895 protein-coding genes, 5 tRNA genes, 1 other RNA gene, 11 pseudogenes, 3 riboswitches and 4 other annotated features are annotated in these 922746 nt (G+C 41.4%); of the genes and pseudogenes, 382 read left to right on the top strand and 530 right to left on the bottom strand.

Annotated features, from left to right (window positions below):
- The first annotated feature begins 233 nt into the window (after nt 1-233).
- Nucleotides 234-1076 carry a metallophosphoesterase family protein gene (locus tag RDV49_RS05050; protein ID WP_003008170.1) on the top strand — a complete coding sequence of 281 codons (843 nt, stop codon included), beginning with the start codon at nt 234-236 and terminating at the stop codon, nt 1074-1076.
- A gap of 111 nt (nt 1077-1187) precedes the next feature.
- Nucleotides 1188-1637: an Rrf2 family transcriptional regulator gene (locus RDV49_RS05055; RefSeq protein ID WP_003008168.1), complete on the top strand. Its 450-nt coding sequence runs from the start codon at nt 1188-1190 to the stop codon at nt 1635-1637.
- 240 nt (nt 1638-1877) lie between these two features.
- Here the strand turns inward: RDV49_RS05055 and RDV49_RS05060 are convergent, their stop codons facing one another.
- Entirely contained in the window at nt 1878-2960 is a 1083-nt protein-coding gene (locus RDV49_RS05060; RefSeq protein WP_003008166.1) for a M24 family metallopeptidase, read from the bottom strand.
- A 160-nt stretch (nt 2961-3120) separates the two neighbouring features.
- Here RDV49_RS05060 and ccpA point away from each other — a divergent pair, with 160 nt between their 5' ends.
- The 4 genes from ccpA (at nt 3121) to thrS (ending at nt 8886) form a co-directional block, all read left to right on the top strand.
- Nucleotides 3121-4125 (top strand): catabolite control protein A, encoded by a 1005-nt coding sequence (ccpA, locus tag RDV49_RS05065; RefSeq protein ID WP_003005429.1) that lies wholly within the window; start codon nt 3121-3123, stop codon nt 4123-4125.
- A gap of 141 nt (nt 4126-4266) precedes the next feature.
- Complete coding sequence (locus RDV49_RS05070) at nt 4267-5265, top strand: LTA glycolipid anchor biosynthesis glycosyltransferase, IagA/BgsA family (protein ID WP_003008161.1); 999 nt, start codon at nt 4267-4269, stop codon at nt 5263-5265.
- Between the two features lies 1 nt (nt 5266).
- Complete coding sequence (locus RDV49_RS05075; protein WP_003008160.1) at nt 5267-6589, top strand: glycosyltransferase family 4 protein; 1323 nt, start codon at nt 5267-5269, stop codon at nt 6587-6589.
- Between the two features lie 353 nt (nt 6590-6942).
- Nucleotides 6943-8886 carry a threonine--tRNA ligase gene (gene thrS / locus RDV49_RS05080; protein WP_003008158.1) on the top strand — a complete coding sequence of 648 codons (1944 nt, stop codon included), beginning with the start codon at nt 6943-6945 and terminating at the stop codon, nt 8884-8886.
- A 211-nt stretch (nt 8887-9097) separates the two neighbouring features.
- On the opposite strand, the gene RDV49_RS05085 is transcribed toward thrS, so the two are convergent.
- A complete protein-coding gene (locus tag RDV49_RS05085) occupies nt 9098-10147 on the bottom strand; it encodes a DUF389 domain-containing protein (protein ID WP_003008156.1) in 1050 nt (349 codons plus the stop codon).
- Nucleotides 10148-11034: 887 nt separating this feature from the next.
- Between RDV49_RS05085 and yycF the strand changes: the two genes are divergently transcribed.
- The 10 genes from yycF to ftsY all read left to right on the top strand — a co-directional run bounded on the left by yycF (nt 11035) and on the right by ftsY (nt 22607).
- Complete coding sequence (gene yycF / locus RDV49_RS05090) at nt 11035-11736, top strand: response regulator YycF (protein ID WP_003008151.1); 702 nt, start codon at nt 11035-11037, stop codon at nt 11734-11736.
- Nucleotides 11729-13081, top strand: a complete 1353-nt coding sequence (gene vicK / locus RDV49_RS05095; RefSeq protein WP_003008150.1) for a cell wall metabolism sensor histidine kinase VicK — start codon at nt 11729-11731, stop codon at nt 13079-13081. Before yycF ends, vicK begins: the two co-directional genes overlap by 8 nt.
- A 7-nt stretch (nt 13082-13088) precedes the next feature.
- Complete coding sequence (gene walJ / locus RDV49_RS05100) at nt 13089-13898, top strand: exodeoxyribonuclease WalJ (RefSeq protein ID WP_023918725.1); 810 nt, start codon at nt 13089-13091, stop codon at nt 13896-13898.
- Between the two features lie 142 nt (nt 13899-14040).
- Nucleotides 14041-14586 (top strand): putative periplasmic lipoprotein, encoded by a 546-nt coding sequence (locus tag RDV49_RS05105; RefSeq protein WP_003008145.1) that lies wholly within the window; start codon nt 14041-14043, stop codon nt 14584-14586.
- A gap of 33 nt (nt 14587-14619) precedes the next feature.
- A complete protein-coding gene (locus RDV49_RS05110) occupies nt 14620-15006 on the top strand; it encodes a YbaN family protein (RefSeq protein ID WP_003008142.1) in 387 nt (128 codons plus the stop codon).
- Nucleotides 15007-15105: 99 nt separating this feature from the next.
- Nucleotides 15106-15807, top strand: a complete 702-nt coding sequence (gene rnc / locus RDV49_RS05115) for a ribonuclease III (RefSeq protein WP_037607998.1) — start codon at nt 15106-15108, stop codon at nt 15805-15807.
- Nucleotides 15798-19334, top strand: a complete 3537-nt coding sequence (smc, locus tag RDV49_RS05120) for a chromosome segregation protein SMC (RefSeq protein WP_003008137.1) — start codon at nt 15798-15800, stop codon at nt 19332-19334. The genes rnc and smc overlap by 10 nt, the downstream gene beginning before the upstream one ends.
- Nucleotides 19324-20130: a Cof-type HAD-IIB family hydrolase gene (locus RDV49_RS05125; protein ID WP_037607996.1), complete on the top strand. Its 807-nt coding sequence runs from the start codon at nt 19324-19326 to the stop codon at nt 20128-20130. Before smc ends, RDV49_RS05125 begins: the two co-directional genes overlap by 11 nt.
- Complete coding sequence (locus tag RDV49_RS05130; RefSeq protein ID WP_003008133.1) at nt 20127-20948, top strand: Cof-type HAD-IIB family hydrolase; 822 nt, start codon at nt 20127-20129, stop codon at nt 20946-20948. Before RDV49_RS05125 ends, RDV49_RS05130 begins: the two co-directional genes overlap by 4 nt.
- Nucleotides 20949-22607 (top strand): signal recognition particle-docking protein FtsY, encoded by a 1659-nt coding sequence (gene ftsY / locus RDV49_RS05135; RefSeq protein ID WP_003008131.1) that lies wholly within the window; start codon nt 20949-20951, stop codon nt 22605-22607. It abuts the gene before it with no gap.
- A gap of 91 nt (nt 22608-22698) precedes the next feature.
- Here the strand turns inward: ftsY and zwf are convergent, their stop codons facing one another.
- The 4 genes from zwf to RDV49_RS05155 all read right to left on the bottom strand — a co-directional run bounded on the left by zwf (nt 22699) and on the right by RDV49_RS05155 (nt 26225).
- Complete coding sequence (zwf, locus tag RDV49_RS05140; protein WP_003008129.1) at nt 22699-24165, bottom strand: glucose-6-phosphate dehydrogenase; 1467 nt, start codon at nt 24163-24165, stop codon at nt 22699-22701.
- 193 nt (nt 24166-24358) lie between these two features.
- Nucleotides 24359-25174, bottom strand: a complete 816-nt coding sequence (locus tag RDV49_RS05145) for a TIGR03943 family putative permease subunit (RefSeq protein WP_003008127.1) — start codon at nt 25172-25174, stop codon at nt 24359-24361.
- Nucleotides 25171-26076 (bottom strand): permease, encoded by a 906-nt coding sequence (locus RDV49_RS05150; RefSeq protein ID WP_003008125.1) that lies wholly within the window; start codon nt 26074-26076, stop codon nt 25171-25173. The genes RDV49_RS05145 and RDV49_RS05150 overlap by 4 nt, the downstream gene beginning before the upstream one ends.
- The gene (locus RDV49_RS05155) at nt 26076-26225 is read right to left on the bottom strand and encodes an SPJ_0845 family protein (RefSeq protein WP_003008123.1); all 150 of its coding nucleotides are present in this window, start codon (nt 26223-26225) and stop codon (nt 26076-26078) included. Before RDV49_RS05155 ends, RDV49_RS05150 begins: the two co-directional genes overlap by 1 nt.
- A 149-nt stretch (nt 26226-26374) precedes the next feature.
- Between RDV49_RS05155 and RDV49_RS05160 the strand changes: the two genes are divergently transcribed.
- From RDV49_RS05160 to RDV49_RS05195, 8 genes are all read left to right on the top strand, one after another.
- A complete protein-coding gene (locus RDV49_RS05160) occupies nt 26375-28531 on the top strand; it encodes a Tex family protein (RefSeq protein WP_003008121.1) in 2157 nt (718 codons plus the stop codon).
- Complete coding sequence (locus RDV49_RS05165) at nt 28518-28973, top strand: SprT family protein (RefSeq protein WP_003008119.1); 456 nt, start codon at nt 28518-28520, stop codon at nt 28971-28973. Before RDV49_RS05160 ends, RDV49_RS05165 begins: the two co-directional genes overlap by 14 nt.
- Nucleotides 28974-29047: 74 nt before the next feature.
- Complete coding sequence (locus tag RDV49_RS05170; RefSeq protein ID WP_003005023.1) at nt 29048-29329, top strand: PspC domain-containing protein; 282 nt, start codon at nt 29048-29050, stop codon at nt 29327-29329.
- 123 nt (nt 29330-29452) lie between these two features.
- Nucleotides 29453-29716: a hypothetical protein gene (locus tag RDV49_RS05175; protein ID WP_230454169.1), complete on the top strand. Its 264-nt coding sequence runs from the start codon at nt 29453-29455 to the stop codon at nt 29714-29716.
- 172 nt (nt 29717-29888) lie between these two features.
- The gene (gene hprK / locus RDV49_RS05180) at nt 29889-30821 is read left to right on the top strand and encodes an HPr(Ser) kinase/phosphatase (protein ID WP_003008114.1); all 933 of its coding nucleotides are present in this window, start codon (nt 29889-29891) and stop codon (nt 30819-30821) included.
- Complete coding sequence (lgt, locus tag RDV49_RS05185) at nt 30818-31600, top strand: prolipoprotein diacylglyceryl transferase (protein ID WP_003008112.1); 783 nt, start codon at nt 30818-30820, stop codon at nt 31598-31600. The genes hprK and lgt overlap by 4 nt, the downstream gene beginning before the upstream one ends.
- A 3-nt stretch (nt 31601-31603) precedes the next feature.
- Entirely contained in the window at nt 31604-31987 is a 384-nt protein-coding gene (locus RDV49_RS05190) for a DUF948 domain-containing protein (RefSeq protein ID WP_003008109.1), read from the top strand.
- A 14-nt stretch (nt 31988-32001) separates the two neighbouring features.
- Nucleotides 32002-32460, top strand: coding sequence for a YtxH domain-containing protein (locus tag RDV49_RS05195; protein ID WP_003008108.1), 459 nt, complete (start codon nt 32002-32004; stop codon nt 32458-32460).
- Between the two features lie 131 nt (nt 32461-32591).
- Here RDV49_RS05195 and RDV49_RS05200 read toward each other — a convergent pair whose 3' ends face one another.
- A complete protein-coding gene (locus tag RDV49_RS05200) occupies nt 32592-32885 on the bottom strand; it encodes a DUF3270 family protein (RefSeq protein ID WP_003008106.1) in 294 nt (97 codons plus the stop codon).
- Between the two features lie 129 nt (nt 32886-33014).
- On the opposite strand from RDV49_RS05200, the gene RDV49_RS05205 reads away from it, so the two are divergent.
- Both RDV49_RS05205 and RDV49_RS05210 read left to right on the top strand, forming a co-directional pair.
- Entirely contained in the window at nt 33015-33944 is a 930-nt protein-coding gene (locus RDV49_RS05205; protein WP_003008104.1) for a peptidase U32 family protein, read from the top strand.
- Nucleotides 33945-34039: 95 nt separating this feature from the next.
- Entirely contained in the window at nt 34040-35326 is a 1287-nt protein-coding gene (locus RDV49_RS05210; RefSeq protein ID WP_003002878.1) for a peptidase U32 family protein, read from the top strand.
- Between the two features lie 182 nt (nt 35327-35508).
- On the opposite strand, the gene RDV49_RS05215 is transcribed toward RDV49_RS05210, so the two are convergent.
- Nucleotides 35509-36879: an MFS transporter gene (locus RDV49_RS05215; RefSeq protein ID WP_003008103.1), complete on the bottom strand. Its 1371-nt coding sequence runs from the start codon at nt 36877-36879 to the stop codon at nt 35509-35511.
- 268 nt (nt 36880-37147) lie between these two features.
- Between RDV49_RS05215 and RDV49_RS05220 the strand changes: the two genes are divergently transcribed.
- Nucleotides 37148-37477 (top strand): winged helix-turn-helix transcriptional regulator, encoded by a 330-nt coding sequence (locus tag RDV49_RS05220; RefSeq protein WP_037607991.1) that lies wholly within the window; start codon nt 37148-37150, stop codon nt 37475-37477.
- Nucleotides 37478-37692: 215 nt separating this feature from the next.
- Here the strand turns inward: RDV49_RS05220 and RDV49_RS05225 are convergent, their stop codons facing one another.
- Entirely contained in the window at nt 37693-38025 is a 333-nt protein-coding gene (locus RDV49_RS05225) for a hypothetical protein (RefSeq protein WP_003008097.1), read from the bottom strand.
- A 90-nt stretch (nt 38026-38115) separates the two neighbouring features.
- Here RDV49_RS05225 and RDV49_RS05230 point away from each other — a divergent pair, with 90 nt between their 5' ends.
- From RDV49_RS05230 to RDV49_RS05240, 3 genes are all read left to right on the top strand, one after another.
- Entirely contained in the window at nt 38116-38328 is a 213-nt protein-coding gene (locus RDV49_RS05230; protein WP_003002541.1) for a YdbC family protein, read from the top strand.
- Between the two features lie 164 nt (nt 38329-38492).
- Nucleotides 38493-39635, top strand: a complete 1143-nt coding sequence (locus tag RDV49_RS05235) for a 5-methyltetrahydropteroyltriglutamate--homocysteine S-methyltransferase (protein WP_003008093.1) — start codon at nt 38493-38495, stop codon at nt 39633-39635.
- Nucleotides 39636-39647: 12 nt separating this feature from the next.
- On the top strand, nt 39648-40379 hold the full coding sequence (locus tag RDV49_RS05240; protein WP_003008090.1) for a cyclase family protein: 732 nt from the start codon (nt 39648-39650) through the stop codon (nt 40377-40379).
- 193 nt (nt 40380-40572) lie between these two features.
- Here RDV49_RS05240 and gorA read toward each other — a convergent pair whose 3' ends face one another.
- Entirely contained in the window at nt 40573-41922 is a 1350-nt protein-coding gene (gene gorA / locus RDV49_RS05245; RefSeq protein ID WP_003008085.1) for a glutathione-disulfide reductase, read from the bottom strand.
- A gap of 179 nt (nt 41923-42101) precedes the next feature.
- On the opposite strand from gorA, the gene RDV49_RS05250 reads away from it, so the two are divergent.
- The 4 genes from RDV49_RS05250 to lysS all read left to right on the top strand — a co-directional run bounded on the left by RDV49_RS05250 (nt 42102) and on the right by lysS (nt 47036).
- A complete protein-coding gene (locus tag RDV49_RS05250) occupies nt 42102-43259 on the top strand; it encodes an efflux RND transporter periplasmic adaptor subunit (protein WP_003008081.1) in 1158 nt (385 codons plus the stop codon).
- A complete protein-coding gene (locus RDV49_RS05255; RefSeq protein WP_003002759.1) occupies nt 43243-43938 on the top strand; it encodes an ABC transporter ATP-binding protein in 696 nt (231 codons plus the stop codon). The genes RDV49_RS05250 and RDV49_RS05255 overlap by 17 nt, the downstream gene beginning before the upstream one ends.
- The gene (locus RDV49_RS05260; RefSeq protein ID WP_003008077.1) at nt 43938-45287 is read left to right on the top strand and encodes an ABC transporter permease; all 1350 of its coding nucleotides are present in this window, start codon (nt 43938-43940) and stop codon (nt 45285-45287) included. Before RDV49_RS05255 ends, RDV49_RS05260 begins: the two co-directional genes overlap by 1 nt.
- Nucleotides 45288-45545: 258 nt before the next feature.
- Nucleotides 45546-47036, top strand: coding sequence for a lysine--tRNA ligase (gene lysS / locus RDV49_RS05265; protein ID WP_003008071.1), 1491 nt, complete (start codon nt 45546-45548; stop codon nt 47034-47036).
- 36 nt (nt 47037-47072) lie between these two features.
- On the opposite strand, the gene RDV49_RS05270 is transcribed toward lysS, so the two are convergent.
- The 3 genes from RDV49_RS05270 to RDV49_RS05280 form a co-directional block, all read right to left on the bottom strand.
- Nucleotides 47073-47696 (bottom strand): histidine phosphatase family protein, encoded by a 624-nt coding sequence (locus RDV49_RS05270; RefSeq protein ID WP_003008068.1) that lies wholly within the window; start codon nt 47694-47696, stop codon nt 47073-47075.
- 22 nt (nt 47697-47718) lie between these two features.
- Nucleotides 47719-48192 carry an aminoacyl-tRNA deacylase gene (locus RDV49_RS05275; RefSeq protein WP_049491117.1) on the bottom strand — a complete coding sequence of 158 codons (474 nt, stop codon included), beginning with the start codon at nt 48190-48192 and terminating at the stop codon, nt 47719-47721.
- A gap of 141 nt (nt 48193-48333) precedes the next feature.
- The gene (locus tag RDV49_RS05280) at nt 48334-49209 is read right to left on the bottom strand and encodes a GH25 family lysozyme (protein ID WP_003008064.1); all 876 of its coding nucleotides are present in this window, start codon (nt 49207-49209) and stop codon (nt 48334-48336) included.
- Nucleotides 49210-49457: 248 nt separating this feature from the next.
- On the opposite strand from RDV49_RS05280, the gene ftsW reads away from it, so the two are divergent.
- The 4 genes from ftsW to tpiA all read left to right on the top strand — a co-directional run bounded on the left by ftsW (nt 49458) and on the right by tpiA (nt 55962).
- Entirely contained in the window at nt 49458-50699 is a 1242-nt protein-coding gene (gene ftsW / locus RDV49_RS05285; protein ID WP_003008061.1) for a cell division peptidoglycan polymerase FtsW, read from the top strand.
- A gap of 38 nt (nt 50700-50737) precedes the next feature.
- Nucleotides 50738-53563 carry a phosphoenolpyruvate carboxylase gene (gene ppc / locus RDV49_RS05290; RefSeq protein ID WP_037608391.1) on the top strand — a complete coding sequence of 942 codons (2826 nt, stop codon included), beginning with the start codon at nt 50738-50740 and terminating at the stop codon, nt 53561-53563.
- Nucleotides 53564-53841: 278 nt separating this feature from the next.
- On the top strand, nt 53842-55038 hold the full coding sequence (gene tuf / locus RDV49_RS05295) for an elongation factor Tu (protein ID WP_003008055.1): 1197 nt from the start codon (nt 53842-53844) through the stop codon (nt 55036-55038).
- Nucleotides 55039-55203: 165 nt separating this feature from the next.
- On the top strand, nt 55204-55962 hold the full coding sequence (gene tpiA / locus RDV49_RS05300) for a triose-phosphate isomerase (RefSeq protein WP_003008052.1): 759 nt from the start codon (nt 55204-55206) through the stop codon (nt 55960-55962).
- 74 nt (nt 55963-56036) lie between these two features.
- Here tpiA and RDV49_RS05305 read toward each other — a convergent pair whose 3' ends face one another.
- The 4 genes from RDV49_RS05305 to RDV49_RS05320 are packed head-to-tail and all read right to left on the bottom strand — an operon-like array spanning nt 56037 to nt 60599.
- Nucleotides 56037-57272 carry an aminoacyltransferase gene (locus tag RDV49_RS05305; protein ID WP_003008049.1) on the bottom strand — a complete coding sequence of 412 codons (1236 nt, stop codon included), beginning with the start codon at nt 57270-57272 and terminating at the stop codon, nt 56037-56039.
- A gap of 5 nt (nt 57273-57277) precedes the next feature.
- Entirely contained in the window at nt 57278-58489 is a 1212-nt protein-coding gene (locus RDV49_RS05310) for an aminoacyltransferase (RefSeq protein WP_003008046.1), read from the bottom strand.
- Between the two features lie 3 nt (nt 58490-58492).
- A complete protein-coding gene (yidA, locus tag RDV49_RS05315) occupies nt 58493-59299 on the bottom strand; it encodes a sugar-phosphatase (RefSeq protein ID WP_003008043.1) in 807 nt (268 codons plus the stop codon).
- On the bottom strand, nt 59289-60599 hold the full coding sequence (locus RDV49_RS05320) for an HD domain-containing protein (RefSeq protein WP_003008040.1): 1311 nt from the start codon (nt 60597-60599) through the stop codon (nt 59289-59291). The genes yidA and RDV49_RS05320 overlap by 11 nt, the downstream gene beginning before the upstream one ends.
- A 115-nt stretch (nt 60600-60714) precedes the next feature.
- Here RDV49_RS05320 and RDV49_RS05325 point away from each other — a divergent pair, with 115 nt between their 5' ends.
- The 3 genes from RDV49_RS05325 (at nt 60715) to RDV49_RS05335 (ending at nt 64786) form a co-directional block, all read left to right on the top strand.
- Nucleotides 60715-61098: a YwiB family protein gene (locus RDV49_RS05325; RefSeq protein ID WP_003008038.1), complete on the top strand. Its 384-nt coding sequence runs from the start codon at nt 60715-60717 to the stop codon at nt 61096-61098.
- Between the two features lie 212 nt (nt 61099-61310).
- Entirely contained in the window at nt 61311-63995 is a 2685-nt protein-coding gene (locus RDV49_RS05330) for a cation-translocating P-type ATPase (RefSeq protein ID WP_037607988.1), read from the top strand.
- Between the two features lie 122 nt (nt 63996-64117).
- The gene (locus tag RDV49_RS05335) at nt 64118-64786 is read left to right on the top strand and encodes an MIP/aquaporin family protein (RefSeq protein ID WP_037607986.1); all 669 of its coding nucleotides are present in this window, start codon (nt 64118-64120) and stop codon (nt 64784-64786) included.
- Nucleotides 64787-65090: 304 nt separating this feature from the next.
- On the opposite strand, the gene RDV49_RS05340 is transcribed toward RDV49_RS05335, so the two are convergent.
- A complete protein-coding gene (locus RDV49_RS05340) occupies nt 65091-65948 on the bottom strand; it encodes a putative phosphoesterase (protein WP_003008027.1) in 858 nt (285 codons plus the stop codon).
- A 174-nt stretch (nt 65949-66122) separates the two neighbouring features.
- Between RDV49_RS05340 and prfB the strand changes: the two genes are divergently transcribed.
- The 3 genes from prfB (at nt 66123) to ftsX (ending at nt 68874) form a co-directional block, all read left to right on the top strand.
- Nucleotides 66123-67218 (top strand): peptide chain release factor 2 gene (prfB, locus tag RDV49_RS05345; RefSeq protein ID WP_155106219.1). Its coding sequence is split into 2 segments (ribosomal slippage): nt 66123-66194 and nt 66196-67218, totalling 1095 coding nucleotides; the frame shifts between segments, so codons are not numbered across the junction.
- A 44-nt stretch (nt 67219-67262) separates the two neighbouring features.
- Entirely contained in the window at nt 67263-67955 is a 693-nt protein-coding gene (ftsE, locus tag RDV49_RS05350) for a cell division ATP-binding protein FtsE (protein ID WP_003008021.1), read from the top strand.
- Nucleotides 67948-68874 (top strand): permease-like cell division protein FtsX, encoded by a 927-nt coding sequence (gene ftsX / locus RDV49_RS05355; protein WP_003008018.1) that lies wholly within the window; start codon nt 67948-67950, stop codon nt 68872-68874. The genes ftsE and ftsX overlap by 8 nt, the downstream gene beginning before the upstream one ends.
- A gap of 69 nt (nt 68875-68943) precedes the next feature.
- Here ftsX and RDV49_RS05360 read toward each other — a convergent pair whose 3' ends face one another.
- On the bottom strand, nt 68944-69585 hold the full coding sequence (locus RDV49_RS05360; protein ID WP_003008015.1) for an MBL fold metallo-hydrolase: 642 nt from the start codon (nt 69583-69585) through the stop codon (nt 68944-68946).
- Nucleotides 69586-69703: 118 nt separating this feature from the next.
- Here RDV49_RS05360 and RDV49_RS05365 point away from each other — a divergent pair, with 118 nt between their 5' ends.
- The 9 genes from RDV49_RS05365 (at nt 69704) to RDV49_RS05405 (ending at nt 81359) form a co-directional block, all read left to right on the top strand.
- Complete coding sequence (locus RDV49_RS05365) at nt 69704-72157, top strand: bifunctional DnaQ family exonuclease/ATP-dependent helicase (RefSeq protein WP_037608387.1); 2454 nt, start codon at nt 69704-69706, stop codon at nt 72155-72157.
- Nucleotides 72158-72161: 4 nt separating this feature from the next.
- Nucleotides 72162-73142 carry a YeiH family protein gene (locus RDV49_RS05370; RefSeq protein WP_037607984.1) on the top strand — a complete coding sequence of 327 codons (981 nt, stop codon included), beginning with the start codon at nt 72162-72164 and terminating at the stop codon, nt 73140-73142.
- Nucleotides 73143-73175: 33 nt separating this feature from the next.
- Nucleotides 73176-74405: an FtsW/RodA/SpoVE family cell cycle protein gene (locus RDV49_RS05375; RefSeq protein ID WP_003008006.1), complete on the top strand. Its 1230-nt coding sequence runs from the start codon at nt 73176-73178 to the stop codon at nt 74403-74405.
- A 19-nt stretch (nt 74406-74424) separates the two neighbouring features.
- Nucleotides 74425-74976, top strand: coding sequence for a DJ-1 family glyoxalase III (locus RDV49_RS05380; RefSeq protein WP_031574058.1), 552 nt, complete (start codon nt 74425-74427; stop codon nt 74974-74976).
- Between the two features lie 165 nt (nt 74977-75141).
- The gene (locus tag RDV49_RS05385) at nt 75142-75705 is read left to right on the top strand and encodes an HAD-IA family hydrolase (protein ID WP_003007999.1); all 564 of its coding nucleotides are present in this window, start codon (nt 75142-75144) and stop codon (nt 75703-75705) included.
- Between the two features lie 12 nt (nt 75706-75717).
- Nucleotides 75718-77667: a DNA topoisomerase (ATP-hydrolyzing) subunit B gene (gene gyrB / locus RDV49_RS05390; protein WP_003007997.1), complete on the top strand. Its 1950-nt coding sequence runs from the start codon at nt 75718-75720 to the stop codon at nt 77665-77667.
- 86 nt (nt 77668-77753) lie between these two features.
- Complete coding sequence (gene ezrA, locus RDV49_RS05395; protein ID WP_003007994.1) at nt 77754-79478, top strand: septation ring formation regulator EzrA; 1725 nt, start codon at nt 77754-77756, stop codon at nt 79476-79478.
- Nucleotides 79479-79590: 112 nt separating this feature from the next.
- Nucleotides 79591-80259 carry a phosphoserine phosphatase SerB gene (gene serB / locus RDV49_RS05400; protein ID WP_003007992.1) on the top strand — a complete coding sequence of 223 codons (669 nt, stop codon included), beginning with the start codon at nt 79591-79593 and terminating at the stop codon, nt 80257-80259.
- Entirely contained in the window at nt 80244-81359 is a 1116-nt protein-coding gene (locus RDV49_RS05405; protein ID WP_003007988.1) for a glycerate kinase, read from the top strand. Before serB ends, RDV49_RS05405 begins: the two co-directional genes overlap by 16 nt.
- Before the next feature lie 43 nt (nt 81360-81402).
- On the opposite strand, the gene RDV49_RS05410 is transcribed toward RDV49_RS05405, so the two are convergent.
- Complete coding sequence (locus RDV49_RS05410; RefSeq protein WP_003007986.1) at nt 81403-81855, bottom strand: DUF1694 domain-containing protein; 453 nt, start codon at nt 81853-81855, stop codon at nt 81403-81405.
- Nucleotides 81856-82066: 211 nt separating this feature from the next.
- On the opposite strand from RDV49_RS05410, the gene eno reads away from it, so the two are divergent.
- Nucleotides 82067-83371 carry a surface-displayed alpha-enolase gene (gene eno / locus RDV49_RS05415; protein WP_003007984.1) on the top strand — a complete coding sequence of 435 codons (1305 nt, stop codon included), beginning with the start codon at nt 82067-82069 and terminating at the stop codon, nt 83369-83371.
- A 101-nt stretch (nt 83372-83472) separates the two neighbouring features.
- Here the strand turns inward: eno and RDV49_RS05420 are convergent, their stop codons facing one another.
- On the bottom strand, nt 83473-83658 hold the full coding sequence (locus RDV49_RS05420) for a hypothetical protein (protein ID WP_003002861.1): 186 nt from the start codon (nt 83656-83658) through the stop codon (nt 83473-83475).
- Between the two features lie 95 nt (nt 83659-83753).
- Nucleotides 83754-84764, bottom strand: a complete 1011-nt coding sequence (locus RDV49_RS05425; protein ID WP_003007979.1) for a lactonase family protein — start codon at nt 84762-84764, stop codon at nt 83754-83756.
- A 168-nt stretch (nt 84765-84932) separates the two neighbouring features.
- Between RDV49_RS05425 and RDV49_RS05430 the strand changes: the two genes are divergently transcribed.
- From RDV49_RS05430 to budA, 3 genes are all read left to right on the top strand, one after another.
- Nucleotides 84933-86108 (top strand): AI-2E family transporter, encoded by a 1176-nt coding sequence (locus RDV49_RS05430; protein ID WP_003007977.1) that lies wholly within the window; start codon nt 84933-84935, stop codon nt 86106-86108.
- Nucleotides 86098-87327: a tetratricopeptide repeat protein gene (locus RDV49_RS05435; RefSeq protein ID WP_003007975.1), complete on the top strand. Its 1230-nt coding sequence runs from the start codon at nt 86098-86100 to the stop codon at nt 87325-87327. The genes RDV49_RS05430 and RDV49_RS05435 overlap by 11 nt, the downstream gene beginning before the upstream one ends.
- A 72-nt stretch (nt 87328-87399) precedes the next feature.
- Entirely contained in the window at nt 87400-88116 is a 717-nt protein-coding gene (budA, locus tag RDV49_RS05440) for an acetolactate decarboxylase (protein ID WP_003007973.1), read from the top strand.
- A gap of 192 nt (nt 88117-88308) precedes the next feature.
- Here the strand turns inward: budA and RDV49_RS05445 are convergent, their stop codons facing one another.
- Complete coding sequence (locus RDV49_RS05445; protein WP_003007971.1) at nt 88309-89970, bottom strand: Rqc2 family fibronectin-binding protein; 1662 nt, start codon at nt 89968-89970, stop codon at nt 88309-88311.
- 150 nt (nt 89971-90120) lie between these two features.
- Nucleotides 90121-90352: a binding site (T-box leader), on the top strand.
- A 132-nt stretch (nt 90353-90484) separates the two neighbouring features.
- Between RDV49_RS05445 and trpX the strand changes: the two genes are divergently transcribed.
- From trpX to RDV49_RS05565, 24 genes are all read left to right on the top strand, one after another.
- Nucleotides 90485-91486, top strand: a complete 1002-nt coding sequence (trpX, locus tag RDV49_RS05450; protein ID WP_003007967.1) for a tryptophan ABC transporter substrate-binding protein — start codon at nt 90485-90487, stop codon at nt 91484-91486.
- A gap of 123 nt (nt 91487-91609) precedes the next feature.
- A complete protein-coding gene (locus RDV49_RS05455) occupies nt 91610-92029 on the top strand; it encodes a ParB-like protein (RefSeq protein WP_037607980.1) in 420 nt (139 codons plus the stop codon).
- A gap of 314 nt (nt 92030-92343) precedes the next feature.
- The gene (gene pheS / locus RDV49_RS05460; protein WP_003007963.1) at nt 92344-93390 is read left to right on the top strand and encodes a phenylalanine--tRNA ligase subunit alpha; all 1047 of its coding nucleotides are present in this window, start codon (nt 92344-92346) and stop codon (nt 93388-93390) included.
- 2 nt (nt 93391-93392) lie between these two features.
- Complete coding sequence (locus RDV49_RS05465) at nt 93393-93923, top strand: GNAT family N-acetyltransferase (RefSeq protein WP_003007961.1); 531 nt, start codon at nt 93393-93395, stop codon at nt 93921-93923.
- A gap of 67 nt (nt 93924-93990) precedes the next feature.
- Nucleotides 93991-96396, top strand: coding sequence for a phenylalanine--tRNA ligase subunit beta (gene pheT, locus RDV49_RS05470; RefSeq protein WP_003007959.1), 2406 nt, complete (start codon nt 93991-93993; stop codon nt 96394-96396).
- Nucleotides 96397-96631: 235 nt separating this feature from the next.
- Nucleotides 96632-96940, top strand: coding sequence for a hypothetical protein (locus tag RDV49_RS05475; RefSeq protein WP_037607978.1), 309 nt, complete (start codon nt 96632-96634; stop codon nt 96938-96940).
- Nucleotides 96941-96953: 13 nt separating this feature from the next.
- Nucleotides 96954-97163, top strand: coding sequence for a helix-turn-helix transcriptional regulator (locus RDV49_RS05480; protein ID WP_003002675.1), 210 nt, complete (start codon nt 96954-96956; stop codon nt 97161-97163).
- A gap of 2 nt (nt 97164-97165) precedes the next feature.
- Complete coding sequence (locus RDV49_RS05485) at nt 97166-97963, top strand: DUF3169 family protein (protein WP_003007954.1); 798 nt, start codon at nt 97166-97168, stop codon at nt 97961-97963.
- Between the two features lie 11 nt (nt 97964-97974).
- The gene (locus RDV49_RS05490; RefSeq protein ID WP_003007952.1) at nt 97975-98868 is read left to right on the top strand and encodes an ABC transporter ATP-binding protein; all 894 of its coding nucleotides are present in this window, start codon (nt 97975-97977) and stop codon (nt 98866-98868) included.
- The gene (locus RDV49_RS05495) at nt 98865-100079 is read left to right on the top strand and encodes an ABC transporter permease (RefSeq protein ID WP_003007951.1); all 1215 of its coding nucleotides are present in this window, start codon (nt 98865-98867) and stop codon (nt 100077-100079) included. The genes RDV49_RS05490 and RDV49_RS05495 overlap by 4 nt, the downstream gene beginning before the upstream one ends.
- Nucleotides 100080-100261: 182 nt before the next feature.
- The gene (locus RDV49_RS05500) at nt 100262-100540 is read left to right on the top strand and encodes a hypothetical protein (RefSeq protein ID WP_003007949.1); all 279 of its coding nucleotides are present in this window, start codon (nt 100262-100264) and stop codon (nt 100538-100540) included.
- 2 nt (nt 100541-100542) lie between these two features.
- Nucleotides 100543-100890 (top strand): hypothetical protein, encoded by a 348-nt coding sequence (locus tag RDV49_RS05505; protein WP_050783539.1) that lies wholly within the window; start codon nt 100543-100545, stop codon nt 100888-100890.
- Nucleotides 100881-102485, top strand: coding sequence for a virulence protein (locus RDV49_RS05510; protein ID WP_003007946.1), 1605 nt, complete (start codon nt 100881-100883; stop codon nt 102483-102485). Before RDV49_RS05505 ends, RDV49_RS05510 begins: the two co-directional genes overlap by 10 nt.
- A gap of 10 nt (nt 102486-102495) precedes the next feature.
- Nucleotides 102496-103104, top strand: coding sequence for a hypothetical protein (locus RDV49_RS05515; RefSeq protein WP_003007944.1), 609 nt, complete (start codon nt 102496-102498; stop codon nt 103102-103104).
- Entirely contained in the window at nt 103101-103730 is a 630-nt protein-coding gene (locus RDV49_RS05520) for a hypothetical protein (protein WP_003007942.1), read from the top strand. The genes RDV49_RS05515 and RDV49_RS05520 overlap by 4 nt, the downstream gene beginning before the upstream one ends.
- A complete protein-coding gene (locus RDV49_RS05525; RefSeq protein ID WP_003007940.1) occupies nt 103727-104359 on the top strand; it encodes a hypothetical protein in 633 nt (210 codons plus the stop codon). The genes RDV49_RS05520 and RDV49_RS05525 overlap by 4 nt, the downstream gene beginning before the upstream one ends.
- On the top strand, nt 104356-104985 hold the full coding sequence (locus RDV49_RS05530; RefSeq protein WP_003007939.1) for a hypothetical protein: 630 nt from the start codon (nt 104356-104358) through the stop codon (nt 104983-104985). Before RDV49_RS05525 ends, RDV49_RS05530 begins: the two co-directional genes overlap by 4 nt.
- Entirely contained in the window at nt 104982-105590 is a 609-nt protein-coding gene (locus tag RDV49_RS05535; protein WP_003007937.1) for a hypothetical protein, read from the top strand. The genes RDV49_RS05530 and RDV49_RS05535 overlap by 4 nt, the downstream gene beginning before the upstream one ends.
- A gap of 111 nt (nt 105591-105701) precedes the next feature.
- Complete coding sequence (locus RDV49_RS05540) at nt 105702-106625, top strand: aldo/keto reductase (protein WP_003007935.1); 924 nt, start codon at nt 105702-105704, stop codon at nt 106623-106625.
- A 148-nt stretch (nt 106626-106773) separates the two neighbouring features.
- Nucleotides 106774-107349 (top strand): TetR/AcrR family transcriptional regulator, encoded by a 576-nt coding sequence (locus RDV49_RS05545; RefSeq protein WP_003007933.1) that lies wholly within the window; start codon nt 106774-106776, stop codon nt 107347-107349.
- On the top strand, nt 107346-108026 hold the full coding sequence (locus tag RDV49_RS05550) for an ABC transporter ATP-binding protein (protein ID WP_003007931.1): 681 nt from the start codon (nt 107346-107348) through the stop codon (nt 108024-108026). Before RDV49_RS05545 ends, RDV49_RS05550 begins: the two co-directional genes overlap by 4 nt.
- Before the next feature lie 3 nt (nt 108027-108029).
- Nucleotides 108030-109175, top strand: coding sequence for an FtsX-like permease family protein (locus RDV49_RS05555; RefSeq protein ID WP_003007929.1), 1146 nt, complete (start codon nt 108030-108032; stop codon nt 109173-109175).
- A 385-nt stretch (nt 109176-109560) separates the two neighbouring features.
- Nucleotides 109561-111306, top strand: a complete 1746-nt coding sequence (locus tag RDV49_RS05560; RefSeq protein WP_037607974.1) for an ABC transporter ATP-binding protein — start codon at nt 109561-109563, stop codon at nt 111304-111306.
- A complete protein-coding gene (locus RDV49_RS05565; protein ID WP_037607972.1) occupies nt 111296-113164 on the top strand; it encodes an ABC transporter ATP-binding protein in 1869 nt (622 codons plus the stop codon). The genes RDV49_RS05560 and RDV49_RS05565 overlap by 11 nt, the downstream gene beginning before the upstream one ends.
- 38 nt (nt 113165-113202) lie before the next feature.
- Here the strand turns inward: RDV49_RS05565 and RDV49_RS05570 are convergent, their stop codons facing one another.
- Entirely contained in the window at nt 113203-113685 is a 483-nt protein-coding gene (locus RDV49_RS05570) for a glutathione peroxidase (RefSeq protein ID WP_003007921.1), read from the bottom strand.
- Between the two features lie 159 nt (nt 113686-113844).
- Between RDV49_RS05570 and rexB the strand changes: the two genes are divergently transcribed.
- Genes rexB through RDV49_RS05585 form a run of 3 tightly spaced genes read left to right on the top strand, consistent with a single transcriptional unit; the run spans nt 113845 to nt 121094 of the window.
- Entirely contained in the window at nt 113845-117111 is a 3267-nt protein-coding gene (gene rexB / locus RDV49_RS05575) for an ATP-dependent nuclease subunit B (RefSeq protein WP_003007919.1), read from the top strand.
- Complete coding sequence (gene addA / locus RDV49_RS05580) at nt 117108-120773, top strand: helicase-exonuclease AddAB subunit AddA (RefSeq protein WP_003007917.1); 3666 nt, start codon at nt 117108-117110, stop codon at nt 120771-120773. Before rexB ends, addA begins: the two co-directional genes overlap by 4 nt.
- Before the next feature lie 3 nt (nt 120774-120776).
- On the top strand, nt 120777-121094 hold the full coding sequence (locus tag RDV49_RS05585) for a DUF4298 domain-containing protein (RefSeq protein WP_003007915.1): 318 nt from the start codon (nt 120777-120779) through the stop codon (nt 121092-121094).
- A gap of 357 nt (nt 121095-121451) precedes the next feature.
- Here the strand turns inward: RDV49_RS05585 and RDV49_RS05590 are convergent, their stop codons facing one another.
- Nucleotides 121452-121622 (bottom strand): DUF3042 family protein, encoded by a 171-nt coding sequence (locus tag RDV49_RS05590; RefSeq protein WP_003002781.1) that lies wholly within the window; start codon nt 121620-121622, stop codon nt 121452-121454.
- 83 nt (nt 121623-121705) lie between these two features.
- Between RDV49_RS05590 and miaA the strand changes: the two genes are divergently transcribed.
- The 10 genes from miaA to RDV49_RS05640 all read left to right on the top strand — a co-directional run bounded on the left by miaA (nt 121706) and on the right by RDV49_RS05640 (nt 131349).
- On the top strand, nt 121706-122593 hold the full coding sequence (miaA, locus tag RDV49_RS05595; RefSeq protein WP_003007913.1) for a tRNA (adenosine(37)-N6)-dimethylallyltransferase MiaA: 888 nt from the start codon (nt 121706-121708) through the stop codon (nt 122591-122593).
- The gene (hflX, locus tag RDV49_RS05600; protein ID WP_031576943.1) at nt 122586-123833 is read left to right on the top strand and encodes a GTPase HflX; all 1248 of its coding nucleotides are present in this window, start codon (nt 122586-122588) and stop codon (nt 123831-123833) included. Before miaA ends, hflX begins: the two co-directional genes overlap by 8 nt.
- Nucleotides 123817-124446: a hypothetical protein gene (locus RDV49_RS05605; protein ID WP_003007909.1), complete on the top strand. Its 630-nt coding sequence runs from the start codon at nt 123817-123819 to the stop codon at nt 124444-124446. The genes hflX and RDV49_RS05605 overlap by 17 nt, the downstream gene beginning before the upstream one ends.
- 3 nt (nt 124447-124449) lie before the next feature.
- The gene (gene rnz, locus RDV49_RS05610) at nt 124450-125379 is read left to right on the top strand and encodes a ribonuclease Z (protein WP_003007907.1); all 930 of its coding nucleotides are present in this window, start codon (nt 124450-124452) and stop codon (nt 125377-125379) included.
- Nucleotide 125380: 1 nt separating this feature from the next.
- Nucleotides 125381-126136, top strand: a complete 756-nt coding sequence (locus RDV49_RS05615) for an SDR family NAD(P)-dependent oxidoreductase (RefSeq protein WP_037607968.1) — start codon at nt 125381-125383, stop codon at nt 126134-126136.
- Between the two features lie 10 nt (nt 126137-126146).
- A complete protein-coding gene (locus RDV49_RS05620; protein ID WP_003007902.1) occupies nt 126147-126857 on the top strand; it encodes a class I SAM-dependent methyltransferase in 711 nt (236 codons plus the stop codon).
- 1 nt (nt 126858) lies between these two features.
- A complete protein-coding gene (locus tag RDV49_RS05625) occupies nt 126859-127263 on the top strand; it encodes a GNAT family N-acetyltransferase (RefSeq protein WP_003007900.1) in 405 nt (134 codons plus the stop codon).
- Nucleotides 127264-127503: 240 nt separating this feature from the next.
- A complete protein-coding gene (locus RDV49_RS05630) occupies nt 127504-128970 on the top strand; it encodes a hypothetical protein (RefSeq protein WP_230454168.1) in 1467 nt (488 codons plus the stop codon).
- Nucleotides 128971-129074: 104 nt separating this feature from the next.
- Entirely contained in the window at nt 129075-130550 is a 1476-nt protein-coding gene (locus RDV49_RS05635) for a hypothetical protein (RefSeq protein WP_310744333.1), read from the top strand.
- 34 nt (nt 130551-130584) lie between these two features.
- Entirely contained in the window at nt 130585-131349 is a 765-nt protein-coding gene (locus tag RDV49_RS05640; RefSeq protein WP_003007890.1) for a hypothetical protein, read from the top strand.
- Between the two features lie 55 nt (nt 131350-131404).
- On the opposite strand, the gene RDV49_RS05645 is transcribed toward RDV49_RS05640, so the two are convergent.
- Complete coding sequence (locus RDV49_RS05645) at nt 131405-135193, bottom strand: Spy0128 family protein (protein ID WP_003007887.1); 3789 nt, start codon at nt 135191-135193, stop codon at nt 131405-131407.
- Between the two features lie 479 nt (nt 135194-135672).
- Here RDV49_RS05645 and recJ point away from each other — a divergent pair, with 479 nt between their 5' ends.
- The 5 genes from recJ to RDV49_RS05670 all read left to right on the top strand — a co-directional run bounded on the left by recJ (nt 135673) and on the right by RDV49_RS05670 (nt 140899).
- Nucleotides 135673-137898 carry a single-stranded-DNA-specific exonuclease RecJ gene (gene recJ / locus RDV49_RS05650; RefSeq protein ID WP_003007882.1) on the top strand — a complete coding sequence of 742 codons (2226 nt, stop codon included), beginning with the start codon at nt 135673-135675 and terminating at the stop codon, nt 137896-137898.
- The gene (locus tag RDV49_RS05655) at nt 137895-138488 is read left to right on the top strand and encodes a TipC family immunity protein (RefSeq protein ID WP_003007880.1); all 594 of its coding nucleotides are present in this window, start codon (nt 137895-137897) and stop codon (nt 138486-138488) included. The genes recJ and RDV49_RS05655 overlap by 4 nt, the downstream gene beginning before the upstream one ends.
- 159 nt (nt 138489-138647) lie before the next feature.
- Complete coding sequence (locus tag RDV49_RS05660; protein ID WP_003007878.1) at nt 138648-139160, top strand: adenine phosphoribosyltransferase; 513 nt, start codon at nt 138648-138650, stop codon at nt 139158-139160.
- 101 nt (nt 139161-139261) lie between these two features.
- On the top strand, nt 139262-140206 hold the full coding sequence (metA, locus tag RDV49_RS05665; RefSeq protein ID WP_003007876.1) for a homoserine O-acetyltransferase MetA: 945 nt from the start codon (nt 139262-139264) through the stop codon (nt 140204-140206).
- 9 nt (nt 140207-140215) lie between these two features.
- Nucleotides 140216-140899 (top strand): DnaD domain-containing protein, encoded by a 684-nt coding sequence (locus tag RDV49_RS05670; protein ID WP_003007874.1) that lies wholly within the window; start codon nt 140216-140218, stop codon nt 140897-140899.
- A 38-nt stretch (nt 140900-140937) separates the two neighbouring features.
- On the opposite strand, the gene add is transcribed toward RDV49_RS05670, so the two are convergent.
- Nucleotides 140938-141957: an adenosine deaminase gene (add, locus tag RDV49_RS05675; protein WP_003007872.1), complete on the bottom strand. Its 1020-nt coding sequence runs from the start codon at nt 141955-141957 to the stop codon at nt 140938-140940.
- 136 nt (nt 141958-142093) lie between these two features.
- Here add and yghU point away from each other — a divergent pair, with 136 nt between their 5' ends.
- The 19 genes from yghU (at nt 142094) to RDV49_RS05770 (ending at nt 160905) form a co-directional block, all read left to right on the top strand.
- A complete protein-coding gene (gene yghU / locus RDV49_RS05680; RefSeq protein WP_003007871.1) occupies nt 142094-142885 on the top strand; it encodes a glutathione-dependent disulfide-bond oxidoreductase in 792 nt (263 codons plus the stop codon).
- A gap of 81 nt (nt 142886-142966) precedes the next feature.
- Nucleotides 142967-143656 carry a tRNA (adenine(22)-N(1))-methyltransferase gene (locus RDV49_RS05685; RefSeq protein ID WP_003007868.1) on the top strand — a complete coding sequence of 230 codons (690 nt, stop codon included), beginning with the start codon at nt 142967-142969 and terminating at the stop codon, nt 143654-143656.
- A complete protein-coding gene (locus tag RDV49_RS05690; RefSeq protein WP_003007866.1) occupies nt 143643-144440 on the top strand; it encodes a Nif3-like dinuclear metal center hexameric protein in 798 nt (265 codons plus the stop codon). The genes RDV49_RS05685 and RDV49_RS05690 overlap by 14 nt, the downstream gene beginning before the upstream one ends.
- A 6-nt stretch (nt 144441-144446) precedes the next feature.
- Nucleotides 144447-145538: an NAD(P)/FAD-dependent oxidoreductase gene (locus tag RDV49_RS05695; protein ID WP_003007864.1), complete on the top strand. Its 1092-nt coding sequence runs from the start codon at nt 144447-144449 to the stop codon at nt 145536-145538.
- Nucleotides 145539-145798: 260 nt separating this feature from the next.
- A complete protein-coding gene (rfbA, locus tag RDV49_RS05700; RefSeq protein WP_003002772.1) occupies nt 145799-146668 on the top strand; it encodes a glucose-1-phosphate thymidylyltransferase RfbA in 870 nt (289 codons plus the stop codon).
- Complete coding sequence (locus tag RDV49_RS05705) at nt 146668-147261, top strand: dTDP-4-dehydrorhamnose 3,5-epimerase family protein (protein WP_003007862.1); 594 nt, start codon at nt 146668-146670, stop codon at nt 147259-147261. Before rfbA ends, RDV49_RS05705 begins: the two co-directional genes overlap by 1 nt.
- Nucleotides 147262-147463: 202 nt before the next feature.
- The gene (gene rfbB / locus RDV49_RS05710) at nt 147464-148510 is read left to right on the top strand and encodes a dTDP-glucose 4,6-dehydratase (protein ID WP_003002700.1); all 1047 of its coding nucleotides are present in this window, start codon (nt 147464-147466) and stop codon (nt 148508-148510) included.
- A gap of 125 nt (nt 148511-148635) precedes the next feature.
- The gene (locus RDV49_RS05715; RefSeq protein ID WP_003007860.1) at nt 148636-149715 is read left to right on the top strand and encodes a hypothetical protein; all 1080 of its coding nucleotides are present in this window, start codon (nt 148636-148638) and stop codon (nt 149713-149715) included.
- 112 nt (nt 149716-149827) lie between these two features.
- Entirely contained in the window at nt 149828-150919 is a 1092-nt protein-coding gene (locus RDV49_RS05720; RefSeq protein WP_003007858.1) for a hypothetical protein, read from the top strand.
- Nucleotides 150920-151060: 141 nt separating this feature from the next.
- Nucleotides 151061-151699, top strand: coding sequence for a uridine kinase (gene udk / locus RDV49_RS05725; protein WP_003007856.1), 639 nt, complete (start codon nt 151061-151063; stop codon nt 151697-151699).
- Nucleotides 151700-151882: 183 nt separating this feature from the next.
- Nucleotides 151883-152563 (top strand): YoaK family protein, encoded by a 681-nt coding sequence (locus tag RDV49_RS05730; RefSeq protein WP_031576960.1) that lies wholly within the window; start codon nt 151883-151885, stop codon nt 152561-152563.
- A gap of 380 nt (nt 152564-152943) precedes the next feature.
- Entirely contained in the window at nt 152944-153441 is a 498-nt protein-coding gene (gene msrC / locus RDV49_RS05735) for a free L-methionine (R)-S-oxide reductase MsrC (RefSeq protein WP_037608380.1), read from the top strand.
- Nucleotides 153441-155117, top strand: coding sequence for a DNA polymerase III subunit gamma/tau (gene dnaX / locus RDV49_RS05740; protein ID WP_003007849.1), 1677 nt, complete (start codon nt 153441-153443; stop codon nt 155115-155117). Before msrC ends, dnaX begins: the two co-directional genes overlap by 1 nt.
- A gap of 38 nt (nt 155118-155155) precedes the next feature.
- Nucleotides 155156-155353, top strand: coding sequence for a DUF3272 family protein (locus RDV49_RS05745; RefSeq protein ID WP_003007848.1), 198 nt, complete (start codon nt 155156-155158; stop codon nt 155351-155353).
- A 206-nt stretch (nt 155354-155559) separates the two neighbouring features.
- The gene (locus tag RDV49_RS05750) at nt 155560-156822 is read left to right on the top strand and encodes an ABC transporter permease (RefSeq protein ID WP_037607959.1); all 1263 of its coding nucleotides are present in this window, start codon (nt 155560-155562) and stop codon (nt 156820-156822) included.
- Nucleotides 156823-156828: 6 nt separating this feature from the next.
- Nucleotides 156829-157470, top strand: coding sequence for an ABC transporter ATP-binding protein (locus tag RDV49_RS05755; protein WP_003007846.1), 642 nt, complete (start codon nt 156829-156831; stop codon nt 157468-157470).
- Nucleotides 157471-157482: 12 nt separating this feature from the next.
- Entirely contained in the window at nt 157483-158859 is a 1377-nt protein-coding gene (locus tag RDV49_RS05760) for an ABC transporter permease (RefSeq protein ID WP_003007845.1), read from the top strand.
- A 70-nt stretch (nt 158860-158929) separates the two neighbouring features.
- Nucleotides 158930-159583 (top strand): response regulator transcription factor, encoded by a 654-nt coding sequence (locus RDV49_RS05765; RefSeq protein ID WP_003007844.1) that lies wholly within the window; start codon nt 158930-158932, stop codon nt 159581-159583.
- The gene (locus RDV49_RS05770; protein ID WP_003007843.1) at nt 159580-160905 is read left to right on the top strand and encodes a sensor histidine kinase; all 1326 of its coding nucleotides are present in this window, start codon (nt 159580-159582) and stop codon (nt 160903-160905) included. Before RDV49_RS05765 ends, RDV49_RS05770 begins: the two co-directional genes overlap by 4 nt.
- A gap of 184 nt (nt 160906-161089) precedes the next feature.
- Here the strand turns inward: RDV49_RS05770 and RDV49_RS05775 are convergent, their stop codons facing one another.
- Both RDV49_RS05775 and RDV49_RS05780 read right to left on the bottom strand, forming a co-directional pair.
- The gene (locus RDV49_RS05775; RefSeq protein WP_037607957.1) at nt 161090-161779 is read right to left on the bottom strand and encodes an ABC transporter ATP-binding protein; all 690 of its coding nucleotides are present in this window, start codon (nt 161777-161779) and stop codon (nt 161090-161092) included.
- A 1-nt stretch (nt 161780) separates the two neighbouring features.
- The gene (locus RDV49_RS05780) at nt 161781-162884 is read right to left on the bottom strand and encodes an ABC transporter permease (RefSeq protein ID WP_003007841.1); all 1104 of its coding nucleotides are present in this window, start codon (nt 162882-162884) and stop codon (nt 161781-161783) included.
- Between the two features lie 641 nt (nt 162885-163525).
- On the opposite strand from RDV49_RS05780, the gene RDV49_RS05785 reads away from it, so the two are divergent.
- Nucleotides 163526-163774: a type II toxin-antitoxin system RelB/DinJ family antitoxin gene (locus tag RDV49_RS05785; RefSeq protein WP_003007840.1), complete on the top strand. Its 249-nt coding sequence runs from the start codon at nt 163526-163528 to the stop codon at nt 163772-163774.
- Nucleotides 163771-164070 (top strand): type II toxin-antitoxin system RelE family toxin, encoded by a 300-nt coding sequence (locus RDV49_RS05790; RefSeq protein ID WP_003007839.1) that lies wholly within the window; start codon nt 163771-163773, stop codon nt 164068-164070. The genes RDV49_RS05785 and RDV49_RS05790 overlap by 4 nt, the downstream gene beginning before the upstream one ends.
- A 1400-nt stretch (nt 164071-165470) precedes the next feature.
- Here RDV49_RS05790 and RDV49_RS05795 read toward each other — a convergent pair.
- The 3 genes and pseudogenes from RDV49_RS05795 to RDV49_RS05805 all read right to left on the bottom strand — a co-directional run bounded on the left by RDV49_RS05795 (nt 165471) and on the right by RDV49_RS05805 (nt 168164).
- Complete coding sequence (locus RDV49_RS05795) at nt 165471-165677, bottom strand: hypothetical protein (RefSeq protein WP_037608378.1); 207 nt, start codon at nt 165675-165677, stop codon at nt 165471-165473.
- A gap of 1471 nt (nt 165678-167148) precedes the next feature.
- Nucleotides 167149-167583: pseudogene (locus tag RDV49_RS05800) on the bottom strand (diacylglycerol/lipid kinase family protein); the annotation flags it as partial.
- A gap of 92 nt (nt 167584-167675) precedes the next feature.
- A complete protein-coding gene (locus RDV49_RS05805; protein WP_003010649.1) occupies nt 167676-168164 on the bottom strand; it encodes a hypothetical protein in 489 nt (162 codons plus the stop codon).
- A gap of 653 nt (nt 168165-168817) precedes the next feature.
- Between RDV49_RS05805 and RDV49_RS05810 the strand changes: the two genes are divergently transcribed.
- The 5 genes from RDV49_RS05810 to RDV49_RS05830 all read left to right on the top strand — a co-directional run bounded on the left by RDV49_RS05810 (nt 168818) and on the right by RDV49_RS05830 (nt 171011).
- The gene (locus tag RDV49_RS05810; protein ID WP_003007835.1) at nt 168818-169057 is read left to right on the top strand and encodes a GlsB/YeaQ/YmgE family stress response membrane protein; all 240 of its coding nucleotides are present in this window, start codon (nt 168818-168820) and stop codon (nt 169055-169057) included.
- A gap of 168 nt (nt 169058-169225) precedes the next feature.
- A complete protein-coding gene (locus RDV49_RS05815; RefSeq protein ID WP_031573741.1) occupies nt 169226-169426 on the top strand; it encodes a CsbD family protein in 201 nt (66 codons plus the stop codon).
- A 130-nt stretch (nt 169427-169556) separates the two neighbouring features.
- On the top strand, nt 169557-169760 hold the full coding sequence (locus tag RDV49_RS05820; protein ID WP_021153476.1) for a CsbD family protein: 204 nt from the start codon (nt 169557-169559) through the stop codon (nt 169758-169760).
- A gap of 198 nt (nt 169761-169958) precedes the next feature.
- A complete protein-coding gene (locus tag RDV49_RS05825) occupies nt 169959-170321 on the top strand; it encodes a hypothetical protein (RefSeq protein ID WP_003007834.1) in 363 nt (120 codons plus the stop codon).
- A gap of 291 nt (nt 170322-170612) precedes the next feature.
- Nucleotides 170613-171011, top strand: a complete 399-nt coding sequence (locus tag RDV49_RS05830) for a hypothetical protein (protein WP_003007833.1) — start codon at nt 170613-170615, stop codon at nt 171009-171011.
- Between the two features lie 1144 nt (nt 171012-172155).
- Here RDV49_RS05830 and birA read toward each other — a convergent pair.
- From birA to RDV49_RS05845, 3 genes are all read right to left on the bottom strand, one after another.
- Complete coding sequence (gene birA, locus RDV49_RS05835) at nt 172156-173097, bottom strand: bifunctional biotin--[acetyl-CoA-carboxylase] ligase/biotin operon repressor BirA (protein WP_003007831.1); 942 nt, start codon at nt 173095-173097, stop codon at nt 172156-172158.
- 8 nt (nt 173098-173105) lie between these two features.
- Complete coding sequence (locus RDV49_RS05840; RefSeq protein ID WP_003007830.1) at nt 173106-174113, bottom strand: LacI family DNA-binding transcriptional regulator; 1008 nt, start codon at nt 174111-174113, stop codon at nt 173106-173108.
- 67 nt (nt 174114-174180) lie between these two features.
- Nucleotides 174181-175014, bottom strand: coding sequence for an AraC family transcriptional regulator (locus tag RDV49_RS05845; protein ID WP_003007829.1), 834 nt, complete (start codon nt 175012-175014; stop codon nt 174181-174183).
- 161 nt (nt 175015-175175) lie between these two features.
- Here RDV49_RS05845 and RDV49_RS05850 point away from each other — a divergent pair, with 161 nt between their 5' ends.
- The 9 genes from RDV49_RS05850 (at nt 175176) to RDV49_RS05890 (ending at nt 186757) form a co-directional block, all read left to right on the top strand.
- On the top strand, nt 175176-177338 hold the full coding sequence (locus tag RDV49_RS05850; protein ID WP_037607955.1) for an alpha-galactosidase: 2163 nt from the start codon (nt 175176-175178) through the stop codon (nt 177336-177338).
- 14 nt (nt 177339-177352) lie between these two features.
- Nucleotides 177353-178612 (top strand): extracellular solute-binding protein, encoded by a 1260-nt coding sequence (locus RDV49_RS05855; RefSeq protein WP_003007827.1) that lies wholly within the window; start codon nt 177353-177355, stop codon nt 178610-178612.
- Between the two features lie 13 nt (nt 178613-178625).
- The gene (locus RDV49_RS05860) at nt 178626-179492 is read left to right on the top strand and encodes a carbohydrate ABC transporter permease (RefSeq protein ID WP_023022883.1); all 867 of its coding nucleotides are present in this window, start codon (nt 178626-178628) and stop codon (nt 179490-179492) included.
- 13 nt (nt 179493-179505) lie between these two features.
- Entirely contained in the window at nt 179506-180339 is an 834-nt protein-coding gene (locus RDV49_RS05865; RefSeq protein ID WP_037607947.1) for a carbohydrate ABC transporter permease, read from the top strand.
- Nucleotides 180340-180635: 296 nt separating this feature from the next.
- A complete protein-coding gene (gene gtfA, locus RDV49_RS05870) occupies nt 180636-182078 on the top strand; it encodes a sucrose phosphorylase (protein WP_003007824.1) in 1443 nt (480 codons plus the stop codon).
- Nucleotides 182079-182318: 240 nt separating this feature from the next.
- A complete protein-coding gene (locus RDV49_RS05875; protein ID WP_229060294.1) occupies nt 182319-183497 on the top strand; it encodes a galactokinase in 1179 nt (392 codons plus the stop codon).
- Between the two features lie 12 nt (nt 183498-183509).
- Complete coding sequence (galT, locus tag RDV49_RS05880; protein ID WP_003007822.1) at nt 183510-184982, top strand: UDP-glucose--hexose-1-phosphate uridylyltransferase; 1473 nt, start codon at nt 183510-183512, stop codon at nt 184980-184982.
- Nucleotides 184983-185045: 63 nt separating this feature from the next.
- The gene (gene galE, locus RDV49_RS05885; RefSeq protein ID WP_003007821.1) at nt 185046-186044 is read left to right on the top strand and encodes a UDP-glucose 4-epimerase GalE; all 999 of its coding nucleotides are present in this window, start codon (nt 185046-185048) and stop codon (nt 186042-186044) included.
- Nucleotides 186045-186172: 128 nt separating this feature from the next.
- The gene (locus tag RDV49_RS05890) at nt 186173-186757 is read left to right on the top strand and encodes a DUF1307 domain-containing protein (protein WP_003007820.1); all 585 of its coding nucleotides are present in this window, start codon (nt 186173-186175) and stop codon (nt 186755-186757) included.
- 57 nt (nt 186758-186814) lie between these two features.
- Here the strand turns inward: RDV49_RS05890 and RDV49_RS05895 are convergent.
- Nucleotides 186815-188163 (bottom strand): IS3 family transposase gene (locus RDV49_RS05895; protein ID WP_155106230.1). Its coding sequence is split into 2 segments (ribosomal slippage): nt 186815-187731 and nt 187731-188163, totalling 1350 coding nucleotides; the frame shifts between segments, so codons are not numbered across the junction.
- A gap of 424 nt (nt 188164-188587) precedes the next feature.
- Between RDV49_RS05895 and RDV49_RS05900 the strand changes: the two genes are divergently transcribed.
- From RDV49_RS05900 to trxA, 13 genes are all read left to right on the top strand, one after another.
- Nucleotides 188588-188935 carry a TIGR04197 family type VII secretion effector gene (locus RDV49_RS05900; protein WP_003007817.1) on the top strand — a complete coding sequence of 116 codons (348 nt, stop codon included), beginning with the start codon at nt 188588-188590 and terminating at the stop codon, nt 188933-188935.
- A gap of 2 nt (nt 188936-188937) precedes the next feature.
- Entirely contained in the window at nt 188938-189291 is a 354-nt protein-coding gene (locus RDV49_RS05905; RefSeq protein ID WP_003007816.1) for a DUF3958 family protein, read from the top strand.
- Complete coding sequence (locus RDV49_RS05910) at nt 189288-191096, top strand: hypothetical protein (RefSeq protein ID WP_003007815.1); 1809 nt, start codon at nt 189288-189290, stop codon at nt 191094-191096. Before RDV49_RS05905 ends, RDV49_RS05910 begins: the two co-directional genes overlap by 4 nt.
- A gap of 2 nt (nt 191097-191098) precedes the next feature.
- Nucleotides 191099-191332, top strand: a complete 234-nt coding sequence (locus RDV49_RS05915) for an Imm74 family immunity protein (RefSeq protein WP_003007814.1) — start codon at nt 191099-191101, stop codon at nt 191330-191332.
- A gap of 302 nt (nt 191333-191634) precedes the next feature.
- Nucleotides 191635-191982 carry a barstar family protein gene (locus RDV49_RS05920; protein WP_003007812.1) on the top strand — a complete coding sequence of 116 codons (348 nt, stop codon included), beginning with the start codon at nt 191635-191637 and terminating at the stop codon, nt 191980-191982.
- A 153-nt stretch (nt 191983-192135) separates the two neighbouring features.
- The gene (locus RDV49_RS05925; protein WP_050783537.1) at nt 192136-192759 is read left to right on the top strand and encodes a hypothetical protein; all 624 of its coding nucleotides are present in this window, start codon (nt 192136-192138) and stop codon (nt 192757-192759) included.
- 56 nt (nt 192760-192815) lie between these two features.
- Complete coding sequence (locus RDV49_RS05930; RefSeq protein WP_003007809.1) at nt 192816-193121, top strand: hypothetical protein; 306 nt, start codon at nt 192816-192818, stop codon at nt 193119-193121.
- A gap of 3 nt (nt 193122-193124) precedes the next feature.
- Nucleotides 193125-193292 (top strand): hypothetical protein, encoded by a 168-nt coding sequence (locus tag RDV49_RS05935; protein ID WP_196218545.1) that lies wholly within the window; start codon nt 193125-193127, stop codon nt 193290-193292.
- A 195-nt stretch (nt 193293-193487) separates the two neighbouring features.
- Nucleotides 193488-193934 carry a riboflavin biosynthesis intermediates N-glycosidase gene (gene ybiA, locus RDV49_RS05940; RefSeq protein WP_003007805.1) on the top strand — a complete coding sequence of 149 codons (447 nt, stop codon included), beginning with the start codon at nt 193488-193490 and terminating at the stop codon, nt 193932-193934.
- Between the two features lie 63 nt (nt 193935-193997).
- Nucleotides 193998-195035 (top strand): M42 family metallopeptidase, encoded by a 1038-nt coding sequence (locus RDV49_RS05945; protein ID WP_003007803.1) that lies wholly within the window; start codon nt 193998-194000, stop codon nt 195033-195035.
- 123 nt (nt 195036-195158) lie between these two features.
- Nucleotides 195159-197144: a peptide ABC transporter substrate-binding protein gene (locus RDV49_RS05950; RefSeq protein ID WP_037607943.1), complete on the top strand. Its 1986-nt coding sequence runs from the start codon at nt 195159-195161 to the stop codon at nt 197142-197144.
- Between the two features lie 119 nt (nt 197145-197263).
- Entirely contained in the window at nt 197264-200293 is a 3030-nt protein-coding gene (locus tag RDV49_RS05955; protein WP_037607941.1) for a CocE/NonD family hydrolase, read from the top strand.
- 97 nt (nt 200294-200390) lie between these two features.
- Complete coding sequence (trxA, locus tag RDV49_RS05960) at nt 200391-200705, top strand: thioredoxin (RefSeq protein WP_003007797.1); 315 nt, start codon at nt 200391-200393, stop codon at nt 200703-200705.
- A 188-nt stretch (nt 200706-200893) separates the two neighbouring features.
- On the opposite strand, the gene RDV49_RS05965 is transcribed toward trxA, so the two are convergent.
- Nucleotides 200894-202375, bottom strand: coding sequence for an alpha-amylase (locus RDV49_RS05965; protein ID WP_003007795.1), 1482 nt, complete (start codon nt 202373-202375; stop codon nt 200894-200896).
- Between the two features lie 208 nt (nt 202376-202583).
- Here RDV49_RS05965 and RDV49_RS05970 point away from each other — a divergent pair, with 208 nt between their 5' ends.
- Genes RDV49_RS05970 through RDV49_RS05980 form a run of 3 tightly spaced genes read left to right on the top strand, consistent with a single transcriptional unit; the run spans nt 202584 to nt 206634 of the window.
- Complete coding sequence (locus RDV49_RS05970; RefSeq protein ID WP_003007793.1) at nt 202584-204215, top strand: M20/M25/M40 family metallo-hydrolase; 1632 nt, start codon at nt 202584-202586, stop codon at nt 204213-204215.
- Nucleotides 204216-204254: 39 nt separating this feature from the next.
- The gene (locus tag RDV49_RS05975; protein ID WP_003007792.1) at nt 204255-204998 is read left to right on the top strand and encodes an ABC transporter ATP-binding protein; all 744 of its coding nucleotides are present in this window, start codon (nt 204255-204257) and stop codon (nt 204996-204998) included.
- Entirely contained in the window at nt 204988-206634 is a 1647-nt protein-coding gene (locus tag RDV49_RS05980) for a hypothetical protein (RefSeq protein WP_003007790.1), read from the top strand. Before RDV49_RS05975 ends, RDV49_RS05980 begins: the two co-directional genes overlap by 11 nt.
- Nucleotides 206635-206827: 193 nt before the next feature.
- Here RDV49_RS05980 and RDV49_RS05985 read toward each other — a convergent pair whose 3' ends face one another.
- A complete protein-coding gene (locus RDV49_RS05985) occupies nt 206828-207670 on the bottom strand; it encodes a DegV family protein (protein WP_037607939.1) in 843 nt (280 codons plus the stop codon).
- 129 nt (nt 207671-207799) lie between these two features.
- On the opposite strand from RDV49_RS05985, the gene RDV49_RS05990 reads away from it, so the two are divergent.
- Complete coding sequence (locus tag RDV49_RS05990; RefSeq protein ID WP_003007783.1) at nt 207800-208369, top strand: TetR/AcrR family transcriptional regulator; 570 nt, start codon at nt 207800-207802, stop codon at nt 208367-208369.
- A 99-nt stretch (nt 208370-208468) separates the two neighbouring features.
- Nucleotides 208469-209038 carry an HD domain-containing protein gene (locus RDV49_RS05995; protein ID WP_003007779.1) on the top strand — a complete coding sequence of 190 codons (570 nt, stop codon included), beginning with the start codon at nt 208469-208471 and terminating at the stop codon, nt 209036-209038.
- A 185-nt stretch (nt 209039-209223) separates the two neighbouring features.
- Here the strand turns inward: RDV49_RS05995 and RDV49_RS06000 are convergent, their stop codons facing one another.
- The gene (locus RDV49_RS06000; RefSeq protein ID WP_310744334.1) at nt 209224-210102 is read right to left on the bottom strand and encodes a polysaccharide deacetylase family protein; all 879 of its coding nucleotides are present in this window, start codon (nt 210100-210102) and stop codon (nt 209224-209226) included.
- A 175-nt stretch (nt 210103-210277) separates the two neighbouring features.
- Between RDV49_RS06000 and RDV49_RS06005 the strand changes: the two genes are divergently transcribed.
- From RDV49_RS06005 to RDV49_RS06050, 10 genes are all read left to right on the top strand, one after another.
- Nucleotides 210278-211564 carry a homoserine dehydrogenase gene (locus tag RDV49_RS06005; protein WP_003007775.1) on the top strand — a complete coding sequence of 429 codons (1287 nt, stop codon included), beginning with the start codon at nt 210278-210280 and terminating at the stop codon, nt 211562-211564.
- Nucleotides 211565-211566: 2 nt separating this feature from the next.
- A complete protein-coding gene (gene thrB, locus RDV49_RS06010; RefSeq protein WP_003007772.1) occupies nt 211567-212433 on the top strand; it encodes a homoserine kinase in 867 nt (288 codons plus the stop codon).
- A gap of 83 nt (nt 212434-212516) precedes the next feature.
- Complete coding sequence (locus RDV49_RS06015; RefSeq protein ID WP_003007769.1) at nt 212517-213497, top strand: hypothetical protein; 981 nt, start codon at nt 212517-212519, stop codon at nt 213495-213497.
- A gap of 118 nt (nt 213498-213615) precedes the next feature.
- Nucleotides 213616-214512 carry a UDP-N-acetylmuramate dehydrogenase gene (murB, locus tag RDV49_RS06020; protein ID WP_003007767.1) on the top strand — a complete coding sequence of 299 codons (897 nt, stop codon included), beginning with the start codon at nt 213616-213618 and terminating at the stop codon, nt 214510-214512.
- A 207-nt stretch (nt 214513-214719) separates the two neighbouring features.
- Nucleotides 214720-215877: an ABC transporter ATP-binding protein gene (locus RDV49_RS06025; RefSeq protein ID WP_003002881.1), complete on the top strand. Its 1158-nt coding sequence runs from the start codon at nt 214720-214722 to the stop codon at nt 215875-215877.
- Nucleotides 215858-216664 carry an ABC transporter permease gene (locus tag RDV49_RS06030; RefSeq protein WP_003007764.1) on the top strand — a complete coding sequence of 269 codons (807 nt, stop codon included), beginning with the start codon at nt 215858-215860 and terminating at the stop codon, nt 216662-216664. Before RDV49_RS06025 ends, RDV49_RS06030 begins: the two co-directional genes overlap by 20 nt.
- Complete coding sequence (locus RDV49_RS06035) at nt 216661-217434, top strand: ABC transporter permease (protein ID WP_003007761.1); 774 nt, start codon at nt 216661-216663, stop codon at nt 217432-217434. Before RDV49_RS06030 ends, RDV49_RS06035 begins: the two co-directional genes overlap by 4 nt.
- Entirely contained in the window at nt 217431-218501 is a 1071-nt protein-coding gene (locus RDV49_RS06040; protein WP_003007758.1) for an ABC transporter substrate-binding protein, read from the top strand. Before RDV49_RS06035 ends, RDV49_RS06040 begins: the two co-directional genes overlap by 4 nt.
- Nucleotides 218502-218621: 120 nt before the next feature.
- The gene (locus tag RDV49_RS06045; RefSeq protein ID WP_003007756.1) at nt 218622-219092 is read left to right on the top strand and encodes a hypothetical protein; all 471 of its coding nucleotides are present in this window, start codon (nt 218622-218624) and stop codon (nt 219090-219092) included.
- Between the two features lie 38 nt (nt 219093-219130).
- A complete protein-coding gene (locus RDV49_RS06050) occupies nt 219131-219568 on the top strand; it encodes a hypothetical protein (RefSeq protein ID WP_003007754.1) in 438 nt (145 codons plus the stop codon).
- A gap of 204 nt (nt 219569-219772) precedes the next feature.
- Here the strand turns inward: RDV49_RS06050 and RDV49_RS06055 are convergent, their stop codons facing one another.
- Nucleotides 219773-220201, bottom strand: a complete 429-nt coding sequence (locus RDV49_RS06055; protein ID WP_003007752.1) for a DUF6556 family protein — start codon at nt 220199-220201, stop codon at nt 219773-219775.
- A gap of 190 nt (nt 220202-220391) precedes the next feature.
- On the opposite strand from RDV49_RS06055, the gene RDV49_RS06060 reads away from it, so the two are divergent.
- Genes RDV49_RS06060 through RDV49_RS06070 form a run of 3 tightly spaced genes read left to right on the top strand, consistent with a single transcriptional unit; the run spans nt 220392 to nt 223371 of the window.
- The gene (locus tag RDV49_RS06060; protein ID WP_003007750.1) at nt 220392-221534 is read left to right on the top strand and encodes a cysteine desulfurase family protein; all 1143 of its coding nucleotides are present in this window, start codon (nt 220392-220394) and stop codon (nt 221532-221534) included.
- A gap of 18 nt (nt 221535-221552) precedes the next feature.
- Nucleotides 221553-222773 (top strand): tRNA uracil 4-sulfurtransferase ThiI, encoded by a 1221-nt coding sequence (gene thiI / locus RDV49_RS06065; RefSeq protein ID WP_003007748.1) that lies wholly within the window; start codon nt 221553-221555, stop codon nt 222771-222773.
- 52 nt (nt 222774-222825) lie between these two features.
- Entirely contained in the window at nt 222826-223371 is a 546-nt protein-coding gene (locus RDV49_RS06070; RefSeq protein WP_003007746.1) for a lipoprotein, read from the top strand.
- Between the two features lie 164 nt (nt 223372-223535).
- Here the strand turns inward: RDV49_RS06070 and ppdK are convergent, their stop codons facing one another.
- The gene (gene ppdK, locus RDV49_RS06075; RefSeq protein WP_003007744.1) at nt 223536-226154 is read right to left on the bottom strand and encodes a pyruvate, phosphate dikinase; all 2619 of its coding nucleotides are present in this window, start codon (nt 226152-226154) and stop codon (nt 223536-223538) included.
- A gap of 237 nt (nt 226155-226391) precedes the next feature.
- Between ppdK and RDV49_RS06080 the strand changes: the two genes are divergently transcribed.
- From RDV49_RS06080 to ldcB, 48 genes and pseudogenes are all read left to right on the top strand, one after another.
- Complete coding sequence (locus tag RDV49_RS06080; protein WP_003007740.1) at nt 226392-227030, top strand: CBS domain-containing protein; 639 nt, start codon at nt 226392-226394, stop codon at nt 227028-227030.
- A gap of 2 nt (nt 227031-227032) precedes the next feature.
- On the top strand, nt 227033-227845 hold the full coding sequence (locus RDV49_RS06085; protein ID WP_003007738.1) for a pyruvate, water dikinase regulatory protein: 813 nt from the start codon (nt 227033-227035) through the stop codon (nt 227843-227845).
- Between the two features lie 53 nt (nt 227846-227898).
- Complete coding sequence (locus tag RDV49_RS06090) at nt 227899-229809, top strand: fructose-bisphosphatase class III (protein WP_003007736.1); 1911 nt, start codon at nt 227899-227901, stop codon at nt 229807-229809.
- 187 nt (nt 229810-229996) lie between these two features.
- Nucleotides 229997-230083, top strand: a sequence feature (ribosomal protein L21 leader region).
- A gap of 34 nt (nt 230084-230117) precedes the next feature.
- A complete protein-coding gene (rplU, locus tag RDV49_RS06095; protein WP_003007734.1) occupies nt 230118-230432 on the top strand; it encodes a 50S ribosomal protein L21 in 315 nt (104 codons plus the stop codon).
- A gap of 15 nt (nt 230433-230447) precedes the next feature.
- The gene (locus RDV49_RS06100; protein ID WP_003002581.1) at nt 230448-230792 is read left to right on the top strand and encodes a ribosomal-processing cysteine protease Prp; all 345 of its coding nucleotides are present in this window, start codon (nt 230448-230450) and stop codon (nt 230790-230792) included.
- A gap of 17 nt (nt 230793-230809) precedes the next feature.
- Complete coding sequence (gene rpmA / locus RDV49_RS06105) at nt 230810-231103, top strand: 50S ribosomal protein L27 (RefSeq protein ID WP_003002805.1); 294 nt, start codon at nt 230810-230812, stop codon at nt 231101-231103.
- 216 nt (nt 231104-231319) lie between these two features.
- Complete coding sequence (locus RDV49_RS06110) at nt 231320-232066, top strand: DeoR/GlpR family DNA-binding transcription regulator (protein WP_003007732.1); 747 nt, start codon at nt 231320-231322, stop codon at nt 232064-232066.
- Between the two features lie 190 nt (nt 232067-232256).
- Nucleotides 232257-232733: a PTS sugar transporter subunit IIA gene (locus RDV49_RS06115; protein WP_003007730.1), complete on the top strand. Its 477-nt coding sequence runs from the start codon at nt 232257-232259 to the stop codon at nt 232731-232733.
- A gap of 35 nt (nt 232734-232768) precedes the next feature.
- On the top strand, nt 232769-233074 hold the full coding sequence (locus RDV49_RS06120; protein WP_003002828.1) for a PTS sugar transporter subunit IIB: 306 nt from the start codon (nt 232769-232771) through the stop codon (nt 233072-233074).
- 98 nt (nt 233075-233172) lie between these two features.
- Complete coding sequence (locus RDV49_RS06125; RefSeq protein WP_003007726.1) at nt 233173-234648, top strand: PTS transporter subunit IIC; 1476 nt, start codon at nt 233173-233175, stop codon at nt 234646-234648.
- Nucleotides 234649-234849: 201 nt separating this feature from the next.
- Nucleotides 234850-235275, top strand: a complete 426-nt coding sequence (gene lacA, locus RDV49_RS06130) for a galactose-6-phosphate isomerase subunit LacA (protein ID WP_003007724.1) — start codon at nt 234850-234852, stop codon at nt 235273-235275.
- Between the two features lie 16 nt (nt 235276-235291).
- The gene (lacB, locus tag RDV49_RS06135) at nt 235292-235807 is read left to right on the top strand and encodes a galactose-6-phosphate isomerase subunit LacB (RefSeq protein ID WP_003002763.1); all 516 of its coding nucleotides are present in this window, start codon (nt 235292-235294) and stop codon (nt 235805-235807) included.
- 10 nt (nt 235808-235817) lie between these two features.
- The gene (locus tag RDV49_RS06140) at nt 235818-236747 is read left to right on the top strand and encodes a tagatose-6-phosphate kinase (protein ID WP_003007722.1); all 930 of its coding nucleotides are present in this window, start codon (nt 235818-235820) and stop codon (nt 236745-236747) included.
- 1 nt (nt 236748) lies between these two features.
- Nucleotides 236749-237729 carry a tagatose-bisphosphate aldolase gene (lacD, locus tag RDV49_RS06145; protein WP_003007720.1) on the top strand — a complete coding sequence of 327 codons (981 nt, stop codon included), beginning with the start codon at nt 236749-236751 and terminating at the stop codon, nt 237727-237729.
- A 451-nt stretch (nt 237730-238180) separates the two neighbouring features.
- Nucleotides 238181-239014: a PRD domain-containing protein gene (locus tag RDV49_RS06150; protein WP_003007715.1), complete on the top strand. Its 834-nt coding sequence runs from the start codon at nt 238181-238183 to the stop codon at nt 239012-239014.
- 34 nt (nt 239015-239048) lie between these two features.
- Nucleotides 239049-239366, top strand: a complete 318-nt coding sequence (locus RDV49_RS06155) for a PTS lactose/cellobiose transporter subunit IIA (protein WP_003007713.1) — start codon at nt 239049-239051, stop codon at nt 239364-239366.
- A complete protein-coding gene (locus tag RDV49_RS06160; RefSeq protein WP_003007710.1) occupies nt 239366-241066 on the top strand; it encodes a lactose-specific PTS transporter subunit EIIC in 1701 nt (566 codons plus the stop codon). Before RDV49_RS06155 ends, RDV49_RS06160 begins: the two co-directional genes overlap by 1 nt.
- Before the next feature lie 102 nt (nt 241067-241168).
- Nucleotides 241169-242575 (top strand): 6-phospho-beta-galactosidase, encoded by a 1407-nt coding sequence (gene lacG / locus RDV49_RS06165; protein WP_080554425.1) that lies wholly within the window; start codon nt 241169-241171, stop codon nt 242573-242575.
- A 127-nt stretch (nt 242576-242702) separates the two neighbouring features.
- On the top strand, nt 242703-243605 hold the full coding sequence (locus RDV49_RS06170) for a LysR family transcriptional regulator (RefSeq protein ID WP_003001728.1): 903 nt from the start codon (nt 242703-242705) through the stop codon (nt 243603-243605).
- 3 nt (nt 243606-243608) lie between these two features.
- Nucleotides 243609-244070, top strand: coding sequence for a signal peptidase II (gene lspA, locus RDV49_RS06175; RefSeq protein ID WP_003001852.1), 462 nt, complete (start codon nt 243609-243611; stop codon nt 244068-244070).
- Entirely contained in the window at nt 244060-244950 is an 891-nt protein-coding gene (locus RDV49_RS06180; RefSeq protein WP_003007705.1) for an RluA family pseudouridine synthase, read from the top strand. Before lspA ends, RDV49_RS06180 begins: the two co-directional genes overlap by 11 nt.
- 73 nt (nt 244951-245023) lie before the next feature.
- On the top strand, nt 245024-246133 hold the full coding sequence (proB, locus tag RDV49_RS06185) for a glutamate 5-kinase (RefSeq protein ID WP_003007704.1): 1110 nt from the start codon (nt 245024-245026) through the stop codon (nt 246131-246133).
- 9 nt (nt 246134-246142) lie between these two features.
- A complete protein-coding gene (locus tag RDV49_RS06190; protein WP_003007702.1) occupies nt 246143-247390 on the top strand; it encodes a glutamate-5-semialdehyde dehydrogenase in 1248 nt (415 codons plus the stop codon).
- 3 nt (nt 247391-247393) lie between these two features.
- Nucleotides 247394-248206: a pyrroline-5-carboxylate reductase gene (gene proC, locus RDV49_RS06195; RefSeq protein WP_003007700.1), complete on the top strand. Its 813-nt coding sequence runs from the start codon at nt 247394-247396 to the stop codon at nt 248204-248206.
- Nucleotides 248207-248311: 105 nt separating this feature from the next.
- Nucleotides 248312-249442: a radical SAM family heme chaperone HemW gene (hemW, locus tag RDV49_RS06200; protein WP_003007699.1), complete on the top strand. Its 1131-nt coding sequence runs from the start codon at nt 248312-248314 to the stop codon at nt 249440-249442.
- A gap of 3 nt (nt 249443-249445) precedes the next feature.
- Nucleotides 249446-250201 (top strand): acyl-ACP thioesterase domain-containing protein, encoded by a 756-nt coding sequence (locus RDV49_RS06205; RefSeq protein ID WP_003007697.1) that lies wholly within the window; start codon nt 249446-249448, stop codon nt 250199-250201.
- The gene (locus RDV49_RS06210; RefSeq protein WP_003007694.1) at nt 250191-250877 is read left to right on the top strand and encodes a hypothetical protein; all 687 of its coding nucleotides are present in this window, start codon (nt 250191-250193) and stop codon (nt 250875-250877) included. The genes RDV49_RS06205 and RDV49_RS06210 overlap by 11 nt, the downstream gene beginning before the upstream one ends.
- Complete coding sequence (locus RDV49_RS06215; RefSeq protein ID WP_003007693.1) at nt 250878-251648, top strand: TIGR01457 family HAD-type hydrolase; 771 nt, start codon at nt 250878-250880, stop codon at nt 251646-251648. It abuts the gene before it with no gap.
- Complete coding sequence (locus RDV49_RS06220; RefSeq protein ID WP_003007691.1) at nt 251641-252261, top strand: TIGR01906 family membrane protein; 621 nt, start codon at nt 251641-251643, stop codon at nt 252259-252261. Before RDV49_RS06215 ends, RDV49_RS06220 begins: the two co-directional genes overlap by 8 nt.
- Nucleotides 252258-253241, top strand: coding sequence for a CPBP family intramembrane glutamic endopeptidase (locus RDV49_RS06225; protein WP_003007689.1), 984 nt, complete (start codon nt 252258-252260; stop codon nt 253239-253241). Before RDV49_RS06220 ends, RDV49_RS06225 begins: the two co-directional genes overlap by 4 nt.
- Nucleotides 253242-253306: 65 nt before the next feature.
- Nucleotides 253307-255139: an excinuclease ABC subunit UvrC gene (gene uvrC, locus RDV49_RS06230; RefSeq protein WP_003007687.1), complete on the top strand. Its 1833-nt coding sequence runs from the start codon at nt 253307-253309 to the stop codon at nt 255137-255139.
- A gap of 143 nt (nt 255140-255282) precedes the next feature.
- Nucleotides 255283-255756, top strand: coding sequence for a hypothetical protein (locus RDV49_RS06235; RefSeq protein ID WP_003007685.1), 474 nt, complete (start codon nt 255283-255285; stop codon nt 255754-255756).
- Nucleotides 255757-256023: 267 nt separating this feature from the next.
- On the top strand, nt 256024-256680 hold the full coding sequence (locus RDV49_RS06240; protein WP_003007683.1) for a hypothetical protein: 657 nt from the start codon (nt 256024-256026) through the stop codon (nt 256678-256680).
- On the top strand, nt 256677-256991 hold the full coding sequence (locus RDV49_RS06245) for a DUF6572 domain-containing protein (protein WP_003007680.1): 315 nt from the start codon (nt 256677-256679) through the stop codon (nt 256989-256991). The genes RDV49_RS06240 and RDV49_RS06245 overlap by 4 nt, the downstream gene beginning before the upstream one ends.
- 97 nt (nt 256992-257088) lie before the next feature.
- Nucleotides 257089-257319 (top strand): annotated as a pseudogene (locus RDV49_RS10420) (polymorphic toxin type 15 domain-containing protein); the annotation flags it as partial.
- A gap of 11 nt (nt 257320-257330) precedes the next feature.
- Nucleotides 257331-257867, top strand: coding sequence for a T6SS immunity protein Tdi1 domain-containing protein (locus RDV49_RS06250; protein ID WP_037607934.1), 537 nt, complete (start codon nt 257331-257333; stop codon nt 257865-257867).
- A 60-nt stretch (nt 257868-257927) separates the two neighbouring features.
- Nucleotides 257928-258260 carry a hypothetical protein gene (locus RDV49_RS06255; protein ID WP_003007674.1) on the top strand — a complete coding sequence of 111 codons (333 nt, stop codon included), beginning with the start codon at nt 257928-257930 and terminating at the stop codon, nt 258258-258260.
- Between the two features lie 33 nt (nt 258261-258293).
- Nucleotides 258294-258626, top strand: a complete 333-nt coding sequence (locus tag RDV49_RS06260) for a hypothetical protein (RefSeq protein ID WP_003007672.1) — start codon at nt 258294-258296, stop codon at nt 258624-258626.
- A gap of 154 nt (nt 258627-258780) precedes the next feature.
- Nucleotides 258781-259113, top strand: coding sequence for a metallophosphoesterase family protein (locus tag RDV49_RS06265; protein ID WP_155106218.1), 333 nt, complete (start codon nt 258781-258783; stop codon nt 259111-259113).
- Between the two features lie 155 nt (nt 259114-259268).
- Nucleotides 259269-260111 (top strand): metallophosphoesterase family protein, encoded by an 843-nt coding sequence (locus tag RDV49_RS06270; RefSeq protein ID WP_003007668.1) that lies wholly within the window; start codon nt 259269-259271, stop codon nt 260109-260111.
- Nucleotides 260112-260259: 148 nt separating this feature from the next.
- A complete protein-coding gene (locus tag RDV49_RS06275; protein WP_003007665.1) occupies nt 260260-260865 on the top strand; it encodes a nitroreductase family protein in 606 nt (201 codons plus the stop codon).
- Between the two features lie 34 nt (nt 260866-260899).
- Entirely contained in the window at nt 260900-262306 is a 1407-nt protein-coding gene (gene pepV, locus RDV49_RS06280; RefSeq protein WP_003007663.1) for a dipeptidase PepV, read from the top strand.
- 52 nt (nt 262307-262358) lie between these two features.
- On the top strand, nt 262359-262943 hold the full coding sequence (locus tag RDV49_RS06285; protein WP_003007660.1) for a uracil-DNA glycosylase family protein: 585 nt from the start codon (nt 262359-262361) through the stop codon (nt 262941-262943).
- Nucleotides 262944-262955: 12 nt separating this feature from the next.
- Nucleotides 262956-263447, top strand: coding sequence for a prolyl-tRNA synthetase associated domain-containing protein (locus RDV49_RS06290; protein ID WP_003007657.1), 492 nt, complete (start codon nt 262956-262958; stop codon nt 263445-263447).
- Nucleotides 263448-263460: 13 nt separating this feature from the next.
- On the top strand, nt 263461-263745 hold the full coding sequence (locus RDV49_RS06295; RefSeq protein ID WP_003007655.1) for a rhodanese-like domain-containing protein: 285 nt from the start codon (nt 263461-263463) through the stop codon (nt 263743-263745).
- Between the two features lie 393 nt (nt 263746-264138).
- Nucleotides 264139-265248 carry a DUF6574 domain-containing protein gene (locus RDV49_RS06300; protein WP_003007651.1) on the top strand — a complete coding sequence of 370 codons (1110 nt, stop codon included), beginning with the start codon at nt 264139-264141 and terminating at the stop codon, nt 265246-265248.
- A gap of 66 nt (nt 265249-265314) precedes the next feature.
- Entirely contained in the window at nt 265315-267099 is a 1785-nt protein-coding gene (locus RDV49_RS06305; RefSeq protein WP_196218544.1) for a TcaA second domain-containing protein, read from the top strand.
- A 10-nt stretch (nt 267100-267109) separates the two neighbouring features.
- Entirely contained in the window at nt 267110-267889 is a 780-nt protein-coding gene (ldcB, locus tag RDV49_RS06310; RefSeq protein ID WP_003007645.1) for an LD-carboxypeptidase LdcB/DacB, read from the top strand.
- A 312-nt stretch (nt 267890-268201) separates the two neighbouring features.
- Here the strand turns inward: ldcB and RDV49_RS06315 are convergent, their stop codons facing one another.
- The 3 genes from RDV49_RS06315 to coaA form a co-directional block, all read right to left on the bottom strand.
- Nucleotides 268202-268711, bottom strand: a complete 510-nt coding sequence (locus RDV49_RS06315; RefSeq protein ID WP_003007642.1) for a DNA topology modulation protein — start codon at nt 268709-268711, stop codon at nt 268202-268204.
- A gap of 66 nt (nt 268712-268777) precedes the next feature.
- The gene (rpsT, locus tag RDV49_RS06320; RefSeq protein WP_003007640.1) at nt 268778-269026 is read right to left on the bottom strand and encodes a 30S ribosomal protein S20; all 249 of its coding nucleotides are present in this window, start codon (nt 269024-269026) and stop codon (nt 268778-268780) included.
- Nucleotides 269027-269122: 96 nt separating this feature from the next.
- On the bottom strand, nt 269123-270043 hold the full coding sequence (coaA, locus tag RDV49_RS06325) for a type I pantothenate kinase (protein ID WP_003007638.1): 921 nt from the start codon (nt 270041-270043) through the stop codon (nt 269123-269125).
- 90 nt (nt 270044-270133) lie between these two features.
- Here coaA and RDV49_RS06330 point away from each other — a divergent pair, with 90 nt between their 5' ends.
- The 14 genes from RDV49_RS06330 to RDV49_RS06395 all read left to right on the top strand — a co-directional run bounded on the left by RDV49_RS06330 (nt 270134) and on the right by RDV49_RS06395 (nt 284010).
- On the top strand, nt 270134-270727 hold the full coding sequence (locus RDV49_RS06330; protein ID WP_003007635.1) for a class I SAM-dependent methyltransferase: 594 nt from the start codon (nt 270134-270136) through the stop codon (nt 270725-270727).
- Nucleotides 270724-272001 carry a pyrimidine-nucleoside phosphorylase gene (locus tag RDV49_RS06335; RefSeq protein ID WP_003007634.1) on the top strand — a complete coding sequence of 426 codons (1278 nt, stop codon included), beginning with the start codon at nt 270724-270726 and terminating at the stop codon, nt 271999-272001. The genes RDV49_RS06330 and RDV49_RS06335 overlap by 4 nt, the downstream gene beginning before the upstream one ends.
- Nucleotides 272002-272018: 17 nt before the next feature.
- Nucleotides 272019-272681 carry a deoxyribose-phosphate aldolase gene (gene deoC, locus RDV49_RS06340; RefSeq protein WP_003001619.1) on the top strand — a complete coding sequence of 221 codons (663 nt, stop codon included), beginning with the start codon at nt 272019-272021 and terminating at the stop codon, nt 272679-272681.
- A complete protein-coding gene (locus tag RDV49_RS06345) occupies nt 272668-273057 on the top strand; it encodes a cytidine deaminase (protein ID WP_003007631.1) in 390 nt (129 codons plus the stop codon). Before deoC ends, RDV49_RS06345 begins: the two co-directional genes overlap by 14 nt.
- A gap of 75 nt (nt 273058-273132) precedes the next feature.
- A complete protein-coding gene (locus tag RDV49_RS06350) occupies nt 273133-274194 on the top strand; it encodes a BMP family lipoprotein (RefSeq protein ID WP_003001669.1) in 1062 nt (353 codons plus the stop codon).
- A 128-nt stretch (nt 274195-274322) separates the two neighbouring features.
- Nucleotides 274323-275858, top strand: coding sequence for an ABC transporter ATP-binding protein (locus RDV49_RS06355; RefSeq protein WP_003007625.1), 1536 nt, complete (start codon nt 274323-274325; stop codon nt 275856-275858).
- Nucleotides 275851-276912: an ABC transporter permease gene (locus tag RDV49_RS06360; RefSeq protein WP_003007621.1), complete on the top strand. Its 1062-nt coding sequence runs from the start codon at nt 275851-275853 to the stop codon at nt 276910-276912. The genes RDV49_RS06355 and RDV49_RS06360 overlap by 8 nt, the downstream gene beginning before the upstream one ends.
- Nucleotides 276912-277868 (top strand): ABC transporter permease, encoded by a 957-nt coding sequence (locus RDV49_RS06365; protein WP_003007618.1) that lies wholly within the window; start codon nt 276912-276914, stop codon nt 277866-277868. Before RDV49_RS06360 ends, RDV49_RS06365 begins: the two co-directional genes overlap by 1 nt.
- Nucleotides 277869-278143: 275 nt before the next feature.
- On the top strand, nt 278144-278746 hold the full coding sequence (locus RDV49_RS06370) for a hypothetical protein (protein ID WP_003007614.1): 603 nt from the start codon (nt 278144-278146) through the stop codon (nt 278744-278746).
- Nucleotides 278747-278767: 21 nt separating this feature from the next.
- The gene (locus RDV49_RS06375; RefSeq protein WP_003007611.1) at nt 278768-279403 is read left to right on the top strand and encodes a copper homeostasis protein CutC; all 636 of its coding nucleotides are present in this window, start codon (nt 278768-278770) and stop codon (nt 279401-279403) included.
- 103 nt (nt 279404-279506) lie between these two features.
- Nucleotides 279507-280172, top strand: a complete 666-nt coding sequence (locus RDV49_RS06380) for an MmcQ/YjbR family DNA-binding protein (RefSeq protein ID WP_037607930.1) — start codon at nt 279507-279509, stop codon at nt 280170-280172.
- 1 nt (nt 280173) lies between these two features.
- Complete coding sequence (locus tag RDV49_RS06385; protein WP_003007605.1) at nt 280174-281928, top strand: ABC transporter ATP-binding protein; 1755 nt, start codon at nt 280174-280176, stop codon at nt 281926-281928.
- Entirely contained in the window at nt 281915-283669 is a 1755-nt protein-coding gene (locus RDV49_RS06390; RefSeq protein WP_003007602.1) for an ABC transporter ATP-binding protein, read from the top strand. The genes RDV49_RS06385 and RDV49_RS06390 overlap by 14 nt, the downstream gene beginning before the upstream one ends.
- 92 nt (nt 283670-283761) lie before the next feature.
- Nucleotides 283762-284010, top strand: a complete 249-nt coding sequence (locus tag RDV49_RS06395; RefSeq protein WP_003001593.1) for a hypothetical protein — start codon at nt 283762-283764, stop codon at nt 284008-284010.
- Nucleotides 284011-284028: 18 nt separating this feature from the next.
- Here the strand turns inward: RDV49_RS06395 and RDV49_RS06400 are convergent, their stop codons facing one another.
- The 3 genes from RDV49_RS06400 to RDV49_RS06410 all read right to left on the bottom strand — a co-directional run bounded on the left by RDV49_RS06400 (nt 284029) and on the right by RDV49_RS06410 (nt 286486).
- Nucleotides 284029-285333, bottom strand: a complete 1305-nt coding sequence (locus RDV49_RS06400; RefSeq protein WP_003007598.1) for an aminotransferase-like domain-containing protein — start codon at nt 285331-285333, stop codon at nt 284029-284031.
- A 63-nt stretch (nt 285334-285396) separates the two neighbouring features.
- Entirely contained in the window at nt 285397-286044 is a 648-nt protein-coding gene (gene trhA / locus RDV49_RS06405; RefSeq protein WP_003007595.1) for a PAQR family membrane homeostasis protein TrhA, read from the bottom strand.
- Entirely contained in the window at nt 286019-286486 is a 468-nt protein-coding gene (locus RDV49_RS06410) for a DUF1836 domain-containing protein (protein WP_003007592.1), read from the bottom strand. The genes trhA and RDV49_RS06410 overlap by 26 nt, the downstream gene beginning before the upstream one ends.
- Nucleotides 286487-286585: 99 nt before the next feature.
- Between RDV49_RS06410 and yaaA the strand changes: the two genes are divergently transcribed.
- Nucleotides 286586-287311, top strand: coding sequence for a peroxide stress protein YaaA (gene yaaA / locus RDV49_RS06415; protein ID WP_003007589.1), 726 nt, complete (start codon nt 286586-286588; stop codon nt 287309-287311).
- Between the two features lie 118 nt (nt 287312-287429).
- Here the strand turns inward: yaaA and RDV49_RS06420 are convergent, their stop codons facing one another.
- Nucleotides 287430-287876: a MarR family winged helix-turn-helix transcriptional regulator gene (locus tag RDV49_RS06420; protein WP_003001765.1), complete on the bottom strand. Its 447-nt coding sequence runs from the start codon at nt 287874-287876 to the stop codon at nt 287430-287432.
- Nucleotides 287877-288083: 207 nt separating this feature from the next.
- Here RDV49_RS06420 and RDV49_RS06425 point away from each other — a divergent pair, with 207 nt between their 5' ends.
- From RDV49_RS06425 to RDV49_RS06455, 7 genes and pseudogenes are all read left to right on the top strand, one after another.
- On the top strand, nt 288084-288581 hold the full coding sequence (locus tag RDV49_RS06425) for a cell wall elongation regulator TseB-like domain-containing protein (RefSeq protein WP_003007586.1): 498 nt from the start codon (nt 288084-288086) through the stop codon (nt 288579-288581).
- Nucleotides 288582-288597: 16 nt separating this feature from the next.
- Nucleotides 288598-289776 carry a pyridoxal phosphate-dependent aminotransferase gene (locus RDV49_RS06430; RefSeq protein ID WP_003007583.1) on the top strand — a complete coding sequence of 393 codons (1179 nt, stop codon included), beginning with the start codon at nt 288598-288600 and terminating at the stop codon, nt 289774-289776.
- Nucleotides 289777-289924: 148 nt separating this feature from the next.
- The gene (asnS, locus tag RDV49_RS06435) at nt 289925-291271 is read left to right on the top strand and encodes an asparagine--tRNA ligase (protein WP_003007581.1); all 1347 of its coding nucleotides are present in this window, start codon (nt 289925-289927) and stop codon (nt 291269-291271) included.
- Nucleotides 291272-291339: 68 nt separating this feature from the next.
- Nucleotides 291340-292077, top strand: a pseudogene (locus RDV49_RS06440) (DUF1003 domain-containing protein).
- 58 nt (nt 292078-292135) lie between these two features.
- A complete protein-coding gene (locus RDV49_RS06445; protein WP_003007574.1) occupies nt 292136-293335 on the top strand; it encodes an MFS transporter in 1200 nt (399 codons plus the stop codon).
- A 116-nt stretch (nt 293336-293451) separates the two neighbouring features.
- Entirely contained in the window at nt 293452-295179 is a 1728-nt protein-coding gene (locus RDV49_RS06450; protein ID WP_003007571.1) for an ABC transporter ATP-binding protein, read from the top strand.
- Entirely contained in the window at nt 295176-296918 is a 1743-nt protein-coding gene (locus RDV49_RS06455; RefSeq protein ID WP_003007568.1) for an ABC transporter ATP-binding protein, read from the top strand. The genes RDV49_RS06450 and RDV49_RS06455 overlap by 4 nt, the downstream gene beginning before the upstream one ends.
- Nucleotides 296919-297259: 341 nt before the next feature.
- Here the strand turns inward: RDV49_RS06455 and RDV49_RS06460 are convergent, their stop codons facing one another.
- On the bottom strand, nt 297260-298000 hold the full coding sequence (locus tag RDV49_RS06460; RefSeq protein WP_003007564.1) for an amino acid ABC transporter ATP-binding protein: 741 nt from the start codon (nt 297998-298000) through the stop codon (nt 297260-297262).
- Nucleotides 298000-300183 (bottom strand): amino acid ABC transporter substrate-binding protein/permease, encoded by a 2184-nt coding sequence (locus RDV49_RS06465; RefSeq protein ID WP_003007559.1) that lies wholly within the window; start codon nt 300181-300183, stop codon nt 298000-298002. The genes RDV49_RS06460 and RDV49_RS06465 overlap by 1 nt, the downstream gene beginning before the upstream one ends.
- 262 nt (nt 300184-300445) lie before the next feature.
- Here RDV49_RS06465 and RDV49_RS06470 point away from each other — a divergent pair, with 262 nt between their 5' ends.
- Nucleotides 300446-301384 (top strand): CPBP family intramembrane glutamic endopeptidase, encoded by a 939-nt coding sequence (locus RDV49_RS06470; protein WP_037607926.1) that lies wholly within the window; start codon nt 300446-300448, stop codon nt 301382-301384.
- A 102-nt stretch (nt 301385-301486) separates the two neighbouring features.
- On the opposite strand, the gene RDV49_RS06475 is transcribed toward RDV49_RS06470, so the two are convergent.
- Together RDV49_RS06475 and RDV49_RS06480 are read right to left on the bottom strand one after the other, a co-directional pair.
- On the bottom strand, nt 301487-302563 hold the full coding sequence (locus tag RDV49_RS06475; RefSeq protein WP_310744335.1) for a sensor histidine kinase: 1077 nt from the start codon (nt 302561-302563) through the stop codon (nt 301487-301489).
- Nucleotides 302548-303219, bottom strand: coding sequence for a response regulator transcription factor (locus RDV49_RS06480; protein ID WP_003007547.1), 672 nt, complete (start codon nt 303217-303219; stop codon nt 302548-302550). The genes RDV49_RS06475 and RDV49_RS06480 overlap by 16 nt, the downstream gene beginning before the upstream one ends.
- A 158-nt stretch (nt 303220-303377) precedes the next feature.
- On the opposite strand from RDV49_RS06480, the gene RDV49_RS06485 reads away from it, so the two are divergent.
- The 19 genes from RDV49_RS06485 (at nt 303378) to RDV49_RS06575 (ending at nt 320766) form a co-directional block, all read left to right on the top strand.
- Nucleotides 303378-304088 (top strand): ABC transporter ATP-binding protein, encoded by a 711-nt coding sequence (locus RDV49_RS06485; protein WP_003007544.1) that lies wholly within the window; start codon nt 303378-303380, stop codon nt 304086-304088.
- Between the two features lies 1 nt (nt 304089).
- Nucleotides 304090-304902, top strand: a complete 813-nt coding sequence (locus RDV49_RS06490; RefSeq protein WP_003007541.1) for a hypothetical protein — start codon at nt 304090-304092, stop codon at nt 304900-304902.
- Nucleotides 304883-305572 (top strand): hypothetical protein, encoded by a 690-nt coding sequence (locus RDV49_RS06495; RefSeq protein WP_003007538.1) that lies wholly within the window; start codon nt 304883-304885, stop codon nt 305570-305572. Before RDV49_RS06490 ends, RDV49_RS06495 begins: the two co-directional genes overlap by 20 nt.
- Nucleotides 305573-306018: 446 nt before the next feature.
- Nucleotides 306019-308007, top strand: coding sequence for an excinuclease ABC subunit UvrB (gene uvrB / locus RDV49_RS06500; protein ID WP_003007535.1), 1989 nt, complete (start codon nt 306019-306021; stop codon nt 308005-308007).
- A gap of 14 nt (nt 308008-308021) precedes the next feature.
- Nucleotides 308022-308519: a GNAT family N-acetyltransferase gene (locus tag RDV49_RS06505; RefSeq protein ID WP_003007532.1), complete on the top strand. Its 498-nt coding sequence runs from the start codon at nt 308022-308024 to the stop codon at nt 308517-308519.
- Nucleotides 308520-308612: 93 nt separating this feature from the next.
- Complete coding sequence (locus RDV49_RS06510; RefSeq protein WP_003007529.1) at nt 308613-309236, top strand: NAD(P)H-dependent oxidoreductase; 624 nt, start codon at nt 308613-308615, stop codon at nt 309234-309236.
- Between the two features lie 103 nt (nt 309237-309339).
- Nucleotides 309340-309693 (top strand): hypothetical protein, encoded by a 354-nt coding sequence (locus tag RDV49_RS06515; protein WP_003007526.1) that lies wholly within the window; start codon nt 309340-309342, stop codon nt 309691-309693.
- Between the two features lie 182 nt (nt 309694-309875).
- Entirely contained in the window at nt 309876-310310 is a 435-nt protein-coding gene (locus RDV49_RS06520) for a hypothetical protein (protein ID WP_070665345.1), read from the top strand.
- Nucleotides 310311-310944: 634 nt separating this feature from the next.
- Nucleotides 310945-311412 carry an 8-oxo-dGTP diphosphatase gene (locus RDV49_RS06525; RefSeq protein ID WP_176745564.1) on the top strand — a complete coding sequence of 156 codons (468 nt, stop codon included), beginning with the start codon at nt 310945-310947 and terminating at the stop codon, nt 311410-311412.
- A gap of 317 nt (nt 311413-311729) precedes the next feature.
- Nucleotides 311730-312434 carry an ATP-binding cassette domain-containing protein gene (locus RDV49_RS06530; RefSeq protein ID WP_003007510.1) on the top strand — a complete coding sequence of 235 codons (705 nt, stop codon included), beginning with the start codon at nt 311730-311732 and terminating at the stop codon, nt 312432-312434.
- Nucleotides 312435-312437: 3 nt separating this feature from the next.
- Nucleotides 312438-313535, top strand: a complete 1098-nt coding sequence (locus RDV49_RS06535; RefSeq protein ID WP_003007508.1) for a hypothetical protein — start codon at nt 312438-312440, stop codon at nt 313533-313535.
- Nucleotides 313536-313618: 83 nt separating this feature from the next.
- Nucleotides 313619-314023: a PaaI family thioesterase gene (locus RDV49_RS06540; RefSeq protein WP_003007506.1), complete on the top strand. Its 405-nt coding sequence runs from the start codon at nt 313619-313621 to the stop codon at nt 314021-314023.
- Nucleotides 313998-314750: an HAD family hydrolase gene (locus RDV49_RS06545; protein ID WP_003007505.1), complete on the top strand. Its 753-nt coding sequence runs from the start codon at nt 313998-314000 to the stop codon at nt 314748-314750. The genes RDV49_RS06540 and RDV49_RS06545 overlap by 26 nt, the downstream gene beginning before the upstream one ends.
- A 117-nt stretch (nt 314751-314867) precedes the next feature.
- Nucleotides 314868-315203, top strand: a complete 336-nt coding sequence (locus RDV49_RS06550; protein WP_003016288.1) for a zinc ribbon domain-containing protein YjdM — start codon at nt 314868-314870, stop codon at nt 315201-315203.
- Nucleotides 315204-315427: 224 nt separating this feature from the next.
- Nucleotides 315428-316063 carry a Pr6Pr family membrane protein gene (locus tag RDV49_RS06555; RefSeq protein ID WP_003007499.1) on the top strand — a complete coding sequence of 212 codons (636 nt, stop codon included), beginning with the start codon at nt 315428-315430 and terminating at the stop codon, nt 316061-316063.
- 262 nt (nt 316064-316325) lie between these two features.
- Nucleotides 316326-316844 carry a bifunctional pyr operon transcriptional regulator/uracil phosphoribosyltransferase PyrR gene (gene pyrR, locus RDV49_RS06560; RefSeq protein WP_003001719.1) on the top strand — a complete coding sequence of 173 codons (519 nt, stop codon included), beginning with the start codon at nt 316326-316328 and terminating at the stop codon, nt 316842-316844.
- A 46-nt stretch (nt 316845-316890) separates the two neighbouring features.
- Nucleotides 316891-317814 carry an aspartate carbamoyltransferase catalytic subunit gene (locus tag RDV49_RS06565; protein ID WP_003007497.1) on the top strand — a complete coding sequence of 308 codons (924 nt, stop codon included), beginning with the start codon at nt 316891-316893 and terminating at the stop codon, nt 317812-317814.
- A 124-nt stretch (nt 317815-317938) separates the two neighbouring features.
- Entirely contained in the window at nt 317939-319030 is a 1092-nt protein-coding gene (locus RDV49_RS06570) for a carbamoyl phosphate synthase small subunit (protein ID WP_003007496.1), read from the top strand.
- Nucleotides 319027-320766: an ATP-binding protein gene (locus RDV49_RS06575; RefSeq protein WP_003007494.1), complete on the top strand. Its 1740-nt coding sequence runs from the start codon at nt 319027-319029 to the stop codon at nt 320764-320766. Before RDV49_RS06570 ends, RDV49_RS06575 begins: the two co-directional genes overlap by 4 nt.
- 250 nt (nt 320767-321016) lie before the next feature.
- On the opposite strand, the gene pepT is transcribed toward RDV49_RS06575, so the two are convergent.
- From pepT to RDV49_RS06590, 3 genes are read right to left on the bottom strand one after another with little or no spacing between them, the layout of a single operon-like run.
- Nucleotides 321017-322237, bottom strand: coding sequence for a peptidase T (gene pepT, locus RDV49_RS06580; RefSeq protein ID WP_037607922.1), 1221 nt, complete (start codon nt 322235-322237; stop codon nt 321017-321019).
- A 2-nt stretch (nt 322238-322239) separates the two neighbouring features.
- Nucleotides 322240-323061 carry a Cof-type HAD-IIB family hydrolase gene (locus RDV49_RS06585; RefSeq protein WP_003007489.1) on the bottom strand — a complete coding sequence of 274 codons (822 nt, stop codon included), beginning with the start codon at nt 323059-323061 and terminating at the stop codon, nt 322240-322242.
- The gene (locus RDV49_RS06590; protein WP_037607919.1) at nt 323058-323813 is read right to left on the bottom strand and encodes a LexA family transcriptional regulator; all 756 of its coding nucleotides are present in this window, start codon (nt 323811-323813) and stop codon (nt 323058-323060) included. Before RDV49_RS06590 ends, RDV49_RS06585 begins: the two co-directional genes overlap by 4 nt.
- A gap of 195 nt (nt 323814-324008) precedes the next feature.
- Between RDV49_RS06590 and RDV49_RS06595 the strand changes: the two genes are divergently transcribed.
- The 63 genes from RDV49_RS06595 (at nt 324009) to RDV49_RS06905 (ending at nt 394550) form a co-directional block, all read left to right on the top strand.
- Nucleotides 324009-324446 (top strand): GNAT family N-acetyltransferase, encoded by a 438-nt coding sequence (locus tag RDV49_RS06595; RefSeq protein WP_003007486.1) that lies wholly within the window; start codon nt 324009-324011, stop codon nt 324444-324446.
- A 66-nt stretch (nt 324447-324512) separates the two neighbouring features.
- Nucleotides 324513-326339, top strand: coding sequence for a translation elongation factor 4 (gene lepA / locus RDV49_RS06600; protein ID WP_037607917.1), 1827 nt, complete (start codon nt 324513-324515; stop codon nt 326337-326339).
- A 308-nt stretch (nt 326340-326647) separates the two neighbouring features.
- Nucleotides 326648-327292 (top strand): hypothetical protein, encoded by a 645-nt coding sequence (locus RDV49_RS06605; protein ID WP_003007482.1) that lies wholly within the window; start codon nt 326648-326650, stop codon nt 327290-327292.
- Between the two features lie 113 nt (nt 327293-327405).
- Nucleotides 327406-328047, top strand: coding sequence for a hypothetical protein (locus tag RDV49_RS06610; protein ID WP_003007480.1), 642 nt, complete (start codon nt 327406-327408; stop codon nt 328045-328047).
- Nucleotides 328048-328131: 84 nt separating this feature from the next.
- Nucleotides 328132-328626: a YkgJ family cysteine cluster protein gene (locus RDV49_RS06615; protein ID WP_003001664.1), complete on the top strand. Its 495-nt coding sequence runs from the start codon at nt 328132-328134 to the stop codon at nt 328624-328626.
- Nucleotides 328626-329315, top strand: coding sequence for a pyrimidine 5'-nucleotidase PynA (gene pynA / locus RDV49_RS06620; RefSeq protein WP_003007477.1), 690 nt, complete (start codon nt 328626-328628; stop codon nt 329313-329315). Before RDV49_RS06615 ends, pynA begins: the two co-directional genes overlap by 1 nt.
- A gap of 123 nt (nt 329316-329438) precedes the next feature.
- Nucleotides 329439-329711: a 30S ribosomal protein S16 gene (gene rpsP / locus RDV49_RS06625; RefSeq protein ID WP_003007475.1), complete on the top strand. Its 273-nt coding sequence runs from the start codon at nt 329439-329441 to the stop codon at nt 329709-329711.
- Nucleotides 329712-329731: 20 nt separating this feature from the next.
- Nucleotides 329732-329971, top strand: coding sequence for an RNA-binding protein KphA (gene kphA / locus RDV49_RS06630; RefSeq protein WP_003001620.1), 240 nt, complete (start codon nt 329732-329734; stop codon nt 329969-329971).
- A gap of 42 nt (nt 329972-330013) precedes the next feature.
- The gene (locus RDV49_RS06635; protein ID WP_003007473.1) at nt 330014-330346 is read left to right on the top strand and encodes a MazG nucleotide pyrophosphohydrolase domain-containing protein; all 333 of its coding nucleotides are present in this window, start codon (nt 330014-330016) and stop codon (nt 330344-330346) included.
- A gap of 53 nt (nt 330347-330399) precedes the next feature.
- Nucleotides 330400-330918: a ribosome maturation factor RimM gene (gene rimM, locus RDV49_RS06640; RefSeq protein WP_003007471.1), complete on the top strand. Its 519-nt coding sequence runs from the start codon at nt 330400-330402 to the stop codon at nt 330916-330918.
- Nucleotides 330908-331624, top strand: coding sequence for a tRNA (guanosine(37)-N1)-methyltransferase TrmD (gene trmD, locus RDV49_RS06645; protein ID WP_003007469.1), 717 nt, complete (start codon nt 330908-330910; stop codon nt 331622-331624). Before rimM ends, trmD begins: the two co-directional genes overlap by 11 nt.
- 138 nt (nt 331625-331762) lie before the next feature.
- Nucleotides 331763-334084, top strand: a complete 2322-nt coding sequence (locus tag RDV49_RS06650; RefSeq protein WP_003007468.1) for a CAP domain-containing protein — start codon at nt 331763-331765, stop codon at nt 334082-334084.
- 229 nt (nt 334085-334313) lie between these two features.
- Entirely contained in the window at nt 334314-335057 is a 744-nt protein-coding gene (locus RDV49_RS06655; protein WP_003007466.1) for a DeoR/GlpR family DNA-binding transcription regulator, read from the top strand.
- Nucleotides 335054-335965, top strand: a complete 912-nt coding sequence (gene pfkB / locus RDV49_RS06660) for a 1-phosphofructokinase (RefSeq protein ID WP_003007464.1) — start codon at nt 335054-335056, stop codon at nt 335963-335965. The genes RDV49_RS06655 and pfkB overlap by 4 nt, the downstream gene beginning before the upstream one ends.
- A complete protein-coding gene (locus tag RDV49_RS06665) occupies nt 335962-337929 on the top strand; it encodes a PTS fructose transporter subunit IIABC (RefSeq protein ID WP_003007462.1) in 1968 nt (655 codons plus the stop codon). The genes pfkB and RDV49_RS06665 overlap by 4 nt, the downstream gene beginning before the upstream one ends.
- 131 nt (nt 337930-338060) lie before the next feature.
- Entirely contained in the window at nt 338061-338435 is a 375-nt protein-coding gene (locus tag RDV49_RS06670; RefSeq protein ID WP_003001888.1) for a DUF1149 family protein, read from the top strand.
- A gap of 3 nt (nt 338436-338438) precedes the next feature.
- Nucleotides 338439-339287 carry a fatty acid kinase binding subunit FakB gene (gene fakB, locus RDV49_RS06675; protein WP_003007460.1) on the top strand — a complete coding sequence of 283 codons (849 nt, stop codon included), beginning with the start codon at nt 338439-338441 and terminating at the stop codon, nt 339285-339287.
- Nucleotides 339288-339297: 10 nt separating this feature from the next.
- Complete coding sequence (dapB, locus tag RDV49_RS06680) at nt 339298-340065, top strand: 4-hydroxy-tetrahydrodipicolinate reductase (protein ID WP_003007457.1); 768 nt, start codon at nt 339298-339300, stop codon at nt 340063-340065.
- Nucleotides 340062-341273 carry a CCA tRNA nucleotidyltransferase gene (locus tag RDV49_RS06685; RefSeq protein ID WP_003007455.1) on the top strand — a complete coding sequence of 404 codons (1212 nt, stop codon included), beginning with the start codon at nt 340062-340064 and terminating at the stop codon, nt 341271-341273. Before dapB ends, RDV49_RS06685 begins: the two co-directional genes overlap by 4 nt.
- Complete coding sequence (locus RDV49_RS06690; RefSeq protein WP_003007453.1) at nt 341270-343138, top strand: ABC-F family ATP-binding cassette domain-containing protein; 1869 nt, start codon at nt 341270-341272, stop codon at nt 343136-343138. Before RDV49_RS06685 ends, RDV49_RS06690 begins: the two co-directional genes overlap by 4 nt.
- A 9-nt stretch (nt 343139-343147) precedes the next feature.
- On the top strand, nt 343148-343666 hold the full coding sequence (locus RDV49_RS06695; protein ID WP_003007452.1) for a hypothetical protein: 519 nt from the start codon (nt 343148-343150) through the stop codon (nt 343664-343666).
- 86 nt (nt 343667-343752) lie between these two features.
- A complete protein-coding gene (locus RDV49_RS06700; protein ID WP_003007450.1) occupies nt 343753-344712 on the top strand; it encodes an ROK family glucokinase in 960 nt (319 codons plus the stop codon).
- A gap of 78 nt (nt 344713-344790) precedes the next feature.
- Nucleotides 344791-345630: a thymidylate synthase gene (locus RDV49_RS06705; RefSeq protein ID WP_003007448.1), complete on the top strand. Its 840-nt coding sequence runs from the start codon at nt 344791-344793 to the stop codon at nt 345628-345630.
- A 203-nt stretch (nt 345631-345833) separates the two neighbouring features.
- On the top strand, nt 345834-354419 hold the full coding sequence (locus RDV49_RS06710) for a GEVED domain-containing protein (RefSeq protein ID WP_003007446.1): 8586 nt from the start codon (nt 345834-345836) through the stop codon (nt 354417-354419).
- A 146-nt stretch (nt 354420-354565) separates the two neighbouring features.
- A complete protein-coding gene (locus tag RDV49_RS06715) occupies nt 354566-355075 on the top strand; it encodes a dihydrofolate reductase (RefSeq protein ID WP_003007444.1) in 510 nt (169 codons plus the stop codon).
- 208 nt (nt 355076-355283) lie between these two features.
- Nucleotides 355284-356516 carry an ATP-dependent Clp protease ATP-binding subunit ClpX gene (gene clpX / locus RDV49_RS06720; protein ID WP_003007442.1) on the top strand — a complete coding sequence of 411 codons (1233 nt, stop codon included), beginning with the start codon at nt 355284-355286 and terminating at the stop codon, nt 356514-356516.
- A gap of 11 nt (nt 356517-356527) precedes the next feature.
- Nucleotides 356528-357130 (top strand): ribosome biogenesis GTP-binding protein YihA/YsxC, encoded by a 603-nt coding sequence (gene yihA / locus RDV49_RS06725; RefSeq protein WP_003007440.1) that lies wholly within the window; start codon nt 356528-356530, stop codon nt 357128-357130.
- Nucleotides 357131-357279: 149 nt separating this feature from the next.
- Nucleotides 357280-357984: a glucosaminidase domain-containing protein gene (locus RDV49_RS06730; RefSeq protein WP_003007439.1), complete on the top strand. Its 705-nt coding sequence runs from the start codon at nt 357280-357282 to the stop codon at nt 357982-357984.
- Nucleotides 357985-358143: 159 nt separating this feature from the next.
- Nucleotides 358144-358941: a formate/nitrite transporter family protein gene (locus RDV49_RS06735; protein WP_003007437.1), complete on the top strand. Its 798-nt coding sequence runs from the start codon at nt 358144-358146 to the stop codon at nt 358939-358941.
- 61 nt (nt 358942-359002) lie between these two features.
- Nucleotides 359003-359137 (top strand) — a sequence feature (ribosomal protein L10 leader region).
- A 38-nt stretch (nt 359138-359175) separates the two neighbouring features.
- Nucleotides 359176-359676: a 50S ribosomal protein L10 gene (gene rplJ / locus RDV49_RS06740; RefSeq protein WP_003001722.1), complete on the top strand. Its 501-nt coding sequence runs from the start codon at nt 359176-359178 to the stop codon at nt 359674-359676.
- 75 nt (nt 359677-359751) lie between these two features.
- Nucleotides 359752-360120 (top strand): 50S ribosomal protein L7/L12, encoded by a 369-nt coding sequence (gene rplL, locus RDV49_RS06745; protein ID WP_003001622.1) that lies wholly within the window; start codon nt 359752-359754, stop codon nt 360118-360120.
- 160 nt (nt 360121-360280) lie between these two features.
- A complete protein-coding gene (locus RDV49_RS06750) occupies nt 360281-360724 on the top strand; it encodes a hypothetical protein (protein ID WP_003007434.1) in 444 nt (147 codons plus the stop codon).
- Nucleotides 360725-360874: 150 nt separating this feature from the next.
- Nucleotides 360875-361327, top strand: a complete 453-nt coding sequence (locus tag RDV49_RS06755; protein WP_003007432.1) for a hypothetical protein — start codon at nt 360875-360877, stop codon at nt 361325-361327.
- A 108-nt stretch (nt 361328-361435) separates the two neighbouring features.
- Complete coding sequence (locus RDV49_RS06760) at nt 361436-361885, top strand: hypothetical protein (protein WP_003007430.1); 450 nt, start codon at nt 361436-361438, stop codon at nt 361883-361885.
- A gap of 177 nt (nt 361886-362062) precedes the next feature.
- Nucleotides 362063-363799 carry an ABC transporter ATP-binding protein gene (locus RDV49_RS06765; protein WP_037608370.1) on the top strand — a complete coding sequence of 579 codons (1737 nt, stop codon included), beginning with the start codon at nt 362063-362065 and terminating at the stop codon, nt 363797-363799.
- A 13-nt stretch (nt 363800-363812) separates the two neighbouring features.
- Complete coding sequence (locus RDV49_RS06770; RefSeq protein WP_003007426.1) at nt 363813-365591, top strand: ABC transporter ATP-binding protein; 1779 nt, start codon at nt 363813-363815, stop codon at nt 365589-365591.
- Nucleotides 365592-365736: 145 nt separating this feature from the next.
- Nucleotides 365737-366252 (top strand): GNAT family N-acetyltransferase, encoded by a 516-nt coding sequence (locus RDV49_RS06775; protein ID WP_003007424.1) that lies wholly within the window; start codon nt 365737-365739, stop codon nt 366250-366252.
- A 329-nt stretch (nt 366253-366581) separates the two neighbouring features.
- A complete protein-coding gene (locus tag RDV49_RS06780; protein ID WP_003007422.1) occupies nt 366582-367583 on the top strand; it encodes a DUF3137 domain-containing protein in 1002 nt (333 codons plus the stop codon).
- Nucleotides 367580-368131 carry a LemA family protein gene (locus tag RDV49_RS06785; RefSeq protein WP_003007420.1) on the top strand — a complete coding sequence of 184 codons (552 nt, stop codon included), beginning with the start codon at nt 367580-367582 and terminating at the stop codon, nt 368129-368131. Before RDV49_RS06780 ends, RDV49_RS06785 begins: the two co-directional genes overlap by 4 nt.
- A 145-nt stretch (nt 368132-368276) precedes the next feature.
- A complete protein-coding gene (locus RDV49_RS06790; RefSeq protein WP_037607909.1) occupies nt 368277-369353 on the top strand; it encodes an aspartate-semialdehyde dehydrogenase in 1077 nt (358 codons plus the stop codon).
- Between the two features lie 252 nt (nt 369354-369605).
- Entirely contained in the window at nt 369606-370541 is a 936-nt protein-coding gene (dapA, locus tag RDV49_RS06795; RefSeq protein ID WP_037607907.1) for a 4-hydroxy-tetrahydrodipicolinate synthase, read from the top strand.
- Between the two features lie 71 nt (nt 370542-370612).
- Nucleotides 370613-370951: an ATP cone domain-containing protein gene (locus RDV49_RS06800; RefSeq protein ID WP_006597242.1), complete on the top strand. Its 339-nt coding sequence runs from the start codon at nt 370613-370615 to the stop codon at nt 370949-370951.
- Nucleotides 370952-371064: 113 nt separating this feature from the next.
- On the top strand, nt 371065-371916 hold the full coding sequence (gene ylqF, locus RDV49_RS06805) for a ribosome biogenesis GTPase YlqF (RefSeq protein WP_023918177.1): 852 nt from the start codon (nt 371065-371067) through the stop codon (nt 371914-371916).
- Complete coding sequence (gene rnhB / locus RDV49_RS06810; protein ID WP_003007409.1) at nt 371903-372670, top strand: ribonuclease HII; 768 nt, start codon at nt 371903-371905, stop codon at nt 372668-372670. The genes ylqF and rnhB overlap by 14 nt, the downstream gene beginning before the upstream one ends.
- A 3-nt stretch (nt 372671-372673) precedes the next feature.
- The gene (locus tag RDV49_RS06815; protein ID WP_003007407.1) at nt 372674-373603 is read left to right on the top strand and encodes an ROK family protein; all 930 of its coding nucleotides are present in this window, start codon (nt 372674-372676) and stop codon (nt 373601-373603) included.
- A gap of 61 nt (nt 373604-373664) precedes the next feature.
- Nucleotides 373665-374513, top strand: a complete 849-nt coding sequence (dprA, locus tag RDV49_RS06820; protein ID WP_003007405.1) for a DNA-processing protein DprA — start codon at nt 373665-373667, stop codon at nt 374511-374513.
- Between the two features lie 86 nt (nt 374514-374599).
- Nucleotides 374600-376681 (top strand): type I DNA topoisomerase, encoded by a 2082-nt coding sequence (topA, locus tag RDV49_RS06825; protein WP_003007403.1) that lies wholly within the window; start codon nt 374600-374602, stop codon nt 376679-376681.
- A 98-nt stretch (nt 376682-376779) separates the two neighbouring features.
- Nucleotides 376780-377457 (top strand): SatD family protein, encoded by a 678-nt coding sequence (locus RDV49_RS06830; RefSeq protein WP_003007400.1) that lies wholly within the window; start codon nt 376780-376782, stop codon nt 377455-377457.
- A complete protein-coding gene (locus RDV49_RS06835) occupies nt 377441-378145 on the top strand; it encodes a DUF3307 domain-containing protein (RefSeq protein WP_003007397.1) in 705 nt (234 codons plus the stop codon). The genes RDV49_RS06830 and RDV49_RS06835 overlap by 17 nt, the downstream gene beginning before the upstream one ends.
- 153 nt (nt 378146-378298) lie before the next feature.
- Nucleotides 378299-379633 (top strand): methylenetetrahydrofolate--tRNA-(uracil(54)-C(5))-methyltransferase (FADH(2)-oxidizing) TrmFO, encoded by a 1335-nt coding sequence (gene trmFO, locus RDV49_RS06840; RefSeq protein ID WP_003007394.1) that lies wholly within the window; start codon nt 378299-378301, stop codon nt 379631-379633.
- A 93-nt stretch (nt 379634-379726) separates the two neighbouring features.
- Nucleotides 379727-380554 carry an alpha/beta hydrolase gene (locus tag RDV49_RS06845; protein ID WP_003007390.1) on the top strand — a complete coding sequence of 276 codons (828 nt, stop codon included), beginning with the start codon at nt 379727-379729 and terminating at the stop codon, nt 380552-380554.
- Nucleotides 380555-380593: 39 nt separating this feature from the next.
- Nucleotides 380594-381334 carry an esterase family protein gene (locus tag RDV49_RS06850; RefSeq protein ID WP_003007387.1) on the top strand — a complete coding sequence of 247 codons (741 nt, stop codon included), beginning with the start codon at nt 380594-380596 and terminating at the stop codon, nt 381332-381334.
- A 21-nt stretch (nt 381335-381355) separates the two neighbouring features.
- On the top strand, nt 381356-382522 hold the full coding sequence (locus RDV49_RS06855; RefSeq protein ID WP_003007385.1) for an ATP-grasp domain-containing protein: 1167 nt from the start codon (nt 381356-381358) through the stop codon (nt 382520-382522).
- Nucleotides 382523-382741: 219 nt separating this feature from the next.
- A complete protein-coding gene (locus RDV49_RS06860) occupies nt 382742-383710 on the top strand; it encodes a thiamine pyrophosphate-dependent dehydrogenase E1 component subunit alpha (protein ID WP_037608368.1) in 969 nt (322 codons plus the stop codon).
- A 16-nt stretch (nt 383711-383726) separates the two neighbouring features.
- Complete coding sequence (locus RDV49_RS06865) at nt 383727-384719, top strand: alpha-ketoacid dehydrogenase subunit beta (RefSeq protein ID WP_003007381.1); 993 nt, start codon at nt 383727-383729, stop codon at nt 384717-384719.
- Between the two features lie 269 nt (nt 384720-384988).
- Complete coding sequence (locus RDV49_RS06870; protein ID WP_003007379.1) at nt 384989-386032, top strand: dihydrolipoamide acetyltransferase; 1044 nt, start codon at nt 384989-384991, stop codon at nt 386030-386032.
- 41 nt (nt 386033-386073) lie between these two features.
- Nucleotides 386074-387780, top strand: a complete 1707-nt coding sequence (gene lpdA, locus RDV49_RS06875) for a dihydrolipoyl dehydrogenase (RefSeq protein ID WP_247923286.1) — start codon at nt 386074-386076, stop codon at nt 387778-387780.
- Between the two features lie 58 nt (nt 387781-387838).
- Nucleotides 387839-388828: a lipoate--protein ligase gene (lplA, locus tag RDV49_RS06880; protein ID WP_003007373.1), complete on the top strand. Its 990-nt coding sequence runs from the start codon at nt 387839-387841 to the stop codon at nt 388826-388828.
- A gap of 218 nt (nt 388829-389046) precedes the next feature.
- Nucleotides 389047-391056: a DUF1430 domain-containing protein gene (locus RDV49_RS06885; RefSeq protein WP_003007370.1), complete on the top strand. Its 2010-nt coding sequence runs from the start codon at nt 389047-389049 to the stop codon at nt 391054-391056.
- A gap of 1 nt (nt 391057) precedes the next feature.
- On the top strand, nt 391058-391684 hold the full coding sequence (locus tag RDV49_RS06890; protein ID WP_003007367.1) for a putative bacteriocin export ABC transporter: 627 nt from the start codon (nt 391058-391060) through the stop codon (nt 391682-391684).
- Nucleotides 391685-391754: 70 nt separating this feature from the next.
- The gene (locus RDV49_RS06895; protein ID WP_003007364.1) at nt 391755-392888 is read left to right on the top strand and encodes a hypothetical protein; all 1134 of its coding nucleotides are present in this window, start codon (nt 391755-391757) and stop codon (nt 392886-392888) included.
- Nucleotides 392889-392902: 14 nt separating this feature from the next.
- The gene (locus RDV49_RS06900; protein WP_037607903.1) at nt 392903-393793 is read left to right on the top strand and encodes a C39 family peptidase; all 891 of its coding nucleotides are present in this window, start codon (nt 392903-392905) and stop codon (nt 393791-393793) included.
- 115 nt (nt 393794-393908) lie between these two features.
- Nucleotides 393909-394550 (top strand): hypothetical protein, encoded by a 642-nt coding sequence (locus RDV49_RS06905; RefSeq protein ID WP_003007360.1) that lies wholly within the window; start codon nt 393909-393911, stop codon nt 394548-394550.
- 86 nt (nt 394551-394636) lie between these two features.
- Here RDV49_RS06905 and xerS read toward each other — a convergent pair whose 3' ends face one another.
- From xerS to RDV49_RS07050, 28 genes are all read right to left on the bottom strand, one after another.
- Nucleotides 394637-395707, bottom strand: a complete 1071-nt coding sequence (xerS, locus tag RDV49_RS06910; protein ID WP_003007357.1) for a tyrosine recombinase XerS — start codon at nt 395705-395707, stop codon at nt 394637-394639.
- A gap of 321 nt (nt 395708-396028) precedes the next feature.
- The gene (locus tag RDV49_RS06915) at nt 396029-398305 is read right to left on the bottom strand and encodes a zinc-ribbon domain-containing protein (protein ID WP_003007353.1); all 2277 of its coding nucleotides are present in this window, start codon (nt 398303-398305) and stop codon (nt 396029-396031) included.
- Between the two features lie 9 nt (nt 398306-398314).
- Nucleotides 398315-399040: an MreC domain-containing protein gene (locus RDV49_RS06920; RefSeq protein WP_003007349.1), complete on the bottom strand. Its 726-nt coding sequence runs from the start codon at nt 399038-399040 to the stop codon at nt 398315-398317.
- A 144-nt stretch (nt 399041-399184) separates the two neighbouring features.
- Entirely contained in the window at nt 399185-400030 is an 846-nt protein-coding gene (locus tag RDV49_RS06925) for a hypothetical protein (protein ID WP_310744336.1), read from the bottom strand.
- A 39-nt stretch (nt 400031-400069) separates the two neighbouring features.
- On the bottom strand, nt 400070-400705 hold the full coding sequence (locus RDV49_RS06930) for a hypothetical protein (RefSeq protein ID WP_003007336.1): 636 nt from the start codon (nt 400703-400705) through the stop codon (nt 400070-400072).
- Complete coding sequence (locus RDV49_RS06935) at nt 400702-402555, bottom strand: hypothetical protein (protein WP_003007333.1); 1854 nt, start codon at nt 402553-402555, stop codon at nt 400702-400704. Before RDV49_RS06935 ends, RDV49_RS06930 begins: the two co-directional genes overlap by 4 nt.
- A 12-nt stretch (nt 402556-402567) precedes the next feature.
- Entirely contained in the window at nt 402568-403827 is a 1260-nt protein-coding gene (locus RDV49_RS06940) for a site-specific integrase (RefSeq protein WP_003007331.1), read from the bottom strand.
- A 1111-nt stretch (nt 403828-404938) separates the two neighbouring features.
- Nucleotides 404939-406141 (bottom strand): Abi family protein, encoded by a 1203-nt coding sequence (locus tag RDV49_RS06945; protein ID WP_003007328.1) that lies wholly within the window; start codon nt 406139-406141, stop codon nt 404939-404941.
- Between the two features lie 889 nt (nt 406142-407030).
- On the bottom strand, nt 407031-407909 hold the full coding sequence (locus RDV49_RS06955) for an aminoglycoside phosphotransferase family protein (RefSeq protein ID WP_310744337.1): 879 nt from the start codon (nt 407907-407909) through the stop codon (nt 407031-407033).
- A gap of 527 nt (nt 407910-408436) precedes the next feature.
- The gene (locus RDV49_RS06960; RefSeq protein WP_003007326.1) at nt 408437-409804 is read right to left on the bottom strand and encodes a sensor histidine kinase; all 1368 of its coding nucleotides are present in this window, start codon (nt 409802-409804) and stop codon (nt 408437-408439) included.
- Nucleotides 409795-410454 (bottom strand): response regulator transcription factor, encoded by a 660-nt coding sequence (locus tag RDV49_RS06965; protein WP_003007324.1) that lies wholly within the window; start codon nt 410452-410454, stop codon nt 409795-409797. Before RDV49_RS06965 ends, RDV49_RS06960 begins: the two co-directional genes overlap by 10 nt.
- A gap of 72 nt (nt 410455-410526) precedes the next feature.
- The gene (gene pcfG / locus RDV49_RS06970; RefSeq protein ID WP_003007322.1) at nt 410527-411267 is read right to left on the bottom strand and encodes a lantibiotic protection ABC transporter permease PcfG; all 741 of its coding nucleotides are present in this window, start codon (nt 411265-411267) and stop codon (nt 410527-410529) included.
- Nucleotides 411267-412007 (bottom strand): lantibiotic protection ABC transporter permease PcfE, encoded by a 741-nt coding sequence (gene pcfE / locus RDV49_RS06975; RefSeq protein ID WP_003007320.1) that lies wholly within the window; start codon nt 412005-412007, stop codon nt 411267-411269. Before pcfE ends, pcfG begins: the two co-directional genes overlap by 1 nt.
- Before the next feature lie 4 nt (nt 412008-412011).
- Nucleotides 412012-412713, bottom strand: coding sequence for a lantibiotic protection ABC transporter ATP-binding protein PcfF (gene pcfF / locus RDV49_RS06980; protein WP_003007318.1), 702 nt, complete (start codon nt 412711-412713; stop codon nt 412012-412014).
- A gap of 287 nt (nt 412714-413000) precedes the next feature.
- Complete coding sequence (locus tag RDV49_RS06985) at nt 413001-413600, bottom strand: hypothetical protein (protein WP_037607900.1); 600 nt, start codon at nt 413598-413600, stop codon at nt 413001-413003.
- A 540-nt stretch (nt 413601-414140) separates the two neighbouring features.
- Nucleotides 414141-415622: an LA2681 family HEPN domain-containing protein gene (locus RDV49_RS06990; RefSeq protein WP_003007314.1), complete on the bottom strand. Its 1482-nt coding sequence runs from the start codon at nt 415620-415622 to the stop codon at nt 414141-414143.
- Nucleotides 415609-416631, bottom strand: a complete 1023-nt coding sequence (locus RDV49_RS06995; protein ID WP_003007312.1) for a hypothetical protein — start codon at nt 416629-416631, stop codon at nt 415609-415611. Before RDV49_RS06995 ends, RDV49_RS06990 begins: the two co-directional genes overlap by 14 nt.
- Nucleotides 416632-417037: 406 nt before the next feature.
- The gene (locus RDV49_RS07000) at nt 417038-418021 is read right to left on the bottom strand and encodes an acetylxylan esterase (RefSeq protein WP_003007311.1); all 984 of its coding nucleotides are present in this window, start codon (nt 418019-418021) and stop codon (nt 417038-417040) included.
- Nucleotides 418022-418126: 105 nt separating this feature from the next.
- A complete protein-coding gene (locus RDV49_RS07005; protein WP_037607897.1) occupies nt 418127-418894 on the bottom strand; it encodes an alpha/beta hydrolase in 768 nt (255 codons plus the stop codon).
- 65 nt (nt 418895-418959) lie between these two features.
- Nucleotides 418960-420531, bottom strand: a complete 1572-nt coding sequence (ffh, locus tag RDV49_RS07010; RefSeq protein WP_003007305.1) for a signal recognition particle protein — start codon at nt 420529-420531, stop codon at nt 418960-418962.
- A gap of 18 nt (nt 420532-420549) precedes the next feature.
- Nucleotides 420550-420765, bottom strand: coding sequence for a hypothetical protein (locus RDV49_RS07015; protein WP_003007304.1), 216 nt, complete (start codon nt 420763-420765; stop codon nt 420550-420552).
- A gap of 2 nt (nt 420766-420767) precedes the next feature.
- Nucleotides 420768-421100 (bottom strand): putative DNA-binding protein, encoded by a 333-nt coding sequence (locus tag RDV49_RS07020; protein ID WP_003001435.1) that lies wholly within the window; start codon nt 421098-421100, stop codon nt 420768-420770.
- Nucleotides 421101-421180: 80 nt separating this feature from the next.
- Nucleotides 421181-422125 (bottom strand): 3-oxoacyl-[acyl-carrier-protein] synthase III C-terminal domain-containing protein, encoded by a 945-nt coding sequence (locus RDV49_RS07025; protein ID WP_003007300.1) that lies wholly within the window; start codon nt 422123-422125, stop codon nt 421181-421183.
- A 12-nt stretch (nt 422126-422137) separates the two neighbouring features.
- Nucleotides 422138-423403, bottom strand: a complete 1266-nt coding sequence (locus RDV49_RS07030) for a F390 synthetase-related protein (RefSeq protein ID WP_003007297.1) — start codon at nt 423401-423403, stop codon at nt 422138-422140.
- Nucleotides 423369-424196 (bottom strand): MBL fold metallo-hydrolase, encoded by an 828-nt coding sequence (locus tag RDV49_RS07035; protein WP_003007296.1) that lies wholly within the window; start codon nt 424194-424196, stop codon nt 423369-423371. Before RDV49_RS07035 ends, RDV49_RS07030 begins: the two co-directional genes overlap by 35 nt.
- Nucleotides 424171-425148: an NAD-dependent epimerase/dehydratase family protein gene (locus tag RDV49_RS07040; RefSeq protein ID WP_003007294.1), complete on the bottom strand. Its 978-nt coding sequence runs from the start codon at nt 425146-425148 to the stop codon at nt 424171-424173. Before RDV49_RS07040 ends, RDV49_RS07035 begins: the two co-directional genes overlap by 26 nt.
- Nucleotides 425145-426422: a glycosyltransferase gene (locus tag RDV49_RS07045; RefSeq protein WP_155124890.1), complete on the bottom strand. Its 1278-nt coding sequence runs from the start codon at nt 426420-426422 to the stop codon at nt 425145-425147. Before RDV49_RS07045 ends, RDV49_RS07040 begins: the two co-directional genes overlap by 4 nt.
- A 239-nt stretch (nt 426423-426661) precedes the next feature.
- Nucleotides 426662-427360 (bottom strand): GntR family transcriptional regulator, encoded by a 699-nt coding sequence (locus tag RDV49_RS07050; RefSeq protein WP_003007291.1) that lies wholly within the window; start codon nt 427358-427360, stop codon nt 426662-426664.
- A 128-nt stretch (nt 427361-427488) separates the two neighbouring features.
- Between RDV49_RS07050 and guaA the strand changes: the two genes are divergently transcribed.
- A complete protein-coding gene (guaA, locus tag RDV49_RS07055) occupies nt 427489-429054 on the top strand; it encodes a glutamine-hydrolyzing GMP synthase (protein WP_223141901.1) in 1566 nt (521 codons plus the stop codon).
- A 224-nt stretch (nt 429055-429278) separates the two neighbouring features.
- Here guaA and RDV49_RS07060 read toward each other — a convergent pair whose 3' ends face one another.
- The 9 genes from RDV49_RS07060 to RDV49_RS07100 form a co-directional block, all read right to left on the bottom strand.
- Complete coding sequence (locus tag RDV49_RS07060; RefSeq protein ID WP_003007286.1) at nt 429279-430289, bottom strand: DUF1002 domain-containing protein; 1011 nt, start codon at nt 430287-430289, stop codon at nt 429279-429281.
- Nucleotides 430290-430527: 238 nt separating this feature from the next.
- Nucleotides 430528-431130, bottom strand: coding sequence for a lysozyme family protein (locus RDV49_RS07065; RefSeq protein WP_003007284.1), 603 nt, complete (start codon nt 431128-431130; stop codon nt 430528-430530).
- Complete coding sequence (locus RDV49_RS07070) at nt 431130-432104, bottom strand: nucleoid-associated protein (protein WP_003007282.1); 975 nt, start codon at nt 432102-432104, stop codon at nt 431130-431132. The genes RDV49_RS07065 and RDV49_RS07070 overlap by 1 nt, the downstream gene beginning before the upstream one ends.
- 8 nt (nt 432105-432112) lie before the next feature.
- On the bottom strand, nt 432113-433369 hold the full coding sequence (gene glyA, locus RDV49_RS07075; protein ID WP_003007280.1) for a serine hydroxymethyltransferase: 1257 nt from the start codon (nt 433367-433369) through the stop codon (nt 432113-432115).
- 38 nt (nt 433370-433407) lie between these two features.
- A complete protein-coding gene (locus tag RDV49_RS07080; protein WP_003007278.1) occupies nt 433408-434019 on the bottom strand; it encodes an L-threonylcarbamoyladenylate synthase in 612 nt (203 codons plus the stop codon).
- A complete protein-coding gene (gene prmC, locus RDV49_RS07085; protein ID WP_003007276.1) occupies nt 434006-434842 on the bottom strand; it encodes a peptide chain release factor N(5)-glutamine methyltransferase in 837 nt (278 codons plus the stop codon). Before prmC ends, RDV49_RS07080 begins: the two co-directional genes overlap by 14 nt.
- Nucleotides 434842-435921 (bottom strand): peptide chain release factor 1, encoded by a 1080-nt coding sequence (prfA, locus tag RDV49_RS07090; protein WP_003007273.1) that lies wholly within the window; start codon nt 435919-435921, stop codon nt 434842-434844. The genes prmC and prfA overlap by 1 nt, the downstream gene beginning before the upstream one ends.
- Before the next feature lie 9 nt (nt 435922-435930).
- Complete coding sequence (locus RDV49_RS07095; protein ID WP_003007272.1) at nt 435931-436410, bottom strand: GNAT family N-acetyltransferase; 480 nt, start codon at nt 436408-436410, stop codon at nt 435931-435933.
- Nucleotides 436411-436431: 21 nt separating this feature from the next.
- The gene (locus tag RDV49_RS07100) at nt 436432-437016 is read right to left on the bottom strand and encodes a thymidine kinase (protein ID WP_003007269.1); all 585 of its coding nucleotides are present in this window, start codon (nt 437014-437016) and stop codon (nt 436432-436434) included.
- Nucleotides 437017-437130: 114 nt separating this feature from the next.
- Between RDV49_RS07100 and RDV49_RS07105 the strand changes: the two genes are divergently transcribed.
- Nucleotides 437131-437313 carry a 4-oxalocrotonate tautomerase gene (locus tag RDV49_RS07105; RefSeq protein WP_001117401.1) on the top strand — a complete coding sequence of 61 codons (183 nt, stop codon included), beginning with the start codon at nt 437131-437133 and terminating at the stop codon, nt 437311-437313.
- A gap of 59 nt (nt 437314-437372) precedes the next feature.
- On the opposite strand, the gene ilvD is transcribed toward RDV49_RS07105, so the two are convergent.
- The 20 genes and pseudogenes from ilvD to nox all read right to left on the bottom strand — a co-directional run bounded on the left by ilvD (nt 437373) and on the right by nox (nt 457672).
- Nucleotides 437373-439091, bottom strand: a complete 1719-nt coding sequence (ilvD, locus tag RDV49_RS07110; protein WP_003007268.1) for a dihydroxy-acid dehydratase — start codon at nt 439089-439091, stop codon at nt 437373-437375.
- Between the two features lie 126 nt (nt 439092-439217).
- Nucleotides 439218-440561: an MATE family efflux transporter gene (locus RDV49_RS07115; RefSeq protein ID WP_037607892.1), complete on the bottom strand. Its 1344-nt coding sequence runs from the start codon at nt 440559-440561 to the stop codon at nt 439218-439220.
- Between the two features lie 110 nt (nt 440562-440671).
- Complete coding sequence (locus RDV49_RS07120; RefSeq protein ID WP_003001507.1) at nt 440672-441934, bottom strand: nucleobase:cation symporter-2 family protein; 1263 nt, start codon at nt 441932-441934, stop codon at nt 440672-440674.
- Complete coding sequence (locus RDV49_RS07125; RefSeq protein ID WP_003001484.1) at nt 441934-442515, bottom strand: xanthine phosphoribosyltransferase; 582 nt, start codon at nt 442513-442515, stop codon at nt 441934-441936. The genes RDV49_RS07120 and RDV49_RS07125 overlap by 1 nt, the downstream gene beginning before the upstream one ends.
- 91 nt (nt 442516-442606) lie before the next feature.
- Nucleotides 442607-442702: riboswitch (purine riboswitch) on the bottom strand.
- Nucleotides 442692-443675, bottom strand: coding sequence for a GMP reductase (gene guaC / locus RDV49_RS07130; RefSeq protein WP_037607889.1), 984 nt, complete (start codon nt 443673-443675; stop codon nt 442692-442694). (Overlaps the previous riboswitch by 11 nt.)
- Before the next feature lie 182 nt (nt 443676-443857).
- Nucleotides 443858-444583 (bottom strand): alpha/beta fold hydrolase, encoded by a 726-nt coding sequence (locus tag RDV49_RS07135; protein WP_003007262.1) that lies wholly within the window; start codon nt 444581-444583, stop codon nt 443858-443860.
- A 32-nt stretch (nt 444584-444615) separates the two neighbouring features.
- The gene (locus RDV49_RS07140; protein ID WP_003007260.1) at nt 444616-445539 is read right to left on the bottom strand and encodes a hypothetical protein; all 924 of its coding nucleotides are present in this window, start codon (nt 445537-445539) and stop codon (nt 444616-444618) included.
- Between the two features lie 79 nt (nt 445540-445618).
- Nucleotides 445619-446278 (bottom strand): annotated as a pseudogene (locus RDV49_RS07145) (DUF6572 domain-containing protein).
- Nucleotides 446275-446742 (bottom strand): UCP033725 family protein, encoded by a 468-nt coding sequence (locus RDV49_RS07150; protein WP_003007254.1) that lies wholly within the window; start codon nt 446740-446742, stop codon nt 446275-446277. The pseudogene RDV49_RS07145 and the gene RDV49_RS07150 overlap by 4 nt, the downstream one beginning before the upstream one ends.
- 41 nt (nt 446743-446783) lie before the next feature.
- The gene (locus tag RDV49_RS07155) at nt 446784-447005 is read right to left on the bottom strand and encodes a hypothetical protein (protein ID WP_003007252.1); all 222 of its coding nucleotides are present in this window, start codon (nt 447003-447005) and stop codon (nt 446784-446786) included.
- Nucleotides 447005-447511, bottom strand: coding sequence for a hypothetical protein (locus RDV49_RS07160; protein WP_003007250.1), 507 nt, complete (start codon nt 447509-447511; stop codon nt 447005-447007). The genes RDV49_RS07155 and RDV49_RS07160 overlap by 1 nt, the downstream gene beginning before the upstream one ends.
- Before the next feature lie 144 nt (nt 447512-447655).
- On the bottom strand, nt 447656-448606 hold the full coding sequence (locus tag RDV49_RS07165; protein WP_003007248.1) for a hypothetical protein: 951 nt from the start codon (nt 448604-448606) through the stop codon (nt 447656-447658).
- A 45-nt stretch (nt 448607-448651) separates the two neighbouring features.
- Nucleotides 448652-449197 (bottom strand): hypothetical protein, encoded by a 546-nt coding sequence (locus RDV49_RS07170; RefSeq protein WP_003007246.1) that lies wholly within the window; start codon nt 449195-449197, stop codon nt 448652-448654.
- Nucleotides 449198-449632: 435 nt separating this feature from the next.
- Nucleotides 449633-449830 (bottom strand): Sec-independent protein translocase subunit TatA/TatB, encoded by a 198-nt coding sequence (locus RDV49_RS07175; protein WP_003007243.1) that lies wholly within the window; start codon nt 449828-449830, stop codon nt 449633-449635.
- Complete coding sequence (gene tatC, locus RDV49_RS07180) at nt 449830-450549, bottom strand: twin-arginine translocase subunit TatC (protein ID WP_003007240.1); 720 nt, start codon at nt 450547-450549, stop codon at nt 449830-449832. The genes RDV49_RS07175 and tatC overlap by 1 nt, the downstream gene beginning before the upstream one ends.
- Entirely contained in the window at nt 450536-452221 is a 1686-nt protein-coding gene (locus RDV49_RS07185; RefSeq protein ID WP_003007237.1) for an FTR1 family iron permease, read from the bottom strand. Before RDV49_RS07185 ends, tatC begins: the two co-directional genes overlap by 14 nt.
- Complete coding sequence (efeB, locus tag RDV49_RS07190) at nt 452199-453404, bottom strand: iron uptake transporter deferrochelatase/peroxidase subunit (protein ID WP_003007235.1); 1206 nt, start codon at nt 453402-453404, stop codon at nt 452199-452201. Before efeB ends, RDV49_RS07185 begins: the two co-directional genes overlap by 23 nt.
- Nucleotides 453405-453409: 5 nt before the next feature.
- Nucleotides 453410-454282, bottom strand: a complete 873-nt coding sequence (gene efeO, locus RDV49_RS07195; RefSeq protein WP_037607887.1) for an iron uptake system protein EfeO — start codon at nt 454280-454282, stop codon at nt 453410-453412.
- A gap of 110 nt (nt 454283-454392) precedes the next feature.
- The gene (locus RDV49_RS07200; RefSeq protein WP_003007231.1) at nt 454393-455937 is read right to left on the bottom strand and encodes a ClC family H(+)/Cl(-) exchange transporter; all 1545 of its coding nucleotides are present in this window, start codon (nt 455935-455937) and stop codon (nt 454393-454395) included.
- 358 nt (nt 455938-456295) lie between these two features.
- Nucleotides 456296-457672, bottom strand: coding sequence for a H2O-forming NADH oxidase (nox, locus tag RDV49_RS07205; protein WP_003007230.1), 1377 nt, complete (start codon nt 457670-457672; stop codon nt 456296-456298).
- 224 nt (nt 457673-457896) lie between these two features.
- Here nox and RDV49_RS07210 point away from each other — a divergent pair, with 224 nt between their 5' ends.
- From RDV49_RS07210 to RDV49_RS07220, 3 genes are read left to right on the top strand one after another with little or no spacing between them, the layout of a single operon-like run.
- A complete protein-coding gene (locus RDV49_RS07210; protein WP_037607885.1) occupies nt 457897-458820 on the top strand; it encodes an FAD:protein FMN transferase in 924 nt (307 codons plus the stop codon).
- A gap of 25 nt (nt 458821-458845) precedes the next feature.
- Nucleotides 458846-459451, top strand: coding sequence for an NADPH-dependent FMN reductase (locus RDV49_RS07215; protein WP_037607883.1), 606 nt, complete (start codon nt 458846-458848; stop codon nt 459449-459451).
- Between the two features lie 18 nt (nt 459452-459469).
- Nucleotides 459470-460714 carry an NAD(P)H-dependent oxidoreductase gene (locus RDV49_RS07220; RefSeq protein ID WP_003007225.1) on the top strand — a complete coding sequence of 415 codons (1245 nt, stop codon included), beginning with the start codon at nt 459470-459472 and terminating at the stop codon, nt 460712-460714.
- A 37-nt stretch (nt 460715-460751) separates the two neighbouring features.
- Here RDV49_RS07220 and RDV49_RS07225 read toward each other — a convergent pair whose 3' ends face one another.
- The 3 genes from RDV49_RS07225 to brnQ all read right to left on the bottom strand — a co-directional run bounded on the left by RDV49_RS07225 (nt 460752) and on the right by brnQ (nt 463515).
- Nucleotides 460752-461315, bottom strand: a complete 564-nt coding sequence (locus RDV49_RS07225; RefSeq protein WP_003007223.1) for a TlpA family protein disulfide reductase — start codon at nt 461313-461315, stop codon at nt 460752-460754.
- Between the two features lie 21 nt (nt 461316-461336).
- Nucleotides 461337-462044, bottom strand: coding sequence for a thiol-disulfide oxidoreductase-associated membrane protein CcdA2 (gene ccdA2 / locus RDV49_RS07230; protein ID WP_003007221.1), 708 nt, complete (start codon nt 462042-462044; stop codon nt 461337-461339).
- Nucleotides 462045-462198: 154 nt separating this feature from the next.
- Entirely contained in the window at nt 462199-463515 is a 1317-nt protein-coding gene (gene brnQ, locus RDV49_RS07235) for a branched-chain amino acid transport system II carrier protein (protein WP_003007219.1), read from the bottom strand.
- Nucleotides 463516-463650: 135 nt separating this feature from the next.
- Between brnQ and RDV49_RS07240 the strand changes: the two genes are divergently transcribed.
- On the top strand, nt 463651-464679 hold the full coding sequence (locus RDV49_RS07240) for a YdcF family protein (protein WP_310744338.1): 1029 nt from the start codon (nt 463651-463653) through the stop codon (nt 464677-464679).
- Between the two features lie 185 nt (nt 464680-464864).
- Here the strand turns inward: RDV49_RS07240 and RDV49_RS07245 are convergent, their stop codons facing one another.
- Entirely contained in the window at nt 464865-465419 is a 555-nt protein-coding gene (locus RDV49_RS07245; RefSeq protein WP_031576258.1) for a GNAT family N-acetyltransferase, read from the bottom strand.
- A 96-nt stretch (nt 465420-465515) separates the two neighbouring features.
- On the opposite strand from RDV49_RS07245, the gene RDV49_RS07250 reads away from it, so the two are divergent.
- A complete protein-coding gene (locus RDV49_RS07250) occupies nt 465516-466859 on the top strand; it encodes an MATE family efflux transporter (RefSeq protein ID WP_003007211.1) in 1344 nt (447 codons plus the stop codon).
- A 68-nt stretch (nt 466860-466927) separates the two neighbouring features.
- Here RDV49_RS07250 and RDV49_RS07255 read toward each other — a convergent pair whose 3' ends face one another.
- The gene (locus RDV49_RS07255) at nt 466928-468598 is read right to left on the bottom strand and encodes a formate--tetrahydrofolate ligase (protein ID WP_310744339.1); all 1671 of its coding nucleotides are present in this window, start codon (nt 468596-468598) and stop codon (nt 466928-466930) included.
- A gap of 175 nt (nt 468599-468773) precedes the next feature.
- Between RDV49_RS07255 and RDV49_RS07260 the strand changes: the two genes are divergently transcribed.
- The 6 genes from RDV49_RS07260 to RDV49_RS07280 all read left to right on the top strand — a co-directional run bounded on the left by RDV49_RS07260 (nt 468774) and on the right by RDV49_RS07280 (nt 473033).
- On the top strand, nt 468774-469451 hold the full coding sequence (locus RDV49_RS07260; RefSeq protein ID WP_003007207.1) for a phosphopantothenate--cysteine ligase: 678 nt from the start codon (nt 468774-468776) through the stop codon (nt 469449-469451).
- Nucleotides 469452-469461: 10 nt separating this feature from the next.
- Complete coding sequence (coaC, locus tag RDV49_RS07265) at nt 469462-470001, top strand: phosphopantothenoylcysteine decarboxylase (protein WP_003007205.1); 540 nt, start codon at nt 469462-469464, stop codon at nt 469999-470001.
- Nucleotides 469998-470558, top strand: coding sequence for an ECF transporter S component (locus RDV49_RS07270; protein WP_003007203.1), 561 nt, complete (start codon nt 469998-470000; stop codon nt 470556-470558). Before coaC ends, RDV49_RS07270 begins: the two co-directional genes overlap by 4 nt.
- 154 nt (nt 470559-470712) lie before the next feature.
- On the top strand, nt 470713-472428 hold the full coding sequence (locus RDV49_RS07275; protein ID WP_003007201.1) for a phospho-sugar mutase: 1716 nt from the start codon (nt 470713-470715) through the stop codon (nt 472426-472428).
- A 49-nt stretch (nt 472429-472477) separates the two neighbouring features.
- Nucleotides 472478-472660, top strand: coding sequence for a hypothetical protein (locus RDV49_RS10425; RefSeq protein ID WP_080554422.1), 183 nt, complete (start codon nt 472478-472480; stop codon nt 472658-472660).
- Between the two features lie 25 nt (nt 472661-472685).
- Nucleotides 472686-473033: a DUF6568 family protein gene (locus tag RDV49_RS07280; RefSeq protein WP_003007199.1), complete on the top strand. Its 348-nt coding sequence runs from the start codon at nt 472686-472688 to the stop codon at nt 473031-473033.
- A gap of 26 nt (nt 473034-473059) precedes the next feature.
- On the opposite strand, the gene mutY is transcribed toward RDV49_RS07280, so the two are convergent.
- From mutY to yjbM, 5 genes are all read right to left on the bottom strand, one after another.
- Entirely contained in the window at nt 473060-474214 is a 1155-nt protein-coding gene (mutY, locus tag RDV49_RS07285) for an A/G-specific adenine glycosylase (RefSeq protein WP_003007196.1), read from the bottom strand.
- A gap of 246 nt (nt 474215-474460) precedes the next feature.
- Complete coding sequence (gene pta, locus RDV49_RS07290) at nt 474461-475435, bottom strand: phosphate acetyltransferase (protein ID WP_003007194.1); 975 nt, start codon at nt 475433-475435, stop codon at nt 474461-474463.
- 21 nt (nt 475436-475456) lie between these two features.
- Nucleotides 475457-476350 carry an RluA family pseudouridine synthase gene (locus RDV49_RS07295; RefSeq protein ID WP_003007192.1) on the bottom strand — a complete coding sequence of 298 codons (894 nt, stop codon included), beginning with the start codon at nt 476348-476350 and terminating at the stop codon, nt 475457-475459.
- Nucleotides 476347-477165 carry an NAD kinase gene (locus RDV49_RS07300; RefSeq protein ID WP_282188909.1) on the bottom strand — a complete coding sequence of 273 codons (819 nt, stop codon included), beginning with the start codon at nt 477163-477165 and terminating at the stop codon, nt 476347-476349. Before RDV49_RS07300 ends, RDV49_RS07295 begins: the two co-directional genes overlap by 4 nt.
- Nucleotides 477149-477820, bottom strand: a complete 672-nt coding sequence (yjbM, locus tag RDV49_RS07305; protein WP_003007189.1) for a GTP diphosphokinase — start codon at nt 477818-477820, stop codon at nt 477149-477151. The genes RDV49_RS07300 and yjbM overlap by 17 nt, the downstream gene beginning before the upstream one ends.
- A 95-nt stretch (nt 477821-477915) precedes the next feature.
- Between yjbM and RDV49_RS07310 the strand changes: the two genes are divergently transcribed.
- The 6 genes from RDV49_RS07310 to RDV49_RS07335 all read left to right on the top strand — a co-directional run bounded on the left by RDV49_RS07310 (nt 477916) and on the right by RDV49_RS07335 (nt 481975).
- A complete protein-coding gene (locus RDV49_RS07310; RefSeq protein ID WP_037607878.1) occupies nt 477916-478473 on the top strand; it encodes a CYTH domain-containing protein in 558 nt (185 codons plus the stop codon).
- Between the two features lie 72 nt (nt 478474-478545).
- Nucleotides 478546-479502, top strand: coding sequence for a ribose-phosphate diphosphokinase (locus RDV49_RS07315; protein WP_003007186.1), 957 nt, complete (start codon nt 478546-478548; stop codon nt 479500-479502).
- 9 nt (nt 479503-479511) lie between these two features.
- The gene (locus RDV49_RS07320; protein ID WP_003007184.1) at nt 479512-480624 is read left to right on the top strand and encodes a cysteine desulfurase family protein; all 1113 of its coding nucleotides are present in this window, start codon (nt 479512-479514) and stop codon (nt 480622-480624) included.
- A 9-nt stretch (nt 480625-480633) separates the two neighbouring features.
- The gene (locus RDV49_RS07325) at nt 480634-480981 is read left to right on the top strand and encodes a DUF1831 domain-containing protein (protein ID WP_003007182.1); all 348 of its coding nucleotides are present in this window, start codon (nt 480634-480636) and stop codon (nt 480979-480981) included.
- A 1-nt stretch (nt 480982) separates the two neighbouring features.
- Nucleotides 480983-481198 (top strand): DUF4649 family protein, encoded by a 216-nt coding sequence (locus tag RDV49_RS07330; RefSeq protein WP_003007180.1) that lies wholly within the window; start codon nt 480983-480985, stop codon nt 481196-481198.
- Nucleotides 481199-481327: 129 nt separating this feature from the next.
- Entirely contained in the window at nt 481328-481975 is a 648-nt protein-coding gene (locus RDV49_RS07335) for a redox-sensing transcriptional repressor Rex (RefSeq protein WP_003007178.1), read from the top strand.
- Between the two features lie 202 nt (nt 481976-482177).
- Here RDV49_RS07335 and radC read toward each other — a convergent pair whose 3' ends face one another.
- From radC to gyrA, 4 genes are all read right to left on the bottom strand, one after another.
- A complete protein-coding gene (gene radC / locus RDV49_RS07340; RefSeq protein WP_003007177.1) occupies nt 482178-482861 on the bottom strand; it encodes a RadC family protein in 684 nt (227 codons plus the stop codon).
- 54 nt (nt 482862-482915) lie between these two features.
- The gene (locus RDV49_RS07345) at nt 482916-483194 is read right to left on the bottom strand and encodes a hypothetical protein (protein ID WP_003007175.1); all 279 of its coding nucleotides are present in this window, start codon (nt 483192-483194) and stop codon (nt 482916-482918) included.
- A 175-nt stretch (nt 483195-483369) separates the two neighbouring features.
- On the bottom strand, nt 483370-484113 hold the full coding sequence (locus RDV49_RS07350) for a class A sortase (protein WP_003007173.1): 744 nt from the start codon (nt 484111-484113) through the stop codon (nt 483370-483372).
- 13 nt (nt 484114-484126) lie between these two features.
- Nucleotides 484127-486583 (bottom strand): DNA gyrase subunit A, encoded by a 2457-nt coding sequence (gene gyrA, locus RDV49_RS07355; protein WP_003007171.1) that lies wholly within the window; start codon nt 486581-486583, stop codon nt 484127-484129.
- A gap of 198 nt (nt 486584-486781) precedes the next feature.
- On the opposite strand from gyrA, the gene RDV49_RS07360 reads away from it, so the two are divergent.
- On the top strand, nt 486782-487768 hold the full coding sequence (locus tag RDV49_RS07360) for an L-lactate dehydrogenase (protein ID WP_037607876.1): 987 nt from the start codon (nt 486782-486784) through the stop codon (nt 487766-487768).
- Between the two features lie 44 nt (nt 487769-487812).
- On the opposite strand, the gene RDV49_RS07365 is transcribed toward RDV49_RS07360, so the two are convergent.
- The 11 genes from RDV49_RS07365 to parE all read right to left on the bottom strand — a co-directional run bounded on the left by RDV49_RS07365 (nt 487813) and on the right by parE (nt 498729).
- Nucleotides 487813-488229: an NUDIX hydrolase gene (locus RDV49_RS07365; protein WP_003007167.1), complete on the bottom strand. Its 417-nt coding sequence runs from the start codon at nt 488227-488229 to the stop codon at nt 487813-487815.
- Nucleotides 488230-488286: 57 nt separating this feature from the next.
- Nucleotides 488287-488358 (bottom strand) — tRNA-Arg (locus RDV49_RS07370).
- A gap of 244 nt (nt 488359-488602) precedes the next feature.
- A protein-coding gene (locus RDV49_RS07375) for an IS3 family transposase (protein WP_155106216.1) occupies nt 488603-489951 on the bottom strand; the annotation gives its coding sequence in 2 pieces (ribosomal slippage) (nt 488603-489510 and nt 489510-489951; 1350 coding nt in all).
- Nucleotides 489952-490030: 79 nt separating this feature from the next.
- Entirely contained in the window at nt 490031-491230 is a 1200-nt protein-coding gene (rpsA, locus tag RDV49_RS07380) for a 30S ribosomal protein S1 (protein ID WP_003007163.1), read from the bottom strand.
- 168 nt (nt 491231-491398) lie between these two features.
- Nucleotides 491399-491470 (bottom strand) — tRNA-Gln (locus tag RDV49_RS07385).
- Nucleotides 491471-491479: 9 nt separating this feature from the next.
- Nucleotides 491480-491560 (bottom strand) — tRNA-Tyr (locus tag RDV49_RS07390).
- A 52-nt stretch (nt 491561-491612) separates the two neighbouring features.
- The gene (locus RDV49_RS07395) at nt 491613-491843 is read right to left on the bottom strand and encodes a DUF2969 domain-containing protein (RefSeq protein ID WP_003003589.1); all 231 of its coding nucleotides are present in this window, start codon (nt 491841-491843) and stop codon (nt 491613-491615) included.
- A gap of 236 nt (nt 491844-492079) precedes the next feature.
- Entirely contained in the window at nt 492080-493102 is a 1023-nt protein-coding gene (locus tag RDV49_RS07400) for a branched-chain amino acid aminotransferase (RefSeq protein ID WP_003007161.1), read from the bottom strand.
- Nucleotides 493103-493277: 175 nt separating this feature from the next.
- Nucleotides 493278-495731, bottom strand: a complete 2454-nt coding sequence (parC, locus tag RDV49_RS07405; protein WP_003007159.1) for a DNA topoisomerase IV subunit A — start codon at nt 495729-495731, stop codon at nt 493278-493280.
- Nucleotides 495732-495889: 158 nt separating this feature from the next.
- Nucleotides 495890-496723: an aminoglycoside 6-adenylyltransferase gene (locus RDV49_RS07410; protein ID WP_003007158.1), complete on the bottom strand. Its 834-nt coding sequence runs from the start codon at nt 496721-496723 to the stop codon at nt 495890-495892.
- 56 nt (nt 496724-496779) lie between these two features.
- Nucleotides 496780-498729 (bottom strand): DNA topoisomerase IV subunit B, encoded by a 1950-nt coding sequence (gene parE, locus RDV49_RS07415; protein ID WP_003007156.1) that lies wholly within the window; start codon nt 498727-498729, stop codon nt 496780-496782.
- Between the two features lie 187 nt (nt 498730-498916).
- Here parE and plsY point away from each other — a divergent pair, with 187 nt between their 5' ends.
- On the top strand, nt 498917-499561 hold the full coding sequence (plsY, locus tag RDV49_RS07420) for a glycerol-3-phosphate 1-O-acyltransferase PlsY (protein ID WP_003007154.1): 645 nt from the start codon (nt 498917-498919) through the stop codon (nt 499559-499561).
- Between the two features lie 82 nt (nt 499562-499643).
- Here the strand turns inward: plsY and RDV49_RS07425 are convergent, their stop codons facing one another.
- The 26 genes from RDV49_RS07425 to RDV49_RS07550 all read right to left on the bottom strand — a co-directional run bounded on the left by RDV49_RS07425 (nt 499644) and on the right by RDV49_RS07550 (nt 523574).
- On the bottom strand, nt 499644-500927 hold the full coding sequence (locus RDV49_RS07425; RefSeq protein WP_003007152.1) for a glycosyltransferase: 1284 nt from the start codon (nt 500925-500927) through the stop codon (nt 499644-499646).
- Nucleotides 500887-501486: a hypothetical protein gene (locus RDV49_RS07430; protein WP_003007150.1), complete on the bottom strand. Its 600-nt coding sequence runs from the start codon at nt 501484-501486 to the stop codon at nt 500887-500889. Before RDV49_RS07430 ends, RDV49_RS07425 begins: the two co-directional genes overlap by 41 nt.
- Nucleotides 501487-501535: 49 nt before the next feature.
- Nucleotides 501536-502678 carry a glycosyltransferase gene (locus tag RDV49_RS07435; protein WP_003007148.1) on the bottom strand — a complete coding sequence of 381 codons (1143 nt, stop codon included), beginning with the start codon at nt 502676-502678 and terminating at the stop codon, nt 501536-501538.
- Entirely contained in the window at nt 502675-503451 is a 777-nt protein-coding gene (locus RDV49_RS07440) for an SDR family NAD(P)-dependent oxidoreductase (protein WP_003007147.1), read from the bottom strand. The genes RDV49_RS07435 and RDV49_RS07440 overlap by 4 nt, the downstream gene beginning before the upstream one ends.
- Nucleotides 503452-503818: 367 nt before the next feature.
- Nucleotides 503819-504229, bottom strand: a complete 411-nt coding sequence (locus tag RDV49_RS07445; RefSeq protein ID WP_037607869.1) for a hypothetical protein — start codon at nt 504227-504229, stop codon at nt 503819-503821.
- 56 nt (nt 504230-504285) lie between these two features.
- Nucleotides 504286-504651 (bottom strand): hypothetical protein, encoded by a 366-nt coding sequence (locus RDV49_RS07450; protein ID WP_003007142.1) that lies wholly within the window; start codon nt 504649-504651, stop codon nt 504286-504288.
- Between the two features lie 99 nt (nt 504652-504750).
- The gene (locus RDV49_RS07455; RefSeq protein ID WP_003003291.1) at nt 504751-505536 is read right to left on the bottom strand and encodes an L-threonylcarbamoyladenylate synthase; all 786 of its coding nucleotides are present in this window, start codon (nt 505534-505536) and stop codon (nt 504751-504753) included.
- A 98-nt stretch (nt 505537-505634) separates the two neighbouring features.
- Nucleotides 505635-506225 (bottom strand): 3-isopropylmalate dehydratase small subunit, encoded by a 591-nt coding sequence (leuD, locus tag RDV49_RS07460; protein ID WP_003007140.1) that lies wholly within the window; start codon nt 506223-506225, stop codon nt 505635-505637.
- 11 nt (nt 506226-506236) lie between these two features.
- A complete protein-coding gene (gene leuC, locus RDV49_RS07465) occupies nt 506237-507619 on the bottom strand; it encodes a 3-isopropylmalate dehydratase large subunit (protein WP_037607867.1) in 1383 nt (460 codons plus the stop codon).
- Nucleotides 507620-507643: 24 nt separating this feature from the next.
- The gene (locus RDV49_RS07470) at nt 507644-507922 is read right to left on the bottom strand and encodes a DUF1294 domain-containing protein (protein ID WP_003007136.1); all 279 of its coding nucleotides are present in this window, start codon (nt 507920-507922) and stop codon (nt 507644-507646) included.
- A 1-nt stretch (nt 507923) separates the two neighbouring features.
- On the bottom strand, nt 507924-508961 hold the full coding sequence (gene leuB, locus RDV49_RS07475; RefSeq protein ID WP_037607865.1) for a 3-isopropylmalate dehydrogenase: 1038 nt from the start codon (nt 508959-508961) through the stop codon (nt 507924-507926).
- A gap of 12 nt (nt 508962-508973) precedes the next feature.
- Complete coding sequence (locus RDV49_RS07480; RefSeq protein WP_003007132.1) at nt 508974-510536, bottom strand: 2-isopropylmalate synthase; 1563 nt, start codon at nt 510534-510536, stop codon at nt 508974-508976.
- 284 nt (nt 510537-510820) lie between these two features.
- Nucleotides 510821-511453, bottom strand: coding sequence for a YpmS family protein (locus RDV49_RS07485; RefSeq protein ID WP_003007130.1), 633 nt, complete (start codon nt 511451-511453; stop codon nt 510821-510823).
- Nucleotides 511422-512264, bottom strand: a complete 843-nt coding sequence (locus tag RDV49_RS07490; RefSeq protein ID WP_003007128.1) for an SGNH/GDSL hydrolase family protein — start codon at nt 512262-512264, stop codon at nt 511422-511424. The genes RDV49_RS07485 and RDV49_RS07490 overlap by 32 nt, the downstream gene beginning before the upstream one ends.
- A 14-nt stretch (nt 512265-512278) precedes the next feature.
- Nucleotides 512279-513547: a dihydroorotase gene (locus tag RDV49_RS07495; RefSeq protein WP_003007126.1), complete on the bottom strand. Its 1269-nt coding sequence runs from the start codon at nt 513545-513547 to the stop codon at nt 512279-512281.
- A gap of 11 nt (nt 513548-513558) precedes the next feature.
- A complete protein-coding gene (locus RDV49_RS07500) occupies nt 513559-514023 on the bottom strand; it encodes an NUDIX hydrolase (RefSeq protein WP_003007124.1) in 465 nt (154 codons plus the stop codon).
- Nucleotides 514024-514032: 9 nt separating this feature from the next.
- Complete coding sequence (locus RDV49_RS07505) at nt 514033-514686, bottom strand: uracil-DNA glycosylase (protein ID WP_003007122.1); 654 nt, start codon at nt 514684-514686, stop codon at nt 514033-514035.
- A gap of 130 nt (nt 514687-514816) precedes the next feature.
- Nucleotides 514817-516322 (bottom strand): glycosyltransferase-like membrane protein, encoded by a 1506-nt coding sequence (locus RDV49_RS07510; RefSeq protein ID WP_003007120.1) that lies wholly within the window; start codon nt 516320-516322, stop codon nt 514817-514819.
- Between the two features lie 274 nt (nt 516323-516596).
- Nucleotides 516597-517094, bottom strand: coding sequence for a hypothetical protein (locus RDV49_RS07515; RefSeq protein ID WP_155106215.1), 498 nt, complete (start codon nt 517092-517094; stop codon nt 516597-516599).
- 71 nt (nt 517095-517165) lie between these two features.
- Nucleotides 517166-517657: a DUF3592 domain-containing protein gene (locus tag RDV49_RS07520; RefSeq protein ID WP_003007114.1), complete on the bottom strand. Its 492-nt coding sequence runs from the start codon at nt 517655-517657 to the stop codon at nt 517166-517168.
- Nucleotides 517658-517713: 56 nt separating this feature from the next.
- Nucleotides 517714-518313: a hypothetical protein gene (locus RDV49_RS07525; protein ID WP_003007112.1), complete on the bottom strand. Its 600-nt coding sequence runs from the start codon at nt 518311-518313 to the stop codon at nt 517714-517716.
- 142 nt (nt 518314-518455) lie between these two features.
- Nucleotides 518456-519088: an orotate phosphoribosyltransferase gene (gene pyrE / locus RDV49_RS07530; protein ID WP_003007111.1), complete on the bottom strand. Its 633-nt coding sequence runs from the start codon at nt 519086-519088 to the stop codon at nt 518456-518458.
- Between the two features lie 261 nt (nt 519089-519349).
- Nucleotides 519350-520042 carry an orotidine-5'-phosphate decarboxylase gene (gene pyrF, locus RDV49_RS07535; RefSeq protein ID WP_003003278.1) on the bottom strand — a complete coding sequence of 231 codons (693 nt, stop codon included), beginning with the start codon at nt 520040-520042 and terminating at the stop codon, nt 519350-519352.
- Between the two features lie 179 nt (nt 520043-520221).
- Entirely contained in the window at nt 520222-521160 is a 939-nt protein-coding gene (locus RDV49_RS07540) for a dihydroorotate dehydrogenase (RefSeq protein WP_003007109.1), read from the bottom strand.
- Between the two features lie 9 nt (nt 521161-521169).
- The gene (locus RDV49_RS07545; protein WP_003007106.1) at nt 521170-521976 is read right to left on the bottom strand and encodes a dihydroorotate dehydrogenase electron transfer subunit; all 807 of its coding nucleotides are present in this window, start codon (nt 521974-521976) and stop codon (nt 521170-521172) included.
- A 185-nt stretch (nt 521977-522161) separates the two neighbouring features.
- Nucleotides 522162-523574: a DUF6688 domain-containing protein gene (locus tag RDV49_RS07550; protein ID WP_003007104.1), complete on the bottom strand. Its 1413-nt coding sequence runs from the start codon at nt 523572-523574 to the stop codon at nt 522162-522164.
- A gap of 243 nt (nt 523575-523817) precedes the next feature.
- On the opposite strand from RDV49_RS07550, the gene RDV49_RS07555 reads away from it, so the two are divergent.
- Nucleotides 523818-524726, top strand: coding sequence for a LysR family transcriptional regulator (locus RDV49_RS07555; protein WP_003007102.1), 909 nt, complete (start codon nt 523818-523820; stop codon nt 524724-524726).
- Nucleotides 524727-524909: 183 nt separating this feature from the next.
- On the opposite strand, the gene RDV49_RS07560 is transcribed toward RDV49_RS07555, so the two are convergent.
- The 9 genes from RDV49_RS07560 to rpiA form a co-directional block, all read right to left on the bottom strand.
- Nucleotides 524910-525641 carry an NAD-dependent protein deacylase gene (locus tag RDV49_RS07560; protein WP_003007100.1) on the bottom strand — a complete coding sequence of 244 codons (732 nt, stop codon included), beginning with the start codon at nt 525639-525641 and terminating at the stop codon, nt 524910-524912.
- Nucleotides 525642-526409, bottom strand: a complete 768-nt coding sequence (locus RDV49_RS07565; RefSeq protein ID WP_003007099.1) for a Gbs1250 family HEPN protein — start codon at nt 526407-526409, stop codon at nt 525642-525644.
- Nucleotides 526409-527119, bottom strand: coding sequence for a purine-nucleoside phosphorylase (deoD, locus tag RDV49_RS07570; protein ID WP_003007097.1), 711 nt, complete (start codon nt 527117-527119; stop codon nt 526409-526411). Before deoD ends, RDV49_RS07565 begins: the two co-directional genes overlap by 1 nt.
- Nucleotides 527120-527472: 353 nt before the next feature.
- Nucleotides 527473-528183: a type 1 glutamine amidotransferase gene (locus tag RDV49_RS07575; RefSeq protein ID WP_037608362.1), complete on the bottom strand. Its 711-nt coding sequence runs from the start codon at nt 528181-528183 to the stop codon at nt 527473-527475.
- The gene (locus tag RDV49_RS07580; RefSeq protein WP_003007092.1) at nt 528180-529415 is read right to left on the bottom strand and encodes a chloride channel protein; all 1236 of its coding nucleotides are present in this window, start codon (nt 529413-529415) and stop codon (nt 528180-528182) included. The genes RDV49_RS07575 and RDV49_RS07580 overlap by 4 nt, the downstream gene beginning before the upstream one ends.
- 4 nt (nt 529416-529419) lie before the next feature.
- On the bottom strand, nt 529420-530229 hold the full coding sequence (locus RDV49_RS07585; protein ID WP_003007090.1) for a purine-nucleoside phosphorylase: 810 nt from the start codon (nt 530227-530229) through the stop codon (nt 529420-529422).
- 12 nt (nt 530230-530241) lie between these two features.
- Entirely contained in the window at nt 530242-530787 is a 546-nt protein-coding gene (locus RDV49_RS07590; RefSeq protein ID WP_003007087.1) for a DUF1697 domain-containing protein, read from the bottom strand.
- Nucleotide 530788: 1 nt separating this feature from the next.
- Nucleotides 530789-532000 carry a phosphopentomutase gene (locus RDV49_RS07595; protein ID WP_003007085.1) on the bottom strand — a complete coding sequence of 404 codons (1212 nt, stop codon included), beginning with the start codon at nt 531998-532000 and terminating at the stop codon, nt 530789-530791.
- Nucleotides 532001-532248: 248 nt separating this feature from the next.
- Entirely contained in the window at nt 532249-532920 is a 672-nt protein-coding gene (gene rpiA, locus RDV49_RS07600; RefSeq protein WP_037607862.1) for a ribose-5-phosphate isomerase RpiA, read from the bottom strand.
- A gap of 162 nt (nt 532921-533082) precedes the next feature.
- On the opposite strand from rpiA, the gene mnmE reads away from it, so the two are divergent.
- On the top strand, nt 533083-534456 hold the full coding sequence (gene mnmE / locus RDV49_RS07605) for a tRNA uridine-5-carboxymethylaminomethyl(34) synthesis GTPase MnmE (protein ID WP_037607860.1): 1374 nt from the start codon (nt 533083-533085) through the stop codon (nt 534454-534456).
- 43 nt (nt 534457-534499) lie between these two features.
- Here the strand turns inward: mnmE and RDV49_RS07610 are convergent, their stop codons facing one another.
- The 17 genes and pseudogenes from RDV49_RS07610 to RDV49_RS07690 form a co-directional block, all read right to left on the bottom strand.
- Entirely contained in the window at nt 534500-535312 is an 813-nt protein-coding gene (locus tag RDV49_RS07610; protein ID WP_037607858.1) for a PrsW family glutamic-type intramembrane protease, read from the bottom strand.
- A 153-nt stretch (nt 535313-535465) separates the two neighbouring features.
- Nucleotides 535466-535957 (bottom strand): hypothetical protein, encoded by a 492-nt coding sequence (locus tag RDV49_RS07615; RefSeq protein WP_003007074.1) that lies wholly within the window; start codon nt 535955-535957, stop codon nt 535466-535468.
- Between the two features lie 169 nt (nt 535958-536126).
- Nucleotides 536127-537095 (bottom strand): YdeJ family lipoprotein, encoded by a 969-nt coding sequence (locus RDV49_RS07620; protein WP_003007071.1) that lies wholly within the window; start codon nt 537093-537095, stop codon nt 536127-536129.
- Nucleotides 537096-537382: 287 nt separating this feature from the next.
- Complete coding sequence (locus tag RDV49_RS07625; protein WP_223345585.1) at nt 537383-537670, bottom strand: hypothetical protein; 288 nt, start codon at nt 537668-537670, stop codon at nt 537383-537385.
- A 346-nt stretch (nt 537671-538016) separates the two neighbouring features.
- Nucleotides 538017-538676 (bottom strand): DUF6572 domain-containing protein, encoded by a 660-nt coding sequence (locus RDV49_RS07630; protein ID WP_037607856.1) that lies wholly within the window; start codon nt 538674-538676, stop codon nt 538017-538019.
- Nucleotides 538677-538777: 101 nt separating this feature from the next.
- Nucleotides 538778-539206, bottom strand: a pseudogene (locus tag RDV49_RS07635) (hypothetical protein).
- A gap of 15 nt (nt 539207-539221) precedes the next feature.
- A complete protein-coding gene (locus RDV49_RS07640) occupies nt 539222-539644 on the bottom strand; it encodes a hypothetical protein (RefSeq protein WP_003007057.1) in 423 nt (140 codons plus the stop codon).
- 246 nt (nt 539645-539890) lie between these two features.
- Nucleotides 539891-539962, bottom strand: a tRNA-Arg gene (locus RDV49_RS07645).
- A 43-nt stretch (nt 539963-540005) separates the two neighbouring features.
- Entirely contained in the window at nt 540006-540353 is a 348-nt protein-coding gene (gene rplS, locus RDV49_RS07650) for a 50S ribosomal protein L19 (protein WP_003003254.1), read from the bottom strand.
- A 123-nt stretch (nt 540354-540476) separates the two neighbouring features.
- Nucleotides 540477-541640, bottom strand: coding sequence for a chloride channel protein (locus tag RDV49_RS07655; RefSeq protein WP_204373446.1), 1164 nt, complete (start codon nt 541638-541640; stop codon nt 540477-540479).
- A gap of 46 nt (nt 541641-541686) precedes the next feature.
- On the bottom strand, nt 541687-541959 hold the full coding sequence (locus RDV49_RS07660) for a chorismate mutase (protein WP_003007051.1): 273 nt from the start codon (nt 541957-541959) through the stop codon (nt 541687-541689).
- 63 nt (nt 541960-542022) lie between these two features.
- Complete coding sequence (locus RDV49_RS07665) at nt 542023-542466, bottom strand: flavodoxin (RefSeq protein WP_003007049.1); 444 nt, start codon at nt 542464-542466, stop codon at nt 542023-542025.
- A gap of 116 nt (nt 542467-542582) precedes the next feature.
- Nucleotides 542583-543272, bottom strand: coding sequence for a hypothetical protein (locus tag RDV49_RS07670; protein WP_230454166.1), 690 nt, complete (start codon nt 543270-543272; stop codon nt 542583-542585).
- A 97-nt stretch (nt 543273-543369) separates the two neighbouring features.
- Nucleotides 543370-544017 (bottom strand): hypothetical protein, encoded by a 648-nt coding sequence (locus tag RDV49_RS07675; RefSeq protein WP_013903472.1) that lies wholly within the window; start codon nt 544015-544017, stop codon nt 543370-543372.
- On the bottom strand, nt 543938-545860 hold the full coding sequence (locus tag RDV49_RS07680) for a DUF3114 domain-containing protein (protein WP_003007040.1): 1923 nt from the start codon (nt 545858-545860) through the stop codon (nt 543938-543940). Before RDV49_RS07680 ends, RDV49_RS07675 begins: the two co-directional genes overlap by 80 nt.
- Nucleotides 545835-546209 (bottom strand): DUF3958 family protein, encoded by a 375-nt coding sequence (locus RDV49_RS07685; RefSeq protein ID WP_003007037.1) that lies wholly within the window; start codon nt 546207-546209, stop codon nt 545835-545837. The genes RDV49_RS07680 and RDV49_RS07685 overlap by 26 nt, the downstream gene beginning before the upstream one ends.
- Before the next feature lie 17 nt (nt 546210-546226).
- A complete protein-coding gene (locus RDV49_RS07690; RefSeq protein WP_037607854.1) occupies nt 546227-546496 on the bottom strand; it encodes a TIGR04197 family type VII secretion effector in 270 nt (89 codons plus the stop codon).
- A gap of 148 nt (nt 546497-546644) precedes the next feature.
- Between RDV49_RS07690 and RDV49_RS07695 the strand changes: the two genes are divergently transcribed.
- The 4 genes from RDV49_RS07695 (at nt 546645) to RDV49_RS07710 (ending at nt 549512) form a co-directional block, all read left to right on the top strand.
- On the top strand, nt 546645-547589 hold the full coding sequence (locus RDV49_RS07695; RefSeq protein ID WP_003007030.1) for a DHH family phosphoesterase: 945 nt from the start codon (nt 546645-546647) through the stop codon (nt 547587-547589).
- Between the two features lie 96 nt (nt 547590-547685).
- Nucleotides 547686-548270 carry a YhjD/YihY/BrkB family envelope integrity protein gene (locus RDV49_RS07700; protein ID WP_003007027.1) on the top strand — a complete coding sequence of 195 codons (585 nt, stop codon included), beginning with the start codon at nt 547686-547688 and terminating at the stop codon, nt 548268-548270.
- Between the two features lie 161 nt (nt 548271-548431).
- Entirely contained in the window at nt 548432-548674 is a 243-nt protein-coding gene (locus tag RDV49_RS07705) for a type B 50S ribosomal protein L31 (protein WP_003016441.1), read from the top strand.
- Between the two features lie 202 nt (nt 548675-548876).
- Complete coding sequence (locus RDV49_RS07710) at nt 548877-549512, top strand: hypothetical protein (RefSeq protein WP_230454165.1); 636 nt, start codon at nt 548877-548879, stop codon at nt 549510-549512.
- A 194-nt stretch (nt 549513-549706) separates the two neighbouring features.
- On the opposite strand, the gene RDV49_RS07715 is transcribed toward RDV49_RS07710, so the two are convergent.
- From RDV49_RS07715 to RDV49_RS08050, 69 genes and pseudogenes are all read right to left on the bottom strand, one after another.
- A complete protein-coding gene (locus RDV49_RS07715; RefSeq protein WP_003007016.1) occupies nt 549707-550279 on the bottom strand; it encodes a flavin reductase family protein in 573 nt (190 codons plus the stop codon).
- A 36-nt stretch (nt 550280-550315) separates the two neighbouring features.
- Complete coding sequence (locus tag RDV49_RS07720; RefSeq protein ID WP_003007012.1) at nt 550316-550972, bottom strand: ABC transporter ATP-binding protein; 657 nt, start codon at nt 550970-550972, stop codon at nt 550316-550318.
- Entirely contained in the window at nt 550959-551750 is a 792-nt protein-coding gene (locus RDV49_RS07725; protein WP_003007009.1) for an ATP-binding cassette domain-containing protein, read from the bottom strand. The genes RDV49_RS07720 and RDV49_RS07725 overlap by 14 nt, the downstream gene beginning before the upstream one ends.
- Entirely contained in the window at nt 551731-552540 is an 810-nt protein-coding gene (locus RDV49_RS07730) for an ABC transporter permease (protein ID WP_003007004.1), read from the bottom strand. The genes RDV49_RS07725 and RDV49_RS07730 overlap by 20 nt, the downstream gene beginning before the upstream one ends.
- On the bottom strand, nt 552537-553475 hold the full coding sequence (locus RDV49_RS07735) for an ABC transporter permease (protein ID WP_003007000.1): 939 nt from the start codon (nt 553473-553475) through the stop codon (nt 552537-552539). The genes RDV49_RS07730 and RDV49_RS07735 overlap by 4 nt, the downstream gene beginning before the upstream one ends.
- Nucleotides 553476-553618: 143 nt before the next feature.
- The gene (gene nikA / locus RDV49_RS07740) at nt 553619-555232 is read right to left on the bottom strand and encodes a nickel ABC transporter substrate-binding protein (protein ID WP_003006997.1); all 1614 of its coding nucleotides are present in this window, start codon (nt 555230-555232) and stop codon (nt 553619-553621) included.
- Between the two features lie 16 nt (nt 555233-555248).
- Nucleotides 555249-556058 (bottom strand): ABC transporter permease, encoded by an 810-nt coding sequence (locus RDV49_RS07745; protein ID WP_003006994.1) that lies wholly within the window; start codon nt 556056-556058, stop codon nt 555249-555251.
- Between the two features lie 3 nt (nt 556059-556061).
- Nucleotides 556062-557048: an ABC transporter permease gene (locus RDV49_RS07750; protein ID WP_003006992.1), complete on the bottom strand. Its 987-nt coding sequence runs from the start codon at nt 557046-557048 to the stop codon at nt 556062-556064.
- Nucleotides 557045-557815: an ABC transporter ATP-binding protein gene (locus RDV49_RS07755; protein WP_003006989.1), complete on the bottom strand. Its 771-nt coding sequence runs from the start codon at nt 557813-557815 to the stop codon at nt 557045-557047. Before RDV49_RS07755 ends, RDV49_RS07750 begins: the two co-directional genes overlap by 4 nt.
- A 13-nt stretch (nt 557816-557828) precedes the next feature.
- Complete coding sequence (locus tag RDV49_RS07760; protein ID WP_003006986.1) at nt 557829-558590, bottom strand: ATP-binding cassette domain-containing protein; 762 nt, start codon at nt 558588-558590, stop codon at nt 557829-557831.
- Nucleotides 558591-558594: 4 nt separating this feature from the next.
- Nucleotides 558595-560130 (bottom strand): ABC transporter substrate-binding protein, encoded by a 1536-nt coding sequence (locus tag RDV49_RS07765; RefSeq protein WP_310744340.1) that lies wholly within the window; start codon nt 560128-560130, stop codon nt 558595-558597.
- 104 nt (nt 560131-560234) lie between these two features.
- The gene (locus RDV49_RS07770) at nt 560235-560846 is read right to left on the bottom strand and encodes a histidine phosphatase family protein (RefSeq protein WP_003006980.1); all 612 of its coding nucleotides are present in this window, start codon (nt 560844-560846) and stop codon (nt 560235-560237) included.
- Entirely contained in the window at nt 560843-561565 is a 723-nt protein-coding gene (gene cobS / locus RDV49_RS07775) for an adenosylcobinamide-GDP ribazoletransferase (protein ID WP_003006977.1), read from the bottom strand. Before cobS ends, RDV49_RS07770 begins: the two co-directional genes overlap by 4 nt.
- Nucleotides 561562-562146, bottom strand: a complete 585-nt coding sequence (cobU, locus tag RDV49_RS07780) for a bifunctional adenosylcobinamide kinase/adenosylcobinamide-phosphate guanylyltransferase (RefSeq protein WP_003006973.1) — start codon at nt 562144-562146, stop codon at nt 561562-561564. Before cobU ends, cobS begins: the two co-directional genes overlap by 4 nt.
- A 13-nt stretch (nt 562147-562159) precedes the next feature.
- Nucleotides 562160-563440: a glutamate-1-semialdehyde 2,1-aminomutase gene (hemL, locus tag RDV49_RS07785; RefSeq protein WP_003006970.1), complete on the bottom strand. Its 1281-nt coding sequence runs from the start codon at nt 563438-563440 to the stop codon at nt 562160-562162.
- A gap of 8 nt (nt 563441-563448) precedes the next feature.
- Nucleotides 563449-564417: a porphobilinogen synthase gene (gene hemB, locus RDV49_RS07790; protein ID WP_003006965.1), complete on the bottom strand. Its 969-nt coding sequence runs from the start codon at nt 564415-564417 to the stop codon at nt 563449-563451.
- Nucleotides 564407-565132, bottom strand: coding sequence for a uroporphyrinogen-III synthase (locus tag RDV49_RS07795; RefSeq protein ID WP_003006962.1), 726 nt, complete (start codon nt 565130-565132; stop codon nt 564407-564409). Before RDV49_RS07795 ends, hemB begins: the two co-directional genes overlap by 11 nt.
- The gene (gene hemC / locus RDV49_RS07800; RefSeq protein ID WP_003006959.1) at nt 565117-566040 is read right to left on the bottom strand and encodes a hydroxymethylbilane synthase; all 924 of its coding nucleotides are present in this window, start codon (nt 566038-566040) and stop codon (nt 565117-565119) included. The genes RDV49_RS07795 and hemC overlap by 16 nt, the downstream gene beginning before the upstream one ends.
- Entirely contained in the window at nt 566027-567283 is a 1257-nt protein-coding gene (gene hemA, locus RDV49_RS07805) for a glutamyl-tRNA reductase (protein WP_003006955.1), read from the bottom strand. Before hemA ends, hemC begins: the two co-directional genes overlap by 14 nt.
- 16 nt (nt 567284-567299) lie before the next feature.
- The gene (locus tag RDV49_RS07810; RefSeq protein ID WP_003006952.1) at nt 567300-567731 is read right to left on the bottom strand and encodes a precorrin-2 dehydrogenase/sirohydrochlorin ferrochelatase family protein; all 432 of its coding nucleotides are present in this window, start codon (nt 567729-567731) and stop codon (nt 567300-567302) included.
- 2 nt (nt 567732-567733) lie between these two features.
- Nucleotides 567734-568318, bottom strand: coding sequence for a cob(I)yrinic acid a,c-diamide adenosyltransferase (locus tag RDV49_RS07815; protein WP_003006949.1), 585 nt, complete (start codon nt 568316-568318; stop codon nt 567734-567736).
- Nucleotides 568318-569817 (bottom strand): cobyric acid synthase, encoded by a 1500-nt coding sequence (locus RDV49_RS07820; RefSeq protein ID WP_003006946.1) that lies wholly within the window; start codon nt 569815-569817, stop codon nt 568318-568320. The genes RDV49_RS07815 and RDV49_RS07820 overlap by 1 nt, the downstream gene beginning before the upstream one ends.
- Entirely contained in the window at nt 569802-570617 is an 816-nt protein-coding gene (locus tag RDV49_RS07825) for an energy-coupling factor ABC transporter ATP-binding protein (protein WP_003006943.1), read from the bottom strand. The genes RDV49_RS07820 and RDV49_RS07825 overlap by 16 nt, the downstream gene beginning before the upstream one ends.
- A gap of 3 nt (nt 570618-570620) precedes the next feature.
- Nucleotides 570621-571310: a CbiQ family ECF transporter T component gene (locus tag RDV49_RS07830; protein WP_310744341.1), complete on the bottom strand. Its 690-nt coding sequence runs from the start codon at nt 571308-571310 to the stop codon at nt 570621-570623.
- Nucleotides 571311-571344: 34 nt separating this feature from the next.
- Nucleotides 571345-571629, bottom strand: a complete 285-nt coding sequence (locus RDV49_RS07835; protein WP_003010674.1) for an energy-coupling factor ABC transporter substrate-binding protein — start codon at nt 571627-571629, stop codon at nt 571345-571347.
- Complete coding sequence (locus RDV49_RS07840) at nt 571626-572354, bottom strand: energy-coupling factor ABC transporter permease (RefSeq protein WP_310744342.1); 729 nt, start codon at nt 572352-572354, stop codon at nt 571626-571628. The genes RDV49_RS07835 and RDV49_RS07840 overlap by 4 nt, the downstream gene beginning before the upstream one ends.
- A 151-nt stretch (nt 572355-572505) precedes the next feature.
- A pseudogene (locus RDV49_RS10430) lies at nt 572506-572616 on the bottom strand (nucleotide-binding protein); the annotation flags it as partial.
- Nucleotides 572601-573416 carry an energy-coupling factor ABC transporter ATP-binding protein gene (locus tag RDV49_RS07845; protein ID WP_037608620.1) on the bottom strand — a complete coding sequence of 272 codons (816 nt, stop codon included), beginning with the start codon at nt 573414-573416 and terminating at the stop codon, nt 572601-572603. The gene RDV49_RS07845 and the pseudogene RDV49_RS10430, both read right to left, overlap by 16 nt.
- A gap of 4 nt (nt 573417-573420) precedes the next feature.
- Complete coding sequence (locus RDV49_RS07850) at nt 573421-574110, bottom strand: CbiQ family ECF transporter T component (protein WP_310744343.1); 690 nt, start codon at nt 574108-574110, stop codon at nt 573421-573423.
- 34 nt (nt 574111-574144) lie between these two features.
- Entirely contained in the window at nt 574145-574429 is a 285-nt protein-coding gene (locus RDV49_RS07855; RefSeq protein ID WP_003010674.1) for an energy-coupling factor ABC transporter substrate-binding protein, read from the bottom strand.
- Nucleotides 574426-575154: an energy-coupling factor ABC transporter permease gene (locus RDV49_RS07860; RefSeq protein ID WP_310744344.1), complete on the bottom strand. Its 729-nt coding sequence runs from the start codon at nt 575152-575154 to the stop codon at nt 574426-574428. Before RDV49_RS07860 ends, RDV49_RS07855 begins: the two co-directional genes overlap by 4 nt.
- Nucleotides 575155-575173: 19 nt before the next feature.
- Complete coding sequence (locus tag RDV49_RS07865) at nt 575174-575878, bottom strand: cobalt-factor II C(20)-methyltransferase (RefSeq protein WP_003006937.1); 705 nt, start codon at nt 575876-575878, stop codon at nt 575174-575176.
- A gap of 10 nt (nt 575879-575888) precedes the next feature.
- Nucleotides 575889-576656, bottom strand: coding sequence for a sirohydrochlorin cobaltochelatase (locus tag RDV49_RS07870; RefSeq protein WP_003006934.1), 768 nt, complete (start codon nt 576654-576656; stop codon nt 575889-575891).
- Entirely contained in the window at nt 576649-578109 is a 1461-nt protein-coding gene (gene cobA, locus RDV49_RS07875; protein ID WP_003006933.1) for a uroporphyrinogen-III C-methyltransferase, read from the bottom strand. Before cobA ends, RDV49_RS07870 begins: the two co-directional genes overlap by 8 nt.
- Nucleotides 578106-578867, bottom strand: coding sequence for a precorrin-6A reductase (gene cobK / locus RDV49_RS07880; protein ID WP_003006931.1), 762 nt, complete (start codon nt 578865-578867; stop codon nt 578106-578108). Before cobK ends, cobA begins: the two co-directional genes overlap by 4 nt.
- The gene (gene cobJ, locus RDV49_RS07885) at nt 578864-579589 is read right to left on the bottom strand and encodes a precorrin-3B C(17)-methyltransferase (RefSeq protein ID WP_003006929.1); all 726 of its coding nucleotides are present in this window, start codon (nt 579587-579589) and stop codon (nt 578864-578866) included. Before cobJ ends, cobK begins: the two co-directional genes overlap by 4 nt.
- 25 nt (nt 579590-579614) lie before the next feature.
- The gene (locus tag RDV49_RS07890; protein WP_003006927.1) at nt 579615-580673 is read right to left on the bottom strand and encodes a cobalt-precorrin 5A hydrolase; all 1059 of its coding nucleotides are present in this window, start codon (nt 580671-580673) and stop codon (nt 579615-579617) included.
- On the bottom strand, nt 580663-581436 hold the full coding sequence (locus tag RDV49_RS07895) for a cobalt-precorrin-4 methyltransferase (protein ID WP_003006925.1): 774 nt from the start codon (nt 581434-581436) through the stop codon (nt 580663-580665). The genes RDV49_RS07890 and RDV49_RS07895 overlap by 11 nt, the downstream gene beginning before the upstream one ends.
- A 4-nt stretch (nt 581437-581440) precedes the next feature.
- Entirely contained in the window at nt 581441-582004 is a 564-nt protein-coding gene (locus RDV49_RS07900; RefSeq protein WP_003006923.1) for a decarboxylating cobalt-precorrin-6B (C(15))-methyltransferase, read from the bottom strand.
- Entirely contained in the window at nt 581982-582608 is a 627-nt protein-coding gene (locus RDV49_RS07905; RefSeq protein WP_003006921.1) for a cobalt-precorrin-7 (C(5))-methyltransferase, read from the bottom strand. Before RDV49_RS07905 ends, RDV49_RS07900 begins: the two co-directional genes overlap by 23 nt.
- Nucleotides 582599-583723 (bottom strand): cobalt-precorrin-5B (C(1))-methyltransferase CbiD, encoded by a 1125-nt coding sequence (cbiD, locus tag RDV49_RS07910; protein WP_003006919.1) that lies wholly within the window; start codon nt 583721-583723, stop codon nt 582599-582601. Before cbiD ends, RDV49_RS07905 begins: the two co-directional genes overlap by 10 nt.
- A gap of 22 nt (nt 583724-583745) precedes the next feature.
- On the bottom strand, nt 583746-584423 hold the full coding sequence (locus RDV49_RS07915) for a cobalt-precorrin-8 methylmutase (protein WP_037607849.1): 678 nt from the start codon (nt 584421-584423) through the stop codon (nt 583746-583748).
- A 7-nt stretch (nt 584424-584430) separates the two neighbouring features.
- The gene (locus tag RDV49_RS07920) at nt 584431-585123 is read right to left on the bottom strand and encodes a cobalt-precorrin-8 methylmutase (RefSeq protein WP_003006914.1); all 693 of its coding nucleotides are present in this window, start codon (nt 585121-585123) and stop codon (nt 584431-584433) included.
- 13 nt (nt 585124-585136) lie between these two features.
- Entirely contained in the window at nt 585137-586084 is a 948-nt protein-coding gene (gene cbiB / locus RDV49_RS07925; protein WP_003006911.1) for an adenosylcobinamide-phosphate synthase CbiB, read from the bottom strand.
- Nucleotides 586084-587442 (bottom strand): cobyrinic acid a,c-diamide synthase CobB, encoded by a 1359-nt coding sequence (locus RDV49_RS07930; protein ID WP_003006910.1) that lies wholly within the window; start codon nt 587440-587442, stop codon nt 586084-586086. Before RDV49_RS07930 ends, cbiB begins: the two co-directional genes overlap by 1 nt.
- Nucleotides 587443-587675: 233 nt before the next feature.
- Nucleotides 587676-588122, bottom strand: a complete 447-nt coding sequence (locus RDV49_RS07935; protein WP_003006908.1) for a EutQ-related cupin domain-containing protein — start codon at nt 588120-588122, stop codon at nt 587676-587678.
- A 16-nt stretch (nt 588123-588138) separates the two neighbouring features.
- The gene (locus tag RDV49_RS07940) at nt 588139-589233 is read right to left on the bottom strand and encodes an ethanolamine utilization protein EutH (RefSeq protein ID WP_003006906.1); all 1095 of its coding nucleotides are present in this window, start codon (nt 589231-589233) and stop codon (nt 588139-588141) included.
- Nucleotides 589234-589249: 16 nt separating this feature from the next.
- Nucleotides 589250-589528: a EutN/CcmL family microcompartment protein gene (locus RDV49_RS07945; RefSeq protein WP_003006905.1), complete on the bottom strand. Its 279-nt coding sequence runs from the start codon at nt 589526-589528 to the stop codon at nt 589250-589252.
- Nucleotides 589529-589539: 11 nt separating this feature from the next.
- Complete coding sequence (locus tag RDV49_RS07950; protein WP_003006903.1) at nt 589540-590181, bottom strand: hypothetical protein; 642 nt, start codon at nt 590179-590181, stop codon at nt 589540-589542.
- A gap of 26 nt (nt 590182-590207) precedes the next feature.
- A complete protein-coding gene (gene eutD, locus RDV49_RS07955; protein ID WP_037607846.1) occupies nt 590208-590834 on the bottom strand; it encodes an ethanolamine utilization phosphate acetyltransferase EutD in 627 nt (208 codons plus the stop codon).
- A gap of 16 nt (nt 590835-590850) precedes the next feature.
- Entirely contained in the window at nt 590851-591492 is a 642-nt protein-coding gene (locus tag RDV49_RS07960) for a hypothetical protein (protein WP_003006898.1), read from the bottom strand.
- A gap of 167 nt (nt 591493-591659) precedes the next feature.
- Nucleotides 591660-591941, bottom strand: coding sequence for a BMC domain-containing protein (locus tag RDV49_RS07965; protein ID WP_003006897.1), 282 nt, complete (start codon nt 591939-591941; stop codon nt 591660-591662).
- Nucleotides 591942-591974: 33 nt separating this feature from the next.
- The gene (locus RDV49_RS07970) at nt 591975-592262 is read right to left on the bottom strand and encodes a BMC domain-containing protein (RefSeq protein WP_003006895.1); all 288 of its coding nucleotides are present in this window, start codon (nt 592260-592262) and stop codon (nt 591975-591977) included.
- 31 nt (nt 592263-592293) lie between these two features.
- Nucleotides 592294-593769, bottom strand: coding sequence for an acetaldehyde dehydrogenase (acetylating) (locus RDV49_RS07975; RefSeq protein ID WP_003006893.1), 1476 nt, complete (start codon nt 593767-593769; stop codon nt 592294-592296).
- 11 nt (nt 593770-593780) lie between these two features.
- A complete protein-coding gene (locus RDV49_RS07980) occupies nt 593781-594413 on the bottom strand; it encodes a BMC domain-containing protein (protein WP_003006891.1) in 633 nt (210 codons plus the stop codon).
- Between the two features lie 14 nt (nt 594414-594427).
- Nucleotides 594428-595081: an ethanolamine utilization microcompartment protein EutL gene (gene eutL, locus RDV49_RS07985; RefSeq protein ID WP_003006890.1), complete on the bottom strand. Its 654-nt coding sequence runs from the start codon at nt 595079-595081 to the stop codon at nt 594428-594430.
- 16 nt (nt 595082-595097) lie between these two features.
- Nucleotides 595098-596021 carry an ethanolamine ammonia-lyase subunit EutC gene (gene eutC / locus RDV49_RS07990; protein WP_003006888.1) on the bottom strand — a complete coding sequence of 308 codons (924 nt, stop codon included), beginning with the start codon at nt 596019-596021 and terminating at the stop codon, nt 595098-595100.
- Nucleotides 596022-596037: 16 nt separating this feature from the next.
- Nucleotides 596038-597408, bottom strand: a complete 1371-nt coding sequence (locus tag RDV49_RS07995; RefSeq protein WP_003006886.1) for an ethanolamine ammonia-lyase subunit EutB — start codon at nt 597406-597408, stop codon at nt 596038-596040.
- Between the two features lie 26 nt (nt 597409-597434).
- On the bottom strand, nt 597435-598865 hold the full coding sequence (gene eutA / locus RDV49_RS08000; RefSeq protein ID WP_037607843.1) for an ethanolamine ammonia-lyase reactivating factor EutA: 1431 nt from the start codon (nt 598863-598865) through the stop codon (nt 597435-597437).
- A 105-nt stretch (nt 598866-598970) separates the two neighbouring features.
- Nucleotides 598971-600407 (bottom strand): sensor histidine kinase, encoded by a 1437-nt coding sequence (locus tag RDV49_RS08005; protein ID WP_003006882.1) that lies wholly within the window; start codon nt 600405-600407, stop codon nt 598971-598973.
- Nucleotides 600394-600972, bottom strand: a complete 579-nt coding sequence (locus RDV49_RS08010) for an ANTAR domain-containing response regulator (RefSeq protein WP_037607841.1) — start codon at nt 600970-600972, stop codon at nt 600394-600396. The genes RDV49_RS08005 and RDV49_RS08010 overlap by 14 nt, the downstream gene beginning before the upstream one ends.
- Before the next feature lie 22 nt (nt 600973-600994).
- Nucleotides 600995-601339: a BMC domain-containing protein gene (locus RDV49_RS08015; RefSeq protein ID WP_003006878.1), complete on the bottom strand. Its 345-nt coding sequence runs from the start codon at nt 601337-601339 to the stop codon at nt 600995-600997.
- Between the two features lie 469 nt (nt 601340-601808).
- Nucleotides 601809-602951 (bottom strand): 1-propanol dehydrogenase PduQ, encoded by a 1143-nt coding sequence (locus tag RDV49_RS08020; RefSeq protein WP_003006876.1) that lies wholly within the window; start codon nt 602949-602951, stop codon nt 601809-601811.
- Between the two features lie 277 nt (nt 602952-603228).
- A riboswitch (adenosylcobalamin (AdoCbl) riboswitch) is annotated at nt 603229-603374 on the top strand.
- 299 nt (nt 603375-603673) lie between these two features.
- Nucleotides 603674-604276 (bottom strand): cob(I)yrinic acid a,c-diamide adenosyltransferase, encoded by a 603-nt coding sequence (locus RDV49_RS08025; RefSeq protein ID WP_003006874.1) that lies wholly within the window; start codon nt 604274-604276, stop codon nt 603674-603676.
- A 20-nt stretch (nt 604277-604296) separates the two neighbouring features.
- Entirely contained in the window at nt 604297-605361 is a 1065-nt protein-coding gene (gene cobT, locus RDV49_RS08030) for a nicotinate-nucleotide--dimethylbenzimidazole phosphoribosyltransferase (RefSeq protein WP_003006872.1), read from the bottom strand.
- Complete coding sequence (locus tag RDV49_RS08035; protein ID WP_003006870.1) at nt 605354-606229, bottom strand: hypothetical protein; 876 nt, start codon at nt 606227-606229, stop codon at nt 605354-605356. Before RDV49_RS08035 ends, cobT begins: the two co-directional genes overlap by 8 nt.
- Entirely contained in the window at nt 606226-607311 is a 1086-nt protein-coding gene (gene cobD, locus RDV49_RS08040; protein ID WP_003006868.1) for a threonine-phosphate decarboxylase CobD, read from the bottom strand. Before cobD ends, RDV49_RS08035 begins: the two co-directional genes overlap by 4 nt.
- A gap of 50 nt (nt 607312-607361) precedes the next feature.
- Entirely contained in the window at nt 607362-607796 is a 435-nt protein-coding gene (locus tag RDV49_RS08045) for a EutP/PduV family microcompartment system protein (RefSeq protein WP_003006866.1), read from the bottom strand.
- 9 nt (nt 607797-607805) lie between these two features.
- The gene (locus RDV49_RS08050; RefSeq protein WP_037607838.1) at nt 607806-609125 is read right to left on the bottom strand and encodes a haloacid dehalogenase-like hydrolase; all 1320 of its coding nucleotides are present in this window, start codon (nt 609123-609125) and stop codon (nt 607806-607808) included.
- 342 nt (nt 609126-609467) lie between these two features.
- Here RDV49_RS08050 and RDV49_RS08055 point away from each other — a divergent pair, with 342 nt between their 5' ends.
- Entirely contained in the window at nt 609468-609887 is a 420-nt protein-coding gene (locus RDV49_RS08055) for an SP_0198 family lipoprotein (RefSeq protein ID WP_003006862.1), read from the top strand.
- Between the two features lie 48 nt (nt 609888-609935).
- Here the strand turns inward: RDV49_RS08055 and RDV49_RS08060 are convergent, their stop codons facing one another.
- The 14 genes from RDV49_RS08060 to RDV49_RS08125 form a co-directional block, all read right to left on the bottom strand.
- Nucleotides 609936-610700, bottom strand: coding sequence for a (S)-acetoin forming diacetyl reductase (locus RDV49_RS08060; protein ID WP_003006860.1), 765 nt, complete (start codon nt 610698-610700; stop codon nt 609936-609938).
- 467 nt (nt 610701-611167) lie between these two features.
- Nucleotides 611168-612676, bottom strand: coding sequence for a glycerol kinase GlpK (glpK, locus tag RDV49_RS08065; RefSeq protein ID WP_003006857.1), 1509 nt, complete (start codon nt 612674-612676; stop codon nt 611168-611170).
- Nucleotides 612677-612863: 187 nt separating this feature from the next.
- Complete coding sequence (locus RDV49_RS08070; RefSeq protein WP_003006855.1) at nt 612864-613535, bottom strand: ankyrin repeat domain-containing protein; 672 nt, start codon at nt 613533-613535, stop codon at nt 612864-612866.
- A 159-nt stretch (nt 613536-613694) separates the two neighbouring features.
- Complete coding sequence (locus tag RDV49_RS08075) at nt 613695-614450, bottom strand: CPBP family glutamic-type intramembrane protease (protein WP_003006853.1); 756 nt, start codon at nt 614448-614450, stop codon at nt 613695-613697.
- Complete coding sequence (locus RDV49_RS08080) at nt 614447-615202, bottom strand: CPBP family intramembrane glutamic endopeptidase (RefSeq protein WP_003006851.1); 756 nt, start codon at nt 615200-615202, stop codon at nt 614447-614449. Before RDV49_RS08080 ends, RDV49_RS08075 begins: the two co-directional genes overlap by 4 nt.
- A gap of 22 nt (nt 615203-615224) precedes the next feature.
- A complete protein-coding gene (locus RDV49_RS08085) occupies nt 615225-615641 on the bottom strand; it encodes a hypothetical protein (protein WP_003006849.1) in 417 nt (138 codons plus the stop codon).
- A gap of 3 nt (nt 615642-615644) precedes the next feature.
- A complete protein-coding gene (locus tag RDV49_RS08090; protein ID WP_003006847.1) occupies nt 615645-616532 on the bottom strand; it encodes a DUF4300 family protein in 888 nt (295 codons plus the stop codon).
- Nucleotides 616533-616733: 201 nt separating this feature from the next.
- The gene (locus RDV49_RS08095) at nt 616734-617510 is read right to left on the bottom strand and encodes an Ltp family lipoprotein (protein ID WP_310744345.1); all 777 of its coding nucleotides are present in this window, start codon (nt 617508-617510) and stop codon (nt 616734-616736) included.
- Between the two features lie 162 nt (nt 617511-617672).
- Complete coding sequence (locus tag RDV49_RS08100; protein ID WP_003006843.1) at nt 617673-617984, bottom strand: hypothetical protein; 312 nt, start codon at nt 617982-617984, stop codon at nt 617673-617675.
- A 159-nt stretch (nt 617985-618143) separates the two neighbouring features.
- Nucleotides 618144-618479, bottom strand: a complete 336-nt coding sequence (locus tag RDV49_RS08105) for a hypothetical protein (protein WP_003006842.1) — start codon at nt 618477-618479, stop codon at nt 618144-618146.
- Complete coding sequence (locus tag RDV49_RS08110; RefSeq protein ID WP_003006840.1) at nt 618467-619054, bottom strand: Ltp family lipoprotein; 588 nt, start codon at nt 619052-619054, stop codon at nt 618467-618469. The genes RDV49_RS08105 and RDV49_RS08110 overlap by 13 nt, the downstream gene beginning before the upstream one ends.
- A gap of 391 nt (nt 619055-619445) precedes the next feature.
- Complete coding sequence (locus tag RDV49_RS08115; RefSeq protein WP_003006836.1) at nt 619446-619985, bottom strand: RDD family protein; 540 nt, start codon at nt 619983-619985, stop codon at nt 619446-619448.
- Nucleotides 619986-620066: 81 nt separating this feature from the next.
- Complete coding sequence (locus RDV49_RS08120) at nt 620067-621818, bottom strand: glycoside hydrolase family 13 protein (RefSeq protein ID WP_003006833.1); 1752 nt, start codon at nt 621816-621818, stop codon at nt 620067-620069.
- Between the two features lie 199 nt (nt 621819-622017).
- On the bottom strand, nt 622018-623037 hold the full coding sequence (locus tag RDV49_RS08125; protein WP_003006831.1) for a DNA/RNA non-specific endonuclease: 1020 nt from the start codon (nt 623035-623037) through the stop codon (nt 622018-622020).
- A 349-nt stretch (nt 623038-623386) separates the two neighbouring features.
- Here RDV49_RS08125 and RDV49_RS08130 point away from each other — a divergent pair, with 349 nt between their 5' ends.
- Together RDV49_RS08130 and RDV49_RS08135 are read left to right on the top strand one after the other, a co-directional pair.
- Nucleotides 623387-624262, top strand: a complete 876-nt coding sequence (locus RDV49_RS08130; protein ID WP_003006829.1) for a helix-turn-helix domain-containing protein — start codon at nt 623387-623389, stop codon at nt 624260-624262.
- Between the two features lie 16 nt (nt 624263-624278).
- Nucleotides 624279-625064 (top strand): CPBP family intramembrane glutamic endopeptidase, encoded by a 786-nt coding sequence (locus RDV49_RS08135; protein ID WP_003006827.1) that lies wholly within the window; start codon nt 624279-624281, stop codon nt 625062-625064.
- A gap of 283 nt (nt 625065-625347) precedes the next feature.
- Here RDV49_RS08135 and RDV49_RS08140 read toward each other — a convergent pair whose 3' ends face one another.
- The 25 genes and pseudogenes from RDV49_RS08140 to RDV49_RS08260 all read right to left on the bottom strand — a co-directional run bounded on the left by RDV49_RS08140 (nt 625348) and on the right by RDV49_RS08260 (nt 645676).
- Nucleotides 625348-625788 (bottom strand): GNAT family N-acetyltransferase, encoded by a 441-nt coding sequence (locus RDV49_RS08140; RefSeq protein WP_037608350.1) that lies wholly within the window; start codon nt 625786-625788, stop codon nt 625348-625350.
- 87 nt (nt 625789-625875) lie between these two features.
- Entirely contained in the window at nt 625876-626394 is a 519-nt protein-coding gene (locus RDV49_RS08145; protein WP_003006823.1) for a DUF3278 domain-containing protein, read from the bottom strand.
- The gene (locus tag RDV49_RS08150) at nt 626381-626581 is read right to left on the bottom strand and encodes a helix-turn-helix transcriptional regulator (protein ID WP_003003382.1); all 201 of its coding nucleotides are present in this window, start codon (nt 626579-626581) and stop codon (nt 626381-626383) included. The genes RDV49_RS08145 and RDV49_RS08150 overlap by 14 nt, the downstream gene beginning before the upstream one ends.
- A 170-nt stretch (nt 626582-626751) precedes the next feature.
- Nucleotides 626752-627189, bottom strand: coding sequence for a hypothetical protein (locus tag RDV49_RS08155; protein ID WP_310744346.1), 438 nt, complete (start codon nt 627187-627189; stop codon nt 626752-626754).
- Between the two features lie 85 nt (nt 627190-627274).
- Complete coding sequence (locus RDV49_RS08160) at nt 627275-628129, bottom strand: ADP-ribosylglycohydrolase family protein (RefSeq protein ID WP_003006818.1); 855 nt, start codon at nt 628127-628129, stop codon at nt 627275-627277.
- A 14-nt stretch (nt 628130-628143) separates the two neighbouring features.
- Nucleotides 628144-628947, bottom strand: a complete 804-nt coding sequence (locus RDV49_RS08165) for an alpha/beta fold hydrolase (protein ID WP_003006815.1) — start codon at nt 628945-628947, stop codon at nt 628144-628146.
- Between the two features lie 129 nt (nt 628948-629076).
- On the bottom strand, nt 629077-629955 hold the full coding sequence (locus tag RDV49_RS08170) for an aminoglycoside phosphotransferase family protein (RefSeq protein ID WP_223344482.1): 879 nt from the start codon (nt 629953-629955) through the stop codon (nt 629077-629079).
- A 106-nt stretch (nt 629956-630061) separates the two neighbouring features.
- Nucleotides 630062-630670 (bottom strand): Type 1 glutamine amidotransferase-like domain-containing protein, encoded by a 609-nt coding sequence (locus RDV49_RS08175; protein ID WP_003006809.1) that lies wholly within the window; start codon nt 630668-630670, stop codon nt 630062-630064.
- Between the two features lie 166 nt (nt 630671-630836).
- Nucleotides 630837-631889, bottom strand: a complete 1053-nt coding sequence (locus tag RDV49_RS08180) for a DMT family transporter (protein WP_003006806.1) — start codon at nt 631887-631889, stop codon at nt 630837-630839.
- 301 nt (nt 631890-632190) lie between these two features.
- Nucleotides 632191-632514 carry a TfoX/Sxy family protein gene (locus RDV49_RS08185; RefSeq protein ID WP_003006804.1) on the bottom strand — a complete coding sequence of 108 codons (324 nt, stop codon included), beginning with the start codon at nt 632512-632514 and terminating at the stop codon, nt 632191-632193.
- Between the two features lie 21 nt (nt 632515-632535).
- A pseudogene (locus RDV49_RS08190) lies at nt 632536-632676 on the bottom strand (VOC family protein); the annotation flags it as partial.
- Nucleotides 632677-632795: 119 nt separating this feature from the next.
- Nucleotides 632796-633287, bottom strand: a complete 492-nt coding sequence (locus RDV49_RS08195; RefSeq protein ID WP_003006801.1) for a hypothetical protein — start codon at nt 633285-633287, stop codon at nt 632796-632798.
- A 2-nt stretch (nt 633288-633289) separates the two neighbouring features.
- On the bottom strand, nt 633290-633463 hold the full coding sequence (locus tag RDV49_RS08200; protein WP_223344487.1) for a hypothetical protein: 174 nt from the start codon (nt 633461-633463) through the stop codon (nt 633290-633292).
- A gap of 32 nt (nt 633464-633495) precedes the next feature.
- The gene (rlmD, locus tag RDV49_RS08205; protein WP_003006794.1) at nt 633496-634854 is read right to left on the bottom strand and encodes a 23S rRNA (uracil(1939)-C(5))-methyltransferase RlmD; all 1359 of its coding nucleotides are present in this window, start codon (nt 634852-634854) and stop codon (nt 633496-633498) included.
- A gap of 62 nt (nt 634855-634916) precedes the next feature.
- Nucleotides 634917-636230, bottom strand: a complete 1314-nt coding sequence (locus RDV49_RS08210) for an LCP family protein (protein ID WP_003006791.1) — start codon at nt 636228-636230, stop codon at nt 634917-634919.
- The gene (gene pheA / locus RDV49_RS08215; protein ID WP_003006788.1) at nt 636227-637081 is read right to left on the bottom strand and encodes a prephenate dehydratase; all 855 of its coding nucleotides are present in this window, start codon (nt 637079-637081) and stop codon (nt 636227-636229) included. Before pheA ends, RDV49_RS08210 begins: the two co-directional genes overlap by 4 nt.
- The gene (locus RDV49_RS08220; protein WP_003006785.1) at nt 637072-637557 is read right to left on the bottom strand and encodes a shikimate kinase; all 486 of its coding nucleotides are present in this window, start codon (nt 637555-637557) and stop codon (nt 637072-637074) included. The genes pheA and RDV49_RS08220 overlap by 10 nt, the downstream gene beginning before the upstream one ends.
- Nucleotides 637550-638833 carry a 3-phosphoshikimate 1-carboxyvinyltransferase gene (gene aroA / locus RDV49_RS08225; RefSeq protein ID WP_037607831.1) on the bottom strand — a complete coding sequence of 428 codons (1284 nt, stop codon included), beginning with the start codon at nt 638831-638833 and terminating at the stop codon, nt 637550-637552. Before aroA ends, RDV49_RS08220 begins: the two co-directional genes overlap by 8 nt.
- Before the next feature lie 172 nt (nt 638834-639005).
- On the bottom strand, nt 639006-639344 hold the full coding sequence (locus tag RDV49_RS08230) for a YlbF/YmcA family competence regulator (RefSeq protein WP_003006778.1): 339 nt from the start codon (nt 639342-639344) through the stop codon (nt 639006-639008).
- A gap of 100 nt (nt 639345-639444) precedes the next feature.
- Nucleotides 639445-640551 (bottom strand): prephenate dehydrogenase, encoded by a 1107-nt coding sequence (locus RDV49_RS08235; RefSeq protein WP_003006775.1) that lies wholly within the window; start codon nt 640549-640551, stop codon nt 639445-639447.
- 16 nt (nt 640552-640567) lie between these two features.
- The gene (gene aroC / locus RDV49_RS08240) at nt 640568-641734 is read right to left on the bottom strand and encodes a chorismate synthase (protein ID WP_003006772.1); all 1167 of its coding nucleotides are present in this window, start codon (nt 641732-641734) and stop codon (nt 640568-640570) included.
- A gap of 6 nt (nt 641735-641740) precedes the next feature.
- Nucleotides 641741-642814, bottom strand: a complete 1074-nt coding sequence (gene aroB / locus RDV49_RS08245; protein WP_037607829.1) for a 3-dehydroquinate synthase — start codon at nt 642812-642814, stop codon at nt 641741-641743.
- A gap of 162 nt (nt 642815-642976) precedes the next feature.
- Nucleotides 642977-643849 carry a shikimate dehydrogenase gene (gene aroE / locus RDV49_RS08250; protein ID WP_003006764.1) on the bottom strand — a complete coding sequence of 291 codons (873 nt, stop codon included), beginning with the start codon at nt 643847-643849 and terminating at the stop codon, nt 642977-642979.
- Nucleotides 643839-644516, bottom strand: a complete 678-nt coding sequence (aroD, locus tag RDV49_RS08255) for a type I 3-dehydroquinate dehydratase (protein ID WP_003006761.1) — start codon at nt 644514-644516, stop codon at nt 643839-643841. Before aroD ends, aroE begins: the two co-directional genes overlap by 11 nt.
- Nucleotides 644513-645676: a class I SAM-dependent rRNA methyltransferase gene (locus RDV49_RS08260; protein WP_003006758.1), complete on the bottom strand. Its 1164-nt coding sequence runs from the start codon at nt 645674-645676 to the stop codon at nt 644513-644515. Before RDV49_RS08260 ends, aroD begins: the two co-directional genes overlap by 4 nt.
- A gap of 230 nt (nt 645677-645906) precedes the next feature.
- On the opposite strand from RDV49_RS08260, the gene RDV49_RS08265 reads away from it, so the two are divergent.
- A complete protein-coding gene (locus tag RDV49_RS08265) occupies nt 645907-648066 on the top strand; it encodes an LTA synthase family protein (RefSeq protein WP_049474753.1) in 2160 nt (719 codons plus the stop codon).
- Between the two features lie 52 nt (nt 648067-648118).
- On the opposite strand, the gene pulA is transcribed toward RDV49_RS08265, so the two are convergent.
- The 4 genes from pulA to RDV49_RS08285 all read right to left on the bottom strand — a co-directional run bounded on the left by pulA (nt 648119) and on the right by RDV49_RS08285 (nt 654032).
- Nucleotides 648119-650428 carry a type I pullulanase gene (gene pulA, locus RDV49_RS08270; RefSeq protein WP_003006750.1) on the bottom strand — a complete coding sequence of 770 codons (2310 nt, stop codon included), beginning with the start codon at nt 650426-650428 and terminating at the stop codon, nt 648119-648121.
- 78 nt (nt 650429-650506) lie between these two features.
- Nucleotides 650507-651469, bottom strand: a complete 963-nt coding sequence (locus tag RDV49_RS08275; RefSeq protein ID WP_003006748.1) for a diacylglycerol kinase family lipid kinase — start codon at nt 651467-651469, stop codon at nt 650507-650509.
- Nucleotides 651470-651478: 9 nt separating this feature from the next.
- The gene (ligA, locus tag RDV49_RS08280; protein WP_003006745.1) at nt 651479-653437 is read right to left on the bottom strand and encodes an NAD-dependent DNA ligase LigA; all 1959 of its coding nucleotides are present in this window, start codon (nt 653435-653437) and stop codon (nt 651479-651481) included.
- 85 nt (nt 653438-653522) lie between these two features.
- The gene (locus tag RDV49_RS08285) at nt 653523-654032 is read right to left on the bottom strand and encodes a QueT transporter family protein (protein ID WP_003006740.1); all 510 of its coding nucleotides are present in this window, start codon (nt 654030-654032) and stop codon (nt 653523-653525) included.
- Nucleotides 654030-654136, bottom strand: a riboswitch (PreQ1 riboswitch). (Overlaps the previous gene by 3 nt.)
- Before the next feature lie 28 nt (nt 654137-654164).
- Between RDV49_RS08285 and RDV49_RS08290 the strand changes: the two genes are divergently transcribed.
- Entirely contained in the window at nt 654165-654608 is a 444-nt protein-coding gene (locus tag RDV49_RS08290) for a GtrA family protein (RefSeq protein WP_003006737.1), read from the top strand.
- Nucleotides 654609-654633: 25 nt separating this feature from the next.
- Here the strand turns inward: RDV49_RS08290 and RDV49_RS08295 are convergent, their stop codons facing one another.
- The 17 genes from RDV49_RS08295 to RDV49_RS08375 form a co-directional block, all read right to left on the bottom strand.
- Nucleotides 654634-655341: a B3/B4 domain-containing protein gene (locus RDV49_RS08295; protein ID WP_003006735.1), complete on the bottom strand. Its 708-nt coding sequence runs from the start codon at nt 655339-655341 to the stop codon at nt 654634-654636.
- Entirely contained in the window at nt 655338-655802 is a 465-nt protein-coding gene (locus tag RDV49_RS08300) for a MarR family winged helix-turn-helix transcriptional regulator (RefSeq protein WP_003006732.1), read from the bottom strand. Before RDV49_RS08300 ends, RDV49_RS08295 begins: the two co-directional genes overlap by 4 nt.
- 250 nt (nt 655803-656052) lie before the next feature.
- Nucleotides 656053-657024 carry a YihY/virulence factor BrkB family protein gene (locus tag RDV49_RS08305; protein ID WP_003006728.1) on the bottom strand — a complete coding sequence of 324 codons (972 nt, stop codon included), beginning with the start codon at nt 657022-657024 and terminating at the stop codon, nt 656053-656055.
- Nucleotides 657025-657106: 82 nt separating this feature from the next.
- A complete protein-coding gene (locus RDV49_RS08310) occupies nt 657107-657967 on the bottom strand; it encodes a methionyl aminopeptidase (protein WP_003006725.1) in 861 nt (286 codons plus the stop codon).
- Between the two features lie 21 nt (nt 657968-657988).
- A complete protein-coding gene (gene spxR, locus RDV49_RS08315; RefSeq protein WP_003006721.1) occupies nt 657989-659266 on the bottom strand; it encodes a CBS-HotDog domain-containing transcription factor SpxR in 1278 nt (425 codons plus the stop codon).
- Nucleotides 659259-659810 carry a GNAT family N-acetyltransferase gene (locus RDV49_RS08320; protein ID WP_037607828.1) on the bottom strand — a complete coding sequence of 184 codons (552 nt, stop codon included), beginning with the start codon at nt 659808-659810 and terminating at the stop codon, nt 659259-659261. The genes spxR and RDV49_RS08320 overlap by 8 nt, the downstream gene beginning before the upstream one ends.
- Nucleotides 659811-659866: 56 nt before the next feature.
- Nucleotides 659867-661126 (bottom strand): UDP-N-acetylglucosamine 1-carboxyvinyltransferase, encoded by a 1260-nt coding sequence (gene murA / locus RDV49_RS08325; protein ID WP_003006715.1) that lies wholly within the window; start codon nt 661124-661126, stop codon nt 659867-659869.
- A gap of 193 nt (nt 661127-661319) precedes the next feature.
- Nucleotides 661320-662510 carry a methionine adenosyltransferase gene (gene metK, locus RDV49_RS08330; RefSeq protein WP_003006712.1) on the bottom strand — a complete coding sequence of 397 codons (1191 nt, stop codon included), beginning with the start codon at nt 662508-662510 and terminating at the stop codon, nt 661320-661322.
- Nucleotides 662511-662909: 399 nt separating this feature from the next.
- Nucleotides 662910-664136, bottom strand: coding sequence for a hypothetical protein (locus tag RDV49_RS08335; protein ID WP_003006709.1), 1227 nt, complete (start codon nt 664134-664136; stop codon nt 662910-662912).
- Between the two features lie 151 nt (nt 664137-664287).
- The gene (locus RDV49_RS08340; RefSeq protein WP_031574151.1) at nt 664288-664719 is read right to left on the bottom strand and encodes a hypothetical protein; all 432 of its coding nucleotides are present in this window, start codon (nt 664717-664719) and stop codon (nt 664288-664290) included.
- 135 nt (nt 664720-664854) lie between these two features.
- Complete coding sequence (locus RDV49_RS08345; RefSeq protein WP_003006704.1) at nt 664855-665295, bottom strand: hypothetical protein; 441 nt, start codon at nt 665293-665295, stop codon at nt 664855-664857.
- Between the two features lie 171 nt (nt 665296-665466).
- The gene (locus RDV49_RS08350) at nt 665467-665934 is read right to left on the bottom strand and encodes a deoxycytidylate deaminase (protein WP_129824413.1); all 468 of its coding nucleotides are present in this window, start codon (nt 665932-665934) and stop codon (nt 665467-665469) included.
- 104 nt (nt 665935-666038) lie between these two features.
- Nucleotides 666039-666398, bottom strand: coding sequence for a 50S ribosomal protein L20 (gene rplT / locus RDV49_RS08355; RefSeq protein ID WP_000124834.1), 360 nt, complete (start codon nt 666396-666398; stop codon nt 666039-666041).
- Nucleotides 666399-666447: 49 nt separating this feature from the next.
- The gene (gene rpmI / locus RDV49_RS08360; protein WP_003003453.1) at nt 666448-666648 is read right to left on the bottom strand and encodes a 50S ribosomal protein L35; all 201 of its coding nucleotides are present in this window, start codon (nt 666646-666648) and stop codon (nt 666448-666450) included.
- 33 nt (nt 666649-666681) lie between these two features.
- On the bottom strand, nt 666682-667212 hold the full coding sequence (gene infC / locus RDV49_RS08365) for a translation initiation factor IF-3 (RefSeq protein ID WP_003003721.1): 531 nt from the start codon (nt 667210-667212) through the stop codon (nt 666682-666684).
- Nucleotides 667213-667228: 16 nt separating this feature from the next.
- Nucleotides 667229-667357 (bottom strand) — a sequence feature (ribosomal protein L20 leader region).
- Nucleotides 667358-667380: 23 nt separating this feature from the next.
- On the bottom strand, nt 667381-668061 hold the full coding sequence (gene cmk, locus RDV49_RS08370) for a (d)CMP kinase (RefSeq protein ID WP_003006695.1): 681 nt from the start codon (nt 668059-668061) through the stop codon (nt 667381-667383).
- Nucleotides 668062-668075: 14 nt separating this feature from the next.
- Nucleotides 668076-668531 (bottom strand): SAG1386/EF1546 family surface-associated protein, encoded by a 456-nt coding sequence (locus RDV49_RS08375; RefSeq protein WP_003006692.1) that lies wholly within the window; start codon nt 668529-668531, stop codon nt 668076-668078.
- 45 nt (nt 668532-668576) lie between these two features.
- On the opposite strand from RDV49_RS08375, the gene RDV49_RS08380 reads away from it, so the two are divergent.
- Nucleotides 668577-668777, top strand: a complete 201-nt coding sequence (locus RDV49_RS08380; RefSeq protein ID WP_003006690.1) for a ferredoxin — start codon at nt 668577-668579, stop codon at nt 668775-668777.
- A gap of 10 nt (nt 668778-668787) precedes the next feature.
- Here the strand turns inward: RDV49_RS08380 and RDV49_RS08385 are convergent, their stop codons facing one another.
- From RDV49_RS08385 to RDV49_RS08475, 19 genes are all read right to left on the bottom strand, one after another.
- Complete coding sequence (locus RDV49_RS08385) at nt 668788-669264, bottom strand: EbsA family protein (protein ID WP_037608346.1); 477 nt, start codon at nt 669262-669264, stop codon at nt 668788-668790.
- A gap of 94 nt (nt 669265-669358) precedes the next feature.
- Complete coding sequence (locus tag RDV49_RS08390) at nt 669359-671863, bottom strand: LTA synthase family protein (RefSeq protein WP_003006684.1); 2505 nt, start codon at nt 671861-671863, stop codon at nt 669359-669361.
- Complete coding sequence (locus RDV49_RS08395; protein WP_003006681.1) at nt 671863-672732, bottom strand: rhamnan synthesis F family protein; 870 nt, start codon at nt 672730-672732, stop codon at nt 671863-671865. The genes RDV49_RS08390 and RDV49_RS08395 overlap by 1 nt, the downstream gene beginning before the upstream one ends.
- Nucleotides 672733-673932 (bottom strand): ATP-binding cassette domain-containing protein, encoded by a 1200-nt coding sequence (locus RDV49_RS08400; protein ID WP_003006679.1) that lies wholly within the window; start codon nt 673930-673932, stop codon nt 672733-672735.
- Nucleotides 673932-674741, bottom strand: a complete 810-nt coding sequence (locus RDV49_RS08405) for an ABC transporter permease (RefSeq protein ID WP_003006678.1) — start codon at nt 674739-674741, stop codon at nt 673932-673934. Before RDV49_RS08405 ends, RDV49_RS08400 begins: the two co-directional genes overlap by 1 nt.
- The gene (locus tag RDV49_RS08410; protein WP_003006675.1) at nt 674741-675682 is read right to left on the bottom strand and encodes a glycosyltransferase family 2 protein; all 942 of its coding nucleotides are present in this window, start codon (nt 675680-675682) and stop codon (nt 674741-674743) included. Before RDV49_RS08410 ends, RDV49_RS08405 begins: the two co-directional genes overlap by 1 nt.
- A complete protein-coding gene (cps2T, locus tag RDV49_RS08415; protein WP_003006672.1) occupies nt 675679-676827 on the bottom strand; it encodes a beta 1-4 rhamnosyltransferase Cps2T in 1149 nt (382 codons plus the stop codon). Before cps2T ends, RDV49_RS08410 begins: the two co-directional genes overlap by 4 nt.
- Before the next feature lie 143 nt (nt 676828-676970).
- Nucleotides 676971-678218, bottom strand: a complete 1248-nt coding sequence (locus RDV49_RS08420; protein WP_003006670.1) for a glycosyltransferase family 4 protein — start codon at nt 678216-678218, stop codon at nt 676971-676973.
- Between the two features lie 9 nt (nt 678219-678227).
- The gene (locus tag RDV49_RS08425) at nt 678228-679526 is read right to left on the bottom strand and encodes a DUF2142 domain-containing protein (protein WP_003006668.1); all 1299 of its coding nucleotides are present in this window, start codon (nt 679524-679526) and stop codon (nt 678228-678230) included.
- Nucleotides 679513-682464 (bottom strand): rhamnan synthesis F family protein, encoded by a 2952-nt coding sequence (locus tag RDV49_RS08430; RefSeq protein WP_037607825.1) that lies wholly within the window; start codon nt 682462-682464, stop codon nt 679513-679515. Before RDV49_RS08430 ends, RDV49_RS08425 begins: the two co-directional genes overlap by 14 nt.
- Before the next feature lie 194 nt (nt 682465-682658).
- Nucleotides 682659-683876 carry a hypothetical protein gene (locus tag RDV49_RS08435; protein WP_003006660.1) on the bottom strand — a complete coding sequence of 406 codons (1218 nt, stop codon included), beginning with the start codon at nt 683874-683876 and terminating at the stop codon, nt 682659-682661.
- 23 nt (nt 683877-683899) lie between these two features.
- A complete protein-coding gene (locus RDV49_RS08440; protein WP_037607823.1) occupies nt 683900-684676 on the bottom strand; it encodes a glycosyltransferase family 2 protein in 777 nt (258 codons plus the stop codon).
- Nucleotides 684666-685022 (bottom strand): DUF2304 domain-containing protein, encoded by a 357-nt coding sequence (locus tag RDV49_RS08445; protein ID WP_003006654.1) that lies wholly within the window; start codon nt 685020-685022, stop codon nt 684666-684668. Before RDV49_RS08445 ends, RDV49_RS08440 begins: the two co-directional genes overlap by 11 nt.
- On the bottom strand, nt 685022-685738 hold the full coding sequence (locus RDV49_RS08450) for a glycosyltransferase family 2 protein (protein ID WP_037607820.1): 717 nt from the start codon (nt 685736-685738) through the stop codon (nt 685022-685024). The genes RDV49_RS08445 and RDV49_RS08450 overlap by 1 nt, the downstream gene beginning before the upstream one ends.
- Entirely contained in the window at nt 685739-686752 is a 1014-nt protein-coding gene (locus RDV49_RS08455) for a glycosyltransferase family 2 protein (RefSeq protein ID WP_510675588.1), read from the bottom strand.
- Nucleotides 686753-686823: 71 nt separating this feature from the next.
- The gene (locus RDV49_RS08460) at nt 686824-688128 is read right to left on the bottom strand and encodes an oligosaccharide flippase family protein (protein WP_003006644.1); all 1305 of its coding nucleotides are present in this window, start codon (nt 688126-688128) and stop codon (nt 686824-686826) included.
- Nucleotides 688129-688259: 131 nt separating this feature from the next.
- On the bottom strand, nt 688260-689111 hold the full coding sequence (gene rfbD, locus RDV49_RS08465; RefSeq protein ID WP_003006641.1) for a dTDP-4-dehydrorhamnose reductase: 852 nt from the start codon (nt 689109-689111) through the stop codon (nt 688260-688262).
- Between the two features lie 76 nt (nt 689112-689187).
- Entirely contained in the window at nt 689188-690663 is a 1476-nt protein-coding gene (locus RDV49_RS08470) for a glucosyltransferase domain-containing protein (protein ID WP_003006638.1), read from the bottom strand.
- Nucleotides 690664-690666: 3 nt separating this feature from the next.
- Entirely contained in the window at nt 690667-691590 is a 924-nt protein-coding gene (locus tag RDV49_RS08475) for a glycosyltransferase family 2 protein (RefSeq protein ID WP_003006636.1), read from the bottom strand.
- Between the two features lie 126 nt (nt 691591-691716).
- On the opposite strand from RDV49_RS08475, the gene RDV49_RS08480 reads away from it, so the two are divergent.
- Together RDV49_RS08480 and RDV49_RS08485 are read left to right on the top strand one after the other, a co-directional pair.
- On the top strand, nt 691717-692697 hold the full coding sequence (locus RDV49_RS08480; RefSeq protein ID WP_003006633.1) for a Gfo/Idh/MocA family protein: 981 nt from the start codon (nt 691717-691719) through the stop codon (nt 692695-692697).
- Entirely contained in the window at nt 692694-693779 is a 1086-nt protein-coding gene (locus tag RDV49_RS08485; RefSeq protein WP_003006630.1) for a DEAD/DEAH box helicase, read from the top strand. The genes RDV49_RS08480 and RDV49_RS08485 overlap by 4 nt, the downstream gene beginning before the upstream one ends.
- Nucleotides 693780-693821: 42 nt before the next feature.
- On the opposite strand, the gene RDV49_RS08490 is transcribed toward RDV49_RS08485, so the two are convergent.
- The 5 genes from RDV49_RS08490 to RDV49_RS08510 all read right to left on the bottom strand — a co-directional run bounded on the left by RDV49_RS08490 (nt 693822) and on the right by RDV49_RS08510 (nt 698425).
- Nucleotides 693822-695204: a polysaccharide deacetylase family protein gene (locus tag RDV49_RS08490; RefSeq protein ID WP_003006627.1), complete on the bottom strand. Its 1383-nt coding sequence runs from the start codon at nt 695202-695204 to the stop codon at nt 693822-693824.
- Nucleotides 695205-695314: 110 nt separating this feature from the next.
- A complete protein-coding gene (gene gloA, locus RDV49_RS08495; RefSeq protein WP_003006623.1) occupies nt 695315-695695 on the bottom strand; it encodes a lactoylglutathione lyase in 381 nt (126 codons plus the stop codon).
- A 29-nt stretch (nt 695696-695724) separates the two neighbouring features.
- Nucleotides 695725-697086 carry a sensor histidine kinase gene (locus RDV49_RS08500; protein WP_003006620.1) on the bottom strand — a complete coding sequence of 454 codons (1362 nt, stop codon included), beginning with the start codon at nt 697084-697086 and terminating at the stop codon, nt 695725-695727.
- Nucleotides 697070-697750 carry a response regulator transcription factor gene (locus tag RDV49_RS08505; protein WP_037607818.1) on the bottom strand — a complete coding sequence of 227 codons (681 nt, stop codon included), beginning with the start codon at nt 697748-697750 and terminating at the stop codon, nt 697070-697072. Before RDV49_RS08505 ends, RDV49_RS08500 begins: the two co-directional genes overlap by 17 nt.
- Nucleotides 697751-697885: 135 nt before the next feature.
- The gene (locus tag RDV49_RS08510; RefSeq protein ID WP_003006614.1) at nt 697886-698425 is read right to left on the bottom strand and encodes a hypothetical protein; all 540 of its coding nucleotides are present in this window, start codon (nt 698423-698425) and stop codon (nt 697886-697888) included.
- 206 nt (nt 698426-698631) lie between these two features.
- Here RDV49_RS08510 and RDV49_RS08515 point away from each other — a divergent pair, with 206 nt between their 5' ends.
- Nucleotides 698632-699165, top strand: a complete 534-nt coding sequence (locus RDV49_RS08515) for a biotin transporter BioY (RefSeq protein ID WP_003006609.1) — start codon at nt 698632-698634, stop codon at nt 699163-699165.
- 56 nt (nt 699166-699221) lie between these two features.
- Here RDV49_RS08515 and RDV49_RS08520 read toward each other — a convergent pair whose 3' ends face one another.
- The 13 genes from RDV49_RS08520 to truB all read right to left on the bottom strand — a co-directional run bounded on the left by RDV49_RS08520 (nt 699222) and on the right by truB (nt 711690).
- Nucleotides 699222-701765, bottom strand: coding sequence for a M1 family metallopeptidase (locus tag RDV49_RS08520; protein WP_037607815.1), 2544 nt, complete (start codon nt 701763-701765; stop codon nt 699222-699224).
- A 130-nt stretch (nt 701766-701895) separates the two neighbouring features.
- Entirely contained in the window at nt 701896-702549 is a 654-nt protein-coding gene (gene phoU / locus RDV49_RS08525) for a phosphate signaling complex protein PhoU (protein WP_003006603.1), read from the bottom strand.
- Nucleotides 702550-702561: 12 nt separating this feature from the next.
- Nucleotides 702562-703320 carry a phosphate ABC transporter ATP-binding protein PstB gene (gene pstB / locus RDV49_RS08530; protein WP_003003393.1) on the bottom strand — a complete coding sequence of 253 codons (759 nt, stop codon included), beginning with the start codon at nt 703318-703320 and terminating at the stop codon, nt 702562-702564.
- Between the two features lie 29 nt (nt 703321-703349).
- Nucleotides 703350-704153: a phosphate ABC transporter ATP-binding protein PstB gene (gene pstB, locus RDV49_RS08535; RefSeq protein WP_003006600.1), complete on the bottom strand. Its 804-nt coding sequence runs from the start codon at nt 704151-704153 to the stop codon at nt 703350-703352.
- A gap of 10 nt (nt 704154-704163) precedes the next feature.
- On the bottom strand, nt 704164-705048 hold the full coding sequence (pstA, locus tag RDV49_RS08540; protein WP_003006597.1) for a phosphate ABC transporter permease PstA: 885 nt from the start codon (nt 705046-705048) through the stop codon (nt 704164-704166).
- Nucleotides 705038-705949 carry a phosphate ABC transporter permease subunit PstC gene (pstC, locus tag RDV49_RS08545; protein ID WP_003003307.1) on the bottom strand — a complete coding sequence of 304 codons (912 nt, stop codon included), beginning with the start codon at nt 705947-705949 and terminating at the stop codon, nt 705038-705040. The genes pstA and pstC overlap by 11 nt, the downstream gene beginning before the upstream one ends.
- Nucleotides 705950-705965: 16 nt before the next feature.
- Nucleotides 705966-706832: a phosphate ABC transporter substrate-binding protein PstS family protein gene (locus tag RDV49_RS08550; protein ID WP_003006593.1), complete on the bottom strand. Its 867-nt coding sequence runs from the start codon at nt 706830-706832 to the stop codon at nt 705966-705968.
- Nucleotides 706833-706939: 107 nt separating this feature from the next.
- Complete coding sequence (locus RDV49_RS08555; protein WP_003006590.1) at nt 706940-708244, bottom strand: RsmF rRNA methyltransferase first C-terminal domain-containing protein; 1305 nt, start codon at nt 708242-708244, stop codon at nt 706940-706942.
- Nucleotides 708245-709015, bottom strand: coding sequence for an inositol monophosphatase family protein (locus tag RDV49_RS08560; RefSeq protein WP_003006586.1), 771 nt, complete (start codon nt 709013-709015; stop codon nt 708245-708247).
- Nucleotides 709005-709283, bottom strand: a complete 279-nt coding sequence (locus RDV49_RS08565) for a UPF0223 family protein (protein ID WP_003006584.1) — start codon at nt 709281-709283, stop codon at nt 709005-709007. The genes RDV49_RS08560 and RDV49_RS08565 overlap by 11 nt, the downstream gene beginning before the upstream one ends.
- A 12-nt stretch (nt 709284-709295) precedes the next feature.
- Entirely contained in the window at nt 709296-709697 is a 402-nt protein-coding gene (locus RDV49_RS08570) for a Spx/MgsR family RNA polymerase-binding regulatory protein (RefSeq protein WP_009732658.1), read from the bottom strand.
- Between the two features lie 171 nt (nt 709698-709868).
- A complete protein-coding gene (locus tag RDV49_RS08575; protein ID WP_003006579.1) occupies nt 709869-710789 on the bottom strand; it encodes a bifunctional riboflavin kinase/FAD synthetase in 921 nt (306 codons plus the stop codon).
- Between the two features lie 4 nt (nt 710790-710793).
- The gene (truB, locus tag RDV49_RS08580) at nt 710794-711690 is read right to left on the bottom strand and encodes a tRNA pseudouridine(55) synthase TruB (protein ID WP_195189728.1); all 897 of its coding nucleotides are present in this window, start codon (nt 711688-711690) and stop codon (nt 710794-710796) included.
- Between the two features lie 180 nt (nt 711691-711870).
- Here truB and RDV49_RS08585 point away from each other — a divergent pair, with 180 nt between their 5' ends.
- Complete coding sequence (locus tag RDV49_RS08585; RefSeq protein ID WP_003006573.1) at nt 711871-713187, top strand: FAD-containing oxidoreductase; 1317 nt, start codon at nt 711871-711873, stop codon at nt 713185-713187.
- 37 nt (nt 713188-713224) lie between these two features.
- Here RDV49_RS08585 and RDV49_RS08590 read toward each other — a convergent pair whose 3' ends face one another.
- The 3 genes from RDV49_RS08590 to pcrA form a co-directional block, all read right to left on the bottom strand.
- Entirely contained in the window at nt 713225-714025 is an 801-nt protein-coding gene (locus tag RDV49_RS08590; RefSeq protein ID WP_003006572.1) for an alpha/beta fold hydrolase, read from the bottom strand.
- A 3-nt stretch (nt 714026-714028) separates the two neighbouring features.
- Entirely contained in the window at nt 714029-715303 is a 1275-nt protein-coding gene (locus RDV49_RS08595) for a DUF2130 domain-containing protein (protein ID WP_003006568.1), read from the bottom strand.
- Nucleotides 715304-715388: 85 nt separating this feature from the next.
- Entirely contained in the window at nt 715389-717674 is a 2286-nt protein-coding gene (gene pcrA, locus RDV49_RS08600; RefSeq protein ID WP_037608341.1) for a DNA helicase PcrA, read from the bottom strand.
- A gap of 198 nt (nt 717675-717872) precedes the next feature.
- Between pcrA and RDV49_RS08605 the strand changes: the two genes are divergently transcribed.
- Nucleotides 717873-719066, top strand: a complete 1194-nt coding sequence (locus tag RDV49_RS08605; RefSeq protein WP_003006562.1) for a cation diffusion facilitator family transporter — start codon at nt 717873-717875, stop codon at nt 719064-719066.
- 87 nt (nt 719067-719153) lie between these two features.
- Here the strand turns inward: RDV49_RS08605 and lepB are convergent, their stop codons facing one another.
- The 11 genes from lepB to dnaG all read right to left on the bottom strand — a co-directional run bounded on the left by lepB (nt 719154) and on the right by dnaG (nt 731371).
- Nucleotides 719154-719714 carry a signal peptidase I gene (lepB, locus tag RDV49_RS08610; protein WP_003006560.1) on the bottom strand — a complete coding sequence of 187 codons (561 nt, stop codon included), beginning with the start codon at nt 719712-719714 and terminating at the stop codon, nt 719154-719156.
- 165 nt (nt 719715-719879) lie between these two features.
- Entirely contained in the window at nt 719880-721385 is a 1506-nt protein-coding gene (pyk, locus tag RDV49_RS08615; protein ID WP_003006557.1) for a pyruvate kinase, read from the bottom strand.
- 78 nt (nt 721386-721463) lie between these two features.
- A complete protein-coding gene (pfkA, locus tag RDV49_RS08620; protein WP_003006554.1) occupies nt 721464-722477 on the bottom strand; it encodes a 6-phosphofructokinase in 1014 nt (337 codons plus the stop codon).
- A gap of 84 nt (nt 722478-722561) precedes the next feature.
- Complete coding sequence (locus RDV49_RS08625; protein WP_003006551.1) at nt 722562-725663, bottom strand: DNA polymerase III subunit alpha; 3102 nt, start codon at nt 725661-725663, stop codon at nt 722562-722564.
- A gap of 83 nt (nt 725664-725746) precedes the next feature.
- A tRNA-Ser gene (locus tag RDV49_RS08630) sits at nt 725747-725834 on the bottom strand.
- Nucleotides 725835-725845: 11 nt separating this feature from the next.
- Nucleotides 725846-726194, bottom strand: a transfer-messenger RNA (tmRNA) gene (ssrA, locus tag RDV49_RS08635).
- A 103-nt stretch (nt 726195-726297) separates the two neighbouring features.
- Nucleotides 726298-727092, bottom strand: a complete 795-nt coding sequence (locus RDV49_RS08640) for a membrane protein (RefSeq protein ID WP_003006548.1) — start codon at nt 727090-727092, stop codon at nt 726298-726300.
- A gap of 9 nt (nt 727093-727101) precedes the next feature.
- Complete coding sequence (locus RDV49_RS08645) at nt 727102-727809, bottom strand: ABC transporter ATP-binding protein (protein ID WP_003006546.1); 708 nt, start codon at nt 727807-727809, stop codon at nt 727102-727104.
- Between the two features lie 171 nt (nt 727810-727980).
- On the bottom strand, nt 727981-728310 hold the full coding sequence (locus tag RDV49_RS08650; protein ID WP_003006539.1) for a metal-sulfur cluster assembly factor: 330 nt from the start codon (nt 728308-728310) through the stop codon (nt 727981-727983).
- A 170-nt stretch (nt 728311-728480) separates the two neighbouring features.
- Complete coding sequence (gene rpoD / locus RDV49_RS08655; protein ID WP_003006536.1) at nt 728481-729590, bottom strand: RNA polymerase sigma factor RpoD; 1110 nt, start codon at nt 729588-729590, stop codon at nt 728481-728483.
- Nucleotides 729591-729592: 2 nt separating this feature from the next.
- Complete coding sequence (dnaG, locus tag RDV49_RS08660) at nt 729593-731371, bottom strand: DNA primase (RefSeq protein ID WP_037607812.1); 1779 nt, start codon at nt 731369-731371, stop codon at nt 729593-729595.
- A gap of 215 nt (nt 731372-731586) precedes the next feature.
- Here dnaG and mscL point away from each other — a divergent pair, with 215 nt between their 5' ends.
- Nucleotides 731587-731967, top strand: coding sequence for a large conductance mechanosensitive channel protein MscL (gene mscL, locus RDV49_RS08665; RefSeq protein WP_003006532.1), 381 nt, complete (start codon nt 731587-731589; stop codon nt 731965-731967).
- Nucleotides 731968-732068: 101 nt separating this feature from the next.
- On the opposite strand, the gene rpsU is transcribed toward mscL, so the two are convergent.
- Nucleotides 732069-732245, bottom strand: a complete 177-nt coding sequence (gene rpsU / locus RDV49_RS08670) for a 30S ribosomal protein S21 (protein ID WP_000048054.1) — start codon at nt 732243-732245, stop codon at nt 732069-732071.
- 178 nt (nt 732246-732423) lie between these two features.
- Here rpsU and RDV49_RS08675 point away from each other — a divergent pair, with 178 nt between their 5' ends.
- Nucleotides 732424-733392, top strand: coding sequence for an NAD(P)/FAD-dependent oxidoreductase (locus RDV49_RS08675; RefSeq protein WP_003006528.1), 969 nt, complete (start codon nt 732424-732426; stop codon nt 733390-733392).
- A 290-nt stretch (nt 733393-733682) separates the two neighbouring features.
- On the opposite strand, the gene whiA is transcribed toward RDV49_RS08675, so the two are convergent.
- From whiA to cdaA, 11 genes are all read right to left on the bottom strand, one after another.
- Nucleotides 733683-734600: a DNA-binding protein WhiA gene (whiA, locus tag RDV49_RS08680; RefSeq protein ID WP_003006525.1), complete on the bottom strand. Its 918-nt coding sequence runs from the start codon at nt 734598-734600 to the stop codon at nt 733683-733685.
- The gene (locus RDV49_RS08685; RefSeq protein ID WP_003006523.1) at nt 734597-735574 is read right to left on the bottom strand and encodes a YvcK family protein; all 978 of its coding nucleotides are present in this window, start codon (nt 735572-735574) and stop codon (nt 734597-734599) included. Before RDV49_RS08685 ends, whiA begins: the two co-directional genes overlap by 4 nt.
- On the bottom strand, nt 735571-736461 hold the full coding sequence (gene rapZ, locus RDV49_RS08690) for an RNase adapter RapZ (protein ID WP_009732574.1): 891 nt from the start codon (nt 736459-736461) through the stop codon (nt 735571-735573). Before rapZ ends, RDV49_RS08685 begins: the two co-directional genes overlap by 4 nt.
- A gap of 76 nt (nt 736462-736537) precedes the next feature.
- The gene (locus RDV49_RS08695) at nt 736538-736921 is read right to left on the bottom strand and encodes a RidA family protein (protein ID WP_003006514.1); all 384 of its coding nucleotides are present in this window, start codon (nt 736919-736921) and stop codon (nt 736538-736540) included.
- 18 nt (nt 736922-736939) lie between these two features.
- Nucleotides 736940-737104, bottom strand: coding sequence for a hypothetical protein (locus RDV49_RS08700; RefSeq protein ID WP_003006512.1), 165 nt, complete (start codon nt 737102-737104; stop codon nt 736940-736942).
- A 50-nt stretch (nt 737105-737154) separates the two neighbouring features.
- The gene (gene obgE / locus RDV49_RS08705; protein ID WP_003006510.1) at nt 737155-738468 is read right to left on the bottom strand and encodes a GTPase ObgE; all 1314 of its coding nucleotides are present in this window, start codon (nt 738466-738468) and stop codon (nt 737155-737157) included.
- A 33-nt stretch (nt 738469-738501) separates the two neighbouring features.
- Nucleotides 738502-738633, bottom strand: coding sequence for a DUF4044 domain-containing protein (locus tag RDV49_RS08710; protein WP_003011566.1), 132 nt, complete (start codon nt 738631-738633; stop codon nt 738502-738504).
- Between the two features lie 117 nt (nt 738634-738750).
- Nucleotides 738751-740076 carry an LPXTG cell wall anchor domain-containing protein gene (locus tag RDV49_RS08715; protein WP_003006507.1) on the bottom strand — a complete coding sequence of 442 codons (1326 nt, stop codon included), beginning with the start codon at nt 740074-740076 and terminating at the stop codon, nt 738751-738753.
- Nucleotides 740077-740123: 47 nt separating this feature from the next.
- On the bottom strand, nt 740124-741473 hold the full coding sequence (glmM, locus tag RDV49_RS08720) for a phosphoglucosamine mutase (RefSeq protein ID WP_003006502.1): 1350 nt from the start codon (nt 741471-741473) through the stop codon (nt 740124-740126).
- A 21-nt stretch (nt 741474-741494) separates the two neighbouring features.
- Nucleotides 741495-742244: a CdaR family protein gene (locus RDV49_RS08725; RefSeq protein WP_003006499.1), complete on the bottom strand. Its 750-nt coding sequence runs from the start codon at nt 742242-742244 to the stop codon at nt 741495-741497.
- Complete coding sequence (cdaA, locus tag RDV49_RS08730) at nt 742241-743089, bottom strand: diadenylate cyclase CdaA (RefSeq protein ID WP_003006497.1); 849 nt, start codon at nt 743087-743089, stop codon at nt 742241-742243. The genes RDV49_RS08725 and cdaA overlap by 4 nt, the downstream gene beginning before the upstream one ends.
- A gap of 103 nt (nt 743090-743192) precedes the next feature.
- On the opposite strand from cdaA, the gene murT reads away from it, so the two are divergent.
- The 3 genes from murT to RDV49_RS08745 are packed head-to-tail and all read left to right on the top strand — an operon-like array spanning nt 743193 to nt 745619.
- Entirely contained in the window at nt 743193-744536 is a 1344-nt protein-coding gene (murT, locus tag RDV49_RS08735) for a lipid II isoglutaminyl synthase subunit MurT (protein ID WP_003006494.1), read from the top strand.
- Nucleotides 744536-745324: a lipid II isoglutaminyl synthase subunit GatD gene (gene gatD / locus RDV49_RS08740; protein ID WP_003006492.1), complete on the top strand. Its 789-nt coding sequence runs from the start codon at nt 744536-744538 to the stop codon at nt 745322-745324. Before murT ends, gatD begins: the two co-directional genes overlap by 1 nt.
- A gap of 10 nt (nt 745325-745334) precedes the next feature.
- A complete protein-coding gene (locus RDV49_RS08745; RefSeq protein ID WP_310744347.1) occupies nt 745335-745619 on the top strand; it encodes a lipopolysaccharide assembly protein LapA domain-containing protein in 285 nt (94 codons plus the stop codon).
- Nucleotides 745620-745641: 22 nt separating this feature from the next.
- On the opposite strand, the gene RDV49_RS08750 is transcribed toward RDV49_RS08745, so the two are convergent.
- The 26 genes and pseudogenes from RDV49_RS08750 to RDV49_RS08870 form a co-directional block, all read right to left on the bottom strand.
- The gene (locus RDV49_RS08750) at nt 745642-746829 is read right to left on the bottom strand and encodes an MFS transporter (protein ID WP_037607810.1); all 1188 of its coding nucleotides are present in this window, start codon (nt 746827-746829) and stop codon (nt 745642-745644) included.
- 110 nt (nt 746830-746939) lie between these two features.
- Nucleotides 746940-748118, bottom strand: coding sequence for an MFS transporter (locus tag RDV49_RS08755; RefSeq protein WP_003006483.1), 1179 nt, complete (start codon nt 748116-748118; stop codon nt 746940-746942).
- 24 nt (nt 748119-748142) lie between these two features.
- A complete protein-coding gene (locus RDV49_RS08760) occupies nt 748143-749015 on the bottom strand; it encodes an XRE/MutR family transcriptional regulator (RefSeq protein WP_003006480.1) in 873 nt (290 codons plus the stop codon).
- 4 nt (nt 749016-749019) lie between these two features.
- The gene (locus RDV49_RS08765) at nt 749020-749376 is read right to left on the bottom strand and encodes a hypothetical protein (RefSeq protein ID WP_003006477.1); all 357 of its coding nucleotides are present in this window, start codon (nt 749374-749376) and stop codon (nt 749020-749022) included.
- Nucleotides 749377-749409: 33 nt separating this feature from the next.
- A pseudogene (locus RDV49_RS10440) lies at nt 749410-749520 on the bottom strand (ATP-binding cassette domain-containing protein); the annotation flags it as partial.
- A 64-nt stretch (nt 749521-749584) separates the two neighbouring features.
- Nucleotides 749585-751492 (bottom strand): ABC-F family ATP-binding cassette domain-containing protein, encoded by a 1908-nt coding sequence (locus RDV49_RS08770; protein ID WP_003006475.1) that lies wholly within the window; start codon nt 751490-751492, stop codon nt 749585-749587.
- Nucleotides 751493-751595: 103 nt separating this feature from the next.
- Nucleotides 751596-752318: a M57 family metalloprotease gene (locus tag RDV49_RS08775; RefSeq protein ID WP_003006472.1), complete on the bottom strand. Its 723-nt coding sequence runs from the start codon at nt 752316-752318 to the stop codon at nt 751596-751598.
- Nucleotides 752319-752399: 81 nt separating this feature from the next.
- Nucleotides 752400-753239 (bottom strand): DNA/RNA non-specific endonuclease, encoded by an 840-nt coding sequence (locus RDV49_RS08780; protein ID WP_003006470.1) that lies wholly within the window; start codon nt 753237-753239, stop codon nt 752400-752402.
- 83 nt (nt 753240-753322) lie between these two features.
- Nucleotides 753323-753511, bottom strand: a complete 189-nt coding sequence (locus tag RDV49_RS08785; RefSeq protein WP_003006464.1) for a DNA-directed RNA polymerase subunit beta — start codon at nt 753509-753511, stop codon at nt 753323-753325.
- Complete coding sequence (gene murA / locus RDV49_RS08790) at nt 753501-754784, bottom strand: UDP-N-acetylglucosamine 1-carboxyvinyltransferase (protein WP_003006461.1); 1284 nt, start codon at nt 754782-754784, stop codon at nt 753501-753503. The genes RDV49_RS08785 and murA (RDV49_RS08790) overlap by 11 nt, the downstream gene beginning before the upstream one ends.
- Nucleotides 754785-754850: 66 nt before the next feature.
- The gene (locus RDV49_RS08795) at nt 754851-755081 is read right to left on the bottom strand and encodes a DUF1146 family protein (RefSeq protein WP_003006458.1); all 231 of its coding nucleotides are present in this window, start codon (nt 755079-755081) and stop codon (nt 754851-754853) included.
- Between the two features lie 97 nt (nt 755082-755178).
- On the bottom strand, nt 755179-755598 hold the full coding sequence (locus RDV49_RS08800) for a F0F1 ATP synthase subunit epsilon (protein WP_003002471.1): 420 nt from the start codon (nt 755596-755598) through the stop codon (nt 755179-755181).
- Between the two features lie 13 nt (nt 755599-755611).
- Nucleotides 755612-757018, bottom strand: coding sequence for a F0F1 ATP synthase subunit beta (atpD, locus tag RDV49_RS08805; RefSeq protein ID WP_003006453.1), 1407 nt, complete (start codon nt 757016-757018; stop codon nt 755612-755614).
- Between the two features lie 85 nt (nt 757019-757103).
- On the bottom strand, nt 757104-757985 hold the full coding sequence (locus tag RDV49_RS08810) for a F0F1 ATP synthase subunit gamma (protein ID WP_003006449.1): 882 nt from the start codon (nt 757983-757985) through the stop codon (nt 757104-757106).
- 15 nt (nt 757986-758000) lie between these two features.
- Nucleotides 758001-759506, bottom strand: coding sequence for a F0F1 ATP synthase subunit alpha (gene atpA / locus RDV49_RS08815; protein WP_003006447.1), 1506 nt, complete (start codon nt 759504-759506; stop codon nt 758001-758003).
- 15 nt (nt 759507-759521) lie between these two features.
- Nucleotides 759522-760058, bottom strand: coding sequence for a F0F1 ATP synthase subunit delta (locus RDV49_RS08820; RefSeq protein WP_003006441.1), 537 nt, complete (start codon nt 760056-760058; stop codon nt 759522-759524).
- Nucleotides 760058-760552: a F0F1 ATP synthase subunit B gene (gene atpF, locus RDV49_RS08825; RefSeq protein WP_003006439.1), complete on the bottom strand. Its 495-nt coding sequence runs from the start codon at nt 760550-760552 to the stop codon at nt 760058-760060. The genes RDV49_RS08820 and atpF overlap by 1 nt, the downstream gene beginning before the upstream one ends.
- Before the next feature lie 19 nt (nt 760553-760571).
- Nucleotides 760572-761285, bottom strand: a complete 714-nt coding sequence (gene atpB, locus RDV49_RS08830; protein WP_003006436.1) for a F0F1 ATP synthase subunit A — start codon at nt 761283-761285, stop codon at nt 760572-760574.
- 33 nt (nt 761286-761318) lie between these two features.
- A complete protein-coding gene (locus tag RDV49_RS08835; protein WP_003006433.1) occupies nt 761319-761519 on the bottom strand; it encodes a F0F1 ATP synthase subunit C in 201 nt (66 codons plus the stop codon).
- Between the two features lie 228 nt (nt 761520-761747).
- Nucleotides 761748-767702: a ZmpA/ZmpB/ZmpC family metallo-endopeptidase gene (locus tag RDV49_RS08840; RefSeq protein ID WP_003006430.1), complete on the bottom strand. Its 5955-nt coding sequence runs from the start codon at nt 767700-767702 to the stop codon at nt 761748-761750.
- Between the two features lie 233 nt (nt 767703-767935).
- The gene (glgA, locus tag RDV49_RS08845) at nt 767936-769363 is read right to left on the bottom strand and encodes a glycogen synthase GlgA (protein WP_003006424.1); all 1428 of its coding nucleotides are present in this window, start codon (nt 769361-769363) and stop codon (nt 767936-767938) included.
- Entirely contained in the window at nt 769363-770499 is a 1137-nt protein-coding gene (gene glgD / locus RDV49_RS08850) for a glucose-1-phosphate adenylyltransferase subunit GlgD (protein ID WP_003006422.1), read from the bottom strand. Before glgD ends, glgA begins: the two co-directional genes overlap by 1 nt.
- Nucleotides 770489-771631, bottom strand: a complete 1143-nt coding sequence (locus tag RDV49_RS08855) for a glucose-1-phosphate adenylyltransferase (protein ID WP_003006420.1) — start codon at nt 771629-771631, stop codon at nt 770489-770491. Before RDV49_RS08855 ends, glgD begins: the two co-directional genes overlap by 11 nt.
- A 50-nt stretch (nt 771632-771681) precedes the next feature.
- Entirely contained in the window at nt 771682-773589 is a 1908-nt protein-coding gene (gene glgB, locus RDV49_RS08860) for a 1,4-alpha-glucan branching protein GlgB (RefSeq protein WP_003006417.1), read from the bottom strand.
- Between the two features lie 328 nt (nt 773590-773917).
- A complete protein-coding gene (ptsP, locus tag RDV49_RS08865) occupies nt 773918-775651 on the bottom strand; it encodes a phosphoenolpyruvate--protein phosphotransferase (RefSeq protein ID WP_003006414.1) in 1734 nt (577 codons plus the stop codon).
- Nucleotides 775652-775655: 4 nt separating this feature from the next.
- Nucleotides 775656-775919 (bottom strand): phosphocarrier protein HPr, encoded by a 264-nt coding sequence (locus RDV49_RS08870; RefSeq protein ID WP_003006411.1) that lies wholly within the window; start codon nt 775917-775919, stop codon nt 775656-775658.
- Between the two features lie 474 nt (nt 775920-776393).
- Between RDV49_RS08870 and nrdH the strand changes: the two genes are divergently transcribed.
- From nrdH to nrdF, 3 genes are all read left to right on the top strand, one after another.
- Nucleotides 776394-776612 carry a glutaredoxin-like protein NrdH gene (gene nrdH / locus RDV49_RS08875; protein ID WP_003006408.1) on the top strand — a complete coding sequence of 73 codons (219 nt, stop codon included), beginning with the start codon at nt 776394-776396 and terminating at the stop codon, nt 776610-776612.
- A gap of 114 nt (nt 776613-776726) precedes the next feature.
- The gene (nrdE, locus tag RDV49_RS08880) at nt 776727-778886 is read left to right on the top strand and encodes a class 1b ribonucleoside-diphosphate reductase subunit alpha (protein WP_003006405.1); all 2160 of its coding nucleotides are present in this window, start codon (nt 776727-776729) and stop codon (nt 778884-778886) included.
- A 113-nt stretch (nt 778887-778999) separates the two neighbouring features.
- On the top strand, nt 779000-779959 hold the full coding sequence (gene nrdF / locus RDV49_RS08885; protein ID WP_037608336.1) for a class 1b ribonucleoside-diphosphate reductase subunit beta: 960 nt from the start codon (nt 779000-779002) through the stop codon (nt 779957-779959).
- A gap of 374 nt (nt 779960-780333) precedes the next feature.
- On the opposite strand, the gene alaS is transcribed toward nrdF, so the two are convergent.
- The 10 genes from alaS to RDV49_RS08935 form a co-directional block, all read right to left on the bottom strand.
- Nucleotides 780334-782952, bottom strand: coding sequence for an alanine--tRNA ligase (gene alaS, locus RDV49_RS08890; protein ID WP_003006399.1), 2619 nt, complete (start codon nt 782950-782952; stop codon nt 780334-780336).
- 24 nt (nt 782953-782976) lie between these two features.
- Nucleotides 782977-783462 (bottom strand): LURP-one-related/scramblase family protein, encoded by a 486-nt coding sequence (locus tag RDV49_RS08895; protein ID WP_023917679.1) that lies wholly within the window; start codon nt 783460-783462, stop codon nt 782977-782979.
- Nucleotides 783463-783715: 253 nt separating this feature from the next.
- A complete protein-coding gene (gene prsA / locus RDV49_RS08900) occupies nt 783716-784660 on the bottom strand; it encodes a peptidylprolyl isomerase PrsA (RefSeq protein ID WP_003006393.1) in 945 nt (314 codons plus the stop codon).
- Between the two features lie 72 nt (nt 784661-784732).
- A complete protein-coding gene (locus RDV49_RS08905; RefSeq protein WP_003006390.1) occupies nt 784733-785452 on the bottom strand; it encodes an O-methyltransferase in 720 nt (239 codons plus the stop codon).
- 1 nt (nt 785453) lies between these two features.
- Nucleotides 785454-787256: an oligoendopeptidase F gene (pepF, locus tag RDV49_RS08910; RefSeq protein WP_003006387.1), complete on the bottom strand. Its 1803-nt coding sequence runs from the start codon at nt 787254-787256 to the stop codon at nt 785454-785456.
- A gap of 72 nt (nt 787257-787328) precedes the next feature.
- Nucleotides 787329-788279: a competence protein CoiA family protein gene (locus RDV49_RS08915; RefSeq protein ID WP_003006384.1), complete on the bottom strand. Its 951-nt coding sequence runs from the start codon at nt 788277-788279 to the stop codon at nt 787329-787331.
- A gap of 73 nt (nt 788280-788352) precedes the next feature.
- A complete protein-coding gene (locus RDV49_RS08920) occupies nt 788353-788934 on the bottom strand; it encodes a hypothetical protein (protein ID WP_003006381.1) in 582 nt (193 codons plus the stop codon).
- Nucleotides 788935-789101: 167 nt separating this feature from the next.
- Complete coding sequence (locus tag RDV49_RS08925) at nt 789102-790274, bottom strand: MFS transporter (RefSeq protein WP_003006378.1); 1173 nt, start codon at nt 790272-790274, stop codon at nt 789102-789104.
- Between the two features lie 58 nt (nt 790275-790332).
- Entirely contained in the window at nt 790333-791691 is a 1359-nt protein-coding gene (locus RDV49_RS08930; protein WP_003006375.1) for a DUF1958 domain-containing protein, read from the bottom strand.
- 188 nt (nt 791692-791879) lie between these two features.
- Complete coding sequence (locus RDV49_RS08935) at nt 791880-792587, bottom strand: glucosamine-6-phosphate deaminase (RefSeq protein ID WP_003006372.1); 708 nt, start codon at nt 792585-792587, stop codon at nt 791880-791882.
- 307 nt (nt 792588-792894) lie between these two features.
- Here RDV49_RS08935 and queA point away from each other — a divergent pair, with 307 nt between their 5' ends.
- Both queA and RDV49_RS08945 read left to right on the top strand, forming a co-directional pair.
- On the top strand, nt 792895-793923 hold the full coding sequence (gene queA, locus RDV49_RS08940; RefSeq protein ID WP_003006367.1) for a tRNA preQ1(34) S-adenosylmethionine ribosyltransferase-isomerase QueA: 1029 nt from the start codon (nt 792895-792897) through the stop codon (nt 793921-793923).
- A gap of 11 nt (nt 793924-793934) precedes the next feature.
- Nucleotides 793935-794405 (top strand): arginine repressor, encoded by a 471-nt coding sequence (locus RDV49_RS08945; protein ID WP_003006364.1) that lies wholly within the window; start codon nt 793935-793937, stop codon nt 794403-794405.
- A 29-nt stretch (nt 794406-794434) separates the two neighbouring features.
- Here the strand turns inward: RDV49_RS08945 and RDV49_RS08950 are convergent, their stop codons facing one another.
- The 14 genes from RDV49_RS08950 to RDV49_RS09015 form a co-directional block, all read right to left on the bottom strand.
- Nucleotides 794435-795769 carry a dipeptidase gene (locus RDV49_RS08950; RefSeq protein WP_003006361.1) on the bottom strand — a complete coding sequence of 445 codons (1335 nt, stop codon included), beginning with the start codon at nt 795767-795769 and terminating at the stop codon, nt 794435-794437.
- 19 nt (nt 795770-795788) lie between these two features.
- On the bottom strand, nt 795789-797303 hold the full coding sequence (locus RDV49_RS08955) for a YfcC family protein (protein WP_003006358.1): 1515 nt from the start codon (nt 797301-797303) through the stop codon (nt 795789-795791).
- Nucleotides 797304-797427: 124 nt separating this feature from the next.
- Complete coding sequence (gene arcC / locus RDV49_RS08960; RefSeq protein WP_003006354.1) at nt 797428-798372, bottom strand: carbamate kinase; 945 nt, start codon at nt 798370-798372, stop codon at nt 797428-797430.
- Between the two features lie 85 nt (nt 798373-798457).
- Nucleotides 798458-799474 (bottom strand): ornithine carbamoyltransferase, encoded by a 1017-nt coding sequence (gene argF, locus RDV49_RS08965; RefSeq protein ID WP_003006350.1) that lies wholly within the window; start codon nt 799472-799474, stop codon nt 798458-798460.
- An 84-nt stretch (nt 799475-799558) separates the two neighbouring features.
- Nucleotides 799559-800788: an arginine deiminase gene (arcA, locus tag RDV49_RS08970; RefSeq protein ID WP_003006347.1), complete on the bottom strand. Its 1230-nt coding sequence runs from the start codon at nt 800786-800788 to the stop codon at nt 799559-799561.
- Nucleotides 800789-801024: 236 nt separating this feature from the next.
- On the bottom strand, nt 801025-801714 hold the full coding sequence (locus tag RDV49_RS08975) for a Crp/Fnr family transcriptional regulator (protein WP_003006344.1): 690 nt from the start codon (nt 801712-801714) through the stop codon (nt 801025-801027).
- Between the two features lie 159 nt (nt 801715-801873).
- On the bottom strand, nt 801874-802941 hold the full coding sequence (locus tag RDV49_RS08980) for a serine hydrolase (protein ID WP_003006341.1): 1068 nt from the start codon (nt 802939-802941) through the stop codon (nt 801874-801876).
- 98 nt (nt 802942-803039) lie between these two features.
- Entirely contained in the window at nt 803040-804512 is a 1473-nt protein-coding gene (locus tag RDV49_RS08985) for a helicase HerA-like domain-containing protein (protein ID WP_003006339.1), read from the bottom strand.
- A 210-nt stretch (nt 804513-804722) separates the two neighbouring features.
- Nucleotides 804723-805328: a superoxide dismutase SodA gene (gene sodA, locus RDV49_RS08990; protein WP_003006336.1), complete on the bottom strand. Its 606-nt coding sequence runs from the start codon at nt 805326-805328 to the stop codon at nt 804723-804725.
- An 88-nt stretch (nt 805329-805416) separates the two neighbouring features.
- Complete coding sequence (gene holA / locus RDV49_RS08995) at nt 805417-806451, bottom strand: DNA polymerase III subunit delta (RefSeq protein WP_003006333.1); 1035 nt, start codon at nt 806449-806451, stop codon at nt 805417-805419.
- 23 nt (nt 806452-806474) lie between these two features.
- The gene (locus RDV49_RS09000; RefSeq protein ID WP_003006331.1) at nt 806475-807077 is read right to left on the bottom strand and encodes a DUF805 domain-containing protein; all 603 of its coding nucleotides are present in this window, start codon (nt 807075-807077) and stop codon (nt 806475-806477) included.
- Between the two features lie 75 nt (nt 807078-807152).
- Nucleotides 807153-809399, bottom strand: a complete 2247-nt coding sequence (locus tag RDV49_RS09005; protein ID WP_003006329.1) for a DNA internalization-related competence protein ComEC/Rec2 — start codon at nt 809397-809399, stop codon at nt 807153-807155.
- On the bottom strand, nt 809380-810048 hold the full coding sequence (locus RDV49_RS09010) for a helix-hairpin-helix domain-containing protein (RefSeq protein WP_003006327.1): 669 nt from the start codon (nt 810046-810048) through the stop codon (nt 809380-809382). Before RDV49_RS09010 ends, RDV49_RS09005 begins: the two co-directional genes overlap by 20 nt.
- A gap of 66 nt (nt 810049-810114) precedes the next feature.
- Nucleotides 810115-810861 (bottom strand): lysophospholipid acyltransferase family protein, encoded by a 747-nt coding sequence (locus tag RDV49_RS09015; protein WP_003006324.1) that lies wholly within the window; start codon nt 810859-810861, stop codon nt 810115-810117.
- A 175-nt stretch (nt 810862-811036) separates the two neighbouring features.
- Between RDV49_RS09015 and RDV49_RS09020 the strand changes: the two genes are divergently transcribed.
- From RDV49_RS09020 to RDV49_RS09030, 3 genes are all read left to right on the top strand, one after another.
- Entirely contained in the window at nt 811037-813376 is a 2340-nt protein-coding gene (locus tag RDV49_RS09020; RefSeq protein WP_003006320.1) for a cation-translocating P-type ATPase, read from the top strand.
- Between the two features lie 80 nt (nt 813377-813456).
- Entirely contained in the window at nt 813457-814203 is a 747-nt protein-coding gene (locus RDV49_RS09025; RefSeq protein ID WP_003006317.1) for a tRNA1(Val) (adenine(37)-N6)-methyltransferase, read from the top strand.
- The gene (locus RDV49_RS09030; protein ID WP_003006314.1) at nt 814193-814456 is read left to right on the top strand and encodes a GIY-YIG nuclease family protein; all 264 of its coding nucleotides are present in this window, start codon (nt 814193-814195) and stop codon (nt 814454-814456) included. Before RDV49_RS09025 ends, RDV49_RS09030 begins: the two co-directional genes overlap by 11 nt.
- A gap of 16 nt (nt 814457-814472) precedes the next feature.
- Here RDV49_RS09030 and RDV49_RS09035 read toward each other — a convergent pair whose 3' ends face one another.
- The 16 genes from RDV49_RS09035 to RDV49_RS09110 form a co-directional block, all read right to left on the bottom strand.
- A complete protein-coding gene (locus tag RDV49_RS09035) occupies nt 814473-815366 on the bottom strand; it encodes an aldose 1-epimerase family protein (protein WP_003006311.1) in 894 nt (297 codons plus the stop codon).
- Nucleotides 815367-815719: 353 nt separating this feature from the next.
- Entirely contained in the window at nt 815720-817291 is a 1572-nt protein-coding gene (gene cshA / locus RDV49_RS09040) for a degradosome RNA helicase CshA (RefSeq protein WP_003006308.1), read from the bottom strand.
- Between the two features lie 788 nt (nt 817292-818079).
- Complete coding sequence (locus RDV49_RS09045) at nt 818080-818988, bottom strand: magnesium transporter CorA family protein (RefSeq protein WP_003006305.1); 909 nt, start codon at nt 818986-818988, stop codon at nt 818080-818082.
- 41 nt (nt 818989-819029) lie between these two features.
- Nucleotides 819030-819410 carry a PH domain-containing protein gene (locus tag RDV49_RS09050; RefSeq protein ID WP_004219989.1) on the bottom strand — a complete coding sequence of 127 codons (381 nt, stop codon included), beginning with the start codon at nt 819408-819410 and terminating at the stop codon, nt 819030-819032.
- A gap of 78 nt (nt 819411-819488) precedes the next feature.
- Complete coding sequence (locus RDV49_RS09055) at nt 819489-821036, bottom strand: peptide chain release factor 3 (RefSeq protein WP_003006300.1); 1548 nt, start codon at nt 821034-821036, stop codon at nt 819489-819491.
- A 185-nt stretch (nt 821037-821221) separates the two neighbouring features.
- Nucleotides 821222-823147: a DUF2207 domain-containing protein gene (locus tag RDV49_RS09060; RefSeq protein WP_003006297.1), complete on the bottom strand. Its 1926-nt coding sequence runs from the start codon at nt 823145-823147 to the stop codon at nt 821222-821224.
- Nucleotides 823148-823205: 58 nt separating this feature from the next.
- Nucleotides 823206-823886 (bottom strand): YwaF family protein, encoded by a 681-nt coding sequence (locus RDV49_RS09065; RefSeq protein ID WP_003006294.1) that lies wholly within the window; start codon nt 823884-823886, stop codon nt 823206-823208.
- A 13-nt stretch (nt 823887-823899) separates the two neighbouring features.
- Nucleotides 823900-824586, bottom strand: coding sequence for a YwaF family protein (locus tag RDV49_RS09070; protein ID WP_003006292.1), 687 nt, complete (start codon nt 824584-824586; stop codon nt 823900-823902).
- Nucleotides 824587-824611: 25 nt separating this feature from the next.
- A complete protein-coding gene (locus RDV49_RS09075) occupies nt 824612-825313 on the bottom strand; it encodes a YwaF family protein (RefSeq protein WP_003006289.1) in 702 nt (233 codons plus the stop codon).
- A gap of 30 nt (nt 825314-825343) precedes the next feature.
- Nucleotides 825344-825955, bottom strand: a complete 612-nt coding sequence (locus RDV49_RS09080; RefSeq protein WP_003006285.1) for an NUDIX hydrolase — start codon at nt 825953-825955, stop codon at nt 825344-825346.
- Nucleotides 825945-827315, bottom strand: a complete 1371-nt coding sequence (locus tag RDV49_RS09085) for a UDP-N-acetylmuramoyl-tripeptide--D-alanyl-D-alanine ligase (RefSeq protein WP_037607809.1) — start codon at nt 827313-827315, stop codon at nt 825945-825947. The genes RDV49_RS09080 and RDV49_RS09085 overlap by 11 nt, the downstream gene beginning before the upstream one ends.
- A gap of 324 nt (nt 827316-827639) precedes the next feature.
- Entirely contained in the window at nt 827640-828686 is a 1047-nt protein-coding gene (locus RDV49_RS09090; RefSeq protein ID WP_003006278.1) for a D-alanine--D-alanine ligase, read from the bottom strand.
- Nucleotides 828687-828762: 76 nt separating this feature from the next.
- On the bottom strand, nt 828763-829359 hold the full coding sequence (gene recR / locus RDV49_RS09095) for a recombination mediator RecR (RefSeq protein ID WP_003006276.1): 597 nt from the start codon (nt 829357-829359) through the stop codon (nt 828763-828765).
- Nucleotides 829360-829369: 10 nt separating this feature from the next.
- Nucleotides 829370-831421: a penicillin-binding protein PBP2B gene (gene pbp2b / locus RDV49_RS09100; RefSeq protein ID WP_003006273.1), complete on the bottom strand. Its 2052-nt coding sequence runs from the start codon at nt 831419-831421 to the stop codon at nt 829370-829372.
- Between the two features lie 421 nt (nt 831422-831842).
- Nucleotides 831843-832475, bottom strand: a complete 633-nt coding sequence (locus RDV49_RS09105; RefSeq protein WP_003006271.1) for a DUF421 domain-containing protein — start codon at nt 832473-832475, stop codon at nt 831843-831845.
- Nucleotides 832472-832924, bottom strand: coding sequence for a DUF3290 family protein (locus RDV49_RS09110; protein WP_003006267.1), 453 nt, complete (start codon nt 832922-832924; stop codon nt 832472-832474). Before RDV49_RS09110 ends, RDV49_RS09105 begins: the two co-directional genes overlap by 4 nt.
- A gap of 135 nt (nt 832925-833059) precedes the next feature.
- On the opposite strand from RDV49_RS09110, the gene RDV49_RS09115 reads away from it, so the two are divergent.
- Nucleotides 833060-833887 (top strand): exodeoxyribonuclease III, encoded by an 828-nt coding sequence (locus RDV49_RS09115; RefSeq protein ID WP_037607808.1) that lies wholly within the window; start codon nt 833060-833062, stop codon nt 833885-833887.
- Nucleotides 833888-833898: 11 nt separating this feature from the next.
- Nucleotides 833899-834285 (top strand): bleomycin resistance protein, encoded by a 387-nt coding sequence (locus RDV49_RS09120; RefSeq protein ID WP_037607806.1) that lies wholly within the window; start codon nt 833899-833901, stop codon nt 834283-834285.
- Nucleotides 834286-834519: 234 nt separating this feature from the next.
- Here RDV49_RS09120 and RDV49_RS09125 read toward each other — a convergent pair whose 3' ends face one another.
- Nucleotides 834520-835143: a hypothetical protein gene (locus RDV49_RS09125; RefSeq protein WP_003006259.1), complete on the bottom strand. Its 624-nt coding sequence runs from the start codon at nt 835141-835143 to the stop codon at nt 834520-834522.
- A 107-nt stretch (nt 835144-835250) separates the two neighbouring features.
- Here RDV49_RS09125 and RDV49_RS09130 point away from each other — a divergent pair.
- Nucleotides 835251-835343: pseudogene (locus RDV49_RS09130) on the top strand (bleomycin resistance protein); the annotation flags it as partial.
- Nucleotides 835344-835534: 191 nt separating this feature from the next.
- Here the strand turns inward: RDV49_RS09130 and RDV49_RS09135 are convergent.
- From RDV49_RS09135 to RDV49_RS09310, 36 genes are all read right to left on the bottom strand, one after another.
- Entirely contained in the window at nt 835535-837502 is a 1968-nt protein-coding gene (locus RDV49_RS09135; RefSeq protein WP_003006253.1) for a peptide ABC transporter substrate-binding protein, read from the bottom strand.
- Nucleotides 837503-837767: 265 nt separating this feature from the next.
- Entirely contained in the window at nt 837768-838391 is a 624-nt protein-coding gene (gene nth, locus RDV49_RS09140) for an endonuclease III (protein ID WP_003006251.1), read from the bottom strand.
- Between the two features lie 138 nt (nt 838392-838529).
- The gene (locus RDV49_RS09145) at nt 838530-839222 is read right to left on the bottom strand and encodes a 5'-methylthioadenosine/adenosylhomocysteine nucleosidase (RefSeq protein WP_003006246.1); all 693 of its coding nucleotides are present in this window, start codon (nt 839220-839222) and stop codon (nt 838530-838532) included.
- Between the two features lie 24 nt (nt 839223-839246).
- A complete protein-coding gene (gene macP, locus RDV49_RS09150) occupies nt 839247-839582 on the bottom strand; it encodes a cell wall synthase accessory phosphoprotein MacP (protein WP_003006241.1) in 336 nt (111 codons plus the stop codon).
- Nucleotides 839583-839593: 11 nt separating this feature from the next.
- Nucleotides 839594-840139: an NUDIX hydrolase gene (locus RDV49_RS09155; protein ID WP_003006238.1), complete on the bottom strand. Its 546-nt coding sequence runs from the start codon at nt 840137-840139 to the stop codon at nt 839594-839596.
- Nucleotides 840140-840148: 9 nt separating this feature from the next.
- Complete coding sequence (gene glmU, locus RDV49_RS09160) at nt 840149-841528, bottom strand: bifunctional UDP-N-acetylglucosamine diphosphorylase/glucosamine-1-phosphate N-acetyltransferase GlmU (protein WP_003006235.1); 1380 nt, start codon at nt 841526-841528, stop codon at nt 840149-840151.
- A gap of 378 nt (nt 841529-841906) precedes the next feature.
- Nucleotides 841907-842347, bottom strand: a complete 441-nt coding sequence (locus tag RDV49_RS09165; protein WP_003006232.1) for an ASCH domain-containing protein — start codon at nt 842345-842347, stop codon at nt 841907-841909.
- The gene (locus RDV49_RS09170) at nt 842344-842841 is read right to left on the bottom strand and encodes an NUDIX hydrolase (RefSeq protein WP_003006230.1); all 498 of its coding nucleotides are present in this window, start codon (nt 842839-842841) and stop codon (nt 842344-842346) included. Before RDV49_RS09170 ends, RDV49_RS09165 begins: the two co-directional genes overlap by 4 nt.
- A 39-nt stretch (nt 842842-842880) precedes the next feature.
- Nucleotides 842881-843486 carry a DUF6707 family protein gene (locus RDV49_RS09175; RefSeq protein WP_003006228.1) on the bottom strand — a complete coding sequence of 202 codons (606 nt, stop codon included), beginning with the start codon at nt 843484-843486 and terminating at the stop codon, nt 842881-842883.
- A gap of 65 nt (nt 843487-843551) precedes the next feature.
- Nucleotides 843552-844106, bottom strand: a complete 555-nt coding sequence (locus RDV49_RS09180) for a DUF4304 domain-containing protein (protein WP_003006226.1) — start codon at nt 844104-844106, stop codon at nt 843552-843554.
- A 134-nt stretch (nt 844107-844240) separates the two neighbouring features.
- Complete coding sequence (locus RDV49_RS09185) at nt 844241-845170, bottom strand: hypothetical protein (protein WP_037607803.1); 930 nt, start codon at nt 845168-845170, stop codon at nt 844241-844243.
- A gap of 103 nt (nt 845171-845273) precedes the next feature.
- Nucleotides 845274-845672: an NTF2 fold immunity protein gene (locus tag RDV49_RS09190; protein WP_003006220.1), complete on the bottom strand. Its 399-nt coding sequence runs from the start codon at nt 845670-845672 to the stop codon at nt 845274-845276.
- 83 nt (nt 845673-845755) lie between these two features.
- On the bottom strand, nt 845756-846496 hold the full coding sequence (locus tag RDV49_RS09195) for a hypothetical protein (RefSeq protein ID WP_003006218.1): 741 nt from the start codon (nt 846494-846496) through the stop codon (nt 845756-845758).
- 162 nt (nt 846497-846658) lie between these two features.
- Nucleotides 846659-847348: an SMI1/KNR4 family protein gene (locus RDV49_RS09200; RefSeq protein ID WP_230454160.1), complete on the bottom strand. Its 690-nt coding sequence runs from the start codon at nt 847346-847348 to the stop codon at nt 846659-846661.
- 60 nt (nt 847349-847408) lie between these two features.
- Entirely contained in the window at nt 847409-847693 is a 285-nt protein-coding gene (locus tag RDV49_RS09205) for a hypothetical protein (RefSeq protein WP_003006210.1), read from the bottom strand.
- Nucleotides 847694-847792: 99 nt separating this feature from the next.
- On the bottom strand, nt 847793-848233 hold the full coding sequence (locus tag RDV49_RS09210) for a hypothetical protein (protein WP_003006207.1): 441 nt from the start codon (nt 848231-848233) through the stop codon (nt 847793-847795).
- A gap of 13 nt (nt 848234-848246) precedes the next feature.
- On the bottom strand, nt 848247-848786 hold the full coding sequence (locus tag RDV49_RS09215) for a hypothetical protein (RefSeq protein ID WP_230454159.1): 540 nt from the start codon (nt 848784-848786) through the stop codon (nt 848247-848249).
- Nucleotides 848787-849118: 332 nt separating this feature from the next.
- Nucleotides 849119-849508 carry an Imm50 family immunity protein gene (locus tag RDV49_RS09220; RefSeq protein ID WP_003006202.1) on the bottom strand — a complete coding sequence of 130 codons (390 nt, stop codon included), beginning with the start codon at nt 849506-849508 and terminating at the stop codon, nt 849119-849121.
- A gap of 73 nt (nt 849509-849581) precedes the next feature.
- Entirely contained in the window at nt 849582-850208 is a 627-nt protein-coding gene (locus RDV49_RS09225) for a hypothetical protein (protein ID WP_003006201.1), read from the bottom strand.
- A 1-nt stretch (nt 850209) separates the two neighbouring features.
- Complete coding sequence (locus tag RDV49_RS09230) at nt 850210-850737, bottom strand: Imm26 family immunity protein (protein WP_003006197.1); 528 nt, start codon at nt 850735-850737, stop codon at nt 850210-850212.
- Nucleotides 850738-850756: 19 nt separating this feature from the next.
- On the bottom strand, nt 850757-851317 hold the full coding sequence (locus RDV49_RS09235; protein ID WP_003006193.1) for an SUKH-4 family immunity protein: 561 nt from the start codon (nt 851315-851317) through the stop codon (nt 850757-850759).
- A gap of 72 nt (nt 851318-851389) precedes the next feature.
- Nucleotides 851390-852199: a pentapeptide repeat-containing protein gene (locus RDV49_RS09240; protein WP_310744348.1), complete on the bottom strand. Its 810-nt coding sequence runs from the start codon at nt 852197-852199 to the stop codon at nt 851390-851392.
- 334 nt (nt 852200-852533) lie between these two features.
- A complete protein-coding gene (locus tag RDV49_RS09245) occupies nt 852534-853244 on the bottom strand; it encodes a hypothetical protein (RefSeq protein ID WP_003010611.1) in 711 nt (236 codons plus the stop codon).
- Nucleotides 853245-853351: 107 nt separating this feature from the next.
- A complete protein-coding gene (locus RDV49_RS09250) occupies nt 853352-853846 on the bottom strand; it encodes a hypothetical protein (protein WP_003010609.1) in 495 nt (164 codons plus the stop codon).
- Between the two features lie 297 nt (nt 853847-854143).
- Nucleotides 854144-854959, bottom strand: a complete 816-nt coding sequence (locus RDV49_RS09255; RefSeq protein ID WP_310744349.1) for a pentapeptide repeat-containing protein — start codon at nt 854957-854959, stop codon at nt 854144-854146.
- A gap of 78 nt (nt 854960-855037) precedes the next feature.
- Complete coding sequence (locus RDV49_RS09260) at nt 855038-855331, bottom strand: DUF7716 domain-containing protein (RefSeq protein WP_003006189.1); 294 nt, start codon at nt 855329-855331, stop codon at nt 855038-855040.
- A gap of 247 nt (nt 855332-855578) precedes the next feature.
- On the bottom strand, nt 855579-856937 hold the full coding sequence (locus RDV49_RS09265; protein ID WP_003006185.1) for a sensor histidine kinase: 1359 nt from the start codon (nt 856935-856937) through the stop codon (nt 855579-855581).
- On the bottom strand, nt 856909-857583 hold the full coding sequence (locus RDV49_RS09270; RefSeq protein ID WP_003006182.1) for a response regulator transcription factor: 675 nt from the start codon (nt 857581-857583) through the stop codon (nt 856909-856911). Before RDV49_RS09270 ends, RDV49_RS09265 begins: the two co-directional genes overlap by 29 nt.
- An 89-nt stretch (nt 857584-857672) precedes the next feature.
- Nucleotides 857673-858242, bottom strand: coding sequence for a PepSY domain-containing protein (locus RDV49_RS09275; RefSeq protein ID WP_003006179.1), 570 nt, complete (start codon nt 858240-858242; stop codon nt 857673-857675).
- A 178-nt stretch (nt 858243-858420) separates the two neighbouring features.
- The gene (locus tag RDV49_RS09280) at nt 858421-858753 is read right to left on the bottom strand and encodes a hypothetical protein (RefSeq protein ID WP_003006173.1); all 333 of its coding nucleotides are present in this window, start codon (nt 858751-858753) and stop codon (nt 858421-858423) included.
- Nucleotides 858754-858780: 27 nt separating this feature from the next.
- Nucleotides 858781-859479, bottom strand: a complete 699-nt coding sequence (locus RDV49_RS09285) for a 3-oxoacyl-ACP reductase (protein ID WP_003006171.1) — start codon at nt 859477-859479, stop codon at nt 858781-858783.
- Nucleotides 859472-859708: a DUF2829 domain-containing protein gene (locus RDV49_RS09290; protein ID WP_000141913.1), complete on the bottom strand. Its 237-nt coding sequence runs from the start codon at nt 859706-859708 to the stop codon at nt 859472-859474. The genes RDV49_RS09285 and RDV49_RS09290 overlap by 8 nt, the downstream gene beginning before the upstream one ends.
- A gap of 104 nt (nt 859709-859812) precedes the next feature.
- Nucleotides 859813-861204, bottom strand: coding sequence for an APC family permease (locus RDV49_RS09295; RefSeq protein ID WP_003006167.1), 1392 nt, complete (start codon nt 861202-861204; stop codon nt 859813-859815).
- Nucleotides 861205-861449: 245 nt separating this feature from the next.
- The gene (locus RDV49_RS09300) at nt 861450-862280 is read right to left on the bottom strand and encodes a hypothetical protein (protein WP_003006164.1); all 831 of its coding nucleotides are present in this window, start codon (nt 862278-862280) and stop codon (nt 861450-861452) included.
- Nucleotides 862277-863077, bottom strand: a complete 801-nt coding sequence (locus RDV49_RS09305; RefSeq protein ID WP_003006161.1) for a hypothetical protein — start codon at nt 863075-863077, stop codon at nt 862277-862279. Before RDV49_RS09305 ends, RDV49_RS09300 begins: the two co-directional genes overlap by 4 nt.
- Nucleotides 863071-863400, bottom strand: a complete 330-nt coding sequence (locus tag RDV49_RS09310) for a PadR family transcriptional regulator (RefSeq protein WP_023917534.1) — start codon at nt 863398-863400, stop codon at nt 863071-863073. The genes RDV49_RS09305 and RDV49_RS09310 overlap by 7 nt, the downstream gene beginning before the upstream one ends.
- Nucleotides 863401-863659: 259 nt before the next feature.
- Between RDV49_RS09310 and RDV49_RS09315 the strand changes: the two genes are divergently transcribed.
- Nucleotides 863660-865624, top strand: a complete 1965-nt coding sequence (locus tag RDV49_RS09315; protein ID WP_003006157.1) for a peptide ABC transporter substrate-binding protein — start codon at nt 863660-863662, stop codon at nt 865622-865624.
- 99 nt (nt 865625-865723) lie between these two features.
- On the opposite strand, the gene RDV49_RS09320 is transcribed toward RDV49_RS09315, so the two are convergent.
- The 6 genes and pseudogenes from RDV49_RS09320 to RDV49_RS09345 form a co-directional block, all read right to left on the bottom strand.
- Complete coding sequence (locus RDV49_RS09320; protein ID WP_003006153.1) at nt 865724-867727, bottom strand: FtsX-like permease family protein; 2004 nt, start codon at nt 867725-867727, stop codon at nt 865724-865726.
- The gene (locus tag RDV49_RS09325; protein WP_003006150.1) at nt 867720-868487 is read right to left on the bottom strand and encodes an ABC transporter ATP-binding protein; all 768 of its coding nucleotides are present in this window, start codon (nt 868485-868487) and stop codon (nt 867720-867722) included. Before RDV49_RS09325 ends, RDV49_RS09320 begins: the two co-directional genes overlap by 8 nt.
- 325 nt (nt 868488-868812) lie before the next feature.
- Nucleotides 868813-869382 carry a hypothetical protein gene (locus tag RDV49_RS09330; RefSeq protein WP_003006147.1) on the bottom strand — a complete coding sequence of 190 codons (570 nt, stop codon included), beginning with the start codon at nt 869380-869382 and terminating at the stop codon, nt 868813-868815.
- A 213-nt stretch (nt 869383-869595) separates the two neighbouring features.
- Nucleotides 869596-870714: a DUF4767 domain-containing protein gene (locus RDV49_RS09335; RefSeq protein ID WP_037607799.1), complete on the bottom strand. Its 1119-nt coding sequence runs from the start codon at nt 870712-870714 to the stop codon at nt 869596-869598.
- Between the two features lie 93 nt (nt 870715-870807).
- Nucleotides 870808-871664, bottom strand: a pseudogene (locus tag RDV49_RS09340) (alpha/beta hydrolase).
- On the bottom strand, nt 871651-872943 hold the full coding sequence (locus tag RDV49_RS09345; RefSeq protein ID WP_003006136.1) for a PTS transporter subunit EIIC: 1293 nt from the start codon (nt 872941-872943) through the stop codon (nt 871651-871653). The pseudogene RDV49_RS09340 and the gene RDV49_RS09345 overlap by 14 nt, the downstream one beginning before the upstream one ends.
- A 320-nt stretch (nt 872944-873263) precedes the next feature.
- Here RDV49_RS09345 and RDV49_RS09350 point away from each other — a divergent pair, with 320 nt between their 5' ends.
- Both RDV49_RS09350 and RDV49_RS09355 read left to right on the top strand, forming a co-directional pair.
- Entirely contained in the window at nt 873264-874658 is a 1395-nt protein-coding gene (locus RDV49_RS09350; RefSeq protein WP_003006134.1) for an MFS transporter, read from the top strand.
- A gap of 503 nt (nt 874659-875161) precedes the next feature.
- Nucleotides 875162-875857, top strand: a complete 696-nt coding sequence (locus tag RDV49_RS09355; RefSeq protein WP_003006131.1) for a VIT1/CCC1 transporter family protein — start codon at nt 875162-875164, stop codon at nt 875855-875857.
- A 28-nt stretch (nt 875858-875885) separates the two neighbouring features.
- Here the strand turns inward: RDV49_RS09355 and RDV49_RS09360 are convergent, their stop codons facing one another.
- From RDV49_RS09360 to RDV49_RS09400, 9 genes are all read right to left on the bottom strand, one after another.
- Nucleotides 875886-876425 carry an NADPH-dependent FMN reductase gene (locus RDV49_RS09360; RefSeq protein WP_003006128.1) on the bottom strand — a complete coding sequence of 180 codons (540 nt, stop codon included), beginning with the start codon at nt 876423-876425 and terminating at the stop codon, nt 875886-875888.
- 314 nt (nt 876426-876739) lie between these two features.
- Nucleotides 876740-877798, bottom strand: coding sequence for an Rpn family recombination-promoting nuclease/putative transposase (locus RDV49_RS09365; RefSeq protein WP_003006125.1), 1059 nt, complete (start codon nt 877796-877798; stop codon nt 876740-876742).
- Between the two features lie 244 nt (nt 877799-878042).
- Nucleotides 878043-878966, bottom strand: a complete 924-nt coding sequence (locus tag RDV49_RS09370; protein ID WP_003006122.1) for an L-lactate dehydrogenase — start codon at nt 878964-878966, stop codon at nt 878043-878045.
- A 152-nt stretch (nt 878967-879118) separates the two neighbouring features.
- Complete coding sequence (locus RDV49_RS09375) at nt 879119-879994, bottom strand: Rpn family recombination-promoting nuclease/putative transposase (protein WP_037607797.1); 876 nt, start codon at nt 879992-879994, stop codon at nt 879119-879121.
- A 240-nt stretch (nt 879995-880234) separates the two neighbouring features.
- Nucleotides 880235-881965: a DUF2075 domain-containing protein gene (locus tag RDV49_RS09380; RefSeq protein ID WP_003006114.1), complete on the bottom strand. Its 1731-nt coding sequence runs from the start codon at nt 881963-881965 to the stop codon at nt 880235-880237.
- Nucleotides 881962-882300, bottom strand: a complete 339-nt coding sequence (locus RDV49_RS09385) for a nucleotide pyrophosphohydrolase (protein ID WP_003006111.1) — start codon at nt 882298-882300, stop codon at nt 881962-881964. The genes RDV49_RS09380 and RDV49_RS09385 overlap by 4 nt, the downstream gene beginning before the upstream one ends.
- Nucleotides 882301-882426: 126 nt before the next feature.
- Nucleotides 882427-882792, bottom strand: coding sequence for a TIGR02328 family protein (locus tag RDV49_RS09390; protein ID WP_003006108.1), 366 nt, complete (start codon nt 882790-882792; stop codon nt 882427-882429).
- On the bottom strand, nt 882793-883170 hold the full coding sequence (locus RDV49_RS09395) for a YbgA family protein (protein WP_003006105.1): 378 nt from the start codon (nt 883168-883170) through the stop codon (nt 882793-882795).
- A 258-nt stretch (nt 883171-883428) separates the two neighbouring features.
- Entirely contained in the window at nt 883429-883686 is a 258-nt protein-coding gene (locus tag RDV49_RS09400) for a SemiSWEET family transporter (protein ID WP_003006102.1), read from the bottom strand.
- 288 nt (nt 883687-883974) lie between these two features.
- Between RDV49_RS09400 and RDV49_RS09405 the strand changes: the two genes are divergently transcribed.
- On the top strand, nt 883975-884238 hold the full coding sequence (locus tag RDV49_RS09405) for a SemiSWEET family transporter (RefSeq protein WP_003006096.1): 264 nt from the start codon (nt 883975-883977) through the stop codon (nt 884236-884238).
- Between the two features lie 367 nt (nt 884239-884605).
- Here RDV49_RS09405 and RDV49_RS09410 read toward each other — a convergent pair whose 3' ends face one another.
- From RDV49_RS09410 to RDV49_RS09430, 5 genes are all read right to left on the bottom strand, one after another.
- Nucleotides 884606-886591 carry an ABC transporter permease gene (locus tag RDV49_RS09410; RefSeq protein WP_003006093.1) on the bottom strand — a complete coding sequence of 662 codons (1986 nt, stop codon included), beginning with the start codon at nt 886589-886591 and terminating at the stop codon, nt 884606-884608.
- A complete protein-coding gene (locus RDV49_RS09415; RefSeq protein ID WP_003006089.1) occupies nt 886592-887350 on the bottom strand; it encodes an ABC transporter ATP-binding protein in 759 nt (252 codons plus the stop codon).
- A gap of 15 nt (nt 887351-887365) precedes the next feature.
- The gene (locus RDV49_RS09420) at nt 887366-887494 is read right to left on the bottom strand and encodes a hypothetical protein (protein WP_003011905.1); all 129 of its coding nucleotides are present in this window, start codon (nt 887492-887494) and stop codon (nt 887366-887368) included.
- A 115-nt stretch (nt 887495-887609) separates the two neighbouring features.
- A complete protein-coding gene (locus tag RDV49_RS09425; protein WP_003006082.1) occupies nt 887610-888584 on the bottom strand; it encodes a sensor histidine kinase in 975 nt (324 codons plus the stop codon).
- Nucleotides 888577-889254 carry a response regulator transcription factor gene (locus RDV49_RS09430; RefSeq protein ID WP_003006080.1) on the bottom strand — a complete coding sequence of 226 codons (678 nt, stop codon included), beginning with the start codon at nt 889252-889254 and terminating at the stop codon, nt 888577-888579. Before RDV49_RS09430 ends, RDV49_RS09425 begins: the two co-directional genes overlap by 8 nt.
- A 169-nt stretch (nt 889255-889423) precedes the next feature.
- Between RDV49_RS09430 and RDV49_RS09435 the strand changes: the two genes are divergently transcribed.
- Complete coding sequence (locus RDV49_RS09435) at nt 889424-890608, top strand: DUF2974 domain-containing protein (protein WP_003006077.1); 1185 nt, start codon at nt 889424-889426, stop codon at nt 890606-890608.
- Between the two features lie 1310 nt (nt 890609-891918).
- Here RDV49_RS09435 and RDV49_RS09440 read toward each other — a convergent pair.
- From RDV49_RS09440 to RDV49_RS09450, 3 genes and pseudogenes are all read right to left on the bottom strand, one after another.
- Nucleotides 891919-894060: pseudogene (locus tag RDV49_RS09440) on the bottom strand (pneumococcal-type histidine triad protein); the annotation flags it as partial.
- Between the two features lie 7 nt (nt 894061-894067).
- Nucleotides 894068-895003 carry a metal ABC transporter solute-binding protein, Zn/Mn family gene (locus RDV49_RS09445; RefSeq protein WP_155106213.1) on the bottom strand — a complete coding sequence of 312 codons (936 nt, stop codon included), beginning with the start codon at nt 895001-895003 and terminating at the stop codon, nt 894068-894070.
- A gap of 195 nt (nt 895004-895198) precedes the next feature.
- Nucleotides 895199-896461 carry a DUF6287 domain-containing protein gene (locus RDV49_RS09450; RefSeq protein WP_003006069.1) on the bottom strand — a complete coding sequence of 421 codons (1263 nt, stop codon included), beginning with the start codon at nt 896459-896461 and terminating at the stop codon, nt 895199-895201.
- A 248-nt stretch (nt 896462-896709) separates the two neighbouring features.
- Here RDV49_RS09450 and RDV49_RS09455 point away from each other — a divergent pair, with 248 nt between their 5' ends.
- Both RDV49_RS09455 and RDV49_RS09460 read left to right on the top strand, forming a co-directional pair.
- Nucleotides 896710-897231, top strand: a complete 522-nt coding sequence (locus RDV49_RS09455; protein WP_003006066.1) for a DUF2975 domain-containing protein — start codon at nt 896710-896712, stop codon at nt 897229-897231.
- A gap of 10 nt (nt 897232-897241) precedes the next feature.
- Nucleotides 897242-897448 (top strand): helix-turn-helix domain-containing protein, encoded by a 207-nt coding sequence (locus tag RDV49_RS09460; RefSeq protein WP_003006064.1) that lies wholly within the window; start codon nt 897242-897244, stop codon nt 897446-897448.
- A 505-nt stretch (nt 897449-897953) separates the two neighbouring features.
- On the opposite strand, the gene metG is transcribed toward RDV49_RS09460, so the two are convergent.
- From metG to RDV49_RS09570, 22 genes are all read right to left on the bottom strand, one after another.
- Nucleotides 897954-899945 carry a methionine--tRNA ligase gene (gene metG / locus RDV49_RS09465; protein ID WP_003006062.1) on the bottom strand — a complete coding sequence of 664 codons (1992 nt, stop codon included), beginning with the start codon at nt 899943-899945 and terminating at the stop codon, nt 897954-897956.
- Between the two features lie 371 nt (nt 899946-900316).
- Nucleotides 900317-901009: a phosphoglycerate mutase gene (locus RDV49_RS09470; RefSeq protein ID WP_003006059.1), complete on the bottom strand. Its 693-nt coding sequence runs from the start codon at nt 901007-901009 to the stop codon at nt 900317-900319.
- Nucleotides 901010-901181: 172 nt separating this feature from the next.
- Nucleotides 901182-901691 (bottom strand): hypothetical protein, encoded by a 510-nt coding sequence (locus RDV49_RS09475; RefSeq protein ID WP_003006055.1) that lies wholly within the window; start codon nt 901689-901691, stop codon nt 901182-901184.
- Nucleotides 901692-901693: 2 nt separating this feature from the next.
- On the bottom strand, nt 901694-902494 hold the full coding sequence (locus tag RDV49_RS09480; protein ID WP_310744350.1) for a hypothetical protein: 801 nt from the start codon (nt 902492-902494) through the stop codon (nt 901694-901696).
- Between the two features lie 45 nt (nt 902495-902539).
- Entirely contained in the window at nt 902540-902668 is a 129-nt protein-coding gene (locus RDV49_RS09485; protein ID WP_003006046.1) for a hypothetical protein, read from the bottom strand.
- A 123-nt stretch (nt 902669-902791) separates the two neighbouring features.
- The gene (locus RDV49_RS09490; RefSeq protein ID WP_310744351.1) at nt 902792-903238 is read right to left on the bottom strand and encodes a Fur family transcriptional regulator; all 447 of its coding nucleotides are present in this window, start codon (nt 903236-903238) and stop codon (nt 902792-902794) included.
- Between the two features lie 173 nt (nt 903239-903411).
- On the bottom strand, nt 903412-903567 hold the full coding sequence (locus RDV49_RS09495; RefSeq protein ID WP_004219735.1) for a hypothetical protein: 156 nt from the start codon (nt 903565-903567) through the stop codon (nt 903412-903414).
- A gap of 103 nt (nt 903568-903670) precedes the next feature.
- The gene (hbs, locus tag RDV49_RS09500; RefSeq protein ID WP_003006038.1) at nt 903671-903946 is read right to left on the bottom strand and encodes a non-specific DNA-binding protein Hbs; all 276 of its coding nucleotides are present in this window, start codon (nt 903944-903946) and stop codon (nt 903671-903673) included.
- 110 nt (nt 903947-904056) lie between these two features.
- Nucleotides 904057-904890 (bottom strand): fatty acid kinase binding subunit FakB, encoded by an 834-nt coding sequence (fakB, locus tag RDV49_RS09505; RefSeq protein ID WP_003006035.1) that lies wholly within the window; start codon nt 904888-904890, stop codon nt 904057-904059.
- A gap of 89 nt (nt 904891-904979) precedes the next feature.
- Nucleotides 904980-905708 carry a metallophosphoesterase gene (locus RDV49_RS09510; RefSeq protein ID WP_003006030.1) on the bottom strand — a complete coding sequence of 243 codons (729 nt, stop codon included), beginning with the start codon at nt 905706-905708 and terminating at the stop codon, nt 904980-904982.
- Between the two features lie 20 nt (nt 905709-905728).
- Nucleotides 905729-907387: a DNA repair protein RecN gene (gene recN, locus RDV49_RS09515; protein WP_003006025.1), complete on the bottom strand. Its 1659-nt coding sequence runs from the start codon at nt 907385-907387 to the stop codon at nt 905729-905731.
- Between the two features lie 6 nt (nt 907388-907393).
- Nucleotides 907394-907828 carry an arginine repressor gene (locus RDV49_RS09520; RefSeq protein WP_003006022.1) on the bottom strand — a complete coding sequence of 145 codons (435 nt, stop codon included), beginning with the start codon at nt 907826-907828 and terminating at the stop codon, nt 907394-907396.
- Complete coding sequence (locus RDV49_RS09525; RefSeq protein WP_310744352.1) at nt 907818-908636, bottom strand: TlyA family RNA methyltransferase; 819 nt, start codon at nt 908634-908636, stop codon at nt 907818-907820. Before RDV49_RS09525 ends, RDV49_RS09520 begins: the two co-directional genes overlap by 11 nt.
- On the bottom strand, nt 908629-909504 hold the full coding sequence (locus RDV49_RS09530; RefSeq protein WP_003006016.1) for a polyprenyl synthetase family protein: 876 nt from the start codon (nt 909502-909504) through the stop codon (nt 908629-908631). Before RDV49_RS09530 ends, RDV49_RS09525 begins: the two co-directional genes overlap by 8 nt.
- On the bottom strand, nt 909501-909713 hold the full coding sequence (locus RDV49_RS09535) for an exodeoxyribonuclease VII small subunit (RefSeq protein ID WP_003006013.1): 213 nt from the start codon (nt 909711-909713) through the stop codon (nt 909501-909503). Before RDV49_RS09535 ends, RDV49_RS09530 begins: the two co-directional genes overlap by 4 nt.
- Nucleotides 909691-911031 (bottom strand): exodeoxyribonuclease VII large subunit, encoded by a 1341-nt coding sequence (gene xseA / locus RDV49_RS09540; protein WP_037607791.1) that lies wholly within the window; start codon nt 911029-911031, stop codon nt 909691-909693. Before xseA ends, RDV49_RS09535 begins: the two co-directional genes overlap by 23 nt.
- A 152-nt stretch (nt 911032-911183) precedes the next feature.
- Entirely contained in the window at nt 911184-911381 is a 198-nt protein-coding gene (locus RDV49_RS09545; protein WP_003006007.1) for a type 2 periplasmic-binding domain-containing protein, read from the bottom strand.
- 226 nt (nt 911382-911607) lie between these two features.
- Entirely contained in the window at nt 911608-913062 is a 1455-nt protein-coding gene (locus RDV49_RS09550; protein ID WP_310744353.1) for a glycoside hydrolase family 32 protein, read from the bottom strand.
- Between the two features lie 9 nt (nt 913063-913071).
- Entirely contained in the window at nt 913072-913947 is an 876-nt protein-coding gene (locus RDV49_RS09555) for an NAD(P)H-hydrate dehydratase (protein WP_003005999.1), read from the bottom strand.
- Nucleotides 913948-913999: 52 nt separating this feature from the next.
- Entirely contained in the window at nt 914000-914773 is a 774-nt protein-coding gene (locus RDV49_RS09560) for an HAD-IIB family hydrolase (protein ID WP_003005996.1), read from the bottom strand.
- Between the two features lie 13 nt (nt 914774-914786).
- Nucleotides 914787-915641, bottom strand: a complete 855-nt coding sequence (locus tag RDV49_RS09565; protein ID WP_003005994.1) for a bifunctional methylenetetrahydrofolate dehydrogenase/methenyltetrahydrofolate cyclohydrolase — start codon at nt 915639-915641, stop codon at nt 914787-914789.
- Between the two features lie 165 nt (nt 915642-915806).
- Nucleotides 915807-916037, bottom strand: a complete 231-nt coding sequence (locus RDV49_RS09570) for a DUF1797 family protein (RefSeq protein WP_003005989.1) — start codon at nt 916035-916037, stop codon at nt 915807-915809.
- Between the two features lie 247 nt (nt 916038-916284).
- On the opposite strand from RDV49_RS09570, the gene RDV49_RS09575 reads away from it, so the two are divergent.
- From RDV49_RS09575 to RDV49_RS09585, 3 genes are all read left to right on the top strand, one after another.
- Nucleotides 916285-918543 carry an ATP-dependent Clp protease ATP-binding subunit gene (locus RDV49_RS09575; protein WP_037607789.1) on the top strand — a complete coding sequence of 753 codons (2259 nt, stop codon included), beginning with the start codon at nt 916285-916287 and terminating at the stop codon, nt 918541-918543.
- 264 nt (nt 918544-918807) lie between these two features.
- Nucleotides 918808-919257, top strand: a complete 450-nt coding sequence (locus RDV49_RS09580; protein ID WP_003005981.1) for an NUDIX hydrolase — start codon at nt 918808-918810, stop codon at nt 919255-919257.
- A 67-nt stretch (nt 919258-919324) separates the two neighbouring features.
- On the top strand, nt 919325-919627 hold the full coding sequence (locus RDV49_RS09585) for a DUF1827 family protein (RefSeq protein ID WP_003005978.1): 303 nt from the start codon (nt 919325-919327) through the stop codon (nt 919625-919627).
- A gap of 101 nt (nt 919628-919728) precedes the next feature.
- Here RDV49_RS09585 and ileS read toward each other — a convergent pair whose 3' ends face one another.
- Nucleotides 919729-922521, bottom strand: a complete 2793-nt coding sequence (gene ileS, locus RDV49_RS09590) for an isoleucine--tRNA ligase (protein WP_003005974.1) — start codon at nt 922519-922521, stop codon at nt 919729-919731.
- Nucleotides 922522-922746: the final 225 nt, after the last annotated feature.

Genomic DNA, 922746 nt, shown 5'->3' on the forward strand with positions numbered 1-922746 from the left:
CTCAAAGGAAAATAGGAAATCCCACGACGAAGCGTCCGCTTCTAGTTGGATTTATCTTTTTCCAAAGAGTTGTAGGCGTGTTCGTTTATAAGATACAAAGCCCGTAGCTGATAGCGACAAAATGAGTCCTCTAACCTTATTTTTCATTTCACCAGCAACGAATGTTTATAAAACTTTCACCTCAGGGTGGAAGTTTTTCTTCTCTTTGTTATAATGGAGAGTAGGAGAAGATCATGACTAAAATTGCTTTACTTTCAGATATTCATGGAAATACGACAGCTTTGGAAGCTGTCCTAGAGGATAGTCGAAAAGCCAAGGTGGATGAATATTGGCTCTTGGGAGATAGTTTGATGCCTGGAACAGGTAGACGCGCTCTTTTGGAGCTGTTAGAGGAGCTTCCTATTACGGTGAAAGTCCTTGGAAACTGGGAAGATAGTCTTTGGCGGGCTATGAGGGGGATGTTGGATGAGACCAGACCCAGTCATCGCTACCTCATGCGCCAGTGTCAATATATTCTTGAAGAAATCACGCCCCAGGAAATTGAAGACATGCAGAAAATGCCCATGCAGGTTCATAGAGAAATCGCAGGTTTAAAGATCGGCATTACCCACCACTTACCTGATAAGAATTGGGGTCGCGAATTGATCCATATTGGTGAGCAGAAGGATTTTGATCGTTTGGTGACAAACCCGTCTTGTGATATTGCAGTATACGGACACATTCACCAGCAGTTTTTCCGTTACGGGACAGGAGGAGAACTGATTATCAATCCTGGCTCGATCGGTCAACCTTTCTTTTTGGAAAAGAATCTTCGCAAGGACCTTCGGGCCATGTATGCTATTCTTGAATTTGATCAAATGGGGCTAAAAGATGTAGATTTTAGACGGGTGAACTATGATGTCCAAAAAGAACTGCAACTCGCCAAAGACCTCCATCTTCCTTATTACCAAGTGTATTATGAAAGTTTGGTCAATGGCATTCATCATACCCACAATCATGAGCTACTTCATGAAATTGAGCAGAGAGAAGGTCATGATCGGGAAATCGATGCTTGGCTAGAGGACTTCTTCCAATAGTGTAACTGTTGACATTACAACTAAAAAGAGTATAATAGGAATAACGAAAGTCGTCCCTTGACTGTTGTTCAATAGACTCTACCTTCAAAACGGGTAGAAAGGAGTGAAGTTATGCAAATTTCGAGTCGCTTTACCATTGGGACTCATGTCTTGATCATGATTGCTCTACAAGGAGAAAAAACAAAAGTAACCAGTGATTTTTTGGCAGGAAGTGTCGGTGTGAACCCTGTTATTATTCGAAAGACCTTGTCTCAGTTGAAGAAAGCTGGATTGATCCATGTAGCGCGTGGGACAGGCGGAGCTGAGCTCGCAAAAGCATCCGATGAGATCAGCCTGCTGGATATCTATCAAGCGGTAGAATGCTTAGGTTCGACAGGTCAATTATTTGGTTTTCATGACAATCCAAATCCAGCCTGCCCAATTGGCCACAATATCCACAATGTTTTAGATGGGAAGCTTGAGGACATTCAGACTGCTATGGAAAAAGAAATGTCTCAAACCACTTTAAAAGACGTCGTAGAAGACACGCAGAAAAAAATGAATCTAGAATCGGTTTCATAAGAAAAATGAGAGTGGGACAGAAATCGGTAATTCGTTAGAATTCGATTTCGTCGTCCCACCTCCGCACAGTTGAGTAGGGCTGTAAAAGCTAATGAAATCAGCGTAGTAGAGCCCACTCAACCACTGCGTCTTGCTCGACAATCCAAAGATAATTAAGAGGCTAGGACTTTTGTCCCAGCCTCATTTTTTATCATTATTAACGAAACATTCTGTATGGTACGACTTGGACCTACAAAAGGATTAGTCAAAGTAAAGTAAGTCTTTGCTGGTTTCTGTGAAGAGTCCAAATCCGTCTTTTGTGACGTACCCACAATCTTCGATACGGACACCGACTTTACCTGGAATATAGATTCCTGGTTCGACTGAGAAGCACATGCCTTCTTCAAGTACCATGTCATTTCCTTCCATAATAGAAGGGAATTCATGCACGTCCATTCCGATCCCGTGTCCGAGGCGGTGGTTGAAGTACTCACCATAACCAGCTTTTTCGATGACGCTCCGTGCAGCACGGTCGACGTCATGTGCTGTTACACCAGGTTTGATCATGTCAATGGCTGCTTGTTGAGCTTCTAACGTCAAGTGGTAGATTTCTTTTTTGAAATCATCTGGTTTTCCAACTGCAACTGTACGAGTCATATCTGACGCATAACCATTCACCATACAGCCAAGGTCAAAGAGCAAGAGGGCATCGTTTTCGACTTTGTTGCTTCCAGGAATTCCGTGCGGGTTAGCTGCATTATTTCCAGTCAAGACCATGGTTTCAAAGCTCATTTCATAACCCAAGCGTTTGATACCAAAGTCGATTTCTGCTACGATATCAGTTTCTGTTTTATCCAGTGAGATGGCGTCGAATCCCATATTGACAGCCTTATCTGCATATTGACCAGCCACCAACATTTTTTGGATCTCATCAGCAGATTTGATCAAGCGCATCCGGTTAATTCGTGGTGTTAAGTTAGTAAATTCCGCTTTTTCAAAGACAGTGCGCAAGCCATTGTATTTGGTAAGGATCAAGTTATCATATTCAAGTGCAACAGTTTTGGCATCTGGTTTTGCGATAGCCCCTTTAATCTTTTCCCAAGGGTTTTCAGAATCCACATAGCCAACCACTTGGAAATCGACAACTGCAGTCGCCCGTTCCACTTCAAGGGCAGGAACGAAGAGAAGTGGTTCGTGGTCTGTGTAAACGAACAAGAAGAGTTGACGTTCGTGGGGATCACTGTAAAATCCAGTTAGGTAATTGATGGTGACAGGATCGGATACAACAGCGACATCTGTTTTTTCAGTTTCAAGAAAATCGACGATTTGATCTAATTTAGACATAATGCTACCTTCTTTCTATGGATCTATTTTGTCAAATTTTCCCCAAAAAAGCAAGAGTTTACAAAATTTTACCAAAATACTTGAAAGTGTTTACAATCCATGATAAAATAGGATTAATTAGAGAGTGAAAACGAAATTTTCAACAATGAAAGGAAATCTTATGAATACAGACGATACAGTAACAATTTATGATGTCGCCCGTGAAGCAGGGGTTTCAATGGCAACCGTTAGTCGTGTAGTAAATGGGAATAAAAACGTTAAAGAAAATACACGTAAAAAAGTTTTAGAAGTGATCGAACGCTTGGATTACCGTCCAAATGCTGTTGCGCGTGGTCTTGCTAGCAAGAAAACAACAACAGTCGGTGTTGTGATTCCAAACATCACGAATAGCTATTTCTCTACATTGGCTAAGGGGATCGATGACATTGCTGAAATGTACAAGTACAATATTGTTCTTGCAAATAGCGATGAAGACGATGACAAAGAAGTTTCAGTTGTAAACAACCTCTTTTCAAAACAAGTGGATGGGATCATTTTCATGGGCTATCATTTGACAGAAAAGATTCGCTCAGAATTTTCACGCTCTCGGACGCCAGTTGTCCTTGCTGGTACAGTGGATGTTGAACACCAATTGCCAAGTGTCAATATTGACTACAAGCAAGCGACTGTGGATGCTGTTACACAGTTGGCAAAACACAACAAGAAAATTGCTTTTGTAAGTGGCCCATTGGTGGATGATATCAATGGAAAAATTCGTTTGACAGGCTACAAAGAAGCTTTAAAAGCGAAAAAATTGAGCTATAGCGAAGGGCTTGTCTTTGAATCCAAGTACCGTTACGATGAAGGTTATAACTTGGCAGAACGCATCATTGCGTCAAAAGCAACAGCTGCCTTTGTAACAGGGGATGAATTGGCTGCAGGGCTCTTGAACGGCTTGTCTGATAAGGGAATCAAGGTACCAGAAGACTTTGAAATTATTACCAGCGATGATTCACAAGTAACTCGTTACACGCGTCCAAATCTATCAACGATTGGCCAACCCTTGTATGACCTTGGTGCGATCAGTATGCGCATGTTGACCAAGATCATGCACAAAGAAGAGTTGGAAGAACGCGAAGTGTTGTTGTCTCATACGATCAACCAACGTGGAACGACCAAAAAATAGGGATTAGTAGACTAGAGTCTCGACATGGGAAGACGTGTCTACTAGTCTGAGAGGTTAGAACAGAACTGTTCTAGCCTCTTTTTTATACTGCAAACAGGTAGAGACTTGCTGGGCACTCTTTATTTCGGTATAATAGAGGGTATGAAAGTTTTACTGTATTTAGAAGGAAAATCCGTCTTACAAAAATCAGGAATTGGTCGAGCCTTGCAGCATCAAATGCATGCGCTTGATTTGGCTGGGATTCCGTATACGACAGATATTTTAGGAGATTATGATGTGGTGCATATCAATACCTATGGCCCACGGAGTTTCCTTTTGCTCCATGCAGCAAAGCGTCGTGGAAAGAAAGTCATCATGCATGGCCATTCAACCCGTGAGGATTTTGAAAATTCATTTATCGGGTCTAACTTTTTTGCGCCCTTGTTTGGGAAGTATTTAGCTCACATGTACCAAAAGGCAGACTATGTGATCACGCCATCTGAGTATTCCAAACACCTGATTCAGTCTTATGGGGTGACTACACCGATTATCGCGGTCTCCAATGGGATTGATTTGGAAAAATACAAGAAGGATCCGAAAAAAGAAGAGGTCTTTCGAAAGCATTTTAATATCCAAGAAGGCCAAAAGGTTGTCATCTGTGCAGGGCTTTATTTTAAACGCAAAGGGATTGAAGATTTCGTAGAAGTGGCCCGTCGCATGCCGGATGTGCGCTTTATTTGGCTAGGTTCTATCAACAAATGGATCATTCCGCGTAAGATTCGTCGTATCGTGGAAAAGGATCATCCGAGTAATGTGGAATTCCCTGGCTACTTCAAGGGAGCGGTCTTCCAAGGGGCCATGACGGGTTCAGATGCTTTCTTCTTCCCATCTTATGAAGAAACAGAAGGAATCGTTGTTTTGGAAGCCTTGGCCAGTCATCAGCACACGGTCTTGCGGGATATTCCAGTATACAATGGCTGGATCGACGAGACGTCTTCTGAATTGTGCCATAATGTAGACGAATTTGTGGATTCCTTGAACAAGGTCTTGAACGGTCAAGTAGACAAGCGGGAGGCGGGCTACAAGGTCGCTGAAAGTCGTTCGATCGACTTAGTGGCTTATCAATTGGTCGAAGCCTATCAAACAGTTTTGGAGATGTAAGATGCGTGTAGGGTTATTTACAGATACCTATTTCCCGCAAGTTTCGGGAGTGGCGACCAGTATTCGGACGCTCAAAACAGAATTAGAAAAATTGGGTCACACAGTCTTTATCTTTACGACAACGGATAAAGATGTCAACCGCTATGAAGATTGGCAGATCATTCGGATTCCAAGTGTGCCTTTCTTCGCCTTTAAGGACCGCCGCGTTGCTTATCGTGGATTCTCAAAGGCGCTTGCCATTGCCAAGCAATACCAGTTGGATATTATCCATACCCAGACTGAGTTTTCACTGGGCCTTTTGGGAGTGTGGATTGGACGCGAATTGCGGATTCCAGTCATTCATACCTACCATACCCAGTATGAGGACTATGTCCGCTATATTGCAAGAGGCATGGTCATTCGCCCAAGTATGGTCAAATACATTGTGAGAAGTTATATGAATGATCTGGACGGAGTGATCTGTCCAAGTGAGATCGTCTATGACTTGCTCCAAAAGTACAAGGTCAAGGCAGAAAAACGCATTATTCCGACAGGGATTGATTTGGCCAAGTTTGACCGGCCAGAAATCACTCCGACAGAGACAGCAACCCTTCGTGAAAAATATGAAGTCGCAGAAGATGAAACGCTTTTACTGAGTCTGTCGCGGGTTTCTTATGAAAAGAATATTCAGGCTGTTATTGCGGCTCTTCCTGATGTCCTCAAGGTCAATCCAAAAGTTAAGTTGATCGTTGCTGGAGATGGTCCTTATTTGGATGATTTGAAAAAACAAGCGGCGAAACTGGGGATTTCAGATGCGGTTGTCTTTACAGGGATGATCCCACCAAATGAGACAGCTCTCTACTATAAAGCGGCTGACTTCTTTATTTCAGCTTCAACGAGTGAGACGCAAGGATTGACCTATTTAGAGAGTATTGCAAGTGGTACTCCAATCATCGCTCATGGCAATCCTTATCTCAATCATGTGATTGATGACCCTATGTTTGGAAAGCTCTTTTATGAAGAGAGCGATCTGGCACAAGCGATTCTTGAAGCGATTGACGAGATGCCCGCAATCGATGAGACCAAGTGGGCAGAAAAGATTGATGATATTTCTGCAGCAACCTTTGGCCGTCGGGTCTACGAATTTTACTTGGATAAAATCATCTCTAAAGACTTTTCAAATGATTTAAATCCTGAGCAAAGTCGAGTCAAGCGGATGTCTAAGACCATTGTGAAAATCCCGACCAAGGTGATTGCTCTTCCGGTCAATGGATCTGTGAAGATGATGAAGGCTTCGGTCAAACAAGTGAAGAAAATCCGTAAAATCACACATTTCTTTGATTGAAAATGAAACTTTTTCTTGCAAAATTTTTCAATCGTGCTATAATAACTGACAGAGACATATCAAATCTAGGAAATCTGATAGAGAGCGCGTGGGGCTGGAAATCGCGTAGAGGATAGGTTTGGGACTACTCGTGATTCTTTTATGCAAACATAAAACGGTGGCTACGTTAGAGCCAATCAGAGGTGTCCCTCTTTTTTGAGGAACATAAATGAAGGTGGAACCACGTTGCGACGTCCTTTTGAGGAGGTCGCTTTTTTGATTTCTTAATGAAGACATCAAAAGGAATGATGATTCCAATGTTCAAAGACACCTCCCACCCATTTAGCTACTAAAAACTTTATAAGGAGAAAATCATGATTAAGATTACTTTCCCAGATGGCGCTGTTCGTGAATTCGAATCTGGCGTTACAACTTTTGAAATTGCCCAATCAATCAGCAATTCTTTGGCTAAAAAAGCCCTTGCTGGTAAATTCAACGGCAAATTGATTGACACAACTCGTGCCATCACTGAAGATGGAAGCATTGAAATCGTGACACCTGATCACGAAGACGCTCTTCCAATCTTGCGTCACTCAGCGGCTCACTTGTTCGCTCAAGCAGCTCGTCGCCTCTTCCCAGATATCCACTTGGGTGTCGGTCCAGCGATCGAAGATGGTTTCTACTACGATACAGACAACCAAGCTGGTCAAATCTCTAACGAAGACCTTCCTCGTATCGAAGAAGAAATGAAGAAAATCGTGAAAGAAAACTTCCCATCTATTCGTGAAGAAGTGACCAAGGATGAAGCGCGTGAAATCTTCAAAAATGATCCATACAAATTGGAATTGATTGAAGAACACTCAGAAGACGAAGGTGGGTTGACCATCTACCGTCAAGGTGAATACGTTGACCTTTGCCGTGGCCCACACGTCCCATCAACTGGTCGCATCCAAATCTTCCACCTTCTTAACGTTGCTGGTGCTTACTGGCGTGGGAATAGCGACAATGCCATGATGCAACGGATCTATGGTACTGCTTGGTTTGACAAGAAAGACTTGAAGAACTATCTTCAAATGCGTGAAGAAGCTAAGGAACGTGACCACCGTAAACTTGGTAAAGAGCTTGACCTCTTCATGATTTCTCAAGAAGTTGGTCAAGGTCTTCCATTCTGGTTGCCAAATGGTGCGACCATCCGTCGTGAGTTGGAACGCTACATCGTTGATAAAGAAGTAGCAGCAGGCTACCAACACGTCTACACTCCACCAATTGCTTCTGTAGAACTTTATAAAACTTCAGGTCACTGGGATCACTACCGCGAAGACATGTTCCCACCAATGGATATGGGGGATGGAGAAGAGTTTGTTCTTCGTCCAATGAACTGCCCTCACCACATTGAAGTCTACAAACACCATGTGCATTCTTACCGTGAATTGCCAATCCGTATCGCTGAAATTGGTATGATGCACCGTTATGAAAAATCTGGTGCTCTGACTGGTTTGCAACGTGTCCGTGAAATGTCTCTGAATGATGGTCATACTTTTGTGGCTCCAGAACAAATCGAGGAAGAATTCAAGAAGATCCTTCAATTGATCATCGATGTGTATGAAGACTTTAACTTGACGGATTACCGTTTCCGCTTGTCTTATCGTGATCCTGAAGACAAACACAAATACTTTGACAACGATGAAATGTGGGAAAATGCGCAACGCATGTTGAAAGCAGCCGTTGATGATATGGGTGTTGAGTACTATGAAGCTGAAGGAGAAGCAGCCTTCTACGGACCAAAATTGGATATCCAAGTGAAAACAGCTCTTGGTAAAGAAGAAACCCTTTCTACCATCCAATTGGACTTCTTGCTTCCAGAACGTTTTGATCTTCATTACATCGGAGCAGATGGGGAAGAACATCGTCCGGTCATGATCCACCGTGGGGTTATCTCAACCATGGAACGCTTTACTGCGATCTTGATTGAAAACTACAAGGGAGCTTTCCCAACCTGGCTTGCTCCTCACCAAGTAACCCTTATTCCAGTATCGAACGAAAAACACGTAGACTATGCTTGGGAAGTGGCTAAGAAACTTCGTGACCGTGGTGTTCGTGCTGATGTGGATGAACGCAATGAAAAAATGCAGTTCAAGATCCGTGCTTCTCAAACTCAAAAGATTCCTTATCAATTGATCGTTGGGGACAAGGAAATGGAAGACAAGGCTGTAAACGTGCGTCGTTATGGCCAAAAAGAAACAGAAACCATGTCAGTGGATGCATTTGTAGAATTAATTCTTACAGATATTGCCAATAAATCTCGTGTTGAGAAATAAACCATTTAACCTAGAACAAAATCTCAGCCACCTAAAAAGCAACAACTGAAATAGTTGTTGCTTTTTTACATTTTGATTAAGCTGAGCTAGTAGTGATCGGTCAAACCACCACAAATAGTATCCTCATCAACAATCCTTTCTATCCATGAACTTTTGGATATAGGATATCCTCCCAAGATTTGCTTCCATGAGTTAGATAAGTTGACTATCCTCAATCCTTGTCTGCTTCATTTTCTTTTACGAGATCGTTTTGTGAATCTTTTTCAGAGAGTTTTTGATCGATATACTTGTCAATGTTTTCGTAAAATTCCTTGGTCGTCTCACTATCTAATTTTGTCGAATTATGGACTTGATTGACTTTCAATTGAACAGATTGAATACCGTAAGAGTCTTGTTTTTGGCGAATGGTTTCTAATTCTTCTTCTGAAATCGGATCTCCAACAACTGTCAAGACCAATTCATTGCTACTTGACTTGTAGACTTGATTAATGATCGTATGATTGGCAAACTCTTTTCCTACAAACTGTTTGATCCCTTCTTTTCGTGCTTGATCCATCGTCAGAGTGACTGCTGAATAGCTGGCTGGAAGAACCAATAATACAATCAAGGAGATCAACCCAATTCTCATTTTCATGTTTAGCTCTTTAAATGAACTTAAGGGAGATTGTCTCATCATAATTCTTGTTCCAACAATATTGATTAGCATGATAAAGACACAGTTGATCAAGAAAAGATAGAGAGCCCCAAATAAAAATCGTACATTTCCATTAGCTAAACCATAGCCTGCAGTGCAGATAGGTGGCATCAGAGCTGTTGCAATAGCTACTCCTGGCACGATATTGTTTGCTTCTTTTTTTCTTGAACCAATGACACCTGCTATCCCACCCGCAATAGCAATGAGAACATCCCAAATGGTTGGAGAGGTTCGTGCAATCAATTCGCTACTTGCATAAGATAAGGGAGAAATCCAGAAATATAGAGTCGAGACAAGCAAACTGACCAATACTTGAGTAAATAAAACCCCTAGAGATTGCTTGATTAAACGCGTATCAAAAATAGCTAAACCAAACCCCAGTCCAATAATCGGTGTCATAAGAGGGGAAATCAGCATGGCTCCAATAATGACAGCTGTTGAATTCATATTTAGACCTATAGAGGCAATAAAAATCGAACACATCAAAATCACTGTATCTCTTAATCGAACATGAAGGTCATCATATAGTTTCTCGCGGAATTCACGTGTTGAATAGTTTCCGGACATTGGTTACTCCTTTTATTTCATATAATCTTGTTTCTGCATGGATGATGGTAGAGAGACTTCTGTCCAAACTGACATGTTTTTAATTCTTACCTGTGATTCTTTTGAACATTATCTTTTAAATATCCATCAGTCCATCCTTGACATTATATCAAAAATTTTACAGTCTTTCTCTGAAGAAATCAATTGATTTAAAAGATAGAGAAAGGAAGTAATTTTTGTATCCTTATCCGAATAAGAAGAAAAACGATATCTCCTCTGAAAATAGATACCGTTTTAATGTTTAAACAGTATGAGTTTGTAGCAGCAATCCTAGCAGATATCGCCAACAAATCACGTGTTGAGAAATAATGAAAAAATAAAAAGATTAAGGATAAAACAATCTAAAAAACCTTCCCTTAGGTGAGTAAGAACGTCAGCGAACTTCTATGAAGTTCCAAAACTCCCGAGTGAGAGTGGGACAGAAATCGGTAATTCGTTAGAATTCGATTTCGTCGTCCCACCTCCGCACAGTTGAGTAGGGCTGTAAAAGCTGATGAAATCAGCGTAGTAGAGCCCACTCAACCACTGCGTCTTGCTCGACAATCCAAAAACAATTAAGAGGCTATGATTTCTGTCCCACTCTCACTTTTCTCACGACGGAAAGTTTTCTAAATATGATTTATTAGCTATAGCAAGTAGGAAATTAACTTTTTTTAGAATCACTCAAGTGATTTTATCTTCTACATATCATTCGTTTTTTCTGAGACTGAGATTTTAACTTCTCGGTCTTTTTTACCCTTTCTTATAGGAAAGTCCAGCAATTGAGGCTCCACATTTCTTCATAAGTTTGATATAATAAGAAGATAGAGATTGATTAGGAAAAGAAGCATTAGAAACAGGTATGTAAGATGAAAAAAATATTAGTAGTTGATGATGAAAAACCAATTTCAGATATTATCAAATTTAACATGGCAAAAGAGGGCTATGAAGTCTTGACAGCCTTTGATGGCCGGGAAGCTTTGGAAGTCTTTGCGGCTGAGAATCCGGATATTATTATTCTAGATTTGATGTTGCCAGAGATTGATGGTCTGGAAGTGGCGCGTACCATTCGCAAGACCAGCAATGTGCCCATCATTGTCCTTTCTGCCAAAGATACAGAATTTGATAAGGTTATCGGACTTGAAATTGGTGCTGATGACTATGTGACCAAACCCTTCTCTAATCGGGAATTGCAAGCGCGTGTGAAGGCCTTGTTGCGTCGTTCGGAGTTTGCGGCTGATCCTCAGCTTGAAAATGAGGCCGATACGGAAATTGTCATTGGTGATCTTCACATTCTTCCAGATGCCTTCTTGGTTCAAAAAGGCAACAAAGAATTGGACTTGACCCATCGTGAGTTTGAATTGCTCTATCACCTTGCGACCCATGTCGGTCAAGTGATGACCCGTGAACACCTTCTTGAGACGGTGTGGGGCTATGATTACTTTGGTGATGTTCGGACAGTGGACGTGACAGTTCGTCGTTTGCGTGAAAAAATCGAGGACACACCGGGACGTCCAGAATATATCTTGACCCGCCGTGGTGTCGGATATTATATGAGAAACAATGATTGATCAACTAAAACAATTTGTCATGTCGTCGAACTTTGTCTTTGTTCTGATTACGGTTGGGTTTATCATTGTGGTAGCCTTGCTTTTGCTAGAAAACCGTAGGGACAATATCAAGCTCAGACAATTAAACGCCAAAATTAAGGATCTGATTGCAGGGGACTATTCCGAAGTGGTCGACATGCAAGGAAGTCCAGAACTGACGGATATGACCAATAGTATCAATGATCTGTCGGAGGTTATTCGCCTGACGCATGAAAACTTGGAACAAGAAACCAAGCGTTTGACCAGTATCCTTTCTTATATGACAGATGGGGTGCTTGCGACCAACAGACGCGGTCAGATCATCATGGTCAATGAAATGGCAGCCAAGCAATTGAATGTTAATCCAGATGAGGTGCTCAATACCAGTATTCTGGATTTGCTTTCGCTTGGAGATGACTATGATCTGCGAAGCTTGATTACAGAAGTACCAGAGTTGACCATCGATTCCCAGGATGAAAATGGGGAATACATAAGTCTTCGTGTGCGCTTTGCCTTGATTCGTCGCGAGTCAGGTTTTATCTCTGGTCTGGTAGCTGTCTTGCACGATACGACGGAGCAGGACAAGGAAGAGCGGGAACGTCGCCTCTTTGTCTCCAATGTGAGTCATGAATTACGGACACCTTTGACCAGTGTGAAATCCTATCTAGAAGCCCTGGACGATGGCGCTTTGTCAGAGCCGGTAGCACCAGATTTTGTCAAGGTTTCGCTCAATGAAACCAACCGCATGATGCGCATGGTCACAGATCTATTGAGCTTGTCACGAATCGATAATGAAACCAGTCAGTTGGACATCGAGTTGACCAACTTTACGGCCTTTATCACCTTTATTTTGAACCGGTTTGATAAGATCAAGAGTCAATCGCAAGAAGATACCAAGAAGTATGAACTGATCCGGGAATACCCGATCACCCCGATCTGGGTTGAAATTGATACGGATAAAATGACCCAGGTGATCGACAATATCTTGAACAATGCCATCAAGTACTCACCTGATGGTGGAAAAATCAAGGTAGGGATGAAAACGACGGATGCCCAGTTGATTATTTCCATTTCAGATGAGGGCTTGGGAATTCCCAAGAAAGACTTGCCACGCATTTTTGATCGCTTTTACCGAGTGGATAAGGCGCGTAGCCGGGCCCAAGGTGGGACTGGTCTAGGCTTAGCCATTGCTAAGGAGATCGTTAAGCAACACAAGGGCTTTATTTGGGCCAAGAGTGAATATGGCAAGGGATCTACTTTTACCATTGTCTTGCCGTACGACAAAGATGCTATTAAAGACGACTGGGATACAGAAGAGGAAGAATAAGGAGTCAATGACAGAAGAGGGATTTAAGTATAGTATTTTAGCTTCAGGTTCTAGTGGGAATTCTTTCTACCTTGAGACGCCAAAGAAAAAACTGCTTATTGATGCAGGCCTATCAGGGAAAAAGATTACGGGACTATTGGCTGAAATTGATCGCAAACCAGAAGACTTAGATGCCATTTTGATTACGCACGAACACTCAGACCATATCCATGGTGTGGGTGTTTTAGCGCGGAAATATGGCATGGATCTATATGCTAATGAAGCAACTTGGAAGGCTATGGAAGGCACCAAGTATCTAGGCAAGGTTGATGATGCTCAAAAGCACATCTTTGAAATGGGGAAGACCAAGACATTTGGCGATATCGATATCGAAAGTTTTGGGGTCAGTCACGATGCTGCAGCCCCTCAATTCTATCGCTTTATGAAGGATGGCAAGAGCTTCGTCATGCTGACGGATACGGGCTATGTGAGTGATCGCTTGGCAGGAATCGTCGCAGATGCTGATGGCTATCTGATTGAGTCCAACCATGATGTAGAGATCCTTCGAGCAGGTTCGTATGCTTGGCGCTTGAAGCAGCGGATCTTGTCAGACCTAGGCCACCTTTCTAACGAAGACGGTGCAGATGCCATGATCCGAACCTTGGGAAATCGTACCAAGAAGATTTATCTGGGACATTTGTCAAAAGAGAACAATATCAAAGAATTGGCTCATATGACCATGGAGAATCAACTGGCTCGAGCAGATCTAGCTGTCGGCCATGATTTTGAGGTGTTAGATACCTCGCCAGATACCGCGACCCCTTTGACGAAGATATAAGATGGAAAACCACCTGCAGGTGGTTTTTTATATGTCTATTTGAGGAAATCTATATCTAGTAATGAATTTGCTCTTTACCAAAAATTCGTGTATGATAGGAAAGAATGAATTCTGAGTGAGAGTCACGAGAGTAGAATAATAAATGAAAAAAATGATGTTATTACTGGCTAGTTTGGTTGCTTTAACAGCTTGTAGTCAGTCTAAGCAAGATACGAAAGAGTCGACTTCCAATCAAACGACGAAGGAAACAAAAGTATCAGAGTCTTCTAAAGAAGAAAAAGGTTTGAAATTTGTAGTAGCACCTCAGTATGAAGGTAAAAAATCTGAGCTAATTGAGTTAGGAAAAAAATTGGTCAAGGACCATCCTGAACTCGGAAGTGAAGGTAATATGGCGCTCTACTTCACGGGAGCTATTTCTGAAGGAAGAGCAGCGCTCATGTTGGTCAATAAGACAGATATGGATATCAAGAAAGATTTGAATTTTTCAATTTCTTGGTCTTATGATGGAAAGACTATTTTTGATAATCAAAAGGTAAGTTATTTCATCACGGATAGCGGCGAATTACCTTCTCATACAGCAACTTTGATATTGTTGCCACTGAATGAGGAACAATTGGGAATTGTAGATGGAATGTCAGATCCATCTAAGATGAAGCTTCAAATGTCAGATGTGAACGCTGTAGAGTGATTACGAAAAAAGAATCATACAAAGGAGAAGTAAATGCGCCTTGTTTATCTTACGATTGGTTTTGTGTCTTTGGGATTAGGAATTATTGGGATTCCATTACCGATTTTACCGACGACTCCCTTTTTATTGCTATCGATGGCCTGCTTTGCTAAAAGTTCCAAACGCTTTGAAGAGTGGCTCTACCAAACCAAGCTTTATCAAACCTATGTAGCGGATTACCGAGAGACCAAATCGATTGCCAAAGAACGGAAGAAATGGATCCTTCTTCAGATCTACATTCTGATGGGGATTTCGATCTTTCTGGCACCGATTATTTGGGTGAAGCTTGCTCTAGGGGCTTTGACGATTTTTATCACCTATTATCTCTTAAAAGTGATCCCTAATAAGCCTGAAAATCCAACAGAAGAAAATCCTGATTAAAAATGGAGAATTCAGGCCCTAGAACTAGGAAAAGAAGTGCGTTCGTGCTTCTTTTTTGGTATACTTAAAGGTATGAATTTATTAGAAAGTAGGCTTCCTATGGAGAAATTACAAACCCTGTTATCGGAACGGTTTCAGATCGTTTTTTCAGATAGCAGTTTATTAGATACAGCTTTTACACACACGTCTTATGCCAATGAGCACCGCCTCTTAAAAATTTCACATAACGAACGTTTGGAATTTTTAGGAGACGCTGTTCTTCAATTAGTTATTTCCGAATATTTGTATAAGGAACACCCAAACAGACCGGAAGGAGATTTATCTAAATTCCGTTCCATGATTGTCCGTGAAGAAAGTCTGGCTGGTTTTTCTCGGGATTGCCAATTTGACCATTACATCAAACTAGGCAAGGGCGAAGAAAAATCTGGTGGTCGGGACCGCGATACGATTCTTGGCGATTTATTTGAAGCCTTTTTAGGTGCCTTGCTCTTAGATCAAGGTGTGGAAGCGGTCAAACGCTTCATCTATCAGGTCATGATTCCTAAGGTTGAGACGGGTCAATTTTCTCAAGTCATTGACTACAAGACCCGCCTGCAAGAACTGTTGCAGGTTCATGGGGATGTGGAGATCCAGTACCAAGTGGTCAGCGAGTCCGGTCCTGCTCATGCAAAAGAGTTTGAAGTGGAAGTGTTCGTGAACGGCAAAACCCTAGGACACGGTCATGGTCGCTCCAAGAAATTAGCGGAACAGGAAGCAGCCCGCAATGCAGTTGAAACGAGGAATGATGGCTCATGTATCTAAAAGAGATTGAAATCCAAGGCTTCAAATCTTTTGCGGATAAGACTAAGGTCGTATTTGACAAAGGGGTTACTGCCGTTGTAGGGCCTAATGGATCTGGAAAATCAAATATCACGGAGAGCTTGCGCTGGGCCCTGGGGGAATCCAGTGTCAAGAGTCTACGTGGGGGCAAGATGCCCGATGTCATCTTTGCAGGGACAGAATCGCGTAAACCGCTGAATTATGCTTGTGTCACGGTTGTCTTAGATAACCAGGATGGTTTTATCCAACAAGCGGGGAAAGAAATTCGGGTCGAACGGCATATCTATCGCTCGGGAGACAGCGAGTACAAGATCGATGGTAAGAAAGTACGTCTCAGAGATGTGCATGATTTGTTCATGGATACGGGATTAGGACGGGATTCTTTCTCTATTATCTCCCAAGGTCGGGTAGAGGAGATCTTTAACTCCAAACCGGAAGAACGCCGGGCAATCTTTGAAGAAGCTGCAGGTGTCTTGAAATTTAAGACGCGGCGCAAGGAAACGGAGACCAAACTCAACCAAACTCAGGAGAATTTGGACCGTCTAGAGGACATCCTCTATGAATTAGAAGGACAGATCCAGCCTCTTGAAAAGCAAGCGACGGTTGCTCGTCGTTTCTTGGAATTAGACCAAGAACGCCAGGTTCTCTTACTGGACGTTTTGGTCGCTCAAGTAGATCTGACAAAGGATCTCTATGAAAAGGTTGACCAAGAAGAAAAAGCCATTCAAGAACAGTTGGCCTCTTATTACCAACGCCGTCAGATTTTAGAAGAAGATAACCTCCGCATTAAGAAAGCCCGCCATCAGTTGGATGCAAGTCTAGCTGAGGACCAGGCGAGCTTGCTAGAGGTCACTCGTTTGATTAGCGATTTGGAAAAGCAAATCGAAGTCGCTAAGCTCCAATCAAGCCAAGCAGCCCATAGTCGCAAAGAAAATCTAGAGCGACTGGATGCTGTTTTGGCCCGTCTGGAAGAAGCGAAGCAAGAGCTGGCTCAAAAACAAGAGACGCTAGCAACTCTTCAACAAAGACTGATAGAGAACCGTCAGCAACAAGAAGAGCTGGAAAAAGAATTAGCCAACTATGAAGAAGATCCGGAACAAGTCATTGAGCATCTACGTGAGCAGTATGTGGAGCTCTTACAGAGAGAAGCTGAAAAATCTAACGAGCGGACAGCCATTGAAAGCCGGATCCAAGCGCTCCTACAAGAATCTAGCCATCGTCAAGAGGACTTGATCAAGGCGCAATCCAATTTTGAAGCTGCCAAGGAAAAAGAAGTTCGACAATTGGAAGAGTTGGATCAGGCACAAGCGACGGTCAAAGGCCTATTAGCAGAATACCAAGATCAATTGGTAAAAGTGGAGCAAGCCAAAGCTGCCTACCAAGAGGCTCAAACGGCCATGTTTGACTTGATGGATGAGAGCAAAAACAAACGGGCGCGGATCAATAGCTTGGAAGCCATTCAGAAGAACCATAGTAACTTCTATGCAGGCGTCAAGAGCGTCTTACAAGAAGCGGACCGTCTAGGAGGCATCTGTGGGGCTGTTAGTGAGAATTTGAGTTTCTCAAAAGACTACCAAACAGCGCTTGAAATTGCTCTGGGAGCTAGCAGCCAACAGATCATTGTCGAGGATGAAAAGGCGGCAACGAGAGCAATTGACTACTTGAAACGCAATCGCTTAGGACGGGCAACCTTCCTTCCGCTAACGACGATCAAAGCTCGTCAACTTTCTCCTCGTAATCTGGAGTTGATTCAAACCAGTCCAGGATTTTTAGGAATTGCGAGTGACTTGGTGACCTATGAGCATCGTTTTGAACAGATTTTTCAAAACTTGCTTGGAGTAACGGCCATCTTTGACACGACGGAACATGCGCGTGAGGCGGCTCGTACAGTCAACTATCAAGTTCGGATGGTGACCTTGGATGGGACCGAATTGCGGACCGGAGGATCGTATGCCGGTGGTGCCAATCGCTCCCAAAATACGGTCTTTGTCAAACCAGAATTAGATAGTTTGAAGCAGGAAATGCAAGCTCTGGATGCTCGTTTAAGAGAAGCAGAGCAGGAGGTAGAGACCAAGGACAATCTGCTCAAGCAGGCGCAAGAATACTTGGCCTCTATTCAAAGCCAGGGTGAGCAAGCGCGTCTGGAGCAACAGCGGGCCCAATTGGCCTACCAACAAAGCCAAGAGCAACTGAAAGAAATTCAGGAACTCTTAGAGGCTTTGAAGTCAGAATTGGCAACAGATGCGACCCAATCTCTACAAGAAGAGCAGGAGTCCCTTACTGAGCAATTAGCAGCGATTGAGCTTCAAAAAGAAAATTTGAATCGCGACATTGAAACCATGAAGTCGGACAAAGATGTCCTACAACAAAAGGTGCAAAACCTGCAAGAGCAATTGGCAGAACTGCGACTCCAACAGACGGAATATAAAAGTCAACAAAGTTACGAGCAAACAGATGCTCGTCGTTTGGAAGAAACGATCACTCAGTTGGAAGTAGAAGAGCATCAGTTACAATTGCTGATTGAACAAGGCGAGGCCCAAGTTCAGACAGTGGATGTGGAGCAGCTAGCCAATCAATTGACACAGGCGCAAGCCAAGAAGACAGATTTGGAACAAGGGATCATTCGAAAACGCTTTGAGCTGGATGATTTAGAAGGCCAGGCTGAAGATGTGGCAGAACAGATGGAGCAAGCGCGCAAGAAAAACGAAGAGTGGATTCGTCAACAAGCCAAGGCTGAAGCGACACGTGAAAAGCATGCGGATCGCTTGAACAAGCTCTTAACGCAAATTACAGATGAATTCATGCAAAGCTTTGACCAAGCCAAAGAACAGGCCAAACCGGTTGAAAATCTTGCGGTAGCTGAAAACCAGCTCAAGAGCATCGAAAAAGACATTAAGGCACTTGGTCCAGTCAATGTGGATGCGATCGAGCAATACGATGAAGTGAAGGGACGCTTTGATTTCCTTTCTAGCCAGCGGGAGGATGTCTTGGCCGCGAAAAACATGCTTCTGTCTACGATCAACGACATGAATGACGAAGTCAAGGAACGCTTTAAATCAACTTTTGAAGCTATTCGTGAATCCTTTAAAGTCACTTTCCGTCAAATGTTTGGTGGGGGTTCTGCTGATTTGATTCTGACAGAGCCGGATCTGCTGACAGCTGGTGTTGAGATTTCTGTGCAGCCACCTGGTAAAAAGATCCAATCTTTAAACCTCATGAGTGGTGGTGAAAAAGCCTTGTCAGCCTTGGCTCTCTTGTTCTCGATTATTCGTGTCAAGACCATTCCATTTGTCATTCTGGATGAAGTTGAGGCTGCTCTGGATGAAGCCAATGTCAAGCGCTTTGGTGATTATCTCAACCGCTTTGATAAGGAAAGCCAATTTATTGTCGTGACGCACCGGAAGGGAACCATGTCAGCTGCAGATTCCATCTATGGAGTGACCATGCAGGAATCTGGGGTTTCTAAAATCGTCTCAGTAAAATTGAAAGACTTAGAAAATGAAGAATAATGATATTAAATTGATCGCTACGGATATGGATGGAACTTTTTTAAATGACCAACATCAGTACGATCAAGAACGATTAGGCAAGGTATTAGCCAGCTGCAAAGAAAAAGGCATTTATTTTGCTGCTGCGAGTGGCCGTGCCCTCCTTTCGCTCAAATCCCTCTTTAAAGGGTTTGAAGACCAGATGATTTTCATTGCTGAAAATGGTAGTGTGGTAGAATTTCATGGAGAAGACCTCTACGAAGCGACCATGTCCAAAGACTTTTATTTGGGTGTTTTTGAGGCTTTGAAATCTTCCCCTTATGCAGATCCTAATAAACTACTTTTGACAGGGAAAAAAGGGAGCTATGTATTAGAAACAGTAGATCCCGACTATCTGGCCTTGAGTCAGCACTACAATGAAAACATTCAAAAAGTGAAAAGCCTAGTGGATATTCAAGATGAAATTTTCAAATTGACCACCAACTTTGATGCAGCTCTTGTACTTGAAGGTGAACAATGGGTCACTGAGAATATCCCAGGTGTCAAAGCGATGACGACAGGTTTTGAATCGATTGATATTGTACTCGATTATGTCGATAAGGGAGTGGCCATTACCGCCTTAGCGGATAAACTAGGGATCTCGATGGATCAGGTGATGGCTTTCGGGGATAACTTAAATGACCTCCATATGATGCAAGTCGTGGGCCATCCTGTAGCGCCAGAAAATGCACGTCCCGAAATCTTAGCGATTGCTGAAACAGTCATCGGCCACCATGCGACGGGCTCTGTCCTACGCTACATGGAGGAAATCCTATGAGTAAGATTTCCTTGATTGCGCTGGATTTAGATGGGACCCTTCTCAATTCGGAAAAAAAGATCTCCCCTCGCAATAGAGCAGCTCTCGTTGCTGCACAGGCCCAAGGTGTCAAGGTGGTTCTAACCACTGGTCGCCCCTTGAAAGCTATGGATTTTCTTTTAGAAGAATTGGGAACAGCTGGCCTCAAAGAAGAGTATACGATTACCTTCAACGGTGGCTTGGTGCAGCGAAATAATGGAGAAATCCTCTCAAAAGTGGTCTTGGCACCAGAAGATGTCGCAACCATCCATGATGAAACAGCTTGTCTCGGCCTTCCGCTGGATGCGATCAGTGAGGGAACGGTTTATGAGATTCATGCAGATCAAAAGTCTCTCTATTCCCTTTACAATCCCTACCTGAACTTTATTGAGACAGATTTTAAAGACCTGCCATCCACGATATCCTACAACAAGTGTGTGACAGCCGTTGATCAAGACTTTTTAGATGCAGCGATCAAGCAGATCAGGCCGGACTTATTTCAAGACTATGAAATTTTTAAATCTCGGGAAATGTTGCTGGAATGGTGCCCTAAAAATGTTCACAAGGCGACAGGTTTAGAGGCATTGGCAGCTATTTTGGGTCTTACATCTGATCAAGTCATGGCCTGTGGAGATGAAGCCAATGACCTGTCTATGATCCAGTGGGCTGGACTGGGGGTTGCCATGGGCAATGCGATTCCAGCAGTGAAGGAAGTTGCAACGCTTGTGGCCCCTATGACCAATGACCAAGATGCCGTCGCATGGGCGATTGAAAATTATGTGCTAAAGGAGAGTGAATAAATGGGATTATTTGATCGTTTATTTGGAAAAAAAGAAGAAACTGAAAAAGTGCTTCCGTCTTCGGAAGAAGTGACGGAAAGTACTGAGGTTGAAGAAACTGTCAAAGAGGAGCCTACGGCTACCCAAAATGACAAGGAAGAGCAAAAAATCGCTGATATGGAGGCTTACTACCAAGAGCTCAAAGCGCGAATTGCAGCCACTCATCAACCTGTTTCAACCGTTGCTCAAGAAGAGCCGGCAGAGGAACCTCTTGTTGAAGAAATAGGAACTTCAGAGACTCCTGAAGTTCAAGAACCGGTAGAGGAGTCTCCAGTTGCCTTTGAACCTGCTCAAACAGAAGCAATTCCTCAAGAAGTTTCACCACTAGCTGATGACACGGAGACTGAGCCTCTTGAAGAAGTGAAAATTGAAGCGGAAGTTACTGAAGATGGTGAGGAAGCAGATGGGGCTAACGGTTCAGAAATGGAAGAAGAGTCACCAATTGCCTCTCCATCATCTGACGCTGAGCTAGTAGAAGGGAGCACGACAGAAGAGGAGTCTCCAGAACTAGTAGAAGCTCAGGATGAGGTTTCAGAACCTGAAGTATCAGAAGCGATTGCTCAAGTGGAGGAAACTTCAGAAGTGGCAGAAGCCGAGTCCAGACTTCCTCAAGGAGAACCTGCATCAACCGTTGAGGAAAGAACTGTTGAAGAGGTAGAAGAGCCAATTCCAGACGAGATTGAGCCTCAGCAAGAAACCATTCAGGAAAAATACGATCGTAGCTTGAAAAAGACGCGGACTGGATTTGGAGCACGTCTCAATGCCTTCTTTGCCAATTTCCGTTCAGTCGATGAAGAATTCTTTGAAGAATTGGAAGAACTCTTGATTATGAGTGACGTTGGGGTTCAAGTGGCCTCTAATTTAACCGAAGAGTTGCGCTATGAAGCCCGTTTGGAAAATGCCAAAAAACCAGATGCTCTCAAGCGCGTGATCATTGAAAAATTGGTGGACTTGTATGAAAAGGATGGCCAATTTAATGAAGCCATTCGTTTTCAAGATGGTCTCACAGTCATGCTCTTTGTTGGGGTCAATGGAGTTGGGAAAACCACCTCTATCGGGAAGTTAGCCCACCGATATAAACAAGAGGGCAAGAAAGTCATGTTGGTTGCAGCAGATACTTTCCGTGCAGGAGCAGTAGCTCAACTGGCAGAATGGGGACGCCGCGTAGATGTTCCAGTTGTAACAGGTCCTGAAAAATCAGATCCTGCTAGCGTCGTCTTTGATGGAATAGAACGTGCGATCGCTGAAAACATTGATGTTCTAATGATTGATACGGCGGGTCGTCTGCAAAACAAGGACAACCTCATGGCCGAGCTTGAAAAAATCGGGCGAATTATCAAGCGTGTGGTACCAGAGGCACCACATGAAACCTTGCTGGCCCTCGATGCATCAACCGGTCAAAATGCCTTGGTACAAGCTAAAGAATTTTCAAAAATTACGCCTGTGACAGGGATTGTATTGACCAAGATCGATGGAACAGCTCGAGGTGGGGTCGTCCTTGCGATCCGTGAAGAGTTGGACATTCCAGTGAAGTTGATTGGATTCGGAGAAAAGATTGATGATATCGGACCATTCCATTCAGAAAACTTCATGAGAGGCCTCTTGGAAGGCTTGATTTAAGAGTCAAATAGAAAAAGACAAATTGTTGGAAGGACAATTTGTCTTTTTGTTTCCTTGCGCTATCAAAAAAACCACCCGAAGGTGGCTTTCCTTAATTCTTAGGTTCAGGTTTCCAAACCCATTCTGCTCCGTATTCTGCAAGGAGATCATCGGATGCAGTTGGTCCCATGGATCCAGACTTGTATTCATAGAGCGGTGCTCCATTTTCGGCCCATAGTTTTTCGATCCGGTCAATCAATTGCCATGAAGCACGAACTTCTTGCCAGTGGCTGTAATTGGTTGAGTCGTTGTTCAAAACGTCGAAAATTAATTTTTCATAAGGCTCTGGTGAAGCTCCAGTTGCCGTCGCATCTGTTTCGTAGTCAAAGGAAATAGGTGCGATGCTGAATTTTTCCCCGACCTCTTTTCCGTTGATGCTCAATGAGAAACCTTCATTTGGTTGGATATAAATGGTCAAGACATTTGGTTGCAAGCTATGTCCAAAGATGGAGTCGGTTTGCTTGAAGACCACATTGACCATGGTTCCTTTTTGGGTCAAACGTTTTCCGGTACGGAAGAAGAAAGGAACTCCACGGAATCGATCGCTATCAACAAAGAATGCACCAGAAGCATAGGTTTCTGTAGTAGATTCAGGGTCGACATTTGGCTCACTGCGATAAGAGATATCTTTTTTCCCTTCGATCGTACCTGAATGGTATTGACCACGGATAAAGAATTTCTTCAGTTCCTCATCTGTTGGATTGTGCAATTGCTCAAAAACTTTAACTTTTTCTGACCGAATCGCATCCTTGGTAAAGGTAGCTGGTTTATCCATGGCAAGCAATGACAAAAGCTGAAGGGTATGGTTTTGCACCATATCTCGAAGGGCCCCCGAGTGATCGTAGTAGCCACCGCGTTCTTCAACCCCCAAGCGTTCAGCAAAGGTAATTTGGATATTGTCAATAAAATCTCGGTTCCAGAGATTATCAAAAATAAGATTTCCAAAACGAATGGCAAAAATATTTTGGATCATTTCTTTTCCAAGGTAATGGTCGATCCGAAAGATTTGCTCTTCATCAAAGGTTTCTTCCAATTCCTTGTTGAGCTGACTAGCCGTTTCTAGGTCTGTACCGAAAGGTTTTTCAACGATCAAGCGCTCAAAGCCTTGCCCATCCACAATGCCTTCTGATTTGAGGTGTTTGGCAATAGTTCCAAAAAATTGAGGAGCCATGGACAGGAAGAAGACCTTGTTGTGTTCTGTTTGGTATTTTTCATCCAAGCTGTTTTGTAATTCGCGCAGGGCGATGTAATGTTCGGTATCATTGACATCGTGGCTTTGGTAGTAGAAATGACTAGCGAATTCTTGAGCTTGTTGAGGGCTATCGGCCAGATCTGTAATGGATTCTACCACGACTGATTCAAAGTATTCCTTGCTCCATGGTCTGCGGGCTGTTCCGATAACCGCAAAGTTTTCAGATAGATTTCCTGATTTATAGAGTCTAAAAAGGGATGGGTAGAGTTTGCGCTTGGCTAAATCTCCACTGGCCCCGAAAATGGTTACAATAACTTTTGAAGACATTTAAGTACCTATTTCCTATTTTATTAACCATATTTTACCATAAAATCTACAAGATTTCTTTGATGGAATCGTTGTTCCGAATATTTTCCGCTTGGATTAGAGGATTTGAGAGGAAAGCATAGAAAAAGCTAGAACCAATGTGGATTCTAGCTTGAACAGTTACAAGATGTTTGGATCTACAACAGAAGCTCCATCAGAATACGCGGTAGACATAAGGATTATCTGGTTGTGTAATGGTTTGACAATCCGTAATGTGGAGGACAGGCAAGCTTTGCTTGAGCTGCTTGTGGTATTCAATGGACAAGGTTCCTTTTGCATGGATCCAAGTATTATTTTCAAAATGTTGGGGAGCACCGGTTGTTAAAAGACCGTAGACACCGGAATCTGCGATACAGTGGATGATCCCAAAGCGAAAGAGGAATTGGCTGTCTTTGTTATTAGGATCATTGTAAACAAAACCGGTCAACTCGATGGTTTTCCCCGCAAATTGATCTGGATAATCATAAATGACCTCCATGACTTCCATATAATTCTCAGTGGTCACCTGGATCACCTTTTTATCAACATATTTCTTTGCTGCTTGCTTCATCTCTGACTCGTAGGCAGACTTAGTGAAATAGCTACTGGTATCCGGTTTGAGATACTGAGTTGTTGTCCCTTCATCCTGTTGGATTTCTTTGGAAGAACCTGCTGCAACCGGAAAGTGGTAGCCTTTGGCAGAGACTGTTTGGGAATCCAGTGTCACTGTAGGGAAAAATAGCCCGACAAACAAAGGAATACAGAGCAAGAAAATACTCGCCACTTTTGCCCAGAAGCCAGATAGATGACTGTGGATCTTCATTTGTTTGACCCAGATGATCAGCTGCACAAGAGCTAAAACAAAGGACAAGAACATGGAAATATAAGCCAAGTAAGAATAGTGTAAGTTGATGTATTGATTGAGCTTACCAGATAATTGCAGGTACATGGTGAGCTCAAAATAGCCAGCTAATATCAAGAAACGAATCATAGCACTACCCCCACAAACCAAGCATAAAGGAGCACAACTCCACTCACAATCCCGATAAAATGCCAGATGAAACGGGTCTTGAGATAATTTTTCATCATGAGGAGATTTTTGACATCAAGCATAGGCCCAATCACCAGAAAGGCAAGCACAGGCGCTACTCCAAAACTACTCAAAAGAGAAGAGCCGATAAAGGCGTCCGCCTCGCTACAAAGTGAGAGGAGAAAGGACAAGACCATGAGAAGGAGAATAGCAATAACCGGTGTCGCACTGATCGAAGTGAGGATCCGTGTTGGGACATAGACTTGGACGAGGCTGGCAAAGAGGCAACCAAATACCAGGTAGCGTCCCGTATCAAAGAATTCATCAATGGCTTGCACCAAGACTTGGAAAAGCTTTTGACCTTTGCTCAAGTCCCTAAAATCATGTTCATGTACAGCCTTACGATGTTCTTTTTGGATCGAATCTGTCTGAATAAAACCAAGAAAGATTCCTAGCACTGTTGCGACCAGTAGGGAACCAAGGGCGCGGTAGAGGGCCATCTTGACAGAATTTCCAAAGGCTGAGTAGGTCGCAAAGAGAACGATGGGATTGATGACCGGTGCTGTCACCAGAAAGGGAACAGCAGTATAACTTGGGACTTTCTTTTCTAGAAAGCGATTGATAATGGGAACAATTCCACATTCACAGGAAGGAAAGATAAAGCCGATAAAGGTCCCAAAGAAGATCCGACCAAATTTATTCTTGGGAAGAAAGCGGTAGACCCTCTCGGGGGTGATATAGACCTCGATAATCCCTGAAATGATACTCCCGATTAGGACAAACGGTAGGGCCTCGATAATAATCGAGAGAAAAATAGCCCCAGCCTGCAAGACGCTAGAGGGAAGGTGTTGAAAGAATGTCATTACTTAACCTTCTTTGCTTCTTTAGTTGTAGCAGTTTCTGCCTTCTTTTTTTCTTCGGGGAATTCGACTGTTTTTTCTACATCTGGAAAACTTGCAAAGTTTTCAAACATTTTATCAAGATCATCTGTTTTTGAGAATTTAATAGCCATTATTGGGCCTCCTTATTCATTTTCTATCATTATAACAAAAAGGGAAGAGCAAGGGGGAAATGGAACATAAAAGGAAAGATCAAGAGGGTCAAAATTATTCTATGAAAAATCCCTGAAACAGAGACCAGAACAGGCGATCTCACCCCTTGATGGCAGCAAAATATGCTATAATGGAAGTTATGGATAAATATGAAAAAATAGCCCAAGAATTGGGTGTTAGCTTAAAACAAATCGATACCGTATTGAGTCTGACAGCAGAAGGCTCAACCATTCCCTTTATTGCTCGCTATCGAAAAGATCTAACGGGAAATTTAGATGAAGTAGCGATCAAGGCCATTATTGACCGGGACAAATCGTTAACGGCTCTGGCTGAACGAAAAGAAACCGTCCTTGCTAAGATTGAGGAACAAGGCAAACTGACAGAGGCGCTCAAGCAGGCTATTGAAGCTGCTGAAAAATTAGCGGATGTCGAAGAACTCTATCTCCCTTATAAGGAAAAACGGCGGACCAAGGCGACGATTGCTCGAGAAGCAGGACTTTTTCCCTTGGCGCGTCTCATTTTGCAAAATAGTCCAGACTTGGAAGCAGAGGCTCAGAAATTTACCTGTGAGGCCTTCCCAACTGAAACCGCAGCTTTAGCTGGTGCAGTGGATATTTTGGTAGAAGCTATTTCAGAGGATACCCAATTACGGGCCCTCACCTATCAAGAAATTCATGGGCATTCCCTCATGACGTCAACCTTGAAGGATGAAAGCTTAGATCCTAAGAGAACCTTTGAAATCTATTATGATTTTTCTGAGAAGATCAAGAATATGCAAGGCTACCGGACTCTAGCTCTCAATCGTGGGGAAAAATTGGGCGTTCTCAAAGTCGGATTCGAGCACCAACTGGATCGAATCATTCGTATTTTTGAGGCTCGTTTTAAAACTAAAAATGCCTATGTCGATGAGGTTATTCAACAAGCGGTTAAGAAAAAAATCGTTCCTGCGATTGAACGTCGGATTCGGACAGAGTTGACGGAGGTGGCAGAAGACGGAGCCATTCAATTGTTCTCTGAGAATCTACGGAATCTATTGCTCATTCCTCCATTAAAAGGGCGCGTGGTCCTTGGATTTGACCCAGCCTTTCGGACCGGTGCTAAACTAGCCGTTGTCGATGAGACAGGAAAGATGCTCGCCACCCAGGTCATCTATCCAGTTGCTCCTGCAAAACCAGCTCAGATCGAGCAGGCTAAAAAGGAACTGTCTTCCTTGATCAAGGAGTTCGGAGTAGAAATTATTGCGATTGGAAATGGAACCGCCAGCCGTGAAAGTGAGGCCTTTGTCGCAGAGGTGCTTCATGACCATCCAGGAGTTCGCTATGTTATTGTCAATGAAAGCGGAGCCTCTGTCTACTCAGCTAGTGAGTTGGCCCGTCATGAGTTCCCAGAGCTAACCGTTGAAAAACGCTCGGCCATCTCCATTGCCCGTCGCTTGCAAGATCCGCTAGCAGAATTGGTGAAAATCGATGCCAAATCCATCGGTGTCGGTCAATACCAACACGATGTCAATCAGAAAAAACTGACAGAAAGTTTAGATTTTGTGATAGATACTGTCGTCAACCAAGTTGGGGTCAATATCAATACGGCTAGTCCCTCTCTCTTAGCGCATGTAGCAGGACTCAATAAAACCATCTCTGAAAATATTGTGAAATATCGGGAAGAAGAAGGAATGATTCTTTCACGAGCACAGATTAAAAAAGTGCCTCGCCTCGGCGCCAAGGCTTTCGAGCAGGCTGCTGGATTCTTACGCATTCCTGAAAGTAAAAACATCTTGGACAATACCGGCGTTCACCCTGAAAGTTACAAGGAAGTTGAAAAACTTTTTCAGCTTCTTGAAATTACCGAACTCGATGCATCCGCTCATGAAAAATTAAAAGCTGTGAACATAAAGGAGATGTCTACTCAGCTGGATCTGGGACCAGAAACCCTGAAAGATATCATTGCCGATCTCCTAAAACCAGGTCGCGATTTGCGGGATTCCTTTGATGCACCCGTGCTCCGTCAGGATGTCTTGGATATTAAAGACCTGCATATTGGCCAAAAATTAGAAGGGGTTGTGCGCAATGTGGTTGACTTTGGGGCCTTTGTCGATATTGGCATTCACGAAGATGGCTTGATTCATATCTCCCATATGAGCAAGCAGTTTATCAAGCATCCAAGCCAGGTCGTTTCAGTAGGTGATTTGGTAACCGTCTGGGTGAAGAGGATTGATGTGGAACGCGAAAAAGTCAATCTCAGTTTGGTAGCTCCGAATGAATCTGACTGAGTATGTACGCCAAGTATCCCTAGAAGATTTTGGGAGAGAATTCCGCCATCAAGCAGAGTGGAATTCACGTCTTCAAACCACTGGGGGTCGTTTCTTTCCCAAGGATCGACACCTTGATTTCAACCCGAAAATATACCAAGCTTTCGGGTTAGAGGTCTTTCGCAAAATCGTCCGCCACGAGCTCTGCCATTACCATCTTTACGATCAAGGTAAAGGCTATCGCCACAAAGATCTAGCCTTTAAGCAACTCCTCCAGCAAGTGGACGGTCTTCGTTTCACACCTCCTCTACCAGATAGAGCTGGGCGAGTCAAGCGGATCTATCTCTATCAATGTCCCCATTGTGGCCAAGAGTATAGACGAAAGCGAAAAATCGATCTGAAGAAATATGCCTGCGGTCGCTGTCACAGCCGCCTGCAATTCCTTGAAATGAGACAAGAGTGAGAATCGGTCTTTAGGCGGATCTCTTTCCAGTTAGACTCTGCTAAAATAGGTCTAACTAGAAAGAGGAAAATCAAATGACATCATCATTTTACAAATTAAAACGACATCGCCTGGTTTCAGGTGTGCTAGCTGGCTTAGCCGATAAATTTGGTCTTAGTGTAACTCTCCTACGCTTCTTGTTTATTCTTTTTACGGTTTCTCATGCCTTTATCGGTGTGATTATCTATTTACTGTTAGATACGACCTTACCTTATAAGGACGAGGAGGAGCAGGAAATGTTTGACTATGGCCCTCGACCTCGTCGAAGAAAAGAGGCTGAACCCATCCATGATCAGAATGATAGTCCATTTTTCTAAAGGGAGATCCGAGTGAAGCAGAAGTTCTATTCCCTTGCTTTTATTCTATATCTCTTCTTCAGTTTTATAGGACAGTTTTTCATTTTAAATCGTTTTTTTGGGGAAGGAGTTGGAACAGTTTTGATGGGAATGCTCCTTTTTCCACTGGGCATTTGGAATAGTCTCTTCTACCTCTTGTTTCTGCCAACAGAAATGGCTAGAAAGCCACAAATTTATCGGTTTTCGATTTTATTTTTGCCAGTTGTGTATCTGGTTTTCTCCTTATTGGGTGGAGGACCTTACGTCTTTATGCTCGGCTTGATCGCATTTCCTTCAAATGCGGTGGTCTATGCGGTCTCTACCGGAATCAAATCTATGATCAAAGATTTTTTGCAAGGCCAAGGCTAGAGCATTCTTTATATGTTCCCATCATTTCCTAGAGGTTGAAGACATTTGTCTTGGCCTCTTTTTGCTTGCCTTAAAAAGGAGTTGAAAATGGATCTTTCAAATGACACTTCAGTCTCTCGTCTGAAGAGAAAATCTGCTATAATAGAGAGAGAATTTGAAAAGGGAGAATGATATGGCAGTTACTGTTCGCGATATACAGGAAAAGCTTCGTCTATCGGTTGTTTATGGGGATGATAGCCTCTTAAGCAAGGAAATTACGACTGCGGACATTTCACGTCCAGGTCTTGAAATGACGGGCTATTTCGACTATTACACACCTGAGCGGATTCAGCTTGTAGGAATGAAAGAATGGTCTTACTTGGTGAAAATGAGCTCTCACAACCGTCATCAGGTCTTGCGCAAGATGTTCCAGCCAGAGACACCTGTCATCATTGTCGCGCGGAATTTAGAAATTCCAGAAGAAATGTTGCGTGCTGCGGAAGAGAAGCAACTAGCCATTTTGAAGAGCAATGTTGCAACGAGTCGTTTATCTGGAGAGCTTTCTAGCTATTTGGATAGTCGGCTAGCAGAACGTACGAGTGTACACGGTGTCTTGATGGATATTTATGGGATGGGTGTCTTGATCCAAGGAGATAGCGGAATCGGAAAAAGCGAGACAGGTTTGGAACTTGTCAAGCGGGGTCACCGCCTTGTAGCAGATGACCGGGTCGATATCTATGCGAGAGATGAGATGACCCTTTGGGGAGAGCCAGCTGAAATCCTACGCCACTTACTAGAGATCCGTGGTGTCGGGATTATCGATGTCATGAGTCTCTACGGTGCGAGTGCTGTGAAGGATTCTTCACAAGTCCAAATCGCCGTTTACTTGGAAAATTATGCTAAGGATCAGGTTTATGATCGTCTTGGTAATAATGCAGAAGAGTTGGAAATCGGTGGCGTGACCATTCCTCGGATTCGCATCCCTGTGAAGACTGGTCGGAACATTTCGGTCGTGATCGAAGCTGCAGCGATGAATGTTCGGGCCAAAGAAATGGGCTATGATGCTACCAAAACTTTTGAAGAACGTTTGTCCCAGTTGATTAGTCAAAATGAGGTGAAGGAATGAATCCAGTAGCCCTTCAATTAGGTCCGATCAGTATTCGTTGGTACGCGATTTGTATTGTCTCTGGCTTGATTCTAGCCGTTTATCTTTCTATGAAAGAAGCGCCCCGTAAAAAAATTGATCCAGATGCTATCATTGATTTCATTTTGATCGCCTTTCCTCTTGCGATTGTGGGGGCTAGACTCTATTACGTTATTTTCGAATGGGGTTACTATAGCCAGCACCTGGGTGAGATTTTCGCCATCTGGAACGGAGGAATCGCGATTTATGGTGGCCTCTTGACAGGTGCCCTTGTCCTCTATCTATTCTCTCGTAGACGTTTGATTGAACCGATCGACTTTTTAGATATTGCGGCCCCAAGCGTCATGATTGCACAGAGTATTGGGCGATGGGGGAACTTCTTTAACCAGGAAGCTTATGGAGCTGCTGTTAAAAGTCTTAACTACCTGCCCTCTTTTATTCGAGACCAAATGTATATAGATGGCAGTTACCGTCAGCCAACCTTCTTATATGAATCCAGTTGGAATCTGCTAGGTTTTCTCTTGATCTTGATTCTTCGTAGGAAGCCACAATTTTTGCGACAAGGTGAGATCACAGCCTTTTACCTTATCTGGTATGGTTTTGGTCGGATGATCATCGAAGGAATGCGGACAGATAGCCTGATGTTTGCGGGCTTACGTGTTTCCCAGTGGTTGTCGATGATCCTGATTCTAGTTGGACTCGCCATCATCATCTACCAACGTCGCAAAAAAGCCCCTTATTATGTAGAAGCAAAGGAGTAATATATGTTTATTGAAATTGCCTACGGCCTCTTAGGCCTTGCCTTAGTAGCGCTTGTCATTTATATGATTTTTTTCCTCTCAAAGATTGGAAAAGTTGTAGATGAGACGCAAAAAACCATCCAAGTTTTGACATCAGATGTCAATGTTACCTTGCATCAGACCAATGATCTATTGGCAAAAGTCAATGTTTTAACGGATGATTTGAATCAAAAAGTTGCAACGATTGACCCACTCTTTACAGCCGTGGCGGATCTTTCAGAGTCTGTTTCAGATTTGAATGATCAAGCCCGTCAATTGAGTGTCAAAGCAGTGTCAGCTGGTGAAAAAACAGTGAAAGCCTCTATCGGATTAAAAGCGATTAAGATGGCTTCAAAATTATTTAAATAGAATCGAGGAAGAATATGGGACGTTTATCTAGTTTATTAATTGGTGTGATTTCAGGTGCTTCAGCAGCCTACTATTTATCAACAGAGCAAGGAAAGAAAGTCACTAAAAAAGTGGTGCGCTTCGTAAAAGATTATCAAGAAGATCCTCAAGAAGTACATGAATCGGTAAAACAAACTGCTAAGGATGTTTCAAAACAAGCAGCAGAAGTGATCCAACAAACCAAAGAAAAAGTTGGTTCTGGAGAAATTACGACAGGAACTGTTTTGGAATCTGTCAAAGAAAAAACGCAAGATGTGGTTGAAAAATCTCAAGAAGTCTATCACTCATTTAAGGATAAACTTCAAAAAGAAAATCTAAGTGGCAATGACTTGGTTCAATCCATTCGCAAACAAACAGAATCTGAAGACATCGTGTTAGAGTTGGATGAAAAAGATTCTAAAGAAGCAGCTGAAGAAGAAACAAAAGAAGTATAAAAAAAATGAGGCTCAGTGAGCCTCATTTTTTATGGAAGGTAAGATGGCAATTGGCAGTTAAGTTTTGTCTTCCAACTGTTATTCCAATTAAAAAAATTCGAGTAAATAAAAAAATCAGGCGAACCTGATTTTTATTTTTTTCGTTTATTGTAGTAAATTCGGAATCCTTGAATACTAGCAAAGCTAGAACCAATAGCTAAGGCAAACGCAAAGAAGGTATTCATTTTCGTTGCTAAAAAGATAAAACTAAACACAACTGTCAACACACAGAAAATAGCGATATTTAAAAAATATAGCAATTCACTTAATTGAGGCGCGGGTTCAACTTCAGGAGCGTAGTCCTGAATAGGGGTTTCTTGGGTTTGTTTGGTTAATTCGATATAATCGAATTCTTCATCATAGTGTCTTAAATTTCTTACGGGCATTTTCTCTCTCCTAACAGTACTCTATTATTCTATCATGAATTCAGGTATATAAATGTTACAAAAATGTTACAAATTTTACAAAATGAATAAATTTTTCTAGAATATCGGAATTTTTGTTATAATGGTTCTATGAAAAATATTATTATTACAGCAACAGCAGAGAGTGTTGAGCAAGCGCAAGCCCTGATTGATGCAGGGGTTGACCGAATCTATGTCGGTGAAAAAGATTACGGATTACGATTGCCTCAAACTTTAAGCTATGACGAAATAAATCGAATTGCCCAATTAGTCCATGCTGCTGGCAAAGAATTGACAGTAGCTGTAAATGCACTCATGCACCAATCGATGATGGATTCAATCAAGCCTTTCCTAGATTTTCTAAAGGAAATTCAGGCTGATTATATTACTGTCGGAGATGCGGGCGTTTTTTATGTCTTGAAACGAGATGGCTATCCATTCAAAACGATTTACGATGCCTCAACCATGGTCACTTCTAGCCGCCAGATCAATTTCTGGGGAAAACAAGCAGGAGCTTCTGAGGCTGTTTTGGCTCGTGAGATTCCATCTGCCGAATTATTCGTAATGGCTGAGAATCTTCAGATTCCAGCAGAGGTCTTGGTCTATGGTGCTAGCATTATCCACCATTCGAAACGGCCTCTTCTTCAGAATTATTACAACTTTATCAAGACAGAAGAGTCTGTGACCAAAGCTCGCGATCTGTTCTTAGCAGAACCAGGAGATCCAAATTCTCATTATTCAGTCTATGAGGACAAACATGGAACCCATATCTTCTCAAATAATGACTTGAATATGATGACCAAATTGTCTGAGTTGGTAGAACATGGATTTGATCATTGGAAACTCGATGGTGTCTACTGTCCGGGGGAAAAATTTGTCAAGATTACAGAGTACTTTGTCAAGGCCCGTGATTTGATTCAAAAAGGAACATTTACACAGGATCAAGCCTATCTGTTTGATGAAGAAATCCGCAAATTACATCCAGCTAATCGTGGTTTGGATACTGGTTTCTATGATTACGAACCAGATCGTGTAAAATAATAAAAAAACTAGGGCTTCTTCGTTTGTGAGTTTTCCTTTTTCAGGGAACGAAGAGGCTATTCATCATATCGACAATCTTGTAAATTGGAGAAAACATGACAAATACAAAAAAACGTCCAGAGGTCTTGGTACCTGCTGGAACATTAGAAAAATTAAAAGTTGCCGTTAATTATGGGGCAGACGCTGTGTTCGTTGGTGGACAAGCCTATGGGTTGCGTAGTCGTGCCGGAAACTTCACCATGGATGAGCTTCGTGAAGGAATTGAGTATGCTCATGCCCGTGGAGTGGATGTGCACGTCGCTTCAAACATGGTGACCCATGAGGGAAATGAACAAGGGGCTGGTGAATGGTTCCGTGAATTACGGGATATGGGCCTTGACGCCGTGATCGTCTCAGACCCGGCCTTGATTGAAATCTGTGCAACCTATGCACCTGGACTCAATATTCACTTGTCTACGCAAGCTTCTGCAACCAATGTGGAGACCTTCCATTTCTGGAAAGAATATGGCTTGACCCGTGTCGTCTTGGCCCGTGAGGTATCCATGGAAGAGTTGGCAGAGATCCGTAAGCGTACCGATCTTGAGATCGAAGCTTTCGTTCATGGAGCTATGTGTATTTCCTATTCCGGACGTTGTACCCTTTCTAACCACATGTCTGACCGGGATGCCAACCGTGGTGGCTGTTCTCAATCTTGTCGTTGGAAATACGATCTCTACGATATGCCATTTGGCCAAGAACGCAAGAGTATCAAAGGGCAAGTCCCAGAAGAATACTCTATGTCAGCCGTGGACATGTGTATGATCGAAAATATTCCAGACATGATTGATAATGGGGTTGATAGCTTGAAGATTGAAGGCCGGATGAAATCTGTCCATTACGTATCAACAGTAGCCAACTGTTACAAGGCAGCTTGTGATGCCTATATGGAAAGTCCAGAAGCCTTTTATGCCATCAAGGATGATTTGATCAATGAATTGTGGAAGGTTGCTCAACGTGAATTAGCAACTGGATTCTACTACCAAACACCGACTGAAAATGAACAATTGTTTGGGGCACGTCGTAAGATTCCTCAATACAAATTTGTAGGAGAAGTGGTGGACTTTGATCCATCTACCATGACTGCGACGATTCGCCAACGGAATGTCATCAATGAAGGCGACCAAGTGGAATTCTACGGACCAGGTTTCCGTCATTTTGAATGCCAGATCCAAGACTTGCATGATAAGGATGGAGTGAAGATTGATCGCGCACCAAATCCGATGGAACTTCTCACGATCACCGTCCCACAAGAAGTCAAGCCAGGAGATATGATTCGTTCTTGCCAAGAAGGTTTAATCAATCTCTACTCAAAAGATGGGGCAAGTAAAACCGTTCGAGTATAACAAAAAAAGAGAGGGTTAAACCTCTCTCAGAATGTAGACAAATCCTATCAGGAAAAGAAAAACTTCTCCTATAGAGTTTGGTTACCATATAGTGAAAACTCTTTGAATGCCTACATAATAGCATTTGTAAGAGTTTTTTTTCTGTATAATCAACTTTTAAATTGAATGCATTCTGTTTAGTTTTATTCTTTTCCATAAAGGTAACGACTAGCAATTAACCAAGTAGCAATATACATTATCACGTTAACAAGAAATGCGACAATGATGACCATATTCCAATCATGGGATAAATTAGTAGTTATAATCCCCATAATTGTTGTACCAAAAAGTCCACCAATTTGTTTGTTAGCGTTTAGAGTTGCACCTGCAATTCCAGATAATTCTTGACCAGCAGCTTCCATAAGAATGGTTGTAGTCGCTGGAGTTAAAACACCGATACCTAGACTCATTAAAGAAAATAAAGGAATTAGGATGTATAGTTGAATTTCATGAAAAAAGACTCCCATTCCAAAAATTCCTGCTGCTCCTACAATGGCAAAAATAATTGAGACAGTAGCTAGGCTCCCCACGGAAAATCGTTTTACAGCACGTGCATAAAATAAATTACCAATAATTAAGACAATCATTCCTGGTAGAATGAGGAGTCCAGAAATCATTGAGGAGAGGTTTAAATAAGTTTGAAAATAAAGACCTAGCACCAAAACGATACCATATAATGAAATATTAACCACTAAGCCCAACAGATTAGAGACAATAAACTTAGCATTTTTTAATAGTTGGTGGGGAACAATAGGTGCTTTACTTTTTTTATCGTGGACTACTAAACCAATAGCAAATAATAAAAACAGGAGAAGAAACAATAAAAGATTTAGGTTAGTATAGCCATATTGATTCCCTTCAACAAGGTAAATAACTAGACTTCCGATAGTTGCAACAAGAAAGATATTACTGAAAATGTCAATTCTGGTCTTTGGATTGGCAATATTGTTTTTCACGAGAAGTAATATAGAAATTACTGTCAAAATTCCCAATGGAATATTGATTAAGAAAATACCCCTCCATCCGAAGTAGTTAATAATTAGTCCACCAATAAAAGAACCAGTACCGGTTGCAACAGAAATAATTGCTGTCCAAATTCCTAACATACGTGCTCTTTTAGTAGAATCAGGGTATGAAATGAATAAAAGTGCTAATGAACTAGGCATAAACAAAGAAGCACCGAAACCTTGAATGAATCTAAGTATAATTAATGTTTCAATATTTGGTGAAAAAGAGCACCCAAATGAGGCAAGTGTAAAAATTGTCATTCCAAATAATAAAATTCGTTTAGAACCATATTTTGTTGTTAGATTTCCTGAAAGTAGGAGTAAAGACCCTAAAGCTAGTGTATAGGCGTTAATAATCCAAATGGATTGCTCTAATGAGACGCTCATAGCTGTTTCAATATGGGGAACAGCAAGAACCACTCCGGTTGTATCTAGGACCGCCATAATGTATCCTAGTGAAAGAATAAAAAGTAGATAAGCTGGCGCTTTTGTATTTGTTTTTTTCATCAAGCTTCCTCCGTTATTTCATCAAACCAATTTTCATTTATCAATCAAAAGCAATATATTTAACTTTCTGAAAACATTTTACTTGAGTATATCCAGTGCCAAAGTATCTTCCATCAGCGCAACCGAGAATATCTTTGATACGGTCAAACTTAGTTATAATATCCATAGTAATTTCCCCTTTCAAATGATATAATTAGCTTATCATGTAATTATTTCTGAAACAAGAAGGGAAAAAAAGTATAGTAACTATCAAAAAAGGAGGAAACGAATGGAGACTTGCATGAAGCAATCTTTGAAAAAATCAATTTGTCCAGCAAGAAGGGTCTTGAATTTACTAAAAGGTAAATTTACTCTTGAGATCTTATCTGAAATTATTGATGGTAATATACATTATAGTAGTCTTTTGCGTAGTGTAGAAGGTATTAATCCTAGAATATTAGCTCAACGGTTACATGATTTCGAGCAAGAAGGTATTTTATCAAGAAAAGTTTTACCGACATCGCCTCCACAGGTTGAATATAAAATGACAAAAAAAGGTATTGCTCTAAGAAGTATCGTTGAAGAAATGAAAAAATGGGAGCAAACTTATGGTGATTAGAGATTAGATTGAATTTACGTAATTTATTACTAATATTTTTCTATAAATAGATAATGTAATTACGAAAGATTTGGTAACCTTTTTAATCAAGGCAACGTCAATACTAGTAGTATGTACTGGAATTTTTTTGATACTCTAATAAATATAGAAATGAGATTGAAAGTAATAAAAACAAACGCCAAAAATGACGTTTGTCTTCAATATAAAAGAGAGGGTTAAACCTCTCCTTTTTGTTGGGCGATGCGAATATTATTGGGGACCAAACTGATTTTCTGGATCTCAGAAATCCGAATAATCGTGGACATACTCTTTTTAAAATTTTTCACGATCAGTTGTCGGCGTTCTTGGTCATACTTGACAATATCACCTGTAAAACTCTTGTTTGAAAAAATAACATGAACCCCTTGTTTTTTTCGCAAAGCTTGTTGAATGATGTCAATAATTCTCTCATCTTCTAATGGGGCAGGGGTACTGACTTTTCCATTGAAAAATTCATTTGCTCGGTCTTTAACGATCTCGAGAAATTTTTTCATAGCTAAATTCTCCATAACTTGATACAATATATTATAGATAATTTCAACGATTTTGTAAATGATTTACGAATAATAGAGATGAGAAGGCAAGAAAGGAGTCGTGAAATGGCAGAATTTTCATTCCAAATCGAAGAACATTTACTGGTCTTGTCAGAAAATGACAAGGGTTGGACCAAGGAATTGAACCGTGTAAGTTTTAACGGTGCTCCAGCTAAGTATGATATCCGGACCTGGAGTCCCGACCATACAAAGATGGGGAAAGGCATTACACTCACGAACGAAGAGTTTCAAGTTATGCTCGATGCATTTAAAAATTAAAATAAAAAGAGGTCCTTCAAGGACTTCTTTTTTTGTTATAGTCTAAGACTATATAGATGTCAAAGATATTAGATTATCCCAAACCCTTGTTTGTCAGGTGTTGGACTGCTATAATGGTTGCATTGATGAATTAATGTAAAACTTATAGGAAAGAGGGAATCATATTGACACATACACATGCACCTTATCGCGTAGACCATGTTGGTTCATTTCTTCGTCCAGCAGCTTTGGTTCAAGCTCGTGAAGATTTCGCAGCTGGAAAAATCAGTCAGTCTGACTTAACAAAAGTAGAAGATCAGGCGATTCGTGACCTCGTTGAAAAAGAAATTGTTGCTGGTCTAAAGTCAGTAACAGATGGAGAATTCCGCCGAGCTTATTGGCATTTGGATTTCTTCTGGGGCTTTGGGGGCATTGATCATGTCCAAGCTGCCCAAGGCTATCAATTCCATGATGAAACAACCAAGGCGGACTCAGCGCTTGTCGTTGGAAAAATCACAGGAGCCAATCATCCATTTGTAGAGCATTACAAGTTCTTGAGGGATCTTGTGGCAGATGTAGATGGTGTAGAGGCTAAATATACCATCCCAGCACCTGCGCAATTCTATTTTGAATTGATCCGTGATGCAGAACATGTAGAACAATTGAATACCATCTATCCTGATTTTGCGGCTGTTCGTGAAGATATCAAGCAAGCCTATCTTCAAGTGATTCAAGATTTGTATGACGCTGGACTTAGGACCCTTCAAGTAGATGATTGTACTTGGGGTGTCTTGGTAGATGATAATTTCTTGACGGCTTGGGGAGCAGCTCAAGGCAAGTCAAAAGATGAGGTTCGCCGAGAACTCGCTGATCTCTTCTTGACCTTTAACAACGATGTCTACCAAAATGTTCCAGCTGGTTTGACCGTCAATACGCACGTTTGTCGTGGGAACTTCCATTCTACTTGGGCTTCATCAGGTGGTTATGCGCCGATTGCCAAAGAACTCCTTGGAGAAGAAGCCGTCAATGCTTACTTCCTAGAGTTTGACACTGATCGTGCTGGTGGTTTTGAACCACTTGCAGAAGTAACTCCTGGAAAAGGTGTGGTATTAGGCCTCTTGACATCTAAGAGTGGTCAATTGGAGAATAAGGACGAAGTGATTGCTCGTATTAAAGAAGCAAGTCAGTATGTACCGTTGGAAAATCTTTACCTGTCTACTCAGTGTGGCTTTGCTTCGACAGAAGAAGGAAACATTTTGACAGAAGAAGACCAATGGAAAAAAATCGGTTTGATTAAGGAAATTGTCGCTGAAGTTTGGGGCGAATAAGGAGGAAGAAACATGTCAGATTTACTAAGTATTTATAAAGAATTGCAAGCTAAAAAATGGGTGGACTTGAGTCACCAAATCAATGCGGAAAGTCCACACTTCCCAGCCCTTCCTGCCTTGCAACAAGAAGATCTTTTCACATTAAAAGATGGTTTCCATGTTCAAAAATTTACAGTGGTTGGTCAATACGGAACGCATATCGATGCACCGATTCACTTTGTAGAAGGGGGCCGTTGGTTGGATGAGATTGACCTCAAAGATCTCCTCTTGCCACTTTATGTTATCGACAAGTCTAAAGAAGTTGCTGCCAATCCAAACTTTATCTTGAGCAAACAAGATATCTTAGACTTTGAGGCAGAGCATGGACAAATTGCTGAGGGTGCTTTTGTTGCCTTCCGTAGTGATTGGTCAAAACGTTGGCCAGATCAAGATGCTATGCGCAATCTTGATGAAAATGGGGTTCAACAAAGTCCAGGATGGAGCCGTGAAGCCTTGGAATTCTTGATTCATGAACGCCATGTTAAGGCTGTGGGTCATGAAACCTTTGATACCGATGCAGGTATTCCAGCAGCAGAGCATGGCTTGGTCAATGAATACTACCTCTTGGAACAAAATATCTACCAAGTTGAAGTCTTGAACCAATTGGACCAAGTTCCAGCTGTAGGTTCTTTGATTTCGATTGCTTTCCCTCACTGGGACAAGGCAACTGGTTCACCTGTCCGTGCCATTGCCATCTTACCATAAACAAAGAAAAAGAGAGTGGGACAGAAATCGGTAATTTGATAGAATTCGATTTCGTCGTCCCACCTCCGCACAGTTGAGTAGGGCTGTAAAAGCTGATGGAATCAGCGTATTAGAGCCCACTCAACCACTGCGTCTTGCTCGACAATCCAAAAACAATTGAGAGGCTAGGACTTTTGCCCCAGCCTCTTATTTTTTATCTCATTGTCACAAATTCTTCGGATCCGGTTGGGTGAATGGCGACAGTTGCATCGAAATCGGCTTTTGTCGCTCCCATCTTGATAGCAACTGCAAATCCTTGGATCATTTCATCCACTCCGTAGCCAAGACCGTGAAGGCCAACGACTTTTTCTTCTGGTCCTGCTGTGATGAGTTTAAATTTTGCTTGCTGGCGGTGTTGGGTTACAGCAGTGTACATGGAAGCAAATTGAGAAGTATAGACTTTGATATTCTCTTTTCCATAAGTTTGATGGGCTTCTTCCTCCGTTAGGCCAACGGTTCCGATAGCGGGGTGAGAAAAGACAACGGTCGGGATGTTTGTATAATCCATTTTGGCATTCACTTTTCCATTGAATAGTCGTTCAGAAAGAGTGCGTCCAGCTTTAATAGCGACAGGAGTTAATTCTTTTTCTCCTGTGACATCCCCAAGAGCATAGATTCCTGGAATAACTGTATTCTGGTATTCATCTACTTCAATGAATCCCTTTTCATTTAAGGTGACGCCTGCAGCTTCTAGATTGAGATCCTGGACGTTTGGTTTTCGTCCTGTTGCCCAGATAACATGATCTGCCACGTGGCTGGTCATATCCTCAAAATAAATCTTCACACGACCGTCTTCTAATTTTTCAAGCTTCATGGGAACCTTATGTTTGTGAAGCGGAAGGTTTTGTTTTTCCATTTCTTCCATTAAGCCATCGACAATGTAGGAATCAAACTTTCTTAAGGGACGATCACCGCGAACGAAGAGATCGGTCTGAACACCAAGGGCATGGAGCACACCGGCTAGTTCCACTGCGATGTAGCCAGCTCCAATAATGGCAACAGATGTAGGAAGTTCTTCCCAAGCAAAGACATCATCAGAAGTTTCGCCAAATTCAGCTCCAGGAACAGAAGGAATAAAGGGATGGGCACCGGTCGCAATTACGATATGCTTGGCCTTAATGGTTTCTCCATTTACCTCAACCGTATGAGCATCCACAAAACGGGCACGTCCTTCAATTCGTTCAACCCCATTGCGTTTGAAACTGCCATCATAGGAATTACGGGAACGGTCAATATAGGCTTCGCGATTTTTTCTTAAGGTTGCAAAATCAAATTTTGTCTGTTCAGAAGTAAATCCATAGTCTGGTCCATAATCGCGAATTGCTTCTGCAATTTGTGCACCATACCACATAATCTTTTTAGGCACACATCCTCTGTTGACACAGGTGCCACCCAATTGTTTTTCTTCAATGACAGCAGCGCGCGCTCCGTACTCTCCAGCCCGGTTCATCGTAGCGATTCCTCCACTACCTCCACCGATTGAAATAATATCAAATTCTTTCATGTTTTCCTCCTAAATGGGACTTCAGTTTGATTGTAATATCAACTGTTACAAAAGTCAAGGGTTTAGCATGTTACCAAGCATTTAAATTTCATGTTGCCGTGTCAATTTTAGATAGAAAAGTAAGGAAATATGGTATACTATGGTATAGAATAAAACGCTTTCTTTGATGGAGAAAAACGATGAAGAAATTGAAAAAATGGCAACTATTTGCAGCTGCAGGTGCAGCTATTGCGGTGATTGGAACAGGAAGTGTGATGGTGTTTTCGCACCCAAGTACTCCTGATCAAGCAATCACGAAAGAAACTCCAATGGTGCAAACGGTCAAGGATGGATCGATCGCTTCTTCAGTCTTGTTAACTGGGAAAGTCACTGCCAACCAGGAGCAGTATGTCTATTTTGATGGAACCAAAGGGGATTTGCAGTCGATTTTGGTCAATGTAGGAGATCAAGTAACAGCCGGTCAGCCGATTGTTCAGTATAGCAGTACAGAGGCCCAAACCGCTTATGATGCAGCCGTTCGTGCTGTCAATAAGGCAGATCGTCAGTTAAATGATTTACTGACAAATGGTGTGACCATTGATACGACAGGAGATGAAGAAGCAGATGCCAAATCGGCTTCGCAGACCCAACGAACAGTCGATTCTCAAGCTAGCGATTTACGAGATGCTAAGTCAGATGCGGTCGATAATATGAACAAGGCTAAGGCTCTTCTGGATGCGACAACAGTCAGGAGTAATACAGATGGTACCGTGGTCGAAGTCAATAAAGATGTTTCAAAATCGACTACAGGGACCAACCAAACTCTGGTTCACATTGTGAGCAACGGGAATTTACAAGTTAAAGGGGAATTATCTGAATACAATTTGGCCAATATCTCTGAGGGTCAGGAAGTGGTCCTCACTTCCAAGGTTTATCCGGATAAAACCTGGACAGGAAAGATTTCTTATGTAGCGAACTATCCGACTGACGCGGGTCAAGCAGGTGCCAATGCAGCAGGTGGAACACAAGGAAGCGGTGGAGCCAAGTACCCATTTACAGTGGATATTACCAGTGAGATTGGAGAACTCAAACAAGGCTTTTCTGTCAATATTGAAGTCAAAAGTTCTACTCAACATCCCCTTGTTCCCGTGACAAGTGTCATGGCTGATGGGGATACGAGTTATGTATGGACGGTCGAAAATGGCAAGGCTAAGAAAGTAAAAGTAACTCTTGGTAACGCCGATGCTGAAAACCAGGAAATCTTGTCAGGCTTGAAGAAAGATGCTCAAGTTATTGTGAATCCTAATGAGAAACTGGAAGATGGAAAAGAGATCGGAAAATATGACAAAATTGATTGAGCTAAAAGGAATTAATAAAACCTATAAAAATGGGGATCAGGAACTTCGTGTCTTAAAAGACATCGATTTAGAAGTCGAAGAGGGAGAATTTGTGGCCATTATGGGTCCATCTGGCTCAGGGAAATCGACCTTGATGAACGTCATTGGCTTGTTGGACCGCCCGACCAGTGGAGAGTATTTCCTAGAAGGTCAGGAGGTTGGAAATCTCAGTGAGAAAAAATTAGCACGTGTTCGAAATGAACAGATCGGTTTTGTCTTTCAACAATTCTTTCTTCTCTCTAAGCTCAATGCCTTTCAAAATGTAGAACTGCCTCTCATTTATGCAGGGGTTCATCCTGCTAAACGGAAGGAATTAGCTGAGCAGTACCTTGAAAAGGTGGAGCTCCATTCTCGCATGCACCATTTGCCGTCGGAACTCTCAGGGGGTCAAAAACAGCGGGTTGCGATTGCTCGAGCCCTTGTCAATCAGCCAGCCATCGTCTTAGCAGATGAGCCGACTGGAGCCCTAGATACCAAGACGGGGGAGCAAATAATGGACTTGTTAACCAAGCTAAACCAAGAAGGAAAAACCATTATCATGGTTACACACGAGCCAGAAATTGCAGCCTTTGCGCATCGCCGCATCGTCATTCGTGATGGAGTGATCTCCTCAGATAGCAAGCTGGAAAGGGGGACCTAATGCAAAATTGGAAATTTGCGATCAGCTCGATTATGAGCCATAAATTACGGTCTTTCTTGACCATGGTAGGGATCATTATTGGGGTCGCTTCTGTCGTTGTCATCATGGCTCTGGGAGATGGTATGAAAGCTGGTGTCACCAAGACCTTCACCAAGGACCAAGAGTATGTACAAATCTCCTATTCTCCCAACAAGAGTGGCTATGTAACAGGAATCAATATTGGCCCTTCTGATGATACTGGAGAAGGAGAAGGCGGAGGCGGAGGCGAAAGTGGCCCTGCAGCTGAAGACCGAGGGATGGCTGCTCCATCGGATATCGATGGGGAAAACGCTGAAGATGTTGATGGTCAAGTCCAAGAAGCACCACCAGTTGTGCAAGAATCTTGGGTTAAGGAATTAACCAAGATTCAAGGCATCGATGGTTACTATGTTAGCAATACCTCCAATGCAACCATTGCTTTTCAAAAGAAAAAAGCAGAAGGGGTAAACATCCAAGGGGTAAATGAAACCTATTTTTCTGTCAAAAAGGTTGAACTCTTATCTGGACGAAAATTAACCCCTTCAGACTATAGTAATTTCTCCCGGGTGGTGCTCCTTGATGAAGGATTGGCCCAACAATTATTTGGAACGGAGAATCCACTGAATCAGGTGGTCTCTGTTGGGGACAACAATTATCGTGTCGTTGGTATTTTCAAGGATCCAAATGCAGGGACAGCCCTCTATGGAGCTTCTTCAGGTGGAAGCGCCTTGATGGCCAATACCCAGCTGGCATCTGAATTCGGAACGGATGAAATTCAAAATATTGTCGTCCATGTGCCGGATGTGAAGCAGATCAAAACCGTCGGGATCGAAGCTGCTCAAAAGTTAACAGAACTTTCAGGTGTTCGCCAGGGAGAATTTCAAATCTTTAATTTGGATAGCATCCTAGAGGAAACCAACAAAGTAGTAGGAATTATGACATCAGTAATCGGAGCTATTGCTGGGATTTCTCTCTTAGTTGGTGGGATCGGAGTCATGAATATCATGTTGGTTTCTGTCACTGAGCGGACGAGAGAAATTGGCCTTCGCAAAGCATTGGGAGCAACCCGAGGTAAGATTCTGGTTCAATTTTTGATTGAGTCGATGGTCTTGACCATCATTGGTGGGCTGATTGGACTTGGCCTTGCTTATGGTGTGAATAGCTTGATTACTACACTCGCAGCAGCCTCCCTAGAAGGACCACCGATTATTTCCTTAAATGTCGCCATCGGCAGTATTATTTTCTCTGCTTTTGTAGGCATCATCTTTGGAATTTTACCAGCGAATAAGGCTTCTAAGTTAAATCCGATCGAAGCACTGCGTTATGAATAAAAAATAGGAGCGGGTCAGGATGAATGGTTCAGGATTCACCACGCTCCTTTTTTGTACTTTTGTCGAACCCTTTTCAATCATATTGTCTTATACAGGTCAAGCTATTTAGGTAGTCAACGACGGTCTTCAGATGTTTTAGAGTATTCATTCAAGAAGCTGCATTTTTTCTTCCTTCTTATTTTTGTTTAATTGGTAAATATTAGTGAATTTCTGGCCTAAATATGATAGAATAGGAGAGAATAACTTAGGAGGTTCCAAATGACTACTGAACATATGGAAGAATTAAATGACCAGCAGATTGTCCGTCGTGAGAAAATGGCGGCCCTTCGTGAACAAGGAATCGATCCATTTGGGAAGCGATTCGAACGCACTGCAAATTCAGGTCAATTAAAAGAAAAATATTCAGAATTAGATAAAGAACAACTCCACGACTTGAACGAAACAGCTATTATTGCCGGTCGTCTTGTAACAAAACGTGGAAAAGGAAAGGTTGGCTTTGCCCATCTTCAAGACCGTGAAGGTCAAATTCAGATCTACGTTCGTAAGGATGCAGTTGGAGAAGAAAACTACGAGATCTTCAAAAAAGCAGACCTTGGTGATTTCCTTGGTGTTGAAGGGGAAATCATGCGCACAGATATGGGTGAACTTTCGATTAAAGCAACTCATATCACTCACTTGTCAAAAGCCCTTCGTCCTTTGCCTGAAAAATTCCACGGACTTTCAGATGTTGAAACCATCTATCGCAAACGTTATTTGGATTTGATTTCAAACCGTGAAAGCTTCGAACGCTTTGTAACCCGTTCAAAAATCATCTCTGAAATCCGTCGTTATTTAGATGGTCAAGGATTCCTTGAAGTGGAAACACCAGTGCTTCACAATGAAGCTGGTGGTGCGGCTGCCAAACCATTTATCACTCACCACAATGCACAAAACATTGATATGGTGCTTCGTATCGCGACTGAGCTCCACTTGAAACGTTTGATTGTTGGTGGGATGGAATGCGTTTACGAAATCGGACGGATCTTCCGTAACGAAGGAATGGATGCCACTCACAACCCTGAGTTCACTTCGATCGAAGTCTACCAAGCTTACGCTGACTTCCACGATATCATGGACTTAACAGAAGGCATTATCCAACATGCTGCGAAAGCGGTCCATGGTGATGGTCCAATTGACTATCAAGGAACAGAAATCAAAATCAACGAACCATTCAAACGGGTTCACATGGTTGATGCGATCAAAGAAATCACAGGTGTTGACTTCTGGCAAGACATGACCTTTGAAGAAGCTGTAGCACTTGCAAACGAAAAACATGTGCCAGTTGAAAAACACTACACAGAAGTGGGACAAATTATCAATGCCTTCTTCGAAGAATTCGTTGAAGAAACTTTGACACAACCAACTTTTGTTTACGGTCACCCAGTAGCAGTATCTCCATTGGCTAAGAAAAATCCAGAAGACCCACGCTTCACTGACCGTTTCGAACTCTTCATTATGACCAAAGAGTATGCCAATGCCTTCACGGAATTGAATGATCCAATCGATCAATTGCAACGTTTTGAAGCGCAAGCGCGTGCCAAAGAATTGGGAGATGACGAAGCTACAGGCATCGACTATGACTATGTTGAAGCCCTTGAATATGGTATGCCACCAACAGGTGGACTTGGAATTGGTATTGACCGTCTCGTTATGTTGTTGACCAATGTAACAACGATTCGCGACGTTCTTCTCTTCCCAACTATGAAATAAGCTAAAAGAAAACACTGATCGCAAGATCAGTGTTTTTTAGTCTTCCATATAAGAGGTGTCGTTCCAAGTATCTAAGTGATAGTGCTCAAAATCATCTGTTGTCAGAATCGTCACGCTGGCATTATCTAGTCCGCCATTTTTGCGGAGTTCTCCTGTTTCATAACCAAGCAAGGTTCGAATAGAAGCTGTCAAATTAGCCCCATGTCCAACGATGAGAACAGTATCGAGTTCTTTTCCTTTCAAACTTTTTACAAAATCGCAGGTCCGTTTGGTTGTATCATAAACCGATTCTGCATCAAAGATTTCATTTTGGAAACGGGCTAGGTTATGTCGAAAGGCATCCATTTGTTGGGGATAAATGGACGTGATTGTAGCGATCTTAGCTCCTTCCAATTTTCCTAACTTCCACTCACGAAGAGCAGAAGTTAGTTGCAATACTATAGGTTTCTCTAATTGATCAATGATGATCTGTGCAGTATGAACAGCCCGTGGAAGATCACTTGTATAGGCTGCATCAAATGGAACGCTAGCTAAGTGCTTTCCTAGTTTTTCAAGCTGATGAATAGAGGCTGGTAACAGCGGAGAATCGCCATTTGATCCCTGAAAACGTCCTTCTTCATTCCATTCTGTCCGTCCGTGTCGTATAAAATATAGTTTCACAATCTTGTCTCCTTCTCTGTCGTTATTCTAAAATATCTGCAAAAGTCGCTTGTACGAAGTCTGCTAGAAGTTGTGGTTTGATTTGAATACTATGGCCGATTTCCCCGGCAGATACGATCATGGTCTCTAACTGAAGGGCTGATTCATCGAAAAAGATTGGGAAAGGATGCTTTTGACGAATGCCCACGGGATTATTGGCACCATGAATATAACCTGTTGTTTTTTCGAGATCCTTTTGAGGAATCATTGCCACTTTCTTATTTCCTGATAATTTGGCCAATTTTTTCTCTGAAAGATGCTCTGTGATAGGAATGATCCCAATCACTGGACCCGTTTTATCACCTTTGAGAGCTAGGGTTTTGAAAATAGTAGAGCGATCAATCCCTTCTGGTAAGATCCCTTCTAAAGCGTTGATTTGTAAGCCTACGTGCTCAATTTTTGCTTTTGTTAAGATCTGCTCGACCAAGGTTTTTTTTACTTTATTTTTTTTTGCCATGGCTTTCTCCTTTTTTCATTTTCTCTACAAAATCAGATTTCATTAGACCATTATAACATATAATAGTGGCGATATTACCTTCCCCTTTGAAAATAGAAAACAGCAGAAAAAGTGAAGATCACTTGATCTGCTGTTTTAAGGCTATGAGGAAGAGTTATCTTTTTGTACCTTGAAAAGTTTCCGATAAATCGCTTCTTGGTCTTGCGTCGGAGCAATTTGGTTGAGATCCAAGTAGTGTGAGAATCCATTTAATTGCCCTTGAGAGGTATATTGATGCAAGTCGTATTCCGTATTGGTATCTGGCGCGGCATTGTAGTAGCCATCATCAAATCCATAAGTAGGAATCCAAAGAGCCGTAAATTTATCAGTGGAGATACTATGTTCTTCCATGAAGTAGGTTCCGATATAGAGTCCAATATTTTTTGCACCCAAAGCTTGTAGTTTTGCTCGGAAAGCTTCAACACCTGCGTTCATATCCTTCATGGTTTTTTCCTCAACGTCTAACCAATAGTAGGTCGGTTTGTAAGGAGAAGCAGCCTTGTAAAATTCTTCTGCTTCTTTTTCCATTTCTTTTTTATCCTTAGCCGCGACATAAGCATAGACTGCGACTGGGATATTTCGTTTTTGGAATTCTTGGATATGGGTTTTAAAAGATTTATCCAGACCATTTAAGTAGGTTGCTGCATTTTCCTTTTTAGCTTGAGCCCCACTATGGACACGAACGATCACACCTCCCACATTTTGGGAGAGGACATCGTAATCAATTTCACTAGGCAATTGCCAGCCTGAGATATCAATGATCGGGCGGTCAACCAGTTCTGGATTGATGTCTTCCTCTTTTTTAGAAGAAGAGCTTGCAGTAGTTGTTTTTCGAGGTGTATTGGAGTTCGGAATCGTTTGGGTTGTTTCTTGTTGTGCTCTTGCTTGCATATCAGCAATTGTTCGTGAAAGAACGAGAAAAGAAATGAAACTGATAAAAAAGACCAAGAGAACAACGGGTTTTATCCTTTTTCTCATACAGAATCATTTTACCGTAAAAAAAACGAAAAGGCAAAAGTTAATGCTTAAAAGATCCCAATTTCAGCCATTATTTTCAAAAAAAAGGAATCTTTTCATCGAAAAAGGATAAAAATATATGAAAATAAGAAAGATATTAAGAATATTTCTGGAAAATAGAGAAGAAGCCGAATCTTTTCTGGCCTTTCCTTGGTTTTGCTTCTTAAAAATGATATAATGAAGGTTGAACATTAGGAATATGGTGAATTATGAAAATTGAAAAAAGACATCTTTTAAATTATTCCATCCTCATTCCCTATTTGATTTTATCCATTATTGGTTTGATTGTAGTCTATTCGACAACAAGTGCCTTGGCAATTCAAAGTGGAGTGAGTTCTACTCGGATGGTGCGGACACAGGGACTCTTTTTTATCCTTAGTCTCCTAACCATCGCCTTGATTTATAAATTTAGCTTAAAGTTTCTTCGAAATAAAAAAGTGCTGGCTTTTGTCATCTTTATTGAAGTGATTTTGTTGATTTTGTCTAGGTTTATCACAGATACGGTCAATGGAGCTCATGGTTGGTTGACAATTCCTGGAGGATTCAGTATCCAGCCAGCGGAGTACCTTAAGGTGATCTTAGTCTGGTATCTAGCCTTGATCTTTTCTAAACGACAAGACGAGATACGCGATTATGATTATCAAGCCTTGACCCACAATGAATGGATCCCAAGGAATTTAAACGATTGGCGTTGGCTGACCTTGATTCTGATTGGAATCGTTGTGATTATGCCGGACTTGGGAAATGCAACGATCTTGGCCTTGACGGTCTTGATTATGATTACGGCTAGTGGAGTGGGCTACCGTTGGTTTACCTCTTTACTTGGTTTAGTTGTTGGAGCATCCACCATTGTACTTGGTTCAATATGGATCATCGGTGTGGATCGTGTCGCTAAAATTCCTGTCTTTGGTTATGTGGCCAAACGTTTTAGTGCCTTCTTTAACCCCTTTAATGACTTGTCTGGCGCAGGTCACCAATTAGCTAATTCCTACTATGCCATGAGTAACGGTGGTTGGTTTGGCTTGGGGCTAGGAAATTCCATTGAAAAACAAGGTTACTTACCAGAAGCGCACACAGACTTTGTGTTTGCGATTGTGATTGAAGAATTAGGTTTTGTTGGAGCTAGTTTGATCCTTGCTCTCTTATTCTTCTTAATTCTTCGGATCATTTTAGTCGGTATTCGAGCAAAGAATCCTTTTAATTCGATGATGGCCATTGGGATCGGTGGGATGATCTTGGTACAAACCTTCATTAACATCGGAGGTATTTCTGGTTTGATTCCGTCTACAGGTGTGACCTTCCCCTTCTTATCTCAAGGGGGAAATAGCTTATGGGTCTTATCCGTAGCGATTGCTTTTGTTTTGAATATCGATGCGAGTGAAAAACGGGCCAAGATGGAACAAGAAGGCATGGTTTTTGAAGAAAAAGGTAAAATCAAACCTTATTATTAAAAGGGAATTGTTGAATGGCTTTTCAAAAAGGAGAAAAAATGGTTTTAAAAAAATTAGAGAACTATAGGAATAAAGGCATTCTTACAGAAGAGGTCGAAATTCTAACAGATTTATTAGATGATATTACTAAAAATTTGGTTCGTCCGGAAACCTTTGATAAAATTACACAGTTGAAGGATTTATCAAAAACACAGAATTACCGCGACTTGAATCAACTAGTGGGACAACTATCTAATGAAGAGATGACAGTGATTTCACGTTATTTTGCGATTTTACCACTCTTGATTAACATCTCAGAAGATGTCGATTTGGCCTATGAAATCAATCATTTGAATAATGTGGATGGCGAATACCTTGGAAAACTTTCTTCAACCATTAAAGAAGTTGCGAAGAATGAAGATGCGCAAGAAATTCTTGAAAATCTCAATATTGTACCGGTTTTAACAGCCCATCCAACTCAAGTGCAAAGAAAGACTATGCTGGATCTGACTAATCATATCCATGCTCTTCTTCGTCAACACCGGGATGTTAAAGCGGGATTGATTAATGAAAACAAGTGGTATAATAACCTTCGTTGTAATATTGAAATTATGATGCAAACGGATATGATCCGTGATAAAAAATTGAAGGTGACCAATGAGATCACCAACGTCATGGAATATTACAATAGCTCCTTCTTGCAAGCTGTTCCAAACTTGATGTTGGAGTACAAACGCTTGGCAAAAGAGCATGGATTAGAGCTTGAACAACCACGTCCAATTACAATGGGCATGTGGATTGGGGGAGACCGGGATGGAAATCCGTTTGTAACAGCTGAGACCTTGAAACGTTCTGCAACCATTCAAAGTGAAGTCATTTTGAACTATTATATCGAAAAGATTTCTAAATTATACCGTCATTTCTCACTTTCAACGAGTCTTTCTAAAACAAGTGAAGCAGTAGCTGAAATGGCAGCCCTATCAAGTGATACATCTGTTTTTCGTGAAAAAGAGCCATACCGTCGTGCTTTCCACTATATTCAGTCAAAATTGATCCAAACCTTGGTCAACTTAAAAGAATGGACGATGGTTGGGGAAACTAGAGAAGATCGTTATGCTGTCGAGAGGTTATTAGGAGCAAACGCTCATCAACAAGGGCCAGTTTCTGATTATATCGGCAATCGTATCTCTGGAGCTTTAAAGAAAATTTCTGAGAAAGAAGCTCCAGCTTATGCCTCTGCTCAAGAATTTAAAGAAGACCTTAAAAAGATCAAAGATTCCTTGTTAGAAAACAAGTCAGAGTATTTGATTTCGGGTGAATTTACAGAACTTCTAGAAGCCATCGATGTTTTTGGATTCTATCTCGCCTCTATTGATATGCGCCAGGATTCTAGTGTGCATGAAGCCTGTGTAGCAGAATTATTGAAATCAGCAGGGATTAATGACCATTATTCTGATTTATCAGAGGAAGAAAAGTGTCAAGTTCTCTTGAAAGAACTCTTAGAAGACCCACGGATTTTATCAGCCACCCATGCTGAAAAATCTGAACTACTTGAAAAAGAATTGGCAATTTTCCAAACAGCTCGTGAATTGAAGGATCGTTTAGGAGAAGAAGTCATTCGTCAAAACATCATTTCTCATGCAACAAGTGTATCAGATATGTTGGAATTGGCTGTGATGTTGAAAGAAGTGGGCTTAGTTGATACGGAAAAAGCTCGCGTGCAAATCGTACCTTTATTTGAAACAATCGAAGATTTGGATCATTCAGAAGAAACTATGAGAAGCTACTTGTCTCTTCCAATTGCCAAACGTTGGATTGCTTCCAAGAACAACTACCAAGAAATTATGTTAGGTTACTCGGATTCTAACAAGGATGGTGGCTACTTGTCTTCTTGTTGGACCCTCTTTAAAGCCCAACAACAATTGACCGCTATCGGAGATGAGTTTGGAGTGAAGATTACCTTCTTCCATGGTCGTGGTGGGACTGTTGGCCGTGGTGGAGGTCCTACTTATGAAGCCATCACGTCTCAACCGTTGAAATCCATTAATGACCGCATCCGCTTAACTGAGCAAGGGGAAGTAATCGGCAATAAATATGGAAATAAAGATGCTGCCTACTACAACCTTGAAATGCTCGTTTCTGCAACCATTAACCGAATGATTGCCGAACAAAAGAGTCCATTTTCTATGTTTGATCGTTTCGGGGAAGTCATGGATAAAGTCGTGAATCGCAGTTACGATATCTATCGTGATTTGGTCTTTGGAAATGAGCACTTCTATGATTACTTCTTTGAATCAAGTCCGATCAAAGCAATTTCAAGTTTTAATATTGGTTCACGTCCAGCTGCTCGTAAGACCATTACAGAAATTGGTGGTTTGCGTGCTATTCCTTGGGTCTTCTCTTGGTCACAAAGTCGGGTGATGTTCCCTGGTTGGTATGGAGTAGGTTCTAGCTTTAAGGAATATATCGATGAGGATCCTGAGAATATCGAAACCCTTCGATACATGTATAAAAACTGGCCTTTCTTCCAATCTCTCTTATCAAATGTGGACATGGTCTTATCCAAAGCCAACATGGACATTGCTTTTGAGTACGCCCAATTGTGTGAAGAAGAAGAAGTTCGCAATATCTATCAGATTATCTTACATGAATGGCAATTGACCAAGGACATCATCTTGATGATTGAGGAACAAGACGAGTTGCTCGCTGAAAATCCTTATTTGAAAGAAAGTTTGGACTATCGGATGCCATACTTTAACGTCTTGAACTATATTCAGTTAGAATTGATTCGACGTCAACGGACTGGACAACTACCAGCCGATCAAGACAAGCTAATCCATATTACGATCAATGGAGTGGCTACAGGATTACGAAATTCAGGTTAAAAAAATCGGAACATTGTTCCGATTTTTTTAGTCCCTGATATTAAAGGACCAAAAGGTATGTAATGGCTTAAATAGAAGATTTAAAATGAGAATTTTCAAAGCTAGATCAGGATCTTTCAGCAAGCTGATAAAATAAAAGAAAAGAAGAGGAATAATTAAGAAAATATAGGTAAAAGGCTTGCAATTTTATCTAAAATTCGATAGAATAGTAAGGAAAGTTAGACTGTATTGCCTACTGTCTATCTATAAAATATATTTTATTGGAGGCTTTTACTCAAATGGCAAAAGAAAAATACGATCGTAGTAAACCGCACGTTAACATCGGTACAATCGGACACGTTGACCACGGTAAAACTACCCTAACTGCAGCAATCACAACTGTTTTGGCACGTCGCTTGCCTTCATCAGTTAACCAACCTAAAGACTATGCGTCTATTGATGCTGCTCCAGAAGAACGCGAACGCGGTATCACCATCAACACTGCACACGTTGAGTACGAAACTGCTAAACGTCACTACGCTCACATCGACGCTCCAGGACACGCGGACTACGTTAAAAACATGATCACTGGTGCCGCTCAAATGGACGGAGCTATCCTTGTAGTAGCTTCAACTGACGGACCAATGCCACAAACACGTGAACACATCCTTCTTTCACGTCAGGTTGGTGTTAAACACTTGATCGTCTTCATGAACAAAGTTGACTTGGTTGACGATGAAGAATTGCTTGAATTGGTTGAAATGGAAATCCGTGACCTTCTTTCAGAATACGATTTCCCAGGTGATGACCTTCCAGTTATCCAAGGTTCAGCTCTTAAAGCTCTTGAAGGTGACTCTAAATATGAAGACATCATCATGGAATTGATGGATACTGTTGATGAGTACATCCCAGAACCAGAACGCGATACTGACAAACCATTGCTTCTTCCAGTCGAAGACGTATTCTCAATCACTGGACGTGGTACAGTTGCTTCAGGACGTATCGACCGTGGTGTTGTTCGTGTCAACGACGAAATCGAAATCGTTGGTATCAAAGACGAAATCCAAAAAGCAGTTGTTACTGGTGTTGAAATGTTCCGTAAACAACTTGACGAAGGTCTTGCAGGGGATAACGTTGGTGTGCTTCTTCGTGGTATCCAACGTGATGAAATCGAACGTGGACAAGTTATCGCTAAACCAGGTTCAATCAACCCACACACTAAATTCAAAGGTGAAGTTTACATCCTTACTAAAGAAGAAGGTGGACGTCATACTCCATTCTTCAACAACTACCGTCCACAGTTCTACTTCCGTACAACTGACGTAACTGGATCTATCGAACTTCCAGCTGGAACTGAAATGGTAATGCCTGGTGATAACGTGACTATCGACGTTGAGTTGATCCACCCAATCGCCGTTGAACAAGGTACTACATTCTCAATCCGTGAAGGTGGACGTACTGTTGGTTCAGGTATGGTTACTGAAATCGAAGCTTAATTCGATCTAGTTCCCAGATTAACAATTATATAGACAGACAGAAAACCCCGTGAAGACGGGGTTTTTATTTTTGGCAAAAAGTAAAATGATCTTGTGCAATCTTTCATTATAACGAAAATTATGGTAAAATAGATAGTATAAAATTAGAAAAAAGAGGTATGTGAAATGTCACGTAAACCATTTATCGCTGGTAACTGGAAAATGAACAAAAATCCAGAAGAAGCAAAAGCATTCGTTGAAGCTGTAGCATCAAAACTTCCTTCAGCTGACCTTGTTGAAGCTGGTATCGCAGCTCCTGCAGTTGACTTGACAGCTGTTCTTGCTGCTGCTAAAGGTTCAAACCTTAAAGTTGCTGCCCAAAACACTTACTTTGAAAATGCCGGTGCCTTCACTGGTGAAACTAGCCCACAAGTTTTGAAAGAAATCGGTACTGACTACGTTGTTATTGGTCACTCAGAACGTCGTGACTACTTCCATGAAACTGATGAAGATATCAACAAAAAAGCAAAAGCAATCTTTGCGAACGGTATGCTTCCAATCATCTGTTGTGGTGAAAGCCTTGAAACTTACGAAGCTGGTAAAGCAGCAGAATTCGTAGGGGCTCAAGTATCAGCTGCTCTTGCTGGATTGACTGCAGAACAAGTCGCTTCAACAGTTATCGCATACGAACCAATCTGGGCGATCGGTACTGGTAAATCAGCTTCACAAGACGACGCACAAAAAATGTGTAAAGTTGTTCGTGACGTTGTAGCTGCTGACTTTGGTCAAGAAGTGGCTGACAAAGTACGTGTTCAATACGGTGGTTCAGTGAAACCTGAAAACGTTGCTGAATACATGGCTTGTCCAGACGTTGACGGAGCTCTTGTTGGTGGTGCATCACTTGATCCAGAAAGCTTCTTGGCATTGCTTGACTTCGTTAAATAATGACATCTAAAAGGCGAGAGGGTTCTCGTCTTTTTTATAGTAGAAAAGACCAGCTTCAGAGCTGGTCTTTTGAGTTAGGAACGTCCTAATAGTTTCTTAATGAGAGAAATCAGTTTGTATTTCAGAGGACTTGGGTAATAACGGAAGGTCCCCATCTTACGGACGATGTAGCCATTGAAATTCTGTTTGAAACGAAGCACACCATCTGACCCGTCAAAGATTCCTTGAATACCAAGGAAGTTATATCTTGGGATACCACGTTTGATGGTTTCAAGCATCATATATTCTTGGAGAACAGCAGGAGCATAGAACTTGTTAAATTCTGTATAAGAGCCACTGAATAAATAGGTGGATTCTTGTGGCATATAGACGAAGAGGCTTCCTGCAAGAATGACGTCTTGATCTCCATATTTTTCTATATATTCTTTCGCTTCCTTCTTTCTCACCTCAAAGGTATCAAACTGGCTAGAGAATTCACGAAGTTGATTTTGTTTTTTCTCTGAATGTGGGTTGACTTCAAGATCTTTCTGTAATTTCTCAATCTTCTGTGCTAGTTTTCCTTGGTCTTTTTCAAGATTGGTGTAGTATTGGTGAAAGTTCAGCGTTGCGATCATGAAATCTGCTTTGTCGCCAAAACTATCATAGAAGGTTTGGTAATAATCCAAGGTCTTATCTTGATAGTCTCGACGGTCACTAGTAGAAGAAGTAATATCCTTGAAAAGTTGTAGTTCATCCCGGTTTAATCGTTTCAGTTCAATACCGAAAGATTTGGCTTTTTTGACAAGTGGCTTTCCTTTTTTACTGAAGCTCTTGAGAAGATTTTTTTCGGTGATGCCCTCCATATCTTTTACATAGTGCCAATCACCTTCTCCTCCTGGATAACCTGTTGTTAAACCATCATGCTGATAGCCCAATTTTTTTAGGGTATCCATGAAATGGGTTTGCTCTTCACTGGTTGGATTGCCGTCACTGTCAAAAGTTTGATAGGTATCATAGGGCTTGATAACGAGTTCAATAGCTCCATTCTCTTTCGCATAGTCTTTTAAGGCTGCATAGAAGGGTTCTAGCATAGCCTCCTCTTGGTAAAGGGGACCAGAATTGATTTCCATATGGAGACCACCTGTCATAGGAAGACTGTACAAGATCGCTGCCACTTGGACTTGATCTTCTTGTTTCCAAGCGATAAATCGGACCGTGTTTCCTCGCTTTTCAAGCAGATCTGCCATTTCAGCAGACTGGATAAAAGAGCGATGGGAGACAGTATTTGCAAATGAGGTAAATTCTTCTTTTGAAATTGTCGTAAGAGTCATGTAACTTATTTACTCCTTAATTTTTTCCGAATCTTGTAGACCTTGTTTACAAGTGGATAGAGTGGACTGGTTGGGAGGTTGAATTCCCCAACAAATTCTTCAATGACAGGATTAAATTTTGATTTGAAATGATAGAGACCACCATCGAGTGAATTTTCAATGCCCCCCATATTTTGCCAAGAAGCACCACGGTCGAAAGCGTGTTGGGCAGTTTCATACCAAGTGAGGATAGCAGGTTGGTAACGGCGGAATTCTTCATCCATCCCTGCATAAACATTTTCAGACGTCCCACCGAATTCAAGGGTTAAGGTCCCGGATAAAGGAACGACCTGTCTACCTTCTTGGAGATGCTGCTCAAGAAATTGCAGTTCTTCCTCTATACGCTCTTTTTCTTTTTGGTTGTTCTCAACCTTGCCAGGCTTTGTTTTTTCTGTGAATTTTTCAGCCTCTGCCTTGTTTTTTTCAAGATCTTTTATAAGGGAGCTTTTCCGTTTCTCGAGATCTAGAGTAGACAAAGTAATGTAGGATTGTCCTTGGTAGGTTGTGAGTAGTTTTTCGTAGTAGTCTTTTCCACGTAAATGAATGCTTTTACGAGCCTCAGTCTTTTTCATGAGAGAAGCAAAGTCCTCTAACAATTCAGTCCCGCCAAATTGGACTTGGATCCCTTTGTTTCGAGCAGTTCGGATGGCTTGTCGAGTAGATTTTGAAAGATCTTGCTCGGTGAAAAACTCTTTGTGGATATTTGCTTGAAAGCGTGGTTGGATATTTTCTGCCATATCACTGGTTCGGCCAGTCCATTCAATCCCTTCTGTTGTTAGGGTATCGATCACCGCTTGCACAGCAGGAGCTTCCGTCTTTTCTTGTCCAATCAAGTGTTTACTCAAGAAAAGACTTGGATCAAATTTCACAAACAAGGCCTTGTATTGTTTGGCAATTTTTTTAAGGGACTGGATCACATATGAAACCAGCTCTTTGTTTTGGTAATCCATGATTGGGCCTCGAGGAATGTAAAGCATGGAAAAGCCAAGTGGCAGGGGTTGAATCAAGATGCTTGCAACAGCGACTAATTGGTCTTCTTGATAAAAACCAACCCGTTCATTTCCCCAATTATCTTTGATTTTTGCCCATGAGCTGCTTTGTAAGAGATTGGTTTGGTCACTCTGAATAACAAAGTCATCATGCTCACTAGCAGAAATTCCTAGCTGGTAATGGTACATTTCTTACAATACCCACTTTCTAATGGCGTATGCAACGCCAGATTCATCATTTGATTTGGTAATAGTTGTAGCAATTTTTTTAAGAGCTGGATTGCCATTCTCCATAACGACGGCATGTCCCACGACTTCTAGCATGGAACGGTCATTTTCCTCATCTCCGATGGCCATGGTTTCTTCTTGCTGAATTCCAAGTCGTTCAGCTAGATGAAGAACAGCTGATCCCTTATTGGTTGTTTTCCCTAGAATTTCTAAATAAAAAGGGGCTGATTTGACCATGGTGAAGCGGTCCTGAAATTCTTTTGGGATTTTTGCAATTGCAGTATCCAGAATATCTGGTTCATCGATATACATGGCCTTGACAAATTCTTTCTCTCGAACTTCTTCAGGCGTCCGGTAATAAACGGGCATATTGACCAGTTGAGATTCATGAATGGTGTAGCGTCCGATATCGCGATTGCTGGTATAGATGCCGTCTTTAGTAATAGCATGAGAGTGGATTTGGAGTTTGTTAGCAAGAGCCTCGATATCGAGATAGTCCTCATAATGTAAAAGGTCTTTGATGAGTTCTTTTCCCGTAGCAGTTTCTTGCACCAAACCGCCATTAAAGGTAATGACATAGTCTCCAGGATCCATCAAATGGAGTTCTTTTAAAAGTTTTGAGACCCCTGCGATAGGACGACCAGTTGTGATCACGATTTTAACGCCTGCGGCTTTAGCATCTTGAATGGCTTCAAATACGGAAGGTGTGATCTCTTTTTTTGAATTGAGAAGTGTACCGTCGATATCGATCGCAACTAATTTAATGGACATCCTTCTCTCCTGTAAAATAATCATTGGTGATATAGGAAGTAAATTCCTCTACCTGCTTACTGAAAAGTCCATTAACCTCCAGCATTTCTTTGGGGAAATAGAAGCGGTTGTCGCCATAGCGAGTTCCTGCTAAAGCAGCGACGAGTGGAGACAACTGAGACAATTCAGCGAGACTCCCATCTTTTCGGATCATCTCGATCTGGGTACGCGGTTTTTCAAGCTCTGGTCGATAAATATCGTAGGGAAGGTCGAAATTTTGATGAATAGCGGTGTAGTAGGTTGGATTAAACCCAACCTCTTTAATCAGTTTTTCAAGGATTGCTAAGTCTTTTCGCTTATCTTCTGTAAATAGAATCGATTTAAAGACTTTCCGATTAATATAGCGCTGAGCAAGATCAGACAAGATGGTATCCGGACTATCCATCCAGACTTGGAAATAGGTATTCATCACACCGTCATCTAGATTTAGGTAGTCTTGAATGGTGACCTCTTCTTCAAAAAATGGAATCAAGCGAGGTGAAGTCAGTTGAAAATACTCTTTCTGATCTGGATAAATGGTTCTAGCGCGTTTGAGAAGATTTTGAAGGAGGACTTCCATGGCACGAGTAGCCGGGTGGAAGTAGACCTGCATATACATTTGGTAACGGCTGACCACGTAATCCTCGACAGCGTGCATGCCATTTTGTTGGAAGGCAATGCCATTTTCAATCGGTCGAATGACGCGCAAAATACGGGTCAAGTCAAATTTTCCATAGGAAGCACCCGTAAAGTAGGCATCCCGCAGTAAATAATCCATCCGGTCCACATCGATTTGACTAGAAATCAATTGCACCACTTGTTTATTGGGATAGGTATGATCAATGACGCTGGCTACACGATTTGGGAAATCAGGAGCCACTTGCAAGAGGATCTGATTGACCTCCGTCTCTGGACTGGTGATGATCAGCTGGGTCATTTTTTCATGATCGGTCCCAAAGAGTCCTTCAAAGGTATGGGAATAGGCACCATGTCCAATGTCATGAAGAAGAGCGGCTGTCATGGTCAGTAAGTTTTCATCAGAATTCCATTGCTCTGCATACTTTTCCTCGAAAATAGACAGAATCCGTCTTGAAATTTCATAGGCGCCAAGACAGTGAGAAAAACGACTATGCTCCCCACCGTGGAAGGTAAAACCAGATGTCCCCAGTTGTTTGATGCGGCGTAGTCGTTGAAATTCTTTACTATTAATTAATTGATAAATGATGGGATGATCCACATGAACGTAATCATGAACGGGATCGCGAAAGACTTTTTCATTCATGGGTCTATTATAGCAAAAAAAAGCCTATTTTGCGATCTAGAGGCTAATAGGGGCAGTCAAAATGCGTAAAATTTGATAGAATAATAGGGCAAGAAAAGAAGAGAAGGAGACAAAGATGCAGATTCGCATTCAAAATACCATTCGATTTGGAGAAGAAATGGAAATCGTTGATCAGTACTATCAAGGTGAATGGAAGGAAAAAGCAGGTTTTCAATATCTCTTGTATACCAATGAAGAAGATGAAAAGGTTGCTTTGAAATTTTCCAACGATGAATTGGTGATGACACGATTCTCAAGTCCTAAATCCATCATGCGTTTCTACAAAAATGAAGATGGTGGGGCAATCATCCCAACTCCGATGGGCATTCAGCAGTTTTTGATTACAACAGACCTCTTTCAATTAGAAGCAGGTCATTTGCAAGTCTCTTATCGCTTGTTAACTCTCGATGGAGAACAGGAATTTGCCAATTATCAATTACTGGTGGAATGGGAAGAATAATCCTCATTAAATTATTCGAGATCCCGCTTGCTTTATTCTATAAAAATGGTATAATAAAACCACTCAAGGGAGTAGCTGGCGGTTTTCCGCGATAGTGTCGTCATTACGAAATTATTTCCGGCACTATATTAAACGGCGAGACTTGTTTTTTCAAACAGGTCTCTTTTTTGTGCAAAAGAGACCTAGTAGAAAGCTATAAGGAGGAAATTATTTTGTCAAAAGAACAAAATAAAGCTTTGTTTTATACACAGAGTAAAGAAGAAGTTCTAAAGGAATTGGACTCTTCAATTGAAGGCTTGTCAACTGCTCAAGCTCAAGAACGTTTAGCGACTTATGGTCATAATGAACTGGACGAAGGTGAAAAACGTAGCCTCTTGTCTAAGTTTATCGATCAGTTTAAAGATTTGATGATTATCATCTTGCTGATCGCCGCAGCTCTCTCTGTGATCACAGAAGGAATGGACGGCCTTACAGATGCCATGATCATCTTAGCCGTTGTTGTTTTGAATGCAGCCTTTGGTGTCTACCAAGAAGGACAAGCCGAAGCAGCTATCGAAGCACTGAAAAACATGTCTAGTCCATTAGCGCGTGTCCGCCGTGATGGTCACGTGATTGAAATTGATTCCAAAGAATTGGTCCCTGGGGACATCGTTCTTCTGGAAGCTGGAGATGTGGTTCCAGCCGATATGCGCTTGTTAGAGGCAGCTTCTCTTAAGATCGAAGAAGCAGCTCTTACAGGGGAATCGGTTCCAGTTGAAAAAGATGTAACTGGTCTTGTTGAGGCAGATGCTGGTATTGGGGACCGCGTTAATATGGGTTACCAAAACTCGAACGTAACTTATGGTCGTGGTATTGGTGTCGTAACAAACACTGGTATGTATACAGAAGTTGGTAAGATTGCAGATATGTTGGCTAATGCCGATGAGACTGAAACACCATTGAAGCAAAGCTTGGAACAACTCTCTAAAGCCTTGACTTACTTAATTGTTGTGATTGCGGTCATTACTTTCTTAGTTGGTGTCTTCGTTCGTGGAGAGCATCCATTGGAAGGCTTGATGGTTGCGGTAGCCCTTGCGGTTGCGGCCATTCCAGAAGGACTTCCTGCCATTGTAACCATCGTTCTTTCTTTGGGAACAACAACCCTTGCCAAACGCAATTCGATTGTTCGTAAATTGCCAGCCGTTGAAACACTTGGTTCAACAGAAATCATCGCATCTGATAAAACAGGTACTTTGACCATGAACCAAATGACGGTTGAAAAAGTCTATACCAACGGTCAATTACAAAGTGCAGCAACCGAAATTGGAGCAAGCAACAATACGCTTCGCATCATGAACTTTGCCAATGATACCAAGGTGGATCCATCTGGCAAGTTGATTGGGGACCCAACAGAGACTGCTTTGGTACAGTTTGGTTTGGACCACAACTTTGACGTTCGTGAAGCCTTGAAGGATGAGCCTCGTGTGGCTGAATTGCCATTTGACTCTGATCGTAAACTCATGTCTACCATCCACAAGGAAGCAGATGGTTCATACTTTATCGCTGTCAAGGGTGCGCCTGACCAATTGCTTAAACGTGTGACGCGTATTGAAGTCAATGGGGAAGTTCGTCCTATCACGGATGAAGATAAGAAAGCTATCCTTGCTACCAACAAAGACTTGGCTAAACAAGCCCTTCGTGTCTTGATGATGGCTTATAAGACAAGCAAGGAAATTCCAACTTTGGAGTCTGAAATTGTTGAGTCTGACCTGATCTTCTCTGGTTTGGTCGGCATGATTGACCCTGAGCGTCCAGAAGCAGCAGAAGCTGTCCGTGTCGCTAAGGAAGCGGGTATCCGTCCTATCATGATCACGGGTGACCACCAAGATACAGCAGAGGCGATTGCTAAACGTCTTGGAATCATCGATCCAAATGATACAGAAGACCATGTCTTCACAGGGGCTGAGTTGAACGAACTCTCTGACGAAGAATTCCAAAAAGTATTCAAACAATACTCTGTCTATGCGCGTGTATCACCTGAACACAAGGTTCGGATCGTGAAAGCTTGGCAAAATGAAGGAAAAGTTGTTGCCATGACAGGGGATGGGGTCAACGATGCACCATCACTTAAGACAGCTGATATCGGTATCGGTATGGGGATTACAGGTACAGAAGTTTCTAAGGGAGCTTCAGACATGGTCCTTGCAGATGATAACTTTGCAACCATTATCGTAGCGGTAGAAGAAGGACGTAAGGTCTTCTCCAATATCCAAAAATCTATCCAATACCTCTTGTCTGCCAATATGGCTGAGGTCTTCACCATCTTCTTTGCAACCCTCTTTGGTTGGGATGTGTTGCAACCAGTACATCTTCTCTGGATTAACTTGGTAACTGATACTTTACCAGCCATCGCTCTTGGTGTGGAACCAGCTGAGCCAGGTGTTATGACCCACAAACCTCGTGGACGTAAATCTAACTTCTTTGACGGTGGGGTTTTTGGTGCCATTCTTTATCAAGGTGTCTTCCAAACCATGCTGGTTCTTGGTGTTTATGGCTGGGCCTTGCTCTCTCCAGAACATGCGACTCGTGCAGAAATCCATGCAGACGCTTTGACCATGGCCTTTGCAACTCTTGGTTTGATCCAATTGCTCCATGCCTTTAATGTCAAATCGGTTTACCAATCGATCTTTAAAGTGGGACTCTTTAAGAACAAGACCTTTAACTGGTCGATTCCAGTTGCCTTTGTTCTCTTGATGGCAACTATCATTGTCCCTGGATTTAACAAACTCTTCCACGTGTCTCATTTGAGTTTGACACAATGGTTGGCCGTTTTGATTGGTTCGCTCTTGATTGTGCTCCTTGTTGAGATTGTCAAAGCCGTTCAACGTGCACTTGGAAAAGATAAAAACGCTATTTAAACATAAAAAAAGTCATCTTCGGATGGCTTTTTTATCTGACAGAAAATGACTGGGCATATTTCTTGAGGTAGGTGTGGATTTTTGATAAACTAGTCACCAGTTTGAAGAAAGGAAACTTAATTATGAAAAAGTTTTTTGCTGAAGTAATCGGCACATTTATGCTTGTCTTTATCGGGACTGGCGCAGTTGTTTTTGGAAATGGGACAGAAGGACTTGGGCATTTAGGAATTGCCTTGTCATTCGGTTTGTCCATTGTTGCAGCAGCTTACTCAATTGGGACTGTTTCTGGTGCCCACTTGAACCCGGCTGTTTCGATTGCCATGTTTGTGAACAAACGCTTGTCTTCAAAGGACTTGGTTAATTATATTGCAGCGCAAGTAGTGGGTGCGGTTCTCGCATCTGCAACAGTACTCTTCCTCTTGTCAAATTCAGGTATGTCAACAGCTAGTCTTGGTGAAAATGCCCTAGCGAAGGGTGTGACTCCATTTGGCGGATTCTTGTTTGAAGTAATTGCTTCCTTTATCTTTATTTTGGTCATCATGACAGTGACATCAGCTACCAAAGGTAATGGGAAAATCGCTGGTCTTGTCATAGGTTTGAGCTTGACTTTGATTATTCTTGTTGGTTTGAACATTACAGGACTTTCTGTTAACCCAGCTCGTAGCTTGGCACCTGCCCTCTTTGTTGGTGGTGCAGCCCTTCAACAAATTTGGATCTTTATTTTGGCTCCAATTGTCGGTGGTGTTCTGGCTGCAATCGTTGCAAAAAATCTCTTGGATACAGAAGAGTAAAAAAATGATTTCGGAGGAACAATTTTGAGAGCGTAGATAAAACGTTCTTCTTTGCAAATCTAATAAATTCTATAAAGACAAAAAAATTATCTGTTAGAGTTATTCAATCATCTACTGAAACGTTCCGCCGTGAGAAAAGTGCTAGAAACAAGATTGTTTCTAGCACTCGGAAGTTTTGGAACCTTGGGTCCAAAACTAAGTCATGGAACTTCGTAGAAGTTCGCTGACGTCCGTACTCACCTAAGGAAAGTTTTTAGATGACTTTGTCTTCAATCTGAAATTGGTTCCAGAAGGGCCAATTTTTTTATAGTTCAAGGATAGTCATGGCTTGAGAAAATTCATGAGCAAGCTGTTTTTTCTTGTATGCATTAAATTCGGGGAGGTCTTTGATTCTGCGATAGCGTTTGTAGGGATCGTATCGTTTTGGAAAATCATATTCAGGAAAAGCTTCGAAAAATTGTTTGCAAAGCTCCCATTCTCGGACATAGCCTAAAGGTCTGGCATGATAGGTGATGTTGTCAATGGTTGTTGCTGGCATTCGGTGATGGCTATGACCAAAAATCACTTCTCTGACAGGATATTGTCTAAACAGTTCATGAAAGGCTTGGCTCCCTAGAAAAGCATTAAAGCGTTCAAAATAAGGGTGGCGCAGGAGAAACTGACTATGAGGAACAAAGTGCATGGCGATGATCAGGGGTTGGTCTACTCGCATGAGCTCTTGTTCCAGCTCTTGCAACAGACGTTGGGTAATGGCTGGATCAGATCCCATTCGTTGGAGGCGTCTGTCAAACCAAAATAGATTTTTGGTTTGGAGATGTTTTTGGGGAGAGATGGCAGGAACAAAACTGTAGTCATACCAGCCCGAAAAGGCAAGAAGCGTATGATTGGAGAAGGGAATCTTTTGAAATTCAAAAGGTCTCATGGCTTCTTCTGATAGGCCCAGCATATCATGATTTCCTAGGCTAAAGGTCACTGGAAGGTGACATTGGAGTTGGTCTAAAAATTCCTGTGACCTCTTTTCAAAGCCGTTGGCAATATCTCCTGCAATATGGAGATGTTGAATTTTTTTGTCCTTGAAAAGAGTGATCAGGGTCTCTATTTCGTCTTTGCCGAAGTTGTTTGAATCAATATGTAAATCGGACATAAAAGCTACTGTTGTCATGCTACCAGTCTAGCATAAGAGGATCTTTTTTTCTAACAATTAGGTTACAAATGAATGGAAAAATGTTGAAAATTAGCTGGCTTGGCAGTGGTCAACCAGCAGACCCAATATTGGAAGGTGGGCAAATAGTGAAGGTTATGATATAATAGACTAGATACATAGAAAGAGGTACTTATGGACATTTCAGAAATTCGTCAAAAAATTGACGCAAATCGTGAAAAATTAGCTTCTTTCAGGGGGTCTCTTTGACTTAGAGGCATTGGAAGAAGAAATTGCCATTTTAGAAAATAAAATGACAGAACCTGATTTTTGGGATGATAACATTGCTGCGCAAAAAACATCTCAAGAATTAAATGAACTCAAGCAGACCTATGAAAATTTCCATCAAATGGTGGATCTCTTTGATGAGTCAGAAATCTTACTGGACTTTTTGGCAGAAGACGATTCGGTCAAGGAAGAATTGATCGAGAAGTTGGAGGAGCTGGATAAACGTATGACCAGCTATGAGATGACCTTGCTATTGTCTGAACCCTATGACAATAATAATGCCATCCTAGAAATCCACCCAGGTTCAGGAGGGACAGAAGCTCAGGACTGGGGAGACATGCTTCTTCGGATGTATACTCGTTTTGGAAATGCCCACGGCTTTAAAGTTGAAGTCTTGGACTATCAGGCTGGAGATGAGGCTGGAATCAAGTCTGTGACCCTATCCTTTGAAGGGCCACATGCATACGGTCTTCTGAAATCTGAAATGGGGGTTCACCGTTTGGTTCGAATCTCTCCATTTGACTCCGCTAAACGTCGTCATACCTCCTTTACATCTGTTGAGGTCATGCCCGAATTAGACAATACCATTGAAGTCGAAGTTCGTGATGATGATATCAAGATGGACACCTTCCGCTCTGGTGGAGCTGGTGGACAAAACGTCAACAAGGTCTCTACAGGGGTGCGCTTGACCCACATTCCGACAGGGATTGTAGTGGCATCCACCGTGGATCGAACCCAATACGGGAACCGTGATCGTGCGATGAAGATGTTGCAGGCTAAACTCTACCAATTAGAGCAAGAGAAAAAAGCAGCAGAAGTGGATTCTCTAAAAGGGGATAAAAAAGAAATCACCTGGGGAAGTCAAATCCGCTCCTATGTTTTTACCCCTTACACCATGGTTAAGGATCACCGGACCAACTACGAAGTAGCGCAGGTAGACAAGGTGATGGATGGAGATATCGATGGCTTTATCGATGCCTACCTTAAATGGCGTCTCCAATAACCTCGAGGGAATCAACCAGAAAAGAATGAAAGGAATTTCATTACATGTCAATGATTGAAATGAAAGATGTTGTCAAAAAGTATGACAACGGGACGACGGCCCTTCGCGGGGTCTCTGTCCAAATTGAACCAGGAGAATTTGCCTACATCGTAGGACCTTCTGGTGCAGGGAAGTCGACCTTTATTCGACTTTTATACCGTGAAGTCAAACACGATAAAGGAAGTTTGAAAGTAGCTGATTTTGATTTGGATAAAATCAAAAAACGCGATATTCCTATGTTGCGACGCAATGTGGGAGTGGTCTTCCAAGATTATAAATTGCTTCCAAAGAAAACCGTTTATGAAAATATTGCCTACGCAATGCAAGTTATCGGTGAGCGCCGTCGCAATATTAAAAAGCGTGTGATGGAAGTTTTGGATCTTGTCGGATTGAAACACAAGGTCCGCTCATTCCCGAATGAATTGTCCGGTGGGGAGCAACAACGGATTGCGATTGCTCGCGCGATCGTCAACAATCCGAAAGTCTTGATTGCGGATGAGCCAACGGGGAACTTGGACCCAGATAATTCATGGGAAATTATGAATCTTTTGGAGCGGATTAATCTGCAAGGGACCACAGTATTGATGGCGACCCACAATAGCCAAATTGTAAATACTTTACGTCACCGTGTCATCGCGATTGAAAATGGTCGTGTAGTGCGTGATGAAGCGGAAGGAGAGTACGGATACGATGATTAGAAGATTTTTCCGACACTTAATCGAATCGCTTAAAAGCTTGAAACGAAATGGTTGGATGACGATTGCAGCGGTCAGCTCGGTTATGATTACCCTTAGCTTGGTTGCTATTTTCGCCTCAGTTATTGCCAATACCATCAAGCTTTCAGATGATATTCAAAATAGTGTGCGGGTTGTAGTATACATGCGCAAGGATATTCAAGATCAGAGCGAGCAGATTGAAAAAGACGGTCAAACCGTGACCAATGAAAACTACCATAAGGTCTACGATGCTCTGACAGCCATGAAGCATGTCGACAAGGTTGATTTTTCTAGCAAGGAAGAGCAGTATGATAAACTGATCAAAACGGCTGGGAAAAACTGGAAGATTTTTGATGGAGATGCCAATCCTCTCTATGATGCTTATTATGTAGAGACAACAGCTCCTAAATATGTAAAGCAAGTTTCGGCTGATGCCAAAAAAATTGAAGGGGTCTCTGAAGTTAAAGATGGTGGGGTCGATACCCAACGCTTGTTCGCTCTTGGAACCTTCATCCGAAACTGGGGCTTGATTGGTGTAGCTTTATTGATCTTCATCGCAGTCTTCTTGATTTCGAATACCATTCGGATTACCATCATTTCACGTAGTCGTGAGATTAAGATTATGCGATTGGTAGGAGCAAAAAATGGCTATATTCGTGCACCATTCCTTTTAGAAGGTGCTTGGATCGGTCTTTTGGGAGCCTTGGTTCCTTCAGCTTTGGTCTTCTACGTTTATAATGTTGTCTATACGTCAATGAACAATAATTTGGCAGATCAAAACTTGTATCTCTATAGTCCTCATCTCTTGGTACCGATCATGGTCGGTGGCCTCTTTGGATTAGGAATTTTGATTGGAGCGATTGGTTCTTCAATCTCCATGAGACGTTTTCTTAAGATATAATAAAAAAGCAAGTTCACACTTGCTTTTTTTGTCTACTTCTATGAGGACAGGAAGGATGATAAGGACTCTTTAGGATTGTCTAAAGAAGGGATTGAACATCTTCTCGTGACCAATAGAAGTCTCAGGGCCATGCCCGGGATAGACAGTGTAGGAAGATGGAAGGGTAAAGAGCTCTTCTCTGATACTGCTAAGTAACTGTGTCGCGTTCCCTGTCGGAAGATCGGTCCGTCCGATGGTTTCGCGAAAAAGGGCATCACCGGATAGAACCAGGTGATCCTCAGGAAAGACGATAGAGACTCCTCCTGCAGAGTGGCCTGGTGTCTCCAGAACATAAAAGTGGAAATCGGCTATTTGGTAATCGGAGCGAATGTCATAAAGGAAGTCGGCCTCCTTGCATACAACATCTTCTAAATCCGCATGACGATCCAAACCAGATAAATTATCGAAAGGAGAAGACAACCAGCTGGCTTCTGCTGAATGGACATAAACAGGTGGGAAATGATAGGTCTGACGAACCTTTTCAAGACTCATAATGTGATCGTAATGGGTATGGGTTAAAAGAATCGCTACGATTGGTTTTCCGATGCGATCTATTTGTTTTTGAATAGTCGCCCAGTCGCTACCTGGATCGACAAGAATGAGGGAGTGGTCATTTTCAAGGTAGTAGGTGTTTTCATAAGCTACAGGATTAACAGTACGATAGATTTTCATAAGGACTCCTTTCTAGAATAGTGTATCAAATTGCAAGGAAAATAACAGGATTGAAGTCAACATGAAAGGAGAAAAAAATCTGCAGAGCTTGCTCAAACGTGATATAATTTTAAGTATTATGACAAGACAGAAACGGAAATATGCCATTGTGGATCTGGAAGCGACCAGTGCTGGAAGCAATGCTAAGATCATTCAGGTTGGGATTGTCATCATTGAAGATGGTAGGATTAGGCAATCCTATGAGACGGATGTGAATCCCCATGAACGATTGGATGAGCATATCAAACAATTGACTGGCCTGACAGATGCTCGCTTGAAAAAAGCACCAGAGTTTGCACAAGTGGCAAAAGAAATTTTTGAATTAATAGAAGATGCCGTCTTTGTGGCCCATAATGTCAAATTTGATGCGAATTTATTGGCAGAAGCCCTTTTTTGGGAAGGATTTGAGCTAACGACTCCTCGGATTGATACGGTTGAATTGTCTCAAATTTTCTATCCGACTTTAGAACGCTACAATTTAGGAGCGCTTGCGGCTGAACTGGAAATTGAGTTGCACCATGCTCACTCCGCTCTAGCGGATGCTATGGCAACAGCCCAGCTGCTGTTGAAATTGAGAGAGAAAATTGCGAGCTTGCCAAGAGGATTGATCGAAAAACTTCTTTCGATGGCAGAGTGTTTGATTTATGAATCACGACTCTTAATAGAAGATGCGCTTGAAGACAGTAGCCTTTTTTTACCAGCTCATTTAGTAGAAGTTCATGGTCTCTATCTGCGAAAGCCACAGCAGTTTTTAGAAAGTCGTCATTTGTCTGAACAGTTTGAACTCAATATGCAGCTGTTGGGAATGGAGGCTTATCCAGAGCAGAGAGAATTTGTTGCCTATATCGAGGACAGTTTGCAACAGCCACTTCCAAGTTTTATTGAAGCGCCAACGGGTATCGGGAAGACCTATGCCTATCTATTAACGCTTTTGGCGAAAACCTCCAAGCGCATTCTTGTCAGTGTTCCCACTAAAATTCTTCAAGATCAAATTATGAAGAAGGAAGGAAAGACCATCCAAGATCTTTTCCAAATTCCCTTTCATAGCCTGAAAAGTCCCAAGGATTACATCCAACTCGATAAATTTTATGAGGCCTTACAGAGTGAGTCAGATAATGGGATGATTCGACGCTTTAAAATGCAACTCTTGGTTTGGCTGACCATGACAGAAACGGGAGAGCTCAGTGAAATTGGCCAACTCTATCGTCATCTTCATTTTGTAGCTGACATTTGCCACGATGGTCAATTGTCGAAGCGTTCGCTTTTTTATCAGGAAGATTTTTGGCGCCTCGGCCAGGAAAAAGTGAAAACCAGCCGGGTAATTCTGACCAATCATGCCTATCTGTTAACTCGTCTAGAAGATGATAAGAGTCTACTTCAAGAGTCTGTTCTGGTAGTGGATGAAGCGCAAAAACTCTTCTTTGCTTTAGAACAGTTTTCACAGAGAGAAGAAACCTTGCAATCACTTCTTCTAGGCTTGCAACACGCCATCGAAGAGGAAAAAGATCTTCTGCAACGGCGTTTGCTGGAAAGTATTCAATTTGAATTAAATGCCTGCTCTAAGGAAGTTGTACAAGGAAAAACAGCGATCTTATCAGATCAAACAGTGGCAAAAATTCGACAGGATGTATCGGAATTAAAAAACGAATCTTTAGAGAATCTAAGGGAATTGTTTGATGAGCGATACCAGATTTTTTGGATGGACAAGGAAGTGGTCGAAAGCCACCAGATTCTTCGTCTCCATGGAGGAGTTGAGGACTTGCTATCCTTTAAGGAGTTTGTGCCTGAAGAAGTACCCGCGCTCTTTGTATCAGCGACGATCGCGATCAGTAAAAAGGTGCATTTACCTGCTCTTTTAGGATATCAAGAGCAGCAGATCTACCGGGTGCCAATAACAGTCAAACAACACCAGGAATTGTTGGTGCCGATAGATTTTCCAGATGTCGTTTCTTTATCTTCCGTGGAGTATGCAGGAGAGATTTGTCAGCTCATCGATGAACTCCTTCCTCTAAGAAAACCAATTTTTCTTTTGTTTACCTCAAAAGAATTGTTACTGGAGACGTCAAACGCATTGAAGTTTCCTCATTTGGCCCAGTATCGAAATGGCGATGCAGCTAATATTAAGCGACGATTTGACCGAGGAGAAAGCTCTATTTTATTGGGAACAGGAAGCTTCTGGGAGGGTGTCGATTTTTCCCAACAAAAAGAAGTGATTCAAATCATCACGCGCCTTCCTTTTGACAACCCCAAAGATTATATGGTTCAAAAGCTGAATACCCAACTCAGAGAACAGGGGAAAAATCCCTTTTATGACTATAGCCTTCCGGTCGCGATTTTAAGGCTCAAACAGGCTATTGGGAGAACCAGCCGTTTTCAAGACCAGGAATCGTTGGTCCTCTTATTGGATCAGCGAGTGGTGACCAAACGATATGGAAAACAAATATTAGATGGTTTGCAGCAAGTGTTGCCCCTTCATACGACAGTGAGAGAGCGGCTTGTTGAGCAAGCAGCTGCCTTTTTTGAAAGGAATTGAGAGAATGAAAAATAAAGGATTTGGACTTGCAATTGCATTTGTACTGGCTCTTTGCGCCATGTTTTTGGGAACTTTCTTTCCCATCATTGGCTCCAGTGTCTTTGCTTTGATTTTAGGAATTGTCCTCAATGAATTAGTAGATTTGCCGGAGAATTCACGACCAGGACTGAACTGGTCCGGTAAGAAATTATTGCAGTATTCGATTATCTTCATGGGATTTAGCTTGCCGATTGCGACGGTTGCCTCTACAGGCTTGTCTTCTTTGAAGATTAGTCTGCCAACGATAACAGTTGCTTTTCTTGCAGCGATGATCTTTGGGAAAGTCTTCCATCTGAAATCTCACTTACGGACCTTAATTGGATTTGGAACGGCTATTTGTGGTGGATCTGCTATCGCAGCAGCTGCGCCGATCATTGAAGCAGACGAAGAGGAAATTGCCTTATCTATGTCAACCATCTTTTTCTTCAACATTTTGGCTGTCTTTATCTTTCCAGTATTAGGGCATGTATGGCATATGTCTAATTTTCAATTTGGCCTCTGGTCAGGAACAGCCATTAACGATACGTCATCAGTTGTAGCAGCAGCGTTTTCTTATAGTAAGGCGGCGGGTGAAATGGCGACCATTGTTAAGTTGACACGCGCCCTGATGATTGTACCAGTTTGTTTGGGCTTGATCGGTTTAAAATGGTATCGGAGCAAGCAACAAGGAAGAAACAAAGGAATGTTAAAGAAAATTATTCCTTGGTTCATCATTTGGTTTATTGTGGCTTCTATTCTTTCATCTATCGGCTTTCTACCTAAAGTGGTTCTTCCTTACCTAAAGGACCTTTCTCACCTCTTTATGGCCATGGCCTTGGTCGGAATCGGAAGCAAGGTTTCTTGGAAACAGTTCCGTGCAGCAGGAGCAGCCCCTCTTTTAGTAGGGTTGATTGCTTGGTTTTGTGTAGCAGGATCTAGCTTGGTTCTACAAATGTTGTTCTATTAATTGATTTTATGATTCTCACAGAAAGGAACGTGAATGAAGAAACATCATTTTTGGACGATTCACCTGGATTATTCGATCATTGGGATTGTCTTCACCCTTCTTATGATTGGGATCTTATCTGTTTATGTAGCAGTTTCTCATGACTATCCCCAAATGGTGTGGCCTTTTTTAGGGCAGCAATTGGCCTGGATTGGTGTGGGATGCGTCATTTGCCTGATTGTGACGATTTTTAGCACGAAATTTCTTTGGAAAATCACTCCCTTTCTTTACCTGCTTGGCCTAGCCTTGATGGTTCTTCCTCTTGTGTTTTATAATCCCAACTTGGTAGCTTCAACAGGAGCTAAAAACTGGGTGGCATATGGGAAGATCACCTTATTTCAGCCCTCAGAATTTATGAAGATCCCCTTCATCCTGATGCTGTCACGCTCTATTGTCCGATTTTTACAAAGAAATAAGGGGCGTGAGCGATTATTACGACAAGATTGGTTTTTGATTCTAGAGTTGACCATCTATACGATTCCGGTATTTGCCTTATTGGCTCTCCAGCAGGACTTGGGAACGGCCTTAGTATTCTTGGCCATCTTTGCGGGCTTAGTGCTCGTTTCAGGAGTTTCCTGGAAAATTATCTTGCCGGTCATCTTGCTTCTAGCAGGTGGGCTAGCAGGCTTTCTCTTCCTCTTTCTTTCAGAAGGGGGACGGGCTTTTCTGCACCAACAATTAGGGATGCCAACCTATCAGATGAACCGTATTTTAGCCTGGTTAAATCCTTTTGACTATGCACAAACCACCACCTACCAGCAGGCACAAGGACAGCTAGCTATTGCTAGTGGTGGTCTCTTTGGGCAAGGCTTTAATGTCTCCAATTTATTGGTTCCCGTACGGGAAAGCGATATGATTTTTACGGTCGTCGCAGAAGACTTTGGCTTTGTTGGAGCTCTGGTGCTGTTGATTTTATATGTGACCCTGATTTACCGCATTTTAAAAATTACCCTCCAGTCCAATAACCAATTTTATACCTATATTTCCATCGGATTTATCATGATGCTGGTCTTTCATATTTTTGAAAATGTCGGAGCAGTAACGGGTCTTCTCCCTTTGACGGGGATTCCCCTCCCCTTTATCTCACAAGGTGGATCGTCTATTATTAGTAATCTGATTGGTATTGGTCTGGTCCTCTCAATATATAATCATAGTAGCAAAAAGAAAGAGCCAGAAGAAGGGCCTCCAATCCGTAAAAAAGTAGTCCTTAAAAAGGCGCAATAGATAGAAAGAAGAAATGAAAATGAAAAAAGTAGCAACGATTTTAGCAAACGGTTTTGAAGAAATTGAAGCCTTGACCATTGTCGATGTTTTGAGACGCGCTGGGATCGACTGTGACCTTATTGGCATGGAAGAAACGGTCACAGGTTCTCACCAGATCACAGTGCAAGTCGATCGCCTCTGGAATGGGGACCTGTCAGATTATGATGGAATCTTCTTGCCAGGTGGGATGCCAGGAGCTGCAAATTTGCGTGATAATCCGGAATTGATTGCAGCTCTTCAAGAAGAAAGTAGGAAGGGAAAAATCATTTCTGCGATTTGTGCAGCACCAATTGTCTTGGCGCGTGCCGGCCTCTTAAAAGATAAACACTATACGTGTTACGATGGTTTTGAAGAAGAGATTCAAGATGGACACTATCAGAAAGAAACAGTAGTGAAAGACGGGAATCTCTTGACCAGTCGTGGTCCTTCAACTGCGCTTGCCTTAGCCTATGCCTTGGTAGAGCAATTTGGAGGAGATGCCCAAAGCCTTCGTCAAGGAATGCTCTATCAAGATGTCTTTGGAGATGCTTAAAAGAGCTCTTTTGGGCACCATATTTTCTGGTGAAAGTTTACATTCTATGACGGGAAATGACTTCTCTATGATTTAAAATGAAATGACCGTAAAAAATGGCTAAAATCCCCCCTAAATGAGGGTTTTAGCTTATTTTTTTTGTCCATTTGTGGTATAATATTGACTATGAATTATCATGATTTTATATGGGATCTTGGTGGGACGCTATTGGATAATTACGAAACGTCCACAAATGCCTTTGTAGCGACATTGAAGGACTTTCACATCCAAGCCGATCATGATTCTGTTTATGCAGCATTAAAAATCTCAACACAGGATGCAATTCAAACCTTTGCACCTCATATTTCCAATTTTCGTACGGAATACAAGAAAAAAGAAGCCTTGGGCTTGCAAGAGCCGGTCTTATTTGAGGGAGCAAAAGAGTTACTAGAAGAGATCCAAGCACATGGAGGACGCCATTTTTTGGTATCTCATCGGGATCGCCAAGTTTTGACCCTTATTGAACAGACAGGCATTGCACCCTACTTTACGGAGATTGTAACGGCAGACGAGGGCTTTCCTCGAAAACCAGACCCAGCCTCTATGCTTTATTTGAAGGAAAAATATGGTATTCAAGACGGTCTGGTCATCGGAGATCGTCCGATCGATATAGAAGCTGGAAAGGCTGCAGGGCTTTCGACCTATTTATTTGATTCCATGCCACACTTACACCAGTTTATATTTGAATAGAAAAGGGAAATTATGACAGAGGATAAACAGCAAGAAAATCAAGCACAAGAATATGATGCCAGTCAGATTCAGGTCTTGGAAGGACTAGAAGCCGTTCGGATGCGTCCGGGAATGTATATTGGATCTACCTCAAAAGAAGGTCTTCATCATCTGGTCTGGGAAATCGTTGATAACTCGATCGACGAAGCCTTAGCTGGTTTTGCTAGCCATATTGAAGTTTTCATTGAAGCAGATAATTCGATCACGGTTGTCGATGATGGTCGTGGGATCCCAGTGGATATCCAAGAAAAGACAGGTCGACCTGCCGTTGAAACTGTCTTTACAGTGCTTCACGCGGGAGGAAAATTTGGCGGAGGCGGCTACAAGGTATCTGGTGGTCTTCACGGGGTAGGATCTTCCGTAGTAAATGCCCTCTCCACATCCCTCGATGTTCGTGTCTATAAAAATGGCAGTATCCATTACCAAGAATATCGACGCGGACATGTTGTAGATGATTTAAAGATCATTGGAGAAACAGACCGCACAGGAACAACCGTCCACTTTATTCCAGATCCAGAAATCTTCACGGAAACGACTGAGTATGATTTTGAAAAATTGAACAAGCGGATTCAAGAATTAGCCTTTCTAAATCGTGGTTTGCGTATCTCCTTGACGGATAAGCGAGAAGGCCTGGAGCAAGAAAAGCATTACCACTACGAAGGCGGGATTTCTAGTTACGTTGAATACATCAATGAAAACAAAGATGTCATCTTTGAAACTCCGATCTACACAGATGGGGAAATGGATGATATTACTGTTGAAGTAGCCATGCAATATACCACCGGCTACCATGAGACGGTCATGAGTTTTGCCAATAATATCCATACTCATGAAGGTGGGACGCACGAACAGGGCTTCCGTACAGCTCTCACTCGTGTCATCAATGATTACGCTAAGAAAAATAAACTCTTAAAAGAAAATGAAGACAATCTAACTGGGGAAGATGTTCGAGAAGGCTTAACAGCAGTTATCTCAGTTAAACATCCAAATCCACAGTTTGAAGGACAAACCAAGACCAAACTTGGAAATTCAGAAGTTGTTAAAATTACCAATCGACTCTTTAGTGACGCCTTTTCGGATTTCCTTTTGGAAAATCCACAAATAGCTAAGAAAATCGTCGAAAAAGGGATTTTAGCAGCGAAAGCCCGCGTAGCTGCTAAGCGGGCGCGTGAAGTGACTCGTAAGAAATCAGGACTTGAGATTTCCAACCTACCTGGTAAATTGGCAGATTGTTCTTCAAACAATCCAGAAGAAACAGAACTCTTTATCGTCGAAGGGGATTCAGCCGGAGGATCTGCAAAATCAGGTCGAAATCGGGAATTCCAGGCAATTCTTCCAATCCGTGGTAAGATCTTGAACGTTGAAAAAGCAAGTATGGACAAGATTCTTGCCAATGAAGAGATCCGTAGTTTATTTACTGCTATGGGAACTGGATTTGGTGCCGAATTTGATGTTACAAAAGCGCGTTACCAAAAATTAGTGATCATGACCGATGCCGATGTCGATGGCGCTCATATCCGAACCCTTCTATTGACCTTGATCTATCGCTATATGAAACCAGTCTTGGAAGCGGGATATGTTTATATTGCGCAACCACCAATCTATGGGGTCAAAGTCGGTAGTGAAATCAAAGAATATATCCAACCTGGTGCCAACCAAGAAGCCGAATTAGCTGCAGCTTTGGAACGTTATTCAGAAGGTCGCTCAAAACCAACCATCCAACGCTATAAAGGTCTTGGAGAAATGGATGATCACCAATTATGGGAAACAACCATGAATCCAGAACACCGCTTGATGGCACGAGTATCAGTAGACGATGCTGCGGAAGCAGATAAGATCTTTGATATGTTGATGGGGGACCGCGTGGAACCACGTCGTGAATTTATCGAAGAAAACGCTGAATATAGTACACTCGATGTATAAAATTCACCGAACGCTTCCCATTAATGGATATTTTATGGTATAATTACTAGGATTACGTTCAAGTAATACGATGAAGGAGTTTTTATATGTCTAGTGGACTAATTGTTCTCATCTTTATTGTCGCCCTTATCTTGATTGTAGGATATGTGGTTGCAGTCATTTTGAGAAAACGAAATGAAGCCTTACTGGCAGCACTGGAAGAACGAAAAGAAAAGTTATACAACCTTCCGGTCAACGATGAAGTAGAGGCCGTAAAAAACATGCATTTGATTGGTCAAAGTCAAATTGCATTTCGTGAATGGAATCAAAAATGGGTAGATTTATCCTTAAATTCATTTGCTGATATTGAAAACAATCTGTTTGAAGCGGAAGGCTATAACAATTCTTTCCGTTTCATGAAGGCTAAACAAGCCATTGATAATATCGAAAGTCAGATCCAATTGATCGACGAAGATATCAAGGCGATTCGCAAAGCTCTTTCTGATCTGGAAGAGCAGGAACAAAAGAATAGCGGTCGTGTGGTTCATGCCTTGGATATGTTTGAGGAACTTCAAAAAGAAGTCACTTCAGACCCAGATCGTTATGGCAGTGCGCTTCCTGAAATTGAAAAACAAATTGGAAATATTCAATCTGAGTTTTCACAATTTGTAACCTTGAATTCTTCAGGTGACCCTGTTGAAGCGGCTGAAATCCTTGATACAGCTGAAAATCATATTGTAGCCTTAAAACAAATTGTTGAGCGAGTGCCAGAAATTGTCACTGCCCTTCAAGTAAAACTTCCTGATCAATTAGAGGATTTGGAAAGTGGCTACCGCAAGCTTTTGGAATCTGGATACCACTTCACTGAAACAGATATTGAATCTCGTTTCCAACAGTTGCATGCTTCCTTGAAGAACAATATGGCAAATGTATCTGCCCTTGAATTGGACAATGCCATTTACGAAAATGAACAAATTCAAGAAGAAATCGATGCTTTGTATCACATCTTTACTCGTGAAATTGAATCACAAAAAGTTGTGAAGAAGTTAGTGAAACAACTGCCTGGCTATTTAAAACATGCCAAAGATAACAATAGCAAGCTTGCGGCAGAAGTGGAACGTCTCGGTAAAACATTCGTCTTGAATGAAAGCTTCAGCCAACAGTTAAAAGAGTTGGAAGCTGAGCTATCTTCACAAGAAAATGTGGTAGAAGATGCCTTAAAAGATTCATCTGAAACACAAAAGGCCTATTCTATCGTAGAAGAAGAGTTAGAAGCTATTCAAGCTCGATTGAAAGAAATCGAAGATGAGCAAATTGGCTTAAGTGATTCCCTTTCAAAAATTGAAAAAGACGATGCCAATGCTCGCCAAAAAGTCAACATCTATGCCAATCGTTTGCATGCCATTAAACGCTATATGGACAAACGGAACTTGCCAGGAATTCCTCAAGAATTCTTAGAAATTTTCTTCACTGCAAGTAACAATACAGAAGCTTTGATGGATGAGTTGGAAGGGGATAAAATCAACATCGAATCAACCAATCGTTTGTTGGAAATCTTGACCAATGATATGAATGAATTGGAAGAAGCGGCGTATCGAATTGTTCAAAATGCGACATTGACAGAACAATTGTTGCAATACTCGAACCGTTACCGTTCATTTGACGATCATGTACAGGCAGCCTTTGATGAGTCCCTTTATATTTTCGAAAGAGAGTATGACTATGCGGCTTCCTTCAAAGTCATCTCAGATGCTTTGGAAATGGTAGAAGCAGGCGTAACCGATCGCTTTGTTACTTCCTATGAAAAAACCCGGGAGCAAATTCGCTTCTAATAACAGAAAAATGACCTTTTAGGAGGTCATTTTTTTATCTTCAAATCATCATTGAAACTTGAAATTTAAACCCTATTTTTGTATAGTAAGGGGGAAATAAGAAAGGAAAGCGATGAAAAAAGTAACAGGTCTCCTCGTTATGGATGTGGATGGAACCTTGATAAGACAGGAAGGGATTGATCTACTAGCTCAAGAAGCTGGCGTGGGAGAAAAAGTGGCAGAGATTACAGCCCAAGCAATGAATGGGGAGCTGGATTTTGCAGCATCTTTAGAGGCGCGTGTTGCTTTATTGAAGGGATTAGAGACCTCTATCTTTCCGAAAATTTTGGAGCAGATGGAAGTCACACCGGGTGCTGAAAGCTTAATCACGGAACTGCATCAAAGAGGTTATAAGCTTGGTCTTGTTTCCGGGGGATTTCATGAAGTCATCGACCCCATCGCGAGGTCTTTAGGAATTGATCTAGTCCGAGCCAACCGTTTGCGGACTTCTGATGGCCGTTTGACAGGAGAAGTCCTCGGTGAGATTGTGACTCCTGAAATGAAAAAAGAGGCCCTCCTGACATGGGCGAAAGAAAATCATGTCCCACGAAGTCAGACGATTGCGATGGGAGATGGTGCCAATGATCTTCCGATGATTGAAACAGCCGGTATCGGGATTGCCTTTATGGCTAAGCCACTCGTCGCTGAGCGAGCCCCATATCGTATCGAGAAGAGGGATTTAAGCCTTGTTCTTGAAATTTTAGACCAGCATAGAAAGGAAACAGCGTGCATATCCTACTAGCCCCGGATTCATTTAAAGAATCCTTATCTGCCAAACAAGTAGCAGAAGCCTTGAAAAAAGGATTTCAAGAGGCTCTACCAGATGCAACTTTTGACCTCCTTCCTATTGGGGATGGTGGCGAAGGCACCATGGAAACTCTAGCTGGTGTTCTGGATGTAACGGAGTACCAAACTCAAGTAACCGGACCATTTGGACAGCCTGTTTTAATGTCTTACTACCAAAAAGATGAGATGGTTTTTTTTGAGATGGCTTCACTTGTCGGTTTAGGCTCCATTCCAGCTGAAAAACGAAATCCTCTTGAACTGGAAACACGAGGAATTGGTGAACTTATTTTGCAATTGGTTGACCAAGGGGTTAAAACGATCTGTGTGGGAATTGGCGGTTCTGCAACGAATGATGGTGGGATTGGGATGGCAGCAGGACTTGGGGTAGCCTTCTATGATGACCAAGGTCATCTGCTTCGTCCTGTTGGGGCTTCGCTCGGTCGTGTGGCTAGAATAGATACCAGTGCGATTCCAAAAGCTTTAAAAGACATCGAGCTCCAAGTCTTAACGGATGTAACCAATCCTCTCTGTGGCAGTCAAGGAGCGACCTATATCTTTGGTGGGCAAAAGGGATTGAATCCCCTTCTATTTCCAGCTGTTGATCAGGCTATGCAGGATTTTTACCAGCTAGCAAATGCACGAATATTGTCCATGGCTGGCGCCGGAGCTGGAGGTGGCATGGCTGCTGGCTTGGTCGCTTTTGCGGGAGGTCAGATTTCCTCAGGAATTGAGAAAAGTTTGGATCTAATCGACTTCGATCGTAAGGTTCAAAAAGCGGATCTGGTCGTCGTAGGAGAAGGTAGGATGGACCTCCAATCTTTGTCTGGAAAAGCTCCTGTCGGGGTAGCCAAACGAACACCAGAGAAGATCCCAGTGCTTGCTATTTGTGGCGGCTTAGCAGAGGATTTGCCAGCTTTCCCAAGTCATCATATTGAGGCTGCCTTCTCTATTGTACCAGGTCCTTGTGAGGTGGCAGATGCACTTACTCATGCTGAAAAAAATCTGATTTCCTGTGCTCGAAATATTGGTAACCTCTTAAAAATGAAAGCAAACTAAAAAACCAATTGAAAAGGAAATTCCTTTTCAATTGGTTCTTTCTTTAGCCAAAGAGGCGTTTCCAAAATGATTTTTTTTCAGGTGCTGTGCTCTCTTCTTTCTTTTCAAACAAATTTGGATACTGGAGGCTGATATCGGTTGGAGAAATTCCAGATGGATGATCCGTATGGATGATGAGACCAAAGGGAGAGTGGCTACAGTCATCTGAAACAATGCTTGCCACAAGACCAAGATCCTTTGTTTTTTTCAAATATTGAAGTTGGCTACTTTCATCTAAGGCAGGCGAAATCTTGACCAATACAGGTTCAAAGCGTTCTGAAATGTTCGTAAGAATTGAAGAATAGTGCTCCAAATAGAGATTGTCCCTTGCCTCCTCCAAGGTACATGATGCAATCACACGCTCCTCATATGTCTCCAAAAATCGACGCTGTTCATCAGGATTGAGCCGAGTAGGACCAGCAGCTTTTTCTAAAATCGTTTTATTAATATCTGTCATAAGTTTAGTATAGCATAAAGCGTAGCAGAAGAGTAGAGGAATGCTAAAAAATTAAATAAGGAGGGGAAATGGAAGAAAATAAGGCAGTGGAACCGTTTTCTTGTTAAAAACTTCTCAATTTTCGTAGATTTCCTTGTTTTTTCTTGAAAAAATAGCCTAATTACGATATGATAGAGGAGTAAAAAATATAACTCAATAAGGAGAGTAAGAAATGTCAATTATTACTGATGTTTACGCTCGCGAAGTCCTAGACTCACGCGGTAACCCAACACTTGAAGTAGAAGTTTATACTGAATCAGGTGCTCATGGACGTGGTATGGTTCCATCAGGAGCTTCTACTGGTGAACACGAAGCAGTTGAACTTCGTGACGGTGACAAATCTCGTTACGGTGGTCTTGGTACTCAAAAAGCTGTTGACAACGTAAACAACATCATTGCTGAAACTATCATCGGCTATGATGTACGTGATCAACAAGCTATCGACCGTGCTATGATCGCTCTTGACGGTACTCCTAACAAAGGTAAATTGGGAGCAAACGCTATCCTTGGTGTGTCTATCGCCGTTGCTCGTGCAGCTGCTGACTACCTTGAAATCCCACTTTACAGCTACCTTGGTGGATTCAACACTAAAGTTCTTCCAACTCCAATGATGAACATCATCAACGGTGGTTCTCACTCAGATGCTCCAATCGCTTTCCAAGAATTCATGATCGTACCTGCTGGTGCACCTACATTCAAAGAAGCTCTTCGTTGGGGTGCTGAAATCTTCCACGCTCTTAAGAAAATCCTTAAAGGTCGTGGTCTTGAAACAGCCGTAGGTGACGAAGGTGGATTTGCTCCTCGTTTCGACGGAACTGAAGATGGTGTAGAAACTATCATCGCTGCTATCGAAGCTGCTGGTTATGTTCCAGGTAAAGACGTATTTATCGGATTTGACTGTGCATCATCAGAATTCTACGATAAAGAACGCAAAGTTTACGATTACACTAAATTCGAAGGTGAAGGAGCTGCTGTCCGCACTGCTGCTGAACAAATCGACTACCTTGAAGAATTGGTAAACAAATACCCAATCATCACTATCGAAGATGGTATGGATGAAAACGACTGGGACGGTTGGAAAGCTCTTACTGAACGTCTTGGTGGTAAAGTTCAATTGGTTGGTGACGACTTCTTCGTAACAAACACTGACTACCTTTCACGTGGTATCGAAGAAAAATGTGCTAACTCTATCCTTATCAAAGTTAACCAAATCGGTACTCTTACTGAAACATTCGACGCTATCGAAATGGCGAAAGAAGCTGGTTACACTGCCGTTGTATCACACCGTTCAGGTGAAACTGAAGATTCAACAATCGCTGACATCGCAGTTGCAACAAACGCAGGACAAATCAAGACTGGTTCACTTTCACGTACAGACCGTATCGCTAAATACAACCAATTGCTTCGCATCGAAGATCAACTTGGTGAAGTAGCTGAATACCGTGGATTGAAATCATTCTACAACCTTAAGAAATAATCTAGTTTACTAGACTAAAAAGATCCTTGAGTTTTCTCAAGGATCTTTTTTGCTTGTGGTAAACAAAAATTCCTCAACCAGATAGTTGAGGAATCGTCTTATTAGAACAAGCCTTTGATTTTGTCCAAGGCACCGCTGACCATTTCATTTCCAGATACAAGCCCTTTGGCTTGTTCAAGGTAGTCGCCAAGGTTGTCTTTGTTGTCATCAACAAATTTCTTTGCAGCGTCGAAATCTTTCTTTTCGATCATTTCTTTCACTTGGTTAAATAAGTCCAATGGATTCATGTTAGGATCTCCTAAAATATAAGTTGTGAAGTCAGGCTCACGCCTTTTTCTCATCTATTTAATCATTTTTTTAGAGGTTTGACAACTAAAACGACTTAATGAAAAACCGTACAAACGGCCTCTGGAACATAGAAGTCGTCGGATAGAAGGGTCAATTTTCCGCTAGCAGAATCCCGCTTGAAGACGGTGGCATTAGGTGAATCTTGATGGGCTGCGATCAAATAGTTTTGATCAGGACTAAGCGTGAAATCACGTGGATTGAGCCCTTGAGTTGGAACAATTTCAATGAGTTCTAGGCTACCATCAGCCACGACTTTGAAGACAGCGATGGAATTGTGAGCACGGTTAGATGCATAGAGGAATTTTCCATCAGCTGAGAGCTTGATCGCAGAAGCCCATTTTTGACCATCGTAGTCTGATGGAAGTGTAGAAACAGTTTGGAAGTGTTCGAATTCACCCATACCGTCATAAAAGAGCACATCGATCGTAGCATTTAACTCATTGATGAGATAAGCAGTCTTATAGTGAGGATGAAAGACCAGGTGACGAGGTCCTGCCCCTGGAGCTGTTTGATACTGATTGATCAGGGTCAGTTTTCCTTCCTCACTGACATCATAGACATGTAAACTGTCTGTTCCTAGGTCACACGTGATCAGGTACTGATCTGGTGTAAGGTCTGCATAGTGGGTATGTGGACTTGCTTGATTGGCATGAGGACCACTTCCTTGGTGGGTATCTTGATCGACAAAGGACAAACGCCCATCTGCCTCTATCTTATATACGAGAACTTGGCCTTTGTGATAGTTGGCTCCATAGACCAGTTGACGCTTGTCATCGACAGAGACATAGCAGAGTGGTGCTCCCTCTTCAACGACGTGATTGAGTGGCTGAAAATCAGCTGTAAAGCTTGCGATTCCTCCTTTACCCTCTTCAGCTCCGACACTGTAGAGGTTGCCTTTTTCAGAAAAAGCGATATAGGTTGGATTGGGCTCAGCTGCCACTAGTTCAAGATGGCTCAATGTCCCTGTTTCAGGGTCAAATTGTGCCTTGTAAATTCCTTTGGATTCTTTTTTGGTATAGGTACCGAAATAAATGGTTTGAGACATAGGTCACCTCGTATGATTTGTTAGGTTTATTATATCAAAGGTCCTATTGGAAGGCAATTGCTAGTTGAAAAGGGGAGGGTCTTTCTTTCTTATTTTGCTAGTTTTTTCGTAACTTCAAGCTCAAAAAATGCTAAAATAGAAACAGATTGAAATGAAAAGGAGTTCTCTGTGGATAATAAAGAAAAACAGTTTAGTTTGTCCTGGTTTTTTAGATGGTTTTTAGACAACAAGGCCATTACCGTATTTTTAGTTACCTTGCTGTTGGGCTTGAATCTTTTGGTTTTGAGTAAAATCACATTTATTTTTATTCCTATTTTTGAGTTTGCAGGAGCCGTCATGCTGCCTGTTATTATCTCTGGTTTGCTCTATTACCTGCTCAACCCCATTGTTGACTTTCTTGAAAGAAAAGGACTCAAGCGGATTTTTGCGATTTCCTTCGTCTTTTTCTTGATTGCAGTGCTTTTAATTTGGGGTCTAGCTGTAGTGATTCCATCCGTCCAACGACAAGTGGTGAGTTTCTTTCATAACCTGCCAACTTATTTGGAAAAGGCCAATGCAACCATCGATGATTTTCTAGATAATCGCGTCTCCTCAGATATCAAACCCCAATTAGATGAGATCACTAAGGAATTGTCAGCAAACATTACTTCTTGGGCGAGTTCGATCTCTGGGCGGGCTGTCAATTGGGTCAGCAACTTGATCGGAGTGGCTTCGCAAGTCATTGTTGCCTTGATCATCATGCCTTTTATTGTCTTTTATCTTCTTCGAGATGGAAAAAATTTAAAGGGCCACATTGTTCGCTTCTTACCGACTAAGATTCGTAAATCGGCTGAACAGGTTCTCTCAGATGTCAACACCCAACTCTCCAACTACGTTCGAGGGCAAATTACGGTAGCTATTGTCGTCGCCATTATGTTCATCATCTTCTTTAAGATCATTGGCTTGCGCTATGCGGTGACACTAGGGATCTCTGCAGGGATCTTGAATTTGATTCCTTACTTGGGTAGTTTCTTAGCCATGTTACCTGCCTTAGTATTGGGCTTGGTAGCAGGACCAGAGATGTTTATCAAGGTCTTGATTGTATTTGCAGTGGAGCAAACCATTGAAGGACGTTTTGTATCACCTTTGGTTTTGGGAAGCCAGTTAAATATCCATCCGATTACCATTTTATTTGTGCTCTTGACATCAGGATCTATGTTTGGAATCTGGGGAGTTTTCCTTGGAATTCCAGTCTATGCATCTGCTAAGGTGGTGATCGGAGCTATCTTTGAATGGTATAAGGTCGTCAGTGGCTTGTATGAAGAACATAATGAAGTAGAAGAGGAAACACAGAGTGAGTCATAGTCAACAAATGGTAGAGGCTCTCGATCGGCAAGAGCTAGAAGAGGCAGAAGTTCAATTTCAACAGGCCTTGTTAGAAGATAGTGAAGCACAATTATTGGATTTAGGTCAATGTCTTGAAAGTATCGGTTTTTACCCTCAGGCAAAAGAGATCTATGAACAGATTGCAGAAACCTATCCAGAAGTGTATCTAAGTTTGGCAACCATCCTTGCAGAGGAAGGCCAAACAGAAGAGGCCTTTGCTTATTTAGAAGAAATTGCCCCAGACTCTAACTGGTATGTGGCCAGTCTCTTGGTTAAGGCGGATCTCTATCAGATGGAAGGCCTAGCAGATGTGGCGCGTGAAAAATTAGTTGAAGCTGCTCATTTGTCTGATGATCCCATCATTCAATTAGGGCTAGCTGAAATTGATCTGGAATTGGAACGCTACCAAGAGGCTATCCAAGAGTATGCCCAGTTAGACAATCGGGAGATTTTGGAAGCAACAGGAATTTCCACCTATCAACGAATTGGTTTTGCCTATGCCAATCTTGGTAAGTTTGAAGCAGCTGTTCCCTTCTTAGAGAAAGCTCTGGAGATTGAGTTTGATGACCAGATTGCTTACGAATTAGCGACCCTATTGTCTGACCAAGAAGAATTCCAAAAAGCCCTGATCTACTACAAACAAATTGATACCTTGTCGCCTGATTTTGAGGGCTATGAGTATGGTTATGCTTTGGCTTTACAGGCTGAAAATGACCGTGAAAAAGCGCTTGAGATTGCTAAACAAGGGATCCAGAAGAATCCATTTGATGCCCAATTGAAGCTCCTTGCTTCTCAGCTTTCTTATGAACTCCACCAACCTGAGCAAGCAGAAGCTTATCTATTAGAGGCTAAAGAAGTGGCAGATGATCTCGAAGAGATTGCTCTTCGCCTGACCACTCTTTATTTGGAACAGGAACGCTTTGACCAAGTCTTGGCTTGGCAAAATGAAGAAGTCGAAACAGTTGTCACTCGGTGGAACATTGCCCGTGCCTTGGCTGCCTTGGAGAAAACAGAAGAGGCCGTCTCAGCCTACCAAGAGCTCTATGAGGATTTAAAGGACAACCCAGAATTCCTCGAAGCCTATGTTTATTTGTTGCGTGAGGCTGGAGATGTGACGAAGGCGCGTGAAGTGGCTAACCAGTATTTGGCCATCGTACCAGACGATGTGCAGATGCAAACCCTCTATGATAGCCTCTAATCAAAACCATATCGTGAAGATTCGGAATAGTTTGTGGTATACTGGTAGAAGATAGAATGAGGAGAGAAAAACATGGAACCAGTGAAACTTTTTCAATACAATACCTTAGGTGCCCTAATGGCGGGTCTGTACGGGGGTTCATTTACGATTGGAGAACTCTTGGAACACGGAGATCTCGGAGTTGGGACGCTTGATTCTATTGATGGAGAGTTGATCGTTTTAGATGGTAAGGCATATCAGGCCAAGGGATCAGGGGACCATCCTGAAATAGTCGAAGTTTCTCCGGATGCAAAGGTTCCTTATGCAGCAGTCGTCCCTCACCAAGCAGAAGTGATTTTCCGCCAACGTTTTGAAATGACAGACGAGGAATTGGAAGCCCGTATTGAGTCTTATTATGATGGGGAAAATCTTTTCCGCTCCATTAAGATTCATGGTGACTTTGCCAAGATGCATGTCCGTATGATTCCAAAATCAACACCTGAGATGAAGTTTGCAGAGGTTGCCACCCATCAGCCAGAGTATACACGAGAAAATGTTACTGGAACCATCGTCGGTTTTTGGACACCAGAAATTTTCCATGGCGTGAGCGTGGCTGGTTATCATTTGCACTTTATTTCAGATGACCACACCTTTGGTGGCCATGTCATGGATTTTGTCATCACAGAAGGGATTGTAGAGGTGGGGGCCATCGATCAGCTGGATCAACGTTTCCCAGTTCAAGACCGTCAGTACCTCTTTGCCAAATTCAATGTTGATGAGGTCAAAGAAGACATTAATAAAGCAGAATAAAAAGAGGCTGGGACAAAAGTCCTAGCCTCTCAATTATTTTTGGATTGTCGAGCAAGACGCAGTGGTTGAGTGGGCTCTACTACGCTGATTTCATCAGCTTTTACAGCCCTACTCAACTGTGCGGAGGTGGGACGACGAAATCGAATTCTAACGAATTACCGATTTCTGTCCCACTCTCTTTTATTTTTGAAATCAGTCTGTTAGTTTCATGGCTTTGATTTTTTCTTCTTCTGGGGTGACCCGCAGAGTCTTTTGGCCGGTGTAGGTGACAAAACCTGGCTTTCCACCAGTTGGTTTATTGAGTTTCTTGACTTCGATCATATCTACTTGGACCAGGTTTGAGAGACGGGCCTTGGAATAGTAGGCGGCCAACTCTGCAGCATCGGTCTTCACTTCATCCGATGGATTTAGATTTCCTGTAATGACGACGTGGCTTCCCGGGATATCTTTGGCATGGAACCAGAGCTCATCTTTCTTAGCGATCTTAAAGGTCAGTTCATCGTTTTGCAAATTATTGCGACCCACTAAAATGATGGTTTTTCCATCACTAGCTAGGTATTTCTCAGGTTTTTTCCGTTTATGAATTTTTTCGCGATTGCGCCGTTTGATAAAGCCGGTCTGGATTAGCTCTTCTCGAATTTCTGCCACCTCAGCTAGGCTCGCTTGAGAAAGGGCTGTTTCAACCGTTTCAAGATAAGAAATGGTTTCCTTGGTTTCTTGAATGAGGATGGTCAAATGTTTGACGGCTTCTTTTAACTTCTGGTAGCGTTTAAAGTAGCGTTGGGCATTTTGATTGGGGGTCAGGGCCTTGTTGAGTTGGATGGTGATCGGTTCATTGGTATAGTAATTATCTAGGACAACTTGGTCTTGGTCGTTTGGTACCTGATGGAGGAAGGTTGTCAGCAATTCTCCTTTTTGGCGGAATTCTTCCGCATTGTCGGTCGCCGCTAACTCCGCCTCTTGTTTGGCTAATTTTTTCCGGTTCTTTTCAAGATCGTTTTCGACCTTGCGGATCAACTCACTGGCCTGTTGTTGCACCCGATCGCGCTCAGCCTTGTCTCGGTAATAGTCATCCAGCAGATCGGAAAGTGTCTCAAACGTTTGACTAGTCGCATCTGCAAAGGGGATAGCCGAGAAGGATTTGGTTGTTAGGCGTGGCTCAGTTGGAGCTTGGAAAAAGGCACGGAAGGTCTTTAATTTTCCATCCGTCTCAAGTCGCTTGGCTAATTCTTGAGCCGTATCTCGCCCCAAACCTTGGAAACATATTTGAAGGTTCTTTGGACTTAACTCTTCCTTGTGAAGAAGGGCAAAAAGGGCTTCATCTCCAATAGTAAAAGGATTGACAGCGTCGGTTTTCGGAGGAGCTACATAAGTTGATCCAGGGAGAATGGTCCGGTAGCTATTTTGTGAGAAGCCGACGTGTTTGATAGCTTCGATGATTTTATTGCTGGTGCGGTCCAGGAGAATAATATTACTGTGCTTGCCCATGATTTCGATCATGAGGCTGACAGAAATAGCATCTCCAATTTCATTTTTATTGGAGACACGGATTTCGAGAATCCGGTCGTTCTCCATTTGTTCAATCCCTTCGATGACAGCGCCTTGAAGATATTTGCGCATAACCATAATAAAGGTATTGGGAAAGGCAGGATTTTCAAAGTTGGTCTGGGTCCGTTGAATCCGTCCAAAGACAGAATGGGCTGAGAGTAAGAGTTTTTGGTTTTTCCGATTGCCTCGGATTTGGAGCACTAATTCTTGCTCGAAGGGTTGGTTAATTTTTTGAATGCGGCCACTCAAGAGTTCGGCCTTCAATTCTTGCACCATATGGTGTAAAAAAAATCCATCAAAAGACATGGGATTCCTCATCATTCTAGCGTTTATTCTAGTAAATTATAACAAAATTAGTGCGGAAATCCCAGAGAGAAGCAAGAGGATGTTGAATAGAAAATGCGAACGTTTCCAAAAAAATGCAGAAAAAGTATTGACATTTTTGAAAGAAAACTTTAAAATGTAAGAAATTAGAAAAGTAGTAAATGAAAGTTTCAAGAGAGCCTACGGTTGCTGAGAGTAGGTAGCGGCAGTTTATGAAATTGGACTAATGATGAGATGAATTTGAAACAATAAAAATTCGGTTGGCACACCTTATCGTGCAACTTGTTGCTAGACAAGACAGAGATATGGGGGAGACTATCCTTTTCCCATAAGTGAGGTGGTACCGCGATGACACGTCCTCACATAGCTTTTGCTATGTGTGGGCGTGTTTTTTGTTTTAGATGAGAAGGGAGAAAAGATATGAAGAAACGATGGCGTCTCATTCTTTAGAGGATGAAAAATAGAAGAAAATGAAAAAATAGAAGAGGTATTAAAGATGAAAAATAAACGGTTAATGGGAATTATTGGTTTGATTGCAGCAGCAGTCATTGGGACAGCGATCTATTCAGCTACAGCAGGCAAAGACAACAAGGCAGCAACTAGCAATGAAAAGGCTAAAGTTGGGGTCTTGCAGTTGGTCAGCCACCCTTCGCTTGATTTGATTTACAAGGGAATTCAAGATGGTTTGGCTGAAGAAGGTTATGACAAAGACAAAGTGGACATTGATTTCCTCAATGCAGAAGGCGACCAAAACAAGGTTGCAACCATGAGTAAACAATTGGTAGACAAGGATAACCAAGTCTTGATTGGAATTGCAACCCCATCTGCTCAAGGTTTGGCTAGTGCAACCAAAGACAAACCAATTGTCATGGGTGCTGTAACCGATCCAGTCGGCGCAAACTTGGTCAAAGATTTGAAAAAACCAGGTGGCAATATCACTGGGGTATCTGACCACAATCCAACTGAGCAACAGTTGAAATTGATCAAAGAGTTGACTCCAAACGTGAAAACAATCGGGATCCTTTACTCAACCAGTGAGGATAATTCTAAAACGCAAGTAGAAGAATTTACAAAATTAGCTGAAAAAGCAGGTTACAAGGTGGTTCCTTATTCAGTCCCTTCTACAAATGAAATTGCTTCTACCGTGTCTGTAATGTCAGGCAAAGTCGATGCCATCTGGGTTCCAATCGACAATACTATCGCATCAGCCTTCTCAACTGTTGTCGAAGCTAACAAAACAGCTAAAAAACCAATCTTCCCAAGTGCGACAGCTATGGTAGAAGCTGGTGGTCTTGGTTCAGTCGTTGTCGACCAACATGATCTTGGAGTAGCAACTGGTAAAATGGCTGCGAAGATCTTGAAAGGTCAAAAACCTGCGGATACACCTGTTGAAATCTTTAGCCAAGGAAAATCTGTCATCAATAAAAAAGTCGCAGATGAATTGGGCATTACTATTCCAGAATCTGTCTTGAAAGATGCTGGACAAGTCATTAAATAAAAAGGAAACGAATCACAAGAATGGCAGGGGAATTTGGCTTTGGCAGGTCTTTAAATCGTGACCTTTAAAAATGTCTACCAGTGCTCATGACCAACTATGTTACTCATGGTAGAGGAGAAAGATATGGAAGTTAAGATAACAGATCTTCATCCGACCCAACTATATTTATCAGAAAAGAAGTTACAAGCTATCCAGATGCTGGATCAGTCGGCAGACATCATCAATGTGGATCCAATTAGTGTTCTTGCATTTGGAAATCGCTTCTTGATTACAGACGGGCATCACAGGGCTTATCAGGCTTTATTGGCAGGTCGGGATACGATTACTGCTGAGTTTGATAGAGATGGTGGCGATGAGTTGTATGCTCTCTATGCGCAAGCTTGCGAGGAAAGAAAGATAACCTCTGTTTTGGATTTGAAACATCGTATCTTACCTCAAGATGAGTATGAAGCAAAATGGTATAACTGGTGTGATGGTTTTAACCAAGCAGCCACTCTTCTATTGAAGAGGCAAGCAGATGCAACAGACAAGGCAAATAGATAATGCACTGCCTCTTGTTCCTTTTTCTATTGAATTAGTCTCATCTAACTTGTTTTTTAACTAAAAATCTGATAAACTATGTAGTAATTGAATAGAAATCTGCAAGACTAGTATCTCAAGGGAAGTGCGACAGGGAGAAGAGCCGTGACTGAAAGCTCTTTGCATGAAAGCTGAGTGAATTCACTTGCGTAAAGGATTTAGAAATTAAGGTCTGGTTTACGGATAAAAAACGGATGGTACCGCGTGTCAACGCTCCGAATGTGGGTGTTGGCGCGTGGTTTTTTCTATGTCTGTAGAGGGACCATGATGGAGGAAATATGTCAACGATTGAAGAACAATTAAAAGCGCTTCGTGAAGAAACGCTGGCAGCTTTAAAGCAGATTTCTGCTGAAAATGAAAAAGAATTGCAAGAACTACGGGTCTCTGTCCTTGGGAAAAAAGGATCTTTGACCGAGATCCTCAAAGGGATGAAAGATGTCTCTGCTGAGATGCGTCCGGTTATCGGGAAACACGTCAATGAAGCCCGCGATGTCTTGACGGCTGCCTTTGAAGAAACAACCAAACTCTTGGAAGAAAAGAAAGTCCAAGCGAAACTAGCTAGCGAAAGCATCGATGTGACCCTTCCTGGTCGTCCGGTTGCTAGTGGTTACCGTCATATCTTGACCCAAACCAGTGAAGAAATCGAAGATATCTTTATCGGTATGGGTTACCAAGTCGTCGATGGGTTTGAAGTTGAAAAAGACTACTACAACTTTGAACGCATGAACCTTCCAAAAGATCACCCAGCGCGGGATATGCAGGATACCTTCTACATCACAGAAGAAATCTTGCTTCGGACCCATACATCACCAGTACAGGCGCGTGCTATGGATGCGCATGACTTTAGCAAGGGACCTTTGAAGATGATCTCTCCAGGGCGAGTGTTCCGTCGGGATACAGATGATGCGACCCACAGCCACCAGTTCCATCAAATCGAAGGTTTGGTCGTTGGGAAGAATATTTCTATGGCAGACCTTCAAGGAACGCTTCAGTTGATCGTGCAAAAGATGTTTGGTGCAGAACGCCAAATTCGTTTGCGTCCTTCTTATTTCCCATTTACCGAGCCATCGGTTGAGGTAGACGTTTCTTGCTTCAAGTGTGGTGGAGCTGGATGCAACGTATGTAAGAAAACTGGTTGGATTGAAATCATGGGAGCCGGTATGGTTCACCCACGCGTCCTTGAGATGAGTGGTATTGACCCAACAGTTTATTCAGGATTTGCCTTTGGACTTGGTCAAGAGCGTGTGGCTATGCTTCGTTACGGAATCAATGATATCCGTGGCTTCTATCAAGGAGATGTTCGCTTCTCAGAACAGTTTAAATAATCATGTTAGTTAGAGTAAAAATCGACCAGGCACAGACCCTGCGTGACCTAGAGGTGGAAACCTATCGGGATACCTTTGGTCCCTACATCGCTGATGCCGATATGGAAGATTATTACCAGACGGTTTTATCGCTAGAGCAAATCCAAAAGGATTTGGCAGAACCTGAATCAGAGACCTATTTTGTCCTTGATCACAATCAGGAAATTTGTGGTTTTCTCAAGTTTAACTGGGGAGAGGCACAAACAGAGCCAGTAGAGATGAACAATGCTTTTGAAATCCAGCGGATCTATGTCAAAAAAGAACATCATGGCAAGGGCTATGGCAAGGAAATGTTTACCTTTGCCTTGAAAGAGGCTCAAAAACGTGGATTTGACTGGGCCTGGCTGGGTGTCTGGGAACGAAATTATAAGGCCCAAAACTTTTACAAACAATTCGGATTTGAACGTTTTAGCGAGCACCACTTTATCACAGGGGAAACCGTGGATACAGACTGGTTGCTGCGCAAGCATTTGAAGGAGAATCCGCAAACTTAATTGTGGGTCCAAATTGAGAGAAAGGAATTGAAAAGGTCTCACCTAGTGGGATCTTACGATCAGAATTATGTTAGTATCATATAAATGGTTAAAACAATTGGTGGACGTGGATGTGCCATCAGAAGAGTTGGCTGAAAAAATGTCAACCACAGGGATCGAGGTAGAAGGTGTGGAATCGCCTGCTACTGGTCTCTCAAAAATTGTCGTCGGAGAAGTCTTGTCTTGTGAAGATGTGCCAGAGACACACCTTCATGTCTGCCAAGTTAATGTGGGGGAAGAAGAAGCGCGTCAAATCGTCTGTGGAGCACCAAATGTGCGAGCAGGCATCAAGGTGATGGTGGCTCTTCCAGGTGCTCGCATCGCAGATAACTACAAGATTAAAAAAGGGAAAATCCGTGGTTTGGAATCCCTTGGGATGATCTGTTCACTTGGTGAGTTAGGCATTTCTGACTCAGTTGTACCGAAAGAATTTGCGGATGGCATCCAAATCTTGCCAGAGGATGCTGTTCCAGGAGAAGAAGTCTTCTCTTACCTAGACTTGGATGATGAAATCATCGAGCTTTCTATCACTCCAAACCGTGCAGATGCTCTTTCGATGCGTGGGGTAGCACATGAAGTAGCAGCCATCTATGACAAGGCAGTCAACTTCAAAGAATTTACTTTAACAGAAACAGACCAAGTTGCAGCGGATGCTCTTTCTGTCAGCATCGACACAGATAAGGCTCCTTATTATGCAGCTCGTATCTTGGACAATGTAACCATCGCACCAAGTCCACAATGGTTGCAAAACCTCCTCATGAATGAAGGCATCCGTCCCATAAATAATGTGGTTGACGTGACCAACTATATCTTGCTTTACTTTGGTCAGCCCATGCATGCCTTTGACTTGGATACCTTTGAAGGAAATGACATCCGTGTACGTGAAGCGCGTGCAGGTGAGAAATTAGTGACCTTGGATGGGGAAGAGCGTGAGTTGGAAACAAGTGACCTCGTGATTACGGTTGCTGACAAACCTGTTGCCCTTGCAGGTGTCATGGGGGGAGAGGCTACAGAAATCTCTGAAAAGTCTACTCGTGTAGTTCTTGAAGCGGCTGTTTTCAATGGCAAATCGATCCGTAAGACTAGTGGTCGCCTCAACCTACGCTCTGAATCATCTTCTCGCTTTGAAAAAGGCATCAATGTGGCAACTGTTAATGAAGCCCTTGATGCCGCAGCAAGTATGATTGCTGAATTGGCTGGTGCAACCGTACTTAAGGGCATCGTTTCAGCAGGCCAGTTAGACACTTCTGATGTAGAAGTTTCTTCTACTCTTGTAGACGTTAACCGTGTCCTTGGAACAGAACTTTCCTACGCGGATGTCGAAGATGTCTTCCGTCGTCTTGGTTTTGGCCTTTCTGGAAATGCAGAAAGCTTCACAGTCAGCGTTCCTCGTCGCCGTTGGGACATCACTATCGAAGCGGACCTCTTTGAAGAAATTGCTCGAATTTATGGTTATGACAAATTACCAGCAACCCTTCCAAAAGATGACGGGACAGCAGGTGAATTGACAGCGACTCAAAAATTGCGTCGCCAAGTTCGGACTATCGCTGAAGGGGCTGGATTGACTGAAATCATTACTTATGCACTGACAACTCCTGAAAAAGCAGTGGAGTTCACGACTGCACCAAGCAACTTAACGGAGCTCATGTGGCCAATGACTGTGGATCGTTCGGTCCTCCGTCAAAATATGATCTCAGGAATCTTGGATACTGTAGCTTATAATGTCGCTCGTAAGAACAAAGATTTGGCCCTCTATGAGATCGGAAAAGTCTTTGAACAGACAGGTAATCCAAAAGAAGACTTGCCAAACGAAATCAATAGCTTTGCCTTTGCTTTGACTGGCTTAGTTGCTGAAAAAGACTTCCAAACTCCAGCTGTTCCAGTTGACTTCTTCTATGCCAAGGGAATCTTGGAAGTCCTCTTTACTCGCTTGGGTCTTGAAGTGACTTATACAGCAACACAGGAAATCAAGAGTCTCCACCCAGGACGTACAGCCTTGCTCTCACTTGGTGACCAGGTGATTGGGGTCTTGGGACAAGTCCACCCTGTAACAGCTAAGGCTTATGACATTCCAGAAACCTATGTGGCAGAATTGAACTTATCTGCTATTGAAGCAGCTCTTCAACCAGCCGCAGCCTTTGTGGAAATCACCAAATTCCCAGCTGTGAGCCGTGATATCGCCCTTCTCCTCAAAGCAGAAGTGACCCACCAAGAAGTGGTTGATGCGATTCAAGCTGCTGGCGTGAAACGCTTAACAGATATCAAACTCTTTGACGTTTTCTCAGGTGAAAAACTAGGACTTGGCATGAAGTCTATGGCCTACAGCTTGACCTTCCAAAATCCAGAAGATAGCTTGACAGATGAAGAAGTCGCACGCTACATGGAAAAAATCCAAGCTTCACTTGAAGAAAAAGTCAATGCAGAAGTGCGTTAAGATGTAAAAAGATGAAACAGTTGAGAATTTCTCAACTGTTTTTTTCTTCCAGGATTTGCAAGTTATAGGCCTTAAAACCCTATAAAAATAAAGAAATTCCTTTAAGTACTCAAAATATCCATGTCAACCATCCTGCTATTATTGACAAATATTTTTATTTTTTTGACAAATATGCTTGTCAAAAAGGAAAAGAAGTGTTACAATGATTTTAGTTGAAAGAAGGAGAGGTTTTCTTATGGGAGCCATATGGATTCTATTTATCCCTTTTCTGGTTATCATTTATGCAAGCTCAGAAAAGAAGATAAAAAAGTTGAACAAACGTATTAAAAGATTAGAAAAACAAGTGAAAGGAAATCAAGACATGTCTAGACTTTTAGAAGAATTGAAAGGCCAAACGGTCACTGTCACAGTAAATGGTTTTGGAACCAAATATGAAATTATGGATATCGACGAAGATTGGGTCAAATTGAGTTGTGATACGATTAATCAACAAAGAGAAACCAAATTAGTCCGTATCGAAGATATTCAAGATATTCAACTATAAGGGGGCGAAAGCCATGATCTTAAAAAATCGACTGAAAGAGCTGAGGGCGCGTGATGGACTCAACCAATCAGAACTAGCCAAGCTAGCAGGGGTCTCGCGCCAGTCCATCAGTCTCTTGGAGCGGGGGGAATACACCCCATCGGTTATCATTGCGATCACCATCGCCCAGATTTTCAAGGAACCGGTGGAGAATGTTTTTAGTCTAGTAGAGGGAGAAGAATAACAATGAAAAAGCAACAACAAGAACAATCTGCTCGTTACCGTTTTTGGAGAAATGTCGGAATAATCACAGGTTCTGGCTTGATTGGAGGAGTCATTGGTTTTTTGACAGTCATGTTCGGATCCGAAAAGCCCCTTGAAATCGAATCCTTCTTTAGTAAAGAAATACTCCTTTTGGGCTCAATACTTTTGTTTCTTATCTTGTTTATGGTCACGATAGCCTTACTAATAAGCGCGAGAAAAGTCCATCAAAAAATACTCCAGATAGAAGACGAAGACGAAGCCTATCACTATGGCATCCAGAAGGAAAAACTGTATGGGTTAGCGACCATTTTTAAAGGTATCATGATCTTGCCATACTTTTTAGTCGTCATCTTTTATAGTCAATTGGTGTATATGGATAGACCTTCCACAGGGCACTTGGCTTTTATCTTTGGCACTTTTACCATGCTCTATCTCTTTCTTGTTTTGATTGCCCTATTTTTCTTATCGGATATCTTCTTTCGCAAGACCTTCCATTTGCTTTATGGAAAACCGATTCCCCGCAATGCTAATGCCAAGGAAGTGCGTGAATTTATGATGAGTATGATGGATGAAGCAGAAAAGCAGATTAGCTACGAGGAAAATTTCGAAGTGGTGGTTAAGTTAAGCAATTATATCTTGCCTTTTGCTTTAATTGGAATTTTCTTGATTGGTACCTTTTTCCATACCGATATCTTATTAGCCTTAGTAGTTGTATCACTAATTTATATCTATATCTTGGTCTCACAATACAAGATTACCAAACGTTATTATAAAGAGTAAAGGAGTCATTCATGTTAGAAATTAGACATTTAGAAAAAAGCTTTGGCAATAAGCAGGTCCTCTTTGGAGTGGATCTAACAGCTCAACAAGGGCATATCCTTGGTTTGGTTGGGAAAAATGGGGCTGGGAAAACCACCATTTTCCACAGCATCCTGCGCTTTTTGGACTACAGCGGTGAGATCCGCCTAGATGGCAAAGCGATTACGCAAGAAACTTACAAAGAAATTGGTTATTTGCCTGAAGAGCGTAGTCTCATGCCAAAACTCACGATTTTTGAGCAGGTCCGCTATTTGGCTGCCTTAAAAGGAATGAGCACTGCCGAGGTCAAGGAAAAATTACCGACCTGGATGGAAAAACTCCAAGTAAAAGGGAAATTGACTGATAAAATCAAGAGCCTCTCAAAAGGGAACCAACAGAAGGTGCAACTGATCATCACCTTGATCCATGAGCCTAAATTGATCATTTTAGATGAACCCTTTAGCGGACTGGATCCGGTCAACACAGAAGTGCTCAAGCAGGTCATCTTTGAAGAAAAAGAGCGTGGAGCCACCATTATCTTTTCTGACCACGTCATGACCAACGTCGAAGAGTTGTGTGATGATATCCTAATGATCCGTGATGGTTCGGTGGTCCTTTCAGGGCCTGTCCAAGAGGTCCGGAATAGCTATGGCAAGACTCGCCTCTTTGTCTCTAACGACTTTAGCAAAGAAGAGCTAGAAGCTCTGCCACACGTGACCAAAGTCAGCATGACCAAGCAAGGGACTTGGAAGCTGATCTTGGATGATGCGTCAGCGGGTCCAGAATTATTTGATCGCTTAACCAAGGGCCACTACCTTGCGACCTTTGACCACCAAGCCCCAACTATTGATGAGATCTTTAAACTTGAATCAGGAGTAGAAGTATGAAACAGATGTTTGTCGTAATGAAAGAAACCTATATCAGACAAGTGAAATCATGGAGTTTCCTCTTCATGGTCTTCGGTCCCTTCCTCTTTTTGGGATTGAGCATTGGAATCGGTTATCTGACAGGTTCTTCTACAGATGCCAAAAACCAGGTGGCCTTGGTGACAGAAGTTCCAGCTGTCAAAGAAAGTCTCAAAGGAACTGATGGCTTGACTTTTGACTACAAAGATGAAGCTGCTGCTAAAAAAGCCATCAAGGATGAGAAAGCCGCTGCTTACTTGACGGTCGATGAAAAAGATGGCCAGCTAGAGGCCACTTATGTGGGTGATCAAGCCATGAAAATGGAATTGAAAAGCCTTGTTGCTGCTAAATTAAGTCAGGTCCAACAAGGGATCAATCTAGCGCGTGCCAATCTAAGCAAAGAGCAACTGACAGCCTTGTCTCAACAGGTTTCTCTCAAAGAAAAAATTGACGAGAAAAAAGAAGGCTTGAAAATGGTGCAAACCATGGTTGCAGGTGGTCTGGGAATGCTGCTTTATATGATTTTGATCTTCTACTCTGGTATCACAGCCCAAGAAGTGGCCAGTGAAAAGGGAACCAAGATCATGGAAGTGGTCTTCTCTAGTATCAAAGCAACCGACTATTTCTTCGCACGCATGCTCGGACTCTTCGGTGTGATTATTACCCATATTTTTGTCTATGTAGTTGGGCTAGTAGCTGTTTGGATCTTTAGAGCAGATATCCCTGTTGTCAAGGATATTCTTGCTCCAAACTCTCCAATTACCCAACACCTAGCAGAAGCGATCTCGCTCAATACCGTCTTCTTCATTATCCTTGGGGTCTTTATGTATGTGGTGCTCTCTGCCTTCTTAGGATCCACAGTAGCACGACCTGAAGATTCAGGAAAAGCGATTTCGCCACTGATGATGTTAGTCCTCTTTAGCTTCTTTGGGGTAACCACCTTGGGAAGTGCCGGTGATGTCTTCTTATTGAAGATCGGTTCCTACATTCCATTCATTTCAACCTTCTTCATGCCTTTCCGTACCATTAATGGCTATGCGACTGGTCTTGAATCTTGGGCTTCATTGGGAATTGCGGTTCTCTTTACCATCGTGGGAACAGTGCTCATCGCCCGTATCTATGCCAGCCTGATCCTTCAGACCGATGACCTCGGACCGTGGAAGACCATCAAACGTGCTCTTAGCTATCGTTAATTAGGTAAGCTCTCGGTTACAGCTGAGGGCTTTTTGAATGGAGGTTACAATTTTTTTGAAAGACTTGTCTCTAACTATTAATAAATTGCAGAAAATTTAGTATGTTTTTTCATGGAAGAAAGAGTATTTTTCTTCAAATTATGATATGATGGAGAGGAATAATAAGATTTGAGGGTGAATATATGGATAAACTCCAAATAAAATCCAGCCCAATGGATGCGCAAGCGGCTATTGGTGAGTTGACTGGTGTTGATGTATCACAAAATGAGAATAAACAAGTAGAATTTAGTTATTCTGCTGGTATAGCAGGTATGGAGAAGGGAAAAGAGGTAAATAATCACTTACTTCAAGCTTTGGGTAAATTTAGTGAAGCTGTTCTGATTCAAGCTAATAAATTTCCTCAAATTGCCGCTGTGCTTGAAAAACGTGATGTAGAACAGGCTCAAATATGGGGAAGCTAACCATGATGGAGGATGTTAATAAAAATAAGCGAGATAAACTATTCCAGGAAATTGTGAAAACAGAGCGACAAGAAGATCTTATTTTTAATTTAAGTCGTGAGTATCAACAAAGTTTAGATGAATTTTTAGAAGATCTTTCGATGATCACACGAGAAGCAGAAGAAAAGTTGTCTATTTCATCTCAAAATATCTTATTTTTTCAAGAAAAGAATGAAATGGATTTAATTGCAAGAAATTATGTGGTTAGACAGATGGATGGTGTCAGTGAAGAGTTTCGGAATGTTTTAAAAAACTTAGACATTCAGAGAGAAAAATTGATAAGAGAAAGGAATAGTTTGCCGTGGGAGTGAGATACAGTTCATCAGAATCTGCTGCTTTGATTGAAACTATGAGCAGTAATATTCAAATTGCTACTCAGATTACAGAAAAACTTACTAGTGGAAGTGATCATTTAATTGCAGAAATCGAAGCAGGTAGACTTCAAGGTGCTGCATATGAGGCAGGGAAAAATTTATTTGGGAATATTATTATCCCATGTATCCAAAAATTACAAGAAGCGATCGACGATATTCAGATTGAATTAAATTCATACAAAAACGCAGATGCAGTTGTATCAAAATATGGAGAATTAGATTTAGATGATTTGAAGACACAAAAACAGAGTTGGGAAAAACAGCTTTCAAAGTATCAAGATCTAATCAGAAAGAATGAGGATTTTTTCAATCGTGTTGGAGCATTTCTTACCGCAAATCTGGATCAAAATTTATCAGAAAATAGAGTTCTTCATGAACTGGCTGATAAAACACGGATGCAAATCAAAGATGTTGAAGAAAAAATTGAAAAATTAGAGTGGTTTGTTGAGCAAGTCAATCAGTATTTTTCAGACAGTCTTGAAATTCTTAATTTAGCGATTGAAGGAGCAGGACAACTAAGTCAAATTATAGTTGATAGCAACGGAAATTACTATGCGGATGGTGTCGACATGACTTGGTTTGACAAAATGAAACAAACAAAAGTTGTTTCCTACGCTAAAAGAGACTATCAGGATGCCTTAACAAGGACTTTAAATCAAGCGTCGAGAGATATGTTATTATCAGATGATGGTGATACCTATTATCGGGAAGAGTTAAAAAAACGCTTAAAAGGACATGATCGGTCACAGTGGAAAAAAATAATTGATGATTATAACCATACTCTAAAAATTGACAATGAAGGGAATTTAATTGAAATTTTTGATAATAGTGCTTATAAAGATCGACATTATCAAAAAGATGATAACTTTTCTGTTCTAAAAAATGGGAAGTATGATAGTGCTTCTACGAGATTGATCAACGAAAAATATCAAGAACTTCTTCAAGAAAATTTTGAAGCTAATTCTGCTGAATTTTGGGGTGGAGTTAGTCAGATGTTATCAGGTTTACTACTTGACTTTGCTAGCGTAGCAGCAGAAACTGGAGGTTTAGCTTTAGCTCCTGAGACAGGTGGGGCAAGCTTTATTGCTGGAACAACTGCAGCAGAGGTTGCTTTAGATGCAGGCAACGCACTCATATTTAGTGGGGTAGTATCTGTAGGATCCGCTATTAGTAAAACAGGTAGCGCAAACGCTGAAATTCAAGTTAATTATTCTAGCAACTACGATAGCTGGCAGGCAAATAAACCGACGAGTAAGACTTTTGGGAAAAAGGTTTCTGGACGAGTTAAAGGTAAAAAAGTCGATAATATTCGAGTTGATGCGGAGCCAGATAGTGGGAAAATCCAAGTTCAATCGGGAAGTGGGAAATCGGGTTATGGCCTCGACATAGATATCGAGGTTTCAAGGATTTCAAGTAGGCAGGATATTGTAGACTGGGTAAGCAAACATTCTGAACTAAAAGGACTTGGAAAAGGAGCTAAAGAAGAAGTTATCAAAAATATGTGGAAAGCTTTTAAATACTTAACGCAATAAGGAGTGAACAATGAAATTATATTTAAAAGGCGATTATACAAAAAGAGTACCTTATGGTTATTTAGAACTAGCTGGCAAAATGTGGTTTCCAGAAGAAAAGCAAGTATCTTACTCAAATGCAGGAGACAATGATGCATTACAAGAAGATTTTTCTGTAAATTTATCCCTGAGGAAAGGCACTGCCGATAAGAGATGGTCTAGTGTCCCCCTAAAGGAAGGGGTACGAAGACTCTTTTCACATCTTGACGAATGTATTGAGATAGAGTTTGAAAATGCATTCGCTACGGATTATAATGAAAAGGGAGACTATCTCCGTATTTTAACCAGCCATCTAGAAGTTTTAACAGTTGATAAACGCGCCATGTACATTATGGCGCTTGAGATTGCAAAGGTGATTGACGGGCAAATTAGCGAGGATAATAAGAAGACATGGCTAACAGTCGAGGAGTTTAGGAAAAAGCACGAGGCTATTCTATCTCTAACTTTTGAAGAAGCAAATGAACGAAGTTTGACTGAAATTCAAATGATGGATGTGGTAGATGACCCTCTTTGGGAGGAAGAAGCCACTCGTCGAAAAGAATATATACTAGCACATGGAGGCGATATCTCAGATTTATGAGACTATACATCAAAAGTGATTTTACGAAAAAAATAGACTTCACAACTAGAGAGCTTGTTTGGAAGATGTGGTTTAAGGAACGGAATGGCAAGAAAATAAGTTTCTCCAATGTTGGTGATGATGCTATGTTACAGGATGATTTTTACTTTGGTGTTCGGTTACACAAATGGTCTTCAGTTGACGAAAGATGGGATAAGGCTCCTTTTATAATTCCTAGTAATCCTTGGTTGTCTTTGGAATATGAGAGTATAACACTTGAATTTGAAAAAACTTTCATTACAGAGTGGAGAGAACGTGGAGATTATCTACGTATCGCAACATCTCATATAGATGTTTTAACTGTAGACAAACGTGCTTTATACATTATGGCAGCTGAAGTAGCATCTGCCATTGATGGTCAGATTAGCGAGGACGGCAAGCAAAATTGGCTAAGTGTAGAAGAATTTAAGGAATATCACAAGGATGTTCTTTCACTGACTTATGATGAAGCTGTTGAAATCAGTTTGGAAGAATTAAAGACAATGGTACCGGTAAGAGATCCTCTATGGGAAGAGGAGGAACGGCTTCGAGAAGAATACACCAAAATCCATGGTGAACGTGTTTATGACGATGAGGAAGACGATTGAAATTATATATCAAAGGCGATTACACCAAAGAAATTCCGTTTGATTATTTAGAACTAGCGAAGAGAATGTGGTTCGAAAGCTATCAAGGAGAAGGTATATCTCTCTCCTATTCTGGTTTTCTTCAAATCAGAGATGGGAATGATATAGCCATTCATCTAAAACTAAATAAACAGGATTATGACGAACGTTGGTTGTGTATTCCGATACAAGAAGGGATAAAATATCGTTTTTATTCACAAATTGATGAAGACCTAAATTTGGAATTTGAGAATGCTTATGTAACAGATTTTCGAGAAAATGGAGACTGTTTGCGTATCGCTTCTACCCACCTTGAACTGCTCACTCTTGATAAAAGAGCGTTCTATATCATGGCCATTGAGATTGCCACAATCTTTAATGGACAAATCAGTGAAGACGATAAGAAAACATGGCTAACAGTCGAGGAATTCAAGGAAAAGCACCAAGATATCTTATCTCTAACTTTTGATGAAGCAAATGAGATGAGTTTGGAAGAAATTCAGACGATTGACGCTATTGATGATCCCATCTGGGAAGAATTGGATAGGAAGCGTGAAGAGTACATCAAAATCCATGGCGAACGTGTTTATGACGATGAGGAAGAAGATTGAGAATTTATATTAAAGGTGACTATACAAAAGAAATCCCGTTTGATTACTTAAAACTAGCAAATAGAATGTGGTTTGGGGAAAAAGATGGAATAGAACATGACTTGTCGTATGCAGGGTATCTAGATTTACCAATCGAGAAACTTTCTATCCACTTAAAATTAAATAAGTGGATGCATGATAATAGATGGAGTAATGTTCAGATTAAGGAAGGGATAAAATATGATTTTTTATCCCATAAATATGAAGATATAGAGCTAGACTACGAAGATGCTATGATGTCGGACTTTCGTGAGAAAGGTGAATGTTTAAGAATCGCTACTAAGCACCTTGAACTCCTCACCGTTGATAAACGTGCTTTCTATATTATGGCCATTGAAATTGCGACTGCTATTGATGGTCAGATTAGCGAAGATGATAAAGAGAGCTGGTTAAGTGTGGAGGAATTTAAAAACCGGTATGAAGATATCCTATCGATGAGTTATGAACAGGCTAATGAGATGAGTCTGGAGGAAATTCCGTTTATGGATGATGTGAGAGACCCGGTTTGGGCAGAAGATGACCGCAGAAATGAAGAATACATCCGAATCCATGGAGAAGTGGAGTTGGATGACGAGGACGACGAGTGAAACTATATCTTAAAGGTAACTACGAAACTAACATCTATCAAGCCTGTATGGAATATCCTTGGAAAATGTGGTTCAAGGAACGTAAGGGAGTGCAGGTTGAGTTTTCTTATGCACGTGATGATGACTTCTATTTTAGTGTTAGTTTGGATAAATTTTCTTCAAATGATGAGCGTTGGGGAATGGCTGATTTTAGAGTAGGCAACGATCCTTGGGCGACTTTTAAGTATGAAGATATAAATTTAAATTTTGTAGATTCCTATGAAAGTGATGGACGAGAAAAAGGAAACTATCTACGAATCATCACGACTCATAAAGATATTCTAACGGTTGATAAGCGAGCTCTTTATATCATGGCAATTGAGGTAGCCTCTGCCATTGGCGGTCACATTAGCGAAGATGATAAGGAAACATGGCTGAGCATTGAAGAATTTAAAACAAAACATGCAGATTTGTTGCATTTAACCTACAATGAAGCGGTTGACATTAGCTTGAAAGAGATAGAAGCAATGAAAGCTGTTGATGAGCCACTCTGGGAAGAATTGGATCGAAAGCGTGAAGAATACATCCGAATCCATGGAGAAGTGGAGTTGGTTGACGACGAATGAGGCATTCTACTTCAATCTGTAAGCCTTCAGTTGTTTCTGAGGGCTTTTTGATTTCACATTGACTTTTGCAAGCCTTTTCACTACAATAGAACTACAGAAAAGGAGGCGGACATGAACTATATTGAGTTTGCTGAAAATGAGCGTCTGTCCACGATTGTCCTTGGGATGATGCGGATCAGTCAGATGAGTGAAGACGAGGTGGAGGCCTTGGTGGAGGCGGCCTTATCGATTGGGATCAACACTTTTGACCTGGCGGATATCTATGGCAATGGTCAGTGTGAGATCCTGCTGGGGAAGGTTCTCAAGGGCCGTCCGGATCTTCGGGATCAGATGTGGATCCAGTCTAAGTGTGGGATTCGCAAAGACGGCTTTACCTATTTTGATTTTTCTAAGGACTATATTTTGGACTCCGTCAATGGCATCCTCGAGCGTTTGCAGATTGAGCGCTTAGATAGTCTCCTCCTTCACCGACCGGATGCCCTCATGGAGCCGGAAGAAGTGGCGGCAGCTTTTGATCACTTGGAGCAAGCGGGCAAGGTCCGTCATTTTGGGGTGTCCAATCAAAATCCTATGATGATGGAATTGCTCAAAACGGCTGTCAAACAGCCTCTCAAGGTCAACCAGTTGCAGTTGAGTGCCGCCTTTACGCCTAGCTTTGAGGCTGGTTTTCATGTCAACATGGAAGGGCCAAAAGCAGCCGTGCGAGATGGCAGTGTCTTTGAATATTGTCGCTTAACCGATACGGTGATTCAAGCCTGGTCTGCCCTCCAGCATGGCTATTTTAAGGGGAACTTTGTCGGCAAGGAAGAGTTTGCGGCCCTCAATCATGTCCTCAATGACTTGGCGAAGAAATACCAGGTCACTCCGACAGCCATCGCCCTTGCTTGGGTCCTCCGCTATCCGGGTAAGATGCAGGCTGTCATCGGAACGACCAAACCCCAGCATGTCCTTGAAGCAGGGAAAGCAGCAACAGTCACTCTAACCCGCAAGGAATGGTACCAAATCTACTTGGCTGCAGGAAATGATTTGCCTTAGAATCTTGTTAGTAGACCAGACTTCACTTGTATCAGTGGGCTGGTCTTTTGTTTTATACTTTACGAATTTTTCTTGACAAGTCTTTCTTTTTTATGGTATTCTTTATGCAACAAGTGTTGCGCAACAACTGTTGCGCGAAAGGAGTCTTATGCCACCCAAGGTTAAATTTAGTAAAGAGGCTATCATTGGGACAGCTTTACAATTGGTGAGAGAAGAGGGAATGGCTAGTTTGACGGCTAGAGCATTAGCGGAGAAACTGGGAGCTACACCGAGAGTCATTTTTGGGCAATTTGCTAATATGGCTGAGTTACAAGCAGAGGTTATTGGTGCTGCGGAAATGGTCGTGGTGGAGTATATTCGCAAGGCCTTAGAAGATGAGAAGCCTTTTCGATCTGTCGGGGTTGCTTATATCCTTTTCGCCTCAAAAGAGCCCCAACTATTTCAATTGCTTTTCCAAAATCCTAGCAAAGAGCCGATTCGTCGCTTTCAAGATTTTCTTCCTATGAAGGATTATAGTTACCAATTGGTTCTGGAATCGATTGTCGCAGACTATCCATTGACGTTAGAGGAGGCTAGTCGCTTGTACCAGCATCTATTTATCTACTCGCACGGGATGGCCTCTATGGTTGCTTCTGGTATTTATCAGTTCAGCATGGAAGAAGTGATTGGATTACTGACAGAGGTTTGTCAATCTCTCATCAAAGAAATGGTAGGAAAGAAATGATTCAACTAGAAAATGTGCACAAAAGTTACGGCCAAACTAAGGTTTTAAAAGGGATTGATTTGCAGATTCAAGACCAGGATGATGTGGTTATCCTCGGTCCTTCTGGATCTGGGAAATCAACTCTCTTAAATGTGCTGTCAGGATTAGAAAAGGTAGACGAGGGGCATATCCTCATTCAAGGACAAGATTTATCACAACTCACGGATGCTCAATTGACAGCCTTTAGACGTGAGAAGATTGCCTTTATTTTCCAGCAGTATTATCTATTGCCGAATCTAACGGTCAGACAAAATGTAAAGATGGGAGCTGACCTGGCAGACAATCATGATTTTTTGCAGATCATCGAGGATTTGGGACTTGGCGATAAGCTGGACAAATATCCGAGTGAATTGTCTGGTGGGGAACAGCAGAGAGTCTCCATTGCTCGGGCCTTGGCCAAAAAGCCAGAGATTCTCTTCTTAGATGAGCCGACGGGAGCTCTCGATGAAGAAACAGGGCGCAAGATTCTGGACTATATCTGGAAGTTAAAGGAAAAGCTGGGCTTCACCCTCATCATGGTGACGCACAACCAAAATATTGCGGATATGGCCAGAACCATCATTCGTGTCAATAGTGGCAAAATTACCGAAGTTGTGACCAATGATCAACCTCAGACTGCCTATGAGATTGGATGGTAAGCCATGTTTTCAGTAAAAGATATTCGAAAATTAGTTGTCGTCAGTATCATTGGAGCCTGTGCGGTCTTTGTGGCTAATCTCTTCTTGAATTTTTACCTAGATATCGAGCAGTTGGAGATTTCGAAAATCAATCCCATGATTCAGACCTACTATGATGCCCAGGTTTCGCTTTCCTGGATGGTGGCCATGGTCAGTGGAGTCGTCTTGTCCTTGACGTCGGTCCTTCTCATGTGTTTTTATATCAAACAATTTGTCGATGACCACAAGGAACAATTAGGAATTTTAAAGGCTTTGGGCTACAGCAATGGCCAGTTGGCTAAACGATTTTGGTCCTTTGGACTGAGTTTTGGAGCTGGAGCGCTTCTTGGCTATTTCGCTTCATTTCTCATGATGGGACATTTTTACGACTTCCGTAATGAGAAGGGGATTTTGCCAGAAATTACCATTCACCTTCACTGGCAGCTCTTGCTTGCTTTGGTGATTCTTCCAACAGCATTTTTTATGCTTCTCGCGATTGGTTATGCTAGAAGACAACTCCAAACGCCGGCACTTCGCTTATTGAAAAAGTCCCCAAGTCTAATCAAGGTCAAAAGGAGAAAGAGGGTTCCCAAGAAAGACAAAGCCTTTTTAAAAGAGCTGTCCTCGTCACTGATTTGGGGGAGAAAATCGATCTTGTTTTTTGTGGTCTTTGGCTCCATGTGTTTCGCGGCTATGGTTCAATTGTCCTTTGGCCTCAGGGATTACACAGATGATATCATCCAAACCATGATGATTATGATTGGCTTAATCCTTTCTTTCTCGATTCTCTTTTTGTCATTGGGGATTGTGGTCTCTGAAAGTCGCGAAACTTTGGCTCTTATGAAGGCTTTTGGCTACACCGATCGTGAATGCCAAGGTCATATTCTCGCTCCCTATCGTTTTTGGGCTTATTTAGGATTTGTTCTTGGGACGGTTTACCAATACGGCATCATGGAAATCTTGATCGGTGTGATCAAAGATACGGTTCCTGAAAAGATTGAGCATCACTTTGATGGGAATGTGTGCTTCTGGACTTTGATCGGTTTTGCGGTGGTTTATGAAAGCCTCTTTTATCTATCCAACAGAAAACTCCAAAAGCAAACCATCAAAGAAGTGCTTTTAGCTGAATAAATAGAAGAAAGAGTGGGACAGAAATCGGTAATTCGTTAGAATTCGATTTCGTCGTCCCACCTCCGCACAGTTGAGTAGGGCTGTAAAAGCTGATAAAATCAGCGTAGTATAGCCCACTCAGCCACTGCGTCTTGCTCGACAATCCAAAAACAATTGAGAGGCTAGGACTTTTGTCCCAGCCTCTTTTGTACTAGATCAACAGAAAAACGGATGCTGTCTGAAAATCTTGCATTTTTTTGCAATTTAGGTTACAATGAAAACTATAAAAAACGCGTAATCCCTAGGGTCTTTCCCTCAGGGAATTTTGTGTGTTTTGACCTATTTTCGATGGAAAGAAGCTTTGCTTCTACCGCAGGAAAAAGTATGAATAACATTGGAGGTAATAATGATTCGATCCTTAATTTCCGAGATCAAAGAATTCAAGAAGCCCTCGATTTTGGCTTCCTTGTTCATGGTCTTTGAAGTCATGTTTGAGATTTCGATTCCCTTTGTCATGGCGAGTCTTTTGGACCAAGGTGTTCAACAAAGAAACATGAACAATATTTTGTTTTACGGTGGGCTCATGCTGGTCTGTGCCTTTCTCTCCCTCTTTTGTGGGATGCAGTCTGCCCGTTATGGCGCCTATGCATCGGCTGGTTTTGCCAAAAACCTTCGTCGGGCCATTTTCAAAAAGGTTCAAACCTTCTCATTTGAGAGTATTGATCAGTTCTCATCAGGTGGGTTAGTCACTCGGATGATGACGGACGTGACCAATGTGCAAAATGCCTATCAAATGGTGATCCGGATCTGTGTACGGGCACCGCTCAATTTGATCTTTGCCATCGTGGCTTGTTTCATGATCAATGCGGAAATGGCCATGATCTTTGTCTATGTGACCATCTTTTTGGCAGCTGTCTTAAGCATTATCATGAAGATTGTGTATCCGCTCTTCACAGAAGTATTTGAAGCTTATGACAATCTCAACAACAGCATTCAAGAAAACATCACCAATATGCGAGTGGTGAAGTCCTACGTTAAGGAAGCAGATGAAACCGTTAAATTCAAAAAAGCTTCACGCCGGATTTATAACATGTTTATGAAGGCTATCCGTGTCGTTGTCTTGAGTAGCCCAGCTATGATGCTTTCCATGTATGCTTCTTTCCTTTTGATTTCTTGGATCGGGGCTCATCTGATCGTTGGTGGTCAACTCTCTACTGGGAATTTGACTTCTATGTTTAGCTACACCATGACCATTCTCATGTCGCTCATGATGTTTATGATGATCTTTGTCATGTTGTCGATTTCTATGGCCTCTGTCGAGCGGATCAATGAAGTCTTGACGACCAAAACGACGATTGACTCTCCAGAAAATGGGATCAAAGAAGTTGCTGATGGATCCATCAACTTTGAGGATGTGACTTTTGCTTATACCGATGAAAATGGCGACAAGACCCATGTCTTACAAGGGATTAATCTTTCCATTCGTTCAGGGGAAGTGATTGGTATCTTGGGAGGAACAGGATCAGGAAAATCAAGCTTGGTTCAGTTGATTCCTCGTCTCTATGATGTCGAGTCTGGTCGGGTGACAGTAGCAGGCCACGATGTCAAAGAATACGATCTTGATTCCCTTCGTAAGCAAGTGGCCATGGTTCTTCAGACCAATGTCCTTTTCTCTGGTACGATTAAAGAAAATATGCGCTGGGGAAATAAAGAGGCGACGGATGAAGAGATCATTGCAGCTTGTAAGATTGCCCAAGCCGATGAATTTATCCAAGATTTCAAAGAGGGCTATGATACCATGATTGAGCGTGGGGGATCCAACGTCTCTGGTGGGCAACGCCAGCGTCTCTGTATCGCGCGTGCCCTTCTCATGAATCCGAAGATCTTGATCTTGGATGATTCGACTTCAGCGGTCGACACCAAGACAGATAGTTTGATCCGTCAAGGATTGGCAACCAGCTTGAAAGATACTACCAAAATCATCATTGGTCAACGGATTTCCTCTATTCAAGATGCAGATCGCATCATCGTGATGAATGATGGCCAAATCGATGCGATCGGTCGTCACGAGGAATTGCTTGCGACCAATGCCATCTACCAAGAAGTATATGAAATGCAAACGCAAGGGAAAGGAGAAGCAGATGAAAACTAAGAAAAAAGCAAATCTAGGCTCCATCCTTCGCCTGCTGGACTTCCTTTGGAAAAACTACAAGGTATCCTTGATTGTTTCCTTTATCTTAATCATTCTATCGTCTCTTGCGACGGTCAATGTGACAGCTTCGATTCAGTCCTTGGTCGATGTCTATGTGGAGCCTATGCTAAAGTCAAACAGCCATGATTTTGGACCGCTCTTGTCCTTCTTGACACGGGTTGGTTTGATCTGTTTGATCGGGGTACTTGCCAACTATGGATTTACCTTGATTATGGCGACTGTTTCACAAGATTCACTTAGAAGTCTTCGAAATCAGTTGTTTGCCCGCATGCAAAAACTGCCGGTACGTTACTTTGATACCCACCAACACGGGGACATCATGTCTATCTATACCAATGATATTGATGCTCTTCGCCAAGCGATTGAACAATCCATTCCTCAACTCTTATCCTCAGCGATTACCATCCTTGGGGTAACGATTACCATGCTGACGGTTAGTCCACTCTTGTTCTTGATTGTTCTCTTCATGGTTATCGTCATGGTCTTTATCATCAAGGATGTTTCTGGCAAGTCAGGTCGTTACTTTGGCGCCCAACAAAAGAACTTGGGGATTGAGAACGGCTTTATTGAAGAAATGATGTCTGGTCAAAAAGTGGTCAAGGCCTTTGTGCATGAAAGAGAAAGCATTGAGGATTTTGATCGGATCAATGACCAACTCTTTGAGTCTTCGTACCAGGCCAACCGCTATGCCAATGTTCTCATGCCAATTCTTGGGAACTTGGGAAATGTTTCCTTTGTTCTGACAGCCTTGATCGGGGGACTCTTTGCGCTAAACGGCGTCGGTGGTTTAACCATTGGTGGTCTTATGGCCTTTCTGCAATTGAACCGTTCCTTTACAGGTCCGATTGCCCAGGTCTCTCAACAATTGAACTTTGTCCTCATGGCCTTGGCTGGTGGAGATCGTGTCTTTGATCTCTTGGATGAAGAAGAAGAAGTCGACCAAGGAAAAGTGACGCTGGTCAATTATGAACTGGTCGATGGAGAAATGGTCGAAACTGATCAGAAAACCAACAAATGGGCTTGGAAACACCCACGTCCAAATGGGGATTACCAGCTTGTTAAGATGGTTGGAAATGTGGTCTTTGATGATGTTGATTTCTCTTATGATGGGAAGAAACAAATCCTTCATGGCATCAACTTGTACGCGGATAAAGGTCAAAAAGTGGCCTTTGTCGGAGCGACTGGTGCAGGAAAGACAACCATCACCAACTTGATCAACCGCTTCTATGACATCCAGTCAGGAATGATCACCTATGATGGAATCGATATTAAATTGATTGAGAAAGATTCTCTTCGTCGTTCCCTCGGAATCGTTCTTCAAGATACCCACTTATTCACTGGTACGATTGCGGAAAACATCGCTTACGGTCGTGCTGATGCAACACGGGAAGAAATCCTTGAAGCAGCTCGAATTGCCAATGTGGATTCCTTTGTCAAGCACTTGGATCAGGGCTATGAAACAGTCTTGACGGATGATGGGGCTGGCCTATCTAATGGTCAACGACAATTGATCGCCATTGCCCGTGCAGCCCTAGCCAATGCGCCTGTTTTGATTCTGGACGAAGCGACGTCTTCTATTGACTCACGGACAGAGAAGATGGTGCAAGAAGGGATGGACCGCTTGATGGAAGGCCGGACAGTCTTTGTCATTGCCCACCGTCTATCGACAATTGTCAATTCCGATGTGATCATGGTGATGGACCACGGACGTATCATCGAACGAGGCAACCATGCTTCCTTGATGGCAGAACGTGGCACCTATTACCGCCTCTACACCGGTGGACTTGAAATTGATTAATAATAAAAAAAGCTTGAGCGTTGGCTCAGGCTTTTTGCTTATTTCTCAAGTAATTCTTGGATCAAGTCTTCCATGGCAGCTGGCTCTGTTTTGGAGGAGAAGCGTTGGGCGACTTGGCCTTGTCGGTCGATGACAAATTTTGCAAAGTTCCATTCGATGCGTTTGCCTAGTGGCCCGGCTACTTGGTTTTTGAGCCAGTCATAAAGAGGAAGGGCTTCTTTACCATTAACCTTGGCTTTAGCGAATCGTGGGAAGGTGGTCTGGTAGTTGAGGCTACAGAAGCTATTGATTTCATCTGCAGTTCCTGGTGCCTGCCCCATGAATTGGTTGCAGGGAATGTCTAGGATTTCCAGCCCCTTTTCCTGGTAGCGCAGGTAGAGATCTTGCAATCCTTGGTATTGCGGGGTCAAGCCACAGCCTGTTGCTGTATTGACCACGATGAGGACCTTACCTTGGTAGTGAGAAAGGGGAATCTCCTCTCCTTGTTGGTTTTCTAAAGAAAAATCATAAATGCTGGTCATAGGTGGTATCCTTTCTGTCTCTTCAACTTTTATTGTAGCACAAATCTTCTAAAATTGGGCCAAGAGGAGCATGACTTCTTGCTTTAGTCCCTCCTGTGAAAATGATATAATAAGAAGATAACAAGCTCTCAAGAAAATGCCAAAAGGAGAACGGATCGGATGAAATTACTCTATACGGATGTTCGGACCCCCTTGACCCAGGTCCTGACACAAGAAGCCGTAGGGTTAGTAGAAGATGGCAAGCGTGTGTTTTACATTGCCCCCAACTCTCTTTCCTTTGAAAAAGAAGCCAAGGTCTTGTCCTATCTAGGAGGTCAGGCTTCTTTTGCCATTACCGTCACGCGCTTTGCCCAAATGGCCCGTTATTTCATCCTGAACCAGGTCTTTGAGGAGCAACCCTTAGATGACATCGGTCTCGGCATGCTATTTTATAAAGCTCTTTCCCAGATGAAGGACCAGGATCTCAAAGTTTACGGGGCTCTGCGCAAGGATCCTCAGTTTATCCAGCAACTGGTCCAGCTCTATCATGAATTGCAGACAGCCCAGATGGATTTTACAGATTTGGAGTTGCTCGAGGAAGCTGAAAAAAGAGAGGACCTCTTGGCGATTTTTGAAGCGGTCTCTGAGATGCTGGTCCAGCACCGGTATGAATCCCAGTCCAAGATCGCCTTTTTCCTCAATCAGGTTGAAGAAGGACAGCTGGAAGAGCAATTACAGGATGTGGCGATCGTTGTCGATGGCTTCACGCGTTTTTCTGCGGAAGAAGAGGCCTTGATTAGTCTCCTTCACCGAAAAGGAGTGGAGATTGTCATCGGGGTCTATACCAGTGAAAAAGCCTATCGGGCAAGCTTTAGAGAGGGCAATCTTTACCAGGCCAGTGTTGACTTTCTCCTTCAGCTGGCAAAGACTTTTGAGATACAGCCTCAGTATTGTGGGCAAGCGATCGAAGACTCTTTTAGTCGCATTACCCGCATGCTAGAAGCGCGCTACGATTTTTCACAAGTAGAAGATGAGCTGGAGGACCAAGATCGAACCGCTGTTCAACTCTGGCAAACCAACACGCAAAAAGAAGAGTTGGAATTTGTTGCCAAATCCATCCGTCAGCGTCTTCATGATGGGGCCCGCTATCGGGATATTCGGGTCTTGTTAGGCGATGTGGAAGCTTATCAACTGCAACTCAAGACCATTTTTGATCAGTATCAGATCCCCTTTTACTTGGGACGAAGTGAAGCTATGGTCCACCATCCCTTGATTCAGGTCATTGAATCGCTAGGGCGGATCAAACAGTTCAATTACCAGACAGAAGATGTCATCAATCTATTGAAAACGGGTCTGTATAGTGATCTGACGCAAGCAGAAGTCGATGCTTTTGAGCAATACCTTCGCTTTGCGGAAGTAAAGGGTGCTACAAAATTTCACAAGCCTTTTACTAGCAATCGTCAGGGCAAGTTTAATTTGGAAAAGCTTAATACTCTCCGAGAACGTGTCGTAGAACCTCTAGTCCCTTTCTTTTCACAACGCAAACAAAAGGTGACCCAACTCTTAACCGCCTTTACAGAGTTTCTGCAAGAGGCTCAGCTTTCTCAGAACCTACAAGCTTTGATCAAGGATCTATCCTTGGAGGAGCAGGAGCGCTATGATCAAGTCTGGAAGGCCTTCCTTCATGTCTTAGAAGAGTTGAACTTGGTCTTTGAGGACCAAGAGCTGACAGTGGATGACTTTTTGGCCCTCCTCTTATCGGGGATGCAATTGTCACAATACCGGACAGTTCCTGCTACGGTCGATGTAGTCACGGTTCAGTCCTATGACTTGATTGAACCCTTGACAGCGCCTTACGTCTACGCGATCGGGCTGACCCAGGAGCGTTTTCCAAAGATCGCTCAGAACACCTCTCTACTCAGTGAAGAAGAGCGCCAGCAGCTCAATGAGGCCACCCAAGAAGGAGCAGAGCTCCAGGTGGTGACCAGCGAAAATCTCAAGAAAAATCGCTTTGTGGCAGTTTCGCTCCTCAATGCGGCGACCAACCAACTGGTCCTATCGGCTCCTAGCTTAGTCAATGAAATGAAAGACAGTGTCTCTCCTTACCTTGTCGAATTGACCAAGGAACCTATTGCCATCGAGTGGACGACCAAACAAGCCCAAGCTTCGAGTGATGACATTGGGACCTACCGAGCCCTCTTAGCGCGCGTGATCGAACTCCATCAAGAGGAGATCGCTAGTGAGTTGTCTGCTGAAGAAGCCAGCTTTTGGGGTGTGGCGGTACGGGTTTTGCGCAAAAAATTAGCCGCTGAAGGCATCCAGATTCCTCAGATTTCAACGGAATTAAAGAGCCGTCAGCTTCAGTCGGATACGCTTCAAGCGCTCTATCCAGAGGGCAAAGCCTTGACCTTATCCGCTTCTGCCTTGAATGAATACTACAAGCACCAGTATGCCTTTTATCTGCGCTATGTCTTGGGCTTACAAGAGGATGAAACCATCCGGCCAGACGCTCGCAGTCATGGGAATTTTCTGCACCGGATCTTTGAAAAAGTCTTAAAAGATGGCTCCGATCAAGCGTTTGATCGGCGTTTAAACGAGGCGATTCGAGAAACCAGCCAAGAAGCTGAGTTCCAGCAATTGTATGGAGAAAGTGGAGAGACCGAGTTTATTCGTCAGTTGCTTCTTGATACCGCGAAAAAGACAGGGCGTGTCCTCGCCCAGCAAAATGGGATCGAGACCATCGGTGAGGAGACCCTCTTTGGCGGAAGCACCCATACCTCTTATCCATTGTCCGATGGCCGTCTCCTGCAGCTACGAGGCAAGGTGGACCGCATTGATCAATTGAGGGATCGGGGAGCCCTCGGAGTCGTGGACTACAAGTCCAGTCTGACGCAGTTCCACTATGACAAGTTCTTCAATGGACTGAATTCTCAATTGCCGACCTATCTTTCTGCCATTCAGGATTTGAAGGAATACCAAGAGGAGCAGGGGATTTTCGGAGCCATGTATTTGGAAATGGGAGATCCTTTAGTGGATCTGAAAAAGACCAAGACAGTAGAGGATGCCATCAACCAAACCATGAAAAGTCAACAGTACAAGGGGCTCTTTATGGCAGATCAGGCGCCTTATCTGGGCGAGGCCTATGATAAGAACAAGGCCATGATGCTGAGTAAGGAAGAACTAGACTTGCTTCTCTTGTACAACGCTTATCTTTATAAAACAGCAGCAGAAGGGATTCTCAAGGGGCAATTTGCCATCAATCCCTATAGTGAAAATGGGCGCAATATCGCACCATTCGTGGAGCAGTTTAAATCCATCACGGGATTTGAAGCGGATCGTCACCTAGGTCAGGCACGATTCTTGACCAAACTAGACCAAAAAGGAATACGCGGTGAAAAGGTGAAAGCCGCTTGGATCGAGAAGATGAAGGAGGTCTTGAACAAATGATCAAACAAGCATTTTTGACAAGAGAAGAAATCAAGGCCCTTCAGGCCCAAGAGGCAGCTTCTACCAAAGAGCAAAAGCGGACGCCAGAACAGATCGATGCCATCTATAGTTCGGGCACCAATATCTTGGTGTCGGCTTCTGCTGGTTCAGGAAAGACCTTTGTCATGGTGCAGCGGATACTGGATCAGATGCAGCGTGGCATTTCGATTAAGGAGCTCTTTATCTCGACCTTTACGGTCAAGGCAGCAGGAGAGCTCAAGGAGCGTTTGGAAAGTGAACTTGGAAAAGCCCTTCAAGCGAGCGATGATCCAGAGCTCAAGCAACACCTAGCCCGTCAAATCGCAGATGTCGCCACCAGCGATATCGGAACCATGGACTCCTTTACCCAAAAGGTCCTAACGCGCTATGGCTATTTGCTTGGGTTGGCGCCTCAGTTTAGGATTTTACAAAACGCTAGTGAGCAACGCCTCTTACAAAATGAAGTCTTTCAAGCTGTTTTTGACCGCTATTACCAGGGGGAAAACCAAGAAGCCTTTGTGCAGATGGTCAAGAATTTCACGGGACAGCGCAAAAATTTAACCTTGTTTAAAGAACAGATCTACCAGATCTATGACTTTCTTCAGTCGACCAGTGATCCGGAGAAATGGCTGGAAGAGCATTTCCTAAAAGGTTATGAGGAGACTGATTTTGAACAGGTTGAAGGCGATCTGATGGAGAGCATCCAGCAGGCCCTTTATGAGGCAGAAAGCTTTTTTGCCTTTCATTTGTCCAATGAGGGCCAAGCATTTGGCAAGGCCAAATATTTGGAAGCTGTCGAAGAGGTGCTCGATCAGATTGGAAGCCTGACAGGTAGTGTCAATAAAGAGCAACTGACCTCTGTCCTAAAGGCGGTCGTGGCGATTAGTCGGGCTTCAAATGGGGGAGCCTTGACCAACAGGGCTCGAAAAGAAGAACTGAAAGACTTAGTCACGGCTTATAATCAGGATAAAACCATACATATCAATCGCCTCAGAGACTTGGAAAATCAGCTCTATCAGCTGGAATTTCAACAAGCCTTCCACCAAGAAGAAGGCCCCATGCTCTCCTTGCTAAGGGACTTTATTAGAGACTTTGCTCGCGCTTATCTGGAGCGAAAAATCCAAGAAAAAGCTTATGAATTTGGGGATATCAGTCATTTTGCGATTCAAATTTTAGAGCAATTCCCAGAGGTGAGACAAGCCTTTCAAGAGCGTTATCATGAGGTCATGGTCGATGAGTATCAGGATACCAATCACACCCAAGAGCGGATGTTGGACTTGCTGTCAAATGGCCACAATCGCTTCATGGTGGGGGATATCAAGCAATCCATTTATCGCTTCCGTCAGGCAGATCCACAGATTTTCAATGATAAATTTAAAGCCTACCAAGAAGAAGGGGCGAAAGGGCGGTTGATCCTCCTCAAGGAAAATTTCCGTAGTCATGTGGAAGTATTAGACGCGACCAATGATGTCTTTCGCCATTTGATGGACGAAGAGGTGGGCGAGATTGACTACAATCAGACCCACTATCTGGTTGCAGGAAGCGACAAGCAGCGGATGGCCTTGCCACAACATCGGGCAGAATTTTTGCTCTATGATGGCAGCCAAGATCAGGAAGAAAAGACCGAAGACGAGGAAGCTGCCCTTGGAGTCGAGACGATTTCCAAGGGAGAAATTCTCCTTGTCATCAAAGAAATTTTGCGTCTCCATCGGGTAGAAAAAGTGCCCTTTAAAGAGATCACGCTCTTAACGGCGACTCGAACGCGAAATGATGCGATTCTGGAAGCTTTTGACCAGTACCAGATTCCGATTGTGGCAGATAGCGGACAGGCGCATTATCTTGAGTCACTGGAAGTGATGGTCATGTTGGATACCTTGCGGACCATTAACAATCCCTTGCATGATTATCCCTTAGTAGCCCTTATGAAATCCCCTATGTTTGACTTTGATGAAGATGAGCTGGCACGGATTTCCTTGCAGACCCTTCCAGAGCAAAAGCAAGTGGCCTTCTATCACAAGGTCCAGTTAGCCCTTGAAAAGACTGCAGAGCAGGCGCGGTTGATCGATGCCAAGCTTTCAGCTAAAATCAAGAACTTCCTCAAAGTTTTATCTACTTGGCGGGCCGCTGCCAAGACCTCTTCGCTCTATGATTTGCTGTGGAAAATTTATGAGGATCGTTATTACTATGACTATGTCGGGGCCCTTCCAAATGGGGCCCAGCGCCAGGCCAACCTCTATGCCTTGACGCTTCGGGCCAATGATTACGAGAAGGCCAGCTTTAAGGGCTTGTCGCGCTTCATTGCCATGATCGACAAGGTGATCGAAAATGAACACGATTTGGCCAGCGTCCCTCTTGCAGCACCCAAAGATGCCGTCCAGCTCATGACCGTCCATAAGAGTAAGGGGCTGGAATTCAAGTATGTCTTTATTCTCAATATGGACAAGGCCTTTAACCGTAAGGATCAATCGGGGCCAATCATTCTCAGTCGCCAAAAAGGGATTGGCTTTAAATATGTTGCGAGTCTTCCGGTTGAGACAGAGAATCCAGCTGCTCCAGAAACCATTCGCCTGCAGATCGAAACGCCTTGCTACCAACGGAACGTGGAAGAAACAAAATTGGCTACGATTTCGGAGCAGATGCGTCTTCTTTACGTCGCCATGACACGGGCTGAGCTCAAGCTCTATCTGGTCGGAAAAGGCCGGGAGGACAAACTGCGTGATACTGATTGGGGGACCAGTCGCAATGGCAAGCTAGATCCAGAGAAGCGAAAAGAATGGACCTCTTATCAGGACTGGCTCTTTGCTATTCAAGATGTATTTACCAAGAATACCCTAGCCTATGACACGCGTTTTGTGACAGACGAAGACCTGACACCAGACAAGCTGGAACCACTAGAGAAGGAGAAGGATTCCCGGCTTGATCAGCTCAAGGATGTCCGTCAGTCAGAGGATATTCGTCGGGCCTTGGATATCTTGGAAAATGTTGATCGGCTCAATCAGCTCTATGCTCCGGCCATTCATTTACCAAGTGTCCGTACTCCTAGTCAGATCAAGAAATTCTACGAGCCGGTCATGGATGCCAATGGCGTCCAAATCATGGATGCGAAGACTGTAACGCCTGACTTTGAGCGTCCTACTTTTGGGCAAGAAGAAGCCGTGACGGGAGCCCAAGTTGGTAGTGCTGTCCATGAACTCATGCAGCGCGTGCCTCTTGGAGAAGCAATCACCCTTGAGACGCTGCGTCAAGCCTTGGAGCAAGTCCAAGCAGCCCCAGCGGTCAAAGCCCACATCAAACTAGAAGCCATTCTCGCTTTCTTTGAGACACCTTTGGGGACCTTACTTCAAAGAGAAGCCACTCGTGTTCATCGTGAAGCCCCCTTTGCCATGCTGAAGAAAGATCCAGCTAGTGGTGAGGACTTTGTCGTGCGGGGGATCTTGGATGGTTACGTGGTGCTAGAAGACCGGATCCTGCTCTTTGATTATAAGACGGATCACTACAAGGTTCCTAGTCAATTGGTCGAACGCTACCGGGATCAGCTCGATCTCTATGCAGAAGCTCTTCGTCGTTCTTATGGCAAAGAGCAAGTAGAAAAATACCTCGTGCTTCTAGGTGGCCCCCATCTAGAAGTGGTGAAAGTGGAGTAAATCATGGCAATTGCACAGAAAAACATCGAACGGATCCAAAGAATGGAAGGTTATTTGAATGACTATGCCAAGACTTTGGAAGAAACCAAAAAAGCAGTGGATCAGCTAAGAGAGCATCAAGAAAGCTATATCCAACTGCGCGATTATTATAGTAGTCAGGCCTATTTTGATGATTTGGACTTGTCCAATCAAGCTGACTTTCCAGCAGATCTTCCTTGTGGTGTCTTGTCCGAAGATGCCGTCTATGATTTGTTAGACGAGCATTTTCAGATGGGAGTGGAACTCTTGGAGATCGCAACGAAGATGATCAAAGAACGGTGAAATTTCAATCTAAAAGCTCAGGTTTCCCGAGGCTTTTAGATTGAAGACAAACGTCATCATAGAAACTTTCCTTAGGTGAGTACGGACGTCAGCGAACTTCGAAGAAGTTCCATGACTTAGTTTTGAACCTAAAGTTTCAAAACTACCGAGTGCTAGAAACCGTAGTGTTTCTAGCACTTTTCTCACGGCGGAAAGTTTCAGTATATGTTTGAATAAGTATAATATATATCATTCTAATTCTTTTAGCATTACTTGTGTTAGCATATCGTGACAAACCCTACCAGTAAAAGAAAATTTTCCAAAATGGACTTTTTCTTCAGCAAAAAAAGCTCCGGAAAACCGGAGCTTTTTGAATGATTAGTGTGAGACACGGCGACGTGCTGCTTTTTTGCGGTTTTCTTCGATGAAAGCTGCTTTTTGTTCTTCTGGTTCGATTACTTTTTTCTTGAATGTGTAAACTGCACCTGCGACAGCAGCAACTGTACCAGCAACACCAGTAACAAAACCTTTACCAAATCCTTTAGCCATGAGAATTTCTCCTTTTCTGAACTTTAAATATTTATGTTATAATATATGGTAACGAAAAAACGTGAATTTTGCAAGGAAAAACGATGAAAACCAAGATAATTGTGATTGTGGGACCGACTGCTGTTGGAAAGACAGCTCTTGCGATCGATTTGGCGCAAGCCCTCAATGGTGAAATTATCAGTGGCGATAGCCAGCAAGTCTATCGCAAGCTGGATATTGGAACGGCCAAGGCGACACCAGAAGAGCAAGCTGCAGCTCCCCATCATTTGATCGATGTGCGGGAGGTGACCGAGTCTTACTCGGCTTTTGATTTTGTAAGAGAAGCCAAGACTGCCATTGAAGAGATCACAGCTCGAGGCAAGCTTCCTATCATTGCAGGTGGGACGGGTCTTTACATCCAAAGTCTGCTCGAAGGTTATCATCTAGGTGGTGAAGTTCCTCATGAAGAGATTCTGGCCTATCGCGCTCAATTGGACGTGCTGTCGGACGAAGACTTGTACCAAAGAGTGGCGGAGCAAGGACTTGTGATCCCTCAGCTTAATCGCCGTCGGGCTATGCGGGCTCTTGAAATTGCGCATTTTGGGCAGGACCTCGCAAACGAAGAGACCGATTATGAACCCTATCTCATCTGTCTAGATGATGACCGGTCCTTGATCTATGATCGCATCAATCGCCGAGTAGATCGCATGCTAGAGAAAGGCTTGCTGGATGAAGCCCGTTGGCTCTATGATGACCATCCGGAGGTTCAGGCAGCTAAAGGGATTGGTTACAAGGAACTCTTTCCTTACTTTAAGGGAGAGCAGAGCTTGGAGGAAGCTAGTGAGATCCTCAAGCGCAACACCCGTCGCTTTGCTAAACGGCAGCTGACCTGGTTTCGAAATCGAATGGAAGTGACCTTTTACGCCATTTCTGCCCCCCACTTCAAGGAGCAGGTTCTTGCAGATGTAAAGGAGTTTTTACAGCATGATTGAAACAGAAAAAAAACAAGAACGTATCCTTTTGGTCGGTGTGGAACTACAAGGCATGGACAATTTTGACATGTCTATGGAGGAGTTGGCGAGCCTGGCTAAAACAGCCGGTGGAGACGTCCGGGGCTCCTATACACAAAAGCGGGAGAAATACGACACCAAGACCTTTGTCGGCTCAGGAAAACTCGAAGAAATCGCTCAAATGGTCGAAGCAGATGAGATTACGACCGTGGTGGTCAATAACCGCCTGACCCCGCGTCAAAATGTCAACTTAGAAGAAATCCTTGGGGTCAAGGTCATTGACCGGATGCAGTTGATTTTAGATATCTTTGCTATGCGGGCTAGGAGTCATGAAGGGAAGTTGCAGGTACACTTGGCCCAGCTCAAATACCTCTTGCCACGCCTTGTCGGTCAAGGGATCATGCTCAGCCGTCAAGCTGGGGGAATTGGTTCTCGTGGTCCAGGGGAAAGTCAGTTGGAGTTGAACCGCCGGAGCGTTCGCAATCAAATCACCGATATTGAGCGTCAGCTCAAGGCAGTTGAAAAGAACCGGGAAACCCTTCGTGAAAAACGCTTGGAATCACCTGTCTTTAAGATTGGTTTGATCGGCTATACCAATGCAGGAAAGTCGACCATTATGAATCAGCTGACCAGTAAGAGCCAGTATGAAGCCGATGAACTCTTTGCGACCTTGGATGCCACAACCAAGAGCATCCATCTAACTGGTAATCTGCAAGTGACGCTGACCGATACGGTTGGCTTTATCCAAGATCTACCAACAGAGTTGGTATCAAGCTTTAAGTCGACCCTGGAAGAAAGTAAGAATGTAGACCTCCTGGTCCATGTCATCGATGCGTCTGATCCTAATCATGAAGAGCATGAAAAGACCGTGCTTTCGATCATGAAGGACCTGGATATGCTGGAGATCCCTCGCTTGACGCTTTACAACAAAGCAGATAAGGTAGCAGACTTTACACCAACCCAGACACCTTTTAGCTTGATTTCAGCACGCTCTGAGACAGCCCGTGAAGATCTCCAGGCTTTGCTACTAGAAAAATTGAGAGAACTCTTTGTTCCCTTTACCATTCGCGTTCCCTTTTCAAAATCTTATCGGACACATGATCTAGAAACGGTTGCGATCATTGACCAGCGCGAATTTGAAGAGGATGTCGAGGTCATTCAAGGCTATATCGCAGAGAAAAATAAGTGGAAGTTGGAAGAATTTTATGACGGATTACGTTGATTTAGCAATAAAATATGGAGGCTATACCAGCCTCGATCGGGTCTATCTGACCAATCTTTTAAGCACGATCCCTGAGGAATTGCGTCTCCGTGTGATTACGCCTCCCCCAAGTGTGATCAACGCCTATTTCGCAGAGCTCTATCAAAAGAAGAGCCCCAAGGAGGCCATGGATTATTTCTTGGACTTGAGTCGGGCATTTGACTTATTCACAGTTCAGCAAAGCTTTGATGAACGGAAGCCTTTTATTCGCCTCAACTTATCTGGGAAGTCTTATGGCTTGGCTTACGTAAATGAAGAGCTAGCCTGTGTCTTTGCTGAACATCCAGCAGAGGCTATCACCCCTGCCATTTTATTTGAAGTCGCAGAGATCTTTCCACATTGTTTGGTCTTTGAAAAAGATGGCAAGATTTGCTTGCAAGAGGCTGAACCAGAAGTGGTCACTAAAACAGAAGCCCTCTCTGCCCTGACGGATTTGATGACCTTGGAAGATGGACGCTTGAAACTGTCAGGATATAACCAAGAAGAGCTCCTCGAGCTAGCGCAAGCCTACCCTGGCGACCTTTCTTTCCGTTCAGAGAACCGGACGGCCATGATTTATATAGATAGAAAGTAGACAATGGACATTCAATTTTTAGGAACGGGAGCTGGGCAACCCTCAAAAGCCCGTAATGTATCGAGCCTAGCGCTCAAATTGCTGGACGAGATTAATGAAGTCTGGCTCTTTGATTGTGGCGAAGCGGCACAGAATCAAATTTTAGAAACGACCATTCGTCCGCGAAAGGTTAGCAAGATCTTTATTACTCACCTACACGGAGATCATATTTTTGGTTTGCCAGGTTTCCTCTCTAGTCGGGCCTTTCAGGCCAATGAAGAGCAGACGGATCTGGATATCTATGGACCAGTAGGAATCAAATCCTTTGTGATGACCAGTCTTCGCGTATCAGGCTCTCGCCTGCCTTACCGCATCCATTTTCATGAATTCGATGAACATTCTCTGGGTAAGATTTTAGAAACCGATAAATTCACGGTTTATGCGGAAGCTTTGGACCACACTATTTTCTGCGTGGGTTATCGGATCATGCAAAAAGACCTCGAAGGGACGCTGGACGCAGACAAGCTGAAGGCAGCGGGTGTTCCCTTTGGACCGCTCTTTGGCCAGGTCAAAAATGGACAAGATGTCACCCTGGAGGATGGCACTAAGATCATTGCAGCGGATTATATTTCAGCCCCTCGACCTGGTAAGATTATCACGATCCTTGGAGATACCAGAAAGACTGATGCCAGCGTCCGACTTGGAGTCAATGCGGATGTCCTCGTCCATGAGTCTACCTATGGCAAGGGCGATGAGAAGATTGCTAACAAACACGGTCACTCGACCAATATGCAGGCGGCAGAAGTAGCGCGTGAAGCTGGAGCCAAGCGCCTTCTTCTCAACCACATCAGTGCTCGCTTCTTATCAAAAGACATCAGCCAATTGCGCAAGGATGCGTCCAGCATTTTTGAAAATGTCTATGTCGTCAAAGATTTGGAAGAAGTGGAGATCTAAGATGCGAACCATTCTCATAACAGGAGCAAGTGGAGGTTTAGCCCAAGAAATGGTCAAGCTCCTCCCTGAAGATCGGCTGATTCTCCTAGGTAGAAATCAAGAAAAACTGGAAAAGCTCTATGCCAATCATCCTCAAGCTGAATGCATCGGGATCGATATCACTGATTCCTCAGCCGTCCAAGATTTGGTAGAAGAGCTCTATCAGCGCTATGGACAGATTGATATCTTGGTCAACAACGCAGGCTATGGGATTTTTGAAGAGTTTGACCAGATTACCAATGAGCAAATTCATGCCATGTTTGAAGTCAATACCTTTGCCCTCATGCAGCTCTCACGCTTGATGGGTGCGCACATGAAGGAAGCAGGCAAGGGGCACATCGTCAACATCGTCAGCATGGCGGGTCTCGTCGCAACTGCCAAATCCAGCCTTTATTCGGCCACCAAGTTTGCGACCATTGGTTTCTCCAATGCCCTGCGCTTGGAACTGATGCCCTTTGGTGTCCATGTGACGACGGTCAATCCAGGCCCCATTCGGACCACTTTCTTTGATCAGGCAGACCCAGACGGAAGCTATGTCAAGGCTGTGGACCGCTACATTTTGGAACCAGACTTTGTAGCCAAGAAGATTGTGAAGAACTTTGGAAAAGCAAAACGTGAGCTCAATCTGCCTTGGCTTTTGAACTTGACCCACAAGCTCTATACCCTTTTCCCACGCATCTCGGACAAGCTAGCCAGCAAGATGTTTAACTTCAAATAGGAGGAGATCGATGGCCGCAAATATTCAAGCCTATTTAGAGAATCTCCGGCAACCCTGGGGACAGATCTATTATGATATCCTTTTTGAACAATTGAAAGACATCAAAGGCAAGCGAGTGCTTGATTTTGGCAGTGGCTTCGGTCTCGTGGCCAACCACCTGGCACAAGACAATGAAGTCCTTGCTGTGGAACCTAATAAGGAAATGGTGGCTTTGCGGGCCCAGGACCATCCCTACCAGCAATTCGTCGGAAGTCTGGACCAGTTAGAAAGTTTTGAAGATGCTAGCTTTGATGTCATCCTCTGCCACAATGTCTTGGAGTATGTAGAGGATCGCAAGGTGATTCTTGAGGAATTCACCCGTCTCTTGAAACCAGGAGGCCTGCTCTCTATCGTCAAGCACAATGAGGTTGGCCGCGTTCTGCAGACGGTGGTCTTTGAAAATGATACTCAGAAGGCGCTTGATCTCCTAGCAGGTCAGGACTTGGAAACTCACTCCATGGGCTTGGCTCAGGCCTATGATCTAGATAGAGCAGTAGACGATCTAGCCCTCGAAGTTCAGGACTACCAAGGGATCCGTGTCTTTTATGCCTTGCAGGACAACCGCTTCAAGGGCCAAGAAGGCTGGCGAGAGTCTATGCTCAAGATGGAGCTGGCAGTCTGCCAAGAGTCCCCTTATCGGGATATCGCCTTCTTCCAGCACTATAGGTTAAAAAGGAGTTAAGATGTTACATTACAAACAAGAAATTCCAGCAATGGCAGACTTACTCGCACTCTACAGCTCGGTCGGTTGGACCAATTATACCAACAACCCAACTATGCTAGAAGAGGCCGTCAAAGCCAGTCTCTGGCAGTTGGCCGTCTATGATGAGAAAGAGCTCGTCGCTTACATTCGCTTGGTAGGAGATGGCCACTCTGTCCTTTTGGTGCAGGACCTTTTGGTAAGACCAGATCACCAGCGCCAAGGCATTGGAAAGAAACTCTTAAAAGAGGCTTTAGCGACCTTCCCTACTGTCTATCAACGGCTCCTTGCCACTGAACGTAGCGAGAAAAATCTAGCCTTTTACCAATCCCTGGGCTTTGTTGAACTTTCAGAGCAAGCCTGTACAGGGATGATTTATATGAAATAAAGAGAGTGGGACAGAAATCGGTAATTCGTTAGAATTCGATTTCGTCGTCCCAGCTCCGCACAGTTGAGTAGGGCTGTAAAAGCTGATAAAATCAGCGTAGTAGAGCCCACTCAACCACTGCGTCTTGCTCGACAATCCAAAGACAATTGAGAGGCTAGGACTTTTGTCCCAGCCTTATCTATTTGACTGACAAACGGGGAGATTGATGGTAAAATGAGGAAGAGATTAGGAGGAGATGGAATGAAGAAGAAAATAAAATGGGGCCTTTTCTTATGTTCGGTACTTATACCAGTATGTTTGAGTGCCTGCAAACAAGGAATTGTAGAAAAACAAGGTTCTTCGAATAAAGAAGTACAGAAGAAAATCGATCGAAAAAACATTCATTTTGACAAAACAGGACCAGCTGCATCATTTGATTGGAATGCTAAGAGTGGTATTAAATACATAACGTTTGAAAAACTTCCACAATATATGAAGCCAGATGATAGCGATGGTATTTCTATATATAGTCTGCAACAGAATGAAACTCCTCTCGATGAAGAGGGAAAAGTCCAAAAGGCTTTGCAAGTAGTTGAAGCGATTTATATTGACCAAGATGAAATGGACACAGTAGTCAAGGCTAGTGGAGTAATGAGTCAGGAAGAAATGTATAACAGGATCTGGAATGACTATATTATTCCTAAAATAGAAAAAAGTAATAGTTCTTTTGATTCAAATACTTATTTTGAGTACCTAGGAGAAAAATATCCCCTCAAAATCTATGGTCCCATGTATTTAAAATTAATGACCAATGCTCTCCCTACTGAAAAGAGTTACGAATTAAAGGGATATGCAGTTAAGGGGAATAAGGTAATCCTTAAAATTCAAACACCAGCCTATAGCTCAAGGCAATTACCAAGAGGAAAAGGGTACAGATTGAGTGTTGATCCCAAGAATCCAAATGAGACCATGTATGCTTGGTTAGATGAACTACACGAAAACTATGCTGAAAAAGACAACAGAGGAGACCATCTTTCTTATATAATGCTTTCTACCATCTTACAACATTTAGTTAAGGAAAATTTTAATGCGAGTTTTTCAACAGGTGATATGATTGGTAGTACGGAAATGACGATCGAAATGGAGGTGACCAACCAAGGTCAAGTCCAAATTGATACTAAAAATTTGGCACTATTGTTACAAATTCCTCAACAAATGCAGAAAGCTAATCAATCTGGAGGTGGAAATGATAATAGTATCTTTTGGCCCATCATTACTGATAGCATCACTGATGAAGGAAAGGTAAGTGAAAAACTAAAAGATTTTAACCCACAAAATCCAGTCAAAAAATATGCAATTGGAGAGCCAGTTGTATTTGCTAATGGCTTAGAAGTTACACTGAATAGTGTAACAGACGATCCAAATTTGGATGTTCAGGATGATCAAGACCGTATCGATACAAGGAAAAAACAACATCGATTGATCGTCGAATTCACCCTATCGAATACAACACCTTTCCGTATTGAAAATACTCCAGATTATACAAATGTAGATCTCTATGATGGACATGCAAAATCTGCTTATATGTTGAATAACACTTTAAATTACAAACAGCCAACAGTCCTTGAAGCAGGAGAATCTGGTATATATAAAATTAACTATTTAACAGATGGGGATGGACCATTTACGGTTGTTTATGGTGATGCAAAATGGGTCGTTCAAAAATAGAGAAAAATCCAAATCTTTAATCAGCTTATTGTAAAAGCTAGTGAGTTTAAGAAATTATAAGAAGCTTCAGTTGTCAATAAATTATTAAAGAAATTTATTCATATGTGGTTGGAAAAGTCGGAAGACTTTTAAAGAAAACTGACGAACAAATAAGGGGAAAAATGCGGACAGGAAGTAGAAAAGAGAGTATGAAGAAGGTTTTTAAATCAATTAAGTTTTGGATATTTGTATTACTTGTTACTCTAGCAGGTGGATGGTTTATCCAATATGAAATTCATAAGCGTGATATATCACAATTTGTAACTTGGAAACCTCGTCCAAACATAGTTGACTCCCAATTTATTGCAGGTGGGAAAGCAGTAGCCATTCAATGGGATAATAAAGAGGAAGTGGATGAGGCGCTGGAAGCATATTCGTATAATTCAAAAGTTAAAGTAGAATGGTTTATAAATGGTGGAAATAGTGAACGGTACATTGCACAAGAAAGTTACAAATTAAAATCTGACCCACGTCTCTATTTTCAATATTATATTCGTGGTAATCAAGTTCCTTACCTAACTACAAATAAAGCAAAAAAGGGAGAGTACTGGCTCATTGATGTCTATGATACCAAGGACAAGCGCTTAGTGAAGAAAACATATGATGTTTTTAAGATAGTACGAGATATGGATAAGAATTATATCCCCGTATCTGTTAAAGTTTCTTCTATGTTGTTGGATACAGATGATGGAGAAACATACATTCCGATTGATATTCTTGTCGATAAGAAAGACAAATATATTGTAGAACCTGGAAATATCTATGTACAAACAGAGTATCAATCTCGTACAGGGTTAATGAATGTTAAGGATGGAAAGATCGCTTGGAAAACCTCATCAGGCAAAGATTATAAACAAGTTCAAAAAGAAAGTCGAGAAAACGACAAAGACTTGCATCCATTTGAATACAATTTTGAAAGAGGACAATTGCAGCTCCAACATTCACGTTTGTTATTTACAGATCGTAGTGATGAGACTAAGGACATCCCATTGAAAACACTCTATCCGAAAGTATATTCGATTTTAAGCAAAGGGAATAATCCAACTACTGTAAAATGGGGTGAAGAATATACAAAAGGGGAGAATGCCTACCTATACTTCCTCGGACCAGAAGATCTCAACTTTGATATTTCATTTTTGGAACTGCTTTATAAAGTTCCAGAGCAGCGTTCAGGTGGATGGTATGATGTCCTACGGTATCATAAGATACCAGCAGAATTTTCAAAAGATGGGCAAGAGCATCTTGCGAATAATAAAAAAGAATTTTTCCAATATTTTAAAAAGGAATTAAATCAAAGTCAGGATACTACAGAGTTCTCATTGCTGAGACGCTTATATGAAGTACAGAACTACGTGGTCTCTAGAGATTTTGGTCAGTCCTTCGGTGATCTGACCATACCAGCTGAGTATACTAAAGATGGGAAGGTTCATGTCGTTCAAAATGATGAAGAATTCTTCAAATATATGGATTTAGAGAAAATTCCTAATAAAAAGATGAAAGAAGATATTAAAAAATTGTTCTCATACGATATAAAAAATTAATGGATTAGGTTGAATTTCGCAAGGAGGTCAGGCTATGAAGCTCAATTATTTCAAACTATTCGTAGGAATTCCACTTGTTCTTTGTTGCCTGTTTCTTTCCAGTTGTAAGATCATGAAACCGAGTGATTATAAAAAGGCGAAGGAAGTAGTCAGCAGTGAGCTTGCTAAGGTTGGTCTGCATGGGGATGTGACCATAAACAAACTGGATTGGACAGCTTTGGAAATCCCAACTTATCATGTGTCTTATACCTACTCTGAGAAAACCTATGATGGACAAACAGTGACATTAGAAACGGATACGGTGTTTCATAATGATTGGACAGATACAACTAGCGACCATTTTCCAGAGTATAAGGAAGCGTACTTGAAGCAGCAATCTGTCCAAAAGAAGGAGAAGGAAATTGAGAGTCAATTAAAGAAGCAATCTCTAGGTCTTTCTATTAATTTCTTTGGTTTTTTATCTAACTCCAACCGTGATGAGAAGGAGCAAATTCTAGATAGTATCGCAAGTCAAAATCTCAAAGAAGGGAAAAAGGACTTTGCTGGTTACTATCAAATCCCTTTTCAGACCTTAATCGATCAAGAGTTAATCCGTATGACTATTTATATAGAGGATGGTGTCTCCGTTAAGGAACAAGACTTAAAAGCAGCAGCCAAAAAATTAGACGCTAGCAAACTACCGGATGGTGCCTATGATTTCTACTATTCCAAAGGCAGTTACGCTGATTCCATCAGTTATTCCTTCAAAGTGAAAGATGGTAAAGTTATTTTTTATGAGGAGCAAAACAAACCAGAATAAGAGAAGCAGATACAAAAAAAGATCTAGTCACGTTTGACTAGATCTTTCATGTTGCTTAGAAGTCTTCTTTCTTCTTAAGTTTCATAGAAGCAATAGCTGTAGCGACGAATGTCAAACCAGTTACAAGAAGTCCTAAATGATCTGCAGTTCCTGTTGAAGGAAGAGATCGTTTACCTTCTTTAGGCTTGTCACTAGATTTAGGAGTTTCATTTGATTTAGGTTTGTCACTAGGCTTAGGCTTATCTCCATTTGGTGATGGAGGTGTTGATGCTTTCGGTTTATCTGTTGATGGTGGAGGTGGAAGAAGTTTATTCACCACGTTTCCTTTATCAACTTCAAGATTGCTAGCTGAAGCAAAGTCGCTTGCAGAAACCTTGATGACTTCATTTGAAAGTTGGTAACCACTTGGAGCTGAGAGCTCTTTAATGACATACTCTTTAGCTTCAAATCCAACAAACCTTGCAAGTCCATCTTGACCAGAAATTGCTTGCGCTTGGCCTTGTCCATATGGGTTGGCAACAGGTGTCACACCATCTGCTTCAAAGAGTCCAAATACTGCACCAGCTAGGTAATTACCCTTTTCATCCACTTTACGAACCTTAAGGGTGTAGAGTTTCAGTTCAGGAATATCAATAGTTGGTGGAGTTGGTGGGATCACCTTGTTGATAAAGGTTTTCTTGTCACCATAAGAAACCACTGCTTGGATAGCATTTGATGCTTCATCTTTTGTGACGGTAACTGTGACATCCACTTGACCTTCATCATATTGGATGTTTGCCTTATCAGCTGGTACGACTTCTTTAACGGTATATTTATGAGTACCAATCATCGCTTCCGTGTAGGCGATCGCATCAAATGTCACTGTACCATCTGCAGCATTTTGTTTTGTTTGAAGAACAGTTCCATTTTCGTCCAAGAGGTTAAAGCTAAATTCACCACCTTGAAGGTCACGACCTTCTAAAATCTTGCTTGTGGTAATTTGTTTTTCACTTGGAGTTGGAGGTGTTGGAGGTGTATACGTGTTGGTAAAAGTAGGAGTTTCCATCTTACCGTCGTATTGCACATCCGCATTCAATTGTCCAGTTGCATCCTTTGTGACAGTCACTGTTACAGTATGAACAGATTCATCATAAGTGATCGCTGATTCTGGTGTAGCTGGTTTTTGTTCAACAATTGTGTAGGTGAACGTACCAGCTTCATTAAAGCTTACTGGATCGAAGAGAATATCACCATTCTCACCATTTGTCTTAGTATCAACGAGCGTACCATTTTGATCCTTGAGAAGGAAAGTATACTCATTCGCTTTCAATGTACGATCGCTTGAACCATTGATCGCCAATACTTTTTTAGCCTTGAATTGAGCTGACGTTGGTTTCACTGTTGGAGGAACAGGTGTCGGAGGCGTATAAGTGTTGGTAAAAGTAGGAGTATTCTTTTTACCGTCGTATTGCACATCCGCATTCAATTGTCCATTTGCATCCTTAGTGACAGTCACTGTTACAGTATGAACAGATTCATCATAAGTGATTGCTGATTCTGGTGTAGCTGGTTTTTGTTCAGTAATTGTGTAGGTGAACGTACCAGCTTCATTAAAGCTTACTGGATTGAAGAGAATATCACCATTCTCACCATTTGTCTTGGTATCAACGAGCGTACCAGCTTGATCCTTGAGAAGGAAAGTAAACTCATTTGCTTTCAATGTACGATCGCTCGAACCATTGATCGCCAATACTTTTTTAGCCTTGAATTGAGCTGTCGTTGGTTTCACTGTTGGAGGAACAGGTGTCGGAGGTGTTTTCGTATTTGTAAACGTATCTCCTTTTTCAGCATCCCCACCTGAGTAAGTCACAGTAGCAACGAGTTTGTCGTTTACTTTCTTCACCTCAACAGTAGCAGTGATGGTTTGTGTGCTATAGTTGATAGAAGCATCCGTACCTTTATTTTCGGTAATGGTGTATGTGTGTGTTCCTTCTGCAGTATAAGAAAGTTCCTTAAAGGTTACAGTACCATTTGCTTTGTTTTTAGCAGTTTCAAGGGTATTATTTCCTTCTTTCAAGACAAATTCAAATTGATCATCTGTCAACGGTAAGTTTGTTTCACCTTCTTTAAGGAGCTTGTTCACTTGAAGTGTAGCTGTTACACTTTCTGTTTTAGGAGCTTCTTTTTTGTTGGTGAACGTATCTGTGTCAGTTTGACCATCAGAGTAGCTGATTTGTTCTACAACCAAGGCGTTGTCTTTTTCAACCACTACAACCGTGGCCGTGATGGTTTTATCGCTGTAGGTAATGCTCTTGTCCGTACCTTTTGTTTCAGTGATCGTATATTTGAATGTTCCTGCTTTGTCTACAGTGATGTTATCAAAAGTAATTGAACCATCTTTTTTGTTCTTGGTTGTGCCAACAACTTTATTGTTTGAATCTTTTGCAACAAACTCAAAGTCATCGCCCTTGAGTTCGCCACCTTCAAATGCCTTATTAAGTTTTAAGGTCACCTTAGCATTTGAAACTTTTGGTTTATTTGAAGTGTTTACAACTTTAATAACATTCGATTCATTGATTGGTTCAACTTTTGAAGTATAACCATCAGGTGTATTCGTTTCTTCTACCGTATAAACAATAGGTTTTCCATCTTTAATCCCTGGTAATTTAGAAAATTCAGCAGACCAACCAGAATCTTTTGTTAATGTTTTAGTCATTCCATCTAATTTTTGACCATTGGCCAATAATTGAACAGTAATGTCTTTACGATCAGATTCGCTATCGCCAACCCATTCTTTTTGAACTGTAACAGTCTTGTCACCAGTTACCCAGAAGTTCAATTCTGTATTGTTCCAAAATGCAGGATCTGTTTGTGGTGTTTTGATTTCATCAGCAGTCAAAGTAGCGTTGTTATCAACACGGATAGTTGTCTTAGGAATTAATGTTTGGTATTCAACGATCAATTCATCGCTAGATGCTGTTTTAAAGACATCACTGACATCTGATAAATTCACAGTAAATCCATTGCCGTCCGCATCGAATTTCACATGTTTCCAGAAGTCCCAACCAGAAGCAACCACTTGTCCACCTTTTCTCAAAGTAAAGGAAGGTTTCAAGTAAGTTCCCACAAAGAATTCATTTGCAGCGTGGTTTGCAGCAGGAGCAAAAGTGATTTTTGAGTAATCGACTGCTGGAGCTTGGATTTTATCTGACACAACAGGGTTTGTGATGGCTTGTTTCTTACCATCCCCGTTGATACGGATGAACCATTTTGTTAGATAGTAGTCATCTCCAACATTCATCCAAGCATAGTTTTCAGATACATCTAATTTGAATGTCTTAGCTACATAGTCACCTGTAAGGTTGTATTTATTTAAAACTGATTCAAATACGCCAGGACCATCAGGACGTGTGATGACAACGGATTCGGAACCAACCTTAGAAGTGGCAGTTTTGTTGCCAGGATTTCCTGGTGTGCTATCCCATTCTGCTTTGTATGAGAAACCACCCTTAACGTTTTGGTTCATGGATTCGATTGCTTTTTTAAAGGTGAAAGTAATCTTTTTGTTTGTCATCGAAATGGTTGCGACTTCAGCTCCATTTGCTTGGAGTGATTGAGTTGCAATTTCAGTGATATTAACACCTTCTGGAGCGTCAATAGTAAATGTATCACCGTCTTTAACTGATTTACCAGTTAAATCCCAGTCAAATGAAAAGGTAACCTTTTGTCCATTTGTTTGGGCCTTTAAGTTGGTGACGGTTGGTGAAACAGTGGCCGCGCTTACGGGTTTGATCACAGACAAGCCCAAGGCTACCACACCGATGATAGCTACAAATGCAACTATCTTTTTATAAAGAGATTTCAATTGGCCTCATTTCCTTTCTTCTGCCTGCCCTTTCCGAAGCTTTTCTATATAGTGATATATCCCAAAATAGAAAGGCTTCTAATTTCTACTCCATGAAACCAGCTGCCTCAGTTTAGGATAGATCGATGAATTATATGCTCCTCTTTATGCATTAAAAGAAAACAAACCCACCGACAAAATCAGCTCAAACCCTCTAACTACGTTTGTTTAGATAGAAAAACAAGGGAAATGACAAGCGTCATAATGTTAAAGTGATAATAAACGTTGCAAATTTTAACAGAATAATCATCCCATTGCATATTTAAAAGATTATTATCATCATTATTATATTCTTTTAGTATGATAAGTCAAGTTAAATGCAACAAAAATAACGAAAAATGTTGATTTTGGTTTTTGTATAAGTCGACCTTTTATTTCCCGCCATTTTAGCCTTTCATGTTATAATATTCAGATAAGAAAAAGAGGAGACCAAAAGCTAGATGATCACTTCAAAATACGATTGGCAGTTAGCTTCGCCAAGTGCAGATGAGGCCTTTTTAGCCCTTGCCAAAAAAGCAGGCCTGGAAGCGTCCGTAGCAACCTTGCTGTATGAGCGTGGCATTCAGACCAAAGAGGATTTAGAAGACTTTTTAGAACCCAAGCTGGAGAAGCTACACGACCCTTATTTGCTCCATGATATGGACAAGGCAGTGGAGCGCATCCGACGGGCCATCGAAGATTATGAGCAGATCCTCATCTACGGAGACTATGACGCGGACGGGATGACCTCGGCCTCTATTATGAAGGAAACCTTGGAGCAGATGGGTGCAGAGGTGCAAGTCTACTTACCTAACCGCTTTACAGACGGCTACGGTCCCAATGAGAGTGTCTACAAATACTTTATCGAGCAGCAAGGCATTTCCCTGATTGTCACGGTGGACAATGGGGTCGCGGGCAATCAAGCCATTGCCATGGCCCAAGCGATGGGAGTCGATGTTATCGTGACCGACCACCACTCTATGCCAGAGGTTTTACCGGATGCATATGCGATCATTCATCCAGAGCATCCAGATGCGGATTATCCCTTCCATTATCTAGCAGGATGTGGTGTGGCCTTTAAGTTGGCCTGTGCCCTCTTAGAGGAAGTACCAGTCGATCTCTTAGACTTGGTAGCAATTGGGACCATTGCTGACATGGTCAGCCTGACAGATGAGAATCGGATCCTGGTCAAATACGGTCTGGGTGTTCTCCAACATACCCAGCGCATGGGCTTGCAGGAGCTCTTGGAGATCGCAGGGATTCGTCCGGAGGATGTCAATGAAGAAACGGTTGGTTTTCAGATTGCTCCTCGTCTCAATGCCCTTGGCCGCCTCGATGATCCCAATCCGGCCATTGAACTACTGACTGGCTTTGACGATGAAGAGGCGCACGAGATTGCCCTCATGATTCATCAAAAGAATGAAGAACGTAAAGAAATTGTCCAAAGCATCTATGACGAAGCTAAAACTATGGTCGATCCGAGCTTGTCCGCCCAAGTCTTGGCCAAGGAAGGCTGGAATCCAGGGGTCCTTGGTATTGTAGCTGGCCGTCTATTAGAAGAGCTTCATCAGCCAGTAGTTGTTTTAAGCATCGAAGATGGGCGTGCTAAAGGAAGCGCTCGGAGTCCTGAGTCGGTCAATATCTTTGATGCCCTCGATCCCCACCGGTCGCTCTTTGTCGCCTTTGGCGGGCATGCCGGTGCAGCAGGGATGACCTTAGATGTGGACCAACTCCCTGCCTTGTCTCAGGCCCTTACGGATTACATTGCAGAACAAGAGATTGATCTCAGCAGCAAGTCTAGCTTAGCCATCGACGAGGAACTGCATCTAACAGAGCTAACGCTTGAAACCTTGAAAAGCTTTGATCGCTTGAGTCCTTTTGGCATTGACAATAAAAAACCAGTCTTTCTGGTCCGTAATTTCAAGGTAGAAGGGGCACGCTCGATGGGAGCTGGCAATACCCACTTGAAACTCAAGATCTCTCAAGAAGATGCTACCTTTGAGGTGGTCGCCTTTGGCTTGGGAAGTTTAGAGGCAGAGTTTGCGCAAGCGCAAGACCTAGAGCTAGCCGTGCAGTTGTCGGTCAACCAATGGAATGGCCAAACAACCCTTCAGCTCATGTTGGTTGATGCGCGTGTGGACGGCGTGCAGCTCTTTAATATCCGCTCTAAAAATGTCAGCCTCCCCGCAGGTGTTCCCGTTCTGGATTTTACTAAAGAATTGCCAGATCTATCTGGGGCATCTGCTGTAGTGGTTGGAAATATCCCTGAGAATTTAGAGGAATTACGGAAAATTTTCCAAGAGCATGATTTCCAGGCTGTCTATTTCAAAAATGAGATCGCCAAAGCCTACTATCTGACAGGATACGGTAGCAGGGACCAGTATGCCAAACTCTATAAAACCATCTACCAGTACCCAGAGTTTGATGTCCGCTATAAACTCAAAGACCTAGCAGCCTATCTCAAAATCCAGCAGATCCTCCTGGTCAAAATGATTCAGATCTTCCAAGAGCTGGGCTTTGTGACCATTGAAAATGGCATCATGAAGGTCAATAAAGAAGCAGAAAAACGCGAAATCGCAGAAAGTAGCATCTACCAAAACCTCAGACAAACGGTGAAAGAGCAGGAGTTGATGGCCCTTGGAACAGTTCGTGAAATCTACGACTACCTGACAGGTCAGGCCTCATGAAAAGATACCTAAAAAAATTCCTCTGGCTCAGCCCCTTCCTGCTTGTTGCTCTTTATTGGTTGGGAATCTACCTGAGCTTGAAGAACCCCATGGAAGAAATTAACTACTCCGAAAATGGTGGGATGATGCGCTATGTGATGTTTAGGCCTTATACGCAGATCATTGGAAGTGATGATACTTTTCAAGAGGGTGAAGGACATAAAACTTTCTCTTTTTCCAAAAATATTGTCAATGATAAGCAACATCTTTCTGTAACGGTATTTAAGGGAACTTCTGATTGGTTATATTTGTATGATCATGAGTTGGCTAGTAAAACCATGATTGGATTTGGATTTGTTTATGACTCTCATAAAAAAGCTATAGTGCAAGAAAAAGTATATCTAGAAACAGATAACAAAATCTATAAAGACCAGCAACTTCTTGATCAACTTGCCACCTATGGCAAAGACCGTGCTTGGCTTCGAGACCAAAGCAAGAAGGTCGCCGAGCAATATATCCTGGGTACTTGGTTCAAGAATGGAAGCTCCCGCTATTCCTTGAAAAACTTAGGGGATATGAAAATTGAATACAACAAATTGATAGAAGAATAGTAAGTTTTTTTCGGATTCAATCCCACATCTTTTTTTAGATGTGGGATTTTTGCTTTTGACGCGGGGGCTTGGGAAAATGATTTGGCAAAAAATGATGCAAGTTAGTAGAATTCATGATATAATGGAATGTAAAAAATTTTTTATGAAAGAAAGTTAACCATGAATTTAAAAGATTACATTGCAAGCATTGAAAACTATCCACAAGAAGGAATTACCTTCCGTGATATCAGCCCTTTGATGGCAGATGGCAATGCTTATAGTTATGCGATTCGTGAAATCGTTCAATACGCGACGGATAAGAAGATCGACATGATCGTTGGTCCTGAAGCGCGTGGGTTCATCGTTGGATGTCCTGTCGCTTTTGAGTTGGGAATTGGATTTGCGCCTGTTCGTAAGCCTGGTAAATTGCCACGAGAAGTCATCTCTGCTGACTACGAAAAAGAATACGGTGTTGATACCCTCTGCATGCACGCCGATGCTATCAAACCAGGTCAACGTGTCCTCATCGTTGATGACCTCTTGGCGACTGGTGGTACGGTGAAAGCAACCATCGAAATGATCGAAAAACTCGGTGGGGTCGTTGCAGGTTGTGCCTTCTTGATCGAGTTGGATGAATTGAAAGGTCGCGAAGCGATCGGCGATTACGACTACAAAGTCTTGATGCATTACTAATATAGTCTAATACTATAACTGGCTACAGAAAAACCATAATTGAAAACTATAAGCTCCTATCATATAATGTTAGTTAAGAACTTGCACGATGGGAGCTTTTTATGCCAATTACACTAGATAAAAAATTACCTGCAGTAGATATTCTTCGTTCAGAAAATATTTTTGTCATGGATGATGTTCGAGCAACTCACCAAGATATTCGTCCTATAAATGTTCTGATTTTGAATCTCATGCCGACTAAGGAAGCAACTGAGACTCAACTGCTACGCCTCCTGGCCAATACGCCCTTGCAGATCAATGTAGATTTCCTCTATATGACTAGCCATGAGTCTAAGAATACAGCGGCAGAGCATATGGAGAGCTTCTACAAGACGTTTGAGGATATCAAGGATAATTACTATGACGGCTTGATTGTGACGGGGGCGCCTGTCGAAAAGATGGACTTTGAGGAAGTGGACTACTGGGAAGAATTGACCCAGGTCTTTGAATGGTCCAAGCGGCATGTCTTTTCTACCTTGCACCTTTGTTGGGGAGCCCAGGCTGGACTGTACCACCGTTACGGGATTCAAAAAGTAGAGCTCTGTGACAAGCTATCGGGTATCTATGACCAAGCAGTGGTGCGTCCCGATAGTCTGCTCATGAGAGGCTTTGACGATCGCTTCCTTGCCCCTCATTCTCGCTATACAGATATTCCTTTGAAGGAAGTCCTTGAAAAGAGCAATCTTCAAGTGATCGCTCAGGGAAATGAAGTTGGGCTTTCCATCATTGCTAGTCCAGATATGCGTGAGGTCTATAGCTTTGGCCATCTGGAATATGATCGCGATACACTGGCAAAAGAATACCACCGAGATGTCAAGGCAGGCTTGGATCCGGATGTTCCCAAGAATTATTTTGATGGGGATGACGCTAATACAGAGCCTCGCATTCGTTGGAATCTAGCTGCAACGACCTTCTTTAGTAATTGGATCAACTATGCGGTTTATCAAGAAACACCTTACCGCTTGGAAGAATTGGAAAAAGATATTTCATTTTATGGTTACCTATAAAGGGGAATTATGACATATTCACAAGCATTTAAGTATGGCAACTTGGTTCTTCCGAGTGCCTTGCTTTTTCATTATCATGAGTTGTTTGACCAAGCAGATGACTACTTGGTTTGGCAGTTTTTCTTCCTTCAAAATACGACCGGCCAAGAGGCCTTAACTCCCAATCAGATTGCTAGTCATCTGGGAAAAACGGTGACAGAGGTCAATCGGATTATGTCCAATTTGACTACTAAGGGACTCCTTCAATACCGGACCATTGAGCTCAATGGTGAGATTGAAGCCATCTTTGATGCGACCATTGCCCTGGAGCGCTTGGATGAGATTTTAGAAGCCCAATCACAAGGGAAGGCACAAAGCGCGCCTGCTAAGGGAAATGTCATCAAGGACTTAGTGGAAACCTTCCAACAAGAACTGGGACGACTCTTGACGCCTTTTGAGATTGAAGACCTGACCAAGACTGTGCGCGAGGATCAGACAGATCCAGATGTGATCAAGGCAGCATTACGAGAAGCTGTCTTTAACGGCAAGCCTCACTGGAAATATATCCAAGCCATTTTACGCAACTGGCGCAGTGAAGGCATCAACAGCCTGGCCCAAGTAGAAGCGAAACTACAAGAACGCGAGCAAGCCAACCCACGCAATGTGACCGTTTCAGACGATTTCTTGAAGGCCATGGATTTGTGGAAAGATTAAAAAAACTAGTACTTTATAAAAGTGCTAGTTTTTTTCGTTTATAGATAGTCCGCGTAGGCTTTTTTTAGTTTGGTAAGGAGTTCTTGTTTTTCCTCCTCACTAGCAAAGGAAGCCTGGATGGCATCGATATTGTGTTGGTAAAAGTCAGTTTCCTTGGTTTGGAAATGCTGATGGTAGAGGGCATATTCCTTGGTAAGATCGGTATCAGATACAGTCCGGTTATCGGTATTGATACTGATCCGAGCTCCGGCTGCTTTCATCTTCAGATAAGGGAAATCTTCTATAGTCGGCGCTGCTTTTGTTTGGAGGTTGCTGGTCAAGCAGAGTTCACCAGTGACCTCATTTTCAATAAAGGATTGGAGTAAGGCTGGTTCATGAGATAGAGCCGTCACGTGGCCATTGCGTTTGATTCCAAATGCAATCGATTGGGCAACAAAGTGTGGGCAATGACACTCACCTGCATGAAGCGTCATGGGCCGATGGTAACTCTTGACTTGCTCGATTAAAGGTCGAATATCTTCTGGAGAGTAGTTGTGCTCATCCCCGGCAAAGTCAAAACCAACAAAATCCTGATCGCTAACTTGGTTGGCTTCTGCAAGAATGCGAGAGGTGACTTCTTGATCTGACTGGCGCATGCCGCAGACCAAGGCTTTTGCAACAATGCCAAATTCCTCCTGGGCTTGGCGTAGACCATCGCAGACAGCATCGATAGTTTCTGGAACGGTAAGCCCTTGGTCCATGGACAATTCTGGTGCGAAACGAACCTCAATATAAAGGACATTTTCGAGAGCAGCTTGCTTGGCCACATCGTAAGCAGCAAGCGTCAAGGCTTCCTTGGTTTGAAGGAGGGGCCTAATGTAGTCAAAAGCCTCTAAATAGTCCAAAAGATTCTCACAGTGGGCAGGCGCAGTGACATGGTGCTTGAGCTCCTCATCGCTAGCGGGTAGGTCAATATTGGCCATAGCTGCCAACTGGCGAATGATTGGAAGCGACAAGGAACCGTCTAAGTGACAGTGAAGTTCTGTCTTTGCCAAACTATGAAAATCGATCGTGGACATGATTTTCTCCTTAAAATTGTATTTTTTCTATACTATCATTTTGACAAAAAAAGTCAAGTAGCCTTCGCGTAGCAGATCTTTGAAAGGGAACCCAATATTTGATATGCTAGGAGTAGCGAAATAAAGGAGAAGAAAGATGTCAAACTATCAATTACCAGAAGTATGGGAAGCACCAAGTCAAATGGGAGGAGCCTGGGGTGGCTTGAACCAACCAACAGCAGGTGCCCGCTTTGAACAAACTCTTCCAAAAGGCGATCAACCTTTCCAACTCTATACCCTTCCAACACCCAATGGGATCAAGGCTACCATTATGCTGGAGGAATTGAAAGAGCTGGGAGTGGATGCAGGCTATGACGCTTATCGGATCAAGATTGGTGAGGGAGATCAGTTTGGTAGTGACTTTGTAGCCATCAATCCAAACTCGAAAATTCCGGCCATGTTGGATCAATCAGGCGATCAAGCCATTCGTGTCTTTGAATCGGCCAATATCCTCCTGTATCTAGCGGAGAAATTTGGCAAATTAATCCCGACTGATCGGGCTAAACGGACAGAAGTGCTCAACTGGCTCTTCTGGCAGACAGGGGCTGCACCTTTCCTAGGGGGAGGCTTTGGTCATTTCTTCCACTATGCGCCGGAGAAAATCGAGTATGCCATTAACCGATTTGCCATGGAAGCCAAACGTCAATTGGACTTACTGGACAAAGAATTGGCCACTAAACCTTATATCGCAGGGGATGACTATACCATTGCAGATATTGCCATCTGGTCTTGGTATGGCCGTCTAGCTCAAGACAAGGTCTGGGACCGTGCAGGGATTTTCTTGGATGTGAAGGAATACAAGCATCTGCAAGCTTGGACAGAGAAAATTGCCAATCGCCCAGCTGTGAAACGTGGCTTGGAAGTAGAATATAAGGAAATTGATGCATAATGAAAAGGCGCCGTTGCGCCTTTTTTTAATGGTGCAAACATGGTATACTAAAGGGTGGAATAAAAGTTTAGAAAGTAGCACATGGAATTTACAAAATTATCAAATCGCTTGGACTTGGTGGCTAGCTTCGTCCCAGCTGGAGCGCGTCTGTTGGACGTGGGGAGTGACCATGCCTATCTCCCAATCGCCCTTTTACAGGAAGGTAAGATTGAGGCTGCCATTGCAGGGGAAGTGGTAGAGGGGCCCTATCAGTCTGCCCTGCAAAATGTCGCCGATAATGGTTTAGAGGACAAGATCGAGGTCCGTCTGGCCAATGGTTTGGCTGCATTTGAACCAACAGATGGCATTTCCTGTATTACCATTGCTGGCATGGGGGGACGCTTGATTGCAGATATCTTAGCGGCAGGTCTTGAGAAATTAGCCAATGTCTCTCGCTTGGTCCTCCAGCCCAATAATCGGGAAGATGAACTGCGGGCTTGGCTAGTAGAGCATGATTTTCGCATTGTTGATGAAGCTATCTTGGAAGAAAATGAGAAGTTCTATGAGATCCTCGTGGTGGAACAGGGTTCTCAAGAGTTGTCAGCCAAGGAACTACGCTTTGGTCCCTATTTGATGCAGGAGCAAGCTCCAGCGTTTGTCCAAAAGTGGTCCAAGGAAGTAGAGAAATTAAGTTTTGCCTTGGAGCAGGTCCCAGTTGAGAATCAATCTGCCAGAGCATCGTTAGAAGAGCGCATCGCTCACATCAAGGAGGTTCTACATGTTAGCAAGTGAAGTCATCAAACGCTATGAAGACTACTGTCCTCAGGAGCTTTCCATGGAGGGAGATGTCCGTGGGCTACAGGTCGGTACGCTGCAAAAAGACATCCATAAGGTCATGGTGGCCCTAGATATCCGCGAGCAGACGGTTGCGGAAGCTATCGCCCATGGAGTGAACTTGATCATCGTCAAGCACGCGCCCATTTTCCGTCCGATTAAGGATTTGGTAGCCGATCGGGCCCAAAATCAGATTTATATCGATTTGATCAAGCATGATATCGCAGTCTACGTCAGCCATACTAATATTGACATTGTCTCAGATGGTCTCAACGATTGGTTCTGCCAGCTCTTGGACATTGAAGATACAGAACCCCTCAGTATGACGGGAGAAGGGCTCGGAATTGGTCGCATCGGTCGGGTAGCTACTCAAACCTTTGGACAGTTGACTAGCAAGGTTAAAGAGACCTTTGGCTTAGATGCTTTGCGCATAGTCAGTTATGATCAGGAGGATTTGGATCGGGTCATTGAGCGCGTCGCCATCTGTGGAGGAAGTGGTCAGTCCTTTTACAAGGATGCTCTTGCTAAGGGGGCAGAGGTCTATATCACAGGAGACATCTACTACCATACGGCTCAAGACATGCTGAGCGATGGCCTCTTGGCCTTGGACCCAGGTCACCATATCGAAGTTCTCTTTGTGTCGAAACTAGTAGATAAGCTCAATCAGTGGAAGGCTGAGGAAGCGTGGGAGATTGAAGTGATTGGTAGTCAAGCCAGCACCAATCCTTTTTATCATATCTAAGGGGTCATGATGAAAGTTGCCATTATCGGTGCAGGGATCGTAGGATCCACTGCAGCCTATTATTTATCCAAAGAAGCACAAGTGGATGTGACCGTCTATGACCATGGTGTCGGCCAAGCGACTAAGGCGGCCGCTGGCATTATCAGCCCTTGGTTTTCCAAACGGCGGAATAAGGCTTGGTATCGCCTAGCTCGTCTGGGAGCAGATTTTTACCAAGAATTGGTAGAAGACCTGGCCAAGGACGGAATTAAAACAGATTTTTACCAGCAGACCGGGGTCTATCTCCTTAAGAAAAAGGAGGAAAAATTAGAGGAACTCTATCAGTTGGCGCAGAGTCGTCGGGAAGAATCTCCCTTGATTGGAGACTTGGCGATCTTGACCAAAGAAGAAGTGGGGCAACAATTCCCAGGTCTACAAGGCTTTGAAAAGCTTCTTTATGCCTCAGGTGGTGCTCATGTGGAGGGAGCACAATTGACTGAAACCCTTCTTCAGGCAAGTGGGGCAAGAGTGGTCCAGGAAGAGGTTGCTCTCTCAGTCTCAAGTGATGGCTATCAGATTGCAGGAGAAAGTTATGACCAAGTCATCCTGGCAACAGGAGCCTGGTTGGGGCAAATGCTCGAGTCGCTTGGCTACCAAGTTGATGTCCGTCCGCAAAAGGGGCAACTGCGGGATTATCAGCTAGATGTAGATACTGATGATTATCCGGTGGTCATGCCTGAAGGAGAGCTGGATATCATTCCCTTCCACAATGGCAAGATCAGTATGGGAGCGACCCATGAAAATGAGATGGGCTTTGACCTGACAGTGGATCAGGCTTTGCTGAATCAGATGGAAACAGAAGCCTTGACCTACTATCCTGAACTCGCTCAAGCGGAAGTTATCGGGGAGCGCGTGGGAACTCGTGCCTACACCAGTGACTTTTCACCATTCTGGGGAGCTGTTCCTGATCAAGCAGGCCTCTATGTTGCCAGTGGACTTGGTTCGTCTGGCCTCACAACAGGTCCCCTCATTGGTTGGCATCTAGCCCAACTCGTGGTAGGAGGAAACCTGCGCTTAGATCCAGCAGATTATCCAGTTGATCAGTATGTGAAGAAGTAGGCTGGGACAAAAGTCCTAGCCTCTCAATTGTCTTTGGATTGTCGAGCAAGACGCAGTGGTTGAGTGTGCTCAACTACAAGGTAAGATTTTCAGACGGCTCAGTCAAGGAGCAGTAATCTATTTGAATCATGAGTAAGACCAATGCTAACAATTCTACAACTCTCATCTCCTGTCATCACCTTGTAACACAAATGCAAGGTGACTTTTTTATATAAACATGATAAAATAAGGGTAATGACTACGTAGAAAGGCCTAACATTATGAAAGGTATTATTTTAGCAGGGGGCTCAGGAACTCGCTTGTATCCATTGACACGTGCGGCTTCTAAGCAGTTGATGCCCATTTATGACAAACCAATGATCTACTATCCGCTGTCAACCCTTATGTTGGCTGGGATCAAAGATATCCTGATCATCTCGACTCCTCAAGACCTTCCTCGTTTTGAAGAGCTTCTTGGAGATGGCTCTGAGCTAGGAATTTCTCTCTCTTATGCAGAGCAACCAAGTCCAGATGGTTTGGCGCAAGCCTTTATCATTGGGGAAGACTTTATCGGTGACGATCATGTTGCCCTCATCCTTGGGGACAATATCTTCCACGGAAACGGCTTAACCAAGATGTTGCAACGGGCAGAAGCAAAGGAAAAAGGAGCGACTGTCTTTGGTTACCAAGTCAAAGATCCAGAACGCTTTGGTGTGGTAGAGTTTGACGCGGATATGAACGCTATCTCTATCGAAGAAAAACCAGAACATCCAAAATCCAACTTTGCGGTGACAGGACTTTACTTCTATGACAATGATGTGGTAGAAATTGCCAAAAACATCAAACCAAGTCCTCGTGGGGAGCTTGAAATCACAGATGTTAACAAGGCCTATTTGGAGCGTGGAGATCTCTCTGTTGAGCTCATGGGTCGTGGTTTTGCCTGGTTGGATACTGGAACTCACGAAAGCCTCTTGCAAGCTTCTCAATATATCGAAACTGTTCAACGCTTGCAAAATGTCCAAGTGGCTAACCTTGAGGAAATCGCCTATCGCATGGGTTATATCACCAAAGAACAAGTCCATGAATTAGCGCAATCACTGAAGAAAAACGAATACGGACAATACTTGCTCCGTTTGATTGGAGAAGCTTAATGACAGAACAATTTTTCGAAAAAGAATTAGCAGCTCGCAAAATTGAAGCCATCCCAGGCTTGATGGAGTTTGATATTCCAGTGCGCGGGGACAACCGTGGTTGGTTTAAAGAAAACTTCCAAAAAGAGAAAATGCTTCCCCTTGGTTTCCCTGAAAGCTTCTTTGCGGAAGGTAAGTTGCAAAACAATATTTCATTCTCTCGTAAGAATGTTTTGCGTGGCTTGCATGCAGAGCCTTGGGACAAGTACATCTCTGTAGCAGATGAAGGCAAGGTTCTTGGAACTTGGGTAGACCTTCGTGAAGGCGAGACCTTTGGAAACACCTACCAAACCGTGATAGATGCTTCAAAAGGCATCTTCGTCCCTCGTGGTGTAGCCAATGGGTTCCAAGTTTTGACAGACAAAGTTGCCTATACATACTTAGTCAATGATTACTGGGCATTGGAACTCAAACCAAAATATGCTTTTGTCAACTACGCAGACCCAAGCCTAGACATCCAATGGGAAAACTTGGAAGAAGCAGAAGTCTCAGAAGCAGACAAGAACCACCCACTGCTCAAAGATGTCAAACCCCTAAAAGCAGAAGATTTGTAAAAACGAACTTTGCGTAGCAATATCGCGACTGCAAGGAGCGTTATAAGAGAGTTTCTGCCCTAGTGAAAACAAGATTCCCTCAGGGAATCTTGTAGGGAAATCCGGAGATTTCGGCTTCGGATTTAGCCATGAAACCGAAAGGTTGCTGGCTTGCCTCACTAACTAAAGGAACAATCAAAACTAAAAATTATTTGGAGAAAAAATGTCAGAATATAAACATATCATCGTAACCGGTGGAGCTGGTTTCATCGGTTCAAACTTCGTCCACTATGTATACAACAACCATCCAGACGTGCATGTGACTGTCCTTGATAAACTTACTTATGCTGGAAACCGTGCCAATATCGAAGAAATCCTTGGAGATCGTGTCGAGTTGGTTGTGGGGGACATCGCTGATGCTGAATTAGTTGACAAATTGGCTGCCAAGGCTGATGCCATTGTCCACTATGCGGCTGAAAGCCACAATGATAACTCCCTCAAAGATCCATCTCCATTTATCTACACAAACTTTGTTGGAACATACACACTCTTGGAAGCGGCTCGTAAATACGACATTCGTTTCCACCACGTGTCAACAGACGAAGTGTATGGAGACCTTCCATTGCGCGAAGATCTTCCTGGACATGGGGAAGGTCCTGGTGAAAAATTCACTGCTGAAACCAAATACAACCCATCATCACCTTATTCATCAACTAAGGCTGCTTCAGACTTGATTGTGAAAGCTTGGGTACGTTCATTTGGTGTCAAAGCAACGATTTCAAACTGTTCAAACAACTACGGGCCATACCAACACATCGAAAAATTCATCCCACGTCAAATCACCAATATCTTGTCTGGCATCAAGCCAAAACTTTATGGTGAAGGGAAGAACGTCCGTGACTGGATCCACACCAACGACCACTCAACTGGTGTTTGGGCTATCCTCACTAAAGGCCGTATCGGAGAAACTTACTTGATCGGTGCCGATGGTGAAAAGAACAACAAAGAAGTGCTTGAATTGATCCTTGAAAAAATGGGTCAACCAAAAGATGCTTACGACCGTGTAACAGACCGTGCTGGTCATGATTTGCGTTACGCCATCGATTCAACCAAATTGCGTGAAGAATTGGGTTGGGAACCACAATTCACAAACTTCGAAGCAGGTTTGGAAGATACCATCAAGTGGTACACAGACCACCAAGATTGGTGGAAGGCTGAAAAAGAAGCTGTAGAAGCCAACTACGCGAAAACACAAAAAGTTTTGAAATAAGGAAGAAAGTCCAAGTGGAAAACTACTTGGACTTTTTTCTTTTATTTTCTGAAAATGAGTGAGAGATCTTCTATGTATGGTATAATAGGATCAGTTTGAAAACAATTATCGATTAGGAGGAATAGATGAATCAAAAAGATTGGGTTGACTATTTTGAAGCACTCCATAACCGGAAGCCGAGTCTGCAAGAGTTTCAAGATGCACGAGCGAATGGTGAGTTTGTAGTGGAACGAAAAGAGAACGATCCTGAAGCACAAGTTCCATCAGCGGTATTCTCACCAGAGAAGAGTGAGCAGGTTCAAATGCCATCGCAAGTAGAGTCGAGGCATGTGGCACCAGCTATCAAACGCTTTGGTGTGAAATGGAATAAGCAGACAAAATGGGTTTTATCAGGTGTAGGAATACTAGCCTTTATTGTACTGGCTTACTTCTTTTTCTTCCAACCGACTCCAAGTTTGGAAGGAATTTGGGTTGGGCCTTCTGATTCAACAGCAGTAGTTTATGAATTAAATCAAGAAGAGCCACGATCTAATGGTAAGTATAAGATTGAAAAAGTTTATAAAGGAAATGAAGCAAAACAAGAGTTTCAGAAAGCTTTAAACCAGTTAAACTACTCCAAGCTGAAAACTTTAGCTGATGTTGATAGGAAATTAGACCTCCACACGAGGGAAGTTGTCATCATCAAAGACGAGCATGGGCTTGTTTATAATCTACTCCAAAGCAATGGGACCAATGTGATTTTAGCTAATGACTTGATGGATTTGGTGACCTATAGTGATCATTCAGAGAGCTTTAAGAAAAATGCTATTTTTCACAAGACAGAAATTCCTAAAGTGTTAGTTGGGAAATGGAAAATTGAACGTTCTTATGACGATGAAACCAATTACCTTGAATTAAATGATCGTGGAATTCTTACTTATAGTGAATTTGATAGCAGCGAAGGTACGGCTTTTTATACCCTAGAAGAGCTCCAAAAGATGCCTTCAACTAAGTTTGATCAGGAAAAGACAGCTGACAAAGTGAAAGAGGACTTTGAGGATCTTCAAGATGCGGTGGATTTTCAAGATTATCAGCTAAATAGTATGAAAGACGTGTACAAGCAACTAGGATCTGATTTTTATTATATCCCTGTAAATGGAGGAAAGACAGTTCTTGTTTTCACAGAAGACTATCATTTATTTGAAAAATTGGAAAAAGTGAACTAAATCAGAAGGGCCGGAAGGTCCTTTTCTTTTATTTTCTGAAAATCACAAAATATACCATTGATTTGTGGTATACTATGATTAGTTTTTATGATGAATCAATAAGGGGGATATTATGAATCAAAAAGATTGGGTTGAATACTTTGAAGCGATCAATGGTCGTAAGCCAAGTATGCAAGAATTTCAAGAAGCGCGTGAAAAAGGGGAGTTTGTCGTAGAGCGCAAAGAAGCAACGACTCCAACAATTGAAGCGCAGGCTCCAGCTCAAGAAGCACCTGTTGCACCTAGCGCACCTCTTTCACAAGAGCAGACTGCTTTTGTCCAACCACAACCATCTGCGAAAACCTTGCAACCTGTTCCAAGACCGAAAAAATTGACATTTTCTTTCAATAAACAAGCACAGATTGGGGGCGCAGTTGGAGGACTTGTCGCAGTGATTGCTTTTGCTTGGTTCTTTTTCTTTTCAGGTGGACCAAGTGTAGATGGCGTTTGGTTGCGAGATACGGATTCAAGTCCGGTCACTTATGAACTAAGCGGAAAGAAACAAAGAGTCAATGGCGATGAGACCATCAAAAAGGTTCTCAAGGGCAATGAAGCGAAAAAAGAATTTAATACAGCACTTTCTTTGTTGAATGCATCTGACTTGCATTCACTTGCGGATGTCGATAAGAAATTTAACCTGAAGACGACGGAAATAGTTGTTATTAAGTCTGGTGGGAACACACGTTATAACTTGCTCCAAAAAGATGGAAGCAATATTATTTTAAGAAATGATTTATTCGACTTGAAAACTTATAAATCATACAAAGGAAACTTTGAAGATAATTTGGTCTATCACAAGGTTGAAACACCAAAGGCCATGGTTGGAAAATGGAAGAATGTGACAGAAGGAAGTAATACAACTGTTCAGATTTCAGATCACGGAATTATTAGTGATAAGTATTACGATAGCAAGGCTTACGCATTCTATTCTCTAGCTGATTCAGAAAAGTATGATGGAGACACGACTTCTAAAGAAGAGATCGAACACACATTTGAAGTAATTCAAGAAGCGGTGAAATCAGAAGGCTATCAAGTGAAGAGCGCGAAGGAAGTCTATATACAAGCTAATTCAAATTATTGTTTCGTACCTGTCAACGGTGGAAAAAATATACTCGTCTTACATGGTGGGAATGAATTTGCCGCAAAATTAGAAAAAGTGAAATAATCAAAGGACCGCAAGGTCCTTTTCTAGTCCAAATTTCATCGGGAAAAATGATTCAAGTCTAGGCAAAAATATGGTAAAATGAATAAGATGTAGTGGAGAGGTTAGGACCTTTTCAAGCGATTAGAGGTAATGGAGTAGAAAATGCAAAATAGACCTATTATTATTGGTGTTACTGGTGGTTCTGGTGGTGGAAAAACCAGCGTGTCTCGTGCCATTTTGGCTAATTTTCCGAATGAAAAGATTGCTATGATTGAGCATGATTCTTATTACAAGGACCAGAGTCATTTAACCTTTGAGGAGCGGATCAAGACCAACTATGACCATCCTTTTGCCTTTGATACGGACTTGATGATTGCGCAGATCAATGAACTCTTGGCAGGTCGTCCGGTGGATATCCCAACCTATGACTATGCAGAGCATACGCGCAGCAGCAAGACCTATCGTCAGGAACCTCAAGATGTCTTTATCGTGGAAGGGATCTTGGTCCTTGAAGACAAGCGCCTTCGAGACTTGATGGATATCAAGATCTTTGTGGATACGGATGATGATGTTCGGATCATTCGCCGGATCAAGCGCGATATGGAGGAGCGTGGACGGAGTCTCGATAGCGTTATTGAGCAGTACCTTGGAGTGGTGAAGCCCATGTACCATCAGTTCATTGAGCCAACTAAGCGCTATGCGGACGTGATCATTCCTGAAGGAGTGACCAACACGGTAGCGATTGATTTGATCACAACCAAGATTGAGAAAATCCTCAACGAAGCGCGTGAGGGAAAATAAAAAAAGAGAGAAGAAGGGCAACTGGTCACCAAGTGTCTACGGATAGGAGGAGTGACGGAATAACGCAGTGGCTGATTTTGCTATTTAAGCTTGGAAGACTTCTGGATCAGCCTTGCGGGGGAGGTACTCGTGACGTTTGGGAACGTTCTGTATCACTCCCTCTTTTTCTTAGGGAGAATGGAAATGAAAAGGGAGTTTCATTCGCGGACCAAGGCGTTCGCTTGTTTATTGACCATGTGTGCTGGTTTTTCAGATGCTTATACCTTTATTTGTCGGGGTGGGACCTTGGCGGCAGGCCAGACGGGAAATGTGGTCTTTCTATCGGTTGGTTTGATTGGCCAGCAGATCTCAGATGTAGAAGTGAAGTTAGCCACGATGCTGGCCTTTATGCTGGGAATCTTTTTGATGACGGTTTTACGTCGCTTGATTGACAATTCAGTCTGGCGCTTGAGTACCCTGGTGCCCTTTATCCTCACGACATTGGTGACGGGATTTTTACCAGCATCGGTAAAAAATGTCTTCATCGTGCCTTTTTTTAGCCTGAGTTTGGGAATCGTAGCGACCTCATTTGGAGAAGTAGATGGCTATGCCTACAACCACTCCTTTATGACCGGAAATCTCAAGAAAACCATGGTAGCTTATGGAGATTTTGTTAGAGACAGGGAGATGAAATTCCTCTGGGAAGCCATCTTTATGACCTGCCTGATCGGGAGTTTCGTCTGTGGGGCCATCTTTTCGACCTACTTGATCCAGTTTTATGGACTAAAGACGATTTGGCTGGTGGCCATCATCTTGACCATCTTTTTAATCTACCGGGCCATTCAATATTTTGAAGTCTTTCACTTCAATCGACGACATGAATAGATAAAATGATTTTAAAAAATAAGTTAAATGATTTTGCAAAGAAATAAAACTGAAATTTCATTTTTAAAATGAATCCAGAATATATTGAAACTTTCTGACGTCCGTCCTCACCTAAGGAAAGTTTTTAAGAGAACTTATCTATATTCCAGAGGCTGGGACAAAAGTCCTAGCCTCTCAATTATCTTTGGATTGTCGAGCAAGACGCAGTGGTTGAGTGGGCTCTACTACGCTGATTTCATCAGCTGTTACAGCCCTACTCAACTGTGCGGAGGTGGGACGACGAAATCGAATTCTAACGAATGACCGATTTCTGTCCCACTCTCTTTTCTTTCGCTGTTTGAAGCTTAATTTTTGGGCAAAGATTTGGTATAATGAAAGGTATGAAACATTCGGAAAAAGAATCACAATACCAACTTTTACTGGCACAGTTAGACGCTCTCTTAACAGGTGAAAGCAATGCCTTAGCCAATTTGTCTAACGCCAGTGCTCTCTTAAATCAAGCCCTACCTCGTTCTGTCTTTGCGGGTTTTTATTTGTATGACCAGTCAGAATTGATCTTGGGACCCTTTCAAGGTGGCGTCTCTTGTGTCCACATCGCACTTGGAAAGGGTGTTTGTGGAGAAGCGGCCCAGAAGCAAGAAACCATGATTGTCGATGATGTCCGCCAACATGCCAACTATATTTCCTGTGATAGTCGGGCTATGAGTGAAATTGTGGTGCCTATGGTCAAGGCCGGCCAGCTCCTTGGGGTTTTAGACCTGGACTCAGAATGCGTCTCTGACTACGATCAGCTGGATCAAGAGTATTTGGAAGAGTTTGTCGCTCTCTTGATCGAAAAGACAAACTGGGACTTTAAGATGTTTGGAGTTAAGAACTAATGTATCAAGCTTTATATCGGAAATACCGTAGCCAGACCTTTGGTCAATTGGTTGGCCAGCAAGTGGTGGCACGGACATTGAGGCAGGCCGTCGAGCAGGACAAAATCAGCCATGCCTATCTCTTTTCTGGACCTCGTGGAACTGGGAAAACGAGTGTGGCCAAGATCTTTGCTAAGGCCATGAACTGTCCTAATCAAGTCAATGGGGAGCCGTGTAACAACTGCTATATCTGTGAATCCATTACCAATGGGAGTCTTGAGGATGTTATCGAGATCGATGCAGCCTCTAACAATGGGGTCGATGAAATTCGCGATATTCGCGACAAGTCGACCTATGCTCCAAGTCTAGCCAAGCACAAAGTCTACATTATCGATGAGGTCCACATGCTCTCGACAGGGGCCTTTAATGCCTTGTTGAAGACGCTGGAAGAGCCGACAGAGAATGTGGTCTTTATTCTCGCTACGACAGAATTGCACAAAATTCCTGCAACTATTTTGTCACGGGTCCAACGCTTTGAATTCAAGTCCATCAAACTGCCAGATATTGTCCAGCATTTGGAAAATATCCTAGCTACTGAAGGAATTGCTTATGAAGCAGATGCGGTTCAGATCATCGCCCGGCGCGCTGAAGGTGGGATGCGGGATGCTTTGTCCATTTTAGACCAAGCCCTAAGTCTGACTGCGGGTAGTGAGTTGACGGCCGCGATTGCCGAAGAGATCACGGGCTCTATCAGTCTAGCCGCTCTTGATCAGTATGTGGCCGCCATCCTGGACCATGATGCGACGGCTGCGCTGGACCAACTTGCGATTATCTTTGATAATGGCAAGAATATGGCTCGTTTTGTCGCGGACTTACTTCAATACCTGAGAGATCTCTTGATTGTTCAGACAGGTGGAGAAAATACCCATGCTAGTGATTTATTCGCGGCCAACCTTGCAGCCGATCAAGCTCGTCTCTTTGCTCTGATTGATCAGGCGACGACTAGTCTAGCAGATATCAAAAACAGCCTGCAACCGCGCATTTATACTGAAATGATGACCATTAAATTGGCGGAAAGTACGGCTCAAGATTCTAACTCAGTAGCTGTTGAACTTCCTTCCAATGTGCTAGCTCAGCTGGAAGACTTGAAGAAAGAAGTCGCTCAACTCAAGCAACAATTGGTCCAGGCCGGTGCTAGCCTTCCTGCCTCAAAACCTCCAGTAACTCGTCCAACCAAATCTAGTAAAGGCTACCGAGCAGATCGCAACAAGGTCAACGCGATTTTGCAAGAGGCAGTCGAAAACCCAGAACTGGCTCGAACCAACTTGATCCGTCTCCAGAATGCATGGGGGGAAATTATCGAAAGCTTGGCAGGTGCAGATAAGGCTCTCTTGATCGGATCTCAACCGGTTGCTGCCAATGAAAATCATGCGATTTTAGCTTTTGAGTCTGCCTTTAATGCCGAACAGACCATGAAGCGGGACAACCTCAATACCATGTTTGGAAATATCCTCAGCAATGCTGCAGGCTTCTCTCCAGAGATTCTAGCGGTTTCTCTAGAGGAGTGGACTCAAATCCGGGCAGAGTTTTCAGCTAAGACGCGTGGACAAAAATCCGAAGTGGTGGAAGAAGAGGAAAGCGTCATTCCTGAGGAATTTACCTTCCTATCTGATAAAATTACCCTTCAGGACGATTAATACATGAATCTTTTACTGAATCATGGTAAAATAATGATATGAATAGAAAACAATTTGCAGTGATAGCAGTCTTTACTGCTATGGAGACTTATTTTTTCAATGAAGCGACCATGGCGGGTCAGATGCTCTTTGCATTCTTTTGGGCCCTCTTGATCTTGCGCAATCTCCAAACGGCCTATATGGTGGAGAAAATTGCTAATGCTATTGAAAAAGAAATGAAGAAGAAAAGAAAATAAAACCTTTGAAAAGAAATCTTTTTTCAAAGGTTTTTTCTATGGCGATAGATGAAGTAACTCTGAACGACTGCTCAGCTTTCCTAGATTTTTCTAGGAAATTTTTTCTATTTCATAAACATTTCACATTTCTCCTCTATAATGAAAGCAACAAATGATGAAAGCGTCCACATTGCATCACTGTGGACCTTGAAATGGAGGGTAAGATCATGCTCTTACAACAGGCAATCGCCTATATTTCTCGAAAAAGAACGAGGAATCTGGTCCTCTTTCTGATTCTCCTCTTGATCCTCTCTTGCTTGTATTTCTGTTTTTCACTGATGCAAGTGGGAGAAAGGTTGGAGGACCATATCAAGCAGTCGGCTGGGACCAGCTTTGCCCTGACCAGTAAGCAGGGGAATGCTCCCTTTGCGCTGAAGGAGGCTGAAAAGGTGCAGCGACTAGCTGGGGTTGGAGCCATGGTTCCTCAATATGAAAGTCCCGTTCGCATTCTTGATAAAGAAGCGGTGACGGGGCAGCAGTCGGTAGAGCGGGATGATCTGGGTCAGGAAGCAAAGCAAGCACTAGGCGCTGTCTTTACCCAGAAGACAGACCAGCACCTGGATTTCCGCAGTGGCAGTTTCCAACTGGTGCAAGGCAAGCAGTTATCTGATAAGGCTCGCGGCCAGATCTTGATCCACCAAGAGTTGGCTAAGAAGAACAAGCTAAAGGTCGGAGATTCCTTGACCTTATCCAGCTTTCAGATGGGAGAGACTCCTGCCAAAGAGCAAACCTTTGAAATCGTTGGGATCTTTTCGGGTAAGAAACAGGAAAAATTCACAGGAATGACCTCTGATCTGAGTGAAAACCAAGTCTATCTCCCTTATGAGGATGCGACCAAGCTCCTAGGTCTCAGTCAGCAAGAAGTGACCCAGGTCACCTTTGGAGTCAAAGATCCTGAGAAAATAGATGCCCTCTTGAAGCAAGTTAAAAGCTTGGATCTGGATTGGCAATCGCTGCGCGTGGTCGAAGATCGCAAGGCCTTTGACCAGATGAAGGAATCCTCTCAGACCTTAGAAGGCCTGGTACGGATCATGATGATCGTCCTCCTAGTGACTGGAGCCGGTGCCCTATCGCTCTTACTCAGTCTCTGGACACGGGAGCGGATCCATGAAATCGGGGTGCTCTTATCCATTGGGAAGAGCAAGGGCCGGATCTTTAGACAGTTCCTCTTGGAGGTGGTGCTGGTATCCTTACTAGCGGTGATCCCAGCCTTTCTCATCGGACGGATGGTCAGCCATCGTTTCTTAGAGCAGTTTGTCGGACAGACAGGTCAACAGCAGACCCTAGACTTGCTCAACCAAATCCCTCAAGGCCTTTCCTTAGGAATCGCCTATGCTAGCCTCTTGTGCTTGATCCTTTTGTCGCTCGGTGTAACTACCAGCATGATTTGGCGCAAGACCCCAAAAGAAATATTAACAAAAATGAGTTAAGGAGAAATGACACCTATGTTAGAACTCAAACATGTAGCCTATAGCTATCAAAGTTACCAAGAAGAGATCCTCTCAGATGTGAACTATCAGTTCGAAAATGGGACCTTTTACAGTATTATTGGTCAGTCAGGAACTGGGAAATCAACCCTTCTCTCCCTCCTGGCTGGTCTAGACAATCCTAAGAAGGGGCAGGTTCTCTTTGATGGGGAGGACATTCAGACCAAAGGGTCTAGCTACCACCGCAAGCACCATGTTTCCCTAGTCTTTCAGAATTACAATCTGATTGATTATTTGACGCCACTTGAAAATGTCCGCCTGGTCAACAAACATGCTGGGAAAGACATTCTCTTGGAATTGGGATTGGATGAAACGCAAATCAAACGCAATGTCCTCCAACTATCCGGAGGGCAGCAGCAACGGGTGGCTATTGCGCGTGCGCTCGTTTCAGAAGCACCAGTCATCTTGGCAGATGAGCCGACAGGAAACTTAGATGAACAGACAGCGGGTGATATCATTGCCATTTTGAAGAAATTGGCCAAGGAGCGCCAAAAATGTGTCATCGTCGTCACCCACAGTAAGGAAGTGGCAGAGGCCTCCGATGTGATCTTGGAATTGAGTCGCCGTAGCCTCGTTGAGAAGAGTAAGTAAGGAGGGAATGTTATGTTGCGCAATGCTTTTGCTTATATCACACGTAAATGGCCCAAGTCCCTCTTGCTCTTTGCCATCATTCTCCTCATGGGGACCTTGAGCTTGATCGGACTCTCCATGAAGGGAGCGACCCAAAAAGCTTCATCGGAAAGCCTGGGATCCATTACCAATAGCTTCTCCATGCAGATCAACCGACGGACCAATCCGGGAACCCCTCGGGGAGCTGGGAATCTCAGAGGAGAGGATATCGAAAAAATCAGCCAGGTAGAGGGGATCACCTCCTCCATCAAGCGGATCAATGCCATCGCGGATATCCTAGACCACGAGATCATTGAGACCGAAGAAACCCTGCAAAATCAATCTCCAGAGCGGGCCAAGCACTTCAAGAATACCTTGATGGTGACAGGGGTCAATGACTCTTCTAAAGAAGATAAGTTTGTCTCTGGAGCCTACAAGCTGGTCCAAGGGGAGCACCTGACGAATAAGGACAAAAACCAAATCCTCATGCACGAAGATTTGGCGAAAAAGAATGGCCTCAAGGTAGGCGATAAGGTGCGTCTCAAGTCTAACCTCTACGATGCTGACAATGAAAAAGGGGCCAATGAAACTGTCGAAGTGACCATTAAGGGTCTGTTCTCAGGGAAGAACCAAGCTCCTCTAACTTACGCCCAAGAATTGTATGAAGATACCCTCATTTCTGACCTGGATACAGCTGCTAAACTCTATGGCAATACTGTCCAAACAGCTACCTATGAGGATGCAACCTTCTTTGCCAAGGGGGATCAGGACCTGGATCAATTGATCGAAAAAATCAAAGCCTTGGATATCCCATGGAATTACTTTGACTTGGTTAAGAGCTCTTCCAACTACCCGGCCTTGCAAAAATCCATCAGCAGCATGTTCCAAGTGGCGGACTACTTGTTTATCGGTAGCCTCATCTTTGCTAGCTTGCTTCTCACCCTTCTCCTTATCTTGTGGCTCAATGCCCGTCGCAGAGAAGTGGGAATCTTGCTGGCTCTGGGGCTCTCCAAGGTACAGATTGCAGGACAATTCGTGGCAGAATTGGTCATGATCTCCATTCCAGCCTTCCTCCTTTCCTATGGAGTCGCAGGTCTTCTTGCCAAAGGAGTCGGAGATACGGTGCTTAAAAACGTAACCAGTGGCATTGCCAAACAAATGGCTCAAGAATCCTCTGCAGCCAACCTTGGTGGAGGAGCTGAGGCGGAAAGCTTCAGTAAGACCCTGACAGATCTCCATATGGACATCCAACCGAGCCAATTGCTGGTGATTGTTTTGGTCGGTGGGCTCCTCTTGATTCTCGTATCCATCCTTTCTTCACAATGGCTCTTGCATAAGAAACCAAAGGAACTTTTGGTGGATGTCGAATAAGAGATTGTTTCCTAAAATAGAAATAGGGTATAATAGGAGGTAGAAGTTTCTTAGATAAAAAGGAAAGTGTATGAAGATACTAATCGTAGAAGATGAAGTCCTGATTCGAGAAGGGATGAGCGACTATCTCATGGAATGTGGCTATGAGGTCTTTGAAGCAGGCGATGGGCAGGAGGCCCTGTACCTCTTTCACAGAGAAGCGCCGGATCTAGTCTTGCTGGACATCCAGCTTCCTATCCTCAATGGCTTGGAAGTCCTCAAGACTATTCGCAAGACCAGTTCAGTCCCTGTCCTCATGCTGACGGCCTTTCATGATGAGGACTATAAGTTGACGGCCTTTGGAGAGATGGCAGATGGCTACCTGGAAAAACCCTTCTCCTTGTCCCTCTTGAAGGTCCGTATCGAAGCCATTTTTAAAAAGCTCCAGCCTTCACGGGTCTTCACCTATGGAGAGGCACGGGTGGATTTTGAGAGTTATACAGCCAGCCTAGCTGGGCAAGCCATCTCCATGAATGCCAAGGAGTTGGAAATCTTGGAATACTTGCTCCAGCATGAGGGCAAGGCCCGGACCCGCTCTCAGATCCTCGATGCCGTCTGGAAGGAGACGGAGGAGATTCCTTTTGACCGGGTGATCGATGTCTATATCAAGGAACTACGAAAAAAACTAGAGCTGGACTGTATCGTTACGGTACGCAATGTCGGCTATAAATTGGAGAGACCATGACCAAACGGAGTATCTTTGCAAAAATCTTTCTGATCACCTTTGCCCTTTTTAGTAGCTTAGTCATCCTTCTCCATGCTTCGGTTTACTTTATTTTTCCATCGACCTATATCGAGTCCCAGCGCCAGACAATTTTGAAGAAATCGCAAGCCCTGGCCAAGAGTTTCCAGGGCCAGGAAGAAGGGACCATTGAGTCGGTCATCGACCTTTATTCCAAGACCAATGATATCAAGGTGTCTATCAAAGGAAAGCAAAAACAAAATGCCATAGAGGTCAAGGATGACCTGCTCCTGAACCCTGACAGCCAGAACAATTCCCTGGTCATTGAAGAGCGAAAGATTCAGACCAAGGAAGGGAAAGACTTAACCTTGCAATTCTTAGCGACCGTCGATTCGCAAAAGGAAGCGCGGGACATCAGTCTGGGCTTTCTTCCCTATAGTCTTCTGGCTTCCTTTGTTCTGTCACTCCTTGCCTCCTATCTCTATGCCCGCATGATTTCTGCTCCGATCCTGGAGATCAAGCAGATGACCAAGCGGATGAAGCGTTTGGATCGGACGGCCAGTCTTCCCATTCATTCGCAGGATGAGATCGGCGTCCTCAAGCAACAGATCAACGACCTCTATCATCATCTCCTAGAAGTGATCGACAATCTGGAGCAGCAGAAACAGGAAAATCTGAAATTGGAGCAGATGAAGGTCGAATTTCTACGTGGGGCCTCGCATGAGCTCAAGACGCCTCTGGCCAGCTTGAAGATTATCCTAGAAAATATGCGGGATAAGATCGGCCGCTACAAGGACCGGGACCGCTATCTGTCGGTCTCCCTCGATATCGTCGATGAGATGAACCAGATCGTCCTAGAAATCCTGTCCCTGTCCTCTGTCCAAGAATTGGCCGGAGACAAGGAATGGATCCAGTTGGATCAGGTCGTAGAGCAGATCCTCGACCAGTACAAGGTCTTGGCTCAATCCCGCGCGCTCACGATTGATAATCAGATCCCTGACAAAGCAGTCTATATGGACCCAGCGATTCTGAAATTGGTCCTCTCAAATGTCATCAGCAATGCCGTTAAGCATTCGGATGCCGGTGGAGAGATCCAGCTCCGGCTCGAAGAGGAAGGGACGCACTTGGCGGTTGAAAATACCAGCCAGGAAATGGTAGAGACCGCTGAGCTGCCTATGACCGCTAGCCACCAGAAGAAGGAAGGTGGCTTGGGACTCTTCGTGGTCCAACACTTGCTAGACCATGAGGAACTGGCCTACCAATTTGACAAAACGGCTATGGGCTTGCGCTTCCGTATGGAACTGCCCAAGGAGCCACAAGAATAAAAAGAGGCTGGGACAAAAGTCCTAGCCTTTCAATTATTTTTGGATTGTTTAGCAAGACGCAGTGGTTGAGTGGGCTCTACTACGCTGATTTCATCAGCTTTTACAGCCCTACTCAACTGTGCGGAGGTGGGACGACGAAATCGAATTCTAACGAATTACCGATTTCTGTCCCACTCTCTTGTATTTAATCAACCTTTTCTACCTTTAGTAACTGGCCGTGTTTTAATTCATAAATGGTATCCACATAGGTCAGGATAGAGCGGTCATGGGTCACCATGATGGCGCTCTTGTTTTTGGATTTGACTTCTTTTCGGATTAATTGGGCGATTTCTTGCCCTCGATCTGGGTCTAGGCTAGCCGTTGGTTCATCGGCTAAGATGACCTGTGGATTTCCGATGAAGGCTCGAGCAATGGCTGCCCGTTGCTTTTGTCCACCGGACATCTGATTTGGGTATTGGTGGTAACAAGCTTCGATACCCAGATCTGCCAACAAGGCTTTGACTTCCTCTTGGCGTTTTTTCTTGTCCTTTTCCCCTTTTAATTTGGCCACCAGTTCTAACTGGTCACCGATTTTCATATAGGAGAGGAGCTGGTGATCTTGAAAGATAAAGCCGAGCAATTCCAGCCGTTTTTGCGTCCATTGGCCTTGGTTGAGGCCGGTCAAGTCTTGGCCAGCGATACGAATCTGCCCCTCATCTGCTGACAAAAGCAAGCCAGCGATGGCTAAAAGCGTGGATTTACCAGATCCTGAAGGGCCCAAGATGGCGACGAATTCGTTGGGTTCGACGCTTAAATTAAGCTGGTTGAGGACATGGTGCATCTGGTTGCCATCGGCGTAAGATTTTCTGATATTTTCTAATTCGATAATGGCCATCTTATTCTCCATTTCCACCAATGACTTCGATTGGATCTACTTTTTTGATTTTAACAAGGGACAAGGCACCACACAAAATAGAAGTTAGGATAAAGCTAACCGAGATGGTGAGATTGTCCTTCAGGGTCATAAAGGAAGGGACGCTATTAGGTAAAAATGGCGCCATTATGGTTGCCAAGCCAAGCCCCAGCAGCACTCCAATGAGGGAGATGATGGTGAGCTGGGATAGTTGGACATAGGTAATCTGGCTCATGGACATGCCAATAGCCTTCAAGATACCGTACTGTTTCAACTTCTGCAGGGTGAGGATATAGAAGAAGACCCCAAGGATAGCAGAAGAAGCGAGTAAGAGAACCCACGTGATCATCCGTAGCGTCAGGTTTTGAGCCTTGTAGCCAGGGATTTTATCGATCACTTGCTTCTTATCCGCCACCATTAAGTTGCTGGCTAGATCGTTAGAAGGGATGTTTTTCTTAGTCACAAGGGTTTGGGCTTGCCATTGATAGCTTGGATCTGTTTTTTGTCGCATGCCTGTGTAGGTATCCGAGCTGATAAAACCAATCTCGCTGTAGCCGTATTTGGCATTTTTCGCGAAGGCCACGACCTTGAGTTTTTGCTTAGAAGTTTTGTCGATCACTTGATCGCCGACTTGGATCCCTTCATCCTCTTTGAAAGAACTGTCCAAAATGACCTCGTTTTTCTTTAGGTCGGAGATCTTGAGGTCTGTACCTTCCATGATTGGATTGAGGATCTCTTCTTCGTTGTGATCGGTCGCGAAGTAGGTGATATCCAGAGTATTGGAATCCTCTGTTTTTGAGACGGTTGCCCGCTGGATGGACAAACCCGAATAGCCCATTCCCTCTATCTTTTGGACCTCATCTAAATCCTTCACCGTAATAGTTGAAAAGGGGATAATCCCTTCTGAATCCGTCGAAAGGATGTAGTGCAGCGACCCATAGTTATCGATTTGGGCCGATACCGACCGCCCCAGTCCATTTGTCAGACCGGACAAGAACACCACCATAAACATGAGAATGGTAATGAGGAGTTCAATCAGGATAAACTTCTTGGGCTGGTATTTAATTTCATTCCATGCGATTTTCATATTCGTTCTCCTTTTAGCACGGAGGTGCTCAAGTAGCTTGGCACCTAAACATACTCTACCATCATACCACAAGTGGGGGGAGAATAGGGGGATGGTGTTTGGGGAGTATGAAGGAATCGGATTTGTTTCTCAATTATTAATTATTAATTGTTAATATATACAAAAAAGAGATATGCTATAGACAAACAAAAAAGCTTTGATTTCAAGGCTTTTTCCTGTTGATTTAGATGCCCCCTGCATGAAATCCTTCATTTTAGTGTAGAAGAAAATAGCAATAGAAGCTTGAAATTGAGGGGTTTTATTAAAATCTTTCTTCGAATAAAAGTGATTTGAAATACAACTTGGTACAAATAAACTTCAATTTTATGAACATATAAGTTTATAAAGTTTATAATTATATGTTTCCGAAAAACATATCTTTTTCAGAAAGTGGAACAATAAGCAAAAAAACAGCCCCAACGGTTGGGGCTGTTGGTGTTTCTGATGAAATATCTTAATCATTTCATTTTAAAATGTTCCAAAATAATTATTTCAACATTAATTTTTGATAATTTATACAAAAAAATTCTCAATGAGAAAAAATAGTTTGAAAAAATCTGTTTTTTTGTGTATAATGTACACAAAAAGATGAGGTGATTTAAATGGCTATTACAACTACAAAAGCAAGATTGAATCTAAGTATTGACTCTGAATTAAAACAGGAAGTTGGTGAGGTCTTGAAGGAGATTGGGCTTGACTATACTACAGCAATTAATTTATATTTCAATAAAATCAGACGTGATCGTAAAATTCCATTTGAACTTGAAGCACGAAAAAATTTAACTGTCGATGAATTTCTTGGTTCAAATTGGCGTGAAGGTTTGGAAAATGTAGAGGACGGTTGGGATTGAGTTATAAAGTTGAATTGATTCCTGAAGCGCAAGATGATTTTTATAAATTAGATAATAGTCAACGTCTTCATGTTAAAAAGTCACTTATCAAGTTAGAAAATCAAGGGATGCTTGCCGGAGAGGCTCTTCACGGTAATTTAGCAGGTTACAGGAAGTTAAAACACAAAAAATTGGGCCTGAGAATTGTTTTTCATGAAACTGTCAATGCAATTGAAATTATTGAAGTCATTGCTATTGGTAAGAGAAGTGATAACGAAATTTATACAATTTCTGAAAAACGTATAAAAAACAGATGAAGCTATTTTAACCAACCTGCATAAAAGAAAGAAACACCTACTAACATATTCAAGAAATTAAAAGTAAATGAGATAAGAAAACTGGAACTACTTTCACATATAAAAAATGGAATTTCATTCAAATTAAAGTATAATAAAATAAGAAAAAGTTGTTACTAAAGATAAAATTTTTAGAATAAAAAATTACCGTAACTAATTAATATTTATATAAGAAAGTGGATGATTCCAATGTGCAAACTATAATTATCAATTCTTAAGCTGTAAATAGTAATGCTTCAGGTCAAATTAAAGCAGAGTTGTTAGGAGCTGGTTTTAATTTTGGAGGTACTGTTGGAGGCAAAACTTATTATAGAGTCCCATTTAATCAAAACGGAACTATTAGTCTATACTAACTTAGGAGATAATCGATATTATGAATGAAAAAAATCGTACATATTTTATTTGTGCAAGTATTATTATTTCATCTATAATTTTAGGACTCTTTATTTATAACGGAATTTATAACGGATTTGACGTTTTGGGTCAATATATAAACGATGGCCTCAGGGTAATTAATAGTAATTTACCTAATATTTTTAGGTAGTTAATAGTAATAGAATTTAAATAAAAAACGGTAATTTAGTGAATGCTGATTGCCGTTTTTTGTTTGCTAATTCCAATAACCATTGATAGTGTAAAAAAGAATGTAAATGTTTAACAAAAGATTTGACAAATGGCTTGTACCGAAAAAGTCAGATTGGTTTTAGGAAATTATTCAAAGAAAATTAAAGTTACGTTGAAACATGATGATATTGGGGGGCATCAAATCTTTCTTCTTTTAAATTTTACAAAACAACATTTCAATATGTTCTACTAATTGACGGCTATTTTTTAGAAAACAACCGTTGCCACCAGCTTTTTTAGTTTCTAACAATAATGTTTCATCGTGAGAGCTCCAATAAGCTGCAGCTGGCTGTTGCTTATCCAATCATGACGAAGTATTAAAAAAAGCTTCCAACACTATTAAAGCAATTAAAAGTGGGAAAACTTAATCCGTTTAGAAAGATAAACATTTGTCTTTTTTCACATTTTTGCATCGTCTAAATTAACTATTAAATAGTGAAAGGGGGTAGTAAATGGATAAAGTGATAAAAATCGTTGGCGTGTCTTAACGCTTTTATCGGTTGGCTTTTCGTCTTCTTCTATGAGACTGACCTAGTTTATAGTGTCACAGTGCCTCAGATATGAACGATAGCCTTCAAATAAAGATAATCAACAACAAAATAAACAAGAATAGGGAAAAGTCTTTAGGATCAAAAAACGCATAATATTAGGTTTTGAAGAACCTTGATACTATGCGTTTTATTGTGGGGAGATTTACTTTATTTTCTCCTGAAATTGAGTTTTTACCTAGTATCGTTTTACTTCCGATTAGAGATAACAAATTTATCAATGAATAGTAAGTGATATAATGCAAGTACAAATCCCCAGAAACTACCACGAAGAGAGAATTCTTGATGATTAAGAGGAAGCAAATCACGGTTTCCTATATAGATGCATGTTAAAATCACAAATAGAATCCAAAATAAATCAGTCCATTTATATTTTGAAAAATATTTTTTTAACATAATAACACCTTCTTTCTTTGCTATAATAACATTATATAATAAAATGTAAGCGGATACAAATAAGAAAGGAGAAAAGCTCATAAAAACTACTAAATTTTTTGTAGTTGCTATTTCTACAGGTATCTTAACTTTTAGTCTCGCTTCGACGTCTCTTGCCTTTGCGCAAAGTTTGGCACACCACCAAAATCTCATGATGCAAAACTCCAGACTAAGCGAGTTGTTCTTGAAGAAAGTAAAATTTATAGTTTACAGGATTTATTCAATTCTTCTAATTTAAGTGTTGAAGAACAAGAATAAATTACTAAAGAAAAACTAAAAATTTATGTACAATTGACTAAACTAAAGCTAAACCATTGATACAACTAATTTAGAAGCATAAAATACATTCTTTAAAAAGTGTATTTTATTTTTGTTTTGTAAATTATTCTGAAACTACTTTCACATATAAAAAATTGAATCCGAATTACTGCAGGCCTATAATAAAGATAGGAATAATAAGAATTCTTCCTAGAAAGGAGTATATTGTATCATATGTGACAGTATTATTAATGAATCATGAAAAAAATAATTACTATAGTACAGTGCATTTTGTTTCCCGTGTCTCCTTATATAGCTAGAGAACTATGCTTGATGAGTAAAAATCTAGTCGATAATATGTTCCTTATATTCTTTATCATGCTAACAATTTCTTTTTGGCTTGGTATTTGGAAGTTGGGAGATCTTGTGGGAAATCCAAAATAGAAAGTAAAAAGTTGTGCTAGAGATGAGATTTTTATTTATTTTAATTATTAATACACCTTATTTCTTTTATTTAAAATGGAAGGATAAGCCTAAACAAAAAAATAAGTCCTTTTGTTATCTTTATAAGTTTTACATGATTTACTTGTGGTTTATCCTCATAATTTCCGTAATGGCTATCGGTATTTTATCCCTTGGAGTAGTAGCTGGTATGGGAAGAAAACTTCCGTTTGGTTTCTTTGTTATATCTTTTTTATGTATAGTTCTATTTAGTTTCTATATTTTTAGTATTCTAAAAGAGATAAAGGACTTAAAGCAAATAAAAGGTAAGTAAATATTAACTAAGAGAACTAGCTAACTAGCTTAAGTAAAATATAACACGACCATGATTCATGAGCCGTGTTTTTGTATGAATGTACAATTGAAAAATTTTTAGTTTTCACTTAAATAAAGTACATAATTGACAATGATTAGCTAAAAACATTTTTTGGTTATCTTAGAATTGAATGTTTAGAATGTGTGGTGGAGGATAAGAAGCCTTATTCATATTTGGATAGGCAAAAGGTTTTTTAGAAAGTAAAAGTATCTAACAACATCTTATGTCGTGAGCAATTATAAAATTAGTCAATTTCTTATAATTAATTTTTGAAATTTATTAACTATTATATAGTAAAAAAGGAGACTATGCGCTAGTCTCTTTTTTGTCGCTTAGATTTTTATTAGAAAAAATAAATTATTCTTTTGGTAATGAGTATACTTCGATATGATTTCCAAGTATTTTAATCTTGACTGGAAGTTTATCTGATTTATCACCGTCAACATCTGATTCTAACTCAGTATCAGAAGAAATTCTAATATTTTTTGCTTTAATATATTCGATGTGATCATTTGACACAACATCTCCTTTTAACAAATCTGGAATTGCAGATAGTTTAGAAAGGATGGAGGCATCTTTTAAAATTAAGATATTTCCATATCCATCTTTATTTTCGTCAAATAGTTTTTTATCAGCGTAATAGTTGGATAATAAGACTAAGACTTGACTGGCCTCACCGTTATAACTTCCATTTTAAGTTTCAATATGAATATTAAACACATCGTCTTTTATGATTGACTTCATTGTATTTAATGCATATGCGAAGATCCCAAATTTTGTTTTATTTTCTATATTTTGAAAAATTTGAACACAAAAATAATGCCATGTTATTAACTTTTCCTCTTAATACACTGAAAAAATGGTAATGAAGATATTAAAGATTATTAGTTATCATTTTCTCTCTTTTGCATAGAGAGAAACTCTTGAAGGAATAGTTTTTTAGCCTCTCCATCTGATGAAGTATCTAAATCCTCGATAATCATTCTGGCTACCTCTTCGCGTGAGGTTGTTCCATACTCTTCTAACAATTTATAATCAATCCGTTCTTCAACGTTTGTATACGGGTAACGATCAAGTAAGTCATCGATACGATTATCAAATTCATACTCAGTCCATAACTCTTCAAAGACATCCCTATAATTCTCTATATTAGACTCTGAAGCAATTAAAGATAATGTATCCAGAAAGCCAGATTTATATCCTTTTATTTCTGAACAAAGAGCGATGACTTCATCTTTATTAATTTTGGTTAAATCTTCTCGGATGTCTAATAAGTCCTTATCTCTAAAAAGTTTTTCAAAACCTTCAAGTTGAGTATTGAAGCTGCTTAATTTTGAATGCTCTGGTTGAACCAATATTTCTCTAAAATCCATAATAATCTCCAAATTTCTCTAAATAAAATATTAGAGTGTCATGAATAGACACTCTTGGAATGGAAGCTAAAAGTCAAATTAACTTGGAAAGGCTTACATATAAATATTATACATTTTATAAAAGTATACGTCAAATTTTATAAAAAATTCTCTATAAAATATAGTATTTTAAAAATTTTTTTTAAAAAAGCTCAAATTTCTATCGAATAGAGACTGATATATCATCTTAAATTAAACATAAAATACAATAAAGTTATTTTTTTATTCATTATATTGGCGATCGAGATAGAATAAATAATATAGAAAACAAACAAAAATAAACACGCTTTTATAGATATATAAACAAATGAATATATAAATTAACATAAATTAAAATGTTGTGAAAACGCAAACAATCTTACTATATAAAGGTTTATTGTCGTGTAAGAATATTTATGCTTTTTAAAAATACTCAAGCATTTTAGTTGACTTTGTTTGGGTAAAGGTTTATAGTTATATTAATCATAGAAAAATATTTTGGAAAAAATATCCGAAATAAGATTTTAGCTAAAATTCTACTATTTATTTTATCAATCCAAATTGATAATATTATTAATCAATGGAGATAGATAATATTTAAATAAATATTCTTTGATTTAGAAAGGTGGCCCATTATGCTATGGTCTATTATTGTAGGAGGCCTTATTGGTCTCATTGCAGGAGGAATTACTAAAAAAGGTGGTTCAATGGGTATCATTGCTAATGTTTTAGCAGGTTTAATTGGTTCATCAGTTGGACAATCCCTTTTGGGCACTTGGGGCCCATCTTTAGCAGGTATGGCATTACTTCCTTCAATTGCGGGAGCTGTCATTGTTGTTTGTGTAGTTTCATTCTTCTTAGGGAAGAAGGAATAAATTTCTTTTTTCAAAAATAGATCATAATCTTTATAACAGGAAAAGATTATGATTTGATTCTATTTATGAAAAGATTCCATATTTTGAAATCACAGAAGAAAAAGGCAACTAAGTAAAAGATGCAGTTGATATAAAATAAAATATATTACAACAGATGGAGGTAATAGTATGTCTACAGAAGAAAAAGTAAACCAAGCAAAAGGCGCAGTCAAAGAAGGATTCGGTAAATTGACTGGCGATAAGAAAACAGAGAAAGAAGGAGCTGCTGAAAAAGTAGTTTCTAAAGTTAAAGAAGTCGCAGAAGACGCAAAAGATGCTGTTGAAGGAGCAATCGAAGGTGTTAAAAATATGATTAAAGGTGACGATTAATAGTTGTCAAGATAAAAGATGGTAAGTGGTCATAATGTAACTTGTTTTTTATAATAGGTTAAATGACAACCAGATTTAATTCGAGTAAAAATTATTCTTAGAATAAATAAATTATAATGGAGGTAATAGTATGTCTACAGAAGAAAAAGTAAACCAAGCAAAAGGTGCAGTCAAAGAAGGATTCGGTAAATTGACTGGTGATAAGAAAACAGAGAAAGAAGGGGCTGCTGAAAAAGTAGTTTCTAAAGTTAAAGAAGTCGCAGAAGACGCAAAAGATGCTGTTGAAGGAGCAATCGAAGGCGTTAAAAATATGATTAAAGGTGACGATAAATAGTTGATAATAGTCATCTTTTAGTCCCTAATGACGCATTCTAATTAGCTCCACTATGGAGAATAGAGTGCGTTTTTGATTTTGTGAGATTAATTTGCTATTGTAACAGACATTTTTAAAAATTGCTGTTATCATAGATAGTTTCGTAGTATTCCTGTAATGGTATTTTGTTATAACATTAACAATTAAGGAGGTATTACAATGAATAAAATATTGATTCTACTATTTTTAACGATTTTGAGTATGCCTTTAATTTCATGCTCTAATCAAAGAAATCAGACTTTGGATGGGGAATATTATTGGGTTAGTGAATCTAGAAATGAACGAGCATTTACTATCTCAGGAAATAAAGGGATACTTGATAGTAGTGTTGCTGACAACTTTGTAATTGATCGAAAGAATGAAAAAATTGAGTTAATGGGCTCGCAAATGTTAAACCGTACAACAAGTTATACATATGAAGATGGCGTCTTTACTGTAGATATCTCTGGTGTAGAGCGTGATTATTATAAGAAAAATAGTGAGGCTTATAAGAAGGCACTGAAGGATTTAGATGAAAATTGACCACAATAATTAATCTTTTCTTTTGCTCTTGTCATTTAACGCTTATCCTATACAAAGGGATTAAGCGTTTTTATATTGTGTATCTCCTAGGTCAAGATTTGACTCTCAGTTATCCTAGTGTGTACTAAATCTGACAAAATTGACAAAATTACATAAATTTGATATAATAAATTTATATAAGGATTTGAATCAAATTACTACAACTAAGAAAGATCCTTTAAATAACAAGCTAGCCTTGTTGCTTGCTGTAAAATAGAAACAAGTTGTATAAATAGAAAGTGAGAATACTATATGAGAATAACAAGTTTTAGAGATATGGACACCACTGAAGATTTTGAATTTGTAGAAGAAAAAATGGGAGAGTACTTCCGTTGGGGGATTGCTGATTTCTATTCGCTTCAACAAGCAACTTATTGGATTGGGGATATCTTGAGAAAAGAACCTAGCGCTAATTTTGAAGTAAGAGCACGACTTTCAGAAGGTGATGATGTAGATGAATATGAAAGAATCGTGTTGTACGAAGGAGACCAGTGTTTTGATTCTTGGTTTTTAGAAGAGAAAGCAAGCTTCATGGCACCATATTCTATGATACTATTTCTCAATAAGGATACAAATGTGGCGTATGCTATTGAGAAAAATGAATTTGATGAGCCTGGACATGTGAAATATTTATGTGAGATAAGAAAATAAGAGAGTTGAAAAACTCTCTTTAAATTTAGTTATTAGTATATTGATAATTATATTTTTGAAAACTTCTTGATAAGAAAAGGAGGATCAGAATATAGGTATGAGAATTAAATACATTAAAATAATTGTATTGCTATTTATTAATCTTTTTTTAATTGGAGCTGGTATTATTACATACCCAAGAATGTAATAAAACAGTATGAGCAGATATTGTTTTACTAGAAGCATTTACTTTTTCTGCGGATTTATTTTCATCAAAGGAGTCTCAGGCTATAGAAGAAGAGCAGTATATGGTCATACACTACAAGAGAAAATAAGTGAAGAATTTGATAACGTTAGAAAACTTTTATAATTATTTGGTACAAAAAACAAAATGACAAGCCAAAAAGCCTTGGTTACCAAGGCTTTTTCCTGTTGATTTAGATGCCCCCTGCATGGATTTGGAAAGAACTTTCATATTGAGAGTAATTAAAAATGTTGAAATTTAATTGAATTTCGGAAGGCGCTTTTAGGTATTTTCAATATCATGATTAAAAAGTAGGGCAAAAAACATACTGAATTGAACTGTTTAGTAGCTTAAATATATCACGCTGTTATCTAAAAAGTTAATTTTATAGAGTTTACTAAGATAGTTGCTGAGCTTTTATTTATCACTCCAACTTTATTATTATACCATAAAAATAATTAGAAAAACAGACTTGTATTATTTTGAAATTTGTATATGATTAAGGTGTAAGAACTATAAAATAGCCTGTTAGAAAGAGGAGGAAAAGAATGAATCAGGCTATATAAAATTGGTGATTGGTATTTAATGTTGTAAAACAAGAAAGGGTAGGGTAAAAAATGCAAATACATAAAAAAATTTTTATAGTGGCGTTGGTTTTATCTATTTGTATCTCACTATATTTTCTTATCAATCCGTCTAATATCTTCACCTTTCCGATTCCTGTGAGTGAATTTGATGACACCACATTTAAATATTACATGTTTGTGAAGATTGGAATAGTATTATTATTTATCAAATTCTTACTGGATATATGCTTAGAATTTATCAAGAATTGGTTTAAAAATTTTTGATATTTCTTCACACAAAAGAGTCTGAGACAGCGTTTTGTTCCAGACTCTTTTGTGAGTTGTGAGCTCTGTTTTATAGATTCCACTGCTTGAGGGAGATTTCTCCGCTATTGAGCCAGATTTCTTCTTGCTTGTCTAATTGGACCAAGAGTTGGCCAGTATCAGAGATATCTTTGGCGAGGCCTTGATAGGTCTGTTGGTTCTGCTCAAAAGTGACAGTTCGGCCTAAAACCAGGGAGCGCTCTTTATAGAGGTAGACCAGTTCATCGACATCCGTTTGGAAGAATTCCTTCCAGATCTCACTGATGAGGTCATTGCGGGTGATGGGACAAGGCCCTTCAAATAAGGAACCAGCCTTGCTTTCTAGCTCTTCTGGAAAAGTAGGGATGGCTAAATTAAGACCGACTCCGATAATGACATCCGTGACGAGACCAGTCTCGATCGAGGTGATAGCCTCGGTGAGGATTCCCCCAATTTTTTTATGGCGGTAGTAAATATCGTTGACCCACTTGATATCGATATCGATCAGGGTCAGGTTTTTAATGGCCTTATAGATGGCTCCAGCTACCATGAGGGTATATGGTGGGAGCTCTGCAGGGGGCAATTGTGGCTTGAGGTGAAGGGACATATAGATGCCCCCTTGATCGGGGCAGTAGTAGTCACGACCAAAGCGGCCCTTTCCAGCGGACTGCGAATTGGCCAGATAGAGCGCCTTGCCGTCTTGATGGGTTTCTATGCCTAATTTGGCGTCCAATTGGGTGGAGCTACATTCTTCATTCAAGGAAACGGTCAATTGGGTATTTTTTGCGATCACTTCAGGAAGCAGAATATCGCCTGAGACCAGTTTGTAGCCCTTCTTTTTGAGGGATTCGATGACGACCCCATCTTTTTCTAGTCGTTGGATGGCCTTCCAGATAGAGGTGCGGGAAACACCTAGTTCTTTTGCCAGCTGCTCCCCGTTGACATAATCAGCTGCCTGAGAAAGGGTTTGAAAGAGGATTTCGTGTGTTTTCATAAGACCTCCTAGCGACTGCTGTCTCGAATCGTCAGTTTAGTGGCTAATTTGACCATATAGGGAACACTTGGTTGAGCCCCCTGAAAGGTTTGTCGCAACAGCTGAATGGCTTGCTTGCCCATTTCTTCTGTGTAGACGGTCACTGTAGAAAGGGCAGGAAAGACATACTTAGCAATCGATGTATCATTGAAGGAAATGATACTGACACGATCAGGAATTGCGATTTGGTGCTCCTGAAGAGAGCGAAGGGCTCCGACAGCCAAGGCATCACTGGCCATGAAAAAGGCAGTTGGTAAGTCGTCGCCCAAGTCTTGAATCAGCTGCTCCATCATCTGATAACCTGACTCAGTTGAGAATTGACCAACAGAGACAAAGCGCTCCTCATAAAGTCTTTTTTCCGTGAGAAACTGTTGAAAGGTCCGTTGACGGGGATCCATCTGAAGTGGTGTCGCATCTGCTGTCTCTTCCTGCCCGACCAAGAGCCCGATCTCCTTGTGGCCGTGCTCAAGGAAATACTCGAGAGCGGTGATGACAGAATCTTCTAGATCGGTCGTCACACAGGAATGCCCTAAATAGAGGGTATTGCTATCGACAAAAATCAGGGGTTTGCTGTAGCTTTCTAGATCTCGAATGGTCTTAGGACTGAATTTCCCAAGAGCGACGATGCCGTCTGCCTCTTGAATCAAGGACCAATCGTCATTATTGAAGATACGAAAGATCTCATAGCCTAATTCCTGGGCTTGTTTTTCTAACCCCATCCGAATGGCATAGTAGTAGAGGTCATCTAATTCTTCTTCGCGCGTGTACCATTCAAAAATGACGATTTTATGAAAATCCTCAACTGGTTGAGGCGCTGTTTTGCGGCTTTTCTTTTGGTAATGCAGGTCCTCGGCGATGCGAAGAATCCGACTGCGCGTGTCTTCACTGACCGATAAGGTCGCATCCTGGTTGAGGACACGAGAAACCGTTGCCTGAGAAACGCCTGCTTTTTCCGCAATGTCTTTAATCGTTGCCATAGTTCATCCTTTATTGATTTCTACTTCCAGTATACTCTAAAAACTAGTAAAAAGAAATAAAATTTTACTAAATTTTATGTTTGCTGCGATATTGGCTAGGAGTCAGTTGGCTATAGGCCTTAAAGGCTTTTGAAAAATAGAGGGGATCTGAAAAGCCCACCGAGTAAGCTACAATCTTAATGCTTTCGTCCGTATTGGTCAGTAACTGTTGGGCACGCTGCATGCGGACAGAGTGCAAGAATTCCTTGGGAGAGATCTGGTGAAACTCCTTAAAGACAGTTGTCAGATAGGAGCGATGAACATTGAGGTCATCAGCGATTTCTTGAATACTCAAGTGTTCTTTACCGTAATGCGTCTCAATCACATGCTTGCAGGTCAGATAGAGCTGATAGGTTGGAGAGAGATAGCTCTTTTGTACGTTGGGAGCTATTTCCCCAATGAGATAAAGGAGTTCATAGATCTGCGAGAGAAGGTGGAGTTGGTAGTGAGAAGTCATTTTCGAAGCCTCTGCCTTGTGGACGAGTCGCTCCATAAACTGGCCGATCTTTTCTGTTACCACCTCTGTTTTCTTTAGAAAACCTTTTTCATGCAGGGTTGAAAAACGCATGAAATCACTCACCTTGGTGCCACTGATGCCAATCCAGTAGTAGGACCAAGGTTCTTCGGCATCGGCCTTGTAGTAGGTCACTATATTTTTAGGGAGGAGAAAGAGATCCCCAGCCTCTAGGTGGATTTCTTTTTTATTGAAGTGGAAGACTCCCTTTCCCTTGGTAATAAAATGCAGAACAAAATTATCTCGGACGCTAGGGCCAAATTCATAGTTCTTCGGGCAATCTTCGTAGCCATAAAAATCAAGGGCTAGGTCAATGGTATCGGTTTGGTATTCAGAAAAGACTAACATCGGTAAACCTCCTACCTAACATTTTACCATATATGTCCAACAAAATTCTATTTTAGTAAGCGTATACATCAAGTAAAATAAAGACATGCTAAAAAAGAAAGTTATTGGAACTGAAATTAAAAATACATAGTGATATTTTTTCGGGTCCAATGGAGGAAGATATGGCAATTCGTATCGAACAAAATTTGTTCTATGTAGAAAGTAAGGGACTGAGCCTGATCCTTGAAAATCGAGATGGCTACCTAATGCTCAAGCATCTGGGATGTCCGATCCCGTCTTATCATTTTTCCAATACGGTGCATGAGAAGGATCATGCTTTCTCTGGAAATCCAACACCTGACAATCGGACCTTCAGCTTGGATACCCAGCGTCAGATTTTAGGACAGCACGGGCTTGGAGATTTTCGAAAGCCGTCTATTCAAATCCAGCACGGTGCCACAGAGGTGACGGATTTCCTCTATGTCGGAGCCAATATCTACTCTGGCAGTGTTGAAGCGTCTGGTCTTCCCAATCCCCATACAGTAGATAGCGCTGAAACCTTGGCCTTGGTTTTTGAAGATGATCAAGCGGCCCTTCGGTTAACCCTCTATTACACGGCTTACGAGGATCGGGCAACCATCACCAGCTTTTTAAAGATTGAAAACTGGAGTGATGAAACCGTCGTGATCCACAAGGCCCTCAGTGTGTTGGCCGATGTCCCAGCAGGTGACTATGATGTCATCACCCTTCAAGGGGCTTATGCGAGAGAAAAAACAGTCCGCCGTCAGCAAGTAGAGCAAGGAATCTTCTCCATCAGCTCCAACCGTGGTGCTTCTGGACACGCGCAGACCCCAGCCCTCATTCTTGCTGAGCATGAAGTGACCGAAGATGCCGGCTCTGCCCTTGCCTTCCAACTGCTCTACAGTGGGAATTTTGAAGGATTTGTTCAAAAGAATCAACTCAATGAAATTCGGGTTGGCTTGGGAATCAATCCAGAAAACTTCTCCTGGGAGTTGGCTCCAAATCAGAGCTTTGATACGCCAGTGGCCATGATCAGCTACTCCCATAAGGGATTGACCGGTCTCAGTCAAGAAAGTCAAGCATTTGTCCAAAACCATATTATTCCTAGCCCCTTTGCCCACAAAGAACGCCCGATTCTTATCAACAACTGGGAAGCCACCTACTTTGATTTCAAGAAAGAAAAATTATTGGAGCTGGCAGATGAGGCTCAAAAAGTGGGAATCGAACTCTTTGTTCTTGATGATGGCTGGTTTGGCAATCGCTATGATGATAATCGGGCTCTCGGTGACTGGACTGTCAATGAAGAAAAATTAGGAGGCACTCTAGCAGAATTGATCCAAGGCATCCACGACAAGGGGCTTCAATTTGGCCTTTGGGTGGAGCCAGAAATGATTTCTGTTGATAGCGACCTCTATCGGGCTCATCCGGATTGGGCTATTCAAGTCCCAGGCTATGAACACACCTATTCACGGAATCAACTAGTACTCGATTTCGCAAATAAAGAAGTAGTGGCTTATATCAAACAGGTCTTGGATGACTTACTTGGAAATCATGAGATCGACTATATCAAATGGGATATGAACCGCAATATCACTAAACTTGGAAATGGTAAAACCTACCTTGAAACCAAGATGCAATCCCATGCTTATATCTTGGGTCTCTATGAAGTGGTTTCTTACTTAACAGAGAAGTACGAGAACATCCTCTTTGAGTCCTGCTCCGGAGGTGGTGGCCGTAATGACCTCGGTATGATGCGTTACTTCCCTCAGGTCTGGGCAAGTGACAATACGGATGCCATTGCCAGACTTCCGATCCAGTACGGTTCTAGCTACCTCTATCCTACCATTTCTATGGGGGCTCACGTATCAGCTGTTCCAAATCACCAGATGGGACGGATGACACCACTTGAAACGCGAGGTCATGTAGCTATGATGGGAAATCTGGGCTATGAATTGGATCTAACCAGTCTTCCGCAAGAAGAGTTGGATAGGATTGCAGCTCAAGTCGCTCATTACAAAACGATTCGACTACTTGTTCAGTTCGGAAAACACTACCGCTTGATCAATCCAAGCCAAGGTAGCAATCAAGCAGCCGTCCAGTTCACTTATCAAGACCGCACGGTTGTAACCTATGTACGGGTCTTATCAACGGTTGAGGAGATCGAGCCGACCCTGAAACTCAAAGGGTTGGAAGAAGATGCGCTCTATCGCTTAGAAGGGACGGATCAAGTCTATTCAGGAGCCGAGCTCATGTATGCTGGCTTAACCGTCATTCTTCCTCAGGGAGATTTCCTCAGCAAACAATATGTTTTTGTCAAAAAATAAAAGGAGACAGCCAAATGAAATGGTATAAAAAAATCGGACTTCTTGCGACTACAGGCCTAGCCTTGTTTGGGCTCGGTGCTTGCTCCAACGATGGAAAATCTGCGGATGGCACAGTGACCATCGAGTATTTCAACCAGAAAAAAGAAATGACCAAAACCTTGGAAGAAATCGCGCGTGATTTTGAAAAGGAAAATCCAAAGGTCAAGGTCAAAGTTGTCAATGTACCAAACGCTGGTGAGGTGTTGAAGACCCGTGTCCTCGCAGGAGATGTGCCAGATGTGGTCAATATTTACCCACAGTCTATCGAACTGCAAGAATGGGCAAAAGCGGGTGTCTTCGAAGATTTAAGCAATAAAGACTATCTCAAACGCGTGAAAAACGGCTACGCTGAAAAATATGCTGTAAACGGAAAAGTCTACAACGTTCCTTTCACAGCCAATGCTTACGGAATCTACTACAACAAAGATAAATTCGAAGAATTGGGCTTGAAGGTTCCTGAAACTTGGGACGAATTTGAACAGTTGGTAAAAGACATCGTTGCCAAGGGACAAACTCCATTTGGGATTGCAGGAGCAGAAGCTTGGACACTCAATGGGTACAATCAATTGGCCTTTGCGACAGCAGCAGGTGGAGGAAAAGAAGCCAACCAATACCTTCGTTATTCTCAGCCAAATTCCATTAAATTGTCTGATCCGATTATGAAGGATGACATCAAGGTCATGGATATCCTTCGCATTAAAGGTTCTAAGCAAAAGAACTGGGAAGGTGCAGGTTATACAGACGTTATCGGTGCCTTCGCGCGTGGAGATGTCCTCATGACACCAAATGGGTCTTGGGCCATTACCGCGATCAATGAACAAAAACCGAAATTTAAGATTGGGACTTTCATGATTCCAGGGAAAGAAAAAGGACAAAGCTTAACCGTTGGTGCGGGAGACTTAGCATGGTCTATCTCAGCTACTACCAAACATCCAAAAGAAGCCAATGCCTTTGTGGAATACATGACCCGTCCAGAAGTCATGCAAAAATACTATGATGTGGACGGATCTCCAACAGCGATCGAAGGGGTCAAACAAGCAGGAGAGGATTCACCGCTTGCTGGGATGACCAAATATGCCTTTACGGATCGTCACTTGGTGTGGTTGCAACAGTACTGGACCAGTGAAGCAGACTTCCATACCTTGACGATGAACTATGTCTTGACAGGTGATAAGCAAGGAATGGTCAATGATTTGAATGCCTTCTTTAACCCGATGAAAGCGGATGTGGATTAGGAGTAGAGAGACGATGAAAAAAGTATTACAAAAATATTGGGCATGGGCTTTTGTGGTCATTCCCCTCTTATTACAAGCAATTTTCTTCTATGTGCCAATGTTCCAAGGAGCCTTTTACAGTTTTACCAACTGGACAGGTTTGACCTATAACTACAAGTTTGTTGGCTTGAACAACTTTAAGCTCCTCTTTATGGATCCAAAATTCATGAATGCGATTGGCTTTACTGCGATCATCACGATTGCCATGGTGGTTGGTGAAATTGCCCTTGGGATCTTCATTGCGCGTGTCTTGAACTCTAAAATCAAAGGGCAAACCTTCTTCCGTGCTTGGTTCTTCTTCCCAGCTGTTTTGTCTGGTTTGACAGTGGCTTTGATCTTCAAACAAGTCTTCAACTACGGTCTACCAGCCATTGGGAATGCCCTTCATATTGAGTTTCTCCAAACCAGTCTTTTAGGGACTAAGTGGGGAGCGATCTTTGCGGCTGTCTTTGTCCTTCTTTGGCAAGGGGTGGCCATGCCCATCATTATCTTCCTAGCTGGTCTGCAATCTATCCCAACTGAGATTACAGAAGCAGCAAGAATCGATGGTGCAACGAGCAAGCAAGTCTTCTGGAATGTTGAATTGCCTTACTTGCTACCAAGTGTCTCTATGGTCTTTATCCTAGCCCTAAAAGGTGGGCTTACCGCCTTTGACCAAGTCTTTGCCATGACTGGTGGGGGTCCAAACAATGCCACAACCTCACTTGGGCTCTTGGTTTATAACTACGCCTTTAAAAACAACCAATTCGGATACGCCAATGCCATTGCCGTAATCTTGTTCTTCTTGATTGTAGTGATTTCGATCATCCAATTGAGAGTATCTAAGAAATTTGAAATTTAAGAGGAGAAGCACGATGAAACAAGATGAAAAAAAAGCCTTGATTGGCAAATACATTCTATTGATTCTAGGATCGGTTCTGATTTTAGTGCCGCTCCTTGCCACCCTCTTTAGTTCCTTCAAACCCACCAAGGATATCGTAGACAATTTCTTTGGATTCCCAACGAATTTCACATGGGACAACTTTAGCCGTCTCTTGGCTGATGGGATCGGAGGCTATTATTGGAACTCTGTCGTCATCACTGTCTTGTCTTTACTTGCAGTAATGATCTTTATCCCTATGGCAGCCTACTCCATCGCTCGCAATATGAGTAAGAGAAAAGCCTTTACCATCATGTACACCCTCTTGATCCTGGGGATTTTCGTACCTTTCCAAGTCATCATGATTCCGATTACGGTTATGATGAGCAAACTTGGTTTGGCTAATACCTTTGGTTTGATTTTGCTCTACTTGACCTATGCGATTCCACAGACCCTCTTCCTCTATGTAGGGTATATCAAAATCTCTATCCCAGAAAGTCTGGATGAAGCAGCAGAGATCGATGGGGCTAATAAGTTTACAACTTATTTCCGCATCATCTTCCCAATGATGAAACCCATGCATGCGACAACCATGATTATCAATGCCCTTTGGTTCTGGAATGACTTCATGTTGCCACTCCTTGTCTTGAACCGCGATTCAAAAATGTGGACCTTGCCTTTGTTCCAATACAACTACGCAGGCCAATATTTCAACGACTACGGACCAAGCTTTGCCTCTTACGTGGTCGGTATCATCAGTATCACCATTGTCTATCTCTTCTTCCAACGCCATATCATTGCAGGAATGAGCAACGGCGCAGTGAAATAAGATACAAAGGGACGATTCAGCTTGCTGAAAATTTCTGTAGTACCCTAGGGCATCCACATCCGTAGACTACTGAAGTAGTAACGGCTGTGGAAATATAGGAAATCGACGTAGTGTGCTTGCACACAAGGAGATTTATCTTTTTTCCTAAGAAATTAGTCCCGTGTTCAATTCCAGATACAAAGTAACGATTCAGCTTGCTGATTTCAATCGTATCCTAGGAAGTAATTCTAAAATAGAAAAACTCATGAAAGCCAGGTCCTCAAAGACTTGGCTTTCAAAAAAGAAAGGGAACCATTATGCCAATTCAAAACAAAACCATGTTAATTACTTACTCAGATAGCTTAGGAAATAACCTTAAGGATCTCTATGAAAATCTGGAGAAACATTTTGGGGATGCAGTAGGTGGGGTTCACCTCTTGCCATTTTTCCCATCAACTGGTGACCGTGGCTTTGCGCCTGTAGACTATGACCAAGTGGATCCAGCCTTTGGAGATTGGGAAGATGTCAAACGCTTGGGCGACAAGTACTATCTTATGTTTGACTTTATGATCAATCACATTTCTCGTCAATCTAAATACTACAAGGACTACCAAGAAAAGCATGACCAAAGTGCCTATAAGGATCTCTTTCTCAACTGGGACAAGTTCTGGCCAGAGAATCGCCCAACTCAAGCAGATGTAGATTTGATTTATAAGCGCAAAGACCGGGCTCCAAAACAAGCTATCACTTTTGCGGATGGGACGACCGAGCATCTCTGGAATACTTTCGGGGAAGAGCAGATTGATCTAGACGTGACCAAGGACGTGACCATGGACTTTATTCGCAAGACCATCGAACACCTGGCGAGCAATGGCTGTGACCTGATTCGACTAGATGCCTTTGCCTATGCGGTGAAGAAATTGGACACCAATGATTTCTTCGTGGAGCCAGACATTTGGGATTTGTTGGATAAGGTGCGCGATATGGCGGCAGGCTACGGCGCTGAGCTTCTTCCAGAGATTCATGAGCACTATTCCATCCAATTTAAGATTGCCGATCACGACTATTATGTCTATGACTTCGCCCTTCCAATGGTAACCCTCTATACCCTCTATAGTTCAAAAGTGGAGCGTCTTGCCAAGTGGTTGAAGATGAGTCCGATGAAGCAATTCACGACGCTCGATACCCATGATGGGATTGGGGTGGTCGATGTCAAGGATATCTTGACGGATGAAGAGATTGACTATGCTTCAAATGAGCTCTATAAGGTAGGAGCAAATGTTAAACGCAAATATTCCACAGCAGAATACAACAATTTGGACATCTACCAAATCAATTCGACCTACTATTCAGCGCTTGGAGATGACGATCGTAAGTACTTCCTAGCCCGCTTAATTCAAGCCTTTGCACCAGGCATTCCACAAGTTTATTATGTTGGATTCCTAGCTGGGAAGAATGATTTGGAACTCTTAGAAAACACCAAAGAAGGCCGCAATATCAACCGTCATTACTACAGCAATGAAGAAATTGCTCAAGAAGTGGAGCGGCCAGTCGTGCAATCCCTTCTCAAGCTCTTTAGTTTCCGGAACAACTCGCAAGCTTTTGACATAGAAGGAAGCATTGAGGTGGAAACACCAGATGAACATACCATTGTCATCACGCGCCAAAATAAAGAGCAGACTGTCACAGCAGTAGCCCGAATCGATCTTGCTGAGGGCACTTACCAAGTGACAGAAAATGGTCGAGAAAAGGTGTTTTAAAATCTTTTAAAATCTCAATTGGGTGTCCTCCCAATTGAGATTTTTTGGTAAAAATTTACTAAAATTAACTTAAAATAGACAAAAGTGACTAGAGGTTGAAATAGGACAAAACCCTCTCTTCTATGCTTTTTTAACTTAAAATAAAAAATTAATAAAATTTTACTAAAAATACTTGAACTTTTACTTCTGATCAGATATAATACAAGTATAAAAACGTTTACAAAACTAAAGGAGTTTCTCATGACGACAACAATCACATCTCAAGATTTACAAGCAAAATTCCAGGCTGTCTTTGGGGAAAAGGCTGACCACACTTTCTTTTCACCAGGACGGATCAATCTGATCGGTGAACACACGGACTATAATGGTGGTCATGTTTTCCCAGCAGCCATCACACTTGGTACCTACGGAGCTGCAAGAAAGCGTGAGGATAAGGTCTTGCGTTTCTTCTCAGGAAACTTTGAAGACAAGGGGATCATTGAAGTTCCACTTGAAAATCTCCACTTTGAAAAAGAGCACAACTGGACCAACTATCCAAAAGGCGTGCTCCACTTCTTGCAAGAAGCTGGTCATGTCATTGATAGCGGTATGGATGTCTATGTCTACGGCAATATTCCAAACGGATCCGGTCTTTCTTCTTCAGCATCGCTTGAGCTCTTGATTGGCGTCATCGCTGAGAAACTATATGATCTTCAGTTAGATCGTCTAGATCTGGTCAAGATCGGGAAACAAACCGAAAATCACTTCATCGGAGTTAACTCTGGGATCATGGACCAATTTGCCATCGGTATGGGAGCTGATCAACGGGCTATTTATCTCGATACCAACACCCTAGAGTATGATCTGGTACCGCTGGACCTCAAAGACAATGTCGTGGTCATCATGAATACCAACAAACGCCGGGAATTAGCGGATTCAAAATACAATGAACGCCGTGCGGAATGTGAAACTGCCGTCTCTGAACTCCAAGAAAAATTGGATATCCAAACCTTAGGGGAATTGGATCTCTGGGCTTTTGATGCCTACAGCTACTTGATCAAGGATGAAAATCGCATCAAACGAGCTCGCCATGCTGTACTTGAAAACCAACGGACCCTCCAAGCTCGTAAGGCACTTGAAGCAGGTGATTTGGAAGGCTTTGGCCGTCTCATGAACGCTTCCCACGTATCCTTGGAGCATGACTACGAAGTGACAGGTCTAGAATTGGATACCTTGGTGCATACAGCCTGGGAACAAGAAGGCGTCTTGGGCGCTCGTATGACTGGAGCAGGCTTTGGTGGTTGTGCCATTGCCCTCGTAAACAAAGATAAGGTTGAAGCATTTAAAGAAGCTGTCGGCAAACGCTATGAAGAAGTCGTTGGCTATGCGCCAAGCTTCTATATTGCAGAGGTTGCGGCAGGAACACGGGTGCTTGATTAAAAAGGAGATAGGATGACAGAACAGGTATTAGATGCATTTGTCACAGCCGTCATTGCGGCGAGTGACTACGAAGAGATGGATCGGATTTATCTAAAAAATCGCATCATGAGTCGCGTTGGAGAAGAAGGGCTAGATGCTCCAGCCCAAAAAGAAGAGTTGATCGCACTCAAAGATCAGCTGGTAGAGATCGCTGTTGCAAATAGCAAGATCCAGGATGGTATGGCCGCAAAAGACAGTTTGGGTGCGGAGTTGATGGATTGGATCACCCCTAGCCCTAGTCAGGTCAACCATCGCTTTTGGGAGACCTACCGTCAGTCCAAAGAAGACGCGATTGCAGATTTCTATGCCCTCTCTAAGCGCAATGATTACATCAAAGTCAAAGCCATTGCGCAAAACATTGCCTTTGAGGCAGAAACTCCCTACGGTTCTCTTGAAATCACCATTAATCTGTCAAAACCTGAAAAAGATCCTAAAGACATTGCGGCGGCCAAGCTTGCCAAAGCTAGTCATTATCCAGCCTGCCAATTGTGTTTTGAAAATGAAGGCTATCAAGGTCGCCTAGACCATCCAGCCCGGGCTAATCACAGGATTATTCGCTTTGATATGGACGGTCATGATTGGGGCTTTCAATATTCCCCTTATGCCTACTTCAATGAACACTGCATTTTCCTCGATAGCCAGCATGTTCCTATGGCCATTAGCCGCAAGACCTTTGAGCGACTCTTGACCATTGTCGAGACTTTCCCAGGCTATTTTGCAGGGTCCAATGCAGACCTGCCCATTGTAGGGGGATCCATCCTGACTCATGACCATTACCAAGGCGGACGCCATACCTTCCCTATGGAGCTAGCTCCTGTTGAGGAAAGCTTTAGCGTTGAGGGATTTGAGGCTGTATCGGTAGGAATTGTCAATTGGCCCATGTCGGTTCTCCGGTTGCAATCGGACAACAAGGCGCAATTGATTGCCCTGGCAGACCATATCCTAACAGCCTGGCGAGGCTACTCGGATCCAGCCGTTCAAGTCTTAGCGGCATCCGACGGTCAGCCCCACCATACCATTACCCCCATTGCACGAATTCGTGATGGGCATTATGAACTGGACTTGGTGCTCCGTGACAACCAAACCTCACCAGAGCATCCCGATGGCATTTATCACCCACATGCGGATGTGCAACACATCAAAAAAGAAAATATCGGCCTGATCGAAGTCATGGGCTTGGCCATTTTGCCACCTCGCCTCAAGGAAGAGCTCAAGCAGGTTCAAGACTATTTGCTTGGACGTGAGAGCACGGTAGCGACCTACCACCAGCCTTGGGCAGATGATTTGAAAGCCACTCACCCAGCTATCACAGAAGAAGCAGAGGCAGAGGCCCTTGTCCGTGAATCAGTTGGCCAGATCTTTGCGCGCGTGCTGGAAGATGCTGGAGTCTACAAGAGAACATCAGAAGGACAAGCTGCCTTTAGACGCTTTGTTGCGACACTTTAAGTGTGGAGAAGCGGCAGAAATTTGGTACAATAAGAGAGAAGACAATAAGCGAAAGGAAAACAAATGGCAATACTCGTACTCGGAGGAGCTGGTTACATCGGTTCCCATATGGTGGACCGTTTGGTCAATGAAGGACAGGAAAAAGTCGTCGTGGTCGATAGTCTGGTCACAGGTCACCGTGCAGCGGTGCATCCAGATGCCGTCTTTTACCAAGGAGATCTGGCGGATCAAGACTTTATGCGCACTGTTTTTAAGGAACATGCAGATATTGACGCCGTCATCCACTTTGCGGCCTACTCACTGGTCGCTGAATCCATGGCCGATCCATTGAAATATTTTGATAACAATACAGCAGGCATGGTCAAGCTCTTGGAAGTCATGCATGAATGTGGGGTGCACTACATCGTCTTTTCTTCAACTGCTGCCACCTACGGCATTCCAGAAGAAATTCCGATTCTTGAAACCACTCCTCAAAAACCAATCAACCCTTATGGCGAAAGCAAGCTCATGATGGAAACCATTATGCGTTGGGCTGATCAAGCCTACGGCATCAAGTATGTGCCCCTTCGTTACTTTAATGTAGCAGGTGCCAAGCCTGACGGATCTATCGGAGAAGACCATGGACCCGAGACCCATCTCTTGCCAATCGTCTTACAAGTAGCCCAAGGCAAACGCGAGAAGATCTCTATTTTTGGAGATGACTATAAGACACCAGATGGCACCAATGTTCGGGACTATGTCCATCCATTTGACTTGGCAGATGCTCATCTTTTAGCGGTGGAGTATCTCCGAAAAGGGAATGAATCGACCGCCTTTAATCTGGGCTCATCGACCGGATTCTCCAATCTTCAAATCGTTGAAGCAGCTCGCAAGGTGACGGGACATCCGATCCCACTTGAGCTGGCCGATCGCAGACCAGGTGATCCAGATACTCTGATCGCATCCTCTGAGAAGGCGCGTGCCATCCTTGGCTGGCAGCCAAAATTTGACAATATCGAAACCATTATCCAAACAGCCTGGGCTTGGCATTCCAGCCACCCAGATGGCTACAATGATCGATAAGGAGGGACTGGGGACATCATTTTTGAGACTTTTTTAATAACATCTAAAACGACAGTTGATCTTGCTAAATGACTCGTTTCAGACGTCAGTCATTTCCTTAACCATCATAAAAAAGTGAGGTATTCAAAATGAATAAAACCACAAAAATGTTAGCCGTCTTCTTGACAGCGGGTCTTCTTTTAGCTGGTTGCGCACAAAAAGAGAGTACAAAATCTACTAGTCCATCGTCTACTAAGGCGACAAGTAAAGCAACAAGCAAATCATCCGCTAAAGAAAAGACAAAAGAGTCATCAACTGATGAAAGCAAAAAAGAAGATGCGCTAGCAGGTGCACAAAAAACTGTTCTCGAAACGAGTGATGAAGCAGGTAAGTCAACTATCACCTTGTATTACAAGGGAGATACCTTGTTATTACAAGAAAAAGTTGATGATTACGACGTCTCAAAAGTGCCTGGTGAGAACCCTCTTGAAACCATGAAAGAAGCCGTCGCTAAGAGCCAAGAAAAATTCAAAGATCTGATGGGCCATGGATTTGAACTAACATCAGAATACAAAGACGGAATCTTTTATATCCGCAATACCATTGATTACACAAAAATCGATTTTAATAAATTAAAAGAAATCGTACCAGGATTTAATCCCCTAGATGACAAAACAGTTAGTTATTCAGTAACGAAAGACAGCTTGATTAAGGGCGGTATGGTCGAAAAATAAATAAAATGGGGAGCAGCTACGTTTCGTGTACTGACCCCAAAAAGTTAGACAATTAATTCATCCAAAGGATCTAGTTCTGTATTGCACAGGACTAAATCCTTTTAGTTTTACCTTAATGCGTTTGTTGTTGTAGTAATCAATATAGTCTACAATAGCTTGTTCCAATTGCTCAAGTGAGTGAAACGTCTTCTCATAACCATAAAACATCTCAGACTTAAGAATGCCAAAGAAGGACTCCATCATACCATTGTCTGGACTATTTCCCTTACGTGACATGGACGGTTGGATCCCTTTATCCTCTAAAAATTGATGATAATACTGATGTTGGTATTGCCAACCTTGGTCACTATGGAGAATTGTATTTTCGTAATGCTCCTCTGTGAAGGCCTGGTCTAACATAGCTTTCACTTGTTCTAAGTTTGGTGAAGTTGAGAGATTGTAGGCAATAATTTCGCTGTTAAAGCCATCTAAAACAGGCGGTAAATACAATTTCTGTGTGCTATTTGGAATGGCAAACTCTGTCACATCTGTGTAGCACTTTTCCATTGGTTTGGATGCTTCAAACTGGCGTTGAATAAGATTATCTACTTTCTTGCCAACTTCTCCTTGGTATGAAGAATACTTGCGTTTACGACGAATACGAGCTGTTAAACCAAGAATTTTCATCAGACGCTGCACCCTTTTGTGATTGACCGCACGACCACGATTCCTTAATTCAAGAGTAACTCTACGATAGCCGTAATTTCCCTTATGTTCAACATAAATGGCTTGTATTTCCACTTTGATAGCTTGATCTTTATCTACTTGATTCAGTTGCTTTAAGTGGTAATAATAGGTTGAACGAGCAAGTTTGATAATGTTTAGAAGGATATCTAAAGGAAACTCTGTTACCAATCCTTGAACAATTTCTGTTTTTCTTCTTGCTCCTTTTCGTCCCTCAATCGGAGTTCTCTCAACTTTTTTAGAATAGCATTCTCCGCTCTCAGGTACTCATTTTCTGCTTGAAGACGTTCTAACTCTGTCATCTCTTCAGGTTTTTTCTTTGGTTTACGTCCCATTTTAGGCGGTTTCCCTCTTGTTTTCTCAACAATAGTATACCCGTTTTTCTTATATTGTGCTATCCAATTAGGCAACATTCCAACACTTGGAAGAGCATAATCTAGAGACACCCTTATTTGTGAACGACCTTCAATCAGAACTTTATCAATGATTTCTCGTTTTAATTTAGGAGAATAATAACGATTCCTCCCCTTTGTAACAAACTCTATTCCGTAACGATCCATCAATTTAATCATGTACTGAAGATTGGGAATTTTTATCCCAAATATATTTGAAAGCTCTTTGAAGCTTCTCCCTTGTTTTCTAAGTTCATAGACCTGAACTTTATCTTCATAAGTTAATTTCATTATAAAACACCCCAAAAGTTAGATTTTTTCTGTCTAACTTTTGGGGTGCAGTTCATCGTTGCTCTCTTTTTGTTTTAGATGTTGCGGAGAAATTAATGATTATTGTGAAAAAAAGAATGGATAGATGAAGAGGTTAAAGAAGTGGAGATTACTTTATCGTATAACCAATATGAGTTTGTATGTTTTTCAGACGAGCATTTTAGAAGATTTATGGGGCAGATAACTTCTCTTCTCGAGCTATTTCACTTAACCCCCTAGGCTTGGTAGGGCCACCAACCAGATGATTACAATGATCCATAAGAAGGAACTCAAGTGAGTCAGCTTGAGTTTTTTGTGTGGGTGAATGAGCTGGGGATACCACTAACTAGGCTTTTTTCTAGCTGTGAAAGATGTTATAATATGAAAAAATTTAAAGGAGACATGAATGGGAGATAAATACACAGTAAAAAGTGATCTTTCGGTGGCTGCTCAGCATGCTACTGCAATAGGATCTGCAAATGATCATCCAGCTATTACAGTTCAAAGAGATGAACAAACGACAGTTGCTGGTAATACTAGTGCTAAAAATGGTATTAGTCAATTTGAGACTCTTCAGGCTCAATTATCGAATCATATTGTGAATATGATTCAAAATATCCATAGCTTGGCCGACCAATTTGAAGATAAAGATGCCATGATTCGTCAAAATTTAAATATTTTGAATACTATTCAGTCTAAGCCGTCATTCTCGAATGAAGCGAAATCAAAATACTTAGATGTATTAGAGGATTAGATATGAGTGCAGAAGATACTTGGAATAAGCTCCATAAGAAAGAACGACAACTTTCAGAGAAGGAGTGGGACTTATATCAGCGGATAGAAAAATTAGATTTGAAAAAAATGGAAGTAATGGATCAGCTGTTGAATGATTCACATTGGTTAAATGATCTAGATTTTCTTTTCGAAGGTAGCAGATATCAAAGTCAAATGATAGATGACCAGTTAGAATTTCAGCATCAAGTGAGAATAATGGAATACAGTTTGGATGAAGAATTAGAAAAACTTCGGAAAGAACATAAATCTATTGAAATGAAGTTAGATTCAATTCACCAAGAAAAAAGACGATTAGTGACGGAGGAAATCACATGAGTATAGATATGTATCTAGAATCCGCCAGAAGTCAGGCAACTAGTTTATCTAGTATATCCACCCAGTGCGTGCAACAGAATATAGGATTGATTAAAGTTCTTGAAAATTTTGTCGCTGAAGAAAAATTAAAAGGGCATGCTTACGACTCAGCAAAGGCGCATATTACAAGTACTGTTATTCCTTTAATTCAAGGAATTGTCTTATACCAAGAATCTCTGGCGGAGGAGTGTCAAAAATTTGTCAGTCAGTATACCTCTGACGTAGATAGTAAAAGTTGGCGTCAAGTGGATCTAGAAGAAAAAATTAGAGAAGCAGATCAAAAGATTTCCAGTCTACGACAGTTAATGGAAACAAAATCGGATAATAAGATTTCAGCTTTTCTAAATCTTTCGGTATCCATAGCCGTATTTGAGGGAGTAAAACAAAAATTACAGAAAATATTAATTAGCCTGCTTACTTTTAATGCAGTCTCTCCAACTATCTTTTTAAATTCAGAGCGGTATTTATTGGCCGTTCAAAATGGTTTTGCCCAAGCTGCACAATCATGGGATGCTGCTAGTGGAACCTACTTGCCTCCGAGTAGTGGAGTGGATCTATCGTGGAAGCAAACAGTCTCTTTAGGATGGCAAAAACGTCAAGCAATCCTAAACAAAGTGAAGAATCCGAAGGTTGAAACGTTAGAAGACAAACTCTCAAAAATGTCACATGCAGAACTGGAGGAAGAGTATGGAGGGGTGATTCAAGCCTATAAAAGATTTACGACTATGGGGCAGGGTGATGTGGTTCTCTCCAAGTGGGATATGAATGATCTCAAATTGTTATGGAAGAGATATAATGAAGTTAAGGATGATCATTTAGGGTTATCACCTTCAGAATTAGCCAAGGTGGACTCCAAATTTAAGAAACGTATCGATGCAATGGATCAAGAAGCGTTAGAAGAGGCCTACCCTGAACTTAAAACATTGATCTCCATGGCTCATGTGAATCCATATGCACAACTATTTAAATCTGAAACAGAGCGAGCTAATTATCATTACCTACTAGACCGTTATTTCTTTTTAGATAGTCAAAAAATGCTCAGTTGGCGAGATCCTGCTTTTCAAACTAAATATGATTATTATATAATTGAAGAAGGTATTGATCCTTTTACAGGTAAACCTGCTACACAGGAAGAAATCAATCGTGCAAAAAATATCAAGAAGGTGAGAGGTTTTACTGATAGCCTCCAACTAGCAAGTACCTTGTATACATCTTATGTTGGATATAATCAGTACTACAATAAACCCTATACAACGTTCTTGGATGTATATAGTAAGGTAAAAGGGAAGATTCCTGTCTTCAATAGGAAACCAGTAATTCCTGTTTTTTCAAATAGATATTCAAAAATAGATTTTACTCAAACTGACTTTGATGTTGAGTTAATAAGAGGTAGATTGAAAACTGATCCAGATACGGCTTTTTTCTGGTCAGGACGAACAGATGGCATTGGAGGAATGGATGTTGCGAAAAAAATAGCAAAAAATAAAGGAGGAGTTACATTAGAATCTACGATTGATGATACGAACATTGTAATGCCTGAATGGGATTTTAATACTCCTTCAAGTGTAACAGCTTGGGAGGAAGCTTCGAATGTTTACGCAGAGCAAGTATCTGGTGAAATAAGAGCTGTAGTTGGTAGCGAACTACGACCAGGAAATATTTGGGAAAACATCGAACTACCAAGATTGAAGGCCAATCCAAATGTTACTAAGGTTACAACAATAGATCCTAAAACAGGGGTAGAAAAAATTATATTCGAGAGGTAGAAATGAAAATTACAGGAACAAGATCAACAATTACTTTTGATTTAGAGAATGGTTTCCTCTTAAAAGCACAAGGAGAATTGCTGATCAATAAAAAATTTGTTGTTTATAAAGATAGTATGACACAATGGGAGCCTCCTCATGAGAATCTTCCGATAACTCAAAGAGAAATAGAAAATATTATTAATACAGCTAAAAAAATGGAGAGCAATCAAACTATTCAATTAGACTTTGTATAATTATATTGTATTCTAAGAGAAATAAATCTCTATACAGGTGGTCAGGTTGTCTATCATGGGACCAAACTCCTAGGTGGAAGCGAAGAAGATGTTCAAACCGCAAACTTTATCGGGAACATCGTAGGAGGTTATGTGGCCTCCTCAGCAACCAGCAAGTTTAGTTTGAATCAACCTATTTTTTCAAATCGATATTCAAAAATAGATTTTACTCAAAACAGAAGACCATTATAAAACATTTTAAAAAAATAGAATAGAGGTTTGAAATCCTGAAAAATAGAATTCATTACATTACGAAACTTGAAATGCAAGATAGATTGCCTTTCAGTGGCTTTGTAGCAAATTTTGATGGGAAGCAGATCCAAAACAAAGAAGAACTATTTCGTTTTCTTGAAAAAAATGTCGGACTTCCTGATGCCAATAATTGGTCATCTATTACAGATTGGCTGACAGACTTATCATGGATAAAAGCTGAAGAATACAACTTTATTCTTGAAAATTATGATAGCTTCTTAAAAGATGACTTATCATCTAAAGACTTATTTTTAGAAATTTTGGAAGAAGATATTCTTCCTTGGTGGGAATGCGATGTTGAAAAGCATGTTGTTGGCAGTAAGGTCAAGAGTTTTCAAGTTTACATAGTAGAAAATTAAAAATAGGACAAAGTTTTAAGGAGCTACCTTAAGGTAACCACTTATGTTGGATATAATCAGTACTACAATAAACCCTATACAACGTTCTTGGATGTATATAGTAAGGTAAAAGGGAAGATTCCTGTCTTCAATAGGAAACCAGTAATTCCTGAGGTGAACCATAAGGTAGATATCAATGGTAAAACTATAACAGAAACCACGAGACCTTATGAGCGTGAACATATTTTACGAAATATAGAAGAAAGCAGGCTTGCGAGGGAGAGTTCAGGGTTTAAAGACTTTTCAACCACGAGGCTTCAGCCGGTAGTCAAGCCTCAGCCTGCACCTAAGAATTTAGATGTTGAGGGACCAGTAGTAAATAATATTCGATCTAAATATCCCGATTTGCAAACTTATGAATATAATTCATATACAAATCCTGGTCCACTAAATGATTTAAGAGGTCAGCCTAATGTTAATTTTTATGGGGGACGGTATGATGTTGAAGTTTTGAAGTCTCCTAAAATATTATACCGAGCTGGCGACCAAAGCAATCCGCTAGGGCAATGGTTTACAGAATCAGCCCCACATTCTGAGATAGAAGTTAGAATAAATACGGCAGTAAAACCAATTTGGACAGATCGTTCAGGAAACTACACTGGCAGCTCTCCTTTAAATACAGTTTACGAAATAAAAATACCAGCTGGCACAACAATATACAGAGGACCTGTTGCGAGTCAAGGAGGCATCTATCAAGGTGGTTTGGAATATGAACAAATTTTTATTGAAACTCCGTAGAAAATAGAAGGTGTAGAGGTTATTAGCTCAAAACCATTAAATTAGTGAGGAAAGAAATGAAACGAAAAGAATTATTAGATAATATCAAATTAATATTACCACTATTAAATCAGTACAATGATGGGACAATTCATGTACAAATTTCATTTTTACAAGGATTAGAATGTGCATTGGAAAATGGTGACTCACTCCCTACAATAAGAGAAATTAAAGATATCCTTTATCCTCCAAGAGGAGGTCTATCAGACTTTTTTGTTTGGAAGAATGATTATTTGGAACGACTAAAAATTAATGAAGAAATTGAAGCCTACAATAATAGATTATGGGAGCTTTTAAATCAAATAGAAAACTTGGAATCATAGTAAATGCATCAAATTTTAAAATTAGAAGCATTTCATCAATCTCATACAAGAATTCCAAGCGGAAATGAAGCATCTGCTTTTGAAGATTTTTGGAAACCAGGAGGACAAACCTTCCCAGGAAATATGCCAGAAGCAAGGGTCATTATGATATTTCAAAGTTATACCATTTAGTCAAAAAAGAAAAATTTACAGAATACATCCCCTACCTGAAACACTTCCTTTCAACCATTATGGACAAACCTGAAGAAAATTATTGGCGAATTCATGATACTTTGAAGCTATTCCTCAAAGTAGATCCTGATTATGTGACACAGTTATTAAAAGAAAAGCAAAAATCATTATCAGATTTTGGAATCGAGGACGAAGATGAAAGAAATTACATTTTATAAAGTACATGATGATTACGGTTTTATGTCCAATTTCGCCCCCTACCCTTTTTCAGATGGTAGTAAAATCTGGCCTACATCGGAACATTATTTTCAAGCCCAAAAGTTTTTAATACCCGAAATTCAAGAGAAAATTCGTCAGATAGCCTCTCCAATGGATGCTGCTTTGGAGGGACGCAATCGTCAGAATCCCTTGAGATCAGATTGGGAAGAGGTCAAAGATGAGGTGATGCATCAAGCCCTTCGAATGAAATTTAGCCAGAATCCAGATATCGCTAAAGAATTGCTAGCGACAGGAGATGCCATCATCATCGAACATACGCGAAATGATGACTACTGGGCTGATGGGGGAGATGGCTCTGGGAAGAATAAGCTAGGCCTTCTCTTAATGCAAGTGCGGGAGGAGTTAAAAAACTCTACCCTGTAACCTCTCCTCTAGCTATTCCACCTATTTCATGCTAGAATAAAGAAAAACACATTTGGAGGCATTATGAATCAGACAGTGACTTATTTGCAGGAATTGACAGCCATTCCTTCCCCGACCGGTTATACACGTGAGATCGCAGACTACTTAGTCAAAACCATTGAAGGCTTTGGGTACGAAGTAACTCGGACTGCTAAGGGCGGCGTGAATGTGACCGTGCCTGGTGTGATCACAGACAAGCAACGCTACATCACAGCCCATGTGGATACCTTGGGAGCTATTGTCCGCGCGGTGAAAGCAGATGGCCGCCTCAAGCTAGACCGTATTGGCGGTTTCCCTTGGAATATGATTGAAGGGGAGAACTGTACAGTCCATGTAGCCAATACAGGAAAAACCCACTCGGGTACGATTTTGGTCCATCAGACTTCTTGCCATGTCTACAAGGATGCAGGGACTGTCGAGCGGACCCAGGACAATATGGAAGTCCGTCTGGATGAAAAAGTAACCAATGAAAAAGAAACCCGTGCCCTTGGCATTGAAGTGGGTGATTTTGTCAGCTTTGATCCCCGGACCATTGTGACAGACACCGGCTTTATCAAATCTCGTCACTTAGATGACAAGGTGAGTGCGGCGATTCTCTTGAATCTTCTGCGCGTGTACAAGGAAGAACAGATCCAATTGCCAGTAACGACCACCTTTGCCTTTTCAGTCTTTGAAGAAGTGGGGCATGGTGCTAATTCTAGTATTCCAGCTGAAGTGGTCGAATACTTGGCAGTGGACATGGGAGCTATGGGAGATGACCAAGCGACGGATGAATACACGGTATCCATCTGTGTCAAAGACGCTTCTGGACCGTATCACTACGAATTCCGTCAGCATTTGGTGGCTTTGGCAAAAGCCCAAGAAATCCCTTATAAGTTGGACATCTATCCTTTCTATGGATCAGATGCCTCTGCAGCCATGAGTGCAGGAGCAGAAGTCAAACATGCCCTCCTCGGAGCTGGGATCGAGTCAAGCCACTCTTATGAGCGGACTCACTTGGATTCTGTAGCCGCAACAGAGCGCATGGTCGATGCCTACCTCAAGAGCGACTTGGTAGAGTAAAAAATGGAACTACTCCACGGAGTAGTTTTTTTATAAACTAAAATTTTCTGAAAATTCCTTTTCTTCTGAAAATCTTTGTGGTATAATCTTAAAATAAACTTAAAATTTCTTAAGGAGTTTTACATGAAAAAAAGAAATGTCATCGCACTTGCGGGAGTTGCTCTCCTTTCAGCAGGTATCCTAGCGGCTTGTTCTGGTGGTTCTAAATCATCTAGTTCAAGCAACGGCCAAAAATTCTCATATGTCTATGAGACGGAGCCTGAAAACTTGAACTATATCACATCTGGTAAAGCAGCAACCCATGAAATCACTGGGAACTTGATTGATGGTTTGTTTGAAAATGACAAGTACGGAAATTTGGTTCCTTCTCTTGCTAAAGATTGGACAGTTTCTAAAGATGGTTTGACTTATACCTATAAACTTCGTGATGATGCCAAATGGTATGATTCAGAAGGGGAAGAGTACGCAGATGTAACAGCTAAAGATTTCGTAACAGGAATCAAATATGCGGCTGATAACAAATCAGAAATGCTCTACATTATCCAAGATTCTATCAAAGGTTTGAACGACTACGTCAGCGGAAAAAATAAAGATTTCTCTGCTGTAGGAATTAAAGCAGTTGATGATCATACCCTTCAAGTTACTTTGAACCAGGCAGAGCCTTTCTGGAATTCTAAATTGACTCTTGGAATTACCTTCCCAGTCAACGAGAAATTCGTGAAATCAAAAGGGGATAAATTCGCTCAAGCAAGTGACACCAGCTCTCTTCTTTACAATGGTCCTTACATCTTGAAGAGCTTCACTTCAAAATCTTCTATCGAAATGACCAAGAATGAAAACTACTGGGATAAAGACAAGGTCTACATCTCAGATGTGAAATTGGAATTCTACGATGGACAAGACCAAAGTAAATTGGCCAAATCATTCGGTGAAAATGCTCTTAGCTTGGCCAAACTCTTCCCAACTGGATCTGGTTACTCAGAGCAAGCCAAAGAATTCAAAGACGAAATCACCTACACTCCTCAAGACGCCGCTTCTTATGTTATTGGTACCAACATCGACCGTCAATCTTACAAACACACTGCTAAGAAGACCGATGAGGAAAAACAATCTACTAAGAAAGCCCTCTTGAACAAGGACTTCCGTCAAGCGATCAGCTTTGCCTTCAACCGTGAAGCGTATGCTGCTCAATTGAACGGAAAAGACGGAGCAAGCAAGATCATCCGTAACCTCTACATTCCACCAACATTTGTCCAAGCTAATGGCAAGACCTTTGGTGAAATGGTGAAAACTCAATTGGACACCTACGGAGATGAGTGGAAATCTACTAAACTAGATGATGGTCAAAACGGTCTCTTCGATGCTAAGAAAGCGAAGGAAGAGTTTGCAAAAGCGAAGACTGCCTTGGAAGCAGAAGGTGTGAAATTCCCAATTCACATCGATATGCCTGTGGACCAAACCACACCATCAAGAGTTCAACGGGTACAATCCTTCAAACAATCAGTTGAAGAAGCACTTGGTAAAGAAAATATCGTCATCGATATCCAAATGCTTTCGAAAGAAGACCTTCAAAATGTGACCCTCTTTGCACCAAATGCGGCTGGCGAAGACTGGGATCTCTCTGATAATGTTGGATGGAGCCCTGACTACCAAGACCCATCAACTTACATGGATATCTTGAAAGCTTCATCTGGTGAAAATACTAAGACTTTCCTTGGATTTGACCCAAGTGAAAACAATGAAGCAGCTAAAAAAGTTGGTCTGTACGACTTTGAAAAGATGATCAAAGATGCTGGTGCAGAAACACAAGACGTCAACAAACGCTATGAAAAATATGCGGCTGCACAAGCTTGGTTGACTGATAGCGCCCTTGTTATGCCAACTTCTTCATCAACTGGACGTCCATTCTTGACACGTATCGAACCATTCTCAGCTCCATTTGCATGGACTGGTGGTAAAGGAAAAGACCACGTGATCTACAAAGGAATGAAACTCCAAGATAAAGCTGTGACAACTGCTGACTACAACAAAGCCCTTGAAAAATGGCAAAAAGAACAAGCAGAGTCAAACAAAAAAGCACAAGAAGATCTTAAGAAACACGTTAAATAAGGATCGATAACCGAGGCTGATGCCTCGGTTTTTTTGTGGATCAGATGAATATCTGTTTGATATTAAAACGCTTACATAGTATAATAGGAGTGTTGATTACAAAAAGTGAGGAGATTGACATGAAAAAGAAAACAATGGTTTCCATTGTCGCATCGAGCTTACTGATCGCGCCGATGGTCTTGCACCAAGTAGTAGCAGCAGACGAGCAAACGGAAGAGTTAGCCCCATCGACAGAAGTGGTCCATGCTCCATCTACTGAAGCAAGACCGACAACAAGTGACGCAAGTACTGTCACTAGTGAAGAAGCAGCAAACTTGAATGATGCATCGCTGGATCGGACAGCAGTTGCCAATCAAGCAAACCCTGCTACAGAAGAACACACAAGACAAAGTGAGCCTACGGTCCCAGTAGCAACTCCAGCAGCAACAAACAGGGAAGCTGGGCCTCAATCTGCTCCTCCTTCAGAAGCTTCGGCAACAAGTCAGGATTTGGCAAAGGTCACAGGTAGCACCCTTGCAGAGGATCAGACCTCTAAAGAGTTGACGGTCCAAGATGCTGTTAATGGCTTGCTCCAATGGGCAGCAACAGATCCTAGCCAATTGGGCCAAAGCCAAGCAGATCGCGAACGCTTTGCCAAGAGTTTAGGCTTGATTGAAAAATCAGAAGATCTGACTCGTAAGGTTAGTCAGCCAGAATTGGCCAAGATGTATGAAACAGCTAAGAAACTCTACGATGCCTACCGGGCTGAAAAGAAAAGCCCGCTCTTTTTAAATGGTCGTGCCCAGCCTATTTTCTCTTATACGACGGGAGAAAAAGCAGACCAAGACTACAAATATGAAAACAGCCAAATTGTACGCTTCCCTGTCTATGTCGAAACGGACTACGACACCGACGCAGATGGCAAGCCTGACTTAGTCAAAGCCATTGTTCAATTACCAAAAGCAGTCGCGCAAGGCGATTTTAAGGCAGCCACCATTCTGGAAGCGCGCCCTTACGTAGCGGGGACACTTGATGAAAACTACGTGACCCTTGAAAGTCTGGGGCTTCCAACGGACGGTAGCTATGATATGAAGAAACTTCACAGCCAACCTGCAAAGAGACAGCCAGTAAGCAGTGAAACAACAGTAGAAGCAGCCAAAAAAGCTAAGGCATCGGATTGGTATTACTACAGTCCCTACGAGTATATCTATGACTACGAAGATCTGAACTGGTACGACTATTTCTTGGTCAGAGGCTATGCCTTTATCTCGAGTGCGGGACTTGGTACCAAGGGATCAGAAGGATTTAACACCACAGGTTCTGATCTCGAAATCAATGCCTTCAAGAATATCATCGAATGGGTCAATGGCAAACGCAAGGCCTACACCGATAAGACTAGCAATGTTGAAATCAAGGCAGACTGGGCAACAGGCAATGTCGCTATGACAGGTCTCTCCTGGGCTGGAACCACGACCTTTGGTGTGGCAGCGACAGGCGTAGAAGGCCTAAAGACCATCGTTCCAGCAGCAGGGATTGCCTCTTGGTATGATTATTTCAATAGCCAAGGAACCCAGTTTGGCAATGCGCCTTATAGTGATCTTTCATGGCTATCCCTCTACGTTAGCACGCGGATGCTGGACCAAGACGACTGGGCAGGGATTTGGCAAAACTATTCCAACTACATCAACCAATTGAACAAAGACCAGTACGCCCATGATCGTAACTACAGTGATGTCTGGAAGGAGCGGGATTATACCCTTCATCCGGAAAATCTCAAGACCAGCGCCCTGATCGTCCATGGCTTGAATGATGACAATGTTAAGACCAAACACTTTGAACTTATGTACGATGCCCTCAAGAAAGCAGGACAAGATGTCAAGCTCTATCTTCACCAAGGAGATCACGTCTACCCAGCGGCTATGTCAAGGGGATACGGCATCACCGCCAATGGTCAGGACTTTTATGATTTGCTCAATACCTGGCTGACCCATTACCTCTACGGAGTGGACAATCACGTCGAAAGCTTGCCAGCGGTCCTAGCTCAAAACAACTATGATCCAAGCAAGTGGACCAGCTATGATAACTGGAAGAGCAGTCAACGTCTCTTCTTGAATGCAAGCTCGAAACGGCTAGAAGAAACCATTTCTAGTGATTATGCGGCTGCAGGTGTTGAGATCGCTAACCGTAATGAAACAGTCAGCAAAGCCTCCTCTAAGGCTAATCTGACCTTCGTTTCTGATGTTACTGAGGACACTACGATCAAGGGACACATCCCCGTTCATTTCAAGGCAGCTCTTGCCAAAGGTCAAGGAAAGAATTTCCAAATCAACGCCCTCTTGGTAGATGTGGCAGATGAGGACTTTGACGTGGTAGGAAATGGTAGCGTCAAGCAAGATAAAACAGCAGACGCTTTCTGGATGGGAAGCAATTTAAGCAACCTATCTGTTGCCGAATACGAAACCATTAAGACCAAGTACAAGGTGATTGCTAAAGGGTGGATCAATCTTGCGAACCCTGAGTCTGGCTACGATTCAGCAAGCTCTCGCGCTAGCATTGAGCCAAAAGTTGGGGAATACCACGATTACACGGTTTATCTCCAACCAAATCTCTATACAGTTAAGAAAGGTCACAAGTTAGCGCTTGTTTTCAACACCTATGACCCGTCTGATTTAACGGTGGAGCATCCATATGAAGTGACCTTCAAGACAGATTCTATCCAGGCGGCGATTCCAATTGTCGAAAAGACACGTACTCAAAAGGCAGCCTATGTGCCAAATGCAAGAGATACTGACTATGCGAAATTGCCAGAAGTTGAAGGAGCTGCTCTAGTTGCTCCAGAAGTACACTACAAGGAAGAGTATACACTGTCAAGCCCAGAATCCTTTGTCCAATCAAGCCAAACTCTTCCTGAAAAAGAAGAGCAGATGCAAACAGGATCAGCAAGACAAGAGCAATCTCATCTTACACTAGCTGTATCTTATGGACCTCAATTTGTTTCACAAGGATTTGTAGAAGATCCTCAAGAAGTGACTCCTGCAGTAGGAGGAGAGCAGGTAGACCATACCCTTCCTCAAACAGGGAGCAAAGACCATGCTCTGGGTCTCTTAGGGGTGATCAGCCTTACAGCTTCTAGTCTCATCTTTTGGCGCAAAAAGAGAGAAGATGCCTAAGGAGTCCCCGTAGCAAATATTTCTAAAATGACATCTTTTAGTGTAAAATAAAAGTAGAAATGCAGAATCAGTAGTCACTACTGAAAAAGGAGGAAATATGGCACACGTAATCACAGATGCAACTTTTGAACAAGAAACTAGCCAAGGCCTTGTCTTGATTGACTTTTGGGCAACTTGGTGTGGCCCATGCCGCATGCAAGCTCCAATCTTGGATCAGTTGGCAGAAGAAGTAGATGAAGATGATTTGAAAATCTGTAAGATGGATGTCGATGAAAATCCAAATACAGCACGTCAATTCGGTATCATGTCGATCCCAACTCTTCTCTTTAAAAAAGATGGACAAGTTGTCAAACAAGTGGCTGGAGTTCATACGAAAGCCCAATTGAAAGAAATCATTGCAGAATTGAGCTAAAAAAAAACTCGTTTTCCAAACTGGAAAACGAGTTTTTTTGATATTCTTTATTTCTTTCAAATAGGCGTGATACCCATTGACAGCGCTTTCTTATAGTGCTAAAATGAAGCTGTATTTCCTATAAAATTTTTACAGGAAAAAATTCTCCTAGGAAGATGTAGATCCTAGGAGAAAATTACATATAAAGGTTATTGGCCCTCTGTATCTTGGGCTACCCAGACGCTGACGGAGCGCTCTGCCACTGGAAATTCGGCGCTACCGTCTTCTTGGACTTGGACGGTTTCGCTACAATTTTCTAGTACATCATAGTAGGAGAGGCCTGCGTAGGATGAGCCGATCTCCATGACTTTTGTAGCAGCTTGGTTATTGGAAATCAAGCAGGCGATTGGTGCTGATTCTTCTGAACCTGAACGTGTCCAACCGATGCAATTAGGATCATCGAAATAGTCCGTTTGTTCCCCATAAGCCAGATCTTTACGAACCCATAAGAGGCGATCGAGGACCCCTTGGAAACTTTCTTGCGCAAATTGGCCCTCGATACCGTAGTAGTCTCCATAGAAGACACAAGGCAAACCAGCTTCACGAAGTAAGATCAAGGCATAGGCTGCAGGCTTAAACCATTCTTGGATCGTAGATTCCAAGGCTTGCCCTCGTTGGGTATCATGGTTGTCCACAAAGGTTACGGCCTGTTCAGGATGATTGAGCGCTAGTGTTCCGTCAAAAATAGTTCGCAGGTCGAAATTTTCACCTTCTTGACTAGCTCGGAAGAGATTTTGGTGGAGGGCCACATCGATCAAGTCGTATAAGTAGTCAATGCTTTCCAAGTACTCATCGTTGGTTTCTGTGTCCCCATTCCAAAATTCACCAAAGACGTAGAAATCTTCACCATATTTTTTGGTGATATTGTGGATGAAATTCTTCATAAAGAAGGAGTCAATGTGTTTGACTGCATCCAGACGGAAGCCCTCAACCCCTGTTGTTTCGATAAACCATTCAGCCCATTGGTCGAGATTTTCTATAACCTCGGGATGTTTGAAATCGATATCGGCGTACATGAGGTAATCGTAGTTTCCGTTTTCCTTGTCAACCAGATCTCCATGGGCCCAACCTTTGTTGTCCCCTTGGATTTGGTAGATCCCACTTTTATTACGTGAAGCATCGTAGTCCGTACCGGTGAAATGGTACCAATGCCAGTGGAAGTCATTATAGGCGCCATTTCGGCCATCAAAGGTGAATTTGGTCCATCCTTGAATGGTGAAGGGCTCAGTGAGGACCTTGTTTCGATCCATTGGATCCACCTCAACGACCTCGAATTCCTCTAAGCCATCGGCAGCAGCTTTATGGTTGAGAACGACATCGGCCATTGGTTGAATCCATGCATCTTTGAGGGCTTGAATGGCTTGAAGATAATCGTCTTTGAAACCGTATTTGGTACGAACTGTTCCTTTTTGATCGAACTCGCCCAAATCAAAGAGGTCATAGACTCCGTACCCAACGTCATTGTTAGAAGTAGCTTTAAAGGCAGGCGGCATCCAGACCTTGCGAATACCCAAGTCTGCTAAGTGTTGCGCATCCTCAGCAAGACGCGTCCAGTGGTTCCCATCAGCGGGCAAATACCACTCAAAATATTGCATTAAGGTTTGATTTTCCATTTTTATTTCTTCTTTCATGTGAATGTCCCTATTTTACCAAAAATAGTTGGATGCCACAAACGTTTGCGCTGGAAGCAAGCCCTTTCTAAAAAAGAAATCGCATACATGAAAGAAATGAAGTGAGAATATAAAAAGTAGTATTTTATTTACGTAGAAATATCAGTCTGATACATATATTTCTATTCATTTTATAGTTTGATCATATCAAAGGAGGATTGGTTTGAAAGTGAAAACCACCAATAGAGAGAGCATCGAAAAGATTTTTACCGAAGCCTTGGCGATTCCGAGCTTCACCAATACTGAGACCGAGCAAGGGATCGAAGCCTACCTGGATCAACGGATTGCCCAGATCCCTTATTTCAAGGAACATCCGGACCATTTTGGGCGCTACCAGGTGCCACAGGATCACTTGCATCGGTCGGTCAATTGGGCCTTGGTTGATAAGGGCAAGAAAAAAACAGTGATCCTTTTCCACCACCATGATACAGTCGATTTAGAAGACTATGGAAACTTGTCGGAAATCGCACTCGATTCTGATAAAGTAGCAGAAGCCTTGAAAACACTGGATAGACGTCCAGATATGCAGGAAGATTTAGCTTCTGGGGATTGGAAATTTGGCAGAGGATCTTGCGATATGAAAGCAGCCCTAGCCCTTCAATTGGGGGTTCTGGAAGCCTATGCAGCAGACCCCTCAGAAGGTCAGGTCAATCTGCTCTATCTCTCTGTTGGAGATGAGGAATCCTATTCACGTGGGATGCGAGGAGCCTTGGGCCTCCTCACAGATTTGCAGGAAACCTTTGATCTGAATTATGTATTGGCAGTGGATTCAGAGCCCTTTGAATCAGAGGTAGGAAAAGAAAAGGTCCTTCACATTGGCACAGTCGGCAAACTCATGCCGGTCGTTGTGGCGCAAGGTGTCTTGTCCCATATGAAGGAGCCCCTCAAAGGGATCAATGCCTTGTCGCTCCTAGTAGCCATCGCAAGCCAGCTAGATCTTCATCCCGATCTGGCAGATCAGGCCTTGGGAGAAACGTCTCCCCTTCCTTCTTGGTCCTATCTCAGAGATTTGAAGGAGCAGTACGATGTATCGACCGTGCTGTATGCGGCTGGTTATTTCAGTGTGTTGCATTTGAAGAAAACACCCCAAGAGCTCTTGCAACGAATCTATGAGCATAGTCAAGAGGCCTTGGACGCCTTTTACAAGAAGTACGAGCATTTGCAGGATCAGGCAGGACAAGACCACATTATTGCAAGGCCAAGAGTCATCACCTATCAAGAACTAGAGGAACGTTGCCAAGCCTTAGAGGGCTACCAAGACTTTAGAGAAGCTTCTAATAAAAAAGCGGAGCAAGATTTTCGTAATGGGACCAGCTACCAAAGCCTTGCGATTCAGCAAATCCAGCGATTCCTTGAGTTTCTCGGAGATAAGGATCCTATGGTGGTCATCGGTTTTGCGCCCCCATATTATCCTTCCATGAATTGCCGCTTTTTAGACAATACCGATTTCAATATTGTGTCCCTCATCACTGATTACCGTGAGTATCTGGACACAAGAGGTTACCTCTTAAAAGTCGAAGAATACTTTATGGGGATTAACGACACCAGTTATTGTGCCTTGGAAAAGGATGTGGCTTCTTATCAAGTCGTCCTAGATAGCCTAGCCACACCAGCCCAGGTCTATGATCTGGATCTGGAAAAAATTGCCCAAATTCAGGTTCCAGCGGTCAATCTAGGCCCTTGGGGCAAAGAATTGCATAAGCGAGGAGAGCGGGTCTACAAAGAAGACTTCTTGGAGACCATTCCAAACTATCTGCTAGAATTGCTCTACCATTTCGATGATCGCTTATCAACAGAATAAGAAAAAACGGTCCCAATGAGGATCAATTAGGGAGTTAACATGATTACATTTCACGGAGTTACCAAAGATTACGATGGGCATATTGCCCTCAACCACTTGGATCTGACCATCGAGGATGGGCAAATTGTCGGCCTGATTGGCCACAACGGAGCCGGTAAGTCAACGACGATTAAGAGCCTGGTTAGTGTCATCACCCCAACAACTGGATCAATTGAAGTGGATGGTCAGGACCTCTATAGCCATCGACTGGCGATCAAAAAGAAGATCGGTTATGTGGCGGATTCGCCAGATCTTTTCTTGCGTCTCACAGCCAATGAATTCTGGGAGTTGGTTGCGACCTCTTATGATATGAGTCAGAAAGACTGTGATCAACGCTTGGAAGAGCTTCTTAGGATCTTTGATTTTCAGAGCCACCGCTATGAAGTGATTGAATCCTTTTCACATGGGATGCGCCAGAAGGTCTTCGTCATTGCAGCCCTCTTGTCAGATCCAGATATCTGGGTCTTGGACGAACCGATGACCGGTTTAGACCCACAGGCTTCTTACGATTTAAAACAAATGATGCGCCAGCATGCGGATCGGGGCAAGACGGTTATTTTCTCTACTCACGTCTTAGAAGTAGCTGAACAACTCTGTGATAAAATCGCCATTCTCAAAAAAGGAAATCTCATTTTCTATGGGACGATCGAGGAATTAAAGGGCCAACACCCCGAACAAAGTCTGGAAAGTATTTATCTCAGCTTAGCGGGTCGGAAGGAAGAAGGTGGCGGTCATGCGTCTTAAGATCATCCAGCAGCTGGTCAATGTTAATATCATCTATGCCAGTCAGCCCGCTCAGATCGCAAAATTACGTGCCAAACAGGCCAAAAAACCGGACGTTAAACTCAATGTTGCTCGTAAATCGGTGCTCAACTACCTCTTTTTAGGATTGGTCTATTTCCTCATATTTGGCTTGCTCTTTAGCATCTATGATTTTGTGAACCAACCAGCCTTCTTTGTCAATATGGTCGCCCTTTTTTCCTTGATGACCATTTCTCAAGGCTTTATGAGCTTTTACAATGTCTTTTATGAAAGCAAGGACCTCCAGTTTTACCGGCCCTATGCCTTCTCAGATGCGGAAGTCATTGCTGGAAAGAGTATCTCTGTCATCCTGACCCTCCTCATGGCTATCCTTCCCCTGGTCAGCTATTTTCTGATCCTGCCTGTGCAAGCAGGCGGCTTTAATCCGTTAGGGATCCTGCTAGGCCTCTTTTGTGCCTTGATTCTCTTAGGAGTTCTCTTTTTAGCGACGATCATCCTAGCTCATTTGATCACTAAGACCCTCTTTTTCAAAAAACACACGACCCTGGTCTCCAACATCATGGTCGGAATTGGTTCCCTTCTGAGTCTAGGAGCTTATCTCTATCTGAATCTAGTCCAGACCCATCGGGTAGAAGTGACAGGGGGCGCAGATATTCCCATTCTATTTCCACCTTTTACTGCCTTTCATCAGTTCATTCTCCATCCTTTTGATGGAGAAGCGATCCTTGGCCTTCTGGGCTGGATCCTGCTCCTTCTGGTCTTGATCGGCCTGGTTCGAAAAATTGTGATCCCGCAGTTCTATGATGCAGCCCTTGCAGTTGCGACCAACCAAACCGTCAAAGAGCGCGTGAAAGTGCTCCATGTTGGTCAGAAAGATTCCTTTAGGCGATTTGTCATTCAGTATCATCGCAGACTCTTGAGCGATGGAACCCTTATGGTGCAAGTCCTCTTGATGATGAGTATTCTGCCATATATTTTCCTCCTCAGTGGAGCAGCAGGAGCGTCTAAAAATATAGGAGGACTCAGTTCTTACTTGACGCCCCAGTATCTGGTGCCACTGACCCTTGTTGCCATCTTGATCGGTGTTTTCAACAGTTTTGGAGGTTTGACCAGTATCGGTATTTCGCTGGAGCGCGAAAACTTTGAGTACCTGAGATCGCTCCCTATTGATTTCAAACGCTATCTCTTCATGAAGTTTTGGTTGCTCTATCTGGTGCAATCCATCCTTCCTGTCATTCTTCTAGTTGGCGTTTGTCTCTATTTTGGCGTCCATCCCTTGGCTATCCTTGCCATGTTACTGATCTGGATCGTAACCACCATTCCGATCTGCATTCGAGACTATGTCAAAGATTTTCAGAACTTTAGCACCAATTGGACCAATATCACGGAGTTGATGACCCGTCATCGTGGGAATGCAGTTCTTCAGTCTATTTTCTTGATTGTCTTTCTCTTTGTGATGTTTCTCTTGATCATTGTCAGCTTCATTTGGACCTATCATTCCGTCAGTACCTTGCTAGCTGTGATCCTTTATAGTGTCATACTGCTAATTGGTGCTGGGATCAGCTATACCATCTACCGCAAAAAAATCCGCACTCTCTACCAAGAGATCGGAGAATAAAAAGAGAGAGTGGGACAGAAATCGGTCATTCGTTAGAATTCGATTTCGTCGTCCCACCTCCGCACAGTTGAGTAGGGCTGTAAAAGCTGATGAAATCAGCGTAGTAGAGCCCACTCAACCACTGCGTCTTGCTCGACAATCCAAAAACAAAAAAGAGGCTAGGACTTTTGTCCCAGCCTCTTTTTAGTGGTGATTAAATTTCATAGCCCATGAGGAGCCCGCCTTCTTCGGCATAGAAACTACAAAGTCCAGAAGTAGGAAGGACTTCAATCATTGCATGGGCAAATTTTTCTCGAATCAATGCAGAGAATTGCTCGATAAATTTTTCATTGTTGCGGTGGGCGATGGTGATATGTCCGCCAGCATAACCCGCCTTGATTAATTCATCAAAAGCCGCCTTGATCGCTTTCTTTTGGCCCCGTGCTTTTTGAAGCAACTCAAGGGTACCCGTCTTACTAGCTTCGCCGACCATACGGATATTGAGGAGCCCGACAACAGTTCCGAGCAATTTGCTGAGACGCCCATTTTTGACCAGATTATCAACTTTAGCCAAAACAAAGAGCAACTTTGTCTTAGACTGGTAGGTGGTGATCACATCGACCACTTGATCAAAATCGAGGCCTTCAGCGACCAACTGGTTGAGTTTGCGAACGATCAGGTCTACCTCGCCCCCAGCTGACAAGCTATTAATCACGTGAATATTGGTATTCGGATGCTCTTCTAGATAAATCTTCTTAGCTACCTCAGCACTATTGTAGCTACCTGAAAGGGTTCCAGTGATGGTGACTACGACAATATTTTCAGCCACTTCAAAAGACTTCATGTAGTCATCAGGACTCGGACAGGCAGACTTAGAAGCTGTCGTAGTCGCATACATCTCTTCCATCATCTGATCGATATTGAGGTGGGCGTCGTCTGTATAGATGGTCTCCCCCACTTGGATGGTCAATGGGACACTGACAAACTCCGTATCCGGTGCCAGATTGTCCAAAGAGCGGTAGTCACAGCCTGAATCCGCAATAATTTTCCATTTCATCAGTTCATACCTCATAATTGTATAAAAATGTACATTGACAAGTAGTATGTCTTCTTTTACAATTATATCATGAAGTACAATGCTATCCAAGCAGATATCATCAGGTGAGACAGATAGAAAGTAAATGTTATGGCAGAAAGAAAAATATCCGAGAAATCCTTGGAAAATCTCAAACGATTTAACCGAGAAAACAATGCGATTACACGAGAATCCATCGAAATCTCTCTCCTGCAATTATTGGAGAAAAAAGATCTGAATAAGATCACCATATCTGAGCTGGTTCAGCGTGCCGGTGTCTCTCGCGCAGCCTTTTACCGAAATTATGACTCCAAGGAAGAGATTCTAGAGTCCATCTTTCAGTCTAGTATCGCAAAGATTACCAAGTCTTTAGATGGCTACAACCTCAAGACAGATCTCTACCAGGTCTGGGTCTACCTCTTTAAGGAAGTCAAGAAAGAAGCCAAAATCATTAGCTTGGCCATTGATTATAATTTTGAGCGACTCTTGACCAAGGCAGTCTATGACTTTTTAGAAAAACGAAATGGCAGCTCCTCGAATGGCGCTGGCAGCTACCTCAATTCTTTCTGGAGCTCAGCCATTGTCTCTGTCATCTCCAAATGGATCAAGGATGGCATGAAGATCCCCGCCGAGAAAATCGCGACCCTAGGGCTGCCCCTCTTTCCACAAAAGAAAAAGTAATCACCACCGAGAGGTGGTTTTAAAGTAAACTGCACATCTCCATAACTAGTTCAAATGAATAGATAAAACTGAGCAGAGATTAAACAAAGGACAAGAACGATGATCGAAGAACGAATCCAAGCTGCTAAGCAGTATGTTAAAACCTTATTTGCTGATCGAGCGGATGGCCATGATGTAGAGCATACCCTCCGCGTCTATACCAATGCTATGAGAATCGCACAAGCAGAAGGTCCATGTGATCTGGAGATAGTGGGCCTGTCAGCTCTTCTTCACGATGCTGATGATGATAAATTGTTTCATACAGAGAATAATGCGAATGCTCGCATGTTTCTAGAAGAGCTGGGTACCTCTAAAAAGCAAATCGACCAGATTTGTCGGGTTATCAATGCTGTTTCTTTCAGCAAAAATCGTGGGAAACATCCAGAAACCTTAGAAGGCAAGATTGTCCAGGATGCAGACCGCCTGGATGCGATAGGAGCTGTAGGTATTGCGAGAACTTTTTCCTATGGTGGCCACAAAGGGAGGTCCCTCACTGATACCGTCCAACATTTCCATGACAAGTTGCTCCTCTTGAAAGATGAAATGAACACGGAGACTGCTAAGCAAATAGCAGAAAGTCGCCATCAATTTTTAATCACCTTTCTAAAAGAACTAGAGAAGGAACTCTAACAAAAGAGAGTGGGACAGAAATCGGTAATTCGTTAGAATTCGATTTCGTCGTCCCACCTCCGCACAGTTGAGTAGGGCTGTAAAAGCTGATGAAATCAGCGTAGTAGAGCCCACTCAACCACTGCGTCTTGCTCGACAATCCAAAAATAATTGAGAGGCTAGGACTTTTGTCCCAGCCTCTTTCTTTAATCTTGCATCATAGCTAAAAGGTCCTCTCCTGTAGTGGTTGGAAGGATCCGGACTCGTTTGAGGGAATAGAGTCCATCAGCGGAGCTGGCTAGTCCATTTTTAGTAGTGAGGCCTAGTTTGTAGTCAGCTTTCTTGGCTTGGTCGATTGTGACCTGGCTGTAGCGACCAGATGGGTAGACGATAACGCTGGTATTTTGATCCAGCACCTTATCTAGCAGGCGTTTAGAAGCAACCAGCTCATTCTTTTGGGTCTCAAGACTGGAATTGGCTAGGTCTGGATGATTGACCGTATGGCTTTCAAAGGTCAAGCCAGCACTTTTCATCTCTTTGATTTGGTCAAAGGTCAGGACATTTTCTTTTTCTTTTTGGGTAAAGTCCGTGATGATATTGTTAGTGGCGGTCATCTTGTATTTCTTAAGAAGCGGATAGACGATGGTATAGAAATCCTCGACACCATCATCAAAGGTCAGCCAGACATATTTCTTTCCTTTGGGGACTTCATTTTTAGCGAGGATGCGATAGGCTTCCTCTGGCGTCAATGTGTAGTAACCCGCATTTTTCAGGGCCTTTAGTTGGCTTTCAAAGGTTTCTGGATCGACAATCAGATTGGCATTGGCAGCTTCAGACTCGGCCATATTGTGCACGGAGTGGTACATGAGGATGGGCAGTTTGACCGGTTTTTTCACTCGGGTCCACTCGATAGAGGAACTGTGTTCATCTAGCGAGCGCGTCATGGCAGTGCCGCTGGTATTTCCATCACTCGGCTGAGTGATCCGCTTGATTAGAAGAAAGCTACAAATAAAGATACAGACCAAGAGGAGTGCATTGATTCCAAGTAGGACTTTGATTTTTTTAGGTACTCTTCGTTTACTCATAGTGTCACCGCTTTCATTATTTTCTTTATTGTACCACAAATTCTATGTTCTTTTCCAGAACTTGCTACAGGCAGATCCTGTCATGAAAATTCAGAATTTTTAAGGCAATTGGCTGTCAAACGCTCAAGTTTTTGTTATAATGGAGCTACTATAGAAAATTCAAGGAGTCAATAGGATGTCTGTTAAGATTGCCTTACTAGGATTTGGTACTGTTGCTAGTGGCGTACCATTTTTATTAAAAGAAAACCATGAAAAAATCACCCAGGCAGCTCAAGATGAAATCGAGATCGCCAAGGTCTTAGTTCGAGATGATGCGGAAAAGGAAAAATTGCAAGCTGCTGGTCATGACTACAACTTTGTGACCAATGTTGATGAGATCATTGAAGACAAGGACATTGCCATCGTGGTCGAATTGATGGGTCGTATCGAGCCAGCGAAAACCTTTATCACCCGTGCGCTGGAAGCAGGCAAGCACGTAGTTTCTGCTAACAAAGACCTTCTTGCCGTTCATGGAAGCGAGTTGCTAGAGATTGCTCAAAAACACAAAGTGGCCCTTTATTATGAAGCTGCCGTAGCTGGTGGGATCCCAATCCTTCGGACCTTGGTGAATTCTTTGGCCTCAGACAAGGTGACCAAAGTGCTCGGTGTGGTCAATGGAACCTCTAACTTCATGATGACCAAAATGGTCGAAGAAGGCTGGACTTATGAGGATGCTTTAGCAGAAGCGCAACGTCTTGGTTACGCTGAAAGTGATCCAACCAACGACGTTGAAGGAATTGATGCTGCTTACAAGATGGTGATCTTGAGCCAGTTCGCTTTTGGAATGAATATCCAATTTGACCAAGTAGGTCACAAAGGAATCAGCCAAATCACTCCTCAAGATGTCTCAGTTGCTCAAAGCCTTGGCTATGTCATTAAGCTTGTCGGCTCTATCGTTGAAACAGAGTCAGGGATCGCAGCAGAAGTGACACCAACCTTCCTTCCAAAACAACATCCACTCGCAGGAGTGAACGACGTTATGAATGCGGTCTATGTGGAATCCATCGGTATTGGGGAGTCTATGTACTACGGACCAGGTGCTGGTCAAAAACCAACTGCGACCAGTGTCGTAGCCGACATCGTTCGCATTGTCCGTCGACTAAAAGAAGGAACAATCGGTAAAGCCTTCAATGAATACAGCCGCCCTCTTCAATTGGCTAAACCAGAAGACGTGAAGAACAATTATTACTTCTCAATCAAGGCACCAGATGCGACTGGTCAAATCTTGCGTCTTGCGGAGATCTTTAATGCAGAAGGAGCTTCCTTCAAGCAAATCCTCCAAGAAGATTCAGATGGTCACTATGCAAGTGTGGTGATCATTACCCACCAAGTCAACCAAACACAATTCAAGAACTTGGTTGAAAAATTGGATTCAGAGGCGAATTTCGAACTCTTGAATACCTTTAAAGTCTTGGGAGAATAAGCATGAAAATTATTGTTCCAGCAACCAGTGCCAATGTAGGGCCAGGTTTTGATTCTGTTGGGATTGCCGTGACTCGCTATTTGACTATTGAAGTCCTTGAACCAGCTGATGCTTGGTTTATTGAGCATGATCTTGGAGCAGGGATTCCGACAGATGAGAAAAACCTTTTGCTCTCAACAGCTCTTTCTATCTCAACTGATATGCAACCCCATCGGATCAAGATGACTAGTGAAGTGCCTTTGGCGCGTGGTCTGGGTTCTTCTAGCTCGGTCATTGTCGCAGGGATTGAATTGGCTAACCAATTAGCCAACCTCCAGCTATCAGATGCTGAGAAATTGCGCATCGCGACCGAGATCGAAGGTCATCCGGATAATGTAGCTCCAGCTATCTTTGGGAATATGGTCATTGCGAGCTACATCGGTGAAGATGTCCAATATGTCACGGCTGACTTCCCAAGCTGTGACCTTGTGGCCTTTGTACCGAGCTACCAATTGAAGACCAGTGATAGTCGGAATGTCCTACCGAAAGAATGGTCTTATAAGGAAGCTGTTGCAGCTAGTAGCGTAGCCAATGTCGCTATCGCAGCTCTCCTCAAGGGAGATTTGCTGACGGCTGGTCGCTCCATCGAGTCTGATCATTTCCACGAACGCTACCGTCAATCTCTTGTCAAAGAGTTTCCTCAGGTCAAAGAAGTCGCCCATGCGCATGGGGCTTACGCCACCTATCTGTCGGGAGCAGGCCCAACGATCATGAACCTCTTAGCGCCAGAGCATACAGCAGCCTTTGTCGCAGCTCTCGAAAAACTCGGGCTAGATGGTCAGATTTTCCAACTTAAAATTGACACATTTGGCGTTCGTGTTGAGAATTAAACCCGAATGTAACACAAATGAAAGAAGGATGTATACGAATGTATATGTCCTTTTTGCTTCTCCTATGGTAGAATGTGAACAGTATGGGGAAAAGCTCAAGCTTTCCTGAAAATCTAGGGGGAAACATGAAACCAGAATATTTATATAGTATTGCTACCGATCTTGGTCTGCAATTTGATGGCGAAGCTCGTGTGATGTACGGGGAGCGTGAAGGCTTCTTGTTAGTCATTGAAGGCGCTCAAACCAAGAATGTATTTACCATTTCACTCAGTGTGAAACAAGGTTCCGAAGGAGACTTGATCGAAGATAGTGAAATTCTTTGGAATGAATTAAAAGAACAATCAAAAGCCATTAATGCTATCTCTTTTGATGGTTACTTGACCTCGATCGTTGTCAAAGGCGGAATGACCAAAGGCAAGGCTGTCGAAACCTTATGGACAGCCATCCAAGATATTGTTGATTTCTTGCTCAACCACCAATTTGTGCAAGTGAATGCGCAAACGGGTGAGGAAGGACCAATTGGTCTGTATCAAATTGGAGATGCGATCTTCTTAATCGACGATGCAACCTTTAGAGCTTACCAAGCCGAAGTGCAAGATACAGTTGAGGCTTATGAAGCGCGGGAAGAAAACTTCCTCTTAGGGATTGTAGGTGCTGTGATCGGTGTGATCATCGGTGGAGCAGTTGCCCTCTTAGTAGCGCGTCTTGGCTATGTGTCTGTTTTGGCAGGTGCAGCCCTCGGTTATTGTACCATCAAAGGTTATGAGATTCTTGGTAAGAAATTGACTAAAAAAGGTGTGGTAGTTTCAGCTATTTTGATGGTCTTGACCGTCTTTTTGGTCAACCAATTAGATTATACTTTGGCGCTTATGAGTGAACTGGATTTGCCATTTGATATGTCCTGGACGCTTCTCAATGAAGCGACATTCTCAGGGGATGTCCCTGATAAATTTTACTTGAATCTAGCACTCTTAGCTGTCTTTACTCTTGGTGGTGCTTGGATTTCGGTCAAATCAGCTCTGGATGGACAAAAGAATCGTGCCATTGCTCGTAAAATTGCATAATGAATGATAAAAGGAAGGTCTGAATATTATAGGTCTTCTTTTGTTTTTTAGGGTCGAAAAATAGTCAAAAATTTGGTATAATAGTTTGTATTTTTATAGAGAGAGAACAGACAGAAAGATGAATGAAAAAATGAATCAAATTCTTGAAGGGATTGATATCCGTTTTCAAGAACCTTTAAAACATTATACCTTCACAAAGGTAGGTGGGAATGCTGAATTTTTAGCCTTTCCCCGCAACCAATACGAATTAAAACGCATCGTTCAATTTGCCAACCAAGAGCAAATTCCATGGATGGTCCTGGGCAATGCATCCAATATCATTGTCCGCGATGGGGGCATTCCGGGATTTGTCATTATGTTTGATCGCTTGCGTGACATCAGTGTGGATGGTTATGTGATCGAAGCAGAGGCAGGTGCTAAACTCATCGACACCACCCATGTGGCCTTGCACCATAGTTTGAAAGGCTTCGAGTTTGCTAGTGGCATTCCAGGCAGTGTTGGTGGCGCAGTCTTTATGAATGCTGGAGCTTATGGAGGAGAGATCGCGCATGTCCTCGTATCCTGTAAGGTCTTGACCAAAGACGGAGAGATCGAAACTCTGTCAGCGAGTGAACTAGCTTTTGGCTACCGTCATTCTAAGATTCAAGAGACAGGTGCTGTTGTCATCTCTGCCAAATTTGCTTTGTCACCAGGCAATCACGAGGCGATCAAGCAGGAGATGGATCGGTTGACCCATCTTCGTCAGTTAAAACAGCCCCTTGAATACCCTTCTTGTGGATCCGTCTTTAAGCGTCCTGTCGGTCATTTTGCAGGTCAATTGATCAGCGAAGCAGGTCTGAAAGGCTATCGAATCGGTGGTGTTGAAGTTTCTGAAAAACATGCCGGCTTTATGGTCAATGTCGATAATGGAACAGCTAAGGACTACGAAGACCTGATCGCCCATGTCATTGAGGCAGTAGAAGCTCACTCAGGCGTCCGTTTAGAAGCAGAAGTTCGCATTATCGGCCAAGCCTAAGAACTTTAGTATTGAAGAACAATTGATTGTGAACCATCGATAGCATCAGTCGGAGAGGGGGTGAGTGCCTATCGATACCGTAAATAGGTGGGGCAGTCTAGTAAGTCCCCGAGAGGTATTGGTGGTCTGACAGGTCTTCCTGTCAGCCGCTGCATTTTCGTTTGAAAAGCAGTTTGCTAATCGCAGTAAAGAAGGAATTTATGTGAATTGAAAAAACCAATTATTGAGTTTAAAAATGTTTCAAAGGTCTTTGAAGATAGCGGTACCGTTGTCCTAAAGGATATCAATTTTGAATTGGAAGAAGGGAAGTTCTATACCCTGCTTGGTGCGTCTGGATCTGGAAAATCGACCATCCTTAATATCATTGCCGGTCTTTTGGATGCGACGACTGGAGATGTCTACCTTGATGGGGAACGGATCAATGATGTCCCTACCAACAAACGGGATGTCCACACCGTCTTTCAGTCCTATGCCCTGTTTCCACATATGACGGTCTTTGAAAATGTGGCTTTTCCCCTTCGTTTGAAAAAGGTGGATAAGGCTGAGATCGAACGTCGGGTTTCAGAAGTCTTGAAAATGGTCCAGTTAGCGGGATTTGAAAAACGTTCGATCCAAAAATTATCCGGTGGTCAACGCCAGCGGGTAGCGATTGCACGGGCTATTATCAATGAACCACGAGTGGTCCTTTTAGATGAGCCCTTGTCTGCCCTTGACTTGAAGCTGCGGACAGACATGCAGTATGAGTTGCGGGAATTGCAACAACGTTTGGGGATTACCTTTGTCTTTGTTACCCATGACCAAGAAGAAGCCCTTGCCATGAGTGACTGGATCTTTGTCATGAATGAAGGGGAAATCGTCCAATCTGGTACTCCTGTGGATATCTATGATGAACCGATCAACCACTTTGTAGCCACCTTTATCGGGGAGTCCAACATTCTGGATGGTCGCATGATCGAGGACTACTTGGTTGAGTTCAATGGCAAACGCTTTGAAGCTGTCGATGGGGGAATGCGTCCAAATGAACCAGTTGAAGTTGTCATTCGTCCTGAAGACTTGCAAATCACTCTTCCTGAAGAAGGCAAGCTCCAAGTGAAGGTGGACACCCAGCTCTTCCGTGGTGTGCATTACGAGATCATCGCCTATGATGATTTGGGAAATGAGTGGATGATTCACTCCACTCGTAAGGCCATCGTGGGAGAAGTCATCGGGCTAGACTTTGAACCAGAAGATATCCACGTTATGCGTCTCAATGAAACCGAAGAAGAATTCGATGCTCGGATCGAAGAGTACGTTGAAGTGGAAGAGCAAGAAGCTGGTTTGATTAATGCCATTGAGGAGGAAAGAGATGAAGAAAACAACCTCTAATCTATTTATCCTCCCCTATTTCTTGTGGATTTTTCTCTTTGTCTTGGCTCCTGTAGTCATGATCATCTTTCAATCCTTTTTTAACGTTGAAGGGCAGTTTTCACTTGAAAACTACAAAGAGTTCTTTACTTCGCAAAATCTGACCTATTTAAAGATGAGCTTTAATTCGGTCCTTTATGCCGGAATCGTCACCCTGGTGACGCTCTTGATCTCCTACCCGACTGCTTACTTTTTGACGCTGCTCAAACACCGGCAGTTGTGGTTGATGTTGATCGTCTTGCCAACCTGGGTCAATCTCTTGCTCAAGGCCTATGCCTTTATCGGAATCTTTGGTCAAAACGGCTCCATCAATAGCTTTTTAAGCTTTCTCGGAGTCGCTCCCCAGCAGATCCTCTTTACCGATTTCTCCTTTATCTTTGTAGCTAGCTACATCGAGTTGCCTTTTATGATCTTGCCGATCTTTAATGTCTTAGATGACTTAGATCCAAACTTGATTAATGCCAGCTATGATTTGGGAGCCAATCGTTGGGATACCTTCCGTCTTGTGGTCTTCCCCTTGTCCATGAATGGAGTCCGCTCAGGTGTACAATCTGTCTTTATTCCTAGTCTGAGCCTCTTCATGTTGACACGGATGATCGGTGGAAATCGCGTCATTACCTTAGGGACTGCGATTGAACAGCACTTCCTGACAACACAAAACTGGGGAATGGGTTCTACCATCGGAGTTGTTCTGATCCTTGCCATGCTCTTTACCATGTGGGCAACAAGAGAAAGGAGAGAACGATGAAAAAAGTATCTCATTTCTATCTAGGTTTCGTCTTTCTGATCCTCTATCTTCCCATCTTCTATTTGATCTTTTATGCCTTCAATAAAGGGGGAGATATGAATGCCTTCACGGGCTTCACGCTTGAGCATTTCAATGAATTGTTCGCAGATAGTCGCCTCATGCTGATCTTATCAGAGACCTTCCTCTTGGCCTTCTTGTCAGCCTTGATTGCGACAGTGATTGGAACCTTTGGAGCCATTTATATTTACCAATCCAAGAAAAAGTTAGAAGGACCTTTGCTCTCCATTAACAACATTCTCATGGTAGCGCCAGACGTTATGATCGGGGCCAGCTTCTTGATTCTCTTTACGACGGTCAAGTACCAGCTAGGTTTCCTATCTGTTCTGGCTAGCCACGTAGCCTTCTCGATTCCCATTGTGGTCTTGATGGTCTTGCCACGTCTCAAGGAAATGAACCGAGATATGGTCAATGCTGCCTATGACCTGGGAGCTACTCAAGTGCAAATGCTCAAAGAGATCATGTTGCCCTATCTGACACCAGCCATTATTGCGGGATACTTTATGGCCTTTACCTATTCTCTTGATGACTTTGCCGTAACCTTCTTTGTAACCGGAAATGGTTTTACAACCTTGTCTGTAGAGATCTACTCACGTGCGCGTCAAGGGATTTCCCTCAGTATCAATGCCTTGTCCGCCCTTGTCTTTCTCTTTAGCGTGCTCTTGGTCATCGGTTATTACATTATCACCCGTGAAAAGGAGGAAGCAGCATGAAAAAACTTTATTCATTCCTAACTGGGATTGTCCTTGTCATTCTGGTCCTCTGGGGAATTAGCCACCAGATCGAAGCAAACATGAATACCAAGAATAGTGACAAGTTGGTCATCTACAACTGGGGAGATTATATCGATCCAGAATTGCTCAAGGAATTTACCAAAGAGACAGGGATTCAGGTGCAATATGATACCTTTGATTCCAACGAAGCCATGTACACCAAGATCAAGCAAGGGGGAACCACCTACGATATTGCGATTCCTAGTGAATACATGATTGCCAAGATGATGGATGAACATCTGGTAGAAAAGTTGGACCAATCCAAGATCAAAGGGATGGAAAATATCGATCCAAAACTCTTGAACCAATCGTTTGATCCGGGCAACCAATATTCTGTACCTTATTTCTGGGGGACCTTGGGGATCGTCTACAATACCAAGATGGTCAAAAATGCTCCGGAACATTGGTCGGATCTCTGGCGTGAAGAGTACAGAAATGACATCATGATGTACGATGGTGCGCGTGAGGTCATGGGAATTGGTCTCAATACCTTGGGCTATAGCCTCAATGAAAAGGATCCAAAGAAATTGCAAGAGGCAGTAGATAAACTCTACACCTTGACGCCAAATATTAAAGCTTTGGTGGCTGATGAGATGAAAGGCTATATGATCCAAAACAATGCGGCTATTGGGGTTACCTTCTCAGGAGAAGCCAGCCAAATGCTCGAAGCCAATAAGGATCTTCGCTATGTCGTCCCAACTGAAGCCAGCAACCTTTGGTTTGATAACATTGTCATTCCAAAAACCGTGAAAAATAAAGAAGCAGCATATGCCTTTATTAACTTCATGCTTCGTCCTAAAAATGCTTTGAAAAATGCTCTTTATGTCGGCTACTCTACGCCAAATAAAAAAGCCAAAGCCATGTTGCCAAAAGAAATCCAAGATGACCAATCCTTCTATCCAAGCGATGAAACACTGGACCATTTGGAAGTCTATCAACAATTAGGCAAGAAATTGCTTGGAGTTTATAACGATCTTTACCTTCAGGTCAAGATGTATCGTAAATAACACAAAAGGAACCTTCGGGTTCCTTTTTGATTGCTTTTGAAAAGCTCTAACTAGTGAGTTAGATTGAGATTCAAATGAAAGATGCTATAATAGTAAGGAAAGTGACTGGCCCATTCAGTCATGAATGGAACGATTGGAGAAGAAGAGATGAAGAGACGACTGGAACTATTTTTGATCATTCTGTTACCGATCTTAGGACTGTTTTTTCTTGGAGGAAAAATCATACACCTAACCAAAAGGCCCGAACAGAAGATAACGGCATCTTCCTCAAAGAAAGTTGTACAAAAAACAGAAGAAGAGATAAAAAAAGAGCAAGTAGCCTATCTCAAAGAGCATGAAAAAGAAATCGTGGATTATGTGAAAGCCCAAAGTCCGAAAATTGAATCCGTTCAGATTGATTGGAGTGATGTGAGATGGAGTGATGGAGGATTCTTGCTTCCTGATTATTCAATTGAAGTTTATGGAACAGTGAATCATATTGAAAATTCTGGATGGAGTGCCTCTATGCCGATTAATGATGATGATTCAATCGATTTGAAAAAAATTTCCATATTCAAGGATATAACCATAGGAGAAGAGATATTGGAGTAGTAGTTTTTTTGATCTATGTTGAAATTTAAGGATATATTATGAGGAAACATACTAAAATTATTTTGCTAACTGTACCATCGATAGTTGCTTTATTTATTATCGAAGGGTGTACTATAAAACTAAAAGAACAAACGAAACAAGTACCAATTGCAACCTCTTCCTCCACCAAAGAAGATATAGAAGTGATCAAACAAAAACAGCTCGCTTATCTCAAAGATCACGAGCAAGAAATCGTCGATTTTGTGAAATCAAAGAGTTCAAAGGTTGAATCTATTCAAATTTATTGGGACGAAACGCAATGGATTGAGGGTGGAAATGGGACACCACAAGGTGGAGATGAGGTCATAGAAATTTTTGGCATCGTCAATCAACTTGAAGATTCAGGATGGAGGGTGGATGTCGTATTGGATTCTGATCAAAAGATGACATTCAGTATGGGCCAACATATTAGTATTAAGGGTGATTATATCGAGTAAGAGTTGGAAAATTTAAAACCTTTAAGTTTTTGTAGTCAATGTTATTGAATTAGTTATTTTACTAGAATATCTAAATGACTTTACTGGAGTTTATCAAAAACGAAAAAAATGAGTAAGATCCACTTATTTTATTTAATAAATACTACAATAAAAGCTGACATCAAAAGCCAAAAAAAATCAGTAAGGTTGCCCTTAACTGATTTTTTAGTTGGTTCCGGATGATGCTGTATCTGCGCCACTGTCTGTTGCTGTGGAGCCTTGGTCTTGTGCGGCAGACGAACTAGATTCTGTAGCGGATGAGCTATCGGTTTCTTTTTGTGAACTGGTATCTGTATTGCTTGAATCGGTTTGCGTATTGGCATCTGTATTGGTAGCGCTTGAGTCAGACTCCTTATCGTGAACCACGACGACGCTGGTGCTGCTAGATGGCTTATCTTCTGTTTTTTGATTGTCTTTATTAAGCAGACTCATAATCGTAATAGAAGTGACGATAATCCCTAAAAGACTAGCAATTGTAGCTACAACCGTTTGAAATAGTGATAGACCTTGTTTGACCTTTTCACCGCGAGAAGGTTTGGTATCTACTTGTTCCTCAGTTTTTTGATTCTTGTTACTTCTTGAATATTGTGACATGTTTGTTCTCTTTCTATCATGAATTTTTTTAATACTTTCCTATTATAAGTCATTTTCTGAAAAATGTCTAAAAAGAACTGAATTTTATAGAGGGATTTCACCTCATCTATCTTTATCAAATCCTTGTCCCAAGCTGCTAGAAATGATAAAATAGAAGTTACGTAAAAAGAAAGTGATGGATGCGTAGGACATGATCTATTTTGACAATTCAGCAACGACTAAACCCTATCCAGAAGCCCTTGCGACTTATACAGAAGTAGCGACTCGGATCTGGGGCAACCCTTCTAGTTTGCACAATCTAGGTAGTCAAGCGACTCGTATTTTAGAGGCTTCTCGGAAACAAATTGCGGAGCTAATTGGCAAGAAAGCTGAGGAAATTTACTTCACGTCTGGTGGGACAGAAGGAGACAACTGGATCCTCAAGGGTGTCGCCTTTGAGAAAGCCCCTTATGGCAAGCATATCATTGTCTCTGACATCGAGCATCCTGCCATCAAGGAATCAGCTGCTTGGTTAAAGACGCAGGGATTCGAAGTGGATTACGCTCCAGTGGATGAGCGTGGCTTTGTCAAGGTGGATGCCTTGGCTAACCTACTTCGTCCGGATACGACCTTGGTCTCTGTCATGGCCGTCAACAATGAGATTGGTTCTATCCAGCCCATCCATGACATCGCGACTCTCCTAGAAGATCGGCCAACGGTTAGTTTCCATGTCGATGCGGTTCAAGCCTTGGCAAAGGTAGCAACAGAAGTTTATCTACCAGAGCGCGTGGACTTTGCAACCTTCTCTAGTCACAAATTCCATGGTCTTCGCGGGGTTGGATTTGTCTATATCAAAGAAGGCAAAAAGATCACCCCTCTCTTAACGGGTGGGGGCCAAGAAAAAGAAATGCGCTCGACAACTGAGAACGTGGCAGGTATCGCAGCAACCGCAAAAGCCCTTCGCTTAGCTATGGAAAACCAAGAAGCTTTTGTCAGTAAGACCCAGCAGATGAAAGAAGTTATCCGCAAAGAATTGGCCAACTATCCAGATGTCACTGTCTTTTCTGGTGAGGATCACTTTGCCCCTCATATCTTGACTTTCGGGATCAAGGGAGTTCGTGGTGAAGTAGTGGTCCATGCCTTTGAAGAGTTTGATATTTACATCTCGACCACTAGTGCCTGCTCGTCCAAGGCTGGAAAACCAGCTGGTACCTTGATTGCCATGGGAGTGGACAAGAGTATTGCCCAGACAGCTGTTCGCTTGAGTCTCGATCTGGAAAATGACATGAGCCAAGTCGAGCAATTCTTGACCAAATTCAAACTGATTTACGAAAAAACAAGAAAAGTACGTTAATTTTAGAAGGAAATCAACATGACCTTAACCTATTCAGAAATTATGATTCGCTATGGAGAGCTTTCTACTAAAGGGAAGAACCGCATGCGTTTCATCAATAAACTTCGCAATAATATCCAAGATGTTTTATCTATTTATCCAGCTGTCAAAGTGACAGCGGACCGCGATCGGGCCCATGCTTATCTACATGGGACAGATTATGAACCAGTAGCAGAATCGCTCAAGCAGGTTTTTGGAATCCAAAATTTTTCACCTGTTTACAAGATTGAAAAATCAGTACCAGCCTTAAAAGCGGCAGTGCAAGGGATTATGAAGGAGATATACAAGGAAGGCTTGACCTTTAAAATCTCAAGTAAGCGGAGTGACCATACCTTTGAGCTCGATAGCCGTGAACTCAATCAAACCCTAGGTGGAGCTGTCTTTGAAGCCATCCCAACGATTCAGGCTCAGATGAAAAAGCCAGATATCAATCTGCAAGTCGAAATCCGAGAAGAAGCAGCCTACATCTCTTATGAAACCATTAAGGGGGCAGGAGGTCTTCCAGTTGGGACTTCTGGAAAAGGGATGCTCATGCTATCTGGTGGGATCGACTCTCCAGTAGCTGGCTACTTAGCCTTGAAGCGTGGGGTGGATATTGAGGCCGTCCATTTTGCTAGCCCGCCATATACCAGCCCAGGTGCGCTGAAAAAAGCCCATGATTTAACACGGAAGTTGACCAAGTTTGGGGGCAATATCCAATTTATCGAGGTGCCATTCACAGAGATCCAAGAGGAAATCAAGGCAAAAGCGCCAGAAGCTTACCTCATGACCCTGACTCGTCGCTTTATGATGCGCATAACAGACCGTATTCGCGAGGTTCGCGGTGGTTTGGTGATTATCAATGGTGAAAGCTTGGGACAAGTGGCTAGCCAAACCTTAGAGAGTATGCAGGCCATCAATGCAGTGACCAATACGCCCGTGATCCGTCCGGTGGTGACCATGGACAAATTGGAGATTATCGATATTGCCCAAGAGATTGATACCTTTGAAATCTCTATCCAACCGTTTGAAGACTGTTGCACCATCTTTGCACCAGACCGTCCGAAGACCAATCCCAAACTCAAAAATGCAGAGCAGTATGAGCAACGATTGGATGTGGAAGCTTTGGTCGAGCGTGCTGTAGCAGGCATCGTCGTAACGGAAATCACACCAAAATCAGAAAAAGATGAGGTCGATGACCTGATTGAGGACCTTTTATAATAGAGACTGGGATTTTCCAGCCTCTTTTTAAAAAGAACTAGAAGGAGAGAAAATGAAAAAAATTATCGTGTTAATAACGAGTTTGCTTCTTTTGACAGGCTGTGTCAAAGTATCTTTTACGAGCTCAAATAAAGAATCAAAATCTAGCCAAACCTCAAGCAGTAAGAAAGAAGCCCTAACATTTGTTAGAGCTGACCAGTACAAAGATCAGGACAATGAGATTTTAGAACTTGCTGAAAAGTTTATCAAAGACAATCCGACGCTTGGGGATGCTGATAAATTATTTGTCTTTTTCCCAGGTTATACGTTTGGAGATGAGGAAACTCGCTTGGCCCTGTTCTTAATGGTGAATCGGACCACTACAACAATTGATCGAGACGCTTCCTTTGTTGTGAACTTGGAATATGATGGAGCACCGATTCTTGAAAATATTACCGTAGATTATCAGATCAGCGAATCAGGTGTTTTAAAACCGAATATGGTTTCAGCTATTCCTCTCAAAATCACCAAAGAGCAAGAAGAAAAATTGAATAGCATGACCGATTCGTCCAAAGCTAAAATGAGTTTTAAAGACTTTAAATATAAAAGCAAGGGATAACAGGAAGAAGATAAAAAATAATTAGACTTCAATCGCCCTTCAACCTAGAGCTGTCTTCTAGATTGAGGGGCTTTTTCAAGATAAAGAAAGGGATCTAGTCTGTAATGGGAAGGCTAGATCCTTTAAAATATAGAGGGTTTCAAGAGATATTTAGTCAGCAAAGCTTAGTTTTTCGTTTGAAGCGCTGCTTGAGCGACGGCTAATCTAGCAGCAGGAACCCGGTAAGGAGAGCAGGAAACGTAGGTGACTTGAATGTCTTGGAAGAAGGCAATAGAAGAAGGATCTCCACCAACTTCACCACAGATACCAATAGTGAGGTTTGGTTTTACTTGACGGGCCTTGCTGATAGCAATTCTCATTAATTCACCGACTCCCTCCCTATCGATTTTTTGGAAGGGGTCAAAAGAAAGAATATCCTTGTCCTTGTACTGGCCAATGAACTTGCCAATATCATCCCGAGAGAAGCCATAGGTCATCTGGGTCAAGTCATTGGTGCCAAAGCTGAAGAAATCGGCTTCTTGAGCCAATTTATCAGCAGTTAGGCAGGCACGGGGCAGTTCAATCATGGTACCAATTTCATAAGGAAATGGCTCCTGACCATACTGTTTGAAAAGTTGTTCAATATGCTGAACAAGATACTCTTTGATGCATGCTAATTCTTTTTGATCAGCAATTAAAGGAACCATGATTTCCGGCTTGATCTGTTGGCCTTCTTGATGCAATTTGATAGCACTTCTAAATATAGCTTCCGTTTGCATCTTGTAGATTTCAGGTTTGCTTATGCCGAGACGGCAACCCCGGTGTCCCAACATCGGATTGCTTTCCTGCAGACTTTCAATGCGCTCGGCAAGTTTATCAGGAGATTTTTTTAGTTTGCTTGCTAATGCTACAATTTCTTGGGAATCCTTAGGTAGAAACTCATGCATGGGTGGATCGAGCAGGCGGACAATCATTGGTTTATCTTGAACGGTTTGGAACATTTGATAAAAGTCCTCTTCTTGGAAGTCTAGGAGTCTAGTGAGGGCTTCTTTTGTTTCCTCTTCGGAATCCGCTAAGATGAGGCGACGCATCTCAAGAATCCGTTCTTGTCCAAAGAACATGTGTTCTGTCCGGGCCAGTCCGACTCCTTTGGCTCCAAAGTTCATAGCGGTTGTCAAGTCTTTGACAGTTTCTGCATTGGCTCGAACTTGGAGGATGGCGACTTCATCTGCCCAAGCAAGTAAGCGCTGGAGGTCTTGGTTATTTTCTACTAGAACAGTTGGAAGTTCGCCACGATAAATGCGACCAGAGTAGCCGTCGACCGAGATCAGATCTCCCTCCCTTAGGACCAGACTACCACAGGAAAGGCTTTTATTTTCTTCACTGATGGTCAATTCTCCGCAACCAGCGACACAGCAAGTTCCCATGCCACGCGCTACAACAGCAGCATGGGATGTCATTCCCCCTTGGCTAGTGACAATGGCTTGGCTGACAATCATCCCTTCAATATCTTCTGGAGAAGTTTCTTGTCGAACAAGGATGACTTTTTTCCCTTCTTGATGGATTTCTTTAGCTCGGTCGGCCGTAAAGACGATTTGGCCAGAAGCTGCACCTGGGCTGGCGGGTAGGCCTTGAGCTAAGAAAGGTGCTTTCTCTAAAGCAGTTTCCTCAAAGACTGGATGAATTAGTTGACTGATAGAAGAAGGAGCGACTCTCAGGAGAGCTTCTTCCTTACTAATCAGACCTTGGTCTACCATATCTAGAGCAATCTTTAAAGAAGCTTTGGCTGTTCGTTTTCCATTTCGGGTTTGGAGGATGTAGAGCTTGCCTTTCTCAATGGTAAATTCAATATCCTGCATATCCTTATAATGGTTTTCAAGGATCTTGGCATAGTCTCTGAAAGCCTGATAGGTTTCAGGTTGGATTTCTTTTAAGGCTGCAATTGGCTCAGGTGTGCGGACACCAGCAACGACATCTTCCCCTTGAGCATGAAGCAAAAACTCACCAAAAAGTTCTGCTTCCCCAGTTGCAGGATTTCTAGTGAAGCAAACCCCTGTTCCACTGGTTTGGTCACTATTTCCAAAGACCATGGCCTGGACATTGACAGCTGTTCCTAAATCATGAGGGATCTGATGAAGCTCCCGGTAAATTCTAGCCCGCTTGTTATTCCAGGATTTAAAGACTGCTTGGATGGCTGCGTAGAGTTGTTCATGAGGGTTCTCAGGAAATTCTTGCTTGTGTTTGGAGTAGAGAGTTTTATAGTGCTGGATCAATTTTTGTTGCTGGGCTAGGTCAAAATCATGGACCTTTTTATTCTGTTTTTGTTCAAAAGCTGCTAGTTGATCATCAAAAAGTCCCTTATCGATGCCGTAAACTACATCAGCAAACATCTGGAGTAGACGGCGATAGCAGTTGTAGGCGAAATCAAGATTGGTTTCTTTAGCCAGTAATTGAGCCCGTTGATCATTGAGACCAAGATTGAGAATGGTATCCATCATCCCAGGCATAGAAAATTTGGCCCCGCTCCGGACAGAGACTAAGAGTAAGTGAGGATTTTCTCCGCTAAAGGACTTACCCGTTTTGTCTTCCAATTGAGCAACCGCTTTCAAAACTTCCTCTTTTAAAGAGGAATCAAAGAAGTCAGGATGATCGAGATAGTGGATACAACTTTTTGTGGTGATGGTAAATCCAGGAGGAACCGGTAGTCCCAGATGGCTCATCTCAGCTAAATTAGCGCCTTTTCCACCCAGGAGATCATTGGCCTTCGCACTTCCTTCTTCGAAGGAGTAAATCCATTTTGTCATATAAGCCTCCAAAAATTCTAAATATGTGTCATATTTAAGACAAGATCATTTTAATATACATCATATATATTTGTCAAACAAAACATACATCTTTCTCTGTTGACTAATTGGATTTTTCTGCTATAATACTCAGTAAAAATGATGATTATTTGAAACTGAAGGATAGAAATATTATGAATATTACTTTTGGTATGTCTGATATCATCATGGATAGAAAAATAGAAAGGATAGGAAATTTTGAAATTAAGTGAACGTCAAAAGAAAATAGTTGACATTGTAAAAATGCATCAGCCCTTAAGCGGAGAGAAGATTTCTGAGTTATTGGATATTTCAAGAGCGACCCTTCGCCCGGATTTGTCCTTTTTGACCTTGGTTGGAATTTTGAAAGCTACACCAAAAATTGGTTATACCTACTCTGGATTAGATCTCGAAACGCTTTTCTTTTTTGATACTTTTCAAAAAGAAGTGGCAGAGATTATGACCTCTCCTGTTTTAGTCACCCATGATTCCTATATTCAGGATGCCATTATCACCCTATTTATGTATGATGCTGATGTCCTCTATGTTATCGATGAAGGCAAGCTCTTACTGGGAATTATGTCCCGTAAAGATTTATTGAGAGCATCTCTTAATTCGAGTATCCAGACGACCCCTGTAGCAGTTTGTATGACTCGAATGCCACATATCATTACCTGTACTAAAGATATGAATATCTTAGAAGCGGCTGCCCTCCTACAAGATCATGCCATCGATTCCTTACCAGTAGTCGATGAGGAGAATGACCGAAAAATTGTGGGAACGGTGACCAAATCAGCCTTGCTCGATTATATTATCCTACAAGCAAGAAGTGCTGAACTGAAGAGTGAAGAGGAATAAATATGAAAAAAGAGATCATTGTATATAGTATTTCAGATTCTTTGGGAGGGACTTCCCAAAAATTATTGTCAGCAGTTACCGCACAGTATCCAGAGATCATTTTTAATAATAGTTATCGTTTCCCTTTTATCAATCAAGAAGAGGAACTCTTGGATATCTTATATGATGCCTTGAAGGATGATGCACTTGTCATCAGCACCTTGGTCAATAGTCAGTTAGCATCAGTAGCCAGAGAATTTAGCCAAAAAAATGGTTTGGCTTATTTGGATCTCATGCATCCATTTTTTGAAATCATCCAAGAAAAGACTGGTACCAGACCAATAGAAGTTCCAGGAACCTTGCACCGCTTGGACAGTGATTATTTTAAGAAAATATCAGCCATTGAATTTGCTGTGAAATATGATGACGGTAAGGCACCCCAGGGTTTTTTAGAAGCCGATTTGGTCCTACTTGGTGTTTCCCGTACTTCAAAAACGCCCCTTAGTATTTACCTGGCCAATAAGGGCTACAAGGTTGCAAATCTACCTTTGATCCCAGAAGTTCCTTTACCTCAGGTCTTAGATAAGGTTGATTCTCGTCGCTTGATTGGGCTGATCTGTGAGCCTGAAAAATTAATGAAAGTTCGAAGCCATCGCTTGGATTCTTTAGGATTAACACAAGAAACAAGCTATACGAATTTAGAAAAAATCTATCAAGAATTGGATTATTCCAAGAAGGTCTTTAAACAATATGGCGCTCAAGTCATCAATATGACAGATAAATCGATTGAAGAGACAGCTTTCCTAATTGAGGAGCAATTAAAGAAGATGAACTGATTCTTGAATCAGTCTAGATTGGGTTGTAACTGCAGATTCCTTGGAGAAATGATATGGAGCAATATAAGCGTATTTTACTAGAGAAATTTGATTCTCGTCAAAAAGTCATTACTGAACTCACTAATCTTGAGGCCATTTTAAACCTACCAAAAGGGACAGAGCTCTACATAAGTGATATTCATGGAGAATTTGCGGCTTTTGATTATATTTTGAGAAGTTGCGCTGGAATTTTAAATGAGAAAATTAATGATTGCTTTGCAGCTTCCTTGTCACAAGAGGAAAAGAATATACTGTCAGCTCTGGTATCTTATCCAGAGCTAGTTTTGGAAGGAGTGAATAAGGAGAAAGAGTGGTATAAATCAACGATTTCTCAACTCTTGACTCTATTGAGTTTTGTAGCAGCTAAATATAGCCGTTCCAAACTGAGAAAGGCCTTGCCCCAGGAATATGCCTATATTATAGAAGAACTGATCTATAGTGATCTTACGCTAGCTGATAAACATTCTTATTTCCATACTATCTTAAGTTATGTTATTGAACTAAGAGAAGCGGATCCCTTTATCTTGGGAATTGCCAGCAGTATTCGTCGCTTATTGATAGATCACCTGCATGTGGTAGGAGATATTTTTGATAGAGGGGCTGGAAGTGCCCAGGTAATGGATGAGCTTCTTCAGTTTCATTCCATAGATATTCAATGGGGCAATCACGATATCATTTGGATGGGAGCTTTTTTTGGATCCAAGGCGTGTTTATTGAATGTATTGCGCATTGCAGCACGCTATGGTTATTTATGGGATATCGAAAAAGCTTATGGCTTAAACATTCGATCCTTAACCTTATTTGCGGATAAAACCTACAAAGCCAATCCTAAGTTTAGGCCTATCCTGGGGACAAGAGCGGAGGAATTTACAGCAGAAGAAATATTACAGCTGGAAAAGGTCCATCAAGCGCTGGCCATTCTCCAATTTAAGATAGAAACTCAATTGATGAAGAGACGGCCAGAATTTCAGATGGACAATCAAATCCTGCTGGATAACATTGATTATTGGAAGAATACAATTACTATTGACGGGAAGAGCTATTCCTTGCAAAATACCTGCTTCCAAACCATAGATCGGGCAAAGCCTTCTGAATTATCCTCAGAAGAAAAACAAATAGTAGACAGTATTCTGGCTTCCTTCCAAGGATCTCCAAAAATGGCCAAACATATGGAACTGTTGATGAAAAAAGGTTCCATGTATAAGGTTTACAATCACCACTTGCTGTTTCACGGCTGTATTCCCTTGAAACCTTCTGGGGAATTTCAACCTCTGGTTCTTCATCAAGCTCAGTATGCGGGAAAAGAATTACTAGACTTTTTCGAATATCATATACGCCTTGCAGCAAAAAACAAAGAAGTTGGGAACGACCTTTCAACGGATTTAATGTGGTATTGCTGGCGAGGGCAATTATCTCCTCTCTTTGGGAAGAATAAGATGACGACTTTTGAACGGTATTTTATTGAGGAGGCAGAAACGCATAAGGAAATAGAAAATGAGTATTTTAGCTATCGCAATTCAAAAAAGATTTGCCAATTAATTTTAGAGGAGTTTGGTCTTGAAGCCAAGGTATCTCGCATTGTGAATGGACATACACCAGTGAAGACAGGAAAAGGGGAATCGCCCATTCGGGGTGAAGGGCTACTCTTTGTCATTGATGGGGGTCTTTGCGAAGCATATCAAAAGAAGACAGGTACAGCAGGCTATTCACTCCTTAACAATTCCTATGGTTTTCAACTGGTAACCCACCAGCCCTTCCAAGACATTCAAAAGGTAGTAGATTCGCCATTTGAGCAAACTTCCTTGAAGAGGGTTATTGAAGACCTGGAGGATAGGACCCTCATCCAATCAACCACTATTGGTAAGAACTTACTAGAACAACAGCAAGAACTGATCCAATTGCTCCATGAATTTTATGATGGGTGAGATCATTCATCAAAGGAAACAACTAAATCATAAATAGCTTCTTTATAAAGATAGCTGAGATTTATAGAAGTCATTTAATTCTAGTAAACACTTAAAAGAAATTTTTAAAAGAAAATTCGTTTTCAAAGCGCAAAAATGCTTGTCTTTGTCTGATAGAAGTGATATACTAAGAGAGTTGACTATGCACATGCCTGTGCAACCGCTCGATCATCGTCGCTCATCCCTTGAGCTTAAGTGGTTCGTCCCACGATGCTAGGCGAGTCTTCACAAAAATACGGGGAAACCCAAAAATACATAGGAGGTGCATAATGAGCACATACGCAATCATTAAAACTGGCGGAAAACAAGTTAAAGTTGAAGTTGGTCAAGCAGTCTACGTTGAAAAATTGAACGTTGAAGCTGGTCAAGAAGTTACATTTAACGAAGTTGTTCTTGTTGGTGGTGAAAACACTGTTGTCGGAACTCCACTTGTTTCAGGAGCTACTGTTGTTGGAACTGTTGAAAAACAAGGAAAACAAAAGAAAGTTGTTACTTACAAGTACAAACCTAAAAAAGGTAGCCACCGTAAACAAGGTCACCGTCAACCTTACACTAAAGTTGTCATCAACGCTATCAACGCTTAATTTTTAGGAGAACACATGATACAAGCAGTCTTTGAACGAGCCGAAGATGGCGAGCTGAGGAGTGCAGAAATCACTGGGCACGCTGGAAGCGGTGAATACGGCTTTGATGTCGTGTGTGCATCGGTTTCGACTCTAGCCATTAACTTTGTCAACTCTGTTGAGAAATTTGCAGGCTACGAACCGGATCTAGAATTAAACGAAGAAGAAGGTGGCTTCCTGCGGGTGACGATCCCGACGGATATTCCACCACATCAAAGAGAAATGACCCAACTATTCTTTGAATCATTTTTCTTAGGGATGGCAAACTTATCGGAGAACTCATCGGAGTTCGTCCAAACAAGAGTTATCACAGAAAACTAACATGGAGGAAAACAATTATGTTGAAATTGAATCTTGCTAACTTGCAACTTTTCGCCCACAAAAAAGGTGGAGGTTCTACATCAAACGGACGTGATTCACAAGCAAAACGTCTTGGAGCTAAAGCAGCTGATGGACAAACTGTAACAGGTGGATCTATCCTTTACCGTCAACGCGGTACTCACATCTACCCAGGTGTGAACGTTGGACGTGGTGGAGACGATACTTTGTTCGCAAAAGTTGAAGGCGTAGTACGCTTCGAACGTAAAGGTCGCGATAAAAAACAAGTTTCTGTTTACCCAATCGCAAAATAAAAAGGTTCAGTGAACCTTTTTATCCCGAGCCTTGAAATATTAAGGTGAGGAAGCTAGAAATAGCATAAATCAAAGCTTTCCGGATTGACGGAAGGCTTTTTTCTTTTATTTATTCAAAAATATCGTGTTTACTCTTGTTAATATAATGTTTGAATTTGTGTTTTTTGAAAAATGTAGTATAATAGAGACAAATATAGTAGGAATGGAAGTAGTACCATGAAAGATAGCAGACATGTTGAAATTCTTCAGGAACTGGATCGAAAAAGTGTGGTATCGGTCAAAGAGCTCAAGGAACTTTTTGGGGTGACAGATATGACCATTCGTCGCGATCTGATTGATCTTGAAAAACAAGGTCTTTTAGTTCGTGTACATGGTGGGGCCCACAAAAAAGTCAAAGATAGCTTATTAGAAGCTTCTCACAGTGAAAAAAATCTGATCAATATTGATGAGAAACGAAGCATTGCCAAAAAATGTGCAGACTTGATCGAAAATGGGGATACCGTCTTTATTGGCTCTGGTACAACAACAGACTTTATCGGAGATTATTTGGAAGGGAAAGAAATTAGCATCGTCACCAACTCCCTGCCTATTTTTGAGAAGCTCAAGGATTTCCCGAATTATGACTTGATATTAGTTGGTGGTCGCTACCGGGTAAAGACACAAACCTTTGTCGGTCAATTTGCCAATAAACTTTTGAAAGAAATCAAGGTTTCTAAGGCCTTCATCGGGGTCAATGGGATCGATGGGCATAGTGTCTCCACAGCCAATGAAGAAGAAGGAAATGGCAATGCCATTATTCTGAACAATGCGATAGAGAAATATGTGGTAGCTGATAACAGCAAGTTTGATAGTTATTCCTTCTACAGTTTCTATCGTGTGGAAGATCTAAATGCCATTATTACCGATGATAGTATTCCAAAGAAAATCAAAGACAAATACGCCTTGTATACGAAAATCATTTAAGATCAAGTGGTCTCAAAAAAGAGACCACTTTTTACTTTTTTAAGGATGTTAGAAAATGACGGTTAGGAAGCGCTTTAAAGATGAATATAAACAAAAATAAACAAAATACGACAAAAAATGATTGACAATCAATCAATATAGTGATATACTCTAACCATAAAATAAATAGTTAGATAAGGAGGTGGCAACAATGGGATTAAATCAACTCTTTAACAAAGATCTTGTATTTTGCCTACATGCCAAGGATCAAACAGATCTCTTTGAGCAGGTAGCAAGCTTATTGGAAGAGCGACAGATTGTGACACCAACCTATCGTTCCGCTTTGATTGAGCGTGAAAAGTCTTTCCCGACTGGATTAGACATGGAATTTCTTGGTAAAGACTTACCAAATGTGGCGATCCCGCACACAGACATTGTCCATAATCTCACTGAGAATGTGGTCGTGGTTCGTTTGGATCAACCCGTAACCTTCCATAATATGATTGCTCCAGATAAGGAAGTTCAAGTTTCGCTTTTATTCTTCATTATCAACAATTCAAGCTCTAGCCAAACCAATATTTTGGCCCAGCTGATGGATTTCTTTACATCCAATGGAAATCTCGAAGCTCTATCAAAATTAGATAGTGAAGATAAGCTTTATCAATACATTACGGAAACTATTTCCTAAAACATTCGTAAATATTTATAATGGAGGACATCCAAATGATTAAAATTTTAGCTGCCTGTGGTGCAGGTGTTAACTCTAGCCACCAAATTAAGAATGCGTTGGAAGAAGAGTTGTCAAACCGTGGTTATGATGTGCGTTGTGACGCTGTCATGGTCAAAGATGTCAATGAAGATTTGATTTCAGGTTATGATATCTTTACTCCAATTGCTGCAACTGATTTGGGATTTGATCCTGGTATTCCAGTGGTAGAAGCAGGACCAATTTTATTCCGTATTCCAGCGATGAGTGCGCCAGTCTTTGATAACATCGAAGCTGCCATTAAAGAACATGGATTAAGTTAATATTTTTTTAAACAAGTTTGTAAGCGTTATCCAATGATAAAATTGGGAACACTTTATGCCGTAAATTACAAAAAAATTATAAATCGGGAGGATTTATTATGAATGGCATTATTGATTTTGCCAATAAATTTTTCAAACCCATCCTAGACATGGGTGCTCCGATCATCATGTTGATCGTCTTGACTTTATTGGCTCTCTTGTTTGGAGTGAAATTCTCTAAAGCCCTTGAAGGTGGTATTAAACTTGCCATCGCCCTTACTGGTATCGGTGCCATCATCGGTATGTTGAATGGAGCTTTCTCAGCGTCTCTTGCAAAATTCGTTGAGAACACAGGTATTCAATTGAATATCACTGACGTTGGTTGGGCGCCTCTTGCGACCATCACTTGGGGATCTGCCTGGACACTTTACTTCTTGTTAATTATGTTGATCGTCAACGTTATCATGCTTGCGATCAAGAAAACAGATACACTTGACGTCGATATCTTCGATATCTGGCACTTGTCTATCACTGGTCTTTTGATCAAATGGTATGCTGACAACAACGGTGTGAGCCAAGGTTTATCACTCTTCTTGGCAACTCTTGCAGTTGTCCTTGTAGGGATTATGAAAATCATCAACTCAGACTTGATGAAACCAACATTTGATGATCTTTTGAATGCACCAAGTTCATCACCTATGACTTCAACTCACATGAACTACATGATGAACCCAATCATCATGGTCTTGGATAAAATCTTTGACAAATTCTTCCCAGGTCTTGATAAATACGACTTCGACGCTGCTAAGTTGAACAAGAAGATCGGTTTCTGGGGATCTAAATTCTTTATCGGTTTCCTTCTTGGTATCGTCATCGGTATCATGGGTACTCCACATCCAGTTGCTGGCGTCGCAGATGCTGACAAATGGGAATTGGTTATTAAAGGTTGGTTGAGCCTTGGTTTGACTGCCGGTGTCTGCTTGGAATTGTTCTCATTGATCGGTTCTTGGTTCATCGCAGCGGTAGAACCATTGTCACAAGGTATTACAAACGTTGCTACTAAACGTCTTCAAGGACGTAAATTCAACATCGGTTTGGACTGGCCATTTATCGCTGGTCGTGCTGAAATCTGGGCTTGTGCCAACGTACTTGCACCAATCATGTTGATCGAAGCAGTGCTTCTTTCTAAAGTCGGAAATGGTATCTTGCCACTTGCAGGTATCATCGCTATGGGTGTGACTCCAGCCTTGTTGGTTGTAACACGCGGTAAATTGATCCGTATGATCATCTTCGGAAGTCTTCTCTTGCCACTCTTCCTTCTTTCAGGAACATTGATTGCACCATTTGCAACTCAATTGGCTAAGAGTGTTGATGCCTTCCCTAAAGGGGTAGCTTCTACTCAATTGATCACTCACTCAACTCTTGAAGGACCAGTTGAAAAATTGCTCGGTTGGACAATCGGTAACGCTACAACTGGTGATATCAAAGCTATCCTTGGTGTAGTTGTCTTCTTGGCATTCTATATCGGAATCTTCGCTTGGTACAGAAAACAAATGATCAAACGTAACGAAGAATATGCTGCAAATGCAAAATAATCGTCAATTGTAGTTTGAAAACTGACACCATATCTGTTGTGGATATGGTGTTTTTATTTTAAAAAATGTTTGAAAATAAACAATTTAATGTTGACTTTCGTTCAAAATAGGTGTAATATAATATCAAAAGTAAGAAAATGTTTCTTTGTGAAAATTTAACAACAGGGATATTTGCTGAAACGAACAAAAGGAGGACAGGACATGTCTATTGTAATTGGTGCAGATGCTGCAGGATTAAGATTAAAAGATCTCGTGAAAGAGTTTCTTGTAAAAGAAAACTTCGATGTTGTGGATGTAACTGCTGAAGGTCAAGATTTTGTAGATGTGACACTTGCAGTCGCGAGCGAAGTGAACAAAAACGATCAAAATCTTGGAATCGTAATTGATGCTTACGGAGCTGGTCCATTTATGGTTGCAACTAAAATCAAAGGAATGGTAGCAGCAGAAGTTTCAGATGAACGATCTGCTTATATGACACGTGGCCACAACAATTCTCGTATGATTACCATGGGTGCTGAAATTGTTGGGGATGAATTAGCCAAGAACATTGCCAAAGGCTTCGTCAATGGTAAATACGACGGTGGTCGTCACCAAATCCGTGTCGATATGTTGAATAAGATGTGCTAATGAGAGGAGAATTCAAATGAGAATTGCAATTGGTTGTGATCACATTGTGACAAATGAAAAAATGGCTGTTTCTGATTTTTTGAAATCAAAAGGATATGAAGTGCTCGACTTTGGGACTTATGACCATACACGTACCCACTATCCAATCTTTGGTAAAAAAGTCGGTGAAGCCGTAGCAAGTGGCCAAGCAGATCTTGGTGTTTGTATCTGTGGTACAGGTGTTGGGATCAACAATGCTGTTAACAAAGTACCTGGTATCCGTTCTGCTTTGGTACGCGATATGACAACTGCTCTTTATGCTAAAGAAGAATTGAATGCGAATGTGATCGGCTTTGGTGGTAAAATTACTGGTGAATTGCTCATGTGCGATATCATTGAAGCATTCATCCACGCTGAATACAAACCAACTGAAGAAAATAAAAAATTGATCGCGAAGATCCAACATGTGGAAACCCATAATGCCCATCAAGCGGATGCTGATTTCTTTACAGAATTCCTTGAAAAATGGGACCGTGGTGAATACCACGACTAAGAGGTGACATATGATATTAACGGTCACGATGAACCCTTCGATTGATATCTCTTATCCTTTGGATGTACTCCAGTTGGATACAGTCAATCGAGTAGCTGAGGTGAGTAAGACAGCCGGTGGGAAGGGTCTCAATGTTACCCGTGTACTTTCTGAGATCAAGGATCCAGTGGCAGCGACCGGCCTACTTGGTGGTCGAACGGGTCAATTCATTCTCGATCATTTAGGAGAAGGGATAGAGGAACGTTTCTTTGAGATTGCTGGAGATACACGAAATTGTATCGCCATCCTTCACGAAGGCAAGCAAACAGAAATCTTAGAAAAAGGTCCAACCATTTCTGAGAAAGAAGGGCAAGGTTTCCTTGACCATTACCGTCACTTGATCGATCAAGTGGAAGTTGTTGCCATCTCAGGTAGTCTCCCTGCTGGTTTACCAGTGGATTATTATGCTAGCCTTGTCAAGATTGCGAGGGAAGCTGGAAAACCAGTCGTACTCGATTGCTCGGGGGCTTCTTTAGAAGCTGCCATTCAAGCAGATGTCAAGCCTACAGTCATTAAACCCAACAATGAAGAGTTGTCTCAATTGTTAGGGAAAGAAGTGAGTAAGGATGTGGAAGACTTAAAAGAAGTTCTTCAGGATGCTCTCTTTGATGGCATCGAATGGGTGATAGTCTCTCTTGGAGCAAATGGTGCTTTTGCGAAGCACGGCGATGTCTTCTATAAGGTAGATATTCCTAAGATTGATGTCGTCAATCCAGTTGGATCTGGTGATTCGACTGTTGCAGGGATTGCATCTGGTCTCTATCATCATGAGAGTGACGCAGACTTGCTCAAGAAAGCAAATGTTCTTGGAATGTTAAATGCACAAGAAGCACAAACAGGACATGTCAACATGGGGCACTATGATGCCTTGTATCAACAATTAATCGTAAAAGAGGTATAAAATGGTATTAACAGAACAAAAACGCAACTATTTGGAACGTCTTAGTACAAAAGACGGTGTCATTTCAGCTTTGGCCTTCGACCAACGTGGAGCTTTGAAACGCTTGATGGCCAAATATCAAGACACAGAACCAACAGTAGCACAAATGGAAGAATTGAAAGTCCTTGTAGCAGATGAATTGACAAAATATGCTTCATCTATGTTATTGGACCCAGAATATGGTCTACCTGCTACAAAAGCCTTGGACAAAGATGCAGGACTCTTGCTCGCATACGAAAAGACAGGCTACGATACGTCTAGCACCAAACGCTTGCCTGACTGCTTGAACCTTTGGTCAGCAAAACGCATCAAAGAACAAGGCGCAGATGCTGTGAAATTCTTGCTCTACTATGATGTAGACAGTGCAGATGAACTCAACCAAGAAAAACAAGCTTATATCGAACGCATCGGTTCTGAATGCGCTGCTGAAGATATTCCATTCTTCCTTGAAATCTTGGCTTATGATGAAGGAATTGCAGATGCAACCTCTGCTGAATATGCGAAAGTGAAACCTCGTAAGGTGATTGAGGCTATGAAAGTCTTCTCAGATCCTCGTTTCAATATCGATGTCTTGAAAGTGGAAGTTCCAGTTAATGTGAACTTCGTGGAAGGATTTGGAGAAGGAGAAGTAGTCTATAGTCGTGAAGAAGCAGCTGCTTTCTTCAAAGAACAAGAAGAAGCAACCAACCTTCCATACATCTACCTCAGTGCAGGTGTATCAGCTAAGCTCTTCCAAGAAACCTTGGAATTTGCTCATGCATCTGGTGCAAACTTCAACGGTGTTCTTTGTGGACGTGCGACATGGGCAGGTTCAGTAGAAGCTTACATCAAAGATGGAGAAGCAGCTGCTCGTGAATGGCTTCGTACAGAAGGTCGACAAAATATTGAAGAATTGAACGCAGTCTTGGCTAAAGTAGCAACACCTTGGACAGAACGCGTATAAGATTCAAATGAAGATTGCCTCCTAAAGCAACAGTTAGAGAGTGGGACAGAAATCGGTCATTCGTTAGAATTCGATTTCGTCGTCCCACCTCCGCACAGTTGAGTAGGGCTGTAAAAGCTGATGAAATCAGCGTAGTAGAGCCCACTAAACCACTGCGTCTTGCTCGACAATCCAAAGATGATTGAGAGGCTAGGACTTTTGTCCCAGCCTCTTCATTATTTCAAGGTCTTGTTCATTTTTTATAAAAAAATGTTTAAAAATTTTCGCTGTAAGGGTTTACAAAACAAAAAGTTTATGATAGAATAAGTTTATAAGTTGAATAGCAGTGAGCGTTACTAAGTTAGATTAGGCGTGACCACAAGTAGATTGAATGATTAGCATAGGCTAGTTTTTTCAGTTGCTTCGTGGTCATTTTTATTTGCTTTTAACAAATTTTACAAAGGAGAGCCTCATGTATCGTATTATCCATCCAATGAACAATAATGTTGCTTTGGTTCAAAATGAACTACAACAAGAGTTAATTGTTGTTGGGAGTGGGATTGCTTTTGGGAAGAAGAAAAATGATCTAGTGGCTGATGATAAGGTCGAAAAAGTATTTCGTTTAAATACGGATGAGTCAAGAGAAAACTTTATGGCCCTTCTAAAGGATGTTCCTCTTGATTTCATTACAACCACTTATGAAGTGATTGATACCTTGTCTAAGAAATATGCCTATCCTGTTCAAGAATATATCTATGTGACATTAACAGATCACATCTTTTGTTCTTACCAGGCAGTTCAACAGGGAAGATATAAATACAGTGACCTTCCTGATGTGTCTGCTATGCATCCGATTCCCTATAAAATCGCAAAAGAAGCGATTGAGATCTTTCGAAAGCGGCTCTTGGATCAATTTCCTGACGATGAAGTGAATCGCATCGCTTATCATTTCATTAATGCACAAGGGGAAATAATTCATGAGCAAGATCCAGATGTCCAGGACCGACAAGTTATTTTGAAAGCTGTAGAAGAAAAACTAGCTCAAAATGGCTTGAAACGGAAAGAAGAAAACAGTCATTTCTATGATCGCTTTATGATCCATCTCAATTATTTCCTAGATTCGCTAGATAAGGGAAGAGAAGATCCAGAAGGTTTGAGCGAGATGGAACAACTGATTCAGCTAAGTTATCCAAAGGCTTATGAGATTAGTCATCAAATCTACCAAACCATCGCTGAACAGACAGGAGCCAAGATATCTCCTAATGAAAAAGTCTATTTAGCCCTTCATATTCAACGTCTATTATAAAAATTTTCAAAAGGTATCATAAGGAGGAACCAACATGAATAAAGAAGAAGTCCAATTACTTGGCTTTGAAATTGTCGCTTATGCCGGTGACGCTCGATCAAAATTAGTGGAAGCCTTAAAAGCTGCTGAAAATGGTGATTTTGCTAAAGCAGAATCCTTAGTAGAAGAAGCAGGGTCTTGTATCGCTGAGGCTCACAAATCTCAAACGACCATGCTAGCGCATGAAGCAGCAGGAGAAGAAATCCCCTATAGCATTACCATGATGCATGGTCAAGACCATCTCATGACAACGATCCTATTAAAAGACGTGATTCACCATCTGATTGAACTATATAAAAGAGGAGCGAAATAATGAATAAACTGATTGAACTGATTGAAAAAGGGAAACCATTCTTTGAAAAGATTTCTCGAAACAAATATTTGCGAGCGATTCGGGATGGCTTTATTGCAGGGATGCCTGTTATCCTTTTCTCATCTATTTTCATCCTAATTGCGTATGTACCAAACGCTTGGGGATTCCATTGGTCTAAAGATATTGAAACTTTCTTGATGACTCCATATAGCTATTCTATGGGCATCTTGGCCTTCTTCGTTGGTGGGACAACGGCTAAGGCTTTGACTGATTCAATGAACCGTGACCTCCCAGCAACCAACCAAATCAACTTCATTTCTACAATGTTGGCTTCTATGGTTGGCTTCTTGCTCATGGCTGCTGAACCTGCTAAAGATGGCGGATTCTTAACAGCATTCATGGGGACTAAAGGGTTGCTAACAGCCTTTATTGCAGCCTTTGTTACCGTTAATGTTTACAAGGTCTGCGTGAAAAACAATGTGACGATTCGCATGCCAGACGAAGTTCCACCAAATATCTCTCAAGTATTTAAAGACTTGATTCCATTCACTGTATCAGTGGTTCTCCTTTATGGACTTGAATTGATTGTTAAGGGCGGTCTCGGTGTAACAGTAGCTGAATCTATCGGTACGCTTCTTGCTCCTCTCTTCTCAGCAGCAGATGGTTATGTTGGAATTACGATCATTTTCGGTGCTTTTGCATTCTTCTGGTTTATTGGTATTCACGGCCCATCTATCGTTGAGCCTGCGATTGCAGCGATCACTTATGCAAATGCCGAAGTAAACTTGAACTTGATTCAACAAGGAATGCACGCTGATAAGATCCTTACTTCAGGTACTCAAATGTTTATCGTTACTATGGGTGGTACTGGTGCGACTCTTGTCGTTCCATTCATGTTCATGTGGTTAACGAAATCAAAACGTAACCGTGCAATTGGACGTGCATCTGTAGTTCCAACATTCTTTGGTGTTAACGAACCAATCTTGTTCGGTGCTCCATTGGTATTGAACCCAATCTTCTTCATTCCATTTATCTTTGCTCCAATTGCAAACGTATGGATCTTCAAATTCTTTGTTGATACCTTGGGAATGAACTCATTTACTTCTAACCTACCATGGACAACTCCTGGACCTCTGGGTATTGTTCTTGGTACGAACTTCCAAGTACTTTCATTCATCCTTGCTGCACTTCTTGTTGTAGTAGACGTGATCATTTACTACCCATTCGTTAAAGTTTACGATGAACAAATTCTTGAAGAAGAACGTTCAGGTAAATCAAACGATAGCTTGAAAGAAAAAGTTGCTGCAAACTTTAACACTGCAAAAGCAGATGCTATTCTTGAAAAAGCTGGTGTTGAAGGTGAACCAGTTCAAAACAATATCACAAAAGAAACAAACGTATTGGTTCTTTGTGCCGGTGGTGGAACTAGTGGACTTCTTGCCAATGCTTTGAATAAAGCTGCTGCAGAATACAATGTTCCTGTGAAGGCTGCTGCTGGTGGTTACGGTGCTCACCGTGAAATGTTGCCAGAATTTGACCTTGTTATCCTTGCTCCTCAAGTAGCTTCAAACTATGAAGATATGAAGGCTGAAACAGATAAACTTGGAATCAAATTGGCTAAGACTGAAGGAGCTCAATACATCAAGTTGACTCGTGATGGTAAAGGCGCTCTTGCATTCGTTCAAGAACAATTTCAATAATAAATACATTTACTGTTGATTAAAGTGAGATGGAGAAGGATTGCTCACTTACTCCTCTCCATCTTGCTTTATTTTTATTTTATGATTGAGAAGGGGAAACTTATGTCAAAAACATTACCTAAAGATTTTATTTTCGGTGGCGCAACAGCAGCTTACCAGGCAGAAGGTGCGACTCATACTGACGGAAAAGGACCAGTTGCATGGGATAAATATTTAGCAGACAACTATTGGTATACTGCTGAACCAGCGAGTGATTTCTACCATAAATATCCAGTAGACTTACAGTTGGCGGAAGAATATGGCGTAAACGGAATTCGTATTTCTATTGCTTGGTCACGTATTTTCCCAACTGGTTATGGTGAAGTCAATCCAAAAGGGGTAGAATTCTATCATAAGTTATTTGCAGAATGCCATAAACGTCATGTAGAACCATTCGTAACTCTCCATCACTTTGATACACCTGAGGTCCTTCATTCAAATGGAGATTTCTTGAATCGTGAAAATATCGAACACTTTGTAGACTATGCTGCTTTCTGTTTTGAAGAATTCCCAGAAGTCAACTACTGGACAACCTTCAATGAAATTGGCCCAATCGGTGATGGTCAATACTTAGTCGGTAAATTCCCACCAGGTATTCAATATGACCTTGCCAAAGTCTTCCAATCTCACCACAATATGATGGTTTCTCATGCACGTGCTGTGAAATTGTACAAAGACAAAGGCTACAAAGGTGAAATCGGGGTTGTTCACGCCCTTCCAACTAAGTATCCATTGGATCCTAAAAATCCTGCAGACGTACGTGCGGCTGAGTTGGAAGATATCATCCACAACAAATTTATCTTGGATGCGACTTACCTCGGACATTATTCAGATGCAACCATGGAAGGGGTAAACCACATTTTGTCTGTTAATGGTGGTAGTCTGGATCTTCGTGACGAAGACTTTGCAGCGCTTGAAGCAGCTAAAGATTTGAACGACTTCCTTGGAATTAACTATTACATGAGTGACTGGATGGAAGCCTTTGATGGTGAAACTGAAATCATCCACAATGGTAAAGGGGAGAAAGGAAGCTCTAAATACCAAATCAAAGGTGTTGGACGTCGTGTAGCTCCTGACTATGTACCTCGTACTGACTGGGACTGGATCATTTACCCTAAAGGTTTGTATGATCAAATCATGCGTGTCAAGAAAGATTATCCAAACTACAAGAAGATCTACATCACTGAAAACGGACTTGGATACAAAGATGAATTTGTGGACAATACGGTTTACGATGATGGCCGGATTGATTATGTGAAACAACATTTGGAAGTCTTGTCGGATGCGATTGCCGATGGTGCAAACGTCAAGGGCTACTTCATTTGGTCCCTGATGGATGTCTTCTCATGGTCAAATGGTTATGAAAAACGTTACGGACTCTTCTATGTTGACTTTGAAACCCAAGAGCGCTATCCGAAGAAATCAGCTCATTGGTACAAGAAAGTAGCAGAAAGTCAAGTGATTGAATAAGTGTCAACTGGAACTGTTTTAGTTCCAGTTTTTTTATTTTCACTTGATGAAGGTCTCTTAAACCCATCTCTTCTTTCAGCCCCTAATTTATGGTATAATAGATCGATACTGTAATAAGGAAAATAGAATGAATATACAACAATTACGATATGTAGTGGCGATTGCCAATAGTGGTACTTTTCGTGAGGCTGCTGAAAAAATGTATGTGAGTCAGCCGAGCTTGTCCATCTCTGTCAGAGATCTGGAAAAAGAATTGGGCTTTAAGATTTTTCGTCGGACCAGTTCTGGGACTTTTTTGACCCGTAGGGGAATGGAATTTTATGAAAAAGCGCAGGATGTGGTCAAAGGGTTTGATATTTTTCAAAATCAATATGCCAGTCCTGAAGAAGAGAAGAAAGAATTCTCTATTTCTAGTCAACACTATGACTTCTTGCCACCTTTGATGACGGAATTTTCGATCCGCTATCCGGAAAATAAAAACTTCCGCATCTTTGAGTCAACGACGGTTCAAATTTTGGATGAAGTGGCTCAAGGGCATAGTGAGTTGGGGATTATTTATCTCAACCGTCAAAATACCAAGGGGATTATGCAACGGGTCGATAAATTAGGGCTTGAAGTGGTGGATTTGATTCCTTTTCAGACTCATATTTACCTTCGCAAGGGACACCCTCTGGCTAAGAAGAAAAAACTGGTCATGGAAGATCTAGCTCAGTTGCCAACTGTTCGCTTTACGCAAGAAAAAGATGAGTACCTCTATTATTCAGAGAATTTTGTCGATACCAGTTCGAGCTCCCAAATGTTCAATGTAACCGACCGGGCTACCTTGAATGGGATCTTGGAGCGGACAGATGCTTATGCGACAGGATCAGGCTTTTTAGATAGCCAGTCAGTGAATGGCATTACCGTGATTCCTTTAGAAGACAACTTGGACAATAAAATGGTCTATGTCAAACGAGAAGAGATGGATCTCTCCCCTGTAGCAGAGAAGTTTGTCGAGGTTATGGTAGAATATTTTGATCAAAAGAGGTAAGAAATGAAGAGAAAAACAATGGTTCCAGTAGCAATCGTGCTATTGGTCCTACTGGATCAGTTGGTCAAATGGTATGTAGTTAAGAACATTCCACTGGGTGTCGTTAAGTCTTTTATTCCCCATGTGGTCAGCCTGACCTATCTTCAAAACACAGGTGCAGCTTTTTCACTTCTTGAAAATCAGCAATGGTTCTTTACCCTCATCACTCTAGTCGTGATGGTGGGGGCCTTTTACTATCTTTATAAGCACCTCAAGGGGTCGCTTTGGATGGTGACGGGCTTGACCTTGGTTATTGCAGGTGGGTTGGGGAATTTTATCGATCGTCTGCGTCAGGGATTTGTGGTCGATATGTTCCACCTGGATTTTATGAATTTTGCCATTTTTAATGTAGCAGATAGTTATTTGACAGTGGGAGTTTTCTTGCTCCTGATCCTGATGTTGAAAGAGGAAACGCATGGAAATTAAAATCGAAGTAGCCGGTGCGCGACTGGATAAGGCTTTGGCGGATTTGACTCCCTTGTCACGAGCTGTAGCCAATGAGCAGATCAAAGAAGGAAAAGTTCTGGTCAATGGAACTGTGAAAAAAGCTAAGTACACGGTCAAAGAAGGAGACATCATCCAGTATGAAGTCCCAGAAGTGGAAGAGGTCAGCTATGAAGCAGAAGATCTGCCCTTAGACATCGTCTATGAGGACCAGGATGTCGTCGTCGTCAATAAACCCCAAGGCATGGTTGTTCACCCCAGTGCGGGCCACACCAGTGGAACCTTGGTCAATGCCCTTTTATACCATGTCAAAGACCTTTCAGGGATCAATGGGGAATTGCGTCCAGGAATCGTCCATCGAATTGACAAAGACACGTCAGGCCTCTTGATGATCGCAAAAAATGACCAAGCCCACGTCGCCTTAGCAGAGGAACTCAAAGACAAAAAATCTCTCCGGAAGTATTGGGCCATTGTCCATGGCAATCTTCCTAACGATCGGGGCATGATCGAAGCACCAATTGGTCGCAGTGAAAAGGACCGGAAAAAACAAGCAGTGACGGCGAAAGGAAAACCTGCAGTGACCCGTTTTCAAGTTTTGGAACGCTTTGGGAATTACACCTTGGTAGAGTTGCAACTGGAGACTGGTCGGACCCACCAAATTCGGGTGCACATGGCCTATATTGGCCATCCCGTGGCTGGAGATCCTGCTTATGGTCCTAAGAAGACACTTAAAGGACAAGGACAGTTTCTGCATGCACGGACACTTGGCTTTACCCATCCCCGTACAGGCGAGACCTTGGAATTTACAGCAGAAGTACCAGCGATCTTTGAGAAAACGCTGGAAGACCTTCGAAAAGGATAATGAAGATGGCTGAATGAAGATTCAGTCACTTTCATTACATACGAAATAAATAGTATTAGAAAGAATCATAGCGATGAAAGCAAAACGAATCGTCTTTAAAGTAGGGACCTCGTCGTTGACCAATCCCGATGGGAGTCTCTCCAGACAGAAGGTCAAGGTCATTACGCAGCAGTTGGCTCTCTTACATGAATCGGGCCATGAGTTGATCTTGGTCTCATCAGGGGCGGTTGCTGCTGGATTTGGTGCCCTTGGTTTTAAGAAACGGCCGACCAAGGTGGCAGACAAGCAAGCTTCTGCGGCAGTTGGACAAGGCTTACTGATGGAAGAATACACAGCTAACCTGCTCTTACGCAACATTGTTTCTGCGCAGATTTTGTTGACCCAGGATGACTTTGCGGATCAGCGCCGCTATAAGAATGCCCACCAGGCCCTTTCTGTCTTGCTCAATCGTGGGGCCATCCCGATTATCAATGAAAACGATACGGTCTCGATTGCTGAGTTAAAAGTAGGAGACAATGATACCTTGAGTGCGCAGGTTGCAGCCATGGTTCAAGCTGATCTTTTGGTGCTTTTAACAGATGTCGATGGTCTCTATACAGCCAATCCTTCTCAGGATCCAACAGCTAAGCGCTTGGATCGAATCGAACACATTTCCCGTGAGATGATCGAGATGGCGGGTGGTGCTGGCAGTAGCAATGGGACTGGCGGTATGCTGACCAAACTCAAGGCAGCGACCCTTGCGACCGAGTCAGGGGTTCCTGTCTATATTTGCTCGTCTCTCAAGTCTGATGCCTTGATCGAAGCAGCAGAAGAGCAAGCAGATGGCAGTTACTTCCTTGCAGAGGACAAGGGCTTAAAAACCCAGAAGCAATGGCTAGCCTTTTATGCAGAAAGCAAAGGTGCTGTTTGGGTGGATGCTGGAGCAGCGCAAGCCCTGTTGGATCATGGAAAGAGTCTATTGATTTCTGGTGTGACCAAGGCAGAAGGGGATTTTTCTTATCACGACATCGTCAGCGTCTATCATCAAGAGACTGGTCAATTACTAGGAAAAGGCAAGGTCCGTTTCGGCCAATCAGCTGTGCGCGATCTACTCCAATCTAAAAAAGCTAAGGGAATCCTCATTCACCGGGATGATTGGATCTCGGTAACTCCTGAGATTGAACTACTCTTTACAGAATTTTAGAGGAATTGTATGGAAACAACACAAGAACAATTAAGCTTAGCGAGATCAGCTAAGAAAAGTATCAATACAGCCAGTACAGCTCTTAAAAATCAGGCCTTGGAGGCCATGGCCAGCCAGCTTCTGAAAGCGACGGAAGCTATTTTAGCAGCCAATCAAATCGATATGGAAGTAGCACGTGGGAAGATCTCTGACGTCATGCTAGATCGCCTATTTCTTGATCAAGAGCGGATTGCCGGTATGGCACAAGGAATTCGTGCTTTAATAGACCTGCCAGATCCGATTGGGGAAGTGCTGGATACTGAAGTCTTAGAAAATGGCCTTGAAATCCAGAAAGTTCGAGTCGCCATGGGTGTTATTGGCATCATTTATGAAAGCCGTCCAAATGTAACGTCTGATGCTGCAGCGCTTGCCATCAAGAGTGGAAATGCAGTAGTCCTTCGTACTGGAAAGGATGCCTTTCATTCTGCCCAAGCGATCGTGACAGCCCTCAAGGCTGGATTGGAAGAAGCTGGACTGAATCCAGATCTTCTCCAACTGATCCAAGATACGAGTCGAGCTTCTAGCCTTGCTATGATGAAGGCTAAGGGCTATCTAGATTTGCTCATTCCACGTGGTGGTGCTGGATTGATCCAAGCGGTGGTTGAAAATGCCATTGTCCCTGTGATCGAGACAGGAACTGGGATCGTCCATGTCTATGTGGACAAGGAAGCTGACTTCCAGAAAGCCCTCGCCATTATTGAAAATGCTAAGACCAGCCGCCCATCCGTCTGCAATGCCATGGAGGTCTTGTTGGTGGATCGAGCGATCGCGTCTGATTTCTTGCCTTTGGTCAAAGAGCGTTTAGTGGATGATCGGGAAAGATCCGTTGAGTTGCGCCTAGATGAGCAAGCTCAGGCAATCATTTCTGGGACAGCAGCACAGGAACAGGATTTTGATACCGAATTTTTAGATTATATTTTAGCAGTCAAGGTTGTTGACGGAGTGGAGGAAGCGGTGGACCACATTGAAGCTCATAGCACCCATCATTCGGATGCCATTGTGACTGAAAATCCTGAGACAGCCGCTTGTTTCACCAAGCAAGTAGATTCAGCAGCGGTTTATGTCAATGCTTCTACACGCTTTACAGATGGGGGTCAATTTGGCCTAGGTTGTGAAATGGGGATCTCGACCCAAAAACTCCATGCGCGTGGACCAATGGGACTACGGGAAATGACCAGTTACAAATATATCGTCAGTGGAAATGGTCAAGTGAGGTAAGAAATGAAAGTTGCATTTATCGGTCTTGGAAACATGGGGGCTAGTTTAGCCAAAGCAGTCGCAAAAGAAGTGGACGCGCAAGACCTGCTCTTGGTCAATCGTTCTCCTCAAAAGGTGCAAGAGTTTATCAGCCAGTATGGGGGAACGGCGTCTGATCTTGGACAAGTCTTTCAAGAAGCTGAAGTAATCTTTTTAGGGGTCAAACCCTATCAGATCTGCCCTCTTTTAGAAGAGTACCAGGGCATCTTGGCCCAACGCTCTAATCTCTTACTGGTTTCCATGGCTGCAGGTTTGGAACTAGAAAAGATGGCTGACGTGATCCAGAACGACCAGCTAGGACTCATTCGCATCATGCCCAATACGCCTGTGGCCATTGGTCAAGGAGTCATCAGTCTGGCCCGCTCCCAAGCAGTGACAGACCAGCAAGTAGCTCAAGTCAACCAGCTCTTATCAGGAGCAGGGGCCCTCTACGAAATTGAAGAAAAATTGATGGATCCTGCAACGGCTGTCGCAGGCTGTGGACCAGCCTTTGTCTATCAGATGATTGAAGCCATGGCAGATGCAGGAGTAAGCTTGGGACTTTCACGAGAGCAAGCCTTGAAGATGGCTGCCGAGACCTTCCACGGCGCTAGTCAAATGGTCCTAGAGACAGGCGAACATCCAGCCCGCTTGCGAGATGCAGTTTGTAGCCCAGGTGGCTCTACCATCGCAGGAGTCAATCGCCTGGAACAAGTCGGCTTACGGGGCGACATTATTGCAGGAGTGGAAGCAGCCTATAAACGCACTCAAGAATTAGGACAAGAGACGAAAGAATGAGAATCGAAATGGGTCAACCTGTTTCGGTTTTTTTTCTTATTTTGAGCCATCTTTGCCCCTATTTTTACCATCAGTTTTAAGCCATTTTATGGTATAATTAAAGGTATGCATACAAAACCAACGTCCGCTTATGTCCACATCCCATTTTGTACCCAGATTTGTTTTTATTGTGATTTTTCGAAGGTCTTTATCAAGAACCAACCGGTCGATGCTTATCTAGATCATTTGATCCAAGAATTTCGTCGGGAAGAAATCACAAATTTACGGACTCTCTATATCGGGGGTGGGACACCGACAGCCTTAACTGCGGATCAGCTAGCCTATCTGCTCAAGGAGCTGACTAAGTCGCTTGATCTGTCTCAGATGGAAGAGCTGACTATCGAGGCCAATCCTGGTGATTTGGATCCGGATAAGATTGCTGTCTTGAAGGATTCGCCGGTTAATCGGGTTTCATTGGGCGTACAGACCTTTGATAATCGCTTGCTCAAAAAGATTGGTCGGAGCCATCAGGAGCAGGATATCTATGACAATATCGATCGTCTGAAGCTGGCTGGTTTTGACAATATTTCGATCGACCTCATCTATGCGCTTCCGACGCAAACCATGGAGCAGGTCCAGGAAAATGTCGCTAAGGCTCTTGCCCTTGATATTCCCCATATGAGTCTCTATAGCTTGATTCTGGAGAATCACACGGTCTTTATGAATCGCATGAGACGGGGCAAGCTTCCTCTACCTAAAGAGGAGATGGAAGCGGAGATGTTTGAATACATTATTCAGGAGATGGAGCGTGCGGGCTTTGAGCATTACGAAATTTCTAATTTCTCCAAGCCTGGTTTTGAAAGTCGGCACAATCTCATGTATTGGGACAATGCCGAGTATTATGGTTTGGGAGCTGGAGCATCCGGCTATGTCGATGGGATTCGCTACAAGAATCATGGCCCCATTCGTCACTATATGCAGGCTGTCGAAGAGGGAAATGCGCGTGTCCAAGAAGAGCATCTGACTCAGACAGAAATGATGGAGGAAGAGATGTTTCTAGGACTACGTAAGAAAACAGGCGTTTCCAAGAAGCGTTTTGAAGAAAAGTTTGGTGTGAATTTTGACCAACAATATGGATCAGTGGTTGAGAAATTGATCCAGCAGGGCCTTTTGGTACCTGACAAGGACATTGTACGAATGACCAAGAAAGGTCTCTTTTTAGGAGACACTGTAGCAGAGAAGTTTATTTTGGAGTAGAAAATGGCAAAAACATTTGAATACAGCATGAAAATTCCGTTTGATATGAGCGATGTCAATGGATTTATAAAAATTCCGCAATTGATCTTGCTGTCTTTGCAGGTATCAGGCATGCAATCGATTGAGCTGGGCATGAGTGATATGTACATTCTAGAGAATTACAATCTAGTCTGGATTATCACGGATTACAATATGAAGATCGAGCGTCTCCCTGTTTTTGATGAGAAAATCACTATTGAAACCTATGCCAAGAGTCACAATCGACTTTTCTGCTACCGGGCCTTTAATATCAAGGATGAAGCAGGAAATACTATCATTGAGATGGTCGCGACCTTTGTCTTGATGGATCGTGATACACGCAAGGTTCATCCTGTTATGAGTGAAATCACGGATGCCTTTGACTCTGAATTTTCAAAAACCATGCTCCGCGGTCCCCGTTTCAAAGAATTAGAAGGTGGCGTGGAACAAGAATACCGAGTTCGGTTTTACGACTTGGATATGAACGGACATGTCAACAATAGCAAGTACTTGGACTGGGTTTTTGAGGTGATGGGAGCAGACTTCTTGACCCATCATGTCCCTAAAAAAGTTCATCTAAAATATGTCAAAGAAGTGCTAGCAGGAGGTCTCATCACCTCTCAATATGAACAAGAGGGCTTGAAGACCCAGCACCAAATTACTTCAGATGGTCAGATCAATGCCCAAGCTGAAATTGAGTGGGAAGAAGTAGAAGAAAAGGGTTGGACTTATGGAAAGTAGAAGATTAAAAAATAAAAAACAGGAACTTGAAAGCTATCAAAAACGGGTTGTGGCCTATGCCAAGCGTCAAAAGAATCCTTTGTACATGTTGGGAGATTGGCTCTTGACTCTTTGTGCTTTGGGCATCATCCTGGTAGAGGAAATTTATAAATTTTTCCGCTATCGCTTGAATTTAGATAGTTTTAGTCGCTTTTTAAGAGAAGATATACGCTGGTACCGGGTCTGGATCCATTTCACCTTGGCCTTTCTTTTACCGGTCATGATCTTCTCGATTGGGATTACTAGCCAATCAGGATCCTTCTGGTCCAATTTCTATCACCGCTTGTCCCAAGGCGTGCTCTTTAGCACGACAGTCAGCCTCGCTGCGACCTTGGTGACGGATTTTGTGGAGAATTTGCAACCAGAAACTAAGTCTGACGGGAAAAATCGGAGCACTAAACGCACGGTTTATCAAATCAGTGTGGATCAGGCAACCGTGATAGGCTTGTTATTGACCATTGTGATCCTCATGGTAGCATCCTTCTTGTTCACCCAATCGGGAAGTCAAGGGATTAATTTTACAGGTTTGGTGTTACAATTTGTCCTCTATGCTGGAGCATTGCTCTTATATGGTTCTGGTGGACGAGTCGATGCAGAGAAGTTTCATGAAGAAGCTGACACAGAAAGGGAAGAATAAATGCACTATAAGGGCTATTTGATTGATTTGGATGGCACTATTTACAAAGGAAAATCACGAATTCCTGCAGGAGAAGCTTTTGTTCATGAACTGCAGGCGCGTGAGATTCCCTATCTCTTTGTGACCAACAATACAACCCGCACACCAGAGACTGTTCGGGATATGCTGGCCACTCATTTCAATATTGAAACCCCAGTTTCGACTATCTATACAGCTACCCTTGCGACCATTGACTACATGAATGACCAAAATTTGGGCAAAAAGGTCTATGTGATCGGCGAAGCGGGGCTCAAAGATGCCATCGAAGAAGCTGGTTATGTCATGGATGAAGAAGCACCTGATTATGTTGTCATTGGCCTCGATTGGCAAGTCGACTATGAGAAGTTTGCTATTGCGACCTTGGCGATTCAAAAGGGAGCGCACTTTATCGGGACTAACCCTGACCTCAACATTCCAACAGAGCGTGGCTTGCTGCCAGGTGCAGGATCCTTGATTGCGCTTGTTGAAGCAGCGACACGGGTCGAGCCTGTGATCATTGGCAAACCAAAGTCCATCATCATGGACAAGGCCATTGAACACCTGGGTCTTGCAAGAGAAGAAGTGGTTATGGTTGGCGACAACTACCTAACAGATATTCGTGCAGGTATTGACAATGGGATTCCAACCCTTTTGGTGACGACAGGTTTTACCAAACCAGAAGAAGTGTCAACCTTACCAATCGCACCGACACATGTTGTTGCCAGTCTAGCGGAGTGGGATTTTGATGCTTAAAAGTCTGAAATCAATTAACCTATTTTTCTTTATCTTGTCAGCTGCAATCTTTCTTACCATTGCTCTCGCTTGGGCCCTCTATCCCATGGAAATTCATTGGTTGGGGATTCAAAGCCGGACTGGTTTTTCGGCATCTGTCATCATGAAGAATTTTAATGTCTTGATGAACTACTTGACCAACCCTTTTCAATGGGTGTTGAAGATGCCTCAATTCCCCTCTTCAAAAAATGGACTGCACCATTTTGAGGCTGTCAAGTACCTATTTCACTTAGTGACAGTTGTTTTCGTGGTGACACTACCTGGTTTTATCCAGTTTATGCGGACAGTCGTCAAAAAAGGCTACCTGGCCTTGTACCGTAGTTTCTTCTTTTGGATGATGGTTTTACCAGTGGTGATTGCAGTGATAGCTGTTATGATTGGCTTTGATCAATTCTTTACACTCTTTCATCAGGTCTTATTTGCTGGAGATAATACTTGGCTCTTTGATCCGCGCGTGGATTCGATTATTCTTGCATTACCAGAAGACTACTTTATGCATGCCTTTTTGATTTTCTTTGTCTTATACGAAGGAATGTGTGCGAGTTTTTATCTATTTTCTAGGAGGAAGAAATGAACCAATACAACCGATTATTAGACCCTAAAAAAGATATAGGAAGGTATTCCGGGACACTTGCCATTTATCTCTTGATCATGACCTTGGTAACGGTCCTGTGGGAAGTCCTCCTTGGATTGACCATAGCAGGCTCTCTCAGAAAAGATCCAAGTCAAGTAACGGAGAAACTCAATGCCCTGAATGTTTGGGCAGGTATTCCCTACCTTATCTCTATTTCCATTGGACTCTTTCTCTTTAATGCCTATCGCAAGAAGGCCCTTTATAAATATGATCTTAAGCACAAGGGACGTAAGATGACTCTTTCAGTCTTCTTTATTCTTCTCGCCTTTCTTGGCTTTTCTCAAGTCTTTTCATCTGTGATGACACAAGTGATTGAGCGCATGTTTGAGACCATTGGCCTTCATTCTCCAACACCAGATCTAGGTGATACGATTGAGCGATCATGGACTATGCTCTTGTATGCTGGCTTTTTTGGTCCAATAACAGAGGAATTCTTCTTCCGTGGGGCAGGCTTGCGAGGCTTGGAACGGTATGGGAAGATCTTTGCCATTGTCATGACGGCTATCTTGTTTGGACTCTTTCATGCCAATTTTGACCAGCTCTTTTTCGCAAGTATCATTGGTCTAGGATTCGGCTACATTGCCTTTGAATACAATATCTGGTGGGCTATTTTCTATCACATTTTCAATAATTTTGTGATTTCCCAAGGCTTGCATTATGTGGCCTATCATGTGGACGAGGGACTAGCGAATTGGCTCCAAATCGGTGTTTTAGCCATTGGTTCCATTGTCATGATAGTGGTTCTTGCGACTAAATGGCCAGCTATCAAGGCTTATATACAAGCCAATAAACCTCAACCGGGAGTTTTCCAGCGTGCCCTCGCTTCCTTCTGGTTCTGGTTCTTCGTGCTATTCACTATCCTGATGTCTATTGTTCCTTATGTGATTCCGATCTTCCAGATGGCTAATCTCAAAGGCTGAGGATGTAAAGTTGGATACATACAATTGAGAGGTAAGCGCCTCTCTTTTTTGATATAATAGAGAGTATGAATAACTTGATTAAATCCAAGCTCGAGCTTTTGCCGACGAGTCCGGGCTGTTACATTCACAAAGACAAGAACGGTACTATCATCTATGTGGGGAAGGCCAAGAATCTTCGCAATCGGGTGCGGTCCTATTTCAGAGGGAGCCACGATACCAAGACGGAAGCCCTGGTATCTGAGATTGTGGATTTTGAATTTATCGTCACTGAATCCAATATTGAGGCCTTGCTTCTTGAGATCAACCTCATAAAGGAGAACAAGCCCAAGTACAATATCATGCTCAAGGACGACAAGTCCTATCCCTTCATCAAGATTACCAATGAGCGCTATCCGCGCCTCATCATCACGCGCCGGGTCAAAAAGGACGGTGGTCTCTATTTCGGTCCCTATCCGGATGTGGGAGCGGCCAATGAGATCAAGAGGCTTTTGGACCGAATTTTCCCTTTCCGCAAGTGTACCAATCCGCCTTCCAAAGTCTGCTTTTACTACCATTTAGGACAATGCATGGCCCACACAGTCTGCCACAAGGACGAGGCCTATTTCAAGGGTATGGAGCAGGAGGTTTCTGATTTCCTCAAGGGGCAGGATGATAAGATTATCGATGAGCTCAAGCTCAAGATGAATACTGCTGCGCAAAACATGGAATTCGAGCGGGCAGCCGAGTACCGCGATCTAATCCAGGCCATCGGGACCCTGCGGACCAAACAGCGGGTCATGGCTAAGGATTTGCAGAACCGGGATGTCTTTGGCTACTACGTGGACAAGGGCTGGATGTGTGTGCAGGTCTTCTTTGTCCGTCAGGGCAAGCTGATCGAGCGCGACGTCAACCTCTTTCCATACTACAATGATCCGGACGAGGATTTCTTGACCTATGTGGGGCAGTTTTACCAGGAGAAATCTCACCTGATCCCTAATGAAATCCTGATCCCTCAAGATATCGATGAGGAAGCGGTCAAGGCCTTAGTGGATACCAAGGTCCTCAAGCCCCAGCGCGGGGAGAAGAAGCAGTTGGTCAATCTGGCCATTAAGAATGCGCGTGTCAGTCTGGAGCAGAAGTTCAATCTCCTTGAAAAATCCATGGAAAAGACCCAAGGTGCTATAGAAAACCTTGGAAAACTTCTGCAAATTCCAACTCCTGTGCGCATTGAGTCCTTTGACAACTCCAACATCATGGGGACCAGTCCGGTCTCAGCCATGGTGGTCTTTGTCAATGGGAAACCAAGCAAAAAGGACTACCGCAAGTACAAGATCAAGACCGTTGTCGGACCAGATGACTATGCCAGCATGCGGGAGGTCATTCGCAGACGCTACAGCCGGGTCATGCGGGATGGCCTGACGCCACCAGATCTGATCGTTATCGATGGGGGTCAGGGCCAGGTCAATATCGCTAAGCAAGTCATTCAAGAGGAGTTGGGTCTGGACATTCCCATTGCAGGTCTGCAAAAGAATGACAAGCACCAGACCCATGAATTGCTCTTCGGTGATCCCCTTCAAGTCATCGAACTCTCTCGAACCTCGCAGGAATTTTTCCTCCTCCAACGGATCCAGGATGAAGTCCACCGTTTCGCCATCACCTTCCACCGCCAGCTTCGATCCAAGAATTCCTTCTCCTCCCAGCTGGACGGCATCGAAGGTTTGGGACCAAAACGAAAGCAGTTGCTGATGAAGCACTTCAAGTCACTGACCAAGATCAAAGAAGCTACTGTGGATGAGATCGTCACAGTCGGCATCCCACGACCAGTCGCGGAGGCAGTGCAAGCCAAGCTCCTTCAAGGAAAGCAGGAAGAGGCAAGTTCCTTGATGGAAGTGGCGGAACCGGTAAAAGACTTACAGTAAAGGGACGTATTTTTAGGAGAAAAATGAAGAACAAGGTATAGAGCAGGTGAAACAGATTCTATCCAAATCGCCTTATTTTGAGAGCTGAGCATATCATATTTTATAAAGTCATTGTTTCAATTAGATATAAACTGGATGAGTAGATGAAATTAGATATTAGAATTGAGCAAGCTTTGCAAGCAATAAATTTTGTTGCACGATACGAGCAACTATCCAACTATTACAGTAAAGATAGGACACCAGAGGGTCAAGAACTTGATTATTTTGACGGTGATTTTTTAATGGAAATCGTAGAATCATTGGGCTATGATGTTCAGTATGATAAGCGAGAACGATTTTTCCATATTAACTTGCAGCAAGTTGAGAATTTTCGTTTTGGTTTTCATTTTGCTTTTGAACATGGTAGATTGGAATTGATTTGGGTCATATATGAAGGAGATAAAGCTATTATGGGTAGTCCCTTTGCATCTTATGCTAAATGGCTAATTTCTAGAGAGTATATTATTCTAGATCCTGTTATTTCTGATTATATTGATTTTCGGGATGTTATGAAAATTGCTTTTGAAATGTATGAGGATTTTAAAGAAGCATTTTTGAAGATTGCTAAAGATCAATAATTTAAAAATTTCAATTGGCCATCAGGCTCGTTCCATGCCAAAATGTGGTAACTAAGGTGTTATCGCATTTTTTATTTTTGTGAGTTTTTGTTATACTGGATTTAAACTTCTAAACTTTATTACCAGTCAGCTACTGGCCAACTTGGAAATAAATACAAGTCCTATAGAGCAAGTCAAGCAGCTAATGTAAATATCCACAGTGGGGAAGGACTAACTTTAAAGAGAGAGTGAAAATAACTTATCAGACCAGAATAGTGAGGTGATTGAATGGTTAAATTTTCAAAAATAGATAAACAATTAAAAAAAGAACTGAATCAATGCGTCCGCGTGGCAGCTAAGCGATTGAAACTTAAATCAAGAAGTGAGAGGTTTTTTGATAAAGTAGGAGACTATCTAGTTAAATATATGATCGATATTAAATTTCCAGATAATCAGTTTTCTATAACAATTCAACCTTCAATAAAACCCTATATGATTGATGATATCTTTTGGGAAGTTTTTGATATGGACAGTAATTCGCAGGAGCCAATGAGTCTTCGAGCAGTAGGAGCCTTTACAGTCGATAGTTTATCATTACCATATAAAATATTCAAAGAAGAATGGACGATGGAGGATCTTGACATAGAAAAAGTAGAATCTAAGGTTTTTGAGGTACTCTCAGAAGTGCATGAAGAAGTCTTAAAACTAATAAATAGCTTTCTAACATTTGAAGATTTTTACGTCTATGCAGTCGAGAATGGACCAAGCCTTGTGGGTTATGATTTAATAGGAATGCTATTATTGATCCACCGGGAGCAGTATGCAGAGGCACTACAAATGGCTGAAGGTTTGATCGCAAATCGTAAATTCGGAGGATTCCAAAATAAGGGTAAATGGATCAATGAATATATAGTTGATTATTGTAAAGAAAGGCTAGGAAAATGAGTGTATTTGAAACTGAACAAATTGATACAATGGGGGTTGTGGATGGGAATCTGGAGTTATTGATTATAGATACCTGTGACTGGAAATATGAAGATGAACATTTTGATTTGCTTGAAGACAAGCTCAATCATTATCTTCTTTACCTTGATAGTAAGCAGTATGTTCAAAAGTATGGAGACAACTTTAATGAAATTATCATTTCAATCCATTTTATGTATGATTTAGTTGAGAATGCAGTGAAGTATTTAAATGTCGTATCACAACAACTAGCTGAATCTGGATATACCTTACATATTCACTTACCTGAGTAAATAGTAAAGCCACCTTTTATGGTGGTTTTCTTGTACCGGAAGATGTTATAATATGACTTATATTACTATCTATTTATTGTAAACAGAAGCAAAACTTAAAGCGCAAGAATGGCTAGATACCCAAGCTACTCTTCACAATTCTGATCAGATATCTGGAGGTTATCCAGATAAGATTGGTGGTATGGGCGATACAGATGTCAACTCAACTATTGGAAATCAATGGAGAAATAGTCTTGATTGTATTGATGAGCAGATTCAGACAATGGCGAAAACAATGTCTCCAGAACAACTACAGAGTACATATTTAAATGTTAGACTGACTGATTGAAAGGAGATCCAATGATTTCAGATTTTGTAAAAGTTGCAGACATGCCTAAAGAGGTGATTGAAAATTATAAGGATAAAGTCCCTGTTGAAGTGCTTGAGATTTGGGAAAACCAAGGTTTGGGTACTTTTTTGAATGGCTACCTAAAAGTCATAAACCCAGATGACTATAGTGAATTAGTGAGAGATTCGTATTTTAGGGGTGATATTGCTATTCCTATATTTGCTACGGCATTTGGAGATATCATAACTTGGGAAGAAAATGAATTTTTAGGATTTATAAAGTATAAATTTGGAACTTTTGATAGCTTTTTAGAAGACTTGTCTATGTTCTTACGTTTTCTTTCTGATCAAAGTTTTACAGACGATTATTTTGAATTGCCACTCTACACTGAAGCGATTGAAAAATATGGTTTGTTAGATTATGATCAGTGTTTTGGCTTTGTACCCTTGTTAGCATTAGGTGGATTCAAAGATGTAGATCATCTAGATAAGGTTAAGATGTATGAGCATATCTTATTAATAACCGCATTGGTAGGGAAGATTGAATAGGGGAATATTCTGCAAATACGTAATGATATGATGGATAATTTTCAATAAGAGGAACTAGTAATGAGTACAGTAGATCTAATTATTAATCACATTACAAATCAAACAATGACATATAAGTTGTTAAGAGAGTTTACCCCATTTTCTTTAAGTGAAATAAAGTCTAGAATAGAAAAAAATGAACCAGTCATGTCAGTCAATGATTTGAAACTAGATGAATTAAAGAAAATAAGAGAAGTTTTAAAAAGATTAAACAGTTTAGGAACTATAGTGACTATAAAGGATGTTACGGGTGAAATAAATTTAGAGGTATTGAATAATATGATTGCTAGTTATGAAGGGATCGCAGAAGACACAGAAGAACTAGATGAACTCATGTTATTTGATGAGGAATAGAATTCTATATACAAATTCATAAAAGGAGAAATTGTGCATAAATTTATCGCTAAAATAAAATCAGATTGTAATGAGATAAAAATCATGAAAATTATACGAGATTTTAGTCATGAACCAATTGGAATCATAAAAGAAAAAATGGCCAATAATACATTTGTAGTTGAAACAGAATATTTGAATTTAGATCGATTAAAGGTTTTTAGAAAAACACTAGAAGAAATAATTGAATTGGGTGGGAAGGTTCAATTATTTTTTGATGACGAAATTGTATCTATGCAGTTTTTAAGTAATGTAGTAGAATCACAGGAAGATACAAAAAATCAAATTGAGCAAGGTGACTCTTATATGTTTTATGAAGAAGATTGAAATTCATAAAATGAAGCAGATTTATTATTTTTAAAATAAACAATCTCCTATTATATTTAATAATCATTTTCGTGGATGGTATGGAGGAAATTGGAAGATGAGTTTACCGGGTGAACGAATTAATATAATGCAAGATTTTTAAAAGGATGGAATGATGTCAGTAATCTATTCAAAAGTTAAAATGACAGATAATATTTTTGAAGCCTGTAAATTGATAAGAAACTTTATTGGTTTACCAATTGCTGAAATAAAAAATAAGATTCAAAAGGGAGATGTTTTATTAGAATGTGATTATCTTGATTTAGAGGAATTAATAAAAATGAAGGACCTCTTAAATAGCCTTAAAGCATTAGGTGCTCAAATATATTTATACAAAGGCAATCACGAGGTAAATATGGACTTCCTTAGTAATACAATTGAGTCTTACAAAGGAATTACTGAGGACAGAGAAAAAATAGATGAACTTATGTTTTCTGATGAGGACTAGTTAACTCATAATTCTACACAAATTTATCATCTCTAACACGTATAATAACTTCTAATAAGATAAACCATCCAATTCAAATGGATGGTTTTCACTTTTTTTATTTGTTTTTGTTATACTTAAGGCACACAGATTTTTCAATCCATAAAGGAGTAGTTATGAATCATCGAATCGCTATTTTATCTGATATCCACGGAGATACGACAGCCCTTAAGGCAGTGATTGCGGATGCGCGTGCTCTAGGCGCGACGGAATACTGGCTTTTAGGGGACATTTTGCTTCCGGGGCCTGGAAAAGAGGACCTTTTTGAGTTGCTGGATGCGATACCTATTACAGCGGCTGTTCGAGGAAATTGGGACGATTGTGTCCTAGAGGCCTTGGATGGCGAGTATGGTCTTGAGGATCCGCAGGAGATCCAGCTTCTTAGACTCACTCAGTACCTCATGGAAGGACTAGATCCTAAGCGGATCGATTGGCTTCGGTCCCTTCCTTTGGTAGAGAAGAAGGAGGTCAATGGTATTCGCTTTTCACTGACCCACAATTTGCCAGAAAAGAATTACGGTGGAGACTTGCGTCCAGCAAATGCGACGGAGAACTTTGACCAATTGCTGGATGATCAGACGGATATGGCGATCTACGGTCATGTCCACAAGCAGTTGCTTCGCTATGGCAGTCAGGGCCAACAGATCCTCAATCCAGGAACTATTGGTATGCCTTATTTTGACTGGGAACCAATTCAAAATCACAGAGCCCAGTATGCACTGATTGATGTCGAAGAAGATGGGGTGACCAACCTGCAATTTCGTAAGGTGGCCTATGACTATGAAGCAGAGCTCCAAGATGCCAAGGACAAGGGCCTTCCCTTTATTGAGATGTACGAAGAACTGAGACGCAAGGATAACTATCGGGGCCATAACATCGAGCTGCTAACTGGCTTAATTGAGAAATACGGTTATGGCAAAGAAGTAGCTGCCTATTTCAATCTTTCCAATGAATCATAGGTAGATCTCTTGTGTATTCAACCTATAAAAAAGAAGCGGATCTTCAAAATGTCCGCTTCTTTTTTCACAATCTTAGGCTGTAAAACCCTGCAAGCTCTTTCATTTTGTGTTAAAATAGAGGTAACAGAAATAGAAAAGGAAGAAGCTTATGAAATTTCTAGAGCTCAATAAAAAACGCCATGCGATCAAGCATTTCACTGACCAACCGGTCGATCCAAAGGATGTACGGACTGCCATTGAGATCGCAACCTTGGCCCCTAGTGCCCACAATAGCCAGCCTTGGAAATTTGTGGTCGTTCGTCAAAAAAATGCAGAATTAGCAAAATTAGCCTATGGTGCAAACTACGATCAAGTCATGGAAGCACCTGTGACCATCGCCCTCTTTACAGATACTGATTTGCAAAAACGGGCTCGTAAGATTGCACGTGTCGGTGGGGTTAAAAACTTCACAGACGAGCAGTTGCAATACTTTATGCAAAATCTTCCTGCTGAATTTGCGCGCTATGATGCCCAACAAACAAGTGATTACTTGGCTTTGAATGCCGGTCTTGTGGCTATGAACTTGGTACTTGCTTTGACGGATCAAGGCATTGGAACCAATATTATCTTGGGATTTGATAAATCAAAAATCAATGAAGTATTGGACATCGAAGAGCGTTTCCGTCCGGAAGTCTTGATTACGGTTGGCTATGCGTCTGAAAAAGTAGAGCCAAGCTATCGCTTACCAGTGGACGAAATCATTGACAAACGCTAAGCCATTTAGCAAATAAAATATTGAGGAGGAATTCATGACAACAGTTGACTTTAAAGCAGAAGTAGAAAAACGTCGCGATGAGATGATGGCTGACTTATACAGCCTCTTGGAAATCAATTCTGAACGCGATGACAGCAAGGCAGATGCGGAGCATCCTTTTGGACCTGGTCCTGTAAAAGCTCTTGAAAAATTCTTGGAAATTGCCAAGCGTGATGGCTATGAAACTAAGAATGTCGACAATTATGCCGGTCACTTTACCTTTGGTGAAGGAGAAGAAGAGCTTGGAATCTTTGCCCATATGGACGTCGTGCCTGCTGGTAGTGGCTGGAAGACAGACCCATATAAACCAGAAATTATCGATGGTAAGCTCTATGCGCGTGGTTCGTCTGATGATAAAGGGCCTACAATGGCCTGCTACTATGGTTTGAAGATCATTAAAGACTTAGGACTCCCTGTTTCTAAGCGCGTGCGCTTTGTTGTCGGTACGGATGAAGAATCAGGCTGGGGCGACATGGATTACTATTTCAAACACGTCGGACTTCCTGAGCCAGATTTTGGCTTCTCACCAGATGCGGAATTCCCAATCATCAATGGAGAAAAAGGAAACATCACTGAGTACCTTCATTTTGGAAATGATAACACAGGAAGTGCTCATCTCCATAGCTTTACAGGTGGACTTCGTGAAAACATGGTACCAGAGTCAGCGACTGCAGTAGTTTCTGGACAACTACCAGATCTTGCTGGCCTCTTAGATGCCTTTGCCAAGGAACACCAGCTTCAGTATGAAATCTCAACTGTTGATGAAGAAACTTATACTGTTACGATCGTTGGGAAATCTGCTCATGGATCAACTCCTGAAGATGGGATCAATGGTGCGACCTACTTGGCTCTCTTGTTGACCCAATTTGATTTTGGTGGTGCTGCTAAGGCTTACCTTCATGTGACAGCTTCACTTCTTCACGAAGATTTTGCTGGTGAAAAATTAGGAATTGCCCATACAGATGCCAAAATGGGACCATTGAGTATGAATGCAGGTGTCTTCCATTTTGATGACAGCCAAGCAGACAACACTATTGCCCTCAATATCCGTTACCCTCAAGGTACAGATCCTGAAACCATCAAGTCCACCCTTGAAAAGATTGAAGGAGTAGCTACAGTAAGCTTGTCCGCTCATGGTCACACACCTCACTATGTTCCGATGGATGACGAATTGGTATCCACTCTCTTGCGTGTTTACGAAAAACAAACTGGACTCAAAGGACACGAACAAGTGATCGGTGGTGGTACCTTTGGTCGTCTCTTGAAACGTGGGGTTGCCTTTGGTGCTATGTTCCCAGACTATGTCAATACCATGCACCAAGCTAATGAGTTCGCAGATGTCGAAGATCTCTATCGTGCAGCTGCAATTTACGCAGAAGCTATCTATGAACTAATCAAATAATCCACTACTCGGCCAGTTTTTCTGGCTGAGTTTTTCCATAGAAGGAGGACTTATGTCAACGATTGAAAGCATTAAACAAGCCATTATGGCAGATCCTCAAAATAAAGCATATACGGATAAAGGGATCGAGCCACTCTTTGCAGCCCCAAAGACAGCTCGTATCAATATTATCGGACAAGCTCCAGGGATGAAGACGGAAGAAGCTGGTATTTACTGGAAGGATAAGAGTGGTGACCGCCTGCGCGAATGGTTAGGAGTTGACGAAGACACCTTTTATAATTCTGGTTTGTTTGCGGTCATTCCTATGGACTTTTATTTCCCAGGGCATGGAAAATCTGGTGACCTTCCACCTCGCAAAGGCTTTGCGGAAAAGTGGCACCCTCAACTTCTCAAGGAGTGTCCGGATATTGAGTTAACCCTCTTAATTGGACAATATGCCCAAGCATACTACCTTCATGAAAAGGTTAGTGGCAAGGTAACCGAACGGGTTCACCATTTTAAAGATTATTTGCCAACCTATTTTCCACTTGTTCACCCTTCCCCTCGCAATCAAATCTGGATGGCTAAAAATCCTTGGTTTGAGGCAGAAGTGGTGGCGGAATTGCAAACCTTAGTACAAGAGATCATTCAAAAATAAAGGAGAGCGACGATGGATCCTTATCAACAAGTTAAAGAGAAATTAGACGAGTTAGGCATTTCATTTGACGTGGTGGAACACCCACCCGCATTCACGACTGAGCAGGCGGATTCTTATATTGAAGGCTTAGAAGGTGTCCGGACCAAGTCCATGTTTTTGACCAACAAGAAGAAAACCCAGTACTATCTGCTCATCATGGATGACCAGAAACCCTTGGACATGGATGATTTCAAAGAGCAAGTAGGAGCCAATCGGATCCGCATGGCTTCAGCTGAATCGCTAGCTGAAAAAATGCAATTACCAGCAGGGACGGTATCTCCATTTGGTTTATTGAACAATGAAGAAAAAGATATTCTCGTCTATTTCGATCAGGACATTGTGTCAGAGGAGATCATGACCTTCCATCCCAATACCAACGAAAAAACGATCTTTATTAAAACCCAAGACTTGTTCCGATTTTTAGAGGCTATTGGCTTTCATTATGAAATTCTAACCCTTCCATAACAAAGGAGAAATCATGAAAGAAATTCCATTTAATGACTTTGTAGCAAAGTACCAAGCAGGAGAAATTAACGTCGTCGATGTCCGTGAGCAGGAGGAATATGATGCCCTTCACTTAGATGGGGTTCGTCTTCTTCCCTTATCTGAGTTAGCAGATCGCTACCAGGAATTAGAGAAGGATCAACCCTATTATGTCATCTGCAAGTCTGGTCGACGCTCAGCACGTGCTTGCCAATTTTTGGAAGAGCAAGGCTATGATGTGACCAACGTCCAAGGTGGCATGGATGCATTTGAATCCTAAGAAACGGGAGTGGGAAAGAACTCCTTAAAATAAAAAAAGTTGAAAAGGTTCCCCAAACCTTTTCAATCTTCCCACCTCCGCATAGCTTCAACAGTCTGGGAGACTGTTGAAGGTTGTGGATAAAGGAAACTTTGTTTCCCTCATTAGGTCATCTTTGGAGCTTAAAAGGCGAACAAAGATGCCAATCAACCACTGCGTCTTGCACTTATTCCTATCAAACATCAAAGGCTGGACAGTTTTTGCCCAGCCTCTTTTTCTTTACTAATTTCTAAAAATGAATAGAATTTGTATGTTTTTCAAAAGATCTTGCAGGGATTTTCCAGTCTTTCATTGAAAATGGTTCAGAAATTTTGTATAATACCCTAGTATAAACAATAGTTAAGGAGATTCATTATGTCAAAACAAGATTGGCTGGATTATTTCGAAGCCGTAAATGGTCGTTCTGCTAGTGCAGAAGAAATTGCTCAAGCACTGGCTGCAGGAGAATTTCAAGAAGAAGTAGTGGTTCCAGAAACCCCACAAGCCCCAGAATTTGTCGCAGCACCAACTGCACCTGTGGAAGAACCAGTTGCTGCTCCACAAGCCCCAGAGTTTGTTGCAGCGCCAGAAGCCCCACAAGCTCCAGAATTTGTCGCAGCGCCAGCAGCTCCTCAAGCTCCAGACTTTGTCGCAGCGCCAGCAGCTCCTGCAGCGCCAACTGCTCCTACAGAAGAACCAGTCGCAGCTCCAGTTCAAGAGCCTGCCCCTCAAGCTGCTCCAGCGAATGGACCTGCTTTCCAACAAGCTCCACAGCAAGCCTACCAACAACCGACTCAAGTAGCTTATCAACAAGCACCTTACCAAGGTCAACCAGGACAAGCTTATCCTGCCCAACCAAGTCAATTTGGTGTAGCCGTTGGTGGTTACTGGAATTGGTTCCTTTCAGCTTTGAAACGTCCAACAGCTGTAGAAAATCCAAAAGCTCTCAACGGAATTTTACAGTATGTCTTAACTGCCTTTGTCTTGACCCTATCAACTTTCTTCACAGCTAGTGGAGCTACAGGTGGTTATGGAATGGATTTCCGTGCCTTTATGTTGACATTGATTTCCCTATTCTTTAGCGTTTACGCCTTCCAAGTAGCTGGATTCTTTGTTCGTCGTGTGGTTCTTCAAGACAAGGAATATAGTTACGGTCGTTCATTTGAAGAGTTTGGACGTTTGTCTGTTTACACTTTGCCACTTGCCCTTCTTGCTTTCTTAGTAGGTCTTGTAAAAGTTTATGAATTTTATGGCTTTGTAAACTTCCTTATTTTCTTCTTGTTCTTTGTTGGAACATGCTATGTCGTTCATCAAGGATTGAACAAGACAAGCTTTAAAGCAGATAAATTCTTGCTTCTAGTAGCATCATCTGTTGTCTTGCTTCTGATTGCGATCTTTGTCATTTATGTGAATGCTCGTATTTTAGAACAAGTAGCTATTGGATTTATTCCAAGTGCTCCAAATTTCTCTAACTTTGGATTCTAACAATATCACAAAACGGAAGGTGGGGGAACCCACTTTCCCTATTTTATAATGAGGGAGAAGAGATCCATGCAAAAGAAATGGGTTGAATTATTTGAAAAAGTGATCGGTCGCAAACCGTCACCAGAAGAGTTTATGGCTGGGAAAGCCTGTGGATTTGATTTAAAACAAATTCAGTCTATCGCAGGCAATGCTCCAGAAGAAGTAGCTCCTGTAGAGGAACCGGTGCTTGAACCAGTTGAAGTAGTGAAGAATGTCGATCCTCTTCTAGCAGCTCGTCAGGCTTGGTTGCAACATTTTGAAGAAACCTATGGCCGCAAGCCAAGTGCGGAAGAATTTACCGCGGCTAAAAGTCAAAACTTCGAGTTTTTTGTAGAACCTGTGCCTGAAGCAGAATTTGCGAACCCAGATTCAACAGAAGAAACACAGGAATATGTACCTCAACAGCCGACTCAAGAGTATACGACTCCACTTGCCGCTGAGCAAACGCAGGTCTTTGCTGGTCCAAATGTTACAGAAGCAGGTCCAGCTCAGAAAAAACAAAAGGCCCCTAAAACGAAGGGTGGAAAGAAACTTTCCAAGAAGAAAATTGGGATTATTTCTGCTATCGCAGTCCTTGTGATCGCTTTGGTAGCGGCCTTCTTTTACTTCCAGTCTACAACACGTGTCGAAGTGACTGCAGATAAATTCATTAAGGCAGTGGACACCAAAGATTATCGCGAGGCAGCAGACCTTCTTTCAACCGATAACGACAAATGGACGAAGGATGAAGCCGAAAACTTTATTACCAGCATGGAAGATCAAGGGGTCGATATCGGCACAGAGTTGAACAAGATCATCGATAATGGTGGAGAAGGTAGCTATACGGATAAATCTGGAAACAAGATTTTTGGTTTGGAAAAGGCGGACAAGAAATTTGGAATCTTCCAAGAATACCGTGTGGCCAGCTATCCAGTGCAAGTCAAGGTCAAGACCAATTTGGACCAAGCCAAACTCAAAGTGGCTGCCAATAAAACGGTAACCTTGAAGAAAGATGCAGTGACAGACCTTGGTTCTTTCCATTACAATACAAAAGAAATGGAATTGACTGCTAAAACTGAAGTCGGAAATGTCACTTCTAAGATCCATCTCAATCCTAAAAAAGCAACTAAGAACAACTTAGAATTGCAGTTGAATTCTGAAAAACGCAATTTAGAAGTTGAGTTCCCAGATGAAGTTGAAAACCCAACGGATGTGAAGGTTGTAGTCAACGGCAAAGAAGTCGGAACCAGCACGACCTTTGAAGTAGATAGCATCCCTTATCAAGAAATTGAAGTACATGCTGTCTTCAACATGAATGGGGAAACCTATACAACTGAGAAGGCTAAGGTGACGATTGAAGAGGGTGAGAACGATCCGATCGAACTCAAACTAGCCAAAGATACCCTAAAACGCATCAAGAGTGCACAAGATGCTAAGAAAGCGCAAGCTGCCAAAGAAGAACAAAATCGGACCTTGGCGGAAGAATTCTTGAAAGAGTACCGCGACGCTGTCTTTAGCTCCGTTTCAAACCGAAATAACACCTACTCTAAATACTATGACACACAAAGTCAAGCTTACAAGGACATGGTTGAGTTCACAACTGGTGATGGTGTTCGAAAGGCTAAAATTGATTACTATACTCCAGGAGCTTTGGATATTCAAAGTGTCACTGAAGAAAATGGTGTGGTGACGATCAAGACTTATGAAGACTTTACCGTGCATTATACAGATAGTCATCCAGATTCACAAAACCGTAAGTACAAGACCTACACCTTGAAAAAAGTAGGCGCAAGTTATGTGATTACAGATATTGTCGTAACAAAAGAATCATAGGAGATTCCCCATGAAAGCAAGATTTTCCAAATTAACTTTGGTGACAGTTGCCTTGTTAACCCTGACAGCTTGCTCCCAATCTCAATCCACTAGTTCTAAATCTTCTGCAAAAGAAGAAAGCAAACAGACTCAAACCAAGTCTTCCAAAGAAACGTCTTCTGCAAAGGATACGTCAAAAGAGACAGGAAAAGAAGAGTCGTCAAAAGCTGGTAAGTCAGATGTGAAAGTGGATTCTGGTGTGAGCTATAATGGTTCCTACTATAGTGTCAAAGGGAAATATGGTGAGGTCATGATCGCCAACAAACACTATCCCTTGTCGCCTGACTTTAACCCAGGTGAAGATCCTGAAGCTGTTTCAGCCCTTCATGAATTGATCGCAGCCATGCAGGCAGAAGGTTATCCGATCAGTGACCAATATAGTGGTTTTCGTAGCTACGATACCCAAGTTGGCCTCTATCAAAACTATGTCAATCAAGATGGTCAGGAAGCAGCAGATCGTTATTCTGCAAGACCAGGTTATAGTGAACACCAGACAGGTTTGACCTTTGATTTGATCGATACCAGTGGGAATCTGGTGACCGAACCTGGACCAAGTAAGTGGTTGCTCAAGAACGCCGCTAAATATGGATTTGTGGTTCGTTACCAAGAAGGTAAAGAAAAAGTAACAGGCTACATGCCTGAAAGCTGGCATCTCCGCTATATCGGAAAAGAAGCACAAGATATCGCTGACTCAGGTTTGAGTCTAGAAGAATACTATGGCTTCACCGGTGGCGATTACGTTGATAAATAAAAAAGGTTGGGATTGACATCCCAACCTCAGATTGAAGACAAAGTCATATAAAAAACTTTCCTTAGGTGAGTACGGACGTCAGCGAACTTCTACGAAGTTCCATGACTAATTATTGAGCCTAAGGTCTCAATAATTCCGAGTGCCTGAATCGTTATTGTTTCAGGCACTTTACTCACAGCGGAAAGTTTTGGTATTTTCTTGATTCATCTAAAAAATGGAACTCAATTTTATTTCTTATCAGAATCGCTTAATTTATTTTACTTTAAAATAGTTTGTCTACATTTTAAGGTTGGGATAGATATCCCAACCTTTTTATTGTATGTTTTTTAGAAACTCATCCAGCTCTTTTTGGTTCTTGAGAGAGATAAATTTTTCGGGGTAGGTGGAGTGGATGTTTTGATACCTTTCTCTGGCAGTTTTTGTTCGTCCGTCCCAAAGAATCCAACGGATGAATTCCCAATCGAAGCGTTCAGGGCACCCTGCTGCCATACTCTCACGGACGTGTCCCTTATAACGGCGGTATCGTTTCCACCCTCTATAGAGGCAGTTCCAACGAGAGAAGTTGAGAAAGATGATCTGGTCGGCTTGCTCCATTCTCTCCTCATAGCAGCACCAAGAGTAATTGCCATCAATGACCCAGTCTCTATGATCGCTGAGAAACTGTCTCATCTCTTTCTCCATCCAATCCCGATCACTGTCTATCCAACCCGGTTGAAATTGAAGGGTGTCCATATGTAGCTTGGGAATGGAGTAGTAGCGAGCTAAGTTTTCAGCCAAGGTAGATTTTCCAGATCCAGAATAGCCGATAATAACAATTTTCATAAGCACCTCTCAAAATTTTAGGAACAAAAAAAGCTCCGGAGAGCTTGATTTTTATGCTGTTCTTGATTAACCAAGTTTCGCTGCAAGACGTGCTTTATCACGGCTAGCTTTATTCTTGTGGATCAAACCTTTAGTTTCTGCTTTATCGATAGCTGAGCTAGCAGCGCGGTAAAGTTCTTCAGATGGGTTTGCTTCAAAAGCTTTGATTGCAGTACGCATAGCTGATTTTTGAGCTGAGTTTTTTTCGTTTTGTTTAACGTTCAATTCAGCGCGTTTGATAGCTGATTTAATGTTTGCCAAGTTATTCACCTCCATTGATAATCTAACTATCTCATTATATATGAAAAGTTAAGATTTGACAAGCCTAAAATAGCTTTTCCTTAAAAAAGTACCGTTAAAAGGCCATTTTCTCTAGCGTTTGAGATAAATTTCGTCGATTTCATGGTTGGTTGCCTTATGGAGAATCAGATCAGCTCGGTTTCTGGTTGGTTGGATGTAATGTTGCAAGTTGACTAAATTAATGGATTCCCAGACCTGATGGGCCATGCTTAAAACTTCTTCTAGGGGTTGCTCTGTAAATCGATAGTAGTAGTTATTAGGATCATTTTGAGCTAATGCAAGTAGTTTTTGGAAACGATCGATATACCAAGATTCGATATCATCAACTGCGGCATCCACATAGATTGAAAAATCAAAGAAATCGGTCATATAGAGACTGTCATTTTGCGGATTTTGAAAGACATTGATTCCTTCGACAATGACAAAATCAGCCGGTAAAATGGTTTGCTTCTCATCTGGGACAATATCGTATATTTCGTGGGAATAGACAGGGATTTCTACGCTCTTGTTGTTTTTAATTTGATTGAGAAAATCAAGGAGCAATTCCATATCATAGCTTTCTGGAAATCCTTTTCGATTGAGGATCTCTTGTTCTTTTAAGATAGCATTTGGATAGAGGAAGCCATCCGTTGTCACCAATTCTACTGTCGAGCCTTCGAAGGTTCGCGATAGCAGGATTTGAAGTAAACGGCTAGTGGTGGATTTTCCAACCGCAACACTCCCTGAAACCCCAATGATAAAGGGTTGGCGTTCACTCGTTTTTTGGAGAAAAATACCTTTTGAGAAGGCCAAATCTTCTTTGGAACGCTTGTAGATTCCAATCAAGTTTGTCAAAGGCAGGTAGACGTCTCGTACATCTTGGAGGTTGATGCGGTCGTTAAAACTTTTAATAGAATTGAGCTCTGTTTGAGAGAGTGGTGGGGTGGTTTTGCGGTGCAAATTCTGCCAAGTTTCCCGATTAATTTTTTCAAAATGTAGAAATTCTTTGTCCATATGTCACTCCTATTGTAGTCTTTAGTATACCAATTTTTAGAGGTCGTGTAAACGATTTAAAAAAGGAATGAATTATGTTAAAATAACCTTATGAGTAAAATGTATTTCGATGTAAACCCAGATGCAGCCCATGATATTCATGATCTGGCTGTTGTTTTATTGGGGCAAAAGATGAATTTCTATACGGACGCGGGCGTCTTTAGTAAAAAAATGATTGACTATGGAAGCCAGGTGCTCTTATCAACCCTGGATTTTCAAGAAGGGGAAAGTGTCCTTGATGTTGGCTGTGGCTATGGTCCGATCGGCCTCTCTCTAGCTAAAGCCCAGGGAGTTGCAGTGACTATGGTCGATGTCAATGAGCGGGCACTAGACTTGGCTAAGAAAAATGCCAGCAGAAATGGCGTGGAAGCTCAGATCTTTTCTTCGGATGTCTATGAAGCAGTAGAAGGGGTCTTTGACCATGTGATCAGTAATCCGCCGATCCGAGCTGGAAAGAGAGTGGTCCACCAAGTGATCACCGGTAGTTTTGAACATTTGAAACCAGGTGGAGATTTGACCATTGTCATTCAGAAAAAACAAGGGGCTCCGAGCGCTAAGGCCAAGATGGAAGAGACGTTTGGCAATTGTGAAATCGTAAAAAAAGACAAAGGCTATTATATTTTAAGAAGTGAGAAAGAATCATGAGAGCAGTAGATATCATTCAGAAAAAAAGAGATGGTCTTGCCTTAAACAAGGAAGAAATTGAATGGCTGCTTGAGGGCTATGTGGCTGGAACAGTACCAGATTACCAAATGTCTGCTTTTGCTATGGCCGTTTATTTTAAAGGGATGACGACGGAAGAAATTTCTCATATGACCATGAAGATGGTCCAAACGGGGCAACAGTTTGATCTGTCAGCTATTCCAGGGATCAAGGTGGACAAACATTCGACTGGTGGTGTGGGAGACAAGGTAACTTTGGTCTTGGTGCCTTTGGTTGCAAGTTTCGGAGTGCCGGTTGCCAAAATGAGCGGTCGTGGCTTAGGCCACACAGGTGGAACCATCGATAAGTTGGAATCCATTAAAGGCTTCCAGATTGAACGGACCCAAGAGGAATTTATCCAACAGGTGCAGGAGATCGGCTTATCGGTCATTGGGCAGTCTGACCAACTCGTAAAAGCAGACAAACTCTTGTATGCTCTGCGTGATGTAACGGCGACAGTGGATACCATTCCTTTGATTGCTAGCTCCGTCATGAGTAAGAAAATTGCTGCTGGTGCGGATGCTATTCTTTTGGATGTGACAGTGGGCGAGGGTGCCTTTATGAAGAATATTGAGGATGCTCGTCGCTTAGCACGTACCATGGTGGATCTTGGAAATGCAGTGGGTCGGAAAACCATCGCTGTCATTACAGATATGAGCCAACCTTTGGGAACCAGTATTGGTAATCGTTTAGAAATTTTGGAAGCCTTGGATATTCTGAAAGGGCAGGGCCGAGCTGATGTCACAGAGTTTATTTGTGAATTAGCGCAAATCATGTTGAAATTGGCCAATGTAGAACAATCGATTGAAGCCATCCATGAACACTTGAACAATGGTCAGGCTTTAGCGAAGTTTGAAGAAATGGTTGTGGCTCAAGGTGGAGACTTAGAAGATTTGCATCGTCCCGTCAAAGTGGATCAGGTCCTTGAAGTAACAGCGGACAAAGATGGCGTCATTGCTGCTTTACCTGCCATGGAGTTTGGCTTGTTTGCCATGCGCTTGGGTGCTGGCCGTGCTGTCAAATCAGATCCCCTCGATTACGAAACAGGAATTGTGTTTGACAAAAAAGTGGGAGAGCACGTCAAAAAAGGGGAACGCATTGCCCGTATTTTCATGAATGAAAAAAATTCACAAGAAAGAGTTACAGAATTCAAAAAAAATGTTAAAATACTAGAAAGGGCTGAAAGCGTTAAAGAAATTATTGAAATAATATCTTAAGCAGCTCAGGAGATTGTATGAAGTTAAATAAATATATCGATCACACTCTTTTAAAACCAGATGCGCAACAAGAACAGATCGAAAAGCTGATCGAAGAAGCTAAGGCTTATGATTTTGCGAGTGTCTGTGTGAACCCGACATGGGTGAATTTTGCGGCTGAGGGCTTGCGCGATTCAGACGTTAAAGTTTGTACCGTCATTGGTTTTCCTTTAGGAGCAAATACACCATTTGTCAAAGCGTGTGAAACAAAAAATGCGATTCAAAATGGTGCCGATGAGATTGACATGGTCATTAATATCGGGGCTCTTAAGTCTAAGAATTTAGCACTAGTTGAGGAAGATATCCAAGCGGTAGTCGAAGCGAGCGGTGATAAGCTGGTCAAAGTCATCATTGAGACTTGTCTCTTAACCGATGATGAAAAGATCGTTGCTTGTCAAATTGCTAAGTTAGCTGGCGCAGACTTTGTGAAGACTTCAACTGGCTTCTCAACTGGAGGAGCAACGGTAGAAGATGTTGCCTTAATGCGTCAAACTGTTGGACCCGACATGGGTGTTAAGGCTTCTGGTGGTGCTCGCTCTTATGAAGATGCTCTTGCTTTTATCGAAGCTGGTGCGACCCGTATTGGGACTTCTTCTGGTGTAGCCATCATGGAAGGTAAGGTGGCTCATGGCGACTACTGAGTTGATTGACTTAGCAGTTGAAGTGAGTCAACAAGCCTATGTGCCTTACTCTCATTTCCCAATTGGAGCTGTACTGCTAACGAAGGATGGAGAAATCTATACAGGTGTCAATATCGAAAATGCCAGTTTTGGTTTGACCAACTGTGGAGAACGGACAGCCATTTTTAAAGCTGTTTCTGAAGGAGCTCGTGAGTTTCAAGAGCTCATTATCTACGGGCAAACAGAAAAGCCCATCTCTCCATGTGGTGCTTGTCGCCAGGTCATGGCTGAATTTTTTGAGCCAGACCTTCCTGTAACCTTAGTATCTAAAGATAAATCGACGGTCGTGATGACGGTCAAGGAATTACTTCCATATTCCTTTACAGACCTGACTTAATAGGTCTGTGAGGCGGTCTTTTGACCCTTTCAATACTTCGCAACAATGTTGCACAATAATTTAGGAGGTTCAGTAATGAACAAGAAACAATGGCTAGGCCTTGGTCTAGTAACTGTCGCTGCTATCGGACTTGCAGCATGTGGAAATCGTGCGTCTAAAAAAGATAGCGCAAACTCAGAATCAAAAACTGATTTGAAAGCTGCTATCGTTACCGATACTGGTGGTGTGGATGACAAATCATTCAACCAATCTGCTTGGGAAGGTTTGCAAGCTTGGGGGAAAGAAAACGGTCTTTCTAAAGGGAACGGATTTGACTACTTCCAATCAACAGATGAATCTCAATATGCGACAAACCTTGATGAAGCTGTTTCTAACGACTACAAATTGATCTTTGGTGTTGGTTTTGCCTTGCGTGATGCAGTAGAAAAAGCGGCTTCTGACAACGAAGAAACAAACTTTGTTATCATTGACGACCGTATTGAAGGTAAAAAGAACGTAGCATCTGCTGTCTTTGCCGACAACGAAGCTGGTTACCTTGCTGGTATCGCTGCTGCGAAAACTACAAAAACTAAACAAGTTGGTTTTGTAGGTGGTATGGAAAGTGAAGTTATCACTCGTTTCCGCGCTGGATTTGAAGCTGGTGTTAAATCTGTTGACCCATCTATCAAAGTTCAAGTAGACTACGCTGGTTCATTCGGTGACGCTGCTAAAGGTAAAACAATTGCTGCTGCACAATACGCTGCAGGTGCAGACGTTATCTACCAAGTAGCTGGTGGTACTGGAGCAGGTGTCTTCTCTGAAGCAAAAGACTTGAACGAGAAGAAAAATGAAGACGAAAAAGTTTGGGTTCTTGGTGTGGACCGTGACCAAAAAGCTGAAGGTGAATACACTTCTAAAGATGGTAAAAAATCTAACTTTGTCTTGGCTTCAAGCTTGAAGAAAGTCGGAGAATCTGTAAAAGACTTGGCTAAGAAAGCTGCTGACGGTAAATTCCCTGGCGGTAAAGTGATTACTTATAGCTTGAAAGATGGTGGAGTTGATTTGACAACTGACAACCTTTCTGCAGATGCTAAAAAAGCTGTCGAAGATGCCAAAGCTAAAATCCTTGATGGATCTCTTAAAGTTCCTGAAAAATAATATTTGATTGGGCGGCCCTCCCTTTAAGGGCCGTTTCTTTTAAAGTGAGACATTTTTGTCTCAATAAAATCTGTTAGTTCTCTAGCAGATTTTATTGAAATAAAAAATTTTGAAAGGAAAACACCCACATGACACATGAATATGTCATCGAAATGCGTGAGATTACCAAAAAATTTGGTGACTTTGTAGCAAATGATAAGATTAATCTTCAGTTGCGCAAAGGTGAAATCCATGCACTTCTTGGAGAAAATGGTGCAGGGAAATCTACCCTGATGAATATGCTGGCTGGTTTGTTGGAACCAACAAGCGGAGACATTGTGGTAAATGGAAATACTGTTAACCTAGACTCACCTTCAAAAGCAGCTTCTTTAGGAATTGGAATGGTGCACCAACACTTTATGTTGGTTGAAGCCTTCACTGTTGTTGAAAATATCATCCTTGGTTCTGAAACCACTAAACATGGTGTTTTGGACCTTAAAAAAGCCAGCCAAGATATCCTTGATTTGTCTAAAAAATATGGCTTGGCAGTAGATCCAAATGCTAAAGTTGAGGATATTTCCGTTGGTGCGCAGCAACGTGTGGAAATCTTAAAGACGCTTTATCGTGGAGCCGACATCCTGATCTTCGATGAACCAACTGCAGTGTTGACACCAGCTGAAATCGAAGAATTGATGACAATCATGAAGAACTTGGCGAATGAAGGAAAATCCATTATCTTGATTACGCACAAGTTGGATGAAATCCGTGCTGTTTCAGACCGCGTAACGGTTATTCGCCGTGGGAAATCTATTGAGACAGTAGAGATTGGTGGAGCTACTAACCAAGACTTGGCCGAAATGATGGTCGGCCGTTCTGTTTCCTTTAAGACTGAAAAAGGTCCTTCTCAACCGAAAGAAGTGGTCTTGTCGATCGAAAACTTGGTTGTAAACGAAAACCGTGGTGTCCCAGCTGTTAAGAATTTGTCACTGGAACTTCGTGCTGGTGAAGTCGTTGGGATCGCAGGGATTGATGGAAATGGTCAGTCTGAGTTGATCCAAGCCATTACAGGTCTACGGAAGGTAAAATCGGGTTCAATTAAGATTAAAGGCAAGGATGTTGTAGGACTACGTCCACGTCAAATCACAGAAATGAAGGTAGGGCACGTCCCTGAAGACCGTCACCGGGATGGTTTGGTCCTTGATATGATGATCTCTGAAAACATGGCTCTTCAAACTTACTACAAAGAACCTCTTAGCAAGAATGGTATTTTAAATTATCCAAATATCACCTCTTATGCCAAGAAGCTCATGGAAGAGTTTGACGTTCGTGCAGCCAGTGAAGTGGTACCTGCTAAGGCTCTCTCTGGAGGGAACCAGCAAAAAGCCATTATCGCTCGGGAAATCGATCGCGATCCAGATCTCTTGATCGTTAGCCAGCCGACTCGTGGATTGGACGTTGGAGCGATCGAATATATCCACAAACGCTTGATCCAAGAACGGGATAATGGAAAAGCCGTTCTGGTTGTCAGTTTTGAATTAGATGAAATTTTGAATGTTTCTGACCGTATTGCGGTTATTCATGATGGGAAGATCCAAGGGATCGTAACCCCTGAAACAACGAATAAGCAAGAACTTGGAATCCTCATGGCAGGAGGACAAGTAAAGGAGGGAGCATCAAATGAATAAGAATTTAAAACAAATTGCCGTTCCATTGGTGTCTGTCCTTTTAGGATTGGTCTTAGGTGCCATTATTATGTGGGCCTTCAGCTATGATGCCCTTTGGGGATATGAATTGCTGTTTAAGAAAGCCTTTGGTTCGATTAAGAGTTGGGGTAATATTTCCCGTGCTATGGGGCCACTGATTTTAGTTGCTCTTGGATTTTCGGTGGCTAGCCGGGCCGGCTTCTTTAACGTTGGACTTCCTGGTCAGGCTTTTGCAGGATGGATCATGGCGACTTGGTTTGCCCTTTCCTTCCCAAATATGCCTCGCTTACTGATGATTCCGATGACCGTTTTGATTGCGGCTATCGCAGGTGGATTTATTGGAGCGATTCCTGGTTTCCTTCGTGCCTATCTTGGAACCAGTGAGGTCATTATCACCATTATGATGAACTACATTGTTCTCTACGGTGGGAATGCCTTGATTCATAGCTTCCCAGCTTCCTTGATGAAAAACAAGGACTCAACCATTGATGTGGGAGCCAACGCTGTCTACCAGACGGAGTGGTTGCGTAATTTGACGGACAAATCACAAATGAACATCGGGATCTTCTTTGCCATCATCGCAGTGGTGGTCATCTGGTTCTTGATGAAGAAAACAACACTTGGTTTTGAAATCCGTGCCGTTGGTCTCAATGCCAATGCGGCGGAGTATGCAGGGATGTCTGCAAAACGGACCATTATCCTTTCTATGATCATTTCTGGTGCTCTTGCTGGTATCGGTGGGGTAGCAGAAGGTCTGGGGATTTACTCAAATGTCTACGTTCAAACCAGCTCGATGAGTGTTGGATTTAACGGAATGGCCGTTGCCCTTCTTGCGATGAATTCACCAATTGGTATTCCATTTGCTGCCTTCTTGTTTGGAGCACTTCAAATTGGGGGAGTTGGTATGAAGCCAGCTGCCATCCCTGAAGAAGTCGTTCAAATTGTGACAGCATCCATTATCTTCTTCGTATGTGCTCACTACATTATTGAAAAGATGATCTCGATGCGTTCAGCTAAAAAAGGAGGAGCAAACTAATGAGTATTGTAACGATTTTAAGTATTCTTGTTTCCTCTATGATTGTGTATGCAGCGCCGCTGATCTTCACAAGTATCGGAGGAGCATACTCAGAACACGCTGGGGTTGTTAACGTTGGTCTGGAAGGAATCATGGTTATGGGAGCCTTCTCAGGTATTATCTTTAACTTGACTTTTGAGCCTGAGTTAGGAAGTTTGACACCATGGTTGTCCTTGATCGTTGCTGCAGGGATTGGAGTACTCTTCTCCTTGATTCACGCGGTGGCAACCATTCATTTCCGTGCTGACCATATCGTCTCAGGTACAGTATTGAACTTGATGGCACCTCCACTTGCGGTCTTCCTTGTTAAAGCGATGTACAACAAGGGGCAAACTGATAATATCAAAGTTGCCTTCGGGAAAACGTCCATTCCAGTCTTATCTAAAATTCCGGTGATTGGGGATATTTTCTTCAACAATGCCAGCATCATTGGTTGGGTTGCGATTCTCTTCTCATTCTTTGCTTGGTTTATCATGTTCAAGACGAAATTTGGATTGCGTCTTCGTTCAGTTGGTGAACACCCACAAGCAGCAGATACATTGGGAATCAATGTTTATAAAATGCGCTACTTAGGAGTGATGATCTCAGGTGCCCTAGCTGGTATTGGAGGAGCCATATACGCTCAATCTATTTCCGTTAACTTTGCGGTGACTACTATTGTTGGTCCTGGGTTCATTGCCCTCGCAGCTATGATTTTCGGGAAATGGAACCCAATCGGGGCCATGCTTGCTAGTCTCTTCTTTGGAGCTTCGCAAAGTTTGGCTGTTATCGGGAATCAATTGCCTTTGCTTAAAGGTATCCCATCCATCTACTTGCAAATTGCGCCTTACGTCTTGACCATGGTTGTCTTGGCAGCCTTCTTCGGACAAGCAGTCGCACCAAAAGCAGATGGTGTTAATTACATTAAATCTAAATAATGCACAGAGAGAGGTTGGGACAAAAGTCCTAGCCTCTCAATTGTTTTTGGATTGTCGAGTAAGACGCAGTGGTTGAGTGGGCTCTACTACGCTGATTTCATCAGCTTTTACAGCCCTACTCAACTGTGCGGAGGTGGGACGACGAAATCGAATTCTAACGAATTACCGATTTCTGTCCCACGCTCTCTTTTGCTTTGTAAAGGCCCCTCTTAGTCGCAATTTCTTTAGATTTAGGGTACAATAAGAATACAACTTTTCATGTATCGGAGGAGCAGATGTTTAAGTGGATAAGACCCCTGATTGGCATGGTGATCGTTTTATTTATTTTATTAGTGATCCTGTTGGTTCCTGGATCAATTCCTGAAGGGGAGCAGCTGAGAAATGTGCAGGCAGGGAGTTCTTTGATTGAGCTGGCTCAAAATGCAGTTTCAAACGCTTCTGTGAGCACCGAAGGGCTCTCAACTGAGCTAAGTCTCAATTCTGTGCAATTGAGTCAGGTCGTCAAAACAAGTGCTGGATCCGCCCTTGACAATTCTGACTATCAAAAGATGGCACTAGGAATGGATGGCAATGACCTTCACGTCAAAGTTCCTGTATCATTAGGGCCAGTTGATAGCTATCTAGATTTAACCATGACTGGTCAAGTCGAAAACAATGTCATGAATTTGACCGTGACCGGTGCTAAATTAGGGAAAATGCCTATTCCAAAATTCTTGGTTCTCAACTATTTGAAGGATCAATCCAATCAAAATGGAGGCGGCTTTACAGTGAATGGTGATCAAATCACCCTTGAGATCCCTCAAGCAGGCTATAGTATCTCAAAAGCGAGAGTGGAAAATGGCAATGCGAAGGTAACCGTTAGTATCTCCTTGTTTTAAGTCTTTGTAATTGGAGTTGTCATGCTTGTCTTTGAATTTTGTGCAGAGAATTTAACTTATATTGATAAGGCGATTGCTGCTGGGGCAGGTCGCATTGAACTGTGCGACAACCTGGCAGTAGGCGGGACCACACCGAGTATAGGTGTGATCAATGAAGCAATCAAACTGACAAGAGCGAAGTCTGTGGATCTATGTGTGATCATTCGGCCCCGTGGTGGAGATTTTGTCTACACTGATCTGGAAGTCGAAGCTATGCTGACGGATATTCGTGCTGCGAAAGAAATAGGGGTTACTTGTTTTGTTCTGGGTGCGCTGACGAGCGATCGAAAGTTGGACCAGAAGGTCATGCAGCTTTTACTAGCAGCCTGTGGAGAGGCAGAGGTGGTCTTTCATATGGCCTTTGATGAGTTAGCTCATACAGATCAGCTAGAAGCGATTGAGTGGCTTTCTGATCAGGGTGTGGCCCGCATTTTAACACGAGGTGGAAATCCAGGTGACCCACTAGAGCAACGTTTTGCCCACTATCATCGTTTATTAGCTGCGGCTAAGGGAAAGATTCAGATCCTGCCAGGTGGGGGTGTGACCCTTGACAATCGTCAGCTCTTTTTGGAGCAATTGGGTGTTTGTCAACTGCATGGCACGCGCATCGTGTTTTAAAGAAGAAACGATCACTGCTTGAAGTAGTTTTGAAGATCCGTTATCAAGGTTGGGGACGTTGTTTCCAGCCTCTTCTAGTGCAAAAATGAATAAGGGAGAGAAAATGTTTTTAGAGCATTATTTTGACCGATACACCTTTCAGCCAGAAAAGGGATTGGCTTACGGATTTGAAAAGAGAGGGGCAGGCTATGAGTACCAGTGTCCCGTCTTATCGGACTCTTTTCTCTTAAAGGTCCGTGTCTGCGACCAGAAGATATCTTTTCAGGTCTATGATCAGGATACAGGGGACGAGTATATCCAGATCCATCAGGAACAGCTACAAGGAAATTTCGTTGGCCAAGTCAGAGAAGCTTGTCAGGAAAGTCTTGCAAGGATTCGCCAAGCTTGTTTTGAGGTAGAGAAATTTCTCTATCCTCAAGCCAAGCGTCTCATGGCCTATATCTCTCTGTACTATCAGGGAACGATTGAGTATTTGTGGGAGAGATCTCCAGAATCTGGTGCCATTCGCCACCGAGACACCCTCAAGTGGTATGGTGTCTTTATGACCATTGATTGGAAAAAACTAGATGCTGGCAAGTCTGGGAAAATAGAAGTTTTGAATGTTAAGTCTGATCAAGTAGCCCGTTTCATCCAGCAGAAGGGGATTTATCCAGCTTTTCATATGAATAAAAAATATTGGGTGAGTATCCCCTTAGATGGAACAATTGCTGATGAGGAGTTGTTTGCTCTAGTGGATAGTAGTTGGCAACTCACAAAAAAGGGGAAATAAGATGAATCTGTTGAGGAAATTATCTTGGTTTTTTAATTTAGAGAAGAAGCGATACTTGATCGGGATAGGGGCCTTGATCTTGGTTAGCTTTTTAAATCTCATTCCTCCAAGAATCATGGGCCTTGTGATCGATTTGATCGATAAAAGAAAGCTGACACTGGGGCAGTTAGTTATGGATATTGCCCTTTTGGTCCTCGCAGCTCTAGCCATGTATGGCCTTCGTTTTGTCTGGAGACGCTATATTTTTGGAACGGCTAATAAGTTGGCTCGAATCTTGCGTTACCGTTTGTTTCAGCAATTTACGCTCATGTCTCCGTCTTTTTATCAGCGTTATCGGACAGGGGATCTCATGGCCCATGCTACTAATGATATCAATGCGGTAACCATGTTTGCTGGTGGCGGGGTTATGTCTGCAGTGGATGCTTCCGTGACAGCCTTGGTGACCTTAGTCAGCATGTTTTTCATGATTGATTGGCGCTTAACCCTCTTGGCTATTTTGCCTCTACCGGTTATGGTGGTAGTGACTTCCGCCATTGGACGCAAAAACCACAAAGCCTTCAAAGAGGCCCAAGAAGGCTTCTCAGAGCTGAACAACTTTGTCCAGGAATCCGTATCAGGAGTCAAAGTGACCAAATCCTTTGGCTTTCAGGCAGATGAGATTCAGGCTTTTGAAAAAACCAATCAAATGGTCTTTTCAAAGAATATGACTTCAGCCGGTTACAATGCTTTGTTTGATCCGACCACTCTTCTTTTTGTCGGTCTCTCCTATGTCTTGACGCTCTACTTCGGGGGGCTATTTGTTCAGGAAGGGAGCCTGACGGTTGGACAAATCGTAACCTTTATTACCTATCTCAATATGCTCGTCTGGCCCCTTCAAGCTATGGGCTTCTTGTTTAATATTAGTCAGCGGGCTAGCGTCTCTTATGATCGGATTGAGACACTTTTAGCAGAAATACCTGATATCCAAGATCCAAGTCAACCAGTCACAGACATCCAAAACGGCGATCTGGAATATGACATTAAAGAATTCGCCTATGAGAAAGAGCCTGTCCTTAAAAAGGTAGCCTTTCATTTAGAAAAAGGGCAAACCCTTGGGATTGTTGGTCCAACTGGATCTGGAAAGACCACCTTGTTGCGTCTCTTGCTTAGAGAGCACGACTTGGAGCAGGGAGATATCTTGCTCAATGGAATCTCTATCAAAGACTATCGTTTAGAAGATCTTCGAAGCTTGATCGGCTATGTCCCTCAGGATCAGATCCTTTTTGCCATGACCATTCGTGAGAATGTAGCTTTTTCAGATCCACAGATCGAGGAAGAAGAGGTGATGAAGGCTCTGAGAACTTGTGGAGTCTATGAGGATATTCTGGTCATGCCAGACCAGATGGAGACAGTGTTAGGAGAGAGAGGGGTCTCTCTTTCTGGCGGGCAAAAGCAACGGATTGCCATGAGTCGAGCATTGGTCATGAATCCTGAGATCTTGATTCTGGATGATTCCCTGTCTGCAGTAGATGCTAAAACGGAGCACCAAATCATTGAAAATATGAAGCTAGAACGCAAGGGGAAAACAACGATCATTACAGCCCACCGCCTATCAGCGATCGTTCATGCGGATTTGATTCTGGTAATGGAGAATGGACAGATCAAGGAGCGCGGAAATCACGAGGAATTAATGGCTCAAAAAGGTTGGTACTATGAAACCTACCAAGCCCAACAATTATCAGAAGAAATGGAGGGAAAGCTGAATGAAAACATCTGAAGCTCATGTTATGAAGCGGCTCTTGACTTACATGTGGCGTTATAAATGGCTAACAGCCCTAGCCTTAGCCTTTACCTTCCTAACTAGTCTGTTATTGACGGCGATCCCTCTTGCAGCCCGCTGGTATATTGACCACCTAGTGGATCCAACAGAAACAGACTCACCAGTTCTGACAGCTTTTCAGTTTTTGATTCTCTACTATGGGTTATTCATTGGGCGTGTGCTGGCAACTTACCTGAGCCAGTTAACCTTTGCGCGTGTATCCAATTCTATCGTAAGAGACATCCGTCTAGATATTTTCCAAAATCTTCAAAGGCTGGGCATGTCCTTTTATGACCAGACAGCAGCAGGTTCAATTGTTTCGCGGGTGACCAATGATACCCAGGCAGTCGCAGATATGTTTTCTACGGTCTTTTCAAGCCTGGTTTCATCCTTTTTACTCTTTCTAGTCACCCTAGTAACCATGTTTAGCTTGGACTGGCATTTGACCATTTGGATCCTGCCTTTTCTTCCCATCATTTGGTTTTCCATCCGTCTCTATCGCAAGTTATCCAATCGCTTGGTCAAGATGACCCGACAAAAATTATCAGATATCAATGTGAAATTATCGGAATCCATTGAAGGAATGCGGATCGTCCAGGCCTTTCGTCAAGGAAAGCGCTTGACGGATGAATTCGAACAGATTAATGGGGAACATTTGGATTACGCCAACCGATCTGTGGATGTCAATTCCCTCTTTTTGAGGCCAGCTATGACCCTGTTACAGGTTCTGGCTTATGCGGTTATTCTAACCTTTTTCGGCCTAAATTGGCAGTCCTCTGGCTTTACAGCAGGACTTATCTATGCCTTTATCCAGTATGTTAGTCAGCTTTTCCAGCCCTTGATTGATGTCACTCAAAATTTTGCAACCTTGCAGACCTCAACCATTTCTGCAGGTCGTGTCTTTGAAATGATGGATCGAGACGACTATGAGCCCAAGCAAGCTGGTAGCCTGAAAGAAATTGAGCGGGGGGATATTCGTTTTGAGCATGTATCTTTTTCTTATGATGGCAAACGGGATGTCCTAAAAGAGATCTCCTTTGAGGTCAAAAACGGACAAACCATCGCTTTTGTTGGCCATACTGGTTCTGGTAAATCCTCTATTATCAATCTCTTCATGCGGTTTTATGAATTTGATCGTGGCCAGATCTTGATTGATGGACAGGATATCAAGGACTACAGCCAGGAAGCCTTGCGCAAGTCCATTGGTCTAGTGTTGCAGGAACCCTTCCTATATCATGGAACCATTGCTTCTAATATCCGGATGTACCATGAAGAACTGACAGATGAGGAAATCCGACAAGCAGCCGCATTTGTGGATGTAGCAGACTTTATTGAGAGTCTACCTGGTGGCTATGATCATCCGGTAACAGAGCGGGGTTCTACCTTATCGACCGGTCAGCGTCAGCTTCTGGCTTTTGCCCGGACCATTGCTGCTCAGCCTAAGATCCTCATTTTGGATGAGGCCACTGCCAATATCGACCAAGAGACGGAAGAGATGATCCAAAACTCTCTGAAGAAGATGCGCCAAGGGCGGACAACCATTGCCATTGCTCATCGCCTTTCTACCATCCAAGATGCCGATTGCATCTATGTTCTAGATAAGGGAAAAATCATCGAATCGGGCAATCACGACCAACTCATTGCTCTAGGAGGAACGTATAAGAAAATGTATGACCTCCAGGCTGGTATGATGAAATAAGGACAAACAAGGTCTAAATGCAAATTTAACCTTGTTTTTCTTCTTTGAAAGCTGTAAAATAAAGAAAAGAACAGAAAAAGGGAGCATACACCATGTCAAACGATCTGATCCTGATGGGAGTTGTCATTGTCTTATTTGGACTCTATTTCACTCTTCAAGTCGAGCTTAATAAAGTCAGAAATCAATTCACCCACTATCTTCTAAAACCAGGTAGTATTTCCAAGGAACAAAGAGAGAAGTACCTCAAAGAACCAGAGATGGAAGCGATTCGCCTGATTCGTCTCGATTATCGGATCGGCCTTCAAAATGCCAAACTGATCTATGAGCAATTGAAGAAATAAGAAAGACCCTCGTATAGTCTATACGAGGGTTTCTCTTTCAAAAAAAGGCGTAAGCTTTGGTAAAACATTGGCCACATCTGCCGATTTGATCTTGGCGAGTTGATAAGGACAAGTAGTAATGTAGGCTGCTTCAAAGAAATCAAGCGGGAGTCCACTGTGTTTTAAGGCAGCGAGGGATTGAACTTGTCTGAGTTCTAGAAGGATCCCATCGTGGGTCAGGGTCAGATGAGGGAGAAGAGAAGACTGATCCATCAAGGTCTTTAGACTAGCTTCTTCCTCTTTTTTTCTGGCTAGGAGTCGCTTTTTATTGGTCAGATACATACCGTTATCAATGTAGAGACTCAAGGCCTTTTGCATGATCAGATTGCTATCATAGTCCAGAATCGTCTTATAGGTTAAGACCGGCTTTAGAAGGTCTTGGGGAAGGATCATGGAAGTGATGCGAAGAGCAGAAAAGAGATTGGTCGAAAAAGATTTGATGTAGATCACCCGGTTCTTTTGATCCAAATAATGAAAAGATGGAGCATTACTGCCATCAAGATCTCCCAAATAGTCGTCCTCAACAAGGTAGACATCATATTGGTCAGCTAGTTGCAAGATCGCTTCTTTTTGCTTGGTAGAATAGCTATGACCGAGCGGATAGTGAAAACGGGGGATCGTGTAGAAGAATTTGATATGGCCACTTTTGAAAATCTCCTCAAGTTCTTCGAGATCAATCCCCGTTAAATTACGTTGAATGGTACGGTAGGCAAGTCGCTGCGAATCTAAGAGTTGGTTCATCCGATGATAAGTCGGTTGCTCGATCAAGATCTGCGATCTTTTATTGGGAAAGTCAATCTGGCTGAGGATATTGAGCGCCTGCTGGGTACCAGCAGTCAAAACAATCTGATCCGCAGTCGTATAAATACTTTCTTCCTTTAATAAGCCTTGAATCGATTGGCGTACTTCGAGTAAGCCTGCTTGGTCCGAAAAGTTATTAAAGAGATAATTCTCCCGACCAATCAAGGTTTCATTGATACAGGTCCGGAAGTCCTCGAAAGCCTGGTTGCGGTCTTTCTCTAATTTTAGTGGAATATCCTCATGTCGATCAGGTTCTTGCTCCAAAACATAGTAGCCACTCTGAGGCTTAGCATAGAGGAAGTGCTGGTAAGTCAAGTCCAGCAAGGCACGTTGCACCGTGTCCTTACTACAAGAAAATTGACTAGCTAACTGGCGAACAGAAGGAATTTTTTGTCCAGTTTCCAGTTCTCCATCTTGAATAGCTTCTTTTAAGAAATCGATAATTTGTTGGTATTTGCTCGTCTTCATTCCGACTGTCCCCATACAGTTTTTTTCTATTGTACAGAAAAAATCACAAAAAAACCACTCATAAGAGTGGTGAGCGTATTACATAAAGTATACAATCGCTAAATACTGAAGAGCAGAAGCTGCAAGGATGAAGAGGTGCCAAATCATGTGGAAGTATGGTTTTTTCTTAGCATAAAAGCCAGCTCCAACCGTGTAGCACAGACCGCCCATGAGCATGAGACCCCAGAAGATCGGATTGGTTTGGCTAACGATTTGGGGAATAATAAAGATGACCAACCAGCCCATGATCAAGTAAAGAGCCAGACTGAATTTTTCATTGACTTTTTTGGCAAAGATTTTGTAGAGAATACCAAAGAAGGTGGTTCCCCATTGGATCAAAATAATGCTGTAGCCCATCCAGTTGTTCATCAAGGTAAGGACAACTGGCGTGTAACTGCCTGCGATCGCAATGTAGATCATGGAATGGTCGATAATGCGAAGCACATACTTTTGAGGAGAATCATAAGACATAGCATGGTAGATAGTCGAAGACAGAAACATCAAAAATAGGCTAACGACAAAAATAGAAGTCCCAAAAGCGCTAAGAAGACCGTGCTGCTCAAAGCTGTAGACTGCTGAGATCGGAAGCAGGATGAGCATAAGGAGGGCTCCAACAGCGTGGGTTACACTATTTGCGATCTCCTCACCAAAAGATAATTTTTTACTTAGTTTCATGGTATAATTCATCAGTTTCTTCCTCCTTGTTTGCTGGTTGTATATAGGATAAGGTTTCTAGATAAAGTTGAACTGTCTGACAGGCAGAGCGAATAATGGGAGCGATTGGATCTTTTTGCTCATTGAGATAAGCGACAAAGCTATTATAGAGAAGATCTGAGCTCGCCTGGTCCTGCAAGAAGTTTAAGGTAGAAGCGATCTCCTGAATAGAAAAGACCGTTTTTAAGGTTGTAATAGCGATCAAGCGAGCCACCTGTCTACGCTGGTATTTCTTCTTATCTGGTTTTTCGACATAGCCATGTTTTACGTAATTGTTGATCATGGCAGCCGTCAAGCCCTTGTCAGAAGAAGAGAGAACAGGTGCACAGGTTTTATTGACATAAAGTAGGACCTGATCGAGATAGAGGTCTAGCTCAGGTAGTTGCTCCCACGTTGGATAGGAAAAAGTGGACACGAAATCTTCACCTTTCTTTTATCTAGTTTTCATAACTAGATAATAACATTAATAAAAACTCCTGTCAAGAAAATTTGAAAAATATGGTACAATAGACCTATGAAACTATTAATTCCATCCGCTAAAGAACTGAACGAACAGGCTCGTATCGTCGAGCCCCAACCCTTGTCAGAGAACACAAAAACTATCCTCCAAGCTTTGAAGGCATTCTCCCTAGAAGAATTAGCGACCTTTTACGAGATCTCAGAAGAAAGAGCCCTAGTAGAAAAGGAAAGAATTGAGGCTCTGGTAGATGGGAGTGCCAAAACCTATCCTGCTTTGGAACTGTTTGATGGCCTTATGTACCGTAGTATCGAGCGTCAAGACTTATCCGAAAAAGAGCAGGCTTATCTGCAGGAACATTTGTTGATCACGACTGCTTTATATGGTGTACTACCTGCCTATGAAGGGATTGCGCCCCATCGCTTGGATTTTATGATGAAGCTAAAACCAGCTGGAAAGGCTCTAAAGGCATTCTGGAAAGAGGACTATGATCGGGCAGTAGAAGGTGAGGACCAGATCTTATCCCTTTTGTCTTCTGAGTTTGAACAGGTCTTTTCAAAAGCCATTCGTGAGCGAATGACTCGGATCAAATTCATGGAGAATCGTGGGGGGACCCTGAAGATTCACTCGACGATTTCAAAAAAAGCACGTGGGGCCATGGTGACAGCTATGATGAAGGAAGAAATCACCCAGCTAGAAGATCTGAAATCACTAGAAGTGGCAGGTTTCTCTTATCGTAAGGATTTATCGCAAGAGAAGGAATGGGTCTTTGTGAAAGAATAAATAAAAATATTCCTGAGAAGCGTCAGGAATATTTTTTTTAACTGTTAGATAAAGAGAATGCACGATGAAAACTCCAAAATAGAGGATTTTGGAGTCAGAATCGTCTTGAGCAGTAGGCTTAGGCGATATGTTTGAATTTCTTCAAGAGTTCTGTCAACTCAGCTTGCTCGCCACTATTAAAGACTTGCATCAAGCGTTGAATATTTTTGATATGATCTGGAAGAGCTTCTTCGATCTTTTTACGACCGGCATCTGTAATAGATACAAGATAAGCACGGCGGTCTTCTGGATCGGTTTCGCGTGTAATCCAACCATCGCGGACCATATTGCGAATAACCACAGTCATATTTCCAGAGGTCGCAAGAATGCTATCAATCAGATCTTGAATGCGAAGATCGCCTTTGCTGTACAAGGTCTCAAGTACAGAGAATTGAGTTGGTGTCAACTGGTGCTTTTTAAAGATATGAGCCTCAGACGCACGGATCAATCGTTCTGCCTTGTGGAAGACGATCATGGTTTTTAAATCTACGTTTGCTTCTTTGAATAATCTCTTTAAATTTTCCATATCTATATTTTATCAATAAATAGTATTTCTGTCGTTTAATTTTATTTTCAAATTAGTTACAAAATTGTGACAAATTTATTAAACTATGAACAAATGATAGCAAAGGTGTTAATTTTACTTTGCTTATCAAACAATTTTATACTAAAACATTGTAACAGGTATGAAATATTAGTAACAACTCTTTCTTGAAAATCTATAGAATTCTAGGTGGCTTTGGTGTATAATGAGGGAGTGAAACAGAAAAATAATCTTTTTATAGTATGGCAACATATAATAGGAATCTGTATCTTAGTGTTGACGGTCCTTTTTTCTTGGCTATTTCTTGCTGAAAAAACTTCTGATCGCTTGCAGGATCAGATTGCACAAGCAAGAAAAATAGCTCTGTCTCACTCTTCGATTGCGACCATTGAGACGGATAGTTTCTTTCATGGCAAAGAAGCCTATCTTTCCTTTATTGGCAAGGACCGAGAGGGGCAAGAACTAGCGGTCTTGGTGGCGCAGGCGGATGATGCAGTCTATACCTACCCTTTGAAAGAAGGAGTTAGTTCCAAAAAGGCAGCTTCCGTCGTCAAAGAGAAGAGTCAGGACGCTATTGATCGGGTAACTTTTGGACGCTTTAAAGGCAAACCGATCTGGGAAGTCAAGGTTGGGAGCTCTTATTATGTGGTGGATTTCAAGACTGGGAAAGTCACCGGTGTTTTTTAAGATTTGAGGAGGAAATATGAAATTATCAAATCGTGTATTGGAAATGGAAGAAAGTGTGACCTTGGCTGCAAATGCGCGTGCCAAAGCTTTGGCAGCAGAAGGTCGTGATATCTTAAGTTTGACCCTGGGTCAACCTGACTTTGCGACTCCAAAAAATATTCAAGAAGCAGCAGTCGCATCGATCGAGGATGGTCGCGCTAGCTTTTATACGGTAGCATCTGGACTTCCAGAATTGAAGGATGCCATTAGCGACTACATGAAAGAGTTTTATGGCTATGCAGTGAATCGAAATGAGGTTGTGGTCGGTACTGGTGCTAAGTTTATCATCTATGCCTTCTTTACTTCTGTCATCAATCCAGGTGATGAAGTCATCATTCCAACCCCTTGCTGGGTTTCTTATGTAGACCAGGTGAAGATGGTAGAAGGCACACCTGTTACTTTCCAAACAACAGAAGAAAATCACTTCAAGGCAACGGTAGAGCAATTGGAAGCAGCACGGACAGACAAGACCAAGGTTGTCTTGCTGAATTCGCCATCCAATCCAACAGGAATGATCTACAGTAAAGAAGAACTCGAAGCAATCGGAAACTGGGCTGTCGAGCATGATATCTTGATTTTGGCAGACGATATCTACGGGCGATTAGTCTACAATGGCAATACCTTTACGCCCATTTCTAGCTTATCAGAAGCGATTCGCAAGCAAACCATCGTGATTAACGGAGTTTCTAAAACCTATGCTATGACTGGTTGGCGGGTTGGTTTTGCTGTAGGAGATTCTGAGATTATCGGAGCTATGGCCAAGGTGATCAGCCAAACAACTTCCAACTTAACAACCGTTTCCCAATATGCCGCAATCGAAGCCCTCACAGGAGACCAATCTTCTATTGAGATCATGCGTCAAGCTTTTGAGGAACGCTTGAATACTATTTATCCTTTGTTGAATGAAGTACCTGGTTTTGAAGCCATCAAACCTCAAGGAGCCTTCTATCTCTTCCCAAATGTCAAGAAGGCCATGGAGATGAAGGGCTATACGGATGTGACGGAATTTACCACTGCAATTTTAGAAGAAGCAGAGGTTGCTTTAGTAACGGGAGCTGGCTTTGGTGCCCCTGAAAATATTCGCTTGTCTTATGCGACAGATTTGGACACCCTGAAAGAGGCTGTTCGCCGACTCAAGGCCTTTATGGAAAAATAAAATCGCAAGATCCTTAGTAATGAGCTGAGGATCTTTTTCTTTAAAAAAAATCTGGTTTTCACAGGTAGAGCCTAGCACTGAAAGCCTTTTTATGATACAATTAAGAAGATAATGTCTTCGGACAAGTTTAACGAGAAAAGGAAGATGAATGATGACAAAACGGATTACTATCATCGAAGTAAAAGACTATGTTGGTCAAGAAGTGACCATCGGTGCTTGGGTGGCCAACAAATCAGGTAAAGGAAAAATTGCTTTCTTGCAATTGCGTGACGGGACTGCCTTTTTCCAAGGTGTGGCTTTTAAACCAAACTTTATCGAAAAATTCGGCGAAGAAGTGGGGCTTGAAAAATTTGATACCATCAAACGCTTGAGCCAAGAAACATCAGTGTTTGTGACTGGTATTGTCAAAGAAGACGAGCGTTCTAAATTTGGTTACGAATTGGATATTACAGACATCGAAGTGATCGGTGAATCTCAAGATTACCCAATCACTCCTAAAGAACACGGGACAGACTTCTTGATGGACAACCGCCACTTGTGGTTGCGTTCACGCAAACAAGTTGCCGTTATGCAAATCCGTAATGCCATTATCTATGCAACTTATGAGTTCTTTGATAAGAATGGCTTCATGAAGTTTGATAGCCCAATTCTTTCAGGAAATGCGGCAGAAGATTCTACAGAACTTTTCGAAACAGACTACTTTGGAACACCAGCCTATTTGAGTCAATCAGGTCAGCTTTATCTGGAAGCTGGTGCTATGGCCCTTGGTCGCGTCTTTGACTTTGGACCAGTATTCCGTGCTGAAAAATCTAAGACTCGCCGTCACTTGACTGAGTTCTGGATGATGGACGCTGAGTACTCTTACTTGACACACGATGAGTCACTTGACTTGCAAGAAGCTTATGTCAAAGCTTTGCTTCAAGGTGTTTTGGACCGTGCTCCTCAAGCTTTGGAAACCTTGGAACGTGATACAGAGCTCTTGAAACGCTACATTGCTGAACCATTCAAACGGATCACCTATGATGAAGCCATTGATCTCTTGCAAGAGCATGAAAATGATGAAGATGCGGATTATGAGCATTTGGAACATGGTGATGACTTCGGCTCACCACATGAAACTTGGATTTCAAACCACTTTGGTGTGCCAACATTTGTCATGAACTACCCAGCAGCTATCAAGGCCTTCTACATGAAACCAGTTCCTGGAAATCCAGAGCGCGTGCTTTGTGCAGACTTGCTTGCTCCAGAAGGCTATGGAGAAATCATCGGTGGCTCTATGCGTGAGGAAGACTACGATGCCCTTGTTGCAAAAATGGATGAACTTGGCATGGATCGTACAGAGTATGAATTCTACCTTGACCTTCGTAAATACGGTACAGTTCCACACGGTGGATTTGGTATTGGGATTGAGCGTATGGTAACCTTCGCAGCTGGTACAAAACACATCCGTGAAGCTATTCCATTCCCACGTATGTTGCACCGTATTAAACCTTAATAGACGTAAAAACGCCATTAGGCGTTTTTCACTTTTATCTGCTTCAAAAAACTATGAAAGGAATTTCAATGCTGAAAATAGACATCATTGATGGGAAAGAATACGAAGAAGGCCAAGGATCTTTGATTGCGGATCTGGACCATTCCATTCAACAGATGCTCAAGACATCCTATCCGGAAAGTCAAATGGATGATTTTATCACGTATAAAAATTTGAGCCAATATTGTATGGATTATCTAGGTTAGATTATTGAGCGTGCCAATGATAAAAACGAAGCCATTAAACAGCAGGTGACAGGTGTCATGCCCGAAAGCGAGCGCCCCTTTAACGTTGAAGACCGCTTGACAGCCAGCTATACCTTCGGTCAGCGGGTAGCAGATTCTGTTGCGCGCTTCGGTGGTTCTTGGACCTTTATTATTAGCTTCATCATGATGATGGCTATCTGGATGTTGATCAATGTCTTGCATCCCTTTGGCTGGAATTTTGACCCTTATCCTTTCATCTTGCTCAATCTAGCACTTTCTACGATTGCGGCGATTCAAGCTCCTTTGATCATGATGAGCCAAAACAGGGCAGCAGATTATGATCGCCTGCAAGCGCGAAATGACTTTAACGTCAATATGGAGTCTGAACGGGAAATTCGCTTGTTGCATACGAAGATTGATCATATGGTGCAGCAAGACCAGACGGATTTACTGGAAATTCAAAAGTTGCAAACCGAATTGTTGGTGTCCTTGTCTAATCAAGTGACCCAATTGCGTCAAGAACTGAATCAAGAAAGAATGAAGGAGGTGGAGAAAATGTAGGCAACTCTAAGTAAGTCTTTTAGAAACACTTATATAATCTATTGAAAGAGGAAAAACAATGTTTAAAAGAACTTACAAACGCAATATTTCACTCCTAGCAGGTCTGGAATTTACATCTTATTTTGGAATCACCAGTTTTTGGATTCTCTTTTTTATTCAAAATGGTCTTTCTTTGCTTCAGATTGGTTTATTAGAGAGTATCTTTCATGGGACGAGCCTTTTATGCGAGATCCCATCTGGTATGTTGGCCGATCGCTTTAGTTACAAGACCAATCTTTATTTGGCTCGCTTGTCCAGTATTGGATCCTCGATCTTGATTTTATTTGGTCAGGGGAACTTTTGGATCTATGCGATTGCTATGATGGTCAATGCTTGGTCTTATAATTTTGACTCGGGGACTAGTACAGCTTTCTTATTTGATTCAGCGGTAGAAGCAGGTCAAAAAGACCGTTATCTTCAGATTTCTAGCTTCTTGTCTGGTGTGGCCGAAGTCACCCGAACGTTAGGTACAGTCGTGGCAGGCTTCTTTATTCACGGAGCATTGGCTTGGACCTATTATATTGCTATTGGGCTTTCCTTGCTTTCTATTCTTTTGATCTTTCTGATGAAGGAGCCAGAGAGCAAGAGTGATGAAAGAAATCATTTGACCTTAAAGCGGATATTGGAGGTAGTGAAACAAGAATGGCTGGAAAAACCAGTCTTATTTTACTGGATGCTCATCTATCAGTTGGTAGGGACCATCATGTGTATGTTTTATTTTTACTACCAACAGAAAATTAGTGACTTAGCTAGTTGGCAAGTTTCGCTCATCATGTTAATTGGTAGTGGATTCAATCTCCTAGCGGTTTATTTGGCCAGTCAAATCGGGAAAAAATGGAATAGTAATCAAGTCTTTCCGATTCTAGTTGCACTGACAGGGTTGGCCTTGCTTTTAGTAGGTGTAAAGACCCCATTCGCCTATCTGAGTGTCTATCTCTTGACCAATGCCCTTTATGCAGTTTATCAACCCATCTACTACAATGATTTACAAGCTTATCTGCCATCTAGTGTACGAGCAACGATGCTGAGTATCAATTCCATGATGTTTAGTCTATCTATGATTGTCATTTTCCCACTGACTGGTTGGTTCATTGATAGTTGTGGCTTTGTAGCAGTCTTTCTTGTATTAGGCCTTATAACACTATTTTCTTTCCCACTACTAATGATTGGATTGGGGAAAATGGGTAAGACCTTAAGCAAGGTAACAAAGAAGGAATAAGATTTCTGACCTTCATCTGGTCAGTATTCAACTCTCTCTGCTCTGTAGGGGGAGTTTTTTCATCTTAAGAATTTGTGGTAAAATATGTATATCCATTAAAAAAAGAATCGAGTCGTATGAAATCATTATTGAAGTATTTTAAGGGCTATCTATGGGAAACTTTTCTAGGGCCCGCGTTTAAACTTTTAGAAGCTATTTTTGAATTGTGTGTCCCCTTAATCATCGCCCACTTAGTCGATCAGGTCATTCCGAAAAAGGAAACGAGCGCAGTGGTGATGACGGTCGGTGTTTTGTTTTTATTTGCGAGCTTTGGGGTCGTCGTAGCCATTACGGCCCAGTATTTTTCTTCTAAAGCAGCTGTCGGCTTTACCCGCGAGATGACCAAAGATTTGTATGAGAAGATCTTATCGCTTCCAAAGGACAAGCGCGATAGGATCGGTACTTCTAGTTTGGTAACCCGTCTTACTTCTGATACCTATCAAATCCAGGTTGGGATCAACCAATTCTTGCGCCTCTTTTTGAGAGCACCGATTATTGTCTTTGGTTCTATCATCATGGCCTTCACCATCAGTCCTAAACTCACTCTTTGGTTCTTGGGGATGGTGGCGATTTTAACCCTGATTATTGTCATCATGTCTCGGATTGTCAATCCTCTTTTTGCCAAGATTCGTAAAATTACAGACCGAATGGTCACGGTGACGCGTCAGCAATTTCAAGGGATACGGGTGATTCGGGCCTTTGGACAAGATGCTAGTGAATTAGAAGATTTTAGAGAGGTCAATCAGGACTACAAGATCTGGCAAATTCGCGCTGGTATCTGGTCTAGTTTGGTGAGTCCCTTGACATTCCTTGTGGTCAATACGACCTTGGTTTGTGTTATTTGGCAAGGACAATTGAATATCTCTGCTGGCCTTCTAACCCAAGGGATGTTGGTCGCTTTGGTCAATTATTTATTACAAATTTTAACAGAATTGATCAAACTGGCTATGCTGGTCACGTCTTTAAATGTCAGCTATATTTCAGCCAAGCGTGTCCAAGAGATTTTCGATTTGAAGGAAGAAGACCTCTTAGAAGCTTTGCCAGAAGAAACTGCAAGAGAGCAAGAAGCGATCAGCGCAGAGAAAGTTTCTTTCACTTATCCAACGGCTTCAAGCCCAGCACTAGAAGATATTTCCTTTGATCTGGATCATGGACAGATGTTGGGAATTATCGGTGGTACAGGATCTGGGAAGTCTACCCTAGTTCAGTTATTGAGTCATTTGTATACTGTGAGTCAGGGAAAATTAGCCCTCTATCATCAAGCTCACTCTCCTAAAACTCTCAAGGAGTGGCGGGACTGGGTAGCTGTTGTTCCACAGAAGGCAGAGCTCTTTAGAGGGACTATCCGCTCGAATCTCTTACTAGGGATGGAAGAAAATCTATCGGATGATGATTTGTGGTGGGCACTAGAAACAGCTCAGGCAGCTGATTTTGTCCGTGAAAAAGAAGGACAACTCGATGAGCCAGTGGAAGCCTTTGGTCGAAATTTCTCAGGAGGCCAACGTCAACGGTTGACCATTGCGCGTGCCCTTTTGAAGAAGGATCCTTTCTTGATTTTGGATGATTCAACTTCTGCCTTGGATTATTTGACGGAAGCTCGTCTCTTAAAATCGATAAAAGAAGAATTGAGTGATACGAGTTTGATCCTAGTATCTCAACGAACCAATAGTCTCAAGTCTGCTGATCAGATTTTAGTCTTGAACAAGGGTCATCAAGTAGGAATGGGAAATCATGATTTCCTCTTGTCTACCAATGAGATTTATCAAGAAATTCATTATTCACAACACGGGAGGGAGGAAGCATGAGTCAAAAACGTTCTAGTTATGTAAAACGTCTGTTTAGAGATTTTGCCAACCATCCCGGGCTCCTGATTCTAGCCAGTATCGGAACCATCGTTCAAGTGGCCTTAACGGTTTGGCTACCGATCCTGATCGGACATGCGGTTGATTTAGTCATCAATCCTCAAGGGATGAAAGTCTTATGGCCCGTTTTGATCCAAATGGTTCTGGTCATTGTGGCCAATACCTTGATCCAATGGATCAATCCTCTTGTCTACAATCAATTGGTCTATCGGTTTAGCCAAAGCCTAAGAGCAGAGGTGATGGAAAAAGTACACCGATTGCCCTTGTCTTATCTAGATAAACAAGGGAGCGGGGACTTCGTCAGTCGCCTCACGACCGATGTAGAGCAACTCAATAGTGGTCTTCTGATGGTCTTTAACCAGTTCTTTGTTGGCCTCTTAACCATTCTTGTCACCATCGTGACCATGGCAGAATTGGATTTCTTTATGATGGTAGCAGTTCTGGTCTTGACTCCATTATCTCTCTTGATTGCTCGTTTCATTGCCAAGCGTTCTTATACGCTTTTCCAAAAGCAGACCAAGGCGCGTGGTCTTCAAACTCAATTGATCGAAGAGTCTTTGACCCAGGAAAGCTTGATCCAGTCCTTTAGCGCTCAGGATCAATTCCGTAAGGCTTTTAAGGGGACGAATGAAAGCTATGCCAATTATTCCCAATCCGCTGTCTTTTATTCTTCAACTGTCAACCCTGCCACTCGCTTTGTGAATGCCTTGATTTATGCGGTAGTGGCTGGATTTGGTGCTGTACGCATTATTTCGGGATCTCACTTTACTGTCGGTCAATTGGTGACCTTCCTCAATTATGTCAACCAATACACCAAGCCTTTTAATGATATCTCCTCTGTCTTGTCAGAACTCCAAAGTGCCCTTGCCTGCGCAGAGCGCTTGTACAGCGTCTTGGATCAAGCTGAGGTCGAAGAGACAGGCCATCAGATTCTGGAAAGTCAGGATGTCAAAGGTGCGATTGGTTTTGAGCATGTCTCATTTGGCTATGATTTGGGGCGGACTTTGATTAAAGATCTAAGCATTCAGGTTCCAGCCGCCAGTAAAGTGGCCATTGTAGGGCCTACAGGAGCAGGAAAGTCGACATTAATTAATCTGCTCATGCGTTTCTACCCTGTTAATTCTGGAGAGATCACGATTGATGGGGTGCCAATTACGGACTACACCCGTGCTTCTTACCGCCAACAGTTTGGTATGGTTCTGCAGGAAACCTGGCTCAAGGTCGGGACCATTCATGAAAATATCGCCTTTTCTCGTCCAGATGCAACTAGAGAAGAAGTCATCGAAGCAGCCAAAGCAGCCAATGCAGATTTCTTTATCCGGCAGTTGCCACAAGGGTACGATACCTATCTTTCAGATGCTGGAGAGTCTTTGTCTCAAGGACAACGCCAACTCTTAACGATTGCGCGGATTTTCCTTTCAGTTCCTAAGATTTTGATCTTGGATGAGGCGACATCATCCATCGATACTCGGACGGAGGTCTTGATTCAAGATGCCTTTAATCAGCTCATGAAGGGACGGACCAGCTTCATCATTGCTCACCGCTTGTCGACCATTCAAAATTCTGATATGATCCTTGTCATGGTGGATGGCGATATTGTTGAGCATGGCACTCATGAAGAGCTAATGCAAGCGCAAGGTGTGTACTACAAGATGCAGACAGCTCAGCAACAGATTAGTTAAAATGTAGACAAATTATTTTTAAAGTAAAATAAGTAAAGTGATTCTGCAAAGAAATAAATATATGTTCCAATTTGTATAACGAATTAAGAAAACATTAAAACTTTCCGCCGTGAGAAAAGTGCTAGAAACACGGTTGTTTCTAGCACTCGGAATTATTGAGACCTTAGGCTCAATAATTAGTCATGGAACTTCGCAGAAGTTCGCTGACGTCCGTACTCACCTTAGGAAGGTTTTTAATAAGTCTTTATCTTCAATCTAAGCATTTTCAGATTTGAAAATGCTTTTTTCGTCAAAAAAAGCATCTAGCAAAATTGCTAGATGTTTCAAAAACCACTATTTTTTTAAACGTTTAGAACCTTATCCAAGAATTCTTTCAAACGTGGGTGTTGTGGGTTGTCGAAGATTTGATCTGGTTTGCCGTCTTCGAGGAATTCACCATCAGCCGTGAAGATGACGCGGTTGGCTACTTGGCGGGCAAATCCCATTTCATGAGTAACGATGATCATGGTCATGCCTTGCTCTGCCAACTCTTTCATAACGTTCAATACATCTCCAACCATCTCAGGGTCAAGGGCAGAAGTAGGTTCGTCAAAGAGCATAATATCTGGATTCATGGCGAGTCCACGGGCAATGGCCACACGTTGTTTTTGACCACCGGAAAGGCTGTTTGGATTGGCATCGGCTTTATCTGCGAGACCAACTTTTTCCAACAATTCCATCCCGACTTTTTGAGCTTCTTCACGTGTCATTAGTTTGTGCTCTACTGGCGCAAACATAATGTTTTCAAGGACGCTCATGTGAGGGAAGAGGTTGAAGTGTTGGAAAACCATCCCGATATTTTCACGGACCAAATCAACATTGGTTTTTGGATCGGTTAGATCATATCCATTTACGGTAATTTGACCTTTTGTCACTTCTTCGAGGAGATTGAGACTACGAAGGAAGGTCGATTTACCAGAACCGGACGGTCCGATAATGCAGACCACATCCCCTTCGTAGAATTTTGTTGAGATTCCTTTTAAGACCTCATTTTCACCATAGTATTTGTGGAGGTCATGGACATCAATTTTTAATTTAGCCATTAGTTAACCTTCTTTTCTAATTTTTTTGCAAATCGTGTTAGCAAGGTGATAATCACGAGGTAGAAGACGGCAAGGATCGCATACATCTTGAAACTTTGATAGTTTCGAGCGATGATAATCTTACCAGTTTGGAAGAGTTCTACCAATCCGATCGCAGACACAATAGTCGTATCTTTCAGGGCAATGACGAATTGGTTAACAAAGTTTGGAAGCATGAGTTTGGTTGCTTGTGGCAAGATGATCTTGCGCATGGTTTTGCCATAAGAGATCCCCAGGCTTCGGCTGGCTTCCATCTGTCCAATCGGTACAGCTTGGATCCCTCCTCGAACAATTTCTGCAATATAAGCAGCCGCATTGAGAGAGAGGGCAATGGTACCTGCGACAAAGTCGTTGATTGGGGATTGATGACCTGTGACCGATTCAATCAAGTTTGGAATTCCCCAGAAGATGAAGGCAGCAAGGATCATGAGTGGGATCCCGCGAATAACATCGACAAAGATTTCTGCTGTCCAGCGGAGCCATTTATAAGGGCTAACACTAAACATCCCAAAGATAACACCGATCACCATAGCAATGGCGAAGGAGAGAAGTGCAAGGGCAAGAGTCACACCCAAACCACTTAACAATTGTTTGTAGTTGTTTTGAAGTAAGCCCCAGATCGTTGTTTCATCTGCTGTTGTACTTGAAGTACTTGATTTGCTATCTGCTTTAAGGTATTTATCGAGAATCTTTTGGTATTGACCGCTTTTCTTCAAGTTTGCAAGACCGTTATTGAACATTTCGATCAATTCAGGATTTTCACCCTTCTTAACGGCAAATGCTAGTTGACCACTTGGAGTTCCTTCGATAGGTGTTTTGAATTTACGTCCTTGTTTAATAGCGTATTTGATAACAGGTTCGTCATCCATGATCGCTGCGACAGAACCAGAATTCAAACTATCGTACATAGAAGCTCCGTCAGAGAACGTTTTGATCTTGTAACCATATTTCTTTTGGTTTTCTTCAAGGAAGTTTTGTGAGGAAGTACCGTTTTTAACACCGACTGTCTTTCCTTTTAGGTCATCATATGAATCAATCTTGCTGCTTTCTTGAACAGCTAGAATAGAATTGGCTGTGTAGTATGGTTCAGAAAAATCAAATGTTTCTTTCCGAGCATCTGTTACGGTCATCCCTGCAATCATTCCTTGCGCATGGCCGGATTGGACATCACTTACCGCTGCGTCAAATCCAGGATTATTAATCTCGATGGTAAATCCTTGGTCTTTGGCAATAGCCTTGATCAAGTCCATATCGATCCCTGTGTATTTGTTTTTTCCATTTTGGAAGACAAATGGTGCAAAAGATGAGTCACTTGAAATTACATATTTTGATTTTTTAGGAGTTGCTTTTTGACCAGCAGGAGTAGTTGTTTCTGGAACGGCACTGTTACTTGATGATTGGCTTTCACCTGTCCATTTCTTGATGATCTCATCAAGTGTTCCATCAGCTTTCATTTGAGCGAGAGCCTTGTTAAATTCAGTGATCAACTTTTCATGATTGCCACCTTTTTTAACACCAAAGGCAAAGCCACCGACTGCTTCCCCGTCCATATTGATAGCTAGGTCCTGACCCTTTTGGATGGCGTATTGAATAACAGGTTGGTCATCCATGACTGCATCCACTGCACCAGCTGATAAACTGTTATACATGAGATCACCGGTATCAAAAGTCTTGATCTTGTAGCCGTACTTGTCCTTGTTTTTATCGAGGAAGCGTTGGGCTGCAGTTCCGTTTTTAACACCGACTGTCTTCCCTTTTAATTGGCTGTACTTCGTGATTTTATCGGCTTTCGTAGTCGCGATGACAACTTTTGTATCGTAGTAAGTATCAGACATGGTGAAGACTTTTTCACGTTCTGTTGTTTTGGTCATACCGGCCATGATGGCATCTGCTTGACCAGCTTGAACTGCATTGACCGCTGCATCAAATCCTGGGAAGGATTTGTCCAAATCCCAGCCATTGATTTCAGCGACCTTGTCCAAGATCTCTACGTCAATTCCTTTATAGGTTTGATCTGAATCCTTAAATTCAAATGGTGCATAAGCTGTGTCGAAAACGACCTTGATCGTTTCAGCATGAGCATGACCAGCGAATGCAACGAATGGAAATAAGAACAGCAAACATGCTAGTAATTTTTTCTTCATTTCTGTCTCCTTTTAATTCTTTTCTCTTTGGGTATTTGACCCATGAGCACATTGACCAAAGGATGGCCTTAAAAAAACAAATCATTCATACCAAAACGAGTATGAATGGTCTTATGTTTTTCTACAGAAGCTATTATATCAGAAAAGACTTTACTTTGCAAGAAAAATCGAGTTGTCATGTTAGGTTTTCTGACATGAAACGATATTGCAGCTCTTGATTTTCTTTGCTACAATGGACCTATTAGATAAATGGAGGTTGATCATGAAGAAAGGAAAGATCATTCAGGATATAAAAACAAACACATCTATGCCAGTTCTTATTTCTACACTATTCTATGTATTTTTAGCCTCCTTCTTTATAGAAGGGGGACTATGGCTTAGTAGTGAATTGGTGGGACCATTTTCCTTAGTGATAGGTTTTCTGGCGGAGTTCTTTTCACCAGGAAATGGGACAGCAAGTATTCAAGAATTTTTCTACCATTATCTTCTCTATTATGAGCTTTTCAGTTTTGTAATCATACTATTTCTCTTTATTTTTTGGGTGAAGGTCATAGAGAAGAATACTTTATCAAGCTTAGGCTTTGTAAAAAGAAATTGGCTCAAGTATCTAGTCTGGGGGATCGTGATTTCACTTATTCAAATGGGAGTGATCGCGCTTGTCTACCAAGTAAGTGGCATCGGGTCTTTTGTGTTAAATGAGCTCAGTTTAGAGCCCTTGCTTTTTATCCTAGGATTATTTCCATTTTGGCTTCTGCAAGGGGGGACGGAAGAAGTAGCGACGCGAGGTTGGCTTCTGACTCGGATTGCTGCAAGAACTAATCTGCCTTTAGCGATCGCGATTTCTAGTAGTCTCTTTGGCATTCTGCATATGGGAAATGCAGGAGTGACCTTCTTATCCGTTCTGAATATCATCCTCGATGGAGTGCTGGCTGGTCTGCTTTTTATCTATACGGATAGTATCTGGCTAGTGGTCGCCCAACACGGCACTTGGAACTATGTACAAGGAAATCTCCTTGGTTTTCAAGTCAGTGGTACGGGCGCAGATGCCTCGATTTTTAGCTTTAGCATGGGATCTGGTCCTGATTGGTTGACCGGAGGGGCATTTGGTGCAGAAGGATCGATTATCACTACTTTGGTTCTTCTTGTATCCCTAGTGATTGTCTATCGCTTAGGTGAGAGGAAAGAAAAGTTTGATGACTAACCTCTGTGTAATGTCTGAAAGTCATATATGAAAAAGACAAACACCAAAAATGACGTTTGTCTGCATTCTGAGTCGAACACATATTGATGAGTTCGGCTTTTTCTATATAATAATGGGAATGATTAGCTTGACTTGTGCACCATTATGAGTATTTTCTAAATGCATAGTTCCATTATGAAGTTTCATGACGCGTTTCACGAAAGATAAACCAAGTCCAAAGTGACTTTCTTGAGAAGGTGTTCTTGCTTGGTCATCTTTACAGAAAAGATTTCCAGCATGTTGTAGTATATTTTTTGAAAAACTAGATTGATTATTCCATATAGTTAGAACTAATCGATTATTTTCTTGTGAAATTGTTAGGTGGATTTGCGCATCATTTTCATTTTGATGTTGTGTTGCATTATTAATAATATTTGTGATTGCACGGATAAATAGATTGGAATGAATTGCAATTTGGGTCGATGGGGTTACTGTGTTTGTAAAAACAAATTGTGTATTTCTAGGGAGTAAAGGAGTGATTTGATTTTTCAATTGATAAGTTACTTGTTTAATTGATATGTTTTCAAGTTGAATATCATGGTCATAAAAGGTTTTGGAGTATTGGATGAAGTGATCAAAATACTCGTTTAACTGAATACTTGCTTGCTCAAGATCTTTTAGACATTCCATTATTTGGGGTGTTTGCTTGGTAGATTGTAAGAATTCAGCATTTCCTCTGATGACAGTTAGAGGAGTTCGAAGATCATGTGCAGCGCTAGATACTTGAAACATGAGTTCTTTTTTTTGATCTTTTTCATTTTGAATTCTATTTTTTATTTCAGATTGCATTTTTTCGATCAGATCGTTTGTTTCAATGAATTCTTTAATCTGCAAATGGTGATGTTCATTTTTGGTGAAATATAGACCACTATGATAAACCATGTTCATTTCTTTTTGAATCTTGGTTAATAACCGTCTAATATTTATTACAATGATAAAAATTAAAATGATGCAAAGATAAATCCAAGAACTGACGCTAAAAAATAAAGCAAAGTGATTGGCATTTTTCTCATTAATTCCAGATACAGAAGATAGAAGAGCTGGAACTACGTAAAAAAGTATCAGACATAGAAGAAATTGCCAAATGATTTTAAGGTAGGTACGCTTAATGAGTTGCTTGATTGTCAATTCTTTTTCCATTTGTATCCTCCTCCCCATACTGTTTTAATAGGATCAATTTGATGAATCTTAAATTTTTGTCTGATTTGATAGATGTATTCAGTAATGGATCGTAGTTGTGCATCAGAGTCTACAGGATAGAGGTAATTGTAAAGTTCTTCTATGCTAAATATTCGGTTCTCATTTTTTGCTAAAAGATAAAGTAAATCAAACTCTCGCTTAGTTAATGAAATTCTCTTTGATTGATAATAAACTTCTTGACTATCTCGATAAAAAGTTATATTTGAATCTATCTCTTCTTTAGAGGCATGATTTGATCTTTCTTCTCTACGAAGATGCATTTGAATTCTTGCAATGAATTCTTTAATGCTGAATGGTTTTGTGATGTAATCATCTGCCCCAGCTTGAATCCCTTTTAGTAAATCTTCTTCAAAATCTTTAGCGGTTAGAAATAGGATTGGGGTAGCAATTTGTGGACGAATGGAGCGACAGATTTCTAAACCAGAAATAGGCATCATAACGTCAAGTAAAATTAGATCGAATCCAGTAAAGTCACAGATATTGATTTCCTCTATATATTTACGAGTTTCCACGTGGAAGTTGTTCGCTCTTAATGCATTCGCTATTAATCGTAAGATTTTTTCATCATCGTCAATGGCTAAAATTTTATACTTCATAGTTCCTCCAATTATATGAGCATATTATAGCAAATATGGAATGCAATTTGTTAGAAATGAAAAAAATTATTATTCTGAGATTTTCCTGATTTTCTCCTGTTATACTTGCTCCAAGTGAAGGTGGAATTTCACTAAAAGTCAGAAAGGAAAAAGAATGAATGATAACAATTCAAAAGCTACATAAGGAATATAATAATAAAATTGTCCTTCAAAACGTGTCTTTCAAAGCTAAGAAAGGTGAGATTACTGGATTGATTGGACCAAATGGATCTGGAAAATCAACTTTAATTAGAATTTTACTTGGTTTAGAAAATAGTCAAATGGGAATGGCGTTGATCGATGGAAAAAAATACTCTCAATTGGGAGATAATCCTTTTTGTATTGTTGGATCGTTCCTTGACAGTTGCCAACCTTACCCAACCAGAACTGGATTTCAGCATCTTCGGTGGATTGGCTTGGCCTGTGGGGTTGATAGAAATAGGTGCAAGGAATGTTTAGAGTTGGTGGGGTTAAGTGAAGCTAAAAATAAAAAAGTAAAAGACTATTCATTAGGAATGAAGCAACGTCTTGGTTTAGCAACAGCCTTATTAGCAAATCCTGATATCTTAATTTTAGATGAACCAATCAATGGACTAGATCCAGAGGGTATACGCTGGGTACGCAATTTTTTACAATCTTTTGTCAATGAAGGTAAAACTGTCTTAATGACAAGTCATTATATGAGTGAGTTAGAATTAACTGTAGATCATTTGGTTGGTATTTCTAATGGGAAGATCGTTATTGATGCTCCTACAAAAGACATTTTGAAAGAGTTTGGATCTTTTGAGGAAGCATATTTTAAGGCGCTCGAAGGGAAAGAAGGTGCATAATATGTTGAAGCGTTCCTTTTTTAGTGACCTCTATAAATATTGTAGTTTACCTACTTTTAAATTTACTTTTTTTCTTATTTTGGGAGTCAGCATATTTTTTACAATTCAAAATATCCAGGTGATAAATGCCTTAGTAGAAGGAAATGGCCGAGCGGTTAACCTTGATCCATCTATGTTATCATCGAATCCAGTGTATACAGTCAGGGATGCTCTCTTATCTTCACCCTACCAAGCAAGTGTTATTTTCTTGCCAATTATTGTTTCACTTGTTTATTCAACCCATTATCAATTTGGTGATGATTATTTTAGCCAGTTATTGATTCCTAACTGGAAAGTTCGTCTTACTGGGTTTATTGCAAGTTCGATTGTCCTATCGTTACTCTCTACTTTAATATTTTCTATAGTAAACGCTGTTATTTTATTCGTTTTTCTAGATTCAACTCTAAAGAATTTTTTAGAATTGACATTGTTTTTAGATGTCACGGTAAGGGTTATGATATTTGCAATCGTTCTTACTTTATTAGCTTTACTTTTCGTAATCATAACGAAAAAATCAATGACTGCATTAATTGCAGACGTTTTATTATTGGTAATCACCTTATCAGGTATTCTAAGAGGAATTTCCTCTAAAATAGAAAATCTATTGCCTTTGATTGGAGCAAAGTCATTTGCATTTGGTCGAATTGAAGGGACTCAAACGAGCCAATTGTACGGTTTTACACTTTTAGTAGTAGAAGGGTTCTTGTTCTTGGTGTTCATAATGGTTGTAGAAATAATTCGAATGAGGAGGAAGAATGGCAAGAATATTATTTAGTCTTATCGTCAAAAAATATAGTTTAAAACCCGTAAAGTACCAGATAGCTATACAGTCACTTTTGATAGGTTTTGTGTGTCTCTTCGGTGTGTTACCAGTTTCAATCAATGATACTGTTGTACAATTATCTATAAAGCAAGCTCTTGTTTTTGCCTCAATGCTCTCTGTTAGTATTGGGTGTGTTAATGCATTTGTTGAGTTACAATCACACGAAACAAAACTAGTTTATTTGGTAAGTGGAAAAAGGATCTTAAGTTCAATTCGGATCCTGTTCGTAGAGTTATGTGATGTAGTACTACAATCAACCTTGTATTTCATTGTATTGCTTATATGGTTTCATTTTTTTAGTAGCGAAAATGGTGTCAGTTTAGAAATTTTCAGCTTCTATTTGATTGGCTCCATCCAATACTTTTTGATTTCTTACTTTTTAAGTTATTTTTTCAAAAGTCCAATGGGGAGTTTAGCTATTTTATTGCTATTTCCTATTTTAGTACAACCATTCATAGAAAGAGTAGTGGAACCATTGACTAGTTACCTATTTTATAATATTGTTGCAGATACAATATTAGGGAGAGCTTCCTATTTGCAACTCTGTACTTACATTATTGGATTTGTATGTTCACTTGGAGCAACTCTCTACCTCTTGATAAGGAATCAAGAAGTTAAGTAGTAAATAAAAATGATACTGATGAGCAAACTTTTCTAATTTTGGGATAGTGGGACAGAAATCGGTCATTCGTTAGAATTCGATTTCGTCGTCCCACCTCCGCACAGTTGAGTAGGGCTGTAAAAGCTGATGAAATCAGCGTAGTATAGCCCACTCAACCACTGCGTCTTGTTCGACAATCCAAAAACAATTAAGAGGCTATGACTTTTGTCCCAGCCTCTTGTTACGTATTGCATGGTTTTAGAATAAAAGACAAGACTTTCGAAGTAATTGCGAGAGTCTTGTTTAGTTTTTATGCTAATGCGTGTCCAATTAATTAGATTGTAATTCGCTCATGTACCAATTTAATGGATCGTTCTGTAACATATTGTCTTCTCTCTTCATTCCTCATCTCAGAGAATTCTGGTGATTTATGGTAAAATAAGGTCTATATATGTGAGGACAAAGAGATGATTAATCGAGTAACAGACAACAAATTTAAACTAGTCTCCAAATACCAACCGTCTGGGGATCAACCGCAGGCCATTGAACAGTTGGTGGATAACATCGAGGGTGGTGAAAAGGCCCAAATCTTGATGGGGGCAACTGGTACGGGGAAGACATATACTATGAGTCAGGTCATTGCCCAGGTCAATAAGCCGACCCTGGTCATCGCCCACAATAAAACCCTAGCGGGCCAGCTCTATGGGGAGTTTAAGGAATTTTTCCCTGAAAATGCGGTCGAGTACTTCGTATCTTACTACGATTACTACCAGCCTGAAGCCTATGTGCCATCGAGTGATACCTATATCGAAAAAGATAGCTCGGTCAATGATGAGATTGACAAGCTTCGTCACTCAGCAACCTCCGCTCTTTTAGAACGAAATGACGTTATTGTAGTTGCGTCTGTTTCATGTATCTATGGGTTGGGTTCGCCTAAGGAATATTCCGACAGCGTGGTCAGCCTGCGTCCAGGTCTGGAGATTTCTCGTGATCGTTTGCTCAATGACCTGGTGGACATCCAGTTTGAACGCAATGATATCGACTTTCAACGGGGGAAATTCCGTGTCCGTGGAGATGTGGTCGAGATTTTCCCAGCTTCGCGTGATGAGCATGCCTTTCGAGTCGAGTTTTTCGGGGATGAGATTGAGCGGATTCGTGAGATTGAAGCTTTGACCGGCCAGGTTCTAGGAGATGTGGACCACTTAGCGATCTTCCCAGCTACTCACTTCGTGACCAATGACGACCATATGGAAGTGGCCATTGCCAAGATTCAGGCGGAACTAGAGGAGCAGTTAAAAGTCTTTGAAAAAGAAGGTAAGCTTTTAGAAGCCCAACGCCTGAAACAACGGACTGAGTATGATATTGAAATGTTGCGAGAGATGGGCTATACCAATGGTGTCGAAAACTACTCTCGTCATATGGATGGCCGGAGTGAAGGAGAGCCACCGTACACCCTTTTGGATTTCTTCCCTGAAGATTTCCTCATCATGATTGATGAAAGCCACATGACCATGGGCCAAATCAAGGGTATGTACAATGGAGACCGCTCACGCAAGGAGATGTTGGTCAACTATGGCTTCCGTTTGCCGTCTGCCTTGGACAACCGGCCACTGCGTCGTGAAGAGTTTGAAAGCCATGTCCACCAGATTGTCTATGTGTCAGCGACACCAGGTGACTATGAGATGGAACAAACGGACACCGTCATCGAGCAGATTATTCGTCCAACTGGTCTTCTGGATCCAGAAGTGGAAGTGCGCCCTACCATGGGACAAATGGACGATCTCTTGGGAGAGATCAATGCGCGTGTAGAACGTGGAGAGCGGACCTTTGTCACTACCCTGACCAAGAAGATGGCAGAAGACTTGACCGACTACTTCAAGGAAATGGGTGTTAAAGTCAAATACATGCACTCGGACATTAAGACCTTGGAGCGGACGGAGATTATTCGTGATTTGCGTTTAGGGGTCTTTGATGTCTTGGTCGGTATCAACCTGCTTCGGGAAGGGATTGACGTACCAGAAGTTAGTCTGGTGGCCATTCTCGATGCGGACAAGGAAGGTTTCCTCCGTAATGAGCGTGGACTGATCCAGACCATCGGTCGTGCAGCCCGTAATAGTGAGGGGCACGTGATCATGTATGCGGACACCATAACCCAGTCTATGCAAAAAGCCATCGATGAAACGGCCCGCCGTCGCCAGATTCAGATGGCCTATAACGAAGAGCATGGCATTGTGCCACAAACCATCAAAAAGGAAATCCGAGATCTTATTTCTGTTACTAAGGCTGTGGCCAAGGAAGAAGACAAGGAAGTGGATATCACCAGTCTCAACCGCCAAGAGCGCAAAGAACTGGTCAAGAAACTGCAAGGTCAAATGCAAGAAGCCGTCGAAGTGCTTGATTTCGAATTGGCAGCCCAAATCCGCGATATGATGTTGGAAGTGAAGGCCTTGGATTAGAAAGGATAAAGCGAATGAAGATTATCATTAAAGCAATGGAAACTCCTGAAGAGATAGAAGGAAAATCTCTCGTTCATTTGCAAACGTGGAGAGAGGCTTATGACGATCTTTTACCCGCGGATTTTCAGGAGACGATGACATTAGAAAAATGTCGATTCTTTAGTCAAAAATATCCAGAAAATACCTTGATTGCGATGGATGGAAAGAAGGTCGTTGGATTTATCAGCTATGGAAATTTTCGTGATGAAGCCATTCAAGCTGGTGAAATCATCGCCCTATATGTTTTAAAAGATTACTATGGAAAAGGTGTGAGTAAACAGTTAATGCATGCTGCATTTGTTGCTCTTGATCAATTCTCTGAAATTTATTTATGGGTATTGAAAGATAATAAGCGAGCCATTGCTTTCTATCAAAAAATGGGTTTTACTTTTGATGGCCAAGAACAAATACTTAAACTTGGAAAACCTGTTAAGGAATTGCGGATGATATGTTCTTCAAATAAAAATTCCTAAAGGACGTATCTATCAATCTTTGAACCATTATCAATTAATCAAGTAAAAATATAAAAGAGATAGAATGAACCAAAGAGATGAAGGAGAAGACGAATGAAGATTCTAGTCATCAATGGGCATCCGGATAAGGAAAGTTACTGTCAGGCTATTTTCCAAACCATTGTAAGCAATTTGGACACAAGCCGTCATGAGATTATAACTATTAATCTCAATGAAGAAGACTTTGATCCGGTCCTTCGCTATGGCTATCGAAAGCGGATGGAGGAAGATCCTTTTATCCTTCGTTCTCAAGAATGGATCCAGTGGGCGGATCACCTGATCTTTGTTTATCCCATCTGGTGGAGTAGTATGCCGAGCCTTATGAAGGGCTGGATCGACCGGGTCTTTACACCGGGGATTGCCTACTCGGCCAATGATCAGGGAAGCTTTATCTGGAATTACCTCAGAGGCAAGCAATTCAAGAAGTTGCTCAAAGGAAAAACAGCCAGTATTTATGCGACCTCCATGGCGCCTACTTGGTGGTACAAGATCTTTTCAGGCCCTCTCAACATTCCTGATAGTTATGGCATTTCTGTTTTGAAAAATGCCGTCTTGAACCACTGTGGGATTAAAACCAAACGCGTGTGTATCTTGGGAGAGGTTGGACGGGATGTGAACACTGCTAGCATTCGGGAACAGCATTTCCAAAAGGTCGCAGCAGAAGTGAAGAAACTTTGATCAGAGATGGGAGACTACTGATAAGTTAGTGTCTTTAGTTGTATTTTGAATAGGTTTTAGTTAAACTATTAATATAATTTATAAAACATAGGGATGATTCAATATGCTGCTATTTATCTATATGATCTATGTCGTTCTTTCACTATCCAAAATGAAAAATGAAGGAAAAAGGGTCTCTATTTTTACTAAGGTAATTGTTTACGGCCTATTGATTCTCTCTTTGTTTATGTTCTATTTCAGATTTTTGGCATTTTTATTTAGTCCATTGCCATTTTTTGGCTTTCTAGCGGCTCTTGCTATTGGAGGTATGATGCTATCTCTTAAACTAGTTATTGCCCTTGCTTTGCTTTTGTTATCTCTTAGCCTATTCTTAGATAGCAAAAATAGTAATCCGGAAACGCCTCTCATTGATCATTGGCTACGGTTGGCAGTCCATATTCTGTTGATCTTTATTTAAGGGAAAAACTCCACTTTCAACCTTGAAAGCGGAGTTTTTTTTGTCCTTAGAAATTAGTAACCCACCAGAAATGGAAGTGAAAATTCTCAAATGAGGGTATCCACTCAATGCACATTGACGAACCTCTGAATTAACTTTATAATATAGTTAGTTACAGCATTTCTAAATAAGGAGGCTTCTCTATGCTTAAGCGGTTAAATGGTTTTAAAATGTTTTATTTATTCTCTCTAATTTTTTTAGTCATTGAATTACTATTGGTTGTTTTTGGTCTATCCTTTATTCCGATTCTCTGCAGTTTGTGGTTTGACTCTCTGTTTTTCGTATTATTTTGCCATATTTGGAGCAACTTTTATAAAAAGAGTGGAGCTGAATCGGTTCATGCTTTCTCATTCATTTTTAGTTTCATTTTTACTTTATTTTTTTGGGGTTTTCTATGCCTGTCCTTTTCCGATAATGAAAATACTATGATCCCTCCAATCTATCATAGTGCGGAAATCCAAGGGAATTATGTTGAAATTCCCCATGGGGTGATCCCTATAAGAAGTCGTGATTACTATGAACTAGTCAATCCTTTTATTATGAAAATAAAAGCGAAATATAGTGATGAAGGGTACTAATCAGAAAGTTGTTTTTTCTTATTCATTATTTCATCTATCTCATTTGTATGTACAGATTACGGTTAAGATTGTCATTAGGAACCAAGAGAATGTAGAAAGTATTTTTAAACTTTTGCTGTTTTTTCCCGTAAGGGATAGAAGTATAATGAAAAAACAAAGCAATGGTATAAATGAGCTTCAATCATGTAAAAGTGACTAAATGTGTTTTTTATTGTATTATATCTCCTATTTTTTGTGATTTGGATTGGACAGATATATTTGCAAAGTTTAGGTTTATCGTTTATTCATTTTTTGTTGAACAAATGGTTTTCTTTACTATTTATCACTATATTTTTTCACCCATGGTTTTTTTATAAAAAAGGTCATTTAAAGAAACTCATACCTTTCTCCATTTCCTAACTGTTATAGTTGGATTTGGTATTTTTATGGTTAGTTTCGCGATATTTCAGGTAGCCTCAACTGTTGAATTTTCAATCATGAACTATCGTTTGGAAGGTGATGTAATTTTTTTATACGAACAGCCTTTATTGCAATTCCCAGCTTACCATGAATTAATCAATCTCTTTGGCACGAAGAAAGAAATAGAGAAGAAAGTTTATATTGATTAATTGTCAATATCATAGAAAGGAAATATATGTCACGTACAACGCCTACTATACTGTGCAATCTTTGCATGGTCGAAGATCTTGAAAATAGGAAAGTAGTCCTCCAATACCGCTCACCTGAAAAGACTCACTGGGCTGGCCATGCTTTTCCAGGTGGCCATATCGAGGAAGGAGAAAGTCTTGCTGAATCCGTCATTCGTGAAGTCTACGAAGAGACAGGACTGACAATTGCAGATCCAAAACTGGTTGCAGTCAAAGACTGGGAGCCAGATGAGGGAGGACGCTATATTGTCTTTTGCTACAAAGCAACAGAATTTACAGGCCAGCTCAGATCGTCTGAAGAAGGAGAAGTTTCTTGGGTTGAGAAGGACCAATTAGAAAAGTTGGACTTATCCTACGACATGCTTCCTCTGCTGGAAGTGATGGAAGACCCAGATTTATCCGAGTACTATTATCGCAAACGGACAGACGACGACTGGGAAAAATTAAGATTTTAAGTAAAGGGGCTAGAGGTATCTAGTTCTTTTTTCTCTTCAAATTTCTCTTCAAAGATAAAATGTTGCCTAAAGCATTGAGAATGTTCCATTAGTGCTTGAATCTGCTTTAAAAAAGTACTATAGTATAAGCATAAAATACAATTGTAATCTTTCATACTGTGAATAGAAAGAAGGCAAGATATGAAATTACAATTTAGAATCCTTATAGGAATTTGCTTCTTGATCGGTGCCTTAGTCTTTACCTTTCAAAAGGAATGGTTATACGCTTTGCTGTTGCTTTTAGTTGGGGCTTCTTACCTTTATAAAGGAGTGCGTCGATGAAGAGTGAGTGTTTAAACATCAAGGGGCTAAACGTTTGGTATAAAAAAGACAAGCCCGTTATAAAAGACACGAATCTGCTTGTACCCAATCATTCTGTAGTAGGGTTGATTGGTCGAAATGGAGCTGGGAAGACAACCTTGCTAAAAGCTTTAAGTAGTGTCTTTGATCATCGGCAGTATGCAGTTGAGACTGTTACCATTGAAGACAAGGTGACATCTTTTCATACGAATTTCTATAGGAGCCGTACCTATACAGTTTTTACTGAAAACAATAGTTTTTTAAACTGGGATTTTGTTCATTATTTTAATTTTGTCTGTCGTTTGTATCTTCGAAAGAGAGATGAAAAGGTATTGCAGGACCTGATCTCAGGTTTTCATTTTGAAGAATTTCTCAACACCGATATCGGTAGTTTGTCAACGGGAAATAAGAAGAAAGTCTTCCTGATCACAGCTTTTTATCTCAAACCTTCCCTCCTTATTTTGGACGAACCATTTGATGGCCTTGATTTTGATGCGACAGAATTTCTATATGGTTTGCTATTGCAGTATAAAGAAGAAGGCTCTATTCTGATGAGTTCGCATATCGCAGAGAGTATCGTTCGAGTCTGTGATACAGCTTATTACATTGAAGATGGTCACCTAGACGCGATCGAATCGAATTTAGAAGATTGGTTTCATGACGTCAATCGTCAGAGGAGGTAGAGCATGCTACTAGCAATTTTTAGAGATTTGGTATCCAAAAATCGGTTCTTCTTGTTCTTGACTTCCTTAGCCTTTGCTCTTTATTACCATGTTGTTGGGGCCAAATTTTCTACGAGCTTTCAAGTCTTATTCATCAGTACGGCTATTGTCACTGCTCTATCAACCTTTCAATTGCTCTATTCCTACTTTTCGATGGACAGGGTCCAGGCCTATTACCAGCTTCCTTTGTCTCTCAATAGTTTCAAAGGTTCTTTTCTGACGGTAACCTTTCTTCTCAATTTGTTAGAGCGCGTGCTGTTATTGATCCTCTTTTTGGGAGTCAAGTTAGACCTGCCACAATCCTTTAAGCTTGCCCTCCTATCTTTACTGGTGGTATTGAGTATGTTTTATATCTTTATCCAGTTCAATACAAGGCCCAGTTTTCTAGGAGGGGTGCTCATTTTTGTAACGACTGTTCTTACAGTCTCTTCTTTATGGGTCCAACAAGTGTCCTATATGATCTTACTGTCAGTCCTCCTTGCTGTCTTAATTTTTAAAAATGAGGACTTGATCGCGATTTCAAAAAATGATCAGTTGCTCGTCGCAAAGAGAAGAAGTGGCAATTATTTTTGGCTTTCCTTGTTTCAAGAGCGCTATTTTTCCATCAATTTTGTCTTTACTCTCATATTCCTCCTTCTCATTCTGATACAGGATTATAATGCTCCTTTAAAAATCATCATTCTTTTAACGATGGCTTCTGTCAATACGCCATTAACCACCCTCATTTCCGCGGATAAAGATTTGATTGATCATGTTAAGTCACTTCCTAAGAGTCGGTTCTTTTACTTGATGTATTACCGTGTATTGCTGACTTATTTCTTAGCTGTGAATCTATTTGTTGCTCTATTATTAAAAATGGTGGTCATGCCTAATTTGGGGATTCTATTTTTACTAGGAGTCATGATTCTAGCAGTAGTGGAAGCTTTTTTGCACTTACTTATTGAAATCTATTTCCCTTTAAGAAAATGGAATTTAAAGAGGGAATGTTGGAAGCACCCACGAAAATACATTGTTCCTAGTATCGTCTTCTTACTTAGTTGGAGTCTCCTTTTCTGTTTCTAAGGAATTGCTCCTTCGCTTGTATCTAGATCTTAATTGTAGTATGATAGAGGAGTTGAAAAGATGCTAGAAAAGGTGGCAAGTATATGAAAGATTTTCACTTTGATGCAATTGCTGCATTTGAAAATTACGAAATTGAAAAGATGAGAGATGGCCATGTAGTGGTGTCAACCAAGGTCGTTGAATCATCCCTCAATTATTATGGAAATGCGCATGGAGGCTACCTCTTTACCCTGTGTGACCAGATCAGTGGTTTGGTCGTGATTTCTCAGGGAGTCGATGGTGTGACCTTGCAATCCTCCATCAATTACTTGAAAGCAGGGCGTCTGGGGGATGTCCTCACGATCCATGGCGAATGTGTCCACAGTGGACGGACGACTCGAGTTGTGGATGTTGATATTACCAATCAAGACGGTGTCAATGTCTGCAAGGCAACCTTTACGATGTTTGTTACGGGAGTGAGAGATGAATCCGCACAAGTACGCATTTAAAAATTATATTTTTGATTTTTATGGAACCTTGGTCGACATCGAAACCGATGAGTCAAGTCCAGTTTTATGGGATACCATGGCTCAGATTTACCAATCCTACGGGGCAAGTTACACAGGAGAAGGTCTGCGCCTGCGTTATAGAGAGTTGGTGCAGCAAGCCGAAGCAGACTTGGCCAAGGAAAAACAAGTTGCCCATCCTGAGATTGATCTGACGGTCATTTTTGTGCAATTGTATTTAGAAAGTCTTCCTAGTGGAAACAGTGTTGCCCACCTCAAAGAGTGGGGACGTTTGATTGCACGGACTTTCCGTGTCCTTTCTCGCAAACGATTGGAGCTTTATCCTCACACAAAAGAAGTATTAGAGGATATGAAAACTGCAGGTTGCCGGATCTATCTCTTATCCAATGCCCAAGCAGAATTTACCAATCCTGAGATTGATTTAGTAGGCTTGAGAGAACTTTTCCATGCCATTCACTTGTCATCAGATGCAGGTGTTCGCAAACCTCAGCCAGAGTTCCTCTTGGAAGTGCTGAAAGAACACCAGTTGAACCCTGAAAAAACGGTCATGGTGGGGAATGACTTTACAACAGATGTCGCTGTCGCCCAAAGTATCGGCATGGAGAGTATCTTGATCAATACCTTTCCATACTCTGATACTGAACTGCGCGAGAAGAATCAAACAGGCGTGCGCGTGATTCGGGATATTCAAGAATTGCAAGAAGATTGAAAGATATCATCTATGTAAGGAGGCCGAGTTGCCTCCTTTTTATACAGTCGAGCAGGATTTGTCAAATTTTTGCTTTCATGGTATACTATGAAAGTTAATTTGAATAAGGAGATAAAAATGAATAACTTACCAAACTGTCCAAAATGTAACTCTGAATATGTCTATGAAGATGGAGCGCTCTTGGTGTGCCCAGAGTGTGCGTATGAATGGAACCCAGCTGAGGTCGAAGAAGAAGAGGGTGTCGTAGCGATTGATGCCAACGGAAACAAATTGGCTGATGGCGATACGGTGACCTTGATCAAAGATTTGAAAGTGAAGGGTGCACCGAAAGATTTGAAACAAGGTACGCGCGTGAAAAATATCCGTATCGTTGAAGGAGACCACAACATAGATTGTAAGATTGATGGCTTTGGTGCAATGAAACTCAAATCAGAATTTGTGAAGAAGATTTAAAGAACAGTACACAAATTAATAGAGTTGTTTAAGTTTATAATGGAACTTTCCGCTGTGAGAAAAGTACTTGAAACAGTATTGTTTCAAGTACTCGGGAGTTTTGAAACTTTAGGTTCAAAACTAAGTCATGGAACTTCGTAGAAGTTCGCTGACGTCCGTCCTCACTTAAGGAAAGTTCCTGATTAAACTAAAGGGCCTAGCCCATTTTCTTTCAGGAGAATACTATGAAATCCAAACTATTATTTAGCTATCGTTTTCTATTGCTTATTTTGAGTGTACTTGGCGTTTATCTACAACTGACCAAGCATGGTGGTTTTGGCATGATGCTCTATTACACCATTTTATCCAACATGTTGGTCATGTTCTTTATGGGAGACATGGTTTGGCGCATGGTTCGAGGTCGTTCGACCCAGACTCAGGGCTACCTTCGTATGAAAGGCGCAGTTACCATGTCCATTATGATCACCTGTGTCATCTACCACTTTATGTTGGCGCCTCTTGCGACGCCAGAGAAGTTTTATCGTTTGGAAAACTTCCTTTGTCATTACATCGTTCCTTTGATGTTCTTCTTTGATACTCTAGTGATTGATAAAGCCAAGCAATACCGTAAGCTCGATCCCTTCCTTTGGACCTCGATTCCCCTGGCTTACATGCTCTTTGCCCTTCTCAATGGGTTAGTCTTGAAGTGGCCGATTCCAGGTGCAAAAGATAGTCCCTTTGCCTATTTCTTTATCAATGTTACTAAATACGGCTGGGCCTTTGTGGGCAAATGGGTGGTGATCATTTTTATCGCTTACCTCTTAGCTGGCTATGTGCTCTATGGGATTAAAAATATCAAGCGGAAATCGGCTGTTTCTTAGTAAAAACCGAACGTTATTCGGAAGAAAAGTCATGTTTTTAAAATTTTTTGAAAAATGTTGAGTTTTTTCTTGCATGTCGTTTGAAACTGTGATATAGTTATCTCAATTAAATAAATCCTTTAATCCTGTCCCGTGAGGCAGGCAAGGAGACTGTGAAAAACAATGGCTAGGACCATAGAGCGAGACTCTATCCTCTTAGACCATTCATTTGCTGAACCTCCTTGAAAAAGGAGGTTTTTCTTTTACAACTAAGGAGGACTGAATGAAAACCAAAGAAGTCGTTGATGATTTGACGATGAAACGGGCCATTACCCGGATCACCTACGAAATCATTGAACGAAACAAAGATTTGAGCCAGATTGTGCTGGTGGGGATCAAGACGCGTGGTGTTTACATCGCTCGCCGGATCCAAGAACGCCTCTCTCAGCTGGAACAAATCGATGTCCCTGTAGCAGAACTAGATACCAAGCCTTTCCGAGATGACATGAAGGCGACTGAGGATACGACGGTCTTACCAGTTGATATCGCTCATAGAGAAGTCATTTTGATCGATGATGTCCTCTATACAGGTCGCACGATTCGCGCTGCCATTGACAATCTGGTCAGTCACGGTCGTCCTGCTCGAGTGAGTCTTGCGGTTCTCGTCGACCGTGGGCATCGGGAGTTGCCGATTCGTCCGGACTTTGTTGGGAAAAATATCCCGACAAGTAAGTCAGAGGAAATCATTGTCGAGATGGTGGAGCTAGACGGTCAAGACCGCGTCCTCATCAAAGAAGCTTAAACAAATTGTAAATTATTTGCATTCACATTATAAAAGGAGAATCAACATGTCTGAAAATCAAATCGCTCTTAAAAACCTTGTCTCAATGGAAACTCTTACCAATGAAGAAGTAATGGCATTGATCAAACGTGGGATTGAGTTCAAAAACGGAGCTAAAGCATCCTACGAAGACCAACACATCATCTCAAACCTTTTCTTTGAACCTTCAACTCGTACCCACAAAGCCTTTGAAGTGGCAGAGTTGAAATTGGGATGTGATCTCCTTGACTTTGATGTGAAGACAAGTTCTGTGAACAAAGGGGAAACACTTTACGATACCATCTTGACCATGTCAGCTCTTGGTGTAGATGTCTGCGTCATCCGTCACCCTGAAGTGGACTACTACAAAGAATTGGTTGAAAGCCCAACGATCACAGCCTCTATCGTCAACGGTGGGGACGGTTCAGGTCAACACCCTAGCCAAAGCTTGCTTGATTTGATGACCATCTACCAAGAATTCGGTCACTTTGATGGCTTGAAAGTTTGTATCGCTGGGGACTTGGATCACTCACGTGTGGCAAAATCAAATATGCAAATCTTGAAACGTTTGGGAGCAACCCTCTACTTTGCAGGTCCAGACGAATGGAGAAGTGCGGAATTTGAAGACTATGGAACCTTCGTCACTATCGATGAAGTCATTGAAGAAGTAGATGTGATGATGTTCTTGCGTGTACAACACGAACGTCATGATTACGAATCACTCTTCTCTAAAGAAAACTACCATCGTCTTCATGGCTTGACTCAAGAACGTTATGACCGTATGAAAGATACAGCGATCTTGATGCACCCAGCACCAGTCAACCGTGACGTTGAAATTGCGGACCACTTGGTAGAAGCTCCTAAATCACGTATCGTAGAACAAATGACCAATGGTGTCTTTGTCCGTATGGCCATCATTGAAGCCGTCCTTAAAGGTCGCGGTGCAAAATAAGATAACTGACAATTCATTGAAAGGAAAGAAAGAGGACAGAGTAGACAGCTACATGGAATCTGACTTTCCTTTTTTTGAGGAACTATGATAAAATTGGATTAGTGTAAAAGAAGGGAGGGGTTCGATGAAACGATTATTGGTCCTAGAGGATGGGACTGTATTTGAAGGAGAAGCCTTTGGTGCAGACTTATATGTGACTGGTGAATTGGTCTTTACGACTGCCATGACAGGCCATCAAGAATTGATTACGGATCAGGCTTTTAGTGGCCAGATCCTCTCCTTTACCTTTCCAGTTATTGGCGCAACAGGGATCAATAGAGATGATTCTGAATCGATTACGCCGACATGTTTGGCAGTAGTCGTTCAGCATTTGGTGGAAATGCCAAGTAATTGGCGGCAGCAGATGACCTTGGATGAATTCTTGAAGCGAAAAAAAATCCCTGGTATTGTAGGGATTGATACAAGACAGGTAGCAAAAATTGTCCGCAAGTATGGACGGATGAAGGCGACTGTCATTAACAAGGGGGATTCGATAGAGCATATCCTGGATCAGTTGCGAGCAACGGTCCTTCCCAAAGACCAAGTGCGTCAAGTCTCGACAAAAACGGCCTATGCTGTACCAGGTTTTGGAAAGAGTATTGCCTTGATTGATTTAGGTGTCAAACACTCTGTCTTACGCCAGCTGAGTCAAAGGGACTGTAATGTTACGGTCTATCCCTATGACATCTCTTATAATGAACTGATGGAACAGCAGCCCGATGGCGTTATTTTATCCAGTGGGCCTGGCGATCCCCATCAGGTGAAAAAACTCTGTCGCTTGATCCAAAAAATCAATGGTCAAATTCCGATCTGGGGCATGGGCTTGGGAGCACAGGTACTGGCTCAAGCTTACGGGGCTGAGCTAGCTCCCATGGAAGTCGGGCATTTCGGCTTAAATATTCCTGTGCGTGAAATTGCGACAGGAAAAATCGAGATAACGAGTCAAAATCATTTGTATAGTATTGCCAGAGATAGTCTGCCTCATGATTTATTGGTCACGCATGAAAACGTAAATGACCATAGTATTGAAGGTTTTCGTCATCGTTACCAACCGATTTTAGGGGTTCAATTCCAAGTGGATGCTAGTCCAGGGCCAAGGGACAATCTCTATTTTTACGATGAATTTTTAGAGTTGATTGATGCCAAAATTCACGAAAGTAGAAGGGAGAAGGAATGATGAAAGAAAACCAGAAATTGCTTCTCCTATGTGGAGATTCTTATCAGGATATTAGCCTCTTGGCTGCGGTAAATGAAGCACAAAAACTTAATGTCAAGGACGGGAATGCTCTTGTCCTTTATCTGGGTGAAGAAAATGCTATCACACAGGAAGCTGGAGAACAGGTTGTAGTCAGTAAGCTCAAGTTGGATGCTCTTAGGACGACTCTTCTTTCTTATACTGGATCTCGCTTGCTCTTAGCCTTTGCGGATAAACAGATTTTGAATCTCTTGTTTCGTTTGGAAGAAACTGGATTTTTCAAAGACGAATCGATCATGATTATCGGACCGAGCCTCCAACGCTACCGTAGTTTTTATCAGCAGGCGGATCAACGACGCCTCTTTCAAGAGTTGGGCTATCAGGTACCCGCTTCCGCACTGGTTGGTTCGGTTCGCGAAGCCATCGAGTTTTCTGAAGGCATTCAATTTCCTATTATGATCTGGCCGGTAGCGAGTAAGCAAGGGCAGGGGCGAAAGATTGCTCATAACTTGGATGACTTGTGCGAAGCAGTAGAAACAGGACTTTCAGTCTCTCCAAGTCAGCAGTGTTTGCTAGAATTTTCGACCTATGGCTTTAAGGAATTGGATTTTGTCGTCATGCGGGATCGCGAAGAAAATCACTACCTGGCGGCCTCTATTGAAAGCATTGATCCTGTCGGAATCCACTCTAGTGACTCTTATCAATTTATGCCAGCGGTCACCCTGACTGACCGGGAGTTTCAAAATCTTCGTGAAGCAGCAATCCACATTAGTCGCTATTTGAAGCTGACAGGAGCTGTTTCCATCAAGTTTGCTCTTGATCCGACGAGCTATGCTTTTTATATCCTAGAAGTTAACCCATTTGCTTCAGACAGTATCTCGATGGCCTCTATGGGCTTGGGCTATTCCTTGTTTGAGCAAGGAGTTCAGTTACAATTAGGGCGCTCTCTCGAGCATTTGCCTCACCCCTTATTAAAGGATCTAAAGGCTGTTTACGAACCAAGTTTGGACTATATCTTCTTTAAGATCCCGATTTTTTCTGATGCTGCTAAAAATGCCCGCCTCAATACCCAAATTCACTCTTATGGGGCAGTTTATGGATTTGGGAAGAGAATCGATGAAGCTTATCAACAAGCCCTAGAAACCATTAAAGACAAGAACTTGCTGACCATTCTTCCTGAGGAAATGAGCGATGATGAATTAATCCAGAAAATTGCTCGTCATATGCCCCATCGGCTCTTCTATATCTTAGAAGCTTTGAAACGTGGTTTTGAGTTTGAGGAACTCTTGGATTTGAGTAAATTAGCACCTGTCTATTTGCAGGTCCTAGCCAATCTTGTAGCAATGGAAAAAGAAGCAGAAGTTGCAACAAGCCCAGCCTTTCTTCCGGTTGAGCCATCAGCCGGCTTATATGAGGTCAAAGCGGGCGCAGCCTATTATCTGACACAGAATGGAACCAATGAATCATTGGGTTTGGACGCTGCTTGTGTCTTGGTGGATGATCTAGAAATCTGCGATGAGCGTTTTTACCAAAAGGTGAGAAAGCAAGTGAAAGAGCTGAAAGAAAAAGGACAACAGGTGATCTTAGTCACGAATCGTCCTTTTACAGAATCTTTGGCAGATAAAGTCTATTATCTTCCTATTAATGAGACAAGCCTTCACCTGATTCAGACCATTGATCAGGTCAAAGAAATTGTCAAGCTTTCAAACATACAATAAAGGATCCGGACAAACTATCCGAATCCTTAGATTGAAAATAAAATTATATTTTAAAACTTTCCTTAGGTGAGTACGGACGTCAGCGAACTTCGAAGAAGTTCCATGACTTAGTTTTGAGCCTGAGGTCTCAAAACTCCCGAGTGCTAGAAACAAGTGTGTTTCTAGCACTTTTCTCATAGCGGAAAGTTTCGGTACATTCTCAATGATATTTAAAGGATTTGGATGTATAATCCGAATCCTTTTTTGTTTCTTATTTTTTGGTCACAATACCGATAATGGTATCAACTGAGCGTTCCATGGTTTGGAGGCTAACGTATTCAAAGCGACCATGCATGTTTTCACCGCCGGCAAAAATATTTGGTGTTGGAATCCCCATAAAGGAAATTTTAGATCCATCTGTACCACCTCGGATTGGTTCAATGATTGGAGTGATTCCAAGATCTTCCATGACTTCCTTAGCAAGGGTAATCGGTGTCATATCTTTTTCAATCACTTGCTTCATGTTGTAGTACTGGTCTTTGAGGGTGAGGAGAACGCGTTCGCTACCGAGTTCCGCATTCATTTGATCGGCAATAGATTTCATGAGGTCTTTGCGTTTTTCAAAGCTTTCGGTTTCAAAGTCCCGAATGATGTAGCTGGCACTTGCTTCCTCGACAGTTCCATCGATGTTCATCAAGTGGTAGAAGCCTTCATAGCCTTCGGTTAATTCTGGACGTGCTCCTTCAGGGAGTTTGTTATGGAAATCAATGGCCAATTGAAGAGCGTTGATCATTTGACCTTTGGCTGTACCTGGGTGGACATTGCGCCCTTTGAAGGTGATTTCAGCCCCAGCTGCTGAGAAGGTTTCGTATTGAAGCTCTCCGAGAGGACCACCATCGACAGTATAGGCAAAGTCTACATCAAAATCCTCTGCATCAAATTGATCTGCACCGACTCCGATTTCTTCATCGGGACCAAAGCCGACACGGATTTCTCCATGTTTGATTTCAGGATGAGCTGTCAGGTATTCAATAGCTGTCATGATTTCAGCGATACCTGACTTATCATCTGCACCCAGAAGGGTAGTACCGTCAGTCGTGATCAAGGTTTGTCCCTTGTAGTTGTTCAAATGGGCAAAATCGGCTGGATCGAGTGTGAAACCAGAGTCACCAAGGGCAATGACACCCCCATCATAATTCTCAACGATTTGAGGATTGACATTTTCGGCATTGAAGTCAGCGGTATCCATGTGAGAAATAAATCCAATCTTGCGTGTAAAGCTTGGATCATTGGCTGGAAGTGTTCCAATAGCATAGCCGTTTGGTAAATAGTAGACGTTTTGAAGGCCCACGCGTTTCATTTCAGGGATCAAGACGTTTGTTGCAAAATCAACTTGTGATTGGGTACTTGGAGTGGTTGTAGAATTTTCGTCTGAACGTGTGTTAACCTTTACATAGGTAATAAAACGGTCCAACAAATTTTGGTATTTCATGATCATTCTCCTTTTTCAGTTTCAATTAATTTGTGAATAGCATGGGCCACGCCATCCTCATCATTGGTCAGGGTGATGAAGTCTGCGATTTCCTTGACAGCAGCATTGCCATTTCCCATAGCGACGCTGTAACCAGCAAAACGTAGCATTTCAAGGTCATTATTGGCATCTCCAAGAGCCATGACCTGGTCTCTCCTGTAACCTAATGTTTGACTTAATGTTTGAAGAGCAGAAGCCTTGCTCGCGCCTTTTGGCAGGATTTCAAACAGGATATCCTGTGAACGAACAGTGTTAAAATCGGCCTCTAATGCAGCCTCGTGCTGAGTTTGGAAGTCATCAATAGCAGAAGGATCTCCTACATACATGGCTTGAAAAATAGGAACAAGGTTGGGCAGATCTTCTTCTGAGACAGGTGTCGGTTTACTATTAACAATGCCCGCATCCATCGTGACAAGTTCACTGGCTTCAGGTGCGACCACTAAGTAGTGATCCATGTCAAATAAGGTTAGCTGGACGTCTGTATCTTCCGTCAAAACTTGCAACCGGTGCATGTCCTTAAGACTCAATTCTTCCTTGCCAATGATTTCCCAATTCTGAGTAGACAAGGTTGTACACCCGTTATTGATAATCATATAGTAGTTGCCGTCAGGGAGTCCAATCTCTTCAAAGATAGGACGGACACCCGCTAAGGGACGCCCAGTACAGATCACAATGTCATAGCCGGCTTCATGGGCCCGGTGAAGAGCTTCAATATTGCCTTTAGAGAGAGATTTATCTTCATGCAAGAGAGTTCCATCCAAGTCAATCGCGATTAATTGAATCATTTGAGCTCCTCCAAATCAAGAGGAACAAAGCCATCAATCACTTTCCCAATCACCCCAGGTTCCTCATCTAGTGGAATGATTTGATCACTATATTTCTTATTGAGGGATACCAGTCGAATACCGTTGGCCTCACGAAATACCCGTTTGATCAAGGTCTGCCCATCAAAATCAATGGCATAAATAGCTCCTGCCTGATCGTAATAGGTTTGCTTGATTAAGACAACAGCTCCTTTTTCGTATTTAGGCTCGAGGGAATCCGTATGAATCCAAAAAGCCAAATCGTAAGGAATCTTTTGATCAAACCAGACGATATCAGCTTGCTTCTGATTTTGGTAAGCTGCAAAAGAATCATAGACAGAATACGAGTGGTATTGCTTTTCAATTTTCTGTCTTTCTTTTTGATGGGTCAAGAGACTCTTTCCATAAGAAAGAAGATTTTCTTGATTTCCTTCATCGAGCTGTTTATACAATCGTTCGATCTCTGAATCAATGACCACAAAATCATTGCGCAATCGAGGGTCAATATCAGCAACTGCTACCTGGAAAAAGGCTGCAATCTTCTCTAAATTTTCGGGAACGGGAAGAGAAGTTCCTTTTACATATCCAGTCAGGGTACTTGCAGGGATTCCAGTAATACGAGATAATTCGATCTGTTTTTTTCCTTGTTCTTTCAGTAATTCTCTAATCTTTTCCGATATAATCCGTAATGCCTCTTTGTCTTGAAGGCTTGCTTTTCCACGACCTCTGGCCAACGTACTCACCTCCTTGTATTTACCCTTACTATTATAATGAATTAAATCGAAAAAGTAAATAGAAATCCCTGAGAAATGCGAAAAAAGATGAATTTGATCTAAATCGGATTTTCTTTTTAAAATTTATCAGCTCTTCCTTTACTTTTTGAGGAAAAAGGTCTAAGATAAAACCAAAGAGTTCATGGAGGTGGAGCTATGATTCGTACTGTTCAAGTCAAAGATGCAGGTCAAATTAGAGATTTATGTCACCAAGCATTGGGGTATGATTCGACCCTTGAAAAAGTGGCAGCTCAGATCCATAAATTTAATTCGCCAGATTCGGATCATTTTTGCTTTGTTTATGAAGAGGACCAAACAGGAAATATTCTTGGTTATGTGGAAGCGGAAGTCTATGAAAGCCTCTATAGTGATGCTGGTTTAAATATTTTGGGTCTTGCGGTTTTTCCATCTGCACAAGGACGTGGGATCGGTTGCCAATTGATGGAGCGAGTTGAAGAACTTGCCAAAAGCAAGCATTATGCTTTTATCCGTTTAAATTCTGCCTCTCATCGAAAAGAAGCTCATGTCTTTTACGAACGGATTGGATATGAGGGGAATAAAATGCAGAAGCGATTTTTGAAAATAATGAATTAAGATAGGCAAAGGCCTATCTTTTTTGTTATAATGAAGAGTACGATTAAATTTACTAGGAAGATGATTATGCCAAATTTTGAAGAATTAAAAAAACGACAAGAGAAGATTCGGAACTTCTCGATCATCGCCCATATTGACCATGGAAAGTCAACCTTGGCCGATCGAATCTTAGAAAAAACCGAAACCGTGTCTAGTCGGGAGATGCAAGCCCAACTCCTAGATAGCATGGACCTGGAACGGGAACGTGGGATTACCATCAAGCTCAATGCCATCGAGTTGAACTACACAGCCAAAGATGGGGAGACCTATATCTTCCACTTGATTGACACACCGGGGCACGTGGACTTTACCTATGAGGTTTCGCGTTCGCTGGCTGCCTGTGAGGGTGCGATTCTCGTAGTGGATGCTGCTCAAGGGATTGAAGCCCAGACTCTAGCCAATGTTTACCTTGCTTTGGACAACGATTTGGAGATTCTGCCAGTTATTAACAAAATTGACTTACCAGCTGCAGATCCAGAACGTGTGCGCACAGAAGTAGAAGATGTCATCGGCTTGGATGCCAGTGAAGCAGTCCTAGCTTCTGCCAAGGCTGGTATTGGGATTGAAGAGATTTTGGAGCAGATCGTTGAGAAAGTTCCTGCTCCGACAGGTGATGTTGAAGCACCTCTTCAAGCCTTGATCTTTGACTCCGTTTATGATGCCTATCGTGGAGTAATCCTTCAGGTTCGAGTGGTCAATGGAATGGTCAAACCAGGCGATAAGATCCAGCTCATGAGCAATGGAAAAACCTTTGACGTCACTGAAGTTGGGATTTTTACTCCTAAAGCGGTTGGACGTGATTTTCTTGCAACTGGAGACGTCGGCTATATTGCGGCCTCTATCAAGACCGTTGCAGATACCCGTGTCGGGGACACTGTGACCTTAGCGACCAATCCAGCAGCTGAGCCTCTTCATGGATACAAGCAAATGAATCCAATGGTCTTTGCAGGTCTTTATCCGATCGAATCCAATAAATACAATGACCTTCGTGAAGCCTTGGAAAAATTGCAATTGAATGACGCTAGTCTTCAATTTGAACCGGAAACTTCTCAAGCCCTTGGTTTTGGTTTCCGTTGTGGTTTCTTGGGACTCCTTCATATGGACGTTATCCAAGAGCGCTTAGAGCGTGAGTTCAATATTGACTTGATCATGACGGCACCGTCTGTTATCTACAAGGTCAATTTGACAGATGGCGAAGCACTAGATGTGTCTAACCCATCTGAGTTCCCAGATCCAACCAAGATCGCTTCGATCGAAGAACCTTATGTCAAAGCGCAAATCATGGTGCCACAAGAGTTTGTCGGAGCTGTCATGGAATTGGCCCAACGCAAACGTGGGGACTTTGTGACCATGGACTACATCGATGAAAATCGAGTCAATGTCATCTATCAAATCCCACTAGCGGAAATTGTCTTTGATTTCTTTGATAAATTGAAATCCTCTACTCGTGGCTATGCGAGCTTTGACTATGAGTTGTCTGAATACCGTCCTTCTAAATTGGTCAAAATGGATATCCTCCTCAATGGCGATACTGTCGACGCTCTCAGCTTTATCGTTCACAAGGACTTTGCTTATGAACGTGGTAAGTTGATCGTTGAGAAGCTTAAGAAGATTATCCCTCGTCAACAGTTTGAGGTGCCCATCCAAGCAGCTATCGGTCATAAGATCGTGGCCCGTACAGATATCAAGGCCCTTCGTAAGAACGTCTTGGCCAAGTGTTATGGTGGGGACGTCTCACGGAAACGCAAGCTTCTTGAAAAACAAAAAGCCGGTAAGAAACGGATGAAAGCCATCGGTTCGGTAGAAGTGCCACAGGAAGCCTTCTTATCTGTCTTGTCAATGGATGAAGAATAACAATTAGAGAGTGGGACAGAAATCGGTAATTCGTTAGAATTCGATTTCGTCGTCCCACCTCCGCACAGTTGAGTAGGGCTGTAAAAGCTGATGAAATCAGTGTAGTAGAGCCCACTCAACCACTGCGTTTTGCTCGACAATCCAAAAACAATTAAGAGGCTAGGACTTTTGTCCCAGCCTTTTGTTTTAGGTATAAAAGAAATAGACTGAATGAGAAAGGTTCTATCAGATGTGACACTTATCCTATTTTAAAATACCCACTTTCATGGTAGACTAGAAGAAAGAAAACGTTCTCAAGGAGGTTGAGCATGAAACACAAATTATTGACCGCATCACTGACGATTCTTTCTACCTGCACACTCATGGCTTGTAGTCACACTACTAAAAAGGACACAGCAGCTTCTTCTACAAAATTGAGTAGCAGCAAAGTCGAAAAGCAAACAAGCAGCTCTTCGTCAAAGGATACTTCTTCTACAAAGAAAAACACTCCCAGTCAAGAAACCAAGCGGATTGGAAATGCAGATTATGGATACATCGATATTCCAAGTAAATGGTTCAAGTTCACGGATATCGATGGGACAGAAGCTGTCCAATATACAGATGGCAGTGGCTATAATATTGTCACCTTGAACAGCTTTACCCGGGAAAAGGCCAAAGTTCCTGCAGATATCGAGTTTAATGCTGAATTTCTAGCCAAGAAACTAGCCGTAATGTGGCAAGATAACCAGGATGTTGGAAAGATGACGGGAGCGCGGACTAAAGTCGCAGGTCTAGACGCCTACCAGCTTCAAATTGTCATGAAATCTGGTCAATACCTGATTACTTGGGTTTTCCAGAAGGGTGAAAAAGTTTATACCATTTCTTTTGAAGGGGATGCAGAAACCTTGAAAACCTTTATCCCATACATTGAAAATACTTGGAGCCTAGATGGAACAGGCGCTATAACGGATTGATGAAGAGAGGCTAGAATCATTTCTAGTCTCTTTATGCTATAGAAATCGCACTTTCAAATCCTAGAAAATCATGGTAGACTAGTGGAAAGAAAATACATCATTGAGGAGAGAATATGAAAAATAAGTTCCTACTCGCGTCTGTTACGTTTTTGTCTGTTGTAAGCCTTTCTGCTTGTACTAGTCCAAAGAAAGAGTCTAGTAAATCATCGGCAGCATCTAGTTCCACGAATGTGGTGAAAGAGACAACAAATTCAAGTAGTAATGTAGAAAAAATTCCAGATAGTGATAAGGGGAATGTGAAAACGAAACGAATTGGATCAGCAGATTATGGCTATGTCAATATTCCAAGTGACTGGAAAAAGAATGATAGTATCCAAGTCGGAGATAATATTCAGTATACAGATAAAAACGCCTTCAATATTATTGTTTTAAATGCTGCCACTAGAGAAAAAGCAAATGTCCCTGAAGGAGTGGAATTTAATGCAGAGCTAATAGCTCAAAGATTGGAGAGTAAGTGGAATGATTATAAAATTGTTGAGAAAATGACAAAATCTACGACGACTGTTGGAGGAAATGAGTCGCTTAAAATACATATTTTTCTCAAGTCAGGCCTGCAGGTTGCTGGTTGGGTATTCCAAAAAGATGATAAGGTTTATTTGATTGTTGTTGAAGGATTTGAGAAAACAATAACTCAATTTACTCCTTATGTCGAAAACACTTGGAGCTTAGACGGAACGGGCGCTGTAACGGATTAATCAAGTGAGATAGATCGCAGGATCTATCTTTTTTCACAGTCTTTGTGGTATAATGCTTCTATTGTTTAGAAGAGGAAATAGAGGATGACACAGGAAATTGATATTGAAAAATACCATCAGTTAGCTCTCCAAAAGCAAAAGGAGCACCGCAAGGTATTGGCAAATCTCAAGAAGAAGCCACCTAAGAATTTAGATAAAATAGCGCAAGAAATCCACGATGAAGTTTTCCAAGAAATCGATTGTACGGCTTGTGCCAATTGTTGTAAGACCTTAGGGCCCGATTTTAAGGAAGCGGATATCACGCGGATTGCCAAGTATTTCAAGATGAAACTTCCTGCCTTTGAGGCTGAATTTCTTCAAGTTGACGAAGATGGGGACAAGGTTTTTAAATCCATGCCTTGCCCCTTTCTTGGTGGGGACAATCTCTGTTCCATCTATGATGTTCGTCCAAAAGCTTGTCGGGAATTCCCTCACACCGATCGCAAGAAGATTTATCAGATCAACCATCTGACCATCAAGAATACCCTCACCTGCCCAGCAGCTTATTTATTTGTAGAAAAATTGAAGGATCGTTTGTAATGGCATATACATTTTTACTTTTTGATTTGGACCATACCTTGTTGGATTTCGAATCTGCTGAAGAAACGGCCTTGACACAAATGTTAGAAGACATGAATTTTCCAGATGTACAGGCCTTTAAAGATTACTACAAACCCATGAACCAAGGGCTCTGGAAGGATTTGGAACAAAAGAAGTTAACCAAGCAAGAGCTAGTGGATAGTCGGTTTGCGATCGGGTTTGCCCACTTTGGGATTTCTGTTGATGGGGCTGAGATAGCTCTTCGCTACCAAGATTACATCAGTCTTCAAGGGCAGTCTTTCCCAGGTGCGGAGGACTTACTGGCCAGACTTGAAAAAGCGGGTTACCAGCTCTATGGTGCAACGAATGGGGTGACTGCGATTCAAGAAGGTCGCTTGGCTCACTCTACAATCGCTTCTTATTTCAAAGAGGTCTTTATCTCTGAGCAGCTTCATACTCAGAAACCAGAACCTGCATTTTTTGACAAAGTTGGCCAACTGATTCCAGGTTTCAGCAAGGAGGAGACCCTCATGATCGGAGATTCTTTGACGGCGGATATCGCAGGGGGAAATGCTGCGGGGATCGATACCATCTGGTATAATCCAAATCATAAGGAAAATACCAGCCAGGTAGTGCCGACTTATACCGTTAGCAACTATCAAGAAATCGCCGATTTACTGATAAAATAAAAAATTTTAAATACTGTCAAGTTTTTTTCTTGACAGGTCTATAAAATGTGTTATAATAGATCATGTGCTAAATAGCTTGTCTATTTCACCGAAAATTAAAATATAGAAAAGAGACTTATAAAAATGGCAGTTAAAATTCGTTTGACTCGTATGGGTTCTAAGAAAAAACCTTACTACCGTATCAACGTAGCAGATTCACGTTCACCACGTGATGGACGTTTCATCGAAACAGTTGGAACTTACAATCCACTTGTTGAAGAAAACCAAGTAACTTTGAAAGAAGATCGCGTTCTTGCATGGTTGGCTGATGGAGCTCAACCTTCAGATACAGTTCGCAACATCCTTTCAAAAGCTGGTGTGATGAAGAAATTCCACGATTCTAAATTCTCAAAATAATTTTTTAAGTAGGTTGATGTATGGATACGATTGAAAATCTCATTATTGCAATTGTGAAACCCTTGATTTCACAACCGGATGCCTTAACCATCAAGATCGAAGATACTCCTGAATTTTTGGAGTACCATCTTGACCTTGATCCTAGCGATGTTGGTCGTGTAATCGGTCGAAAAGGTCGCACCATTTCTGCGATAAGAACGATTGTCTACTCTGTCCCAACTGAAGATAAAAAAGTAAGAATCGTTATTGACGAAAAATAAAAAGGCGGGACTTGGTCCCGTTTTTTGTTGCAAGGAGAAAGAATGAAAGAAGTGACTATTCGGCAGTTACAAGCCTATTTACAAGAACATTACCAGAATACCCGGACGGAAGAAGGTTTGTTTATCAAGCTGGTTGAAGAGGTTGGCGAAGTAGCCGAGGTGTTAAATGGACGTTCTGGACGGAAAGAGGGTGTCCAAGATTCAAATGAGGAATTGGCTAAAGAACTAGCTGATATCATTCACTACACGGTCGCTATCGCGGCCATTAATGAAATCGACCTTACTAAAACTATCTTTGAAAAAGATAAAACAGCAGCCGTAAAATACCAGCACGAGCGGGATTTGGAGCAGTTTCTAGCAGATAAGTCCATTTGAGAAAATCTCTTGAACGTGATAAAATAGAGTGAATAAACTACACTGGAGAAATCATGAATTACTTTAATGTCGGGAAAATTGTCAATACCCAAGGCTTACAAGGAGAAATGCGGATCTTGTCTGTGACAGACTTTGCAGATGAACGCTTTAAAAAAGGAGCTGAGTTGGCTCTTTTTGATGAGAAGGATCGTTTTGTCCAAACAGTGACCATTGCCAGTCATCGCAAGCACAAGAACTTCGACATCATCAAGTTTAAGGATATGTACCATATCAATGCCATCGAAAAATTCAAAGGCTTTAGCCTCAAGGTTGCGGAAGAAGACTTGACAGATTTGGAGGATGGCGAGTTTTATTACCATGAGATCATCGGCCTTGATGTTTATGAAAATGACCAGCTAATCGGTCAGATCAAGGAAATCCTGCAACCAGGTGCCAATGACGTTTGGGTCGTGAAACGCAAAGGCAAACGCGACCTTCTCTTGCCTTATATCCCACCAGTGGTGCTCAACATCGATATCCCAGGAAACCGGGTGGATGTAGACATCTTAGAAGGGTTAGACGATGAAGATTGATATTTTAACCCTCTTTCCAGAGATGTTTTCTCCCCTTGAGCATTCCATCGTCGGCAAAGCCCGTGAAAAGGGACTTCTCGAGATCAACTACCATAATTTCCGTGAAAATGCGGAGAAAGCGCGCCATGTGGACGATGAACCCTATGGTGGCGGGCAAGGCATGCTTCTACGCGCTCAACCGATTTTTGATGCCTTTGATGCGATTGAGAAAAAGAATCCGCGCGTGATCCTGCTGGATCCTGCTGGTCGGACCTTTGATCAAGCCTACGCAGAAGAGTTGGCTCAGGAAGAAGAATTGATCTTTATCTGTGGTCACTATGAGGGCTACGACGAGCGGATCAAGACCTTGGTGACGGATGAGATTTCTCTTGGCGATTATGTCCTGACGGGTGGCGAACTAGCGGCCATGACCATGATTGATGCGACGGTGCGCTTGATTCCGGAGGTGATTGGAAAAGAGTCCAGTCACCAGGATGACAGTTTCTCGTCTGGACTTCTAGAATACCCTCAATACACACGACCTTATGAGTACAGAGGAATGACAGTTCCCGATGTTCTCATGAGTGGTCACCATGAAAATATCCGTCAATGGCGCCTCTATCAGAGTTTGAAAAAGACCTTGGAGCGTCGCCCTGATCTGCTTGAAAACTATGAATTGACAGCAGAAGAAGAGAAGATGTTGGAACAAATTAAACAAGAAGACTAACAGCGTCAGCTGTTTTTCTTTTGCCTCAAAAATTTATGAAAAAAACTTTTTAAACCTACTAGTTATTGGTAACAAAATGTGGTATGCTAAGGGGTAGAGAAACTTCAAGAAAATAATTCAGTTTTGGGGGTGAGTTTAATGGGAAAGAAATTAGGAAAATCGGTTTTCACGACAGGGATTGCTGCGACAACGGTCCTATCTGGCATGTTTCATCACAAGGCAAATGCCGAAGAGGTCAAACAAAATGAAAATCCAGAAACCAACAGCACGGAAGTAGTCGAGAAACCAATTACGGTTGATGAGTTGAAGCAAATTACAGCTCAAAAAGGCCAAGTGGTAAAAGATATCCACTACCAAGAGCAAAAAGTGATCGATGCTCAAACGGATGTCAAGGCGGCTGGACAAGAACTGGAAGAAAAGAAAGCAGAAGTGACGGATGCGGAAAACCTCATCGCAACGACATCGGATGCCCAAGTTCAGAATGCAGAAAATGACGTCAAGGTGGCTCAAGCCTATGTGACTATCGAAGAAAATAAGGTTCGAGAAGCAGAAGCTGCCCATGACCAAGTCGTAGAGGCTGTTCGTCAACAGGAAAATCAGGTTACTGCTCAGGAATCTTTGGTCGATGTAGCACAAAATGAATTGAACCAAGCCAAAGCACCGATTTCAAATGATGAGAATGTGCTCAACCAAGCCTTGTTGGAGCAAAGCCAAGTCGAGCAAAGTATCCGAGAATCTCAGAATTACCTTGCAACCTTGCAAGCGAGTCAGCAAACTGGCTCAGATACAGTGGCTCAAATTGAGAGCGACATTCAACTGGCTCAAACACGTCTGACAGATTTGAAAGCGGTCATCGCCACCAAGGAAGCAGAATTGGCAGCTTTAGAACAAGCAGCGGCCAATAGTCCAGTTCAGTTGAGTCAAGCGACTTATGAAGGTTATTTGCAACACTTAGCCGAGAATGGCAATGAAGCTGCAGCGAGTGCTTTAGCCCTCTACAAGCGTGGTCGGGAAGAAGACGGCTTGACAGTTGGAGAGTCTGGATCTTTGCAAGCCAACCTTCGTGCACTTGAAATTGCGGATGCTATTAATAGCTATCGTCGCAACGCCGGATTGCCTGAATTGGAGCTGGATCCTTATTCCCTTCCTGCCAGCCAAGTACAGTTAGAATACTTCAAGAAAGCCAACTGGCATATGTTTAAGTATTTGCCAAACGAGAACATTGCATATGGCTTCTCACCTGCTGGTGCGGTTGATTTTTGGTACAATGAAAAAGCAGCTTATCAAGAAGTAGCAGCTCAATATGGTCTACCAACAGACGAAACTCAAATCGATGCCAATGATATCTATATGAAGATTGGTGCTGAGGCCTTTGCTAAGGTTGGTCACTATCTCCAAATGGTAGACAACAAAGCGACAGCTTTATCAGTCGCTTATGACCCTAGCAATGCTATGTCAGAAGCAGCTTTCTTACACAGTCCGGTCCATTCAGCAGTGTCAACCAGTGCACTCGCTTACCAATTGCGTCAGGGAGCTGGGGCTACGACGACAAGATCAGATGTGAAAGCCAAATCTGATGAAGTCGCTAATCTCAAGTTGGACAAGGCCAATCAAGAGTCACAAATCATTATCTTGCAAGGCAAATTAGAAGATGCCCGCCATGCTAATTCAAATGTGGCAGTAGAGATGGCCAATGTCCAAAAGACCATCCAAAATTACAAGATTCTTCTCGTTAGCAAGGACCACGCAGTTGAAAAGGCGAAGGCGACTCTTGATGTATCTCGAGGTCGGATTGAAGCAACCATCCAACCAAAAGAAGCAGCACTTCAAAAAGCGAAGGATTTGTTAGCAGCAGCGCGTGAGAAATTAGATCTATTAAAAGCAGAAGAAGCAGAAAAAGCCCAAGTCGTTCAAGAAGCGCATGAGGGCTTGAAGGCGGCGCAAGAACGTCTGGTTGCTGCTGAAAAACGTCTTTCTGACTTTAAAAATGCACCAGAATTATTGGTCAAAGCCCAATCTGTTTTATCAGCTGCGGTGGCTAATTTAGAGAATAAAAAAGAAAAATTGGAAGCAGAATTCACAACCCTTCAATCTTATCAAAGTGTCGTGGAACTGTTGAATTCCCAATATGAAGATCTAGCCTCACGGATAGATCCAGCTATTTTAGAAGCAGCAGATATGCCAATGGATATCCGCTCAAGCAATCCAACTACTTTTTCGGATAGACCAACAGTTCTTCCAACAACTACCAATAGTCCGAAAGTGCAAGCACCAACAGCTACTCCAGCTCCAAAACAAGAAGCTAAAGTAGAAGAAATCAAACCCAAAAAAGAAAACAGCCAAGCTGTGGCAAGTACAGATTCTTCCAAATATGCAGTAGCAACAACAGGTGTTGCCGTCGGGCTACTTGCTGGATTGTTTGGTTTTAAGAAAAAGAAACAATCTTCAAAAAATGATTAAGACATACCGAAGATAGAGTGGATGCTTAGACACTTTATTGCTTAAAATCTTCAAAGAAGATAGATGAGGGTGGGAAAAGAACTCGCTTAACAAAATGAGTTCTTTCCTGCTCTTTTTTTGTACACTTTTAGAATTTTTGAAAGAAAATGATAGAAATTGATAAAAAGTGTTGACATTTTTTGGAGATGGAGTATAATAGTCCTTGTAATCGATTGCAAAAGGAGGAGAAATGCTTAAGTCTGAACGAAAACAATTCATCCTCGAGAAGGTACTGAAGGAAAAATTTGTTTCCTTAGAAACCCTTGTACAAGAGCTAGGGACGTCTGAATCAACGGTTCGACGTGACTTGGATGAATTAGAAGCTGAAAGTAAACTTCGCCGGGTTCACGGTGGTGCGGAAAGCCTGCATTTTCTTCAAGAGGAAGAAAGCAATAAAGAAAAATCTATCAAAAACATTCAAGTTAAGTCAAAGATCGCTGTAAAAGCGGCGGAATTGATCAAAGATCATGATGTGATCTTTATCGATGCCGGGACGACCAATGAACTTTTGGTACAAGAAATTGTCAATCCAACGGTAACAGTGGTGACCAACTCGATTCACCACGCGACCAAGTTGGTCGAGCGAAATGTTCCAACGGTCATCATCGGTGGGAAGGTAAAATCTTCTACAGATGCTAGTATCGGAGGGATTGCGCTCAATCAGATCGGTCAGTTGAATTTTGACAAGGCCTTTCTTGGAATGAATGGAATCGATGATGAATTTTACAGCACTCCAGACCTGGAAGAAGGATCTGTTAAGCGTGCGATTATCGAAAATGCGAAAAAGACCTATATCCTAGCGGATGATTCGAAAATTGGGGTGACATCCTTTGTCAAAGTGGCTCAGATCAAGCGAGCCATGATTATCACCAATCAATGTGAACCGCAACGATTAAAGGTTTTAAAAGAAAAAACGGAGGTTATAGAGGTTTGATTTATACAGTTACACTGAATCCAGCAATTGACTATATTGTCCGTCTCGATCATGTAGAGACCGGAGCTGTCAATCGGATGGCTTCAGAAGATAAATTCGCCGGTGGTAAGGGAATCAATGTCAGTCGCGTTTTAAAACGTCTCGATATCGAGAACACAGCGACTGGATTTATCGGTGGCTTCACTGGACGCTTCATTGAAGACGTATTGACTAGCGAAGCCATTTCAACCAACTTTGTGACAGTGGACCAAGATACACGGATCAATGTCAAGATCAAAGCTGATGAGGAAACAGAGATCAATGGGAATGGCCCAGAAGTGACGGAAGCTCAGTTGCAAGAATTGCTCAACATCTTATCGAGCTTAACAGCAGATGATGTGGTAGTCTTTGCAGGATCTGCCCCATCTTCACTTGGAAATACCGTTTACAAACAATTGATCGCAGCAACTCGTGCGACAGGTGCGCAAGTCATTTGTGACTTTGAAGGGCAAACCTTGATTGATTCCTTGGAGTTCAATCCCCAATTGGTCAAACCAAACAACCATGAGTTGGGAGATATTTTTGGCGTTACCTTGACGGAATTGCCAGAAATTGAACGCTATGCCAAAGAAATCTTGGCCAAAGGAGCACAAAACGTCATTATTTCCATGGCGGGTGATGGTGCTCTCCTCGTCAGTCCAAGCGGAACTTACTTCGCAAAACCAATCAAAGGTCAAGTGAAGAACTCTGTCGGGGCTGGAGATTCCATGGTAGCTGGCTTCACTGGGAAGCTCGCAACAACAGGAGATGTCATCGAAGCCTTCAAATGGGGCGTGGCTTGTGGAACAGCGACCACCTTCTCAGATGATTTGGCGACAGCTGACTATATAAAAGAAACTTATGAAAAAGTAGAGGTAGAAAAACTATGAAAATTCAAGACGTTTTAAATAAAAACGTGATGTTGTTTGACCTTCAAGCAACAGATAAAGAGGGCGTGATCAATGAGATGGTCCAATCGCTCGTTGACAATGGTGTGGTGACAGATTTTGATACTTTTAAAACTGGAATCATGAACCGTGAAGCACAAACTTCAACTGGTTTGGGTGATGGAATTGCTATGCCTCACAGCAAAAATGAAGCAGTCAAAGAAGCAACAGTCTTATTCGCAAAATCAAACAAGGGTGTGGACTATGCATCACTTGATGGACAGCCAACAGACTTGTTCTTCATGATCGCCGCTCCAGAAGGAGCAAACGACACTCACTTGGCAGCACTTGCTGAATTGTCTAAATACTTGATGAAACCAGGATTTGCGGACAAACTTCGCCAAGCAAGCACTCCTGATCAAGTGATCGCAGCCTTTGATGCAGAAGAGCAAGAAGCTGCCGCTGAAGAAGCGAAAAAAGCAGAAGCAGTCAAAGAAGCAGCTTCATCTGACAAACCTCTCATCGTTGCCGTTACAGCATGTACAACAGGTATCGCCCACACTTACATGGCAGAAGAAGCCCTCATCAAAAAAGGGGAAGAAATGGGCGTTACGGTCCGCGTTGAAACCAACGGTGCATCAGGTGTCGGCAACCGCTTGACAGCTGAAGAAATCGCAAAAGCTGAAGGGGTCATCATTGCAGCAGATAAAGCAGTTGAAACCGCTCGTTTCGATGGCAAAAAATTGATCTCTAAACCAGTCGCAGCTGGTATCCGTCAGACAGAAGAATTGATCCAAACCATCTTGGATGGCAAAGCAGATGTCTTCCACGCTGAAAATGCTGCACAAGCTAGCGCTAGCCAAGAAAAATTGAGCTTAGGTGGAGCCTTCTACAAACACTTGATGAGTGGTGTTTCTCAAATGCTTCCATTCGTTATCGGTGGTGGTATCTTGATCGCCCTTGCCTTCTTGATTGACCAAGTTATGGGTGTACCTCAAGATCAATTGTCTAGTCTTGGTTCTTATCATGTATTAGCAGCACAATTTAAAACAATTGGTGGAGTAGCCTTTGGCTTCATGCTTCCTGTACTTGCAGGTTACATTGGATTCTCAATCGCTGAAAAACCTGGTTTTGTAGCAGGGTTTATCGCTGGATCTATTGCTAGCTCAGGGTCAGCATTTGGAAATATCGCCTACGGTGCTGCTAAAGGTGAATTACCAGCAGCCGTATCATCAGGTTTCCTTGGAGCTTTGGTAGGTGGTTTCCTTGCAGGTGGAGTTGTTCTCTTACTTCGCAAAGCCCTTGCAGGTCTTCCACGTTCACTCGATGGTATCCGCTCTATCCTTCTCTTGCCATTGCTTGGTGTTGGTTTGACAGGATTCTTGATGTTCCTCATCAATATTCCAATGGCTGCTATCAATACTGGTCTTAACAACTTCCTTTCAAGCTTGTCAGGTAGCTCAGCTGTCCTTCTTGGACTTCTCGTCGGCGGTATGATGGCTGTCGATATGGGTGGACCAGTTAACAAAGCCGCTTATGTCTTCGCTACAGGTACACTTGCTGAATCTGTTGCTTCAGGTGGTTCTATAGTTATGGCAGCTGTTATGGCAGCTGGTATGGTTCCTCCATTGGCAGTATTCGTAGCAACTGTATTGTTTAAAGATAAATTCACACAAGAAGAACGCGATTCAGGTTTGACAAACATCGTTATGGGTCTTTCCTTCATCACAGAAGGTGCCATTCCATTCGGTGCAGCTGACCCAGCTCGTGCCATCCCTAGCTTCATTGCTGGTTCAGCATTGACAGGTGCCCTTGTTGGTCTTGCAGGATTGAAACTAATGGCTCCTCACGGAGGAATCTTCGTTATCGCCCTTACATCAAATCCACTTCTTTACATCTTGTTCGTATTGATCGGTGCAGTTGTAAGTGGTATCTTGTTCGGATTGCTTCGCAAACCTAAAAACTAAATATGATTAAAAGGTTGGGAAACCCTGGCCTTTTCTTCTTGTACAAGTGAAAAAATCACCTCCTTCGGCGTTGGTATCTTGAGCTGAATTATGATATAATAAGCCTATCGCATATTTTTAGGAGAATAAAAATGGATATTCAACGTGAAAAAGAATTTGTCAGCCAATACCACTATGATGCTCGTAATTTTGAGTGGGAAAAAGAAAATGGCATCCCTGAAACAAAAGTAGATGTAAACTTTCAATTAATCAATCGTGATCAAGAACAAAACACAACTTCTTTGATTGTCATCTTGAGCTACATGATCGTTTTTGACGGTTTTGTGATCAGTGGAACCATCACTCAAATCAACCACTTGTTTGGTCGTTATGTCAATGAACCAAGTGAATTCAGCAAAGACGAAGTGGAAGAATTGGCTCGCCCTTGCTTGAATATGCTCAACCGTTTGACTTATGAAGTCACAGAAATTGCCCTCGATTTACCGGGTATTAATTTGGAGTTTTAATCAATGAAATTAGCAGTGATCACGGATTCGTCTGCCTATTTACCGCAAGACGTGCTCCATCACGACGACTTATTTATTTTAGAGATCCCGATCTATATAGATGGGGAGTCTTATGTTGAAGGGAAGAACCTGACACATGATGAGTTCTACCAAAAGATGGCGGCGTCTAAGGAATTGCCAAAGACTAGCCAGCCGAGTGTTGCAGAGTTAGAAGAAGTCTTATCTGGTTTGACAGCTAAGGGCTATACGCATGCTATCGGTCTTTTCTTGTCATCTGGTATTTCTGGTTTCTACCAAAATATCCAATATTTGAAGGACGAATTTGAAGGCTTGACCGTCGAATTTCCGGACTCAAAAATCACCAGTGCTCCTCTAGGGATGATGGTAGAAGACTGCTTGAAATGGGCTGGTGAAGGCCGTTCCTTCGACGAGATTGTTGCCAATGTCCAACACCAGATTGATGGAACCTCTGCCTATATCATGGTGGATGATTTGAACCACTTGGTTAAAGGTGGTCGTCTGTCAAATGGGGCTGCCATTCTTGGGAACCTCTTGAGCATCAAGCCTATTCTTCATTTTAATGATGAAGGCGTGATTGAGGTCTTTGAGAAAGTCCGGACGGAAAAGAAAGCCATGAAACGCTTGGTAGAGATTGTTGTATCTGATATCGCAGATGGTCATTACCAAGTCTTTGTCATCCATGCCAATGTCCCTGAAAAAGCAGAAGCACTTCGCCAACTGCTCATTGAAGAAGGAGTGGAAGGTGACATTCCTTTTGCTACCTTTGGAGGAGTTATTGGGACGCACTTAGGTGACCATAGCTTAGCAGTTGGGTATATCCCCATCGTTTAAGGAGAATTCTATGTCAATTAAAGTCATTATCGCAGGTTTCAAGGGAAAAATGGGACAAGCAGCCTACAAGATGGTGTCTGAAGATCCTGAGTTAGAATTAGCTGGCTTGATCGATCCATTTACTGATGAGACAGAGGTTGCAGGAGTCCCTGTCTTTAACCGCAAAGAAGATCTTGTGGGTCTAGAGGCAGATGTTTGGGTAGATTTTACCATGCCCAAGGTCGCTTACGAAAATACTCGCTTTGCAATTGAGAATGGCTTTGCGCCTGTTGTGGGAACGACTGGATTCACTCCTGAGCAGATCCAAGAATTGACAGACCTTTCACGTGAAAAGGGCCTGGGTGGCTTGATCGCGCCGAACTTTGCCATCGGAGCCGTGCTCTTGATGCAATTTGCAGCGCAAGCAGCCAAGTATTTCCCGAATGTGGAAATCATCGAATTGCACCACGATAAGAAAAAAGATGCACCGAGTGGAACAGCGATTAAGACCGCTGAGTTGATCTCTGAGAAGCGCGAGAAGATCCAGCAAGGTGCAGCAGATGAAGAAGAGTTGATGCCTGGAGCAAGAGGTGCAGAGTTTGAAGGGATGCGCATCCATTCGGTTCGATTGCCTGGCCTAGTCGCTCACCAAGAGGTGATTTTTGGTAGCCAAGGCGAAGGGTTGACTCTCCGTCATGATTCCTATGATCGTGTTTCCTTCATGACAGGAGTAAATCTAGGAATTAAAGAAGTTGTCAAGCGTCATGAGCTTGTCTATGGTTTGGAACACTTACTATGAGATTAGAAAAGATGCCTTCTGAGTTTCAGGAGGCTTTACCAATATTAGAGAAGATTAAAGCAGCTGGTTTTGAGGCCTATTTTGTCGGGGGATCTGTCCGTGATGCCCTCTTGGATCGTCCCATTCACGATGTCGATATCGCTTCCTCCTCATACCCAGAAGAGACCAAGGCGATTTTTGATCGCACAGTAGATGTCGGTATCGAACATGGGACCGTCTTGGTCCTTGAAAATGGGCAAGAATATGAAATTACGACCTTCCGGACGGAGGATGTCTATGTCGATTATCGCCGTCCAAGCTCCGTGTCTTTTGTACGCTCACTAGAAGAAGACCTCAAGCGTCGTGATTTTACGGTGAATGCCTTTGCCTTAAATGAAAAAGGAGAAATTGTTGATCTCTTTCATGGACTAGAAGATTTAGAAAACAAGGTTCTTCGGGCGGTTGGCCTTCCAAACGAACGGTTTAACGAAGATGCGCTCCGGATCATGCGAGGCTTTCGTTTTCAGGCCAGTCTTGGCTTTGAATTAGAAGAGGCAACCTTTGATGCCATGAAGGAGTGTGCTCCATTACTTGAAAAGATTTCAGTAGAGCGCACCTTCATCGAGTTTGATAAGCTCTTACTTTCCCCATACTGGAGACAGGGATTGGAAGCCATGCTGGCCAGTGGAGCCTATCACTATCTGCCAGAGATGAAGGATCGTAAAGAAGCGATCGAGCGGTTGTTTGATATAGAGCTAGAATATACCTTTTCAACTTCTGAGCAAGCCTGGGCTGCTTTGGTCTTAGCATTAGAGATTCAAGATATTCCAAAATTCTTTAAGAAATGGAAGACCTCTAGAGACTTTGCCAAGACGGTGGAGCAGATCGTGGAGATTCTAAAGCTCCGAGAAAAAGGAAGTCTAGACAAGCGTGCCTGCTACAAGTATGAGAAACGTTTGTTGCTACTAGCTGAAGAGCTCCGTGAAGCGTATGCCTTGAGTGTGAATTATTTGGCCATAGAGCGAGTTTATGATAGCTTGACCATTCATGATAAGCATGAAGTGGTAGTCAATGGCGGTACGTTGATCAAAGACTACGGCTTTCAACCAGGTCCAGCCTTAGGAGAGATGTTGACAAAGATCGAATATGCCATTGTCGATGGGGAACTGGCCAATGAGAAAGAGGCTATCATCGCCTATATCCAGCAAGCAAAAGAGGAGGAAAAATGAGCGATTTTATTGTCGATAAATTAACCAAATCTGTCGGAGATAAGACCGTCTTTCGTGAGATTTCCTTTATCATTCACGACTTGGATCGGATCGGATTGATCGGGGTCAATGGGACTGGAAAGACCACGCTGTTAGATGTGTTGTCAGGTCGCTCTGGCTTTGATGGAGATGTGAGTCCCTTTTCTGCCAAGAGTGATTATACGATTGGCTACTTGACGCAGGAGCCAGATTTTGATGATCAAAAGACGGTTCTGGATACGGTGCTATCTAGTGATTTGCGTGAAATGCAGCTGATTCGCGATTATGAATACTTGATGGCGGATTACCGAGAAGAGAACCAAGCCCGTCTTGAAAAGGTCATGGCGGAGATGGATTCGCTTAATGCTTGGGAAATCGAGAGTCAGGTCAAGACAGTTCTTTCAAAGCTTGGAATTGAAGACTTGAACGCCAGAGTTGGGGATCTATCTGGGGGCTTGCGTCGTCGGGTGCAACTGGCCCAAGTTTTGCTGTCACATCACGACCTGCTCTTACTAGATGAGCCGACCAACCACCTGGACATTGATACCATCGAATGGTTGACCAATTTCTTGAAGAACTCTAAGAAAACCGTGCTCTTCATTACTCACGATCGCTATTTCTTGGACAATATCTCGACTCGAATCTTTGAGTTGGATCGAGGTGGCTTGATCGAGTATCAGGGCAACTACCAGGATTATGTCCGCTTAAAGGCTGAGCAAGATGAGCGTGATGCAGCCCTTCTTCATAAGAAGCAGCAACTCTATAAGCAGGAGTTGACCTGGATGCGGCGTCAACCCCAGGCGCGTGCGACCAAGCAACAAGCACGGATCAATCGATTCCATGATCTCAAGCAAGACTTGTCTGGTCAAAGCAACCAGACGGATTTGGAGATGAACTTTGAGACTAGCCGGATCGGAAAGAAAGTCATCGAGTTTAAAGATGTGAGTTTTGCTTTTGAAAACAAGACGATTTTACAGGACTTTAACCTCTTGGTGCAAAATAAGGACCGCATTGGGATCGTTGGGGATAATGGTGTCGGCAAGTCCACCTTACTCAATTTGATCGCTGAGCGACTACAGCCACAGTCTGGGCAAGTCATCATCGGGGAAACCGTCCGAGTGGCTTATTTCTCACAACAGATTGATGGGTTGGATGAGAGTAAGCGCGTGATTAATTTTCTCCAGGAAGTTGCCGAGGAAGTGAAGACGACTGTCGGAACAACTTCGATCGCAGATCTCTTGGAGCAATTTCTCTTCCCACGTTCCATGCACGGAACCTTGATCGAAAAACTCTCCGGTGGTGAGAAGAAGCGCCTCTTTCTTTTAAAACTCTTGATTGAAAAACCCAATGTGCTTCTTCTCGATGAGCCAACCAATGACTTGGATATCGCTACCTTGACGGTTTTGGAAAACTTTCTTCAAAACTTTGGAGGGCCAGTCATTACCGTTAGCCATGATCGCTATTTCCTAGACAAGGTCGCAAGCAAGATCCTGGCTTTTGAAAATGGGGGCATTCGTGAGTTCTTTGGCAATTATACGGATTACCTGGATGAAAAAGCCTTTGAAGCAGCTCAAGTAACGGCCAGTCACAAGGTTGAAAAAGAGAAACCTGTTAAGCCAAAAGAAGAGAAGAAACGCATGAGCTACAAGGAGAAGCAGGAGTGGGCAAGCATTGAAGCAGATATCGAAGCCATTGAAAATCGGATTGCAGAGATTGAAGTGGAGATGAATGAAAACGGCTCTGACTTTGGCAAATTGTCAGCTCTTCAAAAGGAATTGGATCAGGAAAATGAGCGACTACTTGAGAAGTACGATCGCTATGAATATCTGAGCGAATTAGATGAATAAGGAGGCCCTATGAATCAATTGAACCGGATATCCCTTGGGATTTCAGCCACTATTTTTACCATTATCGGTATCGTCTTGTTTATCAATCCAATTGAGCACATTGGCTCGTTTAGCTGGTTGATATCTTGTGGCTTCTTTTTAATCTCCCTTTCGCGTTTTTCACGCTATTACCGATTGCGTCAGGCTGGTATAATTCAGCAGCAACAGCTCTTTCACAGTATGGTCGCCTTGGTTTTTGCGGTCTACTTACTGCTTTATGGCTACAAGACCTTGCCGATTGTCTTTCCAGTCACTTTAGGAATTTGGCTGATCTATCGTTCGATTTTAAACTTCCGAAAAGCTAATTTCTACTCGAGGAAGGTTGAGGAACTGTCTAAGCGTTATATTTTCTTTGCCTTGCTACAGCTCTTCGTCGGCTTATTCTTAATCGTTAGTCCGCTTTCGATTAGCGTCTTTCTATTAAATATTATTGGTTTGATTTTCCTCATTTTAGGATTTCAATCCTTTAGTCTCTTGTTAAAAAGTTAAGAAAAGTTACGTGCAAACCTTTGCGTTTGATAAAAAGTCTGATATAATAGATCTGTAAGTGTTTACAAGTTTGAAAGGAGTTACAGATGTCTAAAAAAATTATTGGGATTGACCTTGGTGGAACTTCAATTAAGTTTGCCATCCTTACTTTGGATGGGGAAGTTCAAGAAAAATGGTCTATTAAAACAAATATCTTGGATGAAGGTAGCCATATCGTAGATGATATGATCGAATCCATCGCGCATCGCTTGAAAATGCTTGGGCTGGATGCTTCTGAGTTCCAAGGAATTGGAATGGGATCACCTGGTGTCGTTGACCGTGAAAAAGGTACCGTTATCGGGGCCTACAACTTGAACTGGAAGACCCTTCAACCAGTCAAAGAAAAGATCGAAAGTGCCCTTCATATTCCATTCTTTATCGATAATGATGCCAACGTTGCTGCTTTGGGTGAACGTTGGAAAGGGGCTGGTGAAAACCAACCAGACGTTGTCTTCATGACACTTGGAACAGGTGTCGGCGGTGGGATCGTCGCTGAAGGTCGTCTCCTGCACGGTGTACGTGGAGCTGCTGGTGAGCTTGGTCACATTACTGTTGACTTTGATGATCCAATCCAATGTACCTGTGGTAAGAAAGGTTGTCTTGAAACGGTTGCCTCAGCAACTGGGATCGTTAACTTGACTCGTCGTTACGCCGATGAGTACGAAGGAGACGCTCAATTGAAAGTCTTGATCGACAACGGAGAAGAAGTAACAGCTAAAACGGTCTTTGACCTAGCAAAAGAAGGCGATGCTCTTGCTTTGATCGTCTACAAGAACTTCTCACGTTACCTTGGACTTGCTGCAGCCAATATTGGTTCAACCTTGAACCCGTCTAAGATCGTTATCGGTGGTGGGGTATCCGCTGCTGGAGACTTCCTCTTGGATGGTGTGCGCAAGGTCTTTGAAGAAAACTCATTCCCACAAGTGCGTGAATCAACACAATTGGCGCTTGCTACATTGGGAAATGATGCTGGTGTCATTGGTGCCGCATCTCTTGTATTACAATAAGATTAAAAGGAGATTTGCCTCTCCTTTTTTCTATGTCTTATGATATAATGAAGGCAATAGTAGATTCAAGGAGGATATATGACAAAAGCAGATACGATTTTTAAAGAGTATATTCGGAAAATCATGGAAGAAGGGGTTTGGTCGGAACAGGCCCGTCCTAAATACAAGGATGGTAGAACGGCCAACTCCAAATACATCACGGGAGCCTTTATGGAGTTTGATCTTGCAAAAGGCGAGTTCCCTATTACAACCCTTCGTCCGATCGCTATTAAATCCGCCATCAAAGAGATGCTCTGGATTTACCAAGACCAGTCCAATCGTTTAGATGTTTTAGAAGACAAGTACAATGTCCACTATTGGAATGACTGGGAAGTAGGGAATAGCCGGACCATCGGGCAGCGCTATGGTGCAGTGGTCAAAAAGCATGACATTACCAATAAAATTCTCAAGCAATTAGAAGATAATCCCTGGAATCGTCGCAATATTATCTCGCTTTGGGATTATGAAGCCTTTGAGGAGACAGAAGGTCTCTTGCCATGTGCTTTTCAGACTATGTTTGACGTGAGGCGCGTGGATGGAGAAATCTATCTAGATGCGACCTTGACCCAACGTTCCAACGATATGTTGGTGGCCCACCATATTAATGCTATGCAGTATGTAGCGCTACAGATGATGATTGCCAAACACTTTGGCTGGAAGGTCGGAAAATTCTTTTACTTTATTAATAATCTTCATATTTATGATAATCAATTTGAACAAGCAGAAGAATTGCTCCGTCGCGAGCCCTCTGATTGTCAACCGCACTTGGTTTTGAATGTGCCAGACGGGACCAATTTCTTTGACATCAAACCAGAAGATTTTGAACTGGTTGATTACGATCCAGTGAAGCCACAATTAAAGTTCGATCTTGCGATTTAGTGATAAAATCAAGGTTTTTCAAGCCCTTTATTTAATAGGGAAATAGTTTTAAATTTAAAACGAATAAAACTAAAAATTTTTACTCATTTTTGAGACAAATTGCTTTGAATAACGTTCGGCTTTTGTTAAAATAGATAAGGTTTGGAAAAACTATCCAATAAAAAAAGAAAGTTAAACTATAGATAAAAATGGAGGTCCATTAGATGGGGAAAGACTTATTTAATGATCGTATTAGCAGATTCTCAATTCGTAAACTGAATGTGGGCGTTTGCTCAGTACTTTTGGGAACACTTGTTATGGTTGGTACAGCAGCAAGTGCAGCCGCAGAAGAAAAGACAGATACGACGAGTGAAAATGTAGCAGCTGTTACGGCAGCATCAGAGGCGCCTGAAGCGTCAACAGCTACAGCAACTTCAGCAGCATCAACTGCTGAAACTACTAGTACAGCAGCGACAACCTATGAAGCAAGCCCAGCTGTTACGGCAGCCGCAACTTCAACAGCGCCTGCTTCAACAAGTCAAGCAAGTAGCACAAGCACAGCTGCATCTGCAACATCATCTGCTCCTGCAACATCAACAACTTCGGAAAAACCAAGCTTAGAAGTTGCTCCACCAGCAAACAAGGCAGCAGAAGCAGCTTCAACCACTACAAATAAGAAGGAAGAAATTGCGGCAGGCGTGGAAGCACCTGCAACTGAAACTCCTGCTGTGACGGCAGAAACATCTGGTGGTAAACGTCGTACTCGCCGTGCGATCGGTGATCCTAATGACGAAAGCTTGATTGGGGATGATGTTGAAGATGCAACTTCAACTCCAAAAGTTGAAAAACCTGGCTTTACAACAAATGTTGATGCCAAATCTATGGCTAGCCAAATCTCATGGTTGGACTTTGGAGATGTAGCTAACTGGAGAGGAACTACTACAGTATTAGTTCCTAAAAGTGAAGTTAAACCAACTGAGAACTTAGAAGAAAAATTGGCTCTTCAAGTTGGGTCTACCTATACCAAGGAAATCATGCCTGGTTATGTAGTTACTGTAAAAGTCAAATCCTTGAAACCTTTCCAAGCGACTGAAATCTATAAGAAACGGATGGAAAATCAAGGGGCTACAGAAGCTGAAAAAGCAACCTATGATCCAAATGCAAAAAATGGTTATGTAAGTGGAGTCACTTCAAATGCTGCTAAGCAAGCTTTTAACAATGGTGAAGAAGCCAAAATCGTCGCTGATGCCCAAAATAATTGGACTGAAATCAGATTTGAGAATATTGATACGAAAACCAAGAAGACTACCATAAGTTCAGCTTTGAATGGTGGAAATATTGGAGTTCAGTTTGAAATCTCTGCAACCTTCCGTGGCAAGACAGTTAAGCCAGCTATTGTTATGGCCGATGGGGAGTCTGCTAACCCAGGTGAATTAGTTATGTTTACTACCAATGGAGAAGGTTGGCAGCATATTGGAGAATGGAAAAAGTTTACCAGACCAAAAACTTCTGTAACTTATGAACCACAAGATACTGAAAATCTTTTTGGACCTAATCCTAAATTTAATAATACCAACTTAAACCAACTTCGTAGATCTACTGAAGTTGGACCAGAAAAGAAACCAGTAGCTTGGAAATACTTTGGAAATCCTGACAAAGTTACCGGTGGTTTAGGAACCGGTATCTTTGGACCAAACATTTCTGAAGGAAATAGAACGGTTCCAATCGTAATGACGCGCGGAGCATCTGAAGTGGGACTTTACATCGCTTCAGGTGGTAAACAGTCTGCTATGCTAGGATTCTTCCCACTTGATGAAGGGGATGCTCCTGAGTCATACGGTAAGGCAGTTCATACCATTGCAACTGTAGATGGCGTTACTGGAGCTAAAGTAAATCAACCGTATCTTGGTAACGTGAGCCCGGATATGGATGAGAATACGACTCTCGACTGGTTCGGTGATGATAAGGCAACTACGGCCGATGAAGGAATTAACCAATTGCTTCCAGATGAGCTTAAAGGTACAACCAATGAGATGATCAAGATGGACCGTACACGCCCAGGTAACTACAAGCTGTCAGTTCAAGCTCATACAGATGGAGCTTCAGAAGCACATATCTATGGTTGGGTAGACTTTAACCAAAATGGTAAATTCGATGAGGATGAACGCTCAAATCTCGCTACAATCACACAAGATGGCACTGTTGAGTTGACCTTTGCAAACAGCAAGACTTACGTCGACCCAAGCGTTAACGAGCTTGGTGCTCGTGTTCGTATCGCTAAGAAAGCGAACGAGATCGAAAGCCCAACTGGCATGGCCTTCTCAGGGGAAGTAGAAGACTTCAAGACTCAAATCACCCACCCACCAAAAGGGGAATTCAAGGAAACTTCTGGTCCTCAAGCTACTAAACAAACAGCAACTGTAACCTTTACAGCACGTGGAGAGCACAAGTATGAACCTAACTCTCATGCAGTCATCGACGAGACAGTAGAACCATACATCGTTGATAAAGATGGCAACCGCGCAACTCTTGATGCAGATGGTTACTATGTAGTACCAGGTCAAGGGAAGTACAAGATTACTGCCAACGGTAAAGATGTAGACGTTGAATTTATCCCTGAAGATAACTTCCTTGGAACAGCTGATGGTATTTCTATCCGTCGTTCAGATAACAACGGTTACGATACTGGTTGGTCAACCAAATTCCCAGACCAAGAACCAAACATTAATGGTCAGTTGAATACTATGGATGGTCAATACGTTCCAACAGTCACTCCAATTGAAATTGAAGGGGTTGACAAAACTTCGACTGATGTTCAAGGGGCAACTCAAAAAGAAACACCTACCTTTAATACAACTGCTACTAACTTAAATGGTGATAAGATTTCGATCACTCCAAGTGCAGAATACCCAGCCAAGTTGGTAGACCCAGCTACAGGTCGCACGACTGATGAGCCATCTGTAACAGTTGAAGGGGAAGGAACTTACACTATCAATCCTACAACTGGTGAAGTAACCTTCACTCCAGAACCAAGCTTTACTGGTACTGCCAAAGGTGTGGAAGTTACATTATCAGCGCCAGTTGGACGCAATAAAAATGGTAAGGTTCAAGAGGAGTACATCAAGACTGCTACAGCTAAATACACACCAACTGTTACTCCAATCACAGTGACTCCTACAGATAAGGTTTCTGCGGATGTACAAAATGTTCCTCAAACCCAAACACCAACCTTTGATTTGAGTAGCGACAAGACTGCCCAAATCACTAGCAAGAAATTGGTGGATCCGGCAACTGGTCAACCGACTGATGAAACAACTGTGACAGTAGCAGGTGAAGGAACATATACAATCGATCCTACTACAGGCGCAGTGACCTTCACACCTGAAAAAGACTTTGTGGGAACTGCAACTGGTGTGACCGTTCAAGCGACTGCGACGATTACCAATGCAGACGGTAAGACAGCAACCATCACATCTGATGCAACTTACACACCAACGGTTGTAGCAGCTGTTCCAACAGCAAGCCCTGCAACTTCAAAAGATATCCAAGGTGCTACTCAAACAGGTACACCAACCTTTGCAGGAAAAACTGTTCAAGTAAATGGTGAAGATAAAGCTATTACGATTAAAGAAAATAGCTATACGCTTTTGGATAATGATGGCAATGAAGTGACAAGTACGCCAGCTTATGCTGCTGATGGTACGACTGAAATCGGTACTTACTCAATCGATCCTACAACTGGTCAAGTGACCTTTACTCCATCAGACAAGTCATACACTGGCGCAGTCACACCAGCCAAAGTTCAAGCTGAAAGCTCAAACGGTATCAAGGTGGATACAACCTACACACCTGAAATCGTTCCAGTAACACCAACAGCTACACCAGCTGAAACAGAAGATATCCAAGGTGCTACACAAACTGGTAAACCTGAATTCAAGGGTGGAACAGTGACTGTTGATGGTGTTGAGAAGACTGTTGAAATCAATGAAGACGTTCCAGCAAAATTCGACGACGGCTCAACAACTAAGACCGTTGAAGGTGTTGGTACTTACACAGTAGCATCAGATGGAACTGTGACATTTGTTCCTGAGAAATCATTTGTCGGAACTGCACCAGCCGTGACCGTTGTCCGCGAAGATAAGAACGGAAGCAAAGCTTCTGCAACATACACACCAACTGTATTACCTGTGACTCCAACTGCAACTCCAGCAGAAACAACTGACATTCAAGGTGCAACTCAAAAAGGTAAACCTGAATTCAAGGGTGGAACCGTAACAGTTGATGGCGTTGAGAAAACAGTAGAAATCAATGAAGATGTTCCAGCAACATTTGACGATGGTTCAACTACCAAGACAGTAGAAGGCGTTGGTACTTACACAGTAGCAGCAGACGGAACTGTAACCTTTGTCCCTGAGAAATCATTCACAGGTAAAGCACCAGCCGTAACTGTTGTTCGTGAAGATAAGAATGGAACTAAAGCTTCTGCAACGTACACACCAACTGTAACTCCAGTAACACCTACTGCGACACCAGCTGAAACAACTGATATCCAAGGTGCTACACAAACTGGTAAGCCTGTATTTACTGAAGGCGACAGCCGCGTGCCAATGAACGATGATGTTCCAGCAACATTTGACGATGGCTCAACTACCAAGACAGTTGATGGCGTTGGTACTTACACAGTAGCAGCAGACGGAACTGTAACCTTTGTTCCTGAAAAATCATTCACAGGTAAAGCACCTGCCGTAACGGTTGTTCGTGAAGATAAGAACGGAACCAAAGCTTCTGCAACTTATACACCAACTGTAACTCCTGTCACACCGACAGCGACACCAGTTGAAACAACAGGTAAGCAAGGTCAAACCCAAACAGGTAAGCCTGTATTTACTGAAGGCAACAGCCGTGTGCCAATGAACGATGATGTTCCAGCAACCTTCGATGATGGTTCAACAACTAAGACAGTTGATGGCGTTGGTACTTACACAGTAGCAGCAGACGGAACTGTAACCTTTGTTCCTGAAAAATCATTCACAGGTAAAGCACCAGCCGTAACAGTTGTTCGTGAAGATAAGAACGGAACTAAAGCTTCTGCAACATACACACCAACTGTAACTCCAGTAACTCCAACTGCAACACCAGCTGAATCTACTGGACCTCAAGGTCTTGTTCAAACTGGCACTGTAACCTTCACTGAAGGTGATGAAGTAGCTCCAATTAACAAGGATTCGATTACTCTTCTTGATGAAAATGGTCAACCAGCAGCATCAGTAGAAGCGAAATCACCAGCAGGTGATGTGATCGGTACATACACAGTTGATAAAGATACAGGTGTAGTTACTTTCACACCAACAGATAAATCTTATTCAGGGGATGTTGTCCCAGTTAAGGTTCAAGCAGCTGATGCAAATGGAACTACAGTTGAAACAACTTATACACCGAAGATTACTCCGGTTGTTCCAACTTCTGAAGATGCTACATCGACAGATATTCAAGGTCAAACACAATCTGGTAAACCAACCTTCACGGAAGGCAATCCAAATGTTCCAATCGATGAAGATACTCCAGCTACCTTCGAAGATGGCTCAACCACTAAGACAGTAGATGGTGAAGGAACATATACTGTTGCTCCAGATGGAACCGTAACCTTCGTACCAGAAAAATCATTCACTGGAACTGCTACAGGCGTAACAGTGAAACGCGTGGACAAGAACGGTACTGAAATCACAGCTAAGTACACACCAACTGTGACACCAGTAACACCAACAGCAACACCAGCTGAATCAACAGATATCCAAGGTGCAACTCAAACTGGTAAACCTAAATTCACCGAAGGTGACAGCCGTGTACCTATGAACGATGATGTTCCAGCAACCTTCGATGATGGATCAACTACGAAGACTGTAGATGGTGTTGGTACATACACGGTAGCAGCAGACGGTACAGTAACCTTTGTACCAGAAAAATCATTCGTTGGAACTGCACCAGCCGTAACAGTGGTTCGTGAAGATAAGAACGGAACAAAAGCTTCTGCGACTTATACACCAACCGTAACACCAGTTACACCAACTGCAGAAGATACAACATCTACTGACAAACAAGGTCAAACGCAAACAGGTACACCAACCTTCACACCAGGTAATCCAAATGTTCCAATGGATGATGATACACCTGCAACATTTGAAGATGGCTCAACAACCAAGACTATTCCTGGTGAAGGAACTTACACTGTTGCTCCAGACGGAACCGTAACCTTTGTTCCAGAAAAATCATTCACAGGAGAAGGTACAGGCGTAACGGTGAAACGTGTCGATAAGAACGGTACTCCAGTTACTGCTAAGTACACACCAACTGTGACACCGGTAACACCAACAGCAAGTCCAGCTGAATCAGAAGCTCCTCAAGGTGTGGTTCAAACTGGAACTGTAACCTTCACTGAAGGTGACCCAGTTGCACCAATCGACAAGGATACCATTACTCTTCTAGACGAAAATGGTCAGCCAGCAGAATCTGTAGTTGCTAAATCACCAGCAGGTGATGTGATCGGTACCTTCACTGTTGATAAAGAAACAGGTGTTGTGACCTTCACACCAACGGATAAATCTTACTCAGGTGATGTTGTTCCAGTTAAGGTTCAAGGTAAAGATACAAACGGAACAGTTGCTGAGACAACTTACACACCGAAGATCACTCCAGTTGTACCAACTGCTGATCCTGCAACATCGACAGATATCCAAGGTAAAACACAAACAGGTACACCAAGCTTCACACCTGGTAACCCTGCAATCCCAATGGATGATGATGTACCAGCTACCTTTGAAGATGGTTCAACAACAAAAGTTATTCCAGGAGAAGGAACTTACACAGTTGCTCCGGACGGAACCGTAACCTTCGTACCAGAAAAATCATTCACAGGAACAGGTACAGGCGTAACAGTGAAACGTGTTGATAAGAACGGTACTCCAGTTACTGCAACTTACACACCAACTGTAACACCTGTTACACCAACTGCAACTTCAGCAGTATCTACTGATGTGCAAGGTGCAACACAAACTGGTAAACCTGTATTTACTGAAGGTGACAGCAGTGTACCAATGAACGATGATGTTCCAGCAACATTTGACGATGGTTCAACTACGAAGACAGTTGAAGGTGTTGGTACTTATACTGTAGCCCCAGACGGAACAGTGACATTTGTACCTGAAAAATCATTCGTCGGAACTGCACCAGCTGTAACTGTGGTTCGTGAAGATAAGAACGGAACAAAAGCTTCCGCAACTTACACACCAACCGTAACGCCTGTTACACCAACTGCAAGTCCAGCAGTATCTACTGATGTGCAAGGTGCAACTCAAACAGGTAAACCTGTATTTACTGAAGGCGACAGCCGTGTACCAATGAACGACGATGTTCCAGCAACATTTGACGATGGTTCAACTACGAAGACAGTTGAAGGTGTTGGTACTTACACAGTAGCCCCAGACGGAACAGTGACATTTGTACCAGAGAAATCATTTGTTGGAACTGCACCAGCAGTGACAGTGGTTCGTGAAGATAAGAACGGAACAAAAGCTTCCGCAACTTACACACCAACCGTAACGCCTGTTACACCAACAGCTGATCCTGCAACATCTACAGATATCCAAGGTCAAACCCAAACAGGTAAACCAAGCTTCACGCCTGGTAACCCAAGTGTACCAATGGATGATGATGTGCCTGCAACCTTTGAAGATGGATCAACAACAAAAGTTATTCCAGGAGAAGGAACTTACACCGTTTCTCCAGACGGAACCGTAACCTTTGTACCAGAAAAATCATTCACAGGAACAGGTACAGGCGTAACCGTGAAACGTGTTGATAAGAACGGTACACCAATAACCGCTACTTACACACCAACAGTAACACCAGTTACACCAACTGCAGAATCAGTTACTTCAATTGGTAAGAAGGGTCAAACCCAAACAGGCAAACCAACCTTCACAGAAGGTGATAGCCGTGTACCAATGAATGACAAAGTTCCAGCAACATTTGAAGATGGTTCAACTACGAAGACAATTCCAGGTGTTGGTACATACACTGTAGCAGCAGACGGAACCGTAACCTTCACACCAGAACCTGAATTCACTGGAACTGCACCAGCTGTAACAGTGGTTCGCGAAGATGTGAACGGAACCAAAGCTTCTGCAACTTACACACCAACTGTCCTTCCAATCACTAAGTTTGTTGATAAAGAAGGTAAGGAAATCCCAGGATATCCTGCAGTTGATGGAGAAGAACCAAAAGCTGAAATTCCAGGTTACCGCTTTGTGGAAACGAAGAAATTGCCTAATGGTGATACTGAACACGTCTATGAAAAAGTTACAACTTCATACGTAGATGAAAATGGGGATCCTATCCCAGGTAACCCTACAGAAGATGGGGAACAACCGAAGAAGGATATCCCAGGTTATGACTTCGTGAAGACTGTTGTAGATAAAGATGGAAACACTCAACATATCTACAAGAAGACTGTGACACCAACTCCAATGCCGGATCCAACTCCGACACCAGAGCCACAGCCACAGCCACAGCCTACTCCACAACCGCAACCAATACCAGAACCACAACCTACTCCACAACCAAAACCAGAAGAACCAACGATTCCTGTCGTTCCAGAAACGAAAGAAGAAGTGAAGTATATTGATCCACAAAATCCTACTGCACAACTTCCAAACACAGGAACAAAAGAATCTTCTACTGCTGGTCTTGCAATCTTTAGTGCTTTAGCAGGTCTCTCATTATTCGGATTTGCAAAACGCAAAAAAGAAGACTAAGCTAACTTGTGGCTAAGAAAAACCGCGAAAATCTCGCGGTTTTTTCTGTTTGTATTTAAAAAAATATCCTACAAACTAGATAGTTGAAATCAGTCTTTTATAAGAAAATTTGATAAAATAGAAGTATCAGTGTAAAGGATGAGAGAATGAAAAAGATAATTGGTATCTGGGCTCAGACTGAAAATGGCATTATTGGAAAGGACCAAGTCATGCCTTGGCATCTGCCAGCGGAGCTTCAGCATTTCAAAGAAACAACCATGGGGCAGGTGATTCTCATGGGAAGAGTAACCTTTGATGGAATGAATAAAAGGGTTCTACCAGGTCGGACTAGCATTATCTTAACGCAAGACCAAGCCTACGATCCTGAAAATGATGCTGTACTCGTCATGCACAGCAAGGAAGAAGTCTTGGACTGGTATCAGAACCAAGAGAAGAATCTTTACATTATTGGAGGTAGTCAGATTTTAAAGCTCTTCTCTGACCAGTTAGAAGAATTGATCCAGACCATGATTCATGCAACGATTGATGGAGATACATTGGCACCAAAATTTGAAGAGAACCGCTATGAAAGAGTCCGTCAAGTCCATCATCCGAAAGATGAGAAGAACCCATATGATTTTACGGTCAACTATTATAAGAGAAAGGATTTAGACTAATGGAGCGAAGTGTCTTTGGTTTTTTTACAGCTGTCCTATGTGTCATCTGTTTGATTTGCGCCTTACAAACCTTTCGTAAAAAACGGTTTGGCCTCGCTATTTTATTCTTACTAAATGCTTTTACCAATCTTGTGAATTCTATTCACGCTTTTTACATGACCTTATTTTAAACTAAATAGAAACAGAAAATGACAGAAAGAGGAAATACATGCCAACGAATCAAAATAATGATATGATGGTTTATTGTTCATTTTGCGGAAAGAGTCAAGATGAAGTCCAAAAAATCATTGCAGGAAACAACGCGTTTATCTGTAATGAATGTGTCGAGTTAGCCCAAGAAATTATTCGTGAGGAGCTAGCAGAAGAAGTTCTTGCAGACCTTAGCGAAGTTCCAAAACCAATCGAATTGCTCAATATTTTGAACCACTATGTGATCGGTCAAGATCGTGCCAAACGTGCTCTTGCTGTAGCAGTATACAACCACTACAAACGCATCAACTTCCACGATACGCGCGAAGACGAGACAGATGTTGAATTGCAAAAATCAAACATCCTCATGATTGGTCCTACTGGTTCAGGTAAGACTTTCTTAGCCCAAACCTTAGCACGTAGCTTGAATGTCCCATTTGCCATTGCAGATGCAACAGCCTTGACAGAAGCTGGTTATGTGGGTGAAGACGTTGAAAATATTCTTTTGAAACTTCTTCAAGCGGCTGATTTCAACATCGAACGTGCTGAACGAGGAATTATCTATGTCGATGAAATCGATAAGATCGCTAAGAAGAGTGAAAATGTTTCTATCACACGTGACGTTTCTGGTGAAGGGGTACAACAAGCCCTCTTGAAGATTATCGAAGGAACTGTCGCTAGTGTCCCACCACAAGGTGGACGCAAACACCCACAACAAGAGATGATCCAAGTGGATACCAAGAATATTCTCTTCATCGTGGGTGGGGCTTTTGACGGGATCGAAGAAATTGTCAAACAACGTCTCGGTGAAAAAGTCATCGGTTTCGGTAAGAACAATAAAGCTATTGATGAATCAAGCTCTTACATGCAAGAAATCGTGGCAGAAGATATTCAAAAATTCGGGATTATCCCAGAATTGATCGGACGTCTTCCAGTCTTTGCTGCTCTTGAGCAATTGACAGTTGACGACCTTGTCCGTATCTTGAAAGAGCCACGCAATGCCTTGGTAAAACAATATCAAACCTTGCTCTCTTATGATAATGTTGAATTGGAATTCGATGATGAAGCCCTTCAAGAGATTGCCAATAAAGCCATCGAAAGAAAAACAGGAGCTCGTGGACTTCGTTCGATTATCGAAGAAACGATGATGGATGTCATGTTTGAAATTCCAAGTCAAGAAAATGTCAAACTTGTTCGAATTACAAAAGAAGCTGTAGATGGAACTGAAAAACCAATTCTCGAAACAGCCTAGAAAGATAAAATATGGAAATTAACACACATAATGCGGATATCCTCTTAAGCGCTGCAAATAAGAGTCATTATCCTCAAGATGAGATTCCAGAAGTTGCACTTGCCGGTCGATCCAATGTCGGCAAGTCTTCTTTTATTAATACTCTCTTAAATCGAAAAAACCTGGCCAGAACATCTGGAAAACCAGGAAAAACTCAATTGCTCAATTTCTTCAATATTGATGATAAACTTCGGTTGGTAGACGTACCTGGTTATGGCTATGCCCGTGTCTCTAAAAAAGAGCGAGAGAAGTGGGGGCGGATGATCGAAGAATACCTCACTAGTCGTGAGAACTTAAAAGCAGTCGTTAGCCTGGTTGATTTTCGTCACGAACCTTCTGCAGATGATGTTCAGATGTATGAATTCTTAAAATATTATGAGATCCCTGTGATCTTAGTAGCGACCAAGGCAGATAAGATTCCACGTGGAAAATGGAATAAACATGAATCCATCATTAAGAAAAAACTAGATTTTGATCCATCAGACACTTTCATTGTCTTTTCTTCGGTAACCAAGGAAGGACTAGAGAAGTCATGGGATGCTATTTTGGAAAATGCGTTTTACGAAATAAATTGAAATGACATGAAAATGTCATTTTTGTTTTGGATTTATCTCGCAATTGTAATAGAAGTGTAATATAAGTGGCTTTGTTTTCTTCTATTTATATGGTATAATCTCTATAAAGATAAAAGATGATAAAAAATTAATTGGAGATAAATTGTATTATGAAAAAGAAAATACGGAATAAAACGAAATTATTTGGTTTGTTCGTTTCTGTATTAGCAGTGGGGACATTTGCTGCTGCTATGAGCGAGCACGTAACATCAGTTGGTGCTAATGATGGAACTTACCAAGCATACTCAGACCCAACTGAAGCTTTCATCTCACAAATTGGTGAGTCAGCTCGTCAGCTTGGTCAAGAGAATGATCTTTATGCTTCAGTTATGATTGCACAAGCGATCTTGGAAAGTGGATCAGGGCAGTCTGGTTTGTCTTCCTATCCACACTACAACCTTTTTGGGATTAAAGGAAGTTATGCTGGGCAATCTGCAGTGATGCAAACTTGGGAAGATGATGGTGCTGGAAATGCGTATACGATTAATGATGCTTTCCGTTCATACCCATCTTACTATGAATCATTGCAAGACTATGTAGCAGTTTTGAAACAAGGACATTTTGCAGGTGCTTGGAAGAGTAACACATCAAGTTATCAAGACGCAACAGCAGCTTTGACAGGTGTTTATGCGACAGATACTAGCTACTACGCAAAGCTCAATCATATCATTGAAACCTATAATTTGACTCAATATGATTCACCAAATGTTCAGGGTGGTATCACTGGTTCGGTATACAATCCATATCGTCAACAGTTCACTTCACAAGAAATCTTGAATTTGGATATCGCTTGGGCGAACCGTTTAAACTATTAAAAAAGAAAAGCAGGCAAATGCCTGTTTTTTTATTATTTCTCAGTATATGATTTAAAACGTATATATTATAAATTCAAGAATTCTTCCTGAAAACCTTTTCAAACTTTTCTCTCTATGATATAATGATTTTATTCACAAACATTATATAAGGAGAATATTATGTCTGAATCTAATTTCATTCAAAAAGTAGGAGCGGCGTGTAATAAGAAAGAGGATCTCTATCAGAAATCTAAAACGCGCTATGCAGTCCGTTCTATTTTTGCTGGAGGATTTCTTACTTTAAGTACGGCGGTCGGAGCAGTTGCCGCAGACTTATTAAATACCTTTGTACCTGGATCTGGTCGTTTTCTATTTCCATTCATCTTTGCCTGGGGCTTGGTTTATCTCCTATTCTTAAATGCGGAATTAACCACCTCAAATATGATGTATTTGACGGCGGGTACCTATCTAAAGAAAATTCATTGGAAGAAAGCGCTGGAAATTCTTCTTTATTGTACCTTCTTTAATTTAATTGGTGCTTTAATCGTCGCTTTTCTTTTCAATCAAACAACTGCCTTTGCACATATCGATCCAAAAGGTTTCCTAGCCACGGTAGCAGAAAATAAACTCCAACGAGGCAATCAAGTGGTTTTCTTTGAAGGAGTTATTGCCAATATCTTCGTAAATATTGCTATTCTTTCTTATCTATATTTCAAAGATGAAACAGCCAAGGTTCTCTTAGCCCTCTCAGCTATCTATATGTTTGTCTTTATGACCAATGAACACTTGGCAGCAAACTTTGCTTCCTTCTCATTATTAAGCTTTAATTCAGTATCTAGCCAATTACCGCATTTTGAGTTTTTAAATATTTTACGACATTATTGCGTGACTTTCTTTGCCAACTGGGTAGGAGGAGGAGTTCTAATGGGACTAGCCTATGCTTGGTTGAATAATATCAAGAGTCTTTATAACGATTAAAAAATATAAAAAAAGTTTGCAAAAGTACTTGCATTCTTTTTTTATATATGATAAACTAATCTACGGTTTGAAAAAACTGCCTAAGACAGTAGGGGAGCTCGACTCATAAAGATCCTACCGAGGACAAAACGTATCAATTAAAAGAAGCGTATTGTACTTTCGTGTCTAGGTTTGGGCGCGTTTTTCTTTTGGAAAAATTCCCCAAGCAAAATAATTACGGAGGTGAACACACTAATGAGTGAAGCAATTATTGCTAAAAAAGCGGAACTTGTTGACGTGGTAGCTGAAAAAATGAAAGCTGCTGCATCAATCGTCGTTGTAGATTCTCGCGGTTTGACAGTTGAGCAAGATACAGTTCTCCGTCGCAACCTTCGCGGAAGCGAAGTTGAGTTTAAAGTTATCAAAAACTCAATCTTGCGTCGTGCAGCTGAAAAAGCTGGTCTTGAAGATCTTGCATCTGTATTCGTTGGACCTTCTGCAGTAGCATTTTCTAACGAAGATGTTATCGCACCTGCGAAAATCTTGAACGATTTTGCAAAAGACGCTGAAGCACTTGAAATTAAAGGTGGTGCAATCGAAGGCGCTGTCGCATCTAAAGAAGAGATTCTTGCACTTGCAACTCTTCCAAACCGCGAAGGACTTCTTTCTATGCTCCTTTCTGTACTTCAAGCGCCAGTGCGCAACGTTGCTCTTGCAGTCAAAGCGGTTGCAGACAACAAAGAAGACGCAGCTTAATCTTAAGCTACGCAGCGTAGCCTAGCTACAAAAAAATAAAAACATAAAATTAAAACTTATTTGGAGGAAATAACAATGGCATTGAACATTGAAAACATTATTGCTGAAATTAAAGAAGCTTCAATCCTTGAATTGAACGATCTTGTAAAAGCTATCGAAGAAGAATTTGGTGTAACTGCAGCTGCTCCTGTAGCTGTTGCTGCAGCTGGTGCTGCTGACGCAGGTGCTGCTAAAGATTCATTCGATATCGAATTGACATCTGCAGGCGACAAGAAAGTCGGCGTTATCAAAGTTGTACGTGAAATCACTGGTCTTGGTCTTAAAGAAGCTAAAGAACTTGTTGATGGTGCACCTGGTGTCATCAAAGAAGGTGTTGCAGCTGCTGAAGCTGAAGAAATCAAAGGTAAATTGGAAGAAGCTGGAGCTTCAGTTACTCTTAAATAATAGAGTTTCCAATCAAAATCAAAACCGAGGTTTAGGCCTCGGTTTTTTTTGTGCATTCTTTCTTTTATGATTTTTACAAGCCCTGTATCATCAAATATTTCATTGAGATACGACAAGATTGTTGTTATAATAGGGATATTCGATGAACTAAGGAGAAGGTATGAAAAATTATAAACAGATTCTTTTGGTTTTAGTTGCTGTTTTTGCAGCAGTCCTCTTGGTAGCCTGTGGTCCAAAAAGTGATAATGGGACTTATGCATTCGAACCCTCAACAGAAGAAGTGAGGGAGATGCTACCAAGTCAACTTGCTTATATCATTACAGATGATTATAAATTTAGGGTTTCGATTATCATTAAGGACAAAGAAGGCGTTATGAAGGTTCAAATAAAATCAAATGTTCAAAATACCAATCAATCCTATGATTTTAAGGTTGACCAAAAACACAAAATATTTGTAATGAAGAATGATGACAGTGGGACAAAGATGTCGTATAAAATTTCTAATCATATGCTAACCTTTATGGATGTGAAAGAATCAAACTCGAGTGGTTCTGATATTTTTGTAAACTATATAAAAATGGCTAAGTTTAAAAAAGTTAAATAATTTTGCGAAGGTAGGTACGGATGCTGCCTTTTTAATCGTTTTAATATTAGTTGATAAATATATTACAAGAGTATTACAATTGTAATATTTCATTGCCGTGTGCCTGAATTGTTGATATAATAGGGTTAATCTAACTAAAAAGGAGAAGTTATGAAAAACTTTAAACGTATTCTTTTGGCTGTAGTAGCTGTTTTTGCAGCAGTCCTCTTGGTTGCATGCGGTGCCAAAAGTGATAACGGGACTTATGTCTACAAACCATCAAAAACTGAAGTGAAGGAAATCCTTGAAGAACAAGGTGCTCCAAGTTCAAGTGTAGATGCATTGATCGACAATGTTAAATTGGAAGTTTCAGTGACCATTAAAGATAAAACAGGTAGCCTTAAAATTAAAGGTGAAATGATGGGACAAAAGACTGACCAATCATTTGATATGAAAGTTGACCAACAAAAGAAAACTCTTCAATCTAAAACAGGTGAAGGTGAGAAGGTTAAATACAAAGTTTCAGGCGATGTGTTCACTTTTGATTTATCTGGTGAAAAGAGTTCAGGTCATGAGGCCGCTTTGGAAATGTTCAAAAACGCTAAATTCAAACGTACAAAATAATACAAGAGAAGGGCAGAGGGGATCTGCTCTTTTTCTTCTTTAAAACATCTTGAATCGGTATGAAAATAGTGGTAAAATCTCATTATAAAATACATTAGGAGATTGATTATGAAAAATATTAAACGTATTCTTTTAGCTTTCGTTGCAGTTTTTGCAGCAGTCCTCTTGGTGGCATGTGGTGCCAAAAGTGATAATGGGACTTATGTCTACAAACCAACAAAAACTGAACTCAAGAAAATTCTTGAAGAGCAGGGCTTATCAGGTAGTCAATTAGAGTCTATTGGAGACGTTATTAATTTTGAAGTTTCTATTAAGATCAAAGATTCTAAAGGAACCCTCAGCATCGCGGGTGAAGTCGCTGGTCAAAAGAATGAGCGATCTTATGATGTCAAAATCAATCAAAAAGAGAAAACAATCTCGTCAAATGATGGTAGTGGAGAAAAGATTACATATAAGGTCGATGGTGACTATTTGACATTTGATCTTTCTAAGTTAAGTAATAGCAACCAAGGGGATCTTATGATTCTTAAAAACGCTAAACTCAAACGCACAAAATAAAGCGACTGAAGAGCGGGGAAACCTGCTCTTTTGCTTTACTTTTATGACTGGTTTGGTATAATGAATGAGACTACAGATGGGACTGGGGCAGGAATGATTTTCTTTGAAAATGATTTCGTCTCGCTCCCTCTTTTCTGTGTGATCAAGGTTATTATTTATGGAAAAGGAGAATCATCTATGCTTTATATTTGGTCTTACTTGAAAAAGTATCCCAAGTGGCTAGCCCTGAATCTATTTTCAGCGGTCCTGTTTGTTATTGTCAATTTGGGCTTGCCAACGATTCTAGCTCGCATGATTGATGAGGGGATTAACCCGCGTGATGTGGATCGATTGTATTTCTGGGGCTGGGTCATGTTTGCGATTATTTTGCTTGGGATTGTGGGACGGATTATCTTGTCTTACGCGGTTGGTCAACTAACGACCACCATGGTCCGCGATATGCGCAATGACCTCTATGCTAAGTTACAGGAGTACTCGCATCGCGAGTATGAGCAAATTGGGGTATCGTCATTGGTCACTCGTTTGACTTCAGATGCCTTTGTTTTGATGCAGTTTGCGGATTCTATGTTAAAGATGGGGGTCATCACACCCTTGATGATGGTTTCCAGTGTTCTCTTGATTCTGACAACCAGTCCTTCTTTAGCGTGGATTGTAGCGGTATCTGTACCATTCCTTGCTGTCGTCGTCTGGTATGTAGCAGTCAAGACACGTCCACTTTCTGAGAAGCAACAAAAGACCCTGGACCATCTGAATCAATTTGCACGTGAAAATTTGACTGGACTTCGTGTGATTCGTGCCTTTGCCCGCGAAGAATTCCAAGAGGATAAATTTGCGGCTGAAAATGAAGTCTACGCAGAGAACTCGAATAAATTGTTCAAACTAACTGGTTTGACAGAACCCCTATTTGTGCAGATCATCATTGCTATGATTGTGGCGATTGTCTGGTTTGCTTTGGATCCTCTTCATGACGGTAGTTTGAAAATTGGGGACTTGGTTGCCTTTATTGAGTATAGCTTCCACGCGCTTTTATCTTTCCTCTTTTTAGCCAATCTCTTTACCATGTATCCTCGGACTGCGGTTTCTAGCCGTCGGCTCAAGGAAATCATGGACATGCCCATTTCGATTGATCCAAATGAGAATGGTGTAACAGAGACAGCATCTCGTGGCTATTTGGAATTTGACAATGTCACCTTTGCCTATCCAGGTGAGACAGAGAGTCCGGTTCTCCACAACATTTCTTTTCAGGCCAAACCTGGTGAAACGATTGCCTTTATCGGGTCGACTGGATCTGGGAAATCTTCACTTGTGCAGTTGATTCCTCGATTCTATGATGTAACACTTGGAAAGATTTTGGTGGATGGTGTGGATGTACGAGATTACAATCTGAAAGCCCTTCGCCAAAAGATTGGTTTTATTCCGCAAAAAGCCTTGCTCTTCACAGGAACCATTGCTGAAAACCTTCGTTATGGGAAAGAAGATGCCTCTGTACAAGAGCTAGAACAAGCGGCTGAAATTTCCCAAGCCAAGGAATTTATCGACAGCCGTGAGGAACGCTTTGATACGCATTTGGCAGAAGGTGGTAGCAACCTTTCAGGTGGTCAAAAACAACGCTTGTCCATCGCTCGTGCCGTTGTCAAAGATCCCGATATCTTTATTTTCGATGATTCCTTCTCTGCCTTAGACTACAAGACGGATGCCACTTTGCGGAAACGTCTCAAAGAAGTTACAGGAGATGCGACCGTTTTGATCGTAGCGCAACGTGTGGGAACCATTATGGATGCGGATCAAATTATTGTCTTGGACCAAGGGGAGATCGTCGGTCGAGGAACCCACGATGAATTGATGGAAAGCAATGAGATCTATCGTGAAATTGCCAATTCGCAGCTCGATAGTCCATCATTGACAGAAGAATAGAAAGGAGAAGCAGATGAAACAAGAACAAAACAGTTTTTCTAGACTATGGACTTACTTGAGAGCCTATCGCTTGGAAGTTTGCTTGTCCATTTTCTTAAAAATCCTGAGTGTTATCATGAGTGTGGTCGAACCCTTTGTTTTGGGGCTTGCCATTACTGAGTTGACAAAAAATCTCATGGATATGGCAAAAGGCCTTGCGGGAGCTGGTCTTAATACCTCCTATATTGCGATCATTATGACGCTCTATCTATTCCGTGGGGTCCTCTATGAGTTGGGATCTTATTATTCCAACTATTTCATGACCAATGCTGTTCAAAAGACCGTTCAGGACATGCGAAATGATTTGTCTCATAAAATCAACCACATTCCGGTTTCCTATTTTGACCGGCATCAGTTCGGAGATTTACTAGGACGTTTTACTAGCGATGTCGAAACCGTCTCGAATGCCTTGCAACAGTCCTTCTTACAAATCGTTAATGCTATCTTTACCTTGCTCTTTGTCATCAGCATGGTTTTGTACTTAAACATTCAGCTGGGGCTAGTGGTCATTTTGTCCATTCCGATCACTTATTTCAGTGCTCGATTTATCATGAAAAAATCTCAGCCTTACTTTAAAGAGCAGGCAGATGTTTTGGGGGCAATGAACGGCTTTGTGCAAGAAAATTTAACAGGCTTTAACGTCCTTAAGCTCTACGTTCGGGAAAAATCTTCCCAGGAAGAGTTTCATGATATTACCCATCACCTTCAAAAGGTGGGATTCAAGGCTAATTTCATTTCCGGCTTAATGATGCCGATTTTAAATGGGATTTCAGATTTGACTTATCTCATTATCGCTTTGTTTGGTGGCTTGCAAGTGATAGCAGGTCGTTTGACTGTCGGGAATATGCAGGCCTTCGTTCAATATGTTTGGCAGATCAACCAACCCATTCAAAACTTAACCCAATTGGCAGGGCAGCTACAAAGTGCCAAATCGTCTCTAGACCGGATTTTCCAAGTCATGGATGAGCCAGATGAAGTAACAGATGTGACAGAAACCCTCTCTGGAGATTTGACAGGGCAAGTCAGCTTTAAAAACGTTGATTTCCAATATGTAGCAAACAAACCCTTGATTCGTGATTTCAACCTAGAAGTCAAACCAGGTGAAATGGTGGCTATTGTCGGACCAACTGGAGCAGGGAAAACAACCCTGATTAATTTGCTGATGCGCTTTTACGATGTGACTGCGGGATCGATTACGGTGGATGGTCATGATATTCGTCATCTATCTCGCCAAGATTACCGCAAACAATTCGGAATGGTGCTTCAGGATGCTTGGTTATATGAGGGAACCATTAAAGAAAACCTTCGCTTTGGTAATCTCGAAGCAACGGATGAAGAAATTGTTGAAGCTGCAAAGGCAGCCAATGTCGATCACTTTATCCGGACGCTTCCTGGTGGTTACAATATGGAAATGAACCAGGAGTCTAGCAATATTTCTCTAGGGCAAAAGCAACTCCTAACCATTGCGCGTGCGCTCCTAGCGGATCCTAAAATCTTGATTTTGGATGAAGCGACGTCTTCTGTCGATACGCGTTTAGAGCTCTTGATTCAAAAAGCCATGAAGAATTTGATGAAAGGGCGGACTAGCTTTGTCATTGCTCACCGCCTGTCTACCATTCAAGAAGCAGATAAAATCCTTGTCCTCAAAGATGGGCAAATCATCGAGCAAGGAAATCACCAATCCTTGTTAGCAGATAAAGGATTCTACTATGAGCTCTACAATAGTCAATTTTCAAATAAAAAAGCGGAATAAGCTAAAGAGGTTGAGACTGGATTTCTCAACCTCTTTTCTATATAAATCCTTTTGCAAAAAATGAAACTATTAGATCATTGCCTCTCTTCATTGACAGTGAGAAGGCTTATCGGTATACTAGGTATAATCTAATTAGGAGGCCACCATGATTATTCGACCCGTTCAGCTCAGCGATGCAGCAGCTATCCGAGCGATTTACCAACCTTATGTGACAGAGACAGCCATTACCTTTGAGGTTGATGTGCCGACTGTCCAGGAATTTGAAAGCCGCATCGCAAAAACGCTGACTCAATTTCCTTATTTAGTCGCAGAAGTTGATGGGAAAGTTGTGGCTTATGCCTATGCCTCGACCTATTATGCACGCGCTGCCTATGATTGGACCACTGAATTATCAATTTATGTAGCAAAAGAAGCGCGTGGACAAGGGATCGGATCGGCCCTTTATACGGCCTTAGAAGAGGAGTTGCAAGCACGAGGCTACTTACGCTTTCTGGCTTGCATTGCAGTTCCTAACGAAGCCAGCATCTCCATGCATAAAAAGAGGGGGTATGTTCAAGTGGCTCATTTTCCAAAGATTGGCTATAAGTTTAATAAATGGCATGATATCGTCTGGATGCAAAAAACCTTAAATGGTCCTGTGTCAACTTTGAAAGAGCAATGAAAAGTTTTTGTATGTCTTGAAAGAAAGCAAGCTCTCGTTTCTTGACAGATGCAGAACTCCATGGTAAACTAGATTTATGCGATGAGTCGATTGGCTCTTAGGAGCCTTTTGCGCTGAGGAGGTCTACATTCAATTGTAACGCAGGAGCGGACCTTGAGTAGTTGTGTGAACCGGCTGCTCTCACCGAAAGGTGCCTCGAATCCTGATCTTCGGATCAGGATTTTTTTGTTTCTTCAAAGAATTGAAAACTATTATAATACAATTGCTACAAAGTTACGTTGGTGTTATAATATAGTAAAGTGCCTAATGTCAGAAAGGAGTTGAGTTGATTGGGAGATTTCTATCATTCTAATGATCCAGCATCTATAGACTATTCGCATAAAATTGAGGAGCTAGAAAACTCCAAACAATTTCAAGATGCAATCGGATTAATCCGAGAACAAATGAAGAACAATCTTCAATGGAATGTTTTGCGATCCTTTGGTATTATTTGCGCCATACTGTCTCTCATTTTATTGCGTTTTGCAGCTATTCCTTTGATCCTTTTAGTTGTTGGTTTGTATTATTGGCCACAATATAAAAAACGAAAAGCCTTGTTTGGGGATCGAATTCGTTCGAACGATGAGATCTATCTTGATGATATTCTGTCGCCTGTATTAAAGGAAGTTTTTCCTAAGGCTTCGATTAAAGAGGACGGTTCCATCCCTTCTGAAGCTCTTTCGCATTTATGTCCTCGGTCGACTGATTTTCTATGTTTCAAAGAACTATCGTTTCATGATGACAAAGAGCTAACGGTGTCAAATCTCTATGCCCATCATACGGAGACTCGTTACCGGACATCTAATGGACATACGAGGACGGAACATGTGGAAGTTACAGATTTCCTTGGACAAGTGTTCTCTTTATGTCTACCGATCAATTTCTCTGGTCATCTTCGGGTGGTTCCGACCAAGAAATCATTTCTTTTTAAGAGGGAGGTGAATGGGGTTTATCCTGGAGCCAGAGGAGATGAAGTTCAGATTGAAACCGAAGATATTCGCAATAACGAGAATTACAATATCTACTGTACGGATGAACTGTCTGCCCGTAAATTTCTCACCCCTAAGATGTTGGAATGGTTTGATCGACAAATTTCTCAAAATGCCATGTGTGTATTTTTGAAAGACAAGAAACTATTTATTTCTTTGTATACCGATCGCTATATCTTTCCGACTCCCCAAAAACCGGAAGATATTGATCAACTATCTTTGGTATCTGAATATCATAAATTATGCAGAGAACTAGCTTTAATTAAAGAAATAACAGCAATTTTTGAAGGAGAAGCATCATGAATCTCATTATCGGCTTAATCATATTTGTTGCCCTATTGGCTATTTGGTTTATTAGTGTAGGAAATCGTCTCAATCGCTATCTAGTGACCATTGAAGAATCAAAGAGAACGGTTGATATCGTCCTCGTAAAACGCTATGATACCATTTCGGAAATGCTAAAAGTAGCTAAAGCCTATGCCAAACATGAGCAACAGATTTTCACTGATTTAGTTGCTTTACGCCAAGGAGCGACTATTCAAGAATCGAACCAAGTCATTACCAATCAAAACGATGTCTTGGCACAAATTCGTGCAGTGGGTGAAAACTATCCAGAGCTCTTGTCTTCTAACCAATTCTTGGCCTTGCAAAAGGAAATTGCTGATGAAAATGAAGATCTTGCTGCAGCGAAGCGAATTGTCAACAGTAATATTAGCCACATCAATCAAGAAATTGTTTCATTTCCGGCGTCTATCGTAGCAGGTGTAAAGGGGATCCATCAAGTTCCATTTCTTGCTGAAGAAACACAAGGTAAGAAAGATTTAAGTGACTTGAACTATGACCTGAACTAAAGAGCTATTTATTATAAATAACCATCAACAATCCTGGTCTTAGAATCAGGATTTTTTCCTACTGTTGGTACTTTTCATTTATGCCAAAAAATTGTATAATAGTACAAATACTCAATTTTTAGAAAATTTTGAAAGAGGATTTACTATGGGATATACAGTTGCTGTTGTCGGTGCTACAGGTGCCGTTGGTGCTCAAATGATCAAAATGTTGGAAGAATCAACTCTTCCAATCGATAAAATTCGCTACCTTGCCTCTGCACGTTCTGCAGGGAAGGTCTTGCAATTCAAGGGGCAAGATGTGACTATTGAAGAAACGACTGAAGATGCTTTCGAAGGCGTTGATATTGCCCTTTTCTCAGCTGGCGGTTCAACATCTGCTAAATATGCACCATACGCTGTGAAAGCAGGCGCAGTAGTGGTGGATAACACTTCTTATTTCCGTCAAAATCCAGACGTCCCATTGGTTGTTCCTGAAGTGAATGCACATGCGCTTGATGCTCATAACGGCATTATCTCTTGTCCAAACTGTTCAACGATCCAAATGATGGTCGCTCTTGAGCCAGTCCGTCAAAAATGGGGCTTGGAACGTATTATCGTGTCTACTTACCAAGCTGTTTCAGGTGCTGGTATGGGAGCTATTCTTGAAACTCAACGTGAGTTGAAAGAAGTATTAAATGATGGCGTTAATCCACGTGATGTCAAAGCTGAAATCTTGCCTTCAGGTGGAGATAAGAAACACTACCCAATTGCTTTTAACGCTCTTCCACAAATCGATGTCTTCACAGAAAACGACTATACTTACGAAGAAATGAAGATGACGAATGAAACCAAGAAAATCATGGAAGATGATAGCATTGCCGTTTCAGCAACTTGTGTGCGGATTCCAGTCTTGTCAGCTCACTCAGAGTCAGTCTACATTGAAACAAAAGAAGTGGCACCAATTGACGAAGTGAAAGCTGCTATTGCAGAATTCCCAGGTGCAGTCCTTGAAGACGATGTCGCTCACCAAATCTATCCTCAAGCAGTCAATGCTGTAGGTTCACGTGATACCTTCGTTGGACGGATTCGTAAAGACTTGGATGCTGAAAAAGGGATTCACATGTGGGTGGTTTCAGACAACCTCCTCAAAGGTGCTGCTTGGAACTCCGTTCAAATCGCAGAAACCCTTCATGAACGTGGGCTCGTACGTCCAACAGCTGAATTGAAGTTTGAATTGAAATAGGGAGAAAAACAGAAATCAGTAACTCGAAGAGTTTGATTTCGTAGTTTTTCCCCCGCACAGTTGATTAGGAAGTACGAATGTTGCAAACATGAGTAGTTCCAATCAACCACTGCGTCACGATTCAGAAATCAGTAACTCGAAGAGTTTGATTTCTTCATCAGCTACCTAGCAAATCAACTTGTTCAATGAACAGATCATGAGGCAAAGGCAAGCATGCCCCAGCCTCTTTCTTATATAGAGAAAGGTTTTTCTATGTCTTATAGTGATTTAAAAGATTGTAAAATCATCACTGCATTTATCACCCCCTTCCATGAAGATGGGACCATTAATTTTGACGCTCTTCCTGCCTTGATCGAGCACCTCTTGGCTCATCATACAGACGGGATTCTCTTAGCTGGTACGACTGCGGAAAGTCCAACCCTGACCCACGATGAGGAATTGGAGCTCTTTGCAGCTGTACAAAAGATTGTCAATGGTCGAGTTCCTTTGATCGCTGGTGTCGGAACCAATGAAACTCGCGATTCGATCGAGTTCGTTAAAGAAGTGGATGCTTTTGGTGGATTCGCAGCAGGATTGGCTATCGTTCCTTACTATAACAAACCATCCCAAGAAGGTATGTATCAACACTTTAAAGCCATTGCGGATGCATCCAATCTTCCGATTATTATCTACAATATTCCAGGGCGTGTGGTAGTGGAAATGACCCCTGAAACCATGCTTCGTTTGGCAGAACATCCAAACATTATCGGGGTTAAAGAGTGTACAACTCTTGCCAATATGGCCTACTTGATTGAACACAAGCCCGAAGAATTTCTCGTCTATACAGGGGAAGATGGAGATGCTTTCCATGCTATGAACCTTGGAGCTGATGGGGTGATCTCAGTAGCCTCTCATACAAATGGAGATGAGATGTATGAGATGTTCCAAGCCATTGAGCACAACGATATAAAAAAAGCTGCAGCCATCCAACGTCAATTTATCCCTAAAGTCAATGCTCTCTTTTCTTATCCGAGTCCAGCTCCTGTCAAAGCTGTTTTAAACTATATGGGCTTTGAAGCGGGGCCAACTCGTTTACCATTAGTGCCAGCTCCTGCTGAGGAAGCGAAGCGCATTATCAAGGTTGTAGTGGATGGGGATTACCACGCGACCAAAGAAATCATTACGGGAGTTCTTCGTCCGGATTATTGATGTCTTAGATTCTTGACAAATCCCCTATTTATTAAGATAATAGAAGTATATTGATGATCAAGGAGAATAAGATGGAAGTCATTAAACGTAGTGGTGAAGTTGTAGAATTTGACCCAGATAAAATCTATCAAGCTGTTTTGAAGGCAGCACAAACAGTTTATGTCTTGACGGATGATCTTCGCCAAAACTTGGCGCAAGTGACCAAGAAAGTTGTGATGGATTTGGAAGAAGCTAAAGTGGAACGTGCGACGATCAGCATGATCCAGTCAATGGTTGAGCACCGTTTACTTGGTGCTGGTTATATTACCATTGCTGAACACTATATTTCTTATCGCTTGCAACGTGATTTGGAACGGAGCGGCTATGGTGATCATATCGCCGTGCATTTGCATTTTGAGCAAATTCGCTAGAATATAAAATAGAAGTTACTTAGGTAGCTTCTTTTTTAGTATTTTTCTTAATCACAGTGATTTCAGAAAACATGGTATAATAGAAGAGATTGAACTGGAAAGGAATGGAGAACATGGCAACTATACAATGGTTTCCTGGACACATGTCCAAAGCTAGAAGACAAGTACAAGAAAATTTAAAATTTGTGGATTTTGTGACGGTTCTGGTAGATGCTCGTTTACCCCTATCAAGCCAAAATCCTATGTTAACGAAAATTGTTGGTGATAAGCCTAAATTAATGATTTTGAACAAGGTAGACTTGGCAGATCCTGTGGCAACAAAAGAATGGCAGGACTATTTTGAGTCTCAAGGCATCAAAACCTTGGCTATCAACTCCAAAGAGCAATCTACGGTTAAGAAGGTCACAGATGCTGCTAAGAGCTTGATGGCCGATAAAATTGCCCGTCAAAAGGAACGGGGAATTCAGATTGAAACCCTTCGGACCATGATCATCGGAATTCCTAATGCCGGGAAATCAACTTTGATGAACCGCTTAGCAGGGAAAAAGATTGCTGTTGTTGGGAATAAACCAGGGGTGACCAAGGGGCAACAGTGGTTGAAAACCAACAAAGACCTTGAAATCTTGGATACTCCTGGGATTCTCTGGCCCAAGTTTGAAGATGAAGAAGTGGCCTTAAAGCTCGCTTTAACAGGTGCCATCAAAGACCAGTTGCTTCCAATGGATGAAGTGACCATCTTTGGTCTTAACTATTTCAAAAAGCACTATCCAGCTGTTTTGCAGGAACGTTTTAAACAAATGGATCTGGAACAAGAAGCTCCTGAAATCATTATGGAAATGACCCAGAAATTAGGATTTCGAGAGGATTACGACCGTTTTTACAGTTTGTTTGTCAAGGATGTACGTGATGGTCGTTTGGGACGCTATTCCCTTGATCGTGTAGGTGAAATAGATGCCAACGATTAAAGAAATCAAAGAGCGTTTGGCAACGATTGACGATCTAGATCATCCCTTATTTGAAGAATTGATCCTTGATGGTCGAGCGGGGGTTCAAGCGGCTATCAGCAAACGAAAACGCGAACTCCAAAAACAAGTGGACGAAGATTTGCGTTTGGAAAAAATGCTAGCCTATGAAAAAGAACTTTATACTCAAGGGATTCACCTTATTGCAGGTGTGGATGAAGTAGGGAGAGGTCCTCTGGCTGGCCCTGTCGTCGCAGCAGCCGTCATTCTGCCGGAAAATTGTAAAATTCCAGGGTTAAATGATAGTAAGAAAATTCCGAAATCGAAGCACCATGCTATTTACCAAGCGGTTTTAGATCAGGCTCTCTCTGTCGGGATTGGGATAAAAGATAATCAGGTCATTGATCAGGTTAATATTTATGAAGCAACCAAATTAGCTATGCTAGAGGCTATTCAAGAATTAGACCCACGACCTCAACATCTTTTGATTGATGCCATGAGGTTGGATCTTCCTATTCCCCAAACTAGTATCATCAAAGGGGATGCTAACTCCTTATCCATTGCTGCAGCATCCATCGTAGCCAAGGTGACTCGGGATCAGATGATGGAAGAGTTTGATTGCGAATATCCGGGTTATGATTTTACGCAGAACGTTGGCTATGGGACGGCTAACCATCTGGCTGGCCTTCACAAGCTGGGAGTGACTCCTATCCATCGGCGTTCATTTGAACCCATCAAATCAATGTGTGAGGATTAGGTTATGCTATTTACCATCGATATCGGAGGGACCTTTATAAAGTACGGTCTGATGGATGCAGACTATCAATTGATCCGTACAGACAAGATCCCAACACCATCTACGATTGAGGACTTTTGGCAAGGATTAGAAGGAATCGTTGCTCCTGTACGGGAAGAAATCGAGGGAATCGCCATTTCATGCCCTGGTGAGATCCAAAAGAGCCTTGGCTTTGTCTTTCGAGGTGGTCTCATTCCATATTTGCGAGGCATTCCTCTAGCTAGTAGATTAGAACAAACATTTCAAGTACCCGTCACCGTTCTTAATGATGGAGAAGCTGCTGGTCTAGCGGAAGCAAGGCTTGGTAATCTAAAAGATTGTCCTTGCGGTGCGACCTTGGTCCTAGGGACTGGAGTTGGTCTTGCTCTTCTTTCGAATGGTGACCTATTGAGAGGATGGCAACTGACAGAATACATTCGGTCTATTGATAAGGCAGAAAGAACACCAGAAAATCGCCGCTTTCATCGCGAACTCTTTTTGCAAGGCATTTCCAATCTTTTGGAAAACACTGGTTCTGCTGTTCAATTTGTTGAGAAAGCTAGTCACATCTTGAACCTAGAAAAGGCAGATGGTATAGCCGTTTTCAAGGCTCTTGATCAAGGAGGCCATGAGGAGCTGAAATCCTTGTTTCGGGAGTATTGTCATGATATTGCTATTCTGATTTTTAATCTTCAATCATTGCTCCTGCTTGAGAAGGTGACAATTGGAGGGGGCATTAGTAGCCAACCGCTACTGATCGATGAGATCAGTCGACAATACCATAACCTACTCTCTCAAAAAGGGCATAAACCATTTGAGGCCTTGCCGATCCAAGCGGCTCGCTTCCATAATGAAAGCAACTTGATTGGTGCCGCATCTTACTTTTATTCTTCTACATATCAAAAAAAGTTCTAGAAATAGAGCTTTTTTTCCATTCTTTTTCGAATAAATAAGTGAGAGGAAGTAGAAGGTGACCATGGAGAAATTTGAAATCTTTAAATTAAAAGAAGCTGGTTTATCAAATGAGCAAGTCTTGAGAGTTTTGGACTACTGTAGGAAAGACCAAGCCTTACCAAGCTTAGAAGAGATAGCAAGGATCGCTCGCTGTCGCAGTATTATTCATTTTGTAGACAAATACCGGCAGCTGGATGAAGAGCATTTACACAAGGAGTTTGAACGGTTCCCATCTCTATCCATTTTTGATCCTGAATACCCTGAGGAATTGCTACAGATCTACAATCCTCCTGTACTCCTTTTTTACCAAGGGGATTTGCAACTGTTAAGCAAACCGAAGATTGCAGTTGTTGGAGCTCGAGAGACCACGCGAGAAGGGGTTCGTTCTGTAGAGAAGATAATTAAGGAACTTGGAAATGAACTGGTCATTGTTAGTGGACTTGCTAAGGGAATTGATGCGACAGCGCATTATGCCAGCATTCGTAATGGTGGAAAGACCATCGGAGTGATAGGAACGGGGCTGGATGTTTTTTATCCGAAAAGTAATCAGAGATTACAGACCTACATGGGAGAGCACCATCTGATCTTGAGCGAGTATGGTCCAGGACAGGCCCCTTTGAAGTTTCATTTTCCTGAGAGAAACCGCATCATTGCAGGACTCTGTCAGGCTGTGATTGTGGCAGAGGCACGACTTCGTTCAGGGAGTTTAATTACTTGTGAGCGTGCCATGGAGGAAGGACGAGATGTTTTTGCTATTCCAGGAAACATTTTAGATGGAAAATCTGCAGGATGCCATCACTTGATTCAAGAAGGTGCAAAGCTTGTCACATCAGGCCAGGACATTCTTGATGAATTGAAATACGAATTGTGATTTTCCTATAGGAGAAGTTCCTAGTTGACATCTTTCTTAAAATGTATTAAACTCAATGAGATTTATACAATACAGAGGGATAAAACGTGGTAACAAAAAAGAAAAGCAGTACAACCAAGAAAAATTTGGTGATTGTGGAGTCTCCTGCTAAGGCGAAAACAATCGAAAAATACCTTGGTCGTAACTATAAAGTCATGGCCAGTGTTGGCCATATTCGGGACCTGAAAAAATCAACCATGTCGATTAACTTCGACAATAACTATGAACCGGAATATATCAATATTCGCGGAAAAGGTCCCTTGATCAATGATTTGAAAAAAGAAGCTAAAAAAGCTAAGCAAGTCTTTCTCGCAAGTGACCCGGACCGAGAAGGAGAAGCTATTTCTTGGCATTTGGCGCATATTTTGAACTTGGATGCCAATGAAAAGAACCGAGTTGTTTTTAATGAAATCACTAAGGATGCCGTTAAAAATGCCTTTAAAGAACCGCGCCAAATCGATATGGACTTGGTTGATGCCCAACAAGCCCGTCGGGTCTTGGACCGGATTGTAGGGTATTCAATTTCGCCTATTCTTTGGAAAAAGGTCAAAAAAGGACTTTCTGCAGGGCGCGTGCAATCTGTTGCCCTCAAATTAATCATTGATCGCGAAAATGAAATCAATGATTTCAAGCCGGAAGAATACTGGACCATTGATGGTGTCTTCAAAAAAGGTACCAAACAATTCCAAGCTAGCTTCTATGGGATTGATGGCAAGAAGATGAAGCTCAACACCAATGAAGAGGTGAAAGCTGTTCTTGAACGCTTAGATGGCAAAGATTTTACCGTTGAAAAAGTTGAAAAGAAAGAACGTCGTCGGAATGCGCCACTTCCATACACCACCTCTTCCATGCAGATGGATGCTGCCAATAAGATCAACTTCCGTACACGCAAGACCATGATGGTCGCCCAGCAGTTGTATGAAGGAATCAATATTGGCTCTGGTGTTCAAGGTTTGATTACTTATATGCGTACCGATTCCACACGGATCAGTCCAGTTGCGCAAAATGAGGCAGCGAACTTTATCGTGGATCGCTTCGGTGAGAAATATTCCAAGCATGGAAGCCGAGTGAAGAATGCTTCTGGTGCCCAAGATGCCCACGAAGCGATTCGTCCATCCAGCGTCTTCAATACTCCTGAGAGCATTGCTAAATACTTAGACAAAGACCAATTAAAACTCTACACCTTAATTTGGAACCGCTTTGTAGCTAGTCAAATGACAGCAGCTGTCTTTGATACCATGAATGTCCGTTTAGGTCAAAATGGGGTTCAGTATACGGCAAATGGGAGCCAGGTGAAGTTTGATGGTTATTTGGCTATTTATAACGACTCAGATAAGAACAAGATGTTGCCGGATATGGTAGAAGGCGATATCGTTAAGCAAGTCAATAGCAAGCCTGAGCAACACTTTACCCAACCACCTGCTCGATATTCTGAAGCAACCTTGATTAAGACCTTAGAAGAAAATGGGGTTGGTCGTCCTTCAACCTATGCTCCGACGATTGAGACCATTCAAAAACGCTATTATGTGAAGCTGGTAGCCAAACGCTTTGAACCAACAGAGTTAGGGGAAATCGTTAATAAACTGATCGTTGAATTCTTCCCAGATATTGTCAACGTGACCTTCACAGCAGAGATGGAAGGTAAACTCGATGATGTCGAACTTGGAAAAGAAGAGTGGCAAAAAGTCATCGATGCTTTCTACAAACCATTTTCTAAAGAGGTCGCAAAGGCTGAAGAAGAGATGGAAAAAATCCAAATTAAAGACGAACCAGCTGGTTTTGATTGTGAAGTTTGTGGAAGCCCGATGGTGATTAAATTAGGACGTTTTGGAAAGTTCTATGCTTGTAGCAATTTCCCAGATTGTCGTCATACCCAGGCCATTGTCAAAGAAATCGGTGTGGAGTGTCCTGACTGTCATCAGGGACAAATCATCGAACGCAAAACCAAGCGCAACCGTATCTTCTATGGATGCAATCGCTATCCAGAGTGTGAATTTACCTCTTGGGATAAACCGATCGGTCGGGATTGTCCAAAATGCGGCCACTACTTAGTTGAGAAAAAAGTTCGTGGTGGCGGCAAACAAGTCGTATGTAGCAATGGCGACTACGAAGAAGAAAAAGTGAAATAAGTTATTAAATGTCTATTATAACAGCAATTTTTATAAATGTCTGTTATAATAGACATTTTTCGTTTTTTTCGTTATAATAGACACAAGGAGGTGAGCATATGTATCTTGCTTTGATTGCAGATGTCATTGATTCCAAAACCGTACAAGAACGTTTTGACCTGCAAAAACAGTTAGAAAAAACGCTTCAAAAGATCAATGAGCTTTTTAAAGACTATCTAGCATCGTCTTTTACCTTAACTTTGGGCGATGAATTTCAGGCGCTTTTAAAAATGGATGCTCCGGTTTTTCAAATTATCGATACCCTGCGTTCAGAACTAAAGCCAACTCAACTTCGTTTCGGCATTGGCCTTGGAGAAATTGTAACGGATATCGATCCCCTGCAAAGTATCGGTGCAGATGGACCAGCCTATTGGAATGCTCGTGCAGCTATAAATCTGGTCCATCAGAAAAATGATTATGGCAACACCCAGATCTATTTTTTGAGCGGTAATGACAGCAAGGACTCGGTGGTGAATGCGCTCATCGCTTCCGGAGAGGCCATACGTTCGGGTTGGCGAGAGAGTCAGGAGGAGATCCTGCTTGATCTTTTAAAGAGATCTGTCTATAGTGAAAGCTTTAGCCAGCAGGATTTGGCCCAATCGTTAGCCATTAACCCAAGCGCCCTGTCCAAGCGCTTAAAGAGTAGCAGTATTCGTGTTTATTTACGGGGACGAGCAGCAGCACTAGCTTGTATTCAAAGCTTAGAGAAAGGAGAGGCCCATGAGCGGATTGTCTAGTATCGTAACGAATCCATACTTGATCCTCTTGTTAATTTGTCATTTGTTATCGGATTATTATTTTCAAAGCCAAAAGATGGCAGATCGCAAGGATCAGGATAAGAAAGTGCTCGGGCTTCACATTCTATATGTTGCTCTGCCTCTGATCGTTGTTTCTCTCTGTCATCTAGACTTGTGGTGGATTTGCTTGGTCATTTTACTGAGCCATGCCGCAATAGATTTCTTAAAACCGATCGTTCAGAAGCAATTGAAATTATCAACCGCCTGGATTTTTGCATTGGATCAAGTCTTGCATATTGGTATCCTAACTTGTCTGGTCCTTATGGGAGCGAAGAATGGCACGACCTATCTACCCTTGGACATTTTAAATCTAATCTTTTATGTCCTCCTAGTTGGGAAACCAAGCAATATTGCCTTTAAAATTCTGTTTGCCAAGTATCAACCCACCAGCAAGAAGAAAATGGATACGATCACTGGGGCTGGTTCCATGATTGGCTTTTTAGAGCGTTTGGTGATCGGTGCCTGTCTCGTCTATGGGCAATTTGCTTCGATAGGTCTGGTTTTTACCGCAAAATCCATCGCCCGCTATAATAAAATTTCGGAAAATCCAGCCTTTGCGGAGTATTACTTGATCGGCTCTTTATTTAGTATCCTATCTGCTCTCCTAGCAGCCTGGTTGTGTTTATAAGAAAATAATTAGTTAAAGTATAGACAGGAAGGAAAAGCCTCCCTGTCTTTTTACTTGGCTTTTTGGTATAATGGATCAAGTAGAAAATTAGAAAGATTTGTGGGTTTCAAACAGTCCAGTGGGGCGTTTTGAACCCAAAGAGGTATTAGTGTCATGTCTCAATCTTATATCAATGTGATCGGTGCGGGCCTTGCTGGCTCGGAAGCAGCTTACCAGATTGCCCAACAGGGAATTCCGGTCAAGCTTTATGAAATGCGTGGCGTCAAATCAACTCCGCAACACAAAACAGACAACTTTGCGGAGCTAGTTTGTTCCAACTCTCTTCGTGGGGATTCTCTCACCAATGCTGTCGGGCTCCTCAAAGAAGAAATGCGTCGTCTGGGTTCTGTCATCCTTGAAGCAGCGGAAGCGACTCGTGTACCAGCCGGTGGAGCACTTGCTGTGGACCGAGAAGGTTTTGCTAGTCGAGTGACGGAGAAGGTGTCCCAACACCCTCTCATTGAAGTGATTCGCGATGAAATTACGGAATTGCCGACAGATGCCATCACAGTGGTCGCAACAGGGCCTCTAACCAGCGATGCCTTGGCAGAAAAGATCCATGCCCTTAATGGTGGCGACGGTTTCTATTTCTATGATGCAGCAGCTCCAATTATCGATGTCAATACCGTCGATATGAACAAGGTTTACCTTAAGTCTCGTTATGACAAGGGAGAAGCGGCTTATCTCAACTGTCCCATGACCAAACAAGAGTTTATGGACTTCCATGAGGCTTTAGTAAATGCAGAAGAAGCCCCGCTCAACTCTTTTGAAAAAGAAAAGTATTTCGAAGGTTGTATGCCAATTGAAGTCATGGCCAAACGAGGCATCAAAACCATGCTCTATGGGCCTATGAAGCCAGTTGGACTCGAGTATCCAGATGATTACAAAGGTCCACGTGATGGGGAGTTTAAAACCCCTTATGCGGTAGTTCAGTTGCGCCAAGACAATGTGGCTGCCAGCCTCTACAATATCGTTGGCTTTCAAACTCACCTTAAATGGGGCGAACAAAAACGGGTCTTCCAAATGATTCCAGGTTTGGAAAATGCGGAATTTGTGAGATACGGTGTCATGCACCGCAATTCCTACATGGATTCTCCAAATCTGCTTGAACAAACCTACCGTTCTAAGAAACAAGCGAACCTCTTCTTTGCAGGCCAAATGACAGGGGTAGAAGGCTATGTTGAATCAGCTGCCTCAGGTTTGGTAGCTGGAATCAATGCAGCTCGCCTTTTCAAAGGAGAAGAAGCAGCGATTTTCCCTGAAACGACATCTATCGGAAGCCTGGCTCACTATATCACCCATGCTGACAGCAAGCATTTCCAACCCATGAATGTCAACTTCGGGATTATCAAGGAGCTAGAAGGCCCACGTATTCGGGATAAAAAGGAACGTTATGAGAAAATTGCCGAACGTTCTTTACAAGATTTGGCTCAGTTTATGGAAAAATAACCCAAGAAAGAAAAAAGTTTGGAGAAAATCCAGACTTTTTCTTCTAAAAATGGTATAATGAATAAAATTTAGAATATAGAGAGTTTTCTGACAATGAACAAATCCTATTTTTATTTAGATATGAAGACACACGAGTTGAAAGTGCCTTATACCGGAAAACTCCGTCGTGTGCGAGTCTTATTACCTAAGAATTATGAAACGGATACAGATAGACGTTACCCTGTGGTTTATTTCCACGATGGGCAAAACGTTTTGTACAGCAAGGAAGCTTATGCGGGTCATTCCTGGAAGGTGATTCCAGCCATTAAGCGGAATCCCGATATTAGTCGCATGATTGTTGTTGCGATCGATAATGATGGTTTCCAACGCATGAATGAATACTCTGCCTGGAAGTACAAGGAATCCAATATTCCTGGCATGCAATTTGGTGGCAAGGGAGTTGAGTACGGCGAATTTGTCATGGAGGTGGTGAAACCTTTTATCGACCAAGAATACCGGACTCTTGCTGATCGAGAACATACGGCCATGATTGGATCTTCCTTGGGTGGGAATATTACCCAATTCTTGGGCTTAGAGTACCAAGATCAAATTGGTTGTTTAGGGGTCTTTTCATCTGCTAACTGGCTACACCAAGATGCCTTCAATCATTATATCGAACGCAAAAAATTATATGCAGATCAACGGATCTACATCTATGTAGGGACTGAAGAGGCGGATGATACAGATAAAACGCTGATGGCGGGAAATATCAAGCAAGCCTATATTGATTCATCCCTTCGTTATTATCACGACGTTATCCAACAAGGAGTTGCTTTAGAAAATATTGCCATTCGGATTCAATCTGGAGCTATTCACCACGAAGAAGCTTGGGCTGAACATTTACCAGAATGCCTTCGTTTTTTGGCAGAAAATTGGGATTAATGGACTCAGAACAAATCAATAGAGAGAAAGAGGGAACCTATGAATATTGAACATCTAAGCCACTGGAGTGGCCAACTCAACCGTGAAATGTATTTGAACCGCTATGGACACGCAGGTATTCCTGTTGTGGTCTTCGCTTCATCAGGTGGAAGCCATAACGAGTACTATGACTTTGGTATGATTGATGCTTGTGCTCAGTTTATCGAAGAAGGTCGGGTTCAATTCTTCACCCTTTCCAGTGTCGATAGTGAGAGCTGGCTTTGTGATTGGAAAAACCCTCATGATCGAGCTGAAATGCACCGTGCTTACGAGCGCTATGTGATTGAAGAAGCGATTCCTTTTATCAAACACAAAACAGGCTGGTTTGACCCGATGATGACAACTGGTTGCTCTATGGGTGCCTACCATGCCCTCAATTTCTTCTTGCAACATCCAGACGTCTTCAACAAAGTGATTTCCTTGAGTGGTGTCTATGACGCTCGTTTCTTTGTTGGTGATTTTGGAGGCGATGAAGCCATTTACCAAAACTCTCCATCTGATTATATCTGGAACCAAAATGATGGCTGGTTTATCGATCGTTACCGTCAGGCCGAAATCGTTGTTTGTACTGGTTTAGGAGCTTGGGAACAAGGCGGGCTTCCATCTTTCTACAAACTAAAAGAAGCCTTTGATCACAAAAACATTCCCGCTTGGTTCGCTGAATGGGGACATGATGTCGCCCACGATTGGGAATGGTGGCGCAAACAAATGCCCTATTTCCTAGGACAAATGTATCTATAAGTCAAAAGGGAGGAGACCTCTATGAATTATCTTGTTATTTCACCTTATTATCCACAAAATTTCCAACAATTTACCATTGAACTAGCTAACAAGGGAATCACAGTCTTGGGAATTGGTCAAGAGCCGTACGAACAGTTAGATGAGCCTTTGCGCAATAGTTTGACAGAGTATTTCCGAGTTGAAAATTTGGAAAATCTGGACGAAGTGAAGCGTGCGGTAGCCTTTCTCTTTTACAAACATGGTCCAATCGATCGTATCGAATCCCACAATGAGTATTGGTTGGAATTGGATGCAGCGCTTCGTGAGCAATTCAATGTCTTCGGGGCTAAGCCAAAAGATTTGAAGAAAACCAAGTTCAAATCCGAAATGAAGAAACTCTTCAAGAAGGCTGGAGTCCCAGTCGTTCCGGGTGCTGTGGTTAAAACAGAAAAAGACATTGATAAGGCCGTGAAGAAGATTGGGTTACCATTGATTGCTAAGCCTGACAATGGGGTAGGAGCAGCAGCAACCTTCAAGATCGAAACGCCAGAAGATGTGGACCATTTCAAGGCAGAATGGGATGGCAATACTGAGTATTTCTTTGAGAAATTCGTCACTTCTAGTGAGATTTGTACCTTTGATGGTCTAGTGGATCGTGACGGCAACATTGTTTTTTCAACTACATTTGACTATGCTTATACGCCACTCGATTTGATGCTCTACAAGATGGACAACTCTTATTATGTTCTTAAAGAGATGGATCCAAAATTGCGTCAATACGGGGAAGCGATTGTCAAAGCCTTTGGTATGAAGGAACGTTTCTTCCACATTGAGTTCTTCCGCGATGGGGATGAATATATTGCGATCGAGTACAATAATCGCCCTGCAGGTGGCTTTACCATCGACGTCTACAACTACGCTCACTCGATTGATTTGTACCGTGGCTATGCTGCCATCGTAGCAGGGGAACCCTTCCCGGCTTCTGAGTTTGAACCCCTTTATTGCTTGGCAACTTCTCGTCGTGCCAATGCAGCCTATGCTCTGTCAGAAGAAGAAGTTTTGGCTAAATACCATGATCAATTCCGTGTCAAGAAAGATATGCCTGCAGCCTTTGCGGAACTTCAAGGTGATTACCTTTACATGTTAACAACGCCTAGTCGTGAAGTATTAGAACAAATGATTCATGACTTTGGTCAACGCCAATCATAAGATAACGACCGGTAGGATAGGATCCTATCGGTTTTTTATATTTTAATGCAATCTCATGAAAGAAAAGTTTGTGAAATAGTTTATTTTAAGTTGAAAATGCTTATAAAACCTTCCTCCAAGGTATATAGTTTGTGAAATCATTTGAGCATTATTTTTGACAGTGCTTTCATTTTTGGCTAGAATGAAAGAGAATGAATAAATGCTAAGAAAGGCGAAATGATGGCAACATTAGATAAAAGTCTCTTATTGGAAATGTTCCGTAAAATGGAAGAAATCCGTCGCATGGACTTAAAAATTGCACAGTTAGTAAAAAAAGGGAAAGTGCCAGGAATGACGCACTTTTCTGTTGGGGAAGAAGCGGCTAACGTTGGAGCGATGTTGGCTTTAAACGACGATGATTTGCTGACATCTAACCACCGTGGACACGGACAAGCCATTGCTAAAGGAATCGATTTAAATGGCATGATGGCTGAAATCCTTGGTAAGTATACGGGTACTTGTAAAGGGAAGGGTGGCTCCATGCATATCGCTGACCTCGATGCTGGTAACCTTGGTGCTAACGGGATCGTTGGTGGTGGTATGGGAATTGCAGTAGGTGCTGCCCTTACTCAACAAATGAAAAAGACTGGTAAGATTGTCGTCTGCTTCTTTGGCGATGGTGCAACCAATGAAGGTGTCTTCCACGAAGCGGTGAATATGGCTTCTATTTGGAATCTTCCAGTAATTTTCTACTGTATCAATAACGGTTATGGAATCTCTGCTGACATCAAGAAAATGACCAATATCCAGCATATCCACGAACGTAGTGCTGCTTACGGCATTCCTGGAATGTTTATTCCTGATGGAAATAACGTTATCGATGTCTATGAAGGATTCCAAAAAGCTGTTGAACACGTCCGCTCTGGTAAAGGACCTGTCTTGATTGAAAGTGTCACCTATCGTTGGCTTGGTCACTCTTCATCTGACCCTGGTAAATACCGGACCCGTGAAGAAGTCGAAGAGTGGAAGAAAAAAGATCCGATTGAAAACCTTCGCAAGTATCTCCTTGAAAATGAAATTGCGAGTGCAGAAGAATTGGATAAGATTCAAGAAGAAGTGAAAGAAGCAGTTGAAGCTTCAGTGAAATTTGCGGAAGAAAGCCCATTCCCTCCACTCGAATCAGCTTTCGAAGATATTTACGCAGACTAAGGGGGAGTTGAGAATTATGGAAACAAAATTAATGTCTTTCCGCGATACCATTATCCTTGCTATGTCTGAGGAAATGCGTCGCGACGAAAATGTATTGTTGATGGGGGAAGATGTCGGAGTGTTCGGTGGAGACTTCGGAACTTCCGTAGGAATGCTAGAGGAATTCGGTCCAGAACGTGTTCGTGATTGTCCGATTTCTGAGGCTGCTATCTCAGGTACAGCAGCTGGAGCAGCCATGACCGGACTTCGTCCAATCGTTGATATGACCTTCATGGATTTCTCGGTGATTGCCATGGATGCTATCGTCAACCAAGCTGCTAAGACTCGCTACATGTTTGGTGGAAAAGGGCAGGTGCCGATGACTGTCCGTTGTGCAGCTGGTAACGGAGTTGGATCTGCAGCTCAACACTCCCAATCTTTGGAATCATGGTTTACCCATATTCCTGGTTTAAAAGTTGTTGCTCCAGGAACTCCAGCTGATATGAAAGGACTTCTCAAGTCTTCTATCCGTGACAACAACCCAGTGATCATTCTTGAATATAAATCAGAATTCAACCAAAAGGGTGAAGTGCCTGTAGATCCTGATTATACCATTCCACTTGGTGTCGGCGAAATCAAACGTGAAGGAACGGATGTCACTGTTGTAACCTACGGAAAAATGCTTCGTCGCGTGATGCAAGCAGCTGAAGAATTGGCTGAAGAAGGCATTTCAGTAGAAGTAGTAGACCCACGAACTTTGGTTCCGCTTGATAAAGAAATCATCATTAACTCTGTCAAGAAAACAGGAAAAGTAGTCCTTGTCAATGACGCCCACAAAACAAGTGGTTATATCGGTGAAATCTCAGCTATTATTTCTGAATCAGAAGCATTTGATTATTTGGATGCACCTATCCGTCGTTGTGCGGGGGAAGATGTACCAATGCCTTACGCGCAAAACCTTGAAAATGCAATGATTCCAACAGTTGAAAGCATCAAAGATGCTATTCGTAAAACGTACAATAAAGAATAATACATAACATAAATTATGTAATGTCATTTAAATTAGAGCACGGGCTAAAAGCTAGGAAAAAAGATAAATCTCCTTGACTTCATCGAAGTCTGCGTTGATTTCCTATTTTTCGGTCGCTTTTAAACGCCCTTAGTATCTTATAACTGAATCCGGACGGAGGACTGTAAAAAAAAGATAGATTTCCTTGTGTTCATGGAACACAGCGTCAATCTCCTATTTTTTCTTTGTCCACTACGTCCTTGATATCTTAGTATAGAATAGGAGAGGTCATGGCTGATGATAAGCTAAGAGCGACTCCTGCGGCTAGAAAATTAGCGGATGATCTTGGGATCAACCTCTATGATGTTTCTGGTTCAGGCGCAAACGGTCGTGTCCACAAAGAAGACGTGGAAACCTATAAAGACACAAATGTGGTTCGCATTTCACCACTTGCAAAACGAATTGCTTTAGAACACAATATTGCTTGGCAAGAGATTCAAGGAACTGGTCATCGTGGTAAGATCATGAAGAAGGACGTCCTTGCTTTCCTTCCTGAAAATATTGAGAATGAGACCATTAAGTCACCTGCTGAAATCGAGAAGGTGGAGGAAGCTCCAGATAATATGACACCTTATGGTGAGATCGAGCGGATTCCGATGACACCAATGCGGAAGGTGATCGCTCAACGGATGGTGGAATCTTACTTGACAGCACCAACCTTTACTTTGAACTATGACATTGATATGTCTCAAATGTTGGCCCTTCGTAAGAAGGTTTTGGATCCAATCATGGAAGCAACTGGCAAGAAAGTCACTGTAACAGATTTGCTTTCTCTAGCAGTTGTTAAGACCTTGATGAAGCACCCATACATCAATGCATCATTGACAGAAGATGGCAAAACCATCATCACTCATAACTATGTCAACTTAGCGATGGCGGTTGGGATGGACAATGGCTTGATGACTCCAGTTGTCTACAATGCTGAAAAGATGACCTTGTCAGAGTTGGTGGTAGCCTTCAAGGACGTTATCGGACGTACCTTGGATGGTAAGCTTGCTCCAAGTGAATTGCAAAACTCAACCTTTACCATCAGTAACTTAGGGATGTTTGGTGTTCAATCATTTGGACCGATTATCAACCAACCAAACTCTGCCATCCTTGGAGTTAGTGCAACGGTTGAAAAACCAGTTGTTGTGAATGGTGAAATTGTCATTCGTCCAATCATGAGCTTGGGCTTGACCATTGACCACCGCGTTGTCGATGGAATGGCTGGTGCCAAATTCATGAAAGACTTGAAAGCCTTGATTGAAGACCCGATTTCAATGTTGGTCTAATCAACGAGAGAGAATAGAAGCAAGAAAAAGAGGGAAATAAAATGGCCTTAGAAGTAATTATGCCAAAAGCCGGCGTAGATATGACCGAAGGACAAATCGTTCAGTGGAATAAAAAAGTCGGCGAATTTGTAAAAGAAGGAGAAATTCTCCTTGAAATCATGACAGATAAAGTCAGCATGGAATTGGAAGCTGAAGAAGATGGCTACTTGATTGCTATCTTAAAAGGGGACGGCGAGACTGTTCCTGTAACAGAAGTGATTGGTTACCTTGGTGAAGAAGGGGAGAACATCCCAACTGCTGGAGCAGCAGCACCAGAAGCGAGTCCTGCACCAGCTGCAACAAGTGCTTCAAATGATGACAATAAGAGCGATGATGCTTATGATATCGTAGTGATCGGTGGTGGTCCTGCTGGTTACGTATCTGCTATCAAAGCAGCTCAATTGGGTGGTAAAGTTGCGCTTGTTGAGAAATCTGAACTTGGTGGAACTTGCTTGAACCGCGGATGTATCCCAACTAAGACTTACCTACACAACGCTGAAATCATTGAAAATATCGGTCATGCGGCAAACCGTGGGATCATCATTGACAATCCTAGCTTCACAGTAGATATGGACAAGGTTCTTGAAACTAAGAACAAGGTCGTAAATACTTTGGTTGGTGGTGTTGCAGGACTTCTTCGTAGCTACGGAGTTGATGTTCATAAGGGGATCGGTACCATTACGAAAGATAAGAATGTTTTGGTCAATGGTTCTGAGTTACTTGAAACTAAGAAGATTATCCTCGCTGGTGGTTCAAAAGTCAGCAAGATTAACGTTCCTGGCATGGAATCATCCCTTGTCATGACGAGTGATGACATCTTGGATATGAATGAAGTCCCAGAAAGTCTCGTAATCATTGGTGGTGGGGTTGTCGGTATCGAGCTTGGTCAAGCCTTTATGACCTTTGGTTCAAAAGTAACGGTTATTGAAATGATGGACCGCATTGTTCCAGCTATGGATGCGGAAGTTTCTAAGAACCTTCGTTTGATTCTTGAACGCAAGGGAATGACCATCTTGACTGATACTAAACTGCAAGAAATCATTGAAGAAGATGGCAAACTCCGTATCAAGGTTGAAGGAAAAGACGATATCATTACAAACAAAGCTCTTCTTTCAATCGGTCGTGTTCCAGATCTTGAAGGAATCGGAGAAGTGGAGTTTGAATTGGATCGTGGTCGTATCAAGGTCAATGAATACATGGAAACATCTGTTCCAGGTATCTATGCACCAGGTGATATCAATGGTACGAAGATGTTGGCTCACGCTGCCTTCCGTATGGGTGAAGTAGCGGCCGAAAATGCTCTTAAGGGAAATCATGCTGTTGCCAAATTGAACTTAACTCCTGCAGCTATCTACACACTTCCAGAAGTAGCGGCTGTTGGTTTGACAGAAGAACAAGCTCGTGAGAAATATGATGTCCAAATCGGTAAATTCAACTTTGCGGCTAACGGACGTGCCATTGCATCAGATGCGGCTCAAGGTTTTGTTAAGGTCATTGCAGACAAGAAATATGGTGAAGTTCTTGGGGTTCACATTATTGGTCCAGCAGCTGCTGAATTGATCAACGAAGCTTCTACTATCATTGAGATGGAAATCACTGTAGAAGAAATGCTCAAGACCATTCATGGTCACCCAACCTTCTCAGAAGTAATGTACGAAGCTTTTGCGGATGTACTTGGAATGGCCATCCATTCACCTAAGAAAAAATAAAAATAGATAGACTAGACTGGAATTATTTTCCAGTCTCTATCGTATTAGAAGGTATCTTATGAAATACATTATCAATCATTCAAACGACACTGCTTTTAATATTGCTTTAGAGGAATATGCTTTTAAACACCTTTTGGACGAGGATCAAATCTTCCTTCTTTGGATCAACAAACCATCTATCATTGTAGGTCGTCACCAAAATACCATTGAAGAGATAAACCGTGACTACGTTCGGGAGCATGGAATTGAAGTGGTCCGTCGGATCAGTGGTGGTGGAGCTGTTTACCATGATTTGAACAACCTTAACTATACCATCATTTCAAAAGAAGATGAAAACAAGGCCTTTGACTTCAAGAGCTTCTCTACTCCAGTTATCAATACTTTAGCTGAACTTGGTGTTAAAGCTGAATTTACAGGCCGTAACGACTTGGAAATCGACGGTAAGAAATTCTGTGGCAATGCCCAAGCCTATATCAATGGACGGATCATGCACCATGGTTGTCTTCTCTTTGACGTGGATTTGTCAGTCCTAGCTAACGCACTTAAAGTGTCTAAAGATAAGTTTGAGTCTAAAGGGGTTAAATCAGTCCGTGCTCGTGTAACCAATATCATCGATGAGTTGCCAGAAAAGATCACTGTTGAAGAGTTCCGTGACCTACTTTTGGACTACATGAAAAAAGAATATCCTGAAATGACAGAATATGTATTTTCAGATGAAGAATTGGCTGAAATCAACCGTATTAAAGATACTAAGTTTGGGACATGGGATTGGAACTATGGTAAATCACCAGAGTATAACGTCCGTCGTGGAACAAAATTCCCAAGCGGTAAGGTTGAAATCTTTGCTAACGTTATCGAGTCAAAGATCCAAGACATCAAGATTTATGGAGACTTCTTTGGTATCGAAGACGTAGCAGCAGTAGAAGATGTCCTTCGTGGTGTCAAATACGAACGCGAAGATGTTCTTAAAGCCCTACAAACCATAAACCTAGGTCGTTACTTCGCAGGAATCACCGCAGAAGAAATTGCTGAAGCAGTGGTGGAATAAAGTCGTAAGAGATTCGCAGAAGCGGATCTTTTTTTGAAACTAGTTTCACATAGAAATTATTGTTTTTCGAAGGATTTTGTAGTATAGTAAAGGTGGAAAAGTGTATTCGCTTACAAAGAATGTAACTGTAATTTGTAAAACTCAGTAATTCTTAAACAACGAAATTGATTGACTAGCTAGGTATTACTTTCCTTTTCTGCTTTAGAAAGTGTGATGATATGAAACGTGTCTTTATTCTTTTATCAAACCTTTTCATCTCTAGCTTTTTGATTTGGATTGCATTTATTTCTCCAAATACGGTTGTCCACAGCAGTCTTCCGGTAGTAGGTGTGGTGAGACGAGAAAAGAGCGTCACATATGAAGAGTTATCTTCCAGTTTAGACCGTTTGGCAAGGGAAAATCATAGTATAATTGCCCGTCAGATACAAAGAACAGATTCTAAAGGGCAGGTTGTTTTCACCTATGATATCTACGGAGAGGGAAAACTTCCTCTTGGAATTAAAAGAGAGAAGAAAGAACTGGCTGCCAATGAAAGCCTGGTAGTGAATTATTATGTATTAACAGGTGATTTAGAAACTGAAAAGCTGGATCAAACGCTTCATACTCTTGGTTTCTCACAAACTTTTATAAAGAAACCAAATCCTCTGCAGACCTTTATTGCCTTTTTTGGCTCCGGTTCACAATCACTTGCCTTGGTTATTTTTATCATTAGTTTTAGCGCTTTGACGATTATACAAAAAACACTTGAAATGAGAAGCGCTGGGATTCGATATATCTCAGGAATGAGACGCTTGCAACTTTTTGGACATTCCTTAAAAGATGATAGTATAGAGTTGCTTTTTGGATGTATTGTCACAAGTATAATGGGTGCTGTTCTGATTTATTGCTTTCAATTGACACCCTTTTCCTATTCCATCATCATTTCCAGTAGTATCATTTACAATGGGATTTTACTTATTTTATCTGCTGTCTTATCCTTCCTCTTTGCATATAGTATTCAAACGATTCATTTAGTCACCCTTTTAAAAGGAAAGGTTCCATTAAAGCGTATTTTAGTTTTCCTCTTTATTTGTCAATTTCTCGCTGTTGCACTAATTGGCCTTGCGGTTCATCGAATCAGTATCTATGGTTCTGTCTGGCTAACTTACCAAGAGGGGAAAGTGGCTTGGTCTAAAGAGACGAATTGGGTTCAAATTGGTGTCAATCGGGAGGATTTTTCACAGAAAACAAACAAAGAGACGCAAATTGAGAACAGAGCAAAATGGTCCAAGCTCATCGAGTCTGGTATTGAAAATGGTGGTCTTTTAGCTTATCATAATCTCGTATCTTTTAGTTCAAAAGGAGTTATGACGGATCCTAGTACAGGTAAAGAGTTTTCAATCACAGATTACGATCCACTTGCACGAACTCTCTATGTGACTCCAAATTACCTCGAAATCCAAGGTGTTCCAGTATCTCCTGAAGAGAAAGATCACTTAAATCACTTACAAGCAGGAGAATTTGGTCTCTTGCTTCCGGAAAAATTAAAAGGTAGAGAAGAGGAGATGATCAAACGATATGAAGATTATCTATCCCCTCGAGATGATCAAGGAAATATCACCTTATCAATGAAGGCGCAGGTAACGTATATTCCGAATCATCAAAAACGCTTTATCTACAACAACACACCAATCAGCTATAAACAATTCTTTACAGATCCTGTTTTAGTGGTTATTCAACCTGAAAGTTTTGGAGGCTATGTGAATCCATATTTCACCGATCTAAATCCCTACCTTTATTTTAATGGGCTTCAAAATAGTAAGAAGCTAATCGCTGAGTATAATCTTGAAAAAAGTGTTAGTCAGTACGACTATGCAGTGGACGTTTACCAGCAAATAGCCCAATCCATACAAATAGAAAATCTCATGGCGATTGCAGGAGGAGTCTTTGGTATAGCAACCTCTGTTCTTCTCTTTAACACCATGAATTTCCTTTATTTTGAAGAGTTTAGAAAACAAATCTTCTTGAAGAAGATTGCAGGTCTGGGATTTGTAAACATTCACCAGATGATTTTGCTCTCAGAAAGTATCCTCTTGCTATTAGGAAGCTTCCTGGTATTTATTCTTACTTCGGAATGGTGGATTGCTCTTGTCACTCTCTTGCTATTTATTACTAATGCTTGGTTCATTCTCTTGTACCGGTCTCATAAAGAAGACCACTTGTTAGCCACTGTACTGAAAGGAGCCTAATATGATTAGCGTAGAACATTTAACCAAATCATTTGGCCAACGAACGGTCTTTCAAGATTTGAGCTTGCAATTTACAGAAGGTAAGGTCTATGCTCTGATCGGAAATAGTGGGTGTGGTAAAACAACCTTGCTCAATATCTTGGCGAAGATAGAGCCTTATGAAAAAGGGAATATAAGCTATCAAGGGCAAGAACTGAAACAAATCAAACAGCATCACTTCTTTAAGCGTGAATTAGGTTATCTCTTTCAAAATTTTGGCCTACTTGAAAACGAGACTATCGCTAAAAATTTAGATTTGGGATTGATTGGGCAAAAATTAACGAAAAAAGAGAAGAAGCAGCAAGAAGAAGAAGTGCTCAAAAAAGTAGGATTGGCTTACCTTGCTCTGGATCAAAAGATTTATGAATTATCTGGGGGAGAGGCGCAACGTGTCGCATTAGCTAAAGTTATTTTAAAAGATCCACCTTTAATTTTGGCGGATGAACTAACTGCAGCACTGGATCCAGAAACCTCACAAGAGGTGATGGACTTGCTCTTAATGTTAAAGAATCAAGAGCGTATAATCATTATCGCAACCCATAATCCAGTAATTTGGGAAAAAGCTGACGAAGTGATAAAACTCAACTAGTCCATGGCTAAAGAATGGTAGGATCTTCTGTATTATCTTTTATAGTTAGCTATTCATGAGGTATAGGCTGATGAAGAAAAAAGATCTTGTCAAACAAAAATTTTTAAGTTTTATCATCATCGGTATGATCATTCTCTTATCAGCCTGCACTCTTGTAGGACCACAAAAAAAATCTCCTTCCGGTAGTACCAATGTGTCTAGGAAAATAGGATTCGAGGAAAGAAAGGCAGAAGATTTATTAAAAAATTCTATTTCTATCCCTTATCCAGATGGGAAAATCTTTACACCTACCGCGCTGTCAAATGATGGAATTGCTTATGGCGAGGCTGTTGACCAAGGACACGAAGATCAGAATTATCTTGCCAGTATGAATTTACATACCAAGGACTTTCAAAAGATAAAAGATGTTGAAAAGACATCTAATCTGACTCATGTAGCTGTTAGCTATGTTGATCATGATATTGTTGTTTTTGAAGAGTATGATCAACTCAATCAGACAGGGATTTACTATCTTTGGAAGATAAAGGACAAATCTTTAACGAAACTGATCGATAGGAGACCTATTGGAACAGTTCCAGTTACTCAAGTAGCTCGATCCAACCAGAAACTCTTTATAAATTATGAAGTAGGAGATAGCCTATATCAAATTGAAGAAGTTGACCTTGAAACAGGGGCTCATCAGACGATTGAATCAGAAAATAGCGGTTTTCCAACTGTCTTTAAAGATCACTTGTATTATGTACAAATTGATAACACAGCTTTAACTACAAAAATTGTAGCCTACTCCTTAAGTAATAGACAGAAAAAAGTTATAGATCAAACAAAGGATGATCAACGCTATTATGTCGATTTAATGACGAATGGGCACAATCTCCTATACTTGGTTGCAAATAATAAAGACGCTTCATTTACCTTTGAAAATAAAAACCATAAGAAGATATTTTCTACTTCACAGGCAGAAACCTCCATATATCGCAATATTTATCTCACTTATATGGGAGAAAGAAGAAGTGAGGAGCGTGTTAAATCTCAATATTATTTGTGGGATTTAAGACATCAGATTCATTATTTATATGATCATGGACCCATTTTGCTATCAGATAAAGGAATTTTATGGATTCAATTCAAAAAGAAGGATAGTGAGATTCCAAAAGGTGAAATCTATCGAAATGAAAACTCTGTAATGCGCTATCAGGAATGGTAGAAAGGAGAAAAATCATGAGAAAAGTTCATTTATTCCTTGTACTTCTGACTTTGCTTGGTTTATCTGGCTGTAAAGAGACACCAAAAGAGAGTAAAACAAGTACTTTCAGCTCTCGTAAGGTCACACCCTCTTCATCAACAACAGTTAGTGTAAAAACAAAGGAGCGTACAGAACCTAATCCTCCAATGCCAGCAGAGGTAGCAGAGCGATTAAAAATTAAGGAAGGCGGCACAGAAGCTGGAACTCAGCAAACTTTGCCATCTTCAAAACAGGAACAAGCTTCATCGCAAGAGAATACGCAACCTTCTCAATCACTCAAACAAGAAACATCGACCAAAGAGAATCAAGGGGTCCGAAAACTATTGCCTATTCCTTTAAAACTTCAAGAAGAATGGTATTTCTGTGCTCCGGCGACAGTTCATATGATGCTGGCTAGTCGAGGGGTTAGCGTCTCTCAACATCAATTGGCTAAGGAAATGGGGACTTATAATCCCTATGGGACTCATAATCGGGATGCGATTCGCGTATTGAATCAGAATCTATTTGGCTATCCAGAACCAAGTGGAAATCAAGCTGGTTATCGACTAGCTACTGTAACAGACGCTCGTCCAGATTCTGAAGATATCCGACTCTTTAAAGAACGCGTGCGCAAAGATATTGATGATGGCTATCCTCTCTATTACACCTTCAATGTTGCACAAATCTATCCTGGAAAAAGTGGGGAACATAATGTGATTGGAGTAGGCTATGAATTGACAGCAGATGGCAAGGACATCTCAGCAATCTATTATTTAGACCCCGATACACATGTACAGGATCCTAGCTATGGAGGTTTGAAGAAGCTGACACCAGAGGAGTTGTTAGCAGCAATGGCTACGTGTGGTGAGAAAAATTATGCCTGGTGAGAAAATATAGTCGTAAAACGAAAGTTAGTTCATGACACGGTCTCTTTTCTTGATATTCAAAAATAATGAGAGTAAAATATAGAGGAAATCTGAACAAAAAAGAGGATCATATTCGATGATGAAAATTCCAGTGGAAAAACTTAGTCTATTTGAACAGTTAGATCGTATAGTAGTGGCTTTTTTTAGCAAGCAACAATCTTCCAGTCCTTACGATTTAAATGTCAGTATTACACAAGAACACCTTGACCGGAAAAAGCAAGAGCTCGAACCATTAGGCTATCAAGCTGTCCAACTACCATTAGGAATGGCTTTAGATAATATCATCCAGCAACTTCATTATCAAAATTTAATCCTTGGCGGACTTGCTCCCGACGAAATTATAGTCAGCAAAGAAGAATTAATGCCTTTGAAAGATATTGTGGACAGTTTTTGTATTATGTACGCTGCAGCGAATAACAGACTGGAAAATAGTAAGGCTTATGAATTAATGAAAGATAAGACAGTTTATTTTATTGGTAAACTATTTACAGATATTCCAAAAGCCGGTGATGAAATTGCTTATTTAGGAATTGATCGAATAGCGAGCGATGGCACACCATATGAAGCAGTTAAATGCTTTTTAACGGAAGAGAGTGCAGAGAAGTTCAATGGTGAAAAAAGACCGGTCACCCCTGCAAACTTGGCCTATCTAAAATCATTCTGGGGAAAACCAGTCATTATTGAGCCACACCGTAATTATTGGATCGAATTTTTATAGAAAGAATAAAAGAGCGTAAGATACCATAAAAAAGTCCTACGCTCTTTTTCTAACACTAAAATATTACATAATTTATATTATGTACTTTATAAACTATCCAAGGCATTTTTCTGCTCATCATTAACGATATGCGTATACAAGTCGGTAACTTGTGTGCTAGCATGTCCTAGTTGATGGCTGACCAAAACTTGGGATTTGGTTGCATCATAGAGGCGAGTTGCTAGTGTATGGCGCAGTTTGTGGGGGGTCACGCGCACTTTGAAGTCCTCTGAATACTTGGCGACCATTTTTTCAACACTAGAAGCATCAATTCGGTTTGGAACACCTCGATACAAGGTTAAGAATAAAGCTGTATCAGTCTTTTCTGTCTTGTAACGTTTGTCTCGAATAGCAAGATATTGCTCGAGATAAGGCTTAGCAAAGGCAGCAACATTGACTGAGTCTCGTTTTCCACCTTTTCGAGTGACGTCAATGACCATCATCTTAAGATTGAGGTCACGAAGGTCCAAGTTGACTGCTTCAGAGAGACGGACACCAGAGGCAAGAAGGAGTGCGATAATGGCTAAATCTCGTTCTTTATTCTTATTAAAAGAGGATAAGGCGCGGTTTGAGAGTGTTTGTGGGTACTCCTGGTCGATATAGTTAAGGAAACCTTCTGTTTCATCCCCTAAAAAGAGTTTTTGCTTGATATTTTCAGCTCGAGCCGCCAAGGTTTCTTTCTTTTTCTTGGTAGCAACTTTCTTCATAACATTTCGATAGAAATAAGGTTCACCTTGCTCATTTTCAACCTCCTCAGTCAAATACTTATAAAGACTAGATAATGCAGAAAGGGTACGGTTAATCGTTGTTTGGGAAACCCCGTTTTTTGTCGTATTGGCATTGAGCAGAGGACGTTCACGTAAGTAAAGAATAAAGGATTCCATGTCTTTCTTGGTCATGTGCTCCAGAACGTCTAAGGGGATCTCGGCCATGGTGTCAGCATCCGATATACCAGATTCCAAAACCCAGGTAAAAAATCGATCGTATTCCTTTAAGTATTCGTACAAAGTTGTAAAACTGTATGGAACGGCCAGTTTCGATTGATAATATTCCAATACATACCAGGGCATGACTTGTTTGAGTTTATCAATCCGTTCTAATAAGATATCGCGTTTCATGTTTTTCTCCAAATCTTTCTATACTAGTAGTATAGCATAGCCAGATATATTTTTCAAGAAAATTATAGTTTTTCGGAAAGATGTCATAGGGTATCTATAGGACTGTTTTGTATCCAAAAGGATAACCAAAAAAATTTTTTAAGCCAATTATACTCAATTATGTACTTTATTTAAGTGAACACTGGAAATTTTTTACTACTCTCAATTCAGTTGAAAATGTACTTTATTTAAGTGAAAACTAAAAAATTTTCAAATGTACATTTTGACAATAAAAAAACACTCTAATATCAATTTAATGAAATTTAGAGTGTTTTTATTTATCTATATTTTTTCAAACTGTACAAAGTGTTCTTGCTTTCTTCTGTGGCCTTTGCAAATGGAACACGACCTTTTATTGCGTTTTTTGTATGCCATTCTTTCTTTTACTTGAATTTTGTAACGGTGATTAAGATTTTCTTGACATATCCACCATACAGGCAGAATACTCAACTCTGTAATTTCAGTTGGACTTACTATCAAGGAGTTATTTAGATAATCCCACTCATTCATTAGACTTTGTTGCGTTGTTGCTAAATCGTTAAATCCTTTTAATACTTTTTGATTTCTACAGTATGGACAAGAATTTTCTCTGTAAAATTTTTCTTTAATAACTTTCTGATATTCTCCAGTACATACAGGGCATTTCCACCATGCATTATATGTTGAATTTGCCCTTACTGAAGACATTTCTTGTTTATTTAATGATGACCATTCTTTAATTAACCAAGGATGTGTTGTTTCAAGATCATTATAACCTTTTGCAGTCTTCTTAAAAGAACAATATGGACAACATTGGTCGTTTTTGTGGCGATCAGAAATTTTTGCTTTAAAACTTCTGTGACATTTTCGACAAATCCAATTGGTTAAAGCATTTGAATCATAAAAGAAGGTATCAATATCACCATTCAGTTCTTTTACCCATTCATTGTTTAAGTACGGTTTAACATAGCTTAGTGTTTCATTTGGTTTAGGAATTTTTTTATTACAGTAAGGACATATAGAATTGAGACTATTAGAATTATTGTTTGTAAACACACCTAGAACAATCCCTAATCTCTCCTGAAATTCTAAATCACAACAATCACAAATCCAATTAAATATTTTATTCTCGGTTTCTGACGATTTCGTCACCTCATCAGGTTTTTCTACATTCTTGCTACTCCAAAGGTCACACAACTCAGGATAAGTATCTGCAATTGTATTATAACCTTTTAATGCTTGTTCATCATTACAATATGGACAGCTATCTATTACTTCTTTTCTTATTGGAATTGAACAAAGGTATTCACCTTGACAAACAGAACACTTCCACCAATATTTTTTTGTTTCAATGTGGCTCAATGCTAAATGAACAGGCAATCCATTTTTATCGCTCCATTCTTCCTGTAATTTTGGGAAATTATAGAGTATATCATTGTTAAAAACAAGTGTATCCCAATCACAACGATTAGGACAAGTTTGAAAATTACTATTCTCTAAGTCGGTTCTTAAAATCATTTCAATTGGACTACAATAAAAACTGACTTTGCAGCAAGGGCATTTCCAATTTATGCATTTAGAAGACTTATACCAGTATTCAGAAATAGGTTTATCATTACTTTTATCCCAAAATTTCTCTAAATAAGGATGAGTTTCTTGTAAAGTATTATATCCTTTTAACATCAATTTATTATCACAATAAGGGCAGCCTTCAAGATGCCTTTTGACAACACTACATTCATATTGACCATGACATTTAAAACACTGCCATCTTACTAAGATGTTGGATAAACTATCAATCATATTACTTTTTACATGAGTTGGAATAAATTGCTTAAAAAGATTTCTATCTGTATGTAATAGGGGGTTCGCTTTCACTTTAATTGGGGTATCGAATGTAGCTTTACAGTTAGTACAATAGAAACTATATCTTTTGATTCTTGAAATTAGCTGATCAATAGACAACTTAAAGATATGGTCACATTTGTCGCATTTCCAATTTCTAGGGATTGTAACATTGTCACTTAACTTCAGATCATTAAACTCTACATCGTTTTGCTCCCCTGGAAGATAAATTTTCCGAAGATTAGGGTATGCTTTAGTGTAAGGTACAAAATGTGTACTTTCATTACATCCGACATGAACAAGCTCTTGATTATGTTTATTGATTAATTTAGAAGTGTTTGCTACATCTTTCCAACCAACATGACAGGTAGGACATTTGAAGTGAAATAACCTCTTTGAAGAAAAAGATAAATTATCAATCTCTTCCTGAATGGTTTCTATATTTTCATAATGAAAGTTTATGTACCTTAGAAAGTTAGGAATCCTTGCAGATATAGAGTTTTCCCCTTTTATGAACACTTTTCCAAGCTCACATACAGGACAGATTTTTGAATGATTTTGAATATTCTTATAAGATTTTGATGTACTTGCTTTCCATTCATAAGAACAGGTAGGACATTTCCAGTTAATGTGTTTTTTACTGGTAATTGTTATTTTTTCTACATCTATTTTGATATTCTTGTCAAAGTCCCAATAGTTCAATAAGGCTGGAAAATCAGTGATTAAGTCTGACATTTTCTCCTCCTAATACTTAGTCTTGTTATCCAGTAAGTCTTTTATTTCCAAAATCTTACTTTTGCTTGTTTGCTTTTCAGTATGAGTATGTTTTTCAAAAGATATTTTTGTGTCTGAAGTAATAACATTCTCACTAAGATACTTCTTAGTTACTAGTTGCTGATCAGATTTTAACAAGCCCTCTTCTTTTAACAATTCATTCGCAATATCAGGATACAAACTAGTTTTAAGAAGATTCCTTAACTTTTTGTTTTCCTCTAATAATTCTTTGTTTAACGCTGTCTGCTCCTTTATTTCAGCATTCTTTTCATTAAGTTGTGCTACCTCATTTTTCAACTCTGAAACTCTTGTTTTGAGCTTACTGGCTTCTTCCTTATATTCTATTGCTGCATCAACAACTCTTTTATAATAATTGTTAAGTTCCATCAATGCTGATTTGATTGCTTTAGGGGTTCTATTGGTCATTAAGAAACGTTCTACATCTAGAGTTTTATACGTTATAACTGTTTGATAAGTGTCGTCTTCAAATAGTTCCAATCTATCATTAAGGGCTTGTCTAAATTCTTTGTTTCTTCTAATCGTTGTGTCTGCAACCTGCGGAAATCCGTTGCTTCTAAGGTAATTTCCAAACTGTGGAATTTTGAATAGTCTAGGATTATTCGAACAATGTTCCAGTAAATAATGTTCAAATAATAATAGCAATTCTTGATTATCAATATACTTCTTTCTAGCCATTTGAGAACTCCTGTAAGGATAAATGTTTTTCAGTTAGATATTCTTGATAAGAATGACTAACTGTTTTAAGTTTTAATAATGCCTCACCAATATCTTCTATATTCCCCTTTCCTTGTCGAACTCTTTTTATAGCCTCATCTACAATTAAAGCTTCCTCGTCGATTGATTTCTTAAAGGATTTATCCATAGAGAAATAATAGAGAAATAATCTTTTCCAGCTTTTCTGTAAAATGGACAACTAGTACAAGCACCAAGCTCTGCATGTGAGCTAATGACTTTAAGACAGTCTGAATAATCACCTTCCGCAAATCGAGGTGAATAACATCTGCCCTTATTATCAAGAGGAACATAGTTTTTATTAATGGTGTATTTATGTTGAGTTTTACTTATAGCGTAAGACGTTTGAGAGTTTGTTAATTTACGATAAAGCTGATAGCTCCTACATTCAATAAACTGACTCAGATTTGAAAAATAATGTGAAGATGTTGTGATACTATCATGTCCAGCTAAGAGCATTGCTGTTACTGGACTAGCTCCTTCTGCTATCAAATTGATCATTGCAATGTGTCTAGTATCTCCAATATGAATGAAATTAATCTCATGATCGTCTAATTGATTTGGGGAATTGATATGATGGACAAAATACCCATACTGTTGAGATACAATCTCATTAAAGAAATATTTTAAAATTGTATTTAAGTTACTGTACGTCAAGAAACGGTTTTTAGTACTAGCAATACGTTTCCATTTCCGATAATGAGAGTCTGTCACAAATAGGGTATCTAACTGTGTAGATGATAAGTCTTTGGTTAGCTCTAAATAATTTAAAATCTCACTCGCAAGCTTAAATGGTACTTCGTAAGTTGTTAAATAATAATCCTCTGAAATTTTATGGGATACTCCCTTGTCTTTTCCTTTTAAGTTATTTCGTCTGAGAGTTAAGTAATATTTTCCGTCTTTTTCTGTGAGACAATTTCTCTGAGTGAGCAAAAACTCCCTTGGTCTAAGTGGTACTACTGCTGTTATTTGTCACCATAAGTAAAGAGGGTAGTAAAACAATCTTTCCTCATCTAATAATGATTTAACCCAATAGTCGTTTAAAATATCATTAAATAAAAAATAGGATTGAAATTGGGCTAACTTTCGCTGTTTTTTAGTGTTCAGTTGATAACTAACATTTAAAAGTTCATCTAGTTGCTCAATCAGTTGGGTTAATTCGTTACTCTCTAAACATGGTAGTGTAGAAAGAAAATCTATACATACTGAGGGGTTGGAAATCTTCATATTTGCTAATGAGAAGGCTTCGTTCACTTTTAGTTCTCTGACTAATTTCTTTATATCTCTTAAAAAGGCTTGGAGAGTGATTAAAACATGATGTTCCATAGATAGCACTATAAAACTCTTTAAGTAGGTAACAAAATCATCAAAAGATAATTGAAATACTTGTTCATAAAACCTTTTATATTGGAATTTATTCAAGTTAAAAATGAAGCTAACGTTAGAATATTCATTAGTCGTTTCCCATTTATTTTCTTCAAAATTGGTGGTTAGAATAATCCCTTTTTCAACATAGTCTTGAAAACATTCTTTTGCGCTCTCAATCATATTGTCATCAAACAGGATAATTTCATTTACTTTACGAAATAATTTTGATTGATTATTCAACTGACTAACTCCTTAATAATATCCTCATAATCAGACAATACAGCTTCGCCATACTGTTCTGATAAAGCTTGCAACATTTCTGTAAGACATGGTTTAATCTGCTTCTCAAGAATGGCTCGAACCTTTCCTCGTTCAAGTTCATTCTTTAATTTTTGATATTGTTTATTGAGTCGATTAAACTCACCAATTAACAAAAGCAAGGTAGATTTTGTTTGTAATTCATACTGACAGCCGACGCAATGCTGACGGTCATCATAGGGACATAGTTTCCCTAGTGCAGATAAAAGACACATACTCTCTCCTTGCTTAGAAAAAGCTTCTCCGTTACCAATTCGATGACAGATCGTCAGTAATTGTTCAGGATCAACATTATTTTCAATTAGAGTTTTTAATGCTTGTTGCGAACGTGAATCAGCCCTAATACTCAATTCCAACGTTTTTTCAATTTCAATTGGCGTTAAATCTAAACTTTTAATCATTTGAGTTTGTTGGCTTGGACTTAATTTTTTATACTTTCCTCTAGTTACAATGGTCAAGAGCATAGACGGAATCATGGATAATACGCCTCGTTCAAATAGCTCTTTTGCAACCATTTCAGGTTTTAGTTGTCCGAGTTGGGCATCTTTTAGATACGTTGTTGTGGTTTGTGCAAATTCATTAAAATCCCCTTTATGGCTACGAGCTAATGCTGCTAGAAAATAACCTTTAATATTCAGTTCTGACTTTTCTTCAAGAACATCATCTGCTAACATTGCGACAGATTGTAAGTAGGACTTGTTTGCAGAACGACTACTAAAGTTACGCTCTAAAAATAAATTTCCGATTTCCTCTCCCATATAACTAGTAATCTTTTCATAAGTTTTAATTTGTCTGATCAATGGATTTTCTGCATTGTATGGTATTTGAAGTTGGAAATGTGCCTCACAGATAGCCAATAACGTTCCAATAAGAACCTGACAACTTTCTGGGACATGAAACTTTAACTGAGCAACATTAGAAGCGTTTTTGGTTTTATTAGGTGTTAAGTTTAAATAAGTCAATCTTGTTGTAATACTTAGTAAAGTCCTTCTAGCTTCACTACTACTCCAAGTTCCATCTACTACTGCTTCTAAAACTTCTAATGGTTCTCTTGTTAATTTAGGATGTCCTAATCTTTCTAAGTCTGTTGATCTTAGTGCGCAAATAAAATGTAACCCTAGATACAACCATGTATCTGCATAGTTTTTTGAATTTGCTGCTTTACACAACATATCATTTTTTATGATGTAGTTTTCGTTGAATAGGTAGTACATTAATTCAAGGTATTCATCTAATTCATACGCTCCATTTGCACTCTCAATCGTGTAACGCTTTGTCATTTCAAAACTTACTCGATAACGAGTAACGCCTTTATTGAGTAGCCATTTAATAAATTGAATGAGGATATTGCCTTGTGACTTCGTAAGAACTTCTGTTGCTACTTCTACTAAGGTCTCTACTTCAGCATCACTATATAGAAACAAATCCTTTGTTAAGTAGTATGCTAAAAAATCAAGTAGATAGAAACGATTTGTTTCACTCAGCTTTTCTTCTTCAGCAAATTGTACGAATAATTCACTTGTAGAAGGAAATTTTTTTGAAAAGATTCCTTCCATACTCTTAATTCCAGGAGGTGTTGTTAGATAGTCTTTGATGTGATTTTTAAGAACTTCAGCATCTTTTTCAGAAATAGTATAATCATCAAGATTTATAGACACACCAAACCATTCATTGTCTAGTAAGAATCCACTGACTTTCTCACGGTGTTTTATTGTAGCAGCACCTAACTCGACTAATATTCTTTCAAGATAATTTTTTAAATCTACTACCAATAGCTACTCCTTTTAATCTTCTCCAAACAATTTTTCTGCTTGCCAGTTCATATATTCAAAAACACCATTATTAACCTGACCATATTGTTTTGCAATTTCTCCTTTATTTTGTAAATAAACCCAAGCACTTTCTGGTGAATTGTCTCCTCTAGCAGACATCAGTTCACTAACTTCATTAACACCTGACAAAACCAATTGTGTGGTGTACCAGTGCCTAAAGATATGGGGTGAAATATTATTTTCTTGCAAGAGTTGACCAAAAAAGACAACCTCTGGGTCATCAGATTTAAGAAATATTGGAATCATTTCTTCGCGAATAATCTTACGAAATCGTTGATAGTACACATCGTATGACAATGCTTTCCCTTGCTTGTTAAGGCTTAATGGACCATAATCTTTCTCATACCTTTTACCTTCTAGGTAGCTCATATAGTCATTGTAGGTGTCTAAAAAGACCTCTAAGAAGATATAAGGTACAGCTTGAAGTCTTTCCTTTTTAATTCGTCCAGTTGACTTTAAATCGCTTCTAAGGGGCATTTCTTTTCGCAGATCAACCTCAATTTTAAATACTTGATTATCACTTTGGTGAAATATGATACCTGCCCCCAAAGGGCTATCTTCACGTCTTACATTACAAGCTTCTGATGGTCTTAAACCAACAAATGCTCCCAAGGCAACAGCCATAAGTAAATCCTTGTGACATTGAGCAATGTGAGCGAAGAGCATTTCAAAGGCGCTGTTTGGCATATCTCTAAAAATTGACTTCTGTGTGTTGCTATCATCAACAAATATCTCAAAATTCAGCTCTTTTCTTTTGATGACTCTGCCTCGTCTATTGGTAAACGTATTGATAGAATAAAGGTCTTTTGGCTTCAATTTAACCTTTCCTTTTCGTTCATTCAAGTATAGAGTTAAAAAATCAAGAACTGCATTTACACATTTTTCGACTGTACTTTTCTTTCTATTTTTTCTATCTTCTGGAAGTTGTCCTAAACCATAAAGCATAAAAAACTCCTTGACCATTTCTAAAGTTAGTTGATCAAGATTGTTAACCCCAACTGTTCCGTATATAAAATTCAAAAATTTAACAACGTATGAAAATCGTTTGTTTCCATCGTCTGAAATAGATTTAATCTTTGTGGCAGATTTTACATATCTATGAAAATCAGTGAATTGTAATGTGCCATCATCATGTTTGAGTGCAATCAATTGCTTTGTCACGATGTTGTTATCACCTAAAACCAGCGAATGTTTATAAACTACAAATTTCATTAATTCTCCTTGTTTATCATGACTGAAGGTTCTGACTGGCTTTTAGGATGTCAATACGCAAAAAAACGACCAAATCAGTACTGTTCTCCTTTGAGCTCTAAACTGCAAAAAGGAAATATCGATGAGTACTTTCATTGATCGTTATTATTATTTAAATTAATTCAATAATAAAAGTAACTTCATCTAAGTAATAAGAGCAATTAACTAGCTCAGCAACAACGATAACCACAGCAACTCCTTCTAAACGATGAAAGGAATATCCGCCGTGGCTATCTATATACTTTTTTTCTTTTACTTTGGTAAGTTACTTTTGTTATTTTTACTTTTTCTGTATTATATCATATTTTGATTAAATTGTCATCTGAGATAGTGATTTTAAAAAAGCTGGAAATTTTTTCAATTGTATATTTTGACAATAAAAAACACTTTAATATCAATTTAATGATTTTAGAGCGTTTTTAGCTTATTTGATTTTAAAGTTGTCGTCTATTCCTCAGAATTACTTGAAGAACAGGAAAAATTCGACAACAAAGTAAGTCGATCTATTCAGTTATAAAACCTATGAAGGTCTTTCTGCTGGAACTAGCCACTCCTACTTTGGAGATGTAGATTATACTCTTACTTATTCAACTGATAATATCCCTCATGATTTCTCCTCATGATGCGTCTGTGGGACTCAAAAGTTTTGGGAAACCTTTTGAGGATTAATTTCGTTTCACTAACAAACTCACACACTCCACATGTAGTGTTAGCTTTTTTCTATACTAATAGACGAAAGAGAAAAAAAGTGATTTTAGAATTATACTGTAGAAATAAATATTAACTTTGGTAATGACTAACTTTCTAAAATATCTTCAATAAGCGGTTCTATCCTCTGGATAATAAATCAGAAATTCTAAACTGCATGTAAACTCTATACAATTCAAGGTACTTCAGAAATCAAACATCTTCAACACTATTTTCAACTTATCTAAATAAATAAAATAAGGAGGAAAGTTTATTAACCTTCCCCCTTATGACTTTTTGAAAACCTCTTTCAAGGATTTCACGCCGTCGTGGCACTAAAATATAACTATATTATTCTATCATAACCAGCAACTTTTTGCAACACTTACTTGCCAATTCTATTAAAAAAATTTTTATTAATATCAAACTTCAATAGTAACATATTTTTTAAATAATATGATTGAATAGCTCGATCAATCCTTTTAAGAGAGAATCTATTAAAAGAATTTAAAATTTTTAAACCTTGATAAAACTTTAAAACTCTATTATTCCTTTTAGGAGTAAGTAACAAATCAGAGATAAAAAGTCTATTGATTAGAATACTATTTCCCGTCCTATATCTGGTTATGAGACCAAAGTGTGCCAATTGGTTTCTCAACTCACGCAGTATTTCACAAGCGTTAATGAATTTTTCTCGACTCCCACTAATAGAGGAATCAAATCCCATCTCACTCATAATTTTATTTTGTATAGCAATGTCTAATCCTTGGAATAAAACCAGCAAGTCATTCAACATTAGTGTATCAATAATAACCCAAAGCGGAGGATTTTTATAGCTAGAAATATATGGATATTTAATTTTACAGAAGTCTGAATAAGATAATTCAAAAAATCTTCCCTCTATGTTATTAATTTGAATCGTCACATTCATAGAACCGTTTAATGAAGAAATATTACTAGGAGTATTAGAAGCTTTTATTGAAAATCTCCCTCGATATTGATTTATTTTAAGGTCATCAACTATTCCATCAAAATCACCTTCTAGGTTGTAATATACATCTCCGTTACGAGTATGAGAGGTACTAATTTTACCTGTAAACATTACATCTTTAATCTTGGCAGAAATAGTATGCACTCTAAAAAAAGAATGCGTTTTTTTATTATCTCCATGAGTATAAAAATACTCTGTAAAAGAATTTCGATTGTGTGCTATCGGTAGCACATAACAATTGATATCTAAATACTTTAAGTTAGAAGCAATACCATTATTGCAATGAACTTTTGAAAATTCGTATGCAATTCTCGACTTCAGTTCAACCTCAATCTTTTCGATTTCTTGAAATAGGTACTTAGCTATATTTCTATCCAATGTGTATATTCTCTCAAAATCTTTAAAAGAGACTCTTTTCATATATTTTTTAGGGTTAGAGGTCTCCAAAAAAATAGTTTCAAAACCATTTATAGAATTAAAATAATTTTTCTGCTGAATAAAACTTACCATCCCTGGCTCATCGGTAATCTTCAAATTCCTGCCCCGTTGAATCAAAATCTGCTCTTCAATAGTTTTAAACGCTTTTTCTCTAGTCATATTTTATTATCCATCTGCAATATCTTTGATTATATTATATTTTCGAAAATATAACTATCAAATATAAAAGCCTTAATAGTTATTTTTCTTGTTTGCTTTCAAAGTCATTCAACAATTTCAGTATACCACAAAAACGCAAATTAGGCTGTAACGAAAATGTTTTCCAGCTGTTATTACAGCCTTTCTTTTTCTATAACTGTACCTCAGTTCCCTCTGTGAAGGGTACTCTAATTTTCCTATCCTCTTAAATGCTGATGTGGTCTAGAAGTTGATTCATCATAACTCATTCAAATTTATCTAAATCTAGTATCTGATACATCTGCTTAGCATAGTCCTTATGAAGAAGATTTGTTGCTTGCTCTAGCAAAATAAAAATTACTTGATACCTCTAATCACGTACCTCTCATCATAGATTTTATAAATTACAAATAATCGTAATCCACCTACTTGTCGTCACGATGCAAACCGCTATATATTATCAGCTACTGATCCTTTTTAAACGTTGGATAGAATTTGTTTATATAGGAGGTGAAAGTTTTGACATCAATGCTACAGCCCCGTTATAATGCATCTGTGGGACTCAAAAGGTTTGGGAGTTCAAAGCTCCACTGGAGCTTTGAAATAAAAAAGCGAGAGATTTAGCTACGTTTCACTAACAAACTTACACACTCAACATGTGGTGCTAGTATACTCCTATATTAAAGAACGAAAGTAACTGAGTTGTTGTTTAAAATTAAAATGTAGAATGAAACTATTTTATAGTTACCATTTTTCAACTTTATAGCTGATAATTGTCACTTAAAAAATTTACTTGCTAACTTGTAAACTTGTTGAGTCTCTTTACTTTTAACGTCCCAACTACCAAATTCTTCTTTAATCAACTCTTTTATTATTCAGCTTTTTTCTCAATCAAATACCAACTAGGAATGATTTGCTTCATATCATCATACCATTCTAAAATTTCCTTAGCTTGATTTTGCATTACTGCTATTTCTTCAACTCCGTAAGGTACAGCCCAGGGAAGTGCTCCTACTAAGTTACTTAGAATATAGATAGCGAGAAGCTTCCAAAATAAATCCGGAACCTTATAATCAAAATATCCATCTATCATACCAGACGCAAAAGAGGGAGAGACTTGAGCAGACCATACAATACGATTGAATTCCTCCCAAGGATCTCCAAGATCAAATCGATCAAAGTCAATGACATAAATTTCTCCATCTTCACCAATCATGAAATTCCCGATATGATAATCTCCATGTTGGAAAACCTGAGGTCTATCTTTTAACAATTCTCGATTTGCATTTAAAAACTCAATAAAGGTCTGACCATTTTCATATTGAACGGGACATTCTTTGTATTTGAAGATTTTGTCATCAATTTTTCGATTATAAAAGACCTCCCAATCTTCACGAACTTCTGTAATAGGGAGTGAATGAATTTTTTGAAGGATTCTTCCTGCTTCTACTCCGTAAAAGTATTGTTGTTCTTTTGAAACAGTTAAAATGGTTTCTCTTGCATCTTTCCCGTCTATCCATTCGTGTAAAGAATGCACTTCGTCATCACAGAGTTCTATGCTAATCGGTTTACACATAGGAACTCTAAGAAAAGCTACTTTCTCCATCATATCAAATTCATATTTTTTAGAATCTAACTTCTCCTTATCAGAAACACGCAAGAAATATTTTTGCTGATTTTGATCTGTCACACAATATTTTTTATCATCTGACCAGCCTTTATTTATGGCTATCTTACTAATAAAATTCATCAAGCACTCTCCGATTCACCTTCCAACACTTCTTGCAGTTTTCACTAGTAACCCATCCAGTTCGTCTACACTTTAGTTTCCTATATGTAAAAATATCTTAATAATGCGCTATCTAGTTGCTTTCCCTAATAATAAAATTAAAATGTGTCTCACCGTATCTGAAAGCTGATAAACTAAATCGTTCTAAAATTCAGTTGATGATTTAATAATCATATCAATTGTTTTCATACTTTCTACTTTCCTAATCAACTTTCAAATATATAGCGTTTTCATTTTTTTCTTATCCTATTATATCATTATTCAAAATAAAAAACTGTAACTTACTAGTTACAGTTACTCACAGATTTTCTTCCGTTCCTTCAAGAAATTTATAAGTTGACTTTTAGAATTTGTTCAGTTATCAAAGTTCATTTAGCTTTCTACTATGTACGATTCTTGCTTGATAGCGGAGTAAATTTTCTATTCTACACCAAAAGCAAAAAGGATATATTTTTAATAAATTCCATTTGAAAACAATTCCTGTTCTATTATAGTAATGGTAATTCTAACTTTACACATGCACCATGTTTATTCGAGTTGTTTTCTAATATGATGCGTCCATTATGTAATAACATTATTTTCCAAGAATTATATAAACCTAAACCATAGTTTGTAGCTGAATGTCTACTCTTATCTCCACGGTAAAATTGCTCCGTTCCTCGTTTTAAATCCTCATTAGAAAATCCTGGGCCTTCGTCTATCACAGATATTGAAAGTATATTATCTGTAGTCATTATTAGTAATTCAATGTTGGATTTGTCTGGTGAATATTGAATAGCATTACTAAATATATTTTGAATGACTCTTTCAAATAATTGTACATCTATCATTACATCTGAATCTTCACAATTAATAGATTTAGATATAGTACGGTCATGTATTAGTGTAATCTCTCTCGCTATTTCACTAACTCTTTCGATTATTTCTGACACCTTTACTTTTTTTAAATTCAACGAGTTTAATTTAATTGACTGATTCATCTCCATCAGAGCTTTTGTATAATCTGATATACGTGTTGAATTTTTTATAATGTACTCTACATAATCTTTTTGTTCATCAGTTAGATCAGTTACCTTTAACAATTCAGCATTACCTTGGACAATAGAAACCGGAGTTTTTAAGTCATGCATTAATGCCGATATCTGACTTCTCTTATTCTCTTCTTTAATCCAATTTTCTCTTAATGAATCACTTAAGGCTTTTTTCATTATATCAAGGCTATTTAAGACATCATTAAATTCTTTGATATTTGAACTTCCTATTTCAAAGTCTAATTCTTGGTTGGCGATTTTATCTGATGCCTCTAGCATTGGCGATAATTGCCTTGTTATTCGTTTTGCCCAGATTAGAGTAGCCACAAATGCACTCATTAAAAAGAAAATGATTAATAAAAATATTAATAGTAAATCTACACTAGGGAAATATTTTTCCATCCAATCATTATTGTAGTGTGGCTCTAGTGAATAATGGATTAATACATATCCATCATTCCTTTTAAATTCTATAAATGAAGAATATGGAGTTGAAAATCCCTCATGATTGTGAAAATTCTTAGCTTTCAGTTGAATAGCTTCATCCATATTAGTTTTTATCACTTCACCATCTGGCGATAAAAACATATAGCTAGCTCCTTTAGGTATCAATGCTTCATCAAAATCTATTTTATTTAAAATTTTATATTTATTTTCTTGTAATAAATTTTCTGTATGGTTAGCCGGAAGAATCAAACCAACACTATAAAACGCTGTAAAAGTTAATAAAGCTAGTACGATGGCACATCCTAAACCAACTCCAACAGTCATTAAGTATTTAAGAAATACTATTTTGAGCGACTGTCCTTTTCTAATTAATTCCATTTATAACCAATCCCCCAAACTGTAGAAATTGGATTTTCACCAAATTTTAAGAACTTTGCTCTAATATTTTTTACATGTTCTGATATGGCAGAAGAATCACCAATCCCATCAAATCCAAAAATCATTTCATATATTTGTTCTCTTGAAAAAACTTGTCCCTTTCTCTTTGCTAAAAGTTTCGAAATTTGATACTCAGACTTTGTCAGATGAATTTCTTCTTCCTTCACAAATACTTGATTGGAGGATAAATCAAATCTTATATTCCCTAGGTTTAAACTCGAATGTTTTTCTCTTTGTTCTCTTCTCAGATGAGCTTCTACCCTTGCTAACAATTCACCAACACCAAATGGTTTGGTAATATAGTCATCTCCTCCACTTAATAAGCCATCTACTATATCCGTTTCCATTGCTTTTGCAGTTAAAAAGATAATCGGACAATCCACTTTGCTACGTATATTTTTACAATAGCTGATTCCATCAACCTCTGGCATCATTACATCAAGTAATATTAAGTCATATTTCCCCAAACTATTTTCATCAATATCTACCGTGGTTTGGTAAATATCAACAATATGATCTCCTTTTATTAAAATATTCTTGATTAGAGTCAGCATATCTAATTCATCATCTATAACAAGAATTCTTGCCATACCAAACCACCTCCATATTTATAAATATTTTATTATTATACCATATTCCATTTACAAATACATTTAGAGCTATTATTCACTGATCGACTTTCCACCCCACCTATTGAACCATAATAAAGAGCCAGTAAAAATGACTACTGTAATAGGTATTGCTACATATCCCCACATGGTAAACTCTTTAATTAAATATGAGCTATCAGCCAATTCACTACCAACAATATATGTTGCAGATAATCTCGATGACCAAGTACAAGGTAAAAAATACCAGATGTTTTCACCTAAATTGGTTATTGAAAGTAAAGCAATCAATGTTTCTACAAATCCCAATCCAATAGATGCACCACCACCTAACATAATTGATACCCATAAATGAATCATATATGTAGATAAACATCCTATAAAAACTAATAATAATTCAATTAACCAAGCCATAGTCCGTTGATTACCAAATAGCATTGCAAATATAAAAACTGCTAAACTTATAGAAAATAGGAAACTCAATAAGAGCATTATAAGTTTTCCGCCATAAGCCTTGCTTCTGGATTTTGTAGTTGATAGAATCACTTGAAATCGTCCAGCACTTGCTTCCATGTCAACAACCTTAGATGTAATAACACCACAGATTATTGGTAATACCGCTCCTAAAAGTACAAAATAATTTTTTATGATATCCATATCAGAAAAATTTTTTAGACTTGTCATAGTTGCTGCCCCATAGAAGAATAGGGCATATAAAACAGGTAAGATAAAGTGAGCCCATGGAACCCATGTATGCTTCAATTTATAAAACTCTGATTTTAATATATTCATCATTACTTCACCTCTTGCTTAGAAAACCATTTTGCAGTAATGAAAGTCAATAATGTAAACAAACATATTGATAAAATACAAGGAACAAGTAAGGATGTGTTTAAAACCATTGGATTTGATACTTCTGTTGGAACACCGTTCGGTAAAATACGCATAACGGGTACCATCAATCTAATCCCCCAAGAATAAGGGCAATAAATCCACATAGAACCGTCAGCTAACAAAATTCCTACCACAAGACCTAATACAGCATTTACTACAATGCTTGCTATAAACCCAAACTTTTTAGCCAGGAAAAAACAAAACGGAACTTGCCATATGTTAGTTATAACCAATAATACACTTGCGAATAACAATGTCGTGAATGCATAGTTTCCTGTTAATTGTTCTCCAATGAAAAATTGAAAAACAAATACTCCTAGCATATGCAAAATAGCAGTTATACTTAGATAAATTGAAGCTGTTAATATTTTTGAAATCCATATCTTTTTTAAATCAATATTGAGTGGAAAAATTGCTCGGTAGTTTAATTTTCTCTCTTCTTTTCTATGCATCATTGCAGGTATTAAAGCGAAAGTTGCCGGCATTAAAATAACATACCACCAATTGTATGCGTTTATGCTAAAATATGATGGCATTAATACAAATGCATTTAGTAAAGCTATAATCGGGGCAATGAGTAATATCTTCAACAAAAAGCTATGTTTGTGTTTCAAATTTTCTGCAAAAATATAATTTTTCATTAAGCTACACCCTCTTTCCATTCTTTACAACATCCATAAAAAGTTCTTCTAAATTTTCATTATGATTAATTGTGTTTTGATATTTTAATTCTCCATCATGTATAATTCCTATATGATCAGCAGTTTGTTCCACTTCTGCTAAAATATGACTAGACAGAATTACTGTTATTCCTTTTTTTGGAAAGCTTCGTATTAAATCTCGTAATTCTTGAATTCCTAATGGATCTAATCCGTTTGTCGGTTCATCTAGTATCAATAGTTTAGGATTATTTAATAAAGCAATTGCAATACCTAATCTTTGTTTCATCCCCAAAGAAAATTGACCGCTTTTCTTTTTTCCGGTATTTTTTAAATCTACAATTTCTAAAACTTCATCAATTCTTGCTTCAGGCAATCCAAGTAATAATGTTCTAACTTTAAGATTTTCTCTTGCACTTAAATTTTCGTATAAGGGTGGCATCTCGATTAAAGCACCAATATCTGATAAATCATTTCTACTCCATTCATGTCCTTCAAACATAATTTTACCTGACGTCTTGTGTAACATACCTGTAATCATCTTTAATGTCGTAGATTTACCTGCACCATTAGGTCCTAGTAATCCATACACTGAATTTTCCTCGATTTTTAAAGACACATTATTTACAGCTTTTTGTTTTCCAAAAACCTTTGTTAGGTCATTTGTTTCTAAAATATATTTGTTCATATTTTATTCCTCCTTTAATTTTGTAAATAGTATAAAAAATATTTTTAAGGATTCTGTAAGGAAAAAATATTTTTCAAAAAGTAGCAAGAAAATTCTAATTTATTAAATGTTTTGCATTTTTTTCTTTAGTCTTTTATGTCATATTTCATATACTTCATAAATAAAAAAGGCAGAACCAGAGTTCTGCCATAAATAACCATTATTTATCTTACAACTTCAATCTCCACCTTGCTCTAAATCAAATTTTAAGGAATTGAAGTATTCTCTTTCTAATCCTATAGATAGGCCTATTCTGTTCGAGTTTCAGCTAAATATATTCCCCATTCAGCTAATTCTTCAGGCAAATCATAAACAGTTTTTCCATTACATTCATAGATTTCAGAGATTCCTGGTGAAGTCTTAGAAAAAGTTTTCCAAGCTGTCACTAGTTCTTCTACAAATTGAATATCATGAGGTTCAAAAAAGTCATTAAATTTCGATAGTTCTTTACTATAAATTGTCACAACATTATAGCTATCAAGTATGATCTCATCATGACTTTTATGCCCACCAAATCCAAACTTACTTAGTCCATCATTAACAAGCAAATCACCGTATCTAATCAACAGTGCTAGACATTCCTCTCTTGAACAACCATCAATATAATAAACATCCTTATGGGATTCCTTAATAATATTCTTTGCTATCACTTTTTCTCTATCAATACTGACAGGCAATTCCAAAATAAAAAACAAGGGCTCGTCATGAATCGCAATAAAGTGTTGAAAAACCTCTAATATTTTTTCTGCGTGTACATTCGCCATCAAATGATGTTCAGTTAACTTTGTAAATGATTCAAACAGGTTTTCTACCAAGCTAACTCGGTGACCTTTTACTAAATTCAACATTATGTGTCCTCCAGAGAATTTAAACAATATACACATTTATAATTTCATTATACGATTAAACCCTTAAAAAGACTGCAACTTCCCAGTCACAGTCTCTTATAAATCTACCTCAGTTCCTTCAAGGAAAGTTATTACAATTTGTCCAGCTTCTGAAATAGATTGATAGCATGTCAGACTATAGTATCCAGAAGCCCAACTTGAACTATTACTCTGATTCTTACCCTCTATTCGATTAGAGAAGCTACCTTCACGCTTTTCATTCTCCCTTTCGTTCAAAGGTTTCTAATCTTTTACAAGCAGTGATACCGCCTCAACATGGGTTTTAGAGGACTAAATGGAGTCTGAATTGCCTGATAGAGATGTAGTATTGATTAAGCAATCAACAAATAATGTACAAAACAAAAATAAAGTACACTGCTTAATGAGTGTACTTTATCCTTCTAATTCAGTTTTATCAATGGTTTAGCTCTAGTTAAGTCGATTAGTTAAATGAATTTAGACTATTGCTTTTTATAACGACTATAAATTGTATGCTCAATGCTATAATTTATCTTCCGAATCTACTTCTTCATAATTTATCGGAATTAAAGCAACTTCACTGCTTAGAGTAGATTGTTTTTCATTTTCACTTATTTGAATTGCATTTTTGAGTGAAAAAATAACTTCTCTTACAAGATTTAATAAATCTAATGTACACTCTTGCAATTCAAATTCAGTTAGATACAATCTACTTTCGTTATTATCTACACTTCCATCAAAAAAATTCAATGTGATATTAGTAAACCTATGCTCTAAATAATTTCTAATAGTTTTTAATCGCTTTGAGTGTGGATTTGCTGTCAAAGAATTATTACCATTTTCAAAATCTTTCGATATCCAAAATATAGATGATAGACCAATATTCTTATCCAACAACTTACCTAAATTGCTATCTGTTCTCCAAATTGAATGAAAATTTACTTGTCGAGTCTCAATTTTTAAAGAATAATATTCATTTATAAACATTCCTACTTTATCTAATAATGAATATAGTGTTTTAAAAGCTGCTTTTAATCCTTCTACTCGGATAGAATATTGTACGTATTCTAGACAATCAATAAGGTCAACATTCTCATCAGCATAATGAACCGAATCAACCTCATTGCTATTAAAACAGAGGTAACGCGCATAAACATATTCTTGCTTAATTTGATTAAACATAGAAATATATTTGTTTAAATCTTTATCCGATTGAAATAATAAACTTGGTAGTAAAAGATTGTCATCATATCTATTTATATCGTCAGCTTGTAAGTCATTAAGTGGATTAAGATATAGCCCGTTGTTCCAACACCATTCACGATACTTTTGTGAATTAGGATTATAATCAATGTTTTTACAAGAGCATTCATCTAAATCTTTATAATCAAGATATTGTTCGTAAAGTTTAATAAAATGCTTTTCTGCATTATCAACTTTGTTTGGATCTAAAACAGTTATGCTTGTTTCAATTAAATTTTTAATTTTTTTAATAAAGTGAAGGTGTTCGTTATCACTCAAAAAATTACGATAATGATGTAGAGAAATAGCCAAGTTACCACAAGCCATTGTGAATCTTGGATTGATTTGTATACATTTACAATACATCTTAATAGCTAACTGCTTTCTACCACAAGCATCTAATAAATTTGCATAATTAGTGTAAAGTGAACATAATAATGGGAAAACAAACCTACTGTTCTCAGAATTTATATCAACGTTATTTGAAATTTCTATAGCTTTTCTAAAGTAATAAATTTGTTGAACTGTAAAATCGGTATCTATGTTGAAAACTAAGTTATCACTTAGTTCAAATATATCAGCGTATGCTGTCCCAATAGAATAAAATAATTGAATTTTGGAAATATCATCAATAGTGTTTTCCATATTTTTTCCAAATTCTATTAGTCTATAGATTTCCTCTATATTTTTATGTTTAAAAGCATTATCGAAATCCATTGACAATTTAAGTACACTATGATTAATTGGATTATTTGTTAACATCTTCACCCCAAACTAAATATTTCGATTTTAAATTTGATTTTCCTTTATTTTCCTGTTCTTCAACTAACATATCAGATAAAAACTCTTTTATCATGTCCCAATTAAAATTTTCTTTAAATCCTCTACTACCATCAGAAGGAACATTTAATGAAAATGTTGCAAATACGGTTTCACAAGTTCTTCTTGGAAATTTTGCTAAGTAAGAATCAAAAAATGAATTTGAATACCTATAATGATGGCTATGAATAAAGTCTTTCCATGTATTTAGCATAGTCGCCTCGTCTACAATATCTATTACAGAAACTTCTTCAAGTGGTCGGTCTTCAATATTTCCCCATGCTTTTTTCATTAAATTAACAGCATCTACATCGCTCTTAGGAGCACTGTATCCAAAAATAGTTAACATATATGAATGATCGACAAAGTAATCTAATGCTTTCCAACACCAATTTATGTATCCATCAGAAGAATAGTCTTTGTTTTTTACGGGATACAATAATTTTGTTGGATTTAATTTTTTATAACATGTTGGGCAATAGTAACCTACTGTTCCAAACTCAGTATGTTCTTCACAAAAACCGACAGCTACATTCCCATGTAAACAAAGAATTTGTGGCAGGTTCAGAGTAATTTTTGAACAGCGAACATAAGCTTGTATAAGTAAAGGGTCCCAATTAAACGTAGCTATGCAATCTTTATTAGTTAAACTTAATATTAAAAGATCATAAATTGTTGGTTCTTCAGGTAACTCCAACGAAGCAAAATAATCATAAAGTCTTTCTTCTAGTTTTCTAACTATTTCGGAGCACTCTTCTCTCTCAAATAATTCTGAATAGATATCCTCTAAATTTTCGCTCTTTGTCTGTAATTCAACACCAGCAAGAATTTCTTCTAAATTAAGTTTTTTTAGCAATCCATTCATAACTGAAGAGCTTTTCCCATTTTTATCACCATCTGGAATTGCTGCAATAGTAGCACCAGCGCCTAGAATAACTGTATGCGATCTCATCTCATTTCTCCTGAAAGTCTTTTGACACTATTATACCACTGTATCTACTTTATCTATGCTTCAAATACTATTATTATAGCCATAATATTTTTAATAAAATGTACAATTGAACCGTCACTTCTTCTGCTGTTACTTGAGTAAAAAATGTACAAATCAATTTATTAGATTTGATAATATGATGAACTATAAAATATACAAAATACCACTCCCGAATAATGTACAAAACAAAAATAAGGTACACTTTTTAAAGAATGTACTTTATGCTTCTAATTCAGTTGTATCAATGGTTTAAGTCTTGTTTAGTCAATTGTACATAAACTTTTAGTTTTCTTTCTATACTAGATCCCTTTTAAACACAATAAAATCAGCAAACCTCATGGATTTACTGAATGTTTTCTTCTATAATTTATTTTTCTACATATCGAAATGGAATCTTGCTACCACAGAGCCAATTATAGACTCGATCATTAACTTGAACATTCATAGCTTCGTGGGCATATTCTGGCATGATTAAATGCTCTTTTGGACATTCTAATCGATTATAAATGGCATACTGTGTCTCAGGATAACAGACATCATCATCTAGCCCGGTAATCATGTGAACCTGTCCTTTGATACGATGCGCAAAATTTTTCACATCAATATAGGCTAAAGTCTGCATCAAACGATCTTCCGTTTCATGGAATGGATCATGGAACTTGAAATAACGGAAAAGCTCGTCATAGGCCTCGCTGGTGTTCCCAATCTCTAATACACGTCTGAAATCCGATAAGAATGGATAAATGGCTACAGTTCGTTGGATTCGGGGATTCAATCCAGCAGCAACCAGAGCTAGGGCACCTCCTTGAGAGGCTCCGTAGCTAGCAAGTCTGCTGTCGTCAACTTGAGGGAGGCTGGCTACAATTTCAATTAACTGGTAAAGATCTAAGTAGATATCCTTATAAAAGAGCTGGTCCGGACCTTCCACAGCTCCACGTATAATCTGTCCTTTAACCGTATTTCCAAGTGGTGAGCGATCTCCGTCAGTTGAATAGCCTGACTGCCCTCTCACGTCCATAGACACAACACCATAGCCGGCTACTGTATAAGCTAACATATCAGCCCAATCCCAACAACGTCCCATATAGCCATGAAAATGGAAAATAACGGGAACTTTTTGATCCGTTTTTGGAAGGATCATTCTTGAATAGACAAGGCCATTTCTAGTTCCTTTAAAGGTTAATTCATAACAAGCGACATTTGGAATGTTGAAATCTCGTTTTTCAAGCTTGTATTCAGGCAGTTCAGTCATCTTTGCTAGGGCTTGATTCCAAAAAGCATCAAAATCTGCGGGAACATCATCCCGTCCCTTGTAAACTTTCATTGTCTCTAGTAACTTAGGATCTTTCATAAAATCCTCCTTAGGTATGTGTAATCGCTACAAAAAATGTACCATATTTACCTAAGGATTGCAAGAGACAAATAAAAATTACATAACCGAAATTATGTAATTTAATTATAGATTCAAAAATAGACTTAATTGTTTCACTAGATCTGGATTAGTGGGTAAAGCTGAATGATGAGCCTTGCGACCGTTTAAATTCACTTCTGTATAGGCTTGTTTCTCAAAAATAGATTGTGCTGCTTGGGCACTAGAGAGGGGAACGATGCCATCTGATTTTCCAGCAAAGCTACCAACAAAATTAAGAACTTCTACTTCTTTTCCCAGACGATGCTTCCATGTTTGAAAATCGTCATACATCTCTTGATTGAAACGGTAAGGACTTCCAATAATAGCCAACTTGGTTACGGTTACCTTCTTTTTCTCTAGAAAGCCACTTTCCAGTAAACCAGTCAAAACCAATCCTCCATTGGAGTGCCCGACTGCCTTAAACTCTGTAAAATGATAGTGATCAAGAAGGTAGGTAAGAGCGATCTTAAGGGATTCGATTTGCTGCTTGATATTGCTGTAGCCATCACGATTATTCTCAAAGCCAATCACAATCATTGGATTCGGCTCTTTCGTATTCAGTCTTCCTTCCATCTCTATAGAATCATCTTTATTGACCTTTATTTTTAAGAGACTTTGCTTTTTTCTAGAAAAGCGATGGAGCATGCGGATGGTTCCGTTGAATCGCTGGATACTGGCTGAACTCCCAGGTACAAAGATAATCGGTCTGATGGGTGGTTTCTTCGATCCTTTAGGAAATTCAAAGGGCTTTCTGTGCGAAGAAAACAATCTTGTAAAGAAACGAATGACTTGTTGAAATAGTTTTTTTAACATCTTTCCTCTAGTAGTAGTTTCTAAAAGAACCCAGAACAGTGTGTTCCAGGCCCTCTTAGAAACGATTATTTCCGTTTTTTCTTATTTTTGCGCATTTGTTTGGCCATCTTGTTCATTGCCCGTTTCATCATAAATTCGCCGGCTTTTCCTTTGAGACCACCGCCAAACATTTGGCTCATATCAGGCATTCCAGCGCCTCCACCAAGAGCTGACAAGTCAGGCATGCCACCTTGTCCCATCAAGCCTTCGAGGGCAGACATATCAGGCATTCCACCAGGCATATTCTTCGGCATGTTATTTGGATTGAGCCCCATTTGTTTCATCATCTTATTCATATCGCCAGAGAGGACGCCTTGCATCATCTGTTTGGCTTGGTTAAAGTCCTTGATGAATTTATTGACTTCGACAAAGCTATTTCCTGAACCAGCAGCAATCCGACGACGACGGCTTGGATTTAACAAATCTGGATTTTCTCGTTCAGCTGGGGTCATGGATGATACAATTGCACGTTTGCGAGCAATCTCTCGTTCATCGACCTTGAGGTTCTTCATAGCTGGATTGTTGGCCATACCTGGAAGCATCTTGAGCAGGTCTTCCATTGGTCCCATATTTTGAACTTGGTCTAATTGATCAATGAAATCGTTGAAGTCGAAGGTATTTTCCCGCATCTTCTCAGCGAGTTCAAGAGAGCGTTTCTCATCGTATTCTTGAGAAGCCTTCTCGATCAGTGTCAGCATATCCCCCATACCGAGGATCCGACCAGACATACGGTCTGGGTGGAAGGTTTCGATATCCGTGATTTTTTCACCAGTACCAGTGAACTTGATTGGTTTCCCAGTAATCTGACGGACAGAAAGGGCTGCACCACCACGGGTATCCCCATCGATCTTGGTCAAGATGACCCCAGTCACTTCGAGCTGTTCATTGAACTCACGCGCCACATTGGCCGCTTCTTGACCGATCATGGCATCGACAACCAAGAGGATTTCATTTGGTTCAGCAAGGGCTTTGACGTCACGCAACTCGCCCATGAGTTTTTCGTCGATTTGCAGACGACCAGCCGTATCGATCAAGACATAGTCATTGTGGTTGGCTCTCGCTTGCTCCAAACCTTGACGAACGATCTCTACTGCAGGGACTTCTGTACCAAGTGAGAAGACAGGGACATTGATCTGTTGACCAAGGGTCTTCAACTGGTCGATGGCTGCTGGACGATAGATATCGGCCGCAATCATCAAAGGACGTGCATTCTCTTCCTTGACCAATTTGTTGGCTAATTTACCCGCAAAAGTTGTTTTACCAGCCCCTTGAAGACCGACCATCATGATAATGGTTGGAATCTTTGGAGATTTGATAATTTCTGCTGTTTCTGAACCCAGAATCGCTGTCAATTCTTCATCAACAATCTTCACGATTTGTTGGGCAGGGTTCAAGGTTTCGATGACTTCATGACCTACAGCCCGTTCGCGGACCCGTTTGATGAAGTCTTTTACAACAGGAAGGGCAACGTCGGCCTCTAAGAGGGCTAGACGAATCTCTTTGGTTGCCTCTTGGACATCCGGTTCAGAGATTTTCCCTTTCTTACGAAGATTTTTAAAGACGTTTTGTAAACGTTCGGTTAAACTTTCAAATGCCATACTCTTTCTCCTAGTTTTTCAATTCAGTGGAAATCGTCCGAAATGTTGCAAACATTCTAGTTCTTCGGGTGTGACTTCTTTCATGATTTCATTTGGATATCCCCAACAGCTAAAACCTATTTGCATAGCTTTGGAGATATCATTGGGCGAGATAATCTGTAGTCGAGTAGGAAATACTTCCTGTGCGACTAATAGTTTGCAAGGTATTCCTTGATAAATGACGAGACTGCCCATAATCACTCTCGATTGTCAATGCTTGATAAAATTTCAACCTGCTCTTGTAGAAAAGTATCTTCCGGATAGCGTTCTAAAATCTGATCAAAAATCTGGCTGCGTACAATGTAATCGGAATACATATGGAGTTTCATTTCGTAATCTTCCAAAATCTTTTCTGTACGTTTAATATTGTCATAGACCGCTTGACGGCTCACTCCAAACTCTTCTGCAATCTCAGCCAAGCTGTAGTCATCTGCGTAGTAGAGCTCGATGTAGTTCATCTGCTTGTCCGTCAAGAGCGCTGCATAAAACTCAAAGAGCGCATTCATTCGGTTGGTTTTCTCAATTTCCATACCTTTCATTATATCAAAAAAGCCCGCTAAAGACTAGCGGGACTTGATGCTTTTTGAGCTTGAAATAAGAGGATTCATCATTAAAGTTTCAGTGCCAACATATTGACCGTCATCCCTGCTGCAGTTCCCATCAAGAAGATGGTATCTCCTTCCTTCACATAGCCATGATCCAGTGCATAGGCTAGGCCGAAAGGTACGGCTACCGAAACCATATTTCCATAATCACTGACAATATTGAGGTACTTGTCTTTGCTGACGCCCAATTTGTCCATGACAAGTGGTAAGGCACGGCTTGCTTGGTGAGGAATAATATAGTCTACAGCATCTTTAGAAATGCCTGATTTCTCTTGGAATTCTTGGAACATTTCTGGAATAACACGGGCAGAAAGCAAAAGAATCTTCTTCCCTTTCATATCAAACATGAAATCAGTCTTGGTTGCTTCAGAGTACAATTTCGGATGATAAGCTGTCAAACCACCACGAATTTCAGTATCATGGGCTCCCTCAGACCAGGTACGTTGCATACTGGCAATGATTCCTTTATCTTCCTTTGTTGCTTCAAAAATAAAGGCTGCAGCTCCATCACTAAACAATTCAAAGCTTTCTTTTTGTTTAGGATTCAGCCCTAGGCTCCCTACTTCACTAGATACAATCAGAACCCGTTGGTATTCACCACCTTCAATCAGATAAGAAACAGTGCTTAAAGCAGATACAAAACTGGTACAAGTGGTATTGATATCCATAGCAGGAATCGTCAGTCCCTTGGCCACGCGCTCATGGATCAGAGCTGCTGTACAAGGAATGGGCTGAACGCCAACAGCACTAGCCGAAACCAGGCAGTCGATGTCTGCCATTTCAAGCCCCGCATGGTTTAAAGCCGCTTCAATCGCACGCGCTGCAAGATCAATCTGTGTTTCTTCTCCTTCTTTCACGCGGTAACGAGTCTGGTCTTTGAAAGTTACGGTATGAGCTGGAAGCGCTGTTCCATAGCCTTTAATTTGCAAATGTCTTTTTACAGTAGTCATAGGATTCTCCTTTTATTGAAGTCGTTGAACACGTTTTAATTTACGTGTTGGGTCCCATTGGTAATCGATAAATTGAATACTTGGGAGAATGAATTGTTTCTGCTGAGCTAAGAGTTCGAATTGAGCAAAGATCGCTTGCTCCATAGACTCTGTCCGGTGACTCAAGGCAATGGTAATGGATCCATCTGCCAACTGAGTTACTTGATAGTCCTGAATATTTTCGACAAAGAGAATGCACCGTCGAATAAAATCCGGATAGATCATCTGGCTACTGCCATCTTCTTTTTTGAAATAGAAGATATCGTCCGATCGTCCTTCGATCTTTGCGATTCGAGTAAAGACGGAACCACAAGGGCAAGGAGACTTTTCTTCCACCAAAATATCATTGAGGCGGTAGCGATAGATAGGTTGACTGGTTCGTTTGAAATCCGTAATAATCGGATAAAAGCGGCTATCATCAAGATACTCTTTTTCGACATACAAAATATCTTCGTTGAGATGTAGATTGCCTTCTGAACAGGTACAAGCTAAAAATCCCTCTGTCGCTTGGTAGACCTGATCAACCTTGTCTAGTTGAAAAGCTTTGGCGATGGTCTGAGCATCTCGATCTTCTAGAATCTCTGCGACAGAAACAACCTTGACAGGTTGGATCGCAAGTTGCTGATTGCTGACATAGTTAGCTAACTCAATCAAGGTCGAAGCTGGTGCGACTACAATGGTTGGTTGATAGTCTTTGAGACGCTCTAAATGCTCCTTGCTATCCTTGAAAATATCAAAATATTCCAAGCGAATCAGGCCTGAATTAATGGTTTGATAGAGTTCATTGTCCGCTCGTAAGAAAAAGGCAATGCGATGACCAAAGAGTTTTCCTTTTGGCAGCATCTTGGCTAAGATCGCTGCGGCCCACATACTTCTTTCTTTTTCTGTGGTGACAAAAACTCCTCGGTGGCCGGAGGTTCCAGAAGACAAGCCTACTGCTACCTCTCCATTCATCTCGGTAAAATTTCGCGTTTGTTCTCCGCGAATCGCCATCTCTAAAGCCTGATCTCGATCCAGCCCTAGGGTATTGAGTTCATTGAAATGTGACATCATGAAGGTTTTATCCATGGTCCCAAAGGATTCGGGAGAACGGGTTTGAAAATAGGGAGATTGAGAAGTGATAAAAGCATGGTAGCGTGCCAATTGCTTATCTTGGTATCGCTTCAAGGCTTCTTTTGAACGGAATCGGTGGCACCATCTGGTTTCAATAAAGGTTTTCAGAAAGACTGTTTTTTTCATTTAAAATCCTTTCAATCCGATCTTGTGGGTCGTGGCTGACCACAACTTGAATGCCATCTTGCAAGAGTGTTTCCAGCAAATCAGCTCCTTTTAAATAAGCCTTCTTATCATCCTGAACCAAGGAAGGAATGAGACGCATTTGCCGTGTGAAAGGCAAAAGGTCTACTCCCCAAGAAAGATCCGCTCCGATAAAGAGTTTGAGCTCATCCAGATAAAGACAACCTTGCCCTCTCGCATGTCCATCGATAGACGATACAAGAATGCTCCCATCACCAAAAAGATCCGCAGTCGGGCGATATGGGAAAGTAGGATGCCTTTGATCTGCTTTGAGACAAGTCACCCGATCTTTGAAATCAGCTGGCAAAAACTCTTTAAAAATCAGATCTTTAAATTTCGGTTTTTGGTACACCTCATAGACTTCCTGGGTAACAAAGAAATGAGCATTTGGAAAAAGTGCTGCTCCACCGAGATGATCAGGGTGCAAATGCGAAAGAATCACATAAGTAATTTCTGCCGGATCAATCCCACGCTCTCGCAATAAATAATCGATCTGGTCTTCTTTTTTCATTTGCATTGGTGTGGCTAGACGGTACCAGAAATACCGAGCTTTTTTCTTAATCTCGTAGTGATACCCGGTATCGTACAAAATATAACCTTTTTCACGATGATGAATCAAAAAGACACCTGCCGGAAATTGCATTTTTTCATTTGGAATTCCTTTAAATAAGAGACCAGAATGACTGCTACAATAGCCTGCTGGAAAATAATCAATGCGCTTGATCATGTTGGACATAGTTGTCAATCCCTTCTTCAATAGTCATTTTTGGATAGTAGCCAAGTTCGGTTTGGGCCTTTTGAATATCGAGGGTTTGGCTATATCGAAGGAGATAATAGGTATAGCGAGTCAATGGAGGTTCAGTTTTCAGATGGAATAATCGATACACTCCTTCAAGGCTATAGGCCGCACCTGCTACAAGACCTGCCGGAATTTTCCGATAGCGAATCGGCTCTCCCAATCCCTTTAGTGTGGTTTCGATCAAATACTTAAAGGTCTTTGGTTCCCCATTTGTAATATTATAAACCTGCCCGTGTGCTTCTTTTGCTTCCAGAGCCAAGCGAATGGCTAGGGCAACATTTTCCACACAGGTCATATCCATGAGCTGCTCTCCTCCTCGAATCAAAGGAATTCCAATTTTTCGACTGAGGCGTAAGACACGAGGCAAAATGCTGGTATCCCCCACACCAAATAATCCTCTAGGACGCAAGATGATACTTGGCACATCCGGATAGTCAGAAAAAAGTTTTTCAGACGCCAATTTACTTCGGATGTAATTGTTGAGGTGATTTTCTTTTGGAGCATCACTTTCCATGATGTTTAATTGATCTTTTCCAGCTGCGTAAATACTAGGAGAAGATACGTAAACCAAGCGTTTTACCGCATATTCACGGCACAATTCAAGGACATTTTTAGTGCCAACTACATTCGCCTGATAGAAGGCCTTCCAAGGCCCCCAGGCAGTGGATAAAGCTCCAGCGTGAACCACAGCATCAACAGACTGAAAGGCTTGTCTTACTTCCTCTATAGAGCTCAAATCCCCTTTCACAAATTGGACGCGCTCATTTTCCAGGGCCTTTCCAATCATTTCATTTCGGCCAAAAGCTACAATGGAATAGTCGTGATCTAATAACTCTTCGATCACGTATTTTCCAAGGAAGCCAGTCGCACCTGTTACAAGAATTTTCATAGTTTCCCATCCGTTCCACGTCTTAATAATCGTTGAATCTCAAACTCCAAGGTATCCAACGGCTTGTAGGTTTTTGAAAGTTTGTTTAGTCTTTCTAACTTTTCCCAAGATTCTTTTTCTAATAGAGCCTTAAAACCTGCTTGAATCTCTTCGGTGCGATTGCGATGTGCTTGAAAAGCAATTCCTGCTTCTACTCCTCGAATCGCATAGTCAAATTGGTCATAATCATGTGGCAAGATCAAGGCTGGTTTTTTAAATTCGATACACTGATAAAAGATTCCAGCTCCTCCATGGTGAATGACATAGTCCATCTGCGGAATATATTCTTTGTAGGGTAGATAAGAGACAACCGTCACATTTGGCGCTACTTCTTCTTCAGAGAATTCCTTTGCCCCATCTCCAAGAGTGACAAAAAAGTGACATTCTGGATGCTCTTTGGCCAACTGCTTGGTTTGTTCTAGCAAATTCTCCTTCGCCCAAGGCAACTGGGTTCCACATGTCACGAGTACCTTCGTCTTGTCCTCGTAAGGACTGAGATCTAAAGGATAATCTTCAGCTTTTTCAAGAGAAGTTCCCAAAGGGCCAAGCCACGCATATTGATGAGGGAAGTGTGTCTTCAACTCTAGCTCCATCATCCCAATTCCAAAGATGGCATAAGGAGAGTAGATGGTCTCCACTCCATTTTGATTGTACAACTTGAAATTGTAACGTTTTAAGCGTTTGCGTAAGAGGAAAGCCCCACAGTATTTTCCAATGCGCGTGAGTTTACGGCATAGTGCTTGAATCTTCTCTTCCTTCTTCGTACGCGCGACTCCCATCCCTCCGAAGAAGCAAGGAGGACCATAAGGAGTTTCGATTGCAAATTGTGTTGCCATGGTGGTAATCCAAGGAATTTCTAACTCTTCTGCCACAAAGCCTGCTGATAGAGTGATAAAGTCAGCAATGACAATATCTGGACGGTTGACACGCCACTCCTCTAGCAATTGATCCGATACATGATTAATCAAATCAAGACTCCTGGACAATTGCCGATAAGCTGAAAAGAGATTGTGTTTTTTATCGTTATTAGCCACACGTTCAAATTCTTCTACTTTGTCCTCTAGAATCGGAACGACCGTGAAGCCGAGACTTTCTGCGACGGCTTTTTTCTGAGGACCCGTGAAAACTCGGATTTCCATAGTTGGATCATCTAATAAGGGTTTAACGAGATTTAAAGTTGGGTACAGATGCCCACTCAAGGGAACAGCTACCACATCGATTTTAATTTTTTTCATTTTTTCCTGCCTTATATCTTTTTTTAGATCTAAAACTAGTTTCTATCTATTAATTCGTAAAAAAAATCAAAAATTGAAGAAAAAATAAAATTTTTTTTAAAAATTTTTAAAAATTTTCAATGTTGCCTTTACTATCACTATTTAGAAAGAATGATTTCAACCTAAAAAAGCTCCCAAATGCCAAAGAGAGTGAGCCTCTCACACATTTGAAGAGTTTTCTATTTTTACGATTTGCGAGCTTAGTTATTTTCTAAATAAAATTCGAACCGCTCGCCGACATACTGACTTTTTACATACTCAAAAGCCGTCCCATCTTCAAAATAGGAAACCTGTGTCAGACCTAAAATAGCCTGCCCTTTTGAAATCTGTAAGTACTCCGCAATCTTATCCTTGGCCAATCGCGCATAGATGGTCTGGTGCGACTTTCCAATCTTATAGCCATGACGCTCCAAGGTTTGGAAGAAATGGCTGGTAACCTCTTCACGATTGAAATTCTTAATAAATTTCTCTGGAATAGAGGCCACTTCATAAACAACAGGGATCCCATCGGCATACCGGACCCGCTCCATCCGAATGATGGTTTCTGTCTTATCAATGCCCAATTTGTCCACTTCTTGGAGGCTAGGAATGGTTTTACGGTAAGAAATCACTTGGCTAGAAGGTTCCTTGCCTTGCGATTTCATAATTTCTGTAAAACTGGTTGTGCCTCGCATTTTTTCTTGGACGCGCGTGCTAGTGATAAATGTGCCACTTCCTACTCGTCTTTCAAGCACTCCTTCTTCAACCAGAAGGGTAATGGCCTGACGAAGCGTCATCCGACTCACTTGAAATTTCTCAGCTAGATCGCGTTCGCTGGGAAGACGCTCCCCGATTTTCCATATTTTTTGATCAATCTCAGACTTAATCTGATCATGAATTTGAATGTAAGCTGGAATCATAACCTTGCTCTTTCTCTGTGTTATCTCTATTGTAGCGTAAAATTCCTAATTCTTCAATCAGAGATTGGTAAAGACAAGGCTTTTGTGTTAGAATAGAGGAAAGTAAATTTCTTTAAGAAGGGGATAAGATGACAAACCTATCAACTGATTTGCATGATGTTGAAAAAATCATCGTGCTTGACTACGGTAGCCAATACAATCAGCTTATTTCACGTCGGATTCGTGAAATTGGAGTCTTCTCAGAGTTGAAGAGCCACAAGATTTCTGCTGATGAAGTTCGTGCAATCAATCCAGTTGGGATCGTTCTTTCAGGTGGACCAAACTCTGTATACGAGGAAGGTTCTTTTGATATCGATCCTGAAATTTTTGAACTCGGTATTCCAATCCTTGGAATCTGTTACGGGATGCAATTGTTAACCCATAAATTGGGTGGGAAGGTCGTTCCTGCAGGTGATGCTGGTAACCGCGAATATGGTCAATCTGAACTGACTTTGACAGAATCTTCTGCTCTTTTTGCCGGCACACCAGACAAACAATTGGTCTTGATGAGCCACGGGGATGCTGTTACAGAAATTCCGGCTGACTTTATCCGCACTGGTACTTCTGCTGACTGTCCATTTGCATCGATTGAAAATCCAGACAAGAAAATCTACGGAATCCAATTCCACCCTGAGGTTCGTCACTCTGTTCACGGTTATGACATCTTGCGTAACTTTGCCTTGAACATCTGTGGGGCTAAAGGTGACTGGACCATGGACAACTTCATTGACATGCAGATCAAAAAAATCCGTGAAACCGTCGGAGACAAACGTGTCCTTCTTGGTCTTTCAGGTGGTGTTGACTCTTCCGTTGTTGGGGTTCTCCTTCAAAAAGCCATCGGCGATCAATTGATCTGTATCTTTGTAGACCACGGTCTTCTTCGTAAAGGCGAAGCTAATCAAGTGATGGATATGCTTGGTGGTAAGTTTGGTTTGAACATCGTTAAAGCAGATGCTGCAAAACGTTTCCTTGATAAGTTAGCTGGTGTATCTGATCCTGAGAAAAAACGGAAGATCATCGGTAACGAGTTTGTTTATGTCTTTGATGACGAAGCAAGTAAGCTCAAAGATGTGAAATTCTTGGCACAAGGAACTCTCTACACTGACGTGATCGAGTCTGGTACGGATACTGCTCAAACCATCAAGTCTCACCACAACGTTGGTGGACTTCCAGAAGATATGCAGTTTGAACTGATCGAGCCACTGAACACTCTTTATAAAGATGAAGTTCGTGCGCTTGGTACTGAGCTTGGTATGCCAGACCACATCGTATGGCGCCAACCATTCCCAGGACCAGGTCTTGCCATCCGTGTTATGGGAGAAATCACTGAAGAAAAACTCGAAACCGTTCGTGAATCAGACGCTATCCTTCGTGAAGAAATCGCCAAAGCTGGTCTTGACCGTGATATCTGGCAATACTTCACTGTCAACACAGGCGTTCGTTCCGTGGGTGTTATGGGTGACGGTCGTACGTATGACTACACAATCGCCATCCGTGCTATCACTTCTATCGATGGAATGACAGCTGACTTCGCTAAGATTCCTTGGGAAGTCCTCCAAAAAATCTCAGTTCGTATCGTAAACGAAGTTGACCACGTTAACCGCATCGTCTACGATATCACAAGTAAACCACCTGCAACTGTAGAGTGGGAATAAAAAAAAGGTCCGGGGGACCTTTTTTTCACGAGCTTAAAATTAGTCAAGCGAGTCTAAGGTCCGGGGGACCTTTTTTTCACGAGCTAAGAAATAGAAAAGCGAGTTAAAGGTCCATTGGACCTTTTTTTATGAGCTTAACATAAAATTTTTTATTAAGTATAAAAATAGGAAATCACACACAAAAAGCACTCTGACTTCTTGTCAGGAGTGCTTTCCTGCTATTTTTAGCCAAATAAACCACTAAAGAATTTGACAACGGCATTCCAGATGGCTCCGAAGAAGCCAGCAATGGCATTCCACGCATTTGTGAAGAAGTTTCCACTGTCTTTTAGAATAGCATTTGTATCAAAATTGAGATTGATATTATTAAAGGTATCGCCTGCCTTGTCTACGATACTATCTTTCAGATCCGACAAGGTCTTCGTAAAGCTTTTGCTACTGATGACACTACTCTTTGAGAGGTTGACTGCGAAATTCACGATCAAATTAATCTGATCACCTGTTACAGTTGTGTCCAGCTTATAATTTTTCAGGGTTTCTTCGACGATCTTTCGAATATCATCTTTGCTTAAATCCTGATTGTTCTGTTTGGCATTGGCTACTGCGGTTTTAATGTCGGTCAATGCTACGTTTAACTTATCCGCATCGAAGTTTTTCTTACCAGCGTTTTCTTCATTGATCCCGGATAGAGTCTTTAACTCTTCTTGGGCCAGATCTTTGCTTTCTTGAGAAACTTTGGCACCATTTTTCTCAAGCGAGTAATAGATCCCAGCCAAGGCACTTTCTCCGGTCACTTGGATAGGGGAAGCTACTGTAATTTGAGCATGCTCCAATCCAAGTGTAACGGCTGCATTACGATACATATCTGCAGTGACCTTGGTGATATTTTGAGGTGTCACGATATTCACTTCTAGTGGCTTATTTTTGCCTAATTTTTGAATTTTAACAGAGGAATAAAGTTCCAAACTATCATCGTTGGCAACGTTCATAATCGAAGAATAAACCTCTGGTGTCATGGTCTTCCACTCTTCTTTATCTTTTGAACTATCGTAGTTCAAGAGATTCAAGGTTTGTTCAATTTGACTTTGGTCCAGCGAATAGCCCAAAACATAGTCTGGTTTGACATAGGTTTCATCGATGACTTTCTGCACATTGCTATCTGCAGAAACACGTGGGACAGCTGTAAACAAAGCCAAAGTCGTCGTTACAAACAATGCAATCTTCTTTAATTTCATCTTTTTCTTCTTTCTAATTCAAATTACCTCTGGGTATCTCATATTACCTTTCTTACCTCACTAGAGATGAAAAAAGAAGTAAATAAAGAGTTTACCCACTTCGATTTTCATTATACAGTTGATTTCTTAAAACTAGCTTACAGTTTTTTTAAGAATGCATGACATTTTTATTTTCCCTAAAAACCGGAGGCAGAACTGATCAGCTTAAAAAAGAGCCAATTGGCTCTCTGGAAAATGATTAAAACCATGAAAATAGCTTCATAATCGTCATATTGGTTTCTACTAAACGGGAATAATAAATATTGCCACCGTTTATGTATAGTTCCATCCCGTTTAAAAGAGAGATAGGGTGGAGGTAAAGATAAGTTTCACCGGTAACATTGCCAAGACTTGGCGCTACTACATCCCGTGAATAAGCGCGGGCCAACTCTAGGGAATTTGTCCCACCGTGTTTAGCCACATAATCAATGTAGTCTTTCCCGAAATTATAGGCTTGAACGGCTGTCCAGCTATCAACGCCTTTTTTCTTGGCTTCTTTTAACTCATCTGAAAGAGTCTGAATACCTTGGCGAATACTGGCCTTATTATCACTAATGGTATTGGTTTCACCACTTGCACTCTCACTTGCCTGCATGACATCGTCCTCTCGACCTTTGGTCTCAGTATAGATCATAGCAAGAATGAGGTTTTCATTGGCCGTGGTGTCCTCTTCAGCAAGGACTTCTCTAACCAGAGAGCGATACTGCATGACTTGTTTGACATCATGGTGGATCTGGATCCCCTTGTAGATTCCAAATATAAGTAAGATGAATAAGAAGATCTTCACTATGCGTTTAATCATTATTTACTCTGTATATCCTCAATGTTTTTGATCAGAATAGAATAGGTCCCGTTCTCGTTTAGAATAAATTCAACAGATTCTGCATCTTCATAGACATTATTCGGAACGATCAGTTCAATTCCATTTGACAATGACAATTTCTGATTTTCAAACTTCTTCAACTGGCGAGATGCATCAATTTCTTCAAAAGTGACAGGTTCAGGTACAGCTTCTTTGACTTGGTCAATAAAACTGAGGCGGGCTGTCAGATTGTCATCGAAGAGATCATCTGCTAATTTCTCTGGAGAGAGTTTATTTTCTTCCTCGATATGATTGAAAATAGCTGATTTAACCTTTGATTGAAATTGAAAATCATCTGTATTAAAGCTTTCCGCAATCTTCTGGGCTGTTTTTTCTAGAGCCTTGATCGATTTTTTAGGAGAAATCTTGGGTTGCGCCTGCAAGATATTCTCAGAAAAATAATTCAAGAAGGTCCCGTTATACTTGATCCGTTTTTCAATCAAGTGGTATTTGCGGCTTTGAAGATTAATGACCAAGGCCTCATCAGCACCAGTCCCAAAACCAGGTAGATTATTTTGCGTCAGCTTAATCGGATTATCCACTTCACCACCAAGATGCGTCAGGGTTTCCCGTAAGGCAATCCGTAGAAAGGCAAAATGGTCCACCCCTTCTTTTGAGAATTGAATGAACACCAAATCGTTGGTCTTTTGATTCTCAGAGACGACAAATTCTTCTTTCCAACGATTCGCTACTGCTACCGAAGTTTCTAATAGGTCATCTGAAATCATCTCAAGAAAAGGATTGTCCTCTTCGAAAATACCGGTTCTGGCTTCATCCGAGTAGACCCGTTCAATCTTCTTACGCAAGTATTCCTCGATTTTAGGCGTGATATTGAGCAATTTATCTGCCAGATAAAGATCGGTATCGTCGGGGCTAAATTGATGAATGATGGCTTTTTTTACGTAAATATCCATAAGATGGTTTAGTCCTCGTAAAGTGGAAAGGCGTCTGTCAAGGCTTTAACTTGGCTACGCACTTTGTCTAATACTTCTTGATTGTCCGCATTCTTCAGCGCTTTGATCATCAGTTCAGCAACGGTGCGACTTTCTTTTTCACCAAAACCACGAGCGGTGATGGCAGCTGCACCAATCCGAATCCCACTGGTCTTAAATGGAGACAAGGTTTCATAAGGAATAGAGTTCTTGTTGAGGGTGATATTGACTTCATCCAACAAGTTTTGCGCCACTTTCCCATTTTCAACGACTTTAGTGACGTCGACAAGGAAAAGGTGGTTCTCTGTTCCGCCTGAAATGACACGGAAATCAGGATCTTGCAAGAAGACATCAGCCATGGCCTGACTGTTCTTAATCACGTTAGCTGCATACTCTTTAAAGGCAGGATCCAGCGCTTCTTTAAAAGCGACAGCTTTGGCTGCAATGACATGCTCCAACGGTCCTCCTTGAATACCAGGGAAGATAGCTGAATTAATTTTCTTAGCTAACTCCTCATCATTAGTCAAGATCAGGCCTCCACGAGGGCCACGAAGGGTCTTGTGAGTAGTCGTAGTCGTGATATGGGCATAAGGAACTGGACTTGGATGGAGACCCGCTGCCACGAGACCAGCAATATGGGCCATGTCAACCATGAGCTTTGCTCCTACTGCATCCGCAATCTCACGGAATTTAGAGAAATCAATGATATGAGAGTAGGCTGAGGCACCAGCGACGATGAGTTTTGGCTTCACTTCTTGGGCTTGTTTTAGGATGGCATCAAAATCCAAGAGCTCTGTTTCAGGATCTACACTATAGGACACAAAGTTATAGGTTTGACCAGAGAAGCTCACAGAAGCTCCGTGCGTCAAATGCCCACCGGCAGCTAAATCCATCCCCATGACAGTATCACCAGGCTCAATCAAGGCCATATAGGCAGCACAGTTTGCCTGACTTCCTGAATGTGGTTGAACGTTGGCAAATTTAGCACCAAAGATTTCTTTGGCCCGTTCAATCGCGAGACTTTCGACCACATCGACCACATCTGTCCCGCCATAGTAACGACGGCCAGGATAGCCTTCGGCATACTTATTTGTCAGAATAGACCCTTGAGCAGCCATCACTGCCTTAGAGACAACATTTTCAGAAGCAATCAACTCAATATTGTTTTGTTGACGCTCTTCCTCTTTAGCGATCGCATTCCATAGGTCTGCATCATAAGCTTTGTAATCTTCTTTATCAAAAATCATCGGTCTACTCCTTTATAAAAAATTATTTATGTACATTATCACTGAGGAAGTTCATCTTCCTCAAAAGAAAGCTCTGGCACTTGTGCAAGCAAGTCAGCTTTCGTTATAGAACCTTGCCGCAAAATCCTGGCCTTGGAACCAGAGATATCCAAAATAGTTGAATCTTGTCCAGTCAAGAAGTCATCATCCTCTATACCAGGAACCACTTGATCAAACTCGCTTACAATAGCCTGATACTTTGTTCCACTTGCATGACCTGAAAGATTGGCTGAGGGACCAACCAAAGGACCGTATTTACGAATTAATTCCAATGTTTTTGGGTGAGCCGGAATACGGAAGCCAACCGTATCCAAGCCTGAATGAATCCAGCCAGGCACCTTTTCATTTGCCTGAAGAATAATAGTGAGAGGCCCTGGTAAAAATGAATCAATCAGTTTTGTTAAATAGCTAGGTTGATCTTTCGAATAAATTCGAACATCTTCTTCACCGGCTACATTTAAATTCAGAGCCTTTTCTCTAGGCCTACGTTTTAATTCGTAAATATAATCAACTGCCTCTTGGTCCAAAGCTTTAGCGAAAATACCATAGACTGTTTCAGTTGGCAGAATAACCGCACGGCCTGCTTCTAATTCTTTCTCAATGTGATCCATTGTCTACTACTACCATTCTATCTTGTCCAAATTGGTCTTTCAGAACTCGAACGCGTTTGTCAGGAAACGCTTCTTGAAAGAGCTCTTTTACTTTGGCTCCTTGCTTATAGCCAATTTCTAGATAGATCTTTCCGTCTGGTGTTAAAACACTTGGTGCTTGCTGGGCAATCTTTTCGTAGATGGCATATCCATCACGATCCGCAAAAAGAGCTAAGTGGGGTTCAGAGGCTAAAACATTGGCTCCAACCTCTTCTACATCATCCCGGGAGATATAGGGAGGGTTGGACACTATCAGGTCATAAGGACCTTCTAGTTCGTCCAGTACATCTGACGACTTGAATTCAAGGGCAGCTTCTAATTGCTTGGCATTTTCTTGAGCTAGGGCTAATGCCTCTTCTGAGACATCACTAGCTTGAACCTGCCAGGTAGGTCTAGCAAGGGCTAAGCTAATAGCGATAGCACCACTTCCTGTACCAATATCCAGAACTCGTAAGGCTTTCTCATCGTTTTCTTCGAGAATTAGAGCCACCAACTCCTCTGTTTCTGGGCGTGGAATCAGCACGCGCTCATCCACTGTAAAAACATGGCCACAGAATTCTGCACTACCAATAATATACTGGGCAGGGACGTGATGTTTCAACTGCTCAAAGATGGATAGAAGCAAGGCCTGATCCTCTACTTCCACTTCTTTTTGCAAGGCAAGGACAAAGTCTGTAAAAGTCCAGTTTTTTAAAGCACGATACGCGAAGGAGAGGCTTTCTGCTTCCTCTCCAACGGCTATTAATTCTTCTTCATACTGGGCTAATAATGGTCCCAACAACATTATTTGTTCAACTCTTCTAGTTTTTGTGTTTGATCATACAAGACCAAAGCATCGACCACTTCATCTAATTTACCAGATAAGATGGTATCCAGTTTTTGAAGGGTCAAGCCAATCCGGTGATCGGTCACACGGTTTTGAGGGAAGTTGTAAGTCCGGATCCGCTCTGAACGATCACCAGTACCGATGGTTGACTTCCGTTCAGCGTCTTGCTCGTCTTGGGCAATCTGAGCAAAGTGGTCAGCCACACGCGCACGGATGATCTTCATGGCTTTTTCGCGGTTCTTTTGTTGCGTCCGTTCTTCCTGCATCTCGACCTTGATATTGGTTGGCAAGTGAACGATACGAACGGCTGTTGCGACCTTATTGACGTTCTGTCCACCCGCACCAGATGCGTGGTAGATATCAATCCGAAGGTCTTTTGGATCAATGTCGTACTCGACTTCTTCGATTTCTGGCATGACCAGAACGGTTGCTGTAGAGGTATGGACACGACCTTGGCTTTCTGTCACAGGAACCCGTTGCACCCGGTGGGCACCAGATTCATACTTGAGTTTTGAATAAACAGATTGACCAGAGACCATGGCTACGACTTCTTTGATCCCACCAACGCCATTGTAGGAAGCTTCCATGACTTCAAAGCGCCAGCCTTGGCTTTCCGCGTATTTTTGGTACATTTGTAAGAGGTCGCCAGCAAACAATTGGGCTTCGTCTCCTCCTGCTGCTCCACGGATTTCCAAGATAATGTTCTTGTCATCGTTTGGATCTTTTGGAAGAAGTAAAATCTTCAGTTTTTCTTCGTACTCTTCTTTTTCAGCCTTAGCATCTTTTAACTCTTGCTTGGCCATTTCTTCCAAATCAGCGTCTCCGCCTGCTTCCTTGATCATTTCCTCAGCGTCAACAATGTTTTGAAGGACTTGCTTGTACTCACGGTAAGCTGTCACCGTGTCACGGGTGGAAGCTTCTTCTTTTGAAAGCTCCATAAAGCGTTTGGTATCAGAGACCACATCTGGGTCACTCAGTAATTCTCCTAACTCTTCGTATCGGTCTTCTACAGCTTGTAGTTGATCATAGATATTCATGTTTGCTCCTTAATTCTTGGTTGTTAGATCATAGATTGCTACAATTTCGTTTTCTATGACTTCGCCAGTTTCTTTAAATCCATAATGGAGATAGCAAGATCTCGCTTGATGATTTTCCGGTTCATAAGATAACCAAAGACTTGTTGCTTTTCCAGCTGGCTCTGTTCGAACAAAGTCAATGACTGCATCCATAGTCGGTTTAAAATAGCCTAAACCTTGAAATCGTTTATCGATCATAAAACGAAATAACAAGTAATTCCCCTTGCTAATCCCAATTTTCTGGTCATAGGCAATCATAACAAAACCAACTAATACTTCCTTATCATAAACTGCTAAGGGAGCTATAAAATCACCATTTTTATCATATACATAGGCTTCAGCTAAGCTAATGGAATTGGATGCAATAAAATTCCTTTGGTTTGGATGAACTTCTAGATTTAAAACGTCAAAATAATTCTCTATTGTAATATCTTTTAAACAAATAGACATTATTATCCTCTCTAAAACGTTCTAGACGCTTTCAGTTGGTATGTCTGGATTAAAATAATGTTTGCGGCAAACGGAGATATAGGTCTCGTGTCCACCGATCTGGATCTGCTCTCCATCATAGACAGGTTTACCCGCTTGGGTACGCAAGACCATGGTCGCCTTGCGGGAACAGTATTGGCAGATGGTTTTGATCTCCTCGATCTTGTCGGCTAACAAGAGGAGGTGTTTGGAACCTTCAAAGAGTTCATTTCGGAAATCATTTTTGAGGCCAAAAGCCATGACCGGCACATCCAGTTCATCAACGACTCTTGCCAAGTCATAGACATGGTGGCGTTTCAAAAATTGAGCTTCATCGATTAACACACAGTAAGGTTTGATTGTTTGGTTTTTAATAAAGCCAAAGATATCCGTATCGTCTTCAATTGCAACGGCTTCTCGTTTCATACCGATCCGACTAGAAACCACTCCTACTCCATCTCGTGTATCGATTGCCGAGGTCATGATAACGACGCTCTTGCCTTGCTCTTCATAATTATGGGCCACCTTCAAGATCTCAATGGTTTTCCCCGAGTTCATGGTCCCATATTTATAATATAATTGTGCCATTTTCCTTCTGTTCTCTCTAAAATGTGTTTCATTATCATTTTACCATAATTTTGCTAAGCTTTGTATCTCAAAATGTGATAAAATAGTCCTATAAAAAATTTAGGAGGTGGCCATATGCCATTTGTACGAATTGACCTATTTGAAGGACGCACCTTGGAACAAAAGAAAGCCTTGGCCAAGGAAGTAACCGAAGCTGTTGTCCGCAATACTGGTGCTCCTCAGTCAGCTGTTCACGTCATCATTAACGATATGCCTGAAGGAACCTACTTCCCTCAAGGTGAAATGCGCACCAAATAATGGTTCCACTAAAAAAGCCTTTCTTGCTTGTGATATCACATAGCAGGAAAGGTTTTTTCTTATTTTTCTTGGGCTTGACGTTCTGCTTTCCGTTCTTCGAATTCTTCGTCACTCATCAAGGTTCCGCCGACATTGGCTGATTTGGCAAAGGCTGTATAGCGACGTAACCAACCGCTGGAAATTTTTGATTTGAAAGGTTTCAAATGTTTGCGACGTTCAGCAAGAGTTGCATCATCGACAAGTAGATCAAGGGTACGATTTGGTAGGTCAATCACGATTTCATCCCCATCTTCAATTAAGGCGATATTCCCACCTTCTGCTGCTTCTGGAGAAACGTGACCAATAGCAATCCCACGAGTAGCTCCTGAGAAACGACCATCCGTAATCAGAGCCACATCTTTACCAAGACCGCGTCCGACAATCTTAGAAGTTGGTGCTAGCATCTCTGGCATACCAGGACCACCCTGAGGACCCTCGTAACGAATGACAATGACATGGCCCTTCTTGACAGTTCCATTGTCAATCAACTCAAGGGCTTGATCTTGTGAGTCGCAACAAATAGCTTTACCACGGAAAGTGGTCACAGATGGATCGACCCCACCGACCTTGATAACAGCTCCATCCTGAGCGATATTTCCATAGAGGATCGACAAACCACCTACAGGTGAAATCGGATGCTCGATTGGATGGATAATTTCTTCATTTTTGATTTCAGCACCAGCTACGTTTTCTTTCAAGGTTTTACCAGTAACTGTGATACGATCACCCTTAATGGCACCTTTTTTGATCAACTGATTGATAATGGCTGGTACACCACCAGCTTCATGCACATCATGCATAGTGTAAACACTTGAAGGGGCAATTTTAGAAAGATAAGGTGTCTTCTTGGCAATTTCGTTGATATCTTTGAGATCATAGTCAATCCCTGCTTCACGTGCAATAGCGAGTGTATGAAGCACAGTATTGGTAGAACCACCCATGGCCATATCGAGCGCAAAAGCATCGTCGATGGCTTCTTTGGTCACAATATCCCGTGGGCGGATATCCTTTTTAATATTCTCTACCAATTGTTTGGCTGCTTGACGAACCAATTCCCGGCGTTCATCTGAAACAGCTAGGATAGTACCATTTCCAGGAAGAGCAAGGCCTAATACTTCCATCAAACAGTTCATGGAGTTGGCAGTAAACATACCAGAGCAAGAGCCACAAGTTGGACAGGCATTTTTTTCCAAGAAATCCAGCTCATCCATGCTCATATCACCAGCTTGATAAGTACCTACAGCTTCAAACAAACTTGAGAGCGTCGCTTGATGCCCCGTCATGTCAACGCCACCCTTCATGGGTCCACCAGAACAAAATACGGCTGGTACATTGGTCCGCATAGCTGCCAAAATCATACCTGGTGTAATCTTATCACAGTTGGGAATATAGAAAACACCGTCAAACCAGTGGGCATTGATGACCGTTTCAGCAGCATCTGCGATCAACTCACGAGATGGCAAACTATAACGCATCCCGATATGGCCCATCGCAATCCCATCATCGACACCGATGGTATTAAATTCAAAAGGAATCCCACCAGCCTCGCGAATAGCTTCCTTGGCAACATCTGCTAATTCACGCAGGTGAACATGGCCTGGAACGATATCAATATAGGAGTTACAAATGGCAATAAAGGGCTTTTGCATATCCTTTGCTGATTTTACTTGCCCTGTTGCATAGAGGAGACCACGTGCTGGTGCTCGGTCGATCCCCATTTTGATCATATCACTTCTCATCTTGTTCTCCTTCTAGTTCTTCATTTCTACCTCCTAATCTTACCACTTTGACATCAATTGTCAAGAACTTTCAGAAAATTTATAATATTCACGGTACACAAAAAGCCTGGTTTCCCAGACTTCATTTTAGTTTGTTTGCTTTTTTTCAATCTGCCAGAGCCGAAGTTGGTAACAAATTCCACTCACGACAAGGCTAGAAATAAGGCCGATCCAATAAGCATAGGGACCGAGGTTGGTCACATGGTCAAGGAAAATCCCTAGTGGGATAGAGATACACCAATAACTAAAGACTCCTAATAAGAATGGAACGGTTGTATCCTTATAGCCCCGCAAAATCCCTTGTAGGGGTGCCGCAAAGGTATCGGCTACTTGGAAAAAGAGGCTATAGGTCATGAAAATAGCTGTTTGTTGCACAAAGACTGGATCCTTGCCGTATAGCCCTGCTAGTTGGAAGCGGAATGTATAGAGAAAGACCAGGGTGACAATGGCAAAGCCAAAGGCTGTCAGTCGTCCCAAACGGCAATATTGTTTGACCACTTCTGGTCTTCCTGCTCCCAGTTCGAAAGAAACGATAATCGCCATAGTACTGGAGATACTAACTGGGAAAGCATACATCAGGGTAGAAAAATTCATGGCCGATTGGTGGCTCGCAATGGTCAGTGATGGGAATTTTGCCATTAACAAACCAACCAGCGAGAAGATGATGACTTCTGCAAAAACAATTCCACCAATTGGAAGCCCAAGGCGCAGTACTTCTTTCATCCCTTTAAAATCATAAGGTTGAGGCTTCCACAATTGGAAAGGTGCTACCTTGGGGTGTTTGCACAAGATCAAAACCGCAATGGCCAACAAGACCCAGTAGGCCAGAGAGGTTCCAAGACCTGCTCCTGCTCCTCCCATCTCAGGAAAACCAAATGCTCCATAGATCAGGATATAGTTAAAACAAGCATTGAGAGGCAAAAGCAAGAGCATCAAGTACATGGATAGACGCGTCATGCCCAAGGTATCGAGGAAGGTCCGCACGATACTAAAGAGCAACAAAGGTAAGATTCCTAGAGAAAGGAAATATAAGTAGCGAATGGCTATTTGCGCAACAACGTTTTCTAAGCCGATCTGCTTGAGAATCATGGGTGCAATCCCCCAAACAAAGCCTATTAAGAGAATGGCCATACCAAATGACAGATAGAGGAATTGGTAAAAATCGCCAGCAATACGTTCTTTATTTCCCTTTCCTAAATGATGCCCAACAATCGGTGTCAGCGCAGAGACAATCCCTGTCAGAAAAGTAAAAAATGGATTCCACAGACTGGTAGCTGTAGAAACACCAGCCAAATCAAGGGTCCGGTACTGACCGGTCATGGCTGTATCGACAAAGCTGGCCGAATAATTGGCCAATTGATAGATTAAAATCGGCAAAAATAGACTCAAAAACAAGCGCAAGCGCTCTTTAAAGTGATAGGTTACATACATGATTCTAACTCTCTTCTCATCAAATAAGATTTTCTCCTCTTCCACTCTACTATATGTTTCTTTAAAAGTCAAAAAAACCGAAGATCCAAGGACCTCCGGTTCATGTGAGATTAGTTTTTGTTGCGGTTTAAAATAGCATTGAGAACGATCGCCAAGACACTGGCAACGACAATTCCGTTCGCAAAGAACATTTGGAATCCTGTTGGAAGGCCATTGAAGAGGGTGCTGTTGTTCAAACCAACCCCTGCAGCAATCGATACAGCAGCGATCAAGAAATTGTGCTCATTGTGTTCAAAATCAACACGCGCAAGAATCTGCATCCCTTGAATCGATACAAAACCAAACATGACTAGCATCGCTCCCCCAAGAACTGGACTTGGAATGATTTGTGCCAAAGCTCCAAACTTAGGAAGGAGACCTAGAAGTACAAGGAAACCAGCCGCATAGTAGATTGGAAGACGAGTCTTGATACCAGATAATTTCACCAAGCCAACGTTTTGTGAGAATCCAGTGTAAGGGAAGGTGTTGAAGATACCACCGAGGAGAACGGCCAACCCTTCAGCGCGGTACCCATTGCGAAGGCGCGTGCTATTAATTGGATCTTTGGTAATATCAGAAAGAGCGAGATAGACACCTGTTGATTCCACCATAGAAACTGTTGCGATGATACACATCATTAAGATGGAGGTGATTTCAAACTTAGGAGCTCCAAAGAAGAAAGGTGTTGGAACGTGAACGACTGGTGCTTGCGTCACAGGTGTGAAGTCTACCAAGCCCATAGAAGCCGCAATGGCAGTACCTACGATCAAACCAATCAAAATTGAAATGGATTTAATAAAACCAGTCGTATAGATATTAACGACTAAAATGATGAGAATGGTCACCACAGCCAAAATCAAGCTTTGAACGGTTGGTTTTGGCGCATTATTTCCCATATTTCCAATCGCTACTGGAATCAAAGTCAAACCAATGGTGGTAATAACGGATCCCGTTACAATAGATGGGAAGAGATTGGCAATCTTAGAGAAGAAACCAGAGACAAGGATGACATAAATCCCTGAGACAATCAAGGCACCAAACATGGCACCACTACCATGGCTAGCCCCGATCATGCTGAGAGGTGCCACAGACTGGAAGGCAACCCCAAGGACTACCGGAAGACCGATCCCAAAGTATTTATTGAGCTGCACTTGAAGGAAAGTCGCAACCCCACACATGAAGATATCTGTAGAGATGAGGTAGGTTAGTTGATGAGCATTATAGCCCAAAGCTCCTGCGATCATGATCGGCACCAAAATAGATCCCGAATACATGGCCAAAAGGTGTTGCAAGCCTAGAATGGCCGCCTGTGAATGGCTTTCTTGTTTTTGCATTAGATGTCTGCCTCCTTGAATACAACCTGACCATTTTCAAAACGGTCCAAACGTGCGAGGGATACAACTGGATATCCCAACTCTTCTAACAATCCCCGTCCATCTTGGAAGGATTTTTCAATCACGATCCCAATCGCTTCGACTTGAGCCCCGGCTTGTTCGATGATTTGAATCAATCCTTTGGCTGCTTGACCATTTGCAAGGAAATCGTCAATGATCAAAACCTTATCTGATGGATCCAAGAATTTACCCGCAATCGAAACGGTGCTGGTCACTTGCTTGGTAAAGGAATAAACCTCAGCCGTCAAGATACCCTCATTCATCGTGATGTTTTTCGCCTTCTTAGCAAAGATCATGGGAACATCCAAGGCTTCGGCTACATAAAGGGCCGGTGCGATTCCAGATGCTTCAATGGTCACGACTTTCGTCACACCAGCATCTTTGAACCGGTCCGCAAAGGTCTGACCAATTTCTTTCATCAATTTGAAATCCACTTGGTGGGTCAAAAAGGAATCCACCTTGAGGATATTCTCACCCAAAACATTGCCATCTTTTAAGATGCGCTCTTCAAGTAATTTCATACTTCCTCCTACTTTTTTAAAAAATCCTCTACTTCATTCACAAAACACAAAAAGGCCTGCTAAGCAAGCCTTGAAATCTCTCTAGAAAGAGAAATAATCCCGACTTACTTATTGTTAGGTGTTCCGGCACCTTGTAGAAACATCACGCCCATTCGTGAAATAAATAAGTAATTCAATTAGTGTGCATCGCCATTCCAGATAGAATTCTTAACGATCACATAGTCAACGTGTTTCAAATCTGCTAATTTTCGGCCTCCTGCATACGAGATCGAACTTTGCAAATCTTGTTCCATTTCTGTCAGGGTGTCTTGTAAATGACCCTTGGCAGGCAATAAAATCTTCTTCCCTTCGACGTTCTTATAAGCGCCTTTTTGGTACTCTGAAGCAGATCCATAGTACTCTTTGAAAGACTCTCCATCAATCTCTACTGTTTTACCAGGACTTTCAATATGTCCTGCAAAGAGAGAACCGATCATGACCATAGATGCCCCGAAACGAATCGATTTGGCAATATCACCATGAGTCCGAATACCACCATCCGCAATGATTGGCTTACGCGCTGCTTTTGAGCACCAGCGAAGAGCAGCCAATTGCCAACCACCTGTACCAAATCCAGTCTTCACTTTGGTGATACAAACCTTACCAGGGCCGATCCCGACCTTAGTCGCATCAGCTCCCGCATTTTCCAATTCACGAACAGCTTCAGGTGTTCCAACATTTCCAGCAATGACAAAGGTATCTGGCAATTCTTTCTTGATGTGTTGAATCATCCGAATGACACTATCCGCATGACCGTGTGCGATATCAATAGTGATGTACTCAGGCGCATCTGCCTTTAATTGACTCACAAAGTCGTATTCGTATTCCTTAACACCAACCGAAATGGAAGCGATCAAACCTTGATCATGCATGCGTTTGACAAAAGGAATCCGACCCGCTTCATCAAAACGGTGCATGATGTAGAAGTAACCACCACGCGCCAACTGCTCTGCTACATTCTCATCCAAGATTGTCTGCATATTGGCAGGAACGACTGGAAGCTTGAAGGTATGGTTTCCAAATTGAACGGTTGTATCTGCTTCTGACCGGCTATTGATGATACATTTGTTGGGAATCAACTGAATATCTTCATAGTCGAAAATAGGAAATTCATTTAACATAGATTGAAAAATCTCTTTTCTAAAAACTGACCTACCTATGCGCAAGCGCATCGCTACGTCTCTTGACGTTTCCTTGATAGATTATACCAAAGATACGGACCTAATGCAACGGGAATGATTTTATAGGAAACAATGTTCGGAAATTACAAGACAAAAACCCGTTTCAAAAAGAGAAACAGGTTTTATTTATGAACATTTTGGAGCCAATTGTTGACTTCTTTAGCGATGGTTTGAGGAGCCTCTGTATACAGTTCGTGCCCCAAACCTTCTAGCAAGACTTGCTTGATCTGAGGATCTAGTTGCTTCAGAGCTTCTTTTCTCCATTCAGGTTCTTCTTGGTACCGAGGTCCGATAAAGAGGACAGGTAGGTCCGCCAGTGGAATCTGGTAAGTCTTGATCTGACGCCGTAGACGCAATAAAGCCATGACCTTTTCGAGATCCAGATTTAATACATATTGTTCACTCGCTGGATTCCAACAATAGCTAGCCTCTACCGCTTTTCGCGCTATAGGAGTAGGATCTGCTCCATCACCAAGTTCGGATAACACAGCTTCTTCTAAAGTCGCAAAAACTTGCTGCTGCATGAAAGACGCCGTTCCTTCTAGTTCTTCTTCAAGAGACAGGATCTTTTCCATATCCAGATAACCCCCATCCAGGAGAATCAGAGCTCGAATCTGAGGAAACTCGGCAGCCAGATAACGAGCTAAATCTCCACCCAAGGAATGCCCCAATAAACAGATCTCTTCCGTCTGGCTGATCTGACCTTGAAACCAAGCACGAAGATCGTTTTCTGTCTGAATCATTTCCCTATAGGGATCTAGAAATGTCACAGGAAAGCCTAACTCTTCAATAAGTGGAGCCAGATGGTAGCTATTACCACCTAGGCCACCGATAAAATAAAACTGCATGTGTTTTGTCCTAACTGTTAAAATTCTAAAAACTATAAGTGATCTCGATGTGTTTCGTACCACTCCTTGTATTCCTGATACGTATTGATCGGAGTTTGCTCATTTGTCTTTGGATCTGTTGCAATAACATCTAGTTTATCCTGACCAACTGGCGCAAACCAATGGCGCATATCTTGGAAAATAGCTTCCGGATTATTGTATTCTCCTTGTCTAACTTCTACTCTAGCTAACCCTTTCATATCTTTATAGTAATTAGGGTATTCCTTTAGAAAATTTAGATTAGTATCCTTTCTACCGTCATCATCTTCATTATATGCTAAATAATAATAACTTATAAAACCATACTCAGTAGTTATATCGTCTAGATTGGTGTAAGAAAACGAAAAGGGGACCCATTTAGTTTCCGTCTTATCTTCAGAAAGTGCCTGCATAATCTTCTCACTTTCTAAATCTAAAGCAACTTCTTTCTTATCTTTATCGTTTTCCTTATTTACCAAAGAAAAAACCATATAATCTCTACCATTATCCGAATATCCTCTTCTTGCCTGAAAGTCCAGTTTGTATCTCTGATCATAGGTTTGTAAAAGTTTGACCACATCAATCTTTTTCGGTGGATTCTTCAAATGATTAAGATCATAGACATCAAATGATAATTCAACCGGCTGATTAGATCCTCTGCCTACAAATTTAGCATTCTTTGTAACAAAATGATTAGATAAAACATATGAACCATTAGGTCTACTTGTCTTATAAAAAACATAGCGATTCTGCGATCCAAAAGTTTCTATTCTTTCCACCTTTGTTTTAACAATCTGTACTTCATGGTCTTCCTTCCACTGAACATATTTAGGCCAGGCGTAGGAATAAACCGAGGAGGCAAAGAGAGCTAGCAAAATCAAACTCACAATCGCCTTAGTTCGAAAGCTGAGGGACTTTAGGTATTTCATACGATTCATATACTCCTATCTATTGTTAGTTATTAATCAATTCTCTAGTTTTTTACACAAACTGTTTCGATTAAACGAGGGCTTGGTATTACTCCGGCAATTCTATCTTCAAACTCATATCTGTTGGTTGCAATACTTTCTGAACCGCCGCGAGAAAGGCCAATCCGTTATCAGATGGGGAATACTGGAATGTGATATGGATGACTTTTTTATCAAACTTATCTCCATATTGCTCCACATACTGCTTGCTTTCGAGGAAGTGAATGTAATTGTTGATTTTTTCTTGCAAAATTTTCAGATATACTGCTTCTATCTCTTCCTCCCAGCCAACTGGATCAACTAGAAGAAGCTCTAAATGATTATCAACTATACCAATAGCGTCAAGTTCGCTAGTTTCCAGTTCTGAAACAATGGCTTTGGTGACAATTTGTCTAAATTCCTCTGCTGTAAAAAGACGACGAGTATTTCCTGGGTTTTTTAAAATAATAGACGGATTTTTTTCAATGAAGAGCTTGCTTGATTCATCTTGTGTATATTGCTTTTTTGACTTCCCAAAAACATGATGAGCATAATTCATCTACTCTTCACCAGTATGCTCTTCTGCCAAATAACTGTCAACTGCTTCTTTCGGGATTTCTTTAACAACTTCTGGCATAGTAATATTAAACGTTGGATAAAGCAAGAAATATTTATCACCATCTTGAAAGATTTCCAACATGTCTTTTTGACTTACATAAATTGTTTTCATTTTTTCTTCCTTCGGTCTACTGACAAATCCTTTCTACGACGTAGAATCGTTACTTCGCTGACAGGGATTTTTCCTGATGCATACGTGATAAGACCGTACTTATCATCCATCAATTCCGCACCATCTGCTATATTGTTTTCATTTAAAAATTCTTTATCAGAAACCAATATTCGCACATAAGAATCGGGTGCTGTAAAATCATCATCTCCACGCTTGTGACCAGCCATTGCAAATTCCTGACCTTTATATAGGACACTATCATAAACCGAATACCTCTGACTAACCTCACTATAAGGCACAAGCTTCCCGTATACGCCTTCTCCGGCATCATCTACATAGGAACTATAGGGAACGTAGCCTTCTTTCAACATTGCCGGATCTTTTGAAAGAAGAATATAATCATTTATATAATTCACAAAATTAGAGTATACTTTGTTTTGGTAAACTAGAAATTCTTTACGCATACTAACCCTCCATAAACTAGCATATTAACTACCTTTATCTTCTATTCATCTTGTTTTCTTATTTCGCTTGAAATTTCAAATTCGATCATCCGGTCATGATCACTCACGAGAACACCATTGAAAAATAGAACCAGATAAAGCACAATCGGTACAATTAAGAATAGCCTCAATTGGACAAAATAAGCAAATAGAAACATTGGAAGAATGAAGACAAAGAATAACAATCCGTAACCCAAGCCTTTTTGAAAAATTCGTTTCTTCATTACCAAAAATCCACTCCTTCTTTCGTTAGTGTTAATGGGTTTAGTGTTTTAACTCTACCAATATACTTTAAATCCACCTTTTTCCCTTTAAGGAAGGCTTTTAATTTCATTTTCCTAAACACAGCAACAAACATAAATGAGAAGGTCACCGCAAGACCCAAAAATAGTAAATTTACCATGCCTTGAAAATAGTTTGTCGTTTTAATAGTAGGTCCTAGCCAGAATTGATACGGAGTAAGTAAACGAATGAGTGCAGCTATCACAATAGTTGCTCCAAGGTATGATAGACCCATCCTACTTCTCACGTCTTGGCTATGTGTATGTTTACTAAATGAATAGTTTGTTTGATAAATAGCAAAGGATCTCTTAGTAGACAGACTCCAGTTTCTTTGCACTAAGTACTCTTGATGTTGGTCTGTCACAATCAAATACCATCCTTTTTGAAGCGTCTGCCCATTTAAGGAGATATTGTAGACACGACCTTTAAATTTTTGTTTACAAACCATGAAAACAACCTTTCGATACTATGAACTATTTTTATTATATAAGCATAGCAGTTAGCGTATTTATTTTGATCAGTGTATTCAAAATTTAGATTGAAACAAATTTGTTTGATGTTATTTCTAATATTGTAAATCTTTTTGATTAGATCAATTTCCTTGATCTTTGTTATTTTCCGATTGTTGTTTTTTTACCCAATCTTGATACTGGCCATAAGTAGAAAGAGGAATATCGGATACTTGACCCTTACGATTTACACCATAAATCGTTAGCTTTTCTTCATCCTTAGGTGCCATCCAATAAAGGACCTTGTTAAACCACTCCTCTGGTGTCACATATTGTTCTTGTGGTTCAAAAATCCAATTATCTTTTATTTTCTCTTCAATTTCTGGATAGTCCTTAAATAGATTGATATTTGTATTCAAATTTTTACCTTCTTTTTGAAAGTCACTAATAGTGGTAATATTATGATCTACAAAATATCCCATCCCTTCAACATACTCTCCTAATGTTGTGTAATAAAAATTTGGTACAGTATCATATTTATCTGAGCGTTCTTTGAACTCCCCTTCAACTTTTCCAGTATTAATATTCAAGACGAAAGTTTTAAAAATACCTTTCTTATTTTTCACATCTATATTAATAGTGTTTTTAGGATTATTATGATAGGTAAAAATTGAAAAACGAATAGGATAGAAATCTGCTCGATATTCTTCAACTGCTTTGTTCAAATCCACTTGTATAACAGCTAAATTTTCTGTGCTGTAATCATATAGACGAAGTCTCCAATAATCTGACTTTGGCATACGTTTTTCATCAGTTACATCGATACCATCCTTTTTTGTCATCACTTTCCGTTCTGTCGTATAAGCAAATCGCCCACCACCAAAATGAAAATCGGAGTTATTATTTAACAGTACATATTTCCGTTGATTTCCAAAAAAGTAAACTGCATCTTCGACCTTTGAAAATTTTTCAATTGAGTATTCAGCACTTTCAGGTTTTTTAAAGGCTAATGTGCTTATCACAATTAACAGTACCAGAAACAAACTAATGACTATAAATTTAAACATTCGTTTATTTTCAATAATTTTATTCATCTTCTCTCCTATTTAATTAGTTTTTCCAAAAACAAGCCATCCCTGCTACTTCATGTGATCCGTATTGATATATTTTTCAAAACGAAACCTTTTTGTAAAAAATCCATTCGTATAAAGTAGATAAAAAGAAAAAATCACATAGTCCATCACTAGTAACAAGAAGATACTAGGAGTTGAAAGATATAAATGCATTGAAATGAAAAACATACCAATAAATAAGATGATAAGTAAAACGATGGTTTTGTTATATTTTTTTACTTGGTTTCGAAATTCCTCATACTCATCTTTTGTCAATTCAACCTTTTCAAACACTGTATTCTTATATAGCCGTTTATTAAACACAATCGCAGCAATGATTGAAAAAACAAAGGAAACAAGCAAGAGAACAATACTTAGGACCACATTAGATTCAACACTTTTAAATAGACTTAATCCTAGAACATGGTAACCAATGATAGATGACAAAAATATTTTGGATGTAGATGCCTTATGAGCAACTGACTTTTTCAATTCGCCAGTAGATAAATCGATATAAAAGGTATCTTCTTTATAATCTCCTAAACAAAGAAGCGATTTATAGGTGTACTTCATTCCTTCTCCTTCTTATCTGCAGGTCCTTGTATATTACTCAGTCAGGTCCTCAAAAATTAACTGTCATTCTATTATCTACTATCATACCGAAATACAGTTTGAAGTTCAAGTTAGTCACTATCTAGGGAAATTGGATAATCAAAAAGAGACCACAGGGTCTCTTACTATTTGCTTCTATACTGAATGAACGAGATACAAAAAAATCCACTCACTCGGGGTGAAATGGATTGTTTCTTCATTAACGGTTCAACAAGAAATTGAACAATTTTTCGACAATTTTTACGACCAACCAGCATAAGAATCCGATATAGCTGAAATAGAAAATGAGTGACAAAATCGTAATAATCATGGTTTCCTCCTTCGTCGATTGCAAGTACTTGTCTTATTATACCCTTTTATGCAATCGAACTCAATAGAATTTTGAAAATTGTCTGATTATTCTTTTTCTTCTTTAGCTTCTTTGGTGTCTTGATCGGCTTCTTCACTGCCTTTATTGACAGCTGTCTTAAATTCAGCAAACATTTTGCCGATGGACTGGCCCAACTCTGGCAGGCGTTTTGGTCCAAAAATCAAGAGGGCGCCCAGGATGATGATGATCAATCCTGGTGCTCCAATATCACGTAAAATTCCCATTAGTTTCTCCTTTTTCTTGAATAGATGACTTTACTGATGGCGACACTCACTTCAAATAAGAGGATCAAAGGGAGTGTCATGGCCAAGTCACTGATAAAGTCTGCAGGGGTTAGCACGACGGCTAAGACCAGCAGAACAAAGTAAGCGTAACGTCGGTAGATTATTAAAAACTGTGGTGTCAAAAGACCAATCGAGGTCAGAAAAGCGACCAAAACTGGTAACTCGAACAAGACCCCTAAAGGCAAGGTGGTGTGCCATAAGAAGGTTAAATAATTTTGTGCCGTCAATTGGGTATCAAACAGTCCTTCTCCCAAGCGCATCAAGACCTCTAAAATAGCTGGACTGACAAAGAAATAACCAAATGCAAGCCCCAGCACAAAGCAAATAAAGCTAGCTGGGATGTAGGCAAAAACTGCACGCGCCTCCTTCTCCTTCAGAGCCGGCCTTACAAACTGCCAAATCTGGTAGACAATAAAGGGCAAGGTCAGGCTAAAAGCTGTGAGATTAGCCAGCGATACATAGATCCAGAGGATATCATTCGGCCCCAATACCAGCAGTTTTTGATGGAGGCTAGCCGTCAAGGCTTGGTAGAGTTCTCCACCAAATACAAAAGCCACCAGAAAGACGATAATATAACACAAGACCACTGCGATCAATCGTTTTCGAAATTCGACCAAGTGCTCGACAATGGTCATTTCATCTGCTCTACTCTTTGCCATGTTGTCTCACCGTAACGAGAGCAATCAGAGCCACAAACATTAACTGAGGAAGAAGAACTTCCCAGCTTGGATAGATCCCCGCCCAATCGATGGTTGGAAGTCCATTGACCAAATGGCTAGGGAGGATATTGGTCAACTGAAGGGCGTGAATGCTGACACCGAGCATCTTGAAGGCCAAGGCGTAAATCAACCAAGTCAGAATGAAAAAGATTCTGTGAGGTTGGATAGCTTGACTAGCCTTGGTCATAGCCACTGCAATGATGATGAGAACGGCTATAGCAAGCCCGATTCCCAGTAAGAAATTCGCAGTTGTAATCCGCGGAATGATCCCGACATAAAAGAGAATGGTCTCAGCCCCTTCACGAAAGACTGCTAAGAAACTGAGAGCAAACATCGAGACAAAGCTTCCAGTAGCCGTCACTGTCTTCATTTGACGGTCCATAAAGGCATTCCACTGTTTGACTGAAGAGTTGCTGTGGAGCCAAATTCCGATGAGGATCATCATGACCACAGCGAAAATCCCAACGCCACCTTCAATGATTTCCCGGTTAGTCCCCGAAGAAACGGCTGGAAATGCTACTTGCAAAACAAGAGCGATCGCTGCACTGGCAAGAACACCAGCAACAGCTCCACCGTAAACCCATTTGAGGCCTTTCCTCATCTTAGCAGCCTTAAGGGTCGTCACAAGCGCCATGACGATCAGAAGGGCTTCTACTCCTTCACGCAGAAGAATCAACATGGCATCAAAGGCGTTGTAAGAAGCTGTCGTATCGATCGCAGACAGGTCTTGGATCAAGGCCTGTAATTTCTCTTGATAGACTTTTTCTTTCCCCTTGACCATAATAACCGGGGATTCACTCTCTACGCGCGTGTAGAGAGTGGGATTGGTCGTACTGACATCCCCCTCGATGGTTGGCCAGATCGTGATGAACTGCTTCATAGTCGCTGCAGCAGATTTATCGTCGCCGGATTGGAATTGGCTTTGCGCCTTCTCCAAAAGCTTGATCCCATCGTTCAACGTCAAATCCGTACTGGCACTGCTAATGGCTTCTCCTTTTACAAAGGCATCAATCCCATTTTTGAGGTCATCATAAGAGGACTGGATGTTGGTAAAATCGGTAGGCTCTGTTTCAATACTACTGCGCAAGAGCGAAATGGCCGTCTCGATTTTGCCATAGTAGGCTGTGCTGTGATCTCTTACCACCGCTTCGTTTCGCGTCCAGGTGTTATTGAGATCTGCATAGGTTTGACGGGTTTTATCCAGATCCTTAGCTGTAATGGCCTCTTGTAGGTTCTTAAAATAAGGTGCGAGGCGACTCACGAGTTTGTCTTTTTCCGCCTCTAAATCGACCGGATTTTGCTCTTTTTCAAAAGCGAGCAAGGCTGATGAGATCTTGGTAAGATCGTCTTTGGTTACCTCCCCTTTTATAGCCAGGGCTTGGCTAACTTTTTTTCCTGCCTTGGAATCATGGTGGTCTTTGGATTCAAAATCAGCCTGAATCTCAGCGATCAATTTCTTGGCCTTATCCTGGTCCTTATTTTCTACAGCGGTTGTTGCATCTGTGATCTTGATAAAGAGATCGCTATAAGATTCCGCAGCTACTGGATGAGTCCAGAACAAGGCAAGAAGGCCGAACAAGATCAAGAGTTTATTCAAAGAGTGCTTGACCAAGATACCCTCCTTTCTCAACGCCTGCAAAGCAAGCAAAGAGTCCACTTCCGATATGGGTGATGTACTCGTTCATTTTATCGACTGCGCCCAAGTTGGTTTGGATTTTGACAAAGCTGTTCGGATCCTTTTGAAAGGCGATAAAGATCAAGCCAGCATCAAATTGCCCAGTCTGTTCATTGATGCCATCCGAATAGGAATATGACCGCCGTAAAATCGGTCGATCGACTTCTTTGGCCAAACGGACATGTGAATCTACTGGTAGTTTAGATAAATCTACTTCATCAAATTCGTTGGTTTTACCAAAGGGAGCACCGGACTCCTTGTAGCGACCAAAGGTGTTTTCTTGCTCCTGCAAATTGGTTCGGTCCCACGTTTCCAGGTGCATTTGTACTAGGCGAAGAGCCATATAGGAACCACCCTTCATCCAATCCTTGCTGTCAGTCCAGACGACCTTATCAAAGTCCTTCTCCGTCGTGACATTTGCTGTTCCATCCTTGAAACCAAAGAGGTTGCGCGGCGTTTCTTTTCGATCACCAATAGCTGCAAAGCCTGATTTGCTCCACTTCATGGTAATGGTATTGCGACCCTTACGAATCAGATTTCGCACCGCATGAAAGGCTACTTGCTCATCGTCTGAACAGGCCTGAATGACGATATCGCCACCAGTGTATTTGTCCTGCAACTGCTCCTTTGGAAATGGAGGCAAATCACGAAAGAGTTTCGGACGTTTGGACTCCAAGCCCAGTTTCTTTAGAAAGGAAGCCGAAACTCCAAAAGTCAAGCTCAAGCGATAGGGGTTGAGTCCCACTGTTTCACCTGTATCTGTTGGAGGCAAGAGGGCATTGGAACCATCTTTTTTGACCAACTCTCCTTCAACTAATTTACTACTGTAATCGGTCCAGTCTTTAAAGAGCTGGATGACTTCTTTTTTGTCCGTCGTGTGAAGGTCTAACACCACCAAGTAGCAAGCCTTCTGCATAGGCGTCGTAATCCCTGCTTGGTGCTTACCATAAAAGGAGATGTCTTCATCCCCATCATAAGCTTTTTTGCTGGAACTGTCTTGATTAGCGAAAAAAGCAGATGCACCAGAGAGGCCCAGCGCTAGACCAGCCCCTCCAATACCTGCTTTTTTAAGAAATTCACGACGGTCCATTTTTTTATCTAAAAATTTTTCGTCAGCCATGTTTCTTATTTCCCATCTAAAATCACACCCATTTGAGACAAAGGTTCACCAAGTTTGGTCACAGCTTCTGCCAATTCCTTGGTATCTTCCTTGGATAAGTCTGTGTAAGACTTATAGTTTGAATCATCTGTCATGTGTTTGTCCAATAAAGCATTAACATTCTTGAACTCTGCTTCCAAGGTTTTAACCAATTTGGCATCTTTTTTCTCAATCAAAGGTTTAAAGAGAGAGAAGATCTTTTCAGCCCCTTCAATATTGGCACGAAAGTCGTAAAGATCTGTATGAGAGAAGACTTCTTCTTCACCTGTAATCTTTTGCGTTGCCACTTCATTGAGCAAATCGACAGCTCCGGTCAACATGATATCCGGTGTTACCTCTACTGTAGCAATTTTAGCTTTCAACTCCTTGATATCGTTCACCAGTTGGTCAGCGTATTTGTCTGTTCCATCTGTAGTATTGTTTTCCCAAAGGATACGCTCAATCCGGTGGAAACCTGACCAGCCATCTTCTGATTTATTTTCATCCACATAATCCACCAAGCGGTAGTCGATCTTGACATCCGATTCCCCGAAGGTTTCAGCAATCGGCTCAGACCGTTCATAGGCCATACGGATCAAGGGATATTGCTTTTTGGCTTCTTCCAAATTACCGTCTTTTAGGGTAGCACGGAATCCTTCTGTCTCCTTGAGCAATTGGTCAATTTGCATTTCAACAAAGTCTTTGTATTCAGCTGTCGCATTGTCCAAGGTCTTCTGGTCAGCCTTAGACAACTGCACCGTTGAGCTGGTTTGCGTCTTTTGATTCGACTGTTTGCTAGTAGAATTTGCACACCCTGCTAAAAGAGCAACACTCAATAAGAGTAGACTATATTTTTTCATGAAAGACTTCTCCTCATTTGTTCTTGCCCTTATTCTACCAGATAGTTTCTCATTTTTCAATAATTGTCTGAAAATTTAATAATAGAAAAGCTCTTCTGAGAATCTGTCTTTTACAAAAGAATATCCTTAACCCGTCCAATTTCGGATTCTTTAACCACCACAAAGATGCTATCCCCTAGATACAAGCGAGTCGCACCATTGACCGTATAGCTCTTACCGCTTCGCATTTGCGTGGTGATCAAGATATCTTGAGGGAGGTGCAGTTCATGAACTTGCTTTCCTGCAATCTTTTCTGATACAGGGATCTCAATTAAAGTCAACTCTCCTTCTTCTTGCGCCTTATCCGGTAACAATTGCTCGAGCATGGCTTCATAGACTGGCGCTCCATGGAAGAGATCCATGATCATATAAGCCAGCAAGGTCACCATACCTAGAGGCATTAAACTACGAATATCACCGACCATCTCTGTCACCAAGATCATCGCTGTTAAAGGTGCTTTTGAAATAGCCCCAAAATACCCACTCATGCCTAAAATAATGAAGAGAGGCAACTGATTTTGAGAGATAAAGCCAATGTTTTGGAGGAAGGTTCCAACGATGGCTCCTAAAAGAGATCCTAATGCTAGTATGGGCAGGAAAATTCCTCCAGGCAGGCCACTACCATAGCTCAACATACTCCAGATGAAACGGATCACAAAATAGAGAAGGATGGTCAGCACTGGATACGGTACTCGAGCTAAATCCAAGACCAATTGGTTCCCACCACCAAGAATTTGAGGAAGAAAATAGCCGATTGGAAGAATCAAGATAAAGGCAAATAAGGAAGAATAATGAGAAGGAACATGGAAAATCTTCTCTAGCAAACGATAGAGTCGGCCGATATTGAGAACCACTATTTCGTAGACATAACCCGCTGCCCCTAAAAAGACTCCAAGAAAAAGATAAATCCAGTACTGAGACAGATGGAGAGGTGGAATATTTTGTGGCATATGAAGCACTGGTGTTTGACCAAAGACATTGAGTGAAATAAAATTAGCCGTCAAACTAGCAGCCAAGGTCGAAATCCAAAAGAAACGTGAAAAATGATGGTAGACCTCTTCAACCACAAATAAAAGCCCCGCTATAGGTGCATTAAAGGCAGCGGCAAGACCAGCGGCAGCCCCACTTGCAATCAAAGACCGCTCCTCAACTGGGCTGACCTTCAAATGATGGGCCACTCCTTTTCCACCCATCGCCCCTAATTGAATACTAGGACCTTCACGACCAAGCATCAAGCCACTTCCGATGGCCAAGACACCTAAAATATACTTCTTCCACAAGGTATCCCACCAACTCACCGCCAAGAGCCCCTTAAGTTCTGCTTCGACTTGCGGAATTCCTGATCCTTTGATATCCCGATTAGTGCGAATGAGGCGACCAGCAATCAGTACGATCACCCCATACCCCAACAGCATCGCAAACAAATAAAATGGTTGACCAGACATCTCCTTGTAAACGCCTTGAACAAAATGAAAAATATGTTCGATCAAAAAACGAAAACTCGAGACGATGCAGCCCACAACGATCCCAACCAGAACACCTCTAACAATATGGGCCACAATTGAACTAGAGGCAAATTGAAATTCATTTTTAAAGGCTTCTTCTTTAGCAGACATTCCCTAACTCCTTCAAACTCTTATCCTATTCATTATACCTTATTTCACTGCCTCTGAATACATGTAAAGACAAAAAAAACAAAACTACCCTTGTTAGTTTTGTTTAGAATGTGGACAAACCATTTTATCCAATAAAAATAAGTTAAGAAATTCTACAAAGAAATATAAATATGTCCTATTTATGGAACGAATAAAGAAAAGTCAAAACTTTCCGCTGTGAGAAAAGTGCCTGAAACAATACAGTTTCAGGCACTCGGAATTATTGAGACCTTAGGCTCAATAATTAGTCATGGAACTTCTACGAAGTTCGCTGACGTCCGTACTCACCTAAGGAAATTTTTTAATAGAACTTTAGCTATTATTCAGCAGTTAAAGCTGCCATTGTAATGTAGTTGTAAGGTTTGTTGAAGTGTGGCAAGAAGAACAAGTCTGTCAAGGCCAATTTATCAATCGTTACGTGTTCTTGAATCGCAAGTGAGAACATGTGGATAGCCATTGAGATGGCGCTATCACGTGATACCATTTGAGCTCCAAGGATTTGACGAGTATCTTTATCATAGACGATCTTGATACCAACTTCGTGGTTATCGTGTTTGATAAATTCAGGTTTTTGAAGGTCGTTAAAGCCAGTTTCAGTGGCATTGAAGCCTGCAGCTTTCGCTTTTTCAAGAGTCAAACCAGTTGAAACCATGTGAAGGCCGTAGATAGAAATACCGTTAGAACCTTGAACACCGATTCCCTCTAATTCATGACCAGTCGCATTGTAGGCACCAACAATACCTGAACGAACTGCATTAGATGCAAGAGCGATGTAGCTCATTTCGTTACGAGCGTTATCGAAAATCGTCGCACAGTCACCAACTGCGTATACACCTGGAAGTGACGTTTCTTGTTTCTTATCAACAAGGAAGGCACCGTTGCGGAAGAGTTCGATCTTACCATCAGCAAGAGCTGTATTAGGACGGAAACCAACAGCCAAGATAACCATATCTACATCGAAGGTTTCTTTATCAGTTACAAGGCGTTCTACCTTACCGTCTCCTTCAACCGCTTGAACAGTTTGTCCAAGTGCCAAACGGATGTTGTGGTCTTCCAAGTTTTTCGCCATGATGTCAGTGAAGTCTTTGTCGTAGTAACCATTCAAAACAGTGTCCACGATATCCACCAAGACAACATCTTTACCAAGACGTTCGAAAGCTTCAGCAAGTTCAACACCGATGTAACCACCACCAACTACGGCGATACGATTCAAGTGTTTGCTGTTGTCTTTCAATTTTTCGATCACTTCTTCAGCGTTTTGGTACAATTTAACGAATTGAAGATTTTCAAGAGTTGCTTTGAATTCGCGGTTACCAGGTACGATTTCAACTCCTTTAATTGGAGGAATGATTGGTGTTGATCCAGTCGCAAAGATCAATTTTTCGTAAGATTCTTTGTGTTCTTTTCCATCAACTTCCGCTGTTACCACTTTGTTGTCATAGTCAATTGAAAGAACAGGTGAGTTCATGTAGACTTTTGCACCTTTTGCTTCCAATTTTTCTTTGTCAGAGTAGAAAAGACCTTCAGGACCATCGATTTGCTCACCGATCCAAAGCGCCATCCCACATCCAAGGAATGAAATGTTTGAGTTTTGGTCAAAAACTACAATTTCATTTTCATTTCCGAAATTATCTAACATAGTGTTGATACAAGCTGTTCCGGCATGGTTAGCCCCTACAACAACGATTTTACTCATAGAATAAATCCTACCTTTAATTTAATTTACTTCTTGAGTATATCATAAAAATGATATCGGTTACAATTATTTTGCTCAGAATTTGTGATCTTTTTTTCAATTTTCCAGAAAATCACACTTCACATGTTTCAAAAAATGTCAAACAATATGCTTGAAATGATTGTGAAAACGATATCTTTTTGATATACTGTAAGTAAGTGAAAATAGGAAAGGATAGATTTTTAGTGGACCTAAGTAGTCGATCCGAACGTTTGATGGGTACGACCATCACTGTTTCGATCTGTCACCCACAAGCGAATGAACTCTTAGCCCGCTGCTTTGAACTTCTTCGCTCCTACGAACATCGCTTCAGTGCTAATGATGCAAGTTCTGAACTCATGAAGGTCAATCACCAAGCTGGTATTGCTCCTGTCCAAGTACATCCAGATCTTTTTGAACTGATTGCATTAGGAACCTTGCATAGTCAAGCTCAGAACAGCCATTTAAACATCGCCATTGGTCCTCTTGTACAGACCTGGCGAATTGGATTTTCAGATGCTAGACGTCCCCAGCAAGGGGAAATTGATCAAGCTCTGGCCAAGATCGATCCTCACCAAATCCAGCTCGACCCAGAAAACCATACGGTCTTTCTGACACGTCCTGGAATGAAGATTGATTTAGGAGCCTTGGCTAAGGGTTATAGTGCAGACTGCATTGCGACCTTTTTAAAGAGCCAGGGAGTAACAGATGCCTTGATTGATCTGGGAGGCAATATCCTCACTGTCGGTCAACACCCCATCAAACAACAACCTTGGCGGATTGGTATTCAAAATCCAGTCGAAAAAAGAGGCCAACACCTACTGGTCCTCTCAGTCAAGGATAAATCTGTTGTCACCTCTGGCATCTACGAGCGTCATTTAGAAGTTGACGGCCAGTCGTTTCACCATATCTTTGATAGCGCGACGGGCTATCCAGTTGAGACAGACTTAGCCAGTATCACCATCATATCTGATCGATCCGTAGACGGGGAGATATGGACTACCCGCTTGTTCGGGGAATCTCCTGCTTCTATCCTCAACACTGTTGAATCACTTCCTGGTATAGATACCTTATTGGTTTCTCAATCAGGCAAGATTGCCTATACAAGTGGGCTTCAATCTTATTTATAATTCTCCTATCAGAAAGGAATTTTCCATGATAAAACTTATTGCGATTGTGGGGACTAACTCCAAACGTTCTACAAACCGTCAACTGCTTCAATACATGCAAAAACATTTTGCTGACAAGGCTGAGATCGAATTGGTCGAAATTAAAGATATCCCTGTCTTTAACAAACCAGCCGACAAACAAGTGCCTGAAGCTGTCTTAGAGATTGTTGCCAAAATTGAAGAAGCTGATGGGGTGATTATTGGGACTCCAGAATACGACCACTCTATTCCAGCAGTCTTGATGAGTGCACTCGCTTGGCTCTCATACGGAGTCTTCCCATTGTTAAACAAACCGGTCATGATTACTGGGGCTTCATACGGTACGTTGGGATCTTCACGCGCCCAACTCCAACTTCGCCAAATCTTAAATGCTCCAGAAATCAAAGCAAATGTCTTGCCAGATGAATTCTTGCTCTCCCATTCATTGCAAGCCTTTGATCAAAATGGAGACTTGGTGGATTTAGATGTCATTCAAAAATTAGATGCCGTCTTCAATGATTTCCGTGTGTTTGTAAAAATCACAGACAAATTGCGCAACGCCCAAGAATTACTTCGCAAAGATGCTGAAGAATTTGACTGGGAAAACTTGTAAGATAGGAGACAGAAAAGAATGAAATTTGTTGGACTTGTAGGATCGAACTACGATCAATCATATAACCGTAAACTTTTGGAATTCATTCGCCGCCAATTTAAAATCAAATTTGAATTGGAAGTTCTTGAAATCGACGAAGTTCCAATGTTTAATCAAGATGAAAAATGGGACGAAAGTTTCCAATTGCGTCTTTTGTATAACAAAATCACTCGTGCAGATGGTGTTATCATTGCCACTCCAGAGCACAACCATACGATCTCTGCTGCTCTCAAGTCTGTTCTTGAATGGCTCTCTTTCGAGGTGCATCCATTTGAAAACAAACCGGTTATGATCGTCGGTGCTTCTTACTATGATCAAGGGACTTCACGTGCGCAAGTTCACCTCCGTAAGATCCTCGATGCCCCAGGTGTCAATGCTTATACCCTTCCAGGAAATGAATTCCTTCTTGGAAAAGCGAAAGAAGCTTTTGACGAAAACGGCAATATCATCAACGAGGGAACCGTCAAATTCCTTGAAACCTGCTTGGATAATTTTATGAAATACGTTGAGGTTGTATCTAAATTGAAAAAACCAAAACCAATTGAACCAGAAGACTTGGATTGTAATCATCCAATCGCTACAACTGTTACTGAAGTCGATCCTGACGATCCAGATTGGGTAGAAAAAGTAGCTGAAATCACTGGTGCCGTTTCCGGCGATACCTATGTCAAACTCGACCACGGTATCCTAACCGTTAACCAAATTGATATGTTCTTAAAGGCTATGCCATTTGAATTGACCTATGCCGATGATAACAACCAATTCCTCTACTACAACAATGCCCATCAAGATCCTGATACCATGTTTGCCAAACGCGTGCCACCTCAATCAGGAAGCCGGATGTCAACCGTTCATGGTTCCCTACCACCAGCACGTATGAAAAACGTGGAATGGGTGATTGGTACCCTTCGTAACGGTAACCAAGACTATGTTCGGACTATTGTTCCAGGATCTCCTGAAGGCGTGATCAACACTCACAACTACCAAGCTATGTACTATGAAGATGGTTCATACGCTGGTATCAATGAGATTGTCTTCAACTTCAAACCATGGTTGGACTGGTACCTGCAAACAACCGGCCAACGTCTAGTTGGCGGAAGCGGTCCATTTGCTCCTGCTGGTGGACATGGTAGTACAGATGCAACTTCTGGCGCTTCTGATGCTGGAGGACATGGTGACGGAGGCCACGGAGATGCTGATGCCACTTCTGGTGCAAGCAACTAAGAAACTAGAAAAAAATGAAGCTTCGTGCTTCATTTTTTTATTGTAACTCCTTGATGATCTTCTTAGCATCTTCGTTTGAAATAGCCCCTAATTGGACATGTCCAATTTTCCCATGACTGTCTATAAAGACTTCTGTAGGAATAGAGCGAACCTGATAATCTGCAAATGCAGAACCATCTGGATTGTACAAGACCGGTACGGACTTGTAATCTTGTTGATCAAACCATTTGACGAATTCTTCTTCTGTTTTTTCACCTTGGAGTCCTGGTGCCATAACGGTCAGAATTTCAAAGTCTCTATCCGTATCCTTGACCAATTTCTCTAATTCAGGCATACTTTGCCGGCAAGGACCACACCAGGTTGCCCAAAATTTCAAGTAAACCTTTTTGCCTCTATAGTCTGAAAGTTTGACCGTATCCCCCTTCATATCCTTTAGTTCAAAGTCACTAGCGTCTCTTCCTACCAAAGGATTCTTATTCGTTGTTGTATTCATTGTTGGCTGATTGTCCATACTACTCTCACTGGATTGATTCATGGAACAAGCTGACAGCAAAGCTAAAGAGAGAACTGAGAAACAAGCGTATTTAAAACCTTTCATCATGCGTTAAACCTCCGGATTATTTTATGAAAAGATAGATGACAAACTGTTCAATTGTCCCAAAAGTAAGAGAATTCCCATCAGAATAATGATAGCTCCGCCGATTTTCTTCAGCAATAACAAATGGGGTTTGAGACGATTAAAGTAAGGTAGGACCAGACTAGATGCTAAGGCCAAGAGTAAAAACGGAAGGGCCATTCCCAAGGTATAAACAAGGAGATAAATAGCTCCCATAAGAGCATCTTGCCCATCTGATGCTGCTAAAGCAAGGACTGATCCTAATACCGGACCAATACAAGGCGTCCAACCAAAACTAAAGCCAAGACCAAGGAGAAAAGCTGAAAACAATTCATTCTTCTGTTTGTTGGCTCCAAAATCTACTGATTTTTGCTTTTCAAGGAAATGAAAATGAAAGACTTCCATTTGATGAAGACCAAGGATAATGATGAGAGCTCCCATCAGATAACGGAACCAATTGGTGTACATGATCTTTCCAAGCAAGCCCGCTCCAAAACCAATGAGGAGGAAAATAACAGAAATACCTGCAATAAAACAAAGGGTTTTCAGCAAGCCATGCCAGCGAATTTTTTTCCCGAACAATCGGATAGCCTTTTCCTGATCACTTCCTAGCAAGATTCCAATATAAACCGGTAGCAAAGGAAAGACACAGGGAGAAAAGAAAGACAGAATACCCGCAAGAAAAACTGTCAATGAAAAAATGATTGGATTCATAGTTCACTCCGTATATTGATATGCTACATTCAGTATAACATTGACTGACAAAAAATAAAAATTTCTGCTACGTTTTTTTACTAAAGTTTGGATTTAGGTACTAGTTTCAAAAGAAAAACTCTAAAGCATGAAACTTTAGAGTTTCTAATATAACTTATTCTTCTGCCGTTTGTTTATTTGGTAATACGAGCGATAAAAGAATCCCGATGACTACTGGCACTAACCATGGAAGAGATTGAGCCGCAAATGGAAGCAAAGCAATCCCCTTTTCTACTAGTGAAATTTTAAAGGTATTTGCCAGAACACTTGCAAGAGAGACCAAGCTGGCCAAGAAAATAGTCAGTTGCATTCCTAGTTTTGAAAGAGCCACAAATTTATTCACTATCACAAGCAATACAATGGTAATGGTGATTGGGTAAAGAATCATCAAGACTGGCAATGAGAAAGCAATAATGGTATTCAAGCCAAGGTTGGCAATCGCAAAACCAATCAGAGTGAAGACACTTGCATAGACCTTGTAAGAAACCTTAGGGAAGGTGCTATGGAAGAATTCACTGGTAGAGACGATTAAACCAGCAGTTGTGGTAAAGCAAGTTACCGTCACCATTCCTGCTAGGAAAATCTGAGCAGTCGGACCAAAGATCGCTTTGGTAGCTTCTGATAATACATACACCCCTTTATTGCTATCAGATGCCATAACAGAAGCTGGAATAGGAAAATGATTCCCCAGATATCCTAAACCGATATACAGCACACTAAAACCAAGGGCTACAACAATTCCAACCAACCAAATAGTCTTGATGTATTCTCTCTTACTTGAAAATCCAAGTTGATTCAAAGTAGTCACTGCGATCACACTAAAGGCAACAGATGCCAAGGCATCCAAGGTATTGTACCCCTCTAAAAATCCTTGCCCAAAGGCAGATGCCTGATAAGCTTTTGTAGCCACCATTGGAGCATGCCCACTGTATTTTAGAGCTCCAAGAACGACTAAGATCAAAATGAGAATCGCAAAGATCGGGGTCAAAATACGACCGATTCGATCTAGAATCTTAGATGGATTCAAAGCAATCAGAAAGGCAAGCAAAAAGTAGACCAGGGTAAAAATGAAAAGTGCTAAACTGGCATTCATTCCACCTAATAAGGGGGCTGTCCCCACTTCGAAAGATACCGTCGCAGTTCTTGGAATGGCAAAGAAAGGACCAATCGAAAGATACAGCGCAACTAAGTATACAATTGCGAAAACAGGTGAAATCTTACGAGAAATCTCATCAATATAACCTTTGGGATTGAGTGTCCCGATAATCAAGGTCACAATGGCAATTCCCACGCCTGAAAGGACAAACCCAGCAATAGCTGGCCAAAATTGATTACCCGATAAAGCACCAAGAGTCGGCGGAAAAATCAGGTTTCCAGCACCAAAAAAAATACCAAACAGTAATAAACCTGTCAGGGAACCTTTTCGTAACATACGATCTCCTTAAAAAAACGATAATCTTAACTTTATCAAATTCATTTGAAGAAAGCAACTTATTTGCATGAACAATCCGCTATTTCTATCAGTCATTATGGTACAATGGATGTAAGATTTTACGAGGTGCAAAACATGTATCTATATCTATTCTGGTTATTTCCAGCTCTTATTTTTTTATTGTTCTTTATGAGTGATCGCAGAAGGCTTTTCAATGCTTATCTCTTTTCGATAAACCTGGGGCTTCTTCTACTGATTTCTGCATTTCTACTAGTCGTTCGAACTGAGCTATGGTTTAATCAACAAATTGCAATTATTGTATTTGTTGTGATTTCCATCCTCGTTTTTCTCAGCATTATTTTCTCATCTATCTTTCTCCTTTTTAACGGCCGTCAAATGATGCTTTTTGAAGGAAAAAGACTGGCCAACCTCCTCTCTCTGCTTTATGGACTGTTTATTATCGGAGCTTTGGCACTACATTTTCTACCCTATTTCCCAGGGAATGACATCCTCATTTATCTGACTGACTTCGCCCTGTTTTACATGACCTTTCTCTACCTCTCTTATGTATCCTATGGGACTTTTTGCAATCTCTTTCCAGTTCGCAAAGAGCCAGACGCCATCATCATCCTTGGCTCAGGTTTGATTGGAGACAAGGTTCCCCCACTCTTAGCCCAACGTCTCGATAAGGGAAAGGCCATCTATGAGCAGTTCGAGGGACGACCAAAGCTGATTGTTTCTGGTGGTCAAGGGTCAGATGAGCTGATCGCTGAGGCAGAAGCTATGGCCGGATACTTGATGGAACACGGGGTTCCAGAAGACGCCATTCTCATCGAGAATCGCTCTCGTACTACTTTTGAAAACCTGACCTTTAGCAAGCGTCTCCTTGAAGAAGAGGGGCTTGGCAAGCGAGTCCTTGTAGTAACCAATTCATTTCACGCACTCCGTGCAGGTGTCTTTATGAGACGATTGAAAATACCTGGTCGAAGTATCGGTTCAAGAACAGCTTTTTACTATCTCCCATCCGCTTGGATTCGAGAAACCATTGGCCTGGTTTCACTCTATTGGAAATGGCATGTTGCCTTCCTAGCTCTTCTGTTTCTACCTTGGTTCTTTACACAAATCATGAAACTGATTGAGTTCTTCATTCAATATCTAAACTAAAAGAGAGTGGGACAGAAATCGGTAATTCGTTAGAATTCGATTTCGTCGTCCCACCTCCGCACAGTTGAGTAGGGCTGTAAAAGCTGATGAAATCAGCGTAGTAGAGCCCACTCAACCACTGCGTCCTGCTCGACAATCCAAAAATAATTGAGAGGCTAGGACTTTTGTCCCAGCCTCCTTCTTGTCTAGTGGTCACTAAAGCGTCTATATTTAATGCGGAAATCGAAATAATTTTCTTCCTGCAGTTTACGGAAAATATCGCGATAAGCCTCTTCGTCAAAGTGGTCACCCCGATAGAGAATTTCAAAGCTCAGTCCTTCGTATTCTAAAAAGGCATTGGCAGTTTTAAAACCATTACGCTTATAGAAATCCATCCGAGACTGACGTTGCTCTAGATTGTCACATTCTTCATCTAAACGTTCCACTTCAAGAATCATGGTTCTTTGGTAAAATTCTACCAATTTTTCAATGATTTCTTGACCATAACCGTGGCTACGTAGGTGGGGCATAATGGCAAAGAAGCTAACATAAAAAGCTTTCTGATTATAGATAGAAAAAGCAAATCCGACAAATTCTTCTTCGTTATAAAAAGCAAAAAAATTAGCATCGTCATTGTCCGTATAACGCAGGTATTCCGACAAAGGGACTCGCTCTTCTTCTGGGAATGCCTCGATATTCAGCCTCTCGACCTTGTCCAGATCTGGGAACGTTTCAGTGATTAATTGGCTGGTTAAGCTCATAAAAGCCTCCTTTTCTGCCCTGATTATACCAAAAAATGTAAGGGCCTTCAACTATCGACGCTTATCGCTGGTTCCTGAAGTTGGTATAATGACACTATGAAAAGAATTCAACGTGTGGTCCTCATAGATGGTCCTATTTTACCCGCTCTATTGAGTTTTGCCTTTCCTATTCTTTTGTCCAATATCTTTCAACAACTCTACAATACCTCGGATGTCATGATTGTAGGGCGTTTTTTAGGTCAAAAATCTTTGGCCGCCGTTGGAGCAACCTCTGCCATATTTGATTTGATCGTTGGATTTGCTGTCGGTGTTGGAAATGGGATGGGGATTATTATCGCGAGAAATTATGGAGCCAAAAACGAAGACCAATTACGAAAATCAGTCGCCGCAACTGCTATTATTGGTTGCATTCTCAGTCTCTTCGTGATCTTCATTGGTGCTGTCGGACTTTTTCCCCTGCTCCAATTTTTAGGGACCCCATCAGCAATTGTGTCTCAGTCTTATCTTTATATCGCTACCATTGTTAATGGTGTGGCTGTGACCTTTGCCTATAATCTTTGTGCCGGACTTCTTCGAGCGGTTGGCGATAGCCTAGCGGCACTCTATTTCTTGATTATCGCCGCTATTCTCAATATTCTTCTCGATCTTTATTTTATTACCCAACTTCATCTCGGAGTCCAATCTGCTGGGATTGCGACCATCATCGCCCAGGGTATTTCGGCCCTTCTTTGTATTTTCTATATTCGTAAGAAGGTCCCTTTTCTGCTCCCGCATCGCAAGGTTTTTGTTTGGGACAAGGAGCTTTATCAGGATCTGCTAAGTCAGGGCCTTGCCATGGGCCTCATGACTTCCATCGTTTCGATTGGAACGGTTATCCTCCAATCCGCTATTAATCAGCTTGGAACAACCATTATCAGTGCACAGGTCGCAGCCCGTCGTATCATGTCCTTTGCCGTTTTACCGATTACAGCTATCGCCTCAAGTATCACAACCTTTATCTCGCAGAATTTTGGCGCAGAGCAATTCCAGCGGATCAAAAAAGGCGTTACCATTGCCAACCTTCTTTCTTGGGTTTGGTCTGTCTTGGTTGCTGCTCTTCTATTCTTCACAAGTCCGTCTTTAACCAGCTTTATTTCCGGCTCGACAAATCCTGATCTCATTGCAAATGCCAGTCTTTATCTCCAGATCAGCTCTTGCTTTTATCCTATTTTGGCGAGTCTCATCATCCTGAGAAATGCCCTACAGGGAATGGGTAAAAAATTAACCCCACTCACATCCAGTTTTATTGAATTGTTTGGAAAAATTTTCTTCGTTCTGTGGATTATTCCTCACACCGGCTACATGGGGGTCATTCTCTGCGAACCCCTTATCTGGATTCCCATGACCCTACAGCTCATCATAATCTATCGAAAAATCAGGTACCAACTCCTTACTGAATAATGATTGATTAACAAGACCAAAACAACTTCTGCTCATTTGAACAGAAGTTGTTTTTAGATATCTAGCTATTAGAACAAACCGATGGCTGTTCCATCAGCAGCCACATCCATATTCAAAGCAGCTGGACGTTTTGGTAAACCAGGCATGGTCATGACATCCCCAGTCAAAGCGACAATAAAGCCTGCTCCCAATTTTGGCACCACTTCACGGATAGTGATTTCAAAGTTTTCAGGAGCTCCCAAGGCATTTGGATTATCAGAGAAGCTATATTGTGTTTTGGCCATACAGATTGGCAACTTATCCCAACCATTTTTCACGATTTGGGCAATTTGTGTCTTAGCTTTCTTCTCAAAATTCACCTTATTACCGCGATAAATTTCTGTAACAATCTTTTCAATTTTTTCTTCAACAGAAAGGTTGTTATCATACAAGCGTGTGTAGTTAGCTGGACTTGTTTCGATGGTCTTAACCAAAGTTTCAGCAAGGTCAACTCCACCGTCAGCACCATTCGCCCATACACTAGCAAGTTCAACTGGCACATCAATTTCAGCACACAATTCTTTCAAAGCAGCAATTTCTGCTTCTGTATCAGTGATAAATTCATTGATGGCAACCACTGCAGGAATGCCAAACTTACGGATATTTTCAACGTGGCGTTTCAAGTTGGCAAAACCAGCACGAACAGCCTCTACATTTTCTTCTGTCAGAGCATCCTTGGTCACTCCACCGTTCATCTTAAGGGCACGGAGTGTCGCTACGATTACGACTGCATCTGGTGATGTAGGTAAGTTTGGAGTTTTAATATCAAGGAATTTTTCAGCGCCAAGGTCAGCACCAAATCCTGCTTCTGTAATCGTATAGTCTGCTAAATGAAGAGCTGTCGTCGTTGCTAATACAGAGTTACATCCATGGGCGATATTGGCAAATGGACCACCGTGAACAAAGGCAGGCGTTCCATAGATGGTTTGAACCAGGTTTGGCTTAATCGCATCTTTGAGGATCAAGGCAAGAGCCCCTTCCACTTCCAAATCACGGACATAAACTGGACTACGATCATAACGGTAACCAATCACGATGTTGGACAAACGACGTTTCAAATCTTCAATATCTGTCGCCAAGCAAAGGATGGCCATGATCTCAGAAGCAACGGTAATATCAAAACCGTCTTCACGCGGAATCCCATTTAAAGGACCGCCAAGACCGACAGAAACATGACGAAGAGCGCGGTCATTCAAGTCCACTACCCGTTTCCAGATAATCCGACGTTGGTCAATTCCTAGCTCATTTCCTTGGTGCAAATGATTATCAATCAATGCTGAGAGAGCGTTATTAGCCGTTGTGATCGCATGCATATCCCCTGTGAAATGAAGGTTGATGTCTTCCATCGGTAGAACTTGGGCATAGCCACCACCAGCAGCACCACCTTTAATCCCCATAACTGGACCTAAAGAAGGTTCGCGAATGGCAATCATGGTTTTTTTACCGATTTTATTCAAAGCATCTGCTAGACCAATGGTGATGGTTGATTTCCCTTCTCCAGCTGGAGTTGGGTTGATCGCAGTGACTAAGATAAGTTTTCCTACTGTATTTTTCTCAACTTCACGAATCTTATCAAAGCTCAATTTCGCCTTGTATTTTCCATACAATTCAAGATCATCGTCTACCAAACCGATCTTCTTAACAACGTCCACAATCGGTTGGAGTTCAATGCTTTGAGCAATTTCGATATCTGTTTTCATAAGGGACTCCTTTATATTTGATAGGTCTATTATACCTAAAATTCGCGAAAATGACATGGTTTTTCCACCTTTTGAATCGAACGTTCGTTTTTTATGTAAATTTTATGGCTACACATAGCTAATCCTAATAGCTTCAGAACTTTACTTATGTATCTTTTTTGTGTAAAATAAGCATATGCATATTTTAATTACATCAGGCGGGACGAGCGAAGCCATTGATAGTGTTCGTTCGATCACCAATCATTCCACCGGGAGCCTAGGGAAAATCCTTGCAGAAACGGCTCTTGCTAAGGGACAGCAGGTGACCTTGATCACAACGCCTACCGCTCTTAAACCCGACCCTCACCCACAGCTTCGACTTCTATTGATCGACAATGTTGAGGAACTTCTCTCTCAAATGAAAAAGGAAGTTCCTCGTCACCAGGTATTAATCCATGCTATGGCAGTCTCAGACTATACGCCTGTTTACATGACAGGCCTTGATGAAGTTAAGAATGCTCAGGATCTTCATACCTTTATCCATCGCGAAAATCACGAAACCAAAATCTCTTCGAAAGAAGAATATCAGGTGCTCTTCTTAAAGAAAAATCCGAAGATTATCTCGCTCGTCAAAGAATGGAACCCTGCCATTCAACTGATCGGCTTTAAGCTTTTAGTCGACGTTTCTTCTGAAGAGTTGATCCAGGTAGCGCGTGAAAGCCTGGTTAAAAATCATGCCAGCATGATCGTTGCCAATGATCTGACCAAGATTCAGAACGGTCAGCATCAAGCCTATCTAGTGACAGATGATCAGGTCCTAGAAGCTTCTACGAAAGCAGAAATCGCAGAGGCTATCCTACGTTATATCAAATAAAAAGGAACTTATGACACACATTACTTTAGCGGTTACCGGTAGTATTTCCGCCTATAAAGCGGCTGATATTACCAGCCAACTAACCAAATTGGGCTTTGAAGTGAAAGTCCTCATGACTCCTTCAGCCCAAAAATTTATCACCCCTTTAACCTTGCAAGTTCTTTCAAAGAATCAAGTCGGGCTAGATGTTATGATTGAAGACGATCCACAGCGGATCGAGCACATCGACCTTGGGAAAGAAACTGACCTCTTTCTTGTAGCGCCGGCCAGTGCCAATACCATTGCTAAATTGGCTATGGGACTGGCAGATAATATGGTCACAAGCACAGCTCTAGCCTTGCCTCAAAGGACTAAAAAATTACTGGCCCCTGCTATGAATACAAAAATGTTAGAACATCCCGCTACCCAACGAAATCTAAAGCTCATACAAGACTATGGTTACCAGATTATCCAACCTCGTGATGCTGTTCTTGCTTGTGGGGACAAAGGTGCTGGAGCTCTAGCGCCTGTAGAAACTATTGTAGAAACTGTTAAGGAGAATTGTTTATGAGAAAATCATCTTCTATTTCACGAATTGCCATCTTTTTTGCGGTGATGATCACCATTCACTTTGTGACGTCCTTCATTCTGCAATTTGTTCCATCAGGAATTCAACCAACCTTGGTTCATATTCCTGTCGTGATCGCCTCTATCATATACGGTCCACGGATTGGAGCTATCTTAGGACTCCTCATGGGACTCTTTAGCCTCACTATGAATACCCTGGTTATAACACCCGCTAGCTATCTCTTTAGTCCCTTTGTCCCTCACGGGAATCTCTACTCCCTTATCATTGCCATAGTCCCTCGGATTCTCATCGGAGTAACCCCATACTTCGTCTATCGCTGGATTCGCAATCGTACTGGACTTGTGATCGCTGGAATTGTCGGCTCTATGACCAATACTGTTTTCGTTCTAAGTGGGATTTACTTCTTCTTTGGTAACAGTTTTGGAGGGGGAATTCAAAATTTCCTTGGGTTGATTGTGTCTACTAACTCACTCATCGAAGTCATTGCGACAGTACTCATTACCAGTGCAGTCGTTCCATCTCTTGAAAAATTAAAATAACCTTCAAAGCCAAGACCAATTTATCTTGGCTTTTTTTTTTGATGGTGAATTAACCCTATTTTTTTTGAAAAGATTTACAATTATCGCTAGAATTTTCTGAAAAAATTTGCTATAATGTAAGCGATTAAATTATAAGCAAAAAGGAGACGCTTGCATGACCTATCAAGAAAACTACCAAAAATGGCTCGACTTTGCTGAATTACCAGCTTACCTTCGTGATGAGTTGGTCGCAATGGATGAAAAAACAAAAGAAGATGCCTTCTATACCAACCTTGAATTCGGTACAGCTGGTATGCGTGGATTAATCGGTGCTGGTACCAACCGTATTAATATCTATGTTGTTCGCCAAGCAACTGAAGGATTGGCCCAATTGATCGACTCAAAAGGTGAGGAAGCGAAGAAACGCGGTGTTGCGATCGCCTACGACAGCCGTCACTTCTCTCCTGAATTTGCTTTTGAATCTGCTCAAGTTTTGGCTGCTCACGGTATCAAATCTTATGTATTTGAAAGCCTACGTCCAACACCTGAATTGTCATTTGCTGTTCGTCACCTCCACACATTTGCTGGGATCATGGTAACCGCTAGCCACAACCCTGCTCCATTTAACGGATACAAGGTATACGGTGAAGACGGTGGACAAATGCCTCCAGCAGATGCTGATGCATTGACAGATTACATCCGTGCTATCGAAAATCCTTTCACTGTACAATTAGCTGACCTTGAAGAAAGCAAAGCTAACGGCTTGATTGAAGTTATCGGTGAAAACGTCGACGCTGAATACTTGAAAGAAGTGAAAGGCGTTAACATTAACCAAGACTTGATCAATGAATACGGTCGTGACATGAAGATTGTCTACACTCCACTTCATGGTACTGGTGAAATGTTGGCTCGTCGTGCTCTTGCCCAAGCTGGATTTGAAGCTGTTCAAGTTGTTGAAGCTCAAGCTGTTCCAGATGCTGACTTCTCAACTGTTAAATCTCCAAACCCTGAAAACCAAGCTGCCTTTGCTCTTGCTGAAGAACTTGGTCGCAAAGTAGACGCTGATGTATTGGTTGCAACTGACCCAGATGCTGACCGCCTTGGTGTTGAAATCCGCCAACCAGATGGTTCTTACCTCAACCTTTCTGGTAACCAAATCGGAGCTATCATTGCTAAATACATTCTTGAAGCTCACAAAACAGCTGGTACCCTTCCTGCCAATGCTGCCCTCTGTAAATCAATCGTATCAACTGAGTTGGTGACTAAGATTGCAGAAAGCTACGGCGCAACTATGTTTAATGTCTTGACTGGTTTCAAATTTATCGGTGAAAAAATCCATGAATTTGAAACACAACACAACCACACTTACATGCTTGGTTTCGAAGAAAGCTTCGGTTACCTGATCAAACCATTCGTACGTGACAAAGACGCTATCCAAGCCGTTCTTATCGTTGCTGAAATCGCAGCTTACTACCGCTCACGTGGTATGACTTTGGCAGATGGTATCGAAGAAATCTACAAACAATACGGTTACTTCGCAGAAAAAACCATCTCTGTTACCCTTTCAGGTGTGGACGGGGCTGCTGAAATCAAGAAAATTATGGATAAATTCCGTGGCAATGCTCCTAAACAATTTAACAATACAGACATTGCTAAGACAGAAGACTTCTTGGAACAAACAGCTACTACTGCTGACGGCGTTGAAAAATTGACAACTCCTCCAAGCAACGTGCTTAAATACATTTTGGCTGATGATTCATGGTTTGCCGTTCGTCCTTCAGGTACCGAACCAAAAATCAAATTCTACATCGCTACAGTTGGTGAATCTGAAGCAGATGCTAAAGAAAAAATTGCGAATATCGAAGCAGAAATCAATGCTTTTGTAGGCTAAAACACGAGGCTGGGACAAAAGTCCTAGCCTCTCAATTATTTTTGGATTGTTGAGCAAGACGCAGTGGTCGAGTGGGCTCTACTACGCTGATTTTATCAGCTTTTACAACCCTACTCAACTGTGCGGAGGTAGGACGACGAAATCGAATTCTAACGAATTACCGATTTCTCTCCCACTCTCTCTTTCTTTCGTAGCAAATACCAGCGATTTTATAGAAAATATGGCATACTAGACTTAGAAGAAAGCGAGGTAATCTCATGGAACAATTTTTAGAAGATATTAAAGATCTTGAAGTCACAACTGTCGCGCGTGCGCAAGAAGCGATCGATCAAAAAGAAACAGCGACCTTCTTTATCGGACGCAAGACTTGTCCTTACTGCCGGAAGTTCGCTGCTAAGTTAGCAACTGTCGTAGCTGAAACAAAAGCTCATATCTATTTTATTAATAGTGAAGAACCAAGTCAGCTAGACGCGTTACAAGCCTTCCGCTCAACCTACGGTATCCCAACTGTCCCAGGATTTTTACATATCGAAGCCGGTGAAGTCAGTGTTCGTTGCGACTCATCTATGTCTGAAGAAGAAATCAAAGCATTCGCTCATTTATAAAAAAATAGCTAGAGATCAGTCTCTAGCTATTTTTCATTTTCCGTAAAAGTCGTCCAAATCTTTTGCTGGGGTTTAGCAAAAGGATAGGCCGAAAATTCTTCTGGTGTTAACCAAACAGTCGATTCGCTTGCTGGCTGTTCTCCTTCTTTTACCAGACCATATCGAATTTGAACCTGCCATTTGCGATGCGAAAAGACATGCTGAACGATAGGATAAGATCTGTCCTGCCAATCAATGGCCAAGTCATAGTCTTGTTCAAAGGAAAGAATTTCTGGGTTACTCGCTACTTCCCTCTTACTATCCAGTAGTGACAATTGGCCTAGGTTCTCAGATAGGCTATCCACTTCGATCAAGGGGAAATGCCAGAAGCCTGACAAGAGTCCTTCTCGCTCATTTTTCTCCAGTAAGTAGCGTCCTTGACTATCCTTGATAATAAAGGCTGTTAGATAGACAGGTACCGGTTTCTTTTTAGGAGCCTTAATGGGATAACGATCCATGGTCCCATGTTGGTAGGCCGCGCTAAATTCCTTAACAGGACTCTCTTCCGGCCGTGGATTGACTGGCGATTCAATATCGGATCCCAAATCCATCAAAGCCTGATTAAAATCACCCGGCCGGGCCGGATCGATCAAGATTTCCATCATGGCTTGAAAAATCTTGCGATTGGTCGGAACTCCGATATCGTAGTCCACTTCAAACAAACGGGCTAGAACACGCATGACATTGCCATCTACTGCTGGCTCTGCTAATCCAAAGGCAATACTAGCGATAGCACCAGCTGTATAAGGCCCAATGCCCTTCAGTTTAGAGATTTCATCATAGCTTGATGGGAACACTCCTCCGTGATTTTCCATTATCTGCTGGGCAGCTTTCTGCATGTTGCGGACACGTGAGTAATACCCCAAGCCTTCCCAAGCTTTTAAGAGTTTTTCTTCAGAAGCTTGAGCCAAATCAGCGACCGTCGGAAACCAGTCTAAAAAACGCTCATAATAAGGAATCACCGTATCGACTCGTGTTTGCTGGAGCATAATCTCTGAGATCCAAATTTTATAAGGATCCTGGGTCCTTCTCCAGGGGAGATCCCGTTTATGGGCATCATACCAAGCTAATAACTTTTCTCGGAAGGAAGCAATTTTTTCCTCCTCCCACATGGTAATCCCGTAATCTTTTACATCTAACATATTCCTAGTATACCATAGAATGAGTTAGAGTTTAGAAATTCTGATTTTATAATGAAAAAGAGGCTGGGACAAAAGTCCTAGCCTCTCAATTGTTTTTGGATTGTCGAGCAAGACGCAGTGGTTGAGTGGGCTCTACTACGCTGATTTCATCAGCTTTTACAGCCCTACTCAACTGTGCGTAGGTGGGACGACGAAATCGAATTCTAGCGAATTACCGATTTCTGTCCCACGCTCTAAATGCATTACTTATTGCTCTACAGCTTGAGTAGCCGTAATCAAGGTTAATTTATAGACGTCATCTGCATTACATCCACGAGAGAGGTCATTGACTGGTTTGTTCAACCCTTGCAATACTGGACCTACCGCTGCAAAGCCACCAAGACGTTCTGCCATCTTGTATCCAATGTTACCTGCCTCAATACCTGGGAAGATAAAGACATTGGCTTGTCCTGCCACCTTGCTTCCTGGAGCTTTCAAGGCTGCAGTTGCAGGGACAAAGGCTGCGTCAAATTGCAATTCCCCGTCAATTTCAAGGTCTGGACGAAGTTCATGGGCAAGCTTAGTCGCTTCAACAACCTTATCAACACTTTCACCGAAACCAGATCCTTTTGTTGAATAGCTCAACATAGCAATTTTTGGATCAATACCAAACATCTTGGCTGTGATAGCTGAATTGATAGCAATTTCGGCTAATCCTTCAGCATCTGGTTTGATGTTAATGGCACAGTCGCCGAACAAGTAGCGTTCAGATCCACGAACCATAAGGAAAGCCCCTGAAGTCCGTTTTACATTTGGACGAGTTTTGATAATTTGAAGAGCCGGACGAACTGTTGCGGCTGTTGAGTGAATCGCACCAGAAACCATCCCATCAACAATTCCCATGTGCACCAACATGACACCAAAATAGTTAACGTCGTCTTTCAAAACTTGACGCGCTTCTTCTTCTGTCATTTTGCCCTTACGACGTTCTACTAAGGAAGCTACCATTTCTTCAAAACCTGGATAAGAATGAGGATCGATGACTTCATATCCATCCAAAACCCCTTCGATTTCAAGATAAATCCGAATTTTATCTGGATTACCAAGCAAGACAGGGGTTACTTCTGTCTCGTTCACAATGCGTTTTGTCGCTTGGAGGATACGAGGTTCTTCACCTTCTGGTAATACAATACGTGCATTCTTACCAACGAGGTTGGCTTTGAGATTTTCGAAAACTTCCATGAGTTTTACTCCTTTTAATAATTAATAACTAGTTTGAAGCTGTGTTAATACAGCTTGGAAATCTGGAGGCAGTGGACTTTCTATGACCAATTCTTCCTCTAGAAATGGATGATAATAGGATAGACGATGACAATGAAGGGCTTGGCGCTCAATGCCGTCTTCTAAACTTCCGCCATAGAGATCATCTCCCAAAAGCGGAAAACCAATATGGGAAAAATGAACGCGGATCTGATGAGTCCGACCTGTGTGTAACTGAATATCCACAAGGTGAATATCACCAAAAGATTGAACAACCTGGTAGCTAGTATGAGCATACTTGCCACCTTTAGCTACCTTGCGGGTGATAATTGAATCTTCATCACGCGCAATCGGAGCAATAATCTCTCCGACAGGATCAAGCTTACCAGATCCCTTGACCAAGGCATAATAACGTTTCTGAATCGTTTTAGACTGCAATTGCTTATCCAAGCGAGCATGGGCATAGCCATGTTTGGCAAAGAGCATAACGCCACTTGTATCCTTGTCCAAACGAGTAACAATGTGAACCTGCTGGTTCTCGTAGCCCTGCTTCACATAGTAGCCCTTTACAAAATTTGCTAAGGTATTGGAATGAATCGCACTTGGAATCGATGCGATCCCAAAGGGTTTGTTTAAGACCAAAAAATGATCATCTTCAAACAAAATATCCAAAGGCCGATCCATGGGTTTTAGGGTTTCGAACCCTTCTTCTGCTGGAATATCAATGACCAAGCGATCCCCAATATCCAACAAATAAATCGCATTCTCCGGACGTCCATTGACAAGGATCTGGCCACCACGAAACTTAATCTTTGCTAAGAGGCCCTTAGAAACCTCGTGCTTTTTCAGGAAGGTCTTGACCTTGACATGCTCATCGACAATGAATTCAAATCTCATTCTCTATCATCTCCGATAAAGGCATCCTTGACCCGATTCCAGAAACTGGTGTGACTGGAGCTTGCCACAAAATTAATCTTATGGTTGTCAATCTGGTATTCTACCTTTGCAATATTGCGATAAGAATAGGTTGAATTGTCAACAGAGATAATGTGGAAGCCAGGTCTCGTCGGTGTAATCTCGATCTTATCCTTTTTAGGGACAATGACAGAAGAACCCAAGGTACGATAAACGCGGTTGTTGAGACTGGCGATCTCAGCGATTTGCAGCGCCTCAATAGTTGGGTGAAGGACTGCTCCTCCCAAGGATTTGTTGTAAGCCGTACTTCCTGTAGGAGTCGAAACAGTAATGCCGTCTCCTCTGAAGCGCTCAAAATCCACTCCATTAATCGTAAGATCGGCAACCATGGTCCGGTCGCTTCTCTTAATCGTTGCTTCGTTCAAAGCCCTCATGGTACGGGTTTCCCCATTTTCAAAAGTAATCTTGACATTCAAAATAGGGTAAGAAACCTTGGCACCTGTATCATATTTTAAATTCTCAACTAGCTTATCAATTTCACTGTCTAAGTAATCTGTATAGAATCCTAAGTGTCCGGTATGGACACCAACAAATCGCACCCGATCCAACTGGTGTTCATACTTGTGAAAGGCCGATAGCAACATCCCATCACCACCAATGGAAATCACAATATCCGGGTGCTTCTCCGTCAAAATAAAATTATTTTTCCGAAGCTTGTAGCGCAATTGCTGAAAAACCTCTTCACTTTGACGCTTTCGATTGCGAATAATGGATACTTTTTTACCTGTAGTCTTCATCTGTGTCATCACTATTTCCAACGCCATCATTTAACTTACGATGAAGTGGATCAAATAGAGCTTGAGCTTCCTGTATGGCATCCCGAATTGCTCCCATCTCTTCATCCAAAAGATAGGCCAAGTTGGCTGTCGTCTCTAAGCGTTTTTTGATCTCGTCTGGAAAGTCTCCTTTATATTTATAATTAAGCGAGTGTTCAATGGTTGCCCAAAAGTTCATGGACAAGGTCCGAATTTGAATCTCTGCTAAGATCGTCTCATTTCCATCAATGGTGTCAACCGGATACTCCACCACAACGTGGTAACTCCGATAGCCACTTGATTTCTTGTGGCGGATGTAATCTCGTTCTTGGACCACGCGCATATCCTGCCGTTGTCTCAGAACCTCAAGGATTTCGTCCACATCGTCTACAAATTGGACCATGATGCGAAGACCGGCAATATCTTGCATATCTTGGGCGAGATTCTCTTCAGAAATATTCCTGCGAGACATTTTTTCACGGATACTTTCAATCGGCTTAACCCGCCCTGTGACAAACTCAATTGGAGAATGTTTTTGTTGCTTACGATATTGCTTACGAATCCCACGCAGTTTAATTTTCAACTCTCCAACTGCTTGGATATAGGGGTCTAAGAAGTTTTCCCAATCAATTGCCATCCTACCACCTTGTAATCTGAACCATTTTTGTATACAATAAACACATCTCCTATTATATCATGAATCGCTTTCAAAAAAAAGCAAAGGATGACAAAATGAACCATTTAGAAATTGAATATAAAACCTTGCTAGATAAGGAGGAATACCAATCCCTCCTTCCACTTTTTGCTGATACAGAATTGGTTGTCCAAACCAATCACTATATCGATACACACGACCAGCTCATCCGTAAGGAAAAAATGGCCTTGCGGGTGCGTACTTTCACAGATCAGGCTGAATTGACTCTCAAGGTTCCTGAAGCAGTTGGCCATTTCGAGTACAATCAAGACCTCAGCCCAGAAGAAACCGAAGCGATCCTTCAACACCAACAGTTCCCTGACGGGGAAATCAAAAACCTCTTGATATCTAAAGAAATCCCTGTTGAGCAACTCGCTGTCTGGGGAAGCCTAACAACAGAACGCTTCGAAAAAGAAACAGTTGCAGGATTGGTGGCACTAGACCACAGTCTCTATTTAGACACTGAAGATTATGAATTAGAAATCGAGGTCGAAACTGCTGAGCAGGAAGAAAATTTCCATCAGTTCATCAAAGAGCATGGAATCGTCTACAAAGCTGCAAAAAATAAAATCGCCAGATTGGCGGAAAGATTGTAAAATAGCTGAAATTATCGCAAATTTTTGCTAAAATAGTGCTAAGATCAAAAATCTAAATGAGGTTGGAATCACATGTCAGATAAAAAAAATATGAAGCTCTTCTCTCTCAATTCAAATCCAGAGATTGCGCAAAAAATCGCGGATCATGCTGGGGTTCCACTTGGGAAAATTTCATCCCGTCAATTCTCAGATGGTGAAATCCAAGTCAATATTGAGGAAAGTGTTCGTGGATATGATATTTATATCATTCAATCAACCAGTTTCCCTGTCAACAATCACTTGATGGAACTGTTAATTATGGTAGATGCTTGCCAACGGGCCAGCGCAAATACTGTCAATGTGGTCATGCCTTACTTCGGTTATGCCCGCCAAGACCGGACTGCTGCTCCTCGTGAACCAATCACTGCTAAACTCGTCGCAAACATGTTGGTCAAAGCTGGGGTGGATCGCGTCGTCACACTGGATCTCCATGCAGTGCAAGTTCAAGGTTTCTTCGATATTGCCGTAGATAACCTCTTTACCATTCCACTTTTTGCAGAGCACTACATCAACAAAGGTCTAACTGGTCCTGATGTTGTAGTCGTCAGCCCTAAAAACTCAGGTGTTAAACGGGCTCGTAGTTTAGCTGAATATCTTGATGCACCGATTGCGATCATTGATTACGAGCAAGATGATGCAAACCGTGATTATGGCTATATTATCGGGGATGTCAAAGATAAGAAAGCGATCTTGATTGACGATATCCTCAATACTGGTAAGACATTCTCAGAAGCTGCGAAAATCGTCGAACGCGAAGGTGCTACTGAAATTTATGCTGTATCAAGCCATGGTTTATTTGTAAAAGGAGCTGTTGAATTATTAGACCAAGCTCCGATCAAAGAAATCTTAGTAACCGATTCTGTTGCTCCAAATGGACCAACACCAAAAAATATTAACTATCTGACAGCTAGCGAACTGATCGCTGAAGCTATTGTTCGCATTCAAGAAAGAAAACCTGTTAGTCCTCTATTTGCCTACCACAAGAAATAAGGTCTTAATGTGATATATTTTGATAATGCCGCAACAACTCCCCTTCTACCTGAAGTCATTGATAAAATGTCTGAAACTATGAAGACCACTTTTGGAAATCCATCGAGCCTTCATGCTCATGGACGGATGGCTAGTAAACTCCTCCGAGAATCTCGCGAGCAGATTGCTCAGTCTCTCCATACTCTTCCAAATCGTATTTTCTTCACTTCAGGTGGATCAGAAAGTAATAATACCGTTATAAAAGGCTACTGCTTGAAACACCAAGCAGATGGCAAACACATCATTACGACCGCTTTGGAACACCATGCGGTTCTCGAACCCATCGAATACCTTGTAGAACGTTTCGGATTTGAAGTTACGATCGTCCAACCAAGAGATGGACGCATTCAGGCTAGTGATATCAAGGCTGCACTTAGACCGGATACCATTCTTGTCTCTACCATGTTTGCCAATAACGAGACAGGCGATCTTCTACCGATTAAAGAAATCGGAGAATTCTTAAAAGATCATCCAGCTGCCTTTCACGTTGATGCGGTCCAAGCAATCGGAAAGGTCCCTGTCTATCCCGAAGAGTTGGGAATTGATTTTCTCAGTGCTTCTGCCCACAAATTCCACGGACCAAAGGGAGTCGGCTTCCTTTATGCAGCCGTCCCAGATTTTGATAATCTCATCCATGGTGGGGATCAGGAAAGTAAGATGAGAGCCAGCACGGAAAATCTTATTTCTATTGTCGGGATGGCAACCGCGCTTCAGCAAGCTACACTTCATCAAGAAGAAAATTTCAACCAGGTTCAAAAACTCGGCCAAGAGCTAGTCAATGGTTTAGCAGCCTACGACTACTACGTAAATGCGAATGACGATCATCTTCCATTTGTTTGGAACCTTGGCTTTCCGGGTTTCCAAAATGACGTTTTACTGATGCGACTCGATCTTGCTGGAATTTCTGTCTCTACAGGTTCTGCTTGTACCGCTGGTACAGTTCAACCCAGCCATGTCCTTGAGGCGCTCTATGGAAAAGATAGCTCACGCCTAAAAGAATCCCTTCGAATTAGTTTTTCAGAACTCAATACCGTAGAGGAGGTTCAAGACTTCCTCTCAAAACTTAAAGAAATTTTATCATAGGAGAACAATATGGCTTTTGAAACAAGTGTTTCATTGAAAGACTGCAAATATACCTATAGTCTACACCCAAATGTTAAAAAATATACCTTACGTGACAATACATTCGCTGTTACAAAAGTTGGAAATTACGAGTTAAATCGTTTGCTCGAAGCCGTTCCAAATAGCGGTGAAGGCTTCCTACTTAAAATTATTTTGAATAAAGATTTGACAGGTTTTAAGATCAATATTACAGACAAGTCTGGACTTCGCCTGGTTAATATCTTTAAAAATCCAGAAAATGACATTATCCAACAAAAATTCTATTTCTTAATGGATAGTCTTGTCGAAAGAGAAATTTTCAACAAAACAGAGGCCTAATATGGTAACCTTAACTTATATCGACGCTTACCAAGTAGAACGAACAACTACTTATCCCAACCTTGCAGCCTGCATTCTAGCTTTTTCAGGCTGTGTAACCTTGCCTGACTCTTACTCAATCGTATCCATTGAATACAAGGGAGAAAAACTCCCCTATACAGGGCGAGTCGATGGACTCTATGCTTTTTTGAAAAAGGTAGAACAAGCTGAAAACTAAGCTGATGCTGATGGAACTCTCCATCGCCATCAGCTTTTTCTTTAGACAAAAATATTTTTGAAAAACCGCTCTAGATAGTTGATTTTTTCACAATCTTCCTATACAATAAGAGGGAAAGGTTGTGATATTGTGAAACATGATAAAAATACTCCAATTCCACGCGCAACAGCAAAACGCTTATCGCTCTACTATCGCATTTTTAAACGCTTTAACTCTGAAAAAATAGAGCGCGCCAATTCCAAGCAAATTGCTGATGCAATTGGGATTGACTCTGCTACCGTTCGCCGAGATTTTTCTTATTTTGGTGAATTAGGAAGACGGGGATTTGGTTATGACGTAAAAAAACTGATGAACTTCTTTGCCGATCTTTTAAATGATAATGCCATTACCAATGTCGCTATTGTGGGGATCGGAAATATGGGAAGTGCGCTCCTCAATTATCGCTTCCATGAACGCAATAAGATGAAAATTGTCATGGCTTTTGATGTAGATGATCATGAACTGATTAATACCAAAAGTAAGGATGGGATCCCCATTTATGGGATTTCTACGATCAAAGAAAAGCTCAAACAAGAAGACATTCAAACAGCAATTTTAACTGTCCCAAGTATTAAAGCGCAGGAGGTTGCTAGTCTTTTAGTAGATGCCGGTGTCAAAGGAATTCTAAGCTTTTCTCCGGTCCATCTGACAGTTCCTAAAGACGTTGTTGTCCAATATGTCGATCTCACTAGTGAATTGCAAACACTCCTTTATTTCATGCGAAAAAACGAAGAATAAAGATTTATACATTAACAAGAAAAGAGGCTGGGACAAAAATCCTAGCCTCTCAATTATTTTTGGATTGTCGAGCAAGACGCAGTGGTTGAGTGGGCTCTACTACGCTGATTTCATCAGCTTTTACAGCCCTACTCAACTGTGCGGAGGTGGGACGACGAAATCGAATTCTAACGAATTACTGATTTCTGTCCCACTCTCTTTTTTATACCAAATAATCGGTTTCTTCACGGTAACTATAATAGTTTTCCTCAGATACAATCAAGTGATCTAGTAGTGTTAAGCCCATCACTTCACAGGCCTCTATGACTCGATGCGTTACTTCATCATCATTTTTACTTGGAAATACGGCACCAGATGGATGATTGTGAGCCAAAATGATGGAGGTTGCCATGTGTTTTAGTGCATAATGCAGGATTTCACGTGGCTCCGCAATACTTCGATTCACGGTTCCAATAAAAATGGTCTGCTGATGAATAATTTCATTCTGCGTATTTAAATAGAGAGCAACCAGGTGCTCCTGTTTCTTATGGCCGATTTCCTGTTGAATTTTATGGGCCAATTTCTGACTGCTCATGATCTGTTCGGAACTCATCAATTCGTCTTTATGAATCCTTCGTCCAAACTCAATCACAGCCTGAAGTTCGATGGCCTTCACCCGGCCAATGCCAGAGATTTCCTGTAGTTCCTCTAGGGTTAATTGACTTAACTCCTTTAAACTATTAACCGAACTCAGAAGACCTTGTGCAATCTCATAAACGCTTTTTTGCTTATTGCCTGTCCGTAAGAGAATGGATAACAATTCTTGATGACTCAGCTTATCTACCCCTTCAGAAACCAAACGTTCTCTAGGAAGCAAAGATGGTTCAATAAATGATATGTCGTACATAATTTCCTCCTCACTTATTAATTCGTAATAAATGGAGAAAACGACAACCTTTCATTATTTACAGGCGATTTCTTCCTTCAAATCATCTAACACTAAGACTTCATCTCTATTAAAGCGGATTTGGTAACCTGTTTGAACTTGTTCAAGTTCCTTTAAAAACTGTTGAATTTCACAGCGAATCAAGTACTCCTGGCTCTGAGGTATGGCCTCTAAAGCTTGGTAGACTTGCTCTACTTCGTAGATTCCTTTCGTAATTAAACCATTTCGTGGAAAATCATTTACTAAGAGATTGTAGAAATGATGTAAGAGATGATAAATTCGCTCTTTCGTCACTATTCTACCTCCTTATCATACTCTTTCTCCTCTTATTATATACTGATTTTCCCTTAATGTTATGACAAATTCCTTACATAATATTACCAATCTCTTACAATTTTACAAGAATTTCTCCTAGTTTTGCTTCCTACATAGAAAAAGCCCTGGCATCTCTGCCATGGGCTTTATTTTCTTAAAGTTGCATTTGATTATAAGTCTTGCTGAATGAATCCAGGATGTCTTTTGGAGCCTTGTCATAGTCAACAGAAGTTTCCAAATTCCCTTTTACAATCGTACGGTAAGTCGCTGCAGCATCCTCACAGGTCACCAAGGTGATCTCATTGACGCCTTCACGATCTTGAATCACATCTACACGGTCTGGAGTCACTGTCTCAACAGACGAGATGACATAAGTATAGATTTTTTCTTTGTCCGTGATGTAAATCTTCATTCCCGCCTTGGCTTTCTCTAATGGTGAGAATAACATGGCATTTGCTCCAGTTAGACCAAACACGTGGTGACTAGCAAGAGAATAATTGCCTTGCCCCATGACTTGGTTTTCCTTCATGGTCCCTGCTCCGTAGTAGAGGGCTACATTTTCAAGCCCCTTAAAGATCGGAAGGTTCATGTTCAATTCAGGAATCGAAATCCCCCCAATTACTGGTAGCTTTTGAGCTTGCCATTGGGCATTGATGACGGCTTCCGTCGAGAGTGACTGGACATGTTGGAAATCAAAGCTCGTCTTCACTTCTTTATTCTTATCAATGGTTTTTTTATCGACCTTGCTAACCTGGTATTGGTTGGTATGCCAAACCATAATCATGTTTCGGATCGGAGCATTGAAAATCAAGAGAAGCGAGAGAATAATCAAAAGTGTTGCAACGATGTTGATAAGAGTATTGCGTAAACTCTTTTTCTTTTTTCTTTTGCGTGACATGCTGTCCCCTTATCTATTCGTTTTCTTCCACTACTTCTTCATCTTTTTCTTCGGGTTGGACTGTTGTAAAGGTCACAATTTTCGCATCCTGATCCAGTCTCATGACTTTCACACCCTGTGTTGAACGACCAGTTTGAGAGATATTCCCAACACTTGTACGGATCATGACTCCTGTATCAGTAATGATCATCAGATCTTCATCTCCTTTAACGGTTAAAAGACCAGCTAAAGGACCATTTTTCTCTGTGATATTGGCTGTCTTGATTCCTTTACCGCCACGGCCTTTGGTTGGGTATTCGCTAGCCATTGTACGCTTACCATACCCTTTTTCAGTGATGATCAATACTTCATCTTGATCCGTAACGACACTAGCCCCAACAACCTTGTCTCCTTCGCGGAGATTCACACCACGTACACCTGTGGCAGAACGACCCATATTGCGGACCACAGCCTCGTTAAAGCGGACAGAATAACCATACTTGGTACCGATAATGACATCAGCATTGCCATCCGTAAGGAAGACATTGATCAATTCATCCTCATCGCGCAGATTCAGAGCTTTGAGACCATTTTGACGGATATTTGAAAATTCAGCTACATTGGTCCGCTTGACCAAACCTTGTCGCGTCGTAAAGAAGAGGTATGCTTCGTCACTGCGGTCTTGCTCCACATTGATAATGGTTTGAATCGATTCACCTTCGTCCAATTTTAAGAGATTGACGATTGGCAATCCTTTGGCTGTTCGGCCATATTCTGGAATCTCATAACCTTTCAGACGATAGACACGCCCCTTATTGGTAAAGAAGAGCAAATGATCATGAGTGCTCGTAGAGACCAGTTCACGGACAAAGTCATCATCTTTGACACCAGTTCCTTGAACCCCACGTCCACCACGTTTTTGAGCCGTAAATTCCGCTTGGTCCAGACGTTTGATGTAGCCTTTGTTAGAAAGAGTGATCAAGACATCTGTTTCTTCGATCAAATCCTCATCTTCAAGAGAAAGGACTTCTCCGATCATCAACTCAGTTCGGCGAGCATCGCCAAACTTGCGTTTGACTTCTTCCAATTCTTCCTTAATGATAGTTGCCACACGTTCTGGTTTCGCCAAAATATCAGCCAAATCAGCAATCAAGGCAACCAAATCATCGTATTCACTTTGGATCTTGTCTCGTTCCAAACCGGTCAAACGACGAAGACGCATGTCCAAAATGGCTTGGCTTTGACGTTCAGAGAGCTTGAATTTAGCCATCAATTCAGCTTGTGCTTCAGCGTCTGTCTGGCTATTGCGGATGATCCGGATCACTTCATCGATGTGATCCAAGGCAATGAGCAAACCTTCCAAGATATGGGCACGTGCTTCCGCTTTTTCTTTATCAAAGATGGTCCGTCGAGTCACTACTTCTTTCTGGTGCTCGATATAAGCACCTAAAATTTGGCGAAGAGAAAGAATCTTTGGAACGCCATTTTGGATCGCTAACATATTGAATCCAAAATTGGTTTGCATTTGTGTCATCTTAAAGAGGTTGTTCAAAATAACGTTGGCCGAAGCATCTCGGCGGACCTCAATCACAAAACGAACCCCTTCACGGTTTGATTCATCCCGTACAGCTGTAATCCCTTCGATCCGTTTTTCTTGCACCAAGCGAACGATGTGCTCGTGCACCTTGGTTTTATTGACCATATAAGGGAACTCAGTGACAACAATCCGTTCACGGCCACTCTTGGTTACTTCAATCTCTGTACGAGAACGAAGAACGATTGATCCTTTTCCGGTTTCATAGGCTTTGTGGATACCTGATTTCCCCATGACCAAAGCACCTGTCGGAAAATCTGGACCAGGAAGAACTTCCATGAGTTCACGGGTCGTTACCTCAGGATTATCCATCATCAGCTTCACTGCATCAATGGTTTCTCCCAAATTGTGAGGAGGAATATTGGTAGCCATCCCAACGGCAATCCCAGTAGCACCATTGACGAGAAGGTTAGGGAAACGTGCAGGTAAGACCAAAGGTTCGCGCTCACTGGCATCATAGTTATCAACGAAATCAACTGTATTTTTATTGATATCCCGCAACATTTCAAGAGCAATCTTACTCATACGGGCTTCTGTATACCGTTGTGCAGCGGCGCCATCACCGTCCATAGAACCAAAGTTTCCATGACCATCCACTAACATGTAGCGATAACTCCACCATTGCGCCATCCGAACCATGGCTTCATAAATAGAGGAATCCCCGTGTGGGTGGTATTTACCCATAACATCCCCTGTAATACGGGCTGACTTCTTATGTGGTTTATCTGGTGTAACACCCAATTCATTCATTCCGTACAAAATACGACGGTGAACAGGTTTCAAACCATCCCGAACATCAGGGAGGGCACGAGCAACGATAACACTCATGGCATAATCGATAAAACTCGTCTTCATTTCTGATGTTAAATTCACATCAATTAGATTCTTATCCTGCATTCAAAAAATGCCTCTCTTTACTTAATTCACCATACTATTATAACACATTTTACCCTATTTTTCTTCTTAGGAACACAAATGTAAAAACGTTTACATCAAGGATTCATACTGTATCAGATGACAAAGACTTTCAAAAGTGGTAGAATGAAGACGTATGAGAATCTATCTCAAAAAAAAATGAAGGAGACGTTTAGACTCATGACTTTGACTAAACAACACAAAAAAGTTATCCTTGTCGGTGACGGTGCTGTAGGTTCATCTTACGCTTTTGCACTTGTCAACCAAGGAATTGCACAAGAGCTTGGAATTATCGAAATTCCTCAATTGCACGAAAAAGCTGTCGGAGATGCGCTTGACCTTAGCCACGCCCTTGCCTTCACTTCACCAAAGAAAATCTATGCGGCTGAGTATGCTGACTGTGCGGACGCTGACCTTGTTGTAATTACTGCAGGTGCTCCTCAAAAACCAGGTGAAACTCGTCTTGATCTTGTTGGTAAAAACCTTGCGATTAATAAATCAATCGTAACACAAGTTGTTGAATCAGGATTTAACGGAATCTTCCTTGTAGCTGCTAACCCAGTTGACGTATTGACATACTCTACATGGAAATTCTCAGGATTCCCTAAAGAACGTGTTATCGGATCAGGTACTTCTCTTGACTCAGCTCGTTTCCGTCAAGCTTTGGCTGAAAAATTGGATGTGGATGCTCGTTCAGTACACGCCTACATCATGGGTGAACACGGTGACTCAGAATTCGCTGTATGGTCACACGCTAACATCGCTGGTGTAAACCTTGAAGAATTCCTTAAAGACACTCAAAACGTTCAAGAATCTGAATTGATTGAATTGTTCGAAGGTGTTCGTGATGCTGCTTACACTATCATCAACAAAAAAGGTGCTACATACTACGGTATCGCTGTTGCCCTTGCTCGTATCACTAAGGCTATTCTTGATGATGAAAATGCGGTTCTTCCACTTTCAGTATTCCAAGAAGGTCAATATGGAATCAATGATGTCTTTATCGGTCAACCAGCTGTTGTTGGAGCACACGGTATTGTACGTCCAGTAAACATTCCATTGAATGATGCAGAACTTCAAAAAATGCACGCTTCTGCTAAAGAATTGAAAGCAATTATTGATGAAGCATGGAAAAACCCTGAATTCCAAGAAGCTTCTAAAAACTAAGAAAAAAACATCTCCTTATTAAAAGGGGATGTTTTTTAGTTGCTTTATTTGGATTTGTCAGCAAGGATTTCAAGCAAATAAGGCACAACGAGATTGCTCTCTATGTCTTTCAAAGAAGAAATCCAGATAAAGTCTGTATGCTCTTCTGGATCTAATATAAAATCACGCTCTTCCAAAATCTCACCAGCATAAACTAGGCGTGTAAAAACAGTATCTTTGCTAGCATCAAACTGACTATCTTCGTGGATAATCTTATTAATCCGAAGCTTTTGATTAACCTCCTCCATAGCCTCACGTAGAGCAGCCTCTCTGGGCAATTCATTCTCTTCTACACTTCCACCTGGAATATCCCAATAAGATGGATAGACATTAGGGAGACCTCGCTTTATTTTCGAGCGTTTGATAAGCAAATACTTCCCGTCTTTCTCAATTAAGGTATGCGCGATTAATTTTATTGTCATTGCATGTTCCTCCAAGAAAGAGCAAAAAAGACTCCGGAGGAGCCTCATTATGTATCATCCACCCTGAGGGAATCGAACCCCCATCTCAAGAACCGGAATCTTACGTGATATCCATTACACTAAGGGTGGCAACTGTTATAGTATATCAAATTTTTGAGAATTTTACAAGTAAAAAAGAGAGTGGGACAGAAATCGGTAATTCGTTAGAATTTGATTTCGTCGTCCCACCTCCGCACAGTTGAGTAGGACTGTAAAAGCTGATGAAATCAGCGTAGTAGAGCCCACTCAACCACTGCGTCTTGCTCGACAATCCAAAAAATAATTAAGAGGCTAGGACTTTTGTGTACTGACCCCAAAAAGTTAGACAATGAATTTACACAAAGGATTTAGTTCTGTATTGCACAGGACTGAGTCCTTTTAGTTTGACCTTAATTCGTTTATTGTTGTAATAATCAATGTAGTCTACAATAGCTTGTTCTAATTGCTCAAGTGACTGAAACGTCTTCTCATACCCATAAAACATTTCGGACTTAAGAATGCCAAAGAAGGATTCCATCATGCCGTTGTCTGGGCTGTTACCCTTACGTGACATGGACGGTTGAATTCCTTTATCCTCTAAAAAACGATGATAATACTGGTGTTGATACTGCCATCCTTGATCACTATGGAGAATTGTATTTGTGTAATGATTCTCAGTAAAGGCCTGGTCTAACATAGCTTTCACTTGTTCTAAATTTGGCGACGTCGAAAGATTATAAGCGACGATTTCACTGTTAAAACCATCTAATACTGGTGATAAGTAGAGTTTTTGAGTGCTTGCTGGAATGGCAAATTCTGTCACATCTGTGTAGCACTTTTCCATTGGTTTTGAAGCTTCAAACTGGCGTTGAATAAGGTTGTCGGCTTTCTTACCAATATCTCCTTTGTGAGAAGAATACTTTCGCTTCTGCCGGATTCTAGCTTGTAAATTGAGGACATTCATCAACCGCTGAACCCTCTTATGATTGACCAAAAAGCCATGATTTCTTAATTCTAAATGTATCCGACGATAACCATAATTTCCCTTGTGTTCAGTAAAAATAGATTGGATTTCAGCTTTAAGCCCTTGATCCTTATCTGGTTTGTCTAGCTGTTTCAAATGATAATAGTAGGTCGAACGAGCGAGTTTAACGGCCTTTAGAAGAATATCTAACGAAAACTCAGTGATTAATTCTTGAACAATTTCTGTCTTTCTTCTTTCTCTTTTTCCTCCTTCAATCGGAGTTCTCTCAACTTTTTTAGAACAGCATTCTCCGCTCTCAGGTATTCATTTTCTGCTTGAAGACGCTCTAACTCAGTCATCTCTTCAGGTTTCTTCTTTGGCTTACGTCCCATTTTAGGTATCCTTCCTCTTGTTTTCTCAACAATAGTATACCCATTTTTCTTGTATTGTGCCAGCCAATTTGGAAGCATTCCTTGGTTTGGGAGAGCATAATCAAGGCTTACACTTCTTTGTGAACGACCTTCAAGTAAGACTTTATCAATGATTTCTCGTTTTAGTTCAGGAGAATAGTAACAATTCTTTCCTTTTTTTACGATTTCTATTCCATAACGATCAATCAATTTAATCATGTACTGAAGATTAGAAATCTTTATCCCAAATTGATTTGAAAGTCGCCTAAAACTCTCTCCTTGCTTTCTTGATTCATATATTTGAACTTTATCTTCAAAAGTTAATTTCATAATAAAAGCACCCCAAAAATTAGATTTTTCTGTCTAACTTTTAGGGTGCAGTTCATTTTGTCCCAGCCTCTTTTAAATATTACAATTCGATATCGCCAAACAAGTCAGCCATTGAGAATCCAGTTTGAGTTTCTGGAAGATCAAAGTCACGTTTTTCTTGTTTTGGACGACGTGGGCGAGATTGACGTTTTTCTTGTTTTTCGCCTTCTTCTTGAGCTGGACGTTCTTCAAGAGCTTTGATAGAAAGTGATACACGTTCATCTGCAGCATTTACTTCAAGAACTTTAACAGTTACTTCTTGTCCAACTTTAAGAACATCTTTTGGATTTTCAACACGTTTGTGTGAAATTTGTGAGATGTGTACAAGTCCGTCGATACCTGGCAATACTTCAACGAATGCACCGAAGTCAGTCAAACGTTTAACAGTTCCTTCGATCACATCACCAGCAGCCAATTTTTGTTCAACGCCATCCCAAGGTCCAGGTGTTGTTGCTTTCAATGAAAGTGATACACGACCTTCTTCTTCGTTCAAGTCAAGAACTTTCACTTGGATTTCTTCACCAACAGTTACAACTGATTTAGGTGATACGTTGCGTTCGTGTGACAATTCTGTTAAGTGAACCAATCCATCAACACCACCAAGGTCGATGAAAGCACCGAAGCTTGTGATACGTGCAACTTTACCAGTTACGACATCACCAACGTTCAATTTACCAAATACTTCTGCGCGTGCTGCAGCTGATTCAGCTTCAACAACTTCACGACGAGAAAGGATGAAGCGGTTTTCTTTTGGATCTACTTCTTTGATTTTAGCATCAAATTCTTGACCTACGAAACGTTCAGTGTTACGTACAAAACGAGTATCAAGCATTGAAGCTGGAATAAATCCACGAAGTCCTTCAAATTCTACTGAAAGTCCGCCCTTAACAGCGCGAGTTCCTTTAACAGTAACAACTTCTTCTTCACGTCCGACCAATTTGTCCCATGCTTTGCGAGCTTCCAAACGTTTTTTAGATACAAGGTAAGTTACTGTATCAGTATCTTTACCAACTACTTGACGAAGAACAAGCAATTCAAGTGTTTCACCTGGTTTTACCAAGTCGTTGATGTTAGCATCACGATCGTTTGTCAATTCACGAAGAGTCAAGACACCTTCGACACCAGTTCCAGAGATTGCAACGTTAGCTTGGTTCGCGTCAACTGTCAATACTTCAGCAGTAACAACGTCACCTGGTTCAACTTGGCTAACACTGTTTAGCAAATCTTCAAATTCATTCATCTAAAAAATCCTCCAACAATCAAGTTTTCTAAAACTTGACATACTTATAATTATTTTTCCTAAGCAAGCACTCGCAATGAGATCAACTACAATCTTTAACGACTCATCCTATAAAGAAATAAAATACCTGGATAGATATTTTATCACTTATCTGATATTACCTAAGAACTGGGGTAGCTGGATTCGAACCAACGCATGAGGGAGTCAAAGTCCCTTGCCTTACCGCTTGGCTATACCCCATGAATGAAATGGAGAGAGAGGGATTCGAACCCCCGAACCCGAAGGAGCGGATTTACAGTCCGCCGCGTTTAGCCTCTTCGCTATCTCTCCATATAAATCAACAGGATCTATTATACCATTGATTTATTATGATTGCAAGCCCTTATTTATTCAAATTATAATTTTCTATCAAAATTTCAACGGCTTTTTCAAGTTTTTTGTAAAGAGAATCCACATTTCCATTTTTGATAATGGCAAATTGACCAGCCATATCTGCAATTTCACCAATCGTTTTCTTTCCAATGGACAAAGTGAAACCATCAAAAGTATCTTTTCCGACGGTTACTTTACTATCAACGATTTGAATCTCAATTTTCTTATCTTTTTTACTCATTTCAACCCTCTTTTCACTTTTTCTATTTTACAAAAATTCTCTTGATGACGCAAGAGAAAAGGGAGTGGGTCAGAAAGAATTTAGTTAGAAATTCCTTCTTTCTCCCACCCCCGAAAAGGTCATTCGGCACTCTTCTATTCCTAAAAGCGAATGAAGAGAACGATTAGCTACTGCGTCTTTTCGTTAAGACTTGTTCTCATTGAAGCCTGGACACTTTGGTCTCAGACGCATTCGGTTTAATTGACTTTGACAATCCATCCTTCTGGCGCTTCGACATCACCAAATTGGATACCGGTCAACTCGTCATAAAGCTTCCGTGTGACAGGCCCTACTTCTGTTTCAGAATAGAAGACATGGAAGTCATCCCCATGTTGAACGCCTCCGATCGGAGAGATGACAGCTGCGGTACCACAAGCTCCTGCTTCTACAAAGCGATCCAACTCATCGATAAAGACATCCCCTTCAATTGGTGTCATACCAAGACGGTTTTCTGCTAGGTAAAGCAAAGAGTACTTAGTAATAGATGGCAAGATAGAAGGGCTCAATGGTGTCACAAATTCGTTATTAGCAGTGATACCAAAGAAGTTTGCAGAACCAACTTCTTCAATCTTGGTGTGAGTCGCTGGATCGAGGTAAATCACGTCAGAGAAGTTACGATCATGCGCAATCTTACCTGGCAACATACTAGCTGCATAGTTCCCACCAACTTTTGCAGCCCCAGTACCATTTGGAGCAGCACGATCGTACTCATCTTGAATCAAGAAGTTCGTTGGAACCAAACCACCTTTAAAGTAGTTACCGACAGGCATTGCAAAGATGGTAAAGATATACTCATCTGCTGGATGCACACCAATAATATCACCAACACCGATCAAAAGAGGACGAAGGTAAAGGGTAGCTCCTGTACCATATGGTGGAACATACTCTTCATTTGCTTTAACAACTGCCTTACAAGCATCCACAAACATATCTGTTGGAACTTGAGGCATCAACAAACGATCAGCCGTACGTTGCAAACGTTTAGCATTTTCATCTGGACGGAACAATTGGACGCTTCCATCTTTTGTACGGTAGGCTTTCAACCCTTCAAAGGCTTGCTGACCGTAATGCAAACTTGGAGAAGATTCGGACAAATGTAAGGTCGCATCTTCTGTCAATTCCCCTTTTTCCCAAGCTCCATTGCGATAATGTGCCAAATAACGATAGGGTAATTTCATATATGAAAAGCCAAGGTTTTCCCAATCAAGTGATACTGTCATAATAGTGCTCCTTTTAATTCTTTCTATTCCTTGTCGATCTGATGCAGGTCGATTCAGTTTCTCAATCTATGTACACTATTGTACACCATTTCATGAGAATTTCAAGCGAAATTTTCAATTTTCAGAAAATTTATTTTTAAAGAAAGTCAGTCCTAGAATGGACCGACGCTTTCTTTTATTTGATGGTAGCTGAAAAAACTTCTTGATCCGAAATAGTATCGTTAACAAAGGATCCATTGCTTGTTCTTTCAGAAATGCTTAATTGTGTTAAATCAACTTCTGTTACCTGACCTGTTGTAGAAGTGATCTGAAGAATTTGATCTTGTTCTGCCACTTCTTCTTGGCTCGTAAAGAGATCAAAATCTCCCTGGTCAGTGAAGACTGGACCCGCCTTGAAGACGCGGTGTGGTTTATTTTTCAACTCACGCAAGACCTGTAGTCCCCGTTTAGCCCGACTGGTCACAGGAATATCGTCTTGTAACATCCTTTTGAGACTGCCTCGCTGGGTCAGAATGTACATGCTTGGAGTCGTCGACTTAAAGGCGGCAGAAACTTGATCTCCGTCTTTGAGGTTAATGGCTTTGACCCCTGCTGCTTTAGCTCCTACGACAGGGACCTCTTCAATATTGAAGCGCAACCCGTAACCATTTTTAGTAATGATCATGATGTCTTCAAGGACAACTGGCGCAACTGCTACGATACAGTCATCTTGGTCTTTTAGCTTAGCGTACTTAGTCGATTTAGAACGATAGGTCCGCCATGGGCTCAATTCCTTGCGTTCAAAGCGCTTGATTTGTCCTTGTTGAGTTGCTGCAAAATAGGTTACTCCCTCAAACTGATCCACAATCTCCGCAAAGAGAATTTCTTCCTCTTGCTCGAAATTGGTCAAGGTTTGACTGAGGTGCTCTCCGATATCCTTCCACTTGGTATCTGTCAATTCATGAATTGGTCGATAAATGGCATTCCCCAAGTTGGTAAAGAGTAAGAGATGCTGAGTTGTCTTAGCAGGCTCTACGAAAATCAACTCGTCATCGTCTCGCTTACCGACTTCTTCCAGTGTTGATGCATTGAAAGAACGAGGCGAGGTCCGTTTGATATATCCAGCACGGGTTACGCTGACGAAGGTTTCCTCTTCGACAATGAGACTGGCTGTATCAATCTCGATCGTTTTAGCCGTGTCCTGCAATTCACTGCGACGCGGATTCCCAAAGAGCTTCTTGACTTCACGCAATTCCTTCTTCATGAGGTTAAACATAGTCCGTTCATCCCCAATGATGGCTGCCAAAGTCGCGATTTGCTCCTTGAGACTGGCATGCTCTTCTTCCAATGTCACGATATCCGTATTGGTCAAACGGTACAATTGCAAGGTAACAATAGCTTCTGCTTGTTCTTCCGTGAAATCGTAGCTGACCTTGAGGTTTTCCTTGGCATCTGCCTTGTTTTCAGAAGCGCGGATCAAGGCAATGACTTCATCGAGGATGGAAATCACGCGGATCAAGCCCTCTACGATGTGGAGCCGTCGTTCTGCCTTTTCCTTATCAAAGCGCGAGCGAGCGACAATGATATCCCGACGGTGAGCAATGTAGCTAGAGAGAATCGGTACGATCCCCACTTGACGAGGGGTATAATTGTCAATCGCCACCATATTGAAGTTGTAGTTGACCTGCAAATCCGTATACTTGAACAAGTAGTTCAAAATCAAATCTGCATTGGCATCTTTTTTGAGCTCAATCGCAATGCGAAGACCATCTCGGTCAGACTCATCCCGAACCTCTGCGATGCCAGCTACCTTGTTGTTGACCCGGACATCATCAATCTTCTTGACCAAGACTGCTTTATTGATCTCATAAGGGATCTCGGTAACAACGATTTGCTGCTTACCGCCCTTGAGCTGCTCGATCTCAGTTTTAGAGCGGACAACCACCCGGCCCTTACCAGTTTCATAGGCTTTCTTGATCTCATCCCGTCCCTGGATAATGGCACCAGTTGGGAAATCAGGTCCAGGTAGAAACTCCATGAGCTTGTCTACCTTGGCAGATGGATGGTCGATCATATAGACCACGGCATCAATGACTTCAGCGAGGTTATGTGGTGGAATATCTGTCGCGTAACCAGCTGAAATCCCTGTAGCTCCATTAACCAAAAGGTTTGGAAAGGCTGCCGGCAAAACAGTTGGCTCTTTTTCTGTATCATCAAAGTTCCAGGCAAATGGCACTGTATTCTTTTCGATATCTTGCAAAAGATAGCCTGCAATTTCAGACAAACGGGCCTCGGTATAACGCATGGCTGCAGGTGGATCACCGTCCATGGAACCATTGTTTCCGTGCATTTCCACAAGGATCTCACGGTTCTTCCAGTCTTGAGACATGCGGACCATGGCATCATAGATGGAACTGTCTCCGTGAGGGTGGAAATTCCCCATGATATTACCGACAGACTTGGCAGACTTGCGGTAGCCCTTGTCATGGGTATTGCCATCCTTATTCATCGAATAAAGAATCCGTCGTTGAACTGGTTTCAAGCCATCCCGAATATCAGGAAGAGCCCGTTCTTGAATAATGTATTTGGAGTAGCGACCAAAGCGCTCCCCCATGATGTCCTCCAAGGACATATTTTGAATATTAGACATAAGATACAAAGCCCTTAAAATACAAAGTGAAAATTAGAAATTTATCTTTTTCACACAGCACTCAGGGCGTGTTCAACTCCTTTCAAAGAATGTTGAGTAGTCTTTTGTAGAAAAAGGCAATCGGTTACCACAAGCAACCAAAGGATCCTTTTTTTAGTTTAAAATAGATTCATTGAATGATTCGAAAGTTTCTCTTTAGCATAAGAAGTCATTTTTTCTGCTACTTCCTTATCGTAAGTAAACCCCATCTCTTGGGCCAGAATTTGAGCTTCTCGATTGAATAGCCCCATGGTAGCAAATAAAGACTGAGTGATTTTATCGAAACTTGATAAATCAAGCAAAGCTGAGAACTCCTTCTCTTGCCCGGCTGGTAGATACTGGAAGAGGTACTTGTAGTTCTTTCCGATATCAACTATTCCCCTATCGCTTGTCACCTGCCAAGCTATGACCTTAAGCAATTCTTGCTGACAAATGCCATAGAGGTGGTCGGTCGCATAGATAAGCTGATTTCTTCGAATGGCCTTTACGATATAAGCCGATACCCACCAAAATTCATTGCAGGATGCTGCAAATTCCTCTTCAGTAGGCGGAGCTGTCCAATAGCGCTTGGAATTAGGCTGATAGACTTCAAACAAGCCTTTGTCGTCTTTTATAACTTCAAAATTTGCTTCGCTGTCCACCCACTCTTGGATAGACTCCTTGGGGCAGAGGGTCAAATCGATACGGTTGCCGTCTTCAAAGAGCATGAGATACAGACGACGGTGTCCAAGGACATTGTGCTGTTCAATCAGACGCATTCCAAACTGGTCTAGCCAAGATAAATCAGATAACAAGTCGTTCAGATTTTCAACTATATAGACCACATCATAATCTTGAAACTCGTCTTTGGGTGCCCGAGGATTCGTTCGTGATCCGGATAAGGCAATTGCCTCTACTTCTAGAGTATCAGCTATTTGCAAAATCAGATTCATCATTTCTGTATCAGTTCTCATGTCGATTCCTTACCATTTCTACATCCCAGCTTATTTAATTTATAAGTAGAAAGTGATTAAAATACCGTATTTTCTTCCAGGGTAAACTTAACGTTATCTTCAATCCATTGACGACGTGGTGCAGCCTTATCTCCCATAAGGACAGAGACACGGCGTTCTGCACGCGCCAAGTCATCAATGGTGACACGGATCAGGGTACGAGTTTCTGGATTCATGGTGGTTTCCCAAAGCTGATCCGCATTCATTTCCCCCAACCCTTTGTAACGTTGGAGGGTTGCTCCACGGCCAAATGTCCGACGCAACTCCTCTAATTCGCTATCTGTCCAAGCATAGGCCACTTCTTCTTTCTTGCCTTTGCCTTTGGACATCTTATAAAGAGGAGGAAGCGCAATGTAGACATGTCCAGCTTCTACCAAAGGTCGCATATAGCGATAGAAGAAGGTTAAGAGAAGAGTTTGAATGTGGGCACCATCTGTATCCGCATCGGTCATGATAATGATCTTATCGTAGTTGGCATCTTCCACAGAGAAATCTGCCCCAACTCCTGCACCAATGGTATAGATCATGGTGTTGATTTCCTCGTTCTTGAGGATATCACTCATATTGGCCTTCTCAGTATTAAGAACCTTCCCACGAAGTGGAAGAATCGCTTGGAACTTCCGGTCCCGTCCTTGTTTGGCAGAACCGCCAGCAGAGTCTCCTTCGACTAGATAGAGTTCATTTTTCTTAGGATTTTTAGACTGGGCTGGAGTCAATTTACCAGATAAAAGTCCTTTGTCCTTTTTGCTCTTCTTGCCATTTCGGCTTTCATCCCGCGCTTTTCGAGCTGCTTCACGCGCATCCCGGGCTTTAATAGCCTTACGAATGAGATTAGAAGCCAACTCCCCATTTTCCATAAGGAAGAAGGTCAATTTATCAGAAACAATGCTATCGACGACTGGACGAGCCAAGGGACTTCCTAATTTGTCTTTGGTTTGCCCTTCAAACTGCAAATGAGCTTCTGGAACCAGGATAGAGAGAACAGCCGACAAACCTTCACGGTAGTCTGATCCTTCCAGATTCTTGTCTTTTTCTTTGAGGAGCCCTGTCTTTCTTGCATAGTCGTTCATAGCCTTGGTAATGGCTGTCTTCAGACCCGTCTCATGGGTTCCCCCATCTTTGGTGCGGACATTATTAACGAAGGACAAGATATTATCTGAGTAGCCATCATTGTATTGCATGGCCACTTCTACCTGAAAACCATCTGATTCGCCACTAAAGTAGAGAACAGGTGTCAAAGTTTCCTTGTCTTCGTTCAAGTACTCTACGAAATCTTGGACACCATTTTCATAATGAAAGGCCACATGGTTGTCTTCTTCCTTACGGAGATCGGTCAGCGTCAGCGTTACGTCCTTCAGCAAGAAGGCTGATTCTTTGATTCGCTCAGCAATGGTATTGAATTTGAAATCTGTCGTTGAAAAGATGGTTGGATCTGGCATGAAGGTGACCTTGGTCCCTGTCTTAGACTTGGGAGCAGAGCCAATCTTCTCGAGGGTCGTAACTGGTTTTCCCCCATCTTCAAAACGTTGCTTGTAGACAGCTCCATCACGGGTAATTTCTACCTCTAGCCAGCTAGAAAGGGCATTGACGACAGAAGATCCCACTCCGTGAAGACCTCCAGATGTCTTATAGCCTCCTTGACCAAACTTCCCTCCGGCGTGGAGGACTGTAAAGATCACCTCAACGGTTGGTTTACCCATAGCATGCATCCCGGTCGGCATTCCACGTCCCTGGTCTTCTACCGATAGAGAACCATCTTTATTAATCGTTACATCGATTTGTGATCCAAAGCCAGACAAGGCTTCATCGACCGCATTATCCACGATCTCCCAGACCATGTGATGCAAGCCATTTCCGTCGGTCGATCCGATATACATCCCTGGACGTTTACGGACTGCATCCAACCCTTCTAGTACCTGAATGGCATCGTCATTATAATTATTAATATTGATTTCCTTTTTTGCCACAAGGAACCTCCTGTTTGTTCATCTTTTCTATATTACAGTTTTTTAGGAAATTTTGCAAAATTTTTTCTCTTTATATGGAGATTTCTATATCTCAGTACAAAAAGCTGGCTGAACACTTTCTTCAGATGTCACACTTGATCTCCAGAAATTGCTTTTTCTATTGATGGCTTTTTGATATAATGAAGGTATGATGAAAGAAATAAGTGTTTTAATCTTAGCCTATCTGTTAGGCTCCATTCCTTCGGGATTATGGATTGGGAAAATCTTTTTCCATATTAATATACGGGAACATGGCTCGGGCAATACAGGAACGACCAATACCTTTCGGATTTTAGGGAAGAAAGCTGGGATCATCGTCTTTGCGATTGATTTCTTGAAAGGAACTTTGGCCGTTCTCCTTTCGACTTTCTTTGGAATTCAGGGGATCTCGCCGATGGTCTTTGGTCTCTTAGCTGTATTGGGGCACACTTTCCCAATTTTTGCTGGATTCAAGGGTGGAAAGGCAGTGGCGACGAGTGCTGGTGTCTTACTTGGTTTCTCGCCTATCCTGCTACTCATTTTAGCTGTTTATTTTGTAGCCAGCCTGTTTTTAACCAGTATGATCTCATTTTCGAGTGTTACCGTTGCGCTACTCGCCATTCTTTCGGTCCTCCTTCTCCCTTTGACTGGATGGATCTTGCACAGCTATGATCCGCTTTTTACAATCATTGTCTTGGCCCTAGCAACCTTGATCATTCTTCGTCACAAGGACAATATCCAACGGATCAAAGAGAAAAAAGAAAATCTCATCCCTTGGGGAAAGAATATCACCCATCAACAACCAAAAAACTAGAGCTAGCGCTCTAGTTTTTTATGTTCATTAAATAGAAAATCTCTGGAAGAAAGCAAATAGGAGTCTCTCCCTCCTCTTTCTTCTATAACTTCACTTTCAAGAGTCTCTCGATTTCTTGATAAAGCATCTCTGTCGGTTGATAAGCCTTGCATCGTTGAGCGAGGACCTTTAGATGATTCCAATCTTCCCGAGAAACCAATTCATTAAATAAACGCAAGACTTCGGAATCCGTCTTTTTACGAGAAACCAATCCTACTTGGAATAACTCAGCCCGAACCGCATTGTCAAACTGGTCATAGTCCTGGGGCAAAATCAGACTAGGAATCCCCTCTTCGATACACCCCATCAAAATCCCAGCACCTGCATGATGAATGGCAAAGTCCATTTGATCCAGAACATCTGAATAAGGGAGGTAATCAAAAATCAGAAGATTATCTGACAACACCCGGGGTGGGTGATTCAAACCATTAGGGTCACCTAGGGTTACGTAAAAGACATAGTCAGGATGTTCTTGGCTCAAAAGCTTTGCCAACTCCACCATCCGCTCTTTTTCCCATTTTAAATGAGTGCCACAGGTAACGAGGACCCGCTTTTTAGAACTCGTAAAATACTGTTTCTGATCTTGAGGAAGTCGATCAAAAGAGAGACAGCGATAACCAACCCATTTAAGCTGGGACGGAAAATCGTCTCTAAACTCCAACTCTTTCATGCCTAGAGCCAAGATTGAATAGGGAGAATAGACCGCTTCTGTCCCATCTTCACGGTAGAGTTTAAAATCCTGTATGGTATCAAGATTCTTCTTAACCAGCGCAAATCCAACTTTCTTTGCCAGACGGATGACTTGCCTCCCCAGAGCATCTCTCCACTTGTAGAAGGTCCCCTTATGCGGTTTCCATCCTCCTAGATATGCAGGGGTAGTCGTGCGACTTTCAATCGCTACTGGACTTGGAATGGTCGTAATCCAAGGAATGCCCAAACGATCTGCTAAAACTCCAGCAGGAGCGGCTACAAAATCTGCAATAATCAAGTCTGGTTGTCCTTCAGAGTCCCAAATTCGATTTATCTCGTTGAAAACTTCAGGAATCAGTTTGCTATTAGCCCCTAATTGTTGGTACATGATAAAGAGATTTGCTTGCTTGGCTGTATTGGCTATATCTTCCATGACTGTCGGACGGTCAGGAAACAAGGCAAGGCAGTCAAAACCAATCTGCTCAACCAATTCCTTTTTTTGAAAACCTGTGATGACTCGAACCTGAAAACGAGGATCCTCCAGCAAGGGCTTGACCAAAGTCAAAGTCGGAAATAAATGACCACTAAAGGGGACGCTAATCACATCGATTTTTATCACTTTGTCTAATCCAGTCATAGATGATTCCTTTCACATCTTCTCTGTATTCATAACTATAATGATCCGTATCCACTTGGATATCCGCTGAATGGCGGTCCAAAATTCGTGAATAAGGATCTTTTTTGCCTTTGATAACCAATACCTCTATCTCCTTTTGACTTAAAAGAAGCTGGGAAACAGGGCCAAGCGCTATTACACGCAGCCTTGGCAAGGATACCTCCTTCCCTACACTTCTAAGCCACTGGGTCAGCATATTAATCCCTGAACTCTTACAAACAAGAACTACTTCTTGCACTAACAGTAAGGGAGACAAGTGTTGTTGTAAGAGCTTTTGAAAGCGAGAGTTCAAAATGGTATGCCAATAATAGATGATATTGGATGCAGAAGCCGACAGTAGGGATACTTGAGGAAATTTTATATGTTCAAAATCTTGATTGAAGGGAAAATTACTCTCTACTACTCTATAACCTGATGGACAAATCGCATGGAGGAGGTCTAGCTGCCCAGCTGTCAGCCCGGCACAAGTGACATCACTGCTCCCACTGAGAAAGAGAACCAAGCGATTAGAGTTTAGCATGGTCTAATCAAGAGATAAATCAGACAAGCGATCTAGATAGGACTTCATCTTACTCATAACGAATCTTTCCGTCCGTCACACGAATCTTCCGTCCCCGCCAGTTTATCACAGGAGGAGTCATCAGAACATAGATAAACAGCCAAGGAAGCAGGAGATCATTCAGCACTTCATAGATGACTTCATCCAAGTGGAGGTGAGTGGGAAGAATGCTTTGTCGATAGAGGAGCATCCAAACTGCCTTGAATACTAGTAAGCTTAAGGCTAGAAGAAGATAAGGCCATCCTAAAATGATACTTAAGATCAAAGTTGGAAGAGGTAGAAAACTTGGTAAACCTATGAGACTAAACAGCTTCCAATCCAGGTGTTCTTTGAGGTAGATAGAGCTAAAGAGAAGCCAACGCTTCATCTGGAGCAGATATTGCTTGGCGTCCTTGATAGTGGTTCGAACATTACAGGTGACCCGTGTTTGGATAATGGATACTCCTTTACTCCTTAAAAAATCGGCTACGGCTAAATCATCACATAGATAATCCTTAATCGCTGTGAAAAGCCCCTGGTCTTTTGCAAGTTCTACCGGTAGGATATAGAACATCCCGTTGATTGAGTGATTCGCCTCAACTTCTGCCATGGTAAAATAGGTAATAAAAGAATTGCCATTTACAAATGCTGCGACCAGCTTGGACCAGAAATTGCTTCTCTCCTGGTTATAAGGAATACCTGTCAGAATGACCTCTTGACCCAAATAGGCGGTCAGCTCACCCATTTTAGAAAAATCAATCACACTATCATCGTCCAAAACAATCAGATATGAACGGGTCAGCTCCTCTACAACCTGCTCAATCTTGTAACTCTTGGGATTAATCCCCTGAGGGACGTCTTCAATGAGAAAAATTCGAATGCGTTGGGCAAAGGATGCCTCTTGACAAATCTGATCTGCTACTCGCTGGGCTTCTGTATCAGACTGATCAATCAACCAGTAGAATTCTACTGCTTCAGTTTGCTGGAGATTGGCCCGCAAATCACTCTCTAAACGAGGATCCCCAGAAAGGATGGGTTGAACCACTGTAAAAAGCTGTTCAGGAAAGTCCGCAATATGAACCTGACTTTTTTTATAATAAGTGAAGGACAGCAACCAACGGATGAGAAATAAGAGAAGATAAGTAACGGCTAAAAATATAAATACAAATTTCATCTATTAAGTCCCTTTTTTAAATATATAGCAAGGAGACGGATGATCCACCTTTGGGGAAGCAAGCGACCTAGCCAAACTAGCAAGCGATAGCGAAGCCCGATAATAGCATAGGAAGTATCCCTTTCTATAAATCGGATCAACTGCTGAGCGACTTTCTCAGGCTTCATCTGCAAGCGACTGCCACCCAATGCTTCTACTAGTTTGGGAGGAAAAATAGCTGTTTGGACTGGTCCAAGAATATAGAGACCTAGCTGAATCGGGGAATCTGATTGCCTCAGTTCCTCCTGGAGAGCAAGAGTGTAGGTCTGCAAGGCAGCCTTACTGGCACTATAGGCTGCTAGATAGGGATGAGGAAAAAGAGTAGCCAGAGATGACAACTGGACTAGCTGGATCTTATGATTCTTCTTCACTAATTGCTTAATTAGTTGAACCGGAGCATGGTAGTTGACTTGCCAGAGGTCTTGCTCACTGGCTGAATCAAGTTCACATCCTAGGGAAAAATAGGCTAGTCCCGAACAATTGACGAGAAGATCAGCATCTAGACTCTCTACAAAAGCTTCTAGAGCCACTTGATCTAGCATATCTAATGTTAGGATTGAAAGCTGCGCCTTACTCCCAGTTAGTTCTTTTTGGACTTGGGAGAGTTTGTCAGCATCTCGACTCACTAAAATCAGATGCTCCAAACGTTGTGCCAATTCTTTCGCTAATTGACGACCAATCCCTCCTGTAGCTCCTATAATGATCCCTTTTTTAATTGTATCTTCCATCTTCATAACTCTAGTGTACCAAATTTCAACCAGTTAGAAAACTCTTACTACCATTCACCAGCTTTACAGTTCAACCCCTACTTGTCAAAAAGGTCTCTAACGTAAAAATAGAGTCCTTTTTGTCTTTTGTCTATTTCCCAACCGTACTTCAATAACTACTAGCTATTAGGCGATCAAATAGGAAAGGTCGGTTTAATAAAACTACTGGAGCTGTGATGATTACAAATAGTACAACATAAAAAAGCAAGAGCAAACAAGCAGAGGAACAAGAGTCTACCTGTAGCTTTATTAAACTCACTCATTATAGTCACTAGGCTCAATGGAATCAAGAAGAAATAGGTATCTCATAAGATTTCTCTTAGATCAGTATCCACTATAAAGCATCGACTAGGTCCATCAGTATTTCCATAGGTGTTTTTTTCCTACGACCATTAACCGTTTCGATAAGATGATAAACTTTTAAACGATTGTCATTGCTAAAGACAAACTCAAAGCGGAATTCGCGTCCGTTGGGTGCCACTGTATCAAATTTCGTTTTATATTTATCATGAACGGGGCTAACTGGAAATTTATTGAAGAGTAATCGTCGTTTCTCCCCTGCTTCTTTCAAACAGTTTTCTAGCTCCTGACAATAGTTATAAAACAGCTGATAGAGGTCTTCTTCTGAAATTCTTCTTCTCCGAACTAATGATGAAAAATCCGAAAAATTCCTGCGCGGGATGTCAATACTAAATGAGAATCCCTCTTGGTTGATTCTTTCTAAAAATGCATCTCTTGAAATCATAGAACTACTCTTTCTTTTATCAATTTGTAGTGAACCCTTATTGTTTCTATACACAGTCAATCCATTATGTAATCAAGCAGATCCATCAAGGTTAGTTTCTTACGACCATTGACGGTCTCAAATAAATTATAAACTCTTAGTTCTTGGTTCTTTTTAAAAGCAAACTCAAAGCGAAACTCGTGGCCATTACATGCAGCTACATAAAATCCGGTCTGATACTTTCTCTTATCCGCTACAGCTTGCATTTGCCGGTCTTCTACCTCTCTACAAAGTAAAAGAAAGATCTGATAGAGTTGCTCCTCAGAGAGCCTTTTTCTCCAAACTAATGACTTGAAGTTATTGTACGTCCACCATGGGATTTGGATGTTGAAGGAAAAACCTTCCTGATTGGCTTTATCGATAAATGCTTTTCTGGAGACCATACCACTTCCCCTTCTATTGGAACATCGTTTGACTTTATTATACCATCTTTTATCCTTTCACAAAAAAAGCATCCCAAATGGAATGCTGTTTTCTATTTCTTAATAGTATTCCCCTTGGCGATAGTTCCAAGAGTTGAAATGATCAGATAAGTGCATCATGATCTTATCAATATCCAATCCCTTACGGATCACAACTGGACAAGTATTGACAGAACGGCTACCTGCTCCTTGTTCTGGGATGAGTTTTCCTTCGGCATCAACCATAGAGACCATCACGCCTTGTTCATAGCGCGTTTCAATGGTCTTGTCTGGTTGGATAGAAGCTACATAATCATCTGCTTCGATGACTAAGTCCACGGCACCTTCGATGCGCTCACCGATTCCTTCAACCTTCCCGCGGTTTCCTTTACCTGAAGGGTTGGCTGAAGAAGCGTAAACCATTTTGCCTTCTTTTTCCCACATTTCTTTGGCGATTTGCTCACCAGCTTTACCAAATTTGATGACAAAGCATGAAGTTCCACGAACGTCTGTCATGAGTTCTTCACGTCCATCTCCGAAAGCTTGCAATTTTGCATAGGCATCTTCACGCCAAGGAAGGATACAACCAAGCAAGATATCTTCATCCCAATGTTTTTGGTAGAAGGCTTCAATTTCAGGATTCAATTGCGCAAGGGCACGAAGTTCATCCATGCTTCCGCAGAGAACCACACCTGGTTTGTTGCGGTTGCGTTCTTTGGCTTCGAATTTACGTTCCAAGCCAGCCTTATCACTGGTCATGATGATGTAGCCGACTTTGGTAGGGCAGACGATACAGCCACCCTCTCCTTTAAGAATATCAAATCCTTCTTGTGAAAGTTGTCCGTCCCATTGAATGTGTTTTGTCATAAGTCTCTTTCCTTTTCTATTCTTTTTAGTATTGTATCAAAAAATAGTCTCAAATTCAATATATTTTCAGAAAATTCGTAATTAAGTATACAATTTTATCATTGCCAGTAAGCTGGCCGGTTCTTCTCATAAGCTGCAATCAAGTCTTCATACTGAAGCGTAATCCCGATATCATCCAAGCCATTGAGCAATTTGTGCTTCCAATCTTGATCGATCTCAAAGCGAAACTCTCCAACAGGCGAGATGATCTTCTGCTCTTCCAAATCCACCGTCACTGGATCTGTCGGCTTCAAACTTGCCAATTGTTGACGAACCTCTAGTGGTTGGACAATCGGCAGCATGCCATTATTGAGCTCATTATTGTAATGGATATCTCCGAAAGATCCAGCGATAACAACTTTAAAGCCATAATCAGCTAAAGCCCAGGCTGCGTGCTCCCGAGAGGAACCAGCTCCAAAATTGTCACCAGTGATCAAAATGGTCGCCTTGCGGTATTCTGGCTTGTTAAAGATAAAATCTGGATCCTCAGTATATTGGTCATCCAAATAGCGCCAAGCATACATGAGGTATTTCCCAAAACCTTTTTTATCAATCAACTTTAAAAATTGCTTGGGGAGGATTTGGTCGGTATCAATATTATCGTTCATCAAAGGAACTGTTGTTCCCGTATAAATGGTAAATTTCTCCATGCTTCCTCCTTTTACTCGACTTCTGGCATTTGGCGCACGTCGACAAAGCGACCGGCAATTGCTGCTGCAGCGGCCATTGCTGGGCTACAGAGATGGGTTTTAGCCCCAAATCCTTGGCGGTCTTCAAAGTTCCGGTTGCTAGTAGAGGCACAGTGGACTCCATCCGGCACCTTGTCCGGATTCATTCCTAGACACATGGAGCATCCTGGATCACGCCATTCAAAGCCCGCATCCATGAAGATCTTGTCTAAGCCTAATTTTTCGGCGGCTTGCTTTACCGGACGAGATCCAGGTACCACAATAGCAGTTAAGTTTGGCGCAATTTTTTTGCCTTTCACAAACTTGGCTGCCAACTCCAAATCGCTGAGACGCGCATTGGTACAAGAACCGATAAAGATATAGCCTAGTTCAATGTCTGCTGGTTTTTGGCCAGGTTCTAGATCCATATAATGATAAGCCCGTTCATCATTCATGTCGCGAAACTCTGGAAAAGGAGTCTCGAAGTCCACTCCCATAGAAGGATTGGTCCCCCAAGTCACCATCGGAGCAAGATCAGATACATCCATACGGATGACCTTATCATAAACGGCATCGTCATCACTAACCAGAGTCTTCCAATCAGCTACTGCGGCCTCAAAATCATCTGGCACACATTCACGTCCTCGGAGGTAGTCAAAGGTCGTCTCATCTGGATTCATGATCCCCATTTTGGACCCAAACTCGATCGACATGTTACAGATAGTCATGCGTTCTTCCATGGTCAAGCGATCAATTGCTTCTCCCCGATACTCTACAACGTAGCCAACTCCACAAGCAACACCGTAGCGCGCGATCAAAGCTAGGATGTAATCCTTTGAATAGATCCCTTTTTGTGGGGTTCCGGTGAATTCAACCAACATTTTCTTTGGTTTGACTTGCCAAATGGTTTGGGTAGCAAAGACATGCTCCACTTCACTGGTTCCAATCCCAAAGGCAATGGCACCAAAGGCTCCGTGGGTTGCGGTATGGCTGTCTCCACAGACAATAAATTTCCCAGGCTGGGTCCGACCGGTTTCAGGGCCCACCATATGAACGATTCCTTGCTTAGCAGAACCATGGGCAGCATGATCAATCCCAAAGTCCACCACATTCTCAGCTAATTTATCAATCTGGGCTTTTGAAATCACATCTCGAATATCAAAAATATTGACCGTTGGAACATTGTGATCAAAGGTTCCAAAGGTTAAATCGGGTCGTCGAACCTTGCGACCTGCATCCCGTAATCCTTGAAAGGCTTGCGGACTCGTCACTTCGTGGATATAGTGTTGGTCCACATACATGAGTTGGGGTTGCCCTTCCACTCCTGTAATCACGTGGCGGTCCCAAAGTTTATCAAAGATAGATTTTCCACTCATCATCTTTCTCCATTTATCTTCTTGTTAGGAAATCCATTGAAGGATTAGAAAGAGGGCACCTGCTAAAAGAAGGCTACTGCCCCACCAGCTAGCTTGAAAATACCATTTCCGCACCTTGTGGTGAAAGAGATATCCACCTAGTAGAGCTCCGAATCCACCAAGCATCCAGCTCTCGAGTAACAGGACCTTTTCAGGAATCCGCCATCTGTTTTGGATGGCTTTTCGTTTATCTAAACCATAGGTCAGAAATACGATACTATTCCAAATAGCAATAACAACTAAACAGCGATCTCTCCAAGTCATCTTAGAGATTCCCAATAATGGCTGCAGTCATCTCAGCAGTAGAAGCCTGACCACCTAGATCCCGTGTCAAGATTCCTTGATTCAAGGTTTGATTGACGGCTTCTTCGATCATTTCTGCACCTGCTGTTTCTCCAAAACTGTCTCGGAGCATCATGGCAACGGACAGGATCATGGAAATCGGATTGGCAATGCCTTGACCAGCAATATCAGGTGCTGAACCATGAATCGGTTCGTACATACTTGGTCCTTGGTCAGAATGACTAGCAGATGGCATCACGCCTAGTGTTCCAGGAAGGACGCTGGATTCGTCAGATAAGATATCTCCGAATAGATTCTCTGTCACTACAACATCAAAGCGGGCTGGATTGGTAATCATGATCATGGCCGCACTATCGACAAGCTGGTGCTCTAAGGTCACATCTGGAAATTCTTTGGCAACTTCTTCTGCCACTTGGCGCCACAATTTAGACGTTGCCAGGACATTTTGCTTATCGATACTGGTCACTTTCTTGCTACGTCCTTGGGCGATCTTGAAGGCTTGGCGCATAATCCGACGGATTTCTTCTGCACTGTAATCATTGATATCGCGTGCTGTATCTTCTTTCAAGATATGCTCTCCAAAGTAAATCCCACCTGTCAATTCTCGCACGACCACGAAATCGACCCCCTCGATACGCTCTGGTTTCAAAGGAGACAAGTGTTTCAAGGCATCAAAAATCCGTACAGGACGAATATTGGCAAATAGATTTAACTCCTTACGAATAGCGAGCAGGCCTTGTTCTGGACGAACAGGAGCATTGTCATACTCAGGACTCCCGATGGCTGCGAGAAGAATAGCATCCGCTCCTTTAGCTGCTTTTAGAGTATCTTGGGGAAGTGGGTGGCCAGCGGCATCAATCCCAGCACCCCCAAAAGGTTTGTCTTCAAGACTATAATCAAAGCCGATTTTGGGAGCGACGGCTGCGAGGACCTCTAGTCCAGCTGCCATGATCTCAGGGCCAATCCCATCTCCTGCAAGTGTTACAATTTTCTTTGTCATGTTCATTTCCTCTTAGTCTTGTGGAAGGTCACGGTAGGAGACAGCTCGTCCCATCTCACCCGCATTCTCTTTTTGAACCAGCGTGTTGGCATTGATATAAGCAATGGCAGAGGCTTTCAATACGTCGAAGTCCAAACCAGAGGCATTGAAAATCGTATCTGTATCGACATTTTCCACGGATACCAAGACACGGGCTTGGGCATCAATCCCATCTGTCACTGCATCGATATTGTATGAGGTCAAGCGAACAGTTTGGTTGAAGAATTTATCAATCGCATTAAAGATCGCTTCAACCGACCCTTGACCATTGGCAAGGAACTCAAGCACTTCCCCTTCTTCATTGCGGAGGCTAACCGCTGCTGTAATCGTTTCGTCTGCATTGGTTGTCAAGCGAAGATCGTTAAATTGGAATCCTTCTGGATTTTCCACTGCTGTACCGGCAACAAGGGCGCGGATATCGGCATCTGTGATCTCGTGTTTCTTGTCTGCCAGAGATTTGAACTTAGCAAACAATGGCTTGATGTCTTCTTCTGTAAATTCCAGTCCCAGCTCATGCAGTTTTTCGACAAAGGCATGGCGACCAGACAATTTTCCAAGAGGGAGACTATTGCTCTTAACACCCACCAACTCAGGGGTAATGATTTCGTAGGTAAGAGGATTTTTAAGAACTCCGTCTTGGTGGATCCCAGACTCGTGTGAGAAGGCATTGCCACCAACAACCGCCTTGTTTTTAGGAATTGGAATACCAGAGTAACGAGAGACCAACTCAGAGGTGTTGATGGTTTCATTAAGGACAATCGGACTCTCCACTTGGAAATAGTCTTCACGAATATTGAGAGCAACTGCTACTTCTTCAAGCGCCGCATTGCCGGCCCGCTCCCCGATGCCATTGATGGTTCCTTCAACACGACGGGCACCATTTTTAACAGCAGCGAGGCTATTGGCCACCGCCATACCTAGGTCATCATGGCAATGAGGAGAATAGATAATCTCGCGATCTGTCTTGACATGGTCAATCAAGTATTTGAAAATGGCACCGTACTCCGCTGGTGTCGTGAAACCGACTGTATCAGGAATGTTGATATAGCTGGCCCCTGCATCGACTGCAGTCTGGACAACTTGCAAGAGGAAATCCAATTCCGTCCGGGTCGCATCTTCTGGCGAGAATTCAACAATTTCAAATTTTGAGCGAGCGTAAGAAACGTGCTCTTTGATCGTTTCAAGGATTTCTTCCTTTGTCTTGTTGAGTTTAAACTCCCGGTGAATCGGACTGGTTGCGATAAAGACGTGAATTTGTGGATACTTAGCATCCTTCAAAGCTTCATAGCAGGCATCAATATCTGATTTGACAGAACGGGCCAAACCTGTCACGGCTGTCTTGGTCAAGACCTTGGCAATCTCTTGAACAGCTGTGAAGGAATCAGGACTAGCTGCAGGAAAACCTGCTTCAATAGCAGAAATGCCCCACTTTTCCAATTGTTTAGCAATGGCAATCTTTTCTTTGATAGAGAAATTAACTCCTGGAGTCTGTTCGCCATCCCGAAGGCTGGTATCTAAAAATTCAACTTTACGCATAGGGTCTCCTCATTTCTATGTAGTGGATATAAAGAAAAACATCTCACTCGGTTAACCAAGCGAGATGTTTTTGCCCGCTTGGTAAGCCAAACAGGACTAATGCTTCTGCACTAGCCCTTATACCTCAACAACAAAGCAAATTGAATAAACTTAGCTGTTTTCATGTTTGACTTTCTCCTTTGTTCAATGTCTTGTTTAGTATTTTAGCATAGGGAAGAATCAATGTCAAGAATTTTCTACAATATTCTGAATTTTTTGAATAGAAACAAAATAGAGCTTTCGCCCTACTTCTTCTGATACAAATCAAAAACGATCTTGTCATTATAGAGATCAATGGTATTGGCCTTGACATAGATTCCAAAGTCATTGTCAATTTCTGGTAATACAATGGTGATGGTAGACTGTTTTGGAGAAATTTGGATAAATTCTGGAATAGTTTTATTCTTGCTCAAAAGCTGCAAAACCATCCTTTGTGGAATTTGAAAGGTTCCAACTGAAAAATCCTTCACCGTCAAGAGGATGTTCCCGTTTTCCAATTTGGATGGTTGAAAGTAAATGTATAAGGGATAATCCTTCCCTAAGAAACTCAACTGCCCTTCTAATAGGATTTGCTGATTGTCCGCATAGACCTTGTAGTCGGACAGCTTATATTTTTTCAGAAGCGATTTGATGGTGTCATTGAGTTGATCACGAGTTGTCGTCATGGTTCCAACTTTGACATCTTTGGTGCCAACTGTTTGATGAAGCTGACTAACATCTTCTCTTGGCGTCGCTAAGCGTCCTTGCACGACTATAGCAAAGGCTAAGAGAAGGCTGACCAAGCCTAAAAACAACCATTTCCAAATATTGATTTTTTGAAGGAAGGGGACCTTCTCTTTGATGGGATTATTTTTGACTCCAAGTTTTCTTCGTGGCATTGATTTTCTCCAATATTGCTTGTTTCATCTTTTCATAGCCCGTATTGTTGGGGTGGAAACTATCCTCTTCATACAGGGCATCATTGATAACGGTTGTCTTCCCGTCACTGATTTCTGATACACCCATTTCCCCGTCAATTCCTTTATAAAGCAGATCATTGATCGGAACGAAATAGACCTGATCAAATTGCGCAATGGTTTCTTCCGTCGTCTCATTCCAACGATCGACAGCCGTCTGGATACTGGTTAATTCAGGAAAATTCAGGTAAAGAGGATTGTAGATCCCCACTACATAAATAGGAAGATGGGGATTGTCCTTTCTGGCCTTTGTAATAATTTCTTTGAGGTTCGCTGTATAATTCTTGAGCGGCTTTTGGATATCCGATAGGGAAAAGTCACTCAGATGATCGACAACGACTTTGCGCATATCATTTCCCCCAACCGTTAAGGTCATGACACGCGCCTTTTTGAGATCCTTCTGAAGATCAGTTTGCTTCTTGAGTCGATCTAAGATCTGAGCACTTGTATTTCCAGCTACTCCATAGTTGACAGGCTGATACTGGCCGTCATTTTCATTGGACAGACTTTGGGCAAGGATGGGGACAAATCCCCCTTGCTTGGTGCTATCCCCTACTCCTTCGGTCAGTGAATCCCCTAGAGCTACATAAGTATAGGTGATTTCTTTCGTAGCCGTTTTGGGCTTGGTCATGCGAGGGGACGCAGTTGGTAGCAGAGCACGAAATAGAAAGACAAAGACAAGAAGGCTGGTTAAAAAGAATACCAAGCCTTGCATCATTTTTTTGAGATTCATATGAGTACGATCGCTTATCCTTGAAAAATCACTTGTCCATCACAGATTGTATAGGCAACTTTCCCTTTTAATGTTTCACCCACAAATGGTGAATTGCCAGCTTTTGAAGCGAAATGATCCGATACCAGACGATCTGCTTCTGGATCAAAGATGGTTAAATCAGCCGGTCCATCCACTGCAATATATCCGGCATCAAAATCATAGAGACGTGCTGGATTATAGGACATCTTTTCAAGCAATTGCATCAGGCTTAAATGGCCAGCATGCACCAAGTAGGTCAAACCAAGAGAAAGCGAAGTTTCAAGCCCAGTCATGCCAGATGGTGCTTTGGTAATATCAGGAACATTCTTCTCATCTGCATGGTGAGGCGCGTGGTCCGTCGCAATCACAGAGATGACGCCTGATTTCAAACCTTCAATCACTGCTAGACGGTCAGATTCCAAGCGAAGAGGTGGATTCATCTTAGCATTGCTTCCCTTAGTCAAGAGCAGACTTTCTGTTTTCGAAAAGTGTTGAGGTGCCACTTCTGCCGTCACATGAGCTCCTAATCCTTGGGCAAATTCCACCACCTTGACACTTTCTTCCTTGGAAAGGTGTTGGATATGGAGGTGAGCACCTGTCGCATGGGCAATCATGGCATCACGCGCAGCCATTGAATATTCGGCTACACCCGTCGCCCCACAGACATGGAAGTGTTCCTTAGCAATGTTCTCATTCAAACCAAGAATGCCATTCAACTCAGGGTCTTCTTCATGCAGACTAATAAAGGTTCCTAGACGCTTAGCCTCTTCCAAGGCTTGACGGACAACCTTAGTGCTTTGAAGGGGAATCCCATCATCTGAAAATCCTACTGCACCGGCCTTAAGCAATCCTTCAAAATCTGTCAGGTGTTGACCGTCAAAGTTCTTAGTCACCGTCGCAACCGTATGAATGTGAAGATTTTCCTTGGCTGCAGAAGTTAAGACTTCCTCTAAGGTGGCAATATCTGAAATGGTCGGATTGGTATTGGCCATCATGACCACTCGAGTAAAACCACCAGCAGCTGCGGCTAAGGCACCCGTATGGATGTCTTCTTTATGAGTTTGACCGGGTTCACGGAAATGCACGTGTACATCGATCAAACCAGGAGCAACCACCAGACCAGTAGCATCAAGGATTTCTTGTCCATCCGTTGGGAGGTTTTCAGCGATCTCTACAATTTTCTTTCCTTCAATGCGAAGATCACAGACTTGATCCAAGCCAGTTTTGGGATCCATTACGCGACCATTTTTAATGACAACCATTGCATTCTCCTTTATTCATAAAAATCAACATGCGACTCTAACAAGCGGTCGCCGTCATAGCGAAACATTGCTGAAAAGAAGGGTTTATCCTCCAACAACCACTCGACAAAGGTGTGGTCCCCTTCCCAGGTTGGTTTTGAGAGGACTTGATCATAAGGTACCCACTCCAAGGTCCCTTCGTTACACTCGATCAGTTCTCCCTCAAAATCTGTTACCTTGAAGACATAGGTGTACCAGTCCAAATCTGGAGTAAACTCGGGAAAGGTAATGATCCCTTTTAAGACTGGCTTGCCTCTAAGGCCCGTCTCCTCAAAAATCTCACGCGCAGCACACTCCTGTGGGGTTTCCCCGCGTTCTAATTTTCCTCCAACTCCGATCCATTTACCTTCATGGACATCATTGGGCTTTTTATTGCGATGCAGCATGAGAAATTCTTTCCCATTGTCAATGTAACAAATCGTTGCTAATTGTGGCATTTCTTTCTCCTATCTTAACCAATCAATCGGCTCGCGTCCCGTCTCTTTCAAAAATTGATTGGTTTTTGAAAAGGGTTGGGAACCAAAGAATCCTCGGTAGGCCGATAAGGGACTTGGGTGAGCTGATTCAAGGACCAAATGTCGATCGTGGGTAATCAGAGGCTTTTTCTTACGGGCATAAGATCCCCAGAGGATAAAGACAACAGGCTCCTCCAACTCATTGACCACCTTGATCACAGCATCTGTGAATGGCTCCCAAATTTGTCCCGCATGACCATTGGCCTGACCAGCAGGAACCGTCAAGCAGGCATTGAGCAAGAGCACTCCTTGCTCTGCCCAAGAGGTCAGATCATGCGACCGCTTCTCTCCGATATCTGAGCGCAATTCTTTGAGAATATTTTGCAAAGAAGGGGGGGCTGGGACATGATCCGGCACAGAAAAACTTAAGCCTTGCGCTTGATCCGGTCCGTGGTAGGGATCTTGGCCTAAAATCAAGACCTTGACCTGATCCATCTCTGTCGTCTGCAAGGCCTTAAAGACCTTGTCACGAGGTGGATAGACCACTCCTTTGCTATAGACCTCATTCATAAAGTCATTAATCTGATGAAAATACCCTTCCGGAAGATGGGATTTGATGGCTTCATGCCAGGGGGAATGTTGCATGGAAACTCTCCGCTATCCAATAAATTCTTACCTTTCATTATACCACATTTGACACAGATCCACTGGATAAAAAAGAGGCTGGACCATTTTATCCAACCTCTGGTTCTGCCTGTTAAACAAGCGAGAGTTTTTATGTATTTTCTTTCTTAATGAATCCTGCTAGACCGATCGAAGCCACTAGCAAAATTTGCGGCAAGAATTGGATGAGGTAGCGGGTCTTCCCACCTTCAAAGATGGTTAAGAAGAGCAAACCACCAAAGACCGCTAAGGAAAGGAAATTGAAGGCATCTGTATCTCGACGTTTGAGATAAGCCCCAACCAAGCCAGCTGACAAGACGATCCAGATCAACTGTTTCACAAATTCATAATACTTGTACTGTGGGCGATCCGTGCTGAGGAAATAGGTTCGCACCCATTTGGCCAGACCATTGTTTTTAGTCAGCGGCGCATAGAGAGGATTAATATAAGGTGTCTTCTCATACTCTACATCTCGGTAAAGCCAACCTAGGGTCCCTTCTGCTACCGTCAAAGATTGCTTGTAATAGAGGTGCCCAATCAAACCGAAAGGTCCGTACTCCTTGAGGCGGCGTTTGATTTCTTTAATTATATTTTCTTTCTTAAAGAGACCATTGTTGTAGTCTGAGCGCTTGTCCTCATCGATATAAGCTAGCAAGCCCTCTTTCATATCTTCTTGGTTATGCCCCATATCCGTCAAGCCTAGATTGATAAACAAGAGTGGTCCTTTAGCCAAACCTTCTTGTTTCAAAATTGGTACAACTGTTTGATGATTGACCGCTGTATTCAATCCTGCAAAGACAAAGCCCGTCATCATCACTGTCACCGTAGCAATCTTGCCAAAGGACTTCCAGTTTCCTCTAAAGAAGAGGACAGCCCAAAAGGCAATCATGATAATAATCGTCGTTGGACGGATCAACATGGTCACGCCAGATAAAATCCCTAAAGCAAACATCTTCTTCCAGGAGGTCCCTTCTTGGTCTTCCTTCAAGAGATCCAAGGCCCACCACAATTGAAGAGCGATCAAAGGAAGCGGAGGAATGTCCGTATACATGGAATAGAAATAAGGCGAGTAACAGATCAAACTGACATAAAAGAGATAGACTAGATCAGCCGTTTTTTGATTGAAATGCTTCTGGGACAGCTTGTACAAGAGGACTGCTCCCAGATTGACATAGAGGATATTGAGAGCCTGCATGACCCACAGACCGCTAGTGCCAAATAAGGCATAGAAAAACTTCTCGTAAAGGAAGAGCGGAATATTATTGGGATTGCGACTGAGGTAGTTGGTGATGGAAGATTGCTTAAGAAGATCAAAAGCTCCCTTAAAAACAACCGCAGCATCCCGACGGATCAAAAGCTCTGCACAAATCATAAAGATTAACTGACAGATGATCGCGCCAAGTAAGAAGCCTGTTTTATGACGGGTCAACCAAGCAATGGCTCTTTTTACCCCGTTGCGTTTCAACCAGGCTAGCAGAAATAGCAATCCAACACCTAAAATGGCTAACCATGAAATCTCTCTCAGATAGGTCACACTGATCAAGAACCAGTGGACCATCACTAGCAACATGACAACATGAAGCATCCCAAATAGAATACGTTTACTTTTCGATAACATAGGTCCATTATATCAAAAAAACAGCATTTCTGCTGTTTTGGGCTGATACGAAATCATTTAGGTTGAGGAATTATCTTTGTTATTTACGATCTTCCTTGAAATCAAACTCTATTTCCCGAGGCTCTGTGAATTCGAGTCCTCTAAAAAATAAGATCACAATTAAACATAAAATCAAGGCCAAAAACAATCGCATTTGTACAAAATACGCAAAAAACAGGAGTAGAGCACTTAAACAAACAAGAGCAAACAACTGTCGTTTTCTCATTTTTCGCATTCACCACACCTCGGTTCCATTTGACGTTTTTTGAAGATAATCTACTGGTTTTATCTGACCAACTAATACGAGTTCTGCTCCATTTTTTTCAACAAAGCGTTTCAACTGTACATATCTGGCAATAGTGACCAACCATAAAGTGACGATGACAGCAAGAAGAAATATCAGAACGTTCACCACTCCTTCTCTAACATCCAAATCAAGATTCGGTTTTCCAAAGAAAAGGTCCATGGGAAGGATCTTTCTAAATGTTCTTGCTAATAACAAACCTAGTGGAACACCAATGACGGCCGAAAGATTGTTTGGAGCTTTCTTTGTAAAGACTTTATCTTTAAATGAATAGTTAGTCTGATACACTTTACGGTATCTGTCAAAAGGGATCTTACTATTGCGTTTGATGATCAATTCTTCTCCCTGATCGGTCACCAACAAAAAGAATCCCCATAGAGGCCTTTTCCCATTCAAACTGATATTAAAACATTGACCTTTTTTGATCATTGAAAATCCTCTCATTCAATCAAATATATAGAGTTGAATGTGCTTTTTTATTTTAGATAGGTCCAAACAATTCAACATAACAAAGCTAGTATGCAGACTAGCCCAAGATAAATCCCAGTCGTTAAAATCATTCCAATTTTATAAAAACCGACTAAGTCGGCATAGCGTTCGACAAAACCAATTTGTGGCTCGTTTGGATTATAAAAGACAGTCATGGGAGACCCGATTGGGAATATCATCCGCAAATCCAGATTTTTACCTGCTCCAAGAATATAGGTTCTATCGAAAACATTTGTTTGTCTTGACTTAGAAGAAGTCTCCCTAAAATAAGCATAAGTGAATGTCTTTCGGTAGCTTTCGCTGCCGACTTGATATTCCACCACAGGCAAGGATATAAGGAATTGATTTTTAGAATCAAAAGCAACGACTTCTCCCATAACTTTTGCGGTTGATTCTGTTTTCACTTTTATTTCACGACGATACAAGGTGTAAAAGATGAGCAGAATGATAAGAAAAACAAGGGTCAGAATACCCAAACTAAGCCAGAACACTGTTGCTGTCATTGATTTCTCTCTACTCCTTCATATAAACTATATGCTTCTACTATCAATAAAAATTCTTACTCCCCTCTTTTCAACCAATTCTGTTGCTGTGCCTTTTCAGCAAGGTCTTTTGCTTTGTTGATATCTAATGAGTTTGAATCTGATGGGGCATTGGATTCGATCTCTTCCTTCAATTCTTGTAAGGTTTGAACATCCTGAGGAGTTAAATCAGAGACCGTGCTAGATTCTTTGTCTGTTGAACTATCTGGAACAGTCTGAATCTCGCGATCGGTTTTGATTACTTCAGTTCCTGCATCCGTTTTTGGAGCTGGTCGGTATAACATGAAGAATCCAACAATTACAATAATGAAAGCTAGGATCGATATCCCATTTCGTTTTTGAATTTCTTCCTGAGGAATTTCTACTCCCTTTGTTGATAAATTCTTCCATTCTGGATGTTCCTCCTCAGCTGCTTTTTTCTTATAAAAGGCAGGTGCAATCAATGACTGATTGGTTAAGATGAGAGTACCAATACAAATTATAAAATATGGAACTTCACGAGAGTTGCTGAGTAATATCTTAATATAAAATACACTAGCGATTATAGCTAGGACGACATTAATTGTAAATCTAATTTTAAATTCCTTTTTCAATTGCAAATAATGTTCTTTTGTCATTCTTTCTCCCTTAAATTAGTTTTTATCTTCCTCTAATAAAAACAATTACTACTATCATACAGGATTTTACTTTGGGTTTCAAGTTAACCACCAACTAGTGAAAAGTGTATAAAAAAGAAGCGTTAGAAACGCTTCAGTTATATTATTTGTCTTGCCAAGTTTCTTGGTTTTCCTTAAAACGGCGTAACAAATCTAAGCCTTCAGAGGTAATATAACCTTGTTCTTCAGCCAAATGAATCAATTCTGTGTAGTTTGACAAGGTTTCGAGTTGAACACCAGCTTCCGCAAATTTCTTATCAGCTTTTTCCAATTGGTAAGTAAAGATCGCCACCACACCAAGTACGTCTGCTCCTTCACGTTTCGCAGCTGCAACAGCATCCAAAACAGAACCACCAGTAGAAATCAAATCTTCCACTACCACCATCTTTTGACCTTGTGGTACACGGCCTTCGATTTGGTTTCCAGCACCGTGGTCTTTTGGTTTGCTACGGATGTAAGCAAAAGGAAGGTTCATTTTGTCCGCAATAATGGCTCCATGAGGAATCCCCGCAGTTGCTGTCCCCGCAATGACTTCTACTTCAGGGAAAGCTTCCTTGATTTTGTCCACGAATCCATTCTCAATCAAGGTACGAGTTTCTGGATAAGCAAGGGTCACGCGGTTATCCGTATAAATAGGGGACTTGATCCCTGAAGCCCAAGTAAAAGGTTCTTCTGGTTTCAAATAAACGGCTTCAATTTTTAGAAGATGGCTGGCAATATCTTTAGCTAATGACATGATAACTCCTTTTTACGATTTTAATCATATACGAATTAAATCCAAAATAGATTTAAAAAACAATTTTACAGGTTAGTGAGTAAGTTAGAGTAGGTCCCATCGGACTTTCGAACTACAAAAGTTCCACTTTTAGTAGCGATTGGTATTCCGACGATTTAGAGGATAAAACGATTATTTTTATCCTCTAAATCTAGTGAATGCGTTAGGGAAGGTCCTATAGGACTTCCCGTAGAGCTACAAAAGTTCCACTTTTAGTAGCTCTTACGCATTCCACTGTCTCTTAATTTCATGGTAAGCGTCCCATGGGTTTTCTGCTTGAATAATGGGGCGTCCAACAACAATATAATCCGATCCAATTTTATGGGCTTCTTGTGGCGTCATAACCCGTTTTTGGTCGCCGATTTCAGCTCCTGCAGGACGAATCCCTGGTGTGACACAGACAAAGTCTGATGAAGTGGCATCTTTGATCAAGGCTACTTCATGGGCTGAGCAGACCACGCCGTCCAAGCCAGCTTCTTGAGCCTTGCGAGCATAATTAACGACTGATTCTTGGACCGTTGTTTGGATGTTTTGGCAATCACGCATGTCTTCTTCACTGGTCGAAGTCAACTGGGTTACGGCTACCAACTTAGCTCCTTCACCAAGAGCTGCTTTGGCTTCGCGCATCATCTCTACACCACCGGCTGCGTGAACCGTCACCATATCCACTCCGAAAGTACCCAATACAGACATAGCTGATTTGACTGTATTTGGGATATCGTGTAATTTTAAATCAAGGAAGATACTGTGTCCAAGCCCTTTGAGGTAGTGTACAATTTCAGGACCAACTGCATAGAAAAATTCCATACCGATTTTTACAAATAGTTTTTCATCTTCTGGAAAATGCTCTAAAAAGTGTTTGACATCCTCGAAAGCTGGGAAGTCAAGGGCAATAATAGGACGTTCTTCACGCATGGTTTTCTCCTTTTGATGGGTGACATTTTTTCCACAAAAAAACCTTGCTCGAGGCAAGGTTACACGAAAATTAGGTAGGAAAAACTACCATGATTCACCGTCTAGACCTTAGGAGCCTCTCTGGACTGCTTTAAAGGTTTTTATTTATTGTAGTACGATATTTGGGAAAAGTCAAGGATTTACAGTAGATTTTCCCGTACATGTTTCCGAAAATTCTCAAGCGTGTCAATGCCATATCGATCCATGACCTGTGGCAGGTCTTCGATGATCGTTGGACAAGCATAAGGATCGGTGAAATTGGCAGTACCGACTCCAATCGCAGAGGCACCAGCAATCATCATTTCAATCGCTGCTTCCGCTGAATCTACGCCCCCCATGCCAATAATCGGAAGTTTAGTGGATTGGGCTACTTGTCGAATGAGTTTCAAGGCTACTGGGAAGACCGCTGGACCTGACATCCCTCCTGTACCATTGGCAATAATTGGTTTGCCAGTCTTGAGATCGAATCGCATCCCGACCAAGGTATTGATCATGGTTAAGCCGGCGGCCCCTGCGTCTTCTGCTGCTTTTGCGACCTGGGTAATGTCTGCCACACTTGGCGTTAATTTGACATAGACAGGAACGGAGGAAGCTTCCACTGCTGCTTTGACAGCTGCATAGGCTAACTCAGGAACCTGACCGATTAAGAGACCATTATTGCCATGGTCCACATTGGGACAGGAGATGTTAAGTTCAATAGCTGTGACATTTGGTGCTTGCGAGATTTTTCTAGAAACCGTCGCATACTCTTCATTGGAGAAACCAGCTACGTTGGCGATAATCGGTAAATCTGGATAATGCTGGGCCAACCAAGGGAGTTTCTCTGCTAGGACAACTTCTACGCCTGGATTTTGGAGACCAATGGCATTAAGCATGCCTGCAGGAGTCTCAGCAACACGTGGTGTCGGATTTCCAAAGCGAGCCTCAGCTGTCGTCGCCTTGATCATAATGGATCCAAGAAGATCTAAATCATAGTATTTAGCGTATTCTTGGCCAAACCCAAAACAGCCAGAAGCTGGAATAATAGGATTTTTTAAGTCTAAACCGGGTAAGGATACGGCTAGTCGATTTGCTGTCATACGGTCCTCCTACATCACAATCGTACCGGTTTCAAAGACCGGTCCGTCTTCGCACACGCGCTTATTGGCTGCTTGGCTTGCATTTTCCAGATGAACCACACAGGCATAGCAAGCCCCCATCCCACAACCCATACGCGATTCCATGGAAATGTAGGCACGAGGGTGGTCATAGAACTTGCTGTTGACGTATTTGAGCATGCCAGGTGCTCCACAGGAATAGATGGCATCAAACTCCTGGTCCATCTGGTCAACGATGGTGGAGACATATCCCTTTGTGCCATAAGATCCATCGTCAGTTGTCACAGTAACATTAGCTACCTGAGAAAGCTCTTCTTCCAAAATGACGGCTTCTTTGGTCGCAAAACCGACAACCACTTCAACTTCCACTCCTTGCTCATGTAGTTGTTTAGCAACTTGGACCAAGGGAGGCACTCCAATCCCGCCACCGATGATCAAAGCACGCGCCCCTTGACCAAGACCTTTTAGGTCAAAGCCATTTCCTTGTGGGCCCATGACACTGAGGAAGCTACCGACAGGCAAGTGAGAAAAGATGGCCGTTCCGCCTCCTTCTACCCGATAGATGAGGCGACAGGTCTGGCTGTCTGGATCAATCTCTGAGATAGAAATGGGACGGCGAAGGAGCTTTGCCCCATCCGGTACGCGGATATGAAGGAATTGACCTGGAACCATCTGTTCCACCATTTCCCCCTTCAATACCATCGAAAAAATCCGTGGCGCAATCTCTTCTTGAGCGATTAACTCCATGTCTTCCATCATGATTTTTCCAAACCGTTTCTTACAGCTGTCACTGACCATTGGTTTCCTCTTCTTTCTTCCAGCAAAAAGACCTCGCAAAAGCAAGGTCCTACAAATGATCAGCTAGACTCGGTCCGCTGATCTTTTTTCTGTCTTTCCTTGCAGGCCTCTCTGGACCCCTTAAAGGTTTAAATTTTTCTCATTATATCGCGCTACTGGTCGCTTGTCAAGTAGAAATCGGTGACTTAAGAAGATTTCTTGGGATCAAAATCTTCTGGGATCGGTTTGATGTATTGCATGGCGATTCGGTTCTCAGGCTTGCGATCAACCAAGTAAAGAACCAATAAGAAGACCCATTCCAAGGGTTTCATTAGGTAGTAAATCAGGTCCATAGCCCACTTCTTCTTGATATGTTTAGCAAAAGGATAGCCATAGCGGTCATAATTGCGACGTAAGAAGCGATGGAAACGTGGCGTCTTTTCTTCTAGCACCTGTTCAAAGGCATTGGCGATACAGAGTTGGCGATTAACCACAACAGGATGACCATGCCGGACTCCCATCCGCTGGGGCTTGACTACCTTTTTATGGCCACCAGCCGCAACCGTACAGAGATAATGCTCATCAATGATGAGATTCTGAGGAGGGATCTTTTGCGAGAAGGCCCAGTCTGCTGTATTGGTCCAGGCCTTGATCATGGAATCTGGTTGTTGCCCAAAGAGCATGAGAATGAGGACGACGAGAGCCAGCGTCGGAAGGGCAAGCAGAACCGCTAGCCAAGGCCAGTTACGTGACTTGTTTAAGAGCTGATGGAAATACTGAAGCAGACGATTCTCATAGGTGATCTCTGTTCGATCTTCTTGCCACTCCTTGATACGAACCCATAAGAGATTTATGGAATAGATCAGTAAGAAAAAGGTGTGAAAACTTGCTACCTGCAGCTGATTATCAAAAACTAATAAGAGAACCACTCCCCCCAGAATGCCACTAATACAGAAGATATTAGCTAATGGAGAGAGGGAATTCGCATCCCGATAGGTATAGGTGATCAAGGCTAGCAAGGTGAGAGCAGCAAAGGTGAAGAAGGTTGGATATGCGCCAGACCAGATCAGGGCGTGCTTCTGCGAATTAACCAGGGGTTCACTCCAATCGTAAAAGGTCATCTCTTTCACGATGAAAATGAAAATCGCTTCTAGAAAGCAACCAAAGAGACCAAACCAAAGAACGATTGTTGGCTGTTTCTTTTTCTTTTTGACAGGCTCAGGACTCGGTGATTCAGTTGTGAATGCGTCTTCTTCTCCCTTCTCTGGTCCTCTCTCTTCAAACAGATCCGGATCTTTGAGAGCTTCTTCCTCTGCTTCCTTAAACTGGATGCTGGACCACCGCCCGATCCCATAGATGATGACAAAAATATTGGGTACAAAAAGGGCTAAGGTCACACCATAGGGCAAGATCTCCATGGTGAAGGCAATGATCTCCCAAACACTAAATTGAATGAATGGATCCGATATTGCGTAGAACGACTGACTAATGACAAAATAGATGTAAAAGGCCAATAGAATCAAAGCATTGGTCACAAAATTGATCTGTAACAGACCGGCTGTAAAATGGGTTTCCAATTCCTTATCCTTTTTCTTATACCAGGAAACGAGTTTTTTCATAAGATCTCCTCAATCCTTTTTTTACCATTCTATCAATCAAATCTCTCCTTGAGCAAGGCAAAACTGTATTTCTCCATCAAAATCAGTCCCCAGATGTAGATTTTGTTTCCAATCTTCTATTTTTTAACTATTTGATCTAGCCTAATTTCTATTACCTCCCTCAGCCTGCGTTATTCTCTGATACAGTCCTTGAAAAACCACATTTTACGGGAAAAACGCGCTTTTTTATGTTAAAATAAAAGCATGAGAATACAACAATTACAATACATTATCAAAATCGTCGAAACCGGCTCTATGAATGAGGCCGCAAAACAACTCTTCATCACGCAACCTAGCCTTTCCAATGCCGTTAAGGACTTGGAAAATGAGATGGGGATTGAAATCTTTATCCGAAATCCTAAAGGGATCACTTTGACCCGCGATGGGATGGAGTTTCTCTCTTATGCCCGCCAGGTGGTGGAGCAGATCGACCTCTTGTCCGAGCGCTATAAAAATCCTGTGGGTTCTCGTGAGCTTTTCAGCGTCTCTTCACAGCACTATGCCTTCGTGGTTGAGGCCTTCGTTTCACTATTGAAGAAAAGCGACATGGAAAAATACGAGCTCTTCCTACGGGAGACGCGGACTTGGGAGATCATCGATGACGTCAAGAATTTCCGAAGCGAGGTTGGCGTACTCTTTTTAAATAGCTACAACCGGGATGTCCTCTCTAAGATGCTGGATGATAATCACCTGATTGCCACCCACCTCTTTACTGCGCAACCTCATATCTTTGTCAGCAAGACCAATCCTCTTGCCAAGAAGGAGATCGTCCACTTGTCAGATCTGGAAGATTTCCCATACCTTAGCTATGACCAAGGGACCCACAACTCCTTCTACTTCTCAGAAGAGATTCTCTCTCAAGAGCATCATAAGAAATCCATCGTCGTCAGTGACCGGGCGACCCTCTTTAATCTCTTGATTGGTCTGGATGGCTACACCATTGCGACCGGGATTCTCAACAGCAATCTCAACGGAGATAACATCGTCTCCATTCCCCTTGATATCGAAGACCCGATCGAGCTGGTCTACATCAAACATGAAAAAACAGCCCTCTCAAAAATGGGAGAAAAATTCATCGAGTACTTGCTTGAGGAAGTGAAGTTTGATAAATAAAAAAGGAGGCTGGGACAAAAGTCCTAGCCTCTCAATTATTTTTGGATTGTCGAGCAAGACGCAGTGGTTGAGTGGGCTCTACTACGCTGATTTCATCAGCTTTTACAGCCCTACTCAACTGTGCGGAGGTGGGACGACGAAATCGAATTCTAACGAATGACCGATTTCTGTCCCACTCTCTTTTTATTGTCTTAATTGTGAAAATACTTGGCCAATTTTTCCTTCGATGACCAGGTCTGCTTGCTTGTCTTGTGGGATACTGGTTTTATTGATGACAACCAGCTTCTTCCCTCGGAAATACTGGATCAAGCTAGCTGCTGGGTAGACCACAAGAGAGGTACCACCGATAATCAGCAAATCAGCCTCTTGGATGGCTTGGGCTGCTTGGCTAAAGACGTCCATATCGAGAGGTTCCTCGTAAAGCGTCACATCAGGCTTGACCACCTTGCTGCAGTCCAGACAGTGTGGAACCGGGCCTTCCAAAGCTAGAAAGGCCTCCAAATCATAAAATCGCTGGCAACCCGTACAGTAATTGCAGTCGGCACTGCCATGGAGCTTCAAAACTTTTTTAGAACCAGCCATTTCATGGAGACTATCGATATTTTGTGTCACCACTGCCTTGAGCTTACCGGTCTCTTCAAGCCGAGCCAGATACCGATGGGCTGTATTGGGCTTGGCATCTGGGTAGAGCAAGTACTTCTTATAAAAGTCGAAAAAGTCCTCTGGATAGCGCTCAAACATGGTGTGGGAGACCAGTTGCTCAGCTGTCAAATGCCGTCCCACCTGAACACTATAGACCCCATCTGAGCTTCGAAAATCTGGAATATTTGACTCCGTGGAAACTCCTGCCCCTCCGAAAAACACGATCCGTTGACTCTGATCAATCATCTCCTGTAGTTGAGCAATCTTATCCATCTACTTCTCCTTTAGTAGCTCTTCCATGACAGCATTGGCCTGATCAAAATAAAAGTTAGCTTGATCATAATGGATGCCTGTGTAGCTTGCAAGGTCAATCAAATTCTTCATAAAATCCTGAGAAGAAAAACCCGTCGTCCGGTGGAGCTCTTCCTCATCAAAGGGCTTAATCAAATGGGCTAAGGGGTTGCGAACTGATTTTTCTAACTCCCGCAATTGTTGGGCCGCAACTTTGACGCTATCTGGCAAGTCCAACTGCACAATCAACTCCGTCAAACTGGATGAATTGACCACACTTTCGCTGTGGAATTGTTGCAGGATAGGGTTGTCAGACGCATGCAGGCTCTCAAACTTCCAACGGTCATAACTCGATTCTTTGGAATTATGGATATAGTTGGTAATATCAGGAATTTTCAACTGAATCAATCGCATAAAGATCCGATAGATGGCTGGGCTAACGGCACGAACAAAGTCAATAATCTGCTCATTTCGCAACTTCGCCTCTAAGTCATAAAGGTAGTTGGCCAACTGCTCATCTTCTGGATCCTCATGCCAAAAGAGCTGAAAACCAGTCGCTTCTAGCAACTCGGTTCTCAACTTTTGATTCATGACAGGTTGGATATTGAGTTCTCGACGCTCAGCCATTAACTGCAGTAAACTTACCAACAAATCCGGTACTTCTTCCTGCTGCTTGATAGAGCGCAGAGCCCGGCTGTAGTGATAATTTTGGAGGTCGTAGAGCCATTCATCATGAAAGAATTTTGCCATTAGTCTGCAATCAAGGTCTCAAGACCAACTTTCATCATGTCTGTGAAAGTGTTTTGACGTTCTTCAGCGGTTGTGTCCTCATCAGGATTGACCAAGCTATCAGAAATGGTCATAATGGCAAGGGCATCCACATGGTGTTGAGCAGCAAGATAGTAAAGGGCTGCTGCTTCCATTTCAACAGCCTTCACTCCCCACTTACCAAGTTCGATGTTCTTTTCACCATAGTTTGAATAGAAGACATCTGATGACAAGACATTGCCGACGTGAGTCGTCATACCAAGGTCTTTGGCAATGTGGTAAGCCTTGTCTAAAAGATCAAAGCTAGCGATTTGAGGGAAATCGTATTGAGGCCAGTCGTTGCGGATGATGTTTGAGTTGGTTGCGGCAGCTTGTGCCAAGACCAATTCACGAACATGCACATCCTCGTTCAAAGAACCAGCCGTTCCCACACGGATCAATTTCTTCACGCCATAGTCCACGATCAACTCACGCGCATAGATAGAGATGGATGGCATCCCCATTCCAGTCCCCATGACAGATACACGGTGACCCTTGTAGGTACCGGTGTAACCAAACATGTTACGGACTTCGTTGAAGCAGACAGCGTCTTCAAGGAAATTCTCAGCAATAAATTTCGCACGAAGAGGATCCCCAGGAAGAAGAATTTTATCAGCAATTTCACCCTGCTTAGCAGCAATATGGATAGACATAGTTTATGATACAAAGAGCGACCAGAAAGCGACTGAAAATTAGGAATCTGACGAGAAATCCTGATTTCTCAGTCAGATTATTTATTTTCCGAGCTTTCCGCTCGTGTTCAAATTAGAACACATGCTCTACCTTTCTTTTTTATTTTTTAGAATAGGCATTAAAGAGGCAAAGTAAAAATAGGAAACTGACGACGCATCGCAGATGCTAGACAGTTTATCTTTTTTACACAGTTCTCCGCCCGTATTCAGTTCAGCGAATACGGTAAACCCATCCTTTCTTTTTTTATTGAGTAATTAGGAGAGCTTTCCGCTCGTGTTCAAATTAGAACACATGCTCTACCTTTCTTTTTTATTTATTTTGTTAATGAATCCAAAAACGCATAGAGTTTGGCATTCATTTCTCGATAATCGTAAGCACGAATGGCTTGAGGGTTTTGAACAAAGGTCAATTTTTGACTTTGTTCTTCCAAAACAGCTTCACCGTCAGCAGCAATCAAGAGATCAACTGCTTCTGGATCAAATTCCAAGTGGGCTTGGAAGGCATAATGTTTAGGACTAAAGCGAATAATCTGACGCGGACACCCTTGACTAGTCGCAAGAACGACAGCATCCTCTGTCAATCCTGGCATATCACCATGCCAGTGACCGGTTTCAAGAGTTTCTCCAAACTCACCGACATGCGGATCTTTGAGTCCTTCAGACGTCAAGGTCACTGGATAAACCCCAATCTCACGTTCCGGACTGTGCTCATACTTCGCTCCATAGGCAACAGACAAGAGCTGGGCACCAAGACAGACCCCAACAATATAACGATCAGCCTTCATGGCCTTTTGAATCAGTTCGATCTCTGCCTGAGGATCGTAGTATGGAAAAGCTTCTCGATCTTCATCTGGCGATTGAGGTCCTCCCATCACAATTAAGAAGTCAATCTCATCCACTGTCTCTGGTAGGGCTTCGTTTTCATAGACTTTAGTCGTGGTCACTTGATGGCCACGCTCCTGTGCCCATTTTAGATAAGCGCCCGGCACTTCAAAGGTTTCATGCAGTACAAAATGTACCTTCATCGTTTCTTCTCCCATCTCTTTCGAATCACGTATGACAGACCAGCCGCAAGTACAAGCGGGATTGTCAAACTCCAAGCTTGGCCTGTAAATCCAAGGCTCAGGGCAATGGCTGTCAGAGGAGCTTCTAGGGTCGTCCCTAAAAAGACGGTCGCTCCTAGTAACATCCCTATAGCTGGATCCAGATGAATCCCAAGGACTGTCAAAAGCAAGGTCACTAGATAGCCAGATCCAATTCCTAAGGCAAATGATGGTGTCAAGGTCCCTCCATAGGCACCATTGCGCAATAGGAGGTAAACCAGAAGCCCCTTCACTGCAAGGGTCAGTGGAAGATAAGGAATCGACTGGCTAGACAAGAGGGCTTGCGCCAGTACCTGGCCATTTCCCATAAAGATAGGGAAAAAGGCTACTAGGCTCCCCAGCACTAGAAAGGCTAGAGGAAGAGCCCAAAGAATCGTCCCATCCTTCCGCCGTTTGTGACTAGCCCGCTTGGCGAGGAAAGCAAAGACCAGAGCCAAGGGAGTGACCAAGAAAGCAATCACAATAGCCTGTAAGAAGCTGCTAGCCGACCATGAGACTGCGGACAATTGATAAATGGCCTCATGACCAACGATGGACTGAGCGACCCAGGTGGCCAGATAAGTACTGGTCAAAACCAGTAGAAAGTTCTGCCAACTGTAGGCGAGCCCTAAGGTCTCAAAGACAAACAAGCTACTGGCAAAGGGGACCTGATAGACCGCAGCCAAACCAGCTCCAGCCCCACAGGCGATCAAGACTTTTCGCTCTTTGAGAGCTAGTGAGAACCCCTTCGCCAAACGACCAGCTAGAAGAGCCCCGACCTCACGTGGGGCTCCTTCTTTTCCGACCGATGCTCCTGCTCCAACAATTGCCACCTGCATCCCTGCATGAAGGAGGTGGGCTAAGGGCGCTGGATCCCTGTCTCCAGCTAAGTCAATTTGCTGGCGAATAGACAGGATCTGATAACGCTTTTGCAGGACATACCAGAAGCCAGCTGCCAAGCACCCAGTCACACACAAAACCAGAAATCTACGGAGACCTCCTGCTTCTTGAAATTGCTGGAGCAAATCCGACTTATCTTGACCAAAGGCCAGCCCTTGCACCCCTTTTAGTAGATAATGACAGGCAATTCCGACCAGGCCCGTCCCAATCCCTAATAATAAGGTGGCTAGAAGCAACCTCAGCCCGTAGGGCAGACTTTGGAGTCGTACTTTCATTGGATTAGAGTTCAGCAAGAATCGCTTTTAGCAACCCTTTGAAGTCGCCTTTGACGCGCTCTGTCACTTCCACTACTTCTTCGTGGTTGAGCTCTTCTTGGAAACCAGCCGCAAAGTTGGTAATACATGAAATACCAAGAACCTTCAAACCAGAGTGTGCTGCAATGATGACTTCCGGAACGGTTGACATTCCGACAGCATCTGCGCCAAGTGTCTTAAACGCACGGATTTCAGCTGGAGTTTCATAAGTTGGACCAGTCACACCGATATAAACCCCATCATCCAACTTGATACCCAATTTGTCTGCTACTTTATGAGCAGTCTCACGATATTCTGGAGTGTAGGCTTTTGACATATCTGGGAAACGTGGACCAAAGTCATCCAAGTTTTCACCGATCAATGGGTTTTGACCAGTCATGTTGATATGGTCTGTGATAGCCATCAAAGTACCAGGACCAAAGCCGATACCACCAGCAGCGTTGGTAACAAGAACCCCTTCACATCCTAAAACTTTCATGACACGAACTGGGAAAGTCACCACTTCTAGTGGGTTTCCTTCGTAGAAATGGAAACGTCCTTGAAGGGCCAAAACCTTACGTCCAGCAAGATCACCGTAGACCAATTTACCAGCATGGCCGACAACCGTTGAACGACCCCAGTTTGGAATTTCAGAGTAGTCTACTACGACTGGATTTTCGATTTCTTCAGCCAATTCTCCAAGACCTGATCCAAGGATCAAGCCAAACTCAGGTGCTTCCATTCCTTTGCCTTTCAAAAAAGCAGCTGTTTCATTGATTTTTGCTAATAATGTCATTGCATATCTCCTTTATGATTTCCTTAAAAATTGGCCAATTTTGTCAAATGTATTGGCATTGCGAATGGTCAACAGACGGTAATCCGGCATCTTGAGGACTTGTCTGTGGTAAGCGGTCTTAGTATAGGTTTCTTCCGAGTATTTACCCCAGTAGATCCCAAGGCTTCCACGATGGATGATTTCATCACCGAGCGAAAAAGAGGAAACCAGCTCCCAGACAGCATCCTGATCAAGGCCTTCTGTGTAAAAGAGAACATCCTTGCGGGCCAGATCCTCCTGCCACCATGTTGGTAGAGCAGCGAGATCTTGCGCATAGTCCTCAGCTGAAAAGAGAGAAAAAGACTGGATAAAAGGATAGTGATCACGAAAGAAATGTCCCAGCAAATCTACCAATTCTGCTTTAGAAGCAGCAGATTCAAAGAAGACATTGCCACTATTGATGTAGGTCTCTACCCCATCCAGCCCGATCGTTTGGAGCTCCTCTCGAAACTCTGCCATCACGACCTTGTTTTTCCCGCCAACATTGATCCCTCTTACGAGGAGAGCGAAGCGTGTCATCTTAGTTCAATTTGTCTAAGAAGCTTTCACCGATCATGGCTTTTTCAACACCAAAGTTCTCAGCAATCGTTGCAGAGATATCAGAGAAATATCCTACTGGAATCACACCATTGCCCTTGAAGGATGGGCTATAAGCCAAGAATGGAATGTATTCACGCGTATGGTCTGTACCAGCGTAGGTTGGGTCATTCCCGTGGTCTGCAGTAATCATCAAGAGGTCATCTTCACGCATGCCTGCAATGATTTCTGGCAAGCGTTCATCAAATTCATGCAAGCAATCGCGGTAGCCGTGAGCATTGCGACGGTGACCGTAAAGAGCATCAAAGTCTACCAAGTTGGTAAATGAGAAGCCTTCTTGGAACTCAGGAAGTCCCATGGTCTTAATCAAGGTATCCATACCGTGGCTATTTGATTTGTTGTGGCCCATATCGTGGTTGATACCAGCTCCGTTAAAGATGTCGTTGATCTTACCAACTGCATAAGTATCGATACCTGCTTCATTCAACTTGTCCAAAACAGTTGGCGCAAATGGTGAAACAGCCAAGTCACGACGGTTGGCTGTCCGTGTGAAGTTTCCTGGTTCCCCAACATAAGGACGCGCAATGATTCGACCAAGAAGAGCTGGACGTTCCAAAGTGATGGAACGAGCGTATTCACAGATACGGTAGAGTTCATCCAAAGGAATGATGTCTTCGTGGGCTGCGATTTGAAGAACTGGGTCAGCTGATGTATAAATGATCAACTCGCCAGTTTCCATTTGACGTGGTCCAAAGTCATCGATGACCGCTGTACCAGAATAAGGCATGTTAGCTTCACGGATGACCTTACGTCCTGAGAATTCTTCAATCTTTGTAATAATTTCTTCAGGGAAACCATTCCAGAAGGTATCAAACGGTTCTGTAATGTTGAGCCCCATGATTTCCCAGTGACCAGTCATGGTGTCTTTCCCAAGAGAGACTTCTTGCAATTTTGTCGCATAGCCAGTTGGATTGCTTTCAGCTGGCACAGTCTTCAATGGTACTTCACGAGGAATATTTCCAAGACCGATTTTGGCCATATTTGGTACATTCAAACCGACAGTTTTAGAGATGTGGCCCAAAGTATCAGATGCTCCATCTGGAACACCTGCATTGACAAAGTTATTGGCATCTGGTGCAGCACCGATCCCAACTGAATCCAGCACAACTAAGTGCATGCGTTTAAATTTTGACATATACTGCCTCTTTCCTTTATTAAACTAGCTATATTATACCATATCCCTATAAGAAGAGAGCCGTTGTTTGATCCGAGGCTGGGACAAAAGTCCTAGCCTCTCAATTGTTTTTGGATTGTCGAGCAAGACGCAGTGGTTGAGTGGGCTCTACTACGCTGATTTCATCAGCTTTTACAGCCCTACTCAACTGTGCGGAGGTGGGACGACGAAATCGAATTCTAACGAATTACCGATTTCTGTCCCACTCTCTATTTTTCTATGATGACAGGGCCATCTGGTGTCCCTACAATCACTTTTGAAATCATGTTCAAGAATAAACCGTGCTCGACAACCCCGACGGTATGATCCAATTCATTGGCTAGAGCTTCTGCATCCTCGATCACCTTAAGATCCAAGTCAATGATGAAGTTGCCTTGGTCGGTTACAAAACGTTGATCATCCGCGAGACGGAAAGCAGGATGGTAGCCTTTTTGCTCAAAGTGACGGAAAAGATTTTCAGCCCCGTATTGCACTACTTCCACTGGAAGTTTGAAAGCCCCAAGAGTTGCGACTTGTTTGGATTCATCCACGATCCAAATGCAATCTTTCGAATTGGTTGCGACGATCTTTTCCATGAGGAGAGCACCACCGCCACCTTTGATCCCGTTCAATTGAGGATCCACTTCATCTGCGCCATCCACTGTCACATCGACCAATTCGACATCGTCGATAGCCTTGAGCGGGATGCCTAAACTTTCAGCCTGATCATAGGTCACACTCGACGTTGTGACAGCTGTGATCTGCAAGCCTTCTTCTTTGATGCGACGACCCAATTCAGCCACAAAATAATAAGCAGTTGACCCTGTACCGAGACCGACAATCATGCCGTCTTTGACAAACTCAGCCGCTTTAATTCCTACCTGTTCTTTTAGGTTTACCATCATAGACCTCCTTTTATATTCTATTACAGTATAGCATATTCTGTAAGAGATTTCACTAATTAATTGAAACCCTTTCCAAGTTTTAGTTTTAAAAGCAAAACCTTGCCCGTCCGCTGACTTTACGATAGAATAGAGATGAATCTACAGGAAAAGAGAAATGACATGATTACTAAAGAATTTGATACCATTGCTGCCATCTCGACTCCTCTTGGTGAGGGGGCGATCGGGATCGTCCGCTTGAGCGGGACAGACAGCTTTGCCATTGCGCAAAAGATCTTCAAAGGGAAAGATTTAAGCAAGGTCGCTAGCCACACCCTCAACTACGGTCATATCGTAGATCCAGATAAGGACGAGATTCTTGACGAAGTCATGGTGGGAGCCATGCGCTCGCCGAAGACTTTTACCCGTGAAGACATCATCGAGATCAATACCCACGGCGGGATTGCTGTGACCAATGAAATCCTGCAATTGGTCATTCGTGAAGGCGCTCGATTAGCTGAGCCTGGTGAATTTACCAAGCGGGCCTTTCTAAACGGTCGGGTCGATTTAACCCAGGCCGAAGCCGTCATGGACATTATTCGCGCTAAGACCGACAAGGCCATGAACATCGCCGTGAAGCAACTAGATGGTTCCCTCTCTGATCTCATCAACAACACGCGCCAAGAGATCCTCAATACCCTGGCCCAGGTTGAAGTCAATATCGACTATCCTGAGTACGATGATGTCGAAGAAGCAACCACTGAGATCATCCGTGAAAAGACCAGTGAATTTGAAGCCCTCTTGACCAACCTCCTCAAGACTGCCCGCCGTGGAAAGATCTTGCGTGAAGGGATTTCTACTGCTATCATCGGTCGTCCAAACGTTGGCAAGTCTAGCCTCCTCAATAATCTTCTTCGCGAAGAAAAAGCCATTGTTACCGATATCGAAGGGACCACCCGTGACGTTATCGAGGAATACGTCAACATCAACGGGGTTCCCCTCAAATTGGTCGATACAGCCGGTATCCGTGAGACCGAAGACATCGTTGAGCAAATCGGTGTCGAACGGTCGAAAAAAGCCCTCAAGGAAGCCGATCTAGTCCTCCTCGTTCTCAATGCTAGCGAGCCCTTGACCGATCAAGACCGCCAACTCCTTGAAATCTCTCAAGATAGCAACCGCATCATTCTCCTCAATAAGGTCGACCTCCCAGAGAAGATCGAAATCGACCAACTGCCGGAAGATCATATCAAGATTTCCGTTCTGAAAAACCAAAACATCGATCAAATTGAAGACCGGATCAATGCCCTCTTCTTCGAAAATGCTGGGCTGGTTGAGCAAGATGCGACTTATCTTTCTAATGCTCGTCACATCTCCCTCATCGAGAAAGCTGTTGAAAGCCTGCAAGCGGTCAACGAAGGCTTGGCCCTCGGTATGCCGGTAGACTTGCTTCAAGTCGACCTCACCCGCACCTGGGAAATTCTCGGAGAAATCACTGGGGATGCTGCACCAGATGAGCTCATCACCCAACTCTTCAGCCAGTTCTGTCTTGGAAAATAACAAAAATGCGTATGTGTCCAAACATACGCATTCTTTTTTTGTTTTATTTTGCTTGTTCTAATCGCTCGACGTCTTGATAAGCTTGGTAGATTAGGAAGAGCCCCGTAGCATTCAAGACTGGAATCGCAATCGGCAACTCGGTCACGATTTGTGAGAAGGGTGAATTGCCAACAAAATGGAGTCCAAACCCTGCTACTAAATATCCCCAGCCTGATAGACGTAGATCCTTGCGTCCTCTGCTTGCTTGGACAATCAAGAAGAGCCCCAGCATAACAAGGCCTGTGTAAACCCAGTGAGACATGGGCGCATTGGCCACACGACCGAGAATCCCTGACACCGTGTAAGAGAAACCTCCTGGCAGGTCCTGACGGATATAGGCAAAGTCCTCGACGATCTGGAAACCAAGACCAGAGGCAATAGCCAAGAGGAAGATCGACTTGATGCGACGGACACTGAACAAATAGAGGACAAAGAAGATGGGAATCAACTTAAATGGTTCCTCAAAGAGGGGCGCAGCGATGGCACTCTCGTACTGGTTCCAAAAGTCGCTATTTGGAGCGATCGCTTGAATCATGTCATGGAAATAGGTATTGGCAAAGCTAGACAACCAACCGGCAACAAAGCCCCCTCCTAATAAAGAAAAGAGAACCGGTACCCAAGACAACTTCCACTTCTTCGCAAAATGAAAGAGAGCCCAAACAGCAGGAAGTGCATAAACCAAAAGGATCAGGGTAGAAAGTCCCACAATCCCGTACTGACTACCAGACATCCAGCCTTCTGTCAGTGACTGGGTCTCATAGGCTAGGCCGATCGCTAGCAAGAGTAAATAGAGAAACAAAATCGATTTGCGTTTCATAAAAGACCTTTCTAAAGTGAAATGAAAAAGGCTGGAAGCCCAGTCTTTTCCGAGTAATATCATTGTAACAGGATCAGCTTAAAAAAACAATAAATGTGGATTAGTGAGAAAAATGTAAAACGTAGATGGCGACAAATGGTTGACTAAATTTAGTTACTTAATCACCAACGCTCCATTTTCCTCCGTCGCCAAGAGCTTCTCATCTTTATCATATATTTTAAGTTTTATACTGCTCGGTTTGTTTTGAGTTGCATTGTATTGCTTTACTATCTCTTCTTTTAAATCAAAAAGCGTCTTACAATAATCTTTTGGATTTATATTTGCTAAAGATAGCATATTTTCTGATACAGAGAAGACAAGGATCACATACTCTTCATTATAATACACTTTCGCCATCTCAATTTCGCCATTGATTTGATTTTGAAGCATATAAGCAAATACTACATTAGGTTTTTCATTTCCAACCAATGAGGTAGGGGCTTGATTCATCCCTTTGACCACTGATTCTTTACTTTCCTTTGTAGAATCTTTTACATTCTGTTCAGTAGACTGCTCTTTTTTGTCTTCATTCTTCACTTCTTTTTGCGCGCACGATGACAGAAATAGCGAGAGAATGGTCATTGTTGCAAACATAGTTTTTTTCATAGATTTTCTCCTTTTATTTTTACAAGTAGAAAACGACCTGTAATTGACCAAAATTGCATAAGCTTCCTGTAAAAGATATTCCAAACCTTTAATCTTATAACCTAATAGGTCATTAGAACTTTAATAGTTTAAAAAATTTTTATCTAATATTATTTTACCATAATCTTTCTTACTTCAGTACTGCAAGAATCTGGCGAATCATGTCTGGATCCCCATCTGGCAAAGTCACCGTTTCAGCATGGTCCAAGATCCCTTGGGTAAATTGCGTCATAAACTCTTCACTATTAAGCTCATCCGCAGACTGTTGCCAGTGGCTCGGTACAGGATAGATCGTCACTGTCCCATCACCGTTGGATGCATAAGTGATATTTCCTTCTGCTGAATAAGAACCAAACAGATGGCGCACATCTTTTGGATAATCGACACCCAAGCCACCATTATAAATCTTTGTTCCAGCTGCACTATTTGAAATATTTAACTCTGAAGGAACGTTCTTGATCACATAAGCCCAGACACGCGCAGCTTCGACCTGAGCATCGGTGTAGCCTGGATAATCATTCTGATCCGCCTTCTTCGAAGATTTGACCTCGCTATCCGATCGAGTATTCCACTTCTTGGCCTTACTCGTCTTAGACTTACTACTGCTATCATCTGTATCTACTTGCTCCCGATCTTTCGGTTGCTCTTTCTTGCGATAGTAGAAATTGTCATCATCGCCATAAGCCGGTGACTGACCAGCCCAGATCCGATCCTTGGACTTATCCGAAGCATCGTCTTTGCCAGCTTTCTGACCCTTTGGCAGGAGCAAGAGACCGTAGCCTCCAACACCCGACTTGGCACTAACCGTCATCTCAGCGATCTGGTCCTTCTGCTTAAAGCTCGATGCATTAAGCTCAACATCCTCGCTGACCAAGCCCTTGTCATCAAAGACCAGCTCATTGCCACGCCCATCGATCCAAGTCCCCTTGATACTCGAGTAGTCCTTAGCCTTGATGGCTTTCAAATCAATACCAGACTGTTTCTTTTCCGAAGTGCTGGTCTGCTTGGTATCCGAACTCTTAGGCGACACCGTCCTATGAGGACGACCGCAGGAAGCCAAGACCAAAGCAGAAAGCACAATCACAAAACCCTTTTTCATATCAATCTCCCTTCACACACCTACTATTTTAGAAAAATAAGAAAGGAGAGTCAAAGAAAAAGAGGAGGGGGAGAATAAATTAATGACATAAAAGTCTGTAAAATTATGATTTGAATTTCTAAAGAAAAAGAAGCTCAATGTATCGAGCTCCTAGACCATCATTTTTTGTTTTTCTTGTTTTGGGATCATTCGAAAGAACACAGCTCTAAAACAAGGAAACATTGATACTATCAACTCCACACATCCTACATAGACAGTTTCCCTTATTTTTTTAATATGCTTCAAAACTATATCTTGTACAAATTATTTAATCTTTCTAACTCTAATACATTCATACATACTTCTACTCCAGTAACTACCCCCTTACTATAAATAATTCCACAAGAAAACACAATCCTCTTCTGACTCAAAATATTTGACAATATTACAAATGATTCCAAAACATAATCCTCTATAGTAATAAAACAATTATTTTCATCTTTGAAAAACTCTATAAATCCAATATCCTTACACCTATCACCCAAATGAAACCTAAGTGATTTTAAATAATAATCAAAAAACACATCACTTTCCATAGAAAACCCCTTCATTTTTAAAATATTCTGTTATATCATACAAAAAATAAGTTTTGGCACCATTCGAAACAACACAGCTCTAAAACATCAACACTCGGTCATAAGTGAACTACTCCGCAAAAGTTAGACAGAAAAAATCTAACTTTTGGGCTGCAGTTCAACTGTCAGTGTTTTCTTTTCTATCTCTGTCCCCTGCCGAAATATAAAATATGCTTAGAAAGCCTATTCTAATAGGCTTTTAGAAAATTTTGGTCTACTTTTTAACTATCTCATTTTTTGACTGACCTTCGCTTTAATACTTTTAATACCTCATAAATTGATTAATTTTATTCTTCTTAGTTGTTCTTTACTCCGGCAATTCTACCTTCAAGCTCATATCCGTCGGTTGCAATACCTTCTGAACCGCTGCGAGGAAGGCTAAGCCGTTATCTGATGGAGAATATTGGAAGGTGATATGGACGATTTTCTTATCAAACTTATCGCCATATCTCTCCACATATTGCTTGCTTTCGAGGAAGTAAATGTAATTGTTAATTTTTTCCTGCAGAATTTCCAGATGGACTGCTTCTATCTCTTCCTCCCAGCCAACTGGATCCACCAGAAGAAGCTCTAAATGATTATCAACTATACCAATAGCGTCAAGTTCGCTAGGTTCCAGTTCTGAAACAATGGCTTTGGTGACAATTTGTCTAAATTCCTCTGCTGTGAAAAGACAACGACTATTTTCAGGATTTTTCAAAATAAAGGAAGGATGATCTTCGATGAAGAGCTTATCGGATTCATCTTGTGTATATTGCTTTTTAGATTTCCAAAAACCATATTGTGCATAATTCATCAACTCTTTACCAGTATGTTCTCCCGACATGTAACTGTCTGCAGCTTCTTTGGGGATTTCTCTAACCACTTCTGGGCAGGTAATATTAAAAGTTGGATAACGTAAAAAATACTTGTCACCGTCTTGATAGATTTCCAACATGTCTTTTTGACTTAAATAAATAGTTTCTATTTTATCACCTTTACTATTTGATAATTATCTATTAGCTAAAAAGAGAAGCCAACTATTGAAACTTTATATGAAGTTTTTTGAATCTTTTATTTATCACTATTTTATATAGGCCAGTTCCCTGTTTCTGCATAAATCATCACTTCATATGCGTCCCTAGAAGATTGAAATGCTTTATCCATTAGCTCCTTAGTAATAGGATAGCATACTTCTGGGCCTACAGCTCCGCCAATTTATTTAAAGAAGCTAATTTCGTAGTAGCCGCCTGTCTCATATACAATAAATCCATTGCCTCTAAGTACAATCGTATCCGATTGATTATAATCTTCTAACTCATCTTTCTTTGGCCAACGATGATGTTCACAATAAAACATTACTTCTAAAGAATCTTTTTCTGATTTTGAAACACTTTCTGCTAATTCCTGGCTAATGGGAAAATTAAGCACTTCTTTCCCTCTACTCCACAGAATTTGATAATCATTATTGTTTTTTAATACCGTACAATTTTTGTATTGTTGAATTTCTGTTGTCATACTATTTCTTTTTGTCTATTTCAATGGTGATACATAATCGTCTGGAAGTTTGCCTCTCCAGTCAATCCATTTTTGTTCAGCAAGTGGAATTAATGTCTCAAGCTCTTCCTGAGTAAATAATTCCCAACTCTTAGGATTAGCTATTAAAGGAGTTAAGCCTTTTAATACAAATTGTTTCTCACTAGCCTTCTTTTCTTCTTCCGTCGGTGGCCAAGAATCGTGTTTAATCTTCCAAGATACTTCGCTTAGCGTTCTTTCCCCACTATCTAATAAGGCAAATAGCTCATTTGGTAATTCATAGACAACTAACCAAGAAACTATGGTTCCTTCTTCTAAAACCAAATAATACTTGTCCACATCTCTCCATATATGCTGACCGTATCCTTTTACCTCTTCAAACTTGGTAACATCTTCCCATTCTAGTTTTGTTGGTTTCATTTGTATTCTCCTAGTGCAAGTTATTCTCTCAACCAGAATATCATAAAATCAGGCTTCTTTTTCTCTTCCTCAATAGGCGATGCCATCTTTTACACATTAATCCGATCTCATTATAAGGAGAGAAATCCCAATCAAATTAGTACTTATACTTTCCCCTATTATACCACACCATAGATATCTTATGACTTTTGTCAACATTTGGCAAAAGAAAAAACACTGGCGAATCAGTGTTTTACTTATCTATATTGTCCCCTGCCGGAATCGAACCAGCAACTACTCCTTAGGAGGGAGTTGTTATATCCATTGAACTAAGGGGACTTATAAAAAAAGAAGCGAGATCACTCCCGCCTCCTTGTTCGTCTTAACGACGGATTTCTTTAATACGAGCTGCTTTACCTTGCAATGCACGAAGGTAGTACAATTTCGCACGACGTACTTTACCGTAACGAACAACTTCAATCTTTTCTACACGTGGAGTGTGTACTGGGAATGTACGTTCAACACCGACACCGTTAGAGATTTTACGAACAGTGTACATTTCAGTGTGTCCTTGACCTTTACGAGCGATAACAACGCCTTCAAAGATCTGGATACGTTCACGAGATCCTTCGACAACTTTCGCGTGTACACGAACAGTGTCACCGGGACGGAATGCAGGGATATCAGTACGAAGTTGACCTTCAGTCAAGCTTTGGATTAATGGATTCATTTTATTCTCCTATCTTCGTCAATCTTGAGGGACCTCCCTCAGCGGATAAACTGTATTTTTGTGCTTCCATTACGCACAGAAACTATCATATCAGATATTTTCAGGTTTGTAAAGCTCTTTTCTCTACTTTTTTGCAACTTTTTGGCCGGAATAAATGCTCCACTCTTTTGGTAGGCAATAGGCGATGGCGCAGGCGATCACAAAGAAAGGAAGATTGTCATAGCCAAAGACTTCTCCTCCAATCAAGATCGGTGCGAGCAAGGTCGTGGTCGCACTACCAAAGACACTGGCATAACCGATAGCAGCCACCACTAAGACGGGTAAGCCCAGCAGAGGAGCGAGAAAGACGCCAAGTGTAGCTCCGATCGCAAAGAGCGGTGTCACTTCTCCTCCTTGGTATCCAGCAGAGATGGTCACCACGGTAAAGAGGAGCTTGAGAATCCAGTCATAACTCTGCGCACTCCCCTGATGAAAAGCCACATCAATCAGATTGGTTCCGAGTCCGCTATAAGAGCCAACCTTGGTCAGTTGGAGAGTCAAGAGGATCAAGCTGAGCCCAGCCCCAATGACCGCGATTCGAATATACGGATTAGGCAGTACTTTCGCGACTGTTTTCTTCAACCAGGAAAGGCTAACTGCAAAGAGTTTCCCAGCGAGGCCAAAAGCCAAGCCAAGAAGGGCGACTTTGATCAAGGTCTCTGGTGTCCAGCTCAGCGTTTCCTTGAGTGGCACAGCAAATTTCTCCAAGCCAAGAGCATGAGAGGTGAAGCTAGCCACGATCGAGGCGATAAGGGCAGGATAGAGAGCCATCAACTGCAACTCCCCAACTGTCAAGACTTCAAGAGCAAAGAAGGTTGCTGCGAGTGGCGTCTGAAAGAGCCCCGCAAAACCGGCTGCCATCCCGGTCATGAGAAAAATACGCGAAGCATCTGGAATCTTGATGTGACGGGCAAAACGATGCGAAAGCGTAGCTCCGATCTGGACTGCTACACCTTCCCGACCGACCGAACCACCAAAGAGATGGCTCATCCAGGTCGTCAGCATGATCAAAGGCACCAAGACCAAGGGGATTTTCTCCTCACGCGCGTGTCCGACATCAAAGATGAGGCCCATCCCTTTTGAAGCCTTGCCACCAAAACGTTTATAAAGATAAACGATGACAAGCCCCGCTAAGGCTAGGAAAAGAATCAAGGGCCAATGCTGGCTTCGTACATCTCCAATCAGGAGAAGACCTTGACCAAAAATCATATCAATAGCACCAACCAAGAGTCCAATAAAAAGAGCCATCCCTGTTAGGACCACATACTGTTGTGCTTTTTGCTTGATCGATAGACTAGTCACGCGCCCTCACCTCCTCTTGGAAGTCTCTCGAGCGCTTCATCATATCTTGAAACTGAGCTTGAATGGTCGCACGATACTGCTCATCCGTCACGAGAGACCCGACTTTCTCAAGCACTTCTCTCTCCCTTCCTTGATCGAGCACAGGTAAGCCCTGCTGCTCCTTATATTCTACAATCTGACCGACACAGACTATCCGTCTTTCCAGCAAGGCTACTAGCTCTTGATCGATCTGGTCAATGTCCTTACGAATCTGATCTAAATCCATGTGTCTCCTCTTTATTTTGGATATAAATCGAGGCTGTAATCCATCGATCCAGCCTCTTTGTCATTAATTTGCTTTTGCTACAAGTTCTTCTGCAAAGGCTTCTAATTTTTCAATGTCTTCATCTTCTGCAGACAAATCAACTTTGACACACTCAGAGCCTTTTTCAGCACCAGTCGCAGCGAAGCAACGGTCGAAATCATCAACTGCTTTACAGAATTCATCGTAGAAGGTATCACCTGATCCTACCACACCGTAAAGTTTGCCTTTGAGATCAAGGCCAGCCAAATCTTCGTAGAAATCTTGGATCTCATCTGGAAGCTCTCCATCACCGTAAGTATAAGTCGCTACCACCGCGATATCCGCATCAAGGAAGTCTTCCGCATCCACAGTTGTACACTCATCCACATCTACTTCGACACCAAGATCACGGAATTTGTCCGCTACGATATCAGCAATTTCTTCAGTATTTCCAGTCATACTAGCAAAAACAATCTTCGCTACAGTCATAATTTCCTCCCAAAAGCTATTTCCCGTATTATATCACTTTTTCAAGCATTTTGCACGAAACCTTTCCCGATAAGGTGAAAGAAGGGGCTTGTTTCAAGAATTTGGACTGATTCTACTTAATCGCCCTTGTTCTCTTCTTGAATTGCTTTAATAGTTTTAATTTCTTCATCCAACTTCTTATCAAAATCAGACTTATTTTTGAAGGGATACGAATAGGTGCGCCAAGGGTACCATTTTAGACCTTCTTCACCCTTATAGTACCACTCGATTCTAGTAGGTAAGAATTCTTTGTTGTAGGTGATACGGACTTTGGAGAATTGGCTATCCTTGATAGAATATCTACCTTCAAATTCAGGCGGATATTCCTCTTTCATTAATTTATCATCCACAAATCTTTTCGGTGAACTTGTAATCTGATAGTTAGATTTCTTAATTTCATCAGTAGTAATTTTCTTACTTAACAGAACTGACGATAGTTCTTCATTTACTGCAGATTTGTAATACTGTTTACGATCCCAGTCCGCTTTATAACCACCATAAACTGTATCGTCTTTCACTGCCGTTTCATCATTATAGTAATATTCTTTTTTCTCAAGGTCCACCCCAACCTCAAAATGCTCATCGGTAGAATCTCCCATTTTAATCATAACAAATTGCTTTTTCTTTAAAACATTCAATGCTGGTTGATTGTAACTGCAACTACTTAGGAATACTGCAATAAGTATTACGAGCAACACTACCACAATTTTTTTTGGAAATTCTAACCATCGTTTTCTTTTAATTAATTGTTTAACTTCTTTTATCATATCCATTTCATTCTATCAAAATATCCAATCCAAAGGAAGTGTCTTCCTATCAATAAAGCTGGGCCTTATATAAGCTCAGCTTTATCTAAAAATTATGTTAATCTCCCTCATTTTCCTCTTGAATTTCTTTAATATTTTCGATTTCTTCATCCAGCTTTTTATCAAAATCAGACTTATTTTTGAAGGGATACGAATAGGTGCGCCAAGTGTACCATTTTAGTCCTTCTTCACCCTTATAGTACCACTCAATTTTTGTTGGTAGAAATTCTTTGTTGTAGGTGATACGGACTTTGGAAAACTGACTATCCTTGATAGAATATCTACCTTCAAATTCAGGCGGATGTTTTTCTTCTAATAATTTTTTATTGATGAATGAATCAGTTGAACGAGTGATTTGATAGTTGGAATCTTTTATATCTTTAATATTAATTTGGTGATTTAAAAGTGCTGAAGTGAGCTCAATATCCAAAGCTCTTTTATAATACTCCGCAGCACTATATTCCTGACTACCACCATACAATTTATTATTTTTTATTGCAGCTCCATGGTAATAAAAAAAATCTTTTTCTTTTAAATCAAAACCTGCACTGATTGATAATTTTTTATCATTATCTGAAATACTTTGAGTCTCAATATAACGTTTATTTATTAATATTGAATGAGTATCACTTATGCTCTTTGATGTACTCAGGGCTACGAGTATACTTATTATACCCGCGATCGCTAGGCTTAATGCCACTAGCATAACTTTTATATTTATTATACTCTTCCATTTTTTCTTTTTCTGACATTCCTTTTGTATTACGTTGCCATGCTTCATAGTCTTCATGTCCTCCTCCTTTTACAATATCCGCAAATTGACCTACATGAGCAGTTTTTTCATCTGTTTTACCCAAATCATTTTCATAGCGAAATAGTCTTTTTGCTTCAGTTCGAGTAGCTGGCTCAGGAGTACCATCCACATCAAGCATTCCATGTTTTCCTTGATAAATTCCCGAAACATCCGTATTATTACCTTTTGAAGGGCCGTAATTAAATGATTCCGTGTTAGCAATTTCCCTTAATTCATCTTTAAAATAATTATTTGGATTAGAATCATAGCGACCATTTGCTAGCTTGTGATTATCATAGGCATCCCATTGACTGTCAAACTCGCCGGTATCCAAATTCACAATAAATTCCACCATCCGGGCATTGTTCAAATCTTTTCCTTTAGCTGAATTGCCCTGAGGGACTTGAACTTTCATATTATAGGGACGTTTGAAGCCATCTTTTGGATTAAAGCGGTTATGGTAGTTAGAGCCGGTTGTGTAATCAAATTCAATATTATTTTCTTTACCATATGCTAACAGTTTCTCGTAATCATTTGCACCTTCGTAATGATTGCGAATATAGTAAATTGCTTGACGATCCAGATAGTAGCGGAAGAAATGAACTTGCTGCCTAAGTAAATCTTTTTTGTAATTAAGATGTTTATCACCGAATGCTTTTACAACATCACGTCTGAAATACATGTTGAAATCACCATGTGGTGGTAGATTCTCTGAAATCTTATGCGTTTTGCTTGTCAAATGCATAAACTGCTTTTTGTCCGTTTCTGCACCCAATTGCTTAAGAACCAGTTCTACTTTTGCTTTTGAATCTAGTTTACTACTAGCATACATTTCTGTATAGATATCTGATCCAATCTCCTTGGTTTCTGCATACAAAGCATCTCTCCTTGCATTTAACTCACTGCCTGTCTTGGCATCAGCAGTTCTTTTTGAAACGCCTTTAACATAACCTTTGATGGCATCCTTATCCCAGCCATCTATTTCTTTAAGGTTCACTGATTGTTCACGTAATCCCGTAAGAAATTGGTTATATTCGAACGCTGTTACATCCTTTGGTTTCGTTGGCAAATATTCATTTTCAAACTCTTTATTCTTAATCGTTTCATTTACGAGATCAGACCAGGATAAATCCTTTGGAATAGAATACATTCCAGTATTTGGATTCCACGCTACGTTAATTTGATTGACAGCTATTTGAATAGCTTGGGCTAAGACATCAATTTCCCAGAAGATACTTGGCGATGATGCATTAAACGCTCTGAGTTTATTTAATTTTTCTTGTAGTTTATTTTTAGTAGCTTTAAAAATACTTTCTAATACGTTTAATCCTTGAATCCTCTGTAATCTCTGCAACCGTTGAAAATCTCCAGCACTAGTCGATTTACTAGCAGCAATTTCATTGATCTCTGCATGAAAGATAGCAATCATTCGATCACACTGTTCAATATCAGAAACCAACTTTTCTTCCTGTAAGTCCTCGTCAGCCACCTCCGAGCGATAGGATGCTGGAAGCTTCTTCACACTTTCTTGTGTAGCTTCTGCTAAAGCAACCCCAGCCTCCTTCAATGGCTGGACAACACTTGTCACAAAGCTTCTAAAAGAGTCGTAAGCTTGGCCAGACAAGCGCGAGGCAGAATTTTCTATTTGAGTTAATGATGTTTCTAGTGATTCATAGGCTTTCAATTGTTGCTCAATCATAGTACCTGTGCTACTTGCTTGGCTATCCAAACTACCGCGATAAACTTCGATTCCCATCGTCACACTCCTTTTCAATCATTAATTTTTTCCGTTCATGATAGATGTCATTTAAATCATCTTCGACTTTTCTTTTTTGAATAGCTAATTCATCCAGCTCTTCTAAATAACTATTTGAAATTTTTCGCGATTCATGAAGAAATCCCTCTTGAAGTTGGTCAAAAAAATTTCTAGAGGAAGGATAGGATTCAAATGCATCCCATAAATAACGGTGCGCATCAGAGCTATAGCCCTCAAAGCGGTTCAACTCATCTTCCAGATTTCTTTTTTCTCTTACAATTTCTCTTTCTTTTTGGAAAAGTTGGTCTTCTTGTCTTCTTAATTCCGATAGTTGTTGATCGTGATTCATCTTACTACTCTTTCAAGCTATTGAATGCTCGTTGCAGCCGCTTCATCCACTACTGTAAATCCAGTTGAAACGCTTTGCAGGTTGGTCCCAATTGACTCAATCGTCGCTGCAATTTCTTCTGCTTTGGTTTTAGCAGTATCAATGGCTTGATGGGCCGCATCATTACCAGATAATTTGGTTTGTTCATCTTTTGAAGCTGATGCAACTCCCGAAAGTGCATTCCCACTACTTTTTATAGAAGCTGCTAACTCTTGTGCAGTCTCAGCATTACTTTTAATTTCAATCATCCTAGTCCCTCCCATACTAAATCTATTCATCCATTCTACCAAAATATTGAACTAATGTAAAACCGCTTCCATAGCTCCTAATTAGTGATAAATGCTTGCTGGATGGGCCTTTTTTATGTTAAAATTGACTAAGAAAACGAGGTAATGTATGAACGTAATGAATGACATTCTTGAAAAGATTCAAGCTTATGATACGATTATTATCCACCGTCATCAAAATCCGGATCCGGATGCGATTGGGAGCCAGGTGGGCTTGCGGGATCTCCTGCGTGCGCACTTCCCTCAAAAGCGGGTATTGGCAACTGGCTATGATGAGCCGACCTTGACTTGGCTTGCTGAGATGGACGAGGTCAAGGATAAGGATTATGAAGGGGCTTTGGTGATTGTCTGTGATACGGCTAATACTCCCCGCATCGATGACAAGCGCTATACGAATGGTGATTTCCTAATCAAGATCGACCACCATCCAAATGACGATGCTTATGGTGATCTGCTCTGGGTCGATACCGACTCTAGCTCTACCAGCGAGTTGATTGCACTTTTTGCTAAGGAATTAGATCTCGAACTTCCTGTTAGTGCTGCTCGTCTCCTCTATGCTGGGATTGTCGGCGATACGGGTCGCTTCCTTTATCCTGCTACTTCGACTCGGACCTTTGAGCTGGCTGCATATCTTCGAAGCATTCCCTTTGATTTTACAGCACTTGCTCGTCAGATGGATACGATCAATCTCAAGACAGCTAAGCTTCAAGGCTATGTCTATGACCATCTTGAGATCGATGAACATGGCGCTGCGCGTGTGACCCTAACACAAGAACTCTTAAAGAAATTCGATCTACGTGATTCAGAGACTGCTGCAATTGTCGGAGCTCCTGGACGCATCGATACCGTATCTGTTTGGGCTATCTTTGTTGAGCAGGCCGACGGTCACTTCCGTGTCCGGATGCGTAGCAAACGAAAAGTGATCAACGAAATTGCCAAACGACATAATGGTGGTGGCCATCCACTAGCGAGTGGAGCCAACTCCTACTCCCTCGAAGAAAACGACCAAATCTACAAAGAGCTACAAGAAGTGGCTCGCACGAACGAAGGCTGAGAACGATTTCTCAGCCTTTTTATCTTGGTCACGGGGTTTTCATTTGATCTTTCTTATGGTGAAATAAAGCTAATACAATTTTTAAGGAGACCTATTATGGAAAAAAATAGATTGTTTATCATTATCTCTGCTGCGGTAGCGATTCTTAGCTCTTTCTTGCCATGGGCAAGCCTGAATGCTGGTGCCTTTGGTTCATACAGCTGGAATGGCCTTCGCGGAGATGGATGGTTCGTTTTTATCTTCGCAGTCGTTGCGATTGTCCTTGCTTGCTTGAACGATGTAAAATCTTCACTACCAAAAGGTTTTGCAATTGGTGTTATCGTAGCAGGCGCTCTCTCAACTATCGTAACATTGATCGATGTCTTCGGTGTGAACAAGTACGCTGTTGACTTCAATGGTTATGGCGTTTCAATTGGCTTTGGTTTGATCCTTGCTTTACTCGCATCAATCGCTATTGTTGTAACTGGTCTCTTGGCGATGTCAGGTGGTAAAATCACAAAAGGAACATTCGAAGAACTTGCTGAATCTGGTAAAGGATTTGCCCAATCTGTTGGACGCGTGACAACTTCTACTGTAAAAACTGCTGTAGATGAAATCAAAAAAGAAACACACGAACACACTGAAGGACAAGCTGATCAACCAGTTGAAGCACCAAAAGATCCAAATCAATCTGAACAATAATAATATTAGATTCACCTTGGCTTAGCCAGGGTGATTTTTTTGATCATTATTTTAAATAAAATTAGTGAAAATACTTGTCAAGATCCTGGAAATTTGGTAAACTAGCTTAGTAACAATCTATGGCTCGGAAAGAGACCATGGCAGAAAGGAAATATTGCAAAATGAAAAAAGATATCCATCCAGAATATCGCCCTGTTGTCTTCATGGACACTACTACTGGTTACAAGTTCCTCAGCGGTTCAACTAAGTACTCTAGCGAAACAGTTGAATTCGAAGGTGAAACTTACCCATTGATCCGTGTTGAAATTTCATCAGACTCACACCCATTCTACACTGGACGTCAAAAGTTCACTCAAGCAGATGGACGTGTGGATCGTTTCAACAAAAAATACGGTCTCAAATAAGAACCAACACAAAACCACTTCCCTTTTGGGAGTGGTTTTTTTGAGTTCTTCCTTTCTTATCTTACAATAGAGAAATGCACTATATCACAGAAACATTGGGACTTATCTTTCCTTAAAACCCTACCACCATTATTCTTCCATTCCGTTGGTTCGTTTTGAGAAGGAAACAGCGGATAATTTCATTCTCTGCTTTAAAAGAGAGATGCAACTGTTTGTGATTGATCTAGAACAAGATTCTGGGCAGAGCCTTTTATTTGCCCATGCTAGTCTCATAGAGCGTCAGGAGCTCTTTGATGGCATTGCTGCGGTTCCTCTAGAATCTCTGAATAGTCTCTACATTTTGGCTTTTCCTCGAGATCTTTACGAATTTTCTGCAGAAGCACGGTTAAAGAATATCGTTGCTCTCTATCAGGCGCACGAGGACGTCCTTTCTTTTCTAAAGTTGACACGTACTATAGGGGACCAGGTCACGGCTTATGAACTCGAGTGGAAAAGAACAGCAAAAAACCTGGCAGACTTTGATCCTTTTCGCTATACGAGCCGTTCTCAGGTGGAAGATCCTGATGCTCTATCGGTTGTCTCCAGTAAAGACTATGACTTCATTCCTGATTTTCATCCTTTTTTATCTAGTAAGCGAGGGAGCAAGGTCTTAAGCGTTCCTGCTGACTACCTAGACCCCAAAACTGGTCAAAGAGCTAGCCTTGAGATCATGGGCTGGTACTTGCGGGATCAGCAGCTAAAACTTCGATGGAAACCTAAACACACGCCGCAAAAGACGCTGGCGCTCTTCTCAACTTTCTATCGACATTGTCAGCAAGCACTACTTCTTTCAAGGTGAAATTTATAAAGGGGCCAGTGCTCCTGTCTTTCTGGATCAGATGGAATTCAATGTTCCACAAGGATACCAAGCTGACCTAGAAAAAGCCTACCAAAAGTTTCTAAGCATGGTAGAGGAACGAAAACGCAAAGCCCTTCTTCGAAAGGTGGCGCTTGGAAAGTAAAAAGGCTAAGGGGTAACCTAGCCTTTTTCTGCTATTCTTCATTTTCTCTGATTTTCTTGATGATGCTTCCCATTTGAACACCACCATCTTTATAGTTTCTATAATAACGGCCAGCTCCATCTCCAATATAGCTGATCGGTGAGAAAGTATCGCTCTTGAAGGTACCATCTTCGTCAATCAAGTCTTCTTCTACTTCACGACGGGTTACACGAGCGATAATATTGGTCAATGCTCCACATTCTACAAATTCAACAACTTGGCATTCAATGGAAACTGGACAAGCCGTTACCATTGGAGCGTCTACAGTTTCCCCAATTGTATAGTCTAGACCTGTAAGAGCAAACTTGTCCTTGCGGCTATTGAAACCAGCAATTTCAACTTCTGTTAAGAGCTCCTCTGTAGGGATATTCACGGTGAACGATCCGTGTTTTTTAATTTCTGTGACGGCATTTCCTTTGGTTCTCATAGCAACCACCATCATACTACCGAGAGTGTAAGTTGAACTAGAGGTCGAAATATTATAGCCATGCGCATCATCCTTGTATCCTAAGAAAAACACAGGAAATCCAAAATATAATTTACGTGTTTCAAATGTTTGTTTCACACTTATCTCCTTTTTACTACTTCTTGTTCCGAAACATCAGGTAGCTTCCGCTACGTCCTGAATTTCACGGTTAAATTGACCATTTTCTAAGATCAGGATGCGATCACAAATAGCCTGGCACAATTGCTCATCGTGGGCGATGAAGATAAAGGTATTCTGATACTTACCATGAATCTTATAAAGCAATTGTAAAATCTGAACCTGGGTTTTGGGATCCAAACCACTAAGAGATTCATCAAAAATAATGACATCTGGGTTTAGGAGCAAGGTTCTGGCAATGCAAACTCTTTGCAACTGGCCACCACTTAATTCTCTTGCTCTTTTTTCTAGTACTTCTGATGGTAGACCTACCTCTTTTAAAACAGTGTCGACCTGGTCCATCGGAAAATCTTTGGGAAGAGCTTCTAGTAAGATTTCTCTCACAGTAAATCGTGGATTGACTGCGTGAAAGGAATCTTGGAAAACGACCAAGATGCGGACGCCGTCCTCTTTGATGGAATAGGTCTTGCCATCTAAGAGAACTTGTCCTTGACTTGGCTTTTCAATTCCTAAGATAACACGTGCCAGGGTGGACTTGCCACTCCCACTTTCTCCCATAATTCCAACAATTTCACCTTTTTTGATGGATAGATTGCAATGGTCTAATACAGTTTTACCTTGATAGTTGACCGTAATATCTTTACATTCCAGCATTATTTCTGATCACCTGCTTCAAATCTTGTTCTAAGAATAATTCCTTGGTATAACTTTCTTTTGGAGCTGTCAATAGATCCTCGGTTTTTCCAAATTCAACGACTTTTCCATTCTCCAAGACCAACATATTGCCCCCGAGTTCCCTCGCCAAATAATAGTCATGGGTAACGGTAATAACCGTCTTATGCTGAGCCAGTAAGTCTTTGATCAAGCTTAGGATCATCTCACGGTTCACACGATCAACCGCTGAGGTTGGTTCGTCCAGTATAATCGTTTCTGGATCGAGACATAAGATAATGCCTAACATAATCCGTTGGAGCATGCCTCCACTTAGTTCAAAGGAGTATTGCTGGAGAACCGATTCTGGATTTGCGATCCGAACCTTTTCTAGAACCTCAAGAGCTTTCTTGCGGCATTCACTTTTGGAAAGAGTTGAGTGACTTTTTATGGTCTCATAGAAATGCGTCCAAATCGTTTGAAAGGGATTAAACATGGACATAGGATTTTGAACCAAATAGGCGATCTTCTGCCCTCTAAAGGCGTTCCATTCTTTGTCTGAAAAAGAATCTAGATGGAGATCCCCATAATGAATCGATCCGGTCTGTTTCATGTTCCGAGGGATAATCCCTATTAAAGCCTTGGTCAGTAGCGTTTTTCCAGATCCACTTTCTCCCACCACTAGCAGGGATTCCCCTAGGGGATGGGTGAAAGACACCCGATCCAGACGAGACTCCTCCTGATCGACAAGAGAAAGATCTTTAATAATGAATGATTCCATTCTTCTCTCCTTTCTCTTCGATATATTCACCAAATAGGTTAAAGGAAATGACGGTTAAAAAGATAGCTAAGCCTGGTGCGATCATCATCCAAGGCGCCACTCGGAAGTAGGCCCGCGCATCATGCAACATTAAGCCCCACTCTGAAACATTGGGTTGGACTCCAATTCCTAAGAAAGAAAAACCAGAAATCATCAGAATGATATTCCCGATGTTCATGAGAAGAATCACCAGTACGGGCTTGTAGATAAAGGGCAAAATATGCTTTTTAAGAATGTGAATGGAACCCATTCCCATGATCTGAGAACTAATGACATAGGGCTCTTGTTTGGTAGAAATGACCAAATTTGTCACAATCCTTGCATAGTAGATCCATTCGATAATGACAATGGCAATGATCATATTGCTCATTCCTTGTCCTAGGATTCCAACAGTAGCAAGTGAAAGAAGAAAACTCGGAAAGGCCATCAAGACATTGGTCAGCCAAAGAAAGGCACCTTCCATTTTTCCTTGATACCAACCTACAACCAAACCTACGATAAAGCCGGTCACTACTTCTAAGACACTAATTGCGACAGCTAAGAATAGGGAATAACGCGCACCATATAAGAGTCTCGAAAAAACATCTCTACCCAATTGATCTGTCCCTAAAATATGTTGGGGACTTGGACTTAAGAGCTTATTAGAAACATCTACATATTGCGGATCATAAGGCGCTATAAAGGAGGCAAACAAAGCAAGGAAAATCAATAGACCTAATATGAAAATGGAAAACATCACACTTTTTTTCATGATCCATTACCTCTCTTCCTTACTCGTGGGTCAATCCAGTGGTTGACCGCTTGCGTCATGCCATTGTTTAATAAGAATAATAAGCCAAATAACATCATACATCCTTGAATTAAAGGTGTATCAATCGAACGAATCGCCTCTACAAACAAACTTCCTAATCCATTCCAGGAGAACACTTCTTCAACAATCAAAGATCCTGTCATTAAATAAACAAATGTCAGACTTAATCCAGTCGCAATCGCAGGTAAGGCATTTCGAAGAATATGATGGGGTAATAGATAACGTAGTTTAACCCCTCTCATGCGTGCATTTTCAACATGTGGACTCTCCAACTGGGTCGATACGGCTTTCCGCACTAAGGCAATATATTGGCCAATCAGTGAAAAGCTTAAGGTGATACTCGGTAAGACGATACTGAGAGGTTCATTTTTACCAGATACAGGCAACCAGCCTAATTTTACGGAAAAAATAAAAATCAACATGTAACCGAGCCAAAAAGCAGGCATGGATACCGAGCTAAAGCCAATGAACCGCATGCATTTGTCAAAGAAGGAATCGGTCTTCAAGCCACTGATAACCCCAATGGGAATAGAAACGACAATGATAAGAATAAAGGAAGTCAGTCCTAAATAAAAAGTGGATAGGAAACGACTAGCAATTAAACTGACAACGGATACCTTCAGTAAATAAGAGGTTCCAAAGTCTAGGTGAAGAACTTTTACGAACCAGGATAAATATTGTTCAATCCAGGATTTATCCAAACCCAAATAGGTTCTTGCATTTTCAAGAGCCGCTGGAGTGATTGGCAAATGCCGAATTCGCAGATAATTCTCTGCTGGATCCTGCGATGTAAATTTTGTAAGGATAAAGGTGATAATAGAGATAACAAGTAAACCACTTATAAAACTAATAATTTTTTTAAAAATAGCTTTCATATCATATAAAACTTAGTTCCTAAAACAATGTGATCCGCTTTAAAAGATCAACATTGATCCTCTAAAGCGGAGTCCCATATCAAAATAAAAGGAAAGTCACTTTGATGGAGGCCACATTGTCTACTTCATTCAAGACCTTGTCCTTATTTGTTCACTTTTTCGATATAGCGAACTGGAATGGCATTTTCTTCTGGAGCAAAACGAACATTTTTCAACTCACCTGTACGATAAACAGAGATCACTGACTGATAAGTCAATGGGATATAAACCGCTTCCTCATGGAGCAAGGTCAAAGCTTTCTTATAGCCAGCATCTACTTTATCTTCATCAGCTTCTGTCAAGGTTTGTTTGATGGTTTCATCCAATTCTTTCTTAATTGGAAGGGCTTCAAGAGAAACATTTTCTGGGTGACCATGTGCAGACTCAGCTGTCAATGCTGTCATCCATGCGTGAGGGTCCCATGGAGCTCCCCAAGAGAAGGTAAGCATCATATCAAAGTTTCCTGTTTTCGCATTTGCCCAATAATCGTCTTCTTCCATGGCCGTCAATTTCACTTCGACACCAATTTTCTTCAATTCGCCTTGGAAATACTCTGCAAGATCTTTATCCGTTGCTTTTGTCGAAATGTAAGGGAAATTCAATTCCATCTTCTTGCCATCTTTGGCACGGATTCCATCAGATCCCTTCTTCCAACCAGCAGCATCCAACATTTTTTCTGCTTCTTTTTCGTCAAATGTATATGGTTTTAAGCCAGCATCTGAGTGAGGAGTTGATTTAGAGAAGATGGTATCGGCAGGAGTTTCTGCCCCCATGAATAATTTCTCTGCAATTTCTTTTTTGTTAATGGCATGGTTAATAGCTTTACGAACATTCTTATCTTGGAAGACTTCTTGTTTGGCATTCAAGAGCAACAAGCGAGTAGACATTGGTTGCGAAACATCCGTTGTATATTTCTTATCTTTCTTGTATTGAGCGAAGGTATTTAAACCAATAACACCATTTCCATAAAGCAAATCTACTTTACCAGATTCAAATTCTAAAGCACGTGTTTGGGCATCTGGAATTATCTTAATGGTTACTTCTTTCAGTTTTGGTTTTTCACCCCAGTAGTTTTCATTACGTGCAAAAGTGATGTACTCGTTAGATTTTTTATCTTTGACCACCCATTGACCAGTACCAATAGAGGATTTGATTTTATTCTTAGTTGTATCATCACCATCCGGGAAGCTGGCATCTGCTAAGAAACGAATTGGACGAATCATAGAAAGATCGTAAAGTGTGGCACTGTATGGTTCTTTAAGGGTAATTTCAAAGGTATGATCATCAACAACTTTGTAACTATCCAATACATTGGTGAAGTTAAACCATTCATGGTTTCCTTTGTTTTCTTTTGAGAAAATCGTATCGAAATTCCGCTTCACATTAGCTGCGTTGAAATCAGAGCCATCTGAGAATTTGGCTTTTCTCAAGTTGAAGGTATAGGTTTTCCCATCGTCACTAACCTTCCAGCTCTCTGCTAAGGCAGGCTCAATTTTCCCATTGTCTCCGTAACGGACAAGACCTTCATACACCAAATCTTGAATAATAAATTGATCTGGATTATATACGTGAGGATTGACATCTCCAAAGTCTTCTCCCCAGGCGAGGGTAATCTTATCTTTCTCAGCGCTGCTGTCTGAAGACTTACCATTTTGCTGGCAGGCAGCTAAACACAAAACTGCTAAACTAGTAACAGCTAATTTCCAAAAATTTTTCATTAGATAAACCTCATGATTAATATTTTTGATTCACATAAGTTTGTAGAGCATCTCCAAATTTTGTAACCAATAAAATGATCCCAATTAAGAAGATGCAAGGGAAAGCGACAATCCAGGGAGCTTCCTGGATATAGGTACGACCATCATTCATCATGGCTCCCCATTCTGGAGACGGAGCTTGCGCGCCTAGTCCAACAAAACTAAGGCCAGCAATCTCCATGATGATGGTTGAAACATTAAAGATCATGGTGGTGACAATTTGTGGAAAGAGACTAGGAACATAGTAATGTTTGATGGTCTTCCAAAAGTTATTTCCGTACATTTTTGCTGACTGAACATAGAAATCATTTTTTAAACGCAGGGTCAGCGACCGCATGATATAGGCATACTTGGTCCAAGCCGTTAAGCCAATCGCTATGACTGTTTGTTGCAAGCCCACTCCTAGCAGGCTCACAATAGCAATCACTAAGACGATGGATGGCAAGGACTGAAAAGCCGTAATGAACAAGAAAACAGCTCGATCAAACTTTCCACCTATCAAGGCACTGGTCACTCCAATAAAGGAACCAACTAGGGTAACCAAGAGGAGGATCCCAACTGCAGGCACAATGGTTTGTATCCCACCACTCAGGGTTCGAGCAAATACAGAGCGGCCCACGGCATCTGTCCCAAACCACTCTTGGCTATTCGGTGCTTGGAGGGCATTCTCTAAATGGACCTTGGTGATGCTGTCTCCTAAAAAGAAGGGAGACAGACAAGAAATCAAAAGGACCAAGAGAAGGCATCCAGCCAAGAGATAGAGGTTGCGGTTACTAACTTTTTTCATCGCTTAGCCTCCAATTCCTTTAGAACTAGCCTGTTTCTTAAAAAGAAGGAAGGGGTTTGGTTGCGAAAGACGGGCCTTAGGGTTTAGCCATGTGATCAAGGCTTGGGTGGTAAAATTGACCAGCAATACCCCAAGTGTAATCACCAGAACAGCTCCTTGGACCAGAGGATAATCCCGATTGACCACAACTGCAATCAGCATTTTTCCGATGCCTGGCCAAGAGAATAAATACTCTATAATGGCAACACCTCCTAACAGAGAACCCAGTGACAAACTCACCAATGTCAACAAAAAGGGAAGGGTATTATACAAGACATCCTTAAAAAGAATGCGACCTTCCGGTATGCCACGTCCTCTTGCGCCTTCTACTGCTGGCGACTGCAGCTCATCAATGATAGCCGTTCTCAATTGAGGAATATAGCGTGTAGACATGGTCAGCGCCATGGTAGAAATCGGTAAAATTAAGCCCCATTCATTTGCGGTTGACTGAATAGGAAACCAGCCAAGCTTGACTGAAAAGACAAGCATCAAGAGAATTCCAATGACAAAACTAGGAATGGCATTTAAAAATGCGCAGACCGTCATTATCAATCGATCCAGTCGACTACCGACATGATAGGCTGCATAAATCGAGAGAGGAAGGGATATGGCAAGGGTTGCCAGCAAGATGTGGATCCCTAGATAGATCGTATTTGGAAAGTAAAAGACCAATTGATCCCAAACTGGGGCTCCTGTACGATAGCTGATCCCAAAATTTCCCTGGAGGATGTTTCCTAACCATCTCAGATATTGCAAAATAAAACTATCGTTTAAGCCCATCTCAGCTCGTTTTATCTCTAGTAGTTCTTTGGTATAAGGAATTCCTTGCGCATTTAAGATACTTTTTGCAGGGTCCCCTTTAGCCAGATACACTAACAAGAAAGAAAGAAAACTAACACAGAGCAGGATCAAAACCATTTGAAATAGTAATTTGATGAAATATCTTGTCATGGCTCCCTTCCTTCTTCCTGATAAGGTTTCATCAACAGTTTGGTGTAGTCCGACTGAGGATTTCGCAAAACGTCTGACATCACCCCATTCTCTTGAATTTTTCCATCTTTTAGTACCATGATTTCATCACAAAATTGGCTGACCAGCGCAATATCGTGTGAAATAAAGAGAAAAGATGTTTGGGAGCTATTCTGAATCTCTTCTAAGAGTTCCATCACTCCCTCTTGGACGGTCACGTCTAAGGCACTGGTGATCTCATCACAAATTAATAAGTCAGGTTGGACCAAGAGAGCCCTGGCAATGGCCATCCGTTGACATTCTCCACCACTTAATTGGTGGGGAAATTGCTGGGCCAGGACAGGATCCAAGCCAACCCTTTCCAGGAGTTGGTGAATCTTCTCTTCCATCTCCTTCTTAGTCTTACAAATCTTAAAATTCTGGCAAACCTCTTCTAAACTTGCTTGTAAGGTCCTTTTGGGATGAAAGGCTTCTTGAGGCTGTTGAGAGATGTACTGGACCTTTTTGTAAAACTCAAGGTCAGTAAAACTTGTCAGCGATTGCCCCAGAAACTGAATCCTTCCCTCTTGCACATCCAGGAGTCGACTCAGAATTTTGGCAATGGTACTTTTACCCGAACCAGATTCTCCGACCAAACCAAGCCGATGACCCTTATTTAGAGTAAAGGACACATCAAAAACACCAGCCTGATGATGAAGTGGATCTTGATAATGATGAGTGAGATCTTTACATTCGAGTAAATAGGTCATTTGGTGACTCCTGCTACAATTTTAGTTTGGGAATAGCCCTTAGTAATTTCTGGGTGTAGGGATGTTGCGGATTTTGGAAAATTTGGTCGCGTCTTCCTTCTTCCACAATCCTCCCCTCCTTCATAACCAAGATCCTATCTGCCAACTTTTTAGCGACACTCATATCATGAGTGACAAATAAGAGGCTGGATTCTTCGGTCCTTAGCAATTGAATCAAGGTTTGAATAAACGATTCCTTGGAGAGAACATCCAGGGCACTGGTCGGCTCATCTGCCAAGAGCAATTTAGGATGAGTGGCTAAGGCCAAAGCAATGGCCACTCGTTGCATCATACCTCCACTGAGTTCAAAAGGATACTTTGATGGTACCTGTGCTGGATCTAAGCCAACCATCTGGAGGCATTCCTCTAAAGATCTCATCTTTTCTACTTGAGAGCGATGACTCTTGACGAGGTCCTCGTAATGATCCTTGATTTTACGGTTGTTGTTAAAACCTAGACTGGACTGCTGGGTCACCCAGGCCAGTTCTGTCCCTACAAAGGGATAAGAAACCCGCTTCTTTTGTGGGCTGATGGCCTGATCCCTATAAGAAATCCTGCCTTGGGTAAAGACTAAGTCATTCAAGGGAAGACCCAAAAGCAATTTTAAAATCGTTGTTTTGCCACTGCCACTTTCTCCGACGATTCCGACTGCTTCACCTGCCGAAACGGTTAGAGAAAGTTGATCTAAAATAACCTTGGACGGGGAAGAAACCGTGACATTCGTCAGTTGCAACATAGCTTTACTCCTTCGAGAGTTTATTTGTTACATGGTAATAATCTGTTGGATGGGATTCTAAATGAGAGATGGATTTGTCCATAACGATGGCAACTTTATAAAATCCAATGATTGTATAACCATGATCCTTATCCATAAGGGCTTGAATGTCCTTGCTTAATTGGATCCGTTTTTTCTGATCGGTCTCAGTTGCTAGTGCTTCGATCTTCTGATCAGCTTCCGCATTGCTATAATGACCGATATTTCCTACACCCCCAGTTTTGACAGCTGAGTTAAAGTAAGCATATGGATCGCCAATCGGAGCAGCTACTACAGCATAAGGCGTGAAGGCATAATCTTTCTCCGTTGCGACAGCACTCACTTCCACCTTACGAATCTTCGCTTCAATGCCAACCTCTTTTAATTGTTGTTGAGAAGCTTCAATGGCTAACGGCATTTCTGGTAAACGAGTAAAGGAGAGCAACTCAATCGTGACTTTCTTTCCATCTTTTTCACGGTAGCCATCTCCATCGGTATCCTTGTAGCCAGCCTCATCTAACAGTTTCTTAGCTTTTTCTACATTGAACTCATGAACACTTTTATCTAACGCAAAATCGGAGCTAGAAGGGAGCGGTCCAGTAGCTGGAACGGCAGCACCTTTAAAGAGGGATTCTGTATAGGTTTTCTTGTCGACCAAGGTATCCAAAGCTTGACGGAACTGATCATCAGCTACATAAGGATTTTCAAAGTTGTAGACATAGCTTAAGTAACGGCCACCTTCTTTTTCAGAAATTTTATACTGGCTGTCTTTTTTAAAGCTTGCTAGATTCGCATATGGGAGCCCATAAACAGCATCAACTTCTTTAGATTGAAGGGCAGCAGAAATGGCTGTCGGATCAGAGAAATATTTAATCTGAACCTGTGCCACCTTAGCTTTACCACCCCAATAGTTTTCATAGGCCTCTAAAGTAGCTCCTGTTTCTGGAGTATAGGTCTTAATAAGAAACGGACCTGTTCCTACTTGAGATTTGTCAGAGGCAGCTTTCCCATCTACGTCTACAATAACAGAATAAGGCTCTGCTAATAGATTCTTCATGATCGGCTGTTCTAATTTTGTTTTAATAGTGACGGTTTGACCATCCGAATGAATGCTCTCAATTCCAAGGTCATCTGCCGCACGTTTACTCTTTTCAATGAGTCGTTTTAGAGAGGCCTCTACCTTCGCCCCTGTCATTTTTTCCCCATTTTGGAAAGTGACATCATTGCGAAGGGTAATTTTCCACTCCAATTGAGAGGGTTGTTCAATTTTTTCAGCTAGCCAAGGTTGTGGTTTCAACTGATCATCCATTTTAAATAAGGTTTCACCAACTCCGTAACGAACAGTAAACCAGCCATTGTACTCATCTGCTGGATCAATATTGGTTGGAAACTGGGTATACCCAATGGTGACGGTTTGAGCTTTTTTTGCTTCCTCAGGTGAGGAAGGTTTTTTCGTTTTTGCACAACCAAGAAGAGCGACGCTTACTAAAGCTGTTCCTAAAAGTAATTTCCATTTTTTCATTTGTATCTTCATCCTGTTAATATAGTTTAATTGGCAAGAAAATAAAACGTAGAGAAGTACTCTCCCAATAACTGTCTTACTTTCTATATCATTTTGTGTTCTGATCACTTGTCCTGTAAATGGTTCAAGTCATCTTCTTGTTTGATGAGTCTTTCTTCCCAAGGATCATTGTCCTCTAATAACAAGGCCGTTCCTTGTGGGATATCGATCGACCAGAAATCAGCTTCCGTATTAACTAAAAACTGGTAAATCAGTCGTAAGACTCCTAAGTGCCCTACAATTACGATTTCAGGGTCCGCTGTTTCGCGAATCTCCTGGGTAATCGACCAGACTCGTTCTTTAAATTTTTGAAAAGGTTCAGCCTTAGAGGGCGTCACCTCAAAGGGGTTTTCCAGCCATTCTTCCCAAACCAAGGGAAAGGCCGCTTGAATTTCATTGGCTGTCCTTCCCTCCCATAAGCCGAAATCTCTTTCGTTCAAGGCTTTATAAGCCGTGGGATTCTGATCTGGGAAAATGATGGCAGCTGTTTCTTGCGTTCTTTTGAGCTGACTAGTATAAACTCGAGAAATGCTTCTTCCTTTCATCAATTGATGAAGGAGGGCAGCTTGTTCTTTTCCCGTCTCGTTGATTGAGACATCCGCTTTTCCATAGAAAAACCGTTTTTTATTAAAGTCTGTTTCTCCATGGCGAATCAGGTACCACTTTTTTACTGTCATATGATCATTCCTATCAAAAATATTATCTGGGCTACTTCTACTGATGCTCCTAAGGTATCCCCTGTCTCGCCATCAATCTTTTGATAAACGAACCAGCGAAAGGCTAGAGTACCAAGAATGACCAAACTATAAGCAAGGAGCCCTTTGAGCCAAAAGCCAGCAATAAGAACAGCCAGTGGGACAATCTGAGCTATGAGGATGGAACTGGTCTTGGTTCCGGAAAAGAAGTTTCCAGAGCCACCAGATTCTCTTGCATAGCGCATCTTGTAGAGCTGAATGGTCAGCCCAACCTTCCCAATCATCGATAAAGAAGCGACAATCAGCCACTTAGGCTGGGGAAGATATGGTCCCATCGCGATCATTAGGCCGTAATAGAAAATTAAGGCCAAGACACCATTACTACCGATACGGCTGTCTTTCATGATTTCCAACATCCGTTCCTTGGAACGAGAAGAGAATAAGCCATCAGCTGTATCTGCAAGGCCGTCTAAATGGAAGCCTCCCGTTAAAAGTACATCAAAGAACAAGGTTAAAATCCAGGCAATGGTGTCAGGAAGTACCAAAGATGTCAGAACAAAAAATAAGGAGGAAATGAGCCCTAATAAGAGACCAAAGAGCGTTAAAATGGGAACTCCTTTTCGAACATAGGAGAGATCAACCGCTTTTGGAATCACAATCCGACTAAAAAATTGTGTATAGATAATCAGTGCTGAAATCATTTTAACTGCTGTGCCAGTCCACAAATAACCAAGTAGACTTCACTTGCCTCCTTTGCAATCAATTGATTGACCCGACCTTGAAGATCTCTAAAGTAACGTCCTAGACGCGTGTCCGGAACAATACCGAGACCAACTTCATTGGTGACAATCCAAAAAGTAGCTTGGCGCTCTTTCATGGCAGAAAGTATCTGAGACCACTCGGCTTCCATAGCTGCCAATATACGGGCTTGTTCGGCTTTACTTAAGAACTGCTCGTCCGATAAGTAACCTTTATCGGGATACCACTCATTAACCAAATCAAAAAGTCGATTGGTGGTTAACATGGTCGCACAGTCTAATAAGTAATCGCCATGATCATCTTGTTCAATCCAAGTCGCTAAGTCCCGGTATTGCTCGAGCGTATCCCAGCTTTGTGGTCGTCTTTCTTGATGGAGCTTGACCCGCTCCTGCCATTCTGGATCCTCTTTCATCACGAGACCAGTTGCAATGTAACAAACCCCTTCCTTCTGCAAAAGTTTGGATTCAGCAAAGGAGGATTTACCACTACGAGCACCACCTGTGACTAAAACAATCTTCCCCATATTTTTCCTCTCATTATAACTGGCTAAAGGCTTTATCAAAAGCAGCTAAGGTGCGGTCTAGATCCTCATAAGAATGAGCACTTGATAAGAAGTTGCTTTCATATTGAGATGGAGCAATATAAACCCCTTCTTGCAAAAGTAGCCCATGTGCCTTGGCAAAAAGTTGATGGTCTGCTTGTTTAGAATCCTCAAAATTCAATACTGGTTTTTCTGAGAAGAAAAATCCAAACATGGTTCCAACAGAAACCACTTGAAGAGCTACCCCATGTTTTTCGGCTAAATTGCGGATGCCCTGACAGAGATAAGCAGTCTTTTCGACCGTGTGATCAAAGACTTCCTTGGTCAATAGGCGTAAGTTTTCATAACCAGCTGCCATGGCGATCGGATTCCCTGATAAGGTTCCAGCTTGATAAATATCTCCTAAAGGAGCGATTTGATTCATGTATTGAGCCTTACCACCAAAAGCGGCCACTGGGAAACCACCTCCGATGACTTTCCCCAAACATATCAAATCAGGGTCAACTTTATACAAGCCTACTGCCCCTTGATAATGTGCACGAAAACCAGTCATGACTTCATCAATAATGAAGAGAGAGCCAGCTTCTGTTGTTAGACGGCGAATCTCTTCAATGAATTCTTTATGTCCTGGAATCAAGCCCATGTTTCCTGCAATAGCTTCTACAATGACACAAGCGATTTCATGACCATGCTCTTCAAAACAAGTTCGCAATGCATCTAAATCGTTATAAGGAAGGGCAATCGTCTCACGCGCCACCTCAGGTATGACACCCGCTGAATCTGCAATTCCAAAGCTTGCTACACCAGAGCCAGCTTGAACCAAGAAAGAATCACTATGACCATGGTAGCAACCAATAAATTTCACTACCTTTGGTCTTTTGGTAATCCCACGCGCTAAACGGATGGCACTCATGGTTGCCTCTGTACCAGAATTGACCATTCGAATTCTCTCTACAAAAGGGAGACGTTCTTTAATAAGCTTGCCTAGTTTGATTTCACGTGGACTCGGTGCACCATAACTGGTTCCTTCCCATAGGGCATCTTGTACTTTTTCAAGAACATCTTTTGGAGCATGTCCTAAAATCATTGGTCCCCAAGAGAGCACGTAATCCACAAATTGATTCCCATCTACATCATAGAGATAAGATCCTTGAGCATGGTCTATAAAGAGAGGATTGCCACCGACTGCCTTAAAAGCTCGTACAGGGCTATTGACACCACCTGGGAAAATGGATTCTGCTTCCTTGAAGTAATCATTTGATTGTGTTCGTTTCATTTTTCAACCTAGCCTTTCAAATATCCTGCTACATCCTTGGCAAAATAAGATATGATTAAATCCGCTCCTGCTCGCTTCATTCCGATGATACTTTCCAGGACCACTGCTCTCTCATCAATCCAACCTTGGGCAGCAGCAGCCTTCACCATACTGTATTCCCCACTGACATTGTATGCCACAAGTGGAAGATTGCTTTGATTTCGTAAATCTCTTAAGACATCTAAGAAGGCAAGAGCTGGTTTTACCATTAGGAAATCTGCTCCTTCTTCTTCATCACTTTGAGCCTCCCGCAGAGCTTCTAAACGGTTTGCTGGATCCATCTGATAGGTTTTTCTATCACCAAATGCCGGAGCACTCTCACCAGCATCACGAAATGGTCCATAAAAACTAGAAGCAAATTTAACCGAATAAGACATAATCGGTACCATGTCAAAGCCAGACTTGTCTAAGCCTTCTCGAATCGCTGCAACATATCCATCCATGGCATTAGACGGTGCAATGATATCTGCTCCCGCTTCAGCTTGACTAATCGCTACTTGGACTAAGCGTTCCAAAGAAAGATCGTTTACAACCGTTTCACCATCTAGAATGCCACAATGTCCGTGACTTGTAAATTCGCATAGACAGGTATCTGCTATGAGAATTAAATCTGGATAGTGTTGCTTAATCAAGCGAAGAGCTTTTTGAACAATCCCATCTGGGTTAGAGGCCTCTGAACCAACTTCATCCTTTACAGCTGGAATCCCAAATATAATAAAGGATTTGATCCCGAGTTGTACACAGGATTCGACTTCTTCTAGAAGATCTGCTAAGGCAAATTGATAGACTCCTGGCATGGAGGCCACTTCTTCTTTTTGCTCTAGATTCTCCTTTACAAAGAGTGGTTGAATAAAGTCATTGACACTGAGAGTCGTTTCTCTTACCAAATCTCTCATGAGAGGATTTTTTCTTAGTCTACGATGTCTTTTAAAATTCATGTTCTTTAATCTCCTTTATGATCAGCTCAACCAATTTCACCATTGATGGACTTGAAGGAATATAGTTTACGGAAACACCACAATCTAAAACAGCTTTTGCTGTAGTCTCTCCAATAACACCAATTTGGTGATGTTTTGGCAAAGAAAGCCCTTCTTGATAAAAAACATCCCAGGCTGATGGACTAGCAAAGGTCCATACACATGGTTCTTTTAAGGATAGAAGCTCTCTTATTTTAGCGATTCCCTCTTGATTGGCAACAGTTTGATAGAGGGGCCAAGCATAAACATCATGCCCCAATTCTTGTAACATTTTTGGATAGGTTGGATTAGCAAGATCACTGTGTGGGAACAAAATAGCTTGATGATACCCGTATCGACTTGCCCACTCCTTGATAAAATCAACTCCATACTGGCTACTAGACTCAAAAGTGACATCAATATCATGTTCTTTTAATAGCTTACTAGTCTGGCTTCCAATCGACGCAATCTTTAGATCAGGTTTCAAATAGGGAAGAAATAATTTGACGGTATTGGCACTGGTAAAGAAGACCCAATCAGCTTTGTCCAGTTTGTCATCCAGCATTGGTGGAATCGGATTGCCTTGCGTGCAAATCAATGGTGCATGCATCCATCTGACTTGGTTCTGGTCCAGTAAAGTCTGTAATTCGACAGAGGGCTCTTGTTCTCTTGTAAAAATAATTAAGCTTCCCACCATTTATCCGTTAAGGCTCCTTTTTCCATTAATTGCTCCAAAGCCAGTTTGGGAAGATCGCTACCATCCTTAGACGTAAGAGCTACATAAAGGCAACGATCTTTGGCATCCGCCAACATAGTCTCTAAGTGATAGTGACCATCGATATATTGAGCATGTGCTCCTACTGGGAAGGTACAATCCGCATTCATCAAGCTTAAGAAACTTCTTTCCAATTGGATGCAGTTTTCTACTTCTTTATCATGGATAGAAGCCAATATTTCCAGAACTTCCTCATCATCTTCCCGACATTCAACGGCTAATGCCCCTTGCGAAACTGCAGGAATAAATGTCTGAGGATCTAAAAATTCTAAATTCAAAGAAGGTGACTGATCCAAATACCCGATCCGTTTTAGGCCAGCAGCAGCTAGCACGATGGCATCACATTCACCTTCTTGTAATTTTCGAATTCTAGAATCAATATTTCCACGTAAGGGTTTGAATTGAAGATCATTTCTTAAACTTTGTAGTTGCACCTGACGACGAATACTACTGGTCCCTACAACGGCTCCTTGAGGAAGAGTGGCCAAGGTCATCCCTTCTTCTCTAAAAATCAGACAGTCTCTGACATCTTCTCTCTCCGGTATAGCTCCAATGGTACAGCCATCCACAAGAATAGAAGGAACATCTTTTAAACTATGGATCGCTATATCAATGTCTTTATTCAAGAGAGCTTGTTCAATTTCCTTTACAAAAACGCCTTTTCCCCCAATGGTTTGAAGAGATACGTGTACTAAACGATCTCCCTGAGTTTTATAAGGGACCAATTCAAAGTCAACCTCAGGATGGCATTCTTTTAAGCGCTCTACCACCATTTTGGTCTGGGTCATGGCTAACTGGCTTTTTCTTGTTCCAACTTTAATGCTTCTCATGGTTTACTCCCTTTCCACTATGAAGATCGAAGATTTTTGCAATCAAGGCAATATCATACTCTGAATTTTCGCCAACAGACATTTCTTTTAATTGCAATAAAGGTTCCTTCAGGATCTGATTAATGATGCTCTTCATATGCTTGGAAATTTGTTTCTTTTCCCGTTCGGTGAGATCTGGTAGTTTGCGCAACAAACTCTCCATAGCCGATTCTTGAGCCTGAATGGCTTTTTCTCGAATTTCTTGAATCAGAGGTATAATGCCCAGTTGCTGCTTCCATTCTTCAAAACTCACTAGTTCACTGGAGATCTCTGCTTCGATATCCTTTGCAATTTCATTTCTTTCTTCAAAGAAAGCTTGCAATTCACTGGTGATATTTTCAATATTGTGAATGGTTATAGAAGAATTAGGATGACAAGTCCGAGGCAAACATAAGTCAAAAACGATAGCTCCTGCTTTTACCATATCAGGATAGAGGATATAGCCTTCTGACTTAATGGCTGTGAAAATAATATCCGCATCCTTTACAGCCTCAGCTAAATCATCCCATGAATAGGCCTGAATACGATCTTCCGTTAAATAAGGATTGGCCTTTGATAAGGTACGGTTAACCAAGCGGATAGACTGAAAAGGACGTTGTAAGACATATTTCGTCACCAATTGGCCAATTTCCCCTAAGCCAATGACAGTGATCTTTGTATTTTCATAATCAAGGTCTTCCCTATCCAACATTTGTAAAGAAGTCAACCCAATAGACATGGGGCGGGCATTGATTCGATAGACATCATGCATCCTTTTTGCAAAGGTCACTGCTTGTCGAAAAGCTTGATTAAGTACAATCCCAGTAGTTCCAGTTTCTTGTGCAGTTAAAAAGGCCTGCTTTAATTGCCCAAGAACTTGGGTTTCACCAACTATCTTGGAATCTAAACCAATAGATACCCGAAATAAATGTTCTAAGGCCTCATTTCCTTCTTTAAACGTAAGATAAGGCTCCAATTCTTCAATATCTATCTGAAACCAATCCGCTAGAAAGTGTTTGGAATAATAGCGACCAGTATGTAACTGATCAACAACCAAGTACAACTCTGTCCGGTTGCAGGTTGAAAGGATGACATCCTCCAGAATACTTTTTTCTGCTTTTAATTTTTTGAGCGCAGCAATTTTTTCCTCATCAGAAAAATGTACACGCTCTAAAACTGATAAGGGTGCTACACGATGTGTGACACCAACATATAATAAATACATTCTATCCACCTCGTTCTTATAATTGATCTAAAAGTTGTTCGATCTTTTTTCTAACTTCTTTTGAGCGCGATGGAGATAAACCATTGGTAGAAATCATGACGGATAATTCATTATTTGATGCAATTGCAACATTATAAAAGTCGGAATTTTTCTTATCCCCTGTATTATTCACGAACTGACTAGGGTGAGCCTCTTCCATCACTTTTTTATTGATATCCTGGTTATCAGTGCAGGCAAAAACTAGTTTAGCTCCCTCCAAATCACCTGTTTGATAGCTTCTTTGAACCCATTCAACCTGGGATTTAGGAATTTCTTCATTGAGTTTAGGACTAATGACTGTAACCTTCGCTCCTTCATACAACAAGGTCTTAATTTTACGAGCTGCCACTTTTCCTCCACCAATTACCACTACTGGTTTATTTTGGATATTCATCATGACAGGATACATGGCTATTTCTCCTCTTTTCTTTCTCTAAAAATCTTAGCGCTTCGTTTATAGACTGTATCTTTGACATCTAAACGGTGGTTGACCAAACGGGCCGCCACGAAAAAGTAATCTGACAAGCGATTAATATAAATCAGTCCAACCTCGTTAACTGTTTCATCTGCTTCAATCACAGCGACCATTCTTCTCTCTAAGCGCCGTGTCATAGTACGAGCCACATGAAAGAGACTCGCAATTCGATGTCCACCAGGAATAATGAAACGATCAATTTTTTCAGGAATGTGTATATAAGCATCCATTTTTTCTTCTAGGAAGGTAATATCGGATTCTTTTTGCTTATAAGGTCTTAATTCTCTAGGAGTGGCAAGGTCGCTTCCACAATCAAATAAGTGTTGTTGAATCTCTTCACATTCCTCTCTGATATCATCCAATTCCTTGTATTCCTTCATTTCAGATACTAGGTAGCCAACTTGAGAGCACAATTCATCCATGGTCCCGTATGCTTCCACACGAATATGTGTTTTAGACACACGATCACCGCCATATAGACGGGTAAAACCTTTATCCCCATACTTTGTGTAAATTCTCATTAAAGCTCTTCTCCGTTCATAATCTGGTAAATCTTCTTCATATCGACAGAATCACGAATGACTGCTGCGAGTTTATCATATTGTAGATCTTTAAATTCTTTCAGATCCATAACTTGATCCGTTACGGGTTCCAAGCCTTTTTCAATTCGAATTTGATTCAAATAATCGCGAGTCCATTGAGAATTATCAAAGACACCATGGAGATAGGTCCCTTGAATTCGTTTGTCTGGTGAAACAGCTCCATCATATCTGCTTGTTTCCTCACCATTTTGAAGAATAATACGAGAAAATGGTGTCAAGCTATCTGATATCTCTGTTTCCCCCATATGGATTTCGTAACCTTCCAGAATTTGACCTTCGTGTTCTGCCTGTACTTGAGTTGTCCGTTTTGTTCCCTGCATCTGCGTTGCGATATCCAGCAGCCCTAGCCCTTCAATTTCATCCAATTCAGACTCGACATGATTAGGATCAGAAATCGTCTTGCCTAATAACTGGAAACCTCCACAAATGCCAAAAATGCGAATACCTCGATCAGCACACTGCTGGATTTTCTCGACAATCCCAGCATTTTGTAAGACTTGCATATCTTCAATCGTATTCTTACTTCCAGGCAAAATCAGAAGATCCGGATTTCCAATAGCATCCCCTGGCATGACATAACGAACCGAAACGTCCGGTTGAATTTCCAAACTATGAAAATCTGTGAAGTTGGAGATGCGTTTTAGGGTGATAATAGCCACATCCAGATCTTTGTCATGATTAAAGCTGCGTCCTTTACTGCCTAAAGCGACACTATCCTCACTATCAATATCGATATCTGCATAAGGGACCACGCCTAGGACAGGCACGTGGGTAAGCTCTTCGATCATATCGATTCCAGATTGAAGGAGGGCAACATCTCCCCTAAATTTATTGATCAGAACCCCTTTGATGCGTTTGCGGTCTTCTTCTGGCATTAATTCGATTGTACCATAAATAGAGGCAAATACGCCTCCCTTGTCAATATCCGCAACTAAGATGACCGGAGCATCAACCAGACGAGCCATCCCCATATTGACGATATCGCGTTCATTTAAGTTGATTTCAGCTGGACTACCCGCTCCTTCTAAGATAATGGCATCATACTCCTGGTCCAATTCTTGGTAGACTTCTTTGATTTTAGGCAGTAACTCTTGTTTAAATTCATGGTAATCTACTGCATCCATATCTTTTAGGACTTTCCCCATAAAAACCACTTGAGATTTGCGGTCCGAAGTGGGCTTGAGTAAGACCGGATTCATACGGACATCTGGATCGATGCCCGCTGCTTCTGCTTGTACCACTTGTGCTCGCCCCATCTCAAATCCTTTTTTGGTGATAAAGGAGTTCAAGGCCATATTTTGAGATTTAAAGGGAACAACTGTGTAACCATCTTGTTTTAAAATACGACACAAACCCGCGGCAATTAAACTTTTACCAGCATCTGAAGCTGTTCCCTGAATCATTAACGATTTTGCCATAGGTATCCTTCTTTCAACTGCTCAAATAGAATCTCTTCATTTTCAACAAGGGGCGTCTGGATTGCCTGATGAAGTTTGACAACCCATGGCACAGAAAGTCCAGCATCCAACAACAACTTTTCCTCCTGGAACACTTCATATTTTGTCCCTTGAGTCATAATCTTGCCTTTCTTGATGAGGTAGGCATAGTCACAACAGTCATACATGAGATCCATGTCGTGGCTGGTAACAATAATGCTCGTTCCATTGGAAACTAGTTTTTTCATAATCATGGCCATTTGGTCCCGCCCTTTAGGATCCAATCCAGCAGTCGGTTCGTCTAACAATAGAAAACGTGGTTTGAGAGCTAACATCCCCGCAATGGCTACTTTTTTCTTTTGGCCGTAACTCAAATATTGCACCGGTCGATCCTGCAACTCTTCGATGTCCATCAGTTCAATGGCTTCTTGAACCCGTTTCTCACACTCCTCTTTGGAGTATCCTAAATTCTCTAATGCCATGCCAATATCATCTTTGGCAATGGTATAAAACAATTGCTGCTCCGGATTTTGAAAGACCATATTGACTTCTTGCCGGTAAGCAAACAAAGCTTTCTTCTTATCTTGAATGACCTGATTATCCAAACTCACACTGCCTTCTTGGGGCTTGAGCAGTTTGGTCATGACCTTCATCAGGGTAGATTTCCCTGAACCATTGGTTCCAATAATTCCAGTGATCTTTCCTTCCATGAATTCCATATTCACATGGTCCACAGCTTTCAAATCATCAAATAAAACTGTAATATTCTCTAATTTTAACATTTTTTATTCCTCTTCATCAATTTCTTTAGCTTGAGCAAATTTCAGGGTTAAGACATCATTTAAGCGCTGATTATCCGCCAATAATTTCACAAACAAGGTATTGGCTAATCTTCCCCAAGCAAGATAAGTTTTTTTCTTATTGACAAATGAAAATTTCAAATCTAAGGTATCGCGAATGGTCAAAAATTCGATTAAGACTAAAAAGATAAAGCGATACATGAGGACGATTAATTCCATTAGAATATCTGGCAAATGGAGACTCTTAAAAAGCTTCATCATTTGATTAAAGGGAATGGTTAAAGCCATAAAATAGCTTGAAATTAAAGAACAGTATATTCTCATCATAATAGGAAGCACTTGTTTTGCCGAAGCATGGAAAATACCAAAATAGCCATGGCTTCCTACAGGGATGGCCATTAAGAACTGCTGACTATTTTCTCCATAGCTGAAAACAAAGGTTGCCATACTCAATAAGATAAAAATCGATGGGTAACGAAACCAGCCTAAGTATTTAAAAACTGGAATTTTGGCAATATAGCAAGTCAGAGGTACCATTACAACTATTAACAAGATTTGTAAAGGAAGGAAACCAGAGAACGAGATAACCATCAATAAAACATATAAAATAAATTTATGCAACACTGGAACTGCAGTCCAACGGTTGTTATAAGCATAGCGATCAATCACAAACATAGTTTCCTCCCATACAAATACTTACTAAACTAAATTATTTTTCTTGATGTTTTTTCCCTCTTTGGTAACCGATGACATAAAAGATAATTCCAGCACCGATACTACCTTGAAGGGTAAAGAGCAAGCTTTCAACTTCTGATCCTGGTGGTTCAAACAAAGGTGAGAACCATGGTTTATAGTCCTTTTGAATAGTCGAAATAGCATTTTCTGCAGCATCATCCGTACCACTATATTCTACTCCCTTAGGAGCAAATAAGAAAGCACCGACAATAATCACAACAATGGCAGCTAATAACAAAAGATTTTTTTGTTTTTTCATAGGAAGAGCCCCTCTCTTTCTGTCGCATTTTCAGAAATCAAGTTATAGAAGATAACTGTAAGTAGTCCTTCTACAATGGCAATTGGAATTTGCGTAATTAGAAAGACTCCTAAGAACTTAATGGTTGAACCCACAAATCCAGTGGTTGGATCCGGGAAGACCAATCCAAGTTGAAGGGAAGTTGTTGCATAAGTCGCTAAATCTGCAATCATCGCACACAAGAAGAGTGAGACTGGTTTAGATAGTTTCAAAGAACGGCTAAATTTATAAACTGCAAATCCGACAAAAGGACCTACGACTGCCATTGAAAAAGCATTGGCACCAAGGGTTGTCAACCCACCGTGGGCAAGAAGAAGAGCTTGGAACAACAAACAAATCGTTCCTAGTACACTAATAACAGATGGCCCAAACATAGCAGTTCCCAAACCAACACCGGTTGGGTGAGAGCTAGATCCTGTTACTGAAGGGATCTTCAATGAGGATAAGATAAAGATAAAGGCACCGGATAAGGCCAACATGGTTTTTGAATTTGGATCTTTTGAAATAATCTTCTTAATTTTGATCAAACCGAAGATGAAGAATGGTAAAAATAGCAAGAACCAAACAATACACCATACTAATGGGAGATAGCCTTCCATAATGTGCATAGCAGACACAGGTTGCGGTCTAAAGATAAGTAGCAATACTAAAAGAGCAATTGCTAGCATTTTTTTACGTTGTTTCATAATATCACTCCTTTTTCATTACCCTAATGGATGTTTCTTAACCAATAGGGTTGTAAAATAATCCAATTTGTCATCGACTGTTAAGTCCGACACTCCGTACAAAATTCTTTGCTTTTCAGTAGAGGCATGACTGACTAAAAATGTTTTTTCAATATGGAACGACCGTGTAGCCATCTTGCTTTAAAATACGGCACAAGCCCGCGGCAATTAAACTTTTACCTGCATCGGAAGCTGTCCCCTGAATCATTAATGATTTTGCCATAGATATCCTTCTTTCAACTGTTCAAACAGAATCTCTTCATTTTCGACTAAAGGTGTTTGGATGGCCTGATGAAGTTTGACAACCCATGGGACAGAAAGTCCAGCATCCAACAACAACTTTTCTTCCTGGAACACTTCATATTTTGTCCCTTGGGTCATTATCTGGCCTTTTTTGATGAGGTAGGCATAGTCACAACAGTCATACATGAGATCCATGTCGTGGCTGGTAACAATAATGCTGGTTCCATTGGAAACAAGTTTTTTCATAATCATGGCCATTTGGTCCCGGCCTTTTGGATCCAGGCCTGCGGTCGGCTCGTCTAACAATAGAAAACGCGGTTTGAGCGCTAACATTCCCGCAATGGCTACTTTTTTCTTTTGGCCGTAACTCAAGTATTGCACTGGCCGGTCCTGCAACTCTTCGATGTCCATCAGTTCAATGGCTTCTTGAACCCGTTTCTCACACTCCTCTTTGGAGTAACCTAAATTCTCTAGTGCCATGCCAATATCATCTTTAGCAATGGTATAAAACAATTGCTGTTCCGGATTTTGAAACACCATATTGACTTCTTGTCGATAGGAAAATAAATCTTTCTTTTTGTCTTGAATGAGCTGCTGATCCAAATAAACACTACCTTCTTGGGGTTTAAGCAGTTTGGTCATCACCTTCATCAAGGTAGATTTCCCTGAACCATTGGTACCAATGATCCCGGTAATTTTACCTTCCATGAACTCCATATTCACATGGTCTAAGGCTTTTAAATCATCAAACAAAACCGTAATATTCTCTAATTTCAACATATTTTTATTCCTCCTCATCGAGTTCTTTGGCTTGCGCAAATTTCAAGGTTAAGACATCATTTAACCGTTGATTGTCAGCCAATAATTTCACAAACAAGGTATTGGCTAATCTTCCCCAGCCAAGATAACTTTTTTTCTTATTGACAAATGAAAACTTCAAATCTAAGGTATCTCGAATGGTTAAAAATTCGATTAAGACTAGAAAGATAAAGCGATACATAAGAACGATTAATTCCATTAAGATAGCCGGCAAATGAAGGGTTTTACAAAGCTTCATCATCTGGTTAAAGGGAATGGTTAAAGCCATAAAATAGGTTGAAATTAAAGAACAGTAAATTCTCATAACAATCGGTCCAACTTGTTTAGCAGAAGAATGAAAAACTCCTAAATAGCCATGACTTCCAACTGGAATGGCCATTAAAAACTGATGACTATTTTCACCATAGCTAATGACAAAAGTCGCCATACTTAATAAAATGAAAATAGATGGATAGCGAAACCAGCTCAAGTATTTTAAAATAGGAAGTCTAGCAATATAACACGTCAAGGGGACCATGATAGCAATTAGTAGAATTTGTAAGGGGAGGAAACCAGAGAAAGAAATGACCATTAACAAAATATACAAACTGAACTTATGCAGTTCTGGAACTGCAGTCCAACGGTTGTTATAAGCATAGCGATCAATCACAAACATAGTTTCCTCCCATACAAATACTTACTAAACTAAATTATTTTTCTTGATGTTTTTTCCCTCTTTGGTAACCGATGACATAAAAGATAATTCCAGCACCGATACTACCTTGAAGGGTAAAGAGCAAGCTTTCAACTTCTGATCCTGGTGGTTCAAACAAAGGTGAGAACCATGGTTTATAGTCCTTTTGAATGGTCGAAATAGCATTTTCTGCAGCATCATCCGTACCACTATATTCTACTCCCTTAGGAGCAAATAAGAAAGCACCGACAATAATCACAACAATGGCAGCTAATAACAAAAGATTTTTTTGTTTTTTCATAGGAAGAGCCCCTCTCTTTCTGTCGCATTTTCAGAAATCAAGTTATAGAAGATAACTGTAAGTAGTCCTTCTACAATGGCAATTGGAATTTGCGTAATTAGAAAGACTCCTAAGAACTTAATGGTTGAACCCACAAATCCAGTGGTTGGATCCGGGAAGACCAATCCAAGTTGAAGGGAAGTTGTGGCATAAGTCGCTAAATCTGCAATCATCGCACACAAGAAGAGTGAGACTGGTTTAGATAGTTTCAAAGAACGGCTAAATTTATAAACTGCAAATCCGACAAAAGGACCTACGACTGCCATTGAAAAAGCATTGGCACCAAGGGTTGTCAACCCACCGTGGGCAAGAAGAAGAGCTTGGAACAACAAACAAATCGTTCCTAGTACACTAATAACAGATGGCCCAAACATAGCAGTTCCCAAACCAACACCGGTTGGGTGAGAGCTAGATCCTGTTACTGAAGGGATCTTCAATGAGGATAAGATAAAGATAAAGGCACCGGATAAGGCCAACATGGTTTTTGAATTTGGATCTTTTGAAATAATCTTCTTAATTTTGATCAAACCTAAAATGAAGAATGGTAAAAATAGTAAGAACCAGACAATACACCATACCAAAGGGAGATACCCTTCCATAATGTGCATAGCAGATACAGGTTGAGGTCTAAAGATGATTAGCAATACTAAAAGAGCAATTGCTATCATTTTTTTACGTTGTTTCATAATATCACTCCTTTTTTCATTACCCTAATGGATGTTTCTTGACCAATAGGGTTGTAAAATAATCCAATTTGTCATCGACTGTTAAGTCCGATACTCCGTACAAAATTCTTTGCTTTTCAGTAGAGGCATGACTGACTAAAAATGTTTTTTCAATCAGGTCGTACTTCTCCAACAAGGGAAGAATCACATCCAAATGATTGGCCACTTTCATAATCACAACTGTATCATGAATCGCTAGTGCTTGGTCAATCTTATCCGCATCTGCTGTAGCAGGAACAACTGCAAAGGACTCTTCATCCATGGTCAATGGTTGCCCCAAGACAGAAGCCATGCTACCAAATGAGGTAATTCCAGGAATCGTTTGGGTATCAATGCTATTCCCAATTAATCTCAAGAGGTAACTATAGGTACTATAGACCATCGGATCCCCTAAAGTGATAAAGCCAACATTCTTCCCAGCTTTTACATCTTCTACAATTTCAGCAGCAATTTGTTCCCATTGAGGTTCCTTCTTTTCTAAGGAACGAACCATTGGAAAGTGGCGTTGTTTAATCTCTAGATGATCACTGACATAGGGACTCGCAATCGTCAATGCCACACTCTTGGAACCGCGTTTGGCTTCAGGAGTGTACAAAATATCCAATGTTTGCAGAATATTTTTGGCTTTAACGGTTACGAGTTCACTGTCTCCTGGACCAATCCCAATACCGTAAAATGTTGCCATTTTAGACCTCCTATTTAATAATCTTTTCTAAGTGTTGAACATAGAGTTCTTGAACACTTGGGTATTCACCAAGTCCAATCAAGTGTGTCTCTACTTGGTAGCCTTTTTCTGTAAAGAAGTGTTTCCATGATCCTTCTTCATCCGAACACAAATCATTGGTAGCATGATCGCCAGCCACTAACATAAAGGGAGCAAGATGAACTTTTTTAACGCCTTTAGCTTCCAGACGTTTTTCGAGTAACTCTACCGGAGGATAAGACTCGACACAGCCGATATAGACAGCTTCATCCGTCAACATATGATCCAAAGCGGCGTAGGCAGTAAAGGCATAATGCTGACTACCATGTCCCATAAGGATGGTAGCTTCGTCTACATCATCATTATTGTATTCTTTTACAAGAATATTTGCAACATTTTCATAATCTTCTTCACTAAAAAGAAGAGGTTTCCCGATTTTTAGAAGTTCAAAATCTTCTTTAAACTGGTTGGCTTGGTGAACCACTTTTTCATACTCACTTCCCAAGATAATGTGGAGTGGTTGAATATAAACTTCCTTGACACCATCCTTTTTCAATTGTTCCAATAATTGGTTCACAGTTGGAACTGAGATTCCTTCATTTTCTTTAATGCGCTTAATGACAACATTTGAAGTGAAGGCACGGTGGACCTGAAAATCTGGGAACCGCCGTTGGATCGTCTCTTCACAGGCTTGAATGGTTTTCTTACGAGTTTCGGGATAGGTGGTCCCGAAACTAACGACAATAATCGCTTTACTCATTTTCACTTTCCCTTCTAAAAAAAGTTTGGCAAGCTTCACAAACCGATTTTAAGGTTCTTTCTTCTGTTTCAATCAACTGATGATAGCCAGCTTTTTCCAATACAGATCTAGTATTGTCTCCCATAATGACAATCGGTTTCTCTTTCCAATTCTCTTGGGTTTTCTCTGCCATCAACACAAAGTGGTAAGCTGCAGCAGAGTTTGGCAAACAGATCAGCTGGATATCCTCTGCATGATAAGAGAATGATTCATTTTCAAAGGCCACAGTATGAGTGGTGTGGATCGGGAAGTTCAAAACTTCTGCTACTGCTTTTTCCTTAATATCAGAAGTGAGAATGATCCAGTTTCCTTCTTGCTCACTCATCCGTTTCACAAAATTCTCTTCTGCAACATCATTGATTTGATCATAGAGGCGAATTCCTGCTTCTTTAATGGTCTTGATGGTATGATGTCCACTTGCTACAATCTTCAGATGACTGAGACTCCGAATATCCAGATATTCTTGTTGCAAATAGGCAACAAAGAAGTTCCAAGAGCTTGGGTCTGTCACTACTAAACCGTCAATGTCAGAAAGTTGAGGAAGTTGCAGTTCTTTTGCAAGCATTTTACTTGGTGACTGAAAAGCATACACTGTCGCCCCAGCATCCTTCAACAGTTTAGGAAGCTTGGCATTAGGAGTTTCTTGCACCAAAACGGTTCGACCGAACAAAGGCAGTTTTTCATGGTAGTTCAATTCCTCACGGAAAGCAACAACGTCCCCAATCACAATCAAACTTGGTGCTTTCATCTGGTGTTTTTCAGCCAGTTCAACAATGGTCTCTAATTTTCCATCGATCGAGCGTTGTTGAGGATGAGTAGCCCATTCGATAATCGCAACCGGAGTTTCCTTATCGTAACCACGAACCATCAATTCTTCACAAATGGTCTGCAAGTTTTTCATTCCCATAAGGAAGACTAAAGTTCCTTTTAAGTGGGAAATCGCATCCCAGTTCAATGCTTCACTGGCATCTTGTAGATGGCCAGTAAAGACATGGAAGCTAGTCGCGATATTTCTAAAGGTCATGGGAATACCTGCATAGGCAAGGCCTGCTATAGCTGAGGTAATTCCTGGTACAACTTCAAAGGGAATCCCTTCTTGAATAAGAGTTTGAGCTTCCTCTCCTCCTCGGCCAAAGATATAGGGATCGCCACTTTTTAGGCGAACAACTTTTTTCCCTTCTTTGGCTTTTGCAACCAAGACTTCTTCAATTTTTTCTTGAGAAACACAAGGTTGATTAGGAATCTTACCAACATAGATCTTTTCACAGTTCGCTTTTGTGTAGGACAGAAGCATAGGATTTACTAAGCGGTCATAGATGAGAACATCCGCTTCTTCAAGTCTCCGTGCTCCTTTAAGAGAGATTAATTCTTCATCTCCTGGACCCGCACCTACTAAACTAACAAAGCCGCTCATCCATTCACCTCTTTCTTTAAATGAGTTTCCAATTCCTCAATAGTTGACACTACTTTAGGATAGTTGACAATAGGTCGTGAAATAATCACACAATCCATTCCAAGTTCTTGACAGCCTTCGATTTTTTCTCGAATCCCACCAATACTTCCACTTTCTTTGGAAACAAACACTTCCGCTTTGGAGCGAGCCAGCAATTGCTTGTTGCACTCTTTAGAGAAAGGAGCCTTGATAGCATCAATTTGATCCGGAACAAGTCCCAACTCTTCACAACCTTTTAGAACTTCCGAAGTTGGAAGAACACGAACCACAATACGCGACTCTGGTAAACCATGAACAAAAAGTGGCAAGGTTTTGCTTCCAGTTCCTAAATAGACTGTTTTATACTCTTTCTCTTTGATGTATTCAATGGCTTCTTCTGTCGAATGGACAACGGTAGCACCCGATAAGTCGATGGTAGCTTGTCGTTCAAAGCGCACATATGGAATTCCAGCCTGATTCGCTGCTTTCATCGCTTCTTGAGAGACAATATCCGCAAAGGGATGCGAAGCATCAATAATTTCATCAACGTCATTCTCTTTGATGAAAGCAACCATTTGGTCAGCTGTCATTCTTCCTTGGACCACGTCCTGCCCAAATTTAGAAGCTAAATGGCGGCCATAATCCGACACAACAGAGGTAGTCACTGGGATATTCTTTTGCGAGAGGAATTCAAGAATCTCTGTACTTTCAGCTGTTCCACCGAAAAGTAGTTTTATCATAGTGTATATCCTCGAGGTGTGATCATGCGACCATTTTTCACATAAGTCTCTTTGTTTCCAACAATGACAATTGTAGTCATGTCTACAAGAGTTTCATCTAAGTCTTCAATCGTAGTAAGCACAATTTGTTCTTCCTTACGTCCGATATCCTTACCGATACCGACAATTGTATCTTTGGCTTTGTATTCAGACATAATTTCAAGCGCTCTTGCTAAGTGCTCTGGACGACCTTTACTTCTTGGATTGTATAAACAAACAACAAAGTCACCTTGTGCTGCTGCATGAAGACGTTTTTCAATCATTTCCCATGGAGTCATCAAGTCACTAAGTGAAATATGACAGAAGTCGTTCATGAGAGGTGCTCCCATCACTGCAGCTGCTCCAAGGCTTGCTGTAATTCCTGGTACAACCTTTACTTCAATCGTATCGTTTTCTTCTAATAACTCGAGGATCAAACCAGCCATCCCATAGACACCGGCATCCCCACTCGAAACGACCCCAACATTTTTTCCAGTTTCATGAGCGAGATCAATGGCTTTTTGACAGCGTTCAATTTCATGACGCATACCAGTTGCAACCATTTCTTTATCTTTTACAAGATCTTTGATCAAACGCATGTAGGTAGAATACCCTACAATAATTTCACAATCCTTGATTGCTTCCAATGCCTCTTGAGACATCAATTCTTCTTTACCTGGGCCAAGTCCAATAACGTATAACATATGTATTTCTCCTTAAATCTAATATTTAATAATTGTTAACTAATTTACCAAGTGCAAATGTTGCTCCATTTTGTGCGAACCGTTGGGTCAGCACATTTCCTTTACTTGCAAGGTCCGCGCTAGCAAGCGCCACACTTCCAACCCCAACAGTCTTCTTAACAAATTCCGATTGCGGATATTTATCCGCCACCACTAGCAGTTCCTCCTTAGAGTAGGTTTGGAAAGGACAGTCAAGGTGTTGGGCTAATTCTAGTATCGCCTGTTCATTTTTTTTGACATCAATACTAGCAATTTTTGCGATTTCTGAACCGGAGATTCCCTCTTGTTCACAAAATGCATGAAAAGATTCCATAAAAGTGGAAGGTGGAAGATCCTTCTTTGCCCCAACTCCTAAAACATAGGGTTTTGGATGAATCAGGGCTACCACTTCTTCGTCAACCTCAACTGCTTGAGAGGTCAACCAAATAAATGGGCTCTTATTAGCAAGGACTTCCTGAATCTGATTTTCTTCAATGACTGTTAGCCCTCTCAGGTCAGAAACCCAAGGCTTTTCTTGATAAAAATAGACACAGTCCTTATTCGCTAAATAAGAATTGAATACTTTCACTAAGTGGCGCAATTCTTCCCGCCACCCATTTACTTCTTTCGCAATATTATCCAAGGCTACAACATTTTGAGTATCTGTTGCAGTCGTGATCACTGGATTTGAATCTAATAATTCAGCGATTTTAAGTGTAACTTGATTGGCACCACCTAAGTGACCACTCAATAAACTAATCACATGATTAGCTTTTTCATCCATAACGATCACAGCAGGATCTGTTGTTTTGTCTTTAATAACAGGAGCAATGCCTCTGACAACCGCACCAATCGCCATGATACAAATTAAGACATCCACCTCTTGGAATACCGTCCGAAGTCCTTCAATGACACGTCCTTCAATCGGTACTGTCCGAGAGTCAGCGATTTTCACAGTAGTATAGACCGGACAATCAATCCCAAGTTTTTCCTTGAGCTCTAGTCCGAGATTTTTTGCGTTGTTAGTAACCGCCACAATGGCGTAACGAGGGGAATCATTTAGCATGCGAACTCAATCCTTTACGGAATTCATGGTGGAAATCTTTGTGATAGAGCTTAGAGTAGTAAAACTCTTCACCCAAGAAATCTCCAACTAAAATCAAGGCAGTTTTTCTAATTTTAGCTTCTTTGACCTTCTCAGTAATGGTCTCCAATGTCCCAAAGACCTTGCGTTCATCTGGCCAAGTTGCCTTATAGATTACTGCGACAGGTGTTTCTATTGGATAGCCACCCTCAACCAATTCAGCCACCACTTTTTCAATCCCCTGTACAGATAAGAAAATGGCCATAGAGGTTCTGTGCTGAGCATAGCTGCGGAGGGATTCTCGTTCAGGAACAGGGGTCCGTCCAGCCATGCGAGTGATAATGACACTTTGAGAGACTTCAGGGACTGTATATTCTGTTCCAATACTTGAGGCAGCTCCTAGGAAAGAGCTCACTCCAGGAATACAGTCAAATTCAATTCCTCTCTTCTTCATCTCTTCTGTTTGCTCACGAATAGAACCATAGATAGAGAAATCGCCTGTTTGTAAGCGAACGACGTCTTTTCCAGCTTTCACTGCTTCTTCCATGACATCAATAATTTCCATCAAATGCATAGACGCGCTGTCATGAATCTCCGCACCTTCCTTACAGTATTGAAGAAGATCTGGATTCACGAGAGAACCCGCATAAATAACTACATCCGCTTCGGAAAGTTTGCGATACCCTTTTAAGGTAATGAGTTCCACATCACCGGGTCCAGCGCCTACAAAATGTACAATTGACATACCTTTATTTCCTTTCTGGTTTTACAGCTGAAACAATAATAGTTGGGTTTTGCTGTTTGAAATAATGCCCTTTTCCTAGGGCAGACCATCTGCTCGCTTGGATGGATACGACGTCTAAGTCTTGCCATTCCAATTTTTCAGCAAGTTGGATTGCTTCCATAGCATTTTCCAAGAGGATAAAGTTTAAAACAAAGCGTCCTCCCGGAACTAACAGATGTTCACACCACTCAAAGATTTCAGCCATGTTGCCACCGGTTCCACCGACAAATATCGCATCAAATTGTCCTTCTAGCTCAACAGGAGCTTTGCCTTTTATTAGAGTAATATTCTGACAGCCAAAGTAGTCAATATTCTCCTGTGTCAAGGCAACAGCATCTTCATTTTGTTCAATGGCAACGACTTCCAAATTTGGAAAGGAAACAGCTGCTTGAATTGTTACACTACCCGTACCAGAGCCAACATCCAACATTCTCTTAGCTTTATGCAAGTCTAATTTATCAATACTGATTGCTCTGACTTCTTCTTTGGTCATTGGAACCTTTGCTCTAATAAATGCCGAATCCTTCATTTAGTATCACCACCACATTCATTTCATATTGTCGATCGATAACTTGATCCTCTGCTAAAATTTCAATTTTTTCATCTTCATAGCTAAGATTTTCACCGATGACTAAGACTTTTTTTAATCCCCGTTTCATTACTTCTTGTGCTATTTCATAGGGACCAATTTTCTTATCCGTCACCATAAATACCTTGGGTAGAGAAAGCAAAAAATCAAAATCAGGAATTTTTGCATGGCTACTTGTTAAGTAGGCATCATTCATAGGGAGAAAGACTTTGCTCGCGAGATACTGGAAGGAAGAAATCCCTGGCTGAACCACCACGCGCCCTTTAAATTTCTCAGACAACCATTTTCCCAAACCATAGATTAGGGGATCGCCCGATGCTAGATAAAGAATGGTTGCATCTTCTGGATAAGACTCGATTAATTGAGCCAATTCCGCAAGTTTCTTTGGAGGTACAACTCCTTTTTCTTGATAGGCAGCTGGAAGGATTTCTAAATGTCGCTCACTTCCAAGAATATAGTCTGCCTTCTGATATATCTCTTCACTTCCCAAAAGTCCATAGGAAGGGGCTCCTGGCCCTATTCCAATTACATAGATCACGTCCATTCCTCCGCTATTTCTTCTAATGTTTGGGTTGAAGCCAAATACCCAGCTTCTGTCCCAAAGGTTACTACATCAATGCTGACTTCCGGCTTCCGATTCCGCAGCAAACGTTCCGAACGGAATTTCATCTTGTCTACTAACACTTGATAAACTTCTTCGTAGTGATACTCCTCAATCAAAGTACCAGCTGCATCTGTTGTAATACACTGATCCACTTTCTCAAGCAGTTCAACTGGAGCACCCAGTAAGGCTAGATTGGCCATGATGATTTCCATTCGTGCATCTGAGTCTTTACTATGGGTTGAGAAGATCCCACCAGCCACCTTGACAAATTTACCCATATGCCCAACCATCAGAACACGAGTAAATCCGATCCGCTGAACTTCTTTTAGGACATGACCGACAAAGTTACTCATATTCACAATCCGATGAGGTGGAATCCCCAGTACATTGGTTGCAAAGTCTTCGCCATAATTACCAGGAGCTAAAACTACTGAACGATACCCTTGATTGTATAACATGGTTAATTCAATCGTAATAGAAGCTTTCCAACTCTCTTCTGACATAGGATTGACAATTCCTGTCGTCCCCAAAATGGAGATCCCACCTACAATTCCTAAGCGTGAATTATAGGTCAACTTGGCTGTTTCTTCCCCACCCGGTACTGAAATAATAATCTTCGCTCCGCAGTTTGGCCCCAGTAATTGTCGGGCTGTTTTTTCAATCATAGCCCGAGGAGTTGGGTTGATTGCGGCCATTCCAACATCGCATTTCAGCCCTTTTTGTGTGACGCGACCAACACCTTCTCCTCCATCGATCTCAATGTCGTTTGAATCTGGTATGAGAGTCACTGTCGAATAAATCAGGAGTCCGTGCGTCGCATCTGCATCATCACCACCATCCTTTTCGACAGCGGCACTAGCAGTCAGTTCACCAAAAGAAGGATCTTTGATATCCATCGTTACTTCGACACCATTAGCCGTAAAAACTGTAACTTTTTCTTCGATATCTTGATTGAGAATCATGCTAATCGCTGCGGCTGTCGCAGCTGTCGCACAAGTTCCAGTAGTGAACCCTTTTCTTAGTTTTTTTCCATTGACATATGCGTACTCATCCATATAGTTCCATTTCCTTCACTACTTAATTATTTGGGACTACGAAGCGTTGGTAATCATCCATTTCTTGTCTGTACTGGTAAAGGATGGCATTGACCACTGCTGCTGCAATCGTACTTCCTCCCTTACTTCCCAATGCAACAATAGAAGGAATTGGGCTCTCATGAAGCTTCTGTTTTGATTCAGCCGCACCGACAAAGCCAACCGGAACACCAATAACAGCATCAGGGACTAGTGTTCCTTCTTCTACCATATCCAAGACTTTAAAGATAGAAGTTGGAGCGTTTCCGAATACAAACAATTTAGGACCCAATTCATTGGCCGCATGTTCGACCGCTGCCATGGAGCGAGTAATCCCTTTTGCCTTAGCTTCTTCAAAGATTGCTGGTTCATTTACCAAACATCTGTAGGCCACACCAAGTTCATCCAAGATTCTTTTATTAAAGCCACCTAGAACCATGGTCGTATCCGTAAAAATGGTTCCCTTATTTTTAATAACATCCAAAATATGGTCAATGGCATCATTTGAAAATTTGATATTGTAGAGGTAATCGAAATCTGCACTCGCAAAAACGACTCGTTTCCAAACCGCTTCATGAAAGGGATTATCAAAAACAATATCTGGATGTTCTTGATCAATGATTTCTTGAATCTTTTTAAAGCTGGCTTCTTCAATCTGATTTGATACTTTTATATAACTCATGAATACCTTATCCTTTTTTATCATTTAAAGCTGTTGAATAACGAACATAGTCTTCTGTCACGATCGTTTGCATTTGATAGATAATTGCATTAATAATGGCTACGACAAGGGTGCTTCCGCCTTTACGTCCTTCATTTACCATAACAGGCAAGTCGGTCGCTAATAAAGCTTCCTTTGACTCTAAGACATTGATAAATCCAACGGGTACACCGATAATCGCATCTACCTCTACTTTTTTATCTTTGATCAAATCAAGGAGATGGAACAAAGCGGTAGGTGCTCCACCAAAAGCAAATACTTTAGGCCCTTCGATCTCTGTTGCTTTTTCAACAGCAGCCATAGCTCGAGTGATATTTTTTTCCTTAGCAAGTTGGATGACATCTTCATCATTAATCAAGCAACGGTAGGAAACACCCATTTGGTCCAACACTCGTTTATTGATCCCATTTAAAGAAATACTTGAATCAACAATGATGGTACCTTTATTCTGAATTACATCAACAATACGTTCATTAACATGGTTGATAAATTTCATGGTATAGAGATAGTCAAAATCACCAGTGGTATGAATCGCACGTTTAATAATGGCTTCTTCCATATCTTCATGGAATTCATAACCTGGATGATCCTGATCGATCACAGATTGAATGATCTGGAAACTTTTTTCCTCAATTGAGGAAGGATTTTTGATATAGGACATACATACTCCTCTTTTAATAAATTGCAACAATGAAATAAATGATCGACAAAACGAAAACTGAAATCGTCGTTGTCATATAGAGCATAGAAATGGATGTTAAAATATCATCTGGCTCTACACTTCTTGAAGGATCACCAATAGTTGGTTTTGTAATCAACTCACCATGATAGATATGAGCTCCACCTAATTGAATCCCCAGGGCACCTGCCACGACCGACTCAGGAAAAGCACTATTTGGACTCGCGTGTTGATAGCGATCTCTCCAACCTATTTTTAAGGCATTTTCGAAATCCAATTGCAGGACTCTGGCACTTGCCATCATAAACAACCAAGTTAAACGGGCAGGAATGAGATTGACCAAATCATCTATTTTAGCCGAAACATATCCAATCTTACGGTATTTGGCTGTTTTATAACCGACCATTGAATCTAGTGTATTAATGGCTTTGTATCCCATTGCTAATACGGGACCGCCAATAAATAAGCATAATAAGGGGCCGATCACTCCATCACTTGCATTTTCTGCGACGGTTTCAATGGTCGCATTACAAATTTCAGGTATGGTAAGCTGATCTGTTTCTCTCCCAACGATCATTCCCACTTGATACCTAGCCTTCTCAATGGAACCAGACTGAATGGCTTTGTATACTTTGAGAGCTTCAAAAGCCAGAGAGCGAGTTGCTAAACAGGTGTAGGCTAAATAAATCCACAAAATCCAATAAAGAATCGGGTGAAGCTGACTAGCACCCCACAAGATTCCATACGTGATGGAAACTGTCAAAGAAACGGTGCATATCCAAAGGAATATTCCGAACAGAAAAGGATATCTCGTTTTTAAGTTTTCCATCCGTAAACAAGCATAAATGAAATTTCCAATTAGTTTGACCGGGTGTGGCCACGAATAGGGATCTCCAATTAACCAATCAAGAAGAAGAGCGATAAAAATTGCAATAATTATCATTATTTTGACTCCAAGATATAATCAATCCAACTCATAAGGAGTTGTTCCTTTTGATAAAAATGAACATGAAGATAACTTGCAAAAGTTCTCCCTTTCTGGTAGCCCCCTGTCCAATTGGAAACCACTTCTCCATCTCTTTCTTTTCTGAGGTCTAAAACTGTTTTTTCAGAAGTATTGAAGATGGAATGATGGAACTCATGGCCTCGAACTTCCGTACCAGACGGACCAAATAAAGAATCTTCATTAGTGGTTGCAAAACAGTAACCAAAACGTTTTAGTCCGTTGGTCATCACACTAGTACCATCAAATACCCCAACCATTTCAAAGAACTGATCTTCAATCTCAAGATTTTTTCCAAGATACATCAATCCTCCGCATTCAGCATAGATGGGGATTCCCTTTTGATGAGCTTCTAGAACGGATTCTCTAAAGGAACGATTGTCAGACAATTCTTTTGCAAACAACTCCGGATAGCCCCCACCAAAATAATAGGCATTAGCTTCCGGTAAGCGTTCATCTTTTAAGGGACTAAATGGAATGAGCTCGACATTAGCACTTCTTAATAAATCCAGATTATCTTCGTAATAAAAATGAAAGGCATCATCCAGTGCATAAGCAATGGTTAATGGGGTAGAATTCTCAAGCTTGAATGGAGAAGAAAGTTCAACTGATTCTCTATCAACTTTCTCCAATAGGCGCTCAAACTGAATGGTTTTTTTAGCCTGCTCTCCAAGAATAGCAAACTTTTCTTCAAGATCATCCATCTCCACATCCGGAATCAATCCCAAATGCCTTGAAGGTAGTTCAACCTGAACATTTTTTGGAAAATACCCCAGGACTTCTATATCAGTGTAGCGCTCAATCGCTCCCTTAATCAGCTGATAATGGGTTTCCGAAGCCACTCGATTGACAATGACACCAACAATATCTACCGCTGGATCAAATGAAGAAAAGCCATGGACAATTGCTGCCGCTGAAGTCGAGGTTGATTTCCCATCAATAATTAAAACAACAGGTAGATTGAGCTGTTTAGCAACAGATGCAGAAGAGGCACAATCTTTATCTGTTCCTAATCCATCATAGAGTCCCATCACCCCTTCTACCACTGCGACATCAGAATTTTGATGCCAACGATAATAAGACCACTTCAGATAATCCGTATCAGGAATTAAAAAATTATCTAGATTACGAGATGAGTTCTTCGTAATACGACTATGGTAAGAAGTATCAATATAATCAGGACCAATTTTATACGGCTGAACATTGTACCCCATATCTGTTAAAGCTCTTAATACAGCCAGTGTTACGGTAGTTTTTCCAACACCACTAGATACACCAGCTAACATAAACTGCTTCATCCTAAAAACCCCTATCTCTTGAAAAAAATAGAGCTACAAAAAATACACTATTTTTTGTAGCTCCGTTGCTTTATTAAATTACTAAGCACCTCGTTGTGCTCTCTTCATTCTTAAACACTAAAGATGTCTTTATTCTAATATAAATTATAGCATTTGTCAATGAAAAATTGAAAACGCAATCAAAAAGAGCACACTTATGGTGCTCCTTATAAACTATTGTATATAAAAGTTCATTATCCTTGCCAATCTGCTGGATAAGTCACATAAATAAAGCGTGCTTTATCTTTAACAGAGAATTGAATATCGCTTCCCTTTGGAATAAAGATGATTTCACCTGGACCAGCACTCATCACTTCATCACCAGAGATAACATCCAAACGACCTTCGATCACATAGTCAACTTCATCATAGTCTAAATGCCAAGGGAATGTTGTCTTATCCATTGTCATCAAACCTAAGCCAAGTCGAGGACTTTCTTCAAGAGTCAAAAGATCACGTGTATAGACTTGATGTTCAGGATTTCCTGTGTCCAAACGATCTTCAGGACGAACATCTAAGCTTGGTAGTGAAATAGAGGCTACACCAGCTTTACTAACACGTTTAGCAGAACCTTTACCTGCCAATTCTTCTAGAAGAATTTTGCGAACTAAAGATTCAATATCTGTACGATTATAATCCATTTACCAATACCTCCAATTAGGCTTCTTTCTTAGTCAAGAAGTAGGCAAGTAATACGGCAGTAACCCCACCAACAAACTTACCAATCATCATTGGAACAATCATCTTAGGAGCTTGTCCAGCAGTAAATCCTAAGTGGTCCCCGATAACGAATGAAGCAGATACAGCAAAGGCAATATTCAAGATCTTACCACGTTTGTCCATATCTTTTAACATTTGGAACATAGCAATATTGTTTGCCAAAGAAGCAACCAAACCAGCAGCTCCTACTTCGTTCATTCCCAATGATTTACCAATTGCTGAAAGAGGTTTGTTGGCTACTTTAGTAAAGACAGCAACTAAACCAAAAGCACCAGCCAAGGTTACTGCGATTGAACCAACAACGACAAATGCTTCTTGAAGGGTTTCTGCACCTTTTGGATAAAGTTCAAGCAACCATTTATTACCAGTCAAGAGTTGTGCTGCACCAAACGCCAAACCTAAGGTTGCGATCACAACAATGATTTGACCAAAGATTTCAAATCCTTTAATCATTCCATTTGGAATAAGAAGCAATCCTATGAAAATAAGGGCAGATACAATGACAATAGGGATCAAGTTGATTAATAAAGTACCAAATGATAGACCTGGAACAAGCAATCCACCAACTAAACATCCGACAGGCACAGTTACCAAACCGTACAAAATACCACGAGCCAAGAAAGGACGATCTGATTTTTCGATAATACCTAAGGCAACAGGGATCGTGAACACGATCGTTGGTCCCATCATAGAACCTAAAACGTAGGCAGCAAAATCACCAACAGCTTTATCTTGGGCTAAGCTCAAGGCTAAAGGTGCTCCACCCATATCATTCGCGATAAATGTTGTTGCAAAAATCGAAGGATCCGCACCAACCAAACCATAAAGAGGAACAATGATAGGTTTTAATAAATCAGCTAACAATGGAGCTACAACCATAATCCCAGCCATAGAAAGCGCTAGCGCTCCCATAGCCATAATTCCCTCTTCAAACTGCTCACTAAGGCCCAATTTCCCGCCGATACATTTATCAATTGCACCAACAAGCATAAAGAGAACCATAATGTAAATGATAATTTCATTTATACTCATAAATTAATCCCTACTTTCAATAATCATCCAGTTGATACTCAACTTTATCAATGATACCTACTATGACCATATCTACTGGGACATCCTGTCTATTCAAACTCACACGAGCTGAACTTCCTGTAGTGACCAACACTTGATCACCTTCACCAGCACCAATACAATCAGCAGCAATGACTAAGGCAGGATCTGTTTGATGGTCATCCAGTTGTCGTTCGACCACTAAAAACTTTAATCCATTAAGTTTTTCATCTTTTCTCGTAGCCCATAGACTTCCTTTCACTTTCCCAACAAACATCTCGCTACTCCTTATTCTTCTATTATAATATTGTGACGTTTCAAATAGTCTTTCGCAAGAGCGGTCACAATCATTCCTTTTTTAATCCGAATCCTATCATGATCAGATAGGTTCATTTCAATTAACTTTTTTTCAGTTAATAAGCCAACCTTTTCAACAGATTTCGGTTGTGTTTCATTCTTTGTCACATCATTTAAAGGTTTATTGTTTTCTCCACAAGTAGATTCTTCTAGCAATGATAGCAATTCTTCTTTTTTATAGAATTGAACACCATATCGAAGAAGCTTTTCGTACTGTTCTTGAAGATCTTGAAACAATAAGGCTTTTGAAGTTTGTTTAAACTGATGGAAGTCAAATGATTCTACTGGAACCAAAACTTTCTTTCCTTTCAACAAACTTTTAATGACAACAGCTTCATCAGCATTTAGCGGACACAAAGAAGCGATTCGCATCATTGCATCAAAACCAATTGATTCTACTAGAATGATGTCAGCACTACTTGATTGTTTCACAACTTGATAACCTTCTTTCGTTACGATTTCAGGAATATCAAATGCTCCGATAACAAATACTGAGGCCTTATGCGTTTCAACCTGTATTTTATCCATTAAACGGTCTGTAATCAAATCTACGATCTTATCTAGATTCTCCATTTTTGACCCACCTCCAACAACCAATACTAGTCTTTAATAATCCGACCACGGATTCCTTTACTAAAGCCACAAGCATTGGCTTCATCGTAATCAATATGCATATAAGTTGCAAATTTAGGACTGACACGAATCACAACATCGTCAAAGATTAATGGTCTTGCACCTTCTACCTTCACTTTAACAATATCATGATTTTTCACACCCAGTTTTTCTGCATCTTCAGGCGTCATATGAACATGGCGTTTTGCTACAATTAAACCTTTATCCAAGGAAACCGACTTGTCACCATTCACTAATACAATACCTGGAGTACCTTCAATATCACCACTTTCACGAATAGGAGCTTTGACTCCTAGTTGTAAGCAGTCTGTAAGTGATACCTCTACTTGAGACTCTTTTCTAACAGGTCCCAAAATAACGACACTATGAAAAGCTCCTTTAGGACCTACTACAGTCAACCGTTCTTTTGAAGCATATTGTCCAGGCTGAGATAAATCTTTAGCCTTTGTCAATTCATATCCAGTCCCAAACAGCGCATCTAATTCTTTACGACTTAAATGCACATGTCTCCCACTAGCTTCCACTTCAAATGAGCCATCTAATTCATTTTGAATCCTATCAATAACTTTATCAATTAAATTTTCAAATGACATTGTTATTCTCCACATTCTATTCTAAAATAAGCCAAACTAAAACCTCAATTGATTTCAATAATGCAATCAGTTTCTCTGCATAAATATCTTGATTATCCGATGATACTAGCATCAATTCCTTACGGATATTTACAATTTCAAGATATAATTCATAACAAGAAAGTTTCCAGCTTTCACATTTAAAATCAACTCTTACACTACCTTGATCCAACTGTTTAATGACTCGAATGGACTGTAAATCTTCATTTGTCCCAAAATTTGGATTATAAAATGAGATATCCTCTTCGATATAACAGCCGACAAGTTTTTCTACTATTTGAAGTAAAATCCCCAATTGATCAACTTTTTCATCTAAATAAGCAAGATGGAGTTCTTTTTGGCATCTTAGAAAATACGTATATAGTTTCGTTAGCTTGAAAAGTAGTGGATACACAGCAGACTCTTCTAGAGACGAAACAGTCATATGAAATGGTTTACTAATCTCTGTTTGAGTTTTATTTGGCGAATCAGCATAAGCTACTTGAATATGGCGATCATGCAAAAAACCTCTTGCAGCAGGCGTCAATTTGTCCTCACTGGAAAGTTTTAGAACATTTTGATCACTGACCTGACCATTTTTGATGAGCTTCCTAATTCGTGATTCAGTATAAACTGTCATGCATTCACATCCTTCTACCACAAATTAAACACAGGGATACAACGAGGTTGAGATATAACTTCCCAACCTCGCTCAGCTATTAATATGAATGAATATTCTTTACATCAAAATGCTTATTCCTATCAAAACATTAATTGCTGATTACCTGCATGAGAAATTTTGAAAATCTACTCTTTATGAGGTAGGATTACTTCTACTTCTGAATGTGGACGTGGGATGACATGTACTGAAATCAATTCACCTACAGTTTCAGCTGCTGCTGCACCTGCATCTGTTGCAGCTTTAACAGCACCTACATCACCACGAACCATTACAGTTACCAAACCAGCTCCGACTTGTTGTTTACCAATCAATGTAACGTTCGCTGCTTTTACCATAGCATCTGCTGCTTCGATAGCACCTACTAAACCTTTTGTTTCAACCATTCCTAATGCGTTTGCGTTTGACATATTCTTTTCCTCCTATTATTGACTTAAACTTAATTATTCAGCTGATGGATGTGGTAAAATTACTTCTACTTCTGAATGTGGACGTGGGATGACATGTACTGAAACCAATTCACCTACAGTTTCAGCTGCTGCTGCACCTGCATCTGTTGCTGCTTTAACAGCACCTACATCACCACGAACCATTACAGTTACCAAACCAGCTCCGACTTGTTGTTTACCAATCAATGTAACGTTCGCTGCTTTTACCATAGCATCTGCTGCTTCGATAGCACCTACTAAACCTTTTGTTTCAACCATTCCTAATGCGTTTGCGTTTGACATTTTAATTTCCTCCAATTATGAAATAAGTAAATTATTTAGTTAATTTTGATAACACACGTTGAACAAGTAGATCGACCAATTGTTCCTCATCAACTTGCTTTTCGACTTGACAGTCAAGAATCTCTTGGTTTTCAGAATTTCTCAAATCTGCTAATTCTGATGTACCATATGCAACACGGCGAATATTAATCAGATTCAATGGACTGACATTATCAGAAGTAGCACTTCCACCTACAGCTCCGCAACCTAAAGTAAAGGCAGGGAACAAGCCAGTTGTAGCACCAACTCCTCCTAGCGCTGCAGGAGTGTTGACCAAAATTCTTGAAACAGGTTTTCTTAAAGCAAATTCACGAACGATGTTTTCATTTTGTGTATGGATTACCATGGTATGACCCGCACCTTCATGGTGAAGAATACGAATACTTAATTCACACGCTTCTTCCCATGTTTTAACAGTGTAGAAACCAAGAACTGGTGCAAGTTTTTCCATTGAGTATGGATATTGTTTACCAACCCCTTCTCCATCAGCAATCAAGACACGTGCATCATCAGGAACAGAGATTCCAGCGAGTTTTGCGATAACTTGAGTAGTCTTACCGACCATTTTTGGATTCATTGCTCCACTTGGTAAAATGATGAAGGCTCCTAATTTCTTCGCATCTTCTTTTGGAACGAAGTAAGCACCTTGACGTTTAAACTCTTCGACAACCTTTTCTTTCATTTCTTCTTCAACAATGATAGATTGTTCTGAAGCACAGATCACACCATTATCGAATGTTTTTGAATCAAGAATTTGACGAACAGCTTTAGGAACATCGGCAGTTTTTTCAATAAATGCTGGTCCATTACCAGGTCCTACACCAATTGCAGGAGTTCCTGAAGAATAGGCCGCTTTTACCATCGCATTTCCACCAGTTGCTAAAATCAGGTTTGTATCCTTATGTTTCATCAACTCATTAGTTGCTTCAATAGAAGCACGTTGAATCACACTGACAGCACCTTCTGGGCATCCTGCTGAAACCGCTGCCTTTTTAATAATATCAACTGTTTCATTGATACATTTTGCAGCATGTGGGTGTGGAGAGAAGACAATACTGTTTCCACCTTTTAATGCGATAAGTGCTTTGTATATAACTGTTGAAGTTGGATTGGTTGAAGGAATTAACCCAGCAATGACCCCAACTGGAACACCTACTTCAAAAACTTTATTCTCTTTATCTTCACGCAAAATACCAACTGTGCGCATATCCTTGATTTCTTCAAGGATGCCTTTTGAAGCAAGGGCATTTTTAAGAACTTTATCTTGCCACTTACCAAATCCAGTTTCTTCTGCGGCCATTTTGGCTAAATGTTCTCTTTGATCATAACAAGCTTTAGCTACAACTTTTACAATAGTATCTATTTGTTCTTGACTCATCAATGCTAGTTTTTGTTGAGCAACTTTAGCCCGTTGAATCAAATGGCGAACTTCCTGAATAGATAAAAGATCTTTATCTTCAATATACATTTAACTTCCTCCTATGATTTCAATTTTAGTAAAGCTTGAATAAGTAGTTGTTTGTTCGCAAATTTAATTTCTTTCTTAGACAGATCTACTTTATCTTCCCGATAAGCAATACTTCTTAATTCAACAACTTTGAATTTTTTTAATTCTTCCTCAGAATATTTCGGCTGTCCTTCTGTTGAAATTTCCTCTTCAACCACAATATCAGAAATAATATCGGAAACAATTTCTTCAACGCTAGTTTCTTCAACTTCTGATACCAACGGTTCTGGACTTACCTCAGTTAGTTCTAATGAATCAAGGTCATTTGATTCACTTTCTTCAACAGATGAGGTAGTTTCAACTTTTGACACTTCTTTACTCTCTTCCTTACGAATTGGAATGAGGATCGAATCTGTTTGCGAGTCTAGTCGTGCAATCACATGACTACGAAGATAGTAAGGTTGATCCTGTGCAATCTCAACTGCAGCTTCTACAGCTGATCTTACTGCACTAACGTCGCCTACTAACTGAACTGTGTTCAAACCTGACTTAACAGTTTCTACATTTAATAGTGAGACATTTGCAGCTTTCAGTGCAGCATCGGAAACTACGACTGCCCCAAGAAAACCTCGTACTTCAATTAATCCAAGTGCTTTTTCTGCCATAAGCACACCTCATCTTAATAACTCTTTGGATTATCTGCAATACTTTGAACAGTTTGGGCAAATGCATCACATGCTGCACGACATGCAGATTGAGAGCCAATCAATAATCCACCTGCAAAGTTTGTTTCACTTGGTGGTCCATAAAATGCACCAACCGATACATCAGCTGCTTTTAAAGCTGCATCCAGAGCTACCATAGCTTCTGCAGGAGGAGCAATTAAGTAAGCAATGGCTGTTCCTTCTTCTGCGTTTGCACCTTCTGAAAGATAACTACCTGCTCTTGAAATACAATGAGCAAAATATGGGATGCTGTCATCATCATTTGCACTATAGAAACTAGCCCCGTTTTCAATTTCATAAACCACAACATCTAAGCCGCTACGAACTTCTTCTGGGTTTGGTCCTGCCAAAATACCGATGACTTCACCAGCCAACTTTGTAGAAGCATTCCCAGCTCCAGCATACATACTACGAGCATAAACAACTTCAACATCAGCTGCTTTTGTCGCTTCATCCAAAGCAACATAAGTTACATCATCGCAGTCAGAGGTAACAATTCCCAAACTTCTATGATGTGGTTTCAGTTCCAATGATGCTGCTAACCCTGCATCTACATTAGGAATTAATAATGCACTTAATACGTTAGCGCCAAGTCTATCATTTTTCAAAATCTAAACCCCATTTCTATTTTAATTCTACCCCTGACTTCTTATTATCAAGAATCTTCTTAATAATTTCAGCCACGTAGGCACCAGCTTCAACTGCAGGAGTTCCACCTTTATGAATGTTTGATACTACTGTACGACGTGATTCTGGCATCCCAACTGTTGGTTTATAAGCTATATAAGCACTCATCGATTCAGCTGTTACCAAACCAGGACGTTCTCCTACTAGCATACAGATAACCTCAGCTCCTGTTAGTTCAGCAATTTGGTCCATAGCTGCTACCCGAGCATGTTTGATGAAAAGAACTTCATTAAAATCTAGACCAAACATTTTCAAACCTTGTTTTAAGGCAGGTAAGAAATCTCTTACGTTTGCTTCAATCGCTGATGAACTCAAACCATCACCAACAACGATTTGTACTTTTGGATTTGGTTTACAAGATTCTTTAATGATTTTCTGTTGATCTTCTGGGAATACACGACCATAGTCCGGACGAGTTAAGTACTCGTCTTTCGTTGCTGCTTTTGTTTGAACAGGAATGAATCCCATTTCTTTAACAAAATCATCTGATACATATGAGAATACCGCATCTTGAGCTGCAGCATGGTCTGCACGGAAACGAAGAACTGTCTCTGTTTTGTAACGGTTTCCTGCTCTCCACAATCCCAAACGAGCTGGTGTGAATTTTTTAATTTTACGATAAGCTTCTTCGTTAATTGCATTTGGAACTAAAAACTGTTCCTGAATATCCACTTCTGTTATATCTGGAATAATTCCATCTTCAATAGTCGTTTCTTCTTTATCAGGTTGAACACCATTCTTTTCTAGAGACTTTAATTCGGAGTCTTGCTTTTGCTCTTCCTTTTTTAGCTCTGTAACAGTATCCGTATCCATTTCGCTTAACAAAGAACGAATCATTTCTTTTAAATCTTGTTCATTCACTGTCAATACCTCCTTACTAATTTTGTTTCATAAAGATAGATCCGTCTCCACCGATTTCAGTAAGATGTCCATCCTTCATCAATCCCATTTTTTCCATCCACTCTTCAAATTCTTTAATTGGACGTTTGTTCAAGAGATCACGCATCGTAGCAGTTTCATGATAACCAGTGGTTTGATAGTTCAACATGATATCATCACCATGAGGAATTGCCATGATGTAGTTAACATTAGCTGCTCCAAGAAGAACCAATAGATTTTCAGCGTCATTTTGATCGGCTTTCATGTGGTTTGTGTAGCAAATGTCACAGCCCATGGAAATACCTGTTAGTTTACCCATGAAGTGGTCTTCCAAACCGGCACGAATAACTTGTTTTGAATCATACAAATATTCCGGACCGATGAATCCAACTACTGTATTTACCAAGAATGGATCAAAACGTTTCGCAAAACCATAACAACGTGCTTCCATCGTTACCTGGTCAGCACCATGGTGAGCATCTGATGACAACTCAGAACCTTGACCAGTTTCAAAGTACATCACGTTTGGACCAGCTGCAGTACCAACTTTATGAGCTGTATCTTTAGCTTCCTGAAGAACTTTTGCATCAAAACCGAATGCCGCATTCCCTTTTTCAGAACCTGCGATAGACTGGAATACCAACCCAGTTGGAGCTCCTTGGTTCATTGCTTCAATCTGAGTTGTAACGTGAGCTAGCACACAGTGTTGTGTTGGAATCTTATACTCTTCGATAAAATCATTAAACTTATGAAGAATTCGTTTTGTACTCTCTACAGAATCATCAACTGGGTTCAATCCTAGAAGAGCATCCCCACATCCATAGGCAAAACCTTCCATTGTAGAAGCCATAATACCATCAGGATCATCTGTAGTATGGTTTGGTTGCAAACGAGAAGAGAATGTTCCTGGCATACCAATGGTTGTATTAGCGTGTTTTGTAATGATGATCTTATTCGCTGCAACAATCAAGTCTAAGTTTGTCATCAACTTAGCAACCGCTGCAACCATTTCTGAAGTCAATCCACGAGAAAGCCATTGAATATCCACATTTTGGTGTTTGTTATCTAAAATCCACTCACGAAGTTCAGAAACAGTCCAATTCTTGATTTTCTCATAAGTTCGAAGGTTTACATCATCAATAATAATGCGAGTTACTTCATCCTCTTCGTAAGGAACAACTGGATTGTTAAACAAATCTGATAGTTTTAATTGTGATAAAACTACTTTAGCTGCCACACGTTCTTCAGAAGATTCAGCCGCCACCCCAGCAAGTTTGTCACCCGACTTGTATTCATTGGCTTTTGCTAGAACTTCTTTTACTGATTTGAATTCATAGACTCTTCCAAATAATTTTGTCTTTAAAATCATTTAAAGTCTCCTCCTTTAATATTTTCTTAATTAAAAACTAACGTTTTAACAACGACCGGCAAGACCGATCCCTCTATCACTGGATTACCTATATCGATGTAGTCGCCATTCTGGACATCAACTGAGTCAATACATACAAACGGATAATCTTTTGGTAATTCAGCAAACAAACATTGCCCTAAAACCTTTGCCATATCTTCTCTAACAACTACAAGTAATGGAATATTCTTTCGAATACTTTCCCCCATCCCTTTTATGATAGCGCTTGCATATTCCTGTACTCTAACAAAACTTGGACTTTTTTCACCATTAATTGCTAAAGCAACCTGTTGAACTTCATTTTCTAAGGTAAACCATTTTAATTTATCATGAATGATTTCTGTTAATTTTTCACAACTCTCTAGCTCGTCGTCCTTCGCTAATTTCAAAACAGGTATATTTCTAATCGGTAAAGTTTTAGAAATATAAGTGATGGTACTTCCACTCACCTCTGTTGTATGACTTCCAGCACCTACGACTGTTGCTCGAATTGTTTCGGCTGATTCGATCACTCTCTTTTGTTCAAAAATCTTTGATTGACGAATAGCACGTCCCAATATGATACCAATATCACCGTAAGCAAAATCATTAGTAGTAGAATCTTGATAAATAGCATCAGCTACTCCACCGGAAAATGAAACACATTTCAATTCATAATCGAGTCGCAATCCATGGTTGGTTTGTAAAAACTCGTAATACGGAGCATCCACTTCAAGCCCAACTGCCTTTTCTAAAACTCTCACTAAAATTTGGATTAATTTATTCAATTCATCCCTATTTACAATTTCATCCAAAAACAGTCTTAAATTTTCTTGTTTTATAATTTCTTGTAGTTTCGGTGAAATATAATGTATTTTAAGAGTATTAGGATCAATCTTGATCAAACGACCACCAATATCAAAACAACCTGTATCAATTACATCTCCTTCGCGAAATGCAGCGAAGTTTGAAGTTCCACCTCCAATATCAATATTTACAACGGAAGTATGGTGTTCTTGAGAATATTGGTGTGCACACGCTCCCTTGCCTGCGATAATACTCTCTAGATCTGGACCCGCAGTAGCAACTACGAAATCACCTGCGTAACCACTCAAGGCTTGTAAAACTTGACTAGCATTTTCCTTTCTAGCCGTTTCACCAGTAATGATCACAGCCCCCATTTGAATATTTTGCTTTTCAATTCCTGCTTTTTTATATTCTTGAATAACAAAGTCTTTTATCTTATCAACTTCAATCAAAGATTGGTGAGAAATGGGTGTAAAAATAATTTCACTCTTATAAAGGACTTTTTTATCGGTTATATAAACTCGCGGAATTGTAAATACTGAAGCAATATTTTCAATTGTAAGTTCAGATAGGACTAGTTGAGTAGTTGCAGTTCCTAGGTCCAATCCAACACTCAAAATTTTATCCGGCATAGGAAACCTCCAAAAAAGACGCCTAAAGAATGCACTGAAACATCGTTTCTGCATTCTTTAAGCGTCATTGCTTTTTGACTGACTTCATTGTTAGTCTTTAATTATTCACACTTTAAAAATTATCTTAACTTGCGTCCCCTCATCATTTGAGGTTGTCACAATTCTTCCAGATAATTTGCTATCTACAAATCGTTGAACGAGGATTAAACCAAGATGCTCTTGGCCTACGGTTTCGACATTGTAACCGCTACCATTATCAATTACTTGTATACGTATTATATCATCATTTTTCGTCATTTGCAAACGAATACATTGATTTTTTTTATTTTTTTGATATTTTTTATTGGAAAAAGCATGCTCATAAGCATTTTGTAATAATTCATTAATAACCAGTGCTAATGATGATGCTCTATTGTGATCTAGATAAATTTCATCACATAATTTCAATTTTAATTGAATATCAGGCCTTTCTGCATAGCAACGCTGAAGATTGGATGAAACAATTTCAATCAGGGACTTCAGATCGATTTGCTCATGTTCTTGACTAGAAAGAAGCTCATAGGTAGCAGCAATCGAGAAAATCCGGTTTATACAATCTTCGAAAGCAACCTTCGCACCAGATTCTTTAACCTGTGCTCCTTGCAATCGCAATAAAGAAATAATCGTTTGAAGGTGATTTTTAACTCGATGATTAATTTCTCGAGAAGCCATCACACTTTCTTGGATCTCTTTGTCTTTTTCTTGAAGTTCAGTGATATTCCTTATGGTAATAACCGTTTGATGATTGCGAGCATTAGGGTAACACTTCACTTGGAAATAGTGCTTCCCATACTTGACGGTTTTATTACTATCTGAAAAATGATCTTCTACTAATTCGGAAAAGATAGTTCCATCCAAGGAAAGATTGTCATAATGCATTCCTTGAACACTATCCAAATAGCCTAACTTCGTTCGATATAAGATAACAGCAGACTGATTGCAATGAAGTAGAAATCCTCCCTGATCGAAGACTAAGACTGCATCTTCTACATAATCCAATAAGGAAACTTCATCTTCTCGACTTGATTCTGAAGGAGCTTGAAATATGTAAGAATTGTCCCCCTTACAAGGCTTTAGAGAGAAGCTGGACGAAAAGCTATTTGAAAAATCACTTTCAACGATTAAAGTAGCAATTACTTTTTTTCCTCTGATAATTGGAAAAACAGTCTGTTCAATTGCAACTCCTTCTTGCGATTGTCCTCGAAGACCCACAGAAGGAACACCTGTTTGAAGTGTACGAAGAACCCCTGGTTCATTTTCTAAAAAGGCAGACTGCCCAACAACTGTTTTTTCATACAAGCTCTCTTTTGTATGAGGCTTTCTATGAAAAACGACAATTGCATGATCAGAATAAATATTTTTTACATCAATGAAGACGTCCTTATCCATAAACTCTTTGCTAGATAAAACTGCCTCTGATTGTCGAATCAAATAATCAATATCTGCTTCATTAAGATCTGTTTTATCCTCGCAAAATTTCTTTATCTGATTATTGTACTTCATTATTCAATAACAGCAACTTTGCAATTTCAATCATTGGAACACGCTTTTGCATACTGATTGTCCGAATCTGTTTAAAAGCCTCCGGTTCCGTAAGATTATCTCTCGTCATCAAAAGTCCTTTAGCCTTTTCTAAAACAATTCGATCATCGAGCTTCTTACTAATTTTAATTAATTCCTTCGAAAGTAATTGCTGTTGCCGTCCTTTCTCTATACAAACTGCTATTGTAGGAATTAAAGACTTTGCATCCAACGGTTTTACCAAGTAAGCACTAGCACCAGTTAAACTTGCCTTTTTGATATAATGGTCATCATTATAAGCAGAGAGAATTATCACACCGTATGCTAATTCATCATCTAATATTTTTTTACCTGCTGATAAACCATCTAATAACGGTAATTTAATATCCATTATCACTAGATCGAAAAAGTGTTTTTGACAAAGTTCAATAGCTTCAAAACCATCACTTGCTTCTGCAGCCACTTCATAATCTGACTGTTCTAAAATTTGTTTGATATCTAAGCGAATAATCGGATCATCATCACAAATTAGTATTCTGCCTTTCATAAACTCCATCCCTCATATGAAATTATGTTCTTGTTACAACTGTACTTGAAAAGCCTAGAATCTCTTCTAAACCATTTAATACTGCGTGGAGTGATGCATCTACTGACGCAACATCCCCTGTCATTACAACAGATCCGCTAAATCGATCCACAAAACCAATCTGTACACCAGCTGCTTTAGTAGCTATATCCACAGCAATAATTGCAGCCTCACTTGGAGTGATGGTCAATATCCCAATAGCATCACGAAAATCAGTCTGTAACCCCAATTTTTCAAAAATAACAGGATCAGGACTAGCAATTAAATGTGCTAATGTGACTTGTTTACCAGGAACGTATTCCTGAATCATTCTTTGTTTTTCTGACATTTATTATCACCTCTGGATTGGTTTTACAATAAATATAATTCTAAATAATTTGATTATACTATATTTAGTATTCGCTTTCAATAAAATTTATTAATTAAATTATTACATAACAGTGTCAAATTAAAGATCTTAAATTTGAGGGAAATTTTTTTAATCCTTTTAATTTTTTGTATGTTAATTTAACTATTTGAAATAATTGATTATAAAATATAGAACCATTAATATCTAATTATGTACTATGCAAAACCAATACAAGACAACTTATTAGTGCTTTTAAAAAATTATAAAAGTAAGCCTATATTAAACAAAATAAATTTAAAAATTACAATTAATCATGTGAACTTTTATTATACATATATTCATAAAAAAATCTGAACTCACATGTCTATTTTAATTTTCACTAGCAGATTCATTTCTACTATATTAATAAGACTTTATACTTTATTTTTGTTAATTTAAAATGACTTTTTTAGAAAGCTTGTTCTAAAACCTTCAATAATTCTTCAACTGTAGGGACTCTCGGATTTGTAATCGTACACTTATCCAATAAAGCAGCTTCTGCAATCTCACGTTTATGAGCATTAAAATCATCCACTCCCACTCCGTAAGATCTTAAAGAAGTCGGATGATCTAATTTCTTTTGAAGTTTTCGAACAGCATCCACTAATTGTCTTACACCTAGAATAGGTGTAGAAGCACTCAACCCTAATAAACGAGCAATCTGTTGATATCTTTCAGCAGTTTCTTTATTCAAATTACCAGCACGGGTACCGGTCGTTGCCACATTCGCATTATACTGGATAATATGTGGCATTAAGATGCTATTAAGTCGTCCATGAGGAATATGGAATTTAGCTCCAGCTGCATGGGCGATACTATGATTAATCCCCAATGAAGCTGAGTTGAAGGCCATTCCTGCCAAAGTAGAGGCTACATGCATTTTTTCACGTGCTTCTAAATCATGTCCATTTTTGTATGCACGAGGCAAGTATTCAAATACTAATTTGATAGCTTTTTCAGCCAAAGCATCAGAAAAATCAGTTGCTTTATTTGAAACATAGGCCTCAATCGCATGTGTTAATACATCCATACCAGTATCTGCTGTAATATTAGCTGGTAGTGTTTCCACCAAATTGGAATCTAATATAGCGATATCCGGTAGAATATCCCAATCTACGATCGGATACTTTTGTCCTTTCTCAGCATCAGTAATAACTGCGAAACTTGTCACTTCAGAACCTGTTCCGCTAGTAGTTGGGATAGAGATCAATTCCACATCAGTAAAAATCCCTTGTTTCTTCGCAAAGTAATACATTGCTTTAGATGCATCAATTGCAGATCCCCCACCGACAGATAAGACAATATCGATTGATTTCCCTTCAGTCGCGTGAATCCCTGCCACAATAACATCAATAGGAGGATCTGGAACAATATCAGTAAAGGTTATGATATCGTTACTAGCGTCTAAATAATCAAGAATTTTATCTAACTGTCCAGATTCTTTTAAAAACGGATCAGCAACAACCAATATGGTTTTGTTATGATAGTTTTCTAATTGGGCCAAAGCACCTTTGCCGACAAAAATTTTAGTTTTGTAGTAAATATTATACATTCTTTCTCCTTTCTTATCAGAGTTTCTTATTTTATTTTACCCCCTTTATCATTTGAAACTCTTAAAACAACATAAAAAGAAGCCACATGAAACACTACCAAATAGTATAAATTTTGGCATATTTCATATAGCTTCATTGCTTAAAATTGTACGTCCTTGTACTTTACAAAAAGTATAACATAAAAACGCTTACAACGCAAAAGAAAAAACATATATTTTTTTTTTTGATCATAATACTTGCAGATTCTTCTAGATCGTGCTATCATTAAATTACTAGAAATGATTTTGGTACTTTTAAGAGTATGGAAGTTTGGTGAAAATCCAACACGGTCCCGCCACTGTGATAAGCTTAGCTTTAAGTCAGGTCTTTATTCTTAAATTTTAGTAGATTTCACGCCTCGATGTAAGGTGGTGATGTCAGTTAGGAAATACACCAAAATAGTGCTTTCCCCTATTGACTCTACGTATGAGTACGTATCATTTTCTAAGGATGGGGTTCCCATCATCTGCAAAGAAGCAGAGTCAATATTTGGAAAGCTACTGTTAACCAATGAAGCTTAGCACGAAATTTGTACACTGTTGTACATCTGGCTTTCGAATTCTAACCTTGTCCTTCCCTTTAGGGAAGACGAGGTTTTTTTCTTATCACCTCTAATCAAAAAGATATGACATAGATAAAAAAACACTGCCCCTATTTTTTTATTAGAGGTAGTGCTTTTATTCTAGTTATTATTTTTCTTTGCCCAACGCTCCACATCTGCTTTTGTAATATTGTGAAACACTTTTGCTCCTCTTTCATAAGGAATATCCTCACAGTGTTTTCGATAATTAATCACTCTTGCAAGAGCAAAGAAATAGTCAGATAAACGATTCACAAAAATTAAAACTTGATTATTAATTTCATTTGTCCACATGGTCGCGACAATATGTCGTTCTGCACGACGCGCAATGGTTCTTGCTACATGAACCATTGAAGCAATTTCATCACCGCCAGGTAAAATGAATCTTTCCAGAGCTGGTGGAATATCCGCATACGTATCAATTCGTTCTTCAATCCATTTGATGAGGCTTTCATCCACTTTATATGGATAAACACCATGTGGAGTAGATAAATCTGAACCGCAATCAAACAAATAATTTTGTAACTGATACAATTCGTCTCTCAATTCATCTTCAGGATCCATTTTACTAATCGTATAACCAACCCAAGTATTTAGTTCATCAATAGTCCCGTATGCATTGACTCGATCCGAATCCTTTGCAACACTTTGACCACCTACTAATTTTGTAAGACCTTTATCACCGGTCTTTGTATATAATTGCATATTTTCCTCCTTTATTCCTATTATCTAATATCGACATAGTCATCCCGGTCCAATTTTCCTTCTTCAAAAGTTGGCATATGTTCTATGGTATATACAGAACTTTCCATTAAAAAGAAAGCTAAAGGACAGCCAGAACCTTCTCCTAAACGCATATTCATTTGAAGCATAGGGGATAATCCTAAGTAGTCAGAAACGATTCGATATCCTGGTTCTGTTGAACAATGCGATGGGAAGCAATAATCTAAAACCTCTTTCTTTAATTGAGAAGCAATCAAGAGTCCCGTTAAAGAAATCAGTCCATCGATGACACAAGGCAGTTGATGTTGGGCACATGCTAGATAGGTGCCAACCATTCCCAACATATCCAGCCCACCAACTTTTGAAACCAGATCAATCATATCACTATAAGGTGCATGATTGGTTACTGCTTCTTGGATAACTGCTGTTTTATGAGCCTTCATCTTTTCCGTAACACCCGCTCCATATCCCGTCACCTCTTGTGCAGGGAGCCCCAAAGTTGCGGCAATAACTGCTGCGGATGTCGTGGTATTTCCAACCCCCATCTCACCAGTCCCAAATAAGGTATAGCCCTGATTAATCAATTCAACTGTTCTTCTATACCCAACCAAAATCGCTTCTAGGGCCTCCTGCCGAGTCATGGCAGGTTCCTTTAGCATATTTCGTGTTCCATTTAGAATATGGTCTGGATTATCAGGATAGATTGGGCTTTTACAACCAATATCAATGACGCAGATATCTGAACCCGCATATTCAGCAATATTAGCCACCCCTGCTTTCCCATTTCTAATATTATTGGCTACAATAAATGTTGTTTCGATAGGGTTTGAGGAGATTCCTTCATCGCAAACTCCATTATCCGCTACATAAATCATGACCATTTTCTTTGTTAGGTTGATTTCAGAAGGAAACATCGCATATAATCTAGCATACATTTTTTCCATTTTTCCTAATGCACCTAGAGGTTTCGCTAATCGATCACAATAGTTTTTTCCCTCTTCTAATGCTTTAGCATCAATCGGTACAATATTTTTTAGGATTTGATTTAATTCATCTTGCCTATCCACAGATTTCCTCCACCTTCTTCACTTTTAGCCCATCATATATAATTTTGCTTAGATTCCTTATAGAATAATAGCTTGCCAGAGGATGTTGGGAAAGTCGTTCTTCTAACTTATTCAAGTGAATCAGCTGATCTTGAGTCAACAGAATACCAACGATGCTACCACTATGAGCAACATTTACTCCTAGTAAACCTAATTCTGTTGTAATTTCTATAATTTCTTCTAAATAGGGTTTGGGCAACCGTTTGTTATTTAACAAGGCACTTGTAGTCGCCAACTTACCTAATAGCTTCACATTTTGTTTGTCACAGGCAGTTTTAAAATCAATCAGCAATTTCTTTGATTGCTTAGCAGGATACAAGGGACTATCTGTCATTCTTATGAAACTCGTTGTATCGACGATTTGATCTGGCTCTAGAATGTACACATAAAGATTCGGTTTCCATTTTGTCTGCCATTTGATCGCACCGTCAAGAGGATTCATCACAGTCCAGTCTGAAAATCCTACGGAGTCACTTGGTTCAATCTTTGAACAAAGACTCGTTAATAAGGGAACCGAAACTTTTCCATATTTATAGGCAGAATAAGCTCCTAAGATCGAGAGCATATCCGCTGTACTGCTAGAATAGCCCTTCCCAACAGAAATATCTGTTTGAAAAGTATAGTCGAAATCTATTTGATCTGTTAGTTCATTGATGACTTGCAGCATTTTAGGCCGCAGCCCTTCTTCCATGACACCTGTTTGAGGGCCAATCACTACTTGACTTTTCTTTTCAATGCCATAAGACATCAAAAACTCTTCACCATCTACCACACATTGAAACAATTCTCCGCAAGAGCCTGGACAAGATGCTATCATTGTTCCCTTCACTCTTCTTTTCCTCCAAGAATCGCTTCCAGAGCAGTTAATAAACAGCTATTCTCTTGTCTACTACGAATCGCAATGCGGTAGTAATCGCTACTTAAATTGTGGTAGTTAGAACAGGAGCGGATAAAAATGTTATGGCGCCATAATTCTTCACGTAAATCCTTAGATCCCGTATACTGAAAGAAAATATAATTGACACTTGGTTTTAGAATCCTTAATGCAGAAAAAGATTTCAAGGATTGATAAAGGAAGTCTTTCTCCTTTTGTAACCATTTTAAAGTTTGAGTTTGATAATCTCGATCCTTTAAAATCACCGGCAAGGCTTGAAGAGCCAATGCATTGATCGTCCATGGAGCCCGTCGTTCATTAATTTTTGCTAAACAAGGATGAATCCCTAGAGCGTAGCCTAAGCGTAAGCCTGGTATAGCGTAAAATTTCGTTAGAGAGCGAACGACAATCGCATTTGCAAAATCACTCAAGTACGGAACAAAACTATATGCTTCCTCGTCTTCTAAAAAGTCAATAAAAGCTTCATCTAGAATAAAATGAATATTCTGTTCCAGCAATTTTTTTCCGATTTCTAGCAAGTGACCAACTGGAGCAAGGGAGCCAGTTGGATTGTTAGGATTACACAATAAGACAACATCTCCAGCTTCCAATTGGGCTATATCGGATAATAGACCTTCCACAGTCCAAGTAAAATGAGGAGCTGATAAATGATGATAAAGAATTTCTGTCCCTTCTTGATGAAAAGCTTTTTCATATTCCATGAAGGTGGGACTTAAAATCAGTAATCTCTTCGGCTTTAAGGTTTGAGCTAGTTCGTAAAATAACCCAACTGCACCATTTGACAAAAGGATTTCTAGATCTTGATTTCCATGATGCTCCCTCAGCAAATCCTTTTCATATTGGTTGGTGATATCCGGATATTCCGTAATTCTATCAATACTGTCCACTAAGACTTGGCGGAGGCTTGTAGAAACTCCAAGCGGATTGATATTGGCACTAAAATCAATCCACTTTTCAGAAGAGTTCCCATTTTTTTCAGCTAATAGACGTCCATTCCCTCCGTGTTCAACAATCATACACATCTCCTTCTTGAAAGATAAAGTAGTCCTTTTAGATTATATCATGTTTACTCACTCTCAAGAAAGTCCTTTAAAGCATCGATTCCAGTATTCTCTGTTGAAGAAATTTCAAAAATCCGTTTCACACCCGCATCTAACAACTGCTTGCGCGCGAATTCTAATTGCTCCTCAGAGTCTACCAAATCAATTTTGCTAATGATTCCGATCACATCTTGGTTGAATAATGAAGAAAATCCTTGAGGAAAAGTTTGCATGGTTGAATTTCCTGCGATTAAGAGTCCAATGATTTCAGCTTCTGCTGCAGTCACTGTTAACGCATTGTAATAGCGTCTGTGTTGTAAAAATTCACCTGGCGTATCAATAATACTATCGTGAAATTGAACAGCCTGCGTTTTAAAATACTCAATATCTAATCCTTTTAATCGTTGGGTTAGCGTTGTTTTACCCACTCCCACTGAACCAACAAACATGATTTTCTTCATAAATCTCCCCTATTTTTTAATTAATTGTGCCTCATCAGTTCCTAACTTGATTGTTTCTCTACTCTTAACTAAAACCCCTTTGTTTTCATCACGACCTTGTAGGAAGTATTTGGCATCTTTGCTATCATATGTATCTACTGCAGTCTGTGAAAGTAAGCCAATTCCTTTTGATGGATCCCGTAATAGGTTAAAGATGATTCCCATCTGTAATCCTTCAAAATCTTTCAACATTGCATAGTCCCCATTACTATCTCCAGCAATTAGAATAGGATCTTGGTTGCCATGTTTATCTGCAATGAACTTCTTGATTGTTTTTGTTTTTCCTTCACCTTGTGTTTGGAAGTAGTCGTTATTGTATTCTGATTGAATGACACCAGAATCATTTTTAACGAGTTCCATTCCATAAACATGGTCTTCAGTAATATTATATCCAAATTTTTCCTTTGTAGCAAAAGGAACAACAACATCTCGGAAGGAAGCAGAAACAACATAAACATCTATGCCATTATCTTGTAGTGTCTTATAAAGATTTTGCATCTCTTTTACTGCGCGAACACCACGTTTAAATTTGATTTCTACTTGACCAGCTTCACCCTTCAAGCTTTCTGGGCTCACCCAAGTTTCATAAACTAAATCTTCTTTTAAGGCACGTTCAATTGATTTTTCCGATACGGCTTGAACTTCTTCTGAAGTCATACCTGTAAATAAGTAGGTAACCCATGGATAAGAAATATCTGAACTGAAAGTTCCACCAATTGCTTCGTAAAGATAACGTAATTTAGCACTGAAATCTTTATATTCGTCTAATTGTTTCACTTCATCAAGACTCTTAGTCCCTTTGAAACCTTTGAATTCGTTATAAAGAACAGTATAATCAGAAACGATATCCTTAGCAATCTTATCAATATTGACAGGATTTCCTTCTTTATTGTTATGATCTTCTTTAAAGTTATCCTCTGGGATATTTGTACGAATAGCCTTATCTAACTCTTCCGGTGTCATCTTAAAATCTAAGTTTTCAATTTGATAAGTAAAAGTTGCTTCACCAATGTCGTTGATTACTGTTGTGTTATCCCAGTCAAATACAGCATATGGTTTTGCTGATTCATCATATTTTGAACTAGATTTACCATTATCTTTAATGACATTGCTTAATTTCTTATATAGCTTATCCTCCCACTGACCACGATTGAGTACTTGATCTTCCTTAGAAACACTTGTTTCTTGTTTAGCTTTACTAGGCTCTGTTGTTTTGGATGACTGAGAAGCCTGGCACCCAACCATAAATAAGGCTAAACCACAAACGAAAAAGAGACGATGTTTCTTCATAAGAAAACCTCCAAAATAAAATTTAATTAGAAAAAAGGCAATAAAGGACCTATGATTTGAAACGGTTGCTCCATTGCAATCATAGGCCTCATTGCCTTTTATATTATTCCACACCCATTATACTAATTAGACAATTGAATGTCAACCGAAAACGGTTACATTTTTTATCACAAATAAAATTCTACTATTCTACAAAACAATATAGTAAAATGATATTTACGAATAATTGGGTAATGAGTTCCTACTTCATGAAGCGAATTTTATTTTTCTGAAAATTCGTTTTCATTGTCTTCTCCTCTATCCTCTGCTATACTTGGATTATCAAAGAAAGGAGACAAGCCTATGACATTGTCCAATAAATTCACACTTTCTCTTGCCTCACTGGCAGTTCTTGGTCTTTTAGCAGCCTGCTCGAATCCGACAGCTCAAACACCTGCAAGCTCTGCTAGTTCACAACAGGTCGCGTCAAGTGCTTCAAGCTCTAAAACTTCTCAAACGGCTAGCCAACCTGAAAATCTAGATGGGACATACAAGGGGACTGATGAAACTGATCAGATCACTCTGACCCTTTCTGGTACGACGGGCACATGGGAAGAGCTTGAAAGCGATGGCGAGAAAGAAAGCAAACCTGTAACCATTCACGCTGACAATCATACTCTCACTGTAGGGGATGATCTCAAATATTACAAACTAGAAGGTAACCAACTCACTATTGAAGATGACGATCGCGATCCTTCTGATACCATTGTATTAACTAAATAGCATAAAAAAAAAGAGGTTAGGATGTTGATCCCAACCTCTTTTTTCATCTTAATGGAACTGCATTCCACCATCCACGATAATGGTTTGTCCTGTGATGTAGTTTGAATCTGGTCCAGCAAGGAAGCTAACCGCTGCTGCTACATCTTCTGGTTCTGAAAGACGTTTCAAAGTGATATCTTTAGCGAATGTTTGCATACCCCATTCGTCATCTTTACCTGCGTTCTTACCAACTTCATGGGCAATGTCAAACATCATTGGAGTCTTGACGATACCTGGTGCATACGCATTGACAGTGATGCCTGAATCCGCCAAGTCACGCGCCAAGGTTTGCGTAATTCCACGCACAGCGAATTTAGTACCACCATAAACAGTCAAGTTAGGGTTACCTACAACACCTGCTTGTGAAGTTGCATTGATGATTTTTCCGCCATGGCCAAGCGCTTTGAATTGAGCTTGTGCAGCTTGAGCACCCCAAATCACGCCACCAACGTTAATAGCAAATGTACGTGTAAATTGTTCTTCTGTAATTGTATCAAGTGGTGTAGTTGGCGCAACACCTGCGTTGTTTACGACAACATTCAAATCTCCAAAATGGTCAACAACTTTTTGGAAAGCTGCAGCCACTTCTGCTTGTTTGGATACATCGGCAACGACTGCAAAAGCATTTTCTGCGGACAACTCAGCAACTGCTTTTTCAGCTGTTTCGGCATTGTAGTCCAATACTCCAACCTTAAAGCCATCTTGTACCAAGCGTTTTGCGATTGCAAAACCAATTCCTTGACCAGCACCTGTGACAATAGCTACTTTAGACATATGATTCCTCCTTGGTATCAATGATACCAGCAAACGTTCCTATCAGAACAGCAAGGGTTGACAACTAGTTTTGATGGGGTCTATTATAAATATCCGACAAAACTATGCTAACAGTATACTCCTTTGTGAAAAAAGTGTCAAACTCTGGCCTGTTATTTTTTAAAAAAAGTTCATTTATATGATATTTTTATTTAGTGATAAGTGAAATAGAATATGGCTTTTAACCAAAACAGATAACTGTTCTATTCTGTAAAAACTACATGAGGTTGGGACTAAAGTCCTAGCCTCTCAATTATTTTTGGATTGTCAAGCAAGACGCAGTGGTTGAGTGGGCTCTACTACGCTGATTTCATCAGCTTTTACAGCCCTACTCAACTGTGCGGAGGTGGGACGACGAAATCGAATTCTAACGAATTACCGATTTCTGTCCCACTCTCTCTCATAAACTATTCATTTGATGGGTCCCTTTAGTCATCAGATTCCGCAAATACTTGAGTGGCTTTGACTGCTTTCTTCCACCCCTTGTACAGTTCCTCTTTACGGGCTTCATTCATCTTGGATTCAAAGATTTGGGCTGCTCCATGAAGAGATTTTAATTCTTCCAAGTCCTTCCAATAGCCTACGGTCAGACCTGCTAGGAAGGCTGCTCCTAAAGCCGTTGTTTCCAGGTTTTTCGCGCGGGCAATCTCAATCCCAAGAATATCTGCCTGAAACTGCATTAAATAATCATTTTTTGCTGCTCCTCCGTCTACTTTTAGGACAGGGATAGGAGTTTTGGCATCTACCTGCATGGTGTCGATGATATCGCGTACTTGATAGGCAATGGATTGAAGAGTTGCCTTGATAAAGTCTTCCTTGGTCGTTCCCCTGGTAAGCCCAAAGACAGAACCACGCGCCTCTTGATTCCAGTATGGTGCTCCAAGCCCCGTAAAGGCAGGGACCACATAGATTTCATCCTGGTTCTGGGACTTCAGAGCATAGGCCTCGGATTCAGGTGAATTGTCTATCATACGCAGGCCATCGCGGAGCCACTGAATGGCACTTCCAGCGATAAAGATCGATCCTTCAAGGGCATAGTAGACCTTGCCATTAATCCCATATCCAATCGTCGTCAGCAAGTTATTCTCTGATAACTGCATCTCTTCACCCGTATTCATAATGATGAAGGACCCAGTTCCATAAGTGTTTTTGACCATCCCAGGTTCAAAGGCCAATTGGCCAAAGAGAGCAGCCTGCTGGTCCCCCGCCATCCCTGCAATCGGCACTTGTCCACCGTAGAAATGGAAAGGCGCTGTCTTGCCATAGATTTCAGAGTTTGACCGCACCTCAGGAAGCATGGCTTTAGGAATGTTGAGAATGTCTAAGATTTCATCGTCCCATTTCAGTTCCTTGATATTGTAGAGCATGGTACGGGCTGCATTGGAATAGTCTGTCACGTGGGCAGCTCCATCCGTCAGCTTCCAGACCAACCAAGTATCAATGGTTCCAAAGAGCAGTTCTCCTTTTTCAGCTCTTTCTTGCGCCCCTTCAACATGGTCCAAGATCCAACGAACTTTTGTTGCTGAAAAGTAGGCATCGATAACTAGACCTGTCTTTTGGTGGAAGGTTTCTACATAGCCTTGGTTTTTAAGTTCTTCAGCCAGTGGAGCCGTTTGACGTGATTGCCAGACAATGGCATTGTAAATAGGAAGCCCCGTGTTCTTATCCCAAACAACTGTCGTCTCCCGTTGATTGGTAATGCCGATCGCCTCTATTTGATTTGGCTTGATGCCACTTTCGATAAAGACCTCAGCAATCACCGACTGAACCGAGTTCCAAATCTCATTGGCATTGTGCTCCACCCAACCAGCCTGCGGAAAAATCTGAGTGAATTCCTTTTGACTAGAGCTGACTTGCTCGCCTTTTTTATTAAAAATGATAGCCCGCGAACTAGTTGTTCCCTGGTCAATCGCCATGATGAAAGTTTCTTGAGACATAAACTGCCCTCCTGAATTAGGTACTTAAAAATCTTGTTCTTTCATCAACTAGTATACTCTATTTCATCATGGATTTGTATCCATTTTTTAAAGAAAATCCGGTCTAACATTTTCCTACTGCTTCTAACTCTATCAAGAACAAATTAAAAGAGCCCTGAGGCTCTTCAAACTAGTATTCAAATGCTTATCAAGATCTGCTTTGATCTAACCGATTTAAAAACTCCATGGTCGGACTGTCTTGGTAAAGTTCTTTGAGAGGAATGTTCTGATAGACAGCTATTTCGTCCGCAGTAACACTGTAACGAATTAATAGATCATAAATACGATTTAAATCATGACGTAATTCATCCGTTATGAGGACATTATCGCTTGTTTCTTTTGTTTTCCAATAATAAGATGGCAGAACTTCCTTGGTTTCAATTAAAATAGTTTGCAACAAAGTCCCACCATGGCTGTCCTTCTGAGAGATATCGGCCCCAAGTTCCAACATTTTCTCAAAAACCTTGAAAGACTTGTCAGCTTTTTCCTTAGACGAATACATCTCATATTGGCCATTCCAACGTTTGATCATGCGCCTGCAGTCAAATACAGCTCGTCCACCCGCTGTTTGGAGGACCGGTTGACAAAATGGATTCAGCTCTGTCGGCTCTTCGATAAAGTTAAGATCTGCCCCTCTATCAATGAGTAAGTCTGCAATATCTAAATGTCCCGATTTGATAGCGACTTGAAGGAGCGACTGTCCCTGATCTCTTTTAGGTTTGTCACCCGAAACAGCATTGACTTCTTCAGGCTTTTTATCCAATATCTGACGGACTTCCTCTAAATCTCCTCTTCGCAACAACTGAAAGGTTTTTTGCATGGCCTTTTCCCCTCTCCCATAATTGATAAGAATGACACTGTGTTGATACTTTGATCCTATCTCTAGGTTCTTCGTTAAACTGATTATAGCATTTTATGGACTCTACAATAAAGCCCTAAAGGGTAAAGAAGACAGACTCCCACCGGAAGAGGTACAACTCTATTTCTCTGATTTTCGTGCAGCCACCAGCCAAGAGGCTACTAGGATTTCGAAACTAACCAGAAGGATAATCTGAGTGAGTGAACTCTGAATCAGCATGAGGACAGCTAGACTATCGATCAGCATATGAGCGAGGATACAAGGAACAGCTCCTTTCGAGTACTCCTGGAGCGCTCCAAATAGGAAGGTATTCCCTAAGATCATCAGGTAAAAGATGAGATAGTTGGACGATCCAGCTGTAATCCAAGGGAGTTGATAGATAGGGATATGCCAGAGGAACCAGACAATGGAAAGAACCATCATTTTAGGTATAAAGTGCTTACTAAAATAAAGATGATCTTGTAAAAACCAACGCCAACCGACTTCTTCTAGGCCTCCATATAATAAGGTCCAGGGGAAATAAAGGAAGAAGGCCAAGAGGAAGTTCCCAGTAAAGCGAACATTCATAAGCAGGATGGAGATCCCATAATAGATGACGGGGATGAAGAAAGCTAGGATCCAGGATAGGGGACTTTCTTTTTGAAGAAAGACCTTTTTGAAAAATTCACCCAAGGAGTTGACTTCCCTCAACACCAGAGAAAAGACAGCTGCCACAATCAGGGGAATCAAGTTCATTAGGATAAACAGGAGCGATGCACCCATACTACTCCTATCTGGGAAAATCCAAAGAATAACTTGCCCTACTAGAAAGGTAGCAAGGAGGGCAGTCAATGCATACCAGATAGCGACTGATCGTTTTGAAATAAATTTGTTCATTTTTCCTCCTTTACAGTTACATACTTCCTTCTTGCAATCATGATTGCTAAACTAATAATAAGAATTTTACTGACGATAGATAGCCATACCTCTTCATTCACTAGAATCTGAGACAAGGAATTGATACAGGCATGGGTCATGACACAGAGCCATAAATTTTGCGTTTTATGATACAAGGCCGATAAGATAAAGCAGTTAGTTAGCAGACCTACTAGAAACGGAAATAATTGAATGACACCTAAAGAACCATCGATGTAGAAGTAGAAAAGATGCCAACTAGACCAGGCTAAAAAGGTGATCAAAGTAGCTGAAAAATAAGGTATTTTTTCCTGCAAAGTTGGTTGAAAGAAATAACGCCAGCCAATTTCTTCAATCCCACCAAAAAGAAGAGCCTTAAAAAAGAGCACCACTGGCAAGACCAACGATTGAGTGGTGATCTTACCACCAAAGATAAAGGGGAAAAAGTCGAGTAGCAAGAAAACGAGCACTAAACAATAATTAGCTAACCTGTCTTTGACTTGAAAAAAATCTTTTAGAATTTGTTTGAAACTAGATTGATGGTAACTAATGCTTGCAAGAGTCCCCCAAAAAGCAGATGATAATCCACCTACAATAATAGCGATGATCCCAAATGATGATGTAAAATCAACCTTGACTCCTCCTGCTCTTAAAATCCACACCAGAAGGCTAACTCCTAATACTTGACCAAAGGTCCCTAACAAATACATAGATAGGGCTTGCTTTCTATTCATTCGCGATTCCTTTTTCTTTCGATTAATTACCAGTGCTATCTACCTTAAACCCATACCTGCCAGCATTTCGTTTGAGCTTCTCAACCAGAGCTTCATTCCGCTTGCTTTTTCCAAAAAAGAAGGGAATGGTCTTTCCATTTCTGAGTTCGATATAGAAAGCATAGCGAGCCCCACCACCAGATCGTCCACGAAAAATTGCATAGGTGATTTGCTTGATCTCTTTCAGTGGGATCATTCGCCGACTGAAACATAGTGCGGCATGGATATAGAAGATTCCATAGCTAATATGGAAAGGGGCAAAGAAGGGACCTCCACTACGTTTCACGATTGTCCTTCTTCTCAGGAAAAGGAGAAGACTGAAAAAGAGCAAGAAAACGAGCACATATAGAATCGGAGCATACTCCATTATCTTTCTAAATTCTAACACGCTGTCTTTCATCCTCTACTTCATCTCAACCCATTTTTCATTATCCATGATAAAGGGCTTAGCCAGACCTTCGCCTGTGTAGTCTTGGTATTTGGTCTCCAAGTATTTGTAGACATCTTCCTTGGTCGCAAACTTGATGGCTTGATAGGGTTCTTCAAAGGTCAGCTTTTCGACAAAGAGATAGCCGTCCTTGGCAGGAACCAAGACACCGACGTGACCGACAAAAAGGGTATTTCCATCCAGGTTATCATGAACGATAACAGAAAGCATGCGCGCATTTTCATTGAACTTGAAATGAGCAAAATACTCTTCCATCTTCTTGGCATGGACCTTGACATCCGTTGTCGCCTCTGTCGGAACCCGTGAATACAGAATGTTAAAGGCTTCCTTGTCTGCCTCACCGAAGATCTTCCCTTTGTCAATCGCATCATTGTCCACGAACAAAAGTTCACTATCCGCTTTCATCTTAGGAATCTCGATGCGATTCTTCAGAAGAGTATAGCTATTGATCCGGCAGTTGGTCCCGACGAAATCGCCCTTTTTCTTGGTCCACAAGTCACTGATCTTCTCAACATTGTAGTCTGTTTTCTTGAAGGTGCTGAAGTCACCCGTCAAGCCGACCGAGCCGACAATGCTATCGTAATCCGTTACTAGACCCAGAAATTTATCTACACTTTCCCGATCCAAATAAGCAGACAAAAGAGTCCGCACTTCTTCGACACTTGCCTTGCTGTTGAGGTTGCTGTAGGTACCCTTGTAGCGCTCCTTATCTGAACTAGATTTCTGAACCGTTGAGGGTTCCTTCTTTTCCTTGGATTGCTTTTGGTTGCTACCACAAGCCACTAAAGCAAAGAGCGCCAGGGCACAGCTAGTAAGGAGCATGATTTTTTTAGATGATTTCATAAACTGGTTCCTTCTCCATTGATTAAAATGTTTGTTCTATACATTTTTCATATCGATAATCCTTTTCCTCTATTATAGTTTAAAACTGGCTTTGCTCCAACTATTTTTTACGAAATGAGAAAAGTTTATAAGTAACAAAAAAGAGCTGGCAGACTGTCCAGCTCTTTAATATGTTACAAAAATCAAAATTAAAATTATCGTTTAATCAGACCAATCTATTTTGGCATGTTCTATTGCGTACTCCGCTTCCTCTTGAGTAAACTTTCTTATTTCAACAAGTTTTTCTAATAATCTTTCTTTCGAATAGTTGCCACCGCTTCCAAAAGATTCCACTGCTTTAACAGCTTCCTCTTTCCAATCAAAATGACCTTGCTCCACAGCATAGTCAGCCTCTTCTTGAGTAAATAGATCAAATTTTATAAGTTGATCAACTAACTTTTCTTTTGAATAATGATACATTTGATATGATTTTGCTTTTAAAAGTGCTTGCTCTTTCCAGTCTACATTAAGCTTATCGATAGCATACAGGGAAGCATCTTCTGAATACCTGTCATTCTTAGTAAGATCATTTTTAATTTGCTGCATCGATAAAGGAGATTTCTTTAAAAATTCTTTAGCTGTTGCATATGCACTTGTATATTCTGCATCTAGTAAAGGTAAAGGATAAACTCTTTTCTTAAACATATTCATTAATGATTCTAAATCATCCTTATTTTTTTTGTCACTTGAAGAAGCGTATTCTTGTTTTGATGATTCAAAATCATCCTTATTTCCATCAGTTGAAGAAGAGTATTTTTGTACAGGTTTAGTCAGCTGTGATCCTGAACGTGAATTTATCCATTTATTATAACTTATTTGATACTCAATTGCCATCAAAGCTAACATTCCTACCATCAATCCAAACATCGTAAAAATAAATATCAAAAACTTTTTCATCATGACTACCTTTGCTTGTTTTTCTCCAATGGAATCTTTCATCCTCTTGAACTACTTTCATTAGTATTATATCATGAAATATTCTTCTTTTTTATTAACTAATGTAAAAGTCTTCATACTAGTAAACAAAAAAGCGACTGCAATAGTTCAACTGCAATCACTCGTTCATTTGTGAGATAAAAAATAACAAAGTGTTATAAAAGATTATTTGATCTTGTGTTTGTTCATCTTTTCTTCAAAGATGGCTGTCATAATCTTGCGGAGCTCTTCTCCTTCTTTTTCAGGAAGATCCCCTTGACGTTTGGCCACTGCATAAAGTTCAGGGTATTGCTTGGCTACACGCTCAACTGTCTTGGTCGTCGCATGCCCTCTGACAAAGAATGGAATACGCTTGATCCATTCTTGCGGGACTAAAGCGAGCAACTTCTTCGCTGCTTCTTTATCAGAAATCTCAGCTGTACTCAATCCTTGCTTGATTTGTTCTTGTTCTTTTTCTGTAAAATCTTTTAATTCCATTTAAAACTCCTCATTCTCCTATTTTGTTTATCTAAGAGCACATTATACACTTATGTAGTGAAAACTACAACTAAAGGAACCGAAAAATAGAGCAAGGGCAAGTCATCCCTCACTCTATCTCTTAATCGTAAAATCTTATGAAGGATATTAATTTCCGATTTACTGTGGAGCATCACCCTTTTGCTTTAAATAATAGTCACTTGCCTCAGTTAGTTTTTTATAATAATGATCGTAACTCTTACTAAATTGTCTAATCAGCGGAATAGCGACCTCATAGTAGTGATGGTCCATCAAAAATGTTTTCAGTTGATCTTGAATATTTTTCATTGGACTTGTTTTGTAATCATCACTGTTCAAATAGCGATCATAAATAGAAATTGTGTCCTTATTTTCATTATGCCACTTTTCATTACTTTCTATCGTAGCTATTTTAGATTCATCAGCCTCTTTTAAGTTCTTCAAATCAATAGTAAAATTATTGTTTAATTTAACCAATCTACTTGAGCATGTTCTATTGCGTACTCCGCTTCCTCTTGAGTAAATTTTCTATTTTCAACAAGTATTTCTAATAACCGTTCTTTCGAAATATTGCCACCGTTTGCAGAAGATTCCGCTTCTTTCACAGCTTCCTCTTTCCAATCGAAATGAACTTTTTCTATAGCATAGTCAGCCTCTTCTGGAGTAAATAGATCAACATCTACAAGTTGCCCAACTAACTTTTCTTTTGAATAATGAAACTTTTGATATGATTTTGCTCTTAAAACAGCCTGCTCTTTCCAGTCTATATTAAGCTTATTGACAGCGGACTGGGAAGTATACTCTGAATACCTGCCATACTTAGTAAGATAATTTTTAATTTGTTGCTTCGATAAAGGAGATTTCTCTGACCAAGATTTAGCTTTTGCATATGCCCTTGTACTTACTGGTACTAGTAAATTTTCTTTCGGTTCTGGAAAGCTTGATCTATTATGAAATTTTTCATAATCTCTATAATAACCACTTAACACAATAGCTACAAATCCCACCATCAATCCAAACATCGCAAAAATAAATATAAAAAATTTTTTCATAATGTATACCTTTACTTGTTTTTAGTCTAATTTGTTATTTTGTGCTTAATAAAACAATATTGTCACTCAACACTAGGAGAATTAACTTCTCCAGTCACTCAAAACAATTCCTATAGAATCCTTCAATAACGGTTTTATTAATCCCTGTTTAAATATAGCAACTCATTCTTAATGATGTTAAAAAATGAGTTGGTTCCATAAAAGACTCAACATTTGTGACAGGACCACCAGGCAATGTCATTCCTTGCCTAGACTCTTTCTCACGATCCATAACAAGAACTCTATCGCCGTCTCTTACCATACAAAGATTTGTGAATTCTAGAGTCTCATTCATAGCCCTATTTCCTAGCTATGTTTCCATTTTTTCTTATCGACAGCCTAACATTTCATCCTAGTCACCTTTTAGTTGCACTTGCGTATGGGCTAGCAGGTCTCCTAGATGCCTCTTATCATTTCTAAACATTGTCATTGCCAGTAGCAAAACTGCGAGTAGAGTCGCCGAAATAGAAAGAATAATGGATAACACATCAAAATCACTATAGATGCCATGAATCGTGCCCATATGACCAAGTTGCCAAGGTAAAAATTTGATGACGTTTCTAATCAAGCTAGCCTGCACTGTTTTTTTCTGGTAGACCAGTTCCAGTCCCGCTTTTACCTTCCCAAAACTGCCATCATTTTTATAATCTAAGAATGTGAACAGGAGCGTGATTGGCAAAACAGAGGTAAAAAATACAAGCCATTGCGACTGAATTTCTGTAAACTCTGGGACGCCATTAAAAAAGATAATGTAAATAAGCATCGAACCTAAAAATAGAAAAACTAAATAAGCTAGAATGAAAAGATAATCAAACAGAAATTCTGTCATTCTTTTTTTAAACGAAATAGGATTGATTGCTAATATCTTCATCACTGTCTCCCCCTTTCTCATCTCCTATTATAATATAAGGGTGCGAATAAAGATACTATTTATAAAAAGAAGCCCGCAATCTCTCGATTCCAGGCTTCTTTCTTACTGCTCTTCCCTATAAATAACAAATCCATTTGGTTGAATGATCAAGCGATCATCAGAAATGCTTCCAAGACTGATCAGATCTGCCTGTCCTCTTTCTAAGACAACGTCTTTCTTCGACTGGTTAAAGTAGGCTTTGAGCATGTTACCTTCATGCTGCCATTCTACTGCCACCACATCCGGCTCAACCTCTGCTAGACTCACTTTACCATGTTGGATCAACTCAGCTACTTCTTTTCGGAGCTGGATCAATTCCTTCATAAAGTTGAGCATGTCATTGTCCGCTGATACGCGCTCCCATGGCATGACACGGCGGCAATCTGGGTCTGGACCACCGATGAGGGCTAGCTCCGTTCCATAATAAATACATGGCGTACCCCGTTGTAGATGGAGGAAGGCGAGAGCAGACTTGACAGACTGTAGATCGCCTTTGGCCGTCGTCAAAATGCGCTCTGTATCATGGGAGTCCAAGAGGTTAAACATGACCTCAGAGATTTGTTGCCTATAGTACATGGACTGGCTATTGATTTCCCAAATGAAGCGTTGCGTCTCCTTATGCCCCCGCAGGAAATAATCCTTGATACTTTCAGAGAGGGGATAGTTCATCACCGCATGGAACTCATCGCCCTTGAGCCAAGGTTGGGACGAATGCCAGATTTCCCCAAGGATATAGAGATCCGGCTTCTTGGCCAAGACCGCCTTACGGAAATCCCGCCAGAATTGATGGTCAATTTCATTGGCCACATCCAGTCGCCAAGCATCAATATCAAACTCTTCAATCCAGTAAGTCGCCACCTTCAAGAGATAGGCCTTCACCTCAGGATTAGCCGTATTGAGCTTAGGCATATAGCCTGCAAAGGCAAAAGTATGGTAAGACAAGTCGCGACTATTCCACAGATTTTCTGAGGAGACAGGAAACTCCTTAATATGGAACCAGTCCTTGTAAATCGAATCCTCCCCGTATTTGACCACATCCTGCCATTGGGGTGAATCATAGCCAATATGGTTAAAGACGGCATCCAGCATAATCTTCATCCCACGCGCATGGGCCTCTTTCACTAGCTGGCGGAAGGTCTCCTTATCTCCAAAATGTCGATCAATTTCAAAATAATCAATGGTATCGTATTTGTGGTTGCTTGGAGATTCAAAAATCGGGCAAAGGTAGAGCCCTGTAATTCCTAACTCCTGCAAGTAGTCCAGATGATCGATGATCCCTTGCAAATCACCACCAAAGAAATCCAATACTTGAGGAGCAATAGAGGCATCCCAAGGACGAACACCTTCTGGTGAAATGGCTGGATTCCCATCGGCAAAGCGCTCAGGAAAAATCTGATACCAAACCGTCTGCGCCACCCAGTCCGGTACAGCACACCCATCAATCTCATGGATAAAAGGAAGCTTAAAACCGTTCATGACGAAGTCCAGGTTCTCCTTGTTGTAGGCTGCCACACCCCGATCTCCGTACAAGACCTTATCTCCTTTTGTATCTTCTAATTCAAAGAGGTACTGGATCCTTGCATGGTGGACAGATACCGACACTTGCCAATAATCAAAGAGGTCGTCTGTCGTCACCTTGTCCATTTCCTTAGTTGCCTCATAAAGATCCTCTATAAAAATAAAGGGATCCCCATAGTGCAAGACAATCCGTTTGATATCTTCTTTCTTGGTCCGGATGCGAATGTGAAGCTGGCCGTCCTTATAAAGATAGGCGTACTCCGATTCAGGCCGGTGATAAATCGCTGTTAATTCCATCTGTCTCGTCTCCTACGATACTCTCTTTTATCATTTACCGTTTTATGCAAACGATTCCATAAACTATTTCTAGTATACTACTTTATAAAAACGTTTGCAAGATTGTGAGAGATCATTTTAGATTACTAGCTTTTTAAGATTGTAATGCAACACAAAAAGCCCAGCGATTGGGCTTTCTCATTATCATAATAACTTATACTCATTCCTTACTTGTATGCCGCTTTCCAAGACTTAGCGCTTGCTCTTCTGACATTTCAACTACTTTCGCAAAGTTGGTATTTCGTGGCATGCTATCTTTAGAATACCAATAAACATCCGCACTCCCATTTCTGGCCACATAAACAACTGGAGCTAGTTGAGGAATTGGTGCTGCAGGCTCGACAGGTTGGACTGGCTGAACTGGCTCTACTGCTTGACTCGGTTGAGGGGCTTGACTTGGTTGCGTCTCTACAGAAGGACTAGCAGGTTGAGGTTGACTACTTGGTTCTGTCGGCACTAAAGATGGCTTGGCAGTCCCCTTGAGATAGTCAATGGTCGCATTCTTAGAGTAGTTGTCCAAGGTAACGGTGGTGATCCCATAAGCATCTACTGACTCTTTGGGACTACTTAAATTGATTGGTAGAAGGTTGCCATCTCGATCAATTCCTACATATTGCAAGGTCACCTGCCGAGGAATTAATTCATCCCCCGTATAGACCGGAGTCAACTTGTAGTCCAGCCAATAATTGGGGTGGGTGGCTAGCCAGCTATCGAGTCGTTTCTCGTAGTATAGCATGCCCTCCACATTGCTATCCGCTGTCCCTTTATAATTCCCCGTATTGGTCCAGGCAGTTAGAGGAACCAGATTTTTCCCTTCATTGGTCAGACCACTAAACTGATAGCCGATCAAATGCCCTCTGTGGAACAACCAGGCCTTCTTTCCCTTGTTTCCATAAGCAATCTTATAATTGTGCCAGCCAACCGGATTATAGCTGAGACGTGGTTCTCTTTTTTTCTTTGGCTCATCCTTGTCCTGCAGCTGAATATGAGCGGAGGTCGCACGACCCAAATGATCAAACTCACCAAGAACGAGCTGCTTGTTACCAGTAAAAGGTAGCAGGTTAAGACTCTGATAGTCGAGTCCAGTTTGCTGGGCTTGAACTCCTTGAACAACGACCAAGGACATAAAAACCGAGACTATCGCAACAATAACATTTTTCAAAAACCGTTTTGTAACCATAATTGAAACTCCCACATTTCTATCTAGTGATATTATAGCAGAAAATACGGTTACAAATAAATAGCTTTTAGAAATTATTTTATGCTATTTTTATTACTACCAGACTATCTAGGATTTCAAAATATTATTTTAAATTCTATTCATCATTCAATTTGAATGTATGGTAGAATAACTAAAATAATGCTAAAAATCAACGTTAAAACGATAAATGCCACGCAAAGTAGCAAAAATAATGAGAATGCAACCTCTACTTGCTTGTGCTATAATAATCGTTTATTCTATACTAAAATCAGTCATATTGCTACTTTATGACAAATTACATCATAAAATATAGAGGAGGTCATACAACATGACATTTGCTGAAAAATTAAAATCCATACGTAAACAAGTAGGGATGTCACAAGAACTTTTAGCTGAAAAAATCGGTGTATCAAGACAAGCTGTAACAAAATGGGAGACTGGTGCTGGAATTCCAGATATCGAAAATATAATATCCATCTCAAACCTATTTAATATCTCTATCGATGAGCTGATCTGTAATGAAAGAACTACTCTTAAGACGAGCGAATATCTTTTTGAGAGTATCACAGAGTATGATATCGATAAGATCAAGAGCTATGATATGAAATTTGGAGGCGCAGAAAGGTTTGTATTGTCTGGATACAAGGGAGAAAAAATTCGAGTTCGTCTGGTATCTAACCTTCTTCCTACGCTTCAAAATGATTTTAAAGTAAAAATTGATGATAGTAGAAAAAGAATTGACGTAGATGTAAAACGTTATAATGGTGTAACAGAGGCAACGGCTAAAGAAACTGTCAGTATCTTTGTGCAAATCCCAACTCCTTATATTAGTCACATTGAATGTGCGGTTCGTGCAGAGTCTGTAGAAATTCACTCCCTAGAATGTGACAATATCGAACTTGACGTTAAGACATCTCGTATTGCCCTAGAAGATATTTCAGGTAAAGTAAAAATAAATTGTAATCTTGATATGGAAGTATTATGTAATTCATTAAACGGTGAAGTTAACATTAACCAGATTTCAGCAACATCTAGAATGCGTATTCCTGAAAATAGCCTATTTACAGCTATTACCAAAGGGATTGGTACAAACATTTATTATGAAAAAAATGGACAAAAAACTAAACCATTCGATTCACCCGATTCAGATAATATAATTGAATTAAATGGTATTAAGAGTGAACTGGTTATCTATACAGCCTAAGAAAGAGGAGAACTAAATGAACGTAAATTATTTAAAAAGATACATCATCAGTTCTTATGTCCTTGTTTGGGCACTCATTATTTTTGTAGCAGCTCCTGCAAGTTTATTATTTAAGGTTCCACCCGTTATCATGTGGATTGTACGAAATATCGTCGCGTGGTCTCCATCATACCTACTTTTATTTGGATGGAAATATTTCAGGACTGATGAGAAAAGAACAACTTTCCTTAAGCGGTGTTTTTCCGCTAAAGTGTCTTTACTCCCACTCCTATCTTCATTTGGTCTGACATTTGGGCTCAGTGTATTATCACTCTTCATCTACTCACTTATGACCCAAAAAACAATGTTCTCCTACATCAATCTAGGAACCGTATCATTGCCACTAAGTATATTCTTATCATTTACATCAGGTCCGACTGGTGAAGAATTAGGTTGGCGTGGTTATATGAGAGAAGAATTTAATAAAAAGTATCATTTTTTAAAATCCTCTATCTACCAAGGCCTAGTTTGGTGTTTCTGGCATACACTTCTGTGGGCTGTAGATTCAAAATTTACGGACTGGCGTGCCATTCCTTATATTATTGCTAACATAGTTGTGATTACATCTATTACTATTTGTATGAATATTATTTTGGAAAAACATAATAATCTGATTTATTCTATTTTCATGCATTTTGGCTTTAATATCGTTTATGTATTTTTGGATGCCGATATCGGATTTTTTATCATTTTGACCTTGCTATACCTGCTCATCACACCGATTGCAATGCATATACGAAATAGAACTGTGAACAGATTATAATGGGGATAAGCTTTCATTAACTGTACAAAATTTTGAGTTTAAATGTTCTCCTACAAATTGTCTGTCTAACTGGTTGAAAACATAAAAAAAGCGAGATAGATCGTAAAATCAAATGAAGAGAACACCAACAAAAAATCATCTGTTGGTGTTCTCTTCATTTTTAGATTTCTGAAAAAACCTCTTGTCCATGTATCAGTAGGTATCCTTTAACTCTATTTTTCATGAACATTGTTTTATAAACAGTAGATTACAGTCTTAACATATATGGAGATATACAACTATTCTAAATCAACTTATATTCATACCACTTTTCATCTACTTTCTGAAATCCCAAAGCCAAAAACATTCTTTGACTTTGAGTATTAAAAGGATAAATTTGAGCAGTTACCTTAACCATTTCTTTCTCTTTGGCCAGCTGTATCATTTCAGAAATACATCGTCTTCCGATCTGTAAATTCTGATACTCTTTGCTGATCACTATAGAAAGTTCCGAGTTATCTTGAAGTGTCACATCTCCAACTAACACTCCCTCATATTGGATATAATAGCAAGAACCATGTGAAGTTAGGTAATCATACATTTTATGAAGTTTTGTTAGACTGTAAATCTGATCAGTATTATCCACTTGTTTGCAAATCTCACTATCTTGATACCAAAGAAGGGAAATGTCATCATTCCTATAATAAGGAATAAGAGTGATCTGTTCGTCTACTATTCTATTCATTCTTACTTTTTCTTTCATCATAAATGGTTTCTATTTCCATTTAGCTCTATCTTATCAGAAAAATAACCGGTCTTATTTCTGATGGATCTAATCCCGGATCACTTTGATTTTTCTTCTATTTGCAATGAAATTACTCAAGAAACTAATCATGGTAATCAGCCCAATGACAAGAGGGAAAATAAAAGTGAAATACATTTCAAAGCTTATCTTATTTTCTTGTAGCAATCCTGTTCTCCAAAGACCAATCGCAACAAAAATAGCTAGTCCCATCACAATCAAGGTTTGAAGGAAAGTTCTTTTTAGCATCTTTTTCTTTGCCTCTCCTACTTCATCTTCTGAAACCTCATAGATGTCGAGTTCCAAACGATGAATCACTTGCTCTTGTTGGTACAGGGAGTAGCAAAATACTAAAAACGTGATCACACTGACACAATCCGTAGTGAACATGAAACTGAGCAGGAATCCAAGGATAATCCCCATCATAAAGATCATGTACATGTTGTTCCCAAAGGTACTCAATTCTTTTTCCTTGTATTCGTCAAGCTCACCTGTAATATCGTAGAAGGCTTTCACACATTTCAATTGCCAGTTTTTATTCATCATCATCTATCCTCCAAAATAAAGAATTCAAATCCGTCCCAAGCTCTTTTGCTAGATTGATACAGAGATCTAAGGAAGGGTTATATTTCCCATTCTCAATCATATTAATCGTTTGCCTGGATACTCCTATACTTTTTGCCAAAGCCAATTGAGAAAGACCAAGATTGACTCTGTATTCTTTCACTCGGTTCACTTGGTACCTCCTAAATGTAAATGTGTCAAATATATTTGATACATTTATTTTACAATACTAGTTGCCGGATGTCAACTATATTCGACATCATTTTCTAAAAATATTTTCTAAAGTTTAAAAGAATAAAATAACGATAGACTTGATAGCTATCGTTTTGTTTTTTCATATTTCTATTTAGAGGTTTCTTCCGATACTTCAATATTCCCCATCAACCAATTGGACATCTTTTTGCCCTTGTCTTTATAAGGGTTGGGAGGAAACAAGGTAAAAGGGGGAATGCTGGCATCCGGGAAGAATAGTTCTACGCTTATCGTTCGTTCGCGATTATGATTGACGTAGGCTGTAAAATAGATATGGTAATTTCCACTCACATCACCGCCATTATCATATTCTCCTCTAGCAGTATTTGGTAAGAGCGTCACAGATTCTATGCCCTGCTTTTCCTGGGCTAAGTGTGCGATGATCTCACGCTTAATGGCAGCCTCATGACTTCTGACGAAATTCCCATCATCACTATATCCAGGATGCTCACTAAGAGAATAGAAAACAATAACCATCAGAAAGGGGAGAGAAATTAAAAAAATAATCAGCTTATTCGATTTTAACATGTGGCTCCTCACTAATTTTTACTATTCTCCTCAGAATTCATTTTCGTTGTAAGAAAATGAATATTTCATGGATTAAGAAGTCCTATCAGCTTATTGAAACTTCTTGCTCCCATCGTCTGAGCACATCTTTTAAAGGCTCATCTAGATAGGTATAGGCTTTCTCCTTAATCCAATCAGGGATACCATATGCGGCCTCTGCTATACTCCCGGTGATGGCAGCAAGAGTATCACTATCCCCACCAAGAGAAATGGCATTTCGAATAGCATCTTCAAAATCAGTACTTTCAAGAAAGGCAATGATGGCCTGAGGTACCGTATTCTGGCAAGTTTCATTAAAACGATAAGTAGGACGAATGTCATCGAGTGATTGAGAAAGGTTATATCCGTAATCTTTCTCTATGTATTCCTTGATGCGTTTTTTACACTCTATAGGATGATCATTGATTGGCTGCTCGTAATCGCCACAGTAGCCTCCAAAGTAATAACGACACAGAAAGATAGCATCAGACGTCGCCATAGCTCCTTTGACACCCTCTGGATGGTTATGAGTCACCTCTGCAGAAATTCTCGCAAGATTTCTAATAGATGGCCAAGTACCTGTTCGTGCAAAGAAGCCACAATCCATGATCCAAGCACAAGGAGATACACGCATGGCAGAGCCATTTCCAAAGCTATTATAAGGTTCTCGATCGTCGCCATCAACCCAATTCCTAAATCTTGCACCGTAACCTGCATCAGGATACATCCTACCATATTTTTTCATGGCATCAATAAAGTCATCCTTCTGACCGCCATTCATAATGGCTTCTGCAACAGCACAGGTCATAACCGTATCATCAGTGAAAAAACAATCCTCACGAAATAATGGAAAGTCTTTCGTTTTAATATTGCCCCATTCATAAACAGAACCTACAATGTCTCCAACTATTGCTCCTAGCATAAGATACCTCCTTATTACATATCAGATTCATTAAACATTTCCAATGAATCGCTCTTTAAAAATGGCACCACCAAATCAATCCACTCTTGAGGTAGATAAGCTGATAAATAGCCGTGGTTATAGCCTTTAGCTTCATACAGGATCGTATTGGGATGGAGCTGCTGAAATAATTTCGCCGATGCTTTCACACAGTTTAATTCTTTTTCACCGTAGATATACAGAACCTGCGCCTTACTAGCAGAAATCGTGTCCTTCAGCTTGTAACGCCCCATATAGGTTTTGTAAATAGTCACTAATGTTTTGATAGACGTCCTTGGCAGATCCTCCAAATAATATGCTTTTATCTCCAATGGATAAGCCAGTTTAGGATAGAGTTTGTTCATCATGTTTAATTGAAGTTTACAAGAGAATTTACTGAACATCAGTTTACCAAATAGTGATACTAGAAAGATGCTGAGTTTAGCTAACCCTGGTTGAGGAATACAGAGGCTTCCGTCTATGATGGCTTTCTCAGCTATCTCGCTGTCTAAGGACAAAAGCTCCATAGCAATTTGACCGCCAAGCGAAACACCACCAATCGCAAACAACTTTCCACCACAATTCTCTTTGATATAGTCTAGAATCTCCAAAGCAGAATCTTCCGTAGAAACATAATCAAGTTGATATTCTTCGCCGTGGCCATTCAAATTAGGTAAAATAACACGGTATTCTTCTGACAAGATCCGTGCTTGACGAAGATAATTCCACCAAGAACTGCCACCGCCATGTATCAGCAAGATAGAAGGCAAATTCTTATCACCAAATTCATGGAATTTCATATTTAAACTCCTTACTGTAAGACTTTAACTCGTAGTGATAAAAATCATCTGTTTTAAAGATAGTTAGATATATTTGAAATTGAGCAAATAATCCTGACATTTCGTCAAATTGATATTTAAGCTCTTTTATTATTCAGCCGTCTTCTTTGTCAAGTACCAACTAGGAATGATTTGCTTCATATCATCATACCATTCTAAAATTTCCTTAGCTTGATGTTGCATTACTGCTATTTCTTCAGCTCCGTATGGTACAGCCCATGGCAGAGCACCAACTAGGTTATTTAGAATATAGATAGCGAGAAGCTTCCAAAATAAATCCGGAACTTTATGATCAAAATATCCATCTATCATACCAGACGCAAAAGAGGGAGAGACTTGAGCAGACCATACAATACGATTGAATTCCTCCCAAGGATCTCCAAGATCAAATCGATCAAAGTCAATGACATAAATTTCTCCATCTTCACCAATCATGAAATTCCCGATATGATAATCTCCATGTTGGAAAACCTGAGGTCTATCTTTTAACAATTCTCGATTTGCTCTTAAAAAATCAATAAAAATCTGACCATTTTCGTATTGAACGGGACATTCTTTGTATTTGGAGATTTTGTCATCAATTTTTCGATTATAAAAGACCTCCCAATCTTCACGAACTTCTGTAATAGGGAGTGAATGAATTTTTTGAAGGATTCTTCCTACTTCTACTCCGTAAGTGTATTGTTGTTCTTTCGAAACAGTTAAAATGGTTTCTCTTGCATCATTCCCGTCTATCCATTCGTGTAAAGAATGCACTTCGTCATCGCAGAGTTCTATGCTAATCGGTTTACACATCGGAACTCCAAGAGAAGCCACCTTCTCCATCATTTCAAATTCAAATTTTTTAGAATCTAACTTCTCCTTATCAGAAACACGCAAGAAATATTTTTGCTGATTTTGATCTGTCACACAATATTTTTTATCATCTGACCAGCCTTTATTTATGGCTATCTTACTAATAAAATTCATCAAGCACTCTCCGATTCACTTTCCAACACTTCTTGCAATTTTCACTAGTAACCCATCCAGTTCGTCTACACTTTAGTATCCTAGATCCAGATTTACATAATGAAAATTAGTCAATTTTCTCTATGATGTTTCCAAGTTTATCCAATACAAGACAGGAATGATCATTTAGTGGAATTATGGGAACATCAACAAGTTCTTCAGCTCTATCCTTATTAGCTTTATCATTCCATGAATCATAATGGACACTAATTAAAAACTGACTAAAAAGTCCCAATCCATTTTTAATCTTTATCTGATGATCTGGATTATCATTAGGTGAGACATAGACTTTTTCTCCTAATAATAGGGCTCCTGCAGAAAATCCCATAACTTTCGCACCTTTATTCAGCATACGATCGATATAATTTTTGAACTGCTGATTGTCGTAAGTAGCTAAATACTTTTCCGTATTTCCACCACCGATGATGATGACATCAGCATCTAGATAGCTACCAAAATTAATCTGCTCAATGTCCAAGAGTAAGTAATCAGTGTTTAGGTTAGAAAAAAGGCTTTGGAAAACTTCCGTGTACTTTTTCATATACGGTTCCCAATTTTCTCGAAAAACTGTAAAAATGATAATTCTTTCGATCTTCCTTGATGACACAATTCTATTAACAATCGTATGGTTCTTTATCGGCGGATTTCCACCCATCAAAAAAATTTGTGCTTCCATTTTTTCTTTGTCCTTTCTCAAAAACGAGGCAAAGATGGTACTCTAACTTTTAATCTGTCCATACAAGTTTTACCGATAGCTCTCAGAAACTCTTCGCATCTACCGAATTTCAGAACAAAGGCAGCTCATTCTGATTTCATATCAGACTCTCGTAATAGTCTGTCTTCTATTTGCTTTTACCTATCTTTTCCTCTGCTAGACACTCTAGTTCCTCGATAGAATGACGATGCCTGTGCTTCTCTTCTGTTAGATAATGCTTGTGGACATGCGAATGCCTTACCGTATGCGTATGGGTACTTCCGCCATGGCTATGCGTGAATGTATGCTGGTGCTCATGGTCATGTTGGCGAATAAACGTATCGACTACCACTAAAGCAGAACCAATGACCATCACGATCAAGGCGATCACATACATCCAGGATAAGGATTCACTTAAAAATACAAAAGCAAGGAGAGCTCCGATCAAGGGATTGACAGCATAATAGGCACTGGTTTTAGCTGCTCCGAGAACATTCTGGGCTCTCACATACATGAAAATGCTGAGTCCGTAAGCCACAAAACCTAAAGCCAAGGCAATGGCGATATAGCCGATTCCTGGAAAGGACTCTCTTTTTATCAGAGCAATGACCAGAGCGCCAAGACCAGAGCATAGGCCTTTTAGCATCACAATTTGATAGGTGCTCTTTGATGATAGTTCTCTAGTGCAGTTATTTTCAAGTCCCCAGCAAACGGTAGCCATGATCACCAGCAAAGAACCATAAGAGAAATGAAAGCTATCTGTTCCTTCAAACGACAGCAGGATACTTGACAGGGTGATTAGTCCAATGGCCAGCCATAATCTTTTGGTTACAGCTTCTTTAAAGAGAATCAGTGCAATGACCGTCGTCGCCACAATTTCAAAATTCCCGAGAAGCGAGGCATTGGCAGAGGAACCATAGCTGATTCCAAGCATCAGAAAAATCGGTGCAGCAATATCGAGAACAATCATTCCGACAATATAGGGAAGTTCTGCTTTTGTCAGGCTCTCAGCTTTCTCCCTGTCCTTCTTATTAAAGAGTGACATCATACCAATACCAATCCCAGCACCGAGATACAGCAATGCTGCCATTGTAGTCGGGCCCACATACTGCAAAAGAACCTTTGATATCGGTACATTTATGGCATAAAAAACAGCTGCCAGAAAGGCAAACATAATTGCTTTGAGCTTATTTTTCTCCATCAATTTTACTCCTCTATTTCATTATTTCTGGTCATGACCTCTATATCACAGCCCAGATCCAAACCAAAGTATCACTCCATCCAAACAGGAATTCGCCTAGAACTCAAAAGGTTTGGGGAGTTCAAATCTCCAGTGGAGCTTTGAAACCTCTCGCCTTGAAATGTCAAAGCGAGTGGTTTAACTGCGTTTTATTAACAAACTTACACACTCAACATGCGCAGTCATCGAGAACATATTCACATACTTTTTAACGATCGCATAAGGTTATCGTTAAATGGTATAACCTAGATAAACTGAGATTTCATAATTTCTTTTTCTTTGGTTTTGGTGCAGGTAACTCATCATACATTGAATTAAATAAGCCGGTTAAATATTCTTTGTTGTCAACATCATCTACCAATAGCATTTCCTTTGCACCTTCATACGGCAATTCGTATTCTACATTCGGCATATACGCTATTGCAGTTTTGACAGGCTTCACTAAAAATCTATCATCATAAATCCCACCCATGATTTTCCCTCGATAATAAATTATATATTCACCCATCATTGCTCTATATGATATTTCTTCCAACTCAGACAATTGTTCTAAAATGAAATCTAAATATTCTTTACTTGAAGCCATTTTTGCTATCTCCCTTAATTACTAAAATTTCAGCAATCCATTTTCATCAAATTGAAAATTGGGTTCCCAAGAAACTTCCCAATAATATCCATCTAAATCCGAAAAATATGCGTGATATCCACCCCAGAAAAGTCCCTGTGGCTCTTTTACAATTTTTCCACCTGCTTTTCATTACTAATTCTAGTACTCGCCAATATAGTATAAATTAAATGACCAATAAAAATGAAGATAAAAATAACATAGCAGCCAGTCTTACAACTTACTACTTTTCATATGATAATTTACAAATGTCTTTCCAGCCACTCGATCTTTTTAAAATCCTTATTGTTATTGTGATCATTTCGATAGGAGTCTTGAGAAGAAGCTTTGTAAATACTTAGATACTGCTCCAGACTTGGAAGACGAAAAGTGATGCCTTCAGTGTGAATAAGCTCTATATCCGATTCCGAAACTCCTGCAAAATCAGGTAAGGAATCGATACTTCCAAATTCAACACTCACTCGATCCTTTTGGAATTCATGCTCATGAATATCTATTAAGACGTAGCCTAAGTCTTTCATCACTTTCATTATCTTGTCCCAGTCATAAATTCTGATATGATCAGGCGCTTCCCAACCTCTAGGGTCACCAGGCACATGAATGTCAATGTCAGACGGCCCCCAATTTTCTTTCGTTCTAAACTCCAATCCCAAAGACCCCATCAGTGTCGGTGTAATTCCGACTCGATTTAAATGGAAACAAATGGTTTTAAATTCTTCAAATAAGAGACTCATTTTTACTCTAAACCTTTCATATAAATCTTCGTTATTTCTACTTTATTACCTTGAACAAAATCATCTTCATTTTCTAGAGTATATCCAGTTATTTTGGATACAAATTCTTTTCCTTCTTTTAAGGACCCAAATGCGACTAGATTTTTATAGGAAGGATTTTGATATAATTCCAACATATACATATCTACTCCTTCTGATTTTTGAACGATTATCCACATTTCACTAACAAACTTACACACTCCACGTGATGTGTTTGTGGAAATAAATCCACCGGCTGGACTTTCTTCAATTCGTAGCCCAACTCTTGGTAGAGTTTGATATCACGCGCCATGGTGGCGACGTTACAGGAGATATAGGCGATACGGTCAGCTCCTGTTTGGGCGCTTGCTTTGATAAAGCTTTCGGTCAAGCCCTTGCGTGGCGGGTCAACTAGGATGGCGGTTGGTTGGATGCCTTCCTTGAGCCAATTCTTCATGGCATTTTCAGCTGTGTCACAGACATAGTGGGCATTGGTGATATTGTTTAATGCAGCATTCTTCTGGCTATTCTCTACCGCTTCTGGGATGACTTCGACCCCGTAGACTTCCTTGACATGCTTGGCAACTGATAGGCCAATGGTCCCGATTCCTGAGTAGGCATCAATCACCACATCATCTTCTCTTAACTCCGCAAAGTCAATGGCTGTCTGATAGAGCTTCTCTGCCATTTCGGTATTGACCTGATAAAAGGCTGGTCCAGAGATTTGGAAGCTATTGCCCAACATTTGATCCGTAATATAGTCTTGACCATAGAGAACCCGCCATTCTTTTCCAAAAATGGCATTGGTATTCTGATCATTAATATTTTGCATGACGGATTTGATGGCTGGGAATTGCTTGATCAACTGCTCGATCAACTGGTCCACACGGAACACCTTGGGACGAGTGGTGACCAAAATGACCATGATTTCTCCTGAATGATGTCCTCGACGAACCACAAGATTTCGAATTAAGCCAGATTGTTCCTGCTCATCATAAGGCTTGAGGTCAAAACGACGAATCAAATCCCTAAGTGCCAAGACCACTTGGTCAATGACGGGATCTTGGATATAAAAGTCTTCAATCGGCATCAAATCATGAGAGTTCTTCCGAAAGAAGCCTGTTTCGACCTGACCATTGACACGACGTACAGGGACTTGGGCCTTGTTACGATACTGGACAGGATGGTCCATCCCCAAAGTCAGGGGAACGTCGATATCGGAGATTCCTGCCATCTTGTAAAGGCTATCCTTGACCTGCTTGGCCTTGAATTTCAGCTGCTCCGGATAAGCTAGGTGACCTAAGTCGGCGATTCCGCTTCGTAAATAGGCAAGATCAAGCTCTTCATTGCGGTGAGGCGATTTTTCTAGGTATTCCTCTACTTTTCCGTAGCCGATCTTTTTGTTGACTTTAAGCACGCGCATGCGGATAACTTCTCCTGGCAGGGCATTCTCCACAAAAAAGACCAGGCCATCGACCTTAGCCACTCCTGCTCCTTCATGGGTCAAATCGACAATCTCAACGGTTACAATTTCATTTTTCTTTAACATGGTGTTCTATCTTTCTACAAATTAAAAGGGGTGGAGTCCAAAACTCCTATCCCCTTATTATATCATCTCAGTCCCATTTGGTACAATTTCTTTTTATATGCATCGAAATCGACGAGCAAGCCTTGGCCACCGTACATATCGTAGGCATCGACCCAATCCCCATTTTCTGGGATGGTCACTCGTTCAATTCCTTTTCCAGCACTACCGACTAGGCCAAGTCCATTAGTCAATAGGAAGGAGAAAGGAACATTGGTAGACGTCATAGCAAAGACTTTCCCGAGGGCTTCTGATCCCGTAAAGAGTTTGGTTGGATCCTTGATCTGATGCATGATAGCAGACATGACCTCTTGCTGGCGACGGGTCCGGCCAAAGTCCCCTTCATCGTCCTTACGGAAACGCGAGTAATTGAGAAGAGTCCGGCCATCCATCCGTTGCTTTCCAACCTTGATGGTTTGTTGCGGAACGACGCCGTCTTTCATGTTCAAATCGTCTGGCACTTCCACTTCACTGACCTTTTCGCCATCAACCGTTGAAAACTGCGCATTCATCTCGACCCCATTTGGGAAGAGGGTATCGATCGCTGTCGCAAAGGTCTTGAAATCGACCATGGCGTAATATTGGATGTCAATGTCAAAGTTATCTTTGAGCATCTGACGCACCAATTCAGCCCCTTGGTTGTTATTTTGCTCACCGATGGTGAAGGCAGTATTGAGCTTCTGGTCATAGTAGCCATCATATTCAGGAATATTTTGCTGGCTCACTCCATCAATATGGACCAGTGTATCCCGCATGAAGCTGACCATCTTGATCTTGCCTTCTTTGTTATTGACATTGACCACCATGATGGAGTCTGTCCGGGTTTCATCTGACTTCTCACCGATCCGACCATCTGTCCCCAAGATCAGGATATTGACCCCATCTCGTGACTTCTTGCCGTTAAATTTCTCGACGACAGCAGGCTTGGCATCTTTCCCAGCTGGTTTACTGTTGAGGCCTTTCACAAACATAAAGACCATGCCACCGATAATGAGCAAGAAAAAGAGAGCTATCCACTTGAGGATCCGCTTGACGCGGATCTTTTTCCGTGGTTTCTTAGGTAGATCGCTCGTCGCAGCAACTACTTTTTTCTTTGTTTTTTTGCTACGTGATTGGTAAACAGGAAGGTCACCAATCGGTTCAGCAATCTCACCTTGCACTTCTTCTGTAGCGTCTACCTCAGGTTGAAGGGCTTCTGCTTCCTCATAAGCTCCTTGGCTCTTCTTGAGCAGGTAATTGTATTCTAGTTGTTCTCGTTCATTCAAATAATGAAAATTTGAGTATAAGTACTCTAATCGCTTTCGCTCATGGTGAGATAGAAAGTTGGATTCGTTACTCATCTTTTCTCCATTCCGTTATCTTTTAAGGTATAGACCTGATACTGACCCAAGACTTTTGTCTGAATGCCCAAACTGTCTAATTCTTGATAGGCAAATTGCAAAAGATCAGGCGCTTCATTTAGGAGGTCAATAATGAAAAAGTATTCTCCTAAAGCTGTTTTTAGGGGGCGACTTTCAATTTTGGTTAAATTGATCCCCCGCCAAGCAAAGGTGGACAAACCCTTATAAAGGGCTCCTGCTAGGTTACTTGGCAAGGTCAAGGCCAAGCTAACTTTTTGAAGGGTCGGACTTAAAGTTTCTGAGACCGCTGGCTCTGTTGCCCCTAAAATCCAAAAACGTGTATAATTGTCCTCGATTTCTTGGATGTCTTTGGCCTGGACTTCCAAGCCATACTCACTAGCTGCTGCCAGAGGGGCAATAGCTGCAATTTCCAAGTCTGGATGTTCTGCTACATAGCGAGCTGCATAGGCTGTTGAAGCCGTCATTTCCATGGCCACATCCGGATAATGGGCTCTTAGAAAAGCCTTCCCTTGGGCCAAGGCCTGTGGATGCGAATAGACCGTTCGAATAGGCCGATCTTTTTTAGCTACCAAGAGCTGTTGTTTGATGGGATAGACCACTTCTGCAACGGCCTGGATGGTCCCTTGGTGAAAGAGGTAATCAAGGGTCTCATGGACACTGCCTTCAATAGAGTTTTCAACTGGGACAACCGCAAAATCGATCTCTTGATTCTCATAAGCCTTGATGACATCTGTGATCGTTCGATAGGCGATGCGTTCAGAAGTTGGAAAGCTATGAGTGGCCACATCATGGGTAAAAGATCCCTTAGGACCAAGATAGCCTACAAGCATCGAATGATCTCCGCAATTTCTTCAGGTGTTTTGTCCTCGACATCCACAATATGAGTAGCAATATCCTCATACAAAGGCAAACGACCATCAAAAATCTTCTTAAATTCTTCTTTGGTGTTGTTTAAAAAGAGGGGACGTTGCATGGCTTTGTCATTTTGAATCCGTCTGTACAAGGTTTCAAAATCTACCCGCAAATAAATGTTGTGAGGGTTTTTTTCCAAGAGCGTACGGTTATGAGGATTGACCACAATCCCTCCTCCAGGGGAGATGATGGCCGCCTCGTTTTCCAATAAACGCTCCAGCATTTCAGCCTCGCGACGTCGAAAGGCTGCTTCTCCTTCCACTGCGAAATAGTCATTGATCGACATACCGATCTCTTCAACAATTAATTCATCCATATCATGGAACTTTGGATCAAGAATGCGACCAACGGTCGTTTTCCCAGCTCCCATAAAACCAAGTAAAATTTTAGCCATGCAGTAATGTCTCCAAATCTTCAAAAAAACTAGGGTAACTGGTGTTGATGGCCTCTGCCCGATCCAACACCACATTTCCATCTCTCACCAATAAGGCAGCAATGGCAGCCATCATCCCAATCCGGTGATCTCCAAAGGTCTCTAAGTCAGCTCCTTGTAGGGGGGTCGGTCCAGTGATGATCATACCGTCTTCCGTTGGCACGACATTGGCTCCCATGGCATTAAGACTATCTGCTACGACCTGGATACGGTCCGTTTCTTTCACACGAAGCTCCTCAGCATCCGCAATCACGGTCTGACCAGTTGCTTGTGTCGCTAGTAACGCAATAATCGGCAATTCATCAATCAAGCGTGGAATCAACTCCCCATCAATCCGAATCCCTTTTAAGGACGAAGTCTTGACAGTGAGGCTTGCAGAGACCGCTTTTTCATCGCGATCCTCAATGGTGAGATCTCCCCCCATTTCTTGAATCACATCGAGAATCCCTGTCCGCGTTTGGTTGATGCCCACATTTTCAATCTTGATCACACTCTCTGGAAGAATGAGGCCAGCCACTAACCAAAAGGCTGCACTAGAAATATCTCCAGGAACGATGACTTCTTGACCTTGGAACTCTTGTCCACCCTGGATGCGAATGGTTTTTTCGTCTACCTGGATCTCCCCACCAAATTGGCGAATCATATCCTCCGTATGGTCACGCGTCTTTTCCTTCTCGATAATGGTCGATTCACCCTCAGCCTGAAGAGCAGCAAAGATGAGAGCCGACTTGACTTGAGCCGATGCGACTGGCAAATGGTAATAAATCGGTTGAAGCTGTTGCGTCCCTTTTTCATGCAAAGGCGGGCAATCACGCTCTCCATGACCAGCAATCTCTACCCCCATCTGACGCAGTGGAATCGCGACACGATCCATGGGACGTTTGGAAAGACTATCGTCTCCGACCATGGTTACTGAAAAATCCTGACCTGCTAAGACACCTGAAATCAAACGAATAGACGTTCCTGAATTCCCCATATCAAGGGGAGATGTCGGAGCTTTAAGACCTTGAAAGCCTACCCCTTGGATCCGAATCACATCCCCATCATCCTGGATGGAGACTCCCAAATCTCGAAACACCTGGATCGTAGAGAGCACATCTTCGCCTCGCAAGATATCATAGACCTTGGTTTCGCCTGTTGCGAGACTTCCAAAAATAATGGATCGGTGACTAATCGATTTGTCACCAGGGACACGAATAATGCCCCTTAGGCCCTTGCTATTGGTTCTTAATTTCATTGCCTTCTCCAGAGTGCTTTTCCACATATTCTATCATAAATAGGACATGAATTCAATTTTTGATCAAAAATTTGGAACAAAAAACGAATGTTTCCAAGCATTTTTTGAGCTTGTTTTTCTCTAGTGGCGAACGAAAATACCAGAGTCGAAATGACAACTCTGGTAGAAATTTCTATTTGTATAAATCTTGAATCGGCTCAAAGATGATCTTTTCAAGATCTGCAAGATAAATAGACAATTGTTGTTGTTTGGTGAAAAATTCATTCACAATTGGACTTGCTTGGATTTTTTCCATATAGTCCTTCATTTCTTGTTGCACAGCTTCTGTTGGAAGTTTACCGGATTGCATCAAGCCTTGCAGTTGATTTTGGAAAGCGACGTATTCGTCAAACAGCGTTTTCGCTTCTGGATTTGCTTCGATCGCTTGCTTGCTTTCTACGACAGCCTTGTATTCAGGAAGGTCTCGCAGGGTCCGAGAGAGTTCGTTTGCTACATCATAAATATTTGCCATTTTATGGGCTCCTTTACTGATAAGATACTTCTATTATACTGCTTTTCCTTCAATATTCCTAAAATGAAGCAGGCCTTTTGATGCAAATCCTTCTGTAGACCTAGCGAGCAAGGACGGTATAAGACGTCGCTTGGCTGATCAATGCTTGGGCCCGCTCCTGATCTTCTGCATTTTTAAAGGTCAACTGCAAAATCCCGTGGATATCTTCACGATTCTCTTCATTGATGTGAATATTGACCAAGGAAATCCCTTGTAGAAGTTGTAAGATTTCGAGGATCACACCTTCCTTATCAGGGACATCGATAAAGAGATCATAGGCACTATCGCGTCCAGCTCGCTGATGTATCTGCATTTCTTTTCGGTGCTTCCGCCCTTCATGGAAAAAGGTCCAAATGGCCTCTTCGTTATCTGCTTGGATGGTCTCAGCCACCTGATCCAAACGCTCTTTGAAATCTGCAATCCGCTCTAATATCGCTTGAGGGTTGGACAAAAGAATAGAAGTCCACATGCCTGACTCACTTTCCGCAATCCGGGTCATATCTCGAAAGCCACCAGCCGCAAAACGGCGGGTCATTTCATGCTCTTCCCCATAAGCTACGGCCTGCTCGACCAGTGTCGAGGCTAAAATATGAGGGAAATGGCTGATCTGGGAAGTCACTCGATCGTGTTCCTCGGCATCGATTTCAATAAATCGAGATCCCAATCCACTCAGAAGCTCTTTCAACTCTTCCATGGCACCCCCTGTGGTCAATCTGGAAGGGGTAAAAATATAATAAGCGTTCTCAAATAAGGTGGCATCTGCTGCTGCAGCACCTGTCTTATGACTACCAGCCATGGGATGTCCTCCCACAAAGCGTACATCCTTATCTGTAAACACTTTTTCAGCTTGTGCGACAATTTCTGCCTTGGTAGAGCCTGCATCTGTCACTAGTACCCGGTCTTTCAAATTAAGGCCTGCTAAGGTTTCTAAGTAAGATTTGGTTTGCTTGATGGGAAGGGCCAAAATAATGATATCTGCTAAAGGGGCAAAGGATGCGAAATCATCCGTCACTTGATCCACCATTCCCCTTTCAAGGGCGATGGTTCGAGAGGCTTCACTACGATTGTAACCAAGAACGGTCACATTTGGGTGGGCCCTCTTAATGCCTAGCGCGAGGGAAGTACCAATCAAGCCCAAGCCTGCAATATATACAACTTTCTTCTCCAAAGGAAAACTCTTTCTCTTAAAAATTCTTCGTAAAGTCCCGGTGCTTAGCAACAGCTTCTTTCAATTCTTCCAAGTTATCAGATGAGAATTTTTCAAGCACTTCTGTAGCAAGGACCGTTGCGACCACTGCTTCCATCACCACTCCTGCAGCTGGTAGAGCCGTTGGGTCGCTGCGCTCAACCGTCGCCTTATAAGGCTCATGAGTTTCAATATCCACACTCATCAAGGGTTTGTAGAGGGTTGGAATAGGCTTCATGACACCACGAACCAGAATCGGCTCACCGTTAGTCATACCTCCTTCAAAACCACCAAGATTATTGGTGCGACGGGTATAACCGGTGTCCTGAGACCAGATGATTTCATCCATGACTTGACTACCTTTTAGGCGACCTGCTTCAAAACCAAGGCCAAACTCAACACCCTTAAAGGCATTGATAGAGACCACTCCTTGAGCGATTTTGGCATCCAATTTCTTGTCCCATTGCACATAGGATCCCAGTCCAACAGGCACACCACCAACCAAGGTTTCCACAATTCCCCCGATAGTATCGCCATCTTTTTTCACTTGGTCAATGTAAGCCTTAACGGCTTCTTCTTGTTCTGGCACAACGATCGAAACTTCCGACTGACCTGCCTTTTCCTTGATTTCTGAAATGGTTAGATTCTCGGGAATTGCAATCTCGATTCCCCCAAAATTAACAATGTGGCTGGCTACTTCAACGCCGATCTCTTCTAAAATCCGTTTAGCAACTCCACCAACAGCTACACGCATGGTTGTCTCACGAGCAGAAGAACGCTCTAAGGAATTACGGAGATCATCGAAACGGTATTTGATCCCTCCGACTAGATCGGCATGACCAGGACGTGGCTTGGTGATCTTACGCAGATTTTTCTTTTTCTCTTCGACCGGTGCTACATTCATGATCTCCAGCCATTTTTGGTGATCCAGATTGGTCACGTTCAGAGCAATCGGACCTCCCATGGTCAAGCCATGACGGACCCCTGATGTGATCTCGACCCGGTCACTCTCAATTTTCATCCGAGCACCACGACCATAGCCACCTTGTCGACGTTTGAGCTCTTTATTAATATCCTCTTCAGATAAAGGAAGGCCTGCCGGAACCCCCTCGATGATGGCTGTTAATCGAGGCCCATGGGACTCTCCTGCTGTTAAATATCTCATACAACCTTATTCCTTTCTTTCTAAAAAGTCCTTCATTTCTTGAAGAGGGATTTGATGAATCGCTGCTTGCCCCAACTCTGGAACAATGACTAATTTCAAGTTCGTCCCACGCGCTTTTTTGTCATGGGTCAAGGCTTGATAAAGGGCTTCTTTATCCCAGTTCTCATAGGTCACAGGAAGGCCAAATTTCCGGCACATTTCTTCGATTTTTTGAGTGATTCCTTTTGGCATCAAGCTCTTTTCTTCTGCAACTCGGGAAAGCTGCACCATGCCCATACTGACGGCTTCTCCATGCATAACCTGCCCATAACCAGCTGTCGCTTCAATGGCATGCCCAATGGTATGACCAAAATTGAGATACAGTCGAATACCATTGTCCAACTCATCTGCCACCACATGGTCTCGCTTCACCAGGCAAGAATGGGAAATGATGCTCTCTGCATGCTCTAAAATACTCTCCACAGAACCATCCATGGCTTCCAATTCTTCCCAGAGTTCAGTATCTTGAATGAGACCGTACTTGATGACTTCGCCCATCCCCTCGATCAATTCACGTTGCCCCAAAGTGCTCAACACTTCAGGATCAATAAACACACCATCTGGTTGAGCAAAGGTCCCTACCATGTTTTTAGCAAGTGCTGTGTTGACTCCCGTCTTTCCCCCGATAGAGGAGTCCACCTGTGCGGTCAAGCTAGTCGGGATCTGAACAAAGGAAATTCCCCGCATATAGGTCGAGGCAGCAAAACCAGCCAAATCACCAACTACGCCACCCCCAAGAGCAACAATTCCATCACTGCGCGTCATGCCCTGGGTAGCTAGAAAGTCATAGACTTTTGAAACAGTGGTTAGATTCTTACTGGCTTCTCCTTGAAGAAACTCAAAGCGCACCACTTGAAAACCAGCTTTCTCAAGGCTCTTCTCTACGATAGAGGCATATAGCTTAGCCACGCGGTTATCGGAAATAATGGCGACTTTTTTATCGCCCCAAAGAGTGCGCAACCAGTCTCCAACCTGGTTGAGACCACCTCTTTCAATCACAATATCATAGGAATGTCCTGGAATAGGTACCGATACGTTCATAGGAATCTCCTTCGCGTTTTTCTTTGATTCTATCTTATCATGAAATAGGACACATGTCTCAATCAAAATGAAAAAGAGACTAGAGCAAGACTGTTTTTTTTTAAATCAGGTCTTGTTCTAATCTCATAAAGCTTTTTCAATAGGAAAAGGTAAACCCCTCTCTTAGTCACATACAAATTGGCGATATTCTGTTGTCAATGCTTCCCATACAGACTCTGTAGGAAATACTTTCCCAGTCATTAATTCAAAGGCTGCTTCAGCTTGATAAAAGAGCATTCCCAGCCCATTTACCCTCTGGTTTCCTTGATTCACTGCTAATTGCAGAAAGGGGGTCACTGCCGGATAGTAGGCCATCTCTACGATTAAGGCATGTGGGGGAAAGGTCAAGTGACTCGCTATCGGAAGAGACTGACCATCCATTCCAACACCAGTCGCATTTAAGATGAGATCGGCTTGATTAAAAGAGTTTTGAACGTCTTCATCTTTCTCAATCGCATACAATTCTATCATGAAATCAAAGGCATCTTCTAGCAACTGAACCTTGGAACGATAATGAACTAATCTCTCCTCTCTCACAAAGACAAGGATACGTTTCACACCTAGATGAATGGCCTGTGCAATAATCGCTAAAGCTGCACCACCTGCGCCTAAGAGAACCATTGTTTTTCCCTCAATAGAGAAAGCAGGAGGTAAACTACGAAAGAAACCAATTCCATCCGTATTATAGCCTTTAAGCTTGCCATCACGGTGAACAATGGTATTGACAGAACCGATCTTTCGGGCCATCTCATCCACTTCATCTAAGTAAGGAAAGACCTTCTGCTTGTAGGGCATGGAGATATTGGCCCCAATCATATCCAACTTACGAATTTGGCTGATGGTGCTTTCTAAGTCTTCTTCAGCAATATCCCAAGCTAGATAAGCAGCATTGGTCGCTGTTAATTCATAAGCTAGATTATGGATGAAAGGAGAAATACTATGACGAATGGGATGGGCAATGACCGCTGCCATCCGAGTATATCCGTCAATCTTCATTTAATAACTCCCGAATTCTTCTCATATTTTCAAGAGGAATTTGACCTGGGGCGCTTTCATCTCCGACTCTAGCATAAGACCAGGAAGAACCTGTCAAATCAGCTGTCAAGCGCGAAATCTTCCCGACCTTGCCCATGGAAATGGTTACATATTCTTGCTCAGGATTCAGCGTCTTGAAACCACGCGTATAATTCATCAAGTCAAGAACATCTTGTTCATTGTGGGCCATAACGGATACCTTGACCAATTTTGGAGAAAAGCTGGTCAATTCCGATAAGATCTCCATCATATTTTCCGGTGTCTCTTGGAAATTGTGATAGCTGAGAACAAGATTTGAAAATTCCAACATCTCTTCAAAGACTTCACGGTGACTATAAAACTCGAAATCGATATAATCTGGATGATAGATGGATTGAATATCTTTCAGGATCCCAACATATTCTTCATTAGTCAGCTCCATCTCTCCACCTTCAGATCGAGTCCGCAAGGTGAATAAAATTTCGCGTCCAGCAAATTTCTCAAAAACTGCAGGAGCGACGGTTAAGATCTCGCTTTTTTCTAAAAAGTCCGCACGCCACTCAATAACATCTGCATCCTCGTAACGCGAACTATCTAGTTGTTGCGCCTCTTCTAAGGAGCGAGGCATAATCGAAACAACTAACTTCATACATCCACCCTAATCGTAAATACTTTTAAGTAATTACTACTTTCTTCTTTCTTGTTCCATCGAAAATCACCCGGAAGTCCATATTCCGCTACATAGCGATGCTTACGACCTTGAAATCCCTTTTCGATTTGTTTTTTAAATTTATCTTTGGTCACATTTGCCGCATTGGTACTGAGAATCAAGGTCCCACCTGGATTTAAAATCTCAAGAGCCTCGCTGACCAATCGATGATAATCTTTAGCGACTGAAAATGTCCGTTTTTTATTCCGCGCAAAGCTAGGCGGATCAAGCACGATCACATCATAGCTTAGGTCATGGCGTTTGGCATATTTGTAATAGTCAAAGACATCCATCACGACAAAACGATGAGCATCCAACGCCAAGCCATTTGCCACAAAATGCGCTTCTGATAGTTCTCTACTTCTCTTAGCCAGATCGACCGATGTTGTCTCAACTGCTCCACCCATTGCCGCAGCCACAGAGAAGGCCGCCGTATAGGAGAACATATTGAGCAAGGACTTGCCAGCTGCTAAGCCCTCTACCAAGCTACCTCGAACTTCATGCTGATCCAAAAAAATTCCCGTCATCAAGCCATCATTGAGAAAGACTTGGTAAGAGACCCCATTTTCAAGAATCAAAAATTCTTGCGGAGCTTCTTCTCCATAGACATGAGCCGATTCATAGTCCAAGCCTTTAAAGCGAATCTTTTCATAGCCACCTCGGACTTCTGGAAAAGCTTCTTGAAAGGCCGCTAGAATGGTTTCCTTGATCTGAAATACGAAGGGATTGTACCAAGAAAAGACAACAAACTCACCATACAAGTCAACCGTGAAGCCACCAAAACCATCTCCCTCTTGGTTAAAAAGACGAAAGGCTGTCGTCGTTTCATCCGCATAATAAGAACGACGGTATTGCTTGGCTTTGATGAAAAGCTTTTTAAAAAAGTCTTGATCAAAAGCGACCAACTCTTGTGAAACAAACCATCCAATCCCTTTATTTTGTTCAGATAAGTATCCGACCCCGAGGGATTGTCCATCTCCTGAAAGCAATTGAACCGCTTGATCCAAAGCGGGAAGTGAGTCAAAATCTTGCTTTTCAAGAAGGGATTGTCCTTGTTTGATTTTTGTTGCGACTTGGCGACTAACTGTGAGTTTTTTCATATCCTCTATTATAGCAAAAGTCTGTGTTTTTCACAAAGGGAGGCTTTATTTACTAGAACTTTTTTTACCATTTTATTTCAGCTCTTATCCTTTAGCTTTTTACGATTTCATATCCCTGATCTTTCCTATTTCTTTCCTCTGCTTTACAGTCATTTTTTTCTTTCTCCATAAAATTGTGGTATACTTGTATATGAAAATTTTTAGGAAATAAGACAAGGAAGTAACATTTTGTGAAAAAAATTACGAATTCGATACTCAATTTCATGAGTACCAGACTAGGATTTGTCTTGACCCTTCTGTTGCTCTACTGGTTCAAAACCATGTGGGCCTATTCAGTTGATTTTAACTTAGACATTCAAGGACCCTATCAGATTTTTCTAGCAGTGATCAACCCATTGCCGATCAGTCTGCTCTTCATCGGTCTAGCACTCTATATCAAACGAACCAAGCTCTTTTATAGTTTGGCCTTTGGGATCTACCTTCTCTTATTTATTTGGTTGATTTCCAATTCCATCTATTATCGAGAGTTTACAGACTTCGTAACGGTCAATACCATGTTGGCTTCCAGCAAGGTTTCTGCCGGTCTCGGAGCTGCTGCTTTAGAATTGTTCCGCCCTTGGGATGTGATCTACATTCTAGATTTCCCTATCCTCGCTTTCTTCTTCTTTAAGAAATGGATTCGAATGGACAATCGTCCCTTCAATAAACGAGCTAGTTTTGCGGTTACCTCTTTATCGGCTATGCTCTTTTCGGCCAACCTTTTCCTCGCAGAAATTGACCGACCTGAGCTCTTGACTCGTGGGTTCTCAAACTACTATGTCGTTCGTGCCCTAGGATTACCAGCCTTTCTGGGGTATAGCGCTAATCAGACCTATGCTGCCAACAAAGAACGTTCCAAAGCCTCCGAAGCAGATCTAAAACCGGTGGAAGAATATATCCAACAGCATTACGCCAAGCCTAATCCTGAGTACTTTGGAATGGCCAAAGGCCGTAACGTCATCTACATTCACTTGGAAAGTTTCCAACAATTCTTGATCGATTACAAGTTGAAAGTAGACGATAAAGAATATGAAGTGACACCTTTCTTAAACTCACTTTACCACTCGAAAGAAACCTTTGCCTTTTCAAATGTCTTTAACCAAGTTAAGGCAGGGAAAACGTCTGATGCGGAGACCATGATTGAAACAGGCCTCTTCGGACTCAACCAAGGTTCCTTTATGGTGAACTATGGTGGAACCAATACCCAACAGGCTGCACCATTTATTCTTTCAAAAAATGGTTACAACTCAAGCGCTGTTTTCCACGGGAATGCTGGAAGTTTCTGGAATCGAAATACCGCCTATAAACAATGGGGCTACAATTACTTCTTTGATGCCAGCTACTTCACCAAACAAAACAGCAGCAATTCCTTCCAGTATGGTCTTAATGACAAATACATGCTCAAGGATTCCATCAAATACCTAGAAAGATTGCAACAGCCTTTCTATACGAAGTTCATTACGGTTTCCAACCACTATCCTTATACAACTAGCTTGTCAGGAGATGATCTCGGCTTCCCTCTAGCTAAGACTCAGGACGAAACCATCAATGGCTATTTTGCGACCGCTAACTACCTAGATTCTTCGATCAAGGCCTTCTTTGATTACCTGAAAGAATCTGGTCTTTACAAAAATTCCATCATCGTTCTCTATGGGGACCACTACGGAATTTCAAACTCCCGCAACCCAGCTCTTGCCCCTCTACTTGGTAAGAACTCTGAAACGTGGTCAAGCTATGACAATGCCATGTTGCAACGCGTTCCTTATATGGTAGTTATTCCTGGAATGGACAAGGGAGGCATTATCAACACCTATGGTGGCGAAATTGATATGCTCCCAACCTTGGAACATTTGCTAGGCATTGAATCCAACAAATTCCTCCAAGTTGGTCAAGATATGCTCTCACCAGATCATGATCAAATCGTAGCCTTCCGCTCCGCTAACTACTTTGTGACTCCTGAGTATACGAGCTATAGTGGCCGGACCTATTACACCAAAACAGGTGAGGAAATCACGAACCCAGACGAAAAAACCAAGGAAGAACTGGACAAGATTAGGGAGGCTGCTAACCTGCAATTGAAGATTAGCGATAGCATCCAGACCGGTGACCTCCTTCGCTTCTTCAAGGGCAATGATCTTGGAAAAGTCAATCCAGATGATTATTCCTACACTAATTCCTTCAAGGCATTGAAGAAGATTGAAAAGGAAAAAGGTGACAAATCAACCAGCCTTTATAACCAACGTGGCAATCAGTCCACCGTTGATCTCTTCAAGGCACCTACTTATAAAGAATTGCACCCAGAAGACGATAGTTCTTCCTCAACAGAGACCAGTAGCAGTTCTTCTAAATAAAGAGAATCCCTGAGTTTAAAAACTCAGGGATTTTGTGATTTCTTTAAAAAGATTACGCTTTACCTTCATCTAGGACTTCAAAAACAGAAGCTGTTAAATTCTCCACATAGAATGGTCGTTTATGACGACTATTCCCAACCATCAATTTCAATTTATTTGAATTTTGGAGGTAATATGGAAGTCCGCTGGCGTTGAAGATGACCAAGTACTTCTTGTCTCCTGTTAGTTCAAATATCAGAAGTCCACTACAATCAGTTGCAGATTGGATAAAGACTTGTTGGTAGATTTTATCATAGCTTTCAAGCCCTAAGACAGGAAGACTTGTCTTCAAATTGATCAAGCTTCGGATATAGGCAATTGATTCCTTGTTTTGACTGACCAGATCCCAGTTGACCTGATTCACAAAATCTGGAGCATTGTAGGAATTCATGGCCCGTTCACGATCCAAAGGAGTGATTTCTCCATCAGGACCTGTCTCTACCAATTTGGTCCTCATGAACTCTTGACCCAATTGCATAAAGGTCATGCCCTGAAAGAGCAGATTCATGGCCGTAGCCAACTCTGAGCGCTTGACCAATCCTGCTACTTTTTCATTCGGATGAAGAGTCTGAAGCAAGTCATAGAGATTATAATTGTCATGAGCCTCCACATAATTCAAGACCTGATTGGGACTTAAATAATTGCCAAGCTCTGCACTACCTAAAACAGCACGCGCTACGATATACTCTGTTGATTTTCTGCTGACGAAGCCACGTTTGATGGAACCATAAACCTCAGCCCCTTTAATGGCATCGCGCTCCGTATCATTGAAGAATCCAATTCGAGGCAATTGCGCTGCATTGTCTTTCTTAGCCTTATCTTCTGGTGCGAGTCCTGTTCCCATGTCCCAACCTTCTCCGTAAAGAAAAATGCGAGGATCCAGAGCATCCATAGCCTCCCGAATAGCATTCATCGTCCTTACATCGTGAATACCCATCAAATCAAAGCGGAAGCCATCGATCTGGTACTCTTTGACCCAATGCGTGAGGGAATCAATCATGTACTTGCGGTACATTTCATGCTCACTAGCCGTTTCATTCCCAACACCTGTCCCATTTTGGAAACGACCATCTGGCTCCATCCGGTAATAATAATCGGGCACTGTATTTTGGAAAGGACCATGTTCGGTCGAATAGATATGATTGTAGACCACATCCAAGACCACAGAAATTCCTGCCTCATGATAAGCCCGGATCATTGTTTTGAGCTCTTTCATGGTTTGTTTCGGATTGGATGGATCCGTTGAAAAGCTAGTTTCTGGTGCAGAATAATTCTGAACGTCGTAGCCCCAATTATAGGTCACCTGGCCTTCATCGTCGTACTGTTTAAAGCGATCAGAAATCGGCTGCAGTTGCACGACATTGACCCCTAACTGACGGATATAATCAAAGGCAGTTGCATCACCATGGCTATTGACGGTTCCTTCTTGGCAAGCCCCCAGATAGGTTCCACGTAAAGACTCGTCCACACCTGATGTCGGTGACTTGGTCAAATCCCGAAGGTGCATCTCATAAATCACTGCTTGACAAGGATTGTCCAAGCGCCAAGGAGTCGCATCGGCGCCTTTTTTAGGACCCCAATCAAACTGACGATCTGCTCGTGAAAGAATGGCTGAGCGCATCCCATCGGCTGTCGTTGCAATGCTATAAGGATCGCGCGTTACTTGAGTATGGTGTTCAAAATGCACACGATATTGATAGGCCATGCCACTTAAATTTCCTAGAAAATCTAAAATCCAAACACCATGGGTATTTTCTGGGTGGTAGCTAGACTCTTGTTTACCACGCGTCATCGGAATGCTCTTCCAAATAGGCGCATCCGAGTCTGTTGATTGATAAAGCAACAATTCAACTTTCTTAGCCGTTGGTGCCCACAGTTTAAAGCAATGCTCCCCTTCTTCCTCCCGATGACCGAGCCATCCTTGATACGCCCATTTAGCATCAAACTCTCTAGGACGCATTGCCATATCGTAGGCATGAGGCTGACGATGGCTGTAGGCATGACTCGTCAAAGCAGCTTGCAAAGAATAATAGACTGTATCGTCTCCATCGAGAATCCATACTTCTCGAACATAGCCTTCTGGTAAAAGTTCGATTTCAAAATCACGGGTCTTGGTGAGCCAATCCCCTTCTTTGACCAAGACATGGCCCCGGTTCAAGGGTTCTTCGCTCTCATAAATTAGATTGCCTTCTACTCCAAAATAATCCAACTTGGAGAAAGAGACTGATTTTCCTTCTACTTGATCCTGCCACTGCCACATATCATAGGCAAAATAATTTCCTTTTTGCTTATGAAAATGAAGCTTTACATGGTATTGTCGCATAACATTTTCCTATTTCCAATTTAATACCGAAGGAACCATCCGCTTGTAAAACACGTAACGGACTCCAACTATTTGTTTTTATTCTTCAGATGGGTGAACCAAAGCATCGTTGTTGATTTCATCAATATTTGCAAAGAATTCCAAGTGATTATGGAAGACTTCCAATTCAACTGGAGTATCTCCTCCGTACTCCCCATCTAGATTGATACGGAATGGTTGAGCATTTTTTCCTAACATTTCGATCGTCAACTTCTTGGTCTTGAGATATTCTACATTTTCATCGTGCACATGCTTGCCTCCATTGATGGCCTGAATCATCAAGGACAACATGTTAAAGAGCTTAGCAGTTTTTACGATAATCAAGGTAAAGTTCCCATCATCAAGCTTAGCATCTGGCGCGACACTTTCAAAACCAGCAATGGAGTTGGTCAAGGCCACGAAAATCATAGACGCTGGCCCTTCAAAGACACCATTGTCATGCTCAATCCGCACCTTACGAGCCTTGTTTCGCGGCAACATTTTAGCAGCTTCTGCCACATAGGCAAAGTAACCCAAGCGAGATTTAACACTACTTGGAACACTGAAGGTCAATTCTGTCATGGTTCCTGCTGCAGCAATGTTGATGAAATACTTGCTGCCATAGGCACGACCAATATCCATTTGAATGGTTTGGTTTTTTTCTATAATGCGGGCAGCCGCCACAGGATCACCCATCGGGATCTTCAAGGCACGCGCATAGTCATTGGTGGTACCAGTCGGGATAAAGGCCATCTGCGGACGATTTTCCAGACCTGCAACCCCATTGACCACTTCGTTAATCGTACCATCTCCACCAGCGGCAATGATTAAATCAAAGCCTGCCTTAGCGGCTCTTTCTGCTTCATTTTGGGCAGAAAATGGTTCTGGAGTCGTTTGATAAGCGCTAGTTTCATAGCCCACATCTTCGAGTACGTCCAAGACTTCCGCAATATTTTTCTTGATAATTTCTTGCCCAGAGGTCGGATTATAAATTAAACGGGCTTTTTTGATTCGTTCTACCATAAAGATCCTCTATAAACTTTCAAGCCAGGCCTCATCTTCTACCTGGATTCCTAATTCTTGTGCTTTGGTTAACTTGCTACCAGCGTCACTACCTGCAACGACTAAATCTGTTTTTTTGGAAACCGATCCAGTTACCTTAGCGCCCAGACTTTCTAATTTTGCCTTGGCTTCTGAACGCGTGAGTCGCTCTAGCTTCCCAGTCAAAACGACTGTCATTCCTGATAGGGCCGCATCAGCAGCGACTTTCTCACCAAGATAAGCCATATTGACACCAGCTTCTTTGAGCTCTTGTAATAGGCGCTTGGATCCTTCTTGCGCGAAATAACGCTTGAGACTTTCAGCCACGACCATACCGAGACTATCAATGCTGGCAATCCGTTCTGGATCAGCTGTAGCCAATTGATCGAGGTCATGGAATTCTTGGAGCAAGATTTGACTAACCTTGCTACCGACATGGCGGATCCCCAAACCAAAGAGTAACTTCTCAGCTGAATTCTCTTTTGAAGCTTGAATAGCTTCATAGAGTTTTTCAGCAGATTTTTCTTTAAAGCCTTCTAAGGTCAATAGATCCTCGACTGTCAGACGATAAATCCCTGCCACATCCTCTACTAACTGAGCTGCAAAGAGTTTCTCTACAACAGCTGGACCCAAGCCTGTGATATTCATAGCATCCCGACTGGCAAAGTGGTTCAATCCTTCCTTAATCTGTGCTGGACAGAGCGGATTGATACAGCGAAGGGCCACCTCATCCTCAAAATGAAGCAACTCACTCTGACAACTAGGACATTGAGTTGGAATGGCTAATGCTTGATCAGATACCCGTTTATCTTTGACAACACGCAAGACCGCAGGAATGATATCACCCGCCTTGTAGACAATGACGGTATCATCCTGATGGATGTCTTTTTCAGCAATATAGTCCACATTGTGCAAGGTTGCCCGACTAACAGTGGTTCCTGCTAGCTGGACTGGAGTTAGATTGGCAGTTGGCGTCACAACACCGGTTCGTCCAACCGTCCAATCCACCGATAGGATTTTCGCTTCTTTTTCTTCAGCTGGAAACTTATAGGCGACAGCCCATTTAGGGGCTTTTACGGTAAAGCCTAGTTCTTCTTGAACAGCTAGGTCATTGACCTTGATGACGATCCCATCGATATCGTAGGGAAGATCCTCTCGAAGTTGAGCTACTTTTTGGATAAAGTCCCAAATTTGCTCCATATCCTCAGCCAGCACTCGCTCTTGGTTCACGACAAAGCCTAAGCAGGCTAATTTCTCAAGCACGCCTTCCTGACTGCTTTGATCCGTCGGGCTCACTTCTTGATACAAGAAGGTTGCAAGATTTCGCTTGGCCACGATTGTCGTATCCAATTGGCGAAGTGTTCCTGCAGCAGCATTCCGCGGATTAGCAAACTCCGGCTCGCCGTTTTCTTGACGGATCTGATTGACCCGATCAAAGGAAGCCCGTGGCATGTAGCACTCGCCTCGAACTGTAATGTTCACTGGCTCTGGTAACACCAAAGGAATGTCCTTGACCCGCTTGAGGTTCTCTGTAATATCCTCACCGACAGAACCATCCCCACGTGTCGCCCCCGTTACGAGGACTCCATTTTCATAGGTGAGGGAAATGGACAAGCCATCGATTTTCAGCTCACATACATAGCTGATAGAAGGAAATTCCTTACGGACACGCTGATCAAAGGCTTCTAATTCTTCACGCGAAAAAGCATCCTGCAAACTATAAAGGGGATACTGGTGCTGGTATTTGGTAAAGCCTTTTAAAACCACACCACCTACACGGTGAGTTGGACTCTCTGGTAAGATCTCATCTGGATGAGCAGTTTCTAGTTCCACCAACTCCCGATATAATTGATCATATTCACTATCTGAAACAGATGGAGCGTCTTTTGTGTAATACTCGTAAGCATATCGATTGAGTAATTCCACTAATTCTTTCATTCTGGTTTTCATGTTCTTATTTTATCATAAAATCTTAATTTAGCCTTGAATTTACTGCATTCTTAGCATTAAAAAAAGGAGCCAAAGCTCCCTTTTCCTATTTTGTAAAATCGATCCGTTTAGAAAGTTGATTGATCACAATCGCTCCAAAAATCAAGGATGCGAATTCACCCAATCCCATAGTCAACCAGTTATAGAAGAATGGTTGGCCTTGAAGGTAGTATAGTTCCAAGGCAATCGTAAACATGGAGATGGAAAAGAAAATCGCAAACAAGAAATGGTCCAAGCGAATAAGACCGTCAAACAAGAACTTGTTTTTGAATCGACCAAATAGAATGAGTCCAAGTCCTAAGAAGACAAAGGTTGAACCTCCACCGACAAAGACATCGATCCATCCAAAACTAAATAAGTTAGCAATCATACAACCAAGCGTCACCGCAATCAAGTACTTCTTATTGTAAAAAGCTAAGAAATTCATCATTTCCGAAACACGGAATTGATAGCCATAGTAGGCCATAGCGTTAAGAGGTGGGGTAATGGTCAATACGATATAAATCGCAGCAACAATGGCAATTTGTGCCATATCACGAGCAGTTAACTGTTTCATCTATTCTCCTTTAGCGGTTTTCCCGCGTGTAATATGCTTGGCGAAAGGATCTTAAGCACCAAGGGTTGAAGGTTTGATTTCTTCAACCTTTCAAGTATAGCATATTTTGAGGTTTTATGGTAGACTGAATTTATGAAAATACTAATTAAAAAATTTTTTGATAATGAAATTTTATCCTATCTCTTTTTTGGGGTTGCCACAACCATTGTTTCCGTCGGAACCCGCCTCTTCATCTATCAAGTGTCTCGTGATGAACGATTAGCGACCGCGATTGGAAACATCGCTGGGATCCTCTTTGCCTTTGCGACCAACGATACCATTGTCTTTAAACAAGAAAGAAAGGGCTGGTTTCAGCGCTTGATTCGATTTGCAATTGCGCGCTCTGGGACCTTTATTCTAGATATGGCCTTGACTGAGATTTTTGTCAAGCAATTCCCAGGAATTATCGGGCAATTTGTCAACAATAACAAGAGTCAAATCAATCTGATTGAAACCCTCTTTGCACAAGTGGCCATTGTGGTCCTCAATTACGTCTTTAGTAAACTCTTTGTCTTTAAAAACAAAAATAAGGCTTGAAACGATTGTTTCAAGCCTTATTCTTTTAAACTTCTATACTTGCATGCTCTGCACTTAATTGATAGATGGTGCCTTCAACCCCAAAATAATCCTTGGCTAGATCTTTCAATTCCTGCATGGCTGTTTGGGCTCGTTTGGCCTGCTCCTCGTTGATGGCTTCAATGACCAAAATAGCGTCCTTGGTATCTTCAGTTAGCATGGTTCTTTGAGCCTCACGCCAATTCAAACAACGGCAAACGGCGCCTTCTTGGTCGTAGTAGATGATCTCCCCTTCCAAAGCTGGCGAATCTTCGTCAGCTCCTAATGGAAAGAAAGGTTCGCCTCCTTTCGCTTGACCTAGAGAGAGGCCACCCACCAATTTATCCATATCTTCTCCCCCACAAGGAAGGGCATAAGCCATCGACACGCTATTGTAAAGATCCACCAAAGGATTAATCGGATAGAATTCACGTCCCTGGTAAACCCGTTTTAAGAGTGCCTCGATGGAAGATCGGGCTCCTTTTTTTGTTTTAAACTTGCTAAAAGCTTGGCGCCACTCTTGAACGAACTCACTCTGGGTATAGTTTTCTTCATCGATAAATTCCCATGCTCGCTTGGCACCCTTGTCCAATAATTCTTTGAAATAAGGATCCTTGGCTTCATCTACTGTATTATCAATGCCATACAAGGACATCACTGTAATTCTAGCTGTTGGAAATAAATCCCAAAATGCTTGATCGACTGTCACTTTCATTGCTTTACCTCACTATAATTTCTTTTTTGACCTTTTTTGACTAGTTCCCAATCCAGGGTGATATTCTCACGAACTCGGATCAGATACTCCTCTAACTGTGCGACTTCTTCTTTGGAAAATCCTTTTAAGGCAGTTGTCTCAGAGTAAAGATGTTCCCCTAAAATGAAGGGGTAAATCTGCTTGCCTTTTTCAGTTAATTCCCATTCCTTGGTTTTAAGGTTTTCACCCCTTGGGCGCTGCTGAATCAATCCTCGTTCTTCTAGTTTTTTTACGGATCGGGCAACAGTTGAGCGATCGACTTTTAAGAGCTCAGAGAGTTCTTCCTGAATCATTCCAGGTTGCTCCGCAATTCGCACCAGGTAAAGGTATTGACCACGCGCCAAATCCAAATCTCGAAATTCAATATTTGCTATAGAATCCAGAGCTCGCGCAATGATGCCTATCTCACGCAAAATACTCATCCCACTCCTCCTTTCCTATTGACAATAGCATAACACATTTTTGTTGCATTTGCAATAAAATGGATAAAAAAAAGAGGCTGGAACAAAAGTCCTAGCCTCTAAATTATTTTTGAATTGTGAAGCAAGACGCAGTGGTTGAGTGGGCTCTACTACGCTGATCCCATCAGCTTTTACAGCCCTACTCAACTGTGCGGAGGTGGGACGACGAAATCGAATTTTAACGAATGACCGTTTTCTGTCCCACTCTCCCTTATTCCGTTTTTTCTTTTTTTATCAAGCGTAACCGACGCTTTAATTTTTGTGAAACTTCTCTATGCCGAAAGTCCACTTCTTCTGATTTTAACTTAGAGACAATTTCTCCACTGCGCGTTTGGAACTTGGCTTCTCTGGCAAATTGGATACTGGCGTTTAAAATACAACCAATAATCATGATTTTTGCCACCAAGATGAACCAGAACATGATGACCGCTAGGACGACCGAACCGAAGAAACGAGCATCTAAGAAATGACTCACATAACGATCCACATATTTCCAAAAGATATTCAAGATCGCATACAGGACAGCAACAACAAAGGTCGCCCCTGGCAATACATATCTAAATTTTGGAATTTTGACATTTGGAAGGGTGTAATAGAGCAAGACCAGACTGACAAAAAGTAAGAGGTAGATGGTCGGCTCTGTCAAATTCAGTAAGCGCACATAAATCGTCCGATCAAATGAAAAGGTCTGATAGAGATAACGAACGATCATTTTCCCAAACATGGAAAGGATCAGCGAGAGTCCAAACAAGCCCTGCAAGGCAAAACTGATCAGAAAGCTAAAGAGTCGCCCCCAGATAATACCACGCTCCTTTTCCACCCCATAACTCTTGTTATAGGCTTTTTGGAGGTAGGCAATGCTCTGAGAGAAGATCCACAAAGCAGAAATAATCGAGAAACTCAGTAAGCCTGTCGAAGGTTTGGTCAAGACACTCGAAATCATCTGTGCCACTATTCGATATAAGGAGGCTGGCAAGACTTTTTGTAAGCTTAAAAGAATCTGAGTGGGACGAATATGAAAGTAGGGTAAAATATTGGCTGCAATCAGCATCAAAGGGAAAATGGAGATCAGCAAATAATAGGCCACCGCAATGCTAGTGATATCAGACTCTGCACTCTGATAAAACCGCACGAAGCCCTTTATAAATGGCTGTCCCAGTATTTTTTGTAGGACCTTTTTCATTCGTCACCTCCCTATTTTACTAAAAAAGAGCAAAGAGCGAAACCAGACACTTGCCTTCAGCTCCATTCTTTCCTCTCTAGTTTTAGTATGTTCCTTCTTCACCTTGACTAGTCAAGATCACTGGACCATCTTTTGTAATCACAAATTGATGCTCGTATTGACAAGAAAGTCCACCGTCGAGGGTCTTATGGGCCCAACCAGTTTCCATATCTGTATCAATCTCCCAAGTACCGGTATTAATCATTGGCTCAATCGTCAAGACCATCCCTTCACGTAAACGAAGACCGCGTCCAGCACGACCATAATGCGGGACCATTGGTTCTTCATGCATGGTAGGCCCGACACCGTGTCCGACCAAATCACGCACCACGCCATAGCCTTTGCTTTCCGCATACTCTTGAATCGCTGCACCAATATCTCCCAAGCGATTGCCAACGACCGCTTTCTCAATTCCCTTATAGAGACATTCTTTGGTCACGTCCATCAAATCTTTGACTTCTTGCGAAACATTTCCAACCGCATAAGCCCAGCAAGAGTCCGCCAAGCCACCAGTATAAGACTCAGTGTTTTTCTTCATTTGCGCCACATTGTCAAAATCTAATTTCGATACATCCAAAACAGATTTATCCAGTGGTTCTGACAAGACCATGTCTACCTTGAGGAGATCACCATCTTTGAGAATGACGTGACGTGGAAAAGCATGGGCTACTTCGTCATTCAAACCACAGCAAGTCGCATAAGGATAGTCCATGAGACTACCTTCTACACCGATTTGAAGCGGCAAGACATTGGCTTCTTTACAGCGACGACGGACATATTCTTCTACTTCCCATAGGTCAAGCCCTGGCTTGATCAAGTCACGTAATCCAATATGGATACTGGCAAGGAAATCACCTGCACGATCCATGGCTTCAATTTCACGTTGTGATTTTAATGTAATCATTGTCTCCTCATTTCTTTTTGTTTAATTAATCTTAATTGTAATGGTTGCTTTCGCAACTAGCTGCAGATCTAAATACAAGCTAAAATCAACCAAGGCCGAACGTCTGGTTCGTCGAACTAGTTGTGGTTCAATGCGGATCACATCATCCACCTGCACAGCCTGTAAAAAATTGATGATCAACTGTTCGACAATCAAGCTACGCCCACTGTGTTGCATCATCTTGCGAATAATCTTCATCAGCACTTCGATCATGACCCCATTGGCCAAAACACCGCTTTTCTCCAGCATACTTGGCTCCACTGTGAATTGGTAATGGTCGTTCTCTGTCTGAATCTTTTGACCGATCTGCTCACTAAAGGTTGGTAAGCTCGAAAACTGCACCTTGCTAATCCGATCCATGACATCCCGACGCGTAATAACCCCCAGCAAGGTCTGGTTATTACGAACAACAGGAATCATTTCATAATCTTCAGCGATCATCCGTTGGCTAATCGTCGCAATGCTGGTGGACAAATTAGTGGTAAAAATGGTCCGTGACATCACCTTATCAAGGGTCGTCTGAGGCGCCTTATCTCCAGCATCTCTCATGGTTACGACGCCCACTACCATCTGGTGCTGATTGACAACCGGAAAACGACTAAAGCGATTCTTTCGAACCAAATCTAAATAATCCCGGACCGTATCCGTCTCAGAAAGATAGCCGTACTCATGGAAGGGCCGATAGACCTGCTCGACTGTCAAGATATCCGTCTTGATCTGCATGTTAGACAAAGCCTTATTGATCATGGTCGCGACGGTATAGGTATCGTGTGAAGTTCGGATGACTGGGATTTGTACCTGATTGGCCAGATCAATCACATCCTCACTCACTTCAAAGCCACCCGTCACTAAGACCGCATTGTCATGCTTAAGAGCCAATCGTTGGATGCTAGTGCGGTCACCCACGATCAAAAGCCCCCCTTCAGAAACATAGTCAAGGACGTGCTTTTCTGTCATGGCACCGATATAAAATTTATTAAATTCTTTTTCGAGTCCCTCTTCACCAGCTAATATTTCAGAACCGGTGATTTCTAAAATTTCCCGATAAGTCAGGTGCTCTAGTACAGCTTTTTGCGATTTGACACGGATGGTCCCGCTTCTAGGACGCGTTTCGACAATTCCTTGATTTTCAGCTTCTTTAATGGCACGATAGGCCGTCCCATCACTGACATTCAAAAAATTGGAGATACTGCGGACACTGACCCGTTTTCCAATCGGTAATTTTTCGAGATAGTCTAAAATCTCTTGGTGTTTACTCATAGAAGTCCCCTCTACCTAGGCGGAAATCATAATAATCGCGCATTTTACGCGTATAGCGGTCACTCCCTTTGAATTGACGAAAGAGACGAAAACCAGCCTTCAAAGCAACCTTTTGACTCCCTGCATTTTCAACATGGGTGACAATCTTAAGCTCCTTCAGTTGAAATTTTTCAAACGATAGAGAGACCAACTCTTTGACCGCTTCTGTCATCAGACCCTTTCCCCAAAAATCTTTGTGTAAAAAGTAGCCTAACTCAGCCTCTCCCTTAATTTCATCCAACTTTTCAAACTTGATGGAGCCAATCATCTGATTGGTTTCCTTATCACAGATCGCCCAAACCCCCAAAGGATTTTTCATGAAATAGTTGGCTAGTACATATTGAGTTTCAGCAAGATCGGCTTGTGCAGGGAAGATAAATTGTAAATTTTCAGGATTCGAAGCAATCTTATAAAAATCTTCCGCATCCTCAAAGAGAAAAGGTCGTAAATACAACCTTTGTGTTTCAATTAGTGAATAGGCAGCTAAGTTCGTCCAAATATTCATTTCAAACTCCATTGTTCGTGTATCCAGCCGCCACTATCAGATCCCAAGTTCTGTCACTATTCCTCTACCAACTGGATGTCTGCTCCAAGTTGGGTCAATTTATGAATAATATCTGAATACCCGCGAAGGATGTATTCCACATTTGTAATTTCTGTTGTTCCAGAAGCCATGAGACCGGCGATCACTAAAGCCGCACCAGCTCGAAGATCCGTCGCTTTCACACTGGATCCTGTCAATTGATTTGGCCCTTCATAAATAATGTGGTCGTTCAAGGTCGAAATGGTGGCCCCCATTTTAGCTAATTCTGGTACATGGTTGACCCGTTTTTCATAAATCGTATCAACAATGCGACCACGTCCTACAGCCGTTAAGAGCAAAGGCGTGATCGGTTGTTGCAAGTCAGTCGCAAAACCAGGATAAGGAGATGTTTTGATCTGGATGGCCTTCAAGCCTGTTTGCTTTTCTACAAAGATACTATCTTCAGAAATGGTCATGCGCACACCCATTTCCTCTAACTTAGCAATATAGCTCTCTAAATGCTCATATAGGACATTATTGATCTGGATACCTTCCCCAATAGCAGCTGCAAGGGCAATATAGGTTCCTGCTTCGATACGATCTGGAATCACCTGATGTCTCGTTCCATGCAATTGTGGAACACCATCAATGATAATAATATCTGTCCCTGCTCCACGAATATGGGCTCCCATGTTGTTGAGCAAGGTCACCACATCGATAATTTCAGGTTCCCGCGCCGCATTTTCGATCACTGTCCGACCTTCAGCCTTGACTGCTGCCAAAATCGTATTGATCGTTGCACCGACACTAACAGTATCCATGTAGATGTTAGCTCCTTGAAGAGGCTTGCCATTAGTCGCAAGTTTCATACTAGAGCCATCCATGGTCATAGCAGCTCCCATCGCTTCAAAGGCCTTCAAATGCAAATCGATCGGACGTGGTCCAAGGTCACACCCACCAGGCAGTCCAACCGTTGCTTGACCATAGCGTCCTAGTAGGCCGCCATAGAAATAATAGGAAGCTCGCAGACTGTTGATCTTTCCAAATGGCATGGGCATATTCTTCACCCCACGTGGATCAATAATCAAACTGTCTTCTTTGCGCTCGATCTTAGCCCCCATGATGGTCATGATTTCAATTAGACTCGACACGTCGGAGATATCCGGTACCCCATCAAGGGTCACGATATCATCCGCCAGAATGGTCGCCGGAATCAGGGCTACTACACTATTTTTTGCACCACTAATGGTCACCTCTCCTTTTAGAGGGCGACCACCATTTATTACAATTTTTTTCATCTTAATAATTTATTAGCTCTTTCAAGTCTTTTTTCCTTTTACTATCGTTTTTGGTAACGGAAATAAAAGGGACAACGTATTCAAAATACTGCATCTATTATACCACAGATTGACCTATTTTTCCATCTGTAGGAATTTTCAAAACGAAAAAAAGCTAGGATCAACTTGACCCTAACTTTTCCATTTCAACTAATTATTTTACAGCTTCTTTCAAGGCTTCTACCTTGTCCAAACATTCCCATGGAAGGTCAATATCTGTCCGTCCCATATGGCCATAAGCCGCTGTTTGACGATAGATTGGACGTTTCAAATCCAGCATTTGGATAATCCCTGCAGGACGAAGATCAAAGATCTCACGTGCTGCTTTTTCAAGCTTACTTTCAGCGACTGTTCCCGTACCGAAGGTATCGATCCGAACAGAGACAGGTTGAGCCACCCCAATGGCATAAGCCAATTGCACTTCTGCTTTCTTAGCAAGACCTGCTGCTACAATGTTTTTGGCAATGTAGCGAGCTGCATAAGAAGCGGAACGGTCCACCTTAGTGGCATCCTTACCAGAGAAGGCACCACCACCGTGACGTGAATAACCACCATAAGTATCCACGATAATCTTACGACCTGTCAAACCTGAGTCCCCTTGAGGTCCACCAATAACAAAGCGACCAGTAGGGTTGATGAAGAATTTGGTCTCAGCATCTAGATAAGAAGCTGGAATCACTTCCTTGATGACCTTATTGATCACATCCTGGTGGATTTGTTCATTGCTGACATCTGGATCGTGTTGAGTTGAAATAACCACCGTATCCACGCGCACTGGCTGGTCATTTTCATCATACTCAACAGTGACTTGTGACTTGGCATCTGGACGAAGGTAGCTGATTTCACCAGACTTCCGAAGCTCTGCCAACCGACGAACCAACTTGTGGCTGAGTGAAATTGGTAATGGCATGAGTTCTTCTGTTTCATCCACCGCAAAACCAAACATGAGACCTTGATCTCCTGCTCCGATCAAATCAAGTGGATCTTGATCTTCATTTCCACGAACTTCCAAGGCTTCATTAACCCCTTGGGCAATATCAGGAGATTGTTCCACCAAGGATGGGTGAACTCCCACCGTCTCCGCAGAGAATCCATATTCCGTATTGGTATAGCCAATCTCTGCAATGGTATCACGAACCACACGGTTAATATCCACATAAGCAGTCGTTGAAATCTCACCAAAGACATGCACGGAACCAGTATAAACAGCTGTTTCCGCAGCCACGTGAGCTTCTGGATCTTGCTCTAAAATAGCATCTAAAATAGCATCTGAAATTTGGTCTGCAATCTTATCTGGATGCCCCTCAGATACTGATTCAGACGTGAAAAGTTTACGTTCTGACATAAAAATGTCCCCCCTTAAAAAATATTGTTATAGAGTTACAAAGTACTGATAGAAGATTTCTACCACCTTATCGGGACCATATAACACTTCATTATAACACATTACATATGATATGGAAAATGATTTTTCAAAAAGCCCATTAAATCAGCTTTTTCGGTCTATGCACTACCCAGTTAAACTGACTTAAACAGTCCTCAAAGTTCCTAAAAAGTTCACAAATAATACCCCGTAGGATATCTATCAATTGACGAGTTCAGCAGGCAAGATTTAGTACCCTCACACGGTGCTTTTTTTATCTTCAAAAATGGTAGGCGTCCGCGTACCAATGGGTACTCGAAAACCTACCATCTACTTAAATGATAACAGTTCTTTAAAAATTTTCAACCCTATCTACTTTACTCAGTCTCCATTTTTAAATAATATACCTCCAATAAATACCAGGACTCCTAAAACCAAGGATAAAATATTTGGACCTGTCCAATAAGGATCTAGCGTACCTATGATGGAAACAATAAATAAGACAGCTGATGTATTTAAGAGACCCACATTTCCATTCCTCATAGCTATGAAAAGGATGAAAGTCGCAATCATAAAACAAATATAATGGATGGCACCAATATATAAGATCAGTAGATACATGGGGTTTCCTAAAAATAAAGGAAAAATCATAATACCAAGGTGGCAGACTGCTATTATTAAAGCGCTCCATAACCAAGACGAATGAAGAATGATCCTCTTTGGCAAATTTTCTTCATCAGTGTTTAACGGTTTTTCAGTGTTCAACTGTTCGTTTATATCTATCTCTCCTTCCACTTGAGAGTCCGCTATCTCTGGTTTAGTTTCAATAGATGATAGATCTTGTACTTTCACCTTGGACTCCCAGCTATCTGCAACTTTCTCAAACAAACCAAAAACACGACAAGCAATATAAATCGATAAGAGAAGATAAAAGAGACCGTAAAAGCTTATACGAGAGATGAAAGAGTATACTGCACCTATCACAACAAGAGAAGATAAAATGAGCAAGAGAGAAAATACTTTCTGAAGTTTCTCACTTGTACTTGTGATCATAACATTAATCAGAAGTAGAAACATTAACTCCATTACAATGTATCGAAGTGTAAAAGCGTAAATGTCACTCGTTCTATCCATACCAATCAATATAAATAGTGGAGAAATATTTGTAGAGGCAACAAATAGTACTAAATAAGCTATCGATGATTTCCAACTATCTTTACTTTTCCAATTGTTTAAAAGCTCCCTCATTTCTACATTCTTTATAAGCAAGCAAATCCATATTAAACAAATGATATTTAGCAGAAAGGAAATGTTCATCAGATTTGTTGGGGAAAAAGAGGGTAAAACAAGCATAAGTAGTTGGATAATCGAGAGGAGAAGAACAGCTATCAATCCTTCAACATTTAAACGTTGCTTCATGATTCTCCAAATTATCCAGCAAATAATCATTCCATCCCATATAGAAAAAATACTAGAGGTAGTGATCAGTGGTATATCTCCATTTAAATTTTGGGCATTATAGCTCTCTACTAGACTACTACCATAAGAAACAAGATAAAGAATTGCTTCAAGAATTAGCAGTATACCATACCATTTTTTTCTAGACATAGATTCTCCTCCACTTTCTAAGAAAAGTATTTAACGATTCATTTATTTAAATTATAACACAATTTGTAACCGTTTTCCTATTGCGTTATCAGTACTAAATAAATAAATAAATAAATAAAAAAGATAGGATTTATCACCCTACCTCCTATCATCAGTCTCCATTTTTTAACAATACAGTTCCAATCAATACCAGCACTCCTACCACAAACGGTGGTATATGATTAATCACCCAATCCGGATCACCCGCAGCAATAAATGAAAAAACATAAATAGCCACTGCCATATAAAGAGTTGCTTTATTGGCATTCACTATTCCATTCCAAAGCAGGATGGTTGCTATCACAAAGCTAATCATATGGATTCCCAAAAAGTACAAAAAGCCACCAGCCCACGCTCCCATTGAAAAGAGACCTAATAAAAGTAAAACTATATAAACAATGGCCAAGAACAAAGCAATAGAAAGGATTACAGAATTTCCAATTCTCTTCTCTGGCTTCATTTCATTGTTCGGAAAAAGACTTTCATCTGAAGCATATGCTTCATTTTCTTTATCTACTTCAGGATTTTTTTGTTGATCTGTCATAACTTTCTCCAAACATTTTTAGTTATTCTTTCAAATAATAGCGCTTAAAAATAGAGCGGAAGAACTGATTTAACTAGGGCTTTAATCGACCCGAATATTTTTTATTGAGTAGAGTTGACCATATCCATTTTTTAATTAAGAGCTTTTCACTTCTTTAACCAGGAGTGTTCCGATTAAATCCAAAATACATAAACATAAGGGAGCAATTCGAAATATTTCCCAGTCCGGATCAAAAGCCAAGATGATAGACAGCAGATAGAGTCCAATACTCGCATAGAGAAGGCTTTTATTCCCCTTCTTCATCCCTAGTCGAATTAGAAAGGCTCCAATCGCAAGACTTAATAAGTTTGGACCAAGGAAAATCAAAACGACAAATCCCCAACCATCACCCCAAGGTGCAAAGTAAAAGACAAACATTACAAGATAGATAATGGATAAGTAAAATGTCGCTGAAAGAAGAATAGAATGTAAGCTATTTTCTTTTGGAGAATTCTGAACAGATACAAAATTGGGATAATCTTCACTGATCTTACTATGTTCTTTATTTTCCTCAAGATGTTTCTCTTGGTTTGTCATCACTTTCTCCTAACTTTCTTATATTTTTATGTTTTTCCGTTAACACCATTTTACTTGATTCCATTATTCTTTTCATGATAGCCATCTATTCAATGCTATCTCTTAAACATTAATTTGGACAGGTTTCCAGTTAGATTGCTAACATATCATGAAATAGACTGGAAGCCTTCCCTAAATAAAATCAGCCTCTGCAATAGCCTTTTTGACTTCTTCAATCGGCAGATGAACCAGTTCTACTTCTTTTTCGCGGTAGAGGTATTCGGCATATTCATCGATGCGGTACTGATGAATGTATACCACTCGCTTGCAACCGACTTGAAGCAACTGCTTGGTACAATTGAGACAAGGAAAATGCGTCACATAAGCTGTAAAGCCTTTAGGAATTCCACGTTCAGCTCCTTGCAAAATCGCATTGACTTCCGCATGAATCGTCCGGACACAGTGTCCCTCGACCATAAGACAGCCATCCTCTAGACAATGATCTGTCCCAGAAACGGATCCATTATACCCTGTTGCAATGACCTTATTATCCTTAACCAGAACAGCACCTACTTTCGCTCGATTACATGTCGCTCGATTCGAAATCAGTAAGGCCTGTGCTGCAAAATATTCATCCCATGCTAGTCGATTGTGTGTCACCTTTGTATCCTCCATCTCTCCTCATATCGGTTCCGATTATTTTCATTATAGCATGAAATCAGCAAGAAAAAAAGACTGAGGAAAACTCCTCAGCCTTATAAATATTATTTACCAAGTTTTGCTTTAGCTGCATCTGCAAGAGCTGTGAAAGCTGCTGCATCGTTAACAGCCAAGTCAGCAAGCATTTTACGGTTTACTTCGATCTCAGCCAATTTCAAACCATGCATCAATTGTGAGTATGAAAGTCCGTTCATACGAGCTGCCGCATTGATACGTGTGATCCACAATTTGCGGAAGTCACGTTTCTTTTGACGACGGTCACGGTATGCATAGTAGTAAGAGTTCATTACTTGTTCTTTTGCAGTACGGAACAAGATATGTTTAGCTCCATAGTAACCTTTAGCTAATTTAAGAATACGTTTACGACGTTTGCGTGATACAACGCCACCTTTAACACGTGCCATTTATATTTCCTCCAATATTTCCTAGAATTCTTTACTTACGAATACGCGATTATTTCAAGCGAGTAAGCATTGCTTTGATACGTTTGAAATCCCCTGCATGCACCATAGATGCTTTACGAAGATGACGACGTTGTTTCTTAGTTTTTCCGTGGAAACGGTGAGAAGTGTAAGCACGGAAACGTTTAAGTCCACCAGAACCTGTACGTTTGAAACGTTTAGCTGATGCGCGGTGTGTTTTTTGTTTTGGCATGATATTTTCTCCTTTTTTTAACTTTCTGACAGATTATTTCTTGTCAGTTGCTGGCGCCAATTGCATGAACATTTGACGTCCATCCATCTTAGCTCGTTGTTCGATGATCGCCACATCTTGTGTCGCTTCAGCGAAGTCGGCTAAAACTTTAGCACCAATCTCTTTGTGGGTAATCATACGACCCTTAAAGCGAATGGATACCTTCACTTTATTTCCTTTTTCAAGGAATTTGCGAGCATTGCGAAGTTTTGTATCGAAATCACCCTTGTCAATCACTGGGCTCAAACGAACTTCTTTAACGGTCACAACGCTTTGTTTTTTGCGTTGTTCTTTTTGCTTCTTCTGGTACTCAAATTTGAACTTACCGTAGTCCATAATTTTCGCAACAGGAGGTTTAGCTTGCGGTTGAATGAGAACCAAGTCAACATTAGCGTCGTCCGCAAGTGCTTGCGCTTCGCTAAGTGGTTTGATACCCAATTGCTCACCTTCAAGACCGATTAAGCGAACTTCACGTACACGAATTTCATCATTGATGAATAAGTCTTGCTTTGCTATGGTTTTCACCTCTTTTTTATTATTCGAGAAAAACAAAGAACGGACCTGCAAAACAGGCCCGAACTACATGATGTATTTCATTACTGAAACTTGATCCGTAGGGGCCAGGCAACTTGCGTCACAAGGCGAGAAGTTCTCACTTCTGCTTTTCTCAACTTTTATATGATATCAAGTTTTTTATTCTTTGTCAAGAAGTTTTTTTGCTTTTTCTTCAATAAAGGCAACAACGTCTGCAATTCCAACACCCGTTGTGTCAAAATGAATGGCATCAGCTGCAGGTTTCAAAGGAGAAACGGTACGGTGGCTGTCCTTATAGTCACGCTCAGCGATTTCTTTTTTCAACAATTCAAGATCCGCTGTGATGCCCTTTTCAACATTTTCCTTATAACGACGTTCTGCCCGCTCCTCAACAGAAGCGACCAAAAAGATCTTCAACTCTGCATGTGGAAGGACAACTGTCCCAATATCGCGTCCATCCATAACGATGCCCCCCTCTGCTGCAATTTCTTGCTGTAGAGTGACAAGTTTTTCACGGATCGGCGCAAGTGCTGCAACCCATGAAACATTGTTAGTCACTTGGTTATCGCGAATCGGGTGAGTAATATCCACGTCCGCTACAAAGACAAGCTGCTCTCCTTCTTCCGAACGACCGAAACTAATTGGATACTGATCTAAAAGGGCTAAGAGGTCATCAACCTGTTCAGCTGTCAGATTATTTTGCAAAGCTAGGTAAGTCGCTGCACGGTACATAGCTCCTGTGTCTAGATACGTATAGCCTAGATCCTTGGCAATGATCTTTGCAACTGTGGATTTTCCACTAGAAGCCGGTCCATCAATGGCAATTTGAATTTGTTTCATGCTGTCCTCAACTCCTACTGAATCTTAACGACATCACCAGGATTGGCATACCAAGATCCTGTAGACATATGAGATGGATTTAACTGTTCCAATTGGGCAATGGAAATACCAGCACGCGCAGCGATCGCTGCTTCCCCTTCACCTGCTTGAACAGTGATTGTGCCTTCTTCAGAGTTCTCATCTTTTGAACTATCGTCTTTAGCCGCTTGGTCAGTTTGTGCTGCAGGGGCTGATGATTTCTGTTCAACCTTAGTCTCTCCATTGTAGAAACCAGACATTTGTTTTGATTTATTGCTGCCACCTGTTGAAAGGAAAATCAACAAGCAGACCATCGCCACTACTACTACAAAGAAAATAATGGCTAAAATCGTCAATAGACGATCTGCCTTGATTCCGTTTAACTTACTCGTTCTTTTCAATGTTTCTTCTCCATCATCGTAAATATCTTCTTCCCATGGTTCTTTTGCCATGACTTCCTCCTTGTTTTTTCTCGTAAAAATCATTACAATAGAAGTATGAAAGTTACGTTAATTCCAGATCGTTGCATCGCTTGCGGTCTCTGTCAGACCTATTCTGAATTATTTGATTACCATGACAATGGCATCGTTAAATTTGCTGCTGAAGAGGACGACCTCCTTGAAAAGGAAGTTCCTGTCACAAACGATGTTCTCGAGGCTATTAAAGAATGCCCCACTCATGCTCTCTTAAAAGATTAAGAGGGCTTTTTTATTTATCTGCATAATACATCTCGTAGTAATCCACATGGATGAAATTGTCCGTCAGGATTACTTCTCCCTTAAAATAAGGATTTAAGGCAAGTGCATTGATAAAGTATTTTTTCGGCCATTTGCGCATACAGAATGTCCGACTGCGCGAACTATCATTAAAAATGAGCTTGATCGATTTCTTATTAACTTCGACCTTTTCAATCGAATCAATCTTCACCTTGATTGGAGTAAAAGGATTAGCTGTAATAATCCGCAAGATCCCATCCTCATAGATCGTGAAGTAACGATGGACCCCAATCGCGAGCAAGACCATAAATAAAAAGAACGAAAACAAAACTAGCGTTGGCACACTAGAGCTCTCATACATCAAGGCCAGTCCAATAAAGACCGGAATCACTGCAATGGACCAATAAGTCACAAGAATAGATAAGTCCGGTTGCCAATGATAATGAACCTTTCCAAATATCCTAATCATGAGCGTACCCCCATCTAATAGTTTAGCATAAAAAACAAAAAAAAGGGAGCCAGACAGCCAAAATCACAAAGATTTTTAACTGCTTGTGCTCCTTTTAATTGGATTTGTTGGTTGGAACTTTAAAGAAGTCTTTAGAAAGGTAACCTTTCCCACTAATTAGGTCGTATTCAACCATTTTCAAATCCTCTGCAATTTCTTGCGCTTCTCCTTCTAAGGCCTTTTTATCGACACTTGCTTTTTTCAGCACTTCTGTCAACAAAGCATAGTAAGGCGAAACTTTTGAATTGGTCTGTTCAAAGACCATAGCAGAGAAATCACTTGAATTGACCAAAGGATAGTTCAATTTCGGTGCATCAAAATTACTCCAAATGAAGTAGTCTGTCTGATACTGACTCTCCGGATTATTCTTAAAGGCGGACTCAGGATAAAGACCTGGCAAATGATCCCCATAAAATACCACTGTAATCTTCTTATCTATTTTAGAAAGACTTTCAAGGAAGGATTGGGTGGCGGTGTCAGTTTGTGAAAGCATTCTCACATACGATGATAAAGATTTGTTTTGTCCATCCGAAAATCCTGGATAACTCGCACTCATATCTATAGGATTCAGTTCCGTCCACGGAGTATGGTTCTGCATTGTAATCACAGAGAAAAATTGACTATTCTTATTCAGATTTTCTTCAATTAAGTGATAAGTTGAATCATCACTATAATTCCCACCAACATTATATCCTTTATTTCCTTTGTTTCCATAATGTATAAATTTATTAAATTTTAAATTCCCATATATTACATTTCTTGAATAATTACTAGGACTTGCAATATGAATAACATCTCGATTCTTAGGTTCAAAATAATTACTTATAGAAGGAAAATATTTCATATTAGGTGCTACTTGAGTATATAGAATAGAAATGCTCGGAGAAAGGTTGTACATTGGCAATCCTGTTAACGTTTGAAATTCCATATTAGCAGTCCCACCTCCATACCCATCAGATTTCATCAATCCACTAGTTGTTCTGCTCTTTATTCCTTGAATTTTAGGAATTGGATTTGATGAAACTTGAACTTTTTCTATTCTTGATGGATCTGAAAAACTTTCACTTAATACATAAATTACAGTTTGTTCATTGATGAATTGATTTCGATATTTATTTATTTCTACTGATTTTAAATGGTACTTTTCTTCAATCTTTTTAATAGAAGTTTTACTGTACTTTTCAGGTTTATGCATAATATCGGATGTCATCTGAGAAAACCATACATAGCTATTTGATTTCATTTGCGCATTAACTGTATTTCCAAACCATGCAATATCATACCGATTATTTAAGTTTGCTAATACTGGAATATGTTCACTCATTTTACCATCTTGCCTATTTTTAAAGGAATAGTAGACAGTAGAAAAGAAAAATAGAATAAAAAGAATTGTTGCAAATCTAACCAGTTGTGCTTTAAATACTTTACCATAAAGAAATATATCTTTAAAAAACCAATAAATTAATGAAAAGAAAACTATTAATACAAAAACATATAAATAAGAACTTGATCCAACAAATCCTAAAAGTGATCCTGGATTTTTCAACCAACTTAAATCACTTGGTAACAATGGTTCTTGGCGGAACTGATATTTTAAATAACTTGAAATTGAAATTCCAATAATAAGCAATATATTTATGATGGTAGTCAACAGATACTCGTTGATAATAGAGTACAGAAACAAAAACACAGCAAAAAAAATGCTAATTTGAAACAGTGTAGCCCCCGGAAAAATGTGTTTTTTCATTACGATTACATCTGTTCGTATACTATATTGAAGAAAATAATTTAATAGTATAGAAAAAACAACACTCGTAAGAACCACCAAGCCAAATCCCGGTTTATTATTTTCTAATTCATTTATCCCTTTTACAATATAACAAGAAATAAAGAAAACAATGATAACCAAGGTTAAAATCAGTTTATCTAGTTCTATTAAAGTAGGAGTCGTAAGTTTTATAATATTATTTTCAAGAAATTGAGTAATGAAATTACTCCCCATTACGGCGTTAAAAAATTTACTATCAGAAAAACAAAAAGCTGTTAAAGAAAATGCATAGAAAATAAATGTATATATTTCTCGATCATTCGAAATTGGAATTAGATATTTTTCAAACAATGGGAAAAATACAGAAATCAAATAATGATAGACAAAAGCGAATATAAAAATTAAAGCAATATAAAATATGAAATCTGTTTGAAGAAAAGAGTATTGCAAGCTCTTGAAAAAATTAAACTGTTTTTCATTTACTCTTAGACTAGCATCAAGTATATATGAAAATAATAAATACAATCCATAGATCACTCCTAATTTAATAAAAAATTTCTTATTCCAAATTTTTGACAATATCATTCCCAAATAGAGACTAGAAATACCGATTAATAATATTGAACTATTAAAATAAGAAACCTCTTGTATACGATAATGTGACTTCACTGTAAACTGCATATTAATAACATTTAAAATTAATAATGCAAACGCAAGAGAGAATAGAATAATTTTTAGAATACGTTTTTTAAGATAGTTATTATAAAAGCTATAAATCTTATTTAAATCCATTATCCTTTTCTTCCTATTGTTCTTTTAATTTTGTTTCGCACTTTTTTTAATAAAGTGTATCTTTCTGTTTGTTCATTTTCAACAGAAAAAAATTCTATTGAAGAATAGACACTATTTAAAATTTCAATTGGAAAATCTGAAACTTCTCTTATTTTATTTTTTAACTGATCAGCTTGAAGAGGATGCGCCTGAATTGCTTTAACTTTTAAAACTGGAACACGATGTTCTAATATTTTAAAAGGTTTATAGTAAGAAAAATCAGGATGAACCATTTCATCAGAATTTTCGTGCAAAGTATTAAAAACCACACCGTATTTAAATCCAGATTTAGTTAGAATACCAGTAAATTTTGTCTCGTAACGATCAATCACACTTCTTATATTTTCATAATCCCTAATACTTGTCCAAAACTTTTGAAAAACTTTTGACGACACAACTTGACGGGAATAAGAAACAAAATAACTCTGAAGATGTTCCTTAAAATACTTTGTTTTTCTAAAATTAGTCATTCCCCAAAAATCAATATCTACTTGTTTTTCAAATTTTTCGAAATACTCTTTTAAATCCCACAAGGGACCAATACATGTATCGTTCATCAAGGTAACCGAATCATAATCTATCAAGGAATTAAATCCTATATAATTCATACCATCTCGCCAGGCAGCAAAATCATACCCAATATTCTCTCGTTGAACAACTTCATTAATGCCAATTTTTCGTAGGGATTTTAAATGTTCAGTTGATAAGTAACTATTCGATATCAATAGAATACGCGAAAAAAGTGGGAAAAGTTTTTCCAATTGATATAAAACATGACTACTTAAATCATCAGACTTATTGTAGTGAACATAAAGTAGAATTCTATTCATCTACATCGTCTCCCATTTCCCATTCCTTTGCAATAATCCGGTAGCAGAATCTTTCGCTGACAAATCATCATCTAAAATATCTGTTCGATTTAATAAAATTATAGGTGAATTATCTCCCTTGGCAAATGCAAGCATTGTATTCGAGCTATCTCTTACTGAAACTTGAAGTTTTAATTTGATATCATTCAAGCTTGATAAACTACAAGAATAGCGGAAATTCTTTCTCCCTTTTCCATCAGTTAATAAATCTAAAGAATTATCATTATATACCCAAAGACCGCGATCAATTTCAGTTAGCGAGAAAGCTATGTAAGTTTCTATGTCCTGATTAACATCATATGAAACCTCAAACTCAATGGGATCTTCAGGACTTGACATTTTATTCGAAAGCAATTTTATATTTAAATTGCTTATAGCTGCATCATCAATTGTAACATCATCATTTGAAACTTTTTGATTTGCTGCATTATCATAACTATATTGATTTGCAACATCATCAGGATTTCCAACTACTTTAACTAACCCATTTTCAATTAAAACAGCCTTATTACAATATTTTTTTACAGCATTCATATCATGGGTTACAAGAATTGTCGTCTTACCTGATTTTTTGCGTTCCATAAAGTAATCATTACACTTACGTTGAAAAGCCTCGTCTCCAACCGCTAGAACCTCATCAAGAATAAGTATATCTCCTTGCGCTTTTATCGCAACCGAAAATGCCAAACGAACCTGCATCCCTGATGAATAGTTCTTTAACTTTTGGTTCATGAAATCATGCAACTCAGCAAAGTCTACGATATCCTCATACATAGCATCAATCTCAGCCGTTGAGAAACCCAGCATAGCGCCATTCATATAGACATTTTCTCGACCGGTCAACTCTGGGTTGAAGCCGACGCCAAGCTCGATAAAGGATACCAGTTTCCCATCGATGGTGACAGAACCTTTTTCCGGCACATAGATTTCAGAAATAATTTTTAATAGAGTAGATTTTCCAGAACCATTTCGTCCTACAATACCATAGAAATCTCCCTTTTCAACTTCAAAAGAAATGTCACGTAAAACTTCTTGTTTTTTGTAACCCTTAATCCCCCTAAATCGGTTTACTAAAGTTGTTCGTAAACTTTGAGTTGATTCAGTTGGTAACTTAAAGTATTTGCTGACATGATCAACTTTAACTGCAATATTACTTGACATTATAAAATCTCCGCAAATCGTTTAGAATTTCTGTTAAATACAATAACTCCAATAATAAATACAACTATTGGAATACAATATGGAATACATGCAATTAACTTATTATCAAACAAGTCCCAGCCACGAGGATTAACTGGATCAATAATATAGTGACGCATATCTTGCAAAATTTGTGCAATTGGGTTCATCATCAATAGTTTTGCAACATCAGTATGATTTCGTTGTAATAAATATGTAATTGAATAAATAATTGGGCTCGCATACATTCCAGCCTGTAGCACTACTTCCCAAACTGGACCAATATCACGGTATTTAACAAATAGAGCTGATAGGATAAAAGCAAAGCCTAATGAAAGAAACAGAATCTCAATAAACAAAGGAATGATTACAAGAGTATGGATCCCAAATGAGACATTATTAATCAAGGCAAAGGTGAATACAACTAATAAATTAATCGAGAAGTTAATAGCAGCTCCTAGCACCGATGAAACAACAATAGTCTGTTTTGGAAAATTCAACTTTCTCAACAAATCGCCTCTTGAAACAATAGACAACATCCCCATATTTGTCGCTTCTGTAAAAAAGCTCCAAAAAATCATCGACAAAAGCAATCCAACTGCGTAGTGCGGAGTTCCATCATCAAATCTTAAGAATCGAACAAATACCACATACATGATACTAAACATCATCAAGGGTTTCAGAATTGACCAAAGATAACCGATTGCTGATCCCTGGTAGCGTAATTTAAAGTCTGTTTTGATTAACTCTCGTAATAAAATTCGATTTTTCTGACTAAAAACGTCAAACATTATTTTTTACCTCGATATGCAAACTTTGTCAGAATCAAGCTGGTAAACACAAAGGTGTGAAAGGCTCGGTTCTTCCGGTAACCATACTGACGAATCCGTCTCAGACGTTCTTTTAGTGGAACATCCATAATGGTGACAAAGTTTTCAATAATTTCTTTAGTTTGGGAACTGACAGGCAGATCCAATAGATTTTTTGCTTGTTCTTGACTAGACTCTATGAGATTCCAATACTTGGCAAACAGCACATGGGGTCGGATCCAATTTTTAACCCGTTTTCTGAGGGTTCGAGCACCCAGAACATTGCTACTGTGCTGACGGTACAATTCTGTTGGTTGATCGATATAGATGAGCTTCCCAAAGGCAGTTGCCAACAAGGCCAAATACCAATCATGCATAAGGAGCGCATGTTTTTCTTGACCTGTCCATAACTCCACCAGAGCGTGGTTAATCATGGCAACTCCGCCAGTTACCGTATTTTCCGTCAACTCTTGAATCAGTCCGGTATTGGCATGATCAGACTGGGTGCGAATCATACTCTCATGCTGCACATTCAAGTTTTCATCGACCACTTTTAAATCTGTGTAGACCAGCAAAGGCACTTCTTGAGGGTGCTTGGCGGCTTCTGCTACTTGAAGAGCAATCTTTTCAGGAAGCCAGACATCATCTTGGTCACTGAAGCAATAGAGATCAGCTTTTTCATATTTCAGAAGCGCATGGAAGCTCTTGATAACACCGAGATTTTCGATAGCTCCTTGGTTGATAAAGCGAATGCGCTCATCCTGGGCCACCAACTCTTGAATGATCTCCACCGTACCATCTGTCGATCCATCATCTCGGATCAAGAGTTGCCAGTCTTGATAGGTCTGGTCTTGGATACTTTTGACCTGCTCTTTTAGATACAGTTCACCATTATAGGTGGACAACAAGATATTTACTTTCATGATAAGAATAATTCCTCATACTCACCTACAATTTTTTCCCAGGTAAAGTTTTGCTTCATATTGGCCTTGGCTCGTTGCCCCCATTCAAATACATCTTCTAAAGAATCAACCTGATCAATTAAATGTGCTAAATTTCCAGTTTCTTTAGTCCAATAGTGAGCCGAATCCTTAGCGACCGTTTGGTTAAAGGAGACCCCTAAAACTAAATTGAGATCCGTCTGGGCAAGAGCCTCTAGGAGACCAGGATTGGTTCCGCCCACTTCATGACCATGGATATAGGCAAAGGCTTCTTTACGGATATACTTCAAGAGGTCTTGATCATAGACCGTTCCTACAAACTTAACACGAGGATCCTGATTAAATCCAGTTCGAGCTCGGAGCTCCTCAAAATAAGGATTGCCTTCCTGGTTACAAATGATCACCAAATCCCGTTTGGTGGAAGAGGCCATAAATTCACGAATGGCGGTCTCATAATTATTTTCTGGGACAAAGCGGCCCAAGATCAAATAATAGTTCTTCTCCTGTGTCTGCCATTTCTGATAGAATTCTCGGACCTTATTATCCTGACTGCTTAGGCTGGTTGGAGACAAGTCCGTCCCATAGGCAATATAGGTCGTCTTGGACCAAGGATAGGCTTCCTTGATATAGGACTCAATACCCGGGTTGTCAGAAATCACCAGGTCAGCGTGGCGCGTCATGATCTTTTCAGAATACTTAAGATAGGCTTGGATCGGCTTGGCCCACTTGGCCCTCTTCCACTCCAGTCCATCTGGGTTGATATAAAATCGTCCGCCTATCTTATGGATCTTGCGCGCAAAAGGGGCCACAAAGGCTCCGATTGTATTGCCCAATACGTAAAAAATCGGCTGTTCAATTCCTTGTTTCTTAATAAGCTTCAAGGCGTAGTTGATGGCCATCATATCATAAGCAATGACACGCGCAGGCCCAAGCTTAGGGGCTTTAATGGTAAAACAATCGACACCCTTGTAGTCAAAATGTTGATAAGCTTGATCATTAGAAAGGCAGGCAACATGGTACTGGATATCTGAAGACACTTGATGGGAGACCAATTGGTCCACAAAAGTCTCAAAACCGCCATATTGAGCCGGAAGCCCACGACTTCCGATAATAAAAACATGTTGCATAGAGTTCCCTTTCAAATCATTCACAGTCTATTCAATTATACCATTTTCTAGGCTTTTTGCCTAATCCAAACAGAAAAGGGAGTGCCACAGAAGGAGCTTTAAATAAAATTCCTTCTGTAATACTCCCACTATGATAAAGAATTCTAACCCAGTTTCTTCAGTCGAAATATTTTTTTAAAAGCAGATCTTACACTCTTTATTAGAGCTTTTCGGCTGTTTAAAAAATCTGTATCTTTCTGATTTACTTTTTTATGACGCAATTCATCATCCTCAATCTTTTCAGTAATATTAGCATAAACTCTCTCAAGAGAATATCTCTCTTTTAAACATGGAACTGATTGTACTGCTTCAAATTTCTCTTGGTCAAATCCATCAAGGACCTCTGAAATCATTCTAGTTAAAGCATCTAAATCACCCAAAGGGTAGATACGACCTTGCTCTTTCATATATTCAAAAGCAGATTTATGTCCCGCATTATCTGATAAAATTGTTGGAATACCATTTAAAACAGACTCAACATAAACAAGACCAAACGTCTCCATACTAGATGGAAAAACAGCTAAATCCTTATCAGTAATCTCTGACCAAGGATCATCTAAATACCCCAAAAATGAGATATTTTTCAAATCTTGCTCTGCAATATAATCATCACAGAGCTGTTTGTAATCCTCATCCCATGCGCCTAAAAATACAAGTTCAGTTCCTGCTCGATTAAGCATCTGAAAAGCTTTAATTAACTCAAGCTGATTCTTTCTCTGAGTCAAGCGACCAACCGAAACAATACGATGTTGGTCATTAGATTCAGTTTTTATATCTTCTTTTGGTTCAATTTGAGTATAAGGTGCAAAGGAATAAATCTTCCTATTTGGAAAATACTTTTCTAAATCCTTAGTTAAAGCTCCTGTTACAGCAAATATTTCATCAGAAAACATATCTATAAAGTCTAGTTTTTCTTTGTAGTAACCGAACTCCCCCTCAGGAAATTCATGAATCAACCAAAAATGTTTGACATTCTCAAAAGCTGCAGCAAGTGCTCCTTGAAAGACGTTGACTGTATTACTGATGACAAGTTCCACCTTGTTATCTACAATAATATTTTGAATATCTTTGACATTTTTATTATAAGAATTCACTCGTATAAAATGATTAGCCGGCAAACCACCCGGTGCTTCTTCCCACCACCATTTGACAGCTGAAAAACCATATGTCTCAATCCCTTCTTTCTGAAGTCTTACTTGATACTCTTCTTGAGATGGAACTTTATAATCAGGAAAAACGTTTAATACACGATAACCTTTTTTCACAAGAAATTCCATCAGATTTACAATTGAAATTTCAGCACCATTATCCAACGTTCCTGTTGGAGAAATGAATAGAATTGTTTTGGTCATAATTTTCTCCTACATCCAATAGAAAGGAATTATCAAAAAAATGGAAATTAGAAAATTTACTAGTAGTGTTATGGTTGAAATTTTTAAAACTTTATTTTGCGAGATTTCAAAGTTTCCTAAATTTGCCACTAAAGGTAAAAAGAGGATTAAAAATGGTGTAAAATATCTTCCTTGAGAACCAACTGAAACAGAAGCCCCGTGTCCAAGAACAATCGGTGTCCATTGAAGGTACATAACTGTTACAGTAGCTAGAACTTGAATTGGAAACAACCAGGCTGAAAAAATTGAAAAATCTTTTGAAAAGAAATCTTTTTCATTAGCTAAGAAAATTAAAACCAATACTGCTATATCTATGAAAATCAGCCATAGAGGTAACTGCAATGTAAAGTTTCCTAAATAACCAAAAACTCCTATTGTGAGAATAGAATTTAAATCTCCATTTTGCCTTGCATTTACAAGTGTATTTAAAAGTACATGACTATAATGGACGAGACCACCTTCATTTCTCATTAACAATTGTAAAATGAATAAAATGATTAAAAGTAATAAAAAATAAAAGACAAACTTATATCTAGAAACTATAATCTTTAGTGACTTAAACGGTCTATTTAAAACTTTTAATACACCCTTAAATTCAAATGATACAAAAGGTATCAAACCTAATAACAAAATATTATTTGGTTTTGTTGCTAGAAGCAAAATCGCAAGGCCGATCACTTGAACAAAATTACGATTGGTAAATCGTTTCGAATAGGCGAGATTCGTGATAAAACCAATAGCCAACATCACTTCCAAGTAATTCATCACATCATAAGAAAGAGATGAAGCTTGTTGAACCATAATTGGTAATAGTGATATAAACATCAAGGCTGTCTTTCCATACTTAAAATAACGTATTAAAAAGTATAACCCAAGTATATAAGCTAATGCATTAAAGATACGCCCCATATAAATGATCATCCCAACCGAGGGACTAATCCAACTTCCTATCGTCATCCCAATTAATTGAGGTAAAAAAGAAATCGTTTTTAGACTAATACCAACTTTAAATGGCTCATTCTTCATTTCAATTTTGCGTGCTAGAAGTTGTTTATATTCCCTTGGTTTAACCTTATCATTACTTGGTATCTCATCCATCCACTTAAAGGAATTCTCCGTTTGTTTGTGTATAGTCTCCCAAGTCATACGCGCGTGGTTCATTTCATCTGGCACACGATTAATCGGAAACAGAAACATAAATGAGAAAATAAAAATCGTTGCTAATATGAAAAATAAATTTTCAACTTTTATCTGTTTAATTCTGTTCAAAATAAGTCACCATTTCATCTTTCTTGCTTAAGGTACAATTTTCAAGGACTGCTCGGTATGCTGATTCTGCTAAGTTTTGCCTTAATTCTGGAGATAAAACTAAAGCTTCTAGCTTGTCAAACCACTGATCATCAGTAACTAACAGACCTGTTTCACCATCAATAACCATATCCGAGAAAGCTCCTATCTTGCTTGCTACTGTTGGTACTTTCACCAAAGCAGCTTCAATCCACTTAATCTCAGATTTGGCACGATTAAAGATAGAATCCACAAGCGGTGCCAGGTTAATATCAACCTCGCTAATCAATACAGGTAATTTGTCCCAGTCCACATAATCGTGAGTGACAATTTGATTTTCAAAGGGCTTCATATCTTTTGGAATATCAAGAATTCCGACAATATGTAATTGAACATTACTGTATTTTTTAAGCAGTTGCTTAATTGCTGGTTTAATCAATTCAAAATTCTCATTATGACTTATTGAACCAGAAAAATAACCAATCTTAACCACGTCTGAGACTTGAGAATAGTCCTTAAGAAATTGACTACTGATAGAGATTAACTCATCAGAGGCTAGATTACGATTCAGCAAAACCTTGCTTTGATACTTCTTCAACTCTTTTTGCAACTGATTCGTTGAAGTAATAGCACCGTCACAGTTCTCTAGCATGTAACCATAGTTTCGAACATTAGCATCATAATTTTCCTTCTCATGGTGTGGTAATCCTTTAGTATAACTCAATTGATCAGTATATAGCGTATCAAACACCAAATCATCAATATCAAAGAAAATTGGTTTCCCATAGTCCTTTGCCAAATGGCAAAGACGGAGAAGTTCAGGAGAAATTGGTGACCGATATATGATAATATGACTTGCATTTTGAGCTTGAGTCAATTCGAATTCTGATAAATTTACTACCTTAACTTTAAATCCATGTTTCCGTAATTGCTCTGCTTTATTTAAAACACGATAGCGCGTACATTGTGGAATAATATTTTCAACACCATCAATCAATAAAATATATTGTTCACGAGGAACAGCTTTGAATTTATTGACAATATCTTGCAAAATTGACACTGGGTAATCTGTCTTCTCAGCAACATACTCTAGCAAATCCGGAACTTCTGACTCACGCTCAAGACCTTGCCACAAGAATTGATCCTCATCATAATTTTTCAAAGCTGTGTATTTGACCAAAGGACTACCTGCTTTAAGCATCCTCAACGGGTGAATATACATAGCAGAATCTTCGTATTCTTGCACCACAGCATCGAAACGATAACCTATATCAGAAAAATACTTGGTAAAACGTGTCTCATGTCGACCAATAGCCTTATCGCGAGAATCTGTGTCTGTCAAATGTGTCCAATATTCATAAAAAGCATCATCATTTAACATGAGCTTTTCAATAACTAGAAAATACGACTGAAGGTGCTTAGGAATATAGCCGTATGGGTTCTCCTTCGTAACATCTTCTTGCTCTTCTCCAAATGAAATCCCCCAGAAATCAAGATGCTTATCAGTCATCTCTTGACAAACTTGAGACAGATCCCTCATCGGTCCAATATTGGTATCATTGACCAAGAACAGTTGATCATAATCTTTAAGCTTATCTTTACCAAGAGCAAAGATCCCCTCTCTAAAGGCTGCTGTGTCATATCCCTTATTGTCACGAGTCAAAACTTGTCCATAGGGTTCAAGTGTATTGATATCTTCAACATGAAGCTGACCGTTTACAACAACAATGACATCATCCATCAACGGGGACAAGGCCTGTAAAAAACGTAATTTGTATTCTTGCAACCGATTTTCAGATTCGAAAATGACATAGACTAGCGCTCTTTTACCAGTAAATGACAGAGCAGACCGTTGACTATTTCTAAGACGACGTAACCGACGAACCTTAAGTGGGGTCACATGACGACGTAATCTAACAATTTTATCCTTTGTAGCATTTAAATAAGACTTGATTTTTCGTGGATTTTTTAATAAAACCTTCGTGATTTTAATAGGTTTAATCAGAGAATTCCCTATACGATACGAAAGAGAACTTCGAATCAGTTGTATCTCTTTACGAGCCTCTTTCAATTCTACTACTTGCGTTTGACTCTTACGATGAAGTTGTTTCTGCTTTCTTTGTAATTCTTTTACATATTCAGAAACATCATTATGGTGACTTATTAAACTTTCTAAACGATCTTCTAAAGTCATGAGATTATCACAAACTGCTTGATAAATGTCATGAGGAAGCCTATCCAGATATTTCTCAAGAACTTCGAGATAGATCTCATAATGATATCGTACGGAGTCCCTTTTTGAAATCGAATCTTTCTCAAAAACGCGATAATTAAGCTTGGTATTCGGCTGATATACTGCTTTAGCACCATTATTAATAATGAGGTTCAAGAAAAAATCATAGTCTTCAAGTTTTTTCCCTGAAAGTTTTTCATCATAATAGATACCCTTTAATATTGTTTTTTTTACTAAAGAACAGTTTGAAATATAGTTTGATTTCAATAAGTTATGTAAATCAAACTCTTGTGCTTTTAAATAGGTTTCATCTTTTTCAAAATTGTATAAATCACAATACACTATATCCGCTTGATGATTATTCGCACAATCATATAATTCCTCTACATATCTATTATCCAAGAAATCATCACTATCTACGAATAAAAAATAGTCCCCATTTAAAAGATTGAGTCCTTTATTCCTTGTTCTCACAACACCTATATTTTCGTGAGATTCAAATATCGTCACAAAAGGCGATTCTTTCAAAACCTCCTGAATAACTTCTGAGGAAGAATCTGTCGAACCATCATCAAGAACAATTAATTCAATGTTACGATAGGTTTGGTTAAAAATACTTCGCAAACATTGTTCAATGTAATTTTCATGGTTGTAACATGTTACAACTACTGATATTAATTTAGTCATTTTTCTATCCATTTCGATATTTATTCTAAAAAAAATCAAAGTTTAATAATAAAATATTTATGATACACTTTTATTCACAAAAAAGCATACTAACCTCAATCTTTAAAAAGAGTACATATAATACTAATTATACTACAGTTTTTAAAAAAATGGAAAAACACATTAATAATAAAAAAAGTAGAATGAATCTACTTCTAATTAATTTTTCTATGTTTTATCTTTAAATAAATTTCATTTATAAACTTACAGGTTATTATGAAAACACTTAACATTATTGGTAAATAGGTCCTAGTATCTGAAGCATACAAAGTTGGTGAAAACGAAATAACCATACGTCCCAACAGGCCAATTATAAACAAATAGGAAAGCCAAACCTTATCTTTAGAATCTGAAAGACTCCATATAATAAACAGTAAAATAAACAATATAACAAAATAGAATAGAACTGCTCCAAAATAAACGAAATTAAATTCAAATGTTCCACTTTCTCTGGCAAGCTTACTAACAGTGGATAGCGTGAACAATATACTTCTCCATTCAAACTTATGACTTAAAATAGTTAATAAAACAACTGTAGAAAGTATAAAACTAGTAAAATTATTTTTGTAAATAGATAAAATTACCGAAACAATTAAAAATAAAATTACAAATGCAAATGAGACAGATAATAGTCCATCTCCCGTTTCTAAAATGCCTAGACCCACCTTTTGAATACTATTTAAATTAATAAAATTTGGAAACCAAGAATCTACATTTTTCATAAATCTTATTGTATTTCCAGGAGCTAATTTCGCTGATAAGATTCCTAATGAAGAAACCACAACAAATAGAATATTCCAGTTTCTGTCACTGTTAATCTTCCAATCTCTAATGAGTTCAAAAACAATCCATAGAAAAGCATAAATTGCTAATTGTTCTTGCATGACAGCGAATACAAAACTTACAAAACTAGCAATCTTTACCAACAAGTTTGATGAATGACGAAAATAAAGAGAAAATAACATGAATGAAGCCGGAAGAATATAATTTACATAGGTCGGAATTGATCCTGCACTCAAAAATTCACTTGCAGGAATACAAATGAATATTAAGAACCCTGGAAGCCATGGAAGTTCCTTTGAGAACTTTTTGCTAGGTAATAGGAATACAAACGTTGCCAAAGCAGATACAATGACAAATAGTTTTTCATGAACAGAAAATAAAAGTGTTGCTGATTCAATTAACAGTCTGCTACTCCATGTAAAATAACGATCAATTCCGAAATAGAGATAATTATATTGAAATTCTTCTGCGTATTTCAAAAATGCGGTTTGATCTCCAACTGGTGTAATTTTATTATTAATATAATACTGTATTGCATACAACACAGATACGATAAATATATATAAATAAAATCTTTTACTGTTTTTCATTTTTTCTCCCTAAACATAAAAAACTAATTATTTGAATGTTGACTCTTCACATATTGTCTCATTAGCAACTTAGCCATCCATTTAGGCCAGAAGAGTTCATACATGTATAGATCTTCTTTACTACGCGTATTGTCTGCAATGGTTTTTGATGTTTCAGACTCTCCATGGATACGGTGGCACATGAGTTTGTCAGATACATAAGCAAAACGACCTTTATACTCGCTGATCTTATACCATGCGTACCAATCCAAACTCACTCTCATTCCTTCATCAAAATAGAAATTCTTCAAATTTTCTCGATTATAGGTAACTGCTGGACAACAAATCGGATTCCCAAAAGCCATCACACGGTTTCGCCAAAAGTGACTAGCAGGAAAAAGATTCATGGTTTTTAACATCAAGGTTTTGATCTTCAGATTTGTATTCGCAGGAATTTTATGGCCATCTTTTTCTTCAAAATAATCAGAATACCCAATCAACACATCTTGATTTTTTTCCATCTTAGCCAAAACTTTCTCAGCATAGTCCGGATCATAATAATCATCCTGATGGGCAATCGTAGCATATTTTGTCTCTACAAAAGACATGGCATTATTCCAGTCCTTACCAATTCCTCCACCTTTTTTGGTATAAAATGGAATATCATACCGCTGACAAAGTTCTTTGATCGAGTCCAGTGGTGTTGAACTATAACAGATAATCTGTGATTGGAGAGTTTGATTCTTCAAAGATTGAATACAAGCTTCCAAATATTCGCTCTCTCCATAAGCACAGATCACCCAAGTATGATTACTGTTCATCATTCTCCTCTTTCTTTTCTACATGACTTTTCAAAATAGACAATTCTTGAACTAAATGCTTTATCTGTTCTTTTTGTTTTGACAAAGTCATGGTTTGTAAAAATCCAATAACCAACAGGAAAAAAATAGTAAGAGACAATAGAAAATTGGAGGTCAATTCAAATCCAAGTAATTTAGCAAAGTATCCAGGAATAGAATCAAACACTGAAATAACAATCATGACAAGACTGATAACAATCCACATGAATGCCTGTTCAAATAATATATTATTTTTGTTGATATTTCTAATGACTAAATAAAGGAAAAAGATTGAGGCTATCAACATCACAATAGATAAAACTGACATTATTCACTCTCCTTCATAAAGGCTGCGATAAGAATTGACGAACACACTTCTATCATGTAACGAATGGATTTAATTGGCGTAATGGAAGAAACACCTCCAGTACGTTCAAACATATTTGCTGGTCGTTCAACAACACGATATTTACGTTTCAAAATATGAACAATAGTTTCTGGTTCAGGATACTTGATTGGATAACGCATAGCGAACTGTTTAATAACAGCTTTATCAGCTAAACGGTAGCCTGACGTTGTATCTAAAACTCTTTGGCCTGTTGTCCATTTAATCAGATTAGAAATCACACCGATTCCAAAGCGTCTCATAAAAGTCGTTTGAAATTCTGATTTAACGTCACCAACAAAACGAGATCCGATAACTAGGTCCGCCTCGTTTTTTTGAATTGGTTCTAGCAAGTCTGATAAGGATTCAATATCATGCTGACCATCGCCATCAAATTGAACTGCTACATCATAGTCATGCTCTAATGCATATTTGTATCCTGTTTGAACCGCACCACCAATACCAAGATTCATCACAAGATGAACAGCATTAAAATGATTCTCTTCTAGAATTTGTTTTGTCTTATCTGTTGAGCCATCATTGATAACAACATAGTCCAAATCAAAATCAACTTTCTTGCGGTAATTCAAGATACTTGTTACCGTGTCGAAAATGCTTTCCTCCTCATTGTAGGCAGGAATTATCATTAAAACTCTCAACTACTTTTCCTTTCCTTTACAGTAAAATCTCGAAAACAGTGAAACTAATCTCAAACGTTCTAAAGTTCTAAAAGCCATTACAGAAATAACTGTTTGAATTCTTTCTCCTGTTATCTCAGATGAAAATGGTGTTAAATTTGAATCAATACCTTCTTTAGAAAGCCATTGTTTAATTTTTCTATATTGATCCATAAATGACGAACTTGAAGCGACTCTTCCAGAAAAGAGTAAATACCAAATGTAATATCGTTTAATAAAATAGCGAATATATTTTGAATCGCCAGCAACTTGAAGCAAGTGACTCAGGAAATACACAATATCTATATTCGGATTAAAGCCTCTTTGAGATGTGTTTGAGATACTCTTCTCATTAAAAAACCAATTATAGCCATTATAATCAATTATTTTAATTTTTTCTGTTAAATTGTAAGCAGTCAAAGTAAAGATAACATCTTCACCTATTGGATAATCAAAGAACTGGATATTATTATCTGTTAAAAACGAAGTTCGATAAATACGTGCCCAAGGTGCAACGACTATATACTTAGACCATTCAGATTGTGTTAAATCTTGCTTAAAAAGTGTCTTCATTTCCTGATTAACGCGCTTATAACCACCAAGAACAATATCTAGTTGTTCTTGGTCTATTTCGTTATAAAAACGCTCTAAATAATCCGAATCAACAAAGTCATCATTATCGATAAAGACAACATATTTCCCTTTAGCAAGTTGTATACCCTTATTTCTAGTTTTAGCAACTCCCTCATTTTCTTTATCTATTACTCGGATAAAATCATTAGCATCCGCATACTCTTTAATAACTTCTAAACTATTATCAGTAGAGCCATCATTTATAAGAATAATTTCAAAATCTGTAAATGACTGATTCAGAAGAGAATCTATACATTGTTTAATTCCCTCTTGTGCGTTATATACAGGAATTATTATAGAAATTGCTGGATTTGTCATTAATATTTCCTCACTTTGTCTATTTGGGCCTTTTAAAATTAACACACGAAAACGTACTAATTAATTTTTCAGCAAATGAACTTGGTTTTATATTATACTATTATAGGCAACAAATATTATTGAGATTTTAACTTCAAACTTTTATAACTTACATAAAGATAAATTAAAAAACTAGATATTAAGAAAACAGTCATTGAAATTAAAAATGAAACGGCAGCTCCAAAAATACCATTATTCATTACAAAAGGCATTGTAATCAATTTTGCAATAAAAAATGTAACTATATAGGCAATAACTAAATAAGATTGTTTCCTAAAGATTGTCAATACAACATCAATAACCAATGCAAGAACATTTAAAATGCCTGCTGTAAGTAATATAGTAAATGGAACTTTATATTGTACTAAAGAAGTACCATACACAAATCCAAGTACTTCTGTACCTACCAAATAACCGATACCAATAATTATTAAACCTAAAATAAACATTACAGAAAAAAGAATATGAACCTGTTTGTAAAATAATTTATATCTCTTCTCGTACCAATAAATTGATAGCTGAGTTGTTAAAGGACGTAAAATGAAAAATAATAGAGATAAAACAAATACCGGCATAAATAAAACATTAAAATCTCTTTGAATACCATTTGAAAAATAGCCCTGTGCTAATAATGTATCAATATCTATTTTAGCTTCATTATAAACATAGGTAATTAGAAACCCATTTAAAAATAATGGGAAAGCATCTTTTAAAATTGAAATGATATTAGAACTATCATTTTTCAACGATGGTAAAAAATCAATATCAAAATATTTCTTCGAAATTCTATAGTCTAAAATTATTGTAAGAAAAATATTTGCTAAACAAACTATAACACTTGAAATCATTAATGAATTTGAGAGAAATAAACACAAACCAAAAATGATGATGCAGACCCAACTTCTATAAAATAAAATTTTTCCGGCTAAATCTGATCTATTATGTTGTTGAAAAAAACCCTGAAATACATCTGAATAAGCATCAAACGCACGGTAAAGTACTAACAATAACACAATTAAACTTTTATACAAATCATATCCTTGTATAATAATATAGAAAAAAGAAGTTAGTATCATTAACAATAGCGTCACAATACGAGTGTTATGGTATGAATTAAAAGTATATTTTTCTTGTACATCTGTCGACTGCATATTTCGTATTTGAAAATATCCTAACACATAGAACTGTTGTCCTAATGCAAAGGCTATACTGAAAATATCTGAATTTTTTGGATCAAGTAACCTTGAAGCTAATAACAAAAGAACAACTGACACTAAAGATGATGAGATCGTTCCTAACATATTCCAAATATAATTCTGTTTTGAAGAAATTTTTGAAAAATCTCTATCATTCATTATGTTTACCTTCTTTAATAAATTCATTATACTTTGAAAAAATATTTCTCCTACAAAAGACTTTCCCCTTATTATACTATAGTTTTTATAAAATGTTAAAAGACAAGCAAATATAACACAAAAAGACCTGAAAGGCCTTTCTTATATTATCAAAAAATTTATTTCACTTCTTGTTTGTAAAACTCTTTCAAGGCATCTTGCCACGTTGGAATGACGAACCCTGTTGCCTTCGCTTTTGCCAAGCTCATCGTAGAGTTAAGAGGACGTTTTGCCTTAGCTGGGAATTGGCTAGAATCCACTGGTTTCACTTCAACATCCGTATCTTTGAGGATTTCAACTGCAAAGTCATACCAAGTTGTATCTTCTTCTGCATCATTTGATAGGTGGTAATAACCATATTCCTTACGGTTTTCAGCCAAATAAGTCATAAACTCTGCAAGGGTACGGGTCCAGGTTGGACGACCGTGTTGGTCATTAACAACTGTAAGTATTTTGTGAGTCTTCGCAAGGTTTTTCATGGTGAAGACAAAGTTCTTACCGTAATTTCCAAAGACCCAAGCTGTACGGATGATATAGAAGTTAGACACATACTTCTCAACCAATTCTTCCCCCATACGTTTGGTACGACCGTACTCTGTTTGAGGATCTGGTTGATCGTCTACTTCCCATTCTTGACCCACTGGTTTTTTACCATCAAAAACGTAGTCCGTTGAGATATAGACCAAGGTTGCACCGTACTTTTCAGATGCCTTTGCTACATTTTCCGTACCAGTCACGTTGATGGCATAGTCCAACTCTTTTCCTTCATCTTCAGCAGCATCAACAGCTGTATAGGCAGCACAGTGATAAACCAAGGTTGGTTTCACTTCTGCGAAAACCTCATCTACTTTTTCTGCATCTGTGATATCCATTTCAGCCACATCAACAGCTACATATTCTTCATTTCGTTCATCCAACAAATGGCGAAGCTCTGTCCCAAGTTGACCATTTGCACCTGTAATTAAAATCATGGTAAAATCTCCTTAAAAATTTATTTTAACATTCGTTAAAATTTAATGTATTTATTGTTCATTAGCAAACTAAATTCTATTTCATTATAACAAATAATTGATCATCTTTAGATAAAATATCGTATAATTTTGTAGTTTCAACTTTTCTATAACTAGAATCTATCTGATTTATATCAAACATTTTAAAATCAACATCTAGTTTCGTTAAGCTATTAAATCGCATCGTCATATCCCAGGAGATATTTGTATTTGGCATAATTAGGCTACTAATCATGGGGTAAACAAGAGCTGAATTTTCGTATATAGGTGAATTTGATATAAACCTATTAATATTAACCACCCTATTTTCCGCTGAAACATACTTATTAAGTGTACTGCCTAACATGACACTCTGTGTTTCGAATGTTTTATTTTGTTGCTTTAAACTATCAACATAAATGAACGAGAATGACAACACATAGTATACACTTAATAATATTAAGAATTTTTTTGATATTTCAAAGAAATGAAATTTAGTCGAAATCCCTAAGGTTACAATCAAGATGATTGATGAGAAGATTCCCAATCCATATTCATATCTAGGTCTTAAAAGATAGAACTTTTCTAAAAGAATTAGGTAAGAACCATAACTAAAGATACAGCCTAAACATAACCAGGAAATTGCTAAAACTGTTTTTGTCAATTTCTTTTCTTTACTTACCAAATAAACAGATATGATTAAAAAAATAATTAAAATAGCAGCAAGAACTATCCAAATATTCGAACTTTGATTGTAAATATTTTTTAAATACCCCTTTGCGTTATTAAATAACGTAGCTGGAATATCTAACAATCCAGGAATCCTACCTTGGTCTGCGAAAATTGGTGGCTTAATTGTAATTTGAACTTTATATAAAATCATACCTAGAATATACGATACGGATGATATAATAATCCTTTGAATATTCAATTTATTATCATTTAGAAATTCTAAAAATACTAAGGTTAGGACAACCAAAATATAAATCCCTGAAGATGCTTGATAAGAATTACACATTAGAAAAATACATAATATCGAGCTCAAACTAAACAATTTGTTGGACTTCAAAAAAATGAATGGCAAGATAGACACAAATACACTCAAGGACATGAAAGGATTATCGAATCTAAAACTCAATGGCTCCAAGAACCAAGGATTTAAACCGACAATAGTTGATGATAGTGCAGTGAACCAATCTATCTTCTTATTGGGAAATAAGATAAATAATAATAAAATACTTGTAATACTTAAAACAATAGACGAAATAATATTTGTTGTCAAACCAGGGTCAGTTAAGTGGGTTCCACCCTGAATAAAACGAGATGTTATTTCACTAAAATATCGGGAATAATGTTCAGAAAATCCTGTGTAGCCCTGAAGTTGTCGACCAATGTCGTCAATATAAGGAAATTCTGCTAAACTAATATTTATATTTACAAGTAAATAGATAACAAAAATGAGGTAACATGCAGCTCTATTTTTTTTTATATACTCAAAAAGATTCTGAAATATTGATTTACAATCCTCAACCATTCTTTATTTCTCCTCTTTCACAACATAAACTGGCCGTTTCTTAGTTTCCATGAAGATTTTACCAACATATTTCCCTAAAATCCCGATGGTTAATAATTGGAAGCCTCCAAGGAAAAGAATCACTGTCATGAGGGATGGCCATCCAGAAGTGGGATCTCCAAAGACTAAGGTGCGGATCACAATCAGAATCACCATGATAAAGGCTAAGATCCAAGATAACAGTCCACCAATAAAGGCAATGTTTAATGGGGCATCCGAGAAATTGACAATCCCTTCAATCGAGTATTTGAAGAGGGACCAAAAATTCCAAGACGTCTCTCCTGCCACGCGCTCAACATTTTTATATTCGAGGTACTCTGTCTCAAATCCTACCCAGGCAAAAATTCCTTTTGAAAAGCGATTGTATTCTGATAACTCTAGAATCGCATCGACCATGGGACGGCGCATCAAACGGAAATCACGCGCACCGTCGACCATTTCTACTTGACTGATATGATTGATCAATTTATAAAACATGCGTGCAAAGAAGGATCGAATTGGTGGTTCGCCATCCCGAGTTACTCGTCGGGTACCGACACAGTCTAATTCTGAATTTTCATCCAATTTTTTCTTCATTTGAAGCAATAACTCTGGAGGATCCTGTAGATCTACATCCATAACTGTGACGAATTCACCATTAGCACGCTCAAGTCCAGCATAGAGTGCTGCTTCTTTTCCGAAATTTCGAGAAAAAGAAAGGTAATGCGCATTTGAATCCGTAACATGTAGCTTTCGAAGAACGGATAGCGTACCATCTGAGGAGCCATCATTTATAAAAATATATTCAAACTTTTCTCCCATCTCCATCCTAACACGTTCCATCGCTTGATAAAATAATGGAATCGATTCTTCTTCGTTAAAACATGGGACTACAACTGATATGGTCATCTCTTACTCCTTGATTTATTCACTTTCTATTGTAACAAAAAACTCTCATAAACCCTAGTATTTTCCACCCCGCCCCTCCCCCTTTTCATGATATAATAGAGTGAATCGATTGAGGAAGGACACCTTATGTTAAAGCTGGGAATTATTGGTACGAGTTGGATTTCACATGAATTTATTACAGCTGCTTATCAGACAGGCCACTATCACTTGCAGGCTGTGTATTCGAGAAAGATGAAGACGGCTCAAGAGTTTTGTGAGCCTTATAGAGCGATCTCTTGCTACACGGATTTCATCGACTTCTTAGACAGTGAGCTGGATGTGATTTACATTGCTAGCCCCAATTCTCTTCATTTCGCTCAGGCCAAGCTTGCTATTCTGGCCAAGAAGCATGTCATCATTGAAAAACCGGCTGTGACCACCCCTTCTGAATGGAAGGAATTGGTCAAGCTCGCTAATGAGCACCAGGTCTATCTCTTTGAAGCTGCCAGAAATTACCAAGAAGCAGCCTTTCAAGTAGTTAAAAACTTCCTCTCTAACCAGGAAATACTGGGCGCCAACTTTACCTTTGCCAAATATTCTTCTAAATTGCCGGCCCTTCTTGCAGGTGAAATGCCCAATATTTTCTCAGATGTCTATGCAGGCGGAGCCTTGATGGATCTGGGAGTCTACTGCCTCTACTTGGCGATTGGCTTCTTTGGAGAACCCATCTCCAGCCACTATACTGCTCAGCAATTACCCAATTCGGTTGATCTCTATGGTCAAGGTGTCTTGATTTATCCAGATTTTCAGGTTGCTATTCAGGCGGGGAAAAATATTACCAGCCATCTACCTGCTGAAATCTACACCAAGACTGGAACGCTAACTCTCAATGCTGTGGCAGCCATCAACCAGGCCCGCTTCGTCAGCCATTCTGGGGAAGTCATCGACCTTCCGATCCAGCCCTGCCCACACCAAATGCAAGAAGAGGCGGAAGCCTTTGCCCTTGCCATCGCTCATCAAAAGCCAGCTGCTTATCTTGAATGGTTACAAACAGCTGAGCAGGTCCATGAAACCCTCTACCAAATGCGTCAAAGCGCTGGAATACAATTTAAGGATGAAAAAGAATGAAAGAACAATTTCCACAAAGCTGGAAAGACCAGTTAGAAACACTCGGATTTGATACATTCACTGAAATTCAGGAACAAATCTTCTCCCCTATCTATGAAGGAGAAAATGTCCTCGGGATCAGTCCTACCGGTACTGGTAAGACACTCGCCTACCTCTTTCCAAGCTTGCTCAAACTCAAATCGAAGAAGGCCCAACAACTCTTGATTTTAGCTCCTAATACAGAGTTAGCGGGACAAATTTTTGATGTCACCAAACAATGGGCAGAACCTCTCGGGCTCCAGACCCAACTCTTCCTTTCAGGATCTAGTCAAAAACGGCAAATCGAACGCCTCAAAAAAGGACCCGAAATCCTGGTTGGGACGCCTGGTCGGATCTTTGAACTGATCAAGCTGAAAAAGATCAAAATGATGAATGTGGAAACCATCATTTTAGATGAATTCGACCAATTACTGAGCGATTCTCAGTACCACTTCGTCGACAAGATCAGCCACTATGCTCCCCGTGACCACCAATATATCTATATGAGCGCCACATCCAAGGTCGATCCAGACCAGCTAGAAGAAAATACTCTTCGCATTACGGTTGATGGAGTTTCTTTAGACAATATCCAACATTTTTATATGCAAGTGGATAAGCGGGACAAGGTCGAATTGCTCCGCAAACTCGCCTACGTCGAAGATTTTCGTGGTCTGGCTTTTTTCAACAGCCTATCTGATCTGGGTAGTGCTGAAGAAAAACTACAATACCGGGGGGTCGAAGCTGTATCGCTGGCCAGTGATGTCAATGTAAAATACCGCAAGGTCATTTTGGAGCGCTTCAAAGACCATCAGCTAACCCTATTGCTGGCTACCGATTTGGTCGCTCGTGGAATCGATATTGAACATCTTGAGTGTGTGATTAACTACGATATTCCTCGTGATGTGGAGACCTATACCCACCGCGCCGGTCGTACAGGACGAATGGGGCGTGAGGGTTATGTAATCACCTTTATCACCCACCCAGAAGAACTCAAATCCTTAAAAAAATACGCTTTTGTACGTGAACTGGTTTTAAAAAATTCCGAACTCTTTTTAAATGAATAAGAAAATCCTCTGCTAGTGAATGAACTGCAGAGGATTTTTACGTTAATTTCCATTGTAATAGATACGATGACTTTCAAGTTGATAATCCAACAATTCATCCACCGTTACAAAGGTATAGCCTTGTGATTTGAGGTAGTCAAGGACGGTCGGTAGAGCGTCAATCGTGGTTTGATGGATATCATGCATGAGGATAATCGAACCCGGTTTGACTTCTTTTTTCACTTCATTGAGAATGGCCGTCGTATTATGCGTCTTCCAATCTAGGCTATCCACATCCCACATGATGAAGGATTGGTCGACACCGTATTGGATAGCGTTATTGATCGCCCCATACGGAGGACGGGTAATCTTGGTCTGCACACCTGTCGCTTTTTGAATAGCTTCTTGGGTATCCAAGATCTCTTTTTTGGCATTATCCAAGCTCAATTTTGGCAATTGAGGGTGATCCCAAGTATGGTTCCCGATTTGATGACCTTCTTTGCGGACTTGCTTAGCAATATCGGGATTCGCACTGACATTTTTTCCGATCATAAAGAAGGTAGCTTTGGCATTGTATTTCTTTAAGATGGCCAGCGCCTGAGGGGTCGTCGTTGGATCTGGTCCATCATCAAAGGTCAAAGCAATCATCTTACGGTGGCGTTCTTCAATATAGGATTCGTAAGAAGCTAGATCATCAGGAAGCAAGCGCTCTGTATCAATCACGTCATAGAATTTAGACAAGGGAACAGTGAAGGTATCATCTCCCTTAACCTTGGTTGGAAATGGAATAGTGAAAATTCCTTTTTCATATTGGAATTCCCATTGGCTCAAATCCAACTCTGAGAAGTGGGCAACCATTTGATCAATGCTTTCCTCATCCAGCTGACGAAAGGCTAGATTCCCCCGTAATTCCTCCAAAAAGATCTGTTTGGCTCCATCTGGATCCGCAAAAACCTGGCTGAGGGTCAAAGGGTTACTATCATCATCCAAGTAAAAGAGGGGCAACTTCACCGTCTCATCTTTGATGAATTTCCCTTTTTTGTACTGGTATTCAGCCCGTTTGATTTGGATAGGGTGATAACCAACAAAAGGCGCTTCTGCTTCTTCACTATGGTAGAAGGTCAAATGCTTAGGCTCCTTGGTTTTCTCATCGGATCCTAGACGCTGAAGGTCTTCTTGGATCTTCTCTTTCACAATCTCAACAGGCTGTCCATCCTTAGTAGGATAATAAGCCGTCACATAAGAAGTTCCTAAAATCCCTTCCTGAACTTGAACATCTTTCCCTTTTTCAGAGCTTTTCTCAAGTTGGGTAACCTTAGCAAACTGATCCTGATAGGCTTTTTGTTCACGAACCCTTTGAATCTTTTGATAGCCGATATACAAAAGACTCAGTAAAAGGAGATTTGTAATGATTAATAAAATAGTTTTCGTGTGTTTGAATCTCATAACTTTATTATAGCAAATTTCTCTCGAAAAAACATTCCTTTTTTGTAAATGGTTTCATAAAAAAGAGGGCGACTGTCGTAGCCGACAGCGGCCCTTATTGTTAATCCCTCTTATTTTTCGCGAATGACTTCTACTTTATACCCATCCGGATCTACAACGAAATAGTAATTCGGTTGCGTCCCTGGAAGACCTTTTGGTTCTGTCACTTCATAGCCTTTAGCCTTGTGTTCCGCATTCAAACCTTCTAGATCAGGAGTACTCAAGGCAACGTGAGCATAGCCATCTCCGATGACATATGGACCATGATCATAATTGTAAGTCAATTCCAGCTCATAGTCATCTCCAGGCAAGGCCAAATAAACAATCGTGAACTTGTAGTCTGGGAAATCTTTCCGACGTTTTTCTTCAAAACCAAAAGCATCTTGGTAAAAAGCGATTGATTTTTCTAAGTTTTCCACACGAAGGCAAGTGTGCAACATTTTTGAACTCATAGGTTTTCCTCTTTTCTATTTTTAAAAGATTATGAACGATTTTTTTTACGACTTTCCGTCTTAATGGATAATTTCACTTCAAAGATGGTCCCTTTTGGTTTATTATCTTTGACTTGAATGGTCCCTTTAAAGGCTTCTACGATCTGCTTAGCGAGGGATAACCCCAAACCAAATCCACCTTTTTGACGGGTTCTGGCCTTGTCGACCCGGTAAAAACGATCAAAGATCCGTTTCTTATCCTCATCTCGAATCCCTGAACCATTATCCAGCACTCTCAAAAGAAGATTTTTATCCTTCAATTGAACTTCAAACTGGATCTCACCATCTTCATCGGTATACTTCAAGGCATTGTCATAGAGAATGGTCATCAATTGCTTGAGGAGCGTTCTATCAGAACAAATGACTTTGTCCACCTGATTGTCTCCTCGGAAGATTTTGCCATTTTCTTCTGCAATGATCTCAAAATTCGAGAAGGACTGATCGAAAAAGCTTGGTTCGATATCTTCCATCTCTGGCTTCAAGCCGTCATCTCTTCGGGCAATATTGAGAAGGTTGGTAGTCAAAAGCTTCATATTTCGAACTTCATCCAAGCTGGATGCAATATTCTCACTCGATTCCATAATGGTCGCTTCAGGCTTTCTAAAAAGCGTTTCGAGGCGATTTTGCAGAACTGCTAAAGGCGTCCGCAACTCATGGGAAGCATTTTCCACGAAAGCCTTTTGCTTTTGCATACTCTCAAGAAGGGGCTTGACGCTGAGACGTGCTAAGAAGAGGCTAGCGAATAAGGAGATTCCCCAGAAGCAGATCATGATGAGAGCGATTTGACTTTCGTGCTCTTCACTGGTCTGCTCTAGTTGACTGATATTGGTCATGACAACCGCATACTTGATGTCACTATCACTTTCATCATCAGATAAACTCAACTCTGCCATATAGGCCCGGTAACTTTCTTTTTTCCCATAGCTATTTGTAATTTGAAGCTGGGAAACCTTGTTGAGGAGCTTCCGACCAAACGTCACCGTTTTGAAGTTTAAAAACCCATTACCGGTTGTCAAGTTTTCATATTTTTTATTAAGCAAAACAACAGTGGTATTGGATGTGACATCCCCTTTAGGTTCTGATTTATCATGATCTGGGATCATCATCTCATGATCATTATCATCTCCTTTGGTATTTGACTGTCGCTGGTCTCGATAAGCAATCGCTACAAGCGAGTAGGGATCCTGACTGAGAGTCTTGAGGTTCTCATCAACAGTTGTATAAAGACTCGAGCGCATGACCTGAATGATAATCAAGGTCATGGCTGAGAATATCAAAGTAAAGAGCCCAAAATATCGGATGAAGTAGGAAAAATCATCTTCTCCGACGGTTTTCTTAATTCTGGTTAGCATCTTTTAAGATATACCCCACACTGCGCAATGTTTGCAAGCTCTCAACGAAATCGGTACCTTTTAATTTTTTACGGATTTTTGAAACATATACCTCAACAACAGAGATGGTCGTATCACTGTCAAAGCCCCAAAGGCGATCGAAAATCTGTGTTTTTGGAAGGATGACATTTTGGTTTTGAAGGAAGTAGACCAGAAGATCAAATTCCTTCCCAAGAAGTTCCACTTCTTTCCCATCCACATAAGTCGAATTGGTAGATAAGTTGACCTTCAAATTGCCATAATTAAGGGTGTTTTCATTGACCTTTCCTGAGCGCTTCAAGAGGGCTTGAATCCGCATCTTAAGCTCTTCTAGGTAGAAAGGCTTAGTGAGGTAATCGTCTGCCCCTAGCTCAAATCCGTGTCCCTTGTCATCCAGACTTTCTTTGGCTGTCATGATCAAAACAGGGGTTGTCACGCCTTTTTCACGCAATTCTTTCAAGACATGGAAACCGTCTTTTTCAGGAAGCATGAGGTCCAGCAAAATCAAATCATAGATCCCGCTTTCTGCTTCGTAAAGGCCTTCTTCTCCGTCAAAGACCTGCATGACATCCGCAAAATCATCTAAAAAATCAAATACTGAATTTGACAAACCAAGGTCATCTTCGACCAATAGAATTTTAATCATTATCGTATCCTCTTCTCTTTCGTGAGCGAGTCTTTCTAATCTATTCTTAACCATTATAACACGACTTGCCTTCATTTCCTATAGTTTAGAACCTGGTTTTATGATCAAATTCAGCCTGCCTGAGGAAGGCTAATTCTATGAGTTTGTCGTGTTTTCTTTGTTACTTTGACTATCACTCGTCTTGTTTTTATTTTTTGAATTCTTCTTGTTGGACTTTTTAGAGGAACCCTGGTTCCCTTCTTGTCCGCCAGATTGGTTCATGCCGTTATCTGGACCATTCCCTTGTGGGCCACCATTGCCTTCCTGTGGCATCTGACCAGGTCCGCCACCTTGTGGGCCGCCTTGTCCTTGGCCACCACCTTGTGGACCACCGCCTTGAGGACCGCCATCCTGTGGGCCACCATTTTGCTGGTTTCCTTGTGAAGCATGGCCATTTTGGCTATTTTGTTGCTGATTAGATCCTTGGTTCTGACCCGTTTGGACTGGTTGAGAAAATTGTTGGTTATTGGAGGATTGAGAGGCGATGACACCGACACCAAAGCCGCTTCCAGCACCAACTAACAATCCACCAACTGCTGCCATGCCAATCCACCACTTAGGACTTCGTTTTAGGACAACCATTTTTTCTTTGGATTCTTGCGTTTCGACTACTTGTTTTGTTTCTTTTTGATTCATCTTTTTACCTTTTATCTTTTTGTACAAGCACTTGTCTTTTAAAAATTTAAAGGGAGCTCGATCCTTTAGTAAAGCGATTATACTTCAGGAGTCTTAAGCCTGCCTAAATTTTTACTTAAAAAATCCTAAAACAAGTGTGGGCTATTGACAGGTTGAGCCCCTTATTGTAGAATAGTTACCATAAAATAAATACGAGGTTAACTGTTATGAAGAAAATCTTTCCCTTAGTTCTCATCTCCATTGGAGTGGCCATGATCTCCGTCCTATCTCAATTCACCATTCCCTTTGGTCCAATTCCTTTGACCCTGCAGACACTCATGATCGGGATCATCGGGACCATCTATAAACCCAGCCATGCCTTTGTCACAGTCTGTCTCTACCTACTTTTAGGCTTCTTAGGTTTTCCAGTATTTGCCGGCGGTGCTGGTGGCGCTTCGCATTTCCTTGGTCCTACTGCTGGTTTCCTCCTCTTCTTCCCATTCCGAGCATGGATCACGTCTCTGTTCACGAGTGCTAAATCCAGCCTTGTCACTATCTTTTTGGCCAATCTCCTCAGTAGTGCTCTCCTCTTTGTGTCAGGAGCTATCGGCTTTATGCTGGTCACGCATACCGATCTCCAAAAAGCATTTACTTTGGTCGTTGCTCCCTTTATCCTTGCTGACCTCATCAAACTGGTCATCATCACGATCACCAGCAAGGCAATTTTTGCCAGCCTCAAACACCACTGGTATTTCAAATAAGATACAAAGTCCACTAAAAAATCGATACAGAAATTTCTGTATCGATTTTTTTAAATCTATTTTGTCGCAAGGATAGCGGCTTCTACTGCTGCTTTCTCCCGCTCGATAAGATCAATACGAGCTGCAATTTCTTTAATTCCCATCTTGATATTACGGCTGATCGCCATATCATCCAATTGAGGCTCAAAGAAGGCCTTGTATTCATTCAACCGTTCACGGGTCTTGAAACAGTTAGCTGGGTAGATGACAAACTTATCAAAGCTCATATCACCACCGAGGGCTTTCTTGATCCAATCCCAGTTTTCACGCGCCCAAGTCCAAGTTCTTCCTTGGGTAAAGTCATCATGCAAGAAGTTGTAGTACCAGCTCATAGCCAAGTCCTGAGGTTTCACCACATCCTTGTTCTTCCACTCTTTCAATAGAGCTTCCAAAGTTTCCTCATCCTTGGTATAAGAAAGTGCAGCCGCCAACTGGCGTTTAAAGTTCCCATCTACTGTCTTAACATAAGTATCCAGGTATTGTTGGCTAAGCTCCTTGGTTTCCTGGTGCTTGATTTGGTTGACCAAGATTTGCAGGCGGATGGCAGCTGGAAGTTTTTCCAAATCATCTGCATGCGCTTCAAAGATAGCGCTCGCTTGAGCTTTTGCAGCTTCATCATTGGCCTTGATCATATTAGCAATCATTAGCTGACGAACTTTTTCGTCTTCTTCTGATTCACCAGGCTTAGCTTCTAGACCCAAGCGTTCAAAGTTGTAACGGTTCAAGTGTTTCAACAACTCATGGAAGGCAGCTTCTGTTTCAGTTCCTTCATCCACAAAGAGACTGATTCCAGCTAAGACGCTCGAAACAGCTGAAACAACCAAGTAGGAACTTTCTTCAGTCAAGTGTTCAATCACTGGCAAGAGGCTTGCATAAGAAATTTGACCACTTTCCGCTAAGAGACGGCGTTCTTGAACCACTTGTAGTTTCGAAGTGCTATCCAAGCTAGCAAGGTCAGCAAGGATGTCTTCCAACAATTCCCCACGGTAATCACTGATATAATGAGCCGTATTTTCTGTATTGAAGCGAAGAGCTCCGGTATTAGCTTGTTTCAAGGCACTATAGTTTGGAATTTCTAAGACTTCTGTTTCCAAAGTATCTGGAATACCTGTCCAGTTGCTGTTCAAAGGAACAACCCACTTGCGACCTTTTTCTTCTTTTTCTCCGATAAAGAACTGCTCTTGACGGATGATCAAGGTGTCGTTCTCTACAGAAGCTGAGACAACAGGGTATCCTGGTTGCTCCAACCAAGAATCCATAAAGGCTGCGACATCACGACCTGAAGCTTGCCCAAGAGCATCCCAAAGGTCACGACCGATAGTATTGCCGTATTGGTGTTTTTCAAAGTAGATCTTCAACCCTTTACGGAAGGCGTCATCGCCTAACCATCGACGAAGCATGTGCATAAGACGGCTACCCTTAGCGTAAACGATTGCTGGGTCAAAGAGAGTGTTGATCTCGTCTGGGTGTTTGACTTCCACATGGACGGATTGAACGCCATCTGTAGCATCGCGTTTCAAGGCAGCAGGCACTCCAGTTGTTTGGAAGTCTTCAAAGATATTCCAGCTTGGTTCAATGGCATCCAAGCTGACATATTCCATCATATTGGCAAAGCTTTCATTCAACCAAAGATCATCCCACCATTTCATGGTCACCAGGTTTCCGAACCATTGGTGAGCTAATTCGTGAGCTACGACCAAGGCTACTGTTTGTCGGCTTTGGGCCGTAGAGTTTTCATCTACTAGAAGGTAGACTTCACGGTAGGTTACCAAGCCCCAGTTTTCCATCGCTCCGGAAGAGAAGTCTGGAAGAGCGATATGAAGAGATTGAGGGATTGGATACTTCACGCCATAGTAGTCTTCATAAAATTCAATAGCACGAACGGCAATATCCAATGAGAAGTCCAAGTTTTCTAATGGGTGAGCTTTGGTAGAGTAGACACCGACTAGGGTTCCATTCTTGGTCTTAGCTGTCACTCCTTGAAGGTCTCCAGCCGCAAAAGCCAAGAGGTAAGAAGACATCCGTGGAGTCGTAGCAAATTTCCAAATTCCTGTTTCTTTGCGGTTTTCCACGTCGATTTCAGGCATATTTGAAAGGGCAATTTCACCTTCTTCTTGGTCAAATTTCAAAGAAAGATCGAAAGTTGCTTTGGCTTCAGGCTCGTCCACACTTGGAAAGGCTTCACGCGCAAAATGGCTCTCAAACTGAGTTGAGAGGACTTCCTTCTTCACACCATCAATACTGTAGTAAGATGGGTAAATCCCTGTCATATTGTCTGTGATCTTACCAGAATAGGTCAGAGTAACTGTCACTTGACCTGTGCCTTCCAATTCAACATAAACTGCTTCATTGGCATCATCAACCGTAAATGGACGAGCTTGACCTGCTACTTCTACTGTTTCAATGGTCAAATCCTTTTGGTGAAGCGAGATCTTGTCCGCCTTGGCTTGACCTGTGATCACCACACGACCGCTAAAGGTCTTAGTTTTACGACTTAAATCCAAAAACACTTCATAATGTTCTGGAACGAATGTTTCTACAAAATGTGCAACTGCTTGCATAATTTCCTCCTTTAAATGTTTCACGCTTTTCCAATCAAAAGCCCTAATAAAACTATTTTATCACAAAGTTGGGATAAAAGAAAAGACAAGCATGACAATGCCTGTCTGAGATCGAAAAGACTCCAAGATCTTACATTTCGATAATTTTACCTGTTTCAAAGTAGACTACCCATTCACAGATATTTTTTGCATAATCTCCGATGCGTTCCAAGAAGTTGATCACTTGGAAATAATCACGTCCCGTCACGATGGACTCTGGATTTTTCCGAATTTCTTCTGTTGCTAATTCTTGGATGCTATCGAAATAATGGTTGATGACTTCATCTCGTGAAGCAACTTCATAGGCCAAATCCACATCGCCTTTGAGGTAAACATCAAGTGTTGCTTCGACAAAATCTTTGACTTCACGGCCCATCTTGCTGATTTCTTCTTCAACAGATTGGATACGGACTTCCCCTTTCATGCGAATCGTTGCCTTGGCAATCGATACAGCGTGGTCCCCCATCCGCTCCAAGTCAGAAACTGCTTTTAAGACGGTCATCACGACACGAAGGTCTTGTGAAACCGGCTGTTGAAGAGCAATAATCTCAAAAGATTTGCGCTCAAGCTTCACTTCGTATTCGTTGATCTCCGCATCATCTTCGATGACCTGGCGGGCCAATTCACGGTCATGGGTCACGAAAGCACGAACTGTACGGTTGATCTGACTCAACACTTCATTTCCCATTGCATAAAACTGGTTATGCAACTTCTCTAAATCTTCTTCAAATTGAACTCGTAACATTTTATTTTCTTCCTATCCAAATTTACCAGAGACATAGTCTTCTGTTTCTTTCTTAGCTGGGTTCAAGAACATTTCATTGGTGTCATTGTACTCAATCAAATCCCCATCCAAGAAAAAGGCTGTTTTATCGGAAATCCGACTTGCTTGTTGCATGGAACGTGTCACCAAGAGCATGGTGTAGCGGTCTTTTAGTCCATACAAGGTTTCTTCAATCTTCCCAGCTGAAATTGGATCCAGCGCTGAAGTTGGCTCATCCAAAAGAATAATCTTTGGACTGGTCGCAAGGACCCGCGCCACACAGACCCGCTGTTGCTGACCACCAGAAAGTCCGATAGCTGAATCATGCAAGCGATCCTTGACTTCATCCCAGATGGATGCGCGTTTCAAAGAGGTTTCAACTGCTTCGTCCAAGACAGCCTTGTCCTTGACACCATTAATCATCAAGCCATAGGTCACATTATCATAAATGGACATTGGGAAAGGATTGGGCTGTTGGAAGACCATTCCGATTTCCTTACGCAATTCGACCGTATCGGTCCGTGGTCCGTAGATATTATGTCCATTGTAGAGGATAGTTCCTGTAGTGGTGACCTCATGGTTGAGGTCGCCCATGCGGTTAATGGCTTTTAAAAGGGTAGATTTCCCTGATCCTGAAGGACCAATCAAGGCTGTAATCTCCTTTGGAGCAAAGTCCAAGGAGACGCTATTTAGAGCCTTCTTTTTATTGTAATAAACCGACAAGTCCTTGACTTGCAAAATTGGTTCTGTCATTCTATTTTCCTTTTTGTTGTCATTTTACTTTATCCAAAGTGACCAGATACATAATCGTTGGTCGATTGCAATTTCGCATTTTGGAAAATATTCGAAGTCTTATCGTACTCAATGAGGTTTCCAAGATAGAAGAAACCGGTATAATCGCTAGCACGGGCTGCTTGTTGCATGCTGTGGGTCACGATGACAATGGTATAATCCTTCTTCAACTCAAGCATGGTTTCTTCTAATTGCGCTGTCGCGATCGGATCAAGCGCTGAAGCAGGCTCATCCATGAGTAAGATATCTGGCTTCACAGAGATGGCCCGTGCGATACAAAGTCGTTGCTGTTGGCCACCTGAAAGTGTCAGGGCTGATTTATGAAGATCATCCTTGACCTGATCCCACAGAGCTGCCTGTTTCAAAGAAGTTTCGACCAATTCGTCCAAAATCTTCTTGTCTTTGACTCCAGCGCGTTCATGCGGGAAGGTGATGTTTTTATAAATCGATTTGGCAAAAGGATTGGGCCGTTGGAAAACCATCCCAATGTGCTTGCGCATTTCATAAACATTGATATCTGGACGATTGACATCGATTCCTTCATACCAAATTTCACCCGTTACACGCGCAATATCGATGGTATCATTCATCCGGTTCAAACTACGGAGGTAGGTTGATTTCCCAGATCCTGAAGGACCGATCAAGGCTGTAATCTTATTCTTTTCAAACTGCATGTCAACGCCTTTAATGGACTCGTTCGTTCCATAATAGACATGCAAATCTTTGGTCGATAGGACCACCTTTTCTTCAGGAAAAGTAATGATGTGTCTCTCATCCCAATTGTATTTTGACATTTCTTCTCCTTTAAGCAGATGTTAGTTTTTTATGGAGGTAACTTCCGAGTTTGCGCGCTCCAAAGTTAAAGATCAAGATAAAGATCAAAAGAACGGCGGCAGAACCGGCTGAGACTTCGATCGAGTCTGGAATAGTTCCTTCACTGTTGACCTTCCAGATATGGACGGCCAAGGTTTCAGCCTGACGGAAGATCGAAATCGGACTGGTTACACTAAAGATATTCCAGTTTGACCAATCAAGAGCTGGAGCCGATTGACCTGCTGTATAGATCAAAGCTGCAGCTTCCCCAAAGATCCGTCCTGAGGCCAAGACAACCCCAGTGATAATACTTGGAAGAGCTTCTGGTACCACGACATGAATCACAGTTTCCCAGCGAGACAAGCCCAGAGCTAGACCTGCTTCGCGCTGTGTATGGTGAACGTGCTGCAAGCTATCTTCGATATTGCGAGTCATCTGTGGCAGGTTAAAGACGGTCAAGGCCAAGGCCCCTGAAATGATCGAAAATCCATATTTGAACTGGACAACGAAGACCAGGTAACCAAAGAGACCTACAACGACAGATGGCAAAGAAGACAAGATCTCAATACAGGTACGAACCAAATTGGTCAAGCGACCTTTTTTAGCATACTCAGAGAGGTAAATCCCAGCCCCAAGAGAAAGTGGGAAGGAAATCACCAAGGTAATGACCAAGAGGAAGAAGGAATTATACAATTGAATTCCGATCCCTCCTCCTGCTTGGTAAGAAGAAGATTTCCCAGTCAAGAAGTGCCAAGATACATGGGGCAAGCCACGGACCAAGATATAAAGGATCAATGAGGCAAGAATCGCAACGATGATCCCTGAAATAGCATACAGCACTCCTGTTGCAATTTTATCCATTCGTTTAGCGTGCATAGTTCTTCTTACCTCTTTCTTTCGTAATCAGTTTAATCACACTGTTAAAGGCAAGACTCATGAGGAGCAATACCAAGGCGAGTGACCAAAGAACATTGTTATTGACCGTACCCATAACGGTATTTCCGATTCCCATAGTCAAAATAGAGGTGAGGGTGGAAGCTGGTGTTGTGAGCGAGGTTGGTACCACTGCCGAGTTTCCGACTACCATCTGGATAGCCAAGGCTTCCCCGAAAGCACGCGCCATACCAAAGACAACCGCTGTAAAGATTCCAGAGCGGGCTGCCTTGAGCGTGACATGCCAAATAGTTTGCCAACGGGTCGCTCCCATGGCCATACTAGCTTCCCGGTAATGACGGGGCACAGCTCGGAGGCTATCGGTCGTCATAAAGGTGACAGTTGGCAGGATCATAACAAAGAGGACAAAGACCCCTGAGAGAATCCCAAAACCAGTCCCTCCAAAGAGACTACGCGTAAATGGGACGACCACTTGAAGGCCAATGAATCCATAAACAACTGAAGGAATCCCCACTAGGAGCTCAATCGCTGGTTGCAAGAAACGAGCTCCTTTAGGAGAGACTTCTGTCATGAAAACTGCTGCACCAATGGCAAACGGCGTTGCCAAGAGGGCAGAAAGCAAGGTTACAATAAAGGAACCTAGAATCATTGGTAGGGCTCCGAATTCCTTTGCAGCAGGATTCCAAGTACTCCCAAATAGAAAACTAAAGATATTGACTTTATTAACAAAGAAAGTCGATAAACCTTTTTGGGCCACGAAAATCAAAATCATGGCAACGACGACAACAATCAAACTCATACATAGAAAGGTAATGGTTTTCCCAAATTTTTCTAGGCGGGAGTTTTTTGATTTCGTCAGCATTTTTTTTGCTACTTCGTTCATTTTTTACCTAATTCTTTTATTTTTTTGTCACATTCCCTTTTAAATCACGGGTGACTTTCATATCATTGATTGGGATATAGCCCATCTTACCAACAACCTTTTGCTGGATCTCATCGGTCATCATGTAATCAATGAATTTTTTAGACAACTCATTGGGTTTTCCTTTGGTATACATGTGTTCGTAGGACCAGATTGGCCAGTTATTGTTGACGACATTGGCTTTGGTTGGTTGATAACCATTGAGCTTCATGGTTTTGACACTGCTATCCAAGTAGGTAAAGGCAAGATAAGAGATGGCTCCTGGCGTTTGAGAAACGATGTTTTTCACCATTCCATTAGAGTCTTGCTCTTGAGCCTGCTTGGGTTGTTTGCCATCCATGATGATGGCATCAAAGACAGCACGGCTACCAGAACCAACCGCTCGGTTCACAATCGTGATTTCAAGATCTGGACCTCCCAATTGCTTCCAGTTGGTATATTCACCCGTAAAGATCTTTCGCAATTGCTCTGTTGTCAAATTGTCGATTGAGATATTTTTATTGGCAATGATGGCTGTCCCTGCTACGGCTACCTGATGGTCGACCAGACTAGAGGCATCGATCCCAGATTTTTCCTCCGCAAACAAGTCACTATTTCCGATATCTACAGCGCCTGATTGAACTTGTGAAAGTCCTGTACCAGAACCTCCTCCTTGTACATTCACAATCTTACCAGGATGTTCTTCAATGTAGCGATCTACTACTCCTTCAACCAAGGGTTGTAAGGCAGTCGATCCGACAGCAGTGATGGATTCTCCGCGATTGATCCAAGAAGCACAAGCAGATAAACTTCCTGCTAATACGATCGTTGCTAGTCCTAGGATCAGCTTTTTAGACTTTTTCAAATCATGTCTCCTTGATATTTCACTATTTCACTTATGATTTTGACAAGTTTTTTTCAAAAAAACCTGTACTTCCACTATATCATAGAACGGGTTCTTTGCCCAGCATTTTACCTAAAACGAAGCCCCTTTGGATAGAAATTTTTCAGGGTCTGTCCGGTCACTTTGGCAAAGCCCAAACCATTGCCTTCGACCAGGACCTGGTACCATCCATTTGGATGCGTTTCCTTCAATTGGACCGTCTCTCCCGCAACATAATGAACAAAGTCCTCAGGCGTGATCGAAACGGTCTCTTTTACCTCACTCGGTTTCAGAGCAAGGCCCAAGGCAAAACTAGGTTCAAATCGATTTTTCTTGAAGGTCCCTAGGTGCAAGCCATTGCGGGCAATTTTTACTTTGCGCAAATCTGGTAAACCAAGTGGAACCAAGTAGAGTTCGTCTCCAAAGGTTTCAAGGATTCCTTCTAGAGTGATCTTCAAGTGTTTCTTGGCAAATTCCTGCCACCATTTCTTTTGTTCTGCAGATAATTGGTCCTTTTTGGAAGGGATTTTGGCAAGTCGATTCTCTCCTAGATAACAGAACTTAGCAACAAATTGGCCCTCCCCTTTAAAATGATGAGGATACATACGCGCGGTTTCTGGATAGTCAATGCCTTCTGCCATACCATTGATCTTCTCGATCGTTTCCAATTCCAGATCATAGTTTTCCAAAAGCCAGGATACGATCTCTTCATTTTCCTCAGGAGCCCAGGTACAGCTTGAATACACCAAGGAACCACCTGGAACCAACATCTTGAGGGCATCCTCTAGAATCTCTCTTTGAAGGAGACTGCACTCTCGAGGATAATCGACAGACCAATAGTCCATGGCATCTGGTTGCTTACGGAACATCCCCTCACCTGAACATGGGGCATCCAGTACAATTAGATCAAAAAAGCCTGAGAAAACTTTGGCCAGACGATCGGCAGACTCATTGGTCACCAGCACATTTCGCGCACCAAAGCGTTCTACATTCTCTACAAGAATTTTCGAACGACCCTTGTGGATTTCATTGGAGACCAAGAGTCCCTGATTGTCCAAATAAGACAAGAGCTGGGTGGTCTTTCCACCAGGAGCTGCGGCCAAGTCTAAGACCTTCATTCCTGGCTTAGGCTGGGCGACTTGGGCCACCATCTGAGCTGCTGGCTCTTGCGAATAGACCAAGCCCGTTGCGTGCTCGATGGATTTTCCTGAGACCTTTCCATAATGTCCCCAAGGGGTATTGGGAATCGGATCATCAAATGCTTTTTGAGTTTCTTTCAAAGGGTTAGTCCGAAAGGCCGATACTGCTTCTTGCTCAAAGGTCGCAAAAAAAGCAGCAGCATCCTCACCTAGAAGATGCTGGTATTTTTCTTTAAAACCATTGGGAAAATTCATTTAACTTCTCCCTTTCTTAAGATAGGTTTGAATTTCTGTTAACTTCACTTTTGGAACCATCATAATGGGTTCCACTGACTGGTAATTAGGTTTATCTCCATTTAGATTTAAAACGGTATAGCCCAACTGTTCCCCCATGATCGCAGCTGCGGCATAATCCCAAGGCCAGATATAGCTAAAATAAGCTAGAATCCCACCTGAGAGAATTTTTGAAAAACTAATACCGGCACTTCCGTAGACCCGAATGCCAAGAGAGTCCATACCAAGATCGGCCATGCCCCAGTCATTTTTCTCAAGCATGCCGACATTTGAAGCAATCAAAAGGTTTTCCAGAGGTTGGTCCACAAAGGGCGTCAGTTCAACCTCATTGCGATAAACAGGGAATTCTCCACCCCCGTAAAAAAGGTGATCCCGCATCACATCGTAGATCAGGCCAAACTGACCAATTCCGTCTTCAAAATAGGCCACCATCACCGCAAAATCTTCCTTTTGGGTCACAAAATTATTGGTCCCATCAATAGGATCAATCACCCAAACGGATCCTTCTGAAATCGGTGAACGAAGGCCATTTTCCTCCGCAAAAATCCGATCTTCTGGATAGCAATGTGTGATTTTTTCAACCAAATCCTTTTGAACCTGTTGGTCCATCTGGGTAACTAAATCTGTCGGCCCAGTCTTTTTTGAGATCATCAAGTCATCATGGAGATGAAGACGCAAGTAGTCTCCAGCCTCTAAAACGATTTGTTTGGCAAACTCTAATTTATTCTTCAAGAGAAAACCATCCTTCCTCTTTTTGCTTTGCAGCCTGGGTCGCACGATAGAGAGAATAACCGCTCACTTCTTCGAACTCCCGTCCAAGACGCTTTTCTTCTCCAATACTAGACACGACCTTCTTAAAAGCGCGGTAGGCTTCCATGTATTCTTTGGCCTCTACCTTACTTTCATAGGCTTCTTCAACTTTATTGAAAAAAGAAAGCACTGAAGCAAGCTCTTCAGTGCTCCACGATAAGTCCAGTGGGTAACTATAATTTTTTTGCATTCGACATACTTCTTAGTTTATTTCTGCTCTTAGAGTGGCAGAGCGTAACTCTTGTTTGCGATAACTCCGTGGCAAGAAGGCCCGAATTTCATCTTCGTTAAAGCCAATCTGCATGCGTTTGTTATCTAAAATAATCGGTCTCCGCAAGAGACTTGGATTTTCCTCAATCAGATGGATCAAGGCTGAGATGGATAAATCTTCAACATCAACATCTAATTTTTGAAAAATTTTTGAACGAGTTGAAATAATGTCGTCTGTTCCGTTTTCGGTCAAGGCCAATATACTTGTCAACTCCTGTTTGCTCAAAGGACTTGTCATAATATTGTGTTCTTTAAATGGAACATCGTGCTTTTTTAACCAAGCCCGAGCTTTTCGACATGATGTACAACTCGGTGATAAAAATAATGTAATCATGTGGTTCACTTCTTTTTTATATATAACTATCTGATTCTATTATACAAAAAAAATAGGTGCTTGAAAAGCGCTTTTTTGATTTCTCGACGATTTTTCTGAATTTCAGTAGAAAAAAAGAAACCACTTTCATTATCCCCCAAAAGACAGTAGAAAAAAGGACCAGGTAGCTTCCTAATCCTCCGTCCAGTTTCGTGAAACTGCTTCATCTTCTTCTAGTTGAGCCACTAGTTGATCGATACCATCAAATTTGACCATTTCTCGAATCTTATCTAACCAGTGAATGGTCAGGGTATGACCGTAGATGTCTCCTGAGAAGTCAAAAAGATTGACTTCAAACCGAAGCTCCTTCCCATCAAAGGTAATATTCTTCCCGACAGAAGCCATGCCCCGATAGGTCTGCCCTTTAAAATCGACATCAACTACATAGACTCCATCGGATGGTAGATAGGTCCGGTCAATCGGCGCTAAATTGGCAGTAGGATAGCCAATGGTGCGGCCACGCGCATCCCCATGCACAACGATTCCTCGACTGGATAAAGGGTGACCAAGTAGACGGGCAGCTTCTTGGACGCGTCCTTCTAGGATAGCTTGACGAATGCGGGTCGAACTAATCTTTTCACCCTGATCCAATACAGGAGAAATGACTTCCACTTGACCATCAAAATAAGCAGCTAAGTCAGAGGCCGTTTTCTTATCAGAGCCAAAACTATAATCAAATCCAGCAATTAAAACTCGGGCCCTCAAGGCTTTGACAAATTGATCAACAAATTCTTTGGCTGTTTTAGAAGCAAAATCAGTCGTAAAATCAATGAGGAAGAGCTCATCCACACCTAGTTCGTTTAATTTTTGGAACCGATCCTCAGGGCTCTGCAAATGAAGTAGTAATTCTGGTTGGTAGCGAACAAAGGCCAACTTAGGAGATTCAGGAAAGGTTAACAAAGCGACCTTCAAGCCTTTTTCATCCGCTATCTGACGCGCCTTTTTAAAGAGTTCTTGATGCCCCAGATGCAGGCCATCAAAGTAGCCCAGAACCAAAACTGTCTCATTCTCCAAATGGATCTGGTTAGCAGTAGTAATCGTACGAATATTCATGAATTTATTGTAACACACTTTCTGTTAGAAAGACTTTTCGAGGTTTGTAAAGTTCTTCTCTTTTTTCTAAAATGGCTACCAATTTTCCTTGGTAAAAAGCAGCTAACTCTTTGGAGTCACTCTCAACTGGAATAAAGCGTCCCACTTGGACTTCGCCAACCTCTTCTACTGTCAGCTCTACTTTTTCCAGATCCCCGGTGCCAATTTCAAGTGGGTGAAGGAAGCTCAAATCTCCTTGTGCAACTTTTTCAGTCACTTCTTCTAAGGTCAGGGCATCTTCCAGTGACAAACCGGCAGCACTGGTTCGGGTCAGATGAGACATATGGGCTGCGTAGCCCAGTTTTTGACCAAGGTCCACCGACAAGGTCCGGATATAGGTGCCCTTGCTGCATTTGACCCGGAAACGAAAACGAGCTAGACTTTCTTCATAGCTAATCTCACTAGTGCGTGTGAATTCATATATGGTTACCTGCCGTACAGGGCGTTCCACTTCTTCTCCTGCCCGCGCATATTCATAGAGCTTACGTCCATTGACTTTAACCGCTGAATACATAGGTGGTACTTGCTCGATTTCTCCCACCATTTGGGCAATCATGCGATCGACCTCTGCTGCATCTAAAGGGGCTTCCACTGGAGTCCGCTCTACGACTTCCCCACTGGCATCCTCCGTCGTGGTAGAAAATCCCAGAGTGATTTCTCCCTCATAGACCTTGCCTTCATCTTGCATGAATTCGACCATCCGGGTCGCCTTGCCAACTGCAATCGGAAGCACTCCCACCACATCTGGATCCAGCGTTCCCCCATGGCCGATCTTCTTAGTTCCTAAGATTTTTCTCAGTTTAAAGACCACATCATGTGAGGTCATGCCTGCTTCTTTTTTTACATTGATAATTCCGTCCATCTGATTTGCTCTTTCTAACTCTTGTGTGACCATCCGGGACACCGACCCTTTATTATATCATGAAACAAGACTTCTTGTCCCTCTTTCTCCCTCCCCATGAGCTTTCAAAAAATCCCGTAGCAGATTTCAGACTTTTTAAAATGGGTTTGATACAATAGAAAGCGAAAGAAGGTGTAACATATGTTAATGTATGATGTTATTGTGATTGGATTTGGTAAAGCTGGTAAAACACTCGCAGCGAAATTATCAAGCCAAGGAAAAAAAGTCGCTCTGATTGAAAAGAGCAAATCTATGTACGGTGGTACTTGTATCAATATCGCTTGTATTCCAACCAAGACCTTGATTGTTGCAGCAGAAAAAGGCTTGGATTTTGAGCAAGCCATGAATGAGAAAAATGCAGTGACGACTCGTCTCAACGGCAAGAACTACGCAACCATTGCTGGAACTGGCGTAGACATTATCGACGCGACGGCTCGTTTCGTTTCTAACAAGGTCATCGAAATTCAAGCTGGAGATGAAAAGGAAGAATTGACAGCTGAAACCATTATTATTAATACTGGTGCTGTGCCAAATGTCCTTCCGATTCCAGGTTTGGCTGAAAGTAAATTTGCCGTGGATTCAACCGGCATTCAACGTTTGGAAAACCTACCTAAACGCCTCGGTGTCCTTGGTGGTGGACCAATCGGATTGGAATTTGCTCATCTCTATAATACCTTGGGCAGCCAAGTAACGGTATTGGATGCTTCTGAAACATTCTTGCCACGGATCGAGCCAAGTATTGCAGCTCTTGCAAAAGGCTACCTTGAAGAAGACGGTATTCAATTCTTGCAAGGCATTCATACCCAAGAAATCAAAGATGGCCAAAACAGCTTAACGGTTGTCACAGATAAGGGAGACTTTGAGTTCGATATCCTTCTCTACGCAACAGGTCGTAAGCCAAACACAGCTGGACTTGGTCTTGAAAACACAGACATCCAAGTCACTGATCGTGGAGCGATCCAAGTTAACCGTCATTTGGAAACCAGCGTCCCTGGAGTCTTTGCAGTTGGGGATGTCAATGGTGGTCCACAATTCACCTACATGTCACTCGATGACTTCCGCATCGTCTTCAACTACCTTACAGGCGATGGTAGCTACAATCTCGAAACTCGTAACAATTATGCGACAACACTCTTCATTGCTCCTCCACTGGCCCAAGTCGGCTTGACCGAGCAAGAAGCACGCGACAAAGGGCTTCCAGTTGCTGTTAAAGAATTGCCAGTTGCTGCTATGCCACGCGGACACGTCAATGCAGACCTTCGAGGTGCTTTCAAAGCCGTGGTCAACCCAGAAACCAAAGAAATCCTTGGAGCGACGCTCTTTGGAGAAGCTGCAGGCGAACTCATCAACCTGATCACCATGGCCATGGACAACAAGATCCCTTATACTTACATCGCAAAACAAATCTTTACCCACCCAACCATGGCAGAAAACCTAAACGATCTCTTTGCGATTTAAATAGAATAAAAACGCTGGAAAATTTTTCCAGCGTTTTTTAGTTTAAGAATTCACAGACAGCCTCTTGAAATGCTTTATTTTTTTCATAAAGAGCATGCCCAGAGTGCTTAAGAATGAGGAGTTGACAACCCGAAATCGCTTTTGCCAGTTCCTTGGAATCGTTCACACCGATCACATCATCTTCAAGTGCACCAAGGACCAAGGTCGGACATTGAATTTCTTTTAAGACCTCCAGGATATTATGTTTCAGGCAAGACTGAGACTGAATGGCTATTCTATTTTCATCTTTGATTCGCCCCAAGCGACCCATAATATTATAAAGCAACCGCCACTTTTGATAACTCTTTTGCGTGTATGAATGCTTTGCAATATCCAGCATGAGATGCTTAAAATTTCCAGATTGACTAAGTTGTTGCCAATGCTCAATTCGTTCTCTAGCAAGTTGACTAGGTTTTGCAGTGGTCACAGCTAAAATGAGCTTTTGAACCTTTTCAGGGAAATCCGCAGCTAGCCATTGGGCAATCATTCCACCTTGTGAAATCCCCATAACATAGGCTGTATCTATGTTTAGTTTCTCCATTGCTTCTGCTACATCTGCTGCCATATCCCGCGTCGTATAGCCCTGTCTCAGCTCATTGATTCGAGAAAAAACATAAATCTTATAGCGCTTAGCAAGTAGACGATACGAGAGAGAAAAGAGCTGGGCCTTTCCTTTAACGGTCTGTAACCCATCCCCCAAGCCTGGTATGATCACTAATGGCTGTTTACCCTTACCAAATGTTACATAGTCCATGGTTTTCCCATTCATGGACAAGGTAGCGTTCTTAGCTGAATACAAAGATTATTCTCCTTTCAGAGCATCAAACTTCGCTTTCATGGTTGGATTTTTCCGAGTCAATTTTTTAACGGAAACATCATCCAATTTGTTGTTGGCAAGACGAAGTTGGTTTTCTGATGTGGTGAGGAATTTCTTGACCTCTTCCATCCGTTTGATGGCTTTGTCGATTTCATCGATGGCCTTGCCAAAGTTGACAGAAGCTGAATTGTAGTTCTTAGCAAAGGCAACTTTGAAAGCATCCAGGTCTTCTTCAAAGTGAGTGATATCGATATTTTGTTCACGGACAAGCGCCAATTCCTGCTTGTATTTAAGGGAATTGAGGGCCGCATTACGCAGAAGCCCAATAATCTGGATAAAGAACTGAGGACGGACCACATACATCTTCTCATACTCGTGGCTAACATCGACAATCCCTGTGTTAAAGTAGTCGTTATCTGCTTCAAGCATGGTCACTAAAACCGCATATTCACAGTTCTTTTCACGACGGTCCTTGTCCAATTCCTTGTAAAAATCAGCGTTCTTATGCTTCTTCTCTGTCCCGTCGGCTTCATTCTTCATCTCAAACATAATTGAGATAATCTCTACTCCATTTTCATCACACTCACGGAAAATAAAATCGCCTTTAGAACCACGTGCAGAGACCTTGTTGTCCTTTTCAAAATAGGCATTTGGAAAGGCAAAACTGCGAACCTTGTTAAACTCGCTCTCCGCATACTGTTCCAGACTTTCCCCGATGGCCTTGGTCGACTGTTGGGCCTTGAAATTCTTGTAGAACTCGACCTGTTCATTAGCCGCCTTAAGCTGAGCCTCATAATTTTGCTTAACAGAAGTCAGAGAAAGCTCGTTTTCTTTTTCTTGTAATAGGAGCTGATTTTTGACCTGATCTCTTTCTTTCTCTAGATCAGACAGTGTTTTTTGCAGTTGGTTCTCATGTTCCAAGCGCAAGGTGGCCAACTGATTCTCCAGTGCTTGCACTTCTTTTTCTTTCTCTAGCAGGCTTTGGCTAGCCGTTTGCTCCACCTCTTTTTTGGCCAATTCTTTTTCAGTATCAAACTGTTGAATTTGGTTCTGTAATTGGGCAATTTCTTGGTCCTTCTTGGCTAACTTCTCTTGTTGCTCATTAAGGGCCTTTTGCTCAGCTAAAGCTAACTCTTGCCGAATCCGCCCATGAATTTCCTTGTCAAACTCAGCTGTCCGTACCTGTGACAAGAGTTCGCTGTATTGACTTTCGTTGACTGTAAAGACTTCCCCACAGTTGGGACACTTGATTTCGTTCATAGTATGCCTCTTTCTCTATTCTTAGTATATTATATCATGCCACCAGTAAAATCAAAACCAACAAACGAAGCTTGCTGGTTTCAGTTTATTTCTTTTCAATCGGAGCAACACTGGCCAAGAGTTTTTTGAGCCCCACTTCTGGGAAGTTGATCTTGAGTTCTTGGGTACTACCACTACCAGATACTTCAAGCACGGTTCCTTCACCCCACTTCTTGTGAATGGCAATGTCGCCAATGGACCAAGCGACGCTCTCTTTGGCGCTAGAACGGTTGCTATTGCCAAAGGGGAGGCTTGATGACGTGAGAGTACTTGGAGCTGCTTGTCTCTTGCGCTCTTGAAGAGCTTGTGACAGGCTCATCCCTTTTCCAAAGGTCGTTCCGCCTCCATTGCTATAAGAAGCCTTAAAGCTAGTGTTGGCTGGACGAGCTAATCCTTGGTAGGACAATAAATCCGAGCTAATTTCATTGATGAAACGCGTTGGCCTGTTGTAGCTAGTCCGTCCAAAGAGCAAACGTGAGTTGGCATTGGTCAAGAAGAGAACCTTCTCTGCCCGTGTAATCCCTACATAAGCCAGACGACGTTCTTCTTCCAACTCGTCTGGATCCTCTGCTGCACGACTAAGAGGAAAGACATTTTCTTCCATTCCAATCAAGAAGACGACTGGGAACTCCAATCCCTTAGCCGCGTGAAGAGTCATCAAGGTCACTTCTGAAGTTTCTTGGGCCCCATCATCTGTATCGGCAATCAAAGCCAAATCGTTCAAGAAACGACTCAAGGTTTCCACGCCTGATTCGTCGTCGACGGTTTCCCCGTTTTCATCAAAATTCTTGGTAACAGACAGGAACTCTTGGATATTCTCGATGCGGGCCTGACTTTCCAAATTCCCCTGATTGGTTAGAGCCGTCATATAGCCCGTCTTGTCAAGGACTTCTTCGACCAACTCTGTAATGGTCAGCTGGTCCAATCTTTCTCTCAAATCAAGAATGAGATTGGCAAAGTCCCAGATGGCTTGGGCTGCCTTTCCTTTGATGCCAGAGAGCATGATATTGGCTGAAGCATCTAGGAGTGAGGACTCTTGCATTTGGGCAAAGTCGCGAATCTTATCCACTGTACCTGGCCCGATTCCCCGCTTGGGTTCATTGATAATGCGCTCAAAACTGATATTGTCACTGAGGTTGGCAATCAAGTTCAGATAAGCAATGACATCCCGAATTTCCTTTCGGCTGTAGAACTTGGTGCCCCCCACCATGGTGTAGGGAATGTTGGACTTGAGAAGCGCTTCTTCAATGGTCCGTGACTGAGCATTGGTCCGGTAGAGAACGGCAAAATCACGGTGTTTGTAGCCAGCTTCGCGACTAAGCTCTTCAATCGTTTTAGCAACAAAGACAGCTTCATCCTGCTCATCATTAGCCCTGTAATAGACAATTTCTTCCCCGTCTTCATTTTGTGTCCAGAGATTCTTAGGACGGCGGTGGCGATTGTTTTTGATGACATCATTGGCTGCTTGCAAGATCGTCTTAGTGGAACGATAATTTTCCTCCAACAAAACGACCTTGGCATCAGGATAATCCTTCTCAAAGTCCAGGATATTCTGCATATCTGCTCCCCGCCAGCCATAAATAGACTGGTCCGCATCCCCAACGACACAGATATTTTTAAAGCGTGAAGCCAAGAGTTTGACCAACTGGTATTGGGCATGGTTGGTATCTTGATACTCGTCTACATGGATGTATTGGAACTTCTGCTGGTAATAGGTCAGCACATCTGGATGCTGATCAAAAAGACGCAAGGTCAGCATAATCAAATCATCAAAGTCTACTGCTTCTGACTGACGGAGTTCCTTTTGGTAAGCCTCATAGCACTTGGCGACAATCTGGGTATACATATCTCCAGCCTGGGCAGCATAGGCCACTTCATCAATCAAGTCATTTTTGGCATTGGAAATGGTCCCCAAGATGGTCCGTTCATTCCATTTCTTAGGATCCAAGTTCAAGGACTTCAAAATCCGCTTCATCAAGGTCCGTTGCTCACCTGGGTCGACAATGGTAAAGTTGCGATTATAGCCAATATGATCCGCATCTCGACGGAGGATACGCACACACATGGAGTGGAAGGTGGCAATCAAGCAATCTTGAGTCGCTGGGTTTAACTGATAGGCCCTCTCCTTCATCTCCCGAGCGGCTTTATTGGTAAAGGTAATGGCCAAAATATTCCAAGGATTGACCATTTTTTCATCGATCAAGTAAGCGATCCGGTGGGTCAGGACACGTGTCTTACCAGAACCAGCTCCCGCCATGATCAAAAGGGGACCTTCTGTCGTTTGGACCGCCTCTGCCTGGCGATCATTCATACCATTCAATAAAGGATTCATCTCATACTCCTCATTCATTCAATCGTTCTATTATACCACATTTTCGCCCTTTCTCCTTTTGGAAACAGTTGGCATCATTTGAATTTTGCACTCAAAAAGGCTATAATAAAGGCTTAAGAAGAACGAATATTTCCTCATTAACAACGATCCAAGTTTTTCGCTTAGGAGGAAATCTACAGAAGTCTGGAGGAGTTATCAGTGAATCAATCACAAAGTAATTTAAAACTAGCCGAACGTGGAGCCCTGATCAGTATTGTCGCCTACCTGATTCTTTCCGCAGCTAAATTAGCAACAGGACATCTCCTTCACTCCTCCAGTTTGGTCGCGGATGGTTTTAATAACTTATCCGATATTATCAGTAACGTCGCCCTTCTCATCGGCATTCGCATGGCCCGCCAGCCAGCTGACCGCGACCACCGATTTGGTCATTGGAAGATTGAAGATCTAGCTAGCCTGGTAACTTCCATCATCATGTTTTATGTGGGCTTCGATGTCCTACGAGATACCGTTCAGAAAATCCTCAGTAGGGAAACCACTGTCATTGATCCTTTAGGGGCCATTGTCGGAGTTGGATCAGCCCTTGTCATGTTTGCGGTCTATCTTTATAACCGGACTTTAGCTAAGAAAGCTCAATCCAAGGCCCTCAAGGCAGCTGCCAAAGACAACCTGTCTGACGTGGTCACTTCTTTAGGAACCTCTGTTGCGATTGGAGCTAGTGCTCTTAACTATCCGATTGTAGACCAATTAGTGGCCATCGTTATTACCTTCTTTATCCTAAAAACTGCCTACGACATTTTCATTGAATCCTCCTTCAGCCTCTCCGATGGTTTTGATGAAAGTCTTCTTGATAAATACAAGGCTGCCATTCTAGAATTGCCCAAAGTCAGCCGGGTCAAATCCCAAAGGGGACGGACTTACGGAAGCAACATTTACCTAGATGTCGTCATCGAAATGAATCCAGACCTCTCTGTTTATGAGAGTCATGCCATTACCGAAGAGGTCGAGCGCCTTCTTAAGGAAAAATTTGGCGTCTTTGACATCGATGTGCATGTGGAGCCAAGTTCTATCCCAGAAGATGAGATCCTGGACAATGTCCTTCTCAAATTAAAAACTTATGAAGAACGCTTGCAGGCTCAGCAGGAATATTCAACCCTTCTTGCAGACAACTTCACCCTCATTAATGAATTCGGTCAAGAAAGCCACAAAGAGGATCTCGTTCGTTTGCAAGAAGAGCATCAAATTCCCTTTAAGAATTTCGAAATCGAATCCATCAGTCAAAAGACCAAATTGATTCGCTATGAATTACACAACCAGGTTCATACCAGTCTCTGGCGTCGCCATGAACACTGGCAAAAGGTCTTTCACCAAATCACTAGTAAACAAGAAAAATAGATCCCTCTCCCTCAATTTAACCAGAACAAAAAGCTACTGCAATTCCTTTCCGCAGTAGCTTTTTTGTAAGAAAAAATAGCCTTTCGGCTATTCTTCTACTTTTATAAATCCAAATTTATTGAGGGGATAGAGACGCAGATTCACGACTCCTTCGATCTGATTTTTATGGATATAACCAAACTCACGGCTATCTTCTGTATCTCCACGGTTATCATTTAAGACTAGATAAGTATCGGATGGTACACGACCAGCCTTGGTCCCTTTTAACTCTGATAAGAAGAAATCATCCGTATAATACCCATTACTCGTTGGAGCCGCCAAGTGTTTATTCAGCATTTTATTTAGGTAAGGTTCTGGTGTTGCCTGTCCATTCAAATAGAGGACATCATCTACGTAGCTGACTTCGTCGTTTTCTTTGGCAATAACACGTCCAAGGTATTCTTTTCCACCGACCTTGTATAAGACCAAATCACTGCGATCTACCTGAGCATTTCTAGTCGCTACCACAAGATCTCCAGTTTTCACAGAAGCATTGGCCATCTTATCATTGATACTAAATGGATGAAATACAAAGATTCGAAGCAAAATCAGTGCCAAAACCAGTACACCAACAATGATGACATTTCTAATTAAATCTCTCCTTGGCATGTATGTCTCCCTTCCTTTTTATTTATTATACCATGTTTTTGATCTTTAAAAAAGAGAAAGTAAGCATTAGTGAGAATTCTTGTCAACACACTAAACAATAAAAAGAAAAACCTCGCGGTCAATCCTTTCAGATCAACCAGCAAGGCTTTCAGATATAATTGTCTATTAACGTACTGTACGGATACGCATTGTGTTTGTACGAACTGCTTCACCAAGTGGTACACCTGCAACGATAACGATATCATCACCAGATTGTACAAGACCAGCTTCAACTGCTTTGCGTTCAGCAATTTCAAACATGTCATCAGTTGATGATGGAGCTTCTGTCAACATTGGGATAACACCCCAGTTCAACATCAATCCACGTTCTGTCAATTCGTCAAATGTCAATGCCAAGATATCAGCATTTGGACGGTATTTAGAAATCAAACGTGCTGTGTGACCAGTCTTAGTAAGAGTTACAACCAATTTGATGTCCATTGAGTTTGTAGCATCTTTAACAGCTGAAGCCATAACTTCTGTCTTAGAGTTACGTTCAAATGAATCTGAGTTCAAACGTCCGTATTCTTTAAGAAGAGTTTGAGCGTTCTTGTCAATTGTAGCCATTGTTGTAACTGACTCAAGTGGGTATTTACCATTTGCAGATTCACCTGAAAGCATTGTAGCATCAGTACCATCGATAACAGCGTTGAAGACGTCAGATACTTCAGAACGAGTTGCACGTGGTTTTTCAGTCATTGTTTCAAGCATGTTTGTTGCAGTGATAACAACTTTACCAGCAGCATTCACTTTAGTGATAATCATTTTTTGGTAAACTGGAACCATTTCAAATGGTACTTCGATACCCATGTCACCACGAGCAATCATAATACCGTCTGCAGCTTCAATGATTTCATCTAAATTATCGATACCTTGTTGGTTTTCGATCTTCGCAAACAATTGAACGTGACCGTTACCAGTTTCTTCGCAGATTGCACGAACTTCATTTACGTCTTTTGCAGTACGTACGAATGAGATCGCGATGAAGTTGATACCTTGTTCCAAACCGAAGCGGATATCGTCGTTATCGCGTTCAGCAAGTGCTGGGAAAGGAATCTTAGTGTTAGGGATGTTCACACCTTTTTGTTTAGCAATGATACCGTCGTTTTCAACTTCAACAACAAATTCACGTTTTGCAGCATCTTTTTCTACAACGCGAAGACCCAATTTACCATCATCAACCAATACTTGGTGTCCAACTTCAACGTCATCGAAGATGTCAAGTCCACCAGCAACGTTCAATGCGATAACATCACGAGTTGATTTGATGCCTTGTTTTGTAGCAACGCGGATACGTTCACCAGTTTTGTATGAGTACTCTTTAGCTTCGCCTTCGAACAATTCAGTACGGATTTCTGGACCTTTAGTATCAAGAAGGAAACCAACTTTTTTACCAGCGATTTCTTCTGCACGTTTAACAGTCGCCATACGTTCACCTTGTTCTTGGTGGTCACCGTGTGAGAAGTTGAAACGGAAAGTGTTAGCGCCAGCTTCGATCAATTTAGCAATGTTTTGTGCTGAAGCTTCAACGTCAAGTTTTTCACCCCAGTATCCGTCTTCACCAAATTTTTTACCACCACGGATTTCTACCGCAGGACCCAAAGTTGCAACGATTTTTACACGTTTGTTCATGATATATATGACTCCTTTTTAAATATATCTGTCTTTTTAAGACAAGGTTAACGAATTTATGAAATTTATGAAATAAAATTAAATTGAAGACAAGCTACGGTTCAACTCGGCAAGACCAAGATCAGCTTTATGTGGATTGTTTACCACAATCTTACCATCTTCTGTCAAGCTAAAGAGGGCTCCTTCTTCTGCTTTACCAAGGATTGGGTTTTCCACCATTTTTTCATTACGGATACCAACGGCAACCCCACCGATTCCTTGTTTGAGCAATTTAACAGCGTGCGCTCCCATGCGTGAAGCAAGGACACGGTCACGAGCAGTTGGTGATCCACCACGTTGGATGTGGCCTAGTTCTGTTACACGAAGGTCACTTGTATCTCCTGCATCTTTCAAAGCTTGGCCAAATTCATCGGCAGACATCACGCCTTCAGCCAAAACGATGATGTTGTGCGTACGACCCTTTGCATAGCCTTCTTTGATACTTTCAACAACTTCTTCGATTTTGAAACCTTCTTCTGGAATGATGATTTCATCTGCACCTGAAGCGATCCCTGCCCAAAGAGCGATATCTCCAGCATTACGACCCATAACCTCAATAACAAAAGTACGACGGTGACTAGATGATGTATCACGGATCTTGTCGATCGCATCCATTGCAGTTGTGACTGCCGTATCAAAACCAATTGTAAAATCAGTTCCGACGATATCGTTGTCGATCGTACCAGGAAGACCAACTGCTGGGAATCCAAGTTCTGTCAAGCGCATCGCACCATGGTAAGAACCATCTCCACCAATAACCACAACACCTTCAATTCCATGTTTCTTCAATTGCTCAATCCCTTTTAATTGACCTTCGCGTTGAGCGAATTCAGGGTAACGAGCTGAATGAAGGAAAGTTCCACCACGGGAAATAATATCACCAACAGATGAGGTATCTAGTGGCTGAATTTTTCCAGCAACCATACCTGCGTATCCATCGTAGATACCAAAAACTTCCATTCCTTCAGAAATTGCTTGACGAACAACTGCACGAATAGCAGCATTCATACCAGGGGCATCTCCACCACTAGTTAAAACAGCAATACGTTTCATTTCGTTTTTTGCTCCTTTTTTTCTTTTACATTCTACGTAATTATAACACAAAGAAGACTAAAATTCTCGTATTTTTCGCAGTTTTTACCGATAAATCGTTTTCATAACAAGATTCTTTAATTCGTCTTCTAATTCTTGGTTTTTCTGGACTGTATAGCCCTTCAATTGAAGAGTTTTTTTCTCGTCTTCATAGCGTAATACCACAGGATATGGGCCTGGATATTTTTTCAAAATAGATAGAATCGTTTTGTCCTGACGATGATCGAGCAACTGAATCCAGAATTTTTCATTGGTCGCTAGTTGCGCCTCTGCTAGAATCATCTGCAAGCGCCCATCACGCTCTTGTATTTTACCCGTCAAGTAATAGAAGCCACCTTCTTTTATCAAGGAGGAAAATCGATTATAGGTTTCAGGGAAAAGGGTCACATCCAATTTTTTCTTGGTATCACTGACTTGTAAGAAAGCCATGAGATCGCCCGACTTGGTTCGAATGGTCCGGATGGCTTGCACCTCTATGAGAATTCGCGCCTGCTCTCCTTGTATGAGTTGAGAAATTGGTTGGATCTCGTAGGGACTCGTTTGCCCAATCGCAATCAATGGGTGGGTACTGAGCCCGACACCAATAATGGCCTCTTCCTTCTCATATTTTTCAGCCTGGCTAAAGTCCTCCGCTTCTGTCCAGGAATAGTTAGAATCTGCAAATAAACTACCTAGCTCATCAGCAAATACAAACAAATTCGGCAAATTGTGAAGCACCTTGCGCCTATTTTTTTCAAAAATATCAAACAATCCAAGCTCCACTAAAGGTGTTAACAAAGGCAATTTATGATACTGATTGGGTAGTCGTAAAATAAAATCTTCGACACTTTCAAAGGGACGATTGTCAATGATCCAATATGCTAAATCTCTTGGGAGTCCTTTGATATTTTTCATTCCCAAGTAGATTTTCCGATCCTGGAACTTATCTCTGTAAGGGATGGTGTTGATGGATAATGGCGCGACTTTAAAATCAAACTGGAGAGCATCTGTCAGATAATCGCTACTCGAATAATTGAGCATGACATCAAAGAAAACATCTGGATAATGGACCTTGAAATAGGCCATCTGAAAGGCCAAGGCAGAATAGGCATAGGCATGAGAACGGTTAAACCCATAGCCTGCGAATTTTTCCATGATCGCAAAGACCTCTTTGGCTTTTTCTTCCGTATGCCCAAGTTTAAGAGCACCTGCGACAAAATCGTCTTCCATCTTGTGCATTTCAGCCACATTTTTTTTGCCCATAGCCCGACGTAAGATATCGGCTTTCCCTAGGCTAAAACCTGCAAAACGCTGGGCAACCTGCATGACCTGCTCTTGGTATAGCATGATCCCATATGTGGGCCGTAAGATTGCTTCAATAGCTGGATCTAAAATCTCAACTTTTTCCTGGCCATGCTTTCTTTTGACGAAATTGTCAATGTAATCACTAGCGCCTGGACGATTGAGAGAGGTGGTCGCTACCACTTCTTCGAAATGATTGGGTCTCACTCGTCTCAAGAGGCGAATGGCTCCAGCCTGTTCAAATTGGAAAATCCCCTTGGTATCCCCAGCAGTAAACAAGGCCAAGGTTTCTGGATCTTCTAAATCAATGGCTTCAATCACGATCTCTTCTTGGTACTTTTCATAGACGGCTTCCTTCATTTTCTGAACAAAGGTTAAATTTCGCAGACCCAAAAAGTCCATCTTTAACAGACCATTGGCTTCAACCGCATGGGCATCATACTGGGTGACAAACATGTCTTCTCCATACTTGAGAGGAATGTGATCCGTCAAATCCTGGTCACTCATCACAACCCCAGCCGCGTGGATCGAGGTTTGTCTAGGTTGGCCTTCTATTCTTTTGGCAATTTCAAAGCCACGTTCAAATTCTGCTCGGCTATGAATCACTTGTCGAAAAGCTAGATTCTGTTCATAAGCTGTCGTCAGTGTATCCCTAAAGCCAATCCGCTTGGTAATGGAGGTCAATTCGTACTCTGGTACCCCAAAACGTTTAAAGACATCTCGAATGGCTTGTTTGGCCCCAAAGGTTGAAAAGGTCACGATCTGAGCTGCATGGTAACTCCCGTAACGGTCTCGCACATAGCGGATAAATTCTGGACGATAGATATCAGGAATATCAATATCAATATCCGGCATGGTGTAGCGCTCCACATTTAAAAAGCGCTCAAAGAGGAGGTTCTTCTCCACAGGATCAATCCCTGTAATTCCTAATGCATAGGCTACCAGTGAGCCTACAGCAGACCCACGTCCCATTCCCATATAATAGCCTTGACTCCGTCCGAAACGAAGAAGGTCCCAGACAATCAAGAAATAATCATCAAAGCCCATTTGGTGAATAATGTCTAATTCATACTCCAGACGTTCTTGATAGACCGGACTGGTCAAGTTCTTTCGAAGAAGACCCGCTTGTGCTAATTCTCTCAGTTCCTCAACTGCTGGTTTCTGAGGATTGAAGCGAGGCAATTTCAACTGAGTATCAATATCGTATTGAATCCCTTGGACTAGTTTTTCCAGATTTGTGATGGCTTGCGGAAATCGCTCTGCAAAATCATTCTTTAAATCCTGAGGAGTTTTTAGAACTGTTGTCGGATCAATTGGCCCTGTTTCTGTCAAGCTTTGATTGTCCTTGATGGCTGCCAGCATCTGCATGGCTTCCACATCTTCCGCCTCAAAGAAACGCACAGTATGAAGAGGGAGCACAGGGTGGCTAAACTCTTGGACCGGCGTATCCGCAAAAACTCCGATGAAGTAATCTAGACCAAGCGGCAAGTCTCCACTAGCAAAAGGAGCTGGGACAATGACTGCTACTCCTTCTGTAAGGTGCTTCACATCTTCCCAATTGCTCTTCCCCATCATTTTGACGGTCGACATCTTCATCAAATTTTGGTAGCCCTTCGTGGATAAGGCCATCATCCGAAGCGGAATTGTTTCATTGTCTACTTCTAGTCCAATTTCTAAACCGACCAAGGGGTTGAGTTTTTGGGCCTGACAGGCTTCGATAAATTCATAGGCACCATACAAATTATCTATATCCATGATTCCCAATGCGCCATACCCCATGCTTTTAGCCACTTGAACATAGTCTTTTATGGTCACAAGGCTTTCCATAAAAGTATAGACTGATTTGGTATCTAGCTGTGCAATCACTTTTTCTCCTCCCTCACTGGTCTATTTTTGGGACTCTTTTTTGTACAAAAAAACACCACTGCTACACAATGATGTCTCAACAACGGAAGACATGGGATTCGAACCCACGCACGCTTTTACACGCCTACCGCGTTTCCAACACGGCCTCTTAAGCCTCTTGAGTAATCTTCCATGAATAATAAATATGGAGCCGGTGGGAGTCGAACCCACGTCCAAACACCTGCCAGCATATTTGTCTACAACCATAGGTTATGTCTTATTTTAACAGCTACACGACACATAACTCAAGCCCTGTAGTTGCGAGTCTATCAATCTCTTATCTAACTCTTAGACCAAGCTAGATCGTATCTCGCTAAAATTAAGACCTGTCATCAAACACGAGCGATTCGAATCGGGTTACGCCTGCTGGTGTTTAGGCAGCTAAAGCGTAAGAATTATTATTTTTTGCAGTTATATTTAACTGGCGTTTTACATCCGCTAGATGAGTTGCAAAATATGCCTCATAATGCCTGTCGAATCCGTAACGACCCCAAAACGAATACAATTAGTATATCAAAATGTATCTAAAAATGCAAAAGAAAAAAATTGAACAAGAAGGCTTCCACTGGGGAGCTCCTTGTTCAATTAACTGTTCTTATTGAAGATTCAACTTATACTTGCTGATATAGTGGATGGTGAAGTACATAGAAACAATCTTAATGACTTCATAGATAAGACCTGGAATGAAGTTTGCTCCAAATTCATCAAACTTTCCATAAACCAATGCATACCCGACAGCATATGAATCTTTTAATGGATTGACTGCTGTACCGATGATACTTAACACAATACACAAGAGAAAGAAAAATAGAATAGCTTTCAATCCACGACGATTTTGGAACAGTTGGCCAAGTGCGATTGATACATAAAATAGTAAGATTCCTGAAGCTGTGGTAAAAATCCACCAGATAATCATCCAATAAAAAATTGAATGATAAAAAACTTCAGTGATAATACTAAATACAGCAGAGAGGTCTTCTCCAGTAACAGCTCCCATCACAAGTATTGTGATAAAACCACTAAAAAATAGAAGGAATAGGCAGTAAAGACTCGCTACTAAAGCTCCCACAAATTTAGACAAAATAATCGCATGAGGGCTAGCTGGAAGGGTCCAGGTCAAGTAACCTTCACGTCCGTATAAGTTGGAATAGAAACGACGAATAATAATATAGTAGTTACTAAGATAAAGACCAATGACTCCTCCAAAAATGAGAATCCCAAGAGTCCCAGTTATGATTTGCATACTATTGGTTTCCATATCCACAAAACCGTTTGTAGCACTTCCACCAATAACACCTGTAATCACTGACAAACCTAGTGCGATCAGGGTGATCAATAAATACCACTTAGCTGTCGATTTAAATTCATATTTTAATAATTTACCAAACATGGGGTCCTCCTAATAAACACGGAATTGATCACGGAAGATCTCATCGATTGATTTTCCGTGTTGATTGCGCAAAACAGTCGTATTTTCATGCAAGAGGATTCTTCCTTGGTTGATGAAAATCGCTTCATCCAAAACTTGCTCAATATCCGCAATCAAGTGAGTAGAAATCAAGACAGAAGAGTTTGGACGTCGGTTTTGAATAATGGTCCGCAAAATATAATCACGCGCTGCTGGGTCAACCCCACCGATTGGTTCATCAAGGACATACAAGTCAGCTTCACGACTCATCACCAAAATCAATTGTACTTTTTCCTTGTTCCCTTTTGAAAGGCTGTTCAATTTTTGATTTGGATGCAAATGTAAATCGTTGAGCAATTGGTAAGCTCGTTGGACATTAAAATCTGCATAAAAATCTTGGAAATAGCTAATAGCATCACTAATTTTCATATTTTCATTCAGATAAGTCGTATCTGGCAAATAGGAAACAACTTTTTTAGAAGCTGGGGATGGTAATTGCCCATGAATATAGATATTTCCAAGGCTTGGTTGCAACAAACCATTAATCAATTTAATGATGGTTGTTTTCCCGCTACCATTGGGCCCCAAAAGGCCAATAATACGGCCAGGTTGGATGTTCAAACTAACATCCATGAGAGCAACTTCATGCCCATAATTCTTTGTCACATGGTCCAAGTAGACCAAAGGATACTGATTCATGTAAATCTCCTTTATTTTCTATTTATGCTATTATACCTTGTCCCCTTGATGATTGCAACTTTATCTGAAAATTTGCTAAGAATTTGTAAATGCTTGTTCAAAAAAACAGGGATAAACAAATCAGAGGTTAGGGAAGCCCCAACCTCTGATTTGTTTTGATGCATAGAATGGTTAACTAATTCCAAGTGATATCCGCGCATAGCGGCTCATCTTTTCAACCGTCCAAGCTGGATACCAGACCAACTTCACATCCACAGATGTCACTTCTTCTACTTCTGCTAAAACATCATGAATCTGATCTGTCAGAAGGTCCGCTAATGGACACCCCATGGTCGTTAGGGTCATATCAATGACGGTTGCTCCAGTTTCACCGTCAAAATGGATCTCGTAGACAAGACCTAAATTGACAATATCAATCCCAAGCTCAGGATCGATTACCTCTTCCAAAGCATTTAAAATTTTATTTTTAATTTCTTCAATTTGCTCAGTTGTATATGCCATATGACTTCCTTTTTCTGCTATTTACTCTCGATAGAATTTCTTGGCTCGGGTTAAAAAGGTCCGCAGGATCTGGGTCGCTTCTTCATTTCTAGGCGACCGTTAAAAAGGTCCCCCTAACCTGGCCACTCTTTGGTTTTTAGGTGGCCGTTAAAAATGTCCACTGGACATTTTTAATCCTCTATAAAGTCGCGCAATGGTTTGCTTCTGCTTGGGTGGCGGAGTTTGCGGAGGGCTTTGGCTTCGATCTGACGGATCCGTTCACGGGTCACGTTGAAGACTTTCCCCACATCTTCCAAGGTCCGCATTTTTCCATCATCGAGACCAAAACGAAGACGCAAAACATTTTCTTCCCGATCTGTTAAAGTATCGAGGACTTCATCCAATTGTTCGCGTAGTACCACACGAGTGGTGTAGTCTACTGGATTTTCAATCACTTCATCTTCGATGAAATCGCCCAAGTGGCTATCGTCTTCTTCCCCGATTGGAGTTTCAAGAGAAACAGGCTCTTGAGCAATCTTCAAGATTTCACGCACCTTGTCTGGTGTCATATCCATACGTTCAGCGATTTGTTCTGGTGTTGGGTCTTGTCCCAATTCTTGCAAGAGATTGCGTTGTTCACGAACCAACTTGTTAATGGTTTCCACCATGTGAACAGGGATCCGAATGGTACGCGCTTGGTCTGCAATGGCACGAGTGATGGCCTGACGGATCCACCAAGTAGCATAAGTAGAGAACTTGAACCCTTTGGTATAGTCAAACTTATCAACGGCCTTCATCAAGCCCATATTTCCTTCTTGGATCAAATCCAAAAATTGCATTCCACGACCAACGTAACGTTTCGCAATGGAAACAACCAAACGAAGGTTGGCTTCTGCTAGACGTTGCTTGGCTTCCAGGTCCCCTTGTTCTACCAGAATGGCCAATTCTTGTTCCTCTTCATTGGTCAAAAGTGGAACGACCCCAATTTCTTTCAAGTACATCCGCACTGGGTCATTGACCTTGGCTGAGTTACTTCCAAGCAATTCCTCATCTGACAACTCCGGCTCTTCTTCATTGGTCAACACGCGCGCACTTGGGTTGCCGTCTTTATCTGTAATCGAGATTCCAGCATCCTGAATGCGTTGCAAGAGATCATCAATGCCATCTGCATCCAGTGTGAAAGGAATCACCAACTGGTCATTAATTTCATCATCTGTAGCCGTTCCACTTTTCTTGTGACTACGGATAAATTCTGCAATTTGAACATCCAATGTTGTAATATCTTTTTGTTCTTTAGCCATTCCTACTCCATTCTTCTTTTTTGAGCGATCAAACGCTCGAGTTCCAATAAAGCTTTTTCCGCATCCCCTATAGAGGAAGCTTCCTTCACTTTATTTCCAATTTGTTGACTTTCTTTGCGAAGAAGCTCACGATTCCGTGTCGCTTCTACTTCTTCTAACTCACCATCTGCTATCTCTTCTGGTAAATCTTCTTCTAACATGCGGTACCAGGCGTGCTGGACCCCTTCAGGCTGCTCGGATAGATCCTGAGAGGTGACTTCTCCATTTTGACAGAGCAATTGATACAAGATCTGTAACTCCGGCGTATCAAAGGCAAAATCAGGTCGCAAACGGTAATCATTGAGGACCATTGGAAAATCCTTCATCCTACTTAACAAATGATTTTCCGCCTTGATCAAGCGCGTCATCCCACGATTCGGCAAGAGCTCCACTGAAAAATTCGACGTTCTTGATCGTCCACCACTTTGATCCTCCTGCCGTTGATGCAAGCGACTATTATTGACAATCTGCTCAATCTGCAAATAATCAAAGTCTGGCAATAAATCTGCCAACTTATAAATATAGGTGTTTTGCGCTGTGATGGAGCGTGTCTGGGCGATCATCGGTGCCAGCTTCTCGACAAACTCAATCTGTGCCTGCAAGTTCTCAATATACTGGGGTTTCCAGTAGTGCATCAAGAATTCAACCTTACTGATCCGCGAATTCTTCAAGAGGGAAGCTAGATCTTCTGGGGAGGTCTTTTTGAGGTACTCATCGGGATCCATCTGATCAGGGATACGGACAATCTCCAACTCCAGATCCTGCAAGACATCCAAGGCCTTAGCGGTTGCTTCAAGTCCCGCCTTATCCCCATCATAGGTCAGAATGACCTTTTTGGTAAAATGAGACAGGTGCTGGACGTGCTCTGGTGTCAAGGCTGTCCCCATAGAAGCGACTGCATTTTCAATCCCAGCTCGATAAGCCGCAATGACATCCATAAAGCCTTCCATGATATACATTTCATGTTGCTTTTTGGCGCTCGTCTTAGCTTGATCCAAATGATAAAGTTCATAACTCTTATTAAATAGACGGGTACTTCGACTATTCTTATACTTGGCTTGATGACTGCCATCATCCGTTAGTTTCCACAGTCTACCAGAAAAAGCAATGACACGTCCACTATCATCCGTCAAAGGAAACATAATCCGATCCTGAAAGGCATCAAAAACTGTTCCAGCATCTGAGATTGTGAATAACCCCGAATCGGTAATCACTTTCTCAGAGAACTTCTCAGAGAGATTTCGATAGAGATAATTCCCTTCTGCTGGGGCTAAGCCCAATTGAAAATGTCGGATGACCTCATCCGTCAATCCACGTTCATGCAGATAATTTCGCGCTTCTTCTCCCATCTTTGTCGTCATCAGAATCGCCTGGTAGAACTTACTGGCTTCCTGATGAATCTCATAAAGTTCTTGGTTGGGATTGATAGACGTTGGTTGAGCCGGCCTTGCTTGGTACTGAAGCGCAATACCCGCTTTTTCTGCTACGATCTGGACCGCATCCATAAAAACGACTCCACGGTATTCCTCAATAAACTTAAAGACATCTCCCGAGCGACCACATCCAAAACAATGGTAAAACTGCTTGTCTTCAACGACATTAAAAGAAGGAGTCTTTTCACCATGAAAAGGACAGAGCCCTAAAAAATTACGGCCAGCCTTGGTCAAAGAAACAACTTCACCAATAACTTCAACAATGTTTACACTGTTTTTAATTTCTGCAATTAGCTCTTTATCAACCATAAACAGTGCCTCCATTTTACCATAGATTATCACTTTATATTTTATACTAAAAGTTAGTAAAAGTAAATTTTTTCCTACCGATTTCACACATAAAAGAAAAGATTTTCAACCTTTATCACTAATTTTAAAAAAATGAGGCATATTCCTTGTCAGTCGAATATTTTTCCGTTATACTATCATAGTAAAAAATTATTATGAAAGGACATATTTAGGATATGTTAAAAGATTTGAAAGCTTTTCTCCTTCGTGGGAACGTTGTTGACCTTGCTGTTGCAGTCGTTATCGGAGCTGCATTCGGAGCTATCGTAACATCATTTGTTAACGATATCATCACTCCACTTATTTTGAACCCAGCTTTGAAAGCTGCTCATGTTGAAAATATTGCACAATTGTCATGGAACGGTGTTGCTTACGGTAGCTTCTTGAGCGCTGTTATTAATTTCCTTGTTGTTGGTACTGTTCTTTTCTTTGTAGTGAAAGCTGCAGAGAAAGCTCAAAACCTTGGTAAAAAAGAAGAAGCTGTCGAAGAAGAAGCTCCTGCTCCTACTCAAGAAGAGTTGCTTACTGAAATCCGCGACTTGCTTGCAAACAAATAATCAGATAAAAAGATCCGATCTTCTAGCTAGAAGGTCGGCTTTTTTGTCTTCAATTTTTCTAGAGAAACAAAAAACAGACCGAAGTCTGTTCTTGTATTCAATTAGAATTTTTTACGTTTACGAGCTGCTTCTGATTTACGTTTACGTTTTACAGAAGGTTTTTCATAGAATTCACGTTTGCGTGTTTCTTGAAGAGTACCAGCTTTAGTAACCGCACGTTTGAAACGACGAAGAGCATCGTCAAGAGATTCATTCTTACGTACTACTGTTTTTGACATATTTTTCACTCCCTTCAAGTCTAAAATCTTAATAATTTTATCACACTTTAAGGACGCTGTCAAGATCTTTTGAAACTTTTCTAGCCCTCCTAGCCTTCATGTCATTTCTTTTTCCAACTTTTTCATTCTTCCCATTTTATGATACAATGGAAACAAAGAAAACCCTGAAGGAGATACTATGTCAGAAATTTATGATATTACGATTGTTGGGGGCGGACCAGTTGGTCTGTTTGCTGCTTTTTATGGCAATATGCGCCAAGTAAAAGTCAAACTGATTGATTCCTTACCTCAACTGGGAGGGCAACCAGCTATTCTCTATCCAGAAAAGAGTATCCTCGATGTACCTGGCTTTACCAATTTGACTGGTGAAGAATTGAGCAACCGCTTGATCGAGCAAGTCAAACGGTTTGATACACCGATCTTTCTCAATGAAACTGTAGAGGATATTCGAAAAGAAGGCGACCTCTTCACCATCACTACTTCTCGCCAAGTGCATCAGTCTAAAGCAGTCATTATAGCCATGGGCGGTGGTGCCTTTAAGCCACGTGCCCTTGACATTGAGGGAGCTGAAAACTTTGATAACGTCCACTATCATGTTTCGAACATCCAACAATATGAAGGACAGCAGGTGACCGTCCTTGGTGGTGGAGACTCTGCTGTAGACTGGGCTCTTGCTTTTGACAAGATTGCTCCAACTACGATCATTCATCGTCGGGATAACTTCCGTGCTTTAGAACATAGTGTAGAAGAACTCAAACAATCTTCTGTTAGCATCAAAACACCATTTGTTCCTAGCCGCTTGATTGGCGAAAATGGTCATGCCACTCATCTTGAAATCACAAAAGTTAAAACCGATGAAACCGAACTCATTCCGATTGATCACTTATTTGTCAACTATGGCTTTAAATCTTCAATCGGAAACTTGAAAGAATGGGGTGTAGAATTGCAACGCCATAAAATCAAGGTCAACCAAAAACAAGAAACCAGCCTTCCTGGAATTTATGCTTGTGGAGACTGCTGCTTCTATGAAGGAAAGATCGATCTCATCGCTACAGGCTTAGGGGAAGCCCCAACAGCTGTAAACAATGCCATCAACTACATCTATCCAGATAAGAAAGTCCAACCAACCCACTCAACAAGTTTATAATAAAAAAGGCCTTTGGCCTTTTTTAAATTGAAGTCAAACTATTTTAAGTTAATCGATTCTGCAAAGAAGTAAAAATGAGTTCCTATTTTTAGTTTGAATCAAGAAAATACAAAAACTTTCCGCTGTGAGAAAAGTGCCTGAAACAATACGTTTCAGGCACTCGGGAGTTTTGAGACATTAGGCTCAAAACTAAGTCATGGAACTTCTATGAAGTTCGCTGACGTCCGTACTCACCTAAGGAAAGTTTTTAAAAAGACTTTATCCTCATTATGAAAGACCTTTGGCCTTTTTTATTTGTCTAAATCGTCTGCGATCTTATTGATCTTACGTAAGCGGTGGTTAACACCGCTTTTTGAAATAGGTTGTTGCAAACTATCGGCGATCTGCTGGATAGAATAATCTGGATGGTTCATCCGGATATAGGCAACTTCTTGCAGGTCACTTGGTAAACTCCCTAGGCCGACCGTATCCACAATTTTACTAATATTATTAATGGTTTTCATGCTAGCAGTAACTGTGCGCTGGATATTGGCCATCTCGGCATTATTGGCCCGATTGAGGTCATTACGCGTCTCTCTCATAACCTTGATGGACTCAAATTCCTGCATGGCTTGCATGGCCTCTACCACAATTAGAAAATCAATAATATCTTCCGCTCGTTGCAGATAGGTTACCACTCCTTTTTTCCGCTCGATGGTTTTCGCATCTAGTAAAAATCCTTGCATGAGAAGGGCAATTCCTTCCGCGTGGTCTGTATAAACAGAATGAATTTCCAGCTGGTACTTCCCTTTTTCAGGATCTTTTATCGAACCACTCGACAAAAAAGCTCCTCGAAGGTAAGCACGACTGGCTACTTCATCCTCTAAAACACTAGCATCAATGCCTGTCTCAATCCCAAAGAAGGCATCTGCCAAATGCAAGTCAGCTAAAATTTCTTCTACCTTTTCATCCAAGAATACTGTGTAAACACGATTCTTTTTCAAATTGGTTTTTTGATGGTGGCGAATATCTGATTTGGCCTCATAAAAATGATGCAATAATTCATAGATATGGCGAGCAATCTTGGCATTTTCTGTCGTTACCGAGAGCGTCAAGCCACCCATTGATATGCCGAGGCTCCCAGACATCTTGATAATAGCAGCTAATTCACTCTTTTCAAATCGCTTGAGAGACAATAATTCTTCTTTGACACGAACCGTAAAACTCATTTTCTCACCTGCACGATCTGCATCAGCTCTTCGACCACTTTTTCACCATCATGAAAAGCTCCCCCGTTGACCAGCTTTAAGAAATCGGAAGAAATCACTTGAGGCACTTGCGATCGCAAGCCCTTAAAATCATGCTCTACCTGCACTAAGTATTCATCAAATTTATTGCTGTTCATATAAGCTGCGGGAACCTGATTGATATTGACAAGGACGGTGTCGATGAACTTTTCTCCCAAATGTTTGTGGAGCACGGCCACGTGGTCACTATCTGTGAAATGTTCGGTTTCTCCTCTTTGGGTCATGATATTGCAAACATAGGCTACTTGGGCTTTGGTTTCAAGTATGGCTTTCCCAATCTCATCGATCATCAAATTAGGAAGGATCGAGGTAAAGAGCGAACCAGGACCCAAGACGACCATATCACTTTCAAGAATCGCTTCCACCACTTTCTTACTAGCCTTTGGACGCTCTTGATCATAGGTATTGGTCACATAAACATGATCAATCATGCCGGTATAGTTGGCAATGTGGCTTTCTCCTACTATTTCTTTTCCATCTTGAAAGACAGCATGAAGGGTCAAGGGACTATCACTGGAAGGATAGATCTTGCCGGTTGTATGAAAGAACTTGGTCAACAACTGCATGGCATTATAGGTCGAGCCTTGCATCTCTGAAATTCCTGCAATGATCAAGTTTCCCAAAGGGTGCCCAGCCAAAGGACCATCATCGTCTGCAAAGCGGTATTGAAAGACCTTCTCATAAAAACGAGGCATATCTGACATGGCAACCAAGACATTTCGAAGATCCCCAGGTGGTGTCAATTTTTGAATGTTCTTCCGCAATTCACCTGAGCTACCGCCATCATCTGCAACAGTTACAATGGCAGTGATCTCAACCGGTTTCTTTCTTAGACTATCGAGAATAACAGAAATCCCTGTTCCTCCTCCAATAACGGTTACTTTAGGTTTTCTCATGAGCGATTCACCGTTTCTTTCCGTCTGTCCTTGTCTCTATGACTGCAATTGACCTGCCAATTTTTTTCTAAATCATGCGCTAAGCGCTCTGCAAAGGCTACTGAACGGTGTTGCCCACCGGTACATCCCATAGCAATGGTGAGAACGGATTTACCCTCACGTTTATAGGACGGTAAAATAGGTACGATCAAGTCATGGAGATGACGGTAAAAGTCCTCTGATTCAGGGTGATCCATGACATAATCATAGACTGCTGGATCCTGACCGGTTAAATTCCGAAGTTCCAATTTGTAGTAGGGGTTTGGAAGGAAACGCACGTCAAACACGAGATCGGCATCGATCGGAAGGCCATATTTAAAACCAAATGACATGACCTCAACCCGAAAATCTGGCTGATTATCTTGACTGGCAAATTGTTCTGCGATCGTTTTTCTTAAATTACGAGGTGTCAACTCAGTCGTATCCACCACATTTTGACTGATATTTTTTAAAGGGGACAAGAGTTCGCGCTCTAGGGTAATCCCATCCAAGACACGGCCATCTGCCGCTAGTGGGTGACTACGACGGGTTTCCTTGTATCGTGCTACCAACTCACTGTCAGTGGCATCCAAGAACAAGACCTTGAAATCGAGGTCTTCTTGGTTGTCCAATTCATCCAAAATGGTGCGAATTTCATTGAAAAAAGAACGGCTCCGCATATCCACAACAACGGCTAATTTATTGTTATCGGGACTGTGGCGCATGAGCTCAATAAATTTCAGCAAGAGCGCCGGTGGCATATTATCGATGGTAAAGTAACCCAAATCCTCAAACGATTGGATGGCAACGGTCTTGCCCGCACCGCTCATCCCCGTTACCATGACCAGTTGAATCTTACTTTCTGTCATTTTCTCCTCCCAAAATAAAACAGAGTGGCCTACAGTTTCCTGCTCTCCACTCTGTCTTTTTGTCTTTGAATGGTTATTAGGCTTTGATTTCCGCAATAACTTCAATTTCAACCTTCACATCACGTGGCAGGCGTGCTACTTCAACAGCAGACCGAGCTGGAAACTCTGTAGTAAAGACTGTTTTATAGACCTCATTAAAAGGTACAAAGTCATTCATATCACTTAAGAAACAAGTAGTTTTCACCACGTGATCAAAGTCTGTCCCAGCCTCTTCCAAAATAGCCCCAATGTTCTTTAAGACTTGTTCTGTTTGTTCTTGGATGGTTTCGCCAATGATTTCGCCTGTTTCAGGTGACAAGGGAACTTGTCCACTTGCAAAGAGAAGATTCCCTACGATTTTCCCTTGAACATAAGGTCCAATTGCTGCGGGTGCTTTATCTGTATGAATTGTTTTTGCCATAGTATTCTCCAAGTCTATTTACTTCTGCTGGTTTTCTTTTGCTAATTTTTCCCTTTGTAAGCGCAATTTGCGCTTAGGATTTAGCGTATTAAAGAGTTCTTCTAGTTTTTCAGCATTCCAAACATCGGCTGCTGAAACAAAATTTCCATTTTCATCTCGAAAAGATATTGGTTTATCTCCCACTGAAAAGCCTCACTTCTTATTTGGAATCCTTGATCCGCTGGGGATCTAACCTAATCTACAAACTCAAATTCAAATTTACCGATCCGGACGATATCGCCATCTTTTGCTCCACGCGCACGGAGGGCTTCATCAACACCCATGCCACGCAATTGACGAGCAAATTTCATGACCGCTTCATCACGATCGAAATTCGTCATATTAAAGAGTTTTTCAAGTTTTTCACCAGACAAGACCCAAGCGGCATCGTCATCCCGACTGATGTCAAAGGCTGGCTGGTCTTCATCAAAGCCATAGTAGACTTCTTCTTGGGCCATTTCGTCTTCTGAATACAAGAGGAATTCTGGTGTTTTGTCTAACAATTCTGCCGTTGCTTCTAACAAATTGTCCAAACCTTGATGCGCCAAACTAGAGATCGGGAAAATCTGTGGCAGTTCATCAAACTCATCATAATTGGCTGCCAATTTCTTCTTGAATTCTTTCAAGTTTTCTTGGCTCTCTGGCATGTCCATTTTATTTGCCACGATAATCTGAGGACGTTCCATCAAGCGAAGGTTATAAGTTTCAAGCTCTTTGTTGATTTGAACATAATCTTCATAAGGATTGCGTCCTTCACTGGCTGACATATCAATAACATGCAAGATAACCCGGGTGCGCTCGATGTGACGAAGGAACTGGGTTCCGAGTCCAACACCTTGGCTAGCTCCTTCAATCAATCCAGGAAGGTCTGCGACTGCAAAGGATTCACCTGATGGCGTCCGAACCATGCCCAAATTTGGAACGATGGTTGTGAAATGATAGGCCCCAATCTTCGGCTTAGCTGAAGTGATGACACTAAGAAGGGTTGATTTCCCAACAGAAGGGAAGCCAACCAAACCAACGTCTGCCAATACCTTGAGTTCTAATTCGAGTTCGCGTTCCTGACCCGGTTCCCCATTCTCAGAAATCTCTGGGGCTGGATTCTTAGGAGTAGCAAAACGAATATTTCCACGTCCGCCACGGCCACCGTGTGCGACAATGTACTCTTGTCCATTTTCAACTAGGTCTGTAATGACCTTGCCAGTCTCAGCATCTCGGACGGTCGTCCCTTGAGGGACTCGTACATAGAGATCTTCTGCTCCCCGTCCGTGCATCCCTTTGGTCATTCCTTTTTCCCCATTTTGGGCTTTGAAATGCCGGTTATAACGGAAGTCCATCAAGGTACGCAAGCCTTCGTCTACAACGAAGATGACATTGCCACCACGACCTCCATCACCACCCCAAGGTCCGCCATTAGGGACATATTTTTCACGGCGAAAGGCCACCATGCCATCGCCGCCATTTCCAGCCTTGACCTTAATCTTGGCTGTATCTAAAAACATACTCATAAATAGATGATTTCCTTTATTTCTGCGTGCGTCTTAGTAAGAAAGAGCACCAATTGCGGTTGCAAAGATTGCACCAACCGTTACAATCAACATAATCACAATGACCACCATCGTGATCATTTCAAATGGTGTTTTTTTACGTTTTCCGTTATCTCCAAAAGCCACTTCTAATACCTCGATTACTATAAATTCATTAGCCCTATTTTACCACGAAATAGGGGATTTTTCAAATCGAGCCTACACAAAAAGACCAGACAGATGTCTGATCTTTCATTGATCATTTTAAGAATCTTTTCTTACACGTAAAACTCCAACCGATAGAACTGCTAGGAAGACACCCATGACAAGAACCACCGGTGTCATCTTTTCACCTGTACTTGGAAGAACTTTTTTCTTACCAGGTTTTGGAGCTTCTTCTTTAACAGAAGATGAAGATGATTTCAATGAAGAACTTGATGTGGATGTTGAGTTCGATGTAGAACTGGAACTCGTTGAAGATGATGAACTTGATGAAGAACTAGAACTCGTTGAAGATGATGAGCTTGATGAAGAACTAGAACTTGATGAGGAGGTTGAGCTAGGTGTCGGTGGCGTTTGTTCTTTCTCACCCAATCCTTCGCCAGATCCTGTTTCCAATCGCACCTCACGGGTTAAACTACGCGGTACTGGGAAATTGGTTGCCTTCCATGTTAATGTATTATGGACAATATCACCGACTTTAGTTCCAGGAGCTACTTTTGTAGAATATTCAATATACATTGGCCAATTGTAATTATCACCAAATTCAATTGTAAAACCAGTGATTTTTCCATCTGCATTCTTATCGAAAACAGCTTTTTTAGTAAAGTTATCTAGAACTGGGAGACTCAAGATCTGCGCTTCGTTCTTGATCCCACCTTCTACAGGAGCATAGCGAACCGCACGTAAGCTCCCTTCAACCAATGTTAAACCATCTCCGAATTGGTCTTTAATGACCATTCCTCGCAGCATATCTTGACGGGCATTTAAGAGAATCCGCCATTTGATTATGGTTGGATCAGACTTATCTTGATAGCCGTATTTCATTTCATAGTCCCCAGCTTCCCCAGCTGTTTTTTCATAATTCAAGGAAAAATCTGTATTTCCTAGTTTAAACTGGATTGGAGATGTTTTTGTAACTACTTCTGAGTCTACTTTTACATCAAAATGAAGAGCAACTCGTTTGTTGAGTGGATGAGATGCGAAATAATCATTAAAGGTAACGGTCACTGTTTTCTTAGCTGTATCAACGACAGCTTTCCCCACAGTTTGACCATTTGATTGGCCTTCCTCAAGAACATTGAATTCCAATGCTGTGTAGAGGGCTAATTCTTTTGGCAAACTAAGAGTTAAGGTATCACCAGCTTGAATAGTTTGCGAATCTGGAAAGGCTAAATAAATACTTGCTGACAATTTTTCATTTGTCAACACCTTGCTTCCATTTGTTAGCGTGTTACCATCTTTCGTTAGACGTGCTGTCTGTGTATACGATGAGACTTCTGCAGCATGAATTGTTTTAGTCAAACCAGCTGTGAATAGAATCGTTAGCACTAAGGCAAGTGCCCATACAATTTGACGAACCTGTTTCATATATACCTCCTCTGCTCGCCTATTTGCGAGCCATGTTTTTTACAAGGTTAAAGTCCGATTTCTGCTTGAACAACTGCAGCAATGGTATCTACATAGTAGTCCACTTCTTCATGGGTTGGAGCTTCTGCCATGACACGAAGGAGGGGTTCAGTTCCACTTGGACGCACGAGGATGCGGCCATTTCCTGCCATTTCCGCTTCCATTTTTTCAATGATTTCACGGATAGCGGGTACTTCCATTGCCTTGTCTTTCATGCTATTTTCAACCCGGATATTGACAAGCTTTTGTGGGTAAATGGTTACTTCTGCAGCTAATTCAGACAATTTTTTGCCGGTTTCTTGCATGATTTTGGTTAATTGAACGCCTGTTAATTGACCATCACCAGTCGTGTTGTAATCCATGATGACTACATGACCGGACTGTTCCCCACCAAGGTTATACCCAGATTTGCGCATTTCTTCGACCACATAACGGTCTCCAACAGCTGTGATTTCTTTTTGAATCCCCTTCGCATCTAATGCCTTGTGGAAACCGAGATTGGACATGACGGTTGTAACGATCGTATTTTTTTCGAGCAAGCCCTTGCTTGAAAAATACGAACCGATGATGTACATGATCTTATCCCCGTCTACGATTTCTCCATTTTCATCCACTGCAATCAAGCGATCACTATCTCCGTCAAAGGCAAGACCAATCGCTGCGCCTACTTCTTTCACTTTCTCTTGCAAGTGCTCTGGGTGAGTAGAGCCAACCCCATCATTGATGTTCAAACCATCTGGGTTTTCACCGATGACAGTCAATTGAGCTCCTAAATCTGCAAAGATTTGACGAGCACTGGTAGAGGCTGCACCATTTGCTGTATCCAAAACCACGTGCATGCCCTCGAGTTGGACACCTGTCGATACAAGGAATTCTTGATACTTACGCAAGCCTTCCGGATATTCCATGACTGTTCCTAAACCTTGCGCACTTGGACGTGGAAGGGTATCTTCAGCGGCATCAAGCAAGGCTTCAATTTCAAGCTCGCGATCATCATCCAATTTGAAACCATCACCACCAAAGAATTTGATTCCATTGTCCAAGGCTGGATTGTGGCTAGCAGAAATCATAACGCCGGCGCTGGCTTTTTCCGTACGAACCAGATAGGCAACACCTGGCGTGGCAATCACACCCAACTTATAAACGCGAATCCCAACTGATAAGAGGCCAGCGATCAAAGCATGCTCCAGCATTTCACCAGAAATACGCGTATCACGTCCAACAAATACCAAAGGTGTTTCTTCTTCATGTTGGCTCAACACATAACCACCGAAACGACCCAACTTAAAGGCTAATTCTGGCGTTAATTCTACATTTGCTTCTCCACGGACACCGTCCGTTCCAAAATATTTACCCATTTTTGATTACCTTTTTACTTTCTAATTACTTGAACTGGAAGAGGTCGACGACGAACTGCTAGAGCTTGACGTAGACGAGCTACTCTTTGTAGTCACTTGAATCCGTGTTTCACTCGGATTAACCAAGCCTGGTAGAATATTTCCTTGAGCATCCACTGCATTTAAGGAAATGGCTCCGCTATAATTTCCACTGATGATCTCACTGGATGGGAAGACAGCTTGGACATGATCAATACGACTTAAGGTTTCTTGATCACTCGTCACTTCCACCTTAGTTTTTTCAAGAGAAATATCCGTTACCGTAATTCCATCCACAATTTGATTATCCGGGATCGTGGCTCTAACTGCAAACGATTTTTTCGCTTTCTTACCGATTTTTACAGAAACTTTCTGAGGCTCTACGGTTGCTGTCAAACCAGCTGGAAGATCTTCCACAATCAACGGCACTTCAACGGTACCTTCCTTGACCTTACGAAGATCCGCTACCACGCGAAACTTCCTAGTTCCCGGTTGCATCTCACTTGCAAGTGCGACCCGGTTTGAACCCTTTAGAAAGACTGTTACCTCAGATGTCAATCCACTGACAAAATATTTCTTGTCATTATACTTGGCATCAATTGGAATATTGGTCAAGGTATTGGTGTAGGTCTCTGAACTCACTTGCCTAGCGCTGCTATTATTTTGAAAATTAAAGGAAGATGCATTGATAAACAAGATAAAGGACAATAAGACGGAGGCAAAAACATAAAGAAATTCTTTTTTCGATCTCATTTTGTTACCCTCCCAAATAGACGCTCTTTCCAACTAGTCGTTTTATTCTCTTCAGGAACCAGGAAGGCTCTCAATTCTGCCTCGAACTCTTCTAAGGATAAATCATGTCGGAAGGTTCCATTATAGGTCACAGAGATCCCGCCCGTTTCTTCTGATACCACAAAGGTAAAGGCATCAGAGACTTCAGATAAACCAATAGCCGCGCGGTGACGCGTTCCGAACTCTTTTGAAATTCCAGTATTTTCGGTCAAGGGCAGGTAGGCACAAGAAACAGCGATTTTATCATTGCGGACAATGACGGCTCCATCATGCAAAGGAGTATTAGGAATGAAGATATTAATCAGCAATTCTCCTGAAATATCTGCATCTAGAGGAATCCCTGTGGAAATATATTCCTGAAGAGTTCTAGCTCCTTGAATGGCTACCAAGGCACCAATCTTACGTGGGCTCATATAAGCTACTGCCTTAACATAAGCCTGCAGCATCTTCTCTTCCTGACTGACTTCACTCGTCGTAAAGAATTCTGTTGCTCGACCCAGACGCTCTAAACCAATCCGAATCTCAGGGGAGAAAATCACAACCAGGGCGATAACCCCATAAGTAATCACTTGATTGATCAGCCATGAAATAGTCGTGAGCCCTAAGAAATTGGCTAAAAACTGCACCAAGAAAAAGATAATAACTCCACGAACCAAAATCATGATCTTAGTCCCTACGATGGCCTTGATCAAAAAATACAACAACCAAGCCACCAGGGCAATATCGATGATATTGATAACAATACTCCACCAATTCGGGAACAAACTGGTCCAAAATTGTGGATTTGTAAACTGTTGAATATTCATATTCTCATACCTACCACTTCTCTAAAAGACATCACCTTATTATAACATGTTTCAACAGATTTTTCTGTAACCTTCTGACGCTTTTTATGATAAAATATGATTTATGAAGATAAATACAACCTTGGGCCTTCTGGCAGGAAAGCTTGCCGGCTCTATTCTACAAAAAATGGGGCGGGGATCAACCCTACCAGGTAAAGTAGCCCTCAAATTTGATAAAGATATTCTCAGACAACTGGCCAAAAACTATGAGATTGTTGTGATTACAGGGACAAACGGAAAAACCCTGACCACTGCACTAACCGTAGGTATTCTCCAAGAAGCGTTTGGACCGATTTTAACCAATCCAAGTGGGGCCAATATGATCTCTGGGATTACAACGACCTTCTTACGAGCTAAGCATTCGAAATCAAATCGACCGATCGCGGTACTTGAAATTGACGAGGCCAGCCTCTCTCGGATTTGTGATTATATCCAGCCCAGCCTTTTTGTGGTCACCAATATTTTCCGGGATCAGATGGACCGCTATGGAGAGATCTATACAACCTACCAAATGATTTTGGATGCCATTCACAAGGTCCCAACTGCGACGGTTCTGTTAAATGGAGATAGTCCGCTCTTTAATAGTCAGACCTTATCCAATCCGATCCAATATTACGGATTTGATACAGAAAAATCAGAGCCACAACTAGCCCATTACAATACCGAAGGAATCCTGTGCCCGCATTGCCACAACATTCTCAAGTACAAGCTCAATACCTATGCTAACCTTGGTGACTATGTTTGTGAACACTGTGGGTTCCACCGGCCTCCTCTGACTTATGCCGTGTCCGACTTACTGTCTTTAACCCATCGCTCTTCCCAATTCCGGATCCAAGGCCAAGACTACCACATCAATATCGGTGGTCTCTACAACATCTATAATGCCTTAGCAGCTGTTTCCGTTGCTGGATTCTTTGGGGTTCAACCTGAAGTGATTAAGCAAGGATTTGATCGCAGCCGCGCTGTCTTCGGTCGTCAGGAAACCTTTAAGATTGGGGATAAGGAATGTACCCTAGTCCTGATCAAAAATCCAGTTGGAGCTACTCAGGCTATTGAAATGATCAAACTAGCGCCGTATTCCTTCAGCTTGTCTGTGCTTCTCAACGCGAATTATGCAGATGGGATCGACACCAGCTGGATTTGGGATGCCGACTTTGAGCAAATCACCCAGATGGACATCCCAGAGATCAATGCTGGCGGAGTGCGCCACTCTGAGATTGCTCGACGACTTCGGGTCACTAGCTATCCTGCAGAAAAGATCACTGAAATGGCTGAATTAAAAGAGGTCTTCCAACGTATCCAGCAACAGGAAACCCCTCACGCTTACATTTTAGCTACCTATACAGCCATGCTAGAATTTCGTGAACTCTTGGCCCAAGAACACCTGATTGAAAAGGAGATGCACTAATGATATATACTTCCCTAGAATCTTCTGATCAGGCACAGTATCCCTACAGCCTGCGCATTGCCCATCTCTATGGCAACTTAATGAATACCTATGGGGACAATGGAAATATCCTCATGCTCAAGTACGTTGCGGAAAAGCTTGGAGCCCATGTCACTGTTGATATCGTCTCTCTCAAAGACCGGTTCGATCCTGATGCCTACGATATCGCCTTTTTCGGCGGCGGACAAGACTACGAACAGACCATTGTATCAGAAGATCTTCCAGATAAAAAAGAAGACCTTGCACGCTTTATTGATGACGATGGTGTGGTCCTTGCTATCTGTGGTGGCTTTCAGCTTCTGGGTCAGTACTACATTGAAGCTTCTGGCAAACGCATTGAAGGGCTCGGTATTATGGGCCACTATACGCTCAACCAAGTCAACAACCGCTATATCGGTGATATCAAGATCCATAACGAAGAATTTAACGAAACCTATTATGGTTTTGAAAACCACCAAGGTCGGACCTTCTTGGCTGAGGATGAAAAACCGCTGGGCAAGGTAGTCTATGGAAATGGGAACAACAAAGAAGATGGGTGCGAAGGGGTTCATTACAAGAACGTCTTTGGCAGCTACTTCCACGGCCCTATCTTGTCCCGAAATGCCAATTTGGCCTATCGCTTGGTGAGCACTGCCTTAAAAAATAAATATGGCAAGGACCTTTCCCTACCGGCTTATGAGGAGATTCTAAGCCTAGAGCAGCCGGAAGAATACGCTGATGTGAAAAGCAAGGCACCGACTGAACAATAAGGAGATAATGATGAACAAAAATAATCTACACTACATTGCTTTATTACTTTCCATCTTATTGATTGCTGGTATTTCCCTTGCAAATATGCAAACGGTCACTGTGAATTTCCTCTTGATTCAATTTAAATTACCCTTGATCATTCTGATCTTGCTCTGTGTCCTCTTGGGTGCATTCGTCATGACCTTGGTTAATTTTTCAAAGGGCTTCTCCCTAAAAAAAGAACTCAAAAACACTCAAAAGCAACTGGAAGAAGAAAAGAAAGAAATCAAGACAGAAAAAAAAGAAAACAACTAAAAAGCACCGATTGGTGCTTTTTTCATGCTGACGTACCTTCTTTTGCTTGTAATTTCTTGGCGACTACTTGAGCTAGGAGTGAAAAGAGAATGACGCCAGCTCCTATCAGGAGAAAGGATTCTACTCGAACACTTGGTAACCAGGTCATCAAACCTTTAGCCACCGGCATAAAGAGAATGGCTAGGGTAAAAATCGTGCTTAAGACCCTGCCCAGATAGTCTCCTTCCACCTTGGTTTGCACTTGGGTAAAAAAGTGGATATTAAAAATCGTCATAAAGAGTTCACAAACTAAATTTCCAGAAAAGGAAAGAAGAGGTGGAAGGGGCAAGCCCATCATGAAGACCCCTACTCCTGTTAGAATCAATAAGAATAAAAGCATCTCCATGCTGGATTTAAATTTATTGGCTATGAGAGCTCCGATGATTGAGCCTATAGCGCCCAAGGTTAAGATAGTTGCATAGGCTTCTTTGACCCCGTAGAGCCGATTGGAAAATGGGAGTAAAAACTCAAAAGCTGCAAAGAAGAAATTGACACTGGAAGCCACCAAGAGGAGAAAGAAAATTTCTTTCTGATGCCAGATATAGTGCAGTCCATCCTTGATGTCCGAAAAAATATCTTTTCCTGTGAACCGTTTCTTTTCTTGAACTTTGGCTTCTTCTTTCGGAAGGAATGCCACTAGGACAAAGGCGATGAAAAAGGTCAGTGCATCCAGTAAGAGGGTCGCATGGAGACTGGCAAATTGTAAAACAAGGAAAGAGAACACAGGTGAGCTAACACCGACAACCTGTAAGACCAACTCCAAGCGGGCATTATAGGTCACAATCTCGTCCTTCTCTACGACCTCAGTGATAATGGCTTTGTTAGCCGTACGAGAAAATGCAAAGGCAATGGCCTGAACAATATTAGCAAAGATCAAAGCTCCAATCATCCAACGATCGTTCCTGATAAAAGAAATCGCCAAACAAAGGAGACCACACACCAGGTCGGTCGTCATCAAAATCTTGCGACGAGAAAAACGGTCTGAGATCACGCCACCAAATGGATTGACTAGAATGGAGGTGACGAGTTCAGAAATCTGATAGATCCCCAATACCGTCTTTCCCACCGTCCCCATCGAGGCCAGCCAGACACTGTTCCCATAATCATAGAGCATATTTCCCATTCTATTGATCGCCCCACGAGCAATTAATTGGACTGCATATCGATTCATCAAAAAAACCTCCTTCATTTTCTGAAACTATTGTATCAGTTCATGAAAGAGGTTTTTATTTTGTCCCTTATTTGGGAAAAACAATAAGTTACAATTTTATAAAAGGATATCTACTGTTCTTTTGATTGAAGCTGCTTAGCTAGTAGCTGAGCCAAGAGTGAAAAGAGAATAACTCCAGCTCCAATCAGGAGAAAGGATTCTACTCGGACACTTGGCAACCAAGTCATCAAACCTTTGGCGATGGGCATAAAGAGAACAGCCAAAGTATAAATCGTACTCAAGGCTCTACCTAGATAATCATCTTCCACCTTGGTTTGCACTTGAGTAAAAACGTGGATGTCGAAAATGGTCACAAAAAATTCACAGACCAGATTTCCCGAAAAGGAAAGATAAGTCGGAAGAGGCAAGCCCATTATGAACACTCCTACACCTGCCATGATAAGTAAAAACAGGAGAATTTTCATACTTGATGTAATTTTATTGGCAACAAGTGCTCCTAGAATAGATCCAATAGCTCCCAATGTTAAGATGGTCGCATAAGCCCCCTTGCCCCCGTAGAGTCGATTGGAAAATGGAAGTAAAAACTCAAAAGCCGCAAAAAAGAAATTAACGCCGGAAGCCACCAACAAGAGAAAGAAAATCTCTTTCTGATGCCAGATATAGTCTAACCCCTCCTTGATATCAGAAAAAATATCTTTCCCGGTAAACTGTTTCCTCTCTTGCACCTTAGCTTCTTCTTTCGGAAGGAAAGCCACTAGGACAAAAGCAATGAAAAAGGTCAGTGCATCTAATAAGAGGGTCATATGAAGACTGGCAAATTGTAGAACTAGGAAAGAAAAAACAGGTGAACAGACACTAACAACCTGTAAGACTAACTCCAAGTGAGCGTTATAGGTCACAATCTCTTCTTTCTCTACTACCTCGGTAATAATGGCTTTATTGGCAGGTCGAGAAAAACCAAAGGCAATGGCCTGAACAATATTGGCAAAAATAAGAGCCGCAATCATCAAGCTATCATTTGTGATAAAAGAAATCGCCAAACAAAGGAGTCCACAAACCAAGTCGGTCGTCATCAAAATCTTGCGACGAGAAAAACGGTCTGAAATCACTCCTCCAAAAGGATTCACGAGAATCCCTGTCACTAACTCAGAAATCTGATAGATCCCTAATACCGTCTTTCCTATAGTCCCCATCGAGGCCAGCCAGACACTATTCCCATAATCATAGAGCATATTTCCAATTTTGTTAATAGCTCCACGACTAATTAATTGGACCGCATGTCGGTTCATAAAATCTCCTTTATCACTGTCCTATTAGGAACATTCATTTTTTACAAATTTATCAAAGTGTTCTTGATAATAGGCCACCTGCTCCGGCAGTCCCAGCACGTCAAAAATATGCATGGCTTCCTGCATTTGCTGCCGCCCTTCTTCTGTTTGCCCCTTTTGATAGAGGGCAAATCCCTTGAGATAATGAAAGACATTGCGTTCGTAGAGCTTGATGCTCTTGCCGATAATCTTTTCTACATAGGCTTCAAAATAGCTGGCGTTTTCAAAAGAACGGTGTTCTAAACAATGCTGGTAGCAATTCAGAGCTAGAATCAAGACCAGTTTTCGATGGCGACCAATTTCTTTGTAGAAATCTTCACGCTCCATCACTTCTCTCCCAAGCCGTGTGACATAGTCCACATCATAAAAGCTGTAGAGATTGCCAAAGAGGATCAACTCATACATGGTCCATTCTTCCGTTTGAAAGAGGTAATCCGCCACCTTATCCAGATCAGGTTGCTTCATCGTGTAGCTGGCATCTCTCTGGCAAATCAGGCCTTGTAGCAGGATCCAGTTCAGCTCAAAATAGAGGGGATTGGTGGAATGTTTGGCTTTTTCAAGTTGTTCTCTTTGAAGCTTTTGAAAACCTGCAATATCATTTGAATAGTAAAGTGGAATAATCTGGGCCATCAAAGCGACATGCTCATGGTGTTGAAAATTTCTGGCCTTATCCATAAAATTCTCAATCGTCACATGGATATTGTCCAAAATGTCAAAGAAGCGCGAAGCAGCCAGATCCGACTCCCCCAATTCAAAACGGGATAATTGGGAGGTCGAGCAGGCCTCTCCTGCAGCTTCTTTCAACGAATAATTTTTACTGATTCGAAATTCACGAAAAACTTTGCCTAAATCTTCCATTTGATTACCACTTAAATTCCTTTAAGTGCCTTTCTAACTCTTGCAAGTACCCTTCGTAGAATCCTTGATCTTCTTTCACGGAAACATCTAATTGTCTTAAGTAGGAAATCAGCCAATCAACCAATAGATCATACTGATGAAGAGGTAGGCGTTTCATCTGCTCTTCAACAAAAGAAATGGCCTCTGCAAAGCGCTGCTCTTCTAGAACTTGCTGAAGATAGTGAGCCCCGTTGATGAGCCTTCCTTCCTCATCCTCATACTGCCCCAAATCTAAATTTTGAATCTGTAGGCGCAAAGTTGTACCAATCATGTTGGCTACACCTTTAACCTGCTTCATAAACCAATCATTTTCAGTCGCCATAATGTTCTCCTTATACAAATTAGAAAACTATACTTACTGCGCTAGTTCTTCCCATTCTAGCATGGCTTCTTCTTGGGCGGCGGTCAGCTGGTCGATTTGCTACTGGCTCTCCATGTGTTCGCCGGCGTCATTAGTGGCCCGCAGCTTCTTTTAACGAACAATTCTTACTGATTCGAAATTCACGAAAAACTTTTCCAAGATCTTCCATCTATTCCACCTGCTCTGACAGTTCTGCCCACTCTTCCATGACCGCTTCCTGCTGGGCAGTTAGTTGATCCAGCTCGCTTTGCAGTTGAACCAAGTCAGCTGCATCGTTGGTGCTATGCATGGTTTCGGTGATGTCTTGGATTTTCTGGTCCAGCTCTTCCATCTCTGCTTCCAATTGCTCAATGCGACGGGTGATTTTCCGGAGTTCCTTCTGGTTTTGCTTTTGCAGGTGATAGTCATTGCTGGTGACTTCCTCCGTAGAAGAAACAGGCAAAGCTTCTGCTTGTGCTGCAGCTAGGGCTTCTAACTCAGCTTTTTTCTCCAGATAATAGTCATAGTCGCCTAGGTAAAGAGTTGAGCCCTCTTCTGACAGTTCCAAGACCTGTGTAGCCACCCGATTGATAAAGTAACGGTCGTGACTGACAAAGAGCAAGGTCCCATCAAAATCAATCAAGGCATTTTCCAGCACTTCCTTGCTATCGATGTCCAAGTGGTTAGTCGGCTCGTCGAGAATCAAGAAATTGTTATTCTCCATGGACAGCTTGGCCAAGAGCAGACGCGCCCGCTCTCCACCTGACAGCATGCCGACGGTTTTCTTAACATCATCCCCAGAGAAAAGAAAGGCTCCCAGGCGATTGCGGATCTCCACTTCTGGTGTCAGTTTAAAGTCATTCCAGAGCTCATCCAAGACACTGTTGTGATGGGTTAGCTTACTCTGAGTCTGGTCATAGTAGCCTACCTCGACATTGGCCCCAAAACGAGCTTCTCCCTTGATAAAAGGAATCTGCCCGACAATAGACTTAATAAGAGTAGATTTCCCGATCCCATTTGGTCCTACAATAGCGACCGCATTCATCTTGCGGATATCCAAATTAATAGGCTCTGACAGGATTTGATCGTCATAGCCGACGGCTGCCTCTTCTACTGTCAAGACGACATTCCCCGATGTCTTATCAGAATGGAAGGTCATATGGGCTGACTTAGTTCCAGCTTCTGGCTTGTCTAGGCGCTCCATTTTTTCCAACTGCTTGCGCCGAGACTGGGCCCGCTTGGTAGTCGACGCCCTCACCAAATTACGATTAACAAAGTCTTCCAGCGCCGCAATTTCTTTTTGTTGCTTCTCGTAGTTCTTGGCTTCGGTCAGCAGTTTTTGCTCCTTTTGCTCCACAAAGCTGGAGTAATTGCCGACATAGCGGTCCAAGGAATGCTTGGTCAAATCCAAGGTAATAGTTGCGACCTTATCTAGGAAATACCGGTCGTGGCTGACAATGAGAAGGGCCCCACTATAATTGACCAGATAGTTTTCCAACCAGGCAATGGTCTCAATATCCAAGTGGTTGGTCGGCTCGTCCAGTACCAAGAGATTTGGTTTTTCTAGAAGCATCTTGGCCAGAGCTAGACGGGTATTTTGCCCACCAGACAGCTCTTCAATCTTCATCTGCCACATGGACTCATCAAACTTAAAGCCGTTGAGAATGGCGCGGATATCTGCCTCATAGGTAAAGCCACCAGCCTGACGGAATTCTTCTGATAGACGGTCATAATCCTGCATGAGTTTTTCTAAGTCAGCCCCAGTTTTTTCCCCCATCGCAAGCTCCATCTGCCGCAAGGTTTTCTCGGTCTTTCTGAGATCGTCAAAGACATGGAGCATCTCATCGTAGATAGTATTGGACGACTCAAATCGACTATCCTGGGCTAAATAAGAGAGAGAAAGGTCCCGCTTTTTATTGATTTCCCCAGAAGTCGGCTCTTCTTCTCCCACCAAGATTTTTAAGAGTGTTGACTTACCGGCTCCGTTCTTTCCGACCAGGGCAATCCGGTCCCGTTCATCCACCTGCAGGCTGATATTATCAAAAAGAACCTCCCCTGCAAAAGAGCGTTCAATTTTGTTGGCTTGTAAAATAATCATGTCCCTATTTTACTATCTTTTTTCAGATTAAACAAGGAAAGACGAGCCATCAAAAAAATCCTGAGCCCTTGGGGCCCAGAACTTTTCAATGATAAATTGTATTTTATTCTTCCTTGTACAATTGTCGGACTGCTTCCACATCTGTATCCTGGATACTGTAGAAGGAGCCAGCCGGTTGCATGACCGATTCTCCATCAGTGTGGTCCAGCCCAATGGCATGGCCTAGCTCATGCTCAGCTGTATTGACAATCCGATCATAACTGTAGTTATAGACATAATTTAAAAGATAATGGCGATTGAGACGCACTGTGATGTGGGTGAAGCGGTTGGTTAAGAGGTTGGTCTGAGAGGCAGTCTCTCCTGCAGCAGAAACGGATGCGTTATCCATTTCTGTCAAAACCACATTAGCCTCTTTTTCATTTGTAACCAACTTGAAGGTAAAGGCGCCTGTTTGGTTCCAAGCCTCAATAGCATCCCGATAAGCTTTTACAAAAGTTTGACTGATATTGGGATCCAAATAGACCGTAGCCTCCGCTTTTTCCCAGCGAGCGCCACTATGCTCATGATTGTCCGTCTGCGTGGTCTGTGAGCTAGGCGCCATCCCAAAGCGCGATGCAAAGCCCTTATCACCAAATAAATTGCCGACTTGATAGACAACCTTTTGGGCAGCTCGTCCAAACCCATCCATACCAGAACTAGGAGAATCTGTGAAATAGATGATCCCCACTAGAACGAGAAAACTGATGGCAATGGTCCAGAAAAATCCCCAAAAAAGACTCCAAGCCATGCGAAGGATTCCTCTGAAAAATCGAAAAATGGTTCTCATACATTCTCCTTTCTCTTAAAGAAGGTATGCCATTGTAACACTCCATTCTTAAAAATAACTTAAATAGCCATGCTTTCTGGCTTATTGATGAACGGTTACTTTTCCTGTCTGATAATCCAGGCTAATCCCACTTTGAACATTGGGAACAAAGACATTGAACTCAAGGGTCCCATCACTCGATTTGGCTTCGATCTGTGATCCTAATGGAATCAGATCTTCTGGATGGTTGTAGATCGAGGTGACCCGATAGCGGATCCGCTTGTTCTTATCCAGTGCTTTTCGGACCAGGGTCTCATAGTAGTTTTGACCGGTGGAATGAGGGTCATTGGCTTGATTGGACCAAGCCGTTTGTACAGCGATATTTTTGGGATTGCTCGTCGAAGCATCGAAACCTTTGAGATTACCGATCAAGGCATAGCCCAATAGGTGGCCCCGATCCACAGCATGGTCATACTCGCCTGACAGATGATGGACCTGATGCCAACCTGCTGGTTTCCAATCGGTTAGGCCACTACCTGTTGCATCTCGATCTCTGTACTGGCGAGTCGCCTTGGTCATAATAGCGTTCGCAACCGTCGGTACGGTCTTTCCATTCACTTCTTTTGTCTTGTTATCCGCATAGGGTTGACTAGCCACACTGGCATCTAGATCTGTTCGATTTCCCTTAACTACAAAGGCTCCAGCACCATTCCATTCCAAGTCATTCCCTAATTGTGAACGGGCAGATTTCGTTAGTACAGAGCTAGCTAACTCTTTACTAGGTGTTTCTTGTTGGCTACTAGTCACCACCGAAACAACCCGATCTGTCGCTTCTTTTACCGTCGGTTGATTAAAATAATAGCCCCCAATAGCTAGGGCCGTTGCCACCACAAAACCTGCTAGGGTTTGTTTGGTTCGTTTGCTTACTGTTTGTTTTGCCATATCTCTCTCCAAAAAAGAGCAGCGCTAGATGGGTCATTGACTCGATTCGCTGCTCTCCTTTTTACTCAATTTTAGTTAAAAGCTTATTTGCCTGTTAGCTTTCCAATGATCTCTGACCAAGTGTCCGGAGAGAGGATGGACCATGGATTTTTTCCATCGCCAATCACTCCATAGCCAATGACCAAACCAACTGCAAAAATGATGATTCCAATCACAGCCAACAGGAGGACAATTCCTAGCTGTTTTCCAACATAGCGAAGATTAGTTTTCATCGTCTTCTTCCTCTACACGTTTCACGTCTGCACCTAATGCCACCAATTTCTCATGGAATTGATAATAACCACGATCTAAGTGACTTAATTTGCTGACTTTCGTCTCTCCTTCTGCTACCAAGCCCATCAAGACCAAGGTTGCACTAGCTCGTAAATCGGTCGACATGACCTCTGCACCTTGGAAGCTTTCCCCTCCAACGATGCGAGCTGTATCCCGCATAATGTCTGAGTGAACGCCCATCCGACGCATTTCTTCCAAATGCTGGAAGCGATTCTCAAAGACCGTTTCAATCATGGTAGACTCACCTTTAGCCATGGCCATCAAGGCTGTGAATTGAGCCTGCATATCGGTTGGGAATCCTGGATACGGAAGGGTTTTAACGGTCACTGGACGGAGCTTACTGATATCCGATTGAATCCGAATTCCATTTTCTTCTTCGGTTACCGTCACCCCCATCTCCTGCATCTTAGATAGAAGCGGGCGGTTGTGTTCCCAAATGGCATCTTCGATCAAGACATCTCCACCAGTCATGGCTGCCCCAATCATAAAAGTTCCAGCTTCGATGCGGTCTTGCACAACATTGTGGTTTGCACCATGCAAGCTTTCCACACCAACAATGGTCAAGGTCTCAGTTCCTGCACCCTTGACATTAGCCCCCATTTTATTGAGCAAGAGAGCTAGGTCAACAATTTCAGGTTCTCGAGCTGCATTTTCAATCACAGTGACTCCATCTGCCAAGGTTGCGGCCATCATAATATTTTGTGTCGCACCTACTGATGGGAAGTCCATATAAATGTGTGCTCCCTTGAGACGTTCTGCTTTTGCTTCAATATAGCCAGCTGTTTGGGTGATTTCAGCTCCCATAGCTTTCAGCCCTTTCAAGTGGAGGTCAATCGGACGACTCCCGATCGTACAGCCACCAGGCATGGAAACTTTGGCATGGCCATTCCGTGCCAAGACAGGACCCAAGACAACGATAGAAGCCCGCATCTTACTCACATATTTATAAGGCGCTTCCTCTGATAATTTTGCTTGCGCATCTACAACAACTGTATTTTCTTCTTCATTGAAGGTTACTTGTGCATTCAAACCACGAACAACATTGTTCATTGTAAAGACATCTGATAACACAGGTACATTTTTCAAGGTTGTCACGCCCTCGCTTGCTAGAACTGTTGCAGCAAGAAGAGGAAGGACAGCATTTTTTGCTCCTTCGATTTTAACGGTTCCAACCAGTCGATTATGACCACCATTAACGATTATTTTTTCCATACGGGATTGTTCTCCTATTTCTTAAAGTCACGCTTTCTATCATACCATATTTTTTATAAAATGTGGCTAGAATTGGCCAATAAAAATCTGCCGACTCATCTCATAGACACTAATAAAAAATGAGCTTGCTAGATAGCCTATTCCAACGCTGATCATCAAGATCAAAAAACGGATTTTAACTGCATTTTCAGCACTTACTTTTAAAAACTTTTCCCATTGAACCAAGTTCATCAATAGGTAATAGGCAAAAAAGATAAACAATAGATGGCTTGAAAGATTAAAAATCATTTGAATCATACAGCTATTATACCATATTTGGTCCGTACTTTCTTCTTTTGATTCTCTCCCAACAAAAATAAGGTGAGGACAAGACCTCCACCTTATTTTGAATATCTTATAAACGATTTCCGACATTAATCCGGTTAATGGCGCGTTGAAGAGCAATTTTAGCACGACGTTCCATATCAACCGAATGCTGATCTTTGGCTTCTTCAATCGCTTTTTCAGCTCGCAGTTTGGCACGTTCTGCACGACTAATGTCGATATCTCGAGCACGTTCGGCAGAATCGGCAACAATGGTAATGACATTATCAGCTACTTCGATAATCCCACCATTGACTGCAATCCAATCAATATGTTTGTCATCGTCGACACGACGAACCTTTACTTGGTCTACAGCCAAAACCGCAATGGTATTGATATGATGAGGTAAAATCCCTAATTCACCATCAATTGTCTTGACAGATACAAATGCGGCATGATGATCATAAACCAGTCCATCCGGTGTAACGATTTGGACGTTCATTTGACTCATCTTTCACCTCTTCTTAGAATCCCATTTTTTCAGCTTTGGCGATCACATCTTCGATCGATCCAACACCACGGAAGGCATCTTCAGGAAGATGGTCATATTTCCCATCCAAAATTTCTTTAAAGCCACGAACAGTTTCTCCAACTGGTACATAAGAACCAGGTTGACCCGTAAATTGTTCCGCAACGTTGAAGTTTTGTGACAAGAAGAATTGGATCCGGCGAGCACGAGCAACCAAGGTCTTTTCTTCGTCAGACAATTCATCCATCCCCAAGATCGCAATGATATCTTGCAATTCATGGTAACGTTGAAGGACGCGTTTGACTTCAGAAGCTACTGCATAGTGTTCTTCTCCTACGATTTCTGGAGAAAGGGCACGTGAGCTTGATGCCAATGGATCCACCGCAGGGTAGATCCCCAATTGTACCAATTTACGTTCCAAGTTGGTGGTTGAATCCAAGTGAGCAAAAGCGGTTGCTGGCGCTGGGTCTGTATAGTCATCGGCTGGCACATAGATGGCTTGGATCGATGTAACAGAACCTTTCTTCGTTGACGTAATCCGTTCTTGCAATTGACCCATTTCAGTTGCCAAAGTAGGTTGGTAACCAACGGCTGATGGCATCCGTCCCAAAAGGGCTGATACTTCAGATCCGGCTTGAGTGAAACGGAAGATATTGTCGATAAACAAGAGAACGTCCTGACCTTCGACATCACGGAAGTATTCCGCAATGGTCAAACCAGTCAAAGCAACACGCATCCGTGCTCCAGGTGGCTCATTCATTTGTCCAAAGACCATGGCTGTTTTTTCAATAACGCCAGATTCTTTCATTTCCCAGTAAAGGTCATTCCCTTCACGTGTCCGTTCCCCAACACCGGTAAATACAGAAATACCACCGTGTTCTTGGGCAATATTATGGATTAATTCTTGAATCAAGACGGTCTTCCCAACTCCGGCACCACCGAAGAGTCCGACCTTCCCACCTTTCAAATAAGGGGCTAAGAGGTCAATAACCTTGATCCCTGTTTCAAGAATTTCTTCTGAAGTAGAGAGCTCGTCAAAGGATGGAGCTTTTTTGTGGATGGAGTCACGAGGAGCATCCTCAGCAAAAGGTTGATCCAAGTCAATGGTATCTCCAAGAACATTGAAGACACGTCCCAAGGTTTCTTTTCCGACAGGAACAGAGATTGGACGACCAGTGTCCAAGACTTCCATTCCACGTGTTAAACCATCAGTTGATTCCATGGCAATGGTCCGTACGACCCCATCACCAAGTTCCAAAGCTACTTCAAGAACGACTTTTGATTTTTGTTGGTCATTTTTATAGACTACAAGCGCATTATTGATCTCAGGAAGTTTATCTCCAACGGAAAAGGCAACGTCTACGACGGGACCTACGACCTGAGAAATTTTGCCTAAACTCATGTCATTCTCCTATTCTAAGTAATTTCTACTGCTCAAAAGTTCTCTTTCGAGCATCTGTTTTTGTATATAAAATTGTATCCGACAACTATTCAAGGGCGCTAGCACCAGCAACGATTTCAGTAATTTCTTGTGTAATCGCTGCTTGACGAGCACGGTTGTATTGAATCGTTAATTCATCAATGACTTTCTTGGCATTGTCTGTTGCAGTTTGCATGGCCATCATCCCAGCAGCATTTTCAGCTGTTTTAGCATCAATAATGGCACCATAGATCATGCTTTCAGCAAATTGAGGAAGCAATTGATCCAAGATGGCATCTCGACTAGATTCCAATTCTAGATTCAATACATAGTCCTCATCCGCTTCATTGGGGTCCAAATCAATAATTGGAAGCATTTGTTCCACCCGCATTTGGCTAGTTAAACTGTTAACGTGGTGGTTGTAACAGACGTACAACTCATCAAACAAGCCTTCCTGATACATTTGGACTGTTTTCGAAATGATCTTGCGAACTTCCTTAAAGCTAGGATGATCAGGCAAACCACGCAATTCATAAACCGGCTGAATCCCACGGGCACGGAAGAAATCCGCACCGACACTTCCAATACAGATCACTTCAAAGTCATCTCCAGTTGGATGGTATTCAGCCTTCATTTCCATCATGGTTTTAAGGATGGAGGCATTGTAACCTCCGACCAAACCACGATCGGATGTAATCACGATATAAGCTGTCTTTTTTACCGGCCGACTCACCAACATAGGATGGAACTTGGCATTCTCAGTTTCATGTCCATGGAGCAAGTCAGTTAGTAACTTACGTACCTTAGCGGCATAAACCTGAAAATCCTTGGCTGCTTGCTCAGATTTCCCAAGTTTAGCAGCAGACACCATCTGCATGGCATTGGTAATTTGACTGGTATTTTTAGTGGATGCAATTTTATTTTTTATATCATTTAATGAAACTGCCATCTTCCACTCCTATTTCTATTTGAAATTTGACTGGTTGACAAATTCTGTAAGGGCTGCATCCAGTTCTTCTTCTGCTGGAAGATCATGTGTCGAACGAATCGTCTCAAAGATTTGGTTATAATGTGCTTCAAAGTAATCAAACAACTCTTCTTGGAAACGAAGAATGTCGTCTACTGGAACACTATCTAAGAAACCATGAGTCAAGGCATACAAGATCACGACTTGTTTTTCAACTGTTAATGGTTCATGAACGGGTTGTTTCAAGACTTCAACTGTTCGGCGACCACGGTTCAATTTCGCTTGAGTCGCAGCATCCAGGTCACTACCAAATTTCGTGAAGGCTTCCAATTCACGGTAGGAAGCAAGGTCGATACGAAGGGTACCTGCAACTTTCTTCATAGCCTTGATTTGGGCAGCTCCCCCTACACGGGATACAGAAGAACCTGCATCAATGGCTGGACGAATACCAGCATTGAACAAACTATCTTGCAAGAAGATTTGTCCATCTGTGATCGAAATCACGTTGGTTGCGATATAAGCAGAAATATCTCCTGCTTGGGTTTCAATGATTGGAAGGGCTGTAATAGAGCCACCACCCAATTCATCTGAAACTTTAGCTGAACGTTCCAACAAACGGCTGTGGAGATAGAAGACATCCCCTGGGAAGGCTTCACGTCCTGGTGGACGACGAAGAAGAAGGGACAATTCACGGTAGGCTACGGCTTGTTTTGACAAATCATCATAGACGATCAAAACGTGTTTACCGTTATACATGAACTCTTCTGCCATGGCAACACCGGCATAAGGTGCCAAGTAAAGCAATGGAGACGGTTGAGAAGCCGAAGCGGTTACCACAATCGTATAATCCATGGCTCCGTATTTACGAAGAGTTTCTACTTGCGTACGAACTGTTGATTCTTTTTGACCAATCGCCACATAGATACAGATCATGTCTTGACCCTTTTGGTTCAAGATGGTATCGATAGCAATCGAAGTTTTCCCTGTTTGACGGTCCCCGATGATCAATTCCCGTTGACCACGTCCGATTGGAACAAGGGCATCAATGGCTTTCAAACCAGTTTGTAGGGGTTCTGAGACAGATTTCCGTTGCATAACACCAGGAGCTGGTGTTTCGACTGGACGGAATTTATCTGTCACAATCTCACCCAAACCATCTACTGGTTGGCCAAGTGGGTTGACAACCCGACCAATCAAGGCATCCCCTGCAGGGACTTCCATGATTTTACCTGTACGACGGACAGAGTCTCCTTCACGAATATCCGTGAAATCACCCAAGATGATGATACCGACATCCGTTGTCTCTAAGTTTTGGGCCATCCCGTATGAGCCATTTTCAAAGATCAACAACTCACCACTCATGGCATTTTCAAGACCATGAGCACGGGCAATCCCGTCACCAATGTAGGTTACAACACCTGTCTCAGTGACGTCAAAGTTTGGCTTGAAATTTTCAATTTGTTGCTTAATTAAAGCGCTGATTTCTTGTGCGTTAATCGCCAAAATTCACACCACTTTCTATTTCAATTTAGATTTTATAACTTGCAATTGGTGTTTGAGACTGGTATCCAACGTTTTATGATTGGCTGTCACGACAAAGCCACCAATTAAATCTGGATCGATCTTTTGTTGGATCGAGCGAACTTGAATCCCAAATTTTCTTTCGATAATGGGGATTAGCTTTTGCTCTTGAACAGGATCCAAACCAGCAACCGTCGTAACAGTGACGACAAAAGCGTTGCTCAACAGTTGAATCTGATCCAAACAAATCGTTACAATGTCATAAAATAAGGCTTCACGATGATTGAGAATAACCACTTCAATCAAATGGTCGAGTAATTGTGAATCAGAGGGTTGAAAAAGTCTTAGACTTTTTGCTTTCTCTTCATCCTCTACACCGATATGAGCTAAGAAGTTAGCAAGTCCAGTCTCTTCAAAAATAGCCTTGATTTGGGTCAATTTTTCAAAGACTAGATCTTGTTCTCCTTTTTCAAAGACCAATTGAACAAAAGGCTGGGTATATCTCTCAATCACCATCAGTTGCTTTTTGTCCATTAGGCTTCTCCTAATTCATCAAGATAGCGATCGATCAGTTGGCGTTGACCTTCAGCATCCAGCTGTTGACTCAACAATTTGCCGGCAAGATTGACAGTGAGATCTGCCACATCGCCTTTGATACTGTTCAATGCTTCTTCTTTGTTATGCGCAATTTCTTGTTGCGCTTTTTCTTTCAAACGTACTGCTTCTTGAGTGGCTTCTGAAAGGATCTGAGATTTGTTCTTTTCTGCAGTTTCCTTTGCATTTTCGACGATAGACGCAGCTTCTTTGCGGCTACCTGCCAACTCTTCTTCACGTTTACTTGCTAGTTCCTCAGCTTTTTGACGAGCTGATTCTGCTCCATCAATATCATCTGTAATCTTTTTGGCACGCGCTTCTAAAATTCCATTGATATTGTTCCATGCAAATTTCTTTATTAAAAAGATTAATAATAGGAAGGAACCAGCAATGAGAATAAAGTTACCAATAATTTCACTCATTGATACATGCATTCTTCTACTCCTCCTCTACTTACTCTTCGCCATTAATTTTCTTACCAATATAGATTGATGACAACATGGTAAACACATAGGCTTGGATACATGAAATAAAAATTGAAAATGCAGTCCATGCCATGCTACCAATAAAGGCAACTGGATACCAATAGAAAGCTTGGTGTGATAAGTTCACGAGCAAGCTTGCTAATACCTCACCCGCAAAGATATTTCCGAAGATCCGAAGTGCCAAGGAGGCAAAGTTCGTTAATTCTTCCAAAATATTCATGGGGGTCATAAATCCAGGTGTCACAAAAGCCTTTAAATATTCCTTCACACCACGTCGGCGAATTCCTTCTACATGGGCGATTAAGGTGATCAAAAATGAAAAGGCAAAGTCATAACCCAGGTTAGCGGTTGGTGATGTCCACAAATTGTAACCATTGGTCGTTTCGATTTTAGCCATCAATCCAATGTTATTGGCTACTAAAAGAAAGAGGAAAAGAACAAACAAGAACAAGGAATAGTCCTTTATGTAATGTTCCCCAATATTTCCTTTTGTAAAGCCTACGACAAAGTCATATGCGTATTCCAGCACATTTTGTTTGCCTTTTGGTCGGATCGACATTTTTCGACTGGCCCAATAAATGAAGCCAAAAACGGCGAAAACAGAAATCAGGGTCATAGCAAGTAGGGTCAAATTAAAAGATACAGGTCCAAGAGTAATCGTTGGATTGATACTTTCTTCCAAGGTTTGACACCTCCTTTTCTAAAATAGAAGCGTCTATTTGATAATAAAGGCCATAACCAAGGTTACGAAGAAAGTACCTTCGACAAAGGCAACACCAAGGATCAAAAGACTACGCAATTGACCGATAATTTCTGGTTGACGAGACGCAGATTTCAATAAGCTACTCATCATCAAACCTTCTGCCAGTGATACACCAAAACAGGCTAAACAAAGACCTAAAAATGTTAAATTCATGATGAATTCTCCTTTTATAAATTTTACCTCCTTAGTTTACTCCTAAAAGATATAATAGTCAAATATTTCCTAGCAAAGTAAGCGTTTTAGTGAAATTACGTTATTTTTTTAATATGATAATTTTTCCTATCTACGATTGATTTCTTTTAATTTTTAGACGCTTTGTCCACCTCTATTCATTTTTTCTTCTAAAAAACTCTCACCTGCTCAGCAGATGAGAGAATTCGATTATTTAAAGATAGACGTTTTGAAACTGTCTGTTTGTTGCAGTAATTTCTTAAAGATTTTTTCTTTCAAGGCAAGGGTATTGTCAAATTTGACAGAACCATTCTTCAAACTGGCCTGATCTTTTTCAACCGCAGTTGCAAAGGCTTGTTTTAAGTCCTCATAAGAGCTATAAGTAGTCCCATCCACTTCAATAGCCTGAAGTCCATTTTTGGCACTGGTTACCACTTCATTGAAGTAGGCTTTCTTCCAGTCTTCAAGGGTACTGAATTTCCCATCAGAAATCTTTTGAATGATGTAATCATCCCCTAGCGTCGCATGACCTGCTTGTTTGGATTCTTGTTTATACTTGTTTGAAGCATAGCCTAAGAAGCCTTTTTCATAGCCATAGTAACCCCAGAGTCTGAAGGTATTGTGTTTGAAGGACATGGCTCCAGGAGCCCCTTCACTGGTGTTTCCACCATAGATCCCTGTCATCATCGGTACCGTCACATAGGCGGAGCCAAAGTCAGATGGATTATAGACTCCATTTCCAGGACTACGATTGGTCATGAAGTTGTTGGTGATGAGATCATCTACTGAATGTAAGGTGATCGCTTTTTCCTCATCGCTCAAAGGACGTACCTTATCAAATTGATTCTTGGTGTTAGCCCCTCGGTATTGTTTATCAACCTTCTTGAACCATGCATTGTTCAAGTCTTGACTGCCTTTGTTGAGGACAGCTTCTCCTTCTAGGTAATCCAGAAGCATGAGGGTGTCGTTATAGCCTTTCATATACCGATCAATTTCGTCACGTGACTTCAAATCATTTGGATTGGTATTGTACCATTGGTTCCCATCATTTGGACGTTCATAGGCCATGTTGATACCTAAGGCCTTGTATTCCCCATTTGGATTGGATACGGATGGCGTTTGTAACATGCCTTGGGCAAAGGCTTCGATATCGGTTCCTTCTCGGTGTCTCCAACCACCTAAGTATACCATGCGGTCATTGACGTGCGTTGTTTCGTGGGTAAAGGCAGAGACCCCAAAGTCACTGATCATATCGGTCACCATGAAGAAAACAGAGTCGTCTTTATATGGGTTTCCGTAAATTCGCGCCACAGCTCCCATGCGCCAATCTGTCGCATGGTAACGATCGGTTGGACCATACAATTCACGGATTGGAGCGACATCTTTGCCACTGTTGGTATGGCCGTAACGGTCTGTACTAATGCCCTTGTAGTTTTGGTTATCAAGGACAGGGGTCGGCACCATATTATTGCTCTTCAAGAGTTGATTGCGAACCTTATCCGTTGCTAGACGTGACCAGAAATCGAGATAATTTTGTTGCCCTTTCGCCACCTTGTCAATTTCCGCTTTGAAGGCATTCCGCTCTGCTTCCGTGTTCTTACCATATTTCTCGAAGGAACTATAAGCCATGGTATTGTATGTTGAAATCAAGAACATATGGGCATCTTTTAAGTTCAAGAGTGGCAAGATCATTTTACCGTGAACATCATTGTTTAAGCCCTCATAGGCTCTATGCTTAGCAGATGCGAAAGCTGGATTGGTCGTCTCAGGCTCCACAATATAGACATTGTCTTTGGTTGCTTTAATGAACCAATCATTCAAGTCTGTCTCTTTTGTGAAGAGCTCCATATTGTACTTCAAGAAGTCATTTAGGTTCCCAGAAAGAGTCGATTTAGCCACGACTTCTCGGAAGGCATCGTGGGTACGAGTCCCTTTGATGTAGTCTTCTTTTGAACCAATTTCAATCAAGCGGTCTAAGACATCAACATTCTTCCCATAGAAATCTGGCTTGAACAACATGAGCTGTTTGAGATTGACATCATCGAACTTCACTCCATAATAGCGATTGAGGTATGACAAACCAAGAAGAACAGCGGCCTTGTTGTCATCAACTTTCTTGATAAGGGCCCGTTTGGCAGCCTCATCTGTATTTAATTGATGATCTTGGTTTTCAACTAGTTGTTTGACAAAGTGAGTCAGATTATCCTTGACTGCTTGGAAGCTTTCTTCAAGGTAAAGGTTCTTAATGGCATTGACTTTGTTAGGACCTGTTCGACCAAGATGTGTGTAGATTGGATCTGATTGTAATTCGACAGGGCTTAATTTTTCAACGATCGCACCAATGAGATCGCTCCGGTCTTTGTCCACCATATTTGGCGTATAGACCACTTCACCGAGCTCCGCCACACTGTACTCTTTGACTTGTTTGACTTTAGACTCTTTCGGTGAAATGCTAAAGATATCTTTTGTCTTATCGGCATAATGGATCAGGATGTGATCAGCATCAGCTAGTTCAGTAACAAAATCATTGCCCTTCATAGCAGTCACAGACAAGACTTCCTTGGTCAAGAGAGGACTCGTTGCAGCCAATTTATTCCCTTGGTCGACAATCCATTCTTTGTTGTAGAATGGTTGCAATTTAGCAATATTGCGGTAAGCTAGCTCACGAGTCGCATCGTAAGCAGTGATAGCCTTGTATTGATCGTCTTTGCTAACAAGGTGATTGAGCGTATCTTCAATTGGTTTCCTGCTGGTGAATTTATCAGCAGTGATTCCCATTGCTTCGATTTTCTGCTCAGCTTCTGCCAGCGAGATGCTAGGGATTTTACGGGAGTTGTTAAAGGTTTTCTTCCCTTCACTCACGCCTTCCACACTGTAATTGCGCTTGGTTCTTGAATAGGTGAAATAATCATCTGCGTCAATATCTGAGTGACCAAAGACCATCTCACCCGTTTTGACTTTCATCATGGTGATGTTGTCTTCAATAGTCCCCAAGGCCCAGTTGGTCCCTAGTAATCCACCAGACTGAACTGCTTCTTTGAGTTCAATTGAACCTTTAGCAACGGAGTTTCTGAGAACCCCTTCTTTACCCACTGTGTGGTTATTTCCACCATTTTGAGAGGAATAAACGAGACCTGCAGCTTTGGCTTTGTTCCCAGTGATTTCAGCATCAACGTAAGCTTTTTCAACGACACCTTTCCAGTTCTCACCAACAACACCCGCTAGATAGCCACCTTTGTTGCCAGTAGCGTGCAGTTTCCCGATAAAGGCAACATTGCTGACCTTCCCACTACCATCAATTTTATTGACGATCCCTGCTACGTCATTGTTCCCAACAACACTTCCTGTTACTTTAACATTTTCAACAGTTGCATTGTTTTTGATGACACCTGCGATTGGTGCTACTCGATCTGTCCCAGGTAGGTCAATATTGACATTTTCAAGCAAGAGATTCTTAACCGAGCCACCTTCGATGTTTCCAAATAATGGTCTTGTAATGTTATGGATGGCAAATTTATTTCCATCCGTACTTTCCAAAATTCCCTTGAAGGCATTGGTCACATAGGATTTCCCTGCTGGCTGGACATTAGCCGCATTCATATTGCTACCCAGTTTAAAGGTTCCAGTCGGATTGGCTTGCATGGCTTTTACAAGTTCGTTGAAATTGTAGTAGACATCACCTTCATGTGCTTTTGGTTTCGCAATATAGTGGATATAGTCCTCACTGAACTGGTTGTCCGCAGTCCGTTGGATGAGATCAGGAGCTTTGGCTGTTACTTTGTAGAGGGTCACGCCATCTACCGTTACTTCTTCAATTTTATCAACGGCTAGTTTTGTAACCTTATTATCATGGGTAGTGACCTTTAAGTAGTAAGGCTTCACATCTGATGGTGTTTCAGACAAGAGGCTGCTATCGATCTCAAGACCTTGGTCATCCACGCTAATCAGACTGGTTTCCTTGATGTTTTTGATTTCAACTTTTTTAAGATCAATTCTCAGTGGTTCTTCCTTGAGAACTTCTTCTTCATCCCCATTTCCACGGTCATAGACCATGGTCGTTGCGAGCGTATAATCCTTGTAGTAGTCTAAGTCCGCTAAGGCAGCTGCTAAGTCCGTCTCTGAAAGGGCAAAAGTTTTCACCACTTGATCGCCCTTCTTCAATACAGCCTGGATAGACTTGATGGTCACACCGTCTGGTTTATCCAAACGATAAGTAGCTTTAGCACTGCGCTTCAACACTTCCTGATCAAGATTGGTCAAGGTCAAGGTTGGCTTGTCTAATTCCTTTGTCCCTTGTTGAATGATCTGATCTTGCGCTTGTTCTACCACTTCTTCGGAAATTGTAGGAGCATCCGTTGTTTTGACACCTTTAATGGTCTTGTAGACCTTGGTGATTTTCTTCTTCCCATTTTTACCGGCTTGAGAAACCCTTTCGGTTCCTTTTAGCAAGGTAGCATCTTGTTCGGTTACCGTCTTAAATGGAATTTCTTCAAAAGCAACTTCCTCTTTTTGGCCTTCAATCGCCTTAGTCCCACGACTAATTTTTTCTGGCACAGGAGCTTTTACCGTTTCAGTTGTCGTACTGAGAGGCTCTCCAATCTTCTCACCATTGACCGTCTTATAAACACGACGAATCTCCTGACTACCAGCCTCTCCTTTTTGAAGGAGGCTTTCTTCATCGGTGTAACGATTGGCGTCCGTTACATACTCTGTTTCATATGGAAGGATTACCGTTTCTGTCTCTGTTACTGTCCCTTCCGTAACTTGATAGGTTGGATTCTCCGGTTGAACGGGAGCTTCGCCAACATGGCCTTCTTCCTGTGTCCCCTTGGCTTCCACCACACCTGTATAGGTTGGGGTCTCCGGTTGAATAGGGGCTTCGCCAACATGGCCTTCTTCTTGTGTCCCTTTAGCTTCCACCACACCTGTATAGGCTGGGTTCTCTGGTTGAACAGGGGCTTCGCCGACATGGCCTTCTTCCTGTGTTCCCTTAGCTTCTACCACACCTGTATAGGCTGGGTTCTCTGGTTGAACAGGAGCTTCGCCGATATGGCCTTCTTCCTGTGTTCCCTTAGCTTCCACCACACCTGTATAGGTTGGCTTCTCCGGTTGAACAGGAGCTTCACCGACATGACCTTCTTCTTGTGTCCCCTTAGCCGTTACAACTGGAGAAGGATTGGGTTGAGGGGTTGGTTGGGCATCTTCTTTTGTCCCAACAGCAAGAATTTGTGAAACTGGTTCTTTAGTGACCTTGCTTTCAACGACTCTGCGAACTTCTTGTCCATCTACCACACTCACTTCTGTCAATAGGGTCCGCTCCCCATTTTGACCAGCAGTCAGCACCTTGGTTTGCCCTTTAGGTAATGTAGGATCAGCTTGTTTGACAGTTTCAAATGGCACAGGCTCAGTAGAGACTTCCAGGCTTGGTTTTTCAACTTGAGGAAAGGCTGGAGAGACTTCTGGGGTCACACGCGCTTGTGCTTCCACTTGTGGAATACCTGTACTTGTTTTGATCGTTCCTTCTACAGAAGGTTTCGTTTCCTGCATAGCCTTTGGCTCTCGTAAGCTCGTCTTTTGGACTGACGGGTAGCGCAGATAACCAATATAGTCATAACCGTCAATTTGAATCACGCCATTTGCAAGATCTTTGCTCGATGCGATCGCAAGATCCTGATTATAGGCACGCAAAACTTGATTTTGTAGGGCTGCGACTTCAACTGGAAGTAGAAGACTTTGTCCCATAGCTCCAATCAAAAGGACGCCCATGACCTTCTTCCGGTGCTTTTTAGAGAGTAAGAGGACCGCAAAGGAAGCTGTAGCTAAACTTAGGCCAAAGAGGCCAACTTCCTGACTTCCTGTTTGAGGAAGAACCGACTGAGTTGCTTCCTTCTTCTTATAGACGAGATAGAAAGTATCTTCATTTTGATACTCTTCAGGGATTGCATGAATCACCTGTGCTTTTTCTTCAGCGGTCAGCTCTTCTTCTGTCACATATCCTAAGTGCACATGAGCAGGTAGGGTCACCTGATCTGCTTGGACAGGACGAGCCCCTAACAGGCTTCCTCCTAATAAAAAGGCTCCAATGGCCACCGGACCAACACCGACAGTTAATTTCCGAATCGAATATTTGGTCATTTTTTCAAACGTTTGTTTCGCTTTTTTCATCCTAAAATTCCTATATAGTAATATTTAACCCTCGAGCAGGGACCTGATTATTTTTAGAGAGGATGGGATCCTTTCCAGAAATAAGAACCTTCCCGGGATTTTTTACCTTTACCTATCTTATCTTTTTTCTTCTATTTTAGCAAGCTCTATAACTCAAAAAAATAAACCGTTTTCTTTATAGGAAGAAAGCAACACAAAAAACGCCTCGAAAGGCGTTTGTATTATAGATCTATTTATAAGGATTGGTACAAATCATTGTATCGTTGACTAGCCGTATCCCATGAGAAGTCACGCGTCATAGCTTGCTCTTGCAGACCATACCAAGCCTGTTTGTCATTGTAGTAGACAGCCAAGGCTTCATCAACTGCCCAGTTAAACCAATAGCCAGACAAATTATTGAAGCTAAAGCCTGTTCCACTTCCATCAACAGCATTATACGGTTGGACCGTATCTCGAAGTCCGCCGACTTCATGCACTAAAGGAAGGGTTCCATAACGCATGGCCATCATTTGAGAAAGACCACACGGTTCAAAACGGCTTGGCATCAAGAAGACATCCGACGCTGCATAGATTTCTTGGGCCAATTGGACATCAAATGTGATATTCGCTGAAAGTTTATCTGGGTAGGCTTGACCAAACCAAGCAAAGGCATTTTCAAATCCAGGATCTCCTGTACCGAGCAAGACAATCTGAATATCCTTTTGCAAGAGTTGATGCAACTCTTCTACCACAACGTCAAAGCCTTTTTGACGTGTCAAACGAGAGACGATCCCAAACAAAGGAACATCATCGCGAACAGGTAGACCGACACGTTCTTGAAGAGCTCGTTTGCTAGCTGCTTTACCTGAAAGATCTGAGAGACTGAAGTGATACGTCAAGAGTGGATCCGTTTCAGGATTATACAGATCTGCATCAATCCCGTTAACAATTCCGGTCACCTTGCCAGACTCCATTCGAAGGATCTGATCCAAGCCACAACCATATTCAGCAGTCATAATCTCATGCGCATAGCTAGGAGAAACGGTTGTTACACGGTCAGCATATAGAATACCAGCTTTCATCCAGTTCAGGCAATCATTCCACCGAAGCGTTCCATCTGCATAGCGTTCAAATCCAACTCCGAATAGGTCCCACAACATTCCTGGGTCGAACTGACCTTGGAATTCCAAATTATGGATAGTCAATACTGTTTTAATTCCATGATAAGCTTGAATCCAACGGTATTTTTCCTTCAGCAAGAAAGGAATCATCGCCGTATGGTAATCATGGGCATGAAGAACATCTGGAATGAAGTCAACTCGTTCCATCGTTTCTAAGGCCGCGAGCTGGAAGAAGGCAAAGCGTTCGCCATCATCGAAGTCACCATACACATGTCCTCTAAAGAAATAGTGTTGGTTATCAATAAAGTAGAAGGTGACGCCATCGCGCACAATGCGTTTCACACCAACATATTGACTTCTCCAGCCAACCTTGGTCTCAAAATGCAAGACATCTTCGATTTGATCTCCAAACTTGGCCTCTACCATATCATAGTAAGGGAGGATCACGCGCACATCATGACCACTTTTCGCTAAGGATTTAGGAAGAGCGCCAATAACGTCTCCCAAACCACCTGTTTTAGAAAACGGTGCTCCTTCAGCTGCAACAAATAATAGTTTCATTAGACAATATCCTCTGTAACAATCGTTCCTTTTTTAACCACGACAGGTGCTTCTTCTGTCCCACGAATCGTCACACCAGCAGCCACTTCGACACCCTTATCCAGGATGGCATGTTCGACGATTGCATTTTCATGAATCACAACACCAGGGAAGAGAAGACTACTGCGGACCTCTGAACCTTGATGAAGGTGTACCCGACGTGAAACAACGGAGCGTTCAACGGTTCCTTCTACAATACTACCCGAAGCAAATTGAGACGATTTAATATGTGAAGTCTTGGAATAATACGTTGGTTCTTCATTCTTCACTTTCGTATACACTTTTTGATTTGGTGAAAAGAGCTTCATGAATTTTTGGTTTTCCAACATATCCAAGTTTGCATGGTAGTAGGATTCCACTGAATGAATATTGGCAAGGTAGCCTGTATATTCAAAGGCAAAAGCATTGTATTCCACTGCCAAATCACGCAAGATATAGCGCAATTTTTGTGGGTATTCTTTCTTGGCTTCTTCTTCAATTTTTTCAATCAACCAAGGAGTGTCCACAATAAAGACATCTGTTGACATGTTGTAGACTTCGTCAGGATCCTTGCCATCAAAAAGTCTTTGCTCTGTAACATGGTCTGTTTCATCAATTTTCAAGACAGCATTGACTTCAGAGATATTTTGAAGATGCAACTTTTTGTAAACAACTGTAATCGGACGGTCAACGCTATTATGCAAGTGGAAAACTTGATTGAGGTCAATATTCATCAAAACATCACAGTTTAAAGCAACTGTTTGGTTGGAACCAGACCGTTTCAAATAGGTCAATAATTGTTGGTAGTATTCTGGCCCTACCGTTGTATTTTCAACTGGAGTATTATAGATTCCGAGGTAATAGTGGCTCAATAAAGTAGACAAGCCCCACTCACGACCTGAACGAATATGGTCAAAGACCGAACTAATATTTTCTTGTTGGAAAATCCCAAAAACACTACGAATACCAGCATTCGCAAGGCTAGACAATGGGAAGTCAATCAAGCGGTATTTCCCATCAAACGGTAGGGAGGCTACCGGACGATGGCTGGTCAAAGTGGACATATCATGATACCCAACTGTATTTCCTAAAATGGCTGAATATTTATCAATCTTCATCTGTTGCTACCCCCACTTTTTCATTGTAACCGACAACTTGTACTTTCTCTGTTCCATCAATCACGACACCTTCTGCAATGACTGCGCCTTCTCCAATAATCGCGCGTTTCACAACAGCTCCTTTACCGATAATGGCATTGCTCATCACGACAGCATCTTCGACAACTGCTCCTTCACGAACTTGAGCTTCTGTTGATAAGATGGAGTGTTTGACTGTACCGTCTACCGAACAACCATCGACGACAAGAGAATCTTCGATGTGGCCATGTTCCCCAAAGAAGTTCGGTGGAGAAATGAGGTTGCGTGAATAGATTTTCCAGTGACGATCGCGACTATCCAAGGCATTATTTGGATCGATATATTCCATATTGGCTTCCCAAAGAGACTCAATTGTACCAACGTCTTTCCAATAGCCATTGAATTCATAAGCATAAACACTTTCGCCTGATTCTAGATAAGTTGGAATGACATTTTTACCGAAGTCTGACATATCGATATCGCTCTTTTCAGCAGCAACCAACATATTGCGCAGACGAGCCCAGTCAAAGATGTAAATCCCCATGGAAGCCTTGGTAGATTTTGGTTCCGCTGGTTTTTCTTCAAATTCGACAATCCGATTATTAGCATCTGTATTCATGATTCCAAAACGGCTTGCTTCCTTCAAAGGGACATCTAGGACGGCAACAGTCAAGCTTGCGTTATTATCCTTGTGTGCTTGAAGCATGTCATCGTAATCCATCTTGTAGATGTGGTCCCCAGATAGAATCAAGACATATTCCGGATTGATGCTGTCGATATAGTCGATATTTTGGAGAATCGCATGACTAGTTCCTTCGAACCACCGATTTCCTTCACTAGCTGAATAAGGTTGGAGAATAGACACACCTGTATTGATTCCATCCAAGCCCCAGCTGGAACCATTCCCAATATGGCTGTTAAGGGCCAGTGGTTGGTACTGTGTGATCACACCAACATTGTGAATTCCTGAGTTGGCACAGTTTGATAGCGCAAAATCGATAATCCGATAGCGCCCACCAAATTGAACCGCAGGTTTTGCGATGTTTTTGGTTAATTTTCCAAGACGTGTTCCTTGCCCTCCGGCAAGAATTAAAGCGAGCATTTCATTCTTCATTGACTACTTCCTCTTTTTAAAGCTTGGACTCCCATAGAGTCAACCGATCGTCATTTCTTATCTGATGTTTTAGATTTCGTTTTGCGAACCTTCCGTTTCACCTTCCAAATACTAGCTCCTAAAGCCGGCAAAGTAAAGGTCAAGGTTTGTTCATAATCCTTCCATAGTCCCTCTTGAGACTGAACTGTCGGATTGTGCTCTTTCCAGACACCTCCCCATTCTTCTAATTCTGTATTCCAAATTTCTTCATAGACCGCTGATACAGGCACACCAATCGTAAAGTCCTTGCGTTCTACTGGTGCCATATTGAAGACGCACACCAGAAGATCGCCTTTACGATTTTTCCGGATCATAGACAAGACGCTCTGATCCCGGTTATCTGCATCTATAATCTCCAAGCCATCAAAGCTATCATCAATCTCCCACAATTCCTTGTGTTCTTTGTAGAAATGATTGAGCTGAGAAGTAAAACGACGCATCTTAGCATTCATTTCATCCTCTAGATTGCCCCATTCCAGTTGCTCTTCTGACTTCCATTCCAAAAATTGACCAAATTCTGAACCCATAAAGAGTAATTTCTTACCTGGATGGCAAATCTGATAGGTCAAGAGGTTACGGAGTCCAGCAAATTGATTGTAACGATCTCCCCACATCTTATGCATCAAACTCTTCTTACCATGCACCACTTCATCGTGTGAAAATGGTAGTAAGAAGTTTTCAGAAAATGCATACATGAAACTAAAGGTTACCAGGTTAAAGTCAAATTTCCGGTAGATGGGATCTTCTTCGTAGAATCGAAGGATATCATTCATCCAACCCATATTCCATTTATAGTCAAAGCCAAGTCCACCTTCTTCTTCAGGACCCGTGATCTTTTGACCAGCAGAACTTTCTTCTGCAATCATCATGACATCTGGGTGTTCGTTCTTGATAATCGCATTCAACCGTCTAAGGAAATGAACGCCTTCGTAGTTGAGGTTTCCACCATCAATATTTGGTGTCCATGGACCACTATCGTAGTCAAGATAGAGCATATTGCTCACAGCATCGACCCGAATCCCATCTAAATGATAGGTATCAATCCAAAACTTCAAACTAGAAATCAAGAATGACTGGACTTGATTCTTCCCTAAATCGAAGTTCAAGGCTCCCCATCCGTAGTTATGGGCCCGATGTTCATCCTGGTATTCAAAGGTTGGTGTTCCATCATAATAAGCCAAGGCATCATCATTGATAATGAAATGTCCTGGTACCCAATCCACGATCACTCCGATATTGTTGAGGTGGCATTCTTCCACGAAGTCTTGAAACTCTTCTGGGCTACCATAAGTCTGCTCGAGTGCAAAATATCCCATGAGCTGATAGCCCCAACTCAAGCCCAATGGATGAGCCATCACTGGCATAAATTCCACGTGGGTGTAGTTCATCTCCACCAAATATGGAATCAATTCTTCCTTTAGTTGTTTGAAGGTATAGGAACTGTGATCCTCATTACGTTTCCACGATCCTGCGTGAACCTCATAAATATTAACAGGTCGTTCCTTAAAACCAAGTTTTTTGCGGCGTGCTCTCCAGAGACCATCTTTCCAGTTTTTCTCTGGAATGGTCTTAATAATAGATCCTGTATTGGGTCTCTTTTCCATCCATAACGCTAGAGGATCGATTTTTTGCACCTGATGACCATTTTGTCGAGTCACCAAATACTTGTAAATATCCCCCTCTTTTGCATCGGAACAGAAGACTTCCCAGACGCCTCCTTCATTACGAACCATTGGAATTTTACGAGCTTCCCAATCAGTGAAATCACCAATCAGATCCACCGCCTGAGCATTGGGAGCCCAAACACGGAAGGTAAAGCCTTCTTGTTCTCCCCTTGTTTCCTTGTGAGCTCCTAAGTACTCTTGAAGATGGAAATTATCCCCTCTTCCAAATGTCCATAAGTCTGTGCTTCTATCCATATACTCACCTCTTTGCTTTTGAAAGCGTTTTCTATTTGTTTTTATTTTACTATAAAATCACTTAATTTTCAAGTTGATTCCTGTAAAATCATGTAAATTTATCAGGAAAAGTTCTTTCATTTTCTCTTCCGAACCTTTTACTTCATTCCTTCGCTTTCCTCCTAATCTTACTTACGATTATACTATATATACGAGGAAAATTAAAGAAAAAACCGAACATTTAAATCACTATTTTTATTACTAACTAGTTTATTACGAATAAAATGAACATTTTTATGTACAATGTAAAAAAAGACTAAGACAAATTTGTCTTAGTCTTGATCGACTCTTAGTCTACGTTCACGTATTCTTTTGAAAGTTCAAGAACTTCTTCCATTGTTGAACATTCAGTCAGAGCACGATTAGCGTATTCTTGCATTTTAGCTGTGTCGAGTTTCTTCATTAAGCTACGTGTACGAAGGACAGATGTCGCTGACATAGAGAACTCATCCAAGCCCATTCCGACAAGAAGTGGAACAGCAGTTTGGTCACCGGCCATTTCACCACACATACCTGCCCATTTGCCTTCAGCGTGCGCCGCTTTGATCACGTTGTTGATCAAACGAAGGATAGATGGGTTATATGGTTGGTAAAGGTATGAAACTTGTTCGTTCATACGGTCAGCAGCCATTGTGTATTGGATCAAGTCGTTTGTACCAATTGAGAAAAAATCAACTTCCTTAGCAAATTGATCCGCAAGCATTGCTGCAGCTGGGATTTCAATCATGATCCCTACTTGGATATCGTCTGCAACAGCAACACCTTCCGCAAGCAATTTAGCCTTTTCTTCTTCAAGAATACCTTTAGCTGTACGGAACTCAGTCAACAAAGCAACCATTGGGAACATGATCCGCAATTTACCGTGAACAGATGCACGAAGCAAGGCACGCAATTGTGTACGGAACATTTGGTTACCTGTCTCAGAGATAGAGATACGCAAAGCACGGAAACCTAAGAATGGGTTCATTTCTTTAGGAAGATCAAAGTAAGGGAGTTCTTTATCCCCACCGATATCCATTGTACGAACGACAACAGGTTTACCGTTCATACCTTCAAGAACTGCTTTGTAAGCTTCATATTGGTCATCTTCAGTTGGGAAGTCTTGAGAATCCATGTACAAGAATTCTGTACGATAGAGACCAACAGCTTCTGCACCGTTATCGTTCACACCTTCAACATCTTTAGGTGTACCGATGTTAGCAGCCAACTCGAAGTGTTTTCCATCAGCAGTCACTGTTTTCGCATCTTTAAGGAGAGCCCATTCAGCTTTTTGTTTAGCATAAGCTTCACCAGCTGCTTTGAACTCTGCGATTTGTTCTTCAGTAGGGTTGATCACAACTTCACCAGTGATCCCTGAAACAGCCAAAACATCGCCATCTTTGACAAGTTCTGTAATGTTATTTGTACCAAGAACAGCTGCGATTTCAAGTGTACGAGCCATGATAGCTGAGTGACTTGTACGTCCACCGATATTCGTGACAAAAGCTTTTACATACTTTTTGTTCAACTGTGCTGTATCAGATGGAGTCAAGTCATGCGCAACCACGATTGCTTCTTCATTGATAGAAGCAGGGTTTGGCAATTTCTTACCAAGCAAGTTGGCAAGGACACGTTTGGTAACGTCACGAATATCTGCTGCACGTTCTTGCATGTAAGGATTGTCTTCCATTCCTTCAAAGATCGCAATGAACATGTCAGTGACTTCTTTCAAGCCAGCTTCTGCATTGATTTTTTTCGTACGAATCGTTTCTTTGATCTGACCAATCATTTCAGGGTCAGCAAGAACCATCATATGCGCATCAAAAACTTGCGCTGCTTCTTCACCAAGGCTTGCTACTGCATTCTCCCGAATAAGAGAAAGCTCGTTTTGTGAAGCTTCAAGAGCTGCATCCAAACGAGCTTCTTCTGCACTTGTATCTTCGACTGAAACAGTCTCAAATGATAAGTCTGGTTGAATGAGCAAATATGCCTTAGCAACGGCAACACCGTCAGATGCTGCAATTCCTTTTAGCATTTTTGTCATATTTTTAAGCCAATCCTTCTTTAGTCATTGTTTCTGAAATAGCTGCGATAGCATCATCAGCGTCAGCACCTTCTGCAGAGATTACAACGTCTGCTCCTTGACCAACACCAAGGCTCATAACACCCATGATTGATTTCAAGTTAACTGATTTACCTTTGTATTCAAGAGTAATATCTGAAGCAAATTTGCTAGCAGTTTGAACCAACAAAGTTGCTGGACGTGCGTGGATACCTGTTTCTGCCACGATGTGGAAATCTTTAGAAGCCATAGTTTGACTCTCCTTTTTAAAAATAGTTTTTGAGTTACCTTTTGATAACCCTTACAATTTGGTATTATATCATCTTTTGAAATTTTTTTCAAGATTTTTATCACTGACTTACAGAAAAAGACTGCGAAAAATCCCAATTTAGATACATTTTAAGAAGCACCTGAAGAATAGAGAAAATATCTTTTCAATTTTCTACTATATTATAAGTAACATTTTCCTCCGCTTTCAATGAAAAAAAGCTCTTGAACCACAGGATATTGATTCACCAAAAAATTATAACTAATTAAAGATGCTTTAAAGCCTATTCCTATCCCATTTCTTCGATTTTCACACTTTTCGCTCACCACAATATATTGTGCTTTGAAAACTCAATTTCATCTCTTTGCACAATATTTAGTTTTATTTTGTTGACAAGTTGCTGGATTTTGTTTATACTGTTTACAGATTTATATTTCGATAGGAGAACGGAAAAAAATGGTAACCATTTATTCAAAAAATAATTGTGTTCAATGCAAAATGACCAAGCGATTCCTCGATAGCAATCACGTGGAATACCGCGAAATTAACTTAGATGAACAGCCGGAATTTGTAGAGCATGTTAAGAACCTTGGTTTCAATGCTGCTCCAGTTATTCAAACACCGGATGAAGTATTTTCTGGTTTTCAACCAGCTAAGTTGAAGAAACTTTCTTAATAAACACAGTATTTTGCTTAAATAGGGTCTAGCGTTAGCAACCTAACACTAGACTTTTTACTTGGAAAGAGAGGACTTCTCCTCTTCATTTTTTTGAACTAGAAAAGGATTATTATGGGATTAAAATCTCTTGAAGATGTGACGTATTTTCGTCTTAACAATGAAATCAACCGTCCAGTAAACGGCCAAATCATGCTTCATAAGGATAAAGAAGCTTTGGATGCGTTCTTTAAAGAAAATGTTGTACCAAATACTAAAGCCTTTGACTCGATTACAGACAAGATTCAGTACCTTCTCGAGCACAATTACATTGAGAGAGCTTTTATCGAGAAATACCGTCCTGAATTTTTGGAAGAATTGGCCCAATTTATCAAAGATCAAAACTTCCAATTCAAGTCCTTCATGGCTGCCTATAAATTCTATAACCAGTATGCTCTGAAAACAAATGATGGAGAATACTATCTAGAAAGCATGGAAGACCGTGTCTTCTTCAATGCCCTCTACTTTGCGGATGGAAATGAAGAAATTGCGAAAGACATCGCAAATGAAATCATTCACCAACGCTACCAACCAGCTACTCCTTCTTTCTTGAATGCTGGACGTGCCCGCCGTGGAGAATTAGTTTCATGTTTCTTGATCCAGGTAACCGACGACATGAATGCGATCGGTCGTTCCATCAACTCTGCCCTTCAACTTTCACGTATCGGTGGTGGGGTTGGAATCTCCCTCAGCAACCTTCGCGAAGCTGGCGCACCGATCAAGGGCTATGAAGGAGCTGCTTCTGGGGTCGTTCCAGTTATGAAACTCTTCGAAGATAGCTTCTCTTACTCTAACCAATTGGGACAACGCCAAGGGGCCGGGGCCGTTTACCTCAACGTCTTCCACCCAGACATCATCGCCTTCCTTTCTACTAAGAAAGAAAACGCCGATGAAAAAGTTCGTGTCAAGACTCTTTCACTTGGTGTCGTCGTACCAGACAAGTTCTACGAGTTGGCGCGTAAAAATGAAGAAATGTACCTCTTCAGCCCTTACTCTGTAGAGCGTGAATACGGAGTGCCATTCAACTACATTGACATCACTGAAAAATACGATGAGTTGGTTGCTAATCCAAACATCCGCAAGACAAAAATTAAGGCGCGTGATTTGGAAACTGAAATTTCTAAATTGCAACAAGAATCTGGTTACCCATATGTAGTTAACATCGATACTGCTAACCGTGCAAACCCTGTTGATGGCAAGATCATCATGAGTAACTTGTGTTCAGAGATCCTCCAGGTTCAAGAGCCAAGCTTGATCAACGATGCTCAAGAATTCATTAAAATGGGGACAGACGTCTCATGTAACCTTGGTTCAACCAACGTAGTCAACATGATGACCTCACCTGACTTTGGTCGTTCGATTCGTGCCATGGTTCGTGCTTTGACCTTCGTCACAGATAGCTCCCACATTGTAGCTGTTCCTACAATCGACCACGGAAACAGCCAAGCGCATACCTTTGGTCTTGGAGCTATGGGACTTCACAGCTACCTTGCGCAACAATTGATTGAATACGGATCACCTGAGTCTGTCGAGTTCACCAGCATCTACTTCATGCTCATGAACTACTGGACTCTCGTAGAATCAAACAACATTGCGCGCGAACGTGGTGTTACCTTCCACAACTTTGAAAAATCAGACTATGCCAACGGTACTTACTTTGATAAGTACACGACTGGAGCATTTGTACCAAAATCTGATCGTGTCAAAGAACTCTTTAAAGATATCTTTATCCCAAGTGCAGAGGATTGGGCAGAACTGCGTGCTAAAGTTCAAGCAGATGGTCTTTACCACCAAAACCGCCTAGCTGTCGCACCAAATGGATCTATCAGCTACATCAATGACGTATCTGCTTCTATCCACCCAATTACACAACGGATTGAAGAACGTCAAGAGAAGAAAATCGGTAAGATCTACTACCCTGCAGCAGGATTGTCAACGGAAACGATTCCTTACTACACTTCTGCCTACGACATGGATATGCGAAAAGTCATCGATGTCTATGCTGCCGCAACTGAGCATGTAGACCAAGGTCTTTCACTGACTCTCTTTATGCGCAGCGATATTCCAAAGGGTCTTTACGAATGGAAAACTGAAAACAAACAAACCACTCGTGACTTGTCTATCCTTCGGAACTACGCCTTTAACAAGGGTATCAAGTCTATCTACTACGTCCGTACCTTTACAGATGATGGTGGAGAAGTTGGCGCCAACCAATGTGAAAGCTGTGTCATCTAATCCGCTATCCTAGATAGCTATCAAAAGTCGGTTCGCCGACTTTTTGTGCGGTATTCTATCAATTTATGGTAGAATAGTAACGATTGAATGAATAGAAAAAGAAAGTGATGCAAATGGAAACATACTACAAAGCCATTAACTGGAATGCGATCGAAGATGTCATCGATAAATCGACCTGGGAAAAACTGACAGAGCAATTCTGGTTGGATACACGTATCCCTTTGTCAAACGACTTGGATGACTGGAGAAAGTTATCTAATAAAGAAAAAGACCTAGTTGGTAAAGTCTTTGGGGGATTGACCCTTCTAGATACCATGCAATCTGAAACAGGTGTTCAGGCTCTTCGTGCGGATATTCGTACTCCCCATGAAGAAGCTGTCTTTAACAACATCCAATTTATGGAATCTGTCCATGCTAAGTCATACTCTTCTATCTTTTCTACTTTGAATACCAAGTCAGAAATCGAAGAGATTTTCGAATGGACCAACACCAATCCTTTCCTTCAAAAGAAGGCAGAAATCATCAACGAAATCTATCTCAATGGGACCCCTCTTGAAAAGAAAGTCGCCAGCGTTTTCCTTGAAACCTTCCTCTTCTACTCTGGTTTCTTCACACCTCTCTACTATCTTGGAAACAACAAATTAGCCAACGTAGCTGAGATCATCAAGTTGATCATTCGGGACGAATCAGTTCACGGAACCTATATCGGCTACAAGTTCCAACTTGGATTTAACGAATTACCAGAAGACGAACAAGAGAAACTCAAAGAATGGATGTATGATCTTCTCTACACCCTCTATGAGAATGAAGAAGGCTACACAGAGAGCCTCTATGATGGTGTTGGCTGGACTGAGGAAGTCAAGACCTTCCTTCGCTACAACGCTAATAAAGCCCTCATGAACTTGGGACAAGATCCGCTCTTCCCAGACTCAGCAGATGACGTTAACCCAATCGTCATGAACGGAATCTCAACCGGTACTTCTAATCACGACTTCTTCTCTCAAGTCGGAAATGGTTACCTTCTCGGTGAAGTAGAAGCCATGCAGGATGACGATTACAACTACGGCCTATAAGACAAAAACCTTTCCATCTGGAAAGGTTTTTAAATATAGACAACCTATTGTTTTACATAAAACAGATAGATGATTTTCAAAAAGTGACTTTTATTTTTTGAAGATTAAAAACTTTCCGCCGTGAGAAAAGTGCTAGAAACAATCATGTTTCTAGCACTCGGGAGTTTTGGAACCTTAGGTCCAAAACTAAGTCATGGAACTTCTTTGAAGTTCGCTGACGTCCGTACTCACCTAAGGAAAGTTTTTTAGAAGACTTTATCTTCAATCTGAAACCTTTCCAGACGGAAAGGTTTTTTTGCTGCAATCTTTTTCTAATTGGATCTGCTTTTTTTTTGAAAAAAGAGGTTGGACAAACATCCAGCCTCTTCTGTTTATTACAATTTACCTGCTACGGCATCCAACAATTCTTGGATCTTCGCTTGGTTGCTTCCTCCTGCCATGGCCATGTCTGGTTTACCACCACCACGTCCATCGACGATTGGAGCCAATTCTTTGATCACATTACCTGCATGCACATCTTTTGTCTTGCTAGCAACAAGGACGTTGACCTTGTCACCGATGGCTGCGACAAGAACAAGCACATCAGAGTAGTCTTTTTGTTTCCAGTTATCTGCAAAGGTACGAAGGGCACCTGCATCTGATACAGAAACTTGGCTGGCAATATAACGGTGTCCGTTTGCTTCTTGAACATTCTTGAAGACATCGCCTGCTGCCGCTGCTGCTGCTTTTTCCTTCAATTCTGCATTTTCTTTTTGCAATTGACGGAGTTGTTCCTGAAGACCTTCAACCTTGTGAGGGACTTCTTTGAGTTGAGGTGCTTTCAAGGTTGCTGCGACTGCTTTCAGTGCATCTTCTTGTTCACGATAAGCTTCAAAGGCTTCCTTACCGGTCACTGCCAAGATACGACGAGTTCCTGATCCGATCCCTTCTTCTTTGACAATCTTGAAGAGACCAATTTCAGAAGTGTTGCCTACGTGAGTACCACCACAGAGCTCAACAGAGTAATCACCGATCGTTACAACACGGACTTCTTTACCGTATTTTTCACCAAAGAGGGCCATGGCTCCCATTTCTTTAGCAGTATCGATATCTGTTTCAATCGTTTCGACTGCGATCGCTTCCCAAATCTTTTCATTGACTTGTTGTTCAATAGCGCGCAATTCTTCAGGAGTTACGGCTTGGAAGTGGGTAAAGTCAAAGCGAAGGAATTCTACTTCGTTGAGAGATCCTGCTTGGGTTGCGTGGTTACCAAGGATATTGTGAAGAGCGGCATGGAGCAAGTGAGTTGCAGTGTGGTTCTTCATGACACGATGACGACGATTGGTATCGATCGCCAAGGTGTATTCTTGGTTCAAGGCAAGAGGAGCAAGAACTTCAACAGTATGAAGTGGTTGTCCATTTGGTGCTTTTTGAACATCTGTCACCGTCGCTACGACGTTTCCTGCAGCATCCAAGATTTGACCATGGTCCGCAACTTGTCCACCCATTTCAGCGTAGAATGGAGTTTCTGCAAAGATCAGTGATGCAGTTCCTTCTGAAACAGCCTCTACTTCTGCATTGTCCGCTACGATAGCCACCAACTTAGAAGGCAATTGGCTAGCATTGTAGTTGAAGCTACTTTCAACTGTAATGTTTTGAAGGGTTTCATTTTGCATCCCCATAGATCCACCTTTGACAGCAGATGCACGCGCACGTTCTTGTTGTTCCTTCATGGCTGCTTCGAAGCCTTCACGATCGACAGTCATTCCAGCTTCTTCAGCGATTTCTTCTGTCAATTCTACTGGGAATCCGTATGTATCATAAAGTTTAAAGACATCTTGACCAGCAATCACTGTTTGACCTTTGGCTTTCAAGTCTTCAACGATGGTTTGGGCAAAGTGTTGACCTGAGTGAAGAGTGCGGGCAAATGACTCTTCTTCGCTCTTCACGATTTTTTCGATAAAATCACGTTTTTCAAGCACTTCTGGGTAGTAGCTTTCCATGATTTTTCCAACAGTTGGAACGAGTTTGTAAAGGAAAGGCTCGTTGATACCCAATTTTTGACCATGCATAGAGGCACGACGGAGCAAACGACGAAGGACATAACCACGACCTTCATTTCCAGGAAGAGCACCATCCCCAATCGCAAATGAAAGCGAACGGATGTGGTCTGCAATGACCTTGAAGCTCATGTTGTCGCCATCTTGGTCATAGACCTTACCAGACAACTTCTCAACTTCACGAATGATTGGCATGAAGAGGTCTGTTTCAAAGTTTGTCTTAGCCCCTTGGATAACGGCTACCAAACGCTCTAAACCAGCGCCCGTATCAATGTTCTTGTGTGGCAATTCCTTGTATTCACTACGAGGTACAGATGGGTCAGCGTTAAATTGTGACAAGACGATGTTCCAGATTTCGATATAACGATCGTTTTCGATATCTTCTGCAAGCAGACGAAGACCGATGTTTTCAGGGTCAAAGGCTTCTCCACGGTCAAAGAAGATTTCTGTATCTGGTCCAGAAGGCCCCGCACCGATTTCCCAGAAGTTGTCTTCGATTGGGATCAAGTGACTTGGATCTACCCCAACAGCGATCCAACGGTTGTATGAATCCTTGTCGTCAGGGTAATAAGTCATGTAAAGTTTGTCTTTAGGGAAGTCAAACCATTCAGGGCTTGTCAAAAGCTCATAAGCCCAGGTAATGGCTTCATCTCGGAAGTAATCTCCGATAGAGAAGTTCCCCAACATTTCAAACATGGTATGGTGACGGGCAGTTTTCCCTACGTTTTCGATATCGTTGGTACGGATGGCTTTTTGAGCATTGGTAATCCGTGGATTTTCAGGTTTGATAGTTCCATCGAAGTATTTTTTAAGAGTGGCAACCCCTGAGTTGATCCACAAAAGGGTTGGATCGTTTACTGGAACCAAGCTAACAGATGGTTCTACAGAGTGGCCTTTGCTTGCCCAGAAATCAAGCCACATTTGGCGGACTTGTGCACTAGATAATTGTTTCATATTTGTCTCCTAATTTCTTTAAGATTAATTTGCGCTAGCTTCTAACATTTCGACATAATCGATGGCGACACACAGTGAGATGACTAAATCAGCGTATTCATCCTCATACACCGATACTTGATAAGTAGAGGTTAGATGAAAGAGTTCCTTGCTAATCTCAGCGACGATTTGATCCCGATCATCAAACAATTTGAATTCTAGGTCCCAGATATTTCCTTGTACCCTCAGTCCCAAATCTTCGATATCGTATTTGTCTCTAAAGAGCGTCAGTTTTTTATGGATAAAAAAGCGGTCCCCATCCTTCAACTCAACCACAAATTTGGGAAGAAAGCTGATTGTTTTTTTAGTAATGTGGCTCACTTCTTGTCCATTCTTATCATAGATGGTAAAAGTCTTGGGAATCTTAAGAAAAGATCCCTCAACCTGGTACTCAACATTTCCCAACTCATCTTTGATATCGAACCGCTCGCCACCCAATCGAAATTTTTGTTTCACTTGATAGGTTCGCATCTTTTGATCTCCTTTAAAAAGCTCCAGACAACTGCCCACAAACAAAAGACAAGCCACTAAACGAAGGGCGAAAAACCGCGGTACCACCTTCATTCAATGAACTTGTCATTCTTCATTTTGTATGCAATTGTCTCAGCCGAGTAGCAAAATCATTTCTCTTCCATGGCTCGCACCCCCGCCACTTCTCTGATTCCGAGTAACAATGATTTATTCTCAACTATTTCATTATACAAGTTCCAAAAGGAACCGTCAACTATTTTTTAGATGATGAGCTGCTATCGCTCGTTTGAACACCGATATTTTGCAAATATTGGTTAAATGTTGATTTGAAGGCATCATCTTTGACCTTGATATTGGCATTGGTCATCGCTTTTGCAATAATGCTACGGATGTAGTTGGTATCTTGCTTACGACCGTCAACAATGATCTCTTTCAAACGTTTTTCGTATTTCTTCCAGTCAGAACCTTTTTCTGTCTTCTTATTCAATTTGACAATATAGTAGCTAGCAGAATAGTTTTGACCTGCTGAAACTGTGATCACATCTGAAATCCCATTTTCATCCAACTTAAAGGCAGCTTCTTTGACTTGAGATGGAATATCTGCTGTTCCTGAATCGAACTTAACTTCGCCACCTTTGTCTTTTGTAGTAGTATCTGTTGAATTGTCTTTGGCGATTTGGGCAAAGTCTGCACCTTCCGCTTTAGCTGCTTCCAACACTTCTTTTGCTTTGTCTTCTGAATCTAACTTGATAATTTGTGCTGTTACTTCTGGTGTGTAAGATTCAAAAGCCGCCTTGTAGTCAGACTCTTTGATATCTTTCTTAGCAGCTTGGTTGACTGCATATTCTAACAACATATTGCTACGGATTTGTTTCTTCGCTGTTTCTTCCGTCAAGCCTTGTTGCGCCAAGTAAGCATCGAATCGGTTCCCCAATTGTTTCTTTTGTTTAGCCAATTCTTTATCGACTTCTTTATCGGAAACTTTTGATCCATATTCTTTTTCAAAGACTTTATTGATGGTCATTTGGAAAAGAACTTGTTGAGCACCTTGGTTGGTTTTGATTTCATTATAGAAATCAGAAACTGTGATCGTGTCCCCTTTCATGGTCACGATATCTTTGTTTGTGCCATTGGCACACGCTGCTAGTGTTACGACTGATAGCAAGGTCACAGCACCCGCTACAAGTTTTTTCTTCATGAAAATTATTCTCCGTTCCTTTTTAAACTTCTTCTATTTTACCACAAATTAGAGAGAATACCTTAAATTTACCTAAAAAGAGCTAGGATCTGGCAAGGTTACCGTCTCTGCATTTTTCCGAATCATCAAAATACCATCTCCAAGTGGCACCAAACTAGCGGTCAAATCTGGATGATTGAGAGTCGCATGAAAGAGGTTCTGAAGCCCCCGGTAAATGGTTCGTTGCCCACGACGCACTTCCATGATGTCCTTGGCAACATCTCCTCCTTGGAAAATATCATCCAATACCACGACTCCCCCAACCTCTAAGAGTTCGAGAATTCGTGGCAAAAAGACGATGTACTTAGACTTAGCAGAGTCCATGAAGACAAAGTCATAGGTCTCTGTCAAATCCTGCAAAACATCTACTGCATCTCCTTCAAGCAAGGTGATTTGTTTTCTCTGATCGTATTTAGCCAGATTTTCCTTAGCAAAGCCAATCATCTCTTCATTCCGATCAATAGTGGTAATTTGTGCATCGGGAGCATTTTCGGCCATTAAGAGCGCTGAAAATCCAATTGCTGTCCCAATTTCCAGGATTTTCTTTGGTTGTAGGGCTTGCAGGAGTAGTCTAAAGTAAGCTACCGTTTCATGCGGAATAATCGGAATATTTTCCTTGCGGGCGAATGCTTCTAACTCCTCCAAGGCACCTGCTACCGGTTTTTGACGCGTGCGCATAAAGTCAACGATCTCGTCTTTAACCACTGGCCGGCGCATATTGTGGTTGGCATTTTTACTATAAGACTCTACCATCTTATGCGAGTCCTAATTTTTCTACTAGGGCTTCAAATTCATTCAACCGACGTTCAAAGACCGCAAAGGCTGCGTCCAAGTAGTCTTCTTTTTCCATATCCACACCTGCTTTGCGGATGACATTGAGTGGATAGTCAGAATTTCCAGCCTTCAAGTAGTCGATATATTTACCACGATCTTCTTGTGTTCCATGAACAATCTTTTCAGCTAAGGCTGAAGCTGCTGCAAAACCTGTTGAATATTGGAAGACATAGTAGTTATAGTAGAAGTGAGGAATCCGAGCCCATTCATATTGGATCTCAGGGTTGTCTTCTTTTGAAAGGCCATAGTATTTTTCATTGAGCTCTGCATAGAGGTTGTTTAAGAATTCACTAGTCAAAACGGTACCTTCTTGGTCTGCTTTATGGATAGCATGCTCAAATTCAGCAAACTGCGTTTGACGGAAGACAGTTCCACGGAAGCCATCCAAGAAGTGATTCAAAATAGCAAAGCGAGTTGCATCGTCTTCTACTTCTTCTAACAGACGTTCAGTCAGGATATTTTCATTGGTTGTAGAGGCGATTTCAGCAAGGAAGATGGAATAGTCCCCATAGACGTAAGGCTGGGTTTCACGGGTATAGCTAGAATGCATACTGTGACCAGTTTCATGCACCAAGGTGAAGAGATTATCCAATGTATCTTGCCAGTTCAACAACATGAAGGCATTGGTATCATAAGAACCACCTGAATAAGCACCTGAGCGTTTTCCTTGGTTGACATGCACATCAATCCACCGTTCGCTGAAGGCTCGTTTTACACGAGAAAGGTAGTCCTCACCCAAAACAGCCAAGACTTCTTCTGCTTTGGCCAATGATTCTTCATAGGTAAACTTGTAGTCTGTATCGGATAATGGCGTATACATATCGTACATCTTCAAGTCTGAGATTCCAAGAATTTTTGAACGCAATTGCACATAGCGTTGCAAGAGTGGCAAATGTTTGTTCACAGCTGCTACCAAGCTATCATAAACACTTTCTGGTACAAAGTTTTCAGAAAGAGCCGCTTCACGGGCAGATGAGAATTTGCGAACTTTGGCATTAAAGTTGTGAACTTTCACATTGGTTTGCAAGGTTTTAGCATAGGTATGTTGGTACTGTTCATAGACCTTGTAGAGACCTTCGTAAGCTTCTTTACGAACGGCACGATCTTTTGATTCTACCAAAGAAATATAGTTTCCATGGGTTAATTGAACTTCTTCGCCCTTGTCATCATGTACAGTTGGGAAAACAATATCTGCATTGTCCAAGATTTCAAAAGTTTCACCACCTGCCGCAAAGATCTCACCAGCTCCTGCAAGTAATTCCTCTTCTTTTTGAGACAAGACATGTTCTTTTTTCTCTAGCAAACGATCAAAATAATGACCATATTGTTCTAAGGCTGGAACCTCACTCACAAAGGCTTTGTATTGCTCATCCGTAATGGCCATGAATTCAGGCTCATAGAAGGCAAAGGTTTCACCTAACAAGCTATAAAGAGACATCCCTTTTGATTGGTACTCTTGGTATTTAGCCACTCGTGTATCTTGGTCATTTTTCATATGAGCATAGACGTAGACCTTTTCTAAGCGACGGCTCAATTCCAAATATGCATTGGTTGTATCCAACAGTGTTTGCGCTGAATCCAACAAATGGCCAGCATAGTGGCTTGCTGCTTTAATATCTGCAGCTAAGCTTGCTGCTTCTTCTTCCCAAGCTTGATCTGTCGCAAAAATTGTCGACAAATCCCATTGGTATTTTTCATCAATTTCATTACGTTGTTTTACCATTTCGATTAATCCTCCAATGGTACTATTTTAGCATAAAAATGAACATTTCGGGAGGATTTCTATCTTAGAAAGTTAGCTTTTCTGCTGAGCATAAAAACGTGGGGGATAAAGGATCTGAACAGGTTGGATCCCTTGCGACTGATAATAGGTCATAAACTGCTGGTAGTAATCTTCTACATCCTCTTCAATTTGAAGTAAGTTCTGTGAAAGGATCGGACGACAAAGAGGATAAAAGAAATCTAGCCCCAGTTCCATCAGATGGTGTCCCTGCAAATAGAGTTCTTCCTGAAGTTTCAGCCACTTTGGGTGACGATAAAAGAGTTGCTGCTGGATATACGTTAAAAATGTACGATCGAGCTCGACTGCCATTTGCTGCATGGATTGCGAAAGATAAGGGGTTCGTAAGACTTCCAGTAAAGACTTTTGACCAAAAGGGAAAATTTCTGTTTGATAATGCAATCGTCCTCGTAAATCCTCATGAATGAGGTATTGCAAACGTAGCTCTTTCTTTGTCAGATCCAATTCCCAAAGATGGAACCCGCGATTCTGACTAAAATAAAGAAAGCCAGCCTGCAGCTTTGTTAGTCTTTTCTTGAGCCACAAATTTTTACCAAGTAACCAATAGACCTGGTAACCATGGGATCGATAAGCATCACTTCTCTCCTTCAAGCGTTCTAAAGATAGGGAGCTGCACTGCACTTCCAAAGCTAAGTTCTTGTCTACTACCAAAAGATCGGCAATTTGTTGAAAGTCTGCTAAATAACTTTCTACCTCTGTTTTAGACTCCCTAGAGGCCCAGTTATAAAGACTTGCTTTCAATTCCAGATGTTCAAAACTCTCCGCTTCGTGATGATAGGGACAATGCTGTAATTCTACATGAGCAAAATGAGCCCTTAGAACCGAGCCATTTTTTAGACGCACTGGACTATGACAAGCCAAGCAATAGAAGGGACCTTCTGTCACAGCTGGGATCTCTTCCATACAGTTCCACCGCTTTTGATTGTTATCCATGGCAATAAACATCGCCCCACCTCCTCATCTATATCATTCGAAAAAAAATAAGAAAAAGGCTGGAAATTCCAACCTTTTCTTCCTTTTATTCTTCAGAATCTGAATCTGAATCATCACTGTCGTCATCTGCAACAGGAGATTTACTCAATTCTTTCTGCATATCTTTCAATTCTTTACGACGACTTTCCAACTCGTCTCGAGCATCTTTCAAGATTTCGATCAAAGCTTCACGGTCTTCTTTAGGAACGACTGTACTATCTGAACCGATGCTTTCCAAACCTTCATTAAAGATATCTTTTTGGTTTTCTAATTCTTGCTTCAAGGCACTAATCGTTGCATCGTATTGTTCTTTTGCGGAACCTGTCACTGAAGAGCCTGCTTCTTCCGTAAGAGAAACTGTCTGATCCATTAATTTTGCATACAACTTTTTGAAGTCGCCCACTGTTTTTGCCTTACTGATGTCCTCATCTGTAACGACACTTGAAGTTGACCCTTTTTCTGAATCTGTTGAAGTATCCTTACTTTTTGTAGTGTTGGCAGATTTGCTCGTCACTTTAGTAGTTGATTGACTATTTGAAGTTTCCTTCTTTGTTTCTTGCTTATTTGAACAAGCAGCTAGGGAAACAATCGTCAAAAGAGCAGCTGTCGATAGGATCATTTTTTTCATAAAATGGTCTCCTTTATTTTTATTTTACCTCATTCTACCATCGAATACTTTGACTGTCAAATTAATCACTAGTTCTTAATATTAGCAAAAAAGTTGGACAAAACACTGTGAAATCAGTGTTTCTGTCCAACTCCTCGATGATTAGTCATACAATTGTAACAATTTCATTAGTCTACTTTGCCACCAAAAAGGCCGTGAGCCTTCCCTTGGGGCATTTTTAAGGCAAAGCTCAGCAAAAAGACGATCCCTACAACCCCTGCTAAAAAGAAGCTCATGACTTGGTAACCACCTCTTTCAATACAGAGGGCTGCGAGGAGTTGTAAAAGAATGGTTCCTAAATAACGAGCTCCTTGGACAATGGCCATGGCAAGAACCAAGTCTTTGCCATTTACCTGTTGGGCGATAAACCGTAAGGAGACCATAATCAAAACCATCCCTGTCGTGTGCTTAGCTAAGAGAGTCATTATCACTTTTAAGAAGACAGGACTTGGAAGAGCATAGACAGCATATTGAGCGAAAATAATTCCGATTGGAAGAGCAATCAAAACCCGTAAAGGCCAGTGGTCCATGAATCGATCAGAGAAAAAGATCAAGGGAGCTTCCACTACGACGGAGACAGCTACAACCGTAGAGGCAATATGGACTGGTAGACCACTATCCATGAGCAACTCAGGAATATAGGTATGACCAATATTTCCAACCCCTGAAGCCAACCCAATCAACACAATAAAGAAGAGATAAGGTCCATTGTGAAGAAGAGGACGAATAGAGACAGGGTGTTTTTCCTTTTCTACGACTGTCTCTTTTTTCTTCATTCGAACCGCACTTAGGCAGAAGAGACTCAATACAATGGTGATCAAAACCGTATAATAGACTGCTTGGGGACTAAACTGATGATAGACCCAGCCAGCTATTTGGACACCGACCGAGTAGCCAATGGTTCCCCAAACGCGAATCTTCCCAAAAGCGTATGGACTTTGTGTTGCAAAAACTTCCATCATGGGAGCTGTCCCATTCAAACAGACTAGAACAATCCCATAAAAAACAGTCAGCCAAAAGAGATTGGGGGCCCAAAGAAAACCGAAGACACCACCAATGATCACACTCAGACTGAGGGTCGTCATTTTTACGATTCCAAATCGCTCATTGATATACCCAAAGAAGGGTTGGGCTACCATGGATAAGAAAAAGGCAACCGATACCAAAGTCGACACTTGAGTTGCACTATAGTGCTTTCCCATCAAATAGACGGAAATGAGGGTCGTAAAGAGAGATGTGGACATAAAATAAAAACTATAGAGTAGCATATAAGCCACATAAGAATTTCGGAATTTTTTCATATAAATCCTTTCTAAAAATATCGGAATGGGACAATGACAAAACCCAACTGACAATCAGTTAGGTTTTATTTTGTTCTTTATTATAGCGCTTTTGAGCCTCTTTTTTGCGTCTCTCACGACTTTGTTTTTCAATCGAGAGAATGATGACAAGAATAAGAATGGGAATCAAGATCAGGAAGTGATCTAGCGAAAGCCATTTACTGTGCTTAGCCGTTGTCTTTTTCCCACTTGCTGTTTCTTTGACAAGCTCTGGCTTGGCTCCTTCTTCCACCTTCATATCATCTCGGATACCTTCAGACAAGGTGTAGAGATCATTATCTACTGTCAGATAGCCATCTTTTACCGCAAGGGTCGGTTCTTTAGCCCCTTTTTTAACCGTTGCATAGAAGGGTTTTTCAAGTGTATAGGTCTTGCCGTCAATCTTCTGGACACCTGCATCTAACAATTTTTTATAGCCAAAATCTTTATAGGCTTTTTCGATCAAGGCATTGCCAAACGGGTGACGGTAATATTCCCCATCTTGGTCTGCCCAATCTCCTACGCCCATAATGACAGCAATTAAGCGCTGATTGCCCCGTTTGATGGTCGCGATATAGTTGAAAGCTCCACGAGGGCTTGAACCAGTTTTCAAACCATCCACACCTTTCAAGGCATACTTGGCTCCTGGCAATGAATAATTGTAGGTATCAAAGGTTTCCTCATATGGAGTCCCTTTTTTGACCGTGACTTGTGCTTGATTGGTATAGTTTAAAATATCTGGGTATTGATTGATAAAATGATAAACCAGAATCCCTAAATCACGCGCAGTTGTCTGGTTGGCCGCATCATTTGGATAATTGTTGACCTGATAGTAGCCCTGCAAGGTGGAGATGGCCGCCCCACTCGGGTTATTCCAGACCGTATTGGTCATCCCTAATTCCTTAGCCTTGGCATTCATGCGCTCGATAAAGGCATCTGGATCATTGTTGGACATGAGATTGGCCAACATGAGGGTCGATACATTTGAGGATGGAACCACTGTCATGGTAATCAACTCAGGAATTGTGTAGTCTACCCCAGCAACAATATTATTGTTGGAGATCTCATAGATCTTTCCGATCGCTTGGTCTGAAGCGGTCGCCTTGATCACTGTATCCTTACTGATCTTGCCATTTGCCATATCTTCAAACAAGAGATAGAGCGTCATGAGCTTACTCATGCTGGCAGGATCTCTGACTTCATCGATATTGTCTTTCCAAAGAACATTGCCCGTATTTCCGTCAATAATAAGCGAAGAATGTGGACGGTTAATGGCTTGGACATTGTCATTTGGATACATCTTTTGCGCCATATCTACCAATTCATCCGCACTCGCTAGAATTGGCTGGCATAAGAGACTCAGAAGGAGGCAAATATGGATCAAATATTTTTTTATCATAAACTTTTCCTTTATAACAGACTAATCAGCTGGAGGCTAAAATAAGCTTCTAGCCCTCATGCCCTTTCCTCTTGTCTCCCAGTAGATGAAAAGAGCTAATCCCAGCAGATAATTACTTGTATTGTACCATATTTTGAAGCAGAAAAAAACCTATCTGGCCCGAATAAATCGGCGATAGGTCCTGTTTTTTATCGACTTAACAAGCTCAAGGCTTCCTTATCCGCAATAATGGTCACATTTGGATGTCCTTGAAGGGCACTAGCTGGCACTTTTTCTGTCCTTTCACCCTCTACTGTACCTTTGATTGCTTGGGCTTTTGATTCCCCATAAGCAAACAAGACAATTGATTTCGCAGCTAAGATATTGGCAATCCCCATCGAAATGGCTTGGGTTGGTACATCTTCGATCTTATCAAAGAAACGAGAATTGGCCTCAATGGTAGAGGCATCCAACTGAACTAAGTGGGTCTGACTATCAAAGGATGTCCCTGGCTCATTAAAACCGATATGCCCATTGCGTCCGATTCCCAAGATTTGAAGATCCACTGGATGGTCTTCGAGTATTTTGTTATAACGGATCACTTCTTGATCGGCAGATTCTTCTACACCTGATGGGAGATAACTTTCTTTGAATGGTTTGGCATCAAAGAGGTTTTTCTCCATGAAATACCGATAAGATTGAGGATCATCTCCCGTCAACCCTACGTATTCATCTAAGTTCACACTGATTAGATTAGACAGATCCAAATCACTTTCACGAATTTGTTTATAAAACTCAAGGGGACTGCTTCCAGTCGCAAGACCTAAGGTTTGAGCACCTTCCTTTAAAGTTTCTTTCAATATATCAAAGGCAACTTTTCCACCCTCAATTTGGTCCTTTACTTCAATAATTTTCATTGGATAGACCTCCTATTTCTCTATGCTTTTATTATATGGTATAGACCAATTTTTGTCAAGTGAAACCGCTATCTTTTTCTGGCATTTTTTTCATTTTCAAGTCGATTCGTGATATAATGAAAGGTATGATTGTATCACTATTATTCATCATTTTTTTGATCGGACTCCTTGTCTTTCTCTTATCTTTCTTGATTCATCAAAGAAAGATTCTCAAGGTCCTGATCTTTTTGATGGGAATCAGCCTGATGCTCTTAGCTGTCGGGACTACCATCTATCTACTCACAAATTTATTATAAAAGGAGCGCAAATGAATACTAACGACTTTGACTTTGATTTGCCTGAAGAACTGATTGCTCAAACCCCTCTTGAAAAACGAGATGCCTCTAAACTCTTGATCCTCGATCGAAAAACAGGGCAATTCCAAGACCGTCATTTTGATGCAATTTTGGATGAATTGGAGCCAGGAGATGCTCTTGTCATGAACAATACGCGCGTTCTACCTGCCCGTCTTCATGGAGTCAAACCAGAAACAGGTGGTCACGTCGAATTCCTTCTCCTTAAAAATACGCAAGATGACTGTTGGGAAGTCTTGGCAAAACCTGCAAAACGCTTAAAGGTCGGGGCCACAGTCAGCTTCGGAGATGGTCGTTTGACCGCAACTGTCGAGGAAGAATTAGAGCACGGAGGCCGTATCGTTCGCTTCCACTACCAAGGGATCTTTTTAGAAGTTTTGGAAAGCCTTGGTGAAATGCCACTTCCTCCCTATATTCACGAAAAGCTTGCTGACCGCGAGCGCTACCAAACTGTTTACGCCAAAGAAAATGGTTCTGCTGCAGCTCCAACGGCAGGTCTTCATTTCACCCAAGAATTGCTCCAAAAGATTGAAGCAAAGGGTGTTCATCTTGTTTACTTGACCCTTCATGTAGGCCTAGGAACCTTCCGTCCAGTATCCGTGGACAATCTTGAAGACCATGAGATGCACTCTGAATTTTACCAACTTTCTGAAGAGGCTGCTGCGACCCTTCGTCAGGTAAAAGCTGCAGGAAAACGCATCGTGGCCGTCGGAACGACTTCTATTCGAACCCTTGAAACGATTGGCAATAAATTTGATGGAGATATCCAAGCCGATTCAGGTTGGACCAATATCTTTATCAAACCAGGTTATGAATGGAAAGTCGTCGATGCCTTTTCAACCAACTTCCACCTTCCAAAATCAACTCTGGTCATGTTGGTTTCTGCCTTTGCTGGCCGTGAATTAACCCTCGAAGCATACCACCATGCTATTCAAGAACGCTACCGTTTCTTCAGCTTTGGGGATGCCATGTTCATCAAGTAAAGGAGTCTCTCATGAATAAAATTGAAAGTCGCCACCGCTTGATCCGCTCGATCATTTCTGAGCGTAGGATTCATACCCAACAAGAACTCCAAGAAGCCTTAGAAGCCAATGGCGTTCTCGTTACCCAGTCCACCCTTTCACGGGATGTTAAATCCTTGAATTTGGTAAAAATTAACGAGGGGGATAGTTCCTACTATGCCATGAACACCATCGCTCCTTCCCGTTGGGAAAAGCGCCTGCGGATGTATATGGAAGATGCCTTAGTTATGTTACGGCCCGTTCAAAACCAGGTCGTTGTAAAAACTCTTCCAGGTCTGGCCCAATCCTTTGGAGCTATCTTAGATGCATTGGAACTTCAAGAAATTGTAGCCACCATCTGTGGAGATGATGTCTGTTTGGTTATCTGCGAAGACAACCAAGGAGCTTTGGATTGTTTTGAAAAATTAAAAGAATTCACCCCACCCTTCTTCTTTAGTAAATAAAAAGTTTGGAAACTAAGTTTCCAAACTTTTTATTTTGTCGCTAGTCGCTGAATGGCTTCTCGATAGATTTCCATCGCAGCGTAGAGATCGTCAATTTTTGCTCGTTCATTGGCCTGGTGCTCGGTCTGTTCTGCACCTGGGAAAAGAGCGCCGAAAGCGACACAATTTTCCATGGTCCGAGCAAATGTCGCACCACCAGAAGACATAGCTGGCGTCTTATCACCAGTTTCTTCCTGGTAGACGGCCATCAAAGAGCTGACTAAAGGACTATCCAAAGGAACATATAAAGGAGCTAAATAATCAAACTCTTCATATTCCAACTGATAACTAGCTGCAATTTCTTGCAAACGAGCTACCAAGGCATCCTTGTCTGCTAAGACGGGGATCCGGATATCAATCCCGATTTCCGATTGTTCTTGATCGATCACAAGGGTCGCAAGATTGAAGGAAAGATCCCCACTTGGTTCATCTGTAATTTTTCCAAATAGGGCTTCTCCAGTTGCATCCTCACCAACAGCATCTGCAATAAAGAGCAAGGCTGGGTGGGGTTGGATGAGGGACAGACTTTCCGCTAAACCGACAATGGCATTCACTCCTTCGGCTGCATCTTTGGAGTGCTTTGAAACTCCCATAACCGTTACAGAATCTTCTGTTTGGCTATACTGAACCCCACTTTGATCCAAAACGGGAAGCAATTCTTCTAAACGATGACCTGCATAGGTCGCTTTATCTGGAACAACATTGAGGGCCTGACCAGCCTGTAAAGGAAGATCATCCCAACCTGGGCCATGCAATTTCACTTGTAACAAGCCTTTTTCAGCATAGGTTAATGGGAAAGAAGAATCTGGCGCAAACCCAAGATCTGCTTGTTCTTCAATTTGATTGTAGCGGTTCATACAGCGCCACAAGGTTTCTTCATCCGTCCCAAAGATAAAGCGGATTCGTTTGGTAAACTGGATGCCATCATCCAGCAAACTCTTAACTGCATAGAGGGCAGCGAGTGACGGCCCCTTATCATCCTGCACACCACGACCTACTAGATAGTCACCGACAACAGTCGCTTCAAAGGGTGGCGTTTGCCAATCTTTTAGATCACCGGCTGGAACAACATCCAAGTGACAAAGAACGGCCAGGAGTTCTTCCCCCTGACCGATCTCTGCATATCCATAGTATCCTTCAGGATCTATATATGTTTGAAAACCTAATTCTTGAGCAAACTCTAAGGTTTTTTCTAGGACATCTTGGATAGCTTGTCCAAACGGTGTTCCATTTTCCCCTTCATTTAACACAGAAGGGTAAGAAATGATGGTTTGAAGAGAGTTTAAAAACTGCTCTTTTACATCGTCTTTTATTCTATTTTTCATGAAACACCTCACTCACTTCTTATAAGAATGTAACGAAGGTTCCAAGAAGAAGGAGAACAATTGTTACTACTATAATTGCAACAACAAGTTTTGCCATGAATTTCCACCAAGTAGCAATGTTGATGCGGCCAAGAGCAAGAGCTCCCATTACAATACCAGAAGTTGGTGCGATCAAGTTCAAGACACCAGATGCTGATTGGTAGGCAGTGATGATCAAGCTAGGACGTACATGTACGAATTCTCCAAGAGGAGCCATGATACCCATTGTCGCGCTGGCAAGACCAGATGATGATGGGATCAAGAATGACATTGGCAAGTAGAAAATGTAAGTCAAGACGATGAAAACTTGAGATGAAAGTCCACTGAGTCCTTCTTTACCCCAGTTCAAGATAGTATCAGTGATCATACCGTTGTTCATGATGACTTGGATACCACGAGCGATTGCTACGATAAGAGCAACACTCAAGAGGTCAGCTGCACCATTCATGAAGGATGAAATAATTTTTTCTTCTTTCAATCCGTAAACAATACCGATTAAAATACCCATAAAGGCAAAGAGCATTGCTCCTTCAGGGAAGTACCATGAACCGAGAGCTTGAGTTGAAGTACCAACAATCTTACCAACTACTGGAAGGCCTGTTAACCAAGTATTAAAGTCACTGAAAATAGTAACATGGAGATCATTCCAAGGAATGAAACTCAAGACCATCAAGACAAAGGTCAAAACAAAGAGTACAAAGACTTGTTTTTGTTTCTTTGTAAGAGTTGAATTAACATTTTCATCATCCTCACCAACATTGAAGAATTTCATATCTTCATCACGAGTTGCATAGGTGAGAGATTTGGTTGGGTCTTTTTGGATCTTATCTGCATACTTGTAAACAAACCAAGTGCTAAGACCAGTTAAGACAACCCAGAAAATCAAACGAAGGATGATACCTTCACCAAGACCAACACCTGCAGTTGAAGATGCGATACCTGTTGCAAATGGGTTCAAGGTAGATGCCAAACATCCAATCTGTGAACCGAGCAAGATAATGGCTACCCCAGTCAAACTATCAAATCCAACGGCCATCATAACTGGCACAAGGAGAGGATAGAAAGCCATGGTTTCTTCACCCATACCATACGTTGTACCACCAAGAGCAAACAAAGGCATAAGAACCAAAATCAACATTTTTTCGCGACCTTTGTATTTCTTCACGATGGAAGCAATACCAGTGTCTAGCATCCCAGTTTCATTGACAACACCAAGGAAACCACCAACCATTAAGATGAAGAAGGCTACATCAATCGCCGCACTAGTTTCTTTAATCAACGAACCTTTTTCAGGTGTTGTTCCTAGCATGGCACGAATAGGAGCCATCAAGACATCCCAAATCCCTTGAGGATTTTGCGGTTGTGACTTATAAACACCATCCACAAAAGCTCCAGCTGGGATAATCCAAGTCAACACTGCCATAATAGCAATGATGATCAACAATACGGTATAAGATGAAGGCATCTTAAACCCTTTTTTAGCTTTTTCACTCATTTGTCTTCCTCCTAACGCAACAAAGTGTGAGTGATGTTTTACAAGAGTCTCTTGTAAAACGCTTACCTATAGACTTATTCTATCACAATAAGCTTTAAAATACTAGTTTTTTCCTAATTTTTCATTAGTCTTTTTGGATGATTGTTCCACTTTCAGACTCAATCAAAGCTCCAAGGTTTTCAAGTGATGTAATAACTGCTTTTCCTTCTGGACGACCATTTACAAAGGCAATCGCAGCTTCTACTTTAGGAAGCATGCTTCCTGGTGCAAATTGATCTTGTTTGATGTACTCTTCCAATTGAGCGACATTGACATGTTCCAATTTTTCTTGGTCTGGTTTGTTGTAGTTTACAAAGACATAGTCTACACCAGTCAAAACGATGAAGAGGTCTGCTTCTACTAACTCAGCCAAACGTTGTGATGCAAAGTCTTTGTCGATAACAGCTTCAACACCAGTCAAGCTACCATTTGCTTCTTTCACAACTGGGATACCGCCACCACCAGCAGCAACAACGACTTGTCCGTCGTTCAACAAGGTACGGATGGTATTGATTTCTTTGATATCCACTGGTTTTGGTGAAGCCACAACTTTACGCCAGCCACGACCAGCATCTTCTTTGAAAGTTGCACCTGATTTTTCAGCTTCTGCTTTTGCTTCTTCTTCTGAGTAGAATGGACCGATTGGTTTGCTGAGGTTGACAAAAGCTGGGTCGTTCTTATCAACAATGACTTGTGTCACAACAGAAGCCACATCTTTTTCGATTCCTTCTTCATGAAGAGCATTTTGAAGAGCATTTTGAAGCCAGTAGCCAATGCTTCCTTCGGTCATAGCAACTAATGAATCAAGTGGGAAAGCAGGGTTCTTTTCAGAGTTTGCTGCCAAGTGTTGGAGCAAGAGGTTCCCTACTTGAGGACCATTTCCGTGAGTGATGATCAAGTCATCCCCGTTTTTGATTAATTTGACTAAGTGTTTTGCTGTTTCTACAAGTGCTTCTTGTTGAGCTTGAGCAGAAGGATCAGATGAGAGTATAGCATTTCCTCCCAAAGCAACGACGATTTTTCTTGACATAAGTTTTCCCTTTCTATAAAAAATAGGGGCAGGACTAAAGCTAGCAGTCCAGCCCCTATAGCTGTTGGTATACGGTTATAAAGTCTTAAACTTTTGGAATATACAAGTTACCAAGAGTAGCTGCCATAACCGCTTTGATAGTGTGCATACGGTTTTCAGCTTGGTCAAAGTGACGAGCATATTTGCTGCGGAACACTTCGTCAGTAACTTCCATTTCTTCTACGCCGAATTTTTCAGCAACATCTTTACCGTAAACAGTATTTGTATCGTGGAAGGCTGGCAAGCAGTGCAAGAAGATCAAGTCTTCGTTATCAGCTTTCTTAATCAAATCCATATTTACTTGGTAAGGTTTCAAAAGGGCAACACGTTCTGCAAATTTGTCTTCTTCACCCATTGATACCCAAACGTCAGTGTAAAGTACATCTGCACCTTTCACTGCTTCGTCAGCATCTTCAGTGATCAAGATATGAGCGCCACTTTCTTTTGCAAATCCTTCTGCCAATTCAACGATTTCTTTTTCTGGGAAGAGTTCTTTTGGTGAGAAGATGTGTACGTTCACACCAAGGATAGCACCTGTTACAAGAAGGCTGTTCGCAACGTTGTTACGTCCATCACCACAGTATACAAGTGTCAAACCTTCCAAACGTCCAAAGTTTTCTTGAACTGTCAAGTAGTCTGCAAGCATTTGAGTTGGGTGCCATTCGTCAGTCAAACCATTCCATACTGGAACACCTGAGAATTCAGCCAATTCTTCAACCATACGTTGGCTGAAACCACGGAATTCAATACCGTCAAACATACGTCCAAGAACTTTAGCAGTATCTTCTGTAGATTCTTTTTTACCAAGTTGGATGTCGTTTGCACCTAAGTATTCTGGGTGAGCACCAAGGTCGATAGCTGCTGTTGTGAAGGCAGCACGAGTACGAGTTGAAGTTTTTTCAAACAAAAGCGCAATGTTTTTACCAGCAAGATAGTGGTGTTCAATGTTGCGTTTTTTAAGGTCTTTCAAGTGAGCTGAAAGTCCGATAAGGTATTCTAACTCTGCACGTGTAAAGTCTTTTTCTGCCAAGAAGCTACGTCCTTGGAACACTGAATTTGTCATTCTATTTGTCTCCTATTTTCTTTCTAGTATTGATCAGTAAGAAGAAAGAGCTGATCCCCAAAGACCAGCTCTCAGTCTTCTCTATTAGATTTCTTCACGTTCAAATGGCATTGACATACAACGAGGTCCACCACGACCGCGAACCAATTCACTTCCGCGGATCTTAATCAAACGAAGTCCGTATTCTTCTAATTTCTTGTTGGTAACAGTGTTACGGTCGTATACTACTACCACACCTGGTGCGATTGTAAGAGTATTTGATCCGTCGTTCCATTGTTCACGTGCAGCAGCAACGACGTTGCCACCTCCACATGGAATCAATGTAACTTTTTCAACACCAAGGTTTTCAGCAAGCAATTCAGCCAAATCACCTTTTTCTTCAACGATCTTCAATTGTTCGTTTTCATAAGTTACAGAGAAGACGCGAAGGTTACCTTGGATTTCTGGGTGGATTGTGAATTTATCGTAGTCCACCATTGTGAATACTGTATCCAAGTGCATGAATTTACGGTTGTTCGCAAATTCGAAGGCCAATACTTTCTTGAAGCCAACGTTCTTCTTGAAGATGTTTACCAACAATTTTTCGATTGATGCAGCATCAGTACGTTGTGAGATACCAACTGCCAATACATCTTTAGAAAGTACCAACTCATCTCCACCTTCGATACGAGTATCTTCTTCACGGTTGTAGACAAGTTCAACTTTTCCACCGTAAACTGGGTGGTATTTGAAGATGTATTTACCATACAAAGTTTCACGGTTACGTGTATCTGCGTACATGTGGTTCAATGATACTGCATTACCAATTGTTGCAAATGGGTCACGTGTGAAGTACAAGTTTGTCATTGGGTCGATAGCAAATGGATAGTCAGATTCAACAAGGTCTGTCAATCCTTTTGCTTCTTCAGGAATTTCTGGAAGTTCAGCTTTTTGAACCCCTTCCATTGTTTTTTCAACCAATTCTTGGTTGTCTTCAATGCTGTGAAGCAATTCACGGATCGCAATTTTTGTTTGGCGTCCACGAATGTTCGCTTCTTCAAGGTATTCTTCGATGAACTGATCACGAATTTCTGGAGAAGTCAATGATTCAGCAGCCAACTGCTCAAGATAAAGTACTTCGATTCCTTCGTTACGAAGTGCTTCAGCAAATGCGTCGTGTTCTTTTTGAGCATCTTCCAAGAATGGAATATCATCAAAAAGAAGACGTTCAAGATAGTCAGGCATCAAGTTTTCCAACTCTTTACCTGGACGGTGCAAACAAACTTTTTTCAGTTTTCCAATTTCTGAGAAAACATGAATTGGGTGTGTAGACATCTATAGTCCTCCTTTTTTCTTTGAGCTTGTTCACAAGCTTATTACAATTGTTATTATATTCTTTATTGGTACCGCTTTCACAAAGGATTCTACTTTTTGAATGCAAAGAATTTGGCGTTTTTTTGAATCCTTCCTATTTTTTAGTTAATATGAAGCGTTTTCTTTGCATATTTTGCCTTTTATATTATTTTTATGAATATATATTTTTTTGTAAAAAATAAAAAAAGATCAACGAATTAGTTGATCTCTTCAAAACTTTTTAAAAAGTAGGCTGTATCTAGAAAAGTTAGTTGTTTTCTCTCATACTGGATCTTATGAGAATCGATGAGTTTCTTTAAAACTTGATTGACGGTTTCTCTAGTTGTGGCTGCTAATTTGGCCATTTCCTTCATACTAATTGGAAATGGAAGCTGATTTCCTAGACCTTCATAGTCCTTGCACAGAATGGCTAAGGATTGAATCACGCGCTCACTGGCACTAGCTGTCACGACATTGCGCAAGCGCAACTCTTGAAATTCTAAGATGGAGGAGAGCTTTCTCATAATAAAGAGCAACTGCTCCTTGCTCTCTTGGGCATATAATTCATAGAGATTGACGGGAATCACGAAACAACGCAAATCCGTCACCGCACTAGCTGTATAGTGGTAACGCTCATCCTGGAACATCCCACCATAAGGGAACAGAGCCCCCTTCTTAATATAATCCATATAGGAGAATTGGTCAGACGAATCAAATTGCTCAATACGAGCAAAGCCTTTTGCCAGAAGAAAAATGCGCTCCCGCCTATCTCCTGCATAAAATAAAATTTGTCCTTTAGGGATATCCCTGGCATGAATTTCAACAGCTAATTTATCAAATAGCTCCACTGGTAGCGCAGAAAAGGCTGGATGCGAGCGGAGCAACTGGTAATCTTCCTTTGTAATCATGTCTATACTTCCTCTTATTACTATTAGTAGTATAACATACTTTTTATAGAAAAGGGAAAGAAGTCTCTTTAGAACAGAAAAGTAATTCGAAACACCAAGTGAATTTCATCCTACTTTGATAGAATAAAAGGCCTGAGCAACCCTCAGACCTTCTGTCGATTATTCATTCATATTGACACGATGCCATTCATTGATAACATAAGCCAATTGTCCCAATTGATAAAGACCAACGCCACTGATTTCAGAACTTTCTGGAGTCGTCCCTCCAAGTCCTGCAGTGTAGATAGCAACCAAATAAGGAGTCGATTCACGGACAATCGCATCCACATTAAGTGCTTCAGCAACATATCCTGGTTTTTGTTGAATCACCAAATCTGGCAAGAATTTTTTATAGTACTCACCTGGGAAAGACTCCCCGATCAGTTCTAGTAAATCCGCATATTTTTCTTGATGATTCCAAAGATATTCCAAGACATGGATGTAATAATCCGTTGTCGTTTTATTATCTTCGCTAAAGGTTTTAACCTCTGGTGAACGAGATTGACCATAGCGACTGAACAACTTACGCGCTTGCTCCATCCCCCCTAAACGATCTGCCAAAGCATAGGCTGGGGTGTTTTCAGAGTAAACCAATGAATAGCGCTGCATATCAGGAATAGACATGGCTCCATCAAAGGCAGCAACGTAATTGTCATGCTCTCCTACATATTCATAGTAAGTATTGGTAATGTCAAACCGGTCTGTTAAATTGAGTTTGCCCTTTGCGACTTCATCCACCACCAACATGTTCAACGGTAGCTTATAGGTACTACCTGCCGTCATTGGTTGAAGATCATTCATGGCAAATTGCTCTCCTGTAATGGCATTGCGATACGTGAAGGCAACTTGTGACGGATCAATTCCACTTTCTGCTAGGAAATCCTGGACAACCTCTACTAAACCTTTATTAGCATAATCATAGACAAGGCCATAAGCGCTCATCGTTTCCATGTCTGCATCTACTACTGCTTGCTTAGCTTCAGGAGATTTGACACGCGGTTTTTTCGTCTCAGGGGTAGACTTTTCGATATCTTGTTCTTTTGCTTCTTTTGTTTTCTTTGCTTTTTTTTCAATTGCTGATGCTGTTGGTTGCGTAACATGCAAGTAGCCCAGTGCGCTTGTTCCCACTAAGCACAATAAAATACTGACCGCAATCATGATCGAGCGTAGATTAAAATATTTTTTCATACGAGATTAATTATAAAAGATTCTACTGAAAATAACAAGAATTATCAGAAAGAGAAAACGGTTTCTTTTTAAAAAGTTTATTTCTTTTCATCAAAGGCTTATTTCCGTTTAAAGGAGCCCATAATTAGCTTAGCAATCTCACGCGCAATCGTCCGGAATAAGGAACTCAAGAAGGAATCCTTGGCTTTTTCAAGACTGGATTTTCTTGGACGACCTGGACTACGTTTTTGAGCCGCCTTATCTGCTGCAGCTCGTTCTTTTTCTGCTTCTTTTTGCTCTTCTTCTTGTGCTTCCTTGCTTGCTTTAGCTGCTAATTTTTCATAGGCAGATTCTCGATCAATCGTCGTCGCATACTTTTGATGGAAAGGCGATGTCGTGATCAAGGCCAATTGTTCACTCTCATTTAAGAGGTCAAAACTCGATTGAGGAGAGAGAATGTAAGCACGCTCAACCACACTAGGTTGCCCCTTTTCATTGAGGAAAGAAACCAAGGCTTCCCCTGTCCCTAATTCTGTGATCACTGTTTCTGTATCAAAGTCTGGATTCGGACGAAAACTTTGGGCAGCAACCTTAATCGCCTTCATTTCTTTGGGTGTATAAGCCCGAAGAGCATGCTGAACACGATTTCCAAGCTGTGCCAAAACAGATTCTGGAAGGTCTTGAGGATTTTGGGTAATAAAGTAAATCCCTACACCCTTCGAACGAATTAGGCGTACCACTTGCTCAACCTTCTCAAGAAAGAGCTTGCTTGCATCCTTAAAGAGGAGATGCGCTTCATCAAAGAAGAAGACCAATTTTGGCTTTTCAGGATCCCCAACCTCTGGAAGTGTTTCAAAAAGACGAGACAGCATCCAAATCAAAAAGGTTGAGTACAATTTTGGTGAATGAAAGAGCTTTGTAGCCGAAAGAATATTGATATACCCACGACCAGATGCATCGAGTTGCATGAAATCATTTAAATCAAGTGCTGGCTCTCCGAAAAACTGATCTGTTCCTTCTTCTTCAAGAACCAAGAGACTTCTTTGGATGGCTCCGACAGATTGTTTGGTGATATTGCCATATTGGGCTGAATAGTCTGAACTGTGCTCATAGACTTCCTTTAAAAGGCTTTGTAGGTCCTTCAAATCAATCAAGGGCCAATCTTTCTCTTGGGCCACTTTAAAGACAATTGCGAGAATTCCTGATTGGGTTTCATTCAAATCAAGCAGACGAGAAAGAAGCAATGACCCCATCCCTTCGACAGTCGCCCGAACAGGATGACCAGCTTGGCCAAAGACGTCCCACAATCGAACAGGGAAAGCTTGTGGCTCAAACGGATCTGTGATCCCAAGAAGCTTGTAGCGTTCTTCCAGTTTTGGCGTCCATTGCCCGGCTTTGGCTAAGCCAGATAAATCTCCCTTGATATCGGCTAGAAAGACCGGAATACCTTCTTTGCTTAATTTTTCTGTTAGGACCTTGAGAGTAACCGTTTTTCCTGTTCCTGTTGCACCTGCAATCAAACCATGACGATTCAACATCCGCAAATAGATAGGCGTCTCAACGGCTCCTTTAGTAATGGTAACACTAGTCATTTCATTTCTCCCTGAATGTTTCAGTTTTCATTTTAAGGTTTATCTTTTCCTTGCCTAGGCCCTTCAAACCAGGCTTCAGACAAGTAAGACACACTCCTACTAGTGTATCATTTTCCTGACCAAACGCAAGAAATTATACTCCGATTTTTCGGATGCAAATAAAAAAATCTATAAGAGCCAATACTTGCTCTTATAGATTCCTTCATTTTATTATTTTGCTGCTGCAAACAATTCATTAACTTTATTCCAGTTGATCACTGAGAAGAAAGCTTTGATGTAGTCAGGACGTACGTTACGGTATTTTACATAGTAGGCATGTTCCCAAACATCCAAACCAAGGATTGGTGTTTTACCTTCAGAGATTGGTGTATCTTGGTTTGCTGTTGAAGTTACTTCGAGTTTGCCTTCTTTGTTAACAACCAACCATGCCCAGCCAGAACCAAAACGTGTCGTTGCTGCTGCTGTGAAGGCTGCTTTGAAGTCTTCAAATGAACCAAATGTAGCATCAATCGCTGCAGCAAGTTCTGCTGAAGGAGCTGTTTGTTCTGGAGTCATCAATTCCCAGAAAAGAGCGTGGTTCAAATGACCACCACCATTGTTGATCACAGCTTGGCGAATGTCAGCTGGAATGGATTCAACATCAGCTAACAAGCTTTCAAGGTCTTCTCCAATTTCAGGATGTTTTTCAAGAGCTGCATTCACATTGTTTACATATGTTTGATGGTGTTTATCATGGTGCAAATGCATGGTTTCTTCATCGATATAAGGTTCCAATGCATCATAAGCATATGGTAATTCTGGTAAAATGATAGCCATTTTATGGTCCTCTTTTCTTTATTACTGACTTGATGATAACTCAAACAGCTAAATTATTCAACTAATCTGCTTGCGATTTCATTCGTATTTAGACGCTATTCGCTACTTTCAACAGGGCCAAATCAAATAAGTAGTCTTTTTCATATGTTCCACTTTTAATCGCAAAATCCGTCTCGATGAAAGTCATCATAGCCTGCTTCAAAAAGGATAGGGAAAGCCTGCGGCTATCCCGTAAGGCAAACTTCACCTGGTAAGGATTGACCTTGCGTCCTGACAAGTCCGACAAGCTCGCTACAATTTGGCTTTCGGATTGGCCTTCTTCTGAGAAAATTTTAACTTGAGAAAACATTCGGAATTGCCCCAACAGAATAGCGATCAATTTTATCTCATCTTCTCCTTGTAAGCGGAGATCCTTAACCAAATTCCGGGCTTGATCGATTTGGCGTTTGAGAATCATCTGTGTCAGATCAAAAATATTATCTTGCAAGGACTTTGGAACAACCTCCTCGATATCTTGGAGGGTAATCTGACCATCTTCTTTGTAAGCCTGCAATAGAGCGAGATTCTTCTGTAACTCTCCAAAATCATAGCCAGATTTTAAGAGCAGCTGGTCCAAGGAATCGCCCACAAAGTGTAAGCCCAATTCTTGCGCCTGACCAGAAAAATAACGCTTTAAATCTTGCTCTTTAGGAGTGGTCGCTTCAATGATCTGGGCATCCCGTTTTAGGAGTTTGACCAAGCGGCGCTTACTATCTAATTTTCCTTCTGCAAATATCACCAAACGGGTCGATTCAGAAGGATTTTCCAGATAGTTTTCAAATTGCTTCAGATCTTCATCTGTTAAATTGCGTTTTTTGGCAGTGGTTAGATCCAATAAGTGGTCCAAAATCACGATTTTTTCATCTGCAAAAAAAGGAAGACTGACCAAATCCAGCTCGACCTCAGCATAGGAGGCTTCCTTCATATCAAAATAAGAATAATTCAAATCTGAGGGATCATAGCCTATTTTTTTTAAAATGTCTTTTTTTAACCATTCAAATTGACCTACATCCTCACCCGTCAAGACAAGAATAGGAGGCAGAGTTTGAACCGTCAGATGTCTAGTGTCGGTAATTGCTTGCATGAAACTCTCTTATCTCTATCAGTCTAGTGGATTTCGTGTTCAGCAGCCATTCTTTGTTCCAATGGTGGTTTTTCATCAGATAAATCAGGTGCTGCTACAAAATTTGGAATTTGCTCAAACGAGTTGCCTCCAAAGCTCCCCCCTGTCGCTGTGACCTGTGGTTCAGAAGCCACTCCCATAGGAGTTTCTACTGGTTGTGGGAAGGTGTTTTTCCCTGGAAGCATCATGAGAATCAAGAGAGAAATAACTGTAATCCCCCAAAGAAATAGGAAAATATCTAGCCCCGTCAACAAATAGAGCAGAACCGGACCAAGATTCAAAAAGATCCAAGACCAATGGATTCCCGCATCCCGCAAGCGACGTACACAAATGGCTTGACTGGGTACTAAAATGAGGAAGTAAAAGAATGCTAAGAAAGCGAGCGCCCATAAACCTGTCTTAGAATGAACAGTTGAAAAATTGAGCGTTTCTTGAGCATTTTGATGGGATAAAGAGGTCACGATGTAAAAAACCCAAAGAGGCAAAGAAATCAGGGAATTCCAGAAAAAAGCTAGCCAAAAATGGGCCCGACTGGTCTTACTTGAAAAATCTGCATACTGTATCCAAAATTGCTTAAATGCGTTCATACGATTCTACCTTTACATTGATTTCACTTTCTATAATAGCAATTTTCAGCATAGAAAGCAAACCTCTCCTCGTCTCTAGCGGACCGTTTCTACCCTCCAATGGTCCCACCCAATCAAGCGAATTGCTCCCCTTTCATCGGTACGAAGATAAGAAATAGAGCGTTCCTCTAGACGATCGAGCAATTCTTTATGGGGATGTTGGTAGCGATTTTTCTTTCCAACAGAGATCAAGGCCAACTGAGGATGTAACTGATCTAAAAACACATCACTAGAGGAACCTTTAGAACCGTGGTGGCCTACTTTCAAGACATCTACTTGTAATTGTGGATCGTTTTTCAATAGTTTCTTCTCTCCGGCTTCTTCCAGATCACCTGTGAACAAAAATCGTTTCTGATAGAACTGCCCGTAGAGGACAATCGAATCATCATTTTTACCATCCCCCACTTCATCAGGTGATAAGACTTCTAGATGATGATCAAAAATAGGAAGTTGATCTCCTCTCTGGACTACTTTAATCGGACTATGAAGCTGTTTCAATTTCTCTCTAAATTGAGAATTAGTTAGACTACCTGGACTGACATACACTTTTTTAACTGGGATTTGTTTGGCAACCTCCACCATATCGCCCATATGGTCCTGGTCTGTATGAGTCAAGACCAAAGCATCGAGTTTTCCAACACCTCGACTCTTGAGATAGGGAATCAAGGTTTGATCCGCATTGGCAGATTGACTGCGCTCTTGCCACTTTTCTCCACTTTTAAAAGTGACACGTCCTCCGACATCAATCAATATGGTTCTTCCTTTCCAATCGCGTAAAAAGATACTGTCTCCTTGACCGATATCCACCATGGTGATCTCATTTTCTAAAGGATGCTTGGTCCAACAAAAGATGAGTAGAATCATACCTATTAACAGGAAACGACGTTTTTTTTGCTTTCGAAGATCATACAAGATCCCTAAGAGAAGGAAGAGAGCGATCAGAGCTGGTCCCGTCGGCTGACCAAATACCAAAGGTAGCGACGTGAGCTTTGAAATCCAACGAATACACTCCTCTATGAGAAGAAAGAAACTGTTAAAAATTGTAAGGGGCTTTAGAATCGATAAGATAAATAGCACCGTTAAACCTGGAAGAAGGACAAGGTCAAATAAGAAAGAAAAGAGGAAGGTTAAAGGGAGTGACCAGGGTTGAAAGACGCTAAAGTAATAGGTCAAAAGGGGCAAAATTCCCAGGCTAATCCAGAAACTTTCCACTAGTAGCTTTTTAAGTCCTGAATAAGAACTGGTATCTACCAAGGTCAAAATAAAGGCGTAGGCACAACTCAAGACCCCTCCAGCTGTCAGAAGAAACTTGGGCATGAGCACCATTAAGATCATCAAGGTCATCGCCATATTCTCCATCCCTCGGATCCCCTTTTGAGAGAGGATCTTCTGCAAGAGACTACGAACCACTGAAACTGAAAAACCTGTCAAGCCAGCATAGACCAAAGAAATTGGAAGCATCCAGATATCGACTGTCTCTTGCAAGATTCCTAGACGTAAGAGAGCTTTCCGGATCCCATTGATGAAAAAGCCGACCTGCATCCCAGATAAGGCGAACAAATGGATGATGCCCAAACTCGTGTAAAGCTGATCCATCTCTTCAAAATCCGTATCTAAATAACCAAAAAGAAGGCCGGTCATATACTGGTTCATCGGCTGTGGAAAGTGCTCCTTGCTCCAAACAATGGCTTGGCGCCTCCATTGAGATAGCCAGTCAAAAACATTCCACGTTTGGATGGGAACCGCAGATTGGATCGCTTCAATTTTTATTTGATAGTGAATTCCCTGTGTTTCCAAATAAGACCGGTAGTCAAATCCTCTAAAATTTCGCTGCCCTTCTGGTTCTTCTATGACACCTTTATATGTCAACTCCAGCAAGTGGGTTTGACTTTGCCACTGCTGTTTTTCTTTTTCTGATTTTAAAGTATAGAAGGCTTGGTAGGTCCTTCCCTGATTTTTAGCACGAAAAGACAGCTTGTCCCCATTGATCTTGATGGTATCTGGAATCAGGCGTAAGTGGGATGGGGGCTGACTTTCTGCTTGTACTGGATGATCCTGTAGTCGCTGAAAGACAAAGAAGGCCGCAAAACAAAGGGTTGCTAAAGCAAGCCCTAGCAAACTTGAGCGATCCCCTTTATAGTGATGAAGCGCTAAAACTCCCACTACTACTAGACCGCTGATCGAAAGCCAAGATGGTTGATAGATACTAAAATACAGCCATAGGAGCAAAAAGGCGAGATGGACAAGCGAAAAAGGAAGGTCTTTAATCCACCGTGAAAGCATCTCTTAGTTTCTCCAGTGTTTTCTCTCCGATTCCTGAAACATTCTTCAGATCATCCACTGATCGAAAAGGACCATTTGCCTCGCGATAGGCGATAATGTCCTGGGCCCGTTTCTGGCCAATGCCTGATACTGTCTGGAGCTCTGATTCGGTCGCTCGATTCAAATGGACCTTGCCTGTTTTTTCTGCTGATGCTGACGAAGTTGCGGAACTTTCTGAACTTCCAAGTGCTGGAACATCCTCTCCTTCTTTAGCAACATAGATCACTGCTTCATCGGAGAGTTTTTGCGCTAAGTTGACCGATTGGCTATTGGCATCTGCTGTCATCCCGCCTGCCTTATGAATGGCATCGTGGACTCTGCTATTGAAGCGCAACTCATAGACACCTGGTTGTTTGACGGCTCCTTTGACATCGACCGTAATGATCTCGGGTGCATCAGACACAGAAGTCGCCGTCTTTTCTTCTTTGGAACTAGTGGTCTGCACCTTTTCTTTGCTCGAAGTTGAACTAGAAGCCTGATAAAGATCCGGTATAGTGGATGCACTTGACTGAGGTCGATGAAAAAGAAAATACCCTCCAAGTAAGAGTCCAATAGCAGTAAGAGCAAAAAAGAGTTTATATTCTTTGATTTTTTCGATGATATCCTCCATAAGAAACCTCCTCTCACTTTTATTATTCGTAAAAATAAAAAAAACTGAGAAAAACTCTCAGTTTTTTTACTTGTTTTTCCGATGTTTGTCTGGATCCCATACAAAGCTTGCTAGGTAACTAAAGAGCAAGGTCAAGATGCCCACGACTAAGACAAGGGGAATCAAAAGGATTTTTAACAACCGAATCAAGATAAAAGGTTTTGTTGGGGTGTTGATCGCTTGTGCTTCCGCATCCAAGCGGTCAAACTCCTCTTGGATACGGCGAGCAACTTCTGCCACTCCTTCGTCATTCATCTTTTTAATATCCGAAATATCAATGGGATGTCCAAAGTTCATATCAATGCGTTCACCCGTTGCCAACCCTTTCAAGTCTCTTGGACCAGTATAAGTCACTGGCATGATACGGACCTTAGCCATTTTGGCAATGATGGCAACACCGCCTTTGACGTCTTGAGAATGACGGCTTCCACTTGGGAACATAATCAAAGAACGGTTGCTCTTTTTCAGCATATTGACAGGATACTTAATGGCTTCTGCTCCTGGATTTTCACGGTCGATCGGAAAAGCCCCACACATGCGAATCCACCAGCCAAAAATACGATTGGTGAAGAGCTCTTTTTTCGCCATAAAAATAAACTGCTTTGGCTTGGTCGCAAAGGCCATATAGACCGGATCCCACCAAGTCCGGTGAGGCGATACCAAGATGTAGTTCTCTTCCCGATCTGGAATATTGTCCTTATGATGGTAATGGGCATTCCCATTTAAAACCCACAGAATAAAGGCAACAAGGCCACGTAAATAGGTATAAAACATAGTTGTTCCTCAAATCCATTTCATTCGTCTCTCTACAAGATGTTCCATCCTGTAAAAGGTTCTTTCTTATTATACCGTATCCTGATTTTGACCGCAAACCTTTTTTAGATAAAAATTGTCTCAGCGGACCGATTCTAGATAGTCTTTTTCTCAAAAAAATGATATCATATTGTCTATGGAAACTATTGATTTAAAGGGCTTGTCCCTCAGTGAAGTCCGCAAGAAAATGGATCGCGGACAAACCAATGATTTTAAAACGAATACAAGTACCAGTACCTGGCAAATTATCAAGCGCAACGTCTTCACCTTGTTTAATACCTTAAACTTTGTGATTGCTCTGGCCTTGGCTGCTGTACAGGCTTGGAGCAATATGATCTTTTTCGCAGTCATCTGCTTCAATGCCATTACAGGGATCATGACCGAGATGCGCGCCAAGCGGATGATTGATAAGCTCAACCTCATGAGTCGTGAGCTAGTGACTGTCATTCGTGACGGGGAAAAAGATGCGATTCCACCAGAAAAGCTTGTTCTAGGTGATTTAATGCTTTTATCTTCGGGTGAGCAGATCCCTAGTGATGCCGAAGTCATGTCCGGTATCGCAGAAGCTAATGAGGCTATGCTGACTGGTGAGAGTGACCTGGTCTTAAAAGAAGTTGGTGATGAACTGCTTTCTGGAAGTTTTATCGCAAGTGGTCAAGTCTATGCCCGGGTCAAGCGAGTTGGGGCAAACAACTATGCCAACAAACTGATGATGGAAGCCAAAACCTTGAAGCCTATCAATTCGCGTATTCTCTATAATTTAGCGAAAATCTCTAGCTTTACTGGGAAAATTATCATCCCATTTGGCCTTGCCCTCTTCTTTGAAGCATTGTTGATCAAGATGCTACCGATCAAGGATTCTGTCGTGAATTCTTCCACAGCTCTCCTGGGAATGTTGCCAAAAGGAATTGCCCTACTGACGGTTACGTCTCTTTTGACGGCGGTTATTAAGCTCGGCATGCGCAAGGTCCTTGTTCAAGAAATGTATTCCGTCGAAACCCTGGCGCGTGTGGATACCTTGTGTCTAGATAAGACCGGGACCATCACTCAAGGGAAGATGACAGTCGAAGCTCTCCATAGCTTATCCGAACATTTTTCTGAGGAAACGATCCAGGTCATCCTCTCTGCTTACATGCAAAATAGTGAGGACACCAATCCTACTGCTCAAGCTATTCGCAAGGCTTATGGGGAGTTGGAGCATGCTTATACTGCAGAAAACATTATTCCTTTCTCAAGTGATCGGAAATGGGGAGCCATGCACCTCTCCAATCTTGGCACCGTCTTTCTCGGTGCTCCTGAAATGCTCCTTCAAGAAAATCCAACTGCTGTCGTCGAAGCACAAGGCCGTGGATCGCGCGTTCTCGTCTTAGCCCACAGTTCAGAACAGATCAGCATGCAGGAATTGAAACTGCCTGAAAATCTTGAAGGGATTGCCGTTATTGAGATTACGGACCCCATTCGTGAAGGGGCTTCAGATACTCTTGAGTATTTGCGCTCTGAAGGCGTGGATCTTAAGATCATCTCCGGTGATAACCCTGTGACGGTCTCTTATATCGCTCAACAAGCGGGCTTCAGAAATTATGAGAACTACATCGATTGTTCCAAAATTTCTGATGATCAATTAGTGGATCAAGCAGAGGAAACAGCCATCTTTGGACGCGTATCCCCTCACCAAAAGAAACTGCTCATTCAAACCTTGAAAGCAGCTGGTCGGACGACAGCTATGACTGGAGACGGGGTCAATGATATCCTCGCTCTTCGTGAAGCTGACTGCTCCATCGTAATGGCTGAAGGAGATCCTGCAACCCGTCAAATTGCAAATATTGTTCTTTTGAACTCTGACTTTAATGATGTTCCAGAAATTCTATTCGAAGGTCGTCGTGTGGTCAATAACATTGGGCGAATCGCTCCGATTTTCTTCATCAAAACGATCTATTCCTTCCTCTTGGCTATTATCTGTATCGCCAGTGCCCTTTTCTTCAACGTCAATTATTTGCTGATTTTTCCATTCATCCCTATTCAAATCACCTTAATTGACCAATTCGTCGAAGGATTCCCACCATTTGTGTTGACCTTTGAACGCAATATCAAACCGGTTGAAAAACACTTCTTAAGACGTTCCCTTCTGTTAGCCTTACCAAGCGCCTTGATGGTCGTCTTTAGCGTCTTGTTCATTCGCCTTTGGGGAGCAAGCCATGGTTGGTCTGCAGCCGATATGTCTACTGTATCCTATTACTTACTTGGATCCATCGGTTTCCTATCTGTCATCCGTGCTTGCCTGCCACTAAATATCTGGCGAGCCCTCCTCATCCTCTTCTCTGTTGTAGGATTCTACGCGTCTGCGGTCGTATTGAAAAACTTGATCGAGATTTCACTCCTTACAGCCACTACTTTCCCAGTTTATCTGGCATTGATGGCCATCTTTACAGGAGTCTTTATCCTCACAACGATTCTACAAAAATATGAATTTGATTAAAAAAAGTTGAGAGAAAAACTCTCAACTTTTTATGTTCTAACGATCTTTCCCCGAGCCTCTTTTCATGCTATAATAGAGCCATGACAGATATCGAATTAAAAGACGGCGAGCGCGTCAACCAACTCTTTTCAAGTGATGTAAAAATCATACAAAATCGGGAAGTTTTTAGTTACTCCGTGGATAGCGTCCTGCTCTCGCGTTTTCCAAAATTGCCCAAGCGAGGATTGATCGTGGATCTCTGCGCTGGAAATGGAGCTGTGGGACTATTTGCAAGTACCCGAACAGAGGCTCAGATCCTTGGTGTAGAAATTCAGGAACGTTTAGCAGATATGGCTACCCGCTCGATTGCCCTCAATGGCTTGAACCAGCAAATGTCCATGATCACCGATGACCTCAAGCACTTGCCTCGACATATCAAGGGGAGTAAGGTGGATATTATCCTTTGCAATCCTCCTTATTTCAAGGTTGATGAGCATTCCAATCTCAATGAGAGTGAACACTACCTCTTAGCCCGGCATGAAATTACCACGAATTTAGATGAGATTTGCCATGTGGCCCAGCGGGTTCTCAAATCAAATGGTCGCTTAGCGATGGTCCATCGTCCAGATCGCTTTTTAGATATCATCGAAACCATGAAGCGTTACAATCTTGCACCTAAGCGGATCCAGTTTGTCTATCCAAAAGTGACCAAAGAGGCGAATATGTTATTGATTGAGGCGATCAAGGATGGCTCACTGGATGGTTTAAAAATTCTGCCTCCTCTCTTTATTCACAATGAAGATGGCAGCTATACAGACGAGATTCATGAGATCTACTATGGGAACTAAGGCTTACATGTATGTTTTAGAGTGTGCGGATGGCTCCCTCTACACTGGCTACACCACGGATATCGAAAAACGCTTAAAGACTCACAATGCTGGAAAAGGCGCCAAATACACACGGGCTCGCCTCCCCGTTAAACTTCTTTACAAAGAATCCTATCCAGATAAACCCTCTGCTATGTCTGCCGAGGCTCTCTTTAAAAAGAAATCACGCCAAGCTAAGCTAAACTATATCAAAAAAAACCGTCGGACTCCATAGTCCAACGGTTTTTCATTTACAAAATGGTGATACGGTACTGATGACTCCGTGTCTCTTGAGGGTCCAACTGGATCACACCTTTTTTGTCTTCGAAGAAATCGCCCTCTTCTGCAGATGTGGAAATACCTGTCCAAGGCTCTAAGGCAATGAAGGGCCCCTTGTTATTAGTAGACCAAAGGACCAGATTTTCAAAATCTGCAAAATCAAATTCCAAACCTTTACCTGATTTTTTCGAGATAAGCTTCACAGATTTAGAGGCTAACTGATCTAAAATAATGGCATCTTTTTCAAATAGTTCATGTCGCAAAGGTAGGCTACGCTTATGATCGAAAAATGGCGTCCGCTGCAGGCGATCGACCAATCCAGTTTCTGTGAACAAGAGAGGGACGCTACAGCTTTCTTCTTTTTCAAAAATCAACTCGTAGTCTTCATAGTCTTCATCTGCTAAAAGGGGACAATGAAAGGCTGGATGCCCTCCAATGAAATAAGGCATGACTTGATCAGACTCTAGATTTTGTACACGATAGGTGATGGTGATTTCTTTCCCTTGTAATTCATAAACGATTTCAACTCGAAAATGGTAGGGATAATTTTGCAGGCTCTCTTCGTTAGAGGTGATTTCAAAGACAAGACGATGGTCTGTTTGTTCTTTGAGTTCAAACTCTCTCTTCCTAATGAGACCGTGTCTTGGCAGCTGACCGGTCTTCACTCCATCTTTTAGATGATACTGTACTTGGCCATTACGAACGCTTCCGCAAATTGGAAACAAAACAGGCGCTTGTCCTGACCAATACTCTGGATCCCCTTGCCAGAGATATTCTATGCCTTCTTTATTACGAATGGAGCTCAATTCCCCTCCAAATGTCTTACATTGTACTTCTAGATCATCGTTTTTTAATGCAATCACCATGGACGCCACCTCTTTATAATTGATATAGTTATTATATTCATTATAACCTTTTAGCTAAGATTGTCAATTTTTATCTTTTTCGTTAAAAATTTTTAAAAATATAAGAAAAAAAACTTGACAAAGCTTAGAAATAATTGTAAACTTAATATGTTAACAGAAACATTCCGTTTTAGGAATCCGTTCTTTCTGTTTTCTGACTTTTTTAGGATGCTCCTTATCATGATACATTTTTTCTAAAAGAGTCAGTTATCATTTAGGTCTCCTTATAAATATACAAGGGTTAACAGCTAGTTAACCCTTGTATTTTTGATTTTCATTAAAAAGACGGCCTATTGCTAGACCGTCTTTAGGACTTATTTATCCCCTTTGTTGCGGATGACAAAGCCATTTTTCTTTTCATTAGAAGTACGATGAGGACGTTTGTTGCCTTTACCTTCAAAGTCTCGGCTATTTTTATTCGACTTGCGTTTGAAATCACGGCGTCCACCTTCACGGTCATCTCTGCGATTTCGGTCACGGCGTTGGTCTCCACGACGGCCATTTCCACGGCCCCCTTTGCCTTTCCCACCAAAGCCACCACCAGATGGTTTAAATGGCAATGGTTTTTCACGCGCAATTTCAACTTCTGGAAGACTGTCTGGATCTTGAACGGTCAAGCTCAAGATATACATAGCCAGCTCTTCAGGAGTGAATTCTGCAGCCAATTTGCGAGCATCCTTACCAAACTTCTCAAAGTTCGTTCGGATTTTTTCATCCTCAAAGTCTCGCTCAATTTTCTTCAGCGCTATTTGTTTTTTCGCTTGGAAGGCTTCTGCTGCTGTTGCAGGTTTCATTCCCTTCATCCGCTTTTTAGTCAAGTTCTCAATGATTTGCAAATAGCCCATTTCATTTGGCGAAACAAAGGTAATGGATTGCCCTGTTTTCCCAGCACGACCTGTCCGTCCGATCCGGTGAACATAGCTTTCTGGATCTTGTGGAATATCGTAGTTGTAGACATGGGTCACACCTGAAATATCCAACCCACGTGCCGCAACGTCCGTTGCCACCAAGACGTCCAAGTTCCCATTTTTAAAGTCACGAAGTACACGAAGACGTTTGTTTTGATCCAAATCTCCGTGAATCCCTTCTGCTCGGAAACCACGGATCTTCAAGCCACGCGTCAATTCATCGACCCGGCGTTTCGTCCGACCAAAGACAATGGCAAGCTCCGGTTGCTCGACATCCATCAATCGAGTCATGGTATCAAACTTTTCGCCTTCTTTGACACGAATATAGTATTGATCGACCAAGTCCGTGGTCAATTCTTTAGCCGCAATCTTAACGTGTTCTGGCTCTTTCATAAACTGAACACCGATACGCTTGATCGCTTCTGGCATCGTTGCTGAAAAGAGCAAGGTTTGACGTGTTTCTGGAACACGGCTAATGATTGCTTCGATATCTTCCAAAAAGCCCATGTTGAGCATTTCATCTGCTTCATCCAAGATCAAGGTTTCAATATGATCGAGTTTCAAGGCCTTGCGCTTGATCAAATCTAGCAAGCGTCCAGGGGTTCCCACAACGATATGAGCACCTGACTTCAAGGCTTTGATTTGCTTTTCAATGCTTGATCCACCATAGACAGAGCGGACTTTGACACCCTTGCTGCGTCCAAAACGGAAGAGTTCTTCCTGACTTTGAACCGCCAACTCACGCGTCGGAGCAATAACAAGGGCTTGGATTACTGTGTTATCGACATCAATCTTCTCCAAAGTTGGAAGACCGAAAGCGGCTGTTTTACCAGTCCCTGTTTGCGCTTGACCGATGACATCTTTTCCTTCAAGAGCCAACGGAATGGTTTGTTCCTGGATCGGGCTCGCTTCTACAAAGCCAGCTTTTTCGATTTCTGCTAATAATTCAGCAGATAAGTTAAATTCATTGAATTTCAATTCTTTCTTCTTTCTAAAAAGTGGTGCGAAGCCACTTTATCACACTTCTTTTCAATGCGAAAACGCACTGATTGCATAGGAAGTCTCCTTCCCGGTTACCTGTCGCAAGACTCATCTAAAGGAAAACCCAATCGTTTTTTTATGGAATTCCCTTCTGCGAAAAATGTTTTCGCACTAGCGGATTTGGTTGATTAAAGTCGTTTTCCAAACGAAAAGACACCAAGATCCTCCTTGTGGGAGATTGACCAACATTCCTTTTCTAATTGTTCCATCTCACCAGCATTTCTCTCATACAAGTTTGCAACTTATCTAGTATAACACAATGGACGACCAAATGATAGTCAAAGGAGAATAATTTTATTTTTTAGGAAAAATTTTTAAAAACTTGAAAATAGTCAAGAGGGCAGTTTCCCCTAGATTTAGCTGACTTTCTTCTGACACCGTTCAAGAATCCCTTTAAATAGGAGTATAAAAACTTCGGAAAAACTTTTTTTGGTAGTTCTTGCGTTTTTACAAATAAATATGTATAATACAGTTAGTATCTAAAATATTTCTGTATAAAGAAATAGGATCATTTTATCTGATTCAACGATTTATTCTAAGTTCTGATTTATTTAGAACCACTCAGTACTATTAAATCTACTCCTACTATTTCCAAGAAGATTTTGTACAGTCAATGAACTATTCACACTGCCCCTTCTTTGGAGAGGAGGGCAGGTGTCTAGATGGTTCCTATTTCTCAGATTATTCTAGATACGAAGAGGCTCGGATTTCTCCAAGCCTCTTTTTTATCTTTGTTTCACAATCCACCGCATAACCTTTCCCAAAATGAGCCATAATATAAAGCTACATACGGATACATAAATCCAAGCATTGGGATCCTTTGTCATCGGAAGAGGGATATTCATTCCAAAGAAACCGGTGATAACGGCTAAAACCGCCAACAAGGCTTCAAAGATGGTTAGGGTTGTCAAGTTGTCATTCAAGTTGTTGTTTAGGATATTGTTGTAAGATCCTGACAACTGTTGCAAGACATTGGAAATCAACTCAGTCATCGAAGCCAACTGACGCGCTTCGATCATGGCATCATCAAACTGCTCTTTTTCAACATCATTCATCCTGCGATAAATGGCATGCGCTTTAATATGTTCTAGCAACATCCGATTCTGCTTGGCTGCTGCGACCAGATACACCATACCGGTCTCAAGGTCAGACAGGGCATAAAGATTCTTGGTCGTCGTTGTCTTTCGAAGCAAACGATTGAGTTCATCCTTGTGCTTATCTAAGCGATCAATAATCGGATAATAAGCATTACTGATCATTTCAAGACCTGCAAAAAGCAACTTATAGATCGACAACTCCCCATGGCTTTCCAAATAGCGAACCATTTGTTCAATGATATAGGCATTGTCCTGGTTACTGATGGTCACGAGTCGCGTATCTTGAACGATAAAGGTCATAGGGATGGTTTCGTAGTATTCCTTGTCCTTTTCTAAATCCAATACATTGTAGATAAATGTGATCGTACCGTTTTCTCGATTATAATCCATATGGGCACGTTCGTTCTTATCCATCGCGTACTCAATGGTTTCTTTGTCAATCTCGTATTTTTTATAAAGATATGAGTTTTCAGCAATCATATCCGAGTCGATATTGATCCATTTCCGATCTTGACCCAATTGTTTTTCGATAAACATTCCGTCTCCTTTCTCAACTGTTCTCTATCAAAATGATATTTTTATTTAAAAACTGCACTGGCTAATGCTTGCTGGATTTCAATGACGCTGCTGTCACTCTTGAATTGTAAAACTTCTGAAGGCTCGACTGCAGAAGAGACCCAGATTTTTAATTCGGCATCCAAATCAAAATGACCGGAAGTTTCGACTGAAAATCGAGAGATCGAGCGATAAGGAAGGGATTTGTAGGACGTTTTCTTTCCTGTTACTCCTTGCTTATCCACCAAGATCAAACGAAACTCTGTAAAGACGATTAAATCACGAATCAAGCTAAAAGCAAGTGTGACTTGCTCTCCCGGCACCAAGATATCTTCCAGATCTCTTTCTACTTTATCAACATTTTTTTGAGAGGCATTGCCCATCAAACCACTTAATAATCCCATCATTTCTCCTTTATAAGCGAAAACGGATAGATTTTCGTTTTCTTATTTTTTTGTTATGGATCAGTTTTGAAAAATTCCTTACCCCATCTTTTCTTCCAGCTCAACGTCTGGATACTTATCCGCAAACCAGCGGAGGGCAAAGTCGTTTTCAAAGAGGAAGACAGGTTGGTCAAAGCGGTCCTTCGCCAAGATATTTCGGCTTGAAGACATGCGCTCATCTAAGTCTTCTGGTTTGATCCAGCGAACTGTCTTTTTACCCATTGGGCTCATGACCACTTCGGCATTGTATTCATTTTCCATCCGGTGCTTAAAGACTTCAAACTGCAATTGACCAACGGCACCAAGCATGTATTCACCTGTTTGGTAGTTGGTATAGAGCTGAATAGCTCCTTCTTGCACCAATTGCTCAATCCCTTTGTGGAAGGATTTTTGCTTCATGACGTTCTTGGCTGACACTTTCATGAAGATTTCAGGCGTAAAGGTTGGCAGTGGTTCAAATTCAAACTTGTTTTTGCCCACTGTCAAAGTATCTCCAACCTGATAAGTACCGGTATCGTAAACCCCGATGATGTCTCCTGCTACAGCATTGCTGACATTCTCACGGCTTTCGGCCATAAACTGGGTAACATTGGAGAGTTTCGCTCCCTTACCAGTACGAGGCAGGTTGACGCTCATCCCACGCTCAAATTCACCAGATACAATACGGACAAAGGCGATGCGGTCACGGTGACGAGGGTCCATGTTGGCTTGGATTTTAAAGACAAAGCCTGAGAAATCCTTATCATAAGGATCGACAAGTTCGCCATCTGTTTTTTTATGTCCATGAGGCTCCGGAGCAAACTTGAGGAAGGTTTCCAAGAAAGTCTGTACTCCAAAATTGGTTAAGGCTGAGCCGAAGAAGACGGGAGTCAATTCACCCGCAAGGATGGCTTCTTCTGAAAAGTCATTTCCTGCTTCTTGCAAGAGTTCGATGTCGTCTTTCACTTGCTCGTAGAAAGGGTTGTTGGCAAAAAGCTTGTCTCCGTCTTCTAGACTAGCAAAACGCTCGTCTCCTTTATAGAGTTCTAAACGTTGGTTATAAAGGTCATAGAGTCCCTCAAAGGCTTTCCCCATCCCAATCGGCCAGTTCATTGGGTAACTCGCGATACCTAAGACTTCTTCCAATTCTTGTAAGAGGTCCAGTGGCTCACGACCGTCACGGTCCAGCTTATTCATAAAGGTAAAGACGGGAATGCCACGGTGTTTCACAACCTCAAACAATTTCTTGGTTTGGGCCTCAATCCCCTTGGCAGAGTCCACCACCATGACGGCAGCGTCCACCGCCATCAAGGTCCGATAAGTATCTTCTGAGAAGTCCTCGTGCCCTGGTGTATCAAGGATATTGACCCGTTTGCCATCATAGTCGAACTGCATAACAGATGAGGTTACCGAAATCCCACGTTGCTTCTCGATATCCATCCAGTCAGATTTAGCAAAGTTTCCTGTTTTCTTCCCTTTGACAGTACCGGCTTCCCGAATCTCTCCCCCAAAGTAGAGCAACTGCTCTGTAATCGTCGTTTTACCAGCATCCGGGTGGGAGATAATGGCAAAGGTACGGCGTTTTTTAATTTCTTCTTGTAGGTTCATGTTCCTAATTCTTTCTCTTCTTATTTTTTGATAAATTTATAAATTCATCTCTACATCGGATTTCTCCTCAATTTCTCTATCTGTCCTATTATAGCGAAAATAGGCACTTTTTTCAACGATGATTCTTCTTTGAGAGCAAAAAGAAAGACCAAAATCCGTCGATTCTAGTCCTCTTATCATGACTGTTAGAAGGCTCCAAATCCTCCGCCACCGCCACCATCAGAAAAGCCACCGCCGTCAAAACCGCCACTGCCATCTGAGGAGTTAGTAGAGAAGCTTGAAACGCTATAGGAATCATCTGCATAACTCATCAAGGTAGAGCCGTCTAGGAAGGAATTTGAAGAGGTCGTTATCCAAACAACAGCATCCCAATTCTCATATGGTAAGGAAATCTGATGATTTTTGAGTACCTGACTCACTTTTTTAGCTTGACCATACATGGTTGCATAGACTAAGATACGATTCCATAGGATGACACTCTCAAGTTCTGCTTGGTTGAAATTTGGAATACTTTCGATCATATTTCGAAAGGCCATCCATTGGAATTGTGAATCCAAGTTCTCTAAGGATTGTAGATGATCTTCGCGAATTTTCACAAGAATATAAAATGGAATGAAGAAGACGACCAACAATACAATCATCCAAAAATAGAAGGAAGATAGGTGTGAACCGAATCCAAAAGATAAGAAACACATGCTCACAAATAAGATCAGTAAGAGCCAAAAATGTAAGGCACAGCCTGTTTTTGAAAGAGCTTCTTCTTTCTCAGATAAGTCTCTAAAATAAGAAGGCAATCCTAATTTCGCAATCTCCTTATCGACACCTTTTGACAATTGCTGGGCATCCTTTTTTAAAAGGGATTGAACTTCATTTCCGATCTTTCGAATACGGTCTCGTTGGGTGTCTGATTTAGCAGCTCGAAAGTCTTTTTTTAGGGCTACTTTATCAATTTTATACTTTGAGAATACCTCACTGATATTAATTGCAGATTCTTGATCAAAAATCATTTCAATAAACTTTAATTCAAAATCAGCCAAGCCTTCATAATGGAGACAAGTCAAGGTTTCCCCATTTTCATCCCTAGTCAACCGAAGATTTCCTCGGTCAATGAGATCTAACATGGTTGCCTGGATGAGATGATTAAATTTTAGTTGCCCCTTCTCTCTAGACATCACCATCCGTTCAAAATCAAGTTGATACAGTGCCTTAGCTAGGACAAGAGGAGGTAAATTCTGTGGTGGTTCGTATAATCGTACTCCTTTTGAAATTCGACGAGTTCTGGTACTGATAAAATACCGGATCCATGGAATGAAAGCTAGGATAAATAAAAGAACCGATACAATTGGAACGACTTTGAGTAGAAGGGTCCGATAAAAGAATGTTTTTTGTTCAATGGATTTCTCTTTTTTGAGAAATTTCTCTTTTCCATTTCCCTGGTTAATCTCATTTGCTTGGTCTCGACGCAGGGCCTCTGTCATTGGCCAATAGCCATGCAGTTCGAGCTTACCATTTTTGGGAAAATCCTTTGTCCAAATATGATAACCAGTTGCAGTTCGTTCAACTTGGGCTGGTGGATTAAAGTAACCAGTATGGGCATACAGTTTTCCCTGCTTGGCATCCAAGCCATCCACATAAAAATCTAATTTCGCGACTTTCTCATCTCCATCTGAAATAGGAAACCAATTCAGTTCTGCAATATCCTTGTAGAAAGTCAAGAGATGATCAATCTTCCATTTTACTTTGATCTTGACCGTTCCTCCGACGATACGGGCATTGTATATTTTTAATTGACGGCCATCTTCCAGGTCTGTTTCCTCTACACGAATCTCTCGTTTTTCCCCATCCACATAGGCTTCCACCTCAGGATTACGATGAATCTTAAACCCTTTTGGAAGAGGATCAGCGCTTCCTAAGGTCACATATTGACCATGATAGCCTGTCTGAAACTGATAGGTAATCTCTTGTGTAAATGTTGCTTGGCTATCTTCCTGCAATTGGAGGTGTCCTACATAGGATTCAATCGAATAGCGAACTTCATCATCTGCATGTGCGATCGTGATTGTACAAACCAAACTCCAAATGAGGGAAATCATTAGCAAGAAACGCTTCATATATTCTCCTTTAATATAAAACAGGGTTGAGACCGAGATATCCCAACCTTCCTACTTGTTATTTTCTCACTTTCACCCGCTCACTTCTGCGACTGAAGAACTGATTAAAGAGTAATAAAGCAAGAGCTAAAATACTGGATACAACCAGATAGTTGAGCCACACCTTATCCCCTCTCATAATCGGAGGGCGGGCCATCAAGCCATAATTTCCTCCCGTCAATTGATTGACTCCAACCAGGAATAAATCTAAGGCAAAGGTATAGAGAACAATCTGACTATTTTTTAAGAGGTTTCGATCATACCATCTCAAGAGATAAATCAAGGAATTGATTAAAAGACAGTAATGTCCGAGGAGGAAAGAAAAGCTTGTAATATGAGGGAAAGTATAGGGATCAAAGACTGGATAACCCAAGGCAAAGATGGCTCCACTCACTCCCATCAAGGCAAAGAACTGTTTACTTTTCCAGCGGTCTGGTAAAAACAAGACCGCAAACATGGCCAAACGGCAATGATAAAATGGTAAGCTATTGGACCAAGGAATGTGGTAGGCAAAATACCAAAGATACAAGCAAATTAACTGGAAGCCTTGTAAGTATTGAAAGCATTTGCGAAATTGCTCATTCTGATAATAGCGAAGTGACATCATAATCGCTGTCACAACGAACAAGACCATCACACTATACCAAAGTGCTGAGATTGCTGGTGGTGCTGTTGATTCTGTAGTGAAAAAATGATGCATAAAATCTCCTTATTTAAACAGATTTAGGTATTCTTCTTTTCTTACTGTACTGAACGATCGTATTGATGAAAATCAGTGTCCCCGTCATGAGAACTGTCACGATGAAATAGTTGAGCACAAGGCCATGGTCACCGATCACAGGAGGCCGACGCATAAAGCCGTAGTTTCCACCTGTTGCGAGATTCGCAAGCTGAATAATGGCATTGATCCCAAACGTCATCTGACAGATTTTCCAAACAGCCCCTTCTTCCACCTGGTAGGATTGAACCAGATAGATCAAACAGTTGGCCAAGAGAGCCCAGTGACCAAAGACATTGTTGATCGAGGATACGTGAGGAAAAGGGTAGGGATAAAAGACGGGATGAACCAAGGCCATAATGGAGCCAAAGACTCCCACGAGGGCAAAATATTGCTTGAAGCTGCTCTTAGGAGCTAAGAGAATAATCCACATAGCCATCCGGCTATGATAGAAGGGAAGACTCTCTGAAAGAGGCAAGCGAGCAGCTAGATACCAAGAGTTGATGATAAGCAACTGGATCAACTGCCCCCAATACCAAAAGTTTTGGTAGGCTTTAGAGTGAGCAAATCGAATGGACAGAACTCCCACTACCACCAATGAAGTCGGCAATAAGAAATACCAGACTCCTAATTGAGGAGGGGCCGTTGGTTGACTGGTGAAAAATAAGTCCCAAAGTGTCATGATTTCTTTCCCTTATCTGCTCTTTTTATTCTGAACGCGAAACGATACTCTCTTCGACCATCTTGTATTTGTATTTATAGCGTTGATTGACCAAGCAAATACCAGCTACCATCACGATGCTGACCAAGAGGTAGTTAAAGAGAGCACCGTGGTCTCCAATGATTGGTGGACGTCGTAAGAAGCCGTAATCTCCTCTGGTCAAAAGGTTGACCAAAAAGATGACTGCATTCATGCCAAAGGTGATCTTAACAATTCGTAAGCTATCTTGCTTTTCCGACTGATAAAAATCTTGCAGGTAAATCAAACTATTGGCAAACAAGGCCCAGTGACTAAAAATCAGATTGAGCACAGTAATATGGGGGAAGGGGAAGGGGTCAAAGGCTGGATAAACCAAGGCCGCAATGGATCCTAGAACTCCCAACAAGGCAAAATATTGCTTGATATAGGTCCCTCTCGGTGCAAAGAGGATCGCAAGCATAGCCAAGCGACAATGATAAAAAGGCAAATTATCTGTCAAAGGCATGTGGGCTAGAATATACCAAGCATTGATGGTCAGGACTTGAATCAATTGTGCCCAGTACCAAAAGCGTTGGTAGCTTTTTGACTGCGCATATTTGATAGAAAAGTAGCCAACCACCAACAAGGAAACTGGTAGGAAAAAATACCAGAGTCCAAACTCAGGCGGGGCTGATTTTTGGTTCGTAAACAATAAATCCCAAAGTGTCATTTTTATATCCCTTTAATTTATAGATCGTTTTTAATCACAATACAAATCTCGTTTCCCATCATAAACCTCCCAAAGGAAATTCAATTGTTCTTCTGTATTGCGCTTGGTAGAAAGAGCAGGCATTTTCCCTCTCTCAAAAAATGCAAGATCAGAAATTTCCTGATTCTGTTGAAAACTTCCATCCAGCAATTCACATTCAAATACCAATTTCACATATTGGCGGCTTTGCAATTGGTAGCGATTGGTATCAAATACTGCCAACAACCGATTGACACGTGCTACATAGCCCGTTTCTTCTTGAATTTCCTTTAAAATATTTTCTTTAGGAGAATAGCCAACCTCACCAAAACCACCCGGCAAAGCCCAGGTCTCTTCTCCCTGACCTTTCACCAGACAAAGTTTTCTATCTTTGACAATCCAAGCCCTAACATCAATTAAGGGGGTGTCATAATAGTTTGTCGGTCGAAACAAATCCGATAATTCTTGTGAATTCAGATCAGTCGTTTCTCTCACAAGATCCTGTAAAATTTCACGAATATCCTGGTAGCGCTCTTGATCAAATGGATCTTTTGAGAATGCTAAGCCTGTATTGGTGATTGAAATCAAGCGCTGAATGTCCTTCAGTACATTATTACTTACCATTCTCCAATTCCTCTACCAATTTTGCCAAATTCATGGAATTGCTTCCCTTGATAAGGATTTGGTCTTGCTCTTTCAAGCTTTCCTTGACTTGTTTGACCATATCCTCAAACTGGTCTTCCTCAGCTGTCTTCTTGAAATAATAGACATGTCCGAGTGGGAACATCTGACTCGCTAACTGAGCCAATCCTGCAATGTCTTGGCCATAGAAAATAACCGTATCCAAAACATCCGGCGAGAGGCTAAGAATCATTTGGTTGTGCAGATCTACAGATTGCTCCCCTAGTTCTTTCATATCTGCCAGAACGGCTAATTTTCGACCATTTGGATTAGCAGGAATGGTAGAGAAAGTTTCTAAGATTAGGCGCATAGCCGTTGGATTGGCATTGTAGACATCGGATAGGATATCCGCTCCGTTACTGGCCTTCTTCCATTCTGTCCGGTTGCGCGTCAATTGCAAGGTTTCAAAACTATCACGAATCGCAGCTTCACTCACTCCTTCTTGCAGGGCAACATAAGCTGCAATCATAGCATTGGTCGCATTGTATTTTCCTGTTACCGGAAGATCAATCGCTTCTTCTAAGAAATTCGCTCGGAAAGTTAAGCTATCCTTTCGCTCGATTAACTCAGTAATAAAAATCTCCTCGTCTGGGCCAAAGCGTACGACTGTTTGTTTTTCAGGAAGGTAGGCATCGACGATCGGATCAGCTGGAACTACCAGAAGACCACCTTCTGGCATCCCGTCCGCAATCTGGAGTTTTCCTTTTGCGATCTCACTTCGATCTTTGAAGAATTCCAAATGGGCTTCCCCAATCAAGGTGACAATAGCAGCTTTTGGATGCGCCAATTCTGACAAGAGATGGATATCTCCTAGATGGTCTTGCCCCATTTCAAGGACCAGTTTGTCTGTCCCTTCTGGCATATGCAAAACCGTATAAGGAAGACCAATTTCGTTATTATAGTTTCCCTGTGTTTTATAGGTTAGGTAAGTAGTGGACAAAAGCTGTGCCAACATATCTTTTGTGGTGGTTTTACCATTTGACCCCGTCACTGCAAAAACATCCACTTTTGTCTTTTGAAGATAGGCTGCAGCTAATGTTTGAAAAGCACTCAGCACATCTTCCACCAAAATATAAGGGTGGCCTTCTACCACTTTCTCTGAAAAAGTGGCTACGGCTCCGTTTTCAAAAGCAGTCTCAATAAAGTCATGACCATCACGCGCTCCCTTTAAAGGAACAAACAGGTCTCCAGGCCCAATCAAACGGCTGTCAAATTCAGGCTTGACGAGAGCCACATCTTCAAATTGGCTGATATCATTTTTTGCATGTACTAGATGAGCAACTTCATGTAATGTGAGATTCATATCCGACTCCTCAGTTCTCCGTAGCGTCTTCAAAAATTTGGACGCTCCTATCAAATTCTTCTCATTATACCATATTCTAGACCACAAAAAAAGTGGCTGGGACAGAAGTCCTAGCCTCTTGATTGTTTTTGGATTGTCGAGCAAGACGCAGTGGTTGAGTGCTCAAAGCACTGCTTTGAGGTGGTAGATAGGACTTGCTAAGCAAGTTTCCTAAGTAGTTGTTCGCTTTTCAAGTTTCAAAGATGCCCTACTCAACTGTGCGGAGGTGGGACGACGAAATCGAATTCTAACGAATTACCGATTTCTGTCCCACTCTCTCTTTTCTTACAACAAATGCGCTTCGTGTTTTTGGAAGACTTCTTTTCCAAGCTCTACTAACTTGGTGATCAAATCTGTATAGTTAAGTCCCATATTGTCCCAAAGCAAGGGATACATAGACCATTGGGTAAATCCTGGCATAGTATTGAGTTCGTTTAAGAAGATCTCTCCTTTATCGGTATAGAAGAAATCACAACGCGCTAAACCTAGACCACCGATTGCACGAAAGGCTTTTTCTGCGTTGGTCCGCATGGTTTTCACAACTTCAGGGTCCAATTGAGCTGGAATAGCCATAGTAATTTTATTGTCGATGTATTTGGCATCATAATCATAGAAGGCCACATCTTTCACAACTTCACCTGGCAAGGTACTCTTCACATCATAGTTTCCAAGCAGTCCAACTTCGATCTCACGCGCATTAACCCCTTGTTCTACTAAGACACGGCTATCGTACTTGAAGGCCAATTCGAGAGCAGCCCGAAGCTCTGTTTGGTTTTCAGATTTTGAAATCCCTACACTAGAACCCATATTGGATGGTTTGGTAAAGACAGGATAAGAGAGAGTGGCTTCAATTGCAGCAATTTTCTCCTCCAAGTCATCGCCTTCCACTACAGCTACATAAGGAACTTGTGGAATCCCTGCAGACTCCAAGACCCGTTTGGTGGTGATCTTGTCCATCGCGACACTAGAAGCCAGGATGCCACAGCCGACATAAGGCATTTTCAAGACTTCTAAGAAGCCTTGGATGGAACCATCTTCTCCCATCGGTCCATGAAGCACTGGAAAGACCACTGCTCCTTCCTTGTAAATCGCTGATGGTGCGACTTTTTTAGACCAATCTACTGTATCGTTGGTCATCAATTTCTCATCATCCGCTGGCTTCTCTTCAAAAGCTTGCGTCTGGATGAAGTCTCCGGACTGCGTAATAAAGTAGGTTTGAACCGAAAATGCTTGGTAATCAATCGCGCGCATCACGCTTTCTGCTGAAAGAACAGATACTTCACGCTCTGCACTACGTCCACCATACAACAGGATTAAGTCTTGTTTGCTCATAGTTTCTCCCTAATTGTTCCCTTGATTTCTTACTTGATAGTATACCACAATGATAGCCCTTTCGAAAGAACTTCTCTTATAATTCTGTCCGATTTTCAATCGCGCGAAGCAAGGTCACTTCGTCCGCATACTCGATATCGGCTCCAACTGCTAGCCCCCGTGCCAAACGAGTCACTTTGATCCCTGCTGGCTTGAGCACACGCGAGATATACATAGATGTCGCTTCCCCGTCTGCCGTCGCATTGGTCGCAACAATGACCTCTGTGACTGTTCCATCCATCAAGCGACTAATCAAAGTCTTGAGATTGATATCATCGGGTCCCACGCCATTCATGGGCGAGATTAAGCCATGCAAGACATGGTAGCGACCGTGGTATTCCTGGATATTTTCCATAGCAGATACATCCCGGCTATCTTCTACAACCAGAATGAGGGATGGATCCCGCGTTTCATCTCGACAAATCTCGCAGGTTTCTTCATCGGTTAAATTGCCACAAATGCTGCAATACCCCAGCTCACGCTTGGCATTGAGTAAGTTCTTGGCAAATTCATTCACATCATCATCTGACATGCCAATAGTGTAAAAAGCAAGACGGGTCGCTGTTTTGATCCCAATTCCTGGCAACTTCGAATAGCTGTCAATTAATTTTGCAATAGGTGCTGGATAAAGCATAGTTTCCTTTCTAATTCATGGGGTGTTTCTGATTGTATAAGTTAATAATGTCACGCGTGATGGAATGACTTACCGTCGCCTGTAGATTGGTATTATGTGGAAAGACCACCGCTACCGCAATCTTTGGATTATTCGATGGTGCATACGCCACCACATTGGTATTAATGGCTTGTTTGCCTCCATCGACAGTGGTTTCAGCTGTACCAGTCTTTGCACTGATGGGCACACTGGCTCCACGACCAACGGTTTTTCCTGTCGTCAACCCACTCGTACCATTGGCCACTTGGTAAAACCCTTGCTTGATCAAAGCCATGTCCTCCGCTGAGATATGGACTTGATTGAGCTCCTTGGCTTCGATCGCTTTTTTCAACTGACCGAGGCCACCTTGATCATTATTGTCATAGATGCCTTCGACGATATGAGGACTCACCCGCTTCCCATCATTTGCAACGGTTGCCGCATACTGAGCCAATTGCATAGGGGTGTAGTTGTCAAACTGGCCAAAGGCATTGGTCAAATAATTGCCGACTGTATACTCTTTCGGAATAAAGCCTGTCGATTCATTGGGAAGGTCAATCCCCGTTGACGTTCCAAGACCGTACTCTGCAAAAGTAGAACGCAATTTTTTCATAGCAGGGTCCACCTGATCCACTTGTAAGGTCATATTGGGAGTGTAGGGTTGCCCCATCATCTTAAGAGCAATCTGGACCATGTAGGTATTAGAAGAATATTCCAAAGCTTCTACTGCATTGATGGAGCGACTGCCGTATTGGGTAAACCAAGAATTGATAGGAGCTGATCCTGCAAAAACAATGGGCTGATCGGTCAGTACCTGATTGCCGGAAATGGCACCATTTTCCCATCCTGAAGTCAAGGTTGCTCCTTTAACGACCGATCCTGGGACGAAAACATTGGTGACTGTTCCCAAAGCATCGGTTGATAAATCTTGACTACCAGCCTGGTGTTTGATCCCTGCCATGGCAAGGACTTTCCCTGTATCAGGCTCAAGGGCTACAGCATAGACACCTTCGGAGTAGGTCGCATTTCCAGCTTGCAACTCTGCGCTAAAGGCAGAGCGGAGAATATCTTCCACCCCTTTTTGGAAATCCAAGTCAATCGAGAGCTTGAGGTTTTCTCCCTTAGCTCCTTTTGAAATGTCTACAACTTTATCCATGTTGCCATTTTTATCCAGGAGAATTTCTTTTTCACTGCGTTTTCCTTGAAGGACGTTTTCGTATTCCTTTTCGAGATAAGATGTTCCAACCCGGTCATTGAGGGCATAACCTTTTTTGACATATTCCTCGACTTCTTCTGCTGGAAGTCCTGCCTGCTCAGTCGAAACCGTTCCGATGATAGAAGCTAAAGGAGTATCCAAAACCTTGCGGTCCCAGCTGGTCGTGATCGCAATTCCAGGAAGGTCCTGACTGTCAGCCGCGATGGTCGCAATCTGCTCAGCTCCTAGTGCTTGCGTCGAAATAATCCCCGTCGCAAAATTCTCCACAGCATTCATTTGGCTATAAAGATAGATAATCTTTTTCTCATCATCTGTGTAACCGAGTTTTGAAGGGTCAATGCTGTCCACTGCCGCTTGATAGATTTTAGCTTCTGGTAGACGATTGCCATCAGTATCAAATTTCTTTTTCTCAGGCAGGTGTTCCACGACCTCTTGGTAGACCTTGGTATTGGCTAGATAGTAATCCACTTCTTGCCGTTCGGTTACTTGAGGATTTTCTACGTCGACATACTGCAGGAGTTTCCCAGCTGTCTCTCGCATTTCTTGGGCCGTCATTTTACGATCGCGCGTAAAAGTCAGGACTTGTTTTCCCACATTTTCCACCAAGGGCTTACCAGAAGCATCATAGATTTGCCCTCGCACACTCCCTTGTTTGACCGTCTTTTTGGTAGCTTTTGACAATTTATCCGTATAGTAGGCTTGGTGAGAGATCTGCATATAGCCAAGTCGGGCAATCAGAACCAAAAAAAGAAGGCAAATCAAACTAAACAGCAGATAGAGTCTGCGTGTTATCGAATGATTCTCAAACTTCCGTATTTTCTTCTTCATGAAATGTTCTATCCTTCTTTTCTAATCAACACTTACCTTCCATTTTACTATTTTTCCAAGAGTATCTCAAGAAAAGGAAGGGACCTTTCCTGGAATTTTATGAAGAAAAAAGATTGGACCTGCTCGCCCAATCTTGAAATTAACACAAACTTTTTTACATGTACAACCTTATGTGAGGTGGTTGAAAAAATATTGATTTTTAATTTTTAAGCTTATTCAAGCATATGTCGAAACTTTCCGCCGTGAGAAAAGTTCCTGAAACACAATTGTTTCAGGAACTCGGGAGTTTTGAAACTTTAGGTTCAAAACTAAGTCATGGAACTTCGTAGAAGTTCGCTGACGTCCGTACTCACCTAAGGAAAGTTTTTAAGACTATTTTGTCTTCAATTTGAGATTGGACATGCTCGCCCAATCTTTTTTTCTAATAAGTCACAACATTGATTTTTCCTTTGTCATACTCAGCAATGAAAATATCCAAAACGTTGTCATAGCCTTCTTTTTCCAATTCAGCTAGCAACCACTCTTCACTTTTCCCAATTGTTTCCAAAATTTCAAGCTGAACCACACCATCCATAATGATTGGGTATTTAGGATTCTCATCCCCCGCACGGACAACGATCAATTGACCATTTTGTTCAATAACAGCGCGCTTCACATCTTTTAATTGAAAAATCCCTTGTCCACGTAGTTTCAAAGCAACATCTGAAGCAGAAAGTCCTTTGGAACGACACGCTTCCGGATCCAGTTTCCCATTTTTAATGATGACAGTTGGTTTTCCATCAATCAAGTGCTTCATAAAACGAACATTGGTATTGAGCCATTTTAAGAGCAAGATCAAAATAGTCCACATTAAGAGAATCACAATGTATTGAAGAATGGTAATGGAGCTATTGTAGATGACCCCACCAATAATGCCCCCAAGAACAAAGTTCTGTATCTGGTCTACTGCAGAATTTGGTGCTAAGTTTCCTTTCCCGGTCACATTGATGACAAATACCAAGGAAATCAAGCCCAAAGCTAATTTAATCAAGATGTTTAAAAAATTTACTATCATTTGTTCACCTCCACAAGTTCCACGTCTGTTTTATACAGATCCATCTTTTCTAATAGGTAGCTATCTGGGTCAGATCCTGCGATAGCTCGGTAATAAACCTCTCCAACCTTCAGGATCGCCCCATCTGTGGCTGCTGAAGTATTGACATAGACGTCTTCTTTTTTGACATCCAACTCCTTTGAGATGACCTCAATAAAATGCAGAGAACGTTGAAATTGGTCATTATTACTTTGGCTATTTTGGAAACTGCTGATGCCGATCAAGACCACTGCAACCAGAGTCAAAATCGAGATAATGGATAATTCACGGAATTTGCTATCGTGCTTATCCCGATAGGCTTTCACCGCAAAAAAACCAGTCAGTAGAATGAGCAAACCAGAGATCCCAATGGTCACCCAATTTTGCTGACTGATCTGACCCAACACATAGTTATAAGAGTAAAATTTCATAAAGAACTCCCTTTCTCCAAATGAATTCAATCTATTATAATAGATTTCACAAGAGCTTTCAAGGCATTGTGATCAGAAAATTATTAAAATTTTGTTATAATAAAACTATCAATTATGTCAAGAAAAGGAAACACAATGAAACTCATTTCATGGAATATCGACTCGCTTAATGCTGCATTGACCAGCGATTCAGCACGTGCTAAACTCTCTCAAGAAGTCCTTCAAACCTTGGTCGCTGAGGATGCAGATATCATTGCCATTCAAGAAACCAAGTTATCCGCCAAAGGACCTACTAAAAAACACCTCGAAATTCTTGAGGAACTCTTTCCGCAATATGAAAACACCTGGCGTTCTTCTCAAGAGTCGGCTCGTAAAGGCTACGCTGGGACTATGTTCCTCTACAAAAAAGAGCTCTCCCCTATTGTGACTTTCCCAGAGATCGGTGCTCCTTCGACCATGGACTTGGAAGGCCGGATCATTACTCTGGAATTTGATGGCTTCTTTGTAACACAAGTCTATACTCCTAATGCCGGTGATGGCCTCAAACGCCTAGCAGAACGCCAAGTATGGGATGTCAAATATGCTGAATATTTGGCTGACTTAGACAAAGAAAAACCTGTCCTTGCTACTGGAGACTACAACGTGGCCCACAAGGAAATCGACCTTGCCAACCCTGCCAGCAACCGTCGTTCACCAGGTTTCACAGACGAAGAACGCGAAGGATTTACAAATCTTTTGGCCAAAGGATTTACAGATACCTTCCGCCATGTCCATGGTGATGTCCCAGAACGCTACACTTGGTGGGCACAACGTAGCAAGACATCAAAAATCAACAACACAGGCTGGAGAATCGACTATTGGTTGACCTCAAACCGCATTGCTGACAAGGTCACTAAATCAGATATGATTGACTCAGGCGCTCGTCAAGATCATACACCAATTGTATTAGAAATTGATTTGTAAGGATGTTCTTTATGAATTTCAATGCAGTGATTCCTGAGTTTATTGTATCGAATATAGAGCAGTCCCGTTCCTTCTACTGTGATTTACTGGGTTTTACCATCGAATACGGGCGACCAGAAGAGAACTTCCTCTTTCTTTCTCTTGAAGAGTGCCAGCTCATGATAGAGGAGGGGAGTAAGGAGGAACTAGCTGAACTGACCTACCCCTTTGGTCGTGGAGTTAATATCTCCTTCGGCATAAAAGATGTCCCTAGACTCTATCAAAAAGTAATCGAGTCTAACTATCCAATTCATCGCCCATTAATTAAAAGAAAATTTCGTGTTGGTGATCATTATATCTATCCTCATGAATTTGCAGTTCTGGATCCAGATGGCTATTTTTTAAGATTTAGTGAATAAGAAAATAGATCACTAGAGTAGAAAAAGAAACAAAAAAAGAAAGAGACTGGGACAAAAGTCCTAGCCTCTCAATTATTTTTGGATTGTCGAGCAAGACGCAGTGGTTGAGTGGGCTCTACTACGCTGATTTCATCAGCTTTTACAGCCCTACTCAACTGTGCGGAGGTGGGACAACGAAATCGAATTCTAACGAATTACCAATTTCTGTCCCACTCTCTTTTAGTCTTTTGGGGATTATTTCCCAGGAATATTTGGATCTAATCCCCAAGATTGCTCGAGAACAGGTCTTAAGGATTTAATCATATCTTCTGAACCTTGGATTATGATTGTGTATACTTTATCTCCTTTTTGGAATACCCATACGTATAAAGTACTCCCATCTTTAACTGTTACTTTTATTAAGAAAGCGTCCCCACCGGCAAATATAGCTTTTACACCTTCTATACTAGTTCGATTTTTGTGTTTTCCGAATGAGCTATATAAACGGTTCGCAAATAACTCTGCGTCAAAGGTTTCGTTGGGGCCAAGTTCAACAGTATCTTTAGTGTTTGAGCCCATTATTAACGCATTGTGTTTGTCTGGTGATGAATATTTGAGCGTTTGGCTACTTTGAGTTTTGTCATTGTATACGACCCAATCTTTAGGGATATTGATATAACCAAATTTTTCATTTCCGATACGTTGAGTATCTGCAAGGGATATTTCTTTTGACCCAGAAGAAGACCCAGGAGTTGTTGTTTGAGCTTTTGTCGTTGATGCAGCCGTAGTTTCTGCTGCTTTCTTCTCTCCGTTTCCGCATGCTGCTAGTATAAATGCAGATAGAAGCATTACAGAGCTTAATATTATTTTGTTTTTCATCAGGATTGTTCTCCTTAAAGTGGTTGACTCACATGTATTATATCATTTTTTATAGTTTATTTAAATTAAAACAGGAAACGCTTTCACTAAAAAGCATAGGGTATAACAAAAGAAAATTTCGTGTTGGTGAACAGTATATCTATCCTCATGAATTTGCAGTTTTAGATCCAGATGGCTATTTTTTAAGATTTAGTGAATAGAATGATCATCACCCGTCTATGAGCCATACCCAAAAATCTATTTTTGTGAGTACAGTTCAATAGCGGGTGATTTATTTATCTTTCATCTTAAAGAATGAGACAGACTGACTTTCGAGACATAAAAAAACCGGAGCCTTCACATGACGGCTCCGACTTTTTTATCTTCATTGATAGACCAATGATTGATTATTTTATTTTTTCTTCTCAATGTGATCTTTGAGATCTTCTTGAGCTTTTTTATTGGATTCTGCTTTTTTCTTCAACCATTCTTCTTTGGCCTTGTTAAAGTCTTTTGTTGTGACAACATCTTTAGACATTTCAAGGTATTTGTAGAATGTTCCTGTTCCTTTTGTACCAACCCATGAAGCAGCACGGCTGTATGGTACGGTCCGTTGAAGCATTGGAGAACCACCATTTGAAACAGTTGGAAGCGTAATCGAGCTATCTGTCAACCATGCTTGCGCTGCTGCATATTTTTCATAGCGTTTTCCTTGATCCAACAATTCAGCATCGGCGTCTTTCAACATGTTAGCGTATTGATCCAACCCAACTGTTGCAATGGCTGGGTTGTTTGAACCTGCATCAATACCAAGATAGTAGAAGACAGAACCATTTACTGGGCTGATACTTTCGAGGTAAGTCGATGGGTCTTGGTAGTCAGGAGCCCAACCACCGCCTGAGATGTCATAATCTCTCGCAGCCGCTGTATCGCTGAAGTAGGTGATATTTTGGAAATCATCATCCGATACCTTTTGAAGGTCCACAACGACATTGTCTGCACCAAGCGCTGACTCTACAGATTGTTTGAAGGAGCTAGCTTGTTGGACCATGCTGTTGTCCACTTGGCTGACAATGTAGTCCAAATGAATTGGGAATTGAACTCCTTGTTTTTGCAATTCAGCTTTGGCTTTCGCAAATGAAGCTTTGGCTTTTTCTGGATTGTAAAGGCTTGTTTGACCATCGTCCAGGCTCACACCCTTCCATTGATCCCCATAGGTAACCAATTGTTTTTCAACGACCTTACCAAAATCTTCTCCATTGACTTGAACATATGTTGGTGGCACCAAAGTGCTACGAAGGGTATTTTCAGCCGCATCAGATCCAGATACTTGTGCCGCATATGATTTGCGGTCAAAACCAAAGTTCACCGCTTGACGGAAGTCCTTGTTCAGGATTGCTTTCTTGGTAGAAGCTTTTTGTTCATCCGTAGTTTTGGCAGTGTGGTCATACTTTTGACGGTCCAAGTTGAATCCAAGATAGTAGGATGTTCCTAATTGCAAACCGTAGACAATGTTGTCGCCAAAGTTTTTCTTGACACTCTTATAAGTCGAGCTGTTTGGCATAACAGATGCAAAGGAATATTGACCTTTTTCAAAGTTCTTAATGATAGAATCTGGGTTTGATCCATCGTTAAAGGTCAATTTGACATTATCGATATGAACATTTTTCGCATCGTAATAGTCTTTGTTCTTGACCAATTCAATCTCAGATTTTGAAGTCAATGATTTCAAGTAGAATGGACCATTGTATAAGATGCTGCTAGGTTTCAACGAACCAAAATCTTTTCCTTGCGATTTCAAGAAATCCGCATTGACTGGGAAAAGAACACCTGAGGTTGTTTTTGAGTTCCAGAAGCTTTCTGGACGAACCAAAGTATATTGGATGGTGTGGTCGTCTAAGGCTTTGACACCAACTGTGTTAAAGTCTTTGGTTTCCCCTTTTACGTAGGCATCCAAACCTTTGATCGAATTTTGAATCAAGAAAAGACCTTCTGATTTAGACTCAACCGCGTGTTTGATCCCTGTAACAAAGTCTTGAGCCGTTACAGCACCATATTCTTCCCCTTCACTCGTATACCATTTGGCATCCTTACGAAGTTTGTAAGTATAGGTTAATCCATCTTCAGAGACAGTCCAATCTTCTGCTAGGCTTGGCACAAAGTTTCCGTATCGGTCGTTTTCAAGAAGACCATCTACAAGGTTACTTGTGACATCTGAAGTTGTTGTACGAGTTGCAGCGATGTAATCCAAGGTATTTGGATCCGCTGAATAGACGAATGAGTAAGTTGCTTGATTGCTACTACCACCGCCACACGCTGCTAAGAAAAAGGCACCTGCAACAGAAACTCCTGCAAGAGCTAACAGTTTTTTTGCTTTCATCACTATCTCCTTATGTTAGATTTTCTACCATTATACACTATTTCTTAAAAAAACCAAATTTATTTTAAAAAAGTTCGTTTTTTCTGAATGAATATAATAAGATATAAAGAAAAAGCATCTTGAAATCGATCACAAAGAAGCCGGATAGGGGAGTCTAGGCACCTACCACCAGATCCAACAAAGAAATCACCTTTCAATCCTTTTAATAAATATACGTTTCATCACAAAAAAGAACCTCTGCACTTTCGAGCAGAGGAACTGATTCCTAATCAAAATGATAGAGTTGTGGGTACTGGTCACATTCAGGATTTTTAGGATGGCAAATAGCCCGTCCAAAATAAATCATGGCTTGATGGGCAGCTAGCCATTCGCTCTTTGGCAGAACATCCATGACACGCTTTTCAACTTCTAATGGCGTCGCTGATTTCTTGACAATATCATGGTGCTTGCAGATCCGCTCCACATGGGTATCGACAGCAAAAGCTGGAATACCAAAACCTACACTCATGACCACATTGGCTGTCTTGCGTCCTACTCCTGCTAGACTTTCTAACTCTTCACGAGTCTGAGGCACTTGACCATCAAAGTTATCTAGCAATTGCTGGGCACATTTTTTGAGAAATTTGGCCTTATTTCGATAGAGGCCTAATTTAGAAATATGCTTGGCGATATCAGCTTCACTGGCTGCTGCCATGGCTTGCGGGGTTGGAAAAGCCGCAAACAAACCTGGTGTCGCTTTGTTAACAGCCGCGTCTGTCGTCTGAGCTGAGAGCATGACTGCTACTAGTAATTCAAAATGATTACGAAAATCCAGACTTGGCTTAGCATCTGGAAAGAGGGCGATAATTTCTTCAATCACATGTCGTGCCCGTTTCTTTGATAAAACCATATTCTCTCCTTTACATTACTAGTCTTTATTATAGCATGAAAGTTCCCTATTTCTGAAAGAATCGGCTTCAAAAAAAGAAGAGGGACAAAATGAATTGTAAAAAAATTCATCCAATCCCACTTCTATCTATTGTTTATTTTACACCAATCTCTTCAAGAAGGTAATCAGGGTTCGAGCAGAGCGTTCGCCAGCTTCCCCGATAAATTCATCAAAAGAGATATTGGCTGCGTGATCTGCCGTATCACTCATAGCTCGAATAACCATAAAGGGACGTCCAGCTGCGTGAGCGGCTTGAGCAACGGCTGTCCCTTCCATCTCAACTGCCAAGACTTCTGGAAAATGCTCCCGAATGGCTGCGACTTTTTCTTCACTCGCGATAAAGCTATCTCCTGTTGTAATCAAGCCCACATGTGTGGTTGCAGCTTCTTCTTCCAGAACTTTTTTCATTTCTGATACAAAATAGCGACTGGATTCAAAGTAAAGCGGTTGACCTGCCATTTGACCATACTTATAGCCAAAGGCTGTCACATCCACATCATAATAGGCCAATTTGTTCGCAAGAACGATATCTCCAACAGCCATCCCTGGGGCAACGGCACCTGCAGAACCCGTATTGATGATGGCTTCCACTTTAAAATCATTGGCCAAGACTGCTACACTCATAGCAGACATGACTTTTCCGATACCACTTTCCACCAAAACGACCTCATGACGTCCAATCGATCCTGTATAGTAGACTTTTCCAAGACGCAGATGCTTTTCCCCATTTTCAAGGGCTTCAACCAAGATCTTCAACTCCTGGGGCATGGCTGCGATAATTCCAATTTTCATGTCGTTTCTCTCCTTGTGACGACCTTATAGACGCCAAATAGCAATAATCAGGGCAATGAGGAGCACAATGATCCAGAACAAAATCTTATTGAGTTTGGATTGGACCACACTTTGTTTGCGTTCTTCAATGCGACGACTCTTGGTCACTGTGGGCTCCACTTGGATCTGCACAGTATCCTGAGAATAACGCTCTTGTGGACGCTCCATACGACTCTCTCTCATAGGACGTTCATAGCCAAATCCTCTGTGGTCTGTCCGAATAATTTTCGTCTCTTCCGCATCGACCATTTTAGGACCGGTGATGTCCTCACCTCGCCTTGCTCGTTCAATCATTTCATCGGTTAATAAAGGTTTTCCCATCGGATCCTCCTCTATTTATTGATTAAGTCCCAATATTGGATCGCCATGATGGTCTTGGCATCACAGATTTCGCCAGTTTGGATCAAATCTTTGGCTTCCTTCAAGGTCACTTCTAATAACTCTAAGGTCTCATCCGCATCTTGTGGACGTGGATTTTCCACCTTTTTCAAGTTGGTCGCACCATAAAGTTTGATTCGCTCATTACAAAAACCAATGGCAGAATAAAAATCATACAACAACTCTAGATCCGCCGTGTAGCCAATTTCTTCTTCCAATTCGCGCAGAGCAGCTGCTTTAGGATCTGCATTTTCTCCCTTTTCTAACTTCCCTGCTGGAATCTCCACTGAGGTCCTTTCAATCGCCTTGCGGTACTGCTTGACCAAGATCGTCTTTCCATCTTCTGTGATCGGCAAAACCGCTACTGCTCCGTTATGGAAGATTAAATCACGCTGCGCTTGGCCTTTTCCAGCGGGTAGTTCTACTTGATCAGTGACCACTTGGAAAATCGGTCCCTGATAAATCTCCTTGCGCTCAATGGTTTTTTCTTCAAATTGCATGAGAATCTCCTATTTATTTTTAGGATGGTGTGGCAAGCGAAGGGCATACTCTTCTTTATTCACTTGACGGCCACGACCAATCGCAATCGCATCTGCTGGCACATCCTTGGTAATGGTAGATCCAGCACCGACTAAGGAATTGTCACCTAATTCAACTGGTGCAATAATCGTCGAATTGGAGCCGACAAAGACATTGTTTCCAATCGTCGTTTTAAACTTGTGTTGGCCATCATAATTCACCGTGATGGTTCCAGCACCAAAGTTAACGTTGCTGCCGACTTCACAGTTACCGATGTAGGTCAAATGACCTGCTTTGGTATTTTCGCCAATAGACGAACCTTTGACTTCGACAAAGTTCCCGATATGGACATCTTTGGCGAGGCTAGATCCTGGACGAATATGAGCGTATGGTCCTACCGTTACGCCATCGGCTACCGTGCTCTCTTCAATCATAGAGTTGGTAATAACAACACCTGCACCGATTTCACTGTCCACAATATAGGTGCCATTGGTTAAAACGGTCTCAGCCCCAATCTTTGTGTGCCCTTTTAGGGTAACATTGGCTTCGATTTGCACTTCTGGTGCGATCTCAACATCGACATCGATATAGGCCGCATCTGGATTGACAAAGCTCACCCCATTGACCATGTGGGCTTGGTTAATGCGACGACGCATGATGCCTTCTGCTGTTGCAAGGGCCACGCGGTCGTTAACCCCAAGACTTTCATCAAAATCTTTGAGCGTATAGGCCCCGACTTTTTCACCAGCCTCGCGGAAAATACCGATGACATCCGTGATATAGTATTCGCCTTGGGCATTGTTTGTGTTGATATTTTTCAAAGCTTCAAAGAGGCGCGCATTGTCAAAGACATAAGTTCCTGTATTGATTTCTTTGATTTGTTTTTCAAAATCTGTCGCATCCTTTTGCTCGACGATTCGAAGCACTTCCGCATTATCATTGCGGACAATCCGACCATAGCCAAATGGATTGGCTGCTTCGGCTGTCAAAATGGTTGCCACATTTTTGTGGTTGATATGAAAATCGATCAAGTGTTTGAGGCTTTCACCCGTAATCAAAGGAGTATCACCTGCGATGACAAGAGTATGCCCTTCAAGACCTTCCAAGACTGGCTCTGCCATCATGACCGCATGACCAGTTCCCAATTGTTCGGTTTGTTTGACAAACTCTGTTTGTCCAGCTAATACTTGCTCCACCAATTCCGCCTTGTGGCCCACAACCGTTACCGTCTTCTCAGGTGAGATAGCTCCAACACTACGGAAGACATGCTCCAACATAGAGATCCCAGCAACCTTGTGAAGAACCTTGGGCAGATCTGATTTCATACGGGTACCTTTCCCCGCTGCTAAAATAATGGCATAATTTGGCATAACATTTCTCTTTTCTGTACAATATCGCTTACATTATACCATTTTTTAGCCCTTTTGGAAAATAAGACCCAAACCAAAAAACTCTCCAAAAAGGAGAGTCAGATTAAGATCAAATCTTCGTTGAGACTTTCCTTGGGTGAGTACGGACATCAGCGAACTTCTTCGAAGTTCCATGATTTAGTTTTGAACCTAAAGTTTCAAAACTCCCGAGCGCTTGAAACTTTTAGGTTTCAAGCGCTTTTCTCACAGCGGAAAGTCTCAAAAAATCTTTTAATAGTTCTAAGAACTGGGCAGTATTTTTAGCTTGACACAATCACTAGGTATTGTTTGATAGAAAACAGTTATTCTCTTTTCTGATTTTCTAAATGGAGAGCGTATCTATAATGGATAGACCTTGCGAAATTCTTCTAAAACCACCTTGCTGTCAGGTGTAAACGTCAGACCTGCTTCTCCAAAGCAGTCTTTGAAAAAGTCTTCATGAACCTGACGCCAATAAGCCAGAGATTTGTCTCCTTCACCTTCCTTATAGGCATGGTCAGCTGACACTTGATGGAAAGGCTGAACAGAAACCTTTGTAATTTCGACAATGCAGACAGCTTGATCCTTACTGTCTAAAACAACATCAAAGGTTCCTTCTTGGGGAAGGGGTTCGTCCTCTACTGCGTAAAGATCGTAAGCTGAGGCTGTTGCTGTTTTTTCGCCTTTAAAGACCAGTTCCGCTAAAAGGTCTGGGTCCACTCCAAAAGCCCAGGCATCTATCTCATCTCCGATAGAGGGGTTGATTTGCTTGTAGGCATTCCACATTTCTTGAGGTGTCATTTCTTCTCCTTCTTTTCTTTTACCTTCCAATTTCTATAGCTTGTCAGTTCTAATTCTGGAAATCCTAGTAACTCTGCCTTCACCTTCAATACTAAAGGCGAAGCATTATCGGCAGTAATGTCTTCCAAATTTAACCAAATTGCCTTTGCTGAATCATTGCTTCCATCAAGAACCTCCTGAGGAAGGGATTGTTGAGAGTTCTCGAAATCGAGTACGATATCATAAAAGGCCATGATATGATGTACAGCGAAATCTTTCCCCTCTTCTTGAACCAGCACATCATACATCCTAGGATTTGAATAACGGATAAGCGTATAGCCTGTCTCCTCCAGAACTTCTCTCTTGAGAGTTTCTGTCAACCCCTCACCTAGTTCTTGACTACCACCCGGTAGATCAAAACGATGCTGATAAGGCCCTCTCGTTTTCTCAATGCAGAGTAATTTTCCTTTCTCATAGCAAATGCCATAGACGCCAAAGTGATTTTTGATTTCCATATTCCACTCTTTCTAAAAATCCAAGATTGCTAGCTCACCTTATCCCTTAAAAGGAAAGAGGCTATAGATTTCATGCTCCTTGATATACTTCTTTAGTATCTCCATATTCTCTTCGATTTTTGCTTGGATATCTATCTCTTCACAAGTTGACTCATCAATAAAAAATTGAATCTTCAATAAATCTGTCAAGTATAGCAGACGGCGTTCCATTTCCGATTCAGGACTTGAAGCTTGCTCGTTTTTTGCAAGCTTTTGCTCCAAGCTATCACCATTCAAAAATCTCTGATGAACTCTCCTTCTTATGTTTTGAGTGGATTCCTCCCCTTGTTCTAATGGAGATAAAAGGAGTTTTTTATAGACGAGTACCTGATTTTCTTTTTCTCTTTCCAGATAGGCCAATAAAACCAGAGAGCTATCAACAAAGGTCCAAGTATTATAATTCCCTTCAAATGGAACTTGTATAATCCTATCTAATAATTCCTTAGCCATTTCCTTTTGACCATCCAGATAAAGTAAATAGGCCAGATGATTTAGCGATTCGAGATAACTAGCTTGGGTCTTCTTATTCTTTTTAGGGACCCGGTTTAAATACGAGACGAACTCAGCATCATTTTCAATCTCTTTGATTAGTTCTTTCACATTCATTTCTTTTCTCCTACCGGTTTCTTTCGTCAGGATATTGACCAGTACATCCGCACTTTCACTCCGCCCTAATAAGTAGTTTTTATTATTTCTCCTGAACGAATATAAGTTTTAAAGAAGTTTTTAGGAACAGAAGCAATCTTAGGTGTAATGGATAAGCCATAGTTTGTAAAATCTAAAGCCAACTTCTTAGAATCGATTGAATCATAATACTCAACATACAATCTGCATAAGTTCACTTTGGTAATAGAGAATTGTTTTAACAACCAATCCTTCTCAAGATCCTTCTCGGGATCTATGCTTGAAAATACGGTTGAATACGATGAATACTGAGCAGTAAAATCGATGGCCTCTTGGACAGCCTTTTCCAATTCAGCTTGATCCATGCCATTTCTATTATCGACAAAACCTAATCGAGTCCTTAAAGCACAGTCCACTTCTTCTAACAGTCCCGCGTCCAGAAAGAGAGGATGAAGGCCAACATTTACGAAATAGGCACTACCATCTGATTTTCGTTGAAAATAGATAACTGTGTAAAAATCATGATCGATTTTATAATAGTTATGGGTTCGCTTTAGTCGCGAAAAGCCATTTTTTACGAAGAGTTCTTTGGCCTCTTTCATTTCTTTACCTCTCTTCTAACAGAATGTGGAGAGTTCCTCATTGCATTTTCCTAGAAATCTATATGGATATAGGTGATTCCTATAATTCCTTGCGATTGCATGGGTTATTGACGGTCTCCATCTATTCTACACAACTAGTCTAAGATCGTTCCTAGAATCATCTTGTTTTGCTCGGATAGCTGAAAGTTATCCATGAAATAGGGTAAAAAGTCATCAAGCAAGGGATGGCTAAGCCCGTCGATTGGGAACCCTCTTTTCTGACGTTCTTTTAGTAAAACTAAGATTTCAATTGGGAAATATTGCCATAGTAAGGTATTGAAGTCTACTAAATGACTATCTTTGGTGTTCGCTAAATGATAATCACACATGGATAAAATTGTTTCTCTAAAAACATCATCGTCCTCTGAAAAAATAGTATCCATAACCTGTTTATAGACATCATTCACATTCTGATAAGGATTCTTGTCCAAGGGTTGATATTTGGCATCACAAGCATTCTCCAGTAGGTTAGCAAGCCGAGCACCCTTACCATATCCATAAAGAAAAACGACTAAGGGCAATAAACTCTTGGCTGAAAAGAAAATAACTTTTTTCCCTTTTTCAACTTGGGCTTCTTTAAAATAGGCTAATTTATCAATTAAAAACTCTACATAAGTATCATCTAAATAAGCAAGGGCAAATAAGATATTCAAACAAATATCTGTATCAAAGTTTGAGCCACCTTTAGCCAAGTATTTAGCAGAAGCCATATCCGCCATTACAGAACAAAAACAGCCATTTAGCAAAGATTGATAGGTTTCAGATGTTTTACTTTCTATAAAATTAGAGACTAGAGGATACGGACTTATAGAATCAATCATATCTACATGATTATACAGGTATGATCTTATCTCACCATTTTCTTCATAGTTAACTTTAACGCTTTTCTTATCAGATTTTAGAGCTGTTAAAATGGCTTCAGTATTAGATAGGTTTTCTGGCTCTAAGTGAAAATCTCTCGCCTTGAGTATTTGATTTCTAATGGTTGTTAATTTTCTTTTTTGATTTGAAAGTGTTTTATTCATATTGACCTCTAACATTTCATTACTTACACTTGTCATTGCCTAATCCAACTACTACTGTATTTTGAAGTGCTTCTCTTCCCAACTTCCTATACTATCCAGTATATCACAAGGAAGAATTGATCCACTTCCCATCATCAAGCCATTCTTTCTTATCAATCCACCATTTCCCCTTTTGAAACACCATTCGAAAACGATAGAGAGTTTCTAAACCAGAACGATTCTCCTTGATATAGAAGTAAGTTTGATTCACGTCATGCTCTTCATCAATGATGGGATGCGTTTCTAATTTATAGTCAAATGGAAATCGAACAGATAAAGATATTTCCCTTTCTCTGAGTGTTTTTTTAGATCTACAAAACTGATCAAATATAGCAGCTAATTCATCCTTCAACATCTCTTTATCGGCTTGGTTTCTTAGGCTCCTAGTGGCTTTCCTCTCCCAAGAATACATAGCCTGCATAAACTGGAGGAAGGTTTCTTTTGCTAGATTCGTATGGCTCATATTTCCTCCTACTTAAACAACGGGACTAAAGGTTCGTTTATTCTGAAGACATCGGTCATAAAAAGCTGTATTAAAGGCATTTTTTACCCCTCACGCATGCAAACATGTGATAATTCTCTTCTAAGAAGATCTCTTTGCTTTTGATTCGTTCTTCCCGTTGTTAAAAATCGAAGATGTTTCAGACCCTTCAGGTAGCTAACTGTTGATGCGTAGTTAAAAATAGACGTATCGACAAAATCTAAAAAACGGAGCTCACTAGATGGATGGATAAAATCCAATTCTGGTAATTTTTTATTTGACGTAAATGAAAGATAGAGCAACTGATTTAAATCTCTAATAAAATTAAAGTTAGGCAACTTTACACCATAATCAAAGTGCAGATAACGCATGCCTTTATGAAAAGAAATGTTCTCTATCGTTTCCAAAATTGTCATGGAAGATATCCCTAGAGCTTTCACACAATCATTCTGGGGTAAGATGATCTTTCTTACTTTTCTAGCCCCAACTATTAAAATCTTTTCTACTTGTTCATATTTTGAAAAGTCTAGCACATCAGATTTACTTCCCATCAAGTAAATCACCCTCGTATTGCTAGGTAAAGAAAGCTGGTTAAAATCTACATCTTTCAGCATATCCTCTGGGTTTTCGACAATGTACTTTTGTCTTAATAAGCGATTGATATCGATAAATTCTTTATAAGTCAATTTTTCATCCAATAATGGTGCAATCTCTTCAATAGAATGCAGAGGCTCCATTGCCATTAGATTCTCTCTTTCGGAAAATCCTTTTTTAATGATCTCTAAATATTTATCTAAACTGGTCATTATTCACCTCTTTTCATGAATAAAATGCTTCGTTTTCTATTTTCAACCTAAATCATTTTACAATGACACCCTGACTAGAAGACTAAATCATCGCTTGTCGCCAAAAGGTTAAAATCACGAATCTTCAGAGTATTTTTTCTAAATAAACTATATCCTGCTTGCTCAATCTCGATCAAAAATGACCTTGACTCTGGCTCTACCCGAAGCGTCTAGATATTGCTCTAGTTTCGTAATAGACTCCTCTGAATCAGACAATTGAACAAACAAATCCCCATTGATGGTCATGACATCCTTTGTCGGTAAAAGCATGAGATTTTCAACACTTGGATCATTCACTATCATTAAGGAAGGGGAATAAATACAGCTTCTGGAGAGGTCTAGATTTCCAAATCGTTCCCTAGCAGAAACAAAAATAGATTCCATCCCACCTTGGGCTTTCAGAATAAATTCCCTCTCAAAAAATGCTTCAAAACTGTCGTAGATCTCGATAACATCCATAGTAATCCCATCTAAATAATAAACTTGATTACTTTGAATGTTCCCATCCTTCAATCTATAAGCGAATTGATCTCCAATAGCAGACATACCAAAAAAATAGTAGTCTGATACATAATCTCTCCAGACGTCTTTCCATAGCTCATCCGAATTCCAGGAATCTAGCGTAATAGCTTGAGTAGAATCCGTCCCAAACAAGCGATAATAGCCACCATAAAACTCCAAGCCATTGGTCATGGAGAGCAAATCCAGGTGAGCTTGAGGAAACTGTCTGGCTTTGAGTTTTTCTAGTTCAAAAGCTGAGGCCCCACTTTCTTGTATGACCAGATCCTCACAACATTTTAAAAAATTCTTCATTTTCATTTGCTTCTCATCTCTTCATCTTTGGGATTATATTTGGCTATTTTCAACTGACGATTACGTATCATTCTGACCGCTAGCGACAGCCTGAGCCCAAATTCGTTCAAATTCCTCTTGACTAATCTTGATGGAGTCTGATAGATCCAACACATCTTTTCGACCATCATAGAGTAGAAACCCTACTTCTGGAACATAATCCTGTAGACAAGAAGAAGCATAAGAGCGCCCATTCAAAACGTTAATTTGTCGACTTGCACGCTGACCAGTAAACTCTGTATAAATAACTCCTAGGCCTGACATAAACTCGCTATTGCCATAATAATAATATTCTTTTTCACACATTAGAATCTTCCTTTACCATTTGTCTCTCCAAGAATGGCATTCTTTCCTCTTTGGTGCTTTCATCAACTAATTCAATGTTAAGCTTTCACATTATAGAATCTACGGGTTCTTAGCCTTATTCTCCAAGACTCTCACTTCTACTTTATCCTCCGCTAAATGGAGATCCAATACTTTTTCCTGATCTCGAAAGAAAAGCGTCAGGTCCTTAGTAGAAAATTCAGTAAAATAAGAGGGCAAAAAGTCATCCAGGGACTCCATTTGAAACAAGACATAAATCGGTAAAAATTCCCAAAAAACTAGGATAAACTGACTGCTATTGCCAACTAGACTTTGAATTAAACTACTTAAATCTTGAGTAGTGTGGGCAAGAGGAAACTCATTAAAGCAAGGAAGCGGAGAGTCTATAGGATTCAACTCCCTAGCATACCAAGCAATTTCTTTAGGTTTATCGGTCAGAAAATGAACATCCTTAATCCCCTTCAACTGATTGATTCGTTTTTCTACTTTTAATAAAGATAATCTCTTTTTTAACTCACTCATTGTTTGTGCTCCATCATTCTGAAACAGAAATTTTGCTCACAACCTCATTCTCTTTATCCAACAGATATAGGAAGTTACCTTTTGCTTCCAGTCTACCAAGTTTGGCCCCATAGTCCATCTCGTGAGCAGGGTAGGATTGAATCAACTGACGGATGCTCTTATCCTTATGCTCTATCTTCCAAAACAAATCCACCTTATCCAGCTGATGCTCCACTTGAATGGAAAAGATCGTGGATTGGATCTTCTTCCTTTTCCACTCCCAGCTATTTTCATAATCGTTTTTCTCTATTTCATTGACTACATCCTCTATCAAGGAACAAGGAATGGAGAGCTCCTGAAACACGCGCTTTACCCCTTTTACCAAGGTCTCTAAGAGCATCTTTTTCTGTTCCAATGGACTCGAGCTTTCATAGCTAGAAAAATCAAATAAGACCTGAACAGTATAGACACCAAGTAGATTCATGATAGCTGGATTGCCAATCGTATCTACACATTCTACGATGATTTTCCAACAATCCTGGGTTATAACTGGTTTGAAAAGCCGTTCTACCATAGAGGTCATACATTTGGATTCATATGCGAACACTCTTCGCAGACCTTTCCAATTCTGTCGGTAGTCCTCAATTCTAGCTTCCTCGTAAGTTAACGCAGCTGAGTCCATCAGCTCCTCAATCCTCTGTTGATTTTCTACATAGGGCTTATCTAATTCAAAATACTGTAACTTCATATTCGTGGTCTCGCAGTGTTTTTCTTGTATAAAGGTTTAGGTCAAAGTCTAATGTTTGTGCTCTTCCTTCACTTTTTTCCATAGTCGTGGTGTACCTCCTAATAATGGAGGATTGTTTGATCATCCTGAATCTCCGCAAATAAGCTAGGAATACATCTTTAAGTATCAATCTTCACAGGAGCAATCTCAGCAATTCTAACAAAATCAGAAGATCCCGATAACATCACATCATTTTGGTTTATAAAATTGAAATCAACCTTATTCTCTAAAAAGAGCAGCTCCAGTTGTCCATTCACCTTATGAATCCCCTTAGAATAAAAATGGATTTCATCTAAATTAAAAAACTCTAAATTAATTTTTATGGCATTGAATGCACTTTTCTGCCACTTTTCAGGAAAATTAGTTGGGAAATCAAATACATAAAGGACAAGATCTAATTTGTAATCGTAACATAATACAGTATCAAGAAATACATTATTCAATTCCAATTCACCATCAAACAAATGAATAATCTTTTCCTTCCCCACTGCTTTTTCAAACCATTTCACAGTATGAACTCCTTTTTAAAAATGAATAAAAGACTTGTTTTTAAGAGTTATTGTTTCTCTCTTTAAGTAGATTTTAGAATAGACTAACTCTTCTGCCGTCCTTTCCTTTTGTAACGTCATTGATTAAGTCCTTGACGATAGATATATCGAACTGACGAGAAAAGTCAACAATTTTCTGGCGATTCTCTTCTGGATATAGATAAGATGCTGCTAAAATAAATAAAAATGGATTTATGACTTGACCAATATGCTCAAGATATTTAGGCTGAGTCACATAAGACATAATTTTGTTAAAATCGTCATCTTTCAGCACAATCTTTCTCTGATATATCGCTGCACAGGCACCTGCAGCTTGAGATGAATTATTCGATTCCAAGGACTCATAAACAAAAGACAAATTCTCTGTTTCTAAATTTTCTAGATAAGCAATCGCTACTGCTAGAGAGCGATAGGTTACAGGGGTTGGAATATCTCTCAGTAGCAATGACTTGAGATAGGGGATTTCTTCTGTACAATCCGTTGCGGCCATGGCGTAGAGTAAGTACATTTGTGATTCCCACGATCTAGGTTTTTCCATCTCGCCCTCCAAGGCTTGATGCAAGAATGGTCCATATCCTTTTAGTTTACCCTTTAAAATTTTTTTCGCAGCTTTTTTTACCAAGGGCGTACGTCCTGAAGTTAACTCATCTACATAGTCCATCTCAAACTCCTTTATTTCCTCTGCTTGCCAGTTCTTCTTCCAGTATTCTGTTATAAACTATACTTCCGACACAGGCTTCCCAGTCTAGGTCGTCAACTTCTTCCCTAGAAAAAATCTTAGGTTCTGTCCTACCATCTAGCCAGACATTCCCAAAGTGAAGACCATTTGGGTCTCCCCATTTAAAGGCTAAATCCTTAAAAGGGCTTGGATCAAAATCCACTTGGTGACCAATTATCTGCCAAGACCATACTGGACTTCGATCAAACAAGGTGTAGGAATCTATAATGATGGGCTTACCTATAAATTGAGCACGACTTAGCTCCTCAACTGTTATAGTAGGACTTGCTTGAAAGATATCGAAAAATTGAATGACATGACCAACATTCACTTTTCCAAGAATTTGACCAAATACAAACATTTCCTCCGAAAATTGATAGCAAAAAATATCACCAATTTTAATAAATCGCATTTTTGTTCTTGGCTTTTCATTCCACTCACGAATCTTTATCTGGGGCAATTTTTTCTGCATAATTAATTTAAATCCATTCCTACTGCTCTTTATTTATGATATGAAAGAGATCATCTCTTAGAACAATTCCATCGTCTTCTATCAAATAGGCCATGTGCTCCCAGAAGGGTAATTCTTGTTCAAGGGGAGCTTCTAAGGCAAGAATTTGATGCATCAAGTTTGCTGCAATTTCTTCGACTTCATCTTGCTCAATCTCATAAAACTTTGCTTTCAAAAGAAAGATGCTTGATAGAAAGAGCGAATAAGAAGAAATAAAAGCTTGCAAGGAAGAATTGACAAAAACTCTTTCTTCTTGAAAAACTTCCCTACCTTCTTGATTGCAAAGTAAGAAGACTTGCTCCTCTTCTCCTATTACAAAGGCACCTAAAAAACACTGACCAAAAAGTCTATAGCTCTCTTGCTCTTTCCTTAGTTTTACTAGATCAGTAGCTACTTTGACAAAAGAAAATCCCATTTTAGAATAATCCTCTAAATATGCCAAAAGGTTGAAACGGACCTCATCCAGACAAAATGGTTTCTCCTCTGTAGATACCACACAAAAACCTTGCTCCTTCACTAATTCATTGATATTGACTGTCATTTCTCTATCCGATCTCCCTTTTCTTGCTTACCTATTTGCAACTATCTCAGTCATTTTTCAAACAAGAGCTAGTTACTTCCATTCAAGTCCCAAACACCTAGACACATCCTCAAAATAATCATCCCAGGCCCATTTGTAATCTTTGCGACTCATCAAGTAATCCACATACTTTTCATTCATCCAACTTTCTGTATAAATAGAAAGGGCCTGCCTTTTTCTATCATCTTGGATTGTCGCAATTTTTTCCTGAGCCTTCTTTGACCGTTCACTCAGATTTTTTATATAGAGAATATCTGGATCCGAGGGACAAATGGTCTCTGTCAAATCACACCTTGTAAACTCGACAAAACTGAGATGAGCCTCTGATAGATCTGCATATAACTTTTCTACTTTCTTTGTTTTCGACCCAAAGGTACATTCAAACAGTTTTCCAACAATTTTATTCTGCTGAAATTCTGGTAGAGGAAAGAAAATATCGTTCATCCTACACTTTTTAAAGAGACAATCTCTCATCTCGCTGACATTCTCTAAAAGAGGACGCTTCATCTGACAAGAAAGGAAGGTAGACGATATTATGTGACTGTCATAAAATAATGTTCCCTTTAAATTGCAGCTTTTGAAAGTACAGTTTCGAATAACTGTATGATTTTTAAAGCCGATATCCCTTAAATCGCAGTTTTCAAAAACGACATTCTCAAAGATACAGTTTTCAAATATGACTCGTGAACTCTCTAGTATACTGATGCTTGTATCCTTAAAGTGCTGATTACTAATGAAACGAATCCTACTCGCTTCCTCTATTAGATTTTCAATCGATAGCTTCTCACCACTGTTTAGGATGACCTGGCCATCCTTTATGATAATCCCATCTTTCTCAACCATATCCTGCTCCATCTTCTAGTGCTTCTCTTGTCATCGACTAGACCTAGTAGTAAGCGACTTCCCCTATACCATATTCTAAAATTTCAAAACTATTGAGGGAGAATTTAAGTCCTCTACCATGCTCCGAATCCTCTCTCAGTCCAAATTCCAAGCCGAAAATTAAGTCAACGTCACTTTGTTCAGACAAGATAAAAATGGAAAGGAGTCTTGCATGTGATAGATCTGTAAATTCCTCCTGAATTTTTTCCAAAGCTTTTGGATACCATACTGATGATTGATCCAGTAGATGATCGAGAATATCATAAAATAGAAAAAACTGTTCTTATTGAATTCCTCATGTAGCATAATATTCAAACTCCTCAAACAACTCAAGCATATTTATTTTATCTATTGTTCGATACTTCTTCGGAATTTTTTTACAGTTTGTCTCAAACCATTCAAAATAAGCATTTTTCCATCTAGTAAACTGTTCCATTGCAACACGGCCTTTAGCCTTTTCTGTCACTTCCATTGCCCAAGACACATAGAGATCAAGATAAGCTGGTATTGTCATTCTATCTGGTTGCCAATCACTCAATCCTGCCTCATCTTCAAAAGCGATTTCAATGTATTCAAGCAAAGCTTCAAAATATACATCGATTGCTAGTGCAATATAGATTTTTCTTTCTGGGAAATCTAAATAGGCTAGCTGTTTAAAACCTATCTCATAACCCTTCGGAGTATTTCTAAAAAAGAAATACTTCAAAATAACATCTAAAGTTTTTGCAAGTATTTCTGACTGAATAGTATGACCATCAACATAGTTTCTTAATAGTTCTTGCCACTCATCATTCATTTCTTGCGTAAATTTATGTTGCTCTGTGGGGAAACGTGCTAAATCAATAGCCAGAATAAACATATGTCCCAACATCTCTTCCTCTAGCAGATTTGTTAGAGCCAATTCTTCCATTTGTTTACTTATGGTTTTCAATGCTCTTGAGTAAATACAATTATGAGCAAAAGTTGCACTATCATTATCAAAAGGGGATATTCCGTATTTTGCCATTTTTATTTTCCTTGAATTTCAGCTAAGACTTCTCAATAATCTTAATACCTCTATACTTCTTTTCTATTGAATTGATTTCCACAATCAGATTATCATTACAATAGAAATTAATCATCCAAACGTGTTTTTACCTTTGCCTCCATCCAATCTAATACTCTAGGATCGGACTCTTTATATTTTTTCCCATAGATAAGAGCAAAAACTTCTAGCAAATCATAAACTGGCTGTAAAGGATATTCTTCCTTATACTTCTTGCTTGGCATTTGTCTGCAATTCTCATCTCGATACATTAGGTTATAGTTTCCAACATTTCGAAGTAGTAACTGATCCTCTTCCTCAAGGATAGGCCTATACCCTAATTTTTCCCATAATCCCCATTTCATAAAATAAGTACTTGAATAAATCGCTTTTTTTGTGTCAAATTCAATACTATCTATATCTATATCTTCAAGATTTATTGCTTCCTTTGATAACACATAAGCGCACAATCCTTTAGTTTCGTAACTTAAATAGATTAAATGACAAGCAAAACATGGATCCGATTGATAAGGAGGTGTTAATAGGAAAACCTCTCCTTCCGTTAATTTGATTCTTTCTTTCATCAAAGGTTCCTCTCTCAGATTTTCTCAGCACTAGTTTCCATATCCATTCTTCTTGTATAAAACTAGACTTTTTCTTTCTCAATCGCCTAGCTTTAGACTAGGGGAAATCATGTCATTCTTTCAGCATGCATTATCTCTTAATGAACGAGCTAACTAAATCTATTTTCACTTCAGATAAGAAATAAGCTGGGCTATTCCACTATCATCACATGTTTCGACAATTAGACTTTTCAATTCCATAAATTCTCGGTCATATAAAAGAGGATTACCATTATCCACTTTGGTACCAAAGTCTTCCTAGTGGTTATCCCATTCAAGACCCAAGCACCTAGACACATCCTCAAAATAATCATCCCAGGCCCATTTGTAATCTTTGCGACTCATCAAGTAATCCACATACTTTTCATTCATCCAACTTTCTGTATAAATAGAAAGGGCCTGCCTTTTTCTATCATCTTGGATTGTCGCAATTTTTTCCTGAGCCTTCTTTGACCGTTCACTCAGATTTTTTATATAGAGAATATCTGGATCCGAGGGACAAATGGTCTCTGTCAAATCACACCTTGTAAACTCGACAAAACTGAGATGAGCCTCTGATAGATCTGCATATAACTTTTCTACTTTCTTTGTTTTCGACCCAAAGGTACATTCAGACAATTTTCCAATAATTTTATTATTCTGAAAAGCTGGTAGGGGAAAGAAAATGTCGTGCATCCTACACTTTTTAAAGAGACAATCCCTCATCTCACTGACATTCTCCAAAAGAGGACGCTTCATCTGACAAGAAAGGAAGATAGACGATATAATGTGACTGTCATAAAATAAAGTTCCATTTAAATTGCATCGTCTGAGAGTACAGTTTCGAATAACTGTATGATTTTTAAAGCTGATTTCCCTCAAATCACAGTTTTCAAAGAAGACATTCTCAAAGATACAGTTTTCAAACACGACTCGTGAACTCTCTAGTATTCTGATGCTTATATCCTTAAAGTGCTGATTACTGATAAAACGAATGCTTCTTGCTTCCTCTATAAGATTTTCAACCGATAGCTTCTCACCACTGTTTAGGATGATCTGGCCGTCCTTTATGATAATTCCATCTATTGCTTTCATAATATACTCCATCTGCTCTCGCTACAACTTTGGGTTGTTATCTTAGTAAACTCCTTGGTTCATTATCTAGTTCTATATTTAATCATCAAAAGGCATAAAGCTATCATGCTGCTGATAATAATTCAAAGCCTCGACCAAGTCTTGGTGACTAGCATCTGGCTTTTCTTCAAGCGCTACGGTGAGGACATCAATCAACTGTTCTCCATAGTAGACTAGCTGAAGATCTTGCTCCGCAACATCTGTCGGGTAGACATCACGGTCATCTACGACATCTGGATAATCCGATATCCAATAGAGCCTATCTAGTGCTAGTTCTCCATCCTCCTTACCATAGAGGCAAAAATCATCTGAAGAAGACTCGTCCACACGCATCTACTCGATGATCTGCTCTAGTGAAAGTTCTTGGTGTTTCCGCATCTCTTCTCCTTTTTGAGTCTCTCTTTCCATAGTTTGACCTCCATATTACAGGTCCCTTTTAGGCTATCATACCATAAGATTCCCTTTCCATAAAGCTAAAACAGAAAATGAGCCTAGCGGTTTTACTAGACTCATTTTATCCTTATTATTTCACTTTATTATTTTCCCTTTTCAACCCATACTGATCGCTCAATCAACCGTCTTAGACAGAAGTCTTGTCCTGGATCTGTGGGAAAGTCACACGAAAGAGACTTCCTTTTCCTTCTTCAGAGATGATTTTCACCTCTGCTCGATGGAGGTCTGCAATGTCCTTAATAAAGGACAACCCAAGTCCGATACCACTATTGAGGCCCTTGTTCCGAGAATCCTCCACCTGATAGAAGCGATCCCAAATCTTGCCCAAATGGTCTGGCGCAATCCCAATACCATCATCCGCTACCTTGAGAACAGCACCAGCTGGACTAGCCACCAAGTGGATGGCAACCTTGGTCTTGGTAAATTTCACTGCATTGCTCAATAGATTATCCAGCATCCGAGTGACCAAAACAGCATCCCCCTGAATCCAGAGGTCCGGCTGAATGCTCACTTCAAAGGCTATGGGGCTTTCGCCCCACTTTCTTTCCTGTCCCTGACAATAATCTGACACCAGGGTTGATAGACAAACGGGTTTTAAATCCGACCACTGCAGGTGTTGGGTCTTGGATATTTCCAAGATCTGCTCGGTCATCGATTTCATTAATTTAGCCTGCCGATGAATGACCGTCAAAGATTCCTTGGTCTCCTCTAGGTTATCTGCATATTTGGAGCCAAACTCACTCTCCGAAACGATGACTGACAGAGGGGTCCGCAACTCATGGGATACATTTTGGTTGAATTGCTTTTCTTTCTCAAAAGTCGACTGAACAGAAGAAATCAAATTATTAAAGACCTTGGTAAGACGAGACGTTTCTACATAATCCTTCTGATGCTCGGTCGACACGCGCTTACTGTAGTCTCCGCTCTCTGCAATTTCCTCTGCCATTTGGGTCACCTCTCTGATCGGCAGAAAGGCCTTACGAAGGATCCGACGTCCACCCCAGGCCATCCCAAGGATGGACAGAGGAGCTAGAATGGCCAAGGAAAGAAGAAAGATACTTAATTCTCTTCCTAGACCAGAAGCAAGGCGCACGCCCCGTATCCATTTGCCCTCACTTTCATTATAGACATCAAAATAATAATAGGTTGCTTGGGAAGAGGTATACGTCGACAATTTCCCAGACTCAAAGCCAGCATTGATATCAAAGCCACTTGGCAGAGCACCCTGCTCCAACTTCATGTTTTGATTGTAGAGTGCAAAATAATTGCCGTCATCAAAGGGCTCAAATTCCTCAAGGTCTGAAGCTACTTCCATGGTCTTCTGCTCCAGTTCCCCACGTGAGCTATAGCTGGACCAGGCTCCGGAAATGATAAAAGAAGCACAAAACATAAGAACAAAGAGAAAAGAAACAAAGAGGGTATACCACAATGTCACCTTAGAAACGATGGAGGGAGACTTAGAGTCCTTCTTCATTTTTGAAAACATAGCCCATCCCCCTTTTTGTCTGAATAATCGATGGATTACCTAATTTTTTGCGGATATTCTTGACTAAAACATCAATGATATTAGACTCTCCAACATAATCAAAATCCCAAATATGCTCACGAATCTGTTCCCGACTTAAAACCACATTGGGATGGCGCACCAGACACTCTAGTAACTCATACTCCTTGGAAGTCAGGTCAACCAAAACACCCTTGTGTTGGATGGTCTTTTTTGCCAGGTCTAAGGAATAGTCACCAAATTGGACCAGGTTGGTCAAGTTTTCTCGATTATTTCGTCTCAGCATGACGCGAATCCGAGCCAGTAATTCATCAAATTCAAAGGGTTTGACCAAGTAGTCGTCTGCACCAGCATCCAGTCCTGTTACCTTGTCTTCTAGGCTATCTTTAGCCGTTAGCATCAGAACTGGGGTCTTAATCTGATGATTTCTCAAGTAGCTCAATACCCCCAAACCATCTAGCTGCGGCATCATAATATCTGAAATAATCACGTCATACTGGGACACACGAATGTAGTCCAAGGCCTCCTGACCATCATAGGCCGCATCAACACTATACTGCTGGGTTTTCAGTAATTTAACGATGCTACGATTCAAATCTACTTCGTCTTCAATCACTAATACTTTCATAGCCACTTACTCCAAATTTCTTCCCTTATTATACCATGCTTCCATAAAAAATCTCGGCTAGGAAAAGCCTAGTCGAGATCTTACTCTAGTTAATCGTGATCCAGCTCCACATCTTCTTCCAATACGGTACCTGTATTGGCATCTAACTCTAACTCAATTTTTTGATTGCCTTCTCGCAAGCTAACGCTATAGACAAGTTTACCATCTTCTACATCTAACTCTACTTTTTCGATACTAGCATTCGAGTATTTTGATTTCAGCTGGCTCTCTACCTTAGCCAAGTCCAACTGAACACTTGCTCCGATTAATTGCTGATCTTCACGATCCTGACTCAGATCCTTAGTTTTTGACTTCAAGATAGCACCAGACTGGCCATCGATCTTATATTCTTTTTCATTTTTTCCATCCAAGATGGTCACTTCATACACTGCTTTTCCATGTTTTTCTTCTTGCTCGTAGCCAATCACTTTTCCACCCTTAGCTTCTTTCAGAGCTTTTTCTTGAGCTTGTGCAAGGGTGACAGATGCAGTCACTGTTGAAGAAGTAGTCTTTTTACTTGTTCCAGTATTGGCAAAGGCTACTACAGAGCCTAGAGCGGCAGTTGATAGAGAGAAGATTGCGAGACTTGCAACGGCTTTTTGTTTAATTGATTTTTTCATGTTAGTTTCCAACTTTCTTTTTTTCTTATCAAGTTCTTCTTGATGATTCTATTTTATCTAAGAAAGATGAATCCAAAATGAATGAGAAAAGATTTTTTAAAAAATTTTTTAAAAAAGACTGAGTAAATCGACTAGCTATTTGCAACTCGATTTCTCAGTCTCCTTTCTATGTTCTATCTTACTCCTCCTGCAAGATCTGATTAATAAAGTCTGCAATTGATTCAGCTACCTTTTGCATTTCGAGAGAACCTAGCGCACCTAGATCATTTTCATAAATGCTATCGTCCCCATTCTTTTTGAGGAAATAGGCCAGATCCCCATCTTGACCGATCATAAAGAAATCTGGTTCATCCTCATCAATCTGGTAGGTTTGATTGCGTTCGGTAAGATCCTCTTTAGCATAGAGGTAAATACCTGTCTCACCAATGTCATAACCTGGCTGATCCCCTAAGTCATCAAGAAATACCTGATATCCTTTCGGCAAGGAAAAACCAAAATCATATTCGTGCATGCTTTAACCTCCTGCTTTCTCAGTTCTCTATTTCAAACTCCAGCCACCATCAATCGTCAGGATTTGTCCCTGCATGGCAGAGGCCTTCCCACTAGCCAAAAAGAGACTGACTTCTGCCACTTCCTCTGGCTCAATCCAGCGTTTGATAGGCGTTTCACTGGCTACCCAGTCTGCTAAACCTCCTGGTTCAAAATCCGCTGCGGTCATGCCTGTTTTAACGGCCCCAGGAGCAATGCCAAAGACTTGAATGCCAGATTCTGCATAATCCAACGCCAGCTGTTTGGTAAAGCCTGCTAGAGCATGCTTGGAGGAAGTATAAGCGTGACCGCCACCTCCTGCTAGGCTAGAAGCAATGGAGCACATATTAATGATGATCCCTTGCTTCTTCTCCAACATTTGAGTCAGATAATGCCGTGTCAGCTCTACCGGAGTCACATAGTTGATCTCAAAGATTTCCTGAATCTCCTGAGCGCTTTGCTCAAGAAGCGGTTTGTAATCATCCAATACTCCCGCTGTATTGCACAAGACATCTACCTCAGGACACCAGTCGAAGATTGGTGTCAAATCCAAGATTAAGTCTCGCTGTAAGAAGTGAAAATCGCCTGGCAACTGAGGATCCGCTCCTTGGTCCACTCCATAAACCTGATAGCCCTTTTCTAAAAACAAACGAGCTTGCGACAGACCAATCCCGGAGCTCACGCCTGTAATCAAGACCCCTTTAGTCATGTACTTCCACCCAATCTGTCGCTAGAACATCACAAGGGGTTGGACTCCACATGGAGAAACCTTCACCCTCACCAGAGACGTTGATGAGGAAATAAGGCGTCACTTCTAGAGCCACCCCATTTTGCTCGATGGTATCAAACAATTGGACATAGTTTTCTGCTCCACCCCAGCCTGTACGTACATATTTTTTCTTGGCCTTTAAGCCTGGTAAAATCTCTTCAAATGTCATGATTTTCTCCTTTGTTATCTAGTTAACTTTCTCCCTTTATTATACCAAAAAAAGAGCTTTCCCTATACAAAAAGCCAGAGTTCTTCTACTCTAGCTTTCATGTTTTATTGATTTTCTTCTGAGTGGCGATAGCCATAACCGAAATAAATTCCGATCCCGATCAAGAGAGCAACTCCGAAGGCCAGCCAGGTTGATAGGGAATACTGGGTCATAAAGGACACACAGACCACAATCGATAGGATTGGCAAGACTGGAACCAAGGGTGTTTTAAATTCACCAGGTCCAGGAGCCCCGTGTTCCTTGCGCAATTTCAAGAGGGCAAAGGCCAACATAACTAGGTAAGCCAAGGTACAAATATTTAAAAAGGAAGCGATACTAGCTAGCGGAAAAACTCCACCAGCAATGGCAGCCATCAATCCAGCGACCAAGGTCGCATTTTTTGGAATTCTAGTTTTTGGATCGAGCTGTTTCATAGCTTTTGGCAAAAGTCCATCCCGCGCCAAACTGTATATCATCCGTGAAAGGGCAAAGGTCATGGAAATGCAGACGGTGATCAGGGTTAAAATCGCTACCAGCGATACATAATTCCCTGCCCAGCCGGCTCCGACCTGACGGAGGGCAAAAGCAACCGCATCATCTACATTTAAGTTCTTAAAAGGAACCATGCCGGTCAAAACCAAGGTAACCAAGATATAAAGAACCGTTGTGATCAAAAGACTAAGGACGATGCCGCGAGGAACGTTCTTTTGTGGTTCCTTGATTTCATCGACCGCCATTGAAATGGACTCAAAACCAAGAAAGGCAAAGAACATGAGCGAAGCGCCAGCCATAATCCCTGTTTGACCACCATAAATTTCGCCAAAGCCATAAGGGGCAAAGTTTGCCCAGTTACCAGGATTTAGGTGAAAAATCCCGACAAGAATAAACAAGGCCAGAGCTGAGAACTTGAGTAAGACCAGCAAGGAATTGAAGCGTAAGACGGCTTTTGCATTCATAAGGACCAAGGCTGTGACTAGGACCATGACCAAAATAGGTAAGAGATCCACATAAGTTCCCGCAGCTGGATCAAAAGTCCCATTTAAAGCCGTTGGCAGACGCCAGCCAAGATTGGCCAACAACCCCTTGAAATAAGCAGCCCAACCTGAGGCTACCCCTGATACGGCGGTCATGAATTCCATCACGGTCAACCAACCTGCAATCCAGGCTGGAAACTCTCCAAAGATGGTATAGAGGTAACTATAGGCTCCACCAGTTGAAGGAATGCGAGAGGCAAATTCTGCAAAGAAGAGGGCAGATAAACCCACGCAAAATGCCGCAATCACAATCGAAAGGATGAGGGCTGGACCAGCTAAATTCGCCGCTGCAGTCCCCGTAATCGTGAAGATCCCTGTCCCCACCATGGCACCGATTCCTAAAATAATTAAATCCCACAATCGTAAATGGCAGTTTAACCCTGGGTGAACCTGTCCCAAAGCCTTTTTTCGAAATAGATTCATGTATATTCTCCCATCTATTGAGTTTATTCTATCATACTTGGAAGAGAAAAGGGAGTGAGACAGAAATCGGTAATTCGTTAGAATTCGATTTCGTCGTCCCACCTCCGCACAGTTGAGTATGGCTGTAAAAGCTGATGAAATCAGCGTAGTAGAGCCCACTCAACCACTGCGTCTTGCTCGACAATCCAAAAACAATTGAGGACAATTGAGATGCTAGGACTTTTGTCCCAGCCCGCCTTTTCTTTCTATTTATCACTTTCCGTCCTATTCTTTTTCAAAGAACGAATCGTAAACCAATAATAAATAACCAGCCCAAAGATGATGATCACTGTGGGCAGAAGAACTGTCATACCAAGATTCTGAACTCCTTGTGCCAAGGTCCAGCGATGTAAGAATCCAACCACTAAAAAGGCAATGATAGGAAAGACGAAGGCTCTGCCAAGCTCTTCTTTCCATTGCCAAAGAATGAGAGCTCCACTAGCTCCTGTCATAAGGAGAGTATCCCATGGATTCGGCACTGTCAACCAAGCAAGTGCTGGTAAGAAACGGACCCCCACGATCTCACTAGCGAAATAGACTCCTAAAACCAAAACGATTGCCACATGGATTACTTTTTTCGACTTTACTTCTGCAAAAATGAGGCGACGAAGGAGATAGAAGAGTAGCCCAATTGCTAGGAGTCCCAAAATGATGTCGGTTAAATAGACTAGAGGCTTGAGCACAAGGACCGCTTGTGAAGCAAAATCACTTAAGAGGCGATAAAAAATCACAATTCCCGAGATGATCGCCCCATATTTTAGAACAGATCGCGTGGATTCTTTAGGCATGTTCTCTATGATTTGGTCTGCCATTTCCTTTGGATCGAGACCAAAATAGTCCTTGGCCGTCCATCCATCCGCTCCTGCTTGCGAAAAATCTAGTGCTAAATTATAGACCTGCTCTCTCAAAGCCTTCTCCTCATATAAGAAACCGGCGAAATTGAAATAATCCCATAGATCTTGGAAATAAGCTTGGTCCTCTTGGCTAAAGGTTTGAACCAAAGCCTGCGTTTCTTCATAATAAATAACTGATGTCATCTTTCTTCCCCCTTTCTTTGGAGACGAAATACAACGAAGGTAAGGACTAGTCCTATGAGAGGAAGTAGCCAGCCTAATAAGTGAGCAGTTTCCTGATTCACAAGACGAATCCAGCATCCCGTAACTAGGAAAGTCAGGCCCATGACTAGTAGACTCGTCATCAAACGCTCCCTGCTTCTATAAGCCATAACCGCAAACCCAAGTAGGACTAGGACAGCAAGAACAACCGCCCAACCATCTGATAAGAAGAGACTCCCAATGTGGCCAAAATAAATCGAAAATAGTCGTACGATGTTCAGAAATACCATCAGGCAGATCACACTGATAAAAATAGCCCAAGACCACTTCATTTCACCATAGCTCTGTTTGGACCAAAGCCACGTGATGAACTGGCTAAACACCAAGAAATTGAGGAGAATGACAATATAGGTTAAGGGTTCGATTTTCAGTGGTGTCATCCAGGTGAAATCCATTAAATAACGCATGCCAACTAAGATCACTCCAATTAGGAAGACGAGTCCCACATAAGATCCTAAAGAGCGTTTAGGCAAATCTGAAAGAACTTGATCCACCATCGCCCGTGGATCCTTTCCAAAATAATCCACTGCCCGAATGCCTTCTTTCTCAGCAACTTTTAGGTCGCAAACCATATTGTAGAGTTGTTCACCAAGTGCTTCATCATCATAAAAATAGGACTTAGCCCCAATATAAGCGACCATTTTTTTCACATAGGCTTGATCCTCTTTCTTTAAATGAATCAATTCATCTGACATTTTTTCTGTATAACTTTCTACCATTCTTCTCCCTCCTTCTTGATACGTTCTACTTTTGTGACTAGCTCCTGCCACTGGTCCCAAAATTCCCCTAAACGCTCTTTTCCAGCATCGCTGAGTGAAAAATACTTACGATCGGGACCATCTGGAGACGGCCTCATTTCCCCATGAATAATTCCTTGTTTTTCTAATTTTTGAAGTAGGGGATAAATGGTCCCAGCGACAATCTTATCAAATCCCATCTCTTTGAGACTTTGAATCAATTCGTAACCATAGATGGCCTTTTTGGAAATAATCTCCAGCACACAGCCCTCCAAGACTCCCTTTAGTAATTGGGACTCCTTCATCCTTCTCACCTCTTTCTTCACATATTCACTAGTTTGTTTTACATACTAGTTTATTCACTATCAGTATACTCTTTCTCAACTAGTATGTAAAGCAAAATAGTAACTTTTAAAAAAAAATTTTTATTCCTTAAAAATCCCTTAAAATCAATGCTTTCACTGTATACTGGTGTGTAAATATGCAAAAAAAGTTCAAAAAACACTTTATTTTATAGATTGATTGGAGTATAATAATTAAAATTATTCAAAAGGAGACACGAATATGAAAAAATCGAAGCTTGCTCTTTTAGCAGGTGTCGCCGCGGCTTCAACGCTTTTCCTTGCTGCATGTGGCTCATCTTCTAATGCGTCAAAAGGGACTACCTACAACTACGTGTATGGTACAGACCCTGATTCCTTGAACTATTTGACTTCAAATCGTTCAACTACAAGCGACATTACAACCAACTTGGTCGATGGTTTGTTTGAAAACGATCAATACGGTAACTTAGTGCCTGCTCTTGCTGAGGACTGGTCCGTTTCAAAAGACGGTCTCACTTATACCTACAAGCTTCGAAAAGACGCGAAGTGGTATGATTCAGAAGGAAATGAATACGCTGACGTCACTGCACAAGATTTCGTGACATCTCTAAAATACGTAGCAGATAAAAAATCGGATGCTCTTTACTTGGTTCAAAACTCAGTCAAAGGCTTGGATGACTATGTAAACGGGAAAACCAAAGACTTCTCAACTGTTGGGGTAAAAGCTGTTGATGATCACACTCTTCAATACACTTTGAACCAACCTGAATCTTTCTGGAATTCTAAATTGACCACTGCTACCATGATGCCAGTTAATGAAAAATTCTTGGAATCAGCTGGGAAAGACTTTGGTAGCGTGAAACCAAATGGTATCCTCTACAATGGTCCATACATTTTGAAATCCTTCACTTCAAAATCACAAATCGAGTTGGATAAAAACCCTGATTACTACGACAAGAAAAATGTTCACATCGATACGGTTAAATTGACTTACTTCGATGGATCTGACCAAGACTATCTTGCTCGTAACTTCTCAGATGGGAACCTATCTACTGCTCGTCTCTTCCCAACAAGCTCAACTTACAGTACGATTGAGAAGAAATTCAAGGATAACATCGTTTATTCCCCACAAGATTCTACTGTTTACTACGCTTACTTCAACGTCAACCGTCAAAATTACGGCCATACGAAGAAGACATCTGATGAGCAAAAGAACAACACGAAGACAGCCCTTCAAAACAAAAACTTCCGTCAAGCTTTGAACTTCGCTTTGGATAGAACTTCCTACAGCGCTCAAGTTAACGGGAAAGACGGAGCATCAAAAACTCTACGTACCCTTCTAGTTCCACCGACATTTGTGCAAGCGGACGGGAAAGACTTCGGTACGCTCGTTGAAGAAAAACTTGCCGCAACAGGAGATGAGTGGAAAGGTGTTAGCTTTGCTGACGCGCAAGATAGCTTGCATAATGCGGATAAAGCCAAAGCGGAACTTGAAAAAGCGAAATCTGAATTGCAATCACAAGGTGTTCAATTCCCAATCCATATCGACTATATTGTAGACCAATCTTCTAATGCTCTTGTCCAACAAGCAGACTCTATGAAGAGTTCTATTGAAACAGCGCTTGGTAAAGACAATGTCGTGATCGATGTACAAAAATTGTCTACAGACGATGCAGATAACGCTACTTATTTTGCCCAATCACCAGAGCAAAAAGACTTTGATATGGATATCACTGGTTGGGGACCTGACTTCCAAGACCCATCTACTTACTTGGATATCTTAAACTCAACAGATGGTTCAACCTTGACTGGTATGGGACTTGATCCTAAGAAAGACCAAGCACTCATCGAGAAAATTGGTTTGAACGAATACCAAGCATTGCTAGATGCTGCCAATGCTGAAAAATTGGATACCAATGCACGTTATGAAAAATACGCTGCTGCCCAAGCTTGGTTGACAGAAAATGCCATGGTTCTTCCAATCTACTCTAAGGGTGGAGTTCCATCTATCACGAAGGTAACACCATTCTCAAGAGCAAATTCTGCAATTGGTATTAAAGGTGAAACAACCTTCTTCAAATACCAAAAGGTTCAAGACAAGACAGTCACAACTGCTGACTACGAAAAAGCTTATAAGAATTGGTTGAAGGAAAAAGAAGAATCAAACAAAAAAGCGCAAGAAGAACTTGCAAAACACGTGAAATAATCACGAAAGAAAACACCGAGGATATAATCCCCGGTGTTTTTTGTGCTAACAAAATGTTGTATGTTTCATCTTATTTCTAATCTTTTATAGACTCGAACGCTATCTCACGACAATCTTTCGATAACTTCTAGAAGTCAGAAGAAAGACGAGAACATAAGAGATGAAAAAGACAGCGCAGATAGAGAGAGTTGTTTGAAGGACCAAGCCCGCATTGGTCGCTCCTAAGATAGCAACGATTTTTGCGATCATCTTGTAGGCCACTCCTAGGTAGAGGAAGGAGAAGAATAAAGGAAGGAAAAAGACAGTGAGTATCTGTTTGCGAATGGTGGTGGCCGTTTGCTTTTGGTCCAATCCTACTTGTTGCAAGATCACAAAATTTTCCCGGTCCTCATAGCCCTCTGAAATCTGTTTGTAGTAAATGACAAGAACTGTAGCTAATAGAAAGATCACCGATAGAAAAATCCCGATAAATAGAAGAGTCCCTGCTGTTTCACGCCAATCTTTCTCTATACTGTATCGATCAAATCCACCAAAATAAGTCGCACCATATTGACTGATTTTGTCTGTCGAATACAGCTCTTTGATCAAGCCAGAAATAAAATCTTGGTTAACTTTATTTTTAGCACTAATAGAGAATTCCAAATTTTTATCAACTTTTAGTCCCAGTTGGTTCAAGTCAGGGAGGACCAGGTACAAGCCCATTTGGTGTTGAAACAGGTCGGCTTGAGGGAGTTTCCCTTGGATAAAATTGGAGTTTAGCTTTTCTTTAATCGTGAAGGTCTTCCCATTGATTTCTAATTGTGCGTCTAATCTTCCAGGATATTGATACCCATAGGCTAGGATTTCATTTTCCCCAAGCTCAACTTTTTGACCGGTCAGTTGCTCGTAAGTCGCCTGATCAAAAAAGTAGACTGTTCCTTCTGACTTCAACTCCTGACCATTTGATGAAGTGGACTGGTCATTCACCTCTAACACCTTTCCATCAATTTTTCTAATTTCAGCCGACCAGTATGTTGTCTGTGCCACCTGGTAATCTGACAGATGGGTTGCATCGGCTGTTTTCTTAATTTGAGCTTGAACATCCACAATAACCGGTTCTGTCTCAGCATCTGAAGGCATATGCCCCACACTAATCATGTAATCCGAAGGGTAAACAGTATCTAGGTAATTCTGCCCTCCAATAAAGATATTGAGCGACCCAGTTAAGGTGACCAAGACCATGGTGGAAAGAATACTAATGGTCGCGAGGCCCGCTGCATTTTTTCGCATCCGAGCTATTAAGTTAGAGACAGATATAAAATTCTCTGGCTTGTAATAATAGGATTTCCGACCTTTGAGAAATCTTAAGAAGGTAATGGATCCTGCGTTGAATAAGAGATAAGTCGCAAGAATGACCAAGATAACGGCAATAAAGAATCCTTGGACAGCCGCAACTGGACGCTCAACGGTTAGCGCCATATAAAAAGCAATTCCTAAGAGCCCTAGACCTAACAGAGTTTGAACCAGCAAGAAGCGTCCCTTCTTCTCCCCTGCCTTTTTCTGTTGCATGAGGTGGAGGGAACTGTAGCGCAAGAGGCGGAAAGAGTTCAACAAAAGAATGAGGCCAAAAGCTAAGGCTAACCCAAGTAAAGTGTTAAGAACAGCCTCTATCTGGAAGGTTGATTGAATGACGACTGGTAGACCCATACATTTTAGAAGCAAGGCAAAAATCAAGCGATCAAACAAGAGCCCCAAACCCAGTCCTACTCCAACTGTGAGAACATAGAAGAAGAGCAATTCCCATAAGGTCATGATGAGGAGATGCTTCTTCTCCATTCCCAGAACACTGTACAAGCCCAGTTCTTTGGAACGATTTTTCATGACGTAGCCATTGGCATAAGCCACCAAAATGATGACGACCAGCTGGACGACGAAACTGCCAAAACCAAGAACAGTTCTCGCCGATCCCCCTCCGTAAGAATCCTCTAAATGAGGGGTCAATGACAAGGCGATAAAACTATAAAGGATCATGGTCGTTAAAATAACAGCCAAGGCAAAGGGATAATAGAGCTTGCGATTTTGCTTGAGGTTGGAAAGAGCTAATTTACTTGTTAATTTAAACATCACGATCCTCCTTCCCCGCCATGACCGTAAGGGTATCCGAGATTTCTTGGAACATCTGACGCTCTGTCTTTTCCCCGCGGAAAATCTGGTTGTAAAGGATCCCATCCTTGATAAAGAGCACGCGCTTGGCACGCGCTGCTGCTGCGGTTGAGTGGGTCACCATGAGAATGGTTTGCCCCATGGTATTGATGTCTTCAAAGACATCCAGTAACGCAGCTGAAGACTTAGAATCCAGCGCCCCTGTTGGCTCATCAGCCAGGAGGATTTCTGGTGAGGTGATGATGGCCCGCGCTACGGCCACCCGTTGCTTTTGACCACCAGAGATTTCGTAAGGGTATTTTTCTAAGAGCTGGTGAATGCCCAACTCCCGACTCACGCTATCCACCTTGCTCATCATTTCCTTGACTGGTCTGCGAGAAAGGACCAGAGGTAAGAGGATATTATCTTTGACAGACAAGGTATCGAGCAGGTTGAAGTCTTGAAAGACAAAGCCTAGTTTTTCCCGACGGAAGCTCGAGGCATCCTTGTTCTTGATGGTTGAGGTATCTATGCTATTTAGGTAGACCCGTCCTTCCGTCGGCTGGTCCAGCATGGCCAGGATATTGAGGAGGGTGGATTTTCCGGATCCTGACTCTCCCATGATGGCCACGTATTCGCCTTTTTCAACTGTGAAGTGGATATCCTTTAAGGCTTCAACCTGCGTTCCTTGAAAGCGGGTTTTGTAGATTTTTTTGATATGTTGAACGTCTAGTAGAGTCATGGTCCGTTCCTTTCTAGCTCGAAAAAGCTTCAATTGTTTTTTACAAATCAATTGTACTAAAATAAGAACGCTTTCACCATAACATAACCTTACATTTTACCCTTTATTTCTTACATTTTTGTAAGAAAACAAAAATAGGCTAGGACAAAAGTCCTAGCCTATTAATTGTTTTGGGATTGTCGAGCAAGACGCAGTGGTTGAGTGGGCTCTACTACGCTGATTTCATCAGCTTTTACAGCCCTACTCAACTGTGCGGAGGTGGGACGACGAAATCGAATTCTAACGAATTACCGATTTCTGTCCCACTCTCATTTTCATTTATGAATTATTCAGCTGATGAAGATGAAGAGATATAAGGTGAAATCATCTTATATGCACTTTCAAGAGCTTGTTTCATAGTGTCACGTCCAGATTTCAATTGTTGTGCAAAAGCAGTACGTCCTTGTTCAGGAACAACTGTATCATCTGAACCACCAGTTGAAAGCGCCGTATCAAATTGAGTTTTTGATTCGTCCAATGTCTTGAGAGCTGGCTCTACTTGTTGAGTATATATAGATCTATGTGATTCTGGAATTTGATCGCCAAGATCTTGAGCATATTTTTTATAGTTATCCACTAATTTACTATAAAGAGTTTTCATATCACCAATTGTTTTGGCGTTATCGATTTCTTCATCAGTCAACAAGACAATTTCTGGAATTTTAACAGAAGAGGTTGCTGATTTAGATGATTTTGATGAACTGCTTGATTTGCTTTCTGAAGTAGATGATTTTTCTACTTTGCTAGAAGAAGCTTTTGCATCTTTGCTTGATGATTCTGAAGCAGTTTTACCAGAACAAGCTGCTAACGTTGCAACTGACAAGAGAGCCACACCGGCTGTAAGAAGTTTTTTCATATTTTTTCTCCTATAAATAAAGAATGAATATATTTTAAATGATTTTCCTTTAATTGTCAAACATTTTCTGTTTTCAAATATTTATGCACCGCTAATTATCACTAGTTTTTAACATATTTTATATCCTAAAAATTATTTCTTTTATTGTATTTTTATTCATTATTTGAATAAACAAAACCAGAAAAACAGTCTTTTTCTGGTTTATTCTTATTTTTATTGATGAAGTAACTGTGTAAATTCTTCTTGAAGTTCCTTGTTGTCCGTTGGTTTTAGATACATCTTTCCTCCATTGGTCGTTGGAGAATGAAAGACAATGCCTTCTCCTGTATCTGTAATAGCAAAGAAATAACTATGCACATCTGGATACTTGTCCCAATTGCTATAGCTTTCCACGATGCGGTATTTTGCATTTCCCTGACCAGTATCTGTATAAATGGCATCCATCTTACTATTTTCCCCTAGAGTATAGAGGTTGTCTGGTCCTACATCACCACCAGCGATGCCTTTTTGATAGTTGGGTTGTCCCATCTTTTCGCCCCAGGTCTTCATAAATTCTGCTAATTTTGCTGATTTTTCAGCATTCCAAGGCGTTTTTTCCTGGCTTTGGCTATTTCCCGCTGATGGTGTGCTGTCAAAAGTTTGCCAATCGAAACTCTTGAGATCCAATTTTTCCTCATCCGATTTTCCAAAGAGGCTATTCAGATCTGAACCAGGTACTTGGACTTCTTCTTCCTGGACTTTGGTCGCGGCTTGAGGCGTCTTTTCTATTCGTGAGAGCACAGCTACCCCACGGCCAGTTCCTGACATCCAGCTGACTTCTAAGACTTCTCCTCCCTGATAGAGGGTCGTCGCATTGCGCGCTCCACCGTGTCCAGCGACGAAACCTTCAGCTAGCAGAGTCGGTTTTTGCTCCTTGAGGTAATAGACTCCTGTCACAAAGTAGCTTCCATCGGTCTGCTGATTGGCGATGATCATCTCATCTACCCCATCGTTATTTAAGTCCTTAAAGGCATAGCGAACGGCTTCTGGCTGATTGATCACGGTCTCGATCACCCAGCTATTGATCATCCGATCTTCTTTAGCTAATGCATCATTCAATTTGGAAATGGCATCTAAATCTTTTGAAGCGGCAAAAATCTTTTGGTAGTCTGAAAAAACAGACTGGTATAATTGTTTGTTATCTGCTTTTTTCGTCTGTTTTTTAGTGCTTGTCTGGCTTGTTGCAGCCTCTTTTTTGGGACTGGACTGGCGCTGGTATCTCTGGTAACATCCTGTTAACATGACCATACTTGAAGCCACTAAGCCTAACTGCACCCATTGTTTTCTTTTCATCTTATTTCCTATAGTCTCCCTTATTTTCATACTAAACTTTATTATACTAAATTATACTAAAAAAAGAGTGAGGAAGGAATCCCTTCTTCACACTTAGTTTATTTTATTCGGTTTGACTCGACGATCCGTTTGACTCTCAATATGCTCTTTCACCAAGGCAACCACCTCATCATTGGTTGGAAGGTCCGAGTGCTGGGCATCTTCGCCCGTCACCGTAATCTCCGTATAGCTAGCAGCTTGATTTTGGTAGATATATTTCCCAGCAGAGACACTGGCATCCGGGACTAACTCATCTGAATCATAGGTAATGGTCCCTGCTACTGAATACATATGAAGGGTTGTCGGGATGGCTTCTTTTCCCTTGATAAAATCGGCCAACATCTCAGATTTATTTTTGATATTGGTCTCCGTGAAATTGTAAGGAGTCCCGATGGTCATGAGGGTCTTGAGATCTATATCATAATCCCCCAGATAATTTTCAATAAAGGCTGTATAAATCAAGCCACCGTTGGAATGACCTAAACCCTTAAAATTATTAAAATTGTATTTTTCTTGAAGAGCTTCGAAGGCTTGATTAAAGAGTTTGGCTTGCTTTTTAATGTTGCTATAGCCATCTTTGTTGTTTTCAAAACCAACCACAATTACTGGTTCATTGTCCTTGGCATCAATACTACCACTATAGGTGATATGCCCATCATTCCAAACTTTGACCTTGAGCAGGCTGTGTTTGGTTCCTTGGCGACCTTGGTTGAGCTTGGTCACCAAGCCATCGAAGCGGTTCTCTGTTGCTGAGCTTCCCGGGATCATGATGATGGGAGACAATTTTGAATTATAAAATTTCTCGATTTTGAAACATTGGTCCGAGTCCAGCTATAAGAAGGAATGGCTAAAGCAATCAAGAAAAGACTGACCAAAGTAAGGACGATCGCTGTTTTTTTAGATTGCTTCATCGCTTTCTCCTTTCACTTTTAAATCTTTTCGGATACGATTTCCCATGCGGACAAATGGTAGATAAAGGAGCACATCGACGGCAAAACAAAGTATACTCACAGCTAAGGCTCTCAGACTTCCTCCTGTCCCAATAAAGGCATAGAGAAGGCTAGGAGTCCCATCTGGCACTGGATAGACAGATGCCGGCATCAGCTTAAAGCACAAAGCTAGAGCTGCTATTCCCATATTCACCAAAGGGATCAATAAGAAGGGAATCACATATAGGAGATTGAGAAGGACCGGTATCCCTACCATGAAGGAAGCCCCATTGTTAAAGAGACTTGGAAACAGACTGAGAAAACTGACTTTCTTGTCCTTTTGACTTCGTGAAACCAACAGGATCGCCACCAAAAGCGCTAGGACGGCTCCAATTCCAGCTACCAGACCAAAACTGCGGTACAAATTGGTCAAGGTATAGAGATGAGGAATGCCTGTCGTTGTATGATGCGTCACAGCGTAGGTAAGATTTTCCAAAGCAAAGTTATCATCCGCAATTGAGTTCAAGGCAAAGGATTGACTATTACCAAACCAAGCAGATAGCCCACTAAATAGTCCCATGACAAAGGTGGACAGCAGATGATGACTGCTTACCATTAGAGAAGCCAAGAACTGTCGGATAGTCTGAAAAATATTAAATTGATTTCCAAGAACCAAAAGAAGATTGAGGCTAACCCCTAGAACTAAGGATAAGAAAATGGGACGCACCGTCTTGGGTTGATAGATGAAATCCTTGTCTACAATCTGGTCGTCACTAGCCTTGGATAGACGAAAGATTTGCCCGATTAGATAGCCTAAAAAAATCGCTAAGACGATATTGGTCGTCGCAGGTAAGTTGATACGCGTCAGTTGCCCGTCATGGAGGGGGCCCACCAACAATTCCTGAGAGCCTACTATTAGACTGACCAAAAGAGCTATCACTCCAGCTGTCCCTGTTCTTCTACCATAGTGCCCAGCTGTATATTTTCCAGCGAAGTAGGTCACTAAAGGCCCAGCTAGCCCTCCTAGAAAGTTGGAAAAATTACCGAGGACCTGGCTGATGGCCTGATCCCATGGCAACCAGCTATCCATCGAAAAGAGCTGATGGATATAGCCTCGATCGGAGAAGACCGATAGAGCGATCACCCGAATGATTCCAGAAAATAGGAAAAAAGGAAATAAGGAAACCAGGGTTTTCTGGGAAATTTGAATCAAACTTTTTTCTCGTAACCAGAAAAACTTCTGGACTAAATACTTGGTCATGGGGCCTCCTGTTCGAGTTGATTGACTTATTCACGTTGCTTACTTTCTTCTTATTATACCATACTCGCGACCGCATCCTTTCGTTTGGAGAGATGTCATCAGTTGAGAATGCTGTTAATATTTTCAAAACTTTTCAAAAACTCTTTGACAGGGGTCTTCATTTCCTCTATACTATTTGTTAGCTAACAAAACGATGGATCAGGTTACCGTTGGTCTTGCTATGCTCATAGCGATTGGAGCTGACGGAAAATCAGATCGTAACCATGATTTTTATACCATAGTCCATATCTTTAGGAAGATTTAGGAGGAATCAGACACCGATGTCACAAGAAAAAATTTCAGCCAAGGTCTTATTTGCAATCTTTGCAACAGGGATCCTTTCCTTTTGCGGGGTGGCTGGAGAAACTGCCATGAATATCACCTTCCCAATATTGATGAAGGAATTTGAGATCAATACCGCAACCGTCCAGTGGGTCACCACCATCTATCTTCTAGTGGTTGCCTGTGTAGTCCCCTTATCAGCCTACCTCAAGCGCTCTTTTAAAATGAAGTCCATCTTTTTAGTTGGAAATCTCCTATCTGTTTTAGGTGTTCTCATTGACTTCCTAGCTCCAAGTTTTGGCTTTGTGGTTTTGGGTCGATTGGTCCAAGGAATGGGGGTTGGTTTTGCCCTTCCTCTGATGTTTAATATCATTTTAGAGCAGGTACCAAAATGCAAGATTGGTCTCATGATGGGAGTGGGGACCCTGATTACAGCTATCGCTCCCGCCATTGGGCCTACTGTCGGTGGTCTCTTGACGGCCAACTTCGGTTGGCGGTCCATCTTTTTGGTTCAATTCCCGATCCTTCTAGCTTCGCTAGTTGCAGGACTTCGCTCCATTGAACAAATCAGTACAGTCAAGCGAGAAACGCTTGATATCATGAGCCTTCTCGCCATTATTGCTTCATTTTTAGGCTTGATTTTAGGGATTCACGGTCTTTCTGATCATGCTTTCTTTAGTTTTTCTGTCCTTGGTTGGCTGGTGATCGGGTTCTTGGGACTCGTTCTCTTGGTCTGGCGGTCCAATCAGTTGGAGACTCCCATTATCAACCTTGCCATCTTAAAGAACCATCTCCTCACTGGCCATGTTCTTGCCTTTTTCACCTTCCAATTAGGCTCTCTTGCCATGAGTTTTCTCTTGCCCAATTATGTCCAATTGGTCAACCACTCGAGTACCACACTTGCAGCCTTGATGTTGCTTCCAGGAGCCATCATTGGAGCAGGTTTTGCTCCCTTCTCTGGTCTCATTCTAGATAAGTTGGGCGCTCGCAAACCGATTCTCCTTGGAGCTGCTTTAATCCTTCTGGCCCATTTCCACTTCACCCTTTTTGCCCTGAAGCTGACAAATGGCTTGATTCTTATCTTTTACATGATCTTCATGACCGGTATGGGACTTGCCTTTGGCAATATCATGACAAACGGACAGAAACAACTGGCGCTGGAGGAGCAACCTGATGCGAACGCGATCTTTAACACCCTGCAACAATTTGCAGGCGCTGTCGGAACAACCCTGGCTTCACTGATCGTTGCCATGAGCCAAGCCAATCAAAAGATGGACTTCACCCAAGCCACTGCTAAAGGAAGCCGCAACGGTTTTATGGTCCTATTTGCCTTGGGTATTTTCCAACTCCTTCTCTTATTTTGGGTTGTGGGAAAAGAAAATGAAACGAACTAATTTATCTCATTAAAAAAGGGTTGGGCAAAAAACTGTCCAACCTTCGATCTTTGATAGAAATAACTGTATGACGCAGTGGTTGATTGCTCAAAGCACTGCTTTGAGGTGGTAGATAGGACTTGCGAAGCAAGTTTCCTAAGTATTTGTTCGCTTGATTAAGCTCCAAAGAAGACCTAATCAACTTTGCGGGGGTGGGAAAATTGAAAAGGTTCGGGGAACCTTTTCAATTTTTTTATTTTACGGAGTTCTTTCCCACTCCCTTTTTATTATCCTTTTCTAACCCGTGTGACAATGCCATCAGGATCCTCAAAGGTAAAGTCACTTCTGCTAAATAAATCTTGCTAGAATAGGCGTATGTCCTATTCTTTCTTTTTGCTTGCAATACCAAAGATTATAACTTAAATTTCATTAAATTGTCGAACTTTTATCATTTGAGTTAAAATCCTTGCTTTCTTTTTGTATTTTATTTATAATCATTCTAAATAAGATGAAGGAGATATTGTATGACTGAAATGAAACATGGAGTAGATGAATCATTTAACGACCGCTTGAATATCTTGAGAGCCGCTGTTCTCGGGGCCAATGATGGGATTATTTCTATAGCTGGGGTGGTGATCGGGGTAGCCAGTGCCACGTCAAACATCTGGATCATTTTCCTTTCTGGCTTATCGGCGATTCTGGCAGGTGCTTTCTCGATGGCGGGCGGTGAGTATGTCTCTGTTTCCACACAAAAAGACACGGAAGAAGCCGCTGTGAACCGCGAACAAGCCTTGTTGGATCGCGATCCAAAGTTAGCGAGAGAATCTCTCTACCACGCTTATCTTCAAAATGGAGAATGCGAAACTTCCGCAAAGATTTTGACAGAACGGGCCTTTCTGAAACATCCACTCAAAGCCCTGGTCGAAGAGAAATATGGTATCGAATATGAGGAGTTTACCAATCCTTGGCATGCTGCTGCATCTAGCTTCCTTGCTTTTTCAGTTGGTTCCCTTCCTCCAATGCTCTCTATCATTCTCTTTCCAGCTGCCTATCGCATTCCGGTGACAGTCTTCGTTGTTGGACTATCCTTGATCTTCACTGGCTATACCAGTGCAAAACTAGGAAAAGCACCAACCAAGCCAGCGATGCTTCGCAACCTCATCATTGGACTTCTCACCATGGGTGTGACTTACTTCTTCGGACAACTCTTTAGTATCTAAAAAGCTGAGACTTCTGTCTCAGCTTTTCTTATGCTTCTAATAAGGCTTGTGCTTGTTTTTCCAGTCCTGCGACCGCTTCATCTGTCAAGACCAATTCACCTGTTTCCCAAGCTTCTGGGTTAACGGTTGTTCCAGTAAACTCTCCAACCACTTGAGTCCGAACGAATGGTAAGAGCGCTTGGTAAGCCGCAAACATTGGCTCGTGTCCTGCATTAGCGACTGAAGAGACGGTTACGATCTTGTCTTGAAGGGCAGATGGACCACGAGTTTCTGACAGGTCAAGGGCACGGCTAAGCCAGTCGATCAGGTTTTTCACTACACCTGGAATGGCAAAGTTGTAGACTGGTGAGAAGATCCAGATGGCATCCGCAGCAAGGACCGCATCACGCGCTGCTTGCACAGCTGGCAAGGTTGGTGTTTCTAAATCTTGGTTCATCATTGGGATGTCCTTGTAGTCCAAGTAAGTCACCGTTGCTTTTCCTTCAAGAAGGCTTTCTGCTTTCTGGGCCATTTGGTGGTTGAATGATCCTTGACGAAGAGATCCGACGATAAATAAAATGTTTTTCATAGTTGTTTCCTCTTTCTGTTGTAAGATTATTCATTACAATAGTTATTATACAGGATCACAATGTAATGTCAAGGATTACAACTCGTATTTTTAAACTTCTATTCCAGTTCACTAGGTGAGGGGCAAGAGGAGTGAGAAAAAAGGTTGGATAAAAGTTTCCAACCTTCAATACATCATAACCGTATAAATCTGTAGAGGATCAAGATCCAAAAATAACGAACTCCTGACGATCTTTACAATCCATTTTAGAACTACTTTTTTCTCAGCAAGGTAATTCTCGAAGTTTCATTGTTCCCAAAATTCTGTTCACGCTACTACTCCTCGTCAGACGAATCCGTAGCCAACATTTTTTTGATGGATTCGCTGGATAAATCCGTCATTTCAGCAATCATCTCGATACTCATCCCCTTCAAAGCCAGTTTCTGAATCAGAGACTGCTGACCAGCTTGAACTCCTAACTCCATGCCTTCTTGTCTGCCTTGTTCCAATCCCTGTTCAAGACCACGCTCGAGACCTTGTTCTAAACCTTGTTCAAGACCTTGTTCAAGACCTTGTTCGAGTCCCTGTTCGAGTCCCTGTTCAAGACCTTTTTTCAACCCTTTCTGAAAACCGGCTTCCAGTTGTTCTTTCCGAAAGGTATCCATGCTCATTTCCCAATTTTCTCTGATACGAATCCGTTCATCAATCATTTCTTTTTCCTCCCTTGTCCAATTTGATGGGATCAGGAGTGATTCTGCCTGCTCGATCACTTGATCTGGTTGATGACTGAATGGGCGATTGCCAAAAAATTCAAGCCATTGTCTCCAGTGAGCATTCAACTCCGTATCTCTACTTTCATTATACTTATCCAACTCTAAAAAGGCAACCTTTAACATATTGTGCGCTACTCCATCCTTTCGAGAGCTATAAAGAGCTGTCCCATCTACTGTATGGCGCATTTCATAGACATTGACAGGTGAATCTAAATGAGGAAAAATACTTCGCTCAAGGATAGCGATCCCATAGACCGGCTCCAGCTCCCGGTACATAGAATGGGTCGCCCCTTTCTTTCGCTTGCGTTGGACATTTTCTACTAGCTGATTGGCTAAATAATAGTGGAAACGATTCAGGAAATATTCTTGCTTCAAAACTTGAATCTCAATGATCACTTCAAGCCCACTATCTAGTCTTGCTCTCACATCAACGGATGTTTCAAACGGAAGATCTCCTAAAAACCCTTGCTCATGGATTTGGTCTCCTTCTAAAATCTCAACGGACTCTACTGGCAGATCCAAGACTTCGCGGATGAATTTCGCTGTCACATCCGGAAGGCTAAAAATCTTTTTTGCCATTAAATCCAAGGTGGGCGATACATACTCGTGTCGTTTCTTCATAGCAACCTCCAATGATTTCGTGTAGGGAATCCCCTCACTTATACCATTCGAAAAAATTGCAGAAAAAAGGGAGTGGGAAAGAACTCTGACTAGTTAAAAAGAGTTCGTTTTCCCACCCCCGCACAAGTTGATTAGGTTATCTTTGGAGCTTAAAAAGCGAACAAAGATACCAATCAACCACTGCGTCATACTTTTATGCATATTATACATCGAAGGGTGAACAAATTGTGCCCAGCCCTCACTTTTATGCATGCTCCAAACCTTTTCGTGTATTTTCTTTGATGGTTTCGGCTGAATGGAGTAATTTTTCTTTTTCTTCTTCTGTCAAATGCAAATCCAATCGTTCAAGAATTCCTTTTCGACCTACGATCGCTGGATAGCCAAGATAGGTTCCATATTCTGGACGATAGTTAGACACTGGCATTTCCTCGTGGCTATCATTGATCACAGCTTCTGCTAAGCGTTGGGCTGCCGCAGCAATCCCAAAGTTGGTATAGAATTTACCAAAGAAAACCGTGTGTCCACCGCGCAAGGACTCGTAGTTGATGGCGTCAAGCTCTTCTTGAGAGAAGAGATCGGTAATAGCATGTCCCTTAACACGGACCTGACTCCAAGCGACAAATTGAGAATTCCCATGCTCACCAAGGTTATAGCCTGATACACTAGCAGGAGAAACCTGCAAACGATCAGCGACTGCACGCTTCATCCGAGCTGTATCAAGTAACGTCCCTGTCCCAATCACCTGCTCTTTTGGAAGGCCGGTATATTGTTGATAGAGTTGAGTGACTGCATCGACCGGATTGGTCACGACCAATAAGACCCCGCTAAAGCCAGAAGCCTTCAAATCACGCGCTACTTGCACCACTTGCTTGCTGGAAAAGGGAAGCTCCGCAAAACGGTCATCAGTGTTATTAGCCTGCAACTCGATATTTCCAAGAGTCGACACCACGACATCCGCATCTTTTAAAGCCGCGTAGTCATTGACCGTGATATGCACCGGATACCCCGTATTGGCAACCGTATCACAAAAATCCAAGGCATCTGCCTTGACCTTTTTCTCATTGGTATCAATCAAGACCAAGTGATCACAGGTGTGTTTCAAAATCATGCTGTGGGCCAAGGTCGCACCCACATGCCCCAAACCAATAATACCAATTTTTCTTGTCATCAGAATCCTCTTTTCTAGTATCGATCACACTGTTGGTGAGGATAGCTCTTTGTTGACTCTATTCTACCACAATTCTAGAAAGGCGGATTGAAAAAATGGGAAAATTTTCAAGTTTTTTCAAAAAGAAAAGAGGCGCTGCCTCTTTTAACGACTCAGGAAAGAAGAGTCTCAATCTCTTCAAGCGACAAACCCGTCATCTCTGAGATAAGATCAGGCGTCATTCCTCGTGAGATCATCTCGCATACCAACTGTTTACGACCTTGTTCCAGACCTTCTTCGCGCGCTTCGTCTATCGCTGTTTCCAGGGTCATATCATAATTTTCTTGAATACGAATCCGCTCGTCTATCATGGTCTTCTCCTCCTTGGTCCAGCTAGATGAATCTAATAATGAATCTGCGTGGGCAACGGCCTGACTGGGAGCTTTTGTGAAGGGAAGATTCCCAAAAAACTCTAGCCACTGTCTGCCTGCATCTGTCAGGTTCTCATCTTTATTATACTTGTCTAGCTCTAAAAAGGCAACCTGCAGAAGATTTTGGTGCTTGCCATTTTTATAATATGCCTTGAGTTGCTTGCCGGACCGGCTATTGGTCAGCCAGTATTTATTGATGGCGGCCTCTTCATCTAGCAAGAGCGACTTCTCCAAAATCGCAATCCCATAGACGGGCTCCATCTGCTCGTACATCTTATGTGTCTGACCTTGCTGGCGCAGTTTTTGCACATTCTCCACCAGCTGATTGGCCAAAAAGTAATGGAACCGATTCAAGAAATACTGCTGCTTGCGAATCTGGATCTCGATGATCACCTCGGTCCCGTCGTGGAGCTTGGCTCTCACATCCACAGCAGTGGAGAACAAGTCATCTTCCTCATAGGCCATGCTGTGGGGCTGGCTTCCCTCCACAATCTGAGCATCCGCTACATCCAGCTCTAAAATATCTCTAATAAACGCCGTCGTCACTTCTGGCAAACTAAAAATCTCCTTGGCCATGATGTCCAAGGTCGGCGATACATGCGCATGTCTCTTTTGCATCCCTGCTCCTTTTCGATAAAAAATGAGGCTGGGACAAAAGTCCTAGCCTCTCAATTATTTTTGGATTGTCGAGCAAGACGCAGTGGTTGAGTGGGCTCTACTACGCTGATTTCATCAGCTTTTACAGCCCTACTCAACTGTGCGGAGGTGGGACGACGAAATCGAATTCTAACGAATTACCGATTTCTGTCCCACTCTCACTTCTATCATTCGAAAAAAATTTGGGAAATAGGAAGCATCTTATTTTGTCGCATTTTTTAGAGCTTGTTGAAGTTCTTCATCAACCGCATAGACATATAGCCCGTTAACTCCACGGGTGAGCAGAACATTTAACTCATTTCGCAATAATGTTTCTCCGTAATTAATCATTTCACCTGATTCAAGTTTTCTGTTTTGAACAGCACTTTTATTTTTGCTTTCACTTATATCAAAAATAATTTTCCCGTCTCTATATTTGACAGATGGGCCAATGATAACTCCCACATAATTTAGATCAAATCCCTGAACGGTAAACGTTGAGCCAATTTCATGAATCGTTTGAGATTGCTCTATCCAGGATAAATGTTTAGATTCTTTTTCTTTTGCAAGTTGTCTGTTCCATGGACAAGACCAGTCTCCGATACGGACACACCAATAGTCCGAATCCTTTGGTTTTGATTGACTACTATATTCCCAATCATAGGTTGCTGTTAAGCGTGAAATCCCTAAACTCTGATTATCATTTTTTTCCATGATTGCACTTTGAAGTTCCTCAGGAGAGTCAAAAACTCTAATATCATAATCATTATCACTTGGAACCTCGTTAATAACTCCAATATCAATCAGATTTCTTATCCACTCAACTGTTTCCTTTGTAGCATGGATACGCATTTGGTTATGTAGCGTAATGAGATTTCCTTTTAAATTGGCTTCATGTTCCAATTTCAAGAAAGCATCATCTGTCCATATTTGGGATTTATTCATGATCTGATTTTCATCATAAACTAACACGACCACTTTAGATTTAGCGAGTAAATCATTTAAATGATTCCCGCCTAAATAGGCTTGATTTTTTGCAGTCAATAACAAGTGACCTTCATCAACCACTACAATTCCAGCATCAGTTTTTTCTTTTTTCAGAGCATTTAAAAATTGAGTTGGTTTCATCACAACATTAATATTTGATCCACTCTTCCATTCCAATTTTTTCTCAATTTCTTGGTAAACACTGAGTTGATCATCATGATTCACAACCAAATTGATATCATTGTTCTCACGAATCATTTGAGTATCTTCAGAATTCAATAAATCATCGATGAGGGAACTCATCAAAACCGTTTTCCCTGCACCAGCATCACCCTTTACTAAAATTAGAACTCCTGTTTCATTTTTACTAATGACAGATGTAATTTTGAGCAATATTTCATTTTTGGCCTTCACTTGTTCATCTGTTAACTTGTGAAATGGAGAAGATTTAAATATCGCTGAATTTCGAATAAAACTTTCTGCTGGGAATAAATAATGATTTTTCCTATTTAGGGTTCTCCATATCTTTGAGAAAATCTCGTCTAACTCCTCAGAAGTGTAATATTGGTTTTGAGGATTTCCTCTCCTATTCTGAACCCTTTCAACTTGGTCAACACTTGATAGGTAGAGCATTAACCTATTCTCAATATCCAAGGTCAAAGATTTATTGAAATGGTTATGCCCAATAACAAACATTTTAGAGGTTTTAGATTGTTCAAATTGTCGCCAGTCTTCTCTATCCTTCTTTATATCATCTGACAAATGCTGATTTGTTCTACGAATGATATCTGTTGTTTCTCCGACATAAACACTATACTTGTTTTTATTCTCATCGTTTACGATATATACAGTTGGATAATCAAAGATAAGCTTAGAATGTTTCGGAGCAATCGTTTCTTTTAATTGATCAAATGTTCGATTTGAATAATCGATTTCTATAACTACGGGTGATTGAATGTTGCTCATTTTTTCTCCAAGTCCGTATATTTTTTATTATTTCCCTTGCTTAATTCTACAGGATATTTTTTTGCATTTATATCAATTTTCTCTTTTATAATTTCTTCTACATCCAGATTCAAATTATCTGCTAACATGAAAGAATACATAAAAACATCCGCAAGTTCTTCTTTGATTTCTTTTAATGACTTTTCAACTACTTCCTCTGATTGTTTCCACTGAAATAGTTCCAACAATTCGCTCGCTTCTAGTGAAATCGAAATGGCTAAATCTTTTTCATTATGAAACTTTCTCCAGTCACGTTCATCTCTAAATTGATTAATTAAGTCGATTAATTCTTTCATCCGTCTATCCTTTTCCTGTGCATAATCTCCTATTATTATAGCATGTTTGGGAAAGAAATTAACGCTTTCAAAATATTTTGTTGGGATTTAGCGCAAAAAAACGAACCTGGTTTAGTTCGTCTTTTCTTAGTCTAATTGAATCCCTTTTCCTGCTAGGTTCTCCAGGCATTCTTGGAGGTAAGTAGCCTGGTGCTCAGGATAGATAGGGGTGCTCAAAGCTTCCTCTTCCAGCTCTGGGTAGGCTGGGCAGGTCTTACCTCGGTAGGTCAGCTCCCACCACTCTGGGCTGACCTTGTAGCCACGTGCAGTCATCTCCTCCATGATCAGGCGGTGATAGGCATAGAGGCGATAGGGCGAGTAGTCAAAGACATAGTTGACTGTCGCGTGCTTCTTGCCCCAGCCATTGCCTCGAAGGGCGCAGCATTCCCGGTGTTGGCCCAGGAGCTGGGCACGAGGGAGTTTGCTAATCAAATCTTGGTGCCACAGTCTCATCTATTGACCTCCTAGTAGTGTCGAGTCTTGTAAGTAGCGATTGGGGTAGCGCTTAAGGAGCGTCTGGATCCCCTTGATGAGATCCTCTTGGCTAGCATGCCCATGCTGGTACTTTTCAAGTAGCAACATGAAATCTGCCTTTTCCTCAGGAGTCGCCTGCTTTTTGAAATAGCCCCAGATATGCTGGAAGGCATTAGAGACCTGACCACGATTTTCCGGCAAGGTCAGCGCTTGCTGGATCAGGTCCTCGACGTGACTGACCTCCACCTGATCTTGCTTGAGGTATTCCCGGATTTCCTTGTAGATATTACTCGAACGACTGAGCACCAGGTATTTATTTTTCGCCCATAGGACTTGACAGTGATGTTTTTGCTCCACTTTTGTCTCCTTTTGATCTTCTCTATGAATAGTCCTCCCATTATACCATGGAAATGATTCATTCCATCAAAAAAAGCTGGGACAAAAGTCCTGGCCTCTTAATTGTTTTTGAATTGTAGAGCAAGACGCAGTGGTTGAGCGGGCTCTACTACGCTGATTTCATCAGCTTTTATAGCCCTACTCAACTGTGCAGAGGTGGGACGACGAAATCGAATTCTAACGAATTACCGATTTCTGTCCTACTCTCTCTTTCATTGATTACAAGGCTGTGATGGCTGTGATCAAACCAAAGATGATCCCTGGTGCATTGGCTGCAGCAAGTGGAATATCGCGTTCTTTTTTGAAGAGTCCGTAGTAAACCCAAAGGCTACAGTTGATGGCTGCGACAAGAGGTTGAACAAAGTTCCCTTTGTGACCTGCGAGGTTATCCATGATTTGTGGGAAGTAAGACACATACATCATAACAGACATAAAGGTCGCAACCCAACCAAGAATTTTCATTTGTTTTTCATTCATTTTGAAACTACCATTTCCTTTTCTTTTTTTAAAGTATGCACTATTCTACCTTTTGTCCTTTACAAATTCAAGTCTTTTTTTCAAATGTTACCGAACTGTAAAGTGTCACAATCTTGTGATTTTGCAGGAAGATGGATTTCTTTTCGAGAGAGTCTTCTCTCTAGTTGCCATTTTTTTGACACATTGTCTAATTTTGTGCGAATGTAATCATTTTCATCTTGCATAGCATGCAAATTAATTGCATTTTCTTCCTACTTATGCTATTTTGATACACAGAGGTAAAATTTTATGAATAAACAAAAAATCAACCAAATCGTTGGCTCGATCGGTGCCTTTATTGGGATTATCGTTTTCATTGCCTACATCCCACAAATTATTGCTAATTTACAGGGACATAAGGCCCAACCTTTCCAACCCTTGTCAGCTGCTATTTCTTGCTTGATCTGGGTCATTTATGGTTGGACAAAGGAACCTAAAAAAGACTGGATTTTGATCATTCCGAATTCAGCAGGTGTCATCCTAGGTGGATTGACTTTCCTAACATCACTTTAATCGAAAGCGAACAAAGACTGAACTCTACTGGTTCAGTCTTTTTTGTGTATCCCTTTGAAAAACAAAAACAATCGCAGTCGGTTTTCGTACAAAAAAGCCCGCTATGAGCGAGCTTAAAAATTGACAATTCTTTTCTTTGAATAACCTTAGCTAGACTATTGTGCAAAAATATCAAAATGATTTCTGATTATTATTTAAAGTATATTGAAACTTTCCTCTGTGAGAAAAGTGCCTGAAATAATCATGTTTCAGGCACTCGGAATTATTGAGACCTTAGGCTCAATAATTAGTCATGGAACTTCTTCGAAGTTCGCTGACGTCCGTACTCACCTAAGGAAAGTTTCTAATTTAATTTGAGCTTCTTGTCTTAAATCTGCACAATCTTACGATAGCTCCGAGAGGTGATCCAAAAGACGATCAGGTAGGAGACGAGAAAGACACCACAAACGCTGAGGGTTACGACGAGGACTTGGCCACTATTGATGACACCGAGAACCTTGAGAATGAGGCGGATCATATGGTAGGCAAAGGCCAGATGGACAAAGGCAAAGATGAGTGGGAGGAAGAAGACAGTCCGCACTTGACGGTTGATGGTCCGTTTGACCTCGTGTTCATCGAGCCCCACCTGTTGGAGAATGACGAAGCGCTCACGGTCTTCATAGCCTTCTGAGATTTGCTTGTAGTAGATGACGATGACCGTTCCGACCATAAAGATCAGTGACAAGAAAATTCCGATAAAGAAGATGCCACCAAAGAGGCTATTCAACTCTGCCACATCATTGGCTCGGTTGCCTCCATAGATGAATGTTCCTTGGCCCTGTTGGCTGCTCAATTCATCGATCATCTTATCATAGCTAGCTGCTAGCTTGAGTTGCTGGTCTTCATCGACATTGACATTGAAGCCACCGTAGATATTGGTATTTATGGCCAGATTTGGAAACTGAGCGACAAAGGCTGAGAGGTCAGGCACGATCAGGTAATTGAAATCCTCCGTTAGCATATTAAACTGATTTGGCACGTGATCAGTGATAAAATCCCTGCTCACTTCTTCTTTGACTTGGAAGTCATGCCCATTGATAGTAAACTGCTTTTGCCCCTTAAGAGCCTTGTTATGGGCAAAGAGGATGACTTGGTTGCCTGTCAGATCGACTTGTTCGCCTGTCATGTGTTCATAACTAGCTGCATCAAATACCATAAAGACAGTTTTAGGAGTGACGCTGCGTTCATCAGCTGGATAGACGGTGAAGTCTGTGCCCTTTTGTGATTTAACCCCAAAGTTGGCATAGGTCATCAGGTCACGATTTTTGATCTTGAGATGGTGCTCAGAGGCAAATTCATCAAATTTCTGATTGATCTGCTCCAGGTCGACCCCTTTTCCTTGGACAGAGAAATCATGAGGCGCCATGATTTTCTTGACCATTTCGCTACCGACATAGATATTGGTGGCAGCAGAGATGGTCACCAGCACCATGGTCGAGAGGATGGCAATGGTCGCAAGGCCCACTGCATTTTTCTTCATGCGATAGATGAGGTTAGAGACCGAGATCATATTGTTGGGCTGGTAATAGTAGCTCTTCTTTTTCTTAAGCAGATGCAAGAAGACGGTGATCCCAGCATTAAAGAGCAGATAGGTCCCGATCATGACCAGTATAACGGCTAGAAAGAAGGTCACAAGCGCAATGATGGGGTCTTTGACAGACTGAGCTAGGTAGTAGCCCAAACCAAGAGAGGCTAAGCCCAGGATGGTTTGAGGCCATAAGAAGCGGGCTTTCTTTTCACCACTGGCCTTCTCACGCGTCAACTGCAAGGCATTCAAACGGAGAATCCGCCAAGCATTAAGAAGAACCAAAAGGCCAAAGATGAGACCAAAGGTGACAAAGACCAAGATGACAATCCCAGGTTGGAAGGTAGATACTAGCTGGACCTTCATCTTCATGAGTTTCAAGAGAAAGGCAAAGATCAGCTTGTCAAAGAGGGCTCCAATCAAGACACCGGCTGAGATAGTCAGAAAGCCAAACATCAAGAGTTCCTTGAAGATCATGCTGATGAGATGACGTTTCTCAAGTCCGAGCATGCTGTAGATTCCCAGCTCTTTGGAGCGGTTTTTCATGACGAAGCTATTGGCATAGAGCACGATGATAGCCCCCGCAGCATTGACCACGAACAGTCCCAAGACCAGGGTAAAGATCATGGGATCTCCCCCTCGAAGCTCGGAAATGTGGGGATTAAAGGTCAGGGAGTCAAAGAGGTAAGCGATGGTCACTGCGAGAATGACTGCAATCGCAAAGGGATAATAGAGCTTGCGATTCTTGATGAGATTGGAGCAAGCTAGTTTAGTGGTTAATCGAAACATCTACTCCACCTCACTTGCCATGACCGTCAGAGTATCTGAGATTTCTTGGAACATCTGACGCTCCGTCTTTTCTCCGCGGAAGATCTGGTTGTAAAGAATCCCGTCCTTGATGAAGAGCACGCGCTTGGCCCTCGCTGCTGCTGCGGTTGAGTGGGTCACCATGAGAATGGTTTGCCCCATGGTATTAATATCTTCAAAGACGTCGAGCAACGCAGCCGAAGACTTAGAATCCAGCGCCCCTGTTGGCTCGTCGGCCAGGAGGATTTCTGGCGAGGTGATGATAGCACGCGCTACGGCCACCCGTTGTTTTTGCCCACCAGAGATTTCATAAGGGTATTTTTCAAGGAGCTGGTGAATGCCCAACTCCCGACTGACGCTATCGACCTTACTCATCATTTCCTTGATTGGTCTGCGAGAAAGGACTAGAGGCAAGAGGATATTGTCTTTGACAGACAAGGTATCGAGCAGGTTGAAATCTTGAAAGATAAAGCCTAGTTTTTCGCGACGGAAGCTGGAGGCATCCTTATTCTTGATGGTTGAGGTATCTATGCTATTTAGGTAGACCCGCCCTTCCGTCGGCTGGTCCAGCATGGCTAGGATATTGAGGAGAGTTGATTTCCCGGATCCTGATTCCCCCATAATAGCCACGTACTCACCCTTTTCCACGGTGAAGTGAATATCCTTTAAGGCTTCAACCTGCGTTCCTTGAAAGCGGGTTTTGTAGATCTTTTTGATATGTTGAACATCTAGTAATGACATGCTTTTCTCCTTTTACTAGTAGATCAAGAAAAATTCTTGGGTTTGTTGCAGGACTTGGAGACCAAATTCCGTCTTTTCCAGATCGGGTTGGTTGCAGGGTTTCTCAGTCTTTTTGAGTTGTTTCATCCATTTCAAGAGTTTCATTTTCTTGACCTCCTTCATTTGATGAGACTATTGTATAAAAAATAAAAGGCGGCTACCATAACCTAACCTTTCATTTTGACCTTTATTTCTTACATTTTTGTAAGATGGGGAAATCTTAATCCATGACCAACTTCTTTTCTTCAAAGCGAATGGCAACGGTCGTGCCTTGGCCGACCTCTGAATGGAGGGTGATCCTGTGGCCCAATTGCTCTGTGATTTTCTTAGATAGATAGAGCCCCAGCCCTGAGGACTGCTGGGTTAGATGGCCATTGTAGCCGGAGAAGCCCCGCTCAAAAACACGGAGAACATCGCTATTTTTGATCCCAATCCCGCTATCTTTTATATAGAGAGTCTGGTCTTTAAAATAGATTTCAATTCCACCTGTGCTGGTGTACTTGAGGCTATTGGACAAGAGCTGCTCGATGATGACCAGGAGCCACTTGCGATCGGTGATGACCTCCTCTTCCAAATCATGCAGATTCACGGTCAAGTTCTTTTGGATAAAAAAGAGGGCATACTTGCGGACTACTTCTTTAACCAAATCTTCTACCGCCACGCGCTTTAAGACTAGATCATCATGAAAGCTCTCCAGTCGCAGGTACTGCAAAACCAGATTGGCATAGGAGTCAATCTTAAAGAGCTCCTGTTCCATCTGCTGCTTGACAATGGGCGTCTCGACATCTTGCACCAAGAGCTGACTGGCCGCAATGGGCGTCTTAATCTGGTGAACCCAGAGGGTATAGTAATCCATCAGGTCATTGAACTTGGCCTGGGCTGTCTTCCCTTCCTCCAAGCGCGCCTGCTGTTCTTCCGTGTATTTTTCATAAAGGAGGTGTTCCAGTGGTGAGGTAACCTCAACTTCCTCATAAAGTGCGGCTTTGCGGTAGTCCCGAAAGGTCATGGCGAAATCCCAGATCAAGACACAGAAGGCAAAAAAGCCTAGCACTAGGGTCGCATAGAGGAAAACCGTCCCTGTCTCTGGAAAGAGATAGGCAAAGACCAAATCAATGATCAAAAAGATGACCAATAGATAGAGTAGGCGCCTGCGGGATACCACATACTGCCAGAAGATCGTTCCAAATTTATTCATGGGTCAACCCGTATCCGATGCCTTTCTTGGTTTCGATGAAGTTTGACAAGCCAGCCTCTTCTAATTTCTTGCGAAGGCGGGCCACATTGACAGACAAGGTATTGTCATCAATAAAGAAGTCGCTATTCCAGAGCTCCTTCATCATGTCATCACGCGCCACGATACTGCCCGCATGTTCAAATAGGACGCGAAGGATCTGAAATTCATTCTTGGTCAACTTGATGACTTCCCCTTCATACACCAAGTCCGTAGACTTGAGATTGAGGATGGCTCCCCGGTGCTCCAGCAGATTTTGATCTGTCCCAAATTCGTAGGAGCGGCGCAAGAGCCCTTGGACCTTGGCAAGGAGGACATTTTGGTCAAAGGGCTTGGTGACAAAGTCGTCTCCACCCATATTGATGGCCATGACAATATCCATGGCTTGATCCCGTGAAGAAAGAAACATGATCGGAACCTTTGAAACCTTGCGAATCTCTTGGCACCAGTGGTAACCATTGTAGAGAGGCAGGCCAATATCCATGAGAATCAAATGAGGGTCGCTTTCGACAAAGATCCCGAGGACATCCATAAAATCCTCTACTGCGACCACTTCATAGCCCCATTGTTCCAATAATTGTTTGACCTGTTGGCGGATAATTTCATCGTCTTCCACTAAGAGAATTTTATGCATGGCTGTCTTTCCTTCTTTTTTTCTTCTTCCTATTATAACAGATTAAGAAGCAGAGAAAAAGGCTGTTTCAGAGGGAAAGAAGAACTGGCTCCTACTTTCTTGATGGGAGGCGCTTTTTCTACATCCATTTTTGTGCTATACTGAAAGAAAGAAGACACGGGAGGCACAGATGTCGACGATTTTTGATTACCTAAAAGAAGTGACTTACGATTCCATATATGACCGCCCCTTCAAGGAACTGGATGTCCTCGCATTGACAGAGCTGACCTATCTGCCCTTTGGACACATTGTGCCTCAAGGAGATACAACAGGAATTCCAGTGCGCCTATCTGATGCGATGGAACTGATCGATCGGACTACCGATTTTATCGTGAGTAACCAGCACCTGCAATTAGTCGATGAGTTGGCTACTTCAAAGCGCTTTAAGAACATCAAACTCCTCAACTATGTCGATGAATACGATCCCGATGTGCAAAAACAGTTTGCGGCCATGACCTATCGGCTTAGTCTGGATGCGTATTTGGTCGTTTTCAGAGGGACGGATGACACCTTGATCGGCTGGAAGGAAGACTTCCACATGACCTATATGGACCATGTTCCAGCTCAAAAGCGCGCAGCCAGCTACCTGCAACATGTCATGAAAGAATTTCCTAAAGGGCGCTTCTTGGTGGCTGGTCACTCCAAAGGTGGCAACCTTGCGACCTATGCCTGCACTTACCTGCCGGATTCCTTATTTGAACGGGTCGACGCGATCTACAGCTACGATGCTCCTGGCCTCAACAAGGCCATTATCGAAACCGAAGGCTACCAGCGCACGTCTCCAAACATTCGTCGCTTTGTCCCTCAGGGATCCATCGTTGGCATGATGTTGGAAGTGCCAGAACCGACGACCATTGTCAAAAGTCACGCCTTTGGTGGTTTTGCCCAGCACGATGCCTTTACTTGGGAAATCAAGGACTACAGCTTTGTGACCGTTTCTGAAACCAGCCCCGATAGCCAGCAGACAGATCTCACCTTGAAGCAATGGGTTCGCGAAACATCGGCAGAGGAGCGCAAGAAGTTTTTTGACACCTTTTTTGGCATTTTTCTGGATGCCGGTATCACTTCCATCAATGACCTTACCGATCTCAAACAGCTAGCTAAGGCCAAGGAAATCCTCCAAAATGCCCAGGATTTGGATCCAACCGAGCGGGAGATGCTAGAACGCTTAGCCAAGCAGCTCATCGATACCCGCTTTCAAGCCTGGAAAAAATGGCAGACCGTTCCCCGCATCCTGGTTCAAATGGCCACATTTTTCAAGCGAAAAAAAGCAGTCGAGCTTTCCTCGCCACTGCTCCTCGAGCACAAGGAGTGAGGCTCAACAACTGACCTCTTCTATTCACTAGAACGCAAAATGAGGCTGGGACAAAAGTCCTAGCCTCTCAATTATTTTTGGATTGTCGAGCAAGACGCAGTGGTTGAGTGGACTCTACTACGCTGATTTCATCAGCTTTGACAGCCCTACTCAACTGTGCGGAGGTGGGACGACGAAATCGAATTCTAACGAATTACCGATTTCTGTCCCACTCTCTTTTCTATTTTCTATTGGTTCTGAGGAGATGGAGCATCTGGTGTGCTTGCTTCTGTTACAGCTGCGCTTGCAGGCTCTGTTTCTGTCTCAGTTGTGGCAGGCTTGCTTCCTTCTGAAGCTGCTGCTTCTTTTTCCACCGGAGTTTCTGTAGCGACAGGCGTTTCAGCTGTGGAAGCTGATTTGCTCGCTTCGCTTGCAGATGGGGCTGCAGCTAATTCTGCCTGGAAGGCTTGGATGGCCTGTAGTAAGGCTGATTTATCACTCTTTGGATTAGCCAATTGGTCAAAGAGAGCTTCTAAGCGATCAAATACCGCATCACTAGCTCCCTTGTCCTGCAATTGTTGGTGCAGGGCCATCAATTGATTATAGAGCTGTTGATAAAGAGCGACATCCCCAATTTGAGGTTCTTCGGTTTGCTTTTGTTTTTGCTTTTCAATGGTATCACTGATTTCGCGTAGAAGTGCTTCCCCACTTGAAATAGCCTTGTCTGGATCAGATTCTTTTCCAAGTTGAGCCAAGCCTGCTTCAAAAGCCGGTCGTTTGCCTTGGTCTTCGACTTGTGGCAAGAGCGACTGGATTTGCTCTAAGAGAGCTGTCAAAATCTTGTTCTGTTGACGGGCTTCTGTTGCCTTATCCAACTCTCCATACAAGCCTTTGAGGAAATCATAAACCGCTACGTTGTAGGATGGGGTTTGACTTCCTTTTTGATCCAAAACTGTTTTTTCAATAGGATAGGTTTGGCCTTTATCTTGGGAGAAAAGCTGGTCAATAGCTTGCTTAGTTTGGTAGAGCTCCATAAAGTGAGACTTGGAATCCCAAGCTTCTTCAAAGGCTTGAGCCCGGTAGAGCTTCAAGACTAGATCTGCCGCCTTGGTGCGGAGTTCTGGTGTCAAGCGCGCATCGCTCAAGCTTTGGTAGAAATACTTGAGGTAGTCGACCGATGTCACACCTGTCCGATCTTGCATCTCCTGAACAGCTTCTAATAGCTTCCCTTCCTGTTCTAGACGCTTACTGTCCTTGGCAGCATAGGCTTCCTGCAGTTGAGAGACCAACTCTTCCTTCTTCAATTGGAAGGCTTCGGTATCTAGTAAGCGCACTTGTTCCAGCAATTCTTGGTAACGACGGTCCAAGGCTGTCTCTTCTTTTGGCTTGACCGCTTGAGTCGCATGAATGTACTGCGCATCAACCTGTTTGAGACTTGCCAGATAGCCCTCTGTTGAGTTACTTGGGAAACTCTTGACATTTTCCAAGAAGTGGCCCAAGATGAGCTCAATCCGTCTTTGTTGCAATGGATCAGAAGCATAGAGGCTGCGGCTTTCTGCTAAGAGCTGGTTAACCCTATCCTCTACGACTTTCTTGTCCAAGTCTCCTTTTTTGTAAGGAGATTGAATGGTTGGAAGACGGTGGGCTAAGTAGTCTGCTAGCCCTGCTGAACGCACCTTGATGTAGTGGTTGTGATCGCCATGCGGGATGACAAACTGACCATTTTCAATCTGGAGGCTATAAGGAGAAATCCCCGAACGAAGCGCTGTTGCATAGAGTTCATTGATAAAGTCTAGTTCAGGATTGCCAGTTTCAAGTGGGATCCGGACATGTTCCTTACGAACAGCATAAGGATGGATGTGGGTCGGATCGTATTCTTGGTCTGGATTGTTAAAGACAAAGAAACCATTGGAAATCTTAATGGCCTCACGAGGGACACCGTAGGTCTTGCTGATGTACTGGATCTTTTCCTCATCTGAGGCATCACGAGAATAGCTGGCAACGTCATCTGTCAGGGGCTGACCCTTGTCCTCTTCTTTCTTACCAGCTAGAGTTGCCTCTGCTGCTGCAATCTCTTGAGGAGAAAGGTCCTTTTTATAGAAATAATGGGCATGGTTGCCATGAGCGACCATATATCCTTCCTCGTCCTTGCTGATGACCTTGTCAGCGTGGAAGCCGTAATCGTGCTCCTCTTCGTGATCATGACTATTTCCATGCTCATGATTAGGATCAACTGGTCTTGTGCTTGGATTTGAAGGCAAGCTTGGACTTCCTTCTGTTGAACTACCAGTTCCTTGAGCACGAAGCAATTGGAATTGCCGCGCCAACTCACGCTCTAAAGGAGATAGAGAGCTGTAAGGGATAAAGTGGAAATGATCCCCATGAGGGTAGACAATCCCTTGATCGGTCCACTTGGTAATCTTGCTTGGATCAAATACAGAACCATCAGACTCCACATGACGAGAAGACAACGGGGCTTTCTGCAATTCTTCGATCAAGTTGGTCAGGGTCGGACTTGGTTTGGAAGTAGCTGGTTTAGAAGTCGTTGGGGTTGTCTGTGTATTGCTTGGACTGGATGACGGCTGGTTGCTCGCTTGCTTCCCAAGACTTGGAGAGGCTTGATCCGGAGTTCCTTGCTCTGTACTTGCTCCAGCTAGGTGTGAACTTCCTGCCTGATGGCCAGCTTGACCACCTAAGACGGAGAGGGCTGCTGCTAACTCTCCAGCAGATAAGGCACTCTTTGGAATATAATGGAAATGGCCGCCATGGGGCACAATAAAGCCGTCCCCTGTATCTGAAATGACATCTCCAGGGCTAAAGACATAACCATCGTCCGTACGGTAGCCACCACCTGTATGGTTTTTAGCCGTCAGCATCTCAAGAGTCTTACCTTCTTTCAGCGCTTGACTCGGTTGACGGAAGTCACGGGTCTTGCCTGCCTTATGCGAGGAGCTCGCTTGCACCGATCCCGTTTCCCCTTCTTCTTTAGCCCCCCCTTTTTGCTGTTGGGCGATCTCTTCGATCGAGCGCACATTAACTGTATGTTGGGCATCCTTTAAGTAGAGATAGTATTTCCCAGCGCGTTTGATGATATAGCCATCCTTGACCTTGCTCACGATATCTGCTTCTTGCAGCTGATAAGTTGGATCCCGCAAAATCAACTCTTCACTAAAGACGGCATCAAATGGGACCTTGCCGCTGTAGTAATGAAAATGATTCCCATGAGAAGTGACAAAGCCTTCATCTGTAATCTTGATGACAATCTGCTCTGCCTGGGTCTTTTCCTTGGCATTGACCGCTTCGATGCTGTCTTCCTTTTTACTGGAGGCAGACGATGACGATTTCTTGTCCGCTTGCAAATACTGAATCTGATTCTTTTTCTCTTCCTTGACTTGTGGTTGCTGACTGAGCGCATAGGCACAGAGTCCTAGCCCCAAGGTCGCTACAATTCCAATCGTTCCCTTTTTCTTCATTCTTGATTTACTCCTCTAATTCCTTGGCTAAAGTCGCCATATTTTCTTCTAAATTTTCTAATAGATCCTTATCGTTTTGTGGATCGGCTTCCAGTGGATCCAAGACCTTGACACGTGCCCCTGTTGCCTTAGCGATACTATCTGCCACTTTTGACGACGTGTGCTTTTCCACAAAGATCGTTTTCACCTTGTAGTCTTTGACAAACTGCTGGATCTCGGCCAATTGCCGAGCGGTCGGTTCTTGCTCTGGGGAAATCCCTGCAATCCCTAACTGCTTGAGACCAAAGCGTTTGGCCAGATAAGAAAAGGCTGTATGTTGGGTCACAAAAGTCTTTTGCTTGGCCTTGTCAAAGAGAGGCTGGTAGCGGGCTACCAGTTCCTCACAGCACTTTTCAAGCTTTTGAGCATTGGCCTGATAGAGTTCCTTGTTCTTTGGATCGATCTCTCCCAAACGTTGGGCGATGATCTTTCCTTCCTCTGCGATTTTTACAGGATCCAACCAAGTATGCGGATCATACAAGTGCTTTGCTTCTTTTCCCTGACCAGCTTCGACATCCTCTAATCCAGCCACCTTATCAAGGGTCATTCCTTGGCTGCCTTCGATCACTCGCAACTTGGAACCTTGTAGGTTAGGATCTAAGCGGCCGGCCCAAGATTCCAGGGTCTGAGAATGATAGACAAATACATCCGCATCATAGATCTGGGCCACTTCCTTGGTGGAGGGTTCATAATCATGGATCCCTGCACCTGACTGAACCATCCAGATGTCATTTTGATCGCCAGAGATTTCCTTGACCAGGGCATAGATAGGATAAAAACTCGTGACAATTTTAAGACCTTTTTTAGAAGGGGGCTTGCCCGCATTTCCTTGACTTCCACAAGCTGTCAGCAGAAAGAAACCGAGAAACAAGAGTCCCAGAACCTTCATTCTTCTCCTATTCATCCTTCACCTCTTTTTCATTTTTGTTAACTAGTTTATTAATCAGTTAATTAACTAGTTAATCATACTGCGAATCATTTGCTTTGTCAAGCTTTTTTTACATTTTTTCCCTTTTAATGTTAGAGACTAACAGTTGCCTAGATTCCACAAGCCTTCCTTGCAGTAAAAAAAGCTTGAGACAAACATGTCTCAAACTTTTTATTGACGGTAAAAATATTGATCAGCCGGATAGTTGCCTGCAGATTGAGTGACCACTAGACGTGGCTTGCTGGTATCAGACTGGTCTCCATCTGGATTTTGGAAACCGATTTTCAGCAGTCCAATCGCAGCACCGGTCTCACCCATCTTCATCTCAACATAAGGGATCTTGCTCTTCTTATCCGAGTCCGCAACAGCCTTGAGGCTGCCTTGGCCCTTGACTTTTCCGTCTGCTTGGATGACGATTTCAGCTCCCTTGCCATTGCGCCAAGTTCCAGCTAAGCTTGAGAAGTCGCCTCCGTTAATGGCCGCAATATCCAAGTCTTTCTCTTTTTTCGGTTGCGGGTAGGCTTTCCACCACTCTAGATGGTAATCACGGTAGGCCACGTCACCAAAGAGAATCCGACGTTCTTGGGAAGCTACTCCATCAGGACCTGTCACACCCGCTGGGATTAAGTACAAGGTTTGCTCTTGCCCTTGGATCGCAGTCCCATTTGCCCCTGTGAAATAAACTTCATAATAGCCTTTTCGCTTCTTGGGCTCTTTTTCTTTATTGAACAAGTAACTTGCCCGAGTGCCTCCACTCCAGAAAGTCCAGCCAGTCTCCCCATTTACAATACTTGGAAAGGCATTGGTCTTGTTTTGGTAATATTCTTCTGGAGTATAGCCATAAAGTTTAAAACCGGAATCGGCGATTTCCTTTTCATAGGTATCATTGGAATAAGCACCTTCAAACGGTGAGAGATTGCCATCAAGGACGACATCATTTGGATCTGTCGATTTGAAAAAATCCTCTCGATTGGCAAAGACCATCTCGTGGTAGGGATTTTTATCAGACATGGTGACCGTGATCAAAGGCTTCTTATCTGTCTTGTATTTGAAGACACGAACAGTGACTGTAAAGTCTGTATTGCCATCGGACTTTTTCATCTTGCCTGTCGAAACTTTGTTAGACCCTTCGACCTTCCAATCCGTACTAAATTCAGCGGATACCTTGCCGTCAGCCGTTTGGTAATCGATCTTCCAGGCCTTGCCCTTTTTCTCGATTTTGGCTTCATCCCGTTCATTAGAGACATAGTCACCACTCAAGTCAATGGCTTTTTCCTTTGGCTTGGTGACCTTCTTGCTGGTCTGCTTAAATTCCTTTTGATGGTCTGGTTGGATGTTGGAACTAGAGTAGAGATAGACTCCACCGATCAGAACAGCTGCTCCGACCAGCCCCAGAATCGGTACCAGGTATTTTTTCTTCCACTTAAGATTCATTTTACTACCTCCATGGAATAAGATCTTTACACTAGTATACCCTAAATCGAAAGTATAGTAAAATTCCCCTCTATGTAGTGGTTTTCCAGGCTTGAACTGACTAGTTTGAGCAGAGAATACCTGTTTCTCAAAAATTATATTTTGTTTATCATTATTTTTTTATCGTTTTTCGATACTTTTTTATTGACTATTTTTTTATAAAGAGTATACTATAAGTGAAAAATAAATAAACTTCAAGGAGGCTTGCGATGAAAAACTCAAAAACCTTAAAAAATGTCATTGAAGTCTTGACGGCTTTCATTTACTTCTGTGGCTTTATGACTGTGGCTGCACTGGTCGTCCACCTGCTTTCACGGATGGGAGTGTTTAAAGATCTCATTCAAACTGGACGCTTGTCCTTTGATGTGAATGGCATCCAACTCTTCCCCAAACATCCGCAACCTCTCTGGCAGCTGCTCTTCCCACTAGCCTCAAGCGCTATCTATATTTACCTTCTCATCACCATTCGCAGCTTCCTCCAAAATCTCTACCAAGAAAAGATCTTTTCTCACTCTAACATTGATCTTTGCAACCGAGCTTGGAAGATTCTCTTGGTCTTGTCCTTTATGTCTGGCACACTTGAAACCAGTGGAAATGCTTATCTCCTTCCCTTCACTTTCCAATTTACCTTTAACACAGGGCTTCTCCTTGCCGTTCCAATCGTCTGGGTCTCTGGCAAGATTTTAGAGAGAGGTATTGAGATTGCCGAAGAAAATGAGCTAACCATTTAAGGAGGTTGCCATGATTATCGTCAATCTAGATGTCATGCTAGCCAAGCGAAAGATGAAATCCAACGAGCTAGCCGACAAAATCGGCATCACCACAGCCAACCTCTCCATCCTCAAAACCGGCAAGGCCAAAGCCATCCGCTTCACCACCCTTGAAGCCATCTGCAAAGAACTCGACTGCCAGCCAGGAGATATCCTAGAATACCGGCCGGATGAATAGGAAAATATAATTTGAGACCTTCCTTGGGTGAGGACGGACGGTAGCGAATCCCTTTGGGATTCCATACCTAATATTTGAGCCTACTGTCTCAAATCTCCCGAGAGTCTGAAATGATACCGTTTCAGACTCTTTTCTCACTGCGGAAGTCTCCGTTAACATCCATTGCTAATAGGACTCATCTACCATCCTTGTAAAACTCAATGATAGGAACCATATCAATACAACAAAAGCACTCCCGCGGGAGTGCTTGAGAGCGTAGACAATTTGTTCTTCCTTACAAATCAAATTAATTTTATAAAAATCAAAAAATTTATTCGTTAGAATTATTCAATCATCTACTGAAACTTTCCGCCGTGAGAAAAATGCTAGAAACAATTGTGTTTCTAGCACTCGGGAGTTTTGGAACCTAGGGTCCAAAACTAAGTCATGGAACTTCTTCGAAGTTCGCTGACGTCCGTACTCACCTAAGGAAAGTTTTTTAGATGATTTTTTCTTTGTCTATCGTTTAGCCGATGATGCTTCCATTTGGTACAGATGGATCAACTGTTAAGACTGTTAATTGATCTCCGTGTTCCGCGGAAAGAATCATGCCTTGGCTGACATATTTCTTCATCATCTTACGTGGTTTGAGGTTGGCCACGATTTGGAGTTTCTTGCCGACCAATTCTTGTTCATTTGGATAGAATTGAGCGATACCTGAGAGGATTTGACGGTCTTCGCCATCTCCTGCATCTAGGCGGAAGCGAAGCAGTTTGTCTGATCCTTCGACGCGTTCCACTTCTTTGACTTCTGCTACACGGATTTCAACCTTGTCAAAGTCTTCAAATTTGATCTCGTCTTTTTCAGACTTGAGTTCCACTTCTTCTGGAATCCATTCTTTTTCTTGTGGTTTTCCAGCAGTCATTTGCGATTGGATGTAGGCAATTTCTTCTTCCATGTCGAGACGTGGGAAGATTGGAGTTCCTTTGGCAACCACTGTGACATTTTCAGGGAAGCCTGCTAGGGTCAAGTTTTCAAGATCGAAGTCCAAGCCCAAGCCAAGTTGTTCCATGATGGCATTTGAGGTGTTCATCATGAATGGTTGGATCAAATGAGCCACGACACGAAGGCTAGCTGCCAAGTGAGCCATCACTGCTGCCAATTGATCCTTGTCACCGTCTTCTTTAGCGAGGACCCAAGGCGCTGTCTCATCGATGTACTTGTTAGTCCGAGAGATGATGTTCCATACGGCTTCCAAAGCACGTGGGTAATCAACCGCGTTCATTTGCTTGTGGTATTCAGCGATGTTTTCTTCAACTACTTTAGCCAAATCAGCATCAAACGCTGTGACGTTTTCGACATAGGCAGGAACTTGACCACCATAGTATTTATTGATCATGGCTACCGTCCGGTTAAGGAGGTTTCCAAGGTCATTGGCCAATTCATAGTTGATGCGGGCCACGTAGTCTTCTGGTGTGAAAGTCCCATCAGAACCAACTGGCAAACTGCGCATGAGGTAGTAACGAAGTGGATCCAAGCCGAAGCGTTCCACCAACATTTCTGGGTAGATGACATTTCCTTTAGACTTAGACATCTTGCCGTCTTTCATGACAAACCAACCATGGGCAATCAAGCGTTCTGGCAATTTGATATCCAACATCATAAGAAGGATTGGCCAGTAGATCGAGTGGAAACGAAGGATGTCTTTTCCAACCATGTGGAAGACAGTTCCGTTCCAGAATTTATCAAAGTTTTCATGATCTTCTTGACCGTAACCAAGAGCCGTCACATAGTTGAGAAGGGCGTCGATCCATACATAGACCACGTGTTTGGGATTAGATGGAACTGGAACTCCCCAGGTAAAGGTAGTTCGAGATACTGCCAAATCTTCCAAGCCTGGCTCGATGAAGTTTTTCAACATTTCATTGAGACGGCCATCTGGCGTGATGAAATCCGGTTGGGATTTGAAAAATTCAACCAAGCGGTCTTGGTATTTGCTGAGGCGAAGGAAGTAAGATTCTTCGGAAACCCATTCTACTTCGTGGCCTGATGGGGCTACCCCACCGATGACCTTGCCATTCTCATCACGGTAAACCTCAGCCAATTGGCTTTCTGTAAAGAACTCTTCATCAGAGACTGAGTACCAGCCAGAGTATTCACCCAGGTAGATGTCATCTTGCGCCAGCAAGCGTTCAAAGACTTGGGCTACTACTTTTTCATGGTAATCGTCTGTCGTACGGATGAATTTATCGTATGAGATATCGAGTAATTGCCAGAGTTCTTTCACTCCAACGGCCATCCCATCTACATAAGCTTGCGGCGTAATCCCAGCTTCTTCTGCTTTTTGCTGGATCTTTTGACCATGCTCATCGAGACCAGTCAGGTAGAAAACATCGTAGTTCATCATGCGTTTGTAACGCGCCAAGACGTCACAGGCGATCGTTGTATAAGCTGAACCAATATGCAATTTACCTGATGGGTAATAGATAGGAGTTGTGATGTAGAATGATTTTGTCATTTTCTTTTCCTTTCAGGGCTAATGGAACCCAATTTAGTAACACTCTATTATAACATTTTTAGGAGACCCTGAAAACCCAAAACCAGCTAGGATCTAAGGAAGACAAGCAAAAAGAGAGTGGGACAGAAATCGGTAATTCGTTAGAATTCGATTTCGTCGTCCCACCTCCGCACAGTTGAGTAGGGCTATAAAAGCTGATGAAATCAGCGTAGTAGAGCCCACTCAACCACTGCGTCTTGCTAGACAATCCAAAAACAATTAAGAGGCTAGGACTTTTGTCCCAGCCTCCTCTATTATTGATAACGAATCCCGTTAGATTTGCCTCGCTTTGGCATTTCTAGGCTCGGGATAAAAATATCCACTGGATATTTTTATTTTCCAAGATAGTATTCTTTTACAACGTTCAATTTTTCGTCAAATTCGAATACCAATGGTGGGAAGTTAGGGATTTCCACATCCATGATTTCGTCGTCTGACAAGTGTTTGATGTGTTTAACAAGGGCACGGATTGAGTTACCGTGTGCTCCTACGAATACGTTTTTACCGTCTTTAAGAGCTGGAGCGATTTTATCTTCCCAGAATGGAAGAGCACGTTCCAAAGTAACTTTCAAGTTTTCAGCATCTGGAATCACTGAATCGTCAAGTGAAGCGTAACGACGGTCAGTGTGTGCTGAGTGTTCATCATCACGGTCCATTGCAGGAGGCAATACATCGTAAGAACGACGCCAGATGTGAACTTGTTCATCACCAAATTGTTCAGCAGCTTCAGCTTTGTTTTTACCAGTCAAACCACCGTAGTGACGTTCGTTCAAGCGCCATGATTTTTCAACTGGAACCCACAATTGGTCAGAAGCTTCAAGAGCCAAGTTAGTAGTTTTGATCGCACGTTTCAATACTGAAGTATAAGCTTGGTCAAATTCGATACCAGCTTCTTTGATCAATTTACCAGCGTCGATCGCTTGTTGTGTACCTTTTTCAGACAAATCAACATCAGCCCAACCAGTGAAAAGGTTAGCTTTGTTCCATTCAGACTCACCGTGGCGAGCAAAAACCAATTTTACCATTAGATGGATCTCCTTTTTATTCTCCGAGGTTTCCCCCGTTTATCTATTCTATTCTACTAGATTTTCAGTGAAAAATCTAGTGGCGACCATAGAAAAGTGCAATTTCTCACAAAAAAGAGCCTGACGGCTCTAGTTTGAAATTGAGGAATGTTTATTCTTACGTTAATACAGCTTATTCTTCTACTTGATTCTTTTCAGTCGAACAATTTCGTTGTTCAATCATTTTTCTTAAATCTTTTAAATCACTATAAATATGGACTATATATACTAGCAGACAAAAATAGTATCCAGTTCCCAAGTTATAATAAACTTTTTGAATCGTTAATGAAAATGCAGCATATATCAAAATTACACTACAAGATAAGTAAATCAAAAACGACTGCAGGCTAGCCAAAAATGGATACCCCTTTTTTTCAAAAGAATCATGAATAAAATAGGCTATAACAGGTAAAAGAATTAATAGTATGAAAGAAATAATAAAGTAAGAATTCACCACACCTTTAAATTCTTGCCCCCAAAATACTGAGTTGTTTTTCCGAAATAGAAAAACCTGTGAAGTATCAGAATACGAATAATAATGACCATTCAAAAATGGAAGCCCAACAATTGAAAAAATTAGAATAATATACAATACAAGCTCCCAGATTAAACTAAGATTACTTTCTTGTTTTGTTTCTGACATCTTTAACCCCTTTCCTTAATCACTCTGTCTTCAATATCGACCATATCAAAATCCGAATCTGTCATAGTCCCTAAGACATAAAGACCATTTGGTAAATTCGATTTTTTTACAATCGCTTGTAATTCATCCTTAAAACGGATATGATCCCTTTTCACACCTTTAGGTAATGTCACTTGAACATAGATGACATCATGATCTAAAGCTTCTTTTACCGGAAAACCATACCATCCTCCAAGAACAGTCCGTCCACTCTTCGCTGATTGTTTCTCGTAATCTTCAAGCCAATGTATCCCGCCAGTATAGTTAATATTACTTGAAATACCAAGTTTTAATTCAACCTTCGATCCTTTTAAGATAGAATTTTGATCTATTTTTTTCTTTAATTCCTGCTCCACCTTTTTTCTCTCAGGATTCAATTCTAGGGCTTTTTCAAGAATGGGTACATACGTGCTAGGAGGCTCACTATACATTCCTATTGAATCACCAAGCAATCCAAAACGTCTTTCTTTAGCTACAGGTGGATAATATGGCAAAATGACTTGTTCTAACATCATTTGTTTCTTCAATGGAATAGAGACGACTTTCCCATTAATCCTTTCAGAATAGGTATAATTAGCACTAATCACTAGTTTTGATTCACTTGTAAGCGAAAGGCCCGTGATCCGAACCTCTCCTGAATAATGATTATTCTTGTAGATTTCCTTGATATTTGATTCTAAATTTTTATAAAAACAAATAGTTAAAAGGATAAAAAAACCAACAATGACCAGTAAACTTTTTAGTTTTTCACTCTTTATCTTCATTTTTTAAATCTTTCTATAAGTCCTTATCTCACAAACATTGTTACTCTATCCAACTATATGAGGGGCCGTTTTCAAGAAAAAGAAAGACCATATAGCACCAATCATAAAAATGGTCACTGCTGCTAAGGCATAGACCTGCCACATTTTCCAAGAAAAATTCTCTAGCTTCTTCATCTCGTTCTCCTTTTGTTTGATCGTGAAAGTATATTATATCATGATTTTCCCTATTTTTCTCTCGCTATCCTAGTGTGGCTTTACCATACAAAAAAGAGCCTGACGGCTCTGCTTTCTCTCACATTAATTTTTCTGACAGTCGGGGCAAATGCTATAGACCGTCATCTGGGTCTTGGTGATCTGGTAGCCACTTTGACTGGCTGCTTCTTCGCGAAGATCTGGGACTTCAATGTCCACATCTGCGATACGACCACATTTTTCACATACCACATTCAAATGGTCATGCCCCATGAAATCAAAATAGGTCGTGGTATCATTGCGAACCTTGATCTCAGAAACAACCCCCTCATCAATTAAAACCTTGATATTGTTGTAGACAGTTGCTAGACTCATGCTTGGAAACTGAGGCAATAAATCGCGATAGATCTTCTCAGCGCTTGGATGTTCATGACTCGCCACTAAATAGGAAAGAACTGCTCTGCGGGTATCGGTAATCCGAATGCCCTTGGCACGCAAATTTTGCAAGACTTCTTCCACGCGCTCTTCTTCATGACGATGCAATGCGTTCACTATGATTCCCCCTTTCCAATATGATTTAATCGATTCGTTACCTTTATTATATCATGTTTCAAAATAAATCACTATTTAGAATGCTTTTAATTAAAAAAAATGGAAAAGCGAGTTTTTGTCCAGTGGACATTGATTCACAAGCCTGAAAATGGAAGAGCGAGTCTAATCTTCTCTCAACCGATCCAACTGGTCATCCAGCGCACGGTTCCTAGGATCATTTTGACCACGAGGATCATAAAGCAAAATTCCAGTACGAACCACAGCCCTTTCAATAGATACAAAATAGGTCGGATAAACAACAAGGCAAAGAGGCCTAAAATGAATCGCATGGTCTTTTCTCTCTCCTTCTTTTTTCCTATTATACCCTTATCCTATAGAGCTGTCCAACAAAAAAACCATCCTAGAAATCTAGGATGGCTTTTCAAAATGCAATTATTTAACTGCTTCTTTAAGAGCTTTACCAGCTTTGAATGCTGGAACTTTAGAAGCTGCGATTTTGATTTCTTTACCAGTTTGTGGGTTGCGACCTTTACGAGCTGCACGTTCACGAACTTCGAAGTTACCGAAACCGATCAATTGAACTTTTTCACCTTTTGAAAGGTATTCTGAAACTGCTGCGAATACAGCATCAACAGCTGCTGCTGAATCTTTCTTAGTCAATTCTGTAGCTTCTGCCACTTTTGCGATCAAATCTTGTTTGTTAGCCATTTAACAAATCCTCCAATTTTTTTTAGGCTTTACGCCTTAACAGTACTATAATATCTAAAAAAAGCCTTTAGGTCAAGTACTAAACCTGTTTTTTCAAACATTTATTCAGCTTATTCGTAGCGCACCAAAACTGCAAATGCATTCTCACCTGTATGGGTTTGAATAATCGATCCAGTTTCGAGAACTGGGATAGCATTTTCAACGAACGATTGCAACTGAGCCTTCATTTCATTGGCCCACTCTGGTGCCCCTGCGTAAGAAATCCCGATCTCAGCCACCTTACTATGGGAAAGATTCTCTACCAATTCATTCAACCATTTCTTAAAGGTCTTGTTACCGCGCCCTTTGACGATTGGTTCTAACTGATGGTCCTTCATTTGCATCACGACACGGATATTGAGAAGGGAGCTCAAAAGTCCTGTAACACGGCCAATGCGCCCACCTTTAACCAGATTTTCCAAGGTAGAAACACCGATATACAACTCTGTCTTTTCTTTGACTTCTTCGATGCGAGCCAAGACAGTGTCTAAATCAGCTCCGTCTTTGGCCAACTTGGCTGCCTCAACCACCTGGAACTTCATGGCTTGGTCTGTAAAGCCACTATCAATCACAGTAACATCTGCTCCTGACAAGGTTGCCCCTTGGCGAGCCGCCTCTACGGTTCCTGACAAGGCATGAGACATATGAATTGAAACGATATGAGCTCCGTCTGCTGCTAACTTTTCATACACCTCCGCAAAGACTCCAACGGGTGGTTGGCTGGTCTTTGGAAGATTTTTGCTAGACTGCATTAAGCGCAAGAAGTCCCCTTCGCCCAACTCACTGTCGGAATAAAGGACTCCATCCACCATAACAGAAAGTGGCACAATGGTGATGCCATATTCTTCAACCACTTCAGGCTCAATTGTAATAGATGAGTCTGTAACTATTTTAATATTTGCCATATATTTCTATACTCTTCCTAAGAATGTTCTGCTTTCATTATATCAAAAAACACGGGGTTTTGCAGTGAAAGATATCCATTCCTGCTTCCTCAGTCGTCTGCGGCAGAAAAACCTGTATTGTGAAGGACATGGTCTTGGACAATACCTTGATCATCCAAGAGCAATCCATGGAGGACTCCTCCAAAGACAGCGCCCCCATCGACGCCCATTTTTTGATCTGAAATCCAAAGATTTTCGGTACCGACTGGCTCATTGAGCAGTCCATATACTGGTGTATGGCCAAAGACGATCCATTTGCCTGTATGATTCTCCGCTTCATGGAATGGTTTTCGGATCCAGACTTTTTGGTAATCACTGGTTTCCCGCCAATTTTCAAGGGTTAGATCCACACCAGCGTGGACAAAATAATAGGTCTCTGTCTCGTAGTCAAAAGGCAAACTGCGGATAAAGGCTACCAAGTCAGGAACGGCATTTTCTACTGCTTGCGCATCCGCAATGCCATCTACAGGAGCATCGAGTGGCCGGCCTAACAGAGAGTTGATGGTCGTATCGCCACCATTTCTTCGGTAGTGGTCATAACGCTCTTCTGGATTGTCCAACCAGGCTAAAAACATGTACTCGTGATTTCCGGAAAGGCAAACAGCTCCGTGATGGTCTACGTAGTCTTTTACGATTTCAATCGATCGTTTGCTGTTTTCGCCTCGATCTATCAAATCCCCTAAAAAGACCAATTGGGCTTTTCCATCCCACTCTGTCATGAGCTCTTCTAGCATTTGTGCTTTTCCGTGAATATCTCCGACTACAAAGTATCTTGACATTGTTTCAAACCTTCTTTCTCTTAACGCTTGAGAAGTTGCTCTGCTTGTTGACGGGCAGCTTCCGTTAGATCCTCTCCTGCCAGCATCTTGGCAATTTCTTCGATTCGTTCTTCTCTATTGAGCAAACGAACAGTAGATACAGTTGAGTGTTCATCACTGATTTTCTCAATATAGAATTGATAATCTGCTGCAGCGATGACTTGAGGCAGGTGAGAAATAGCAAGCACTTGGCCATTTTGACCAATCTTATGAATTTTCGCTGCAATGGCTTGAGCTACGCGCCCAGAGACCCCTGTATCTACCTCGTCAAAGACGATACTGGTCTTTCCTTCTTTTCGAGAAAAAGCAGATTTAATGGCCAACATCAAGCGTGACAATTCTCCGCCGGATGCAACCTTGACAAGGGGTTTAAAGTCCTCACCTGGGTTGGTCGAAATGTAAAATTCGACAGCTTCATTTCCCTCACGATTAAACTTAGCCTTGCTAAAACGCACTTGAAAACGCGCCTTGTCCATGTAGAGATCTGCCAATTCTTGCTGGATTTCATTTTCCAAATCTTGAGCTAGGTCATGCCGTTGATCACTCAAATCTTGAGCCAAGGTGACCAAACTCTTTTCTAGACGTTTGAGTTCTTTTTCCAAGTCCTCAGACGAGAGATTACTTCCGGTGAGAAGGCTATATTCTTTGGTGATTTGCGCCAGGTATTCCAATACGTCCTTGACTTGGCCACCATACTTGCGCGTGATGGAGTGGATCAAATCCAAACGAGATTCCACCTGCATGAGGCGATTGCCATCAAACTCCAGACCATCGACCACATCTTCTAAGCGCTTGGTAATATCCTCAAGGGCATAGAAGGTTTCCGATAACTGGCTTGAGAGCTCTTTGTAGCTGGGATCATATTCTTCAATATTTTCCAGATCATTCATGGCTGAGCGAACATTGGAGAGGCTCGAAAATTCTTCTGCATCCAGCATGGTATAGGCATTGGTTAGGGTATCTGCAATCATCTTATGATTGAGCAGGCGTTGGCGTTCTTGCTCCAGACGCAGGTCCTCATCCACTTCCAAGGCAGCTGCCTCAATCTCTGCGATTTGAAACTCCAACATCTCAATACGGGCCTTGTTTTCCTGCTGGTTGCGCTGAAGTTCCACTACTTGTTTGCGCAGACGTTTGTAATCTTCAAAGGTTTGACGATAAGCGTCTTTGGTTTGGAAAAAGGCTGCATCCCCAAATTCATCCAGCATGGCGATATGCAATTGGGGCCGCATGAGTTCTTCCTGATCATGCTGGCCATGGATATCCACCAAATGTTGGCCGACTGCCTTTAAGACAGACAAATTCACCATTTGACCATTGATCCGGCTGACACTTCGTCCATTTTGCAGGATCTCTCGGCGAATGATCAATTCATCGGTCCACTCTAGTCCTTGCTCTTCAAAGAGAGCCGTCAAGTGGCGATTGCTCTCAACGGTAAAGAGCCCTTCGATTTCCGCTTTTGGGGCTCCGTGTCGGATGACATCCGTCGTTGCGCGGCTTCCCAGCATCATGTTCATGGCATCGATAATGATGGATTTCCCTGCACCTGTTTCCCCTGTCAGTACCGTCATTCCCTTTTCAAAATTTAAGGAAATCTCTTCGATAATAGCAAAGTTCTTAATCGAAATTTCTAATAGCATAGGCTCTTACCACCCAAAGATTGATTTGAGGATATTCTCTGCTTCTGGAGCTGAATAGGCGATCAGTAAGATCGTATCATCATCTGCAACAATACTAAAGATATGCTCCTTATAAATCTCCCGCAAGCGACGTTTGACTAGAGGAGCCGTCCCTGGAACCATGGTGAAATTGACATATTCTCCCATGCGACGATGAGACAAGATATTGCTTTCGATCATCCCGATCCCTTGGTGGTGCTTACGTGGCAATTCATAGACATAGGTCATGTCTTTGAGAGGGCGTTTTACGATGCCCAATTCTTTGATATCCCGTGATACTGTCGCTTGGGTTGCTGAGATGCCTTCTTCTTTCAAATGTTCGACGATCTCTTCTTGGGTCCCCACTTCATGATCGCGAATGAAGCGGCGAATTTTTTCTAATCTAATATTCTTACTCTTCATGTTTAAATTCCTTGTGTGCCCGCTCCACAACAGCCTCCAGCTGCTCTGTCGTTGGCTTTGTTTTCTCTTCTTTTTTTTCTAGATACATCAAAAATTCGATGTTGCCATGGCCTCCTTGGATAGGGGAATAATCTACTCCCATTACCGCAAAGCCATGTGTCCCTACAAAAGCAGCGACCTTTTCAAGAACGGCGAAATGAATCTTAGGATCCTTAATGATCCCATTTTTCCCGATCTGTTCGCGTCCTGCCTCAAACTGAGGTTTGACCAAGGCCACGACTTGTCCATTATCTGCCAAAATCCGGTGAAGAGCTGGCAGAATCAAGTCCAAGGAAATAAAGCTGACATCGATGCTCGCAAAGCTCGGTGTCGCTTCAAAATCATCTGGCTCGGCATAGCGGAAATTGAACTGCTCCATCGAGACCACCCGAGGATCATTGCGCAATTTCCAGGCCAACTGATTGGTCCCGACATCCACCGAAAAGACCTGGCTGGCTCCATTTTGCAGCATGACATCGGTAAAGCCACCTGTAGAAGCTCCAATATCAATCGCAATTTTACCCTCTACAGATAAACCAAATTGGTTCAGGGCTTTTTCTAATTTAAGACCGCCCCGGCTGACATATTTGAGCTTTTCGCCCTTTAATTTCAACTCGGTTGCTTCATCGATTTTTTCACCCGGTTTATCGAAGCGCTCACCATTGATAACGGCAACGACAAGACCTGCCATCACCCCTCTTTTGGCTTGTTCGCGGGTATCAAATAGGCCTTGTTTATAGGCTAATACATCCACTCTTTCCTTAGCCATCTATTCGTAATCCTTCTATTAATTTCTTGATCGCTTGCGGATCAAAGTCGCAAGCAGCTGTAATCTGATCCAACAAGTCCTCGCAAGCATCTAATTCTCTTGTCAGCAAAGCTTTTGATTCTTCCAATCCCAACAAGGCTGGATAGGTCGATTTTTCTGCTACTAAGTCCTTTTGAGGGGTCTTTCCCAAAACTTCAAAATCAGCGACCAAATCCAAAATATCATCCCGCACTTGAAAAGCCAGGCCTAATTTTTTCCCGATTTTTTCTAAGAGCTGACCTATGTCTGCTTGCAACTCTAAAATCAAACCTGCTGCGATGAAAGGATAGGCAAGGAGACGTCCTGTCTTATTGGCATGGATGGTCTGCAACTCTGCTAGTGTGAGCTGTTTGTGCTCCCCTTCCATATCAAGGACTTGGCCAGCTACCATTCCACGACTACCGGAAGCATCTGACAATTCAAAAATCAAAGAGACCTTGACCGCATCAGGAAGGGCACTTGCAGCTATCATTCCAAAGGGATCGAGAAAAAGCGCATCCCCTGCTAAAATCGCCAGGTCTTCTCCGAATTTCTTATGATTGGTCAATTGCCCCCGACGGTAATCGTCATTGTCCATGGCAGGCAGATCATCGTGAATAAGGCTTCCTGTATGGATCATCTCTAAAGCCCCTGCCACTTGAAAGTGAGGCTCTGTCAATTCCAGTCCAAAGGCCTCTAACAATTCTAAAAGGAGCAAGGGGCGCAGGCGTTTTCCACCTGCCTGGATCGAATACAGGACCGACTCCACTAAATGGGGGGCAACGGCTTTCTCCTCATAAAAAGAGCGAACTGCTTGCTCTACTCTATTTCGTTTTTCTTCTTGTCTCATGCTAGATCCGCTTCAGTACCATCTGCTTGCATGACCTTGACCAAGGTTTTCTCTGCTTGATCCAAGGTATCTTGCAATTCTTTTGACAACTTCATTCCTTTTTGGAATTCTGTAATAGCTTCTTCTAAAGCCACATCACCACTCTCCAATTTTTGGACGATAGCTTCCAAATCTGCTAAATTTTCTTCAAATTTCTTTTCTTTCGACATGTTTTACCTCTACTTCTAACTGGCCATCTCTCATGATGAGGGACAGCGGGTCTCCTTCTTTTACTTTCGCAACCGAATCCAAGACTTGATCGTCTTGCTTGACCATGGCATAGCCACGCGCAATAATCCGACTAGTATCGAGCATCAAGAGGGCTTCTGATAAGCCTTGCACCTTGATCTTTTGCTCTTTTAGGACTTGTTCCATCCGGCTGGTTAAGAGTCTCCTATCTTGGAAGACACGGTCTTGATAACGTTCGATACGATGCAAAGGAGACATAGCCTCTAGACGATGACGCAGACCTTGCAGCTGATTGTCCCCTTGTCCATAAACTTCGCGCATCCCTTGTTTCAATCGCAATTGCAACTGGTCAATCTTTTGCAGGTAGCCATCATAGAGTCTCTCGGGCTGTCTAAAAATAACCGATTGACTTAATTTGGCCAAACGTTCACGATTATAGGCCAAACGATTGGACATGGCTGTTGCCATCCGATTCTCCTGCTTTTGTAAATGCGACAAGAGATCCAATTTAGTTACTGGAGTGGCCAATTCAGCAGCGGCTGTCGGAGTAGCAGCTCGTCGGTCTGCTACAAAATCGGCTAGAGTCGTATCTGTCTCATGTCCAACACTGGAGATAATCGGAATCCGCGATTCAAAGATGGCTCGCACCACCGGCTCTTCATTAAAGGCCCAGAGGTCTTCAATCGAACCACCCCCACGACCGATAATCAAGACATCCAAATCATCCCGTTGGTTGGCTCTTTGAATATTAGCAACCACCTCACTAGATGCGCCTTCACCCTGAACCTTGGTCGGGTAGAGCACAATCTCTACACCAGGGAAGCGTCGGCTCACCGTTGTGATAATATCGCGAATCACGGCCCCACTTTGACTGGTGATGACCCCGATCTTTCTTGGAAATTGTGGCAGAGCTTGCTTCCACCGATCCTGAAAGAGCCCTTCTTCGGTCAACTTTTTCTTGAGTTGCTCAAATTGGATGGCCAAGGCCCCTACCCCATCTGGTTCAGCCTTTTCAATGACAATGGAATAACTCCCGCTTGGCTCATAGAGCTGAACGCGACCGATGACGTTGATCTTCATGCCTTCTTCTAGCTCAAAACCAAAGCTTCGATAAACCCCAGCCCAGACCGTCGCCTGAATGACCGCTTTTTCATCTTTTAATGAAAAATATTGATGGTTGGGACGTTTTCGGAAATTGGAGACCTGCCCTGTCAGATAAACCCTTTCCAAATAGGGATCCTTATCAAATTTTAATTTCAAATATTTGGTCAAACTTGATACGGATAAATAGTTGGACATAGGAACTCCTTTCTGCAGAATATGATCAAGTTTAATTATATCAAAAAACACCAAAAAAGGCTGGCAGACAAAGCGAAATCATGAATTTCCTTTCTCTACAAGCCTCATTTTATTCAAGACACTTTCTACTGGTCTATTTTAAACCAGCTTCCTTATTTTTCACACTTCTCTAACCGTTCAATAAAGGAGCTAAGAAGTGCTTGGGGTTCCCCTTCATTTGGATAGGTATAACTAATATAAAAGACTGTTTTTTCCTCTTCAACCAGCGGAATTTTGACAAGATTTGGATATTCAGGAAAGAGAGTCAGATCGGTCATGAGACCAATTCCCAAATTTTCTTCGATGAACACAAATCCTATTTAGGATACAACAAAAGAGGCTGGGACAAAAGTCCTAGCCTCTCAATTATTTTTGGATTGTCGAGCAAGACGCAGTGGTTGAGTGGGCTCTACTACGCTGATTTCATCAGCTTTTACAGCCCTACTCAACTGTGCGGAGGTGGGACGACGAAATCGAATTCTAACGAATTACCGATTTCTGTCCCACTCTCTTTATTCTTTAGGAGGCTTTTGTATCCTATTTTTGATAGGTTTTTACGACCCAATCGACCCCTTCATCTGCCGTGAGAGTATAGACGGGATTCTCAGTCGTTTCATAAAAGGTCATGGAGAGAGTTTTACCATCCACGAATACTTCGATGGAGTTGGTATCGCGAATGATCGAAAAATGATGATCCTTTTCAGCATCCAACTGAATCCATCTCGATTGAAATGCTGGATTTTCTTTTCCTGAAATGGGGTGTCCAAATTGGTCTCGACTTAAGCTAAAGCGTTTTTGAGAGGCGTCGTAAATCAATTGCAAGACACTATCAGGATCTGTTTCATCACCATAACCTAGGATAAAGGAGCAACCCGGTTTAGCATCTAGTTCAAACAAGGTTTGTTTCCCTCTAGCTGGGATCGTGATCTGATTGCCCTTAACAATGGTTTCTGACGCATGGTCTACAAGAAAGTGTTCGTTCACTGACTCAGGTAACTCCTGAACCAATCGTCCGTCTTTCAAGGACAATTTTCTTGGAAGAGTCATACTACCTGCCCACCCATGAGCTAAATCATGACTGGGGATAGACCGGTGCCACATTTGCATCCAGGCAACCATGTATCGTTCGCCCTTTGGTCCTTGACAAGTTTGAGGGGCATAGAAATCCAAACCGCCATCCATTTCATCATAGAAATCGACATGAAAGCGCCCTGTTTCCCAATTCATGTCACCGATAAAGGCAACCGTCGAATTTAAATTCCAGTATTTTTCTTGCTGCCTTTCCATTTCAATGGGAGACAGAATCAAGACCCATTTGCCATCTAAAGGGAAGAAATCAGGACACTCCCACATAATCCCTTGCCCTTTTTCACCTTCTAAAAGAACCGATGTAAAGTCCCAATCTACTAGATTACTTGATGCAAATAGGAGAATTTGACCTCTTTCGTCTGGTGTCTTAGAAGCAACGACAGCATAATAGCTTCCTTGATATTCAAATACTTTAGGATCACGAAAATCTGCAATATCTGCGATCCCCTCAATATGTTGAGCATGGATCACTGGATTAGTAGGCAACTTTTCAAAGGTAATGCCGTCTGTCGAAACCGCAAGACACTGAGTCTCCTCGCGATTTTCCTCATCGTCTACATGACCCGTATACAGCAAATAGAGCTTGTCATCTTTTACAATAGCAGAACCAGAGAAGCAGCCATCCTTATCATAGCTTTCGCTTGGTGCTAAAGCTACTGGCAGTTCTTCCCAATGGAGAAGATCTTTTGATTTGGCATGCCCCCAATGCATGGGACCCCAAACACTATCATAGGGATAGAATTGGTAAAACAAATGGTATTCCCCACGGAAATAAACAAAGCCATTTGGATCGTTCATCCAGCCGATAGGAGGTAACAAATGAAATGCTCCTCTATATTGCTGGTCAACCTTCTCCCTGTTTTCATCGATATACTGATTTGCTTTTCGAATGCTTTCCTTCATCTTTTTTACCTATTTTCTATTTTCAGTGCTGGCAACCTGGTCTTGGTCACTCCACTTCTTCATCCATTTGGGGATTTCTTGGCTAATGGTCGTGGGTAGAACCACATAAGCCTCCTTGCTCAAGTCTTCTGCAATGGCTGAATGGAGATAGGTCGCAACCACCACGCGCTCATAGAGACTGACCTGTGGAAATTGACCCGCAAATCCTGCGATCATCCCTGCCAAGGTATCTCCCATACCCCCTGTTGCTTGATAGGGACCACCAACATCTAGCTGATAGCCCTCATCTTGCCCACTTGTCCAAATGCGGGTGTGTGGCCCTTTTTCTACAATGACAGTCCCTTGAGGAAAGTTCTGCACTGCTCTTCGACTCTTGCCTTCTGTCTGGCTTGCTAGATCAAGCCCTGACAGTTTTTCCCATTCTTTTTGATGGGGGGTAAAGACCAACTGAGCCTCTGGCAGGTCAAACTGAGAGGCTGCAAAAAGACTAATAGCTCCTCCATCTAAGATCAAGACCTGCTGGCTAGAGACTTGTTCAAAAATCATGTGCAAGATTGCTTGGTTTTCTCTTGCTTCATTTAAGCCCGGTCCTACGAGAATCACGCTAGCTTTTTGGAGCTGCTCACAAAGGAGTTCGTGATCTGCCAAATCAAAGCTCATGGCCTCAGGAAGATGGCTATGAAGAGCTGTCAGATTATCAGGATCTGTTGCGACAGTAACCAGCCCCGCACCACTATGAACCGCAGCAAGCGCCGCCATAATAATAGCTCCCCCATAGGGGTAAGTCCCCCCAATCAAGAGCAGGCGACCAAAATCGCCCTTATAAGATCTTGCCTCTCGCTTCACAATGACACGCTGGATCTCTTCTTTCTGAACTCTTCTCATACCTTCCTCATTTCTAGCGAAAAAGGAGAAGCCACGACTCCCCCTCCATCTTTTATTTTCCTCTGAATTCTGCGAAGACTTGCAAGATCTTAGCAGCCACAGCTTGTGGCTGATTTTGTTTGGCTACTAATTGATCATCCGCATAAGGCTGAAGGGCTGGAAAATCACCAATCTGAACTGCATAAAGAGCTTTTTCAAAGAGCTCGATATCATTTTGATCATTGCCAAAAGCCACGAAATTCTCTCCACAGAGTTCTTCTACGGTTGTCGCTTTATGCGTGTCTGCTGGATTGAGATAGATGCATTTTTCATGCGCATGATAGCGGATATGGGCCTTATCTGTCTTTTCGATCCGCTCGATGATCTCATCCACGAGCTCCTCATGGCCACCCATATAGATCACGACCTTAATCGGATCTGTCAGCTCCTCTAATGAACGATACTGAGCTTTCTTGAGGGGATCTACATTAGCAACAAAAGGAATCTTTTCCAAAATCTGTCCGCTATAATCAAAGGTATCATCCACAAAAAATGGTAGATTGTAATGGCGGCAAAAGCCAAGGACTTCCCGATACACATCCTTGTCCAATTGGTCCTCATATACCAATTGCCCCTGACGATAGGCCAATCCACCATTTAAACCAATCACGAGTTGCTGACTCAATGGGTCCCCTAAAAGACCCAAGCAGTCCCGGTAAGAACGTGCAGAAGCAAAGGCAACTTCATGGCCAAATTCTTCTGCTCTCAATAAGACCTGTTTGATTTCATCATCGATTGTGACACCATCGAATGACAGGGTTCCATCTAAATCAAATACAAACTTCATCTTGTTCACACTTTCATTTTTTTAAGGCACGAACAGCTGCTTCGTAGGTCTGCTCCATCAGCATGGTGACAGTCATAGGCCCAACCCCTCCTGGTACCGGGGTAATATGACTGGCCAAAGGTGCAACAGAGTCAAAATCGACATCCCCACACAATTTGCCATTCTCATCGCGATTCATCCCGACGTCAATGACGACGGCGCCTTCTTTCACGAAGTCTGCTGTTACAAATTTCGCACGACCGATCGCAACAACCAAGATATCTGCTCTTCTAGCAATTTTAGGCAGATGATGGGTCCGAGAATGGGTCAAGGTTACCGTCGCATTTTTGGCGAGGAGCAACTGCGCCATGGGTTTTCCAACGATATTGGAACGACCAATCACGACTGCTCGCTTCCCTTCTAGATCAATCCCGTACTCTTTGAACATCTCCATGATGCCAGCGGGAGTTGAAGGCACCATAATCGGATTTCCAGCCCACAAGCGCCCCATATTCAATGGATGAAAGCCATCCACATCTTTTGTCGGATCAATGGCTAAAAGGACTGCATCCGCGTCGATATGCTTAGGCAGTGGCAACTGCACCAAAATCCCATGCCAAAGGGGATCTTGATTGTAGTGTTCGATCACTTCTAATAATTCAGCCTGGCTAATGCTTTCAGGAAGTCGTCTCACTTCACTCCGAAAGCCTGCCGCAATAGCAGAACGCTCTTTATTTCTTACATAGATTTTGCTAGCTGGATTATCTCCTACTACGATGACAACGAGGCCAGGCACAACTCCTGTCTCTTCTTTTAATCGTGCTGTTTTCTTCGCAATCTCACCCTGTAATTTTGTAGCGAGCGCCTTCCCATCAATGATTGTCGTCATGTCAATTCTCTTTCTAGTCAAGTAATGAAAATAGTCCTCTCTATTATAGCAGATTTCAACTCTCAAACCTAACTGTTCCTAATTAGAATTTCTTATAGACGAAAACTATAGCCAGATGGACAAAAAATGAGCTTGAGACCACCCCAAACTCATCCACACAGCTGCTTAGTAAAGCAATTCATAAATTTCCATTGCAATTAAATCAATGCTATCAAATGTATAGGTTTCACGCGCTTCAACATCACGAAGTGTAAAGGTTGAACCTTCTTCTTCATTGTGGTTGTAGGCTACTTCAGCGACAACAACACCGTCACGTTCAAAATTACGTTTCAAGTTTCCACCGTCTTTTGTCATCGTCTCCAAACGGTTGATAATCCGTACTAAATGTGATTCCATTTTATTTCTCCTCTTTACTTTCTACTCTCCTATTTTATCATAAAAGAGAAAGCTCTTCCAATAAAAATTCACATTTTTCCATTGATTTGCTCTTTCTTCAATCCTTAGCGACATTCCGTAGCAAATTCTTGCAAACTTCTAGAATACTGATATAATGAAACTATAAATCTTTGACTATTTTTGACCTTTTAAAAATAGGCTTGTCTCTTGATGGAAAACCATTAAAAACCTACTGTGAGGTATGTATATGCTTTGTCAAAATTGTAAAATAAATGAATCAACCATCCATTTATATACAAATGTAAATGGACGTCAGCAGCAAGTAGACCTCTGTCAAAATTGCTATAAAATTATGAAAACAGACCCAAATAACAGCTTCTTGAAAGGCATGACCCAACGGAGCCAACTCACTGGAGATCCTTTTGAAGATTTCTTCAATAACCTTGGAAACTTCCAAAGTCCGCAAGAACCTCAAACCCCTCCAACTCAATCCGGAGGCAGTTATGGAGGTGGCGGCTACGGCCAAAACAATAACCGTGGTGGTGGTCAAGACCCTCGTCAAGCACGCCCTCAAAAGCCAAAAGGACTGTTAGAAGAGTTCGGCATCAATGTCACAGAAATTGCCCGCAAAGGGGATATTGACCCTGTCATTGGCCGTGACGAGGAGATTATCCGTGTCATCGAAATCCTCAACCGTCGAACCAAGAACAACCCGGTTCTGATTGGAGAGCCTGGGGTCGGAAAAACTGCCGTAGTGGAAGGCCTGGCTCAAAAAATCGTCGATGGCGACGTTCCACATAAATTGCAAGGAAAAGAAGTCATCCGCCTAGACGTCGTCAGCCTCGTTCAGGGCACAGGCATCCGTGGTCAATTCGAAGAACGCATGCAAAAATTAATGGATGAAATTCGTCAACGCGAAGATGTTATTCTGTTTATCGACGAAATCCATGAAATCGTTGGCGCAGGATCAGCTGGTGAGGGCAATATGGACGCTGGAAATATCCTCAAACCAGCCTTAGCGCGAGGAGAACTCCAATTAGTTGGGGCTACTACCCTCAATGAATACCGTATCATTGAAAAAGATGCGGCCTTGGAACGTCGGATGCAGCCCGTTAAGGTCGATGAACCAACGGTTGAAGAAACCATCACCATCCTCAAGGGCATCCAGAAAAAATACGAAGACTACCACCACGTCCACTATACAGACGGGGCCATCGAAGCGGCAGCTATTCTTTCAAACCGCTATATCCAAGATCGCTTCCTGCCAGACAAGGCCATTGATTTGTTGGATGAAGCGGGGTCTAAGATGAACCTGACCCTAAACTTTGTGGATCCAAAAGTGATCGACCAACGCTTGATTGAAGCGGAAAACCTCAAAGCCCAAGCAACACGTGAAGAAGACTTTGAAAAAGCAGCCTACTTCCGTGACCAAATCGCGAAATACAAGGAAATGCAAGGTCAACATGTCACCGATCAAGAGACCCCTGTCATCAGCGAAAAAACGATTGAACACATCGTTGAACAAAAGACCAATATTCCTGTTGGTGATTTGAAAGAAAAAGAACAGTCTCAATTGATCAATCTGGCTTCTGATTTGAAAGCTCATGTGATTGGTCAAGACGATGCAGTAGATAAAATCGCGAAAGCCATTCGACGCAATCGTGTCGGCCTAGGATCTCCTAACCGTCCGATCGGAAGCTTCCTCTTTGTCGGACCAACCGGTGTCGGAAAGACCGAATTGTCTAAACAATTGGCGATCGAGCTCTTTGGCTCTGCAGACAATATGATCCGCTTTGACATGAGCGAATACATGGAAAAACATAGCGTAGCGAAACTAGTCGGAGCTCCTCCAGGCTATGTTGGCTACGATGAAGCTGGACAACTAACGGAAAAGGTCCGTCGCAATCCTTACTCCCTCGTGTTATTGGATGAAGTGGAAAAAGCCCATCCAGATGTCATGCACATGTTCTTGCAAGTCTTAGATGATGGCCGTTTGACAGATGGTCAAGGCCGTACCGTTAGCTTCAAAGATACCATTATCATCATGACCTCTAATGCTGGAACTGGCAAAGCTGAGGCCAATGTTGGTTTTGGAGCTGCTCGCGAAGGTCGAACCAACTCTGTACTTGGAGAACTCGGGAACTTCTTTAGCCCTGAATTCATGAACCGTTTTGATGGCATCATTGAATTCCAACCTCTATCAAAAGAAAACCTTCTCCAAATCGTTACCCTCATGCTCGATGAAGTCAATCAACGTCTCGCACAAAATGAGATTCATCTGGATGTGACAGAGAAGATCAAAGAAAAATTGGTCGATCTGGGATACGATCCAAAAATGGGGGCCCGCCCACTCCGTCGTACCATCCAAGACCATATCGAAGATGCCATTACCGATTATTACCTGGAACATCCAAGTGAGAAACAACTCAAAGCAGTCATGACCAGCAATGGGAATATTAGCATCAAAGCAGTTCACAAGACGGCTGAAAAGAAGTCAGAAGCATAATCAGTAAATGTACATTCAGAGAGTGGGACAGAAATCGGTAATTCGTTAGAATTCGATTTCGTCGTCCCACCTCCGCACAGTTGAGTAGGGCTGTAAAAGCTGATGAAATCAGCGTAGTAGAGCCCACTCAACCACTGCGTCTTGCTCGACAATCCAAAAATAATTGAGAGGCTAGGACTTTTGTCCCAGTCTCTTTCTTTTTTCCCTCCAGATTTTTGCTAAAAAATATGATATAATGATGAAAAAATAAGAAAAGAGAAAACCATGACCATTCCAAGTTTTGGTGAAAAAAAACAAGATGTGACCTACGTCAATCGCTATGGTGTCTACGCTGTTATTCCCAATAAGGACAAGGATCAGATCATCCTCGTTCAAGCTCCAAATGGGGCTTGGTTCTTACCTGGCGGGGAAATTGAGGCGGGTGAAGATCACTTGCAAGCTCTGAAACGGGAACTGATCGAAGAATTAGGCTTTACCGCTATTTTAGGGCAATACTATGGCCAAGCAGATGAGTATTTCTATTCCAGTCATCGCGACACCTACTACTACAATCCTGCCTATATTTATGAAGTGGTAGACTATACAGAGGCTCAAAAACCACTGGAAGATTTTAACAATCTTGCTTGGTTTCCTGTAGATGAAGCTATTGAAAAACTCAAACGTGGCAGTCATAAATGGGGCATTGAACAGTGGAAAAATACCCACAAAAAATAAAGGAATTCTTTCACAAAAAATAAAAAAGTGCTATAATAAATGAAGATAGAGGTTAGGAGGAACTCATATGAAGCTCATTAATACCACAAATAGTCATGCTGCACTGGTCAAAAGCCAACTTGCCAGCACTGACGCCTTGCTTGTCGAGGTTTATTCCGCGGGCAATACTGATGTCGTTTTTACACAGGCCCCAACACACTATGAATTATTGATCAGTAACAAACACCGAGCTATTCGTGAAACTGAAGTAGAAAAAATTCGTGAGTTCTTTTTAAAAAGTAAGATTGATCTTCAAATCATTGACCAATCCGCTATTAAAACCCTCTACTCCGATAAACTAATTGAAATTTCCTTTCCAATTACAAAGTAAGGCCAATTTGCCTTACTTTTTTCTTTCCTTAATGCATGAATCTCTACACTATTCTAGCCATTAAAAAAGAAGTTCCTTTATGGAACTTCTTTTAATGGCTTTTATTTTGCTTCAAATCCTTCTGCGACTGCGTCCGCAAAGTTCTCTTCGACAATGCTTGCACAGTGATCACAGATGGTTGCGTGGTAGTGGCGTTCTGCAGTTGTTGGATCGATGCGACGGCAACGGTCACAAACTTCACCAGCGGCACGTTCAACCGTGAAGGCTACATCTTCAAAGGTCACTGCACCTTCTGGAGCTGGGCCTTCTGCGATAGTCAACTCAGAAACAATCAAGAGTTGGGCAACATTGCTATCAACAGCTCCAAGAAGTGTTTTCACAACTTCATTTGGATAAACTGTCAAATGAGCTTCGAGTGATTTACCGATCACTTTTTCATTCCGCGCTTCTTCCAAGGCTTTTTGCGCTTGACCACGGAAGTCCATGAAGGCTGACCATGTATCCAAGATTTCTTCTTGGTTGGCAAACGTTTCTGCTTCTGGTAATTCTGACAATTGAACAAAATCTTCGGCTTCAAACTCAAGATATGACCAGATTTCTTCAGCAGTGTGAGGAAGGATTGGTGTCAAGAGTTTGGTGATTTTCACAAGGATGTCATAGAAGACCGTTTGCATTTGACGGCGTTCGAGGGATTTAGCTCCTTCGATGTAAACAACATCCTTGGCAAAATCCAGGTAGAAGGCTGACAAGTCAACGTTGATAAAGTTAACAAGCGCCTTGTAGATCGTCAAGAACTCAAAGTTTTCATAAGCATCACGAATGGTCTTGACAAGCTGGTTAAAGCGAATGGTCATGTACTTGTCCACTGAACGAAGCTCGTCATAAGCAACTGCATCCTCAGCTGGATTAAAGTCAGAAGTGTTGGCAATCAAGAAACGAAGAGTATTCCGGATCTTACGGTAAGTCTCAGACACTTGGCTCAAGATATCCATTGAGATACGCACGTCATTGCTTGAATCTACACTAGTTACCCAGAGACGCAAGATTTCGGCACCAAATTGCTTTTCAACATCGCTTGGAGCAATGGTATTTCCAAGAGACTTAGACATCTTCTCACCTTTCCCATCCAAAGCAAAACCTTGAGACAAGATTTGTTTGTATGGTGCGACACCATGGTTCGCCACAGATGTGATAAGAGATGAGTTGAACCAACCACGGTACTGGTCTGAACCTTCAAGGTAAAGATCAGCTGGGTATTTGAGTTCTGGACGATTCACTACAACCCCATTCCATGATGAACCTGAGTCAAACCAGACGTCCATGATATCTGTTTCTTTTGTAAATTCGCCATTTGGTGAACCTGGATGCGTAAATCCTTCTGGCAAGAGTTCTTTCGCTTCACGCTGCCACCAGATGATAGAACCATGCTCTTCAAAGAGTTGAGCCACATGTTCGATGGTTTCAGCTGTCATGATCGGCGTTCCATCTTCTGCATAGAAGATTGGAAGTGGAACTCCCCATGCACGTTGACGAGAGATCACCCAGTCACCACGGTCACGAATCATGTTGTAAAGACGGACTTTCCCCCATTCTGAGTGGAATTTTACTTTTTCAATTTCATCCAATATTTCTTGGCGGAATTTTGATACAGAAGCAAACCATTGTGGCACGGCACGCCAGATGATTGGTTTTTTCGTACGCCAGTCAAATGGGTAGGAATGAGAGATTTCTTCTTGAGCAAGAAGCAAATCGCCAAGTTTCTCAATAACAGTTGGTACAACCTTGTCGTAGAACTGACCTGCAAAATCAGGACCAGCATTCTCCATCATAATACCGCGTTCGTTAACCGTAACGGCTACTTCGAGACCATTTGCAATCCCTACATTGTAGTCATCCTCACCAAAACCAGGAGCCGTATGGACGATACCGGTACCTGAATCAAGGGTTACATGCTCACCAAGGATCACCAATTCATCAACTTCCGTATCCCATGGGTGCTCTGTGATAATATTGTTCAATTCTTTCCCTTGGTAAGTCGCAAGGACTTCAACATTTTCCCAACCGAATTTTTCAGAAAGGCTTGACAAAAGCTCAGATGCTACGACATATTTACGATCAGATCCAGCAGGTTTCACTACGACATAATCAAACTCTGCACCAACCGTCAAACCGCGAGAAGCTGTAACAGTAAATGGAGTTGTTGTCCAGACAACGATGTAAGTATCTGTATCTAGAATACCTTGGCCATCTTTAACTTTGTTAGCATAGTAAAGAGAAGTTGATACCAAATCATGGTATTCAATCTCTGCTTCAGCAAGGGCTGATTCAGAAGACCAAGACCAGTAAACTGGTTTAGCTCCACGATAGATATAGCCTTTATTGGCCATTTCACCGAAGACACGAATTTGTGCTGCTTCATAGTCAGGCGTCAAGGTGACATAAGGATGATCCCAATCACCCGAAACACCTAAGCGTTTAAAGTCTTCGCGTTGTTTATCTACTTGAGAAAGAGCGTATTCACGGCAGAGTTTTAGGTACTCAACCAAGTCCATTTCTTTACGTTTCACACCTTGTTTAGCCAAGACTTGCTCAATTGGCAAACCATGGGTATCCCAACCTGGAATATAAGGGGCGTAAAAACCTGACATAGACTTAGAACGAACAATGATATCTTTTGAAATCTTGTTCATGGCATGTCCTACGTGGATATTTCCGTTGGCATAGGGAGGGCCATCATGAAGGGTAAAATGCGGTTTTCCTTCATTCAACTCTTGACGGCGTTGATACAATTTTGCATCTTCCCATTCTTTTTGCCAAACTGGTTCTTTCGTTGGAAGCCCAGCCCGCATTGGAAAAGCTGTTTTCCCAAGATTCAATGTTTCTTTGAGTTTCATTGTGTCTCCTTATTGATTTAAAAGCTATAAAAAAAACACGAGCATCCTAAAAAGGACGATTGCTCGTGGTACCACCTTTGTTCGAGAAGTCGCAAACGACCTTCTCCTCTCATCCCGTAACGAGGGAAACGTCCGTTCTTACTCAAGGGTTCAGAACGAATACTGTAAAAGGATCATCCATTAAGAGGGAGTGCAGATCTTCCACCATCATCTGCTCGCTAGACC

The organism is Streptococcus parasanguinis (assembly GCF_031582885.1).
In the GTDB taxonomy this organism is placed as follows: Bacteria; Bacillota; Bacilli; order Lactobacillales; family Streptococcaceae; genus Streptococcus; species Streptococcus parasanguinis_M.

Excerpts from the sequence above, each read along its gene's own strand:
- pstC (WP_003003307.1), bottom strand. The coding sequence starts at position 705,949 with ATGAACGAAGTAGCAAAAAAAATGCTGACGAAATCAAAAAACTCCCGC.
- RDV49_RS05200 (WP_003008106.1), bottom strand. The coding sequence starts at position 32,885 with ATGCCCGTAAGAAATTTAAGACACTATGATGAAGAATTCGATTATATC.
- RDV49_RS06090 (WP_003007736.1), top strand. The coding sequence starts at position 227,899 with ATGGAGCAATATAAGCGTATTTTACTAGAGAAATTTGATTCTCGTCAA.
- ppc (WP_037608391.1), top strand. The coding sequence starts at position 50,738 with ATGGTTTTAAAAAAATTAGAGAACTATAGGAATAAAGGCATTCTTACA.
- RDV49_RS09055 (WP_003006300.1), bottom strand. The coding sequence starts at position 821,036 with ATGAACCTACAAGAAGAAATTAAAAAACGCCGTACCTTTGCCATTATC.
- RDV49_RS05365 (WP_037608387.1), top strand. The coding sequence starts at position 69,704 with ATGACAAGACAGAAACGGAAATATGCCATTGTGGATCTGGAAGCGACC.
- rapZ (WP_009732574.1), bottom strand. The coding sequence starts at position 736,461 with ATGACAGAAAGTAAGATTCAACTGGTCATGGTAACGGGGATGAGCGGT.
- trxA (WP_003007797.1), top strand. The coding sequence starts at position 200,391 with ATGGCACACGTAATCACAGATGCAACTTTTGAACAAGAAACTAGCCAA.
- RDV49_RS07480 (WP_003007132.1), bottom strand. The coding sequence starts at position 510,536 with ATGCGTAAAGTTGAATTTTTAGATACCAGCCTTCGGGATGGCGAACAG.
- RDV49_RS09190 (WP_003006220.1), bottom strand. The coding sequence starts at position 845,672 with ATGAGCCATACGAATCTAGCAAAAGAAACCTTCCTCCAGTTTATGCAG.
- RDV49_RS08950 (WP_003006361.1), bottom strand. The coding sequence starts at position 795,769 with ATGAAAAATAGAATAAAAGACGATGTAAAAGAGCAGTTTTTAAACTCT.
- RDV49_RS06235 (WP_003007685.1), top strand. The coding sequence starts at position 255,283 with ATGAAATTAGATATTAGAATTGAGCAAGCTTTGCAAGCAATAAATTTT.
- RDV49_RS07410 (WP_003007158.1), bottom strand. The coding sequence starts at position 496,723 with ATGAGAACTGATACAGAAATGATGAATCTGATTTTGCAAATAGCTGAT.
- lgt (WP_003008112.1), top strand. The coding sequence starts at position 30,818 with ATGAATCCAGTAGCCCTTCAATTAGGTCCGATCAGTATTCGTTGGTAC.
- RDV49_RS09300 (WP_003006164.1), bottom strand. The coding sequence starts at position 862,280 with ATGACATCAGTTATTTATTATGAAGAAACGCAGGCTTTGGTTCAAACC.
- RDV49_RS05760 (WP_003007845.1), top strand. The coding sequence starts at position 157,483 with ATGTTGCGCAATGCTTTTGCTTATATCACACGTAAATGGCCCAAGTCC.
- RDV49_RS06835 (WP_003007397.1), top strand. The coding sequence starts at position 377,441 with ATGAGCGGATTGTCTAGTATCGTAACGAATCCATACTTGATCCTCTTG.
- RDV49_RS06485 (WP_003007544.1), top strand. The coding sequence starts at position 303,378 with ATGATAACAATTCAAAAGCTACATAAGGAATATAATAATAAAATTGTC.
- RDV49_RS09105 (WP_003006271.1), bottom strand. The coding sequence starts at position 832,475 with ATGATAGTAAATTTTTTAAACATCTTGATTAAATTAGCTTTGGGCTTG.
- cdaA (WP_003006497.1), bottom strand. The coding sequence starts at position 743,089 with ATGAATATTCAACAGTTTACAAATCCACAATTTTGGACCAGTTTGTTC.
- RDV49_RS05410 (WP_003007986.1), bottom strand. The coding sequence starts at position 81,855 with ATGACAGATATTAATAAAACGATTTTAGAAAAAGCTGCTGGTCCTACT.
- RDV49_RS05480 (WP_003002675.1), top strand. The coding sequence starts at position 96,954 with ATGATCTTAAAAAATCGACTGAAAGAGCTGAGGGCGCGTGATGGACTC.
- macP (WP_003006241.1), bottom strand. The coding sequence starts at position 839,582 with ATGGGAAAACCTTTATTAACCGATGAAATGATTGAACGAGCAAGGCGA.
- pstA (WP_003006597.1), bottom strand. The coding sequence starts at position 705,048 with ATGCACGCTAAACGAATGGATAAAATTGCAACAGGAGTGCTGTATGCT.
- glmM (WP_003006502.1), bottom strand. The coding sequence starts at position 741,473 with ATGGGTAAATATTTTGGAACGGACGGTGTCCGTGGAGAAGCAAATGTA.
- RDV49_RS05060 (WP_003008166.1), bottom strand. The coding sequence starts at position 2,960 with ATGTCTAAATTAGATCAAATCGTCGATTTTCTTGAAACTGAAAAAACA.
- RDV49_RS09365 (WP_003006125.1), bottom strand. The coding sequence starts at position 877,798 with ATGAAGAAACGACACGAGTATGTATCGCCCACCTTGGATTTAATGGCA.
- RDV49_RS08060 (WP_003006860.1), bottom strand. The coding sequence starts at position 610,700 with ATGTCTAAAGTAGCTATTGTCACAGGTGCTGGTCAAGGAATTGGTTTT.
- yihA (WP_003007440.1), top strand. The coding sequence starts at position 356,528 with ATGGAAATTAACACACATAATGCGGATATCCTCTTAAGCGCTGCAAAT.
- RDV49_RS07845 (WP_037608620.1), bottom strand. The coding sequence starts at position 573,416 with ATGTTGAAATTAGAGAATATTACGGTTTTGTTTGATGATTTAAAAGCC.
- RDV49_RS05220 (WP_037607991.1), top strand. The coding sequence starts at position 37,148 with ATGGAGACTTGCATGAAGCAATCTTTGAAAAAATCAATTTGTCCAGCA.
- recN (WP_003006025.1), bottom strand. The coding sequence starts at position 907,387 with ATGCTATTAGAAATTTCGATTAAGAACTTTGCTATTATCGAAGAGATT.
- arcC (WP_003006354.1), bottom strand. The coding sequence starts at position 798,372 with ATGTCAAGAAAAATCGTCGTTGCTTTGGGAGGAAATGCTATACTCTCA.
- RDV49_RS07830 (WP_310744341.1), bottom strand. The coding sequence starts at position 571,310 with ATGTTTGTGATTGATCGCTATGCTTATAACAACCGTTGGACTGCAGTT.
- obgE (WP_003006510.1), bottom strand. The coding sequence starts at position 738,468 with ATGAGTATGTTTTTAGATACAGCCAAGATTAAGGTCAAGGCTGGAAAT.
- guaA (WP_223141901.1), top strand. The coding sequence starts at position 427,489 with ATGACAAACCTATCAACTGATTTGCATGATGTTGAAAAAATCATCGTG.
- RDV49_RS09165 (WP_003006232.1), bottom strand. The coding sequence starts at position 842,347 with ATGACACCTCAAGAAATGTGGAATGCCTACAAGCAAATCAACCCCTCT.
- RDV49_RS05900 (WP_003007817.1), top strand. The coding sequence starts at position 188,588 with ATGGGAGATAAATACACAGTAAAAAGTGATCTTTCGGTGGCTGCTCAG.
- RDV49_RS09485 (WP_003006046.1), bottom strand. The coding sequence starts at position 902,668 with ATGAAGAAGCTAGAGAATTTTTCTTGGAAAATGTGGCAGGTCTATGCC.
- RDV49_RS07770 (WP_003006980.1), bottom strand. The coding sequence starts at position 560,846 with ATGACAGTAAAAAAGTGGTACCTGATTCGCCATGGAGAAACAGACTTT.
- RDV49_RS07455 (WP_003003291.1), bottom strand. The coding sequence starts at position 505,536 with ATGACAAAACACATTCAATGGGACGGACAACTTTCACAAGAAGGATTT.
- RDV49_RS07450 (WP_003007142.1), bottom strand. The coding sequence starts at position 504,651 with ATGGTCTCCAGAAAAGCATTTATCGATAAAGCCAATCAGGAAGGTTTT.
- RDV49_RS08570 (WP_009732658.1), bottom strand. The coding sequence starts at position 709,697 with ATGATTACATTATTTTTATCACCGAGTTGTACATCATGTCGAAAAGCT.
- RDV49_RS08945 (WP_003006364.1), top strand. The coding sequence starts at position 793,935 with ATGAATAAAATTGAAAGTCGCCACCGCTTGATCCGCTCGATCATTTCT.
- RDV49_RS09475 (WP_003006055.1), bottom strand. The coding sequence starts at position 901,691 with ATGTCAGAAACAAAACAAGAAAGTAATCTTAGTTTAATCTGGGAGCTT.
- RDV49_RS06215 (WP_003007693.1), top strand. The coding sequence starts at position 250,878 with ATGCACTATAAGGGCTATTTGATTGATTTGGATGGCACTATTTACAAA.
- RDV49_RS05955 (WP_037607941.1), top strand. The coding sequence starts at position 197,264 with ATGAAAAAGAAAACAATGGTTTCCATTGTCGCATCGAGCTTACTGATC.
- RDV49_RS06605 (WP_003007482.1), top strand. The coding sequence starts at position 326,648 with ATGAAACACAAATTATTGACCGCATCACTGACGATTCTTTCTACCTGC.
- RDV49_RS06420 (WP_003001765.1), bottom strand. The coding sequence starts at position 287,876 with ATGGAAAATTTAAAGAGATTATTCAAAGAAGCAAACGTAGATTTAAAA.
- RDV49_RS09380 (WP_003006114.1), bottom strand. The coding sequence starts at position 881,965 with ATGAGCAACATTCAATCACCCGTAGTTATAGAAATCGATTATTCAAAT.
- RDV49_RS09400 (WP_003006102.1), bottom strand. The coding sequence starts at position 883,686 with ATGAATGAAAAACAAATGAAAATTCTTGGTTGGGTTGCGACCTTTATG.
- RDV49_RS06790 (WP_037607909.1), top strand. The coding sequence starts at position 368,277 with ATGGGATATACAGTTGCTGTTGTCGGTGCTACAGGTGCCGTTGGTGCT.
- RDV49_RS08925 (WP_003006378.1), bottom strand. The coding sequence starts at position 790,274 with ATGAAAAAATTCCGAAATTCTTATGTGGCTTATATGCTACTCTATAGT.
- RDV49_RS07655 (WP_204373446.1), bottom strand. The coding sequence starts at position 541,640 with ATGGCTCTTTTTATTGGACTCTTGGTTGGTGCTATTGATATGATTTTT.
- pheA (WP_003006788.1), bottom strand. The coding sequence starts at position 637,081 with ATGCTTGTAGGCTATCTTGGTCCTAAGGGATCTTTTACCCATGATGTG.
- RDV49_RS05205 (WP_003008104.1), top strand. The coding sequence starts at position 33,015 with ATGAAAAATATTATTATTACAGCAACAGCAGAGAGTGTTGAGCAAGCG.
- RDV49_RS07490 (WP_003007128.1), bottom strand. The coding sequence starts at position 512,264 with ATGAATCTCAAAAAAATGATGCAAGGCTTGGTATTCTTTTTAACCAGC.
- RDV49_RS07160 (WP_003007250.1), bottom strand. The coding sequence starts at position 447,511 with ATGGTTTGTAAACAAAAATTTAAAGGTCGTGTCTACAATATCTCCTTA.
- RDV49_RS08340 (WP_031574151.1), bottom strand. The coding sequence starts at position 664,719 with ATGACAGATCAACAAAAAAATCCTGAAGTAGATAAAGAAAATGAAGCA.
- RDV49_RS06505 (WP_003007532.1), top strand. The coding sequence starts at position 308,022 with ATGAAGATTATCATTAAAGCAATGGAAACTCCTGAAGAGATAGAAGGA.
- RDV49_RS06520 (WP_070665345.1), top strand. The coding sequence starts at position 309,876 with ATGCTTAAGCGGTTAAATGGTTTTAAAATGTTTTATTTATTCTCTCTA.
- efeB (WP_003007235.1), bottom strand. The coding sequence starts at position 453,404 with ATGGCTGACGAAAAATTTTTAGATAAAAAAATGGACCGTCGTGAATTT.
- RDV49_RS08230 (WP_003006778.1), bottom strand. The coding sequence starts at position 639,344 with ATGGCAAATATTTATGATGTAGCAAACGAACTCTCTCGGACCCTGCGA.
- RDV49_RS07240 (WP_310744338.1), top strand. The coding sequence starts at position 463,651 with ATGTATCTATATCTATTCTGGTTATTTCCAGCTCTTATTTTTTTATTG.
- xerS (WP_003007357.1), bottom strand. The coding sequence starts at position 395,707 with ATGAAACGCGATATCTTATTAGAACGGATTGATAAACTCAAACAAGTC.
- RDV49_RS07135 (WP_003007262.1), bottom strand. The coding sequence starts at position 444,583 with ATGCAGTTTTATTTTATCGGTGGCCTAGGTGGTAATAGCTACCATCTG.
- RDV49_RS09115 (WP_037607808.1), top strand. The coding sequence starts at position 833,060 with ATGAAACTCATTTCATGGAATATCGACTCGCTTAATGCTGCATTGACC.
- RDV49_RS08835 (WP_003006433.1), bottom strand. The coding sequence starts at position 761,519 with ATGAATTTAACATTTTTAGGTCTTTGTTTAGCCTGTTTTGGTGTATCA.
- lepA (WP_037607917.1), top strand. The coding sequence starts at position 324,513 with ATGCCAAATTTTGAAGAATTAAAAAAACGACAAGAGAAGATTCGGAAC.
- RDV49_RS07025 (WP_003007300.1), bottom strand. The coding sequence starts at position 422,125 with ATGACTACTGTAAAAAGACATTTGCAAATTAAAGGCTATGGAACAGCG.
- RDV49_RS05280 (WP_003008064.1), bottom strand. The coding sequence starts at position 49,209 with ATGAGAAAAAGGATAAAACCCGTTGTTCTCTTGGTCTTTTTTATCAGT.
- RDV49_RS08320 (WP_037607828.1), bottom strand. The coding sequence starts at position 659,810 with ATGAATATTTGGACGAACTTAGCTGCCTATTCACTAATTGAAACACAA.
- RDV49_RS05720 (WP_003007858.1), top strand. The coding sequence starts at position 149,828 with ATGAATCAAAAAGATTGGGTTGAATACTTTGAAGCGATCAATGGTCGT.
- rpsA (WP_003007163.1), bottom strand. The coding sequence starts at position 491,230 with ATGAATGAATTTGAAGATTTGCTAAACAGTGTTAGCCAAGTTGAACCA.
- mnmE (WP_037607860.1), top strand. The coding sequence starts at position 533,083 with ATGATTACTAAAGAATTTGATACCATTGCTGCCATCTCGACTCCTCTT.
- RDV49_RS06350 (WP_003001669.1), top strand. The coding sequence starts at position 273,133 with ATGAACAAGAAACAATGGCTAGGCCTTGGTCTAGTAACTGTCGCTGCT.
- glgA (WP_003006424.1), bottom strand. The coding sequence starts at position 769,363 with ATGAAACTATTATTTGTTGCAGCTGAAGGAGCACCGTTTTCTAAAACA.
- serB (WP_003007992.1), top strand. The coding sequence starts at position 79,591 with ATGAAAAAAGTAACAGGTCTCCTCGTTATGGATGTGGATGGAACCTTG.
- RDV49_RS08980 (WP_003006341.1), bottom strand. The coding sequence starts at position 802,941 with ATGAAAAAATATTTTAATCTACGCTCGATCATGATTGCGGTCAGTATT.
- RDV49_RS09390 (WP_003006108.1), bottom strand. The coding sequence starts at position 882,792 with ATGAGACTGTGGCACCAAGATTTGATTAGCAAACTCCCTCGTGCCCAG.
- kphA (WP_003001620.1), top strand. The coding sequence starts at position 329,732 with ATGGATACGATTGAAAATCTCATTATTGCAATTGTGAAACCCTTGATT.
- glyA (WP_003007280.1), bottom strand. The coding sequence starts at position 433,369 with ATGATTTTTGATAAAGAAGATTACAAAGCTTATGATGCAGACCTATGG.
- RDV49_RS07675 (WP_013903472.1), bottom strand. The coding sequence starts at position 544,017 with ATGCTAGTGGCATTAAGCCTAGCGATCGCGGGTATAATAAGTATACTC.
- RDV49_RS09370 (WP_003006122.1), bottom strand. The coding sequence starts at position 878,966 with ATGACAAGAAAAATTGGTATTATTGGTTTGGGGCATGTGGGTGCGACC.
- RDV49_RS09015 (WP_003006324.1), bottom strand. The coding sequence starts at position 810,861 with ATGTTTTATACCTATTTACGTGGCCTTGTTGCCTTTATTCTGTGGGTT.
- rplJ (WP_003001722.1), top strand. The coding sequence starts at position 359,176 with ATGAGTGAAGCAATTATTGCTAAAAAAGCGGAACTTGTTGACGTGGTA.
- RDV49_RS09510 (WP_003006030.1), bottom strand. The coding sequence starts at position 905,708 with ATGTCAAGATACTTTGTAGTCGGAGATATTCACGGAAAAGCACAAATG.
- RDV49_RS06845 (WP_003007390.1), top strand. The coding sequence starts at position 379,727 with ATGAACAAATCCTATTTTTATTTAGATATGAAGACACACGAGTTGAAA.
- RDV49_RS06270 (WP_003007668.1), top strand. The coding sequence starts at position 259,269 with ATGAATCATCGAATCGCTATTTTATCTGATATCCACGGAGATACGACA.
- RDV49_RS05560 (WP_037607974.1), top strand. The coding sequence starts at position 109,561 with ATGATTCGATCCTTAATTTCCGAGATCAAAGAATTCAAGAAGCCCTCG.
- RDV49_RS07225 (WP_003007223.1), bottom strand. The coding sequence starts at position 461,315 with ATGATGAAAGGTTTTAAATACGCTTGTTTCTCAGTTCTCTCTTTAGCT.
- RDV49_RS09090 (WP_003006278.1), bottom strand. The coding sequence starts at position 828,686 with ATGAGCAAACAAGACTTAATCCTGTTGTATGGTGGACGTAGTGCAGAG.
- lplA (WP_003007373.1), top strand. The coding sequence starts at position 387,839 with ATGAAATACATTATCAATCATTCAAACGACACTGCTTTTAATATTGCT.
- RDV49_RS09005 (WP_003006329.1), bottom strand. The coding sequence starts at position 809,399 with ATGCTTTCACGGTGGATTAAAGACCTTCCTTTTTCGCTTGTCCATCTC.
- RDV49_RS09530 (WP_003006016.1), bottom strand. The coding sequence starts at position 909,504 with ATGAGACAAGAAGAAAAACGAAATAGAGTAGAGCAAGCAGTTCGCTCT.
- RDV49_RS05160 (WP_003008121.1), top strand. The coding sequence starts at position 26,375 with ATGGCAGCAAAATATGCTATAATGGAAGTTATGGATAAATATGAAAAA.
- pcrA (WP_037608341.1), bottom strand. The coding sequence starts at position 717,674 with ATGAATCCTTTATTGAATGGTATGAATGATCGCCAGGCAGAGGCGGTC.
- recR (WP_003006276.1), bottom strand. The coding sequence starts at position 829,359 with ATGCTTTATCCAGCACCTATTGCAAAATTAATTGACAGCTATTCGAAG.
- RDV49_RS05840 (WP_003007830.1), bottom strand. The coding sequence starts at position 174,113 with ATGGCAACGATTAAAGACATTGCGGAAAAAGCAGGCGTTTCTCAGGCA.
- RDV49_RS05130 (WP_003008133.1), top strand. The coding sequence starts at position 20,127 with ATGAGTAAGATTTCCTTGATTGCGCTGGATTTAGATGGGACCCTTCTC.
- RDV49_RS07595 (WP_003007085.1), bottom strand. The coding sequence starts at position 532,000 with ATGTCAAAATTTAAACGCATGCACTTAGTTGTGCTGGATTCAGTTGGG.
- RDV49_RS05155 (WP_003008123.1), bottom strand. The coding sequence starts at position 26,225 with ATGGCTATTAAATTCTCAAAAACAGATGATCTTGATAAAATGTTTGAA.
- RDV49_RS07810 (WP_003006952.1), bottom strand. The coding sequence starts at position 567,731 with ATGTATCCTGTCATGATGAATATCCAAAATAAACCAGTAGTGGTAATT.
- RDV49_RS07765 (WP_310744340.1), bottom strand. The coding sequence starts at position 560,130 with ATGAAAAAATGGAAATTACTTTTAGGAACAGCTTTAGTAAGCGTCGCT.
- RDV49_RS08725 (WP_003006499.1), bottom strand. The coding sequence starts at position 742,244 with ATGAGATCGAAAAAAGAATTTCTTTATGTTTTTGCCTCCGTCTTATTG.
- RDV49_RS05275 (WP_049491117.1), bottom strand. The coding sequence starts at position 48,192 with ATGGCAAAAAAAAATAAAGTAAAAAAAACCTTGGTCGAGCAGATCTTA.
- RDV49_RS09275 (WP_003006179.1), bottom strand. The coding sequence starts at position 858,242 with ATGAAAAAATCAATTAAACAAAAAGCCGTTGCAAGTCTCGCAATCTTC.
- RDV49_RS06885 (WP_003007370.1), top strand. The coding sequence starts at position 389,047 with ATGAAACGTGTCTTTATTCTTTTATCAAACCTTTTCATCTCTAGCTTT.
- RDV49_RS06715 (WP_003007444.1), top strand. The coding sequence starts at position 354,566 with ATGAAAAAGATAATTGGTATCTGGGCTCAGACTGAAAATGGCATTATT.
- RDV49_RS09330 (WP_003006147.1), bottom strand. The coding sequence starts at position 869,382 with ATGAAAAAACTTCTTACAGCCGGTGTGGCTCTCTTGTCAGTTGCAACG.
- uvrC (WP_003007687.1), top strand. The coding sequence starts at position 253,307 with ATGAATAACTTGATTAAATCCAAGCTCGAGCTTTTGCCGACGAGTCCG.
- RDV49_RS07960 (WP_003006898.1), bottom strand. The coding sequence starts at position 591,492 with ATGACAGTTTATACTGAATCACGAATTAGGAAGCTCATCAAAAATGGT.
- cps2T (WP_003006672.1), bottom strand. The coding sequence starts at position 676,827 with ATGCAACATGTTTTTATTATCGGAAGTCGTGGGCTTCCGGCTCAATAT.
- RDV49_RS08090 (WP_003006847.1), bottom strand. The coding sequence starts at position 616,532 with ATGAAATCATCTAAAAAAATCATGCTCCTTACTAGCTGTGCCCTGGCG.
- RDV49_RS06255 (WP_003007674.1), top strand. The coding sequence starts at position 257,928 with ATGAGTACAGTAGATCTAATTATTAATCACATTACAAATCAAACAATG.
- RDV49_RS07050 (WP_003007291.1), bottom strand. The coding sequence starts at position 427,360 with ATGATTCCAGCTTACATTCAAATTCATGATCAGATTAAGTCTGAGATT.
- RDV49_RS05890 (WP_003007820.1), top strand. The coding sequence starts at position 186,173 with ATGAATAAAACCACAAAAATGTTAGCCGTCTTCTTGACAGCGGGTCTT.
- cobD (WP_003006868.1), bottom strand. The coding sequence starts at position 607,311 with ATGATTGTTGAACACGGAGGGAATGGACGTCTATTAGCTGAAAAAAAT.
- glgD (WP_003006422.1), bottom strand. The coding sequence starts at position 770,499 with ATGAAGATTGATAAATATTCAGCCATTTTAGGAAATACAGTTGGGTAT.
- RDV49_RS07300 (WP_282188909.1), bottom strand. The coding sequence starts at position 477,165 with ATGAAGACTACAGGTAAAAAAGTATCCATTATTCGCAATCGAAAGCGT.
- RDV49_RS08115 (WP_003006836.1), bottom strand. The coding sequence starts at position 619,985 with ATGAGAAAGGGGGAGACAGTGATGAAGATATTAGCAATCAATCCTATT.
- RDV49_RS06245 (WP_003007680.1), top strand. The coding sequence starts at position 256,677 with ATGAGTGTATTTGAAACTGAACAAATTGATACAATGGGGGTTGTGGAT.
- RDV49_RS06455 (WP_003007568.1), top strand. The coding sequence starts at position 295,176 with ATGAGTCAAAAACGTTCTAGTTATGTAAAACGTCTGTTTAGAGATTTT.
- vicK (WP_003008150.1), top strand. The coding sequence starts at position 11,729 with ATGATTGATCAACTAAAACAATTTGTCATGTCGTCGAACTTTGTCTTT.
- RDV49_RS07590 (WP_003007087.1), bottom strand. The coding sequence starts at position 530,787 with ATGACACGCTTCGCTCTCCTCGTAAGAGGGATCAATGTTGGCGGGAAA.
- rfbB (WP_003002700.1), top strand. The coding sequence starts at position 147,464 with ATGTCAGAATATAAACATATCATCGTAACCGGTGGAGCTGGTTTCATC.
- RDV49_RS09405 (WP_003006096.1), top strand. The coding sequence starts at position 883,975 with ATGAATAAACAAAAAATCAACCAAATCGTTGGCTCGATCGGTGCCTTT.
- RDV49_RS06735 (WP_003007437.1), top strand. The coding sequence starts at position 358,144 with ATGTCTGAATCTAATTTCATTCAAAAAGTAGGAGCGGCGTGTAATAAG.
- RDV49_RS07115 (WP_037607892.1), bottom strand. The coding sequence starts at position 440,561 with ATGTATGTAACCTATCACTTTAAAGAGCGCTTGCGCTTGTTTTTGAGT.
- atpD (WP_003006453.1), bottom strand. The coding sequence starts at position 757,018 with ATGAGTTTAGGCAAAATTTCTCAGGTCGTAGGTCCCGTCGTAGACGTT.
- RDV49_RS07100 (WP_003007269.1), bottom strand. The coding sequence starts at position 437,016 with ATGGCACAATTATATTATAAATATGGGACCATGAACTCGGGGAAAACC.
- RDV49_RS08935 (WP_003006372.1), bottom strand. The coding sequence starts at position 792,587 with ATGAAAATTATTGAAGTAAAGGACCAAATTGAGGGTGGAAAAGTTGCC.
- RDV49_RS06450 (WP_003007571.1), top strand. The coding sequence starts at position 293,452 with ATGAAATCATTATTGAAGTATTTTAAGGGCTATCTATGGGAAACTTTT.
- RDV49_RS07625 (WP_223345585.1), bottom strand. The coding sequence starts at position 537,670 with ATGGAAAGTGATGTGTTTTTTGATTATTATTTAAAATCACTTAGGTTT.
- RDV49_RS05165 (WP_003008119.1), top strand. The coding sequence starts at position 28,518 with ATGAATCTGACTGAGTATGTACGCCAAGTATCCCTAGAAGATTTTGGG.
- RDV49_RS06695 (WP_003007452.1), top strand. The coding sequence starts at position 343,148 with ATGAATCAATTGAACCGGATATCCCTTGGGATTTCAGCCACTATTTTT.
- RDV49_RS07015 (WP_003007304.1), bottom strand. The coding sequence starts at position 420,765 with ATGGGCAGTCTCGTCATTTATCAAGGAATACCTTGCAAACTATTAGTC.
- RDV49_RS06525 (WP_176745564.1), top strand. The coding sequence starts at position 310,945 with ATGTCACGTACAACGCCTACTATACTGTGCAATCTTTGCATGGTCGAA.
- RDV49_RS06985 (WP_037607900.1), bottom strand. The coding sequence starts at position 413,600 with ATGTTGAATTTAGTAAAAGGTCACCGAGTTAGCTTGGTAGAAAACCTG.
- metG (WP_003006062.1), bottom strand. The coding sequence starts at position 899,945 with ATGACAAAATCATTCTACATCACAACTCCTATCTATTACCCATCAGGT.
- RDV49_RS05655 (WP_003007880.1), top strand. The coding sequence starts at position 137,895 with ATGAAAAGATACCTAAAAAAATTCCTCTGGCTCAGCCCCTTCCTGCTT.
- RDV49_RS06685 (WP_003007455.1), top strand. The coding sequence starts at position 340,062 with ATGAGATTAGAAAAGATGCCTTCTGAGTTTCAGGAGGCTTTACCAATA.
- proC (WP_003007700.1), top strand. The coding sequence starts at position 247,394 with ATGAAAGTTGCATTTATCGGTCTTGGAAACATGGGGGCTAGTTTAGCC.
- RDV49_RS08500 (WP_003006620.1), bottom strand. The coding sequence starts at position 697,086 with ATGCTAACCAGAATTAAGAAAACCGTCGGAGAAGATGATTTTTCCTAC.
- RDV49_RS07040 (WP_003007294.1), bottom strand. The coding sequence starts at position 425,148 with ATGAAAATTCTTGTAACAGGTGCGACTGGCTTCCTTGGAAAATACGTG.
- RDV49_RS08975 (WP_003006344.1), bottom strand. The coding sequence starts at position 801,714 with ATGATTACAAAGGAAGATTACCAGTTGCTCCGCTCGCATCCAGCCTTT.
- RDV49_RS06960 (WP_003007326.1), bottom strand. The coding sequence starts at position 409,804 with ATGGAATTAATTAGAAAAGGACAGTCGCTCAAAATAGTATTTCTTAAA.
- murA (WP_003006715.1), bottom strand. The coding sequence starts at position 661,126 with ATGAAAAAAATTGTAATAAATGGTGGTCGCCCTCTAAAAGGAGAGGTG.
- nikA (WP_003006997.1), bottom strand. The coding sequence starts at position 555,232 with ATGAAAAATTTTTGGAAATTAGCTGTTACTAGTTTAGCAGTTTTGTGT.
- RDV49_RS08335 (WP_003006709.1), bottom strand. The coding sequence starts at position 664,136 with ATGTCTAGAAAAAAATGGTATGGTATACTGCTAATTCTTGAAGCAATT.
- RDV49_RS09280 (WP_003006173.1), bottom strand. The coding sequence starts at position 858,753 with ATGCACGAATATGATTTTGGTTTTTCCTTGCCGAAAGGATATCAGGTA.
- RDV49_RS08085 (WP_003006849.1), bottom strand. The coding sequence starts at position 615,641 with ATGAAAGACAGCGTGTTAGAATTTAGAAAGATAATGGAGTATGCTCCG.
- RDV49_RS08195 (WP_003006801.1), bottom strand. The coding sequence starts at position 633,287 with ATGAGTCTCTTATTTGAAGAATTTAAAACCATTTGTTTCCATTTAAAT.
- cobU (WP_003006973.1), bottom strand. The coding sequence starts at position 562,146 with ATGGGGAAGATTGTTTTAGTCACAGGTGGTGCTCGTAGTGGTAAATCC.
- RDV49_RS08595 (WP_003006568.1), bottom strand. The coding sequence starts at position 715,303 with ATGAACGAAATCAAGTGTCCCAACTGTGGGGAAGTCTTTACAGTCAAC.
- RDV49_RS09495 (WP_004219735.1), bottom strand. The coding sequence starts at position 903,567 with ATGCGATTCATTTTAGGCCTCTTTGCCTTGTTGTTTATCCGACCTATT.
- RDV49_RS09435 (WP_003006077.1), top strand. The coding sequence starts at position 889,424 with ATGTCGACGATTTTTGATTACCTAAAAGAAGTGACTTACGATTCCATA.
- RDV49_RS06335 (WP_003007634.1), top strand. The coding sequence starts at position 270,724 with ATGAGAGCAGTAGATATCATTCAGAAAAAAAGAGATGGTCTTGCCTTA.
- RDV49_RS09550 (WP_310744353.1), bottom strand. The coding sequence starts at position 913,062 with ATGAAGGAAAGCATTCGAAAAGCAAATCAGTATATCGATGAAAACAGG.
- RDV49_RS07045 (WP_155124890.1), bottom strand. The coding sequence starts at position 426,422 with ATGAAAAAAATTAAAATCGATGTGGTAGCTGTTCCCTTGAGTGGGCAT.
- gloA (WP_003006623.1), bottom strand. The coding sequence starts at position 695,695 with ATGAGTTCAAAAATGTTGCACACTTGCCTTCGTGTGGAAAACTTAGAA.
- lacD (WP_003007720.1), top strand. The coding sequence starts at position 236,749 with ATGGTATTAACAGAACAAAAACGCAACTATTTGGAACGTCTTAGTACA.
- RDV49_RS06240 (WP_003007683.1), top strand. The coding sequence starts at position 256,024 with ATGGTTAAATTTTCAAAAATAGATAAACAATTAAAAAAAGAACTGAAT.
- RDV49_RS08100 (WP_003006843.1), bottom strand. The coding sequence starts at position 617,984 with ATGGAATTAAAAGATTTTACAGAAAAAGAACAAGAACAAATCAAGCAA.
- RDV49_RS09250 (WP_003010609.1), bottom strand. The coding sequence starts at position 853,846 with ATGAAAGAAAGAATCAAATTAACGGAAGGAGAGGTTTTCCTATTAACA.
- RDV49_RS09480 (WP_310744350.1), bottom strand. The coding sequence starts at position 902,494 with ATGAAGATAAAGAGTGAAAAACTAAAAAGTTTACTGGTCATTGTTGGT.
- RDV49_RS07080 (WP_003007278.1), bottom strand. The coding sequence starts at position 434,019 with ATGGATCACATTGAGAAAGAATTAGAAGCAGGCCGTGCGGTTATTCTG.
- RDV49_RS05795 (WP_037608378.1), bottom strand. The coding sequence starts at position 165,677 with ATGTTAAAAAAATATTTTTCAAAATATAAATGGACTGATTTATTTTGG.
- RDV49_RS06300 (WP_003007651.1), top strand. The coding sequence starts at position 264,139 with ATGTCAAAACAAGATTGGCTGGATTATTTCGAAGCCGTAAATGGTCGT.
- RDV49_RS08220 (WP_003006785.1), bottom strand. The coding sequence starts at position 637,557 with ATGGCTAAAATTTTACTTGGTTTTATGGGAGCTGGGAAAACGACCGTT.
- asnS (WP_003007581.1), top strand. The coding sequence starts at position 289,925 with ATGATGACAAAACGGATTACTATCATCGAAGTAAAAGACTATGTTGGT.
- thiI (WP_003007748.1), top strand. The coding sequence starts at position 221,553 with ATGACCTTAACCTATTCAGAAATTATGATTCGCTATGGAGAGCTTTCT.
- RDV49_RS06895 (WP_003007364.1), top strand. The coding sequence starts at position 391,755 with ATGAAGAAAAAAGATCTTGTCAAACAAAAATTTTTAAGTTTTATCATC.
- RDV49_RS05540 (WP_003007935.1), top strand. The coding sequence starts at position 105,702 with ATGAACTATATTGAGTTTGCTGAAAATGAGCGTCTGTCCACGATTGTC.
- RDV49_RS06990 (WP_003007314.1), bottom strand. The coding sequence starts at position 415,622 with ATGTTAACAAATAATCCAATTAATCATAGTGTACTTAAATTGTCAATG.
- RDV49_RS08050 (WP_037607838.1), bottom strand. The coding sequence starts at position 609,125 with ATGAAGAAACATCGTCTCTTTTTCGTTTGTGGTTTAGCCTTATTTATG.
- nrdE (WP_003006405.1), top strand. The coding sequence starts at position 776,727 with ATGGGATTAAAATCTCTTGAAGATGTGACGTATTTTCGTCTTAACAAT.
- RDV49_RS07060 (WP_003007286.1), bottom strand. The coding sequence starts at position 430,289 with ATGAAATTAAAGAAGATTGCATTGTTTGTAACGACGACTTTGGCTTTG.
- gatD (WP_003006492.1), top strand. The coding sequence starts at position 744,536 with ATGATATATACTTCCCTAGAATCTTCTGATCAGGCACAGTATCCCTAC.
- RDV49_RS06490 (WP_003007541.1), top strand. The coding sequence starts at position 304,090 with ATGTTGAAGCGTTCCTTTTTTAGTGACCTCTATAAATATTGTAGTTTA.
- RDV49_RS08470 (WP_003006638.1), bottom strand. The coding sequence starts at position 690,663 with ATGGTTGAGGATTGTAAATCAATATTTCAGAATCTTTTTGAGTATATA.
- RDV49_RS07125 (WP_003001484.1), bottom strand. The coding sequence starts at position 442,515 with ATGAAATTACTTGAAGAGCGCATCTTAAAAGATGGCAATGTTTTGGGT.
- RDV49_RS09420 (WP_003011905.1), bottom strand. The coding sequence starts at position 887,494 with ATGAAACTCTTGAAATGGATGAAACAACTCAAAAAGACTGAGAAACCC.
- RDV49_RS07585 (WP_003007090.1), bottom strand. The coding sequence starts at position 530,229 with ATGACATTATTAGCAAAAATCAATGAAACAGCTGCTTTTTTGAAAGGC.
- RDV49_RS07035 (WP_003007296.1), bottom strand. The coding sequence starts at position 424,196 with ATGTCCAACATGATCAAGCGCATTGATTATTTTCCAGCAGGCTATTGT.
- RDV49_RS05620 (WP_003007902.1), top strand. The coding sequence starts at position 126,147 with ATGGCCGCAAATATTCAAGCCTATTTAGAGAATCTCCGGCAACCCTGG.
- RDV49_RS07755 (WP_003006989.1), bottom strand. The coding sequence starts at position 557,815 with ATGACCTATTTACTCGAATGTAAAGATCTCACTCATCATTATCAAGAT.
- RDV49_RS08920 (WP_003006381.1), bottom strand. The coding sequence starts at position 788,934 with ATGAAAAAAATGATCCTATCGACAGCTGCTCTTTTGACGATTGTTTCC.
- RDV49_RS09240 (WP_310744348.1), bottom strand. The coding sequence starts at position 852,199 with ATGGTTGAGAAAGATGGGATTATCATAAAGGATGGCCAGGTCATCCTA.
- pcfG (WP_003007322.1), bottom strand. The coding sequence starts at position 411,267 with ATGATGAATATATTAAAATCAGAGTTTTATAAATTGAAGCATACATGG.
- rnz (WP_003007907.1), top strand. The coding sequence starts at position 124,450 with ATGGACATTCAATTTTTAGGAACGGGAGCTGGGCAACCCTCAAAAGCC.
- aroA (WP_037607831.1), bottom strand. The coding sequence starts at position 638,833 with ATGAAATTAAGAACCAATAGCAAGGGCCTAAGGGGCATTATTCGTGTC.
- RDV49_RS05905 (WP_003007816.1), top strand. The coding sequence starts at position 188,938 with ATGAGTGCAGAAGATACTTGGAATAAGCTCCATAAGAAAGAACGACAA.
- RDV49_RS07665 (WP_003007049.1), bottom strand. The coding sequence starts at position 542,466 with ATGACTGTAGCGAAGATTGTTTTTGCTAGTATGACTGGAAATACTGAA.
- RDV49_RS07680 (WP_003007040.1), bottom strand. The coding sequence starts at position 545,860 with ATGGGAATCGAAGTTTATCGCGGTAGTTTGGATAGCCAAGCAAGTAGC.
- RDV49_RS07430 (WP_003007150.1), bottom strand. The coding sequence starts at position 501,486 with ATGCTAAACTCTAATCGCTTGGTTCTCTTTCTCAGTGGGAGCAGTGAT.
- RDV49_RS07485 (WP_003007130.1), bottom strand. The coding sequence starts at position 511,453 with ATGCCACGAAGAAAACTTGGAGTCAAAAATAATCCCATCAAAGAGAAG.
- fakB (WP_003006035.1), bottom strand. The coding sequence starts at position 904,890 with ATGGCAAATATTAAAATAGTTACAGACTCATCTATTACAATTGAGCCT.
- yidA (WP_003008043.1), bottom strand. The coding sequence starts at position 59,299 with ATGTCCATTAAATTAGTTGCGATCGATATCGACGGTACACTTCTCAAT.
- RDV49_RS07505 (WP_003007122.1), bottom strand. The coding sequence starts at position 514,686 with ATGCAACATTCCCCCTGGCATGAAGCCATCAAATCCCATCTTCCGGAA.
- RDV49_RS07870 (WP_003006934.1), bottom strand. The coding sequence starts at position 576,656 with ATGAGTAAAGCGATTATTGTCGTTAGTTTCGGGACCACCTATCCCGAA.
- rplU (WP_003007734.1), top strand. The coding sequence starts at position 230,118 with ATGAGCACATACGCAATCATTAAAACTGGCGGAAAACAAGTTAAAGTT.
- RDV49_RS08985 (WP_003006339.1), bottom strand. The coding sequence starts at position 804,512 with ATGACTAGTGTTACCATTACTAAAGGAGCCGTTGAGACGCCTATCTAT.
- RDV49_RS08180 (WP_003006806.1), bottom strand. The coding sequence starts at position 631,889 with ATGGAGAAAAATAAGCTCAAAGCAATTATGTTTGCCTTTCTGGCAGCT.
- RDV49_RS05985 (WP_037607939.1), bottom strand. The coding sequence starts at position 207,670 with ATGAAATGGAAAATTATTGCGGATTCAGGCTGTGACTACCGCTCTTTG.
- aroB (WP_037607829.1), bottom strand. The coding sequence starts at position 642,814 with ATGAACGTATCGGTACCTATTCCAGGACATTCCTATGATATTGTGATT.
- murT (WP_003006494.1), top strand. The coding sequence starts at position 743,193 with ATGAAGATAAATACAACCTTGGGCCTTCTGGCAGGAAAGCTTGCCGGC.
- miaA (WP_003007913.1), top strand. The coding sequence starts at position 121,706 with ATGAAAACCAAGATAATTGTGATTGTGGGACCGACTGCTGTTGGAAAG.
- RDV49_RS09425 (WP_003006082.1), bottom strand. The coding sequence starts at position 888,584 with ATGAATAAATTTGGAACGATCTTCTGGCAGTATGTGGTATCCCGCAGG.
- RDV49_RS06120 (WP_003002828.1), top strand. The coding sequence starts at position 232,769 with ATGATTAAAATTTTAGCTGCCTGTGGTGCAGGTGTTAACTCTAGCCAC.
- RDV49_RS07030 (WP_003007297.1), bottom strand. The coding sequence starts at position 423,403 with ATGAAAAAAACAGTCTTTCTGAAAACCTTTATTGAAACCAGATGGTGC.
- RDV49_RS09305 (WP_003006161.1), bottom strand. The coding sequence starts at position 863,077 with ATGGTAGAAAGTTATACAGAAAAAATGTCAGATGAATTGATTCATTTA.
- RDV49_RS08460 (WP_003006644.1), bottom strand. The coding sequence starts at position 688,128 with ATGAATTTATTAAAGAAGGTAAACATAATGAATGATAGAGATTTTTCA.
- RDV49_RS06615 (WP_003001664.1), top strand. The coding sequence starts at position 328,132 with ATGACACAGGAAATTGATATTGAAAAATACCATCAGTTAGCTCTCCAA.
- RDV49_RS09265 (WP_003006185.1), bottom strand. The coding sequence starts at position 856,937 with ATGTTTTCAAAAATGAAGAAGGACTCTAAGTCTCCCTCCATCGTTTCT.
- RDV49_RS08140 (WP_037608350.1), bottom strand. The coding sequence starts at position 625,788 with ATGAATAGAATAGTAGACGAACAGATCACTCTTATTCCTTATTATAGG.
- RDV49_RS05555 (WP_003007929.1), top strand. The coding sequence starts at position 108,030 with ATGTTTTCAGTAAAAGATATTCGAAAATTAGTTGTCGTCAGTATCATT.
- rfbA (WP_003002772.1), top strand. The coding sequence starts at position 145,799 with ATGAAAGGTATTATTTTAGCAGGGGGCTCAGGAACTCGCTTGTATCCA.
- dapB (WP_003007457.1), top strand. The coding sequence starts at position 339,298 with ATGTCAATTAAAGTCATTATCGCAGGTTTCAAGGGAAAAATGGGACAA.
- prmC (WP_003007276.1), bottom strand. The coding sequence starts at position 434,842 with ATGTTGTTGGGACCATTATTAGCCCAGTATGAAGAAGAATTAATAGCC.
- RDV49_RS05995 (WP_003007779.1), top strand. The coding sequence starts at position 208,469 with ATGATCGAAGAACGAATCCAAGCTGCTAAGCAGTATGTTAAAACCTTA.
- RDV49_RS06115 (WP_003007730.1), top strand. The coding sequence starts at position 232,257 with ATGGGATTAAATCAACTCTTTAACAAAGATCTTGTATTTTGCCTACAT.
- RDV49_RS05215 (WP_003008103.1), bottom strand. The coding sequence starts at position 36,879 with ATGAAAAAAACAAATACAAAAGCGCCAGCTTATCTACTTTTTATTCTT.
- RDV49_RS06180 (WP_003007705.1), top strand. The coding sequence starts at position 244,060 with ATGGAAATTAAAATCGAAGTAGCCGGTGCGCGACTGGATAAGGCTTTG.
- RDV49_RS05515 (WP_003007944.1), top strand. The coding sequence starts at position 102,496 with ATGAAATTATATTTAAAAGGCGATTATACAAAAAGAGTACCTTATGGT.
- smc (WP_003008137.1), top strand. The coding sequence starts at position 15,798 with ATGTATCTAAAAGAGATTGAAATCCAAGGCTTCAAATCTTTTGCGGAT.
- RDV49_RS09210 (WP_003006207.1), bottom strand. The coding sequence starts at position 848,233 with ATGAGTGAGTTAAAAAAGAGATTATCTTTATTAAAAGTAGAAAAACGA.
- RDV49_RS05715 (WP_003007860.1), top strand. The coding sequence starts at position 148,636 with ATGAATCAAAAAGATTGGGTTGACTATTTTGAAGCACTCCATAACCGG.
- RDV49_RS07695 (WP_003007030.1), top strand. The coding sequence starts at position 546,645 with ATGAACGTAATGAATGACATTCTTGAAAAGATTCAAGCTTATGATACG.
- RDV49_RS07580 (WP_003007092.1), bottom strand. The coding sequence starts at position 529,415 with ATGAAAGTACGACTCCAAAGTCTGCCCTACGGGCTGAGGTTGCTTCTA.
- holA (WP_003006333.1), bottom strand. The coding sequence starts at position 806,451 with ATGCAAGCAATTACCGACACTAGACATCTGACGGTTCAAACTCTGCCT.
- RDV49_RS08185 (WP_003006804.1), bottom strand. The coding sequence starts at position 632,514 with ATGGCTTCAAGTAAAGAATATTTAGATTTCATTTTAGAACAATTGTCT.
- RDV49_RS09070 (WP_003006292.1), bottom strand. The coding sequence starts at position 824,586 with ATGACACTTTGGGACTTATTTTTCACCAGTCAACCAACGGCCCCTCCT.
- RDV49_RS05845 (WP_003007829.1), bottom strand. The coding sequence starts at position 175,014 with ATGTTAGTCTTTTCTGAATACCAAACCGATACCATTGACCTAGCCCTT.
- RDV49_RS05190 (WP_003008109.1), top strand. The coding sequence starts at position 31,604 with ATGTTTATTGAAATTGCCTACGGCCTCTTAGGCCTTGCCTTAGTAGCG.
- mscL (WP_003006532.1), top strand. The coding sequence starts at position 731,587 with ATGTTAAAAGATTTGAAAGCTTTTCTCCTTCGTGGGAACGTTGTTGAC.
- RDV49_RS07150 (WP_003007254.1), bottom strand. The coding sequence starts at position 446,742 with ATGCGTAAAGAATTTCTAGTTTACCAAAACAAAGTATACTCTAATTTT.
- RDV49_RS09025 (WP_003006317.1), top strand. The coding sequence starts at position 813,457 with ATGACAGATATCGAATTAAAAGACGGCGAGCGCGTCAACCAACTCTTT.
- alaS (WP_003006399.1), bottom strand. The coding sequence starts at position 782,952 with ATGAAACAATTATCTAGTGCACAAGTCCGCCAAATGTGGCTTGATTTC.
- RDV49_RS06345 (WP_003007631.1), top strand. The coding sequence starts at position 272,668 with ATGGCGACTACTGAGTTGATTGACTTAGCAGTTGAAGTGAGTCAACAA.
- pynA (WP_003007477.1), top strand. The coding sequence starts at position 328,626 with ATGGCATATACATTTTTACTTTTTGATTTGGACCATACCTTGTTGGAT.
- RDV49_RS09525 (WP_310744352.1), bottom strand. The coding sequence starts at position 908,636 with ATGGCTAAGGAAAGAGTGGATGTATTAGCCTATAAACAAGGCCTATTT.
- RDV49_RS05945 (WP_003007803.1), top strand. The coding sequence starts at position 193,998 with ATGAATCAGACAGTGACTTATTTGCAGGAATTGACAGCCATTCCTTCC.
- RDV49_RS05615 (WP_037607968.1), top strand. The coding sequence starts at position 125,381 with ATGCGAACCATTCTCATAACAGGAGCAAGTGGAGGTTTAGCCCAAGAA.
- RDV49_RS05930 (WP_003007809.1), top strand. The coding sequence starts at position 192,816 with ATGAAACGAAAAGAATTATTAGATAATATCAAATTAATATTACCACTA.
- RDV49_RS05240 (WP_003008090.1), top strand. The coding sequence starts at position 39,648 with ATGTCAGATTTACTAAGTATTTATAAAGAATTGCAAGCTAAAAAATGG.
- RDV49_RS07860 (WP_310744344.1), bottom strand. The coding sequence starts at position 575,154 with ATGAAACAACGTAAAAAAATGATAGCAATTGCTCTTTTAGTATTGCTA.
- RDV49_RS05425 (WP_003007979.1), bottom strand. The coding sequence starts at position 84,764 with ATGTCTCAAACCATTTATTTCGGTACCTATACCAAAAAAGAATCCAAA.
- RDV49_RS05485 (WP_003007954.1), top strand. The coding sequence starts at position 97,166 with ATGAAAAAGCAACAACAAGAACAATCTGCTCGTTACCGTTTTTGGAGA.
- RDV49_RS08695 (WP_003006514.1), bottom strand. The coding sequence starts at position 736,921 with ATGGCAAAAACAATTCATACAGATAAAGCACCCGCAGCAATTGGACCT.
- RDV49_RS07140 (WP_003007260.1), bottom strand. The coding sequence starts at position 445,539 with ATGAATCGTATGAAATACCTAAAGTCCCTCAGCTTTCGAACTAAGGCG.
- RDV49_RS05230 (WP_003002541.1), top strand. The coding sequence starts at position 38,116 with ATGGCAGAATTTTCATTCCAAATCGAAGAACATTTACTGGTCTTGTCA.
- RDV49_RS06855 (WP_003007385.1), top strand. The coding sequence starts at position 381,356 with ATGAATTATCTTGTTATTTCACCTTATTATCCACAAAATTTCCAACAA.
- pcfF (WP_003007318.1), bottom strand. The coding sequence starts at position 412,713 with ATGAACAAATATATTTTAGAAACAAATGACCTAACAAAGGTTTTTGGA.
- RDV49_RS08385 (WP_037608346.1), bottom strand. The coding sequence starts at position 669,264 with ATGATTAGGATATTTGGAAAGGTTCATTATCATTGGCAACCGGACTTA.
- ppdK (WP_003007744.1), bottom strand. The coding sequence starts at position 226,154 with ATGACAAAATGGATTTACTCCTTCGAAGAAGGAAGTGCGAAGGCCAAT.
- ldcB (WP_003007645.1), top strand. The coding sequence starts at position 267,110 with ATGAAAGCAAGATTTTCCAAATTAACTTTGGTGACAGTTGCCTTGTTA.
- RDV49_RS07700 (WP_003007027.1), top strand. The coding sequence starts at position 547,686 with ATGGAAAAAAATAGATTGTTTATCATTATCTCTGCTGCGGTAGCGATT.
- glmU (WP_003006235.1), bottom strand. The coding sequence starts at position 841,528 with ATGCCAAATTATGCCATTATTTTAGCAGCGGGGAAAGGTACCCGTATG.
- RDV49_RS07270 (WP_003007203.1), top strand. The coding sequence starts at position 469,998 with ATGAGAAAATCATCTTCTATTTCACGAATTGCCATCTTTTTTGCGGTG.
- RDV49_RS05445 (WP_003007971.1), bottom strand. The coding sequence starts at position 89,970 with ATGTCTTTTGATGGATTTTTTTTACACCATATGGTGCAAGAATTGAAG.
- RDV49_RS07170 (WP_003007246.1), bottom strand. The coding sequence starts at position 449,197 with ATGAAGTACACCTATAAATCGCTTCTTTGTTTAGGAGATTATAAAGAA.
- RDV49_RS08010 (WP_037607841.1), bottom strand. The coding sequence starts at position 600,972 with ATGAAAGGCAGAATACTAATTTGTGATGATGATCCGATTATTCGCTTA.
- RDV49_RS08685 (WP_003006523.1), bottom strand. The coding sequence starts at position 735,574 with ATGAGAAAACCTAAAGTAACCGTTATTGGAGGAGGAACAGGGATTTCT.
- galE (WP_003007821.1), top strand. The coding sequence starts at position 185,046 with ATGGCAATACTCGTACTCGGAGGAGCTGGTTACATCGGTTCCCATATG.
- RDV49_RS07965 (WP_003006897.1), bottom strand. The coding sequence starts at position 591,941 with ATGTCAAACGCAAACGCATTAGGAATGGTTGAAACAAAAGGTTTAGTA.
- RDV49_RS08400 (WP_003006679.1), bottom strand. The coding sequence starts at position 673,932 with ATGTCAAGTAATATTGCAGTTAAAGTTGATCATGTCAGCAAATACTTT.
- RDV49_RS08200 (WP_223344487.1), bottom strand. The coding sequence starts at position 633,463 with ATGTTGGAATTATATCAAAATCCTTCCTATAAAAATCTAGTCGCATTT.
- RDV49_RS06140 (WP_003007722.1), top strand. The coding sequence starts at position 235,818 with ATGATATTAACGGTCACGATGAACCCTTCGATTGATATCTCTTATCCT.
- thrB (WP_003007772.1), top strand. The coding sequence starts at position 211,567 with ATGAAAATTATTGTTCCAGCAACCAGTGCCAATGTAGGGCCAGGTTTT.
- RDV49_RS09535 (WP_003006013.1), bottom strand. The coding sequence starts at position 909,713 with ATGTCGAAAGAAAAGAAATTTGAAGAAAATTTAGCAGATTTGGAAGCT.
- tuf (WP_003008055.1), top strand. The coding sequence starts at position 53,842 with ATGGCAAAAGAAAAATACGATCGTAGTAAACCGCACGTTAACATCGGT.
- RDV49_RS07705 (WP_003016441.1), top strand. The coding sequence starts at position 548,432 with ATGAAAAAAGATATCCATCCAGAATATCGCCCTGTTGTCTTCATGGAC.
- brnQ (WP_003007219.1), bottom strand. The coding sequence starts at position 463,515 with ATGTTACGAAAAGGTTCCCTGACAGGTTTATTACTGTTTGGTATTTTT.
- RDV49_RS06595 (WP_003007486.1), top strand. The coding sequence starts at position 324,009 with ATGATTCGTACTGTTCAAGTCAAAGATGCAGGTCAAATTAGAGATTTA.
- rfbD (WP_003006641.1), bottom strand. The coding sequence starts at position 689,111 with ATGATTTTAATTACAGGTGCAAATGGTCAACTTGGGACAGAGCTTCGC.
- RDV49_RS05145 (WP_003008127.1), bottom strand. The coding sequence starts at position 25,174 with ATGATTCGTTTCTTGATATTAGCTGGCTATTTTGAGCTCACCATGTAC.
- RDV49_RS08565 (WP_003006584.1), bottom strand. The coding sequence starts at position 709,283 with ATGCAAAAAAATTATAGTTACCCACTGGACTTATCGTGGAGCACTGAA.
- RDV49_RS06700 (WP_003007450.1), top strand. The coding sequence starts at position 343,753 with ATGTCTAAAAAAATTATTGGGATTGACCTTGGTGGAACTTCAATTAAG.
- RDV49_RS06070 (WP_003007746.1), top strand. The coding sequence starts at position 222,826 with ATGAAAAAAATTATCGTGTTAATAACGAGTTTGCTTCTTTTGACAGGC.
- hemL (WP_003006970.1), bottom strand. The coding sequence starts at position 563,440 with ATGAAACGAACACAATCAAATGATTACTTCAAGGAAGCAGAATCCATT.
- RDV49_RS07540 (WP_003007109.1), bottom strand. The coding sequence starts at position 521,160 with ATGACAGCAAATCGACTAGCCGTATCCTTACCCGGTTTAGACTTAAAA.
- rpmI (WP_003003453.1), bottom strand. The coding sequence starts at position 666,648 with ATGCCAAAACAAAAAACACACCGCGCATCAGCTAAACGTTTCAAACGT.
- RDV49_RS07395 (WP_003003589.1), bottom strand. The coding sequence starts at position 491,843 with ATGAGTAAAAAAGATAAGAAAATTGAGATTCAAATCGTTGATAGTAAA.
- hbs (WP_003006038.1), bottom strand. The coding sequence starts at position 903,946 with ATGGCTAACAAACAAGATTTGATCGCAAAAGTGGCAGAAGCTACAGAA.
- pfkA (WP_003006554.1), bottom strand. The coding sequence starts at position 722,477 with ATGAAACGTATTGCTGTTTTAACTAGTGGTGGAGATGCCCCTGGTATG.
- pheS (WP_003007963.1), top strand. The coding sequence starts at position 92,344 with ATGTCAACGATTGAAGAACAATTAAAAGCGCTTCGTGAAGAAACGCTG.
- RDV49_RS09470 (WP_003006059.1), bottom strand. The coding sequence starts at position 901,009 with ATGGTAAAATTGGTTTTTGCTCGCCACGGTGAGTCTGAATGGAACAAA.
- RDV49_RS06400 (WP_003007598.1), bottom strand. The coding sequence starts at position 285,333 with ATGGGGACAGTCGGAATGAAGACGAGCAAATACCAACAAATTATCGAT.
- RDV49_RS09290 (WP_000141913.1), bottom strand. The coding sequence starts at position 859,708 with ATGACATTTGAAGAGATTTTACCAGGCTTAAAGGCCAAGAAAAAATAT.
- dapA (WP_037607907.1), top strand. The coding sequence starts at position 369,606 with ATGTCTTATAGTGATTTAAAAGATTGTAAAATCATCACTGCATTTATC.
- RDV49_RS09185 (WP_037607803.1), bottom strand. The coding sequence starts at position 845,170 with ATGAATAAAACACTTTCAAATCAAAAAAGAAAATTAACAACCATTAGA.
- RDV49_RS06370 (WP_003007614.1), top strand. The coding sequence starts at position 278,144 with ATGTTTAAGTGGATAAGACCCCTGATTGGCATGGTGATCGTTTTATTT.
- phoU (WP_003006603.1), bottom strand. The coding sequence starts at position 702,549 with ATGTTACGAGTTCAATTTGAAGAAGATTTAGAGAAGTTGCATAACCAG.
- RDV49_RS06545 (WP_003007505.1), top strand. The coding sequence starts at position 313,998 with ATGAATCCGCACAAGTACGCATTTAAAAATTATATTTTTGATTTTTAT.
- queA (WP_003006367.1), top strand. The coding sequence starts at position 792,895 with ATGAATACTAACGACTTTGACTTTGATTTGCCTGAAGAACTGATTGCT.
- ilvD (WP_003007268.1), bottom strand. The coding sequence starts at position 439,091 with ATGAGAAGTGATATGATCAAAATGGGGATCGACCGAGCACCAGCACGT.
- RDV49_RS06575 (WP_003007494.1), top strand. The coding sequence starts at position 319,027 with ATGATGAAAGAAAACCAGAAATTGCTTCTCCTATGTGGAGATTCTTAT.
- RDV49_RS05310 (WP_003008046.1), bottom strand. The coding sequence starts at position 58,489 with ATGTACCATTACCAGCTAGGAATTTCTGCTAGTGAGCATGATGACTTT.
- RDV49_RS09205 (WP_003006210.1), bottom strand. The coding sequence starts at position 847,693 with ATGTGTGAAAAAGAATATTATTATTATGGCAATAGCGAGTTTATGTCA.
- pulA (WP_003006750.1), bottom strand. The coding sequence starts at position 650,428 with ATGCGACAATACCATGTAAAGCTTCATTTTCATAAGCAAAAAGGAAAT.
- RDV49_RS08745 (WP_310744347.1), top strand. The coding sequence starts at position 745,335 with ATGAACAAAAATAATCTACACTACATTGCTTTATTACTTTCCATCTTA.
- lepB (WP_003006560.1), bottom strand. The coding sequence starts at position 719,714 with ATGCCAAGGAGAGATTTAATTAGAAATGTCATCATTGTTGGTGTACTG.
- RDV49_RS05605 (WP_003007909.1), top strand. The coding sequence starts at position 123,817 with ATGACGGATTACGTTGATTTAGCAATAAAATATGGAGGCTATACCAGC.
- RDV49_RS09175 (WP_003006228.1), bottom strand. The coding sequence starts at position 843,486 with ATGAATGTGAAAGAACTAATCAAAGAGATTGAAAATGATGCTGAGTTC.
- RDV49_RS09145 (WP_003006246.1), bottom strand. The coding sequence starts at position 839,222 with ATGAAAATTGGAATTATCGCAGCCATGCCCCAGGAGTTGAAGATCTTG.
- RDV49_RS06250 (WP_037607934.1), top strand. The coding sequence starts at position 257,331 with ATGATTTCAGATTTTGTAAAAGTTGCAGACATGCCTAAAGAGGTGATT.
- RDV49_RS05325 (WP_003008038.1), top strand. The coding sequence starts at position 60,715 with ATGCAGATTCGCATTCAAAATACCATTCGATTTGGAGAAGAAATGGAA.
- RDV49_RS06035 (WP_003007761.1), top strand. The coding sequence starts at position 216,661 with ATGAAAAAAGTATCTCATTTCTATCTAGGTTTCGTCTTTCTGATCCTC.
- ccdA2 (WP_003007221.1), bottom strand. The coding sequence starts at position 462,044 with ATGAATCCAATCATTTTTTCATTGACAGTTTTTCTTGCGGGTATTCTG.
- pyk (WP_003006557.1), bottom strand. The coding sequence starts at position 721,385 with ATGAACAAACGTGTAAAAATCGTTGCAACTTTGGGTCCTGCGGTAGAA.
- RDV49_RS09110 (WP_003006267.1), bottom strand. The coding sequence starts at position 832,924 with ATGAAATTTTACTCTTATAACTATGTGTTGGGTCAGATCAGTCAGCAA.
- efeO (WP_037607887.1), bottom strand. The coding sequence starts at position 454,282 with ATGAAAAAATATAGTCTACTCTTATTGAGTGTTGCTCTTTTAGCAGGG.
- RDV49_RS07690 (WP_037607854.1), bottom strand. The coding sequence starts at position 546,496 with ATGATTGAAATTAAAAGTAATGCTGAGACTGCACAAGAGTTAGCAGCT.
- RDV49_RS08165 (WP_003006815.1), bottom strand. The coding sequence starts at position 628,947 with ATGAAATTCCATGAATTTGGTGATAAGAATTTGCCTTCTATCTTGCTG.
- RDV49_RS08260 (WP_003006758.1), bottom strand. The coding sequence starts at position 645,676 with ATGAAAAAACTCACAGTTAGTCGCCAAGTCGCAACAAAAATCAAACAA.
- RDV49_RS05150 (WP_003008125.1), bottom strand. The coding sequence starts at position 26,076 with ATGACATTCTTTCAACACCTTCCCTCTAGCGTCTTGCAGGCTGGGGCT.
- RDV49_RS09045 (WP_003006305.1), bottom strand. The coding sequence starts at position 818,988 with ATGTTTATCGAAAAACAATTGGGTCAAGATCGGAAATGGATCAATATC.
- RDV49_RS09410 (WP_003006093.1), bottom strand. The coding sequence starts at position 886,591 with ATGTTTCGATTAACCACTAAACTAGCTTGCTCCAATCTCATCAAGAAT.
- RDV49_RS07560 (WP_003007100.1), bottom strand. The coding sequence starts at position 525,641 with ATGGATAAGATTGCTCAACTACAGGAGATGATTGATCAGAGTCAACGG.
- atpF (WP_003006439.1), bottom strand. The coding sequence starts at position 760,552 with ATGCATGTATCAATGAGTGAAATTATTGGTAACTTTATTCTCATTGCT.
- RDV49_RS08300 (WP_003006732.1), bottom strand. The coding sequence starts at position 655,802 with ATGAGTATTTTGCGTGAGATAGGCATCATTGCGCGAGCTCTGGATTCT.
- RDV49_RS06770 (WP_003007426.1), top strand. The coding sequence starts at position 363,813 with ATGAAACAAGAACAAAACAGTTTTTCTAGACTATGGACTTACTTGAGA.
- RDV49_RS05305 (WP_003008049.1), bottom strand. The coding sequence starts at position 57,272 with ATGACTCTTACGACAATTTCAAAAGAAGAATTTACCTCATTTGCAAAT.
- RDV49_RS06005 (WP_003007775.1), top strand. The coding sequence starts at position 210,278 with ATGTCTGTTAAGATTGCCTTACTAGGATTTGGTACTGTTGCTAGTGGC.
- RDV49_RS08045 (WP_003006866.1), bottom strand. The coding sequence starts at position 607,796 with ATGAAGAAAATCATGTTTGTTGGTTCAGTGGGAGTGGGTAAAACAACG.
- RDV49_RS09385 (WP_003006111.1), bottom strand. The coding sequence starts at position 882,300 with ATGAAAGAATTAATCGACTTAATTAATCAATTTAGAGATGAACGTGAC.
- RDV49_RS07555 (WP_003007102.1), top strand. The coding sequence starts at position 523,818 with ATGAGAATACAACAATTACAATACATTATCAAAATCGTCGAAACCGGC.
- RDV49_RS06445 (WP_003007574.1), top strand. The coding sequence starts at position 292,136 with ATGTTTAAAAGAACTTACAAACGCAATATTTCACTCCTAGCAGGTCTG.
- proB (WP_003007704.1), top strand. The coding sequence starts at position 245,024 with ATGAAAGCAAAACGAATCGTCTTTAAAGTAGGGACCTCGTCGTTGACC.
- RDV49_RS07565 (WP_003007099.1), bottom strand. The coding sequence starts at position 526,409 with ATGGCAAAATTCTTTCATGATGAATGGCTCTACGACCTCCAAAATTAT.
- pstB (WP_003006600.1), bottom strand. The coding sequence starts at position 704,153 with ATGTCAAAATACAATTGGGATGAGAGACACATCATTACTTTTCCTGAA.
- RDV49_RS08160 (WP_003006818.1), bottom strand. The coding sequence starts at position 628,129 with ATGCTAGGAGCAATAGTTGGAGACATTGTAGGTTCTGTTTATGAATGG.
- pta (WP_003007194.1), bottom strand. The coding sequence starts at position 475,435 with ATGGAAGTTTTCGAAAATCTCAAAGCCAACCTCGTTGGTAAGAATGCA.
- RDV49_RS06905 (WP_003007360.1), top strand. The coding sequence starts at position 393,909 with ATGATGAAAATTCCAGTGGAAAAACTTAGTCTATTTGAACAGTTAGAT.
- nrdF (WP_037608336.1), top strand. The coding sequence starts at position 779,000 with ATGGAAACATACTACAAAGCCATTAACTGGAATGCGATCGAAGATGTC.
- RDV49_RS09455 (WP_003006066.1), top strand. The coding sequence starts at position 896,710 with ATGAAAAACTCAAAAACCTTAAAAAATGTCATTGAAGTCTTGACGGCT.
- RDV49_RS09030 (WP_003006314.1), top strand. The coding sequence starts at position 814,193 with ATGGGAACTAAGGCTTACATGTATGTTTTAGAGTGTGCGGATGGCTCC.
- RDV49_RS05170 (WP_003005023.1), top strand. The coding sequence starts at position 29,048 with ATGACATCATCATTTTACAAATTAAAACGACATCGCCTGGTTTCAGGT.
- RDV49_RS08795 (WP_003006458.1), bottom strand. The coding sequence starts at position 755,081 with ATGATTCAAATGATTTTTAATCTTTCAAGCCATCTATTGTTTATCTTT.
- RDV49_RS08310 (WP_003006725.1), bottom strand. The coding sequence starts at position 657,967 with ATGATTACATTAAAATCACAACGTGAAATTGAAGCCATGGATCGTGCA.
- ezrA (WP_003007994.1), top strand. The coding sequence starts at position 77,754 with ATGTCTAGTGGACTAATTGTTCTCATCTTTATTGTCGCCCTTATCTTG.
- RDV49_RS06210 (WP_003007694.1), top strand. The coding sequence starts at position 250,191 with ATGGAAAGTAGAAGATTAAAAAATAAAAAACAGGAACTTGAAAGCTAT.
- RDV49_RS06635 (WP_003007473.1), top strand. The coding sequence starts at position 330,014 with ATGAAAGAAGTGACTATTCGGCAGTTACAAGCCTATTTACAAGAACAT.
- RDV49_RS06385 (WP_003007605.1), top strand. The coding sequence starts at position 280,174 with ATGAATCTGTTGAGGAAATTATCTTGGTTTTTTAATTTAGAGAAGAAG.
- RDV49_RS06940 (WP_003007331.1), bottom strand. The coding sequence starts at position 403,827 with ATGAAATTTGTAGTTTATAAACATTCGCTGGTTTTAGGTGATAACAAC.
- RDV49_RS07365 (WP_003007167.1), bottom strand. The coding sequence starts at position 488,229 with ATGACAATAAAATTAATCGCGCATACCTTAATTGAGAAAGACGGGAAG.
- RDV49_RS05865 (WP_037607947.1), top strand. The coding sequence starts at position 179,506 with ATGAAACAAGATGAAAAAAAAGCCTTGATTGGCAAATACATTCTATTG.
- add (WP_003007872.1), bottom strand. The coding sequence starts at position 141,957 with ATGTCCACGATCGATTTTCATAGTTTGGCAAAGACAGAACTTCACTGT.
- RDV49_RS06900 (WP_037607903.1), top strand. The coding sequence starts at position 392,903 with ATGAGAAAAGTTCATTTATTCCTTGTACTTCTGACTTTGCTTGGTTTA.
- RDV49_RS06190 (WP_003007702.1), top strand. The coding sequence starts at position 246,143 with ATGGAAACAACACAAGAACAATTAAGCTTAGCGAGATCAGCTAAGAAA.
- RDV49_RS06395 (WP_003001593.1), top strand. The coding sequence starts at position 283,762 with ATGTCAAACGATCTGATCCTGATGGGAGTTGTCATTGTCTTATTTGGA.
- RDV49_RS05370 (WP_037607984.1), top strand. The coding sequence starts at position 72,162 with ATGAAAAATAAAGGATTTGGACTTGCAATTGCATTTGTACTGGCTCTT.
- RDV49_RS09195 (WP_003006218.1), bottom strand. The coding sequence starts at position 846,496 with ATGACCAGTTTAGATAAATATTTAGAGATCATTAAAAAAGGATTTTCC.
- RDV49_RS07515 (WP_155106215.1), bottom strand. The coding sequence starts at position 517,094 with ATGATCAAAAAAGGTCAATGTTTTAATATCAGTTTGAATGGGAAAAGG.
- RDV49_RS05730 (WP_031576960.1), top strand. The coding sequence starts at position 151,883 with ATGAAAAGGGAGTTTCATTCGCGGACCAAGGCGTTCGCTTGTTTATTG.
- RDV49_RS09035 (WP_003006311.1), bottom strand. The coding sequence starts at position 815,366 with ATGGTGATTGCATTAAAAAACGATGATCTAGAAGTACAATGTAAGACA.
- RDV49_RS08750 (WP_037607810.1), bottom strand. The coding sequence starts at position 746,829 with ATGAATCGATATGCAGTCCAATTAATTGCTCGTGGGGCGATCAATAGA.
- RDV49_RS07215 (WP_037607883.1), top strand. The coding sequence starts at position 458,846 with ATGATAAAACTTATTGCGATTGTGGGGACTAACTCCAAACGTTCTACA.
- RDV49_RS07510 (WP_003007120.1), bottom strand. The coding sequence starts at position 516,322 with ATGTTATCGAAAAGTAAACGTATTCTATTTGGGATGCTTCATGTTGTC.
- RDV49_RS05660 (WP_003007878.1), top strand. The coding sequence starts at position 138,648 with ATGAATTTAAAAGATTACATTGCAAGCATTGAAAACTATCCACAAGAA.
- eno (WP_003007984.1), top strand. The coding sequence starts at position 82,067 with ATGTCAATTATTACTGATGTTTACGCTCGCGAAGTCCTAGACTCACGC.
- RDV49_RS07710 (WP_230454165.1), top strand. The coding sequence starts at position 548,877 with ATGCAACTGTTTGTGATTGATCTAGAACAAGATTCTGGGCAGAGCCTT.
- RDV49_RS06205 (WP_003007697.1), top strand. The coding sequence starts at position 249,446 with ATGGCAAAAACATTTGAATACAGCATGAAAATTCCGTTTGATATGAGC.
- RDV49_RS08650 (WP_003006539.1), bottom strand. The coding sequence starts at position 728,310 with ATGGCATATACAACTGAGCAAATTGAAGAAATTAAAAATAAAATTTTA.
- RDV49_RS08025 (WP_003006874.1), bottom strand. The coding sequence starts at position 604,276 with ATGCAATTATATACAAAGACCGGTGATAAAGGTCTTACAAAATTAGTA.
- RDV49_RS06355 (WP_003007625.1), top strand. The coding sequence starts at position 274,323 with ATGACACATGAATATGTCATCGAAATGCGTGAGATTACCAAAAAATTT.
- RDV49_RS07730 (WP_003007004.1), bottom strand. The coding sequence starts at position 552,540 with ATGAAAAAAAGTGTGATGTTTTCCATTTTCATATTAGGTCTATTGATT.
- ylqF (WP_023918177.1), top strand. The coding sequence starts at position 371,065 with ATGGCAACTATACAATGGTTTCCTGGACACATGTCCAAAGCTAGAAGA.
- RDV49_RS06480 (WP_003007547.1), bottom strand. The coding sequence starts at position 303,219 with ATGAAGTATAAAATTTTAGCCATTGACGATGATGAAAAAATCTTACGA.
- RDV49_RS07550 (WP_003007104.1), bottom strand. The coding sequence starts at position 523,574 with ATGAAAAAACTCGTTTCCTGGTATAAGAAAAAGGATAAGGAATTGGAA.
- RDV49_RS06380 (WP_037607930.1), top strand. The coding sequence starts at position 279,507 with ATGTTTTTAGAGCATTATTTTGACCGATACACCTTTCAGCCAGAAAAG.
- prsA (WP_003006393.1), bottom strand. The coding sequence starts at position 784,660 with ATGAAGAAAAAACTTGTAGCGGGTGCTGTGACCTTGCTATCAGTCGTA.
- RDV49_RS08480 (WP_003006633.1), top strand. The coding sequence starts at position 691,717 with ATGTTAAAGCTGGGAATTATTGGTACGAGTTGGATTTCACATGAATTT.
- cobA (WP_003006933.1), bottom strand. The coding sequence starts at position 578,109 with ATGAGCGGCTTTGTTAGTTTAGTAGGTGCGGGTCCAGGAGATGAAGAA.
- RDV49_RS08380 (WP_003006690.1), top strand. The coding sequence starts at position 668,577 with ATGAAAGTTACGTTAATTCCAGATCGTTGCATCGCTTGCGGTCTCTGT.
- RDV49_RS06125 (WP_003007726.1), top strand. The coding sequence starts at position 233,173 with ATGAATGGCATTATTGATTTTGCCAATAAATTTTTCAAACCCATCCTA.
- RDV49_RS07065 (WP_003007284.1), bottom strand. The coding sequence starts at position 431,130 with ATGATTAAACGCATAGTGAAGATCTTCTTATTCATCTTACTTATATTT.
- RDV49_RS05225 (WP_003008097.1), bottom strand. The coding sequence starts at position 38,025 with ATGGAGAATTTAGCTATGAAAAAATTTCTCGAGATCGTTAAAGACCGA.
- pyrE (WP_003007111.1), bottom strand. The coding sequence starts at position 519,088 with ATGTCATTAGCTAAAGATATTGCCAGCCATCTTCTAAAAATTGAAGCC.
- RDV49_RS05565 (WP_037607972.1), top strand. The coding sequence starts at position 111,296 with ATGAAAACTAAGAAAAAAGCAAATCTAGGCTCCATCCTTCGCCTGCTG.
- gyrB (WP_003007997.1), top strand. The coding sequence starts at position 75,718 with ATGACAGAGGATAAACAGCAAGAAAATCAAGCACAAGAATATGATGCC.
- RDV49_RS07275 (WP_003007201.1), top strand. The coding sequence starts at position 470,713 with ATGACCTATCAAGAAAACTACCAAAAATGGCTCGACTTTGCTGAATTA.
- RDV49_RS07660 (WP_003007051.1), bottom strand. The coding sequence starts at position 541,959 with ATGGATTTAGATCAGATTCGTAAGGACATTGACCAGATCGATCAAGAG.
- RDV49_RS05070 (WP_003008161.1), top strand. The coding sequence starts at position 4,267 with ATGAAAGTTTTACTGTATTTAGAAGGAAAATCCGTCTTACAAAAATCA.
- leuD (WP_003007140.1), bottom strand. The coding sequence starts at position 506,225 with ATGGAGAAATTTACCATTTATACGGGAACAACAGTTCCTTTGATGAAC.
- RDV49_RS07820 (WP_003006946.1), bottom strand. The coding sequence starts at position 569,817 with ATGGCAAAATCGTTAATGATTCAGGGAACAGCTTCAGATGCTGGTAAA.
- RDV49_RS05055 (WP_003008168.1), top strand. The coding sequence starts at position 1,188 with ATGCAAATTTCGAGTCGCTTTACCATTGGGACTCATGTCTTGATCATG.
- RDV49_RS09215 (WP_230454159.1), bottom strand. The coding sequence starts at position 848,786 with ATGGTAGAACGGCTTTTCAAACCAGTTATAACCCAGGATTGTTGGAAA.
- lysS (WP_003008071.1), top strand. The coding sequence starts at position 45,546 with ATGACTACTGAACATATGGAAGAATTAAATGACCAGCAGATTGTCCGT.
- RDV49_RS05775 (WP_037607957.1), bottom strand. The coding sequence starts at position 161,779 with ATGGCCATTATCGAATTAGAAAATATCAGAAAATCTTACGCCGATGGC.
- RDV49_RS05640 (WP_003007890.1), top strand. The coding sequence starts at position 130,585 with ATGAAGCTCAATTATTTCAAACTATTCGTAGGAATTCCACTTGTTCTT.
- RDV49_RS08070 (WP_003006855.1), bottom strand. The coding sequence starts at position 613,535 with ATGCAAAAAACCTTTCAGTTGTTGCGAAGAGGAGATTTAGAGGAAGTC.
- RDV49_RS09415 (WP_003006089.1), bottom strand. The coding sequence starts at position 887,350 with ATGTCATTACTAGATGTTCAACATATCAAAAAGATCTACAAAACCCGC.
- RDV49_RS09200 (WP_230454160.1), bottom strand. The coding sequence starts at position 847,348 with ATGAAGAATTTTTTAAAATGTTGTGAGGATCTGGTCATACAAGAAAGT.
- pepV (WP_003007663.1), top strand. The coding sequence starts at position 260,900 with ATGACAACAGTTGACTTTAAAGCAGAAGTAGAAAAACGTCGCGATGAG.
- RDV49_RS07970 (WP_003006895.1), bottom strand. The coding sequence starts at position 592,262 with ATGTCAAACGCAAACGCATTAGGAATGGTTGAAACAAAAGGTTTAGTA.
- RDV49_RS07120 (WP_003001507.1), bottom strand. The coding sequence starts at position 441,934 with ATGCAAAAACAAGAAAGCCATTCACAGGCGGCCATTCTAGGCTTGCAA.
- RDV49_RS05875 (WP_229060294.1), top strand. The coding sequence starts at position 182,319 with ATGACGACAACAATCACATCTCAAGATTTACAAGCAAAATTCCAGGCT.
- RDV49_RS06275 (WP_003007665.1), top strand. The coding sequence starts at position 260,260 with ATGAAATTTCTAGAGCTCAATAAAAAACGCCATGCGATCAAGCATTTC.
- RDV49_RS09085 (WP_037607809.1), bottom strand. The coding sequence starts at position 827,315 with ATGAATCTCACATTACATGAAGTTGCTCATCTAGTACATGCAAAAAAT.
- RDV49_RS06295 (WP_003007655.1), top strand. The coding sequence starts at position 263,461 with ATGAAAGAAATTCCATTTAATGACTTTGTAGCAAAGTACCAAGCAGGA.
- RDV49_RS06015 (WP_003007769.1), top strand. The coding sequence starts at position 212,517 with ATGGGGAAAAGCTCAAGCTTTCCTGAAAATCTAGGGGGAAACATGAAA.
- RDV49_RS08305 (WP_003006728.1), bottom strand. The coding sequence starts at position 657,024 with ATGAAAAAGGTCCTACAAAAAATACTGGGACAGCCATTTATAAAGGGC.
- RDV49_RS07940 (WP_003006906.1), bottom strand. The coding sequence starts at position 589,233 with ATGAGTATAAATGAAATTATCATTTACATTATGGTTCTCTTTATGCTT.
- RDV49_RS08345 (WP_003006704.1), bottom strand. The coding sequence starts at position 665,295 with ATGACAAACCAAGAGAAACATCTTGAGGAAAATAAAGAACATAGTAAG.
- RDV49_RS09445 (WP_155106213.1), bottom strand. The coding sequence starts at position 895,003 with ATGAATAGGAGAAGAATGAAGGTTCTGGGACTCTTGTTTCTCGGTTTC.
- trpX (WP_003007967.1), top strand. The coding sequence starts at position 90,485 with ATGAAAAATAAACGGTTAATGGGAATTATTGGTTTGATTGCAGCAGCA.
- RDV49_RS07995 (WP_003006886.1), bottom strand. The coding sequence starts at position 597,408 with ATGATTTTAAAGACAAAATTATTTGGAAGAGTCTATGAATTCAAATCA.
- RDV49_RS06030 (WP_003007764.1), top strand. The coding sequence starts at position 215,858 with ATGAAGAAAACAACCTCTAATCTATTTATCCTCCCCTATTTCTTGTGG.
- RDV49_RS07915 (WP_037607849.1), bottom strand. The coding sequence starts at position 584,423 with ATGAGTTATATAAAAGTATCAAATCAGATTGAAGAAGCCAGCTTTAAA.
- RDV49_RS05690 (WP_003007866.1), top strand. The coding sequence starts at position 143,643 with ATGTTAGCAAGTGAAGTCATCAAACGCTATGAAGACTACTGTCCTCAG.
- RDV49_RS06305 (WP_196218544.1), top strand. The coding sequence starts at position 265,315 with ATGCAAAAGAAATGGGTTGAATTATTTGAAAAAGTGATCGGTCGCAAA.
- RDV49_RS07815 (WP_003006949.1), bottom strand. The coding sequence starts at position 568,318 with ATGAGAATTTACACAAAGTATGGGGATAAAGGTTTTACCCGTCTATAT.
- RDV49_RS08210 (WP_003006791.1), bottom strand. The coding sequence starts at position 636,230 with ATGAGTAACGAATCCAACTTTCTATCTCACCATGAGCGAAAGCGATTA.
- RDV49_RS09575 (WP_037607789.1), top strand. The coding sequence starts at position 916,285 with ATGCTTTGTCAAAATTGTAAAATAAATGAATCAACCATCCATTTATAT.
- ftsX (WP_003008018.1), top strand. The coding sequence starts at position 67,948 with ATGATTAGAAGATTTTTCCGACACTTAATCGAATCGCTTAAAAGCTTG.
- RDV49_RS08575 (WP_003006579.1), bottom strand. The coding sequence starts at position 710,789 with ATGAATATTCGTACGATTACTACTGCTAACCAGATCCATTTGGAGAAT.
- RDV49_RS05110 (WP_003008142.1), top strand. The coding sequence starts at position 14,620 with ATGCGCCTTGTTTATCTTACGATTGGTTTTGTGTCTTTGGGATTAGGA.
- RDV49_RS05750 (WP_037607959.1), top strand. The coding sequence starts at position 155,560 with ATGCTCTTACAACAGGCAATCGCCTATATTTCTCGAAAAAGAACGAGG.
- RDV49_RS07920 (WP_003006914.1), bottom strand. The coding sequence starts at position 585,123 with ATGTCCTATATCAAAAATCCTTCCTCAATTGAGGAAAAAAGTTTCCAG.
- RDV49_RS05465 (WP_003007961.1), top strand. The coding sequence starts at position 93,393 with ATGTTAGTTAGAGTAAAAATCGACCAGGCACAGACCCTGCGTGACCTA.
- nox (WP_003007230.1), bottom strand. The coding sequence starts at position 457,672 with ATGAGTAAAATCGTTGTTGTAGGGGCTAACCATGCCGGAACAGCTTGT.
- pcfE (WP_003007320.1), bottom strand. The coding sequence starts at position 412,007 with ATGAAAAATTATATTTTTGCAGAAAATTTGAAACACAAACATAGCTTT.
- RDV49_RS09125 (WP_003006259.1), bottom strand. The coding sequence starts at position 835,143 with ATGAAAAACAAAATAATATTAAGCTCTGTAATGCTTCTATCTGCATTT.
- RDV49_RS06920 (WP_003007349.1), bottom strand. The coding sequence starts at position 399,040 with ATGGCTAGAAAGAAGTATATTGATAATCAAGAATTGCTATTATTATTT.
- RDV49_RS08005 (WP_003006882.1), bottom strand. The coding sequence starts at position 600,407 with ATGAAGTACAATAATCAGATAAAGAAATTTTGCGAGGATAAAACAGAT.
- RDV49_RS05830 (WP_003007833.1), top strand. The coding sequence starts at position 170,613 with ATGAGAATAACAAGTTTTAGAGATATGGACACCACTGAAGATTTTGAA.
- RDV49_RS05810 (WP_003007835.1), top strand. The coding sequence starts at position 168,818 with ATGCTATGGTCTATTATTGTAGGAGGCCTTATTGGTCTCATTGCAGGA.
- cobJ (WP_003006929.1), bottom strand. The coding sequence starts at position 579,589 with ATGTTATACGTTATTGGACTTGGCCCAGGTAAAGAAGAATTGATGTCT.
- rplS (WP_003003254.1), bottom strand. The coding sequence starts at position 540,353 with ATGAATCCATTAATCCAAAGCTTGACTGAAGGTCAACTTCGTACTGAT.
- ftsE (WP_003008021.1), top strand. The coding sequence starts at position 67,263 with ATGTCAATGATTGAAATGAAAGATGTTGTCAAAAAGTATGACAACGGG.
- RDV49_RS08435 (WP_003006660.1), bottom strand. The coding sequence starts at position 683,876 with ATGAAAAACAGTAAAAGATTTTATTTATATATATTTATCGTATCTGTG.
- RDV49_RS06265 (WP_155106218.1), top strand. The coding sequence starts at position 258,781 with ATGTCAGTAATCTATTCAAAAGTTAAAATGACAGATAATATTTTTGAA.
- aroE (WP_003006764.1), bottom strand. The coding sequence starts at position 643,849 with ATGAAGATTGACGGATATACTCGGATGGCAGCGGTCATTGCCCATCCC.
- RDV49_RS09325 (WP_003006150.1), bottom strand. The coding sequence starts at position 868,487 with ATGACTCTACTAGACGTTCAACATATCAAAAAAATCTACAAAACCCGC.
- RDV49_RS06360 (WP_003007621.1), top strand. The coding sequence starts at position 275,851 with ATGAATAAGAATTTAAAACAAATTGCCGTTCCATTGGTGTCTGTCCTT.
- leuC (WP_037607867.1), bottom strand. The coding sequence starts at position 507,619 with ATGAGTGGAAAATCTATCTTTGATAAACTTTGGGACCGCCACGTGATT.
- RDV49_RS06330 (WP_003007635.1), top strand. The coding sequence starts at position 270,134 with ATGAGTAAAATGTATTTCGATGTAAACCCAGATGCAGCCCATGATATT.
- RDV49_RS08870 (WP_003006411.1), bottom strand. The coding sequence starts at position 775,919 with ATGGCTTCTAAAGATTTCCACATCGTGGCAGAAACAGGTATCCACGCA.
- RDV49_RS08955 (WP_003006358.1), bottom strand. The coding sequence starts at position 797,303 with ATGAGTGAAAAAGCTAAAAAAGGGTTTAAGATGCCTTCATCTTATACC.
- RDV49_RS09270 (WP_003006182.1), bottom strand. The coding sequence starts at position 857,583 with ATGAAAGTATTAGTGATTGAAGACGAAGTAGATTTGAATCGTAGCATC.
- pheT (WP_003007959.1), top strand. The coding sequence starts at position 93,991 with ATGTTAGTATCATATAAATGGTTAAAACAATTGGTGGACGTGGATGTG.
- rpiA (WP_037607862.1), bottom strand. The coding sequence starts at position 532,920 with ATGGTAAACCTAAAAGAACAGGTAGGAATTAAAGCGGCTGAGTTTGTC.
- yycF (WP_003008151.1), top strand. The coding sequence starts at position 11,035 with ATGAAAAAAATATTAGTAGTTGATGATGAAAAACCAATTTCAGATATT.
- RDV49_RS05380 (WP_031574058.1), top strand. The coding sequence starts at position 74,425 with ATGAAAAAAGTAGCAACGATTTTAGCAAACGGTTTTGAAGAAATTGAA.
- RDV49_RS08145 (WP_003006823.1), bottom strand. The coding sequence starts at position 626,394 with ATGATGATGAATAAAAACTGGCAATTGAAATGTGTGAAAGCCTTCTAC.
- RDV49_RS05990 (WP_003007783.1), top strand. The coding sequence starts at position 207,800 with ATGGCAGAAAGAAAAATATCCGAGAAATCCTTGGAAAATCTCAAACGA.
- RDV49_RS06585 (WP_003007489.1), bottom strand. The coding sequence starts at position 323,061 with ATGATTCAATTAATCGCGATTGACTTGGATGGAACTCTCTTGCATGAA.
- RDV49_RS07330 (WP_003007180.1), top strand. The coding sequence starts at position 480,983 with ATGGTAACCTTAACTTATATCGACGCTTACCAAGTAGAACGAACAACT.
- RDV49_RS07165 (WP_003007248.1), bottom strand. The coding sequence starts at position 448,606 with ATGAATAAAATTATTGAAAATAAACGAATGTTTAAATTTATAGTCATT.
- RDV49_RS08135 (WP_003006827.1), top strand. The coding sequence starts at position 624,279 with ATGAACGTAAATTATTTAAAAAGATACATCATCAGTTCTTATGTCCTT.
- rpoD (WP_003006536.1), bottom strand. The coding sequence starts at position 729,590 with ATGGCTAAAGAACAAAAAGATATTACAACATTGGATGTTCAAATTGCA.
- RDV49_RS08430 (WP_037607825.1), bottom strand. The coding sequence starts at position 682,464 with ATGACTAAATTAATATCAGTAGTTGTAACATGTTACAACCATGAAAAT.
- RDV49_RS06710 (WP_003007446.1), top strand. The coding sequence starts at position 345,834 with ATGGGGAAAGACTTATTTAATGATCGTATTAGCAGATTCTCAATTCGT.
- RDV49_RS09430 (WP_003006080.1), bottom strand. The coding sequence starts at position 889,254 with ATGCATAAAATTCTCTTAGTGGAAGACGATGAAATTATCCGCCAACAG.
- ptsP (WP_003006414.1), bottom strand. The coding sequence starts at position 775,651 with ATGACAAAAATGCTAAAAGGAATTGCAGCATCTGACGGTGTTGCCGTT.
- RDV49_RS08410 (WP_003006675.1), bottom strand. The coding sequence starts at position 675,682 with ATGAAAGTAAATATCTTGTTGTCCACCTATAATGGTGAACTGTATCTA.
- RDV49_RS08390 (WP_003006684.1), bottom strand. The coding sequence starts at position 671,863 with ATGGATTTAAATAAGATTTATAGCTTTTATAATAACTATCTTAAAAAA.
- RDV49_RS06830 (WP_003007400.1), top strand. The coding sequence starts at position 376,780 with ATGTATCTTGCTTTGATTGCAGATGTCATTGATTCCAAAACCGTACAA.
- pbp2b (WP_003006273.1), bottom strand. The coding sequence starts at position 831,421 with ATGAAGAAGAAAATACGGAAGTTTGAGAATCATTCGATAACACGCAGA.
- RDV49_RS07495 (WP_003007126.1), bottom strand. The coding sequence starts at position 513,547 with ATGGTTGTCATTAAAAATGGTCGCGTAATGGATCCCAAAACTGGCTTG.
- RDV49_RS06705 (WP_003007448.1), top strand. The coding sequence starts at position 344,791 with ATGACAAAAGCAGATACGATTTTTAAAGAGTATATTCGGAAAATCATG.
- RDV49_RS07670 (WP_230454166.1), bottom strand. The coding sequence starts at position 543,272 with ATGATAAAAGAAGTTAAACAATTAATTAAAAGAAAACGATGGTTAGAA.
- RDV49_RS05915 (WP_003007814.1), top strand. The coding sequence starts at position 191,099 with ATGAAAATTACAGGAACAAGATCAACAATTACTTTTGATTTAGAGAAT.
- RDV49_RS06225 (WP_003007689.1), top strand. The coding sequence starts at position 252,258 with ATGAACCAATACAACCGATTATTAGACCCTAAAAAAGATATAGGAAGG.
- recJ (WP_003007882.1), top strand. The coding sequence starts at position 135,673 with ATGATCACTTCAAAATACGATTGGCAGTTAGCTTCGCCAAGTGCAGAT.
- RDV49_RS08020 (WP_003006876.1), bottom strand. The coding sequence starts at position 602,951 with ATGTATAATATTTACTACAAAACTAAAATTTTTGTCGGCAAAGGTGCT.
- RDV49_RS08130 (WP_003006829.1), top strand. The coding sequence starts at position 623,387 with ATGACATTTGCTGAAAAATTAAAATCCATACGTAAACAAGTAGGGATG.
- RDV49_RS07070 (WP_003007282.1), bottom strand. The coding sequence starts at position 432,104 with ATGGATATTTACGTAAAAAAAGCCATCATTCATCAATTTAGCCCCGAC.
- guaC (WP_037607889.1), bottom strand. The coding sequence starts at position 443,675 with ATGTTAAATGAATTTCCTATTTTCGACTATGAAGATATTCAGTTGATT.
- RDV49_RS06155 (WP_003007713.1), top strand. The coding sequence starts at position 239,049 with ATGAATAAAGAAGAAGTCCAATTACTTGGCTTTGAAATTGTCGCTTAT.
- RDV49_RS06285 (WP_003007660.1), top strand. The coding sequence starts at position 262,359 with ATGTCAACGATTGAAAGCATTAAACAAGCCATTATGGCAGATCCTCAA.
- RDV49_RS08765 (WP_003006477.1), bottom strand. The coding sequence starts at position 749,376 with ATGGCGACTGAAAATGATTGGTTTATGAAGCAGGTTAAAGGTGTAGCC.
- sodA (WP_003006336.1), bottom strand. The coding sequence starts at position 805,328 with ATGGCTATCATTTTACCAGAATTACCATATGCTTATGATGCATTGGAA.
- dnaG (WP_037607812.1), bottom strand. The coding sequence starts at position 731,371 with ATGGTTGATAAAGAGCTAATTGCAGAAATTAAAAACAGTGTAAACATT.
- tpiA (WP_003008052.1), top strand. The coding sequence starts at position 55,204 with ATGTCACGTAAACCATTTATCGCTGGTAACTGGAAAATGAACAAAAAT.
- RDV49_RS05780 (WP_003007841.1), bottom strand. The coding sequence starts at position 162,884 with ATGAAAATCGCATGGAATGAAATTAAATACCAGCCCAAGAAGTTTATC.
- RDV49_RS07685 (WP_003007037.1), bottom strand. The coding sequence starts at position 546,209 with ATGAATCACGATCAACAACTATCGGAATTAAGAAGACAAGAAGACCAA.
- RDV49_RS08800 (WP_003002471.1), bottom strand. The coding sequence starts at position 755,598 with ATGAGTCAAATGAACGTCCAAATCGTTACACCGGATGGACTGGTTTAT.
- RDV49_RS05050 (WP_003008170.1), top strand. The coding sequence starts at position 234 with ATGACTAAAATTGCTTTACTTTCAGATATTCATGGAAATACGACAGCT.
- RDV49_RS05825 (WP_003007834.1), top strand. The coding sequence starts at position 169,959 with ATGAATAAAATATTGATTCTACTATTTTTAACGATTTTGAGTATGCCT.
- RDV49_RS07725 (WP_003007009.1), bottom strand. The coding sequence starts at position 551,750 with ATGGAATCATTCATTATTAAAGATCTTTCTCTTGTCGATCAGGAGGAG.
- RDV49_RS08755 (WP_003006483.1), bottom strand. The coding sequence starts at position 748,118 with ATGAACCGACATGCGGTCCAATTAATTAGTCGTGGAGCTATTAACAAA.
- RDV49_RS06050 (WP_003007754.1), top strand. The coding sequence starts at position 219,131 with ATGAGGAAACATACTAAAATTATTTTGCTAACTGTACCATCGATAGTT.
- rlmD (WP_003006794.1), bottom strand. The coding sequence starts at position 634,854 with ATGTTAAAGAAAAATGAAATTGTAACCGTTGAGATTGTCGATTTGACC.
- ileS (WP_003005974.1), bottom strand. The coding sequence starts at position 922,521 with ATGAAACTCAAAGAAACATTGAATCTTGGGAAAACAGCTTTTCCAATG.
- deoC (WP_003001619.1), top strand. The coding sequence starts at position 272,019 with ATGAAGTTAAATAAATATATCGATCACACTCTTTTAAAACCAGATGCG.
- RDV49_RS09225 (WP_003006201.1), bottom strand. The coding sequence starts at position 850,208 with ATGGACTATGTAGATGAGTTAACTTCAGGACGTACGCCCTTGGTAAAA.
- RDV49_RS05105 (WP_003008145.1), top strand. The coding sequence starts at position 14,041 with ATGAAAAAAATGATGTTATTACTGGCTAGTTTGGTTGCTTTAACAGCT.
- RDV49_RS07975 (WP_003006893.1), bottom strand. The coding sequence starts at position 593,769 with ATGTATATTGAAGATAAAGATCTTTTATCTATTCAGGAAGTTCGCCAT.
- RDV49_RS09355 (WP_003006131.1), top strand. The coding sequence starts at position 875,162 with ATGACTGAAATGAAACATGGAGTAGATGAATCATTTAACGACCGCTTG.
- RDV49_RS09350 (WP_003006134.1), top strand. The coding sequence starts at position 873,264 with ATGTCACAAGAAAAAATTTCAGCCAAGGTCTTATTTGCAATCTTTGCA.
- RDV49_RS09555 (WP_003005999.1), bottom strand. The coding sequence starts at position 913,947 with ATGAGAAGAGTTCAGAAAGAAGAGATCCAGCGTGTCATTGTGAAGCGA.
- RDV49_RS05500 (WP_003007949.1), top strand. The coding sequence starts at position 100,262 with ATGGATAAACTCCAAATAAAATCCAGCCCAATGGATGCGCAAGCGGCT.
- murA (WP_003006461.1), bottom strand. The coding sequence starts at position 754,784 with ATGGAAAAAATAATCGTTAATGGTGGTCATAATCGACTGGTTGGAACC.
- RDV49_RS06865 (WP_003007381.1), top strand. The coding sequence starts at position 383,727 with ATGGAAACAAAATTAATGTCTTTCCGCGATACCATTATCCTTGCTATG.
- spxR (WP_003006721.1), bottom strand. The coding sequence starts at position 659,266 with ATGAGTAAACACCAAGAGATTTTAGACTATCTCGAAAAATTACCGATT.
- RDV49_RS06540 (WP_003007506.1), top strand. The coding sequence starts at position 313,619 with ATGAAAGATTTTCACTTTGATGCAATTGCTGCATTTGAAAATTACGAA.
- RDV49_RS08095 (WP_310744345.1), bottom strand. The coding sequence starts at position 617,510 with ATGAAAGATTCCATTGGAGAAAAACAAGCAAAGGTAGTCATGATGAAA.
- RDV49_RS06040 (WP_003007758.1), top strand. The coding sequence starts at position 217,431 with ATGAAAAAACTTTATTCATTCCTAACTGGGATTGTCCTTGTCATTCTG.
- RDV49_RS05075 (WP_003008160.1), top strand. The coding sequence starts at position 5,267 with ATGCGTGTAGGGTTATTTACAGATACCTATTTCCCGCAAGTTTCGGGA.
- RDV49_RS05630 (WP_230454168.1), top strand. The coding sequence starts at position 127,504 with ATGAAGAAGAAAATAAAATGGGGCCTTTTCTTATGTTCGGTACTTATA.
- RDV49_RS05670 (WP_003007874.1), top strand. The coding sequence starts at position 140,216 with ATGACATATTCACAAGCATTTAAGTATGGCAACTTGGTTCTTCCGAGT.
- RDV49_RS05420 (WP_003002861.1), bottom strand. The coding sequence starts at position 83,658 with ATGAATCCATTGGACTTATTTAACCAAGTGAAAGAAATGATCGAAAAG.
- aroC (WP_003006772.1), bottom strand. The coding sequence starts at position 641,734 with ATGAGATATTTAACAGCAGGAGAGTCCCATGGGCCTCGATTAACAGCC.
- RDV49_RS06470 (WP_037607926.1), top strand. The coding sequence starts at position 300,446 with ATGAAGAAAGGAAAGATCATTCAGGATATAAAAACAAACACATCTATG.
- RDV49_RS07615 (WP_003007074.1), bottom strand. The coding sequence starts at position 535,957 with ATGAAAAAAACTATGTTTGCAACAATGACCATTCTCTCGCTATTTCTG.
- RDV49_RS06945 (WP_003007328.1), bottom strand. The coding sequence starts at position 406,141 with ATGACTAGAGAAAAAGCGTTTAAAACTATTGAAGAGCAGATTTTGATT.
- RDV49_RS05860 (WP_023022883.1), top strand. The coding sequence starts at position 178,626 with ATGAAAAAAGTATTACAAAAATATTGGGCATGGGCTTTTGTGGTCATT.
- RDV49_RS06315 (WP_003007642.1), bottom strand. The coding sequence starts at position 268,711 with ATGAAAATTGTTATTATCGGCTATTCTGGATCTGGAAAATCTACCTTG.
- pyrR (WP_003001719.1), top strand. The coding sequence starts at position 316,326 with ATGAAAACCAAAGAAGTCGTTGATGATTTGACGATGAAACGGGCCATT.
- RDV49_RS05085 (WP_003008156.1), bottom strand. The coding sequence starts at position 10,147 with ATGTCCGGAAACTATTCAACACGTGAATTCCGCGAGAAACTATATGAT.
- pstB (WP_003003393.1), bottom strand. The coding sequence starts at position 703,320 with ATGACAGAACCAATTTTGCAAGTCAAGGACTTGTCGGTTTATTACAAT.
- zwf (WP_003008129.1), bottom strand. The coding sequence starts at position 24,165 with ATGTCTTCAAAAGTTATTGTAACCATTTTCGGGGCCAGTGGAGATTTA.
- RDV49_RS06160 (WP_003007710.1), top strand. The coding sequence starts at position 239,366 with ATGAATAAACTGATTGAACTGATTGAAAAAGGGAAACCATTCTTTGAA.
- RDV49_RS05920 (WP_003007812.1), top strand. The coding sequence starts at position 191,635 with ATGCAAGATAGATTGCCTTTCAGTGGCTTTGTAGCAAATTTTGATGGG.
- trmFO (WP_003007394.1), top strand. The coding sequence starts at position 378,299 with ATGTCTCAATCTTATATCAATGTGATCGGTGCGGGCCTTGCTGGCTCG.
- RDV49_RS07935 (WP_003006908.1), bottom strand. The coding sequence starts at position 588,122 with ATGGATTATAATCGTACAGATATTGAATCTTTAGTTCGCAAAATTCTT.
- RDV49_RS05495 (WP_003007951.1), top strand. The coding sequence starts at position 98,865 with ATGAAACAGATGTTTGTCGTAATGAAAGAAACCTATATCAGACAAGTG.
- RDV49_RS07640 (WP_003007057.1), bottom strand. The coding sequence starts at position 539,644 with ATGAAACCAACAAAACTAGAATGGGAAGATGTTACCAAGTTTGAAGAG.
- RDV49_RS07900 (WP_003006923.1), bottom strand. The coding sequence starts at position 582,004 with ATGAAGGATTCGGCATTTATTAGAGCAAAGGTTCCAATGACCAAAGAA.
- galT (WP_003007822.1), top strand. The coding sequence starts at position 183,510 with ATGACAGAACAGGTATTAGATGCATTTGTCACAGCCGTCATTGCGGCG.
- RDV49_RS05195 (WP_003008108.1), top strand. The coding sequence starts at position 32,002 with ATGGGACGTTTATCTAGTTTATTAATTGGTGTGATTTCAGGTGCTTCA.
- lspA (WP_003001852.1), top strand. The coding sequence starts at position 243,609 with ATGAAGAGAAAAACAATGGTTCCAGTAGCAATCGTGCTATTGGTCCTA.
- RDV49_RS08490 (WP_003006627.1), bottom strand. The coding sequence starts at position 695,204 with ATGAGATTCAAACACACGAAAACTATTTTATTAATCATTACAAATCTC.
- RDV49_RS05855 (WP_003007827.1), top strand. The coding sequence starts at position 177,353 with ATGAAATGGTATAAAAAAATCGGACTTCTTGCGACTACAGGCCTAGCC.
- RDV49_RS05375 (WP_003008006.1), top strand. The coding sequence starts at position 73,176 with ATGAAGAAACATCATTTTTGGACGATTCACCTGGATTATTCGATCATT.
- glgB (WP_003006417.1), bottom strand. The coding sequence starts at position 773,589 with ATGGATAGAAGCACAGACTTATGGACATTTGGAAGAGGGGATAATTTC.
- eutD (WP_037607846.1), bottom strand. The coding sequence starts at position 590,834 with ATGTCATTTGAAAATTTAATTGATAAAGTTATTGATAGGATTCAAAAT.
- rplL (WP_003001622.1), top strand. The coding sequence starts at position 359,752 with ATGGCATTGAACATTGAAAACATTATTGCTGAAATTAAAGAAGCTTCA.
- RDV49_RS09580 (WP_003005981.1), top strand. The coding sequence starts at position 918,808 with ATGACCATTCCAAGTTTTGGTGAAAAAAAACAAGATGTGACCTACGTC.
- RDV49_RS06610 (WP_003007480.1), top strand. The coding sequence starts at position 327,406 with ATGAAAAATAAGTTCCTACTCGCGTCTGTTACGTTTTTGTCTGTTGTA.
- RDV49_RS07440 (WP_003007147.1), bottom strand. The coding sequence starts at position 503,451 with ATGAAGATGGAAGATACAATTAAAAAAGGGATCATTATAGGAGCTACA.
- RDV49_RS05125 (WP_037607996.1), top strand. The coding sequence starts at position 19,324 with ATGAAGAATAATGATATTAAATTGATCGCTACGGATATGGATGGAACT.
- yjbM (WP_003007189.1), bottom strand. The coding sequence starts at position 477,820 with ATGGCAATTGATTGGGAAAACTTCTTAGACCCCTATATCCAAGCAGTT.
- fakB (WP_003007460.1), top strand. The coding sequence starts at position 338,439 with ATGAAATTAGCAGTGATCACGGATTCGTCTGCCTATTTACCGCAAGAC.
- RDV49_RS07295 (WP_003007192.1), bottom strand. The coding sequence starts at position 476,350 with ATGAGATTTGAATTCATTGTCGATGAGCATGTCAAGGTCAAGACCTTC.
- RDV49_RS06730 (WP_003007439.1), top strand. The coding sequence starts at position 357,280 with ATGAAAAAGAAAATACGGAATAAAACGAAATTATTTGGTTTGTTCGTT.
- RDV49_RS06110 (WP_003007732.1), top strand. The coding sequence starts at position 231,320 with ATGAAAGATAGCAGACATGTTGAAATTCTTCAGGAACTGGATCGAAAA.
- RDV49_RS08275 (WP_003006748.1), bottom strand. The coding sequence starts at position 651,469 with ATGGTAGAACGAATCAAAAAAGCCCGTTTAATTTATAATCCGACCTCT.
- RDV49_RS07255 (WP_310744339.1), bottom strand. The coding sequence starts at position 468,598 with ATGAAAACAGATATCGAAATTGCTCAAAGCATTGAACTCCAACCGATT.
- RDV49_RS06220 (WP_003007691.1), top strand. The coding sequence starts at position 251,641 with ATGCTTAAAAGTCTGAAATCAATTAACCTATTTTTCTTTATCTTGTCA.
- ftsY (WP_003008131.1), top strand. The coding sequence starts at position 20,949 with ATGGGATTATTTGATCGTTTATTTGGAAAAAAAGAAGAAACTGAAAAA.
- RDV49_RS08485 (WP_003006630.1), top strand. The coding sequence starts at position 692,694 with ATGAAAGAACAATTTCCACAAAGCTGGAAAGACCAGTTAGAAACACTC.
- RDV49_RS07315 (WP_003007186.1), top strand. The coding sequence starts at position 478,546 with ATGTCAGATAAAAAAAATATGAAGCTCTTCTCTCTCAATTCAAATCCA.
- RDV49_RS08440 (WP_037607823.1), bottom strand. The coding sequence starts at position 684,676 with ATGAACAGTAATCATACTTGGGTGATCTGTGCTTATGGAGAGAGCGAA.
- hemW (WP_003007699.1), top strand. The coding sequence starts at position 248,312 with ATGCATACAAAACCAACGTCCGCTTATGTCCACATCCCATTTTGTACC.
- RDV49_RS08075 (WP_003006853.1), bottom strand. The coding sequence starts at position 614,450 with ATGAACAAATTTATTTCAAAACGATCAGTCGCTATCTGGTATGCATTG.
- nth (WP_003006251.1), bottom strand. The coding sequence starts at position 838,391 with ATGGTTTTATCAAAGAAACGGGCACGACATGTGATTGAAGAAATTATC.
- RDV49_RS08015 (WP_003006878.1), bottom strand. The coding sequence starts at position 601,339 with ATGTCAGAAAAACAAAGAATGATTCAGGAATACGTTCCTGGTAAACAA.
- RDV49_RS09295 (WP_003006167.1), bottom strand. The coding sequence starts at position 861,204 with ATGAATCTATTTCGAAAAAAGGCTTTGGGACAGGTTCACCCAGGGTTA.
- RDV49_RS07750 (WP_003006992.1), bottom strand. The coding sequence starts at position 557,048 with ATGACAAGATATTTCATCAAATTACTATTTCAAATGGTTTTGATCCTG.
- RDV49_RS05745 (WP_003007848.1), top strand. The coding sequence starts at position 155,156 with ATGAATAGAAAACAATTTGCAGTGATAGCAGTCTTTACTGCTATGGAG.
- RDV49_RS06890 (WP_003007367.1), top strand. The coding sequence starts at position 391,058 with ATGATTAGCGTAGAACATTTAACCAAATCATTTGGCCAACGAACGGTC.
- RDV49_RS06965 (WP_003007324.1), bottom strand. The coding sequence starts at position 410,454 with ATGGCAAGAATTCTTGTTATAGATGATGAATTAGATATGCTGACTCTA.
- RDV49_RS07020 (WP_003001435.1), bottom strand. The coding sequence starts at position 421,100 with ATGGAAATTGAGAAAACCAACCGAATGAATGCGCTCTTTGAGTTTTAT.
- RDV49_RS05850 (WP_037607955.1), top strand. The coding sequence starts at position 175,176 with ATGGCAATTCGTATCGAACAAAATTTGTTCTATGTAGAAAGTAAGGGA.
- RDV49_RS07575 (WP_037608362.1), bottom strand. The coding sequence starts at position 528,183 with ATGAAGGTACATTTTGTACTGCATGAAACCTTTGAAGTGCCGGGCGCT.
- RDV49_RS06955 (WP_310744337.1), bottom strand. The coding sequence starts at position 407,909 with ATGAATTTTATTAGTAAGATAGCCATAAATAAAGGCTGGTCAGATGAT.
- RDV49_RS08285 (WP_003006740.1), bottom strand. The coding sequence starts at position 654,032 with ATGAAACAGTTAACTGCTCGTGATATGGCACAAATTGCCATTGTTGCT.
- RDV49_RS05335 (WP_037607986.1), top strand. The coding sequence starts at position 64,118 with ATGAAAAAGTTTTTTGCTGAAGTAATCGGCACATTTATGCTTGTCTTT.
- RDV49_RS09560 (WP_003005996.1), bottom strand. The coding sequence starts at position 914,773 with ATGAAGTTTGTATTTGATTTAGATGGAACCCTGTCATTCGATGGTGTC.
- pepF (WP_003006387.1), bottom strand. The coding sequence starts at position 787,256 with ATGGTAAAACAACGTAATGAAATTGATGAAAAATACCAATGGGATTTG.
- RDV49_RS06390 (WP_003007602.1), top strand. The coding sequence starts at position 281,915 with ATGAAAACATCTGAAGCTCATGTTATGAAGCGGCTCTTGACTTACATG.
- cmk (WP_003006695.1), bottom strand. The coding sequence starts at position 668,061 with ATGAAACAAATTCAAATTGCCATTGATGGACCGGCTTCTAGTGGAAAA.
- arcA (WP_003006347.1), bottom strand. The coding sequence starts at position 800,788 with ATGTCTACACACCCAATTCATGTTTTCTCAGAAATTGGAAAACTGAAA.
- cbiB (WP_003006911.1), bottom strand. The coding sequence starts at position 586,084 with ATGATAATTATTGCAATTTTTATCGCTCTTCTTCTTGATTGGTTAATT.
- RDV49_RS05545 (WP_003007933.1), top strand. The coding sequence starts at position 106,774 with ATGCCACCCAAGGTTAAATTTAGTAAAGAGGCTATCATTGGGACAGCT.
- whiA (WP_003006525.1), bottom strand. The coding sequence starts at position 734,600 with ATGAGTTTTACGGTTCGTGTCAAAGAAGAATTATTGTCTCTCAAGCGA.
- coaA (WP_003007638.1), bottom strand. The coding sequence starts at position 270,043 with ATGGACAAAGAATTTCTACATTTTGAAAAAATTAATCGGGAAACTTGG.
- RDV49_RS09230 (WP_003006197.1), bottom strand. The coding sequence starts at position 850,737 with ATGCAGAAAAAATTGCCCCAGATAAAGATTCGTGAGTGGAATGAAAAG.
- RDV49_RS06860 (WP_037608368.1), top strand. The coding sequence starts at position 382,742 with ATGGCAACATTAGATAAAAGTCTCTTATTGGAAATGTTCCGTAAAATG.
- RDV49_RS07520 (WP_003007114.1), bottom strand. The coding sequence starts at position 517,657 with ATGACAGCAACAGTGTTCTGGCTTAGTTTGGGTATTCTGACCCTTGTT.
- RDV49_RS07545 (WP_003007106.1), bottom strand. The coding sequence starts at position 521,976 with ATGGTCAGTGACAGCTGTAAGAAACGGTTTGGAAAAATCATGATGGAA.
- RDV49_RS08125 (WP_003006831.1), bottom strand. The coding sequence starts at position 623,037 with ATGGTTACAAAACGGTTTTTGAAAAATGTTATTGTTGCGATAGTCTCG.
- RDV49_RS06755 (WP_003007432.1), top strand. The coding sequence starts at position 360,875 with ATGAAAAACTTTAAACGTATTCTTTTGGCTGTAGTAGCTGTTTTTGCA.
- rexB (WP_003007919.1), top strand. The coding sequence starts at position 113,845 with ATGAAATTACTCTATACGGATGTTCGGACCCCCTTGACCCAGGTCCTG.
- ligA (WP_003006745.1), bottom strand. The coding sequence starts at position 653,437 with ATGAAAACCAGAATGAAAGAATTAGTGGAATTACTCAATCGATATGCT.
- RDV49_RS06650 (WP_003007468.1), top strand. The coding sequence starts at position 331,763 with ATGGGAAAGAAATTAGGAAAATCGGTTTTCACGACAGGGATTGCTGCG.
- RDV49_RS06785 (WP_003007420.1), top strand. The coding sequence starts at position 367,580 with ATGAATCTCATTATCGGCTTAATCATATTTGTTGCCCTATTGGCTATT.
- RDV49_RS09260 (WP_003006189.1), bottom strand. The coding sequence starts at position 855,331 with ATGCGTGTGGACGAGTCTTCTTCAGATGATTTTTGCCTCTATGGTAAG.
- murB (WP_003007767.1), top strand. The coding sequence starts at position 213,616 with ATGAATGAAAAAATGAATCAAATTCTTGAAGGGATTGATATCCGTTTT.
- clpX (WP_003007442.1), top strand. The coding sequence starts at position 355,284 with ATGCCAACGAATCAAAATAATGATATGATGGTTTATTGTTCATTTTGC.
- RDV49_RS09065 (WP_003006294.1), bottom strand. The coding sequence starts at position 823,886 with ATGCATCATTTTTTCACTACAGAATCAACAGCACCACCAGCAATCTCA.
- RDV49_RS06000 (WP_310744334.1), bottom strand. The coding sequence starts at position 210,102 with ATGAGTAAACGAAGAGTACCTAAAAAAATCAAAGTCCTACTTGGAATC.
- RDV49_RS07500 (WP_003007124.1), bottom strand. The coding sequence starts at position 514,023 with ATGCCACAATTAGCAACGATTTGTTACATTGACAATGGGAAAGAATTT.
- RDV49_RS05520 (WP_003007942.1), top strand. The coding sequence starts at position 103,101 with ATGAGACTATACATCAAAAGTGATTTTACGAAAAAAATAGACTTCACA.
- rpsU (WP_000048054.1), bottom strand. The coding sequence starts at position 732,245 with ATGTCAAAAACAGTAGTACGTAAGAATGAATCTCTTGACGATGCTCTT.
- RDV49_RS07260 (WP_003007207.1), top strand. The coding sequence starts at position 468,774 with ATGCATATTTTAATTACATCAGGCGGGACGAGCGAAGCCATTGATAGT.
- RDV49_RS05965 (WP_003007795.1), bottom strand. The coding sequence starts at position 202,375 with ATGAAAGAAGAAATAAAAATGGAAAATCAAACCTTAATGCAATATTTT.
- gtfA (WP_003007824.1), top strand. The coding sequence starts at position 180,636 with ATGCCAATTCAAAACAAAACCATGTTAATTACTTACTCAGATAGCTTA.
- RDV49_RS08780 (WP_003006470.1), bottom strand. The coding sequence starts at position 753,239 with ATGGCAAAACAAACAGTAAGCAAACGAACCAAACAAACCCTAGCAGGT.
- RDV49_RS06150 (WP_003007715.1), top strand. The coding sequence starts at position 238,181 with ATGTATCGTATTATCCATCCAATGAACAATAATGTTGCTTTGGTTCAA.
- RDV49_RS06060 (WP_003007750.1), top strand. The coding sequence starts at position 220,392 with ATGATCTATTTTGACAATTCAGCAACGACTAAACCCTATCCAGAAGCC.
- uvrB (WP_003007535.1), top strand. The coding sequence starts at position 306,019 with ATGATTAATCGAGTAACAGACAACAAATTTAAACTAGTCTCCAAATAC.
- birA (WP_003007831.1), bottom strand. The coding sequence starts at position 173,097 with ATGAAAACACACGAAATCCTCTTTCAAACCCTTTCTCAGGCAGCTGAT.
- RDV49_RS08785 (WP_003006464.1), bottom strand. The coding sequence starts at position 753,511 with ATGAAAACTAATCTTCGCTATGTTGGAAAACAGCTAGGAATTGTCCTC.
- RDV49_RS09585 (WP_003005978.1), top strand. The coding sequence starts at position 919,325 with ATGAAGCTCATTAATACCACAAATAGTCATGCTGCACTGGTCAAAAGC.
- deoD (WP_003007097.1), bottom strand. The coding sequence starts at position 527,119 with ATGTCTATCCATATTGCTGCTAAGCAGGGTGAAATTGCTGATAAAATT.
- dprA (WP_003007405.1), top strand. The coding sequence starts at position 373,665 with ATGGAGAAATTTGAAATCTTTAAATTAAAAGAAGCTGGTTTATCAAAT.
- RDV49_RS06495 (WP_003007538.1), top strand. The coding sequence starts at position 304,883 with ATGGCAAGAATATTATTTAGTCTTATCGTCAAAAAATATAGTTTAAAA.
- RDV49_RS06665 (WP_003007462.1), top strand. The coding sequence starts at position 335,962 with ATGAAAATTCAAGACGTTTTAAATAAAAACGTGATGTTGTTTGACCTT.
- RDV49_RS06760 (WP_003007430.1), top strand. The coding sequence starts at position 361,436 with ATGAAAAATATTAAACGTATTCTTTTAGCTTTCGTTGCAGTTTTTGCA.
- RDV49_RS06045 (WP_003007756.1), top strand. The coding sequence starts at position 218,622 with ATGAATGGAACGATTGGAGAAGAAGAGATGAAGAGACGACTGGAACTA.
- RDV49_RS06800 (WP_006597242.1), top strand. The coding sequence starts at position 370,613 with ATGGAAGTCATTAAACGTAGTGGTGAAGTTGTAGAATTTGACCCAGAT.
- metA (WP_003007876.1), top strand. The coding sequence starts at position 139,262 with ATGCCAATTACACTAGATAAAAAATTACCTGCAGTAGATATTCTTCGT.
- RDV49_RS05910 (WP_003007815.1), top strand. The coding sequence starts at position 189,288 with ATGAGTATAGATATGTATCTAGAATCCGCCAGAAGTCAGGCAACTAGT.
- RDV49_RS05695 (WP_003007864.1), top strand. The coding sequence starts at position 144,447 with ATGATGAAAGTTGCCATTATCGGTGCAGGGATCGTAGGATCCACTGCA.
- hemB (WP_003006965.1), bottom strand. The coding sequence starts at position 564,417 with ATGAATTTTAAAAGACATCGTAGACTAAGAAAAAATCCTCTCATGAGA.
- RDV49_RS08675 (WP_003006528.1), top strand. The coding sequence starts at position 732,424 with ATGTCAGAAATTTATGATATTACGATTGTTGGGGGCGGACCAGTTGGT.
- RDV49_RS08120 (WP_003006833.1), bottom strand. The coding sequence starts at position 621,818 with ATGGAATTAACAGCGATTTATCACCGGCCTGAATCGGAGTACGCCTAT.
- rnhB (WP_003007409.1), top strand. The coding sequence starts at position 371,903 with ATGCCAACGATTAAAGAAATCAAAGAGCGTTTGGCAACGATTGACGAT.
- RDV49_RS09320 (WP_003006153.1), bottom strand. The coding sequence starts at position 867,727 with ATGTTTAAATTAACAAGTAAATTAGCTCTTTCCAACCTCAAGCAAAAT.
- RDV49_RS09520 (WP_003006022.1), bottom strand. The coding sequence starts at position 907,828 with ATGAAGAGTAAGAATATTAGATTAGAAAAAATTCGCCGCTTCATTCGC.
- tatC (WP_003007240.1), bottom strand. The coding sequence starts at position 450,549 with ATGGCAAAGAGTAGAGCAGATGAAATGACCATTGTCGAGCACTTGGTC.
- RDV49_RS06565 (WP_003007497.1), top strand. The coding sequence starts at position 316,891 with ATGTCTGAAAATCAAATCGCTCTTAAAAACCTTGTCTCAATGGAAACT.
- RDV49_RS05255 (WP_003002759.1), top strand. The coding sequence starts at position 43,243 with ATGACAAAATTGATTGAGCTAAAAGGAATTAATAAAACCTATAAAAAT.
- RDV49_RS08640 (WP_003006548.1), bottom strand. The coding sequence starts at position 727,092 with ATGTTTGGTAAATTATTAAAATATGAATTTAAATCGACAGCTAAGTGG.
- RDV49_RS05260 (WP_003008077.1), top strand. The coding sequence starts at position 43,938 with ATGCAAAATTGGAAATTTGCGATCAGCTCGATTATGAGCCATAAATTA.
- RDV49_RS09170 (WP_003006230.1), bottom strand. The coding sequence starts at position 842,841 with ATGGAAATCAAAAATCACTTTGGCGTCTATGGCATTTGCTATGAGAAA.
- RDV49_RS07930 (WP_003006910.1), bottom strand. The coding sequence starts at position 587,442 with ATGAAGCAGTTTATGTTAGCTGGTGTATCTAGTGGTGTTGGAAAAACT.
- RDV49_RS08510 (WP_003006614.1), bottom strand. The coding sequence starts at position 698,425 with ATGAATCAAAAAGAAACAAAACAAGTAGTCGAAACGCAAGAATCCAAA.
- metK (WP_003006712.1), bottom strand. The coding sequence starts at position 662,510 with ATGTCAGAACGTAAACTTTTCACGTCTGAATCAGTATCTGAGGGGCAT.
- RDV49_RS06550 (WP_003016288.1), top strand. The coding sequence starts at position 314,868 with ATGAATAACTTACCAAACTGTCCAAAATGTAACTCTGAATATGTCTAT.
- RDV49_RS06690 (WP_003007453.1), top strand. The coding sequence starts at position 341,270 with ATGAGCGATTTTATTGTCGATAAATTAACCAAATCTGTCGGAGATAAG.
- RDV49_RS05210 (WP_003002878.1), top strand. The coding sequence starts at position 34,040 with ATGACAAATACAAAAAAACGTCCAGAGGTCTTGGTACCTGCTGGAACA.
- RDV49_RS05625 (WP_003007900.1), top strand. The coding sequence starts at position 126,859 with ATGTTACATTACAAACAAGAAATTCCAGCAATGGCAGACTTACTCGCA.
- RDV49_RS05805 (WP_003010649.1), bottom strand. The coding sequence starts at position 168,164 with ATGGATTTTAGAGAAATATTGGTTCAACCAGAGCATTCAAAATTAAGC.
- RDV49_RS09020 (WP_003006320.1), top strand. The coding sequence starts at position 811,037 with ATGGAAACTATTGATTTAAAGGGCTTGTCCCTCAGTGAAGTCCGCAAG.
- RDV49_RS07245 (WP_031576258.1), bottom strand. The coding sequence starts at position 465,419 with ATGAGCTTAACCAGCCAATTAATCACTGAAACGTTCCCAGATCTGGAC.
- lacB (WP_003002763.1), top strand. The coding sequence starts at position 235,292 with ATGAGAATTGCAATTGGTTGTGATCACATTGTGACAAATGAAAAAATG.
- RDV49_RS06815 (WP_003007407.1), top strand. The coding sequence starts at position 372,674 with ATGCTATTTACCATCGATATCGGAGGGACCTTTATAAAGTACGGTCTG.
- RDV49_RS05340 (WP_003008027.1), bottom strand. The coding sequence starts at position 65,948 with ATGACAACAGTAGCTTTTATGTCCGATTTACATATTGATTCAAACAAC.
- RDV49_RS06365 (WP_003007618.1), top strand. The coding sequence starts at position 276,912 with ATGAGTATTGTAACGATTTTAAGTATTCTTGTTTCCTCTATGATTGTG.
- ybiA (WP_003007805.1), top strand. The coding sequence starts at position 193,488 with ATGAAAGAAATTACATTTTATAAAGTACATGATGATTACGGTTTTATG.
- RDV49_RS08505 (WP_037607818.1), bottom strand. The coding sequence starts at position 697,750 with ATGATTAAAATTCTATTGGTCGAAGATGACCTTGGTTTGTCAAATTCA.
- RDV49_RS08055 (WP_003006862.1), top strand. The coding sequence starts at position 609,468 with ATGACATTGTCCAATAAATTCACACTTTCTCTTGCCTCACTGGCAGTT.
- RDV49_RS06870 (WP_003007379.1), top strand. The coding sequence starts at position 384,989 with ATGGCTGATGATAAGCTAAGAGCGACTCCTGCGGCTAGAAAATTAGCG.
- RDV49_RS08395 (WP_003006681.1), bottom strand. The coding sequence starts at position 672,732 with ATGAATAGAATTCTACTTTATGTTCACTACAATAAGTCTGATGATTTA.
- lacA (WP_003007724.1), top strand. The coding sequence starts at position 234,850 with ATGTCTATTGTAATTGGTGCAGATGCTGCAGGATTAAGATTAAAAGAT.
- RDV49_RS07200 (WP_003007231.1), bottom strand. The coding sequence starts at position 455,937 with ATGTCTGCTAAAGAAGAAGCCTTTAAAAATGAATTTCAATTTGCCTCT.
- walJ (WP_023918725.1), top strand. The coding sequence starts at position 13,089 with ATGACAGAAGAGGGATTTAAGTATAGTATTTTAGCTTCAGGTTCTAGT.
- RDV49_RS06460 (WP_003007564.1), bottom strand. The coding sequence starts at position 298,000 with ATGGCTAAATTAAAAATTGATGTCCATGACCTCCACAAATACTATGGT.
- RDV49_RS08715 (WP_003006507.1), bottom strand. The coding sequence starts at position 740,076 with ATGAAACAGGTTCGTCAAATTGTATGGGCACTTGCCTTAGTGCTAACG.
- hflX (WP_031576943.1), top strand. The coding sequence starts at position 122,586 with ATGATTGAAACAGAAAAAAAACAAGAACGTATCCTTTTGGTCGGTGTG.
- RDV49_RS05385 (WP_003007999.1), top strand. The coding sequence starts at position 75,142 with ATGAATTATCATGATTTTATATGGGATCTTGGTGGGACGCTATTGGAT.
- RDV49_RS05770 (WP_003007843.1), top strand. The coding sequence starts at position 159,580 with ATGACCAAACGGAGTATCTTTGCAAAAATCTTTCTGATCACCTTTGCC.
- RDV49_RS06510 (WP_003007529.1), top strand. The coding sequence starts at position 308,613 with ATGAAGATTCTAGTCATCAATGGGCATCCGGATAAGGAAAGTTACTGT.
- RDV49_RS09245 (WP_003010611.1), bottom strand. The coding sequence starts at position 853,244 with ATGGCAAAATACGGAATATCCCCTTTTGATAATGATAGTGCAACTTTT.
- hemC (WP_003006959.1), bottom strand. The coding sequence starts at position 566,040 with ATGAGAAGCATTAAAGTTGGAACAAGAAAAAGCCAGTTAGCCATGACC.
- RDV49_RS05490 (WP_003007952.1), top strand. The coding sequence starts at position 97,975 with ATGTTAGAAATTAGACATTTAGAAAAAAGCTTTGGCAATAAGCAGGTC.
- RDV49_RS07360 (WP_037607876.1), top strand. The coding sequence starts at position 486,782 with ATGACTTTGACTAAACAACACAAAAAAGTTATCCTTGTCGGTGACGGT.
- RDV49_RS09050 (WP_004219989.1), bottom strand. The coding sequence starts at position 819,410 with ATGGGATTATTAAGTGGTTTGATGGGCAATGCCTCTCAAAAAAATGTT.
- RDV49_RS05935 (WP_196218545.1), top strand. The coding sequence starts at position 193,125 with ATGCATCAAATTTTAAAATTAGAAGCATTTCATCAATCTCATACAAGA.
- ftsW (WP_003008061.1), top strand. The coding sequence starts at position 49,458 with ATGAAAATTGAAAAAAGACATCTTTTAAATTATTCCATCCTCATTCCC.
- RDV49_RS07980 (WP_003006891.1), bottom strand. The coding sequence starts at position 594,413 with ATGGCAGAAAAAGCACTTGGATTAATTGAAGTACGAGGTTTTCTTGGG.
- RDV49_RS09235 (WP_003006193.1), bottom strand. The coding sequence starts at position 851,317 with ATGACAGTCAATATCAATGAATTAGTGAAGGAGCAAGGTTTTTGTGTG.
- RDV49_RS07000 (WP_003007311.1), bottom strand. The coding sequence starts at position 418,021 with ATGAAAGATCCTAAGTTACTAGAGACAATGAAAGTTTACAAGGGACGG.
- RDV49_RS08915 (WP_003006384.1), bottom strand. The coding sequence starts at position 788,279 with ATGTTTATTGCCATGGATAACAATCAAAAGCGGTGGAACTGTATGGAA.
- RDV49_RS08775 (WP_003006472.1), bottom strand. The coding sequence starts at position 752,318 with ATGAGAACCATTTTTCGATTTTTCAGAGGAATCCTTCGCATGGCTTGG.
- RDV49_RS08645 (WP_003006546.1), bottom strand. The coding sequence starts at position 727,809 with ATGAATCAGTATCCTTTGGTCTACTTGGACCATGTGACAAAGAATTAT.
- cbiD (WP_003006919.1), bottom strand. The coding sequence starts at position 583,723 with ATGGATGAGTACGCATATGTCAATGGAAAAAAACTAAGAAAAGGGTTC.
- RDV49_RS06375 (WP_003007611.1), top strand. The coding sequence starts at position 278,768 with ATGCTTGTCTTTGAATTTTGTGCAGAGAATTTAACTTATATTGATAAG.
- RDV49_RS09060 (WP_003006297.1), bottom strand. The coding sequence starts at position 823,147 with ATGAAGCGTTTCTTGCTAATGATTTCCCTCATTTGGAGTTTGGTTTGT.
- RDV49_RS07445 (WP_037607869.1), bottom strand. The coding sequence starts at position 504,229 with ATGATTTCAAGAGATGCATTTTTAGAAAGAATCAACCAAGAGGGATTC.
- rpsP (WP_003007475.1), top strand. The coding sequence starts at position 329,439 with ATGGCAGTTAAAATTCGTTTGACTCGTATGGGTTCTAAGAAAAAACCT.
- RDV49_RS06555 (WP_003007499.1), top strand. The coding sequence starts at position 315,428 with ATGAAATCCAAACTATTATTTAGCTATCGTTTTCTATTGCTTATTTTG.
- RDV49_RS07735 (WP_003007000.1), bottom strand. The coding sequence starts at position 553,475 with ATGAAAGCTATTTTTAAAAAAATTATTAGTTTTATAAGTGGTTTACTT.
- RDV49_RS06670 (WP_003001888.1), top strand. The coding sequence starts at position 338,061 with ATGGATATTCAACGTGAAAAAGAATTTGTCAGCCAATACCACTATGAT.
- RDV49_RS09460 (WP_003006064.1), top strand. The coding sequence starts at position 897,242 with ATGATTATCGTCAATCTAGATGTCATGCTAGCCAAGCGAAAGATGAAA.
- RDV49_RS07280 (WP_003007199.1), top strand. The coding sequence starts at position 472,686 with ATGGAACAATTTTTAGAAGATATTAAAGATCTTGAAGTCACAACTGTC.
- lpdA (WP_247923286.1), top strand. The coding sequence starts at position 386,074 with ATGGCCTTAGAAGTAATTATGCCAAAAGCCGGCGTAGATATGACCGAA.
- RDV49_RS08585 (WP_003006573.1), top strand. The coding sequence starts at position 711,871 with ATGTTAATGTATGATGTTATTGTGATTGGATTTGGTAAAGCTGGTAAA.
- RDV49_RS05475 (WP_037607978.1), top strand. The coding sequence starts at position 96,632 with ATGGGAGCCATATGGATTCTATTTATCCCTTTTCTGGTTATCATTTAT.
- udk (WP_003007856.1), top strand. The coding sequence starts at position 151,061 with ATGCAAAATAGACCTATTATTATTGGTGTTACTGGTGGTTCTGGTGGT.
- eutA (WP_037607843.1), bottom strand. The coding sequence starts at position 598,865 with ATGCCGGATAAAATTTTGAGTGTTGGATTGGACCTAGGAACTGCAACT.
- RDV49_RS06570 (WP_003007496.1), top strand. The coding sequence starts at position 317,939 with ATGAAACGATTATTGGTCCTAGAGGATGGGACTGTATTTGAAGGAGAA.
- RDV49_RS08760 (WP_003006480.1), bottom strand. The coding sequence starts at position 749,015 with ATGGAAGATTTAGGCAAAGTTTTTCGTGAATTTCGAATCAGTAAAAAT.
- rnc (WP_037607998.1), top strand. The coding sequence starts at position 15,106 with ATGGAGAAATTACAAACCCTGTTATCGGAACGGTTTCAGATCGTTTTT.
- plsY (WP_003007154.1), top strand. The coding sequence starts at position 498,917 with ATGATGAAAGAAATAAGTGTTTTAATCTTAGCCTATCTGTTAGGCTCC.
- RDV49_RS07890 (WP_003006927.1), bottom strand. The coding sequence starts at position 580,673 with ATGCTAAATGATTCCCCTCGTTACGCCATTGTGGCGGTTACTAACAAC.
- RDV49_RS06515 (WP_003007526.1), top strand. The coding sequence starts at position 309,340 with ATGCTGCTATTTATCTATATGATCTATGTCGTTCTTTCACTATCCAAA.
- thrS (WP_003008158.1), top strand. The coding sequence starts at position 6,943 with ATGATTAAGATTACTTTCCCAGATGGCGCTGTTCGTGAATTCGAATCT.
- yghU (WP_003007871.1), top strand. The coding sequence starts at position 142,094 with ATGTCAAACTATCAATTACCAGAAGTATGGGAAGCACCAAGTCAAATG.
- rpsT (WP_003007640.1), bottom strand. The coding sequence starts at position 269,026 with ATGGAGGTGAATAACTTGGCAAACATTAAATCAGCTATCAAACGCGCT.
- RDV49_RS05590 (WP_003002781.1), bottom strand. The coding sequence starts at position 121,622 with ATGGCTAAAGGATTTGGTAAAGGTTTTGTTACTGGTGTTGCTGGTACA.
- parC (WP_003007159.1), bottom strand. The coding sequence starts at position 495,731 with ATGTCTAATATTCAAAATATGTCCTTGGAGGACATCATGGGGGAGCGC.
- argF (WP_003006350.1), bottom strand. The coding sequence starts at position 799,474 with ATGACAAATTCAGTGTTCCAAGGACGTAGCTTCTTGGCAGAAAAAGAC.
- RDV49_RS07720 (WP_003007012.1), bottom strand. The coding sequence starts at position 550,972 with ATGCTGGAATGTAAAGATATTACGGTCAACTATCAAGGTAAAACTGTA.
- RDV49_RS05570 (WP_003007921.1), bottom strand. The coding sequence starts at position 113,685 with ATGACCAGCATTTATGATTTTTCTTTAGAAAACCAACAAGGAGAGGAG.
- pyrF (WP_003003278.1), bottom strand. The coding sequence starts at position 520,042 with ATGCGTGAAGAACGTCCTATTATTGCCCTTGACTTCCCAGCTTTCGAG.
- RDV49_RS08170 (WP_223344482.1), bottom strand. The coding sequence starts at position 629,955 with ATGAATTTTATTAGTAAGATAGCCATAAATAAAGGCTGGTCAGATGAT.
- RDV49_RS07325 (WP_003007182.1), top strand. The coding sequence starts at position 480,634 with ATGGCTTTTGAAACAAGTGTTTCATTGAAAGACTGCAAATATACCTAT.
- RDV49_RS09075 (WP_003006289.1), bottom strand. The coding sequence starts at position 825,313 with ATGACACTTTGGGATTTATTGTTTACGAACCAAAAATCAGCCCCGCCT.
- RDV49_RS07435 (WP_003007148.1), bottom strand. The coding sequence starts at position 502,678 with ATGAAATTTGTATTTATATTTTTAGCCGTTACTTATCTTCTCTTATTT.
- RDV49_RS06915 (WP_003007353.1), bottom strand. The coding sequence starts at position 398,305 with ATGTCAGACTTAATCACTGATTTTCCAGCCTTATTGAACTATTGGGAC.
- RDV49_RS09180 (WP_003006226.1), bottom strand. The coding sequence starts at position 844,106 with ATGAAAGAGGCCAAAGAACTCTTCGTAAAAAATGGCTTTTCGCGACTA.
- RDV49_RS09310 (WP_023917534.1), bottom strand. The coding sequence starts at position 863,400 with ATGAAGGAGTCCCAATTACTAAAGGGAGTCTTGGAGGGCTGTGTGCTG.
- RDV49_RS07865 (WP_003006937.1), bottom strand. The coding sequence starts at position 575,878 with ATGGCAACATTTTACGGTATTGGGATTGGTCCAGGAGACAGTGAACTC.
- RDV49_RS09120 (WP_037607806.1), top strand. The coding sequence starts at position 833,899 with ATGAATTTCAATGCAGTGATTCCTGAGTTTATTGTATCGAATATAGAG.
- RDV49_RS08895 (WP_023917679.1), bottom strand. The coding sequence starts at position 783,462 with ATGCGAACCTATCAAGTGAAACAAAAATTTCGATTGGGTGGCGAGCGG.
- lacG (WP_080554425.1), top strand. The coding sequence starts at position 241,169 with ATGTCAAAAACATTACCTAAAGATTTTATTTTCGGTGGCGCAACAGCA.
- RDV49_RS08820 (WP_003006441.1), bottom strand. The coding sequence starts at position 760,058 with ATGGACAAAAAGCAACTGATGGTGATTGAGAGATATACCCAGCCTTTT.
- RDV49_RS08855 (WP_003006420.1), bottom strand. The coding sequence starts at position 771,631 with ATGAAGAATGAAATGCTCGCTTTAATTCTTGCCGGAGGGCAAGGAACA.
- RDV49_RS06085 (WP_003007738.1), top strand. The coding sequence starts at position 227,033 with ATGAAAAAAGAGATCATTGTATATAGTATTTCAGATTCTTTGGGAGGG.
- RDV49_RS08930 (WP_003006375.1), bottom strand. The coding sequence starts at position 791,691 with ATGATAAAAAAATATTTGATCCATATTTGCCTCCTTCTGAGTCTCTTA.
- RDV49_RS08840 (WP_003006430.1), bottom strand. The coding sequence starts at position 767,702 with ATGAAAAAAGCGAAACAAACGTTTGAAAAAATGACCAAATATTCGATT.
- RDV49_RS09375 (WP_037607797.1), bottom strand. The coding sequence starts at position 879,994 with ATGCAAAAGAGACATGCGCATGTATCGCCGACCTTGGACATCATGGCC.
- RDV49_RS07945 (WP_003006905.1), bottom strand. The coding sequence starts at position 589,528 with ATGTTTGTTGGGAAAGTGAAAGGAAGTCTATGGGCTACGAGAAAAGAT.
- RDV49_RS06055 (WP_003007752.1), bottom strand. The coding sequence starts at position 220,201 with ATGTCACAATATTCAAGAAGTAACAAGAATCAAAAAACTGAGGAACAA.
- RDV49_RS06530 (WP_003007510.1), top strand. The coding sequence starts at position 311,730 with ATGAAGAGTGAGTGTTTAAACATCAAGGGGCTAAACGTTTGGTATAAA.
- RDV49_RS06535 (WP_003007508.1), top strand. The coding sequence starts at position 312,438 with ATGCTACTAGCAATTTTTAGAGATTTGGTATCCAAAAATCGGTTCTTC.
- budA (WP_003007973.1), top strand. The coding sequence starts at position 87,400 with ATGGAACCAGTGAAACTTTTTCAATACAATACCTTAGGTGCCCTAATG.
- RDV49_RS08810 (WP_003006449.1), bottom strand. The coding sequence starts at position 757,985 with ATGGCAGTTTCATTAAATGATATAAAAAATAAAATTGCATCCACTAAA.
- RDV49_RS05980 (WP_003007790.1), top strand. The coding sequence starts at position 204,988 with ATGCGTCTTAAGATCATCCAGCAGCTGGTCAATGTTAATATCATCTAT.
- RDV49_RS09450 (WP_003006069.1), bottom strand. The coding sequence starts at position 896,461 with ATGAATCTTAAGTGGAAGAAAAAATACCTGGTACCGATTCTGGGGCTG.
- RDV49_RS08405 (WP_003006678.1), bottom strand. The coding sequence starts at position 674,741 with ATGTTTGACGTTTTTAGTCAGAAAAATCGAATTTTATTACGAGAGTTA.
- RDV49_RS07095 (WP_003007272.1), bottom strand. The coding sequence starts at position 436,410 with ATGTCTATTTGTTTAAAAGATATTACAATAGAGAATTATTTTGACGTT.
- rpmA (WP_003002805.1), top strand. The coding sequence starts at position 230,810 with ATGTTGAAATTGAATCTTGCTAACTTGCAACTTTTCGCCCACAAAAAA.
- RDV49_RS05360 (WP_003008015.1), bottom strand. The coding sequence starts at position 69,585 with ATGAAAATCTATCGTACTGTTAATCCTGTAGCTTATGAAAACACCTAC.
- cobS (WP_003006977.1), bottom strand. The coding sequence starts at position 561,565 with ATGATTTCAGCACTGATTATCTATACACAATTTTTTAGTCGGATTGTG.
- gorA (WP_003008085.1), bottom strand. The coding sequence starts at position 41,922 with ATGAAAGAATTTGATATTATTTCAATCGGTGGAGGTAGTGGAGGAATC.
- RDV49_RS08295 (WP_003006735.1), bottom strand. The coding sequence starts at position 655,341 with ATGAAAGTGACAGTCGATCAAGCATTTTGGGATTTATTTCCAACAGCT.
- RDV49_RS07400 (WP_003007161.1), bottom strand. The coding sequence starts at position 493,102 with ATGACAGTATCACTTGATTGGGAAAACCTTGGCTTTTCATATATGAAA.
- dnaX (WP_003007849.1), top strand. The coding sequence starts at position 153,441 with ATGTATCAAGCTTTATATCGGAAATACCGTAGCCAGACCTTTGGTCAA.
- RDV49_RS05975 (WP_003007792.1), top strand. The coding sequence starts at position 204,255 with ATGATTACATTTCACGGAGTTACCAAAGATTACGATGGGCATATTGCC.
- prfA (WP_003007273.1), bottom strand. The coding sequence starts at position 435,921 with ATGAATATCTATGATCAACTACAAGCTGTAGAAGACCGATACGAAGAG.
- aroD (WP_003006761.1), bottom strand. The coding sequence starts at position 644,516 with ATGAAGTTAGTTGTTTCGATTATGCCTCGCTCCTTAGAAGAGGCGCAA.
- pepT (WP_037607922.1), bottom strand. The coding sequence starts at position 322,237 with ATGAAATACCAAAATTTGTTGGACCGTTTTATTACCTATGTAAAGGTT.
- RDV49_RS07850 (WP_310744343.1), bottom strand. The coding sequence starts at position 574,110 with ATGTTTGTGATTGATCGCTATGCTTATAACAACCGTTGGACTGCAGTT.
- RDV49_RS06100 (WP_003002581.1), top strand. The coding sequence starts at position 230,448 with ATGATACAAGCAGTCTTTGAACGAGCCGAAGATGGCGAGCTGAGGAGT.
- RDV49_RS09335 (WP_037607799.1), bottom strand. The coding sequence starts at position 870,714 with ATGAAAAGAAAACAATGGGTGCAGTTAGGCTTAGTGGCTTCAAGTATG.
- RDV49_RS09285 (WP_003006171.1), bottom strand. The coding sequence starts at position 859,479 with ATGACTAAAGGGGTCTTGATTACAGGCGTGAGCTCCGGGATTGGTCTG.
- RDV49_RS05585 (WP_003007915.1), top strand. The coding sequence starts at position 120,777 with ATGGCAATTGCACAGAAAAACATCGAACGGATCCAAAGAATGGAAGGT.
- hprK (WP_003008114.1), top strand. The coding sequence starts at position 29,889 with ATGGCAGTTACTGTTCGCGATATACAGGAAAAGCTTCGTCTATCGGTT.
- RDV49_RS08555 (WP_003006590.1), bottom strand. The coding sequence starts at position 708,244 with ATGAATTTTCCCAATGGTTTTAAAGAAAAATACCAGCATCTTCTAGGT.
- RDV49_RS09010 (WP_003006327.1), bottom strand. The coding sequence starts at position 810,048 with ATGGAGGATATCATCGAAAAAATCAAAGAATATAAACTCTTTTTTGCT.
- RDV49_RS05455 (WP_037607980.1), top strand. The coding sequence starts at position 91,610 with ATGGAAGTTAAGATAACAGATCTTCATCCGACCCAACTATATTTATCA.
- RDV49_RS07310 (WP_037607878.1), top strand. The coding sequence starts at position 477,916 with ATGAACCATTTAGAAATTGAATATAAAACCTTGCTAGATAAGGAGGAA.
- RDV49_RS07525 (WP_003007112.1), bottom strand. The coding sequence starts at position 518,313 with ATGACAAAAGAACATTATTTGCAATTGAAAAAGGAATTTAAAATTAGA.
- RDV49_RS06850 (WP_003007387.1), top strand. The coding sequence starts at position 380,594 with ATGAATATTGAACATCTAAGCCACTGGAGTGGCCAACTCAACCGTGAA.
- RDV49_RS09570 (WP_003005989.1), bottom strand. The coding sequence starts at position 916,037 with ATGGAATCACATTTAGTACGGATTATCAACCGTTTGGAGACGATGACA.
- RDV49_RS08175 (WP_003006809.1), bottom strand. The coding sequence starts at position 630,670 with ATGGAAGCACAAATTTTTTTGATGGGTGGAAATCCGCCGATAAAGAAC.
- coaC (WP_003007205.1), top strand. The coding sequence starts at position 469,462 with ATGACACACATTACTTTAGCGGTTACCGGTAGTATTTCCGCCTATAAA.
- RDV49_RS07745 (WP_003006994.1), bottom strand. The coding sequence starts at position 556,058 with ATGAAAAAAGTTAGTAACCGCAACCTCTATCTCTTGGCTGGATGCCTT.
- ffh (WP_003007305.1), bottom strand. The coding sequence starts at position 420,531 with ATGGCATTTGAAAGTTTAACCGAACGTTTACAAAACGTCTTTAAAAAT.
- RDV49_RS05820 (WP_021153476.1), top strand. The coding sequence starts at position 169,557 with ATGTCTACAGAAGAAAAAGTAAACCAAGCAAAAGGTGCAGTCAAAGAA.
- RDV49_RS09000 (WP_003006331.1), bottom strand. The coding sequence starts at position 807,077 with ATGAACGCATTTAAGCAATTTTGGATACAGTATGCAGATTTTTCAAGT.
- RDV49_RS07840 (WP_310744342.1), bottom strand. The coding sequence starts at position 572,354 with ATGAAACAACGTAAAAAAATGCTAGCAATTGCTCTTTTAGTATTGCTA.
- RDV49_RS07855 (WP_003010674.1), bottom strand. The coding sequence starts at position 574,429 with ATGAAAAAACAAAAAAATCTTTTGTTATTAGCTGCCATTGTTGTGATT.
- RDV49_RS07425 (WP_003007152.1), bottom strand. The coding sequence starts at position 500,927 with ATGACTGGATTAGACAAAGTGATAAAAATCGATGTGATTAGCGTCCCC.
- rplT (WP_000124834.1), bottom strand. The coding sequence starts at position 666,398 with ATGGCACGTGTTAAAGGTGGCGTTGTATCACGCAAACGTCGTAAACGT.
- RDV49_RS07220 (WP_003007225.1), top strand. The coding sequence starts at position 459,470 with ATGAAATTTGTTGGACTTGTAGGATCGAACTACGATCAATCATATAAC.
- RDV49_RS05765 (WP_003007844.1), top strand. The coding sequence starts at position 158,930 with ATGAAGATACTAATCGTAGAAGATGAAGTCCTGATTCGAGAAGGGATG.
- nrdH (WP_003006408.1), top strand. The coding sequence starts at position 776,394 with ATGGTAACCATTTATTCAAAAAATAATTGTGTTCAATGCAAAATGACC.
- RDV49_RS07835 (WP_003010674.1), bottom strand. The coding sequence starts at position 571,629 with ATGAAAAAACAAAAAAATCTTTTGTTATTAGCTGCCATTGTTGTGATT.
- RDV49_RS06170 (WP_003001728.1), top strand. The coding sequence starts at position 242,703 with ATGAATATACAACAATTACGATATGTAGTGGCGATTGCCAATAGTGGT.
- RDV49_RS06775 (WP_003007424.1), top strand. The coding sequence starts at position 365,737 with ATGATTATTCGACCCGTTCAGCTCAGCGATGCAGCAGCTATCCGAGCG.
- RDV49_RS09255 (WP_310744349.1), bottom strand. The coding sequence starts at position 854,959 with ATGAAAGCAATAGATGGAATTATCATAAAGGACGGCCAGATCATCCTA.
- RDV49_RS08475 (WP_003006636.1), bottom strand. The coding sequence starts at position 691,590 with ATGACCATATCAGTTGTAGTCCCATGTTTTAACGAAGAAGAATCGATT.
- RDV49_RS07905 (WP_003006921.1), bottom strand. The coding sequence starts at position 582,608 with ATGGACGTGATCTATGTAATTGGAATAGGGCCAGGAGCCCCTTCCTAT.
- RDV49_RS07105 (WP_001117401.1), top strand. The coding sequence starts at position 437,131 with ATGCCATTTGTACGAATTGACCTATTTGAAGGACGCACCTTGGAACAA.
- radC (WP_003007177.1), bottom strand. The coding sequence starts at position 482,861 with ATGTACGACATATCATTTATTGAACCATCTTTGCTTCCTAGAGAACGT.
- yaaA (WP_003007589.1), top strand. The coding sequence starts at position 286,586 with ATGAAACTATTAATTCCATCCGCTAAAGAACTGAACGAACAGGCTCGT.
- RDV49_RS07610 (WP_037607858.1), bottom strand. The coding sequence starts at position 535,312 with ATGAAACGCAAATCGATTTTGTTTCTCTATTTACTCTTGCTAGCGATC.
- RDV49_RS06430 (WP_003007583.1), top strand. The coding sequence starts at position 288,598 with ATGAAATTATCAAATCGTGTATTGGAAATGGAAGAAAGTGTGACCTTG.
- RDV49_RS07620 (WP_003007071.1), bottom strand. The coding sequence starts at position 537,095 with ATGAAAAAGGGTTTTGTGATTGTGCTTTCTGCTTTGGTCTTGGCTTCC.
- RDV49_RS08515 (WP_003006609.1), top strand. The coding sequence starts at position 698,632 with ATGAAGAAAATCTTTCCCTTAGTTCTCATCTCCATTGGAGTGGCCATG.
- RDV49_RS06750 (WP_003007434.1), top strand. The coding sequence starts at position 360,281 with ATGAAAAATTATAAACAGATTCTTTTGGTTTTAGTTGCTGTTTTTGCA.
- glpK (WP_003006857.1), bottom strand. The coding sequence starts at position 612,676 with ATGTCTCAAGAAACTTTCATCATGGCGATTGACCAGGGAACAACTAGT.
- RDV49_RS05815 (WP_031573741.1), top strand. The coding sequence starts at position 169,226 with ATGTCTACAGAAGAAAAAGTAAACCAAGCAAAAGGCGCAGTCAAAGAA.
- RDV49_RS08520 (WP_037607815.1), bottom strand. The coding sequence starts at position 701,765 with ATGCAAGCAGTTGCACATTTTGTAGAAACATTCGTTCCAGAACATTAT.
- RDV49_RS07155 (WP_003007252.1), bottom strand. The coding sequence starts at position 447,005 with ATGAAGAAACGAATTTTTCAAAAAGGCTTGGGTTACGGATTGTTATTC.
- RDV49_RS08905 (WP_003006390.1), bottom strand. The coding sequence starts at position 785,452 with ATGGTAGAGTCTTATAGTAAAAATGCCAACCACAATATGCGCCGGCCA.
- RDV49_RS09315 (WP_003006157.1), top strand. The coding sequence starts at position 863,660 with ATGAAAAAATCGAAGCTTGCTCTTTTAGCAGGTGTCGCCGCGGCTTCA.
- RDV49_RS06465 (WP_003007559.1), bottom strand. The coding sequence starts at position 300,183 with ATGAAGAAAAAATTACTAGCATGTTTGCTGTTCTTATTTCCATTCGTT.
- RDV49_RS09080 (WP_003006285.1), bottom strand. The coding sequence starts at position 825,955 with ATGGTAAGTAATAATGTACTGAAGGACATTCAGCGCTTGATTTCAATC.
- rimM (WP_003007471.1), top strand. The coding sequence starts at position 330,400 with ATGAATTACTTTAATGTCGGGAAAATTGTCAATACCCAAGGCTTACAA.
- RDV49_RS07895 (WP_003006925.1), bottom strand. The coding sequence starts at position 581,436 with ATGTCAATTGTACATTTTGTAGGCGCTGGACCCGGTGATGTGGAACTC.
- ccpA (WP_003005429.1), top strand. The coding sequence starts at position 3,121 with ATGAATACAGACGATACAGTAACAATTTATGATGTCGCCCGTGAAGCA.
- RDV49_RS07760 (WP_003006986.1), bottom strand. The coding sequence starts at position 558,590 with ATGTTGCAACTGACGAATGTCACGGTTTCTTCCCCGTCCAAGGTTATT.
- RDV49_RS07470 (WP_003007136.1), bottom strand. The coding sequence starts at position 507,922 with ATGACTTGGAGAGATCGCTGTTTAGTTGTTATTGCTATTTGGAATAGT.
- RDV49_RS05550 (WP_003007931.1), top strand. The coding sequence starts at position 107,346 with ATGATTCAACTAGAAAATGTGCACAAAAGTTACGGCCAAACTAAGGTT.
- RDV49_RS08420 (WP_003006670.1), bottom strand. The coding sequence starts at position 678,218 with ATGACCAAAACAATTCTATTCATTTCTCCAACAGGAACGTTGGATAAT.
- RDV49_RS06765 (WP_037608370.1), top strand. The coding sequence starts at position 362,063 with ATGCTTTATATTTGGTCTTACTTGAAAAAGTATCCCAAGTGGCTAGCC.
- RDV49_RS05175 (WP_230454169.1), top strand. The coding sequence starts at position 29,453 with ATGGGAATGCTCCTTTTTCCACTGGGCATTTGGAATAGTCTCTTCTAC.
- xseA (WP_037607791.1), bottom strand. The coding sequence starts at position 911,031 with ATGTCCAACTATTTATCCGTATCAAGTTTGACCAAATATTTGAAATTA.
- hemA (WP_003006955.1), bottom strand. The coding sequence starts at position 567,283 with ATGTATTTATTATATGTTGGTGTCACACATCGTGTAGCACCCTTATCA.
- RDV49_RS06995 (WP_003007312.1), bottom strand. The coding sequence starts at position 416,631 with ATGAGATCGCATACAGTTATTCTAGGCGCTGGTGCTACTATTGCAGCA.
- RDV49_RS05250 (WP_003008081.1), top strand. The coding sequence starts at position 42,102 with ATGAAGAAATTGAAAAAATGGCAACTATTTGCAGCTGCAGGTGCAGCT.
- RDV49_RS05505 (WP_050783539.1), top strand. The coding sequence starts at position 100,543 with ATGATGGAGGATGTTAATAAAAATAAGCGAGATAAACTATTCCAGGAA.
- RDV49_RS08770 (WP_003006475.1), bottom strand. The coding sequence starts at position 751,492 with ATGATTATTTTACAAGCCAACAAAATTGAACGCTCTTTTGCAGGGGAG.
- RDV49_RS07250 (WP_003007211.1), top strand. The coding sequence starts at position 465,516 with ATGAAAAGAATTCAACGTGTGGTCCTCATAGATGGTCCTATTTTACCC.
- RDV49_RS08445 (WP_003006654.1), bottom strand. The coding sequence starts at position 685,022 with ATGTCAGTTTTATCTATTGTGATGTTGATAGCCTCAATCTTTTTCCTT.
- RDV49_RS05755 (WP_003007846.1), top strand. The coding sequence starts at position 156,829 with ATGACACCTATGTTAGAACTCAAACATGTAGCCTATAGCTATCAAAGT.
- RDV49_RS07825 (WP_003006943.1), bottom strand. The coding sequence starts at position 570,617 with ATGTTAAAATTAGAGAATATTACAGTTTTATTTGATGATTTGAAAGCT.
- RDV49_RS07350 (WP_003007173.1), bottom strand. The coding sequence starts at position 484,113 with ATGTCACGCAAAAGAAAAAAGAAAAAGAGTTTACGCAATACTCTTATC.
- RDV49_RS05950 (WP_037607943.1), top strand. The coding sequence starts at position 195,159 with ATGAAAAAAAGAAATGTCATCGCACTTGCGGGAGTTGCTCTCCTTTCA.
- mutY (WP_003007196.1), bottom strand. The coding sequence starts at position 474,214 with ATGTTAGATGTAAAAGATTACGGGATTACCATGTGGGAGGAGGAAAAA.
- RDV49_RS07950 (WP_003006903.1), bottom strand. The coding sequence starts at position 590,181 with ATGGAGAATCTAGATAAGATCGTAGATTTGATTACAGACCGTTTAATG.
- trmD (WP_003007469.1), top strand. The coding sequence starts at position 330,908 with ATGAAGATTGATATTTTAACCCTCTTTCCAGAGATGTTTTCTCCCCTT.
- RDV49_RS07005 (WP_037607897.1), bottom strand. The coding sequence starts at position 418,894 with ATGTTAAAAAAACTATTTCAACAAGTCATTCGTTTCTTTACAAGATTG.
- truB (WP_195189728.1), bottom strand. The coding sequence starts at position 711,690 with ATGGACGGAATTATCAATGTAAAAAAAGAAGCAGGCATGACCTCACAT.
- RDV49_RS07175 (WP_003007243.1), bottom strand. The coding sequence starts at position 449,830 with ATGGGAATTTTACGTGATATTGGAGCACCAGGATTGATCATCATCATC.
- RDV49_RS08290 (WP_003006737.1), top strand. The coding sequence starts at position 654,165 with ATGAAAATACTAATTAAAAAATTTTTTGATAATGAAATTTTATCCTAT.
- addA (WP_003007917.1), top strand. The coding sequence starts at position 117,108 with ATGATCAAACAAGCATTTTTGACAAGAGAAGAAATCAAGGCCCTTCAG.
- RDV49_RS05685 (WP_003007868.1), top strand. The coding sequence starts at position 142,967 with ATGGAATTTACAAAATTATCAAATCGCTTGGACTTGGTGGCTAGCTTC.
- RDV49_RS08155 (WP_310744346.1), bottom strand. The coding sequence starts at position 627,189 with ATGTTAAAATCGAATAAGCTGATTATTTTTTTAATTTCTCTCCCCTTT.
- RDV49_RS09565 (WP_003005994.1), bottom strand. The coding sequence starts at position 915,641 with ATGACGACAATCATTGATGGGAAGGCGCTCGCTACAAAATTACAGGGT.
- RDV49_RS05785 (WP_003007840.1), top strand. The coding sequence starts at position 163,526 with ATGGCTATTACAACTACAAAAGCAAGATTGAATCTAAGTATTGACTCT.
- RDV49_RS06655 (WP_003007466.1), top strand. The coding sequence starts at position 334,314 with ATGCTTAAGTCTGAACGAAAACAATTCATCCTCGAGAAGGTACTGAAG.
- RDV49_RS06475 (WP_310744335.1), bottom strand. The coding sequence starts at position 302,563 with ATGGAAAAAGAATTGACAATCAAGCAACTCATTAAGCGTACCTACCTT.
- RDV49_RS09135 (WP_003006253.1), bottom strand. The coding sequence starts at position 837,502 with ATGAAAGCAAAAAAACTGTTAGCTCTTGCAGGAGTTTCTGTTGCAGGT.
- RDV49_RS08110 (WP_003006840.1), bottom strand. The coding sequence starts at position 619,054 with ATGAAAAAATTTTTTATATTTATTTTTGCGATGTTTGGATTGATGGTG.
- RDV49_RS09155 (WP_003006238.1), bottom strand. The coding sequence starts at position 840,139 with ATGCAATTTGAAGAAAAAACCATTGAGCGCAAGGAGATTTATCAGGGA.
- leuB (WP_037607865.1), bottom strand. The coding sequence starts at position 508,961 with ATGACAAAGAAAATTGTAACACTTGCAGGAGATGGGATTGGCCCTGAG.
- msrC (WP_037608380.1), top strand. The coding sequence starts at position 152,944 with ATGAAACATTCGGAAAAAGAATCACAATACCAACTTTTACTGGCACAG.
- RDV49_RS05320 (WP_003008040.1), bottom strand. The coding sequence starts at position 60,599 with ATGAATGAAAAAGTCTTTCGCGATCCCGTTCATGATTACGTTCATGTG.
- RDV49_RS06290 (WP_003007657.1), top strand. The coding sequence starts at position 262,956 with ATGGATCCTTATCAACAAGTTAAAGAGAAATTAGACGAGTTAGGCATT.
- RDV49_RS08375 (WP_003006692.1), bottom strand. The coding sequence starts at position 668,531 with ATGGCAAAAGAACCATGGGAAGAAGATATTTACGATGATGGAGAAGAA.
- gyrA (WP_003007171.1), bottom strand. The coding sequence starts at position 486,583 with ATGCAGGATAAGAATCTAATTGATGTGAATTTAACATCAGAAATGAAG.
- RDV49_RS09345 (WP_003006136.1), bottom strand. The coding sequence starts at position 872,943 with ATGACCAAGTATTTAGTCCAGAAGTTTTTCTGGTTACGAGAAAAAAGT.
- RDV49_RS08080 (WP_003006851.1), bottom strand. The coding sequence starts at position 615,202 with ATGAATAGAAAGCAAGCCCTATCTATGTATTTGTTAGGGACCTTTGGT.
- RDV49_RS09360 (WP_003006128.1), bottom strand. The coding sequence starts at position 876,425 with ATGAAAAACATTTTATTTATCGTCGGATCTCTTCGTCAAGGATCATTC.
- RDV49_RS05705 (WP_003007862.1), top strand. The coding sequence starts at position 146,668 with ATGACAGAACAATTTTTCGAAAAAGAATTAGCAGCTCGCAAAATTGAA.
- trhA (WP_003007595.1), bottom strand. The coding sequence starts at position 286,044 with ATGAATTATACCATGAAACTAAGTAAAAAATTATCTTTTGGTGAGGAG.
- cobK (WP_003006931.1), bottom strand. The coding sequence starts at position 578,867 with ATGATAAAACTACTTTTCGGTGGAACAGCTGAAAGTACAGAGATTCTT.
- RDV49_RS07795 (WP_003006962.1), bottom strand. The coding sequence starts at position 565,132 with ATGGTGGGAAGCTTAATTATTTTTACAAGAGAACAAGAGCCCTCTGTC.